The sequence below is a fragment of the Methanothermobacter marburgensis str. Marburg genome, assembly GCF_000145295.1.
Lineage (GTDB): Archaea > Methanobacteriota > Methanobacteria > Methanobacteriales > Methanothermobacteraceae > Methanothermobacter > Methanothermobacter marburgensis.
Genome location: NC_014408.1, coordinates 494,019 through 1,410,681 on the forward strand (window position 1 = coordinate 494,019; position 916,663 = coordinate 1,410,681).

952 protein-coding genes, 17 tRNA genes, 10 pseudogenes and 1 riboswitch (2 of these 980 only partly in view) are annotated in these 916,663 nt (G+C 48.5%); of the genes and pseudogenes, 507 read left to right on the top strand and 472 right to left on the bottom strand.

Annotated elements, in window-relative coordinates:
• The 6 genes from MTBMA_RS02660 to MTBMA_RS02685 all read left to right on the top strand — a co-directional run.
• Positions 1–134, top strand: the end of a protein-coding gene (locus MTBMA_RS02660; protein ID WP_013295357.1) for an RNase J family beta-CASP ribonuclease. The gene continues 1,219 nt to the left of window position 1, outside the view; 134 of the gene's 1,353 nt are visible here — the last part of the coding sequence; the start codon falls outside the window, past its left edge; the stop codon is at positions 132–134.
• Positions 131–1,108, top strand: coding sequence for a short chain isoprenyl diphosphate synthase IdsA (idsA, locus tag MTBMA_RS02665; RefSeq protein ID WP_013295358.1), 978 nt, complete (start codon positions 131–133; stop codon positions 1,106–1,108). Before MTBMA_RS02660 ends, idsA begins: the two co-directional genes overlap by 4 nt.
• A gap of 3 nt (positions 1,109–1,111) precedes the next feature.
• Positions 1,112–2,770, top strand: coding sequence for a glutamate--tRNA ligase (gltX, locus tag MTBMA_RS02670; RefSeq protein WP_013295359.1), 1,659 nt, complete (start codon positions 1,112–1,114; stop codon positions 2,768–2,770).
• Between the two features lie 225 nt (positions 2,771–2,995).
• Complete coding sequence (locus tag MTBMA_RS02675; protein ID WP_013295360.1) at positions 2,996–3,298, top strand: nucleotidyltransferase domain-containing protein; 303 nt, start codon at positions 2,996–2,998, stop codon at positions 3,296–3,298.
• Complete coding sequence (locus MTBMA_RS02680; RefSeq protein WP_013295361.1) at positions 3,291–3,659, top strand: HEPN domain-containing protein; 369 nt, start codon at positions 3,291–3,293, stop codon at positions 3,657–3,659. The genes MTBMA_RS02675 and MTBMA_RS02680 overlap by 8 nt, the downstream gene beginning before the upstream one ends.
• Before the next feature lie 150 nt (positions 3,660–3,809).
• Positions 3,810–5,045 carry an LL-diaminopimelate aminotransferase gene (locus tag MTBMA_RS02685; protein WP_197538716.1) on the top strand — a complete coding sequence of 412 codons (1,236 nt, stop codon included), beginning with the start codon at positions 3,810–3,812 and terminating at the stop codon, positions 5,043–5,045.
• Between the two features lie 134 nt (positions 5,046–5,179).
• Here the strand turns inward: MTBMA_RS02685 and MTBMA_RS02690 are convergent, their stop codons facing one another.
• From MTBMA_RS02690 to MTBMA_RS02710, 5 genes are all read right to left on the bottom strand, one after another.
• Entirely contained in the window at positions 5,180–5,761 is a 582-nt protein-coding gene (locus MTBMA_RS02690) for a zinc dependent phospholipase C family protein (RefSeq protein ID WP_013295363.1), read from the bottom strand.
• Between the two features lie 92 nt (positions 5,762–5,853).
• Positions 5,854–8,175 carry an FmdE family protein gene (locus MTBMA_RS02695; protein WP_013295364.1) on the bottom strand — a complete coding sequence of 774 codons (2,322 nt, stop codon included), beginning with the start codon at positions 8,173–8,175 and terminating at the stop codon, positions 5,854–5,856.
• Between the two features lie 284 nt (positions 8,176–8,459).
• The gene (locus MTBMA_RS02700) at positions 8,460–8,933 is read right to left on the bottom strand and encodes a hypothetical protein (RefSeq protein WP_231855385.1); all 474 of its coding nucleotides are present in this window, start codon (positions 8,931–8,933) and stop codon (positions 8,460–8,462) included.
• Positions 8,934–9,102: 169 nt separating this feature from the next.
• On the bottom strand, positions 9,103–9,786 hold the full coding sequence (locus MTBMA_RS02705; RefSeq protein ID WP_013295366.1) for a radical SAM protein: 684 nt from the start codon (positions 9,784–9,786) through the stop codon (positions 9,103–9,105).
• Between the two features lie 172 nt (positions 9,787–9,958).
• Positions 9,959–10,264, bottom strand: coding sequence for a DUF2769 domain-containing protein (locus tag MTBMA_RS02710; RefSeq protein WP_013295367.1), 306 nt, complete (start codon positions 10,262–10,264; stop codon positions 9,959–9,961).
• A gap of 225 nt (positions 10,265–10,489) precedes the next feature.
• Here MTBMA_RS02710 and MTBMA_RS02715 point away from each other — a divergent pair, with 225 nt between their 5' ends.
• Genes MTBMA_RS02715 through aqpM form a run of 3 tightly spaced genes read left to right on the top strand, consistent with a single transcriptional unit; the run spans position 10,490 to position 12,972 of the window.
• A complete protein-coding gene (locus MTBMA_RS02715) occupies positions 10,490–11,989 on the top strand; it encodes a DUF2193 domain-containing protein (protein ID WP_013295368.1) in 1,500 nt (499 codons plus the stop codon).
• Positions 11,990–12,020: 31 nt separating this feature from the next.
• Positions 12,021–12,230 (top strand): DUF2180 family protein, encoded by a 210-nt coding sequence (locus tag MTBMA_RS02720; RefSeq protein WP_013295369.1) that lies wholly within the window; start codon positions 12,021–12,023, stop codon positions 12,228–12,230.
• Position 12,231: 1 nt separating this feature from the next.
• Complete coding sequence (gene aqpM / locus MTBMA_RS02725) at positions 12,232–12,972, top strand: aquaporin AqpM (RefSeq protein WP_013295370.1); 741 nt, start codon at positions 12,232–12,234, stop codon at positions 12,970–12,972.
• Between the two features lie 78 nt (positions 12,973–13,050).
• Here aqpM and MTBMA_RS09185 read toward each other — a convergent pair whose 3' ends face one another.
• The 4 genes and pseudogenes from MTBMA_RS09185 to MTBMA_RS02740 form a co-directional block, all read right to left on the bottom strand.
• The gene (locus tag MTBMA_RS09185) at positions 13,051–13,716 is read right to left on the bottom strand and encodes an MFS transporter (protein ID WP_238523414.1); all 666 of its coding nucleotides are present in this window, start codon (positions 13,714–13,716) and stop codon (positions 13,051–13,053) included.
• A 198-nt stretch (positions 13,717–13,914) separates the two neighbouring features.
• A pseudogene (locus MTBMA_RS09190) lies at positions 13,915–14,394 on the bottom strand (MFS transporter); the annotation flags it as partial.
• A 165-nt stretch (positions 14,395–14,559) separates the two neighbouring features.
• Positions 14,560–16,419, bottom strand: coding sequence for a glutamate synthase-related protein (locus MTBMA_RS02735; protein ID WP_013295373.1), 1,860 nt, complete (start codon positions 16,417–16,419; stop codon positions 14,560–14,562).
• 9 nt (positions 16,420–16,428) lie between these two features.
• Positions 16,429–17,097, bottom strand: coding sequence for a GltB/FmdC/FwdC-like GXGXG domain-containing protein (locus MTBMA_RS02740; protein WP_013295374.1), 669 nt, complete (start codon positions 17,095–17,097; stop codon positions 16,429–16,431).
• 149 nt (positions 17,098–17,246) lie between these two features.
• Between MTBMA_RS02740 and MTBMA_RS02745 the strand changes: the two genes are divergently transcribed.
• Positions 17,247–17,795, top strand: coding sequence for an ArsR family transcriptional regulator (locus tag MTBMA_RS02745; RefSeq protein WP_013295375.1), 549 nt, complete (start codon positions 17,247–17,249; stop codon positions 17,793–17,795).
• 104 nt (positions 17,796–17,899) lie between these two features.
• Here MTBMA_RS02745 and MTBMA_RS02750 read toward each other — a convergent pair whose 3' ends face one another.
• Positions 17,900–18,121, bottom strand: coding sequence for a hypothetical protein (locus tag MTBMA_RS02750; protein ID WP_013295376.1), 222 nt, complete (start codon positions 18,119–18,121; stop codon positions 17,900–17,902).
• A gap of 160 nt (positions 18,122–18,281) precedes the next feature.
• Between MTBMA_RS02750 and MTBMA_RS02755 the strand changes: the two genes are divergently transcribed.
• Complete coding sequence (locus MTBMA_RS02755) at positions 18,282–18,662, top strand: hypothetical protein (protein WP_013295377.1); 381 nt, start codon at positions 18,282–18,284, stop codon at positions 18,660–18,662.
• Positions 18,663–18,807: 145 nt separating this feature from the next.
• Positions 18,808–19,374 carry a zinc dependent phospholipase C family protein gene (locus MTBMA_RS02760; protein ID WP_013295378.1) on the top strand — a complete coding sequence of 189 codons (567 nt, stop codon included), beginning with the start codon at positions 18,808–18,810 and terminating at the stop codon, positions 19,372–19,374.
• Positions 19,375–19,432: 58 nt separating this feature from the next.
• On the opposite strand, the gene MTBMA_RS02765 is transcribed toward MTBMA_RS02760, so the two are convergent.
• From MTBMA_RS02765 to MTBMA_RS09065, 4 genes are read right to left on the bottom strand one after another with little or no spacing between them, the layout of a single operon-like run.
• Positions 19,433–19,909: a VIT1/CCC1 transporter family protein gene (locus tag MTBMA_RS02765; RefSeq protein ID WP_013295379.1), complete on the bottom strand. Its 477-nt coding sequence runs from the start codon at positions 19,907–19,909 to the stop codon at positions 19,433–19,435.
• Between the two features lie 13 nt (positions 19,910–19,922).
• Positions 19,923–21,050: a TIGR04083 family peptide-modifying radical SAM enzyme gene (locus MTBMA_RS02770; RefSeq protein WP_013295380.1), complete on the bottom strand. Its 1,128-nt coding sequence runs from the start codon at positions 21,048–21,050 to the stop codon at positions 19,923–19,925.
• A gap of 8 nt (positions 21,051–21,058) precedes the next feature.
• Positions 21,059–21,211 (bottom strand): TIGR04165 family Cys-rich peptide, encoded by a 153-nt coding sequence (locus MTBMA_RS08870; protein WP_013295381.1) that lies wholly within the window; start codon positions 21,209–21,211, stop codon positions 21,059–21,061.
• Positions 21,212–21,213: 2 nt separating this feature from the next.
• Positions 21,214–21,366 carry a hypothetical protein gene (locus MTBMA_RS09065; protein ID WP_171770391.1) on the bottom strand — a complete coding sequence of 51 codons (153 nt, stop codon included), beginning with the start codon at positions 21,364–21,366 and terminating at the stop codon, positions 21,214–21,216.
• Positions 21,367–21,417: 51 nt separating this feature from the next.
• On the opposite strand from MTBMA_RS09065, the gene MTBMA_RS02775 reads away from it, so the two are divergent.
• Complete coding sequence (locus tag MTBMA_RS02775; RefSeq protein WP_013295383.1) at positions 21,418–21,972, top strand: SOUL family heme-binding protein; 555 nt, start codon at positions 21,418–21,420, stop codon at positions 21,970–21,972.
• 16 nt (positions 21,973–21,988) lie between these two features.
• On the top strand, positions 21,989–22,732 hold the full coding sequence (locus MTBMA_RS02780; RefSeq protein WP_013295384.1) for a SagB/ThcOx family dehydrogenase: 744 nt from the start codon (positions 21,989–21,991) through the stop codon (positions 22,730–22,732).
• A 53-nt stretch (positions 22,733–22,785) separates the two neighbouring features.
• Here the strand turns inward: MTBMA_RS02780 and MTBMA_RS02785 are convergent, their stop codons facing one another.
• Positions 22,786–23,802 carry a pseudomurein-binding repeat-containing protein gene (locus MTBMA_RS02785; RefSeq protein ID WP_013295385.1) on the bottom strand — a complete coding sequence of 339 codons (1,017 nt, stop codon included), beginning with the start codon at positions 23,800–23,802 and terminating at the stop codon, positions 22,786–22,788.
• Between the two features lie 64 nt (positions 23,803–23,866).
• On the opposite strand from MTBMA_RS02785, the gene MTBMA_RS02790 reads away from it, so the two are divergent.
• Complete coding sequence (locus tag MTBMA_RS02790) at positions 23,867–24,097, top strand: toprim domain-containing protein (RefSeq protein ID WP_048174896.1); 231 nt, start codon at positions 23,867–23,869, stop codon at positions 24,095–24,097.
• A 102-nt stretch (positions 24,098–24,199) separates the two neighbouring features.
• On the opposite strand, the gene hisG is transcribed toward MTBMA_RS02790, so the two are convergent.
• Complete coding sequence (gene hisG, locus MTBMA_RS02795) at positions 24,200–25,186, bottom strand: ATP phosphoribosyltransferase (RefSeq protein WP_013295387.1); 987 nt, start codon at positions 25,184–25,186, stop codon at positions 24,200–24,202.
• A gap of 69 nt (positions 25,187–25,255) precedes the next feature.
• A complete protein-coding gene (locus tag MTBMA_RS02800; protein WP_013295388.1) occupies positions 25,256–25,765 on the bottom strand; it encodes a nitroreductase family protein in 510 nt (169 codons plus the stop codon).
• Positions 25,766–25,852: 87 nt separating this feature from the next.
• On the opposite strand from MTBMA_RS02800, the gene MTBMA_RS02805 reads away from it, so the two are divergent.
• A complete protein-coding gene (locus tag MTBMA_RS02805; RefSeq protein WP_013295389.1) occupies positions 25,853–26,077 on the top strand; it encodes a TIGR04165 family Cys-rich peptide in 225 nt (74 codons plus the stop codon).
• Between the two features lie 38 nt (positions 26,078–26,115).
• On the opposite strand, the gene MTBMA_RS02810 is transcribed toward MTBMA_RS02805, so the two are convergent.
• The 4 genes from MTBMA_RS02810 to MTBMA_RS02820 all read right to left on the bottom strand — a co-directional run bounded on the left by MTBMA_RS02810 (position 26,116) and on the right by MTBMA_RS02820 (position 28,761).
• The gene (locus MTBMA_RS02810) at positions 26,116–26,571 is read right to left on the bottom strand and encodes an NUDIX hydrolase (protein ID WP_013295390.1); all 456 of its coding nucleotides are present in this window, start codon (positions 26,569–26,571) and stop codon (positions 26,116–26,118) included.
• 67 nt (positions 26,572–26,638) lie between these two features.
• A complete protein-coding gene (locus MTBMA_RS08970) occupies positions 26,639–26,848 on the bottom strand; it encodes an ATP-binding protein (protein WP_148215536.1) in 210 nt (69 codons plus the stop codon).
• A complete protein-coding gene (locus MTBMA_RS02815; RefSeq protein ID WP_013295392.1) occupies positions 26,845–27,708 on the bottom strand; it encodes a sensor histidine kinase in 864 nt (287 codons plus the stop codon). Before MTBMA_RS02815 ends, MTBMA_RS08970 begins: the two co-directional genes overlap by 4 nt.
• Positions 27,709–27,747: 39 nt before the next feature.
• Positions 27,748–28,761 carry a cobalamin B12-binding domain-containing protein gene (locus tag MTBMA_RS02820; RefSeq protein ID WP_013295393.1) on the bottom strand — a complete coding sequence of 338 codons (1,014 nt, stop codon included), beginning with the start codon at positions 28,759–28,761 and terminating at the stop codon, positions 27,748–27,750.
• A 69-nt stretch (positions 28,762–28,830) separates the two neighbouring features.
• Between MTBMA_RS02820 and MTBMA_RS02825 the strand changes: the two genes are divergently transcribed.
• The 4 genes from MTBMA_RS02825 to MTBMA_RS02840 all read left to right on the top strand — a co-directional run bounded on the left by MTBMA_RS02825 (position 28,831) and on the right by MTBMA_RS02840 (position 31,625).
• Positions 28,831–29,013, top strand: coding sequence for a hypothetical protein (locus MTBMA_RS02825; protein WP_013295394.1), 183 nt, complete (start codon positions 28,831–28,833; stop codon positions 29,011–29,013).
• Positions 29,014–29,108: 95 nt separating this feature from the next.
• Positions 29,109–29,990: a CBS domain-containing protein gene (locus MTBMA_RS02830; RefSeq protein WP_013295395.1), complete on the top strand. Its 882-nt coding sequence runs from the start codon at positions 29,109–29,111 to the stop codon at positions 29,988–29,990.
• Between the two features lie 170 nt (positions 29,991–30,160).
• Positions 30,161–31,105: a deoxyhypusine synthase gene (locus MTBMA_RS02835; RefSeq protein WP_013295396.1), complete on the top strand. Its 945-nt coding sequence runs from the start codon at positions 30,161–30,163 to the stop codon at positions 31,103–31,105.
• A complete protein-coding gene (locus MTBMA_RS02840) occupies positions 31,098–31,625 on the top strand; it encodes a hypothetical protein (RefSeq protein WP_013295397.1) in 528 nt (175 codons plus the stop codon). The genes MTBMA_RS02835 and MTBMA_RS02840 overlap by 8 nt, the downstream gene beginning before the upstream one ends.
• 95 nt (positions 31,626–31,720) lie before the next feature.
• Here MTBMA_RS02840 and pyrF read toward each other — a convergent pair whose 3' ends face one another.
• On the bottom strand, positions 31,721–32,374 hold the full coding sequence (pyrF, locus tag MTBMA_RS02845) for an orotidine-5'-phosphate decarboxylase (RefSeq protein ID WP_013295398.1): 654 nt from the start codon (positions 32,372–32,374) through the stop codon (positions 31,721–31,723).
• Positions 32,375–32,581: 207 nt separating this feature from the next.
• Here pyrF and cbiM point away from each other — a divergent pair, with 207 nt between their 5' ends.
• The 14 genes from cbiM to MTBMA_RS02915 all read left to right on the top strand — a co-directional run bounded on the left by cbiM (position 32,582) and on the right by MTBMA_RS02915 (position 43,547).
• A complete protein-coding gene (gene cbiM, locus MTBMA_RS02850; RefSeq protein ID WP_013295399.1) occupies positions 32,582–33,250 on the top strand; it encodes a cobalt ECF transporter S component CbiM in 669 nt (222 codons plus the stop codon).
• A gap of 1 nt (position 33,251) precedes the next feature.
• Complete coding sequence (locus tag MTBMA_RS02855) at positions 33,252–33,539, top strand: energy-coupling factor ABC transporter substrate-binding protein (RefSeq protein WP_013295400.1); 288 nt, start codon at positions 33,252–33,254, stop codon at positions 33,537–33,539.
• Positions 33,540–33,561: 22 nt separating this feature from the next.
• The gene (gene cbiQ / locus MTBMA_RS02860) at positions 33,562–34,326 is read left to right on the top strand and encodes a cobalt ECF transporter T component CbiQ (protein WP_013295401.1); all 765 of its coding nucleotides are present in this window, start codon (positions 33,562–33,564) and stop codon (positions 34,324–34,326) included.
• Positions 34,327–34,412: 86 nt separating this feature from the next.
• Positions 34,413–35,249: an ATP-binding cassette domain-containing protein gene (locus MTBMA_RS02865; protein ID WP_013295402.1), complete on the top strand. Its 837-nt coding sequence runs from the start codon at positions 34,413–34,415 to the stop codon at positions 35,247–35,249.
• Positions 35,250–35,261: 12 nt separating this feature from the next.
• The gene (gene ribC / locus MTBMA_RS02870) at positions 35,262–35,720 is read left to right on the top strand and encodes a riboflavin synthase (protein ID WP_048901271.1); all 459 of its coding nucleotides are present in this window, start codon (positions 35,262–35,264) and stop codon (positions 35,718–35,720) included.
• Between the two features lie 21 nt (positions 35,721–35,741).
• On the top strand, positions 35,742–36,326 hold the full coding sequence (locus MTBMA_RS02875; RefSeq protein ID WP_013295404.1) for a flavodoxin family protein: 585 nt from the start codon (positions 35,742–35,744) through the stop codon (positions 36,324–36,326).
• An 87-nt stretch (positions 36,327–36,413) separates the two neighbouring features.
• On the top strand, positions 36,414–37,109 hold the full coding sequence (locus MTBMA_RS02880; protein WP_013295405.1) for a glycosyltransferase family 2 protein: 696 nt from the start codon (positions 36,414–36,416) through the stop codon (positions 37,107–37,109).
• 38 nt (positions 37,110–37,147) lie between these two features.
• Complete coding sequence (locus tag MTBMA_RS02885) at positions 37,148–37,474, top strand: DUF2304 domain-containing protein (RefSeq protein WP_013295406.1); 327 nt, start codon at positions 37,148–37,150, stop codon at positions 37,472–37,474.
• A gap of 28 nt (positions 37,475–37,502) precedes the next feature.
• A complete protein-coding gene (locus MTBMA_RS02890; protein WP_148215603.1) occupies positions 37,503–38,633 on the top strand; it encodes a glycosyltransferase family 4 protein in 1,131 nt (376 codons plus the stop codon).
• Between the two features lie 89 nt (positions 38,634–38,722).
• Positions 38,723–39,406, top strand: a complete 684-nt coding sequence (locus MTBMA_RS02895; RefSeq protein ID WP_013295408.1) for a (Fe-S)-binding protein — start codon at positions 38,723–38,725, stop codon at positions 39,404–39,406.
• A complete protein-coding gene (locus tag MTBMA_RS02900) occupies positions 39,403–40,593 on the top strand; it encodes an LUD domain-containing protein (RefSeq protein ID WP_013295409.1) in 1,191 nt (396 codons plus the stop codon). Before MTBMA_RS02895 ends, MTBMA_RS02900 begins: the two co-directional genes overlap by 4 nt.
• 102 nt (positions 40,594–40,695) lie before the next feature.
• Positions 40,696–41,406 carry a (5-formylfuran-3-yl)methyl phosphate synthase gene (locus MTBMA_RS02905; RefSeq protein WP_013295410.1) on the top strand — a complete coding sequence of 237 codons (711 nt, stop codon included), beginning with the start codon at positions 40,696–40,698 and terminating at the stop codon, positions 41,404–41,406.
• Positions 41,407–41,438: 32 nt separating this feature from the next.
• Positions 41,439–42,920, top strand: a complete 1,482-nt coding sequence (gene guaB, locus MTBMA_RS02910; RefSeq protein ID WP_013295411.1) for an IMP dehydrogenase — start codon at positions 41,439–41,441, stop codon at positions 42,918–42,920.
• A gap of 27 nt (positions 42,921–42,947) precedes the next feature.
• Positions 42,948–43,547, top strand: coding sequence for a molybdenum cofactor guanylyltransferase (locus MTBMA_RS02915; protein WP_013295412.1), 600 nt, complete (start codon positions 42,948–42,950; stop codon positions 43,545–43,547).
• Here the strand turns inward: MTBMA_RS02915 and MTBMA_RS02920 are convergent.
• From MTBMA_RS02920 to MTBMA_RS02950, 7 genes are all read right to left on the bottom strand, one after another.
• Positions 43,537–43,740, bottom strand: a complete 204-nt coding sequence (locus tag MTBMA_RS02920) for a pseudomurein-binding repeat-containing protein (protein WP_013295413.1) — start codon at positions 43,738–43,740, stop codon at positions 43,537–43,539. The two genes, MTBMA_RS02915 and MTBMA_RS02920, sit on opposite strands and share 11 nt — an antisense overlap.
• A 178-nt stretch (positions 43,741–43,918) precedes the next feature.
• Positions 43,919–44,677 (bottom strand): hypothetical protein, encoded by a 759-nt coding sequence (locus MTBMA_RS02925; RefSeq protein WP_013295414.1) that lies wholly within the window; start codon positions 44,675–44,677, stop codon positions 43,919–43,921.
• Between the two features lie 17 nt (positions 44,678–44,694).
• Positions 44,695–45,261 (bottom strand): precorrin-6Y C5,15-methyltransferase (decarboxylating) subunit CbiT, encoded by a 567-nt coding sequence (gene cbiT / locus MTBMA_RS02930; RefSeq protein WP_013295415.1) that lies wholly within the window; start codon positions 45,259–45,261, stop codon positions 44,695–44,697.
• Between the two features lie 87 nt (positions 45,262–45,348).
• Positions 45,349–45,918 (bottom strand): UbiX family flavin prenyltransferase, encoded by a 570-nt coding sequence (locus tag MTBMA_RS02935; RefSeq protein ID WP_013295416.1) that lies wholly within the window; start codon positions 45,916–45,918, stop codon positions 45,349–45,351.
• 111 nt (positions 45,919–46,029) lie between these two features.
• Positions 46,030–47,250 carry an HD domain-containing protein gene (locus MTBMA_RS02940; protein WP_013295417.1) on the bottom strand — a complete coding sequence of 407 codons (1,221 nt, stop codon included), beginning with the start codon at positions 47,248–47,250 and terminating at the stop codon, positions 46,030–46,032.
• A gap of 10 nt (positions 47,251–47,260) precedes the next feature.
• Positions 47,261–47,692 carry a molybdenum cofactor biosynthesis protein MoaE gene (locus MTBMA_RS02945; protein ID WP_013295418.1) on the bottom strand — a complete coding sequence of 144 codons (432 nt, stop codon included), beginning with the start codon at positions 47,690–47,692 and terminating at the stop codon, positions 47,261–47,263.
• A 9-nt stretch (positions 47,693–47,701) separates the two neighbouring features.
• Positions 47,702–48,229: a nicotinamide-nucleotide adenylyltransferase gene (locus MTBMA_RS02950; RefSeq protein ID WP_013295419.1), complete on the bottom strand. Its 528-nt coding sequence runs from the start codon at positions 48,227–48,229 to the stop codon at positions 47,702–47,704.
• 174 nt (positions 48,230–48,403) lie between these two features.
• On the opposite strand from MTBMA_RS02950, the gene MTBMA_RS02955 reads away from it, so the two are divergent.
• From MTBMA_RS02955 to MTBMA_RS02970, 4 genes are all read left to right on the top strand, one after another.
• On the top strand, positions 48,404–50,110 hold the full coding sequence (locus MTBMA_RS02955) for an ABC transporter ATP-binding protein (RefSeq protein WP_013295420.1): 1,707 nt from the start codon (positions 48,404–48,406) through the stop codon (positions 50,108–50,110).
• Positions 50,111–50,115: 5 nt separating this feature from the next.
• Complete coding sequence (locus MTBMA_RS02960) at positions 50,116–50,667, top strand: flavin reductase family protein (RefSeq protein ID WP_013295421.1); 552 nt, start codon at positions 50,116–50,118, stop codon at positions 50,665–50,667.
• A gap of 10 nt (positions 50,668–50,677) precedes the next feature.
• Positions 50,678–51,073, top strand: coding sequence for a universal stress protein (locus MTBMA_RS02965; RefSeq protein WP_013295422.1), 396 nt, complete (start codon positions 50,678–50,680; stop codon positions 51,071–51,073).
• 97 nt (positions 51,074–51,170) lie between these two features.
• On the top strand, positions 51,171–51,359 hold the full coding sequence (locus MTBMA_RS02970) for a hypothetical protein (protein ID WP_370005135.1): 189 nt from the start codon (positions 51,171–51,173) through the stop codon (positions 51,357–51,359).
• 55 nt (positions 51,360–51,414) lie between these two features.
• Here the strand turns inward: MTBMA_RS02970 and MTBMA_RS02975 are convergent, their stop codons facing one another.
• Positions 51,415–53,928 (bottom strand): pseudomurein-binding repeat-containing protein, encoded by a 2,514-nt coding sequence (locus tag MTBMA_RS02975; protein ID WP_013295424.1) that lies wholly within the window; start codon positions 53,926–53,928, stop codon positions 51,415–51,417.
• 301 nt (positions 53,929–54,229) lie between these two features.
• Between MTBMA_RS02975 and MTBMA_RS02980 the strand changes: the two genes are divergently transcribed.
• The 8 genes from MTBMA_RS02980 (at position 54,230) to MTBMA_RS03015 (ending at position 59,405) form a co-directional block, all read left to right on the top strand.
• Positions 54,230–54,391 (top strand): rubredoxin, encoded by a 162-nt coding sequence (locus tag MTBMA_RS02980; RefSeq protein ID WP_013295425.1) that lies wholly within the window; start codon positions 54,230–54,232, stop codon positions 54,389–54,391.
• A gap of 11 nt (positions 54,392–54,402) precedes the next feature.
• A complete protein-coding gene (gene rd, locus MTBMA_RS02985) occupies positions 54,403–54,564 on the top strand; it encodes a rubredoxin (RefSeq protein ID WP_013295426.1) in 162 nt (53 codons plus the stop codon).
• Positions 54,565–55,734: an FprA family A-type flavoprotein gene (locus MTBMA_RS02990; protein ID WP_013295427.1), complete on the top strand. Its 1,170-nt coding sequence runs from the start codon at positions 54,565–54,567 to the stop codon at positions 55,732–55,734.
• Positions 55,724–56,242: a ferritin gene (locus MTBMA_RS02995; RefSeq protein WP_013295428.1), complete on the top strand. Its 519-nt coding sequence runs from the start codon at positions 55,724–55,726 to the stop codon at positions 56,240–56,242. Before MTBMA_RS02990 ends, MTBMA_RS02995 begins: the two co-directional genes overlap by 11 nt.
• Positions 56,243–56,245: 3 nt before the next feature.
• Positions 56,246–56,932, top strand: coding sequence for a peroxiredoxin (locus MTBMA_RS03000; RefSeq protein WP_013295429.1), 687 nt, complete (start codon positions 56,246–56,248; stop codon positions 56,930–56,932).
• Positions 56,933–57,541, top strand: coding sequence for a superoxide dismutase (locus MTBMA_RS03005; protein WP_013295430.1), 609 nt, complete (start codon positions 56,933–56,935; stop codon positions 57,539–57,541).
• A gap of 121 nt (positions 57,542–57,662) precedes the next feature.
• Entirely contained in the window at positions 57,663–58,958 is a 1,296-nt protein-coding gene (locus MTBMA_RS03010; protein WP_013295431.1) for a phenylacetate--CoA ligase family protein, read from the top strand.
• Between the two features lie 15 nt (positions 58,959–58,973).
• Entirely contained in the window at positions 58,974–59,405 is a 432-nt protein-coding gene (locus tag MTBMA_RS03015; RefSeq protein ID WP_013295432.1) for an ACT domain-containing protein, read from the top strand.
• Positions 59,406–59,435: 30 nt separating this feature from the next.
• Here the strand turns inward: MTBMA_RS03015 and MTBMA_RS03020 are convergent, their stop codons facing one another.
• From MTBMA_RS03020 to purC, 8 genes are read right to left on the bottom strand one after another with little or no spacing between them, the layout of a single operon-like run.
• The gene (locus tag MTBMA_RS03020; RefSeq protein WP_013295433.1) at positions 59,436–60,230 is read right to left on the bottom strand and encodes a DUF7839 domain-containing protein; all 795 of its coding nucleotides are present in this window, start codon (positions 60,228–60,230) and stop codon (positions 59,436–59,438) included.
• Positions 60,230–61,624, bottom strand: coding sequence for a single-stranded-DNA-specific exonuclease RecJ (recJ, locus tag MTBMA_RS03025; protein WP_013295434.1), 1,395 nt, complete (start codon positions 61,622–61,624; stop codon positions 60,230–60,232). The genes MTBMA_RS03020 and recJ overlap by 1 nt, the downstream gene beginning before the upstream one ends.
• Before the next feature lie 11 nt (positions 61,625–61,635).
• Positions 61,636–61,905 (bottom strand): signal recognition particle subunit SRP19/SEC65 family protein, encoded by a 270-nt coding sequence (locus MTBMA_RS03030; protein ID WP_013295435.1) that lies wholly within the window; start codon positions 61,903–61,905, stop codon positions 61,636–61,638.
• Positions 61,905–62,702, bottom strand: a complete 798-nt coding sequence (locus MTBMA_RS03035; RefSeq protein ID WP_013295436.1) for a uroporphyrinogen-III synthase — start codon at positions 62,700–62,702, stop codon at positions 61,905–61,907. The genes MTBMA_RS03030 and MTBMA_RS03035 overlap by 1 nt, the downstream gene beginning before the upstream one ends.
• Positions 62,668–63,384, bottom strand: coding sequence for a uroporphyrinogen-III C-methyltransferase (gene cobA, locus MTBMA_RS03040; RefSeq protein ID WP_013295437.1), 717 nt, complete (start codon positions 63,382–63,384; stop codon positions 62,668–62,670). The genes MTBMA_RS03035 and cobA overlap by 35 nt, the downstream gene beginning before the upstream one ends.
• A gap of 23 nt (positions 63,385–63,407) precedes the next feature.
• Positions 63,408–64,058 carry a phosphoribosylformylglycinamidine synthase subunit PurQ gene (gene purQ / locus MTBMA_RS03045; protein WP_013295438.1) on the bottom strand — a complete coding sequence of 217 codons (651 nt, stop codon included), beginning with the start codon at positions 64,056–64,058 and terminating at the stop codon, positions 63,408–63,410.
• Positions 64,059–64,061: 3 nt separating this feature from the next.
• Positions 64,062–64,316: a phosphoribosylformylglycinamidine synthase subunit PurS gene (gene purS, locus MTBMA_RS09110; RefSeq protein ID WP_013295439.1), complete on the bottom strand. Its 255-nt coding sequence runs from the start codon at positions 64,314–64,316 to the stop codon at positions 64,062–64,064.
• Positions 64,317–64,325: 9 nt separating this feature from the next.
• Entirely contained in the window at positions 64,326–65,072 is a 747-nt protein-coding gene (gene purC / locus MTBMA_RS03055) for a phosphoribosylaminoimidazolesuccinocarboxamide synthase (RefSeq protein WP_013295440.1), read from the bottom strand.
• Between the two features lie 131 nt (positions 65,073–65,203).
• On the opposite strand from purC, the gene glmS reads away from it, so the two are divergent.
• From glmS to MTBMA_RS03075, 4 genes are all read left to right on the top strand, one after another.
• Positions 65,204–66,976 (top strand): glutamine--fructose-6-phosphate transaminase (isomerizing), encoded by a 1,773-nt coding sequence (glmS, locus tag MTBMA_RS03060; protein WP_013295441.1) that lies wholly within the window; start codon positions 65,204–65,206, stop codon positions 66,974–66,976.
• Positions 66,976–67,860 (top strand): bile acid:sodium symporter family protein, encoded by an 885-nt coding sequence (locus tag MTBMA_RS03065; protein WP_171770392.1) that lies wholly within the window; start codon positions 66,976–66,978, stop codon positions 67,858–67,860. The genes glmS and MTBMA_RS03065 overlap by 1 nt, the downstream gene beginning before the upstream one ends.
• Positions 67,861–67,893: 33 nt before the next feature.
• Positions 67,894–69,030: a glycosyltransferase gene (locus MTBMA_RS03070; RefSeq protein ID WP_013295443.1), complete on the top strand. Its 1,137-nt coding sequence runs from the start codon at positions 67,894–67,896 to the stop codon at positions 69,028–69,030.
• Between the two features lie 98 nt (positions 69,031–69,128).
• On the top strand, positions 69,129–70,070 hold the full coding sequence (locus MTBMA_RS03075) for a glycosyltransferase family 2 protein (RefSeq protein ID WP_013295444.1): 942 nt from the start codon (positions 69,129–69,131) through the stop codon (positions 70,068–70,070).
• A 34-nt stretch (positions 70,071–70,104) separates the two neighbouring features.
• Here the strand turns inward: MTBMA_RS03075 and MTBMA_RS03080 are convergent, their stop codons facing one another.
• Positions 70,105–71,241 carry a glycosyltransferase family 4 protein gene (locus tag MTBMA_RS03080; RefSeq protein ID WP_013295445.1) on the bottom strand — a complete coding sequence of 379 codons (1,137 nt, stop codon included), beginning with the start codon at positions 71,239–71,241 and terminating at the stop codon, positions 70,105–70,107.
• Between the two features lie 92 nt (positions 71,242–71,333).
• On the opposite strand from MTBMA_RS03080, the gene MTBMA_RS03085 reads away from it, so the two are divergent.
• From MTBMA_RS03085 to argB, 10 genes are all read left to right on the top strand, one after another.
• Positions 71,334–73,697 (top strand): PAS domain S-box protein, encoded by a 2,364-nt coding sequence (locus MTBMA_RS03085; RefSeq protein WP_013295446.1) that lies wholly within the window; start codon positions 71,334–71,336, stop codon positions 73,695–73,697.
• Between the two features lie 41 nt (positions 73,698–73,738).
• Positions 73,739–74,944 carry a tRNA (5-methylaminomethyl-2-thiouridine)(34)-methyltransferase MnmD gene (locus MTBMA_RS03090; RefSeq protein WP_013295447.1) on the top strand — a complete coding sequence of 402 codons (1,206 nt, stop codon included), beginning with the start codon at positions 73,739–73,741 and terminating at the stop codon, positions 74,942–74,944.
• Positions 74,945–75,122: 178 nt separating this feature from the next.
• Positions 75,123–77,060 (top strand): tRNA guanosine(15) transglycosylase TgtA, encoded by a 1,938-nt coding sequence (gene tgtA / locus MTBMA_RS03095; RefSeq protein ID WP_013295448.1) that lies wholly within the window; start codon positions 75,123–75,125, stop codon positions 77,058–77,060.
• Positions 77,061–77,414, top strand: a complete 354-nt coding sequence (locus tag MTBMA_RS03100) for a nascent polypeptide-associated complex protein (protein ID WP_013295449.1) — start codon at positions 77,061–77,063, stop codon at positions 77,412–77,414.
• On the top strand, positions 77,414–78,151 hold the full coding sequence (locus MTBMA_RS03105; protein WP_013295450.1) for a metallophosphoesterase family protein: 738 nt from the start codon (positions 77,414–77,416) through the stop codon (positions 78,149–78,151). The genes MTBMA_RS03100 and MTBMA_RS03105 overlap by 1 nt, the downstream gene beginning before the upstream one ends.
• 18 nt (positions 78,152–78,169) lie before the next feature.
• Positions 78,170–79,195 (top strand): NYN domain-containing protein, encoded by a 1,026-nt coding sequence (locus tag MTBMA_RS03110; protein WP_013295451.1) that lies wholly within the window; start codon positions 78,170–78,172, stop codon positions 79,193–79,195.
• On the top strand, positions 79,195–80,400 hold the full coding sequence (locus MTBMA_RS03115) for a hypothetical protein (RefSeq protein WP_013295452.1): 1,206 nt from the start codon (positions 79,195–79,197) through the stop codon (positions 80,398–80,400). Before MTBMA_RS03110 ends, MTBMA_RS03115 begins: the two co-directional genes overlap by 1 nt.
• Positions 80,401–80,450: 50 nt before the next feature.
• Positions 80,451–80,738, top strand: coding sequence for a hypothetical protein (locus tag MTBMA_RS03120; RefSeq protein WP_013295453.1), 288 nt, complete (start codon positions 80,451–80,453; stop codon positions 80,736–80,738).
• 45 nt (positions 80,739–80,783) lie between these two features.
• Positions 80,784–81,977 carry a bifunctional ornithine acetyltransferase/N-acetylglutamate synthase gene (gene argJ, locus MTBMA_RS03125; RefSeq protein ID WP_048901272.1) on the top strand — a complete coding sequence of 398 codons (1,194 nt, stop codon included), beginning with the start codon at positions 80,784–80,786 and terminating at the stop codon, positions 81,975–81,977.
• A gap of 33 nt (positions 81,978–82,010) precedes the next feature.
• Positions 82,011–82,892 (top strand): acetylglutamate kinase, encoded by an 882-nt coding sequence (gene argB / locus MTBMA_RS03130; RefSeq protein WP_013295455.1) that lies wholly within the window; start codon positions 82,011–82,013, stop codon positions 82,890–82,892.
• Between the two features lie 78 nt (positions 82,893–82,970).
• Here the strand turns inward: argB and aksF are convergent, their stop codons facing one another.
• Positions 82,971–83,960: a homoisocitrate dehydrogenase gene (gene aksF / locus MTBMA_RS03135; RefSeq protein WP_013295456.1), complete on the bottom strand. Its 990-nt coding sequence runs from the start codon at positions 83,958–83,960 to the stop codon at positions 82,971–82,973.
• A gap of 104 nt (positions 83,961–84,064) precedes the next feature.
• Here aksF and MTBMA_RS03140 point away from each other — a divergent pair, with 104 nt between their 5' ends.
• The 11 genes from MTBMA_RS03140 (at position 84,065) to MTBMA_RS03190 (ending at position 95,745) form a co-directional block, all read left to right on the top strand.
• Positions 84,065–84,943 carry a tetratricopeptide repeat protein gene (locus tag MTBMA_RS03140; protein WP_148215539.1) on the top strand — a complete coding sequence of 293 codons (879 nt, stop codon included), beginning with the start codon at positions 84,065–84,067 and terminating at the stop codon, positions 84,941–84,943.
• A 215-nt stretch (positions 84,944–85,158) separates the two neighbouring features.
• Positions 85,159–85,725, top strand: coding sequence for a HEAT repeat domain-containing protein (locus MTBMA_RS03145; protein ID WP_013295458.1), 567 nt, complete (start codon positions 85,159–85,161; stop codon positions 85,723–85,725).
• A gap of 3 nt (positions 85,726–85,728) precedes the next feature.
• Positions 85,729–86,706 (top strand): malate dehydrogenase, encoded by a 978-nt coding sequence (locus MTBMA_RS03150; protein WP_013295459.1) that lies wholly within the window; start codon positions 85,729–85,731, stop codon positions 86,704–86,706.
• A 381-nt stretch (positions 86,707–87,087) separates the two neighbouring features.
• A complete protein-coding gene (pdxT, locus tag MTBMA_RS03155; RefSeq protein WP_013295460.1) occupies positions 87,088–87,666 on the top strand; it encodes a pyridoxal 5'-phosphate synthase glutaminase subunit PdxT in 579 nt (192 codons plus the stop codon).
• Entirely contained in the window at positions 87,654–88,571 is a 918-nt protein-coding gene (locus MTBMA_RS03160; RefSeq protein ID WP_013295461.1) for a class II glutamine amidotransferase, read from the top strand. Before pdxT ends, MTBMA_RS03160 begins: the two co-directional genes overlap by 13 nt.
• 9 nt (positions 88,572–88,580) lie before the next feature.
• Complete coding sequence (locus MTBMA_RS03165) at positions 88,581–89,270, top strand: GltB/FmdC/FwdC-like GXGXG domain-containing protein (protein ID WP_013295462.1); 690 nt, start codon at positions 88,581–88,583, stop codon at positions 89,268–89,270.
• A complete protein-coding gene (locus tag MTBMA_RS03170) occupies positions 89,270–90,325 on the top strand; it encodes a Coenzyme F420 hydrogenase/dehydrogenase, beta subunit C-terminal domain (protein WP_013295463.1) in 1,056 nt (351 codons plus the stop codon). The genes MTBMA_RS03165 and MTBMA_RS03170 overlap by 1 nt, the downstream gene beginning before the upstream one ends.
• Before the next feature lie 12 nt (positions 90,326–90,337).
• Positions 90,338–91,837, top strand: a complete 1,500-nt coding sequence (locus MTBMA_RS03175; protein ID WP_013295464.1) for a glutamate synthase-related protein — start codon at positions 90,338–90,340, stop codon at positions 91,835–91,837.
• A gap of 123 nt (positions 91,838–91,960) precedes the next feature.
• A complete protein-coding gene (locus tag MTBMA_RS03180) occupies positions 91,961–93,337 on the top strand; it encodes an MFS transporter (protein ID WP_013295465.1) in 1,377 nt (458 codons plus the stop codon).
• 112 nt (positions 93,338–93,449) lie between these two features.
• A complete protein-coding gene (locus MTBMA_RS03185; RefSeq protein ID WP_013295466.1) occupies positions 93,450–94,817 on the top strand; it encodes an MFS transporter in 1,368 nt (455 codons plus the stop codon).
• A gap of 232 nt (positions 94,818–95,049) precedes the next feature.
• The gene (locus MTBMA_RS03190) at positions 95,050–95,745 is read left to right on the top strand and encodes a CDGSH iron-sulfur domain-containing protein (RefSeq protein WP_048901179.1); all 696 of its coding nucleotides are present in this window, start codon (positions 95,050–95,052) and stop codon (positions 95,743–95,745) included.
• A gap of 481 nt (positions 95,746–96,226) precedes the next feature.
• Here MTBMA_RS03190 and MTBMA_RS03195 read toward each other — a convergent pair whose 3' ends face one another.
• From MTBMA_RS03195 to hypE, 7 genes are all read right to left on the bottom strand, one after another.
• The gene (locus tag MTBMA_RS03195) at positions 96,227–96,700 is read right to left on the bottom strand and encodes a hypothetical protein (RefSeq protein ID WP_013295468.1); all 474 of its coding nucleotides are present in this window, start codon (positions 96,698–96,700) and stop codon (positions 96,227–96,229) included.
• A gap of 9 nt (positions 96,701–96,709) precedes the next feature.
• Complete coding sequence (locus tag MTBMA_RS03200) at positions 96,710–97,336, bottom strand: energy-coupling factor ABC transporter permease (RefSeq protein WP_013295469.1); 627 nt, start codon at positions 97,334–97,336, stop codon at positions 96,710–96,712.
• Between the two features lie 46 nt (positions 97,337–97,382).
• A complete protein-coding gene (locus MTBMA_RS03205) occupies positions 97,383–97,811 on the bottom strand; it encodes a hypothetical protein (RefSeq protein WP_013295470.1) in 429 nt (142 codons plus the stop codon).
• 228 nt (positions 97,812–98,039) lie between these two features.
• The gene (locus MTBMA_RS03210) at positions 98,040–99,317 is read right to left on the bottom strand and encodes a DEAD/DEAH box helicase (RefSeq protein WP_013295471.1); all 1,278 of its coding nucleotides are present in this window, start codon (positions 99,315–99,317) and stop codon (positions 98,040–98,042) included.
• 213 nt (positions 99,318–99,530) lie between these two features.
• Positions 99,531–100,151, bottom strand: a complete 621-nt coding sequence (locus MTBMA_RS03215) for a 5-formyltetrahydrofolate cyclo-ligase (RefSeq protein ID WP_048901181.1) — start codon at positions 100,149–100,151, stop codon at positions 99,531–99,533.
• A gap of 27 nt (positions 100,152–100,178) precedes the next feature.
• Positions 100,179–100,601 carry an RDD family protein gene (locus MTBMA_RS03220; RefSeq protein ID WP_013295473.1) on the bottom strand — a complete coding sequence of 141 codons (423 nt, stop codon included), beginning with the start codon at positions 100,599–100,601 and terminating at the stop codon, positions 100,179–100,181.
• 20 nt (positions 100,602–100,621) lie between these two features.
• Positions 100,622–101,632: a hydrogenase expression/formation protein HypE gene (gene hypE, locus MTBMA_RS03225; RefSeq protein ID WP_013295474.1), complete on the bottom strand. Its 1,011-nt coding sequence runs from the start codon at positions 101,630–101,632 to the stop codon at positions 100,622–100,624.
• 284 nt (positions 101,633–101,916) lie between these two features.
• On the opposite strand from hypE, the gene MTBMA_RS03230 reads away from it, so the two are divergent.
• From MTBMA_RS03230 to MTBMA_RS03250, 5 genes are all read left to right on the top strand, one after another.
• Complete coding sequence (locus MTBMA_RS03230) at positions 101,917–102,300, top strand: 30S ribosomal protein S8e (RefSeq protein ID WP_013295475.1); 384 nt, start codon at positions 101,917–101,919, stop codon at positions 102,298–102,300.
• 43 nt (positions 102,301–102,343) lie between these two features.
• Positions 102,344–103,009, top strand: a complete 666-nt coding sequence (gene polB2 / locus MTBMA_RS03235) for a DNA polymerase PolB subunit 2 (RefSeq protein ID WP_013295476.1) — start codon at positions 102,344–102,346, stop codon at positions 103,007–103,009.
• 179 nt (positions 103,010–103,188) lie between these two features.
• Positions 103,189–103,869, top strand: a complete 681-nt coding sequence (locus MTBMA_RS03240) for a TIGR02253 family HAD-type hydrolase (protein ID WP_013295477.1) — start codon at positions 103,189–103,191, stop codon at positions 103,867–103,869.
• 61 nt (positions 103,870–103,930) lie between these two features.
• Entirely contained in the window at positions 103,931–105,493 is a 1,563-nt protein-coding gene (locus tag MTBMA_RS03245; RefSeq protein ID WP_013295478.1) for an ATP-binding protein, read from the top strand.
• The gene (locus MTBMA_RS03250) at positions 105,490–106,305 is read left to right on the top strand and encodes a hypothetical protein (RefSeq protein WP_148215541.1); all 816 of its coding nucleotides are present in this window, start codon (positions 105,490–105,492) and stop codon (positions 106,303–106,305) included. Before MTBMA_RS03245 ends, MTBMA_RS03250 begins: the two co-directional genes overlap by 4 nt.
• 13 nt (positions 106,306–106,318) lie before the next feature.
• Here MTBMA_RS03250 and xth read toward each other — a convergent pair whose 3' ends face one another.
• From xth to MTBMA_RS03310, 12 genes and pseudogenes are all read right to left on the bottom strand, one after another.
• Positions 106,319–107,092 carry an exodeoxyribonuclease III gene (gene xth / locus MTBMA_RS03255; RefSeq protein ID WP_013295480.1) on the bottom strand — a complete coding sequence of 258 codons (774 nt, stop codon included), beginning with the start codon at positions 107,090–107,092 and terminating at the stop codon, positions 106,319–106,321.
• A 46-nt stretch (positions 107,093–107,138) separates the two neighbouring features.
• Positions 107,139–109,049: a ferrous iron transport protein B gene (gene feoB, locus MTBMA_RS03260; RefSeq protein WP_013295481.1), complete on the bottom strand. Its 1,911-nt coding sequence runs from the start codon at positions 109,047–109,049 to the stop codon at positions 107,139–107,141.
• Positions 109,050–109,091: 42 nt separating this feature from the next.
• A complete protein-coding gene (locus tag MTBMA_RS03265) occupies positions 109,092–109,808 on the bottom strand; it encodes a metal-dependent transcriptional regulator (protein WP_013295482.1) in 717 nt (238 codons plus the stop codon).
• Between the two features lie 238 nt (positions 109,809–110,046).
• Positions 110,047–110,640 carry an acetate uptake transporter gene (locus MTBMA_RS03270; protein WP_013295483.1) on the bottom strand — a complete coding sequence of 198 codons (594 nt, stop codon included), beginning with the start codon at positions 110,638–110,640 and terminating at the stop codon, positions 110,047–110,049.
• Between the two features lie 79 nt (positions 110,641–110,719).
• A pseudogene (acs, locus tag MTBMA_RS03275) lies at positions 110,720–112,623 on the bottom strand (acetate--CoA ligase).
• A 135-nt stretch (positions 112,624–112,758) separates the two neighbouring features.
• Complete coding sequence (thsA, locus tag MTBMA_RS03280; protein WP_013295486.1) at positions 112,759–114,387, bottom strand: thermosome subunit alpha; 1,629 nt, start codon at positions 114,385–114,387, stop codon at positions 112,759–112,761.
• Between the two features lie 135 nt (positions 114,388–114,522).
• Complete coding sequence (locus MTBMA_RS03285; RefSeq protein WP_013295487.1) at positions 114,523–114,936, bottom strand: hypothetical protein; 414 nt, start codon at positions 114,934–114,936, stop codon at positions 114,523–114,525.
• A 3-nt stretch (positions 114,937–114,939) separates the two neighbouring features.
• A complete protein-coding gene (locus MTBMA_RS03290) occupies positions 114,940–116,160 on the bottom strand; it encodes an FprA family A-type flavoprotein (protein WP_013295488.1) in 1,221 nt (406 codons plus the stop codon).
• A gap of 181 nt (positions 116,161–116,341) precedes the next feature.
• Entirely contained in the window at positions 116,342–117,154 is an 813-nt protein-coding gene (locus tag MTBMA_RS03295; RefSeq protein ID WP_013295489.1) for a 4Fe-4S binding protein, read from the bottom strand.
• Between the two features lie 151 nt (positions 117,155–117,305).
• Positions 117,306–117,836 (bottom strand): putative ATP-dependent zinc protease, encoded by a 531-nt coding sequence (locus MTBMA_RS03300; RefSeq protein WP_013295490.1) that lies wholly within the window; start codon positions 117,834–117,836, stop codon positions 117,306–117,308.
• Positions 117,837–117,851: 15 nt separating this feature from the next.
• Positions 117,852–119,240, bottom strand: coding sequence for a cyclic 2,3-diphosphoglycerate synthase (locus tag MTBMA_RS03305; protein ID WP_013295491.1), 1,389 nt, complete (start codon positions 119,238–119,240; stop codon positions 117,852–117,854).
• Positions 119,241–119,380: 140 nt separating this feature from the next.
• Positions 119,381–119,689, bottom strand: coding sequence for a UPF0058 family protein (locus MTBMA_RS03310; protein WP_013295492.1), 309 nt, complete (start codon positions 119,687–119,689; stop codon positions 119,381–119,383).
• A 317-nt stretch (positions 119,690–120,006) separates the two neighbouring features.
• Here MTBMA_RS03310 and hisD point away from each other — a divergent pair, with 317 nt between their 5' ends.
• From hisD to hemL, 4 genes are all read left to right on the top strand, one after another.
• The gene (gene hisD / locus MTBMA_RS03315; RefSeq protein ID WP_013295493.1) at positions 120,007–121,281 is read left to right on the top strand and encodes a histidinol dehydrogenase; all 1,275 of its coding nucleotides are present in this window, start codon (positions 120,007–120,009) and stop codon (positions 121,279–121,281) included.
• A 46-nt stretch (positions 121,282–121,327) separates the two neighbouring features.
• The gene (gene aspS, locus MTBMA_RS03320; protein ID WP_013295494.1) at positions 121,328–122,641 is read left to right on the top strand and encodes an aspartate--tRNA(Asn) ligase; all 1,314 of its coding nucleotides are present in this window, start codon (positions 121,328–121,330) and stop codon (positions 122,639–122,641) included.
• Positions 122,642–122,653: 12 nt separating this feature from the next.
• Positions 122,654–123,271, top strand: a complete 618-nt coding sequence (locus MTBMA_RS03325; protein ID WP_013295495.1) for a cobalt-precorrin-8 methylmutase — start codon at positions 122,654–122,656, stop codon at positions 123,269–123,271.
• 71 nt (positions 123,272–123,342) lie between these two features.
• Positions 123,343–124,605, top strand: coding sequence for a glutamate-1-semialdehyde 2,1-aminomutase (hemL, locus tag MTBMA_RS03330; RefSeq protein ID WP_048901183.1), 1,263 nt, complete (start codon positions 123,343–123,345; stop codon positions 124,603–124,605).
• Between the two features lie 64 nt (positions 124,606–124,669).
• Here hemL and MTBMA_RS03335 read toward each other — a convergent pair whose 3' ends face one another.
• Positions 124,670–125,242 (bottom strand): hypothetical protein, encoded by a 573-nt coding sequence (locus MTBMA_RS03335; protein ID WP_013295497.1) that lies wholly within the window; start codon positions 125,240–125,242, stop codon positions 124,670–124,672.
• 119 nt (positions 125,243–125,361) lie between these two features.
• Entirely contained in the window at positions 125,362–126,072 is a 711-nt protein-coding gene (locus MTBMA_RS03340; RefSeq protein WP_013295498.1) for a DUF4012 domain-containing protein, read from the bottom strand.
• Positions 126,073–126,293: 221 nt separating this feature from the next.
• Between MTBMA_RS03340 and mtxX the strand changes: the two genes are divergently transcribed.
• From mtxX to MTBMA_RS03355, 3 genes are all read left to right on the top strand, one after another.
• The gene (mtxX, locus tag MTBMA_RS03345) at positions 126,294–126,989 is read left to right on the top strand and encodes a methanogenesis marker protein Mmp4/MtxX (RefSeq protein ID WP_013295499.1); all 696 of its coding nucleotides are present in this window, start codon (positions 126,294–126,296) and stop codon (positions 126,987–126,989) included.
• Between the two features lie 47 nt (positions 126,990–127,036).
• Entirely contained in the window at positions 127,037–127,804 is a 768-nt protein-coding gene (uppS, locus tag MTBMA_RS03350) for a polyprenyl diphosphate synthase (protein WP_013295500.1), read from the top strand.
• A gap of 94 nt (positions 127,805–127,898) precedes the next feature.
• The gene (locus MTBMA_RS03355; protein ID WP_269879205.1) at positions 127,899–128,651 is read left to right on the top strand and encodes a TatD family hydrolase; all 753 of its coding nucleotides are present in this window, start codon (positions 127,899–127,901) and stop codon (positions 128,649–128,651) included.
• Between the two features lie 12 nt (positions 128,652–128,663).
• Here the strand turns inward: MTBMA_RS03355 and MTBMA_RS03360 are convergent, their stop codons facing one another.
• Positions 128,664–129,032: a carboxymuconolactone decarboxylase family protein gene (locus MTBMA_RS03360; RefSeq protein ID WP_013295502.1), complete on the bottom strand. Its 369-nt coding sequence runs from the start codon at positions 129,030–129,032 to the stop codon at positions 128,664–128,666.
• 92 nt (positions 129,033–129,124) lie between these two features.
• Between MTBMA_RS03360 and MTBMA_RS03365 the strand changes: the two genes are divergently transcribed.
• The 3 genes from MTBMA_RS03365 (at position 129,125) to MTBMA_RS03375 (ending at position 134,541) form a co-directional block, all read left to right on the top strand.
• Positions 129,125–129,775 (top strand): 2,5-diamino-6-(ribosylamino)-4(3H)-pyrimidinone 5'-phosphate reductase, encoded by a 651-nt coding sequence (locus tag MTBMA_RS03365; protein ID WP_013295503.1) that lies wholly within the window; start codon positions 129,125–129,127, stop codon positions 129,773–129,775.
• Between the two features lie 11 nt (positions 129,776–129,786).
• Positions 129,787–130,323, top strand: a complete 537-nt coding sequence (locus tag MTBMA_RS03370) for a DUF483 domain-containing protein (RefSeq protein ID WP_013295504.1) — start codon at positions 129,787–129,789, stop codon at positions 130,321–130,323.
• 297 nt (positions 130,324–130,620) lie between these two features.
• Positions 130,621–134,541, top strand: coding sequence for a cobaltochelatase subunit CobN (locus tag MTBMA_RS03375; RefSeq protein WP_013295505.1), 3,921 nt, complete (start codon positions 130,621–130,623; stop codon positions 134,539–134,541).
• A gap of 192 nt (positions 134,542–134,733) precedes the next feature.
• On the opposite strand, the gene MTBMA_RS03380 is transcribed toward MTBMA_RS03375, so the two are convergent.
• Both MTBMA_RS03380 and MTBMA_RS03385 read right to left on the bottom strand, forming a co-directional pair.
• Positions 134,734–135,333 (bottom strand): DedA family protein, encoded by a 600-nt coding sequence (locus tag MTBMA_RS03380; RefSeq protein ID WP_013295506.1) that lies wholly within the window; start codon positions 135,331–135,333, stop codon positions 134,734–134,736.
• Positions 135,334–135,388: 55 nt separating this feature from the next.
• Positions 135,389–136,312 (bottom strand): hypothetical protein, encoded by a 924-nt coding sequence (locus tag MTBMA_RS03385; protein WP_013295507.1) that lies wholly within the window; start codon positions 136,310–136,312, stop codon positions 135,389–135,391.
• 94 nt (positions 136,313–136,406) lie between these two features.
• On the opposite strand from MTBMA_RS03385, the gene MTBMA_RS03390 reads away from it, so the two are divergent.
• Positions 136,407–137,024 carry a hypothetical protein gene (locus MTBMA_RS03390; RefSeq protein WP_013295508.1) on the top strand — a complete coding sequence of 206 codons (618 nt, stop codon included), beginning with the start codon at positions 136,407–136,409 and terminating at the stop codon, positions 137,022–137,024.
• Positions 137,025–137,123: 99 nt separating this feature from the next.
• On the opposite strand, the gene MTBMA_RS03395 is transcribed toward MTBMA_RS03390, so the two are convergent.
• The 3 genes from MTBMA_RS03395 to MTBMA_RS03405 form a co-directional block, all read right to left on the bottom strand.
• Complete coding sequence (locus tag MTBMA_RS03395; protein WP_013295509.1) at positions 137,124–138,536, bottom strand: replication factor C large subunit; 1,413 nt, start codon at positions 138,534–138,536, stop codon at positions 137,124–137,126.
• A 12-nt stretch (positions 138,537–138,548) separates the two neighbouring features.
• Entirely contained in the window at positions 138,549–139,502 is a 954-nt protein-coding gene (locus MTBMA_RS03400) for a replication factor C small subunit (RefSeq protein ID WP_013295510.1), read from the bottom strand.
• A gap of 134 nt (positions 139,503–139,636) precedes the next feature.
• On the bottom strand, positions 139,637–140,485 hold the full coding sequence (locus MTBMA_RS03405) for a shikimate dehydrogenase (RefSeq protein ID WP_048901273.1): 849 nt from the start codon (positions 140,483–140,485) through the stop codon (positions 139,637–139,639).
• 158 nt (positions 140,486–140,643) lie between these two features.
• Between MTBMA_RS03405 and MTBMA_RS03410 the strand changes: the two genes are divergently transcribed.
• From MTBMA_RS03410 to MTBMA_RS08975, 28 genes are all read left to right on the top strand, one after another.
• Positions 140,644–141,306 carry an RNA ligase partner protein gene (locus MTBMA_RS03410; protein ID WP_013295512.1) on the top strand — a complete coding sequence of 221 codons (663 nt, stop codon included), beginning with the start codon at positions 140,644–140,646 and terminating at the stop codon, positions 141,304–141,306.
• Between the two features lie 49 nt (positions 141,307–141,355).
• Positions 141,356–142,639: a histidine--tRNA ligase gene (gene hisS / locus MTBMA_RS03415; RefSeq protein WP_013295513.1), complete on the top strand. Its 1,284-nt coding sequence runs from the start codon at positions 141,356–141,358 to the stop codon at positions 142,637–142,639.
• A 101-nt stretch (positions 142,640–142,740) separates the two neighbouring features.
• Positions 142,741–143,148 (top strand): phosphoribosyl-AMP cyclohydrolase, encoded by a 408-nt coding sequence (gene hisI / locus MTBMA_RS03420; protein ID WP_048901185.1) that lies wholly within the window; start codon positions 142,741–142,743, stop codon positions 143,146–143,148.
• Complete coding sequence (locus MTBMA_RS03425) at positions 143,149–144,981, top strand: PINc/VapC family ATPase (RefSeq protein WP_013295515.1); 1,833 nt, start codon at positions 143,149–143,151, stop codon at positions 144,979–144,981.
• A gap of 9 nt (positions 144,982–144,990) precedes the next feature.
• Positions 144,991–145,734, top strand: a complete 744-nt coding sequence (locus tag MTBMA_RS03430) for a sugar phosphate isomerase/epimerase family protein (RefSeq protein WP_013295516.1) — start codon at positions 144,991–144,993, stop codon at positions 145,732–145,734.
• Positions 145,735–145,769: 35 nt separating this feature from the next.
• The gene (gene npdG, locus MTBMA_RS03435; RefSeq protein ID WP_013295517.1) at positions 145,770–146,444 is read left to right on the top strand and encodes an NADPH-dependent F420 reductase; all 675 of its coding nucleotides are present in this window, start codon (positions 145,770–145,772) and stop codon (positions 146,442–146,444) included.
• 25 nt (positions 146,445–146,469) lie between these two features.
• Positions 146,470–147,054, top strand: a complete 585-nt coding sequence (gene hxlB / locus MTBMA_RS03440) for a 6-phospho-3-hexuloisomerase (protein ID WP_013295518.1) — start codon at positions 146,470–146,472, stop codon at positions 147,052–147,054.
• Positions 147,055–147,179: 125 nt separating this feature from the next.
• Positions 147,180–147,686, top strand: coding sequence for a tRNA-intron lyase (gene endA / locus MTBMA_RS03445; protein WP_013295519.1), 507 nt, complete (start codon positions 147,180–147,182; stop codon positions 147,684–147,686).
• 15 nt (positions 147,687–147,701) lie between these two features.
• A complete protein-coding gene (locus MTBMA_RS03450; RefSeq protein WP_013295520.1) occupies positions 147,702–148,796 on the top strand; it encodes a tryptophan--tRNA ligase in 1,095 nt (364 codons plus the stop codon).
• Position 148,797: 1 nt separating this feature from the next.
• Positions 148,798–149,430 carry a stage II sporulation protein M gene (locus tag MTBMA_RS03455; RefSeq protein WP_013295521.1) on the top strand — a complete coding sequence of 211 codons (633 nt, stop codon included), beginning with the start codon at positions 148,798–148,800 and terminating at the stop codon, positions 149,428–149,430.
• A gap of 65 nt (positions 149,431–149,495) precedes the next feature.
• A complete protein-coding gene (gene thrC / locus MTBMA_RS03460; protein WP_013295522.1) occupies positions 149,496–150,698 on the top strand; it encodes a threonine synthase in 1,203 nt (400 codons plus the stop codon).
• A 225-nt stretch (positions 150,699–150,923) separates the two neighbouring features.
• Positions 150,924–151,127 (top strand): histone HmtB, encoded by a 204-nt coding sequence (gene hmtB / locus MTBMA_RS03465; protein WP_013295523.1) that lies wholly within the window; start codon positions 150,924–150,926, stop codon positions 151,125–151,127.
• A 289-nt stretch (positions 151,128–151,416) separates the two neighbouring features.
• The gene (gene rpl7ae / locus MTBMA_RS03470) at positions 151,417–151,788 is read left to right on the top strand and encodes a 50S ribosomal protein L7Ae (protein WP_013295524.1); all 372 of its coding nucleotides are present in this window, start codon (positions 151,417–151,419) and stop codon (positions 151,786–151,788) included.
• Between the two features lie 51 nt (positions 151,789–151,839).
• Positions 151,840–152,046 carry a 30S ribosomal protein S28e gene (locus MTBMA_RS03475; RefSeq protein ID WP_013295525.1) on the top strand — a complete coding sequence of 69 codons (207 nt, stop codon included), beginning with the start codon at positions 151,840–151,842 and terminating at the stop codon, positions 152,044–152,046.
• 18 nt (positions 152,047–152,064) lie between these two features.
• On the top strand, positions 152,065–152,226 hold the full coding sequence (locus MTBMA_RS03480; protein WP_013295526.1) for a 50S ribosomal protein L24e: 162 nt from the start codon (positions 152,065–152,067) through the stop codon (positions 152,224–152,226).
• Complete coding sequence (gene ndk, locus MTBMA_RS03485) at positions 152,223–152,678, top strand: nucleoside-diphosphate kinase (protein ID WP_013295527.1); 456 nt, start codon at positions 152,223–152,225, stop codon at positions 152,676–152,678. Before MTBMA_RS03480 ends, ndk begins: the two co-directional genes overlap by 4 nt.
• A 14-nt stretch (positions 152,679–152,692) precedes the next feature.
• Positions 152,693–154,477, top strand: a complete 1,785-nt coding sequence (gene infB / locus MTBMA_RS03490) for a translation initiation factor IF-2 (protein WP_013295528.1) — start codon at positions 152,693–152,695, stop codon at positions 154,475–154,477.
• Positions 154,478–154,498: 21 nt separating this feature from the next.
• Entirely contained in the window at positions 154,499–154,879 is a 381-nt protein-coding gene (locus MTBMA_RS03495) for a 30S ribosomal protein S6e (RefSeq protein ID WP_013295529.1), read from the top strand.
• 24 nt (positions 154,880–154,903) lie between these two features.
• Positions 154,904–156,130: a translation initiation factor IF-2 subunit gamma gene (gene eif2g / locus MTBMA_RS03500; RefSeq protein WP_013295530.1), complete on the top strand. Its 1,227-nt coding sequence runs from the start codon at positions 154,904–154,906 to the stop codon at positions 156,128–156,130.
• 24 nt (positions 156,131–156,154) lie between these two features.
• The gene (locus tag MTBMA_RS03505; RefSeq protein ID WP_013295531.1) at positions 156,155–156,508 is read left to right on the top strand and encodes a type II toxin-antitoxin system VapC family toxin; all 354 of its coding nucleotides are present in this window, start codon (positions 156,155–156,157) and stop codon (positions 156,506–156,508) included.
• Positions 156,509–156,521: 13 nt separating this feature from the next.
• Positions 156,522–157,052, top strand: a complete 531-nt coding sequence (locus tag MTBMA_RS03510) for an inorganic diphosphatase (protein ID WP_013295532.1) — start codon at positions 156,522–156,524, stop codon at positions 157,050–157,052.
• Positions 157,053–157,081: 29 nt separating this feature from the next.
• Complete coding sequence (gene rpoE, locus MTBMA_RS03515; protein ID WP_171770409.1) at positions 157,082–157,627, top strand: DNA-directed RNA polymerase; 546 nt, start codon at positions 157,082–157,084, stop codon at positions 157,625–157,627.
• Positions 157,624–157,806 (top strand): transcription elongation factor subunit Spt4, encoded by a 183-nt coding sequence (spt4, locus tag MTBMA_RS03520; protein WP_013295534.1) that lies wholly within the window; start codon positions 157,624–157,626, stop codon positions 157,804–157,806. Before rpoE ends, spt4 begins: the two co-directional genes overlap by 4 nt.
• Complete coding sequence (locus tag MTBMA_RS03525; RefSeq protein WP_013295535.1) at positions 157,806–158,294, top strand: GTP-dependent dephospho-CoA kinase family protein; 489 nt, start codon at positions 157,806–157,808, stop codon at positions 158,292–158,294. Before spt4 ends, MTBMA_RS03525 begins: the two co-directional genes overlap by 1 nt.
• A gap of 1 nt (position 158,295) precedes the next feature.
• A complete protein-coding gene (locus MTBMA_RS03530; RefSeq protein WP_013295536.1) occupies positions 158,296–158,598 on the top strand; it encodes a 30S ribosomal protein S24e in 303 nt (100 codons plus the stop codon).
• Complete coding sequence (locus MTBMA_RS03535; protein ID WP_013295537.1) at positions 158,599–158,754, top strand: 30S ribosomal protein S27ae; 156 nt, start codon at positions 158,599–158,601, stop codon at positions 158,752–158,754.
• 8 nt (positions 158,755–158,762) lie between these two features.
• Entirely contained in the window at positions 158,763–160,172 is a 1,410-nt protein-coding gene (gene argH, locus MTBMA_RS03540; RefSeq protein WP_013295538.1) for an argininosuccinate lyase, read from the top strand.
• A gap of 120 nt (positions 160,173–160,292) precedes the next feature.
• Positions 160,293–160,433: a DUF3096 domain-containing protein gene (locus tag MTBMA_RS08975; protein ID WP_171770393.1), complete on the top strand. Its 141-nt coding sequence runs from the start codon at positions 160,293–160,295 to the stop codon at positions 160,431–160,433.
• Here the strand turns inward: MTBMA_RS08975 and MTBMA_RS03545 are convergent.
• Positions 160,426–161,448, bottom strand: coding sequence for an ATPase (locus MTBMA_RS03545; protein ID WP_013295540.1), 1,023 nt, complete (start codon positions 161,446–161,448; stop codon positions 160,426–160,428). The genes MTBMA_RS08975 and MTBMA_RS03545 overlap by 8 nt on opposite strands.
• Before the next feature lie 190 nt (positions 161,449–161,638).
• On the opposite strand from MTBMA_RS03545, the gene MTBMA_RS03550 reads away from it, so the two are divergent.
• The gene (locus tag MTBMA_RS03550; RefSeq protein WP_048175191.1) at positions 161,639–162,247 is read left to right on the top strand and encodes an acyltransferase; all 609 of its coding nucleotides are present in this window, start codon (positions 161,639–161,641) and stop codon (positions 162,245–162,247) included.
• 60 nt (positions 162,248–162,307) lie between these two features.
• Here the strand turns inward: MTBMA_RS03550 and MTBMA_RS03555 are convergent, their stop codons facing one another.
• Positions 162,308–162,763, bottom strand: a complete 456-nt coding sequence (locus MTBMA_RS03555) for a YbhB/YbcL family Raf kinase inhibitor-like protein (protein ID WP_013295542.1) — start codon at positions 162,761–162,763, stop codon at positions 162,308–162,310.
• A 45-nt stretch (positions 162,764–162,808) separates the two neighbouring features.
• Here MTBMA_RS03555 and MTBMA_RS03560 point away from each other — a divergent pair, with 45 nt between their 5' ends.
• Positions 162,809–163,549 (top strand): ATP-binding protein, encoded by a 741-nt coding sequence (locus MTBMA_RS03560; RefSeq protein ID WP_083772484.1) that lies wholly within the window; start codon positions 162,809–162,811, stop codon positions 163,547–163,549.
• Complete coding sequence (locus MTBMA_RS03565) at positions 163,543–164,325, top strand: UbiA family prenyltransferase (RefSeq protein ID WP_013295544.1); 783 nt, start codon at positions 163,543–163,545, stop codon at positions 164,323–164,325. The genes MTBMA_RS03560 and MTBMA_RS03565 overlap by 7 nt, the downstream gene beginning before the upstream one ends.
• A 128-nt stretch (positions 164,326–164,453) precedes the next feature.
• Here the strand turns inward: MTBMA_RS03565 and MTBMA_RS03570 are convergent, their stop codons facing one another.
• Complete coding sequence (locus tag MTBMA_RS03570; protein WP_013295545.1) at positions 164,454–165,638, bottom strand: NAD(P)/FAD-dependent oxidoreductase; 1,185 nt, start codon at positions 165,636–165,638, stop codon at positions 164,454–164,456.
• 5 nt (positions 165,639–165,643) lie between these two features.
• The gene (locus tag MTBMA_RS03575; RefSeq protein ID WP_013295546.1) at positions 165,644–165,805 is read right to left on the bottom strand and encodes a 4Fe-4S binding protein; all 162 of its coding nucleotides are present in this window, start codon (positions 165,803–165,805) and stop codon (positions 165,644–165,646) included.
• Positions 165,806–166,094: 289 nt separating this feature from the next.
• Between MTBMA_RS03575 and MTBMA_RS03580 the strand changes: the two genes are divergently transcribed.
• A complete protein-coding gene (locus MTBMA_RS03580) occupies positions 166,095–166,532 on the top strand; it encodes a hypothetical protein (protein ID WP_013295547.1) in 438 nt (145 codons plus the stop codon).
• 40 nt (positions 166,533–166,572) lie between these two features.
• Here MTBMA_RS03580 and MTBMA_RS03585 read toward each other — a convergent pair whose 3' ends face one another.
• Both MTBMA_RS03585 and MTBMA_RS03590 read right to left on the bottom strand, forming a co-directional pair.
• Complete coding sequence (locus tag MTBMA_RS03585) at positions 166,573–168,645, bottom strand: Coenzyme F420 hydrogenase/dehydrogenase, beta subunit C-terminal domain (protein WP_013295548.1); 2,073 nt, start codon at positions 168,643–168,645, stop codon at positions 166,573–166,575.
• Positions 168,642–168,983: a PadR family transcriptional regulator gene (locus MTBMA_RS03590; RefSeq protein WP_013295549.1), complete on the bottom strand. Its 342-nt coding sequence runs from the start codon at positions 168,981–168,983 to the stop codon at positions 168,642–168,644. Before MTBMA_RS03590 ends, MTBMA_RS03585 begins: the two co-directional genes overlap by 4 nt.
• Before the next feature lie 257 nt (positions 168,984–169,240).
• Between MTBMA_RS03590 and MTBMA_RS03595 the strand changes: the two genes are divergently transcribed.
• The 3 genes from MTBMA_RS03595 to nikR (MTBMA_RS03605) all read left to right on the top strand — a co-directional run bounded on the left by MTBMA_RS03595 (position 169,241) and on the right by nikR (MTBMA_RS03605) (position 172,216).
• A complete protein-coding gene (locus MTBMA_RS03595) occupies positions 169,241–170,896 on the top strand; it encodes a sensor histidine kinase (RefSeq protein WP_013295550.1) in 1,656 nt (551 codons plus the stop codon).
• A gap of 82 nt (positions 170,897–170,978) precedes the next feature.
• A complete protein-coding gene (locus MTBMA_RS03600; RefSeq protein WP_013295551.1) occupies positions 170,979–171,569 on the top strand; it encodes an NAD(P)H-dependent oxidoreductase in 591 nt (196 codons plus the stop codon).
• 227 nt (positions 171,570–171,796) lie between these two features.
• Positions 171,797–172,216, top strand: coding sequence for a nickel-responsive transcriptional regulator NikR (gene nikR / locus MTBMA_RS03605; protein ID WP_048901275.1), 420 nt, complete (start codon positions 171,797–171,799; stop codon positions 172,214–172,216).
• Between the two features lie 523 nt (positions 172,217–172,739).
• On the opposite strand, the gene MTBMA_RS03610 is transcribed toward nikR (MTBMA_RS03605), so the two are convergent.
• From MTBMA_RS03610 to MTBMA_RS03620, 3 genes are all read right to left on the bottom strand, one after another.
• Positions 172,740–173,267, bottom strand: a complete 528-nt coding sequence (locus tag MTBMA_RS03610; RefSeq protein WP_013295554.1) for a hypothetical protein — start codon at positions 173,265–173,267, stop codon at positions 172,740–172,742.
• Between the two features lie 13 nt (positions 173,268–173,280).
• Complete coding sequence (locus MTBMA_RS03615; protein WP_013295555.1) at positions 173,281–173,766, bottom strand: hypothetical protein; 486 nt, start codon at positions 173,764–173,766, stop codon at positions 173,281–173,283.
• A gap of 239 nt (positions 173,767–174,005) precedes the next feature.
• Positions 174,006–174,446 carry a hypothetical protein gene (locus tag MTBMA_RS03620; RefSeq protein ID WP_013295556.1) on the bottom strand — a complete coding sequence of 147 codons (441 nt, stop codon included), beginning with the start codon at positions 174,444–174,446 and terminating at the stop codon, positions 174,006–174,008.
• Between the two features lie 85 nt (positions 174,447–174,531).
• Between MTBMA_RS03620 and MTBMA_RS03625 the strand changes: the two genes are divergently transcribed.
• Positions 174,532–174,999, top strand: a complete 468-nt coding sequence (locus tag MTBMA_RS03625; protein ID WP_013295557.1) for a hypothetical protein — start codon at positions 174,532–174,534, stop codon at positions 174,997–174,999.
• Between the two features lie 67 nt (positions 175,000–175,066).
• On the opposite strand, the gene MTBMA_RS03630 is transcribed toward MTBMA_RS03625, so the two are convergent.
• Positions 175,067–176,941, bottom strand: coding sequence for a KAP family P-loop NTPase fold protein (locus MTBMA_RS03630; protein WP_013295558.1), 1,875 nt, complete (start codon positions 176,939–176,941; stop codon positions 175,067–175,069).
• 217 nt (positions 176,942–177,158) lie between these two features.
• Between MTBMA_RS03630 and mntA the strand changes: the two genes are divergently transcribed.
• The 4 genes from mntA (at position 177,159) to MTBMA_RS03650 (ending at position 182,797) form a co-directional block, all read left to right on the top strand.
• Positions 177,159–177,587 carry a type VII toxin-antitoxin system MntA family adenylyltransferase antitoxin gene (gene mntA / locus MTBMA_RS03635; RefSeq protein WP_238523398.1) on the top strand — a complete coding sequence of 143 codons (429 nt, stop codon included), beginning with the start codon at positions 177,159–177,161 and terminating at the stop codon, positions 177,585–177,587.
• The gene (gene hepT / locus MTBMA_RS03640) at positions 177,584–178,006 is read left to right on the top strand and encodes a type VII toxin-antitoxin system HepT family RNase toxin (protein WP_013295560.1); all 423 of its coding nucleotides are present in this window, start codon (positions 177,584–177,586) and stop codon (positions 178,004–178,006) included. The genes mntA and hepT (MTBMA_RS03640) overlap by 4 nt, the downstream gene beginning before the upstream one ends.
• Positions 178,007–178,187: 181 nt before the next feature.
• Positions 178,188–180,023: a right-handed parallel beta-helix repeat-containing protein gene (locus MTBMA_RS03645; RefSeq protein WP_013295561.1), complete on the top strand. Its 1,836-nt coding sequence runs from the start codon at positions 178,188–178,190 to the stop codon at positions 180,021–180,023.
• Positions 180,024–180,172: 149 nt separating this feature from the next.
• On the top strand, positions 180,173–182,797 hold the full coding sequence (locus MTBMA_RS03650) for a pseudomurein-binding repeat-containing protein (protein WP_013295562.1): 2,625 nt from the start codon (positions 180,173–180,175) through the stop codon (positions 182,795–182,797).
• 38 nt (positions 182,798–182,835) lie between these two features.
• On the opposite strand, the gene hepT (MTBMA_RS03655) is transcribed toward MTBMA_RS03650, so the two are convergent.
• Positions 182,836–183,267, bottom strand: a complete 432-nt coding sequence (gene hepT / locus MTBMA_RS03655) for a type VII toxin-antitoxin system HepT family RNase toxin (protein ID WP_013295563.1) — start codon at positions 183,265–183,267, stop codon at positions 182,836–182,838.
• A gap of 5 nt (positions 183,268–183,272) precedes the next feature.
• The gene (locus tag MTBMA_RS03660) at positions 183,273–183,662 is read right to left on the bottom strand and encodes a nucleotidyltransferase domain-containing protein (protein WP_013295564.1); all 390 of its coding nucleotides are present in this window, start codon (positions 183,660–183,662) and stop codon (positions 183,273–183,275) included.
• Positions 183,663–183,671: 9 nt separating this feature from the next.
• Here MTBMA_RS03660 and MTBMA_RS03665 point away from each other — a divergent pair, with 9 nt between their 5' ends.
• Both MTBMA_RS03665 and MTBMA_RS03670 read left to right on the top strand, forming a co-directional pair.
• Positions 183,672–183,935, top strand: a complete 264-nt coding sequence (locus MTBMA_RS03665) for a hypothetical protein (protein WP_013295565.1) — start codon at positions 183,672–183,674, stop codon at positions 183,933–183,935.
• Positions 183,936–183,977: 42 nt separating this feature from the next.
• On the top strand, positions 183,978–184,403 hold the full coding sequence (locus MTBMA_RS03670) for a YkvA family protein (RefSeq protein ID WP_013295566.1): 426 nt from the start codon (positions 183,978–183,980) through the stop codon (positions 184,401–184,403).
• On the opposite strand, the gene MTBMA_RS03675 is transcribed toward MTBMA_RS03670, so the two are convergent.
• The gene (locus tag MTBMA_RS03675) at positions 184,404–186,488 is read right to left on the bottom strand and encodes a hypothetical protein (protein WP_013295567.1); all 2,085 of its coding nucleotides are present in this window, start codon (positions 186,486–186,488) and stop codon (positions 184,404–184,406) included. It lies immediately after the preceding gene.
• A 252-nt stretch (positions 186,489–186,740) separates the two neighbouring features.
• On the opposite strand from MTBMA_RS03675, the gene MTBMA_RS03680 reads away from it, so the two are divergent.
• Genes MTBMA_RS03680 through MTBMA_RS03690 form a run of 3 tightly spaced genes read left to right on the top strand, consistent with a single transcriptional unit; the run spans position 186,741 to position 190,803 of the window.
• Complete coding sequence (locus tag MTBMA_RS03680; RefSeq protein ID WP_013295568.1) at positions 186,741–187,403, top strand: hypothetical protein; 663 nt, start codon at positions 186,741–186,743, stop codon at positions 187,401–187,403.
• Positions 187,404–187,413: 10 nt separating this feature from the next.
• Complete coding sequence (locus MTBMA_RS03685) at positions 187,414–188,655, top strand: BREX system ATP-binding domain-containing protein (protein WP_013295569.1); 1,242 nt, start codon at positions 187,414–187,416, stop codon at positions 188,653–188,655.
• Positions 188,656–188,670: 15 nt separating this feature from the next.
• Positions 188,671–190,803 carry a DEAD/DEAH box helicase gene (locus MTBMA_RS03690; RefSeq protein WP_013295570.1) on the top strand — a complete coding sequence of 711 codons (2,133 nt, stop codon included), beginning with the start codon at positions 188,671–188,673 and terminating at the stop codon, positions 190,801–190,803.
• 34 nt (positions 190,804–190,837) lie between these two features.
• Here the strand turns inward: MTBMA_RS03690 and MTBMA_RS03695 are convergent, their stop codons facing one another.
• Positions 190,838–191,077 carry a type II toxin-antitoxin system HicB family antitoxin gene (locus tag MTBMA_RS03695; protein ID WP_013295571.1) on the bottom strand — a complete coding sequence of 80 codons (240 nt, stop codon included), beginning with the start codon at positions 191,075–191,077 and terminating at the stop codon, positions 190,838–190,840.
• Positions 191,078–191,211: 134 nt separating this feature from the next.
• Here MTBMA_RS03695 and MTBMA_RS03700 point away from each other — a divergent pair, with 134 nt between their 5' ends.
• Positions 191,212–191,667, top strand: a complete 456-nt coding sequence (locus MTBMA_RS03700) for a MarR family transcriptional regulator (protein WP_013295572.1) — start codon at positions 191,212–191,214, stop codon at positions 191,665–191,667.
• The gene (locus MTBMA_RS03705; RefSeq protein WP_013295573.1) at positions 191,651–193,003 is read left to right on the top strand and encodes an MATE family efflux transporter; all 1,353 of its coding nucleotides are present in this window, start codon (positions 191,651–191,653) and stop codon (positions 193,001–193,003) included. The genes MTBMA_RS03700 and MTBMA_RS03705 overlap by 17 nt, the downstream gene beginning before the upstream one ends.
• Before the next feature lie 54 nt (positions 193,004–193,057).
• Here the strand turns inward: MTBMA_RS03705 and MTBMA_RS03710 are convergent, their stop codons facing one another.
• Together MTBMA_RS03710 and MTBMA_RS03715 are read right to left on the bottom strand one after the other, a co-directional pair.
• A complete protein-coding gene (locus tag MTBMA_RS03710) occupies positions 193,058–193,354 on the bottom strand; it encodes a DUF3467 domain-containing protein (RefSeq protein WP_013295574.1) in 297 nt (98 codons plus the stop codon).
• A gap of 10 nt (positions 193,355–193,364) precedes the next feature.
• Entirely contained in the window at positions 193,365–193,763 is a 399-nt protein-coding gene (locus MTBMA_RS03715; RefSeq protein WP_013295575.1) for a winged helix-turn-helix domain-containing protein, read from the bottom strand.
• 145 nt (positions 193,764–193,908) lie between these two features.
• Between MTBMA_RS03715 and MTBMA_RS03720 the strand changes: the two genes are divergently transcribed.
• On the top strand, positions 193,909–194,235 hold the full coding sequence (locus MTBMA_RS03720; protein WP_048175224.1) for a hypothetical protein: 327 nt from the start codon (positions 193,909–193,911) through the stop codon (positions 194,233–194,235).
• Between the two features lie 73 nt (positions 194,236–194,308).
• Here MTBMA_RS03720 and MTBMA_RS03725 read toward each other — a convergent pair whose 3' ends face one another.
• Positions 194,309–194,866, bottom strand: a complete 558-nt coding sequence (locus tag MTBMA_RS03725) for a hypothetical protein (protein ID WP_013295577.1) — start codon at positions 194,864–194,866, stop codon at positions 194,309–194,311.
• A 128-nt stretch (positions 194,867–194,994) separates the two neighbouring features.
• Here MTBMA_RS03725 and arsB point away from each other — a divergent pair, with 128 nt between their 5' ends.
• Positions 194,995–196,029 carry an ACR3 family arsenite efflux transporter gene (gene arsB / locus MTBMA_RS03730; protein WP_013295578.1) on the top strand — a complete coding sequence of 345 codons (1,035 nt, stop codon included), beginning with the start codon at positions 194,995–194,997 and terminating at the stop codon, positions 196,027–196,029.
• 41 nt (positions 196,030–196,070) lie between these two features.
• On the opposite strand, the gene MTBMA_RS03735 is transcribed toward arsB, so the two are convergent.
• Positions 196,071–197,234, bottom strand: a complete 1,164-nt coding sequence (locus MTBMA_RS03735; protein ID WP_083772486.1) for a D-glucuronyl C5-epimerase family protein — start codon at positions 197,232–197,234, stop codon at positions 196,071–196,073.
• Between the two features lie 194 nt (positions 197,235–197,428).
• Between MTBMA_RS03735 and MTBMA_RS03740 the strand changes: the two genes are divergently transcribed.
• The 10 genes and pseudogenes from MTBMA_RS03740 (at position 197,429) to MTBMA_RS03790 (ending at position 208,960) form a co-directional block, all read left to right on the top strand.
• Positions 197,429–198,088, top strand: a complete 660-nt coding sequence (locus MTBMA_RS03740) for a glycosyltransferase family 2 protein (RefSeq protein ID WP_148215545.1) — start codon at positions 197,429–197,431, stop codon at positions 198,086–198,088.
• Between the two features lie 4 nt (positions 198,089–198,092).
• A complete protein-coding gene (locus MTBMA_RS03745) occupies positions 198,093–199,106 on the top strand; it encodes a glycosyltransferase family 2 protein (RefSeq protein WP_013295581.1) in 1,014 nt (337 codons plus the stop codon).
• Positions 199,106–200,275 carry a glycosyltransferase family 4 protein gene (locus MTBMA_RS03750; protein ID WP_013295582.1) on the top strand — a complete coding sequence of 390 codons (1,170 nt, stop codon included), beginning with the start codon at positions 199,106–199,108 and terminating at the stop codon, positions 200,273–200,275. Before MTBMA_RS03745 ends, MTBMA_RS03750 begins: the two co-directional genes overlap by 1 nt.
• A gap of 15 nt (positions 200,276–200,290) precedes the next feature.
• Positions 200,291–201,289, top strand: a complete 999-nt coding sequence (locus MTBMA_RS03755; protein WP_013295583.1) for a glycosyltransferase family 4 protein — start codon at positions 200,291–200,293, stop codon at positions 201,287–201,289.
• The gene (locus MTBMA_RS03760; protein ID WP_013295584.1) at positions 201,273–202,217 is read left to right on the top strand and encodes a class I SAM-dependent methyltransferase; all 945 of its coding nucleotides are present in this window, start codon (positions 201,273–201,275) and stop codon (positions 202,215–202,217) included. The genes MTBMA_RS03755 and MTBMA_RS03760 overlap by 17 nt, the downstream gene beginning before the upstream one ends.
• Positions 202,210–202,854: a dTMP kinase gene (locus MTBMA_RS03765; RefSeq protein WP_013295585.1), complete on the top strand. Its 645-nt coding sequence runs from the start codon at positions 202,210–202,212 to the stop codon at positions 202,852–202,854. Before MTBMA_RS03760 ends, MTBMA_RS03765 begins: the two co-directional genes overlap by 8 nt.
• Before the next feature lie 34 nt (positions 202,855–202,888).
• A pseudogene (locus MTBMA_RS09195) lies at positions 202,889–204,345 on the top strand (alkaline phosphatase family protein).
• Entirely contained in the window at positions 204,317–205,495 is a 1,179-nt protein-coding gene (locus tag MTBMA_RS03780; RefSeq protein ID WP_048901190.1) for a glycosyltransferase family 4 protein, read from the top strand. The pseudogene MTBMA_RS09195 and the gene MTBMA_RS03780 overlap by 29 nt, the downstream one beginning before the upstream one ends.
• A gap of 113 nt (positions 205,496–205,608) precedes the next feature.
• Positions 205,609–207,720, top strand: coding sequence for a DUF2206 domain-containing protein (locus MTBMA_RS03785; RefSeq protein WP_013295589.1), 2,112 nt, complete (start codon positions 205,609–205,611; stop codon positions 207,718–207,720).
• Between the two features lie 82 nt (positions 207,721–207,802).
• Positions 207,803–208,960 carry a glycosyltransferase family 4 protein gene (locus MTBMA_RS03790; RefSeq protein WP_083772487.1) on the top strand — a complete coding sequence of 386 codons (1,158 nt, stop codon included), beginning with the start codon at positions 207,803–207,805 and terminating at the stop codon, positions 208,958–208,960.
• Positions 208,961–209,674: 714 nt separating this feature from the next.
• Here MTBMA_RS03790 and MTBMA_RS03795 read toward each other — a convergent pair.
• The gene (locus tag MTBMA_RS03795) at positions 209,675–210,934 is read right to left on the bottom strand and encodes a flippase (RefSeq protein WP_013295591.1); all 1,260 of its coding nucleotides are present in this window, start codon (positions 210,932–210,934) and stop codon (positions 209,675–209,677) included.
• A 102-nt stretch (positions 210,935–211,036) separates the two neighbouring features.
• Here MTBMA_RS03795 and MTBMA_RS03800 point away from each other — a divergent pair, with 102 nt between their 5' ends.
• On the top strand, positions 211,037–211,348 hold the full coding sequence (locus MTBMA_RS03800) for a hypothetical protein (RefSeq protein WP_013295592.1): 312 nt from the start codon (positions 211,037–211,039) through the stop codon (positions 211,346–211,348).
• 319 nt (positions 211,349–211,667) lie between these two features.
• Here the strand turns inward: MTBMA_RS03800 and MTBMA_RS09135 are convergent, their stop codons facing one another.
• From MTBMA_RS09135 to MTBMA_RS09070, 4 genes are all read right to left on the bottom strand, one after another.
• Positions 211,668–211,988 carry a hypothetical protein gene (locus MTBMA_RS09135; RefSeq protein WP_013295593.1) on the bottom strand — a complete coding sequence of 107 codons (321 nt, stop codon included), beginning with the start codon at positions 211,986–211,988 and terminating at the stop codon, positions 211,668–211,670.
• Positions 211,985–212,653, bottom strand: a complete 669-nt coding sequence (locus MTBMA_RS09140; protein ID WP_013295594.1) for a hypothetical protein — start codon at positions 212,651–212,653, stop codon at positions 211,985–211,987. The genes MTBMA_RS09135 and MTBMA_RS09140 overlap by 4 nt, the downstream gene beginning before the upstream one ends.
• Positions 212,654–212,802: 149 nt before the next feature.
• A complete protein-coding gene (locus MTBMA_RS03815; protein ID WP_238523401.1) occupies positions 212,803–213,825 on the bottom strand; it encodes a glycosyltransferase family 2 protein in 1,023 nt (340 codons plus the stop codon).
• The gene (locus tag MTBMA_RS09070; RefSeq protein ID WP_013295596.1) at positions 213,825–213,962 is read right to left on the bottom strand and encodes a hypothetical protein; all 138 of its coding nucleotides are present in this window, start codon (positions 213,960–213,962) and stop codon (positions 213,825–213,827) included. The genes MTBMA_RS03815 and MTBMA_RS09070 overlap by 1 nt, the downstream gene beginning before the upstream one ends.
• Before the next feature lie 3 nt (positions 213,963–213,965).
• Here MTBMA_RS09070 and MTBMA_RS03820 point away from each other — a divergent pair, with 3 nt between their 5' ends.
• Complete coding sequence (locus MTBMA_RS03820) at positions 213,966–214,370, top strand: flippase-like domain-containing protein (RefSeq protein WP_238523420.1); 405 nt, start codon at positions 213,966–213,968, stop codon at positions 214,368–214,370.
• Positions 214,371–214,471: 101 nt separating this feature from the next.
• Here MTBMA_RS03820 and MTBMA_RS03825 read toward each other — a convergent pair whose 3' ends face one another.
• The 5 genes from MTBMA_RS03825 to MTBMA_RS03845 form a co-directional block, all read right to left on the bottom strand.
• Positions 214,472–215,884 (bottom strand): flippase, encoded by a 1,413-nt coding sequence (locus MTBMA_RS03825; RefSeq protein WP_013295598.1) that lies wholly within the window; start codon positions 215,882–215,884, stop codon positions 214,472–214,474.
• A 33-nt stretch (positions 215,885–215,917) separates the two neighbouring features.
• Positions 215,918–216,841 carry an SDR family oxidoreductase gene (locus MTBMA_RS03830; RefSeq protein WP_013295599.1) on the bottom strand — a complete coding sequence of 308 codons (924 nt, stop codon included), beginning with the start codon at positions 216,839–216,841 and terminating at the stop codon, positions 215,918–215,920.
• A gap of 9 nt (positions 216,842–216,850) precedes the next feature.
• On the bottom strand, positions 216,851–218,659 hold the full coding sequence (locus MTBMA_RS03835; RefSeq protein WP_013295600.1) for a DUF1616 domain-containing protein: 1,809 nt from the start codon (positions 218,657–218,659) through the stop codon (positions 216,851–216,853).
• Between the two features lie 129 nt (positions 218,660–218,788).
• Positions 218,789–219,298 (bottom strand): hypothetical protein, encoded by a 510-nt coding sequence (locus MTBMA_RS03840; RefSeq protein WP_013295601.1) that lies wholly within the window; start codon positions 219,296–219,298, stop codon positions 218,789–218,791.
• A 218-nt stretch (positions 219,299–219,516) separates the two neighbouring features.
• Positions 219,517–220,038 carry a hypothetical protein gene (locus MTBMA_RS03845; protein WP_013295602.1) on the bottom strand — a complete coding sequence of 174 codons (522 nt, stop codon included), beginning with the start codon at positions 220,036–220,038 and terminating at the stop codon, positions 219,517–219,519.
• Between the two features lie 234 nt (positions 220,039–220,272).
• Here MTBMA_RS03845 and MTBMA_RS03850 point away from each other — a divergent pair, with 234 nt between their 5' ends.
• The 23 genes from MTBMA_RS03850 (at position 220,273) to MTBMA_RS03960 (ending at position 236,245) form a co-directional block, all read left to right on the top strand.
• Entirely contained in the window at positions 220,273–220,569 is a 297-nt protein-coding gene (locus tag MTBMA_RS03850; protein WP_238523403.1) for an energy-converting hydrogenase A subunit A EhaA, read from the top strand.
• Positions 220,569–221,072: a hypothetical protein gene (locus MTBMA_RS03855; protein WP_013295604.1), complete on the top strand. Its 504-nt coding sequence runs from the start codon at positions 220,569–220,571 to the stop codon at positions 221,070–221,072. Before MTBMA_RS03850 ends, MTBMA_RS03855 begins: the two co-directional genes overlap by 1 nt.
• A gap of 12 nt (positions 221,073–221,084) precedes the next feature.
• Positions 221,085–221,336 (top strand): DUF2109 family protein, encoded by a 252-nt coding sequence (locus tag MTBMA_RS03860; RefSeq protein WP_013295605.1) that lies wholly within the window; start codon positions 221,085–221,087, stop codon positions 221,334–221,336.
• 79 nt (positions 221,337–221,415) lie between these two features.
• Entirely contained in the window at positions 221,416–221,688 is a 273-nt protein-coding gene (locus tag MTBMA_RS03865; protein ID WP_013295606.1) for a DUF2108 domain-containing protein, read from the top strand.
• Positions 221,689–221,720: 32 nt separating this feature from the next.
• Positions 221,721–221,981, top strand: coding sequence for an EhaE family protein (locus MTBMA_RS03870; RefSeq protein WP_013295607.1), 261 nt, complete (start codon positions 221,721–221,723; stop codon positions 221,979–221,981).
• Positions 221,978–222,457 (top strand): EhaF family protein, encoded by a 480-nt coding sequence (locus MTBMA_RS03875; RefSeq protein WP_013295608.1) that lies wholly within the window; start codon positions 221,978–221,980, stop codon positions 222,455–222,457. The genes MTBMA_RS03870 and MTBMA_RS03875 overlap by 4 nt, the downstream gene beginning before the upstream one ends.
• Positions 222,454–223,116: an EhaG family protein gene (locus tag MTBMA_RS03880; protein ID WP_013295609.1), complete on the top strand. Its 663-nt coding sequence runs from the start codon at positions 222,454–222,456 to the stop codon at positions 223,114–223,116. Before MTBMA_RS03875 ends, MTBMA_RS03880 begins: the two co-directional genes overlap by 4 nt.
• Positions 223,116–223,787, top strand: coding sequence for a proton-conducting transporter transmembrane domain-containing protein (locus MTBMA_RS03885; protein ID WP_013295610.1), 672 nt, complete (start codon positions 223,116–223,118; stop codon positions 223,785–223,787). Before MTBMA_RS03880 ends, MTBMA_RS03885 begins: the two co-directional genes overlap by 1 nt.
• A 10-nt stretch (positions 223,788–223,797) precedes the next feature.
• On the top strand, positions 223,798–224,013 hold the full coding sequence (locus MTBMA_RS03890; RefSeq protein WP_013295611.1) for a hypothetical protein: 216 nt from the start codon (positions 223,798–223,800) through the stop codon (positions 224,011–224,013).
• 31 nt (positions 224,014–224,044) lie between these two features.
• Entirely contained in the window at positions 224,045–224,908 is an 864-nt protein-coding gene (locus MTBMA_RS03895) for a respiratory chain complex I subunit 1 family protein (protein ID WP_013295612.1), read from the top strand.
• Positions 224,909–224,931: 23 nt separating this feature from the next.
• Positions 224,932–225,183: a hypothetical protein gene (locus tag MTBMA_RS03900; RefSeq protein WP_013295613.1), complete on the top strand. Its 252-nt coding sequence runs from the start codon at positions 224,932–224,934 to the stop codon at positions 225,181–225,183.
• Positions 225,184–225,195: 12 nt separating this feature from the next.
• A complete protein-coding gene (locus MTBMA_RS03905) occupies positions 225,196–225,522 on the top strand; it encodes a DUF2104 domain-containing protein (RefSeq protein ID WP_148215549.1) in 327 nt (108 codons plus the stop codon).
• Positions 225,523–225,524: 2 nt separating this feature from the next.
• Positions 225,525–225,905 (top strand): DUF1959 domain-containing protein, encoded by a 381-nt coding sequence (locus MTBMA_RS03910; protein ID WP_013295615.1) that lies wholly within the window; start codon positions 225,525–225,527, stop codon positions 225,903–225,905.
• A gap of 95 nt (positions 225,906–226,000) precedes the next feature.
• Positions 226,001–226,447 (top strand): NADH-quinone oxidoreductase subunit B family protein, encoded by a 447-nt coding sequence (locus MTBMA_RS03915; protein WP_013295616.1) that lies wholly within the window; start codon positions 226,001–226,003, stop codon positions 226,445–226,447.
• Positions 226,444–227,556: a hydrogenase large subunit gene (locus MTBMA_RS03920; protein WP_013295617.1), complete on the top strand. Its 1,113-nt coding sequence runs from the start codon at positions 226,444–226,446 to the stop codon at positions 227,554–227,556. Before MTBMA_RS03915 ends, MTBMA_RS03920 begins: the two co-directional genes overlap by 4 nt.
• Positions 227,557–227,580: 24 nt before the next feature.
• A complete protein-coding gene (locus tag MTBMA_RS03925; protein WP_013295618.1) occupies positions 227,581–228,603 on the top strand; it encodes a 4Fe-4S binding protein in 1,023 nt (340 codons plus the stop codon).
• Between the two features lie 72 nt (positions 228,604–228,675).
• A complete protein-coding gene (locus MTBMA_RS03930) occupies positions 228,676–229,965 on the top strand; it encodes a 4Fe-4S dicluster domain-containing protein (protein WP_083772488.1) in 1,290 nt (429 codons plus the stop codon).
• On the top strand, positions 229,949–230,974 hold the full coding sequence (locus tag MTBMA_RS03935) for an energy-converting hydrogenase A, subunit R (protein WP_394295881.1): 1,026 nt from the start codon (positions 229,949–229,951) through the stop codon (positions 230,972–230,974). Before MTBMA_RS03930 ends, MTBMA_RS03935 begins: the two co-directional genes overlap by 17 nt.
• A gap of 21 nt (positions 230,975–230,995) precedes the next feature.
• A complete protein-coding gene (locus MTBMA_RS03940) occupies positions 230,996–231,886 on the top strand; it encodes a formylmethanofuran--tetrahydromethanopterin N-formyltransferase (protein ID WP_013295621.1) in 891 nt (296 codons plus the stop codon).
• Complete coding sequence (locus MTBMA_RS03945) at positions 231,886–232,824, top strand: carbohydrate kinase family protein (RefSeq protein WP_013295622.1); 939 nt, start codon at positions 231,886–231,888, stop codon at positions 232,822–232,824. The genes MTBMA_RS03940 and MTBMA_RS03945 overlap by 1 nt, the downstream gene beginning before the upstream one ends.
• Positions 232,825–232,903: 79 nt before the next feature.
• Positions 232,904–233,659, top strand: a complete 756-nt coding sequence (locus tag MTBMA_RS03950; protein WP_013295623.1) for a 4Fe-4S binding protein — start codon at positions 232,904–232,906, stop codon at positions 233,657–233,659.
• Positions 233,649–234,284 (top strand): CBS domain-containing protein, encoded by a 636-nt coding sequence (locus tag MTBMA_RS03955; RefSeq protein ID WP_013295624.1) that lies wholly within the window; start codon positions 233,649–233,651, stop codon positions 234,282–234,284. The genes MTBMA_RS03950 and MTBMA_RS03955 overlap by 11 nt, the downstream gene beginning before the upstream one ends.
• Before the next feature lie 143 nt (positions 234,285–234,427).
• Positions 234,428–236,245, top strand: a complete 1,818-nt coding sequence (locus MTBMA_RS03960) for a heavy metal translocating P-type ATPase (protein WP_013295625.1) — start codon at positions 234,428–234,430, stop codon at positions 236,243–236,245.
• Positions 236,246–236,324: 79 nt separating this feature from the next.
• Here the strand turns inward: MTBMA_RS03960 and MTBMA_RS03965 are convergent, their stop codons facing one another.
• On the bottom strand, positions 236,325–238,058 hold the full coding sequence (locus MTBMA_RS03965; RefSeq protein ID WP_013295626.1) for a pseudomurein-binding repeat-containing protein: 1,734 nt from the start codon (positions 238,056–238,058) through the stop codon (positions 236,325–236,327).
• A gap of 522 nt (positions 238,059–238,580) precedes the next feature.
• On the opposite strand from MTBMA_RS03965, the gene MTBMA_RS03975 reads away from it, so the two are divergent.
• The 7 genes from MTBMA_RS03975 (at position 238,581) to pyrG (ending at position 245,202) form a co-directional block, all read left to right on the top strand.
• A complete protein-coding gene (locus MTBMA_RS03975; protein WP_013295627.1) occupies positions 238,581–238,973 on the top strand; it encodes a pyridoxamine 5'-phosphate oxidase family protein in 393 nt (130 codons plus the stop codon).
• A gap of 19 nt (positions 238,974–238,992) precedes the next feature.
• A complete protein-coding gene (locus MTBMA_RS03980) occupies positions 238,993–240,408 on the top strand; it encodes a DUF7411 family protein (protein WP_013295628.1) in 1,416 nt (471 codons plus the stop codon).
• A gap of 125 nt (positions 240,409–240,533) precedes the next feature.
• On the top strand, positions 240,534–240,749 hold the full coding sequence (gene gatC / locus MTBMA_RS03985; protein WP_013295629.1) for an Asp-tRNA(Asn) amidotransferase subunit GatC: 216 nt from the start codon (positions 240,534–240,536) through the stop codon (positions 240,747–240,749).
• 24 nt (positions 240,750–240,773) lie between these two features.
• On the top strand, positions 240,774–241,238 hold the full coding sequence (locus MTBMA_RS03990; RefSeq protein ID WP_238523404.1) for an ACT domain-containing protein: 465 nt from the start codon (positions 240,774–240,776) through the stop codon (positions 241,236–241,238).
• 5 nt (positions 241,239–241,243) lie between these two features.
• Positions 241,244–242,266 carry a homoserine dehydrogenase gene (locus MTBMA_RS03995; protein ID WP_013295631.1) on the top strand — a complete coding sequence of 341 codons (1,023 nt, stop codon included), beginning with the start codon at positions 241,244–241,246 and terminating at the stop codon, positions 242,264–242,266.
• 69 nt (positions 242,267–242,335) lie between these two features.
• Entirely contained in the window at positions 242,336–243,517 is a 1,182-nt protein-coding gene (locus MTBMA_RS04000; protein ID WP_013295632.1) for a cofactor-independent phosphoglycerate mutase, read from the top strand.
• An 80-nt stretch (positions 243,518–243,597) separates the two neighbouring features.
• Positions 243,598–245,202, top strand: coding sequence for a glutamine hydrolyzing CTP synthase (gene pyrG / locus MTBMA_RS04005; protein WP_013295633.1), 1,605 nt, complete (start codon positions 243,598–243,600; stop codon positions 245,200–245,202).
• 10 nt (positions 245,203–245,212) lie between these two features.
• Here the strand turns inward: pyrG and MTBMA_RS04010 are convergent, their stop codons facing one another.
• Positions 245,213–245,464: a hypothetical protein gene (locus MTBMA_RS04010; RefSeq protein WP_013295634.1), complete on the bottom strand. Its 252-nt coding sequence runs from the start codon at positions 245,462–245,464 to the stop codon at positions 245,213–245,215.
• Between the two features lie 509 nt (positions 245,465–245,973).
• Between MTBMA_RS04010 and MTBMA_RS04015 the strand changes: the two genes are divergently transcribed.
• The 3 genes from MTBMA_RS04015 (at position 245,974) to MTBMA_RS04025 (ending at position 248,526) form a co-directional block, all read left to right on the top strand.
• On the top strand, positions 245,974–247,122 hold the full coding sequence (locus tag MTBMA_RS04015; protein WP_013295636.1) for an A24 family peptidase C-terminal domain-containing protein: 1,149 nt from the start codon (positions 245,974–245,976) through the stop codon (positions 247,120–247,122).
• A 65-nt stretch (positions 247,123–247,187) separates the two neighbouring features.
• Entirely contained in the window at positions 247,188–247,619 is a 432-nt protein-coding gene (locus MTBMA_RS04020; protein ID WP_013295637.1) for a class III signal peptide-containing protein, read from the top strand.
• Between the two features lie 10 nt (positions 247,620–247,629).
• The gene (locus tag MTBMA_RS04025; protein ID WP_013295638.1) at positions 247,630–248,526 is read left to right on the top strand and encodes a DUF2101 family protein; all 897 of its coding nucleotides are present in this window, start codon (positions 247,630–247,632) and stop codon (positions 248,524–248,526) included.
• Positions 248,527–248,600: 74 nt separating this feature from the next.
• On the opposite strand, the gene MTBMA_RS04030 is transcribed toward MTBMA_RS04025, so the two are convergent.
• Positions 248,601–248,984: a hypothetical protein gene (locus tag MTBMA_RS04030; RefSeq protein WP_013295639.1), complete on the bottom strand. Its 384-nt coding sequence runs from the start codon at positions 248,982–248,984 to the stop codon at positions 248,601–248,603.
• A gap of 89 nt (positions 248,985–249,073) precedes the next feature.
• Between MTBMA_RS04030 and MTBMA_RS04035 the strand changes: the two genes are divergently transcribed.
• The 7 genes from MTBMA_RS04035 (at position 249,074) to MTBMA_RS04065 (ending at position 255,567) form a co-directional block, all read left to right on the top strand.
• On the top strand, positions 249,074–249,958 hold the full coding sequence (locus MTBMA_RS04035) for a hypothetical protein (RefSeq protein ID WP_013295640.1): 885 nt from the start codon (positions 249,074–249,076) through the stop codon (positions 249,956–249,958).
• 27 nt (positions 249,959–249,985) lie between these two features.
• Positions 249,986–252,058, top strand: coding sequence for a hypothetical protein (locus tag MTBMA_RS04040; RefSeq protein WP_013295641.1), 2,073 nt, complete (start codon positions 249,986–249,988; stop codon positions 252,056–252,058).
• 2 nt (positions 252,059–252,060) lie between these two features.
• A complete protein-coding gene (locus MTBMA_RS04045; protein WP_013295642.1) occupies positions 252,061–253,110 on the top strand; it encodes a hypothetical protein in 1,050 nt (349 codons plus the stop codon).
• A gap of 9 nt (positions 253,111–253,119) precedes the next feature.
• Entirely contained in the window at positions 253,120–253,515 is a 396-nt protein-coding gene (locus MTBMA_RS04050) for a hypothetical protein (protein WP_013295643.1), read from the top strand.
• 28 nt (positions 253,516–253,543) lie between these two features.
• Positions 253,544–253,945 (top strand): hypothetical protein, encoded by a 402-nt coding sequence (locus MTBMA_RS04055; RefSeq protein WP_013295644.1) that lies wholly within the window; start codon positions 253,544–253,546, stop codon positions 253,943–253,945.
• Between the two features lie 143 nt (positions 253,946–254,088).
• Positions 254,089–254,883: a hypothetical protein gene (locus MTBMA_RS04060; RefSeq protein ID WP_013295645.1), complete on the top strand. Its 795-nt coding sequence runs from the start codon at positions 254,089–254,091 to the stop codon at positions 254,881–254,883.
• Positions 254,884–254,886: 3 nt separating this feature from the next.
• A complete protein-coding gene (locus tag MTBMA_RS04065) occupies positions 254,887–255,567 on the top strand; it encodes a diphthine--ammonia ligase (protein ID WP_013295646.1) in 681 nt (226 codons plus the stop codon).
• A gap of 48 nt (positions 255,568–255,615) precedes the next feature.
• Here MTBMA_RS04065 and MTBMA_RS04070 read toward each other — a convergent pair whose 3' ends face one another.
• The 3 genes from MTBMA_RS04070 to MTBMA_RS04080 are packed head-to-tail and all read right to left on the bottom strand — an operon-like array spanning position 255,616 to position 257,337.
• Positions 255,616–256,026, bottom strand: a complete 411-nt coding sequence (locus MTBMA_RS04070) for an RNA-binding domain-containing protein (protein ID WP_238523405.1) — start codon at positions 256,024–256,026, stop codon at positions 255,616–255,618.
• Entirely contained in the window at positions 256,023–256,559 is a 537-nt protein-coding gene (locus tag MTBMA_RS04075; RefSeq protein WP_013295648.1) for an AAA family ATPase, read from the bottom strand. Before MTBMA_RS04075 ends, MTBMA_RS04070 begins: the two co-directional genes overlap by 4 nt.
• A gap of 16 nt (positions 256,560–256,575) precedes the next feature.
• Entirely contained in the window at positions 256,576–257,337 is a 762-nt protein-coding gene (locus MTBMA_RS04080) for a 4-phosphopantoate--beta-alanine ligase (RefSeq protein ID WP_013295649.1), read from the bottom strand.
• Between the two features lie 109 nt (positions 257,338–257,446).
• Here MTBMA_RS04080 and MTBMA_RS04085 point away from each other — a divergent pair, with 109 nt between their 5' ends.
• A complete protein-coding gene (locus MTBMA_RS04085) occupies positions 257,447–257,662 on the top strand; it encodes a hypothetical protein (protein WP_013295650.1) in 216 nt (71 codons plus the stop codon).
• A gap of 11 nt (positions 257,663–257,673) precedes the next feature.
• Positions 257,674–258,696: a M42 family metallopeptidase gene (locus MTBMA_RS04090; RefSeq protein WP_013295651.1), complete on the top strand. Its 1,023-nt coding sequence runs from the start codon at positions 257,674–257,676 to the stop codon at positions 258,694–258,696.
• 19 nt (positions 258,697–258,715) lie between these two features.
• On the opposite strand, the gene MTBMA_RS04095 is transcribed toward MTBMA_RS04090, so the two are convergent.
• From MTBMA_RS04095 to uvrC, 5 genes are all read right to left on the bottom strand, one after another.
• A complete protein-coding gene (locus MTBMA_RS04095; RefSeq protein ID WP_238523406.1) occupies positions 258,716–258,967 on the bottom strand; it encodes a hypothetical protein in 252 nt (83 codons plus the stop codon).
• A gap of 284 nt (positions 258,968–259,251) precedes the next feature.
• On the bottom strand, positions 259,252–259,965 hold the full coding sequence (locus tag MTBMA_RS04100; protein WP_013295653.1) for an ATPase domain-containing protein: 714 nt from the start codon (positions 259,963–259,965) through the stop codon (positions 259,252–259,254).
• A 61-nt stretch (positions 259,966–260,026) separates the two neighbouring features.
• A complete protein-coding gene (locus MTBMA_RS04105) occupies positions 260,027–260,533 on the bottom strand; it encodes a methanogen output domain 1-containing protein (RefSeq protein ID WP_013295654.1) in 507 nt (168 codons plus the stop codon).
• Between the two features lie 23 nt (positions 260,534–260,556).
• Complete coding sequence (locus MTBMA_RS08875; RefSeq protein WP_013295655.1) at positions 260,557–261,273, bottom strand: ATP-binding response regulator; 717 nt, start codon at positions 261,271–261,273, stop codon at positions 260,557–260,559.
• 150 nt (positions 261,274–261,423) lie between these two features.
• The gene (gene uvrC, locus MTBMA_RS04115) at positions 261,424–263,163 is read right to left on the bottom strand and encodes an excinuclease ABC subunit UvrC (protein ID WP_013295656.1); all 1,740 of its coding nucleotides are present in this window, start codon (positions 263,161–263,163) and stop codon (positions 261,424–261,426) included.
• Positions 263,164–263,375: 212 nt separating this feature from the next.
• On the opposite strand from uvrC, the gene uvrB reads away from it, so the two are divergent.
• The 12 genes and pseudogenes from uvrB (at position 263,376) to MTBMA_RS04170 (ending at position 280,534) form a co-directional block, all read left to right on the top strand.
• Positions 263,376–265,322 (top strand): excinuclease ABC subunit UvrB, encoded by a 1,947-nt coding sequence (gene uvrB / locus MTBMA_RS04120; protein ID WP_048901192.1) that lies wholly within the window; start codon positions 263,376–263,378, stop codon positions 265,320–265,322.
• Positions 265,323–265,361: 39 nt separating this feature from the next.
• Entirely contained in the window at positions 265,362–268,229 is a 2,868-nt protein-coding gene (uvrA, locus tag MTBMA_RS04125) for an excinuclease ABC subunit UvrA (protein ID WP_013295658.1), read from the top strand.
• Between the two features lie 197 nt (positions 268,230–268,426).
• Positions 268,427–269,455, top strand: a complete 1,029-nt coding sequence (locus tag MTBMA_RS04130; protein ID WP_013295659.1) for a sensor histidine kinase — start codon at positions 268,427–268,429, stop codon at positions 269,453–269,455.
• Complete coding sequence (locus tag MTBMA_RS04135) at positions 269,455–269,889, top strand: response regulator (protein ID WP_013295660.1); 435 nt, start codon at positions 269,455–269,457, stop codon at positions 269,887–269,889. Before MTBMA_RS04130 ends, MTBMA_RS04135 begins: the two co-directional genes overlap by 1 nt.
• A gap of 30 nt (positions 269,890–269,919) precedes the next feature.
• Positions 269,920–271,671 carry a histidine kinase dimerization/phosphoacceptor domain -containing protein gene (locus tag MTBMA_RS04140; protein WP_013295661.1) on the top strand — a complete coding sequence of 584 codons (1,752 nt, stop codon included), beginning with the start codon at positions 269,920–269,922 and terminating at the stop codon, positions 271,669–271,671.
• 258 nt (positions 271,672–271,929) lie between these two features.
• On the top strand, positions 271,930–272,763 hold the full coding sequence (locus tag MTBMA_RS04145) for a methanogen output domain 1-containing protein (RefSeq protein ID WP_013295662.1): 834 nt from the start codon (positions 271,930–271,932) through the stop codon (positions 272,761–272,763).
• A gap of 83 nt (positions 272,764–272,846) precedes the next feature.
• Positions 272,847–273,935, top strand: a complete 1,089-nt coding sequence (locus tag MTBMA_RS04150) for a DUF763 domain-containing protein (protein ID WP_013295663.1) — start codon at positions 272,847–272,849, stop codon at positions 273,933–273,935.
• 109 nt (positions 273,936–274,044) lie between these two features.
• The gene (locus MTBMA_RS04155) at positions 274,045–275,136 is read left to right on the top strand and encodes a glycosyltransferase family 4 protein (protein ID WP_013295664.1); all 1,092 of its coding nucleotides are present in this window, start codon (positions 274,045–274,047) and stop codon (positions 275,134–275,136) included.
• A 241-nt stretch (positions 275,137–275,377) separates the two neighbouring features.
• Positions 275,378–275,518: a hypothetical protein gene (locus MTBMA_RS09200; RefSeq protein ID WP_238523407.1), complete on the top strand. Its 141-nt coding sequence runs from the start codon at positions 275,378–275,380 to the stop codon at positions 275,516–275,518.
• A gap of 121 nt (positions 275,519–275,639) precedes the next feature.
• A complete protein-coding gene (locus tag MTBMA_RS09205) occupies positions 275,640–276,014 on the top strand; it encodes an ATP-binding protein (RefSeq protein ID WP_238523408.1) in 375 nt (124 codons plus the stop codon).
• Positions 276,015–276,326: 312 nt separating this feature from the next.
• Positions 276,327–276,804 (top strand): annotated as a pseudogene (locus tag MTBMA_RS09305) (cobaltochelatase subunit CobN).
• Between the two features lie 118 nt (positions 276,805–276,922).
• Complete coding sequence (locus tag MTBMA_RS04170) at positions 276,923–280,534, top strand: PAS domain S-box protein (protein WP_013295669.1); 3,612 nt, start codon at positions 276,923–276,925, stop codon at positions 280,532–280,534.
• A gap of 32 nt (positions 280,535–280,566) precedes the next feature.
• Here the strand turns inward: MTBMA_RS04170 and MTBMA_RS04175 are convergent, their stop codons facing one another.
• The 7 genes and pseudogenes from MTBMA_RS04175 to MTBMA_RS04205 all read right to left on the bottom strand — a co-directional run bounded on the left by MTBMA_RS04175 (position 280,567) and on the right by MTBMA_RS04205 (position 288,019).
• Positions 280,567–281,808 carry a putative PEP-binding protein gene (locus MTBMA_RS04175; protein ID WP_013295670.1) on the bottom strand — a complete coding sequence of 414 codons (1,242 nt, stop codon included), beginning with the start codon at positions 281,806–281,808 and terminating at the stop codon, positions 280,567–280,569.
• A gap of 123 nt (positions 281,809–281,931) precedes the next feature.
• Complete coding sequence (locus MTBMA_RS04180; RefSeq protein WP_147671950.1) at positions 281,932–282,744, bottom strand: DUF368 domain-containing protein; 813 nt, start codon at positions 282,742–282,744, stop codon at positions 281,932–281,934.
• Positions 282,745–282,923: 179 nt separating this feature from the next.
• Positions 282,924–283,793, bottom strand: coding sequence for a nuclease-related domain-containing protein (locus tag MTBMA_RS04185; RefSeq protein WP_013295672.1), 870 nt, complete (start codon positions 283,791–283,793; stop codon positions 282,924–282,926).
• A gap of 771 nt (positions 283,794–284,564) precedes the next feature.
• On the bottom strand, positions 284,565–286,247 hold the full coding sequence (locus tag MTBMA_RS04195; protein ID WP_013295674.1) for a PAS domain S-box protein: 1,683 nt from the start codon (positions 286,245–286,247) through the stop codon (positions 284,565–284,567).
• Between the two features lie 175 nt (positions 286,248–286,422).
• Positions 286,423–286,737: a DUF169 domain-containing protein gene (locus MTBMA_RS09310; RefSeq protein ID WP_333473118.1), complete on the bottom strand. Its 315-nt coding sequence runs from the start codon at positions 286,735–286,737 to the stop codon at positions 286,423–286,425.
• A pseudogene (locus tag MTBMA_RS09315) lies at positions 286,637–286,924 on the bottom strand (DUF169 domain-containing protein); the annotation flags it as partial. The gene MTBMA_RS09310 and the pseudogene MTBMA_RS09315, both read right to left, overlap by 101 nt.
• A 237-nt stretch (positions 286,925–287,161) precedes the next feature.
• Positions 287,162–288,019, bottom strand: a complete 858-nt coding sequence (locus MTBMA_RS04205) for a DUF4429 domain-containing protein (RefSeq protein ID WP_013295677.1) — start codon at positions 288,017–288,019, stop codon at positions 287,162–287,164.
• Positions 288,020–288,293: 274 nt separating this feature from the next.
• Here MTBMA_RS04205 and MTBMA_RS04210 point away from each other — a divergent pair, with 274 nt between their 5' ends.
• Together MTBMA_RS04210 and MTBMA_RS04215 are read left to right on the top strand one after the other, a co-directional pair.
• Positions 288,294–289,046: a zinc ribbon domain-containing protein gene (locus MTBMA_RS04210; RefSeq protein WP_013295678.1), complete on the top strand. Its 753-nt coding sequence runs from the start codon at positions 288,294–288,296 to the stop codon at positions 289,044–289,046.
• A 4-nt stretch (positions 289,047–289,050) separates the two neighbouring features.
• The gene (locus tag MTBMA_RS04215; RefSeq protein WP_013295679.1) at positions 289,051–289,989 is read left to right on the top strand and encodes a M48 family metallopeptidase; all 939 of its coding nucleotides are present in this window, start codon (positions 289,051–289,053) and stop codon (positions 289,987–289,989) included.
• Between the two features lie 4 nt (positions 289,990–289,993).
• On the opposite strand, the gene MTBMA_RS04220 is transcribed toward MTBMA_RS04215, so the two are convergent.
• From MTBMA_RS04220 to MTBMA_RS04240, 5 genes are all read right to left on the bottom strand, one after another.
• Positions 289,994–297,643, bottom strand: a complete 7,650-nt coding sequence (locus tag MTBMA_RS04220) for an MSCRAMM family protein (protein WP_013295680.1) — start codon at positions 297,641–297,643, stop codon at positions 289,994–289,996.
• A 35-nt stretch (positions 297,644–297,678) separates the two neighbouring features.
• Positions 297,679–297,987 carry a carboxypeptidase-like regulatory domain-containing protein gene (locus tag MTBMA_RS04225; protein ID WP_013295681.1) on the bottom strand — a complete coding sequence of 103 codons (309 nt, stop codon included), beginning with the start codon at positions 297,985–297,987 and terminating at the stop codon, positions 297,679–297,681.
• A complete protein-coding gene (locus MTBMA_RS04230) occupies positions 297,953–298,816 on the bottom strand; it encodes a carboxypeptidase-like regulatory domain-containing protein (RefSeq protein WP_013295682.1) in 864 nt (287 codons plus the stop codon). The genes MTBMA_RS04225 and MTBMA_RS04230 overlap by 35 nt, the downstream gene beginning before the upstream one ends.
• Positions 298,817–298,978: 162 nt before the next feature.
• On the bottom strand, positions 298,979–299,395 hold the full coding sequence (locus MTBMA_RS04235) for a YkvA family protein (RefSeq protein ID WP_013295683.1): 417 nt from the start codon (positions 299,393–299,395) through the stop codon (positions 298,979–298,981).
• 41 nt (positions 299,396–299,436) lie between these two features.
• A complete protein-coding gene (locus tag MTBMA_RS04240) occupies positions 299,437–302,187 on the bottom strand; it encodes an ATP-dependent DNA helicase (RefSeq protein ID WP_013295684.1) in 2,751 nt (916 codons plus the stop codon).
• A gap of 151 nt (positions 302,188–302,338) precedes the next feature.
• Here MTBMA_RS04240 and MTBMA_RS04245 point away from each other — a divergent pair, with 151 nt between their 5' ends.
• The 6 genes from MTBMA_RS04245 to MTBMA_RS09225 all read left to right on the top strand — a co-directional run bounded on the left by MTBMA_RS04245 (position 302,339) and on the right by MTBMA_RS09225 (position 305,839).
• Positions 302,339–303,130 (top strand): ZIP family metal transporter, encoded by a 792-nt coding sequence (locus tag MTBMA_RS04245; protein ID WP_013295685.1) that lies wholly within the window; start codon positions 302,339–302,341, stop codon positions 303,128–303,130.
• 83 nt (positions 303,131–303,213) lie between these two features.
• Complete coding sequence (dps, locus tag MTBMA_RS04250; protein ID WP_013295686.1) at positions 303,214–303,765, top strand: DNA protection during starvation protein; 552 nt, start codon at positions 303,214–303,216, stop codon at positions 303,763–303,765.
• A 65-nt stretch (positions 303,766–303,830) separates the two neighbouring features.
• Positions 303,831–304,085: a cytochrome b5 domain-containing protein gene (locus MTBMA_RS04255; RefSeq protein WP_238523409.1), complete on the top strand. Its 255-nt coding sequence runs from the start codon at positions 303,831–303,833 to the stop codon at positions 304,083–304,085.
• Positions 304,086–304,094: 9 nt separating this feature from the next.
• Positions 304,095–304,733, top strand: coding sequence for a thiamine pyrophosphate-binding protein (locus MTBMA_RS09215; RefSeq protein WP_013295688.1), 639 nt, complete (start codon positions 304,095–304,097; stop codon positions 304,731–304,733).
• 3 nt (positions 304,734–304,736) lie between these two features.
• The gene (locus MTBMA_RS09220) at positions 304,737–305,129 is read left to right on the top strand and encodes a thiamine pyrophosphate-binding protein (protein ID WP_013295689.1); all 393 of its coding nucleotides are present in this window, start codon (positions 304,737–304,739) and stop codon (positions 305,127–305,129) included.
• Positions 305,126–305,839 carry a thiamine pyrophosphate-dependent enzyme gene (locus MTBMA_RS09225; protein ID WP_013295690.1) on the top strand — a complete coding sequence of 238 codons (714 nt, stop codon included), beginning with the start codon at positions 305,126–305,128 and terminating at the stop codon, positions 305,837–305,839. Before MTBMA_RS09220 ends, MTBMA_RS09225 begins: the two co-directional genes overlap by 4 nt.
• Here MTBMA_RS09225 and MTBMA_RS04265 read toward each other — a convergent pair.
• The 4 genes from MTBMA_RS04265 to MTBMA_RS04280 form a co-directional block, all read right to left on the bottom strand.
• Entirely contained in the window at positions 305,832–306,872 is a 1,041-nt protein-coding gene (locus MTBMA_RS04265) for an ABC transporter ATP-binding protein (RefSeq protein WP_013295691.1), read from the bottom strand. The genes MTBMA_RS09225 and MTBMA_RS04265 overlap by 8 nt on opposite strands.
• Before the next feature lie 2 nt (positions 306,873–306,874).
• The gene (locus MTBMA_RS04270) at positions 306,875–307,561 is read right to left on the bottom strand and encodes an ABC transporter permease (RefSeq protein WP_013295692.1); all 687 of its coding nucleotides are present in this window, start codon (positions 307,559–307,561) and stop codon (positions 306,875–306,877) included.
• A 70-nt stretch (positions 307,562–307,631) separates the two neighbouring features.
• Positions 307,632–308,507, bottom strand: coding sequence for an extracellular solute-binding protein (locus MTBMA_RS04275; RefSeq protein ID WP_013295693.1), 876 nt, complete (start codon positions 308,505–308,507; stop codon positions 307,632–307,634).
• A 264-nt stretch (positions 308,508–308,771) separates the two neighbouring features.
• Complete coding sequence (locus MTBMA_RS04280; protein WP_013295694.1) at positions 308,772–309,044, bottom strand: ATP cone domain-containing protein; 273 nt, start codon at positions 309,042–309,044, stop codon at positions 308,772–308,774.
• Positions 309,045–309,283: 239 nt separating this feature from the next.
• On the opposite strand from MTBMA_RS04280, the gene MTBMA_RS04285 reads away from it, so the two are divergent.
• Positions 309,284–309,982, top strand: a complete 699-nt coding sequence (locus MTBMA_RS04285; protein ID WP_013295695.1) for a hypothetical protein — start codon at positions 309,284–309,286, stop codon at positions 309,980–309,982.
• Positions 309,983–310,053: 71 nt separating this feature from the next.
• On the opposite strand, the gene MTBMA_RS04290 is transcribed toward MTBMA_RS04285, so the two are convergent.
• From MTBMA_RS04290 to MTBMA_RS04325, 8 genes are all read right to left on the bottom strand, one after another.
• Positions 310,054–310,302, bottom strand: coding sequence for a hypothetical protein (locus tag MTBMA_RS04290; protein WP_013295696.1), 249 nt, complete (start codon positions 310,300–310,302; stop codon positions 310,054–310,056).
• A complete protein-coding gene (locus MTBMA_RS04295) occupies positions 310,299–310,583 on the bottom strand; it encodes a hypothetical protein (RefSeq protein WP_013295697.1) in 285 nt (94 codons plus the stop codon). Before MTBMA_RS04295 ends, MTBMA_RS04290 begins: the two co-directional genes overlap by 4 nt.
• Positions 310,584–310,694: 111 nt before the next feature.
• Positions 310,695–312,674 carry a histidine kinase dimerization/phosphoacceptor domain -containing protein gene (locus tag MTBMA_RS08815; RefSeq protein ID WP_083772491.1) on the bottom strand — a complete coding sequence of 660 codons (1,980 nt, stop codon included), beginning with the start codon at positions 312,672–312,674 and terminating at the stop codon, positions 310,695–310,697.
• A 27-nt stretch (positions 312,675–312,701) separates the two neighbouring features.
• Positions 312,702–317,492, bottom strand: coding sequence for a DUF3320 domain-containing protein (locus MTBMA_RS04305; protein ID WP_013295699.1), 4,791 nt, complete (start codon positions 317,490–317,492; stop codon positions 312,702–312,704).
• 96 nt (positions 317,493–317,588) lie between these two features.
• Complete coding sequence (locus MTBMA_RS04310) at positions 317,589–317,915, bottom strand: hypothetical protein (protein WP_013295700.1); 327 nt, start codon at positions 317,913–317,915, stop codon at positions 317,589–317,591.
• Positions 317,915–318,226 carry a hypothetical protein gene (locus tag MTBMA_RS04315; protein ID WP_013295701.1) on the bottom strand — a complete coding sequence of 104 codons (312 nt, stop codon included), beginning with the start codon at positions 318,224–318,226 and terminating at the stop codon, positions 317,915–317,917. Before MTBMA_RS04315 ends, MTBMA_RS04310 begins: the two co-directional genes overlap by 1 nt.
• 86 nt (positions 318,227–318,312) lie before the next feature.
• A complete protein-coding gene (locus tag MTBMA_RS04320) occupies positions 318,313–319,227 on the bottom strand; it encodes a ribonuclease H-like domain-containing protein (protein WP_013295702.1) in 915 nt (304 codons plus the stop codon).
• A gap of 14 nt (positions 319,228–319,241) precedes the next feature.
• On the bottom strand, positions 319,242–321,719 hold the full coding sequence (locus MTBMA_RS04325; RefSeq protein ID WP_013295703.1) for a DEAD/DEAH box helicase: 2,478 nt from the start codon (positions 321,717–321,719) through the stop codon (positions 319,242–319,244).
• A 251-nt stretch (positions 321,720–321,970) separates the two neighbouring features.
• Between MTBMA_RS04325 and MTBMA_RS09230 the strand changes: the two genes are divergently transcribed.
• Together MTBMA_RS09230 and MTBMA_RS04335 are read left to right on the top strand one after the other, a co-directional pair.
• The gene (locus MTBMA_RS09230) at positions 321,971–322,336 is read left to right on the top strand and encodes a thermonuclease family protein (protein WP_048901280.1); all 366 of its coding nucleotides are present in this window, start codon (positions 321,971–321,973) and stop codon (positions 322,334–322,336) included.
• A gap of 36 nt (positions 322,337–322,372) precedes the next feature.
• Positions 322,373–322,618: a DUF5654 family protein gene (locus MTBMA_RS04335; RefSeq protein WP_013295705.1), complete on the top strand. Its 246-nt coding sequence runs from the start codon at positions 322,373–322,375 to the stop codon at positions 322,616–322,618.
• Positions 322,619–322,621: 3 nt separating this feature from the next.
• Here the strand turns inward: MTBMA_RS04335 and MTBMA_RS04340 are convergent, their stop codons facing one another.
• Positions 322,622–324,385 carry a hypothetical protein gene (locus tag MTBMA_RS04340; RefSeq protein WP_013295706.1) on the bottom strand — a complete coding sequence of 588 codons (1,764 nt, stop codon included), beginning with the start codon at positions 324,383–324,385 and terminating at the stop codon, positions 322,622–322,624.
• A gap of 138 nt (positions 324,386–324,523) precedes the next feature.
• Here MTBMA_RS04340 and MTBMA_RS04345 point away from each other — a divergent pair, with 138 nt between their 5' ends.
• Together MTBMA_RS04345 and MTBMA_RS04350 are read left to right on the top strand one after the other, a co-directional pair.
• Positions 324,524–325,624, top strand: a complete 1,101-nt coding sequence (locus MTBMA_RS04345) for a hypothetical protein (protein WP_013295707.1) — start codon at positions 324,524–324,526, stop codon at positions 325,622–325,624.
• A gap of 10 nt (positions 325,625–325,634) precedes the next feature.
• The gene (locus tag MTBMA_RS04350) at positions 325,635–326,135 is read left to right on the top strand and encodes a DUF6884 domain-containing protein (RefSeq protein ID WP_013295708.1); all 501 of its coding nucleotides are present in this window, start codon (positions 325,635–325,637) and stop codon (positions 326,133–326,135) included.
• Here MTBMA_RS04350 and MTBMA_RS04355 read toward each other — a convergent pair.
• The 6 genes from MTBMA_RS04355 to MTBMA_RS04380 all read right to left on the bottom strand — a co-directional run bounded on the left by MTBMA_RS04355 (position 326,112) and on the right by MTBMA_RS04380 (position 335,853).
• The gene (locus MTBMA_RS04355) at positions 326,112–330,335 is read right to left on the bottom strand and encodes a hypothetical protein (RefSeq protein ID WP_013295709.1); all 4,224 of its coding nucleotides are present in this window, start codon (positions 330,333–330,335) and stop codon (positions 326,112–326,114) included. The genes MTBMA_RS04350 and MTBMA_RS04355 overlap by 24 nt on opposite strands.
• Positions 330,336–330,346: 11 nt before the next feature.
• Positions 330,347–331,930, bottom strand: a complete 1,584-nt coding sequence (locus MTBMA_RS04360) for an ATP-binding protein (protein ID WP_013295710.1) — start codon at positions 331,928–331,930, stop codon at positions 330,347–330,349.
• A gap of 104 nt (positions 331,931–332,034) precedes the next feature.
• Positions 332,035–333,129, bottom strand: coding sequence for a DNA double-strand break repair nuclease NurA (locus MTBMA_RS04365; protein ID WP_013295711.1), 1,095 nt, complete (start codon positions 333,127–333,129; stop codon positions 332,035–332,037).
• Positions 333,130–333,141: 12 nt separating this feature from the next.
• Entirely contained in the window at positions 333,142–334,281 is a 1,140-nt protein-coding gene (locus MTBMA_RS04370) for a tRNA-guanine transglycosylase (protein ID WP_013295712.1), read from the bottom strand.
• 187 nt (positions 334,282–334,468) lie between these two features.
• A complete protein-coding gene (locus MTBMA_RS04375; protein ID WP_013295713.1) occupies positions 334,469–334,816 on the bottom strand; it encodes a roadblock/LC7 domain-containing protein in 348 nt (115 codons plus the stop codon).
• Positions 334,817–334,827: 11 nt separating this feature from the next.
• Positions 334,828–335,853, bottom strand: a complete 1,026-nt coding sequence (locus MTBMA_RS04380; protein WP_013295714.1) for a H(2)-dependent methylenetetrahydromethanopterin dehydrogenase-related protein — start codon at positions 335,851–335,853, stop codon at positions 334,828–334,830.
• Positions 335,854–336,110: 257 nt separating this feature from the next.
• Between MTBMA_RS04380 and MTBMA_RS04385 the strand changes: the two genes are divergently transcribed.
• The gene (locus MTBMA_RS04385) at positions 336,111–336,872 is read left to right on the top strand and encodes a potassium channel family protein (RefSeq protein WP_013295715.1); all 762 of its coding nucleotides are present in this window, start codon (positions 336,111–336,113) and stop codon (positions 336,870–336,872) included.
• Between the two features lie 30 nt (positions 336,873–336,902).
• Here MTBMA_RS04385 and MTBMA_RS04390 read toward each other — a convergent pair whose 3' ends face one another.
• Both MTBMA_RS04390 and MTBMA_RS04395 read right to left on the bottom strand, forming a co-directional pair.
• A complete protein-coding gene (locus tag MTBMA_RS04390) occupies positions 336,903–337,550 on the bottom strand; it encodes a heavy metal-binding domain-containing protein (protein ID WP_013295716.1) in 648 nt (215 codons plus the stop codon).
• A gap of 15 nt (positions 337,551–337,565) precedes the next feature.
• On the bottom strand, positions 337,566–337,892 hold the full coding sequence (locus MTBMA_RS04395; protein ID WP_013295717.1) for a YbjQ family protein: 327 nt from the start codon (positions 337,890–337,892) through the stop codon (positions 337,566–337,568).
• A 129-nt stretch (positions 337,893–338,021) separates the two neighbouring features.
• Here MTBMA_RS04395 and MTBMA_RS04400 point away from each other — a divergent pair, with 129 nt between their 5' ends.
• Both MTBMA_RS04400 and MTBMA_RS04405 read left to right on the top strand, forming a co-directional pair.
• Positions 338,022–338,573: a PsbP-related protein gene (locus MTBMA_RS04400; protein ID WP_013295718.1), complete on the top strand. Its 552-nt coding sequence runs from the start codon at positions 338,022–338,024 to the stop codon at positions 338,571–338,573.
• A gap of 52 nt (positions 338,574–338,625) precedes the next feature.
• A complete protein-coding gene (locus MTBMA_RS04405; protein ID WP_013295719.1) occupies positions 338,626–339,087 on the top strand; it encodes a hypothetical protein in 462 nt (153 codons plus the stop codon).
• 3 nt (positions 339,088–339,090) lie between these two features.
• On the opposite strand, the gene MTBMA_RS04410 is transcribed toward MTBMA_RS04405, so the two are convergent.
• The gene (locus MTBMA_RS04410; RefSeq protein WP_013295720.1) at positions 339,091–341,847 is read right to left on the bottom strand and encodes an ATP-dependent helicase; all 2,757 of its coding nucleotides are present in this window, start codon (positions 341,845–341,847) and stop codon (positions 339,091–339,093) included.
• A gap of 635 nt (positions 341,848–342,482) precedes the next feature.
• On the opposite strand from MTBMA_RS04410, the gene MTBMA_RS04415 reads away from it, so the two are divergent.
• From MTBMA_RS04415 to MTBMA_RS04425, 3 genes are all read left to right on the top strand, one after another.
• Entirely contained in the window at positions 342,483–343,322 is an 840-nt protein-coding gene (locus MTBMA_RS04415; protein WP_013295721.1) for a hypothetical protein, read from the top strand.
• A gap of 267 nt (positions 343,323–343,589) precedes the next feature.
• A complete protein-coding gene (locus MTBMA_RS04420) occupies positions 343,590–344,675 on the top strand; it encodes an ARPP-1 family domain-containing protein (RefSeq protein ID WP_013295722.1) in 1,086 nt (361 codons plus the stop codon).
• Positions 344,676–344,907: 232 nt separating this feature from the next.
• On the top strand, positions 344,908–349,368 hold the full coding sequence (locus tag MTBMA_RS04425; protein ID WP_013295723.1) for a cobaltochelatase subunit CobN: 4,461 nt from the start codon (positions 344,908–344,910) through the stop codon (positions 349,366–349,368).
• A gap of 30 nt (positions 349,369–349,398) precedes the next feature.
• Here the strand turns inward: MTBMA_RS04425 and MTBMA_RS04430 are convergent, their stop codons facing one another.
• Positions 349,399–350,265 (bottom strand): ATP-binding protein, encoded by an 867-nt coding sequence (locus MTBMA_RS04430; protein WP_048901193.1) that lies wholly within the window; start codon positions 350,263–350,265, stop codon positions 349,399–349,401.
• A 49-nt stretch (positions 350,266–350,314) separates the two neighbouring features.
• On the bottom strand, positions 350,315–350,908 hold the full coding sequence (gene csa3 / locus MTBMA_RS04435; RefSeq protein WP_013295725.1) for a CRISPR-associated transcriptional regulator Csa3: 594 nt from the start codon (positions 350,906–350,908) through the stop codon (positions 350,315–350,317).
• Between the two features lie 434 nt (positions 350,909–351,342).
• On the opposite strand from csa3, the gene MTBMA_RS04440 reads away from it, so the two are divergent.
• From MTBMA_RS04440 to MTBMA_RS04480, 9 genes are all read left to right on the top strand, one after another.
• Positions 351,343–351,669, top strand: a complete 327-nt coding sequence (locus MTBMA_RS04440) for a DUF2085 domain-containing protein (protein WP_013295726.1) — start codon at positions 351,343–351,345, stop codon at positions 351,667–351,669.
• Positions 351,670–351,700: 31 nt separating this feature from the next.
• The gene (locus tag MTBMA_RS04445) at positions 351,701–352,177 is read left to right on the top strand and encodes a hypothetical protein (RefSeq protein WP_013295727.1); all 477 of its coding nucleotides are present in this window, start codon (positions 351,701–351,703) and stop codon (positions 352,175–352,177) included.
• A gap of 15 nt (positions 352,178–352,192) precedes the next feature.
• The gene (locus MTBMA_RS04450) at positions 352,193–352,507 is read left to right on the top strand and encodes a DUF4064 domain-containing protein (RefSeq protein WP_013295728.1); all 315 of its coding nucleotides are present in this window, start codon (positions 352,193–352,195) and stop codon (positions 352,505–352,507) included.
• 34 nt (positions 352,508–352,541) lie between these two features.
• Positions 352,542–353,225 (top strand): PsbP-related protein, encoded by a 684-nt coding sequence (locus MTBMA_RS04455; protein ID WP_013295729.1) that lies wholly within the window; start codon positions 352,542–352,544, stop codon positions 353,223–353,225.
• A 1-nt stretch (position 353,226) separates the two neighbouring features.
• A complete protein-coding gene (locus MTBMA_RS04460; protein WP_013295730.1) occupies positions 353,227–353,781 on the top strand; it encodes a pseudomurein-binding repeat-containing protein in 555 nt (184 codons plus the stop codon).
• Between the two features lie 102 nt (positions 353,782–353,883).
• Positions 353,884–354,570: a hypothetical protein gene (locus MTBMA_RS04465; protein ID WP_013295731.1), complete on the top strand. Its 687-nt coding sequence runs from the start codon at positions 353,884–353,886 to the stop codon at positions 354,568–354,570.
• A gap of 126 nt (positions 354,571–354,696) precedes the next feature.
• Positions 354,697–354,879: a hypothetical protein gene (locus MTBMA_RS04470; RefSeq protein WP_013295732.1), complete on the top strand. Its 183-nt coding sequence runs from the start codon at positions 354,697–354,699 to the stop codon at positions 354,877–354,879.
• A 9-nt stretch (positions 354,880–354,888) separates the two neighbouring features.
• A complete protein-coding gene (locus MTBMA_RS04475; protein WP_013295733.1) occupies positions 354,889–355,578 on the top strand; it encodes a DUF169 domain-containing protein in 690 nt (229 codons plus the stop codon).
• Between the two features lie 25 nt (positions 355,579–355,603).
• Positions 355,604–355,819 (top strand): hypothetical protein, encoded by a 216-nt coding sequence (locus MTBMA_RS04480; protein WP_238523337.1) that lies wholly within the window; start codon positions 355,604–355,606, stop codon positions 355,817–355,819.
• 55 nt (positions 355,820–355,874) lie between these two features.
• Here the strand turns inward: MTBMA_RS04480 and MTBMA_RS04485 are convergent, their stop codons facing one another.
• The 5 genes from MTBMA_RS04485 to MTBMA_RS04505 all read right to left on the bottom strand — a co-directional run bounded on the left by MTBMA_RS04485 (position 355,875) and on the right by MTBMA_RS04505 (position 362,317).
• Positions 355,875–356,528 carry a nucleotidyltransferase family protein gene (locus MTBMA_RS04485; RefSeq protein ID WP_238523338.1) on the bottom strand — a complete coding sequence of 218 codons (654 nt, stop codon included), beginning with the start codon at positions 356,526–356,528 and terminating at the stop codon, positions 355,875–355,877.
• Between the two features lie 3 nt (positions 356,529–356,531).
• Positions 356,532–357,701 (bottom strand): hypothetical protein, encoded by a 1,170-nt coding sequence (locus MTBMA_RS04490; protein WP_013295736.1) that lies wholly within the window; start codon positions 357,699–357,701, stop codon positions 356,532–356,534.
• Entirely contained in the window at positions 357,679–360,687 is a 3,009-nt protein-coding gene (locus MTBMA_RS04495; protein WP_013295737.1) for a Mur ligase family protein, read from the bottom strand. The genes MTBMA_RS04490 and MTBMA_RS04495 overlap by 23 nt, the downstream gene beginning before the upstream one ends.
• A gap of 155 nt (positions 360,688–360,842) precedes the next feature.
• Positions 360,843–362,054 (bottom strand): Mur ligase family protein, encoded by a 1,212-nt coding sequence (locus MTBMA_RS04500; protein ID WP_013295738.1) that lies wholly within the window; start codon positions 362,052–362,054, stop codon positions 360,843–360,845.
• Between the two features lie 20 nt (positions 362,055–362,074).
• Positions 362,075–362,317 (bottom strand): hypothetical protein, encoded by a 243-nt coding sequence (locus MTBMA_RS04505; protein WP_013295739.1) that lies wholly within the window; start codon positions 362,315–362,317, stop codon positions 362,075–362,077.
• Between the two features lie 181 nt (positions 362,318–362,498).
• Between MTBMA_RS04505 and MTBMA_RS04510 the strand changes: the two genes are divergently transcribed.
• Genes MTBMA_RS04510 through MTBMA_RS04530 form a run of 5 tightly spaced genes read left to right on the top strand, consistent with a single transcriptional unit; the run spans position 362,499 to position 366,399 of the window.
• Positions 362,499–362,927, top strand: a complete 429-nt coding sequence (locus MTBMA_RS04510; protein ID WP_013295740.1) for a hypothetical protein — start codon at positions 362,499–362,501, stop codon at positions 362,925–362,927.
• Positions 362,928–362,936: 9 nt separating this feature from the next.
• Positions 362,937–363,428 (top strand): peptide-methionine (S)-S-oxide reductase MsrA, encoded by a 492-nt coding sequence (msrA, locus tag MTBMA_RS04515; RefSeq protein WP_013295741.1) that lies wholly within the window; start codon positions 362,937–362,939, stop codon positions 363,426–363,428.
• 39 nt (positions 363,429–363,467) lie between these two features.
• Positions 363,468–365,141 (top strand): 2-oxoacid:acceptor oxidoreductase subunit alpha, encoded by a 1,674-nt coding sequence (locus MTBMA_RS04520; protein WP_013295742.1) that lies wholly within the window; start codon positions 363,468–363,470, stop codon positions 365,139–365,141.
• Positions 365,138–366,004 (top strand): thiamine pyrophosphate-dependent enzyme, encoded by an 867-nt coding sequence (locus MTBMA_RS04525; RefSeq protein WP_013295743.1) that lies wholly within the window; start codon positions 365,138–365,140, stop codon positions 366,002–366,004. The genes MTBMA_RS04520 and MTBMA_RS04525 overlap by 4 nt, the downstream gene beginning before the upstream one ends.
• Before the next feature lie 50 nt (positions 366,005–366,054).
• The gene (locus tag MTBMA_RS04530; protein WP_013295744.1) at positions 366,055–366,399 is read left to right on the top strand and encodes a hypothetical protein; all 345 of its coding nucleotides are present in this window, start codon (positions 366,055–366,057) and stop codon (positions 366,397–366,399) included.
• Positions 366,400–366,510: 111 nt separating this feature from the next.
• On the opposite strand, the gene MTBMA_RS04535 is transcribed toward MTBMA_RS04530, so the two are convergent.
• From MTBMA_RS04535 to MTBMA_RS09340, 7 genes and pseudogenes are all read right to left on the bottom strand, one after another.
• A complete protein-coding gene (locus tag MTBMA_RS04535; RefSeq protein WP_013295745.1) occupies positions 366,511–367,032 on the bottom strand; it encodes a hypothetical protein in 522 nt (173 codons plus the stop codon).
• Between the two features lie 477 nt (positions 367,033–367,509).
• Positions 367,510–370,023 (bottom strand): AAA family ATPase, encoded by a 2,514-nt coding sequence (locus tag MTBMA_RS04540; RefSeq protein ID WP_013295746.1) that lies wholly within the window; start codon positions 370,021–370,023, stop codon positions 367,510–367,512.
• Between the two features lie 73 nt (positions 370,024–370,096).
• A complete protein-coding gene (locus MTBMA_RS04545) occupies positions 370,097–371,353 on the bottom strand; it encodes a DNA repair exonuclease (protein WP_013295747.1) in 1,257 nt (418 codons plus the stop codon).
• 10 nt (positions 371,354–371,363) lie between these two features.
• On the bottom strand, positions 371,364–372,890 hold the full coding sequence (locus MTBMA_RS04550) for an ATP-binding protein (RefSeq protein WP_013295748.1): 1,527 nt from the start codon (positions 372,888–372,890) through the stop codon (positions 371,364–371,366).
• A complete protein-coding gene (locus MTBMA_RS04555) occupies positions 372,891–373,940 on the bottom strand; it encodes a DNA double-strand break repair nuclease NurA (protein ID WP_013295749.1) in 1,050 nt (349 codons plus the stop codon).
• A 119-nt stretch (positions 373,941–374,059) separates the two neighbouring features.
• A complete protein-coding gene (locus tag MTBMA_RS08880) occupies positions 374,060–374,404 on the bottom strand; it encodes a YbjQ family protein (RefSeq protein WP_013295750.1) in 345 nt (114 codons plus the stop codon).
• A 27-nt stretch (positions 374,405–374,431) separates the two neighbouring features.
• Positions 374,432–374,692 (bottom strand): annotated as a pseudogene (locus tag MTBMA_RS09340) (zinc-ribbon domain-containing protein); the annotation flags it as partial.
• Between MTBMA_RS09340 and MTBMA_RS04565 the strand changes: the two are divergent.
• Positions 374,613–375,932, top strand: a complete 1,320-nt coding sequence (locus MTBMA_RS04565; protein WP_238523339.1) for a hypothetical protein — start codon at positions 374,613–374,615, stop codon at positions 375,930–375,932. The pseudogene MTBMA_RS09340 and the gene MTBMA_RS04565 sit on opposite strands and share 80 nt — an antisense overlap.
• A gap of 11 nt (positions 375,933–375,943) precedes the next feature.
• On the opposite strand, the gene MTBMA_RS04570 is transcribed toward MTBMA_RS04565, so the two are convergent.
• The 4 genes from MTBMA_RS04570 to MTBMA_RS04585 are packed head-to-tail and all read right to left on the bottom strand — an operon-like array spanning position 375,944 to position 384,553.
• Positions 375,944–378,658, bottom strand: coding sequence for an ATP-binding protein (locus MTBMA_RS04570; protein WP_013295752.1), 2,715 nt, complete (start codon positions 378,656–378,658; stop codon positions 375,944–375,946).
• A 16-nt stretch (positions 378,659–378,674) separates the two neighbouring features.
• Positions 378,675–381,335, bottom strand: a complete 2,661-nt coding sequence (locus MTBMA_RS04575) for a DUF1156 domain-containing protein (protein WP_013295753.1) — start codon at positions 381,333–381,335, stop codon at positions 378,675–378,677.
• A gap of 3 nt (positions 381,336–381,338) precedes the next feature.
• Positions 381,339–383,663 (bottom strand): helicase-related protein, encoded by a 2,325-nt coding sequence (locus tag MTBMA_RS04580; RefSeq protein ID WP_013295754.1) that lies wholly within the window; start codon positions 383,661–383,663, stop codon positions 381,339–381,341.
• Between the two features lie 5 nt (positions 383,664–383,668).
• On the bottom strand, positions 383,669–384,553 hold the full coding sequence (locus MTBMA_RS04585; protein WP_013295755.1) for a DEAD/DEAH box helicase: 885 nt from the start codon (positions 384,551–384,553) through the stop codon (positions 383,669–383,671).
• Between the two features lie 225 nt (positions 384,554–384,778).
• On the opposite strand from MTBMA_RS04585, the gene MTBMA_RS04590 reads away from it, so the two are divergent.
• Positions 384,779–386,050, top strand: coding sequence for an amino acid permease (locus MTBMA_RS04590; protein WP_013295756.1), 1,272 nt, complete (start codon positions 384,779–384,781; stop codon positions 386,048–386,050).
• An 85-nt stretch (positions 386,051–386,135) separates the two neighbouring features.
• Here the strand turns inward: MTBMA_RS04590 and MTBMA_RS04595 are convergent, their stop codons facing one another.
• The 7 genes from MTBMA_RS04595 to MTBMA_RS04625 all read right to left on the bottom strand — a co-directional run bounded on the left by MTBMA_RS04595 (position 386,136) and on the right by MTBMA_RS04625 (position 395,324).
• Positions 386,136–387,386, bottom strand: coding sequence for a tetratricopeptide repeat protein (locus MTBMA_RS04595; RefSeq protein WP_013295757.1), 1,251 nt, complete (start codon positions 387,384–387,386; stop codon positions 386,136–386,138).
• A gap of 92 nt (positions 387,387–387,478) precedes the next feature.
• Positions 387,479–389,602, bottom strand: coding sequence for a response regulator (locus tag MTBMA_RS04600; RefSeq protein WP_013295758.1), 2,124 nt, complete (start codon positions 389,600–389,602; stop codon positions 387,479–387,481).
• A 10-nt stretch (positions 389,603–389,612) separates the two neighbouring features.
• Positions 389,613–391,265, bottom strand: a complete 1,653-nt coding sequence (gene polX / locus MTBMA_RS04605; protein WP_048901282.1) for a DNA polymerase/3'-5' exonuclease PolX — start codon at positions 391,263–391,265, stop codon at positions 389,613–389,615.
• A 362-nt stretch (positions 391,266–391,627) separates the two neighbouring features.
• Entirely contained in the window at positions 391,628–392,365 is a 738-nt protein-coding gene (locus MTBMA_RS04610) for a phosphoglycerol geranylgeranyltransferase (protein WP_013295760.1), read from the bottom strand.
• Positions 392,366–392,407: 42 nt separating this feature from the next.
• On the bottom strand, positions 392,408–392,554 hold the full coding sequence (locus MTBMA_RS04615) for a 50S ribosomal protein L40e (protein ID WP_010876192.1): 147 nt from the start codon (positions 392,552–392,554) through the stop codon (positions 392,408–392,410).
• Positions 392,555–392,556: 2 nt separating this feature from the next.
• Complete coding sequence (locus MTBMA_RS04620; RefSeq protein WP_013295761.1) at positions 392,557–393,066, bottom strand: DUF367 family protein; 510 nt, start codon at positions 393,064–393,066, stop codon at positions 392,557–392,559.
• Positions 393,067–393,332: 266 nt separating this feature from the next.
• Positions 393,333–395,324, bottom strand: a complete 1,992-nt coding sequence (locus MTBMA_RS04625; protein WP_013295762.1) for a VWA domain-containing protein — start codon at positions 395,322–395,324, stop codon at positions 393,333–393,335.
• Between the two features lie 196 nt (positions 395,325–395,520).
• Here MTBMA_RS04625 and MTBMA_RS08995 point away from each other — a divergent pair, with 196 nt between their 5' ends.
• The 4 genes from MTBMA_RS08995 to MTBMA_RS04640 all read left to right on the top strand — a co-directional run bounded on the left by MTBMA_RS08995 (position 395,521) and on the right by MTBMA_RS04640 (position 397,883).
• Positions 395,521–395,685 carry a hypothetical protein gene (locus tag MTBMA_RS08995; protein ID WP_171770386.1) on the top strand — a complete coding sequence of 55 codons (165 nt, stop codon included), beginning with the start codon at positions 395,521–395,523 and terminating at the stop codon, positions 395,683–395,685.
• Between the two features lie 3 nt (positions 395,686–395,688).
• Positions 395,689–396,165 carry a hypothetical protein gene (locus tag MTBMA_RS04630; RefSeq protein WP_013295764.1) on the top strand — a complete coding sequence of 159 codons (477 nt, stop codon included), beginning with the start codon at positions 395,689–395,691 and terminating at the stop codon, positions 396,163–396,165.
• A gap of 181 nt (positions 396,166–396,346) precedes the next feature.
• Complete coding sequence (locus MTBMA_RS04635; protein WP_147671885.1) at positions 396,347–397,045, top strand: DUF116 domain-containing protein; 699 nt, start codon at positions 396,347–396,349, stop codon at positions 397,043–397,045.
• 4 nt (positions 397,046–397,049) lie between these two features.
• On the top strand, positions 397,050–397,883 hold the full coding sequence (locus tag MTBMA_RS04640; RefSeq protein WP_013295766.1) for a TatD family hydrolase: 834 nt from the start codon (positions 397,050–397,052) through the stop codon (positions 397,881–397,883).
• 162 nt (positions 397,884–398,045) lie between these two features.
• Here MTBMA_RS04640 and MTBMA_RS04645 read toward each other — a convergent pair whose 3' ends face one another.
• The 4 genes from MTBMA_RS04645 to MTBMA_RS04660 all read right to left on the bottom strand — a co-directional run bounded on the left by MTBMA_RS04645 (position 398,046) and on the right by MTBMA_RS04660 (position 401,572).
• Entirely contained in the window at positions 398,046–398,624 is a 579-nt protein-coding gene (locus tag MTBMA_RS04645; protein WP_013295767.1) for a TIGR00267 family protein, read from the bottom strand.
• 32 nt (positions 398,625–398,656) lie between these two features.
• Positions 398,657–399,850 (bottom strand): hydroxymethylglutaryl-CoA reductase (NADPH), encoded by a 1,194-nt coding sequence (hmgA, locus tag MTBMA_RS04650; RefSeq protein WP_013295768.1) that lies wholly within the window; start codon positions 399,848–399,850, stop codon positions 398,657–398,659.
• Positions 399,850–400,719: a succinate--CoA ligase subunit alpha gene (gene sucD / locus MTBMA_RS04655; RefSeq protein WP_013295769.1), complete on the bottom strand. Its 870-nt coding sequence runs from the start codon at positions 400,717–400,719 to the stop codon at positions 399,850–399,852. Before sucD ends, hmgA begins: the two co-directional genes overlap by 1 nt.
• Before the next feature lie 124 nt (positions 400,720–400,843).
• Positions 400,844–401,572 carry a hypothetical protein gene (locus MTBMA_RS04660; protein ID WP_013295770.1) on the bottom strand — a complete coding sequence of 243 codons (729 nt, stop codon included), beginning with the start codon at positions 401,570–401,572 and terminating at the stop codon, positions 400,844–400,846.
• Positions 401,573–401,777: 205 nt separating this feature from the next.
• On the opposite strand from MTBMA_RS04660, the gene aroD reads away from it, so the two are divergent.
• Together aroD and MTBMA_RS04670 are read left to right on the top strand one after the other, a co-directional pair.
• The gene (gene aroD, locus MTBMA_RS04665) at positions 401,778–402,443 is read left to right on the top strand and encodes a type I 3-dehydroquinate dehydratase (RefSeq protein ID WP_013295771.1); all 666 of its coding nucleotides are present in this window, start codon (positions 401,778–401,780) and stop codon (positions 402,441–402,443) included.
• A gap of 2 nt (positions 402,444–402,445) precedes the next feature.
• Positions 402,446–403,057, top strand: coding sequence for a S24/S26 family peptidase (locus tag MTBMA_RS04670; protein ID WP_013295772.1), 612 nt, complete (start codon positions 402,446–402,448; stop codon positions 403,055–403,057).
• Positions 403,058–403,616: 559 nt separating this feature from the next.
• On the opposite strand, the gene MTBMA_RS04675 is transcribed toward MTBMA_RS04670, so the two are convergent.
• Entirely contained in the window at positions 403,617–404,570 is a 954-nt protein-coding gene (locus tag MTBMA_RS04675; RefSeq protein WP_013295773.1) for a zinc metalloprotease HtpX, read from the bottom strand.
• A 406-nt stretch (positions 404,571–404,976) separates the two neighbouring features.
• Here MTBMA_RS04675 and MTBMA_RS04680 point away from each other — a divergent pair, with 406 nt between their 5' ends.
• A complete protein-coding gene (locus tag MTBMA_RS04680) occupies positions 404,977–405,933 on the top strand; it encodes an Ig-like domain-containing protein (RefSeq protein ID WP_013295774.1) in 957 nt (318 codons plus the stop codon).
• Between the two features lie 134 nt (positions 405,934–406,067).
• Here MTBMA_RS04680 and MTBMA_RS04685 read toward each other — a convergent pair whose 3' ends face one another.
• On the bottom strand, positions 406,068–406,733 hold the full coding sequence (locus MTBMA_RS04685) for a histidinol phosphate phosphatase domain-containing protein (RefSeq protein ID WP_048901196.1): 666 nt from the start codon (positions 406,731–406,733) through the stop codon (positions 406,068–406,070).
• 81 nt (positions 406,734–406,814) lie between these two features.
• Between MTBMA_RS04685 and MTBMA_RS04690 the strand changes: the two genes are divergently transcribed.
• The 7 genes from MTBMA_RS04690 (at position 406,815) to cca (ending at position 413,301) form a co-directional block, all read left to right on the top strand.
• Entirely contained in the window at positions 406,815–407,669 is an 855-nt protein-coding gene (locus tag MTBMA_RS04690) for a pantoate kinase (RefSeq protein WP_013295776.1), read from the top strand.
• A 146-nt stretch (positions 407,670–407,815) separates the two neighbouring features.
• Positions 407,816–408,403 carry a CmcI family methyltransferase gene (locus MTBMA_RS04695; RefSeq protein WP_269879162.1) on the top strand — a complete coding sequence of 196 codons (588 nt, stop codon included), beginning with the start codon at positions 407,816–407,818 and terminating at the stop codon, positions 408,401–408,403.
• Complete coding sequence (locus MTBMA_RS04700; RefSeq protein WP_013295778.1) at positions 408,384–409,184, top strand: 2-amino-3,7-dideoxy-D-threo-hept-6-ulosonate synthase; 801 nt, start codon at positions 408,384–408,386, stop codon at positions 409,182–409,184. The genes MTBMA_RS04695 and MTBMA_RS04700 overlap by 20 nt, the downstream gene beginning before the upstream one ends.
• 1 nt (position 409,185) lies before the next feature.
• Positions 409,186–410,310: a 3-dehydroquinate synthase II gene (locus tag MTBMA_RS04705; RefSeq protein ID WP_013295779.1), complete on the top strand. Its 1,125-nt coding sequence runs from the start codon at positions 409,186–409,188 to the stop codon at positions 410,308–410,310.
• A 53-nt stretch (positions 410,311–410,363) separates the two neighbouring features.
• Positions 410,364–411,296, top strand: coding sequence for an HPr kinase/phosphorylase (locus tag MTBMA_RS04710; protein ID WP_013295780.1), 933 nt, complete (start codon positions 410,364–410,366; stop codon positions 411,294–411,296).
• 18 nt (positions 411,297–411,314) lie between these two features.
• On the top strand, positions 411,315–411,869 hold the full coding sequence (gene thpR, locus MTBMA_RS04715) for an RNA 2',3'-cyclic phosphodiesterase (RefSeq protein ID WP_013295781.1): 555 nt from the start codon (positions 411,315–411,317) through the stop codon (positions 411,867–411,869).
• A gap of 73 nt (positions 411,870–411,942) precedes the next feature.
• Positions 411,943–413,301: a CCA tRNA nucleotidyltransferase gene (gene cca / locus MTBMA_RS04720; RefSeq protein ID WP_013295782.1), complete on the top strand. Its 1,359-nt coding sequence runs from the start codon at positions 411,943–411,945 to the stop codon at positions 413,299–413,301.
• Positions 413,302–413,303: 2 nt separating this feature from the next.
• Here cca and priS read toward each other — a convergent pair whose 3' ends face one another.
• Both priS and priL read right to left on the bottom strand, forming a co-directional pair.
• A complete protein-coding gene (priS, locus tag MTBMA_RS04725) occupies positions 413,304–414,269 on the bottom strand; it encodes a DNA primase catalytic subunit PriS (protein WP_048901284.1) in 966 nt (321 codons plus the stop codon).
• Positions 414,270–414,273: 4 nt separating this feature from the next.
• Entirely contained in the window at positions 414,274–415,587 is a 1,314-nt protein-coding gene (gene priL, locus MTBMA_RS04730) for a DNA primase large subunit PriL (protein ID WP_013295784.1), read from the bottom strand.
• 280 nt (positions 415,588–415,867) lie between these two features.
• Here priL and metG point away from each other — a divergent pair, with 280 nt between their 5' ends.
• The 4 genes from metG (at position 415,868) to MTBMA_RS04750 (ending at position 420,964) form a co-directional block, all read left to right on the top strand.
• On the top strand, positions 415,868–417,826 hold the full coding sequence (gene metG / locus MTBMA_RS04735; protein ID WP_013295785.1) for a methionine--tRNA ligase: 1,959 nt from the start codon (positions 415,868–415,870) through the stop codon (positions 417,824–417,826).
• Positions 417,827–417,878: 52 nt separating this feature from the next.
• Positions 417,879–419,456: a DUF530 domain-containing protein gene (locus MTBMA_RS04740; protein WP_013295786.1), complete on the top strand. Its 1,578-nt coding sequence runs from the start codon at positions 417,879–417,881 to the stop codon at positions 419,454–419,456.
• Between the two features lie 8 nt (positions 419,457–419,464).
• Positions 419,465–419,929 (top strand): DUF1699 family protein, encoded by a 465-nt coding sequence (locus tag MTBMA_RS04745; RefSeq protein ID WP_013295787.1) that lies wholly within the window; start codon positions 419,465–419,467, stop codon positions 419,927–419,929.
• Positions 419,930–419,992: 63 nt separating this feature from the next.
• Positions 419,993–420,964, top strand: coding sequence for an MraY family glycosyltransferase (locus MTBMA_RS04750; RefSeq protein WP_013295788.1), 972 nt, complete (start codon positions 419,993–419,995; stop codon positions 420,962–420,964).
• Positions 420,965–421,069: 105 nt separating this feature from the next.
• Here MTBMA_RS04750 and MTBMA_RS04755 read toward each other — a convergent pair whose 3' ends face one another.
• The 7 genes from MTBMA_RS04755 to MTBMA_RS04785 all read right to left on the bottom strand — a co-directional run bounded on the left by MTBMA_RS04755 (position 421,070) and on the right by MTBMA_RS04785 (position 426,157).
• Positions 421,070–421,951 (bottom strand): tetratricopeptide repeat protein, encoded by an 882-nt coding sequence (locus tag MTBMA_RS04755; protein WP_013295789.1) that lies wholly within the window; start codon positions 421,949–421,951, stop codon positions 421,070–421,072.
• Between the two features lie 149 nt (positions 421,952–422,100).
• Positions 422,101–422,787, bottom strand: coding sequence for an RAD55 family ATPase (locus tag MTBMA_RS04760; RefSeq protein ID WP_238523341.1), 687 nt, complete (start codon positions 422,785–422,787; stop codon positions 422,101–422,103).
• Positions 422,784–423,479 carry an RAD55 family ATPase gene (locus tag MTBMA_RS04765; RefSeq protein ID WP_013295791.1) on the bottom strand — a complete coding sequence of 232 codons (696 nt, stop codon included), beginning with the start codon at positions 423,477–423,479 and terminating at the stop codon, positions 422,784–422,786. The genes MTBMA_RS04760 and MTBMA_RS04765 overlap by 4 nt, the downstream gene beginning before the upstream one ends.
• A complete protein-coding gene (locus MTBMA_RS04770) occupies positions 423,480–424,655 on the bottom strand; it encodes an ATPase domain-containing protein (RefSeq protein ID WP_013295792.1) in 1,176 nt (391 codons plus the stop codon). It lies immediately after the preceding gene.
• A 2-nt stretch (positions 424,656–424,657) separates the two neighbouring features.
• Complete coding sequence (locus tag MTBMA_RS04775; protein ID WP_013295793.1) at positions 424,658–425,035, bottom strand: roadblock/LC7 domain-containing protein; 378 nt, start codon at positions 425,033–425,035, stop codon at positions 424,658–424,660.
• A gap of 115 nt (positions 425,036–425,150) precedes the next feature.
• The gene (locus MTBMA_RS04780) at positions 425,151–425,717 is read right to left on the bottom strand and encodes a hypothetical protein (RefSeq protein ID WP_013295794.1); all 567 of its coding nucleotides are present in this window, start codon (positions 425,715–425,717) and stop codon (positions 425,151–425,153) included.
• Positions 425,714–426,157 (bottom strand): hypothetical protein, encoded by a 444-nt coding sequence (locus MTBMA_RS04785; RefSeq protein WP_148215566.1) that lies wholly within the window; start codon positions 426,155–426,157, stop codon positions 425,714–425,716. Before MTBMA_RS04785 ends, MTBMA_RS04780 begins: the two co-directional genes overlap by 4 nt.
• Before the next feature lie 78 nt (positions 426,158–426,235).
• Here MTBMA_RS04785 and MTBMA_RS04790 point away from each other — a divergent pair, with 78 nt between their 5' ends.
• From MTBMA_RS04790 to cobM, 5 genes are all read left to right on the top strand, one after another.
• A complete protein-coding gene (locus tag MTBMA_RS04790) occupies positions 426,236–426,649 on the top strand; it encodes a methyl-coenzyme M reductase family protein (RefSeq protein WP_238523342.1) in 414 nt (137 codons plus the stop codon).
• A gap of 111 nt (positions 426,650–426,760) precedes the next feature.
• Positions 426,761–426,982, top strand: a complete 222-nt coding sequence (locus MTBMA_RS04795) for a hypothetical protein (RefSeq protein WP_013295797.1) — start codon at positions 426,761–426,763, stop codon at positions 426,980–426,982.
• Between the two features lie 142 nt (positions 426,983–427,124).
• Positions 427,125–427,367, top strand: coding sequence for a TIGR00304 family membrane protein (locus tag MTBMA_RS04800; RefSeq protein WP_013295798.1), 243 nt, complete (start codon positions 427,125–427,127; stop codon positions 427,365–427,367).
• A 10-nt stretch (positions 427,368–427,377) separates the two neighbouring features.
• The gene (locus MTBMA_RS04805; RefSeq protein ID WP_013295799.1) at positions 427,378–428,250 is read left to right on the top strand and encodes a DUF166 domain-containing protein; all 873 of its coding nucleotides are present in this window, start codon (positions 427,378–427,380) and stop codon (positions 428,248–428,250) included.
• Positions 428,251–428,349: 99 nt separating this feature from the next.
• Entirely contained in the window at positions 428,350–429,102 is a 753-nt protein-coding gene (gene cobM / locus MTBMA_RS04810) for a precorrin-4 C(11)-methyltransferase (protein ID WP_048901198.1), read from the top strand.
• 160 nt (positions 429,103–429,262) lie between these two features.
• On the opposite strand, the gene MTBMA_RS04815 is transcribed toward cobM, so the two are convergent.
• Positions 429,263–429,646 (bottom strand): CopG family ribbon-helix-helix protein, encoded by a 384-nt coding sequence (locus MTBMA_RS04815; RefSeq protein WP_013295801.1) that lies wholly within the window; start codon positions 429,644–429,646, stop codon positions 429,263–429,265.
• A gap of 116 nt (positions 429,647–429,762) precedes the next feature.
• Here MTBMA_RS04815 and MTBMA_RS04820 point away from each other — a divergent pair, with 116 nt between their 5' ends.
• The 4 genes from MTBMA_RS04820 to MTBMA_RS04835 all read left to right on the top strand — a co-directional run bounded on the left by MTBMA_RS04820 (position 429,763) and on the right by MTBMA_RS04835 (position 432,509).
• On the top strand, positions 429,763–430,650 hold the full coding sequence (locus MTBMA_RS04820; RefSeq protein ID WP_148215567.1) for a metal ABC transporter solute-binding protein, Zn/Mn family: 888 nt from the start codon (positions 429,763–429,765) through the stop codon (positions 430,648–430,650).
• Between the two features lie 5 nt (positions 430,651–430,655).
• Positions 430,656–431,402 (top strand): metal ABC transporter ATP-binding protein, encoded by a 747-nt coding sequence (locus MTBMA_RS04825; RefSeq protein WP_013295803.1) that lies wholly within the window; start codon positions 430,656–430,658, stop codon positions 431,400–431,402.
• A 5-nt stretch (positions 431,403–431,407) separates the two neighbouring features.
• Positions 431,408–432,214 (top strand): metal ABC transporter permease, encoded by an 807-nt coding sequence (locus MTBMA_RS04830; protein ID WP_013295804.1) that lies wholly within the window; start codon positions 431,408–431,410, stop codon positions 432,212–432,214.
• An 88-nt stretch (positions 432,215–432,302) separates the two neighbouring features.
• Positions 432,303–432,509 (top strand): hypothetical protein, encoded by a 207-nt coding sequence (locus MTBMA_RS04835; RefSeq protein WP_013295805.1) that lies wholly within the window; start codon positions 432,303–432,305, stop codon positions 432,507–432,509.
• Here MTBMA_RS04835 and rpiA read toward each other — a convergent pair.
• Genes rpiA through MTBMA_RS04850 form a run of 3 tightly spaced genes read right to left on the bottom strand, consistent with a single transcriptional unit; the run spans position 432,499 to position 434,677 of the window.
• Positions 432,499–433,176, bottom strand: coding sequence for a ribose-5-phosphate isomerase RpiA (gene rpiA, locus MTBMA_RS04840; RefSeq protein ID WP_013295806.1), 678 nt, complete (start codon positions 433,174–433,176; stop codon positions 432,499–432,501). The two genes, MTBMA_RS04835 and rpiA, sit on opposite strands and share 11 nt — an antisense overlap.
• A 13-nt stretch (positions 433,177–433,189) precedes the next feature.
• On the bottom strand, positions 433,190–433,633 hold the full coding sequence (locus MTBMA_RS04845; RefSeq protein WP_013295807.1) for a UPF0179 family protein: 444 nt from the start codon (positions 433,631–433,633) through the stop codon (positions 433,190–433,192).
• On the bottom strand, positions 433,634–434,677 hold the full coding sequence (locus tag MTBMA_RS04850) for an NAD(P)-dependent glycerol-1-phosphate dehydrogenase (RefSeq protein WP_013295808.1): 1,044 nt from the start codon (positions 434,675–434,677) through the stop codon (positions 433,634–433,636). It lies immediately after the preceding gene.
• A gap of 134 nt (positions 434,678–434,811) precedes the next feature.
• On the opposite strand from MTBMA_RS04850, the gene proS reads away from it, so the two are divergent.
• From proS to thiD, 4 genes are read left to right on the top strand one after another with little or no spacing between them, the layout of a single operon-like run.
• Positions 434,812–436,209: a proline--tRNA ligase gene (gene proS, locus MTBMA_RS04855; protein ID WP_013295809.1), complete on the top strand. Its 1,398-nt coding sequence runs from the start codon at positions 434,812–434,814 to the stop codon at positions 436,207–436,209.
• A 12-nt stretch (positions 436,210–436,221) separates the two neighbouring features.
• Positions 436,222–436,923 (top strand): hypothetical protein, encoded by a 702-nt coding sequence (locus MTBMA_RS04860; RefSeq protein ID WP_013295810.1) that lies wholly within the window; start codon positions 436,222–436,224, stop codon positions 436,921–436,923.
• Positions 436,920–437,591, top strand: a complete 672-nt coding sequence (gene cofC, locus MTBMA_RS04865) for a 2-phospho-L-lactate guanylyltransferase (protein ID WP_013295811.1) — start codon at positions 436,920–436,922, stop codon at positions 437,589–437,591. The genes MTBMA_RS04860 and cofC overlap by 4 nt, the downstream gene beginning before the upstream one ends.
• An 8-nt stretch (positions 437,592–437,599) precedes the next feature.
• Positions 437,600–438,379 (top strand): bifunctional hydroxymethylpyrimidine kinase/phosphomethylpyrimidine kinase, encoded by a 780-nt coding sequence (gene thiD, locus MTBMA_RS04870; protein ID WP_048901200.1) that lies wholly within the window; start codon positions 437,600–437,602, stop codon positions 438,377–438,379.
• A 322-nt stretch (positions 438,380–438,701) separates the two neighbouring features.
• On the opposite strand, the gene MTBMA_RS04875 is transcribed toward thiD, so the two are convergent.
• From MTBMA_RS04875 to MTBMA_RS04885, 3 genes are all read right to left on the bottom strand, one after another.
• On the bottom strand, positions 438,702–439,724 hold the full coding sequence (locus tag MTBMA_RS04875; RefSeq protein WP_013295813.1) for an adenylosuccinate synthetase: 1,023 nt from the start codon (positions 439,722–439,724) through the stop codon (positions 438,702–438,704).
• Between the two features lie 81 nt (positions 439,725–439,805).
• Positions 439,806–441,134: an ATP-binding protein gene (locus MTBMA_RS04880; protein WP_013295814.1), complete on the bottom strand. Its 1,329-nt coding sequence runs from the start codon at positions 441,132–441,134 to the stop codon at positions 439,806–439,808.
• A gap of 238 nt (positions 441,135–441,372) precedes the next feature.
• Entirely contained in the window at positions 441,373–441,945 is a 573-nt protein-coding gene (locus MTBMA_RS04885) for a hypothetical protein (protein WP_013295815.1), read from the bottom strand.
• A 302-nt stretch (positions 441,946–442,247) separates the two neighbouring features.
• Here MTBMA_RS04885 and MTBMA_RS04890 point away from each other — a divergent pair, with 302 nt between their 5' ends.
• Entirely contained in the window at positions 442,248–442,604 is a 357-nt protein-coding gene (locus MTBMA_RS04890; protein ID WP_013295816.1) for a zinc ribbon domain-containing protein, read from the top strand.
• A gap of 8 nt (positions 442,605–442,612) precedes the next feature.
• On the opposite strand, the gene MTBMA_RS04895 is transcribed toward MTBMA_RS04890, so the two are convergent.
• Complete coding sequence (locus MTBMA_RS04895; protein ID WP_238523343.1) at positions 442,613–443,080, bottom strand: methylated-DNA--[protein]-cysteine S-methyltransferase; 468 nt, start codon at positions 443,078–443,080, stop codon at positions 442,613–442,615.
• A gap of 50 nt (positions 443,081–443,130) precedes the next feature.
• Here MTBMA_RS04895 and MTBMA_RS04900 point away from each other — a divergent pair, with 50 nt between their 5' ends.
• From MTBMA_RS04900 to MTBMA_RS04915, 4 genes are all read left to right on the top strand, one after another.
• A complete protein-coding gene (locus tag MTBMA_RS04900) occupies positions 443,131–445,380 on the top strand; it encodes a sensor histidine kinase (protein ID WP_013295818.1) in 2,250 nt (749 codons plus the stop codon).
• A gap of 9 nt (positions 445,381–445,389) precedes the next feature.
• Positions 445,390–446,319 carry a magnesium transporter gene (locus tag MTBMA_RS04905; protein WP_013295819.1) on the top strand — a complete coding sequence of 310 codons (930 nt, stop codon included), beginning with the start codon at positions 445,390–445,392 and terminating at the stop codon, positions 446,317–446,319.
• 23 nt (positions 446,320–446,342) lie between these two features.
• The gene (locus tag MTBMA_RS04910) at positions 446,343–446,729 is read left to right on the top strand and encodes a hypothetical protein (protein ID WP_013295820.1); all 387 of its coding nucleotides are present in this window, start codon (positions 446,343–446,345) and stop codon (positions 446,727–446,729) included.
• A gap of 132 nt (positions 446,730–446,861) precedes the next feature.
• Entirely contained in the window at positions 446,862–447,722 is an 861-nt protein-coding gene (locus MTBMA_RS04915; RefSeq protein WP_013295821.1) for a sulfurtransferase, read from the top strand.
• A gap of 18 nt (positions 447,723–447,740) precedes the next feature.
• Here MTBMA_RS04915 and MTBMA_RS04920 read toward each other — a convergent pair whose 3' ends face one another.
• The 5 genes from MTBMA_RS04920 to MTBMA_RS04935 form a co-directional block, all read right to left on the bottom strand.
• Positions 447,741–448,463, bottom strand: coding sequence for a CPBP family intramembrane glutamic endopeptidase (locus MTBMA_RS04920; RefSeq protein WP_238523344.1), 723 nt, complete (start codon positions 448,461–448,463; stop codon positions 447,741–447,743).
• 64 nt (positions 448,464–448,527) lie between these two features.
• The gene (locus MTBMA_RS08885; RefSeq protein WP_013295823.1) at positions 448,528–448,746 is read right to left on the bottom strand and encodes a hypothetical protein; all 219 of its coding nucleotides are present in this window, start codon (positions 448,744–448,746) and stop codon (positions 448,528–448,530) included.
• Positions 448,747–448,759: 13 nt separating this feature from the next.
• Complete coding sequence (locus tag MTBMA_RS04930; protein WP_160323123.1) at positions 448,760–449,137, bottom strand: DUF2953 domain-containing protein; 378 nt, start codon at positions 449,135–449,137, stop codon at positions 448,760–448,762.
• A gap of 199 nt (positions 449,138–449,336) precedes the next feature.
• The gene (locus tag MTBMA_RS09280; RefSeq protein WP_013295825.1) at positions 449,337–449,462 is read right to left on the bottom strand and encodes a hypothetical protein; all 126 of its coding nucleotides are present in this window, start codon (positions 449,460–449,462) and stop codon (positions 449,337–449,339) included.
• The gene (locus MTBMA_RS04935; protein ID WP_013295826.1) at positions 449,459–449,725 is read right to left on the bottom strand and encodes a GerW family sporulation protein; all 267 of its coding nucleotides are present in this window, start codon (positions 449,723–449,725) and stop codon (positions 449,459–449,461) included. Before MTBMA_RS04935 ends, MTBMA_RS09280 begins: the two co-directional genes overlap by 4 nt.
• Positions 449,726–449,832: 107 nt before the next feature.
• On the opposite strand from MTBMA_RS04935, the gene MTBMA_RS04940 reads away from it, so the two are divergent.
• The gene (locus MTBMA_RS04940; RefSeq protein ID WP_238523423.1) at positions 449,833–450,309 is read left to right on the top strand and encodes a CARDB domain-containing protein; all 477 of its coding nucleotides are present in this window, start codon (positions 449,833–449,835) and stop codon (positions 450,307–450,309) included.
• Between the two features lie 54 nt (positions 450,310–450,363).
• On the opposite strand, the gene MTBMA_RS04945 is transcribed toward MTBMA_RS04940, so the two are convergent.
• Both MTBMA_RS04945 and MTBMA_RS04950 read right to left on the bottom strand, forming a co-directional pair.
• The gene (locus tag MTBMA_RS04945; RefSeq protein WP_013295828.1) at positions 450,364–450,825 is read right to left on the bottom strand and encodes a GyrI-like domain-containing protein; all 462 of its coding nucleotides are present in this window, start codon (positions 450,823–450,825) and stop codon (positions 450,364–450,366) included.
• Between the two features lie 73 nt (positions 450,826–450,898).
• Entirely contained in the window at positions 450,899–451,318 is a 420-nt protein-coding gene (locus MTBMA_RS04950; RefSeq protein WP_013295829.1) for an EamA family transporter, read from the bottom strand.
• Positions 451,319–451,573: 255 nt separating this feature from the next.
• Between MTBMA_RS04950 and galE the strand changes: the two genes are divergently transcribed.
• The 4 genes from galE (at position 451,574) to MTBMA_RS04970 (ending at position 455,776) form a co-directional block, all read left to right on the top strand.
• Positions 451,574–452,545 carry a UDP-glucose 4-epimerase GalE gene (galE, locus tag MTBMA_RS04955; protein ID WP_013295830.1) on the top strand — a complete coding sequence of 324 codons (972 nt, stop codon included), beginning with the start codon at positions 451,574–451,576 and terminating at the stop codon, positions 452,543–452,545.
• A 23-nt stretch (positions 452,546–452,568) separates the two neighbouring features.
• Positions 452,569–454,164: a hypothetical protein gene (locus tag MTBMA_RS04960; RefSeq protein WP_013295831.1), complete on the top strand. Its 1,596-nt coding sequence runs from the start codon at positions 452,569–452,571 to the stop codon at positions 454,162–454,164.
• Positions 454,165–454,229: 65 nt separating this feature from the next.
• Entirely contained in the window at positions 454,230–454,505 is a 276-nt protein-coding gene (locus tag MTBMA_RS04965) for a hypothetical protein (RefSeq protein WP_048901202.1), read from the top strand.
• An 8-nt stretch (positions 454,506–454,513) separates the two neighbouring features.
• Complete coding sequence (locus tag MTBMA_RS04970) at positions 454,514–455,776, top strand: CPBP family glutamic-type intramembrane protease (protein WP_013295833.1); 1,263 nt, start codon at positions 454,514–454,516, stop codon at positions 455,774–455,776.
• 118 nt (positions 455,777–455,894) lie between these two features.
• On the opposite strand, the gene galU is transcribed toward MTBMA_RS04970, so the two are convergent.
• From galU to MTBMA_RS04990, 4 genes are all read right to left on the bottom strand, one after another.
• Positions 455,895–456,749 carry a UTP--glucose-1-phosphate uridylyltransferase GalU gene (galU, locus tag MTBMA_RS04975; RefSeq protein ID WP_013295834.1) on the bottom strand — a complete coding sequence of 285 codons (855 nt, stop codon included), beginning with the start codon at positions 456,747–456,749 and terminating at the stop codon, positions 455,895–455,897.
• 43 nt (positions 456,750–456,792) lie between these two features.
• Entirely contained in the window at positions 456,793–457,416 is a 624-nt protein-coding gene (locus MTBMA_RS04980) for a hypothetical protein (protein WP_013295835.1), read from the bottom strand.
• Positions 457,417–457,426: 10 nt separating this feature from the next.
• Complete coding sequence (locus MTBMA_RS04985; RefSeq protein ID WP_013295836.1) at positions 457,427–457,666, bottom strand: hypothetical protein; 240 nt, start codon at positions 457,664–457,666, stop codon at positions 457,427–457,429.
• Positions 457,667–457,776: 110 nt separating this feature from the next.
• The gene (locus MTBMA_RS04990; protein ID WP_013295837.1) at positions 457,777–458,085 is read right to left on the bottom strand and encodes a DUF167 domain-containing protein; all 309 of its coding nucleotides are present in this window, start codon (positions 458,083–458,085) and stop codon (positions 457,777–457,779) included.
• 162 nt (positions 458,086–458,247) lie between these two features.
• Between MTBMA_RS04990 and MTBMA_RS04995 the strand changes: the two genes are divergently transcribed.
• Positions 458,248–458,331, top strand: a tRNA-Leu gene (locus tag MTBMA_RS04995).
• 83 nt (positions 458,332–458,414) lie between these two features.
• Here MTBMA_RS04995 and MTBMA_RS05000 read toward each other — a convergent pair.
• Positions 458,415–458,852: a DUF371 domain-containing protein gene (locus tag MTBMA_RS05000; RefSeq protein WP_013295838.1), complete on the bottom strand. Its 438-nt coding sequence runs from the start codon at positions 458,850–458,852 to the stop codon at positions 458,415–458,417.
• A gap of 480 nt (positions 458,853–459,332) precedes the next feature.
• Between MTBMA_RS05000 and MTBMA_RS05005 the strand changes: the two genes are divergently transcribed.
• Positions 459,333–459,680, top strand: a complete 348-nt coding sequence (locus MTBMA_RS05005) for a GIY-YIG nuclease family protein (protein WP_238523345.1) — start codon at positions 459,333–459,335, stop codon at positions 459,678–459,680.
• Here the strand turns inward: MTBMA_RS05005 and MTBMA_RS05010 are convergent.
• From MTBMA_RS05010 to MTBMA_RS05040, 8 genes are all read right to left on the bottom strand, one after another.
• Positions 459,677–459,859 carry a hypothetical protein gene (locus tag MTBMA_RS05010; RefSeq protein WP_048901203.1) on the bottom strand — a complete coding sequence of 61 codons (183 nt, stop codon included), beginning with the start codon at positions 459,857–459,859 and terminating at the stop codon, positions 459,677–459,679. The genes MTBMA_RS05005 and MTBMA_RS05010 overlap by 4 nt on opposite strands.
• 1 nt (position 459,860) lies before the next feature.
• Positions 459,861–460,658 (bottom strand): Ni-sirohydrochlorin a,c-diamide reductive cyclase ATP-dependent reductase subunit, encoded by a 798-nt coding sequence (gene cfbC, locus MTBMA_RS05015; RefSeq protein WP_013295840.1) that lies wholly within the window; start codon positions 460,656–460,658, stop codon positions 459,861–459,863.
• A 17-nt stretch (positions 460,659–460,675) separates the two neighbouring features.
• The gene (locus MTBMA_RS05020; RefSeq protein ID WP_013295841.1) at positions 460,676–461,146 is read right to left on the bottom strand and encodes a CBS domain-containing protein; all 471 of its coding nucleotides are present in this window, start codon (positions 461,144–461,146) and stop codon (positions 460,676–460,678) included.
• A gap of 184 nt (positions 461,147–461,330) precedes the next feature.
• Positions 461,331–462,521 carry a peptidase U32 family protein gene (locus MTBMA_RS05025; protein ID WP_013295842.1) on the bottom strand — a complete coding sequence of 397 codons (1,191 nt, stop codon included), beginning with the start codon at positions 462,519–462,521 and terminating at the stop codon, positions 461,331–461,333.
• A 79-nt stretch (positions 462,522–462,600) separates the two neighbouring features.
• Positions 462,601–464,004 carry an amidophosphoribosyltransferase gene (purF, locus tag MTBMA_RS05030; RefSeq protein ID WP_013295843.1) on the bottom strand — a complete coding sequence of 468 codons (1,404 nt, stop codon included), beginning with the start codon at positions 464,002–464,004 and terminating at the stop codon, positions 462,601–462,603.
• A gap of 39 nt (positions 464,005–464,043) precedes the next feature.
• Positions 464,044–464,886 (bottom strand): toprim domain-containing protein, encoded by an 843-nt coding sequence (locus MTBMA_RS05035; RefSeq protein ID WP_013295844.1) that lies wholly within the window; start codon positions 464,884–464,886, stop codon positions 464,044–464,046.
• On the bottom strand, positions 464,887–465,069 hold the full coding sequence (locus MTBMA_RS08890; RefSeq protein ID WP_013295845.1) for a 50S ribosomal protein L37e: 183 nt from the start codon (positions 465,067–465,069) through the stop codon (positions 464,887–464,889).
• A 94-nt stretch (positions 465,070–465,163) separates the two neighbouring features.
• Positions 465,164–465,400 carry an LSm family protein gene (locus tag MTBMA_RS05040; RefSeq protein WP_013295846.1) on the bottom strand — a complete coding sequence of 79 codons (237 nt, stop codon included), beginning with the start codon at positions 465,398–465,400 and terminating at the stop codon, positions 465,164–465,166.
• 235 nt (positions 465,401–465,635) lie between these two features.
• On the opposite strand from MTBMA_RS05040, the gene MTBMA_RS05045 reads away from it, so the two are divergent.
• From MTBMA_RS05045 to MTBMA_RS05055, 4 genes are read left to right on the top strand one after another with little or no spacing between them, the layout of a single operon-like run.
• The gene (locus MTBMA_RS05045) at positions 465,636–466,121 is read left to right on the top strand and encodes a DUF1947 domain-containing protein (RefSeq protein ID WP_171770397.1); all 486 of its coding nucleotides are present in this window, start codon (positions 465,636–465,638) and stop codon (positions 466,119–466,121) included.
• A 3-nt stretch (positions 466,122–466,124) separates the two neighbouring features.
• Positions 466,125–466,820, top strand: coding sequence for a 2-amino-5-formylamino-6-ribosylaminopyrimidin-4(3H)-one 5'-monophosphate deformylase (arfB, locus tag MTBMA_RS05050; protein ID WP_013295848.1), 696 nt, complete (start codon positions 466,125–466,127; stop codon positions 466,818–466,820).
• 23 nt (positions 466,821–466,843) lie between these two features.
• The gene (locus MTBMA_RS09240; protein WP_187239629.1) at positions 466,844–467,275 is read left to right on the top strand and encodes a ribonucleotide reductase N-terminal alpha domain-containing protein; all 432 of its coding nucleotides are present in this window, start codon (positions 466,844–466,846) and stop codon (positions 467,273–467,275) included.
• The gene (locus MTBMA_RS05055; protein ID WP_238523425.1) at positions 467,176–468,963 is read left to right on the top strand and encodes a ribonucleotide reductase; all 1,788 of its coding nucleotides are present in this window, start codon (positions 467,176–467,178) and stop codon (positions 468,961–468,963) included. Before MTBMA_RS09240 ends, MTBMA_RS05055 begins: the two co-directional genes overlap by 100 nt.
• A 95-nt stretch (positions 468,964–469,058) precedes the next feature.
• Here the strand turns inward: MTBMA_RS05055 and MTBMA_RS05060 are convergent, their stop codons facing one another.
• Positions 469,059–470,588: a hypothetical protein gene (locus MTBMA_RS05060; RefSeq protein WP_013295851.1), complete on the bottom strand. Its 1,530-nt coding sequence runs from the start codon at positions 470,586–470,588 to the stop codon at positions 469,059–469,061.
• Between the two features lie 311 nt (positions 470,589–470,899).
• On the opposite strand from MTBMA_RS05060, the gene MTBMA_RS05065 reads away from it, so the two are divergent.
• Both MTBMA_RS05065 and MTBMA_RS05070 read left to right on the top strand, forming a co-directional pair.
• The gene (locus MTBMA_RS05065) at positions 470,900–471,661 is read left to right on the top strand and encodes a hypothetical protein (RefSeq protein ID WP_013295852.1); all 762 of its coding nucleotides are present in this window, start codon (positions 470,900–470,902) and stop codon (positions 471,659–471,661) included.
• A 36-nt stretch (positions 471,662–471,697) separates the two neighbouring features.
• Positions 471,698–472,966: an oligosaccharide repeat unit polymerase family protein gene (locus MTBMA_RS05070; protein ID WP_013295853.1), complete on the top strand. Its 1,269-nt coding sequence runs from the start codon at positions 471,698–471,700 to the stop codon at positions 472,964–472,966.
• A 4-nt stretch (positions 472,967–472,970) separates the two neighbouring features.
• On the opposite strand, the gene MTBMA_RS05075 is transcribed toward MTBMA_RS05070, so the two are convergent.
• The 5 genes from MTBMA_RS05075 to MTBMA_RS05095 all read right to left on the bottom strand — a co-directional run bounded on the left by MTBMA_RS05075 (position 472,971) and on the right by MTBMA_RS05095 (position 478,554).
• Positions 472,971–475,469, bottom strand: coding sequence for a DUF5814 domain-containing protein (locus tag MTBMA_RS05075; RefSeq protein ID WP_013295854.1), 2,499 nt, complete (start codon positions 475,467–475,469; stop codon positions 472,971–472,973).
• 23 nt (positions 475,470–475,492) lie between these two features.
• On the bottom strand, positions 475,493–477,142 hold the full coding sequence (locus tag MTBMA_RS05080) for an AMP-binding protein (RefSeq protein ID WP_013295855.1): 1,650 nt from the start codon (positions 477,140–477,142) through the stop codon (positions 475,493–475,495).
• A gap of 18 nt (positions 477,143–477,160) precedes the next feature.
• On the bottom strand, positions 477,161–477,565 hold the full coding sequence (locus MTBMA_RS05085; RefSeq protein ID WP_013295856.1) for an acyl-CoA thioesterase: 405 nt from the start codon (positions 477,563–477,565) through the stop codon (positions 477,161–477,163).
• A gap of 11 nt (positions 477,566–477,576) precedes the next feature.
• Positions 477,577–478,149, bottom strand: coding sequence for a helix-turn-helix domain-containing protein (locus MTBMA_RS05090; protein WP_013295857.1), 573 nt, complete (start codon positions 478,147–478,149; stop codon positions 477,577–477,579).
• A gap of 99 nt (positions 478,150–478,248) precedes the next feature.
• Positions 478,249–478,554 carry a hypothetical protein gene (locus tag MTBMA_RS05095; RefSeq protein ID WP_013295858.1) on the bottom strand — a complete coding sequence of 102 codons (306 nt, stop codon included), beginning with the start codon at positions 478,552–478,554 and terminating at the stop codon, positions 478,249–478,251.
• A gap of 131 nt (positions 478,555–478,685) precedes the next feature.
• On the opposite strand from MTBMA_RS05095, the gene MTBMA_RS05100 reads away from it, so the two are divergent.
• The 5 genes from MTBMA_RS05100 to MTBMA_RS05120 all read left to right on the top strand — a co-directional run bounded on the left by MTBMA_RS05100 (position 478,686) and on the right by MTBMA_RS05120 (position 482,940).
• Complete coding sequence (locus tag MTBMA_RS05100; protein WP_013295859.1) at positions 478,686–479,906, top strand: ammonium transporter; 1,221 nt, start codon at positions 478,686–478,688, stop codon at positions 479,904–479,906.
• Positions 479,907–479,971: 65 nt separating this feature from the next.
• Positions 479,972–480,310 (top strand): P-II family nitrogen regulator, encoded by a 339-nt coding sequence (locus MTBMA_RS05105; protein ID WP_013295860.1) that lies wholly within the window; start codon positions 479,972–479,974, stop codon positions 480,308–480,310.
• A 309-nt stretch (positions 480,311–480,619) separates the two neighbouring features.
• The gene (locus MTBMA_RS05110) at positions 480,620–481,843 is read left to right on the top strand and encodes an ammonium transporter (protein ID WP_013295862.1); all 1,224 of its coding nucleotides are present in this window, start codon (positions 480,620–480,622) and stop codon (positions 481,841–481,843) included.
• A 10-nt stretch (positions 481,844–481,853) separates the two neighbouring features.
• On the top strand, positions 481,854–482,192 hold the full coding sequence (locus tag MTBMA_RS05115) for a P-II family nitrogen regulator (RefSeq protein ID WP_013295863.1): 339 nt from the start codon (positions 481,854–481,856) through the stop codon (positions 482,190–482,192).
• A gap of 226 nt (positions 482,193–482,418) precedes the next feature.
• Positions 482,419–482,940: a hypothetical protein gene (locus tag MTBMA_RS05120; protein WP_013295864.1), complete on the top strand. Its 522-nt coding sequence runs from the start codon at positions 482,419–482,421 to the stop codon at positions 482,938–482,940.
• A 24-nt stretch (positions 482,941–482,964) separates the two neighbouring features.
• Here the strand turns inward: MTBMA_RS05120 and pdxS are convergent, their stop codons facing one another.
• Positions 482,965–483,846 carry a pyridoxal 5'-phosphate synthase lyase subunit PdxS gene (pdxS, locus tag MTBMA_RS05125; protein ID WP_013295865.1) on the bottom strand — a complete coding sequence of 294 codons (882 nt, stop codon included), beginning with the start codon at positions 483,844–483,846 and terminating at the stop codon, positions 482,965–482,967.
• Positions 483,847–484,010: 164 nt separating this feature from the next.
• Between pdxS and MTBMA_RS05130 the strand changes: the two genes are divergently transcribed.
• Positions 484,011–484,205 (top strand): hypothetical protein, encoded by a 195-nt coding sequence (locus MTBMA_RS05130; protein ID WP_048901204.1) that lies wholly within the window; start codon positions 484,011–484,013, stop codon positions 484,203–484,205.
• Between the two features lie 26 nt (positions 484,206–484,231).
• Here the strand turns inward: MTBMA_RS05130 and MTBMA_RS05135 are convergent, their stop codons facing one another.
• The 11 genes from MTBMA_RS05135 to MTBMA_RS09290 form a co-directional block, all read right to left on the bottom strand.
• Entirely contained in the window at positions 484,232–485,056 is an 825-nt protein-coding gene (locus tag MTBMA_RS05135; RefSeq protein ID WP_013295867.1) for a PfkB family carbohydrate kinase, read from the bottom strand.
• The gene (locus tag MTBMA_RS05140) at positions 485,053–485,736 is read right to left on the bottom strand and encodes a HisA/HisF family protein (RefSeq protein ID WP_013295868.1); all 684 of its coding nucleotides are present in this window, start codon (positions 485,734–485,736) and stop codon (positions 485,053–485,055) included. Before MTBMA_RS05140 ends, MTBMA_RS05135 begins: the two co-directional genes overlap by 4 nt.
• A 205-nt stretch (positions 485,737–485,941) precedes the next feature.
• Positions 485,942–486,280, bottom strand: coding sequence for a DUF2149 domain-containing protein (locus MTBMA_RS05145; protein WP_013295869.1), 339 nt, complete (start codon positions 486,278–486,280; stop codon positions 485,942–485,944).
• A complete protein-coding gene (locus tag MTBMA_RS05150) occupies positions 486,237–486,917 on the bottom strand; it encodes a MotA/TolQ/ExbB proton channel family protein (protein ID WP_013295870.1) in 681 nt (226 codons plus the stop codon). Before MTBMA_RS05150 ends, MTBMA_RS05145 begins: the two co-directional genes overlap by 44 nt.
• A gap of 16 nt (positions 486,918–486,933) precedes the next feature.
• Positions 486,934–487,644 carry a DUF2162 domain-containing protein gene (locus tag MTBMA_RS05155; protein WP_013295871.1) on the bottom strand — a complete coding sequence of 237 codons (711 nt, stop codon included), beginning with the start codon at positions 487,642–487,644 and terminating at the stop codon, positions 486,934–486,936.
• A gap of 203 nt (positions 487,645–487,847) precedes the next feature.
• Positions 487,848–489,662, bottom strand: coding sequence for a cobaltochelatase subunit CobN (locus tag MTBMA_RS05160; protein WP_013295872.1), 1,815 nt, complete (start codon positions 489,660–489,662; stop codon positions 487,848–487,850).
• Entirely contained in the window at positions 489,640–492,189 is a 2,550-nt protein-coding gene (locus tag MTBMA_RS05165; RefSeq protein WP_013295873.1) for a cobaltochelatase subunit CobN, read from the bottom strand. The genes MTBMA_RS05160 and MTBMA_RS05165 overlap by 23 nt, the downstream gene beginning before the upstream one ends.
• Entirely contained in the window at positions 492,189–492,776 is a 588-nt protein-coding gene (locus MTBMA_RS05170; protein WP_013295874.1) for a hypothetical protein, read from the bottom strand. Before MTBMA_RS05170 ends, MTBMA_RS05165 begins: the two co-directional genes overlap by 1 nt.
• Before the next feature lie 184 nt (positions 492,777–492,960).
• Entirely contained in the window at positions 492,961–495,855 is a 2,895-nt protein-coding gene (locus MTBMA_RS05175; RefSeq protein ID WP_013295875.1) for an FmdE family protein, read from the bottom strand.
• A 357-nt stretch (positions 495,856–496,212) separates the two neighbouring features.
• Positions 496,213–496,572, bottom strand: a complete 360-nt coding sequence (locus tag MTBMA_RS09285) for a nicotianamine synthase family protein (RefSeq protein WP_242451210.1) — start codon at positions 496,570–496,572, stop codon at positions 496,213–496,215.
• Positions 496,518–497,015, bottom strand: a complete 498-nt coding sequence (locus MTBMA_RS09290) for a nicotianamine synthase family protein (protein ID WP_013295878.1) — start codon at positions 497,013–497,015, stop codon at positions 496,518–496,520. The genes MTBMA_RS09285 and MTBMA_RS09290 overlap by 55 nt, the downstream gene beginning before the upstream one ends.
• A 329-nt stretch (positions 497,016–497,344) precedes the next feature.
• Between MTBMA_RS09290 and MTBMA_RS05185 the strand changes: the two genes are divergently transcribed.
• Positions 497,345–497,857: a GNAT family N-acetyltransferase gene (locus tag MTBMA_RS05185; protein WP_013295879.1), complete on the top strand. Its 513-nt coding sequence runs from the start codon at positions 497,345–497,347 to the stop codon at positions 497,855–497,857.
• Between the two features lie 232 nt (positions 497,858–498,089).
• Here the strand turns inward: MTBMA_RS05185 and MTBMA_RS05190 are convergent, their stop codons facing one another.
• From MTBMA_RS05190 to MTBMA_RS05260, 15 genes are all read right to left on the bottom strand, one after another.
• Positions 498,090–498,365 (bottom strand): DUF3194 domain-containing protein, encoded by a 276-nt coding sequence (locus tag MTBMA_RS05190; RefSeq protein WP_013295880.1) that lies wholly within the window; start codon positions 498,363–498,365, stop codon positions 498,090–498,092.
• Positions 498,366–498,731 (bottom strand): prefoldin subunit beta, encoded by a 366-nt coding sequence (locus MTBMA_RS05195; RefSeq protein ID WP_013295881.1) that lies wholly within the window; start codon positions 498,729–498,731, stop codon positions 498,366–498,368.
• Between the two features lie 18 nt (positions 498,732–498,749).
• Positions 498,750–499,028 carry a KEOPS complex subunit Pcc1 gene (locus tag MTBMA_RS05200; RefSeq protein WP_013295882.1) on the bottom strand — a complete coding sequence of 93 codons (279 nt, stop codon included), beginning with the start codon at positions 499,026–499,028 and terminating at the stop codon, positions 498,750–498,752.
• Positions 499,025–499,492: a Brix domain-containing protein gene (locus tag MTBMA_RS05205; protein WP_013295883.1), complete on the bottom strand. Its 468-nt coding sequence runs from the start codon at positions 499,490–499,492 to the stop codon at positions 499,025–499,027. The genes MTBMA_RS05200 and MTBMA_RS05205 overlap by 4 nt, the downstream gene beginning before the upstream one ends.
• Before the next feature lies 1 nt (position 499,493).
• A complete protein-coding gene (locus MTBMA_RS05210; protein WP_048901205.1) occupies positions 499,494–499,625 on the bottom strand; it encodes a DNA-directed RNA polymerase subunit P in 132 nt (43 codons plus the stop codon).
• Between the two features lies 1 nt (position 499,626).
• Complete coding sequence (gene rpl37A, locus MTBMA_RS05215; protein WP_013295885.1) at positions 499,627–499,896, bottom strand: 50S ribosomal protein L37Ae; 270 nt, start codon at positions 499,894–499,896, stop codon at positions 499,627–499,629.
• A gap of 158 nt (positions 499,897–500,054) precedes the next feature.
• Positions 500,055–500,870 (bottom strand): exosome complex protein Rrp42, encoded by an 816-nt coding sequence (gene rrp42 / locus MTBMA_RS05220; RefSeq protein ID WP_048901287.1) that lies wholly within the window; start codon positions 500,868–500,870, stop codon positions 500,055–500,057.
• Positions 500,860–501,582: an exosome complex exonuclease Rrp41 gene (gene rrp41, locus MTBMA_RS05225; RefSeq protein WP_048901206.1), complete on the bottom strand. Its 723-nt coding sequence runs from the start codon at positions 501,580–501,582 to the stop codon at positions 500,860–500,862. The genes rrp42 and rrp41 overlap by 11 nt, the downstream gene beginning before the upstream one ends.
• Positions 501,579–502,442: an exosome complex RNA-binding protein Rrp4 gene (rrp4, locus tag MTBMA_RS05230; protein WP_013295888.1), complete on the bottom strand. Its 864-nt coding sequence runs from the start codon at positions 502,440–502,442 to the stop codon at positions 501,579–501,581. The genes rrp41 and rrp4 overlap by 4 nt, the downstream gene beginning before the upstream one ends.
• A 44-nt stretch (positions 502,443–502,486) precedes the next feature.
• A complete protein-coding gene (locus tag MTBMA_RS05235; RefSeq protein ID WP_013295889.1) occupies positions 502,487–503,185 on the bottom strand; it encodes a ribosome assembly factor SBDS in 699 nt (232 codons plus the stop codon).
• 3 nt (positions 503,186–503,188) lie between these two features.
• Positions 503,189–503,935: an archaeal proteasome endopeptidase complex subunit alpha gene (gene psmA, locus MTBMA_RS05240; protein ID WP_013295890.1), complete on the bottom strand. Its 747-nt coding sequence runs from the start codon at positions 503,933–503,935 to the stop codon at positions 503,189–503,191.
• Positions 503,936–503,998: 63 nt separating this feature from the next.
• A complete protein-coding gene (gene rnp2, locus MTBMA_RS05245) occupies positions 503,999–504,373 on the bottom strand; it encodes a ribonuclease P protein component 2 (RefSeq protein WP_083772515.1) in 375 nt (124 codons plus the stop codon).
• 84 nt (positions 504,374–504,457) lie between these two features.
• Positions 504,458–505,345 (bottom strand): ribonuclease P protein component 3, encoded by an 888-nt coding sequence (gene rnp3, locus MTBMA_RS05250; protein WP_013295892.1) that lies wholly within the window; start codon positions 505,343–505,345, stop codon positions 504,458–504,460.
• 72 nt (positions 505,346–505,417) lie between these two features.
• Entirely contained in the window at positions 505,418–505,825 is a 408-nt protein-coding gene (locus MTBMA_RS05255) for an RNA-binding protein (RefSeq protein WP_013295893.1), read from the bottom strand.
• 29 nt (positions 505,826–505,854) lie between these two features.
• A complete protein-coding gene (locus MTBMA_RS05260) occupies positions 505,855–506,400 on the bottom strand; it encodes a 50S ribosomal protein L15e (RefSeq protein WP_013295894.1) in 546 nt (181 codons plus the stop codon).
• A 353-nt stretch (positions 506,401–506,753) separates the two neighbouring features.
• Between MTBMA_RS05260 and MTBMA_RS05265 the strand changes: the two genes are divergently transcribed.
• Positions 506,754–508,805 (top strand): NosD domain-containing protein, encoded by a 2,052-nt coding sequence (locus MTBMA_RS05265; RefSeq protein WP_013295895.1) that lies wholly within the window; start codon positions 506,754–506,756, stop codon positions 508,803–508,805.
• A gap of 121 nt (positions 508,806–508,926) precedes the next feature.
• On the opposite strand, the gene MTBMA_RS05270 is transcribed toward MTBMA_RS05265, so the two are convergent.
• From MTBMA_RS05270 to MTBMA_RS05280, 3 genes are all read right to left on the bottom strand, one after another.
• A complete protein-coding gene (locus MTBMA_RS05270; protein ID WP_013295896.1) occupies positions 508,927–509,250 on the bottom strand; it encodes a carboxymuconolactone decarboxylase family protein in 324 nt (107 codons plus the stop codon).
• Between the two features lie 77 nt (positions 509,251–509,327).
• Positions 509,328–510,308, bottom strand: coding sequence for an SPFH domain-containing protein (locus MTBMA_RS05275; RefSeq protein WP_013295897.1), 981 nt, complete (start codon positions 510,306–510,308; stop codon positions 509,328–509,330).
• Between the two features lie 3 nt (positions 510,309–510,311).
• A complete protein-coding gene (locus tag MTBMA_RS05280; protein WP_013295898.1) occupies positions 510,312–510,734 on the bottom strand; it encodes an NfeD family protein in 423 nt (140 codons plus the stop codon).
• Between the two features lie 225 nt (positions 510,735–510,959).
• Here MTBMA_RS05280 and MTBMA_RS05285 point away from each other — a divergent pair, with 225 nt between their 5' ends.
• The 4 genes from MTBMA_RS05285 (at position 510,960) to afpA (ending at position 514,166) form a co-directional block, all read left to right on the top strand.
• Positions 510,960–511,361: a transcriptional regulator gene (locus tag MTBMA_RS05285; RefSeq protein WP_013295899.1), complete on the top strand. Its 402-nt coding sequence runs from the start codon at positions 510,960–510,962 to the stop codon at positions 511,359–511,361.
• Positions 511,362–511,487: 126 nt separating this feature from the next.
• The gene (locus MTBMA_RS05290; RefSeq protein ID WP_013295900.1) at positions 511,488–512,600 is read left to right on the top strand and encodes an ABC transporter permease; all 1,113 of its coding nucleotides are present in this window, start codon (positions 511,488–511,490) and stop codon (positions 512,598–512,600) included.
• Positions 512,601–512,608: 8 nt separating this feature from the next.
• Positions 512,609–513,262: an ABC transporter ATP-binding protein gene (locus MTBMA_RS05295; protein ID WP_013295901.1), complete on the top strand. Its 654-nt coding sequence runs from the start codon at positions 512,609–512,611 to the stop codon at positions 513,260–513,262.
• Positions 513,263–513,593: 331 nt separating this feature from the next.
• Positions 513,594–514,166, top strand: coding sequence for an archaeoflavoprotein AfpA (afpA, locus tag MTBMA_RS05300; RefSeq protein ID WP_013295902.1), 573 nt, complete (start codon positions 513,594–513,596; stop codon positions 514,164–514,166).
• Between the two features lie 25 nt (positions 514,167–514,191).
• On the opposite strand, the gene MTBMA_RS05305 is transcribed toward afpA, so the two are convergent.
• Both MTBMA_RS05305 and MTBMA_RS05310 read right to left on the bottom strand, forming a co-directional pair.
• Positions 514,192–514,518, bottom strand: coding sequence for a hypothetical protein (locus MTBMA_RS05305; protein ID WP_013295903.1), 327 nt, complete (start codon positions 514,516–514,518; stop codon positions 514,192–514,194).
• A 73-nt stretch (positions 514,519–514,591) separates the two neighbouring features.
• Positions 514,592–515,074 carry an adenosine-specific kinase gene (locus tag MTBMA_RS05310; protein WP_013295904.1) on the bottom strand — a complete coding sequence of 161 codons (483 nt, stop codon included), beginning with the start codon at positions 515,072–515,074 and terminating at the stop codon, positions 514,592–514,594.
• Positions 515,075–515,208: 134 nt separating this feature from the next.
• Between MTBMA_RS05310 and MTBMA_RS05315 the strand changes: the two genes are divergently transcribed.
• The 8 genes and pseudogenes from MTBMA_RS05315 (at position 515,209) to trxB (ending at position 524,418) form a co-directional block, all read left to right on the top strand.
• Entirely contained in the window at positions 515,209–515,757 is a 549-nt protein-coding gene (locus tag MTBMA_RS05315; RefSeq protein ID WP_013295905.1) for a helix-turn-helix domain-containing protein, read from the top strand.
• A 10-nt stretch (positions 515,758–515,767) separates the two neighbouring features.
• Positions 515,768–517,447: an AMP-binding protein gene (locus MTBMA_RS05320; RefSeq protein WP_013295906.1), complete on the top strand. Its 1,680-nt coding sequence runs from the start codon at positions 515,768–515,770 to the stop codon at positions 517,445–517,447.
• Entirely contained in the window at positions 517,444–517,683 is a 240-nt protein-coding gene (vorC, locus tag MTBMA_RS05325; RefSeq protein ID WP_013295907.1) for a 3-methyl-2-oxobutanoate dehydrogenase subunit VorC, read from the top strand. The genes MTBMA_RS05320 and vorC overlap by 4 nt, the downstream gene beginning before the upstream one ends.
• The gene (gene vorB, locus MTBMA_RS05330) at positions 517,664–518,722 is read left to right on the top strand and encodes a 3-methyl-2-oxobutanoate dehydrogenase subunit VorB (protein WP_013295908.1); all 1,059 of its coding nucleotides are present in this window, start codon (positions 517,664–517,666) and stop codon (positions 518,720–518,722) included. Before vorC ends, vorB begins: the two co-directional genes overlap by 20 nt.
• A pseudogene (locus MTBMA_RS05335) lies at positions 518,715–520,151 on the top strand (2-oxoacid:acceptor oxidoreductase family protein). Before vorB ends, MTBMA_RS05335 begins: the two are co-directional and overlap by 8 nt.
• Positions 520,151–521,467, top strand: a complete 1,317-nt coding sequence (gene gatD, locus MTBMA_RS05340; RefSeq protein ID WP_013295911.1) for a Glu-tRNA(Gln) amidotransferase subunit GatD — start codon at positions 520,151–520,153, stop codon at positions 521,465–521,467. The pseudogene MTBMA_RS05335 and the gene gatD overlap by 1 nt, the downstream one beginning before the upstream one ends.
• Positions 521,464–523,323 carry a Glu-tRNA(Gln) amidotransferase subunit GatE gene (gene gatE / locus MTBMA_RS05345; protein ID WP_013295912.1) on the top strand — a complete coding sequence of 620 codons (1,860 nt, stop codon included), beginning with the start codon at positions 521,464–521,466 and terminating at the stop codon, positions 523,321–523,323. The genes gatD and gatE overlap by 4 nt, the downstream gene beginning before the upstream one ends.
• 186 nt (positions 523,324–523,509) lie before the next feature.
• The gene (gene trxB / locus MTBMA_RS05350) at positions 523,510–524,418 is read left to right on the top strand and encodes a thioredoxin-disulfide reductase (RefSeq protein WP_013295913.1); all 909 of its coding nucleotides are present in this window, start codon (positions 523,510–523,512) and stop codon (positions 524,416–524,418) included.
• Positions 524,419–524,429: 11 nt separating this feature from the next.
• Here trxB and MTBMA_RS05355 read toward each other — a convergent pair whose 3' ends face one another.
• Positions 524,430–525,344, bottom strand: a complete 915-nt coding sequence (locus MTBMA_RS05355; RefSeq protein ID WP_013295914.1) for a restriction endonuclease — start codon at positions 525,342–525,344, stop codon at positions 524,430–524,432.
• 16 nt (positions 525,345–525,360) lie between these two features.
• Positions 525,361–525,504: a hypothetical protein gene (locus MTBMA_RS09075; protein ID WP_013295915.1), complete on the bottom strand. Its 144-nt coding sequence runs from the start codon at positions 525,502–525,504 to the stop codon at positions 525,361–525,363.
• A gap of 60 nt (positions 525,505–525,564) precedes the next feature.
• Between MTBMA_RS09075 and MTBMA_RS05360 the strand changes: the two genes are divergently transcribed.
• The 4 genes from MTBMA_RS05360 (at position 525,565) to MTBMA_RS05375 (ending at position 528,204) form a co-directional block, all read left to right on the top strand.
• Positions 525,565–526,125, top strand: a complete 561-nt coding sequence (locus MTBMA_RS05360; protein ID WP_013295916.1) for a GMP synthase subunit A — start codon at positions 525,565–525,567, stop codon at positions 526,123–526,125.
• Between the two features lie 176 nt (positions 526,126–526,301).
• Positions 526,302–527,228, top strand: coding sequence for a glutamine-hydrolyzing GMP synthase (guaA, locus tag MTBMA_RS05365; RefSeq protein ID WP_013295917.1), 927 nt, complete (start codon positions 526,302–526,304; stop codon positions 527,226–527,228).
• 259 nt (positions 527,229–527,487) lie between these two features.
• Positions 527,488–527,943, top strand: coding sequence for a peptide-methionine (R)-S-oxide reductase MsrB (gene msrB, locus MTBMA_RS05370; RefSeq protein WP_048901208.1), 456 nt, complete (start codon positions 527,488–527,490; stop codon positions 527,941–527,943).
• A gap of 30 nt (positions 527,944–527,973) precedes the next feature.
• The gene (locus MTBMA_RS05375; RefSeq protein WP_013295920.1) at positions 527,974–528,204 is read left to right on the top strand and encodes a hypothetical protein; all 231 of its coding nucleotides are present in this window, start codon (positions 527,974–527,976) and stop codon (positions 528,202–528,204) included.
• 145 nt (positions 528,205–528,349) lie between these two features.
• Here the strand turns inward: MTBMA_RS05375 and MTBMA_RS05380 are convergent, their stop codons facing one another.
• The 10 genes and pseudogenes from MTBMA_RS05380 to MTBMA_RS09350 form a co-directional block, all read right to left on the bottom strand.
• Complete coding sequence (locus MTBMA_RS05380) at positions 528,350–528,709, bottom strand: hypothetical protein (RefSeq protein WP_013295921.1); 360 nt, start codon at positions 528,707–528,709, stop codon at positions 528,350–528,352.
• A 1,121-nt stretch (positions 528,710–529,830) separates the two neighbouring features.
• Positions 529,831–530,214 carry a hypothetical protein gene (locus MTBMA_RS05395; protein WP_013295924.1) on the bottom strand — a complete coding sequence of 128 codons (384 nt, stop codon included), beginning with the start codon at positions 530,212–530,214 and terminating at the stop codon, positions 529,831–529,833.
• 154 nt (positions 530,215–530,368) lie between these two features.
• Positions 530,369–530,608 carry a hypothetical protein gene (locus tag MTBMA_RS05400; protein ID WP_013295925.1) on the bottom strand — a complete coding sequence of 80 codons (240 nt, stop codon included), beginning with the start codon at positions 530,606–530,608 and terminating at the stop codon, positions 530,369–530,371.
• A gap of 16 nt (positions 530,609–530,624) precedes the next feature.
• The gene (locus MTBMA_RS05405; protein WP_013295926.1) at positions 530,625–531,023 is read right to left on the bottom strand and encodes a hypothetical protein; all 399 of its coding nucleotides are present in this window, start codon (positions 531,021–531,023) and stop codon (positions 530,625–530,627) included.
• A gap of 478 nt (positions 531,024–531,501) precedes the next feature.
• Positions 531,502–532,134 (bottom strand): hypothetical protein, encoded by a 633-nt coding sequence (locus MTBMA_RS09245; RefSeq protein ID WP_238523348.1) that lies wholly within the window; start codon positions 532,132–532,134, stop codon positions 531,502–531,504.
• Between the two features lie 175 nt (positions 532,135–532,309).
• Positions 532,310–533,530 (bottom strand): tetratricopeptide repeat protein, encoded by a 1,221-nt coding sequence (locus MTBMA_RS05420; RefSeq protein WP_013295928.1) that lies wholly within the window; start codon positions 533,528–533,530, stop codon positions 532,310–532,312.
• Positions 533,527–534,396: a hypothetical protein gene (locus tag MTBMA_RS05425; protein WP_238523350.1), complete on the bottom strand. Its 870-nt coding sequence runs from the start codon at positions 534,394–534,396 to the stop codon at positions 533,527–533,529. The genes MTBMA_RS05420 and MTBMA_RS05425 overlap by 4 nt, the downstream gene beginning before the upstream one ends.
• A gap of 97 nt (positions 534,397–534,493) precedes the next feature.
• Complete coding sequence (locus MTBMA_RS05430; RefSeq protein WP_010875714.1) at positions 534,494–534,769, bottom strand: hypothetical protein; 276 nt, start codon at positions 534,767–534,769, stop codon at positions 534,494–534,496.
• Positions 534,750–535,133, bottom strand: coding sequence for a hypothetical protein (locus tag MTBMA_RS09345; protein ID WP_371415173.1), 384 nt, complete (start codon positions 535,131–535,133; stop codon positions 534,750–534,752). The genes MTBMA_RS05430 and MTBMA_RS09345 overlap by 20 nt, the downstream gene beginning before the upstream one ends.
• A 1,380-nt stretch (positions 535,134–536,513) precedes the next feature.
• A pseudogene (locus MTBMA_RS09350) lies at positions 536,514–537,263 on the bottom strand (pseudomurein-binding repeat-containing protein); the annotation flags it as partial.
• A 543-nt stretch (positions 537,264–537,806) separates the two neighbouring features.
• Here MTBMA_RS09350 and MTBMA_RS05440 point away from each other — a divergent pair.
• Positions 537,807–538,970 (top strand): Nre family DNA repair protein, encoded by a 1,164-nt coding sequence (locus MTBMA_RS05440; protein ID WP_013295932.1) that lies wholly within the window; start codon positions 537,807–537,809, stop codon positions 538,968–538,970.
• Between the two features lie 4 nt (positions 538,971–538,974).
• Positions 538,975–539,964: a DegT/DnrJ/EryC1/StrS family aminotransferase gene (locus MTBMA_RS05445; protein ID WP_013295933.1), complete on the top strand. Its 990-nt coding sequence runs from the start codon at positions 538,975–538,977 to the stop codon at positions 539,962–539,964.
• Positions 539,965–539,995: 31 nt separating this feature from the next.
• Here MTBMA_RS05445 and cgi121 read toward each other — a convergent pair whose 3' ends face one another.
• From cgi121 to MTBMA_RS05470, 5 genes are all read right to left on the bottom strand, one after another.
• The gene (gene cgi121 / locus MTBMA_RS05450; protein WP_013295934.1) at positions 539,996–540,466 is read right to left on the bottom strand and encodes a KEOPS complex subunit Cgi121; all 471 of its coding nucleotides are present in this window, start codon (positions 540,464–540,466) and stop codon (positions 539,996–539,998) included.
• Complete coding sequence (locus tag MTBMA_RS05455) at positions 540,467–541,963, bottom strand: 2-isopropylmalate synthase (RefSeq protein ID WP_013295935.1); 1,497 nt, start codon at positions 541,961–541,963, stop codon at positions 540,467–540,469.
• A gap of 209 nt (positions 541,964–542,172) precedes the next feature.
• Entirely contained in the window at positions 542,173–543,183 is a 1,011-nt protein-coding gene (locus MTBMA_RS05460) for a TIGR01177 family methyltransferase (RefSeq protein WP_013295936.1), read from the bottom strand.
• Complete coding sequence (locus tag MTBMA_RS05465; RefSeq protein ID WP_013295937.1) at positions 543,174–544,304, bottom strand: geranylgeranyl reductase family protein; 1,131 nt, start codon at positions 544,302–544,304, stop codon at positions 543,174–543,176. Before MTBMA_RS05465 ends, MTBMA_RS05460 begins: the two co-directional genes overlap by 10 nt.
• The gene (locus MTBMA_RS05470; RefSeq protein ID WP_013295938.1) at positions 544,297–545,031 is read right to left on the bottom strand and encodes a PH domain-containing protein; all 735 of its coding nucleotides are present in this window, start codon (positions 545,029–545,031) and stop codon (positions 544,297–544,299) included. The genes MTBMA_RS05465 and MTBMA_RS05470 overlap by 8 nt, the downstream gene beginning before the upstream one ends.
• A gap of 135 nt (positions 545,032–545,166) precedes the next feature.
• Between MTBMA_RS05470 and MTBMA_RS05475 the strand changes: the two genes are divergently transcribed.
• Positions 545,167–545,892, top strand: a complete 726-nt coding sequence (locus MTBMA_RS05475) for a UPF0280 family protein (RefSeq protein WP_013295939.1) — start codon at positions 545,167–545,169, stop codon at positions 545,890–545,892.
• 150 nt (positions 545,893–546,042) lie between these two features.
• Here MTBMA_RS05475 and MTBMA_RS05480 read toward each other — a convergent pair whose 3' ends face one another.
• Positions 546,043–547,275: a proteasome-activating nucleotidase gene (locus tag MTBMA_RS05480; RefSeq protein WP_013295940.1), complete on the bottom strand. Its 1,233-nt coding sequence runs from the start codon at positions 547,273–547,275 to the stop codon at positions 546,043–546,045.
• Between the two features lie 106 nt (positions 547,276–547,381).
• Here MTBMA_RS05480 and MTBMA_RS05485 point away from each other — a divergent pair, with 106 nt between their 5' ends.
• Positions 547,382–547,855 carry a multiprotein bridging factor aMBF1 gene (locus MTBMA_RS05485; RefSeq protein ID WP_013295941.1) on the top strand — a complete coding sequence of 158 codons (474 nt, stop codon included), beginning with the start codon at positions 547,382–547,384 and terminating at the stop codon, positions 547,853–547,855.
• A 20-nt stretch (positions 547,856–547,875) separates the two neighbouring features.
• Here MTBMA_RS05485 and MTBMA_RS05490 read toward each other — a convergent pair whose 3' ends face one another.
• The 9 genes from MTBMA_RS05490 to nikR (MTBMA_RS05530) form a co-directional block, all read right to left on the bottom strand.
• Positions 547,876–548,229, bottom strand: coding sequence for a DUF356 domain-containing protein (locus MTBMA_RS05490; protein WP_013295942.1), 354 nt, complete (start codon positions 548,227–548,229; stop codon positions 547,876–547,878).
• A gap of 21 nt (positions 548,230–548,250) precedes the next feature.
• Positions 548,251–549,435 (bottom strand): hypothetical protein, encoded by a 1,185-nt coding sequence (locus MTBMA_RS05495; RefSeq protein WP_148215618.1) that lies wholly within the window; start codon positions 549,433–549,435, stop codon positions 548,251–548,253.
• 75 nt (positions 549,436–549,510) lie between these two features.
• On the bottom strand, positions 549,511–549,948 hold the full coding sequence (locus MTBMA_RS05500; RefSeq protein ID WP_013295944.1) for a hypothetical protein: 438 nt from the start codon (positions 549,946–549,948) through the stop codon (positions 549,511–549,513).
• Positions 549,949–550,152: 204 nt separating this feature from the next.
• Positions 550,153–551,562, bottom strand: coding sequence for a Mur ligase family protein (locus MTBMA_RS05505; RefSeq protein ID WP_013295945.1), 1,410 nt, complete (start codon positions 551,560–551,562; stop codon positions 550,153–550,155).
• 78 nt (positions 551,563–551,640) lie between these two features.
• Entirely contained in the window at positions 551,641–552,699 is a 1,059-nt protein-coding gene (locus MTBMA_RS05510; RefSeq protein ID WP_048901211.1) for a glycosyltransferase family 4 protein, read from the bottom strand.
• The gene (locus tag MTBMA_RS05515) at positions 552,696–553,772 is read right to left on the bottom strand and encodes an ATP-grasp domain-containing protein (RefSeq protein WP_013295947.1); all 1,077 of its coding nucleotides are present in this window, start codon (positions 553,770–553,772) and stop codon (positions 552,696–552,698) included. The genes MTBMA_RS05510 and MTBMA_RS05515 overlap by 4 nt, the downstream gene beginning before the upstream one ends.
• Before the next feature lie 80 nt (positions 553,773–553,852).
• Positions 553,853–554,389 (bottom strand): hydrogenase maturation peptidase HycI, encoded by a 537-nt coding sequence (gene hycI / locus MTBMA_RS05520; protein ID WP_147671792.1) that lies wholly within the window; start codon positions 554,387–554,389, stop codon positions 553,853–553,855.
• Positions 554,355–555,104, bottom strand: coding sequence for a methyltransferase domain-containing protein (locus MTBMA_RS05525; RefSeq protein WP_013295949.1), 750 nt, complete (start codon positions 555,102–555,104; stop codon positions 554,355–554,357). Before MTBMA_RS05525 ends, hycI begins: the two co-directional genes overlap by 35 nt.
• Before the next feature lie 11 nt (positions 555,105–555,115).
• Positions 555,116–555,538: a nickel-responsive transcriptional regulator NikR gene (gene nikR / locus MTBMA_RS05530; protein ID WP_013295950.1), complete on the bottom strand. Its 423-nt coding sequence runs from the start codon at positions 555,536–555,538 to the stop codon at positions 555,116–555,118.
• Positions 555,539–555,822: 284 nt separating this feature from the next.
• On the opposite strand from nikR (MTBMA_RS05530), the gene MTBMA_RS05535 reads away from it, so the two are divergent.
• Together MTBMA_RS05535 and MTBMA_RS05540 are read left to right on the top strand one after the other, a co-directional pair.
• On the top strand, positions 555,823–556,227 hold the full coding sequence (locus MTBMA_RS05535; RefSeq protein ID WP_013295951.1) for a CBS domain-containing protein: 405 nt from the start codon (positions 555,823–555,825) through the stop codon (positions 556,225–556,227).
• A gap of 133 nt (positions 556,228–556,360) precedes the next feature.
• Positions 556,361–556,837, top strand: a complete 477-nt coding sequence (locus tag MTBMA_RS05540) for a hypothetical protein (RefSeq protein ID WP_013295952.1) — start codon at positions 556,361–556,363, stop codon at positions 556,835–556,837.
• Between the two features lie 82 nt (positions 556,838–556,919).
• Here MTBMA_RS05540 and pheS read toward each other — a convergent pair whose 3' ends face one another.
• From pheS to MTBMA_RS05565, 5 genes are all read right to left on the bottom strand, one after another.
• Complete coding sequence (pheS, locus tag MTBMA_RS05545; protein ID WP_013295953.1) at positions 556,920–558,452, bottom strand: phenylalanine--tRNA ligase subunit alpha; 1,533 nt, start codon at positions 558,450–558,452, stop codon at positions 556,920–556,922.
• Positions 558,453–558,487: 35 nt separating this feature from the next.
• Positions 558,488–559,405 carry a triphosphoribosyl-dephospho-CoA synthase gene (locus MTBMA_RS05550; RefSeq protein ID WP_013295954.1) on the bottom strand — a complete coding sequence of 306 codons (918 nt, stop codon included), beginning with the start codon at positions 559,403–559,405 and terminating at the stop codon, positions 558,488–558,490.
• Complete coding sequence (gene hemB / locus MTBMA_RS05555) at positions 559,405–560,373, bottom strand: porphobilinogen synthase (protein WP_013295955.1); 969 nt, start codon at positions 560,371–560,373, stop codon at positions 559,405–559,407. Before hemB ends, MTBMA_RS05550 begins: the two co-directional genes overlap by 1 nt.
• A gap of 115 nt (positions 560,374–560,488) precedes the next feature.
• A complete protein-coding gene (locus tag MTBMA_RS05560) occupies positions 560,489–561,307 on the bottom strand; it encodes a DUF362 domain-containing protein (protein WP_013295956.1) in 819 nt (272 codons plus the stop codon).
• Positions 561,300–561,986 carry an endonuclease III domain-containing protein gene (locus MTBMA_RS05565; protein ID WP_013295957.1) on the bottom strand — a complete coding sequence of 229 codons (687 nt, stop codon included), beginning with the start codon at positions 561,984–561,986 and terminating at the stop codon, positions 561,300–561,302. Before MTBMA_RS05565 ends, MTBMA_RS05560 begins: the two co-directional genes overlap by 8 nt.
• Before the next feature lie 244 nt (positions 561,987–562,230).
• On the opposite strand from MTBMA_RS05565, the gene MTBMA_RS05570 reads away from it, so the two are divergent.
• The 3 genes from MTBMA_RS05570 to MTBMA_RS08910 are packed head-to-tail and all read left to right on the top strand — an operon-like array spanning position 562,231 to position 565,246.
• A complete protein-coding gene (locus MTBMA_RS05570; protein ID WP_013295958.1) occupies positions 562,231–562,893 on the top strand; it encodes a TIGR00266 family protein in 663 nt (220 codons plus the stop codon).
• 33 nt (positions 562,894–562,926) lie between these two features.
• Positions 562,927–564,039 carry a chorismate synthase gene (gene aroC, locus MTBMA_RS05575; protein ID WP_013295959.1) on the top strand — a complete coding sequence of 371 codons (1,113 nt, stop codon included), beginning with the start codon at positions 562,927–562,929 and terminating at the stop codon, positions 564,037–564,039.
• Entirely contained in the window at positions 564,029–565,246 is a 1,218-nt protein-coding gene (locus MTBMA_RS08910) for a threonine/serine exporter family protein (protein ID WP_013295960.1), read from the top strand. Before aroC ends, MTBMA_RS08910 begins: the two co-directional genes overlap by 11 nt.
• On the opposite strand, the gene MTBMA_RS05585 is transcribed toward MTBMA_RS08910, so the two are convergent.
• The 3 genes from MTBMA_RS05585 to MTBMA_RS05595 all read right to left on the bottom strand — a co-directional run bounded on the left by MTBMA_RS05585 (position 565,228) and on the right by MTBMA_RS05595 (position 567,174).
• A tRNA-Thr gene (locus tag MTBMA_RS05585) sits at positions 565,228–565,300 on the bottom strand. The genes MTBMA_RS08910 and MTBMA_RS05585 overlap by 19 nt on opposite strands.
• An 82-nt stretch (positions 565,301–565,382) precedes the next feature.
• Positions 565,383–566,150, bottom strand: coding sequence for an MBL fold metallo-hydrolase (locus MTBMA_RS05590; RefSeq protein ID WP_013295961.1), 768 nt, complete (start codon positions 566,148–566,150; stop codon positions 565,383–565,385).
• Between the two features lie 94 nt (positions 566,151–566,244).
• A complete protein-coding gene (locus MTBMA_RS05595) occupies positions 566,245–567,174 on the bottom strand; it encodes a DUF2121 family protein (RefSeq protein ID WP_013295962.1) in 930 nt (309 codons plus the stop codon).
• A 122-nt stretch (positions 567,175–567,296) separates the two neighbouring features.
• On the opposite strand from MTBMA_RS05595, the gene MTBMA_RS05600 reads away from it, so the two are divergent.
• From MTBMA_RS05600 to MTBMA_RS05625, 6 genes are all read left to right on the top strand, one after another.
• On the top strand, positions 567,297–569,330 hold the full coding sequence (locus MTBMA_RS05600) for a thioredoxin domain-containing protein (RefSeq protein WP_013295963.1): 2,034 nt from the start codon (positions 567,297–567,299) through the stop codon (positions 569,328–569,330).
• A gap of 1 nt (position 569,331) precedes the next feature.
• Positions 569,332–571,275 carry a copper-translocating P-type ATPase gene (locus tag MTBMA_RS05605; protein ID WP_048901213.1) on the top strand — a complete coding sequence of 648 codons (1,944 nt, stop codon included), beginning with the start codon at positions 569,332–569,334 and terminating at the stop codon, positions 571,273–571,275.
• A gap of 72 nt (positions 571,276–571,347) precedes the next feature.
• Positions 571,348–571,932: a rubrerythrin gene (rbr, locus tag MTBMA_RS05610; protein ID WP_013295965.1), complete on the top strand. Its 585-nt coding sequence runs from the start codon at positions 571,348–571,350 to the stop codon at positions 571,930–571,932.
• Positions 571,933–571,944: 12 nt separating this feature from the next.
• Positions 571,945–572,319, top strand: a complete 375-nt coding sequence (locus MTBMA_RS05615) for a desulfoferrodoxin (RefSeq protein WP_013295966.1) — start codon at positions 571,945–571,947, stop codon at positions 572,317–572,319.
• A gap of 132 nt (positions 572,320–572,451) precedes the next feature.
• Positions 572,452–572,811, top strand: a complete 360-nt coding sequence (locus tag MTBMA_RS05620; protein WP_013295967.1) for a VOC family protein — start codon at positions 572,452–572,454, stop codon at positions 572,809–572,811.
• A 151-nt stretch (positions 572,812–572,962) separates the two neighbouring features.
• Positions 572,963–573,451 carry a hypothetical protein gene (locus MTBMA_RS05625; RefSeq protein WP_013295968.1) on the top strand — a complete coding sequence of 163 codons (489 nt, stop codon included), beginning with the start codon at positions 572,963–572,965 and terminating at the stop codon, positions 573,449–573,451.
• A 43-nt stretch (positions 573,452–573,494) separates the two neighbouring features.
• On the opposite strand, the gene MTBMA_RS05630 is transcribed toward MTBMA_RS05625, so the two are convergent.
• From MTBMA_RS05630 to MTBMA_RS05645, 4 genes are all read right to left on the bottom strand, one after another.
• Positions 573,495–574,709 (bottom strand): cation:proton antiporter, encoded by a 1,215-nt coding sequence (locus tag MTBMA_RS05630; RefSeq protein WP_013295969.1) that lies wholly within the window; start codon positions 574,707–574,709, stop codon positions 573,495–573,497.
• Between the two features lie 39 nt (positions 574,710–574,748).
• A riboswitch (Fluoride riboswitch) is annotated at positions 574,749–574,811 on the bottom strand.
• Between the two features lie 82 nt (positions 574,812–574,893).
• Positions 574,894–576,051 carry an MFS transporter gene (locus MTBMA_RS05635; protein ID WP_013295970.1) on the bottom strand — a complete coding sequence of 386 codons (1,158 nt, stop codon included), beginning with the start codon at positions 576,049–576,051 and terminating at the stop codon, positions 574,894–574,896.
• Between the two features lie 87 nt (positions 576,052–576,138).
• Entirely contained in the window at positions 576,139–576,603 is a 465-nt protein-coding gene (locus tag MTBMA_RS05640) for a prenyltransferase/squalene oxidase repeat-containing protein (RefSeq protein WP_013295971.1), read from the bottom strand.
• Between the two features lie 11 nt (positions 576,604–576,614).
• Positions 576,615–576,902: a hypothetical protein gene (locus MTBMA_RS05645; RefSeq protein ID WP_013295972.1), complete on the bottom strand. Its 288-nt coding sequence runs from the start codon at positions 576,900–576,902 to the stop codon at positions 576,615–576,617.
• A 107-nt stretch (positions 576,903–577,009) separates the two neighbouring features.
• Here MTBMA_RS05645 and MTBMA_RS05650 point away from each other — a divergent pair, with 107 nt between their 5' ends.
• A complete protein-coding gene (locus tag MTBMA_RS05650; RefSeq protein WP_013295973.1) occupies positions 577,010–579,187 on the top strand; it encodes a DHH family phosphoesterase in 2,178 nt (725 codons plus the stop codon).
• A gap of 152 nt (positions 579,188–579,339) precedes the next feature.
• Here MTBMA_RS05650 and MTBMA_RS05655 read toward each other — a convergent pair whose 3' ends face one another.
• The 4 genes from MTBMA_RS05655 to MTBMA_RS05670 form a co-directional block, all read right to left on the bottom strand.
• The gene (locus tag MTBMA_RS05655) at positions 579,340–579,957 is read right to left on the bottom strand and encodes an endonuclease III domain-containing protein (protein WP_048901292.1); all 618 of its coding nucleotides are present in this window, start codon (positions 579,955–579,957) and stop codon (positions 579,340–579,342) included.
• A 42-nt stretch (positions 579,958–579,999) separates the two neighbouring features.
• On the bottom strand, positions 580,000–580,455 hold the full coding sequence (locus tag MTBMA_RS05660) for a GTP-binding protein (RefSeq protein WP_013295975.1): 456 nt from the start codon (positions 580,453–580,455) through the stop codon (positions 580,000–580,002).
• 81 nt (positions 580,456–580,536) lie between these two features.
• Positions 580,537–581,802, bottom strand: a complete 1,266-nt coding sequence (gene aroA, locus MTBMA_RS05665) for a 3-phosphoshikimate 1-carboxyvinyltransferase (protein WP_013295976.1) — start codon at positions 581,800–581,802, stop codon at positions 580,537–580,539.
• An 18-nt stretch (positions 581,803–581,820) separates the two neighbouring features.
• Positions 581,821–584,451 carry a valine--tRNA ligase gene (locus MTBMA_RS05670; protein WP_013295977.1) on the bottom strand — a complete coding sequence of 877 codons (2,631 nt, stop codon included), beginning with the start codon at positions 584,449–584,451 and terminating at the stop codon, positions 581,821–581,823.
• Positions 584,452–584,593: 142 nt separating this feature from the next.
• Here MTBMA_RS05670 and MTBMA_RS05675 point away from each other — a divergent pair, with 142 nt between their 5' ends.
• Positions 584,594–584,953 (top strand): hypothetical protein, encoded by a 360-nt coding sequence (locus MTBMA_RS05675; protein WP_013295978.1) that lies wholly within the window; start codon positions 584,594–584,596, stop codon positions 584,951–584,953.
• A 26-nt stretch (positions 584,954–584,979) separates the two neighbouring features.
• On the opposite strand, the gene MTBMA_RS05680 is transcribed toward MTBMA_RS05675, so the two are convergent.
• The gene (locus MTBMA_RS05680; protein WP_013295980.1) at positions 584,980–585,828 is read right to left on the bottom strand and encodes a hypothetical protein; all 849 of its coding nucleotides are present in this window, start codon (positions 585,826–585,828) and stop codon (positions 584,980–584,982) included.
• A gap of 166 nt (positions 585,829–585,994) precedes the next feature.
• Between MTBMA_RS05680 and pheT the strand changes: the two genes are divergently transcribed.
• The gene (gene pheT / locus MTBMA_RS05685; RefSeq protein ID WP_013295981.1) at positions 585,995–587,650 is read left to right on the top strand and encodes a phenylalanine--tRNA ligase subunit beta; all 1,656 of its coding nucleotides are present in this window, start codon (positions 585,995–585,997) and stop codon (positions 587,648–587,650) included.
• A gap of 111 nt (positions 587,651–587,761) precedes the next feature.
• On the opposite strand, the gene MTBMA_RS05690 is transcribed toward pheT, so the two are convergent.
• From MTBMA_RS05690 to MTBMA_RS05730, 9 genes are all read right to left on the bottom strand, one after another.
• On the bottom strand, positions 587,762–588,175 hold the full coding sequence (locus MTBMA_RS05690) for a secondary thiamine-phosphate synthase enzyme YjbQ (RefSeq protein ID WP_013295982.1): 414 nt from the start codon (positions 588,173–588,175) through the stop codon (positions 587,762–587,764).
• A gap of 145 nt (positions 588,176–588,320) precedes the next feature.
• The gene (locus tag MTBMA_RS05695) at positions 588,321–589,451 is read right to left on the bottom strand and encodes a DUF362 domain-containing protein (protein WP_013295983.1); all 1,131 of its coding nucleotides are present in this window, start codon (positions 589,449–589,451) and stop codon (positions 588,321–588,323) included.
• 34 nt (positions 589,452–589,485) lie between these two features.
• The gene (gene mch / locus MTBMA_RS05700) at positions 589,486–590,448 is read right to left on the bottom strand and encodes a methenyltetrahydromethanopterin cyclohydrolase (RefSeq protein ID WP_013295984.1); all 963 of its coding nucleotides are present in this window, start codon (positions 590,446–590,448) and stop codon (positions 589,486–589,488) included.
• Positions 590,441–591,112 (bottom strand): thymidylate synthase, encoded by a 672-nt coding sequence (locus MTBMA_RS05705; RefSeq protein ID WP_013295985.1) that lies wholly within the window; start codon positions 591,110–591,112, stop codon positions 590,441–590,443. The genes mch and MTBMA_RS05705 overlap by 8 nt, the downstream gene beginning before the upstream one ends.
• Positions 591,113–591,123: 11 nt before the next feature.
• Positions 591,124–592,053, bottom strand: coding sequence for a methionine synthase (locus MTBMA_RS05710; protein WP_013295986.1), 930 nt, complete (start codon positions 592,051–592,053; stop codon positions 591,124–591,126).
• 10 nt (positions 592,054–592,063) lie between these two features.
• Positions 592,064–592,369, bottom strand: a complete 306-nt coding sequence (locus tag MTBMA_RS05715) for a DUF1894 domain-containing protein (RefSeq protein ID WP_013295987.1) — start codon at positions 592,367–592,369, stop codon at positions 592,064–592,066.
• Positions 592,369–592,821 carry a DUF1890 domain-containing protein gene (locus tag MTBMA_RS05720; RefSeq protein WP_013295988.1) on the bottom strand — a complete coding sequence of 151 codons (453 nt, stop codon included), beginning with the start codon at positions 592,819–592,821 and terminating at the stop codon, positions 592,369–592,371. The genes MTBMA_RS05715 and MTBMA_RS05720 overlap by 1 nt, the downstream gene beginning before the upstream one ends.
• A 25-nt stretch (positions 592,822–592,846) precedes the next feature.
• Positions 592,847–593,923 carry a hypothetical protein gene (locus MTBMA_RS05725; RefSeq protein WP_013295989.1) on the bottom strand — a complete coding sequence of 359 codons (1,077 nt, stop codon included), beginning with the start codon at positions 593,921–593,923 and terminating at the stop codon, positions 592,847–592,849.
• Positions 593,924–594,051: 128 nt separating this feature from the next.
• Positions 594,052–594,528, bottom strand: a complete 477-nt coding sequence (locus MTBMA_RS05730; RefSeq protein ID WP_013295990.1) for a GNAT family N-acetyltransferase — start codon at positions 594,526–594,528, stop codon at positions 594,052–594,054.
• Positions 594,529–594,612: 84 nt separating this feature from the next.
• On the opposite strand from MTBMA_RS05730, the gene MTBMA_RS05735 reads away from it, so the two are divergent.
• Positions 594,613–594,686 (top strand) — tRNA-Ala (locus MTBMA_RS05735).
• Between the two features lie 6 nt (positions 594,687–594,692).
• On the opposite strand, the gene MTBMA_RS05740 is transcribed toward MTBMA_RS05735, so the two are convergent.
• From MTBMA_RS05740 to hypA, 3 genes are read right to left on the bottom strand one after another with little or no spacing between them, the layout of a single operon-like run.
• Positions 594,693–595,739, bottom strand: a complete 1,047-nt coding sequence (locus MTBMA_RS05740) for a DUF354 domain-containing protein (RefSeq protein WP_048901293.1) — start codon at positions 595,737–595,739, stop codon at positions 594,693–594,695.
• Between the two features lie 9 nt (positions 595,740–595,748).
• Positions 595,749–596,402, bottom strand: a complete 654-nt coding sequence (hypB, locus tag MTBMA_RS05745) for a hydrogenase nickel incorporation protein HypB (RefSeq protein ID WP_013295992.1) — start codon at positions 596,400–596,402, stop codon at positions 595,749–595,751.
• A 12-nt stretch (positions 596,403–596,414) separates the two neighbouring features.
• Positions 596,415–596,783, bottom strand: coding sequence for a hydrogenase maturation nickel metallochaperone HypA (gene hypA / locus MTBMA_RS05750; RefSeq protein WP_013295993.1), 369 nt, complete (start codon positions 596,781–596,783; stop codon positions 596,415–596,417).
• Between the two features lie 90 nt (positions 596,784–596,873).
• Between hypA and MTBMA_RS05755 the strand changes: the two genes are divergently transcribed.
• A complete protein-coding gene (locus tag MTBMA_RS05755; RefSeq protein WP_013295994.1) occupies positions 596,874–597,728 on the top strand; it encodes a ribose-phosphate diphosphokinase in 855 nt (284 codons plus the stop codon).
• Between the two features lie 114 nt (positions 597,729–597,842).
• Here the strand turns inward: MTBMA_RS05755 and lonB are convergent, their stop codons facing one another.
• Positions 597,843–599,777 (bottom strand): ATP-dependent protease LonB, encoded by a 1,935-nt coding sequence (gene lonB / locus MTBMA_RS05760; protein ID WP_013295995.1) that lies wholly within the window; start codon positions 599,775–599,777, stop codon positions 597,843–597,845.
• Between the two features lie 139 nt (positions 599,778–599,916).
• Positions 599,917–601,158 (bottom strand): PAS domain S-box protein, encoded by a 1,242-nt coding sequence (locus MTBMA_RS05765; RefSeq protein ID WP_013295996.1) that lies wholly within the window; start codon positions 601,156–601,158, stop codon positions 599,917–599,919.
• Positions 601,159–601,276: 118 nt separating this feature from the next.
• On the opposite strand from MTBMA_RS05765, the gene cobQ reads away from it, so the two are divergent.
• Positions 601,277–602,794, top strand: a complete 1,518-nt coding sequence (gene cobQ / locus MTBMA_RS05770) for a cobyric acid synthase CobQ (protein ID WP_013295997.1) — start codon at positions 601,277–601,279, stop codon at positions 602,792–602,794.
• Positions 602,795–602,924: 130 nt separating this feature from the next.
• Here the strand turns inward: cobQ and MTBMA_RS05775 are convergent, their stop codons facing one another.
• Both MTBMA_RS05775 and MTBMA_RS05780 read right to left on the bottom strand, forming a co-directional pair.
• Positions 602,925–604,295, bottom strand: a complete 1,371-nt coding sequence (locus MTBMA_RS05775; protein ID WP_171770411.1) for a DASS family sodium-coupled anion symporter — start codon at positions 604,293–604,295, stop codon at positions 602,925–602,927.
• 222 nt (positions 604,296–604,517) lie between these two features.
• The gene (locus MTBMA_RS05780; protein ID WP_013295999.1) at positions 604,518–605,240 is read right to left on the bottom strand and encodes a heparan-alpha-glucosaminide N-acetyltransferase; all 723 of its coding nucleotides are present in this window, start codon (positions 605,238–605,240) and stop codon (positions 604,518–604,520) included.
• Between the two features lie 140 nt (positions 605,241–605,380).
• On the opposite strand from MTBMA_RS05780, the gene MTBMA_RS05785 reads away from it, so the two are divergent.
• From MTBMA_RS05785 to MTBMA_RS05800, 4 genes are all read left to right on the top strand, one after another.
• Positions 605,381–605,454, top strand: a tRNA-Gly gene (locus MTBMA_RS05785).
• A gap of 2 nt (positions 605,455–605,456) precedes the next feature.
• A tRNA-Gly gene (locus MTBMA_RS05790) sits at positions 605,457–605,530 on the top strand.
• 280 nt (positions 605,531–605,810) lie between these two features.
• Positions 605,811–606,851, top strand: a complete 1,041-nt coding sequence (locus MTBMA_RS05795) for a hydroxymethylglutaryl-CoA synthase (protein WP_013296000.1) — start codon at positions 605,811–605,813, stop codon at positions 606,849–606,851.
• Positions 606,852–606,863: 12 nt separating this feature from the next.
• On the top strand, positions 606,864–608,015 hold the full coding sequence (locus MTBMA_RS05800; RefSeq protein ID WP_013296001.1) for a thiolase domain-containing protein: 1,152 nt from the start codon (positions 606,864–606,866) through the stop codon (positions 608,013–608,015).
• Between the two features lie 334 nt (positions 608,016–608,349).
• Here the strand turns inward: MTBMA_RS05800 and thsA (MTBMA_RS05805) are convergent, their stop codons facing one another.
• On the bottom strand, positions 608,350–609,960 hold the full coding sequence (gene thsA / locus MTBMA_RS05805) for a thermosome subunit alpha (protein ID WP_013296002.1): 1,611 nt from the start codon (positions 609,958–609,960) through the stop codon (positions 608,350–608,352).
• A 262-nt stretch (positions 609,961–610,222) separates the two neighbouring features.
• On the opposite strand from thsA (MTBMA_RS05805), the gene MTBMA_RS05810 reads away from it, so the two are divergent.
• Positions 610,223–611,287 carry a transglutaminase-like domain-containing protein gene (locus MTBMA_RS05810; RefSeq protein WP_238523352.1) on the top strand — a complete coding sequence of 355 codons (1,065 nt, stop codon included), beginning with the start codon at positions 610,223–610,225 and terminating at the stop codon, positions 611,285–611,287.
• Between the two features lie 33 nt (positions 611,288–611,320).
• Positions 611,321–611,893, top strand: coding sequence for a cyclase family protein (locus MTBMA_RS05815; protein WP_083772503.1), 573 nt, complete (start codon positions 611,321–611,323; stop codon positions 611,891–611,893).
• Between the two features lie 48 nt (positions 611,894–611,941).
• On the opposite strand, the gene MTBMA_RS05820 is transcribed toward MTBMA_RS05815, so the two are convergent.
• The 9 genes from MTBMA_RS05820 to MTBMA_RS05860 form a co-directional block, all read right to left on the bottom strand.
• Complete coding sequence (locus MTBMA_RS05820; RefSeq protein ID WP_013296005.1) at positions 611,942–612,463, bottom strand: hypothetical protein; 522 nt, start codon at positions 612,461–612,463, stop codon at positions 611,942–611,944.
• Between the two features lie 155 nt (positions 612,464–612,618).
• Positions 612,619–613,092, bottom strand: a complete 474-nt coding sequence (locus tag MTBMA_RS09255) for a phosphatase PAP2 family protein (protein WP_269879171.1) — start codon at positions 613,090–613,092, stop codon at positions 612,619–612,621.
• Between the two features lie 144 nt (positions 613,093–613,236).
• Positions 613,237–614,280, bottom strand: a complete 1,044-nt coding sequence (gene asd / locus MTBMA_RS05830) for an aspartate-semialdehyde dehydrogenase (protein WP_013296007.1) — start codon at positions 614,278–614,280, stop codon at positions 613,237–613,239.
• 12 nt (positions 614,281–614,292) lie between these two features.
• A complete protein-coding gene (gene dapB / locus MTBMA_RS05835) occupies positions 614,293–615,114 on the bottom strand; it encodes a 4-hydroxy-tetrahydrodipicolinate reductase (RefSeq protein ID WP_013296008.1) in 822 nt (273 codons plus the stop codon).
• Between the two features lie 17 nt (positions 615,115–615,131).
• On the bottom strand, positions 615,132–616,022 hold the full coding sequence (dapA, locus tag MTBMA_RS05840; RefSeq protein ID WP_013296009.1) for a 4-hydroxy-tetrahydrodipicolinate synthase: 891 nt from the start codon (positions 616,020–616,022) through the stop codon (positions 615,132–615,134).
• Positions 616,019–617,239: an aspartate kinase gene (locus tag MTBMA_RS05845; RefSeq protein ID WP_013296010.1), complete on the bottom strand. Its 1,221-nt coding sequence runs from the start codon at positions 617,237–617,239 to the stop codon at positions 616,019–616,021. The genes dapA and MTBMA_RS05845 overlap by 4 nt, the downstream gene beginning before the upstream one ends.
• Positions 617,240–617,285: 46 nt before the next feature.
• A complete protein-coding gene (locus MTBMA_RS05850; RefSeq protein ID WP_013296011.1) occupies positions 617,286–617,474 on the bottom strand; it encodes a 30S ribosomal protein S17e in 189 nt (62 codons plus the stop codon).
• 1 nt (position 617,475) lies between these two features.
• Complete coding sequence (locus MTBMA_RS05855) at positions 617,476–617,772, bottom strand: chorismate mutase (protein ID WP_013296012.1); 297 nt, start codon at positions 617,770–617,772, stop codon at positions 617,476–617,478.
• 41 nt (positions 617,773–617,813) lie between these two features.
• Entirely contained in the window at positions 617,814–618,674 is an 861-nt protein-coding gene (locus tag MTBMA_RS05860; RefSeq protein ID WP_013296013.1) for a shikimate kinase, read from the bottom strand.
• A gap of 123 nt (positions 618,675–618,797) precedes the next feature.
• On the opposite strand from MTBMA_RS05860, the gene sppA reads away from it, so the two are divergent.
• The 7 genes from sppA (at position 618,798) to MTBMA_RS05895 (ending at position 624,848) form a co-directional block, all read left to right on the top strand.
• The gene (gene sppA / locus MTBMA_RS05865) at positions 618,798–619,661 is read left to right on the top strand and encodes a signal peptide peptidase SppA (RefSeq protein ID WP_013296014.1); all 864 of its coding nucleotides are present in this window, start codon (positions 618,798–618,800) and stop codon (positions 619,659–619,661) included.
• 136 nt (positions 619,662–619,797) lie between these two features.
• On the top strand, positions 619,798–620,055 hold the full coding sequence (locus MTBMA_RS05870; protein ID WP_013296015.1) for an MJ0307 family thioredoxin: 258 nt from the start codon (positions 619,798–619,800) through the stop codon (positions 620,053–620,055).
• A 38-nt stretch (positions 620,056–620,093) separates the two neighbouring features.
• Positions 620,094–621,197 (top strand): cobalt-precorrin-5B (C(1))-methyltransferase CbiD, encoded by a 1,104-nt coding sequence (gene cbiD / locus MTBMA_RS05875; protein WP_013296016.1) that lies wholly within the window; start codon positions 620,094–620,096, stop codon positions 621,195–621,197.
• Between the two features lie 63 nt (positions 621,198–621,260).
• Positions 621,261–621,746 (top strand): cyclic pyranopterin monophosphate synthase MoaC, encoded by a 486-nt coding sequence (gene moaC / locus MTBMA_RS05880; protein ID WP_013296017.1) that lies wholly within the window; start codon positions 621,261–621,263, stop codon positions 621,744–621,746.
• Positions 621,743–623,824 (top strand): DEAD/DEAH box helicase, encoded by a 2,082-nt coding sequence (locus MTBMA_RS05885; protein ID WP_013296018.1) that lies wholly within the window; start codon positions 621,743–621,745, stop codon positions 623,822–623,824. Before moaC ends, MTBMA_RS05885 begins: the two co-directional genes overlap by 4 nt.
• Positions 623,799–624,299, top strand: a complete 501-nt coding sequence (locus tag MTBMA_RS08820) for a DUF2115 domain-containing protein (RefSeq protein WP_013296019.1) — start codon at positions 623,799–623,801, stop codon at positions 624,297–624,299. Before MTBMA_RS05885 ends, MTBMA_RS08820 begins: the two co-directional genes overlap by 26 nt.
• A 12-nt stretch (positions 624,300–624,311) precedes the next feature.
• Positions 624,312–624,848, top strand: a complete 537-nt coding sequence (locus tag MTBMA_RS05895) for a DUF2115 domain-containing protein (protein WP_013296020.1) — start codon at positions 624,312–624,314, stop codon at positions 624,846–624,848.
• On the opposite strand, the gene MTBMA_RS05900 is transcribed toward MTBMA_RS05895, so the two are convergent.
• From MTBMA_RS05900 to MTBMA_RS05910, 3 genes are all read right to left on the bottom strand, one after another.
• The gene (locus tag MTBMA_RS05900; protein ID WP_013296021.1) at positions 624,839–625,321 is read right to left on the bottom strand and encodes a DUF308 domain-containing protein; all 483 of its coding nucleotides are present in this window, start codon (positions 625,319–625,321) and stop codon (positions 624,839–624,841) included. The genes MTBMA_RS05895 and MTBMA_RS05900 overlap by 10 nt on opposite strands.
• A gap of 107 nt (positions 625,322–625,428) precedes the next feature.
• Positions 625,429–625,728 carry a DUF2098 domain-containing protein gene (locus MTBMA_RS05905; RefSeq protein ID WP_013296022.1) on the bottom strand — a complete coding sequence of 100 codons (300 nt, stop codon included), beginning with the start codon at positions 625,726–625,728 and terminating at the stop codon, positions 625,429–625,431.
• Positions 625,729–625,739: 11 nt separating this feature from the next.
• Positions 625,740–626,006, bottom strand: coding sequence for a PRC-barrel domain-containing protein (locus tag MTBMA_RS05910; protein WP_013296023.1), 267 nt, complete (start codon positions 626,004–626,006; stop codon positions 625,740–625,742).
• Between the two features lie 72 nt (positions 626,007–626,078).
• Between MTBMA_RS05910 and MTBMA_RS05915 the strand changes: the two genes are divergently transcribed.
• The 4 genes and pseudogenes from MTBMA_RS05915 (at position 626,079) to MTBMA_RS05930 (ending at position 629,862) form a co-directional block, all read left to right on the top strand.
• The gene (locus MTBMA_RS05915) at positions 626,079–627,104 is read left to right on the top strand and encodes a CBS domain-containing protein (RefSeq protein ID WP_048901215.1); all 1,026 of its coding nucleotides are present in this window, start codon (positions 626,079–626,081) and stop codon (positions 627,102–627,104) included.
• 67 nt (positions 627,105–627,171) lie between these two features.
• Positions 627,172–628,787 (top strand): annotated as a pseudogene (locus tag MTBMA_RS05920) (tRNA uridine(34) 5-carboxymethylaminomethyl modification radical SAM/GNAT enzyme Elp3).
• 1 nt (position 628,788) lies between these two features.
• Positions 628,789–629,454 carry a deoxyribose-phosphate aldolase gene (deoC, locus tag MTBMA_RS05925; RefSeq protein WP_013296027.1) on the top strand — a complete coding sequence of 222 codons (666 nt, stop codon included), beginning with the start codon at positions 628,789–628,791 and terminating at the stop codon, positions 629,452–629,454.
• A gap of 54 nt (positions 629,455–629,508) precedes the next feature.
• Positions 629,509–629,862, top strand: coding sequence for a cyclophilin-like fold protein (locus MTBMA_RS05930; protein WP_013296028.1), 354 nt, complete (start codon positions 629,509–629,511; stop codon positions 629,860–629,862).
• Between the two features lie 23 nt (positions 629,863–629,885).
• On the opposite strand, the gene cofH is transcribed toward MTBMA_RS05930, so the two are convergent.
• A complete protein-coding gene (gene cofH / locus MTBMA_RS05935) occupies positions 629,886–631,001 on the bottom strand; it encodes a 5-amino-6-(D-ribitylamino)uracil--L-tyrosine 4-hydroxyphenyl transferase CofH (protein WP_013296029.1) in 1,116 nt (371 codons plus the stop codon).
• A 152-nt stretch (positions 631,002–631,153) separates the two neighbouring features.
• On the opposite strand from cofH, the gene hmtA1 reads away from it, so the two are divergent.
• On the top strand, positions 631,154–631,360 hold the full coding sequence (hmtA1, locus tag MTBMA_RS05940; protein ID WP_013296030.1) for a histone HmtA1: 207 nt from the start codon (positions 631,154–631,156) through the stop codon (positions 631,358–631,360).
• 141 nt (positions 631,361–631,501) lie between these two features.
• The gene (locus MTBMA_RS05945; RefSeq protein ID WP_013296031.1) at positions 631,502–631,993 is read left to right on the top strand and encodes a rubrerythrin family protein; all 492 of its coding nucleotides are present in this window, start codon (positions 631,502–631,504) and stop codon (positions 631,991–631,993) included.
• Positions 631,994–632,021: 28 nt separating this feature from the next.
• Here the strand turns inward: MTBMA_RS05945 and MTBMA_RS05950 are convergent, their stop codons facing one another.
• The gene (locus MTBMA_RS05950; protein ID WP_394295876.1) at positions 632,022–634,142 is read right to left on the bottom strand and encodes a PAS domain S-box protein; all 2,121 of its coding nucleotides are present in this window, start codon (positions 634,140–634,142) and stop codon (positions 632,022–632,024) included.
• A gap of 108 nt (positions 634,143–634,250) precedes the next feature.
• Here MTBMA_RS05950 and MTBMA_RS09005 point away from each other — a divergent pair, with 108 nt between their 5' ends.
• From MTBMA_RS09005 to MTBMA_RS05960, 3 genes are all read left to right on the top strand, one after another.
• Complete coding sequence (locus MTBMA_RS09005) at positions 634,251–634,499, top strand: hypothetical protein (protein WP_013296033.1); 249 nt, start codon at positions 634,251–634,253, stop codon at positions 634,497–634,499.
• Positions 634,477–634,548: transfer RNA gene (locus tag MTBMA_RS05955), tRNA-Val, on the top strand. The genes MTBMA_RS09005 and MTBMA_RS05955 overlap by 23 nt, the downstream gene beginning before the upstream one ends.
• A gap of 4 nt (positions 634,549–634,552) precedes the next feature.
• A tRNA-Phe gene (locus MTBMA_RS05960) sits at positions 634,553–634,625 on the top strand.
• Positions 634,626–634,777: 152 nt separating this feature from the next.
• Here MTBMA_RS05960 and MTBMA_RS05965 read toward each other — a convergent pair.
• Genes MTBMA_RS05965 through tes form a run of 6 tightly spaced genes read right to left on the bottom strand, consistent with a single transcriptional unit; the run spans position 634,778 to position 640,446 of the window.
• Positions 634,778–636,061 (bottom strand): tRNA (N(6)-L-threonylcarbamoyladenosine(37)-C(2))-methylthiotransferase, encoded by a 1,284-nt coding sequence (locus MTBMA_RS05965; RefSeq protein ID WP_013296034.1) that lies wholly within the window; start codon positions 636,059–636,061, stop codon positions 634,778–634,780.
• 50 nt (positions 636,062–636,111) lie between these two features.
• Entirely contained in the window at positions 636,112–636,765 is a 654-nt protein-coding gene (locus tag MTBMA_RS05970) for a protein-L-isoaspartate O-methyltransferase (protein ID WP_013296035.1), read from the bottom strand.
• A 34-nt stretch (positions 636,766–636,799) separates the two neighbouring features.
• The gene (locus MTBMA_RS05975; protein ID WP_013296036.1) at positions 636,800–637,408 is read right to left on the bottom strand and encodes an HVO_0476 family zinc finger protein; all 609 of its coding nucleotides are present in this window, start codon (positions 637,406–637,408) and stop codon (positions 636,800–636,802) included.
• Between the two features lie 42 nt (positions 637,409–637,450).
• On the bottom strand, positions 637,451–637,951 hold the full coding sequence (gene hacB / locus MTBMA_RS05980) for a homoaconitase small subunit (protein ID WP_013296037.1): 501 nt from the start codon (positions 637,949–637,951) through the stop codon (positions 637,451–637,453).
• 18 nt (positions 637,952–637,969) lie between these two features.
• Positions 637,970–638,950 carry a beta-ribofuranosylaminobenzene 5'-phosphate synthase gene (locus MTBMA_RS05985; protein ID WP_013296038.1) on the bottom strand — a complete coding sequence of 327 codons (981 nt, stop codon included), beginning with the start codon at positions 638,948–638,950 and terminating at the stop codon, positions 637,970–637,972.
• Positions 638,951–638,970: 20 nt separating this feature from the next.
• Positions 638,971–640,446 (bottom strand): tetraether lipid synthase Tes, encoded by a 1,476-nt coding sequence (gene tes, locus MTBMA_RS05990; protein ID WP_013296039.1) that lies wholly within the window; start codon positions 640,444–640,446, stop codon positions 638,971–638,973.
• 163 nt (positions 640,447–640,609) lie between these two features.
• On the opposite strand from tes, the gene MTBMA_RS05995 reads away from it, so the two are divergent.
• Entirely contained in the window at positions 640,610–641,125 is a 516-nt protein-coding gene (locus MTBMA_RS05995) for a CDP-2,3-bis-(O-geranylgeranyl)-sn-glycerol synthase (RefSeq protein ID WP_013296040.1), read from the top strand.
• A gap of 131 nt (positions 641,126–641,256) precedes the next feature.
• On the opposite strand, the gene MTBMA_RS06000 is transcribed toward MTBMA_RS05995, so the two are convergent.
• The 7 genes from MTBMA_RS06000 to truA form a co-directional block, all read right to left on the bottom strand.
• A complete protein-coding gene (locus MTBMA_RS06000) occupies positions 641,257–641,931 on the bottom strand; it encodes a hypothetical protein (RefSeq protein WP_238523353.1) in 675 nt (224 codons plus the stop codon).
• 4 nt (positions 641,932–641,935) lie between these two features.
• On the bottom strand, positions 641,936–642,961 hold the full coding sequence (locus tag MTBMA_RS06005) for a hydantoinase/oxoprolinase family protein (RefSeq protein ID WP_013296042.1): 1,026 nt from the start codon (positions 642,959–642,961) through the stop codon (positions 641,936–641,938).
• 19 nt (positions 642,962–642,980) lie between these two features.
• On the bottom strand, positions 642,981–643,961 hold the full coding sequence (locus tag MTBMA_RS06010) for an ATP-grasp domain-containing protein (protein WP_013296043.1): 981 nt from the start codon (positions 643,959–643,961) through the stop codon (positions 642,981–642,983).
• Positions 643,958–645,253, bottom strand: a complete 1,296-nt coding sequence (locus tag MTBMA_RS06015) for a nucleotide sugar dehydrogenase (protein WP_013296044.1) — start codon at positions 645,251–645,253, stop codon at positions 643,958–643,960. The genes MTBMA_RS06010 and MTBMA_RS06015 overlap by 4 nt, the downstream gene beginning before the upstream one ends.
• Positions 645,254–645,266: 13 nt before the next feature.
• The gene (gene wecB, locus MTBMA_RS06020) at positions 645,267–646,571 is read right to left on the bottom strand and encodes a non-hydrolyzing UDP-N-acetylglucosamine 2-epimerase (RefSeq protein ID WP_013296045.1); all 1,305 of its coding nucleotides are present in this window, start codon (positions 646,569–646,571) and stop codon (positions 645,267–645,269) included.
• Positions 646,572–646,593: 22 nt separating this feature from the next.
• Positions 646,594–647,973 (bottom strand): DUF460 domain-containing protein, encoded by a 1,380-nt coding sequence (locus MTBMA_RS06025; RefSeq protein WP_333473119.1) that lies wholly within the window; start codon positions 647,971–647,973, stop codon positions 646,594–646,596.
• A 65-nt stretch (positions 647,974–648,038) separates the two neighbouring features.
• Positions 648,039–648,860 carry a tRNA pseudouridine(38-40) synthase TruA gene (gene truA, locus MTBMA_RS06030; RefSeq protein ID WP_013296047.1) on the bottom strand — a complete coding sequence of 274 codons (822 nt, stop codon included), beginning with the start codon at positions 648,858–648,860 and terminating at the stop codon, positions 648,039–648,041.
• A gap of 204 nt (positions 648,861–649,064) precedes the next feature.
• Here truA and MTBMA_RS06035 point away from each other — a divergent pair, with 204 nt between their 5' ends.
• On the top strand, positions 649,065–649,982 hold the full coding sequence (locus tag MTBMA_RS06035) for a DMT family transporter (RefSeq protein ID WP_013296048.1): 918 nt from the start codon (positions 649,065–649,067) through the stop codon (positions 649,980–649,982).
• Between the two features lie 37 nt (positions 649,983–650,019).
• Here MTBMA_RS06035 and MTBMA_RS06040 read toward each other — a convergent pair whose 3' ends face one another.
• Positions 650,020–650,610 (bottom strand): V4R domain-containing protein, encoded by a 591-nt coding sequence (locus tag MTBMA_RS06040; protein ID WP_013296049.1) that lies wholly within the window; start codon positions 650,608–650,610, stop codon positions 650,020–650,022.
• A gap of 157 nt (positions 650,611–650,767) precedes the next feature.
• Between MTBMA_RS06040 and hisA the strand changes: the two genes are divergently transcribed.
• Both hisA and MTBMA_RS06050 read left to right on the top strand, forming a co-directional pair.
• On the top strand, positions 650,768–651,508 hold the full coding sequence (gene hisA / locus MTBMA_RS06045; protein WP_013296050.1) for a 1-(5-phosphoribosyl)-5-[(5-phosphoribosylamino)methylideneamino]imidazole-4-carboxamide isomerase: 741 nt from the start codon (positions 650,768–650,770) through the stop codon (positions 651,506–651,508).
• Complete coding sequence (locus MTBMA_RS06050) at positions 651,505–651,990, top strand: adenylyltransferase/cytidyltransferase family protein (RefSeq protein WP_013296051.1); 486 nt, start codon at positions 651,505–651,507, stop codon at positions 651,988–651,990. The genes hisA and MTBMA_RS06050 overlap by 4 nt, the downstream gene beginning before the upstream one ends.
• Positions 651,991–652,017: 27 nt before the next feature.
• Here MTBMA_RS06050 and MTBMA_RS06055 read toward each other — a convergent pair whose 3' ends face one another.
• A complete protein-coding gene (locus MTBMA_RS06055; protein ID WP_013296052.1) occupies positions 652,018–652,929 on the bottom strand; it encodes a transglutaminase-like domain-containing protein in 912 nt (303 codons plus the stop codon).
• Between the two features lie 88 nt (positions 652,930–653,017).
• Here MTBMA_RS06055 and argC point away from each other — a divergent pair, with 88 nt between their 5' ends.
• From argC to MTBMA_RS06085, 6 genes are all read left to right on the top strand, one after another.
• Positions 653,018–654,019, top strand: a complete 1,002-nt coding sequence (argC, locus tag MTBMA_RS06060; RefSeq protein WP_013296053.1) for an N-acetyl-gamma-glutamyl-phosphate reductase — start codon at positions 653,018–653,020, stop codon at positions 654,017–654,019.
• 95 nt (positions 654,020–654,114) lie between these two features.
• Complete coding sequence (locus MTBMA_RS06065) at positions 654,115–654,612, top strand: flavodoxin family protein (RefSeq protein ID WP_013296054.1); 498 nt, start codon at positions 654,115–654,117, stop codon at positions 654,610–654,612.
• Positions 654,613–654,645: 33 nt separating this feature from the next.
• Positions 654,646–655,482, top strand: a complete 837-nt coding sequence (locus MTBMA_RS06070) for a protein translocase subunit SecF (RefSeq protein ID WP_013296055.1) — start codon at positions 654,646–654,648, stop codon at positions 655,480–655,482.
• Complete coding sequence (locus MTBMA_RS06075; protein ID WP_013296056.1) at positions 655,479–656,687, top strand: preprotein translocase subunit SecD; 1,209 nt, start codon at positions 655,479–655,481, stop codon at positions 656,685–656,687. Before MTBMA_RS06070 ends, MTBMA_RS06075 begins: the two co-directional genes overlap by 4 nt.
• An 18-nt stretch (positions 656,688–656,705) precedes the next feature.
• Entirely contained in the window at positions 656,706–657,170 is a 465-nt protein-coding gene (gene pyrI / locus MTBMA_RS06080) for an aspartate carbamoyltransferase regulatory subunit (RefSeq protein ID WP_013296057.1), read from the top strand.
• Positions 657,171–657,180: 10 nt separating this feature from the next.
• Positions 657,181–658,851, top strand: coding sequence for a pseudomurein-binding repeat-containing protein (locus MTBMA_RS06085; protein ID WP_013296058.1), 1,671 nt, complete (start codon positions 657,181–657,183; stop codon positions 658,849–658,851).
• A gap of 219 nt (positions 658,852–659,070) precedes the next feature.
• Here MTBMA_RS06085 and MTBMA_RS06090 read toward each other — a convergent pair whose 3' ends face one another.
• The 4 genes from MTBMA_RS06090 to MTBMA_RS06105 all read right to left on the bottom strand — a co-directional run bounded on the left by MTBMA_RS06090 (position 659,071) and on the right by MTBMA_RS06105 (position 663,150).
• The gene (locus MTBMA_RS06090) at positions 659,071–659,655 is read right to left on the bottom strand and encodes a succinylglutamate desuccinylase/aspartoacylase domain-containing protein (RefSeq protein WP_013296059.1); all 585 of its coding nucleotides are present in this window, start codon (positions 659,653–659,655) and stop codon (positions 659,071–659,073) included.
• 342 nt (positions 659,656–659,997) lie between these two features.
• Positions 659,998–661,176 carry a GMC family oxidoreductase N-terminal domain-containing protein gene (locus MTBMA_RS06095; protein ID WP_013296060.1) on the bottom strand — a complete coding sequence of 393 codons (1,179 nt, stop codon included), beginning with the start codon at positions 661,174–661,176 and terminating at the stop codon, positions 659,998–660,000.
• 43 nt (positions 661,177–661,219) lie between these two features.
• On the bottom strand, positions 661,220–661,606 hold the full coding sequence (locus tag MTBMA_RS06100) for a 4Fe-4S binding protein (protein ID WP_013296061.1): 387 nt from the start codon (positions 661,604–661,606) through the stop codon (positions 661,220–661,222).
• Positions 661,603–663,150, bottom strand: a complete 1,548-nt coding sequence (locus MTBMA_RS06105) for a homocysteine biosynthesis protein (protein WP_013296062.1) — start codon at positions 663,148–663,150, stop codon at positions 661,603–661,605. Before MTBMA_RS06105 ends, MTBMA_RS06100 begins: the two co-directional genes overlap by 4 nt.
• Positions 663,151–663,372: 222 nt before the next feature.
• Here MTBMA_RS06105 and MTBMA_RS06110 point away from each other — a divergent pair, with 222 nt between their 5' ends.
• The 4 genes from MTBMA_RS06110 to MTBMA_RS06125 all read left to right on the top strand — a co-directional run bounded on the left by MTBMA_RS06110 (position 663,373) and on the right by MTBMA_RS06125 (position 666,829).
• Positions 663,373–664,737, top strand: a complete 1,365-nt coding sequence (locus MTBMA_RS06110; RefSeq protein WP_013296063.1) for a TldD/PmbA family protein — start codon at positions 663,373–663,375, stop codon at positions 664,735–664,737.
• Positions 664,734–665,312: a TIGR00296 family protein gene (locus MTBMA_RS06115; RefSeq protein WP_013296064.1), complete on the top strand. Its 579-nt coding sequence runs from the start codon at positions 664,734–664,736 to the stop codon at positions 665,310–665,312. Before MTBMA_RS06110 ends, MTBMA_RS06115 begins: the two co-directional genes overlap by 4 nt.
• A 76-nt stretch (positions 665,313–665,388) precedes the next feature.
• Positions 665,389–666,399 carry an NOG1 family protein gene (locus MTBMA_RS06120; protein WP_013296065.1) on the top strand — a complete coding sequence of 337 codons (1,011 nt, stop codon included), beginning with the start codon at positions 665,389–665,391 and terminating at the stop codon, positions 666,397–666,399.
• Positions 666,362–666,829, top strand: coding sequence for an Hsp20/alpha crystallin family protein (locus MTBMA_RS06125; RefSeq protein WP_238523355.1), 468 nt, complete (start codon positions 666,362–666,364; stop codon positions 666,827–666,829). The genes MTBMA_RS06120 and MTBMA_RS06125 overlap by 38 nt, the downstream gene beginning before the upstream one ends.
• A gap of 89 nt (positions 666,830–666,918) precedes the next feature.
• Here MTBMA_RS06125 and MTBMA_RS06130 read toward each other — a convergent pair whose 3' ends face one another.
• On the bottom strand, positions 666,919–667,923 hold the full coding sequence (locus MTBMA_RS06130) for an SIS domain-containing protein (RefSeq protein WP_013296067.1): 1,005 nt from the start codon (positions 667,921–667,923) through the stop codon (positions 666,919–666,921).
• A 1-nt stretch (position 667,924) separates the two neighbouring features.
• Complete coding sequence (locus MTBMA_RS06135) at positions 667,925–668,482, bottom strand: thiamine-phosphate synthase family protein (RefSeq protein WP_013296068.1); 558 nt, start codon at positions 668,480–668,482, stop codon at positions 667,925–667,927.
• Positions 668,483–668,563: 81 nt separating this feature from the next.
• Here MTBMA_RS06135 and MTBMA_RS06140 point away from each other — a divergent pair, with 81 nt between their 5' ends.
• Positions 668,564–669,025, top strand: coding sequence for a DUF2124 family protein (locus tag MTBMA_RS06140; RefSeq protein WP_013296069.1), 462 nt, complete (start codon positions 668,564–668,566; stop codon positions 669,023–669,025).
• 11 nt (positions 669,026–669,036) lie between these two features.
• The gene (locus tag MTBMA_RS06145) at positions 669,037–669,708 is read left to right on the top strand and encodes a DUF447 domain-containing protein (protein ID WP_013296070.1); all 672 of its coding nucleotides are present in this window, start codon (positions 669,037–669,039) and stop codon (positions 669,706–669,708) included.
• 43 nt (positions 669,709–669,751) lie between these two features.
• Here MTBMA_RS06145 and ade read toward each other — a convergent pair whose 3' ends face one another.
• From ade to eif5A, 4 genes are all read right to left on the bottom strand, one after another.
• A complete protein-coding gene (gene ade, locus MTBMA_RS06150) occupies positions 669,752–671,365 on the bottom strand; it encodes an adenine deaminase (protein ID WP_013296071.1) in 1,614 nt (537 codons plus the stop codon).
• Positions 671,366–672,601 carry an ornithine cyclodeaminase, nickel-pincer nucleotide-dependent gene (locus MTBMA_RS06155; RefSeq protein ID WP_013296072.1) on the bottom strand — a complete coding sequence of 412 codons (1,236 nt, stop codon included), beginning with the start codon at positions 672,599–672,601 and terminating at the stop codon, positions 671,366–671,368.
• A 102-nt stretch (positions 672,602–672,703) separates the two neighbouring features.
• Positions 672,704–673,567, bottom strand: coding sequence for an agmatinase (gene speB, locus MTBMA_RS06160; protein ID WP_013296073.1), 864 nt, complete (start codon positions 673,565–673,567; stop codon positions 672,704–672,706).
• Between the two features lie 50 nt (positions 673,568–673,617).
• Positions 673,618–674,010 carry a translation initiation factor IF-5A gene (gene eif5A, locus MTBMA_RS06165; RefSeq protein WP_013296074.1) on the bottom strand — a complete coding sequence of 131 codons (393 nt, stop codon included), beginning with the start codon at positions 674,008–674,010 and terminating at the stop codon, positions 673,618–673,620.
• Positions 674,011–674,146: 136 nt separating this feature from the next.
• Between eif5A and MTBMA_RS06170 the strand changes: the two genes are divergently transcribed.
• The 8 genes from MTBMA_RS06170 (at position 674,147) to MTBMA_RS06205 (ending at position 681,592) form a co-directional block, all read left to right on the top strand.
• Positions 674,147–674,590 (top strand): pyruvoyl-dependent arginine decarboxylase, encoded by a 444-nt coding sequence (locus MTBMA_RS06170; protein ID WP_013296075.1) that lies wholly within the window; start codon positions 674,147–674,149, stop codon positions 674,588–674,590.
• Positions 674,591–674,608: 18 nt separating this feature from the next.
• Positions 674,609–675,454 carry a bifunctional fructose-bisphosphatase/inositol-phosphate phosphatase gene (locus tag MTBMA_RS06175; RefSeq protein WP_013296076.1) on the top strand — a complete coding sequence of 282 codons (846 nt, stop codon included), beginning with the start codon at positions 674,609–674,611 and terminating at the stop codon, positions 675,452–675,454.
• Positions 675,451–676,302, top strand: coding sequence for an NAD(+) kinase (locus MTBMA_RS06180; RefSeq protein WP_013296077.1), 852 nt, complete (start codon positions 675,451–675,453; stop codon positions 676,300–676,302). Before MTBMA_RS06175 ends, MTBMA_RS06180 begins: the two co-directional genes overlap by 4 nt.
• 169 nt (positions 676,303–676,471) lie before the next feature.
• Positions 676,472–677,794, top strand: coding sequence for a coenzyme F430 synthase (gene cfbE / locus MTBMA_RS06185; RefSeq protein ID WP_013296078.1), 1,323 nt, complete (start codon positions 676,472–676,474; stop codon positions 677,792–677,794).
• Between the two features lie 121 nt (positions 677,795–677,915).
• A complete protein-coding gene (gene hemC / locus MTBMA_RS06190; RefSeq protein WP_013296079.1) occupies positions 677,916–678,785 on the top strand; it encodes a hydroxymethylbilane synthase in 870 nt (289 codons plus the stop codon).
• Positions 678,782–679,738 carry a Gfo/Idh/MocA family protein gene (locus MTBMA_RS06195; RefSeq protein WP_013296080.1) on the top strand — a complete coding sequence of 319 codons (957 nt, stop codon included), beginning with the start codon at positions 678,782–678,784 and terminating at the stop codon, positions 679,736–679,738. Before hemC ends, MTBMA_RS06195 begins: the two co-directional genes overlap by 4 nt.
• Positions 679,739–679,748: 10 nt before the next feature.
• Positions 679,749–680,357 (top strand): orotate phosphoribosyltransferase-like protein, encoded by a 609-nt coding sequence (locus MTBMA_RS06200; protein WP_013296081.1) that lies wholly within the window; start codon positions 679,749–679,751, stop codon positions 680,355–680,357.
• A 350-nt stretch (positions 680,358–680,707) separates the two neighbouring features.
• Entirely contained in the window at positions 680,708–681,592 is an 885-nt protein-coding gene (locus MTBMA_RS06205; protein ID WP_013296082.1) for a UbiA family prenyltransferase, read from the top strand.
• A gap of 4 nt (positions 681,593–681,596) precedes the next feature.
• Here the strand turns inward: MTBMA_RS06205 and prf1 are convergent, their stop codons facing one another.
• Positions 681,597–682,820 carry a peptide chain release factor aRF-1 gene (gene prf1, locus MTBMA_RS06210; RefSeq protein WP_013296083.1) on the bottom strand — a complete coding sequence of 408 codons (1,224 nt, stop codon included), beginning with the start codon at positions 682,818–682,820 and terminating at the stop codon, positions 681,597–681,599.
• Between the two features lie 153 nt (positions 682,821–682,973).
• On the opposite strand from prf1, the gene pyrH reads away from it, so the two are divergent.
• Both pyrH and MTBMA_RS06220 read left to right on the top strand, forming a co-directional pair.
• A complete protein-coding gene (pyrH, locus tag MTBMA_RS06215) occupies positions 682,974–683,648 on the top strand; it encodes a UMP kinase (RefSeq protein ID WP_013296084.1) in 675 nt (224 codons plus the stop codon).
• Positions 683,649–683,729: 81 nt separating this feature from the next.
• The gene (locus MTBMA_RS06220) at positions 683,730–683,933 is read left to right on the top strand and encodes a DUF2116 family Zn-ribbon domain-containing protein (protein WP_147671685.1); all 204 of its coding nucleotides are present in this window, start codon (positions 683,730–683,732) and stop codon (positions 683,931–683,933) included.
• Positions 683,934–683,952: 19 nt separating this feature from the next.
• On the opposite strand, the gene MTBMA_RS06225 is transcribed toward MTBMA_RS06220, so the two are convergent.
• Both MTBMA_RS06225 and MTBMA_RS06230 read right to left on the bottom strand, forming a co-directional pair.
• Entirely contained in the window at positions 683,953–684,432 is a 480-nt protein-coding gene (locus MTBMA_RS06225) for a DUF308 domain-containing protein (protein ID WP_013296086.1), read from the bottom strand.
• 121 nt (positions 684,433–684,553) lie between these two features.
• Positions 684,554–685,333 carry a sulfite exporter TauE/SafE family protein gene (locus tag MTBMA_RS06230; RefSeq protein ID WP_013296087.1) on the bottom strand — a complete coding sequence of 260 codons (780 nt, stop codon included), beginning with the start codon at positions 685,331–685,333 and terminating at the stop codon, positions 684,554–684,556.
• Positions 685,334–685,441: 108 nt separating this feature from the next.
• Here MTBMA_RS06230 and MTBMA_RS06235 point away from each other — a divergent pair, with 108 nt between their 5' ends.
• Entirely contained in the window at positions 685,442–686,425 is a 984-nt protein-coding gene (locus tag MTBMA_RS06235) for a hypothetical protein (protein WP_013296088.1), read from the top strand.
• Between the two features lie 13 nt (positions 686,426–686,438).
• Positions 686,439–688,196 carry an MJ1255/VC2487 family glycosyltransferase gene (locus tag MTBMA_RS06240; RefSeq protein WP_013296089.1) on the top strand — a complete coding sequence of 586 codons (1,758 nt, stop codon included), beginning with the start codon at positions 686,439–686,441 and terminating at the stop codon, positions 688,194–688,196.
• A 219-nt stretch (positions 688,197–688,415) separates the two neighbouring features.
• On the opposite strand, the gene MTBMA_RS06245 is transcribed toward MTBMA_RS06240, so the two are convergent.
• The 5 genes from MTBMA_RS06245 to MTBMA_RS06260 form a co-directional block, all read right to left on the bottom strand.
• Positions 688,416–689,348 carry a transcription initiation factor IIB gene (locus tag MTBMA_RS06245; protein WP_013296090.1) on the bottom strand — a complete coding sequence of 311 codons (933 nt, stop codon included), beginning with the start codon at positions 689,346–689,348 and terminating at the stop codon, positions 688,416–688,418.
• Positions 689,345–689,623 carry a Gar1/Naf1 family protein gene (locus MTBMA_RS08915; RefSeq protein ID WP_013296091.1) on the bottom strand — a complete coding sequence of 93 codons (279 nt, stop codon included), beginning with the start codon at positions 689,621–689,623 and terminating at the stop codon, positions 689,345–689,347. Before MTBMA_RS08915 ends, MTBMA_RS06245 begins: the two co-directional genes overlap by 4 nt.
• Positions 689,624–689,736: 113 nt before the next feature.
• Complete coding sequence (locus MTBMA_RS06250) at positions 689,737–690,792, bottom strand: UPF0104 family protein (RefSeq protein WP_013296092.1); 1,056 nt, start codon at positions 690,790–690,792, stop codon at positions 689,737–689,739.
• A gap of 9 nt (positions 690,793–690,801) precedes the next feature.
• Positions 690,802–691,461 (bottom strand): RraA family protein, encoded by a 660-nt coding sequence (locus MTBMA_RS06255; RefSeq protein ID WP_013296093.1) that lies wholly within the window; start codon positions 691,459–691,461, stop codon positions 690,802–690,804.
• Between the two features lie 4 nt (positions 691,462–691,465).
• A complete protein-coding gene (locus MTBMA_RS06260; RefSeq protein ID WP_013296094.1) occupies positions 691,466–691,759 on the bottom strand; it encodes a DUF211 domain-containing protein in 294 nt (97 codons plus the stop codon).
• 154 nt (positions 691,760–691,913) lie between these two features.
• Here MTBMA_RS06260 and MTBMA_RS06265 point away from each other — a divergent pair, with 154 nt between their 5' ends.
• From MTBMA_RS06265 to MTBMA_RS06310, 10 genes are all read left to right on the top strand, one after another.
• Positions 691,914–692,330, top strand: coding sequence for a toprim domain-containing protein (locus MTBMA_RS06265; RefSeq protein ID WP_013296095.1), 417 nt, complete (start codon positions 691,914–691,916; stop codon positions 692,328–692,330).
• 61 nt (positions 692,331–692,391) lie between these two features.
• Positions 692,392–693,537 (top strand): DNA primase DnaG, encoded by a 1,146-nt coding sequence (gene dnaG / locus MTBMA_RS06270; RefSeq protein ID WP_013296096.1) that lies wholly within the window; start codon positions 692,392–692,394, stop codon positions 693,535–693,537.
• A 19-nt stretch (positions 693,538–693,556) separates the two neighbouring features.
• Positions 693,557–695,062 carry an ATP-binding protein gene (locus tag MTBMA_RS06275; protein ID WP_013296097.1) on the top strand — a complete coding sequence of 502 codons (1,506 nt, stop codon included), beginning with the start codon at positions 693,557–693,559 and terminating at the stop codon, positions 695,060–695,062.
• Between the two features lie 35 nt (positions 695,063–695,097).
• A complete protein-coding gene (gene xerA / locus MTBMA_RS06280) occupies positions 695,098–696,033 on the top strand; it encodes a site-specific tyrosine recombinase/integron integrase (RefSeq protein ID WP_013296098.1) in 936 nt (311 codons plus the stop codon).
• Between the two features lie 118 nt (positions 696,034–696,151).
• Positions 696,152–697,120 carry a permease gene (locus MTBMA_RS06285; protein ID WP_013296099.1) on the top strand — a complete coding sequence of 323 codons (969 nt, stop codon included), beginning with the start codon at positions 696,152–696,154 and terminating at the stop codon, positions 697,118–697,120.
• Positions 697,121–697,133: 13 nt separating this feature from the next.
• Positions 697,134–697,364 (top strand): MTH895/ArsE family thioredoxin-like protein, encoded by a 231-nt coding sequence (locus MTBMA_RS06290; protein WP_013296100.1) that lies wholly within the window; start codon positions 697,134–697,136, stop codon positions 697,362–697,364.
• A 21-nt stretch (positions 697,365–697,385) separates the two neighbouring features.
• The gene (locus tag MTBMA_RS06295; RefSeq protein WP_013296101.1) at positions 697,386–697,580 is read left to right on the top strand and encodes a hypothetical protein; all 195 of its coding nucleotides are present in this window, start codon (positions 697,386–697,388) and stop codon (positions 697,578–697,580) included.
• An 8-nt stretch (positions 697,581–697,588) separates the two neighbouring features.
• The gene (locus tag MTBMA_RS06300; RefSeq protein ID WP_013296102.1) at positions 697,589–698,344 is read left to right on the top strand and encodes a pyrroline-5-carboxylate reductase family protein; all 756 of its coding nucleotides are present in this window, start codon (positions 697,589–697,591) and stop codon (positions 698,342–698,344) included.
• 33 nt (positions 698,345–698,377) lie between these two features.
• Positions 698,378–698,827, top strand: coding sequence for a universal stress protein (locus tag MTBMA_RS06305; RefSeq protein ID WP_013296103.1), 450 nt, complete (start codon positions 698,378–698,380; stop codon positions 698,825–698,827).
• Between the two features lie 9 nt (positions 698,828–698,836).
• Complete coding sequence (locus MTBMA_RS06310; protein ID WP_013296104.1) at positions 698,837–699,190, top strand: ArsR/SmtB family transcription factor; 354 nt, start codon at positions 698,837–698,839, stop codon at positions 699,188–699,190.
• 30 nt (positions 699,191–699,220) lie between these two features.
• Here MTBMA_RS06310 and MTBMA_RS06315 read toward each other — a convergent pair whose 3' ends face one another.
• Both MTBMA_RS06315 and MTBMA_RS06320 read right to left on the bottom strand, forming a co-directional pair.
• Positions 699,221–700,276 carry a histidine kinase dimerization/phosphoacceptor domain -containing protein gene (locus tag MTBMA_RS06315; RefSeq protein WP_238523356.1) on the bottom strand — a complete coding sequence of 352 codons (1,056 nt, stop codon included), beginning with the start codon at positions 700,274–700,276 and terminating at the stop codon, positions 699,221–699,223.
• A gap of 2 nt (positions 700,277–700,278) precedes the next feature.
• A complete protein-coding gene (locus tag MTBMA_RS06320) occupies positions 700,279–701,661 on the bottom strand; it encodes a sensor histidine kinase (protein WP_013296106.1) in 1,383 nt (460 codons plus the stop codon).
• A 130-nt stretch (positions 701,662–701,791) separates the two neighbouring features.
• Here MTBMA_RS06320 and MTBMA_RS06325 point away from each other — a divergent pair, with 130 nt between their 5' ends.
• The 11 genes from MTBMA_RS06325 (at position 701,792) to MTBMA_RS06375 (ending at position 711,077) form a co-directional block, all read left to right on the top strand.
• On the top strand, positions 701,792–702,727 hold the full coding sequence (locus MTBMA_RS06325) for a YbgA family protein (protein WP_013296107.1): 936 nt from the start codon (positions 701,792–701,794) through the stop codon (positions 702,725–702,727).
• A gap of 10 nt (positions 702,728–702,737) precedes the next feature.
• Entirely contained in the window at positions 702,738–704,072 is a 1,335-nt protein-coding gene (phrB, locus tag MTBMA_RS06330; protein WP_013296108.1) for a deoxyribodipyrimidine photo-lyase, read from the top strand.
• A gap of 144 nt (positions 704,073–704,216) precedes the next feature.
• Positions 704,217–704,879, top strand: coding sequence for a biotin transporter BioY (locus MTBMA_RS06335; RefSeq protein ID WP_013296109.1), 663 nt, complete (start codon positions 704,217–704,219; stop codon positions 704,877–704,879).
• Positions 704,833–705,264: a DUF1284 domain-containing protein gene (locus tag MTBMA_RS06340; protein ID WP_147671664.1), complete on the top strand. Its 432-nt coding sequence runs from the start codon at positions 704,833–704,835 to the stop codon at positions 705,262–705,264. The genes MTBMA_RS06335 and MTBMA_RS06340 overlap by 47 nt, the downstream gene beginning before the upstream one ends.
• A gap of 6 nt (positions 705,265–705,270) precedes the next feature.
• Positions 705,271–706,380, top strand: coding sequence for an aldo/keto reductase (locus MTBMA_RS06345; RefSeq protein WP_013296111.1), 1,110 nt, complete (start codon positions 705,271–705,273; stop codon positions 706,378–706,380).
• Entirely contained in the window at positions 706,381–706,587 is a 207-nt protein-coding gene (locus MTBMA_RS06350) for a hypothetical protein (protein WP_394295877.1), read from the top strand.
• 276 nt (positions 706,588–706,863) lie between these two features.
• Positions 706,864–707,484: an RIO1 family regulatory kinase/ATPase domain-containing protein gene (locus MTBMA_RS06355; RefSeq protein ID WP_238523357.1), complete on the top strand. Its 621-nt coding sequence runs from the start codon at positions 706,864–706,866 to the stop codon at positions 707,482–707,484.
• Between the two features lie 29 nt (positions 707,485–707,513).
• Positions 707,514–707,930, top strand: a complete 417-nt coding sequence (gene tfx, locus MTBMA_RS06360; RefSeq protein ID WP_074359241.1) for a DNA-binding protein Tfx — start codon at positions 707,514–707,516, stop codon at positions 707,928–707,930.
• A 77-nt stretch (positions 707,931–708,007) separates the two neighbouring features.
• A complete protein-coding gene (locus MTBMA_RS06365; RefSeq protein ID WP_010876550.1) occupies positions 708,008–708,550 on the top strand; it encodes an FmdE family protein in 543 nt (180 codons plus the stop codon).
• Positions 708,551–708,567: 17 nt separating this feature from the next.
• Entirely contained in the window at positions 708,568–709,770 is a 1,203-nt protein-coding gene (locus tag MTBMA_RS06370) for a formylmethanofuran dehydrogenase subunit C (protein ID WP_013296115.1), read from the top strand.
• Complete coding sequence (locus tag MTBMA_RS06375; RefSeq protein WP_010876552.1) at positions 709,767–711,077, top strand: formylmethanofuran dehydrogenase subunit B; 1,311 nt, start codon at positions 709,767–709,769, stop codon at positions 711,075–711,077. The genes MTBMA_RS06370 and MTBMA_RS06375 overlap by 4 nt, the downstream gene beginning before the upstream one ends.
• Positions 711,078–711,084: 7 nt before the next feature.
• Here MTBMA_RS06375 and MTBMA_RS06380 read toward each other — a convergent pair whose 3' ends face one another.
• The 9 genes from MTBMA_RS06380 to MTBMA_RS06420 all read right to left on the bottom strand — a co-directional run bounded on the left by MTBMA_RS06380 (position 711,085) and on the right by MTBMA_RS06420 (position 717,790).
• The gene (locus MTBMA_RS06380) at positions 711,085–712,158 is read right to left on the bottom strand and encodes an ATP-binding cassette domain-containing protein (protein ID WP_013296116.1); all 1,074 of its coding nucleotides are present in this window, start codon (positions 712,156–712,158) and stop codon (positions 711,085–711,087) included.
• A complete protein-coding gene (locus MTBMA_RS06385; protein ID WP_255350879.1) occupies positions 712,136–712,930 on the bottom strand; it encodes an ABC transporter permease in 795 nt (264 codons plus the stop codon). The genes MTBMA_RS06380 and MTBMA_RS06385 overlap by 23 nt, the downstream gene beginning before the upstream one ends.
• On the bottom strand, positions 712,927–713,634 hold the full coding sequence (locus MTBMA_RS06390; protein ID WP_013296118.1) for a Rossmann-like domain-containing protein: 708 nt from the start codon (positions 713,632–713,634) through the stop codon (positions 712,927–712,929). Before MTBMA_RS06390 ends, MTBMA_RS06385 begins: the two co-directional genes overlap by 4 nt.
• Before the next feature lie 21 nt (positions 713,635–713,655).
• Positions 713,656–714,438, bottom strand: a complete 783-nt coding sequence (gene modA, locus MTBMA_RS06395; RefSeq protein ID WP_010876557.1) for a molybdate ABC transporter substrate-binding protein — start codon at positions 714,436–714,438, stop codon at positions 713,656–713,658.
• 2 nt (positions 714,439–714,440) lie between these two features.
• Complete coding sequence (locus MTBMA_RS06400; protein WP_010876558.1) at positions 714,441–715,151, bottom strand: Rossmann-like domain-containing protein; 711 nt, start codon at positions 715,149–715,151, stop codon at positions 714,441–714,443.
• Between the two features lie 32 nt (positions 715,152–715,183).
• Positions 715,184–716,182 (bottom strand): tungsten-dependent formylmethanofuran dehydrogenase subunit FwdF, encoded by a 999-nt coding sequence (fwdF, locus tag MTBMA_RS06405; protein WP_013296119.1) that lies wholly within the window; start codon positions 716,180–716,182, stop codon positions 715,184–715,186.
• A complete protein-coding gene (locus MTBMA_RS06410; RefSeq protein ID WP_048175579.1) occupies positions 716,172–716,375 on the bottom strand; it encodes an ATP-binding protein in 204 nt (67 codons plus the stop codon). The genes fwdF and MTBMA_RS06410 overlap by 11 nt, the downstream gene beginning before the upstream one ends.
• A gap of 168 nt (positions 716,376–716,543) precedes the next feature.
• Entirely contained in the window at positions 716,544–716,939 is a 396-nt protein-coding gene (locus tag MTBMA_RS06415; protein WP_048901217.1) for a hypothetical protein, read from the bottom strand.
• 155 nt (positions 716,940–717,094) lie between these two features.
• The gene (locus MTBMA_RS06420) at positions 717,095–717,790 is read right to left on the bottom strand and encodes an endonuclease/exonuclease/phosphatase family protein (protein ID WP_013296121.1); all 696 of its coding nucleotides are present in this window, start codon (positions 717,788–717,790) and stop codon (positions 717,095–717,097) included.
• Positions 717,791–717,949: 159 nt separating this feature from the next.
• Between MTBMA_RS06420 and MTBMA_RS06425 the strand changes: the two genes are divergently transcribed.
• The 5 genes from MTBMA_RS06425 to MTBMA_RS06445 all read left to right on the top strand — a co-directional run bounded on the left by MTBMA_RS06425 (position 717,950) and on the right by MTBMA_RS06445 (position 721,234).
• Positions 717,950–718,777 (top strand): hypothetical protein, encoded by an 828-nt coding sequence (locus MTBMA_RS06425; RefSeq protein WP_013296122.1) that lies wholly within the window; start codon positions 717,950–717,952, stop codon positions 718,775–718,777.
• Positions 718,749–719,246, top strand: coding sequence for a MarR family transcriptional regulator (locus MTBMA_RS06430; protein ID WP_048901218.1), 498 nt, complete (start codon positions 718,749–718,751; stop codon positions 719,244–719,246). Before MTBMA_RS06425 ends, MTBMA_RS06430 begins: the two co-directional genes overlap by 29 nt.
• Positions 719,247–719,250: 4 nt before the next feature.
• A complete protein-coding gene (locus tag MTBMA_RS06435; RefSeq protein ID WP_013296124.1) occupies positions 719,251–719,982 on the top strand; it encodes a DUF6544 family protein in 732 nt (243 codons plus the stop codon).
• A 74-nt stretch (positions 719,983–720,056) separates the two neighbouring features.
• Positions 720,057–720,788, top strand: coding sequence for a nitroreductase family protein (locus MTBMA_RS06440; protein ID WP_013296125.1), 732 nt, complete (start codon positions 720,057–720,059; stop codon positions 720,786–720,788).
• A 2-nt stretch (positions 720,789–720,790) separates the two neighbouring features.
• Positions 720,791–721,234 (top strand): hypothetical protein, encoded by a 444-nt coding sequence (locus tag MTBMA_RS06445; RefSeq protein ID WP_013296126.1) that lies wholly within the window; start codon positions 720,791–720,793, stop codon positions 721,232–721,234.
• Between the two features lie 10 nt (positions 721,235–721,244).
• On the opposite strand, the gene MTBMA_RS06450 is transcribed toward MTBMA_RS06445, so the two are convergent.
• On the bottom strand, positions 721,245–721,535 hold the full coding sequence (locus MTBMA_RS06450; RefSeq protein ID WP_013296127.1) for a carboxymuconolactone decarboxylase family protein: 291 nt from the start codon (positions 721,533–721,535) through the stop codon (positions 721,245–721,247).
• A gap of 33 nt (positions 721,536–721,568) precedes the next feature.
• The gene (locus MTBMA_RS06455; protein WP_013296128.1) at positions 721,569–721,964 is read right to left on the bottom strand and encodes a metal-dependent transcriptional regulator; all 396 of its coding nucleotides are present in this window, start codon (positions 721,962–721,964) and stop codon (positions 721,569–721,571) included.
• A 66-nt stretch (positions 721,965–722,030) separates the two neighbouring features.
• On the opposite strand from MTBMA_RS06455, the gene MTBMA_RS06460 reads away from it, so the two are divergent.
• Both MTBMA_RS06460 and MTBMA_RS06465 read left to right on the top strand, forming a co-directional pair.
• Positions 722,031–722,330 (top strand): TIGR04076 family protein, encoded by a 300-nt coding sequence (locus MTBMA_RS06460; protein WP_048901219.1) that lies wholly within the window; start codon positions 722,031–722,033, stop codon positions 722,328–722,330.
• Between the two features lie 15 nt (positions 722,331–722,345).
• Positions 722,346–722,681, top strand: a complete 336-nt coding sequence (locus MTBMA_RS06465; protein ID WP_010876571.1) for an Mth938-like domain-containing protein — start codon at positions 722,346–722,348, stop codon at positions 722,679–722,681.
• Here MTBMA_RS06465 and MTBMA_RS06470 read toward each other — a convergent pair.
• The 4 genes from MTBMA_RS06470 to MTBMA_RS06485 are packed head-to-tail and all read right to left on the bottom strand — an operon-like array spanning position 722,678 to position 729,246.
• The gene (locus tag MTBMA_RS06470) at positions 722,678–723,244 is read right to left on the bottom strand and encodes a M48 family metallopeptidase (protein ID WP_010876572.1); all 567 of its coding nucleotides are present in this window, start codon (positions 723,242–723,244) and stop codon (positions 722,678–722,680) included. The two genes, MTBMA_RS06465 and MTBMA_RS06470, sit on opposite strands and share 4 nt — an antisense overlap.
• 4 nt (positions 723,245–723,248) lie before the next feature.
• Positions 723,249–726,290, bottom strand: coding sequence for an HsdR family type I site-specific deoxyribonuclease (locus tag MTBMA_RS06475; protein WP_010876573.1), 3,042 nt, complete (start codon positions 726,288–726,290; stop codon positions 723,249–723,251).
• A 14-nt stretch (positions 726,291–726,304) separates the two neighbouring features.
• Positions 726,305–727,477, bottom strand: a complete 1,173-nt coding sequence (locus MTBMA_RS06480) for a restriction endonuclease subunit S (RefSeq protein WP_048901220.1) — start codon at positions 727,475–727,477, stop codon at positions 726,305–726,307.
• Entirely contained in the window at positions 727,474–729,246 is a 1,773-nt protein-coding gene (locus MTBMA_RS06485) for an N-6 DNA methylase (RefSeq protein ID WP_013296131.1), read from the bottom strand. Before MTBMA_RS06485 ends, MTBMA_RS06480 begins: the two co-directional genes overlap by 4 nt.
• 230 nt (positions 729,247–729,476) lie before the next feature.
• Between MTBMA_RS06485 and ppcA the strand changes: the two genes are divergently transcribed.
• The 5 genes from ppcA (at position 729,477) to MTBMA_RS06510 (ending at position 733,488) form a co-directional block, all read left to right on the top strand.
• The gene (ppcA, locus tag MTBMA_RS06490; RefSeq protein WP_013296132.1) at positions 729,477–730,928 is read left to right on the top strand and encodes a phosphoenolpyruvate carboxylase; all 1,452 of its coding nucleotides are present in this window, start codon (positions 729,477–729,479) and stop codon (positions 730,926–730,928) included.
• A 249-nt stretch (positions 730,929–731,177) separates the two neighbouring features.
• Positions 731,178–732,002 carry a heliorhodopsin HeR gene (gene heR / locus MTBMA_RS06495; protein WP_013296133.1) on the top strand — a complete coding sequence of 275 codons (825 nt, stop codon included), beginning with the start codon at positions 731,178–731,180 and terminating at the stop codon, positions 732,000–732,002.
• Between the two features lie 124 nt (positions 732,003–732,126).
• Positions 732,127–732,198, top strand: a tRNA-Gln gene (locus MTBMA_RS06500).
• Positions 732,199–732,266: 68 nt separating this feature from the next.
• Positions 732,267–732,338, top strand: a tRNA-Gln gene (locus tag MTBMA_RS06505).
• Positions 732,339–732,363: 25 nt separating this feature from the next.
• Positions 732,364–733,488, top strand: a complete 1,125-nt coding sequence (locus tag MTBMA_RS06510) for an ATP-grasp domain-containing protein (protein ID WP_013296134.1) — start codon at positions 732,364–732,366, stop codon at positions 733,486–733,488.
• 360 nt (positions 733,489–733,848) lie between these two features.
• On the opposite strand, the gene MTBMA_RS09085 is transcribed toward MTBMA_RS06510, so the two are convergent.
• Positions 733,849–733,998, bottom strand: coding sequence for a hypothetical protein (locus tag MTBMA_RS09085; protein ID WP_013296136.1), 150 nt, complete (start codon positions 733,996–733,998; stop codon positions 733,849–733,851).
• 13 nt (positions 733,999–734,011) lie between these two features.
• Positions 734,012–734,419 (bottom strand): DUF61 family protein, encoded by a 408-nt coding sequence (locus MTBMA_RS06515; RefSeq protein WP_048901221.1) that lies wholly within the window; start codon positions 734,417–734,419, stop codon positions 734,012–734,014.
• Positions 734,420–734,477: 58 nt separating this feature from the next.
• Here MTBMA_RS06515 and MTBMA_RS06520 point away from each other — a divergent pair, with 58 nt between their 5' ends.
• Both MTBMA_RS06520 and MTBMA_RS06525 read left to right on the top strand, forming a co-directional pair.
• A complete protein-coding gene (locus tag MTBMA_RS06520; RefSeq protein WP_013296138.1) occupies positions 734,478–734,810 on the top strand; it encodes a hypothetical protein in 333 nt (110 codons plus the stop codon).
• Positions 734,811–734,822: 12 nt separating this feature from the next.
• Positions 734,823–735,245: a hypothetical protein gene (locus tag MTBMA_RS06525; protein ID WP_013296139.1), complete on the top strand. Its 423-nt coding sequence runs from the start codon at positions 734,823–734,825 to the stop codon at positions 735,243–735,245.
• Positions 735,246–735,462: 217 nt separating this feature from the next.
• Here the strand turns inward: MTBMA_RS06525 and MTBMA_RS06530 are convergent, their stop codons facing one another.
• The 15 genes from MTBMA_RS06530 to MTBMA_RS06600 form a co-directional block, all read right to left on the bottom strand.
• On the bottom strand, positions 735,463–735,846 hold the full coding sequence (locus MTBMA_RS06530; protein WP_048901222.1) for a DUF22 domain-containing protein: 384 nt from the start codon (positions 735,844–735,846) through the stop codon (positions 735,463–735,465).
• Entirely contained in the window at positions 735,846–736,487 is a 642-nt protein-coding gene (locus MTBMA_RS06535; protein ID WP_010876584.1) for a V-type ATP synthase subunit D, read from the bottom strand. Before MTBMA_RS06535 ends, MTBMA_RS06530 begins: the two co-directional genes overlap by 1 nt.
• Before the next feature lie 35 nt (positions 736,488–736,522).
• The gene (locus tag MTBMA_RS06540) at positions 736,523–737,914 is read right to left on the bottom strand and encodes an ATP synthase subunit B (RefSeq protein ID WP_013296141.1); all 1,392 of its coding nucleotides are present in this window, start codon (positions 737,912–737,914) and stop codon (positions 736,523–736,525) included.
• Positions 737,915–737,916: 2 nt separating this feature from the next.
• Positions 737,917–739,671, bottom strand: a complete 1,755-nt coding sequence (locus tag MTBMA_RS06545) for an ATP synthase subunit A (protein WP_013296142.1) — start codon at positions 739,669–739,671, stop codon at positions 737,917–737,919.
• Entirely contained in the window at positions 739,668–739,988 is a 321-nt protein-coding gene (locus tag MTBMA_RS06550; RefSeq protein WP_010876587.1) for a V-type ATP synthase subunit F, read from the bottom strand. Before MTBMA_RS06550 ends, MTBMA_RS06545 begins: the two co-directional genes overlap by 4 nt.
• Positions 739,985–741,142, bottom strand: a complete 1,158-nt coding sequence (locus MTBMA_RS06555; RefSeq protein WP_013296143.1) for a V-type ATP synthase subunit C — start codon at positions 741,140–741,142, stop codon at positions 739,985–739,987. Before MTBMA_RS06555 ends, MTBMA_RS06550 begins: the two co-directional genes overlap by 4 nt.
• A gap of 17 nt (positions 741,143–741,159) precedes the next feature.
• Positions 741,160–741,780 (bottom strand): V-type proton ATPase subunit E, encoded by a 621-nt coding sequence (locus tag MTBMA_RS06560; protein WP_010876589.1) that lies wholly within the window; start codon positions 741,778–741,780, stop codon positions 741,160–741,162.
• 4 nt (positions 741,781–741,784) lie between these two features.
• Positions 741,785–742,273 (bottom strand): ATP synthase subunit K, encoded by a 489-nt coding sequence (locus tag MTBMA_RS06565; RefSeq protein ID WP_013296144.1) that lies wholly within the window; start codon positions 742,271–742,273, stop codon positions 741,785–741,787.
• Positions 742,274–742,278: 5 nt separating this feature from the next.
• The gene (locus MTBMA_RS06570; RefSeq protein ID WP_013296145.1) at positions 742,279–744,246 is read right to left on the bottom strand and encodes a V-type ATP synthase subunit I; all 1,968 of its coding nucleotides are present in this window, start codon (positions 744,244–744,246) and stop codon (positions 742,279–742,281) included.
• A 10-nt stretch (positions 744,247–744,256) separates the two neighbouring features.
• A complete protein-coding gene (gene ahaH, locus MTBMA_RS06575) occupies positions 744,257–744,571 on the bottom strand; it encodes an ATP synthase archaeal subunit H (protein ID WP_013296146.1) in 315 nt (104 codons plus the stop codon).
• Positions 744,572–744,793: 222 nt separating this feature from the next.
• Positions 744,794–745,636: a citryl-CoA lyase gene (locus MTBMA_RS06580; RefSeq protein WP_013296147.1), complete on the bottom strand. Its 843-nt coding sequence runs from the start codon at positions 745,634–745,636 to the stop codon at positions 744,794–744,796.
• A 17-nt stretch (positions 745,637–745,653) separates the two neighbouring features.
• Entirely contained in the window at positions 745,654–746,496 is an 843-nt protein-coding gene (locus MTBMA_RS06585) for a fumarate hydratase (RefSeq protein ID WP_013296148.1), read from the bottom strand.
• Between the two features lies 1 nt (position 746,497).
• Positions 746,498–747,397, bottom strand: a complete 900-nt coding sequence (locus MTBMA_RS06590; RefSeq protein WP_013296149.1) for a U32 family peptidase — start codon at positions 747,395–747,397, stop codon at positions 746,498–746,500.
• Between the two features lie 106 nt (positions 747,398–747,503).
• Positions 747,504–748,799, bottom strand: a complete 1,296-nt coding sequence (locus MTBMA_RS06595) for an MmgE/PrpD family protein (protein ID WP_238523358.1) — start codon at positions 748,797–748,799, stop codon at positions 747,504–747,506.
• 100 nt (positions 748,800–748,899) lie between these two features.
• On the bottom strand, positions 748,900–750,189 hold the full coding sequence (locus MTBMA_RS06600) for a tRNA(Ile)(2)-agmatinylcytidine synthase (RefSeq protein ID WP_013296151.1): 1,290 nt from the start codon (positions 750,187–750,189) through the stop codon (positions 748,900–748,902).
• 20 nt (positions 750,190–750,209) lie between these two features.
• On the opposite strand from MTBMA_RS06600, the gene MTBMA_RS06605 reads away from it, so the two are divergent.
• Complete coding sequence (locus MTBMA_RS06605; protein ID WP_013296152.1) at positions 750,210–751,145, top strand: transcriptional regulator; 936 nt, start codon at positions 750,210–750,212, stop codon at positions 751,143–751,145.
• Between the two features lie 19 nt (positions 751,146–751,164).
• Here the strand turns inward: MTBMA_RS06605 and MTBMA_RS06610 are convergent, their stop codons facing one another.
• The 3 genes from MTBMA_RS06610 to MTBMA_RS06615 form a co-directional block, all read right to left on the bottom strand.
• Entirely contained in the window at positions 751,165–751,458 is a 294-nt protein-coding gene (locus tag MTBMA_RS06610; protein WP_048901223.1) for a hypothetical protein, read from the bottom strand.
• A complete protein-coding gene (locus tag MTBMA_RS09090; RefSeq protein ID WP_171770398.1) occupies positions 751,455–751,631 on the bottom strand; it encodes a hypothetical protein in 177 nt (58 codons plus the stop codon). The genes MTBMA_RS06610 and MTBMA_RS09090 overlap by 4 nt, the downstream gene beginning before the upstream one ends.
• A gap of 165 nt (positions 751,632–751,796) precedes the next feature.
• Positions 751,797–752,597: a hypothetical protein gene (locus tag MTBMA_RS06615; protein WP_193763085.1), complete on the bottom strand. Its 801-nt coding sequence runs from the start codon at positions 752,595–752,597 to the stop codon at positions 751,797–751,799.
• A gap of 47 nt (positions 752,598–752,644) precedes the next feature.
• On the opposite strand from MTBMA_RS06615, the gene serA reads away from it, so the two are divergent.
• Positions 752,645–754,213: a phosphoglycerate dehydrogenase gene (serA, locus tag MTBMA_RS06620; RefSeq protein WP_048901300.1), complete on the top strand. Its 1,569-nt coding sequence runs from the start codon at positions 752,645–752,647 to the stop codon at positions 754,211–754,213.
• A gap of 82 nt (positions 754,214–754,295) precedes the next feature.
• On the opposite strand, the gene MTBMA_RS06625 is transcribed toward serA, so the two are convergent.
• From MTBMA_RS06625 to MTBMA_RS06640, 4 genes are read right to left on the bottom strand one after another with little or no spacing between them, the layout of a single operon-like run.
• Positions 754,296–754,742: a Mov34/MPN/PAD-1 family protein gene (locus MTBMA_RS06625; RefSeq protein ID WP_238523359.1), complete on the bottom strand. Its 447-nt coding sequence runs from the start codon at positions 754,740–754,742 to the stop codon at positions 754,296–754,298.
• The gene (locus MTBMA_RS06630; RefSeq protein WP_013296157.1) at positions 754,723–755,478 is read right to left on the bottom strand and encodes a tRNA(His) guanylyltransferase Thg1 family protein; all 756 of its coding nucleotides are present in this window, start codon (positions 755,476–755,478) and stop codon (positions 754,723–754,725) included. The genes MTBMA_RS06625 and MTBMA_RS06630 overlap by 20 nt, the downstream gene beginning before the upstream one ends.
• Before the next feature lie 7 nt (positions 755,479–755,485).
• Positions 755,486–756,250, bottom strand: a complete 765-nt coding sequence (locus tag MTBMA_RS06635; protein ID WP_013296158.1) for an aspartate dehydrogenase — start codon at positions 756,248–756,250, stop codon at positions 755,486–755,488.
• Between the two features lie 18 nt (positions 756,251–756,268).
• Positions 756,269–756,598: a PRC-barrel domain-containing protein gene (locus MTBMA_RS06640; RefSeq protein WP_013296159.1), complete on the bottom strand. Its 330-nt coding sequence runs from the start codon at positions 756,596–756,598 to the stop codon at positions 756,269–756,271.
• A gap of 167 nt (positions 756,599–756,765) precedes the next feature.
• Between MTBMA_RS06640 and MTBMA_RS06645 the strand changes: the two genes are divergently transcribed.
• A complete protein-coding gene (locus MTBMA_RS06645) occupies positions 756,766–757,488 on the top strand; it encodes a tRNA-binding protein (RefSeq protein WP_013296160.1) in 723 nt (240 codons plus the stop codon).
• Here MTBMA_RS06645 and MTBMA_RS06650 read toward each other — a convergent pair.
• The 7 genes and pseudogenes from MTBMA_RS06650 to MTBMA_RS06675 all read right to left on the bottom strand — a co-directional run bounded on the left by MTBMA_RS06650 (position 757,485) and on the right by MTBMA_RS06675 (position 763,067).
• The gene (locus tag MTBMA_RS06650; protein ID WP_013296161.1) at positions 757,485–758,399 is read right to left on the bottom strand and encodes a radical SAM protein; all 915 of its coding nucleotides are present in this window, start codon (positions 758,397–758,399) and stop codon (positions 757,485–757,487) included. The two genes, MTBMA_RS06645 and MTBMA_RS06650, sit on opposite strands and share 4 nt — an antisense overlap.
• A 230-nt stretch (positions 758,400–758,629) precedes the next feature.
• Positions 758,630–758,719 (bottom strand): annotated as a pseudogene (locus MTBMA_RS09355) (chitobiase/beta-hexosaminidase C-terminal domain-containing protein); the annotation flags it as partial.
• A gap of 215 nt (positions 758,720–758,934) precedes the next feature.
• Positions 758,935–760,347: a lactaldehyde dehydrogenase gene (locus tag MTBMA_RS06655; protein WP_013296162.1), complete on the bottom strand. Its 1,413-nt coding sequence runs from the start codon at positions 760,345–760,347 to the stop codon at positions 758,935–758,937.
• 15 nt (positions 760,348–760,362) lie between these two features.
• A complete protein-coding gene (locus MTBMA_RS06660; protein WP_013296163.1) occupies positions 760,363–760,557 on the bottom strand; it encodes a class III signal peptide-containing protein in 195 nt (64 codons plus the stop codon).
• A 12-nt stretch (positions 760,558–760,569) separates the two neighbouring features.
• Complete coding sequence (locus MTBMA_RS06665) at positions 760,570–761,511, bottom strand: type II secretion system F family protein (protein WP_013296164.1); 942 nt, start codon at positions 761,509–761,511, stop codon at positions 760,570–760,572.
• A 103-nt stretch (positions 761,512–761,614) separates the two neighbouring features.
• Positions 761,615–762,598 (bottom strand): M24 family metallopeptidase, encoded by a 984-nt coding sequence (locus MTBMA_RS06670; protein ID WP_013296165.1) that lies wholly within the window; start codon positions 762,596–762,598, stop codon positions 761,615–761,617.
• Positions 762,585–763,067: an HIT family protein gene (locus MTBMA_RS06675; protein ID WP_013296166.1), complete on the bottom strand. Its 483-nt coding sequence runs from the start codon at positions 763,065–763,067 to the stop codon at positions 762,585–762,587. The genes MTBMA_RS06670 and MTBMA_RS06675 overlap by 14 nt, the downstream gene beginning before the upstream one ends.
• A gap of 112 nt (positions 763,068–763,179) precedes the next feature.
• Here MTBMA_RS06675 and ercA point away from each other — a divergent pair, with 112 nt between their 5' ends.
• The 6 genes from ercA (at position 763,180) to larE (ending at position 769,167) form a co-directional block, all read left to right on the top strand.
• The gene (gene ercA, locus MTBMA_RS06680; protein WP_013296167.1) at positions 763,180–764,322 is read left to right on the top strand and encodes an alcohol dehydrogenase-like regulatory protein ErcA; all 1,143 of its coding nucleotides are present in this window, start codon (positions 763,180–763,182) and stop codon (positions 764,320–764,322) included.
• Between the two features lie 10 nt (positions 764,323–764,332).
• Complete coding sequence (locus MTBMA_RS06685; protein ID WP_148215626.1) at positions 764,333–765,442, top strand: sensor histidine kinase; 1,110 nt, start codon at positions 764,333–764,335, stop codon at positions 765,440–765,442.
• A 135-nt stretch (positions 765,443–765,577) separates the two neighbouring features.
• Entirely contained in the window at positions 765,578–766,153 is a 576-nt protein-coding gene (locus tag MTBMA_RS06690) for a site-2 protease family protein (protein WP_013296169.1), read from the top strand.
• A 9-nt stretch (positions 766,154–766,162) separates the two neighbouring features.
• Positions 766,163–767,350 (top strand): YcaO-related McrA-glycine thioamidation protein, encoded by a 1,188-nt coding sequence (locus MTBMA_RS06695; RefSeq protein WP_013296170.1) that lies wholly within the window; start codon positions 766,163–766,165, stop codon positions 767,348–767,350.
• 58 nt (positions 767,351–767,408) lie between these two features.
• Entirely contained in the window at positions 767,409–768,092 is a 684-nt protein-coding gene (locus MTBMA_RS06700) for a TfuA-related McrA-glycine thioamidation protein (protein ID WP_013296171.1), read from the top strand.
• On the top strand, positions 768,055–769,167 hold the full coding sequence (larE, locus tag MTBMA_RS06705) for an ATP-dependent sacrificial sulfur transferase LarE (protein WP_238523360.1): 1,113 nt from the start codon (positions 768,055–768,057) through the stop codon (positions 769,165–769,167). The genes MTBMA_RS06700 and larE overlap by 38 nt, the downstream gene beginning before the upstream one ends.
• Positions 769,168–769,282: 115 nt before the next feature.
• On the opposite strand, the gene MTBMA_RS06710 is transcribed toward larE, so the two are convergent.
• From MTBMA_RS06710 to rimI, 8 genes are all read right to left on the bottom strand, one after another.
• On the bottom strand, positions 769,283–769,651 hold the full coding sequence (locus tag MTBMA_RS06710; protein ID WP_013296173.1) for a hypothetical protein: 369 nt from the start codon (positions 769,649–769,651) through the stop codon (positions 769,283–769,285).
• 39 nt (positions 769,652–769,690) lie between these two features.
• Positions 769,691–770,536: a CBS domain-containing protein gene (locus MTBMA_RS06715; RefSeq protein ID WP_013296174.1), complete on the bottom strand. Its 846-nt coding sequence runs from the start codon at positions 770,534–770,536 to the stop codon at positions 769,691–769,693.
• A gap of 39 nt (positions 770,537–770,575) precedes the next feature.
• Positions 770,576–771,007, bottom strand: coding sequence for a universal stress protein (locus tag MTBMA_RS06720; protein WP_013296175.1), 432 nt, complete (start codon positions 771,005–771,007; stop codon positions 770,576–770,578).
• 4 nt (positions 771,008–771,011) lie between these two features.
• Complete coding sequence (locus tag MTBMA_RS06725) at positions 771,012–772,160, bottom strand: amidohydrolase family protein (RefSeq protein ID WP_013296176.1); 1,149 nt, start codon at positions 772,158–772,160, stop codon at positions 771,012–771,014.
• Positions 772,161–772,280: 120 nt separating this feature from the next.
• Positions 772,281–773,609 (bottom strand): PKD domain-containing protein, encoded by a 1,329-nt coding sequence (locus MTBMA_RS06730; RefSeq protein ID WP_013296177.1) that lies wholly within the window; start codon positions 773,607–773,609, stop codon positions 772,281–772,283.
• A gap of 67 nt (positions 773,610–773,676) precedes the next feature.
• On the bottom strand, positions 773,677–776,856 hold the full coding sequence (carB, locus tag MTBMA_RS06735) for a carbamoyl-phosphate synthase large subunit (protein WP_013296178.1): 3,180 nt from the start codon (positions 776,854–776,856) through the stop codon (positions 773,677–773,679).
• A 23-nt stretch (positions 776,857–776,879) separates the two neighbouring features.
• Entirely contained in the window at positions 776,880–777,962 is a 1,083-nt protein-coding gene (carA, locus tag MTBMA_RS06740; RefSeq protein WP_013296179.1) for a glutamine-hydrolyzing carbamoyl-phosphate synthase small subunit, read from the bottom strand.
• Positions 777,963–778,002: 40 nt separating this feature from the next.
• Complete coding sequence (gene rimI, locus MTBMA_RS06745; protein ID WP_013296180.1) at positions 778,003–778,470, bottom strand: ribosomal protein S18-alanine N-acetyltransferase; 468 nt, start codon at positions 778,468–778,470, stop codon at positions 778,003–778,005.
• An 18-nt stretch (positions 778,471–778,488) separates the two neighbouring features.
• On the opposite strand from rimI, the gene MTBMA_RS06750 reads away from it, so the two are divergent.
• The 3 genes from MTBMA_RS06750 to cobK all read left to right on the top strand — a co-directional run bounded on the left by MTBMA_RS06750 (position 778,489) and on the right by cobK (position 782,379).
• Complete coding sequence (locus MTBMA_RS06750; protein WP_013296181.1) at positions 778,489–778,875, top strand: UPF0146 family protein; 387 nt, start codon at positions 778,489–778,491, stop codon at positions 778,873–778,875.
• Positions 778,876–779,079: 204 nt separating this feature from the next.
• Positions 779,080–781,578, top strand: a complete 2,499-nt coding sequence (locus tag MTBMA_RS06755; protein ID WP_013296182.1) for a calcium-transporting P-type ATPase, PMR1-type — start codon at positions 779,080–779,082, stop codon at positions 781,576–781,578.
• Between the two features lie 3 nt (positions 781,579–781,581).
• Positions 781,582–782,379, top strand: coding sequence for a precorrin-6A reductase (gene cobK, locus MTBMA_RS06760; protein ID WP_013296183.1), 798 nt, complete (start codon positions 781,582–781,584; stop codon positions 782,377–782,379).
• A gap of 73 nt (positions 782,380–782,452) precedes the next feature.
• On the opposite strand, the gene MTBMA_RS06765 is transcribed toward cobK, so the two are convergent.
• Positions 782,453–783,679, bottom strand: coding sequence for a molybdenum cofactor synthesis domain-containing protein (locus MTBMA_RS06765; RefSeq protein ID WP_013296184.1), 1,227 nt, complete (start codon positions 783,677–783,679; stop codon positions 782,453–782,455).
• A gap of 140 nt (positions 783,680–783,819) precedes the next feature.
• Between MTBMA_RS06765 and eif1A the strand changes: the two genes are divergently transcribed.
• From eif1A to MTBMA_RS06805, 8 genes are all read left to right on the top strand, one after another.
• Positions 783,820–784,119 carry a translation initiation factor eIF-1A gene (gene eif1A, locus MTBMA_RS06770; RefSeq protein ID WP_013296185.1) on the top strand — a complete coding sequence of 100 codons (300 nt, stop codon included), beginning with the start codon at positions 783,820–783,822 and terminating at the stop codon, positions 784,117–784,119.
• A 24-nt stretch (positions 784,120–784,143) separates the two neighbouring features.
• Positions 784,144–784,995 (top strand): serine protein kinase RIO, encoded by an 852-nt coding sequence (locus tag MTBMA_RS06775; protein ID WP_013296186.1) that lies wholly within the window; start codon positions 784,144–784,146, stop codon positions 784,993–784,995.
• 189 nt (positions 784,996–785,184) lie between these two features.
• Entirely contained in the window at positions 785,185–785,751 is a 567-nt protein-coding gene (locus MTBMA_RS06780; protein WP_013296187.1) for a KH domain-containing protein, read from the top strand.
• A gap of 188 nt (positions 785,752–785,939) precedes the next feature.
• The gene (top6B, locus tag MTBMA_RS06785; protein ID WP_013296188.1) at positions 785,940–787,514 is read left to right on the top strand and encodes a DNA topoisomerase VI subunit B; all 1,575 of its coding nucleotides are present in this window, start codon (positions 785,940–785,942) and stop codon (positions 787,512–787,514) included.
• Positions 787,507–788,568 (top strand): DNA topoisomerase IV subunit A, encoded by a 1,062-nt coding sequence (locus MTBMA_RS06790; protein ID WP_013296189.1) that lies wholly within the window; start codon positions 787,507–787,509, stop codon positions 788,566–788,568. The genes top6B and MTBMA_RS06790 overlap by 8 nt, the downstream gene beginning before the upstream one ends.
• A gap of 250 nt (positions 788,569–788,818) precedes the next feature.
• Positions 788,819–789,832, top strand: a complete 1,014-nt coding sequence (locus MTBMA_RS06795) for a phosphorylating glyceraldehyde-3-phosphate dehydrogenase (protein WP_013296190.1) — start codon at positions 788,819–788,821, stop codon at positions 789,830–789,832.
• Positions 789,833–789,873: 41 nt separating this feature from the next.
• Entirely contained in the window at positions 789,874–790,701 is an 828-nt protein-coding gene (locus MTBMA_RS06800) for a deoxyribonuclease IV (protein ID WP_013296191.1), read from the top strand.
• A 261-nt stretch (positions 790,702–790,962) separates the two neighbouring features.
• Positions 790,963–792,078, top strand: a complete 1,116-nt coding sequence (locus tag MTBMA_RS06805) for an AAA family ATPase (protein WP_013296192.1) — start codon at positions 790,963–790,965, stop codon at positions 792,076–792,078.
• A gap of 266 nt (positions 792,079–792,344) precedes the next feature.
• On the opposite strand, the gene hemA is transcribed toward MTBMA_RS06805, so the two are convergent.
• The 14 genes from hemA to MTBMA_RS06875 form a co-directional block, all read right to left on the bottom strand.
• The gene (hemA, locus tag MTBMA_RS06810; RefSeq protein ID WP_013296193.1) at positions 792,345–793,541 is read right to left on the bottom strand and encodes a glutamyl-tRNA reductase; all 1,197 of its coding nucleotides are present in this window, start codon (positions 793,539–793,541) and stop codon (positions 792,345–792,347) included.
• Positions 793,531–794,148: a precorrin-2 dehydrogenase/sirohydrochlorin ferrochelatase family protein gene (locus MTBMA_RS06815; protein ID WP_013296194.1), complete on the bottom strand. Its 618-nt coding sequence runs from the start codon at positions 794,146–794,148 to the stop codon at positions 793,531–793,533. Before MTBMA_RS06815 ends, hemA begins: the two co-directional genes overlap by 11 nt.
• Before the next feature lie 11 nt (positions 794,149–794,159).
• Positions 794,160–794,627, bottom strand: a complete 468-nt coding sequence (locus MTBMA_RS06820) for a methanogenesis marker 9 domain-containing protein (protein ID WP_013296195.1) — start codon at positions 794,625–794,627, stop codon at positions 794,160–794,162.
• Positions 794,628–794,760: 133 nt separating this feature from the next.
• Positions 794,761–796,353, bottom strand: coding sequence for a methyl coenzyme M reductase system, component A2 (atwA, locus tag MTBMA_RS06825; protein ID WP_013296196.1), 1,593 nt, complete (start codon positions 796,351–796,353; stop codon positions 794,761–794,763).
• A 94-nt stretch (positions 796,354–796,447) separates the two neighbouring features.
• On the bottom strand, positions 796,448–797,176 hold the full coding sequence (locus MTBMA_RS06830; RefSeq protein ID WP_013296197.1) for an MJ0144 family RNA dihydrouridine synthase-like protein: 729 nt from the start codon (positions 797,174–797,176) through the stop codon (positions 796,448–796,450).
• 77 nt (positions 797,177–797,253) lie between these two features.
• Entirely contained in the window at positions 797,254–798,003 is a 750-nt protein-coding gene (locus MTBMA_RS06835) for a GTP cyclohydrolase III (protein ID WP_013296198.1), read from the bottom strand.
• Positions 798,000–798,905, bottom strand: coding sequence for a 2-phospho-L-lactate transferase (cofD, locus tag MTBMA_RS06840; protein ID WP_013296199.1), 906 nt, complete (start codon positions 798,903–798,905; stop codon positions 798,000–798,002). Before cofD ends, MTBMA_RS06835 begins: the two co-directional genes overlap by 4 nt.
• Positions 798,906–798,913: 8 nt before the next feature.
• Positions 798,914–799,672, bottom strand: coding sequence for a coenzyme F420-0:L-glutamate ligase (locus tag MTBMA_RS06845; RefSeq protein ID WP_013296200.1), 759 nt, complete (start codon positions 799,670–799,672; stop codon positions 798,914–798,916).
• 14 nt (positions 799,673–799,686) lie between these two features.
• Positions 799,687–800,295, bottom strand: coding sequence for an IMP cyclohydrolase (gene purO / locus MTBMA_RS06850; protein WP_013296201.1), 609 nt, complete (start codon positions 800,293–800,295; stop codon positions 799,687–799,689).
• A 16-nt stretch (positions 800,296–800,311) separates the two neighbouring features.
• Positions 800,312–800,698, bottom strand: coding sequence for an ExbD/TolR family protein (locus tag MTBMA_RS06855; RefSeq protein ID WP_013296202.1), 387 nt, complete (start codon positions 800,696–800,698; stop codon positions 800,312–800,314).
• Positions 800,699–800,703: 5 nt separating this feature from the next.
• Positions 800,704–801,543, bottom strand: coding sequence for a MotA/TolQ/ExbB proton channel family protein (locus tag MTBMA_RS06860; RefSeq protein ID WP_013296203.1), 840 nt, complete (start codon positions 801,541–801,543; stop codon positions 800,704–800,706).
• 78 nt (positions 801,544–801,621) lie between these two features.
• Positions 801,622–802,245 (bottom strand): ribonuclease HII, encoded by a 624-nt coding sequence (gene rnhB, locus MTBMA_RS06865; RefSeq protein ID WP_013296204.1) that lies wholly within the window; start codon positions 802,243–802,245, stop codon positions 801,622–801,624.
• A gap of 18 nt (positions 802,246–802,263) precedes the next feature.
• The gene (locus MTBMA_RS06870) at positions 802,264–803,337 is read right to left on the bottom strand and encodes a rod shape-determining protein (RefSeq protein ID WP_013296205.1); all 1,074 of its coding nucleotides are present in this window, start codon (positions 803,335–803,337) and stop codon (positions 802,264–802,266) included.
• 1 nt (position 803,338) lies between these two features.
• Entirely contained in the window at positions 803,339–803,971 is a 633-nt protein-coding gene (locus tag MTBMA_RS06875) for a hypothetical protein (RefSeq protein WP_013296206.1), read from the bottom strand.
• A gap of 271 nt (positions 803,972–804,242) precedes the next feature.
• Between MTBMA_RS06875 and MTBMA_RS06880 the strand changes: the two genes are divergently transcribed.
• From MTBMA_RS06880 to sucC, 11 genes are all read left to right on the top strand, one after another.
• Entirely contained in the window at positions 804,243–804,923 is a 681-nt protein-coding gene (locus MTBMA_RS06880) for an archaetidylserine decarboxylase (protein ID WP_013296207.1), read from the top strand.
• A 41-nt stretch (positions 804,924–804,964) separates the two neighbouring features.
• On the top strand, positions 804,965–805,648 hold the full coding sequence (locus tag MTBMA_RS06885; RefSeq protein ID WP_013296208.1) for an archaetidylserine synthase: 684 nt from the start codon (positions 804,965–804,967) through the stop codon (positions 805,646–805,648).
• Positions 805,641–806,951: a DUF515 domain-containing protein gene (locus MTBMA_RS06890; RefSeq protein ID WP_013296209.1), complete on the top strand. Its 1,311-nt coding sequence runs from the start codon at positions 805,641–805,643 to the stop codon at positions 806,949–806,951. Before MTBMA_RS06885 ends, MTBMA_RS06890 begins: the two co-directional genes overlap by 8 nt.
• Before the next feature lie 53 nt (positions 806,952–807,004).
• Positions 807,005–807,931 carry a hypothetical protein gene (locus MTBMA_RS06895; protein WP_013296210.1) on the top strand — a complete coding sequence of 309 codons (927 nt, stop codon included), beginning with the start codon at positions 807,005–807,007 and terminating at the stop codon, positions 807,929–807,931.
• Between the two features lie 33 nt (positions 807,932–807,964).
• Positions 807,965–808,687 (top strand): class E sortase, encoded by a 723-nt coding sequence (locus MTBMA_RS06900; RefSeq protein ID WP_013296211.1) that lies wholly within the window; start codon positions 807,965–807,967, stop codon positions 808,685–808,687.
• A gap of 20 nt (positions 808,688–808,707) precedes the next feature.
• A complete protein-coding gene (locus MTBMA_RS06905; RefSeq protein WP_013296212.1) occupies positions 808,708–809,073 on the top strand; it encodes a dihydroneopterin aldolase family protein in 366 nt (121 codons plus the stop codon).
• Positions 809,074–809,243: 170 nt separating this feature from the next.
• A complete protein-coding gene (locus tag MTBMA_RS06910) occupies positions 809,244–809,447 on the top strand; it encodes a 4Fe-4S dicluster domain-containing protein (RefSeq protein WP_013296213.1) in 204 nt (67 codons plus the stop codon).
• Positions 809,440–810,567, top strand: a complete 1,128-nt coding sequence (locus MTBMA_RS06915) for a 2-oxoacid:acceptor oxidoreductase subunit alpha (RefSeq protein ID WP_013296214.1) — start codon at positions 809,440–809,442, stop codon at positions 810,565–810,567. Before MTBMA_RS06910 ends, MTBMA_RS06915 begins: the two co-directional genes overlap by 8 nt.
• A gap of 65 nt (positions 810,568–810,632) precedes the next feature.
• Positions 810,633–811,490, top strand: a complete 858-nt coding sequence (gene korB, locus MTBMA_RS06920) for a 2-oxoglutarate synthase subunit KorB (protein ID WP_013296215.1) — start codon at positions 810,633–810,635, stop codon at positions 811,488–811,490.
• Between the two features lies 1 nt (position 811,491).
• Positions 811,492–812,052 carry a 2-oxoacid:ferredoxin oxidoreductase subunit gamma gene (locus MTBMA_RS06925; RefSeq protein ID WP_013296216.1) on the top strand — a complete coding sequence of 187 codons (561 nt, stop codon included), beginning with the start codon at positions 811,492–811,494 and terminating at the stop codon, positions 812,050–812,052.
• Positions 812,049–813,149, top strand: a complete 1,101-nt coding sequence (gene sucC, locus MTBMA_RS06930; RefSeq protein ID WP_013296217.1) for an ADP-forming succinate--CoA ligase subunit beta — start codon at positions 812,049–812,051, stop codon at positions 813,147–813,149. The genes MTBMA_RS06925 and sucC overlap by 4 nt, the downstream gene beginning before the upstream one ends.
• A 68-nt stretch (positions 813,150–813,217) precedes the next feature.
• On the opposite strand, the gene cdhB is transcribed toward sucC, so the two are convergent.
• The gene (gene cdhB, locus MTBMA_RS06935; protein ID WP_013296218.1) at positions 813,218–813,727 is read right to left on the bottom strand and encodes a CO dehydrogenase/acetyl-CoA synthase complex subunit epsilon; all 510 of its coding nucleotides are present in this window, start codon (positions 813,725–813,727) and stop codon (positions 813,218–813,220) included.
• A gap of 81 nt (positions 813,728–813,808) precedes the next feature.
• Between cdhB and MTBMA_RS08930 the strand changes: the two genes are divergently transcribed.
• From MTBMA_RS08930 to MTBMA_RS06945, 4 genes are read left to right on the top strand one after another with little or no spacing between them, the layout of a single operon-like run.
• Positions 813,809–814,996 (top strand): anaerobic carbon-monoxide dehydrogenase catalytic subunit, encoded by a 1,188-nt coding sequence (locus MTBMA_RS08930; RefSeq protein ID WP_013296219.1) that lies wholly within the window; start codon positions 813,809–813,811, stop codon positions 814,994–814,996.
• Positions 814,881–815,816, top strand: coding sequence for a 4Fe-4S dicluster domain-containing protein (locus tag MTBMA_RS08935; protein ID WP_013296220.1), 936 nt, complete (start codon positions 814,881–814,883; stop codon positions 815,814–815,816). Before MTBMA_RS08930 ends, MTBMA_RS08935 begins: the two co-directional genes overlap by 116 nt.
• Before the next feature lie 13 nt (positions 815,817–815,829).
• Positions 815,830–816,162, top strand: coding sequence for a hypothetical protein (locus tag MTBMA_RS09145; protein WP_201751521.1), 333 nt, complete (start codon positions 815,830–815,832; stop codon positions 816,160–816,162).
• Between the two features lie 5 nt (positions 816,163–816,167).
• Positions 816,168–816,554, top strand: a complete 387-nt coding sequence (locus MTBMA_RS06945; protein ID WP_013296222.1) for a 4Fe-4S dicluster domain-containing protein — start codon at positions 816,168–816,170, stop codon at positions 816,552–816,554.
• 60 nt (positions 816,555–816,614) lie between these two features.
• Here MTBMA_RS06945 and MTBMA_RS06950 read toward each other — a convergent pair whose 3' ends face one another.
• The 3 genes from MTBMA_RS06950 to twy1 all read right to left on the bottom strand — a co-directional run bounded on the left by MTBMA_RS06950 (position 816,615) and on the right by twy1 (position 819,775).
• Positions 816,615–817,700, bottom strand: coding sequence for a hypothetical protein (locus MTBMA_RS06950; RefSeq protein ID WP_013296223.1), 1,086 nt, complete (start codon positions 817,698–817,700; stop codon positions 816,615–816,617).
• A gap of 140 nt (positions 817,701–817,840) precedes the next feature.
• Positions 817,841–818,701, bottom strand: a complete 861-nt coding sequence (locus MTBMA_RS06955) for a DUF1002 domain-containing protein (protein WP_013296224.1) — start codon at positions 818,699–818,701, stop codon at positions 817,841–817,843.
• A 162-nt stretch (positions 818,702–818,863) separates the two neighbouring features.
• Positions 818,864–819,775: a 4-demethylwyosine synthase TYW1 gene (twy1, locus tag MTBMA_RS06960; protein ID WP_013296225.1), complete on the bottom strand. Its 912-nt coding sequence runs from the start codon at positions 819,773–819,775 to the stop codon at positions 818,864–818,866.
• Between the two features lie 588 nt (positions 819,776–820,363).
• On the opposite strand from twy1, the gene MTBMA_RS06965 reads away from it, so the two are divergent.
• From MTBMA_RS06965 to MTBMA_RS07075, 23 genes are all read left to right on the top strand, one after another.
• Positions 820,364–821,002 carry a transglutaminase domain-containing protein gene (locus MTBMA_RS06965; RefSeq protein ID WP_013296226.1) on the top strand — a complete coding sequence of 213 codons (639 nt, stop codon included), beginning with the start codon at positions 820,364–820,366 and terminating at the stop codon, positions 821,000–821,002.
• 241 nt (positions 821,003–821,243) lie between these two features.
• On the top strand, positions 821,244–821,912 hold the full coding sequence (tpiA, locus tag MTBMA_RS06970) for a triose-phosphate isomerase (protein WP_013296227.1): 669 nt from the start codon (positions 821,244–821,246) through the stop codon (positions 821,910–821,912).
• Between the two features lie 10 nt (positions 821,913–821,922).
• A complete protein-coding gene (locus MTBMA_RS06975; protein ID WP_013296228.1) occupies positions 821,923–823,143 on the top strand; it encodes a phosphoglycerate kinase in 1,221 nt (406 codons plus the stop codon).
• A gap of 92 nt (positions 823,144–823,235) precedes the next feature.
• Positions 823,236–823,309: transfer RNA gene (locus tag MTBMA_RS06980), tRNA-Thr, on the top strand.
• A gap of 7 nt (positions 823,310–823,316) precedes the next feature.
• Positions 823,317–823,391, top strand: a tRNA-Pro gene (locus tag MTBMA_RS06985).
• A gap of 44 nt (positions 823,392–823,435) precedes the next feature.
• A tRNA-Tyr gene (locus MTBMA_RS06990) sits at positions 823,436–823,508 on the top strand.
• Positions 823,509–823,636: 128 nt separating this feature from the next.
• A tRNA-Asp gene (locus MTBMA_RS06995) sits at positions 823,637–823,708 on the top strand.
• An 8-nt stretch (positions 823,709–823,716) separates the two neighbouring features.
• Positions 823,717–823,790: transfer RNA gene (locus MTBMA_RS07000), tRNA-Lys, on the top strand.
• Positions 823,791–823,832: 42 nt separating this feature from the next.
• A complete protein-coding gene (locus MTBMA_RS07005; RefSeq protein ID WP_013296229.1) occupies positions 823,833–824,066 on the top strand; it encodes a DNA-directed RNA polymerase subunit H in 234 nt (77 codons plus the stop codon).
• Between the two features lie 60 nt (positions 824,067–824,126).
• Complete coding sequence (locus tag MTBMA_RS07010; RefSeq protein ID WP_013296230.1) at positions 824,127–825,671, top strand: DNA-directed RNA polymerase subunit B''; 1,545 nt, start codon at positions 824,127–824,129, stop codon at positions 825,669–825,671.
• 23 nt (positions 825,672–825,694) lie between these two features.
• On the top strand, positions 825,695–827,506 hold the full coding sequence (gene rpoB, locus MTBMA_RS07015; RefSeq protein ID WP_013296231.1) for a DNA-directed RNA polymerase subunit B: 1,812 nt from the start codon (positions 825,695–825,697) through the stop codon (positions 827,504–827,506).
• Positions 827,507–827,544: 38 nt separating this feature from the next.
• A complete protein-coding gene (rpoA1, locus tag MTBMA_RS09260) occupies positions 827,545–831,003 on the top strand; it encodes a DNA-directed RNA polymerase subunit A' (RefSeq protein WP_013296232.1) in 3,459 nt (1,152 codons plus the stop codon).
• Between the two features lie 9 nt (positions 831,004–831,012).
• Positions 831,013–832,368, top strand: a complete 1,356-nt coding sequence (rpoA2, locus tag MTBMA_RS07025; protein ID WP_013296233.1) for a DNA-directed RNA polymerase subunit A'' — start codon at positions 831,013–831,015, stop codon at positions 832,366–832,368.
• 10 nt (positions 832,369–832,378) lie between these two features.
• Positions 832,379–832,675, top strand: coding sequence for a 50S ribosomal protein L30e (locus tag MTBMA_RS07030; protein ID WP_013296234.1), 297 nt, complete (start codon positions 832,379–832,381; stop codon positions 832,673–832,675).
• 6 nt (positions 832,676–832,681) lie between these two features.
• A complete protein-coding gene (locus MTBMA_RS07035) occupies positions 832,682–833,113 on the top strand; it encodes a NusA-like transcription termination signal-binding factor (RefSeq protein WP_013296235.1) in 432 nt (143 codons plus the stop codon).
• Positions 833,114–833,134: 21 nt separating this feature from the next.
• Positions 833,135–833,560 (top strand): 30S ribosomal protein S12, encoded by a 426-nt coding sequence (locus MTBMA_RS07040; protein WP_013296236.1) that lies wholly within the window; start codon positions 833,135–833,137, stop codon positions 833,558–833,560.
• Between the two features lie 5 nt (positions 833,561–833,565).
• Entirely contained in the window at positions 833,566–834,126 is a 561-nt protein-coding gene (rpsG, locus tag MTBMA_RS07045) for a 30S ribosomal protein S7 (RefSeq protein ID WP_013296237.1), read from the top strand.
• Positions 834,127–834,143: 17 nt separating this feature from the next.
• Positions 834,144–836,336 carry an elongation factor EF-2 gene (locus MTBMA_RS07050; protein WP_013296238.1) on the top strand — a complete coding sequence of 731 codons (2,193 nt, stop codon included), beginning with the start codon at positions 834,144–834,146 and terminating at the stop codon, positions 836,334–836,336.
• 110 nt (positions 836,337–836,446) lie between these two features.
• Positions 836,447–837,688, top strand: coding sequence for a translation elongation factor EF-1 subunit alpha (tuf, locus tag MTBMA_RS07055; protein ID WP_013296239.1), 1,242 nt, complete (start codon positions 836,447–836,449; stop codon positions 837,686–837,688).
• A 35-nt stretch (positions 837,689–837,723) separates the two neighbouring features.
• Positions 837,724–838,032 (top strand): 30S ribosomal protein S10, encoded by a 309-nt coding sequence (gene rpsJ / locus MTBMA_RS07060; RefSeq protein WP_010876685.1) that lies wholly within the window; start codon positions 837,724–837,726, stop codon positions 838,030–838,032.
• A gap of 82 nt (positions 838,033–838,114) precedes the next feature.
• Positions 838,115–838,199: transfer RNA gene (locus tag MTBMA_RS07065), tRNA-Ser, on the top strand.
• A 36-nt stretch (positions 838,200–838,235) separates the two neighbouring features.
• Positions 838,236–838,320, top strand: a tRNA-Ser gene (locus tag MTBMA_RS07070).
• 36 nt (positions 838,321–838,356) lie between these two features.
• Positions 838,357–838,441: transfer RNA gene (locus tag MTBMA_RS07075), tRNA-Ser, on the top strand.
• A 73-nt stretch (positions 838,442–838,514) separates the two neighbouring features.
• Here the strand turns inward: MTBMA_RS07075 and mtrA are convergent.
• A complete protein-coding gene (gene mtrA, locus MTBMA_RS07080; RefSeq protein ID WP_013296240.1) occupies positions 838,515–839,072 on the bottom strand; it encodes a tetrahydromethanopterin S-methyltransferase subunit A in 558 nt (185 codons plus the stop codon).
• Positions 839,073–839,214: 142 nt separating this feature from the next.
• On the opposite strand from mtrA, the gene MTBMA_RS07085 reads away from it, so the two are divergent.
• The 4 genes from MTBMA_RS07085 (at position 839,215) to MTBMA_RS07100 (ending at position 841,294) form a co-directional block, all read left to right on the top strand.
• The gene (locus MTBMA_RS07085) at positions 839,215–839,868 is read left to right on the top strand and encodes a TetR/AcrR family transcriptional regulator (protein WP_013296241.1); all 654 of its coding nucleotides are present in this window, start codon (positions 839,215–839,217) and stop codon (positions 839,866–839,868) included.
• Positions 839,869–839,948: 80 nt separating this feature from the next.
• Positions 839,949–840,422 carry a TIGR00288 family NYN domain-containing protein gene (locus tag MTBMA_RS07090; RefSeq protein ID WP_013296242.1) on the top strand — a complete coding sequence of 158 codons (474 nt, stop codon included), beginning with the start codon at positions 839,949–839,951 and terminating at the stop codon, positions 840,420–840,422.
• On the top strand, positions 840,422–840,868 hold the full coding sequence (locus MTBMA_RS07095) for a universal stress protein (RefSeq protein ID WP_238523363.1): 447 nt from the start codon (positions 840,422–840,424) through the stop codon (positions 840,866–840,868). The genes MTBMA_RS07090 and MTBMA_RS07095 overlap by 1 nt, the downstream gene beginning before the upstream one ends.
• 18 nt (positions 840,869–840,886) lie before the next feature.
• Entirely contained in the window at positions 840,887–841,294 is a 408-nt protein-coding gene (locus MTBMA_RS07100) for a transcriptional regulator (RefSeq protein WP_013296244.1), read from the top strand.
• Positions 841,295–841,371: 77 nt separating this feature from the next.
• On the opposite strand, the gene pscS is transcribed toward MTBMA_RS07100, so the two are convergent.
• From pscS to hypD, 6 genes are read right to left on the bottom strand one after another with little or no spacing between them, the layout of a single operon-like run.
• Entirely contained in the window at positions 841,372–842,508 is a 1,137-nt protein-coding gene (gene pscS, locus MTBMA_RS07105; RefSeq protein ID WP_013296245.1) for an O-phospho-L-seryl-tRNA:Cys-tRNA synthase, read from the bottom strand.
• Between the two features lie 2 nt (positions 842,509–842,510).
• Positions 842,511–843,020, bottom strand: coding sequence for an NTPase (locus MTBMA_RS07110; RefSeq protein WP_048901225.1), 510 nt, complete (start codon positions 843,018–843,020; stop codon positions 842,511–842,513).
• 20 nt (positions 843,021–843,040) lie between these two features.
• Positions 843,041–844,033, bottom strand: coding sequence for a radical SAM protein (locus MTBMA_RS07115; protein WP_013296247.1), 993 nt, complete (start codon positions 844,031–844,033; stop codon positions 843,041–843,043).
• A 1-nt stretch (position 844,034) separates the two neighbouring features.
• Positions 844,035–845,327, bottom strand: a complete 1,293-nt coding sequence (locus MTBMA_RS07120; RefSeq protein WP_013296248.1) for a TldD/PmbA family protein — start codon at positions 845,325–845,327, stop codon at positions 844,035–844,037.
• The gene (locus MTBMA_RS07125) at positions 845,327–845,998 is read right to left on the bottom strand and encodes a phosphoglycolate phosphatase (protein ID WP_013296249.1); all 672 of its coding nucleotides are present in this window, start codon (positions 845,996–845,998) and stop codon (positions 845,327–845,329) included. The genes MTBMA_RS07120 and MTBMA_RS07125 overlap by 1 nt, the downstream gene beginning before the upstream one ends.
• Positions 845,998–847,053, bottom strand: coding sequence for a hydrogenase formation protein HypD (gene hypD / locus MTBMA_RS07130; RefSeq protein WP_013296250.1), 1,056 nt, complete (start codon positions 847,051–847,053; stop codon positions 845,998–846,000). Before hypD ends, MTBMA_RS07125 begins: the two co-directional genes overlap by 1 nt.
• A 369-nt stretch (positions 847,054–847,422) precedes the next feature.
• Between hypD and MTBMA_RS07135 the strand changes: the two genes are divergently transcribed.
• Positions 847,423–848,079 (top strand): calcium/sodium antiporter, encoded by a 657-nt coding sequence (locus tag MTBMA_RS07135; RefSeq protein WP_269879177.1) that lies wholly within the window; start codon positions 847,423–847,425, stop codon positions 848,077–848,079.
• Positions 848,080–848,105: 26 nt separating this feature from the next.
• Here the strand turns inward: MTBMA_RS07135 and MTBMA_RS07140 are convergent, their stop codons facing one another.
• Positions 848,106–852,548: a DUF11 domain-containing protein gene (locus MTBMA_RS07140; protein WP_013296253.1), complete on the bottom strand. Its 4,443-nt coding sequence runs from the start codon at positions 852,546–852,548 to the stop codon at positions 848,106–848,108.
• Between the two features lie 245 nt (positions 852,549–852,793).
• On the opposite strand from MTBMA_RS07140, the gene MTBMA_RS07145 reads away from it, so the two are divergent.
• Positions 852,794–853,453, top strand: a complete 660-nt coding sequence (locus MTBMA_RS07145) for a methyltransferase domain-containing protein (RefSeq protein WP_238523364.1) — start codon at positions 852,794–852,796, stop codon at positions 853,451–853,453.
• Between the two features lie 20 nt (positions 853,454–853,473).
• A complete protein-coding gene (locus tag MTBMA_RS07150) occupies positions 853,474–853,827 on the top strand; it encodes a hypothetical protein (protein ID WP_013296255.1) in 354 nt (117 codons plus the stop codon).
• Positions 853,828–854,076: 249 nt separating this feature from the next.
• Here the strand turns inward: MTBMA_RS07150 and MTBMA_RS07155 are convergent, their stop codons facing one another.
• The 7 genes from MTBMA_RS07155 to MTBMA_RS07185 all read right to left on the bottom strand — a co-directional run bounded on the left by MTBMA_RS07155 (position 854,077) and on the right by MTBMA_RS07185 (position 862,982).
• The gene (locus MTBMA_RS07155; protein ID WP_048901227.1) at positions 854,077–854,424 is read right to left on the bottom strand and encodes a DUF6414 family protein; all 348 of its coding nucleotides are present in this window, start codon (positions 854,422–854,424) and stop codon (positions 854,077–854,079) included.
• A 333-nt stretch (positions 854,425–854,757) separates the two neighbouring features.
• Positions 854,758–854,949, bottom strand: coding sequence for a DUF6414 family protein (locus MTBMA_RS09365; RefSeq protein ID WP_013296258.1), 192 nt, complete (start codon positions 854,947–854,949; stop codon positions 854,758–854,760).
• A gap of 218 nt (positions 854,950–855,167) precedes the next feature.
• Positions 855,168–858,056, bottom strand: coding sequence for a type I restriction endonuclease subunit R (locus MTBMA_RS07165; RefSeq protein ID WP_013296259.1), 2,889 nt, complete (start codon positions 858,054–858,056; stop codon positions 855,168–855,170).
• Between the two features lie 48 nt (positions 858,057–858,104).
• A complete protein-coding gene (locus MTBMA_RS08825) occupies positions 858,105–858,914 on the bottom strand; it encodes a hypothetical protein (protein WP_148215585.1) in 810 nt (269 codons plus the stop codon).
• Between the two features lie 34 nt (positions 858,915–858,948).
• Positions 858,949–860,256: a restriction endonuclease subunit S gene (locus tag MTBMA_RS07175; RefSeq protein ID WP_013296261.1), complete on the bottom strand. Its 1,308-nt coding sequence runs from the start codon at positions 860,254–860,256 to the stop codon at positions 858,949–858,951.
• 19 nt (positions 860,257–860,275) lie between these two features.
• Positions 860,276–862,291: a type I restriction-modification system subunit M gene (locus tag MTBMA_RS07180; RefSeq protein ID WP_013296262.1), complete on the bottom strand. Its 2,016-nt coding sequence runs from the start codon at positions 862,289–862,291 to the stop codon at positions 860,276–860,278.
• A gap of 169 nt (positions 862,292–862,460) precedes the next feature.
• On the bottom strand, positions 862,461–862,982 hold the full coding sequence (locus tag MTBMA_RS07185) for a hypothetical protein (RefSeq protein WP_013296263.1): 522 nt from the start codon (positions 862,980–862,982) through the stop codon (positions 862,461–862,463).
• 587 nt (positions 862,983–863,569) lie between these two features.
• Here MTBMA_RS07185 and MTBMA_RS07190 point away from each other — a divergent pair.
• Positions 863,570–864,601 (top strand): hypothetical protein, encoded by a 1,032-nt coding sequence (locus tag MTBMA_RS07190; RefSeq protein WP_013296264.1) that lies wholly within the window; start codon positions 863,570–863,572, stop codon positions 864,599–864,601.
• On the opposite strand, the gene MTBMA_RS07195 is transcribed toward MTBMA_RS07190, so the two are convergent.
• Together MTBMA_RS07195 and MTBMA_RS07200 are read right to left on the bottom strand one after the other, a co-directional pair.
• Positions 864,602–865,366 carry an ABC transporter permease gene (locus tag MTBMA_RS07195; protein ID WP_013296265.1) on the bottom strand — a complete coding sequence of 255 codons (765 nt, stop codon included), beginning with the start codon at positions 865,364–865,366 and terminating at the stop codon, positions 864,602–864,604. It abuts the gene before it with no gap.
• 38 nt (positions 865,367–865,404) lie between these two features.
• Positions 865,405–866,343, bottom strand: coding sequence for an ATP-binding cassette domain-containing protein (locus MTBMA_RS07200; RefSeq protein WP_013296266.1), 939 nt, complete (start codon positions 866,341–866,343; stop codon positions 865,405–865,407).
• 139 nt (positions 866,344–866,482) lie between these two features.
• On the opposite strand from MTBMA_RS07200, the gene kaiC reads away from it, so the two are divergent.
• The 5 genes from kaiC to MTBMA_RS07225 all read left to right on the top strand — a co-directional run bounded on the left by kaiC (position 866,483) and on the right by MTBMA_RS07225 (position 872,592).
• A complete protein-coding gene (kaiC, locus tag MTBMA_RS07205; RefSeq protein WP_013296267.1) occupies positions 866,483–867,892 on the top strand; it encodes a circadian clock protein KaiC in 1,410 nt (469 codons plus the stop codon).
• 16 nt (positions 867,893–867,908) lie between these two features.
• Positions 867,909–868,154 carry a circadian clock KaiB family protein gene (locus tag MTBMA_RS07210; protein WP_013296268.1) on the top strand — a complete coding sequence of 82 codons (246 nt, stop codon included), beginning with the start codon at positions 867,909–867,911 and terminating at the stop codon, positions 868,152–868,154.
• A gap of 10 nt (positions 868,155–868,164) precedes the next feature.
• Positions 868,165–870,153, top strand: coding sequence for an MEDS domain-containing protein (locus MTBMA_RS07215; protein WP_013296269.1), 1,989 nt, complete (start codon positions 868,165–868,167; stop codon positions 870,151–870,153).
• Positions 870,154–870,765: 612 nt separating this feature from the next.
• Positions 870,766–872,112: an MBL fold metallo-hydrolase gene (locus MTBMA_RS07220; protein ID WP_013296271.1), complete on the top strand. Its 1,347-nt coding sequence runs from the start codon at positions 870,766–870,768 to the stop codon at positions 872,110–872,112.
• Positions 872,113–872,115: 3 nt separating this feature from the next.
• Complete coding sequence (locus MTBMA_RS07225; protein WP_013296272.1) at positions 872,116–872,592, top strand: pyridoxamine 5'-phosphate oxidase family protein; 477 nt, start codon at positions 872,116–872,118, stop codon at positions 872,590–872,592.
• 211 nt (positions 872,593–872,803) lie between these two features.
• Here MTBMA_RS07225 and MTBMA_RS07230 read toward each other — a convergent pair whose 3' ends face one another.
• Positions 872,804–873,652: a UbiA family prenyltransferase gene (locus MTBMA_RS07230; RefSeq protein WP_013296273.1), complete on the bottom strand. Its 849-nt coding sequence runs from the start codon at positions 873,650–873,652 to the stop codon at positions 872,804–872,806.
• A 107-nt stretch (positions 873,653–873,759) separates the two neighbouring features.
• Between MTBMA_RS07230 and MTBMA_RS07235 the strand changes: the two genes are divergently transcribed.
• From MTBMA_RS07235 to MTBMA_RS07255, 5 genes are all read left to right on the top strand, one after another.
• Positions 873,760–874,440 (top strand): diacylglycerol/polyprenol kinase family protein, encoded by a 681-nt coding sequence (locus MTBMA_RS07235; protein ID WP_238523366.1) that lies wholly within the window; start codon positions 873,760–873,762, stop codon positions 874,438–874,440.
• The gene (locus tag MTBMA_RS07240) at positions 874,437–875,039 is read left to right on the top strand and encodes a nucleoside/nucleotide kinase family protein (protein WP_013296275.1); all 603 of its coding nucleotides are present in this window, start codon (positions 874,437–874,439) and stop codon (positions 875,037–875,039) included. Before MTBMA_RS07235 ends, MTBMA_RS07240 begins: the two co-directional genes overlap by 4 nt.
• Positions 875,011–875,790 carry an MBL fold metallo-hydrolase gene (locus MTBMA_RS07245; RefSeq protein ID WP_013296276.1) on the top strand — a complete coding sequence of 260 codons (780 nt, stop codon included), beginning with the start codon at positions 875,011–875,013 and terminating at the stop codon, positions 875,788–875,790. The genes MTBMA_RS07240 and MTBMA_RS07245 overlap by 29 nt, the downstream gene beginning before the upstream one ends.
• A 36-nt stretch (positions 875,791–875,826) precedes the next feature.
• Positions 875,827–876,687: a hypothetical protein gene (locus MTBMA_RS07250; RefSeq protein ID WP_013296277.1), complete on the top strand. Its 861-nt coding sequence runs from the start codon at positions 875,827–875,829 to the stop codon at positions 876,685–876,687.
• A gap of 118 nt (positions 876,688–876,805) precedes the next feature.
• Positions 876,806–877,903: an inositol-3-phosphate synthase gene (locus tag MTBMA_RS07255; protein WP_013296278.1), complete on the top strand. Its 1,098-nt coding sequence runs from the start codon at positions 876,806–876,808 to the stop codon at positions 877,901–877,903.
• Positions 877,904–877,997: 94 nt separating this feature from the next.
• Here MTBMA_RS07255 and MTBMA_RS07260 read toward each other — a convergent pair whose 3' ends face one another.
• Positions 877,998–878,183 carry an ATP-binding protein gene (locus tag MTBMA_RS07260; protein WP_013296279.1) on the bottom strand — a complete coding sequence of 62 codons (186 nt, stop codon included), beginning with the start codon at positions 878,181–878,183 and terminating at the stop codon, positions 877,998–878,000.
• Positions 878,184–878,357: 174 nt separating this feature from the next.
• Between MTBMA_RS07260 and oadA the strand changes: the two genes are divergently transcribed.
• Positions 878,358–880,064: a sodium-extruding oxaloacetate decarboxylase subunit alpha gene (gene oadA / locus MTBMA_RS07265; protein WP_013296280.1), complete on the top strand. Its 1,707-nt coding sequence runs from the start codon at positions 878,358–878,360 to the stop codon at positions 880,062–880,064.
• 211 nt (positions 880,065–880,275) lie between these two features.
• Here the strand turns inward: oadA and MTBMA_RS07270 are convergent, their stop codons facing one another.
• The 4 genes from MTBMA_RS07270 to MTBMA_RS07285 form a co-directional block, all read right to left on the bottom strand.
• The gene (locus MTBMA_RS07270; protein ID WP_013296281.1) at positions 880,276–880,941 is read right to left on the bottom strand and encodes an energy-coupling factor ABC transporter permease; all 666 of its coding nucleotides are present in this window, start codon (positions 880,939–880,941) and stop codon (positions 880,276–880,278) included.
• 172 nt (positions 880,942–881,113) lie between these two features.
• The gene (gene queC, locus MTBMA_RS07275; RefSeq protein ID WP_013296282.1) at positions 881,114–881,785 is read right to left on the bottom strand and encodes a 7-cyano-7-deazaguanine synthase QueC; all 672 of its coding nucleotides are present in this window, start codon (positions 881,783–881,785) and stop codon (positions 881,114–881,116) included.
• Positions 881,786–881,854: 69 nt separating this feature from the next.
• Positions 881,855–883,066, bottom strand: a complete 1,212-nt coding sequence (gene larC, locus MTBMA_RS07280) for a nickel pincer cofactor biosynthesis protein LarC (protein ID WP_013296283.1) — start codon at positions 883,064–883,066, stop codon at positions 881,855–881,857.
• 16 nt (positions 883,067–883,082) lie between these two features.
• Positions 883,083–883,415 carry an MJ1244 family protein gene (locus tag MTBMA_RS07285; protein ID WP_013296284.1) on the bottom strand — a complete coding sequence of 111 codons (333 nt, stop codon included), beginning with the start codon at positions 883,413–883,415 and terminating at the stop codon, positions 883,083–883,085.
• Positions 883,416–883,530: 115 nt separating this feature from the next.
• Here MTBMA_RS07285 and cobZ point away from each other — a divergent pair, with 115 nt between their 5' ends.
• Genes cobZ through upp form a run of 4 tightly spaced genes read left to right on the top strand, consistent with a single transcriptional unit; the run spans position 883,531 to position 886,326 of the window.
• Positions 883,531–884,373 carry an alpha-ribazole phosphatase CobZ gene (gene cobZ, locus MTBMA_RS07290; protein ID WP_394295878.1) on the top strand — a complete coding sequence of 281 codons (843 nt, stop codon included), beginning with the start codon at positions 883,531–883,533 and terminating at the stop codon, positions 884,371–884,373.
• A gap of 12 nt (positions 884,374–884,385) precedes the next feature.
• Positions 884,386–885,129 carry an adenosylcobinamide-GDP ribazoletransferase gene (gene cobS / locus MTBMA_RS07295; RefSeq protein WP_013296286.1) on the top strand — a complete coding sequence of 248 codons (744 nt, stop codon included), beginning with the start codon at positions 884,386–884,388 and terminating at the stop codon, positions 885,127–885,129.
• Positions 885,130–885,155: 26 nt separating this feature from the next.
• Positions 885,156–885,716 carry a tRNA (cytidine(56)-2'-O)-methyltransferase gene (locus tag MTBMA_RS07300; RefSeq protein WP_048901304.1) on the top strand — a complete coding sequence of 187 codons (561 nt, stop codon included), beginning with the start codon at positions 885,156–885,158 and terminating at the stop codon, positions 885,714–885,716.
• Complete coding sequence (gene upp, locus MTBMA_RS07305; RefSeq protein WP_013296288.1) at positions 885,697–886,326, top strand: uracil phosphoribosyltransferase; 630 nt, start codon at positions 885,697–885,699, stop codon at positions 886,324–886,326. Before MTBMA_RS07300 ends, upp begins: the two co-directional genes overlap by 20 nt.
• Before the next feature lie 283 nt (positions 886,327–886,609).
• Here the strand turns inward: upp and MTBMA_RS07310 are convergent, their stop codons facing one another.
• The 4 genes from MTBMA_RS07310 to rplJ all read right to left on the bottom strand — a co-directional run bounded on the left by MTBMA_RS07310 (position 886,610) and on the right by rplJ (position 891,200).
• On the bottom strand, positions 886,610–887,107 hold the full coding sequence (locus tag MTBMA_RS07310; RefSeq protein WP_171770415.1) for a fumarate hydratase C-terminal domain-containing protein: 498 nt from the start codon (positions 887,105–887,107) through the stop codon (positions 886,610–886,612).
• Positions 887,108–887,211: 104 nt separating this feature from the next.
• Positions 887,212–888,357: a tyrosine decarboxylase MfnA gene (mfnA, locus tag MTBMA_RS07315; protein WP_013296290.1), complete on the bottom strand. Its 1,146-nt coding sequence runs from the start codon at positions 888,355–888,357 to the stop codon at positions 887,212–887,214.
• Positions 888,358–888,391: 34 nt separating this feature from the next.
• A complete protein-coding gene (gene ppsA / locus MTBMA_RS07320; protein ID WP_013296291.1) occupies positions 888,392–890,662 on the bottom strand; it encodes a phosphoenolpyruvate synthase in 2,271 nt (756 codons plus the stop codon).
• 55 nt (positions 890,663–890,717) lie between these two features.
• On the bottom strand, positions 890,718–891,200 hold the full coding sequence (gene rplJ / locus MTBMA_RS07325; protein WP_013296292.1) for a 50S ribosomal protein L16: 483 nt from the start codon (positions 891,198–891,200) through the stop codon (positions 890,718–890,720).
• A 169-nt stretch (positions 891,201–891,369) separates the two neighbouring features.
• Between rplJ and MTBMA_RS07330 the strand changes: the two genes are divergently transcribed.
• The 4 genes from MTBMA_RS07330 to MTBMA_RS07345 are packed head-to-tail and all read left to right on the top strand — an operon-like array spanning position 891,370 to position 894,385.
• The gene (locus tag MTBMA_RS07330; protein WP_013296293.1) at positions 891,370–892,152 is read left to right on the top strand and encodes an ATP-binding protein; all 783 of its coding nucleotides are present in this window, start codon (positions 891,370–891,372) and stop codon (positions 892,150–892,152) included.
• 37 nt (positions 892,153–892,189) lie between these two features.
• Positions 892,190–892,432 (top strand): KEOPS complex subunit Pcc1, encoded by a 243-nt coding sequence (locus tag MTBMA_RS07335; protein ID WP_013296294.1) that lies wholly within the window; start codon positions 892,190–892,192, stop codon positions 892,430–892,432.
• Positions 892,433–892,472: 40 nt separating this feature from the next.
• Complete coding sequence (serS, locus tag MTBMA_RS07340; protein WP_013296295.1) at positions 892,473–894,014, top strand: serine--tRNA ligase; 1,542 nt, start codon at positions 892,473–892,475, stop codon at positions 894,012–894,014.
• A 14-nt stretch (positions 894,015–894,028) separates the two neighbouring features.
• On the top strand, positions 894,029–894,385 hold the full coding sequence (locus MTBMA_RS07345) for a hypothetical protein (protein WP_013296296.1): 357 nt from the start codon (positions 894,029–894,031) through the stop codon (positions 894,383–894,385).
• On the opposite strand, the gene MTBMA_RS07350 is transcribed toward MTBMA_RS07345, so the two are convergent.
• The 3 genes from MTBMA_RS07350 to MTBMA_RS07360 all read right to left on the bottom strand — a co-directional run bounded on the left by MTBMA_RS07350 (position 894,382) and on the right by MTBMA_RS07360 (position 897,532).
• On the bottom strand, positions 894,382–895,524 hold the full coding sequence (locus MTBMA_RS07350) for a sensor histidine kinase (RefSeq protein ID WP_171770400.1): 1,143 nt from the start codon (positions 895,522–895,524) through the stop codon (positions 894,382–894,384). The two genes, MTBMA_RS07345 and MTBMA_RS07350, sit on opposite strands and share 4 nt — an antisense overlap.
• 188 nt (positions 895,525–895,712) lie before the next feature.
• On the bottom strand, positions 895,713–896,444 hold the full coding sequence (locus MTBMA_RS07355; RefSeq protein ID WP_013296298.1) for a peptidylprolyl isomerase: 732 nt from the start codon (positions 896,442–896,444) through the stop codon (positions 895,713–895,715).
• The gene (locus MTBMA_RS07360; protein ID WP_013296299.1) at positions 896,435–897,532 is read right to left on the bottom strand and encodes a nucleotidyltransferase family protein; all 1,098 of its coding nucleotides are present in this window, start codon (positions 897,530–897,532) and stop codon (positions 896,435–896,437) included. The genes MTBMA_RS07355 and MTBMA_RS07360 overlap by 10 nt, the downstream gene beginning before the upstream one ends.
• Positions 897,533–897,579: 47 nt before the next feature.
• Between MTBMA_RS07360 and pyrC the strand changes: the two genes are divergently transcribed.
• Both pyrC and MTBMA_RS07370 read left to right on the top strand, forming a co-directional pair.
• Positions 897,580–898,869, top strand: coding sequence for a dihydroorotase (gene pyrC, locus MTBMA_RS07365; RefSeq protein WP_013296300.1), 1,290 nt, complete (start codon positions 897,580–897,582; stop codon positions 898,867–898,869).
• 65 nt (positions 898,870–898,934) lie between these two features.
• The gene (locus MTBMA_RS07370) at positions 898,935–899,117 is read left to right on the top strand and encodes a CooT family nickel-binding protein (protein WP_013296301.1); all 183 of its coding nucleotides are present in this window, start codon (positions 898,935–898,937) and stop codon (positions 899,115–899,117) included.
• A gap of 157 nt (positions 899,118–899,274) precedes the next feature.
• Here MTBMA_RS07370 and mcrA read toward each other — a convergent pair whose 3' ends face one another.
• From mcrA to MTBMA_RS07435, 13 genes are all read right to left on the bottom strand, one after another.
• The gene (gene mcrA / locus MTBMA_RS07375) at positions 899,275–900,936 is read right to left on the bottom strand and encodes a coenzyme-B sulfoethylthiotransferase subunit alpha (RefSeq protein WP_013296302.1); all 1,662 of its coding nucleotides are present in this window, start codon (positions 900,934–900,936) and stop codon (positions 899,275–899,277) included.
• Positions 900,936–901,733: a coenzyme-B sulfoethylthiotransferase subunit gamma gene (mcrG, locus tag MTBMA_RS07380; protein ID WP_013296303.1), complete on the bottom strand. Its 798-nt coding sequence runs from the start codon at positions 901,731–901,733 to the stop codon at positions 900,936–900,938. The genes mcrA and mcrG overlap by 1 nt, the downstream gene beginning before the upstream one ends.
• 15 nt (positions 901,734–901,748) lie before the next feature.
• The gene (gene mcrD, locus MTBMA_RS07385; protein ID WP_013296304.1) at positions 901,749–902,234 is read right to left on the bottom strand and encodes a methyl-coenzyme M reductase operon protein D; all 486 of its coding nucleotides are present in this window, start codon (positions 902,232–902,234) and stop codon (positions 901,749–901,751) included.
• A gap of 19 nt (positions 902,235–902,253) precedes the next feature.
• Complete coding sequence (gene mcrB / locus MTBMA_RS07390) at positions 902,254–903,585, bottom strand: coenzyme-B sulfoethylthiotransferase subunit beta (RefSeq protein ID WP_013296305.1); 1,332 nt, start codon at positions 903,583–903,585, stop codon at positions 902,254–902,256.
• A gap of 430 nt (positions 903,586–904,015) precedes the next feature.
• Complete coding sequence (gene mvhB / locus MTBMA_RS07395; RefSeq protein WP_013296306.1) at positions 904,016–905,254, bottom strand: polyferredoxin protein MvhB; 1,239 nt, start codon at positions 905,252–905,254, stop codon at positions 904,016–904,018.
• A gap of 24 nt (positions 905,255–905,278) precedes the next feature.
• The gene (gene mvhA / locus MTBMA_RS07400; RefSeq protein WP_013296307.1) at positions 905,279–906,697 is read right to left on the bottom strand and encodes a F420-non-reducing hydrogenase subunit MvhA; all 1,419 of its coding nucleotides are present in this window, start codon (positions 906,695–906,697) and stop codon (positions 905,279–905,281) included.
• Positions 906,698–907,624 (bottom strand): F420-non-reducing hydrogenase subunit MvhG, encoded by a 927-nt coding sequence (mvhG, locus tag MTBMA_RS07405; RefSeq protein WP_013296308.1) that lies wholly within the window; start codon positions 907,622–907,624, stop codon positions 906,698–906,700.
• Between the two features lie 12 nt (positions 907,625–907,636).
• Positions 907,637–908,062 carry a hydrogenase iron-sulfur subunit gene (locus MTBMA_RS07410; RefSeq protein ID WP_013296309.1) on the bottom strand — a complete coding sequence of 142 codons (426 nt, stop codon included), beginning with the start codon at positions 908,060–908,062 and terminating at the stop codon, positions 907,637–907,639.
• A 168-nt stretch (positions 908,063–908,230) separates the two neighbouring features.
• The gene (hmdC, locus tag MTBMA_RS07415; protein WP_013296310.1) at positions 908,231–909,748 is read right to left on the bottom strand and encodes a 5,10-methenyltetrahydromethanopterin hydrogenase cofactor biosynthesis protein HmdC; all 1,518 of its coding nucleotides are present in this window, start codon (positions 909,746–909,748) and stop codon (positions 908,231–908,233) included.
• A 114-nt stretch (positions 909,749–909,862) separates the two neighbouring features.
• Complete coding sequence (locus MTBMA_RS07420) at positions 909,863–910,273, bottom strand: hydrogenase iron-sulfur subunit (protein WP_013296311.1); 411 nt, start codon at positions 910,271–910,273, stop codon at positions 909,863–909,865.
• A 10-nt stretch (positions 910,274–910,283) separates the two neighbouring features.
• A complete protein-coding gene (locus MTBMA_RS07425) occupies positions 910,284–911,432 on the bottom strand; it encodes a Coenzyme F420 hydrogenase/dehydrogenase, beta subunit C-terminal domain (RefSeq protein ID WP_202965421.1) in 1,149 nt (382 codons plus the stop codon).
• Positions 911,428–912,456, bottom strand: a complete 1,029-nt coding sequence (locus MTBMA_RS07430) for a molybdopterin-binding domain-containing protein (protein WP_013296313.1) — start codon at positions 912,454–912,456, stop codon at positions 911,428–911,430. The genes MTBMA_RS07425 and MTBMA_RS07430 overlap by 5 nt, the downstream gene beginning before the upstream one ends.
• Before the next feature lie 4 nt (positions 912,457–912,460).
• Complete coding sequence (locus MTBMA_RS07435) at positions 912,461–912,820, bottom strand: hypothetical protein (RefSeq protein WP_013296314.1); 360 nt, start codon at positions 912,818–912,820, stop codon at positions 912,461–912,463.
• A 596-nt stretch (positions 912,821–913,416) separates the two neighbouring features.
• Here MTBMA_RS07435 and hmd point away from each other — a divergent pair.
• The 4 genes from hmd to MTBMA_RS07455 form a co-directional block, all read left to right on the top strand.
• The gene (hmd, locus tag MTBMA_RS07440; RefSeq protein ID WP_013296316.1) at positions 913,417–914,451 is read left to right on the top strand and encodes a 5,10-methenyltetrahydromethanopterin hydrogenase; all 1,035 of its coding nucleotides are present in this window, start codon (positions 913,417–913,419) and stop codon (positions 914,449–914,451) included.
• 101 nt (positions 914,452–914,552) lie between these two features.
• Entirely contained in the window at positions 914,553–915,584 is a 1,032-nt protein-coding gene (gene hmdB, locus MTBMA_RS07445; RefSeq protein WP_048901229.1) for a 5,10-methenyltetrahydromethanopterin hydrogenase cofactor biosynthesis protein HmdB, read from the top strand.
• Between the two features lie 115 nt (positions 915,585–915,699).
• Positions 915,700–916,179 carry a DUF3236 domain-containing protein gene (locus MTBMA_RS07450; RefSeq protein WP_013296318.1) on the top strand — a complete coding sequence of 160 codons (480 nt, stop codon included), beginning with the start codon at positions 915,700–915,702 and terminating at the stop codon, positions 916,177–916,179.
• Positions 916,176–916,663: the 5' portion of a DUF1188 domain-containing protein gene (locus MTBMA_RS07455; protein ID WP_013296319.1), read on the top strand. The gene runs 274 nt beyond the window's last position; 488 of the gene's 762 nt are visible here — the first part of the coding sequence; the start codon lies at positions 916,176–916,178; its stop codon lies beyond the right edge, outside the window. Before MTBMA_RS07450 ends, MTBMA_RS07455 begins: the two co-directional genes overlap by 4 nt.

The window sequence follows — 916,663 nt, forward strand, 5'->3', positions numbered from 1 at the left end:
TACCAGCCCACGGAGACCTCAGCATGCTCTCGGCCTACGCCGAGATAGCAGAGGAGGAGGGCTACAAGCTGGGTAACGACATACACATCTTGAGGAATGGACAGGCACAGGTATTTAATGGAGGTATCCGATGACGGAAGTATTAGATATTCTCAGAAAGTACTCTGAAGTGGCCGATAAGAGGATAATGGAGTGCATCAGCGACATAACACCTGATACGCTCCTTAAGGCATCAGAACACCTCATAACAGCAGGTGGTAAGAAGATAAGACCTTCACTTGCACTCCTTAGCTGTGAGGCTGTAGGCGGAAACCCTGAGGACGCTGCAGGGGTGGCTGCGGCCATAGAACTGATACACACATTCTCACTCATTCACGATGATATAATGGATGATGATGAGATGAGGCGAGGGGAACCCTCAGTCCATGTCATATGGGGTGAACCCATGGCCATACTTGCAGGGGACGTCCTCTTCTCCAAGGCCTTCGAGGCCGTCATCAGGAACGGGGACTCAGAAAGGGTGAAGGATGCCCTTGCAGTGGTGGTTGATTCATGCGTTAAGATATGTGAGGGCCAGGCCCTTGACATGGGCTTTGAGGAGAGGCTGGATGTCACAGAGGATGAGTACATGGAGATGATCTACAAGAAGACCGCAGCCCTCATTGCAGCAGCAACAAAGGCAGGTGCCATAATGGGGGGCGCATCAGAGAGAGAGGTTGAGGCCCTGGAGGACTACGGCAAATTCATCGGCCTCGCATTCCAGATACACGACGACTACCTGGATGTGGTGAGTGATGAGGAATCTCTGGGCAAACCTGTGGGCAGTGACATAGCAGAGGGCAAGATGACCCTCATGGTTGTAAAGGCCCTTGAGGAGGCATCAGAGGAGGACAGGGAGAGGCTCATATCGATCCTCGGATCAGGTGATGAGGGCAGTGTCGCTGAGGCCATAGAGATCTTTGAACGCTACGGTGCAACCCAGTATGCCCATGAGGTGGCCCTTGACTATGTGAGGATGGCCAAGGAGCGCCTTGAGATACTTGAAGACTCAGATGCAAGGGACGCACTCATGAGGATAGCTGACTTTGTACTTGAAAGGGAACACTAGGTGATGATGGTGGAGGACCTCGTCTACCGCTACGCACTCATGAATGCTGTTAAGCATAAGGGAAAGGCAAACCCGGGCGCCGTCATGGGGGCCGTTATGAGCAATGAACCTGAACTCAGAAAGAGGGCCCCTGAGGTCAAGGAGGCTGTTCAGGCTGCTGTTGAGAAGGTTAACAGTTTAAAACCCGAAGAACAGCAGAGTGAAATGGAGAGGCTAGGTCTTGAGATCAGGGAGAGGAAGCAGAAGAAGAGACAGGGACTCAGGAACCTCCCTGATGTTAAGGGTGAGGTTGTACTGAGGTTCGCCCCCAACCCCAGCGGACCACTCCACATAGGCCATGCAAGGGCAGCCATCCTCAACCATGAATACGCCAGGAGGTATGATGGCAAACTAATACTCAGAATCGAGGACACCGACCCCCGAAGGGTTGACCCGGAGGCCTATGATATGATCCCCTCTGACCTGGAGTGGCTTGGTGTTGAATGGGATGAGACCATCATCCAGAGCGACCGAATGGAGATCTACTATGAGTACACAGAGAGGCTCATAGAGAGGGGCGGGGCATACGTATGCACATGCACCCCCGAGGCATTCAGGGAATTCAAAAATGAGGGGAAGGCCTGTCACTGCCGTGACCTGGGGGTCAGGGAGAACCTCCAGCGCTGGAGGGAGATGTTTGAGATGCCAGAGGGCTCAGCGGTTGTGAGGGTTAAGACAGACCTCCAGCACCCCAACCCCGCCATAAGGGACTGGGTTTCAATGAGGATAGTGGAGGCCGAACACCCCCGCACAGGTACACGCTACAGGGTGTACCCCATGATGAACTTCTCGGTTGCTGTGGACGACCACCTCCTCGGGGTGACCCATGTCCTAAGGGGCAAGGACCACCTTGCAAACAGTGAAAAACAGGAGTACCTCTACAGGCACCTGGGCTGGGAGCCCCCTGTATTCATACACTACGGGCGCCTTAAGATGGATGACATTGCACTGAGCACATCAGGGGCAAGGGAGGGAATAGTCGAGGGCAAGTACTCTGGCTGGGATGACCCCCGCCTTGGAACCATCAGGGCCATCGCAAGGAGGGGTATAAGGTCTGATGCAATAAGGAAACTCATGGTTGAGATCGGTGTCAAGATAGCAGACTCCACCATGAGCTGGAAGAAGATCTACGGCCTCAACCGCAACATCCTGGAGGAAGAAGCCAGGAGGTACTTCTTCGCGGCAGACCCTGTCAGGTTCGAAATAGAGGGGCTGCCAGGACCCATCAGGGTTGAAAGATCCCTGCACCCTGATAAACCTGAACTGGGTAACCGCATCCTCGAGCTGAATGGGGACGTGTACCTCCCCCGTGGGGACCTCAGGGAGGGTCCTCTCAGGTTAATAGATGCTGTTAACGTGATCTACTCTGATGGTGAACTCAGATACCACAGTGAGGGCATCGAGGAGGCAAGGGAGCTGCAGGCAGCCATGATACACTGGGTTCCAGCTGAATCAGCCCTCAAGGCAGTGGTCGTGATGCCTGACGCCTCAGAGATTGAGGGTGTCATTGAGGGAGATGCCTCAGAACTTGAGGTTGATGATGTGGTACAGCTTGAAAGATTCGGGTTTGCCAGGGTTGATTCATCAGGGGAGAGACTGGTATTCTATTATGCCCATAAATGAATGGGAACCTCTTTAAACCCTTTTTTTCTTGAAGGCCTTTCAGTGGACAGATCAAACAGTTAGACGTCGAAGACGCACGGCTTGTCTGTGAGCGAGATCGTCTTTCAGTGGACAGATTAAACAGGTAGACTCTACTGGGAGCACACATAAATTTAATTATAATGGCGAAAAGATCTGAAACTGTCAATAGATCTTCGGGTTCACACTTCGTTCTGGGGGGTAATGATGAACAGACTTGAACTTGCCAGGAAGTTTTCAGAGTCACTGAATTATCCTGAAATAGAAAAAATAATCCTTTTTGGGTCCGTTGCCAGGGGGGATGATAGAGAGGGCTCTGATATAGACATAATCATAATCTCCACAAAAAAAACTGAAATAAAGGATAAGGTCATAAGGAAGGCGCGCGATATACTCCTCAGTACAGGTGTCCATATCTCAGTTAAGGTAATTTCCCCTGAGGAATACAGGCTTCTGGGGGACACCCATTTCATCTCCAGAATAAGGAAAGAGGGTGTGGTGCTTGGGTGATGAGGAAATTTTAATGGAAAAGGCAGTCAGGAAACTTGAGGCTGCCAGAACACTGTGCGAACATGGATTCTATGGAGATGCTGTAAGCAGAGCATACTACGCAATGTTCTTTGCAGCAAGAGCGCTGCTATCACGGAGGAACATTTACCCGAAGACTCACAGGGGATTGATTTCACAGTTTGGACTCAAATTCGTAAAGAATGGGGGATTCCAGAAGGAGATATTTGACATACTTCTGAGGGCATATGAAGATAGGGAAGAGGCGGATTATGGTATCCTTTCAGAAATAGATCAGAAAGAAGCAATTATTATAATCAAAGGAGCATTGAAGTTCGTGGAGGAATGTAAAACCTTCAGATAAATATCTGAGACCTTATTGTTGATGGCATTCAGCCCCATTAACAGGGATTGCAACTTTTTATACAGCAATTTTTATTAACTCCTGTGGACTACATGATAATATCATTCTTCTTCAGGGAACCTACCTGAAAATTAGTTTCTGAGAGGTTAAATCATGGTGACAGTAAACGAAAACTACCTGCTACTTAAAAGCAGTTACATATTCTCTGAGATAAACAGGAGAGTGGAGGACTTCCAGAGGAAAAACCCTGACGCCGATGTGATAAGGATGGGTATAGGGGATGTTACAAGGCCCCTCCCCTCCGCGGTGGTGGAGGCCTTCCACAGGGCCGTCGATGAGATGGCTCACGAGGAAACCTTCATGGGATATGGACCTGAACAGGGTTACCCATTCCTCAGGGAGGCCATAGCAGAAAACGATTACGCCTCAAGGGGTGTTGAGGTTTCACCCGAGGAGATATTCATAAGTGACGGTGCAAAGTGTGACACAGGAAACATCCAGGAGATCTTTGGACAGGACAATGTGGTCGCGGTGACAGACCCTGTCTATCCAGTGTACGTGGAGAGCAACGTTATGGCGGGAAGGGCCGGTCCCGCAGATGAGACTGGAAGGTACAGTGGTCTGGTGTACATTCCGTGCACAGAGGAGAACGGATTCATACCAGCACTTCCTGAGGAGAAGGTTGACCTCATATACCTCTGCTACCCCAACAACCCCACAGGAACAGCGCTCACAGAGAAGCAACTCGCAGAGTGGGTTGACTATGCAAGGGACAGTGGCAGCATAATACTATTCGATGCAGCGTACGAGGCCTACATACAGGAGGATGGAATACCCCACAGCATCTATGAGGTGGAGGGTGCAAGGGAGGTTGCAGTTGAGTTCAGGAGCTTCTCAAAGAACGCCGGCTTCACAGGTACAAGGTGCGCCTTCACTGTGGTGCCAGAGGAACTGGAGGTCCCCGACAGTCAGGGGAGGATGCACTCCCTTAAGGAGCTCTGGAACAGGCGCCAGACAACAAAATTCAATGGGGTATCCTACCCTGTGCAGAGGGCCGCCGAGGCGGTCTACACACCTGAGGGCCAGAGGGAGATAAGGGAGTCAATAGACTACTACATGGAGAATGCAAGGATAATAAGGGAGAGCCTTGAAAGTGCCGGTCTGAGGTACTATGGTGGTGTTAACGCACCATACATCTGGATAAAGACACCTGAGGGCATGGATTCGTGGCAGTTCTTTGACATGCTACTCAATGAGGCGGAGGTTGTTGGAACACCAGGGTCTGGCTTTGGACCGAGCGGTGAGGGATACTTCAGGCTAACAGCATTCAACTCCCTTAAAAATACTGTGAGGGCAATGGAAAGGATATCTGAACTCAGCTTCTAGGTGAGTTCTGAAAATACACATTATTTTTTGATTATTTATTCTTCAGTGGCTGGTTCAGGTCTCGGAGTTCTGAAAATTTACTTTTTTGATGGATGATGTATGGGTTTATCTTCCAAAAAAATAAAATTGGGGTTTTAATTCATGGCAAGGTTTATTGCCCTGTAGGCTACGCTGGTCCCCATATTGAGGTCCCTCTGGACTATCGAGCTGCTTTTGGTTTTTGTCCACCTTGACCAGTCGCTCCTTCCATTGAGGTAGCCCCGCTGCATGAGGCTGTAGATGTCCCCTGAAACGTAGCTTATGCTGGGTGCAAGGTACGTGGCCTGTTTTTCGTAGCTGTTATGGAGTGTAGATGACTCTCCACTTACACAGTGAGGTGCTGAGAAAGTGTCTGTGATGTAGTGGCTTGCAACACCAAAGCAGTAACTGGCATACCTGTAATTCTTGCTTCTGTAGGCACTCCTACCCCTGTCAAGCCACTTTTTAGCCTCTGTAAAGCTTCTGGGAAAGCTGTGCCTAACAGTATCATGAAACTTTTCGTCAGGGTCGTTGGATCCGTCGATCATGGCGTTAATGTTGATCTTTGATCTCTTGGAGGATGGAAGCTTCTCATAGATGGCCTCAGCGGCGTCATAGTGGGTGACGGTCTTCCATGCATAGGAGCATGGCATCAGCATGAGGACGAGAACGAGAATTAATGACACACCCCTCTTCATTTTAAAACCTCCATGATAATATGAGGGATGCACATGTATAAATTTTTCCTTAACAGGGAGTGATGATATAAAAAATAGAAAAAAGAGGACTTTCACTTTCCAGCTCCGCCCCTCACGAAACCGAAGGCCACGAGGCCAGCGGCCACAAGGACACCCACGATACCATAAACGTACCATGAGGAGTCAGCGCCGCCAGAAGTGGAGGTTGCGTTTGTAACCTCATAGGCCCTCTTAGCCTCCATGGGAGAATCCTCTGAAACCTCAGATGCCGCATTCACATCAGCCGGCGAAGCAGTATGCTCAGCACCCGGCGTGTAATCTGCATGGCCTGCGGTACCATGGGAACCTGAGGGTAAACCCCCGGTTGAACCACCTGTGGAGCCGCCTGGAATGCCGGGTACTCCTCCCTGGTTTCCGTTCTGGCTTCCGCCATTGTTCACCGGGATGAGGTCTTCACGTGTCCTGTTTGCTGGGATGCTGAATATGTACTGGAGCGCATTCATGGACCCTGTACCCCCTGAGAGGAGTATGTTGAGTTCTTCCCTGTTTATGAATCGCTCAGCCGCTTTACTGACCGTCGGCAGGGCTATCAGGTTAGGTGATGAGTAGTCGTGCTTGTAGAGCCTGATATATTCCTCGTACATGTTGGATCCGGCTGCGAAGCGTGGGCCCTGCCAGGTGATTATTGCAACCCTTCCTGTGTTGGTCTTCTCATCCCATACCACTATGTAGCCCACCATTCCATTCATACCGCCCTCTGTCTCGAGCCTTGTCTCCTCAGTTGTCAGCCTCTGGTTGGAGTAGGTTCCCTGTCCAGCTGAAACCCCCAGGAGCATGAAGAGGATGTCATCCTTACAGTTGTCCAGTGTTGTAACGTAGATGTACTTCTCGTTCTCACCCCGGGGATAATTCTGGAATATGTAGTCTGCTATGAGGTAACCGGGTGAGCTTCCACCACAGACATGGTTGTGGAAGAGCCAGCCCATTAGCACGTCGAATGGCGGATCATAGGGGAGTACCTCCTGGATTATGTAATTCGCTGAACTCTGAACAGTGAATGTTCCTGTTGTGAGGTTGTAGTACATTGACCTGATTATCTTCTGGGTCCCGTTGATTAGGCAGAAGTCGAACTTCAGCTGACCCCAGAGCGGTGCATGGACAGGCAGGAGTGTCTTTCTGCTTAACCTTGATCCCAGCACATCGAATATTCCATCCCATACAGCGCCTGTGTCCTGGCCGTTGATCCTCACATAACCTGCGGATGTCAGCACGAAAAGGTGGTAGTCATCCTTCTCAAGGTTTATACCCATTGCCCTGAAGAGCTCCACGGCCTTCTCGGCTGCAAGGCGCCCGATGTTTTTGAGGTCACCGTAGGTGAGGTTTCCTGTAATGTATGTCCTGTTTGCCGGTGTTGCATTCACAAGGTTTGTCTGGTTCAGTATGTAGTTGAGGTCGAGTCCGGCTGCACTGATGGTTGTGTTACCCTTGGTGGGTTCATATCCCATGATATAGTTGACCTGGTCCTGTGTGAGGTTGTCGAATGCGTAGAGGATCTTCACAAGTGATTCGGGACTTGTTGTGAGTTTTTTAACTGCCCATGCATTGAACTTGAGTTCAGAGACCGCCGTGGCTTTTGTTTCCTGTTTGTATTTGTTTATCAGTTCCTGCTGACTGTAGGCCATTATTATGAGGGTTCCTGTCTTTGTCTTTGAGTTCCACCTGATGAATCCAACAATATTGGTGTCCGCCGTTGTGTTGAAACCAACGTAGGCCCTCTTACCTGGTGTTGCGTCCATGGCGTATATGAATACGTCATCGTCTGATCCACCGGGCACACCAACAACCTGGTAACTGACACCCTCCAGTGGAAGTCCGAATTCATTGGTTGCAGGGTAGTATTTTAGGAGTGTCTCTATCATTGCGTATCCGCTGATGGTACCGAGGCAGACGTGTCCATGGAATGCCGCCTCCCTGAGTATGTCAGGTGATAGTCCTATTGCCCATGCGTTTGCAAGGCTTGCTATGGGGAATGTGTCGCTTCCGAGTTTTTTCTGGAGTGCCTGGTACTGTGTGAGTGTCATGTTCTGTGACACGGTTCCAACGTAGAGTGGTGTCATGCTGGCGTTTTTGAAGTATGCCACTATGAGGTCGTTTCCCTTCCTTACGATGAATGCGAAGTCCAGGGGGTCGAGGCGTGTTTTTCTGAGCATCAGAAGGTTACCCTTCCCGTAGCTCACTCTACCGCGGGCCTGGTTGAGTATGCCCTCAAGGACATCCTCTGATGTCTGGTTCCTGTAGTATGCTGTTCCGGCTGTTGTTATAACCAGGACATCACCTGTTTTTGTTAAGTTCAGTATCTTGTCAGCCTTCCTGGTGATCTCCCTTCCCAGTCTGTAGGCGTCTGTGGCGTTCATCCTGAGGGAGAGGTAAGCAGCGTATTTTGTCCCGTAGTCTGTGAGCTGGAATGTGTGTGAGAGTTCCCTGTAACCGGGGGCCCTGACCTTTATGGTGAACCGTGTGGTGTTTGTGATGTTCCCGTAGGTGAAGAGGATCTTTGTTATGTTGGCTGCCGGGTCAAAGGTCCTTGTGAAGTTGATCCTTGTTCCGTTTTCGTCTGTGACTTCCTGTATGTCAGGGTTTATCTGGCTGTTGTCGTCGGCATACTCGTATAAATGAATTTGTGATTATTGTCACAAAATCAGGTTGATGTGTAGATGAGGGTTGTTGAGTATGTGCCTGGATCCGTGTATGTAGGCACAGTTATGTAAAGGCTGAGTGGAACACTTGAGGATCCTATAAATCCAGAATATGTCATTATGACCTGGTTGGAGGTTGTAAATGGCCTCTTGCTTAGGCTTGGTGTGCTGAACTTAAAATTGGAGAGGGGTATCGTGAGTGAACTGTTGGCTGTATTTACAAGGTTGCCTGATGCCCTTACAGAGAGGGTATCACCACCGGCGATTATGTAGTTTACAGTTGCTGTTACAGCGTCGGGGTAGCTCCTCTCAATCCCATCAGGGGGTACCGTTCCAAGGCTGATGGTGGATGGCTCAACGGTTACTGATGACCACAGTGAAAGTGGCTGCACCACACCCCCACGGGGAGTTGAAGTGTTATTCACTGATGAATTGTTTCCAGTCTCATTGACCGCAGCTGCAGTGAAGACACCCATAACCAGCAAGAATAATACCATAACCGGAATCAGCGCTTTTCTCATAAGATCCCCAACCTACTGTCAATATAAAAGGCGCAGCATTTATATATTTTTTGATTTTAATCTCAGAGGAGTACATCTGATGGAGCATCGCCTGTTCAGATGTTTTCCAGGATCATCGTTTTCCTTAGATGTGGTCCAGGACCATCCTTCTCCTCTTATGCCTCCGGAAGTCCAGTGATGTTGAGACACTGCTGAGGTACTTCCTGCTTATCTCCGCAGCCCTCACTATTTCATCATCCCTGGGCCGCCGGGCACCCAGGCTGTTGTTGTAGCCAACATAACCGGTTATGCGGTAGGGAACGTCCCACTCTGAGAGGAACTCCGCGATTTTTTCAATCTCATCAACATCCACGATTCCAGGGATGAGGACAGTTGAGACCTCCAGTTTACCTGAACCTGTGAGTTCCTCTATACACTCAAGGACAGACCTGTTTGATCTTCCTGTGAGCTGCAGGTGTTTCTCATCATCGAGTGCCTTGAGGTCAACGTGGACCTCGTGGAATGTACTCTTCCTCAGGATTTCCCACCGTGTGCCGTTGGTTGAGATGGTCACATGGAGGTCCCTGCTGAGGGCCTCTGTGAATTCAGGCAGGTCCCTCTGCAGTGTGGGCTCACCACCGGCTATGAGCACACTGTCTATACCCTCCTCTGAACTGATCCTCAGGACCCGGTCTGCTATCCTCTCCGCATCATACTCCCTGCAGTTTCGTGGGGTGAAGAAGCAGTACCTGCACCTGAGGTTGCAGGTGGGTGTGAGCACGGTTATGATGTCACTTACGGATATGTGTGATAGCTGGATATGTTTCACCTCGGAGGTATACTATGATGTCACTTACAGACATCTCTGATGTACAAATAAATTTCAACTCAAATTCATGGTTTATTGCTGTTGTGGTATATATGTGGCGGTCCAGATCCTGCATTTCTGCTCATCTTTCCACACCAGGGAACCAACTTCATTATACATCTATATTACGAAGTTACCTTTCTCTGACACAGAAGTACTCAGATACCTCATCCTCAGATAACCTGTGCTCACGCCAGACCTCACACCCACTGCAGAGGCATTCCTCATGGGGATCTATATCCCTGCAAATGGCTTTACCTGTGGAACAGTAGACCCCTGGAACCCTGTCGGTGTCCATGCGCATGGCACTGTCAAGGTCCTGCTGGGTTATGAGGAGCATTATCTTCTTCTTATCTGCCACGCACTGACTCCTGCTCTGCACGGGACACTCAAGGCAGAGGCACCTTCTGATGTTTTCCATACTGAAGTCAACCTGCATGCCATCACCGTAACGGTATATGTGTCTGCTACCACTTCATATTTACCCCAACTCCAAAAATTTTAATTAATAATCATTATAAACTGAAATTTTTTCAGAGAACAACATTTATTTAAAACTTTTGTCTTGTAACTTTTAGAAAGTGATATTAATGAAGGTGATCTATTTAATGAATGTGGTCAAACGGGGACTGATCCGGGAGACCTTTCTACCGAAGGTGATCTAATGGCTGAGTTATATGAGAAAATGGTAAAAGAGGCCATGATGGCCCAGAAAGCCGATGTGGAAACCATAAAAAAGAACAGGGGAAAGGAGTTTAAAATAAAGGATACAAAGGCCTACCTGGACGTTGTGCAGGACATGAAGGCTGTCGGAGAACAGAGCGAGGCGGTGATAAACCTGCACAAGGACTCAGTGAAGGCCCACTATGAGATACTTGACAGCCTTACAGACACCATAAGACCAGAGGATGACCCCTTCGTTGAACACTACCAGACACCCGTGGTCCTGGAGATACTGAGGGACGAGGACAGTGAATTTGAGAAGAGCCTTGAGGCATTCATAGATGCAATAGGAAGGGCAGAGGCCCTCATAGGAAGGGAGGCAATAAGAAGGTATGGAGGATTCTATGGACCAACCTGTGTGGTTGACTTCGCCCTCATGCCAGGAAGCACAAGCAACGTGGTGAACAGGATCCTCACTGAAACAGACATACCCGAGATGCACAAACAGGCGATCCTCTCAGCAAAGTCATGGGGTATGAACACCTCCTATGGTATTGGAGAGGTATTCGCAAATGAGATCGAAAACGGGGCAACCGCTGCAGAGGCGGCAGAGAAGGAAATAGAGATGGTGAAATACATCTACCAGGAACCTGTTGAGGCACAGGCAAAACTCATGGACGATCATGGACACGAGTCCTTCGATGTGAGGGAGTACATGTCCCGCTACAGGAAGGAGATGGAGGGGACGGTGAAGGCCGCCATTGATGATGGGGTGCACTACGGCAACATACTCACGGTACCGGCGTACTGCGTCGGTGACATATCACACCACATAGCCCAGTCCACCTACAACATGTGCAAGGATGATGTGGTGATGGCCATAATCGAGGCAACAACAGGGGTTATGGAAAGCACACTTAACAGTGCAGTCAGCTCATTTAAGAGCGAATATGATGTGCTGAGCCTTGCAACAGGTTCATCTGCATGTGCAGTTGAGTACATACTTGAACTCGACGGATTCAATGCAATCGGTGTTGTTGACCTCCTCACCAAGAGGTTCCACAACTATGTCCAGTTATACCCCACAAGGGGGGCTGCAGCAGAGCTCCACAACAGTGACTTCATGGACATGATATACCGTGGATGGACCCACCTGGATGAGGCAAGGAGGATGCTAAACGGAGCAGAGGGCCCACTTGAGCCAATGGTCGCTGGACATAAGGTTGACCTCTCACCGATACATGAAAACGAGGTTATAATGAACCCGCAGCGCTACACATACCCTGCCTGTGCAATAACCGTGAGGTTCTCAGCCCTCATGAGACTTGCCGATTACCCATGCCTCCTTACAAGTGAACCTGTAACAGCAACCCTCATGACCAACATAATCGCACTCCATAAGGAGAGCGCAGCATCACCTGCAAGGACCTGTAAGAACTGTGCAGCGGCAGCACTTGTGGACTTCAGGCACAACCACTGCCAGTGGAGAGAGGCTGTATAGCCTTAAAACACTTCTTTTTTCGGGTGATGGTATGAAATGCTATGTATGTGCAGAGCAGGGAAAGGATACCGATGCTGTGGCCATATGCATTGTCTGCGGTATGGGCCTCTGCACAGAACACGCAATACGTGAGGAAACAGAGGTATGGAGTGGCGGCTACCCCTTCCCGGCAGAGAAGGTTCAGGGCACCCTGCCAAGGATACTCTGCCCCTACTGCTACAACCTCATGAAGGAGGACTAGCATGGTATCCCTTACAAAAAGGTGCATCGCCGAGTTTATAGGGACCTTCATTCTTGTGTTTTTTGGGGCGGGGTCAGCCGCGGTGACACTGATGATAGCATCTGGTGGTACATCCCCCAACCCATTCAATATTGGAATAGGGCTCCTTGGGGGACTCGGGGACTGGGTTGCAATAGGTCTCGCCTTTGGTTTTGCAATAGCTGCCAGCATATATGCCCTGGGAAACATCTCGGGCTGCCACATAAACCCGGCAGTTACCATAGGGTTATGGTCTGTTAAGAAGTTCCCTGGACGTGAAGTCGTACCCTACATCATTGCACAGCTCCTTGGAGCTGCATTCGGGAGCTTCATATTCCTCCAGTGTGCTGGTATAGGAGCGGCCACCGTTGGTGGGCTGGGGGCAACAGCACCATTTCCTGGGATCAGCTACTGGCAGGCAATGCTTGCAGAGGTGGTTGGTACATTCCTCCTCATGATCACAATAATGGGTATTGCAGTTGATGAGAGGGCCCCTAAGGGATTCGCAGGGATCATAATTGGTCTCACGGTTGCCGGTATAATCACAACACTGGGTAACATAAGTGGAAGTTCACTGAACCCGGCACGTACCTTTGGCCCCTACCTCAATGACATGATCTTTGCAGGCACTAACCTCTGGAACTACTACCCCATCTACGTCATAGGGCCCATTGTGGGGGCGGTTCTTGCAGCACTCACCTACCAGTATCTCACATCGGAATAACCCAAACTTTTAATTTTTTTAGTAGCAGTAATCACGCGTATATGGTTTCTAAAAAACTTTTTTGATTAATAGAATTACCTAAAGGTTCCTTTTCATGGTAGCAAGCTGTTCTTCCCTTCTCTTGAGGCGTGTTGATAGGAGGAAGATGGTCATGGCGACAAACACAAGGAGAAGGAATGAATACCTGTAACCACCGGTTCCTCCAATGGATGCCACAACACCCCCGATCATGGCACCACCCACCAGCTGACCAGCACTTGAAAGTATATTCAGGAGGGCCTGGCCGGAGGCCCTGTGTTCAGGGGGAGCCTCAGAAAGCATTATGTACCTCAGGGGGGCCCCTATAACTGTTATGAGGCCAAGGCCCATGAGAACCTCGGCCAGTATGAAGAGTCCCAAGGTGGATGATAGAAGGGCCATCATCAGGCACCCAGTTATAAGTATGAGGCTACCTGAGACCATCACGGTCCTTGACCCCACCCTGTCAAGCAGGAAACCGATAACAGGTGCCCCAAGGGCCATTGTCATCACAAATGGAAGTAAACTGAAACTGGCCATTGATTCTGATAGTGAAAGGGCCAGGAGGGCATAGCTTGGTATGAAGACGATGGCCGACTGTGACAGGCCATTGCCTGCAGATATTGCAGTTGCAATTCTGACCTCCCTTTCCCTGAGTAGGTCCACCTGTATTATGGGATCCCGGGCGCTGTTTTCAACACGCCAGAGGATGGGTAGAAGTGCCATGGCGATTAAAAGGGGAAGTGAAACGATTGGTCTTGTGATGCTTCCCGGGATATCTGCTGTATTAAGCTGGTTTATGCCAATGGCCAGTGATGTTACAAGGACGGCGAGTATGATGGTCCCCAGGACATCAAAACCACCCTCATCATCCTTAACCGTGACGGGGAGTATGAAGAATCCTGCTATAACAATGATGGCTGCCACCGGGATATTGATGAGGAACAGCCACTCCCACCCGTAGGGGAGTATGAAACCTGCAAGCACGGGACCTGCTATTGATGAGAAACCGAATACCGATCCGATGATACCGAGCGCCCTGCCGCGGCTCTCAGGGGGGAACGTGTCCCCTATGAATGCACTTGCAACAGGGAAGATACCCCCGGCACCGAATCCCTGAAGTTATCTTCCGAGGATGAGAAGGGGATATGATGGTGATAACGCTGTTATGGCGGATCCCGTTGTAAAGAGGGTTATGTCAAGGATGTAAATGTTTCTCCGACCGTACCTGTCTGAGAGCTTTGCCATGACAGGTGTTCCCACCATGAAGAAAAGTATGTATGATGCAAACATCCAGGATGCAAGGCGGGGGTCCACATGGAATGATTTTTCAATTGCAGGAAGCGCCGGGCCGATTATTCCTATATCGAGCGCCCCCATGAAGACCCCTGCAAAGAGCAGCACCAGATTATGTTCCTGCTTTTTGTGTCCATGTGAACTATTCAGTGTTCAACCGATAAATCCTTTATCAATTTCAGCGGGAAAAGAAAGTTTCTTGGAATTTTGTGGTTTAGGGTTTGTGAAAAAGAACTTTGGGGATTTTTGAAAAGGAAAAGGTTTCAGCGAATCTCACTGGTTTATGAGTTTAAGTCCAGTGATCTCCGCTGTGTTGGTGTCCAGTGCACGCAGGTCATCAGGGCTGAATTTCCTTATGTCGTCGTGGCCTGCAAGCTGTGCCAGCATCTTGGCCTCCTCGGTCATGGACTTTATGTAGTTGGCAACCCTTCTGGCAGCAAGGTCCACGTCCATCCTTTTCCTGAGGACAGGGTCCTGTGTTGCCACACCAACAGGGCACTTACCTGTGTAGCACATGCGGCAGGCACGGCATCCCATGGCGATCATTGCACCTGTACCGATGTAGACCGCATCTGCACCCATTGCCATGGCCTTGGCAACGTCGGCACCGCTCCTGATACCGCCGGTTATGATGAGGTCAACCTCATCCTTGAGTCCGATGTCATTGAGACCGTTAACTGCCTGCACAAGGGCTGCGAGGGTTGGAACACCTGTATGCTCTATAACAACCTCAGGTGCAGCACCTGTTCCACCCTCCATTCCATCAACTGAGATCACATCTGCCCCGGCCTCGGCTGCGATCTGGACGTCCTCGTAGACCCTTCCAGGTCCAAGTTTGACAACAATTGGAACCCTCCAGTCGGTGACCTCCCTGAGGAGTTCTATGTGCTTTGCAAGGTCGCCCTCCCTTGTGGCGTCAAGGAAACGGGCAGGGCTGAGGGCGTCTGTTCCTTCGGGTATTCCACGGATCTTTGCAACCTCAGGGCTTACCTTCTCTGCCAGGAGGTGCCCACCCATCCCTGGCTTTGCGCCCTGCCCTATCTTGACCTCTATTGCATCTGCCACGTTGAGGTAGTCTGAGGATACACCGAAGCGGCCGCTGGAGTACTGTACCATGAGGTTATCTGCAAGTTCCCTTTCCTCGGGTAGCATTCCGCCCTCACCTGTGTTGGCGCAGGATCCCACGAGGGATGTGCCCTTGGCCATGGCCAGTTTGCTCTCCTTGCTGAGGGCACCGAAGGACATACCCGCAATGAGTACAGGGGTCTGGAGGACCAGTGGTTCCTCTGCAAATCTGTCACCAAGCACCACGCTGGTGTTGCAGGGCTCCCTGTACTTGTCAACAGGGGGAATTGATGCCTGGGCAGGGAGTATTATTATATCGTCAAAGTTTGGCAGCCTCCTCTCTGTACCGAATCCCCTGAGGACATATTTACCTGCCTTGGATGTGTACCTGATATCTGCAATTGTCCTTGGGTCCCATATGCTTCCTGCGCCTGTTGGCAGGAGAACAGGGCATGCTGCAAGACATGATCCGCACATTATACACTTGGTCTTATCTATCTCGGCATGGTCCTCAACAATCTCTATTGCGTCTGTGGGACAGACGATTTCGCAGGTACCACAGAATACACACAGTCCCTGTGTTGCTGCTGCAAGGTCTGATGATGGTGATGAGGGCGTTATGGATGATGTGGTGGGTTTTTTGATTTCAAAGCCCCTCTGGATGTCGTTGACGTACTCCATAACGTCAAGGGCCTCCAGGCAGCCCTGTTCACAGGCAGCCACACATGCAGGTGTATCACCGGGGCTTTCCATGCACTGCTGGTCACACTTAACCATCCCATCATCTGTGTATGTTATTGCACCTATTGGGCACATGAGCATGCAGAGTTTGCAGCCCACACATGACTCCTGGTCGATCTTCACTGCACCGTTTTCCCTCTGGATGGCATCCCTGAAGCATCCCCGTGCACATGACGGGTCAACACACTGCTGGCATACGATTGCATGGTATCCCGTGTCCATCTTGTTGAGGAATATGGCACTTCTTCCAAGGACCTCCTCACAGGCCTCCACGCACTTGTTACACCCATCACATTTTTCAGGTTCTGTTAAGAGTATCTGCACCATTTAAACCACCTAACCGTAGAATGGACGTATCTCCTTGCGCTGTATTTTTTTGAATTCCTCTGGAGAGGCGTCTATTGAGTATCTGCTGAAGAGTGATGATAGTTTGTTCAGATCATCCCTTTCAGGTTCCAGGACCTTTGCATTGGTTCCGGTTTCGAAGTCTCCAGCAACGTATATGTTGCCGCCAATTATCCAGTCACCTATATCTTTACCGGTGTCCCCTGTTATTATGAGGTCTCCGCTCAGCATGTAGAGACCTGCAAGGTCACCTATGTCCCCATCGATTATGATCACACCGCCCTTGTTGAGCTGCCCGATTCCGTCACCTGCGTCTCCATGGATCACTATTGTTCCGTTGTAGGTTCCAAAACCCACACCATCGTCTGCATCTCCGTGGACGATTATCTCCCCTGCGGTCATGTTGTTGCCAACGTATCTCCCGGTTTTTCCATGAATCTCTATCTTTGGTCCGTGGTTGAGTGCCCCAACGAAGTCACCGAACCTTCCACTGAGGATGAACTCTGCTTCCTCCCTTATCCCCACAACAATGGAGTCCAGTTCAGCGTTGCTCTCTATGCTGAATTTCTTTATGTTATCCCTCAGCCCTTCCTTTATCTTCCTGTTGATGTCCCTTGTTGAGAGATCATCACCTGCGATTTTCATCTCCTGAACAGTCATCTAACATCCCCTGTTGTTTAATGTTCTTTGATGAACATTTTCCACATATCATAATTTAAGGATTCCCATTTCTGGAAATCAGACATATACGATTATATATTATGATGAGATTAGTATCTATTATACTGAGATCTGTAAATGGTGATGGTATGAAGACGCTTGTGAGTAACCTGCGGGGAAGGTGCCTCTTTGATGTGGCTGTGAAGGCCCAGATAGATGGGCTGATATCGGTACAGGCAGAGGACTTCAATGATACATGTCTCGAGAAATTCATAAAGGGAGGTATTATTCGGGTTGAGGGGCGAAACCCCATTGAGGCCGCCAGAAAGATAGCAGAGGTCATAAGGGGTGCTAAAAAGCATGGGGAGGTCTATGTTGCATTCGATGGAAGTGACCTTGGTGGCCTACTCTCATTTTTAGCCCACCGTGAGGGGGTGGATGGTATCTACACGTGCTTTGGGGATTCTGCGGTGCGTCTTCCCCCACTGAAACTTGACATATCTGATACCAGGCTCAGGATACTCGAGGCCCTTGAGGAGGAAAGCCTCAACGCGGTTTTAATTGCAAGGAAGGTCGGCATTTCAAGGGCTATGGTCTACAAGCATCTCTCTGGTCTGATGGAAATGGGGCTTGTGGAGCAGTCCCAGATGTTTGATAGATACTCCATTACAGATGCAGGTAAACTCGTTATAATATAATGAAGTTTAAGGTACGGGTTTACAAAAAAGGAGTTGGTTTGCGAATCAACTTACAAAAAAAAGGAGGTTTGATTTGAAGTTTGCGGTTATTACCAGAAAAATGTTTATTCCATTGGGTATCCAACCCTGAGCCTGTAGGATGCCTTTTCACTTATAAGCACAGTACCCGGCACAAAGAAGTCATCGAATTCAGCAACCTTCTGCTTCATACAGGGCTTCAACTCATCCTTGCTGGCATAGGAAGCACATTCATCACTCTCCAGTATACCCTTCCTGACAAGTTCAATGTACCTCATCTTCAGAGTTTCATCATCAAGAACGCTCATCATAATCACCAATATCTACTATATTCCAGCAATATATATATTTTTTGCAGTGCAATCTCTATGGGGTATAAGTATTTATACTACATCGGACAATACTATATACAATGTTCAGAAAAATAAATTTCTGGCATCATGATAAAAAAGAGTTAAGGGGCCTGAAATGATCAAAAGACCTTTAAATTACAGTAAAAACGAGGAGAAATATTCCATAATGTTAAAAACGGTTGTTGAACACCTCAGAGATCAGGGATACGATTTAAAGGTGAATAACGGTAAAAAGAAACTCAGACCACGTATGCTGAAAGGGTTCCTGCCTGATGTCCATGCCCTTAATGGCTCCGATGAAATTGTAGTTGAGATAAGCACCGATAATAGTGATATAAGAAAATGGAGAAGATTTGCATACACCGATGGCATCAGGTTCTGGATAGTTGCACCCTACCCAATCGCAGATTCTGTGAAAACCTGTGTTGAGACATTTTCAATACCTGCAGAGGTTTACGCATGTAACGGTACCATGGAACTCAAGCGTGTACTGTAAATTTTTTATTAATAGGGGTAGTCATCATAAAAAGTTAAGCTTCACCATAAATTTTTTTATTAATTCACACGCTATCTCACAAAAGGTTTATATGGTGAGAACCTAATTATTTCTATAAAAATTCTCTGATTACTGTGAGGTTGAGATGAGGTCTATTTTTATAGCCGCGCTCCTGATTCTTGTGGCATCACAGATTCCGGGGGCATCGGCCTGGTCTGTAAAGAATCACCATGATATTGCAGAGAGGGTCTATCATGCAATGCCCTCTGATGTTCAAACCCGCCTGAGCCTTGATGAGATGAAGAATGGGGCAGACGACCCTGACACGGTTTTCTTTGATTTTGAATATCATGTATACCCATATAACCTTGAAAAGGCCAGGTTCTGGTTAGATCAGGGAAAAATCAGCTATGATTCAGGTAACTACAGTTATGCCAGCTACTGCTATGGTGTTGCAAGCCACTATATCTCTGATGGAATCTGCGGTCCACACACATCCTCTGGATCCAGCGGGTACCTCCACACCGTCTATGAGATACGTGCAATGATGCTTGAACCTGTAATGGTTCCTGTCCCTGATGACCCTGAAATGGAGGCAATGAAACTCTGGGGTTCATGGGTTTCTGAGGGTGACGACTCATGCATATCTGGGGCACTTGACCTGGCATGCAGTGTATCCTGTAGGGAGATCATGAACTCAATAGGGTCCTGATACTGTTTTTTCTCAAATTTTGAGATTGTAGTGGTATATGGGTCTTTATAAAGTGGGTTTAGCCAAATGTTGAGGCTATCCAGTCACCTGTGTAGTGTGTTATCACTATAATCAGGATTGCCACCATGAGATGCTCACCAAGCACCCTCCAGAGGGGCGCATTCTGTGACCTTGCAATATGTACACTCAGGATACCCAGAAGTAGAAGGCCCCAGATGACTGACACTGCGATCGCAACTGTCAGGTCCAGTAAAAGAACAGGTAAGAGGAATGTGATGGCAAAGACGAATTTGCTCATGAAGGTTGCAATGGTGGACTCCCACACCTCAACTTCGCTGTGCCGGTTTTCGGACTCCTCGGCGATGTGTATGCCCATGGCATCAGAGAAGGCGTCGGCTATTGCTATTGTGAGCACACCTCCAATCACCGCAAGCCTTGAATGGGTACCTGAATGGAGTCCCACCATAAGGCCAAGGGTGGTTATTATGGCCGATGTAAGACCGAAGCTGAAGCCGGTCTTTAATGAGTGTCTCATAGTTATAACTTTATTATTTCATCATTATATCCAGCACGCCAGGTTTTGATTTCTTCTTCTGCCCTCCAAGGATTCCAGATTCAAGAAACTCCCTGTTGGCCCTCCTGTTGATTTCAGTGAAGATCATCCTGTAGGCCTGGCACTGATGGTCGACGCCATCTATCCTCCGCACTCCATTTTCGACTGTTATGGCATTGTATGGGCAGCCACCGAGGCAGTATCTGTAGAATTCACAGTCACCGCATTCATCATCAACCATTTTTCTCCAGTCATAGAGGGACCGGAGGGCATCACTTTCATTGAGATCCTCCATGCTGGGCCTGTCAGATACGTTACCCATTATGTAATCCTTCATGCCAACGAAGCGATAACAGGGGTATATGTCCCCGTAGGGGTCAACTGCAAAGGTATTCCCCACACAGTCCGCGTGTGTGCACACAACACCCCTGCGGAGGAACGCGCTCTTTGCAAAGTGGTCAATGTTCTGTATTTCGATTTCACCAAAGTGCTCAAGGTACCTCTCAAGGAGGTAGAGGAGGAGATCCCCGTACTCCTCTGCGGTTATGGCCCACTCCTCAGGGTCGGGGCTCTTGAGGGATGGGAGAGCCGGGTGGAGCTTCATGTTCATCTTATTCTCAAGGAAAAACTCGAATATATCCTCCTTTCTCCTTATGGAGTAGGAGGTGAATGTGCTTATGAAGCTCACCTTCAGACCGTGCCTCCTGGCTATCTCATAGCCCTTCATGGTTTTATCGAAGTAACCATCACCCCTCTGGTGATCATTTATTTCTCGGGGACCATCAAGGCTTGAGCCGATGGGTATGCTGTACTCTGCAAAGAGTTCTGCCAGTTCGTCGGTCATGAGCCATAGATTTGTCTGGATGGCAAATGCGGGCTTTAGAAAATCGAGTTCAGTGGATATCAGCTGCAGGGTTTTCCTGTAAAATTCGTAACCTGCAAGGAGAGGTTCTCCCCCATGGAAGGTGAAGGTGGCGGGTTCTTTTCTGAAATCCCTCAGCCATGAAACCATTTCCCTCACTGTTTCAGTGTCCATCACCTTTGAGTCCCGGTCAACACCCCAGCAGTAGCTGCAGTCGGAGGGACAGTTCATTGAGGGGATGATCATAACATGGAATGCCATTCCATCACCTAATCAGCGGTTTCAAATACATGGCCACACTTTTCACAGACGATTTCCTTCAGGGACGTCCTTGACTTGTGCTCATCCATGAATTTTCTCTTAACAACCTTGTCCCTGCAGCCGCACACAGGGCACTCCTTCAGAAACTCTTCCATCTTCATGTTCAGACCTCTATTATCTCTTCCACCACATATTTACCGCCACAGGGACACTCCTCTATTCTATCTCCAATGGGGTAGGGTGGTGTTTTACCTTCAACTTCAAGGGTTCTCTTAGCCCTGCAGAGGTCACAGTAAGCTTCGACTATCCACATCATGTAACCTAGATATATATGGTCTGATATATAAGTTGTAAGGGGGTTGTTTTTTTGACTGAGAGTCCAGATTATGAGGTTGAACTGGAAGACGGTGACTTTGAGATAAGGTGCTATCCCGGGTACATACTGGCACAGGTGGATGTTGAGGGGAACTTCAGGGATGCGATGCTTAGGGGATTTTCCATCCTTGCAGACTACATATTCGGGAATAACAGGCGCAGGGAGGAGATTCCAATGACATCCCCAGTAACTGGAGTCAGGCTGGGGGAGAAGATACCAATGGCAGCACCGGTTACAGAGGAGAAACTTGATGATGGGGGAGTCTACAGGATATCTTTTACCATGCCATCATCCTACACCCTTGAAACACTTCCAGAGCCCAATGACACACGTATAAGGTTCAGGGCTGAGAAGAATCAGAGGTTTGCGGTCTATAAATTTTCAGGAAGGGTAAATGAGAGAATGGTGGAGGAAAGAACTGGTGAATTCAGGGAGTGGCTCAGAGAAAATTCCATAAAACCCAGGTCCAGCTTCATAGTTGCCCAGTATAACCATCCTGCAGTCCCCGGTTTCCTGAGAAGGAATGAGATCCTTGTGAAGATATAAGTGTGGGGGGATTCTGATGAATGAGATTGAAAGGAACCGTTACTTCCTGAAGGACAGTATAAGGAAGAGGATAGATTTTTCAAAAACACCCCAGAGCATGGGTGTGGCTGCACCACCATTCGAGAAGCCATGGCCAGAGGATGCTGAAATGATTGACCTCCCGGTACTTGACTGGGCTGAAATGGTGGACGTGAATATTGTAAGCTGCATAAGAAACCGTAAGAGCCGCAGGAGTTACACTGACAGGCCCCTGAAACTTGAGGAACTCTCTTTTCTTCTCTGGGCCACCCAGGGGATAAGGATGGTTGCAGGTTACAGTGCCTTCCGCACAGTCCCATCAGCCGGCTGCAGGCACACCTTTGAAACTTACCTTGCGGTATTCAATGTGGAGGGCCTCGAGGAGGGCCTCTACAGGTACATACCATCGGTGCACCGGTTGCTGGTTGAGTACCTTGACGATAACCTCTCCCAGAGGATAGTGGAGGCATCCTTCCACCAGCGCTTCACAGGAGAATCCGCTGTGACATTCATCTGGACCACGATACCATACAGGATGGAGTGGAGGTATGGTCTTGCAGCCCACAGGGTGATCCTCATTGACGCAGGACATGTCTGCCAGAACCTCTACCTTGCCTGTGAGGCCATAGGTGCGGGTACATGTGCGGTCGCAGCCTATGACCAGGAGTACCTTGATGAGGTGCTGGGGGTTGATGGTGTGGATGAATTCACCATTTACATGGCGCCGGTTGGAAAGGTTTAAGAAAAAAATTGAAGTGTGGTGTTACCTTCACCTTATGAGGAGCCACTAAAAAATTAGATTTTCACGGATGATGGTAGCTGCATTTTTTTACTGGATGTGTGGGTCCTTGTAATCCCTGAGTACATTCTGAGGAGGTCCCTGTAACCTATTATTCCATTTTTAAACCGTATATAATTCGGTGCCCTCAGATACCTTCTCATGTAATTGTTGACATCGGCTGCAAGTTTCCGGTATTCGGTCCTTGAGAGGTAACCATGGAATGTGCTCTTAACACCAGGATTTGAGGGTCCCCTTACCTTCAGGTATCTTATGGGTCCGTTCATGTAGTCTGTTACCATGAGAAGGAATGTCTCTGGTCTGTAACCATTGTAGGTCCTTTTGAGTTTTCTGCCGTTTTTCAGGTCAGTGTGTATTCCATTAGCCACACGGGCCATAACTGCAGGGTCAATGCTGTGGTAGGCTATGAGTTTGCTGTTGTAGAATCTCCCCTTCTTCTGGGTAATCCCGGGGGTTTCATTCAGGATTCTCATGATCTCCGATGCTATGAACCGGCACTTCTCTTCCCAGGATGCGCCGGGACAGTCAATGTTCGGCTGTATGATTCTTACACCTGCGGAGGTGAGGAACCTGTAGGGGTACCTGATACCTGCAAAGTACCTGGTGGAGAAGTTATCGTCCCATGCCCTCCTCAGCATGTAGGTATTTTTGAGGTTGAGTTTCCCGGTGTTTACAAATATCACACCCTTGGATGTGGTTGCTGCAAGTTTAGCGACTTCTCTCATTGCCCCAGGGCAGGAGGCTGCAAGGTAAATCGCTACTCCCCCCTGAGGAGTGCAGCTTATTGCACGGCCACCCTCACCAGGTTTCGGGGCTTTGGGGTCCACTGTAACATTGTGTTCACTTTCGTTTTCAATACAGCTCTTGATGAGGTTGAGGTTTTCAATGTCAGAGGAGCTGTTGCCTGTTATGCAGTCTGAGGTGAGGAATATATTAACTGCCGCAGCATCACTGATATTCACTGAAAAAAGGACAAGGGCTGTCATGAACAGTATAATTCCCTTTAATTGCAAACTATCACCTTTATAACCTCTCTTCGTGGTCCTTTAAGTAATTTTTCAGGAAGATTTATATAAGATGAGGTTCTACATATTCCCCGAATTTTTTCTTATAATCCTTTATGGTGATAATTTGGTTCCTGAGATAAAACAGAAGTGTTTGATCTGTGGCGAGCAGTGGATTGATGGAAAAGATACCTGTCCATACTGCGGAGGCAAAAATAAGACTGCAAGTATAGATTCCGAGAATGATCTTGCTCTGCTGAGATCACTTAACAGCATCCTGAAAAAGGAGAAGGTTTCAGAGTAAACTTCTCAAACCTTTTTATTTGTATATCTGAAAAAGAAAATCAGATAACCCATATCATGTACTGTTTTATGTTTTCCCGTACTGTTGCTGATGCTCTGAAGCCTATCTTATGTACTGTTTCACGTTTTCTCGTACTATTGCAGACGCTCCGAAGCCCTTTATCTCTTCAAGCATTTCAGGGAATCTCCTTTTATCTATGAGGACGTTGATCTGTGAAAATTCCCCGCCTGGAACGACGGTCGGCTCATCTGAGCAGTACTCCATCTTCATGAGGAACTCAACCACATCCTCTGCCCTGTGGTTTGCTATGTTGAACTTAACATCAAAGTAGTTCCTGGCCTTGGTGGCGCCGTAGAGCTGTTTGAATATCATCTCAGCCTTTTCAAGTTTTTCACCGGTGCATGATGGTCCAGCATAGAGCCCGGCGCTTGATTCCATTATGGTATCAATTATCTTGAGGCCCGCCTTTCTAAGACTGCTTCCTGTCTGGGTGTTGTCCACTATGAGGTCTGCGCCCTTGGCGATGTAAACCTCGGTTGCACCATCAGAGTTTATTATCTGGACCATCTCATTGTCACCATCCCTGAGGCCCCTTATCTGCACCACTGGTCTTGAGTCACCGAAGAGTTCCCTGTAGCCAGGATTATTCATGAAAAAGTCCCTTGTGAGGTTGGGATACTCTGTGAAGCAGAGTATGGGAGTGTTCCTATCAGCATTTTTCAGGAAGAAGTCCTCCAGTGAGGTGTAGGGTTCCTCTCTGGGAAGTGCCACTATAAGCCTTGTCTGACCGTAATCAAGATCCCCTATCTTTTTTATGGACTCATCGCCACTGTTTATGGATTCCTCACGCACCCAGTCCTCGCCGATTATTGCAATATCAAGCATTTCACGGTTGAGCTCCACCGGGGCACTCTGGGGCCTTGTGAGGTAAGCCTTTATTTCAGGATCGTTGGTGATCTCTATTTCGTTTTCTTCACGCCCGGGCTCGTAGCCCTTAACCTCATAACCGGCGTCCTTGAAGAGCCTGTAGGTGTTTCCACGGTTAACATTGTTTAAACTACCCTTGGGTAATCCCAGAACTATCTTCATAGTTTCACCTGTAATCAGTTGATGATCTTCTTTTGCAAATCTTATGTTCAGTCAAATTAAGTGATTTTTTTACCATTTCTCAGTATGTATCCTTTCAGGGTCAAAAAGGTCCCTCGTTCCAGGGTCCTCTGCAGGGTAACCTATGGGTATCACTGAGAAGGGTATAACGTGGTCTGGAATCTGGAACAGCCTCCTTATACCCTCAACACGGTCTTCAAGTGGGTATACACCTGTCCAGACCGCACCAAGACCAAGGGAGTGGGCCGCAAGCAGTATATTCTGTGACGCAATGGAGCAGTCCTGCACCCAGAATCCAGGGAATTTTTCAAGGCTGGTGTCACAGCATACTATGATTGCAAGGGGGGCATCCTTTACCATTGCCCCGTAGGGATGCACCTCTGGTATCTTCTCAAGCATATCCCTGTTTTTCACTACTATGAAGTGCCAGGGTCTCTGGTCAACCGCTGATGGTCCGCACATGGCCGCCTCTAGGATCTTATTGAGCATTTCATCTGGCACGTCTCTCTTGGTGTATTTCCTTATGCTTCGTCTTGTTTTAATTGCTTCGAGAACTTCCATTTTCCTCACCCTAAAACCTATATGGGTGGTGACCTTTATATGTTGGAAGGTTCATAATAGTTCTATAGAATACGAACGAGTGATACCATGAGGGTTGAGGATTTAAAAAAGCCATGCCCTGAGTGCGGTGAAGTGGATAAGGACGTCTCAACGGTTAAATACCCCCAGAATAAGGAAAAACTGAAAGAGGCAGGCATACCTGAGGACCAGGAGATAGTTGGGGCCATAAAGTGCAGTAAATGTGGATATGTATTTGAGTACTGTGAAGGAGGAAAGTGCAGCATAGAGGTCAAGAAGGTTTCCATTGATTAGGAGATTTCAATCGGTGGATGTTTAAGAAGCCTTTACATTCATTGCTTTCTTATGAATCCAAGAATATTTCTGAAACCTGACCCTTCACTTTTTCTTTCTACCTTCATATCCTTCACAAAGTCCGCAAGCCAGTCTGCAAGTCTGTATTTCGAAAGACCAGCCGGTTCAACCCATGCAAAGCCCTCATGTTCGTGGCTCAGCTTCACATTACCCGCGGCTTTGCACTGGATTATTATATGAACAGCGTTTATTATCGGGAACTTCTGTTCAACAACCCCCATAACATCACCAGGGGTTATTTCAAGGCCGGTTTCCTCCCTGACCTCCCTTTTGAGGGCCTCCTCAAGGGACTCGCCGGTACCCACCTTTCCACCGGGAAGCTCCCAGGTGGATGGGTTGGTCTTTGAATTTTCAGATCTTTTGATTATGAGAACCCTTCCGTTATCATCCTCAATGAATGCCCTCACAGCCAGTATATAAACACTTCCCACCATAAAAATCCCTGTTTATGATTGGGGCTCTAAATATATAAACGGGGTATCGCTTGCAATGTTTGCTGGGCTACTTCCAGTCCCTGAACTCAATTGAGAAACGGGTCCCACCCTCTGATTCAACTTTGAGGTTACCATTCAGCTGGTCAGTAAGGCTTCTTACAAGCTGCATACCCATACTGGGCGTGCTCTGGAGGTCAAAGTTCTCTGGAAGACCCACGCCGTCATCTTCAATCGCAAGAATGTAACTGCCATCCCCTTTTTTAAATGAAACCCTTATTCTACCTTTTTTCCCTCAGGGAATGCATGTTTGATTGCATTTGTGAAGAGCTCATTTACAATGAGTGTCAGGGGGACAACCGTGTTTATATCGAGTTCAGCCTCATCTATATCTGTCTCAAGGGCTATGCGGCCCGGATCCGATAGGAATGTCTGATAGAGGTCCCTCACAAGTCCCCTCAGGTATTCACCGAAGTCCACCCTCCTGTGTTTACCTGAAGTGTAAAGCCGCTCATGAAGCATGGCCATTGCTCTGGCCTTTGACTGGGCCTCCCTGAAGAGCATGAGATCATCCCTATCCTTCACATACCTTGACTGGATATTGAGGATGCTTGAGATTATCATGAGGTTGTTCTTGACCCTGTGGTTTATCTCCCGGAGGAGCATCTCCTTCTCTTTGAGGGCTTTTTCCAGTTCCATGTTCTTCTTTAGAAGTTCTCTTCTGGCTGCAGAGAGCTGGTTGTTTAGCCTTGTGAGTTCATCAAATAGTTCTTCTTTTACATCCCCACCAGCAGATGGACCCATTTCTGGTGTTTCAGGCAGCTCAGTATCAACAAGGCGGTAGATTTTTATCATATCCTCCTTTCTGGCTGCACCAACAGCGTAGATCCTTTCATCAGCCATGAAACCTGAAAAGTGGTAGGTCTTAAGGTTCTTTAAATTCAGTTCCCAGTTATAGGCGGCCCCTTTATCATTGATCTCCTGGATGAAAAGGGAGGCCTTTGCCTGGCTACCCATATCCATGAGGTCAACGAAGGATTCAATGGTCAGGGGTATGTTGGATCCATGGTCTATTATCTTTTCAATGAATCCATCCTTCCTCAGGATAAGGAAAACACCCTCAGGTCCATTATTATTCATTCTATAACCTTCAATAGCTTAAAGTCTAAAAAGGATCTTCTATTCTGTTTTCAGGAATTCTTCAGCCACCCTCACGGCGCTGGAGGCACTGGCGGCGTGCAGATCGGCTCCGACCTTCCTCCAGAGTTCAGTGTCCACATTGAATGGGTAGCCACCCACCATTACAGGGGGAGAATCATCCACTTCCCCAAGCAGTTTTATGAGACTTTTCACATGTCCAACGTTGAAGGTCATGGTGGCTGATACAGCAACAAGGTCAGGCTTCAGTTCATCCACGATCTTTCTGAAATCCTCCGGTGGAGTGCTGGCCCCAAGGTAAACAGAATCCCAGCCATTGATTTCAAAGAAATCACTGACCATCCTTATTCCTATCTCATGCAGCTCATTGTTAACGCATGCAGCAACAAGCCTGAGGTTTTTCCGCTCTGATGCCGGGTATATGTACGGGTAGAGTTCTGACATTATCATCTGTGTCACTGACGTTGCATAGTGTTCGTGGGCAACCGATATCTGGTTGGTCTGCCATAACCTGCCGATTTCATGCTGGACAGGCTCAAAAACATGGAGGTATATGTCCTCAACACTCACACCGGAGTTCAGGGACGAGATTATGAGGGCCCTGGCCTTTTTTGCCTCTGTATTCAGAACAAGTTCAAGGTACTTCTCTGCAAGGTCCCTCAGGGGCTGATCCCTGATGTAGCTTGGCGGTTTATGTTCCATTTCAAGTTTCCTGAGGGAACCTGAGATGTAGCTGGAAGCAAGGGAAGCGGTTTCATCGTCTAGAATTTCCAGCATAACCTTTTCCATACTTTTAAGTGAACCCCTGAGGCACTCTTCAGGGAGCCCAAGGTTCCTCAGAAGGATATCGGCCCAGAGGACGTAGTCCTCAAAGAGTTCTGGACTTGAATTTCTGATGGCCTCCTCCAGGTAGTCCAGATGGTAATTTATGTCTTGTATGCACAATTCCCTATCTTCAGGACTTACAAGGCCCTTCCCCTTAAGATCGTCATATATGGCGGATACAAGGGATTCCCTTGGGACATTGATCCCCATTAACAACACCCCAATATATTTAAGTTTGAACCCCAATAAGAGATTTATCATTTTTTTGCAGTGTTAAATATGAAGTCATCGGAAGGTTTCAGAATAATTTCAACCACAGGAGAATGTCCGGAATGTGTCTACAGATGTGAGGTTGTCCTTGAGGATCTTGGAGAGATTAAGCTTTACTGCAGGCACCCCATGGGACCGGGTAGCCCCGCACACTGCATATACTTTAAGAGGGATAGGAAAATCAGCAGATGATCAGCTTTTAGGATTTATAATTGACACAATATAAAAAAGCATATTAATTAAAAATAATTATAATTATTATTCATAATAGATCATCAGGTGTTAAGATGCTTACCTCTGTTCAGAAAGAAATACTCCAGACACTCATCAACCTCTACAGGAATTCAAACGGCAAATCCATTAAGGGTGAGGAGATAGCAGCCATAATGAACCGCAATCCGGGCACAATAAGGAACCAGATGCAGTCTCTTCGAAGCCTGGGACTTGTGAAGGGTGTTCCCGGACCTCGCGGGGGATACAAGCCAACCATAAAGGCCTACCATCAGCTGAACATATCATCAACCGGAAGGGAAACTGCCGTCCCCATCTACAGGGGCGGTGAGAGAATCGATGACCTTTCAGTTGCAAAGATAGAGTTCACAAGCATTCCCGACCCTGGGGAGTGTGAGGCCGCAATAAAACTGGTTGGCAGCATAAGAAAACTTGATCTGGGCGATAGGGTGCGCATAGGCCCAACTCCGGTTAACAAGCTCATTGTTGACGGGGTTGTAGTGGGAAGGGATGATATGGACAACATAATCCTCCTGGACACCACCGCCATAAGAAGCATACCCAAGAGGACGGTTGAGGAGGTTGCAACCCATGAACTTGTGACACTCACCCATGATATCAGTGTGAAGGATGCCGCGGTTAAACTATCATCACTGGGAATCGAGGGGGCCCCGATAGTGGAGGATGATGAGGTGAAGGGCATAGTTACCCTCAGTGACATAACAGCATCCATAGCAGAGGGTACCGAGAACCTGCCTGTTTCAGAGATCATGTCAAAGAATATAATAACGGTTAAACCTGAAATGATGATCTCTGATGCAATAGAAATCATGAACAAACACAATATAGGGAGACTGATCGTTACAGACAGTGAGGGTAAACTTTTGGGCATAATAACCCGTACAGATATCCTTGACAGCATAGCGGGTCTTGATTGAGACTCAGTTTTTCCTGATTTTAAGTAAAGATACCGCAAAATCGGATCATAGTGGAGATCTGAATATTTAATAGAGATCTGAATATATTAATGATGTGCAACAATTCTGTAGTTCTCTGGGTGCTCATGCATGAGTTAACTGTAATTTATCACTAACGGGAAGTGTTACTTTTGAATGTGAATCATATGAATATAAAACCCGACATGAAGGCAGGGGACCTTATAAGGGAGATGGGGCGGTCAGGGGTCCTTGGAGCAGGCAGGGTCCACAGGGCAGCAGGGCTGCTCCGTGAGATGATTGATGACAGTGAAATGGCATTATTCATGAGCGTGGCAGGACCACTGGTTCCCGGTGGGATGAGGAGGATAATAAGGGATCTCATAGATCAGGAAGTTATATCAGCACTCATAACAAGCGGGGCTAACCTTACACATGACCTCCTTGAGGCCTTTGGAGGGGCCCATTACCGGGAATACGGGTTCGATGATGAAAGGCTTCATGAGGAGGGGATAGGTCGTATAGGTGACATATACACAAGGTCCGAGGACTTTGAGGTCTTTGAAGCCAGGATGCAGGACATCTTTTCATCCATATTCAAATCAAAACCCCATATTTCAATTCAGGAGCTCATTTACGAAATAGGGGGGCATCTAAAGGATGAGATGTCCATCATAAGAACGGCCCACATGAGGGGTGTTCCCATCTATGCCCCGGGGATCATCGACAGCATGCTCGGCCTACAGCTCTGGATGTACACACAGGACAACAGGGTATGTCTAGATGCTGTGAGGGATATGCACAGCCTCTCTGACCTTGTATTCAGCCATGAGAGGATAGGGGCTGTTATACTTGGAGGGGGACTTCCAAAGCATTACACACTGGCATCCACACTCTTAAGGGGTGGTGTGGATGCTGCGATCCAGATAACCATGGATCGAAGTGAAACTGGAAGCCTCAGCGGCGCCCCCCTTGAGGAGGCCAAGTCGTGGGCCAAGGCACAGGCTGGTTCGAATCTTGTAACGGTGGTTGGGGATGCAACGGCCCTGTTTCCACTTATACTTTCAGCTGCACTCTCTGATGGGATTGATGGAGGTTTGAGGTCCTTTCATGATTGAACTTCTTTTTCCAGTTTCAGGTTTCCTGATGAAGGTTGCGGATGACGCCGAGGATGAGTGGGGAAGGCCCCTCACAGGCATGGTGGCCGGTGCCCTCTGTGGGCTTTCCTCTGGTGTTCTCTCCACTGCCGATACGGCTGCTGCATGTATATTCCTCGGGATATTTGCAGGCACCCTCATATCATGTAAGATAGACTGCCCCAGCCACGTGCTTGCCGCAGTGGTATTCCTTCTGGTCCTTTTTTTTGGTGGAGTGCCCTCACTGAGCATCCCTGCTCTTGTTGCATGCACAGCGGGAGCCTACATTGATGAATATGGTAATGATAACCCCAGGGTATACGAAAAGGGTCGTTTTTTCAGGTTTTTCTTTGATTACAGGTTCTCCCTGAAGGCTGTGATAGTCATCCTTGCTGTTATTTCACTGCTTGGAGTTTCAGATACCGGTTTTGGTCCTGCAACGGTCCTCTTTTTCATACTCTTTGAGGTCGCCTATGAAATTGCAGGAAGAATCAGGATTTAGGGGGCCGCTTGGGCCTGGTTGCATGTCATGTAAACTGTATAGTGGATAAAATAGTTTTGCTGGCTGTTTTCATGGACATTAAAAGTTAAAATGAATCATCTACCTCTTATTGCATCCAGAATCTCGCCTGCAGCAGCAGCGGGATCCTCTGCAAGGTAGATTGACCTTCCAACGATCACAGCATCTGCAAATTTCAGTGTTTCAGAGGGGTCTCCACCCTGGGCACCCACACCGGGGGATATGAGGAATGCTTCGGGGCCGATGATCTCCCGGAGTCTTGAAAGCCTCTCTATCCTTGTGGAGGGGCCCACATAGTTTTTAACACCCAGTTCAACGCCCATCTCTGCTATTCTATCTGCAGATTTCTGTATGAACATCTCTGCACCTGGATGTGACATCTCTGTCAGCAGGAAAACGTCCCTTTTCATTTCATCTGCAACCTCCAGGCATGCACTTACACTATCTGCACCTGTGAATCCATGTACTATCACAGCATCGGCCCCTGCCCTGAAGGTGGCCCTGCATATCTTCTCATTGGTTTCAGGTATATCCGCCACCTTGAAATCGGCTATCGCCCTGCACCCAAAGTTCTCCCTGAAGTCCCCGATAACCTCAATACCTGCAGAGAGTACCAGGGGGTAACCTATCTTAACCGTGTCAATGTATTCGGCGACCTCTCCTGTGACCCTCAGGGCTTCATTGGGGTCCATGAGGTCCATTGCAAGGATGAGTCTGTTTTTGATTTTCATGTTAACCAGTCTATTGGAGTTATGTTATCTATTTTTCTGGGATGATGTGTTTGATGGTGTGTGTGGGTATGTGGAATAAGAGGAGTTATCTATTTTTCTGGGCAAACACACCTCTCAAGAAAACTTTAATTTAAATCAGAAATTATAGAAAATATTATATACTCATATCTTAAAGTTTACTTTAGAAAGATTCAAGAAGGTGATAAATTGCATATCATGGAAGGATTTCTGCCCCCGGAGTGGTGTCTCTTCTGGTATCTCCTATCGGCACCTGTCATAGTTTATGGTTTAATCAGGATAATAAGGATTTCAGATGAGAGGCCCGAGGCAAAACCGCTTCTTGCAGTTAGCGGCGCGTTCATGTTTGTTCTATCATCCCTTAAACTTCCATCTGTAACTGGTAGCTGTTCACACCCCACAGGTAATGGGCTCGGGGCTGTACTCTTCGGCCCTGCAGTCACATCTGTCTTGGCACTCATTGTTCTCATATTCCAGGCGCTGCTCCTTGCCCATGGGGGCATAACAACCCTGGGGGCAAACGTGTTCTCCATGGGTATCATTGGCCCGGTCTGTGCCTGGGGAATCTACAGGATCACAAGGTCAGCGATACCCTCATCTGCCGCGGTCTTCCTTGCAGCATTTCTGGGCGACCTTATGACCTATGTGACAACATCAATCCAGCTTGCGCTTGCATTCCCTAAACCCGGTTTCATGGAAGCCCTTGTGAAGTTCATGGTGATATTCGCCTACACCCAGGTTCCACTGGCGGTTGCCGAGGGCCTTCTCACCGTGGTGATATTTGAGAACATCCTCAAGCTCAAGCCTGATATAATGGAGAAACTTCAGGTTATAGGAAAACCTGCTGTGGAGGGTTAAAATGGATAAAAGACACACCATAATGCTCATTGCAGTTGCGGTGATTGCCATAGCACCCCTTGTAATCTACAGTGGCCTTGGAGAGGATCAGGGATACTTTGGGGGGGCAGATGACAGTGCAAGCAAGGCAATATCTGAAACAGGGTATAAACCCTGGTTCCAGCCAATATGGGAGCCACCAAGTGGTGAGATAGAGAGCTTGCTATTTGCTCTCCAGGCCGCCATAGGTGCCCTCATAATAGGATACGTCTTTGGCTACTACAGGGGGAGGGGAGAATCCCCTGAATAAAATTTTTTCATGGTGAAGGACGATGAACATATCTGTTGACCACTATGCACATACCAATGGCCTCAGAAACACGAGCCCTGGCTTTAAGATGGCCCTGGCCATTATCACAATGCTCATTTCAGTCCTATCACCAAACCCTGTTATACCCCTCATCATCGCATTTCTAATGACACTCCTGATTCTCTTTGCAGCGGATATACCCGCCTCATACTACCTGCGGTTTGCCGCCATCCCTGTGGGATTCGGTGTTCTGACACTCGTGCTCATGGCGCTATTCTTTGGTGTGAACCCCCTTGTAACATTCATGGGCCTAAGGATCTACAGTGATGGCCTGCACACTGGTATTCTAGTCTTCTCGAGGATACTCGGCGGGTTTTCATGTCTTGCCTTTCTCGCACTCACGACACCCCTCAATGAGGTCTTCCATGAACTTGGAAGGCTGGGTCTTCCAGCGGCTTTCATTGAGATAGCCCTCCTCATGTACAGGTCCATATTTGTTTTCCTTGAGGAGGCGTCAGTGATGTATAATGCCCAGGATTCAAGGCTAGGCTACAGTGGTATTAAAAATTCCTACAGGTCCCTGGGGCTCCTTGCAGGTAACCTCTTTATAAGGTCCTGGCTGAGGGGTGAAACGGTGTACCGTTCAATGGAGGCGAGGTGCTATCAGGGGACCATGCCATCCATCAGAAGGCAGTCCATTGGAGCCCGTGAAGCGGTTATGATAGCATTATTTGATGGGTTACTTTTAGTGGGGCTTCTTTTCACATCAAAGGGTGTCATCTTCTAATCTGCTTCTGTGAGGATACCACCGGGGCACAGTTAAATATTAAATGAACACTATTCATCATATGGTCAGTTTCCAGTGGTGTGAACATGAAGATTATTGAGGCAGTAAATATCAGGTACACCTACCCCGATGGCACCGAGGCACTGAAGGGTATAGATTTCCATGCAAAAAAGGGTGAGGTGGTGGCCCTTCTTGGCCCCAACGGCGCAGGAAAGTCCACACTCTTCCTTCACTTCAATGGCATACTGCAGCCAACCAGTGGGAAGGTGCTGGTAGATGGGAAAGAAATCGACTACAGTAAATCAGGGCTCATAAAAGTCAGGCAGAAGGTCGGAATCGTATTCCAGAATCCTGATGACCAGCTGTTCGCACCAAGGGTTGACGAGGACGTTGCATTTGGACCCCTCAATATGGGACTTGATGAGGACGAGGTTGAAGAGAGGGTTAAGGACGCCCTGCGGAAGGTGGGAATGTCAGGCTACGAGGACAGACCCCCCCACCACCTGAGCGGGGGTGAGAAGAAGAGAGTTGCAATAGCAGGTATACTTGCCATGAAACCTGATATAATGATACTTGATGAGCCAACCTCCGGCCTTGACCCGCGGGGGGCATCGCAGATACTCAGACTGCTGCATGAGCTGAATGAGGAGGGCATGACCATAATCATATCCACCCATGATGTTGACCTGGCACCCCTCTACTCGGACAGGATATACATAATAAGCGGGGGAGAGATAATAAGTGAGGGAACACCAGGAGATGTTTTCTCAGATATAGATACCATAAGGGGCGCCGACCTCCGTCTTCCAAGGATAGCGCATCTGGTGGAGATACTTCAGAAGGAGGATGACCTCCCATTCGGGGAGCCATACCCCCTCACTATCGGGGAGGCCAGGAGAAAACTCCGTGACCAGCTGAAATAGGGTGATATCATGATAAAGGTCGGGATCTGTGATACAACCTTTGCAAGGTATGACATGGGTGGTGCAGCCATCGATGAGATTAAAAAGCATGCCACAGGTATAAAGATCATAAGGAGAACCGTCCCGGGGATAAAGGATCTTCCGGTGGCCTGCAAGAAACTAATCGAGGAGGAGGGCTGTGAAATGGTCATGGCCCTCGGAATGCCCGGTCCAGAGGAGAAGGATAAGGTATGTGCCCATGAGGCATCCACTGGCCTTATACAGGCTCAGCTCATGACAAACACCCATATACTTGAGGTATTTGTCCATGAGGATGAGGAGGATGACCCTGAAGATCTAAAGGTCCTTGCAGATAACAGGGCAAGGGAACATGCCCAGAACCTCATCATGATGCTCTTCAGGCCAGAGAGGCTGACACGTGATGCAGGGATGGGTATGCGTGAGGGCAAACCTGATGTGGGGCCCCTCTAAATAGGATAGGAGGTGAATCTGATGGTTAAGGTTATTGGAATTTGTGGAAGTCCAAGAAAAAATGGTAACACTGAGATTCTGCTCAGGGAGGCCCTTGAGGCCGCTGCCAGTGAGGGTGCTGAAACCGAGCTTGTGAGGCTCGCAGGCAGGGATATAAACCCCTGCAGGGCCTGTGACTCATGTAAGAGTAAAGGAGAATGTGATATCGACGATGACCTCAATGAGGTGATTGAGCTTGCAGCAGACGCTGATGGGATAATAATCGGAAGCCCGGTGTACTTTGGCTCTGTAACAGCCCAGACCAAGATGTTCATGGACAGGACAAGGCCCCTCAGAAGCAATTTCAGATTATCTGATAAGGTTGGCGGGGCCATAACTGTTGGGGGCTCAAGGAACGGTGGCCAGGAGACCGCATGTGGCGATATACACAACTTCTTCCTTATACACGAGGCTGTTGTTGTGGGTGATGCGGCACCAACAGCCCACTATGGGGGTACAGGTGTCGGTGGTGCGAAAGGGGACTCTGCAGAGGATGCAACGGGTATCGAGACATCCAGGAACCTTGGAAGGAAGGTAGCGTCCCTTGCAATGAAGATTCATGGTTAATTGAGGTATGAGTATTCGCTTTTCGACTGTACCATGCCACATAATCCCATGAAAATTCATGGTTAATCGATATATGAGTGAATGCCAATGGAATCGATACCAGGGAATGTCACTGTGGTTGTACCAGCCTATAATGAGGAGAAGACCATAGAGGATGTCCTGAAGGCCCTTCTTGAAAGGGGTTACAGGGTTCTGGTGGTTAACGACGGCTCGAGGGACTCAACTCCAGAGATACTCAAAAGGATGTCCTCCAGGAATGACAGGGTATCTGTCTATACCCACGTCATAAACAGGGGCCTCGGGGCGGCCCTCAGGACGGGCATCAGGGCTGCCCTGAAGGAGGGGGCAGACTACGTGGTGACCTTCGATGCCGATGGGCAGCATGACCCCGACGACATTGAAAGGGTCTTAAAACCCCTCCTGGAGGGTTCTGCAGATGTGGTTATTGGAAGGAGAGATTTCGAGGATATGCCCCTCTCAAGAAACCTTGGAAACACCATAATGAACCTTCTCACCCTCCTCTTCTATGGGTGCAGAGTCTCAGATTCCCAGTCAGGTCTCAGGGCATTCACATCCAGGGCGGCATCACTTATTGATATAAAAAGCAGGGGCTACGGTGTTTCATCAGAGATAATCGGGGAGATTCGCAGGAATGGCCTCAGAATGTGCGAGGTTACCATAAGGACCATATACACACCCGAAACAATTGCCAAGGGGACAAGCACATCGGTGGGTATAAGGATACTCCTGAGGCTTCTGCTCAATATATTCCGGAAGATTTAGGTTTTTTAACCATGAATACTTAAAAAGGTGGCGAATTCATGATATACCAGGTTCTGGGAATTTTAATTGGAATTGCAGGGATACTCATCTCTGTTCTGAGGTTCAGGGATTCAAGGACATCCCCTGGCGGCCTCATACTGTGGCTGATACTCTGGGTTTCTGTCATATTCTTCTCACTGAGACCCTCCTTTTCGACTGAAATCGCGAACATCCTTGGAATAGGGAGGGGACTTGATTTTCTCCTTATAATAGGCATACTGGGGGCCTATTACCTTCTCTTCAGGATATATCTAATGGTGGACAGGCTGCAGCAGGAGATAACAGAGCTTGTACATGAGATTGCACTTAGAGGGGATGATGAGTAGATCCACTTCCCACAATTCAGTGATCGATATGAGAATATGTATCGTGACAGAGTACTTTCCAGCAGGTAAGAAACTCGACATAAGGGGCGGTGCAGAGGCCTGTGCATTCAACGAGGCCCTTAAATTGTCAGAGAAGCATGATGTGACGGTTCTAACCTCCAGGACGCCTGAAAATCCTGATGGATACACCAGCGGAAACATGGATGTCATCTGCTGCGGTCCCATGAGGTCCTATGTTCAGGCAGGCTCCATAGGTGAGAGGCTCTCATTCATGCTGTCGGCCTACAGGGAGGGCCTGAAACTTGAACCTGACGCTGTTATAGGGTACAATTTCATAACACATCCTGTGGCCTGGATGATAGCAGGGAAAACGAATGCGAAGGCCCTGGCACGTTACCATGATGTCTGGATCGGTGAGTGGCTCAGAAACATTGGTTTTTCAGGAATACTCGGTGAGATACTTGAAAGATACACCCTCTCAAGGAGGTTCGACAGGATGATAGCGGTGTCAGAATACACCGCCAGGAAGATACTTGAGAGGTACCCCTGGCAGAGGGTCTCAGTCGTCCACAACATGGTGGACTTCAGTCCGCCGCTGGTTGAGAAAACCCCCAGCCCATCCATTGCATGCGTTTCAAGGCTCGTTGAATACAAGAGAGTGGGGGACCTCATAAGGGCGGTTTCAGTTCTCGCAGAAGAGTTTCCTGATCTGAAGTGCAGGATAATAGGTACGGGTCCACTGGAGGGGGAGCTCCAGGACATTGCAGCTGAACTGGGAGTGGAGGATAGGGTTGAATTTCTTGGGTTCGTGGAGAAACATGAAGATGTCCTGAGGGTTATAGCGGAGTCCTGGGTCTTCTGCCTTCCAAGCGTGGTTGAGGGTTTCGGCATAGTCGTTGTGGAGGCAATGGGCTGCGGGACACCCTTCGTGGCTTCCAGGATACCGCCTGTAATGGAGGCAAGCAGGGAGATGGGTGGACTCTTCTTTGAACCCTGTAACTGGAGAGACCTGACTGATAAGCTCAGAACCCTTTTATCTGACAATGAACTCCACGGAAGACTCACAAAGGAGGCAGCAGATGTTTTCAGGGATTACAGTGCAGATACAATCGGGAAAAAACTTGAGGAAATCCTGAGAGAGGTTACAGGTAGCATTTGATCTTTTCTTTGAGATGGCAGCACCTACTTCTAACAACCAGTTCCTGAAAACTCCAACATATTAATAGAATCGTTGGTATAACTAATATCATGGTTATCTATTTCAGGGGATGTCTTGCAAGGGAGAGGCTCACAGCAATAGAAGAGGCCACAGAGAAAATCCTCCAGGCAGCAGGGCTTGAATACAGGGTTATGGATGATGAAACTTGCTGTGGATCAGTACTCCTTAGAACAGGATTTCTGAAGGACGCTGAAAGACAGATTAAGAGGACAGGGAAAATGCTCCAGGGAAAGGAAGTTATCGTATCATGCGCTGGATGTTACCGGACACTCAACGAGGACTACAGGAGGATGGGCTACAGCATAGGGGTAAAGCACATCTCACAGGTTATCCTTGACCTTGTAGATGCAGGGGACATTGAATTTGATAAAACCGCCCTGAGGGTGACATACCATGACCCATGTCACCTATCAAGGCACACAGACGAGAAGGACGCCACCAGGGAGATTTTAAAGGTGTTTACAGATTTCAGGGAGATGGAACACCATGGGAGGGACTCAAGGTGCTGTGGGGCTGGGGGTGGCTTGAGGTCAGCCCATAGGGACATATCAACCAGGGTTGCATCATCACGCATAGATGAGGCTGAGAGGACCGGGGCAGATATACTCTGCACATCCTGCCCATTCTGCCGCCTGAACCTTGAATCCACCTCCATGAGGGTAATGGACATAACAGAGCTTCTATCTGAAATTATCAGGGAGGATAAAGGTTGAACGATGATGAAATCCGTCAGATGAGGATATCCTTCAACAAACTTGACGAGAGGCGTACTGGACTCCTGGACACTCCAGAACTTGATGGGCTGAGAGATAGGGTGGCGGGGATACGTAAGCTGGCAGTTGAAAAAACGGAGGAGCTCCTGTCAGAGGCACAGAGACGCTTCAGGGACAACGGTGTTGAATTTCACCTTGCAGAAGATTCAGATGAGGCCTGCAGGATAATTCATGAGTCACTTGATGGGGGTCCTGTTGCAAAGTCCAAATCCAACACCCTCTCTGAGATAGGCCTTTCCGATTATCTCCGAAAAAAAGGTGTGAAGGTTATTGAGACAGATCTTGGGGATCGAATACTTCAGCTTGCCGGAATTAAGAAACCCGCACATCCCGTTGGACCTGCACTTCACCTGGGAGTTTCTGAAATAGCTGAGATAGTAAGGGATAAGCTGGGGGTTGATATTTCAGATGATCCCTATGAGATAATGGCGGCTGTAAGGGAGGATATTCTCAGTAAGATCGAATCCTGCACCACGGGAGTGACAGGGGCAAATTCCGTGGCAGCACATGATGGAGCGGCTGTGATAGTCCACAATGAGGGTAATGTGGGAAGGTTATCCCTCATGGACACCCACATACTAGTATTCGGGATAGATAAGTTTGTACCTGAAATAGAGGATGCAGTGTCGGTTGTGAAACTCGAGACCGCCTATGCGACAGGTACAGGGGTTCCCTCCTACATCAATGTGATCTCCGGACCATCAAAGACCGCGGATATAGAAAAGATGCTCCTCAGGGGCATGTACGGGGCGTCAAGGGTAATTGCAGTTGCGGTGGATAATGGCAGATCCTCAGCTTACCCTGAGGCCCTCCTCTGCATAGGCTGCGGTAGCTGCATAGTGAGCTGCCCGGTTTACAATGCTGTTGGGAACAGGTTCGGGTACAGGGGGTACCTTGGGGGCAGGGGCGTTGTTATGAGTTCCTTCCTTGCAGATAGAGAAACAGCAGTTGAATCAGGACTCTACATGTGCACCCTCTGTGGCCTCTGCACAGAGAAGTGCCCGGTGGGAACGCCAACAGCCTCGCTCATGGAGAGGCTAAGGGGAGAGTGCAATGCCGCAGGCCTCTACCACAGGTCACATCTGAGGGTGGCTGAGAGGATAAAAAGAAGGGGTTCACCACTCTGAAAAGAAAGGTATAAAAGGGTGCTGTTCTAGATAAATTAAAAAAATTATCATGTAATGTTTCTTGGGATATCATTCCATAATTTTTACCAGGAGGTTATTGGTTTGCTTCTATTGATAAGTCCAATTAACACAGAGGAGGCACTTGAAGCCATAGAAGGCGGTGCAGACATAGTTGACGTTAAGAACCCCCGTGAGGGATCTCTCGGGGCCAACTTTCCCTGGGTTATCCGCCGGGTCAGGGAGATGACACCCGATGAGATGCTTGTGAGCGCCACCCTAGGTGATGTGCCCTACAAGCCAGGGACAGTGGCGCTGGCAGCCATGGGGGCCCTCGTATCAGGTGCAGACTACATAAAGGTCGGCCTCTACGGGACAAAGAACTACGAAGAGGCGGTTGATGTCATGAAGAACGTTGTGAGGGCAGTTAAGGATGAATCCGACGCAATCGTCGTTGCAGCCGGCTACGCCGACGCCCACCGTGTGGGTGCAGTGGACCCAATGGAGATACCACGTGTTGCTGCAGATTCAGGGGCTGATCTTGCAATGCTTGACACCGCTGTGAAGGATGGTAAGTCACTGTTTGATTTCATGGACATGGAGCAGCTGGAATCATTTGTCTCAGAAACCAGGGACCATGGACTGAAATCCGCCCTTGCAGGGTCCGTTGGAAGGGAGCACCTCAAACCACTGCATGATATTGGATGTGATGTGGTCGGCATAAGGGGTGCCGCATGTGTTGGCGGAGACCGCAACACTGGCAGAATCCACAGGACAGCTGTGAGAGAACTCAAGGAACTGATAGAAAGCTTCTAAAATAACCCTGGCGGCCTCTCAGGTGGTTAATAATGTACACGAAAAAGTTGAAGGAAGCAGAAACCGGTTACACATTTGATGATTTTCTCCTTCTTCCCCAGGCATCATATGTGGAACCGAAGGATGTGGAGACATCTGGAAGGGTCTCAAGAAATATCAGGCTCAAGATACCCATAATAAGCTCTGCGATGGACACCGTTACAGAGTATGAGATGGCCATCGCAATGGCCCAGGAGGGCGGAATGGGTGTTATCCACAGGAACATGAGCATCAAGGACCAGGTGGAGCAGGTCAAGAAGGTCAAGAGGTCCGGTGACCTCACCATAAGGGATGTTATAACCATATCACCGGACTCCACCCTCAGGGAGGCCCATGAGATAATGGATCAGGAGGAGATCAGCGGGCTGCCCGTGGTTGAGGATGGAATACTCATAGGTATAATAAGCCGGAGGGACATTGAGCCCATATTCAACTCCGAGGCCGACAGAAAGGTTGACCAGGTGATGACAAGGGATGTCGTCACTGTTGATGAATCGGTGACCCCATCAGAGGCCCTTGACATAGCCTACGAGAACAAGGTTGAAAGGCTCCCTGTTGTGAAGGACGGGAAGATCGTTGGTATACTCACCATGAAGGACATACTTGAGAGGAAGAGGTACCCCAACGCATCAAGGGACAGTGAAGGTTACCTCATGGTTGCAGCAGCCACAGGGCCATTTGACCTTGAAAGGGCCCATGCGCTTGACGAGGCAGGGGCAGATATACTGGCAATCGACAGCGCCCACGGACACAACATGAACCTTGTTAAGAGCGCCGGGAAAATGAAGAGGGAGATAGACGCGGACCTCATAGTGGGTAACATCGCAACCAGGGAGGCTGCAGAGGACCTCATCGCACAGGACGTTGATGGCCTCAAGGTTGGTATAGGTCCCGGGTCAATGTGCACCACAAGGATAATTGCAGGTGTGGGCGTGCCGCAGCTCACCGCCATAGCCGAGGTGGCTGATGTGGCAGCAGAGTACGATGTTCCTGTGATCGCCGATGGTGGTATAAGGTACTCAGGGGATATTGCAAAGGCAGTGGCAGTTGGGGCGGACTGTGTCATGCTCGGAAACCTGCTTGCAGGTACCTATGAGGCCCCGGGGGACGTTGTTGTTATGAATGGCCGTAAGTACAAGCAGTACCGTGGCATGGGGTCCCTGGGTGCAATGACAGGCGGCATAGGTGCCGGGACAGACAGGTACTTCCAGGAGCCCAAGGGACACATGAAACACACCAAGGTCGTCCCTGAGGGTGTTGAGGGCGTTGTCCCCTATAAGGGAACGGTGAGCGAGGTCCTGTTCCAGTTAATCGGAGGTCTCAGGGCCTCAATGGGATACTGCGGCGCCGCAGATCTCGGTGAGATGAAGGAGAAGGCAAAGCTTGTGAGGATAACCTCAAGCGGTATCAAGGAGAGCCACCCCCACGACCTCCTCATAACCAATGAAAGCCCAAACTACCCCACCCTCAAATAAATCATTTTTTTCTGTAATTTCAGATCAATGAAGAACCGTGAACTGAAGTCCGCTGTGGTCCTCTGCGGGGGAATGGGCAGGAGGATGGGATCAGATAAGGGCCTTCTTGTGATGGATGGAAGGACATTCATTGAGATAATAACAGATAGGTTGCTGGAATATTTCAGTGAGGTGGCCGTGGTCTTCCGTGACAGTAGCCAGGCTTGTAATTACAGGGATCTTCTTGATTCCAGTATCAGAGTCCTCACAGATGAGGTGCCGGGTGTCGGCCCGCTGGGGGGTATATTCACTGCACTTGGAAGAATATCAGGTTCTGCGGCCCTCTTTCTCCCCTGTGACTCCCCCCTTGTTACCCTGGAATTTCTCCTGAATATGAAGGATGCCTTCAGGGTGATGGGGGATAGGTGTGATGCCATTGTACCCTGCAGGGATGGTCTACCCGAGCCGCTACACTCAATCTACTCGGTAAAAATAAGGGACCATATAAAGGGTCTGCTCGCCAAAAATGAAAGGAGAGTTAGGGTTCTCCTTGACTCCATTGAATCCTGCCGCCTAGACGCTATCAGTCTGGATCCAACCCTTCGGAGTTTCAGGAACTTCAACCGACCGGAGGACCTCAGGATCTGATATCAACTGTGCGCGGATTTCTTCCCATCTCAAGAACAAACTTATTTACCCTCTCGATCATGTCGATGTAGTGTTCTTTGTGGATTTTCTTCCCATCGACGAGGGCATATTCCGGTAAAGACCCGTACAGATTCTTGAATTCAATTATCTCATTAACCATTTCCCTATACTGCTCAAGGGTCAAACGTTCCATGGATACCAACCATTGGAGTTTTTTTATAATCTCTCCGTCATAATATATAAGTTATACGATTTTATTTTCAAAACAAGGCATTATTAAAAATTTAAATTAAAATATGAATGAATATGTCTCCTTATATTCCTCTTTATGGGGCCTCCTTTAGGTAAAATTCTCCAGTGTACTGAAATCATCACTCAAGAATTTCCACCCTCGCGTCCCTGTTGAAGGGGTTCTTCCTCACGGCAAGTGAGAAGAGGTAGGGGTAGTTTTCACTGAGGTGTTCCATGTATCCCAGCCACTCAGAAACAACGGCAGAGTAGGCCCTCTGGAGGTCACCGGCCAGGTGATCATAGTCTGTGGGAGGTAGAGATGAGAGGTCCTCTCTTGCCTCAAGTTCCTCCATGAGATGAAAGACCGCCCAGAGCATGTCTGTGAAGCTTTCATGCTCAAGTAGATTGGGGTTTTCAAGAAGCCCCAGTAGAAACTTCCTACGGGACGTTAGGAAAACTTTGAGGTACTTGAGGAGTTCAACACTTTCAGGGGACCCCAGCTCAAAATCAAATTCGCATCCCCTTATCTCACTGAGCATTCCCTTAAAGTCATCTGGGCTCCATGATGCATCTATCTTAAGTTTTGATGCAATTCTATCTGTATTTGACTCGAAGGTGGATACCCTCTTAAGGAATTCGGTGCCCACCTCACTGAAGAACGCCCCCACGACCATGTTGAGTTTTTCGAGTCTCTCAACAAGTTCACGCCGGGATATGGCGGCCTCCACGATTATAACCACTATAAGAATTTCCAGGGGCACAAATGCAAGGTCTATACCGATATAGAATAGTTCAGTCTCTGGCTTATGGAATATGAAGTATAGGAGAAGGTAGATGGAGGCTGATACAAGTACAAGCAGAATCCCCACCCTGAATTTCCAGTTTAGCCTTGAGTTCATATCATCACCTGAGAATCTTAATCTGAATTATCCGTGTAAACAACTGCGATGGGATTCTTTGAAACCATCATGGTCCCCCTTTCAAGTACACGGCCCCTTGTTATGCTCAGTTCGGTTATGTTCACGTCGAATCCAAGCTCCTTCAGGTACTTAACGGCCTCGCACCTTGTCTCAAGGAGTATTGCGGTTATAAGGATCCTTCCACCATCTGTAAGCTTATCTGTAACCATTTCAAGTATTTCCCCAAGTCTACCGCCACTTCCCCCGATTACAGCAATGTCCAGCGCATCAATTTCAGAGAGAGCTTCCACCGCATCACTACATATAAGGGTGACGTTATCCCCCAGCCCATGCTTTTTAAGGTTCATCTCCGTTGTTGAAATTGCATCGGGGCTTTTGTCGATTGCATAGACCCTTCCAGCCCTCCTTGAAAGTTCAAGGGTCACTCCACCGGTTCCACACCCCACATCAACTGCGGTGTCCCCTTTCCCGGGATCTGCAAGGCACATAAGTAGGCACCTAACCTCCATGGCTGTTGGTCCCGGTACAGAGGGATTCTTTATGAATTCATGGTCAGGTATCAACTCACACCACCGTTACACTCACTTTAAGGCCTTTTTATATCCTCACTTTTCTGTGAATAAGTGCATTGTGAACATGAAGTACCGGCTTTAAGGCCTTTCCATGTCCTCACCGCTCCACCTTCTGAAGAGTTCATTCTCTATCCCCAGGACGTCGAGCACCTTACCAGCTATGAAGTCGGCGATTTCCTCTATTGATGATGGTCTGTGGTAGAATCCGGGCATGGCAGGGAGTATTATACCCCCCTCCCTTGAAACCCTCAGCATGTTCTCAAGGTGCACGCTTCTAAGAGGTGTTTCCCTTGGCACAAGGACGAGTTTACGCCTCTCCTTGAGACACACGTCAGCGGCCCTTGTGAGTGCATTGCCTGCATATCCGTTGGCTATCGCTGATAGGGTCTTCATTGTGCACGGCGCTATGACCATGGCACTGAAACTGGAGGAGCCACTGTTAACTGCTGATGTGAAGTCATCAGAATCAAAGCACTCATCAGCCATCTCCTCCAGGGTTTCAGGGTCTCTTCCAAGTTCGTATCTGATTATATCACGTGCAGTATCGGTTATCATGAGTCCAACATTTTCCCCAGCGTCCTTCAGGGCCCTGAGTATTCTATCCCCGTAGATAACGCCACTTGCACCTGTCATTGCCAGTATTATCATCTGAATCACTTCTGAGTGTTTTATGGATGATCATTTCTTTTTTGATGAGAATTTATCTGATTGAGGTACTTGGAGGGTTTTATTTTGTTATCCGCCATGATAGGGTGTTATTTATCGGAATTTAAGGTAATCAGGTACCGTGAGGCGGAGCTGCCTGGGGTGTGATGGTCTTCTCTCAGGGAGATCCATGTAGTCGTGGAGGCTGAATTCCCTGAATGCCGCAGCGGATTCACGTGGCACGTAGACACAGATATCTGCATGGTTGAACCTTGCCTCCTTCAGCGCCCCCACCAGACTTGATATATGGCTCAGGTTCACGATGGAGTCCCCCACAGAAACCTGGGTCCTCATCTCATCAAATGCAGGGTACTCGGGAAGGTTAACCACAACATAATCAGGGTCCAGGTCCATATCCTCTGCAATTTCCCTCTCGGCCTTTCTTATCTCAGCATCTGTGATCCTGAATACCCTGTGGGGGTCCTCTAGTTCATTGAGTTTCACAGAGTCCACGGTCTTGAGGAGGTCACGGTTATCCAGTCTCCGTATCATATCCCCTGCAAGTCCATCCTGATTTCTGCACATTACGATGAGGTCCATGTCGTCATACCGGTATATCCTGGACTCATCAAGCACCCCCTCAGATATGAGGCTCCTGAGGCACCTCCTGAACATGGAGTTCACGATCCTCGTGGTGTGGTGCTGGTAGACGCTGGGATACATGAAGTACCTTGCAAGCAGGGCAGACTCTGCGGCCTGAACACCCTTCCTGTCAAGGACAAGGTCGTTCTCCATCTTCATATTGTATATCAGCCTTTCAACGTCTATTATACCGTAGGCCACCCCTGTGTAGTGGGAGTCCCGCAGCAGGTAATCCATCCTGTCAACGTCAAGCTCCCCGTTGATTGCCTGTCCAAGGACACCCTCACCCCTCAGTATCCTCATAACCTGTTCAAGGTCGAACTCCTCTGATATTATCTCACCGAGCACAGATTCCCTTATGAGTTCCCTTGTGAGGCTCTCATGGGACCTTTCAAGAACACCCTCTGATACATGGGAGAATGGACCGTGACCCACATCATGGAGGAGGGCGCAGAGCCTCAGTATACTCTTCTTTTCAGGTCCAAGGTTGAGGTGCTCTGCCAGCCTGGATGCCAGGTACATGGCACCTATGGAGTGTTCAAACCTTGAATGGTTTGCCCCGGGGTATATCAGATTTGTGAATCCCAGCTGCTTTATCCTCCTGAGTCGCTGAAACTGGGGTGTGTCAACAACCCTCACCTCAAATTCGGTGAGTTTCAGGTTACCGTGGACGCTGTCCCTTATGAATTTCATTTTAAGACTCCTAGCCGCCTGACATGATAACGTTCCTGCCGCTGGTGGTGTACTCCTCCTTTTTGAAGTCTATTTCATATTTTGTCCTCTCGATTATCTCTTTGAGGGCCTCAAGGGTTTCCCCGCGGTGGGGTCCTGCAACCGCCACCATGAAAAGGGTCTCTGATACGTAGAACTCCCCAACGTAGTGCACAACTGCCACGTCCCTCACAGGGTACTTCTCCATCACATCCTCCACTATCCCCTCCAGTTCCCTCTGGGCCTTTTCAATGTCAGGTGTTGTAAGTACAAGTTTCTCTGTCCTCTCATCATCAACACCACGGACGATACCCTCAAAGGTGAACACTGCTCCGCATTCATCAAGGTAGGGGCTCTTCTTCACATGTTCAAGGAGGTCATCCATTCTGAAGGCCTCCTTTTCATCTGTCACCATGACCATCATTTCTGACACCTACACCAGTTCACTAACTTCCTTTTTTGCAAGGTGTTTTATTCTTTCAACACCATTTATTTCCTCTATAACCTCAACCACCGAGTCTGGAAGGAGTGAGCGCCAGTCACCATCATCCAGCATCCTCCGCCTCACCTCTGTCCCTGAGTACCTGTCCCTGTAGAAAAGGGGGGGTGCAGTCACCTCATAGCCGTCCTCACTGAAGAGCCGCTGGACAAGGGGGTTTCCACTGTATACCCTGTCAAATGGGGGTGTCAGCATCTTTATATGTGCAACCCAGAGGGCGTTGCACTCTATGTCCTGGACGGGTATGATGTAGTAGCTTGATGCGGGGATACCGTTCTCGCTGAGTGCCTTGGTCAGCATCATCACCCTCTCACCGGCGGTGAAGGGGTCCCTGAGGCTGTGGCTCAGCTGGGCGCTTCCGATACATATTATGAGTTCATCAACCTCCCCGAGCACCCTCTTTATAACCTGGAGGTGTCCCCGGTGGAATGGCTGCATCCTTCCAACCAGCAATCCCCTCATTCATATCACCGCATAAAGGTTATTATGTCAGTAAAACTATTAGAACTATAGTGGTTCTAGTATATATTCATGGCAGCACGTTGCTGTAACGATTGAAATTTCCGCTGGCAGTTTTTCAGGCACTGCCATGAGCTGGTATCCATTGAACCTTGAAGGAATGGTTGCGGTGATGCAATGATAAGGGTGGAGAACCTGACAAAGACCTATAAACTTGAGAATGGAGATGAATTCAGGGCACTTTCTGATGTTAACCTTGAGGTTTCTGAGGGAGAAATACTGGGAATACTTGGAATGAGCGGTTCAGGTAAGACGACACTTCTGAGGATCCTGAGGGGTGTTGAACCCTTTGATTCAGGGAGGATAACCCTGGATGATGTAACCGTTGAGGCTGATTCAGGACAGTACTACTTCTCAAAGCTCAAAAAGAAGACTGCGATTCACCTCCAGAGGTCATTTGGTCTCTGGTCGGAGACCGCCCTTCAGAATGTCATAAGGAAGCTGTACGCTGCAAAATATGGTGACGAGTCCATGACGGACTTTGACTTCGCCTATGATGAATTCGGTGAAGAGGCAATGGAACTCCTAAGGGTGGTTGGACTCGACCACAAGGCCGAGCACTTTGCACCTGTCCTCAGCGGTGGCGAGAAGCAGAGGCTCATAATGGCCAGGCAACTTGCAAAAAAACCCAGGGTACTCCTTCTTGATGAACCCGCAACCATGTCATGCCCTGGGACAAAGCAGGAGATACTGGATGCCATAAAGAACATCAACAGGGAACTGGGTGTCACGGTGGTGCTGGTCTCACACCTGCCTGAAGTCCACAAGTACCTTGCAGACCGTCTGGTTCTCATGGAGGACGGGCGCATCGTTGATGAGGGGGAACCAAAGAGGATTATAGAGAGGTTCATGAGGGACATTGAGCCCCCGGTTGACTACACACCCCCCAGCTCAGAGAGGGAGATCCTCAGGGTCAGGGACCTGTCCAAGAGGTTTGTACTCCTCAAGGGCGGGGCAGTCCTTGAGATGAGGGATGTTAACCTTGATATCAGGGAGGGTGAGATAGTATCCATAATAGGGCCCAGTGGGGCCGGCAAAACGGTGCTCCTCCGGATGATCGGTGGACTGGACCTTCCTGATGAGGGTACGGTGGAGTTCAGGCTCAACAGTGAATGGGTTAACATGCATGAACCTGGCGTTAAAAGGATGGGTGTAAGGAGGAAGATGGGTTTCATGCATCAGGAGTTTGCCCTTTTACATCACGCCACCATAAGGAGCCAGATAGCCTCAAGACTCGGTGTGAAGGGTGAACATGTCGTTGCAGAGGCAAGGAAGAGGGCCGAGGAGCTTGGGATAAGTGATATGGTCCTTGATGTGCTCTACCAGCTCACGGATCTTCCTGAAACAGAGGCCCGCTACAGGCTTGAGAAACTTGGCCTCTCACCTGAGATACTTGAGGAACTCTTCCCTAGTTTCCCTGACAGTGAGGTTAAAAAGTACGCTGAGCCCATATTCAGGGCCCTGGACCTCCCCATGGACATACTTGACAGGAGATCCTATGAGCTCTCAGGTGGTGAGCGGGTGAGGGCGACCCTTGCCCTTGTCCTTGCATCAAGGCCCGATGTCCTCGTCCTTGATGAGCCGTTCGGGGACCTTGACCCCATAACACTCAGGATGGTTTCAAATTCCCTCAAGAGGATTAACATGGAGTTCGGGACAACCATAATCATGGTGAGCCACCATGTGGATTTCATAAGGGAGCTCAGCACAAGGGCTGTGATGGTTGAGGACGGCCGTCTTGTAATGGACGGTGAACCAGATGGCCTCTGCAACGAGTTTGTTGAAAGGAGCCATGCAAAATACCTTCAGAGGGTTAAGGGGTGATATAGGTGGAATTTGAGAATTTTCCCATTGAGAATGCACACAGAATACTTACTCCAAGGCCGACCGTCATTGTAACAACGGTGGATGGGGAGGGGAATATAAATGCGGCCCCATTTTCCTTCACCATGCCGGTGTCAATTGACCCCCCAATTGTGGCGTTTGCATCTGCACCGGACCACCACACAGCAGTGAATGTTGAGGACACCCATGAGTTTGTACTTAACATAACGCCGGTGGATATAATTGATGAGATGTGGATAACCGCCAGGGATCTCCCGGCGGGTGAGAATGAACTTGAGGCCGCCGGTCTTAACTGGATTCCATCGAAGAGGGTTAAGCCCCCAAGGATAGCCGAGGCGGTCGCGCACCTTGAATGTGAACTCCTCCGGATGTGTGAGGTTGGCGACCACAACCTCATAGTGGGCTCAGTTGTGAATGCATCGGTCTGCTCTGGATGCATAAGGGATGGGCTCCTTGATGTTGAATTGGTTAAGCCAGTCCTCCATGTGGGCGGCACAGTGTTTGTTGTGGGGGATCATGTGAGGCGGATTGAATAGGTGGTTTGTGATGTTTGAGAGGATAATGGTCCCAACCGATGGTTCAGAGTATGCAGCAAAGGCAGAGGATCTTGCCATTGAACTTGCAGGGCGTCTAGGGTCCGTGGTTGTTGCTGTGCATGTTATCGATGAAAAGCTGATCTACCCCTTCGATGTCCTTGAGGATGAGGGAAAGGAGATCCTGGCGGCTGTGCAGAGGAAGGGCAGGGAGGCCGGTGTCCAGGTGGATGAGGTCCTGGTATTTGGGAGCCCGGCGCATGATATGAAGAAGATCTCTGAGAAGACAGGGGCGGATCTCGTGGTTATCGCATCCCATGGGCGTTCAGGTTTTGAGAAGCTTCTGATGGGCAGTGTGGCCGAGACCACCCTCAAGACGGTTGAGGTACCGGTACTACTTGTTAAATAAACCTTCCTTTTTCGCTCACCGAAAGGTATATATAAAGGGTATATCATTATATGATATATCAAAATTTGATATATAGTATTTCGATGTATGAGGTGTTATGTTGAGAAGGGTGTTTAGAGGAATCCGGGAGTACCTTACGGACTGGAAGAACCTGTTAACCCATACTGTTGTGGGTGTGCTTATACTTGCAGTTGCGGTTTATGCCCCTGTAAGTCCTTATGTGAGGATGGGTTTTGTTGGGTGTGTTGTGGGCTTCAATGTGGTGAGGATGAAGTATTTTGACTGAAAAAATTAACATTTTCTTATTTATTTTCATGATAAAAATGTAAAATGGGGGTTTTTTAGATACTCACGTAGCTGGGGAGTTTCCTGTAACTTCCATAAAATCCCAGGACTTTACTGTAGAGGTAAACGAGTCTTGTGAAGGGTATTTTCCCATAACTGGTTGTTGCGTATTTGGGTGCCGTTGTGTATCTGTTTATTGAGTTTCTTATGGTGATTGCTGTGGATATGTAAAGTGATTTTGAGAGTCTGATTGATCTGGTGGTTCCTGTTGAGCCTGTGTAGCCTACGGTTCGTGTGCTGAGTGGTTTCAGGTTGCCTGCGTTGATCTGGATGGTTGCACGCACAAGGAGGTCCAGGAGCTGTGCCATTGTGAATTTTTTTCCTGAGATTGTCACTGAGGATGGGAGTCTTTTATAGCGTGCATAGTATTTTATGACAGAATTTGCAGTTCCTGCAAGCTGGTTTATTGTTATACCTGCAGTTACCAGTTTAGGTGGGAGTGTGCCGATGGTTACATTGTAGGTTCCTGGTTGGGTGATTGTTAGTGTGAATTCGATTGTTTTTGTTTCTCCGGGGTTTAGGGTGGTTGTCTGGTTTTGTATGGATCTCTGGTTTACCTTGAGGGTTGCTGTGTAATCGCCTGCAAAGTCTCCTGTGTTGGTGATCATGGCTTTTATTCTGATGTTGAGTGGTGTTGTTCCGGTTGTGGGTGTGACTGTTAAGTTGGTTAGTGCGAATGTGGCTGGTTTCAGGACTGTGACTGTGGTGTTTAGTGTTTCGTTGTCAACTTTGGCACATACCGTGGCAACACCCTTGGTATTTAGGTCGGTTAGTGTTGAGGTGGCTGTGCCATCTGTGAAGTTTGTGTCTTCTATCGAGCCGGGGGTTGTGGAGAAGTTTGCGGGACCTGTGTAGGGAACTAGGCCTTCAGATGGATCATGCAGTGCTCCGTCACTGTCGTGGTGGAGGTCCGCGGTTATCTGTGAGGTTCCACCTATCAGGACTGTGCCAGGGTTGGCATTGATGCTCAGGACGATCCATGGGTTGTATGTTACACTTCCTGAGACAAGGATTGAGAAGTCTGGGGTGTTGGAGCCCCACCAGTTGAATCGGGCATCCACAGTATTATCTGCGTAGACATTTAGATCTGTCCGGTCCGGGTTGTTGAATATCCGGCAGAACATGATTCTGGCTGGCGCCGGGCAATCACGCACAAGTATTGCCCCAGCAAGGGATGCTGTGTTATTGGTGAGTGTGGTGTTCGTTATTGTTACCGTTGAGTCATATGCGTGTATTGCTCCTCCAAGGGTTGCTGTGTTGTTGTTTAGTGTGCTGTTATATATCGTTAGATTGGAGGAACTTGCGTATATTGCCCCTCCACCTCCTTCTTCTTCTATGTAGGTTGCTGTGTTGTTGTTTAGTGTGCTGTTATATATCGTTAGATTGGAGGAACTTGCGTATATTACTCCTCCCCACTTTGGTGCTGTGTTGTTGTTTAGTGTGCTGTTCTCTATCGTTACTGTGGAGCAAAATGCCAGTACTGCTCCTCCATAGGTTGCTGTGTTGTTGTTTAGTGTGCTGTTTCTTATTGTTAATTTGGAGTAGTAATATGTGTGTATTGCTCCCCCTCCACCTCCTTCTCCCAAAAAGGTTGCTGTGTTGTTGTTTAGTGCGCTGTTCTCTATCGGTACTGTAGAGAAATAGGTGGCGAATATTGCTCCTCCAATGGGTGCTGTGTTGTTGTTTAGTGTGCTGTTTCTTATTGTTAATTTGGAGTAGTAATATGTGCGTATTGCCCCCCCGCATCCTTCCAACTTTGTTGCTGTATTATTGTTTAGTGCGCTGTTCTCTATCGTTACTGTGGTGGTGGAATGTGTGCATATTGCTCCTCCATGGGTTGCTGTGTTGTTGTTTAGTGTGCTGTTTCTTATTGTTAATGTGGAGTAAATATATGAGTATATTGCTCCTCCATGGGTTGCTGTGTTGTTGTTTAGTGCGCTGTTTTCTATCGTTACTGTAGAGAAAGAGTCCGCGCTCATTGCTCCTCCGTAGGTTGCTGTGTTGTTGTTTAGTGCGCTGTTTTCTATCGTTACTGTGGAGAACTCTGCATGTACTGCTCCACCTGAAACTGCTGTGTTGTTTAGGAGTAGGCAGTTTTCGATTTTTAGGTTTGCATTGGATATATGTACTGGCCCAGAGGTGGTTGAGTAGGCGTTTCTGATTGTGAGGTTTGATAGTTTTAGGTTCTTTGTGATTGTGAATAAGGACGGGTTTCCTTCAAGTTTTATGACGGTACCCTCTTTTGTCTGACCGGTGATTGTCAGGTTCTTGTTGAGGGTCACACCCCGGTTATTTGGGCCGGTGTATTCGCCGTCTGCAAGCCATATAACGTCATTGTCTGCGGCCGATCCAGTTGCATTCTTTATGGTGGCCTTTGCTGCTGCCCATGAGAGTCCGTCATTGTTGTCATCCCCCCCAGTGGAATTAACATAGATATCCACTGCACTGGCCGTGCCAGAAAAGGCTATCGCAATAAGACCCAGTAAAATTAAAGGAAGATATCTTTTCATTAAATCAACTCTAAGTCTTGCCCGTACCTTTGGTACAATGTATAATATCGTTTTGGGAACTATTAAAGTTTTTTAGAAACCTTTAAATTTAGCCAAAATATTAGAAGGATTTTTTCACTGAATTTTTAAACCATGTTACTGTTCAGCAATTTATTTTGTTTCTCTGACCTCTTGATGGGTCTCCCCTCAAGAAGGCAATTTGATGATTTAAAGGTTTTCATGGAAACTTCATAGATAATTTTAAATATTTAAAGAGTAATAATAATATAGTGTCCCTAAATTGAAGAGAAAGGTGTTAAACTTGAAAAGATACAAATGCAGGGTTTGTGGATACATCTACGACCCTGAGAAGGGCGAACCAAGGACAGACACACCACCAGGAACACCGTTTGAGGACCTCCCTGAGACATGGAGGTGCCCGTCATGCGGTGCAAAGAAGAAGATGTTCAAACCACTGGACTGAGAGGTGAATAAATGGACAAATACGTCTGCCAGATGTGCGGATACATCTACGACCCTGAAGAGGGAGACCCCACATCAGGGATAGAACCCGGAACAGCGTTTGAGGACCTCCCCGACGACTGGGTATGCCCTGTATGTGGCGTTGGAAAGGACCAGTTCAAGAAGATGGATTAAATGAAAGCCAGAAAAATTGCAGATGGGGTTTACTACACCGGTATCATTGACTGGGACCGGAGGACCTTTGATGAGCTTGTAGCCCTCCCACGGGGCACAAGCTACAACTCATACATCGTCTCTGGAAGCAGTGCCACGGCACTCATTGATTCTGCAGAGCCCTCAAAGAGCAGTGAATTCTTGGGGATCATAAGGGAGATGGAAACTGAAATCCACTACATAATCTCCCAGCACGCAGAACAGGACCACTCAGGCACAATCCCGGAACTCCTTGACATGTACCCTGACGCAGAGGTCCTGGGGACACCTGCCTGCATTGAACTCCTCAGGGAACTTCTAAGGATCGATGGAAACTTCAGGGCAATTGAGGATGGTGAGACACTCTCCCTAGGTGACAGGACGCTGAGATTCATTGTAACACCCTGGGTGCACTGGCCCGACACCATGGTAACCTACCTTGAGGAGGAGCGCATACTCTTCACCTGCGACTTCTTTGGATCACACCTTGCAACATCGGACATCATGGAGGTGCCTGAGGGTTTCCTGCGGGAGGCCAAGAGGTACTACGCCCATATCATGATGCCCTTCAGCCAGATGGTCACATCCAACCTCAGGAAGATCTCGGACCTTGACATATCACTCATAGCACCATCCCATGGCCCACTGGTATCCATACCTGACCTCATAATCGATGCATACAGGAGATGGACCTCTGGGGGCAGTAAAACGGTGATCGCATACACCACCATGCACAGAAGCACGGAGATCATGGTTGAGAGACTCACAGAGAAACTCATGGAACTTGGTGTGAGTGTAAGACCCATCAACGTTGCAGAGTCCGATACCGGGGAATTCCTCACGGAACTCGTGGATGCCTTGGTCCTGGTTGTCGCATCACCCACGGTGCTCACAAGGCCCCACCCGGCAGTTGCATCGGCACTCTACCTTGTGAATGCACTGAGACCCCCGCTGAAGCACATTGCACTGATGGGATCCTACGGGTGGGGGACACTCATTGAATCCGAGGTCAAGGGTCTGCTATCCAACCTGAACGTGGAGTACCTTGAACCAGTCCTTGTGAAGGGCCTTCCACGTGAGGAGGACCTTCAGAGGATAGATGAACTTGCCATTCAGATAAAGGAAATAGGGGGTGAATTAAATGGTAAGTGAAAGGATGCAGGAGGCCCTCAACAGGCAGCTCAACGCTGAACTCTACTCAGCATACCTCTATCTTTCAATGGCAGCCTACTATGAGGCCTCTGACCTCCCGGGATTTGCAAACTGGATGCGTGTTCAGGCCCAGGAGGAACTTGCACACGCAATGAAGTTCTACGACTACCTTGTCCAGAGGGGTGCAAGGGTCGTGCTTGAGGAGATAGAGAAACCACCATTCGAGTGGGAGTCCCCACTGGAGGTATCCAAGCATGTCCTGGAACATGAGAGGAAGGTCACAGGACTCATAAATGACCTCGTTGACCTTGCAATCTCAGAGAGGGACCATGCAACCAACAATTTCCTCCAGTGGTTCGTGGCAGAACAGGTTGAGGAGGAGGAATCAGCGGGTTCAGTGCTCCAGAAGGTGCGCCTTGCATCGGATTCACCAAGCGGCCTTCTTATGCTCGACGCGGAACTTGGAAAGAGGGTTTACAACCCACCAGCAAATGAAAAGGGGGGATAATTTATGGGGGAGAAGGTATACGAACTCAGAAAGGTGAAGAAGAAGGGGCGCGGCATGCCCCTCATAGGGGATAAATTCCCTGAAATGGAGGTCCAGACAACCCACGGGCTGATGAAACTCCCGGCTGAATTCAAGGGAAGATGGTTCATACTCTTCAGCCACCCTGCAGACTTCACACCTGTCTGCACAACAGAGTTCGTGGCGTTCCAGGAGGTCTACCCTGAACTGAGGGAACTTGACTGTGAACTTGTGGGCCTCAGTGTTGACCAGGTATTCTCACACATCAAGTGGATCGAATGGATAGAGGAGAACCTTGATACCGAAATCGAGTTTCCTGTGATAGCGGATACAGGGAGAGTCGCGGATACCCTTGGACTCATACACCCGGCGAGGCCCACAAACACGGTGAGGGCGGTATTCGTGGTTGACCCTGAGGGGATAATCAGGGCGATACTCTACTATCCACAGGAACTTGGAAGGAACATCCCTGAGATCGTGAGGATGATACGCGCCTTCAGGGTCATAGATGCCGAGGGTGTGGCTGCACCTGCAAACTGGCCCGATAACCAGCTCATCGGTGACCATGTGATAGTCCCACCGGCATCTGATATTGAAACCGCCAGGAAAAGGAAAGAGGAATACGAATGCTACGACTGGTGGCTCTGCCACCGCAGCGCAAGTGGTGATTAGATGGAGAAAAAATTCTATGAACTCCCTGAACTCCCATACCCCTACGATGCCCTTGAACCATACATATCAGAGGAGCAGCTGAGGATACACCATGAGAAGCACCATCAGGCCTACGTGGATGGGGCCAATGGCGTCCTCAGAAAACTCGACGATGCCCGGGAGAATGGCGAAGAAGTTGACATCAAGGCGGCCCTCAAGGAACTCTCATTCCACGTGGGGGGCTACGTCCTGCACCTATTCTTCTGGGGTAACATGGGACCCGCAGATGAATGCGGTGGGGAACCAGACGGGCGGCTTGCAGAGTACATAGAGAAGGACTTCGGAAGCTTTCAACGCTTTAAAAAAGAGTTTTCTCAGGCTGCTGTGAGCGCGGAGGGCTCAGGATGGGCTGTCCTCACCTACTGCCAGAGGACCGACAGGCTATTCATAATGCAGGTTGAAAAGCACAACGTCAACGTGATACCCCACTTCAGGATCCTCATGGTCCTGGATGTATGGGAACACGCCTACTACATTGACTACAGGAACGTGAGACCCGACTACGTTGAGGCATTCTGGAACATCGTAAACTGGAAAGAGGTTGAAAAACGCTTCGATGACCTCTTCTAACTCCATTAATTTTTTAAGAACCTTTTATTCTAACTCCCAGGTAGCATTCCAGTGATGCATAACATTTATTTTTAAATCACCATAAACATCTAAGAGTTACACTGATTCGGGAATGATTCAGATGATCTGGAACAGGGAAATGGAATGCATAAGCAGGGAGGAACTGGAGGAACTTCAGCTTAAAAGGCTTCAGGACACAGTAAGGAGGGCATATGAAAACGTACCCTACTACCATGAGGCCTTCGAGAAGGAGGGCGTGTACCCGGAGGACATAGAGTCCCTGGACGACATCACAAGGTTACCCTACACCACCAAGGATGACCTCCGAAAGGTCTACCCCTTCGGGATGTTCGCTGTCCCCAGGAAGGAGATAGTGGAGGTCCACACATCCTCAGGGACCACAGGAAAACCCGTTGTCTCAGGGTACACCAGGGAGGACATAGAGATATGGAGTGAGGTCATGGCCAGGGGCCTCACAATGATGGGCCTCACAGAGGATGACGTCATCCAGAACACCCATGGCTATGGGCTCTTTACAGGGGGATTCGGGGTCCACTACGGTGCCCAGAAGATCGGGGCTACCGTTATCCCCATCTCAACCGGACAGACAAGAAGGCAGATAGAGATAATGAAGGACTTCGGGACAACGGTCATGATATTCACCCCCTCCTATGGCCTCTACCTCTCTGAGGTTGCAGCTGAGGAGGGCTTTGACCCTGCCGAATCCCAGTTAAAGGCCATAGGATTTGGGGCTGAGATGTGGACAGAGGAGATGAGGGCCGAGATAGAGAGGAGATTCAATGCACCGGCCTTCAACATATACGGCCTCACCGAAATCATGGGCCCAGGGGTTGCAATGGAGTGCAGTGAGAAGAATGGCCTCCACATTGCAGAGGACCACTTCTACCCTGAGATCATAGATAAGAACTGTGAAAGGGTCGGCCCAGGTGAAAGGGGGGAGCTGGTACTCACAACCCTCACAAGGGTGGGGATGCCGGTTATAAGGTTCAGGACAAAGGATATAACCTCAATAGATTATGGGCCATGTGGCTGCGGCAGGACCCTTGCAAGGATCTCAAAGATCACAGGCAGGGTCGATGACATGCTCAAGGTCAGGGGAGTTTCAGTGTTCCCATCCCAGATAGAGAAGGCGCTCCTCCGCATAGAGGGTATTGAGCCCCACTACCAGATAATAGTGACAAGGCCCCACCTCATGGATGAACTTGAGGTGAGGGTGGAGACCTCCCCTGAACTCTTCTCAGATGACATCCGGCAGATGGTAGAGACCAGGGACCGGATCGAGGAGTTCATAGAAAACGAGATAGGCCTCAGGGTTAAGGTGACCCTGGTTGAACCAGGCACGATACCAAGGAGTGAGGGGAAGGCAGTAAGGGTGATAGATAAGAGGAACCTTTAAATTTATGGTGATACCATGAGGGTTAAGCAGATATCAATATTTCTTGAAAACAAGAAGGGAAGGCTCTGGAAGGCACTGAGTACACTTGCAGAGGCAGATATAAACCTGAGGGCCCTATCACTTGCAGATACATCAGAATTCGGGATACTCAGGCTCATAGTACCTGAACCTGAACGCGCGGCAGATGTGCTTGAGAATAGCGGCTTTGTTGTTAAGCTGAAGGATGTTGTCGCAGTTGAGATGGATGACAGACCAGGGGGCCTTGCATCAATCCTTGGGGTCCTCAAGGACTATGACCTGAACCTTGACTACATATACGCATTTGTCCATGAAAAAAAGGATAAGGCGATACTCTTCATGAGTACAGAGGATCTGGATGCCCTTGAAGGGGCCCTGAGGGATGCCGGGATCCGGATGGTCCCACCAGAGGAGGTCTACTCCCTCTGAGCGGAATATTCAACCATGTCGGGCTGGGGTCTACTCCCCCTTAACCCTGACATCCTCAACCGAGTACTCTATGCCCTCATCTTCCAGTTTCTTTGTTATGCTTCTGCTCATCTTACCAACTGCAAGTACGAGGACATTCAGACCCCTCTTTGCGGCTGCAAGGGCAGCATGGGGGGTTGCAAATTCAAAATCAACATTTAAGTTTAACCTGGTCGCTGCGGCCCTTGAAACTGTCCCCATTATACCTATCCTGTCCTGACCATGGGCGAGTTCCCTTATCCTTTCAAGGTCCGCTGCCCCTGAACCGCCCTCGGATATCCCCGGGAGAACCGCGATGGTCACCTTTCCCCTCTGGAGAGGTATGGTGCCGCTGAGTTCTGTGAGGGCCACGTCCTCGCCCTCTGAGGCACTTTTCATGACTGTGGCGTGGGCTTCCCCGTTGGTCCTCCTCCGGGCGTAGAGGACGCCGTCGTCCATGAACAGTTCGACCTCATCACCTGCGTTGAGGTCCTCCCAGGCGATGGCTGGCCAGATGGACTTGTAGGAACTCATGTACTCCAGGACCTCATCGGCGTATTGCCTGAGGCTCACAGCAGCACTCTTGAGCTTCTCACCACCCCTCCGGGTTATCTTGTAGTGGGACCTTCCACTTCCTGCCTCCACAAGGCCCTCTGCTATGAGGCTCTTTATGTTCTCAGACACTGCCTGGACCGTTATTCCCAGTTCATCTGCTATATCCCGTTGCCTCACATAGGGCTGACGCCACGCTATCTCACTCAGCACCTGGAAACGTGTAAGTTCTCCCTTCTTTCTGAAAGCCTTCATCAATTCACCTTCACCTTTTCTATGGCCCTGTTAAGGAGTCTGAGGAATTCTCCCTCATTTTCAGCCGGTATATATGCTCCGCAGGCAGTGGCATGACCACCACCGCTACCCCCCACCTTCTCCGCCACCCTCTGCATGGTTGAACCGAAGTGTATGCCGTCAAATGCCAGGAGGCGGGAGCACCTAAGTGAAACCTTGAGCCCATCACCGGTTTCAGCAAGCCCTACCATGGGCCTCCTCCAGTCACCGTAACCCAGGAGCATACCCGCAACCGTACCCACCACTGCAGTTTTCACCTCTGGGGCATGGAAGTACTGGAGGTTATCCATATCCCTTATGAGTTCCTCGTCCATTATCCGGTCGAGGGTAACCGCCAGGTAGGCGCGGTGTTCCCTGAGGACACCCTCAAGTTCCTCCAGTTTTTCATGGCGATCACCCCCGATGATATCCATTGCAAGCTTCCACCTTGAGTTCCGGTTACACGCGTTTACTGCGGTTGAGAACTCGGATAGGTCCCTGAATACCGTGTACCTCTCCTCTGATCTTAACTCGTAGACCTCACCAAGTATGAGCTTGGGGAGGTATTTATGGTACCTTCTGGGGACCTCGTTGACCATCATACGGTATATCTCGTTGAAGAGTTTCCTTTTCTCGTCATCTGTAAGGTCACAGAGCCTCCTCTGGGTTTCATCGTTTTTCAGGGGTATGCCAAGGTTCTTAAGCCTTGCTATGCACTCGTTGGTATTGTTTGTTGTTGGCAGGGTGACATCCCCGAAGTATGAGAGGGCACTTACGATGGACCTGGTGTGTCTACCGTAGATTGTAAGGTCACTGCAGCACTCAACTGCACCCTCCCTTATGCTGTCCTCCAGGATCACCCGGTTAGCCCCAACCATCTTACCGGTCCTGATGTTCTGCATGTCACCCACTGCGGCAAGGAGCCCCATCCAGCTGAGATCAGTGTATCCGAACTGCCTTGCAAGTAGATATGATAGTCCCCCACCTGAGATGCTGGTTGAACCATCCATTCCATAGAAGATGGGATTTATTTCAAGGAGCTCACCCCGTGGAGGTTCAAAGTTCCTCTTCCGCACGGGGGGGTGGTGGTCTAGTATTAAAACACGGGAGTTCCTTTTCATGTTTTCATGGACCATCTGTCCGGATCCAAGGTCACTGAAAACTGTTAGATCCGGGCCATGTTCAACCTCAGGGACCTCATTGATGTTTATTATATTGATCTCATGTTCCTTCCCGAGGCCATCAAGGAGTTTGCTGAGGATGGTTGCCGCTGTTATACCATCACAGTCCGTGTGGCTGTAGACTGTAACCGTCTCAGCCTCATCAATCAGCTTACGGGCCCTTCTGAGCGCACCTTCAAGTTCGTCCATGTTCATTATTCATACCCTCAGTTCTTCTTTGAGGACCTCACAAGCCTTGCAAGTTTTATGAGGAGTTCCCTCTTGCTCCCCTCATATTCAACAATAACCCTCCCTGATGATTCCCACCATGAGGAAGGGTATGACTTATCAGATTCCATACGGGCTTCAAGCTGGAGTTTTTTTGCGGCCCTGAGTATTTCACTGGCAGTTGGTGATTCAACCGCGTATTCAAGGGGCACCCTTCGCCCCTGGCTCCTTGACTTCCGTGAATCGAGATAGGCTGGCCATATTATCATTATTTACCCTCCATCATCCTCTCTGAAAGTTCGGCTAGCATGTCCCTAACCGTGTACCTCTCTGGGATGACCGCATCAAGACCATACTCCTCAAGTTTCCTGAGGGTTATGGGGCCTATTGCAGCCACGTGTATCCCCCTGAGGGCATGGATAAGATCCCCCTCCTTATCACCTGCAATCTTAAACAGGTTTTCCACTGTAAGGGGACTTGTGAATGTAACAGCATCCACCTCCCCCTTGAGTATACCCTCTATCATTTCCTCTGCAGGTGCCGTGTCTTCCGGTATCCCTGAGTGGTAGGCCTCTGCAACAAGGACCTCCGCGCCCATTTCCTCAAGTCCCATAGGGAGGACCCTCCTTGCAGAGAGTGTCCTTGGAAGGGCCACCTGCATCCCCTCAAGGTCGTATTTTCTGAGGGCCTCAAGGAGACCCTCTGCGGTGTAATCTTCAGGCACCAGATCCACCCTGAGACCCATCTCAGATGCTGCACGGGCGGTCTTGGGCCCTATGACCGCGACAATACATTCATCCCTGATTTTCTCATGAAAGTCCTTGCATGTACTGAACAGGGATTCAACAGCCGCCGGGGAGGTGAATATAACCAGGTCCCATTCAGGGGCCCTCCGGCACACCTCCCTGAGGGAATCTGTTTTCAGGATCCTCAGCTCGAGGGTTGGGGCGACAAGGGCCCTTCCACCGGCACCCTCGATCAGTTTAACAGCAGCAGATACCCGCTCAGCGGGCCTTGTGAGGGCGATGGTCTTACCCCTGAGACCCTCTAATTTCCCGGTAGACATTAACAACCTCACCCACCACTATGATTCCAGGCGGCCTCAGATCCTTTTCTGCTATGTCCTCAAGGGTGCCGAGGATAACCCTCTCATCCTCTGTCGTCCCCCTCTCAATCACACATACAGGGGTTTCAGGGGGCCGGTGCTTCATGATCTCCTGCATGTTCTCCCTCACGTTACCCACACCCATGAGTATTATGAGGGTGTCGGCCCTGTAATCCCAGTGAACCTGTTTTTCAGGTTTTGTGGGGTCCTCGTGTCCTGTGACAACAGTGAAGGATGTTGCAACGCCCCTGTGGGTCACAGGAAGCCCTGCAGATGTGGGGACGCCCACAGCGGAGGTCACGCCTGGAATGACCCTTGCCTCAACTCCGGCCTCCCTGAGCGCAAGGAGTTCCTCGCCACCCCTCCCGAAAACGAATGGGTCGCCACCCTTGAGCCTTACCACTGTTTCATGCTTCTTACCTTCCTCAACAAGGATCCTGTTTATTTCATCCTGTGTTTTGTGGTGTTCACCGGCCTTCTTACCCACGTATATCAGTTTCGCATCTTCAGGGGCGTATCCGAGTATCTCCTCACCTGCCAGCCTGTCATACACTACCACGTCAGCCCTCTTGAGAACCCTTATGGCCTTCAGTGTTATGAGTTCAGGGTCCCCTGGACCCGCCCCAACAAGATAAACCACCATGATAATCACCTTTTTGCTCTGAATCAGATCTTCATTATGCCCCTGAAGAATTTGAAGCCGTCCTCTGACCCAAGTATCATCTCTGAGGCCCTTTCAGGGTGGGGCATCACAGCACATACCAGTCCTGATTCATCGCAGACCCCTGTTATTCCATCAAGGGAGCCGTTGGGGTTTTCACCGTGGAACTGCAGCACGACCTGGTCGTTATCCCAGACCTCGCTGACGTTTTCATGGTAGTATCTCCCCTCTGCATGGGCAACAGGCATCCTTATAACCTCATCCCGTCTGAATAGCCGTGTGAAGGGGGTTCTCGTGGTCTTAACCTGAAGGCTGGTCCACTGGCAGTTGAATTTTGGGTGCTCGTTCACGGTGAAGACCCCCGGGACAAGGCCTACCTCCGCCAGGATCTGTGCACCGTTACATATTCCGAGAACCGGTTTTTCCTCCTTCACCAGCTCCTTAACAGCGTCCATAACTGGGGTTATGGCTGCGATTGCACCTGCACGCAGGTAGTCCCCGTATGAAAATCCCCCAGGGATTATAACCGCGTCCAGGTGTCCCAGGTCCCGCTGATTCCACCATACATATTCGGGCTCTGCCCCGGCAAGTTCCAGGACATGGTAAACGTCACGGTCACAGTTGGATCCAGGAAACCTTATAACTCCCACCCTCATTTTTCAGCCTTCCATTTCCGTTATACTGAATTCGTAGTCATGGATAACCGGGTTACATAGGAGGCGCTGGCACATATCCTCCACCTCCCGCCTGACATCCTCAGGGCTCTCCTCATTCATGGTGAATGTTATTATGTCAATTGTATCGGTATTTTCCACCTCATATCCAAGGAGTGCCAGTGCCCTCTCAATGGTGGACGCCTCCGGGTTGAGCATACCCTTCTTGAGCCTTATTCTGACCTCAACCATAAATTTCATCCCATCACCTCAGATCTTAATGTTCCATCTTTCAGTGTCTTCCCTGTCCAGTATCATCTCAGCAACCCTTCTGTAGGCGCTCACAACGCCCTCCTCTCCCCGGCGGAATATGTCCTTGTCCAGGGGTTTACCGGTCTCCATGTCCCAGAGGCGGCAGGTGTCAGGGCTCACCTCATCCCCCAGACGTATCCTTCCAGAGGAATCCCTTCCAAATTCCAGCTTGAAGTCAGGCAGAATTATGCCCTTTTCTCTGAAGAACTCCACAAGGACATCGTTTATCTTAAATGTCATCCTCCTTATCTCTGAAATCTCGTCCCTGGTTGCTATCCCAAGGGCGAGGATTATGTCCTCATTGAGCATGGGGTCACCGTGCTCGTCGCTCTTGTAGTCCATCTGTATGATTGGGGGCCTGAATTCCTGCCCCTCAGTGAAGGGGAACCTTCGAACAATACTTCCCGCTGCAATGTTCCTCAGTATAACCTCTATGGGTATCATGTCAAGTTTCCTTGCAAGCATGCAGCCGGGTTCCGGGAGTTCCAGGTACTGGGTTGGTACACCGGCCTCCTCAAGGACCTCAAATATTTTGGCTGAAATAACAGAGTTATAGTAGCCCTTCATTTCAAGGGTGTCCTTCTTTTCACCGTCACCTGCGGTTATATCGTCCCTGAACCTCACGGCAACGATTTCAGGGTCATCTGTCATGAGAACATCCTTTGCCTTACCACTGTAGAGTGGGCCGTCTATTTTCACGTTCATACTATCACTTTTAAAGCCTTGAGATTAAATCTCTCCTCTAAGACTTATATATGTGTAAATCTTATTAGAGTTATATTACGATTCAGTTTATATAATCTTGTGAACCTTATCATGCTTCTAAGGGTGATTAAATGTGTGGCATTGTGGCTTGTATACTCAAAGATAACAGGGCTGCGCCGGTACTCCTTGAATGCGTCAGGAGACTTGAGTACAGGGGCTATGACTCTGTAGGTATTGCAACGGCAGACCCAATGATAAATATCAAGAAGGACAGGGGTAAAATCGACGAGGTGGACTCAGAACTGGATCTCGCTGATCTACCAGGCAGCATGGGGATAGCCCATGTCAGGTGGGCCACACATGGTCTGCCAACCGCCGAGAACGCCCATCCCCACACAGACTGCACTGGGGAGATAGCGGTCGTTCACAACGGGATAATAGAGAACTACCTGGAGGTTAAGGAGGAACTTGAATCAGAGGGCCATGTCTTCAGGTCCGAGACAGACACAGAGGTGATACCACACCTCATAGAGAAGTACATGGATGAGGGTATGGACCTTGAAGCCGCAACAGCCACAGCACTCAGAAAACTTAAGGGCGCATATGCCATTGCAGCCATATCCTCAAGGGAACCCGGCAGGGTTGTGGGTGCAAGGAAGGAGAGCCCCCTCATAGTCGGTGTCGGTGATGGCGAGTTCTTCCTGGCCTCTGATGTCCCGGCCATCCTGAACCACACCAAGAACATCATATACCTGGATGACGGCGAGATGGTCATAATTGACGGTGATGTGAGGATAAGGGACCTTGATGGTAACACCGTGAGTAAGGAGGTCCATGTAATTGACTGGACAGCGGACATGGCTGAAAAGGCAGGATACGATCACTTCATGATCAAGGAGATACATGAGGAGCCAGGGGCCGTCAGGGACACACTCACAGAGATGGATGATGTTATGCGGGTGGTGAAGGAGATAGGTGAGGTTGAAAGGGTATGCTTTGTTGCCTGCGGAACCTCCTACCACGCATCACTGGTGGGCAAGTACCTCTTTGAGAGCATCCTGGGCATACCCACCGATGTCATCCTTGCAAGCGAGTTCAGGTACTCTGCACGTGCCCTCACAGACAGAACCCTTGCAGTATTCATAAGCCAGTCAGGTGAAACAGCCGACACCCTCAATGCCCTGAGATCCGCAAATTCAAGGGCCAAGACCCTGGCGATAGTCAATGTCCTTGGAAGCTCAGCAACAAGGGAGGCCCAGCATGTCCTCTACACGAGGGCGGGTCCTGAGATAGGCGTTGCAGCCACAAAGACCTATGTGAGCCAGTTGACCATCATATACATGCTGGTGGCTGCCATGGGGGCCCCTGAGCTCATTGAGAAACTCGAAAAGGTTCCTGCTATCATGGAGGAGGCCCTTGGGGATGAGGATAATATAAGGGCACTCTCATCACACTACAGCAATGTGAGCGACTTCTTCTTCATAGGGCGCGGATTCTCCTACCCAACAGCCCTTGAGGGCGCCCTTAAACTCAAGGAGATAACATACATCCATGGGGAAGGTTATGCTGCAGGGGAACTCAAACATGGGCCCCTGGCACTCATCGATGATGGGGTGCCTGTTGTTGCCATCTCACCCCCAGGGCCATGCCATGACAAGACCCTGAGCAACGTTGAGGAGGTCAGGGCGAGGGGTGCGAGGGTTATAGGTGTTGGGAGCACCCTTGATGAGGCCCTCAGGAAGGAGGCCGATGACTTCATAGGTCTGAGCCCTGAGGTCGATGAGGTACTCTCACCCCTTGTCTACATCGTTCCCCTGCAGCTACTCTCATACTATGTGAGTGTTGAGCGGGGACTTGACCCCGATAAGCCAAAGAACCTTGCAAAGTGTGTAACCGTTGAATGATGGAGATGACAGGAACCATAAAGAAGTACTATGGGGCCCTGACGCTCTTATGCGTCCTTACAGGTCTATTATTCCCCCAGTTTTCAGTTTTTTCAGGTTACACGCCCCTGCTTCTTGCATTGCTGGTGTTTTCCCTTGTCATTGAACACAGCCTGGAGGACTTTGGGAGGATCATCCACCACCCCCAGTTTCTTGGTCTGGTCTCTGTGTCCAATTTTCTGCTATATCCAGTTCTGGGGTTCATTTTTATTAAAACATTCAATTTCAGCGGTGATATTGTCTCGGGGATCATACTACTCTCATTTGCTCCATCACCTGTTGTTGCGGCCCTCTGGACGGAGCTATCCGGTGGTGACGGCACCCCTGCCCTTTCAGCTGCCCTTACATCGATGCTGCTATCTGTTGCAGTTTACCCTGCTGTCCTCTACCTCATGGGTGTGGCCTCACTTTCAGTGGCTTTCAGGGTATTTGAACTGCTTGTATTCACAGTATTCCTGCCTGCAGTCGCTGCACTCATCCTGAGGCTTGAGGAGGAGAGGTTTATACCTGCAAGAAAGAACCTTAACTTCCTGTCGGCGATACTTGGACTTGTGATAATAGTTGTTGCGGTTGCCCACATGTCAGGTTCGGTGAGAAGTGGTGGTGTGATGGAGATTGTCCTTATGGTATCTGTGATGCTACTTGCAGGTTTCACCTATGGCTTTATTCTTGGAAGGCTAATGGGACATGATGGGGCAGCATATGTTTACACGGCGGGTATGCGTGATGGTGTGATCCCTGTTGGCGTGGCCCTCACCTACTTTTCACCTGCAGCTGCGCTTCCTGCCACGATTTTACTTGTGGTGATGCCAGTATTCACGGGAATTGTTTACTATAAAGCTTAATCAATAAAGAAAGATGTTTTAAAGGGTGTTTATATGAATATACTAATAATACCACATGTACCTCATACGGTATGTAATATACCTGGTAGATCCAACTTTTTTATTGAAAATCTGAAAAAAAATAATGAAATTCATGTGCTGTCATGGGACATGCCATATCCCCTCACATTTAATCGAATAAGAAATTTTAGTAGTATTATAAAAAATTATACAACTTCCATAGAAGATAATATATTTGTTCATCATGTGGGCAGGACCTTTATTTTACCACCTCTTAACAGGGGGGTTGTTAATGCTCAGATAAGGGACATAATAGATAAAAATTCTATTGATGTTATATTTTCTGAAAGTTTCATATGGGATTTAGTACCTCCATTTGATGAGGTTCCTGTTATTTATGATCTGGTAGATGATCATGTAGATTCCTATAAAAATGTGCCTCTAATGATGAGGTTTATGAGTAAATTTCTTAGAATAGAAGATTCTATTGGTGAACAGATAGAAAAAGCAGACCATACAGTTTTTGTTTCATCTGTTCTGAGAGATAAATATAAAAATCTATCAAAAGAAGCATCTGTTTTACCCAACGGCGTTGAAATTAATAAATTCAGGATGGCAAAGCCGGATAGGTTTATTGATAAATTTAATTTAGATAATTATGATTATGTCCTTGGCTATGTAAGTTATTTTGGTGAATGGTCAAATCTATATGAAACAGTGAGTAACTTAATACCTTTTCTTGAGGAAAAAAATTCTGTAATTATTATAGCCGGAGTTGGTCCTGAAGTTGATAAGTTGCGAAAAATAGGATCTGATAGGGTAATATTGACCGGCATGGTTGAACATCAGCATATTCCTTCTCTTATGAAAACATTTGATGTAGGATTACTTCCTTTTAGAAAATACCCGTTTACTGATGCTGCTAGCCCTATAAAATATTTTGAATACTCAGCGGCGGGATTAAAGGTAGTTTCTTCTCCTCTTGAAGAAGTTAGAAGGATAGAATTTGGTAACACAGTGTTTTTTGATGATATTAAAGATATCAGAAATGCAGTTGAAATGGCTATAGAGATTGATTGCGACAAATCGGCTTTAATGAGATCTGTTAAGCTCTACGACTGGTCCAGATTATCAAATAGCCTTGAAAATATTCTTAAGACAAAACTATGAATCATACTATGGACTTAAGAAAAATTCATTTATACAAATTATTTTTAATTTATTTAACCAACCAGACATCTAATAATTAGAGGATTAAAAGGGATATTATGAAAATATGCGCAGTTGTTGTCACCTTTAACCGTAAAAAATTGCTTCTGGAATGCATTAATGCGTTAAGAAGTCAAACAAGACCACTTGAAGCCATATATATAATTGACAATTCATCCTCTGATGGGACACCAGAACTACTACAAAAGGAGGGGTATAGCCCCTCCCCTGATGGAGGAACATTGACCATTGAAAACCTTTACAATGAGGAGGAGATAAGGATAACCCATCTTAGACTATCAAGAAACATTGGAGGAGCTGGGGGTTTCTATGAAGGAGTCAAAATGGCTTATGAAGATGGATATGACTGGGTATGGTTAATGGATGATGATGTAGAGCCCTTACCCAATACTCTTGAGAATTTAATTAAAGTGGGAAATTCTATAGAAAAAAAATCTGCCCTTGTACCAGTAAGATTTTTTAATGGTTCGCTTTTCAATCTTGAGACAAAAGAATTTAATTTTAAAAATCCTTTAAGGAATTTCACATATGGTATAATTTCAGAGGATGATCTTATTAATGAATATTTTGAGGTTTCAGCGATATCATTTGAGGGTCCCCTGATAAGCGCAGATGCTATTGCGGAGATAGGTTTTCCTGATAAGGATCTTTTTATAATAGCAGACGATACTGATTATGCAATAAGGCTCAAAAAATATGCTCCTATTTATATGGTGTCAGAAGCGAAGATGATAAAAAAGGTTGTGGCGGATCCAGAATTCAACTGGAAGACACATTACCTTATAAGGAATATTGTTTATCTAGATAGAAAGTATGGTGAAAACCTTTCTACCAAATACTTAAGGCCAATAAGAACACTCCTCCAATACATCATTATATACGCTTCAAAGAATCCAAAAAATATTAAAAAAATATTAAGGGCTTTTAGAGAAGGTTATACTCTAAAAAAAGGGATTACAGTAGCTCCTGGTGAATTTTAACTGGATCAAATATATTATTCACTCCGAGGTTCTACTATTTTGTAATTTTATTTGCTAGATTTTTGTAGATGTTTTCTAGGGAATTCACTAAAATGTCCCACAGGAAATATTTTTCAATTCTTTCTCTTCCTTTTTTACCCATATTGACCCTAATATCATCGTTTTTAAGGATTAAGCGGATTTTTTCCTTGAGTGAATCTCTATCACAGGGTTCCACAAGAAATCCATTTTCACCATCATTTATAACCTCAACAACACCCCCTGACCTGTATGCCACAACCGGCACAGAACAGGCGTTTGCCTCTGCAAGGACCATCCCGAAGCCCTCCCTTGTTGAGGGAAGGACAAGCACCCTTGCCCCTTTAATACGGGATATGACCTCCCTGTAGCTCAGGTTGTGATGAAATGACACCCTTGCACTGATCCCATATTCATCAACCATTCTTTTCAGCCTGGTTCTATCAACTCCATCCCCAATTATCTCAAGTTTCAGATTTGGGAACTCAGTTCCAAGGGCCTTGAAGACTTCGATAAGGTGGTCGACATGTTTGTGTGGGGCTAGTCTGCCCACAAATATTATGTATTCCCCATTGGTGGGGGACGTGGAATCAATAAGTTCAAGGTCCACGCCGTTGGGAATGATATGTATACCCTCGGGGGATCTACCATATAGTTCCATCAGCGCAGATGCAGTGCTCCTGCTCACCGTGATGACGCCATCGTAGGGTAGCCTCATGAGGATCCTCTCGAGGATTGATGCCAGCCCTGATGACTGTAACCACTGGTCTCCATTGGAGGAGCTCACATCATGGATGGTTGCAACCATTGGGATCCCACGAAGTCTTGCTGCAAGTAGGGATGGTAGGAGCGGCGAGTATGTCTGGGCGTCTATTATATCATAATCATTCCTGCATATCCATAGGAATACAGCCAGCATGAACCTCATAAAGTCAAGGGGTTTTCTGATGGGAGGCTTCCTTATTCTGGGGCCAACATGATGCACATGGATACCCTCAATTTCCTCATGATCAGGGACACCGTGAATTCTCATGGAAATCACGTCAACCTCGTGTCCCCTCCTTACGAGTCTCCTTGCAATTTCAAAGTATCGCCTTTCCCCTCCTCCATTGTAATGGGGTACAAAGAAATCTGACACTATTAGAATCCTCATAAAACCCACGTCTCACTTCCATGGATTGATTCACTTTCCTTAACTATATATCTATGATGGATAAATAGTGATAATAATACCCGGGTGGTCCCATGAATCCACTGGCCCTGATTTCAATCACTGCTTTTGTGACTGCAACCGTCTCTGGAATATACATCTTTGTGAAGAACCCTGAGAGCCGTTTCAACAGGACACTCCTTGCTTTTTCGGCACTTGTCGCATACCTTTCACTCACAGATTTCGGCCTTTACATCTCAGAATCCTATGGGATGGCAGCCCTCTGGGTCAGAATGGGGTTCCTCTGGCCATTTGTGGTTCCTGTGATCCTCCATATGGTAATGATATTCACGGGAAGAATGAGAAGATGGTACACTCTCGCAGCACTCTACGTACCTGCATTTATATTTTCAGTCCTTGAGCTTACAACTGGCCTCATAACGGCGGGCCCGCTGCTTACACCATGGGGATGGACCTTCGCAGCATCCAGATCACCAGCATATGACCTTTCAACCATCTGGGGACTCGTCGTGGGGTTGATTGCACTTATACTTGTTGTGATTCACCTCAAGTCATCCTCCAGTAAAGGGAGGACCCAGGGACTCTACCTTTTCACGGGCCTCCTACTTCCCATTATAACTGGGTTCCTGACTGACTTCATGCTCCCATTTACGGGTATTGAGGTCCCATCACTCACAAACCCTGCTGCCGCAGCAGGGGTGGCAATAATAGCCTACGGGGTACTCAGGTTTCACATACCAGTGCTCAGTCCAATAAATGCAGCGATGGACATTGTAAGGAGCATGAACAGTTTCCTCATCATAACAGACCTTGAATTCAGGATATCCTACGTTAACCCGGCAGCTGAGAGGTTAACGGGTTTCAGTGCAGCGGAACTTCTGGGAAGAAGGATAGATGAGGTCATGGAATTTGAGGGTAAACTATCTGAAATGATGGGATCCATGGCGGAGTCAGCCCTGAAATCAAGGGATGGGCTGGTACCTGTTGTTGTATCCGCTGGTCACATTCATGGAAGTGGAGGTGAACACGTTGGCCTCCTCTTCACAGGCTCAGATATAAGGCCGATAAAGGAGATGGAACAAAAACTTAAAAGGAGGGAGGAACGCCTTGTGCTGCTCACAGAGCACATGGCTGATGGCCTCGGGGAATTTGACAGGGACTTCAACTTCAGATACCTCAGCCCATCAGTGAAGAACATAACAGGTTACAGCCATGAGCACCTCATCAACAGGTCCGCCATCGATTTCCTGGATTACGTGCACCCCGATGACCGGGAAAATGTCAGGGACCTTATCATGAGTGATGAGGAAATGCACAGGGCAACATTCAGGATAAAAAGGCCAGATGGGAGCTACAGGTGGGTGGAGTACGTTGACAGGCCCATCCGCAGAGATGGTGGTATCAGTGGCTATGTATTCGGCCTGAGGGATATACATGAACATAAACTCGCAGAGGAGGCCCTCAGGGTGAGCCGGGAGAAGTTCAGGGAGCTTTTCAGGAACATGAATGCAGGGGTAATCGCTTTAACTCCTTTTAAAGGAGGGTTCAGGGTTTTATCCATGAATCCTGCCGCTGAGGAGATGGAGGGTGTCGTCTGCGGGGACGTGAAGGGAATGGAACTTGAGAAGGCACTTCCAGGAATCGCAGAATCCAGTATCAGAGAAGCCCTTGAAGGGGTGACTGGGAAGGATGGACCACTGCACCTCCCTGAGGTTAAACGTGGTGAGAGATGGCTTGAAGTGTACATATACAGGCTTTCAACAGGTGAGGTTGTTATAATATACTGTGATATAACCCTCAGAAAGGAGTATGAGGAGAGGCTGAGATCCTCCCTAAGGGAGAAGGAGGCGCTTCTGAGGGAGGTGCACCACAGGGTCAAGAACAACTTCCAGATAATATCCAGCCTCATAAACCTCCAGTTATCTGAAATCCAGGACCCAGCACCCCTCCTGGACCTTCAGAGCAGGGTTCAATCCATGGCCCTAGTACATGAACTCCTCTATGAATCTGAGGATATTACCAGTATCGACATGAGGCGCTACATTGAGAGGCTCACATCATCCATCCTGGACAGCTACCATGCAGCGGGAATAGAACTGAATGTCTCGGCCAAGGATGTGACTCTCCCCATCGAGACAGCCGTGCCCCTGGGCCTCATAATAAATGAGCTCATCACAAATTCCGTGAAATATGCATTCAGTGAGGGGGGCGAGATCACAGTGGAACTGGAATCAGAGGGTGATGATTTCATACTCACCATCTCAGATAATGGTGTGGGTTTTCCACCTGACTTTGTACTTGAGGAGTCTGATTCACTGGGCCTGAAACTTGTAAGTGGCCTTGTGGATCAGCTGGACGGGGACCTTGAAGTGGATATGGAGGATGGAACCCAATTCAGGGTAAGATTCTCGGTTGTGCCCTACAGGCCCAGAATATAGGAAGGGCAAACTTTAAGTTAAAATGCACTGGATCATTTAACATGGTACTCACACCAAGGGATGATGTTCTGAGGGCGGTTAGAAGTTACTTTGAAAGTGAGCGCCAGGATGGGAGAAACAGGCGCACTGAAGTATGGCGTTCACTTTCAGATAGTTTCATAAGAACCGCTGATGGCTCATACACCCTGGAGTCAGATTCCGGTGGGGAGGCCATGCACACCAGGAGCGGCGCCATAACAGAGTCCTTTGAAAAATTTGTAAGGCCCTCGATACCACCTGATGCAGAGGAAATCAGGGTTCTCGACCTATGTTCTGGCCTCGGGTATAATACAGCGGCGCTCCTTGAATTCACATCTGCCGGTGAGGTTACAGTGGACATGGTGGAGGTCTCCCCTGAGACAATGGCAGCGGCCCTTATCGTCCCCTCGCCGGTAAAATCCCATGAACTTGTCAGGGCTGCCTATGAGGACCGCCTTATGGATATGGGAATCGTCAGCGTAAGGGCATCTCCCCCACTGCCCCCTGAGGTCACCCTGCGGGTTCACTGCGGGGATGCAAGGGAGACGCTCCAGAAACTTGAGGCTGAATACTATGATGCCGTCTTCCTTGACGCATTCAGTCCAGGGGTTTCACCTGAACTCTACACGGTGGAGTTTCTATCACAGATAGCCAGGGTTATAAAGCCAGATGGAGTCCTTGCAACCTACACCTCCGCGGCTCCCCTGAGATCCGCCCTTATAGATGTGGGGTTCCATATTGGGGCCGGCCCGGTATTTGGAAGGAAATCTGCAGGTACACTGGCCTCAATGGATCCCTCAAAGATTAAAGAGCCCCTGGACTGGAGGGATGAGAGAATGGTGGCCCTCAGCGATGCAGGGGTACCCTACAGGGATCCCACACTTTCTTCAGATGGTGAAACCATAATTGAGAGACGTAGACTTGAGCGCATGGTAATTCGTGGTGTTACAAGGATATCATCCGCGGTTAAAACCCCGATCTACCTTGGGGGTTCTGTTGAAGGGGACAGGATCGGGCGCAGAGTCCGGCGGAACCTTGAGAGGATGGGCATATCCGATCTGAAGGGAGGGGAGGCACTCTACATAATATGCCCCCAGCTGGATGAATGTGTATGTGGCTGTGGCGAGGAAAGGGTGACAACCTCCAGGGAAAGGATACTCTCAATGAGGAGGAGACTGCTGGAAGTGGCCAGTTTCAGAGGGATGATACAGGAGAATTCAATCTGGTAGTTCATCGGGTTTTAGTGTTCTACTGTAAATTCATATTAGAGGATTCAATGCGTTAATATAAGAATTGATACTTGCATATTTATTAGCGGATTCACTGAGTTTAATGTTAACATAAGGTAATTTCATATTTTTCAGAGCGGATTCGATGAGTTTAATGGTTTAATATTGGGAGGATTTCATGTTTGAGATAAGGTCAAAGGACAACCTGGGAAGAACTGGTGTACTCAAGACAGAACACGGAGAGGTCAGGACACCGGCGCTGATGCCTGTTATACATCCAGGTAAGCAGACCATTGACGTTAAGAGGTTCGGCGCTGAGATCGTGATAACCAATGCCTACATAATCTACAGGAACCCTGAACTCAGGGACGAGGCACTGCGGAGGGGTGTCCATGGACTCATAAACTTTGACGGACCTGTAATGACGGATTCAGGTTCATTCCAGCTCTCAGAGTACGGCGACGTTGAGGTTGAGAACCATGAAATAGTCCGCTTCCAGGATGAGATAGGAACAGACATAGGGACGTCCCTGGATATACCAACACCGCCTGGTGTGAGCCACAGGAGGGCCCTTGAGGAGGTTGAAATCACACTTCAAAGGGCGAGGGAGTCCCTTGAGTACAGGGAGAGGATGATGCTCAACGCCGTTGTACAGGGATCAACCCACCCTGACCTCAGGAGGTACTGCGCCTCACAGCTTGCAGAGCTCCCGGTGGAGCTCCACCCCATAGGTGCCGTCGTACCTCTCATGGAGTCCTACAGGTACAGGGAGCTGGTTGACGCTGTACTATCCTCTGTTTCAGAACTTCCACCATCAAGGCCAAGGCACCTCATGGGGGCTGGGCATCCAATGATATTCGCCCTCGCTGCCTCCATGGGATGCGACCTCTTTGATTCGGCGGCCTACATACTCTATGCAGAGGATGATCGTCTTCTGAGCACAGAGGGGACATATAAACTTGAGAACCTCCAGGAAATGCCGTGCTCATGCCGGGTATGCACGGATTATACCCCATCTGAGCTCCGCGGGATGGAGGCTGAGGATAGAAGGAACCTCATAGCTGAACACAACCTCCATGTGAGCTTTGCAGAGATAAGGAAGGTCCGCCAGGCAATTTATGATGGGAGCCTAATGGAACTTGTTGAGGAGAGATGCAGGGCACATCCAAGGCTCCTTGAGGGATACAGGAGGATGTCGGCTTACGTTGAACTCTCTGAGAGATTCGAGCCAAGGTCCAAACGCTCAGCATTCTTCTACACTGGACCAGAATCACTGGGGCGTGTTGAGGTTCACAGGCATCTTCAGTGGGTTAAGAAAAACCTGAAGGGAAGGATGGCCATCGCAGGCCCATCAAGGAAACCCTACTCATCCACTTTACCCTCCAGTATCAGTGGTTTTCGCTCAATGAAGCCCCAGGCTGATGGAGAATGGAGTGTTGTGGTTGCAGACGTACCCTTTGGCCTCATACCCCTTGAACTTGATCAGGTCTATCCACTCGCCCAGAGCGATGCGCCGGGTATCATGGATCTGGAGGCCAGGCACTTCCTGAGGGAACTGATACTCGACCTTGAGGGGGACGTGATCATCAGTGAGGACCTCTGCAGTGAACTTGGACTTCAGCTTCCACACCCCTATTCTGGGGAGGTGGAGACCTATGTTGATGACCTTGACCGCATAAGGATGATTGCAGAGTACCAGTTCGGTGAGGGGGCCGGCGATGCCCTTTTCCCTGATGATGTGAGGATTGAGAGAAGCCGTAACACAGGGAAGATAAGGCACATCTACTCAGGAGAGAAACTGATATGCACCATGAGGGCATCTGACGGCCTATTCGTGCTCTCAGCCGAGGGTGCCAGGAGGCTTCATGATGGCACAGCCTACCCCCGCTGCAGGGTGGCCGTGAATGAGGAGTCTGAACCATTTGCAAGGGAGGGCAGGAGTGTATTTGCAAAGTTTATAATTGACTGCGACAATAATATAAGGGCCGGTGATGAAGTTTTAATTGTTAATGCTCATGATGAACTTCTGGCCACAGGCAGGGCACTTCTCTGTGCCGAGGAGATGATGGACCTCAACCATGGTCAGGCAGTGAAAACCAGGAAAGGAGGATTTTAAATGATACCGGGCATGGGAATGAACCCAAAGCAGCTGAAACAGATGCAGAGGGCAATGAAGCAGATGGGAATGGATATGAAGGACCTCCGTGGCGTTGAGGAGGTTGTGATCAAACTCAAGAAGAAGGAGATCATAATAAAAAATCCCCGCGTGAATGTCATGGACTTCATGGGCCAGAAGACCTATCAGGTGACCGGCAAGGCCCGTGAATGTGACCTTGAAGCTGAGGTTAAGATACCCGATGATGACATTGAACTTGTCATGAACCAGACCGGTGTAAGCCGGGAGGAAGCCACCAGGGCCCTTCAGGAAACCGGGGGTGACCTGGCAGAGGCCATTATGAGGTTGAGCTGATGGTCTTAATAGCCCATATCTCGGATCTCCATGTGGGCGCACCCAACTTCAAGGAGGACATACTCCTTGAGGCCATAAGACAGATAAATGAGCTTAAACCTGACGCAACCGTTATAACCGGTGACCTTACAGATAACGGCTACTACCTTGAATTCCTGCAGGCCGCCGAGTACCTCAGCGACCTCAAGGGGCCCCACATATTTGTTCCAGGGAACCATGATGCAAGACATGTGGGAAACGAGACCTTTGAGGATGTCTTCAGGTACAGGAAGGGGACCTTTGTGATGGATGACCTCACAATAATAGGACTTGACAGCAGTGAGCCTGATCTCGACTACGGCAAGATAGGGAGGTCCCAGCAGATCTGGATGGAGGAGGAACTTGAGAGGGCCTCAGAGAGGGGACATTTCAGGGTTATAGCCCTCCACCACCACATAATACCTGTTCCCAAGACAGGCCGTGAGAGGAACGTACTTGCAGATGCAGGGGACATACTCTATTCAATAATCAGGAAGGGCGCTGACCTGGTGATATCAGGCCACAAGCATGTCCCCCATGTCTGGAGGGTTGAGGACACTTTCTTTGTAACCGCCGGGACGGTTTCATCCCTTAAACTGAGGGGTAAAGATATTAATTCATATAATACATATTACATTACTGAGGATTCTATAAGAATAGTTCTCAACCAGGTTCAGGGAGAAAGGATTGAACTGGCATCCCACAGCCTGCGGGAATAATCTCATTCAGGTGGTTACTTGAGGGTAATTATAGATGCATCGAACGTCGCCCATTCAAGGAAAAACGACGATGATAGGCCATGCATAGAGAATATACTGTCAGCGGCAGAGGAGCTTGAAAAACTCGGCTATGAACCTGTTATAATTGCCGATGCATCCCTGCGACATGAGATAGATGATAAGGAGAAGTTCAGGAAACTCCTTGAGGAGGGGAAATTCCAGCAGGTTCCCTCAGGTACCACGGCTGATCACTTCATACTCAAGATGGCAGAGGAGGAGGATGCCAAGATACTCTCAAATGATGTATTCAGGGAGTACAAGGACGAGTTTCAGGACATAAACAGCAGGAGGATACCCTACACATTCAGGGATGACAGGATCCTCATAGGGACCTCTGGAAAGCCAAAGAAGGTTAAGAACATCCTCCAGAAAATCTGTAACGAGGCCCTCAAGGAATTCGAGAAGAAGAGGATAGACTCATATAAGGCCAAAAGGGGCAAGAAACTAAGCGGGATAGCCATAGCCAAGGAGGCCATTGACAGAATAAGCAGGAGTCAGGAGGAAGGCCTTGAACCCAAGCTTGAGGGTATATTCATGAAGCTCCCCCTCTTTGAGAAGTTCATGAGCATGGTGGAGGAGGTGGAGCGGACCAGCAACTACATAATATTCGTGCTGGTGCACCCCAGGGACTACAGGGAGGCGGTGAAGTACGCAGGTAACATTGCTGTAACGGTTGGTGACAGGCTCAAACTGGAGCACGCCCCCCTGGTGGCTGTAAGGAACGACCTCTTCCTGAAACCAGGCACATTTGAACTGAACATAATGTACTCTGAGGACGTCATGGAGGAGGCCCCCTACAACGTTAACATAACCATAAATGATCATGATTACAGTTTTGTTAAGAAGAACTCAAGGAACATAGCAAGCACAATCGCAGCCAGGATAGGATCATGGAGGTTCCCCATAGTATCTGTTAAACCCAGCATGCTGCTTGAGAAGCCAGGGGAATTCGATGTGGTTCTTGAAAAGGGAGGCAATGATTGATGGTCATGGATTATCTGCTAAGGAAGATACTGGGATTTTTCATAGGACACAGGGTTCTGAGTATCGGGACCAAGTACATGCCCACCAACAGTACAGAAAGGGAATACGTGGACATGCTCAACTACACAAAGACGATGCTCATAGAGATAGAAAGGGCCCATATCAACACCAGCAACATCTTCGATAACCTCACAAGGGAACTTGGAACTGACAACATCCCCAAGAACAGAAAGTTCATTGAACTCAAACCTGCAGAGAACAGGGTTGACGAGTATGCGCTCCTCAGCAACATAATAATGGGAAGCGACCGCTACCTCTACATTGAGGTCTTCAACGGCGGGCGCATAATGGATGAATTTGTGTCCATAATAGAGAAGGAGAAGGGGAGGATCATCGAGAAGAGTTCAAGCGAGATACTCGCAAGGTTCCTCTCCAAGAACGACGCCATAAGGGTCGCCATAAAACTGATAGGCGCAGGGAGCAAAAGGGGGATAAATGTCAGGGCCGCCGCCGGAATGACGGGGGCCGCGGCAATTGAGAGGGCCATAAACCTCAACAGGGAGATAGGTGAGGTCCCAGGTGTTGGTTTCACAAAGCTGGGAGGGGAATTTGCGATAATATTCACCAGTGAATTCGAACCACTCTCAGGCAGCCCCTCATACCGTGACAACTACCTCTTCATTGACATGATCGACTCAACAGGCTTCATAGAGAGGTTTGGCCGTGACAGCCTTGTTGAGATAATGAACGATATAAAGGCCTACATGGAGAATGACTGCAGGGGAAAGATCGAGGGTTACCGTGAGGGCGGGGACGACCTCATAGCAAACTTTCCCACAAAGGACATGGCTCTGAGGGCGGGGATAGATTCCGCATGGCATGCAATGGACAACGGAGCCAACATAAGGGTGGGTATCGGGAAGACCAGGCGGGAGGCCGGTGAAAGGGCCCAGATTGCCGACAGCATAAAGCTCTGGAACCCCACATCAATCATGATATTTGATGTTGCAGATGGAATATACGGCTACTTCATCCCTTCACCCTTCACAAGGTCTGTTATTGACTTTCTGATGCATAAGAAGTCTGTGGCGCTCCTGGTGTTTGTATTTGTGTTCGTGGCAACCTTCCTTGGCTGGAATATGGGGCACTGGGAGTTTGGTCTTATCGCAATCCTCCTTGCCGTTATCTATGCGGCCACGGCATGAAAAGGAAAGTTATTTAAGGGTACTTCAAGATAATAATAAGGGGAATTGAAATGAGACCTGAAACCGAGGCTAAAATTATTGTTAGCTTCCTGATTTCCCTCATAGCATTTGGCTGCGGGTCAGGTCTGGGCATTGTTATAGGTCTTTCCAACGATAATATTACTGCAGTGGATATTAACGATACTCCATCCAGTGATGTCCAGCTCTCCCCCAGCAGCACCAACCACCTGCCCCTCAACGGGATAAAGGAGCGCGGCAGGGAGGAAGCCCAGAACAGTTACGGGGAAGTCAATGTTGTTAACAGCAACCAGGGGTCCTCCAACAATACAACCTTCTGAGGGGATCCCACTGAACTTTTTTTGGTAGGAGTGGATACTGTGAAAATCAGGTTTATTGAAGGCGGGGTCTGCGCTGTTGATGGAGTGCTCGCTGCAGGTTGCCGCGAAGGTAAATATGGCGTTGGGCTTATCGTCACCAGAAAAGCAACTGCAGCGGGTGTTTTAACATCCAACAGGGTCCGGGCAGAACCTGTTAAATTGACAGAGAAGGTCCTTGAGGGCGGCAGAATTTCAGCCATAGTTGCAAACAGTGGAAACGCCAACTGTTTTACAGGAAGAGACGGGATGGATGATGCCCTCAGGATGGCCAGGGTAACAGCAGAATCCCTGCAGGTGGATGCCGGTGAGGTTGCGGTTGCATCAACTGGCGTTATAGGAAGGAGGATGCCCATCAGGAAGATCGAGTCCCTCATAAGAATGGCTGCAGATCAACTTGAAAACTCCCCGGAAGCCTCAGGGAACCTTGCATCTGCAATAATGACCACAGACACATTCCCCAAGGAGGTTGCGGTGGAGTTCCAGCTTGAAGGCGGTGAGACCGCCCGTATAGGTGCTGTTGCCAAGGGTTCAGGTATGATAGCCCCAAACATGGCCACAATGCTCTCCTTCATAACAACTGATGTTGATGCATCACCTTCAGAGCTCAGGGAGGCCCTCAGGAGGGCTGTTGACGACACCTTCAACATGCTCATAGTGGACGGTGATGAAAGCACCAATGACATGGTTATAATGGCATCAACCTGCAAATCAGGGAGGATAGATGAGAACTTCACTGAGGCCCTTGGGGTCGTCTGCAGGGAACTTGCCCGTATGATGGCACGTGACGGTGAGGGGGCCACCAAGTCATTCCAGGTCGATGTTGTGAATGCCAGGACACGGGAGGATGCAAGGAGGGCCGCCAGGGCAATCGCAGGTTCATCCCTCGTTAAGACGGCAATATTTGGGGCCGACCCCAACTGGGGACGTATAGTTGCGGCTGCAGGATATTCAGGTGCAGAGTTCGACCCCGACAGGATAAGTGTGACCCTAGAATCTGAGAACGGATCTGTGGGAATAGTTGAGGAGGGGGATGTACTGGCCTTTGAGGGCAAACCTGAACTTGAACTTGCAGAGAGGATAATGGGTGATGATGAGATAAGGATAACAGTTGACCTCAACGCCGGCAGTGAATCGGCAACTGCATACGGCTGTGATCTCACCTATGACTATGTGAGGATAAATGCTGAGTATACTACTTAAAGTGATGTATTTATTGTGGTGAAGGGTGTTTGAATGAAGACCGTTAACATTCTGGTGGAGGCACTCCCCTACATCAAGAAGTTTCACAAGAAGAAGATAATGATAAAGTATGGCGGCCACGCCATGATAGATGAGGCTGCAATGGACTCGACCGCACGGGATACTGTGCTGTTGAAGTATGTGGGTATGGAGCCGGTGGTTGTCCATGGAGGCGGCCCTGAGATTTCAAGGGCCATGAACAAGATGGGCAAGGAGCCAAGGTTCATAGAGGGCCTCAGGGTTACAGATGAGGAGACCATGGAGATCGTCAAGATGGTTCTTGTGGGTAAGATAAACACGAGCATCGTCTCAAAGATATGCTACCATGGAGGAAGGGCCATAGGACTGTCAGGTAAGGACAGCAACCTTCTCCTTGCAAAAAAGAGGGCTCCACATGTTGTTAAGGATAGTGAAACAGGTGAGAGAAGGGAGATAGACCTTGGACTTGTGGGTGAAATTGAATCAGTGGACCCAAGCATAATCAACATGCTCACAGATAACAACTACATCCCTGTGATATCACCCATCGGTGTTGACAGGAACGCCAACACACTGAACCTCAATGCAGATACGGTTGCAGGTGAGGTTGCAGCGGGTATAGGGGCAGAGAAGCTTATAGTCTTAACAGATGTGCCTGGAATACTCGAGGACCCCTCAGATCCCGACACCCTCATAAGGAAGGTGACTGTTGATGAACTCAGCGACCTTGTAAAGAGCGGTATAGTGGAGGGGGGGATGCTCCCCAAGACACTCACATGCATACAGGCCATAAATGATGGTGTCTCCTCAGCCCATATAATAGATGGAAGGGTTGAGCACTCACTTCTACTTGAAATATTCACAAAGAAGGGAATCGGGACCATGATAACCAAGTGATTGCTTCATGGTCTCTCTTAATTTACTCAGCTAATTCCTTTTTTATGGCATGGGCCATTTCCATGGTACTGGCACTTCCTATTCATCTAATTCCTTTTTTATGGCATGGGCCATTTCCATGGTACTGGCATTTCCCCCAAGATCCGGTGTCATTATACCCTTAAGCAGAGTCCTTTCCAGTGCTTTCTGTATTTTCTGTGCTTCCTGTGTTTTGTTTAGGTGTTTTAGCATGAGTGTTGTTGTTAGTATCATGGCTGTGGGGTTTGCTATGTTTTTTCCGGCTATCTGGGGTGCTGATCCGTGGACTGGTTCGAATATTGCGTTTTTTTCTCCTATATTTGCTGATGGCGCGAGTCCGAGTCCTCCTATGAGTCCTGCTGCTTCGTCTGAGACTATGTCCCCGAAGAGGTTGGTTGTGACCAGGACCTGGAATTCCTGGGGCTGTGTTATGAGGTACATGGCTGTGGCGTCCACGTAGTAGTCCTCTGCCTCCATCCCAGGGTACTTTGATGCCACCCGGTAGAATTCCTCCCTGAACACCCCATCGGTTTTTTTAAGGACATTTGCCTTGTGCACCGCGGTCACACGAGTCCACCCCTCCCTCTTAGCATACTCAAAGGCAAATCGACTTATCCTCCTGGATGCGGAGCGTGTTATGATCCTCCTTGCAACAGCCCCATCAGCGGTGAACTCCTCATCACCCACATAGAGGTCCTCAGTGTTCTCCCTCACTATGACAAAGTCAAGGTCAGGGTAGAGGCACGGCACACCAGGAAGGGACTTCACAGGCCTCAAATTCGCAAAAAGATCAAGCTCACGCCTCAATGTAATAATGGCACTCTTCTGGCCGGGCACGGTTGTAACTGCACCAAAGAGTGTTGCATCGGACCTTCTGACGAGTTTCACTGTTTCCTCTGGTATGGTTTCACCGCACCTCATGAAGCACTCATTACCTGCCTCTGCATACACAAATTCCAGTTCAAGGTCCAGTCCTCCAAGAACGTGGAGGGCGGCTTCCATAACCTCCTTACCGATACCATCACCGGGTATAACTGTTATCCTGTACATCTGAACACCTTAAGTTTAATTCCATGAATTCAGATTCCATGTGAGATGGTATAATATTTAAGGATCCTATGATAAAAGTATACCCAAGTGGGGGGAATTTTTTCATGCTCAACGTTCTCAGTATCTTTGATTCCCTGAGGGATGATAGAAGCGCACTCAGACACTACAAGAAGAAGCTTCACGAGTACCAGGAACATGAGGCCGAGGTTCTCATAGATATAGGGGTCATCTACCTTGACAGGGGGGAAATAGAGAGGGCAGTGGGAAGCTTTGAGGAGGCCCTTGAAACCTACAGGAAACTCAAATTCCCTGAAGGAGTCGCATATGCATCTGAACTCCTTGGGGACTCCCTGATGGCTCAGCGGGAATTTGATAGGGCGATGAAATGCTACTCAGAGTCACTCTCAATATACTCGGAGATCAACAGCAAGGTTGCAGATGAACTGAGGGATAAGATATATGAGGCGGGTAAGATAAAGGAGGCACTGAGTTCAGATGATACTGAACCTGAACCCGTCAAGCGGGATTCACAGTCCACAGACATTCAATCTGAGACCCAGAAAATCTTCAGACTTGCAGATGACCTCATGGGTATCATTGACTCCTTTGAATCATACGGGAAGTGCTGGGAGGACCGTGACATAGACACCCTCAATTCCAATCTGGAGTCTGCCACAATTATACGTGACCGCCCAACGGAGGCCCTTCTCAATCTTCTGATAGGTCGCTACAGGATGGAGGAGGGTGAGCTCTATGATGCCCTGAAGTTCATTAAAAGGTCCAACAGGATATTCAGGGAGAGTGGAGATTCTGCAGGAATTGCAGTATCCCTTGTGATCCTTGGAGTTCTCTTATTCCTTATTGATGAACGTGAAAATCTCTACAATGTATTTAAGGAGGCGCTTGAGATTTTCAGGGCACTTGGACTTGAAGACGCTGAGAAGGTTACAATGAATATCATAAATACCCTCACCAGGACCTGAACCTCAGTTCTTACTTACCAAATCATAAATACCCTCAGTGGGAGCTGAATCCCATTTCTTCCTTACTTTACCTGCACCTCATGACATTTTAGCCGTATTTTTTTGTTTGATCACTGTAAGATACAATTCATGAAAATCCATGGGCTTCAGCCCCCAGTTTTCCAGGATAAGTATTATGTATCCATGCGGACATAACGAATATAACAGGTGATAACATGCAGAGGAGAGAAAACGTTGCGAGGCTCATTGAGCAGTTAAGGGAAGACGATGAACTCATGAGGGTTCAGGTTATTGAACTCCTCAGTGAGATAGGTGAACCAGCGGTTGAACAGCTCATTGAGGCCCTCGACGATGATAACAAGTTTGTTAGGAGGGGGGCCGCAGCGGCGCTTGGTAAGATTGGGGATCCCCGGTCCATAGAACCCCTCATAGAGGCCCTGGCCGATGAGAATAAATGGGTTCGAAGGGACGCATCAACTGCCCTTGCAAAGATGGGTGAAGAGGCAGTGGAACCCCTCCTTGAGAGCCTCTCAAGTGACGACTGGAAGATAAGGGGTGCTGCCGCATGGGTCATAGGGAACTTCAGGGATGAGAGGGCTGTTGAACCACTCATTGAACTCCTGGAGGATGACAGTGGCTTTGTGAGAAGTGGTGCTGCAAGGTCACTTGAGCAGATAGGTGGTGAACGGGTGAGAGAAGCGATGGAGAAACTGGCAGAGACCGGGACAGGATTTGCAAGAAAGGTCGCCCTCAGCTACCTTGAAACTCACCAGGAGGAGTGATTTTTGAAGGTAAGTATAATTGGGTCAACAGGGCGTGTTGGAAGGGCAACGGCACTGTGCCTTGCAGAGGAAGAGGCTGTGAAGACACTGCACCTCATATCAAGGAGGGAGAGCCTTGAGCAGAACATTGGAGAGGTCCTTGATATGAGCGATGCCCTTGCAGCCAAGGGGGTTTCGGTTAAACTGGAGAACTCTGCTGACATAGAAAATGTCCATGGCTCAAGGATAGTTGTTATAACAGCAGGTGTTCCCAGAACCGCTGATATGGACAGGGATGACCTTGCATTCCAGAATGGGGTTATCGTTGCCGAGTATGCAAGACAGATTGCCAGATTCGCCCCGGATTCAATTATACTTGTTGTGACCAATCCTGTTGATGTGATGACCTACGTTGCACTCAAGTATTCGGGTTTTCATCCCAGCAGGGTATTTGGCCTTGGAAACCACCTTGACTCCCTCAGGCTCAAGAATTACATGGCAAGGCATTTCAATGTCCATGTTAGTGAGGTTCACACCCGGGTTATCGGGCAGCACGGCCCCTACATGGTCCCCCTTATCAGCTCGACATCAATAGGGGGTATACCGATTGAGCACTATGCAAGGAGGGACTACTTCTCTGGTTACCGGAGGTTCGACCTCAAGAAGACCATAGAGAAGGTTATCAATGCAGGTAGCAACATCATAAGCAGGAAGGGGGCCACCGAGTATGGTCCGGCCTTCGCAATCTCCAACATAGTGACAACGATACTGAATGACGAGCGGAGGATACTCACGGTTTCAACCCTCATGGAGGGCGAGATTGATGGTATCAGGGACGTGTGCCTGGGTGTGCCGGTGAAGCTCGGTAAAAATGGTATAGAGGGTGTTGTACCTGTTTTAATGGACAGGGATGAGAGGGAAACCTTCAGGGAGGCTGCAAGCCATGTCAGAAACTCCACAATGAAGGTTATGGAGTTTCTGGATGAGGAACTTCCACTTTAGTATCGCTGGCTTTTTTTGCTTGATCACGGGCTTTCAGGGTGAAGGTTCTTTCATCCACCCATTTCCATTTCAGGGGGTCCCATTGTGTGCTGGTTATCTTTCAGGTCAGGACCCATAAGGCTGGACCTGCACTGGCAGCAGGGTCCAATGGCACAGGTTATCTTTCAGGTCAGGGACCCTGATGTTATGGAACCCTTTTAGAGGCACCATGGAAATATTTATATAACTGTTCAATTATAAGTTAATTCAAGACCTGGTTTCTGAACATTGTACATCGATATTCTGCTGGGTCAGGGTTCAGAGATAACCGGCAACTATTTTCCGGTATATTTATATGGTCACGTGCCAAAAACCTAATCAAAAAAACTGAAAGGAGACACCATGATAAGGATAGGCATTCTTGATCTTCAGGGCGATGTTTCCGAGCACCTCGAGATGACCCGGAGGGCAGTTGAGAGGATGGATGTGGATGCAGAGGTAGTGAAGGTGAGAACAGCGGAGGATGCATCAGCTGTAGATGCAATAATAATCTCCGGCGGTGAGAGCACCGTCATAGGTAAACTCATGGAGGAGACAGGGATAAAGGATGTTATCCTCACCGAGAACAAAGCAGTGATGGGGACCTGTGCCGGGATGGTTCTTCTTGCAAGGGAAACAGACTATGAACAGCCCCTCCTGGGACTCATAGACATGAAGGTTAAGAGAAACGCCTTTGGAAGGCAGAAGGATTCCTTTGAGGAAGACATAGAGATACTTGGAAGAAAATTCCATGGAATATTCATAAGGGCGCCAGCTGCCGTCGAAGTGGGTGAGGGGGCCGAGGTACTGTCCAGAATCGATGAAGGGATCATCGCAGTGAAGGAGGGCTGCAACCTTGCACTTGCCTTCCACCCTGAACTGGGAGAGAACACGGGACTTCACGAATACTTTATAAAGGAGGTATTGAATTGTGTGGAATAGCAGGAGTGGTCTACAAGGATGGTAAACTTCATAACGTTGGGGCAGACATGACGAGGATGCTCCATGCGCTGCAGCACAGGGGCCCCGACTCAGCGGGTTTCTCAATCTATGGAGGTCTTGGTCTTGAGGAGAACGAGTACCTCCTTAACATTGAGGTTAAAGAAAAGAAGGGGCTTCTTGAGAGGGTCAAGGAAACAGTTGAAACGGTGAGCCCCATAAGGAAGGATGAGGTCATCCCATCAGTTGAGAACTACATAATATACCGCTGCAGGATCACCCTTGAATCATTCTCACAGCTTAAACCACTCATAATGGAGATAGACAGGATAGAGGATGTCATAGTACTCAATGGAAGCCACTCCTTTGAAATGATAAAGGATGTGGGATCTGTACTTGAAATAGCAGACCGCTACGACACCTGGTCAAAGAAGGGCACACATGCCATAGGCCACACAAGGTTCTCGACAGAGAGCATAGTTGACAGGTACCATGCACACCCCTTCCAGAGCTACATCATCCCTGACATAACTGTGGTACACAACGGCCAGATAACCAACTACTGGAAGATAAGGGAACCCCTTGAGAGGAAGGGACACATATTCGAGACAAACAACGACACAGAATGTATAGTCCACTACGTTGCAGATAAACTGGCATCAGGCTACAGCCTGGAGGAGGCACTTGAACAGTCAGTGAAGGACATGGACGGACCTTTCTCATACATAGTCGGAACACCCACCGGTGTGGGTATAGCAAAGGACCAGCTCGGCCTCAGGCCAGGGGTGATGGCAGAGAACGATGAGGTATTCGCGGTTGCATCAGAGGAGGTCTCCCTGAGGGAGGTCATGGATACAACCGAGGTTGAACAGATATCCCCCGGCGAGGTCAGGGTATACGAGATATAGGGTGATATGATGAGGGAAGCAGTAGTTGATGCAGAATCAAAAACCCCCAGGGAGGTTAACAGGGCCATAAAGAGCCTGGCAAAGGACCACGACAGGATAGTGGTTAAAAACCCCAACGCCATGCACTACATCGGCGCGGGACTCACAGAGGACGTGGAGCTCATAATAGATGGTTCAGCCGGATACTTCGCCGCGACAATGATACACGGCCCAAGGGTTAAGATAAATGGTAACGCAGGATGGTTCCCTGCAGACAACATGACAGAAGGTGAGGTCATAATAGAGGGATCCGCTGGAGACGGAGTCGGACAGGGAATCTACGGCGGAACAGTCGTTGTAAGGAAGGGAGCAGGGTCAAGGACAGGAGAGATAATGAAGAACGGGACCATCATCATAGGTGGAAACTCAGGTTTCATGACAGGCCTATTCATGATGGGCGGCCGCATAATAGTCCTGGGGGACCTTGCAGAGGACGCCGGGGAGTCCATCATAAGGGGAACGATATACGTTGGTGGAGAAATAAAAAGCCTTGGAAAGAACGCAAAGGTTGAGGACATAACCCCTGAGGAGGAAGAGGAACTCAGAGGCGTCCTCTCAGCATACGGATTTGAACTTGAGGATGAGGAATACCATTCCTTCAGAAAGATTGTCCCAAGAAGCAAAAGGCCATTCTATGGCGAAGAATCGGAGGAAGGATAATGAGCAGATATGCAATGGTCGGAACACCCTGCCAGATAACAGCAGCCACACTGATGAAGGAATATAACGGGGAATTCCCTGTTGAACTCAGAATCGGGCTCTTTTGCATGGAGAACTTCTCCTACACCTACCTGAGGGAACTTGCAGAGGCGGAGGGTGTTGACCTCAGGGATGTTTCAGAGTGCAGGATAGAGAAGGGCAGGCTCTGGTTCCACCTCAACGATGGAAGCACAGTATCCATACCACTTGAAAGGGCCAGGTCTGCAATGAGAAAGAACTGCTCTGTGTGCATGGACTTCACATCAGAACAGTCAGACGTTTCAGTGGGATCTGTGGGCTCACCGCAGGGATGGTCAACACTCATAATAAGGACGGAAAGGGGCAGAGAGCTGGTTGATGGGGCCGCAAAGGCAGGATACATTGAGACAGCACCCATAACCGGGAAGGGCCTCAAACTTCTTGAAAAACTTGCATCAGGTAAAAAGGAGGAGAACCTTGAGGAGATACAGAGAAGGGAATCAGTTGCGAGGCCCGTACTCTACTGGAGGGTGATGCCCGGGGACCTCTACCCTGAGGAAATTAAGGACTGCCAGTTCGATGATCTTCGGGCAGATGTCATCGATGTTGGCGCATGCGTGCTCTGCGGGGCCTGCGAGGCGTCATGCCCGGAGGGTATTGTGAGGATAAACGACAGAAAACCTGAGGTTAAGGGCGGATGTCCCGGGGGCTGCAACGCATGCTATGTGGCATGTCCAAGGACCTACGTACCCGACAGCATAATAAGTCACGAGTCCGCGGCCGAACCACTGGGGGAGTACACTGAGATACTATCTGCAAGGGCCCCCATGTTCAGGGGCCAGGATGGTGGTGTTGTAACCGCACTCCTGACCTATGCCCTCAGGGAGGGAATCGTGGACGGGGCACTGGTGGTTGACAGGGACCCTGCAATGCCATGGAAACCCGTACCTGTACTGGCAGAGGATCCAGAGGATGTTGTGAGGGCTGCAGGTACCAAGTACTCAGTATGCCCGATATTGAAGGTATTAAAGGAGTAAGAGGGGTTAAAGATGCCTTTTAAGGTTGAGAGAAAGGAAGATGTATGTAAGAGGAACTTTGACCGTCCCGGCTGCTGCTGGTACATGTGTGATAACCGGGACGAGTCACTCTGTGCAAACTGTTACTCATGCTATAACAACTGTCCACATGATGTTTACGAGATAATAAACGGGGAACCAGTACCCCTGAGGCATGAAAACTGTGTGGGGTGCCGTATATGTGAGGAGATGTGCCCCAACAATGCAATAGAGGTTAACGCCGTACCCGAGGACCGGAGGAATGTATGGTCATTCACTGACCTGCTTGAGATACAGAGGAAATCCAGGGAGGGTTCCTACAAGGTCAGGGGCTGCGGTGCGGTGAGGAGGATACCCACCTTTGACGACCTTGTGATCATACCGGCCCAGGTCTCAAGGCCACCCATAGATAAGTACAGGGAGCCCTGCAATACCAGGGTGGTGCTGGGTGACAGGTTCGCCGAGAACCCCCTGGAACTTGACACACCAATCATGATAGCGGCCATGTCCTTCGGCGCCCTCAGCAAGGAGGCCAAGATAGCCCTTGCAATGGGGGCAACCCTTGCAGGCACAGCCACAAACACAGGTGAGGGGGGAATGCTCCCTGAGGAGCGTAAATACGCCTCAAAACTTATTGCACAGTATGCATCAGGACGCTTCGGTGTCTCTGCAGAGTACCTCAACAATTCAGAGGCCATTGAGATCAAGATAGGTCAGGGTGCCAAGTCAGGTATGGGCGGACATCTGCTTGCAGAGAAGGTAACAGCGGAGGTCTCAAGGATAAGGATGATACCAGAGGGTACCGATGCACTGAGCCCGGCAAGGCACATGGACATCGTTGGACCTGAGGATCTCAGCATGAAGATATCCCAGCTTCGTGAGATAACCGACTGGAAGGTCCCGATAATGGTCAAGTTCACATCAGGCCGTGTTGCCGATGATGTGAAGATAGCTGCAAAGGCAGGGGCCGATATAGTCGTGGTTGATGGTATGCAGGGAGGTACCGGTGCAGGACCTGACGTTGTAACCGAGCACTCAGGTATACCCACAATAGCAGCCATAGTGGAGGCCGATGAGGCCCTCAAGGAGGTCAACCTCCGTGATGAGGTGAGCCTTGTTGCAGCAGGTGGTATAAGGAGCGGGGCTGACGTTGCAAAGGCCATCGCACTTGGTGCGGATGCGGTCTACATCGGTACAGCGGCCCTTGTCTCGATTGGCTGCCGTGTCTGCCAGATGTGCTACACAGGCACCTGCAGAAAGGGTATTGCAACCCAGGACCCACGCCTCAGGAAGCGCCTTGACTATGTTGAGGCAGGTAAAAACGTTGCAAGGTACATAGAGGCCATGACAGAGGAGGTGTGCATGCTCATACAGCAGGCTGGTAACACTGACGTGAGCAAACTTGAGAAGGATGACCTCAGGGCGCTCACCGTGGAGGCCTCGGCACTTACGGGAGTTAAGATGGCTGGAATGGAGGCGCCGGCCCGGTTTTAGCCGCCAGAACATTTAACTTCCCTGATTTTCATTTTTTAAATTTTTCCATTTTTCATTTTATGAAACCTATTTAAACATGGCAACCCATAGAGTAATAACAGGTTTTTTTCTGGAGGGAATAACTTGAATGAGTACACCAACAGGTCACTCAGGGTCTATGTTCTCATAGCTGCAACCCTATCATCCTTTTTAACACCCTTCATGGGGTCATCCATCAACGTTGCACTCCCTGTGATAGCACTTCACTTCGGGATAGATGCAATACTGCAGACATGGATTCCAACGGCATTTCTCCTTGCAGCGGCAATCTTTGCCGTACCCTTTGGGAGGATATCTGAGATATACGGTATGAAGAGGATTTTTATCTATGGAAACATGATATTCACTGTTTCATCAGTCCTATCAGCATTCTCACCCTCTGCCCTTGCCCTCATAATATTCAGGGCCATCCAGGGCGTGGGATCAGCCATGATATTCGTCACAGGCCTTGCAATGCTCACCCGTGTATTCCCGCCAATGGAGAGGGGTAAGGCCATAGGTATAAACACGGCCGCAGTGTACATTGGACTTTCGATGGGCCCGGTTCTTGGGGGTTTTCTCACGCATTTCCTGGGCTGGCAGAGCATATTCCTTGTCACGGTCCCGGTAACACTCATTGTTCTTGCTGTGTGCCTCCTTAAGGTTGAGGGGGAATGGGCTGATGCCTCAGGGGAAAGTTTCGATGTCCCCGGTTCAATCTCCTACTGTATATTCCTGTTTCTTTTAATGTATGGATTCTCCGCCCTTCCTGAGGTTGTAGGGGCGCTCATGATAGTCCTGAGTATCCTGGCATTCGCGATATTCCTTAAAATTGAACTATCATCAGAGAGCCCTGTGTTCAATGTGAGGCTCTTCAAAAATCTCAGATTCAGTTTCTCAAGTCTCGCGGCCCTCATAAACTACAGTGCAACATTTGCGGTTTCCCTGCTTCTGAGCTACCACCTTCAGTACATCAAGGGACTGGACCCGGGCTCCAGCGGACTCATACTCGTCACGCAGCCCATTGTCATGGCATTCGTGGCCCCCCTGGCAGGGAGGGCCTCTGACAGGTTCAACCCCCAGATACTTGCAGGTATAGGGATGGCAATAAATGCGGCTGCGCTTCTGAGCCTCAGCATCCTTGATAGGGGCACGCCCCTATTCATGATAGTGACATCCCTTCTTGTCCTTGGCCTCGGTTTCGGGTTTTTCTCATCCCCCAACACCAATGCAATCATGGGTTCCGTTGAGAGGAGGGACTATGGCATTGCATCTGCCACCGTGAGCTCCATGCGCCTCATCGGCCAGGCCTTCAGCATAGGTATAGTGACACTCATCTTCGCATTCCTGATAGGGAGGGTTCCAATATCCCCTGCAAATTATGACCTCCTTATAGAGAGCACAAGGATATGCTTCCTGGTGTTCGGGGTCCTATGTTTCATAGGGGTTTTTGCTGCAACAGCCCACAGGAATGACGGCTGATGAGCAGACCCCTAAACTTTTCACAAAAAGTGATTTAATCTACACTTTTTTTATTTTTTTGGAAAATTATTTAAACTATTTTTTATTTAATTTTTATTGAGGGGGGAAATTTTTGAAAGATGATTATCTGAAGGTTTATGTGCTATGCGCAGTGACCTTCTCATCATTCCTCGCACCATTCATGGGTTCATCAATCAATGTGGCCCTCCCCCTTATGGGCGAGAGCCTTAATATGGGACCCTCCCAGCAGACCTGGATTATAACGGCATTTCTTTTAACAGCAAACGTCTTTCTATTGCCATTTGGCAGGTTATCTGAGATATACGGGATAAAGAGGCTCTTCATTTCAGGTAACATCATATTCATCACAGCATCAGTTCTCTGTGCAATGGCACCTGATGCAGCTTCAATCATCCTTTTCAGGGCATTTCAGGGAATCGGGGCCTCCATGGTACTGGTAACAAGGCTTTCTCTCATATCAATGGTGTTCCCTGCATCTGAACGTGGCAGGGCCATAGGTGTGAATACAGCGGCAATAGATATGGGTCTCTTTGCCGGTCCCATCCTGGGAGGTTTTCTGGCAGAGATCATGGGATGGGAGTCCATATTCCTATTCACGGTTCCAGTGGGAATCCTTGTTATACTCATCTCGCTATCCAGAATTGATGACGAGTGGATGGCTGGTGGAAGCAAAAAATTCGATCTGGAAGGGTCACTCACCTACTGCACATCACTTTTTCTCTTCATTCAGGGATTCTCAACACTTGCAAGTGTGAAGGGGCTTCTTCTGCTTGTTCTAAGTTTCCTGGCGTTTTCTCTCTTCATCAAGACGGAAACACAGGCAAGGAACCCACTCTTTAATGTTGAGTTATTTAAAAACAGAAGATTTTCCTTTTCATCCCTTGAAGCCCTTGTGGTATTCACATCCACATTTGCGGTTTCCCTGCTTCTCAGCTACCACCTCCAGTACGTCAGGGGACTCAGCCCCTCTGCCAGCGGACTTATACTCATAGTTCAACCCCTCATGATGGCCCTGATCGCCCCCCTTGCAGGGAGGATGGCCGATATGGTGAAGCCCCATATTCTGACATCAGCGGGTATGGTGCTGATCTTCATGGCACTCATGGGATTTGCAACACTGGGCCCTGATACACCGGAAACAGCAGTAATAATGGGACTCATGCTACTTGGAACGGGTATGGGACTTTTCTCATCCCCAAACACAACAAAGATTATGTGTTCAGTTAAGAGGGATCATGATGGGGTGGCGTCTGCCACCGTGAGCTCCATGCTCCTCATCGGCCAGGCCTTTAGCATGGGTACAGTGACACTGATCTTTGCATTCCTGATGGGGAGTGTTTCACTATCCCCTGCAAATTATGGCCTCCTCATGGAAAGCACAAGAAAATGCTTCCTTTTATTTGGTATTATCTGTTTCATAGGTCTTTTTGCCACAGCAATCCACAGAAACAGTTATTAAATGATCTTATATTGTTTGACAGTTGGGATGATCTGGGTCGCAGCATCAACCGTAAGTTCAATGAGTCTTATCGGGCAGATTCTGAACGGTCACCGCCAGCTTTTCGATTTTTATGGGGAGTCACATATTTTACCTAAGGATAAATATATTGATTAGGGAACAGGGATCTGCTTCATCATATTTGCCTTGCTATGCATGATGGGGATACTTGCTCTGCTTATGGGTGTTAAAGATGAGGATAAGGGTTCTTAAGGACGGACCATACCTTGTGGAGGGCTCGGTACCACTCTATGAGGAGGTAATTGTAACCGATGAGGATGGACACACAAGGGAATTTGTTGAGAGAAGGGAGTTTCCAATGAAGGAGAGGTACCTCCTCTGCCGCTGTGGCGCATCAAAGAACAAACCCTACTGTGATGGAACACACCTTGAGGTGGGCTTTGATGGTACCGAAACAGCATCAAGGAAGCCCTACATTGAAAGGGCGACCGTGTTCAGGGCGGGGGACCTTGAACTCACCGATGTCCCTGAACTGTGCGACCACTCAAGGTTCTGCCTCAGGGCGGGGGGTATAAGGGAACTCCTCAGGAAGGGTGATACTGAGAGCATACAGATAGCCATTGAGGAGGCAATGATCTGCCCATCAGGGAGGCTCGTCCTCTGGGACAGGAGGACCGGGAAACCCTATGAAAGGGACTATGAAAAATCAATAGTGGTTATCCATGATAAACAGAAGAAGTGTGAGGGGCCCCTCTGGGTCAGGGGAGGTATAAAAATAGAATCCGCAGATGGGAGGGAGTATGAGACCAGAAACAGGGTCACACTCTGTCGGTGCGGTTTATCTGAGAACAAACCATTCTGTGATGGTAGCCACTGGATGAGTGCAGAGGAGAAGCTTGAATTTAAGAGGAAGTGGGGTATTGAGTAGTTTTTTTGAGGAGAAGCTTGAATTTAAGAGGAAGTGGGGTATTGAGTAGTTTTTTTGAGGAGAAGCTTGAATTTAAGAGGAAGTGGGGTATTGAGTAGTTTTTTTGAGGAGAAGCTTGAATTTAAGAGGAAGTGGGGTATTGAGTAGTTTTTTTGAGGAGAAGCTTGAATTTAAGAGGAAGTGGGGTATTGAGTAGTTTTTTTGAGGAGAAGCTTGAATTTAAGAGGAAGTGGGGTATTGAGTAGTTTTTTTGAGGAGAAGCTTGAATTTAAGAGGAAGTGGGGTATTGAGTAGTTTTTTTGAGGAGAAGCTTGAATTTAAGAGGAAGTGGGGTATTGAGTAGTTTTTTTGAGGAGAAGCTTGAATTTAAGAGGAAGTGGGGTATTGAGTAGTTTTTTTGAGGAGAAGCTTGAATTTAAGAGGAAGTGGGGTATTGAGTAGTTTACCAGAAAATAAGAAGAAATGAGAAATTTAGAAATTTCTACCCCATTTTCCTTTTCATCCAGAGCGCCCCTATTAAAAGGCCAACTATGACCCCTATCAGCGCCCCTGAAAGGAATGGAGTCATAAAGCCGCCACTCATCTTTTCTGTATTCACTGAGTTGAGTTCAAGGAGTTTCTCTCTGATTGATGCCTCATCGGCACTGCAGTACGTCACCCTGGTTGCAAGTTCAGGATGCCTTTCAAGGAAGGCCCGCACGGTGTCCTGGTAGGCAACTGCCAGTATCTTCTTGTTGGGGTTTCCAAGGGCGTGTTCCAGTTCATGCTCCACATCCGATGGGCTCTGGAAACGGTACACGGTGACATTGACCCCGGTCTCATCGGCCACTGACCGCGCAAGTTTTCCTGTGGAGTTATCTGCTATTACAATGAATGACTCTGGGGTTATCTCCATTCCATGGGCTGAGACACCGCCGATAAGAAGAAAAATTAATATGAATGCGAACTTTTTCACATGAACCACCTAGACCTTTTCCATTGCAATGAGCTCAGGTTTCATCCTCTCAAGGAATGAGAATATGAACATGCTTGCAGCACCCTCCACGACACCCACGAATATGTAGAAGGGTATGAGTGTTGACATGAGCATTTCAGGGCCTGCAACACCCGCTGCCAGGAGTATCATGATGTGGAACGCGGTTGCAATCATTATACCAAGAAGGAAGGTGGCTGAGAATACAGCAAGGCCCCTGTCGAGTTCACTTAGAACCCTGTAGACCCCATAGGTTCCGATTCCAAGGCCAATACCCATTGTCAGTATATTGGCCCCCATGCTGGTTATCCCCCCCATTCCAAGTATGAAGAACTGGACAAGGAGGCAGAGCACAGCAACCATAACCGCCGTGAGGGGACCGAGTATTATGGCTGCAAGGGGTATCAGGAAGAAATGCACCGGGACACCGAAGGGTGATGGCACAGATATGGAGGATGCAACCGCCGCTGCCGCTGCAAAAAGTCCTGTTCCAGCTATCCTTTTTTCCTTTCCAGGTTTCTTTGAGAATATGTAGAAGAATATGCCAATGTTCACGAGTGCAACAGCCCAGTAGACTGCAGACTGCCAAAGTGGTATGATTCCATCGGGTATATGCACTGTTGAACCTCCGTTAAGCGTTATTGAATATATGCACTTTTTGTATTCAGTTGCGTGGGAACCTGAATGCGGTTAAACCAAAAACCAGGCACAGTCCTGCAAGTGCAGGTAGGAATCCGTAATCTGGTTTCATATTGACATCTGCTGTTTCTGTGGTATTCTCCCGTTCATCTGTAACGTTCTCTTCAGGCCGGACACTGCTTTCAGCACCGGACTTTCCTGATGAATCTGATGAGTCCAATTTGCTCTCATGGGTAGTTTTATGGCCACCTGATGTGCTTGTTTTGCTGCTACTCTGACCTGAAGGCTTATTCGAAGTACTGGATGAATCTGATGTGGTGGATGAATCTGATTTACTGTCACCTGAATCCGATGGCTCCTCAATGTAGTAACCATGGCCCGGGTGGGCCCATGCATGATGCGAGAGACCTGCGATCAGCGCAACTGTCGCTAAAATGATAAGGAACCTTCTCATTGTATCACCACAGATTAGTTAAAACATCTTCAATATATAAAATCTTTTATTACTGAAGATACTGATAGGAATCTAAAAGTAATACCAGAATGGAGATGTGGTCGCGGAACTCCTTGATGAGGAGATCTATGAAATCAAAGGTAAATGCTCTATGTGATTTAGAAAATTAAGAGGATCTAAGTGGGCTGATAGATCAGCCTCTATCCATAAAATAAAAATAAGCCTCTTCTATTTTGAGGACTCCAGAACATCCAGAAGGGCATGTGAGATATCCCTGAAACTGTAACCCTCACTCACAAGGTTTCCCAGGAGCTCGGAGTCACCGTAACTCTTGGATTTAAGGTTTCTACGGAGCACCTCCACAAGGTCCTCTTCGTAACCCCTCCTTATCTCCTGCGGGGATGGCATGTTGCTCTTCTTTATCCTTTTACCTGTAAAGGACTGGATTCGCCTTAACCTGTGGACCTCCCTTCCAACAACCAGTGTAAAGGATTTTCCACTTGAACCGGCACGCCCGGTACGCCCTATCCTGTGAACATAGTACTCGTTCTCGAATGGGAGATCATAGTTGACAACGACCTCCACATCAGGCACATGTATACCCCGTGCAGCAACATCAGTTGCAATGAGGAGGTTGAACCTTCCCTTCCTGAAGCGTTCCATGACACGCTCACGCTTTGACTGTGATAGATCCCCGTGAATTTCATCCACAGAGTAACCCATACGGCTAAGCTGCTTTCTGAGCCTCTGAACCCTCCTTTTGGTGTTGCAGAATATGAGGCCCATTCTGATGTCATTGGATGTCAGTATCCAGTCAAGGAGCTCAACCTTGTCCTCCTCCCTGGTTTTGAAATAGAATTCATCTATCCTGGGGCTGTGCTTTTTCTCTACACGGAGAATCTGGGGGCTCCTCATATACCTCTCTGCGATCCTTAGCACCGGCTTTGAGATGGTTGCAGAGAACAGCATGGTCTGTCTCCTTTCAGGGACGTGGGATAGTATCCTCTCTATGTCATCTATGAAGCCCATGTTGAGCATTTCATCGGCCTCATCAAGCACAACCGTGGATATGCCTCCAAGGTCCACAGTACCCCTCTCGATATGGTCTATGAGCCTTCCTGGTGTTGCGACGATAACATGGACGCCCCTCCTGAGTTCGGCTATCTGACCTCCAATACCCTGGCCACCATAGACCGCAAGCACCCTCACATTAAGGTACTTGCCTATCCTCCTTATCTCATCGGTGACCTGCAGACAGAGTTCACGGGTCGGGCAGATCACAAGTGCCTGGGGGACCCTCTCTGGTTCAAGGTTCTCAAGCAGTGGTATGGTAAAGGCAGCGGTTTTCCCGGTCCCGGTCTGGGCCTCGCCAACAACGTCCATACCATCAAGTGTAACAGGTAATGTAAGTGCCTGGATTGGGGTTGTACCCTCAAATCCCATATCATCAAGGGCCCTGTTAATTTCCCCTGAGATATCAAATTCACTGAATTTCAATTCTTTCATTTTTATCTTTTCCTCAATTCTTAAAAATCGATTATTCAATTATCAGCTGCCAGCCGGCAGATCTGAAACATGATAGCCCCAAAATTTCTGCCAGGCACATGATAATTAAAAATCAGCACATATCCATGTTGAACTCCACACTATTTAAACTAATGGTTTTGGTGTGAATTAATTTTCAGGATTTAGTTCATTATAAGGATCTGTAATCTGGTTTCAGATGACTCGCGGGATTTTTTCATTGAGAAATAGTCTTATCACACGCATGGGTGTCACTATCATGTTTATCCTTTCATCGTGGTCCTCAACAGGGACACTTTCAATGATCTGCAGCTCATGTACCGTTGTAGCTATGGGGGTATCCTCTCCTATGGCCCCCTGATCCCTGAGTTCAGATATCTCCCTGTCACCGTATCCTCCCCCCTTACCGAGGCGGTTTCCCTCCAGGTCAACGGCCACGGATCCCTCAACAACAAGGTCAACCTCAGGGAATCTGCTGATGAATGAGCCATACCTGTAGGCGCCCCTTATGGTTGATGCAGCATCAGCATCCGGAACATCCCCTGAGATTAAAAGGTAACCATCCTTTATCTTTGGTGTGGGCATTACAAGGTCCTTTCCATCATCAAGGGCCAGTCTTCTCACTGGGCGCTGGGCAGAATCGGGGGATGAGAATACAACATCTGCTCTTTCCCATTCTATGGTCCTTGAGAGCCTCTCTGCGGCTGCAACTGACCCCTGAAAGTCTGGTATGCGGCCATGGGGGCGGCTGCTTACACCCCTATCCTTCAGGAGTTTCCAGATCCTCTCCCTGATTAGGTTCTTATCCGTCATCATTTTTCTCTGCAGACAGATTCAAATGGATCATAAATCCTGTTCAGCATCATCGGCCCCATTCTTCGCTGCACTAACAACCCGTGTACCTGCAATTGCGTCGAGGATCCTCAGGCGATTCCTGAGGCGTCCCAGGATGACGTCCAGGATGAGGGGGAACCAGAGTATCCTTGAAAGGTTCCTTATGACAACCTGGCCCCAGCCAAGTTCACCCTCCTCTGATATTACATGAAGGCCCATCATCCTCTTACCCACTGTTCCTCCATGGTACTCAAGGTAGCTGAAATACAGAATGGTTATGATGCCAAGGAGGGGGAGCCAGTATCTGTAGATTGAGAAAAGGTTCAGGAGAAGTGCTAATGGATAAACAAGGACTGTTAAGAGGTACATCACCCCTGTAACCACAAGGAAGTCCAATGCAAATGCACAGAGCCTTTTCTTCTTAAGTTCCATAACACTCCTCCTGTATCAGATCAGCACACCCTTGGAACAGGATCAGCAACAGGGGCCTCAAGTATCCTCCTGCCTCCAAGGCTTGTTTCAAGGATCACATGACTGTCCTGATTCGCTTCACCTATTATCCTCGCGTTTTCACCGTATGGTGCCTTCCGGACGGCTCTGAGGACATCCTCAGCGTATTCAGGGTCGACACCCATGATGACCTTGCCCTCATTGGCAACCTCATAGGGGTCGATGCCAAGCATCTCAGAGACAGCCCTCACCTCCTCCCTTACAGGGATCATGTCCTCATCAACAACCATCCCGACCCCTGATTTATCTGCGAGTTCGTTGAGGGCATTTGCTATACCACCCCTTGTGGGGTCCTTCATTGCGGTAACACCACCAACCTCAAGGGCAGCCTCAACCATACCCCATACCGGGGCAACATCCGATTCAAGGTCGGTGTCGAATCCAAAACCCTCACGGAAGGCCATGAGTGCCATACCATGGTCCCCCACGCTGCCTGTGAGTATGATCTTATCACCGGGCCTCAGTCCTGAGTCCCTTATTATCTCACCACGCTTCACAACACCTATACCCGTGGTTGTTATGACCATCCTGTCCAGTTTACCCCTCTCCATGACCTTGGTGTCCCCGGTTACGATTGACACCCCGGTCTCCCTGGAGACAGCGTCCATTGACTGCACGATCCTCTCAAGATCCTCGCCAGGGAACCCCTCGCTGAGGATCATTGCACTTGCAATTGCAAGGGGCCTTGCACCCATAACCGATATGTCGTTGACTGTACCTGCAACCGATATCTTACCTATGTCACCGCCGGGGAAGAAGAGGGGGTCGACTGTGTGGCCATCGGTACTCATAACTATTTCATAGTCGCCGAGGGGTATGCTTGCACCGTCGTCAAGGTCCTCGAGGCCAACTCCGCCGTTAACCCTCGTGTTATGGATATTGGATAGTATTATGTTTGATATGAGGTCCTGCATCACTTCTCCGCCTGCACCATGGGACATGCCGATCTTCATAGATTCACCTGTACAATCTCTTGATTATAGGGTATCTTGCTGATGGTATAAAACCTTTCATTGGTGTAATCCCATATTGATTCAGGGAAGAGGTTTCCATCAGGACAATATTTTATTTAAAGGAGTTAGGATAGATGGATTCAGTGATCCATAGCATACCCTGGAAGCACAATCTTTTTAAATGGGGGATCCTATACTATAGATAAATTTATCTATACCGAGTCACTGAGTTTCTTAAACTCAGCATTACTGATTCTGATAGAGACTTAGATTGAGGTGAAATAATGGCAATCTGGCAAGGTAAATCAATGAAGAAACCAAGCGGTGGAAGAGCCAAGATGAACCGCGGAAAGAGGAAATACGAACTTGGAAGGGAACCCGCCGAGACAAAGATCGGTGACAGGCGTGTCAGGATGATAAGGACACGTGGGGGCAACACAAAGGTCAGGCTCGCTGCAGATACCAAGATAAACGTTGTTGACCCTGAAACAGGTAAGGTTGAAGTTGCAGAGATAAGGAATGTTGTTGAGAACACAGCAAACCCCCACTTTGTGAGGAGGAACATCATAACAAAGGGTGCTGTTGTTGAAACCAGCCTTGGAAACGTGAGGGTCACATCCAGGCCTGGACAGGACGGCGTAATAAACGGCGTACTTATAAAGGAATAGATTTTCCGCTAAAAGCCCCTCAACCGGACCCATGGGGTGTCATATGTCAGATAACCTTGAGGCCGAGATACTATCCCAGGTGGAAAGGTTCCTCAAACACATAAACAGCAACCTGCCTGAGGGCATGGAGCTGGAATTTGAGGGCTTTTACAGGAGGGGCTTCTTCGTAACAAAAAAGAGATACGCCCTAATAGAGGATGACACGATTGTTGCAAAGGGCCTTGAACTTGTGAGGCGTGACTGGGCACCGATAGCTAAAAAGACCCAGCAAAAAGTTTTAATGGCCATTCTAAGAGACGGATCCCCTGAGAAGGCTAGAAAGATAATAAGGGATGTTGTAAGGCGCATAAGGGGCGGCGAAGTGGAACTGGATGACCTTGCAATCCACACCCAGATAACAAGGGACCTCTCTGAGTACAAACAGATAGGCCCACATGTCATCGCCGCAAAACGATCCCTTGAGAAGGGAAGGCGCATTGAGCGGGGATCCATAATCAGGTATATCATAGTTAAGGGAAGGGGCCCCATAAGTCAGAGGGCCTTCCCACTTGAGGATGTTGAGGGCCTGGAGTACGACCCGGACTATTACATTGAAAACCAGGTTATGGCCGCGGTATCAAGAATAATGTCATCTCTCGGCTACTCCACAGAGGATATAAATTCACTCTCATGTGGCGAAAGGCAGAGCAGCCTCGATGCCTTTTTCTAGAAAACAGGAACTTTATTTTTTCATCTGAGATTTCTATTGTATGTTCTGGACCTCCGCTCAGGGGTTATAGGCAGAATAGTTTTACATATTATTTTACATCATAATATTATCTGCAGAGAAACCAACACTGTTATAATTGATTAACTATAGAGTTTCATTACAGAGAGTAAGGTGGGAAGATGCTGAAGGCGGTTTTCTTTGATATTGATGACACCCTCTATGACACATCAGGATTTGCCAAACTTGCAAGAAAGGCTGCCCTGAATGTGATGATAGATGCGGGTTTACCCCTGACACAGGATGAGGCATACAAACTTCTGAGGGAGATAATCGCTGAGAAGGGCTCCAACTATGATAAACATTTCAATGTACTCACAAAGACGGTTTTCGGTGAGGAAAAACCCCTTCTCATTGCCCTTGGAATGATAACATACCACAACGTTAAGTTCGCACTTCTCCGGCCATTTCCCAATACAACATCAACGCTCATACACCTCAAGAGCAGGGGATACAGGCTGGGGGTCATATCCAACGGTATAACAATAAAGCAGTGGGAGAAACTGATAAGGCTCGGGATACACCACTTCTTCGATGAGGTCGTCACATCAGATGAGGTTGGCTTTGAGAAACCAAACATAAGGATCTTTGAGGAGGCCCTCAGAAGGATGGGCTGCAAACCTGAAAGGTCCATCATGGTTGGCAACAAGTTCAATGAGGACATACTGGGGGCAACCAATGCGGGAATGTCAGCCATACTCGTCAACTCAGAGCTTACAGATGAAGAGAGGGATCTCATTGAAAAGAGGGGCCTTGATGTTACGGTCATCGATGACATTAGCGAACTTAAGGAGATTCTCTAGTTAGGATCTCCACGTTTTTCTGGGGGGGATGGACATGATTTCATGGATAGGGGGATGAGTGATGAACTGTGATTACTACTACCACGATGAAAACATGGTTGAACTCTTTGAGGAGCTGAAACAGCCAAAGACACTTGAGGAACTGGGTTTATCCTACTTCTTTGTGAGGGACCTTGTCCTGAAGATCCTTTTAACATACGGGACGGTTAAAACCCAGCGAATAACTGATATTACGGGTATACACCTGGATATACTTGAGGATGTCCTTGGCCAGATGGAGAAGGACGGTTTCTGCGTCCAGGTGGGGGGAAGCTTCCTCTTCTCCAGTGTTGAGTATATACTGACAAAGAGGGGGGTTGAGAAGGCCCGCCTTGTAATGGAGGAAAACCCTTATATTGGAATGGCCCCTGTACCCTATGAGAGATACTTTGAACTGATGGATAAACAGCTCCGGAACCGTTTCCCAATAAAGATACCCCCAGAGGTTATTGAAAGGGCCTTCAGGGACGTTGTCGGACTATCATATGCAAAGGAATGCCTTGTTGAGTCATGCACCATCGGTAAGGGACTTTTTGTTTATGGTGCTCCTGGAACAGGTAAAACCTTCATCATAAGCAAGGCATCGGACCTTCTACCCCCCGTGGTGATTCCCCGCTTTATAGAGTTCAGCGGGAGGATTATACAGATATACGACCCTGACTTCCACAAGCCATGTCCTGAGGAACCTGATGATCCCCGCTGGATAAAGATACACGCCCCATTCGTTTTCACAGGTTCTGAATTGAGCCTCAATGAACTTGAGACCACCTACAATATGAATAAGGGTGTATATGAGACCTCCCCCCTGATAAAGGCCAATGGTGGAGTGCTGCTCATTGACGACCTTGGAAGGCAGAGGGATGACCATGAGGTGATCCTCAACCGCCTCATAGTACCCCTTGAGAATAAGAAGGACGTCATATACATAAGGGGGGTCCCGGTTATATTCCACACACATTTCATCCCTGCATTCTCAACCAACCTTGATGTGAGCATAATGGACGAGGCACACCTCCGGAGGGCGCCCCTCCACATATTCCTCAGAAACCCCCCTGTTGAGAATGTTGCGGAGGTATTCAGGCGCAACCTTGATGCCACAGGTGAGGATTACGATGAAGAGGTCGTGGAAAGGATTAAGATGGTGTACACTCCAGTCGCCGATGGCGGCGAGGGCCTGCAGCCAAGCTATGCGCATGCCCGTGACCTTGCACAGATTGCCCAGGCAGTGAGGATAAACATGGAAAAGGATAGGATCGACCTTGAGGTCATTGAAAGGGCCCTTGATAAGCATGTCCTCATAGCACTCCAGAGGATGGATATCGATATCAGTCAGGTGCATCACAGTGTAAGGACATTCCGTGTTGTGACCCCTGAACCCGAGAGTGCCGAGAGGGTTCTTAAACTCTACGGCGCCCTCACGGTTGCACTGGAGGATGGGGGTGTTCTAGCAGACTTTGAGGACTCAATAAGCCCTTCACAGCTTCTGGCCCATCTCCAGGGTGAGGGTGTTTCTGTGGGAAGGGTTGAGGTGGTGGCTGAAACCAAACGTGAAATCAAGAAGGCCATACTTGAATACAGTGGATGATATTTATGGAGGCACTCCTCGTTGATGTGCTGGTCGCTGCACTTGTATCCCTTGGTGTCTGGACAGTACTTGAGATCTTACCTACCCTATTTCCCAGGGAGACTGGGAGACTTGCAGCACGCATCAGGCCACTCCCATCCGGTGCAGTTGAGATATCCCAGTACCTCAACCTCCTCAGAAGGGGAAGCCCATGGCAGGTCTTCATGGCCCTTGAGGTTATAGGGGAGCTCTTCAGGATTAAGATCCGGGAACTTGAGTCCCTGAAGTACGAGGAATGGAAGAGGGAGGTTGAATCCCAGAAGGAACGGATGGAGAGGAGGGGGCTCAGTGACGATGAGATACTCCACCTTGAGGCTGGAAGGGAGATGATCCAGAACTCCAATAACCTGAATCTTAAATCAGGGGGTGGTCTTTATTCCAGCCCTGAAGAGGAGGAGTTCATAAGGATCAGAAATCATAAGAAGGACCTGTTACCTGACTTGAGGGATAAGTATTCTGATTTCAGGATATGGGCACTGAAGAACAGGGACATCCTCAGGTATGTCCAGGAGAGGGTCTTCAGAAGGGAGGAACTTGACCTTGAAAACCTGAGGGACCACAGCAGGGAATGGGCCCTTGTGAATATATGGGGGATGGAGCCACCTGAGAGTTATTCTGAGGATGAAATCCTTGAGGATATTCTCCTGTATATTGAAATAAAGGATGATAACATTATCAGTAAATTCGCCCATGCTCTGAGCAGTCACAGCGACTCCCTGAGGTACCTCGATAAGGTTATATCCGCTGTTTCAGCCTGGAAACGGGGAGGGTAGCACCTGAAGATCATTAAACCTCTATCTCAAGTCCTACTGGGCAGTGGTCTGAGCCCATCACCTCTGAGAGTATCCATGACCTTTTAACGTTCTTTGCGAACTCCTCATTCACAAAGAAGTAGTCGAGCCTCCATCCCACGTTTCTCTCACGGGCCCTGGTCCTGTAACTCCACCATGTGTACTGGCCTGACTCGTTGTTGAACATCCTGAATGTGTCAACATACCCGTTTTCAATGAATTTGTCTATCCAGGCCCTTTCAACCGGTAGAAACCCTGATACGTTGCTGTTTTCCTTTGGCCTGGCCAGGTCTATCTCCCTGTGGGCGGTGTTGAAGTCACCGCATATTACCGTGTTCCTGCCAGCGTCCCGCTCCCTGTTGACGTCCTCAAGGAATGCGTCATAGAATTCAAGTTTGTACTTTAACCTCTCATCTGACATCTTCCCGTTGGGGAAGTATATGTTGTAGAGCAGGAAGTCATCAAAATCTGCAACCTGTATGCGGCCCTCAATGTCGAATCTCTCAACACCAAAGCCCTCCCTGATGGATTTCGGGGGTATCCTTGTGTACATGGCCACTCCACTGTATCCCTTCCTTTCTGCCGGGGTGAAGAAACTCCTGTAACCCTCAACATGCCTTAGCCTTCTGGGGAGCTGTTCTGGACTCGCCTTGGTCTCCTGAAGACATAGGATATCAGGTTTCTCGTCCATGAACCAGTCAAGGAAGCCCTTACGGTATACGGCCCTCAGACCGTTAACGTTCCAGGATATTATCTTGATTTCTGCCATGGTACCACGGGATTATTTCTGTACTCAGCGCCTTAAGTACTGATCATCACATGATGAATGGCAGTATCCTTGCAAAGATTCCCCCCAGGAAGAGGGCGGTTCCAAGGTTTGCAAGGGTTATTATGGATGTGGATTTCCACCCGAATTCCCGTGCAAGTACTGCTATCGTTGAAAGGCAGGGGAAGTAAAGCATTCCCACAAGGGTGAGCACAAGGATCTGGGGTGCTGTAAGTACAGCCCCAATATCTGTTCCAACCAGTGAGACGAGTCCCAGGAGGATGAACTCCTTCCTCACAGCACCAAGGATCAGGAGTATCCCGGCAAATACCGGCAGATGTAACCAGCCAGCTGTGAGCGGAGCCATGATATTGCTTACCGGATTTAAAAACCCGAGGGTGTAGAGGAGCTGTATGAGGGCGCTTCCGATTATGTATATGGGGAATACAAGGTATATGAGGGACTTTGTCCTTGTCCAGGTCTGCCTTGCTATGACCCTGAAGGACGGCATTTTGAGGGAGTGCATCTCCATTATAAGGCCGGTAGTCTCCCCGGGAAGTGCCTTCAATGCAAGTTTACCCATTATGAATATTATGAGGAGGTCCAGGGCGTATAACCCTATGGCCCACCATACACTGACAAAGAGGGCCACAAGCCCCAGTATCAGGATTGTTCTTGCGGCGCAGGGTGCAAAAGATATTGCAAAGGCTGCAAGGAGCCTCTCCCTGGGGGTTTCAAGTATCCTCGTACTGTCTATTGCCGGTACACTGCAACCGTATCCGAGTATGAGGGGTATGAGGGCTTTGCCATGGAGTCCTATCTTTCTCATGAACGCGTCCATCATGAACGCGACCCTGGTGAGAAGTCCCGAATTTTCGATGTAGGATAGCATGAGGTAGAAGGGTATGACGAATGGTATCACGAGGGTCAACCCCGCCACTATACCCCCGAAGGCGCCGTTCCATATTATGGATTCAATCGAACCTGAGAACTGGGGGTCAACTGGCTGGAAAAATCCGAAAATATTGGTGAGAGTATCTGATAGGAATTCACCCACAACGAAGGTCCAGAGGAGGAGACCTCCAACAACAAGGACCGATGAGATGTAACCGTAGATGGGGTGTGTGAGGAAGCTGTCAAGGCGTTCTGAGAGGGATGTTTTTATCTCTGATTGTTTCTGTGCCCCTGCTGCTATCATATTTGAGAGTGCGTATCTCTCAGAGGCCATAACAGAGAATGATGGCTCATTGTGTATCCTTTCAACCTGGGCTGCAAGTTCAGCTGCAAGGTTTTTCACGCTGGGAGGCATCATGGCGGTTATCTCAGGGTCGTTTTCAAGGAGCTTTATGGCAACCCATCTCTTTGAATAGCCCTCTGGAATTTCAGGGAGTGCTTCCATAAGTTTTCTTATGCGGCTTTCAACCTCCTCCCCGTATTCTATGACCTCTGGTTTTATCCTTTTATCAGCCACTTCAAGGGTTTTCCTGAGGAGTTTCTGGAGTCCCTGGCCCTTAACAGCCACCGTTGATACAACAGGCACACCCAGGGCACCCTCAAGTTTCTTCTCGTCTATCACTATCCCCTTCTGCCTGGCCATGTCCACCTGGTTGATGCAGATAACCATGGGGACCTCCATCTCCATGAGCTGGAGCGTGAAGAAGAGGTTTCTCTCAAGGACAGATGCATCAAGCACGTTTATGACGACATCTGGCTTTTCGTTGACTATGAACTCCCTGGAGACTATCTCCTCCATGGAGTAGGTTGAAAATGAGTATATGCCTGGGAGGTCAATTATGTGGATGTCCCGGCCCTGAAATTTAAGGTAGCCCTCTGCCCTTTCAACGGTTTTACCAGGCCAGTTCCCGACTATCTGGTTTGACCCTGTCAGCTGGTTGAAGATCACACTTTTACCCACATTGGCATTTCCTGCAAGTGCAACGGTTATCTCAGATTTCTCCATCAGTAAACACGTCCCGGTTGAAATTCGGTTCCTAACAGAAATTCAGCTTTCTGTATCTATGAATACATTGTCTGCTATATCCCTTCCAAGAGCCACCCTTGACCCGCGGACCTCCACCTCGATGGGCCCACTGAGGGGGGCCCTTTTGATCATTCTTATGGGGGCTCCAAGGGTTATTCCCATGTCCATGAGCCTCCTTAAAACCCTGTAGTCCCCCCGTATGAATGAAACCCTCCCGGCCTGTTTTTCATCCATCTCTGTGAGTGATTTAAGGTTACCCTCCCGGCACCCTATTTCCTCAACATCGGTATCCTTCAGTTCAATGCATTCCCCACATGTCTGGAATTTGAAATCGCAGGCAGGGATCGGGTTTGCGTCGGGGCACTCACCTGGCATGTTGAGGAGCTGGCATAGGGCCCTCTCTGCATCATCTGAGAGCGAATGTTCCATCTCACAGGCCTGTCTGTGTATCCTGTCCCTCCTGATTCCAAGTACATCGTGGAGGAACCGCTCCAGCAGGCGGTGCTTCCTTGTTATTCTCCGGGCTATCCTGTACCCCTTTTCTGTGAGTACCGCCCCACGGTAGGGGGAGTATTTAACATATCCCTCAGAATCAAGTTTTTTAAGCATCTGGGTTACACTGGCAGGGGCTATTCCCATTTCCTTTGATATTTTCGTTGTGCTGGCATTTTTACTGGATTCTGATAGCCGGTAGATGGTTTCGAGGTACTCCTCTATATTTTCGCTGAGATGCTTCATTAGGTTCACCTAAATGGTTGCTGTTAATTTAGTTAAACCTAATTCAATATAAGGTTTTCTGAATGTTGGCGGTAAGAAGTTTTTCGCAGTTTATCATCAAATGTTGATGTAAAAATTAGAGTTTCTGATTTTGGTGTATTTGGAATGAATTTATGGGGGCTTTATTTCTTTTCTGGAGGTTCTGGTGTCACATTCTGACATATAAAGAAAAGAAAAAGGTGGGTTGTTCCTTCCCTGATCATATGGGCAGGACATCCCTTCCATGGGTTTCGTTTATGACCTCTGCAAGGCCAACGTACATTGCAGCGGCCCCTGTGAATATACCCTCATAACCTGCAATGGTTGTTATGATGGTGGAACCTGTGATTTCACCGGCTGTGAGCAGGAAGAAGAGCACTGCGAGGCTTATGAATATCACCTGTATGCCCCTCTTGAGTTTGAGGGTTGCAATGAACATCACCAGTGTAAACAGGCCCCACATGAAGAGGTATGATGCCATTGCAACAGGGTCGGCTGCTGCCGCTGCACTGCCGGCTGTTTCAATGAACTTCAGTTTGGGGATCACAAGCAGAAGTACCAGTGACCACCAGAAGAGTCCATATGAGCCGAATGCAACAGTACCAAAGGTGTTGCCCTTCCTGTATTCCATCACACTTGCCAGTATCTGGGCTATACCCCCGTAGGCGAACCCCATCGCAAGTATCATGCTGTTTATGGGGAAAAGCCCTGCGTTGTGCAGGTTCAGAAGCACAGTGGTTATACCAAAGCCCAGAAGTCCAAGGGGAGCCGGGTTGGCAGTTTTATCTGATATAACCACTTCTTTTTCAGTCATTTTTTGCCTCCTTCTATTCTTCAAGGGTTGAGGTATCACCTCATCTTCCACGATCTCGAAGTCCTCCACCTCTGTCATTTTATTCTTCAAGGGTTGAGGTATCACCGAGGTCCTTTCCTTCCTCCCTGGCCCTCAGTATTCTCCTCATTATTTTTCCTGACCTTGTTTTCGGGAGCTTATCAACCTGCACCATTTCCCCGATAACAGCCACGGGTCCAAGTTCGTGGCGCAGGTGCCTTTTGAGTTCCTCTATGAGTGCTGTGTTTAAATTATGGCCCTTCTTGAGTATGAGGAATGCCTTTATGACCTCCCCCTTGATGGGGTCAGCCCTACCGATAACCGCTGCCTCGGCAACTGCAGGATGGGCCACGAAGACTGATTCAACCTCTGCTGTACCTATCCTGTGTCCGGCTATGTTGAGGACGTCATCTGATCTTCCCTGTATCCAGAAGTAGCCATCCTCGTCCTTCCTCGCCATGTCACCTGCGGTGTAGACTCCACCGGGGATCTGTTTCCAGTATACGTTGAGGTACCTCTCCTCGTCATTGAAGAGTGTCCTGAACATTGCAGGCCATGGTTTCTTTATTACAAGGAATCCACCCTTACCCAGTGGCACAGGGTTGCCCTTCTCGTCAACCACATCCGCCTCGATGCCAGGGAGGGGTTTGGTGACGGATCCCGGTTTAAGGGGGGTTACAGGAAGTGGCGCTATGAGGTGCATTCCTGTTTCTGTCTGCCACCAGGTATCGATTATCGGGCACTTTTCCCTTCCAATGTGTCTGTAGTACCACATCCATGCCTCGGGGTTTATTGGCTCACCAACGGTTCCAAGGATCTTGAGGGACTCCAGGTTGTAGCGTTTCGGGTGTTTTTCACCGAACCTCATGAGGTGCCTTATTGCTGTGGGGGCTGTGTAGAACTTTGTGACACCGTATTTTTCGACTATGCTCCACCAGACCCCGGGGTCCGGGTAGTCAGGGGCCCCCTCATAGAGCAGTGTCGTTGTTCCAAGAAGGAGGGGTCCGTATACAACGTAACTGTGCCCGGTTATCCACCCTATGTCTGCTGTGCACCACCAGAGGTCTCCGTTATGGATGTCAAAGGTCATCTCAAGGGTTGATGCGACCCCCACCATGTATCCACCTGTCGTGTGCAGCACACCCTTTGGTTTCCCGGTACTTCCTGAGGTGTAGAGTATAAAGAGGGGGTCCTCTGCATCCATCACCTCTGCCTTGCACCGGTCCTCCTCGCCCTCTATGAGCTTGTCGAACAGCATTTCGCGTCCGCTTATATCTGACATCTTTATGTCGATGTCTGTGTGTTTCACAACAACGGTTGTCTCTATTGTGGGGCACTGGAGTATGGCCTCGTCAACGATTGGTTTGAGTTCTATCACCCCACCCCTTCTGTAGGTTCCGTCTGCTGTTATTATGATCTTGGCCTTTGCATCGTTTAGGCGTTCCACAAGTGCTCCGACGCTCAGACCAGAATAGATGACGCTGTGCATGGCCCCTATCTTTGCACAGGCCAGCATTGAGATAACGAGTTCCGGGCACATGGGTAGGTACATTGCAACGGCGTCGCCCTTTTTGATTCCAAGGCTTTTCAGGGCATTGGCTGTTCTGTTGACCTCTCTGTGCAGTTCATAGTAGGTCAGCTTCTTTTCCTCTCCCCTCTCGTTCACGTAGAGAATGGCGACTGGTTTCTCTTGTCTGTGTCCAGCCATCTGTCCACGGCGTTGTGGGTCATGTTGATCTTGCCGTTCACGAACCACTTGTAGAATGGCTTGTTGCTCTCGTCAAGTACCTTGTCCCATTTCCTGAACCATTCGAAACTTTTCGCCTTTTCGGCCCAGTATTTCTCATGGTCCTTTCCCTTTTCCAGCTCGGCCTCCCAGTTTTTTATATGGGCCTCCTCCACAATGGTGTAGTGTGGTTTGAAGACCCTTGTTTCCTCCAGGAGAACTGAGGTATCCTTTGACATATTTCATACCGCCATTTTTTTCTTGGGTGATAGTAGTAAGTTTTTCTGGACTTATATATTTTACTATTATTAATCATGATAAATAATAGTAATTTAACAATTTTTATTAAATACATTGAAAAAAATTATTGGGTGTTACATCATTGGGGGCATTCCGCCCATTCCGCCCATTCCTTCCATATCCTCTTCGTCCTTTGATGAAACATCAAAGCCCTTAGCTGCTATCATGTCGTCTATGCGGAGGATCATCTCAGCTGCCTCTGCAGCGGACTGGATGGCCTGCTTCTTGACCCTCTGGGGTTCAAGAACACCCTCCTCCTTCATGTCAACAACGCTTCCCTCAAAAACGTCAAGTCCCATGTAGGGTGACTCCTCGTGGGCGGCCCTGAGGTCCACCAGGACGTCTATGCTGTCGAGTCCAGCGTTCTCTGCAAGGGTCTTTGGAACGATCTCAAGGGCGTCTGCAAAGGCTGAGACTGCAAGCTGTTCCCTGCCACTTATGGTGTCAGCGTATTCCCTGAGTTTCCTTGCTATCTCAACTTCAGGTGCTCCTCCTCCTGCGACAACCTCGCCGTCCTCAATGGTTGAGGCCACAACGCCTATAGCGTCCTCAAGTGCACGTTCCATTTCCTCTGCAACATGTTTTGTGCTTCCCCTGAGGATTATGGAGATGGCCTTTGGGTCCTTACAGTTCTCGACGAATGTCAGCACATCATCAAAGATCTTCTTCTCGTAGACAACTCCGGCCTCTCCCAGGTCGTCCTCTGTGAGGTCCTCGATGTTTGTGACAAGCCTTGCGCCTGTGGCCTTCTCGATGCGTTTAATGTCGGATTTCTTGACCCTCTTGAGTGCAAGTATACCCTCACGTGAGAGGTAGTGGAGTGCAAGGTCATCGATGCCCTTCTGGCAGAAGACAACGTTTGCACCGGAGCTCTTTATCTTATCCACCATGTCCCTGATCATCTGCTCTTCCTGCTCGATGAAGGCCTGCATCTGTGATGGGTCTGTCAGCCTTATCTTGGCGTCGGTTTCAAGGTCCTTGACCTCTATCGGGTACTTGAGAAGTGCTATTCTGGCATTTTCGACCCTCTTTGGCATTGAGGTGTCTGCCCTTGCCTTGTCTATCACTATACCGTTCACTATTCTTGACTCGTTAACTGATGCTCCCTGTATCCTCTGTATGTTGATGTTGTCCCTGTCGATTTCACCATCCTCTTCCACCTGCATGACCGCATCCACAACGAGTTCAGCCAGTTTTTCCTTGGCCCTTTCTGAACCCTTACCGGTCATGGCGGTCACCGCAACCTTCATGAGGGTGTCCCTGTCACTTGCCTTGATGGATATGTCTTCGAGTATCTCCTGGGCCCTGAGGGCTGCCTGTCTGTAACCCACAGCTATTATTGTTGGGTGAACACCCATTTCAATGAGTTTCTCGGCTTCCTTGAGGAGTTCCCCTGCTATGATGACGGCTGTTGTTGTACCGTCGCCGACCTCGTCTTCCTGGGTCTTTGCCACCTCAACAAGCATCTTTGCGGCAGGGTGGGATATGTCCATCTCCCTGAGGATTGTAACCCCATCATTGGTGATCACAATGTCTCCAAGTGAGTCAACAAGCATCTTGTCCATTCCCTTGGGACCGAGAGTTGTCCTCACTGTCTCTGCGAGAACCTTACCTGCAAGTATGTTGATTCTCTGAGCTTCCTTTCCAACGTAACGGCTTGTGCCCTGTGGTAATATTAATATGGGCTGCTGTCCCTGTGCCATTAAATCACCTCTTAAATAAATATGCAATTATCGATGGGTTTAAGGTTCTATAAATAATTTGTGCAGGATGCAAGTTACAGCCCGTATTTCAGTTGCTGTGAACTGAAAGAAAAAATGAATGGTTCGAGTTTCCTTCTACTGGTTGGGGAAGATCCTCGGAAGGAAGGTCTGGCAGAAGTCAGGTGTCAGCTTTGAGGTTTCATGTTCTATCTTTTCAACAATCTCCTCCTCAAGTTCAGGTGTCTTTGATGCCTCAACAGCAAAGCCCTCAGCGTCAATCCAGACCCTCAGTGACTCCTCACCCATCGTCATCTCAAATTCAACAGTTTTACCCCTCTCGATATCACCGAGTATATCATCCATGATCTCATCCGAGAGCTTGAGGAGCTTCCTGCCCTCGGGTTCATAGGTGTTCTTTGATGTTCTGATCCTTTTGATTCTTACAGGGGCGCAGCCCTCCTCCTTTATCGTCTTTCGAACCGTCCAGAAGAGGCTCACAACAATTTTTTTCTCAGGGTCGTGGCTTCCCTGAAATTTAACGGACTTCATCAGTCACATCTCCTTTATCCTCTTGCCGATCGATTTTCCGATGCTGTAGCAGCGCGCCAGGTCATCCTCATCCGGGACATAGCTGACCTCAAGGGTCTCTGCAACCTCAAACCCTGCGGCGCTGATTTCGTCTTTGAGTGTCCTCACTGCACCTCCACCCCATCCCTTTGATCCGAATACAACCGCCAGCCTCCTGAATCCGGTTCTATCGAATGTGAGCCCCTTGAGGTAGTACATTATGTCCCCGAGACTCGGGAATGGTCCATTGAACATTGTGGGGCTTCCAATGAATAACGCCTTACTTTCAAGGATGTTCTTTACGATTTCACTCCTTTCATCCTCGTGGAGGAAGTGCATTGAAACATCCACGTCCTCGGCCATGAGCCCCTCTGCGAGTGCATGTGCAAGCATCCTGGTTGAGTAGTGCATGGTATCATAGATTATCGTGGCCTTGTCCCTGCACTCCCCTGTTGCCCATGCCGTGTATGCCTCTATGATCTTCATGGGCTCTGTCCAGATCTGCCCATGGGATGGTGCGATCATTCTGATCTTCTCGAGAAGCCCAAGGTCCTTTACCTCACTGAACTTCCTGAGCACAAGGGGTGATAGTGGTGTTAACAGATTGGCATAGAACTTCATGGCCGCGTCCATCAGCACGGCTTCAGGCACGTCGGTGTCGAACCTTCTGCTGATGCAGAGGTGCTGGCCAAAGGCGTCATTTGAAAAGAGAATCCCATCCTCACCAAGGAGGGTGAACATGCTGTCTGGCCAGTGGAGCATGGGGGCCTCAAGGAATGTGAGTGTTTTTCCCCCGAGGTCAATGGAGTCCCCTGTTTTAACGGTTTTAAATACGGCTTCATAGGGGATGGGATAGTGTTCCCTTAGTCCCTCAGAGGCCTTTTCTGTGCAGATTATTTCTGGTCTGTGGCGCTTCCATACCTCCAGGATTGAACCGCTGTGGTCCCTCTCTATGTGGTTCTGGATTATGAGGTCTATACTTTCATCCCTTCCCTCCCTTTCAAAGGCGTCACTTATCCTTCCAAACATCTGGGGGGATGTCCCGGGGTATGTGTTATCAATAAGGGCGACCTTATCGTCTCCAAAGACGAGGTACACGTTGTATGTTGTGCCTCCAAGGGTGTAGCCGTGGTAGTTTCGGATGTCCCAGTCCATGACACCAACCCAGTAGACACCATCTGCAATCTTTACTGCATCAGCCTTCATCTTATACACCATCTACCAGTTATGTTCGCCATTATTATTAAAATATGGCATTTTTTTATGGCTGGCATTTGTGGTGCTGTTTGTGTGGTTTGTGAATGTAGCGTTTTGGTGGCATTTGTGGTGCTGTTTGTTGCTGGATCAAAAATAGAATGCTGAAGTCTGTAAGCCAGATCTTATGGGCCTACCCCTGATTTTTCGCTGCTCTCTTAAACGCTGATCTTATATTTTCATAGTCCTTCCTGTAGAATGGGCAGCTCTCTATGCAGCGGGTGCATCCATCACTGCAGCCGGTGCATCTATCATCAAGTAGCAGAACTGTGGATCCGCAGCACGTCTCAACCTCCACCAGGGCGTCCTGTGGACAGGCCCTTATGCACCTGCCACATCTCCTGCAGTAGAAGGGTATCCATTCATGGTCACTGGAACCATATGGAAGGTCCGATATTCCTGTGAGGACCGCCGATATCTTCTGGGCCGGGCCTTTCCGGGGGCTTATAAGAAGACCGTTCCTGCCCTTAAACCCGATACCTGCATTCTGTCCAAGGAGGGGGAGGTCTATGAGACCGCTCAGGGGGTGAATGGCCACGGCACCATATCCGTTAATCCTGAGGTAATCAGCCACCCTGAAGGTTAAGTCCGCAAGTTTCTCGTATAGCCTGTCATTCATCTCCCTCGCCTCTCTGCCTGGGGGAGTCAGTACGAGATCGTCGTCCATGTCCACTGTGAGGACCACGGCATTCCTGTAGGGGGGGTCAGCGGCAAGGATAACATCGGGTGTCAGCCTAGCGTAGCCAATATTACTGATTCCAAGTGAACGTGCATATTCTTCAAGGCGACCTAGGAATTCATCATCTGCCTTTTCTGATGGATCTTCTGGCTCCGGAACCCTGCATTCATCAGGGTACTCCAGAAATCCGCAGTTACAGCTGCATTCACATTTTTCGCCATTGACTTCAGCCTTATCTTCACAGCAGCCAGAGTTTTTGTTCTTCACTGTTCATCACCATCCATAGCCATATTCTTATATTTACATATATGAATATAATGGTTTGTGGGTTCAGGGCATTTCTATCGGAAATTTCAGTCGTTCTCTATTTCATTATTTGAATTCTGGGGGAGGGTTTTTTCTGGGACTTTCCTGAAATTTAATCGCCCTCTATTTCATATTCGAATTCCCAGAATGGGGTTCCCCGGGACTCCCTGCCCTCCAGGTGCTCCATCTCATGTGAAACACCATAGGCCCCTGATCCTGTGAATTTGAGGGGCTTCCTGAGCCTCTTAAGTTTAATCTTAAAATCAAGGGGATCAAGCACCGCCCTGAGGATGTAATCACCATCCACCACGACCCGGTAGGGTCTCTTCACAAGTTCCCTCTCGTTTTTTGAGCCGCACTTCTCGAGCCGGTAAACGGTACCCTCCTCCCTCACCACCCTGGGGTTCAGGAAGAGGTAAACTATCTCCAGGGTCCGCCCTGTCATCTTATCCTCGTCAAAGCGGGTGACCTTCTCCTTCACAGCCATGAAACGCCCGGAGTTCTTCCTGAGGCTCCAGTCACCACCATACCTGATGGAAAAAAGGAGGGGTATGAATGCATCAGGGGGTATCTGAAGCTCCTCTATAACCCTCTTTTCACTGAGGGTGAACTTCAAGAGTTTCCTGATCTCGGAGTCATCCAATATACCACCTGCTCCCTATGGGGTCCTTCTAAGGTTGAAGTCAGCTATGGCGCTCTCCACCACCCTGATTATGGCGTCATCAAGTTCATCCTGCGAACCGTCCCGCACAATGGGTATGTTGTCGCAGTAGATGACCTCGAGCCCCGCCTCAAGGGCGTCCTTCGTTGCAACATCAACCGCAGCCGCCTTGAGCTCTGTCAGCATCACATCAGCGTCATCTATGTACCTCTCAATGTCCCGCTGTAGTAGCGGCCTGTTTGAAAGGTGTGGGGTTGTTCCGACGACCCTGCAGCGGTACTCAGACTCCAGGTATTCAACCAGGATATCCTTCACAGAGTCGGGGGCTGTGGTTGCAAATAGGACATTCTTTCCGCTGATATCCCCAAGTGGCTTTGGCCTGAAGACCGTGGTCACAACCTCTGCCTCTGGGTTCACGGATTCTATAAACTCAACGATCTCCTTAACCTTCTCATCATCTGCCATGGGCTCCTCGCACATTGTGAGTATCACAAGATCCGCCAGCCTTATCCTGAAGGGCCCGAAGAAGTTCTTTATATTTATGATGGGCTGGTTTGCACCAACAAGGACTATGTGTCTGTCTGACTTCACAGGGGGTATCGCAGCCCCGCTCCCCTCCAGGATTATGAAGTCGGCGTCAAGGCTGTTGGCTGTCTCAGCACCCCTCTTCATGTTGGTTATGAACACATCCCCCACCATACCGCCACCGCAGCGCCTGCAGCCAACCGTGAGTATCCGGCTCATGAGGGCGTCCTCCCAGTGGTCAGAGGCTGCATGAACCCCCCTGTCTGACTGTTCCATCAGGAACTCGGGGGTTATTTCTATCCTGTCACCCCTCACAATCTCTGGCTCCTCAGGGCCGCCTCGACCCATCGCCACAACACAGGGGTTGTATTCACGTTCATGGATCAGTCGGGCCGCATAGGCGGATACAGCGGTTTTACCTATCCTCTTACCTGTCCCGAGAATCTTGAGGGACGGTTTTTTGAGTATATCATATTCTGTGAGGGGCTGGAACTCAAAGTCAGGGCCCCTGTAGACTGCACCCTCCTCAAGGACAACCGATGCTATCCTGAACCTCTTTGAGTAGTCCAGGACGGGTTCATCGCTGAGGTCCATAACCGTGTCTGCACCGTACTTTCTGATGAGTCTGGCTATGAGGTCGTAGGGTATCCTGTGGGGATCATCACCGAAGTAGACGGGTCTTCCCATCATCTCGGTGTACTCCTCAGGTGATGATGTCCTGAGTTTTTCGGTTCCCCCGATGAAGATCAGTGCCCTGACGTCAATGTGCTCCATTGAGTCAAGGGTCTCAACAGCCGCCCTTGTCACAGGGAGGTAGTGCTCTCCATCAACAAGACAGATCATACTTTCTGTGGCCTTCATAAAAAACACCGTTTATGATATAAGTTGAAGGGAATATTAAAATAGTTGGTTTAGATGGATTAAACGAATATTTAGTTGGTTTCTGGCTGGCACCATATCTAAATTAGAAAAATTTAGATTTTGGAGAATGGATTGATGGTCTATTTTGCCTCCAGTCTGGCTTCCATCTTCACGACTTCCTTCCTTGACCGCTTTGCAAGTTCTGAGAGGCCATTTACAACGTTTGGTGGGAGGTTGTGTCCTTCCTTCTTTGCAAGGATCTCGGAGATGGCGCTTGAGAGTACAAAAATAGCGTATTTATGTTCGGCCTTTGTGCGGTGGATGTGGTGGGGGCTGATGTTGAGGGAGAAGTACTCTTCGCATTCATCCTTTATATCGTATCCATTCTCGAGGTACTTCAGAACATATACCAGAAATTGGTGCAGTTGTATCATTTCGTCCTTATACATGGTTACCAGCCTCAGTCTCCTTATAAGTGTGTATTAAATTTATTATTTAAAAATTTTGGTGGAGGGACAGCCCCTTTATCAAAATTAAAGATATAATATGAATTAATGTAAAAATTACAGCAGATCTGCGGATATCCCTGAATATCTTCTCTCATCTTCCCATAGTTAAGTTAAAACTGATAAATAAAGTTTTATATTACTGAAACTTTTTAAATTATTAACTATTGGGGATGTGGTGTATCATCTGCAAATTCTTAAAAGTGATGGATCCATAAAACTAACCATTCACCTTAACTTTTCCATGGAGGATCATCCTCATGAGGATAATAGAATTTGATCATGAAAGAGTCGATGAGCTTGTTGAGAGAGCGAGGATTGATGTTGATGAGGTCCTGGGGCCGGTGGCAGATATCATCTCAATGGTGAGAGAGGGTGGTGATGGGGCCCTCAGGGAACTCACAGAGAAATTTGATGGCGTCTCACCTGAAAGCCTCACTGTCAGTCAGGAAGAAATAGAGGCGGCCCATAAAAACCTGGACCCACAGGTCAGGAAAGCGCTCACTGAAGCTGCAGGGAACATTGAGGAGTTCCACAGGCTCCAGATGCCCTCTGAGTGGATGGCCGAGATCAGACCAGGGGTCAGCGCAGGGCAGATAGTGCGGCCCCTTGACAGTGTGGGCTGCTACATACCCGGTGGAAGGGCCGTTTACCCATCAACAATACTCATGACCGTTATACCGGCCAGGATAGCGGGGGTTGAAAGGATAGTGTGCTGCACACCCCCGGCATCCGATGGCTCGGTTCCCGACGCTATCCTTGTGGCGGCCGACATTGCAGGTGCACATGAGATATACCGTGTGGGGGGCGCCCAGGCGGTGGCTGCAATGGCCTACGGTACAGAGACGATCGGGGCGGTGGATAAGATTGTGGGACCAGGGAACATATTTGTTACCGCAGCAAAGAAACTGGTATACGGCGACGTGGACATAGACTTCCCGGCAGGTCCATCAGAGGTACTCATAATTGCGGATGAATCTGCAGACCCGGAGTACATTGCCCTTGAGATACTGGCACAGGCAGAGCACGACCCCCAGGCTGCAAGTGTCCTTGTGACAGACTCGGAGGATCTTGCAGCCAGTGTGGATGAGAAGGTACGTGAAAATATTAAATACATGGAAAGGGCCAATATCATAGGGGAGTCCCTTGAAAGATACGGAATGATAGTTTTAACGGAGGATATTGACGGGGCCGTGGACTTCAGCAACGCCTACGCCCCTGAGCACCTTGTTATAATGACGGATTCTCCCGAAAAAACACTCAAGGGTATCCGTAACGCAGGATCCATATTTCTGGGTGACCTCTCACCTGTGGCGGCAGGGGATTACGGTTCAGGGACCAACCACGTGCTGCCGACGTCTGGCTGCGCCAGGATGTACTCTGGACTATCAACGGAGTCGTTCCTCAAGAAACCAACGGTGCAGATGATAACCAGGGAGGGGCTCCAAAACATCCAGGAAACCGTCCTGCGTCTTGCTGAATACGAGGGCCTCTATGCCCATGCCGAGTCATTCCGTAGGAGACTTGATAGGTGACCTGAATTTACTCTGATAATTCACTTAGCGACAAGAGGTGATCTGATTGTTACTTGGAGATCTTAGAAGGACTCACTACTCAAAGGACATAAAACCTGAAATGGATGGAGAGGAAGTCACTGTCATGGGATGGGTCCATGAGATAAGGGACCTTGGGGGGATAATATTCGTGCTCCTGAGGGACCGTGACGGGCTCATCCAGATAACGGCACCCAGCAAGAAGATTGAGAAGGACCTCTTCAAATCCATTAGAAAGCTCAAAAAGGAATCCGTTGTGGCATTCGGGGGAAGGGTGCAGGAGTCAGATAAGGCCCCTGGAGGCTTTGAAATAATACCATCATTCCTGAGGGTTCTGAACCCATCAAAGCAGCCACTGCCACTTGACCCCACAGAGAAGGTGAAGGCCGAGATAGATACAAGGCTTGATGCCAGGTTCCTTGACCTCAGAAAACCATCAGTGAGTGCAATATTTAAAATAAAGAGCAGGATGCTACACTCAGTCAGGGTATTCCTTGAAGAGAATGGGTTCCTTGAAATCAACACCCCCAAACTTGTTGCATCTGCAACAGAGGGGGGCACTGAACTCTTCCCCATAACCTACTTTGAAAGGGAGGCCTTCCTGGGACAGAGCCCACAGCTCTACAAGCAGATGATGATGTCAACGGGCCTTGACCGTGTCTATGAGATAGCACCTATATTCCGTGCAGAGGAGCACGACACCCTCAGGCACCTCAACGAGGTCATATCCATCGACATAGAGGCATCCTTCGTTGACCATGAGGATGTCATGAAGATACTTGAAAGGCTGGTTGTGAGGGTCATAGAGGATGTTAACGAGCACTGCACCGACGCCCTTGAAACCCTTGGCAGGACCCTTGAGGTGCCCGAAACTCCCTTCGAGAGGCTGGAATACGATGAGGCAGTTGAACTGGTAAACTCCAGGGGAGTCCCAATGAAACACGGCGAGGACCTTCCAAGGGCGGCTGAGAAGGCCCTTGGTGAGGTCATGGACGGCTACTACTTCATAACCTCATGGCCAACCGCAATAAAGCCATTCTATGTGATGCCAGATGAAAACGATCCTGAAAGAAGCTATGCATTCGACCTCATGTACAGGGACCTTGAGATATCCTCAGGTGCCATGAGGGTCCACCAGCATGACCTCCTGGTTGAGAAGATAAGTAGGCAGGGATTGAACCCGGACTCCTTCGAGAGCTACCTTGCAGCCTTTGAGTACGGAATGCCACCCCACGCGGGCTGGGGCCTGGGGGCTGAAAGGTTCAACATGACCCTCACCGGTGTGAATAACATAAGGGAGACTGTGCTCTTCCCGAGGGACAGGAGGAGACTCACACCTTAGGTGATAACATTGATGGGTGCATCCACAGGCCAGGGCTATGAGATAGCCAGAAAGAGCAGGGAAATAGTCAGGAAACTGATATCTGAGGACCTGGCCTCTCTCAGGGATGAGGAGGCGGCCATAGTTGAGCGCATAGTTCATTCCACCGCTGACCCCGAGTATGCCAGGTTAACAGAGTTCAGCCAGGACTTTGTGGATGCAGCCCTTGATTCACTCAGGAGTTCAGGCGAGATACTCACCGACATTGAGATGGTCCGTGCAGGGATATCCAGACCTGCCAGCTGCCACATCAGGGACCCTGAGGTCAGGGAGATCGCAAAAAAGAGGGATATCACCAGGGCAGCTGCATCAATGGAGTACGCTGCAGAGAGGGGCTTCAGGGGGATTGTGGTTATAGGTAATGCCCCAACAGCCCTCATGAAGGTGATTGAACTTACAGTTGAAGGCATAATGGATGCAGATGCGGTTATAGGGGTCCCGGTGGGATTTGTAGGGGCTGCAGAATCAAAGGAGGCCCTCAGGAAAACAGATATACCCCACATGATAACCAGGGGTCCCAAGGGAGGCACACCTGTCGCAGTGGCAGCTGCAAATGCTCTTATAGCATTATCAGGGGGAGTGGAGGTTTAGAGGTTCTCCTGAGGATAAGTTTGAAGGGTCCTTAGCATCATCGAGGATTAGAAATGTTTAGAGGTTCCATCATGAAGTCGAAAGAACTGTTTGAAAGGGCACAGAGGGTTCTACCGGGTGGTGTCAGCTCACCTGTGAGGAGGTTTGATCCACACCCCTTCTTTGCGGCGGGGGGTAAGGGGTGCATACTTGAGAGTGTTGATGGTAAGAGCTACATTGACTACTGCCTGGCTTACGGACCCCTGATACTGGGACACGCACACCCCAGGGTGGTTGAGGCGGTTGAGAGGCAGATAGAGAGGGGCACAACCTATGGTGTACCATCTGAGGGGGAAATAGAACTTGCAGAGACAATAATAGACAGAGTACCCTGTGCTGAGATGGTAAGGTTCATGAACTCAGGCACAGAGGCCACCATGGCCGCTGTGAGGCTTGCAAGGGCATACACAGGGAGAGACAAGATTGTCAAATTTGAGGGATCCTACCATGGGGCCCACGATTATGTCCTTGTAAAACCAGGTTCTGGTGCCGCCGCTGCACCCGATTCACCGGGTATACCTGAGGATACCGTAAAAAATACTCTAACCACGGTCTTCAATGATGAGGAGGCGATGGTTGAGCTCATTGATGGGATGGGGGATGAGATAGCATGCATCCTGGTTGAACCTGTGATGGGTAACATCGGGTGCATAGAACCTGAAAACGCCTACCTGAACTTCCTTAGAGATGTAACTAGGGAGAACGACATTCTACTCATCTTTGATGAGGTCATAACAGGATTCAGGCTGGCAGCAGGTGGCGCCCAGGAGTACTACCGTGTGAAGCCTGACCTCGTGACACTTGGAAAGATAGTCGGGGGAGGCTTTCCCATGGGGGCACTGGCAGGCCCACGGCAGATAATGGAGAACATTGCACCGGCTGGTAGCGTATACCAGGCAGGTACATTCAATGGAAACCCGGTATCTGTAACCGCAGGTCTTGAAACCCTTAAAATACTTGATGATAAAATGTATTCCAGTCTTGAGAGGATGGGGTCCCATCTGAGGGCAGGTTTAAGGGATCTCCTCTCGGACATGGACCTTGAGTATCAGGTTGCAGGGCCAGCTTCAATGTTCCAGATATATTTCACTGAGGATGAGGTCAGAAACTACGCCGATGCTAAGAAATCAGACACTGAGCTCTTCATGAAGTACTTCCATGGACTGCTGGAGAGGGGTGTCTTCATACCCCCATCACAGTTTGAGTGCTGTTTCATATCCGCTGCACACGAAATGGATCATATAAACAGTACACTTGAGATTGCAGAGGATGTGCTCAGCCATTTAAAGAATTAATAATTTCTTTATTTTTATGGGCCTTATCTTAATGAACAGTTAGCCGCACTTTACTGGTATTAATTTATGTGAATTTTACGGCTATGAAGAAGTAGAGGAAGCATATAACCACAAATACGAGGAGAACCGTGACGGCGGTCCTTAAAAATCTGCTGTTAAGCGTCTTTCCCTCACGTTCAGCAAGGAACTCCCTCTGTTCACGCACCTGTGATATGAAACTCTCTGCCTCCCCCCTGCCACCGGTTATGAGATTGCTGTCTATTATCTCCTCATCAAGGAGTTCGTCCACAATCTTTTTCTGTTCCTTCACATCGTCGATTATTCTCTTCTCGGCCACGAATTCCATGAGGGACCATTTGCCGCTTTTTATCTCCCGAAGTGTTCTCTCCTCATTGTCTATGCTCCTTGAGAGGTTTTCAAGGAGGAATCTTTTCCGGTCACTTTTTTCTGGAATTTCAGGTTTTGGTTCATCCGGTTCTTCATAGAACTCTTCGAGTGTGCTGTAGTATCCCAGTGAGCCCCCACATTCACAGGAATCAAAATCAGATGGGTCCTCACCAGCTTCCAGCTGGTAGTAGCCCCCGCATTGTGTACATATAAGGTAGCCCCTGGTTTTTCCCATGTTTTCATCGGACAAGGAGATCCCCCAGACAATATATTTTACATTATAGTAGTTAAGTTTTGTGTTGAATCATTTATCTTTTCATGCACTGAGGTATCCTGTGATGTTTTTTCAAAAAAATAAATAGTTTTTTATCAGCTGGTCACCCTTTCAAGTCCTGTGGATATGAGGAACTGTATGAAGGCACCTTCGGGCACAACAACGATGTTTCCCTGCTGATACTGCTGTATCCCTGCGTTTACCATGGCCATGTACTTTGAACGGTCCTTTGTGGCATTGAATATTGCCCTCATGAGTGACTGAACCGCAACGCCCCTTGCGGATCCCTGCTGCTGTTCCTCCCTGAGGAATGTTATGCTGTTTCCTGAGACATAACCCTGACCCTCCACATATACAGGGCCTATTGCCTGGAGGATGCCGTCCACTGCCTGGGGTGTCACTATCACGACGATATCTGTTTTCACACCGGTATTGTATTCCACTATCTCCTGCGCAAGTCTGGCACCCTTCTCTGTATCGTTTTCCCAGAGGGCGTCATGCAGGAGCCACCTGTGTACTCCCTGCGCCCTCAGTGAAGCCGGGGGTTCTGCTGTTGGATGGGCCATGTTGTGGGGGTAGACAGCCGTTACATTGGTTATGTTACCCTCGTTCATGGTTATTATGAAGGCCATGTCAACGGCCCCGATACCAGGCCTTGGTTCACTGGGGTCTGCGCATAGAAGCAGCACGTGTTTTTCTCCCACAAAAACGTTCTGTGAGTTTGTGATGTAGTTTTCATAAGTTACAACTGAAAGACCCAGTATAACTATAAAGAGACCGAGGATTATCTTATTTTTTGTATCCATATTCTTACCTTCCTTTAGCTGATCTGGGGTTCTGGATCACGTAAGAAGTTAACATTGAAAAGCACTGCTCCACATGATTTACGTTGACCTAAATTTGCCACCATTTATATATACTTTGGTGTTCATGTATCATGCAGAACTGAATATTTAATACTTCTCAACACATATATTAATGTTGCTGTGGGCCAAGAAACATTCCTAAAAAAGGAGGATGTCACCCCATGAGGATAGTGGCAGGTGCCGGTGAGAACAGGAACATCGAAAGGGCTGCGTCTTCAGTGGAATTTGATGTTGAACTGATTTACTCCGAGGACGAATTCATAGAAAGGTTAAGAATGGGAAAGGACGCCTATGTGAGGGGTTCCCTCCCATCAGCAAGTATAATGGCGGAACTCAATAATCATGGACCCCTGATGAGGGCTTCATGGATAGAGACAGGGAAGGGGAGTTTTTTCCTTGCACCCGTCGGGATAGATGAGGGTGAAACAGTCATCGAAAGGCTCAGAATAGCCACTGCCGCAGGGGACTTCCTCATGAAAACAGGAACCGAGCCATTCATCGGTATAATATCAGGGGGACGGCCAGGTGACCTTGGAAGGTCCCCTGCAGTGGACAGTTCAATCCGTGATGGTGAACTTCTGGCATCAATGGTAAAGGATAAATATGAAGTGAGGCACTACCATATACTGATAGAGGAGGCCGTAAGGGATGGGTGCAACGTTATCATAGCACCCGATGGGATAACAGGTAACCTCATATTCAGATCACTGGTTCTCGTTGGCACGGCCAGAAGCCACGGAGCTGTGGCCCTTGGATTTAATGGGATTTTTGTTGACACATCTAGGTCACAGACCACTGCGGGTTACCGCAGGGCACTGAGATTCGCCCACTGGCTTGCCACCAGTTGGAGAGATTAGATCAGCAATTTATAGAATATTAAAAACTCCAGTCAGGTAGATGGGAAATGTCACCTTTAAAACCTCTTTACAAACTGTATGAGTGGTACATATCGCGCAACCTAAAAAGGGAGAGAATGCCAAGGCACGTTGCCATTATAATGGATGGTAACAGGAGATACTCACGACTCCAGGGCAGCGTAGACCCCATAGAGGGTCACAAGAAGGGTATTGAGACACTGGAAAAGGTCCTGGACTGGTGCGTTGACCTTGGAATAGAGATAATAACCGCCTATGCATTCTCAACTGAAAACTTTAAAAGGCCAGAAAACGAGGTTAAAGGCCTAATGAAGCTCTTCAAAGAGAACTTTGAGGCCATAGCAAGCAATAAGAAGATCCATAAAAACCGTGTCAAGGTCAAGGCAGTCGGAAAACTTGAACTGCTCCCTGAAGATGTTAGAAAGGCAATAGAGGTCGCTGAGAGGTCAACTGAGGGATACTCTGATCGACTTGTGAACATCGCCATAGGATATGATGGCAGACAGGAGATATTGGACGCCGCAAGGAAAATCGCCGAGGACGTCAGGGCCGGCCGCATTGACCCTGAGGACATAGATGAGGACATGATAAACAGGAACCTCTACACCGCTGGACTGGAAGACCCCCACCTCATAATAAGGACCAGTGGTGAGGAGCGCCTCAGCGGGTTCCTCCTCTGGCAGTCATCCTATTCGGAACTGTACTTCTGCGACAGCCTATGGCCGGAACTTCGAAAGGTCGACTTCTTAAGGGCCATAAGGTCATACCAGCAGAGGGAGAGGAGATTCGGTACCTAGATGCGCTTCAGGCGACTTTTAAGGCTATAAGGTCCTAAAATGGATATAAACAGGACCTGATATCCATCAAGCTATCAATGGAGGGATCGGTATAATAGATGTTCACTGTCACCTGGACTTCAAGGACTTCAACAGGAACCGTGAAGAGGTTATTGAAAGGGCAAAGGAAAAACTCAGGGCAATTATAGATTCGGGTGTTGGACTCGGGGGCAACAGGAGGGCCCTTGCCCTTGCCTCAGATTATCCAGGATTCATATACCCCACCATGGGTTTCCATCCCGCCGACGCATCAAAGGCAAGACCTGAACTCATAGAGGAGGTCGCAGGGCAGATAGAGTCACACATTGACAGGATCGTGGCCATAGGTGAGACAGGGATGGATTTCCACCACACCAGCGATGCTGAGGGAAGGAGAAGACAGGAGGAGGCCTTCAGAATCTTCGCCAAACTTGCAGAGGAACATGACATGCCCCTGGTTGTCCATGCAAGGGACGCCGAGGAGAGGGCCCTTGAGATAGTACTCGAGCACAGCATACCAGAGGTGGTCTTTCACTGCTACGGTGGCAGCCTATCAACTGCAGAGAAGATAATAGACGCCGGATACCATATATCAATATCCACACTTGTGACCTTCTCGGATCACCACATGAAACTTGTGGAGGACCTCCCGCTGGAGAGCATGCTTACAGAGACCGACAGTCCATACCTCTCCCCTTTCAGGGGGAAGCGCAACGAGCCAGCATTTGTGGCTGAAGCGGTTAAGAAAATAGCAGAGATCAAGGAAACCGATGTTGAGGATGTTGACAGGGTGACAACATCCACTGCAGAAAGAATTTTTGGCCTGTGAGGCCATCTGAATTTATTTTTCCATATCCCTGAAAACCTCAGCTGCCGCAGCAACGCCATTTATGGCTGCAGGGAACCCTGCATAGACAGCCATCTGGATGAGGACCTCAATTATCTCCTCCCTGCTGCAGCCGGCATTGAAGGCACCCTTCACATGGCCTTTCAACTGTTTTTCAGCCCCAAGGACCGTGAGGGCTGCCACGGTGACAAGTTCCCTTGTTTTAAGATCCAGTGCATCCCTGGAGTAGATGTCACCGTATGCGAATTCAACCACGAACCTTGAAAGATCAGGGGCAACATCCTCAAGTTCATCACGCAGCTTCCTGTAGGACTCCCTGTGTATCCTCTCAAGTATCTCCATTCCAGCAGTGTATCTGTCCATATTTCAACCTCCCGATCTGGAAACCCCACATGGTTTCCACACTAATTTAATAGTATGGTGGCTATAAACCTATAGACTGGAGGAGAAGGTTCATGAGGCCATACGTTATACTCAACGCAGCAATGACACTGGACGGTAAGATTGCAACAAAGACAGGTAGCTCTGAGATATCCGGTGAGGAGGATCTCAGGAGGGTCCATGAGCTTCGGAGGGAATGTGACGCCATAATGGTGGGGATAAACACGGTACTCGCAGATGACCCCCGCCTCACCGTACACAGGGTTGATGCAGAGGAAGGGGATAACCCTGTGAGGGTGGTGGTTGACAGCAGGGCAAGGACACCCCTGAATTTCAGGGTCCTCAACGATGAGGCCCCAACGGTGATAGGTGTCTCGGAGAGTGCCCCGGCATCAAGGGTTAATGAACTCAGAAAAAGGGCTGAGGTTGTGGTTGCAGGAAAAGAAAGGGTGAACCTCTGCCTGCTCCTTGAAAGACTCCATGAGATGGGTGTCAGGAGGCTGATGCTCGAGGGGGGCTCAACCCTCAACTACTCCATGTTAACGGAGGGCCTTGTTGATGAGGTCCGGGTGTGCATAGCCCCGATGATCGCCGGTGGCAGGGAGGCAAGGACACTGGTTGATGGTGAGGGTATAGACGATATGTCTGATGCCATAAAACTTGAACTTGAGAGGTTCTACACCCTGGGGGAGGACCTCATCGTTGAGTACACCGTAAAGAGGTAGATGTGGTTTTCATGCTGGAGAGGATCTATGAGAGGATACTGAGGATAAGGGAAGATGGATGCAGGGACTGCCTGAAGGTTGTCTGCCGTATGGATGACTTTCAGTTCAACCAGCTCATGTCGAGGCTACAGCTGCAGATTGAGATAACCTCACGGTATAATCCGCCTGTGAGGCCTGCCCTGGATCCCATGATATCCACGGAACTTGGTGTGTACAGGGGTGATGATGAGAACATAGGGAGACTCCTTGACTACCCTGAGTGCTGCATAAAGAGCTTCTCTGAGAACACCAGGTATGCGATTGATGAGGATCACCTTGCAGAGGTGGATGAACTTGAGGTTCCCCCGGGTAAATGCGCCCTTGTGCTACCATCAGGTTTCATACCCTGCAGCCTCAGATGCAGGGAGGCATGGGAGAGGAATCTCATAGCCTTTGCAGACAGGGAGGAGTTTAAGAGGATACTTGAACTTGAGGATGAACTCCGCATGAAGCTCCCGCACTTTCACCTGGCATATGATGAGTATTTTGAGAAGATAATCCTTGATTGAATCTTTTTTGATTTTTTTAGGTTGGATGGGTATTTTGAGAAGATAGTCCTTGGATGAGTCTTTTTTGATTTTTTTGGGTCGGATGAGTATTTTGAGAAGATAATCCTCGGATGAATCATTTATTGGAGTGCCAGACAGGAAATCATCTTTCATTTAAAATTGAGTATTACTTTTAACCCTTTCTTTTTTAAATCATTCATACTTAAAATCTTTTAATTAAGATTTAAATAGAATTTCATCAAATCTCTTTACGATATTGAATCAGCAAATTATTAAAAATTTAAAGGAGGTGAAAAAATGAAGAAGTTTCTCCTGATAGCACTTATTCTGCTCATTGTTTCAGTTCCATCAGTAGCAGCGGCAGACAACGATACCAACACAACAGAGTCAAAGATGCTGAAGGATACAAACATGGTGGTGCTCATCACAGGATGCGTGGTGGGAACCGTCGACCCCATAATGAATGACGCATACCGCAACGACCTACTGCCCAGCGGATACAACTTCAGCCTGAAGATATACACCATGGACACCTTCAACCTCAACTCAACGGCATCCAGCCAGTTCAAAAATGACGTGAAGAATGCGGATATATTCTTCCTCTTCACAAGACCCGGGTACCCTGTGACCGGGATGAGCTATGGGACGGAATTCGATGCAGGAGTCGACTTCCAGGCCCTCGCAGCCAGCATGAAACCAGGGGCACGAATATTCGTCCTGGGCCCTGTAAAACCCAACGTCACAGGTGTTAATGTGACCAACCTTCCAGCCTATGGTCCAGTCGCAGCACCTGCACTCTCACGGGAGAACATAAAGAGGACGCTCCTGGAGGTCCTGAGGCTCAGCGGGGCCGTTAACCTCACTGCAAACGACACAAAACTGGCCCCTGGAATGGAGGACTTCCTCTACCATCCACTGGCACCACGTGTTTACACAGACAGGGCAGCCTACACAGAATGGTACATGAACACAACCCTCTACAGGCCAGGGGCCCCCTGGGTGGGGGTTGCCATACTGAACCGTTACTACCTCTCGGGTAACATGGACGTCTATGAGACCCTCATACAGAAACTCGAGGCAAAGGGACTCAACGTGATACCCTACTTCTACTGTTCAGACCCCATAGGGGCCTCAAGGCGCTTCTTCATGGTCAACAACAGTTCAGTGATTGACGCCCTCGTTGCCTGTGTACAGTTCGGTTACTGGCCAGACAACCAGACCATAACCTTCTTCACTGACCTCAACGTGCCTGTTCAGGGTCCACTCCCGGTGTTCCTGCAGACCTCCCTGGATGATTACATAAACAGCAGCGGACAGCAGGGCCTCAGGGGCCTGGAGTACTACTGGCTCGCAATGTTTGAGATGCAGGGACGAATAGAGCCAATCCTTATAGGTGGTAACAGGGTATCAGACCCGGACCCGGTAACCGGGGTCACACTCAAGGAATACGTGGCCTATGAGCCAGGGATAAACCAGCTGGTGGAGCGGACACTGGCCTGGGTGAATCTCAGGAAGAAGGTGAACAGTGACAAGAGGGTGGCCATAGTCTACTTTGACAGTACCCACGATGAGGGGATGCCGGCAACCAATGGCCTCAACCTCTACGGCAGTCTGGGCAACATACTCCTTGCAATGAGGGCAGCAGGTTACACCACAGGAAACGGAAATCTGACCCCTGAATACATCTATGAACTCATAAACAGGGCTGGAAGAAACCCCAGGAACATGACACAGTCAGAACTCCGGAAACTGATTGAGGCTGGATGCATCACAGTACCTGTTTCAGAGTACCTCAGGTGGTATTCAAAGCTCCCGGTAACCCTCAGGCGCCAGGTTGAGGCAATGTGGGGTCAGGCTCCAGGTAACATCATGGTCTACAACGGCAGCATTGTGATCCCCGGCTTCATGCTCGGCAACATGTTTATGGGTCCGCAGCCGGTCTGGAAGTGGAACGGCACACTCAACAACGGCACACTACCACCTACACACCAGTTCATAGCCTTCTACCTCTGGCTTCAGAATGGATTCAGGGCCGACGCAGTGGTACACATAGGACAGCACGGCACACTGGAATTGCTTCCGGGCCATGTGAATGCCATGACAGAGGATGACTGGCCAAACACCCTCATAGGATCCATCCCCAACATACACCTCCTCAAGATGGAGGACCCCCTTGAGGCTGTTATAAACCCTGCCAAGAGGAGGGCATACGCCGTTACCATCTCATACCTCATACCACCGGTTGTGAGGACGGAACTCTACGGCGTATACCAAGAACTTGCAGACCTTTTGGGATCCTACAGCACTGCAGAGGCATCAGGGGATAGGGACAGGATGAACGTCCTGGAATCCCTCATAAGGGATGGTGTGAAGAGGGCGGGCCTTGACGTGAGGCTCAACGTGAGTAACTCAACCCCCTTCAGTGTCATCAGGGTGAGGCTTGAGGATTACCTCCATGAGCTCACAGAGATCCTCATGCCCTACGGACTCCACACCTTTGGGGAGCTCCCTGACAGTGAAACCCTTGAGAGGTTCCTGGATGCAATCATATCCTTTGACCCTGCAAACAGGACGGCAAGGAGGGATGAGATAAGAAACCTCCTCATCATGAGTGCCAGCAACGAGATGGCTTCACTCCTCAGGGCCCTTAACGGGGAATTCATACAGCCCGTTCCAGCGAGAAGCCCCATAATCAACCTTGCAGCGCTTCCAACAGGCCGGAACATGTACACCTTTGACCCGTCATCCATCCCTGACCCCGCCGCTGTGGTAATGGGATCAAGGGCTGCAGAGGAGATGCTTAAACGCCACAGGGAGGCAAACGGTGGAAGGTACCCTGAAACCGTTGCCGTGGATATAGGTGACGTTATATCAACCGGCGGCCAGAGCATCGCAGCCATATTCTACTTCCTGGGTGTTAAACCGGTCTATGAGAGCGGAGCACTCATCGGGACAGAGATCATCCCACTCAGTGAACTTGGAAGGCCAAGGATCGACGTTGTGATAAGCGACTTCCACAACTTCCGCGGGGCAATCCCCGGGGCAATGGACGTCATAGACAATACAATTAAGAGGATAGCGAACCTCAACGAGTCAGCTGAGATGAACTATGTGCGAAAACACTACATTACCCTCAGATCAGGTATCTACAGTGAACTGGTGGCCTCAGGGATGAACAGTTCAGCGGCCGATGCAATGGCGGACAGGCTTGCAAGGACCAGGATCTTTGGGCTGCCACCGGGTGCAGACCCCCATGGTGCGGGTGTCGACAGGATACTCTGGTCACGGGATGACTGGACAGCCGAAGAGCTTGCAGAGACCTACCTCAGCTACTACTCTTATGCCTATGGAAGGGACCTCAGCGGCCTCCAGAGCCCGAAACTCCTGGAGTCACTCCTTCGTACAGTTGACGCCAGCATGGTGATAATGCCCTACAGGGCACCCGGCGAGGGAACCTGCCTCTACAGGGTCTCGGTCACCGTGAACTTCATGGTGAACTACCTCACAGGGAGAAACATAAACAGCTACATTGCAAAAACAGCCTACGGAACACCCATCATAAGGACCCTCCAGGAGTCAGCCTATGATGACCTTGCAGTGACGCTCCTCAACCCCACATGGATCCAGGGCAAACTGCGTGAGGGACCATCCGGCAGCGCATCAATAGCACTGCAGGTGAGGGACCTCTTCATGAGTGATGCCCTCGTGGACGTGGCATCAGAAGATGTCTGGAGGAGGATTGCCGACACATTCCTCTTTGACAGTTCTGTGAGGTCACAGCTTGATGCATCAGCCATCCAGATGATAGCACGCTATGTGAGGCAGGCCCATACCAGGGGGCTTGTATCCCTCTCAGGGGCTGAACTTGCAGCAATATCTGAGATGCTGGGTGAGGGGACCTCCACAGACACAGACCAGGGAGACAACCAGGGTTCAGATCATGGAACCACCACAGGATCCCATGGAACAACGGGAAGGGGAGGAAGATCTCCAGGCACCCATGCAGGGGTTCCGGCACAGTCCTCCGCCTCAGAGTCAGGCGCATCATCCCCTGGGGTTGCAGGAGTATCAGAACAGAAACCTGGAAGTGCCTATGAGATCTCAACCCCAAAGGCAGAGGAAAAATCAGGCAGCACACAGCTCTACGCTGTTCTTGGCATAGTTGGAATCTTCTGCCTTCTTGGAGTTGGCTACTACTTTGGACCCCTCAGAAAATAATTTAATTCCCCTTTATTTTTTTAACGTGTGACGATAATTGAGTTTTCTCTGTTTAACTCTGCTAAAAGCTGGATTTTTCATTATACGTCATATTACCAGCTCAATAGGTCTAATAATTTCCACGGATCCAGGGCTTCCAGAATTAAGATTTAACAGGAATTTCCTATTTACTTACATCAGATTCCTTAGACTTCATCTTATCTTCCTGTAAATGTAGAGGAGAATCAGGGGGATGGCGAGGAGTATGGCGTAATCCAGCGCATGGAACACTGGCCTCAGTGAAGTCCAGCGAGGACCGAGAAGATAACCCGAATATGCAAGGATGAGGCACCATGGTAGGGAACCGGCGAATGTGTAGATAACGAATTTCTTCAGATCCATCCGGGCTATACCTGCAGGGAGGGATATGAAGGTTCTGATAACCGGCAGCATCCTCGAGATGAGGACGGCCTCGTGCCCGTACCTTTCAAACCATTCATCAGCCATCCTGAGTTTTCCACCTGTTACCATGATGTAGGGGCCATACCTCTCGAGTAAGGGACGCCCTCCCTTGAGACCCGCAATATAGGCGAGAAGAGAACCCAGAAGGTTACCCAGCGCACCTGCAACTACAACGCCAGTGAGGGTCAGATTCTGCTGCCATGCTATGTATCCGCTGAAGGGCATTATAACCTCACTTGGAACTGGAATACAGGCACTTTCAAGGGCCATGAGAAAAACTATACCGGGATACCCGGTTTCCTCTATGAATCTGATCACAGAGTCTGTAAGGGTCATGGTTATATCAAGCATGCTGACCCTTTCTCTCATTGACTATATAATTATTTTTCTCAGGGTACGTGGTTTTCTATGAAAACCTACGGAATAACTGTGGCCTGAAACCCAGTCCCAGCAGGATTTCCTTGTCCTCATCCTTTAATTCGTGCTCTGAACTTGGGGGGACAGGTTTCCCGTCCCTTGCAAGTATCACTCCACCCTTACGCTGGGCCCCCATGAATTTACCTGCACTTCCGTTCACTATGAGGTAACCGTCCCTCATATCTATGCCAGAGAAGTCGTCACAGTCACCATCTATGATAACCGTGCCACCACTGAGGAGCGCCCCAGTATTTTTACCGGCGTTACCATTCACCCGGACCGTCCCGCGCCTCATGAGTATCCCGGTTGATAGGTCCACGTCCCCGTTGTGGATCACCTCGGCGTCAACATCAAGCCTGGCGCAGAGGGTGTCCCTGACGTGACCATCATCTATGACCATCCTGCCGGGGGTGAATGTAAAATTAACAGGTTTTTCACCCCTGAGGCCCGATTTGAGGATGTCAGTTACTGATAGGAACTTCTTATACCCCCTCCTATCGGATTTAACCTCAACCACGTTCCCCACAGGGTCCTTAACCTTTCCCTTAACGTAAATTGTGCCTGAGACCATGCTGATACCCATACGGGTGTCCACATCCCCCTCAACGGTCAAGACACCTGTATCCAGGGCGCCGCCAGTCCCCCCAAAGTATGCAAGGTCCGCCCCCATGCTTGAGGCGAGCCTGTGGCCGGCATCCCCCCTCACAACCACCTCACCTCCACCCTTGAGGTGTTCAACAACATCCCTGAAGGTGCAGGATGTACCTGGGATCCTGTCCTCAGGGTCAAGCTTCTCACCCCTGTGCTGCCAGTGGAAGTTGTAGGTGAAATCCGCGATGCAGTCCACCGGCCCATCGGGTTCAAGTTCAATAACTTCCCTTTCATCCCTCCTCCTTCCAAAGAGTCCGAACATGAGAGCACCTCCACATATTTATTACTCCAACCACAGATTTATATACCCATACGATTAAGTTCCCTTCTGTTATATCAATCAAGAGGATGGTAACTTGCCCGGTAAAATGGAGATACTCAGAGCCCTATCTGAGCTGGGAGTGGATACAAGGTTTGTGAGTGTAACAGACAGTGAGGTCCTCATAAACAACCTCCGTTTCTCAAGGTTCTCAAGGAGGAGGGAGGAGGAGTTCAGCTCAAGGTACCCTGAGATCAGGGTGGTAAGGTCGGGGATATTCCAGAGGATATGCTCAAGGGCATCCAGGGTCCTCGCATCAATCCTGAGGCCCAGGGTGGGTGTTAGGATCCAGGCCGAAGGTGAGATGGCCAATGCGCTCCATGTGATCCTTGAGCCCTACACAAGAAAGTACGGCATAAGAATCGGTGAGGGGGAGGTCACTGCACTTCCAGCCACACTGGATCACTCCATTGCAGCGGCACTTGAGGATATGGTGAGGGGTGAGCCTATAAGGTACCATCACAGGTCAACATCCAAGGTTATATACCCCCTCTCAACTGTACCTGCAGCGTGGATTGAGTCCTGGCTTGGCACTGAAATCACCATCACCACCAACCCAATCGTGGCGGAGTTCATGGAGTTTTTCAATGAGAATGTACCCCAGTTCAGGGATAAGATGCGGAAGTCCCTTGAGTTCATAGGGGAAAATGGTTGATTAGTTATTATCTTGCAGCTGCGTGCCTGCCTGGAGAAAAGAGGTTTATTGGGGAATTGATTTTACAGGGAAAAAATAAGGGGTGAATGAATTCAATGATCACCCTGAGAACTGGAAGAGCGAAGTCTGCTTCTCACGGGGCTTATCATCACCGGAATCTGATCCGGGGGATTTATCATCACTGGATTTTCTGGTTTTACCTTCAGTTGACTTACTGCCCCTATCCGCGCTCCGGGACTTCTTCTTCTGGGTGTAAAGTGGTCCAGTCTTATCAGACTTTTTACGTGTCTTCTTAGCTTTGGGAGCCTTTATCTTCCTTTTCCTGAACAGTTTAACCTCTTCGTCTGTGAGTTCAAGGAATTCCCTCATCTCATAGGCCATTTCATCGTTCCCGAATATTATCTCCATGTAGGGGAACAGTGAAATTGCAACCTTGGGTGATATGTGCATCCTCTCAGCCATCTTACCTGCAACACTGTCACGGAGGTTCCTCTGCTTGCGTGTTCTCCCAAGTAACCTGAAGGAGGATGAACCTGTGTACCTGACGAATTTCCTGTAGGTCTTCTCCTTGGCGAGGGCGACACCGGGACCCATGAGATCAGAGGCGTAGCGCCAGTAGGTGTAGTTCCTGCTCCTCACAGCACGGCCAAAGAATATATCTGCATGTGATAGCATGTCATAGGCCCTGCTGATCTCATGGGGCTTTTCATATTCCCTTGGAACATTCTCTGCAATGAATTCAAGTACAAGTGTCGGGTCATCATCCACCCTCATGGCCTCCCTGATCTTTGAGAAGTCTCGGCTCTTCAGAACGGCCCTAACGGCGTCGAAGAGATTGGATGTGGAGTCCTTCTCACCCATGCTGAGGAGTTCCTCACCAACCCGCTCCTCACCACTGGCCACCGCCTCAAGGTCATTGATCGCAGAACGCAGATCCCCATGGGACCTCTTTGCAAGTTCCTTGAGGACATCGTCAGGGCAGTCGATACCCTCTGCCCGGCATATCCGTTTCAGGGCCGCGGCTATGGATGATGTATGCACCTTCCTGATGTTTATGACCTTACACTTTGGCTTGATGCTCTGAAGCCTCTTGCTGTAGGGGTCATTGGCGGTTAACACAATTGGATGTCTGCTCTCCCTGAGTATCCTGTTTATGGCCTGGACACCCCCACGGTCCTCGTTGCCGTGTATACCATCCACCTCATCGAGGATGATCAGTTTGAGGTCATGGTTGAAGAGGGAGCGGGTGGCTGACGCCTCACCGGCAGTCCTCATTATGGCATCCTGTGAGCGCTTGTCACTGGCATTGAGTTCAAGGGTGTCTGAGAACTCCCTACCTATTATGTGTGCCATGGTTGTCTTCCCGGTACCTGGCGGGCCCACAAGGAGGAGGGGGGGCTGGGGCTCGCCTGCCTTCCATCCACTGATCCACTTCTTTATCTCGGCTATTGCCTTCTGGTTCCCGGCCACCTCCTCAAAGGTCCTGGGCCGGTACTTCTCTGTCCATGACATTGATCTACCCTCTCACTGTTCCAGGAACCTTGCGAGGAGGGCTTCAAGCTGTATCCTTGGATTGGCGCCCTCCCTTATCCTGAAGTCGTACTCTCCAACAGCCTCTATGAGTTTTATGTACCTCTCGCCCTCGATGGATCCCTCCATGGCGAGCCTTGAGAGTTCCTGGTAGATCTGGGTGACCATGTCCTCGCCGCTTATACCCTGGAGGACCATGATCTCCCTGAGCATGTCCCTGGCCTCCATGAACTTCCCATCCAGGATGGTCATTATCATCTTCCTTACATCCTTTGGTCTGGCCCTTGAGACCACCTCGTAGATGCTGGATTCTGTTATCTTCTCACCCAGTGAGGCCGCTGACTGGAGGATGTTTATGGCCTTCCTGAGGTCACCCTCTGCAAAGTAGACCACCGTATCAAGGGCCTGGGGCTCGTATTCCAGGCCCTCCTGCTCTGCGATGTACTCCAGGCGGCTGATTATGTGGCGGCCCTTGAGCGGGAGGAACCTGAAGATGGCGCACCTTGACTGTATCGGGTCTATGATCTTTGAGGAGTAGTTACAGGAGAGTATGAATGAGGATGTCTTGGTGTACATCTCCATCTCCCTCCTGAGGGCATGCTGGGCGTCCTTTGTCATGTTGTCAACCTCGTCAAGGAATATTATCCTGAAGGGCGCCCCCACAGGTTTCAGGCGGCAGAAGTTCTTTATGCTGGTCCTCACGGTATCTATGCCCCTGGCGTCTGAGGCATTCAGCTCCAGGAAGTTCTGCCTCCAGTACTCCCCGAGGATCTCCCTTGCAAGGGCAAGGGCCGTTGTTGTTTTACCAACACCTGCCGGCCCGGTGAACATGAGGTTTGGCATGCTCCTCTCTTCAACGTAGCGTTTGAGGCGTGGTATTATGTGTTCCTGGCCAACGATATCATCAAGTTTCTGTGGTCTGTACTTCTCTACCCAAGGTCCATTCATAAGATCACCGGTAATGTTAAGAATTATCTTTTCAGTAGGATCAGGATGGGGTTAACATTTCTGGATGATGTGGTATATTCCTCTTTCTGAAGGGGTTAATGGTTACCCACCTGGCTGAAACATCAATGAAGGAGTTACACCCCCTGGAGGGCATCAAGAAGGGCCTTTTCCATAACATCCAGGGGAGGCTCCCTCCCGCTCCATATCCTGAAGGCCTCAGCACCCTGATAGAGGAGCATCCTGAGACCTGAAACCGGAACAGCGCCTGCTGCCCTGGCCTCCCTCAGGAGGCATGTCTCCGGGGGATTGTAGACAAGGTCGTATACAACGAGGCCCTCATGCATGAGTTCAGCTTTTACGAGGGGTTCATCATCCATGTGGGGGTACATCCCAACAGGTGTTGTGTCTATGAGGATATCGGCCCCCTCCACACAGGCAGGTATGAGTTCATAGCCACCATATTTTACCCTGATATCAAGGGCCCCCTTAATATCCTCTGCAAGGGCCCTGGCCCTTTCAGGGGTCCTGTTGAGTATGGTTACACTGGCCCCCCTAACTGCAAGCTGGAATGCGCAGGCCCTCGCAGCCCCACCGGCCCCGAGTATGATGACGGAGGACCCATCAACGGATGTCACCTCCTCAAGGGCCCTCAGGCAGCCAGAGGCATCTGTATTGTATCCCATTATGGTTTCATCCTCAAACTTCAGGGTGTTCACTGCCCCTATGAGGGAGGCTGTCTCATCAACCTCACCTATGTATTCAAGGACAGACTCCTTGTGGGGTATTGTGACGTTCACACCCCTCACGTTGAGGGCTCTGAGGCCCCGAACAGCTTCTTCAAGCCCTGATGGTTTCACAGGGAAGGGCACATAGGCCCAGTCCATTCCAAGGGCTTTGAACGCCGCGTTATGCATCTGTGGTGAGAGGCTGTGGGTGAGGGGGTAACCTATTATTCCCGTGAGCTGTGTATTGCCTGTTATCAGTTTATCACAACCATCATCCAGTTCCTGACCTGTTTCAGGCTCCATTTCAGAATTATTCTTATCTCTCAGTTTAACACCTTTTCCTCTGCAATATTTATTTATCATCAGCGATAAATATTGTTTCCATCAGTTACCCATCTTGAGAGGGAGGGTGTGACATGCTTGCCAAGCAGAGATTTGTCCTTGATACAACGGCCTTTACAGATAACCAGCTCCGGGAGATGCTGGGTGACGGTGACCTCAACAGGTCAGTGGATACCATGCTCGACATCATCGCAAGGAGCAGGATAAAGCTCAACATAAGCTGTCACATGCCCCCCATAACCTACAAGGAATTCACTGACTACATAACACGGTATGAATGCCCCGAGGAGACCCTGGTGAAGGCCGAGACATGGATAGTCAAGAAGACACCCAACCGCTACGACACCCAGATACCCTCCCAGATATTCTATGAATACGTCCATGATATAAGGGAGAGGATGAACAAGGGGCTCCGGATTTCAGAGACCCTCCTCTGGGAGGCCGGGATACAGTCCATAATCATGGCATCCCGTGGTGTTAATAAGATTGAAATCGAGGGTGAAGTGCTCGGGAAGGCCATAAAGGACCTCAGGAAGAAGTACCGTTCAGCCCTCAGGAAGGGGACCCTTGACAGTGCCCCGGACCTCGACGTCCTCCTTCTTGCCAAGGAGCTCGGGGCAGGTGTTGTGGCTGCTGATGACGGTATAAGGGTCTGGGCAGAGCGGCTGGGACTTAGGTTCCTGAATGCCACATCCTTCCCCAAGATGCTCAAGGAATACCTTAAATATTATGAATGATGAATCTCATATCATCCCCTTTATCATTTTTACTGGAGGAATTACTGCCATGGATATATCAAGACCGCGAGGAACCAGAGATTTTCTTTTCGCTGAGATGAGAAACAGGAAAGAGGTTGAAAACGTACTCAGAAGGACATTTGAGACCTACGGCTACCATGAAATCAAAACACCCATATTTGAGGACCTCAAACTCTTCACAGTGAAATCCGGTGAGGAGGTGGTGAACCAGATCTACCACTTCACAGATAAGGGTGGCCGGGAACTTGCACTGAGGCCGGAACTCACAGCACCGGTCGCCAGGCTCTACATGAATGAGATGCAGCGTGAACCCAAACCGATAAAGATGTACTACTTCGGGAGCTGCTTCAGATATGAGAGGCCCCAGGCGGGCCGCTTCAGGCAGTTCTGGCAGTTCGGCTGTGAACTCATAGGGGGAAGGTCTCCGCTGGCAGAGGCCGAGGTCATAACCCTCGCAGCCGAGTCCCTCAGGAGGCTTGGACTTGAGGGGTTCGAGGTCCACGTCGGGCACCTCGGAATCCTCAGGGGCATCCTTGGCAGGGAGAACATAGGGGATGAACTCCAGGACAGGATAATGGGCATAATAGATAAGGGTGACGTTGATGAACTGGAATCCTGCCTTGACGGGGTCGAAATATCCCCCGAGAGCAGGGATCTCCTCATGAACCTCATAGGCACACATGGTGGTCCTGAGGTACTTAATGATGTCAGGGGGCTCCTTGAGGGGTACCCGGAGTCCCTCAGTGCCCTTGACGAGTTTGCTGAACTTGTGGATACCCTTGAACACTTCGGTCTTGAGGACTACCATGTGAACCTTGGAATCGCAAGAGGACTCGACTACTACACCGGCGCAGTATTTGAGATTTATGTCCCCAGACTCGGCGCCCAGCGACAGATCTGTGGTGGCGGCACATACAACCTTGTTGAAACCTTTGGGGGCGAAAGGGTTGAATCAACGGGCTTCGCATTTGGCTTTGACCGCCTCATGAATGCCCTTGAAATGGACGAGGGAGACATGAGGATGGTTGACGTCTTTGTGATACCCATACATGAATCAACACTCCCGGAGGCAATCAGGATCACACAGGAGATCAGAAGTGTGGGTATAGCGGCTGACATGGATCTGGCAGGGAGAAAACTCCGAAAGGCACTTTCCCATGCTGATCACATTGGGGCAAGGTTTGTGGTCCTCACAGGTGAAAGGGACCTCCATGAGGGTAAGGTCACATTGAGGGACATGGAGGACGCTTCACAGGAGGCTGTGGATAGGACTGAGATCGTGGATAGGTTGAAGAAAATCTGCTGTGAATAGGTTTGAATGTCAGGTTTAGGTTGTGTATGTTGAAGAAGATAAAAGAGAAGAATAAATGAGTTGACAGGTTAGGTTGTGCTGGTTGAATAATAAATAAAAGAATAAATCAAGGAGATGTTAACATTTTAAATTTCAGACATAATATCAATGGCGAGGACCTCATAATTGCAGTGGCACAGGACCACAGGACAGGAGAGGTCCTCATGGTGGCCTACATGAACCGTGAGGCCCTCGAGAGGACACTGGAGACAGGGCTGGCCCACTACTGGAGCACCTCCCGTGGGAAACTCTGGCTCAAGGGTGAGAGTTCTGGACACCTACAGCGTGTTAAGGACGTCCTTGTGGACTGTGACGCCGACGCAGTTGTGCTGAAGGTGGAACAGGAGGGAGGCGCCTGCCATACAGGTTACCGCTCCTGCTTCTACCGCAGCATTGATGGGGATGAACTCAGGGTCAGGGAGGACGCCGTAAGGGTCTTTGATCCTGATGAAATATATGGAGATGGTTAGATGAAGATCGTTCCAGATACAAGTGTTATAGTTGATGGGCGTATCACCGGCATAGTGCAGGAGGAGGAGTTCAGGGGCAGCGAGGTGATAGTGCCCGAGGCAGTTGTATCTGAACTTGAATACCAGGCCAACCGTGGAAGGGAAACCGGCTTCAATGGCCTTGAGGAGCTGAAGAACCTCCAGAAGTTCCACAAGGAGAACATAATATCGATGATCTTTGTAGGGCGCCGCCCCACAGTGGATGAGATCTCACTCTCAAGGGGCGGTGAGATAGACGCCATGATAAGGGCAACCGCAAGGGAGTACGATGCGCTCCTCATAACCAGCGACAGGGTGCAGGCAGAGGTCGGGAAGGCCCAGGGACTTGACGTCTTCTACATTAAACCCGAGGTCCTGGAATATGAGGAACTTGAGATAAGCAAGTACTTTGATGATTACACCATGTCGGTGCACCTCAAGGAGAACGTTGTGCCAATGGCCAAGAAGGGGCGGCCAGGGAAAATAAGGCTGGTTGAAATAGACAATAAACCACTCAAACATGCCGATATAAACAGGATGGCCCGTGAGATAGTTGAAAGGGCCAAGAGCGACTTCAAAAGCTTCATTGAGATAGAGATGGAGGGCGCCACTGTGGTCCAGTTCAGGGAGTACAGGATATCAATAGCAAGGCCGCCCTTCTCAGAGGCCTTCGAGATAACCGCCGTGAGGCCGGTTGCCAGGGTCTCCCTGAAGGACTACAGGCTCTCAGAGAGGCTGATTGATAGGCTGAGGGACACTGCCAAGGGTGTCCTCATAGCAGGGGCGCCTGGGGCAGGTAAGAGTACCTTTGCCCAGGCCGTGGCAGAGTTCTACAGCAGGGAGATGAGGGCGGTTGTGAAGACCATGGAGTCCCCCAGGGACCTCCAGGTGGGTGACGAGATAACCCAGTACGCGCCCATCGAACGGGATATGCAGAAGACCGCCGACATACTGCTCCTTGTAAGGCCCGATTACACCATCTATGATGAGCTAAGGAAGACCCGCGACTTCAGGATCTTCGCGGATATGAGGCTTGCAGGTGTGGGCATGGTTGGGGTTGTCCATGCCACAAGACCCATAGATGCCATACAGAGGATCCTGGGCAGGGTGGAGCTTGGTGTGATACCCTCGGTGGTTGACACAACTATATTCATTGAGGACGGCGAGGTGAAGGCTGTCTACGACGTATCCCTCACTGTTAAGGTCCCGACGGGTATGCAGGAGGCCGACCTTGCAAGGCCTGTCATAGAGATAAGGGACCTTGAGTCAGGGGAGCTCATGCATGAGATCTACACCTACGGTGAGCAGACGATAGTCATGGATGTCTCAAAGGCATCCCCTGGTGGACGGAAACCCTCGGCCCACAGGATAGCCGAAAGGGAAATCGAGAGGGAGTTCCGCAAGAGGCTACCCGGTGCAAGGGTCAGGGTTGAACTTGAATCCGATGAAAGGGCAAAGGTCTGGATAGAGGAGAAGTACATCCCCCAGGTAATCGGCAAGAAGGGAAAGACCATCGAGGAGATCGAGAAGAACATCGGTATAAGTATCGGTGTTGAGCCACTTGAGGAGAGGGAACTTGAGGAGACCGTTGAGGTTCCGGTGGAACTTGCAGGAAACTACGTGGTCCTCAACTTTGGCAGGGATGCCGTGGGCGTATCATTCGACATACTGGTTGAGGACGAGTACCTCTTCACAGCGACGGTGGGTAAGAAGGGCACCATAAAGCTCAGAAGGGACATAGAACTTGCAGATATAATCATGGAGGCAGTGAAGCACAACATACCTGTGAGGGCAAGGGTGCGGCCTGAGGCCTAGGTGATCTGGATGAGGATAGGTGTCTCAACACTTGCACTCTCCCCGCTTTCACTGGAGGAGATGCTCACCTGGATTGAGGATGCAGGGGCAGATTGCTGTGAGATAATCTACGAGTACCCCCTGGATGACTTGGAGGTGGCTGACTCCTTCAGCCTTGATTTCACGGTGCATGCACCCATCTCGGACATAAACATAGCATCCCTCAACAGGGGGATCAGGGAGGCGTCCATATCTGAGATTAAATCCGCGGTTGACCTTGCAGTTGAACTGGACTCCGAGGTGGTTGTCGTGCACCCGGGCACTGTCCCCTTCCTTGGAAGACCCCACAGGGACCTCATAGTTCAGCATAACCTTGAATCGCTTTCAGTGATATCTGAATATGCAGAGGACAGGGGTACCGGGATCTACCCTGAGAACATGCCCCGCCTTGAGGGTCCCCTTCTAAGGGAACTTGAGGATCTATGGAGGGTTGCAGAGGAACTTGAAATCCAGGTGACACTGGACGCTGCCCACGCAGCAACCATGGGTTACAGTGAAGGGGAGATGGTGTCCCTGAGGGTGGGACACGTCCACCTCTCCGACAACAACGGCGAGGTTGACAGCCACGATGCCCTCGGCGACGGTGCACTGGATTTCAGAGCCATTATTGAAGGTTTAAGGGGGATCGGTTACAGGGGTATTCTCACGGTTGAGGTTAAAACACCCGGTGAGGTTGAGAGGAGTATTGAATTCCTTAGGAAGGTTATTGATTAGTAATCATGTCTGAGAAAGTTAACCATGGTGATATTATGAAGATCGCAGTTCTTGGTGGAACAGGTGACCAGGGCCTTGGACTTGCCCTGAGACTTGCATTAGCAGGAGAAGAAGTAATCATAGGTTCAAGGGACGCTGAAAAAGCTGTCAGTGCAGCTCAGAAGGTCCTTGAAATTGCTGAAAGGGATGACCTCAAGGTTAAGGGCGCCACAAATGCTGAGGCCGCCGAGGAGGCTGAGGTGGCAATCCTGACAGTTCCACTGCAGGCGCAGATGGCCACACTGGGCTCAGTTAAGGAGGCAATTAAGGGCAAGGTGCTCATAGATGCCACAGTCCCCATTGACAGCTGCCTTGGGGGCTCAGCGGTGCGTTACATTGACCTCTGGGATGGCTCAGCTGCCGAAAGGGCTGCAAGGTTCCTTGAGGATCAGGGCACAAGGGTAGCGGCGGCATTCAACAATATAAGCGCATCAGCCCTCCTTGACATAACAGGACCCGTGGACTGTGACTGCCTCATTGCCTCTGACCACAGGGATGCCCTCGATCTCGCATCTGAACTCGCAGAGAAGATAGATGGTGTGAGGGCCATTGACTGCGGTGGCCTTGAAAATGCGAGGGTCATTGAGAAGATAACACCTCTGCTTATAAACCTCAACATCAAAAACAGGATTAGGAATGCGGGTATAAGGATTACGAACCTGCCAGAATGATAGAAATAATATAAAGTTGATTGAAATGGAGATACTCAAAAACACTGTCCATAAGATAACTGAACATGCCATAAACGCCATAGAAAAGGTTGAAGAGTCTGAACTTGAGCAGATGATAACCAGGATAATGGATGCCCGGGCCGTTTTCATTGTGGGCACAGGGAGGTCGGAGCTTGTTGGAAAGGCCTTTGCAATGAGGCTCATGCACCTTGGGTTCACGGTTTACGTTGTGGGAGACGTTACAACACCTGCAATAAGTGATGAGGATTGCCTGATTGCCATTTCAGGGTCAGGTGAAACAAAGACAGTCACACTGGCAGCCACCACATCAAAGTCGGTCGGGGCAACGGTCATCGCGGTAACAGCGACTCCCCAGTCAACGCTGACAGAGCACAGCGACGTTGTAATATGCATACCAAGCAAAACAAAGGAGGCCTGGAAGTACTACACCTCCGGTGTTTTAAGGGGCGACTACGATGACCTCACACCAATGGGCACACTATTTGAGGACAGCACCCACCTCTTCCTGGATGGGCTCATAGCAGAGTTCATGGCCATCCTTGGAAAGAAGGAGAGGGATCTTAAGGAGAGGCATGCCATTATTGAGTAGGTTCTTCTCTGGAGTGGGATCTTAAGGAGGGGCATGACCTTGTCCTGATGGATTCCCTTCCAGGCATGCGTTAATCTCCATAACAGATTATCTGCGCATATTCCATAAATTAGAGGGGTTTATAGATGGAGGGACAGCTGGGAGACGAGGTTGTAACCATAAAACCGGACTCGGATGCAAGGAGGCTGCACGGCAAGAGCCACTACGGTAAACTCTATGAGGACAGGCTGCAGATTTCACTGATTGAGGCAGCGCACCTCATGGAGAGGGGTAAACTCACACTTAAGAAGGACGACGATGAGGTCTCAATGGAGGAATTCATATCACTCCTGGCTGAGAGGGGCCTCTACAGCAAGTACCTGGTCTACAGGGACCTGAGGAACAGGGGTTACATCGTCAAGACAGGCTTCAAGTACGGTGCAGAGTTCAGACTGTATGAGAGGGGAGGGGCCCCGGGCAGGACACACTCAGCATACCTTGTGAGGGTTATATCAGAGAATGACACCATCCATGCCCTGGACTTTTCAAGCTACGTCAGGGTGGCCCATGGGGTAAACAAGAAGCTCCTCCTGGCCTTCCTGGACGATGAGGAGGATGTAACCTACTACCTTGTTGACTGGATAAGACCATAAGTGCAGGTGATATGATTGATAGACCCGTGGGGATCAGCAAACCTTGAATACATGGATCTTATTGAAAAATTCGGTGTAAGGCCATTCAGTGAAGTCCTCGATGATGTACCTGAACCCAGCTGGCTCATGAGGAGGGGCATAGTCTTCGGTCACAGGGACTACGACAGGATACTTGAGGCCATAAGGAGTGGTAGCGACTTTGCAGTGGTAACAGGGATGATGCCAAGCGGCAGAATGCACATAGGCCACAAGATGATCGTGGACCAGCTCAGGTGGTACGATAAACTGGGTGCCGAGATATTCATACCCATAGCCGACATGGAGGCCTACTCTGCAAGGGGCATCGACTTTGAGACCTCAAGGAGGATAGCCATTGAGGAGTACATTGCAGGCTACATTGCACTGGGACTTGACCTCACAAAGGACAACATACACGTCTACCTCCAGTCAGAGAACCTCATGGTGGAGGACCTTGCCTATGTCCTGGCAGGAAAGGTCAACTTCAATGAACTGAGGGCCATATATGGCTTCACAGGATCAACAAGCATGGCCCACATGTACGCACCCATAATACAGGTGGCAGATATACTCCACCCCCAGCTTGAGGAGCTGGGCGGCCCCAGGCCCACCGTTGTCCCTGTGGGCCCGGACCAGGACCCCCACATAAGGCTCACAAGGGACATAGCCGGGAGGTTCAGGGAGAAGTACGGATTCATTCTACCATCATCAACCTATCACAGGTTCATGGGGGGCCTCACCGGAGGTAAAATGTCAAGCAGCAGGCCAAAATCTGCCATATTCCTGAGTGATACCCCAGAGGAGGCTGAGGAGAAGATAAGGAATGCCAAGACCGGTGGAAGGGAGACCCTTAAGGAGCAGAGGGAACTTGGAGGTGTTCCCGAGGACTGCATAATCTATGAGACCCTCCTCTACCACATGTCTGGCTCTGACCCTGAACTTGAGGAGATCTATGAATCCTGCAGAAACGGTACACTTATGTGTGGGGAGTGCAAAAATAATACTGCAGAGTTCATAAGGAAGTTCTTTGAGGAACTTTCCAGGAAAAGAAAGAAGGCCCTTTCCACTGCGGGGAGGGTGCTTGAGGGGTAAAATGAAGAAGGAAAAGTATGAGGGGACACTGGCTTACCTTATGAGGAGCAATGAGACCTTCCTTCTGGCCTCAACCTTCCTGTTCCTCATATCCCTTTTTGCAGGATACGCTTTCTCAGGGGCCATCGAGCCGCTACTGAAGCCAATGATGGACGAATTCAGAAGGAGCATAGCGGAGGGTGATCTGAAACTCTCAACAGCATCGATATTCTTTCACAATCTCCAGGCCGCCCTGCTCATCTACGGGGGAGGACTGCTTCTGGGGGTTTTCACGGCACTGTTCCTTATAATAAACGGTCTTTTTATAGGGTTCTTTGCTTCACAGGCCCCACTGGGGGACTTCATAATCCTGACGGCCCCCCATGGAATATTTGAGATCCCAGGGCTCATAATTGCCGGGGCGGCTGGTTTCAGACTTGCAAGTTTCACCTACCACTTCTTCAGTGATCTATTCACCGAGGCATGGTACGGGTCCTTCATGGAAAGGCTGGCTCATTTCTTTGAGAGGAACCAGGATGAGCTTCAGGAGTCACTAATGCTCCTTGGTATAGGGGTTCTATTCCTTGTGGTGGCGGCATTCGTTGAGGCGAACCTGACACTGGGAATCTACAACTACATAAAGACATCAATATAGGTGGTGTCCAGGGAAAGGACACCCACAATTTATTCTGATTAATACATTCAATGGATGGTGACTATGTGATAAGGTGCATATCATGCGGTAAGGAGTATGAACTAAACGAGATCATATACACCTGCAGTGAATGCGGGTCAGTGCTGGAGGTTGAATGTGAAGTCGAGGTTTCAAGGGACACATTCAGCTGCAGAAGGCAGAACATGTGGAAGTACAGGGAGTTCATGCCTGTGGACCCCTCAAAGATAGTGAGCCTCGATGAGGGTGGAACACCCTTTGTGAGGTGCGATAACATTGGCAGGAAACTCGGCATTGAACTATACGTGAAGGTGGAGGGCTCCAACCCCACAGGTAGCTTCAAGGACAGGGGTATGAGTGTCGGTATCACAAAGGCAGTTGAACTGGGCGTTGATACGGTGGGCTGTGCCTCAACCGGCAATACCTCCGCTTCCCTGGCAGCCTACGCAGCAAGGGCTGGTCTCGGTTGCGTGGTGCTCCTCCCTTCAGGTAAGGTTGCCCTTGGCAAACTTGCACAGGCAATGTTCCATGGTGCCCAGGTTTTATCTGTCAGGGGAAACTTCGATGAGGCCCTTGAGGCGGTAACGGAACTTGCCCTCATGGGGGAGCTCTACCTCCTCAACTCGGTTAACCCCTTCAGGCTTGAGGGGCAGAAGACCATAGGCTTTGAGATAGTGGATGACCTTGGCTGGGAGTCCCCGGACCGCATCATCCTCCCGGTTGGTAACGCAGGGAACATATCAGCCATATGGAAGGGTATCTCAGAGTTCCACAGGGCAGGGTTCATTGATGAGAGGCCAATGATGACGGGTATACAGGCAGAGGGTGCTGCACCTGTGGTTGAGGCTTTCAGGAAGGGTAAGATGGAGATTGACCCTGTTAAGAACCCTGAGACGGTTGCAACCGCCATAAGGATCGGGGCGCCTGTGAGTTACCTCAAGGCACTGAGGGCCATCTATGAGTCAGATGGATATGCCGAGACAGTGACCGATGAGGAGATACTATCTGCCCAGAAACTCCTTGCCAGGAGGGAGGGTATAGGTGTTGAACCGGCGTCTGCAGCATCCATAGCAGGCCTCCTGAAACTGGTGGATGAGGGTGTCATTGACAGGGGTGAACGGGTGGTCTGCGTTGTAACAGGTCACGTACTTAAGGATCCTGACACCGCCATAAGGGCTTCAACAGAACCAGTTGAGGTCGAACCCGATATAGACCAGCTAAGGTCCGTTATAAGGAGAAAGAGGACCTAATAAACATTTAAATTTTTCATGAATATTTTTTCTGTTTTAAGTTTTTCTATTTTTCATTAGGACACTCTGAGGTTAATCTCTCACCCTCCAGCCACTTGTGAATATACTGATTCTGTTTAGGTGCCACATGAACCAATCAATGAGCCAGAGAGACCTCCAGATTAGCGATATATTTATATAGGATAATATGGATAGATTATAGTACATAAAATGAGGTGGTTAATTATGGAATTGCCAATAGCTCCAATTGGAAGAATAATAAAGAATGCCGGTGCAGAGAGGGTAAGTGATGATGCAAGGGAAGCCCTTGCAAAAGTCCTTGAAGCCAAAGGTGAAGAGATAGCCCTAAACGCAGTTAAACTTGCAAAACATGCTGGAAGAAAAACTGTTAAGGCTTCTGACATTGAACTGGCAGCTAAGAGGATGTAATTCTCACATACATCCATCATTCATTCCCTTTTTGCCTGCGGCAAAACTTTATATGTGATGAACCCACAATTTTATTTAATCCTTGTTTTCCTGGGTGTCTAACTGGATTATCCGGGATTAATCTAAGTACGATTTCTGATGAAAATCTGTATCCAGCAAGTTTTATATACAGAGAACATATAAAGGGTACTACCCACCTCATGTTAATCCATAACTTGGATTAGTTGTCCAGATTGGTGTAATTACCGATGGATGGTAGAAAAACCAGATGAAAAAGGAGGTAAATAACATGGCAAAGGCAATCTATGTGAAATTTGATGTACCAAAGGAACTGGCTGACAAGGCCGCAGAGGCACTTGAAATAGCCAGGGAAACAGGTAAGATATCAAAGGGTACAAACGAGGTTACCAAGGCAGTTGAAAGGGGAGTCGCACAGCTCGTACTTGTAGCTGAGGATGTTGAACCAGCCGAAATCGTGGCTCACCTCCCACTCCTTGCAGAGGAAAAGGAAATACCATACATATACCTTCCAACCAAGGATGAACTGGGTGCAGCCGCAGGTCTCAACGTCGGCACAGCATCAGCAGCCATAGTTGAAGCCGGCGACGCCGAGGACCTCATAAACGAAATAATAGAAAAGGTTGAAGAACTTAAAAAATAGATGAAAGGCAGAAAAAGCCTTTCACCTTCAATTTAATATAAAGGTGGTTTAATGGAGGAAGCAACTCCAGCAGAGGTTATTGAGGTTCTCAAGAGAACCGGAATGACTGGAGAGGTAATGCAGGTCAAGTGCAGAATCCTTGATGGAAGAGATAAGGGAAGGATACTCACAAGGAACGTCATGGGTCCAATAAGGGAAGGCGATATCCTGATGCTTCTTGACACAATCAGAGAGGCAAAGGAAATCAGGACCCCCTGATCAGGCAGGTGTTTGTAAATGAGAGTCTGTTCATTCTGCCATGAAGAAATAGAGCCAGGTACAGGAAAGATGTACGTTAAGAAGGACGGCACAATCTATTTCTTCTGCAGCAGCAAATGCGAGAAAAACATGATCAAGCTGGGAAGGGTTCCAAGAAAAGTTAAATGGGTTAAAAAATGATGGAAAAAAGCTTTGTAATGCTAAAACCTGACGCAGTAAAGAGGCGCCTCGCAGGAAGGATAATCTCCCGCTTCGAGGATAAGGGACTCAAGATAGTCGCTGCCAAGATGCTCCAGATCCCGGAAGACCTTGCAATGGAACACTACCAGGAACACAGGGAAAAACCATTCTTTGGGGACCTTGTGGACTACATAACATCAGCACCAGTCCTTGCAATGGTCATAGAGGGTAAGGACTGCATCTCCATCATAAGGAAGATGGTGGGCGCAACAAACCCTGCAGAGGCAGAACTTGGAACAATCAGGGGAGACTTCGCCCTTGAAACAGGTAGAAACATAATCCATGCCTCAGATTCTCCAGAATCAGCTGAGAGGGAGATTAAACTTTTCTTTAAGGAATCAGAAATTTGCAGCTACGAGATGCCTGACAGGGAAATGGTATACGAGGAATGAACGCGGAGATTTCAATGAAGATCAGATCACCCATAGTTTCAGTACTCGGACATGTGGATCACGGGAAAACCACCCTCCTTGACCATATAAGGGGCAGTGCAGTTGCCGCAAGGGAGGCGGGCGGTATAACCCAGCACATAGGGGCCACAGAGATACCCATGGATGTCATTGAAAACATATGCGGAGATTTCCTTAAAAAATTCTCAATCAGGGAGACGCTGCCAGGACTCTTCTTCATAGATACCCCTGGCCATGAAGCGTTCACAACCCTCCGTAAACGTGGAGGGGCCCTTGCAGACCTTGCAATACTCATCGTTGATATGAATGAGGGATTCAAGCCCCAGACACAGGAGGCCCTCAATATCCTGAAGATGTACAGGACACCATTCGTGGTGGCTGCAAACAAGATAGACAAGATCCACGGCTGGAGGGCCCATGAGGGCCGACCCTTCATGGAGACCTTCAGCAAACAGGACATTCAGGTCCAGCAGAAACTGGACACAAAGGTCTATGAACTTGTGGGGAAACTCCACGAGGAGGGCTTCGAATCAGAGAGGTTCGACAGGGTAACCAACTTCGCCTCACAGGTCAGCATAATACCCATAAGTGCGGTTACCGGAGAGGGAATACCTGAACTCCTCACCATGCTCATGGGACTTGCGCAGCAGTACCTCAGGGAACAGCTGAAGATTGAGGAGGATTCCCCTGCCAGGGGGACCATCCTTGAGGTTAAGGAGGAGACAGGTCTCGGGATGACCATTGACGCTGTTATCTATGACGGCATACTCCGTAAGAACGACACCATCGCAATGATGACATCAACGGATGTCATATCCACCAGGATAAGGTCACTTCTCAAACCCAGACCCCTCGAGGAGATGAGGGAGTCCAGGAAGAGGTTCCAGAAGGTGGACGAGGTGGTGGCTGCTGCGGGTATAAAGATCGTGGCACCTGACATCGACGATGTAATGGCGGGCTCACCCCTCCGTGTGGTGACGGATCCAGAGAAGGTCAGAGAAGAGATACTCAGTGAAATAGAGGACATCAAGATAGACACCGACGAGGCGGGTGTGGTTGTAAAGGCCGATACCCTGGGGTCCCTTGAAGCAGTGGTGAAGATACTGAGGGACATGGATGTCCCCATCAAGGTGGCTGACATTGGGGACGTTTCAAGGAGGGACGTTGTGAATGCAGGAATATCCCTCCAGGAGGACAGGGTCTACGGGGCCATAATAGCCTTCAACGTGAAGGTGATCCCATCAGCGGCCCAGGAACTCAAGAACTCAGACATCAAACTCTTCCAGGGAAACGTCATCTACAGGCTCATGGAAGAATATGAGGAATGGGTCAGGGCCATTGAGGAAGAGAAGAAGAAAAAGTGGATGGATGCGATTATAAAACCTGCAAGCATAAGGCTCATCCCGAAACTTGTCTTCAGGCAGAGCAAACCGGCAATTGGGGGTGTTGAGGTCCTTGCAGGTGTCATAAAGCAGGATTACCCCCTCATGAACGAGGAAGGAGAAACGGTGGGTACCGTTGAAAGCATGCAGGATAAGGGTAAAAACCTCAAATCAGCATCACGCGGCCAGAAGGTTGCAATGGCAATCAAGGACGCCGTTTACGGGAAGACAATCAATGAGGGCGACACGCTCTACGTTGACATACCCGAGAACCACTACAGGATACTTGTGGATGAACTTTCAGGGGATCTCACAGAGGAAGAACTTGATCTTCTGGAGAGGATAGCTGAGATCAAGCGGAAGAAGAATCCTGACTGGGGAATGAAGGCACCATTTTAATTGAAGAAAGGAGGAGATATATTGGCATTTAAGGTTGTGATTTCAGACAAGGAGAAGAGTGTCCAGATGGAGGTAGAACCATCAGAATCAAAGGCCCTCATTGGCCTCACAATAGGGGACGAATTCGATGGTTCACTAATAGGCCTCAAAGGATACAAACTGAAAATCACAGGTGGAAGCGATAAGAACGGTTTCCCTATGAAGAAGACAGTACCAGGTGCAAGGAGAGTTAGAAGCCTTGTATCAGGTGGCGTGGGATACAAACCTGCACGTAAGGGTGAAAGGAGAAGGAAAACATTCAGGGGAAACACGGTATCAGAGGACATAGTACAGATAAACACCGTGGTCATCGAAAAGGGTGAGAAGCCACTTGAAGAGCTCCTTGGCGCCGATGAGGAATAATAAAAGATTTTATAGGTGTAATCCGTGAAAAATCAATCTGAAATAAACATTGGTCTTGTGGGGCACGTGGACCATGGTAAAACAACCCTTACAAAGGCCCTTTCAGGTGTCTGGACAGACACCCACAGTGAGGAAACCAAGAGGGGCATATCAATCCGTCTGGGCTACGCTGACATAACCTTCAGGAAGTGCCCCCAGTGTGAAGCCCCCATGTGCTACACAACTGCAGAGATCTGTGAGAGGTGCGGCACAGAGACAGAGCTTCTGAGAAAGGTATCCTTTGTGGATGCACCGGGACATGAAACACTCATGGCAACCATGCTCTCTGGAGCCGCCCTCATGGACGGCGCCATACTGGTAATAGCCGCCAATGAGCCATGCCCCCAGCCCCAGACAAAGGAGCACCTCATGGCCCTGGATGTGATAGGGGTTAAGGATGTTATCGTTGTCCAGAACAAGATAGACATAGTCTCCAGGGAAAGGGCCCTTGAGAGTTACAGGGAGATCAAGGAATTCGTGAAGGGTACATGTGCCGAGGATGCACCTATAATACCTGTATCTGCACAGCAGGGCGCCAACATTGACATTCTCATTGAGACAATTGAGGAGAAAATCAAAACACCCGAAAGGGATGTTGATAAGCCTGCCAGGATGTGCGTGGCCAGGTCCTTTGATATAAACAAGCCAGGGGTTGACCCTGAACACCTTGCAGGTGGGGTTATAGGTGGCTCACTTGTCCAGGGCAAATTCAGGGTCGGGGATGAGATAGAGATAAAACCCGGCATACAGGTTAAAAAGGACGGTAAACAGTCCTGGATGAGCCTCCACTCCACCATCACAGGCCTTGTGGCAGGGGGAGAGGAGATGGACGAGGTTGGTCCCGGGGGTCTTGTGGGTGTCGGAACCCTCCTTGACCCCTCACTGACCAAGGCAGACTCACTTTCAGGTTCAGTGGCCGGTGAACCCGGCACCCTGCCACCTGTGAGGCACTCCTTCACAATGGAGACCCACCTCCTTGAGAGGGTCGTGGGTACCAAGGAGGAGACCAAGGTGGAGCCCATAAAGACAGGGGAGCCCCTGATGATAAACGTGGGTACCACAACCACCGTGGGTGTTGTTAAATCAGCGAGGGCTGATGACGCTGATGTCGTCCTGAAACTACCCGCCTGCGCAGAGGAGGGTCAGAGGATAGCCCTATCAAGAAGGGTTGGAGCAAGATGGAGGCTGATAGGATATGGTATCATCAAATAGGGTGGTTATAGACACCAATTTTTTATGATACCCCACCAGTTCAGGGTCGACATAGTATCTGAGCTCCGGAGACTCTTCCCGACCCATGAGCTCCTTGTCCCATCCTTTGTGATAGGGGAACTTGAGGGTATAAGGAGGCATTCAGGTGGTGATGCAAGGATAGCCGCCTCCATTGGCCTTGCCCTTGCACGAAGGCCACCATTCAGGGTGGTTGATGAGAAACTCCTTGAGGGCGAATCTGTTGACGATGCGCTTCTCAGGATCTCAGACGTGCTCTGCACCGCTGACCGGGAGCTCAGGGAAAGGGCGAGGTCACAGGGCATACCCGTCGTCTACCTGAGGCAGAAAAAATATCTTGCAGTTGATGGGCATATATAATAGGAGGTTTTTTATGAATCTGTGGAAGGATATTGAACCTGGACCATCAGTACCAGAGGTAGTATATGCAGTTGTTGAAATACCCAGGGGTTCAAGGAACAAGTATGAATACCACAAGGACCTCGAGGCATTCGCACTTGACAGGGTGCTCTACTCACCGGTATTCTACCCTGCAGAGTACGGTATAATACCCCGGACTCTCTACGATGACGGCGACCCCATGGACATCATGGTACTCATGGATGAACCAACGTTCCCTGGATGCATCATAGAGTCAAGGCCCATAGGCCTTCTCAGGATGATAGATGGTGGGGACCAGGACGACAAGATTCTGGCGGTGCCCGTGGAGGACCCCCACTACAGTGATGTTAATGATATATCAGACATACCCCAACACATCCTGAAGGAGATAGCACACTTCTTCCAGGTTTACAAGAACCTTGAAGGTAAGGAGACAGAGATAATCGGATGGGAGGGCGCCGAAAAGGCACTTGAAGCCGTAAACCACTCCATAGAACTCTACAGAGAGAAATGTATGGAGTAATCTTTTAATGGGGGATCCCATTGTATTATATAACAAAAATTGTTGATACAGTCAGAATACCTCCAGACCGCTTTGAGGAGCCACTGGAGGAGGTTGCCATAGAGGTTCTCAACGAAACCTACGTTGGAAGGATGGACAGGAACCTCGGCCAGATGATAACTGTAAAGGAAATAGAGGACATAGGAATCGGAAAGGTCATAATGGGTGACGGCGCTGCCTACCATGAGGTGACATTCACAGCCCTCTTCTTCAAACCAGAACTCCATGAGATCGTTGAGGGCGAGGTAATAGAGATTGCAGAGTTCGGAGCATTCGTGCGCATTGGACCGGTGGACGGTCTTGTGCACGTTTCACAGGTAACGGACGATTACATAACCTATGATGCCAAGAAGGGCTCCCTCACAGGTAAGGAGACAGGTAAACGCCTGGATGAGGGCGACCTTGTAAGGGCAAGGATAGTCGCCCTGAGCCTCAAGGGCCGAAGAGAGGGCGTGAAGGTTGGGCTCACCATGAGGCAGCCCGGTCTTGGTAAATTCGAATGGATTGAAGAAGAGAAGAGGAAGAGTAAAAAATGACTGAGAAGGCATGCACAAGGTGTAAGAGAATCACCAGCGACGAACGCTGCCCGGTCTGCAATGTTCCAGCATCCACCAACTGGAGCGGACTGCTCATAATCATAGATCCAGAGAAATCAGACATAGCCAGGGAACTGGATATAAAACTTCCTGGTGAATACGCACTGAGGGTCAGATAGTGTACATTCTACCGGAAAAACTCAGGGCAGAGCTCAAGAAACCCCTTGGGGAGCTCCACGAATCCTTCAGAGACATTGATGTGGGGGATTCGTTTCTCATAACGGTTGGTGATGTTACAACACGCAATGCACTGGAGCATGGCCTCAAGCCGGACGTCAGCATAATAGATAACAGGATCCAGAGAATGGATTCTGACCATGAATTCAATGACACAGCAACCATTATCAGATCCACAAACCCGCCAGGCACCATAACAGAGGACCTCTGGAACTCCATCAAAAAGGCCATAGATGGGGCCAGAGCCGGTGAACGCTTCATGATAGTCGTTGATGGAGAGGAGGACCTGGCTGTTTTACCATCAATCTTAATGGCCCCGGCAGACACCGTCATCCTTTATGGACAGCCAAATGAGGGTGTTGTGCTGGTGAGGGCCATCGAAACACGGAAAAGAGCTGAAGAACTCATAAAAAACTTTGAGGAGGCATAGAATGGAGATCAGAATAATCGAGGAAAAGGAAAACCCACTCTTAAACAGAAAGGAGATAAGGTTCGAATGCTTATATGAGGGTGAATCAACACCAAAGGTCCTTGATGTTAAGAACAAACTCGTAGCAATGCTCGACGCCGATAAGGACCTCCTTGTGGTCGACAAGATCGACCAGGGATTCGGCGAGCCAAGGGCCTCAGGATACGCCAAGATATATGATTCAATGGATAAACTCACCGAGATAGAACCTGAACACGTCATAAAGAAGAACACAGAGGCACAAGAGGAAGAGGAGGAAGAATAGATGAAGAAGTTCGAACTCTACGAGGTAAAGGGGGATAAACTCGTAAGGAAGAACCCCTTCTGTGTGAGATGCTCAAACGGTGTCTTCATGGCTGACCATGGGGACAGATACGCCTGCGGTAAGTGCGGATACACCGAATGGAAAAACAGGGAATAGGTGGAAACTTGAACCTGAGGGCTGGCAGATTAAAGAGGGGTATGGAGGATGAGGCAGCGGAGTTTACCTCATCCCTCACATTCGACCACCACATATTCGAGGCGGATGTTGACTGTAACATTGCACACACAACGATGCTGGCCCATGAGGGTATAATACCGGAGGAAGTGGCAGATAAGATCATAGAAGCCCTTGAAACCCTCAGGGAGGAGGGTGTCGAGGCCCTTGACATGGACCCGTCGGTGGAGGATATCCACATGGCTGTTGAGAACTACGTGACAGCCAGGATAGGTGAGGAAGCCGGGTTCATGCACACAGGTAAATCCAGGAACGACCAGGTTGCAACTGACCTTCGCCTGGCCCTGAGGGAGAAGATAAAATTAATCAGCCACGAACTCCTTGATTTTATTGATAGGATAGCTGAAATGGCACTTGAGCACACAGGGACTGTCATGGTTGGCTACACCCACCTCCAGCATGCCCAGCCAACAACCCTTGCCCACCACCTCATGGCCTATGCCCACTCCCTGAAAAGGGACTATGAGAGGCTCCAGGACACCCTGAAGAGGATTGACATCAACCCGCTGGGTTCCGCGGCCATGACAACCACAACATTCCCGATAAACAGGGAACTCACAACGGAACTTCTGGGTTTCTCTGATTACATGAGGAACTCCATGGACGCGGTGAGTGCAAGGGACTTCATAGCAGAGGCAATATTTGACCTCTCAGTGCTGGCGGTGAACCTCAGCAGGATCTCAGAGGAGATGATACTCTGGAGCACCTACGAGTTTGGCATGATAGAGATCCCTGATGAATTCTCATCAACATCATCGATAATGCCCCAGAAGAAGAACCCTGACGTTGCCGAGATAGCCAGGGCAAAGACCTCCACGGTTCAGGGGGCACTCTTCTCTGTACTTGGAATCATGAAGGCCCTCCCCTACACCTACAACAGGGACCTCCAGGAGATCACACCCCACCTCTGGAGGGCCACCGACACTGCACTGTCAATGATCCGTGTCGTGAGGGGGATGCTCCTGGGCATCAGGGTTAACCGGGACAGGGCACTTGAACTTGCAGGGGCCAACTTTGCAACCGCAACAGACCTTGCAGATATCCTTGTCAGGGAGCGCGGCATACCCTTCAGGGTGGCCCACAGAATAGTTGGAAGGCTGGTCACAAGGGCCATTGCCGATGGACTCGGGCCCTCTGACATAGATTCAGAGTACCTTGATGAGGTGAGCCTCGAGGTCACCGGGAAGAGACTTGAACTTGACCAGGAACTTGTGAGGAGGGCCCTTGATCCACTTGAGAATGTCAGGATGAGGATGGTTCCAGGTGGACCGGCACCTGAGATGGTCAGGGCGGCCATTGATGATATCAGGGCCTTTGTGGAGTCTGAGAGGACAACCTAAGGGTTATTTTTTTCCAGTGGCCAGAAATTTTATATATTGAAGTCTTAGAGGGGTTTTTAAGGGTTATTTTTTCTCACTGAGCAGAAATTTTATATATCATTTTTGACATATAATTATTACATGAAATCTGAAACTGAAACAAGGGTTGTTGGACTTCTGGCGGTACTCATCGGTATACTGATGATAATATACCCTCAGCTTGTCGGGTATCTGGTTGGTGTGTTCCTCATAGCCTACGGTCTTCTCAAGATATTCAGTTAGTTCTCCGGGATCCGCAAATACTCCATACGAGTTCCAGGGCCTCTCCGGGTTCAAGAGCACCGGCACGGGTCTCTCTGAGGACCCTCTGGATTGAATAGCGCCTCATATGTGGATATCTACGATGGACCTCCCCCAGAAGGGGACAGCCGAACCCTGAAGTGGCCCTGAGACCATAGGTGGATACAGCAGACTTCAGCTCCTGCTTTGAGGCTGCAAAGAGTGCCGGCAGATTGACCCGGAGGATATCATCGCGCATCTGGAGGGAACCGTATCCTGTTGAGAGGAGATCGCCGAATATCACAGTATCAATTCCCTCATTCTTTATTTTCTCCATGATGACTTCCTCAATCATGGATGAGCACCTGCCGCAGGGATGGAACCTCCCCTCGAGTGCATCCCTCTGAAATTCACTGAAGTCCATGCTGAGGTACTCGTGCCTCACCCCTAGGGATGCTGTGAGTTCATCCACCACCCTCCTGACGTGCCCAGGGAGTACGATGGTGCCGGGGTCAGCAGTGAATGCCACGGGGTTTAAACCAAGATTAACGGCCGCTATGAGTGAAAATGAACTGTCAGTACCCCCTGATAGTGCCACAGCAGTGTCGAGCTCTTTGATAGGGTGCTGGGGTGCACTGTCACTTTCTGTGAGAAAGTCAAGTCCCGCCGGGTATTCAAGGCGTTTCCTCAGGGGTTCCTCAAGCAGGGAGAGCACCCTGAAGGATCCCCTGAGTTCAGCCAGTCGCTCAAGTGCAAATTTAACCCGTTCCCTCCTCATGATGAGGTCAATCTCGGATTCAACGTGGATCCTCATGATACCAAGTCTCTCCCGTAGCCTGCCCACAACCCATCCACCCTTCCCTATTATGATGGACTTATCTGAACGGTCAGGTGCGACTATGAGGAGCTCGTCCCTTTCCCCATTGAATATGGCCTCGGCTATCCGCACCTCTGTATTCTCATGGCCTATCTCGGATCTCACTTCCCTTATGAGAACCGCAAGTTCATCTGCATCCATAGAATCCTTCCTGGAATTATTCACCTGAATTGAAGTACCTTTTTTATGGTCTGATTAAATGATGGATGATCTGCATGAAGTAAAGTATATTATAGATACGGTCAATATTTAATATAAAGAGTGGATTTGGATTTCATTTCCAGGCAGTACCTGAACTTTAATAAAACCGTGTTGGGGGATGCATAGGCAAATGCCAAACATTAAAAGCCTTCTTTTCGGTGATCAGGAAGAAGAATGGGGTTATAAAAGGGAAAGTGAGAATATAATAGTGGGGTATGGCTACAAGAAGTTCAGTAAACCCCCTGTTATAGGTAAAAACCCCCTTCTGCGCTCAAACACCGTGATATACAATGATGTTACCATAGGTGATAACCTTAGAACCGGCCACAACGTTCTCATAAGGGAGAAGACGACCATAGGTGATGATGTACTCATAGGTACAAACACGGTCATTGAGGGCCACTCAAAGATAGGGAGCAATGTCAGCATCCAGTCAAATGTGTATCTGCCCAAGAACAGTTACATAGAGGACAATGTCTTCATAGGACCCTGTGCCTGCTTCACCAACGACCGCTACCCCATAAGGGTCAAGTACAAACTGAGGGGTCCCATTATAAGGCAGGGGGCATCCATAGGCGCAAACTCCACCTTCCTCTCCAGGATCGAGGTGGGTGAGGGTGCAATGGTGGCAGCAGGGGCGGTTGTAACAAGGAACGTGCCTCCATGGTCACTGGCAATAGGTGCACCTGCCCGTATAAAGGCGCTTCCTGCCAAGCTTAGGGTTCCCAACAATATTTAGTTGATTTTTCTGTATTAGTTAGATTTTCCAGTCTGCAGTGACCTCTACTGATTGAATGAGCTATTCTCTTCTGTAGAGTCCCACTATCCTTGCCTCAGCCAGTACATGACCCTCCATTGCCTCGAGGACGTCCTCCTTGCCTGCACCGGGTTCAAGGTCCAGCATGGTGTCAAGGGCATAGAGCCTGAAGAAGTACCTGTGCACACCGGATGGGGGGCAGGGGCCCCTGTAGCCTATGGTTCCAGAGTCGTTGTAGCCCTGGACTGACCCATCAGGTAGCCTCCCCATCCCTGGAACATTTTCATCGAGGCCCCCTGAGGTGGGGGGTATGTTGAATATCACCCAGTGGGTCCACACCTTTGAGGGTGCATCGGGGTCGTCACATATGAGTGCAAGGGACCGGGTCTCTGGAGGGACGCCATCCCATTCTAGGGGTGGCGATATGTTTTCACCATCACACGTGTACCTTGAGGGTATTCTTCCGCCATCATTGAATGCACGGGTCTTGAGGTTCATGGTATCACCTAACAGATTATATGTTTCCTGTCATTAATTATTATTATGGACTACAAGGTGAACTCGGTATCTGATAACAGTGTCTTCGTTGAGACTGAGTCCTACAGGAGGCTCCTTGAAGCCCTTGAGGTTATCAGGGAGTCCCGCGGTAACATACTCCATGTTGTGGGCGCCCCCGGGACAGGTAAATCAGCCAACCTCTATAGGGGTATCCAGGAGGTGGGGCTTGATGTATATGAAGTGCCATGTAACCTTGAGTCAGCGGATGTGGACGCAGATTATGTGTTCAGGCACCTCTTAGATGAGATGAAGGCGGAGCTCGGTGCAGATAACAGGGGGGATCTTTACAGTAAACTTGCTGAATTTGATGCTGTGGTCTTTGCTGACAGGTTCCATGACAGCCACGATTTCTCAGAGTTCACGGGTTTCAGTCAGTGGACAGCCACGGCGGGATCTGAAACACTGAAGTTCTACCTGAAATGCATTCTGGAGTACATTAGAAACACGAGGAAATTCAGTAACATGAACATAATCTTCCAGACGGCCTGGAGGTTCTACTTCAGGGGTAAAAAGCTGGACATCTTCACCGACATACCCATCCTCTCGTCAGTGCTCTTCCACTCCCTCAGGATCCCCTTCACGGCTGTGAGGATAGATTACACCGTAACTGAAACCTTAAATATAATAAAGGCCCATTCAGGTGCTGATGAGGAAGAGATAAGGCGTTACATAGAATTATATGGATGCAGACCAAGAACCGTTCTGGAGAAGATGAGATCATGCTGAGTACACTCCTACGTTCAACGAGAATGAGCTGGTGTGCCAAGAACATCCACATGTACCTTCTGGCACTCACCTATGCCTCAGATGCAGACCCCATCAGATTCATTTCAGGACTCTTCACCGTGACGCTCCTCTGGGGGGCTCTCTATTCACTTAACGACTTCACTGACATTGAAACTGACAGGAACGACCGCATGAAGAGGGGAAGGCCCTTCATAGAGAACCATGTTGAACCCAGGGAGGTCCTGCTTTTTATAGGCGTCCTTCTCGTGGTGTCCACTGCAGCCGCATATATCATTCATCCGGTATTCTGCCTGATACTCCTTCTCATGGTCCTCAACCAGTTCATCTACACACTCCCACCCCTCAGACTGAAGGACACGCCGCTTGCACCACTTGCAAGTACCGCTACAAACACTGTTCTGAGGCTGGCATCCGCCGCTGTCCTCCTGGGGGGTATTCTCGTTGTCCCGGTCCCGGTCTATGTTTTAATGTACCTTGCAGGTATGGGCACATACCTGATGTACAAGGAGAGAAAGGCCCCGACGACCCTGGTTTCTGTTCTGTTCTGTGTCCTCCTTGCCTGGAGTTACACTGGAGGTTACATCAGTATGCTGCAGATCCTCCTTGTGATAGTTCCACCCTTCATAGCCACGGTACCGCTTTATCTATCCAACTTCACAGAGAGGGAGCGGATGGTGGAGGTGGCTGATCTGCTTTACCACAGGGTTCTTGTTGCATTCTACCTGGTATGCATAGTGGTGCTTCTGGTGGCTTAAGATGCTCTTCAGATTTTCTTTTTTCAGTGGAAAATCTTCTAAAAAATCAGATTAGATAGCTAATATTCTAGAAATAGATTAAAAAGATAGGTTTCAGTTGATGGTTATTCTGGCACTCAAATATAAAATTAGAAGAGTTTGCCCAGTTTAATGAGGGCCTTTGGTGAGACCTTTATGAGCTTCTTAACAAGTTCTGTGGTGCTCACCTTCTCAAACTCGACATCCTGGAATGCCTCTGCGATTGAATCGAGTTCACTGTCACTGAGTGTAAGCATGTAGTCCTTGACCTTGAGGTACCTGTCTATCTCCTTTCCGATCTCCTCACGGCAGAGCCTCTCGTACTCACTGAGCCTCTTTTTGCTGACATCACCCTCACTGACCGCTGCAGCAGCAACCCTTCCTGCCAGCATACCACCGGTCATACCGCTTATTATACCGCCACCTGTGAGGGGGTTCACCTGACCTGCAGCGTCCCCAACAACCATGAGGCTGTCTGCCACAAGTTCCTTTGGCATTCCACCAACCGGGTCTCCGCCGATGTTGAGTTCAACAGGCTGGGCGTTTCTTGTTGCCGGGCATGACTCAACGAATTCAACCAGGTGCTCATAGGCGCTCTTATCGGTCTCTGTTGATAGAACACCCAGGCCCACGTTGGCGATATCATCACCCTTTGGGAAGATCCAGGCGTATCCACCTGGGGCCACGCTTCCAAAGTAGAATTCGATGCAGTTATTGTCCTCCATCTCCACTCCGACCATCTCGAACTGGGCAGCTGACTCCATGTCCTTGGGCTTTGTGGCTGTGTTGAGGCCTGCCCACCTTGCAACCCTTGACTCGGGGCCGTCGGCTGCAATAACTATCCTGGCCTTTATCTCAAACTCCCTTCCCATGCATTCTGCGCTGACAAGGTACCCATCATCGGTCTTCTCCATACCGGTTGCAAGGGTCTTCACCATTATCTCTGACCCTGCCCTTGCGGCGTCCATTGCCATGTGCTTGTCAAAGACCTTCCTCTCAAGTATGTATCCCGCCTCAGGCAGTTCCACCTTATCTGAGGTCAGCCATACATCTGTGCCGTTGGGGGAGACCAGACGCACACCATCAAGTTTCTTTGTGATCCAGCGGGGGTTTGGCTCTATCCCCAGGGACTCGAGGCCCCCAACAGAGACCCCCTCTGCGCACCTCTTCGGGGCCCCTATCTCTGATTTCTTGTCAATGAGGAGTACACTTGCCCCACCCATGGCGGCGTGTTTTGCTGCTGTTGAACCGGCTGGTCCAGCGCCAATCACAAGGACATCAACTTCAGTTACCATGTCAATCACCTCTCAAGGGCCCTAACAGGGCACACCTGTATGCATATGTTGCATTCCCTACACTGGTCCTCTGAAAATTTCAGGGAATTCTCCCTGACCTCTATGAGGTTCCGTGGGCACACACCTGCACATTCCCCACAGAACATACACCATTCCTTCACCTTCATGGTTATCAACCTAAAATCAATTCTACAGATCATGAATCTTTAATCATGCGGGTGTTTATACTTTGGGGAGGAAGTATATATATATAGTTCCCAAAAACCCTGACCTGGCCGCCACATGGCCCACACCATAGTTTCTGATCTTTCAACGGCCCCCTATTTATATGTTGATGGGCTCCGGGATAAATTATAAATCATATCCCTGACAACAATTATTAAGGGAGGTTGAATATGAAGAAAATTTTATTTCTGTTTCTTGTGGCCGCAACGGTCCTTGTATCTGGTTGTGTGAGTGAGGAGCCCCAGTATAAGAGCTTCTCTGACGGAAAAACTGAACTTCACATATCCCGCATCATGGGAGACCCTTGACCCTGCAGGGGCGCAGGGGGCCTTCAAGAAGGAGGTGGGAATCTCCAAGGATGTCATAGTTTACCTTGGTAACAGTACCTCAGAGCTTGCAGTTGCAGAGGTGAGTGCAGGCGCAGGTTACTACCTGAAGGATCCTGAAACCGTCAGGAAGGAGATGGCCAGCAATGAGGGTGTTGTATCATCCAGCATAATAAAGGTCGCCGGGCGTAACGCAGCAATGGTGAAGGCCACCGATTCAACGACTCAGACGGTCTTCGTGTACCTGAAACTCAACAGGACAAGCGGCTATGCATTCATGTACAGCGGACCAAAGAATGACGCAACATTTGACTCCATACTTGAGACTGTGAAGTTAGAGTGATCCCTTGTGGGATCCCTCCTTTTTTATTCCTTCTCACTGGTTAATGTGATCTCTCCTTTATGAGCTTCCTCACCTCGCCCATGAACTTTTCTTCACCGACACGTTTCATGGTTGATGCGAGCCTCTCCCTCTGCGGCTTACTTGCATACTTGGTGTAGACACTGATAACAGCGTCTATGTATTCCAGTATCTCATCAACAGTGTCAACACGGGTCTTTATACCCTCAACCAGTTCTCTACCAGCCTTACCGCCTATGTAAAGTATGTAACCCTCTTCTCTGGCCCTCCTTGCAGTGTGCGGGCACTCCCTTATGCATTTACCGCAGCCAACGCAGAGGTCATGGTTGGTGTAGGATGTCTCGCCACGCACGCTTATGGCCTCCACCTTGCAGACCTCGAAGCACCTGCCGCAGCCGTTACAGATTTCCTCAACCGTCTCAGGGAATTCAACACCCGCGACACCCACATCGTGGATCTGGGGCCTCATGCACCTGTTTGGACAGCCACTCACCGCTATCTTGAACTTGTAGGGTGCTGGCATCTCCCTGAACCTCTCCTCTATGGCACTGCAGATTGCTGTGGTGTCTATGATCCCGCTTCCACAGTTCTCCCTACCTGGACAGGCAAGTGTGGCCCTTACAAGGGGGCCCTCTGAGCCTGTGAGGAGCCCTGCGGAGTTGAGTTCATCAGCGGCGTCCTCAACGTCAAAGCCACTCACATCATGGAGCTCATAGGATCCCCTGTTGGTGACCTTGATCCTTGCACCGTATTTTTCGGCAATCCTCACAAGTTCTTTCACCTCTTGGGGGCTGTACCAGCCTGATGGCCGGGCCCTGACCCTTATGAAGTAGGTGCCATCGGCCCTCCTGGATACCCCAGGGTAATCTGAGGTCCAGTAGAAGGAGATGTATTCACCATTCTTTCTCCTTCTCTCAAGTTCCCTCTGGAATCTTTTGAGTTTCAGGTCCCTCATCTTCTCTATTTTTGCGGTGTCTGCACCCTCCATGAGTTCAACTGCACCGGCTATTTCAGCGCCCCTCCTGGTTCTCACTATGATGGTTGAGTAGCCTTCGGGACTTCCAGCGGAGCCCACAGAGACGTCTGCAAGGTGAGCGTCAAAGTCCCTGCAGGATCTGCAGCCCTCTGAGATTCTGATGTCCATGAGGTTCAGGGTTTCCCTCCTATCACCAAGGTCAACCTCAAGCTTACCCCTCCTGATGTTGAATTTTTCAACGTCCTCCATTCTGATACCATTTTCCCTCAGCACCTTTCTGAGGTCGCCATATTCGAATTTCTCGGTGCAGAAGAGGCCTATGAGGTAACGTATCTCGGGGAGTTTCACGGGTTTGCCCTTTCTTCCAAGTTCCAGGTCATGCTTTGCAAGGTAGGGGAAGTACTGGAGTTTCCTGAGGCCGTTTATCTGGCAGGGAAGCCCAACAACTGCCACCCTTTCAATTCCGAGTTCTCCAGCTGTTCTCAGTGCTTCAAGGGTGGATATGCTGTACTTTGACCCGCTTGTTTCCTCAAGGTCCTCTGCCGTCTGCACAAGGAGTGATACAGGTTTCCAGTGTTCGTCACCCACGACTATGGCGCCGTCGATTTCACCCTTCTCAAGGAGGTGCTTTAGGAAAGAGGTCACCACGCCACCGTCCTGGCCCCTGATGGGTCCCCTTCCATGGTAGACCTTTTCCTGGAACTTCTCCCTTATGCTGATCTGATAACCGTCTGAGGAGACCCTGGGGCATACCTCGAAGCACATACCATGGCCGTTTCTGAGGCACTCCTCTCTGAGCTCCGGGCGTCCGTCGAAGGATATGATGTTGTTGGGGCATATAACGGCGCAGGTACCGCACCTTGCGCAGATTCCTGACTCCACGATCTTTCCAGGTTTCCATTTCCTCTCTGATGGGTACATCTCTGCTATTTTCTCTGGTGGGCCCATCCTCTCCAGGGCCTCGGCTATCACCTCCTCGGTGACATCGGTTTTTCTTGATGCGGCTATTGCCTCTGCACTGTCAAGTATGTGGGTTTTGAGTTCACGGGCAACCTCCTCCCTTTCCTCTGGGGCTAGTCTAAGGGTCGCCCTTTCTATGAATTCATCAAGTTTATTCATTGATATTCCTCCATTATGGTTTCAATTTCATTGAGGGCCTGATTCACTGCCCTGAAAAATTCAAGCCATTTTTTTCTGACCTTCTTACCGTAATCTGTGATTCTGTAATATTTTCTGGGTCTTGCCTCACCTGTCATCCAGCTGCTTTTGAGGATTCCCTCCCCCTCGAGTCTCCTCAGAAGGGGGTAGATGGTTCCCTCTTCGACTCTGAATCCTGATTCTTCAAGTTTTCTGACGATTTCGTATCCGTAAAGTTCCCTTTCAAGGAGACAGACCACTGCGAGCTGTATGGCCCCGCGTCTTATTTCCTTTTCGAATCTTTCACATATGCCACCCATCTCATGACCCTCATATTACACAGATATGTGTTGTGCACATTACTGTGTAGTAAACAGTATATGAGCTTTGTGTCCTCACCCTACACAGATGAATCGGATCGGGGTTCAGGGATAACTGGACACCTGTAACCGGTAAAATGACTCTTTTTGTTCATTGCCATGATGAATGCAGTCTCAGTGATTCAATAACCACAGTTTTATTGTTTTTTCAAAAAATTTTTATGTTTAACCTCCTCAGATAGGTATGAGGTGTTCAGATGGAGTTTGTCCCCTTTAAAAAGGATCTCAACATGAAAAATACTGTGTCCCATCTGATGGGGTTCTTTCTGATTCTCTTCTCATCCGTGGCACTCCTCATGATGGCTGGAGGTGGATGGTCCCCCTGGGACCTCCCCATTCTCCACATGTCTCTTGTGCTGCTTGGTGCATCGATAATTCTCGCCTGCTTCTCCCACAGAAGAACAGCACTTTCCCTATCCATAATGATAATCCCACTCCAGTTCATTCAATTTGCGGGATTTCAGGGTCTGCATACAGTTTTACCTCCACCCCTGCTGGCGGCCTATTCGGTCAGCCTGATTCTCCTTATCCGCAGACACTACCATGCCGGGCAGACACTGGCATACATCACAGGGATCATGGCCTATGCCCTGGTGATGACCCACCTCACAGGTGTGGTGGAGGTTGTTGAGGCACTCAGGGTGGACCCCACCATTTCAGCCGAACTCCTCATGGCCGCTCTGGGGTTACTGGGCCTCTATCCCCAGAGGGGAGTCACTGAGCCACTCTTCTCAGGAATGATGGGGGGATACACGGCACGGGTGCTCCTTGCAACCATGCTCACAGCCATAACGGTCACAGGAATCCTGATCCTGAGGGGCCGGGACCAGCTACCATTCCCGGCAGAGATATTCCTCCTTTCACTGACAGTGGCGCTCATCATAGTTACCATAACCTTCACAGCCTACAGGCTCAACACAGTTGACCATCAACGCCTCATGAATGAAAGGGGGCTCAGGAGGACACGCAGATTCTTCAGGGATGTGGTTGAGAACCTTGAGGAGGCCGTTGCAGTCATCGATGAAGACGGCAATCCACTGCACCTCAACAGGGCAATGAAGAAACTTGGAATTGACTGCAGGCCCATTCATGATAGGTTCATGAATGCCAGGGTACCCTCATACATCAGGAGCCTTAAAGCAGGGGACAGAAACTTCACCGGATGGTACATTCCCCTGGATGAGGGGGCAATAATCTCCCTCACCGACATAACAGACCTAATGAGGACACAGGAGGAACTCGAGCGGAACATCATGGAGAAGGATGCGCTGCTCCGGGAACTCCATCACCGGGTGAAGAATAACCTCCAGATAATCCTGAGCCTCATAAACATGCAGATAAGATCCGCCGGTGAGGATGCAAGGGAGGCTCTCATCCGGACATCAACCAGAGTCCAGACACTGGCCGCCATCCACGAATCCGTCTATGGGCTGGGGAGCCTGGCAGAGGTTAAGATGCATGAGTGCATAATGAGGATATCAGAAAACCTCAGATCAGTATTTGATGCACTGGATGTTGAATTCCACATAGACGCCCCGCATACCTTCAACGTTGAGACAGCCATGCCACTGGCCCTCATAGTAAATGAACTGATATCCAACTCCCTTCAGCATGCGTTTCCTCAGGGCAGAGGCACCGTGAAGGTTGAAATCAGCAGAATGAACTCAGAGTACTGTCTGAGGGTAATGGATGATGGTGTGGGGTTTTCAGGTGAAAAGAGGATGGGCCTCCAACTTGCACTGAACCTCGCCAGGCAGATAGAGGGGGACCTCAGGATACTCCTCAGGGAGGATGGAGGGGGTACAGAGGTCACGTTACCCTTCAGGGAGCTTCACTACAGGAGGAGACTTTAATAGGTGTGCTCTGTAACATTGATTTCTGCACGTCCTGAGGATTATAAATGTGTCCTGCAACATAACATGGCAGGGGATTCATATGCACGTCTATATTCTCTTTGCACATCCATCCAGGAAGTCCTTTTCAAGGGAGGTCCTTGAGGCATTTACAGAGGGCCTCAGTGAAGCCGGGCACACATATGAGGTGGGGGACCTCTACAGGATGAACTTCAGGTCGGAGCTGAGTCAGGAGGAGTACCTCAGGGAGATCAGCCAGGAGGCGGGGTCACCATTACCAGAGGATGTTATGGAGGAGCATGAGAGGATCGGGAGGGCCGATGCCCTTGCGTTCATCTATCCCCTCTGGTGGAGTGACTGCCCTGCGAAACTCAAGGGATGGTTTGACAGGGTCTGGACCTACGGGTACGCCTACTTCTATGAGGATGGAGAGCGGGGTACGAGGATTGATATTGAAAAGGCTGTGGTGCTCTGCTCTGCAGGCCACACAGAGGAAGACCTTGAGGGTACAGGCATTGCAGAGAGCATGCGCAGTGTCATGTTAGGTGACAGGCTGCTGGGGGTTGGTGTTAAGAATGTCACCATGGAGATCCTTGGGGGTATGGTGCCTGGGGATGACTCCTGCAGGGAGATAAACCTCATGAGGGCCCGCAGGGCAGGGAGAAACCTCTGAGGAGAATAATTCATTTTAAGGGGGTAATTTGACTGTGATTATCCTATCTTTCAAACCAGGAGGATGTTGCAGAACCTCCAGACACCTCTATAAATGCTGTTATAAGACAAGATGTAAATATAGTAATACATACATTGCATTATTATGCCATTTAATAATATTTAATTATTTATAGTTCATACACAGATTTTAGGGTGTCACAGATCAGGGGTGATACCATGACCACAATGACCAGGATAAGCATGTCTCTTCCAAGTAAACTTCTTGAGGAATTTGATGAGGTACTGAGGAACCGGGGATACCAGTCAAGGTCCAAGGGTATAAGGGACGCCATAAAGGACTACATTGTCAGGTACAGGTGGATGAATGAGATGGAGGGTGAGAGGACAGGGATAGTCTCGGTGATCTACAACCACCACACAGGGGCAATGGAGGAAATAGCCGACATACAGCACCACTACAGGGAGTACATAGACGCTGTCATGAGGGTTCACCTCACAGAAAAACATCGCCTTGAGGTCCTCGTGGTGAGGGGTGATGTTGCAGAGATACGTGAACTCACAGAGAGGATGATGGGTCTACGGGGAGTTGAACACGTGAGACTCACCAGTGTCTCAGCTGAAGAGGAGGTGGAATATGAGAGGTGAATGGTTAAGAGGTGGATAACTGCAGTTCTGAATTTGATTCTGACCCCAACCACTTATCACTTTCAGAGGACTGCAGGGATGTTCTGTTAGGGGTTCAGAGCAGTTTTTTAACTGCTTATATCTGTATCTCCCCTCTTATCGACTGTTCTATCTTCAATCCTCCGGACCTGGACTTTACAATAACTTCACCCATTCAACAGATGTTATATATATGTTCATGAAAATATTATAATCAAATAAATAATAAATGACATGAAAACGGAAAGCTACTGGAGTGTCATTTTAGGGAATTTCAATCTTTCAGAAATTTGACAGCCTCAGTACAATGAAATCAGAAGGTTTCATGAATCTCCAGTTCCCTAAAAAATTAGAAGATGGGGGTGTGTATGAATGCCTGTTCCTGAGGAGGTAAGGGATATCTCTGCATGCTGCTGTACAGTTGGAATTTTGTTCCTCATGTGCCTGGCGATATCCCTCTTTCTCACCCTGCTCCTCACATGATGGAAAGGAGCACATCAGACCATCACTCTATCTCCACCCCACATAAAGTCCCTGAGGGTGTTAATAGGTTACCCCTGGCTGTTAAACCAAAGGAGACTATATCCTCAGGGTAGTATCCATCCTCAAATGCCCAATCTGTTGTTTTAAAGTAGGCGGTTTCTCCAGGTCTCAGAGTCTTCACTGTGGATGAATTGGTGAAGACCGGAGCCATTCCAAGGGCAATGACCTCCCCATATGAGTTATAGCCCTTGACCCATACATAGTCCAGTAGGAGTGTGGCCCTGTACCTGTTCTGGACCACCCCCTCCACCACGTAGCCTCCGCTGGGATCAACCAGCACTGTATAGTTGAGCACCTCTGCCTGAACATCCCCCATGTGGAGGTTGTAGAAATAGGATGACCCATCGCTGTAACCGATGATGAACATCAGGAGCCCCCATATTATGATGAAGGATACCACTATGCTTGCCTTTGTGAAGGTCCCCCTCCTTCTCCACCAGCGCATGAAAAAGTTTCCATTATTTTCTTCTTCACGGAAATCCTCAGCCATTCAGATCACCTTTCTATGCCCATCCGTAACCGGAACATTCTGTTTTAATCCCAATGATGATATCATCGGGGTCGTGACCATCCAGTATGGGTCCCTCCCCCCTGAACTTCACCTTCTCACCTGGCCTGATTTCCCCTGAAACGGTTATGAATGCGGGGACATACAGAACCATTTCTCCACTGGAATCAAAGCCCTTCACTTCCAGGCTCGGGTTGAGCAATATGGGTTTATCATAGTTGTTCTGGATTACCCCCTGGATCTCATATAATCCATCCTGGCCCTTCTGGATTGTGTAGTTCACAACGTTCACCTGGAAGGAGTCCTTTTCGTATTCTATTGCTCCATCAAGACCCTTATCGTAACCATAGGAATAGGCGGCGGCTGACCAGATGATTACCCCAAGGACAATGATGGCTGCCCTTGTTAGTGGTCCCCTGCGGTTCCACCAGCCGGCAAACTTTCCAGTTTTCCTATCACTACCATTGGAATCCATCGACATTTAACCACCTTATAACTGAACAGTAATAGTATTGAATCATACAATTTAAATTTTTATATTTTTATTTCATCATTAAAACTTAACATGGCAAATAAAAATCTGTGATTGGAGGACGGTTATGGTCCTGGAAAGCTGACTTCCCTAAATTGAGGATAATGACTGGTGTGTCAGGAGCATTCTCATTTTTGTTTATAATTCTTAGCTGAAAAAGAGGGATCACGTTACTTGGTTTTTCTTTTTTATATTTGAGGGGCTTCTGTGGGTTCAATAATGTATGTTGCATTTAATGTTTCTATGATGTGCTTTGCAACGTCTTCAGATCCTTCACCGTATACTACAAGGAAGACAGTATTTATTTTTTGGAAAATATAGGCTCCTCCATGATCAACTTTATATTTATAGCAGGTTACTCCTCCAATTTTTTCTTCACCAACATACTCTGCGCTCTGCCCATACCATGATTTGAAACTTTCTAGATCCTCAAGGGTGGGATTGATGAAGATTCTACCATCACCCTCCCTTTCTGTTAGGCTTACGTCATCCAGTATTGGCATGGCCTCCCAGTTTTCAGGGTATTCGAATGACATATTCTCATTAGTAAATTTTTGGTATTTGGTGGCGCAACCTGCAGTGGTGATAACGAGGGATATGAGGATTATTATGAGGAGATTTCTATTCATCTGTCATCATCTCTAGGTTATATTTATAATATATACCTCTAAATATATTATATGCATATATATAATTCAAAGTTAGGAAGGGGTGATGCATATTAATGGAAAAATCGTGATTGTTGGAGTGTCTCTTATATTGTTATATTTTGCCATTGGAATTATTTTTCCAACAAAAACCTATCATGATTCAAAGGTCGGTGTTTCATTTGATATACCTCGAGATTGGGAGGTAAAAGATGACTGGGTCCGTACGCCTGATGGTAGGATGGCCTTTTCATATGAATCTGGACTCGTTTCCTCTGAACCTGGTACGTTATTCCCTGCGACTTTGGATCAGGAACTGCAAGAGACACAACAGGTTAAGGCTGAGCTTGGAGAACCTGTATTGAGTCATGGTTATACGAGTATAGATGGTAATCCTGCTGTATACACTGTAACAAGCACGAATTATCGCTATTATACGATAAAGAACGGTAAAGGTTATTATTTTGACTTTAATAGGAATATTGTGGATGATGAGGTGATAAAAAAGGTGGTTGAATCGATAAGGTTAGATTAGAGAATTGAGGATACTTACTTATCTACTCTATTTTGTTTTTAAGGGTTATCTAGTCTAAGTAGTTCAATTATTCCATTTTTAACTGTTCTAAAATTCTTTTGGCATTGTTGGCAAGTTCTTTCTGGGAGGAAAGTTTTTCTAATCTCCTTATAAGGTCTTCTCTTTCATTTTTATCTAATTTATCTACTCTAACGAAATCCTGCAGGTTGAAACGGGGCGTAGTTCTTTTGATGAATTCCACTAATAAGTGGTCGTCTTTCATCAATTCTCTTATGTAGGGGTCAACTCCATAGGGCTCTATAACGTTCCATAATTCTATGATATTCCCAAATGTATCAGGATAGAATAAACCGTGCAGGTCTGTCTGAGCTAGCCGGTGCAATTTCTCAATTAAAAGATTGATAAGTGATTCCAGTTCTTTTTCCCCCAGAACCTGTAATTTTTCCTCTCCTTGAGTTGCAAAAGTATATAGAGCTAGGTAGATACTCTGTCCATTTCTTATAGATTTCTTGATGACTTGGAGTCTCCTATCTGTTTCCATTTTTCTTAATAGTTTGAAGATTATCTCACATGAAAGAGAACAACATCCATAGAAATCAGGATGGTTAAACTCTATATCTAAAAGGGTGGCTAGTACGTTTACTATATTTTCAGGGGGGATCTCATCAACATGAATATTTAAAAATTTCAGGTAGAGGAAATTATCCTTAGAAATGATCTTTTTAAGGGCCTTAGAATCCTCTGTGGCTTTAATTAATTGTCTGATTTGATCTGACGATAAATTTAGACTTTCATTTATGGAAAGTTTGAAGTATGTATCAAAATTTTCTACGGTACAAATACGCTTTTCTTTTCTAAGTTCATCGTAAGGCCAAGTAATGTTATTTAGAAGAGGAAATAATGATTTCAGTATATTTTTTGCGTTGTTATCCGCCTTTTTATAGATTTCCTTCATCTTTTTAGTAGCTTTTTCATAGAGAGGGTTAAGAGTACCTAGTGATGGATAACTTGTAAAGGACTCTCTATTTTCATATATTTCCTTGTATAGTTTAGGTTCGAATAATTCGAGGATCGTTATATTGGCCAGGTCCTCTTTGTTTGTTTCTTCTCCAATGGCGTTGAATTTGAATTTTAGAAGATTCATGTACTTTTTAACATTCCTCATATTTTTAAGGTAGGGTAATGTATCCTCAATATTGATGTCCTCTTTAAATAGCTCCTTTAATTCTGATTCTAATATCTCCCTTATCTCTTTGGAACCTAATGGTGGTATTTCAAAGGGAACGTGAATTATTTTTTCAAGATATTCCTCGCCGTCACCTTCTTGAACCTTTTCAAGGGCTTTTACAACTGTTTTTTTATCAAATGAACTTATGTATACTGTGTTTGGTAGATCAACAATTTTAATCATCTGGAAAATTTGACGTATTTCTTCTGCTGTTAATCTATCAATATCATCTATGACTATAACTAGTTTTATGTTGGCATTTTCTACCGATTTGTCAAGGTCATCTTTGATTTTTTCTAGATTTTCTGGAGAAGATTTAGAAGATTTTATGTTATATTTAATATTAAGGCCTAATTGAACGCCTATTTGATCTGGAACTAATTTACTAAGATATTTATCTAATTTTTCTTTGATTTCATTGCCAAGATTATTTCTTAATTCTTCAAAAAAATTTAAAAGAAGAGCTTCTTGTCCTGAGAACAACCAGGGGTTAAATTTGATTATTTTCAGGTTGGTTTTATTGCTTTCTTCTAAGTGTTCTGTAATCATGTTGATGATGGATGTCTTGCCAGATCCCCATTCTCCAATAATGCCTAAAACAAGACATGAACTATCTTCATAGGCCAGTATTGAATCTGAAACATATTTTGCAAATTCCCGACGTCCTAGTTTATCTTCGGCACTTGTTTTTATGGGTTCATCTGCATGAAACATGATTACACCATTTAAGTGAATATATAATTATTCATTCAAACACTCAAAATCTTTTACCGCGCGTGGGGTTCTATCATTTAGAGTCAAAAAGAAAATTTTAAATAAAATTTCCTCAAATCCAAGTGTTTATTCTGACCTGCGTAATAGTTCTCTATTACGAAGTTAATCCCTGGCCGGCACCTTATATATGATGTGATTCAGAATTATCAGTGGAACCATGATGGGCATTGACGACCAGAAAATTGAAAAACTTGTGGAACTTCTGGAAAAAAGGGATGAGGTCAGCATTGCATACCTCTTTGGCTCCACTGCAAGGGGGGATAAGGGACCCCTCGGGGACTTTGACATCGGTGTTCTCCTGAAGGAACCCCTGAAGGGATACGATGACCTCAATTTTCAGCTGGAACTCATAGATGAACTTGTATCCGCACTCCGAACAGACAGGGTGGACCTTGTCATAATGAACCGGGCGCCGCTTTCCCTGAGTTACAGCATAATCAGGGATGGAATAGTCCTGAAGGACAGTGAGGAAGAGAGGGTGAGGTTCGAGGGACGTATCATGTCAGAGTACCTTGATAGAAGGTACCATAACGACAGGCACATCAGACTGGCGCTCAGGATGATGGCACGTGAGGGTTTGAAGTGAAGGATGAGGTACTATCAAAACTCGAGAAACTCCAGGAGTACCTGAGGATACTCAGGAATTACAGATCACATTCACTTGAGGACCTTAAAAAGGACGTCACCCTCAGGGGGGCAGTTGAAAGGTACCTTGAGGTTTCCATAGAGTGCTGTCTGGATATTGGTGAGATGATCATATCATGGGAGAGGGCGAGAAAACCTGAGACATACAGGGAAGTCATAGAGATACTTGGAGAAATAGGGGTTCTTCCAGGGGATTTTGCAGATAAATTTGCACCAGCAGCTGGTTTCAGGAACATACTGGTTCATATGTATGCGGAAATAGATGTTGAGAGGGTTTATCTCTACCTTCAACGGGACCTGGAGGATATAGAGAAGTTTGCTGTATTTGTTGCCAGGTATCTGGAGGAACTGGCTGATTAAGATACCCTTATTCGTTATTCCGAGGATCAGTTAACCTTCTCTTCAAAATTATTTGGCCACATTATATTATCTATTTCCATCATTTAAAACTTTCAGCTTGTTTTTTTGAAAAAACCTTTAACCAGATCAAACCATATTATATATATGCACATTTAATGTGCAGATAGCAGGAGACAGGTAAATGATAAAACATCTGTATGTAATAGCTGCCATTGCAGCGCTCCTCATTTTATCAGGAACCGCCTCTGCAGCTGACATCTATGTCAACCCCACAGGGGGGTCCGATGATAATGATGGGCTCTCATGGGCGGCTGCCAAGGCAACCATTGGAAACGCGACCCTCTCCGCGGCCTCAGGTGACAGGATCTGGCTCGCGGATGGTGAATACAGGGGTGTGCGGAACAGGAACGTAGTGATAGACAGGAACCTCACCATCACCGGCCAGTCAACCACCGGTACAGTGATTGACTGCGAATACCTGGGCAGGGCCTTCAGCGTCCAGCAGGGTGTCAGTTTCACCCTCAGAAACCTCACAGTGAAGAGGGGAAACGAAAACCATGGTGGAGCCATCCTGAACCAGGGTAACCTAACTGTCGAGGGATGCAGGTTCCTTGAGAACATGGGATACAGGGGTGGGGCAATTTACAGCCTCGGTAACATCCATATTACCTCAGCAACATTCCATGATAACAGTGCTTCTGAGACTGGCGGTGCTCTTCATGTGGCTGGATATCAGCCCTCAGATTCTGCAGTGGTCATAGACTCATCATTCACATCAAACGACGCAAAGTATGGTGGGGCAGTTGCAACAGATTACACCCGTCCCATAAATGTTCTACTGAGGGGAAGCACGTTCTCAGGCAACACAGCATGGTACGGCGGCGGATTTCTTGCAGACAATGCCAATGCAACCGTTGAGGGATGCACCTTTGAGGAGAACGTGGCATCAGCACACGGCGGCGCAATCAGGAACAACTACGGCAACCTCACAGTTAGAAGAAGCACATTCACAGATAACAGTGCTGGCTTTGCAGGTGGAGGTATAAGCAATGTCCGGGCTGCCCTGGCAAATATCACAGAGTCCACGTTCACAGGTAACCTTGCAGAGACCTGGAGTCAGGGATCAGCGGTACTCAGCTACTTTACCATTGCGCTGGTCAACTTCTGCCGCATCCTGAACAACCCCGGCGCCGATGTATTCTGTGAGGACGGCCCACAGGTGGATGCCAGATTCAACTGGTGGGGGTCCAACACACCGGACTTCACTGAACTCACAGCAGGTGACGTTGCTGCAACGCCATGGATCGTCCTCACACTGGTTGCAAATCCATCAACCGTTACCGTGGGGGGCACCTCCCTCATAAGGGCGGACCTTCTCCATGACAGTGCAGGCACACTGCATGCAACAAGTGTACCATACACGGGGGTTGTGGGCTTCGAAACAACCTATGGTACAATCACCGATGCTCTGATGAGCGGTGGGGTTGCATCCTCAACCGTCAGGAACCTCAATGCACCGGGGGTTGCAGTGGTGTCCGCGGTTCTGGATAACCAGGTGGTTAACACCCAGGTAACTGTTAGGCCAGCTCCACCAGCGGGCATAACCATCAACCAGCTTGTCGCAGCAGCCGTGAACGTCAGGAACCACTACCTGCGCTACCGTAAACTGCCAGCCTCTGTCACAATTGCATCAAAGAGGTACTCCATGGCCCAGTTCCTGGATTTACTTGCACGTGCAACTGTGCAGCTCAACTCAGGAAACCAGAACCCGTTAAGACCACGTGCTGTTGGTTACGCCGGTAGCACTGGCATCTGGAGGTCAGGTAAACTCTCAAGGCCAGCCTACGTGTCAGTGGCAGTCAGTATCAGGAACTTCATAAACAGCCAGGGAAGGGCACCCAGGTATGCCTCAACGGTCTATGGCAGGGTGAGCTTTGCGGGCCTCGTGTACAGATACAGTGAGGTACTGAGGTTCTACGGTAACAGGGGGAGGCTTCCAAACTACCTGATAATCTAAAACCCAACCCCTTATTTTTTTACTTTTTTTGAATCTCCGTAGAGTTCTAACCTTATTTTCGGTATCACTTAAACATGAACTCCTATTTCATGGGAGTTCAGTGAAAATTTTTTATCCTATAATCATTATATATACTCAAGGGGGTTTACATGATAAAGATAATTACATGGCTCTTTCTGTTTCTTGTGGGGATAATGCTTATCCCGGGATGTGTCAGTGCAGCCGATATCTATGTCAACGCCACGGGGGGGTCCGATGATAATGATGGATTCTCATGGGCGGCTGCCAAGGCAACCATTGGAAACGCGACCCTCTCTGCGGCTTCAGGTGACAGGATCTGGCTTGCGGATGGTGAATACAGGGGTGTTGGTAACAGGGACGTGCTGATAGACAGGAACCTCACCATCACCGGACAGTCAACCACCGGTACGGTGATTGACTGTGAAGCAATGGGCAGGGCCTTCAATGTGTCCTCGGGGGCGGTCCTGGTCCTCAGGAACCTCACGCTGAGAAATGGCAGTGCACCTGAGGGTGGGGCGGTGATGAACCACGGTGAACTCCAGGTGGAGAACTGCATCCTCACCTGCAACACCGCAGCCGGGGGTGGCGCCATCTACAGTGACGGTACAGTGAAACTGACTGAAAGCCACCTCATGGAGAACAGCGCAGAGGATGGTGGTGCAGTATACAGTAAGGGGGTCCTTGAGGTTACAGAATCAACCTTCAACGGGAATGAGGCCTCAGGGTGCGGGGGGTCCATATACAGCGCCCCATACTCATCCCTTAACATCAGGGACTCATCATTTGCACTTGGCCATGCAGGGACTGGTGGCGCGATTTACACTGGAGGAGATACAACCATATGCGACTCCACCATTGCAATGAACACCGCAGACAGCCATGGTGGCGGGTTATATGTGTGGGCAGCAGACGGTACGGAAATCACGGTTACTGTGACCAACTCCATGTTTCTCTACAACAATGCAAGCTATGGTGGGGGAATCTCAGGATTCAGAAACCCTGACGATTCATCACTGAATTTACAGGTTTCAGACTCACTCTTCAGGTCAAACCTTGCAGATTACGGTGCCGGTATCCATGCAGAAAATGTTAACACCACAGTATCAGGGTGCACATTTGAGGAGAACGTGGCATCAGCACACGGCGGAGGAATCAGGAACAACTACGGCAACCTCACCGTTAGCAGAAGCACATTCACAGATAACAGGGCAGCATACGCTGGTGGCGGTGTAAGTTCTTTCCTCGCGGTGCTTGCAAATATCACAGAGTCCACGTTCACAGGTAACACTGCAGAGTCATGGGGGCAGGGATCAGCGGTCCTCAGCTACTTCACCATTGCACTGGTCAACTTCTGCCGCATCCTGAACAACCCTGGCGCCGATGTGTTCTGTGAGGACGGCCCGCAGGTGGATGCCAGGTTCAACTGGTGGGGCTGTAACACACCGGACTTCACTGAACTCACAGCAGGTGATGTTGCTGCAGCACCATGGATGGTCCTCACATTAACCGCAAATCCAGCGGCTGTTGCTGCAGGGGGCACCTCAGTCATAACAGCCGACCTGAGGCATGACAGTGCCGGGGGATACCATGACACATTCTTCGTCCCCTACACAGGTAATGTGGACTTCTCGGCCACCGCAGGGAGCATCGATGATGCTGTGATGTCCCATGGAACTGCATCCTCAACACTCACAGGTCTGGCAGCACCGGGTACAGTGACAGTGACCGGGGCCCTTGACGCTGAAAGCGCCTCAGTGGATGTGAATGTCCTCAAGGTTCCATCATCCATCACAGTGGAAGACACTGAAACTGTTGAGGGCGACGCATTCAATTTAAGGGCACGTTTAATGGCACAGAACCCCATCCCAGGTAAGGTCATCATTTTCAGAATAAATGGAGTTCACATGGGAGGTTCAACCACCGGTTCAGATGGATGGGCAACCCTCAACCTTCCAGGTATATTCCCGCCGGGTATCTACAATGTGACTGCAGAGTTCCAGGGTGATGAACTCCTCAATAACAGTTCATGCCGGGCAGACCTCAGGATCCTCAGGAAGGCGGCATTTGAACTCTCAAACCTCACCGTAGTTCCACTCTCAGGGGCAGCCCCCCTCAGGATCAGTGTCTCTGCCAGGGTCAGGAATACCGGTGAGGCCCCGGGCGAGTACCGTGCAGAGCTCCTTGTGAATTCGGTGCCTGTCGCATCAATGGTGATTTCACTTGCCGCTGGCGAATCAGGGGATTTGAGGTTCAACCACACCATCACCAGGGATGGTGTGTACCTGGTGACAGTGGGGGGCCTTCCTGCAAGGACGGTTACGGTTAAATCCCAGGGTTTAACTGTTAAACAGATTGCAGCTGCCGCTCTGAGTGTGAGGAACCACTATGCACGCTACCGTAAACTGCCAGCATCTGTAACAGTGGCCGGTAAGGCTTACAGCATGGCCCAGTTCCTGGATTTACTTACACGCGCCACGGCACAGCTCAACTCAGGAAACCAGAATCCACTGAAACCACGCGCTGTTGGTTACCTTGGTAGCACAGGCACATGGAGGTCAGGTAAACTCTCAAGGTCAGCCTACGTGTCAGTGGCAGTCAGTATCAGGAACTTCATAAACAGCCAGGGAAGGGCACCCAGGTATGCCTCAACATCCTACGGACAGGTGAGCTTTGTTGGCCTTGTGTACGTATACAGCAGGGTACTGGCGTTCTACGGTGCAAATGGCAGGTTACCGGGTGATATAACAATTTAAAACCCTTTATTTATTTTTTGTCTTCAATGATAACCTCTTCATTTATTCTCAAGGGTCTCAAGGGTTTTCCTGATCTTTTCGGTGAATTCATGAAAATCCCTGAGGTGTTCCCTGAGGATCCTGAATGTTATACGGTCATCTATCTTACCATACCTGTGGACCACGATGTTTCTGAATCCCCTCATTGCCTTTACTTTCCTGAAGGTTTCCTCGTCTATTATTCCGGCTCCCAGAAGGTTCTCAAGCACATCACCATCTGATCCAGGGACACCGAGTTTCAGGTCGGAGTTGAGGATGGAACATATGTCAAAGACATTTTCAACAGCAAACTCAAGCCTCCTGTACATCCCATCCCTTACAAGGCCAAGACCCCGGAACTCCTCAAAGGTTTCAGGAAGGTTATCATCTATAAGATTTACGCTTTCCTCAATCTCACTTATCTTCGTGAGTATGATGGACTTTCTTATCATGATATTCACCTCATGGGGGCCATGCCGATGTAATCATAGAAGCGGTGTTTGAAGTCATCGAATTCCTTCACTGTCTCCCATGCAATGTCATGGAGGAATCTTTCACTGTCACAGTATATGACCTCACCCCTGAGTACCTGGACCCTCACATAGAGTGGGAGCTGCTGGAATATCTGGACATCGAATATTTCATCCACCTCACAGAGGACCCTCAGCCTGAAATCCGCTGCCTCATCAGGGGTTCCATCATAGTACACTGCAAGGTCTATATCAGACCACCCCTCCCCCCTGAGGGCTGAACCATAGAGTATTATGAACCTGACCCTCTCAGCGTCCTTGAAACTCCTTATCACACTGAGGAGCTCATCAATGCGGGTTCTGATAGATTCTTCCATGTGGTTACTATGATCATCATATATCTTAAATTGCTGGTCATGTACTTTCACAGCCAGATAATGATGCTGCTGATTGAAATGATCAGATCCATGTTCAGAGGGCCAGTGAGGCAAAGTGGGAACTCAAATCTACAATCCCTGAATATCGGTGAGGCTGTCGTGGCTGGACTCATGGTACCGGTCCCTGCTATGGTGAAGATAGGTGAATTCAAAAGGCAGGTTGTCTGGTGGAGACCCGGACGTGGAGTCCATCTGGCGTGGGATGAAGGGTAAAGGATAAGTATCATCAGGGTCAAGAGAATTACAGTGGTTTCCATGACAGAGGCAGATTTTAAGGATTTCTATGATGTGCTGGTTGAGAACCTTGAGTCCTTCAACGGGGAATATGCATCCTTCATAGACCATGGCCCGAAACTCTTCAAGCTCCTCGCGGACTTTCTGGGCTATGAGCACCTCAAGAGCCAGCTCAAACTCAAAATAAGCGCGGCAATAGCCTACTATGTTGTACCCATGGATGTCATCCCCGAGACGGTCTACGGTGCCTACGGGTACATTGACGACATATTCATAACAGCCTACGTCATAAGGATCCTGGCGGACGTCTATGGCTACGAGTTCCTCTCAGAGTACTGGGAGGGAGAGGAAGACCTTGAGGAGGTTGTTGAACTCTGCTATGAGAGGTCAAAGGAGGTCCTCAGGGAGAAGACAACCGATGTGCTGGAATATGTGGGTTTGATCTGATCAGCTGTTTTTCCGGACTCTGTTCTCCCAGTTCATGGCCTCAAGAACCCCAAGGATGTCATCAAGTGATTCCTTCTCCACAGTCAGTTCAATGAGTAGTTCAAAGCACTCATCATTCCTCAGGATCATGCACTTCTTCATTGATGGTAGGAGGTCCCCCAGTTCATTCATGGTATCCATGAGACCGTTACCACTCACAAGTCCGTTCATCATGAGGTTGAGGCTTTCACCGGTGGGGTTTATGTAGATTATCTCCTTTCTGTGGGCAGTGTCCTCTGAGGGGACAGGTTCTGCTGTTATTTCTTGTTCTATTCCTGTAACCGGGGTTTCTTCTGGCTTCACAGTCAGTGTGTCCAGGGTTTCTTCAGCATCTGATCCATGGTACTGGAGGTAGATCTCCTCAATTTCAGGGTTGTGTTTAAGAAGGAATCCTTCGGGGCCCTCCTCAATGAGGTCATGCTCCTGGAGGGTCCAGATCCCGGCATCCAGGGTCCCGGGTTCATCAAAGTGTTCAGCCAGTTCCTCCCTTCTGAAGGGCCCTTCACCCACGACCTCCCTGATGTTCCTGAATATGTCCCAAGCCAGTATCCGGTCATAGCATTCCCGGCACTCATCCCGTTTTCCGTCGATTGTACTGTAGAAGCTGGATTTCTTGAGTTTCCTGCCGCAGATGGGGCAGGTTCTGATCATGTCTGATTCTGTAACAAGTTCCCCTTCACCATAGGCTTCATGGAAGGCTCTGAGTTCCTCGTCCGGTTTAAGGGTGTAGGTTTCGAAGGCCGGGTTGCTCTCGATGAGGTCAAAGTCCTGCAGCAGCCAGATATGGCCAGTGATGATAAACCTCTCATCCTCATTTTCTATGATGTCGTCAACAGCAAATTCAACCCCTGGTTCAACAAGCTTTCTTATCTCAGCGAGGGCATCTGCAGCGCAGCGCCTCCTTGAGCATTCCCTGCACATGGGGGAGGTTCCATCGGATGAATTGAATTCTGTGGCGGGTTTCACCTCCCTGCACACTGAGCACTCCAGTTCACCCTCCTCAGAGGAGGCGGTGCTTTCGGTGCGGGATGGCTCCTCAAGTTCTGATCTGAGCCCTTTAAGCTCCACATTCTCTATGATGAACTTCTGGACCTCCCCTTCGGGTTTTAACCTGCAGGTACCTGATTCCCCGTCCTGCTCAAGGAGGTTGAACTCTTCGAGTATCCAGATCATGGCTGTGAATTCTGTTCTCTCCACGTCATCCATCCCGGCTGTGTAAACGTCAACTTTAATCTCATCACCGGCTTCAAAAATTGTGAGGATTCTTTCAAGGGATTCAAGGGCATAGAGTCTCCTTGAACATTCCCTGCAGATCCCCTGGGACATCTCAGTTTCGGTTTCAAGCTCTTTCTGGCAGCCAGAACAGAGTTCAAGGCCACTGACGGGTACTTTAGGTAATAAATCTTTTCGCTGATGGGATTCTGCCGCTGGAGCTTCTTTAGCTATTGTCTGATCCGTTTCCTCTGCTTTGGTGTGGTGCACGGGTTCATTCTCCAGTATCGCCCCTGTTTTCAGGGCGTTCGGGTCACCATCAGGTCCGGCTTCCTGGGTCCGGAGGTCATCATTCAGTTTTTCAGGGTGAGGTTCATCCCCGGGTGAATCATAAGGTTCATTCATGAATTCTTCAGGTCTTACTGCGGCCCTGAGAAGTGATTCGGCTGCAGATTTGAAGCCCAGGTTGAGTTCCATGAAGTCATCGCATTTTTCAGATAACACGTAAAGGGTTCTGAAGCTATTGAGTCCCTGATTCTTTATGAACCCGTTCCCTCCACCGCTGACATGCTTCTTTATGAAGCCCTCCCTTAGGAGAATCCAGAAGAGCAGGGAGCCGAGTTCCTCCTCATCCTTAAAGTCATCGAAGTTGAAGGGTTCCATTCCCTGAAGTGTTTCAATGGCCTTTAAAATTCGATATTTATCGTAGCATTCCCTGCAGACGCCCAGGTTCTCAGCGCCGCAGTTTTCACAGGATGAAGAAGATGATTTACTGCCGCAGGATAGGCATAAAAGTTTATCTGATTCTCTACAGCAGAGGACGCAGTTATTCATATGGCATACTCCCCTCAATACAGTATAATTTAATGTTTTTACAGCTACTTAAATCATTAACATTTACAGGGTTATAAAAAAATTTATCTATCAATTTTTAGAAACATTTAAATGACTTTAATGCCATAAAAAGGGGGTTTTTACATAATAAAACAGAAAAGGCTGGTCCCCAGGGGTAAGTCCAGATACTGGCTTCACAGAATAGATGATGATGTCCTTGAAGATATATCAAAGAACCTCGTGATTGGCTCCATGAGGAAGAGGGGTAAACTTATAAATGAAATCCGATCAGGTGACAGGATATTCCTCTTCAAGCCCATCCCCCTCAATGGCCGGAGGACACTCTCATTTGTTGCATACACCATGGTTGAAAGTGTGTACAGTGACCCTGAAACCCTCTATGATTACTATGAATCCCCCCGGAAGCTGAAGCTCAAGGGTATAAAGTTCTTCAACCCACCCATACCATTAGTTAAATTCAAGGATAAACTTGTTTCCTTTGATTCTAAAAAATGGTCATCAGCAACGAAATCTGAGTACAGAAAGATAGATGAGGCTGACTTCAGGACCATAAGGTCCAGGGCAAAGTTCATAGAGAAATTCCCCGCCTACCTTGAGGAGGTATCCTTCAGCATGGATGAATTCATTCTGAACTCCATCATGGGCCTCCACAGCATGCTCAGAAAGGCCGATGGCCGGAAGCAGATGGAGATAAAATCCTTCATAAAACTCCTTGATGAATTCATCCAGTCCTACGGGATTAACAAATCATATGATGAACTCGAGGAATTCTACTCAATCAACGCCTGGAGGACCGGTATAAAACACTACCCTTCACGGGATCCTGAGAGGATAGTAACACTCTACAACAGCAGAGGGGCTGGAAGAGACTTTGGATTGATATCCCTGGAATAGGAGGCTTAATATGAATGCAGAGAGTATCATAAATGCCCTTAAAAATGGTAACGTCCCCCCGGAGGGGGTGGGAGAGATATGCGTTGGGCGTGAGAGGGAACTGGAGGAGTTCGACAAGATATTCGGTAAGGTTAAGGATGGGGCCGCGGTAACAAGGTTCCTCAACGGTGAATTCGGGTCGGGAAAGTCCTTCTTCCTGAAACTCCTGGAGGAAAGGGCCCTTGCAGATAACTTCGTCGTCGCCAAGGTGACACTCAGCAGGGACGTCCCCTTCAACAAGTTCGAGGTCGTCTACAGGAGCATCGTTGCCTCGCTCCGCTGCAAGACAGGCACATCCCTTGAGCACATAATTGAAAAGTGGACCACACAGCTCCGCATGATGGCCCTAAGGGAAACCACGGACCCCTACCAGCAGGAGAGGATAGTGATAGACAACATAAACAATGACCTCAAGGAGGTCCGTAAACACGCCACAACCTTCGCTGCTGCAATAGAGAACTACTACAAGCTCTCTGCACGGGGTGACCAGGAGACAGCAAAGTATGCAATGGCCTGGCTCAGCGGTGAGAAGAACATACCATTCACCATAAAGAGGCAGTTCGGTGTCAAGGGTGACATTGACCGGGAAAACGCCTTCAAGTACCTTGAGGCCCTCTCCTCATTCCTCAGGGCACTCAACTATTCAGGGCTCATAATACTCATAGACGAGGCAGAGCACATAATGACCCTCCACACAAAGAAGCTGAGGGACACAGCCTACGACTACATGAGGTTCATATACGATGAGTGCAGCCTCGGCAGATTCCACAACACCCTCTTCATATTCGCAGGGACCCCCGAGTTCTTTGAGGACCCCAAGATGGGCGTGCCCTCCTACACAGCACTGAATGAGAGGATAGAGGACGTCCTCAACACGGAATTCAAGGACCTCAGGAAACCCATAATAAGGCTTGACGGCTTCAAGAAGGACAACCTCATGGAGCTGTCAGATCGCCTCATAGGTATGCACGAGGAGGTCTATGAATGGGAGGCAAAACCTGTCAGGGAGTCCCTTGATGGTATAATAGCAAGGCATGAGGCCAACGCGGAACTCACAGGTTACATTTCACCGAGAAACTTTGTTAAATCATTCATAAGTGTCCTTGATGTTGTCCAGCAGAACCCTGAACTCCGAAGCGAGGAGGAGATCCTTGACCTCTTCGAGGAGAAGGAGATGGAGTTTGAGGAGTTCGAGGACGAGGACTGGGTTTAGTCAGGGTGTAATCTGATGTCCTCCGAATCACTCAACCCCCGCCTCAGGCACTTCCTCGCCAACAGGCTGGGATGGAGGAGCCTGAGGGAGGTGCAGAAATCCGCCATTGAAGCCATAGGGAGGGGGGAGGACACCCTCATAGTTGCACCCACAGCCTCTGGTAAGACCGAGGCAGCCATGATACCTGTCTTCAACTCCATACTCACAGAGGGCCTCCCACCTGTCAGTCTGCTCTATGTCTCACCCCTCAAGGCACTCATAAATGACATGCACAGCAGACTGGAGTACTGGGGCAACCACTTCAACCTTGAGGTCATGAAGTGGCACGGGGATGTCCCGCCAGACACCAAGCGGAGGTTCATCAGGAACCCCGCGGACATCCTCCTAATAACACCAGAGTCCCTTGAGGTCATCATGGTGAACAGGAGCCGGGATGAGAGGGAGAGGATCTTCAGAAACCTCCGCTACATCATAGTGGATGAGATCCACTACTTCATAGAGTCAGACAGGGGTGTCCAGCTGAACTCCCTCCTTGCAAGGCTTGAGAGGTACACCGCTGTGAGGCCCCAGAGGATAGGGCTCTCTGCGACGGTTGGAAACCCCGAAGACGTCCTTGAGTGGATGAGCCCCTCGGGGGTTGTTGTAAAGGAGAGCTCTGATAGGAGACTCCAGTACAGGATATTCTCTGGTGGAGAAGCGGGGGTCATTGATGTTTTAAGGAGGTTAACCGGCAGGAAGGTCCTCATCTTCGTCCCATCAAGGAGGGAGGCCGAGAGGTACTACAACATCATAAGAAGGTGCCTGGATGTGGACGTCTTCATACACCACTCCTCCCTGAACAGGGAGTCACGGGAGGAGGCAGAGGAGAAATTCAAATCCATCTCAGCGGCCTTCATGGTGAGCACCAGTACACTGGAGCTTGGTATAGATGTGGGTGACATCGACGTGGTGGTACACCTGCGGAGTCCAACAACCGTGAACCAGTTCCTCCAGAGGACAGGGAGGAGCGGCAGGAGGAGCGGCAACCAGAGGACCATCATATTCCATGAGGGTGAGGTGCTCCTCGCCCTCTCGGTTGTCTCACTGGCACTTTCAGGTAAACTTGAAATGCTCAGGATACCCAGAAGGCCCCTTGACATATACTTCCACCAGATCCTGAGTTCGGTGTTTGAGATTGAAAAACCGGGGCCCGCCGAGATATACAGGGGCCTGGGGAGGGCCCATGTATTCTCTGATATAAATCAAGGGGACTTCAGGCACCTCCTTGAATTCATGGGTGAGAGTGATTTTATAAGGAAGCACGGGACCTACCTCTACCATGGCTTCAACTTTGAGAAGGTCTTCGGTAAGATGAACTTCCTGGAGTTCTACTCTGTTTTCTACCCCACCTATGAGTTCACTGTTAAGCACGGCACAAAGACAATAGGAACCCTTGACGCATTCTTCGCTGTAACATACCTTGAGGAGGGGAGGGGCTTCGTGCTTGGTGGTGAAAACTGGATTGTGAGGGAGATAGACCATGAAAAATTCATAGTTAAGGTTAAGCCCTGCTCACGGAAGGCCAGTATTCCTGACTGGAGTGGTGGCGGTGCCCCTGTGAGCTTTGAGGTTGCAAGGCACGCCTATGACATCCTCCTTGGAAAATTCAACCGGGACCTCCTCAAGTGGCTAGATGACGCATCAAGGGAGAGGGTCCTATCTGAGATGGCAAGGGCCTCTGCCGCAGGTTTAACCAGGGATGTTATCCCTGTGAGTGTCGGGTCGGATGTGGAGATCCACACCTTTGGAGGGGAGAGGGTTAACGGCCTCATCTCTGATATATTCAGGATGGAGCATGATGCATACCGTGTCAGGGATGATGCCTTCGCGGCGCGCTTCAGCGCAAAGGTAGACTACGATGACGTGGTATCTACTCTGAATGAGATCCCATCCATCATCTCTGAGGAGGACTTCCCCCTCAGGCTCCATGACAGGCTTGACAGGATGGTTAAGAACAAGTTCATAGAGCACCTCCCGGAGGATGTGGCGGCCCATATAAAGTACAGCCTCCTCTACAGGCCGGATGAGCTCATGGGGCTGCTTGAGGCCAGCAGACCTGTTGAGGTGGAGGGTTTCAGGATTCAGGTTTTTCATGGTTCTAAGAAATAGACATTCATGTGAATCAGAGTCTAATGATGTGTGATTAGCTTCTTATGATAAAATGTTCCTCTTTTTCAGGTACAGTGTAACTGCTTATAAGGTCCTGATACATTTCAAGAACATCCTCGTCGCTAAGGAAGAGTTCAAGCGCCTCCCGGATGTTCTCAAGAGCAATTTCTTTGCTTATACCCTGACTGGCTATGTTAAAGGGCTCACATATCGCCACGAACAGGTTTCCCTCTTTTTCAATCTTTACTGGAAGCTCAAGTTTAACTGAGGCCATCCCATCTCACCTGCAGTTCAAAGATGGGCATATGATATGATTAATGCTTATGTTGCAGCTGCAACAGTTGCCATGACAACATTTATATGGTGCCATCCAGATAACTTCAGCATCAGAACATTGAGGATGAAGTGATGATCGACAGTGACATACCATTCAGGGGGCTCCTATCAATCATACTCAGAAGCCACCGTGTATTTGTGGCAAGGGAGTTATCCAGCCTGAAACTCACAGATGCCCAGGTGGCCTGCCTCTTCAGGATCCACAGGCAACCAGGGGTTACCCAGGATGAACTCTCCTGGTTCTTCCAGGTGGACAAGGGCACCATAGCCAGGATCACAAGGCGACTGGAGGAGCGGGGACTCATCATGAGAAAACAGGACCCCCAGAACAGGAGGAGGTACATGCTTAGCCTCACAGCTCAGGGAGAGGAACTCATACCCCTCATAAGGAAGGTTGAGGACAGGTGGACGGACCTCCTCTTTGAGAACCTCACAGATGAGGAGAGGGATACTCTAATGGAAATGTGCAGGAGACTCGCAGAGGATGCAATGAAAATAAGGGGAGTGGAAGATGACAGAGGGCGTTAAGATAATGAGGGGGGACCCGAGGAGGGCCCTCCTGAAACTCTCAGGACCAATGATAATCGCGATGCTGCTCACATCCATCTACAACCTGGTGGACGCCATATGGGTGGCTGGCCTCGGTGGCGAGGCACTGGCAGCCATAGGGTTCGTGACACCCCTCTACATGATACTGGTGGGGCTATCCAATGGCCTCGGGGCCGGGGCGGCATCATCGGTCTCAAGGTACCTTGGTGCAGGTGACCCCGAGGGCGTCAACAACAGCGCAACCCACACGGTTATAATAACAGCTGCTGTTTCAGTTATCATCACGGTGATCCTTGAACTCCTCCTCGGCGACATACTCCTCTCCCTCGGGGCGGGGGAGGCCCTCGAACCAGCGTTCCAGTACGGTAGCGTGGTATTCGCGGGTACCATATTCACACTCTTCACAGGGGCCGCCTACGGGATACTCAGATCCGAGGGTGATGCAAAGAGGCCAATGTATGCCATGGGAATCTCAGCGGTCCTCAACATGGTCCTTGACCCCCTCCTCATATACACGGCAGGGTGGGGTATAGCAGGTGCGGCCTGGGCCACGGTGATATCCCAGCTTGTGGTCTCACTCGTTGTACTCTACTGGTTCCTGGGGGGAGGGACCTACACATCCATCGGGATGAAGCACTTCAGACCCGACCGTGGGGTTGCACTCTCAATACTCTCTGTTACTGTACCTGCAAGTGCAGAGTTCTTTGTCATGTCCCTGGTAACAGCGGTACTCAACGGGATACTCACGGCAGTGGGGGGTACCAGTGCAGTTGCAGTGTACTCTGCCGGGTGGAGGATAGTCATGCTGGCAATCGTCCCGGTGATATCGGTTGCAACTGCCCTTGTGAGTGTCTCAGGGGTTGCCTATGGTTCAAGGAACTTCAGGAACCTTGAGGTGGTCCACGGTTACTCCATAAGGCTGGGGCTTGTAATAGCCGCTGCCACGGCCCTTCTGACATTCATACTTGCCCCATGGATCTCATGGGTATTCTCCTACTCCCAGGCATCTGCGGACCTGGCACCAAGGATAACCTGGTTCCTGAGGGTCATCTGCCTCTTCTACCTCTTCCTACCACCGGGTATAATGTCAGGGTCCATCTTCCAGGGGGCCGGGAGGGGACTCACATCCCTCGCACTTTCGGTTATAAGGCAGGTCCTCCTTGTTGCTGTATTCGCCTACCTCCTTGGTGTGATCCTGGGATTCGGTGAGGTTGGAGTCTGGTGGGGTGTGGTTGCAGGTGACATCGGGGGGAGCCTCATAGCCTACCTCTGGGCAAGGCTCTTTATAGGGAGGCTCAGGAGGTACGGGGACTGATTCCCCCTTTATGAACCCATCATGGTGATCATGGAGTCTGGCATCAAGCCTCTTCTAGGGCTGCGGCCCCTTGGAGTGGTGGGCCCTGATTTTCCCGAAGGTCCTCTCGTATTCCTCAACCTGCTCCATGAGCCACACTGCAAGTTCCTTCGCTGTTTCCGGTGACATCCTCACCTCATTCTCCACGACCCGGCAGGCACTGATCTTCGAGATTTCTGTTTCCTCGTCCCTGGGGAATAGCTCCTCAGAGAAGAGGAGGACGCGGAATTCATTTGATGAAAACCCCCCAAGAGCACCTGTTATGTAGATGGTATTGAGTTTTGAGGATATCACAATGGGGACTTCAACCACATTTCCCACCCTACCCGGTTGATGAGATGGTCAGTGTGTGTTTTCCTGACTCATTAAGGCTGTAATGTGCAGGGGACATTCTTCCGGCAGTTGTCCCCATGGGTTCTTCATTCATTTTCCCGGTAATCTCATCGATTTTCCTGATATACTCCTCACTTTCAAGGATTGCAAGGCACACGGCCCTCCTATCATCCATCTTCAGTCTGTAGGCTGCAGCCTTTCCCTCCCTCTTTTCAAGTAATCCAATCTCCATGAGTTCATTCACATGGTTGTAGACGGTCTTTTCGGTCGCGTCAATCATCCTTGCGATCTCCGGGACCTTCAGGTAGTGGCCCCAGTTTTCCAGGAGCTCCTCAAGTATGGATACTCTGTTTGTATCCCCGAATATTTCCCTGAGCACACAGGTCACTGAAAATCACCTTCAGTAATTTATTTTCAATTTATCATTCACTACACATATATCACGGAATTTATGTATAAATTTATCTAAATTTATTTCATTTACTGAAACCAATATTCAGAACACATACGATAATATATATACATATTGAATTATGATAACAGTCCTCATGGATGAGGTTGAGCTGATTATAGATTCAATGGATCCTGCTGAAAGGGAGGTCATGACCGTTGTGGGCCGTATAGGTGGATCCGCCAACAGGAACTTCACAAGACAGACAATCAGGAAGAAGCTGAGGGATGATACACTTCCTGAGGCCGATAGGGCAATTGATTCACTGAGGAGAAAGGGTCTTATAAGGTATTACAGAAAACCAGACAATTTTGCAACTACAAAGCTCGGATTTCTGGTTGCAAGGAAACTCAAAGAAGAATTTCAGAGGCGAAACTTTCCGGATATGCGTATTCTGCTGTTATTCTAATTAAAGTGTTATTTTATGGGATTTCAGTATGGGACTTGTAGCCCTCAAAAAAATGAATGTTTAGGGGAGGACCCTATTCACTGATGGATGGACCTTTCATCTTCTTCCTTATGTAGACCGCCAGGAGACCACCCACGAATGCTGCAAGCACCAGTGAAATGACCATGAGTATCCCTGATATGAGCTGGAGGTAGTCTGCTGGTGCGTATGTGGGTTCAGATGCCAGTCCAATGGGTGCTGCTGTACCTGTCATGTCCCCGCCGGTGTCAGGGAATATCTGTGATATGGCCATGAGGGCCATCATGCCACCGGTGGTTGTTGCCATTAGACCAAGCACACCGATGGTGAGGTAGATGAGTACCAGGAACCCTGAGTTTACCAGGGATTCACCGTAGGTTTCAGCACCCAGACCCGCAACAAAGGATTCCACAAAGAGGAAGACAAATGCCACAATGAATACGAAGAATATTGGGTCCACAGATCCACCCATGAGGGCACCGCCAAGGAGTACTGCAGTTAGTGTCCCGGCAACTGCACCCACAAGTATCCCGAATACCGAGCTTAAAACATTCAGCTTACTGTTCAGCCACTTCAGCAGTGGTTCACCATTTGTATTTACATTTAGTCTCAAATTTACCACCATAAACACTTAATAATTACATTCATGTTTTTTACTTCATAAAAACCTTTCCGGTTCATGGGAAACTACTAATAATAAATCAACATATCTGAATTTACTGATATGTAACCGGTGATACCATGGAAAGTGAAGAGATGGGAATATTCGAAAGGTACCTCACAGTCTGGGTGATACTCTGCATAATCACAGGGGTGGGAATCGGACAGTTCATACCAGCCTTCCCGGCCCTCCTCAACAGGTTACAGTACGCCCAGGTATCACTGCCTGTGGCTGTGCTGATATGGCTCATGATATACCCCATGATGCTCAGGATAGACTTCTCAAGCATAATACGGGCCACCAGGGAAATCAAAGGGCTTGCAGTTACCTGCGGGACCAACTGGCTCATAAAACCATTCACCATGTACATTGTAGCATCATTCTTCCTCCTCGGAGTTTTCTCAAATCTGATACCACCTGAACTCGGGAGGGAATACCTTGCAGGCGCGGTACTCCTTGGGGCAGCACCATGCACGGCAATGGTATTCGTCTGGAGCAGCCTCACACGGGGTGACCCGGCCTACACACTGGTGCAGGTGGCTGTGAATGACATAATACTCCTCTTCGCCTACGCCCCCATAGTGGCCTTCCTCCTGGGGATAGGTAACATCCAGGTACCCTACGACACCCTCATACTCTCGGTAGTGCTCTTTGTGGTGGTACCGCTACTTGCAGGCTACTTCACAAGGAGGAGGCTAATCACCTCAAGGGGGCCAGAGTACTTCCAGGAGTTCCTGGGGAAATTCGAGAACATAACGGTCATGGGACTCCTACTCACCCTCATCATAATATTCTCATTCCAGGGGAGGGTCATAATTGAGAACCCCCTCCACATTTGCCTGATCGCAGTACCACTCATAATACAGACCTTCCTGATCTTCACGGTGGCCTACCTCTGGGCCCGCATCTGGAGGCTGAGGCATGCGGTGGCTGCACCGGCAGCCCTCATAGGTGCAAGCAACTTCTTTGAACTGGCGGTTGCGGTGGCCATATCACTCTTCGGCCTCCAGTCAGGGGCGGCCCTCGCCACGGTTGTCGGGGTCCTGGTGGAGGTCCCGGTTATGCTCACACTTGTGAGGATAGCCAATGCAACCCGTGACAGGTTCCCTGCCTGAAAAAATTAATTTTTATGGGAAGGTTCTAAAGATGATCTTTTTCAGATCCTCTCGGGTCTGAGTCCCTTCCTTTTGAGGTAACGGTTCCACCTTAAGGCAATGCTGCGGTAGTAGCTGTCCCCTGTTGCTTTCCAGACCCTGTTTGCAAGCTGTACGTGGAGTCTGTGGTAGCCCTCACTGGCCAGCCATGCCGGCCTGTAGTACCTGCCGCTCACAGCATAATATGTCCACCGCCCACTGTCGAACCTCCAGTTCATCCTCCTGAAGGTTGATACGCCATTTCGGAATAGGTTAAGCGCTCTTGAGTTTCCTGTGTACCTGTGGACGTTGTTGATTCCCAATGTGCAGATTAGGTGGGCGTTGAGGATGTAGTGTTCCCTCAGGAAGTTGTAGTGGAGGTAGAAGTTACCGTATTTCGTGGTTTTCACAAGGTTTGTTGGGGCATAAAAACTGTTTATGAGGGAATTTGAAATGTCAAGGTACTCCCTTTTACCTGTGAGGTTGTATGCCCTGGCGTAATGGCCTGCAAGGTTTCCCTGGGCGAAGCTGTCAAGCCAGCCGGTACCTGAGCCATGGTAGTCAAAGTACATGGGGAATACCGCGTAGCGCATACCCCTGTACGTCCTGAAACTTACTGTGAGTTTCTGCTCATCCAGCACTTCAAGGAAGTCTGTGGTGTTCCTGCAGCCACCTGCAAGGTTGGATGTTGTTACAGGGTAAATGTGCCATCCCCTGTTTTTGTAGTAGACAAAGGGCAGGCTGCTCTTGAACTCCGGGACAGGCATGTTCCTGAACTGGCAGGCCCTGCTGTTGAATACAATCACTATCGTATCTGATGGTGAAAGTTTCCTGGAGTAGTAGGCGTTATTGGCCTGTATAGTCTTGATCTCCATGATCTTCTCATCGCTCCTCAGGGCCCTCTTACTTTTGATGCCTGAGAAGATTTTAACGGCATACCCCGCATCTATGTATGCCTGATAGTACCTTCTATCACCTGTTGAGGTGTAACGTGTATAAAGGTGGTTCCTTATCCTCGTGTTATTTTTAACGGCCCCCTTGAGGAGTTCCTGGTAATTGTCCAGGTAGTATGAGCGGTTAAGGTGGTCAGGTGTCCCGTTGCAGTCTGTGGTGTTATCCACTGCATGGGATGGGTTGCATGCGAGGATGAAAATTAAGCCAAGGATCACTGGAAAAACCCTTTTCATGAATATTGCCATTTATGGTTTGGTGGGTTTGAATATAAAATAATGTGGATTACACATATAACTGTCTCAAAAACTTTTTATAATAGAAAAGTCCATATTATAGAAAAATTATTCACACTTGTAATTATGGTGTTGCAATGTTGATATCAGTATTACCACCATGTGGGGTGTCCTAACTGGATGATGTAACCTTCATGATACCGGCCTACAATGAGGAGGAGTCCATAGGGGCACTTCTTGACAGGATAATGATGCTCTATCCTGACGCCGAGATCATCGTTGTTGATAATAACTCCTCTGACAGGACCGCTGAGATTGCAGCATCACGTGGTGTCAGGGTCATCTTTGAAGGGAGGCAGGGGAAGACAAATGCCATGCTCGCAGCCTTCATGAATGTGAGGACGGAGTATGCCATCATGATGGACGCCGACTGCACCTACCCACCCGAGGACTCGGCGCACCTGATAGATGTGCTCAAGGGCAGGGGGGCTGATGTGGTCCTCGGTTCAAGGCTGAAGGGGGACGTGGAGGATGGTGCAATATCCCGCCTCAACAGGATCGGGAACCGTATACTGAGCCTCACCGCCACAATCCTGTACCATCCCGTGAGTGATGTCTGCACGGGGCACTGGGCCTTCAGGAGGAGGGCGATAGATTACCTCGTGGATGTGGGGCTGAGGTATCCTGGATTCGAACTGGAGGCTGAGATGTTCTCAAAACTTGCAAGGTCAGACCTGAGGATAGTTGAGGTCCCCATCTCCTACAGAAGGAGGTCCGATGAACCCAAGCTTTCATCACTGAGTGACGGCTTCAAAATCTTCAGGACGCTTTTGATGGGCAGATTAAAAGGGTGATGACTTGGATTTAAACAAAAAGGCCAGTGTAATAATTGTTACCTATAACCACCGTGAATATATAGAAAACTGTGTTAAATCTGTCCTCTCAAATAACCCATTAGAGATTATTGTGGTTGATAATGGATCAACAGATGGAACTCTTGAAATTTTGGAAAACATGAGTGAAGTCAGGGTGGTCACTGGTCATGGAAATGTGGGGTATGGTGCGGGTAACAATATTGGTGTAAGGGTGGCAAGGGGAGAGTATGTTGTTATTCTGAATCCAGATACTATTGTGGAAGAGGACTGGCTATTTAATCTTATAGCTCCCCTTGTTAATTGCAAGAAACTGGTAACTACCCCCAAAGTTCTTCTTTATGATGGCTCAAGGATAAACAGTTGTGGACTTATAGTTCATTTCACGGGATTAGGTTTCACAAGAGGATTCAAAGATAATCCTGCCGTTTTTGATGCCCCTGAATATTTAAATGGAGTTTTTGGATGTTGTTTCGCAATGAGAAAGAGGGAATTTATAGAATTAGGCGGATTTGATGAGAGTATATTAGTATATGGTGAGGACACAGAGTTTTCGTGGAGAATAATGGTAAATGGGTTTAAAATATTATTTGTTCCAAATTCTGTGGTAAAACATGATTATGTGTTGGAAGTTCCGCCAAGAAAGATATACCATCTGGAAAAGGCCAGATATATTATATTAAAAAAATATTTCTCCTTAAAGGATTTGTTCATGATTCTTCCTTCTTTATTACTGGTTGAATTCTTAACCTTTGGCTATTCTATTAAATTTGGACTAAGAGGCCTTGAATATAAATTAATGGCTCTTAGAAATGCTTTAGTTATTAAAACTGATGATTATAATTGTAAAAATAATTTGTTTTTGACCTTTGACTCTGTTATTCCCGTTGACCAGCTTACAAGCAATTATGTGGAAAAAATCATTAAAATTGGTTTTAATAAAATTTTTCAATTGAACTTAGCTTTAGCACGGAGAATTAGGAATTTTGGAGGAATTTAGTGAAGATATTGAATCTTTCTCCTTATTGGGTGTATCCGGCAAATACTGGCGGATCTCTAAGGATCTATAATTTAAATAAGGAGATTTCAAGGGTATTTGAAATCACACAGCATTCTTTTAGACCAAGAATTAGCTCAGGTTATATCTTTAGGAGTAGGACTATAAAGATTAATGACAATTATTTTGAACACCAACATTCAAATAAAATGATGTTGGCTAGTTCATTTCTTTTATATAAACTACATCTTCCTCCTGATGTTTTACAGTCGAAGATTTTGAGTATAAATAAATTTTTCTTAAATAAAAAATTTTTAAGAGGAGACATAATTCAAATAGAACATCCATGGTTATTTGAATTTGCCCGTAATTATTTTAAAGACAAACCACTGGTATTTGTTGCTCACAATGTAGAAACTAGGCTTATAAGTGATTTAATTTTTAAAAGGGCTCCTTTTTTCAAGAGATTAATCCCTAAATTTCAAGAAATTGAAATAAAGGCGGCTAGAGAATGTGAACTTATTTTTACAGTTTCTAAATTAGACTTAGAATTCTTTAGAAAATATAAAATAGAAAAAAGGAAAATGCATGTCATTCCTAATGGTGTGGATTGTGGTAAATATGAAATAACAGAGTCACATGAAAAAAATTTATACAAAAGAAAATTAGGATTTCCCCTCAAAAAAATTGTTTTGTTTGTAGGAAGTGATCATTACCCTAATCGAGAAGCAGTAAAGTTCATAAAGAAATTTGCAGAAGACAATAAAGATTTGTTATTTTTAGTTGTTGGTGAAGTAGGCAGAAACCTGCAAAGTAATCATAACATTATATTTACGGGACCTGTAAAGAATTTGATGCCCTACCTCAAGGCTTCTGATATTGCAATTAATCCTCTTTTGTCGGGTAGCGGTACAAATTTAAAAATGTTGGAATATTTAGCTTCTGGTTTGCCTACAATAACAACGGAAATTGGTAATAGAGGATTCAATTTTAAACATGATAAAGAGGTTATAGTTTCTGAAATAGATCAATTTACAGATTATTTGAACCAACTCAAGGACGAAACCTCAATTTGTGAGAATCTCATCATTAACGGCAGAAAAAAAGTAGAAAAAGAATATGACTGGAAAGTTATAGCCCAAAAAGCAGTGAAATGTTACAATAAACTGTAGGGGAGGTGATCTGTTTTGAAAATTTGTATTATAGGGGATATCAAAGGCAATAAAGATGAAGGTATGAGAAATATAGCTTATAACATATATTATGGTTTAATAAAGAAGGGACACGATATCATAGTTTTAAATCCTAAAAGCGCGTTTTATTTGTCTTTTTGGATTGAAATTAAAAATTTTAAGCCTGATATAATACACTATATTGCAGGCCCTACTATTTTAAGTTTTATCATTTCAAAGGCTCTTAAAATCTTTTTTAAGAATACTAAGGTTATCATTTCGATGATTCACCCAAAATTTTTATTTTCAAGGCATTTAGTTTCATTTTTGAAGCCTGATATGATGTTAGTTCAATCTTATAAGACGGAAAAATTTTGTAAAGAATTAAAGTGTGATTATTCTTTTTTGCCTAATGGGGTGGATCACCAAAGATTTAAACCGTTTAAAAAAACTCAAAAAGAAAAAATTAGAAGTAAATATAATATTCCGAATGAAAAATTTGTAGTTTTACATGTTGGCAATTTTCGAGAAGGTAGGAATTTAGCAATTCTGAAGGAATTGATGCAGGAAGATACAGAGGTACTAATTGTAGGTAGTACTACTATAAAAAAGGAGATGAAAGCTTATAATGAATTGAAGAAACTTGGGTTTAAAATAATAGATGAATATATTCATAATATAGAAGAGATATATGGTCTTGCTGATTGCTATGTTTTTCCAACCTTTAGTGAAAATTATTGTGTAGAAATGCCACTCTCTGTTATGGAAGCAATGTCTTGTAATCTACCTGTGATAACGACAAGATTTAGAGCTCTTCCAAGAATTTTTGAAGAGGGTGATGGCTTATTTTTTGTAGATAATGAAGATGAGATATTTGAAAAGATAGAAGAATTAAAATCAAATGATAAATTAAAGGTAGAAACACGTAAAAAGGTTTTAAAATATTCTTGGACAAATGTGGTTAATCAATTAACAGCAATTTATTCGAGGGTAAATGATGAATCCCAAAATTGAACATGTATTTGTCTGTCCTGATTGTAAAATAAGGTTAATAAAATCACAAAGATGTTTTAAATGTCCAAAATGTGATTATGAATATACGATAATTAATAAAATACCTGTTATAATAAAAGAGAGTTCTTTAGATCCTTTTAAAAAAGGCGAAAGTGAGTTTCATACACTAATAGCCAAAAATGCAGATGATGCACATGCTTTAGATTCCTTGAGAGTTAAATATCTCCACGACGATTTTCTAAATCATATAAGGTCATTACCACAATCATCAACAATTTTGGATGCATGTTGTGGTTCTGGTGAAGATATCCTAGCTTTATCGAAGGAAAATTATAGGGTTTTCGGTGTAGACATATCTTATGGAATGATAGAGGTAACCTACAACAAACTTATAAAACACGGAATTAATCCCAGATTAGCCGTTGCTGATGTGGAAAATCTTCCTTTCAAGTCGGATTTTTTTGATGTAATTTACATTTGTGGAGCATTACACCATACAAATCCTAAAAAGACTCTACTAGAATTTAAAAGATGTTTAAAAAAAGAGGGTATCATAGTGGTAGGTTCTGAGCCGAATTCTTGGCAATATAAGTTTAAGAGCTTAAAAAAATCAAAACTGGGCATGAGAATCATTAAAATTTTCAGAAATGATTATACTGTTGATAAGAATTCTCCTGGAGATGAAAAAACAAAAGGTTTTAGTAAGGAATATTTTGAAAGTATTTCTGATGAATTAGATCTTGAGATTATTTCAATTAAACCTATCTGGTTTTTCAATGGATTTTTAAGTCTTCTAAAACTCAGACCTCCAAAAAAAATTGAAAAAGGTTTTATATTAATAGATAAAATTTTGAGTAAGACACCTCTCATAAATAAATATGCTTGGAAATGGAATTTAGTACTTAAACTGAGGTCTGAAAGTGAATAAGGGTAAATTAGTATGTTTAATGGGTATAGATGGATCAGGTAAAACAACGATAGCAAGGTTATTTAAAGAAAGGCTACAAGAGATGAATAGAATCAAGGTAGAGTACGTTTGGTGTAAATTTGGTTATTACAGTCCATTATTGCGAAAATTATTTTGTTTTATAGGGATTATAGGCAAACCCGATAAACTAAGAGGGTTGAATTCGATCTCGGGCAATAATTTTAAAAATAAAATTGTTTACAATTTATATTTGTATTTCTTATTAATGACGCATTATTTGACCATATTAAATGTTAGAATTTCTCTTTCGTTGGGAAAGACTGTAATTTGTGATCGATATCTTCCAGATACCCTCGTAGATTTAGTCTTGGAGTTTAATCAGACCTATGAAGATGCAAACAAGTTGTTAAAAAAGTTATATTTCACGCCAAAGCCAGATTTACTTTTTTATATTAGACTTCCATCAAAAATCGCTTATGAAAGAAAAAAAGAGAACTCCCTGGACTATTTAAATAGAAAAGTTAAGATTTATGACATTTACTCTTCTAAAAATGAAGTTGTGGTTTTAGATGGCACAAAAAATCCAAATGAACTTTTAAACGAAATTCAATTTTATTTTATCAACAAAAGTGGTTAAAATGGGTAAGGTACTTATAATTGGTATAGATGGTATGGATTCCGAATTAATTTCTAAATTTGAAGAGGATCTACCCACAATTTGTAAATTAAAAGATGATGGAATATACCTTAATCCAAAAACGATTTTTCCGCCAGACTCAGATACGTCTTGGGCCAGCATATATACAGGATTAAATCCAGCAAAACATGGTATAGTACATTTCGTAGATGCTCTTGAAAAATCACATAAATATTTGTCAGAGGAAATTGATAACAAGACTATACGTGGGAAAACATTCTGGGATATTGCAGGAGACCATGGAAAGAAAGTATGTATTCTTTTACCTCATGTGGGGTATCCTGTGTGGCCCGTGAATGGTATTATGGTTGGAAGATCGTCTTTAAAGGACGAAATAATGACTTATCCAGATGGGTTATTTAATGAACATGATTTATCTCAGTTAAATACCATAAAAAAGTTTCCAGGAAGGAAAAAGTTTTCAGAAGAATATATAAATAAACACATTGAACTTGTTGAAAATTCTATGAGATTTGGGCTTGAAATCTATAAGAAAGAGAATTGGGATCTTTTTTTATATATTCATCAACACTGGATGTTGTACCTCATTTCTTTTGGAATTGTTGTGATGAAAATGATCCCACATATTTAGGTGATAATCCATATAAAAATTTGATTAGAGATCTTTATGTGCTTCATGATAAATTTATAAGTGAATTTGTTTCACTGGCGGATTCGGATACTACTATTATAATTCATAGTGATCATGGACATGGAATGCGTCCTATTAAAATGTTAAATGTAAACAAGATTTTAAGAGAAATGGGTCTTTTGTTTGAAAAAAAGGAGAACAAAGCTCAATTTTTACATTTTTTAGACAAAATAAAATTTAAAGCGCTGGATTTCATAGGCAAAAATGACTTAGAAAATATAGCGGCGAAATTGATTCAATTATTTCCTTTTTTTAGGAAAATTTATACTTCTCCGCCTTCTATAGATTGGAATAAAACTATTGCATACACATGTGATCTCTCAGGAATTAAGGCATATTCTTATGGTGGAATCCAATTAAATCAAAAAAACATACTTGACGAGACACATCATGAAAAAATTTGTAAAAAGATAATATCAGAGCTCATGAACGTTAAAGATCCTGTCAGTGGTCAAAAGATTGTTAAATGGGCTTGTATGAAAGAGGATGTTTATGAAGGGGAATTTTTAGAGGATTATCCGGATATATTATTCTTATTAGATGAGAACTATGGTGCAGGCTGGGAAATTCACGGACCTCTTTTTGGTGAATCTCCTTCCCATAATATAAATCCTGGTAGCCATAAAACTGAATCTGCAGTGTTTATTATGTATAATTATAATAAGACTATAAAAAAGAAGGATTTATCATTACTGGACATCGCACCAACGGTTTTAGATATCTTGGAGGTTAAAGGGAATTTTGAATTTGATGGTAAAAGTATTTTTGAGAGGGAATAAGGTGGAGCAAAAAATTCATGCAAATGTAGCGTTACTTTTATTTCCATGGGCTTCAGAGGCACCTTATATATTCGTGTCTGATATACTAAAAATAATTACCCCCATTTCTGGAAACATATATGTTATAACTGGTCATGAAGAAAGAATTAAATATGAAAATGAGAATGTTAATGTTCTGCCAGTTAAATTAAGTGTTCACTATGCAAAATTAAAAAACCCATTATGGTTTTCATACATATGGTGGATATTAAAATGTCTTTTAATCCAGTTAAACATGGGCTTTAACCTGCTTAAAGTGTCAAGAAGTGTTGATATCATCATTTACATGGCGTATCCCTTTAATTTATTACCTTTAATAATTGGAAAAATTTGCAGGAAAAAGAATGTTGAACTAGTGATAAGGTCTAAGGAAAAACATCACAACAGGTTATTGAATATTTTTCTACAGATTAACAACATCTTAGATTTTAGATTAATGGATGGAATATCTCCTGAATCAAAGTCTATCATAAAAGACTTAGGTTTAGATAAGTATTCTGAAAAAATAGTGGGTGAATGCAGTAGATTTGTTAAAGTTGATAAAAATGTAAATTTAAAAGAGAGAAAAAATGTTGTAGGATTTATTGGACGTTTGAGAAAAGAAAAAGGAATAATTGAATTTATTAAATCGATTCCAATAATCCTAGAAAAAAGAAAGGACATCGAATTTTTGATTGTGGGCGATGGGGATCTGTCTGACTGGGTTGAATCAGAAGTAAATGCTATCAAAAAAATCCACAATGTTAATATAAGATTTTTAGGATGGGTTTCAAGGGAAGACATATATGATGTTCTGAGTTCAATAAAATTACTTGTACTTCCTACTCATGCAGAAGGACTTCCAACAATTATTCTAGAAGCAATGGCTACTGGTACTCCAATATTAACAACAAATGTTGGCGGCATTCCTGACGTGATAGTTGATGGAAAGACGGGTTATATTCTAAAAAATAATTCACCTAACCATATTTCTAAATGTGTCTTAGATGCTCTAGAAGATCCAAATTTAGAAAAGATAGTAGAGAATTCCAGACGAATTGTGAAAAAGAAATTCACATATGAAAGTGCAGTTAAAAGGTGGGAAAAAATTTTTAAAACAGTATTAGAATAAAGTTTTCATGATTTTGTCTGCTAATGTTATACTAAGAGGCAAAAATCTTGTTAAGTCAACATTGGAATGTGAAAAGTACCGTTAGTCAAGTTCAATAAATAAAGGTGCAATCTATGATAAATATTTTCACAATGAATGACATCGATATAAAAAGCTTTCTACGGGTTGTTGCAGGAATTCAAATCTCGATGTTAGCTCTTATATATTTGGATATAAATGGAGTTCATATTCCTCTTTTAAGAGAGTTTATAGGTTTTTTATACCTTACATATTTACCTGGAGTTATCATACTCAGAATTTTAAATCTACATGAGCTCGGAAATATTAAAACAGTCTTATATTCTTTTGGATTGAGTATTGCAACTTTGATGTTCCTTGGATTTTTCATGAACGCATTCTTTCCACTTTTTGGAATTCTAAAGCCTATTTCATTGCCATATCTGCTAATTACTATAAGTCTCTTTGTTCTAGTTTCATGTTTGTTAAGTTATATAAAAGACAAAGACTTTTCTAACCCCCATTTTGTGAACATCCAACATATAATGTCTCAAAAAGCAATCTTTTTATTATGTTCAGTCCCATTTTTAGCGATTTTAGGAACATATGTAATGAACTTCTATAATGAAAATCTTTTTTCATTGATTTTCATAGGTTCAGTTATTATAATCTTATTTTTGGCTATTTCTGGTAAAATGCCAAATGAATTGCATCCTTTTGCGATTTTTATAGTTTCAATTTCCCTTTTATACCACACTACATTAATTTCGAATTATATATGGGGTTGGGATGTTCATTATGAATATTATCTTGCTAATCTGGTGATAAAGGATTCTTTTTGGAATCCAAAGATTGCCCACACATATAATGCAATGTTAAGTATTGTAATGCTCTCGCCAATTTACTCGGAAATAATGGGTATAAATCTGATATGGGTATTTAAAATTATTTATCCTTTTTTGTTTTCGTTAGTACCTGTTGGATTATACTTAGTTTTCTACAAATTTTTGAGGGAAAGTAAAATTGCATTTTTATCGACCTTTTTTTTTGTTTCTATTTTTACATTTTATATGGAATTACCATACCTCTGCAGGCAACAAATTGCAGAATTATTTTTTGTCCTAATCATGTTGCTAATGATTGATGATACTCTGAAAAAACGAAAAAGGACGATCCTTTTTATAATATTTGCATTTTCGCTTGCATTATCTCATTATTCTCTTTCCTATCTTTTCATAATTTTCAGCAGTTGCGTTTTCTTTGTATCATTTTTATTAAATAAATTTAGTAATAAAAAATTTGAATTAAAAACAATCACTTCATCTTTTATTTTATTATTCTTAGTATTTTCTCTAACCTGGTATATGTATATATCAAGTTCATACACCTTTGATATTATAATACAGATTGGAAACCATATAATTAATAGTATTTTCACCGACTTTTTGAACCCTGAAAAGGTCGAGGGGTTGAGACTAGCACTTAGTGAAGGCCGACCAACTTTATTAAGTATTGTTCACAGGGCACTTAATTATGCAAATCAATTTTTTATAATTTTAGGCTTTGCAACTGTCATATTATACAAAAAACTAAAAGTTGATGAAGAATATATTTTATTTTCTGGCTTAAGTTTACTCTTGTTAATTGTTGGGATTTCAGTACCCTTTTTTGCGAGTTCCATATCCATGTCAAGACTATATCATATAACTCTATTTTTCTTGGCACCATTCTGTATAGTGGGGGGATATGTATTAATTAGGAAGTTTTTAACAAACAAAAAGAGCACAATAAAAGTGTTAGCTGTGTATTTCGCCATATTTTTTCTGTTTCAAAGTGGTTTTACCTATGAATTGTTTGAAGGTCAATCACACTCAATTGCATTAGATAGTAGTAAAGATTATCCAGTATATAATCAGAGGGAAATTTCTGGCGCTAAATGGCTAGCTAAATTGAATGAAAATAAAATGATAATCGTCGATGATTATCGATATCCATTGTTGACAGGTATTGAAGAAAAGGAAAAAATCGGCAATTTTCCTTTGAAAACCTCCGAAATTCCACAAGATTCCTATTTATATTTTGGGGCCTTTAACATAAAGAAGGGCGAAATACTTGTCGGAGAATACATGAGTCAAAGATTTGTTAAAGAAAGATACCTTAGATTGGCTGAAACTATTGTTAATAGAGATAAAATTTATGATAACGGCGGCGCATCGATTTATTATTAGGTTTATTATTAGAATACTAACTCTAAATGTAATTAAGTATCTGATAAAGTGTATATGAAGAGTTGTGTAAATAGAAATCAATATGAAGAAGGTGGTTTTGATAATGAAAGTTCTTTATTTACCATTTAACCTACCATTAGATTATACAGTACAACTTGCTAATGCCATTACAAAATACTGTGAAGCTTCAATATTGGTGTTTGACACACCACAACAAAGGGGAGAATTTAGTGAATTGTCGGTTTCCCCAAGAGTGAACGTAATATGGACAGATAAAGTTAAATTTCCAGTTTTCCACCCATATAACATTAAGGTGTTTTTTAAACTCATAAAAAAAATAAAATCTGAAAATTATAACATAATACATATACAAGAATGCAGGTTGCTTAATTTATTTATTGTTATTGTATTAAAAATAGTCAGTAATTTTAAGCTCGTAACGACAATCCATGATGTAAACTTTCACCCTGGTGAAGAGAAAATCACTACTAAATTTGCCAAATTTTTTTTTGAAAGACTTTCTGATGTTATATTTGTTCATGGAGAGAAATTAAAAAAAGAATTAGAGAAAAACGTAAAAAAGAATAAAATTTTTGTGATTCCGATGATAGGGCATAATATATCGCCTATGGAGAGATATATAGAGGATTTTGATGACTCGAAAATTAGTGATGAAAATATAATACTATTTTTCGGCAGAATTGGTTATTATAAAGGTCTTGAATATCTCATTAAAGCCTCTGAGGTTGTCAAAAAAGTTGTTCCAGATATTAAAGTCATAATTGCAGGTAGAGTTGAGAAAGGAAAATATGATATTACAAATTTCAATAAAATAAAAAAAATGATCAAAAATAAAGATTATTTCGAACTCCATCCTTATTACATTTCTTGGAAGTATGCTACAGAACTTTTTATAAAGTCAAAAATCGTAGTACTACCCTATATTGAAGGTTCCCAAACTGGAGTGGTTCCAGTTGCATATAGATTCAAAAAACCTGTAATTGCTACAGATGTTGGTGCTTTATCAGAAATCGTGGAAAATGGTAAAACAGGTTATATCGTACCTCCAAAAGATTTTAAAGCTATTGCAGATAAAATAATAAAATTAATAAAGAACGATGAACTTAGACTAAAAATGGGAAAAGAAGGTTATAAGAAACTTAAAGATGATCTTTCACCTAATACTGTGGCAAGCATTACGGTAAGAGTTTACAAAAGCATAAATAATCAGTTTCTATAGATATTTTCTAGAAAGTTTTATATTTTAGAGTTTTTCTTAGCAATATTCTAATCCATCTTAGAGTATAAACTTTTTTAACTAAATTATGTGGGTTTTAACATGGATAGTATGTAAATGAGCATTTACACCAAAAGGAGGGATTCATTGAATAGAACACTCACCATCTAGGACACGTTCAAGCTCAGCGTCATAAATCCGGTGACCGTCCATTTGATAAAGTCAAGTTTGATAGTGATAGCCTTGAGCTGAAAGGATCACCGTGACATTCATTTTAAGCCGAGGTAATATTGTCCAAATTATTCAATATAGACATCATTGCCAATTTTTATAACATGAGTTGAATATCATTTCTTTTGTTTTTAAAAAAAGTATATCAATTTCTTCCACTTTTGCATTACTTTTGAAAAGCTAGAATTGAAGTTTTCAAAATTTCATTGGATAGGTTCAATCGAGGTTAATTCACACAATTTCATTTGCTTTTTATTTACCCTCAATTGCCATATCTAAAAGCGTTGAATAACCTGCTATCTCCACATTCTTGTGGCTTAAGTGATGAATCATACAATATAAGATTTCAGCTTCTACGTGGCTAAAATTAGTCGGGTAATTCATGAGGTTCGTTGTTTTATTTTTTGGAAAAGCAAAATATTCACTCTTAAATAAAATTTATCTATTTCTTCATATATCAACTCTATTAGCTCAGATCTCTTAATGCTATAATATTCTTTGGTTTTTTAGTGAATTGTAAATTAAAGAGAGTATAATGAAATTTGTTATAACGAAAGCTATGGCCGGACCTTTTACTGATAAAAAATATATAAATACAAAAAGAAGAACCAAATGGATTACGCTTGCAGTAAAATATATCTTTCCGAACTCCTCTGCGCGACCAAAGGCGAGGAGTCCTTGAAGACCCATTATTGTACTAATACCCGCCGGCAACAGAATTAGTGATAGTATTTGTAGCAAGGATACGCTTACTGCATATCTACGCCCTGCAAATATATTTATAATAAATGGTGCCGAAAAGATTAGAAAAATTGATAGAAACAACGATAAAAATGACATTATAATTATTATTTTTTTAAATTCATATTTTGCTCTTTCTTTGTTTTTTGATTGAATTCTTGAAAAATAGGGATACATGGCTTGGCTAACACTATTTAATAAACTTTGAAATGCTTTTGTTATCTCTTCCGCGACAGAATAATATGCAACCACTTCACTGCTCACGAAGAGTCCTAAAACAAATCTGTTTGAAATCGTACAAACACTTATCGATATTGAGGATATAAACAAAAACCACCCATCTGTTAATTGTTTTTTGATTTTGTTAAGAGATGGCTTTATAAATTTTACTCTAAATTTTCTACTAATGATTATCTGACTATATGCTCCTACTGTAATAAGAGCTAATGAGTTTATGAGAGGCACATAAATGTAATCATTAGAACCTTTTACAAATATGAAGATAAAAATGGTAGCTATAGTCGAAGAGAGAATTCTTAGGATTGTTATATATCTCATTTTTTCGATACCTTGGAAAAACCAGACGGGAAATAAAACATTACCTAATACTATCCCAAAAGTTATAAAATAAAGCCAATAATCTGTTTTGAAAATGTTGATGGAAAAAACAATTACTAATAATATAAAAAAACTGATAAACATTAATATTATTTTAGCTACCATTATGGAATTATATATCTCAGATATTTCTTCTTCATTATCTCGATGTATTGATATGTCTCTTGGAGCCGAGTAATTAAATCCGTATTCTGTCAAAAAATTTAAATATGCTATGAATGCGGTTGCAAAAGCGATTTTTCCAAATTTAGAAGGCCCTAGAACTCTTGTAAGGTAAGGGAATGTTATAAGTGGTATGAGGTATTGTAACATCTGTATCCCTGTGAGCGAAAATATGTTGTCCAGCACTCTCCGGTATTCACTGTTTTCAAGTATCCGTCTGATCATCCATTCACCCTCAAATCCATTACTTTTATTCTCTCTGTAAACTCATCGTATAAACCCATCTCATACGAAAAATTTAAATATTATTACTTAATACTTTATCTTATGAAAATCATAAACATTGTCTCCTGCCTTGAGGATGGCAACGTTATTGAGTGCGGCGGAAATGCCCTCGAGGCCTACCAGGGGATACTGGAGGCCATTAAGGGGGGTGAAATCACCACTGGGGCCACACTGGTATACCTGGTAACACCCATGCCCCTCAAGGCGGGGGTCCTCCAGATACTCAGGGTCCATAAACCAGGGGCCAGTGAGAAGCTAACCGTAACCGAGATAATGAATGAGATGGCATCAAGCAGGGGCGACACATGGGTCTTCATGGACCCATTTCACCTAATTAAGGATGATTGGACATAAAACATAGTTAAAAATCTGTGCAATCTCGTAGGATCAATATTCCTCACTATCCGTTGGATCTCGTTCATAAATCACCATAATGTAAAATTACTATGTGTTGAAATAAAAGTTAACTTCAATTATTCCTATTGTAGCTTCCTTTTATCTCCGTTTGATCGTATAACTATACTTAAATGCTCAGATTTCTGAAAAAATGCACTAATCTGGTGAATGATCATTAACTTATTTTTTAAGCACACACATAATAGGCACAATTTAAAGCCTCATCATTTAAAGATTCTTTCAAGGTCTTCACGAAACTTCAGAGGTTCGTTTTTTATTAATCTTCTATAATCGTTGAACTTTCATGGTTCTCCTCAAAGTTCTCAAGACAGTCCAGAATCTTTTTGATAACACCACCCATATCTTTACCGGTATCAAATTTGAATTCGTCTGGAATAGGCACATCAGGACCTGAAGCAGATCCCCTCTTACCTACAATTGCACAGCAACCCAGAATAGCAGCTTCTCGTGGTATCCTGTCCTTTCCAGGGTGATTGCCAAAGTCGATGTAAACCTTAGCCCTCTGGAGTTCCCTGATCACTTCATCCCGTGTCATGTTTATAATTGGCTTGAAATTTAATTCCCTGGCCTTTTTCATGAGGATTGAGGTAATTTGTAGCCTTTACGGGGATTATAAAGAATTATGTCTTCTTTATTTTTAAGGTCAGTTTTTATCTTCAGAAAATCTTCATTCAGGTAATCTGAGAGGTATTCTACATTTTTTATTCCATGTCTCTTAAGGTAATTCATTGCGTAATGGGACTGTGCAAGATGCATATACGCTGATGAAACCGTTTCGTCATTAATAAGCTCATAGTCCTTGTGTTTCTCCATAGCAATTTCTGGGAGTTCAAATATCTCTCTCTTTAAAAACATGTGGGCTAAATAATTTAGTCTGCCTCGCCAGCCCTTAATGACTGAATCGTTTTCGAGTTTTGATATGTAGAAATTATCGATGCTGAGCCACCAGATAACCTTCCTGATTCTTTCATAATTATCAATAACACGCATTAGACCTACAACTTCAGGTACTATGAGGATGTTCTTCTCTGAATCTTCAATTTTATTAACATAGGGAACAGCATATTTCCTATATTCTGGGTGTACGGGAGCCTCGTGGTCTTCAGGCTGATAGAACATGTATGCATCCATTTTAAGGTCATTTCTAAGGTGAAAACAGAGTTGATGTAGTAATTCCGGACCTCCCGTTGCTCTACCAGCCGGTGCAACGATGTAAATCCTGGTATCACTGTAAACCTTCACCTTATCTCCCCCTCACTACCTCAAGGGCCCTCTTTACCACGTTGTCCATATCATAGTAGCGATACCCTATAAGTCCTTCAAGAAGTGCCAAATCCATAAATTGCTTAGTGGACATATAAACCATACCATAGTCCCTTTTCAGTTTAAAATCAACCATAAAGTATCCTCTTCGGTTTTTCGTTATCAAAAATTCCTCTAAATCCATCCATATATGCGTTTAGAATGAATTTTACCCTCCTCAAGATATTCTCACCGCTTATAAGCTGACCCCCAATTGAAAGTGGGATGGCCTTTAGGAGGAAAAGGTAGAATCTCCACCACTTCATGTTCATTTTACGAAGCCAGACAGAATTCCTGACACCATAATATCTTAACCAGAGCCTATCATAGGGTACCATGGGGACATCCTTCCCGAGGATCCTCCTTGACCCACTATTCACCATTGCACCGTCCTTGTGGAGGATGGGGCTTCCAGGTATGAGTAGGATATCACCCTTCCTCCTCAACCTCAAAGAGTACTCAACATCATCGAAGTGCAGGAAGAAGTCGGCCCGTGGGAAACCAACATATTCAACCGCCTTAAGGTTAACAAGAAGGCCCACAAATGAGGCATGATCAATTTCAACACAATCCTCCTTGAGGTCGTCAGGTGAAACCGGCTGAACCATATCACCGAAACCTTCAAAGTCAAAGAAGCCCCTGTGTCTAAACTGGGGGTTCCCGTCAGGGGAGACCTTTAGATTAGCCAGGGCAACAACACCATCTGAAGCATATACAAGTAATTTCTCAAGGCTATCGGGTAGTGGTTCTGCATCATCATCCATTAGCCAGATCCAGTCGTATCCGTCCTGGTAGGCTCTTTTGACTCCTTCGTGGAATCCTCCTGCTCCGCCGGTGTTTTCTGGTAGTCTTATGTGGGTGACCCTGATTTCTTTCTGGTTTTTGGGTGTTTTCAGGGTTAGTGTTCCTCCCTCTGGGCTGGGGGTGTAGCCTTCCTGGTGGAGGAGTTCTGGTGTTCCATCAGTTGAGGCGTTGTCTATTATATATATGGCCTGGAGGGGTCTTGTCTGCTTCATGAGTGCCTCCAGGCATTCCATGAGCAGCTCCTTACGGTTGTAGGTTACCACGACTGCAGCCACCCTCACATCACCGGAAACATCCCTGGAGGTCATCATCTCACCTCCTCCTCAAATACCTCAAGGGCCCTCTTTACAACGTCGTCCATGTCATAGTAGCGGTACTCTGCGAGCCGCCCAAGTAGTGTGATGTTCTCGATTTTCTCTGCGAGTTTCCTGTATTCCTCATACATCCCCTGGGATTCCTAGGTTACACAAGGTCCTACTCCAGCTTCGGGGCACTTGGAGTTGTATTTGGCCTCTCGTTTCTATCATGGCTCATGGAGTGCCTGAGGCTGTACCTTGTTTTCCTGTCATTCGGTGCTGAGATAGCATTCTCAGCGGTTGTCATGATATTCCTTCTTGCAAACCTCATAGGGATACTATCAGCCCTCCCGGGGGGTATGGGTTCAATGGAGGTTTCAATGGCGGGACTCTTTGTTTTATTTGGTGTTCCAGGTTTCCTTGCGGGCAGCATAGCCATCGTGGATCGCCTCATATCCTTCTGGTCGGTCACGGCACTGGGGGCTATACTCTCATCATACTACGCAGGGGACATACTCGATGTGGTCAGGTCATACATACTCGATATTAAAACATGAACACTGCACAGCCCTGATATAGGGGGTGGCCTGTAAGAACTATGATGAATATTAAATGAACGTTGCACCGCTCTTCTCTGAACAAAAACATGAAGCAGGTATCAGCCCCTGATTATTGACCTGATTATGGCCCTGTCCATGTGGTCGAGGGCCCCTGTTAAGAAAATTCCAGCCACATAAACCGCCAGGGCAAGGGTGGCCCTAATTATAATGTTCACAGGGGCCATTAGTATCACTGCAGAGGCCGCGCCCGGAATAAGAATTCGCCAGCCCTCCATGATATCCTTCCAGGATAGCCCGTAATCCGTATCCCTTAAAGCCCTCATGAAGAGGACCATCATCAGAAATTCTGTCATCACCGTTGCAGCGCTTGCCCCCAGAAAATCAAATCTGGAGATAAGTATAAGGTTAACGGTTACATTGAAGATCGCCCCAGCACCTGTGACACGGGTAACCGTTGTCTGTCTTTCGGTTGAGCCCAGAAGGTTTGAGGTTATCCCGTTTAGAAACATGAATGCAGTTGCGGTTATGAGGATCCGCAGAGCAGGGGCAGAACTGATGTACTTCGATGAGAAGATCAGTTCTATCAGGGGCTCGGCAAGGACGAATACCATCAATATTATAATGACCGCCAGTATCATGAGGTACTTCACGGATCTCCTGTAGGTGAATTTCAGGGAATCTGAGCTTTCAACATGGAACCTGGACATAATGGGGAAAACTGCCAGCAGGTATACAGTGTAGAGCGAGCTTATGACTGTAAGAAGCCTGTAGGGTGCACTGTAGAGACCAACGGAAACATCACCCTTCATGAGTGAGAGCATGACAGAGTCTATCCAGAAATAGATGAGGAAAAAAACGCTGGTCACGCCGAAAGGCAGTCCATTAACGATCAATTCCCGGCTGAAAGCCAGACCTGGCCTGAAAAACCTCCTTGTGAATATGAAAACAGAGTAGCTAACTGAGAGAACCGCTGCAACGAGGTAGGCGATGGCCACATGTACAACACTTCCGCCCAGCCAGATCACGGTGAGCACTCCGACAAGTATGAATAAACTGTTGAGGATGTTCCAGATCGTCTGGTACTCCATCCGCTGGAATCCCTGGAACATGCTGTTAAAGAATGCGCTGAAGGCGTTAACAAGCATGTAACCCCCTATGAACATTACAACTGCAGCAGCCGTGCCCCTGTAGATACCGGTTACCGGTAGGAGGATTATCATAACAAGGACAATCAATGAAAGGAGCAGTTTGTTACCAAGCCCCGCAGATGCAAGCTCTCTGGCACCAGCAGGGTCCCTTGCGATTTCCCTTGTAATGTAGGTCCCCATCCCGAGGTCAGCCAGTATGCTGAATATGCCTGTTAGGGCAAGTGCCGCAGATAGTATACCGAAACCTGCTGTGCCGAGGTATCTTGCAAGGTAGACGTTCCATACAAAGGCCGCGAGGTTGGTGAAGATGGTGGCTGTGAGGAGAAAGAGGGTATTTTTTGCGAGGGTTCTGGCATGACTCATTTTAATCCCTCTCAGAGGGTTCAGATTTCAGTTTCATCCTTTGAACCACTCGACGGTTCTGATGAGTCCCTCCTCAAGTTTCACATCTGGCCTGAAGCCTGTAGCCTCCAGCCTTGAGGTGTCTGCAAGGGAGTGTCTCACATCACCGGGCCTCTCATCAAGGAATACTGGCTCTGAATCTGATCCGAGGATTCTTGATATTATCTCAAAGAGCCGGTTAACAGTAACCGCACTTCCACAAGCCACATTGAAGATACCGGTTTCAGGTGACTCTGCAAGGAAGATGTTGGCCCTCACAACGTCACCCACATAGATGAAGTCACGGCTCTGCTCCCCATCACCATAGATCTCAGGCTGCCTGCCCTGGAGGATGGCGTCAATGAACCTCGGGATGACGGCAGCGTACTGGGAGTCAGGCCTCTGTCTGGGCCCATAAACATTGAAATACCTGAGGGAAACTGTTTCAAGGCCATAGTCCTCAAAAACACTGCAGTAGTACTCCCCTGTGACCTTGGATACCGCGTAGGGTGATAGGGGCATGGGCCTTGCGTCCTCAGAGAGCGGCATTTCCGGGTTGTTCCCGTAGACAGCTGAGGTTGAGGCATTCACAACCTTCCTGACCCCCGCCCTGCAGGCGGCAAGAAGCACCCTGAGGGTTCCTGTGGCGTTCACCCTGTGGCACCTCAGGGGGTCCCTCACGCTTTCAGGGACACTTGCAAGGGCGGCCTGATGGAACACATAATCCTTATCCATGAATACAGAATCAAGGTCCACCTCATTGATACTCCCCTCTATGATCTCAAGGTTTTCATGTTTGGGGTACATGAGGTTCCCCCTCTTCCCGCTCGAGAGGTCATCGATTACAGTGACCCTGTTTCCCATTCTGAGGAGTTCATCTGTGAGGTGTGAGCCTATAAATCCAAGTCCTCCTGTTACAGCGACATTCATGCCCTTCATGATCATACACTACCTTACATTGATGAATAGGTGAAGAGACCGGTAGGGTTTCCTTTTATCAGGCAACCTGTATAGAAGGAATTCCAGTTTCTGGTTTTCCCCGGTCTCTGTAACTGTGAAGTTTATCTTCCTCTCCCACTTCTCCTTATCACTCAACCTTATGGTTTCATTCCTTAAAATATCTCCGCCAAGACGCACCACCATGAGGTAGGTCTCGTTGCGGTACTCACGGTTAACCACACCCACGATTACACTGGCATTTGCCCCTGCTGTGAGGTTCTCGGGGTACCCGTAGGCCTTTCCACCGGGCCCCAGGATGTAGAACTCTGTGAACCTCTCAGAGGGTGCCGGGTTGAGGGTTATGTAGACCGTTACCGCAATTAGCGCTACAAGTATGATGGAGAGGAAGAGTGAGATCTTACCGTCCCTTGAGAGGTTACGGGGTGATGGTATGCTTCTTATATCGGCGGAGTAGGCGAGTTCCCCGCGCCTCCACCTCCTTATGAATGCGGCTGGAGTGAGGGCAAGGCTGAGGCCTGCCACTGTCCTTGCAAGGAATGGTTTGAATGTAACATGTCCACCCATGAGGAGTGCGATGACCGAGGTCATGATGATGCTCGTGGAGAATGCCAGAAACAGCCTCTCAGGGATACTGAGCTGAACCCTTTCAGGTGCGATGGCTGAAATCAGTATGTACCCCGGGATGAACAGCACCTGGAGGTAGAAGAGCGCCTCAGCGATACCGCCCCTCAAAAGGATGATGGTAAGGATACTCAGGATGGATAGAACTGCGAGGTCACTGAAACCACCGATGGATGTGGTTTTTTCAGGTTCTGAGGGGAATTCATGTCCTGAGAAGGCCTTTTTGAGTTCCCCTTCAACATCATCACCTTCGATTTTCCCGGTTTCAGGGGCCCCTCTTATTTTTCTCATTTTAAGGGCCTTCTTCTTTATAGCTGAGGGTTCACCCACATAAAGGTCATCATCTGATATTTCAGGTATTTCAATGGTGATTTCATCCTCCACTAACCCATATTTCTCCAGGATGTCCATTTCTGACTGCTGAAGGGACTCTATGATTTTTATCCTCTGTCTGGACCTTCTGATGTAGGCTGCAAGGCCTGCAAGTATACCTGTGACCCCAAGGAATATGTGACCATAACCCCTGGGTACAAGTAAGCATGCTAGGGGTGTCAGGATGGAGACAAAGAGGGCTATTAATCCTACCTGCTTAAGTCTTCTCCTCTCCCGCAGCCCTGTTAGGAAGGCAGATGCCACCAGATAGGATGTGCTTACTATGAGGATGAGTGCAAGGAGGAACCTCACATGTCTGAGGTGTGTGAGGCTTATGAGGATGGGTGTTGAGGATGATAGGATACCTGCAATCAGGAGGTCCCTTGAGGAGAGACCGAGCCTGATGACTTCATCTTCCTCATGCCGTTCGCTCTGTTTTCTGCCAGACCTTCTTGCAAGTTCCCTTGCGGTTCTTGTCTGGGTATCCTCCTCAGGGGTATCCTTCTTTCTCAGGCGGATTATAAGAGCAATGAGGGGTATAATTATGGCCGGGAGTGCATAAAGTGCTCTTGAGTTCCTGAGGGGCGTGTAATTAAGGATGAGGGCGTTGAGTGTGATGAGGAGCATTCCTGCCACCGGGGTGATCAGAATGCTGTCGAAGCCTGTGATGATGAGTATGGTGTAACCTGACACCACTATGGATGATGCTATTCCAAGAACCCTGAGATGAAATAATGGCATGTTTATGAGGACCGCTGATACTATACCTGCAATTAATAATATGATCTCCCGCCTGAACTTCAACTGAGATTCTCCCGTATGCTGATTGGACTATTTATTTGGGTCGTGGACTGATAAATATTTTCATGTCTGTCACATGTGCGCTTAAGAAGACATATTTCAGTTCAGATGGTGATGCAGATTAAAATAAGGTTACGTGGCTGATTTTATAGCCAGGTGGTATATTCTGACCCTGTATTCCCCCGGCGCGGTGAAGGGAGGAATTGTGAGGTAGATGTCGGCCGGGACAACAGCGTTTCTTTCATCTCTTGCGGTCCAGTTTTTCCTGACTGGCGTGTAGGTTGTTGTGAGTGGTGTTTTGGGGAGGTTTGTGCCGTAGTTGGCGTATTTGAGGTTCTGTATGGGTATGGTTTCTGGTCCCTGGAGGTCTCCTTCTGCTTTTATGTAGAGGTCGATGGGGACGTTGGATAGGTCTTTTATCTGGAGTCCCTGGGGTCCTCCGGGCCAGGTGTATTCTTTTCCGGGTTCCACTGTGGCTGTGAGGGTGAATGAGTTTCCGACCTCCTCTCCCTTCCAGAGGACCATTATCTCCACACTCTCGGGTACGGTTACCCGGACCTCCTGCACTGCGCCCATTGTGGAAAAGGGTATGGGTAGAAGCAGCAGTATAAAAAGAACCCCCATCCAGCTGTAATCTGACATCAGAAGATCCCCCCACCATTACACATATATCTGTAATTCATTTATTTATTAAGTTTTCCCTTATAATTTATTATTAATTTATTATTTCTGTGGTTGTGTATTTTCATGGAGTTAAATCTGGTCCAGTGGGCATCGTCATCAATGTTGATATGCTAAAAAGGGTTCATCTGCGTGATTTGCAGGCTATAAAATGTTTTCATTAATAAAAAAGAGTTATTTCAGGGTTCACCCGGTGATTTAACAGCTATGTGATATATTCTCACAGAGTAGACACCGGCGGCTGTTCCAGGTGGCACCGTGAGGTGAAGGTCCACGGGTATTAATGATTCATCTTCAGATTTAACCACCCAGTTCCTTCTAACAGGTGTGTAGGTTGTTGTGAGTGGTGTTTTGGGGAGGTTTGTGCCGTAGTTGGCGTATTTGAGGTTCTGTATGGGTATGGTTTCTGGTCCCTGGAGGTCTCCTTCTGCTTTTATGTAGAGGTCGATGGGGACGTTGGATAGGTCTTTTATCTGGAGTCCCTGGGGTCCTCCGGGCCAGGTGTATTCTTTTCCGGGTTCCACTGTGGCTGTGAGGGTGAATGAGTTTCCGACCTCCTCTCCCTTCCAGAGGACCATTATCTCCACACTCTCGGGTACGGTTACCCGGACCTCCTGCACTGCTGAAGCCCCACTCACGGGGTTTGTGAGAAGAATTAAGAGCAGCACGGGAACAGCGAGGGTTTTTAGATGGATGCCCATACAGATCACCCCATTTTTCTCCTGGAGGTTTCTCTTGTTTCACATGAACTTACAGTTTATCGTGAAATATGTCACTAAAGTGGCTATTATTTGAGCAAATTTTTATTACATAATCTGAAGGAGTACAGAGGCATTCTCTCCTAAAAACAGCAAAAATCGTATTAAAATTCCTCTTCAATACCCGAAATCGGTTTTTAAAAAGATTTATATATGTTGGATTATTATTCTTTTATCATGATTATTCATGTTACATATCTTTCAGGTTACATAACAGGCATTATTTCCTCAATAATCATTTCAGCGATACTGGGGCTGCCTCTGGCACCTGAAAGACCGGCCAGACATTCCTGGACCCCGTCAGCCATCTTCCCGGCGCCCATAATTGCCATGGGTCTTGTGGCTATATGCATAAAACTTGGTGTCACGGGTATGTATGGTGGGGTCGATCTTGGTGTGGTTTCAGGGCTTCTGGCAGCTCTCATGACGGCCTACTTCCTTGAGGACATATTCCCCAGACCGGAGGACTTGTGATGAATGAACTTGTTGGAGTTGCAGTCGCAGCAGCGGTATCCTGGCTGAACTTTGTTATCATAGATACATGGATGGGCCTTCCAGAGAAACCAGGTGTCAGGGGGGCCGATTACATTGGAAGGGATATAATGAGAAGGGGAGGGGACCTCGCAGGGGGTTTCTTCCAGGGAAACATAGTATGCTCACCTGACGCATCTGCAGGCACACTCCTGGGGGCAATTGGCTGTTACCTCATGGGTGTACCTGAAGGGGGCATTATAGCTGCGCTCCTGGTGTTCATAGGGAACAGGCTCTGCGCAGACCCGGGGTATGCCGGTACGACAGGCGCACTTTCAATCACGGTCATAATAGCAATCTCATCGCTTGCCGGATTGAAACCTGAAATGTTTGTTGCAGGAATGGTTATTGCGATAACCACAATACAGGGGTTAAACCACAGAGGATCATCAAGGCTCCTTGGCGCCATAGCCAGGAGGATGAACAGGTACACAGACCTGAAATAGAAGGTGTTGATCATGCTACTCCAGATAACAGGGATAATAGTTGTTCTCATGGCATTGAGGGCACTTCTAGCACAGGACAGGGCAGAGAGGCTCCTTTACCTCAATGCAATGGGTTTCGGGATATCTGCAATGATTGCACTCTACATTGGAACGGCATTCGGGGCTATCCTTGCAGCCGTCTACTTCGTGGCATCAACAATAACATCCAATGCTATTGCACACACCCTTGACCGTGTAGGGGAGGAAATATTAATCGAGGATTAGGTGAAGATTTGGCTGGTGATGTTTATGAATCCGCTTGACCTCATTAAGGGATTAGGTGAAGATTTGGCTGGTGATGTTTATGAATCCGCTTGACCTCATTAACCTTACAAACACAGGAATTTTCGTGATATTCACAGGTGCCGCAGGCATCATACTACTTCCAAGACCCCTTGATAAGATAATAATGTTCTCTCTGCTTCAGGGGGGCTTTGTGATGGTCCTCGCGGCGGCCAGATACCTTGACGTGGCCATGGCAGCAGCCCTCTTTGACCCCATATCAACGGTGATACTGCTCATGGCTGTTATGAGAATAAATGATGTGAGGGTAGCGAGGGGTGAGGATCTTGTCTGATGTTCATGTACTGGATGTAAGAGGTGGGAAACTTGCTTGAAACCCAGATATGGTTCTACGCAGGGGCCGCACTTGTAATAATAGGTTCCATTGCAACCGTCGCAGGTCCCGGTGTAAGGGACCCTATCGTCAGGATACTGAACACCGAGATACCGGCGGTTGGTGTTTCACTGATATTCCTCACCTACAACCACACACTTGCACTCCTCACCTTCATCGCGGCCACCACAATCATGACACTGGTACTGCTCAGGGCCGTTATAAGGCTCGAGGAGATGGGGGTGGAAGTATGAGCCTTGGAAGAATCCTCAACGAACTGGCAAACCCCAAGAGGATACCGCGTCTATTCGCATTCTCACTTGGACTCGTGCTCCTTGTGGGTTTCCTGGTACCATTAACACTGAATGAGAACCAGCTCTACCCGAGGCCACTCCCACAGGAACAGATTAACAGCAAGGATCCCCTGGCACCCTACGACCGTGGTGGGGTTCCACTTGAGGAACCAGGCAACGTGAAGTCCCAGTACCCCCAGTTTGAGGTTAACCTGGGTAAGATCACAGCTTACCTGTCACCGATAGCGATAGCGGTCAAGGACCTTACCTACTACTTCGGAACCTCAATATACTCATCCCCGGGGGGTCTCATAGATGAGATACTGTACTACACAAGGGGTCTTGACACGGTCCTTGAGTCAAGCATACTCATGATGGCATTCACCATAGCATCATGGGTCGCCCTTAACTTCACTGTGAGGAGGCGTAAACCATGATGGTACCTGAATTCACAGTTTCACTCTTCGTCCCGGCTGTCTACACGGGACTTGTAGCGGGATTCATAGCGCTCCTTGGGATATCATTCCAGAAGAATGACCTCAGCGCACTCATAATCACCGATATAGTGGGAATAGCAATGCTTGTGATCGTTGCAGCGGTCGGAACCGACCTTGCAGAGGCCCTCATACTCCCCGGGCTGGTGGTTGAACTGGCCGAGATAATGGCCATCTCGGAGATACTCATTTCAAGGGAGATGAGGATCCGTGGCGAGGTGGAGGAGATTGAACACGTCCCGATGGAACTCGAGGTCTTCAGGACAGCCCCCAACTTCCTGGCACTTGTACTCATAGCCTACGGCGTGTTCCTCACAGGTTTCACAGGGGGTGCGGTTGCAGGTGCAGGTGTTCTGTTCTACGCTGCAACCAGGAAGGCCCGTGGCCTGCCGGTGGCTGAATGGAATGGTATAGCGGGTGTCTCAGGTATAACCTGGTGCCTATGGCTTGCAGGTTTCCTGATATTCTTCACAGCACCACAGCTCTGGCTCCCGGCCCTGTTCCTTTCAAGTTGCGGTATACTTATCAAGGTGGCCAGCAAGATGGGCCTCATCGGGGTCCTTGCAAGGGAGGAGATCAGGGAAGCAGGGGGTGATGAATGATGGATATAGCGTCCCTTGGTGGTGAGCTACTGGGTCAGATACCCTTCGGGGACATAGTGCTCTACCTCACACCATTCAACCTGTTCATGTTCGCATCTGTACTCATATTCACGTTCCTCATAGCCATAAGCCGGACAGAGACCCAGGTTGAGACAGAGTTCGGGTCACTGGGTAACCGGAGGGTTGAGGTTGACACAGCCGAGTTCAGGATCAGGAGGTTCCTTGCAATAGTCTGTGGACTTGCAACTGCAGGCGCGATGGTTACAGGTGACCTGTTCAACTTCACACTCTTTGTGGCACTCATAGGAATAGTTAACATCGGTATAGTCTCAGCGGTGAGACAGGTGGATGTGCTTGATGCGGCCTTCCAGTATGGACTCATAGCCATGATGGCTTCACTTCCCCTCTTCGGGGGCGCGGCCATGGTGCTGGGCTCATCAGGTACACTGAGTCTCCTTGAGCTATCCCATATCGGGGGAAACCCCATGATAAGCTTTGCAACCATCCTCCTTCTGATGGGGGTTATAGGTGAGACCGGTGTTGCACCGTTCTATGCAACCAAGGCAGAGATGTTCCGGACACCCGGCTCACCCTTCATACTCATAATACACCTCAGCTCCCTCCTGGTGATTGTGAGGGCCATTGAGGTTTTACTGATAGTTGCACTCTGAAGGTGAGATCATGAATAAACTTAAAGCAGGAAGCCTTACTGCCCTGATACTATCAGCAACCGGGATAATCTATGCCCTCCTCTTCAACCCACCTGCGTGGGTGGTGTATGGCGTGGCCATATTCCTCATCCCGGTCTTCATACTCTCGCTGGGGATACTCTCCATGGCGACACCAGAGAAGGATGAGGCTGACGAGAGGGTTAACGAACCATTCATAGGGTACTGATGATCATGGAACCATACTTTGCGGTGATGAAATGAATCTGATGGGAAACATCATAGTTAACGTTACAATAGCATTTCTGGTGGGGAGCCTGCTTCTGGGGTTCCAGAGGAAGGTGATGGCGAGGATACAGAGGAGACCAGGACCCCCTGTTATACAGCACCTCCTCCACACCCTTAAGTTCTACATAAAGGAGTCATCGTTCCCCAGGACGGCTGCCATGCCATTCTATGTGGCTATAGCGGCGACACTCTGTGGTATCTGGATTAGCGCGGTTATCGTGGGACCTGTTCTTGAGGGCTCACTCCTGCTCTTCTTCGGGATATACGCCCTCCACAAGATCGTTGAGCACAACGCAGGATCATCATCCGGTTCACCGTATGGTAAGCTCAGCTGTGTCCGCGCGGTTTTCTCTGCTGCAGCCGAACTGCCACTCTTTGCGGTGCTCGCCATCATATACCTGCAGACCAGGACGATGATGATATCCGACATCATAGGCTACCAGAGCATCCACGGGCCACTCATACTGAAGCTCCCCCTGGCGGCCATGATGTTCTTTGTCCTCATACTCTCAAAGGCACCGTACTCACCATTCTCCATAACCAAGGGTAAGGACATAATATCCGGGTATGAGACAGAGCACTTCGGGGTCCTCAGGGGCTACCTGATGATCTCAGAGTCCATTGCATGGTACATGCTCCTCTGGATATTCCTCACGGTATTCATAGGCGGCCTGAGCCTGCCGCTATACATCCTGGGAATGGTGATTATCACGGCGGTAACGGCATTCATAAACGCAACAACACCAATGCTGAACCCCAACCACTCTGTGGCCATACAGGTTATCCTGGCATTCGCCGGTATAGCAGGGTCCATCATTCTTATGCTTGTAATGTGATAGTAATTTAGAGAGGGGATTTAATGGAGAAAGGTCTAACGGTACTCACGGCACTTGTTGCGGGCGGAGTAATAATCGTGAGCCTGCTTGCAGCCATCATGCAGAGGATATCTGTAATACCGGTCACATTCCTTGCAGCCATATTCATGGTTCTACTGCTCATGGCGGGCAGTGAAAGGGTCTCTGAACTCTCAGAGGAACTTGAAAGGGCTGCGTTCTTCGCGGTACTGGCACTCTTCATAATTTCATTCCTGGTCCTCTACAGACCGGTATAATCAAATTCACTGGTGATAATATTGTATGGAATATACCTTGTATACACGGTTTCCTTTATCGCTGGCTCGGTAACCGGTTTACTCTTAAGCTACCGGAAGTACAGGGAGCCATTTGTGGAGGAAAAAATAGACCCACTGGCACTTATAGTAGCCCTCGTGGGGTGGGTGGTGCTTGTGAATGCGGCCCTGGCACCCTTCACCCCTCTTTTAAGGACCGGGGGGTTCTTCATGGTCGCCCTGGTTGCCGGTATGAGGCCAGGGTATGGTAGATACGAGACGGTCCTGGGGGCTGCGGTGGCTTTTATCATATGGCTCCTGGCCGGGACCCCGGGGTGGTAGTTATGGATGAAGGAGAACTCATGAGGCTCATGAAGAGGAGGATAATTGAAAGTTACCGGTGGCAGGAGGATGTTGTGAAACCACTCTCCAGGGAACTTGAAATTGATCTGGAGGAGTTCCAGGAGATACTCATGGATAAACTGGACATGTCCAGCCTTGAGGCCCTCCACCCCAGATTCGAGTCTGCAAGGCCAAGGTGCATAAAGGAGAAGCTGCACAGTGACCTCCAGCTCTGCTGGCTCGTTGATGTGATGGAAATCGTGGATACTGGGGATGCAGAGGCACTCAAGGATGAGATAACAGGGATGATCCTGGATGGAGCCGAATACGGAGATGCCCTTGCTGAGGGGAAGAGGAGGCTCCATGAGATACTCCGGTCTTAAGATTGATCATGAAGGAGTGGATGTAGAGGTAAAGAAATGTTGGATGCTCTTAAGCTTAAGATTGATCATTAAAGAGTGGATGTAGAGGTAAAGAAATGTTGGATGCTCTTAAAAGTATTCTGAGGAAAACATCAATCCACGTGTGTCTTGTGAACACCGGAGGGTGCAACGGCTGCGACATAGAGGTCCTTGCACTCCTCTCACCCAGATATGACCTTGAACAGTACGGTATATACGTCCACCAGAACCCCAGGGAGGCTGATGTGATACTGGTGACCGGTGCCGTTACAGAGCAGTGGAGAGAGAAGCTTCAGAGGATATACAGCAAGGCACCTGAGCCAAAGATAGTGGTGGCCCTGGGCAACTGCCCCATCTCAGGGGACGTGTTCAACCAGGAGGGTGGGAGCGTCTATGCACCGGTCTCTGACTTCATACCGGTGGACGCTGAGGTCCCTGGTTGTCCGCCAAGGCCATCTGAGATACTTGAAGCGATACTGTCTGTGGCACCCGGTGCAATAGCAGAGAGGGGGAGAAAGAGATGATACTGCCACTTGGACCCATGCACCCCGGCTACAAGGAGCCCATAAGGCTCAAGGTTAAGACAAGGGGTGAGAAGGTTCTCAAGGCCGAGATAGAGTATGGATACGTTCACAGGGGAATAGAGAGGGTGATGAGGAACAAGACCTGGCAGAAGGCCATATACCTCTCTGAGCGGGTCTGCGGGATATGCTCATATATACACACACAGACCTTTGCAGAGGCATTTGAGGCCATATCTGAGGTGGAGGCCCCACCGAGGGCCCAGTTCCTCCGTGCACTGACCAACGAACTTGACAGGATACAGAGTCACCTCATTGCAAATTCAACCTACTTCAAGGCCCTTGACCATGAGACAATGTTCATGTACATGCTGGCCCTGAGGGAGCCTGTCATGGATGCCATCGAGTTACTCACAGGTAACCGTGTCAACATGGGCTGGAACGTTGTGGGGGGTGTGAGGATGGACGCCTCAGAGGATCACCTCTCAAGGATAAGGGAGATCATAGTGGACCTTGAAAGGGAATTCGACCGTTACGTTGAAATGTTCGAGCACGGGCCACTCATAGGACTCAGGTCAAGGGACGTGGGTTACATGAGCCGTGAGGAGGCAGAGAAGGCCCGGGCAGTGGGACCCATCGGAAGGGCCTCGGGTATACGGTATGACTTCAGGGAGGATCACCCCACCTACCGGGATCACCTGGATTTCAGGACGATCTGGAGGGATGAGGGGGACAACTTTGCAAGGGTCATGAACCGCTTCGATGAGATAAGGGTCTCAATTGACCTCATAAAGCAGGTGATAGACAGTATCCCCTCCGGCCCTGTGAGGAGGAAGGTGGATGTGAAGGCAGGCTACGGGGAGTGGAGAAACGAGGCACCCCGCGGCGAGGTGGCCTACATGATTGAGACCAACGGAAACCTCATAAAGAACATCTCCATAAGGACCCCCAGCATCATGAACATCGATGCCTGTGCAAAGTACATGCTGCGTGACGTTGCAACCGTTGCAGATGCCGTTGCAACCTATGCCAGTGCAGACCCATGCATAGCATGTGCAGAGAGGGTCGTGGTCCTGGACGAGAATGAGGGAAAGAGGGAGATACTCCTTTAAAAGAATTGATCATGTTGATGTCCTATGTCCTCTGTAATATGGTACCTCTACGAGTTTGCCCGCAAATCATGGGCAGAGAAATTTGCAAATGCACATACAGAACATGAGATCCTTGAAAAACCCGAAAGGTTCAGGGATTTCCCCACAGTACATAAGGAGTACTGCATAGGCTGCGGGGCCTGCACCACAGCATGCCCTGCCCCCGGCGCGATAAAACTGGTCCGCGATACCGACACCTCCGAGGAGGAGGGCCTGACCTACCCGGTGATAGTGAGGGGGGCCTGTATCAGGTGCGGATTCTGCGCCGAGGTCTGCCCCACCGACCCCAAGACTATAGAATGCGGTGAGAACCACCTCATAAGGGAAGAGTTCACAATCGTACCCTCAGAGAAGCTCTACGTGATAGACGATTACCTCTGCATACGCTGCAGGAAATGCATGAAGGCCTGCCCGGTTGATGCCATCGTTGAGGAGGACGGCAGGGTCGAGATTGACCAGAGCAGGTGCATAGCATGCGGTGACTGCCTTGAGAAGTGCCCTGTCAAGGGTGCGCTCAAGAGGATACACGTGGCATATGTTGAGGAACAGAAGATGGTTATAAACCTGGCTGTCAATGAACTGGAGGCGGCCATCGAGGAGCGCAGTGATGATATAAAGAAACTCGGGGCGGGTGAGGTCTACAGGATGAACCACCCCCTGCGACCCCTCCTTGAAAGGGCCCTTGAGATTCTGCCCGATGAGGATATAACCAGGGACATCCTTGAGATGATAACAGACCGCCTGAAGATGAGGATCATAACATGGAGCCCTGAGAAGTGTGTTCAGTGCAGGTTATGCGTAGATGAGTGCCCATCGGGTGCCATAACCTACTCGGAGGATGAGGGAGTCGTGAGGGACCCTGAAAAGTGTCTCAGGTGCAGCACATGCTACCAGACCTGCCCGTTCGGTGTTGCCGGGTACTACGTTGCAAGGTTCCTCATTGACGAGTCCAACGGTGAGGAAGTGATCAGGATCACCATAAAACCGGCGGCGCTTCCTGTAAAGTGATGAGGAGATGATAACATTCCAGCTGCAGCAAAACCCGTAAAGCCCCTGAGGGAAGTTGACGTTGACTATGAAATCCACCATGAGAAATGCAGGAACTGCCCTGATAAGCCCTGCCTGAATGCATGCCCTGTTGATGCCGTGCACATCGACCCGGACACAGGGGAGGTTGAGATAGATGACCGTTGCTTTGGCTGCGTCCTCTGCAGGGAGGCCTGCCCCTACGATGCCATAAGGATGAAGACAATCCTCGGGGAGCCAGTGAGGGAGAACGTCCCTGTGATAAACCCCAGGATCTGCCGTGGCTGCGGTGCCTGTGTATCTGCCTGCAGGACAGGGGCCATACACCTGACATCATCAGGGAAGACAGGGGTTCACAGTGAGATAGACGAGGATAAATGCGTCAGGTGCGGCTACTGTGCAAGGGCATGTCCCACAGAGGCCATAAAATATGGTGAGATCCTGCCGAGATCCGTGGTGGGTGGAAAGGCTGTTGTGGTTAACCAGAGGGACTGCATAGGCTGCATGACCTGCACCAGGGTCTGCCCATCCAGGGGCGCCATAAAGGTTGGTAAGATCAACAGGCTCCCCTACATAGACCCATCATACTGTGCAAGGTGCGAGGAGTGCATGGATGTCTGCCCATCAGCAGCCATAAAGTACTCATCCAGAAAGAGGGCATACGAAAACTTCTCAAAGCTAAATAACATGGAGATAGCAGGGGAGATCCTTGAGAGGGAATCAGAGAAACTCGTAAGGAACCTTGGCAGGATAGACTCGGTTCTGAGGAGCGTGAAGAGAAGGTTCTCCAGGGATGAACCCGAGTTCAGTGTGGATGTCACAGATGAAATAAGGGAAGGTATAGAGGAACTCGTTGACTCGGACCTTGAAATCCTGGAACTCAACCATATAGTGGACTTCACAAAGCCAAAGAGGAGCATAAGGGTCCTTGAGGAGAGGTGCATCGGCTGCGGGCTATGCGTCACCGAGTGCCCGGTTGGAGTTATAGAACCGGTAACACCAGCCCCTGTTGAGATAAAGGATGGATGCGTCTTCTGCGGTCGCTGCAGAGGAGTTTGCCCTGTTGATGCAGTTGAAATAACAGAGGAGGGCTTCAGGGCATCCGATGGCAGGATATACCTTGAGCGCAGAATCCTCAGGGGACCAAGAAGCGGTTCAGTGGAGGTGGATCATGTCATCTGCCAGAGGTGCGGTGTCTGTGTCAACCACTGCCCCGTTGATGCCATGGCAATGGATGGTGAGGTGGAGGTTGATGATGACACCTGCATACTCTGCGGTGAATGCCAGGACATATGCCCTGTTACCGCAGTGAAACTTAACCTGGAGGATGATAACCTTGAATAGGGTCTTTGTGACAGACTGCGAGGGCCCGGTTTCACTGAACGACAACGCATTCGAGGCCGCGGCCCACTTCATGCCTGAAGGTGACAGGTTCTTCAGGAAGGTCAGCGAATTTGATGACATACTGGCAGATGAGATAAAAAGGCCCGGCTACAATGCAGGGGACACCCTGAAACTCATAGTCCCCTTCCTGGTGGCCTACGGTGTCACCGATGAGAAGCTAATTGAATTCTCAGAGGAAACCCTCAAACTTGTACCAGGGGCAGAGGAGACCCTCGAGCTTGCCATGCAGCTCATGCCAGCCTACATAATAAGCACAAGTTACAGGCACTACATAGAGGCCCTCTGCAGGCGGACAGGCTTCCCCATTGAGAACACCCGCCACACAACCCTCACCCTCAACGTCCCTGTTGGGGATGATGAAAGGGAGATGCTCATGAAACTCAGGGAGGAAGTCATTGATGGAGACTTCCAGGACCTGGATGAGATATTCTTCAAGAAAATACCACAGATGAGGATAGGGAGGCTCCTTGAGGAGGTCCAGACTGTTGGCGGGGACGGTAAGAGGGTCGCCCTGAAAGGGATACTCTCTGAACTTGGTTTAACAGCGAAGGCGGCCATGTATGTGGGTGACAGCATAACAGATGTCGAGCCCCTCAGGGAACTCAGGGGGAAGGGTATACCCATCTCATTCAACGGCAACAGGTACGCACTCAGGGAGGCCGAGGTTGCCGTCATATCCGAGGATGCAAGGGCCCTCCTGCCACTCGTGGACCTCCACTCAAGGTTCGGGAGGAACTACGTAATGGAATTCGTTAAGGCGTACTCCGATGACCCTGAAAGGGCCCTTGAATCCTTCAGGGTGGACTTCAGGGTTGCTGAGAGATTCGAGAACATATTCCGGGACGCCTACCCAACCATCACACCGGTGGATGATACCGATGAACTCGTTGAGGAGAGCCTCGCAGTCAGGAAGAGGATCAGAGGGGAGGATGTGGGGTCCCTGGGCTGAATGGATCGTCAGGTGTTGATTATGGAGATTAACGGAACGGTGATCGAGGATACATTTTCAGAGGCCTTCACCGGAAGGTGTGTGAGGGCCACCATAACGGCCCGTGACATGGAAACCGTAAGGAGGGCGGCCTACGATTCAACTGCAACCCCAGGCGCGGTTATAGGGAGAGTTGAGGGTGGCGTTGAATCATTCCACTCGGCTGATGAAACACCAGATGGGAGGCCAGGGGCCACTGTACAGTTCTACTATGCCCTCCCCGACCTGGAGAAGTTCCAGGTTGAACTCTCCTACAGGATCAGGCAGGACATACTGGTGAAACCATTCACAGCCCTCTACAATTCCACACCTGACCCTGAGGGGTACATGGATATGATGAAGCATGTGGGCCACTGTGGGGACGGTTATGAGTGGATTGAGGAGTTTGGTGGCCGTGAAATGATCAACATCCCCATAGCGGTCCCGGACTTTAAGATTGAGTCAAAGATGGGGTACAGGGATGCGATCATGGGGGCCAACTTCTGGTACATGTGCAGGGACCCTGAAACCGTCCTTGAGGCTGGAAGGGCCGCCATAAATGCCATAGGGGAGGTTGAGGGTGTTGTAACACCCTTCGATATCTGCTCGGCCGCCTCCAAGCCCGAGACCAATTACCCCTGGATAGGCCCCACAACCAACCACCCCTACTGTCCAAGTCTCAGAGACTTACTGGGTGATAAGTCAAAGGTCCCTGAGGGGGTCGGGTACATACCGGAGATAGTCATAAATGGCCTGTCCCTTGAGGCACTTGAGGAGGCCATGAGGGCGGGTATAGAGACTGTCTGCCGCTACGACGGCGTCCTGATGGTGTCAGCGGGTAACTATGATGGTAAACTTGGGGACCACAGGATAGACCTTCATGGTGTTCTCTGATGTTATTCGATGCCGTGGGCCTCGGGGCCCTTAACATGGACCAGCTCCACATGGTTGAGAGGATAGCAGGACCCGACGAGGAGGTCTTTGTACGCAGTATCCTGGAGTCCTGCGGTGGATCAGCAGCCAACACCATAATAGGCCTTGCAAGGCTTGGCCTGAGGACGGCCTTCATCGGCAAGGTTGCCGGTGACAGGGAGGGTTCCATCCTAAGGGAGAACCTGAAGGGGGGGGGTGTCGCCGATTACGTTGCCGTTTCAGATGAGGGAAGAAGCGGCAGGGTCATGGGATTCGTTGACCCCCAGGGAAACAGGGCACTCTATGTGGACCCCGGGGTTAACGACACCCTCAGCATGGATGAGGTCCGGGAGGAGGCACTGAAAACCAGGCTACTGCACCTCACATCCTTTGCAGGATCAGGTATCAGGGTCCAGAGGGAGGTCCTGGGGGTCATCGATGACTCTGTGACAGTGAGCCTCGACCCCGGCCACCTATATGCGGAGCGGGGCGCATCTGAACTTGAGGGTATCCTTGAGAGGACAGACATTCTCCTGGTCAACCGGAGGGAACTGGAGATCCTGACAGGATCCCCTGACCCTGCCATGGCATCGGCAGAACTGGGGGTTGACGTGGTTGTCATGAAGATGGGCTCTGAGGGTGTCAGGGCCTTCGATGGCTCCGAGGTGATGGTTGAGGCACTCGAGACCAGCTGCAGGGATACAACGGGCGCCGGGGATGCATTCAATGCAGGTTTCCTCTATGCATGGCTTTCAGGACATGGGCTTGAGGTGTCATGCCTCTTTGGAAACTACATGGCATCAAGGTGCATAGAGGGCTACGGTGCCACATCGTCCCTCCCAGGGAGGGAGGCCCTTGAGGTTCTGGAGGGGTACCTCAGGGATACCTATCAGGAAAAGCGCGGTGATTCTGGAAAATAATTTAAGTGAACATGTTTAAACTAATAGAGGAGGATCATGTTAATCTCTTTAAGGATTGAACAAATACCGGGGTTGTATCATGGATATTGTCTTTAAAAAGAAACTTGATGATCTCCAGAGGGACGTTGCACTGAAGTCGATGGACCTTGAGGAGAGCCCTGAGGAAGTCGGGGTGGAACTTGGAAGGTGCAGTGTTCGCGATAAATTCATAGACATAACACCAAAGTGCGTCAGGTGCAACCTCTGCGTTGAGGAGTGCCCTGTTGACGCAATATCAGATTCATCTGCCTCACGGGCCGCCAGGATACTCGATAACTGTGTTAAATGTGAGATATGTGCCCAGACCTGTCCCGTGAGATGTATAAATGTTGTTGAGAGCACAGCCACAATTGATGAGGATGTCACATACAACCTTGAATACCTGAGGATTCCCCACAGAACACTCCGCATGAGGGATATTCAGGTTACAGATAAATGCACCGCCTGCGGCACCTGCGAGAGGTTCTGCCCCACAGGCGCAATAAGGGTGGGGGAAACTGCAGCGGTTGATAGATCCATATGCATTGGATGCGGTGCCTGCGTCAACGTGTGCCCCTCAGATGCCATAAAACTTGAAAGGGAACTCGGACCTGTCATTGAGACCCGTAGACTCATGGTTGATCAGGATGCATGTGTTGAGTGCCTTGTATGTGAGGAGAACTGCCCCACCGGAGCCATAAGGATTGAGGATGGGGAAGTTGTTGTTGATGGAGATAAATGTATCCTCTGTGAGGTCTGTTCGTCTAAGTGTCCTGTGGCAGCACTTAAACTGGAGAGGTTGTCAGATGAAAGTTAAGGAGATAATGGATAAGGAGTTTATAGCCGTCTCCCCTGGGGACCGGGTTGTTGATGTATCCCTGAAGATGGAGAAGACAAGGAAATTCACAACACCTGTTGTTGATGATGAGGGGAAGCTTGTTGGATGGGTTACAAGCTTTGATGTTATGAGGGGACTCAGGGATGGAGTTGAACTTGTATCCGATGTCATGCAGCCCCCTGAGAGGATAGTCCACGTCAATGAGAACGACCCGGCGCGGCTGGCGGTCCTTGAAACAGCCCACCACAAACTTGTTAGTGTCCCTGTACTGGATGATGAGGGAAGGGTTGTCGGTGTTGTGAGGTCCTTTGACATCGTTGAGACCCTCTCACAGCTCTATGAGATCAAGGTCTACAAGATATTTGAGGCCATGAACAGTGAACTCAAGGGTGTTAGCTGGGACGAACTCATGGAGGCCGCAGCAATCATCACAAGGAGGCGCACTGGTAAGAGGATCAAGCCGAAGGAATACGAGGAGAGGATCAGGAACTCCACATTTGGCGAGGCCATATGGGCTACAGGTGGCCTTGAAAAGTTCTTTGTGGGTCTGATAGCCATAGGTGAACTTGTGATTGCAAGAAAGATTGCGAGGGCAAGGAAGTAATCCCCTTCTTTTTTTTATTTCACTAATTCCCTTCTGGACTTTTGAGGGTTTTTTACTGGCGCCTTCTACAATTACTGATATTAAGGAACACTTATATAATATGAATACATATGAATGTGTATTCATATGTTCAGGTGAATTGTATGGGGTGTGAATGCAGCTCATGTTCCCCGGAGGAGGGGGATAAAGATATACGGATCATCGCAGCATCAGGCGCGCTCCTCATATCAGGAATCATCCTCAGCTTCGCAGGTGGTTTGATCTCAGTCCCCTTTCTACTTGCCTCAGTGGCGGCTGCCGGCTACAGGATATTCCCACCAGCAATCAGATCAGTTCTGAGGGGACGCTTCACAGTGAACTTCCTCATACTCATAGCAGCCGCTGGGGCCATATTACTGGGTGACTACACAGAGGCGGCCCTTGTAACGGTTTTATATAACATCGCAGAGTACCTTGAGGAGTACGCCCACAGAAGATCCCACAGATCAGTGGAATCACTCATAAAGCTCAGACCTCGAACCGCAAGGGTCCTTGGTGATGGGGAGAACATAATTAAGGTCGAAGAGGTTAGATCAGGGTCCATAATCGGTATAAAACCCGGCGAAACCATCCCACTCGACGGAACAGTCACCAGGGGCAGGTCAAAGGTGGACCAGTCAAATATAACAGGGGAATCCCTTCCCATAACTGTCCAGGAGGGCAGTGATGTATTTGCAGGTACCCGGAACCTTGACGGATACCTGGAGGTCAGGGTTACAAGGGAAGCAGATAACACGGTGCTTGCAGGTGTTATTGAAACCGTTAAAAGGGCTGCCACCAGAAGGTCCCGCAGGGAGAGGTTCATAGAACGCTTCGCATCAGTCTACACTCCAGCTGTTATAGCCCTTGCGGTTCTAACGGCAGCAGTCCCTATCATAATGGGTGGATCCATCGGGACATGGGTGTACAGGGCCCTTGTCCTTCTTGTAATCTCATGTCCATGCGCACTCCTCATATCGACACCGGTTGCAATGGTCTCAGGGATGACCGCCGCTGCAAGAAGGGGTATACTCATCAAGGGCTCGGAGTTCCTGGAGGCCATGGCCTCGGTGAGAAACATAATCTTCGATAAAACAGGAACCCTCACAGAGGGATCCCCCAGGGTCACCTCAGTTGAACCCGTCGAGAGGAAGGATGAGATTCTAAGGATTGCAGCCTCCCTTGAGAGGAGGTCAGGTCACCCCATCGCAGAGGCCATAGTGGACTCCTACCATGGAGAAACAGATGAGGTCAGTGAATTTGAGTCCATGCCAGGGAAGGGTGTTTCAGGCCACATCAACGGGGTGAAGTACACCATTGGAAGCCCTGAGCTTGTCGGTGCCAGCCCAGGTAAGGGGACCACAGTCTACCTTCAGGGGCCAGAGGGAATAGCAGGAAAGATAACCCTCTCAGATACCATCAGGGATTCAGCTAGTAGGACAATCTCAGAACTCAGGGATAGGGGACTTGAGATTATGATGCTGACAGGGGACACCGAGGAGGTTGCAGCTGAGGTTGCAGGGGAGCTTGGAGTTGAAAACTACCAGGGAGGTCTCCTCCCTGAGGATAAGATGAAGGTTATTGATGAGGTCAGAAAGAGGGGACCCGTTGCAATGGTGGGTGATGGTGTTAACGATGCACCGGCCCTTGCAGCTGCAGACGTGGGGATAGCAATGGGTGTCCGGGGATCGGATGTGGCACTTGAAACAGCCGATATAACCCTTGTGGAGGATGACCTTGAGAGGATAGATGAACTCATGGATCTAAGCCGGAGGACCATCCGCACCGTGAGAATCAACACGGCTTTAACGGTTACAGTTAAACTATCCCTTGCAGTGCTCTCTGTCACAGGTTCCGTACCCCTGTGGGTAGCGGTTGCTGTGGGTGATATGGGCCTGTCGCTCTTTGTTATAGTGAACAGTCTGCTCATTGCAAGGTACTGATGCTATTGAGAACCATTATTCTTAAATTTAGGACTCAATTCATCACTAAAAAAAGAATAAAATAGTGGTTTAAAAACCACTAGAAGGGAAGACTTGCGTATATTCCCTTAATCTTTGCTGTAGCAGTGTTCCAGCTTGATACAGCGCCGAGACTGTTTCGTGAACTCGTGGCATCTGCAGCGTACCAGGTGTCACCCACAAGTACCTGGGCCCAGACATGGCCGTAGGTGTTACCTGAGGTGAAGGTGCATGTACCATGCACGTACCTGGCAGGTAACCCTGCAGCCCTGAAGAGGGCCACCAGGAGGTGTGAATGATCCACGCAGTTACCTGTCCTTGTTTTTAGCGTGCCAGTGGCACCGTATCTTGTGTTGTAGTAGAAGCTGTAGCTGATGCTGTCGCGTACCCACTTGAATATCGCTGTTGCCTTATCCCATGCACTGGTGAGGCCTGAGGTTAGGCTGGCTGCCAGTGACCTGATTGCCGTGTCATTCACCTGGCAGTTTGCTGTTGCCGAAAGGTACCGGGAGGTGCCCTCACCGTTGTAGGGGTCATTCTCAGGTCTCTTCTTAAGCGATGATGATGGGGTTGTTGATGTAGCACTGATCTTCTTCACCGTGACGTAGTTGGGGAGTCTGCCACTATCAGCATGGAATGCAAGGATCCTTGAAACCGCGTATATGAGGTTATCAAAGGATATTCTGCCGATACTGGAACTCACATAGTTGGGTGCCCTGCCGTTACTGTTTATGAACTTCAGCACATTCTCTGCAAGTTCGATGTAGGCTGACTTTGAGAGCTGCCCCGTCGCTGACCCTGATGGGTTCGGCGCGGCTTTCACTGAACGCACTGTGAGTGAAGCTGATTTTCCTGCACTTTTAAGGAGGTCCTTTAACATCAGGTCAAGGAACTGTGCAACTGTCAGCTTCTGGCTTCCCACTGATACTGTTGATGGCAGCTTACCGTAGGTTTCTATGTACTTTTTGAGGTCAACTGCAGCGCTCTTAAGCGATGATGATGGGGTTGTTGATGTAGCACTGATCTTCTTCACCGTGACGTAGTTGGGGAGTCTGCCACTATCAGCATGGAATGCAAGGATCCTTGAAACCGCGTATATGAGGTTATCAAAGGATATCCTGCCGATACTGGAACTCGCATAGTTGGGTGCCCTGCCGTTACTGTTTATGAACTTCAGCACATTCTCTGCGAGTTTGATGTAGGCTGACTTTGAGAGCTGCCCCGTCGCTGACCCTGATGGGTTCGGCGCGGCTTTCACTGAACGCACTGTAAGTGAAGCTGATTTTCCTGCAGTTTTAAGTAGGTCCTTGAGCATCAGGTCAAGGAACTGTGCAACTGTCAGCTTCTGGCTTCCCACTGATACTGTTGATGGCAGCTTACCGTAGGTTTCCATGTACTTTTTGAGGTCAACTGCAGCGCTAAGTGTGTTTGCATGGTTCACACCTGAATTATCACCTGCAGCCTGGAAATGGCTGCCTGAATTGCCACTGACGTTCGCCATGTCTGCATCTGCCACTACAGGTTTATCTGTGGTGTTAGGTGTATACGCTTCTCTGTCCACTGAAACAGGGGGCTCGGTGTTATCTGCACTCAGATGATCGGCCCCGCTAGGCAATGTGCCGTCGCTGTCACTGTCCACCATGTCTTCACTGTAACTTTCATTTAAACTTGAACACTGATCCAGTGACTTCTCACATTCCACTTCACTCTCGAAAGCTGTATCATCAGCTGCCACTGCATATCCTGCCGTATTCATGAGGAGCATGCATGCAGTGAGCATGCACACCAGTCTCATGTTTACCGAAATTTTACCGCCTCCAATCCACAGTGCCTGGTAGGGTCACTGTGACATTAAAAACTTGAATTTAAGGTTATATATAAATATTTTGGTTTATTTGACCTAAAAGAGCCTTATATGAACCTTTTAAATCAAAATAGGCTTTATGAAATCTTTTCATTTTCAGGATAGATGAATATGCTCTTTCCATCTCCAGAATGGGCTGAATGACAATTCCCAATTCTTTATCCAGCTGAAAGGCACATATAGAACCCAATATTTCAGCCGGATTTTAATTGGATTCCATTTTAAGTATAGGGGCTCTCCAGAGGTGATTTAACATGGTGTGGTGGCAGGCCCATATAATCCTCAAGGGGCACACTCAATTCAGGAGACATTAGAAAGGAGCTTGATGCTTTATAGGCCTATATAACGTCTTATAACGGTTTAAAACGTATTCAAGGGCACAATAACAATCCTGAAGAACCGGAGTTAACTTTATCTACTGATCATCGAGTAATAGGTAAATGGTGATATTATATGATGAGTCGTGAGATGATGGATGCCATCGAAAAGGAACTCGTTTTTGTTGCAACCGCCGATGAGGAGGGCACACCAAACGTGGTCCCCATAGGATTCGCAAGGCCACTTGATGAGAGGACCATCCTCATTGCAGACAACTACATGAAGAAGACCATAAGAAACCTCCATGAAAACCCAAAGATGGCACTGATACCACAGAACGCCAGGGAATGCCCCTACCAGTTCAAGGGAACAGTTGAAATCTTCAAATCAGGCAAATACTTTGACATGGTCGTTGAATGGGCCCAGAACGTCATGACAGAACTTGAACCAAAATCCGCCATACTCATGACTGTTGAGGAAATATACTCAGTAAAGCCGGGACCAGAGGCCGGTGAAAAGGTGGCCTGAAGCCCCCAGAGTGACATGGATGTGTGGTATAGCAGGGTTCAGGGGAGCGGGCGCCAGGGACAAGGTCGCCGCGATGCTCAGAACAATTGGACACAGGGGCCCCGATGCAAGAGGCCTCTACCATGACGGCAGGATCACCATAAAAACCAGTGAGGGGGAGGATGTGCTTGAGGCCCCTCCATCAGAGGACATTGCACTTGGCCACAACCTCCTCTCAATAGTGGGCGGACCCCAGCCGGTTGCAGGTGATGGTGTTCTGGTATTCAACGGTGAAATCTACAGTCATGACATCCCAGCTGGGGGCGATGCCCACCTCATACTGGACCTCATAGAGGGCCACGGCGGCGACCTTGAGGATGCAATCCGATCTGCAGTCAGTGAACTTGACGGGGACTACGCCTTCATCTACACCGATGGAAAGAACCTTGCGGCGGTGAGGGACCCTGTGGGTGTCAAGCCACTCTACCATTCAGGGGAGGCCTTTGCATCGGAGAGAAAGGCCCTGTGGAGTATAGGTCTGCGGAACGTGGAGAGTCTTCAACCTGGTCACGCCATTATAAATGGGAGGATGGTGAAGCTGCGGGGACTCCCCCAGCCCAGAAAATGCACTGAGAGCCCCCATGAACTTAAAGGTCTCCTGAAATCTGCTATCAGGGAGGCGGTAAAAAAGAGGACCCGCGGACTCAACAAGGCAGCACTTGTATTCTCAGGTGGTGTGGACAGCACCCTCCTTGCGGTTCTCCTCAGCGAATACCTGGACATCACCCTCTACACCGTGGGCACGCATGGATCGGCGGATGTTGAATTCGCATCAAGGGCAGCAGAGGACCTTGGCATGGACCTCAATGTAATTGAGGTTACAGAGAAAACCGTGAGGAGTGCACTTCCCCACGTCCTCGGTGCGATTGAGGTGTACAGCCCCATGCAGATCGCCATTGCCATGCCCCTCTACCTTGCATCCAGGGAGGCGTCGGCTGCAGGTTTCAGGGTAATGTTTTCAGGGCAGGGAGCCGATGAGCTCTTCGCAGGATACCACCGCTACAGGAGGCTCCTTGAGGATGGAAACCTTGAAGAGGCGCTGAGGCATGATTTGGAGAACATCTACCATGTCAACCTTGAACGGGATGATGCTGTTACAATGGCAAACTCGGTGGAACTCAGGGTCCCCTTCCTTGGCCTGGAGGTTATAGAGTTAGCCCTCAGGGTCCCCACCTGCTTCAAGATAACTGGCCCCGATGATGAGATGAGAAAGCACATCCTCAGGGAGGTGGCTTCTGAGATGGGAGTCCCTGAGTACATTGCAAAGAGGCCCAAGAAGGCGGCCCAGTACGGTTCAGGGGTTGATCGGATACTTAGAAGGAGGGTGCTCCCTGGATTCGACCATGAGTCCTTCCTGAGGAGGCTTATGAATGAAGGTGGTGTGGTTCAGAGATGATCCCATCATGGGTTCGCCTCTCTAAATTTGTCGTGTCTTGATCTAAGCATTTATATCACTGCACATCAATAGTAGACTCATATGTTCACATTCACGATTACCCATCACACTAGGAGGAATCCTGCATGAAGATAGAGAAAGAGGCTGAGAAGATCCTCGAGGAATTCTCAAGGGCACTTGAAAACGTCCCTGAACTTGAGGAAACATATTACATCGTTGATAACCTTAACAGGACAAGTGAGGATGAGGTTGAGAAGACTGACCCTGAGAAGATCCTCAGAAACGCCCCGGTGGATGAGGACGGCAACATAGTTGTTGAGAGGGGTGAATGGACCCAGTAGGTGTTAAGGATGCGGTTAAACCTGGTGATTGAACTCCGGGATGCCCCCGGCCAGCTTTTATCTGTACTGGAGCCTCTGGGAAGCTCCGGTGCCAATATAGTGACGGTTATACATGAGAGGGACCGTGAATACGGGCCTATGGTACCTGTACAGCTCACGGTGGAGGGTGACAGGGAAACCCTTGACGCGGCCATCAGCAAACTCCAGGAGCGGGGTGTTAACATAATCGAGATGGACGGCGCCCCCCTCAGGGAGAAATTCACAAGCATACTCATAGGCGAAATCTCAGAGGGAGACCTCCATGAGGCTGTGGAGGCAATAAACAGCGTCAGAGGCGCCTCTGTATCTGACCTTTCACTCAGAATGTCCGGGGAAAGACAGTCAGCCAGGATAACCGTTGAGGCCGAACATGGAACCAGTGAAATGGTCCTTGAGAGGATCCAGGAGGCCGCCAGGAGACATGACCTCCTCCTCATAACAGAGGTCTAGGGGTGATGAGAGTGAGGATATGTCTGGTTGGTCTTGGAGCGGTGGGTCAGGGATTCCTCAGGGCGGCACAGCTCAAGGGTGAATACCTCAAAAAAAGGTATGGTCTGGAGCTGACCTTCACCGGTGTTGCAGATTCTTCAGGGGCAATTCATGATGGAAACGGTCTTGATATAGCTGAAATCCTCAGACACAAGAGGGAGGAGGGTGTAGGCTCACACCCCAGTGGAGTTGAGGGTATGAGCGGCCTTGAACTCCTGGATGAGGTTGAATACGACTGCCTGGTTGAGGCAACCCCCACCAGCATAACGGATGGTGAACCCGGAAGGTCACTCCTCATTAAGGCCCTCGGGGATGGTAAACACGTTGTAACATCCAATAAGGGGCACCTGGCACTCTTCTACTCTGAACTCATGGAGCTATCCTCAGAGACCGGTGCAGAGCTCATGTTCGAGGCATCTGTCGGTGGGGCCATGCCCATAATAAACCTTGCAAGGGAGACCCTCACATCCTGCAGCATAGAATCGGTTATAGGGATACTGAACGGCACCACAAACTTCATACTATCAAGGATGACCTCAGAGGGTTCATCATATGAACAGGCCCTCCTTGAGGCACAGGAGCTTGGTATAGCAGAGACCAACCCGGCGCAGGATGTTGAGGGTACAGACGCCGCATGCAAGGCAGTTATACTCGCCAATGCAATCCTCGGAAGGCCATGCACCCTCAGGGATGTCAGTGTGGAGGGTATCACAGGCATAACACAGGGGGCCATTGAACTGGCAGCCCAGGAGGGTTACCTCATAAAGCTCATCGCTGAAATATCAGATGATACACTGGAGGTGGGCCCGAGGCTCGTGAGGATGGGGTCCCCCTACGCTGTTGACGGGACACTCAACATGGCAACCCTCAGGACAGACCTTGCAGGTGAAGTTACAGTGGTTGGGAGGGGTGCCGGGTCCCTGGAGACAGCCTCGGCAATGCTAACAGACACACTCACCATATGGCGGCGGCACAGAGATAGCAGATAATATTTTAATGTTTTTTTAATCCCAGCAGTAATGATAATGGAATTACATTTTAATCTCACAGTGATTATCATGAAGTATGTTATTCTTGTTGGAGATGGAATGGCAGATTATCCCCTTGATGAACTTGATGGCAGGACACCACTCCAGGTTGCGGATAAACCCAACATGGACCAGCTTGCAGAGAAAGGCGCATGCGGACTCCTCAGGACAGTACCAGAGGGCATGGAGGCGGGCTCAGATGTGGCTAACCTCAGCATAATGGGTTACAATCCCAGACGCTACTACACAGGAAGGGGGCCCCTTGAAGCTGCAAGTATAGGTGTGGAGCTCTCCCCTGAGGACGCTGCATTCAGATGCAACCTGATAAATGCAGATGAGAGGATAGTGGACTTTAACGCTGACCACATTGAAACAGATGATGCAGCAGAGCTCATAGATACCCTCAACACACACCTTGAAACCCCGGGAAGATTCTATCCCGGAGTGAGCTACAGGAACCTCTTTGTCATCACGGGAGCCGGTTATACCGATGTGCGAGTCGAACCCCCCCATGACATCGTGGGCGAACCCCTGGACCATCACCTTCCAGGGGGGTCACCTGAGGCAGACCATATAAGGGAGCTCATGCTCGGCTCAAGGGAGATACTTGAATCACACAGGGTCAACCATGAAAGGATTGCCAGGGGAAAGAGGCCAGCAAACATGATATGGCTCTGGGGCCAGGGCACCAGACCATCGATGGAACCATTCGCTGAGAAATATGGTCTGAAGGGCGCCACAATAACAGCCGTTGACCTGATAAAGGGCCTTGGTGTGTATGCGGGCCTCAAGAACATCCATGTCCCCGGCGCAACAGGCTACCTTGACACCGACTACAGGGCCAAGGGGAGGTACGCCGCAGCAGCCCTCGAGGAATACGACTTCCTCTTTGTCCATGTGGAGGCACCCGACGAGGCTGGACACGCAGGTGACGTTGAGGAGAAAATAAAGGCGATAGAGAACATAGACCACTTCGTACTGGGAAGGATACTTGATGCTATGACAGAATACGATTGCAGGATATCCGTGCTCCCGGACCACCCGACACCCGTCGAGGTGAAAACCCATGTACCTGACCCTGTACCCTGCATACTTGCAGGTGATGGTATTGAACCCGATGCTGTAAAATCATACGATGAATTTTCCGTCAGAGAGGGCTCACTGGGCCTTGAGGAGGGTCACAGACTCATAGAGGTAATGAAAACCCTCTAGGTTCTGGCTTCAGGGTACGAATTTTTAATACCTATGAGCCACATAGACTATTCCATTAATCTTATTAAACCAATCAGGAGTTGGTTCATCTGGCCAAGTACATTGTTGTAACAGGAGGAGTTGTAAGTTCCATAGGCAAGGGGATAACAGCAGCATCAATTGGAAGGATACTGAGATCATACGGGCTTTCCGTGACAGCCATCAAGATAGACCCCTATCTCAACTGGGACTCGGGGACCCTCAACCCCTACCAGCACGGTGAGGTCTTTGTTACCGATGATGGTATGGAGACTGACCTTGACCTGGGCCACTACGAGCGCTTCCTGGACTCAGACCTTCCCGGTGAGGCCAACATAACCACCGGTAAGGTTTACCTGTCTGTCATCAACAAGGAGAGGTCCGGCGACTACCTGGGCTCATGTGTGCAGATAATACCCCACATCACCGATGAGATCAAATCCATGATAAGGGGGATTGCAGATAAAAGCGGGGCCGAAGTCGTCCTGGTTGAGGTGGGCGGAACCGTGGGTGACATAGAGGGACAGCCGTTCCTGGAGGCTCTGAGGCAGTTGAGGAATGAGGAGGGCCATGAGAATGTCATGTTCGTCCATGTAACCTATGTACCATATCTACGGGCTGCAGGGGAATTCAAGACAAAGCCAACACAGCACAGCACAAAGGAGCTCAGGAGTACGGGTATAAACCCCGATATGATAATCTGCCGCAGTGAGATGCCCATAGACTCATCACTCAAAAAGAAGATAGCCCACTTCTGTGACGTTGAGGAGGAGGCGGTCGTAAACGCCCCAGACGCATCATCCATATATGAGGTCCCCCTGGTCCTTGACAGTGAAAATGTCGGTGAATACATAGTGAAGAGGATAGAACTGGATGTTGAGGGAGGGGCGGATCTTAAGGAGTGGAGAAAAATCGTGGAATCCCTCATGATAGATGAGCCGGTGGTGACAGTTGGAATAGTGGGCAAGTACGTGGAACTTGAGGACTCCTACATAAGTATAAGGGAGGCCCTCAGGCACGCCGCAGCCCACCTGGGAATCCGCGTTGAAATTGAATGGATAAGTGCCGATGATAACTTCAGTGTGGATGAACTCAGACACCTTGACTCCATACTGATCCCGGGCGGCTTCGGTGAGAGGGGTATCTCAGGAAAACTCGATGCTGTGAGATTCGCCCTTCAGGAGAAGATTCCCATCTTCGGCATATGCCTGGGGATGCAGTGCATGGTGATAGAGTTTGCAAGGCTCAATGGAATGGAGGGCGCCAACAGTACAGAGTTCAACCAGGACACACCCTACCCTGTGATTGACATGATGGAGGAGCAGAAGAGGATAAGGAAGATGGGTGGAACCATGCGGCTCGGCTCCTATGAGTGCAGGGTCAGGGAGGGCACCCTCGCCCATGAGGCCTACGGGGAGGAACTTGTAACTGAGAGGCACAGGCACAGGTTTGAGCTGAACAATGAATTCAGGGATGAACTTGAGGATAAGGGCCTTGTGATTTCAGGGACATCACCCGACGAGTTTCTGGTGGAGATTGTTGAAATCAGGGATCACCCATGGTTCCTGGGATGCCAGTTCCACCCTGAGTTCAAATCAAGACCAAACAGGGCGCACCCACTTTTCGTATCATTCCTGAAGGCGGCATTTGAAAACAGGGAATCCTGATTCCTTTAACCTATTTTTCAAATTTCCCTATAACAGGCTCCCATACCGTGACATCCCCGCTCCTCATAACAGCCCTGAATACACCACCACCATCACCCAGAATCACAAGTCTCACAAACATTGACCTCTCATACTCCCTCTGGAGTACCACGGTCCGGTTTCTCTGAAGGAGTGCGAATGCAACGATATCTGAATCGGGGTCACCCTCAATAATCCTTGGGGTTCCATTCACCAGGTAAAGCCTCGAAACATTCACACCCATTGAATTTCACACATCCACAACATATAAAAGGTCGTCGCTACTTCTTAGTGGTTCAAGTGAGGTGATGGTACCTGTGGAGTAGAGTGTCTCTGTTCCTGTGAAGTTCCAGCTTCCATACTAGAGTATTCAGTAACCCTGTCTTTGAGGCGATCGTGGGTTACAAGGACATAATCCGGTTAGTATGGATTCAACCTTTTGCAGTGCCATCATGGAAGCCATGCCTCTCAATGAGGTAATTAGCACGTTCACCCCTTTCAACACCCAGAACGTCCCCAAGGATAATATTACAAGCATGATAACAGATGTTCTTCTATCAAGTTTTCTAAGATTACTGGTTGATTTTTTGTCCTGACGCAATCTCTCCGTATCCACTGTTGGTTTGTAACCTCTGCATACAATCTGAGATCTCTTCACAAAAACTTAAATATCCTCACTCTGAGAATTAATTAAAAACGAGTCCTGAAATATGAGATTCTCTTAACGATGTTTACCATTAGAGGAGTGATTTTATGGTCATGGAACTGATCTCTGTTTTCATAGCGCTTATCGTTTGTTTCTATGCCTCATACAGTGATATAAAGAGGGGTTTAATACCCAACCGCCTCACGTTTCCTGTTATTGGTCTTGGTCTTGCCTTTAACGCCCTGAGGGCCTACACCGAGGCAGACCCCTGGATATTCATATACACCGTCATCTTCACGGCGGGCATATTTGCCCTTGGCTACATCCTCTGGAGGATGGGTGCCTGGGCCGGTGGTGACGTCAAGCTATTCACGGCCATCACGGCTCTTCTACCCTTCCAGCCATCAATTGTGGATTACACCATTGGAGGGGTGGCTTTTCCTGTAACAGCAACTTATCCGTTCCCTTTAACACTTATAATAAACAGCATACTGTCCCTATTACCATTTCTCCTGGTATACGTCTTCTTCATAATCTACACATCAAGGAGGGACCTCATGGATGAATTCATGGAGCCCCTCAAACAGTATAGGACAAACATGCTCCTTGCCCTTGTGATCACATCGGCGGTGACGCTCACTTTCATCATAACAGACTTTCTACCCTTCCAGATAATAGTGCTCTCACTCATACTGATATACCTCCTCACCATGGTCATATCACGCCTCCCCAACAGGGTGAAGGCTGTGATTGTATCTGTTATAATCGTCTACTCCCTCTACAGGAACTTTGAGTTAACCGTGAGTGGCGTTGTTGTGCTCTGGGTCTCAATAACAGCCATACAGCTCATAAGAAAACTTTTGACATCAATCACAAGGGAGGCCCTGCAGGATACCATGCACGTGGATGAACTGAGGGAGGGCATGATACTCGCCCACACACTCTACAGAAAGGGTGATGAATACTACTTTGATGACACCTCATTCACCGACAGATTCAGGACCGCTGCAAGGACAGGGGATGTCTCCACACTGACCTACAGGGGCGAACCTGTAATTTCGGCAATGGCCGCCGGCCTGGGGGATGAGGAGATCCAGACACTCAGGGACCTTGTGGATAGCGGAAAGATCCGAGACGAGTTCCGCATAAGGAGGGGCCTGCCATTTGCCCCCGCAATACTCATCGGGCTTGTGATCTCACTCCTTGTGGGTGACCTTGCGGTGATACTCTTCAGGGCATTTGACCTGGTATTTTAGCCAAGTATTTAAGAGTGCCTCCACATAAATATCAGCTGAGATATTAAATGTTGAAGGTGATCCGCATGGATAGCAGGGGACAGGTTTCCCTGGAATATCTCCTACTCATACTCGTGGTCCTCCTTGTGCTGGGTGGCGTGACCATACCCCTCATAGGGAGCTCAATAGAGGCGAGTACTGATGTATCCAGGGCATCGGATGCCAAGGTGGCTGTTCAGACACTCTCAGATGCAGCAGATATAGTCTATTCCAATGGGCCAGGGGCAAAGAGAACCGTGAGTTTCTACATCCCCGTTGATGGCACACTCATCTTTGCCAATAACAGCGTGATATTCACAGTTACCTACAGTAACGGTACAAAGTCAAATATAACAGCCCCCACACAGTACAGCCTCACATCACAGTCAGTGAATGTTCAGAGGGGTTGGTACCGCGCAGTGGTTCAGTGGCCACTTAACTCCACCACCGTACTCATAACAAATGTAACAAGGACCTAGGAGGGGTTTAATGAGTTTCTTCTCAAGACTCGGCAGTGCAGTGATAACCCTATTCACACTCATTGGAACGGCAATCTTTGGAATCATAAGGCTTCCGGCTAGGATAAGGAGCATAACATCTGATCTCCGGAAGGGAATCTCAGAGGTTGATGTTGACGATGTGAGAAGAAGGGTCAGGGAAAGGGCTGAGTCAATAGGGGAGCGTATCCCAACCCAGCAGGATGAGGAGGTTCAGGAAATCCTTGAGGAGGCGAGGAACCATGACATCAAGTTACCTGAGGACGACGCCCCAATAATCATCAAGGCAGGGCACTTTGACTCAGCAGAGAAGGAAAACGCGGTCCTTAAACTTCAGTTAACAGCCTCCGGATTCATCGTGCTCTCGATAATATACGTCTTCAATTTCATATCGCTCATTGTATTCATGCCGGCGGCACTTATACTCCTCGGACTCCTCCTGTACATACTCTACCGCCAGATAAGGGTCATGTACCCCGGGGACTTTGAGGCCTACAGGGACTTTTTCCTGATGTACGTGGCTGTTGGGGTCGTTATAATCTTGGTATCAGGTAATTCTGCCCTCACAATGGCCTTCCCATTTGTATTTTTCCCGGCGCTCACAACACTCCTCTTTGCTGTGCTGGCTGTGGCTGTGGTTTTTCTGATATTCAGAATAAGATATGTGCGGGACTACACCTTTGGTGAGGTTATAGAGACAGGTGAAAACACGTCCTATGTCAGGGTTGACTATGATATAAGGAGCAACGTTAAACCAGACGTCTACATCGTTGAGAATGGGGGCTTTGATGTGAAGGTTGGGGATACAGTGAAGCTTGCAGTTGAGGGGTCCGTCATGAGCATGAGGGGTAACAGGCCTGTTAGAATAACCGGTGTGGAAGGGACGTAATCGAATAATAAATAAAAATTAATTTTTTCTAGACATGTACCTGGATGTAACTGGGAAAAGTGGGGAATAGTTTTCTAGACCTGTACAGTGTAGGTCCTATCCCCCAGCCTGACGGTGGTGCTGTTAACCGGCTTTACCCCATTGAGACCTAAGAGGGACTCAACGGTCCTGTTTATCACAAATGCCCTGTAATTTGAGGGAATGGGCGTGTCAAAGTACACAGTTATAGTTCTGTTGCTTCCACCTGTTATGCTTGTCTTCGTGACCTTTACTGGCTTCATGGATATATTGGTGTATGCAATCTCAGCGACCGCAGATGAGGCACCCTCCCTTGCAGCGGCGGCTATACTGTTCTCCTGGGACTGGGGACCTGCAATTGACGAGAATACAAGCACGATTATCACTATGAATGAAACGATCAAGAGAAATTCTGCTGAGATCTGACCCCTGAAGTCCATCTATATCATCCTCCTACTCATATATGAATGATCAAGTATATATAACATTCCTGGCATAAATAATCACATATAAAGAGAAGGGGATAAAATTGAGGGGTATACTGTCTGATAAGAGGGGTTTTGCATTTTCACTTGACATACTTCTGGCTCTCATACCATTAACCATCATGCTGGGCATACTTGCCGCTGATATGGACAACATAATGTATTTAACACAGAGCACAATCTATCAGAGCGCCCTTGACCGCCAGGCATCTGACATAGCAGACGCCCTCGTTGAAACCTCTGGTGTCCCCCCAGACTGGGAGCAGCTCGGAAACCCCCAGAGCATAGGACTTGCAAGGTATGACCCTGTGAGAAACATGCCCCAGAAGAACTACCTCTCCCCGGCAAAGATCGCGGGGATTAACACAACCAACATGGGGGAACTTGTGGGTCCGGAGTATGGTTACTATATAAACATAAGCACCACCGAGGGTCTCACTGTCAGAACCCTTGGAACCCTTAACACAAGTGCCCCTGACATTGCAAGGGTTGAACGTTACGTCCTCACCACCAAGGTTGAGCGTGTGGGTTCAATAGAGGGCCTCATAAGGGATGCTGGGCAGCCAAGGACATACACAACCAACTTCCCAACCAATGAAGCATATCTTAGAATCTACGACTACTGGGTTCTTGTAATCAACAGGGGATACGATTCAGCATTCGTGGATGTTAACAACAACCGTGTTGTGCCCCCAAACGAGATAAACAGGCACATCACAGAGATCAAGAAACAGATAAATGAGACCTACCTCTACAATAACACAACATTCAGGGATAACATACTGAGTGTCAGAACCCAGAGTAACCCCGGGGCATCAATGGATGTCTACATCCTTGCAGCGCCCAAAGGCACCCCCCCAGATCAGATAACACTTGATAACGTGAGGTTAAGGCCAGCCAGATTTGTCCTGTACCTCTGGCTAAAATGATAATTTACCTGATGCAGGTGATCAGTTATGATCCGTGATTTTGGCGATGATGAGGGAGGATTCATATTCACAACCGATGCCGTCCTGGCCCTGGTTGTTGTATTCATATTCACAGCATCAATTGTGACATACTTTGCGCTTCCAAATTATATGGGGTCTGACCATCAGCACCTTGAGGCCCTGGCAGCGGACGCCCTGGATGTCATGAGACAGGACGGGACACTCTACTCTGCAGCCGCCATGTACTCCAGGAACAACACGGCAGGCGCAGAGAACCTGATAAGCTCTGAGCTGAGATCGCTGCTACCACCCGGAGTTGGTTATGAGTTCAAAATGGGCCCGTACCCGACCCTCAGGAATGACAGCGGGATACTCGTATCAAGGGATACCGCATCCAGGGCCATTGTGATTTCAGGTCCTGAGGAGGGCTGGCTTGGACGTGCATGGTACAAGATGGAGGAGGTCACACTGGAGGACCAGGAAATAAACTCCACAACAACCGTGTGGAACTTCCATAACTGGCTCTCCAATTTCTGGAACAGTCTTTATTCAAGACCATACTGGGGGTACCAGACAGCACCCCGGAACATTACCTTCTCGGTCCCATCAAGTAACATCCACTGGGGTAAATTCCTCCTTGGCTCATGTAACCGGCGGAACAAGGCATCATACGGGGCCAACGTGGTGATAAACAACGTCCCCCATATTGTCAGAAACGATAGTTTCACCTTCCTTAACCTCAGACCCGGAACAACAAGGGAACTCATGTACAATTATCAGGGGAACATAACGTCACTTGTGGGCGGCTCAAACAGGTTCTATGTCCAGTTCACCAACATGACCACAACGGGAACCCGGGATTACGATTTGCCATGGTTTTCAATAATAGCAAACTATACAAACACAATAAAGGTGCCGAAGGGTATCATTACCCGCACATATGCCTTCAATGACGCTGCTGGTCTCGCAGTACCCAGCTTAACGAGACTGGACAAAAATGGAACCATGGGTTACGGTCGTATATATGACCTCAACACGGGTACGGTTACCAACCTCGACACAAGGAGGGTGATAGCATGGAACAGTATGGTGAGACAGAACCATTTATACTCCAATGGTCTGCCATTCGTAATTGATAACGTTAATGGGGGTAGCGCAGATGGATGTGCGGTTAGCGTCACGCAGGACATCCCCATACCCCCAGGTTCAAGGATACTCGATGCCTATACAGTTGTCAACCCATATGGTGGTGTTGACAATGCCCTTGTGGAGGTATGGAATGGTACCGCCTGGAATGTGGCTTTCTGTTCGTTTGATTATGGTGGAGTAGACTACAGTTCGGTGAGTGACGGTTACGGTAACGTGCCAGGCACAATATACATCAGGGACTACCTGAGGTCCGGGCAGACCAACAAGGTCCGGGTGACAATATGGGACAACGTCCCTGGCCAGGACTACGACCTGGTGGGCCTTGTTGACTGCTACTCCACGGTCTCCTACACATCATTACCCATCCAGTGGAACAACTACCCCTTTGCAAGCTACCAGAACTCAACCACTGTATCAGCACCTGTAAGGCAGTTTGCCATTGGAACAGATGCCAAGAAGGTCCTGCTCTTCGTGGGGGCCGGACTTGACACCAAAACCATTAAGGTTGAGGTTAAAAACTCAACCAGCGCCTGGACCCAGCTCTACAATGGCCCTGTGCCCTTCTCACTGGATATAGGGGCCATTGATGTTGCAGGAAGTAAGATATTCACAACGGGCGGGACCCCTGGGAACTACAGTGCAAGGCCTGGAACCTATAATATACGTGTCACCATAAATTCAGGGCAGGGCTGGGAGTCAGGGGACTCCAATGCTGAGATATATTCAGGTACACGTGTTGCTGTCATATACCCGAAATTCCTTGCAAACATGTGGGCCACAGAATATGCCAACGACGCGTACACGGCCCAGGCCCTTGCAAGGCAGGAGCTCATAGAGATGCTCCAGGCATCAGGTTACAACATAGACCCATCACTTATAAGGACCGAGGCCCTCTACACGGGGGACATGCCCAATTCATTACCTGTTAGACTAACGCTGTGGAGGAGTTAGATATGGGCATAATCCGTGACGAGGATGGATACGCATTCACACCACTTGCAGTACTCCTCTTTATACCAGTAATTGTAATCGCCATATCCTATGGAAGCATAGCCAATGAGGCCAACATGCTGGCAGCCCTTACAATGGGTGGAGATGTCACCGTAACGGTGGTTGGCTCAATATACACGACAGTTGAGAAGGCCGCGGCGGATGCGGGTCGTAACGCGGCATACAATGCATCAAGGAATGTTATAGATAACGCTGAGTTCTTCCCGGCCGGCACCAGCAAGGCCAACATAACAAGGAATATCGTTGATGCCATAAACGCCAACGTCATAAACACATCACAGGAGCTTGAAAGGCAGACAGGCCGCCAGATCTACATCAACAATATACCCATAACCAATTACACCAACGCAACATTCACCACATCAGACGTTACAATAACACAGAATGACCCCTTCGGGTTCTCAGTGGAGATACGCGGCGGCATACCTGTGAAGGTTGTTCAGAAGGACCAGGTATATGAGTTCCGGCTGCCACAGGTGTCATCCTATGTGAGCCTTGAGGGTATAGAGGACCCCTACATATGGATAAACACCAAGTTCCGTGCAAGTAACGTGATCTACAAGTATCCCTACTATGCAAGTAACGGTACATATGCAGACTACAGGCTCAATGAGAGCGTTGACAGGGACGGGAGGCTTCAGAACCTCTGGTACTGCCTCAACGGGACCGACAACCCCAGTAACATAACACCAAGACCCTACTACTTTGTGGACCCGTATGGCCTTTCATTCTTTGACCGCCTTGAGAACAGGTCATCATCAGCGGACCCCCAGTACACCCGCATGAGCACCTTCATAATAGGGGACCCCCTACTTGAGGACCACAACGGCAACCAGTACATCTCAAAGGTTGACAGGGAGTACTTCCTTGGAATCCCTGGGACAACCATCAAGGTGAAGAATAATGTCGTTTATGACCCCCTTGGATATCCATTCTGCCTCTCAGCAACCTACAAAAACCTGCTGGGTCTTGCAGCAAACAATTACAGTTAGGGTGATTCAATGGATGATGCTGGTGTTTTAAGCATAGACTTCCTCTTCGCAACACTGATAGCTCTCATCATAATCGCGGGGATGGTAAGCATGGTGGACAGTGAACTCTCAAGGACACAGGCGGGTGAACTTGGGGAGGCCAGGATGATGGGTGAACGTGTTGTGGGTGCGGTGAATGCAGCCTACACCAATGGTCCCGGTTATGCTGTTAACCTCACATTAACCTCTGATTTTCCATACACAATTGAGGTGAGGAATGGCAGGGTCACCGTGTTCTATAAGTCAAGCACCATCAGACTCAACCTTATACCCAAGGTCAACGTGACCACGACCAACATGACTCCAGGATTCACATACACTGTGAGGAACCAGAACGGCACCATAACCATAACTAAACTCACCTGAGCAATCAAAAAAGTCCGGAGGATCTCTCTTGTTCAGTGACCTTAGATGGGAGTATAAGGCCCTTGCAATCATTGCCATCATCGCTGTTCTTGTAACGGTGTACTCATACAGCTCATTCAATCAGGGGGAGAGGGTGAGGCTCTCTGATTCAACACAAATCCAACCCCAGCCACAGCCTGTACCTGTGAGCGTACCCAACATGACAGATAACAGAACAAACACAACTGAGAATGTTACGGCCGAGGAGGCCAGGCAGATAGCCGCAGAGTCCGGTTACACAGCAGGACAGCCCACAAGGGGCTCAATAAACCTGAACGGCACCAATGTGGAGGTATGGATTGTCCCCCTCCAGAGGAGTGGAAGGACAGTTAAGGAGGTCTATGTGAGTATGGAGGGCGGACAGATTGTGGGAAGCAGGGAATTCACCTGATTAAGCAGTTCCGCGGAATCCTTATTTCATCTCTCGGGGCAGGGAATTCACCTGCAAGCAATAATCACAACATATTTAAGGCCAGCTGAGATATTATTGGTAAGTGATTAAAGCGCCCCTCAAAAGGATTCACGGTGAATAAAATGGATGTTCTGAGTGTAATCGTAATGCTGGCCCTATTTTTGCTTCTACTTGCATTCATATTCTCCGCTGGCCTCATGACGCCTGTAATTGGCAGCAAGAACATTATATTCGTGATATTCATAGGCTTCATTGCAGGGACCATTGGCGGTGCATTCCTTATCTCACCGGTTTACGATGAGATCCCTGAAATTGCAAGGAGCATATACCTCTCAACATCTGGAGCCACAGAAACCGTAACCGCGGATGTCTCAACAGATACCGATATAGAGAGGCTCAAAGAGGATCTTGCCTCCCAGGAGGGGGTTGTGGATGTCCACTCTGAGGGGATCGTGATAAAGACAGATAAATTCACAGAGGAACGTAAAAGAATAATAGAGGATAAAATAGCGGTTATAGACTCCAATATAACCTCATGGAATGTTTACACGAATGGCACCATAATCCTGCAGGTTAAAAGGGGATACAACCCTGTGAATGCCCTTGAGAACCTTGCGAAGTGGCTCATGTACACCGGAGGTATAAACACAAGGTACAGCACGGTTAAGCTGGTGGTGGAGGTGAAGCCAGCAAATGTCGATGCAGTCGTCTCCTACCTTGAGGCGAGGGACATCGTTGTAACAGGTGTCAGGGGCCCTTCAGAGGATAAGGTGGCTGAACTCAGGAGGTTTTTACCGGCTAAATCCAATATAGTACTCTTCTGTGGTGTTCTTGGAGTGATAACGGGTCTTGCAGGTGTTTTCATAGATTCCATCATGGGTTCTTTCAGGAAGATTTACAGGAAGTACAGGGGGTGAAGCATGAGGTCCGCGGTTCTATATTCAGGGGGTAAGGACAGTACAATGGCCCTCTACCATGCACTCCAGGAGTCGGAGGTTCGATTTCTTGTTTCAATGGTATCAGATAACCCCGAGTCCCACATGTACCATGTGCCAAACATCCAACTCACATCCCTCCTTGCAGAGGCCCTTGGAATACCCCTCATTGAATCCAGGACTGAGGGTGTTGAGGAGGAGGAGGTTGAGGACCTTGCAGAGACTCTTTCCATGCTGAAGGAGAGGGGTGTGGATGCTGTTTACTCAGGGGCACTTTACTCTGAGTATCAGAGGTCAAGGATAGATGAGGTCTGCAGGGGCCTTGGCCTTAAGTCCGTGGCACCCCTCTGGCACAGGGACCCGCTGGATTATATGGAGGAGGTGGTTGACCTTGGATTCAGGGTCATGGTAACAGCGGTTGCAGCTGAGGGCCTGGATGAGTCATGGCTTGGGAGGATTGTTGACAGGAGGATGATCTCTGAACTCGCTGATCTCAGTGAGAGGTATGGTATAAACCCCGCCTTTGAAGGTGGTGAGGCTGAGACCCTTGTCCTTGATGGTCCCATATTTAAGAAGAGACTTGAGATAATTGAATATGAAAAGAAGTGGTTCTTTGATAATGGATTCATGGATATAAAGAGGGCTGTGCTTGTTGATAAGGATTAGTTTTATTTTTTGTTAGTTTATCTGGAGTGCTTGTTGATAGGATTGCTTTTATTTTTCATCCATACTTCCCTCCATCTCCCCGGATACATCAGGTGCAAGCCAGTCAATGATCCCCATTATATCATCTGATTCAATCTCCACCATTATATCCCCAAGGGGGGTGATGGGCTCCTCGAGAACATTGACACGTCCTATGAGTGCCGCCTGCTTGTTTATATAAATTCGGGTCAATTTGCCCCTCATGTTCTTAATTAGGATTCCCCGGGCGGTTAACCGTATCCTCCGCCTTTCAAGGGCCTCCCTGAGTTCACTGAGACTCTCAGTATTGCCTTCACCCTTCAGGAAATCTCCATAACCTTCAATTTCAAGGTCTGGAAATACGTTCATAACGGCCTCCCTGACCTTTTCAGGGTCCTCTGTTGCTCGCACCGGAACCTCAACCCTCACAGTATCCATCATCTTCCCTCCTCGCATAGTTTCCTCAGTATCTTTTTCGCCTGCTTCTTTATCTTCCAGATGGGGCCCTCATTGACTATCATGTAATCTGAGGTTGCTATTACATTCCCTATTCCGAATCCAAGTTCCCTTTCATCCCTTTCAATGAATTCACTGTAACTTGATGAATCATCCTCTCTTCTGCGCTTTTTGAGGCGTTTGAATCTTGTCTTTCGCGTTGAGAATACAGATATCACCCTGAATCCAGGGAAGTTCTCCCTGAATATCTCGACCTCGTGGGGGCTCCTTATTCCCTCTATGAGGAACCTCTCAGATTTTGCCTTCTGTATCCTTTCAACACACTTCTCGGCAACAACGTATTCGCCGTATTCCTCTCTGAGGCGGACAGCCGTTACACCTGGTTCCTCACCGCGTTTTCTGGCTTCATCCCTTATAACGTCACCCATCCTTATAACCTGAAATCCCATGGACTCGGCGACCCTTGATACGACACCCTTACCTGCTCCTGGCATCCCTGAAACTCCAATAACCACCATACTTACACACTCTGATTTATTCTTGTGAAGACTCGATCTCTGGATTGTAACGCCTTATATCAAGCAATTTTATGGTTTCCCTCAGGTTTTCTGTGTTGTCAAATTTCCTGAGGATCCCCTCAAGTTCCTCCCTTGGGGCATCCCTGAGTTCCCTTACAGTATCTATCAGGGCAGGCACAGCCCTTACAATGTTATCTGTTATACTTATACTGGCCATTCTCGATGTACGCGAGAGGGGGTTGAGGTCCACCGTTATGACGGTTTTCCCGGATTTTCTCAGTATCTCGGTCCTATCACCATCTTCGAGGGGTACAAGGACTGTATCGGCGCTGTATATACCATCAGGACTTGCTGTTGCCCTTGGGCTCATTATACCATCTATGTGCATGAGTTTACCTGTTCCAAGGACCTCTGATGCCCCATGTTCCCTCAGAACCTCCTCGATGAGTTTCACCCTTTTCTCTGTCCTGTGGAAAAGGTTTATCTCGATTTTTCCTCCAATCTCCCCTGCAAGTTCCACAACCTCTGCAGGGACAAGGGCTGCAGTGTTCCCGTTAACTGAAATTACAGGGTTCTCTGCAAGGATAAGAGCTGCTGCCGCCGCTTTTATGGCCTTTCTGGCAGGTTCTGTTGTCTCTTCACCCAGCAGGTAGTCAAAGGCTTCACCCCTTCCATGGGCGATCATCCCTGAGTCTGCAAGTATGCCCTTTCGCCAGGCATCTGTTATTTTTTCTCTCTGCATAAGTGAATGGTAGCGTGGATGGTCCCTTGAAATCATGGTACTCTATTGTACCGGACATTTAATAAGTTTATTTCATGTAGTTAAGTGGGTGTCAGCCAAATATTTTATACCAGCTTGAAGATAGAATTAGGAGGAGGAATCCATAATGGAAGAGGAAGTTGAGATCAAACGAAAACCCAGAAAGCCAGAGTATGGGAAAAGCCTCTGGGGGATCTACCTTGGGTCAATCCTGGTGATAATAGGTGTTATATGGTTTGCCTTTGCATCAGGCCTTATACCACCCCAGTACTCAAGGTTCTGGCCCCAGGCCCTGCTGGTTATTATCGGGGTTCTTATAATCATAAAATCCATCAGGAACTGAGCGGTGATTGTATGAAGGAACTCATGAAGCGTCTCTCACTTGCCAGCGGAGTCTCTGGATTTGAGGGAGAGGTAAGGGATATCATAGCATCTGAACTTGAAGGTCATGTTGATAAGATAGAGGAGGACAGGCTTGGTAACATCATCGCAACCAGGAGTGGGTCCGGTCCATCGGTCATGCTTGCAGCCCACATGGATGAAATAGGCCTCATGGTGAGGCACATTGATAAGAAGGGCTTCATAAGGTTTTCAAAGATCGGGGGAATCAGTGACCAGATGATACTCAACCAGGCTGTCTGGATCCACGGGGAGAATGGCCCTGTGATGGGCGTCATTGGATCCAAGCCCCCCCACCGGATGAAGGCCGCTGAGAGGAAGAAGGTAACAACCCATGATAACATGTTCATCGATATAGGGGCAGAGTCCCGTGAGGATGCAGAGGAACTTGTCTCTGTGGGGGATCCCATTACATTCCATGCACCCTACAGTGAACTTCCCAATTCCCGATTCACAGGAAAGGCCCTTGACAACCGTATAGGGTGCCTTGTGATGGTTGAGGTCCTTAAAAGGGTTGATACTGATGCAACAGTTTACGGTGTTGGAACGGTCCAGGAGGAGGTCGGGCTGAAGGGTGCCAAGACCTCGGCCTTCAAGCTCAACCCTGACATGGCCCTTGCCCTTGATGTCACAATAGCCGGGGATCACCCAGGTATGAAGGAGGAGGAGGCACCAGCGAAGCTTGACGGTGGCCCTGCTGTCATCCTCACAGATGCGAGTGGTAGGGGTATAATAACCCATCCAAGGGTTAAGGACTGGCTCCTTGAGACCGCAGGGGAGGAGGATATACCGGTGCAGATAGAGGTGAGTGAGGGGGGCACGACCGATGCAACAGCCATTCACCTTACAAGGGAGGGTATACCTGCGGGTGTGGTCTCTGTACCCACAAGGTACATCCACACAACGGTGAGCATGGCAAGCATGAAGGACATCGAGATGACCGTTGACCTTCTTGTTAAGGCAATTGAAAGACTTTAAACCCCCCACCTGTTTTTCACTACGATTTAACCTTCATTTTCCCGTCAACATAGAAGATATATGGGCTGTCGCACCAGTTTTCATAGACCTCCACCACATATTTACTGCCCATGCCCACATCGCTGGTCATAATCTCATTCAGAAACTGGCCGACTGTTTCCTCTGAAATTTTCACCCGGCAAGGAAATTCGCACTGTTTTTTCATTTCAAAGACCTTTATTATGACTTTTCTCTTCAACATGCAAACCTCCTTTTGAATAACTTTGATCAATTATGTAATAATGTAATATATAAAATTATCTAATTATTACATTGTGATGGAAGCCAGGTACATGGAAAGTTGGAAAACCATGCGACAGCTTAAGACTCTAAATAAATGTCATACTGGAAAAATAAGGCATCATGATAAAATTAAGATAAAATTAATATCACTGGAGGTTTCCTTCATGTAGAGGCTCTTTTAAATATGATAAAATCTTTTAAATATGGATAAAATTAATATCACGGGGTTTATCCAATCTTCATGAAGATAACTTTGGATTGATTGGTACCGTATTACTCATCAGGATTTTCAATGACCTCAAGACCATCATCTGATATGATGTACGGTACAAATTCAATCGGTGTCCTTGTGCTCCTCATTTTTATAATGTCCATAACCCTCTCCCGTCTACCGGTATAGGGGTTCTCCCTCTTTATCAGTTTTATGGCCCCGTATACCGCATAGAGGGCTATTTCATTGAACTCCATGGAGGTGGCGCTGTCAAGGATTATCAATGCAGTTATACCCCTCTTCTTTAGTTCGTAGATGAGGAGGTCAAACTGGTCCCGGAACTCATGTGTCGTGAGTTTCTCTGTATGGCTCCCTATACTGTCTATTACAAGCACCTCAGTGTCCTCCGGGATCTCAGCCAGTATCTTCTGAAGGTTTCCCTTGACGGATTCAATGCCTATGTGTATCTCTGCCTCTGTGAGCCTTGCCCTTATTGCAGAGAGTCCTATGATCTTCAGGGCGCCTGATTCCATCAGTTCATCTATATCCCACCCAAGTGAGGCGCACTGGATCCTCAGGTCAGTCTCGTCCTCCTCTGTTGTAACATAGACTGTCTTAAGTCCTTTCCTGGCACTCTCAATGGCAAAGTGGAGTGCCATGATGGTCTTACCAGCCCCGGCGTCACCTGTTACAAGAATACTCCTCCCCTGAGGGTATCCCCCTATTATATCGTCCAGTCCCTTAACCCCCGTACCTAACCTGGGTATAGCATCCATTTATTTACCCCCCTTAATCCATTCAGATACATTTATGAATTCAAATATGAGGTTTCCCTCTCTATACCATATGGAATTCGAATGTGAGGTTCTCGTCCCTGCTCCTCAGCGTTGAGGTCTGTATGACGCTTCCCTTGATGCCGGTCCAGGTGAAGCTCCTCATCAGCATGGCCCTGAATATGAGTGAGAAGATGGGATTCTGACGTGCCTCATTGATCCAGGGAAACGTTTTAAATTCAAGTACATGCCGTGACTTCTCCTTTCGGAGTGTGGTCTCGATTCCAAGGTTCCCGAGAAACCCTGAAAGCCACTTTATATATGCATTGAAAACCCTCTCGGGCGCCCTACCTGACCTGATATCCTCAACAACCCCCAGCTTCTCCATCATCCTCTGGAAGTTGGGTTTGAGGTTCTTCTCAAACCTGTCTGCAAAGTTCTTTATGATGGCATTTCTGAGCTGTGGGGGGATTGAAGATGCAAAGACTGGCACAGCCGAAACAACGAATCCATAAAGCTGGGCCTTTGACCTCTCACGGATGAGTTCCTCCCTCCTCTTCTCAGCCTCCACCCTATCTGTGATATCGTGTCCTATTATCTGGAGGAGGTTCTTCTCGGTTGTTGTCTCAATGTGGTGGAGTGTATCTCAAAATGATGCTTTTTCCCCCTCACATCAACAAATTCGATTTCAAAGGTTTTGTGCTCATGGTTCATGAGGTTAAGAATCTTCTCAAGGACCTCCCTTGATAGGAAACCCTTCCTCTCGAGGATGGAAAGTTTCTTACCCCTTAGCTTCTTTCTATCAAGCCCTGTTAACTCCTCTACGTTTCTGTTTGCAAAGAGTATCCTTGAGTCAGAGTCCAGGAGGATTATGGGGTCGGGTGATGTTTCAAGGAGTGCCCTGTACCGTTCCTCACTTTCGCGGAGTTTACTGTCCATTCTGTGTTTATATAGGGCCACCTCGATTGCACTGTGAAGCTCACGGTCCTCAAAGGGCTTTATTATATACCCGAAGGGCCCTGTGAGTTTCGCACGGCTCAGGGTCTTTTCATCAGAGTATGCTGTAAGGTAAACAACGGGTATATTCATCTCCTCTCTTATGACCTCTGCCGCCTCTATCCCGTCCATTTCACCCTTAAGCACTATATCCATGAGTATAAGGTCAGGTTTCTCCTCACGGGCAAGTTTTATTGCCTCCTCACCTGAGGCTGCCATGCCAACCACACGGTAGCCGAGGCCCTCGGCCCGGTGCTTGATGTCCATGGCCACTATACTCTCATCTTCCACAACGAGCAAACTTGTAGGCGACATTCAATCCTCCCTGGATATCATCCATCCCCCGCATTAAGGTTCACACAGTCAATAAGTATTATGTAAGGGTCACTATAAATAATTTGCTGGAAAATTCCGTTATCACCCCATAAAACACTTCCGAACTGCAGAAAACCCTATGGGGGGGATTCAGCCATTATCACCCCTTCTGAAGTGTCTGTATATTCTCTCTGCCACCGGGCGGTTCATGCCCCTTACCGCTGCAAGTTCCTCCACACTGGCATTCCCTATACCCTCAACACTTCCAAAGTGCTCCAGGAGGGCCCTCTTCCTCCTGGGACCAACACCCCTTATACCGTCAAGTTCTGACTCAAGGGATTTTCTGTCCCTGATCCTCCGGTGGTATTCAACTGCAAACCTGTGGGCCTCGTCACGGAGGTGCCTGAGCAGCTGAAGGGCGCCATCTGACACCTCAACTGGCTCTGAAAGGCCCGGAAGGTATACATCCTCCTCCCTCTTTGCTATACCCACAAGAGGCAGATCCACACCACATGACCTGAGGGCATCCAGTGCTGCTGAGAGCTGCCCCTTACCCCCGTCAATCAGTACAAGGTCCGGTTTTTCAGTTTCATCACCGGAGTACCTCCTCATGACGAGTTCCCTCATCATGGCATAGTCATCCGGGCCCATGGTCCTTATACGGTAGCGGCGGTACATTCCAGGGGCGGGTTTACCATCCAGGAAGACGGCGACTGAACCTGTTGCGTGTTCACCACCAATATTGGATATGTCAAGGCCCTCAATCCGTCTGGGAATGGAGGGGAGCTTGAGTTCACCCTTAAGTTCAAGGAGCGCATCCTTCACCTTACCCTTCTGTTGGAGGATGACGGAGGCGTTCTTCCAGGCGATGTTCAGGAGTCTCCTGCCTGAGCCCCCCTCTGGTGAATGTATCCTGACCTCACCACCCCTGAGCTCAGAGAGCCACTCTGCTATGACCTCATCCCCTACCGGGTACTGCACCAGGATCTCTGAGGGGATATAACGGGGGATTGCATAATACTGCTTGAGGAAGGACTCAAGGATCTCCCTCCTATCTGCTGAGCCCCTCAGCATGAAGTCGTCCTTCCCTGTGATCTTACCGTCACGGATCTGCAGAACCACAACGACGGAGTTATCACCACTTGTCTCCAGGGCCACTATGTCCTGGTCAATGGAGTCTGTGAAGGCCGCATACTGCCTCTCCATAACCTCACGTATTGATTCAATCTGGTCCCGGATAACCGCGGCCCTCTCGAATTCCAGCTTTTCTGAGGCATCGCGCATCTCAGCCTCAAGAGCCTCAATAACCTCCCGGTACCGGCCCTGGAAGAAGAGGTCAACCCTTTCGATGATCTCAAGGTAGTCCTCCCTGCTTATCCCACCATCGCAGGGGGCATGGCAGAGGTCTATCTGGCTGTTGAGGCAGGGCCCATCCATCCTTCTGCAGCTTCTGATTTTGAAGAGGGACTTTATGAACTTCAGGGTCTTCCTCACGGAACCGGTATCGGTGAATGGCCCGTAATACCTTGCACTGTCGCCCCCGATGGTCCTTGTTATGATTACGCGGGGGTATTCCTCATCTGTTATCTTTATGAATGGGTACCTCTTATCATCCTTGAGGCGGACGTTGTAGGGGGGCCTGTACCTCTTTATTAGGTTGGATTCAAGGATGAGGGCCTCCTTTTCATTCTCTGTGAGGATGTACTCTATGCTGTCAAGGTGCCTCATCATTACCCTGAGGCGGGGGTTCTCGTGTTCCCTGAAGTAGGATGCGACCCTCTTCCTTATTGAGACCGATTTTCCAACGTAGAGGACCCTGTCGTTTTCATCACGGAATATGTAAACGCCTGTCCTGTCTGGAAGTTTCCCTGGATCCCTTACCCTTGTCAACGTATCATCCCTTTAACATTCTAAAAGTGCATCTGTATACCGGCTATCGTCCCTTCTAACTGCAGGGGTATACCGTCGATGTATCATTCCTTTAACATCCTAAGACTGCAGATGTATACTTGATGTATCACTCTTCTAACTGCAAAGGTATATATAATGTGACCTGAAAATATATTTTCACCATAAATCGAGTTTCTCATTTTAAGTGATTTGTGATGAAATTTAAACTGGTATCAGATTACAGACCCCTCGGGGATCAGCCAAAGGCGATAAGGTCCCTCGTTGAGGGTATAAACGCGGGGATGAGGGAACAGACCCTTCTGGGGGTCACAGGGTCAGGTAAGACCTTCACCATCGCCAATGTCATCGAGGAGGTCCAGAAACCAACGCTGGTCATATCCCACAACAAGACACTGGCTGCGCAGCTCTACGAGGAGTTCAGGGAGTTCTTCCCTGATAACGCGGTGGAGTACTTCGTGAGCTACTATGACTTCTACCAGCCAGAGGCCTACATACCACAGACAGACACCTACATAGACAAGGAGGCCTCAATAAACGATGAGATAGACCGGATGAGACACTCGGCCACCCAGGCACTCCTATCCAGGGACGACGTTATAGTGGTATCCAGTGTATCCTGCATCTACGGCATAGGGGCCCCCGCAGATTACGGTGAGTTCACCCTCCACCTTGAGGTGGGCTCCTCCATAGGGAGGGAGGAGATCCTCTCAAGCCTTGTCAGCATGCAGTACGAGAGGAACGACGTGGAATTCGACAGGGGCCAGTTCAGGGTCCGCGGCGACACCATAGAGATAAACCCCATCCACGGAACACCACCAATCAGGATAGAGCTGTTCGGGGACGAGGTGGACTCCATATCAACCGTCCACAGGGTAACAGGTAAGAGGCTCCAGAAACTGGACCGCATAACGGTATTCCCTGCCAAGCACTTCGTGATCCCTGAGGACAGACTCCAGAGGGCCATAGAGTCGATAGAGGAGGAACTTGAGGATCGACTAAGGGAACTCAGGGCCCAGAATAAACTCCTTGAGGCCCAGCGCCTGGAGCAGAGGACGAGATTTGATATTGAAATGCTGCGGGAGATGGGATACTGCCAGGGCATAGAGAACTACTCAATGCACCTCAGCGGCAGGAAGTGGGGTGAGAAACCCAACACCCTCCTTGACTACTTCCCCGATGACTTCCTGACGGTCATTGACGAATCACATGTGACCGTCCCCCAGATAAGGGGCATGTACAATGGTGACCGGGCAAGGAAGGAGACACTCGTTGAGTACGGCTTCAGACTCCCCAGTGCAAAGGAGAACCGTCCGCTACGCTTCGACGAATTCCAGGAGAGCATAAACCAGGTGATCTATGTATCTGCAACCCCGGGTAAATATGAGCTCTCCAGGAGCCAGAACATCGTTGAACAGATCATAAGGCCCACTGGCCTCGTGGACCCGGAGGTCAGGATCCGGCCTGTTAAGGGACAGGTTGACGACCTCCTCTCTGAGATAAGAAGGAGGGTTGAACTTGGCCAGAGGGTTCTCGTAACCACCCTCACCAAGAGGATGGCAGAGGACCTCACCGACTATTATTCACGGGTTGGTGTGAGGGTGAGGTACCTCCACTCAGAGATAGATACCCTTGAGCGTGTTGAGATCATAGACGACCTCAGACGTGGCGAATTCGACTGCCTGGTGGGTGTGAACCTCCTCAGGGAGGGCCTGGACCTACCGGAGGTTTCACTGGTGGCGATCCTCGACGCCGACAGGGAGGGCTTCCTCAGATCAGAGACCTCCCTCATACAGACAATCGGGAGGGCCGCCAGGAACGTCAACGGCCAGGTGCTGATATACGCCGACAGACTCACAGATGCGGTGAAAGCAGCGGTTGAGACCACCAACAGGCGAAGAAAGCTCCAGATGGAGTACAACCGCAGGCACGGTATAAAGCCAAGGAGCACAAGAAGGACCCTCAGGGAGAAGAAGGAGAAAGAGGAGATTAAGGCTGAGGAGATACCCCGGGATGAACTTGAAGTCATAATAAAGGACCTTGAGGCCGAGATGCGTGAGGCCGCAAGGAACCTGGAATTCGAGAGGGCCGCGAGACTCAGGGACCAGATAATGTCCCTTAAGGGGTCCTCATCAAAATAAAACCGAACTTTATATGAATAAGTGGAGATTCTGAGAGTTATGAGTGGAAAGATAGTTATTAAGGGTGCAAGGGAACACAACCTCCAGAACATTGACCTTGAACTCCCAAGGGATAAATTCATCGTTATAACAGGTATAAGCGGGTCAGGGAAGTCCTCCCTGGCCTTTGACACCATATACGCTGAGGGCCAGCGGAGATACGTTGAGTCCCTCTCAGCCTATGCAAGGCAGTTCCTGGGGCAGATGAAGAAGCCCGAGGTGGACTACATAGAGGGCCTCTCCCCTGCGATATCCATAGACCAGAAGACCACGAGGGTCAACCCCCGTTCAACCGTGGGGACCATAACAGAGATCTACGACTACCTCCGGCTCCTCTTTGCAAGGATAGGTAAACCCCACTGCTACCTCTGCGGAAGGGAGATAGAGCAGCAGACATCAACCCAGATAGTGGACCGTATAATGGAGGACGATGAGGGCACAAGGATCATCATACTGGCACCGGTGGTGAGGGACAGGAAGGGCGAGCACCAGAGGGTTTTTGAGAGGCTCAGGGAACAGGGATTCGTAAGGGTCAGGGTTGATGGTGAAATAAGGGACCTTGACGAGGAATTCAATCTTGACAGAAACCGGAAACACTCGGTTGATGTGGTGGTGGACCGCCTTGCTGTTAGAAAGGACACTGAATTCAGGAAGAGGCTCGCGGACTCTGTTGAAACAGCCCTGGAGATGGGTGAGGGTACACTCCGGGTTCTCTACCATGACACCGGCCATGAGAGGGTCTACAGTGAACACTTCGCCTGCCCTGACTGCGGCATAAACTTTGAGGAGATAAGCCCGAGGATGTTCTCATTCAACAGCCCCCATGGGGCATGTCCAGAGTGCAATGGGCTTGGAAGCAAACTTGAGATCGACCCTGACCTCGTCGTACCCTACCCTGAGCGATCCATAAATGAGGGGGCCATAGTCCCATGGAGCAGGTCAGGTAAGAGGGACAACTACTACCACCAGATGCTGAGGGCTGTTGCAGAGCACTACGGCTTCAGCCTGGACACCCCCTTCGGTGAACTGGACGAGGAACACAGGAGGGCCATCCTCTACGGGACAGATGAGAAGATCCAGTTCGTATTCCAGCGTAAAAACAGAACCTACCGTGCTAACAGGCGCTTCGAGGGTGTTATACCCAGGATGGAAAGGATCTACATGGAGACCAAGTCCAACTACATGAGGACCTACATAGGTAAATTCATGAGCAACCATGCATGCCCGGTCTGTAAGGGGAGCAGGTTGAGACCGGAGAGTCTCTCGGTCACTGTGGGTGGAAAATCAATACATGATGTTGTTGAAATGTCGGTTAGCGAGGCCCACAGCTTCTTTGAGGGCCTTGAACTCACCGGGAGGGAGGAGTACATCGCAAGGGAGATACTCAAGGAGATACGTGAGAGGCTACGGTTTCTGATTGACGTGGGCCTGGACTACCTTACACTTTCAAGGTCCTCAGGCACACTCTCAGGTGGCGAGGCCCAGAGGATAAGGCTTGCAACCCAGATTGGATCGGGCCTCGTGGGGGTACTCTACATCCTGGACGAGCCCAGCATAGGCCTCCACCAGCGGGATAACATGAGGCTGATTGAGACACTCAAGAGACTCAGGGACCTGGGGAACACCCTGATAGTGGTTGAACACGACGAGGAAACCATACTCTCCGCTGACCACGTGGTTGACATTGGACCCGGTGCCGGGGAACACGGTGGACACGTGGTTGCAGAGGGGACACCCCAGGAGATAATGGAGGACCCGGCATCCCTCACAGGGGCGTATCTATCGGGCCGGGAAACAATACCTGTACCCAAATTCAGGAGGGCTCATTCAGGGAAGTACCTCACGGTGAGGGGGGCCAGGGCCAACAACCTCAAGGACATCGATGTGAGGATCCCCCTGGGTGTCTTCACCTGCGTCACCGGCGTATCAGGTTCAGGTAAGAGTACACTGGTCAACGAGATACTCTACAGGGGGGTCTATGAGAGGCTCCACCATAAGCACATGAATGCAGGTGAGCACACCGACATCGAGGGCCTTGAGCACATCGACAAGGTTGTGATGATAGACCAGTCACCAATCGGTAGAACACCAAGATCAAACCCCGCCACCTATACAGGTGTATTCACCCATATAAGGGAACTCTTCGCCCAGACCCCCGAGGCAAAGAAGAGGGGCTACAGGCCAGGCAGGTTCAGTTTCAACGTCAAGGGGGGCCGCTGCGAGGCCTGCAGTGGTGACGGGATAATCAAAATAGAGATGCACTTCCTTGCAGACGTCTATGTCCCATGCGAGGTCTGCAGGGGAAGGAGGTACAATGAGGAGACCCTTGAGGTAAGATACAGGGGTAAGAACATAGCAGAGGTCCTTGATATGACCGTGGAGGAGGCCCTCGAGTTCTTTGAGAGCATACCCCAGGTGAGGAAGAAGCTGCAGACACTCTATGACGTGGGCCTTGGCTACATAAAGCTGGGTCAGCCAGCCACAACACTATCAGGTGGTGAGGCCCAGAGGGTCAAACTGGCAAAGGAACTTGGGAGGAAGAGCACCGGAAAAACGCTCTACATCCTTGATGAGCCAACCACAGGACTCCACTTCGATGACATCAAGAAACTCCTCAATGTCCTGGGAAGGCTTGTGGACGCAGGTAACACAGCCGTTGTGATAGAACACAACCTTGATGTTATAAAGTCTGCGGACCACATCATAGACCTTGGACCTGAGGGAGGTGACAGGGGAGGCCTTGTGGTTGCTGAGGGTACACCAGAGGAGGTTGCTAACTCAGGAACGCACACTGGCAGATTCCTCAGGGACGTCCTCAGCGGGGTGCAGAATGAGAGTGTCCCCGTGGGACAGGACACCGGAAAGTAGCGGGTTTGCCTGCTCTCAGTGATCAGTTTCCCGGTTAATTCTTCACCGGGTCTTTTTTAAACCACATACCCCTTCCATATTCTTTATCGTAAGATAAAGGTGTTTTACTCTACTTATTGTAAGATAAAAGTGTTTCACTCCACTCCTTTAAAGGAAATTTTTTATATGATCATCCCCATAAATTTTATGTGGTTATCATGAAATACCGTGAAGACCTTCTGATGATGATTGCAGCGGCAGTTATGATGTTATCCTTCAACTGGATACATGGAATTTTTCTGATTTTACCTCTCATCGCAATCCCAAAACCCTCAGGAAGGGTAATTAAATGGGCTCTTTTTGCTTTTGCAGTATTCACGGCTTTACTCATAATTCAGCCAATGACACGCGCAGTTGGATTCAACATATCAGATGAACTCTTCAGGATAGTCCTCCTGATGCTCTTCACAGTAATGATCGCACTACTCATTGAGAGGATTGAGAAGGTCCGCTCCCTAAGAGAACTGAACAGGGAACTGGCAAAAAAGGCCGCAGAACTTGAGGATGCCAATAAGGAACTGGAGGCATTTGCATACTCAGTCTCACATGACCTCCGCGTCCCTTTAAGGGCCATCGACGGGTTCTCAAGGATACTTGTTGAGGACTATGAGGATAAACTTGATGATGATGGTCTCAGGGTCATTGGAATAATCAGGGAGAACACAAAGAAGATGGGGCAGCTCATCGACGACATCCTCCTCCTATCAAGGGCTGGAAGGCAGGAGATTAACCCTGTGACTCTGGACATGAGGGAACTTGCAGAGTCAACCTACCGGGAACTTGCCTCACAGGAGGAGGGAAGGGTCATAGAGTTTTCGGTGGAGGACCTCCCCCCTGCAATGGCAGACAGGGTCCTAATGGGGCAGGTGATGGGTAACCTCCTCTCAAACGCCATAAAATTCACAAGGGACAGGAACCCAGCAAGGATTGAGGTGGGATACATGGACGGGGGCGATGAGCACATCTACTATGTCAGGGATAACGGGGCAGGATTTGACATGAAGTATGTGGGAAAACTCTTTGGACTCTTCCAGAGACTCCACAGTCAGGAGGAATTTGAGGGAACCGGCGTGGGCCTCTCAATAGTCCAGAGGATAATAAAGAGGCATGGAGGAAGAGTCTGGGGTGAAGGTGAGGTTGATGCCGGCGCAACAATATACTTCACATTACCAAAGGCGGTGGGATAATGACAGATACAGATATACTCCTTGTTGAGGACAACCCGACAGACGCTGAACTGACAATAAGGGCACTGAAGAAAAACAACCTTGCAAACAAGCTCCACTGGGTCAAGGATGGTGCAGAGGCCCTTGACTACATATTTGCAAGGGGATCCTACTCTGAGAGGGACCCTGATAATCTCCCGAAGCTCATACTCCTTGACCTCAGGATGCCCAAGGTTGATGGGCTTGAGGTTCTCCAGGAGATTAAGAGAAATGAAAGCACATCCAGAATCCCGGTGGTGGTTTTGACTTCATCCAAGGAGGACCGGGATATAGTTGAGAGCTACAAGCTTGGGGTTAACAGCTACGTGAGCAAACCCGTGGAATTCGATGAATTCATAAACGCGGTTTCAACCCTGGGATTCTACTGGATGATCATAAATCAGCCACCTGAGTAGTTCGCATGGTGTATATTCAGAGGATTTCCAATGTCAGAAAAGGTTAAGGTGCTGATCCTTGAGGACGTCCCCCTTGACGCTGAACTTGTCATAAGGGAGCTTGAGAGGGATGGTATAGACTTCCAACATCTCACAGTTGACAGTGAGGACTCCTTCAGAAGGGCCCTTGAGGAATTCCAGCCAGACATCATCCTGGCCGACCATGCCCTCCCCGACTTTGACGGTGTATCAGCCCTGAGGATAGTGAGGGAGAGAGATAATATCCCCTTCATATTCGTGAGTGGAAAGATTGGGGAGGAATTTGCCGTTGAGATGCTGAAGGCGGGGGCAACAGATTACGTACTCAAAAATAACCTTTCAAAGTTACCCCTGGCTTTCAGGAGGGCCCTTCAGGAAGCAGAAGAGGAGAGAAAGGTCCGGGAGGCTCAGAGGGCCCTTGAAGAGAGTGAAAGGAAATATAGGGCCCTCTTTGAGAAATCAGGTAACCCAATATTAATATGTTCACCCGAAGGCACAATACTTGACGTTAACCCTGCTGCAGCGGGATTCCTCAAATCATTTGCTGATGATATAACCGGCAGAAACATCAGTGAATGGATCAGTGAGGAGGACTTTAAAAGGCTCATGGGGGACTGCGAGGGTGGCCCTATGAAGTTCACAGTGGGTCTACGGGGCCGCACCCTCGACGTATCCGTAACAGCGGTTGAGGTGGATGATGAAAAGCTTATTTACTTGATGGGCAAGGATATCACGGTCCAGAAGAGGATTGAAAAGGAACTTAAGGCCAGCAAGGAGGAGTACAGGGTAATATTTGAGAATACAGGTACCCTCACAATTATCTGTGGCAGTGATATGGTGATAGAGCTTGCAAACAGTGCCTTTGAAAGGTTTTCTGGTTACAGCAAGGGGGAAATACAGGGTTACATGAAGCTCACGGACTTTGTGGATCCCTCTGATGCAGGGCGTATAGAGGCATACCACAGACTAATGTCAGTTAACCCTGATGCCATACCGAAGAACTTTGAGCTCACACTCAAAAACAGGAGGGGTGAGGAGAGGAACTTCTTTGCAACGACGGTTACCATCCCTGGGAGCAAGAAGTGCCTTCTATCCCTCATGGATATAACCCATAAGAAGTCGGTTGAGAAGCGCCTTCGAGAATCCCTTAAGGAGAAGGAGCTGCTCCTCAGGGAGATACACCACAGGGTCAAGAACAACCTCCAGATAATATCAACCCTCCTGATGCTGCAGGCATCCATCACAGGGGACCCCCGACTGCGGGAACTCTACATGGACAGCCAGCACAGGATAGAGGCCATATCGCTCATACATGAAAAGCTCTACGAGTCAAGGGACCTATCACGGGTCAACCTCAGGGACTACATCAAGACACTTCTCAGTGACCTCCTTGACTCATACGGTGCAGATAGAAGTGAGATAGATGTGAGAATCCGCGTGGATGATGTGATGCTTAACATCGAAACAGCAATTCCCTGTGGCCTCATAATAAATGAACTTGTAACCAACAGTATAAAGTACGCATTCCCTGATGATGGAGGCGAAATTACCGTGGAGGTTCACAGAAATGGTGGCCGTTACACCCTCATCGTTTCAGATAACGGTGTGGGCCTGCCAGAGGACCTTGACCTTGAGAATATCAGCACCCTGGGTCTAAGGATTGTGAGAAACCTTGTGGATCAGATAAATGGTGAACTCAAGATAGAGAGGCCCGCCAGGTTCACGGTGAAATTCCGTGAGGTTGAGTACAGTAAGAGGTTTTAGGTTCAGGATGACTATCAGATTCCGGTAACAATTCATCCTTCAAATCAGGTACAGTAAGAGGTTCAGGTTTAAATGATTATCAGGTCCCGGTAATTCATCCTTCAAATCAGGTACAGTAAGTGGTTTCAGGTTCCAGATGTGCTTGCTTTTAAACTGCCACAGGCGGCTTAAAGGTCAGATTTCACATCAAATTTTAAGTTTCAGTGATTCCAGAATGACTGAGGATCATCTGAATTAAAAAGATCTTGGGGAGATTTTATGGCAAGAATTCTTGTTGTTGAGGACGAGGCCATAGTGGCAATGGGTATAAGACACAAACTTGAGACAATGGGCCATGAGGTGGTGGATACCGTCTCAACAGGCAGGGACGCCATAAGGGCAAGTAAGATACATGAACCAGACCTTGTCCTCATGGATATAGTTCTCAAGGGTGAAATGGACGGAATAGAGGCCGCAAAGGAGATAAGGGACCGCTTCAACATCCCCATAATCTACCTCACAGCCTACGCCGATGAGGAGATGCTGGCACGTGCAAAGATAACAGAGCCCTACGGGTACATTGTGAAACCCTTCAAATCGTCTGAACTCAACGCCAACATTGAGATGGCGATATACCGGCACAGGTCTGCAATGAGGGAAATGGAACTCATGAGGAAGAGGATAATCTCAGACTTCTACAACTTCATCCTCAATGCAATGCCCTCACCAGATGCCGATAGGGATGAAATCAGGGAATTGCTATCAAGGATATTCAGGGATAGGATCATATCTGAACTTAAACCTGGATTTGAATCATCTATGGGGGAATCCCCCTACGAGGACCCGCTTGAGGCATACCTTGCATGGGTTGCAGATGTATTTGAGAACTTCACTATCAGGGTGGGCTTTCTTGAGGATGATGAGAATGTCTACGTTGAATTCGAGAACTGCCCATGGATTGATGATGCAGGGAAGAACCCTGGATTCTGCCTCAACTGTGAGGCCATTCTCAAGCTGAGCTGGGACTGGAGTGGACTTCCTGGTGATTTCAGGGCACTTGATCACATTGCTGATGGATCAGAGAGGTGCCTCTTCAGGTTCAGCGTGAAGTAATCGTTTCACTGGACTCGAAAACCATATACCCCACACAAACCTTTCAAAGGTTCAGCGTTAAATAATCTTTTCAGTGGTCTGGAATGAGGAGAACGGGTATCGCAAACCTACCCCTCCATGGGGGTCATCCACCTGCCTGGCTCATGAGGAGGATGGTCAAACTCTCAGGTGCCATAGCTGAGGTTATAATTGAGGAGTACGGGACCTCTGAGTTCATATCGAGGATCTCGGACCCCTTCTGGTTTCAGGCCTTCTCCTGCACCATCGGATTTGACTGGCACTCATCAGGGACAACAACAACTACTTGCGGGGCCCTAAAATCTGCACTTGACCCTGAAAGGCATGGTATACTGGTTGCAGGTGGTAAGGGAAGGACGTCCCGCAGGACACCGGGGGAACTTGAGGCTGCAGGGAAACTCTTTGACCTGGATTCCTCGCAACTGGTTTATTCCAGCAGGATAGCTGCCAGGGTGGATGGTAACTGTATACAGGACGGTTTCAGCCTCTACCAGCACACCTTCCTTGTTGACGCCGATGGTGAGTGGGCTGTTGTACAGCAGGGACTCAACCCTGATGGAGGATATGCCAGGAGGTACCACTGGCTTGGTTCAGGGGTTGGGGATTATGTTGACTCACCCCACAGTGGGATATCATCGGATAGGACCATGGGGAAGGTCCTTGACATGACCTCACCCACAAGCAGCGGCGCCCGTGAAGTTAGTGTTGACATCGTCTGCGATGACCCCTCACACCTCAGGGGTTACCTAACAGGACAGCGGACACTCTTTGACTTCAATGTACTTGACATGCCAGGACACCATGAGGTTCTACCTGTGGACCTCACAGAGAGGGACATGGCTGTCCTTGAAAGGGCATATGAGATCCAGCCTGGAAACTATGAGGAACTTGTCATGATTGATGGCCTCGGGGCCAAAAAGATCAGGGCCCTGGCCCTTGTTGCTGACCTCGTATACGGTGAGGAGGTAAGCTGGAGGGATCCTGTGAAATACAGCTATGCACATGGCGGCAAGGACGGATACCCCTACCCCGTGGATAGGGATACATATGACAGCACAGTGAATTATCTTAAGGGTGCTCTTGAGGAGGCTAGAATTGACAGAAGGGATCGCCTTAGGGCACTTGAGTCACTTGAAAGATTCTTGAGGGTTTAGTTTTTTTCATTTTCAGGGTTTAGGTTTTGATGTTCGTCTTCTCAGTAAGTTTTAAGTTTTACTCCAGAAAGATTATATTATTCACTGTTATGACCTATGAGGTGATGGTTTGGTTCAGCGAGTTCTTGTGATTTCAAACATGTATCCAGGTAAGGAAAATGTATCCTTCGGTAGTTTCATCAGGGTCCACGTGGATGCATTCAAACGTTACACGGATGTTGAACAGTTCGTTGTTGCAAACACAGATCAGAGGAAGGGTAAGGGTAGGCTGATATGCAAGTACAGCTCCCTGCTGATTAGATCCATATGGTCTTCCATTTCAAAGAGGTTCGATGTGATCCATGCACATTATGCCTTCCCCACTGGCTTCATAGGGTTAATATGTCACTGGATAACCAGAAAACCCCTGGTCATAACTGTCCACGGCGGCGATATTAACAATCTTGCAAAAAGGAATCGTCTTCTCTTTAAGATCACGGCTTTTGTCCTCAGAAGGGCAGCTGCAGTTATAGCTGTAAGCACGGACATAAGGAATAAACTCGTGACAGAATTCAACGTTGATAAGGATAGGGTTCATATAATAAATATGGGGGTCAACAGAGAAATTTTCCGGCCAATGGAGAAGAGTGAAACCCGCGAAAAACTTGGTCTAAATAATGATAAAAGGATAATCCTGTTTGTTGGTAACATTATACCCCGAAAGGGGGTTCTGTATCTCCTTGAAGCCATGAGGAACGTTGATGCGGGTGATGTTCAGTGCATAGTTCTGGGGGCCCCTGTGGATACAGGATACATGAATAGGCTTACAGAAATCGCTGATTCACTGGATGCTGATGTGAGGTTCATGGAACCTGTGCCATACGAGGAGGTCGCCCTCTGGATGAACGCGGCTGATATTTTTGTTCTACCCTCCCTTGAGGAACCCTTTGGTCTTGTGGCCCTTGAAGCCCTTGCCTGTGGAACCCCAACCATTGCAACATTGGTTGGAGGTCTCAGGGAATTTGTAAGGGACTCTGAGACAGGCTACAGTGTACCGCCCATGGATTCTGCTGCAATTGCAGAGAAGATAAACCATATCCTTGACCCTGATAACAGAGAGGAGGTTGAGGCGATCAGAGAGAGGGGCCTTGCAGTGGCAGATTCCTTCAGCACAGAGAAGCAGGTGAGGCGGATACTTGAAGTTTACAGGGAGGTTTCATAGATCTCCCTCTGATAATTTATATCAGGTTATTTCATTCTGAAATTAGTGATATGTTTGTTTTTTAGCTGTCTTCTTTGTTTTTGTGTGATTCTATCCTGAAGATCTTTCGCTGCCATATTCACAGGAATTTAAAGAGAAAAATTTTTATTACTTTTCCGGATTTCATATGCTTATAAGTAATACTTGGATTTTTTTAGTAATTATTAAATACCCTGCTGAGATACACCCAGATGGTGATAGGTTGGATACAGCATACTTTCCGTTTACAGCAATCACAGGCCAGGAGATGCTGAAGGAGGCCCTCGTCCTCAACGCAGTAAACCCTGCAATAGGAGGCGTCCTGATACGGGGGATAAGGGTACAGGAAAGTCAACTGCAGTAAGGGCCCTGAGTGACATTCTTCCTGAAGAAACATCGTGGATGGCTGCAGGTTCGGATGTGACCCTGATGGATCTGAACTATGATGGAGTGCCAGAAAAAACAAGATGCATGGGAAGCTTCAGGTGAGGTCCGCGAAAATGGAGGTTGTCGACCTTCCTGTTTCGGCAACAGAGGACATGGTGGTGGGAACCCTTGATATAAGGAGGGCGCTCCATGAGGGAATAAAGGCCCTTGAGCCAGGATTACTTGCAAGGGCCAATGGAAACATCCTCTACATCGACGAGGTCAACCTCCTCGATGACCATGTGGTCAACGTTTTACTTGACGCAGCAGCCATGGGTGTGAACATAGTTGAACGTGAGGGCATATCTGTGAGACACCCCTCAAGGTTCATACTTGCAGGTACCATGAACCTCGAGGACCTCAGGCCCCAGATAATTGACAGGTTCGGTTTAAGTGTGGATGTGGAGGCCCTCACTGACCCAATGAGAGGATAAATGTCATAAAGCAGGCACTTGATTTCCAGAGGACCCTGAGGACAACCACATCCTGAAGCACAACCTTGAGGACGGAACTGTGAAGGTTCCCGCAAGGATATTTGGACCGGTGCCATTGGAGTATGCAAGCACACTAACCCGAAATCATCGATGACGGAAGCTGGAACTCTGAGGATGAACTTGCATCCACCTACATGGAGGAGATGTGTTACGCCCACCTTCCTGGCGGTGTCAGGAAGGCCGGGATGAGTTCAGGAGGAACCTCCAGAGGTGGAGGTGGTGGCCCAGGAGAGGGACAACGTGGAGTACGAGGTGACCGACCTCGACCACTACTATGAATTCATGGGTGGCCTCACATCATCCATAAGGAGCCTTGGGGGTTCATGCAGCGTGAGGGTTGTGGACTCAACTGAGGACGAGCTCTACGTTGAGGGCCTTGAGGACGTCATAGGGAGGGCCGTAAGGTGCAGGATCCTCAACCCCCGCTGGCTTTACGGATGCTGGCCCATGATTATCACGGGGCAAAGAACATCAAGAACCGTGTGGAGCACCTCCTGGGCTTCTCAGCCACAACAGGGGCCGTGGAGAACGGGTATATGATGATGTTGCAGAGACACTGATACTTGACGATGAAATGAGGAGAAGGATCACAGAGAACAACCCCTTTGCAGCGGTTCGGATGGGTGAGACACTCCTTGAAACGGCTGAGAGGGGCTACTGGGACGCACCGGATGAGGTGATTGAGAGGATAGGGGAGATGGTTCTCAACATTGAATATGAACTTGAGTAATGGGTTCATATACGGATTCAGTCAATATTACCGGGAAAGAAGAAGAACATTCATTGAAGTACCCTTTTTTCTTTAACATAGAAGGTTTAATATACCAAGAAAAGCAATATATATATACATGCCATCTGCCCTTGTCGTTGAGGATGAGGCAGTAACCGCACTTGAACTTGTAAGGCTTCTTGAATCATGGGGATATGATGCGGTTTCTGTGAGTACCGGGGAGGAAGCCATTGAAACCGCCCTCAAGATGAAACCCGACATCATCCTCATGGACATAGTCCTCCAGTCAGAGGTTGATGGAGTAAGGGCCGCAAGCGCCATAAAAAGGGTCATTGATGTACCCGTGGTGTTCCTCACAGCATATTCCAGCCGGAAGATATTCAAGAGGGCATCTGAGGTTGAGCCGGACGCCTATCTCCTGAAGCCCTTCAATTCAAGGGAACTTGCATACGCCCTTGAACTCGCCCTGTACAAGAACAAGATGCAGAAACTCCTCTCCCATGCCAACAGAAGGTATCAGCAGATACTGGACACAACAGGTGAGGGAGTCTGTATATTCAGTTCAGACGGAATTATACAGTACTGTAATAGGAGGATGGCTGACTTTTTATCCTGCAGACGCGGGGACATTACGGGAAAAAGCATCTTTGATTTTGTCCACCCCGGAGACAGGAAAACAATGGAGCGTATTTTTGATTCCTGCCGTAAGGGTGCATCAGGGGAGCGTGAGATCCGCTTCAGGGCAGCTGATGGTACCACTAAATGGATGATCCTCTCAGGCCACCCCATAACTGAGTTGTCCCAGTTCAAGGGCGGCTTCTGCATGTTCAGGGATGTAACAGAGCAGAAGATGGTTGAGAGGCGCCTTAGAAAGACAAATAGATGCCTGGAACTTCTAAGCAGAATTAACCTTAAGGCAGCGGTTTCAACCGATCCGTCTGAACTCATGAAAGGTATATGCAAACTCCTGGTTGATGAGGGATACTCCCATGCATCATTCAGGACACCTGACGGTGTTACTGAAGGTGAGGGCCCAATACCTGATGTCAATCTGAGGGAAGGCATCCACAAAGGGAAGGGCGGGTCAACCGCGGTCATCCAGCTGGAGAACTGCAAAAAACCATTCTACCTCGTGGTTTCAGCGATGAGGAAAATCGATGAGGCGGAGATGAAATTCCTTAGGGAAATTGCCTCAAGCACAGCAGAGACCCTAAGGAGAATCACCTCAGAAAGTGAACTTGATTCCATCTCATCCAGATACCGTGAAATCTTCGAGAATGCAGGGGACGCCATATTCCTCACGAAGGACAAAAAAATAATTGAATGTAACAGAACCGCCCTGGAACTCTTCAGGGCTAGCGAGGACGAAATAAAGGGTAAAACCCCCTGGGAACTCTCACCTGAGTACCAGAAGGATGGGAAGTCCTCAGAATTGGCCCAGGCCATTATTGAAAGGGCAATGTCCGGTGAGAGGTGTGAATTCGACTGGCTCCACAGGAAAATCACAGGTGAGGTTTTCCCCACAAGGGTTACCGTCAGCAGGTCAGGGGACCTTGTGATGGGCATAGTCAGGGACATGACAGACCTCCACAGAGCCCATAAAAAACTTAGAACTGAACACAGAAAATTCAGGGATATCCTTGAGTCAATACCAGACCCTACATTTGCAATTGACACCGATGGAAGGGTTATAGCCTGGAACAGGGAGATGGAAAAGCTCACAGGTGTGAGGAAGGAAGAAATAATGGGTGAGGGTGACAGGGCATACGCAATTCCATTTTACGGTAAAAGAACCCCTGGACTTCTTGAGTTCATTTTAAAACCTGAAGATGCCCCTGAAAGGTACAAAAACATCAGAATGGATGGGAATTCAATCTACGCTGAGGTCTATGTGGGGCACATGGGAAGGCATTTCCAGATCAGGACATCTCCCATCTATGATGAACATGAGGAGGTCATAGGCGCCGTGGAGATACTGCGGGATGTTACAGATTATATTGAGACCAAGAAAAAACTCGAGAAATCAAGGGAAAGTTACAGGACAATATTTGAAAACAGGGCCACCCCAACTGCAGTTACAGACACGGACTTCAATATTCTGAGGGCAAACAGGGTCTTTAAAGAGATCTTCGGCAGATCGGAGGGAATCAATATGGCCGATATCATCCATGAGGGTGACCTTGAGAAACTCCACGGACTCCAGGACAAATGCCGGGCACTCATCAGGATGAAGGCCGATGATAGGATTCTCCACATGATAGTCCATAGGGGTGATATTCCAGGTTCAGGTCAGGTTGTGCTGAGCTTCAATGATATAACAAAACTCAAAATGTCCCAGCACAAGCTGAGGGATGAACTCAGGATCAGGATGGCTCTAAGTGAGATATACCCCCATGCGGTTTCTGCTGAGAGTATAGAGGAATTCACAGAGTACATACTTGATGCCGCATGCCAGGTTACAGGTGCAGAGAAGGGTGCCATAAGGCTTAAAAACAGGAGAGAAATTCTGGTATCAGGCAGCCTCAGTAATGAGGAAATTGAGGCAATTTCAGAGGATGGAATCTCATCTGCAGGGGACAGTCTGCGTTTCAGTTCATCATCAGGGGATATGAAATCTGAGATAATCCTCACGGGCGGAGATTTCCATAAATCAGACCTGAGGGCGGTTAAACACCTTTCACAGTATTACCTCCTGGCAGTGAGGCAGCTGGCCTACAGGAAGAGGATGATGGAACATCAGAATCATCTGAGGCTCATAAATATCATACTCAAATCTGCGGAGACAGATGATCCAGGTATCTTCATGGAACGGGTTCTCGATGCCATCATAAGGTGCCCTGAATTCAGATCAGCGGCAGCCTACATTGAACCCGACCTGCGACTGGAGAGGGGAATGGATGCCCCTGAAGAACTTCCTGATTTCCCTGAAATTAAACTGCATGAAAATTTCGCTGAAATACCCATAATAGTCGATGACGAGGTTAAGGGAACCCTTAAACTGGGTTTAGAGGCCGATGAAATCCCAGAAAAAACTGAATTCCTTGAGATACTTGGAGCTGAAATCTCTGATGGAATTCAGAGGATAATGATGCACAGGCAGATCGTCGAATCCCTCTATGAAAAGGAGGTGCTTCTCCGGGAGATACACCACAGGGTCAAGAATAACCTCCAGATAGTTGCAAGCCTCCTCTCGCTTCAGTCAGCCTACACAGATAACCCTGAAATCCTGAATATCCTCAGGGATAGCCAGCTGCGGGTAAGGACAATGGCGGTCGCCCATGAAAAGATATACCAGTCAAAGGCCATATCCACCATAAACCTGGGGGAATACCTCAAAACACTTGCAGATGAGATGGTCACACTCCAGTCAAACGATAGAAGATTCATAGAACTCAAGTTTGAATACGATGATATCATGGTGGAGATGGAGAGATGCATCCCCCTTGGCCTCATAACAAATGAGATAATCTCAAATTCGGTGAAACATGCATTCACAGGGGATAGGGGTAAGATAAGCGTATCCATCAGAAAAACCGGTGATAACTGTGTCCTTGAGATATCTGATAATGGCAGGGGCCTTCCAGCCGATTTCAACATAGAGGAACTCACATCCCTTGGAATGCAGCTTGTGGCAAACCTTGTAAGGCAGATCGACGGGGAACTTGAATACGGAAACCATGATGGGGCCTGCTTCAGGATAACCTTCCCGATTATTGATAGTGGCTCATAATCACCTGCTTTTTGCTGATTATTGGCGCTTTTTTAACTGTTTCTTCCCATGGCTCTTAGTATCAGCGAGTCCTCTACCTTTGCAATGAATGACCTCATCCTCAGAACCTTATCAGGGCTTGTTGATACAGCATCGACACCCATCTCAACGAGTTTCCTCACCAGAACGTAATTTGTTGCAGCGTATCCAGCAGCATAGACCTCCACACACCTTTCATGGCACGCAACAACCACCTCCTCAACCATTCCCAGGACTGCTGGGTGTGATAGATTGAAGATACCTGCAACACGGGTGCTCCTCCTGTCCGCTGCAAGGCTGCACATGGTGAGGTCACTGAGGCCAAGTGAGACAAAATCCACACCTTCGTCAAGGAGTTCATCTATCTGGAGTGCCATGGATGGTGTTTCAATAGATGCGCCCACCCTGAGGTCCCTGTGGGGTCTTATGCCCGATTCATCAAGGATTTCAACTGCCTGGACATATTCAGGAATATCCCTTATGAAGGGGAACTTCAGCTCAAGGTTACTGTATCCTGAATCCAGGAGATTACTCACTGCCTCAAATTCTGCTTTCAGGACCTCAGTATCCCTGAGATCCCTTTTTATGGCCCTCATACCCAGGAAGGGGTTTCTCTCCTGGGGCTCAGTATATCCACGGAGGTGTGTGAGTTCATCTGTCGGAATGTCGAATGTCCTGAAGCATACAGGTTTAGGGTGGAATGCTTCAAGTATCTCCTCAAGACCCCTTTCAAGAACCCTGGAGAGTTCACCTTCCTTCAAAAGCAGGTAGGGGTGTTTTCCTGTCTCTATGACCATATTCTCTATCCTTACAGAACCAACACCATCGGCAAATTCAGCAACCCTTGCTGCGAGCCAGGGGAAATTCAGGTTCACCATGACCTTTGTGGCTGTCTCATGGACCCCCATCACATCATCCCTGGACGCCCAGTCCATGACTCCCCGGTAGATGTTCCCGGTTTTACCATCCACAGTGACTATCATGCCCTCCCTGAGAACTCTGGTGGCGATCTCTGTTCCAAGTACGCAGGGTATTCCAAGTTCCCTGAGTGTTATTGCGGCGTGACTCGTGAGTCCACCGTAATCAGCTATAACGGCGGCTGCCCTTTTGATTTCAGGCAGCATATCCCTGGCTATCTTTTTGAAGACAGCCACCTCTCCCCATTCAAGGCTGCACGCATCCTCAAGGTTCCTTATTATACGCACCTTTCCGCTTCGCCTTCCGGCACCGGCACCCACACCCCTCAGGATCTGCATATGATTTATATATGTTTAATCATGTTAAAATACTATGCTCAATATGCACCACAATTCCTTCCAATTTAAACATTCCATTAAATTAAAGAAAATTTGGTATTGCTTTTAATGAAAAATTAAATTTCAGTAGTCTATGTAGTCGAATCTGCTCTCAAGTATCATGACGAGGGCAAATCCGATTATACCAATCACCACGGATATTATGATGGATGTGGTATCCACCATCGCTATCTTGTTGTAGGGGAGCCTCAGGGTACCTATCATGAGGCCCACAAGAAATGACATGGTAACGGCCTCATGGTTCCTCAGCAGGTAATCCAGAACCCTTGAGAAGCTCATTATACCAATAGCCGCCCCTGCAAGGAATGTGAATATTTCAACGATGGCCATACGGTTCAGGACCCCCAGCATGTACTCATACTGGTTCAGCAGGAGAAGTAGAAATGCACCTGAGATACCCGGCAGTATCATGGCACATATGGCCACGAATCCAGATATGAAGACAACAGGGAGTGTGTGGTTTGCCTGTATCGGGTTGAGGCCCACGAAGAGGTAGGCGAATATGAGGCCCAGAGCACCTGATGCCAGGTTTTTGAGTGAAAAACCATCTATCTTCTGGTAGACCACATATGCTGAGGCGAGTATGAGGCCTGAGAAGAATGCGTAGGTGAATGCCACGTAGGTGGTTATGAAGAAGAGTATAACCTTTGATAGTGTGAGAATCGCACAGGCTATACCTGCAAGGAGGGGTACGAAGAGTTCAAAGTCAACCTCCTCCCTCAAGGACTTCCGGGCACCAACAAGGTCGCCGGTGATGAGGGGCTTTATGAATCCGAACCTTATCTTACTTATTGCATGGACTAACCTCTCATAGATACCTGTTATGAGTGCGATTGTCCCGCCCGAGACACCGGGCATAACATCCGCGCTTCCCATGAAGAGTCCCCTGAGGAATATTGCCAGGAACCCCCTGAGTCTGTCATAGTAACCCATTTAAATCCTCCATGATCATGAATTGAAGAAGATATTTATAACCAGCCACCTTATAAATGTAGCTTCCCCGATGCATATGGCTGAGAATTGATGTGAATTCTAATTACCCTCATAAATGTACCCTACCAGACCTCTGAGGCATGTTTTCTCAGGGCATCCACTATCCTTTTCACCTTGCTCTCACCCAGCATGAGGCGGCTCTCCATTATATGCTCCGGGACATGGCAGGGCTTCAGGATCCTGCAGTGCTCATCCTCCTCCATGATGGTGCAGGAGGCGCTGAGGAATGCAACCACAGCATTAACCCATGAGACATAGATATCCCTGGTTTCAAGGAATTCCTTGAGGGCTGCGGCATTTCTCTTGGCCTGGATGGACGGTGACCTGACCTCCTCCTTTCTGAGTTCATCGTTAAGGAACCAGCGGTCACCCTTCACGATGTAGTTCCCTGAATAGGACTTTGTCTCTATCACGTAGACCCCGGTTGGCCCCACAACCACGTGGTCCATGTTCCCGTATGCCCCCGGGAGCTTGATGTCGTTCAGGATATGATACCCTTCAGGCAGGCGTCTGAGGCAGTTTGTCACTATGAGTTCACCCTCATGTCCCTTTCTCCAGCCCATACCTCTTCTTTCACTGGCCCTTATCAGTGGCACCGAGAGGGCCATGAGAATGATTCCCAGAAGCACGGGTGTGATGCCCCATGTCGTGCCTGTGACTGTAAGTAATATTCCGGCAGGTGTCATCAATGCCCCTGCAATGAGGATGAGGTTCCCGCCCCTCCAGAGCCTCCAGTAGTTATCGGCCTTCCTGTGGGTGTGGGTTTTTCTGCTGGATTCAGGGACATGTTTGGTGATTTTACGGTATTCGTTGAGGTTTTTAACGTAGAGGAGTGGTGAGCCGCATTCATCACACATGTGGAATGCCCAGAATTCTTCCTCACTGTTGATCTGCCAGTAGTGGTTACAGTTCTCGCATATGAGGTAGGCCATGATATCACTTGAAAGAGATTTCCCTTTCCTACTTATAGGGGGGAGGTGATTATATTCTTTTCCATGTGTGCTGTTTTGTGTGCTTATGACAATACTGTCGCCGCATAAAACACTTCTTGTCAATGTAGCAGCCAAGACCTCTATCATTAATGTGGAGAATAACAAGCCAATGATATACAGGATGTGTATATCATGATATACATGAGGTGTATATAACTCTCCGAGGGTACCCCCCGGTTGGGGCTGATATCGATATACATATATCGTAATACATCAGCTGATATACGTGGTGTGTATATCGGGGGGTGTGGGGGTGATATACACTGAGGGTATGCCTGTAGGGCCGCCCTGATATACATATACACGATATATATATCAGGGTTTTCTCCAGGAGACCTTCGCTGGGTTATATACAGGGTGTGTATATCATGATATACAGCATGTGTATACAGTATGAAAAAATCAAAAACAGAGTTATCATGTCTTTTTTGATCATCCAAGTAATTTCCAACTTTTTCCAGAGGTTCTCCTATGAGGGTTCATATGATAATGCCTCAGATAGGTACAGATTCGGTGCAAAATACAGGTATCTGTATCATATGATGTATATGTGGCGATGAATCTGGAGGTTTTTCGGGGCATTTTATTTTTATCAAATAACACATTAAGATGAATCTGGAGTTTTCAGGCGGATTTCATTTCCATCTTATAACACCTTGATTTATCTTCGTTAAACGTCACTATTACGAAGGTATTGTTAATGGCTGCAACCTATTCATCCCTCTCCCTGAAAACAATAGTGAATTTCGTACCATTATCTACCTCCAGTGTCATCTCACCGTTCAGCTGTTTGGTGAGGAGGCTCACAAGTTTAAGTCCAAGGGTATCGGTACTCGAGGGGTCGATATCCTCTGGAAGACCCACACCATCATCTGCCACCACCAGTTCTACTGAACCGTCGGCCCTTCTCATACCTATGGTTATGGTGCCTCTTCCATCGGGAAATGCATATTTGATGCTGTTGGTTACAAGTTCGTTGATGAGCAGCCCGAGGGGAATGGCAGTGTCCAGGTCAAGTTCCATGTCCTCAATCTCAAGATCTTTCCTGACACTTACCCCATGGGATATTATTATGTCCCCAACCAGTTTCTCCACGTATTCCCTGAAATTGACCCTCTCCAGTGACTCTGACTGGTAAAGGTGTTCATGTATCATTGCCATGGCCTTTATCCTTCCCTGACTCTCCCTGACTATTTTACGGAGTTCTTCATCCCCTATCCTTGAAAGCTGAAGGTTCAGGAGGCTTGAGATTATCTGGAGGTTGTTCTTGACCCGATGGTGTATCTCCCGGAGAAGCACCTCCTTCTCCCGGAGGGACCTGCGGATCTCCTCCTCAGCCTCCCTGATATCTGTGACATCGACAAGGGAAGCCACGGTCATTGTGGTTCCAGGGATGCGATCCGCATTCATCCTTATGTACTTTATGTTCCCATGACGGTCACGGAACCTGAAGTTATAGATTCTTGGAACGGCATCAGGGTCCTTCAACCAGAGATGGTAATATTCTTCCATTCTCTTGAGATCCTCATCTGCTAAGAATTCCCTCCAGCTCTTCTTACCCTCTATCTCCTCCCTGGAGTAGCCGCTGAGCCTCTCAAATTCCCTGTTAGCCATCAGTATGGTGGTGTCCTCATCAACTATGGTTGTCGCAGAACCGGTATTCTCGAATATGCTCCTGTATAATCGCTCCTTCTCCTTAAGCTCATCCTCAAGCTGTTTACGTTCTGTTAGATCCCTGTAGACAGCGACCACCTCTCCTGAAGGCAGGCGGTAGACGAAGTTTTCCTTCCAGCCACTTATCCTGTCATCACTGTAAAAGGCGATGGGGAAGTGTTCTGCCCTTCCAGTCCTGTATACTCTCCTTAGAACATCAAGAAGCCCGAAATCATCCACACCTGGAAAGACCTCAGTCACCCTCCTCCCGATTATCTCCTCCTTATTCACCCTCTCAATACGTTCAGCTGCACGGTTGAAATCCCTGATTACGAAGTCCTCACCATCATCAACCGCCTCATAGACAGCCACGCAGCTATCGATGTACTCAAAGAGCTTTTTGTAGCGCTCCTCCCCAAGGATGATCCTGCTCATGAGAAAATCAATGCAACTTTTAAGGTCGTCATCATCCACGGGCTTCTCAATGCAGCCATATGGACAGGTCAATACAAGATTCCCTTCATCCTCAAAGTCTATGAGGTACATGAGGGGGATCCCCGTGTCTCCAGGACCCCAAGCCCCCACCCTCTGGGGGGTTGTGTATATGAGGATCAGGTCATGTTCAGTTTTCCTGGCATCTTTAAGATCTGTGGCCACATCCACACTGAAACCATGGCGCCTCAGTTTTTCCTCTAAGTCAGGAGCACTATCAATATCCTTAACGAGAAGAATCCTGAACATTCACCTCAGCCCCTGTACTAATTATATTTTCATCCTCACCCTCTGAATAGCTTTTTGGTCCCCATCTCAGGGTTTGAGGCGATACGCTGCAGGTCGCCTCCGGGGATGTTCACCATGACATCCCCCTAACCACATGCACCTCCTTGAGCCCACATCCCCGAATCCATAGGTCACCTTACCTGTGAGGTAGGGGGAGTGATGCCATTGAGCTGCATATGGGTCCTGAGTCGGCCCCGAGGCCATGTGAACCTGAGTCATAGGCGTTGGCATGGAGGACCTCCATTGCCTGCCTGGCATTGCAGAGGATGAATATAACGTCTGGCTCATATTCAGCAAGTTGAAGGGGGGCAAATATAAGGGCACTGAAGACCCCCGGTTCAATGTTCAGGTTATCCCCTCCATGAGCGCTGCACCGCCGGTATGTTCCTGTAGACCTCCATGGGCACAGGGAAAGCGCCGCTTCGCATGTTAGCTGGGAATTCGGATGGATCCCTCAGGCCAGTGTACCTCGCACCCCCCATGCACTCCTCCTCATCCCTGGTCGCATAGAAGACCTCCCCATTCATTGCCTTCACGAGTTTTTCACAGAACCTTGATTTACCATTCTCCCTTTCAATGTTTGCTGGCTCCCTGACGGACCATTTTATGGCCACAGGTTCATTTTCAAGTTTTAAGACTTCCTTAAGTTTTTCCCCAGTTCCTTAGTATCCAATAAAACCCGCTATTATCACGTATTTAATTTGTTTTTGAATAATCGTTTCCTGGGATACTGCGTTCTGAAAATTTAGATGCGAGGTCCAGTTGTGACGACACAGTAGTTGAAATAGTAGTTTTTGTGTATGGACCTTTCTAAAGTGTTTAAGGCTTCTTCTAGTTTTTAGTGATTCAGATACTTATCAGGCTAAAATAAGCACTTAACCGATAAGTTTCTTTTTCAGTTTTTTGAATTCTTCTTCTGTGAGTATTCCGCTTTCTACCAGTTCGCTGGCCTTTTTTATCTCATCCACAACGCTTATTGTGGGGGTGGAGGATGTTCCACTTTTTAATTTTTCTATTCTCTCTTTTATTTTAAGGGCGATTTTATATTCTTTTTCTCCATCAAATGTGACCGTATTCTCATCATTGGTTGAAGATACACCACCACCAGTTTTCTCGAACCCCCCAGGTACTGTAAACTGGATGTATCCAACGGTGAATCCTGGTTTTTTTATTTCGACACCTGTAATATCTTGCAAGTATATTGTTTTTGTCCCTTTGGTTAAACTTCCATAGAAAAGGATTGACTTAAGGCCCTCTCTTTTTATCTCGACACGGTTATCATAAAGTTCAACCTGTCCGTTCCTGCCATCTAAGAAAAAAAGAGGCCTTGTGGTTTTTTGTTCGTATTCAGTTTCTAAAGGATCTGCGCTGCTATCCTCCAAATCAGGATTTTTTGGAGGTAGAAGAAGTTCTTCTGCCCTATCTAGATACTCTCTTCTGAGGTTGTATACTCTGAATTTGCCATTGTAGGTAAAGGTAAGCTGTGATAGTATCCTTCCAATTTTAACATCCTCCATATTACTTCTCAGAAAAACTTCCTTTTTTCCACTTTTTTCACCGGTTAGATTTCTCTTATGTACTATTACAGCATCCCTTGTTATTTCAATATCATCACCACCAGAGGGTGCTTCAAAGTATACCAGGATGTTCTGAAGATCCTTTCCGCAGTTTGTGCAAAATTTGACAGCTTCAGCATTTGTAAAATAACAGTCTGGACATCTTTTTCCAGTCATTTGAATACCTCCATGCTATGCATGTCATATTAATGTGATAAATCTATTAAAATCTTATTAAAAACTTCAAATATCAAGATTTAAAAGAGAAATATTGAATTTATGTGGCCATTATTTATCGTAGGTAGGATATTCGTAAATCAATTGTCTCTTTTATCTGCTGAAAAAAACCCCTTGAAATCATGGAATACATCAAATAGGGGGGCCATGATAAAGTTTATATATTTTGGAGGTTACTATGAATTATAAACTGAATATTGAAGGGGAGGTGTAGATGGCTAATGGAAACTCTGAATCAAGCAATACACTTTATTGCATGGAATGCAGGGAGAAAATTCCGGATGGTTTTAAATTCTGCACCAGTTGTGGAGCCCCAGTTGTAAAAAATAGGGGTCTACACATTGAGGGGGAGCAGATTGCATCACACGATAATATTAAGATCTGCCCCGAATGTGGCTATAAGCTAACCCTTCAATCACGTTTCTGCACAAACTGCGGAAATAGGATCGGTACCCTGATGGTAGCCTCTAGTTGTCCCCATTGCGGTACAGATGCCAAACCCGGGCAACAGTTCTGCATTGAATGTGGCGAATCATTAGTTAAGGCGGGACCTACATCTGAGGATATAAGCAAAGCCCTGGCAATAAAAAAATCAGAAAAAGAGGAATGTGGCGAATCATTAGTTAAGGCGGGACCTACATCTGAGGATATAAGCAAAGCCCTGGCAATAAAAAAATCAAAATCAGAAAACAAAGAAGAATCGAATTATGAGAATAAACTCAAACATGAAGTCTATAAACTGGAATCCAGATTTTTTAATACCTTTGATGAGATTATTGATTCTGCAGACACTCTCCTTAAGGGAATAATTTCTAAAAGAAATTCCTTAAGGGAAAATGAATGCGGTTATATCGTGTGCGATACATGTAACAGGTACTACAAACTCAGACCATGGGATGATCCTCAGGAATTCTTAAAAAAATGTGAATGTGGCGGAACCCTCATTTTCATGGAAGAACTAAGGTGATATAATGGCTGGTGAAATAAAAAAGCTTAAATTTCTCCATCCCAGTGAATATGAGCACCCACTGGACCGAGAGGCGCTTCAAACCCTTGAAGGAACGCCTGGACTTGAAACGTTGACGCGTAAGCTATTCAAGCATGGTGTGGAGAGATACTATCGATTGCAGTACACTGGAAGCTACATAAAGGCCAATGAGAACCACTTTTCTGAGGTTCATGATATTCTTGTTGATGTCTGTAACACCCTTCACCTAAAAAAGATACCTGAACTTTATATAGAATGGGATTATAGGGTTAATGGACGTACCATAGGATCAGAAAACCCAATAATCATCTTAAAGTCAGGTGCCATCGATTTACTCACAGAAGATGAACTGCGATATGTAATTGGTCATGAGGTTGGCCATATCAAAAGTGGCCATATGCTGTACCATATCATGGCAGAGGTTATACCCATAGCGGGTGACATCATTGGCACTGCTACACTGGGAATAGGTGGACTCATAAGTACCGGCCTTGAACTGGCACTCCTCTACTGGAATAGAATGTCAGAATTCACCGCTGACAGGGCAGGACTCCTGGCATGTCAAAATGAAGATGCTGCCATAAACGCCATGATTAAAATGGCGGGAGCACCTAAAACGTTTTTCGACAGGATCGACAGAGATCAATTCATTGAACAGGCAAGGGAGTTTAAGGGGTATGATTATGATAACCTTGATAAGGTAGGGAAAACCGTCCTCATCATGGGATCAACACACCCCTGGACTGTTATGAGGGCATCGGAAATCCTTGATTGGGTTGAATCAGGAGCATACAGTGAAATTATAGAAAAACACACTGGTTCACAATTAGAAATCGATTTAAAGTGTCATAAATGCGGAACAGCTCTAACAGGTGATGAGAACTTCTGTGGGATCTGCGGATCAAGGTTGTGGGGTAGGTGAGCCCTCATGTATTCCTCCTTCTAAGGGCCCCATAAACCCCAATTATGAGCACTGATACCAGGAGAGACACCGCAAGCCATGTGTAGTCATATCCTCCCCTCATACCTGTGGGTGTCACGTTAACCATTTCAGCGGGCGGTACCACAGCCCTTGAGGGGACCTCACTCAAAGCACCTGAAACAGTGTACACAGCTGTTACAGCTGCAGTCTCCCTGACACCGCCGTGTTCACCCTCCTCAGGTGGCTTCACCGGTGAAACCCCCTGTATCATGAAGATAACTGTACTGTAGACCACGTTCACTCCATCTGTGGCCCTCACAACCAGTGTGTAAACACCCGGTGAACTTACCGGGCCCCCTGTGTAGAGTTTGCCGTTGAGTGTTGCGAACCACCCTTCAAGGTTGTCATCGGCAACTGATATGAGGGGTTTAACTGTACCGGTGTACCTTCCACCACCTGATACTCCTGTAACCCTGATAACAGGTGCCCTGCCATCGTATTTGTAGGTTGAACCGTACTGGTCTATGAGTATGCTGAAGAATTTATATACACCCGGGGTGATGTTACCGGTCCACTCTGAACCTGAGATGGGGTTTCCATCCTCATCGAGGACCTCAACGGTTATCCTGTAACTGTCTGTGTCAACCCCGAAGGCCTGTATCCTGAGCTCCCCTATACCTGCCGGTATCAACATGACCTGGGGTTCACTGTAGGGGCTGTTGTAGAATGCGCTGGCACCGAAGTCGTTGACTATTCTCTGACCCTCAGGGCGTGTGGGGTCATATCCTATCCTGCGGCCGTCAGGCGCTGTTACGAGGAGTGCCACCGGTGAATGCGCTCCAATATATATGCTTGAGGGTTTACCTGCCGTACCCACCTTTATCAGCGGCAAGAGGTTCATTATGTCTGCAGTGGATGTTAGAACCTCTGGAATGAAGTTACTGCTTCTTTTGAGGTAATCCGTCGCACGAATCTCATAACTGGCTATTGCTTTATCCCATGATTCCCTGTCTGAGGTGGGCCAGTTTCTGACTATTCTTCCTATTTTAACCATAGCATCGTAGAAGTTTCCACCTGAAGCGTACCATAGCCTTGATGCCAGAGCTGGAAGTGATGTATCATAGACCGTGACACTGTCTGAGGGTATTAACTTGAAGGTGTTAACATGACCCAGCCATGCACTATAGAAGCTGTCCTCTGCATTGGCATATGCAAGGGCAACATGTGTTGATGCATGTACATCATCCCATCTGGTGAACTTTGTTGCAAGGGCGAAGAAGACCTTGAATGTTGTTATCACCACCATACCATATGGGTTCTTTGAGATTACTTCAAATACCTTATCTCTTATTATATTAAATGACTGGACCCCAATGTGCTTGATGACCTTTAAAGCGATCTCATTCTGGATGCTGTTTATATCGGCGGATAGCATATCCTCTATTGCCTCATGGGTGCTTCCATAAGTGTATGGCAGGATGGCTTCCAGCTGGGGCCTGTAGGCTTCTGTAACCCTGAGTTGCCACATGCATTTAAATAGAAACTCCCAGAGCTCCCTCTGAAACTGCAGTTCTCCAGTTACCAGCTCCGCTATCTTAAGAACATCCTTAACCACCGTGGCCTGGAATGGTTTGCCTGCCTTCTCTGCCTGCATCTTTCTGAGCTTTTCAACAAGATCATTTACCTTGCTGGAACCTGAAATGCCCATTGAGAACCATGATAGGGCTTGCTGGACTCCTGTGAGTGTGGTGGCGGTTGATCCATCACCCAGGATCATTGCGATCATATCCTTTATGACGTCCTCATCATCTGGGATGGGGGCAGGGTTTGAGAAGAGGTAGCTGAGGAATCTGAGGGCCTCACCACTCCATGTATCTGCCCTGTCCTCAACCCATTCGGTCAGTGAGTCGCTTACAAGTTCAGAGTATCCTGGTATGAATTTGCTGTAGAATGCCTTCCTCTCGGCTGCCTGAAATATCGTATATGCAAGGTCAGGGTCCCCCAATTCATAGTAATTGTCTCCAACCTTCTTCAGGACATGTATCTGAAGCAGAGTTCCATATGTTGATTGAAGCGCTGATCCTGAGGGGAGATATGAGGGTGAGCCACCACTTCCTGCCGCCCAGAGGAGGAATATGCAGTAGTCCTCTCCGTTGTACCTGATGGTCTGCCATATTCTTGCCTCACCAATTCTTGTTTGGAATTCCCATCTGTAGGGATCTGGTTTTGGAAGTATTCTACCGTAAATTGTCCTTATATCTGATCCAATATATCCAAGGTAGTTCCTGAGACCTCCAAGTTCCTCTATGGGCGTGAAGTATCCTTTATTCGTTGAGGTGTCATAATATGCTGTACCATTTATTATTCCTCCCTGAGGGGTTCTTATCTGGAGGGTGTTGCCTGTGAAATTTCTAGGATCTAGTGGAACCTTGAAGTGGGCCCATATAGTGGGTCTAAGCGGAACATTTTCTTCTCTTGGGGATGGGTAAACACTATCCACAACTGATTTGATGAATTCAACATTGTCTATCTTTGAGGATACAGATACCGTTTTTTTCAACACAGAGCTCCAGTCTCTTATACTGCCCTGGAACCAGTTAACTGTCTCCCAGACAAATATAACTCTTATATGACCCCTGTTGAGTCCATGGGGTATCTTTAGAATGTAATTATTCCATAACCTTCCATCTGCGCCTCTGGCTGACGCTACACTGTCGTGGACTATTCCACCCCAGTTCACCCAGGGCGCCTCGTGTTTTGCGTAAAGTATTGCAGGGGGATTCAGGGCGCTAAGGAGATCAAAGCCCAGTATACCTGCGGTTCCATTTACCAGGAGACTGTATCCACGGCCATCATCAAAGTATGCCAGTATGGCACCACCCCATCCCCAGTTAATATTTGTTTCAACAGATATGTCAGTCATCCAGAGTGAGAGGAACTCTGCGCCGCTTGCATCAACGAATGGTGTTTCCGCGACGGTGAATGAGAGCTGCCCCCCCATTGGAAGAAATCTGTTTGATGATCTTTCATTGCTTGTTGTAAGAAGAGCTTTACTGGGTCCATCCATGTCACAGTAACCATAGAGGGCACTGCTTCCAGGGAGGAACCTGCTTGATGGGTCTATTCGCAGCTGATGTGTGTGGTTTCCTGAGTAAACCATGATGTCCGGTATGTACTCATACCTTGGAGTAACTGAGGAAAGGTTCACAGGCACCCTCTCAAGGTGATAGAAGCCTGTTTCAAGGGTGTTTCTGTAGCCCCTTCTATCAATGACAGTTAAACTTACCGTATGCGGACCTTCACTGAACTGCCTCTTTATAATGTATTTGAGGGTACACTGATAGAGCTCCGGCCCGATATTTACATTTGGGATTGAATCTATCTCCTTCCCATCGATTTCAAGTATGAATTTATCGAAACCCCCATCTGAGTTTTCCTGAACATTAAATATCATTGTGAGGGTCTCATTTTCACCGGAAGTCATGCCCATGTCTATCTCAGTTATATCTGGTATGGCTGTTATGGTTGAGAAATGGATCTCATCACTTGCCTCATTCCCTGCCCTGTCCCTCACTGTAACCTTCAGAACATGCAGACCAGAGTTAAGGTATTCGTAGGGTACGGGGTTGTACCCAACAAGAACGCTTCCAAGGGATGCGAGGTAATCATATCCATATGGTGTGTTCCCACTCACAACATCTATATAGGTTCTCTCACTGTAGATGAGTCTGTCTGTGATGTTCTGACCGTCCAGCAACACCTCCAGGTTTGCAGGGTTGGGGGCAGGGTACTTCCTTGACTTATGCATTAGATAGGCCCTTGCAAGACCTGAGCATGTGTTATCGATCAACCTGAAACTAAGGAATGTACCTGGACGTGTCGTATCGTTCTCCCGTGGGTTGATGAATTTTATAACGGGTTTTATGGTATCTACCAGTATTTTATGGGCTACGGTTCTGCTGTTGCCCAGTGTATCCGTGAGGTTGAAGAGAAGGGTGTAGTAGCCGTCTGATGGAACTTCCATATTTACATGGAAACTTGTGGATGAGAAGCTGTAACTCACAGTGCCAGCTGAGGACGTCACATTGAAGCCCCCGATTCCAGCGGGATCTGAAAGGAAGCCTGTTATCTCAGGGTACCTTGTGTTGAAAATGTCCGGTCCGGATATGGTAATTGATGGGCCGGTGCTGTCTATAACCGTTGAGAAATAAACTATGTTTGAAAAATAACCATCCATCCCCACGCCCACCATATGGAAAGATACTGGACCATCAGGGAGCCTGATATTATTTACAGATCCATCCCAGCACTTTGTGATATTTTCATTAAAAGTCCCAATGTTAAGGGGTCCCTCATTGAAGTAGAGATAGACACTACTCAATGGTTCAGTGATATTAGCAAATATATTCATGAACCCGTGGATGGGTGAAAATACAGGGGATACGGAGGCATTGTATATCCGTGGCCCATCCTGATTGCTAATACATATCTTCCACTCATAGTCTGAGTAGAGTCCCTGAAGGTCAAATGCCCTTACCTTGATGGTGTGCCAGCCATCTGATAGTGGCCATCTTCCTGGTTCTGCTGTGACTTCAGACATTATCTGCCAGCTACCTGTTAGAATATTGCCTGTTACAGTCCCTGGAATTACAACTCCATCAAAAGTTATGTCAGAGTAATCAGAGAGACCGTTACCAGGGTCATTGATTAATGTGGCTTTTATGGTTAGGGAGGATGGTTTTCTGAAAAAGCTTCCATCGGCTGGGGTTACAGATGTAATAACTGGTGGATTACTTGTTGGTGGCAGGTACTGGAATGTCCAGGTCGCTGTTACCTCACCTGGCACCTCAACCCTGGCTGTGCAGGGGCCCCTGGGGGGCATTGAGGAGGGTGTGAATATCAGCCAGTCCCCTGTCCATGAGAGTATCCCCGGGAGTGGTGTCCCTGTGGGGGCTGTTCCAGGGTAGAGGTTCAGTGTGGCTGCAGCACCATCCCTTCCACCGAAGAGCCTCACACCCACACTCTGAAGTTCCCTGAGGACCTCACCTGGTGAGGGGTACCTGTCCATTACGAAGGTCCTGAAGACAACATCCTGGTGGAGGTGCTCCCCATTTCCAAGGAAGAAGTAGACAGACTCTGCCCAGCCACTCACATAGGCTGTAAGTACATGGTAGCCTGGTATGATATCGGTGAACTCGAATCTGCCATCGGGGCCCGTGATCATGCTGGCACCATCAAGGAACACCTCACCCTGGAGGAGCCCGGCCCAGCAGAGTATCTGGCCCTCAACCATCGTTGATAGGAGTGGCTGAAGCACCTGATCGTGTTCGATATCCTCTCCAGGTCCAGGGAAGAACCAGAGGTCCCTTACAGGGACGTAAGAGGGCTTTTCAAAGTCCAGGGTGTAGGTTCTCCATGGGTACAGTGACTGGAAGCTGTATGATCCATCTGAACCTGTGAGCACTTCAATTTCAAGGTCAACAAATTCACCGATGTAACGTCTGAGGGTCACGGTGACGCCCCCCAGGGGAAGGCCGGTTATGGCATCTCTTACTGTACCATGGATGCCTGAGTATGGACCAGGATACAGTATGATCTCCCTGAATAGGGCTGAGGTTTCCTGGAGGTTAACTTCTTCTGATGCAGGCTCATACGGGTGTAATCCTGCTGTAAGGTTATATGATCCTGATGTGGGGGCGGCTATCTCATATCTTCCCTCAGAGTCTGTGGTGGTGGATGCAACTGATGTGCCATCCATTAAAAGTTCCACAATAGCCCCTTCCAGAGGTGAGGGGTCCCTGTCAAGGTTCGCATGGAGCACCCGGCCATAAACGGAGTTTTTAATGTGCAGTTCAAAGTCCACAGGGATTATGAGGTTGGGTGCAACCGTTGTGGCCTTACTCACGGTTATATGGCTGGGGCTGGAGGTTGTGAAGAGGTAGTTCCCGGCTGGAAGGTCGAAGCTGTAGAAGCCGCTGGAATCTGTAATGTTTGAGATGCTGGGGTAACCTAACCTTGATGCTGTGACGGTTATTCCTGAAAGCGGTTCACCCAGGAAGTTCCTTATGTAACCCTGCACCCTGCCTGTTTCCTCCACATCAAGCTGAAGGGTGAAAATTCTGTTCACAGGTAACTCCCAGGGCATTATATCCACGGTGAGGTTCCTGTAACCATCCTTTGAGAATATGAGCCTCATGAGGTTGGCTGTTGTTGCGTAAAGGTTACAGGCAAATTTACCTGAGCCATTTGTCCTTACTGAACTCCATACAACCGGCTGGTCTGCATTTATGTAGAGGAGGTCCACCTTAACATTGAATACTGGAACCCCCACGTCATCAACCACGGTACCTTTTATCTCAAGAGGAACTGTAGTTGGAACCAGTGTGACATTGACAGTCAGGTTCCGGTCCTCTGTGAGGGTGTACCAGTAGCCGTCCCAGTAGTAGTAGTTAGTGGGGTAGATGCAGACATTCCAGTACTCTGAGGCCGGGCAGTGTTCAAATACAGCAAGACCATCTGCACCTGTGGTGCCACTGAAACTGTCCGGACCAGAGAGGTAGACGTTCTCACCGGCCACAGGGTTGCCATTAATGTCAGTAACATTAACCGTGATATTTGAGGGCCAGAGGTCCAGGCGGATGTCCTGGGTTGTGACACCCTCACCCATTAACAGGTAGATGTCTGCGTCACGGTAGTGTGACAGGTAGGTTTTGAGGTGACCTGAGAGGCCTGATACCAGTTCAGGAAAATTCTGGGTTGTGAAGATGTAGAACCCCTCTGAATTCGTGTCACCCCATATGGATGTGTATCCAGGGTGTGTGTCAGGCCAGAAGTACAACCTGACACCACGTAACGGTGCACCCGTTGAGTCATAGACGTGACCCTGCAGTGTCACAGGAAGCCCCTTCCTTATGAGCCTCACAGTCAGTGACTCACTGCTACCATCAGTGATGGTGAAATTACCGGTGACCGGTACATAGCCGTAGGGCCCCATGGTGTAGGTCCAGAGGCCATCGGGGATGTGGTTGAAGAGTGCAACACCATCCGCCCCGGTGACCCTGTAGAGGTAGGCGGGTCCATCAAGCTGGATGCCCACTCCACTCAGCGGCTCCCCATCCCAGTTCACTACCTTGAAGGATGCTGAGCCGTCATAGTAGCCCATAACGATGTTATGGACATTTTCAGATGACATGTTCAGGGCTATGACCGCATGGTAGGGCCTGTAGAGTGGGTGGTACGCGCGGATGTCATATGTCCCTGTATCTGAGGGTCCAACACCATAGAAGAGGTAATGGCCTCCCTCATCAAGACCCGCTGTCAGCTCAACAGGTTCACCATTCTGGGTGTAGCTGAGGGTAACATCCGCGTATACGAGGTTATCATCGGGGTCACTCACATAACCCCCCAGTGTGGTTTCATGTTCAAGTTCAATTTCCCTGTAATCCCCTGCCTCAGGGACTGTGAAGGTCTCAGCGTAGGGTTTATACATCCACATCTGCACACTGAGTGTCACAGGCACACCTGATGTGAGGAGGGGGTGGTCATCTGTGCTGAAGGCGTACTCCCCACTGGAACTGGTGTACCTGCTTAACCGGAATGAGCCTGATTCAAGGACAACCTCGGCGCCCTCAATGGGTGTTCCCCTATCAACCACGGTTCCCCTAACCTCAACCGGAAGCCCGAGCCTTATTAGTTCAATGCTGAGGGTGTTTTCACCATCAACAACCTGATTGTTCTGGTCTCAGGGGCGTAGAGTGGATGTGAAACCTGAAGGTTGAGTTCTCCTGTCTCGACAGCCAGTTTAACTGAGCCATCCTCACCGGTGTACCCTTCCATTCCAGCAAATGAGATAACAGCATCTTCAACGGGCTCTCCACTTGAGTTGGTGACGTTAACCGTGAGGAGCGCCCTCTCGTCCAGGACGATATTAAGTGAGATTTCATCACCTGGCTGCAGGGTAAGATCACTGCTCCAGGGGTGGTAGCAATATGCATCCACAGTTACCCCCCTCAACGAGGGGGACCTCATCCTCTCTGAACTCAAAGTAGAAGTTACCATAGGGGTCGGTGTACTCTGTGCGGTTCTCGGCCTCAAGAAGGACTGTTACAGGGATACCTGATGGCAGGGTCTCCTGGCCCCTCACAGTGCCCCTGATGGAGGTGCGGTACTCCATTTCAAAATCAAAGCGTGATGATTCACCACGGTCCATGAGGATGTTGTACCTCTCTGTGAAGAGGTCTCCGCGGAAGGCCACGAGAGCAAGGTAGGCCTGTATTACTCCGGGGTGTTCATCAAAGTATCTGCCGTAGTTCACCATGTATCTGCCAGCAGAATCTGTGTAGTTCTCTGCAATGGTGACGTCCAGCTGGTCACGGACCTCAACGATGACGTTCTCCAGTGGCGCGCCGGAGGCGTCATGGATTGTGCCGTAGAATGAGTTGGGGTATGCAAGTTCAAAGTTAACCTCGAGGGGTTCATTCACGTCAAGAATAAGTGATGATGGGGTGTAATTTTCGGCTGATGCCACAATTTCATAGGTGCCTGGAGGTAGAATAAGGTTGTAGGTTCCCGATGAACTGGTGGTGTTCTCTGCAACTGTCGCACCACCCTGAATGGCCTTAACGGTTGCATTTTCAATCGGGTCCCCATTCCAGGACTTCACTGTCCCGTATGGGTCAATGCCGGGCGGCGGTATTGCCGAGTCGTTGAGTTCAGCGGCGGAAGTTGAGCCTGCCAGGGCAAATAAAGTGAGTAAAAGTATAAGAATTGCAAATCCAGTGCATGCAGCTTCTTTTAAGGAGGATGTTCCATAAAGAAAATCCTTCAAAATTTACCCCCCCCAGAACCCCTTTAATGATTATATTATTCTATCTAGCTGTATTTAAAATTTTTTAATTTAAGATTAAAAAATAAAATTTCTTAAAACAATAGGGCTTTTCATATAAAAATCATATTAAAGTAATATTGGAAATCATAAAACTTAGACCTTTCACCTCAAACCGGCATATGAGAGTATTTCCTCTGTTTTTTCTCCCAGTATCTCCGAGGCCCTCTCCATGCACTCCTCAATCACGTATTCAAGGTCCTCATCGCCAGCCCAGTACTCCTCCAGGAACCCGTACCCGTGCCTGGATGCAAGCTCATCCACAACCACAGCACAGAGGTACACGTCGTCTATGTATCCATGTGGACCATAGATCTCCTCGGGTATCACATCGTAGGGGGCCACCAGGTAGCCCATGGCGGCGGATATCCTCAGCCGCTCATCACTCCCCAGCTCATCACTCCTAAGCACGTCAGCCAGCAGCCGGAAAAGATCCGGGGCGTAGTCCACTATCCTCTCATATTCTCCACGGTAACTGTTAATGTTCTCCCTTAAAACATCATAGAAATGTGTGAAATCCATCAGAAACACCTCAATCACCCAAATGCGTAAAGTCCACAGACCTATACCCCACAGAAGTTCCTGAACACACACCTTGAGCAGAACTGATTCCTGCGGGGCTCGAAGCACTCACTCCTTATTTTCTGAACTGTCTCCTCTATCCTCTCCCTCACAGTGAAGTTGGGGTCGGAGTCAAATGACATCCTCATGGAGTCCCTTATTGCGTATGCAGAGAGCCTGTCAAAATTGTATCTGTCCCTCAGTGCATACTCATAGGTCCGGAGCTGGTATTCGAGCCCCATCCTCTCAATACCCCCATGTTCCCGGGCCTTGAAGTCCACAAGCTCCAGTTCACCCCCAGAGTTCCTGATGATGAGGTCGGTCCGACCCTCTATTATTATATCATCGTCGGGTATGGAGAATGGCTCCTCCACCGAGACAACCTCCTCTATATGGTCCCTGCTGTCATGGTAGTAGTTGAGGAGTTCCCTTTCAAGGCGCCTCTTTTTCACCTCATCGTCTCTCCCCATGGGTATCCAGCACCTTTCAACAAGTTCCCTTATGAATGCCCCGTTTATATCCTCTGAATTCTTCATTGCAAGGTGTAACTCTTCGAGGCACCTGTGGAGTATGATACCGTAGCGCTGCATGAATGTTTCAGGGTAGACAAAGCCGTAATGGTAGATCATCATGTACCTGAAGGGGCACTCCTCGTAGGTGAAGAGGGCCGAGAAGTTGATCCTCAGGGGTTCCTCTGCCCACTCCCTCTCAAGGCACCCCTCAATGGATGTGCACTCACACTCGTATATCCCGCACTTCTCCCTTAACTCGGTGATGTATGGTGAGATCCCCACCTTCCTTGTGTTGATTCTGGGTGCGGTGGAGATGATTAGCGCGTCCTGTGCCCTCGTCATTGCAACGTAGAAGAGCCTACGGTCCTCATCCTCGGGTTCCCCAGATGAGAGAAGCAGTTCCTGGGGGATGGGCACCAGTTCCTTTCTCCTTCTCTTTATACCAGGGAACCTTCCCTTTATGACCGAGCAGATGAACACAACCGGAAACTCAAGACCCTTTGCCTGGTGGACTGTCATCACCTTCACTGATGCCGGGTCCTCCAGGACGGCCTCGTCATGGTGGAGGTGCTGGGGGAGGAGGTAGAGGTACCAGAGGATGTCCTGTATCCTGGCCCCCGGCTTTATGGTCTCGTACTTGTCTATGAGTGAACTGAGCTTTGCAAGGTTGAATATCCTTGCCCTGCTCTTGTCACTACCATCAAGGAGGAGTCTTCTGAGGTAACCCGTCACCTCCAGTATCCTGTAGAAGGTCTGGAGGACACTCAGTGAGCCCTGTTCAAGTTCATCCCTGATCCTGTTGAGGCCGAGTATCTTCTCTGCATCCTCACCCCTGATACCCGCAGCCTCGAGTTCCTGGATTGAGGTGAAATCCGAGAGTTTCACATCCCTCTCAAGGGATTCAAGGGCCTCCAGTGTTTCCTCACCCAGATCAAGGAAGTCGCCCCGGAACATGGAGATGTTCCACCAGCCACCCCATCTTCCACTGAATTTATCGTCGTAATCAGGGGGGTCCACGTAGGCCAGGAAGTAGAGCATCCTCCTTACCTCGTACCTTTTGAGGAATGACCCGTCACCGCGGACTATGTAGGGGATCCCCTCCCTTCTGAGCTCCCTCAGTATCTTATCTGCATGGTAGCGCACGCTCCTGAATAGAAGTGCAACATATCCATAGTCGGGGATTTTGCCTGTGGATTTAAGTTTCTTTATCAGGGATACTATGTTCCGGGCCTCGGAGTTAACATCACGGCTCCTGAGTATCACCACGTCTGTTCCGCCGCCCCTCACAGGCTTTATGGTTTTCTGGTAGTGCCGCTCCCCCCTCATGAACCTGTCGGCTGTGAGCACTATCCCGGCCCTTGACCTGAAGTTGTCCTCAAGGAACACCACCTCTGCATCGTATTTGTCCCTGAACCTTATGAAGTTCTCGGGGGTGGCGCCCCTGAACCCGTAGATGCTCTGGTCCTCATCCCCAACGACGCATATGCTTGATTTGGGTTCTGCTATCCTCCTGAATATCCTCTCCTGGATGGGACTTGTGTCCTGGTACTCGTCGATCATTATGTACCTGTATTTATTTCTGACAGATTCAAGGACATCCTCGTTTGATTTAAGGAGGAGGCAAACCTCCTTTTCAAGTCCTGGGAAGTCTATCTTCTTCTCCTCCCTTAGTGCCTTCAGGTATTGGCTGTAGCAGGCTGCCATGCCATGGTATCTCTTCTTATCAGGGTAACGTTTTTTGAGGGCCTCCATGAGTTCGTCAGGGTCCACGCAGTTCTCGGTGCACCTGTTGAAGAATTCGATTGCCTCATGGACCTCACCCATCTTCATGAAGCTGTTCAGGCCGATCCTGTAGAAGACTGATCTAAGGAACATCAGCTGGGACTCCTCGTCCAGGATCTCAAATCCGGCTCCAAGGTCATGTTCCTCGGGGTGCTCCCTCAGTATGGTGCTGCAGAATGAGTGTATGGTTGATATCTGCATGAGTTCGGCGTCCAGTCCAACGCAGTTTATGAGCCTTGACTTCAACTCATCTGCGGCCTTCTCTGTGAAGGTTATAACAAGTATATTCTCCGGGCTAACCCCCTTTCTTTTAACAAGGTAAGCTGTCCTCTCAACAAGAACCCTTGTTTTCCCGGCACCAGGTCCTGCCACAATTACAAGTGGCCCGTCGGTCTTCTTAACGGCCCTCTTCTGGTTCTCTGTACACGCCTCCCCTTTCCTGCAGAGTGATCCTGTCATCGTGACTGTTTCATAGATTGGGTGGTGAATATATTAATGTTTTCCCCCAGTAACAGTGCAGCAATCCCGGTGGTGATATTATAGTCACCGATTTCTCAAGATGTGTTTTCCTGTGTAACTTTATTAGGTTACCACAGACATACAATCTACAATGAACCCTGCAGACCCCATCCTCAACGCATTCCTTGCAACTGTCTTCACCTGGCTCATGACACTTGCAGGGGCGGCCCTGGTCTTTCTGCCTGTAAGGGCTGAGAGAAAACTCCTTGACTCCTCACTTGGCTTTGCAGCGGGTATCATGATCGCTGCAAGTTTCTGGTCGCTCCTGGTCCCTGCAATTGAACTTTCAGCCCTCAACGGGTATGCCGAGTGGTTACCGCCGGCCCTTGGTTTCCTTGCAGGGGGACTCTTCCTTTCAGGTGTGGATAAGATCATACCCCACCTTCACCCTGGATGCGACCCTGAGGATGCAGAGGGGCTCCCCACCACCTGGAAGAGGAACAGGCTCCTTCTTCTTGCCGTTGCCATACACAACATCCCGGAGGGACTTGCGGTTGGCGTTGCCTTCGGGGCCGCTGCAGCCACAGGTGAACTTGCAGCCCCCATCATCCTGGCCCTGGGTATAGGTATACAGAACCTGCCTGAGGGGGCCGCGGTCTCCCTGCCACTGAGGGGTGAGGGTTTATCCGAATGGAGGAGTTTCACCTACGGCCAGGTATCGGGTCTAGTTGAGATCCTCGGGGGTCTTGCAGGCGCTATTCTGGTTTACTCATTCTCATGGGTCATGCCCTACGCCCTGGGCTTTGCTGCGGGTGCCATGATATTCGTTGTGATAGAGGACATCATCCCCGAGTGCCAGAGTGGTGGTAACACGGACCTTGCAACGGTATCAGCCCTTTTAGGCTTTGTTCTCATGATGATACTTGACCTGGCCCTTTCCTGAAATTTTTTCAGAAATTACCCTGGAAGGATATTCACTATCACATTTTATTAGGGATGTCCTACATAATATTCAGAGGTGATAGTATGGCCAGGGTTACCCGTGAAATGGTTGAAAATTCAGGTATAGATGTGGATGAACTCGTTGAACTCCTTGTGAAGAACGCCGCGGCGGAACTCACAACCTTCTACTACTACACGATACTCAGGGCCAACCTGATAGGCCTTGATGGTGAGGGAATAAAGGAGATAGCGGAATCTGCAAGGATAGAGGACCGTAACCACTTTGAGGCACTTGTCCCAAGGATATACGAACTTGGAGGTGAACTCCCACAGGATATGAAGGAATTCCATGATATCTCAGGCTGCCCCCCGGCATACCTCCCTGAGAAGACCACTGACACCATGAAGATACTTGAGGTCCTTGTTGCCGCAGAGAGGTGCGCTGTGAGGCAGTACACCCACATATGCAATATAACGGCCGGTAAGGACCACAGAACCTATGACCTGGCACTCTCCATACTCCACGAGGAGATACAGCATGAGTCATGGTTCTCAGAGTTCCTGGGTGAGGGCCCATCAGGGCACTTCATGAGGCGCGGTGAAACATCACCCTTTGTGAGGAAATTCCTTGAATAGTCTTTCCCATGGTGCTGGGATGGCTGAGTTAACAACGGAGTATCCTGAAGAAAATGGGGCCAGAAGTGAAGCGGCTGGGTGGTGGAATGAGGGAGTTCACCCCTGATGATCTCAGAAAATTTGATGGAATTTCAGGTCCCGCATACGTTGCATGTGACGGGATTGTCTATGATGTATCAGAGAGTTTCCTATGGAGGGATGGCCGTCACCAGGTCATCCACAGGGCAGGAGGGGATCTCACCCATGAGCTGGAGAAAGCCCCCCATGGCAGGGAACTCCTTGAAAGGTTCCCTGTGGTTGGTACCCTGAAGGTGAAATGAGGGCTTCAGATGGCAGACTTCAGGTGCACGGTATGCAATTACATCTTCCATGAGGAAAATGAGGGTGAATTCGACTCACTCCCGGTGGAATGGCGCTGCCCGGTATGCAACGCACCAAAGGACGCGTTTGTGAGGCTGGGTTCCAGATCCATGGGGACAGGGAGGACGGTCTCTGATGTTTTTATAGAACAGCTTGCAGCCTGGGGAGTCAGGTACGTCTTCGGGATCCCGGGTACATCAACACTGGGACTTGTTGATGCAATACGAAGGAACAGTGACGTGAGGTACATACAGGTGCGCCATGAGGCAGCAGCGGCATTTATGGCCTCTGCCTATGGCAAACTCACAGGAAACCCTGCGGTCTGCCTGGCAGTCGCTGGCCCCGGGGCATCGAACCTCATAACCGGACTCCTGGACGCGGCCCTTGACAGGGCGCCGGTTATAGCTGTGACAGGACAGGTTGAAACCTACAGGATCGGGACAGGTGCAAGTCAGGAGATAGACCAGCACAGCCTCTTCGAGTCCCTGACAGTGTACAACATGACCATCATAAGCCCTGATGAGACCCCGGAGATTGTGGGGGAGGCCCTGAAACACGCCATCATTGAGAGGGGTGTTTCACATATCGATGTCCCCAGGGACGTTTAGACAATGGAGTGCACTGCCGAAGTGAGGCCGCTGGCCGGTTCGATCGCCCCGGTATCGGTGACCGTTCCCAGACATCAGCTGAAGGATGCCGCATCCTTAATTGATTCTGCAGAGCGTCCCATAATAATCGCTGGTTTCGGGGCGCTTGAAGCGGCAGAGAGTGTTGTTGAACTTGCAGAGAGGATAGGGGCCGGTATTGTGACCACATTCCGGGGTAAGGGGGTTGTTGATAACCACCACCCCCTTTACCTGGGCTGCCACGGGAGCCTGGGGTCCACTGCGGCTGCAGAGGCTGTTAGAAAAGCTGATCTCCTTATTGTTATCGGATCATCCTTCTCTGACCTCACCCAGCTTCCCCCTGGGAGGATCCTGCAGATTGACATAGACCCCTCATGATCGCAAGGCGCCACCCGGTTGAGATGGGCCTCGAGGGTAGATCATCACACACAGTACCTGAGCTTCTCTCCATGACCCGTGAGAGGAGGAGGGAGTCCTACAGGGCAGAGCTCAGGGAACTCAGGGCAAGGTGGCTGGATCTTCTTGAATCTGAAATCGACCCATCCTCAAGGCCCATAAGGCCACAGTACATAATGGCTGTCCTCAATGACCTCCTTGATCAGGGGGCAGTCATAGCACTTGACGTTGGTGAGAACGGCTGGTGGTTTGGAAGGAACTTCCAGATGAGGGGCACACAGAGGCTCATCTTCTCGGGGTACCTTGGTTCAATGGGTTTCGGGCTTCCAGCTGCTATTGCAGCGCAGCTGGAGTTCCCTGACAGGGAGGTTGCATGTATAACAGGTGATGGAGGGTTTTCCATGGTCATGGCTGAATTTCTCACCGCGGTTAAGTACCATCTCCCTGTGAGGGTCTTCGTACTCAACAACAGGAGCCTCGGGATGATAATGCAGGAGCAGCTGGTTGAGGGTTTTCCCACCTGGCAGACCGAACTGCAGAACTTTGACTTCGCAGAGTTCGCTGAGAACTGTGGCGGTCGGGGAATCCAGGTCACCGAACCAGACAAACTGGAGGATGCTGTTTCAGATGCCCTCGGAACAGATGGACCGGTTGTCGTGGACATCGAAACCGATCCGAGGCGCTTCATCTGATTACATGGACCGCGGATGCCTTGAATTCAAGCCAGACCTCTGAGCCTGTGGTGATCCCCATATCGTGGAGTGACCTTGCTGTCATGTGGACAGTTAGTGTCTCATCACCACACCTGACCTCAAGTTCCTGCAGGGTGCCTGAATCACGTATCGCCTTCACGGTCCCCCGGAGCTGGTTCAGTGCACTTGACTCCACCCTCCCCCAGGATACGGTTATATCCTCGGGTCTCACGGTGGCTGAAACCATGCCCTCGGCCTCCTCTGACGAGTAGATACTCACGCCATCGCATTCTATGAGGGTTACACCGTCGGGGGTTACCCTGGCACTTCCCCTCAGTATGTTCTCTGCACCCACGAACTCTGCAACGAACCTGCTCGCAGGCCTCCTGAACACCTCAGCTGGTTCACCCACCTGGAGGATCCTCCTGTTGAGTATGGCTATCCTGTCAGAGAGCTTCTGGCCCTGGATGAGGTCATGGGTTGTGAGTACCACCGTAACGTCAAGCCCAGCTATGACCTCCTCCATCCTCCTTGTGGATACAGGGTCAAGGCTCGATGTTGCCTCATCCAGGAGCACAAGTTCAGGCCGGTTTATGAGTACCTGGGCAAGGGCCAGGCGCTGCCTCTCACCACCAGACAGTTCAGTGGTTTTCCTTGAGGCGTCCTCAAGGCCCACCAGTTCAAGGACCTCCCGGACCTCCCTGGCCTCTGGTTTCATTCCCCTCACATGGGGACCGTAGAGGATGCTCTCCCTCACGGTACCCCGGAATACGGGGGTGTTCTGGAATACCATGCCCATCCTTCTCCTGACATCCACCTCCCTCTTCTCAGCCACATTCTCGCCCTGGAAGATTATCTCGCCACTGTCAGGCCTTTCAAGGAGGTTTATTATACGTAGAAGTGTGGATTTCCCTGCCCCTGTGGGCCCTATGATCCCCAGGGTCTCACCCTCCCTGACCTCAAGATTCACATCATCCAGAACCCTCACGTCCCGGTAGGTCTTTTCTATCCCGTGGAGTTCAAGCACATTCATGACTATTTCTCCTGGAAATGGTTCAGTACTGTGTTAACGGCCAGTGATATGATGAGGAGTATTATCCCCAGGGCTATTGATAGTTCAAGGTTTCCCCTTGAGGTTTCAAGTGATATGGCGGTTGTTATGACCCTTGTGAAGCCCCTTATGTTTCCACCGAGCATTATGGCGACCCCGACCTCTGAGATTGCCCTCCCGAATCCCAGTATGATGGCTGCCATGACAGCGTACCTTGCCTCCTCCAGGACCCTCAGCATAACCTGGAACTCGGTGGCGCCCAGGGATCTTGCAAGGTCCCTGAGCTCCGGTTTAACACTTCTGAGGGCTGTGATGCTGAAACCTGTGACCAGCGGGAGGATGAGTATGGTCTGGCCGAGTACCATGCCGGCAGGTGTGAAGAGGAGGTTGAGCGGACCCAGTGGCCCTGAGCGTGAGATGAGGAGGAATACAAAGAGGCCCACAAGTACCGTGGGGATGCTGTAGAGGGTCTGTATGATGTTAAGGAGGGCCCTCTTTCCTCTGAAATCCTGCAGGTCAATCATCGCCGCCACCGGAACTGCAATTAGAGATGCCAGGACCGTGGATGAGACTGAGATCATGAGGGTTCTTGCTGTTATGTCAATGAGTTCAGGGTCAAGTGATGCCATGAGTTCAATGGCCCTTAAGAATCCAGTTAGTATCTCATTCAATTCCCAGCATCTCCTGGAAAATTAAATCAGTTGAAATCTGTAAGTAAAAAGTAAATATTAAGTATTCCTATTAGCTTTTTGGTTCATCCCCTCCAAAGAGGGCTGTGAAGAGTGACTGACCGTATTTATCCTTTCCGTAATCTGCTATGAGTTTCTGGCACTCATCGCTCAGGAGGAAGTCAACAAATTTCTCTGCAGCCACGCTGTTCACACCACTCACCTTCTCTGGGTTCACGGGTATTGCTGCATAGACATTCAGTAGCGCCTTATCCTGTGTGAGGTATGTCACAAGTGTGATGTTGCTTCTGTAGGCAAGGTATGTGCCTGAATCTGTGAGTGTGTAGGCGCCCTTCTGGTCTGCAACCCTGAGTGTGTCCCCCATTCCGCTCCCGGTTTCAATGTACCATGCTGATCCATTGACTGTTGCGTTGTAGTCTGTTACGTTTTTCCAGATCTTTATCTCCCTTGAATTGGTGCCTGAGTTGTCCCCCCTTGATACGAATTTCACAGAGGGGTTTCTGGCTGCTGCCTCAAGGATCCTCCTGAATGCGTCCTCTGCAGATTTAGCTTCACTGATATTCGCGGGGTCACTCTTTGGTCCCACAATGTAGAAGTAATTGTAGGCGAAGGGGTATCTTCCTGTACCGTAACCCTCCTTTATGAACTCCTTCTCCCTGGTTCTGTCGTGCACTATGACGAGGTCGGCGTCGCCCCTTTTTCCCCGCTCAAGGGCTATACCCGTACCACCTGAAACTATCTGCACATCGATGTCAGGGTATTTTTTCTCGAATGCTGCCTCCACACTCTCAAGGAGCCCTGTATCTTCCAGGCTTGTTGTTGTGGATATTCTGAGTATCTGCCTGTTTCCATTGTCTGATATCCCATAAATGGCTGCCCCTATGATCACTGCAATAAGAGCCGCCATAGCAACGTATTTTTTCTCCATGCTTGGAACCTCCATTACAACAGATATACTGTATCGACATGCAATATATATGCATATCGGTTTTATGACGGAATAGGTCGTGTCAGCTATTCAAACAAAAGAGTGGTGATCCTCAAAATCTTAAACTATCGTTACATTTTCTCAAAAAAAGTAAAAAGCAGACCCTAACCCTTATACTTCTTCTCAAATCCTCAAAAAAAGTAAAAAGCAGACCCTAACCCTTATACTTCTTCTCAAATCCTCAAAAAAAGTAAAAAGCAGACCCTAACCCTTATACTTCTTCTCAAATCTTCTCCAAGACCTTGCAATGTAGGGCTCGCACTTATCAAGCTCGGTTAAAAGGCACATCCTTATGGTATCGGTTTTGATCTCCTCCTCACCCTTTATCTTCTCTGTAACGGTCTGGTAGACCTTCTCAATGATCTCCCTCTTCTCCTCAGGACTGTAACCTGCATCAATGGCAGCCTTCTCAAGTGAGGCCCGTATCTTTGATGGGTCGTAGGCCTCCCTGGAACCCCTTCTCTTTATCACATTCATAATGATCACCCTGTATATTATGTTCATCTTTCAATAAATTTTTTTCCAGTTAAAAAAAGGAAGGACCTCATAAAGCTTATTCAGAACAGATTACATAAAAATAAAGGTATTCAAAACACATGGTACTGGAATGACTCCCGGGAAGGGACTATCTGATGATGTATTGTGTACTCGATGAACCTGAATCACCTGGGGGCCTCCTCATGAGGCCGAGAAGTACATCATGGAGAGGTTGAAGGATGAATGAATGCAGAGAGAACGGTTCATGGAAGAGAAAGCTGCTTACGGCAATGAGGATATTCCTTGTGGTTATGGGCCTGATAATAGTGGTCTTCGGGGCCGGGGGCACAAAGGTCTTCGGCCTCATGACGCTCCTTGCGGTGGCCGTGGTGTACCTCCCGGCCCTCAGGCACCCTGATGGCCTCAGCGTCATCCCTGTTGAGATAGAGATCCTCTTCCTCACCGTGGTTGCACTGGAGTATATACTGGGCAATACCTTTGGTCTGTACGGGAGAATAGCCTACTATGACAAGTTCATGCACTTCACAGTCCCCTTCATAGTGGCCCTCATCGGGATGATGCTCCTCTACACCGCCTACGTCTACGGGAAGATAAGGACCAGTCTCTTCATAATGGCGTTCCTCATAATATTCGTGACACTGGGTATAGGCGCCCTCCTTGAACTGGTTGAGTATGGCTACGACCACCACCTTTACAGGCACATAGAGCACTTCCTCCCCACTGGTCCCACCCAGGGCTCACCCGTTATGGATCCGCTCACCGATACCATGATGGACCTCCTCACAGATCTCATAGGAGGTATATTTGGGGCAGTGACAGGCATAATACTCATAAGAAGGGCTGAGGAGAAGAACTACTGCCTTGACTGGGTTGATGAGATAGCAAGGTTCGAGGGGATAGATGAAGAGGAGGACTAGATAGGCATCAGATCATCCCTCTAACTTACGAATAGTAAAACTAGATGGGCTTCAGTATGTCTCTGTTAAGCTCATGACGCTGCAAGGATGAAAGCCATCATAACGGGGAGAAGGCAGATTTTAACCACCTCAAACTCCATGAGGGGTATGAACTCCTTTATGAACCTCACAGCCACGATTATGGCACCACTTACAAGTCCCATGGACACAAATCCCCAGACCCCTGATGCGAACCTTGTGAGCATGTAGTTCCTCACAGAAACCGCTGCTGCAAGGGTTATGAATATGAGGGATGCGGCCTTTAGGAGAACTAGTATCATGTCTCAGCCTCCAGTTTCCTGTTGGACCTCAGTGAGGCATAGAGGAACATTGCCGCTGCAAGCATGATGAAAACCCACTCAATGGTCCTCATAAGATCAAATGCCATTATCTCCCTCATAAAACCGAACACAGTTGATATAAAGAGCATGAAAACCGCGATGGTCATGGGGATCCACCTGCCGTCATGGGCAGAGACCCTCAGCATGTAGATGAGGCTCAGACCGGTTATAACTGTGGATATGAGCTGGGCCACCTGAAATTCACGTCCATAGGGGATCATCCTATCACCATGTACATATATGTCCACTGGATAATTTAGTTCTTTCCCTAACACGGTTCAGGAACTTCACTAGAAACAGTTTATCATTGTATTGTCCCCTCATCACACGGTTCAGGAACTTCTCTCAGGAAAGGTTATCCTGAAAACCGCCCCTCCCTCATTGAAGGTTTCAAGTTCACCGTCAAGCTGACCAACAAGGGCCCTCACAAGGGTCATCCCCAGTGAATCCGATGAACCTGAACTGAAATCTTCTGGAAGCCCCTGGCCTGTATCCCTGTAATCCAGGAGGTACACCCCACCTTTAAGGTTAAAGCTGATTATGATTCTCCCCTTGCCATCAGGGAAGGCGTACTTTACTGAATTTGTGACAAGTTCACTGACTATGAGGGCCAGGGGGACCGCCAGCTCAATATCAAGGCTCAGATCATCCACTCTGATGTCTGATACGATACCCGAGGCCCCGTAGGTTGAGAGGATTTCAGTTGCAAGGCGTGAGATGTAGTTCCTCATGTTTATCTCTGAGAGGGTCTCTGACTGGTAGAGGTTCTCGTGTATCATGGCCATGGACTTTATACGGGTCTGGCTCTCCTCAAATATCCTGAGGTCCTCAGCGTCCCTTATGTAGGGCTTCTGCATGTTCAGGAGACTTGATATTATCTGCAGGTTATTCTTTACACGGTGGTGTATCTCCCTTATAAGTGTCTCCCTCTCCCTGAGGGCGGATATCAGTGATTCCTCATATCTCCTGGCCTCTGTAACATCCCTCACAAGCACAGCTCCAAGACCAGGCATGATGCTGAATCTGAAGATTCTGACCACCCTCTCACCCCTTATGAGGAACTCATCGTTTCCACGGGTCTCAAGGATCACCTCGGAGCATATCTCAGGCATCTTCCTTCCCAGAGCATCATCCCTTCCAGTTGAGGTTATCTCCTCAAGTGCCCGGTTCCAGTAGATTACAGTATCTGATTCATCGGTTATTGCGATACCATCTGATATGTTATCTGCAACTCCCCTGAACCTCATCTCACTTTCACGGAGCCTCTCTGTGGCCCTCCTCTGGAGGCTTATATCAGTTGCAATGAATACGAACCCAATGGGCTCCCTGAAGCGCCCCCTTATGGGGGATGCTGTGAGGAGAACGTCAGTTGTCCTTCCGTCCGATGAGATTATCCTGGTCTCCATTTCAGATGAGCTAAAACCAGAGACCACCTCCCTGAGCATCTCCCTGTCAGATGGGTCAAACAGATCCCAGAATGGTTTACCCCGCAGGTCTTCTGAGCTGTAGGAGAGCTTCTCATGGACGCTCCTGCCGCAGCTTGTAACCCTCCCCTCAAGGTCTGTTATGATGAGGAAGTTGGGCATAACATCAGCTATGCTCCTTGCAGCGATGGCAGGTGAGAGTTCTGGAAAGTCGTACCTCCAGACCCCGTAGGCAATGAAGAGCAGGCCAATGGATAGCATGGTCTGGGTGAACTCCGGGAAGACCAGTCCCATAAGGTCCCTGAAGATGAAGTCAGTTGTGAAGCTCACAATCAGAGGCACGAAAAGACCCGTGAATATGTAGAGGGACTCCCTCTTCCTGTACCCTCGGGATCTCAGGTAGTCCCTGAGGGTGATGGCTGCCGCTGTCAGTGTCAGGGTAACGGTCCAGAGCGAGAAGAGTGCAAAGACCAGAGGTGGTTCCGGCAGGGCGTAGGTCCAGCCATAATATGTGAGGAGTGGACCGGAAATGAAGAGGTCAGTGAGGAGTCCCGTTAATATGAAGATAAGTGCAGGTGCATAGATTACTGCAAGTGCCGGTTTACCCACCCTTCTTCGTGTGTAGGTGAGGGATATGTGGAGGAGAATTGCAGGTATAATGGGCCAGAGGAGGCTCAGCCTGAGCCATATTAGGGCATCGTCGGGTGCTGCCACTGTCCGGTAGACGAACTCGGTGAATGCCATGAATGATACAGCAACACCAAGGTTGGATACAAGCAGATTGAGGTTATTACGGGGGTTCCTGTAGTAGATGAATACCGATGTGTAGAATGCAATCACAGATGCAAGGAGGGATATGATTGAGTAGGGGTTCATATACGCCTCCATGCGAATCTAAATGGCGGTATGCTTGCATCAAACTGGTCTGATGGTATCATCCTCAACCACCACCTCACCCCTCCGGGCCATCTCCTCTATGACCTTTCTGATACCTGTGGCAGTCTTCCTGCTGGTATTTTTAAAGCCAAACATCCTTGAGACCCGTGTCACAACCTCATCAACCTCTGAGGTGGACCTGAGGGCTATTCTCACAGCCTCCTCAATCTCCATTGGGGATATGAGTGAGATGTCAACCCTGCCAGTCCTTCTCCTCACGGTGACCGGCATGGACTCTGTGAGGAGCAGGAAGTCACCGCTCCGCTTGATGTTACCGTTGTTCTCTGCCATCTCAATTGCAGAGTTTATTATGCTCCTCACCCTTCGCCCTGCTCTTCTAAGTCCACATGACTCTCTTATACGCCTTATAACCTCCTCAACATGCACAGGACCCTCCATTGATACTATCTCACTCACAACGGATGATATCACGGGTGTCGGGTTTTTGTAGAGGTCGTCGGGTTTTCTTAACTTATCGGTGCTGTATTCGACGTAACTGGCAACAGCCTCCCCCCTGGATTCATCGGAAAGCTCCAGTGGTTCTGCTGCATCCTGCTCTTCTATGGTGGACTCATCTAAATCCTCATCAAACTCAGGGGGTTCAGGGTCATCAACCTCCACCGGAATCCCCACCTCAGTCACCTCCTGTAGCTCCCTGGATTCCCTGGTTTTATCAACTATCTCAGAGAGGCCATCTGCAACCTTCCTCTGTGTCTCATCCCTGTTCCGGTACCAGTCCGAGGACCAGAGGTGGATGATGTTCCAGCCCAGGTTCCTGAGGATCTCCTCCCTGAGCCTGTCACGGTCCCTTGCAACCTCCGCCCTGCTGTACATCTCACCATCGGTGAGGATCCCTGCAATGTACCTGCCAGGGTCATCGGGGTCCTTAACCGCGAAGTCAACCCTGAAACCGGCGCACCCGACGCCCCGGTCAACCTCGAATCCCTGGTCAACCAGGAACTCGTATACCGAATCCTCAAAGAGGCCCTGTGAATTACTGGTGGAATCTGAGTCAAGCACACCTGTCTCTGCGTACCTGAGGAACCTCTTAAGTGCCCTGACACCGAAGGGGGTTCCAGGTCCGGTTTTAAGGTCCGATGCCCTGAAGTTGGTGAAAACCACACACTTCTCACGGGCCCTGGTTATGAGGACGTTCAGCCTCCTCTCACCGCCCTCCTGGTTCAGTGGCCCGAAGTTGAGGGACATCCTTCCGTTCTCATCAAAGCCGTAGCCCACACTGATGAAGATAACGTCCCTCTCATCCCCCTGTATGGTTTCAAGGTTCTTTATGAAGAATGGCTCATCGGTCTCCTGATTTATGAGCCGCTCAAGTTCAGGGTTCTCCCGAAGCCTCTCCTCGAGGGCCTCAAGTATGGCGTTCATCTGGGCAACTGAGAATGTGCCCACACCAAGACTCCTTGATGTGCCGTACCTCATGAAGTGTTCCTCTATGGCCTCAACAACGGCTGCGGCCTCGAGGGGGTTGGATGAGGTTCTCCCGCGCTCATATACCGTGTCTGGAAGGTACCTGAGGTGGAGTCCCAGTTCCCCATCCTCCCTTGAGGGTGAAGGGTACACCAGGAGCCTGTTGTCATAGAACTCCTGGTTTGACACCGCGATCAGGGACTCGTGCCGGCTCCTGTAGTGCCACCTCAGCATCCTCACAGGGAAGCTCCTCTTGCAGAGGTGGAGTATGCTCTCAATGTCAGCCGCTGTGGCCACGTCCTCAGAGTCCTCCTCAGATGTGAGCATCTGGTCAAAGAAACTGGTTGGTGGGAGCTGGTTGGTATCACCCATCACCACAGCGTTCCTGGCCCTTAGGAATGCCCCCAGGGCGTCCTCCGGTTTAACCTGTGATGCCTCGTCGAATATCACCACATCAAACTGGAGTTCACTGCTCCTCGGGTCAAGGTACTGTGCAATGGAGAGGGGGCTCATCATGAAACAGGGCTTTATCCTCTTTATAACGCCACCTGCAAGTTTAAGGAGTTTCCTGAGGGGCATATGCCCCCTCTTACGTGTGAATTCACCGCTGAGGATGCTCTCCTCAGAGTCTGGAGCCGCCCCTCCAAAGACTGTGGGCATGTTGCTTGTGAGCTGATGTATGAGCCTCTTCCTGTTGAGCTCGATTATCCTGGAGTCAAGCTCCCTGAACTCCCTTATCCTGGCCTCATGGAGGTCACCAATGAAGGTGTAAAGGGCTGGTATCTCCCTGAAGGCCCTCTCAAGGAGGGCATCTGCAAGGTTACCCTCCATTGCATGCCTTATATCCTCCATGCTGATTATCCCAGACTCTATTAGTGGTATGAATGCGGCCCCCCGCGTCTTCATGCAGAGCCTCTTCTTCTCAAGGTACTGGGACCAGAGGGGGAGGAGGTTGAGGGCCTCCCTCCAGGCCTTAACCCTTGACCTCCAGGCGCGGAACGGAACCTCCTCCGGTGCTGAGTTGAATATGACATGGGCATGGGTGTTTATCCTTGTCTGGAGCTTTGAAAGTTTATCCTGGAGTTCACTGTGGATTTCGAGGATTTCATGGAATTCAGAGAGAAGCCTATCACCGTCAAGGCCATCAGAGATGCACTCCAGTGCCCTCTCTGATATGAGACCATCGCTGTGGAGGTCCCTGAACCTCACTATCCACTCCGCGGTGGCCCTCAGGTCCTGGATGGATGGGTTTTCCGGGTTCCACATTGAACCAAAGAACCTCTCGGCCACCCCACTGTACCTTTCAAGTTCCCCCCTCAGGCTCATGACATCAATCAGGTTCTCAAGGTCCTCCACGATCTCATAGTCATTCTCAGGGGCCCTTCCAACGTAAAGGGCTTCTATCTCATTCCTTACCTTCCTGTACCTGCCGCTCAGGAATTTTATCCTGCTGGATGACTCCTTGAGGTACTCCCTGAGGAGGGCCTCCAGATCCACGCTGTGGACAGATTCATGGAACCTGTCGAGTATCTCCCTCCTGCGGGTGTATGCCTCGAGTTTATCAAGAAGGGTGAAGGCGTCGGCCCTGTAGCGGTCCCAGATCTCTGATTCAAGGACGCCAAGGTCGAAGGGGCGTGACTCTGCAACCACAGAGACCACCTCCCCGAGCCTCTCAAGGTCCCCTGTATTCTTAACTGGGCTGAAGCCGTACCTCTCCTGGAATTCCCTGAGTGCTGCCATCAGTTTATCGGTAATCTTCATCACCGACTCCAGGAGGACCTCAAGTTCCCTCACATCGGAGGGTAGCATCATCCCGGGGTCGGTGCCTGACCACGGGTTCTCATGGAGGGGTGGGAGGAGTTCTGCGAGTTTTGCAAGGTTTCTCAGTTCCACCAGGGCCTCGTCCCACTCATCGGGGGTTATGGTCTCAGGTGAGGGTATCCTGACGAATGGCAGCTCACCATTGAAGTATCTCTCTGAGCTCTCCTTCATCCCGAATAACTGGAAGGGTGAGAGCTGTATGCTGTACAGTGGCTCATGGAGGGCTCTCCTGTACTCGTTGAGCTCATCGCGCAGCTTCTCAACCCTCCTGAATTCCCTCTCGGCGTCTGGCCTCTCTGCCTCTGCCTCCATGAGGGTTGACTCCAGTTCATTGAGGACGTCCTTCTTCCTGGCCTTGTGGGAGTGGAGTTCAAGGCAGAACCTCCCGAGGCCTATGGAGTCAAGCCTGCTCTTCACAACCTCGAGGGCCGCCATCTTCTCACTCACAAAGAGTACCGTCTTTCCTGCGGCCATGAGCTCGGCTATGAGGTTCACTATGGTCTGGGACTTCCCTGTCCCTGGTGGCCCCTCAACCACAAGGTTCTTACCCGCCTTTACATCCTCTATAACCGCGATCTGGGATGAGTCGGCGTCAACCACGTGGTAGAGGTCCTCGTAGGGGATGCTGTCTATGTCCACCTCCCCGTCGTCCTCATCGATTTCAATGGAGAATAGGGCCTTAAGGAGGGGGCGTTCAACTATCTCATCCCAGTTTGAGTAGGATGCCGGGTCAAGGTCCATGTACATGAGGAACTTGGTGAATGAGAAGAAACCCAGCTGGACCTCATCGGTGACCCCCCAGCCATCCATGGATTTCACCGCGTCCTCAACCTTCCTGAGGTACTCCGAGATCCCTGACGGACCCTGGGGCATCCTGAATTCAGGTAGTTCGATTCCCTCCTCCCTGAGCCTGGCCTGGAGTGACATGTTGGTTATGATCTCGCTGCCATCCCAGCGTAGTGAGAATGATGAGCCCGCCCTTCGCCTCTCAAGGACCACCGGGACGAGAACCAGGGGGGCCCTCCTGATGTCAGGTTCATCTGCGGCCATCCACTCAAGGAAACCCAGGGCGAGGTAGAGTATGTTGTAGCCCTGCTCCTGGATCATCGTCCTGGCCCTCTGGTTGATGTAGAAGAGCCTCCTCTGGAGTTCAGATTCTGTGAGGTCGGTCAGTAGGACGTTCTCATCATCGGGTTTAAGGTCCTCCAGCTCATCACCGGGGTCAAGCTCCCCTTCACTTTCAGGGTCCTCCAGCTCGTTAACGGTATCCACTTCACCTTCAGGGTCCTCCAGGTCATTACCGGGGTCAGTCTCTTCTTCAGGTTCCCTCCTGGGGGCCAGTTTCATCTTACCCCCGTTGAGGACAAGGTATGTGTATATGTATTCAGGGTCGTGGTTCACAACCTCAACCGTCCTTGACCTTGGCCTGAAATTCAGGAGCTGGTTTCGCATTGTGAGGTCAAGGAGTTTCTCCCTCAGGTTCTCAAATTCCCTCTCGATGATCTTCCTCGCAGATTTATCCATTCAGATTCTCCCTCAACAGTTATATCCCGCACCGAGGTACTGGGCCCTACATTCAGATTCTATTATAAAGATCATTAGCTGTCTGCACTCATCCCATCAGATCTTCTTCTCCTTGGGTGCTGTGGTGGCTGCAACCCTGTAGAAGACATAGACAAGGACGATGTCAACCAACCATATTATGGAGGCTATTATCTCATCATTCCAGGGTATCGGGTGGAATAGGTCAATGAGGTCCATCACCCTCGTGGCCGAGAAGAATATCATTGAAACAGCGAATACCCTCAGGAGGAATGTGGTCTCATTGATGTTGGAGAAGAGCATTCCCAGGGCCGCCTCACTGTATCTCAGGTTGTTGAAGAGTATCCTCGCTGCAAAGTACAGGGTCAGGATGGGTGGTATCATGATGAGCCAGCCAGGGACCATCAGGCATCACCCCCCATGACCGAGGCCAGGAGTCCCACCGCTACAAGGAGAAAGAGGGCGTTGAGGTTCAGCAGGCCCTCAACCACGAACTCTGACTGTCCCCCCACGAATGTGAGGCCCACGAGTACCGTGAAGATGGATGATATGAATATGGATGCAGCTATAATCCTGGACTCCCTCCTCTTAAGGAAGAGCATGGAGACCGCAAGTTCCCTGGACCTCAGCTCCGAGATTATCATGAGACATGAGACTATTATCATGACCCCCAGGATGAGCCCTGCCACGCGGTTTACAAGAATCAGGATATCCATGTAAAACACCACCAGATATTATGTTAAAGGAAATATTTATTTATTGGGTTTTTCACCTCCAGAATCCCCATCAGCACCATAACCGTTCAATCAGTGGACCCGGAGTTAATGTGTGAGAGGAGGAGGGCCATGTTGATTATATCCTCCCTGTTGTGCTCCACCACGGGTACGAGGGGTCCCGGGTTACCGGTTGAGAGGTAGGTGTGGTAGTAGTCAGGCACATATGCCCCTGGAATGTCAAGGTCCCTCTCCACACCCAGTATATAGCTCTCAACTGTGCAGAGTTTGCAGTCAGGCAGACTGCCACCCCAGAGGCGCCTTGACACATGGTAGAGGTCAACGTGGCACTGCTCCAGCCGGTTACTCAGGTTATGGAACTCTGACCTCCTCCTTATATAGGGAATGTCGAAGCTCGCCCCGTTGAATGTTACAAGGACCGAATCGGGTGGGATGTGGTGGAATATCTCAAGGACGGCGGCCTCCATGGAGGGTTCAGGGGCGAGGCGCTGCCTCACATGGATCTTATCATCCTCAATCCAGGCCATGCCAGTGAGTATCACCGGTTCGTCTGAGAGCCCGAGGGTCTCGATGTCAAGGAAGGTGAACATCTCACCCTCAAGGAGTCCCAGAGCAGTGAGCACCCTCTCATCGGATGAGGAGGCGTTGAGGTAACACCTAAGGTTGTAGACATCCCCTGACTGGATCATGGAAAGGACCCTGGAGGCCTCATCCCTGTACCTCTCATGTGCAAGGAGGTCGGGAACCGTGAGGTACCCCTCAGACTTCAGCCGCTCCTCGGTGACCGGCCCAACACCCCTGAGGAGCTTGAGGTCAGAGAGGATGTCATCCACTGATTCCCGCACCCTGAACCTCACCTTCCTGGTGAAGGATACCTCAAGTGCCTCTGAACCAGCAGCGGTCACCCTGGATGCCCCGATGGCCTCCTCCAGCTCCACTCCATCGTACTCCATCATGAGGTCCCATTTGAGTTTTTCAAACATCCAGTACCCCCCATTCAATTCATTCCATTCCTGGCCCTCTCATGGAAGTAATCGGCCATTTCAGCCTCCCCCTGCTCCCTGAGGATGGCCCCCATGAGGTAGCATGCCCCTGCATTTTCTGGCTCCTCCTCAAGGATCTCATGCAGCTTCAGTTTGGCATCAGAGAGCCTTCCCTCACTGCAGAGGAGTTCAACCTCCTCAAGGACAGCTGGGGCCTCCTCACTGCTTTCCTCCTTGGCATCTCCAGAGACCATACCCATGAGGTGTTCGAGTATCATCACTGTGGCGTCCCTGTGGAGCGGTGAATTGTCGTTGCCACATTTTGGGGAGTAGATGCATGACGGGCACCCGTCACTGCAGCCGCAGGATGATACAAGTTCAAGTGTCGACCTGAGAAGGTCCTCGAAGACCTCAACACCCTTCTCAGCAAGTCCTATGCCACCCTCAAAGCCGTCGTAGATGAACACCGTTGCCTCCTGTGTGTCCTGGTGCCATGGGGTTGACAGTCCCCCTATGTCCATCCTGTCGCAGAGCACATGGAGGGGGAAAAGTGCTATGAGCGCGTGTTCAGCCCCGTGGAGTCCGCCCTCAAATGTTTCATCATCCCCGTACTCCCCTTCAACCCTCTTTCTGAGAGTTTCGGGTACCGTGAACCAGAGTGCCCTGGTCCTGAACCTGATGGGTGGAAGTTCAAGGTCCCTCTTACCCAGGACCCTGCTGTAGTTCATGACCCTGTAACCGGTGTAGTGCTCTGTAACCTCAACCTCCCCGAAGTTGACCTCAAGGCTTCCCACCCGCCTCCTTCTGAGTTTCCTGATCACCCTGAGCTCAGTCTCCCTGAGGACCGATGTATGGTACTCCACGTCCCTCCTCTCAACGGTTATCCTCCTCTTCTGCAGGTCAAAGTCCCGTACGATGTAGGTGTTGCCGTGGTTCATGAGCACAGCCCCCTCATGGGCCTCCCTGTAGGCCTGGGACCTGCTCATGGTCTCAAGTGTCCTGCCCTCACATATCACCGTGAAGGTATCTGATGAGATATCATCCAGCCCATACCTGAAATGGGGGTCGGTGCTGCACACCAGTCCCTCCTGTGAGATTTCAAGTTCCCCCTCCTCGAGCATCTCCCCTGCCACCGCCATGCTGAAGTCGTGGTCCAGGAAGTCGTCGAGGGTGAGGGGTAACTCTGATGCCGCGCAGGCCGTATGGTTCCTGAGTATTAACCTGTTTTCAGGGTTGATTATGGCGTTCTCATGGGGCCTCTCGAAGATGAAGGAGGGGTTCTTCATGATGTACTGGTCCAGGGGGTTCTCGAATGCCACCAGGATAACAAGGGAGTCGTTCCTGTTCCTCCCTGCCCTCCCTGCCTGCTGCCAGGTGGATATCATGGTGCCAGGGTACCCTGATATTATGACGGCGTCCAGTGACCCGATGTCTATTCCAAGCTCCAGAGCGTTGGTGGTGGTGACGCCCAGGAGCTTCCCGGATCGAAGCCCTGACTCTATCATCCTCCTCTGATCTGCAAGGTAACCTGCCCTGTAGGATGTCACACGGTCAATGAGCTTCCTGTTTTCCCTGTCAAGCTGTTCCCTGGTCCACCGGGTTACAAGTTCAGCCATCTTCCTTGAAACGGTGAAGCAGAGGGTCTGAACACCCCTCAGAACAAGGTAGGTGAGTATGGATGATGTTTCAAGGTGTGCCGATGGGTCCCCCCTCTTGCTGTAGGGGTTGTAGAGTACGAAGTGCCTGGGGCCGGAGGGTGACGTGTCCCCTGAGATAACATGGAAATCCAGGCCAGTCAGTTTACCTGAGAACTCCTCAGGGTTGGCAAGGGTTGCACTTGCAAGGATGAACCTGGGATCTGAACCGTAATGCCTGCAGATCCTCCTTAGCCTCCTTATGAGGAGCGCCACACTTGATCCAAAGACACCCCGGTACTGGTGGGCCTCATCTATCACCACGTACCTGAGGTTACTGTAGAACCTCCTCCACTGGTGGTGCCATGGGAGGATACGGTGGAGCTGGTGGGGGTTGGTGAGGACTGCCCGTGAGTTCTCACGTATCCATGGCCTCATCTCCCTGGGGGTGTCCCCATCGTAGGTTGCCGGGTTCAGTGTGATTCCAAGCTCAGATTCCAGGTGCCTCAGAACCTTCAGCTGGTCCCTTGAGAGTGCCTTGGCAGGGTAGATGTAGAGGGCCGTTGCACTCCCATCGAGGGTTAGGGTCTCCATTATGGGGAGGTTGAAGGCCAGGGTCTTCCCTGAGGCCGTTGGGGTTGTTATGAGAATGTTCCTGCCCTCCCTTATTGCCTCGAGGGCCTCTGCCTGGTGTCGGTAGAGTCTGATGCCATTTCCCTCAAGGTACTCCATGATGTTCTCAGGGAGATCCTTGACCTCTGCGTATTCAGCTCTCCTTGCGGGGACCGTCTCAACGTGTTCCACCGCATCCCTGAAGCGCCAGTCCCTGGTGAACCTCTCAAGCACCCTTTTAACCATGTTAATAGAATTGGGGGACGATCCTATTAAATGTTTTTCAGTTCATGGATCTCTCCCCACGTGATTCAAAATTAATATATACGTGTAAACCCATATTATTTAACAGTGAAGAGGGGAGTGTTAATATCAGGAGAGTAATTGTGATTATCCTAGCACTTGCCGTTCTTGCAGTGGCGGGCTGTGTATCAGAGGAATCAGAATACCAGGACCAGAACCTCAGTAATTACCCGGATGTGAGTCCAGAGGATTACATGACCTCGGATACAGGGAATGCCTCTGGAAAAGGCGAATATGATGCTAGTGGAGTCTGCACCTACGTTGTTGATGGGGACACCATCGATGTTTCAGGCACAGGGAGGATACGCCTTGTGGGTGTCAACACCCCTGAGAGGGGGGAGCCTGGCTACAGGGAGGCGAAGGACTTCATGAAATCAATGTGCCTCTCAAGGACCGTGCAGCTCGACATAGACGATGCAAAAAGGCATGATAAATACGGGAGGGTCCTCGCCGTGGTCTACGTGGACGGAGTCAACATAAACCGGGAACTCCTCAGGAGGGGATATGCTGAGGTCATGTACATTCCACCATCCGAGTTCAACCCATATGAGTGGACCTGAATATCATATCTATATAAAATTAAGGGGGGTGATAAAATGGGGGAATTTAAACTCGAAGTTCTTAAGACCATGGGTACACTGATAACTACTGCATTCGGCCTAATAGCGGCTCTTGCCTGGAACGAGGCCATAAAGGCACTGATAACACAGTTCTTCAAGGCAGGCAATGAACTCACCGGACTATTCGTCTATGCGCTCATTGTGACCATCCTTGCAGTCATTGCAACCATCCTAATTGCAAGGAGCCTTGCTCATTACGGGATAGAACTGCCTGAAGAGTAAAAATCAAGAACTGTCCCAAGCATCGATTATCTTTTTCTTAAATTTTTTGAGTTCATCGTCACTAACTACTTTTCCATTTATAAGTAAGTACCCCTTTAAAGTTCTAAGAATAAAAGACACTATTGCGTGACCTATCATATCCCCCTTAAGGCCATATGGTGGCTTAGCAAGAAATATTAAATCCTTTTCATTTATTGCACCCCTTTTGGATACTCTTTCTACAGCCACCTCAATCATAGTTTTTACTGGATGGTAGATATTTTCCATGAAGCGAAGATCATCATCGACAATCCAGTTTCCATTGGAATCACGTAATAGATAAGATAAATAAGATATAATACCTTTTTTAGTCTTTGATTTGAATTCATTGAGATTTTCAGAAAGAAGAAATATTTCCGAGATTTTTGGATAATTTCCATTCTTCCATAAGTTTCTATTCTTACGTATATTAGTAATATTCTCAGGACCTAAAGGGAAAATTCTTCTTGAGAAATCATTGTTTATCATTTTACTAATATGCAAAAGTTTGTTACAATAGCCTGATTCACCATTAATATGCCAAAAAAAGCCAGAATGCAACATATCAATAATCCATAGGGAAACTATTTGATCCGCTTTTTCATGGTATTCTTCATTTTTTAATGTAAATCCACGTGTTTTGTTATTGAGAAACAATTCAAATTCTTTAAAATGTTCACAAGGCACTATAGAAACTAGATTTTTATAATTAAATAACTTTTTCGCTTTATCATTCAATAATATTACATCTTCTTTATTTATAGATAAAAAGAGGACTATATTTATGTTCTGGTTGTTGAATTTAAAATTTTGTAGCTGTTTTTCTATCAAGGTAATATTTTTGAAATCTAGAAGAATTAAATTAACATCACGATTTGTTGAGTTCTTGAAAAGATTTTTAAATTCTGTTTTATTTCTAAGAATGGCAGAAGGTCTTTTATACATATTTTTTATCAATTTTTCTTTGATTTCTGTTTCATATTTCCTAAGTTTTATTTTTTCGTGGTTTTTGAGGGACTTCAAGTAAAATTTAAGTATATTTTTTGATTCTAGCTCTTTAAGTTCAACAAAATCTTCATTGAAGTTGGAGATAATTTTAAGTTCCTCTAATATCTTTAAGTGATTTATTAAATTCTTTTTTGATATTCCAAATAACTTATACGGCCCTCCAGGGCAGCCTTTATCATAGAGTTCTTCAAAGGAAATTCTAGAGGTTTCAAGATACTCCGCTAATTTATAAAGGCTATATCCAACCATATATGACTCAACATTAACTGTTTTTCTGATTATATGTCGAACATAATTACCCTTCATTTCAATAGAAACTAGTTTTCTTAATCTTGAATGTCTAAAAAGGTTAAATAAAGCGCTTACAGAGTTCATTGCTGACTTTCTTCCTAAATTTCCATTTTCCAGGACAAGATTTAAAACCTCCTTTTTTGTTACCTTTACATTAAATTGTATGAAATCACAGAAAAAATTGACAATAGGAGATCCATAATATAGGTTTATCCATAAAACAAAAAATGTAAAATCTGGATTCAAGAAATAAATTTCTAATAAATCCTGAGATAAATCTTTTGAGCTTAATAAATTAGCATCTAAAAGCCAGTTGATTACTGCTTTTCTTTGAATAGGGCCAAGGTTACTCTCAGATTTTATCCAATCTTCACCATAAATCAGATAATCGATGAGCCATTCTTCCCTTAAGCCAAATGTAGAATATCTGTCAAATCCTTTTTTAAGCATGATATCACTGATAACTACCTTTTTGTTGCTTCATTGACTATAATATGGAACATCGAAAGTATTTAAAAGTAGAAAATTTAATTTATCTATATAAAATTTTCCCCTCATTTATAACGTTATTACTAATATGGTGATTTCATGCAAAGATTGGAATTCAAAAAAGACGCCATATTTTTACCTTATCTCGCAGGATACTTTGATGCAAGAGGTTCATTCATTGTTGACAAATATAATAACATTATAATGAATTTTTATGGAGATGAAAAATTCTTAGAAGAACTTAATTCTCTTTTTGGCGTTGGTACTGTTACCTTAATGCCAAGTGCTAGTTGGAAGATTATGAACAACGATATTTCTGTCATTTTAGATCAGCTGATATCCTATATAATAATAAAAAAGGACCAAGCATTACAAGTAAATAACACTATAAAAGATAAAGAGTTCTGTTTTGTTATAAAAGAACCTCCTGAGGACATAAATTTTTTTGATTATGTTAAAGAGGAATGGTTTTATTTATACCTTGTTGGCTATTTTGATGGTTCCTCCCGCTGGAATTTAAAGAAATATAAGAAATCAAATGAATATTATCTTCAGATCAGCCTCATATCCAAATATGAAGAGCTGGTTGTACTTCTATCTGAGGTTTTTAATTCAGGTTATATAATCCCCTACAATGATAAGTTTAAATTTATAGTTATGTTCCAAGATTCACTCAGATTAATCGATGAGTTAGAACCTTTATTGATAAATAAAAGATCTGAATTAGAAATGGCACTAAAATTCAAAAAACTTCTTTATTTAGGCAAATACGAAGAAATAGAGAAACTTATGGACGAATTTAAGTCAGAAAAACAAAATTTATCGAATAATACAACAAGAATAATTAATGTGTGTGAAAAGTTATTTAGAAAGGTTCAGTCTAAAATTAAATACCTCGAAATAAGTAAATCAAAATTCTGTCAGGAAGCCATCTACTATTCCTATGACAACTTAGACCTGTTTAAGAGCACCGAAGATTTGTGTGAGGGTAAAAAAAAGGAATTTCAGATAGCAGTCAACATAAACAACCATGTTGAGGAAAAAATAAATGCTTTATCTAATTTTGATGAATCTAAAAGTTCTGCAATAAGAAGGGCCATAACGTTCTATTTAAATGATTTAGACTCTGAAAATGATGATAACAAATTAAATAAAGATATTGATCCATTTGATTTGCTTGATCAATTAAAAAAACAATAGGAGGACTCTATTGGCTCCCCCCAAACTTCCAGCTTCAAAAAAATGGAGAGAATCTCTAGAAAAAGATTTTGGATTTACCTACATTTCATCTAGAAAAGAATTACCTGATCCTGATAGTGTCATATGGACTACCTCCTGCTCAAAAACAAAAAAGACGCAGAGATTAGGAAGGCCTAGGGACTTTTACAATGGACGTTATCACAACCGATTTTATGAGTACGTCGAGAATAATAAACTCACATATGGCATACTTTCTGATAAATATGGTATTCATATGTTTGATGAAGAATTAGGATACTACGACATACATCCACAGGAATTAACACTAGAAAAAAAGGAAGAACTTGGAAAATTTATCAATAGAAAAGCAAAAAGATATGGGTTTGACGAAATTATTTTTTATTACCCAAGCCCACTAATGTCCAAACCTTACTTTGAAATTCTATGGTTCTCTAATTTAAAGGTGTATTATATGACTAAATTTAATTTAACTAGGGAAATAAAACCCTAGTTTGATATAACCCTTCTTAATGAGCCCCTCCTGAGCTTTTTTAAAGTCTATATTTTCTTTTAACGCTCTTTTTTTAAGTTTCTCATAATCAATAATTCCCGCTTCACTCAGGGAATTTATAGCCTTTAAAAGGCCCAATTCGTCAGGACTGAGATCATCTTTCATTTGATATTCAAATTCTTTCTTAATTTTTAACTTTAAATCATCTATTTGTGACGCTGAAACTTCTTGTTCCGTTATATCATTTTTTAGTTTTGAAGCGAACTCTTTTATTAAAGCCTCAAGAGCCACTCTCGAATCAGCACTAATTTTAACGCGGTAAAGAACATTTTCATATTCTTTAATAAATTCTAACTGTTTTTTCCTATAATTCCTCCAAATTTCTTTTATAGGCTTGTTAATATCATAATTCAAGTCATGATTCAAATTATCCAATAGTTCAAGCCAATTTCCGTGATCCTTCCCATAAGCTCTTAAGTCTTGCAAACGTAGATCCTCATACTTCTCTTTGATAGAATTAAATTTCTCTCTATGTTTATTTAATTCGTTTTTTTCTAATTTACCATCATCAAATACTTTATTAGAAATATCTAATATTTCATGAGTATGGCCAATTGTATCCAATAGCATCTTTTCCTTATTCATTAAGGCATTCAAGTAGTTTAATAACATGTCGACATTATCTAACTTATCTTTTAGTTCTTTAATCCTTTCTTTTATTTGATCCCTTAGTTCTCTCAAAGAAATGGGAGATATCCTCTTTTCAGTCACATTTATGCTAATCGAATTTATCTCTTCAAAAAACTCCGTTGTTAGTTTTAATTTTGGGTCAATCTGAATACTTTTTAGCTTACCAGCGACTTTATTTCTTCTTTTTTTAAGTTCATCAATATCCAAACTTTTTAAAAGTGAGTAGGGTGTTCTAGACCTGAATTCTTCTTCCTTTTGTTTAATTTTATAGAACTTTAGGTTATAATAATATGCTGTTGATGGAGATTTATCAAATTTGAAGTGATCAAAATCGTCAAGATTTGAAATTGCATTTTTTAATTCTTCCTTTGTGCAGGAACTTTCGTATAGTTTTTTTATTCCTTCAAAATCATTTAACATGTTGGTATATTCCTTAATACTTTTAACTCCACCATCAATTTTTAATTTCAGTATAGTTTCACAATCCTTAGAGATTGTTTCAAGGAATCTTTCAAAATCACTTTTTATCTTTTTAATTTCATGAAAAGATTCTTTACTTTTTCTGGCCGCGCCTTCAAAAAAGGTTTTTAAACAACGTTGGTTTTTGCCGCAAGAAAATATTTCCGTTAAAAGCTTTTTACATATGAAAATTTTTGTTGAAACTGCTTCTTTATAATCTGGGTGTCCATAATATTCTTTTATAAAATCAGAATTTTCATTAACGAAACTAGTAAACTCATCTAACATGATAAGTTTATGACCCTTCTTTTTGGTCATGAAAATATGTCCAAAGAGTTTGTATAACTCTTTTCTTTCAAGCTCTTTATTAAATTTATCTAAATGTTTCAAAATCTCTTTGTATTCCTCTTCTATGTCTGTAATTTCTATTTCATCTCTATTTCTCTTTATTTTATTTTTATATTCTAAAATATTCAGAAATAGATCAGAAAAAATGTTTTTACTTTTTGATTTGAGTATAAAATAAAGATTGAGGTCGTTCTCTTTAATTTTGCCTTCCTTCTTGATTATTTCATATATTCTCCTTTCAACAGGATGTTCAATGACTTTATATTTACCATCTAATTCTTCTAAAAAGCCATGTTCACGTAACTCAATGGATATTTTCTTGACATCCTCTGGGGAATCTTCAAGGTCGCTTCTAATAAAACCTTTCTTAGTTCCATAAAGTTTAAATTTTAATATGCCATTCAGGTTTTTCTCTAAAACTTCATTTGCAGACAGTGGTTCATTAATATAATTTAAATATAATTTAAGCGTATCAGCAAATTTACTTAAGTTTTCGGTTGCTACTTGATCTACAACTAATCCCTTTTTCTTCTGGATTTTAAGCCATTCTCTAATATTTTCTTGAAGCTTAAGATCATCAAAAATATTTTTAAATTCTATATTAAGTAATGACTTGTCAACAGATTTATTGCGTGACTCGTATGCACAAAGAAGCCGTTTAGTTAATGTTTGATGAAGATGGATATCTATAAGTTGAGATGTCCCTTTTTTACCTAATCCCTCCAATTCAAGGCGTTCGCGGGCTCTTTGTGTAAACTCTCCATTATATACTAGGAGACAGCCATGAATACTAAAATCATTTTTTAGAGTTTCCGAAATTTCTTTAATATGAGTTTCTTTAATGTCTCCCTGCACAAATTTAGTTAATAATCTAATATCAACTTCTAGATCAGGATCATGTAACTTTAAAACCACTTCGTTTTCTCTCAACTCCGAACCTGTAACCTCAACTTTCTTGTAGGTAACCTTAATTTTTTTATAAGTTTCAAGTCCTTCAATAAATGCACTTTCGATATTGTTTTTATACTCCTCTGCAAGGTTTAATGAGATTCTCCGCCAAATTGATAATCTCTCTTCTTTCTTGAGAATATATCCTAAGAACCTTGGGATAGGAGTAGGATACAAGATTTCTGCAAAGGTATTTGAAATTATGTAATAGCGCTCACTTTCATCCACCATGTCCCTGAAAAGTGCCTCTATCTCGTTTAAATAATCTTCATTTACCTCATTCTTGAATAGTTCTTTAAGGCTTTCTGATGTAGTTGGAATAAATATTCTCGTATTTAAAGCATCTGAATTGCCTTCAAAAAATGTTATAGAATCTTCGAATTGATCCAGTGGTTCCGAGTAATCACCTATCTGAAGAACCTCTTTTTGCAGAATGTCATCGGTTTTTATATAATCACTCAACTTTTCTTTTATATCTTCAAAACTTAGATGTTCTTTGAGCGGAAATACAGGTATAATAGCGTTATCGATACCATGTTCATTTTCTACCTTCTCATTGATGATACGAATAAATTTATATACGCTGGCTTCTTCGCTATCGATGAATTTAGATAAATCTCCTATGGAAATAGGCCTCATATAAGCTATTAAAATGTTAAATAGGTTTATTAAAGATTTTATTTTATCTTTGGACACTTCCGATGTATCTTTAAGATATCTTAAGATATTTTTATAATTTTCCACATCAACACAAAGTGTTTGGGCTCCAAAAACGTATATTCTAGTCTCTTGTAGAAAATCAATAAAGTGGTCATATTCAACTACTTCGAAAAAGTCTTCATCATAGTTCGCAAATTTAGTAAAAAGTTCAATAAACAACTTCTTCAAGTTACCCAAATTTCCCAGGCTTAGTCTATGAAGAGTATCAAATATTCCACTATCTCCCAGCGGATAAGGAGTTGGTTCTGATCCATCGTACAATCTTTTAATAAGATTTCTCAAAAATTCTATGGATTCCCACTTTCTTATAGTGCTTAATTCTACCTCATGAACTCTCCTTTCATAACCACCCGCAATTAAACTTAGTTCTTCATCTGTTTCGAGCCTATATTTAGCATCAGGTGTTAATGAGATAAATAAATGTACAGAACCTGAAAAATCACCATTAGCATCTATTTTTTTATAACTGCCATTAATAAGCTCTTTAATCCCTGAAATCATACTTTTAAGAGTCTCAGGAGTATTTAAAAGCTCTTCAAATTCGTCTATGAATATAAATATCCTTTGAGATCCATTGTAATCTCCCAAGATGAAGTCAAGTGCATCCTCAAGATAGTCCTCTGGAAATTCGTAACTTTTAATTGATGGTAAACCAATTTCATTTTCAGCGTTTACGCCCTCAAATATCGTGGAAAGTATTCTTACAGATGAAAGAGAGCTTCTTTCAATAACATTGATCATTTCTTTGGTCTTTAAAATATTAGAAAGAGTTGATGCGGACACAAAGAAGGCCATATGGCCCTTTTCTTCTAGTTCTTTTCTAATAAAGCCATTATAAAGCTCAGTTTTTCCCTGACCCCATTCTCCTATAATATTACAAGCGTTAAGACCTTTTGAAACTTCACACATTTTTATATAATCTCTTAGCTTGTTTATAACATGTTTTCTACTTTCTATCTCCTCAAAACTTGTTCCATTTTCCTCTTTTGAAACCCAAGAAGTTAAATTTTCTTTTTTGTATATCTGAGTTTTCATAAAATCACCCATCAGTACTCAAATCCTTCACGTAGTCTTTTTAGAGTTGAAACAACATCAGTTGTACCCATAGGATGTGGAACTATCCTATCACTCTTAGGAATTTTGATCATCATTGGAAAGGGTAATTTGTTCATCTGACCTGTTACTATCATATGGCCCTGAGTTAGACGTGTTAAGCGATTTTCAAGTGAAGAAGGAAGACCCCCAGTGGCTGTTCTAACATAAGAAACATCATCGGGAGAAATCCTATGTATAAAAAATGTGTTGCACATAGACAAAACTATTTTATCAATAAATGAAGGTCTTTGAGTTACAATGCATAGCGACAATCCAAATTTTCTACCCTGAGTTGCAATTAAAGATAACTTATTTTTAGCTAAACTGGAGCTTATAGGATAACTCCTATCTGGAATAAAGTTCTGGGCTTCCTCTATTAAGAAAATTAAATATCTTGTTCTATTTTCAATTTTATATTTTGAGAATTTGTTAAAAAGCAAATTAGCCAAATATGTCATTACAAGCTGTTTTACTTGAATATCAACACCAGTAGCCCCCTCCTCAGAAAAATCAATTATTGCAATCCCGCCGTTTTCTGTAATGTCATCAATAAAGTCATCTCTGGTTAATTCTGATTCAGATTTCGCTGATAATATCCCATAATTATATTCTATTTCCCTAAATTTTTCGAATGCTCTTTCAATAGCAGGTTTAGTGGCAGAGGCTATTCTTTTGTTATCAAAGTTTCTTAATTCTCTTATCAATTCTTCATAGCTATCATCATCCACAAAGAAATCATGTAGTGACTCATAACCTAAGTTTTCTTTTATATACTCGAAGAGAGTTACTATTCCATTTACTTGAAGTTCTGCACCATCTAAACTTCCTTTATAATACATTACAATTGTTTCAGCCATTTCTTTAACTGAAAGGCGGTCTAAATCAATACCAATGACAGGTTCTCCCATTAATTCATGGTTTTCATTAGCTATGTGAGGAAATACAAATCTTTTAACCCATCCTACAGGACTTATTCTGGGGTCTACATCCCCATAATCATGTTTTTTAAAATATTTATCATACTCTAAGTAATCTCCATTTGCATCTATGATCATCATAGGAAATGAAACAGCACGACTTTCACTTGCTTTAATACCCATAAACTTCTCAATCAAGACTCCTGTACTAAAAGATTTTCCACTACCTGTTGTACCGAATACTGCCATGTGCATTGGGACTTTCTCAATATCTAAAGGTATTGGTGCCTTTTTGTAACCAAATAGTGTTCCAAACCATATATAACCAGGTTCATCCCTTGAAATACCAAATATATCTTCATAGTGCTCTTCAAGATCTATCTTTAAAACTTCATCCCCTGGTTTTGGAGGATAATTGACTTCAGTGTTAGGAAGTTGAATTAAAAGATCCAATTCACATATCTCATACTTGCGGGCGATGTTATCCGGAATATGTAAACCTTTACGACGTGCCTCAGACCAAGGATCATCTTCAGTATAATAAGCGTTAAATGGAACTATTTTAGCTACTCGTGCAAGGATCTTACTGCCCATTTTTGTAGCAACTAAAACCAGCATCCCCTCATAAATATTTCCTGACTCAGAACTCTCCAATAGTTGAAATTTAGCAGTCCTTGTTGTCGCACCGCTTAAAACAATACCAATTTTATCTTTAATTTAAATCACCCCATGTTATTCATTATAATCATGTCCTCAATGCTGCCTGTTGCATGTGTTCTTGCAAGAATCTCTTCGTAAATAACCTGCGCAGCACCCCCCCTTATTTTACACTTCTCGTGGGCAATCTCAATAGGTACCGGTATATTCTGGCCTGGAAATGTCCACTCATATGACGCAGTAACTGCCCGTTGCACTCTCAAGTTAACATCACCTTTATCATACTTCATTGGAATATCAAGCCGGATAATTTCTGAAGAAAAATCTTTCTGGAAGAAAACAGAAAATATTCTGATACCATAATTAGAATATCTTCTACTTATTTCATCCTTTAATTCAAGAGGATGTGTGAAAAGAACATCATCATAATTGTTATCAAGCCGGTATGCAGTGAAAAAGTAAGCAAAAAGGTTTTTATCTACTGAGAAATTTTTGAGTAACTTATTTCTCTCTAATTTTAAAATCCTTTCATATTCCCTTAGGAAATGGGAATCAATACATTTTTTAACACATCCTACTAGCAAAGACTGGGATGTAGCTTTTTTTATTGCATCACATCTGTATTCAACATAATTTTCATCAATATAACCTGGTGGATCTACAACTGGCCCGTCAATAAATACAATTGATTCTGTGTTCTTCGTATTCCAATCTTCTAAAGCCTTGGTTTCCCCTAAGAGCATTCTTCTTGAAGCTTCACCATCAATAGATTTGTGTTTATTCTCATCAATTTCCTCTATTCCTGCAGCATAAACGTCAACAACAGGTTCACCAGATAATCCTTTTTCAAAAAGTATCCTCACAATTGAATAAGGAGCGTACCATTTAGAACCAATAGGCCCTACACTATAAAAACTGCCATCGATACCAACGCTACACCATTTTCTAAACTGACCATAATCTTTAAGGTCATCGATAGTAAAAATGATTTTTTTTAGAGAAGATAAGTCTTTAAATACCTTTTTTGATTGTTTCTTTATCAAACGAAAAGTTCTACTTATTTCATATCCCTTTTCATTGGCACTATCAATTAAATTTATTAAAACTTCTCCATCGGTTTCATTGAATTCTATTCTTTTTTTTATTTCATCTATATCCATTATAATACACCATTACCCCAGTTTCTGATGAACCACTTCCTGAAGAGCGTAATTAAAATGTTTTGAAAAAAATCCTTTTTTTAATCTTTCATTGCAGAAATCAAAACAACTGCCGTCCAATAATTTTTCATAATACAAATCCCTTTCCCTCATAAAAACCCAAGCGTTATGTATTGCTCTGCTCTTAAAATCAGAGTCTAATACTTCTATTTTCTCTTTTAAAGATTTGTATCTGCAAATTGGGCATTCACAAAGATCTAAGAGTTTTTTGTCATCTTTACTTAAAGAAGGCCTTCCATTGTTTTTATTAAGAGGATATCTATCACCTACTCCTGGCAGTTGAATACAGCCATAGGCCGCTTTTAATCTCCAACCCATTGAGTCAAGGGAATCAACACCTAAGGAGTACATCAGATGCATGGATTTCGCGCTACCAATACCAAAAACATGCAATAAAGAATCTGGGAATTCCTTCCTTACCATTCTTACCGAGTCTATTATGAAGTTAACACTATTTTTAAATTTTTTACTCCCTCTGCATTTAAAAATCAAAGGAACTATACTGCCCAATCCAATAATAGGAGGATTCTCATGAATCTTCTTTATGTCATTACAACTATTTCTAAGATCTTCTAAAGAATAACCATGAACAACAGGTATTAACGGAATTTTACCATTTTTTAACATTAAATCAGAATTTTGAAGAGTTTTCATCCATCTATCCTTATTCTTCATCTCATTTTCCAAGGGATTGAGCGGATGATCAAGCACAACACCTAGATCTGGCTTGGACATTTCATAAAGTTCAAGTATGTCTTCTGGATCAACTTCTAAACTATCCTTTTTCTGAAAGGAGAATCCTCCAGAGTCCATTATCACTAAACCATCGAAGCCCAGATATTTGTGGATCCCTTTTTCGCATATTTCTTCGTATACTCTTCGATTTCTAATAATTTCATATGCACTAACCATGATGGTCTCAATATCAAAATGATTCCATATATGTGGCTGAGCTGAGGGAAGGTGCCCTAGCCATAATAAAGGTGTATAAACTGATTTTTTGTTAATTTTTAACTTTGCAGATCTTACAAGAGGAAATATATCATCAACATAATAATCTTCAAAGGAAACTTTACTACTCCACAAGCTCACCTAATCACCCGCGCTTGATATGATAAATTATTACTGTAATGAATACATTGAGTTAGTAGCACTTCTATATATTCTCTAATCTTTACTATTAAATGATAACTATTAACAAAAAATAAAAAAATTAAATAATAGCTACAAAGATAAATGTCATGTTACGAAAAATAACCATGATAAAAATAAATTAATATTATCCGAGAAGGTCACTTAACCTCTCGGCGCTCCTCTTCATCTCTATCCTGATCATTCCCAGGTTCACATCCACGTCGGTTATCACGACGAGGATCCCCTCACCGGCATCGATCATGAGGGTCTTACCACGTTTACCCTCAATCATGACCTGCTCGAGGGGCTCATGCTTTATCTCCTCGGCCGACCTCTCGGCTGTACCGAACACCGCTGAGGCCATTGCACCCACGAGTTCCGCGTCGATGTCACCTGAAACCTCACTCTCTATTATGAGACCGTCCTTTCCAACAACCAGGGATCCGTTAACACCGTTCACCCTTCCAAGGTCCTTGAGTATCCTTTCTATCAACTTCAAACCCCCTATTCAAACATCTTCCTCATGCACCTTCTTATTGTACCCTCAGCTGCACGGTCCCCCATGACGGTTTTGAGTTCACCTGTGAGGGCCTGGGCAGCCACAAGGTCCGTGTGTTTAACTTCGGCGCCCTCGATCCATTTCATGACATCATCGTTGAGCTGGGAGATCTTCCTGAGGGCCGCGTCCAGTTCCTCCTGTTCATCAAGGAGGTGCATTGACTTTGCGCTTTTCACTAGGAGTTCAGGGTTCATGGCCCTGGCCATTCCATCAACACCTGATGTCTCAACCAGGGATGCCATGGTCTGGAGTGTCATGAGTATCTGCTTCTCAACCATCTCCTCAGGGGCCTTTATTATCTGGGTACCCACATAGTAGTAGTCCAGGACACCTGCAAGTGCCACCGCAGTGACCAGGGAGCCCATATCTGCAACTGCTGAGGTCACATCCGCCGGGACCACGTAGGCGGTCTTACCAGTGCTCTCTGCGAGTTCAGCGCACCTTGCGATCTGTTCATCTGTTGCAATGTCAAGTTCCGCTGTGGGCCTTCCGCCTATAACGTAGTGTTCGTGCTGCGGTGTCCCTGGCACAGCCGCAGGGTGCATTGAGGACACCCCTATATCTGTTCTGTCCATTTTTAATTCTTTTTCGAGGACATAGTATAACACCACCGGTGATACCGTACAGGTGTTGGCTATAACAGCCCCCTCTGGTAGCTCAGGGAGTATCTCCCTGGCTATCCTTACGGTTCCCTTTCCGAATGGTGTGAAGAGCACAGCAACATCGGCTTCAGCTGAGGCCTCCTTATCATTATCTGTGACAGTTACACCTGCTTCCTCAACAAGGTTCCAGTGCCCATCTTCCAGTACGTCCCTTACAGGTTCTGCAAGTGTAACCTCGTGTCCGGCCTGTGCGAATTCCATGGCCATTCTGCTTCCGCCGTATGGAGCCTCCCCGCCGTACTTTTCAGGGAGGTTCAGTTCCTCAGTATATAATTTCTGATTACCAGCACCGTAAACTGTCACCTTCATTGTTATCACTCTTTCATGTGAAAGTCTCCAGAAGAAAAAATAGGTTATAGAAACTCACCCTATTAAAGTTTTTCCATGAACGGGCGGATAATATCATGTTATTACTCATTCAGAACATTGATATTCTATTATTACTTATTCGAAACATTAAATGGAGTTTTAATCTGAAAGATTTCATTTTCCGCTTGTGAAAGGTTATAAATAATCCATGATATAAATTAGTATCCAGTTCATGCTTTCTTCGAGGGGGTTCCGATGTGAAAGATCTTCAGAAAGGTGTCAGGGTACTGTCTGAGGTTATTATTCTGCTTCTACTTGGACTCGATGGGCTATCACTGCTTGTCAGCACATTTCTTCCCCTTCAGCCCGGGACATTCTCAAGGATAGTCCTCCTGGACCTCCTCACCAGTATCACGGTTGTGACAGCCTACATACTTCGGCCAGGAGTCCGCGACAGGTGGAACATTCCCGTTGTGATGGTGCCCTTCTACTTCATTGGCGTGAACCTCCTGGGGGCGAACCCTGATTCTGTCATACTTGCAGTTCTTAACCTCATAAAGGTTGTGGGGCTTTTCATTGCATTCAGGGACCTTGCGGGGTCTGTTGGGGAGTTCATAAGGACAAGCCGCCTAGGCTATGGCCTGGGGCTCTTTGTATCTGTGCTTTTCGTATTCACAATCGTCTTCTACCTGGTTGAGAGTCCGGTGAACCCCCTTGTGAGGACATATGAGGACTCATTATGGTACGTCCTCCAGACCATCACAACGGTGGGCTACGGTGATATAATACCCGTAACATCCCTTGGCAGGCTTACAGGTGTGATCATAATGATCAGTGCCATTGCATCCACAAGCCTGATAACCGCGTCCGCTACATCCACACTCCTTGAGACCCTGAGGAAGGAGCAGGAGAGGATAGATTCCACACGGAGGGATGAGTTCAGGAGGCTCAGTGATAAGCTGGATGAACTCGAGATGAAACTTGAGAGAATAGAGGACATGCTTGAAAAACGCAGATGAAGACTAACCCCCCAAAAAAACACAGACAAATTAACCCTTCACAGCTGTCCCGGTGGCTGTCACAGCTAGAACCTCCCCACCGAGGCCCCTGAGCACCGTGACCTCAACATCGATGTCAACCACCCCCACAGCCCCCATGGACTCAGCATTCTGCAGCATGCGCTCAACAGCCAGCCTTCGAAGTTCGGTGATTTCATCGGGTTTCCCGACAGCCTCCCCTGCGGCTATACATATCATTTCACCTCCAGCATCATATCCAAGGAGTATGGTCCCGTTTTTTGGCACCAGAAGGTCACCAACACCCTTACCTGCGAGTCCAAGGAGGTATGTTATGATTGCCGCGAGGAGGAAGTTCACTGCTGTGGGAAAGGCCGCCTGGAAGGCCAGCATCAGACCCCCCACCGTGAACACATTCCACTCGATGGGTTCGGCCGGGAAGAACCAGCCGTAGATGTTCACGGCAAAAAAGACCAGGATCGCGCTTACAGCACCGGTGCTTGCCCCGTACTTCCTCCCTGCAATGTATGACTCGACGAATCCTGCGAGGAGGGGGGATACTATGTACATGATGTTGAAGCCGAATACCACAAGCTGGAACCTTACAGAGAGGATGGCTGATAAGAGGCCCGCTGCAAGGCCCGCTGCAACCGCAATGACGGCCCACCTGTACCTCCCCACAGAAAACACCCCGGTTCACTCCTCAAGGGACACCGCTGTCCCGGTGGCGGATACGAGGATAGTGTTACCCATTGTACCCCCAAGGTTGTGGTAGTCAATCCTCACCCCTATAATTGCGTCAGCCCCCAGCTTCTCTGCGGCCTCCCTCATGGAGGATAGGGCCAGTTCCCTTGCCCTTGCAAGTTCCCTCTCATAGGCCGATGTCCTCCCACCAACCACGTCCCTCACACCCGAGAAGAGGTCCTTGTATATGTTGGCCCCTATGAGCGCATCCCCGGTCACGATACCATGGTACCTGCCTATCACCTTACCCTCAACGGTATTCGACGTTAATATGAGCATCAATAACACCCCACTCTAACCATAGCCACTTCGTAGTCCCCATGCATTATTCCCCCCATCACCAACACCCACTCTAAATATATCCACAATGGGATACATAGTTAACTGTACAGATAAAGGGGGGTTTATATGAGGGAATATTTTTTTCTGCTCCTCATCGTTGTGGCCGTTGCTGTCTCAGGCTGCACCGTCACAACCGAGGGCAACAATACAGTCCCGGACGTTCCATACAGGACGTACTCTGACAGTGAGATCTCATTCAGGTACCCTGCGAACTGGACCTCAGAGAACCTGACGGTTGCAAGTCCAAACAGCATCGCAGCGGTCGCTGACCCATCAGGGGTGGATGAGGCAGGTAACCTTGAGACCCTGGTCATCATACAGAGCATTCCACTGCCATCAGGGAGGACCCTGAAGGACGTCTATGATGAAACCTACCGGGCCTTTTCAGGTGAGCCAGGTTACAGGCTGATCTCTGAGAGGACGCTCACAGTTGACGGTGTAACCGCATATGAAAACATACACACCATCAACGTGGATGGGGTGGCGAAACAGGAACGTGCAACCTGGCTTGAGAAGAACGGGAAGATCTACGTCATACTCTGCGGAACAACGCCTGAGAGGTTCGATTCTGAAAAGAGGAACTTTGACCTTATCACCTACTCCTTCCAGGTGAAGTGATGAGAACCCTCACATCATTTTCTATCACTGCATCAATATCCAGGGTGAAGTGATGAGGCTCATTCCCCTTCTTTTTCTGATCATTGTATCTGTATCATGCTGCACAGCAGGCTACAGGGTCTTTGAGAACCATGAGATCATATTCCACTACCCCGCATCCTGGAGGCAGGTCTCCTTCATCCACCCACCATATGATGTGGAACGGGGTTACGAGTATGCCATCACCGTTGCAGAGCCTGGCGGGGAACTCAGGACCATGGTCACGGTTGAAAAACTGAAGGCTGACTACAGGTTCCCTGTACCGGATAATCTCACCGGAGAAAGGGAGGTCACAGTGAACGGCTACCGTGGGGTTGAGTTCATTTACCCTGAAAATGGTAGCATGGTGAGGGCGACCACAATTGTCACCCCCAGGGGGCGGTATGCCGTGATATGTAAGGCAGATAGGGGTGACTTTGAAATGGAGAAGGAAAACTTCGACCTTGTAACATACTCATTCAGGGTGAAGCAGTGAAAACTAAAGGGTCCCATAGAGCCCTGCTACATGCTCACATATGGAGTGGAAGGTGCACCACCTGCAGAAATCGTTCTTCCTTGCAGGGAATTCCTCCCTCCTCACCCTACCGGCAACCTCAATGAGAACCGCTTCAACATCATCCAGTGGTTCTATCTCATGCCACTCTGAATCCTCAAAGGTGTAGGCAAGGAAGCCATCAAAGTCCTCTTCAAGGGCGTGCCTGTAGAGTCCAAGCTGAAGAGAGATATCAGTCGCCTCTATACCTTCCCCTGTCATTGCCTTGAAGTCAACGAGTTCCAGTCCGCCATTGGGGTTTTCTATGATGAGGTCTGTCTGACCTGTCAGCATGAAGCCATCCCTCATTATACTGAAGGGTTTCTCTGCAGAGATTATTCTGGCTGCACGGGACCTTATATCCTCAATGTAGCGTTTCAGTTTTGATTTGAAGGCATCAAACGCCTCCCTGCTTAAATTCAGATCCCTGAGGGTTTCTGATGCCAGCTCATGTATGTAGCCATCGGTTATGACCTCACCCCTCATGAGGCGCCTGTTTATCCTCCTGAGGCACTCATGGACCGCCATACCATAGATCTGGTTCATGGTTGACGGGACATCGAAGCCGTACTCATAGAGCATCATGTACCTGAATGGGCACGTGAGGTAGGTGTTGAGTTCTGTGAAGCTCATCCTGAAGGTCTCCATGGATTCAATATCCCCCACCTCACAGGTGTTCTTTATGACCTCTATCCTGGCATATTCAGGGTCTATCCTCCCCAGCTTATCGCTTGTTATCCTTGAAGCCGAGAGAAGGTCCTCTATGAATGGTGAATACCCCAGTCTTCCCCTGTGGTTCTCTGTCGCAGAGATTATGAGCATGTCCTGGGCCCTTGTCATTCCCACATAGAATAGCCGTCTCTCCTCAAGTACATCACCTCTTCCAGTACTCTTTCTGAGTTCATCAGGGATGCTGAGGTCCTCCTGTTCATCTCTATTCTTCCTTGGTAGTTTTCCATTGAAGACAGAACAGATTATGACAACGGGAAACTCAAGGCCCTTTGCCCTGTGCATGGTCATGACATTGACCGAGTATGGGTTGTCAAGGAGGATCTGGTCGTACTTCTTAACGCTTCCATTCATCGCCATCCTCACAAACTCCATGAGCCCCTCCACGGTGGGCTCTGAGGATACCCGCTCATAGTCCTTGATTATTGAACTGAACCTTGCAAGGTTGTAGAGTTTCTCCCTTGACTCATCATCACCCCTCTCAAGGAGCCTGTGGGGGTACCTGCTGATCTCAAGGATCTCATAATACCTCTCAAGGACGCCGAGTTCACTGTCTATGAGTCTGTTGAGGGCTACGAGTTTTTCGATGTCATCATGATCTGTGAATCCAGCCTCCCTGAATTCTTCGTGGGTTCTGAGTGACCTGAAGTCCTCATCACCCATATTTTTGATTATCTCAATGCTTTCACCGGTGAGGTCCATGAATTCACTCTCAAAGTGTTCGGTGTTTTCATTGCTCAGTCTAACTATCCTCCGCCTTATACTCCTTGTGTGGTGGAGGAGCTGTATGATGTAGAGTATCTCCTCCCTGTCAAAGAATCCGCCCTCACCGTAGACGTTGAAGGGTATGTCCTCCCTTCTGAGTTCATTCATTATCTCGACTGCATCGTGTTTAACACTCCTGAAGAGGAGCGTCACGTACCCCTGGTGGGGGATCACATCGTGGTCCACGAGGGCCCTTATTATGCTGACTATGTTGCGTGGCTCATCCTGATGGGTGGGGTTGTCGAGGATGAAGACCCTGTTTTTTGAGTTCCTCACCGGCCTTATGGTCTTGGGGTAGTCCCTGTACCCCTCCATGAACCTCTGGGTGATGTCCACTATGCTGGGTACTGAGCGGAAGTTCCTTTCCAGCATCACAACCTCGGCACCGTACTTGTCCTCGAAGCCAAGGAAGTTCTCTGGCGTGGACCCCCTGAAGCCGTAGATGCTCTGGTCCTCATCCCCAACTGCGAATATGTTTTTTTCATCACCTGCAAGGAGCTCCAGGAACCTCTCCTGTATGGGGTTGGTGTCCTGGTACTCGTCAACCATGAGGAACCTGTACCTTGCCCTGAGGTCCTCGAGGACCCTCTCATCACTTTCAAGAAGTTTTACGACCTGCCACTGCATCCCTGAGAAGTCCAGGACCCTCTTTTCCTCCATGAGTTTGAGGTATTTACCATATGCCTTTGCAGCGACGATTTCGATTCTTTTTGAACCATGGGAGCGGTGGTATTCCAGCAGGGCCTCGGGTTCAATCATGTTCTCCTGGCATTCGCTGAAGAAGGCCTGGAGTTTGACGAAGCGTTCCCTGGGTGTGTGTGCCAATCCAAGTTCTTCCCTGTGGTCGTAGATGAACATGAGCTGTTTCTCCTCATCCAGGACATGGAAGTGGGAACCCAGGGGGTGGTGGTCAGGGTACGTGCGGAGTATGCGGTTGCAGAATGAGTGTATGGTGGATATCTGCATCTCCTCTGCCCTTGAACCCACACGCCCCAGTATCCTCTCCTTCAGCTCATCGGCAGCCTTCTTTGTGAAGGTTATCACCACGAGGCTCCCTGGATCAACCCCCCTTTCCTCTATGAGCTGGGCCACCCTCTCAACTATGATCCTGGTCTTCCCGGCCCCTGGCCCTGCAACAACCAGCATGGGGCCGGTGAAGTGTTCCACAGCCCTGCGCTGTTCATCTGTGAGTTGAATCTCCCCTCCCATTCACTGCACCACCTGGATGTTATTTCTATGGTATCCCTTTACTTTTATAGTTTTTCTGTTGAATAATGACGTATTACAAATTTACTTTAATTAATTAAAAAAATTAGGTGTTTAATTTTCAGGAAAAATCTAATCATAAAGAGATGTGAAAAATGCGTGTTAGAAAACACATTGCAGTGATGCTATTTCTGGTGCCGTTATGCACTAAGAGCACCTTTATCAGCGACTAACAGTACATATTGTGAAAACAGAGGCATAATCCAGTTTTAAAGATGTTAAAGATTACTTTAAGTCATATAATCTCGCAGCATCAAGTAAAAGCAAATCATGGTCCACAGAAACCTGCTCTACCCCATATATTGTATGGTTTAAATCCTGGCACTCCTCAAAGCAGTTAACCTGGGGTTGCCAGCAGCTGTGGTGTGGCATCCCCATTTTATTTTTTAGAATATCAGGAAAATTTAGCTATGCTTTTTAATCTCATGGTTTAATAAATAAACTCTTTTCATCACCTTCACCGCAACCTTTATATTCAATAAAATACATATACAGTGCTACATATATGATTGTTTTATTCAGGATATTTATGTATAGGGAGGTTCAGTGACCTCCCTCTCTCTTCTAGAGGTGGTATGTTGGACATATTTGAAGGCATAAAATATAATGAGGCTGCAGAGAGAATCCTGAAATCTGGATACACCGGCCTTGAGGGGTGGGAGGAATTCCTGAAATACCATCCCTCCCTCCTGAACACCCCTCTGGGGCGTAAAACCGCCGAGGATATCAGAATAAAATACTTCACCGACTGGACGTCCCACATACGGTTACGGGACATTATCCTCTTTGAGGCCTTCCAGGAGACCCGTGAAGACCCGGGAAAACACGATACAGAGGAGCTGAAGATGGAAATGAAATCCAGGTACCCCCACTTCTTTGACCTAACCGATAAACCCTTTGAGGTTAGGAAGGTTGTGGAGGCCACGCTGAACGACCTCGAAGACCCCCAGAGCGGCTGGATGAAGACCTCCCTGAAGAAACTGCTGGAGTCAAGCCTGGGGGTTACAGGCAACCTGAGGTCAAGTCCATCGGCGGTATCCCACGGTATTCTATCCCTCATATCCGGTTACCTTGAGGGGGCAGAGGATAAGAGGGGGTTCATCCTGGGACTCTTCAACTGGGAGTACGATATCTTCACACCCGCGGTGATAATGGATGATGAGAGGGACGTGGATGCCCTTGAATACCAGGAGACCCTGAGCTCATTCATATCAAACGCCAGGAAATGCCTTAAACTTTCAAGATCCCTTGTTAAAATCCTTGATACCGCCTCACCACAGTTTCAGGTGCTTGCAGAGCTCTTCAGGGTTGCCATGTGCCTAACACCTGAATCAACACTGGCATGGCTTCAGCGGGTCTGTGAAACATACGATGTGTCTGTTGAGGACCTGAGGGCCGCCCTCATGGATAACAGCTGATATACCCTCTGAATACCTTTAATTTTTTATTAAATGCCTACAGGCTCTCAGAGAAGGAAACCCGAATCACAGCGCACCCCTGTGAACACTTCAAATCTTTCAGAATATCAGATTTTAAATTAAATTCTTTCATTAAACAACTATTTCACTCATATTTGAATAAAATATTTTCAATTATTCAGTAAAAATATTTATATTCAATAATTTACATATACATTACTAGAGTCAGAGTGAATTATCTGGCTGTTAACATTAAGAGGTGATGTTTTGAATGAGATAGTTAAGAGCTGGCTGGGAAGCCTGGAGTTCCTCAAACCCCAGGTTTCAGGGCAGATGGAGGTAATCCCTGTTAGGGCACCTGAAGGGAGCCAGAACTACCTTACACTGAGAGAGGCGATGGGCAATAGCCTCATAAGTATAGGTGAGGTTGACGAATATGGCTCAGTACCCAGGGTACTTGCAGTTAACCGGGCTGCTGAACCCGTACTCATAATTGACGGGGAGGAACTGGAGGGTGCCAAGCAGAACCGGGTGGCCAACGTTACCGTTCTGGTTCCTGAGAAGTCAGAAACCATTATACCTGTAAGCTGCGTGGAGCAGGGCAGATGGTCCTACGCCTCAAAGGAGTTCAGGGACCCTGAAAGGGTCGCTGCACTCAACGTAAGGGTTACCAAGACAAGGACCGTGACAGAGAACCTTGAGAACATTGGCAGAAGAGCTGAAATAGATGATACACCTGAGGATGAGCAGGTAATACGTGACACCTTTGGGAATAACCGGGAGGTCAACATCAGAAACCAGGAAGAGTTACTGACGGCGTACTGCTCACGCCAGAGCAGCGTATGGGATGAGGTTAACAGGCTTCACAGAAGGACCGGCTCAACCTCAAAAACAGGTGCAATGGCAGATGCCTACAGAAAGAAGAGAAAGACACTGGAGGAATTCAAAAAACCATTCAAACCAGTGAAGGGGCAGAACGGAGTGCTTGTTGCAATTAACGGTAGAATTGCAGGATTTGAACTTGTATCAAGAAGTTCATCCTACAGGAAACTCCATGATAAGATCATAAAGAGTTATGCAATTGAGGCCATGCTCCATGATGAGGTAAAATACGACCCTGTGGACCCTGAAGGCTTCATTGAGAGGATTATGAGCGCAGAGGAACACCGTTACCCCTCCCCAGGCTACGGGATAGACCACAGGTACACTGCCGAGGGTCTTGTGGGCTCAGCCCTGACACATGCAGGTGAGGTCATACACTCGGTGTTCTTCAACCTCCAGGAGGAGAGCAGGAGTATTAGAGGCTACAGGGAGAGGGCTGAGACCATGAGGAGGAACAACCACTACATTTAACTCCAATCACCCTCTTTTATTATCAGTGAATAGTAAAAAATCTCCGACGAATAACCTGAAAAACCCCATCAACTTCTTTATTATCAGCAAAAGCATTTAATCGGACCATATGAATAACCATATTTAAAATTTGTTTTAAAATAATTAAAGTTAATTTTAAATATCGCCTCCCTTAAAGTAAACCTGAATAAAATTAAAGGGAGGTGAAAATATTAAAAGATTCATCACAGTAATGGCGGTGATACTCGCAGTTGCACTGACTGGCACAGCCAGCGCAGCGGAGGTTTCAGGACACATAAAGGAGATCTACAATGAAACATCAGGAGGATACACCACACTCCAGGACGCGCTGCCAGTGAAGAATGCCACCATCACCGTGATATACAATGGTTCGGTTATCAATGAAACACGAACAGCAGCAGACGGATCCTACAGGGTCACATTCAGTGACACATTCCCTGTTGAGGTGAGGATAAGCTACCACACCTACCGTCCGGTGACATACACCGTAACCGCGAGCAGAACACTGAACCACACATTCATGCCGGATATAGCCATCATAAGCTCGGTCCCTGAGAAGGGACGCATACTGGAGTCAATGGGTAACAGGAGGATAATCTACCATGACATGTGGGATCCCTCCTCAGCGGCCAGTGACTGGATCATGGAGTACGTGAACTTCGCCTACCTGGACATGGCAATGCCCGGGACAGGCTGGGGCGACTCCTGGTATCCATACCTCCTGAGGAGTCCCGCGAACCAGAGGAACATGATAGCAGCTGCCTTCGGTTACCCCACAGACACAGACACTGACCCCTACGGTGGAACAGGCCTGAACCTCCTTGGTGGAACACCCGGAAATGACACGCCCGATACAGTGGAGAACACCTACATTGCAAGTTACTACGCCCTTGCATCAGGAGGGGCAGCCAGGGAGAACCTGGAGAACATGATAAAATACATCCAGTATCTCCTCGGTGAGACCACCTTCAACCCGGTTGAGAACAATCAGGGGCCGGTCATGGCAGCCCCTGACTGGGGACTCTACCACCCTGACCTTGGAGTCATGAGTGTGGTTGCAGAAAGATCCAGAATAAAGGCCTGGATAGAGGGCAACCCTGGTCTCATACCACCATATGACAGCCTCAGATGGATAGACCAGAACTTCTCAGCATGGGCGGAAGACCAGAGGGCAGATATCTACAGACAGTTCGAGAACTGGTACACAGCAAACAAAAACATGACAGGACCATTCATCGTCGTTGTAAGCTACAATCCATCACCAACCGTGGACGCGATAATACGCCAGGCAGAGAAAGAGGGAAGGGCCATATTCAACCTATACCAGGGCGCCACAAACCCTGCTGTGAGTTCACTCCTTGAGGAACTCGCCCTTGGTGTTAACGGTAAGGGACCCCTCACAAGGAGGATAGACGCGGTGATATCCCTCTACTCCTGGTCACTCAACTACGCCAACCTGCCATCAGGTGGGGCGGTTGCAGAGTTTGAGAGGATAAACATCCCTGTGATCAAGGGGGTGCAGCTATACAGCAACTCAAGCCTCACAAACCCGCTGGGTGCCCAGTACGAATGGACATGGCAGGTCACGATACCCGGGTTCGAGGGTGTCTTCTCACCCATCGTTGTATCCTACACCGACGCATCATGGAACGAAGTTGTGGTACAGCCCGGCGTTGAGAAGATCGTCAAACTGGCCGATGCCTGGGCAAGGCTCAGGGAACTCAGTAATGCAGATAAGAAAATCGCGGTGATACTCTACAGCTACCCGCCGGGTAAGGATGGGTTTACGGCATCATACCTGGACGTCTTCAGGAGCCTCCACGACCTCCTGGTGAAGCTCAACGAGACAGGGTACCGGGTTGAAAGGATACCCGACGTGGAGGAGCTCTACAGGATAGTCTCAGAGTTTGGTAACAAGGGGACCTGGGCCCAGCCACTCCTTGAAAGGTACGTGAGTGAGCACAGGGCAGAACTGCAGGCCAGCGGACAGCTCCTTGATGTGCAGAAATACCTGGAATGGTTCAGCAAACTCCCTGAAAAACTCAGGTCAGAGGTCATATCAAAATGGGGGACCGCACCAGGCAACATAATGACGGTGAACGGCAGCATCGTGATACCGGGTATAATGCTGGGGAACATCTTCGTGACGGTCCAGCCGGCACGTGGATGGGACGAGGTCACAGACTACCACAACCCCTACCTGCCACCACACCACCAGTACATAGCCTTCTACAGGTGGCTGGAGAACGTCTTCATGGCAAACGCAATGATACACCTTGGAACCCACGGGACACTGGAGTTCCTCCCTGGAAGGATGATAGGGCTCATGGAGGATGACTGGCCATTCCAGCTCACAGGGATACCCAACATCTACCCCTACATAGTCTCAAATCCAGGGGAGGGTATGGTTGCAAAGGACCGGAGCGGGGCACTCATAATCGACCACATGACCCCTGCAATGGTTGAGAGCGGACTGTACGGTAAACTCATTGAGATACATGACCTCATCCACCAGTACGAGAACGCCCTAAAGGTTGGTAACAGCCAGATACTCCCAGCCCTTGAGTCCCAGATCAGATCCAGAGCCTCAGAGATGGGCTTCAACATGTCAGGAAACTTCACAGATGCCCTGGAGAGGCTTCACCTCAGTCTCCATGAGATAGAATCAGACATAATCCCCCTGGGACTTCACAGTCTCGGAAGGGTGCTTGAGGGTGAGGAGCTGGTTGAGGAGGTTCTCACCATAGCATCATCAAGGTCAGAGTTCCTGGAGAACATCAGGAAAACCATTTACCCATCAAAGCCAGCCTACACTGAAATGCTTAAGGACCCCCTGAGATACAGCGACGAGATAGCCTCGGTTAAGAACCTTGCACGGACATGGATCAGGAACATCATAAACGGCACTGCCCCTGCAGGTATAAACGGCACCGACCTTGAATTCATCAATGAGACAATCAGAAAGATACGTGGAAACACCGAATGGCAGAGCCTGCTTTCAGCCCTTGGAGGGGGCTTTGTGAGGCCAGGCCTTGCAGGTGACCCTGCATGGTGTGATGTGCTTCCAACAGGCGCCAACTTCTACGCCACCAACCCCAAGAAGATGCCAACAAAGGCCGCCTGGGAGACCGCAAAGAGAATCACAGACACCCTCCTTGCAGAGTACTACATGAAGCACGGAAAATTCCCTGAACTCGTCGGAATGGTGATGTGGGGTACAGAGCTTCTGAGGACCGATGGTGTTGCCATTGCAGAGTTCATGTACCTCCTTGGGGTTAAGCCACAGTGGAACACCAACGGTGACGTCAAACCGGAACCTGTCCTCATGGACGCATCAGAACTCAAGATCACAGTGAACGGCGTTGAGATACCAAGGCCACGCATCGACGTATTTGTAACTGCTGTCACAGGTAACCAGCTCTGGATAGACCTCATGAACGCAGCTGTTAAGATGGCTGCAGAGGCAAATGACACCGAAAACTATGTTAAGAGGCACTACAGTGAATGCGGCTCACTGGACCGTGTATTCGGACTCAGGGGCCTTGTACTTGAGGGTACAGGGGTATCAGATATGACACCGGCAACCTCAAGGTGGAATACCAGCGCTGAACTTGCAGATGTCTACCTCTCAAGGGTCTCCTATGCCTGGAGGTCAACCCCTGGGGGAGTGGATATACAGCAGAACAGGGGCACCTTCCAGTATCTCCTGGGTAAGGTGAACCTCGTGACACAGAACCTGGACAGCACCTGGAGGCTCATTGACACAGACGACTACTATGACTGGTTCGGTGGAATGGTCCTTGCATCACGCCACCTCGGCGGCAACCCTGACACTGCACTGGTGGATATACGGAACAGGAACACAGTCACAGTTAGGACCGTTGCAGAGGAGATTGAACTTGAGGTGAGATCCCAGCTACTCAACCCGCGCTACATGGACTCACTCCTCAGCTCACCAAGCGGCTGGCTGGAATACGCCTCAAGGTACAAGAATGTGTTCGGTGTGGCCGTCACAACGGGTGCTGTGAGCAATGAACTGTGGAACCAGCTTGCAGTGAACCTCCTGAGTGACAGATTCAGGGCATCAAGGGACTATGAGGCCGTTGCAACCCAGTCAATGATTGCCTGGGTACTTGAGGCTGCAAGGCGGAACATCTGGAATGCAGATAAGGCTGTCCTGCGGAACCTTGCAAACCGCTACATTGAACTTGCCGGGCAGTATGGTGTGGTGTGCTGCCATCATACCTGTGCAAACATAGTCTTCAATAACTGGGTTGTTAAGGTCTCCTCAGTCAACCAGGCGTCCCTCAAAAGGTTTGCCGCAGCCCTTGCAGCTGCAACAGGCGCATCAGTCAATGTACCACAGGAAGGAGGTTCAGAGAATCCCGATCATTCAGGTTCAGATAGCAACGGTGAGAGCGCAGGGATGACAGGGCAGAGACCCTCAGGTTCATCAGGTGAATCATACAGTGGATCATCCGGTTCAGCGGCTGAAAGTCAGAGTTCAGCTACCCCTGGTGAAACAGAAAAGGGTGCTGAATCAGGTAAAGCCTATGAGGTTTCAGCATCAACCCAGAGCGGATCATCAGAAACCCAGGTGCCACTTTACGCACTTCTCGGTGTTGTGGCCCTTGTGTTCCTGGTGGGATTCGGTTACTGGAGGGGCAGATAACCCTATTTTATTTTTTTTATTGAATGAAAACTAGATACACCCCGTCTGATTCTCAAGTTCAACAATGACCCTTCTGAGGAGCTCTGAGTCGAGATTCCATTTATCCCCATGAAGCTCAATGAGGCCCCGAAGTTCAAGTTCCTCAAGTTCGCTGCTCCCTGCAGGTATTTCATCCCCTCCAAGGGGGCCCTCCTTTAAAAGACTCAATATATTCTTTTCCCTCAGGGTTAGGCTGTTAAGTTCAGCGATCCATGGGAAGGCTATCTGCTGAAACTTTGCCTTGAAGTTCTCCTCAAGGAGCACGGGGCCGTATATGATTCCATCTGATAGTACATTCAGGAAGCTGTCAATGAATAGAGGCATACCATCTGTGACCTCATGGATATATTCTATTCCAGCCCTGACAGCCCTGAAACCCGGTGCCTTGAGGCTGATGTACCTCTCTGTGTCTCTTTCTGTGAGGGGTGGCACCTCAACAACAGCCGCCCCTGGGAGTTCCTCCTGAATATCCCTGATAAGTCCCTCGCTGTACCTCACTGCCACAGCACACCGCATGCAGTGCAGCTGCGACATCTTCCATGCATCAATTATGGATGACTTCTCAGGGGGCATGCTGTCAAGGAGCACATTCCACTCCACGGTTCTTGCAAGAACAGTTATCCTCCTGAAGTCAGGTATGCCCTCATGGGTCCTTCTGATATCGGTGCACCTCATATCAATGAAGGTTGTTCTTGTGGAGTTTTCCTCCTGGATTCTCCTGAGAATAGCGGTTTTTCCTGAGCCCATCTTACCCGTCACAACCACAAAGCCGGGGTCATTGAGGGCTTCATTAATCCTTCTTATCTCCTTTTCTCTTCCAAAAAAATCGTTTGTCCTGTTTAAAGAGATTATGGGCATTGAGGACACTTTAATTCCTTATAGGTTAAGATGTGTCCATGAAAATGATTTAAAGCACTGCAAGTTCGCCTGCAGAGGTTATTTCAAGTTTTTCACGGTCTATGAACCCCATGTCACGGAGTTCCCTTATGTGGTTGTATGTCATCCCCCTGCTTATACCTATCTTGACTGCAAGGTTCTTAACCGATGTTTCACCGGCCTTGAGTTCCTCAAGGACCTGTTTCTTGGTCTTGGAGATCCCGAAGCTCAGTATTGGGAGGTCTATGAGTTCACTGTCCTCCTCGGTCACGTACACTATGCGCTGGACATCATGGTTCCTGGCATAGCAGCCAAAGAGTGCACCGAGTGCCTGGGTCTTCCTGCCACCGCTTATGTTAACCACAACACGCCTTCCGTTGGCCCTTTCCTCATCTATGATCTCAACCATGTCCTTTGCAATGGTGACAACATCATAAAGGCTTGTCTCAAATGTCGTTATCTCAACGAAGTTGCCCAGGGTGTCTCTGAGGACCTGTTCGACCTGTTCCTTCTCCCTTGGCGCCTTATCCTCCTTGAGCAGTACAACCTTCTTTGGTGAGAACTGTGTTATGCAGAACATCACCGGCTCAATGGAGTATATTGTGGATATCAGCGTTGTATCCATTATTATCACGTCCCTTAAGTTTTCCTATCCCAAAGATTTGTTCAGGGAAAACAATTCATTACATATGGTGTTATCTTATTCTGATTATTCTATATATATTTTCCTCTATACAGATTGACATTCAGAAATGACTCCTTTTTTATTCTGAATCCTGGATATCTTGTAAGGTGTCAGTTAAAAGAGGGATATCCCACCTTACATTACACCGAATTTGCTCATACCATTCAGATGATGGGTGCTTTATGATGATTGCGCCATCATATGTCATGAGGTATAATGAAGTTAATGGGTGAATGCAGAAAATTCATGATGAAAAATTGTACCACAATTCTTAAAAAATTTATTAATGTAAATGAAAACATTAACATTTAAATATAATGAGGTACTGATTAATTAATTGTCCTGATTGACATTTTAGAGATGGTGTTGTCCATATGAAACTGAAGTATCTGTGCCACAGAAAACCAGAGAGAACATTTTCAGTAAGAGGTCACTATTTTCCTGTATGTTCAAGGTGTACGGGCATATATATGGGTGCATTTGCATACTTCCTATACGCATACCTCACAGTGATTGAATATGACATCACACTGATAATAGTGGCGTTACTTATGATGGTGCCAACATTTCTAGACGGATTCACACAGCTGCTTGGTTACAGGGAAAGCAACAATCTTCTGCGATTTTCAACAGGTCTTGCAGCCGGTGTGGGAATGGGTATACTCACAAAGGCACTGAAGTACTTCATACTCCATCTCTGAACAATTATGGATCAAAAAAGAGGTTGATAAAATGAGCTGGTGGGATGAACAGAGTTCAGCAACCAGGGCAGGTGTTATCATCGGGGCACTGTGTCTTGGTTTTATACTTGTTGTTGCAATAGGTGGGATGATGTCGCCAGATAACACCGCTACTGAAGCGCCCAGTGCAGAAAAATCAAACACACAGGCCCAATCTGAAATCAGGGTTGAGGATATTGAAGTCGTCTCAGAGGGCTATGGAAGTTACTCTGTGAAGGGAAAGATCACGCCACTCAAGGACTTCTCCTACCTTGAGATGCATCTTAAGTGGTATGACTCAGAGGGAAACCTGCTTTACGACAATCCACTCGCATGGAACATCAATGATGCGAAAGCAGGTCAGCCAGTTAAATTCAGCACCATGGACATCATTGACTCAGGAACCCCCGTGAAGGTTGAACTGCTGGTATTCACTGATCTGGCGACTGACGATGACTCGGCCATATACAGAACAACCCTGAATGTCTGATGGAGGTGAATTGTAATGAGTGATGCTGTAGAAACATCAAGGACACTTGAACTTGTCCTTGGGATAATTGGGGCGATCTTCGGTTTGCTTGGAGGTCTTTTTGCCATCGTACTTTCGGTTTTCGGCTCTGAACTCCTCTATCTGGGTATCAGTGCAATACTGGCCTCCATTGTGGGGATCATAGGATCAGTATATGTGAGGAACAACCCCAGAAGGGGCGGTGTGATCCTAATAGTCAGTGCTATCTGGCTTCTTATAAGCATATCTGCCTATGCAATCCCTGGAACAGTTTTCCTTGGTATCGCAGGTATTCTCGGGCTGATAAGATAGCCCCCATTTTATTTTTTTAACTGGAGGTGTGCATTTGAAAAGGTGCTCAAACTGTGGATCAGAAAACAGGAGAAATGCTGTCTTCTGTTCCAGCTGCGGGTTTAAACTTAACTCAGGGGGGAGTAACAGCTGGTGGAAAAAGCAGAGCCAGACATCAAAGGTCCTAATAGCGATTACAATCCCATTTATCCTGATTATTGCCATTGCGATTACAGCAACCGTATTTAGCGATTACGGTACTGAATCCGATTATGATAGTGTCGATGCAACTGGAGGGTCAGCGTTAACAGAATCATACCTAAATAAGTTCAAGGGCAATGGAATCTCATTCAGTTACCCCAAGACATGGACTATCTACACACCAGAAGATAAGAGTTCAGATGCCGTCGTTGATCTCAAATCTTATGATATGGGTATAAACTCCATCATGACCGTCTATAAAAAACCCTACACCCTTGATGCTGAAGCACTAAGGGACATCTGGCTTGAGGTATGTTATGAAAAAGGGGACACCGTGGAATATGTGAAGGAAATCAAGGTTGATGGCAACCGGGCATATGCCATAAAATCATTTTATTATTCAAATGGATGCGGAGAGCATGAGTACATTGTATTCACAGACGGCACATATGAATACTCCTTGCTTTTCACATCTGATGACATCTCACTTATACAGGATGATATAGACACAATTATAAGGAGTTTCAGGGTTGAGTGATATGGATTCCGACAGGATGATTCCGGTTATTGCAGCGGTTATGGTGGCTCTTCTGTTGACAGCCGGTGCACTGCAGCTACTCAGGGGTAGCAGTGTTCCAGAAGATAAAGATGAAGCGGCAACAGTTGAAAAAACCTCAGATGGATACCAGCTGAACCTTCAGGCTGTCCTTGAACTTGCAGAGATGGACTCAGGTAACGGTACAGTAGAATACAGGGGATTCAACTTCACAGGCCCCCAGTTACTATACATCTTTGCAAGGGGGGTTGTGATGCTGGAACTCAATGAGACAGGAAAGATCCATGTGGGTGAATACAGTGGCCCTGAGGACCCCTATGGATTCATGGATACCGTTACCCTTACAAGGAGCGAATACACCGATATGGCGGAGCGCACATACACATGGATGGACGCCAATGGCAGAAGCCCCAACCATGTTGGTATCTATGTTGAGGGATCCCCCGACATAACCCCATCCCTTGCAAGGAAGATCTTCAGACAGGTTCTGGTTGAATACAGGAGGACAGGGACTCTACCTGAAGTGGTGAGTGCCTAATACCCTTTTCTTTTTATAGAAAACTAATAACCATTGTTGAATAAACAAACTTTTATCCTCAAACTATCAAATGGGAAAATAGTGTACTAATGGAAGTTCAGTATGCAGAGAAAATTGATCCTATCACTCATAATCACAGGAGCCCTAATCACGGTTTACCTGCTGAACCCCTCCCTCCACAGCACAGATAGGAACGAAGCTGTGGTTCTCGGCTCTGATAAGATGGGCACAGTTGAGAAACTTGGACCCTACGGGAACAGGGACTCAGAGGTGAAAATAGCCTACATAACAGGAGTCCACCCCCTTGAGAGGGACTCCCACAGGGCATTGCTGCAGGCCCTTGAGGAGAACCAGGATAAACTGAGGTACACGTACTTCGTATACCGGGTCAACGTTACATTTAAGCCGGAGGACTATGAAAAGGGGAGGATGGCAGGACAGCTCCTTGCACGAAGATACGTGGTTCCCGATGTATCCCGGGACAACTACAGCCTCGCAGTTGATGTGCACTCCAACAGGGGCAACTATGGTATGAGGAGGTTCGTTTTCACTCCACTCCCCCATGATCAAAGCAGGGTGATAGCCCTGAAACTTGCATCCAGGATCAGCTGGCTATCCTACTACTTCCCTGAGTCACAGACAAGCCCCGCCTATGTAACGGAACCCATAATTCAGGGGGGAACACCCGCCATACTGTATGAGAACTACATGTACCAGGACTACTCAAGAACCCTGGAACATGCCAGGGAGTTTGTAATAACCCTTGACTCCACTGACATCCCCTCATAAACCCTGAAAGAGACCATCCACAACCAGTGCCAGAGAAACCCTGAAAAAACGGGAGATCGGCATGAATGGATGACGAAACCGAGAAATTAATATACTCTTTTTTACATATATTACACTGTGGTTCTGATGATACACTACAGAATGGATCAGCCAGATAGGGTGAGGTGCAGTGTCTGCGGTGGACTTGCAGATGAGGTTGAGGAGACATACCCTGAATCAGGGAACTTCATCCTGGTGATCTACAGGTGCCGCGACTGTGGCCATCTCGAGAAACGCCAGTACGGTAAACCCGTGAAGATTATTGATTGAGGTGATCTTGTGGTTGATGTATGCGCTGCGAATGGATATGATGAGATATCAGAAAAACTGAAGACCCTGCTTGGACTTGAAAAGTCCCCGGTGGCTATAAAACTCGTTCTAAGGGAGGATGACCTTCCTGAGGGCGTTGAAAAAATAGAGAAACCTGCAAGGCACTGTGAAATGGTCCAGATGGCCGCTGCAGGAAAATCCTTCTATGCAACGGCAGAGGCCCAGGCATGCAAGGGTGGTGCAGATGCCCTTGGAATAGACGAGGCGCCAGAGAAGGTCAAAACAGGGGAGTTCTACTACAACCTTGGCCGCTTTGCAAGTTTTGCATCCGCCAAGAGGACCTTTGATGAGATACCATCCGTTGACCTCAGGTTCTACGCCGCAGTATACGCACCCCTCGAGGATGCAACCTTTGACCCTGACGTCATAGTCATCATCTGCAACCCTGCCCAGGCAATGAAGATCTCACAGGCCCTCGTCTACACCCTGGGTGGCCGCGTTGAGGCAGACTTCTCAGGTATACAGTCACTCTGTGCAGACGCAGTTGCAGGCCCCTACATGAGGAAGAAGGCAAACATAACCATGGGGTGCAGCGGTTCAAGGCAGTACGCCGGTGTAAGGGATGATGAACTCATCGTGGGGCTCAACGGTGAGAACATAGGGTGTGTTGTCAACGCTCTTGAGGCAATAAGCCAGTAGACACAACCTATAAAACCGTGGGGTGATGATTGTGGTTGAGACAAAGACCTTCAGGATCCTCGAGGATGTTGCTGACCTCGAGGAGAAGATAAAAAAGTATGAGAGTGAGGCAGACCAGGAACTTGTTATAAACTGGATCTATGACACCCTCGAGATCCTCAGGAGTGTGGGTAATCTCCTTGAGGAGATTGAGGATAGGCTGGATCTTCTTGAAGAGGAGACCGAGGAAAAAGAATTCTAGGCGCAGGGTCCCCCCTATTTTTTCTTTTAAAGAATAGTTCCAGACCCTGCTACACCTATTTCCTTTTAACTCCAAAATATTCCCTTATTCTGAGGTAATCACTGTAGTGGTTTATATTTACAAGTTCAATGGGGTCTGATGCCTCAACACCGTACAGCCTGATGCCATCATCCACCATCAAACGGAGCAGAGGATTTATATTTCCATCACCCATTGGAAGGTACCTTTTAAGGAGCTCTGAGCTCGCTGCAAGGGGCATCCCGAGGCCCTCGGCGCTATCAAGCCAGCCACTCATTCCCCTTGCAAGTACCGAAACCGTCTCAGAATCAGCGTGTTCACTGATCCTCCCCATGGTCTCAGGGGATACTGCAGGCTGGTCTCCGGCGATACAGAGTATGATTTCGCCGGAAGCAGATAGAACACCATTGAGAAGTGATGCCGAGAGTGGAACATCCGCAGGATCGTTCCTCACAATCTCAACATCCAGACCTGATATCGCAGCCTCCACCTCCTCTGCGTGGTGGCCTGTTACAATGATGCACTCATCCACACCAGCCCTGAGCACGGAATCCAGAGTTTTCTCTATTACAGTAACTGAGTTGAGGGGGAGCAGTAATTTGTGGACAGGCTCAAGGCCGAGTTCCTGCATGTCCCTGCACATACGGCTACCCCTCCCTGCCGCCGTAACAACAGCTGAGATCAACTCCACCACCTATGCCGGTTCAAGTCTGTAGATTCTGGCGTATATGGTTGTACCTGCACCTGAACCCGTCGTCCACATCTCAATGAGTACCGGGTACCTTCCCGTATTTCTGACCTTTATCCCGGTCGCCGGGTTGAATCCGAATAGAACCGCATGGAACTCCCAGGTCATTCCCCTGGGGAGTGGCATCCCTGCGTCAGTTACAACGGCCCTGAGGGCCCTTGCAGGTGGACATGAGCCGTGGGACGCGTATCCACCTGGGGCCTTGGGGTCCCTTGATGCAGTGAACCTGACGGTCTCCTTACCTGAACCCTCACTTCCCGGTGGAATCACAGTGCCATTCCATGCCGCCGCGAATGCCCTTGCATTGAAGGCCCTCTTGTTATCATCATACTGGGGATATGAGCCCAGGTAGCTCACTGCAGATGATACCAGGACCTTCCTGTAGCCCCCCGTGTACACCATGACAGGCGACCCTGAGGGGTAGTTCTCCATGTACTCAAGGACATCCTTGCCAAAGAGTTCCTCTATCCTCGCTGGTGAAACAGGGAGCCTGCCATCGCTGAAGTTGGAGAGCTGGTAGTCCAGAACTATCTCGTCACCATCATCAGCCCTTCTGAACCACCTCTTTATCCTGTTAACTGATTTGTACCTGTGGGGGACGGTGCTGTTGCTTATACTATCTGCAGGGACAAATCTAACCTTCCTTCCGTTCTCAATGATATCCATACCATTGCTTCTCTTGACCCCATAGGTGTAGGGTGTCTTGTAGGCCCAGAGGAAGACCGGTGGCTCCTGAACCACCAGTTTACCCCCTGAAACCCTCAGTACCCCAGGACCGTCCACAGTGGATCTTCCTGAGGGGTCCATCCCGGAGGTCATCTCGGATATCGGGACATGCACGGCCCCTGTGAGGACCGCTTGGAGGAGGTTCCCGGGGTCCATGTAGTTGAATTCATCAAGTATGTAGTCCGGGTGGAGTATGAGAGGGACGCTCCTCACCCGGGACTCATCGATGACATCCTGGCCCTTCAGTACCGTGCTTCCAGGCTCAAGGGCAGCTATCTCCACTGGATCTTGGGGTTCAACACTCCCCTCAATGTATGCACCTGATGCTGTTATGATGGCTGCCACAATAACCAGAAAAATGATGTGCTTACCTGATATAATCCTCTGCATATCTGAATCCCCCCTCACCGATTATGAGTACGGTGTCATCTGGTTCTGCAATTTCAAGGGCCTTACTGACGGCCTCCTCAACCTGTTCACGGCTCGCTCCAAGGGTCCCAGCACCAGCACGTTTTCTGCTGGATTCTATATGGACCACCCTCTTACTCAGGATACTGGAGGCTCTCCTTGCAGCATAGGAGGCCGGTATAACGGTGTCGGCATCCTTCAGGAGCGATGCGATTTCCAGGTCCCCATCGATTCCACTCTCAGATGCCACGGTGTTTACGACTATCAGCCTTCCATCGGTACCTTTAAGTTCCTGCATCACCGCCCTCACGCCGGCCGGGTTGTGGGCGTAGTCAAGTATGACCCGTGGTGAGTCCATCAGCTTCTGGAACCTTCCCCTCACACCACTGAATGACTCAATTCCCCTCACTATATCATCCATGTCCACGCCAAGTGACCATGCAGCGGCAGCGGCTGCCAGTGCATTGTAGACATTGAAGATCCCTGGTGTCCTGAGTTTCACATTCCTCATCTCGGAGCCTATCACCAGTTTGAATCCATCTGCAGATGCCTCCAGTGCCATAACCTCAGGCTGGGGTCTCCGGTAGCCGCAGACACACTGGTAGTCCCCCAGGTGCCCCATGGTCCTGCGAGTATATTTGAGGTTGTTGCCACATTTGGGGCATTCCCTCCCCTCTGGCATGACCGGGGCCGACTCCATACTCTGGATACCGTAGAGCACCGCTCTCTCCTCCCTCAGTCCCTCTGCGAATGATGCGACGATGGGGTCATCGGCGTTGAGTACTATGACCTCTGCTGTATCAATGATCTCCCTCTTGCATTCAATGTAATCAGAGAACCTCCTTCCACCTGAAAGGTGGTCCCTTGATATGTTGGTTATGACGCCCACTGAGACCCCTGAGAGAAGGGCTGATTGCCTTATCTCACCCCTCCGCCCGAATGTCCCTATCTCAACCACCGCCACGTCCCCAGGGAGTCTTGCCTGAAGGGCCGGTACCAGTTCGGTGTTGCCCTGTATGCTGAGGTGGTGCTCTGGCACAGTCTTTCCAGCAGCCCTAATTATGGATTTGAGAATACCGGTGGTCGTGGTCTTTCCATTGGTCCCTGTAACTCCAACCACCGGTTTCTCAACAGGACACATATTCAGGACGTCCTCAACACCTATCACATCAGCGTCAAGTCCACTGATAAGGTCAAGAACCCTTCTGTTATTCTCGAGGGCCGGTGTGATGGCTATGGTGCCAGCGCGCCTGAGGACATCCATGCTGTGACCCCCAAGGTCAAGTTCTATTCCCTCCTCCCTGAAGACATCCTCGAGGGGTGTGCTTTCCTTCAGATCCGAGACAATTACCCGGTAACCCCTGGCCCTGAGGTTCCTTGCCATGAGGCTCCCCACATTTCCGCAGCCTCCAAGAACAACTATGGAGTCCCTCATTGACTCTATGGCCCTCTCAATATCATCCCTCACATTATCATAGGCGTTGACAACCCCTGGGCCCAGGTGTAGTACAGTATCCCCCTTTTCTGCGATTTCAAGCGCCCTCCTTATGCTATCATATACACTCTCGGTCTTTATGGTTTTATCCCTGCCGGCACCCCCTTCAACCTCAGAGGCCGCTTCCATGTCAATCTTACCTGTTGTCTCATTCTTGCCGCTCACAATTAATACATCAGCTCTTTCACCCAGTATCTGGCCTATCCTGTATTTGTCCCTCACTGTGAGGGTGTCAGGGTTGTCCAGGCTTATTATCAGCCTTCCCTTGAATTCAATGCCCTCAAAGAGTTTCTCCATGCTCTCAGGGTTGTGGGCTGCGTCCATATAAACAGGCACACCATCAACCTGATCTATGAATTCGAATCTACCCTTTATACCCCTAAATTCCTCTAATGCATTTTTAATATCCCTAATGTCAAATCCGAGTACCAGTGCAACGGTTATGGCTGCAAGGGCGTTCTCCACATTGAAGAGACCCGGTACCCTGAGTTTTATCCTCTCTGTAAGGGGCCCGATATGGATCACACCATCATGTTCCCCACAGTTTAAAGATCCGCACATGCTGCAGAGGGCAGTCGGTATCTCTGAGACCTTCAGTGTGAACTCTGAGCCCTCAAGACCCATGAGGTCTATGTCTGTTGCGCTGACCTGTGGTTCTGCCGAGCCACTGAAGGTTCTGTCCATGAACTCAACTTTCCTTTCATTTCCCAGACCATAGACAACACTTTTAACCTCAAGGTCATCCAGGAGCCCTGCGATTACCGGGTCATCTCCACAGAGTACCAGAACACCCTCCGGGGCTATGAGGTTCTTTATTGAGAAGTTTCTCTCAATGTATTCGTCGTAGTCCCTGAACTCATCCATGTGGTCTGGTGTGAGGTTTGTCACAACACCAGCCACTATTTCAAGGCCATCAGCCATCCTTATGGTCCCATGTGGGAGTTCAAACACGGCCATGTCCCTGTTACTCACATCACCATTCACCACAAGTTCAACGAGTCCCTCAATGACCAGTGAGTCCTGGATCGATGAGAATGACACCGTCCTGTAGCGTGAGGAAAGTATGTGGTCTATCATGTTGGTGGTTGTTGTCTTTCCGTCTGTCCCTGCAACTCCCACCATGGGGATGCCTATGAGCTGGTTCAGGACCCTCCCGATATCTGATGTTGTTATGTGAATAAGATCCTTCTCCACACTCTCCAGCATCCCCCGTACCGGTGCATCAGAGGGGATGCTGGGTGATACGAAGACGGCGTCGGCCCAGAGCATGTCCTCAATCCTGTGACCCCCTAACCTGAACCTTACACCCTCCCTTTTCATTTCATCTATTCTCTTCCTGGCCTTGGGGGGCAGTTCATCCAGTTCCCTGAGGTCATTCACAAGCACACTGTTCCCAAGGTGTCTCAGCAATCTTGCGGCGGGTCTGCCAGCGTTTCCAGCTCCAAGCACAAGCACTTTCATGTTCCTGATCAATTTATGCACCCATAGATCTCTTTTAAGTTAAAAGTATTCATGGTCATGAAGTAATAGTTATTATCAATCCAGATTTTCCCGGATGCTAAAGAAATATGCTGTCCAGTTATTAATTATGGGTTATTCATATATACCACTTACGCAGGTGATGCTGTTCATTCACAGGAGGAGATCTCCTCGAGTTTTTCCTGGACCCTGATTATCCTGTCCTGACCGTTTCCACCCACGAAGATCCTCCTGTATTTCCTGGAAAACTCAAGGACCATACCGGGGATTTCATCAGGGTCATCAACCGTTATGACCTCTGATGGGATTTCAAGGCCCTCAAGGTATTCCATTACCATGTCAACCGTGTCCTCAAGGCCAGGGAATATCACAAGGACCTCCGGTGGTGACTCTGCAACCTCATCAAGGATACGGAGGCGCCACTCCTCTGACCTCCTGGGGGTCCCGATGAACATGACATCGAATTCTGATTCTGAGAGTACTGCCCTCAGGGCATGGGGGTTGTCGGTTTTACCTGCCACAACATATGCTCCGTTAATGATGAAGGACCTTATACGGCCCCTCACAGGCTCGAAACCGGCAAGCCCTTCCCTTATGATATACTCTGGAACCCCAAGATACCTGAGGGCCTCTGATGCGGCCCCTGCGTTCAGTCTGTTGAATCCACCCTCAACCCTCAGGGGCCCGGTGTACTCACTGTAGGTCCTGAGAAGCCGGGGAGCCTCCCTGAGTTCTCCATCTGACTCCGCGGGGCCGACTACAGCATCCCTTCCCTTCAGAAATTCTGCCACCATCCGCCTGTAGTTCTCCATTGACCCGTGGAAGTCCATGTGGTCCTCGCCAAGGTTTGTGAGGACCACGAGGTCAATATCAAAGCACTCTGATGCGAATTCCAGGGTCATATCGCAGACCTCCACCACCAGGTAGTCGAATTCCTCCTCAGATGCCCTTAAAAAGAGTTCTGTGTAACCCTCAAATCCGCCGCCAGCATTTCCGCCAAGAAGCACCCTTTCACCTGCACATTCAAGTACATGTGCCATCATTGTGGCTGTTGTGGTCTTTCCATTGGTCCCTGTGACCACAATGGTTTTGGGCTTCCTGTGGCCCTCAAGGACCCTGCAGAGGAGTTTATCCCTGAACCGCTCCATGAATTCAGTTTTTATCATTGATGGGCTGATTACAACCGCATCTGCAGCCCCTATCTTTTCCGTGTCATGAAAGCCAAGGTCAAGGTCAACTCCCTCAGGTTTTGCAGGGATTTCGCGCCGTATGTCACTTGCATATACGCTGTGACCCCTTCTCTTCAGTGACTCAACTGCCCTTAAACCCTCAGCTCCAAGTCCCAGCACCGCAACCCTCATTGCTTCACCGATATTAACTGTTAATCGTCTCCTGAATCCTCATCATCAGAAACCCCATATTCCTCCTTGAGCTGGGCTATTATATCCTCGTTCTTTGAAACCTCTGGTCTGAGAGGTTTTTCCTCTTCCTCCCTGGACCTCTTACGTTTACCTATAAATACAATCAGCAGGATGATCGCTACAACCGCAAGGATCACAGCCACCGCAGTTAATATAACCTCCAAGCTCACAGGCGGAGTTTCAGAAGCTGCCCCGGGTCCCATTACCACACCTCAGTTTTATATAAATAATCATACAATATATATCTTACATGATAATGAAGGATAGAGGTGGACAGGGGGTGCAGAGTACATACTTCTTTTTGCAGCCATCATAATAATCGCAGTTGCAGCCCTCTACATATACAGCTCCTACTTCAAAATCCCGGGAAACGAGACAGTTGAGGTGAAGCTCACAATAACAAACATCGGCCCATCAAAGAGTGTCTTTATCTATGAGGCCAATAACACCACCGGTGGTGGTAGCAGGCACATCGTATCGGGGGACCCTGGTAATCGCTTTTTCCTCCTCCAGCCAGGTTCAAGCATGACCTTTAACCTTGGCCGGATGAGTGCCGGAACCAGCTTCACGATTGAGGGTGGTGTCGGTGATCCAAGAAGAGGCGCGAGCGACCTCAAGGGTATAGGCCAGATGGGGAGGTGGACACTGAAGATAGGAAACCAGACCTACTCCTGGACCATCAGCGGCCCGTTTGACTACCGTAAGAACCCCACCGGAAGTGTCCTCATGTCATTCTCCATAGCAGGGGGCGGAGGATCACCCTTCAGGTTCACCGCAGACCAGGCCCAGGTGCGGGGTAACGTATCAAGGTAGGTGCCAGGGATGAAAAAATACAGGAAGGCCACCTTCGGTGCCGGATGCTTCTGGGGAGTTGAGGATGCATTCAGGAGAATCAGGGGTGTTGTATCCACCCGTGTGGGGTACATGGGGGGCCACATGAAAAACCCCACCTATGAGGATGTCTGCACCGGACTTACAGGGCATGCAGAGGTTGTTGAGGTCACCTTTGACCCTGCCCTTGTAAGCTACAGTGAGCTCCTCGATGTCTTCTGGAGCATCCATGACCCCACAAGCCTCAACAGGCAGGGGCCGGACGTGGGTGAGCAGTACCGTTCAGTGATATTCTACCATGACGATGAACAGAGGAGGCTGGCAGTGGAGTCAAGGAGGAAGCTTGAGGAGTCAGGGAGGTTCACTGGGAAGATCGTGACGGCCATTGAACCAGCAGGTACCTTCTATGAGGCCGAGGACTACCACCAGCAGTACCTCGAGAAGAACAGGACACAAAGATGTTATCTCAGGAGGCTACTCTGAGGGCACTGCCCTGAAATAGAAGGTGAGGTGAATGTTTAAATGAAGGAGGTCAGGGATGATGTTGCACTGGTCCTCTGCGGTGAGGCCGGGCAGGGGATACAGACCGTTGAGGCACTCCTTATAAGGGCCTTCAGTGCCACGGGGTACCATATATTCTCCTCCAAGGAGTACATGTCCCGTGTGCGTGGCGGTGAAAACTCCACACTCATAAGGGTCTCGTCAGGGCCTGTGAGGGCATTCGTGGACCGTATAGATGTCCTCTTTGCCCTGAGCCCGGGAGCAGTGGACCACCTGAGGGAGAGAATCAACGGGACGCTGATTATTGCAGATAAGAGCTTCGGTGAGGAGGACGCCATTGACCTTCCCATACTGGAGGAGGCTGAGAAACTGGGGGGGCGGATATTCGCCAATGTTGTGGCTGCAGGTGCCGCGGCCCGTCTCTTCATGGTTGAAGAGAGTGTCTTTGACGATGCCGTAAGGTCACTGTTTGAGCGTAAAGGGCCTGAGATCCTCAATGCAGACCTTAAGGCTGGCAGAAAGGGGTATGAACTTGGTGAGGAACTAAAAAACCACCTGAGAGTCTCTGTTGAACCGGACCCCTCTGTCAGGAAACACGTAATCCTCAACGGTACTGAGGCCGTGGGCCTCGGGTGTATAGCAGGGGGGTGCAGGTTCATGTCATCCTACCCCATGACCCCCTCAAGCCCCCTCCAGATATTCATCGCAGAGAATGCCGATGAATTTGATATGGTATTTGAGCAGGCTGAGGACGAGATTGCAGCCATAAACATGTGCCTTGGAGCGTCATATGCAGGTGCCAGGTCACTTGTTGCAACCTCAGGGAGTGGTTTTGCCCTCATGGAGGAGGCCGTGGGCCTTGCAGGGATGATAGAGACCCCTGTTGTCATATACATTGGTCAAAGGCCCGGGCCGGCGGTTGGTCTCCCCACGAGGACGGCCCAGGAGGACCTGAACCTGGCCCTCTATTCGGGACCCGGAGAGTTTGCAAGGAGCATATTCGCCCCTGGGAAACTCGAGGATGCTCCTGAAATAGCGGCCCATGCATTCAACCTTGCAGACAGGTACCAGATACCCGTCTTCATACTATCAGACCAGTACCTGGCGGACCTCTACTACAACCTCCCGGCACCTGAAATCAGAGTGGAGCCAGAGTATCATATCATAGAAACGGATGCCAGCTACAGGAGGTTCAGCCTCACAGAGGAAGGTATCTCCCCCCGGGGGATTCCAGGCTACGGCTCTGGACTTGTACGTGTTGATTCAGATGAACATGACGAGGACGGCTTCATAACAGAGGACCTCAATATAAGAATGAGAATGGTTGAGAAGAGGAATCTGCGCCTTGAAATGCTCAGGGACGATGCACTCCCACCTGAGGTCTGGGGTGACGACTCCAGTGCAGTGATATGCTGGGGCTCCACCTACTGGCCTGTGAGGGAGGCCATTGAGTCATCTGATGCCGAGGTCACCATGGTGCACTTCAGTCAGGTCTACCCCCTGGCACCTGATACCCGTGAGCTTCTCGAATCATTTGATGTGACAGCCGTCGTTGAGAACAACTACCGGGGACAGTTTGCTGATCTCCTTAAACTTGAGGCCGGCTTCGAGGTTGACCATCGACTCAACAGGTACAATGGTATGCCCTTCAGTGTTGAGGAGATAAGGAAATTCATAGGGGAGGTTTTTGAATGAAACCCGAGGACTATGACCTTGAGGCAGACGTGGCATGGTGCCCTGGTTGCGGTAACTTTTTGATTCTCCGGGCCCTCAAGATGGCCCTTGCAGAACTTGATATACCACCTGAGAGGCTGGTGCTTGTCTCAGGTATAGGTCAGGCAGGTAAGCTCCCCCAGTACCTGAAGTGTAACTACTTCAACGGCCTTCATGGGAGGTCCCTCCCGGCTGCTGTGGCAGTAAAGGCCGTGAACCCTGAGCTCACCGTTATCGATGTGAGCGGTGATGGCTGCATGTACGGTGAGGGCGGCAACCACTTCATCCACAACATAAGGAGGAACCCTGATATAACAAATATCGTCCATAACAATATGGTCTATGGCCTCACAAAGGGGCAGGCGTCCCCCACCAGCCAGCCTGGCTTCAGGACCCCTGTGCAGGTTCACGGTGTCTTTGAGGAGCCCTTCAACCCCCTCGCAGTGGCCATTGCCCTTGGGGCCACCTTCGTTGCCCGGGCCTTTGCAGGTGATATTGAGAGGACCAGGGACATTCTCGTTGAGGCCATCAGGCACCATGGCTATGCCCTCGTGGATATCTTCCAGCCCTGTGTGACCTTCAACCGTGTCAACACGTTCCAGTGGTTCCGTGAGAACACCTACTACACTAACCATGACACGTCAGACAGGACGCTTGCCTTTGAGAAGTCCCTTGAGGGTTACGGTTCAGGGAAGTTTCCGCTGGGTATAATCTACCGTGCTGATGGTGGAGCCACATTTGAGGAGAACCTCAGTATATACCATAGGGATGCAACTCCACTGTGGAGGAGGAGGCATGATCCTGGTAAGCTGAAGGCCCTCCTTGAATCAAAGAGGATGCTTTAATATGTATTTTAATTGACCATGCTTTTAAGCATTGCACTGGAGAATCTGGTATGGAAGTCAGGCTTTACATAACAGAGGGTGACATTGAGGACCACCATGTCTTCAGGGAGAAACTCAGCCTTTCAGGTCTCAGCTGGAGGCAGACTGACCTCGAGGATGCAGATGCTGTGATAATCCTTGCAGGCCTCTGGGGAACCATGAAAGAAAGGATAATGGATGATGTTAAAAGGGCCCTAAAACTCTCCAAGCCCATAATAACCGTGAGGCCCTATGGCCTTGAGAACGTGCCTGTGGAACTTGAAAAAGTGAGTTCAGAGATTGTTGGATGGAACCCCCACTGCATAGGGGAAGCCATTGAGGATGCAGTTAATCCAGAGGAGAGGAATCAAACCTGAAATTGATGCAGTTAATCACAGATTAAAATCAGAGTTAAATGAAATCATGATATGGTGAATCCAGAGGATAAGAATTAAGCCTGAATGAAAAAATAAAGGGGGTTGGCCTCTTTAGGCCGATGATTTAACCACAAACATGCCGGGTTTCCTTGATGTGGGGTGGTATATCTTGTTGTAGCCACTGTAGTTATAGTCCACCCAGCTTCCACCGCTGTACACCTGTACTGTACGGTGTCGTGGTGACATGCTCGTGGCGTACTGTATTATACGCACCTTCTTCCCGGCTGATGTGAGTTTTTTATATAAGTATTCACTCATAGCCCAGCAGTCCCCTATGTCTGGATCATAACGGTACGTGCTGGTGCTGTAGGCCGCCCGTACCCTCTTTTTCTTGTAGTACTTATATTTCTTGTAGTACCTTTTCTTCACACTGGTACGGTACGTAGCCTTGACCTTCTTCCTGTAGGTCTTTTTATATTTCTTGTATTTCTTGTACTTGTATGCGGCGTCAACCTTCACAGGTTCCGCCTTTATGGTCTGTGTTTTTGCCACTATTTTTGCGTTTTCTGTTCCAGTATTTGTTGCCTCACTGATGGGCACTGAACCCACAGTGAACATCAGTGCAAAGAGCACTGTGACTGCTTTGAATCGCGTAATTCTATCGCCTCCATGTCCAATACTAACCCTTCAGGTCACTTAGGACACTGAGTCAATGGTTACATCATCATAGTATATAAATGTTTCCATAAAATAAAAGCTCTGAGAGCTCCTTTAATCAAAAAAAGCCACCAGAATCCTTTTCTAATATTCAGATATTCTCTGAGAATCCATCCCACTTTATTTGAAGATAGGGACCATCATGGAATCCCATTTGGAGTTTAGGGGCAGAGGGGCTCCCCGATACGATGGAGATTCAGAAGGTAAATACTGTATAAAGAGTGACTTACAGGGCTTATTTCTGTTAAAGGAAGAACTAGAATGCTCAATAAATTAAAAGCAACATTAAAATGAAAATTTGAATTTAAAATGATTTTAAAGGCTTATATAAATCTAAAGAACTCTTTAAAGTGTCAAAAATGGAAATAAAATTATTTGCGGGCTTTTAAAAATTTAGCCCGCCTTCTGTATGGTGGATACACCGTCGGACTTTTCAACCCGGTATATGTGGTCTGCAAGGTTTTCAAGTTCCTCCTCATGGGATACCAGGATTATCTGTCTGGCTTCAAGTTCATCGAAGATGTCTCTGAGCTTGTAGAGCTGCTCCTTGCTGAACCCATCGGTTGGCTCGTCCAGTATGAGTATATCAGACCGCACATCGGTGAGGCTCTGGACCACCATGTTGAGGGCGAGTCTGTAGGCAAGTGCTATGCTGGTCCTCTCACCACCACTGAGGTACTCCAGGTTCTGTTCGTAGCCGTCCTGCTCCACAATGGGTGTGAAGTCCTCGTCAATCCGCACCGATTTATCCGGGTCATCCACAAGGACCCTGAACCATTTCTGGAACCTCTCATTGAACTCATGGTTTATCTGTGCCATCACATGGGTCTCAATGTCAGCGAGTGCAGGGATGAAGTAGGATTCAAGCCAGGTCACATGATCATTCAGTTCACTGGCACGTTTTCTGAGTTTATTCTTTTCATCAATTTCAGCGTTAAGCCTTTTGATCTGATCATCTTTTTCCTCGATTTTTCCCCCAATGGATCCTATCATGTGTTTCTTCTTATCCCTTGATTCTTCACTTTTACTAAGTTTTTCACGGACCTCCCGTATACTGACCTCCACCTTCTCCCTGTTTTTGAGTGCCTCCTGGTTTTTCTTTATTTCCTCTTTCTTTTCAGCGATGATTGTAGCATTTTCCTCAATCTTCTGGAGGTTCTCTCCGTATTCCCTGCTGGTTTCAGGGTTGAGTTCATGAATTCTTTTTTCAAGGTCCTCTATCTTCGAATCTGATGCTGAAAGTTCGCTGAAACAGTTCTTCTCCCTTTTAAGGAGGGCTTCCAGGTCCTCCTCAATTTTTCTGAAATGGGATTCCACATCCTTCAGTTCACTGATTATCCTTTCATTTTCCTTTATATCTGATTCAATGCCTTTGATTTCTTCCTTCTTATTCTCAAGTTCCTTCTTTTTTTTCCCATATTCGGTTGTCTTCTTCTTAAGGTCCTTCCTGAGTCTACTGAGTTCTTCCCTAGACCGCATGTATTCTCTCACAGCTTCAAGGAGTTTGTTTTTATTTTCGATTTCAGCTTTGATCTCCTCTATGCTGGATTCAATTGAACCTTCCCTCTTCAGGGCATCATCGAGTTTATCAGTTATGTAGCTGGGGTCCACATCCTGGTCACATGTGGGACAGACACTTCTATCTCTGATGGACATGTAGGCATTTATCTTCTCTGAGATGGCACCCTGCTCCTGCTGGAGCTTTGCTTTATCGTCCTCAAGTTTCGCTATATCAGCTTTCAATTCATCCTCACTGTATCCAGGATCCTCAAGGGACTCCAGTTTTCCTATCTCTGATTTGAGGTCGTCAATCTCACCCTTAATTGTGGTGATTTCACGTTCCACATTGTCCATGACACCTGAAAGGGTCTTAAATTGATTCTTAAGACCTTCAAGCTTGGTAGTAGCATCTCTGAACCTTTCATAGTCATCTCTGATGGATTTTTCCTCATCCTTCATCTTTTCAATATCATTTCTGAGTGAATCATGTTCCTCCTGAAGCTTTTTCCTCAAATCCTTGCACTTCTGAAGTTCATCCATGGATTTCTTATATTCTTCCTCTATGTCCCTGTTTTTCCTCTTGAGACTATCTGAGAATGAACTCAGGTTTTCAATTTCATTCTTGAGGGATTCTATCCTATCTTCAGCAGCCCGAATCTTGTTTTCCTCCTTTTCGAGTTCTTCAAGTTCCAGTTCGAGTTTGCTGATCTCATCCTCGATTTCTTTGAGTTCAGCTTCGAGATTTTCCCTCTCAGATTCCAGTTCCCCCTTCTCAGTGATAATATTGTTGAGCTCATTTTTCTTATCATCAAGGTCGTAGGATCTATCCTCAAGGCTTTCTGCGGATCTCCTAATTTTCCGCGAAAGCAACCTGGCATTATCCGCTGCTCTGCTGTACTTCTCAAGGTCGAAGGCCTTTCTGAGCCTTTCAAGCCGCTCATTTTTTCCGGTCTCTATTATGCTCTTCATCTGCTCCTGTGGGGTGAAGACCGCGTAACGGTATATCCTGCTCCTGGCCCTTGGATTCAGGGGTTCCCTGTAACCCAGGATGTTAAGTACCTCGGCCTTCAGTTCCTTTGCAGAGAGTTTCCTTCTCCCTGTGGGTGTTCTGATGTAGAGTTCCCCCTGCTGCACCCCTGAGGCGGCCCTTTTAAGTTCCCGGTAGATGGTGTACTCTGCACCGTCAACAGTGAAGGTGAGTTTGACTGAACCTGAATTTGCTGTAGCCCTCAGAAGGCTGTCACCCCTCTGGTCACCCAGCCCGAAGAGTGCGAATTCTATTGCAAGTAGAAGCGTCGTCTTACCTGAACCTATATCGCCCTCAAATAGGGTCACTCCATCATCAAACTCGACAGTTCCTGATTCATAGCTCCTTATGTTCCTGAGTTCAAGTGAATTGATAATCAAAGAGTATCACCACCAGCATATCAGTTACCTGGATTCACCCGAGAGCAGGTCAACACCATCATCTCTCCTGAGGTCATCGGTTATCATCATCCAGATTCACCCCCATGACGGCCTCTGCTTCCTCAATGACCCTCCTCTCATATTCTTCCTTCTTCTCACCGGGGGCCATCTCATTCTCAAGTTTCCTGAGGAGTTCAACCGCCAGTGAGTCGCCCCTCTTCATGAGACTTTTGTTTCTGATGTCAAGGCCGGAGAGTTTCTCCCTGAAGATTCTCCTCTCAAGTGCGGGGATGTCACTCTCAGCGACCCTCACCTTCTGTATCTCACGGGTGCTGAGGCCGTGCCTGTTGATCTGGACAACACGGGCCCCCCTGGATTCAAGTTCCCTCCTTATCCATGCTGAATCTATGTCCGAGGTCCTGCCTGAGCTGAGCTCACCCCGGATCTTGAACATCACAACCTTTCCCTTAACATCGTGTTCTCCCATTTCCCTGCCTATGAGGAGGGATGCGTCATGGGAGTTCTTACCTGTAACATCACATTCTATGTATTCAAATTCAGCTGGCATTATAACCCTGAACTGGGGTGTTTTTGCCTTTTCCCTGAATTCAACAAGGTAGTACCCCCTCTTCTCTCCCCTGGCGTTCTCCTCAAGGTCCCCTGCATATGAACCGAAGAGTGCCCCCGGGTATACTATAGGGCCGTAGCCCTCCTCCATGTAGCAGCCCCTCCTGTGGACGTGGCCCCCTGCATAGTACTCAAGGCCACGGGGGAAGAGGTTGAGGTCGATGGAATCCATCTCTGCAAAATCAACGGGTTTGAACTGGGTTATGGCGCTGTGGAACAGGAATATCCTGAAGCCGTCCTCGGCCTCAAGGACCTCCCTGTCAAGGTTTCTGAAGTAGTCAACCTCCAGCGCCCTTGACCTCCCTGATAAACCAGTGATCTTTGCCCCGGTCTTCTCATCCACTGTGAACTCCAGTCCCAGCTTCTTCCCGGGGATGGGGCGCACAACCTTCTCTATGACCCCCGCGGTTTCCAGTATGTCTATCATGGAGGTGTTTGATGGGCTGTAGTCGTGGCTACCATAGTTGACGTAGATTGGGACCCCCTCATCCCTGACCCTCCTGAGTTCCAGGGTGGCCCTCTTGACGGTCTCCATGTTTGGGATGTTGGAGTGGAAGAGGTCCCCCGCTATTATCATGAAGTCGACGTCATTCTCCAGTGCATCATCCAGTGCCATCCTGAAGGCCTGGAATTCCAGTTCCCTGAGTTCAGGCTGTTTCTGGGCCCCCAGGTGGCAGTCTGATAGGTGCGCGAATCTGTACATCAGTTTCACCTCATCCTATGAATTCGATGTCCCCCTCATCTTCATCCTCATGATCCATGGATTCAATGAACTCCTCAAAGAGTGGTATCTTCACGGGTACCGCGAACTTTGTGAATATGCTGCTAACTATGGCCTCACCCTTATCCAGGCTTGCTATTGCCCTGTTGTCATCTGAGAGGTCCTGGGAGGCGCTTCCTATTATCTCAGCCCTCTCCTGGGCCATCTCATTCCCCAGGATTATCTTGGTGTTCATGTTTGCAAGGACCGTCCTGGGGATGAGGCTTACGAGCTGGGTTATGGCGACCAGGCCTATGTTGAATTTACGGCCCTCCCTTGCGATGGTGCTGTAGATGTTGTTTCCCTGCCTCTCAATGACCTCCTTTCCAAGGACACGGGGGGCCTCCTCTATCACTATCCCTATGACGGGTTTTCGCCTGAGCTCCCCTGTGGACTTGTACTTCTGGTACCTCCTGAAGATCTCACCGGATATCACGCTCCCAACGAGGAGTTCCGCCTCGCCCATGAGCCTGGATGTGTCCACCACGACTATCTTTCCCTCCTCAAGCTGTGATACTATGTCCTTTATGGTTGAATCCCCCCCTGTCTCCCGGAATACGCCTCCACGGGACTTTATCTCACCTGTATCCTCATCCAGGTAGACACCGAGGATCACATCGAAGACCCTCCGGAGGACGCTCAGTGTTCTGGGGTCCACATTTTCAACGGCTTCACCACCAACGATTCTGATGATCCACCCATCACCGTACATTTTATGGTACTTTGCAATTGCCTGCTCCTGGGGCTGTGTGAACGGTATTATACCCTCAAAGTGCTCAGGTCTCAGTGTCCTCAGGTTTATGGCGAGTGTGTTTCCACCGACCGGTGCATCCGGGGAGTAGTAGACCACGTTACCTGACGGGTGCTTTCCGAGTCCTGCCTCGTTCCTCCCATAGTACTCGTCGTGGGGGTCCAGCACCAGCATGCCCACGCGGTCCATCTCCGCCAGGCTCCAGAGCATGACCTTCACAAGGTTACTCTTACCCCTGCCTGTGGTTGCAGGTATGAGGATATGGTGGGTTATGGCGTCAACCGCATCAATGTAGACTGGTGTCTCCAGGACCTTTGAGCCGCTCCTCACATTCCCAAGGAAGACCGGATTGCGGGGCTTTTCAAGGAAATCAAGGTCCCCATCCCTTATCCTCCTGACCTCCCCGAAGAACCCCGGGAGGCGTTTGGGTAGCATTGGCTCCCCATCCCTCACATGGAGTATGGGGCGGGCCTCTGCGATGATGTAGTTCCGTAGTTCGGGTTCAAGGAACTCCACGTCCCCGCTGTAGCCCTCAAGGTTGAAGCCTGATGCAAGCTCCCTCATCCCCTGGGGTATCTGGGACCTGTATTTGAGGTCCTTGACCTGGAGTATCGTGTAGCCATCCCCCTCAGCGACAAGGAGGTCCCCGAGTTCCACCTGTTCACCTGATTTCTGCCTTATGAGTACCGCGGCCGTTTCACCGCCTATTATCTGTCCTGCAGCTTCCATTCAATCCTCTCCTGCATACCTGTTCAGTTCGTCATGGTAGTTAATGGTCTCCAGCTCATCCCTTATACCTTCAAGGACCTCCCGGGACCTGATCTGTGATAGGAGCCTCCTCCTGTATATCTCCACCTCATCCCCTGAGACTCTGGCCCTCATATCCACGTCCACCAGGCCGTAGGGGTAACCCGGGAAGCATGCATCCCTGGCGTTCTCTGAGAGGGCTGATGCCACTACCTGTGCATCATCCCTTCCGCACTCTCCAAGGATGTCCATCCTGAATATCCGCCCTGCGGGGTTCAGCTTAACCGCCGTGAGGGTTGTTGCCCTGTCTGTCCTCACGGCTATGGGGTGGTAGCACCATGGCCCCTCCATACCCATCTCTGAGGCAAGCCTCCCTATGGCTGCAAGGAGTGAGATTGAGGTGGTCGTGTAGAGGGTGCATGTCTTTGAGAGTCCGGCAATATGGATATCCCCTGACTCCTCCCAGAGTTTTCTTATGTAACTGTTCTCCTTCTCAAAGGATGCCTGCAGTGATCCGTCCCTGACCAGTATATCGCCATCCTGGAGTTCATCCAGCGCCCTCCGTGCCATGCTCCACTCTGCGAATCGCCTGGGAAGGCCCTTGAGGGTTGACTCATCAAACAGCTCTGCATCGCCAAGTTCCAGGTGAAGATCCTCCTCATCAGGCAGGAATTCCCTGTAATCCTCCATGATGGGGTGGATCTGGAATGTGCACATTTCATTCCCCGGGTGGATCCTCATGACCGATAGGAACTCAACCACCGGTGGTATCTCTGGCTGGATCCTCCTGGTCCCCATGAAGAGGCCCAGTGCAACCCTGTTGAGCTGGACCGATATGGTTGGCCCCTCCAGTATGGGGCTGTTGCCGCCGTCTATGAAGGCCATGCGCCTCTCTTCTCCTCCTTTGATGGACAGGAAATTATCCCTGCTGAATTCATGCACCCTGTATCTTGCTGACCTGAAGTATGGCCTTCCGATATCTGACCTCACGGTAGCCTGGAGGGTCTCTGCAATCCTATCAAAAATGTCCAATAAAAAATCCCCCATGTAAATGTTTAATGTTGAATAAGAAATAAATATTATAAATAGTTTGTGGTTTTTAATTGAATGGCCTTGTCATCTGACCGTTCCAGGGATATCCGGGCCCTTACCTACTCCTCCGGCTCAACGATGACGGCTGTGCCGTAGGCAAGGATCTCCTGCATTATGTCGGAGATGGAGTCTGAGTCAAAACGGACGCTAATAACAGCATTCGCCCCCAGTTCACGGGCATGGTCAAGCATCCTCTCAAGGGCCTCCTGCCTTGAGTGCTCCATCATGGTGACGTACTCCTTGATCTCACCACCCACGATGGACCTTAAACCGGCGCCTATCTGGCCCCCAAGGCCTCTGCTCCTCACGGTGAGGCCATAGACGAATCCAAGTGTCTCAACTGCCCTGTGGCCAGGTACGTAGTTGCTTGTAACGTAAACTATGTCACCGTGCTCCTCAACCACCGGCGCCCCCTTTCTTTCCTCAAGCTTCGTGCCGCACTCGTCACAGAAGTTTGAGTCAGCCCCGTACTCCTTACCGCAGTTTGGACAGAATTTCTCTGCTGATGCGGTGCTTGTGGAGGGTGCTTCCCCCCTGCCTCTACGCGCAGCCAGTCTCCTCTTCATCTCTTCGCTTGTAACCATAATAACACCATAAATATTTCTATTGCAGATGTATAATAAGGTTACCATGAGATCAAGCATGCCACACTCAGGGGTTAGGGGGGCAGTGGAGAGGGTCAAGGGCTTCATCCCCGGGATAGCAGTGCCCTACATCCCCCTTATCATCATAGGTATGCTCCTCATCATTAAACCATACTACCTCTTCCCGACACATGGGGACCTGGACTTCCATCTTGTGAGGGCCAGGGAGATAATGATCAACCCATCCTATGGCCTCCTATGGGACTACCTGGTCTACTATCCCATGGGGAGACCCCTGGGCCATCCCCCACTGCTTCACGTGATACTTGCAGGACTCTGGGTCCTTGGAGGTGTGAGGTTCGCCCACTCCATCATGTGCATACTCCAGATACTCATCACCATATTCACGACCTCATGGGTGGCCTCCAGGTGGTATGGCAGGAGGGCCGGCCTCATAGCAGGGACCCTGGTACTTGCATCCCCACGCCCGGATACCCTCTCCGTTATAATGCCCGCAGCCTACATACCTGTACTCATGGTCCTCACGGTTTACCTCCTGTCAGAGGACCGGCTCTCCGCTGCTGTAACAGGTACCCTTGCACTCTGGACCCACTTCATAGCACTCATAACAGTCGTCCCCGCGGTGCTGGCAGACGGTGTGAGGAGAAACCTCAAGGTGCTCCTCCTGCTCCTCCCATCCTTCATATTATGGTGGGCCTACTTCCTCACAGCGAGGGGCGCCCCATCCGAGCCTGTGAATGGTGGCTACTTCAGCATCGGCTGGCTTGTGTTCCTCATACTTCTATACTTTGGGGTCCCTGGGCTCTACCTTATAAGGGGGCGGAGGGAGTTCAGGCCCCTCGTGGCCTACATTCTCACAGTGCTCATTGCAGAGATCCTCTTTGATGACGTATCAAGGGGGCTGCAGTACGTGGCACTCCCGCTGGCAGTGGTGGGTGGATACACAGGTTCAAGGTTAATCGACAACCCCTCAGGGGCTGTAAGGCTGGTTACCGGGATCCTCATCATCTCATCGGCCACTGTATTCGTCGAACAGCTCCTTCTAACTGATATATGGTGGTCTGATGCTGATATACCATTTGAGAACCGATACTATCCCCTTAAGGAGTACATTGACATCCATACATCCCCTGATGACGCGGTATGGGCCTCTGGTTCAGTTGCTGATAAGGTTGCCTGGATGACCGGGAGAAGGGTTTCAAATGGGCGCTACGGGCCTCCTCCCGGTTTCAGGGAGACGCACCAGGATATCAACATCTACAGTGAGGATGGGGGATTCGTGGTGAGGGATAAAAAGAACAGTACTGTGGCTGTTATAGACCCATAGTATGGGTATGTTTATCTTCTGACCTTTTTCTTAAGATCAATTCCCAGCTGTTCAAAGGTTTCAAGTATCCTCTCATATTTTGTGTCGTCCATCTCCCCATCCCGTGCCACTATCCTTATCTCTGCCACTGCATCAACGTCACTGAAGTCCTCGCTGATGGTCCTCTTGATCCTGATGATATTTGACATGTTTTCAAGGGCGGTGGTGAATTCCAGTTCAATCCATTTAATGTGCCCATTCTCATCTTCCACTAGCTCATCTTCCACTAGCTGCAGTACCTCACCCTCTGTGAAGTCCGGCATATCCTTCCCATCAACCCTTAGCTTACCCTTCTGTATACCCTCATCTATGACCTCTCTGAGTTTCTCCTTAACGATTTCAGGTTCACACCCCATACCCCTGTACTTCTCCGTATATTCTCTCAGTATCTCAATTGTTGCCATTTTCATCCGGGCCCGTTTTTCAAGTTCACCAACACCTATATCTATGGCATCAGGGGGGCACTCCTCACAGAGTTTTGGATTAACTATTATTTCGGGCGGCTTCAATGAGACACTGCAATCCTCACCGATATGTCTGCACTTTGGGTCGCCTGGGTCGCCTTCCAGTACGCCGAGCCCAAAGAGCCTCCTCTTCACACCCTTCCTTATTGCTTCCTCCAGTACACTAGGACTCATTATCCTCATGGCACCGGGTGTGGTGTGGAAGCTCCTGAGTATCCTCTCTGTCTCAATATAGTCTTCCTGAAGGTATTTCCTCTCGATTATCACAGGATCCAGGGATTCAAGGAGTTTATCCTCCTCAATGAGCCTGCTTTTTATCTCATAGTCAACCTTCACATCTGCACCGTAGCTTGCCATCCCAAGGTCTATCCTTTCAAGTCCTGAACGTGAGGGTACAAATACCATCCTGTAAAGGTTCCTTATACTCTCCCTGTCCTCAGCTGAGACTGACTTTATCTTCTCCCTCACCTCCCTTTTCTGTTCATCTGTAAGGGAGAGTTGCCTGTCTGATTCAACAGCCATCCAGGCAAGTTTTGTCTTTATGTGTTCAACAAGCTGGTACCTGTGTGTATCATCCGCCTTGAGGAATATCAGGGTATTCTTGTAGACCCTGGGCTTTTCGCCCTTAAACTCAAGGAAACCAGTACAGTCATCGGCGTCCTCAAGTACTATGAGCTTGAGTTTCATGTCATCAGGGACATCGGAGGCGGAAGATGGCCAGATGTAGACACTGAAAATCTTCTTACCTGTTATCTCGCCGAGAAGGCGCCTCTCCTCATCCCTGACATCCTCATCCCTTATGTTCTCCTTCTTCCTGAGGACTATGGCGTTGAGGTTGGCCTCAGCAGAGAAGTAGTAGAGGTCCACCTGCTTGTGTATGTAGAATAGCCTCTCAATCATCATGTTGAGGGCCCCGTCTATGATGGACATGGGGATCTCAGACTCCAGGCAGGCCATCTTTATATCCCTTATGGTTGCACCGTCCCTTACCCCTCCCCCTGAGAATGAGTACAGGAATATTGATCTCGCTATCCTTGTGCCTATCATGTAGGGCTCGTACCCCCTGAGTTCCCTGTCAATGATCCTGGCACCTGCATCGGGGGATGTTATATCGGCGGCTATGATGCTATCAAAATTGTTACCTGTGAACCTCAGGAACTCCCTTTTGAGGTTACCTGACTCCAGTGGAAAGTCTGATAGCCTTATAACTGGTGTGCTGGATGATATGAGCCGGTTCACCACCATGGCAAGTAGTCTCAGCACACCCCTTGTCCTCTGGAAGTTTGGGAACGAACCCCATCTCTCATAGAGGACGTCTATAACCTCTGGCTGGAAGGGGTAGCTCTTCCTGAATACCTCACGATAGTCGGCTGCGTTCATACCCTCAGGGAGGATGCCCTCAGATTCTGCCTTTTCAGTGAACTCCGCTATAACATCAATGGCCGCTGATTCATCCACCCTCTTAAACAGCCTCTTCCTTATGACAGAGTAGATCTCGTCGTCCTCGACGGGTGTGAAGATCTTCTCTGTCCTCCCCAGAACCTTTGTGAGCTGATGGAAGAGTTTCTCTGCGGCTTCATCATAGTGTTCAAGGGAACTTGATGGGAGTGTCACCACCAGTGAAACTCTCTCGAGGGCTGATGCTGCCTGGCTTAGCTCCTGCATGAATGCCAGGAGCTGGCCTGCAAGTGTGGACTCCCCAACAGTCACACCGCTTGCCTTCACCGCGTACTCGAGGAGTTCATCCATGAGTATCAGCACCGGCTGCTTCTCTCGGAGGAGCCCCATGATCTTATCCATACCCGGGGAGGTCATCCCTGAGAATTCCCTTACCTCCCCACGGAGCTGCCTCTCCATTTCAGCCCAGAGTGTTGTTTCACTGGCGTCCAGGGCGTCGCCTGAGAGCACAACTCTGGAAGCCCCTATATCACCTGCCCTGTGGTAGAGGGATATGAGGGTATGGGTTTTACCCCCACCGAAGGGTGTCTGGAGCTGTATCACAGGGTCGCCGCCCCTGCCCTCGAGTCTGTCACCAACGATATCCATTATGTTCCTGAGTCCACGGGTCATGTAGGTTTTCCTGAAGAAGACATCAGGGTCCTGGTACTCTGCTGGTGCCTCCCCCTTGTGGACACTCCACAGGTTGGCTGCGAAGACGTCCAGTGAGAGCCTTTCCCCCATTATGTCCTCATGTGGCTCAGCAATGTTTACAAATGGCCTCATCATAACCTCCTCCAGTTCATTTATAATCCTTCAGTGTTTTCTGTCTTGTTTTCTCCTTGAGGCTCTTCATCATGGTCTCCCTGTTCACAATTAAACCCTCAAGCCACTGCTTTTCCATGCAGTTTGGCAGGAACTCTATTATTGCCTGGGCGACACGGTAGAAGCTTTCACTTGTACCGTAACCTGTCTCTAGGAGAAGTTTCTCAAGTTCTTCCTTTCTGCCCTCACTCCATAACCTGGCTGCAAGGTGAAGGGCGTCTATGAGTTCTGTGGTGTCATGGTCCTCACCCCTTTTATCAGGTCCTAGGACTGTGACCTTACCCCTCTGTATCCTTATGAAGCCTGCCCGGCTGGTGTTGAGGTCTATGCCAAGGCTACCAGCCAGTTTCCTTGCCTCATCGAATTCCACTTTGGAGTTCTCGAAGTTCCACCTGTAGAAGAGGTAGAACCTTGTGAGGGGTGATAGTTCATCTGCAAACCCATTATCCAGGATCCTCCTTATGGCGAAGTCGGCCGCGACACTCCTTATATCATCCAGGAGCCTGGAGCCCCTGACCTCCTCGCCATTGTATTTGAGGATCTCACTGTACTTCCCTATAACCTCCAGGCCGGCGCCTATGGCTGCTATGAAGAAGTCAGGGCCGCTTATACCCTCCTCCCAGAGGTACTCCAGCTTCTCACCGAGGACCTCCTTCAGTTCGGCCTGGACCTCCTCATAGTAGCCCGTTTTCTTCTCAAAGTCCGGTTTACGCGCCACGATGTAAATGGATGATGCAAGGGCTGCTGATTTCTGGGCGCGCATACGGGCCCTCATCTCGGTGAATATAGGCCATGAAGCCGTTACTATCAACCCGGAGTCCAGGAGGGAGTTTATAACGGTCTCCCAGCCGTGGGTGGTCTTATGGGCGTATACTATGTTTGCAATACCTCCCGGTCTGAGTACACGGTGAATTTCCCTGAAGGAGTCCCTCAGCATTGATTCAAACTCCTCACTTGCCTCATCCATACTCTTATCATTGGTGTAGGCAACCATTTCACCCCGCTTGGGGGTGAGGGGTGTTATGAAGAGGTCAGGGTAGAGGTCACCGATGGCCCTCTTAAGCCACACGTAAAAGAAATCTGATAGGTAAGAGTATGGGACATTATCATAGTATGGTGGATCAGTGAAAACAGCATCAAAATACTCATCATCAAACGGAAGGGAAGTTGCGGAACCTTGAACAACCTTGGGGGTATTCTCATTTTTATTGAGTTTACTCAAGTGCTCTAATGGTCTAAGTATCTGTCTTTTCATACTATACCATGTCCCTGAAAGGATTGGTGAAAATGGATTTAGCTCTGAATAATCAAAAGACATTGGCAAAGCTTGCCTTGCGAATGTGTTAGGTATAAACTCCCACTGAGGATGCCATCTACACAAATTAGTAGTAAAATCACTCATTCTACTAACCACTAAAGTTATATAAGACACTAAAGCTTTTGCATAACCTTCATCATATCCTTCATCAAGCATCAAATGGTGTGCCTGACGGATTTTCTCGGTGAATGTTATGAGTGCAAGTTTTTGTCTTGAATTGAAAAGATCACCCCAGGTGTTAAGGCCATAATTTCTAACAGAAAATGCTCTTTCAGCCCCACTACCCTTCCCCCGGGGTGTTGGCTCATCTGGGACCGGGTCTATTCCCCACCGGTCCATGAGTTCATCTCTTTTCTTTTCCAGGTATCCATTGGCTTCCATGTAGGCTTCCAGATCCTTTTCTGTCGCGAGGCGGTAGGTTTTGCCACGGCGCCTTGGGTGTGTGAGTACCACGGCTATGAGCCTCTCCCCGGCCTTTCCCTCCTGAAAGAGTCTGCGGGTGTCAGGGGCGGGTATGGTTGAACCGCAGACCGGGCATGTCACGATGGCACTTGAGATGGTTCCCCTTGAGGGGTCAAAGTCAGGGTCCTCCACGATTTCAAAGTCAACACCAGCACTGGACACCACTGGTTTAAGGGCTATCTGTCTGTTCTTTTTCTTAGCAAGCCAGTACTGTCTCATGAGAGGTACCTCCACTCCACAGTCAGGGTTCTGGCAGGGGAGTGTCCTGGCCCATATATATGCTGCGGGTACTGAACCATCCTCATCAGGTGGATAGAAGCGTGAGAGCTCCTCCTCAGCCTCCTCACGGACCCATTCACCCCACCTCTTAACATCCCTCAGGAGTGGTGGTTCACTGTCAGCCCAGGACTCATCAACCCCATACTTCTGGGGGTACTCAAGGGTGCACTTCTGTATCAGGACAGCCACCGGGTTGAGGTCCATACTGTAGGTTTCACACCCCAGACGGAGGGCCTCAAGTGGTATGCTGCCACCACCACCGAAGGGGTCCAGGACACGTGGTGGGCGACCATGGTACTCCCTTATATCCCTCCGGGCCCTTTCAATCATCCCCTGATTCAGGCTGTTTTCCCATAGGCTCAGATCCTCGATGAACCTCTTAACCTTAACCTCCTCCAGGTCATCATCGGCGACCGGGATCAGGCTGGCGTAGATGGTGGCCCGGCTGCTTGCAAGGGGCCTCCTTGCCCACCAGATGTGCAGTGTTGATATGTGGCCGTGCCTGATGTTCTTTTCCCGGGCAGAATTCTCACTCACCTTTGAAACTGGGAACGTCCTCTCAATGAATCTCTCATCCATGAATTATTCCTCCATTCTCCTTATCTGTTCAGCGGGTACAATGTACCTTACCTCCTCTCTCCTGAGGGGTTCAAGGTTACTGTATGGGTCCTGTATCACTGTGAGTTCCGGATCGGTGCCGGCATTGTAGACCACGTACAGCCAGTAGTTCTCCCTGAACCTCCGGGCCTTGAGCCATTCATTCTGTGTCAGTTCAACATTATCCCTTCCTCTCCTTGCCTTGACCTCAATGTATCTGATCTCTGAATCAGAGATTGATCTGACATCGAATCCAAGGTTCTCCCCTGATACGTCCTCGGGGATCCTTCCGTGTCTCCTCTCATGTTCCATTGTAATCTTCATGCCTATCATCTCTATGTCCTCTCTCCCCGGTATCTCAGGGGCTTCCACGTGTATAACTCCGAGGAGTTCTGGTGGTGAGGCTGTGAGGGTCTCCTCCATCTCCATCTCCCTTTCAAGTTCCCTCATTCTCTCCTTGTATTCCTCGAGTCTTTCCTCCTCGTTTCTTATGGCTATGCCCATGTCCTCCCCCTGGTCGAGGCGATCGTAGTATTCAAGGAGTTTTTCCTGTGATGTGTCTATGAGGTATTTTATGGATCTCAGGCCGTACTTCCTCTTTATACCTGTTTTCCTCTTCCTTTCATCCTTGAGTTTATCCATGTACCTCATCACGGATTCGGTTGCGGCTGCGGTGACCCCTTCCTCATTTATTTCATCAACAACGGGGTGTCTGTCGGGTACGAGGTCCCAGAGGATCATGGGGCTTACCTCCACAACCTCTTCGCCGTTATCGTATAGGGCGAATACCCTTTCACCTGCACTTTCGTTCCTTCCATCTGTGACTCTGCCCCTGTAGAACCACACCGTCCCCCTGTACCTGCCGGAGGGATCCCTGAAGGTCGAACCCCTCAGGAGCGAGTCTCCAAACCTCTTACCTGTGTACCTTATGGTGGCCTCAAGGAGGGGGTGGCCGAAGGATATGAACTCTCCTTCATCTACTCCGGGGTTGAAGGTGAGGTTCCTGTATTCCTTCCTGAGTGCCCCGTACCGCCTTCTGAGTTCATCGTCCCAGAGGCGAAGGAGTTGCCTGGGTGTTCTGAGGGTGTACATTCCATTCCTTTCAGTGTATTTCCACCCCATCTTTTTGAACACTGCTCTGAAGAATTCCTCCACATACTCTGGTGCAAGTTTTCTCTCCTTTATTATGCGCTGTATATCCTTCATCCGGGTGTAGTCCACTTCAACTGCCAGCTGTTCATCCATTATCCTCTTAAGTATATCCTCCTGTGGCTTGAGGAGTTCTTCTATCTCCTCATCCCTGATTTCTCCCCGGAGGGTCATCTCTATTATCCTTGATATGTCGCGTTCGGTGTATATCTCACCGATTACATCGTAGACCTTATCCGATCCTATGTCCTGTCTGATGCTGTCCAGTTTCTCAAGGAGCCTCCTCATTACGAGGCCCTCACGGGTGTTACCGGCCACGAGATTGTATATGTGTACATCCCTTCTCTGCTTGTACCTGTGTATCCTCCCCATCCTCTGCTCAAGGCGGTTGGGGTTCCATGGGATGTCATAGTTGACCATTATATGGCAGAACTGCAGGTTTATGCCCTCACCCGCGGCCTCGGTTGCAACCATGACCTGTTTGTTTCTGCGGAAATCATCCTCTGCTGCTATGCGTTCATCCATGCTCATCCCGCCGTGTATGGTGCATACGCTGTATCCCCATGACTCTATCTTTTCGAGAAGGTAATCGACGGTGTCCTTTGATTCACTGAATATGAGGATCTTCTCATGGCCTATCTCCTCAAGGATCTTTTGAAGCTCCATTAGCTTGGTCTCGGATCCGGATTTGAGGAGTCTCTCTGCATCCTCTATCAGTCCTTCGAGTGTCGAAACCTCGGCTTTAAGTTCAGGGATGGAGTCCGCCAGTGTGCTGCCCTCGAGGGAGCTTTCGATCTCCCATATCCTCCTCTCCTCAAGGTCGCTGTAGTCAACCGACGGCAGGTCGCTGTAGTCGCCAGACACCTCTCTCATGGATAGTGATTCAATGTTCTCCATGAGCTGGATGCACCTGTCCCTCTTCCTCATGAGGGACCTCATCACCGCGTATATGCTTGAGGCCATCCTCCTCTGCAGGAGCATCATGGCGAATGCATGGGCCCTCCTATCAGTTGCGATGGCCCTGTTGTATTGCTCTGTTATGTAGCGTGAGATCTCATTGTAGAGTTCCATCTCGGCGTCACTGAGGTTGAAGCTGTGGGTGTGTGTATATCTCCTGGGGAATATGGGTTTCCCATCGAAGTCCCTGAGTTCCTCCTTCACCCTTCTTATGAAGAGTGGGTTATCCCTGTTCCTCCTCGCCTCCTGTATGAGTTCAGGTTTGAGAAGAAACCTGGTCTGAGGAGGTCCAGGAGGAGGCGGAATGCGTCGGGGTCCCCGCTGTGTGGAGTTGCGGTGAGGAGCAGCATATGGTCTGATGTCCTGGAGAGTATCTGCCCCAGTCTGTACCTCCTTGTCATGTCCTTCTTGTTCTCCGACCTGATCCGTGCACTCATCTTGTGTGCCTCGTCAACCACTACGAGGTCCCACCTTGTTGATGAGAGGGATGACATTACATCTTCCTGTTTTGCGAAGTCAATGGAGGTTATGTAGCTGTTCTCAACCATCCATGGGTTTTCACCCTGCCTTGAACTCATATAGGGGCGGTCCATGATCACGAAGTTCTCCTGGAATTTATCCTTCATTTCACGCTGCCACTGGGCCTTGAGGTGTCCCGGTGTTACTATGAGGACCCTGCTGGCGACTCCCCTTAACTTCAGTTCCTTTATGATCATCCCCGCCATTATGGTTTTACCGGCGCCGGGGTCATCGGCTATCATGAACCTCATATGGGGCATCCTTAGGGCGTAGCCGTATACTGCCTCAAGCTGAAAGGGCAGGGGGTCTATGCGGGATGTGTTCATTGCGAGGTAGCTGTCAAAGAGTGATGCGTTCCTGAGGCGGTAGGACTCGATGCCCATGAAGAATTCATGTGGTTCAGCCCCGAAATCCGTGGTCCTCATCACCTCAACCCGTTCAAGGTCCTCCCTGGTGAGTATGCTGTTTACAGTGGAGTTGGTATCCACTGTGGTCCCGAAGATTATTATATTCTCTCCGCTCTTCTTGGAGTTAAGGACCCTGACCGGTTCCGGCCAGAATGGGCCCCTTATCACGCATCCCTCCTCTATCAGACGACCACCCCTGTAAATGTAATTTCTTAATGCATTATGTTTAAGCTTAGATTGTCCAATTTTTTCATTTATTCTATTAATCTATAAAGGTTTCCATTTTTGGTTCCCCCCATCAAATAAGGCTGTCTTAAAATGGATCTGATGAACTGACGGTTGATGGGAACTGCATCAACAACTATTAAGGTTGTCTTACATTAATTATAATCCATGAAGCCCCACCTGAGGAGGGAACTTAGCCTCTTTGACACCCTTAACCTTGTAATAGGGACCATAGTGGGGGCCGACATCTACATCGTGGCGGCCTATGGTGCAGGTAGCCTTGGCCCTGCCTCCGTACTGGCCTGGATCCTCGCAGGACTCATGGCCATGGTTATTGCACTTGTATTCTCTGAGGCCTCCAGGATCCTTCCTGTGACGGGGGGCCCCTACGCCTATACATGTGAGGCCCTTGGACGTTTCGCAGGGTTCATAACTGGATGGTCCCTCTGGGTTTCCTCGTGGATAGCCATAGCGGTGTTCCCCATAGCCTTCGTCTACTACCTTGAATACTTCATCCCCCTGAATGTTATCTGGGAGGCCGTCATCAAGGTCCTCTTCATAGTCTCACTCACCCTCATAAACATCGCCGGGGTTGGGAGGGCCGGTAAGGTGAACGATGTCCTCACGGTCCTCAAGGTGGCGCCGGTACTCCTCTTTGCAATCCTGGGGGCGGTGCACCTTGCCCTCAACCCCGCAATCCTTACAGGTAATTACACCCCCCTGGCACCTATGGGCCTGGGGGCCCTTGGAGGTGTCACTGTACTGGTTTTCTGGGCCTACGTTGGATTTGAACTTGTAACGGTCCCTGCAGACGAGGTTAAAAACCCTGAAAGGAACATACCCCTGGCCATAACCCTTGGGATGGTCTTTGTGATGCTATTCTATCTCATCACCAATGCCGTTATCCTTGGGCTTGTACCATGGGGGGTCCTTGCGGCCTCAAACGCACCCCTCACGGTTGCCGGCTACAGCCTCATGGGTGGGCTCGGGGCCCTTATACTCACTGCAGGTGCTGTGTTTTCGATTGCCGGTTCAGAGGAGGCCGGGATGCTCTCAACCGCCAGGCTGCTCTTTGCCATGTCCAGGGATGGTTTCCTGCCGCGTGCCCTCTCCAGGGTGCACGGGAGGTTCGGCACGCCCCACGTCAGCATCCTGGTTCAGAACCTCACGGCCCTTGCAGCCGCACTCACCGGTACAGCGGCTGGGCTCATCGAACTATCAGTTTTAACCCTTCTACTCCCCTACGCAACAACCTGCGTTTCACTGGGGATACTTCGGAGGAGAGATGGCACTGGAGTTCCGGTGAAGAGTGTCCTGGGTGTTCTTATCTGTGTTTACCTCCTTCTGAATACAACACCAGGGACCATCATCGCCGGCTTACTCCTGGTCATGGGGGGCGTGCCCCTCTACCTGATCTTCAGAAAAAAGAATCTAAAGTAGCTGTGGGTTCAGTACCCACTAAATGATGTGTGGAAGTCAGGCTATCCTTGCGTGTGAGTTTGTGTTTGATGATGTTCAGTGCCCCCTAAATGATGTGTGGAAGGAGTAGCAGGATAAAAATGTAGGTTAACAGTACACAGATCATTATTGTGGAGTGTCTCAGGGCACGTGGATGTCCACCATTTACACGCAGGTAGCATGGCCCAAGAACAAAAAGGATGGAACTCAAAAACCCATCAATGTGTTCCAGGGCCCATTCAAAAAGTAAATGCAGGTCTCCGGTTTTCCATGTCATGGTGAGGGTGTACATGACCCTGCTACTCTCCTGTGCCAGGTATGGCAGGATAAGCGCCATGAGAAGAATCAGCGGCCCGAAGAGGATGGGAAGGGATACTGCTGCCAGGATACGATCCCCTGACTCCTCAGGCTTTATCAGTTGCCGGATTGATAGATACAGAAATGCGAATGGGGTGAAAATCAGGGCCCCCAGGACCATTAGCAGTTCACTACGTGGCCTTTCCTTCAGTAATATGTATATGGCTGCAGCCGTAAGGGCTCCCATTACCAAGGTGCCCGCAAACTCAGCTCTGAAAATTATCAGTATGAACTGGGCGAGGGTGATTGCCGTGAAGGCGTATGAGATGACTGTGAGTGCCCTGAAGGGGTATGGGTAGATGGACTCAGGGAGGTCCTCCTCGATGGGGACACCGTTGGCTGTATCAAGTGCTATTTTAAGACATTTCTCAGAGGCCCATTGGTTCCCGAGTGCCTCAAAAGCCTCTGCCTTGCCGATCCATACCGGGACATTCCCTGCATCCAGCCTGATGGCCCTATCAAAGCATTCCAGTGCCTCCCGGTATCTCCCATGTTTATTCAGGGAGAACCCCATGTAGACCCATGATTGGGCATGGAGTGGATCAATGGCTGTGGCCTTTTCAAATGACTTCAGTGCCCCTTCATCTTCGCCCCACTGGTGAAGTATCAGACCCCTTCCATACCATAGGGTGGCGTTACTGGGGTTCTCATTGATGGATGATTCATAGAGTTCAAGGGCCCTCCGGTAACATGCGTCTCTCTCCTCATCCTCCCCGAGGATACTGTGGATGTAGCCCATCTTATGCCAGGCCCGTGGATGGGGACTTATTTCCGTCAGTCTCTCAAGGGCCTTCAGGGCATCCCTGTATCTTCCCATATTCTGGTTTATGTTACTCAGGAGCATCCATGCCGCCGGGTTTTCAGGGTCAGCCTCCGTAACCCTCCTGGCAATGTGGAGGGCCCTCTCAGGGGCACCCCACCCCACCAGAAATTCGGCAACTGCAAGCATGACCCTCTTCATAATACATATTCAAATATTAATAATATATAAATGGTGGCTTAAGGATTCCCTGTCCCCCTCCCTGGAATAAACTCCGCAATGCTCTGATACTATTATTCTGAACCTTCACCCTCCCCCCTGTGGACAGTCTTGGCCCAGCGCCTCTCGCGCCTCCGTAGCATGTGAACTGTCGCAGCCACAAAGAGCGGGATTAGGTATAGGCAGTAGGCCCAGTACTCAATGGATAACAGGATGGTACGGGGTATGCTGTAGCCGTCCATCCTTATACCGCTCATTGTGAGGGGGAAGAACGCCACGGTTGATATGAGGCCTATTATGAAGGGGGCCTCCATCCTGAATCCGAAACCAGCAAGGTTCAGAATGAATACAATGTACCCCAGCATGACGAACCCTATGAAGATCATGGAGAAGAGGTAGAATATGGCGTCAAGCCTCCTGTGGAGTGCTATGGGGGCATCGATCATCGGGGCAAGGTATACGAAGAGTGTCTCCAGGTTACCTGTGAGCCAGCGGGTCCTCTGCCTGAAGAAGGCCGGCCACTCACTCACGGCCTCCTGGAAGACCTCCGCCTCCGGGGAATACCTGACATGGTAGCCCCTGAGCATCAGCTTGACGCTGAGATTCAGGTCCTCTGTAACCGCGTAGCCATCCCAGCCACCTATCTCCTCAACAACCCTCCTCTTAACCATCTGGCCGTTACCCCCAAGGAAGGCAGGTACATCCATGTTCATCCTTGACCTCATGATTACGTTGCCGAATATGGCGAACTCAAGGTCCTGCATCCTGGTGAGGAGGTTCTCATCTGCATTGTACATCCTCACCCTGGACTGGGCGCCGGCCACATCATCACCATCAAGGTAGGGGACTATATTCCTGAGGAAGTCCGGTTCAACCCTGGCGTCGGCGTCAAAGACCGCTATGATGTCGCCCTCGGCCAGTGTCACCCCATCGTTTAGGGCGTACCCCTTACCGTTGAAGGCGAAGGGGGCCCTCCTTGTCACAACCTTCAGGTGCCTGTACCTCTTCACCAGTTCCTCGAGGATCTCACCGGTACGGTCCGTTGACCCGTCGTTCACAACTATGATCTCATAGTTCCTCCTCCCGTTTACATGGTAGTCCAGGGATGAGAGGGTCTCAACGCACCTCTCAATGGTGTTCTCCTCGTTGTTGGCGGGGACTATAATGCTCACCATGGGCATTGAATCTGAAACAGGCCTTTCGGGTTTCCTGTAACTGAATGAAAGATGCAGGAGACTGTAGACCACCGGTATGAAGAGTGTGTACATGAGCCAGGTCATGCTCCGTGTTATGAAGCCGTAGGCTGCAAGGCCGAGTATCAGCGATGATACAAAGAAGACGCCGGTCTTCTCTATCTTCATCTCCTCAGCCTTGGTGACGATGACCTCATGCATCCTCCTTGAGTAGTCCTCCATGTCCCTGATGTTCTGTAGTACCACCTCGATCTCGGCCCTCAGCTGCTCGGTGCTGAAGGGCTTGAGTAGGTAACCGTAGGGTTCCGTCTCCAGTATCCTGGCGAGGGTCGAGTCATCTGAGTAGGCTGTCAGGTATATTACAGGGATCCCGTGTTCACCCTGTATCACCTCAGCGGCCTCTATACCATCCATCTCACCACGGAGGTAGACGTCCATGATGACAACATCGGGCTGGAGTTCCGCGGCCGCTGATACAGCGCCCTCACCTGTATCCTCAACCCCCACTACCCTGAACCCTGCATCCTCCAGTTTATGGGAGAGGTCGGCTGCGACGATCGCCTCATCCTCCACCACAAGGACACCGGGGACTGCACCGGTCTTCCTCTCCTTCGGAACCTTCAGGAGGTCCCTTATATCAGCCCTGTACCGTTTGAGGGCTGTTTCAACCGTCACCTTAAGTGTCCGGTCATCGTAGGGTTTGAGGAGGTAACCGTAGGCCCCGGCCCTCCTGGCCCTCCCTATGGTCTCCGGGTCAGAGTAGGCTGTGAGGAACACCACCGGGACCCTGAGTTCCTTCACCCTCCGGGCCACATCCACACCATCCATCTCACCCCTCAGGACTATGTCCATGAGTACAAGGTCCGGCCTCTTCTCTGCTATCAGCTTAAGGGCCTCTTTACCTGTGGCTGCAACCCCAACGACCCTGTAGCCCATATCCTCCAGTCTCATCTGGAGGTCCGATGCTATGAGTGCCTCATCCTCCACTATCAGAATTGACGTCATGTCCTCACCTTCAGTTACCAAGCCACCTTCTGAGTTTCCTGATGCCCATGGTGTTTATCACATCGTCTGGCTCTGCCCAGCCACGCCTTGCGGTTATAACACCCCACCTGATGTTCTCAAGGGCACCCCTTGAGTGGGCGTCACTGTTTATTGCGATCCTGCAGCCTGCATCAACCGCCATCCTGACATGGGTGTCCCTGAGGTCCAGGCGGAGGGGGTTGGAGTTCACCTCCAGGGCGACTCCCAGTTCAGAGGCGCGTTCAACCACCCTTTCCATGTCAACCAGGGGGTCAGGTGACCCAAGGACTCGCCCGGTGGGGTGGCCTATTATATCCACAGGGTCATGCTCCATTGCCCTGAGTAGCCTCTCTGTGATGTTCCCGGGGTCATGGATGCTTGCAACAACCAGGTCAAAGTCCTGCAGAATTTTATCAGGGACCTCGAGGCTCCCATCGTACAGTATGTTGACTTCGACACCTGCAAGGACCTCAACGTCCTCGATACGCTCGGCGGCCCTGAGGTATGCATCCACATCGTCGATGTACCTTGCATGGTCAGTGAAGGCAATGTACTCCCTCCCCAGGATGGATGCGTACTCTGCCATGTACTCCATTGCATCGATGCCGTCACTGAAGAGGGTGTGCATGTGGAGGTCCCCCCTGATATCTGAGAGGTTTACAAGGTCCGGGAGTTTCCCCTCTGCTGCAGCGGCCACCTCGCCACGGTTCTCCCTGAGTTCAGGTTCAATGTATGTGAGGCCAAGGGCCTCCAGAACCTCGGCCTCTGTCCTCCCGGCGACCCTCTCATCCCCCCTGAAGAGGCCGTATTCACTGAGCTTCATCGAGGAGGAAATGGCTATCCTACGTAGCTCCACGTTGAACTCCCATGAGCCTGTGAAGTATAGGAGTGCCGCGCCAAAGACCTCGTCGTCGAAGACCCTGAGGTCACAGTCAAGGCCCTCCCTGAGGCGCACGGTTGACTTCTTGGGGCCCTTAACCACTACCTCCTCCACCAGGTCCATGGAGGTGAAGTGGTCCATGACCCTATGGGGGTCGGTGGCTGTCACCAGTATGTCGATGTCCCCGACGGTCTCCCGGCCCCTCCTTATGGATCCTGCCACCTCAACCCTCCTGACACCCTCAAGTTCAAGGAGCTCTGATTTTATCCTGGATGCCAGGGGTACCACGTAGGCGAGGGGTCTTCTGGAGATCCTTGACCTTGCAAGTTCAATGTTACGGAGTATCATTGCCTCCTTCTTCTCACCCATCCCCCTGAGTCTCCTTATACGGTGCCTCCTTGCCTGTTCTTCTAGGTCGTCCAGTGTCTTTATCCCCAGTTCCTCGTAGAGGAGTTTAACCGTCTTTGGACCCACACCCTCCACCGAGAGCAGGGAGTCAAGGTCCACCGGGTATTCCCCTGCAAGTCTCTCAAGGAGTGAGAGTGAACCTGTTGATAGTATCTCCTCTATCTTTGCTGCGATGTTCTCCCCTATACCGGGGAGTTCCCTGAGTCTTCCCTGGGCTGCCACATCCTCTATGTCCTCCCCGAGAAATTCAACCGTCCTCGCAGCCCTCCTGTAGGCCTTTGTCCTGAATTCATCGCCCCTGAGTTCCATGTAGTCAGCAACACGGTTCAGAATATGGGCCACCAGATGGTTCTTCATAAGGGCATATATATTGTGCATATTAGTTAACCGTTTTTGCTTTCAGGCAAATGGCAAGGCCCTCAATACAGCCGTATTCTCGTTGGGTGAATAGATGGTTTAAATGCAGATTAAGATGCAGAATCTGAGTTGTGGTGAAGAGATTCATCTAGTTTGAAGAAACCACCCTGGGAAATTAAAAAAAGCATTTTATGAATTGATGATTGGACCATTTAAGTAGAAGACCTCTGATCCATCGAAATATCAGTAAAATCAAATGAAAGGCCAAAATTTAGAGTTCCTGGATTACTGGGAAAAGAACATCAAAAAACTGAATTTTAGATGCCAGCTATACTCTGGATCAGTTAAAAGATAAAATATGACTAGAGGGACCCCATACCCTCAACGATCTCACGGATCTTATCCTCAACGTTTGAGCTGTTCTCAACCACAGTACCCGTGACTATGATATCTGCACCTGCACCTGCAACCCTTGCGGCATCTGCACCGGTCCTTATACCGCCGCCCACTATGAGTATCTGGTCTGTGCACCTCTTAACAAGGGATATCATCTCCTCAGGCACATGCTGTGGGGCACCTGAACCCGCCTCAAGGTAGAAGAGCCTCATACCAAGGAACTCTGCGGCCATGGCATATGCTGCCGCAATGTCCGGCTTGTTTCTGGGAACAGGCTTTGTATCTCCAACCCAGCCCACCGTACCCCCTGGTTCAACCACAAGGTAACCCATTGGGAGGGCCTCTATCCCCATCTTCTTAACGGCTGGCGCACCCAGGGCCTGGGCACCTATGATCCAGTAGGGGTTGTTTGAGTTGAGGAGACTCATGAAGAATATCGCATCTGCGTGGCGGCTGACACCTGTGGTGTTCCCAGGGAAAAGTATTATCGGGACATCTATGTTCTCCCTCAGAGCCCCTGCGGTGGCATCAAGTTCACTGGAATCGGTGGTTGACCCCCCGAGCATTATACCATCGGTACCGCCCCTTATGGCAGCCTCTGCGATTTCAACGGCCTCCTCAGGGGTCTGCTCCTCAGGGTCGATGAGGGTAAGGTGTATCTTCCTCTCCCCAAGAATATCATGGAAATAATCTTCAACCTTCATTTTGAACACTCAGAAAAGTAATAAATGGGGGAGTGGGGCTGTTTAACCCCTTGGTTCCTTTGCCTTGTACCTTAATCCCTTGTAACCGCACTTCCTGCATGTCTTTGCAGTTGGTGGGTTCCTGGCGTTACATTTAAGGCAGATCTTGATATTGAATAGTCTGTTTTCTGCTTCCTCAAATCTTGCCATAATTAGCCTCCTATGTATTTGTTCTGAATCTCAACAACCTCACGGCTATCCCTAGCCCGGGAGTAAGCTTCAAGAAGTTCACGGTTGAGGTCCAGGAAGTGTGGACCCCACTTGAAGTAGGACATGATGTCAGACGCTATATCTTTCAGTCCAACTATATAAAGGGTTGCCGCCACAGCCTCCGCAGTTGATAGTATGCAGGGCTTTCCATAGTTGGTGGGGTTTGCGGCCACCAGGAACGGCAGCGACCTGTGGTTCCCTGCGGTCTGGAATATGACCGATGACTTTCTGACCTTTTTCCATGAGCAGTCCAGGGCTGCGATGCCCCTCCTCATGACCATGTCACGGTCCTCGGGTGAGACTGCCTTCTCAGAAAAAGGGTTGAGGACAAGTGCACCTCTGGGTATCTGGTTGAGACTATTTACTATTTTAAATTTTCCCTTCCTCCCCAGTTTGAGGCTGGTGCACTTCTTCCTGTCACACTCCTCTGCATGGTATACCACGATTCTCATCAGGGTGATATTGGAATGTCCATGTATAAATAATTTGGATGGATAGGGGATCCTAAGTGGTCTGTCCTAGAACATCTCCCTCTCATGCTCCAGATGGTGTTCCGAAGTAACCTCTGCTAGAACATCTCCCTCTCATGCTCCAGATGGTGTTCCGAAGTAACCTCTGCTAGAACATCTCCCTCTCATGCTCCAGATGGTGTTCCGAAGTAACCTCTGCTAGAACATCTCCCTCTCATGCTCCAGATGGTGTTCCGAAGTAACCTCTGCTAGAACATCTCCCTCTCATGCTCCATTATCCTTGGAACAGCCATGGATGGGTCCTCAAGGTCATGGAGGTCATAGTAGCTGCCACCTGAGGCCAGGGCTATCTCCATGTTGAGGTCCCTTCCACCCCTTGAGCCCTGCTCAAAGTTTATGACAGCGGAGGGTATATCCTCCTCCCTGAGCCTGGCTGCTGCTTCAACCGCCTCCCTCTTGGGGTTCCTCTCAACCCCCACGTTTGGCATACCGTCGCTGAGGATAACCATGAACGGGACGTACTCGCTGTGTCTCTTCTCCTCCCTGAGTATCTCAAGGCCCCTCTTTATGCCCTGTGCCATTGGTGTTGTACCACCAACCCGTATACTGTCCACTGTATCCCTGAATGATGATGCCCGGGCTGTTGAGGGTATTATAACCTTCGCGTCCCTTCCACGGAAACCCACAACACTTATCCTGTCCTTATGCCTCTGGGCGTCCTCTATGAACCTCTCTATGAGGCCCTTGACCCTGGCGGCCTTCTTCTCAGAGAACATGGACCCGCTTATATCCACCACCAGGACGATTGATGCCCTTGCACCGTGTTTGCGTATCTTCTCCCTTATATCGCCGGGTTCTATTTTAAGTTCCCCCCTTGAGGCGGCGGCCCTCAGTGTGGCGTCAACAGCAACGTCACCTGAGCCCCTGGGGAACCTGCTCTTCACGTACCTGCCCTTGATGGTCTTCGACTCAACCCTTGAACCGTAGAGGCGCTCCTTCTTCTTACCCCTGATCCTGAGGAGCCTCTTTATATCAACGTCCATGTCCTGGGTTTCAGGTTCCCTGCCCTCCACGTCAGCGGCAAGGGCCCCCAGGGATGATGCCGAAGGTGAAGCACCTGAATCTCCACTGCTACCTTCCCCCGGTGAACCCTCTGCAGGGGTTTCATCCTCTTCACCCTCACCTGGGCCACTTCCTGAGTCACCACTTTCTGATTCAGACTCTCTTTCACGCTCCATCTCCTCACGGGCCCTCTGCATCTCCCTTCTCGTGTTTTCACGGTTATAGGTCCTTCCAGGTATTCTCTCCCCCAGAACCAGTATTATTGCATCCTCGACGTCCTCCTCACGGACCCTCCTCCTGCCGTTGAAGGCCGCTATGGCCTTTGAGGTCCTCACGATTGCAATATCGGACCTGTGCCCATCGACCCCTGCATCGACACAGACCCTTGCTATCAGCTCAAGGAGGTCGTCGTCAATGGTGACCGCTGGAAGGAGCTTCCTGGCCTCCATTATCCTCTCCCTGAGTTCCCGCTGACTTTCAGCGAACCTCTCAACGAATCCCTCAGGGTCATCCTCGAATTCATCCCTCCGCTTCATTATGAGGATTCTCTGCCTGATGTCGGTGACCGTGCCAACATTTATGTGTATACCTATCCTGTCTGAGAGCTGGGGCCGGAGTTCGCCCTCAGCGGGGTTCATGGTCCCAACCAGGATGAACCTTGATGGGTGCTGAAGGGATATTCCCTCCCTCTCAACTGTGTTCACACCGTAGGCAGCCGCATCAAGCAGGACATCCACCAGGTGGTCGTCCAGTAGGTTTATCTCGTCAACGTAGAGTATGTTCCTGTTGGCCTCTGCAAGTATACCCGGCTCAAGGGCCTTTATACCCTCTGTGAGAGCCTTCCCTATGTCAAGGGAACCCACAACCCGGTCCTCTGTTGCACCCAGTGGTAGCTCAACCACCCGCATCTTCCGGTACTCCACCTCCAGGTCACCTGAACGGCACACCTCACATGCCTCTTCAGGTTCATCAGGGTCGCAGTTGAAGGGGCAGCCCTTAACTGTCCGCAGTGATGGAAGAAGGTCTGCCAGGGCCCTCACGGCGGTTGTTTTACCTGTCCCCTTATCACCCTTTATGAGTACACCGCCTATCCTGGGATTTATTGCATTGAGTATAAGGGCCTTTTTCACCCTTTCCTGTCCAACTATAGCTGTGAATGGAAAAATAAGGTTCTTCATTAACTCACCTGGTTTTTATAACCATATAATTCTATCTTTATTCTCAATAATAAGTTTTTACGTGGAATGGTATTAAAATGGGGTTCTGGTTTAGGAATCAATCTGGATATGGTGGATGATGGTATTAAAATAGGGGTCCGGGGTAGGAATCCCTCTGGATAAAGTAGATAAGGGATGCCAAAGATAAATTGAGCTGGTGATAGATATGTGCACTGTTGGAGGTCCAATGGCTGATATTGACATCAAGAAGATGAAGACCCGTAAATGTAAGTGCCTTGACTGTGGAAATGAGTTCAAGGGTGTTGGAAGGCGGATAATCTGCCCATCATGCCAGTCAGATAATGTTGAATGTGAAGGCTAGAGGGTGAGTGGTCTGGAATTCAATCTGAGGGATGACAGGATACTCTTTGTGGAGTCGGATTCAGGTACACTTGGCATAATACCGTCCGGCAGGAGGAGAACCCTCTTCATGAATACCCCAGATGACGAGGTCGCCCTGTTTCTTGAACCAGATGACCTCATAGTCATATCCGCATTCAGCTCAGGGGAAAAGGCAAGGAGGGGTATAATGGCCCTCGCCTACCTCCTCCTTGAGATAGAAAATCCCCTTGTTGTTCTCCCTGAGAACCATCCAGGGTCCAGGAGGCTGAAGATGGTGGTCTCTGCCTCAGATACAATAAGACTGAGCTGCGAGATAACCCCTGGCACCCACCCGGACCACCACCTGCTCTGCTCGGTGAGTGAACTCTCAGGGATGGAGATAGTCTCGGAGAATGGCCTGGTTAAACTCTTAAACACGCCACCGGGTATCAGGTCGCGGGTGACAAAACTTGAGTGGTGAGGCGGGAAAACTATTTTTAAGTACACCCACATAAACCATCAATGTGAATATGATCAACGAATTCTATCAGGGAAACTATTTTTAAGTACACCCACATAAACCATCAACGTGAATGATTATGATCAACGAATTCTATCAGGGAAACTATTTTTAAGTACACGCACATAAACCATGAACGTGAATGATTATGATCAACGAATTCTATCAGATATTCGGGCAGCTGGTATTCATCGCGGGTCTGGGCCTCATTGTGATGCTAGCCTCAAGCCTATTCCTTGGGAGGCTCCTTCTCAATGAGGACCGGTTGATATTTCCCAGACTCCTCCTTATCACAGTGGACATGTTCTACGGTCCATTCAAGAAGTTCTCAGAGACACTGGGACTCAACAGCCGCATAGTGGACCAGATAGGGGTTGAGGTGAGGAACAAGATCAACGAGAAGAGGTTCCGGTCAATAGACCCCCATGAAAAGGCACTCGTGTTGCCCCACTGCCTCAGAAACCCAAAATGTGAGGCAAGGCTTGACAGGACAGGGCTTGTCTGCACGGGGTGCAACCGCTGCATAATAGGTAAGATCAAGGAGCGGGCCGAGAGCATAGGGTACACAGTATTCGTGATACCGGGGTCAACCTTCATAAAGAAGATAATGGAGGAGCGTAGGTTCAAGGCGGTCCTCGGGGTGGCCTGCTACCAGGACCTCAACCTGGCCATGATGAAGCTCTCAAGGTTCACACCACAGGGTGTCCCCCTCCTCAGGGACGGGTGCTTCAAGACAAAGGTGGACTTCAGGGCCGTCCTCGAGAAGATGGGGCTTGAAGGTGAGATGAGAAGACCACGTGGTTGCATGAACCAGGTACCCGAGAAAACCCTGGAGCGGTGATAGATTGGACATACCAATCACCGATAACCACATACACGTTGACCCCATCAACGGCGAGGGACCGAAAGCCGTGGCCCTTAAATTTCAGAGGTCCGGTGGTAGGAGGATGATAATCCCCAACAAGCCATCCTGGACCATAAACGCCGGCACAGACTACAAAAAAACCATGGATACGGTGCTTAAGTACGCTGACATCATCAACCATGAGACAGAGGTTGAAGCATATGCTGTGGTGGGACTCCACCCGGCGGAGCTATCAAGGCTCCTTGAGGCCGGTCACGACCCTGAGAGGGGCGAGGAGATGATAAGGGAGGGCCTGGAATATGCCCAGTCACTGGTCCTTGAGGGGAGGGCCGTTGCAATAGGTGAGGTTGGAAGACCCCACTACCCTGTCCCCGCTGAGGAGATGGCCATCCACAACAGGCTGATGGTGTATGCCATGGAACTTGCAGCCGAGGCCTCATGTCCTGTGCAGCTCCACACCGAGACCTCAGGACCTGAAGAGTTCAGGGAATTCGCAGGGATGGCCTCTAAGGCAGGTATAAAGAAGCATATGGTCATAAAGCACTTCTCCGGTCCCCTGACAGGAAGGGATGAGAACCATGGACTCACACCATCCCTCATTGCATCCGGGGATGTCATAAGGGAGGGTATCAGGAAGGGGTCATGCTTCCTCATGGAAACCGATTACCTAGATGATAGCAGCAGACCCGGCGCGGTCCTCGGACCCAAGACCGTCCCACGGAGGACAATTGAATTCCTGAATAAGGGGATCTTCACCGAGGAGGACGCCTACAGGATACACCAGGAGACCGTTGAAAGGGTATACGGTTTATAAATCGCCAAGTTCTGACCTCAGAGGTACTCAATGAAATCATATATCACACCCTCGCCTATGGTTTATAAATCGCCAAGTTCTGAACCACCGTTAATTTTATGGATAAAGCATTTCAGGAAAAATAAAATCTGTTAAACTTTTGCATCTACAAAAAAATCTTTTTCAGTGGGATCCCCCGAGGAAGATGCTGACAAGGCCTATGAGGATCCCTATCACAACAACCTCAAGGCTCGTCCTGTAGATGTTCTCCCTTGAAACCCTCCCGAGGTAAACGCCAAGGACCAGGAGGGCTGCGAGGCACAGTACAACGGTCACAATGGTTGCTGTCATCCTCTCAGATAACACAAGAAATGGGAGTACAGGTACAAAGGAGCCGAGGAAGCTTGAGAATCCATGTGTGAACATGCTCATGTACACGCGGCGCCTTGCCTGCTGGTGGATGATGGTGTCATCCAGTTTACCCTCATCCATCATCATCTTCCTCTCAAGCTCACGCATTGTCCTTGTTTCTTCAGCCCTCTCACCTATGAATGAACCGAAGGCATTGGACATTGCAAGGGCCACGCCCCCGCTGAGTCCTGTCAGGGCTATGAGGTGGTTGTCCACACTGAGACCACCGGCACCTGCAACTCCACTGGCGGTGAGTGTAACACCCATCACAGCCAGTATACCGTCAAGTGTCCCGAGAGCCACATAGCGGCTCATGTTGATGTACTCATGAAGAAATTCACGTATATCCATCTCTGATCATCCATCATTTCAGTCAATGAGGGCTAACCCCTCCCCAGTTCACTGTGCGCACGTGCAAGGTGACCTGCTGCAAGGGCACCCATGAGGGATAGTTCACCTGCAAGGACAGCTCCCCCAACGATCTCTGCAAACTCATGTACACCCCCTGAACCCCGGACACCCATGATATCAAGACACTCGGATGCCGTCTCAAGTCCCGTGCCACCACCAACAGTTGCGAGGGGCACATCAGGGAGGTTGACTGAGAAGTAAAGGTCACCGTTTTTCTCCTCTGCAACGGTAACCCCGAGGCTACCTTCAACAATATGGGCCTCATCCTGTCCAGTTGCAAGGAATATGGCGCCTATTATGTTGGCGTAGTGGGCATTGAATCCCATGCTCCCAGCGAGGGCTGATCCCAGGAGGTTCTTTGCGGTGTTAACCTCAACAACAGCCTCTGGTGTTGTCTTGAGGACCCTCTCAACCATCTCCCCGGGTACAGTTACCTCTGCACTGATGCTCTTACCCCGACCCTCAACCAGGTTTATGGATGCTGGTTTCTTGTCGGTGCAGAGGTTTCCGCTCAGGGCAATCACATGGGCGCCTGTCTCCTCTGTGAGGAGCTCAAGGGCCTTCTCTGTGGCGATGGTGACCATGTTCATCCCCATGCTATCACCTGTTGTGTAGACGAACCTGGGGTAAACGTAGGGCCCCGCCACGATGATGGGATCTATCTTTATGAGTTTTCCGTGCCTCGTTGTTGACTCCGCCTCCTCCCTGAGGGCATCAATGTTCTCCTGGATCCATTCCCTGAGCTTTAAGGCCTCAACAACAGAACCAGTCCTTATTACAGGGGCCCTTGTCATAGAGTCACCGGTTATTCTGACAGATGCACCCCCGCACCCTGTGATCACCGAGCAACCCCTGTTCACAGAGGCCACCAGTGCACCCTCTGAGGTTGCAAGGGGTACATAATACTCGCCGTCTGCATGTTCACCCTTAACCAGCAGTGGCCCAGCAACCCCCAGGGGAATCTGAACGGCGCCTATGGGGTTTTCAATGTTCCTCCTTGACGCCCTATCCATGTCAATTGTATAGTGGGATACATGCTCAAGTCTGGCACCTGAGACCCTCTCAATGAACTCCCTTCTTATCCTGACAGCCTCATCAACAGGTACGTGCCTTTCAATTTCATAGAGCTTTATCTTACCCTCAAGGAGGTCATCCATGAGTGACATCAGAGAGCCCCCTCCATGCGCCTGAGTTCCCTGACTATGGCGGATGGCCTGTCAACAACCACTGCACCTGCGGCTTCAAGGGCCTCCCTTTTACTCTGCGCGGTTCCTGCACCGCCCTCTATGATGGCCCCTGCATGGCCCATCCTCTTACCTGGAGGTGCAGTTGAGCCTGAGATGAAGGCAAAGACCGGCTTTGACATGTGGTCACCTATGTACTCTGCGGCCCTCTCCTCTGCGTCTCCCCCTATTTCACCTATGAGGACAACTGCGTCGGTCTGGGGGTCTTCCTCAAACCTCTCAAGGACATCCACAAATCCCAGGCCAGTGACAGGGTCGCCCCCTATCCCCACACATGTGCTCTGGCCGAAGCCCGCCTCTGTGAGCTGGGCAGCGAATTCATAGGTCAGTGTCCCGCTCCTTGAGACTATCCCTATGTTGCCCTCGGTGAAAATGTTTGTGGGCATTATACCCAGTTTACCAACACCGGGGGTTATTATACCAGGTGTGTTGGGCCCTATAACTGTCTTACCCATCCTTTCAGCGTATTCCATTATCTGCATTGAGTCATGGACCGGTATGTGCTCTGTTATTATAACCACAAGGTCAAGGTGCCTTATGGACTCAAAGGCCGCGTCCTTGGCAAAGGGGGCCGGTACGAAGATTATGGATGCATTGACATCCATCTCCTCCCTGACCTCCTCAACCGAGTTGTAGACGCCGAGGCCAAGGAACTCCTGGCCGCCCTTACCAGGTGTCACGCCGGCCACTATCCTTGTTCCGTATTCAAGCATCTGTTCTGTATGAAATGATCCCTGTTTACCTGTTATGCCCTGAACCAGGCATCTGGTATCCTCATCAAGCAGTATCATGATAAATCCCCTCAATACTATGTTGTTAAAATCTAAAATACTTGGTGATAATGAATCATTTAACCCACCCCGTGGATCCCATAATACGTCAAGCGGACCATCGGAATCCCTACCATGCAGAGGTTCAGACCATAAGTATTCTTGTTCTCTCCTCAAATGGCACCGAAAGGTCGATGAGGTTTCCGTTGAGGAATGCCGTTGCAGAGACTATTACACTTCCGGGTATCACATGTGAGGGTGAGCCCCTCCTTACAAGGTACACGTTCTTGTGTCCAAGGGCTGCCCCCAGCATTGCCCCTGCCACGACCCCGACACTCTCCATGTCCTCTATGGTCGCCACAACAACAGGGTCATCGGTCTTATCTGAAACGTAACCCACTCCTGGAATCCTGCGGACCCCTGGTTTGATCTCCTGGCTCACATCTGTAACTCCATCCATCCCGCCGGCAGCCTGTATGGCTGAATTTGCAACATCAGCCACGAATTCTTCACCACCATAGGTGTCAAATGCCAGTATAACTGCATCAGGGTAACGATCCTGCCTCACAAGTGCCTCTGCATAGGATATACCCTCGCCTGCACCGTCAGGTTCATCTGATATCCCCTCAAGGTCGCCGAGGTTCTCTGATGAGTCCCTGAGTATCTCAACTATTGCCCTGTTCACGTCCTCCAGCATATCATCCTCTACAAATGCACTTATAACCACATCGTCGCCTGTTATGTTTGTGAGTGCTGCGCTCTCTGCACCCGCGTCAAGGAGACCTGGTATCGAGGCCTCCAGTGCATTTATAAGTTCCCTGCTGCAGCTTGTATCATTATCTGATATATCTGCACCTATGGAAGTTATCCTCAAATCAATCACCTGATACCTAATTTGAGGTGCGGGAATAAATAGGTTACAGCAGAACCCTGTGGAATGTGGAAGTTCCTGAGTACTGCCGCTTATGATAGAAATAGACGCACCTCACCCATGCAAAATTTAATTACCAGAAATAACATATAGAAGTTAGTGTAAACTATTGGTTCTCGAGACTCCACAAACTAAGGAGAAATAATTAATGGAAACCATGATCTGTGTCCCCATCTTTGAAAGGACATGTGAAGCTGTTATCAAATCCGCAGAAAGGGCCATAGAGGCCGGAGCCGATATCCTGGAGCTCAGAATAGACGCCCTCAAAGGGGCATCGGGGGCTGAGGTGAAAGGGGTCATAGAGGATATTGGCTTTCCTGTAATAGCAACAAACAGGTCCCCCACGGAGGGGGGCCACTTCAGTGGCACTGAAACTGAAAGGATAGAACTCCTGAGCTCCGCTGCCGAGGTGGCCCTCTATGTTGATGTTGAACTCAGCACCGACCCTGAGTACATCGAGAGGGTCACGGCAGTTGCCGCCGGGAGCATCATATCCTACCATAACTTCACCGGGACACCATCACTTGAGGCCCTTCTGAGGATAGTCCGGATGGAGAAGGAATTTGGGGACATTGCAAAGGTGGCGGTCATGCCCCGGAACATGGCAGACACCATCGTGGTTCTCCAGCTGCTCTCGGTGGAAGACAATACAATAGCAATATCCATGGGGGAAGCCGGGAAATACACGAGGGTCGCAGCTGCCCTCTTCGGTGCCCCAATAACCTTTGCATCAGCGGACCGTTCAACAGCACCAGGACAGATGGACGTCCGTATCACCAGGAAAATGATTGATGAACTCATGCCGGAGGATTGAAGATGAAGAAGGTTCTGATTATCCTTGCAGTGCTTGTCATCGCTTTTGCAGGTGCATTTTACTATACTGAGAACGCCAATTCGGTTGATATCACAATAAAGACTGACGGGGTTAACATCACGGTCGAGGCAGACACCATATTCTTCCAGAAAACTCCACCTGAGATGGAGCAGAAGATCGGTGAATACATGGCGGACGTCATCAACGACCCTGACAGTACCGTTGAAACGATAAAGGCCAATGTCACAGAGATAGCAAAGAGTTACGGCTACAGTAAGGTTGATGTGACCATTGAGTCACAGTTCGGTGTTGACCAGCTCCCCATGCCAGCCGTTGTGAGCGGTGACTCCATGTACCCGACGCTCAGAGATGGGCAGGAACTCATAGTGCTCAAGACAGACGACTACAAGGTTGGGGATATAGTTATAGCCAAGCACCCAGAGTATGGCCTCATCGTGAAGAGGGTGGGTAAGATAGAGCCCACCAGGGTGTACCTAATGAGTGACAACAAGAAGGTTGAGCGCATCTACACACCAACATCGGTGATTGTCAGGACACCACTCAACACATGGGTTCCGAAGTCAGCCATTGTGGGTGTTGTGAAGAAGTACTGAAAACCCACACACCTACTCCCTACCTTTTCTACAATACTGAAACCCCAAACCTCCTCCCTAACCTTTCTACGTTTTCTACTTGCCTGGAACGATGATGCTGATGAAGAAACCTGTCATGAGGATCAGTGAAGTTGTTTTGAACGTCTGCATCATTGCTGAACTCACAGCTCTATTCACATCAGTGAAGTTGTTTTGAACGTCTGCATCATTGCTGAACTCACAGCTCTATTCACATCAGTGAAGTTGTTTTGAACGTCTGCATCATTGCTGAACTCACAGCTCTATTCACATCAGTGAAGTTGTTTTGAACGTCTGCATCATTGCTGAACTCACAGCTCTATTCACATCAGTGAAGTTGTTTTGAACGTCTGCATCATTGCTGAACTCACAGCTTTATTCACATCAGTGAAGTTGTTTTGAACGTCTGCATCATTGCTGAACTCACAGCTTTATTCACAATTTCCTGCCGATCCGCTATATGTTCCAGAACCGAATACAGTCCCCCTGCAAGAATCAGATCATATTGCAAAAAAAGTTGAATTCCAAGATAAAAAATTAATCAGGTGAACTCAGAGAGCCTCTCAATCCTTCTGAGCATGTTTGGGTGTGTTGAGAGAAGTTCAAGTATCCTTGCGCCCACACCAACCTTTACTCCACTGTACTTCACTCTCTGAAGCTCGGCCATGCTTATGGTGCCGTCCATGTCAATGTCAAGCTGGCTGAGATCATTTATCTCATTTCTGGCGTCGGATACATCGTTGAGGAAGAATGCCTTAACACCCTCAACCTGCTTCAGATCATCCCTGTCAAATGCAGCGGAGCCATAAACCAGTTTGTAGAGTGCACTTGCAAGTTTGTGTGGCTGGCCACCGATCTCCACGCTGCCCTGGTCCGCATAGTACTCCCTTGTCCTTGATATGAAGAGTACTATCAGCTGGCCAAGGAAGTAGGCTATGAGTGCCGCGATTCCAATCAGGGTTGCATCGTCGTCCCTGCTGTATATGGTGCTCCAGAATATGTAGTAGCAGATAAGTGGAACCGCGCTCACAAGGGTCATGACTATCATGTCACTGTGCCTTATGTGGGATATCTCGTGTCCAAGGACGGCCCGGAGTTCCTCCTCATCAAGGAGGTTCAGTATGCCCCTTGTTACACATACCCTGCCGTCTGATTTTGTTCTCCCAAAGGCAAAGGCGTTGGGCACTGCAATCTCTGCAATTCCAACCCGGGGTTTGGGTATTCCTGCATTCCTTGCAAGTTCATCCACCATGGCGTGAAGCCTGGGGGCCTCTGCCTCACTGACGTAGTGGACGTTCATTGTGAGTTCCACTATCTTGGGGGAGAGGAGGTACTGAAGGAACACTATGCCAAAACCAAGCAGGGCATAGAACAGTGGACCGCCGAATCCCATGAGGGCCCCTATTGCTATGAGTATGGCGTAGATTATACCAAATAAAAGTGCTGTTGCCAGGAACATCCTTAGCTTCAGTTTCCATGTGCTGAGTTTTCTCATTTTGGCTTTTTCCTCCATCATGGTATTAGTTACAATGAGTTATTTTATTCTGAGAGGATATAAACTTTTTGTTATTTATTGACATCAAATTATTAAAAGTCGGATCACTGCGTTCAGTTATATGGGTGCAGATATATAAACTCCAGAGGTGCAGCTAATTAGAAATATTCTTATTAATTTGCCATCATTCCTTTTATCCCTTACTTTTATTTCAACGGTCAACGGTCCATACTGTGATGGCGGGTAACAGAAGGTATTTGGTGAGAAGACATTTTTAGGGTAACAGCTCACGGTGTTGTGTTCCTTCTCTGGGAGGATGTTATCTGGTCGCTGATCTAATCATTATCACAGTATTTATATATCTTCTTTGACATATTTTTCATTAAATGAGTTCCAGTTGATCAATATGAAGCATCTATGGAAACTTTTAATTGTTTTAATGGTCTTTGCCCTCATGGGATCCTCACAGGCCGTGCATCTTGGAAACAGGACCTACGGCTATGTCGAAAAGGATTACTATGGGGATCTCAACTCAAACGAAACCATTGCAGTCATCATAGGCGTCCACCCCCAGGAGTCAGGTATACACAACGCAGTGAGGGAGAAGATCCAGACATCTAACCTCACAAAGAGGTATGTCCTCTACAGTGTCCACGTAACCCGAGACGTGAATGATTACTCAAGGGGCCGTATGAACGGCCAGCTCCTTGCAAGGGACTTCGTAGTGCCTGATATAAAGAACGAGAAACCCATGCTCGTCATAGACTGCCATGAGAACCACTACCATGACAGTGGATACGCCTATCCACGATTCCTGGACATAATATCAGAGAACACCGCAACCATCAACTACACTGACCAGATAATAGCCCGCATGAATTTCCTGAAAATCTACAGACCCCCAAAACCAACAAGCCCCCAGTATGTTACAATACCAATAGCGTCACAGGGTTACAATACCGTGATCTATGAAACATACTTCTATGACACCTACTCAAGGAAACTCAGCGACGCGGGTCTTCTGGTAAAAGCACTTGACAGCCTCCAGAGATACACGGCAACCGGGCCCAGTGTAACCTCAAGCAATCCCAGATGGGGGGGTATGACCACAAGAAGGCCCCTCATCAGGGTCACATTCTCTGGTCGCATAACACCGGGCAGATACTGGAACAGCATAACACTCAGGAACCAGTTCGGGAAAACCGTGAGGATTAAAAAGTGGGTGAGTGGCAACACCCTCAATGTGAAACCCCTATCCAGACTCTCAGGAAACAGGTGGTACACCCTCGTGGTGCCCGCTGCAGCACTGGTGGATTCCCCCCAGAAGAGATGGACCCTGAAGTTCAGAACGGGGCGAAGGTGAAGACACATTAAATTCACTTATTAAATTCTTTTTTCTAGATCCGTTAAATCCCCTTAATTTACCAATCATTCACGCGTTTTTCCAATACTGAAAAATGGAAAGCTCAGAAAAATTAATTTATTAAAAATAATAGCTCATATAATGCCATTACCCTTAAGAAGTTTCCTGGGGTTCTTAACAAGGGCTTCCTCAACCTCTGATTCATCGAGTCCAGCTCCAAGACCCACGCGGCGTGCCATGTCATAGTCAAGGAGGTCACCAGGTGCATGGGTGTCGGTGTCAATGACAACTGGAACCCCAACCTCACGGGCAACACCTGCAACATGCCCGTTACCCAGGCAGTGCCCCTTCCTTGCGCTTAGCTCAAGTGTAACACCATTCTCACGGGCAAGTTCAGCATCATCCACCGTTATGAGGCCAGGGTGGGCCAGTATATCAACCTCCGGGCAGCTAACAGCCACATGATTGGTGCCGGGAATCACAGGTTCAACGATTGTTTCCCCGTGCACAACTATGATCTCAGCCCCCAGGCCCCTTGCCCTCACTGCAAGCTTTTCAATTATCTCAACAGGCGCATGTGTTATCTCAGCCCCCGGTATGACCCTGATGTCCCAGTTATCTCCGATATCCTCAACCGCGTCTATTAGGGATGTTATGGTGTTTATATTCGAGGCGTCTATGTGGTCTGTGATGGCTATGGCCTCATGTCCCAGGACACATGCCCTCCTTGCAAGTTCAGATGGCAGGAGCTCACCGTCACTCAGGAGGCTGTGGGTGTGAAGATCGATCCTCTTTCTGATGTCAGGTCCTCCTTAAAAATCATTATATTTATGTTACAATATACCAGTGAACAGTTAGAGTATGTCCAGGGAAGTATTTAAATGAAGCCCTCAGTCTTTGTCCCAGCACATATAACCGGATTCTTTGAGGTTGTAAGGGTCGATGATCCCCTGAGAACAGGTTCCAGGGGCGCCGGGGTCGTCCTTGACCGTGGAGTTGAAACCTCCATAAAGGTCAGGGGTTCCGAAGATAAAACGGTTGTAAGGGTCAACGGAAAGAAAGAAAACGGGGAATCAGTTAGCCTGCGTTCCCTTGAAATACTAAGGGAAATAACAGGATTCAGGGAGGGTGTGAGCATACACCACAGGGTTGATGTCCCCATAGGGTGTGGTTTCGGGGCATCCGCGGCCTGCGCCCTGGGAAGTGTCCTTGCAGTTGTAAGGGAACTTGAACTCCCTGTCACGGTCAACACTGCAGGTTCAGTGGCCCACAGGGCCGAGGTGGAACTTGGAACAGGACTGGGGGACCTGATAGCCGAGATGACCGGCGGGATAGTCATAAGAACCAGGGAGGGCCCGCCTGGATACGGGAGGACAGACCGGATCACTGACAGGGGCCTCTATGTCTTAACAGAGACCCTTGGGGAGCTTGACACGGCATCGGTCATCCGTGATGAAACAAAGGTTGGGGAGATAAACCGGATGGGTGCCGGGATGATCCGGAGACTCCTCAGGGAGCCGACACCTAGGATGTTCATGGAACTCTCCCGTGAGTTTGCCACAGGAACCTCACTCATAACCCCTGAACTCAGAGAACCCCTGGAGGCCCTCTCTGAGGGGACGCTGGGGGCATCCATGGCGATGCTGGGTAACACGGTATTCGCCCTGTCAGAAGACCCTGATGCCGGGGGCGATGATGTGTATGGAATTGACTTTTCAGGTGCAAGGTTTCTGTGATGCTGGAGTTAAAGTGTAGAAGACCATCTGGGGGGGTTTTATGGGTGATAATGAACATATCTGTGGATTTAGGGGGAAAATACTTTAAATTAAAAGATTATATTAATCACTGTTCCCATCTCTGCATCAGGGGCCCCTGATGAATTGTGTTAAGGGAATGGTCAGGTGAAGCCATGATAAGACTGGTATATGATATAAACATCTACCGGGACGTCCTCAGGGAGGTCCTGAGGCCCGGGGATACCGTTGTTGAACTGGGGTGTCACATAGGAAACTCAACACGCATAATATCTGACCTTGTGCAGGAGGGCAGGGTGGTGGCGGTTGATAACAGCCCAGAGGCGGTTGATGTTATGGAGGCCCTGAGCAGGGAGAGGGATAATGTTGAATTCATATCTGGGGATGTTCGCCTCCATGAAACCCTTGAAGAGGTCTGCAGTATGATTGAATCCTGTGATGTGCTCAGCGTTGACCTTGGAGGGGGTTATCATCCAGATACAACCTTCAAGGTGTACTTCATATGGTCATCCACACTCAAACCAGGGGCCTCAATCATAAGGAACCGGGGCCTCCTGGACTTTGTATGCTCATCCATCACCGAAGAGTCATTCACCTCAGGGTATGGATGGCTTGAGTCAAGTGGGGACGCTGGAATCCCACCAAGGCTCAGGGAATTTAAACTCTGGTCCAGTAAAATCTACAAGGAGGGTGCCCATGATAGGCAAAAGGATTAGAATTGAGAGGATAATCAACAGAAAGACGGACAGGACTGTCATAGTACCCCTTGACCATGGGGTCTCAATTGGACCCGTTAAGGGGATAATAGACATGGCAGGGACCATTGATGAGGTGGCAAGCGGAGGAGCCAACGCCGTCCTCATGCACAAGGGGATGGTGAGGAGCGGACACAGGGGGTACGGGAGGGACATAGGCCTCATAATACACCTCTCCGCAAGCACGGGACTCGGCCCTGACCCCAACCATAAGGTGCTTGTCACCTCGGTTGAGAAGGCCCTCAAGCTGGGCGCCGATGCAGTATCAGTCCACGTGAACGTGGGATCCGAGAGGGAGCCCGAGATGCTCATAAAGCTCGGTACCGTGGCTGAGATCTGTGACGACTGGGGAATGCCACTCATAGCCATGATGTACCCCAGGGGTGACAGGATAAAGGACGAGCACGACCCTGAGGTTGTTAAGCTTGCAGCACGTGCAGGTGCAGAGCTGGGTGCAGATATAATAAAGACCAACTACACCGGTGACCCTGACACCTTCAGGGAGGTTGTGAAGGGCTGCCCTGTCCCTGTGGTGATAGCTGGGGGCCCGAAGATTGAGACAGAGGAGGAACTCCTCCAGATGGTCAGGGACTCCGTAGATGCAGGCGGTGCCGGTGTAGCCATTGGAAGGAACATCTTCCAGGCCGATTCCCCGGCAGATATGACCCGGGCCATTGCAGGTATAGTCCATGACGGCCTTGAAGTTGAGGATGCCGTCAGGATACTCAGGGGTGGCGACTGAGATGAAATTCGCATGGCTGATGGCCCCCGACACCTACTGGGATGAGAAGAAGGCCTTCATAACAGCAGCCCTCGAATCAGGGATAGACCACATAGTGGACACCTCTGATGCCGAGAGGATAAAGAAGCTTGGAAGCCTAACTCTGATATCACCTGAGGAAGAGGCAGACATAGTACTCATTGGAAAGGATGGGGAGGGCGACGGAACCCTGGAACTCCCCGAGACCCTTGATTACTCAAGGGACCTTGAAATGGCAGCTGAGCTTAAATCCGGGGGTAAGGAGGTTGCGGCCTACGTTGAGATAAGGAGCAAGGCCCACGAGGAACTTGCAAGGAAACTGGGCCGTATCGTGGACTACCTCATACTCGTGGGTGAGGACTGGAAGATCATCCCCCTTGAGAACATAATAGCGGATCTCCAGGAAGAGGACGTTAAACTGGTCGCGGCGGTGGCAGATGCCGATGAGGCGAGGGTTGCCCTTGAAACCCTTGAACATGGAACCGACGGTGTGCTCATAGAACCGGTGGACATCTCACAGATAAAGGCCATAGCAGAGCTCCTCGAGGAGATTGAAAGTGAAACCTATGAACTCAAGTCCGCCACGGTAACCAGGGTTGAGCCCCTGGGCTCCGGTGACAGGGTCTGCGTGGACACCTGCTCAATGATGGACGTCGGTGAGGGTATGCTGGTGGGCAGCTACTCACAGGGTCTCTTCCTGGTGCACAGCGAGTCCCTTGAAAGCGAGTATGTGGCTTCAAGGCCCTTCCGCGTGAACGCCGGGCCTGTCCAGGCCTACGTCATGATACCCGGTGGCAGGACAAAGTACCTCTCTGAACTTGAAACCGGGGATGAGGTCCTTATCGTTGACCGGAATGGGAGGTCAAGGACCGCGGTTGTCGGCCGGGTTAAGATCGAGAAGAGGCCCCTGATGCTTGTTGAGGCAGAGTACGAGGGCGTGAAGGTGAGGACACTCCTGCAGAACGCCGAGACAATAAGGCTGGTGAATGATAGGGGTGAGCCTGTATCTGTGAGTGAGCTCAGTGAGGGTGATAAGGTACTTGTCTACTTTGAGGACTCTGCAAGGCACTTCGGTATGGCCATAACAGAGACCATAATCGAGAAATGAGTAGATTGGTGTTGAATCACCATCATCAATTCATCACCCCCAGATGGGATATTATGTACAGCGTGAGGCTCATAACGCCCGGGGAAAAGGATGAAATCCTGGCTGAACTCTCCAGACTCAGACTCTTTGAGAGGAAGGCCAGCCTCCATGGGGCCTGCGTCAAGCTCCTCACAGATGACGTGTCATTCAAGGAGGAGTGGGAGGACAACTTCAGATTCATGAGCGAAGATGTGAGGCCTCATGCAAAGGTATTTGCTGTGTCAGATGGTGGTGACCTGGAGGTTCTCTACGAGGCAAATTCAAAGACAGTCATAATCAAAAACTGTGACTACTATGGCTGGGTTAAGAGCATAGCCCTTGCAGCGGTTGCCGACTTCTTTGAGGAGTACCATTCAGAGCACCGCCGCTACTCGGTCCATGGTTCAGCCCTCGACCGTGAAGGGGCTGGACTTGCGATCATAGGGCCGCCGGGTACAGGTAAGACGACCCTCACCTACGGTCTGCTCCTAGATGGGGCCTACAGTTATGTTTCAGATGACTGGTTCTTCACCCGCCTACTTGAGAACGGGGTCCTCGTTTATGCATCTGAGAAGAACTCCTACATCCGGGACGATATAGGGATGGTGTGGAAGGAGTACTCCTCCCTCCTGGAATCTGTGAAACTGGATGCCAGATCCAGGGGGGTTGCAGATGTTGGGATGCTCTTCGGGGGGCGGATAAGGGAGTCCACCACACTCAAAAGGGTCGTTCTCCTTGAGAGAAACCCTGATAACCCCCCAATGAGGAGGCTGGATCCAGAGGAGGGTCTGAAGTACCTGCTGGAAAATGACTTCTGCAACCCCCACCAGCTTGTAAGGGATGAGAGAAAGATGGGGCTCCGCAGGAGGTTCTTCAGTGAACTCCTGGGCAGGGTGGAACTCCATATACTCAACACCATTGAAACACCGGCCAGGAGCCTTGAAAGGCTGAAAAAACTTGACAGGTAATACACGGAGGATCATGAAATGAAGGTCAGGGCCTTCCTTGCAGTTGATGTTGACGATGAATTAAGGGAAAGGGTGTGTGAGATACAGGATATCCTGAGGGGCGCCGATGCCCAGATAAAGTTCGTTGAACCTGAGAACCTCCACTTCACCCTGAAATTCTTCGGTGATGTGGGTGAGGGCAAACTGAGGAGGATAAGGGGGATAGTTGAGGAAACCCTGAAGGGTTATGAACCATTCGACCTTCACGTGATGGGGGCAGGTGTCTTCCCCAGCCCACGCTACATCCGGGTGGTGTGGCTTGGTGTTGAAAACCCGGGGGTATTCTCAGAGCTGCAGAGGAACCTGGACATGGAATTTGCCAGGATAGGATTCCGGAAGGAAAGGGAGTACGTGCCCCACCTGACCATCGGGCGGGTCAAGGGTCCGAGGAACCGTGAGAAACTTGCAGCCCTGATAGATGAGCTTGAGAATGTGGACGCCGGCACCCTCAGGGTTGACAGGGTCTCACTTAAAAGGAGTGATCTCACACCGGAGGGACCCGTCTACAGTGACCTTGAGGTCTTCAGAATCTGATTAATTTTAATTGATATGGTGGACATGCGACAGTGTGCACTGAGAGTATAAACGGATAACATGGTGAATAAACATGGACTACAGCGGGATACTTGAGAGTATAAAACCCGGAAGAGAAGAATATCAGCGGGTCATGGAATTATCAGAGAGCCTTGTTGAATGTATAAATGAACTCGCAGCGAGGATGGGGATCGATGCTGAGGCCTTCCTTGTGGGTTCAGTTGCCAAGGGGACCTGGCTCTCAGGCGGCGCCGACATCGACATATTCATCCACTTCCCCCTGGACACCCCCGAGGATGAACTGAAGGAGAAGGGCCTGAAACTCGGATACCTGTGCATAGAGATGTTCAGGGGAGAGGCCGAGGAGAGGTATGCGTCACACCCCTACGTTACAGGACACATAGATGGTTACGAGGTGGACTTCGTTCCCTGCTACAGGATATCCAATGCCTCAGAACTCAGATCCGCCGTTGACAGAACCATACTCCACACAGAGTATATCCAGAGGAACCTTAAGGGGGAGCAGATGGACGAGGTTCTTCTCCTCAAACAGTTCATGAAGTCAACAGGGACCTACGGATCCGAGTTCAGGGTTGGAGGGTTTGCAGGTTACCTTGCAGAACTCCTTGTTCTCCACTACGGAAACTTCGAGGGGGTGCTTAAAGGCGCCCTCAGCTGGAGGCCCGGGTATATCATAGATCTCGAGGGTCATGGTACCTGTGGGGACTTCCAGGAGCCCCTCGTGGTGGTTGACCCTGTAGACAGGAACAGGAACGTTGCGGCGGCACTCACACTGCAGCGGATGGCTGAATTTGTAACTGCGGCCAGGAATTTCCTGAGGGACCCGAAACCCGAATACTTCAGGAAACCACATTACACCTCAGATCCCGGTGAAATACTTGAAACCATTGAAAAAAGGGGTTCAAAGGTCATCCTGGTATCCAGCGGGGTGCCTGATGTCCCGGCGGATGCCCTCTACCCCCAGCTCAGGAAGACCCTTGATTCCATCGTGAGGAACCTGGAGAATGAGGGATTCTCGGTTCTTGGGGCCGACTACTGGAGCGACGAATCAAGTGTCGCTGTCATGCTCATTGAAATGGAGGTCTGGGCGCTTCCATCCTACAGAAAGAGATACGGGCCCCCTGTCTGGTCCAGGCGGCACAGTGAGAGGTTCACAGAAAGGCATGAGAGGGTATGGGTTGAGGGCCCGAGGCTTGTTGTGGAATCCCCCAGGAGGGATAGAAACGCGGTTGATTACATTAAAAGGCTCCTATCAAAACCTGAAAGGCTCAAAATGGGAAAACACATACGCAAAGAACTGATAAATGGCTTCAGTGTTGATTTCCTTGAGAATACCCTTGGATCACTGGACCCTGAATTTCTTATGTTCCTTGACGCCTTCCTGAATCCCTGGAAGGCCATTAGAAGATGATATTATGATTCCCTTTCATGAACAAATTTTGGAACGGCACTCTTAAGGGGATCAAATGTCTCAGGGTTCTTAACCTCCATGCATATCATGCTGACCTTCGAGTGGAGTGATGTGGGGAGCCTCAGTATCCTCTTGAGGTCAATTGTGACCTTGGCATCCACCATCTTCATGTTTATCCCTGCAACCCCAGCAACCAGCCGGGGGTAGACCCTTGGGCCTATCCTCCTCCTGAACTCCCCCCACCTGTCATCAGGGAGGAGGTCCCTGTTCTTCACAACTTCACGGACCGTCCTTGCCGTGACATTCTCTATCCTCTCATCACCCCTCATGTGGAGGAAGACGTGCTTCGCCCTCTCTGTGAATACCCTGTGATACCCGAGGGGTATGGAGAAGTGTTCCATCTCATAGGATTCACCCCTGTGTGTGAATTTTCTCCTTGGCTGGCGTGCACCTGCTGTGTACCTGAGGATCTCCGCCCTCACCTCTGATCCAAGTTCCATGACACCAGGGTCAAGGACCCTTATATGGTATCCCCTCCCCGAGTATACCACGTGCACGTCCCCCAGTCCAAGGTCACCCCTCAGGGTGTCAACCATCATGAGGACCAGTTCTTTTGCCTCATCAAGGCACCTCTCACATACACCCTCACAGTCACATGACCTCACAGGAAGGTCCTTGGCGTCCACGTCAAAGATGAGTTCAGATCGCTGCCAGCCCCTCCTCTTACCCGGCTCCCTGTAGAATGCAACGGAGGAGTAGGCTGCAAATGGAAACCTTGCCCTCATGAACCTTGAAAGGCGTTTCTCATCATCGAATACCCTGTACCTGTCGCTGGGGCCCCTGCCTGTATGGTCAAATCCAAACTCCCTCATATGGATGTTCCTGGCTATGAAGTCCGGGAGTTTCCTTACATCCCACTCTTCACGGTAGTATCTCTTCCTCTCAAGGGGTGTTGCAGCCTCAAAGATCCTATCAATCCTCCCCTTCCTGTTCTGACTTCCCCCTGTGGAGCTCCCACCTTTTCCTGTTGTAGTAGGTGAGGGGGTTGGTGATCCTCCTGCAGAGGTCATCGGGTCTGCAGAGGTCAGGTAGGTGTATTTTGATCTTCTCGCAGCTCATGGGGGTGTACCATTTACTCTCACCCTCATGTTCGGGTTCAGGTTCATCATGGACACCGAAACCAAGCTTCGCGGTTATGTTCAGCTTCTCCTGGGGGTCATCCTCAAATAGGGGTGGTTCACACCTCTCTGCTGCCTCATATATTATGGGGAGTATCTCCTCCCGGATCACCCTGAGGTCGGGGTCAAGGTCTGAAACCTTGAGGGGTGTCCGGTCCCTGAAGACCGATGGGTATAGCCTTGCATAGGATATGAATGAGGTGAGGAGGAGGACTATGGCATCGTTTCTGTTACCTGACTTCACACCATCCAGGGTTCCCCTTATGCATGGGGGGAATGCATCCGGGACGAGTTTACCTGGACCTGCAGATTTAACCGGCCCGCCCCTGAATGATGTGACCTCATTAACAGTCTCCCTTATCCTTTCTGCTGTTTCAAGGATGATGGGGTGGGGTTCCACTGTGGAGCTCATCTCAGAGACCCTGGCAATGTAGTCCTCTGTCCTCTGCATTATTATGCGGGATATCATTGTCTCCTTGAGTTCCAGACCCACAAGTGCGGCGTAGAGACTCCTGGGGTCCCTGTCGGTTATCAGATCCTGGAATGTCATCAGGAATTCGTCCTCATCAATCACCACCCTCCCCCTGTGGAGTATGAGGTCTGTGAGCCTCAGCTTACCTGATCCGATGAGTTCTGAAAGTTCCATCCAGCTGGTTCCTTCGGATCCAAGTTCAATGAGGACTTCCTCGATTATCTCATCCCTTTCACTTCCAAGGACCCTGAAGCGGTCCTCCACAAGGGCCCCTGTAGATTCAACGACCAGTCTTACCTCCCGTGACCCCCTTCTGAAACCCGCCCCTGCCGCCTGTGCAAGGACATAGAATGCAATTACATCGTACTCCTTTATCCCTGGGTTCATGAGGTATGCATAGTCCCCATGATCAAAACCCCTCCTCTGCCTCTGAAGGTACCATTCCACTCTCTTGATGGCAAGGTCACCTATGCTCCCGGGGAGGAGTGAATTGTCATCAAGGTTCTGGCCCCTTGTACGTTTAACCGTATCCAGGAGTACGCTGCTGGCCTCGAATATAGTGTCAGGGGATCCATAGTTTCTTACAATTTCCCTGGCATCCTCTGAGAATGGGTTTATGAAAAGTGAAGACACCATGTTTAAACTGTTTACCGATGTGACCCATAAAGATATGGGTCCATGCTTCACAGTTACCCATGATATATCAGTTCAGCAAGGATTCAGCCCAGAAGCCATGAAAGGGCCCATATAAACCTTGATGTTCTGAAGGGGCCCCTGAACTGGTTCCATGAAAATGGAGATGGTTTTAAATTCCCTCACATAAATTTATATAGAGGTAAACCGTAAATCTAAACTGTATCTTAATGATATTACTCATCTTATTCTAATCCGTTTCATGATTCAAGGAGGAGTTGAGTTGAGCAAAGTATTTATCACCTGCGCACTTCCCTATGCCAATGGGCCAACGCATCTCGGTCATCTGAGGTCAACCTACATACCCGCGGATATATATGCAAGGTACAGGAGGCTGAGGGGTGACGATGTCCTGTTTGTGTGTGCCACAGATGAACACGGGACACCCATAGCCGTCAAGGCAGAGAGTGAGGGTCTGAAACCCATTGAAGTTGCCACGCGGTACAATGAGATGATAAAACGTGACCTTGAGGAGTGCGACATATCCTTTGACAGTTTCACAAGGACCACCGATGATCTGCACTACGAGATAGCCCAGAACTTCTTCCTGAAACTCTATGAGAAGGGTTACATATACGAGAAGGACATAAAACAGCTCTACTGCAACAGCTGTCAGCGCTTCCTCCCGGATAGATATGTTGAGGGGATCTGTCCCCACTGCGGAGGTGAGGGTGCCCGTGGAGACCACTGCGAGAGCTGTGGAAGGCACCTTGAACCCCTCCAGCTTGAGGATCCCGTGTGCATGGTGTGCGGCTCAGAGCCCGTGGTTAGGGATTCAAGGCACTACTTCTTCCGCCTCAGCCAGTTCCAGGATAAACTCATGGAATGGATTGGGGAATCAGATATGCCCTCAAATGTTAAGAACTACGCCCTCCAGTGGCTCAGGGAGGGGCTCAGGGACTGGATACTCACAAGGGACATGGACTGGGGGGTCCCCGTACCCCTTGAGGGAAATGATGGTAAGATAATCTATGTCTGGGGTGAGGCCTTCCTTGGATACATATCATCAGCTGCAGCCTGGAGCAGAAAAACCGGAAAGCCCTGGAGGGAATACTGGGATGCAGGGGCGGTTCACTTCATAGGAAAGGACATAATATACCACCACGCCATATTCTGGCCAGCCCTCCTCATGGCCTACGGGTGCAGAATCCCTGAGAACATAATAGCCGGGGAGTACCTCTCACTTGAGGGGAGGAAGATGTCCACCAGTAAGAACTGGGTTGTCTGGACATCAGATTTCCTTGAAAGATTCCATAAGGACCTTCTGCGGTACTACCTCACAGTCAACGCCCCCCTGACCAGGGACACCGATTTCTCATGGGACGACTTCCAGAGGAGGGTCAACGATGAACTGGCAGATGTCCTTGGAAACTTCCTCCACCGGACATTCTCATTCACAGGAAGGTTCTTTGATGGCAGGGTGCCTGAACCATCAGAACTCACAGCAGAGGACGAGGAGTTCCTCAACTCCATAAGAAGAGCCCCAGATACTGTGGGTGAGCTCCTGGAGAATTTCCAGTTCAGGGACGCCATGATGTCAGTGATTAAACTTGCAAAGAAGGGTAACAAGTACTTCAACGATCAGGAACCATGGAGGGCCATTAAGGAGTCACCTGAGAGGGCCTCAACATGCCTCCATCTATGCAACCTCCTTGCGGCCAACCTCGGAAAACTCTTAATGCCCTTCATGCCGTCCTCAGCAGGGAGAGTGCTCTCCATCATGAACATGGAGGATGAACCGTGGGGCTTCCATGAACTTGAAGCGGGAAGGGTCATAGAGAGGGCCAGGCCCCTCTTCTCAAAGATACCCGATGAGGTAATTGAGAAGGAGAAATCAAAACTCATCAAGGAGGAGGATAGTGTGTCTGAAACCGTGACAATCGATGACTTTGCAGCCCTGGACATCAGGGTGGGTGTTATAAGATCAGCTGAGAGAATAGAGGGGTCAGATAAACTCCTCAAACTCATGATAGACGTGGGTGAAAGGGAAATGCAGGTGGTTGCAGGCCTTGCAGAGAAGTACAGCCCCGAGGATCTCCTTGAAAGGAAGGTTACGGTCCTTGCCAACCTCAAACCCGCCAAACTCTTTGGTGTTAAATCCGAGGGTATGGTCCTTGCAACCGGGGAATCACTGAACATACTGGACCCCGGTGATGCAGGTATCGGTGAACGGATAATGTAGACGTGTATACACTTCTGATAATTCGGTATGCTGTGCCTGGCTGGAGAATAGTATGAACGAATCAGGTCTAATTGCAAGGTCAGAAAGGTTTCTGGAGAGCATAAGGGATAGGAGGATCTCTGAGGATGATCTCAGATCACCGGAGGCACTCCTTAACCTTTACATATACCTCCGGGGAAACCTTGAGGAGCTTCAGGATCTGAAGGAGGCCATGGAGCTGAGGGGCTTCAAGTACCCTTTCAGGTCAATATCCGGGTACAGCACCCACCAGTCCCCTGAAATCGCTGAGGACATTCATGACATAAAGAGGCACGCCCAGTACTTCCGCATGAAGGCATCTGTAAAGAAGAACCTCCTTGACAGGGTTAACTCTGCAATCTCATCCCACAGGATAGCCCTTGGTAACATTGAGGAGCACGTTTTCCTCAAATGCCAGGAATGTTCAAGGACCCTGCGGCTGGGAGAGGTTGAGCTCCATGACCCATCAGGAGATGTTGAATGCCCCTGTGGATCAGATAACCTCAAGGTCAGGTTCAATGACCGGGCACTATGCAGGCCAGAGATAATACCGCACCTCCCCCTCTCAGGGGATTACATGGTGAAGATGTCCGAACTGAGCCTCTGGGCCAGGAAGGCCCTCAAGAAGATAATGAGGCTCCTTAAAAATGAAAAGAAGGGGGCTGTAAGATCGGCCACCCTGGTTATAAGGGTCCTTGAGGATGGTAGGTGGATCAGAAGGCGCATAACCCTTGACAGTGAGGATAATGACTACGAGAGGATGCTGAGGCAGAGGTATGGCCCAAATGTGAGGGTGGAGCTGATACAGTTCCACAGGAAAAAATCCAGCATAGTGAATGACAGGTACACCAGGACCGCCCTTGCACTTGCATATGCCGGCCTATCCCAGAAGATAATAGATGAGATACGGGATGCGGTCTACAGGGAGAACCTCAGGGATTACGATGCCGTGGAGAGGTACCGGGAGATAGTCTTTGATGCCAGAACATATTCACCGGATCTCAGGATTTCCGAGGATGAACTCAGTGAGGTACGATTGCAGAGGATGCACAGGCTAATCCATGAAGCAGGTCTTGGTGATGAGAACGGTAACCTGAACCCCCTGCTAAAGGAGGACCTTGAGACAATGGAGGAACTCAAGAGGGAGATCTTCAGGGATGTTCCCGTGAACCTCATTCTCTGGGACGTTGCCTTCTACTACCTTGGAACATCCCTGGACCGTCGCTCCAAGTACTCGGGTCCATTTCCCAACCTCAGACCCGTACTTGACAGGACACAGGTGAGGACCTTCGATGAGTTCAGCGAGGACGCCCTGGAACTCCTCAGAGGGTACTGGAACTGTGGAATGGTCTACATTGAGAACCTGGGGGATGTTCTCATGAGAAAATTTGAAATTGAGGAGAAAATGAAGGGCCTGCACATGAAACCTGACCCCCTTGCATTTGGTGCCGCTGTGCTGCACATGGAGGCAGGTATTGATGCTGAAACATGTGCTGAACTCTTCCATGTAAATGTGGAGGACGTGGTCGAGGAGGAGAGGAGCATTGAAAACCTGGGTAAGCCATCTACTGACAGGGCTAAAATGTTTCTCAACCTTATAAAAGGTGATTGAGTGGTTTTATGGCAGAGAAAGTCCATTTAAATCAGCCTCTTACTTCAAGGAGGATAATTGAGATCCTTGAGAAGAACCCTGACCTCAAGAAGATCACATGCCCCATAAGCCTCTATCACCGTACATCAAAGAGGTATCTAGAGGCCCTTGAGGAACTTGGAGTGGAGGTTGAACCCGTTAAGAGAATCGGGAGACCCCGGAAGTACACAGAAAAGGACGTTAAGATGGTGCAGAACCTTTTAAGGGAGGGTAAAACCCCAAAACAGATTTCGGGTATCACAGACATACCCCTGAAGACTGTCTACTACCTCAAGGGCGATATGAAACTGAAGAGGGGTAAGAAAAGGAAGTATGACAAGAACACGCGCCTCAGGGTTCGTGAAATGGCCAGAAAAGGCGTTCCAGCCAGAAAGATTTCTGAAGAGCTTGGGATACCCCTCAGAACAGTATACTATATACTCAAGAATGGCTGATTATCTGAAAATTTATAAACGAATTTATGCAGTTAAGTAGTATAAGATAAATCCGGTGATTTTATGGTTCTGAATTTTACACCTGAATATTCATCTGTACTTATCGTATCAATAATCTGCTGTATCATCTCATTTACATCAACATATACCGTTATGCCAAGGCTCATAAGTAAGCTCAAGGATGCCAACGTCGTTGGAAACGACATACATAAAATCTCAAAGCCCATCGTGGCAGAGATGGGTGGTATCGGGATACTCTTTGGGTTCACGATTGGAATGTTTCTGGGGATGTACTTCTTTCCGCGCCTCCACTACGAACTCATGGTGACGCTCCTTGTGATACTACTTGTGGGTATAGTGGGGATGGTTGATGACCTTGTGAGGCTCTCCTCACGTGAAAAACTCTTCCTTCTATTCCTTGCAGGTCTCCCCATAATATGGGTGGCCCCCCCCAACGTCGGAATACTCTACATGATCATGATGCCAGTTGCAGTTTCAATAGCATCAAACCTCACAAACATGCTTGCTGGCCTGAATGGTATCGAATCTGGCCTTGGATCAATTGCAATGACGGCCCTTACCGCCTCATGTATCATAATGGGCAAATACAATGTCTCCATAATAACCATGGCAATGCTGGGGGCACTCCTGGCGTTCCTCATCTACAACAGGTACCCATCAAGGGTATTCCCTGGGGATGTGGGAACCCTAATAATAGGGGCCTGCATAGCCTCTGTTGCATTCATAGGTAGGATCAAGATAATAGCACTCATCGTCCTCCTCCCCAACATCATAGATGGCCTCCTGAAGTTCTACAGTGCAGGTGTCGTTGAGAGGCACAGGCACAGGCCCACAGAAATCTCAGAGGACGGTAAACTCATAGCTCCACCTGAAGGATTCAACTCCCTCATAAGGTGGATACTTAGAAGACCAATGACCGAGAAGAGGGTTGTGATGATAGTGTGGTCGATTGGGGTATTCTTCGGGGCCCTTGGGGTTCTGCTTGCATTCATACTCCCTCTGGACCCCTTCTAAGAATTATAATGAGAAACTTTAGAAACCCAAGTGTTCAGGTACAAAGTTATCCTTCAGGGGCTTTAGGGCCTAGCACCTCAGAGAAGATTATCTGCTTTTCTGGCCTCAGAAACTGTAGAGTTTGTTGAGGAGCTCAAGGGTCACGGACTCCATCTCCCTCTCATCCAGTTTCTGGAAGATTTCAACAGCCCCCCTGAAAGCTGATGCAACACCCTCAGGGTTGTTTTCTATGAATTCGAGGACCCCCATGAGGACCATTGCAACGGCAAGTCCCATGTCATTGTTTGTCTTTTTGAAAAGATCCTCGGCCTTCTTAAGGTACTTCCTTGACTCGCTGAAGTCCTCATTTTTAAGTGAATAAGCCCCCAGAAGCAGAAGCAATGACGCCTCTGTGGCTGTATCGCCAATATCCCTTGCAATCTGGTAGGCCTCCCTTATCTGGGATATGGAGTCCTCATAGGACTGTGACTGGTACATTGTAAGTGATTCAACCCTTTCGACGAGTCTGTCCAGGAATGGCTCAATGGCACCGAGATCCACCTCTGCCATCTCAGCTTCAGCCTCCTCCTGGAGGCGGTTGAGGCTTGCTATATCTATGGCCTCCCTGATCTTTTCGACTTCCTTGATCTTTTCCCTCAGATCCTTTCTGAGTGGTGAATTAACAGAGTTATAAATCCGGAGCGCCTCCTTAAAGTACTCCATTGCAGTTTTGATTTTTCTATCACTGAGGTAGACGTCACCCATGGAGTCAAGGGCAAAAGCCATGAGCTCCTCGTCATTCATGTCAGAGGCCACCTTGTAGGCCCTTTCAAGGTAATCAAGTGCCTCACGGGTATCGCCCTCATCAGCATAAAAGGTGGCTATCCTTATGAGGGTGTCAAATTCCTCCTCAAGAAGTTCCTCAAGTTTGCGCAGGTACTTCTCCAGTGATTCACCGCCCTCATCCCCCTTGAGAAAATCAAATATGCTCAGAATAATTAATATCATCTTCACAGCCCCGGATGTTCTAATATAATACTATGTGGATATTAATTTAAATAGATATCCGCTAAAGGGAATCTGACAGTTAAGCATCAGCCCATTGGAAATCTACAGCCAGAATCATCCCACAAATAAAAAGATATTAAGGAGTACCATCAGCCCACCAGAAGGCCCTGTTCACCTATCCTGTAGGGCGCCTCCCTGGTCCCTGAGGGGGTGCTGGAAGATATCATTGAGCCATCCATGCGGATATGCACATCGAAAAGTTCAGGGACCCCCTTCTCTATTTCCGGATCCGCAACCCCCTCTGTGTATGCCACCAGTGCTATTCCATTGGCCTCCCTCACACGGTTATTGTAGGCCTTGAGCACCCTCAGCACAAGCCTTGGGGGGTTGAATGCCAGGAGAATGGATGCGGAGTCAAAGGCTGAAAGAAATATTCCAGATTCCTGGTAGAGGCTTCTTGTGGCTATACCAACCTTGACCATGAGGTCTGTGGTGTTCTGAAGGGCTGAATACCTTATGTTTCCTGAATCCTGGGGTTTAGCACCCCCAAGTCCGGTTGGAAGATCGATTACATGAAGCTTATCACTGAATGTCTGGATGAACCAGTTAAAGGCCATCGTGTTCCTCTGCAGGTCCCTGTAGCCGTATTCCGCCGCTATGAAAAGGCATGGGTTTCCGGCCTGGAGTCCTCTGTAGATGAACTCGGTTGCAAGTACGGATTTACCTGCCTTGGGGGGCCCCGTGACCAGCATGACTGAACCAGGCTCCAGTTCACCCAGGATATCATCAAGTCCAGCTATACCGGTGGTGTAGTTCTCACTCATGATATCCCTCATGGGTTGACCTTAAGGCCCTTATCGTCTATGGTGTAGGGGGCGCTGGCCCTTCCGACCCCTATCATGGCCTCAACTGTAAGTTCAGATCCATCGAGGTGTATTATGTTATCCACAACTGCCTTGAGCATGGTCTCAACCTTGGGGTCTGCTGATCCCTCGGTGTAGGTGACAATGGCGGTTCCACCGGCGTCCTTGATCCTTATTATGTATGCTGTGAGGACTCGGACTATCAGCAGCTCATCATTGAATGCCATTAGCGTTGTGAGGGAGTCCAGGACAGACCTGAACATGCTGTAGCCTGCAGTTATGTTCCTTATGGCAACCCCCAGCTTCACCATTATATCGGTGGGGTTATGCACAGATGATGAGAGGTAGGTGTTGCCAGCATCAGATGCCGGCCCTGAGATGCTTGATATCGCGTCTATCACATATAGAAGTTCATTCTCCATGTAGCTCTCAGCATCCATACCAAGAACCTGCATGTTCCTCTTGAGGTCCGCCAGACCATAGTCTGTGGATATGTAGAGACAGGGTTCACCCCTTTCAGCACCCCCCGCCGTGAAACCATAACTGAATATGGATTTACCAACCTTCGGGGGCCCATAGACAAGTGTAACAGTATTTTCAGGGATCGCCCCTCCACCAATGAGTTCATCAAGACCCCTTATTCCTGAGGGAATTCTGACAATCATTTAACCACCATAGAGAAGTCCGAGGAGGGTTTCAAGTGCTTCATTCACTCCCCATCCCTCTTTAAGTGAAACAGGTATTATGGGGACATCACCTCCAAGCTTCATCCTTGTTCTTATCTCATCAGGTGAGAGCGCGCCTGGAAGGTCCTGTTTATTGGCAACCACAACCTTAGGTATCGCCTCTGCCCTTGTCTTTCTTATCATCTCCTTGGCCCTTGCGAAGGTTTCAGGTGCGGTTGAGTCCACCAGTATGAATGCCCCTACAGCCTCCCTTGAGAGGACATCCAGTATGAGGTCGAATCTCTCCTGTCCCGGTGTACCGAAGATATCCGCCATGAACCCCTTATACTCGAGGTGACCTATGTCCATTGCAATGGTTGTTGGGAACGCCGAGAGGGCCTTTCTATCAACCGAAACCGCCTTTGTGGATATTGACTTTACGAATGTGGATTTCCCTGAATTGTAGGGACCAGTCACCAGTATCTTGGGCACATAGACCTTAACGCCACCGGGCTGTACAACAAAGAAGAGCACCATGGTATCAGGTGGACTGGACCAGTCAGAATGGGCAACCATGAACCCCTGCCCTATTATGACCCTCTCCTCAATGGTCCGCAGGTCAACGACACAGTCCATCAGTGATCTCAGTTTATCCATAAGCTCCCTTTCATAGTCCCACTCAGTGAAGAGGTAGACAATGTTGACATCAAGTTCAGAGGCCCTCCTGTTCCATGTCTCTACAATTTCAAGGGTGTCACCGTTCCCCAGGTAATCTATTATTACAGAGAGACAGTTTATTACTCCCACACCGCCTGGAATATCCTCTATTGCACTCAGAACTGTTTCCTTTATCTCTGAGTAATCACTGACGGTGTAACGCTCCTCTGATGGCATTCCAAGGAAGGGTGAACTTCCATCAACAAAGAACATGTCCCCATTCTCAATGCGGGGCTCGATGTCCCAGCCATAGGACCTGAATTCATATATTATGCTCTCAGGTTCCTCAACGTTGGTGAATATAAACCCCTTCTCGCCCTCACCAAGTCGTCCGTTGAGCATCTGGTAACCGAATGCCTCATAGTCCACTCCGGGGGATGCCGAGAACATCACAGAAGCCCCCTCCCTCACTCCACCGCCCAGGAGGTCGTCGAGTTTCGGGATGTAAGTCCTCTTCATGTTCACATCTCCCTTAGAATTTCATCAACCTGCGCTGCCCTTGAATCCATTTCAAAGAGCAGCAGACCCAGCTGTGCCTCCGGTTCTGCCAGGGCCGTGAATATGGCCTTCTCACCTGCAGGTTTGAGAATGATTATACCCTTCTCGGTTCTCACGGTTATCTCAGAAACGCCGCCAGTGTTCATCTGCCCTGATGCCGCCTCTGCGGCACCCATTATGGTTGAACAGAGGGCTGAGAATATCCTGGCATCAACATCTGGAGGTGTCCGTGCGTTTATAAGCAGCCCTTCCTTTGAAACAATACCCGCAGCCCTTATCTGACCGACCTGCATAAAAGCAGAGAGCACATCATCCAGTTTTTCCTTCTTTGTTTTGGCCATCAATACACCCCAGTGACTCGGTAACCGGTATCAGGAAGTGTCCCCGGCGATGAGTATTACAGTTTAATTATGTTGTTAACCCTTTATATCAGTTTACATCTGGCCGCGGTGTAATTTAAGGAGGAAGCCATACCGCCTCAGATGTTGTGAAAACGTAGTGATCTGAAAGGGCAGGGTTGTGGTAGGTGCCGGTCAGGTTCTCTGTCCTGAAGGTCCGTGAGATGGATCTCCTCATGCAGAAGTTCACCCTGTCAGAGAGGGACTCCCTCAGGGAAGACTCCATAGGTGGGCCAGAGAGCCATGCCCTCAGACGGAACTTCCTCCGCCCGTATGTGCTGTTGTAGCCCTCATCAATCAGCTCAACCCTGAGAACCCTGACATCAGACGGCTGCAGGAGGACTGGTTTCTGATTCTGGTACTCCTCAAAGGTAACAGCAGGGTAGACTGCAAGGGTGTCAGTCGTAACCCCCTCCAGGGCCCCTGTTTTTGCAGCCGAATGGGCCGCCATGAGTTCAAGCTGCATTCCAGCCTGAACCGCTATGAGTGTGGCAATGAGGAGCCCGGCACCTGTAAGTAGCAGGTACTCAATGGGTACCTGCCCTCCGGTGCAGCCATAGATATGACCTGGCCTCAAATTTGTCACAGATGAAGCCCAGGGACTCCTAGATACATCCAACCTCAAAGTCTCACCTCCGAGACCATGACAAGGGTCCTGTTATTCCTGCAGGTGTTCCTTATTGAGTATTTCCTGCCTGCCTCAAGGTTAATTGATGCAGGGGTACCTTTCGAGTCCACTATAAGAACATTGGACATATTTGAGAATCCCCTGTAACCATCCGCCCAGCCGTAGACTCCTGTTGAGTTGATCCTCAGCCTGTAAGCTGATGTGTGGTTGAGACGGGGAGGGAGCTCAACAACAACTTCACGGCCCGGACCCCCTGCAACTGCAAGGTCAACGGCACATGCCACATCATCCATGAGTATGCGAAGTTCAAGAAGTCCCTCCTCATGGTTAACACCATCAATCCTTGAACCTGCAATGGCAACCATGGTGGATAAAAGCAGAACCATGAAAAAGGTTGATGTTACAGCGTCAGCTGCCAGAACACCATGTTTATCCATGAGGATAATTAATAAATTTTTGTATATAAATATTACTAACTGGTGTATAGATATAGTTTGATGCACATAAACACTTACATGTATTCCCTAGTGGTCTTCACAGGGGGACCCCATAACTTCCATGAACTTGAGGAATTTGTTGAGGATGCCGGTGGCCTTATAATCCAGAGGGACACATTCAGTGTTCACAGGGGCCAGTACTTCCTGAGAAATGAGGTCAGAGTCCTATGCATCATTCCCAGCGCAGATGAAGAAACACTCAGAGAGACCGCCCGCCGGATAAAGGGGGAAATAGAGGGCCTGGATGTTAATCAAGATGTCCTTGAGAGGATAAAGTCCCTTCTTGAGGTCTATGATAGGCTCGCAGAGGAACCCTCATGGACCCCCGGAGATGAGATTGTGGCCGATGACGGCCTCCTTGATGAGATGGTTGACATGGAACTCATTGAAAGAAGAAAGATGGGTCATAGGGTCGAGTACCGTCTGCTATGAGGTTCTATACTGACAAAAATTCCCAGGGTCCATCATAACATCACAGGATTCCTGTCATCCAGATTTATCTAGGTGGTCTTTCAGATTAGTATAGGAGCTGGAGGATTTAATATGGCAAATGAAATAAAACAGCTTGTGATAGGTATAAGCAGAGAGGGAGAGATAATCGTAAAGAGTAACAGGGGGAGGATCTACCCGGTTAAGGTATCGCCCGACCTCAGTTTCAGCTGTGAGGACCTCTTCAGGCACACTGATATGGAACTCTACGCAACAATAAATACTGAGGTCCAGCCCTGGGAATGCGTGTCCATTGAATACGTGGAGCCAGAGTAAAATCACCGGCCATTTATTTCATTCAGAGACATGGGTTTAGCAGCCACTGACACATGACATACCACTTAAATAAAATGAGGATTATAGCTGTAAGACCAGATACACCAGATAATATGAGTACAACAATTCAGTGGAGGATATTATGAGGGGAGAGATTCTCATAACCGCCGGAGTAATCCTTATAATCACAGGCATACTCTTAACATTCATTGGAGGAGCCCTCAGCGCCTCCCAGACAAGGGATAAGGGGGAGGTTAAGGCCGCGGGAGTTGTAATGATAGGGCCCGTGCCCATAATCTTTGGCAGCGACAGAAACATGGCCATCACAGGGGTTGTGCTTGCCCTGATCCTCATGGTGGTTGCATACATACTGTTCTACAGATAGGTGTGCTTCCATGAGGATCATAATGGTGGCCTGTGGAGAATACGGCGCCAGGGTGGTGAATACCGTCGCCTCCCATGGGCTGGCACCGGACATAGTGGCTGTATTTGATTATGATGACTATTCTGGTGAATTTCTGGATGATCCCTCATCACTTCTTCCCCCAGAAATCCCTGATGCAGATCTCACAGTTGCTGCGGGGCTCTTCGGTGACCTTAACCTTGTAGCAGCTGAAATAGCCGTTGAATCGGGATCGAAGGCCATCATAGTGGAATCCCATGCGCCAGGTCAGCTTCCTGAAGGCCTTAAATCTGAAATTTCCGGGATGGTTGAATCAGCCGTCTTCCCATCACCCTTCTGTTCACTTGATACTACAGGAAATCCCTTCATTGACTCATTTGCATCAGGATTCGGGAAGCCTGAGGTGGAGATGGATGTGAAGGAGAGTGTCCTTGCGGTCAGGGTTAAAAGAAGCGCCCCCTGTGGTTCCACCTTCTACGTTGCAGAGAGGATAAGGGGTGTTCCCCTCCATGAGGTGGATGTGGCTGCAGGTGAAGGATTCCACAACTACCCCTGCCTGGCATCCATGGAAGCTGACCCTGCACTGGGGGATACACACCTCCACGTTGCAGGTTACCTCACAAGGGAGGCCTTCAAGAGGGCTGCCGGTGTGCCCGGGGTTCATGCCCGCGTGAACCCCCAGGAATGCCTGGGAGAGGACTGTGGCTTCCTCTGCATGGATGTCTGCCCCCTTGTCAGGTTATCCATGAATACCATAAGGAGGAGTGTGACTGCAGAGGTGGATCCCTTCTCCTGCGGTGCCTGTGAGAGGTGCGCCAGGGAATGTCCCCACGGAGCCATAGAAATGATAAACCCGCGGCCATGATGGGATCCGCATGATCAAACCATCCGGATGTAAAAAATGGAATAACACAGAGGAGATGATAATCTGAAAGGTACAGAAAACCCTGAAGTTAAGGAAAAAATTACAGGTGAGGTTGTATTCATAGGTGCAGGTCCAGGGGACCCTGAACTCATAACACTGAAAGCCATACGGGTTCTTGAAAGGTCCGATGTTGTGATATACGCCGGTTCACTTGTAAACAGAAAGATCCTGGAATACGCGCCAGGTGCAGAGGTCCACAACAGCGCCCATATGGACCTCGAGGAGATAACAGAAATCATGGTGAATGCCTGCAGGGCCGGTAAAACCGTGGCGAGGGTTCACACAGGAGACCCCTCTATTTATGGGGCCATCAAGGAGCAGATGAGGGTTCTTGATGAGAAGGGAATTCCATACAGTGTTATACCCGGCGTCAGTTCCGTTTTTGCAGCCGCAGCCGCCCTGGGGACCGAACTTACACTCCCTGAGATTTCTCAGACCGTCATAATAACACGTCCTGCCGGGAGAACACCTGTGCCGCCTTCAGAGAGCCTCGAAGAGCTTGCAAGACACGGTTCAACCATGTGCATATTCCTGGGTGTCCACATGATAGGGGATGTTGCAGAGAGGCTGATGAAGCACTACCCTCCTGACACCCCCGTTGCCGTGGTTAAAAGGGCCTCCTGGCCTGATGAGGAGATTGTGAGGGGCACACTGGCAGATATATCCATGAAGGTGCATGAGGCAGGTATAAAGAAGACAGCCATGATAATCGTGGGAAGGGTTCTCGATCCAGGGGAGTTCAGGGCCTCCAAGCTCTACGACGCCGGATTCAACCACGAATACAGGCCCTGAACAAATCTTATCCTCAAAAATTACTCTTTCCAGCCTGATTCAACCACGAATACAGACCCAAAACAAATCTCATCCTCAAAAATTACTCTTTCCAGCCTGATTCAACCACGAATACAGACCCAAAACAAATCTTATCCTCCTTTTTTAAGTATACCAGAAATCAGAACGTGAAGAGCTTTATGTGGGCCATTCTACCGCAGGCAATGAACCTCTCTGTGAGTTCCCTCACCCTTGAGGACTCTCCCTCAATTATGAAAAGTTCAAGGCACTTCCCATCCTTGAGGTGACTGTGTATCTGGGTGCTGATTATATCCTCATAGTCATGTTTTATCTCTGTGACCATGTCCTCGTCATTTCTTTTGTGTATGAGAAAGAGAACCGCGTTTATATCTCCCCTCAATTCCTGCATGTTTCTTTTCTCATCTATCAGAAGCCTTGCAGCAGCCCTTACAACATCGGATCTCCCTGAGAATCCCATCTCATCCCTAAGTGCATCTATCTCCGCAAGGAGCTTTTCACTGAGTGAAACACTTACCACAACCATGGATCACTCTATTTTAATAAGAATTTATATACTTTATGCTAAAATTTATTAAATTATCTTCCAAATATTAACAATTTTTATATGTTTTCAGGGACATAGATTGAATGGGTGGTTGGATGGAAAGATGGAAGATAGGTGCAATTGCACTTATAACCATACTCTCGGTGGCTGGAATGTACGTCTTCACATCAGAGGCATCAGAGGAACCACATCAGGGAAAACTGATTGTTGCGGTTACAATAATGCCCCAGAAGGAGTTTGTGGAGGCAGTTGCAGGGGATCGGGCAGAGGTGGTTGTCCTGGTGCCAGAGGGCGCCGATCCCCACACCTATGAACCTGAACCAGAGACACTCAGGAGGGTGTCAGAGGCCAGAGCATACTTCATTGTTGGATCCGGCCTTGAATTCGAAAACCACTACCTTGATAAAATAAGGACACTTAACCCCAGTATGAGGATAATAAACACTTCAGAGGGGATAGAGTTTATTCCCTCAGCCATTGAAGATTCACATGAATCAGCCGAGAGCCCATACGACCCCCATGTATGGACATCACCCAGAAACGCAATGGTGATGGTGAACAACACACTGAGGGGGCTCCAGGAGATTGACCCACAGCACAGCAGATACTACAGGGAAAACGCTGCGACCTACCTTGAAAGGCTGCATGAACTGGACATGAGGATCAGAATGGAGCTTAAAAACAGAACCGGTGAGAGCATACTGGTCTACCACCCCGCATGGGGCTACTTCTGCAGGGAATACGGGTTAAAACAGGTTGCAATTGAAAGGGAGGGAAAGGAACCCGGCCCGGCAACATTATCACTGATAATCCAGGAGGCCAGAAGAAAGAACATAAGGGTTGTAATTGCATCACCACAGTTCAGCAGGAGGAATGCAGAACTCATTGCAGACGAGATGGGGGCAAGGGTTGCCGTCGTGGACCCGCTGGGGGGAAACTACACCCGAAACATTGAGGAGATACTGAGGGCGCTTCAGGGGTGATGGAAATGCTGGCGGTTGAGATGAGGGATGTCAATTACCACGTGAATGGCAGGCCCATACTTGAGGACATCAACCTTGAGGTACCTGAAGGTGAAATCCTTGCAGTGATCGGACCCAACGGTGGGGGTAAAACAACACTACTGAAACTCATAACAGGACAGATAAGGCCATCCTCAGGGACTGTGAAGGTTCTGGGAAAAAATCCTGAGGATGCCAGGGAAAGGATTGGATACCTCCCCCAGAGGAGTCACTTCAAAACAGATTTCCCCATAAACGTCCTCCAGACAGTCCTGATGGGCACATACAGGAGATTTGAGGCATATGCAGATGATGATAGAAAAAGGGCCCTCAGATCCCTGGAAATGGTGGGGATGCTTGATTACAAGGATAGAAAAATTGGTGAGCTCTCAGGGGGAGAGCTGCAGAGGGTTTTCCTTGCAAGGGCCATTGTAAGGGACCCTGATCTTCTCCTCCTTGATGAGCCAACTGCAAGCGTTGACCCGGCCTTCAGGACCTCGTTCTACAACCTCATGGATGACCTCAGGGAGAGGATGACGGTGATCCTGGTATCCCACGATATCGGGACGGTCACACAGCACGTGGACAGTGTGGCGTGCCTGAACCACAGGCTATTCGTCCATGGGACAGTGGAGGAGGCCGTCAGCTGCCTTGAGGATGCATACGGCTGTCCAGTGGAACTCATCGCACATGGGATACCCCACAGGGTGCTCCATGAACACCGGGAGGGGTGATTGCCGTGCTTGAAATCCTCCAGTACCAGTTCATGAGGAACGCGGTGGTTGCAGCGGTACTTGTCAGCATAGCCTGCGGTATAGTTGGAAGCTATGTTGTGACCAAGAGGATAGTCTCAATAAGCGGGGGTATATCACACGCAGCATTCGGTGGTGTGGGGCTGGGGTACCTACTCGGTGTGAATCCGGTGACGGCGGCCATCCCCTTCACCGTTGCAGCCGCTCTCCTTATGGGTAAAATCACGAGAAAAACAGATATAAGTGAGGATACCGCGATAGGCATGCTCTGGTCAGCCGGTATGGCTCTGGGTATACTGTTCGTGAACCTCAGCCCTGGTTATGCCCCGGATCTCTTCAGCTACCTCTTCGGCAACATCCTCATGGTAAGCAGCACCGACCTCTGGACCATGCTCCTCCTTGACCTCATCATAATAGCAAGTGCCCTCCTTTTCAACAGGGAATTTGTGGCACTCTGCTTCGATGAGGAGTACGCAGAGGTCCTTGGCGTGCCCGCTGACGCCTTTTACCTGTACCTGCTTTCACTGGTTGCCATAAGTGTCGTTGTGCTCATAAAGGCAGCGGGCATAATACTTGTGATGGCACTGCTCACGGTTCCAGCGGCTGTTGCAAGGGACTTCAGTACCGATATGGGGGACATCATGGTTAAGGCCTCAATCACAGGGATATTTGCAGCTATGCTGGGCCTATGGGTTTCCTACTGGTTCAATATCTCATCAGGGGCCGTCATAGTCCTTATACTCACACTTCTATTTGGCGCGGCCCGGATACTGAAGTCCCTGAGGAGTTCATAAGAACCAGATCTATGATCCTATCAAAAAAATACAGATTCACAGCAAGCATATCAAAAAATACATTAAAGAATAAATGAAACCCTAGATTATGAAGTGCGGATCAGACCTCAGGGATACGCTGAAATCAGCAATCGGTGACTACCTCAGCATCACACTCATAACCGGGAAGACGTACTACGGTGAGGTCAAGAGGGTTGAAACCGATTATCTGAGCCTTGAACTAAAATTAAGGGGTGGTAAAACAACCACCACCGTCATAATACCCCTTGCACATATTGTGACGATCACCCTTTAGGCCTGAGGACCTCAACACCACCTGCAGTCCCCACGATAACCATATCTGCAAGGCCTGCGAAGATACCATTCTCCACCACACCTGGTATGCTGTTTAGATCCACCTCAAGGCCTGCCGGGTCATCAATGGCACCGAATGATGCGTCAAGGACAAAGTTGCCGTTATCTGTCACAACGGGGCCGTCCTTCCCCTCACATGACCTGAGGGTTACAGTGGCCCCCATGGACTCAAGTCTTATCATAACGGGTCTGCAGGCTGCAGGGATGACCTCAACAGGGAGGGGAAATGCGCCCAGTCTATCAACAAGTTTTGATTCATCCACTATAACTATGAAGCGCCCTGCAGATGAGTCAACTATCTTCTCAAGTGTGTGGGCAGCCCCACCCCCCTTTATAAGGTTGAGTTGAGGGTCCACCTCATCTGCGCCGTCAACAGCCACATCAACGTCGTGTTCTGCAAGACTTGTAACTCCTATACCTGACTCTGCTGCAAGGAACATGGACTGGTAGGATGTGGGTACACCCATAACCTCCAGTTCCTCCTCCCTGACGCGCCTTCCAAGTTCCACTATGAAGTGGTGGGTCGTTGAACCGGTGCCAAGTCCAACGATATCCCCATCTCTTATCTCCTCAACCGCCCTGAGGGCGGCCATCCTCTTGAGATCCATTGTGAACTCCCATTCATTTTTTATCCAGGGGTTTCAAAAGAACCCTTCTCAGTTCATGACCCCCGGGGCACTGTTTTCCAGGTTTTCCAAGATTTTTTACAATCCTGCACCTGTCACCCCCCAGGATACCCTCGGGGAAACAGAGATCATGCATGCCGCACTCCAGGTCACATTCAGGAAACTCGAACGAGATCACCGATCCTTCAAATGCTCCCTTTGCGTCTATTAGTGCCTCAACGTTGGATTTTTCAACTTCAATCACCTTCACCTTCTCTCCAAGATGAACCGGGCACCTCTGGTACCTGTCCTTAACATCGGTTATCCTGTAGAGCCTCCCCTCCTCGAGGGGTCCTATGCATGTTGACCTGAACCTGCAATCCTCACATTCCTCTGCAGGTCCGCAGAAGAGGAACCTTGACCCCTTCCTTGCAAGTTTTTCACCGATAAGAGTTATCAATCATATCACTTCCGTTATCTTTGCAAGCCTTTCAGCGGCCTCGCGGGTTAAACCCCTGTCTCCAAGGATGGTGTACCTTTCCTTTCTGATGGTGTGGGCCACTGTAAGTGCCTCTATGATGTATTCAGGGTCGATACCGAGTTCAGCTGCTGTTGTTGGGGCGTTTATCCTTGCCAGGGCATCCCTTATGAATCTCCAGTCCCCGCCGTGGAGGTGCATCATCATTATGGTCCCCACCCCGCACTGTTCGCCGTGGAGTGCGGGTTCAGGTGCCACCATGTCAAGGGCGTGGCTGAACTTGTGCTCCGAGCCACTGGCAGGCCTGCTGCTCCCTGCTATGCTTATGACTATACCGCTGCTTATGAGTGACTTTACAGCCAGCCTTGCGCTCTCCTCAAGGCCCTCCTTTATGGCGTCGGCAGATTTTATAATCATCTTGGCTGTCATGAGTGAAAGTGCTGCTGCTGATTCACTGTACCTCTCATTAAGAAGCCTGTGGGCAAGTTTCCAGTCCATTATGGCCGTGTAATTGGATATTATATCTGCACAGCCAGATGCAAGGAGCCTGAAGGGTGCCTTCCTTATGACCTCGGTATCTGCTATCACACCAATGGGTGAGGAGGCCTCAAGGGACGCTGTGCCCTCACCGTTCCTTATGGATGCCCTGGGGGACGCTATCCCATCATGGGATGCCGCGGTGGGCACACTTATGAAGTGCACGCCCTCAAGGGTGGCGGCCATCTTCGCAACATCGATGACCTTACCCCCACCCACACCAAGCACAAGGGAGGTGCCGTTAAGGCCATCCTGGACCTGGGCCACCGAGGCCATGGTGGCATCCCCAACCGTGACCTGGTCAACCTCGAACCCGGCATCCTGCAGACTCTCAATAGCCGTTTCACCGGCAATTTTAAGGGTTCTGGGGCCTGTCACCACCATAACCCTCCCCTCGAATCTAAGGTCACTGCATATCCTCCCGGTATCCTCTATAACACCGGGCCCTGTGTGTATCTCCCTTGGTAGCTGAATTTTCCTTGGATCCATGTTAACCCTCTGATGGAGTATATTATTTAAGTAGGAGTAATAAAATAATTTTTGATTGGTGTTTATCTCCAGAGGAAAATATACTTTTGCAGAAATTTATCAGAAAAGACCCTAACTGTTATCATGGTGAAAAAATGACAGAGTTCAGTGAATGGTTCCACAATATTTTAGAGGAAGCCGAGATTATAGATCAGAGGTATCCGGTCAAGGGTATGCATGTATGGATGCCCCATGGATTCAGGATAAGGAAAAACACCCTTAATATCCTGAAGAGGATACTTGACAGGGACCATGAGGAGGTTCTCTTCCCGCTTCTTGTACCTGAGGATGAACTGGCAAAGGAGGCCATACACGTAAAGGGCTTCGAGGACGAGGTTTACTGGGTTACACATGGGGGCCTCAGCAAACTCCAGAGGAAACTGGCCCTCAGGCCCACAAGTGAAACCGTCATGTACCCCATGTTCGCACTCTGGGTGAGGTCACACACGGATCTACCCATGAGGTTCTACCAGATAGTTAACACCTTCAGGTATGAGACAAAACATACAAGGCCTCTGATAAGGGTACGTGAGATAACAACCTTCAAGGAGGCCCACACAATACATGCAACCGCCGATGAGGCAGAGGAACAGGTTGAAAGGGCCATAGAAATCTACAGGGAATTCTTCGACTCCCTGGGAATCCCATACCTCATAACAAAGAGGCCCCCCTGGGACAAATTCCCTGGCTCAGACTACACAATGGCCTTTGACACCCTCATGCCCGACGGCAAAACCCTCCAGATAGGAACCGTCCACAACCTTGGACAGACCTTCGCAAGGACCTTCGAGATAAAATTTGAAAACCCTGAGGGTGAGCATGAGTACGTCCACCAGACCTGTTACGGTTTATCAGACAGGGTCATAGCCTCAGTTATAGCGGTCCACGGGGATGAATCAGGTTTATGTCTACCCCCCGAGGTTGCAGCCCACCAGGTGGTTATAGTACCAGTTATATTCAAGAAGGCCGCTGATGAGGTCATGGAGGCCTGCAGGGATCTCAGGGATAGTCTTGGAGATGCAGGTTTCAGGGTGCACCTTGATGACCGTGACCTCCGGGCAGGGAGGAAATACTATGAATGGGAGATGCGCGGCGTCCCCCTGAGGGTTGAGATAGGGCCAAGGGACCTTGAAAATAATTCCGCGGTCATCTCCAGGAGGGACACCGGTGAGAAGATAACAGCAGACCTTGACGGTATCCAGGACACCCTCAGGGATCTCATGAATGACATCCTCGAAAACCTGAGAAACAGGGCCTGGGAGAGGATGGAATCAGAGATCCGTGAGGCAGGGACCATAGAGGAGGCCAGGAACATAATAGAGGAGAAGAGGGGCATAATATCCTTCATGTGGTGCGGTGATGAGGAGTGCGGCATGGATGTTGAGGAGAAGGTCCGGGTGGATATCCTTGGGATACAGGAGGGTGGAAGCGGTAAATGCATGAACTGTGGTAGAGACGCCCCCTACAGGGCATACCTTGCCAGAACCTACTAGATGGGAGATTGGATGAACGCAAGAATCCTTCTTGTCATCAGCCTGATATTCATCTTCGCATTTCTGAGCGGAGGGATAGGCTACATCACACTGGGAGGCCCAGACCTTGCATCGGCCGTCAGCGATGGTAGTGCAGAGGTTATACAGAAGGGGAGCGCCGGTAACGTTCCGAATACTGTGGAAATAAGGAACACGGGGGATAAACCTGTACGGGTTGACAGCGGCACCCTGCTGGCCTCAAACACTTCGGGTGACCTTGTAATTGCCACAGACACCCATGTGAGCCCCGGCTCTGCAGAGGATGTTCCCGCATACTCAGTGGAACCCGAGGAGAGGACCGTGCCGGGGGTTAAACTGAAACCCGCCGGTAAAGCCCCGGCACTAATGGTGGATGTCCTCTCATCATCGAACCCTTCAGATCCGGCTGAGGCGTTCAACACACAGCTCAAGCTCTGGGTGCTTGCAAGGGGCGATGAACTCAACATATACCGTGGAGAGGTTTACGCCATGGTTAAAAAGAGGGATATGAGGTTCTACCAGCTCAGGGAGAACATCACAGCGGTGCGGTCAGAGCTCATGGATGAGTACAGGCTCACAGAGGAACAGCTCTCAGAGCTGAACATCACCAGCCCAATCCTAAACCAGACAGAAAGTCCCTTTAAACTGTTCTCAGTACTTGATGCCCTGAAGAACCAGATCGGAGCAAGACAATGAAGACCTGCGCCATAATACCTGTTTCAAGGTTTGCACATGCAAAGACACGGCTATCCCCCACACTTTCACCGTCAGAACGGGAGGGGCTGCTCAGGGCCATGCTGATGGATGTTTCAGAGGCCCTCAGGAGACACGTTGACCGTGTGCTGGTGATCAGTGCAGATGCAGATGTCCTTGAATACGCCTACAGCCTTGGAGTCGATATACTTGAGGAGAGGGGTAGAAAGGACCTCAACGGTGCCCTGGAACAGGCTGCTGAGTTCTGCATACCCGAATTTGAGAGGGTCATGATAACACCCTCAGACATACCCCTCATAGGGAAAACCGATATCACTGAACTCCTCCACAGGGCATCCCACTTTGATGTTGTGATAGCCCCTGCCAAGGGTGGCGGGACCAACACCCTGATATTCAGGCCAGGGTCCATGAGGCTGAGGTTTGGTGACTGCAGCTTCTTTGAGCATGTGAGTGAAGCTGAGAGTAGGGGTCTCAGCGTCTCAGTGTATGACTCATTCTACCTTTCACTGGACGTTAACACAGCAGAGGACCTCGGGGAGATAATACTCCATGGAGAAGGGACCCATGCAAGGGAGTACCTCAGAAAGCTCAGTTTCATCGTGAGGCCCTCAAGGGGTTCTGACAGGCTTGAGGTTTCAAGATCATTCTAGGTGAGACCATGATGGCTCTTTCAATCGCTGGTTTTGATCCATCAGGTGGGGCAGGGATCCTCGCCGATATCAAGACATTCTCTGCCCTTGGAGTTTACGGTGCAGGGGTTATAACTGCACTCACTGCCCAGAACGTGAGGAGGGTTTCGGGTGTAATGGCCGTGCCCCCTGAATTTGTTGCCGAGCAGATCGACCTTGTGATGGAGGACCTGAATATAGTGCACGCCAAGACAGGTATGCTCTACAGTGAGGAGATAGTGCTGACAGTTGCAGAGAAGATCAGGAAATATGACTTACAGGTTGTTGTGGACCCTGTGATGGTGGCGGCATCCGGAGGCAGCCTATCTGCAGGTGGTTTTTCTGATGCGCTTAGAGATCATCTGCTCCCTGAGGCACTCATAGCAACACCAAATGTTGCAGAGGCAGAAAGGCTTTCAGGGGTCCCCATAAGAACCGTGGATGACGCAGTGAGGGCTGCAGGGGTCCTGGGTGAAATCTGCGATGTGATAATAACCGGGGGCCACCTGGGTGGTAATAATGTGCTCTGCATTGACGGTGACGTATCCGTCCTTGAGGGTGAACTGGTAGAGAGCAGGAACACCCATGGAAGCGGGTGCTCATTTTCAGCTGCAACCACTGCATACCTTGAGATGGGCCTTGAACTGGCTGATGCCCTTAGAAAGGCTGGGGACTTTGTAAGGGAGGCCATAAGGTACGGGCACCATGGTACCCTCAACCAGTTCTGGATGTACGGTGAACAGGTTAGTGCTGAAGACCTGCACGACTGATTCAAAAGTTTCATATTATTCCTGTTACATAAGGCTGCAGAGGCTGCCTGTTTATCTGCAGGAAGGCAGAACCCAGCATATCATTCGATACCCATCACAAACTCTTTTTCATGGAAAAACTGAAAAATTCCACCTTCTTCTTCATCAAAGCACTGATTCATCCCTCAAAAAAATTATTTACTGAGAAGTAATTTACCTGAAAGTAAACTAATTTATTCCAGTTCCATGAACCAGAATAATTAAACTAGTCATGCCATGATAACTTGGATGAGAAGGATTGGGTGAAAACCAGAGCAAGGCCTGAAGGTAACCAGAAAAATAATTAGAGCAGCTCATCCCTGAGGTCAATGGTATCCTCAAGGGATGGACCCGTGGATATTATGGTGACCGGAACACCGGTTTCGGATTCTATTTCCTCTATGAAACGTTTCACTTCGGCTGAGAGGTCAGAGTACTCCCTGACACGTTCACATTGAGGGTAGAGTCTGTCGACACAGGTAACAGCGATCTGTGTGGCACCGTTGATCATGCAGGACTCCCTGGCCATCTCCATATCAAACAGGCCAATCCTCCTTCTTCTGCCGGTGACCGTCCCGTACTCCTCAAGACCGAGCTCCTCTGCCTCCTCCTGGCTGATCTCGGTAGGGAAGGGGCCCTCACCAACCCTTGTGATGTATGATTTGAAGACCGCTATGACCTCATCAACCCTTGTGGGTCCAATACCCACATCAGCCGCAGCTGTGCTTGCGGTGGTGTCCTTGCTTGTAACATAGGGATATGTGCCGTAGTAGAGTGAAAGACCGAATCCCTGGGATCCCTCCACAAAGACGTCCTCCCCCTCATCCAGGGCCTCGTTGACCTCCATGGGGACGTCTGTAAGGAAATCCTCCAGTTCACTCACATCACGTGCAAGTTTCGCTGTCCTCATGACGCGGTCTGCGTTGGCGGGTCCGCATCCTGTACCCGTGCTCCCTATCTTCTTGGAGAGGTAACTGGATGACTGGTCCTGTTCCTTGTGCTTCTTCTCTATTATGGCGCACCTGTAGTCGACACCTGTCCTCTCTGCTACACTGTACTTTGAGAGATACTCCATTTCATGGAGGAAGACCTCAGGGTCAACCAGAACCCCGGCACCTATGAGGAGCCTTGCATCCTCATGGAAGAAGCCTGAGGGTGTGAGGCGGAGTCCGTACTTATCACCCCTGAATTCAACTGAATGGCCCGCGTTGGGTCCCACCCCTGCCCTTGCTATTATTGATGGCCTGTCATTGTAACATAGATAGGTTATGCATTTACCTTTACCTTCGTCACCCCATCCTCCTCCAACTAAAACGGTGCACGTCATACTGATTCTCCTTAAAATTTCTGCCTCTCATATATTAAGGGGTATGCAATAAAAGTTTTTCCCAAAGTGCCACTGAGTTACTCATACCTTCTTTCTTATTATCCTCTCAAAGAGCATGGGGGTGAATCTCCTCTGGAGTGCTATAAGGACATGCTGCTGGAGGGCCTCCTCCATGGTTTCAAGGGTCAATCTGTCCTCACCCTTCCTTATCCTCACGGCCTGGGCTATCTGGGCTATATCCCTTGCATGGGCAAAGGTTGGCTGGAGGCCCTCGCCTCCCTCGGTCATCGGCCTGTAGACCTTTGCAAACCTTTCAAGGACCTCAGGGTCGTATTCCTCCCCCATTGATTCAAGATTGCGCTTGAAGACCTCCACTATCTCATCCACACTGGGTTTTTCAAGGTGCACATGCAGCGGCGCCCTCCTGAGGTGGGCCTCGTCCATTATTGTTATGTCAAGGTTGGTTGAGAAGGCGGGTATGAAGTGTGTGTGGACGATTATCGGTGACCCCTTAACGTAGATCATGTCCTTCTTGTTCTCCAGTGGGACGATGAGGCGGTTCAGGAGGGCGTTGTGGTCCTCCTTCTGCCTTCCAAGGTCGTCGATGAGTAGCACCCCACCATTGGCCTTTATTATGGGGGATGTCTCATAGACACCCTTGTTGGGGTCAAATCTGGTTTCAAGTTTCTCACTTGTAAGTTCGGACCCTGTGAAGACAAAGGGGGCGTATATCTTAACCCACCTTGGGTCCTCTGGCTGTTCAGGGCATGCACGATGGAAGTCAGGGTCATAGAACTGTATGACCTGTTCACTGAACTCCACATACCGTGGTATGACCAGTGGAGGTAGAAGGTCTGACATCTTGCTTGTTATGAAGGTTTTACCTGTACCAGGTGGCCCGTAGATGAATAATCCCTTACCACCTATCGCGCCCTCGATGAGTGTCTTCTTTGCGCTTTCATTTCCCACCACGTCACTGAAGGCCTTATCTATGACCTCCTGGGGGATCCTTATCGGGAATCTTCCCTCAAGCTGCCTGCCCATGATTTCAAAGTAGCGGTCATAGCTTACAGGTGCCATCCCCATGTACGGGTTCTCCCTGAGGAGTTTATCTGCCTGTTTCCTCCCCTGTTTCTTGATGGTGTAGGTTACACTGGGAAAGAGGAAGCCCCCACCTGTGGGGGCGCAGAGTTCATCCTTCTCCATCTCCTTGAGGCACTCCTCAAGTATGTCCACATGTAGACCTGTTATCTCATGTATCCTGTTAACCTGTATGCTACCATAGGTTGCTATGATCTTCAGAAGGAGGTTTTTTATGAAGTTAACTGAGAGGTCTATCTCATCCAGTGTCTTTGGCTGTTTGAGCAGCTCAAAGAGTTCCTGCATTTTTTTATCATGGTAGTAATCCATTCAACCACTCCTCACCTAAGAATCTGTCTCTCTGATAATATAATAGGTTGGGTAACTTAAGCTTTGGCCATCAGTGAATCTACCACCGTACATTATGAGGAGCGGTTATGATTGTACCACTGCAGTTATGTGTTGCGCTAAGAGGAATGCCTCAAAAAAGGAGTTTCTTAAGTTCTCACATGTAAATTTCAGTTCATCATATTTCAAAGCCATTGCTGACTGGGCCGTCCTATCTGGCTCACACACATATGAATTTCAGTTCATCGTCCAGTTCAATGTTTATCATATCCCTGTTGAGGTAGATCTCCTGTAGGATATCGTCTTCCATGTGGAGGACATATATGTCGGGCTCTATTTTTTCCATGAAGTCCTCAAATGTGTTATCTGCGAATTCTGTGAGTTTATCAACCACCGTCCCCATAACATTCACCGTGAACTCATATTCGGCTTCAAGGGGGTCTACGAATTCAAATACCATGTCCACGTCCAGCCAGCCCGGTTCCTGGAACGCCTTCGAGATGACTATGAAGTACTCCTTATCAACCGAGATCGAGTCCCTCAGGTAGTCCCTTTTCTTTTCATAGATCCACCACATGAATGATCGGTGCGGCTCATGGTACCTCTCCTCTATGGCCTCCCTTACGAAACGGTCCATGAGTTCAGGGAGTTTTTCTAGGAATACTGCCTCATAGAGTGTGTTGAAGACGGTTATGTACTCATCACGGAACCATATCTCCTCTATATGCCTGAGGTACCTCTCCATGATTGCCTGCTTTTTCTCATTATCCAGTTCAGCCAGTCTCAGAAACATCCAAAGCCTCCTTTAATTTTGATGGGACCTCCCCTGCCCATCTGTGTGCTGCATAACCCCCATAATAAAGGTGAAAAAGTAAATAATTATCATATATAAGTTTTCTGGTGGTTCAGGTTACTCATGGAAGCTGAGATGAGGGAAACGGATTAACTGCGTTAAACTTACCTATTACGAAGGTGATTCCAGGGTGTAAAGAATTTTTAACCGGAATTTGAAATGATATAATGGGGCTGTGCCGGGGATATGGATTGCCAGAAAGAAACCCGGTGCCCCCAAGCTCAGAAACAAAAAAATGAGATATGAAAGTCATATGTGAAAACTGCGGGAAAGAGAACCCTGAAAACCGCAAATTCTGTTCAGAATGTGGAAAACGCATTAAAAAGAAAACTTCCATGGGCCGTGGAATAGAAGCCCCCTACCCCGGAAAATGTGGCATGAAACCAGTTAATTACACCGCATCAGGGGCCCTTAGTGACCCCTGCAGCTATAGGAGTGGTCTCACAGCCAGTGAGTTCATATTTATACTTCTATTCTCACCACCAGCCGGCCTAATAGGATTCCTTGTATGGTACGGTAAAAAGCCAAGGAGGGCACGGCAATCCCTCACCATCGCCCTGGTGATGTTCCTTTTTTTCATGATCATATTCCTGTTCTAAAATGCAATTCAAATTTTAAAATGGGCCCCCTCCATTTCAAGAAGCCGCACCTTAAGATCAACACCGCCCTGGTAACCCCCGGGTTTTCCATCACTTCTTATGACACGGTGGCATGGGATGATAAGGGGAAAGGGGTTCCTGGCGAGTGCCCCCGCCACGCTCCTGGGCCCCCCTCCAGCAGCCCCCGCAACCTCAGCATAGGTCATGGTGGACCCACGGGGGATACCCATGACCACCCGAAGAACCCCCCTCTGATAGCCGGTGCATACCCTGAAATCAAGTACCGCTGGATCAAAGGGGACATCCTCACCATCAAGAAATCTGTTCAGCGAATCAAGTACCCCGGAGATGGACTCACATCCAGAATCTGTGGGGGATACATTAACACCAACATCCCTACCTCTGATAAAGAAAACACGCTGAACCCTACCACCTGCACATTTAAGGCCGATACACGCCAGAGAATGTCTCAGCATATACATACACTTAAATGTTCTAGATATTAAGGTATATATAGGGGAGTTCAATGGACAGAAATCTCAAGATATTCCTCATAGCAGTAATAACCCTCTCATTCATATCCCAGTTTTTAAGCTTCAAAAATGACCTTGTATCCCTTATAAATATCATAACAAACCTTGCCGCATTCCTGGGACTTCTATACGCCAGCATATACGCAAAAAAGGTCTACCCTCACCTCTACCTTACCCTGATACTCTTATCCGCTGGACAGTTCTTTTCATTCGTTGGTGACCTTACCTGGTTCATACTTGAAAGCATACTACTACAGAGCCCCTTTCCCTCAGTTGCTGATGTGTTTTACCTCCTCTACTACCCCCTATTCGCTGCGGGAATATTCACTGTACCTGTAAGAAGGTACTCCGACGTTAAATCACTCATCGATCTCCTCATAATCCTTGTGGCATCTGCATCAGCAGCCTGGGTTTTCCTTGTGAAGCCAACGGTACTTGCAGGGGGAAATCCAATGTATGTACTTGTAGCTGTCCTCTACATAGTGGGGGACCTGCTTATACTCTTCATGATAATGGATCTCATAATAAACAAGATGGGCAACTTCAGGTCAAGAACCATCTACATCTTCCTTGCAAGCATAGCGCTGCTACTCACAGCAGACATTTCATTCACCTATCAGACCATAACCGGAATCTATGCTAAGGGCACATTCCAGGACCTCTTCTGGGCATTCAGTTACATTATCCTCCTTGTTGCGGTTAATGAATTCTTCAATGAGGACTGGAACATGCCCACATACCTCACAAGAAAGAGTTCAGTTGTTACATATATACCTTATGCATTCCTGGTCCTCTTCTACATTTTAACAGCCTACAGCCTAATTGAGACGGATGCTAAAAATTCACCTGAACTTCTATTATCCCTTGGAATCATAATAGTCCTCTTTGTTGTAAGACAGCATCTCTCAATGAGGGAGAATACCATCCTGCTCAATGAGGTTGATAATGAAAGAGAAAGGGCCGAGAACTACCTTGAGGTGGCGGGTTCCCTCATAATGGTGCTTGATGAGAATAGCCGCGTGAAACTCATAAACAGCAGGGGACTTGAAATCCTTGAATGTAAGCGTGGAGACGTTGAGGGTAAAAACTGGTTCATGGTCTTCGTACCCCCGGAGGATCGAAATTGGCGCGAGGGACTCTACAAAAAGAAGATCAGCTCCGGTGAGGGCGGCTACTATCTGACAGGGAACATAATAACATGTAAGGGTAATAGGAAGACCGTCGCATGGCACGTCAGGTTCCTCAGGGAAAACGGGGAGTTCATGGGGAGTATAATCTCAGGGGAGGATATAACGGAGGTAGAGAGGACCAGGAAGGCCCTTGAGATGAGTGAGAAGAGATACAGGGAGATATTCGAACTGGCGCCGAGCCCGATAATCTCACTGGAAGATGACCTCACCATAAGGGACTGTAACAACCGGACGGAATCCGTTCTGGGCTACCGGAAGGATGATTTGGAGGGAAGAGACCTCAGGGAACTTATACACCCTGAAGACTCAGGGGAGGATGTCGAGGGGATCCGGCGCCTCATCAAAGCCGATGGTGATGTCATATACGGGAACCTCAAGCTCACACATGCCGGGGATGAACTGATCCTCATAGTGGAGGACCAGACAGATACAATCAGGTCCCTCAGGGAGAAGGAGCTGCTCCTCAGGGAGATACACCACCGCGTCAAGAACAACCTCCAGATAATATCAAGCCTCCTGAGTATACAGGAGCGTAAGCTTGAATCAGAGGAACTCTCAAGGCTCCTCAGGGAGAGCCGTGACCGTATAAGATCAATTGCCCTTGTCCATGAGCATCTCTACAGATCAACAGACCTCACAACCATAAGGATAAGTGACTACCTCCTGAATCTCATCTCAAAGATAAGCCAGGGGCAGGTTGAGAAGGGTTCTCTCAGGATCAGGACAGATATAGATGACATTGAATTCAACCTTGAGACGAGCCTCCCCATTGGACTCATAGTCAATGAGCTTGTCAGCAATTCACTGAAGCACTCCGGTGCAGAGAACATCACCGTGGCATTAAAGGGGGTTGATGGGATGTTTGAACTCGTAGTCTCAGATGATGGGGTTGGTGTCGAGTCACCTGATGCGCTGGAAAAGGCAGGTAGCATGGGATGGCACCTTGTAAATGCTCTTGCGAATCAGCTTGATGCTGAAATGAAAGTTGAAGCAAAGAAGGGCTTAACCGTCACCCTGAGGTTCAGGGAGCTTGGATACATAAAAAGGTACTGAGTGATTCCCATGAAATTTCATGTAACAGATAGGATCCCATCAGCAACCCCTGAGATGCGCCCCGCTGATGTCCTGAGCCATATAAGGGAAAATAGTGGGGAATATGACAGCATAGACTACGTCTACGTGCTTGAGGATGGTAAACTCAGAGGTGTTGTCTCCATGAGAGAACTGCTATCCAGTGATGGGAGGCTGGGGGACTTCATGCAGAGGAATATAATATCCTTAAACCCTGAAGATGACCCCTCCGATATACCCTACCTTGCACTTTCACATGGAATTAAGGCCATCCCTGTGGTTGACCATGAAGGGAGATTCATGGGAGTGGTGACCCATGATGAGATCATAAGGATACTGAAGGTGGAGGCCGACCGGGACATCCTCCACTTCGGGGGAGTATTCCACAGGGTCATCGACCGGGACCCCGGGGCGATGAACATGGTCAGGTCAAGGGTCCCATGGCTCATTGTGGGGGTCATAGGGGGTACCATCACAGCAGCCCTCATAGGAAGCTTTGAGGATCTCCTATCAGAGTTCATAGCACTGGCATCATTCATACCCATAATGGTGTACATGAGTGATGCTGTTGGAACCCAGTCAGAGGCCCTCATAATACGTAAAATCGCCGTGGACCCGGCGATGAGTCCCCTCCTCTATATAAAAAGGGAGGTTATGGTGGCTGCAGGGATAGGAACCCTTTCGTCTGCATTTGCAGGTTTAATGGCGGGTTTATCAAGGATGAACCCATCACTGGGTTTAATCGTCTTCATATCCATGTTCTTCAGCGTCCTTGCAGCTGTCTTCATATCCACCGCATCCCCAATCATATTCAGGAGGCTCGGGTTTGACCCGGCGGTTGCAACCGGCCCCCTTGCAACCATACTCAGTGACTTCACAACAACACTGATATACCTGACCGTTGCATCATCACTACTATAGAGCGATTTAGATGGAGGCCTTTCATGGAACTGGAGGAGAAAATCAGGGAACTTGAGAGTGAGATAAAGGAGAAGGATGGAAGAATCAGGGAACTGGAACTGAAGCTCGCCGAGTGCCTGGGACGCGTTGATGAGCTGAGGTCAGAGAAATCAGAGCTGCAGGAGGAGGTTAACAGGCTCCATGTGATGAAGCTTGACCTGAAGCTCAGGAACCTTCAGGAACTTGAGGATGAGAACAACCGCCTGAAGCACAGGATAGAGATAACCAAGGGGCTCCTTGATGATGCCAGGGAAAGACTCGAGGTCCTTGAGGGTGTTGTGGATGAGTTTCTAAAGCAGGGGTTAACCGGGAGGTTAAGGGGGAGGGAACCTGAAGGTCTCATCTACTACAGGAAGAGGTTCGGAGACTGAAACCCGGGCCATCATAATTGAAAAACCATCCACCCATTAGCCGAGATCTCCTTACTTTTTTCACAGTTATAAGGAAAAAATGTATATCCACCATGTAACATAATAATACATCAGACGTCAGGAGTGATTTATATGGAACCATATGGTGGGGGAGATGGCCGTGTAAGGTGGGTGACACCTGAATGGCTCATGGAGAACCTGGAAAAGGTTGCCATAATCGACTGCCAGCCCAACATCCACGACTACATACTCGAACACATACCCGGGGCGGTATACCTCAACGAGGGCCTCTTCAGGGAGCCCAGGGGTATTGCACCTGCAATGTACATCCCATGGGATGCCGCAGAATCCATATTCCGGCAGGCTGGAGTTGAGAACAAACCGACAGTTGTATACACCGGCACCGGCGGATTTAAGGGCTGGGGTGATGGACTTGAGCAGACCATGGTGGCATACAGTCTTGCAAGGTTCGGACATGAAGAGGTCCTTGTACTGAACGGGGGACTTGCAGAGTGGAAGAACGCCGGGGGAGAGGTTACAAAGGTCTTCCCTGAGGTCAGAGAATCAGAATTTTCTGTTAAAGTGCAGGGAGACTTCTACATAGAGTACCCTGACTTCAGGAGGATAAAGGATGATGATGACGTCCTGGTACTTGATGCAAGACCCCCTGAAGTCTATGAGGGTCAGGGACCCTGGATAAAACCCGGGCACATCCCTGGAGCTGTTAATCTCCCATGGGCCAGCCTCATGGATGATGAAAATAAGACCCTCCTTAAACCAGAGGACGAGATAAGGGAACTCCTGGACTCTGTGGGTGCAACTCCCGATAAGAAAATCATATGCAGCTGTGGAACCGGAAGGGAGGCAACCAACGAGTTCCTGCTCTTCAGATGGTACCTTGGATATCCCGATGTGAAAATATATGAGGGATCATTCACAGAGTGGACCCAGATAGAGGACAACCCAACGGTAACGGGTCCAAACCCATACTGAACCCCCAAATTCTTTTTTTTAACTGAAATCTGTTTTAAGCTCGGATCCTGCAAAGAGGAGCACTCCAAGAGCTGCAGACACATTGAGTATCATGAGGAACACTCCCCCTGCGATCGTTGACTGGACAGGGAAGAGGAAATAGGAGAGGTTACCTGTTGTATGGATTATCATGGCGGCCAGTATGCTCCCGGTTGAATTGTAAACCCATGTGTATATCACCGAGGCAGATATTATGAGGATCATGAAGCTCCAGAAGGGCACCTGTGACTGGATACTGCCCTGTATGAAGAACAGCGGTATGTGCCAGAGGCCCCAGATTATCCCCACCATTATGGCAGCGTAGATGGGGGCATACCTCTCCTGAAGCCGTGGAAGGGCATAGCCCCTCCAGCCGAATTCCTCCTGCAGTGGACCTCCAAGGAAGAAGATGTAGAGGAATACAATAGGAACCAGCAGTGGATTTGAGTTCCAGTAGAGGAAGGGCTGTGGATCGCCCCAGAGGACTCCCAGATAGAGTGCAAGAGCTGTAATGACCGGGAAAAGCAGTAAAATTATGGCCCACCATATCCTGGGGAAATCACGTTTAATCCCCCTTCTCAGGAATGCAACAAGCTCATCCCTCCCCCCGTACCTGTAGGTCAGTATAATAGCAGCAAGAGTTGGCCCGAATGCCGCAGGGTTGTAGGGGCTCCTGAGAAAGGACTGGATGGGTTCAGGGAATGTGAAACCTGCAGAGATCATTGCAACAGGTATCCATAATATCCACGAAAACAGGAACGTCAATATAAAAAATTCCGATAGGCGTTCACTCCTCACAAGAATCTCCTCCTGAAGACACGAAATCATCCATGAAAATAACAGGGTATCTTAAATCACCTTCCATCAAGACACACATTATAGGTTCCACTGATACCGCATTTATAGTTTTTCCAGTTAAAATAAACCTTAACCTGAAAACCGGTACAATAACCCTCCCATCCACATTCATGGCCTCAGCCGTGTATGTGCAATCAACAATCCTCATAAATCCCACCGGTTCATGAAAATTCCCTTAGTCCCAGAACAAATTCCCTGAAGGGTCTCTTTAAAAGAAGCATGATAAACACCAGAACAGGTTTCAGGGGTCTTAAACTCAGTTCAAGTTCAAAGTTTCCATTCACATCCCCACTGAAGAAATCAGGGGCCGCATTTATTTCAATATTCCTTAAAGATGACGTTAATGCTGAAATGGCCCATAAGTATCCTGTTATGATTGCGGTATCTGAAGCCTCCCCAAGGCCCACTGAAACACTTATCCTAGCCCTCCTTATGGTGATGGATGACAGCAGGGCACCGATGAGATCCATTATACACCATCTGGCCTTTAACCCCAACAGTAAAACCTCTCTCAATGGCCTGGGCTTCGCTTCAACCATGGTTCCCTCCTTTATTTCGCTTTTAAACCTTTTACTTAAAAATTTCATCCCCCAGAGCATTAAACTTATCCTTAACTCAGTTCTTCCGGCATCCCTTACTCCGCTTAAAATAAGCCTGTAGGGCAATGCAAGGAGAACCAGGAGAAGTACCGCCAGAAAAATTAATGGCAGAACCAGAAGGAGCCCATTCATTGTCTATTCAGTCTCCACTCTCACCTTCAGGTTCACCCTTATCTGCAATCTCCTTTATTATGTCCGTGACAGTGGACCCAAGCTCCTGTATTATCCTCCCCGTGCTCCCGGCGCGGAGGTCAATGACCCTCACACCATCGGGCCTTTAACTCCCCTGAGAAGGACTATCACCGCAACGGGCTCGGCTCCTGCAGCCGCACCTGCCCCGCTTCCAGAGCCTCCCTCAGACTCTGAGGAGGTCCCCTCACCCATACCAACCCCAAAGCCAACCCCCATCTTCATGAGGGGTATCAGCACCTTATCCTCCGTCTCGATGGCCTCACCCACAAGGTTCTTAACGTCCAGGAGACTGCGGAGCTCCTCAACGGTTGTTTTAATTGGTTCCTCAATTTTCATTTTAAATCACATTAAACTATATGTATGTTCAACCATATCACAGTTTGCATCAAAACACTTATATGGTTGGATCCATACTTATTCAATCTGGAGGCGGTAAAGTGGATATGAAAACAGTGATTTTAATTGCGGTGATTCTCATTGCTGGAGTATCAGCAGGAGTCTACATTCTCACCGCAACAGATGGTAACGATAAAACGGAAGTGAAAAATTTAAACGGGAAAAATCAGACCACAGGCACGGCCAGGATTGTAGCAACCCAGAGGGGTCCTGAAACTGCAAGGCCCGGCTCAAATATTACAGTGACGTGTAAGATAAAAAATGAGGGTAAAGGACCGGCTAAAAACGTTAAGGTATTGTCTCAGGACTTTGAAAGGTCCTTTGATGTCATAGAAGCGGGTGAAGAGGTGGAGTTTCAGGTCCAGATATACATACCGACCGAGGAGGAGGTTAAGGAGGACTTCGGGGAAAACGCCACACTATCGAACCCATTCTTCATAGGTGGTTTCAGCGTCACCTACACTGATTTAAGTGGAAAACACAGTTTAAATTCCAATTCTCTGGAGATACCCCTCCAGATCTAATTTATTTTACGAAAGAAAATAACTTGTATCATCTAAAAAATTAAAAGGAAAGAATCAATCAGGTCTTCTGACGGGGAGTTGAACCTCCGTGAGAAGTTCAGATTCATCCACCTCCAGTGGACTGTTGAGGTAGACCTCGGTTATGGGACCTGCAATTTCATAGCCATTTTCAGTGGCATGATCGATGAGAGCATGGATGGCAGGGCCAACCTCACTGTATGGTCCCTCATGAAGCGTTGCAAGGACCCTGTGAGCAGGTAAATCCTTTATCTTAATTTTTTCAGAGGGCTCCGCCTCACCTGCAATGGAGACACCTATCTCATAGACGAGGTCCTCCTCACTGACATCCTCTGGACTGTTGTAGTAGGTCCCGTATACACGTCCCGTCATCTGCAGCCCGTTCCCCATGACCCACTCTGCAACTTCAGCAATGTACCGGGGTATACGGCCATAGCTACCCCTGCAGTCCATATAGGCAACACGAACCCCCTCAACCATCTTCTCAGTTATCTCCATGAAAGACCTCCCCCTAAAGTTATATTATGTCTATATATCAATGATAAAGGTTTATCTAATTTGTTACTCCCCTTCAGATCCTGATAAGCACCACACCCCCAACCACCATGAGCAACCCGATGGCCTTTGCCACCGTTACCCTCTCACCCAGAAGAAATGCCGCAACTATCAGTGTGAACACCGGGAAGGCCGCAACCACAGGTACAACTATTGAAGCCTCCCCTGATTTTAGCGCATAATAATAGAATAGCTGCCCCAGAAGGGCTGCTGATATACCATCCAGTGCCAGGAAGAACCATCCCCTCGGATCCACATCTGAGAGAGCATCCAGTCCACCGCTTAACATGACCCATACGAGCATGACCATGGTTATGACAGAAGTTCTTATTGTAAGGGCGATCCCAGGGTTAACGCCTTCAAGTCCTATTTTGCTGAAAACTGGGGCCAGACCAAACATCAACGCTGCAAGGAGCGCGAAAACAAGGTAGTTCAAGACATCACCTCAAATGATATATGGGATTAACGCTGCAAGGAGCGCGAAAACAAGGTAGTTCAAGACATCACCTCAAATGATATATGGGATTAACGCTGCAAGGAGCGCGAAAACAAGGTAGTTCAAGACATCACCTCTTGGATACGTATCATAACTATGGGATTTCCGATAAAAAAATCTTCAGGTAGGTAAGAGCATCAATGTTTATCTGCCTTCCAGACAGATAGAGAGATAGCTTAGTGTGTGGTGTTATAGATGATACTCATCGTTGGCGGAGCAGGTTATATCGGTTCACATGTCAACAAGTTCCTCTCAGAGAGGGGGTATGAAACCCTCATCCTGGATAACCTCACAAAGGGGCACAGGGAACATGTAAAATGGGGTGAACTCATTGAGGGTGACCTTGGTGACAGGAGACTTCTTAACAGGATCCTCACAGAATACGATGTTGAGGCAGTTATGCACTTCGCGGCTTTCACAGATGTCGGGGAATCAGTGCAGAAACCAGGGGACTACTACAGGAACAACGTGGTGAACACCATGAACCTCCTTGATTCCATGCTGAAGAATGGGGTCGGGAGGTTCGTATTCTCCTCAACATGTGCCGTCTACGGCAACCCATCAGAAATTCCAATAACCGAGGAACACCCACTCAACCCCATAAGCCCGTACGGGAGGTCCAAACTCATGGTTGAGGAGATACTGAGGGACTACAGTGATGCATATGACCTCAGCTATGTGTCACTCCGCTACTTCAACGCAGCGGGGGCTGACCCTGAAGTAGAGATCGGGGAACTTCACGAGCCAGAAACCCACCTCATACCCATAGTACTGGACGCTGCAATGGGCCTGAGGGACTCTGTGAGGATCTTCGGTACAGACTACCCCACTCCTGATGGGACATGCATAAGGGACTACATACACGTTATGGACCTTGCAGACGCCCACTGGAGGGCCCTTGAATACCTTGAGGGTGAAAGAAGTGGGGTGTTCAACCTGGGAAACGGGAACGGATTCTCTGTGATGGAGGTCATAGAAACCTGCAGAGAGGTTACAGGGGCCAGTATAAGGGTCGTGGAGGATCAAAGAAGGCCAGGAGACCCACCTGAACTTGTTGGAAGTTCAGAAAGGGCACGTGAAATCCTCAGGTGGAGCCCTGTTTTCACTGAACTGGAGGAGATCATTAAAACCGCATGGAACTGGCATAGAACCGCAAAAAATGATTGAACTCTCTTAAAATGGTGATGGAGATGAAAATTACCGTAACCGGGGATATAACGGTTGACTGGATCCAGTGGCCTGTGAGACAGGACTCTGAGGGATCAATGTTCAACTGGAAAACCCACCTTGGATTCAAGAGACGGGCGCTGGAGGGAGGCGCCCTGCTCACAGCAAGGATGCTTAAAAACCTTGCGGATGTCAACCACCCCTCACTGTCGTGCCGACCTGAGAAAACAGACCCCTCCGAGTTCATACATTCATTTGCAGAGTTAAAACCCTCAGGTGACGGTTATCACGTGAAGAGGTTCATGGGCTACACAGGACCAGATGAGGGTCTCCCATCGATGCCATTCAAATTCAGGGACCAGGACGCAGATATTGTCGTTATAGATGATGCAGGGAATGGTTTCAGGGAAATGAAGGAGAGATGGCCCTCAGCCATAATTGATGGTGACCCCACCACGGTACTCAAGATGTCATCACCCCTATTCAGCGGCAGCCTCTGGGAGCACCTCCTGGAAAGGCAGCGTGAAAACCTTCTCCTCATAATAACCATGGAGGACCTCAGGGAGTACGGTGCCAATATAAGCAGGAGGCTCTCCTGGGAGAGAACAGCAGAGGACTTCATGTGGCAGATGAGAAACAACCCGACACTTAAGGACATCCAGGATCTCAGAATGATCGTTCGCGTGGGCCTGGAGGGCGCCATATACCATGATGGGGATGATGCCAGGTTATTCTACCACCCACAGATATTCGAGGGAAACCTCATCGAGAGGGCCCCTGGTAAAATGCAGGGGTGCGGCTGCGCATTCACGGCAGGACTCACAGCATCGCTGAGCAGGGGCCTTGAAATTGATGACTCAGTAAGGAGGGGGATGGCTGCTGCCTCTGAACTCCTTTCAATCGGGTTTTCCGAGGAACCCGACTACCCTGTAAGTGACATATTCCATTCAGGGGGTGAGAATATTGGGGCCGTTGACATACCCCTCCGCCCCAAGGGTTTCTGGACAATAGCTGACTCACCACCACTATTCGATATAGAGGCCGTGTCAAGGTACATTGTGATAAACGGTTACAGGAGAAGAAAATGTCCACTTCCTGTTGCACACTTTGGTAAACTCATAACAGCGGACCGTAGGGAAATTGAGGGCTATCAGAGCATAAGGAATCTGCTGATGGAATACATGAAAAATGAGAACCCTGAAAGACCCCTCTGCATTGGGGTTTTTGGTCCGCCAGGGGCCGGCAAGTCATTCGCTGTGAGCCAGCTGGCTGCAAGTGTGGACCCTGAGAGAATAAAACCCCTGAACTTCAACATATCCCAGTTCAGGGATGAGGATGACCTCATAGACGCCTTTCATCAGATAAGGGATGTGGTACTTGAGGGTATGGTTCCCCAGGCATTCTTTGACGAATTCGACTCACCCATGATGGGTAAAAGGCTTGGATGGATCAGGTACTTCCTGGCGCCCATGCAGGACGGGGAGTTCAGGGAGGGGGACAGCATGCACCCCTGGGTAAATCCATACTTGTATTTGCAGGTGGTACAAGCAGCACATTCCAGGAGTTCGAGTCACAGGACCCTGAAATTCTCAGGGAAGCCAAGGTTAGGGACTTCATAAGCAGGCTACGGGGCTATGTGAATATCATCGGTCCCGATCCACAGCACAGGCGAGACAAATTTTTTATGCTGAGGAGGGCAATACTCTTAAGGTCCATGTTTGAGAGGAAGACCCCACACCTCTTTGATGGGGATGGCCGCCTCAGGATCGATGATGGGGTGCTGAATGCATTCCTCAGGATCCCAGAGTACAGGCATGGTGTGAGGTCAATGGAGGCCATACTCGAGATGAGCATGCTGCAGGACGTTAAGAAGTTCGAAAAGGCTTCCCTTCCATCAGCTGGGCAGCTGGACCTTCACGTTGATGGGGAACTATTTCAGAGGATGGTCATGAAGAATTAGGTGGTAACTTGGAGAGGCGAAGGATTCTCAGACCAGAGGATTACATTGACAGGATCAGGTACCTTAATCTAAGGGCCGAAAAGTACGCAGAAGCAGGAGACGTAAAAAAAACCGCTGACACACTCTTCAAAATGGGGAGAGAATACCATAAACTTCAGAAGACTGATCTCGCCCTTGAGAGTTACAGGAACGCCCTTGAACTCTACAGGGAGGAACACGACCCGCGTGAGGCGGATGTATCATTCTGCATGGGCAAGATTTATGAGAGGAAGGGTAAGCTGAAGCGGGCAGGATGGTTCTACAACCTTGCAGCGTCAGGTTTCAGAAGGGTAAACGATCTCAAAAATGAATCAGAGGCTGTTTTACACAGTGCAAGGGTTCTTGAAAGGCTCGGGAAGCATGATGAGGCGATTGATGCATATAAACGTTATAATGAGATCTGTCTAAGGAACCAGGAGAAGGTCAAGGTACTTGTTGCATATGCAAAGATGAAGGAGCTGGAGGATCAGCTCAGTGATGAGTTCCTCAGGTACAACACCTCGGTGCTCCTCCTATACCTTTCCATCCTCGTTATTGCAGAGTACACAACAACCTTTATAAGCATGAAACTGGGGCTTGTGATTCACACAGTGCTTCTCTTTGCCCTATTTATTCACTCATCACTCTCAAAGAAAAAGATGAAGGTTCTCCTTGCCGCCATGATGATGCTTCCCATCATAAGGATCGTGGGACTTTCAATGCCCCTCACAGTTGTAAAGCACCTCTACTGGTACATAATAATAGCGGTTCCGCTTTTTGCGGCATCAGCAGCCCTCATGAGAACCCAGAACCTCACAAGGGACGATGCAGGGCTGAACCTGAGGAAATTACGGTGGCAGGTTGCAGCTGCACTTACAGGTTTCCCCATGGGGTACATTGAATACCAGATACTCAGGCCAGAGGCCCTCATCCCCCATCTCTCAGTTCAGAATTTTATTCTGGGCTTTACTGTTATGCTCATAGGGACAGGGCTTGCTGAAGAACTCCTCTTCAGGGGAATCGTTCAGAGAAACGCCGAAGATGTTATGGGAAAATTTCCGGGACTTCTCTATGCATCACTACTATTTACAGCACTTCACGTGGGCTGGAAATCCGGTTACGACCTTATATTCGTCTTCAGCGTTGCAATAGTCTATGGTCTTGTATTCCAGAGAACAAGGAGTATCGCGGGTATAACTGTATCCCACGGGATATCCAACTCCATACTCTTCCTCGTAATGCCTTTCTTATGAAGGGATATCCAGTTCCCATACGAGCATCGCGGGTATAACTGTATCCCACGGGATATCCAACTCCATACTCTTCCTCGTAATGCCTTTCTATGTAGAAAGACCTCAAAAAAATGTAAACTCAGTACCTGGAGATGAGACCCCTCATGTAATCAACCAGTTCCGGTCTTATCTCATCATCCCTCATGGCAAATTCAAGGGACGTTTTAAGCCAGTCCACCCTGTTACCTATATCATAGGTTTTACCCCTGAAAACACAGCCATAAACTGTTTTAAGTTCCCTCATGGCATCGGTCAGCTGGATCTCACCCCCGAATCCCGGGGGAACGTTCTCTATGTGATCAAATATTTCACTCTCAAGTACGTACCTTCCCATTATGGCAAGATTCGATGGAGCCTCACTGATAGGGGGTTTTTCGACCATATCATCTATGCTGTAGATGCCCTCACTGACCTCCCTTCCATCAATGATACCGTACCGTTCAACCTTATCCCTTGGGACCTCCTCAACTGCAATGGCAGAGGCACCGTACCTTTCATATATATCCATGAGCTGACGGGTGCACGGGACATCAGATGACGTTATCGTATCACCCAGGAGAACCGCAAATGCTTCCTCACCATCTATGTGTTTTCTTGCACAGTATATGGCATCCCCCAGCCCCTTCTGCTCCTTCTGTCTCACAAAGTATATGTCTGCAAGGTCAGAGATGGCCTCAACCTCGTCAAGGTACTCCTTCTTGTTGTTCTTCCTCAGGAAATACTCAAGTTCAAATGACCTGTCAAAGTGGTCCTCGATTGACCTCTTACCCTTACCTGTTATTATGAGTATGTCGTCTATGCCTGAAGCCACAGCCTCCTCCACAACGTACTGGATTGTTGGTTTATCAAATACCGGTAACATCTCCTTGGGCTGTGCCTTGGTTGCGGGAAGAAAACGGGTCCCAAGACCAGCTGCTGGTATAACTGCCTTCATGAAAAAACCTCCCTATTTAATAAAAAAAAGAAAAAAAGTTTTTTTAACCACCTGCTGCAAGTGTACATAGAACCGGAGGCGCTAGCTGTGTTATTGTAACAGTCCCATCTGCGTTTACTGTGATGAGAATCTCAACATACACTGACCTTATACCCTTGAGGAACTCAGCACCCTTTGCGGGATCCTGTGTGACGTTGACCTGGTTTGATGTTATCGTGGATAGTGGATAAAATACGTGTGAAGCGGTGAGAAGATAAGCCTTTGTTTCATCAGCTATCTTGTCCTCTGTGCCTCCATGGACCGTCATGTTGAGGGTTGCGTTTCCTGTTTTGTTTCCGTGTGGATCAAGCCACATCTTTAAGGTGAATGTTGTTCCGGCAGGTAATGAGCCGTTGTAGCCAAGTTCCCTTGATAGATCCACAGTGACGTTACCGCCTGGCTGGGTCCATGAGTCAATGTAGATGTTTGTAAGTGATCCGTCAGCCTTTGATATATTCTCCGCTACTGCCACTGCATGTACCTGATGGTCAGTTGCATGGTTTTCCAGTGCAAGGAGTGTGTTGCCTGCTGCAGGGGGTGTTATGGTCTGTTTTCCCATCATAAGGGCTGCTGCGCCCACTATGACAAGAATAACCACAATTATCAGTATTAAAGCGTTTCTGTTCATTTTAACCCCCTTAGACTATTGTTAGAACCCTGTATATTACGATCGCTGCAAATACTATGAGCAGTGGCAGAATCGCCACGTTGGATCCAGATACCATTGCCTTTATTGTCTCGTTTCCCGTTTCATCCGAGCTTAGAATCTCCTTTAGAGCCAGAAATCCTATGAGTGCAATCACTGCTATTATACTGTATGTCATTACATCCGCGGTGGTTACGGTGGTGGTTGTTGTCGTTGTGACCGTGGAAATCATTTCTAACCTCCATTCATCCTTTCTGTTAACGAGGACTAATAAAGTTTTCTGTACAGTTAATATCTTCACTCAACTGAAACTATGGTTCAATTTATTCCATATACACCTACTCACCCGGGAATTATAACCCCAAATTTCTCTTCCAGAAGAGTTCTGAATGTCTCAGCATCCATCCCATAGATCTTCAATGTTTTATGCCTACTTTTATGACCCGATACTATGTCAGCGTTCGTGTTAAAGGCAGCTGAAAACTCCTCTATTATCTCCCTGTTGGCCTTGCCCTTCTCTGGGGGTGCCCTGACCTTAATCTCAATTCTTTTCCTCCACTCATTGTAGGATCTGACTTCGAAGCCACCTGAAGCAGGGGACACCTCAATATCCACCAGGAGATCATCACCCGCCTCCCTAAGACAGGACAAAGATAATCACCTCCATTGATTCTGAAGCTACATTCATAAAGGATTTCTTTTCACTGCACCTTAAAGAATGATCGGCTCTCTTTTCCCCATCAGACCGCAAACTTTAAATAGTAAAACGTAGATACTTTGTTCCACTCCCCGTTAAGCACTAATTTTTCCCATGCAGGGGTGGTCGAGCGGTCAAAGGCGCTAGGTTGAGGGCCTAGTGGGGGAGTCCCTTCGCGGGTTCGAATCCCGTCCCCTGCACTCCTATTTCATGATTAGCACTTTAAAATTCCATCTGAACTGCAATTTCATGGAAAACTGGCAATTGTTAAAAACAATCGGAACTAATCAGAATCCTCATATTCAACTATTATATCAACCGTGAGTTCCCTGCCATCCATCAGATCCTTCACAAGCTTTCTGTCAAGGTCGCAGGCCGCCTTATCAGCCCCCACCATGAGTGTTCTGCCACATATATAACTGCTCTTACGGCATACGATATCTGTTGGGTGATCCAGGGTGAGGTCAGGGTGCCCGTAACCACTTATTTCATCAAAGCCATTTTCAGTGCGCAGCAGGACCCTCACACGTGATGATTCCCTTGCTATGGCAGATCTCACTTCATCAGGAATTGTTGAAACAGAATCAGATGATGAAACACCTATTATACAGTCTGCGGTTTTACCTATTTCAGGGTCAGCTGTGACCTCAAATGTTGTTCTGTGCTTTGCGGTAACGTTGGGGTGACCCCTCGCCCTCAGAGTGTACCTGACCTCAGCCATGCAACCACCATGTGATCTTGAGGTCCCTGCAGGGCCCCTCAAAAAAAGTTCGGATGGCAAAATTACTACTCTGCCTTGGTACCTCCCCATAGGGCTACAAGCCCAACAATAATTTTAAGGGCAGCGTGCCATACCGGGTCCCTTAGAGCCGGATACGGGACCCCAAGGTAGCCCAGTATACATAATTACCAGTATTATACCAATTATGTAAAGCAACCATTTTGCCACTGCCATGGTATCACCCCCAATACATTGGTGCCCTGCAGAAACCAGAATATAATTAAATTATGAAAAAATATAAATTTTACTAAAAATTTCTTGCAATGATAATAACATGCAGATTTATTACTGCAACCTGGAATGAAAGTGGTTGATTGATAATATAAATATTAAAATTATTATGGAGTCAGCATGAAGGGTACGTACTGTCTTATCATAAGGTGCCGTGGAACCGAAACCAGAACTGGAGGTCTGGGTACTATGAGGTTTCCTCCAGGCTACTACGTGTACGTTGGATCAGGTTTTGGTTCACTTGAGGCTAGAATAAGAAGACATCTGAGGGCTGAAAAAAGGAGAAGATGGCACATAGACTACCTCCTGAGTGATGCAGAGGTTGTGGGGGTTCTCTACTCCACAGATAAGAGGAGACTCGAATGTGCAGTTTCAGAAAAACTTGAGGGGGAAGACTCCATCAGGGGCTTCGGATGCTCCGACTGCAGATGCAAGTCACATCTCCACCACTTCAAAACCAGAGATGAAGCTGAGAAAGCCGTTGAAAGGGCATTCAGGGAGCTGGGTGCCGTCCCGGAAAAATGGGATGAAATCTAGACCCTTAAAAGTTTAAATCCAGCGCCCATCATAAGGGCTCCGAATATGATTTTCAGGGCCGCATGCCACACGGGTTCATATCCCATGGTGCTTGCAGGGTACAGTGCCCAGACTGCCATGAGAACCATCACAGCACCCACCAGAAGGTGGAAGAGCCCGAGCTGAATATACCTCTCCATATCAATCATCTCCCCTGAATTTTCTGAAGAACTCCTCAAACTCCTCAGGGTCCATGGGTTCAGGTACCACGAATTCCGTGTTAAGGTAAACCTCATCTGCCAGTTTCCTGTAAACCTCTGCCTGTTCAGATTCAGGGAAGCTCTCAATCACGGTTTTCGCCTCAATTTCACTCTCCTGAACAAGGGAGCTTCTTGGGACCACACCAATAACACGTGAACCTATCCTTGAGGCGAATTCAGATACAATATCAACCTCATTTCTGATGCCACGGCAGTTACAGATGACACCCCCAAGTTTACCCCTCAGTTTCCTTATACCCCTTGCAATATTGTTTGCAGCGTAAAGGGACATGTACTCCCCGGAGGTTACTATATAGACCTCATCTGCAAATTCCTCACGGAGTGGCACCGCGAATCCCCCACAGACCACATCACCGAGGACATCGTATATGATGACATCAATTTCCTCCTCGAATACACCAAGTTTTTCAAGGAGGTTCATTGCAACGATCACCCCCCTCCCGGCACATCCAACACCGGGTTCAGGCCCCCCTGACTCCACACACCTAACACCGCCAAAACCCTCATGGATAACCTCAGAGGCGTCAGGTTTACGGTTCTCCCTGAGGACATCAAGTACTGCGGGGAGCCTTTCACCGTAGAGTGTCCTGGTTGTATCCGCCTTTGGATCACAGCCTATGACGAGTACCCTGTGATGAGAGGAATAGGCTGCGGCCATATTCGATACGATTGTGGACTTCCCTATACCACCCTTACCGTAGATCGCTATCCTCTTCATTGAGACACCGGTTTTCATCACTTAACAAATGCACCTATTATATCGCCCCTTGTTATGATACCCACCAGCTCATCATCCTCAACCACAGGAAGCCTCTTTATATCATGCCTGTCCATGAGTTCCGCGGCGTCAGAGACGGATGCATCGGGGTGCACCGTTACAACCCTATCCGTCATTATCTCCTCAACCCGCATCATGGCAGCCTTCCTGATTCCCTTTGCTATCTCATCGTATTCATGTTTCATTCTAACTGGAAGTTCAAGCAGGTCCAGGGGTGATGGCATGAGGAGGTTCAGACTGGGTGAATGGACCTCAATCAGCCTCATTATATCTCCCTCACTGATAACACCCACGAGTTTACCCTCATCATCAACAACAGGGGCCCCGCTGATCCTGTTCTCCCTCAGTATCCGTGCAGCATCATGTATCTTACTGTTCCTCTTAACTGTTATGACCTCGGTCTGCATGGCATCCTTTACCCTTATCATTAACTCACCCCTCTTTAATATGTGGAGCATCACTTTTAAAAATAACAGTTACCGACGGATACCATGGACAGAATGGGATACCACGTTTCCAGGTAGCTAAAAGATCAGATAAAGGATGTAATTCACGGGGCCACACATCAAAAACAACAACACACATCAGAGACAGATATGAATACAGATTATATCAATCCCTTCTAACCCTCCGGTATACGAGGTCCCCCGGTCGGACCCTGTCCTCCACTAGAAGACCCGCCCTGCCAGATTCAACACTTTCCACGGGATTGCCATCAACCTGAAGGGACTCAACACGCTGTATGAGGGCCCCCGTTGTTCTGCCCTGTATTATGATCTCATCCCCAACCTCAAGTGGCCTCCACAGTCTCACTTCGGCGGCCCCCACCTTCCTGTAGTAGTTAACAACCTCCCCCACATCCTGCTTCACATAACTGGAGACGTTACCCTTGCTACCGGTGTCTGGCTCAGAGAAGTATAACCCTGTACCAAACCCGCGGTTAAAGACACCTTCAAGTCTATCAAGCCACCTGGAATCAAAACTCCACTCACCTGAGAGGTGGGTGTCAATTGCCTCCCTGTACACCGATGTGACGGTCGCAACGTAATCCGCCGCCCTCCCACGACCCTCTATTTTAAGGGCGTCGACACCGGCATCCAGCAGTTCAGGTATATGTTCAACCATGCAGAGGTCCCTCGGACTCAGGATGTAACTCCTTACATCACCCCCCGGGGTCACCTCAAGGTCGAATTCTCCATCCTCAGATACCAGCCTCCACCTCTTCCTGCATGGCTGAAGGCAGTCCCCGCAGTTGGCACTTCTACCATAAAGATGGGAGCTGAGGTAGCATCTCCCTGATATTGCTGTGCATAGGGCCCCATGGACAAAAACCTCGATTTCAATGGGTGAAGCTGCTGCAATCTCTGAGATCTCACGAAGGGAGAGCTCCCTTGAGAGTATGGCCCTTGTGGCTCCCATCTCCCCCAGTATCCTCAGCGTCCTTGTATTTGTAACATTCGCCTGTACACTGACATGGACGTCCAGGCCGCATTCAGATGCAAGTTCCACAGCCGCAAGGTCAGAGGCTATCACCGCATCAGCACCTGCAGAGTAAACCTCAGGGAATAATCTCTCAAGTCTCTCAATATCAGAGTCCCTGAGGGCCGTGTTTGTGCATACATAGAGCCCTGCGCCGTAGCTGTGGGCTACCTCCGCTGCTTCAGCAATTTCACCGATGCTGAAATTACCAGCCCTTGCCCTCATGTTACAGCCCTCAAGGCCCACGTAAACCGCATCAGCGCCTGACTTAAGGGCTGCCATCAGCGATGGGAAGTCACCGGCTGGTGATAGGAGCTCAGGCATTTAAACCACATTGGAAAGATTTATCGAAGCCAGAAAAAGTGAAGGACATCTTGATCACATTAAAATTTTTATACGGGAACTAGAGGCAGGACCTCATTGCCTCATATTCATCTATATCTGAGGGAAGAGGTGTCGGGTAGTCCCCATCAAGGCATCCCGTGCAGAGGAACCCCTTTTTGATGCCTATAGATTCAACAAGTGACTCGATACTCAGATAACCCAGGGAATCAACCCCTATTATCTTCCTTATCTCCTCAACATCCCTGCTTGATGCTATAAGCTCCTTACGGGTAGCCATGGCTATACCATAATAGCAGGGCGACTTTATGGGGGGGCATCCTATACGCAGGTGTATCTCCTCTGCCCCGGCATCCCTGATTATGTCAATGAGTGCCCTGGAGGTCGTGCCCCTCACTATGCTGTCATCGATGAGCACTATCCTCTTACCCTCAAGTTCCGACCTTATGGGGTTCATCTTGAGTTTAACCGCTGTTTCACGTTCCTCCTGTGTGGGCATTATGAATGTGCGTCCAACGTACCTGTTCTTTATGAGCCCCTCACCGTAGGGTATCCCTGATGCACGGGAGTAACCTATGGCGGCCGGAATGGAGGAGTCAGGTACAGGTACAACCACATCGGCATCAGCGGGGTGTTCACGGTAAAGGGCCTCCCCTATACTGAGCCGTACCCTGTAGACGTTGCGGCCGTCTATGACGCTGTCGGGTCTTGCAAAGTAGACGTACTCAAACATGCAGTGGGCCCTCCGGGTGTTGGGGGCATTGGCAACCCAGTAGGACTTGCCCCTGTTGAGGTGCAGTATCTCCCCTGGCTGAACATCCCTCACATGCTCGGCCCCTATAACATCAAAGGCAACGGTTTCAGAGGCAACCATCTGGGTGTTTCCCTTCCTTGCAAATGCCAGGGGCTTTATACCAACAGGGTCCCTTATAACGTAGAGATCCCCATTGAAGAGGACCACGAGGGAGTAGGACCCGACAAGCTGCTCTGAAACCCTCTTTATGGCACCTATCATGTTGGGTCTTTTTTCATATTCCCTGCTCAGAAGGTGGCATATCACCTCTGAATCCGTGGTTGATATGAATGAGTGACCCTCATCCTCCAGTTCATCCCGAAGTTCCATTGAATTTATTATGTCACCGTTGTGGGCTATGGCGATTTTACCCCCCTGAAATTCGCTCCAGAATGGCTGAGAATTCTCAATCCTGGATTCACCGGTGGTTGAGTAACGGACATGACCTATACCAACAGTTCCATCGAGCTCATCCAGTTTCTCAGGGTTGAAGACGTCACAGACAAGTCCCATGCCCCGGTGGGTCAACATTTCGGAGCCATTGAATGTTGAGATCCCTGCGGATTCCTGCCCCCGATGCTGAAGGGCATAGAGTGCATAGTAGATCTGGGAGGCCACGCTGATGTTTTTATCCTGTGAGTAAATCCCTACAATACCACATTTGTCTCTCACTTCAGATTCTCCCAACAAGAAGGTTTTAAGTTCCCGGGTCTAGGATGATTCATCATCGGTTTCAGTGAACACCAGGGCCGATTTAACTATTCTAAGCCACTCAACAGCATCCTCCCTTGATGGTGCCGCGATGAAGCCCTGGCCAAGGATTATGCCTTCAGGTTTGATGTGATCAGTTACAAAATAAATCTTCTCAGGGTCATCTGGTTCCTCTCCAAAGGTTTCGCTCCAGAGTTCCCCTATTGAGAAGGTCTCAAGAAGTTCCTTATCTTTAATTTCAGAAAAACGAGTTTTGATCCGGGAATAATCCTCCTCGAGGACCTTTAATTTCTCCTCGAGGACCTTTATCTCCTCTTTGAGGGATTCTGCTTCCCTCTCACCATCCTCAACTTCACCGAGGAGTTTAATATTTTCATCCCTGAGGGCACTGTTTTCGGCTACCAGTTCATTAAGCCTCTCCTGACACTCTTCAAGGCTCTCCTTCATGTTCCTCAGATTTTTCACACCTGAGAGTGTCTGGAGTCCGGCCCTTATGATGGCGTTTTCTATTTCCTCCCTTATGAGGTCAGGGTCGAGGTACTCGACGTCATGACCATAGGGGAGTTTCATCCTCTCAATATGCCCAACGTGGCCCTTAAGGGCTTCGCGGAATTTATCAGCCAGTTCCCGTCCTGTCTGGTCAACGTCAGTGGCTATGAGGACAATATCCGCGCCCTCAACAGCCCTCATGGCTATTTCAAGGCTTGTTGTTGGCACTATGGATGATATGGTTATATGGTATTTGGCGCCGAGGGATACCCTCTGCAGTGCCCTTGAAACACTCTCAACGTCAGAGGCTCCCTCAACAATTATCCGCACATCAACAGGGCCCTTGTTATCCATTTATTTCAACCTTTGGCCTGTAATTTTTTTATTCTGCCAGCTGTAGCGCCTTATACGGCGTGATTTCCCGAAGCCGCATGCTGCACATACCTTCTTACGCACGTGGTATGAGTTCTTACCGCAGCGCCTGCACCTTATATGGAGATTCTTGTTACGCTTACCAAATGATGGAGTACCTTTCATGTTCTAATCCTCCTGAAAATCAGTTAAAACTTGTTAATTTAAATATATGCTTTCTTTATTCATATATAAATCAAAGCTGTATTCCCGGATCACCCTACGGGGATATGTAGACTATGTTATCTCCACGTATAAGGACGGTTCCGAGCCTCCTTGTAACCTCTCCGTCCTCCAGTTCCTCTGCATCATTCAGCACGAGGTTCATATGGAGATCAAAGCTTTTTAAAACTCCCCTGAATTCCCTGTCACCCTTAAGTTTGATGATCACAGGGGAATTCAGTGAATTGCCCAAAGCATCAAGTGGTCTCTGTACGTTAACTCTCTGTGAACTCACATCTATCACCTATCCTAGATTAAAATATGGTCAGATTATATTTAAATCTAACTAACAAGCCAGAATCTTCCAGTCAGATACTCCATTTTTCTATTTTACTAGTATATAAGTTTTCTCACAACGATAATGGCATAAATCTTACTCTTTAAATAAAGGTGATTGCAGATTAGAGGGTAAACTGGTTTAATGGATTAAACCATATAGATATGTAAGGTTCTCATGAAATTTCCAGGGTGTGAATGTGAAGATCAAAAAGAGGTACCATATAAAGAAAAAGAAGATGAAGGAGATTCTCGACCAGATAGGGGAATTCTCCCTGCTCATACCCAGAAAGGCCACCGTTGAGATAATAGAAACAGATGAAAACGACATAATACTCATCAATGGAGAGCCGCTCCTCATGTTCATGGATGAAAGGGTCGTTCCCACCCTGAGGGGAGCCATCCATATGAAGGATATAGAAAAGGGTTATGTGGTGGTTGATATGGGGGCCGTGAGGTTCCTTGCAAACGGGGCCGATGTGATGAGTCCAGGCATAGTTGATGCTGACCCTGAAATTGAAAGAGATGACATCGTTATCGTGGTGGACGAAAAACACCGAAAACCCCTTGCAGTGGGAATAAGCCTCATAAGCGGACCTGAAATGATAGAAAATGACTCTGGAAAGGCCATCAAAACCATACACCACATTGGAGATGCAATATGGAACCTAGAGGTGTGAAGGGTGGTTGAACTCAACCTTGATGCCGGTAACGTAATCTCAGGGGATGTTCACAGGGTGGGTATACTCGCCCTGGGGTCACACCTTGAGAACCACGGCCCGGCCCTCCCAATCGACACCGATGCCAAGATAGCATCATATGTGGCCCTGGAGGCGTCCCTCAGAACAGGGGCGAAGTTCCTGGGGGTAATCTACGGTGCAACCGAGTTTCCATACGTTAAGCACGGCATCCATATTGAAAGGGATGAACTTCTGGAAGGGGACCTGAAACCAGTCCTGAGAAAGGCCAGGAAACGCCTGAACATCGACGCAGCTGTTATCGTAAATGGTCATGGCGGAAACCAGCTTGAGGACTGCGTTGAGGATCTCATGGATGAACTTGACATGGAGATAATCTGGAATAACAGAATCGTTGAAATTGAGGGTCCCCACGCAGGAAGCGGTGAGGTGTCCGCTGGAATCATACTGGGCATAGCGGACCTCACGAGACTCGGGGAATGCAGACCAGAACTGTATCCCGAAATAGGAATGATAGGCCTCAGGGAGGCCAGAGAGGCCAATAAGGGGATTGATAGGGCCGCAAGAATCTGTGAAAAGGAGGGTATAAACCCTGACCCTGTTCTTGGCCAGAGAATACTTGATGATGCCATCGAGAGTGTCATATCCGATGTCAGGGAGCTCCTGGAGATGCTACCATAAATGGCTTCATATAACTCTTAATGATGATAAATTTAACAAAAACCGCCCTGAAGGTACTTGAGGAGAGGTACCTCCTGAAGAACGAAAGGGGTGAGGTTGTAGAGACCCCTGAGGAGATGTTCAGGAGGGTTGCCCGTGCAGTTGCATCTGCAGATGAGATGTATGGTTTCGACAGCTATGAGACAGAGGAACTCTTCTATTCGGTTATGCGGAATCTTGAGTTCCTCCCGAATTCACCCACCCTCATGAATGCAGGTACGCCCATAAACCAGCTCTCAGCATGTTTTGTCCTCCCTGTTGATGATTCAATTGAGAGCATATTCGAATCCCTCAGGAACATGGCAATAATCCACAAATCAGGGGGGGCGTTGGATTCTCATTTTCCAGACTCAGACCAAGGGGGGACACCGTTGCATCGACGATGGGCGTGGCCTCAGGTCCCGTGTCATTCATGAGGGTATTCGACGTTGCAGTTGAGGTTATAAAGCAGGGTGGACGGAGACGTGGGGCCAATATGGGGGTGCTCCATGTCAGCCACCCCGACATATTCGGATTCATAGAGGCCAAGACATCAGAGGGGCCCCTCAGAAACTTCAACCTCTCTGTTTCGGTCCCTGACAGGTTCATGGAGGACAGGAAGATTGACCTCATAAACCCCAGGACGGGTGAAACCGTTGACTCAGTACCATCCAGGGAGATATTCAAGAGGATTGTGAAGGCCGCCTGGAGGTCAGGGGACCCCGGAATGATATTCGAGGACAGGATAAACCGGCGCAACCCGACACCCTCCCTTGGAAGGATAGAGGCAACCAACCCATGCATATCCAGTGACACCCTGATAATGACCTCAGAGGGTCCCCTCCCGGTAAATGAACTTGAGGGCAGAGCATTCATGGCGGTTGTCAATGGCTCAGAGTATCCCTCCACTTCAGGGTTCTTTAAAACAGGTTACAGAGAGGTTTTTGAGCTTAAAACCAGGGAGGGTTACAGTTTAAAGTTGACCCATGATCACCCGGTGCTCGTAATGGAGGATAAACCAGTATGGAAGGCCGCCTGCGACCTTGAAAGGGGTGATATGCTTGTTATGGACTCGGGGAGCAGTTTTAACTCAGGGGAGAGGTTCTCCACATTTCTCTCCCTCAAAAGTAATGGTTATGAGGATGTCTATGATGCCTGTGTTGCAGGTGCAAATGCCTTCAATGCCAACGGTTTCATTGTCCACAACTGCGGTGAGCAGCCCCTACTCCCCTATGAGTCATGTAACCTCGGGTCAATCAACCTCTCATTAATGGTCTCAGCTTCAGGTGTGAACTGGGAAAGACTCAGAAGAACCGTCCATACAGCGGTGCACTTCCTTGACAACGTCATAGACGTCAACAGCTACCCGCTCCCTGAGGTCAGGGAGATGACGCTGAAGACAAGGAAGATCGGCCTTGGTGTAATGGGATTCGCTGATATGCTCATAAAGCTGGGTGTGCCCTACAATTCAGGGGAGGCTCTTGGGGTGGCTGAGCGGGTCATGTCCTTCATAGAGGGTGAAGCTAGGAGGGCCTCATCTGATCTTGCAGCTGAGAGGGGGTCGTTTCCGGAATTTTCAGGGAGCATGTGGGATAAAATGGGGTTCGAGGGGATGAGAAACGCCACACTGACAACCATTGCACCCACAGGTTCCCTCAGCATAATAGCAGGTACAAGCAGCGGGATCGAACCCCTCTTTGCGGTTTCATTCACAAGAAACATTCTGGGCAGAAAATTCACCGAAAACAATCCCCTATTTGAAAGAATCGCAAGGGGGCGGCTGAAAAGGGATACATTTGAAATGATAATATCAAAGGGCACTCTGCATGGGGTGTCAGGGGTTCCAGGAAAAATCAGGAGGCTCTTCGTAACAGCCCATGAAATCGACCCTGTCTTTCATGTTAAGATGCAGGCTGCCTTCCAGCGCCATGTGGATAACGCCGTCTCAAAAACCGTTAATCTGCCGCCTGATGCATCCATAAATGACGCTGAGAGGGTATTCGGGGCAGCATATGAACTTGGATGCAAGGGCATAACCATCTACAGGTATGGAAGCAAAATGAATGAGGTCCTGAGGTTTCCTGAATATGCAGGGTCATGCCGGGATATGACCTGCCCCAATTGATGAGGAGGATTTCAAGGTGATAAAATGGACACTACAAACCCTAAATCCTCCCTATTTTGATCTAGTGGACAGTATATATAACCTTTCTCATTCAGCTAGACCACCCTGTAGACAACAAAGTCGCTGTTCTCATAAACCTTCTCAAGATAAGGGTATTTCAGGCTTGATACATCAACCTTTGATGGATTATAGAAGAGAAAACTGCTGGAAGCATCAAAAGTGAAATTTCCGTTCGCCCTAAGTCTTTTATCAAATACCAGAAAAACGATTCCATTTTTAGTCAGCTCATTCCTCTGAGGGATTTCAGGTTTCTCATATAATAAAGGATTCACGGGTCTGTTTGTATAAGCCATTATGAACCCTGCTGCGAAATAATTTGACATTGAAATGGTGCCCCCTTTATCCTGCTGGCTGAACCATTCTGCAAGTTCAACTTCTGAAGGTGTGGGAGGCGCGATCTTAATTCTTCCATGAGATGTCATAGCACCATAATCAACAACTTCTGTACTTGATAGGTTGCTGAACCCTTGGAAAACAGCAAATAAAAGTACAGCTGCCATTAAAATGCATGCAATATTTTTATTTTTAGTTTCAATGATTTCTGCAGTGTATCTTAACCCATGAGCCGCCAGAATGCTCATAGGAATCATTATGTAGATGAGTACCCTATAGGTTATGACATTAACCCCAAAGTAGTATGCCTTTGAGAGAAGGAACATCGAAATAACCCATAAAAGTATAAAACGATCTCTTAAACCGAATCTTTTAATGGAGGGTGTGAGACCAACAAGAGATAGTACTATAACAAGGTAACCCAAGAGATCAGGATATTTCATTATACTGAGGTTTCTTGAAGTCTGTAGTGATGTGCTTACACCACCAGGTCCACCAGTACTTTTAAGGTAAAATGCCGGTGCCCACCATACCGCTGCAATTAAGCCCGCAGTCATAATCAGGATCCCATAACCTTTCAAAGCCTTTTTTATGATACCGACATCTCTTTTAAAGTAGAGTTCAGTTATTATAATTCCGGCTGTGATGAAGGTAATTGCAAAGCCAAGGCAAAAGGTTGCAGCTGGGTGTATAAGTGCAACGATGCCCATTAAAACTCCTGATATGAATGAAGAGAGTAATTTATCCTCTTTAAAGAATTCATAGTAAAAGTAAATACTTAAAGGAAGGAATATAAGCGCCATATTCTCTGGCAATGGTGAAACAAGCCTCATTGCAATTGCTCCTGAGAAAAGTATTAAACCTGCAGCTAAACCCACGATTTTATCCTCATAGAACCTTGAGGCAACCAGAGTAACTGATAAAGCAACAAGACATGCCAAAAATGGCTGTATTATCCTTGCCACATCAAACATGTTCATTCTAAAGAGATATGCCAGTGCAAGAAGTGTCATGTGAAAAACTGGTGGGTAGTTAATAATAGCTCCCTCAGGTGCATTGTAAACAGGATCAAAAAATGTTAAACCATTTAACATGTAAACCTTTGCCAGATGAATATGGTAGAATATATCCCACCCAACTGGCCATGGGTGCTTGAAAGTTACCATAAGAGCCATTAGGAATACTATGAATGACGGTACAAGGTATAGTACTCTCCGATTTGAATTTTCCATTTAATAATCCTCCTTCATAAGGAAGTTGTGATCATGTTATATTTTAAATAAGGTCTATTACCGACGGCATTTAAGTTTTTCTTCTTCAATGTGGAATTTGTTGTGGTTGTGCAAGCAGTTAATCGCAGATCAAGAGAAGTATGGTATTAAATCTATATCAATATGAAAAGTTAATCCACATCATAAGTTAAATAACTAGAAAGTTAATATTTACTCAAGTCTAAATGTCTTCAACTGTAGCTGCAGACTCTTAAATTTCTGCAATTTAGTGACAAGCAACTGCTAGAATACTGGAATGGGAGAGATAAAAAATGAAAATCGGTAAATTAACCGTGATCGATGTCGCAATCATTTTATTCCTCGCTTCACTTGTTTTATACGGATTTCTTAAAACCTCAGATATTGATTCAAACATACAGACATTCACATTCGATTCTTCAGAGATGACCAAAGTCCAGATAAAGTACAACGATCTCTACAGTAAGGGAAAAATCATTAACAGTAAAATCAATGGTTATAACTCCTTAACACAGAAAAGAGGGGTAATATATGGTGAGGTTCTATGGGTGGGAACCATCAATGGGAGGGTAGAAGTTCTCATGAATGTCAGTGGAAAAAAAATACTTGCAGGGGAATACCAGGACAAATTCGCAGATTATTACATAGACTCAATAACACTGGAAGCTACGGGAACCCAGAACGCCACTGATATTATCATAGAACCCATAAAAATCCAGAGAATGTCTGATCTGCTCCTTGATATTCCCTCAAGGTATGAAATGACAACAAACATACCCATAAGCAATGTGGACGTATCAAGATTTCAGGAGCTTTCAAGAGAACTGTACAGCAGAGAAAAGCATGTATCAATAACCCTGGACATCCAAAATGGTAGAATAGAGATCCTCCAGGCAACTCCCGAGGCCATAAAAATATCTGATGAAGTTCTAGGAGATCTAGATGGCCAGACAGATTTCATAACAATAAGAGTATACAATGCAGACAGTAATGTCCTAGAAAAAATAAAAAGCCGCTACAAGGTCATTAAGGTAATTAATCTTAGCACATTATAAACTTTTAGCACAGTATAAACTTCGCAGGTATCTTTTATGAGTCATCTTTACAATGCAGCAAGGAATCTATGCAGAAAGGTGGAATTTAACGTCAGGAAAGCATTGATATTCAAATTAATGCTGGGAGTCTTTCTAACTGTTGAAGAAATATGGTTAAAGAGCTTTTTCAGGAGGATATTCCCTTCAAGTAATTTTATGAATTTCCTCAAAAAGAGCAGAATACTTAGAAACCACATATTTTCACCTCCAGCTTTCATCGTGTTTTTCTCAGTATTCATGGGCCTCGCTGCCATTCCTGTCACAGGGCTCCTGCATGTTAACATAATAACTGGTTTTGTATGTTTCTTTGTTTTTTCAATGGTAATACCCGACAGAATTTTGAGGGGAAACAGATACTTGAAAGTTGACAGGGAAGATATAAGATCAATTGGCCTTACCCTCTTTCTTATTGGCTTCGCCTTTTTCGCCATAACCATCACATCCGTGAATGGCATTCCTCTCATGAAACCCGCCCTGAGATATCTCCTCAACCCCAGATTAACTATTCCCTCTTTTTTAATGATTCCTGGAACAGCACTGCTATCATCTTACATAATAGATGAAATGCAGAAGAAGCGTATAGAGAGACCAGCTGCTAGGTTTAGAGTCATGATTCTGAACATAATCTGCATTTTTCTCCTGGCTTTACTTGGGTACAGAACACCCCTTGTTGCAGTTATTCTCATAACTGTCATAATGGGCTATTACACAGAGTTATTTGAAGTATGGGAAGTCCTGGGTTTCTTGATGGTGACTTTACTTGTAATCATGGGTATAGGTTATTTCAGATCAGTCGAGGAGTATTCCTTAAGTAACTTGAGCGCTTTAACGTTTTTACAGATGCGGGCTGCCTTCACAATGGGTGTGCTCGACAGATTATCCACCCTTTCAGGGATGACTGGCGTTATGCATGGTAAATTAACCTTGAGTATGGTTCCCGGCCTTGGCAGTGGACCAAGAACACTAATCGGGAAACTGATCTGCTGGAGGACAGGAGTTACAATCACGCCCACAATATTTGGACAGATGATCGTGGAATTCGGCACAGCTGGTGTGGCAGCTGGAATGAGTTTGCTTGGCTTAATTTTAGGGTTGGGCTACAGAATAATGCAAAAAACAAGGGATTCCTTTTATGTCATGCTCTACTCCCTTATTATGGCCTACTGTCTCATCTCAGTTGAAACCGGAATCCTTGATCAGCTTGTGGTGATTTATATCCTATCTGCAGCTATCGTATACCTTTACAATATATATCTAAATTTATAATGTTCTAAATACGTTTACCCTTTTCGATGGCCCTCGCAATACCTGAACATTCCTTCAAAATAATTCTCTCTTTAAATGCAGAGGCAACCCTTCCAATGGACTCAACTGTTCTCACCATTTTGTCAAGCCAGCTGAAAACATCTCCAGGATACGCCTGAATCTGATATCTTGAGAGAAGCCCCTTACTTATATCCCTGGGGTCCCTGCCACTCATTCTCTCCCAAAGTATATATTCCGATAATTTTCGCTGAATACACCCACAGAAGGGTCTGTCCATGCATTCACAGGAAAGAAAATCCATCTGTATTCCAAGAACAGCCTCCTGTAGATTTTTATCAAGTTTTATGAGATTATCCCCATTGGATATTATATCAAGGGTTGAATCCGCTGTCAATCGGATTGAAACATTGGCGCCAACTGCCCTCGTTAATCCTCTATGCATTCTTCCTGAGAGATACGCGCCCTCAAATGGTTCAAGTTCAACCGCAATATCAAGAGGCTTTTTACTGGATTTGAGGTTCCTCCTTATGTACTCCGCATCCTCCACATTTAGAAATGATCTGGAGACGGCCATCCCATAATCAGTTGCCCTGAGTTCTCCTTTCCTGCTTATAAGATCAGATGACTCAAGGAAATCAAGCGCCATGTCTCCACCCATGGTCCATGGCACATCAGGGGTGATATCATGCTCTGATTCAATGGCCCCCGAGGTTATATCCGCCAGAAGATTTTCAAGAATGTTTTCATCTGTATGTTGAACCTCAACAGGTTCAGGACCGCTTTCAAGGAGCTCAAGGGCCACAGACTCCTCGGAATCACCATCAAATTCCATGCCAATTTCTGCAAGAACATAGACAACTCCCCGGTCATGGTAGGATGGTCTGCCTGCACGTCCAAGCATCTGTGAAAACTCATTGGGGGTGAGCCAGCGGTTACCCATGAGGAGAGTTTCAAATATAACCTGTGATGCCGGAAAGTCCACTCCCGCTGCAAGTGCCGCTGTGGTGACAACTGCGGCGAGTTTCTGGGATGCAAAGGCCTTCTCTATCCGCTGCCTTTCAGAGTAGGATAAACCTGCATGATATGCTGCTGCACTGACCCTGTTCCTTGTGAGGTACTCTGCAATGATCCTGGTTTTCCTGCGGGAATTTGTGAATATTATTGTCTGTCCCTGGAACCCCTTCCTTGACTTCGAAGAGAACTCGCGTTCTGCAAGCCCCAGTATGATGTTCTTCTTTTCCTCACCGCTCCTTGAGAATATGAGGTGTCTTTCAAGTGGCACTGGCCTTTTATCATATTCAACCAGCTTCAGACCAAAATCTGATGCTATTTCCGCGGAGTTTTTGACTGTTGCAGAGAGTGCTATGATCTGGGCGTTCGGGAATAACCTTTTTATCCTCCATATCATGCCGTTAAGTCTTGCTCCCCTCTCCTCATCCTCAAGGGTATGTATCTCATCAACCACCACCACGCCCACATCGCCGAGGATACCTGCCTTCCCTGACCTCAGGATGTAGTCGATCCCCTCGTAGGTACCAACTATTATATCCGCATCGGCTATATCGGTATCGGGAATCCTCAGCTCACCCTTTGCCTTTATCCTGCTCATACCAACCTTTATGGCTGTTTTGAGTCCAAGTGAAGAGTATCTCTTCTTAAAGTCCCTGTACTTCTGGTTTGCAAGGGCAACGAGTGGTGTGAGGTAGATGAACCTTTCACCCCTCATCGCCCGGGGGATACCTGCAAGTTCCCCCACAAGGGTCTTTCCACTGGCTGTCGCAGATACAACCATAAGACTAGCGCCCTCAAGGAGACCAGCATCAACTGCAAGGACCTGCACTGGCCTCAGCACCCTGCTGCCCTCTCTTCTTAGAATCCGCTTAAATTTCTCAGGAAGCTCAAGCCTGTCAATGGGCACCTTTGGTGTTCTGTCTGCTGTTGCCGTCACCATATCATAGAGTGTCAGTTCATGGTTCGCCAGCGGGTCGAAGCGGGGGGACATCATCTCAAGGACCCTCTCAAGGCTTACACCCCTCCTGATCAGCCTCCTGAAGTTTCTGAATGCCGATTTATCCATGCCCGCCAGTTTGAGCTCCCTTCTTATTACCTCATCAACGCACCTTGAGCATATGATCTGGCCCTCATGCTTCGTTGATGCCTTTGAGCTCACAAGGGTCACATAGCCCTCATGGAGGCAGTGCTGGCATACCCTTGCATACCTGTACCTGATACCGTGATTCTCAAGCAGTTCTTCAAGTTCCTCATCCCGCCCTGTTAGAAACACGGCCTGTTTCCTCAGGAGTTTTATGGCCTCTGAGGGTTTTCTAAGGGTTTCCCTTTCATCCTTCTCCACTGTGAACCTTGCTATTCTGGGGCCAGAGGAGGTTTTTTTGATTTTCAGCTTTCCCCAGTACCCTGGCTTTCTTCGGGTGTTAAGGGCACCCCTGGGACTTCCAGCAGGTATAAAATCAACTGATCTTTTCCTTCGATTCAGGACTATCATTATATCTCTCAAAAAATTAAGGGTCAGGAGCCTTCTTTCCTCTTCTTGAGGAGTTCAACTGCCAGCTCCCTAAGTTTGAACTTCTGGACCTTCCCGCTTGCTGTTAGTGGGAACTCATCAACAAAGAAAACATGTTTCGGGACCTTGTACCTTGCTATCCTCTGGATTGCATAGTCCCTGACATCCTCCTCGAGTATATCTGCACCTTCCTCCCTGATCACAAAGGCACCGACTATTTCGCCGTACTTCTCATCGGGTATCCCCACAACCTGCACGTCCTTTATACCGGGCATTGTGTGGAGGAACTCCTCGATCTCCCTCGGGTAGATGTTCTCGCCGCCCCGGATGATCATGTCCTTTATTCTCCCAACGATTGAGTAGTATCCGTCCTCATCCGTCACCGCAAGGTCGCCGCTGTGGAGCCACCCCTCCTCATCTATGGCCTCGGCTGTCATCTCAGGCATCTTGTAGTAGCCCTTCATGACGTTGTAGCCCCTGCAGCATATCTCGCCGGGTTCGCCGGGGCCCAGCTCCTCGCCGGTTTCAGGGTCCACTATCTTGACCTCAATGTGTGGCAGGGGAGTTCCAACGGTTTCGACACGCTTCTCGATGGGGTCATCCACACTTGTCTGTGTGAAGACCGGGGATGCCTCTGTGAGGCCGTAGGCTATTGTGACCTCCTTCATGTTCATGTCATTCATGACACGCTTCATTGCCTCTATGGGGCAGGGTGACCCCGCCATGATCCCTGTTCTGAGGGATGAAAGGTCGAACATGTCAAACATCGGGTGTGTGAACTCTGCTATAAACATGGTTGGTACACCGTAGAGTGCGGTGCACCTCTCCTTTTCCACCGCTGCAAGTACCAGGAGGGGGTCAAAGAGTTCTATCATGACAAGTGTCCCCCCATGTGTAAGGATGGCCAGCACCCCCAGAACTATTCCAAAGCAGTGGAATAGTGGCACCGGTAGACACAGACGGTCCTCCTCGGTGAATTTCTGTCTCTCACCGATGTAGTAGCCGTTGTTAAGTATGTTCCTGTGGGTGAGCATTACCCCCTTGGGGAAACCTGTGGTCCCCGAGGTGTACTGCATGTTTATGACATCGGTGTTCTTGAGGGTTGACATCACATTGCGGAGTTCACTGTCAGGGACGTGTTTACCCAGGAACATCAGTTCATTGGTGTTGTACATCCCCCTATGCTTCTGGGCCCCTATGTATATGACGCTTCGAAGTTCAGGGAACCTTTCACTCCTCAGGTGGCCCCTCTCCTGGGTTTTGAGTTCATGTGCCAGTTCATAGAGTGTCTGCACGTAGTCAACGTCCCTGAAACCATCTATGATGGCTATTGCCTTCATGTCAGACTGTTTCATGATATATTCAAGTTCATGGCTCTTGTAGGCGGTGTTCACCGTTACAAGAACCGCCCCTATCTTTGCTGTTGCAAAGAGGAATGTCAGCCAGTCTGGTACGTTGGTGGCCCAGATACCCACGTGGTCACCCTTCTTTATCCCGATGGATAACAGGCCCTTTGCAAGGAGGTTGACCCTCTCATTGAACTCCCTGTAGGTGAACCTTAGATCCCTGTCAGGGTATACTATGAACTCCTTATCAGCGTACCTTTCAACCTGTTTCTCAAAGAATTCCCCTATTGTTTCCTCAGTGAAAACCATAAATCCACCCTTTCTATGTTAATCCTCTTTCACAAGGTGTTCTTCAAGCTGTGACCTTATATCAGGGGGTATTGGCTTTTTCCTCTGTTCAATGAAATCGTAGTGGACCAGGACAGCCTTACCCTTTGCCTTGAGTTCCCCGTCCTGCCATGCCTCGTGGCCTATGGTGAAGGATGAGTTTCCTATGTGTGTTATGTAGCTTCTTATCTCCACGTCACTCCCATAGTACATCTGTGCAAGGAAGTCGAATTCTGTCCTTACAAGGATTAGTTTCCACTTCTCATAGCTGAGGTCAAGGTCGGGTGTGAACATCCTGAAGATGGGGTTTCTGCCCTTCTCAAACCAGACCGCTAGGACAGTGTTGTTAACGTGTCTGAGACCATCTATATCCCCAAAACGTGGTGTCACCGTGATTTTGAACATCCTATCATCCACTAGAATGGTGTGTAGACAACTGCCAGTATCCTTGCATCATTTTCCCCTGCTGCGTGGAGGTGGTGGGGTACAACAGAGTCATAGTATATGCTGTCCCCTTCACCGAGCCTGTACTTCTCCTGTCCATAGATGACCTCTATTTCACCCTCCAGGACGTATATGAACTCCTCCCCCTCATGGGATGATAGTTCAAAGTCGTCGCTGTGGAGTTCAACATCGATCAGGAATGGCTCCATGTGCCTGTCGCTTTTGCCGGCACCAAGGGAGTGGAAGTTGAGGTTGCTTGTATCCGCACTCTCCTCATAGCCTGAAAAGTGTATGACCCTCTGGGTTTTTCCTTTTCTGACTATAACAGGTTCATCCTGAACCCTGTCATCAAGGAGTGTGCCGAGCCTCACTCCAAGTGTCCTTGAGATCTTTATGAGGGGTGTGAGTGATGGTAGAATGTCTCCTTCCTCTATTTTCTTGATGAGTTCCCTATTAACTCCACTTCTTTCTGCAAGTTCCTCCAGTGTGATGTTCTGGTTATCCCTGAGCTGTTTTATTCTTTCTCCCACAGTGTTTGCTGGCACGTGATCACCTTAAAATATGGTCATATGTATCTATTTCTAAAATTTCAGTTTAAAAAAATTGCTGTTTAAAAATGTTCATGAACATAATCTGCCGGTGGATTACTGATCCTGGTTCTGGTCCCTGCTGGCCGTTGCTGTTCTGTTTGTTCTGTTATCAGTATAGAATGTGACCTCTGTTTCATTGGTTGTGTTGTTGGTGATGTTCATTATGTGTTTCCTCAGGATTACCGGCTGGAAACCTGGGTTTCCCATGGGTTCTATCTTCTCATCGGAGGGAAGGATGTCTGTGGGAAATTCAACTGCAAAGGATGGTTTTATGAAGATACATACTGTGGATGAGAAGCCATATGCAACAAGAGCTATCATGAGCACTGCAAAGAGCCTTCCCTTTTTTGTTGAGTTCAATGAAACACCTCTTACTGTTTTTCTCATTTTTCTGATATTTTAATGTTGGCATGGTACTCGGAAAAAGGTTACCGGCATCCTTATATAGTCTGGTTTATCATATGGATACCAAAAAAGGAGTGTGATAAGGAATGTTAAATTCCGGTGATACAGCCTGGATGCTGATATCAACTGCTCTGGTGATTCTTATGACCATACCCGGCGTTGCAATGTTCTATTCAGGCCTTACAAAAAGGGAAAATGTCCTCAATACAATTTTTCTATCATTTGTCTCCTTCGGAGTGGTCAGTCTGCTGTGGTTTTTATTTGGCTATGGCCTCATCTTTGGAGGGGACATTTCAGGGATATTAGGAACTCAGATTAGCAGCATAAGCCTTACATCCCTTAAATCAGCGTCAGAATATGCTCCAACAATTCCAGGGGGCCTTTTTGCAATTTTCCAGATGACATTTGCTGCCATAACCGTTGCGCTGATATCAGGTGCTGTGGTTGAGAGGATCAGGTTTTCGTCGTGGATCATCTTTATTCCGCTCTGGTTCACATTTGTTTACGTGCCCGTGGCCCACTGGGTATGGGGCGGTGGATTCCTGCAGAGCCTCGGTGTCTATGATTTCGCAGGTGGAATAGTGGTGCACCTCACAAGTGGTATTGCCGCACTTGCACTTGCACTGGTCATTGGCCCAAGGCACGACCAGAAGCTGATGCCGCACCATCTTGGATACTCTGTGATAGGCACCGGCCTTCTATGGTTTGGATGGTTCGGATTCAACGCAGGTTCAGCCCTTTCAGCGGGCAACCTTGCCACAGATGCCATGATTGTGACCAACACCTCTGCCGCCGCAGGGATGCTCGGCTGGATGCTGATGGACAGAATCAAAACCGGGAAGCCAACCCTCCTTGGGGCCCTTTCAGGTGCAGTTGCAGGTCTTGCATCAATAACCCCTGCAGCTGGCTTCGTGGATATAGGTGCATCGATTTTCATTGGGTTTCTGGCATCCATGATCTGTTACCTCGCTGTGTCCTGGCTCAAGCCCCTCCTGGGGTATGATGACGCCCTGGATGTTTTCGGAATTCATGGAGTCTCAGGTGTTATAGGAACGATAGGGGTGGGCCTATTTGCAATACCCGCACTTAACCCCGCCCTCAGTGGCAGTGGTCTCATAACAGGAAGCACCGCGCTCTTCACCAGTCAGGTTATCGGTGTTGTTACTGTGGTCATCTACACCTTCACAGTTACATACATTCTAGCAAGCCTGCTTAAGAAATGGAGAGGTCTCCGTGTTGAAAGGGAGGATGAGATTCAGGGACTTGACATAAACCTACACGAGGAAACCGGTTACAGACTGACATAATCAGTGATTTAAATAGGGGCAAGAGAATATACATAAAAGCTGTTCACAGAGAGAGGTGGAGACCAATGAAGAGGATCACAGCCATTATCAGAAGAGAAAAACTTGAGGATGTTAAGGATGCCCTGGAACTGGTGGGAATTCACGGAATGACCGTCACAGATGTGAGGGGAAGGGGCCAGCAGATGGGTATCCGTGAGAGTTACCGTGGTATGGATTACTGCGTTGACCTGATCCCAAAGGTCCAGATTGAGGTGGTGGTTGACTCAGGGGACCTTGAAAAGGTGATTGAAACAGTAACCGAAAACGCAAGAACAGGAGATATTGGGGACGGTAAAATCTTCATAACTGATGTGCTTGATGTTGTGAGGATAAGGACCGGTGAAAGGGGAAAAAAGGCCATATAATGGATCAAAAATCATATAAAACCCCTTTTTTAAGGATAATGACAGAAAAAAAGGGGGGAAAGGCTGTCCAGTGCCCAATTAATCCAGAACTCAGCCTCCCTGATCTCTATTTAACATTTTGCTGTAATTTACCTTTTAGCCCTGAACTTATTTTAGTTTAACCCACTTTACCTGAAATTTTAACCGAAATCTTTATATATGAGCATGATCTAAGTGATAGTGTCGGAAGTTGATTTCCGCCTTCCGGCATTGAAGTATAAGATTGTAAAAAACAGAATAATAACAACAGGTATATGGAGGATGACTCTGATGGACGCGGTTTTAAACTCCGGTGACACAGCCTGGATGCTGATATCAACGGCCCTCGTGATGCTCATGACGGTTCCAGGCGTGGCACTCTTCTATGGGGGTTTAACAAAAAAGGAGAACGTGCTCAACACGATGTTCCTGTCACTGATAGCCTTCGCAGTGACAAGCCTCATATGGGTACTCTACGGCTATCAGTTTGCATTTGGAGCAGATATAATGGGACTCATAGGAAGTCCGGCGAACCTATTCATGAACGGCATAGGTGTCGATAAACTCGCAGAACTCGCACCAACAATACCAGACTTCCTTTACATAGCATTCCAGCTAACATTCGCTGCAATAACAGTTGCACTCATATCAGGTGCGATAGTGGAGAGAATGAAATTCTCAGCATGGCTTGCATTCATTGCACTCTGGGTGAGCCTGGTATATGTACCGGTGGCCCACTGGGTATGGGGCGGCGGATTCCTTGCCCAGCTGGGTGCCCTTGACTTTGCAGGGGGTACAGTGGTCCACATAAACTCAGGTGTGGCTGCACTTGCACTGGTATACCTCCTTGGTAAGAGAAAGGATACAAGGCTGCTACCACACAACCTTGGGTACTCAGTGATAGGCGCTGCCCTCCTTTGGTTCGGCTGGTTCGGATTCAACGCAGGTTCAGCCCTCACAGCAGGTGGACTGGCAGCATCAGCCTTCCTTGTGACCAACACCGCTGCAGCAGCAGGTATGATCTCATGGGTGATAATAGACTACCTCAAAACAGGTAAACCCACAGTGCTCGGCGGCATATCAGGTGCCGTTGCAGGTCTTGTTGCAATAACACCTGCAGCAGGATTTGTAACGGTACCCGCAGCAATAATCATAGGCCTGGTCACAAGTGCCATATCATACCTTGCAATATCATACCTCAAACCAAGGATTGGATACGACGACGCCCTGGACGTGTTCGGAATACACGGGATGTCAGGTATATGGGGATCAGTGGCAACAGGTATCTTCGCAGCGCCATTCATAAATGAACTGGGAACAGGCCTCATCTACGGAAACCCTGGTCAGATGACGGCACAGGTAATAGCAGTTGTGATCGTCGCTGTCTACTCATTCATAGTTACACTGGTGATAGGAAAGCTCCTGGACCTCACGGTGGGCCTCAGGGTAACAGAGAAGGAGGAAATAGAGGGACTCGATACCCACCTCCACGAGGAGACAGGATACAGAATCTAGGGGTGATAGGATGAAAGAAGTGGTGGCCATCATAAGACCCGAGAAACTCGAGGAAGTTAAAAACGCCCTTGAAGAGGTAGGGTGCCATGGGATGACAGTGACAGAGGTCAAAGGGCGTGGGAGACAGCTCGGCATAACCGAAAGCTACCGTGGTAGGGATTACCGGATAGACCTGCTGCCAAAAACAAAGATCGAAATTGTGGTGAACGATGAGGACCTCGATAAGGTGGTTGACACCATAGTGAAAAGCGCACAGACAGGTGACATAGGAGACGGGAAGATATTCATCTCAGGAGTTGAAGAGGTTGTCAGGATAAGGACAGGTGAAAGCGGTAAAAAGGCCGTTTAACCCATAAACTTTATTTTTTCAGACTAACATACAACCCCCACCGATTTTAATCCCATAATTAAAACTTTATTTTTTCAGACTAACATACAACCCCCACCGATTTTAATCCCATAATTAAAACTTTATTTTTTCAGACTAACATACAACCCCCACCGATTTTAATCCCATAATTAAATAATCTAAGAAATTCCATACTTCGTATATAGAAAAAGGGGGCTGGGGGTTCTTGAAGGGTCAGATAATGCTCATTGCAGTTATCCTGTCAGTATTTTTCATGGGATGCACATCTGCAGAAGAAAATAACACCACAGCGAACATCACATCAGAAACCCAGCCATCAGTGGAACCACTTGCAACTGGCATTAATTTAAGCGTGGATCCCACAAGCCTCAACCTCGGAACTGTGGATCCGGATGGAATAGAAAGGGAATACTACACCGCAACAAATGTATCAATAATAACAAGGAGGGGGACCTTAGTGGTCTACCTGATGGCCAGCGGTGACCTTATAAGCATAAACAACAGTTCAAACACCATACCCCTTTCAAATCTGAAATACAGCATAAAATATGAGAGTCCCTATGGGCCGATCGAGGTCCCAAAAAGAAGTTTTACAACCAGTTACTATATGATATGGACCTACACAGGCCGTGTTAGTGTAGTGATCCCAGTTAATTACTACATAACTGTACCCCTCTACACGGACCCCGGCACATACACAGTCACCATAACCTACGTGGCAGTTTAAACTAAAAATTAATAATTGAGGGGGTCACCATCCCCTATCCTGCATTCTACCCTCTTCAGGGATCTCGCTGATTTCAAGGCCCCTCATGGCTGTGCCAAGGCCCCTTGAAACCTCCGCTATGACCTCAGGTTCGTCGTAGTGGGCTGTGGCCTCAACAATGGCCCTCGCATATCCCTCAGGGTTATCTGACTTGAATATTCCAGAACCCACAAAAACGCCATCGGCGCCAAGCTGCATCATGAGTGCTGCGTCTGCGGGTGTTGCAACCCCACCAGCTGCGAAGTTAACTACGGGGAGCTTTCCAAGGCGGGCTGTTTCCCTCACAAGTTCAAGGGGAGCCTCAATCTTCCTTGCGAATTCCCAGAGTTCCTCTTCCTCCTTGTTCTGGATCTCCCTGATCTCACCCATCATTATCCTCATGTGCCTAACGGCCTCAACGATGTTACCAGTTCCAGGTTCCCCCTTGGTCCTTATCATGGCTGCGCCCTCGTCTATCCTCCTGAGTGCCTCCCCAAGGTTTCTTGCACCGCACACAAATGGGACAGTGAACTTCTTCTTGTCTATGTGGAAGCGCTCATCTGCAGGGGTTAGGACCTCGCTCTCATCTATCATGTCAACCCCAAGGGCCTCAAGGACCTGGGCCTCCACGAAGTGTCCTATCCTGACCTTGGCCATCACAGGTATGGACACTGCGTCCATTATCTCCTGAACCTTATTGGGATCGGCCATCCTTGCAACTCCTCCAGAGGCCCTTATATCCGCGGGTACCTTCTCAAGGGCCATTACAGCGACTGCCCCTGAGTCCTCTGCAATTGCAGCCTGTTCAGCGTTGACAACGTCCATTATAACGCCGCCCTTGGTCATCTTTGCAAATCCCTTCTTGAGTACTTCTGTACCATGCAGCATGATCAATCTCCTCCTGTTAGAATAAACAGCACATTTATATCTGAAAACCAACTGTTAAATATCTTGCCCGGGTTGCTGCTCCCGAAAATATTTAAGATGAGGAATCATAACATAAGCAGAGGATGATGAATCATAGCTAAACCAGCAGGTTTTCCGTGATAAAAATGGTGGCAGGAACATTCACAGGGTCTGTGATTTACTCACATGCTGTACCCGCAATTCTTGGATTTACAGGACTGATACTCCTATGTAACGGTATGATGGATGATAAGAGGGACCAGGTGCTTGCAGGTCTCGGTTTATTCTTTGCAGCAGGGCTGCTTCCGTTCATCATACTGCCCCTGATCCTTGGTATCTGAAACCATTCCATTGGGAAGCGATTCACTTAAATTTTTCCCTCAAGCTTTCTTGTTGCCATGAGTGATGCAAAGTTTCCGGCAGCCTCAGGGTCAGAGGTCCTCCTCATATGGACATAGGCAGCCATGTATGTATCCCCCAGCCCTGTTGGGTCAAGTTCCCTTTCTGCAGTAACAGCCATTATCCTTATGAGGGACCCCTTATGGGATATCAGGGAGCCCCTGGGTCCACAGGTCACTATGACCTCACCGCAGTGTTCACTGAGTATCCCAATAGCCCCCATGATGTCACTGGAAACTGCTCGAAGTTCGTTGATATCAAGAAAAGCACCACTCCCCGCCTCCAGGACCCGAGGGATTTTCTTCCTGAATTTCAGTCTGACCATGTCTCCCGCAGGGTATCTCAGGTAGCCCTGAAGTCCTGTGTAGAGCCTGTGCCTTTTTCCCAGAAACTCCAGGGTCTCCAGGGGTATGTCTGAGGGCAGAAGAGGCCCTGCAAGGACGGCGGTCCACTCCTCCCTTGCAATTGTTTCAATATCCCCAATTTCAATTGGGTTACTGGCAAAATTGGACCTCTGGATCCTCCTCGAGGTATCCCCGTTATCATAGATATTCTCAAACTCAACCGTTGAGTCCCTGTAAAGGGGTATTATGTTTGTATTGGACGGGAATTCACCGAGAAGGCGCCTGTCAGCCTCTGACAGGGTTACAACTGCCGTGTGGTCAACCCCAAGGTGTGAGAGTAGCCGGGAATAGTAGTAAACGGCGCCCCCCACCCTGGACTCTGTGGAGTTCCTCCTCACTATCCGGTCCATGCTAACAGGACCAATAAGGAGGTACCTTTCTTTGTTCACCCGGGCCTCACCATCCCCTCATGGAGAGCCCTTCCAACAAGAACCTTCCTCACACCCATGGCCTCAAATTCAGGTATCTCGTTGGGTAGAACACCGCCACCGGGTATCACCCTCCTGATGATTGGCCTGAAGAGTTCAAGGAGGTCCCTGTTGAACCCTGAGGATGTGCCAACTGCCCCCAGGTCAAGGAGTATAACGTCAGACTCATAGCCGAGGAGGAGGTCCCTGAATTCTTCAAGTTCAAGGTCAATGTTCTCTGAGTGGAGTTTCATGTCCTTAACATCCACGCTTACAACGGTCCTCTCTGGGGGATATGTTTTAAGGATGTATTCAAGTTCCTCTGTACTCTCAAGGGTCTCTGTTGCGGCAACAACCCGTGATGCAAACTGGAGCATGAATCTGAATGTCTCCCTGTTTTTTACCCCTGCGTCGAGGGTTACCGGCAGCACATGGTTAACCCTTCCTACGCTATCAAGATTGGATCCTGTGCCCTCGATGGCGTCAAGGTCGGCTATGTAGATTGACCGTGCCCCGGCTGCCCTGAGGGAGAGTGCTATATTCACAGGGTCGGGGGCTGACGAGAACACAGTCTCGAGGGGTCTGTAATTTTCACGTTCACCTGATTTGCCGGCTACCGCTATACCTCCCCTCAGATCAATAACAGGTATGACTTCAATCATATGGATACCTCTAAGAAGAAGTGAAATATCAGAACTCATTTTGGGTTTGGGATATTTAAAGTTTTCAGAGAAAATGGGAATGGTAAGCCACATGAACCATATCATCTGAAGTTTTCAGAAAAACTAAAAAATGGGAACGGGTAAACTACCCCTGAACCATTACCATCAAACTTTCCAGAAAAAAACTAAAAATTAGAATGGTAAGCTACCCCTGAACCATTATAAGCTTACCTGTCTTGGGGTCCCTGTAAACTGTTCCCATCTCAACGTATCCCTGACCAGACCCCGAACTGGTCTCGGGAGTGTTGTTGAGCTCCTGGCCCTTCTGAACCTCAACTGCCTTCTTCATTGCCTCCATGGTTTCCTGACGCTCCTGTGGAGTCATGTCAGCGAATACGACATTCTGCATGTTCCAGGAGAGCACCAGGAATATGAGGAAGCCCACAGACAGGACCAGCATGGCATCAACCAGGTTTGCGCTTCCGGCCATCGGGTCCTCTTCATTTTGATCCGACAGGAGCCTTCGCCGGCGTCTGAGCGGCATTATCCATCACCTCCAGCACTGCCTCGGCCATGGTCTCAAGGTTTGAGAGGTACTCCTCATACCATCTGCGCCTGACCTTTGAGATTACGTAGGCTATACCCCCTGATGCCAGGCCCACGACTGTTGTGTCAAAGGCTATGATGATGGCCTGGGCCAGTGTATTTATATCCCCTGCACCGAGGGCTGCCAGGCCGGGCCCCATGGGTATGAGTGTCCCCATAAGACCAAGGGTTGGTCCGAGCCTTGTCACGATGTCCGTCTTCTCGAGGCTCTTTGCAGCCTTGAGCTCCTCGTTCTCTATGAGTTTCCTTGCAAGGGCCTCCCTTGATTTGGGTCCCAGTTCTGAAGTCTCCGCAATATTTGTAAGGACCTCCTTCTGGCTCTGTGGTATCTCCATTGAATTTACAACCTCAATTATCCTCTCAGGGGTTCCTGGATTGGAAATTGATTTTATAGCGGATTCCAGTTCCCTGATGTCAGTCCTTATTCTTCCAGAGTACTCTGACATTAGCCCGCCAAGAGTTATTATTGCATAGACCATGAATAACAGGAGCCCTGCTATAACAGGTATGAGGAGACTCTGGGAGACAACGTGTAGTGCGCCGCTCAGTATTTCACTGCCGGGTACTGCAACCATATCCTATCACCTCTCCTTATTCTATGAAAGTGCTCTTTCTCTTGTTAAGGTAAATTCCAAGTCCCATGAGCGCCAGTGTCCCCAGCACAACATATATTATGGTGTTTATGCCTGGAACCGTCAGTGGCGTCATTTTCATGCTCATGGCGCTGTTCACATTTGGAAGCACAATGGCAGCTGTCAGGAAGTAGAGACCGGCAAAAAGCATGAAGTTGCCCAGCAGAACAGGGTAGGGTTTATTGATTGCTGATGCGACTCCATTGGCAAATAAATAGAAGAACGCTATGAAGGCTGCCAGAATTATTCCGGAATATTTGCCGAGTGTGATTGCTGATACACCGAGTATGGGTGATACAAGTATTATGCTGACGATCACCGCCCCGAAACAGCAGGGGCAGGGCGCCACCATTGCAACGCACGCAGTCTTTGCTGTGTCCCTCCTGTGTTCCTTCCACTCACGGAGGGTGTGCACACCGGCAAATATCAGAATGGATGCCATTATGATTGTTATCAGTGAACTGTAGGTGTTGAAGAAGCCCTGAATCGAGTTCATGTAGGCATTTGCAAGGGCTGCAAGACCATATATGCCAAGACCGTAACCCGCCGTTATTAGGGCGGCCATCTTCCTTGATAGCCCCGCGAAACCCATTGCCAGTCCAATCTTCACGCCGAATATCAGTAAAACCGATAGGATTCCCGCCTGCCAAAGTAGGTTTGCCATGTCCATGTTCCACACCTTCTCTTTTCAACTTTATAATAATTACTATATAAATTAAATTATTACTATTTCGCAGGATTAAAGCAGTATTTTAATACCATATTTCTTATTACTATTAGGCCCTAATGAGTAATAACTCATTCAAACAATTTTTATTAGAATTAAAGTAAATCTGATATTTAATGTTTTCTAAAAAATAAATTATGGTGGGCCTACCTCCTTCCAGGTCCAAGGAAGTATCCCACACCCACAAGTACCAGTATGGCTGCTATACCTGCCACTCCATATAACGGGAACTCTGTTCTCTGATTGACCGCTGAATGAGTTTCTTTCACCTCATAGGATTTCTGCTGACCTGCCTCTTCACCGGCTGAATCCTGTGAAGAATCTGAAACAACTGCCTGTGAAGCCGCGGAGGTTCTTCCAGCAGAACCATCAGCGGAAGTTCTTCCAGAGGATCCGCCACCTGTGGCTGAAGGGCCTGTTGTGGGTCCTGTGGATGGATTCTCACCTGGATTCACATCACCGGATGGTTCAGGTGCAAACACCGACGCCCCTGTTGCCGCATAGAGTGCTGCAGTGAATTTCTTCCTGAGATCAGAGGACATGTACTGGCTGATCCACTTCATCAGTTCCCTGTCACCGCAGACCGATCCTGAACATGAAACACCATTCTCGGCAACGTAATTTCCAAGGCACTCTGCAATGAATGCAAGCTGCTCACTCCTGGCATTCCACTGGCCCCTGTTTGCCATCTCGGCAAAATGTGCCAGTATGTCCATTGCGGCGTAGGGGTTCTTTGAATAGGCTGTCTTCAGTCCAAGATTGTATTTATCTGCAACCACAGCGTCATAGTACTCATCCCAGAAGCCACTGTCAAGGAGTTCAGGCACCGTGTATTCCCATCCCACCAAGTGGGATGTGTACTTGGCTATGGTCCTTGGCCCCTGATACCCCTCATTAATGATTGCCTTGATCCACTCGGGATTCAGGTACCTTGTTCTGTATTCAATGGCTATAAACTGCTTCAGTGACATGACCCGGGGATTGCCTGGGTTTGCATATCTCAGTACGTAGAGTTCCGGGGCCCTTCCATTGTTCATCATCTCGATAGCCATTGAAAGGCCGCCGAAGTAGTCGAAGTAGTCGTCGTTATCAACAACCCCATACAGGTTGGTGTTTCTGCTGTGGTATGCCGTTTGAATACCCTTGAGGAGTTCCTTGAAGGTTTCGGGCATTGAAACGCCCCAGGAACGTTCACTGTATGCATGGCTCATCCTGTTGAAGTAGATGTCTGCAAGTTCGCTTCTGTCGTTCCAGGTCCATGACACCTCTGTACCCTTACTGACACCGGCACCGTAATCACCAACAGGCGGTGCGAAGATCCTTGTGATGGCGATTTCACCTGCATCAGTGGCGTTAAGACCCGCCTGCATGTACCTCAGGGTATCATTGATCCAGTGGAGTGCAATGTAGTTGGTGCGCAGAGGCTCGCTTCCCCTGAAGTTTGTATACTTGGCATCAACAAGTGTCTGCAGCACATGGTCAAGTGATGTTTTAAGTGACGGATAGGCCGCGACTATCTCACTGTATGAAGCGGCAAGGGCAACCCTGTATGCCCTGTCCATGTTGATGAGGAGCCTCGGGAACAGGTCCCTGAAGAGTCCGCTTGTTGTTACGATTGGATCCACCCTGGGCCTTTCTGTGAAGTTTGAAAGTCCAGATGCGGACCTTACTGAATTGATATCTGCGAGTAGCTGTGATAGTGGTGTTGCCTTTATGTTTCCAGCCGAACCCGTTGATGACCATGTTGGCTCCACACCCATGAGTCTGAGTACGAAGGATACCATTGTACCGTCATCACGGACAGTTTCAACACACCATACAACGGCAGCCACCTTCTCAGGTATGACATCGAACTGTACAAGTGCCATGTCAGCCAGCCTCTTACCCAGGTTCCATGCCGTCCTTGTCGGCATGAGGTTCTCTGATACCGCATAGAAGTTACTGCCTGTTGGAAGTGCCATGGGGTTTCCTGATGGGGTCGTTACCTGAACGTGGTGTTATGAACCCTCCGTTAAGGGCATCGAGAAGCGAGTTCATCTCTGAACCGAAGCTCTGATTTATAAGGTAAGCGTATCCCTTTGCCCTGTTAAGGAGTTCTATTATCTGTGCATCGTCTGTTAGGGTCTCCGGTGCTCTTCCCCTTATTATCTGGAGTATCCAGTCCACTGTCCTGTTGTTAACCTCTTCTGCCTGGATCGCCGTGAGTTTATCGAAGTCCATGCCCATGCTGGAGGCTATAAGCCTCTGTAGCGAAGGGCTGGATGGTCCTCCGTCTGCGGATACTATGGCTGCTGCAAGTAGAGCCACCTCTTCATCGGTCCAGGTAAGGCCGAATGTGTGGAGCCCGACAGGCATGAGGGTCTGCTGGAGCATCACAAGGTAGTCATCAACCTTTTCAACGTCGTCCTCTGTGAAGTTTTCAGGGTTTATGTTGATCTCCGGGGCGATGTTTAGCTTTATAACCATGTTCCTTATGGACTCAAGGTACTCAGCCTTAAGGGGGCTTGCATCCGGTGTTCTTGAGTAGGTGTCTATAAGTGCCCTGAGTTCGAGGAGGTCACCGTAGAGCTGGGTTGTCTTAAGTGGTGGTGTTAGATGGTCAACTATAACGGCGTATCCCCTTCTCTTGGACTGTATGCCCTCACCCACACCGTCCACGATGTATATGTATACTGAGGGCTTTGTACCGGCACATATCTGTGAGAAGTCAAAGTTGCTGAGTGCGACCTGCTTTCTTGGGAGCCACTCGTATGTTGCATGTCTGCCTATGTGGACCTGGGCATCCGCATTGAACACCGTGTTAACCCATGCATACCATGCAAGGTACTGGTGTGGTGGTGCCACGACCGTGCTGTGGTAGAGTTTATCAACGTCTGCCTCCCATCCCCTCTGGGGTTCAGGGCCAATGAATACGTTGCCAAACATTATACCTGGTATGACGATGTACTTTCTGCCTTTTCTCTCCACTGTCATGACATTACCTGGTGGGGCGCCCCATCCATTGAATCCAGGAACTGCAAGGGACTGGAATTCATTTTTGAAGTTATAGAACATGCTCCACGGTGCATCTGTGCTCTGACCTGTCCTTGCATTGTTGAGAACTGCTTTCAGTGCTTCTGTCATGTTTCTTATGAGAACTGATGCCTGCTGTGCCCTCTCAGGGTAGGTGTTTGCAAGTGATATCATCTCAGAGGACCACTTATCAAGGGTATTCAGGGCTGCGGTGTATGCAGTGTCACTGGAGACGTAGCTGAGCGCGAGCTTAACCATCTCCTCAATGTAACCCACAGGACCCTCCACGACCTGTTTTCTCGCAATCGGGTTCATGGTCTGGAACCATGCATAGTATTCCTCCGCATCCCAGAGGATGATGGAGGTTTTATTTGCAAGTTTCTCGAGTTCCCCCGGTGCCCATGTTGCAACGTTTATTCCCCTCTCAGTGAGGAGCTTCACAAGGTCATCAGCCGTTGAAGGGAACCCTGAAACACTGTACCCTGCACTCTGCAATGCCTTAAGAATTTCAACTATAGTCTCCGGGACGTTGAGGTAGCTTGCACCTATGTTACCCTTTCCCGGTGGATAGTTGTAGTATATGAGTGCTATCTTCTTCTCAGGGTTGGTGAGGTACTTCAGCCTGACCCAGTTACCGATCCTGTCTGCAAGGTAATCCATCTGCTCCTCTATCGGAGTGTATGCGACGATTTCAACCCCTGTTACCGGGTCAATGCTCTTTGCGGGTGCTGCGACGAAGATGGGTTCAATGATCCCCTGTGTCTCGGGTATCGCTATCTGGTAGTAGGTGTCGCTCCAGAGCAGCCCGTCATCCGAGAGCAGCCATTCACCCTCCTCCCTCTTGGTTGATATCATGGCCCTGAAGACAGGCACATTCATCTTCTCAAGTAGAGCAGCGGTCTGATTGACGAATCCTGAGCCAAGGGTGAATGTTGTGAAGCTTACAAGGGCATCTATCCTGTACCTGTAGTAATCACGGTTTGCCTCGTATTCTGCTGCGGTGACAACCCTTGATGGGTCTGCCGGGTCGTAGGTGAAGAACTTGACCATGGCTGAGTAGATGTTGAGTGGCTGTGTCCCGTTAACACCTGAATAGGCACCCACCACGGGTATGACATTCATTCCACGTGCAGTGAGTTTTGCTATTATGCTGTCAAAGTGGGCCATGTCCCCTGAGAGGAGTACGCTGTCAAGTCCCGCGATTCCAATGGTGGGCCTTGATGGGTTAAGGGGGTATGCTGCAAGGTACTCTGCGAGGCTGGTGAAGACCCTGCCGTCCCTGTAGAGCATCTCTGCAGGGAGAGTTACGGGTGCTGATGGTTCCCATGCTGAGGGCCAGGTCCCTCCATTCATCACCGTGAAGTTCTTGAGAAGGAGTTTGAACTGGTTTTCATAGTTGATGGTCCCCTTCTTTGCATAGTAGAGACCGTAGGCTACCCATGGGGCAAGCTGGGGGTATGTGTTCACGTATGCCATTAGACGGGATTCATTGGAGTTTTTAAGGTCGTACAGGATTGTGTTTTCGTGTCGGTGTTTCCTATGACTGATGATGGAATACCGTCAAATATTCTGACTCCATTTATCTGTGACATGCTGGTAAGGTCAGGGTCGCTTTCAAGGACCATGAATATCTTGTTTGACCTGTTGGATGCTATTTCAGGGTAGGCATTCATGACGTTCCTGAAGTTTCCTGAGTCAAAGAGCCACTCTGCAATCACTATATCTGCGGATTCTATAAGCGCCCTGAGTTCCTCGGGGTTCATGCTGGCTATCTGCGCTGTGGTCCTCACCTCAAAGCGTACCGTCCATGTAGATTTATTCTCTGGATCGTAACCCGGCTGTGATGGATTTATGAGGTCCATGACCTTCTTTGCAGCGTCATTGGTCATCTTGGAACTTGTAGATGAATGTATCACAAGCACCACAGGGTCTTTAATCTGATCCGTGCCATTTACTGTCAAAGGATCTGTATCAACCTGCGTAGTGTTGTCTGCTGCTGCCACGGTCTGGCAGAGCATTGCCATGAGAAGAACTGCTGTTACTGTCATCAGATGTTTTCTCATAACTTTTCACCTCCTTTCATTTTTTTATATGGTATTATGCTGTACTCATAGAAAAACATTTATTATTACTGAATCAGGGATGTATAAAAAATTAGTATTATTAGATCCATATTATTACTTAATTTATATAATTCCCTGAGAAAAGTAATAATCGGACTGAAACAAAAAAAATAAAGGGGAGGTTTTATTTTCCTGCTCCGCCTCTCAGGAATCCGAATGCCACGAGACCTGCTGCAACAAGAACCCCGACGATACCGTAGACGTACCATGCTGATGAACCGCTGCCGCTACCTGAGGAGGTTACGTTTTCAACCTCATAGGCCCTGGCAGGGGCTGGTTCCTCTGTGGATTCTGAAGCAGCGCCAACCTCCGCAGGTGATGCCACGCTTGCTGAAAGGCCAGGTGAAACACCGCCTGTCCTTCCTGTAGTTCCGGTTGACCCATGGACACCGCCGGTTGAACCACCTGGAAGGCCTCCTGGAACTCCGCCAGGAATTCCGCCCTGGTTGCCGCCATCCACAGGTACCTGAGGTAGAATGTCTGCAAGTGTCCTGTCTGCAGGTATGCCCTTAACAAAGGCAAGTGGACTGCCACCATCTGCACCTGAAAGTATCATCTGAAGTTCAGATTCGGTTATGTATCTCTCTGCCTCTATTTTCACGACTGGGGCTGCTGTCATGTAAGATGGTGTTTCACCCTTGTAGAGGCTTATGAAACCTGCTATCTGTTTTTCTCTTTTGGCCTCATCGGTTGTGCAGTCACTCACATCAAACTGCGGCCACTGGAAGCCGATGATAACAGCCCTTCCAACCTTTTTGACACTGTCCCAGATGATCAGGATACCTTCAATTGAACCTCCAAAGTCATCGTCATCGGACATGGTATCTGCGCTTGGAAGCCTGAGGTTGAAGTAGGTTCCCTGTCCAGGTGAGACTCCCAGCCTGTAGACTATTGCATCGTCCTTGCAGTAGATGGTGTTACCCAGGTAGATGTAGCTCTCGTTCTCATTGAGGGGGTAGTTGTTGAATATGTGCTCGGTTATGATGTAACCCGGTGATACACCTGGACATGCATGGTCATGGAAGAGGAATGTGAGTATCTGGTCGTAGGGCGGGTCGTGTCTCCATGCGTTTGCTATAGTCTGGATATTGAACCATCCATCCATTGCAAAGACCTTTGAAACCTTGCCTGTAAGCGCTGTGCTGTTAAGGGTCCTTGGACCAATGTCGTTCACGTATTTGCCGTCTGATGCATTGCTTGCAACTAGCTGTCCTGTTGCAGGGTCATAGTAGATGTACACCGCATCCATTGTAACTCCATCATAGCCCCTGAGTACAAATGTGAACCAGAGTGGCTTCCAGAGCGGCCTGTGGATTGGTAGGAGCGTTGCCCTGCTGAGCCTTGATCCGAGAACATCAAATATTCCATCCCATGCCGCGCTCGTATCCTGTCCGTTGAGCCTTGAATAACCTGCTGATGTGAGTACAACAAGGTCCCTGTCATCCTTCTCAAGGTTTATACCCTTTTCCTGAAGGAATAACTGCTTAGCAAGGTTTGCAGCATCAGCACCGATCTTCTTTATCTGCTCGTAGGTCAGGGTGCCCTGTGGCAGTGGATTGTTTTCACGTGTTGCATTTGGAAGTCCCAGGCTGTCAATGTATGCCATGTCAAGGCCATGGGCCCTCTGGGCGCTTATATTGTACACATTTCCATTCGCATCCCTGACTGTTGTGTTGCTTGCTGAACCAAGGAGATAGTAGTAGTGGGTTACGTTGAGGTCGGTAAGTTCCCTTACTATGGTGACGAGGGATGTTGGGTCCTGTTTAAGTTTACTTATGAGCCATGCGTTGAATTCAAGCTCTGTCCTCTTACCTGTCTCCTGCTGGAACTGCTGCCTCAGTGCTTCCTTGTCGAACTTCATGATTATAAGGTCGCCCTTGAGGGTTTTTGGGTTCCATCTGATGAATCCAACAAGGTTTGTGTCCGCACCTGTGGCTGTTGTGTTGAAACCGCTGTATGATCCTCCCTTACCCGGTGTTGTGTCAAGGAACATGAGCAGGGAGTCATCGTCTGAGTCGCCCGGGACACCTATGGTGATGTAGTTTGTTATCTCACCTGGAGAGCCCGGTGATGTGATGTCCATGATCGGTGGGTAGTACTTGAGCAGTGTGAGGCTCATTGCGTAACCGCTTATGGTACCGAGGCACATGTGCCCGTGGAAGGCCGCTGCCCTCAGGAGGTCTGCTGGAGCATCCTGCATCCATGCATTGGCAAGGCTTGCAACAGGGAATGCGTGTTCCCCGTATTTACTTACCAGAAGGTTCCAGTTGGCCTCTGTCATGTTCTTTAAGAGGTCGATGGTGTATATCGGTTTCCCATTGACTGTTCTGATGACAACAGGTGTTGTGCTTGCATTCTTGAAGAACACTCCAGTTAACGTGTTCCCCTTCTGGAGGATGAAGAACGTGTCCAGGGGATCCACGGGAGTCTTCCTGATCATCAGGAGGTTGCCCTTACCGTAGGTGACAATTCCTCGTGCCTGGTTCAGTATGCCCTCAATCACATCCTCTGATGTGTCGCCCCTGTACTTGACAATGCCTGCGGTTGTGATTACAAGGACATTTCCACTTGAGAAGTTGAGGATCTCATCTGCCTTCTTTGTTATTTCCCTTCCGAGCCTGTAGGCGTCGGTTGCATTCATCTTGAATGAGAGGTGTGCATAGTAGTTCGGATCAGAGTTATCGTAGGGGTTCCTGGATAGTGTGAAGTGGTGTAAAATGTCCTTGTAGCCGGGTGCTGTTATTTTTATTGTGAACCTGGTTGTTTCCGTAACCACAGGGGGCTGGAAGGTTATCTTTGTCAGGTTGCTTGCCGGGTCAAACCTCTTTGTGAAGTTAAGCTTTTCACCGTTCTCATCACTGATGTAGTTTATGTCTGGATTGATGCGGGTGTTGTCATCTGCGAATTCATACGTGACATTCACCCCCACCTCACATTCTGGCGTTACTGCTGAAGCAGAGCCCGTCAGTGCAAAAGCAAAGAGAAGAGCCATTAGAACCATGAAATACTGTCTTCTCATACCTTTTCACCTCCTTTTATCTTTAATTATTAATAATGTACAGAACTATAATGGAAGTAATAACATATATAATCATTTTGTTAATACCTTTACCTGTCGTGAAGGGATAAAAGTAATACTCAATTTTACTTGATAAAAAAAGGATTCATGGGGAAACCCCATGAACTGATTGATGGAGGGAAAAATTTAATATCCAACACCGTACTGGTGTTACACTTATATCTAAAATATGATGAGTATTTAACACTTACTATTTCATTTGTATTAATAATTAATGGGTTCCTGAGGATTCCACAGTAATAATCAACTCATCTGAAGTTTAATTGAACTCAGGAGAGCTTGATTGGATTGAAGGTCCTAATCAGGGGATTTGAATACAAGTACAGATGTATTGTTAACCTTACCCGATGGTAGAACAATGCCTGCCCTCCTGAAACCCCTTACATCCTCATCACCTACAGGTGAGTAGAGTATGGCCCTCATCCCGGTGTAGGTCCTGTAAATGACCCTTGTATCCCCATCAACATAGCGGTGGATGTTCCTGAAAACCCTCTCCTTTGGCTCTGCAAGGGCCGCCACAAGCACTATGTCGAATTCAAGGTCCCTTATTGCTGTCTCATCACCGTTGATTACCCTAACATCCCCTTCAAGTCCAAGTTTCTCTATGACCCTTCCTGCAAGTTCCGCCAGTTCGGGTTCAACTTCAACAACCGACACCCCCATGCCATGGACACTTGCCAGGAGAATCCCTGTGAGGGGAGGGGCCCTCCCCCAATAAAGACTATTCTTTCACCCTCCCTGTACCTGCCAAGGGTTGCCTCATTTTTAAGGAGCTCGATGTAGCGAGGGTAAAAGTAGAACGACCCTAGCGTCTTCCACGGGTCCTCTGAGGCAAGGACCTCCTCAGCCTTTTCAATTTCAAGTTTCATCCCGAGGTTGACGTAGAATCTCCTTATTACCCTGAGGGCATGATTCATCCCGGGATCATCAAGGATGTGCTTTGCAGATTCAAAGTCAATGGACTCATCATGGGCTATCTCCTCAATCTCATCAAGGAGGGGGATTACGGCTTCAACGTTCATCCCATGTATCCCATAATCCATACCCTCAAGTCTTGATGCTATCGACCTGATCCTATCCCAGTAGATGTAACAGCTCATGAATATACTTCCATGTAGTTTGTGGACGATGCTCCTTTAATTGGATTAATAAACGGATCCAAGGTTTATGGATGATCCCCCATCCAGATCTGAATTAATAACAGACCCCCTATGTTATCATAAACAGGCATCCTTTATTCGCCGGCACATATTAGTTTTGCCATGGTACTTATAGGAGATATGGATACATATTATACACAAGGAATGTAGTATTACATATAATCCTTAAAATCGTGATAAAGTATTACTTTGGGGTGGTGTTTATTATCAGAGTAACGACACCGGGAGAAGAGTAGGATCCTAAATCAGTCAGGGCATTTCTCTTCAGGATGATAAAGAGGGAGTTCGGTTTTGATTACATACCCGAGTACCACAGGGACATAGTCAACCTTGAAGAATACTACCTGGAACCTGAAAGGAACACCTTCCTCCTTGCCTGCATTGGTGACAGGCTGGTTGGAACCCTCGGCCTCCGCGCCTATGACCGTGAATTCAGGGGCCTCAATTACGACCCTGAAAGGACGGCCAGCCTCTGGAGGGTCTTTGTGCATGAGGACTGCAGGAAGATGGGTGTTGCATCATACCTTGTGGAAATTGCAGAATCCTTTGCAGCAGAGAAGGGCTATACCCGTATCTACCTTCACACTCATAAACACGTTGAGGGTGCCCTTGAATTCTGGCTCTCAAAGGGTTACAGCATAGTTATTGACACTGACAATGAACTTGGAACCGTCCACATGGAAAAGTCCCTTAACAGGAGTTCAATGGGAAACCAGGATTTCAGTGGAACCTGTTCTACCATAAAAAGAGGAGGAACAGGGCATCAGATGACATTTTTTTGAGCGAAAGGATTGCTTGATGCCCTGTTTGAGCTGGCTTCCGTTGATATCCTAGGAGGAATTCATGCTCAGAGATATACTTGGCAGAGGATATATAAATACTTTTTGAAAAAAAATTATTACTCATTTTAAGTGAAAAGGTTTTCAGTATTAAACCATTCACCGGGATAGAGTAAGGTAAAATTCAGTAATTATAAATCAGAAGCAGCGTCCCCGATTAAAGGAAAAAAACTTATTATTCCCTGTAATCCTCAAGGATGTCCTCAAGCCTCTCATAGGCCAGGTCAACCGCCTCATCAACTATGGAGGGATCTGCATCGGAGAGTTCATCCAGGTAGACCTCAGCACTGATATCAACACTGAGTTCATCATCATATTCAACCCTGACAGAGACGTCAAGGTCGACTATTTCCTTCCTCGGCACCCTCTGTAATATGTATTCAGAAACAGTGTTATGGAGGAAAATGGATATCTCATCCAGATCCCTCCGGGATAACCGTCTCAGAGTCAATTAATTACCCATCCCCGGGTTGATTCCAGCGCCCTTCATTGCCTCCTGGATGTTAACCTGCATCTCCTGGAGTTTCTTCATGACGCGTTCTTCCTGCCTCTCAATGGTCTTCTCCCTTAACTGTAGGGTTTCAAGTTTTTCCTGGAGCTCCTCTGTAATCTCATCCTTATCAACCTTGATGAGGATGTTCCCTGAGCTCTTGAATACCTCTGCATCATCTGCAGCCTTGGAAAGTTCATCAAGGGCCTTCTGTGTCTCATTAATCTGCATTTCAACCGTCTGTTTCTGCACAGATATTGCCTGTGCCTGCTGCTGCAGCTGCTGGAACTGAGCCAGCTGATGCTGTACATTCTGTGGAAGTTCCATAATATCACCTTCAAATATTTAATCGGATAAATCCAGGGATTTAAGTGTATCAATCATCTCCATGGACAGTTTAACCCATCGGATTGATGAGTTAAGGGCCGCCCTGAATGACGCCGAATCAGTGGCGCTTATACTTATGGTTATCAGGTCATCATCAAGGTCAATGGACATTGAGGACCTTTCAGAGGGTGAATCCTCAACTTCAGGTTTAACCGCCCTGTAAATAACAAGGGCCGTCTCAGGGTCCCCTGTGGAAACTTCGATTTCACCCTGGATGCTCCTCAATGCCAAGGTCACTCACCCATCCTGATATCCTTTATGATAAGTTTAAAGCCAGAGGGCCTGCCCTCCGAATCAATGAGTTCCATCACACCCCTGTAATCACCGGCAGGCCTTATATCCCATGCACCCTCCCTAACCGACGGGTCATGTTCAAGGCCCATGAGCCGGCAGATTGTGTGGAGATCATCAGGACAGGACCTTGCACTTCTGGCAGCGCCCCTGAGACTGACGGGTTTAAGGTCAAAGGAAGCGTTGAAGAGGATGTAACCCAGTTCATGGCCCCTTTCATCAAGGAATGTTATCCTTGCAGGGTTACCATGTCTCTCAAAGAGGATTGCGGCAGGACCCCCTGCATCGATGAGGACCTCGCGCAGGTTCATCTTCCCCCTGTTTATGTAGGTCCATCCGAGGATCCTTGCAAGCCTCTGGGCAAAGGACCTTGTGCGCTGGGATGGCTTCCTTGAGGTTGTAAGAAGCATCCTACCGTGCCCTTATGGTCCTCTTAACAGGAGGCACCTCCTTGAAGAGGATCCTGTACCTGCAGCGCGGGCACTTGTTCTCCATGTACTTCTTGGGGTCTATCAGGGTTCCGCACTGGGCGCAACGGTACAATCTACTTACCTCCAACTATCCTCTTGATGTTACGGGCCGCTGTCTTACCCATCGGGGTCACAGGCAGGTACGCACCGCCTGTGAATACAGCGCCACACTTTCTGCACTTCCATATGCCCCTGCTCTCCCTTTTAACACCTGGCCTGTCACAGGTGGGGCATACGTGCTTCCTCTTCATCTCTTCTTCAATCTTCTTGACAGCTCTTTTAGCTTTACGACCGTAACGTGGACCGAAACGTCCTGTAATACCAACTTTCTTTGTTTTTGCCATTTTATCACTCCAGTAAATATGATGTTATAGGTATTGTAAGGCCACTATTTAAGATTTGGGGAGCACCAGAATATGGTGACCTCTGATTCCTCCAAACTATAACTCCTTATGAGAACAGAGCCACTGGAATATGGTGACCTCTGATTCCTCCAGAGGATTCAGGGTGCCATTGACTTATCAAGGTACTCAATGAGCTGGGGTACCTTCTCCCTCGCAATCGAAACCGCCCTCAGGACATCATCCCTTGTGAGGGCACCCTCACCGCCCTTCTGCATGGCGCATATGGAGCCATCCTCTGTCACCCCTATGGACAGCCTTGCGGTGAGTATGTCCTCCTCCTCAAGGCAGGGGTCCAGTATTATCTCATCACCAATCTTTGCAAAGGTGCACATGAGGGCCTTTCTATTGATGGGGAGTGGCTGCATGTTCTCCCTGTCAACCAGGACTTCACCATCCTCAACCTCCGCGGCGGGTATCCTTGTATCGAGGAGCGCTGCCACAGTTGCAAGTACCGCGGCATCAAAGAGGTTGCCGTCATAGTCGATTATGTGGAGGTCCAGGAAGAGCATCCAGACCTTGCTGCCCTCTATTATGCAGAGTTTTTCAAGGTCTATCATCTGACTTTCCCTTACGCAGCGGTCAACAACCCTTGACAGTTCAACCGAACGCTCATCGGGGGGTCCCGGCTCAAAGGTTGGTGATGCCATTGGTAGTAGTTCGGAGTTTGTGAGTATCACTCCCATTTCAGGGGTGTCAGGGAATGGTTCGCCTATCTGCGGCTTGACACCAACTATTATCTGTGTGTTGCCAAGTTTGACCCTTGAGGAACCCTCAGCCTTGGATATCACCCCTGTTTCAATGGATATGTCCCTGAACTCATGGAGTGACCTTCCATCAATTCGCTCCTTGTTATTTATAAGGTCTGTTATACTTTTTCTTGTAATTTCAGGTATTATATCCATTTTATTCACCATACCTCTTTCTGAGGGCCTCTTTCTGAACCTCATGTATTCTGAGGCAACCCTCCACTGCCAGGTCAAGGGCCCTTTCAAATTCATCATCTGACAGGTTTCCATCACTCTGGAGAAGTGTGATCTCACGCGTCCTTGGTAGGATTGCAACCGGTACATCTGCCTGTCCGGCCTTGTCCTCCTCCTCAGAGAGGTCAAGGACGACCTGGTCGTTAACCTTACCTGCGGCGCAGGCGACAACCATGTCCCTCATGGGTATCCCGGCATCTGCAAGGGCCACAGATGCCGCTGTGATACCCGCGCACCTCGTACCGCCCTCTGCCTCAAGGACCTCTATGAAGACATCTATGACGGACCTTGGAAACTTTTCAAGTATCAGTGCAGGCCTCAGGGCCTCCGCGGTTATCTTGGAAATCTCAACAGAGCGCCTGTCGGGACCAGGCCTCTTTCTCTCCTCAACAGAGAATGGTGCCATGTTGTACCTGCACCTTATAACTGCCCGGTCAGGTCGCTGCAGCTTCCTTATCTGTGCCTCCCTTGGCCCGTAAACAGCTACAAGTATCTTGTTACCTCCAAATTCAAGGTAGGATGAACCGTCAGCCCTTTCAAGTATTCCAGCCTCAATTCTCAGGGGCCTGAGTTCATCAAATGCCCTTCCATCCTCCCTGACACTGGGGGAGGTTTTCAACTGATCCTGTGTGATGATACCAATCACCTCTGTTCCTCGGAATTATTTTCATCGTCAACTTCTTCATGCCCTGACTCTTCGGCCTCGGATAATTCCTCTTCATCTTCTTCTAGGTCATCAGGGTTTTCTGTTTCTTCTTTCATCTCCTCGGCATCCTCAACTGGAGCCTCCGGTTCAGCCAATTCAGACCCATCATCCTCATCCAGGTCCTTGGGTTCAGTGCCGGTGAGTCTGTCCAGAAGCTCCCTTACACGGTCTGTGAGTCCTGATGTGTGGGCCTCACGGTCTATCATCAATATAACCCTCTCGGCTATCCTCTCCATGTCGGGTTCGCCCTTTATCCAGACGACTCCATTCTGGCCCACAACGATATCACAGTGGGTCTTCTCCTTGACCATGTTTATCATGGATCCCCTTTTGCCTATGAGCCTTGGAACCTTTGTTGGTGTTATGTATACCAGAATTCCGTCCCTGAACTTTCCAAGCCCGCGGCCCTTAAGGCCCAGTTTAACCTTTTTGACCTCGTCCACATCAACTACCCTTAAAAGGAGCACGTCGCCTATGTCAAAGACGTTCTCAAGTTCCCTTTTCTCCTTGCCGAAAACCTCTGACGCCGGCAGGAGCCCGCTGTAGGGGGAGTTTATATCCAGGCCCCACATTGAGAACCTTATATCAGTGATTTCACCGATCACCACATCTCCCCTTTTGGGGATGTACTTGCTCTGAAGTGGTATCACGTTTATCTTCTTATTTCTGACAGAAACAAGTCCAACGAATGATGAACATATTTTTTTACCCTCTTTGAAGGTCCCCCTGCCCGGGTAGTAATCATTTTCTGCCAGAACCTGACCTGGGACAACCAGGTCCTTTTCATTTACGAGTAACACATTATGCCTCCCTGTTTTTTGAAGGCGAAAAAGGAGATGAGGGTTTACTTGATAATCCTGGTCTCAACGTTACCGCCGGTGAGTTCATTGATTTTCTGGTAGAAACTATCCTGAAGACCCCCTGGTATCTCAACCACCGCTATCCATGACCCGTCACTCTGCCATTCTTCATTCTTTATTTTTCCGAAATTGGATATCACACCGTAGGCTGGGCCGGCCCTGTCGCCTGGTATCTTTATGGCAACGGTGACCTTCTCGAATTTTATGGGTATCTTGGTCCTTATGGCCTTCAGGACAATGTTGACCTGCTCATCAACTGTTTTGAATGGATCAACGTGAACCCTTGCTTCCTCCATTGCCTTTTCAATCCTTTTTGGAGGGTGAGGAAGTCCGTTCTGGGGGTTTATAGCTTCACGTGCAATCTTACTGATGATTTTTTTGCGTTTATCCTCTATCATCTGTCTTCTCTGTTCTGCAGTGAGCTGTATTGTCCCCCTCTGAAGTATTATGGGTGTTACCTCAAGAGGATCCGCTGTTTCAAAGACCTTCCTCATGGCCTCCTCAGATGCCTTATCACCCTTTCTGGCGTCCCTGAAGACCTCCTGGACCGCCAGAACATCCTCAACACTGACCTCTGAATCCTCCCTCCGGAATTCAGCTGCAAGGTCAGGGTCCACTAGAATTTCGAATCTTTCGCCATGGGATTCGAGCCGGGCGATAACCGCATCTTCAAGGCTGACCATTTTTTACTCCTCTTCCTCCTTTTCCTTCCTGATCAGGAGTTCCTCAACATGGTCCCTGATCTCATCATCAGGAAGCCTTCTGTACTTCTTATCTGCGGCTTCTATAACAGCTATCTCAACACTTTCAGGTGTTGTTTTGCCCTCTGTTGCCTCATAGACCGCATCGAGGGCCAGTTCTATTGCCTGGTTCAGGTTCATATCATCAGTGTATTTCTTCTCAAATTCCTCCATGGCCGCTGGCCTACCGGCCCCTATGGCTGTGGCCTTGTACTCTATGAGGGCCCCGCTGGGATCTGTTTCAAAGAGCCTGCAGCCCTTCCCGTTTACACCACCTATTATGAGGGCCGTTCCAAAGGGCCTGACACCTCCATGCTGGGTGTACATCTGTTTCATGTCACATATCTTCTTGGCAAGGCTTTCAACCCTTATGGGTTCATTGTAGGTTATCCTGTTTATCTGGGCCTCGAGTCTTGCCTTTTCAATTATGGCCCTTGCATCTGCCACCAGCCCAGATGTTGCGGCCCCTATGTGTTCATCTATCTGGAATATCTTTTCTATGGATTTTGGCTCAACCAGTTTACTTGTGGGCCTTTTGTCCACAACAAGAACTATTCCTTCCTTTGATTTTACTCCAAGAGAAGTGGTTCCTCTCTTAACTGCTTCCCTTGCATACTCCACCTGGAATAGCCTGCCATCCGGGCTGAATACCGTAATGGCCCTATCGTATCCTGCACTTTGAAGTGGTTGCATTTTTCTAACCTCTCTTTATTGATGGATAAATCTGGTAATCATGAGACATGTGATACAAATCAGTCAGTATTTATCTTTCTTGGAAGGTTTAATAAACTTTTGTGTTGCAGAGCGCACCGTTCCGGAGAGTCCCAGTATATGGAATACCACCCTTGCCCCGCTGTGGTGGTGTGCAGCTGTGAGGGCAGCCATGACCTTTCCCTCGTAACCCCTCTGGCACTGAAGCACCCCCCTCATCCTTACTGCATCCGGGAAACTACATCGCCAGAGTTTCATGAGCCATAAACGGAAATTTGATGTCTCACATTCGCCGTGGAGTTTGAGGCAGCTGTCCCATATGGCGGATACGATTTCATCCCTTGAGAGCTCCCTCTCAGATATCAGTTCAAAGGCGATGTACCTCTTTGGGTTCCTGAGTGTGGGGGGGAGTATCTTCATTCTCATGTCTTCACCGGGTTTCAGTCCTGTTCTTCGTCATCCACAAGCCTTTCCTTCCTATTCCAGTTCTTCCGTTGGCTGTGTTCAGTCCTCTTCCTCATCCTCCACAAGCCTCACACCATCTGCAATCATAAGGGAGCGTTTGCGTGAGTATTCGATTATGGATGATGGTGTTGATGATAGGGCCCTCCCGGCCTCCCGGGTACTCATCCCAAAGCACCCTGCCAGGTTCATGAGGTCACGGGGTGTGCGGAGGTCATATATTGATGATGCCCTGCTTGAGAGTAAGAGTGGAAAATCGAATTTTCTGTGGAGTTTAAGGATGTCCCTGAAGTACTCAAGAACCCTCGCCCTTACCTTGAGCCATGAGCCCATGATATCAGTGGTGACAAGTTCAACTGCAACCCTGTTCCTTGCAGCCTCCCTTGCGAGGACATGGTTCATGCCAGCGTCTCTCCTTGAGGAGTAGGGTGCAGAGAGGACATCCACCCGGGGGTTCTCACAGGCGGCGCGGTTCACCTTCAGGTCACCCCCTGAAACGTATACAACGTCGGCCTTCCTCCTGAAACGGTTAACCTTGCGCCTCATATCCTGGGGGTTCGAGGCGTTTATCATAACACCGGCTGCCACCTCAAGGCCACTGATTGCAGGGTTATCCCTCAGGAGTTCAATCTCTGGCTGGAGCCTGCTGTAGGTCTCATCGGAACAGACCAGGACAGCCCCCTGGTAACCAAGACGGGAAGCCTCAGCAAGAAGTCTCAGACTGAAATCATGGTCACCTGCCTGAATATGGAAGTCAAAGAATTTCATCTGCCTAGATGACCCACTTATTCGAGCATCCTCCTTGAAGTCAAAGAATTTCATCTGCCTAGATGACCCACTTATTCGAGCATCCTCCTTGAAGTCAAAGAATTTCATCTGCCTAGATGACCCACTTATTCGAGCATCCTCCTTGAAGTCAAAGAATTTCATCTGAACCCGCTGAAATCGGTTATTTGAGCATCCTAATGGAAGTTAAAGAATTCATCTGGCTGGATGACTCAATTATTCAAGTAATTTCCTTATATTCTCAGCTGCAACATCCCTCTTTGCAGGGTAGGCCTCCACCTTGATCTTGAGGTGTATTGCATCACCGTGCCTTACAGGTTTCCAGATCCCCTCAAGGGCCTCCTGTTTATCCAGTCGGATGAACAGGTTACCGTTTTCATCGAACCTGCCCTCGAGTTCATCCATTCTGCCCCTGAAGACTTCAATGAATTTTTCCATGAATTCTCTGAGAGCCCTTCTGCGGTCCACCCTGCCCCTTAAAACTGTGATGGGGTTTCCATGGTAGCCCTCTGCCATTTCCCTTTCTGGTGCTGCACCGGGTATTATGTTCCTGAGGGCCTCAAGGACCTTTTCCTCGTCCTCGGTACCGTAAACCATTAGGCGGTAGGAGATGTTGTGTATCATTTTCCTCTAAAAATTAATTGAGTGGGGCTTTACCTTACCTTTTCAGCCCCTTTACCCCTGTTTCGGAGGCCCCTGTTCTTCTTACCTTCACTTGTGAGGCCCCTGAACACACGTCCCCTGTGCTGCTTTTCGCAGATCCAGTTTATTTTGGGGTCATTCTTTATTGCTGGGTGGTTTGGATCAACGAGGATGACCTCATAGAACTTGTATTTTCCGTCCTCCCAGACCCAGTAGGAGTTGAGGACCTCCATGTTGGGGTATTTCCTTGCAACCCTTTCCTCTGCGATCCTCTTTATGCTCTTTGCAGTTGTGATTTTCTTAACACCCATTCTTTTGGGTCTTCTACCTGCCTTGAACCTGGTTTTTCTCTGGCTACCGCGCCTCACACGTGTCCTCACGATTATGTATCCAGGTTTTGCCTTGTAACCAAGTGATCTTGCACGGTCTATTCTTGTTGGCCTTTCAATCCTTTTAATTACAGGGTCCCTTCTCCATTTTGGGGCCCTTTCCCACATAAGCTCCATTACATAGGAGTCCTTTGGATTTTTCCATGCGTCTTTAACATATTTGTACATTGTTTACACCTCTATTCTGTTCGGCTTTACGCCACATCCATGGGATCGTATCCCTTAAAAATAGCGGTTTATGTACTACTACATTTGATGTGGTCACTTAAAAAGTTTACTGTTGGTTCCATGAATAAATCTGTTTATGCACGATTTTAGTGTCATTAACCATTTGTGTATGTCTGAATTTAAGTCCATTAAGCTAGATTAAGCTGGAATTTGATATCCGGTAAACATGATGCAGATAATCCAAATCAGAAAATCATGATATCATCACATATCTTACCGGCTATTGATTTTAGTATAATCTATATCTAAATGGAGGTAGATATTAATATAATATTTGTTTCGGGGGGTTGAATGTGAAGTACGTCAAATTTTGCTCTTTGCTGGCTGTGGCTTTTTTGTTTGTTTTGTTTTTTTCTGGAACTTCAGCAGCTGTTTCACGGAATGAAAGAACTGGAAAAATTTATATGACCATCCAGGAGGCTATAGACGATAGTGAAGTTCAGGATACTATAGTGGTGGATGCTGGAACTTATGAAGAAAACATAGTTATAAACAGAGAAAATTTAACTCTGAAAGCAAACGGAACAGTAATAATAGATGGATGGCGTGACAGAGAACCTGTAATAAATATAACGGCCAATGGGTCAAAAATAAACGGTTTTACGCTGATCAATGGTACTCATGGAATATATTCATCTGCTGGCTGGTGTAACCTGACAAAGAACGTCATAAGACACAACGATATAGCAATCTGGCTAATGGACTCCGATAACAGCGTGATCCAGGAAAATGAAATAACTGATAATACTGGTGGAATAGTTCTAATATCATCAAACAGGAACATTATATCCAGAAATAATATAAGCAGTGAGGGATCCGGAATTTCTCTTGAATCCTCAGCTGAAAACACAATTTCCAGTAACATTATAAGAAACTGTCTCAACGGAATCGAAGCTGGGTTCTCACCTTCAAATGTAATCAGAGAAAACAGGATAGAGGACATAACAGAGAATGCTATTTGCCTTCTGACCTCACTCAACAGTGTCTTAAGGAGTAACTCCATCATCAACGCATCTAGAGCCATTAAAATTGGGGGAGGGGACAACTCAGTTGGCCATTTTATCCAGAACATAGATACCTCAAATACCATTGACGGTAAACCAGTCTATTATCTCACTGGAATCTCCAACAGGGTCTACAATGGAATCCAAATGGGCTACCTTGCACTTGTGGGCTGCAGGAATGTAACCATAAAAAACGTTGCCCTCTCAAAATGTGGTAATGGAATAATACTTGCAAATACAAACAGTTCAAGGATCGAAAACTGCAACATAAGCGATGATGACTATGGTATCTTCCTGTTGCAGTCCAGTAAAAACACCATTCAGAGTAACAGGGTACACATGGCCAGATATGATGGTATTTTTATACACTATTCCAGTAACAACACCATTCTGGGAAATAAAATAAGCTTTAGCGGCAATAGGGGCATACATGTCACGGGTTCATTCAATACAATCTATGGTAATCTTTTATTGAACAATTCAGTGGGATTACTTATATCAGCTTACAGCAAGGGCAACAGGGTCTATGGAAACAGCTTCATAAACAATGGTATTCAGGCGGAAAATGAAGGTGGTTTAACCAATGTTTTCAATCTCACGCGGCCCACTGGAGGTAACTACTGGAGCGACTACACCGGGGAGGATAAAAATGGGGATAACTTCGGGGACACTCCCTACACCTTTAGCGGTGGAGCCGACAGCCTTCCGCTCATCAGAGATCCTCTGCAGAAACTTAAAGTGGTATCCATGGATCCGCCAAACGGTTCCATGAGCGTTTCAAGGACAAAAAGCCTTGTAATAACCTTCAGCTCCATTATCATAGCCGGAACTAAATATTACAGTATAACAGTCAGAAAATCTACAGGTGCTCTAAAATCAATCATCCAGAGTATAAGCGGCAACAGGCTCATCATAACACCCGTTGGAGGCTGGGATCCCGGTGTCAAGTTCACAGTCAGAATACCTGTGAATGCCATAGAAAATATTGCAGGAACCACCCTATCAGTGGACTTCACATCAAATTTCACGTCTGCCATTGCAGTAACAGCCATTGATCCCAGAAGTGGTGCAACAGGTGTTTCAAGGACCAAAGTAATTGTCATAACATTCAGTAACAGCATACTTGCCGGCCCCAGCTACAGATCAATAACTGTAAAAACATCTGCCGGCCGGCTGAAGCCCATCAGTAAGAGAATAAGTGGCAACAGGCTCTACATAAAACCAGTTGGAAGCTGGAGTGCCCGTACAAGGTACATCATCACTGTTCCAAGGACTGCAGTTAAGACCAGCACAGGTAACATGATGGCAGTAGATTTCAAATCAACATTCACAACAAGATAAATAAAAAAATACTTCTTTTCTATTTTTAAATTTTAAGAATATTTATCTAATTTTTGCAAAAGGTGATTTTCAAGAGCTGATTAATAAAAAACTGAATACCTTAATTTAAAAAAGAATTTAATCAGTCCCCAAGGACCTCATAAAGAATCCTCATTGCCTTCACAAAGGGTGGATTACCTGATGTGAGGAGAACAACACGGAGAACGTCAACAATCTCATCCCTTGTAACCCCAAATTCATTTATGGCACTCTGTATCTGCTTTTTAACCGCACGGTCATCTGAGTTTGCAGCTGTTATCCCGAGGGCTATGAGTTTCTGTGTCTTGTAGTCAAGAACCTTCCCTGTGTAGGCGGCCTCGTTGAGTTTAACAACTGCCTCGTAGATGTCAGGATAGTCCTCCTTCACATGGACCATGCCCTTTCCATAGAAAACATCCTCTTTCATACCTTACACCTCCCGAATCTTATTATGTTCAGCTTGATATTTATAACTAACACCAGCTAAAAATAAAAGGTGATTATTCACTGTTTTTCCTGAAATTCTGGGGATGCTGGTTTTTTCTCTGCTTCTGATGGCTCAGATTTTTTCGATGTTTTTTCAGATGCCCTTGAGGGGTCAGAGAGCATCTCTGAGATCCCTGCAATTGAACCCAGAATACCTGTGGCCTCCACAGGGAGAAGTATCTTTGTGGCCCTTCCATCGGCAACCTTCTCAAGGGCCTCAAGGTATTTGAGTGCTATTATATCATTCGTCGGGTCCCCCTCGTGCATTGCCCTGAAAACCGAGAGTATGGCCTTGGCCTGACCCTCTGCTATGGCTATCTCCCGGTACTTGTTGGCGTCTGCAACCTTCTTTATGGCCTCGGCCTTACCCTCTGCCTCAAGGATGGCTGCCTGTTTATCACCCTCAGCCCTCTTTATCTCTGACTGCTTGTAACCCTCTGCCTCGAGGATGGCCGCCCTCTTCATACGTTCGGCCTTCATCTGCTTTGACATGGCCTCAACTATGTCTCCGGGTGGTTCTATGCGCTGTATCTCCACACGGACAACCCTGGTACCCCACTTGTCTGTGGCCTCATCTAGGACCTCGCGGAGCTGGGTGTTTATCATCTCCCTTGATGTGAGGGTCTGGTCCAGTTCAAGGTCCCCTATTATGTTCCTGAGGTTTGTCTGGGCCAGCTTGGTTATGGCCTGGTAGAAGTCAACCACGTTGTAGACCGCATTGAAGGGGTCAACCACCTCATAGAATATGACGCAGTCCACAACAACGACTGTGTTGTCCTTGGTTATGACCTCCTGTGGTGGTACATCAACCACCTGCTCCCTCATGTCAACCTTCTTTATGGCCTCTATGAACGGGATTATAACAACGAGGCCGCTTTCGACTGTCCTCTGATATTTACCGAGCCTTTCAACAACACCCTTCTCGTAGGGTCTGAGTATTTTCAGGCTCTTGAATGCCAGTACAAGGAGTACAAGTACAATTATTATTTCAAGAAGCATCTTTCATTCCTCCAGTTTTTCAACAACGAGTTTAACTCCCTCAATTGCCTTCACCTTCACCCTGTCACCCTCTTTAAGAGCCGCGTCTGACCTTGCCCTCCAGGTTTCACCGTCGACCCTCACAAGACCAGAGCTCTGGGGTGTGATTGCCTCTGTCACGGTTCCCTCCCTTCCTATGAGTCTATCTGCAACCGCCTTCTTTGATGGCTCACCTGTTATGCGCGCGGCGAATGGCCTTGAAATAGCAAGGAGGATAACTGAAACAACAATGAATGTAACAAACTGTACCGTTGTATCGAATCCAAGGTATCCAAGTACCGCTGCTGCCAGTGCCCCGAAGGCGAACCAGAGAAGAAAGAATCCCGCGGTCAGCATTTCGCCTATGAGGCATATGGCAGCTATTATCACCCATGACTCAGGTCCCATGATCCCACCACCAGTTAATAATCTACTCCATGTTTATATTATTTACTGTTACCCAGTGTTATTCAACTATTAAATATTGTCACAGTCATGGATATAATCATTTATAATATAATATTTTGAAATTTATTATTACGTTTATCGGATTAATTGAAATTTTAATAATAATTTTTTATAAAAAAGTATTTATAGTGGTGTCCCATAATAAATTCAACGGAGGTGGAAATCGTGAGTGGCGAAGATGAACTGAAATTTCTTGTGCTGGGTTACAGGATCAGTGAAGGTAAAACCCAGAGGGAACTTGCAGATGAACTCGGTGCCCATGTGGACATTGTAATAGCAATGGAGAACGGCACCTACAGGCACCCCACAAGGAGGCTTCTTAACAGAATCCATGAACTCACCGGGGAATATGAGGTGAAAAGAAGGTACTTCATAAACATTGGAAAGGGTTACAGGTTGAGGGAAAGGCTTGGACCCCAGTTCAGGTACTTTATCCGTGGCCTTGATAAAATGAAGTACATAAGCATGGAAGAACTTGAGAAGATGCCAGAAGCCGAATGTTACAGCACCATAGGCACTGTGGACCTGGACGCATTTGAGGTTCTAAGGGCAGGAAAGATGTCCTGAAAATCCACCTATTCTTTAATATTTACCATTTTGATCCCTGAAACAGAAAAAGTGTCCTGAAACCCCTCAAATTATTTATTTTTGGATTAGTCAACATTATTAAGGTTCGGATTCATATACCTAAACATGAGGTTCATAACACTCATTCTGAAGAATCCGTTCAGAAGCCGTGCAAGGAGTCTCCTTGCAATAACAGGTATCGCGATTGGAATTGCAACCATTGTAACCCTTGGAGTGATAACCGAGGGCCTGAAGGCATCAACAGAGAACACCCTCAAGGCGGGTGGCGCCGACTTCACGATTGTGGAGTCCAATGTCTCGGACATGTTCTTCAGCAAGATAGATGAGGAATACGTGGATAAGGTGCGGAACGTGAGCGGGGTCGAGGACGCTGTTGGAATACTCATGGCTGTACAGCCCCTTGACGACAACCCCTACTTTGTACTGATAGGGATAGATCCTGCCAAGATAAACATGAGCCAGATAAAGATAACTGATGGCAGGACCCTGACGGATCCAGATGCAGATGAGGTCATAATCGGTAAGGTGGCCTCAGAGAACCATGGCAAGGGCGTTGGTGATACAATAAAGATAAAGAACCGTGAGTACCGTATCGTCGGGATATTTGAATCCGGTGACATGCAGCAGGACGGAGGGGCCTTTATTTCACTCAAAAAACTCCAGAAAATAGAGGAGAAGGAGGGTAAGGTCACCATGATCTACGTTAAAATGACCAGAAATTCAAGGGTGGAGGACGTCACAGACCGCATCGAGAAACGTTACAATGACCTCACAACCATAGCCTCACTTGAGGACCTCCAGAGCGTTGACCAGGGCCTGCAGACCATAGACACCGCAACCTGGGCCATATCACTCCTCGCCATAATAATAGGTGGAATTGGAGTTATAAACACCATGATAATGTCTGTATTTGAGAGAACAAGGGAGATCGGAGTTCTGAAGGCTGTCGGCTGGAGGGACCGCAGGATTCTCGTTATGATACTCGGGGAATCTGTGGTTCTGACTGTGATCGCAGGTATTGTGGGTTCAGTGCTTGGTGTTGCAGCCATACAGGTGCTCCTTGAGCTTGGAATGAGGGGATTCATAGAGCCAGTATACAGCCCTGAGATCTTCATGAGGGCCTTTGCAGTCGCCCTCAGCGTGGGTGTTCTCGGCGGACTGTACCCTGCCTACCGGGCATCAAGGCTCGCCCCCACAGAGGCACTGAGGTACGAGTAGGTGGTTCCATGAAGGCCATAGAGGTGAGAAACCTTAAGAAGAGCTTTGATGGGGGTAAGATAAGGGCCCTTAATGGTGTTGACCTTGAAGTTGAAATGGGTGAGTTCATCTCAATCATGGGGCCATCAGGTTCAGGTAAATCCACCCTCCTCAACATGATAGGCGCCCTTGATGTCCCTGACTCAGGCACCATCAAGGTCGCTGGAAGGGATCTTTCAGAGGAGAGGGACCTGAGTCGTTTAAGGGCCGAGGAAATAGGCTTCGTGTTCCAGCTGCATAACCTCATACCCAGCCTCACCGCCCTTGAAAACGTTGAGATACCCATGTTTGCTGTGAAGCACGTTAACATGGAGGAGCGTGCAATGGAGCTCCTTGAACAGGTAGGCCTCGGTGATAAGGCTGACCGGAGGCCCACGGAACTCTCTGGTGGTGAACGCCAGAGGGTTGCAATTGCCAGGGCCCTGGCCAATAACCCGTCAATAATCCTTGCAGATGAACCTACGGGGGCTCTTGACTCAAAGACAAGCAGAAATATACTCCAGATGCTTCAGAAGCTTCAGGATGAGGAGGGGGTTACCCTTGTTGTTGTCACCCATGAGCCCCATGTGGCTGAGATGGCCTCAAGAACCATAAGGATACTTGATGGTGTGATCGTGGATTGAGGTAAGCGTAGCCAGGGCTTCATAGGCTCTGGAACTTATAAGAAGGTGACTTTAGCTGGACAACACATCAGCTACTGAAATGTAATTTCAGTGCCCTGTGCAGTAGGCCATTTAAGGTATTAAAAGCACTTATTAGTTTTTTAGAGTTTAATGGTCATGAAATCATTTCAAAATCCCTGAATCCCACTTCAAGGTTTTCCTGGTTGAATGCCAGACAAAAGAATCGTCGATTTATCCTCGGATCACGGGTCAAAGCTCTCCATGCTATCACATGATCATGACATCATATGCAACCCAAATTTGATTAATAAGTTCCAACATATTATGAACCATGACTGAAAAACTGACTGTTGCCTGGTGTATCACCGGGGCCGGGGAGAAACTTACTGAAACCTACGAAATAATGAAGGACATCAAAAAGATCTATGGGGATCATATCAAAATCGACGTCTTTATATCCAAGGCAGGTGACCAGGTTGTCAAGTACTATGGCCTCTACAGGGACCTTGAGACCAGCTTTGACAGAAAATGGGTTGAAATAAACGCCAATTCACCCTTCCTTGCAGGCCAGGTCCAGCTTGGTAAGTATGACTTCATACTTGTGGCTCCCTGCACCTCCAACAGCACAGCCAAGATATCCCTGAGGATAGGGGATACCCTTGTTACAAATGCCGTTATAATGGCCCAGAAGGCCTCTGTCCCTGTCTACATCATGCCATCGGATTACAGTGAGGGGAAGGTTATCACGACACTTCCAAACGGTAAGAAACTGGAACTCAAAATAACCAGGGAGGACGTTGAACACGTAAAGAGGATATCAAGGATGGACAAAACAGAGGTTTTCAGTGACCCTGACAAAATCTACAAGATCTTTGAGGAGTGGACCTACCCCAAGGATCAATGAAAATTTAAAAAATGAATTTAAATTTTTACTCCTGCAGTTCCTGGATGGTCACACCGTAGGTGTAGACCGTCATTCCCTCCTCTTCAGTCTGACTGAAGGGTGCTGTCCCCTTGAAGTAGGCCTTAACCTCACCGGTATCTGCGATATTCATTGTGAGAGGTTCCATATCAGTCATTGATTCAAAAAATGCCATTGCGGCCTCTATGTCCCCCTTATCCGGACTTTCAAAGGTTATTGAGAGTGTACCTTTCTGTTTTTCCTTCATCCGGACCCTGTTCTGGTTTATTTCAAAGATGTTTTCGCCCTTATTTTTGTTTCCGCTCTCCTTAACAAAAACCACTGTATCTGACATTTAAACAACCCCCGTATTATTATTGGGCGGGGTGTTTAATATAATTTTGGCCCTCCCTGACTATGTGGCTCCACTAAAACTTGTATCCGATAAGGCGAAGGAACCTCTTTCTCTCGGCGATATCCTCCTCATCCTCTATACCCTCAGGTCTGCTGCCATCTATGACCCCCAGGATCCCCCTCCCCTGCTCTGTCTCGGCAATGATGACCTCAACAGGGTTTGCGGTGGCACAGTAGATGTTAACAACCTCCGGCACATTCTTTATCCGCTGCAGCACGTTTATGGGGAATGCTTCCCTGAGGAACACTATGAAAGAGTGTCCTGCTCCAATTTCAAGCATGGTCTCTGCTGCAAGCTCCTCAAGTTCCTCATCATTTCCGGCATGCCTCACAAGGCAGTCCCCGGATGCCTCGGCAAATGCCACCCCAAATTTTGCCTGGGGAACCGTGTTCACAATGGCCTCATATATGTCCTCAACAGTCTTTATGAAGTGGCTCTGCCCGAGTATCAGGTTCAGGTCCTCCTGGGGCTCTATTCTGACCGTCTTTATCTCCATGAAAAGACCTCCTTTCAATATATTTTTATTATGTGTAACTTAAATCATTAAAGGAGGAGAAATGTATTTAAGGCAGAAGACATTTATCATTAATAATCATTATTATTTTTTTCTGGCACTTATGAGGTGTAACCATGAAAGAGAAAAGTAAGGAGATTGGTTCCCGTGTAAGGGAACTGAGGGAACTTTCAGAAATCACAGAAGATGAAATGGCCAGTTACCTGAACATTGACGTGGAAACCTACCGCCGCTATGAGACCGGAGAGGAGGACATCCCGGCAAGCATACTCTTTGAGATAGCCCACAAGATGGGCGTTGACATGGGACTTCTGCTCACAGGTGAGGAGACAAGGATGCACATCTTCACCGTCACCCGCAAGGGCAAGGGGGTGGAGGTTGAGAGGAGAAAACAGTACCGCTACGAGAACCTGGCAGAGAAGTTCATACACAAGAAGGCCGAACCATTCATAGTCACAGTGGAGCCCCGGGACGGAAAACCAAAGACCAACAGCCACCCAGGGCAGGAATTCAACTACGTCCTTGAGGGGCGCATAAGGTTCTACATACACGACAATGAGATAATACTGAATGAGGGAGACTCCATATTCTTTGACTCATCATATGAACATGCCATGGAGGCCCTGGACGGTAAAAGGGCCAGATTCCTTGCAATAATAATGTAGAGGTGTGCCAATGACTGCTCTCATACATGAATTCGTTAACCGTGTTGAATTTGACTCCTACGAGGATTTCCGTGATAATTTCCAGATAAAGATACCTGATAACTTCAACTTTGCATACGACGTGGTTGACCGCTACGCAGAGATTGAACCCGACAAGACAGCCATCGTCTGGTGCAACGACAGTGGAGATGAAAGGAGGATAACCTTCGGTGAACTCAGGGAACTCTCAGACAGGGCAGCCAGTTTCTTCACCAGGGAGGGTATAGAGAAGGGTGACACTGTCATGCTGACCCTAAAGGCAAGGTACGACTTCTGGTACTCCCTCCTGGGACTTCACAAGATAGGCGCCATTGCAATACCAGCCACACACATGCTCAAGGAGAAGGACATCATCTACCGTATAAGGGAAGCCGATATAAGGATGGTTGTCTGCATAGCAGAGGACGGAGTGCCTGATGTATTTGACAGTGCCATTGATGAACTTGGGGCAGACGTTAAAAGGGTCATCGTCGGTGACCTGGAAAAGGAAGGATGGATAAACCTCAGGAAGGAACTCAGTGATATCCAGGAGGACTTCCAGGCCCCTGAAGACCGCCCCGGTGGAAAGGATACGCTGCTTGTGTACTTCTCATCAGGCACAACCGGTATGCCCAAGATGATAGAGCACGACCACACCTACCCCCTCGGCCACATAATAACCGCAAAGTACTGGCAGAATGTCAGAGAGAACGGCCTCCACTACACGGTCGCAGACACAGGCTGGGCCAAGGCCATGTGGGGGCAGATCTATGGACAGTGGATAGCTGGAAGCGCCGTATTTGTCTACGATTATGATCGCTTTGACCCCGAGAAAATGCTTGAGAAGCTTGAAAAGTATGACATAACAACCTTCTGCGCCCCCCCAACCATATACAGGTTCCTCATAAAGGAGGACCTCTCACGCTACGACCTATCAGGCATAGAATACGCGGTGACAGCGGGGGAACCCCTCAACCCTGAGGTCTTTGAGAGGTTCAAGGAGCACACAGGACTTGAGCTCATGGAGGGCTTCGGTCAGACAGAGTGCGTTGTGTGCATAGCAAACTTCCCCTGGATGGAACCAAAGCCCGGTTCGATGGGAAAACCATCACCGGGCTACCAGGTTGAACTCGTGGACAGGAACGGTGAACCCGTGGACGTGGGTGAAGAAGGTGAGATAGTCATAAAAACAGAGGATGGTAAACCGATAGGACTCTTCAACGGCTACTACAGGAACCCGGAGAAGACATCAGAGGTATGGTACGGCGGTTACTACCACACAGGGGACACAGCCTGGATGGACGAGGACGGGTACATGTGGTTCGTTGGGAGAACCGATGACATAATAAAGAGTTCAGGTTACCGTATAGGGCCCTTTGAGGTTGAAAGCGCCATCATATCCCACCCATCGGTCCTTGAATGCGCAGTTACCGGCTACCCTGACCCCATAAGGGGACAGGTTGTCAAGGCAACCGTGGTGCTTGCAAAGGGATATGAACCATCAGAGGAACTGAAGAAGGAGATACAGGACCATGTGAAAAGGGTGACCGCACCCTACAAGTACCCCAGGATAGTTGAATTTGTTGATGAACTGCCCAAGACCATAAGCGGTAAGATAAGGCGTGTTGAGATCAGACAGCATGACCTTGAGGGAGACGGTGAAAACCAATGAAGAAGGCCTACCCGGTAATAAACAGGGTCGAATGCAAGGCATGTGAGCGGTGTATAATCGCATGCCCCAGGAAAGTGCTTTACATGAGCAATAAGATCAACGAGAGGGGTTACCACTACGTTGAGTACCGTGGCGAGGGATGCAACGGCTGCGGGAACTGCTACTACACCTGCCCCGAGATCAACGCAATAGAGGTCCACATAGAGAGGTGTGAAGATGGCGACACAGATGGTTAAGGGTAACACCGCCGTGATAATAGGGGCCATGTATGCTGGCTGTGACTGCTACTTCGGATACCCGATAACACCAGCAAGTGAGATACTCCACGAGGCCTCAAGGTACTTCCCCCTGGTGGGGAGGAAGTTTGTGCAGGCAGAATCAGAGGAGGCAGCCATAAATATGGTCTACGGTGCAGCTGCAGCCGGCCACAGGGTCATGACAGCATCCTCAGGGCCAGGTATGAGCCTCAAACAGGAGGGAATATCCTTCCTTGCAGGTGCTGAGCTTCCTGCGGTCATCGTGGATGTCATGAGGGCAGGTCCGGGACTCGGGAACATCGGGCCGGAGCAGGCAGACTACAACCAGCTGGTGAAGGGCGGTGGACATGGAAACTACAGGAATATCGTCCTTGCACCCAACAGTGTACAGGAGATGTGCGACCTCACAATGGATGCCTTTGAACTGGCAGACAAATACAGGAACCCAGTTATAATACTTGCAGACGCCGTCCTGGGGCAGATGGCAGAACCCCTCCGCTTCCCTGAAAGGGCCGTGGAGCACAGGCCGGACACATCCTGGGCTGTATGCGGCAGCAGGGAAACCATGAAGAACCTCGTAACCTCCATATTCCTTGACTTCGATGAACTCGAGGAGTTCAACTTCTACCTCCAGGAAAAATATGCGGCGGTGGAGGAGAATGAGGTGAGATACGAGGAATACATGGTTGAGGATGCTGAAATTGTACTCGTGGCGTATGGTATAAGCAGCAGGGTTGCGAAGAGCGCGGTTGACACAGCAAGGGCAGATGGCATAAAAGTGGGACTTCTGAGGCCCATAACGCTATTCCCATTCCCATCAGAAAGAATCAGGGAACTTGCAGAGGGTGGCTGCACCTTCATATCGGTTGAGATGAGCAGCGGCCAGATGAGGGAAGATATAAAGATGGCCTCAGGCTGCAGGGATGTTGAACTCGTAAACAGGATGGGTGGAAACCTCATAGAACTGAGGGACATCCTCAGGAAAATCAGAGAAATCGCGGGGGAATCCAATGACTAAAAAGGTGATCAGGAAACCAGATTCACTCCACGAGGTATTCGAGAGGAAGGGTGGAAGCGCCCCCACAGCCACACACTACTGTGCAGGCTGCGGCCATGGAATACTCCACAAGCTCATAGGTGAGGCCATTGATGAACTGGGTATACAGGAGCGTTCAGTAATGATAAGCCCGGTTGGCTGTGCGGTTTTCGCCTACTACTACTTTGACTGCGGAAACGTCCAGGTGGCCCATGGAAGGGCCCCTGCAGTGGGGACAGGGATATCACGTGCATAGGACACCCCCGTGGTCTTACTCTACCAGGGTGACGGGGACCTTGCATCCATCGGCCTCAATGAGACGATACAGGCCGCAAACCGTGGTGAGAAAATGGCGGTCTTCTTTGTCAACAACACCGTCTACGGTATGACAGGCGGTCAGATGGCGCCAACAACCCTCATAGGTGAAGTGACAGTCACATGTCCCGGTGGGAGGGACCCCCGATATGCAGGTTACCCGCTACATATGTGTGAACTCCTCGACAACCTCCAGGCCCCGGTTTTCATAGAGAGGGTCTCCCTTGCAGACCCAAAAAGCATAAGGAAGGCCAAAAGAGCTGTTAAAAGAGCCCTTGAAATCCAGAGGGATGGGAAGGGCTACGCATTTGTTGAGGTACTATCACCATGCCCCACAAACCTCAGGCAGGACGCCGAGGGTGCTGAAAGGTTCCTGAAGGAGGAAATGGAGAGGGAATTCCCCGTGAAGAACTTCAGGGACCGCTCATCCGAGACAGAACCCCTCATAAGATCAGAGAGTGACTTCTCAAGGGAGAGCCTGGACCGCATATTCCAGATAAAGGAGGACTCGGTGCCAGACCCTGTGGATGACCCTGAATTCCGGGAGGTAAGGGTTAAGATTGCAGGTTTCGGTGGCCAGGGAGTCCTTAGCATGGGACTGACACTGGCACAGGCAGCCTGCAGTGAGGGAAGACACACATCATGGTACCCTGCCTATGGGCCCGAACAGAGGGGTGGTACATCAAGCTGCGGAGTAGTTATATCAGGTGAAAGGGTGGGCTCACCGGCGGTTGACACGCCAGATGTCCTCGTGGCCTTCAACCAGCCATCCCTAGATGAATTTGCAGGTGATGTCAGGGAGGGTGGTATTGTCCTCTACGACACTGCCACCGCAGATTTCAGTAAAAAAGAGAATCTCAGGGCCATAGGTGTGCCAGCCCTTGAAATAGCAAAGGAACACGGTACAGGGAGAGCTGCCAACACCGCCATGCTGGGTGTCATGATGGCCCTTGGAATCACAGGCCTCGATGAGGAATCCTTCAGGGATGCCATAAGGTTCACCTTCTCTGGTAAGGATAAGATAATAGATATCAACCTTAAAATACTCGAGGCAGGAGCAGACTGGGCCAGGAAGAACCTTGAGGGGGAATTTTAATGTCATACCATGGATCAGCCAGGAAATTCCTTGAATCAGCCTCCATAGATGTGGGGGACACCGTTAGGGTGGAGAAACCCGATGTGACCTATGAGGGCATGGTGCTGGACCGTGCAGATGATGCAGATGACAGGCACATCGTCCTGAAACTCAAAAACGGATACAACATTGGAGTTGAAATCAGCGACGCAAAAATAGAACTCATTGAGAGGGGTTCAGAGCCAAAAATAGAGCTACCCCCGGTTGATGTGAGTGAGGACCCCAACCTGCCAGATGTATCCATAATATCAACGGGCGGTACCGTTGCATCAATAATAGACTACCGTACAGGTGCAGTGCACCCGGCCTTCACCGCAGACGACCTCCTCCGGGCCAACCCCGAACTCCTGGACATGGCAAACATAAGGGGTAAGGCCGTCCTGAACATCCTCAGTGAGAACATGAAACCCGAATACTGGGTTGAAACCGCAAGGGCCGTATACCGGGAGATAGATGCCGGTGCAGATGGTGTTGTTGTTGCACATGGAACCGACACCATGCACTACACATCCGCCGCCCTCAGCTTCATGCTCAAAACTCCAGTCCCTGTGGTCCTCACAGGCGCCCAGAGGAGTTCAGACAGGCCATCATCGGATGCAAGCCTCAACATACAGTGCTCGGTGAGGGCCGCCACCTCTGATATAGCTGAGGTCACGGTCTGCATGCATGCAACCATGGATGACCTCACCTGCCACCTCCACAGGGGCGTGAAGGTGAGGAAGATGCACACCTCAAGGAGGGACACCTTCAGGAGCATAAACGCCCTCCCCCTCGCAGAGGTAACACCAGGGGACATCAAAATACTTGACGCTGACTACAGGAAGAGGGGTTCAGCTGAACTGGAACTCCATGACAGAGTTGAGGAGAGGGTTGCCCTCATAAAGAGTTACCCTGGTATGTCTCCTGATATCATAGAATGGCACCTGGAGAGGGGCTACAAGGGACTGGTCATGGAGGGTACAGGTCTCGGGCACTGCCCCGACACACTGATACCGGTACTCAGGGAGGCCCATGATATGGGGGTCCCTGTTGCCATGACATCCCAGTGCCTAAACGGAAGGGTCAACATGAACGTCTACAGCACAGGAAGGAGGCTCCTCCAGGCGGGTGTCATACCCTGCGCAGATATGCTCCCGGAGGTCGCCTACGTCAAGATGTGCTGGGTCCTGGGACAGACATCTGAACCAGGAAGGGTGCGTGAAATGATGATGGATAACATTGCAGGGGAAATCAAGGATAGGACATCAATAGCATACTTCAGGGGGTTGATCAGATGAACTGGGATGAGATAGGACTCAAAATGGGCCTCGAGATACACCAGCAGCTTGATACAGAGAGCAAACTCTTCTGCCCTTGCAGAACAGAACTTATCGATTCAGAACCTGACCACGACATAGTGAGGAACCTCAGGCCAACCCAGAGCGAACTCGGGAAATTTGACAGGGCAGCCTTTGAGGAGGCCATGAGGAAGCTCCACTTCCACTACGAGAACTACGATGATGGAACATGCCTGGTTGAGGCAGATGAGGAGCCACCCCACCCCCTCAACAGGGAGGCCCTTGAACTTGCAGTTACAATCGCACTCCTCCTCAACATGAGGGTTGTGGATGAATTCCACACCATGAGGAAGCAGGTCATCGATGGCAGCAACACCGGGGGCTTCCAGAGGACGGGCCTTGTTGCAACCGACGGCCACCTTGAAACACCACAGGGGACTGTTAAAATAGAGAACCTCTGCCTTGAGGAGGACGCCGCAAGGAGGATCAGGGAGACAGAGGATGGTGTTGTATTCAGACTGGACCGCCTGGGCATACCCCTCGTTGAGATAACCACAGACCCATCCATCAGTGACCCCCAGCAGCTCAGGGATGTCGCATACCAGATAGGCCAGGTGCTCAGGAGCACCCGTGTTAAGAGGGGCCTCGGGACCATAAGGCAGGACCTCAACATATCCATACGTGAGGGGGCCAGGGTCGAGGTGAAGGGTGTCCAGGACCTTGACCTCATCCCGGAGATAGTTGAGAGGGAGGTCATGAGGCAGCTGAAACTGGTTGAGATAAGAAACACCCTCAGGAAGAGGGGAGCCTCGGTTGATGGGGATCTGGTTGATGTCTCAGAGGTCTTCAGGGATACGGCCTCCAGGATAATATCCTCGGCAGAGTCAGTACTCGCTGTTAAACTGATGGGCTTCCATGGACTGATAGGAACTGAAATACAGCCCGGAAGACGTTTAGGTACAGAGATGGCTGACTATGCAAAGAAGAGGGGCGTTAAGGGGATATTCCACACCGATGAACTCCCTGCCTACGGTATAACCCCCGAGGAGGTTAAAGCCCTCAGGGATGCTGTTGATGCCTCAGAGGATGATGCGGTGGTCCTGGTGGCCCATGATAGGGAGACAGCAGAGAATGCCCTCAGGGAGGTCACTAAACGTGCCAGGATGGCCATTGATGGCGTTCCAGAGGAGACCCGGAAGGCCCTCCCCGACGGAAACACCCAGTACCTCAGGCCACTTCCAACCTCAAGCAGGATGTACCTTGAAACAGACATACCGCTCTTCAGCATAGAAGAGGAATTCATCGAGTGGATCAGAAAGAACCTCCCTGAACTTCCATCAGAAAAGAGGGAGAGGCTCATAGAAGAGTACGGCCTCAGTGATGACCTGGCATCCCAGCTCGTTAAGAGGAACCTTGTTGAGGAATTCGAGGCCCTCGCAGAGTTCAGGGTTGATGTGACCGTGGTAGCATCACTCCTCGCCTACACCCTCAGGGAACTTGGAAGGGAGGGCCATGATATGGACAGTATCGGCATTGACGAACTCAGAGACGTCATCAGACTCCTTGAGGAGGGTAAGGTGTCAAAGGATGCTCTCAGGGACATAGTTGCCTGCATGGCCGATGATGGTGTAACAGCAGGTGAGGCTGCAGAGAAACTGGACCTCCTGCTCCTTACAGAGGATGAGGTTGAGGCTGTGATAGATGAGATCATTGAGCTTAACCATGAAATGATCCAGGAGAGGGGTATGGGTGCAATGGGACCCCTGATGGGTCAGGCCATGGGTAGGCTGCGTGGTAGAGCCGATGGTAAGATTGTAAACAGGATACTGAACTCAAAAATCCGGGAAAGACTCTAGAAACCTCATTTTACATTTTTAGTTCACAAAAATATATTACCTTTTTCAATGCAAACTTAAATCCAGCTTAGTCCCCTTAAACAACCTCATAATCACAATATACCATTAATTTTTTTAATGTAGATAGGTCATTTACTTAAATCTTTATCTCAATCAAAAACCAAGATAAAACCTGAAGGTGGTATGATGACTGATTACGACATAATAGTTATAGGGGCTGGCCCCGCAGGACTAACAGCAGGTATCTACGGTGGAAGGCAGGGAAGTCGTGTTCTCATGCTGGATAAGGGCCCTGCAGGTGGACTGGGCCTTGAGGTCCCCATGATGGAGAATTACCCTGGATTTGAAATGATAGCCGGGATGAGCCTTGTCACCAAAATGAAGAAACAGGCCACGAAGGTGGCTGAGCTCAGGGAAATGGAGGAAGTGAAGGAGATAGAGAAGGATGACGTGTTCACAGTCAGGACCTCAAGGGACACCTACACGGCCTCCGCACTGATCTTTGCAACAGGAAGCAGGCACAGGCAGCTGGGTGTGCCAGGCGAGAACGAACTCCTTGGAAGGGGTGTGTGTTACTGTGCAACCTGTGACGGCCCACTCTACAGGGGCAGGAAGGTCCTCATGGTTGGTGGAGGAAACAGCGCAGCCCAGGAGGCAGTGTTCCTCAAAAACATAGGGTGTGACGTCAGCATAGTCCACAGGAGGGATGAACTGAGGGCCGACAGGTACCTTCAGGAAAAGCTGAAGGAAATGAACATCCCTGTGATATGGAACTCTGTTGTAACCGAGATAAGGGGTGATGATAGGGTTGAGGAGGTCATGATACACAACCGTGTAACAGGTGAGGATGAGGCCCTGAAGGTTGATGGGATATTCATATCCATAGGTGAAGAGCCCCTCAATCAGCTCGCAGTTGAACTGGGTGTTGAGGTGGATGATGGCGGCTACATCATAACAGATAAAAGGCAGAGGACAAACATCCCCCTTGTATACGCGGCGGGGGATATCACCGGGGGCCTGAACCAGTGGGTAACAGCATGTGCAGAGGGGGCAATTGCAGCAACCTATGCCTACAGTGAAATACAGAGACTCTGAAGGGATTCTCCTCATTCAGAAAAATAATCATTATCAATCTTTTTAACAGAATAGGAGGCCACCTCAGTTACACCCACACCATGTTCAATCATATAGTTCGCCATCTGCATCCCATCAACAAGCACTATCCTGCTATCAATTTTGGAAACGTATTCTCTTGCACCTTCCGTAAAATTCGATGTGGTTATGAATATGCCCTTCGCTGCCCTCTTACCCTGCAGTGCACCCGCAAATTTCTGGATCTCGGGACGGGACACTGAACTGTTCCACCTTTTAGCCTGTATGTAGATAACCTCAAGTCCCAGTCTGTCCTCCTTTATTATTCCGTCGACTCCACCGTCCCCCTGCCTGCCAATGGCACTCCCTGCATCCTCCCTGGATCCTCCATAACCCATCCTCACAAGTAGATCCACAACAAGTCGTTCAAAGAATTCAGGTGAGCTGTTCCTGACCATATCCAGGATTTCGGCTGCGAGGCCCTTCCTGAGTTCATCATAGGCCCTTTCAAGTCTCTCCTCAGGGGTGAGCCTCTCCCTACTCGAATTGGTCCTTTTTTGAAGCTTTTTACGGGTCTTCCTTGGTTTCCCTGATCCCCCACGAAACTCTGCAAATTCAGGGAACTGCATCAGAAAATCAACGTCAATGGCATGCGGATCCCCCTTAAGAATCTCCAATCCGCGCTCTGTGATATTAAAAAATCCCCTTTTCCTTGATTCAAGAAGACCCGCCTTCTTGAGGTATGTCTTGGCCCATGAAACCCTGCCTTTGAATTTTGGCGAGCCACTCGGCATAAGTTCGTTTAAATCGTCCTGGGATAACTGGAACTCCTCTGCAAGTTTTTCTATGGACCCATTTAAACTCTGCTCTCCCTCAGCTGCCAGCCTCAGGATGGGTAACATTATATCCTGAAAATCAGGGACCGCCATATGCACCCCTCCGGTGTCATCTTCCCTCTCTGAGGAAGACATATATCACATAGGCGATTATAAGAACCACTATAACCGGCAGCAGCCAGACAAGAACATAGAATGCCACAACCGCAAGTACAAGTGCAACCAGAATGTAAATTATATCCATGGCCTCCATAATATTTAATTATCCAATGAAATATAAATAGATTTTCAGAATCAGACAGGGAGAATGTTTATGATACTCATCATCAATAATCACGGCCAGTACAACCACAGAATACACAGGACACTCCGGTATCTCCAGATACCATCCAGTCTCGTGCCCAACACAACACCGCTGGATGAGATCATCTCAATGGAACCAGATGGCCTCATACTCGGTGGCGGCCCATCACTTGAGATGGCAGGTAACTGTGTTGAGTACATCCAGAAACTCGATATTCCGATACTGGGTATCTGCCTGGGCCACCAGCTCATAGCCATGGCCTACGGTGGGGAGGTTGCAACCGCCGAGGCAGAGAGCTACGCCCAGATAGAACTGGAGATACTGGACGAGGATGACATCTTCAGGGGCCTCGGCCCCAGGATGAGCGTATGGGCCTCCCACAAGGATGAGGTTAAGAGGCTCCCCGAGGACTTCAATGTTCTTGCAACCTCAAGCATATGTGAGGTGGAGGCCATGAAACACCATGAAAGGCCAGTATACGGTATACAGTTCCACCCTGAGGTACACCATACACAGGATGGTCACCGGGTCTTCGAAAACTTCCATGAGGTCTGTGAAAACCTCCAATAGAAACACCTTCAAAAAAAACCTCTGAAAACTTCCATGAAGTCCGCAGAAACATCTAATATAAAGGTTTCATAAGAGACACCCAACATCAGGCAAAGATTTCATGGAAAAGGCTGACCTTAACATTAAATAGGAGCCACACAAATAATTAAACCAATCATTTTTATCCGGTGATATTAATGCTGAATCCATCTGATTTTATCCAGAAAGCTGTGGAAGAGATAAGAAATACCGTGGGTGATGAAAAGGCAATAATAGCACTCTCAGGAGGAGTTGACAGTTCAGTGGCCTCTGTACTTGCAGGTAAGGCCATAGGTGATAACCTGACAGCGGTCTTCGTTGACCATGGACTCCTCAGGGAGGGCGAGGCAGAATACGTGAAGAAAACCTTCAGTGATAGGCTTAACTTCCGATACATTGATGCATCAGACGAGTTCCTGGGGGAACTTGAGGGTGTGACGGACCCTGAGGAGAAACGCAAGATAATCGGGAGGGTCTTCATTGAGGTCTTTGAACGCGTTGCAGAGGAGATAGGCGCGAGGTACCTGGTGCAGGGTACCATAGCCCCCGACTGGATCGAGAGTGAGGGTAAGATAAAATCCCACCACAACGTTGCACTCCCCCATGGACTGGTGCTTGAGATAGTGGAACCAATAAGGGAACTGTACAAGGATGAGGTGCGGGAAATTGGCCTTGAACTCGGCCTTCCCCGTGAGATGATCCAGAGGCAGCCATTCCCTGGTCCTGGACTTGCGGTGAGGATCGTGGGTGAGATAACCAGGGAGAAAATAGAGATATGCAGGAGGGCCAACGCCATCGTGGAGGAGGAGGTCCTTGAAAGCGGACTCCATGAGAGCCTCTGGCAGTACTTTGCTGTGCTCACAGACACCATGGTGACCGGTGTTAAGGGTGATGTGAGGGACTTCGGCTACCTCGTGGTCATAAGGATGGTTGAATCCCTTGATGCAATGACCGCCAGTGTCCCTGAACTCCCCTGGGACCTTGTGAAGAGGATATCAAAGCGTATAACCTCCGAGATACCTGAGGTTACACATGTGGCGCTTTCTGTGAGCGATAAGCCGCCAAGCACCATTGAATTTGCCTGAATTAGATTTGAAATTTGAGACATCCTCCATTATTCTTTCCATTATCACCATCCCGGTGAGTTTCCCGCAAATACCATCTTTTTATCATCTATCATGTCTGAATGGGGAGTTCCATTGTCTTTTAAATGACACGCAGACGATCCCTTATCATCCATCATTGGACGGTCATGAAACACTGCAGTCATGGATCTGAGATCCCTCTAAAAAGATGAATGATTATAATATAATCTAATATACATTTAAGAACATATTTCCACTCATGAGTGAAAAAATACCCATATTCTCCGCTGCAGGTGGAAATGTTGAGATGGTTGAAAAGATCGAATTAACCGTTGAGGAGTGGCGGGAGATACTCGAACCCGAGGCCTTCCGTGTTGCAAGGTGCGGAGGCACAGAACCTCCATTCACAGGCGAATACCATGACTTCCATGGTGACGGTATATACCGCTGCGTATGCTGCGGCACAGACCTTTTTGACTCAGAAACCAAATTTGATTCAGGCACAGGATGGCCAAGCTTCTATGACACCATATCAGAGTACAATGTGGAACTCAGGGAGGACCGGAGCCTTGGAATGGTGCGCTGTGAGGTCCTCTGTGCGAGGTGCGGCGCCCATCTTGGCCATGTATTCGATGACGGCCCCCTGCCAACAGGTAAGAGGTACTGTATGAACTCAGCGGCACTTAAATTCATCCCAAGGAGCCAGATACGCTGAGGTTCAAATATAGAGGCCTGGAGGCATTTAATGGCTGAGGACTTTGGAAGGTACTGGGTGGCCGGACTCATAATGGCCGTTGCCGGTGGTATGCTGAACACCCTCACCTACATCATAGGAACCTGGAGGCCGGAACAGTATCCCGAGTGGCTACTGGGAATACTCACAGGTGCCATAGGTATCACCATGTTCATCCTGGTACCCTGGATCTACGGGAGGCTAGTGGAGTTCATATACATGAGGTTCATAGCCAGGAGCTGAAGAAAAACCCTAGCTAAACACCCCTGAGTAAGGCCACCCCTCAAGAGATAGAAGAAACAGAGCTGAAGAAAAACCCTAGCTAAACACCCCTGAGTAAGGCCACCCCTCAAGAGATAGAAGAAACAGAGCTGAAGAAAAACCCTGGCTAGACACCCATCATTGAAGCTGCCTCGTTGAGGAGCTCATTGGCCTCATTTATCATGAGACCCGCATGGACAAAGTGGTCATCATCACCATCATCATAGAACCTCATGAACTCCCTCAGAGAATCCCTGTAAATCCCCGCCGCCCTGAGGATCGTGCTGTGCGCACCCTCCAGTCCAGGATCCGGGACTTCAACCCTTATATCATTGAATATTTCACTTAAGGAACGTTCGATATCCATAAATTCCTCTTTGAGTTCCTCAGGATTCTTCCCGCCCTTCAGAAGGAGAAGGTTACCCCTGAATCGGTTCACATTGTACCCTATCCTCTGGACATGCCTCTGCATACTTTCAGTGTACATAGGACCTCCCCATTTCAATCTAAGTGTCCTTCTGAAAAATAGATTTCCATTTATTCCCTATATTCAAGTGTACCATGTTCCTGCAGTAGTATCATACGGATGACGTGTATGAGAAGGAGGATATGTTGTGCCGTTCAATCTTATCCCCATCATTTATTTTTTTTGATCCATATGAGTGTTATGGCGATTATTGTGCCGAACCATACAGCTGCAGGCACTATAGGCTATAAGGCCTGATAAATCCATCTCATTTTTAGGTATGTGAGGAAGGCGAGTGTTCCTGCGAAAACCATCACTGGAATCATTATGTCTATGATTTCATCGTCTGGGTCGCTTAGAACCGCCATCTTATCTAGCAGCCTATTATGATATCTGTCTGTTCTTCTCTGATACTGCAGAAAACTTGTACATGTTCTATACAAGAATATAACGAAATAAAATACACCTGAAAAACCAACTCCATAACTCACATGTCAGTAATGGCCGTTATACCCGCCCACCCGTCCAATAGTATAGTCTGCGTCCTCTGCTCCGGGCGCGGGATTTTCATCTATAAAGAGTATCTTATGTAACTTTGTATTTGTCATAAAATGATTCTTGTTTACATAATGATTCTTGAGGAGTTTATTTTGTCATGCTTGAAAATAAAATATGTGGAGGCCGAGAAGAAAACTTTGATAGTCGCTTTTTTGGGAACCTGATATCCCCTTTTGGGTTTGTGTAGTGTGGTGTTTGATCCACTTTCAGGTTATCTGGGAATGGGGGATGAGATTGGAGGCTGCTATTTGGAGGCTAGAAATGCCCTGAGCCTCTTTATTTTGGTATTGGCTTGTTGGTTTGTTGTTGGGTTTAACGCTCCTCAATGATATAGCCGAGAAAGGAGAAGTACACCTACTAGGAGCATTATAACAAAAAGTGTTTCGATCACACCTTTTTCCTCGCCTCTGAACACCTTCTTCGACAGAAAATAGATTAGCAAAAACATATTTCCCAGTAAAAGACACGTTAACAATATAATAGGTAGTTCAGGCCTAGTAGGCAGTAAAGCCAACCTACTACCCGTAAACAGTAAAACCAACAAAATTGTAAAACACGATAACGACCCCAAAAAATAAAAAAGCTTAGATGTATGCTGCATCCTCCCACCTCAAACTACCATCAGGATTCTTCGGTATTTCAATATAGTGTATACAATGATCCTCACCAACATAACTTCTCAACTCATAACCATAAATCCAGGTACGATGAATCGAAATATACTTCCAATATTCTTGGGGAAGATAATGAGTCCGTATCCTTAAAATCAAATCACCTTCAGCCACTATCACACTTATAAAACCCAAAGGACCCATAACAGCAGTGACACCGGCAACAGTTGCAATATCTAATATACCATGGAAAACATCCTCTAGAATGCATGTTTGGTGTTCTATGATGAATTTTTTGATATCGTCTGTGATGTTTAGGAGGCCTGTGTAGGCTATTATTGTTGCATATGCTGCCATGTTGAGTCCTATAAATCCCTCCACAAGAGCATAATTGAGGATATCCTGGAATGTAAATCCACATAGACTTCAACATTATCATGAGTTGTGATATTTTTTATAGGTTTTTTCTAAGATTTTCCAGTTTTTTTGGGCGTGGGGGGCTGCTTTTCTTTTATGCAAGGCCAAAGAAGCCTATAATTACAAGCAAGCCTCCAAGTGCTCTGACAGTTTCATTTTCAGTTTTTCCCAACTCATCCTTGCCTAATAGGTAAATTAAGAGAAACATGTTCACTATGTAAATGGAATAGACAATTAATTTGCTGATAATATAGGGGAAACGGAGACTAACCACAACCAATGCAGCAGTAAAATAAGAAAGGAAATAACTAAAATAAAAAATGTACTTTACCATCATATCATCCTCCTAATCAGATATACACTGCTTCATCCCATCTTAAAGTACCATCTGGGTTCTTTGGGATTTCAATGTAGTGTATGCAATGGTCTTCGCCAACATAAATTTTAAGTTCATAACCATGCCGCCAAGTTCTATGGTAAGAAACATATTTCCAATATTCAGTTGGAAGATAATTCGTTCTTACATTCACAATTAAATCACCTTCTGCTAATAGTAGAGAAGCAATCGAAAAAATACCACTTGCCAAGGTGACACCTTCACTACTAAGCTCTTTTAAACTCCATATAAAAAGAATCCCATCTATAATGTCCCCTCCAATGCATGTTTGGTGTTCTATGATGAATTTTTTGATATCGTCTGTGATGTTTAGGAGGCCTGTGTAGGCTATTATTGTTGCATATGCTGCCATGTTGAGTCCTATGAGGCTGGCCCTACATAATCGAAAAAGAGGGTTTAGGATGGAAAGGTACATGGAGGTTACAAAGCCCAATATAAGCCTTCTTAGTACTATCATCTAAACCTTCAAGGTTTACAGTGCTGTTGCCATCCAGGAAAAGGACGAGCCTACTACAAAGGTTATGGCCATTAACCATCGTATTTCATCCTCTCTTTCCTTCAATTTGAATTGGAGCCAGAATAGAAGAGAAAAAATGAACAAGCCTAAAAGGTCTGCTATTGGAATCAAACCATTAAAATGTTTAATTCCAATGGAAAATAAAATAATATCGAGACAAAGAAGGGAATAAAGTATATCGAGCAAAGATTCATAATCCAAGAAAAGACACCTCCTATATCATCCACTTAGACTACCCCATTAGGGTTCGTTTGAGAATTTTAGCCCCATATAGTTGCCGCGGATCGTAAAATACGCCAAAAACTGAAAAAGCTTAGATGTATACTGCATCCTCCCACCTCAAACTACCATCAGGATTCTTCGGTATTTCAATATAGTGTATACAATGATCCTCACCAACATAACTTCTCAACTCATAACCATAAATCCAGGTACGATGAATCGAAATATACTTCCAATATTCTTGGGGAAGATAATGATCTCTAAATGTAAGTATGCCATCACCTATCCGCATACACCATCCAATTGGTTGAAATATTTCACCACCATACCTTACTAACACATATGCCAAAACCTGGATCAAACAGTGAGCAGTATCTTCTGAGATGTATGTTTGGTGTTCTATGATGAATTTTTTGATATCGTCTGTGATGTTTAGGAGGCCTGTGTAGGCTATTATTGTTGCATATGCTGCCATGTTGAGTCCTATAAATCCCTCCACAAGAGCATAATTGAGGATATCAACAAAAGCCATCGGACCTTCCAGGGCAATGTACATGGAGATTACAAGGCCAATATAAGCCTTCTTAATACTATCATCTAAACCTTCAAGGTTTACTGTGCCATTACCATCCAAGAGCGAATCTAACTTTTCAGAGAATATTATAGTCTGGCCAAGTTCCCGAGCCCATTCTGTCTGTTGGTGGTAGTAGCAGTATGCTCCCATGAAAGCATAGATCATGTCCCTTACTATCCCTGTTACATGGTCTATGATGAGGTATCTTCCCTGCCCGTCACTGATAAGCGTGTAATTCTCGCTTTCGAGGATGTTTAGTGACCCGCCGTTGAGGAGTGTTAGGCCTATTCCTGTTGTGTGGAGGTTTTGATCCTGGGATTTGGGTTTATGGTTGATTTTTTTGGATGGTGAGTTCTTTCAGGGCTTTTTTGGCTTTTTTGTATTCTGGGTCTATTTTCAGGGATTTTTCGTAGCATTTTAGTGCTTCTTTGTGTTTGCCGAGTTTTTGTAGTGTTTTTCCTTGCATGTACCATAGTGTTTTGTTTTGCGGGTTTAGTTTGAGGGCTTTCTTGTAGCATTTCAGGGATTCCTCTGGTTCTTTGAGGTCTTCTAGGATTATGCCTTTCCATTTCCATGCATCAGCGAATTCTGGGTTTATTTCAAGGGCTTTTTGAAAGCATTCCAGCGCATCCTCATATTTTCCAAGTTCTTCGAGGACTAGTCCTTTGTTGTTCCATGTTTTGTCGTCTTCTGGATCTATTTCCAGGGCTTTTTCATAGCATTCCAGTGCCTCCTCATATCTCCCAAGTTCACTGAGGACTACTCCTTTATTGTTCCATGCTTCTGCAAGTTTGGGGTTTATCTGTAATGCTTTTTCATAGCATTCTAGTGACTCATCATATCTCCCAAGTTCATTGAAAACTAGTCCTTTGTTGTTCCAAGCTTTATCATCTTGTGGATTTAATTGGAGAACTTTGTCATAACATTTTAATGCTTCTTCATATATCTTAAGGTTATGTAATGTTATTCCTTTAGTTCCCCAAGCTCTATAATTTTTTGGATTTAGCTCTATGGCTTTTTCGAAACATTTTAGTGCCTTTTTGTATTTTTTAAGGTAAATTAGAACGGAGCCTTTATTGTACCATGCATCTGCAAGTTTGGGGTTTATCTGTAATGCTTTTTCATAGCATTCTAGTGCCTCATCATATCTCCCAAGTTCTTTGAGGACTAGTGCTTTATTGTTCCATGCTCCTGCATACTTTGGATTTATTTTTAGTGCTTTTTCATAGCATTCTAGTGCCTCATCATATCTCCCAAGTTCTTTGAGGACTAGTCCTTTGTTGTTCCATGCTTCTGCAAGTTTTGGATTGTTTTTGAGGATTTTTTCATAGCATTCTAAGGCTTTCTCTGGTCTTTTGAGTTTTAGTAGTGTTATTGCATTGTAGTGGAGGATTTCTGGGTTGTTTGGTCTTGCTTTGAGGGCTTTCCTGAATTCTTTGAGGGCTTCTTTGTATTTTCCCTGTTTTAGGCTTGATCGGCCCCCAGCAAGGTGCCATCCAGCCTTTCCCTCGGCTATCCAATCCTTTATTTTCTTAAGGGGGTTCATCCTCCAGCCTCTCTCAACTTCTTTTCTAGGTAGTTTTTGAATCCTAGTATGCAGGCTTCTATTGCTTCACGATTCTCATAGGCCAATAGGCTTCCAATAGCCATCCCAGTGCCTATTATAGTGCCTCCATGTTTTATGGCGCCCACAACATCCCCATCCTTTAAAGCCTCCTTGAACAGATCCCATTCATCCATCATGAGTTTACCTAAATTATTTATAGCCCTTCCTATATCGTCGGGATCGCCACCAACACCACCACTGCTAATCACCCTTAGAGTATCTACGGCTTCTCTATACTCATTTATCGCTTGACTCCATTCGTCAGACTGTCTTGATAGTATTTCAAGATAGTTTTGTATTGGTTGTGTGTCTCCTGTTAGTAGTGTGTAGGCGATGAATGTTGGCAGACCAGCGGGTGAGAGTAACATCATGGCATCTTCGATGTATGGGAGCCACTCAGGATGTTCGATGAGGATATAAGCGACTATTGCAACAACTATTCCTATGCCAGCTGTCGCCGGCGCTGACAAGGCTCCTGCTTCGAGGATGGCGACTTCAGCTCCTCCTTCGAAGCCGACGACTTCAGCTCCTGAAACACCAGCAAATCCAATGAACTTCCACAAACCGGTCTCATTCAGTAGTTCTTTTGCGAGGTTGGCTGCCCATTCTGTCTGCAGGTGGCTGAAACAATATGCCCCCATAACATTCTTAAAGATATTGACATCCCTCACTATCCCTGTTGCAGTGTCGATGATCAGGTAGTCATTATCATAGTTTATTATGGTGTAGTTCCCAGCTTTTGTAATATTTAGTTTTTCTCCGTTCAGGAGCCTGTATGCTATGCTTGTGATCGCAGCACCTTCCATGATATCCCCTATATTGTCGAGGCTTCCATTGTATGGGAATAGGCGTTGCATTGAACTCTGAGGGGTTTGATGTCCCGACAATAATTAAATAGCCCTGTTATACCCCTGGAGATGCAATTAAACCCACTATAAGGAGCATTACCATCATCCATCTTATTTCATACTCTTTTTCCTTCAACTCGTAGTAGAGCCAGCATAAAAGGAGAAGAGTGAACAAGCCTAAAGGGGCTGCTATTAGGGACAAAACATCACAATGATACTTAAGCGCAAGAATACATAGGAACATAACTATGCAGATAAGAGGATAAGCCCTCTTATACCAAGATTCATAATCCAATAAGATCCCCTCCACTTTAGATATATACTGCTTCATCCCACCTCAAACTACCATCAGGATTCTTCGGTATTTCAATATAGTGTATACAATGATCCTCACCAACATAACATCTCAACTCATAACCATCGTACCAGGAACGATGATACGATATATACTTCCAATACTCTTTTGGAAGATAATAATCTCTAAAGCTCAATATTTTATCACCAAACCACATACAAAACCCAATTGACCCTAATATCGCCCCAGCACCTCCTTTTGACACGTATCCAAAAACAGTAAGTAAAATATCTATAATGTCTTTTGGAATGTATGTTTGATGTTCTATGATAAATTCTTTGATATCGTCTGTGATGTTTAGGAGGCCTGTGTAGGCTATTATTGTTGCATATGCTGCCATGTTGAGTCCTATAAGTCCCTGACCCACAAGAGCATAATTGAGGATATCAACGAAAGCCATTGGACCTTCCAGGGCAATGTACATGGAGATTACAAGGCCAATATAGGCCTTCTTGATACTATCATCTAAACCTTCAAGGTTTACTGTGCCATTACCATCCAAGAGCGAATCTAACTTTTCAGAGAATATTATGGCTTGGCCAAGTTCCCGGGCCCATTCTGTCTGTTGGTGGTAGTAGCAGTATGCTCCCATGAAAGCATAGATCATGTCCCTTACTATCCCTGTTACATGGTCTATGATGAGGTATCTTCCCTGCCCGTCACTGATAAGCGTGTAATTCTCGCTTTCGAGGATGTTTAGTGACCCGCCGTTGAGGAGTGTTAGGCCTATTCCTGTTGTGGGCGCGCTTGTGGGGTCTGATCCTGGGAAGAGGGCCTCCATCACATAGTATTCTATTGGATTTATAGCTGATGTTCTCGCATAATTGAATGCTTTAATGTTTTCAGGTGTGCCTTCTGCTTTCACGGCCATGTTGTGGTTGCATTCGAGGCTTATCCATGTTCCGAGGGCGTGGTCTCCTGCTGAGACCATCACTGGCATGGTCCTGGTCCATGTTACATTATAGCGCGTGGCTGCTTCTTCTGCGATGAGATCGTGGAGGTATATTACTTCAAGGCCTGTTAGGAATGTTCCGTAGGCTGCCTTTAATGGTCCGGGTTCGTATGTCCTGTTTAGCCACTTTTGTAATGTCTGGTTTGTTATCTTCCCTGTGGCGAGGGTGTAGGTTATGATGGCGTCGTAGTTGCTAGCCTCCCAGATGAGAGTGTCGTTTATTATGATATTGGGTCCTGTTTCTCCTGGTGGGTGTATGTATTGGCCGTTTGTGTAGAGTAGGAGGAGTGTTCTTGTTGATTTGTTCCCTGGGAATGTTATATTGGCTATTGTCACCTTTTCCTCGCCGGGATACTCCACACTGACCTGTAAAGGGTCTATGCACTTGTTATAGTTTGTGAGTATGAATGTCTTTTCTGCCTGGGTTAAATTGAAGTTGTTGAGATATTCATTCACTTGAGGTTCTGCTCCGAGTTTTGTGTAAATTTCTATGAGTCTGTTCAGGCCAGCTATGACTTGCCAGACTATTTCTCTTTGACTCTGGCTGTTAGCCTGGTAGAATGGGTTAGTGACCTCGGCTAGTTTGTATGCTATGCCATCCTCCACAAGGAATATTGTTTCATTGAATAGGCCCGAAGCTATAGCCCCTATACTAATCCATTTAACCGTGTCATTGAGCGGAATTTTAAATGTTAAATTTAGGGGCTTCCCAGAGGATGTTGCCGTGGAATTAACATGGACCGTTGCAAGCATAACCTCCAATGTCATAGTCTTCGTGTCTGTTATGCCATAGGCTTGGATTGTTAGGGTTGCTTTGTAGGTTCCTGGTTTGTAGGCGTGTACTGGATTCTTCTGGGTGCTTGTGCTTTGGTCTCCGAAGTCCCATTTGTAGTATTGTATTGTCCCTGTACTTTTATCCTGGAACTGGACATTATAGCCTTGTATTGTGTAGGTGTAGTCTGCCCTTGGCCTTGTCAGGGTTCCGGCCTTACCTGTAACATATTTTACTGTTACATGGTTTGGTAGTCTTCCTGTGCTGTTGTAGAAGTTTATTATCCTTGCATTGGCATATATTAGGCTTTCTGGGCGGATTTGTCCGATGGCTGTGCTGGCATAATTCGGCGACCTCCCATAGGATTCCATGAAAGCCTTAACATTCTTTGCCACCTGCAGGTATCCTGCTTTTTGGAGTGTTCCTGTTCCTGTTCCACTTGGACTGGGCGGGGAGGCCATACTATTGAATGACAAGCCAACTCTCCTAGCCTGATCGAGGTTTATGATGGTTGTGGATGAGGCGTAGAGGTAGTCGTCTGCCGACACATTCTTACCGTTAATCACAACCTGTGATGGTATTTTTTCATGTTGTGCGGTGTAATTTCCGATCAGCTTTGAAGCGTCACAAATCTCATTATAGGATAAACTCACAGCTGAAGAACTGCCCAGAAAACAGAAAAAGGACAGGATCGCCAGAAAAAACAACAACCTCCTCACAGCCACCACCATAATATGATAACACATTATAGTATAAAAAGATTACTATCTCTTTTAGGGGCGAAAAATATAAAAGGTGGGATTTAAGACAAGAGCATGAATCCCATCATTACAAGCTTAAACAGGAAAAATAGGCACTTACCATCCCCCCCAGATGGGCAAAGAGAAACCTCATTTCTTTACATAATGATTCTTCTAAGGGAATACAGAATTTTTCCTGCTCCCCCATTCTTAGGTGTTCCTACAATATGCAATGGAGAAGTATGAAGTAGGAAGGAAAACACAGGGTAAAAAGATATTATTGGTGAAACCGTGAAAAACACCTATACAAAAATATACTATAAACGATATTGTACATGAGATCAGAAGAAAAAACAAAAACAGGGAAATACTCATTATCTTTAACGAAGTACAGCAGATGTCAAAAAGCACAATGCGAATTTTCTTGATATAAAGAATAAGTTTCAGTGAGGTGTCATAAAAACAATAAACCCAGTCCCTCCAATGGGATATGATGACGGGTCAGGTGTACCATAAAAACAATAAATATCCAGAAACAGAGCTTTAACAATGATACGGTCAAAGTACGCCTTCCTCAAGAGGCTCACCAGGGACCTCAAAATGAGGTCCGTGGAGGTGGGAGAGGAGTTTGAGGGGGCCACACCCCCATCGGTATTCATAGGGAGCTGGAACTACCCCAGGGTCTACGCTGGACCCATGATAGCACCCATCCAGGGTGAGGTCGAGATATTTGACTCCCCTGAGAGATGGATACCCGAGAGTAAAACACAGGAGGAAATCATAGACTACCGCCTCAACCTCATAAGGGGCAAGCAGCTAGTGGGAGTCAGGGACCTTGATAACCATCTCGTGGAGAAGCTCCAGGAAATATCCCTCTCATCAGGGGCCATTGAAAGCGAGGCCCAGTTCAGGAGAAAACCAAGAGGCCTGTTTTTCAGTGAGGAGCAGACACCCCACGGCCCCAGCGCAGTCCTTGAAAACTTTGAGATAGAGAACGTCAAATGGGACCGTGAACTTGAAAGGGCCCACTACGACACCGACCTCAGGGCAGATGAGGCAATAGTGGAACTCCACAGAAAGGGAACCCCATTCTCTGCCATCCAGAAGGCCCTCTCGGTGGGTGCACTTGGTGATGCCAGGAAAAGGAGGCTTGTCCCCACAAGGTGGTCAATAACAGCCTGCGACAGCACCCTGGCGGACCACTTCCACAGGAGGGTTCTTGAATATGATATCCTGGACATCTACAGGGTCCATGAATTTGAAAGCCTCAAAAACAGATACCTCATACTCCTCACACCCTCAGAGTGGCAGTATGAATGGATGGAGGCCTTTATAAAGCGTGACGGGCGTGCAATGATATTCTCAGACCATGAAACACTGAAGGGTAAGAGGGAGTACTCAAGGGTTGGTGGCTGCTACTACAGCGCCAGGATGGCTGTCCTTGAGGCCCTTGACAGGGAAGAGAAACAGGCAGGTGCAATCATACTCAGGGAGGCCTACCCGGGCTATGTGCCCCTGGGTGTCTTCAACGTCAGGGAGAACGTTAAAAACGCCATGAATGTAAGGCCACATGAGTTCAACGGCCTTAAAGAGGCCCTTGAATTCATGGACAGCAAACTTAAACTTGGACTTGATGCATTCAGAAGGAGGAGTAACCTGCTGCGGGACATCAGTTCTTCAAGGCAGACAACCCTGGACTCCTTCTTCAGGTGATATCATGAATTCAGAAACCCCAGCAGAGATGATGGAGGATCTTGAACCCCTTAGACTCAGATTCAGAGAACCATCACCTGAAACAAAAAGAGCCATCTGCAAAGCCGCACTCTACAGGGAAATACCAGACCCTGAAAAGAAAATCAGGAGGATCACAGGACACAGATACGCAAGACTCCTCAGCAGCGGGAATGCCGCAATCCTCCTCACTGTATCCCGGCTCGATGGTCCCATCCTCGTGCCTGACCAGGGCGGATGGCGGGGCTTTAAGAGGATACCTGAGATCCTTGGCAGGGAGGTTTTCACGGTCAAGACAGAGATGGGAATCATTGACCCTGAAGTCCTGGAATCACGTCTTGAAGATACAGGGGCCAGGGCAGTTTTTGTCACAAGCTTCGCCGGTTATACAGCGGAGCAACCCATCGCAGAACTCTCAGATATCTGCAGATCCCATGATGCAATCCTGGTTGAGGACGCATCCGGGAGCGTCTCTGACCCCCTTGAAAGGTTATGCAATGGTAAAAAAAGTCACATTATAATTGCATCCACTGGCTCTCCAAAAACCGTTAACGCGGGTGGTGGCGGGTTCATCTCAACCTCCATTCCAGAGTTTGTGCAGCAGGACATGCTACTATCCGCCCTCAAGGCGGATCCATATGTGAGGGCTGCCGTTGCCGCCGAACTTGATGTCGCCAGGAGGAACCTCACAGAGACCCTCAGGGCATGCAGTTACCTCAAAGAAAAACTTGAGGGGGCATTCCACCCTGAAAAAAGAGGTATAAATGTTATAATCCCATCCAGCACCCCCAGGGAGGATGTTAAAACTCTGAGAAAACTTATAACAGCAGATGGCAGGAGCATATTCACAGCATGCCCCTCACCTGACAGGATACTTGAGAGTGCAGTTGCAGTGGAGGTTAAGAACCTGGATGTGGGATGCCTCACCCATGAGAACCTTGAGAGGATGGCGGAGATCATCTCCTCTGTTATATGAAGGTGGAGTATCCTCAAATCCCCATCATAAACTATAAAACCTGGAGCATCGTCGTCCTCTCTATGAGTGCATTCTCAACTCCAACTGTTTTTACCTCCTCCCCAAGACCATAGAGGCTTCTGAGATAATCCTCATCTGGTTCAAGGACCCTGTCATCCCTCTGGAACCGGGAATCAAGGAATTCCTGGACATCAGTCTCGCAGTCCACAAGGATCGCGCAGATCTCCATTTCACCCTTCCTGACACCTAAAAGTTCAAGGGCCCGGCTTATCTGCCTGATACCTGCAATACGTAGGCATATCTCAATTCCAGGGTCGCTGGAAATATTCTGACCCCTCTCAAAGGCCCTGAGGGCGTGGAGTGCACCATGGAGTGCATGGTCACTCCCTGCAACGGCCCTGGCATCAACAAGCTGGAGTGTGCATGGGAACCCTCTTATCTCATTCAGGAGTTCATCCAGGTCTTCAATGGTTCCACGGTATCCCCTGATATCTATATTCACCTAACCACCCTTCTGATTCTGAGCTGCCTCATTTGCCAGCAGCCTGTTAACACCGCTGAGGAAGGCCTCCACACTGGCCATGATGATGTCAGGCTGGGTGCTCCTGGCACTTATTATCCTGTCACCGTGCCTCAGCTTTATAACAACATCGATGAGGGCATCTGTACCCCCTGTTATGGCGTCCACATGGTACTCCTCAAGGGTGATATCTGCAAAGTCCTCAAGGCTCTTCTTTATGGCAACTATGGCAGCATCCACCGGACCAACCCCTATACCTGCCTCAAGGACCTCATTACCATCCACCCTAAGTTTGACCGATGCTGTGGGTGTCACCCGGTTACCTGAGACTATGGTGACCTCCTCAAGGTCCACAACCTTGTCCTCCATGACCCCGAGAACATCCTCTGCTATGGCCTGGAGGTCCACGTCGGTGACACATTTACCCATATCCCCCAGTGCCTTGACCCTCCTGAATATCTTCATCAGCTTATCCTCATCGACCTTCATTCCAAGCTCATCAAGCCTCTGTCTGAGGGCATGGGTCCCTATGTGTTTGCCCATGACGAACCTTCTCCTGTGGCCAACCATCTCAGGTGTTATTGGTTCATAGGTTTCCGCCTTCTTGAGGACTCCATCTGCATGTATCCCCGATTCATGGGCGAATGCGTTTTCACCGACTATTGCCTTGTTTGGCTGCAGGTATACCCCGGTCATCCTTGCGACCATTCTGGAGGTCTCATAGAGCATCTCGATGTTGATGTTTGTATCAACATCATAGAGTGATTTGAGTGCAACCACAACCTCCTCAAGGGCTGCGTTACCTGCACGTTCACCTATGCCATTGATGGTTGCGTGGACCTCGGATGCTCCTGCCCTTAAACCGGCGAGGGAGTTTGCAACTGCCAGTCCAAAGTCGTTGTGGCAGTGGACACTCAGCGGGACCCCAAGTTCTGAGAGTTCACCGTAGAATTCATAGGAGCGTTCAGGTGTGAGCATCCCCACGGTGTCACAGGCGCATATCCTCTCTGCCCCTGCAGCTATACCCTCAGTGAATACCCTCCTGAGGAATTCCATGTCGCTACGTGTTGAGTCCTCTGCTGAGAGTTCAACCAGGAGGCCATGGTCAACTGCGTACTCTGTGCAGTCCACCGCCTGTTCAAGGACCTCCTCCCTTGTTTTTCTTAGCTTGTGTTCAAGGTGCAGGTCAGAGGTGGGCACAACCAGGTGCACACTGTCAACTTCACATGAGAGCGCGGCGTCTATGTCATCCCTGACAGCCCTTGAAAAGCTGCAGATCTCAGCGTTCAGACCCTCTGATGTGATTCTCCTGATACCTTCTCTTTCACCCTCTGATGTGATTGCTGAGCCGGCCTCGATGATGTCAGCCCCCAGATCATCGATTTTTAGTGCTATTCTGAGTTTCTCCTCCGGGGTAAGGGAAACCCCTGGTGTCTGTTCTCCATCCCTCAGTGTGGTGTCAAGTACTCTAACCTGCAAATTAATCCCTCTTTCAGGTGCTCAGAAAATAGTTATTTTAGATTTTAGTTCCGACACTTATATATGGTTAAGTGTTCAGTTCTGTGCAAAGGATGACTATGGTTAAGTGTTCAGTTCTGTGCAAAGGATGACTATGGTTAAGCGTTCAGTCCTCTGCGGTGGAGGGCGCCAACCCGCACCTGTTCACTTCATAAAATGTGTTGATACCGTTACACGGTTTCAATAACCCTTATAATCCTTGTGAGGCTCCTGTGCATCCTCATGGAGTATTTTTCTCTTACTGTGAACCTATCATCGATGAGTCCCTCAAGGTCAATGTAGTGGGGTGCTGCCATGCATATCACACCATCCTCTTTAAGATTTGAGTATGCTGAGTTCAGGAACTCCCTGTAGAGTTTCTCGCTCCTCTCACCTGCAGTTGATGCTGATATTCCATATGGGGGGTCTGTCACTATTGCATCCACCCCTCCCTCAAGCCTCAGATCCCTGGCATCGGATCTTATAACCTCAAAATCAGTTATACCATAGTGCTGAAGGTTTTTCCGTGTGCCCTCAACCATCCTCCAGTCTATATCCGCACCCATCACCCTCACATCCATGAGGCCTGCCTCTATGAGTATCCCCCCTGTACCGCAGAATGGGTCTAGGAGTCTGTCACCGGACCTCACACCTGCGAGGTTCACCATACACCTTGCAAGTTTCGGACTCATCGAGCCCGGATAGAAGAATGGTCTTCTGTGTGGTCTGGCCTTGTTGAAGTGATCCTTACTTATCTCTGCAAGGCGCAGTGTGAGGATGAATCTGTCGTCAATGAGTACCGGCCTTACAAGGGTCCAGGGATTCTCAAGATCAACCCTTGCTCCTGTCTTATTTTTTATGATGGCCCCAAGACCTCTCTCAAGTTCCCTGGCGTCAACCTCACCCCTGAGCTTCTTTATCCTTACCGCAAAACTGCCCTTAATATGACTCTTCCAGTCTATTTTCTCTGCTGTCCCTTCAATCCCACCGGTGGTGGAGTATCCCATGACCCTGCAGATTTCATGGGCGTATGCAAGCCTCCCCTTAAGGATTTTCCATGTTGATGATGGAGCATCCAGAATCACATATCCCCTTCCATCCTCAATTAAACTGAATTCTATACCCTCTGACCTCAGAACAGATTTGAGTTCAGCAGAGGGGAGTTCAGGGTGTTCCTGTGAGAGTATGACCATTATTTCCATATGCTGGCCACCTTCCTTGAGATGATGGATGGTATTATCCTGAAGAGGAGGCCACTCTTAAGGAATTCCATTATGAGCGGTGTCTGTATGTCCATGTCCCCGTACCTCGATATTATCTCCTCAGCACCGTACTCCTTCATCTTGAGGAAGATATGGTCGAGGTCCTCATCGGATAGTATCCTGAAGGTCCTCTGCACCCTCATCTGGTTTTTCATCTCAGCCATGTAGAGCTTCCTGCAGACTTCCTGGTAGTTCTCAAGTAGCCCCATGTCATCCTCGAGGGCCATCTGGATGACCTCCGCCGCCACGTGGGCAGCCCTGGATGCAAGAACTATGCCTCCGCCGGTTGTGGGTTTAACCTGTCCTGCGGCATCACCTATCCTGATGCATCTTCCCCCTACAAGTTCCATATCAGGGTCTGGTTCCGGTATGAATCCATGGTGGCTCTCCATGATCCTGAAATCTGTGCTGAGATCTGAAATGAATCCCTTAATAAGATCCTTGAGATTTTTATGGTGTCCGAATGCACCCACACGGGCTGTTTTCTCATCAAGGGGTATTCTCCAGAGGAAACCTGGTGAGAGGCGTGAGTCGACCCTGAGGTCAACAAAGTCTGTGTCCATTTCCTGGTCCCTGAACCTCACAAGGAACTGCCTTGCCGGGTACTTGTCGCGGATAGCGACCTGACCCCTTGCATCCACAAGCACACTGGCCCTAAGAGTTCTTCCATTTACCTCAACCTCGCCTGTGGCCTCACTGAAGTCCCTAACGGCTGTTCCTGTTCTCAGCTCAGCACCTGCTTCGCATGCAAGGTCTGCAAGGTACTGGTCATAGGCTGTCCTGTCAATCACATGTGCCTCGGGCCTCTTCCTGGAAACCCTGAGTTTTATGCCTGATGGTGAATGCAGCACCGCACCCCTTACACTGTTCAGTATTAAGTTGTCCGGGAGTACATTTGCCTCGGTTATCCTATGGGATATGAGTCCTGCACACTGGAGGGGAACACCCAGTATTTTTTTCCTGTCAAGGACGCCCACCCTGAATCCCATGCTGGCAGTGAGCCTTGCAATCGTTGAACCCGCCGGCCCGGCTCCCATGATGATGACATCGTATTCAGTCATTCTCACCCTCCTCTCTGGACCTCCTGAATTTCCGTGAATGCCTCTCCATTACAGACTCTTCACTGCCTCCCATTTCATGGGGGGATTCTTCAGGAGTGTTTTCATCAAATTCATCTGTATCCTCCCAGAACTTGGGGTCTGCGAATCCCCGCCCTTTCTGTCTTTCTGATGATAGTTCCCTGAGTATCTCCTCTGCCTCATCAACTGATCGGTGTTCTGTGAAGCGGTTAATGTGGTACTCGATCCTGGCCGGGAATGGGGCATCCTCAAGGATTATGTGGGTATCCTCATGGCCGCCGCGGATCTCTATATCCGCAGAGTCCAGGAGCCTCTCCATGATACCCTGTGAGAAGGATATGTCCACTATCTTGCTGTGGTTCATGTAGAACCTCCTCTTCCTTAAAACTCCACTCTCAACTATAACCCTGTGGTCGGTGATTATGTAGCGCCTGCTCCTCCATGAGATCACATCCCAGAGCACACTGAGCACCAGCAGGATAAAAGCAGCAGTTAAAATCCAGACAACCTTATCTGCAACCGTGAACCCGTACCTCATAATGAGAAGGTTATCAAGGTCCCCTGCAAATTTAACCGCCGCCGGGAAGATGTATATGATGAGTGCAAGGAACAGGATTTTTATGATGGATGACTTTGAGTTGAGGATGAACCTTGGCCGTGTTTCATATAGAACCCTTTCACCTGGATATAACCTCTCCCTGCCAAACATGTTATCACAGTGAACTTACATAGATTAAAAGGAGTTAACTTCACTGTACATAATTGTTTGCATGTGTTTTTATATCTAATGGTTGGTTCAGAAAAGAACTTCAGGAATTGAGCATAGAAGAGGGGCACTGATTAAATGACAGCGGAGAATATAAACATCGGGGAAACCCATATAAGGCTCAGAACCGATATCGAGGACCATGGAGTTGCTGGTTTCATTTTGGGGGAGAGAATGAAACTCATAGGTCATATACAGAGAAATCACGAGTTTTTAACATCCCTTGAACCCATCCATGTGAGTGAGGGGCCCCTTATAGTGAGAATGATGTCCCGTGCATCAGGGAAGGCTGATGTGGGACCAATGGCTGCTGTGGCGGGAACAATAGCCCAGCTATCCCTCATGCACCTCATGGGCCTAGGCTCCAGGTGCAGTATAGTGGACAATGGCGGGGACATCGCCCTCGTGAACAACCGTAAGGTTACCGTGGGACTTTATGCCGGTTCATCATCACTTTCAGGGACCGTGGGTTTTCTCCTGAAGCCAGGTTCCCCCAGGGGTATATGCACGTCCTCTGGTACAGTGGGTCACTCCATAAGCTTTGGCAGGGCCGACTCTGTGACGGTATTCGCATCTGAGGCCAGCACCGCAGATGCCCTTGCAACCTCAATAGCCAACAGTGCGGATGGCCCCGATGATAGATCCGCGGTTGAGAGCGCGCTTGAGAGGGCTGATGACTTTCGTGAGCACTTCAGAGGGGTTATGATTGTGGTGGGTGAGCATGCAGGCACGGTGGGGAAGATACCGAAACTCGTAATGACCGATAGAAAAGCCGTGCTTTCAGACCTCTGGGAGGAAGTCTAACTGAAGATCCTAAAACTAAGCCTTACTCTGGAAGAAATCCAGTTGATAATCAATTAATCTCAGAAAAAAATAATAGGATTACAGCCTCAGATCGCCCATCATTCATCACCTATTCAGAGCTCATAGGGTTCATCACAGGCTGCGGTGTGTTTAGCCGAACATCACGCCGGTTTCCTGCTTGTATTCCTCTTCCTTCTCAACACCCATTATCTTATCAACGGCGTCCATGAAGTCATTCATTGTGACCTCATCACGTTCCTCCCTTATGGCGAACATACCTGCCTCTGTACATATCGCCTTGAGGTCCGCGCCGGATGCACCGTCTGTGATCCTTGCAAGGAGTTCAATGTCAACTTCCTCTGCAAGGGCCATTCCAGATGTGTGTATCTTGAGGATCTCCCTCCTGCCGTCCTCATTTGGCAGTGGAACCTCAATGAACCTGTCAAATCTTCCAGGGCGGAGAAGTGCAGGATCCAGGATGTCAGGCCTGTTGGTTGCAGCGACTATACCAACATTACCCCTGGATTCAAAGCCATCAAGCTCTGCAAGGAGCTGCATCAGTGTCCTCTGAACCTCCCTGTCCCCGCTTGTTGAACTCTTAAGTCTCTTGGCTGCCACAGCGTCAATTTCATCTATGAATATTATGCTGGGGGCCTTCTCCTTGGCCAGCTCAAAGACTCCCCTCACCAGCCTTGCACCTTCACCTATGTACTTTCTGACGAACTCTGATGCAACTATCTTTATGAAGGTGGCGTTGGTTTCATGTGCAACGGCCTTTGCAAGGAGTGTTTTACCTGTACCCGGGGGTCCGTAGAGCAGTACACCCTTTGGTGGTTCTATACCTATCTTCTCAAATAGTTCAGGTTTTTTAAGTGGTAATTCCACTGTCTCCTTGACCTCACGTACCTGTTCCTCGAGGCCACCTATCTGCTCATAGGAGACGTCCGGTTTTTCTTCAACTTCCATACCCGTTACCACGGGGTCCTTCTCTGATGGAAGCACATCCACTATGCTGAATGTCTGCTGGTTGAGTGCAACCCTGGCACCTGGCTCCAGCTGCTTCTTATCAATGAATCTTGAATAGTTTATTACGAAGTGAGGGCCTGTGCTGCTCTTAACTGCGACCCTGTGATCATCAAGAACCTCTGTGATGGTGGCTATGACCAGTGGCGGGGTTCTGAATCTTTCAATCTCACCACGGAGAGATTTAACCTCCCTGTCAAGCCTTGTCTTCTCATTTTCAATTAAAAGTTTATCCTTCTCAAGCTTTCTGATCTTCCACATCAGATTCCTTTTTGTCTTTGAATTCTCCTCTTTAAGCATTCTAATTTCTTTTTTGAGGTCCTCAATCTTTTTTAATACATTCTGGGAGTTATTTTCCATGATTTTAGAACACTCCTATTTAAATTTTGTTGTATACTATCTTGTTTCTAGTAATATTTAAATATTGGGGTGGGATAAAACTAGTATAAAATAAAAAGGGATCTTCATGAGATGCGAGATTTGCGGCAAAAAGATTGTTGGAAAACCTGTGAAGACCAAAATCGACAGTTCAGTGATGGATGTATGCAGAGAATGCTCTAAGTTCGGTAAAATCATCAGGGAACCTTCCAGACCAAGACCCACCAAGGCGGGTGTTAGGAGAGCCCCTAAGAGGTCAAGGAGGCCAATGGAAACCCTATATGAGGTTGTTGAGGGTTACGGTGAGATCATAAGGGCTGAGAGAGAGTCCCGGGGATGGTCAAGGGAGGATCTCGCAGAGAGAATCAATGAGAAGGTCTCAGTCATAAACAGGATTGAATCTGAGAGAATGGAACCCGACATCAAACTTGCAAGGAAACTCGAGAAGCTCCTTAAAATAAAGATCCTGGAGAAATTCGAGGCCGGTGAAGAGGAAAGGATTGAGGTTGGAGGGTTCCGCGGAGCAACCATAGGTGATATAGCAAGAATAAAAAGGGGTTGAATGATTCCCCCTGTGGACACTCACCTCTTTTTATATGAATAATAACCCTTGAGGACCTTCAGAGTGCCGAACATTTCCCTGAGGTCCTCATATTCATCATATTCGCTGCTCACAACAATTATGTGGGCCGGTGGATGTATCCTCCTCACAGCCATTATGGTCTCTGTATCACCCTCCTCAACCTCAACTGCGGCTGCAACCCTGGATCTGGTCCTGAGGTTACCTCCAAGTATGGATGCTGCCATTTTATCTGCGATTTCATGTTTCATTATTCGGGGCCTGCCCCTTACCCTCAGGCCAGCATGTCTTTCAAGATCCGCAAGGGCATTCAGGATCTTATCTCTGCTATCAGCCCTTAATATTATTAGAGACACATTAACCACTTTTTAATGGATTTAAACCCTTCTGAATGAACTTATCAGGCTGCTCCTGAAGAGTACCAGGAGTACCATCACAAAGCCCAGGGCGGTCTGTATGTTGCCCAGGAGATCCAGAAGATTTGAACTTACAGGCAGCTCCATTGGTGGTGCTGTCCGATCGTCTGGTAGTGGTGTGTAGTAGACACCAACCGCCCTTGAACTTGGTTTAACATTTATATCCTTGGGTTCAACGTAGTTCACGCCCACAAGGAATCCGTTCTTTATTGCCCTGTTTATGGATCTTGCTATGGCCTCTGCACTGTAACCATTCTTTCTGACTGAGGCCCTCACAATCTCCTGAGTGGTCTGCACAACACCTGCCTCCTCTGTTCCGTACACTGAAACTGAAACAGAGCCGTTGGTCACTGTTATGGCGTCCTTAAGGGCTTCGTATGCATAGATCACCCTGAGTTTACTTCCATCAATCGGGCAGACCTGATAGCTTTCGGCTGCAGGGTAACCTATGCTCCATCCGCACTCATCGCATACCTTGACGTAGGGCTCATCCATTGGATAACCCGTCTCATTGAGGTTCTCAGGGGTGAACATGTCCCCTGTGGATACCCCTGAATCGAGGTTCACTGCACCACCACCGTATTTTTCACCGGCGTCCTTTGCCACCTCCTCGAAGACCTTCCCAACTATGTAGGTGGCTGGGTAACCATCCCTTATCATCTTACCTATGTTCACCGCTGTCTCCTGGCGCACCCTCGTTGCGGTACCATACTTGGGGTTACCATGTGTGTTCCTGAGGTGTATTATTGCACCCTTCTTCCCTGGTGGGAGGACAGCAAGCCCGCCTGAGTATGGTGTCACCGTTATTGTACCATCATCCTCCACGATAACCACATAGGCATCGAAGGATCCGCCAACCGCCGCACCTATACCCGGGCCTCCACACATTACCCTGATCCCCGGGTAACTGTTGGCTGCTGATGCAGCCTCCGCAGCTGTGGCCCCATTCTCAAGGCGGTTTATAACATCCATTATCGCCATGAGCCTTGGTATGGACGCACCTTCACCCCCTGAGAGTACAGCGAATCGTTTCTCCTTGGACATGAGAAATGTGGACTGGAACATGTTCTGTGCAAATGACATACTCCCTGCTGCTGCGCCGTTGGGATCTGCGCCGTTGGGGTCCGTGATTACGATGACGTTCATCGTGGCGGATACAGGACCTATGAGAAGGTTGAATATGAATATAAGGGCGATTAGCCTTGAAATTTTATGCACCGGTTACCCTCCTGTTCTGTTAGTGATTTTAACTGTTGAAAAGTCCTCAATGACATTGACAGTCACTATACCCGTTCTGGTGTCCACCTTCACATCTGCAGCCGCTATTGGCGTGACACGTGTACCTGGAATTGTTGTTCTTTTAACAAATTTCTCCGCGTTTTCTATTGCCTCGCTCAGCGGAACCTTCCTCTTGGATGTTACGAGTATATCCCCCTTTATGTAGCTCCCCGGTCTGAATCCAGCAGCATACACGTTGGTCTTTATGGATGAGAGTGGGACTATATCGTTACCCTTCACTATGACACCAGATATTGGAACTCCCCCCTCATCCTCCATCGATGAGGCATAGGCAAGGTATGTCATCACGCGCCCCGACAGGATGAGTATGAATGCCAGGAGGAGTATCACAAGCGTGTCCCTTCTGATCTTTATGAGCATTACACTTCACCTTTAAACTGCAGTTTCTTACAGTTACTGAATATTAATTCTTGGCTCAAGGTTTATAAAGATTGAGCAACGGCGAGTAACCACCATCAAGTACAAACTGCAAGGCAGCCATGTAAGGGTTTATAAAGATTGAGCAGCAGGAGATGGTGCTGATTGAGATGCTGACAAAATATCCAGCGCCCCTGAAAAGTTAATTCAGGAGCTTTTACGGGTTAAATCTCCTATAACATCCGCTGCAGGGTCCATTCCCTGGGCACCAAGGAGGAGAACCGTGTCAGAGGGTTCTGCATTTTCCAGGACTCTTCTGAGTGCGTCCCTCAGATTTTCAATATGGGTATACCCTATCCCGTTCTCATCCAGGACATGCAGGAAGACCCTCCTCTCGTTTTCAAGTACCCTGTTCTGCTCATCAACAAGGTCGCTGCTTGATGTTACTATGAGCTCCACATCAAGGTCCTTCAGTGACTCTGCCAGGGCCTCCGCATTCATGATGTTGATGTCCTCTCCCCTGGATCCCCTGATGGCATTCACGACCCACAGTCTCCCCTTGAGGTCACAGGCTGCGCTTCTGACCGTTGCCCTTATGCCGTCTGGGTTGTGGGCGAAGTCATCGATGACCCTGGGATTATCCATGAGATGGGTGAATCTCCTTTTAAGTGCCCTGTAAGTTTCAACACCCCTCCTCACATCCTCATATGAGAATCCCAGTTCCAGTGCTGCTGTGATCGCTGCAAGGGTGTTCTGTATGAAGTGTTCACCTGTGAATGGGAGTTCATCTGTCTGAATTATAAGATCATCTCCGCAGTGGATCCCATTCCCAGTGTACCTCACAGGTCCATGGGATCCATAGAAGACCGTCCTGAGGAGGGGGTTGATATCTGCCATTGCCCTGACCCTCTCATCATCAGAGTTCAGTACAGCAACCCCTGAATCCATCGCCCTGAGGGCTCCTGAAACCTCCCTGAAGACGTCATCCACCGATTCAACCAGTCCTATGTGGTCCATAGCAACGTTGGTTATGACAACCATCTCTGGCTGTATTGCTGAGGTCATGAGTTGGGCGTGGTCCCTCATAACCCTTCCAAGCCAGCCCTGAACCTCTGAAACCTCGATGACCATGAATTCCAGCTGCTCCCTGCTGGCGGCCTCTGCTATATGCTGCGCGACTACAGGGTCGATGAGGGTGTTGAACTCGGACCTTGAATCTGTATTGGTGTAGGATGACCTGCCGGCTGTGGTTATGATGTGGTTGATCATGTGGGTGGTGGTTGATTTCCCGTTGGTACCTGTTACAGCTATCCTCCTGGAGGAAGATGCAAACCTGTTTATCGTCCATGATAGTGCAAGGGCATTTGCGATTTCAATACGATCCACAAGGATGATGGGGACATCAAGAACCTTTGAGGCATCGGACCTCAAATCCTGGGTTATTATGGCTGCAACACCCCTTTCTGAGGCAATCTGGATCCCCCTATCGTCAATCCAGTGCCTTATAACAATGTCACCTTCCTCTGCAGCCCCCAGGGTTGTGAATTTACCCCTGAACTCCCCGCCATTTCCCAGGAGTTTTCCTGAAATCCTTCCTGCGATTTCCTCGATGTCCATCCTATCCACCATCCTCTGAGATTTCTGATGAGGGGGACAGCAATCTTGAGAGTTCCACAATGTCCACCCCATACACCATCAGAACGTGAACCCACTGAGGTAGAGTCCAAGTCCGCAGACCGCTGCGGTTATCAGCCAGTATAGTAGCACGATTATCCTTTCAGACATTCCACGGTAGTGGAGTGTGTGGTGCAGTGGCTCCACCGGCAGTCTGATGACCCCTGCACGATGAAGGAGGCTGATTATAACTGAGACCACAGGTACAGCTATGGCAAGAACACCGAAGTAAACCGTATCTGTGAGCATCACCGCGGTTGCATAACCTGCCCCCAGGGCAAATGAACCTGTGTCCCCCATGAATATGCTGGCTGGGTGCCTGTTGAATACAAGAAAGCCTGCAGAGATTCCTGCAAGAACCAGAAACGGAAGAGCGGCTGCAGATAATCCCAGGAGCAGTGCACAGGATAGGGAGGCTATGAGCATTATCCCCGAGGCCATCCCATCCATACCATCTATCAGGTTGACGGCGTTGATCGCACCCACCATCCCCCCAATAACAATGGGTGCCGCTGCAATACCCAGATTGAATCCTCCAAGTTTGGTGAATGATCCTCCAAGAACCAGGAACACCCCTATCATGAGCTGGGCAAGTATCTTCTCACCCTCACTCACCTCGCTCTTTATGGGTGCCTCACCCACCACCTCAACAAGACCACTCTCCAGTAGCTCCTCAACATCCCTTTTTGCCTTATCTGTGGCTGCCCTTGCCTCTTCCCCTGGCTTCAGCACCAGCTGCCCCACCTCAAGGGGACTTTCAGATACGTTCCTGATTATCCTCTGGACCTCCCTGACCTTAAGCCCAATGAGGTCATCCAGGAGTCCCACAATGGCTGCTGTGAGGATTATGAGTGCTGTGAGGACAAGGTAGGGGTTGTTGCGGTAGATAATGGTCACAAGAAGCACTGCGAGGAGCATGCCAAGGCCCCCCATTGTGGGTGTACCTGCCTTGTGGCTGTGCTCTGTAACTATTGGCCTGTCCCCGATACCTGCACTTCTCAGAACGTTCCTTATAAAGAGTGTGAAAGCCGCCGAAGCAGCCGCACTTACAATGAATGCTGTTAACCCAATCTCCATCATATCACCCTGAGTCTCTTCATGATCAGATCAAGCTTCTCCCTATTCGCAGCCCCTGCTGTGAGCCTCACATGATTCTGAGGCCCGTGCAGCAGCCAATTTACCCCATCAGGCATTAGGGATTCAATATTCCCCGGATTGCCCAGAGGTATCTCCACCGCATTGTAATCCTCTCTTTTAAGTTTATGGGGATTCCAGTCCCCGGTTGCCATGTCCACAAGGCTGTGCATTGGATTTATACCTGTGGCGGCCTCAGAGATGTACCTTGTCCCACTGGGCCTTGTGTTAACCTCTATGGCATAAAGGATACCGTCATCGGAGAGTATCATGTCAACATCCGTGTTCCCCTCAGCTCCAAGGAGTTCAGTTATTCTGGAGGCCATTTTAAGGGCCTCATCTCCATTGAAACCCTCAATGACTGCAGGGGCCCTCTTCACCTTTCCCAGGGGGTGCAGTCCATCCATACTTGTGGGGCCCTTGTCCACAGCCACAAGGGGGAAGGTTTTCCCATCCCAGCGGAGGACCTCCACTGAGATCTCAACTCCCTGTATGTATTTCTCCATGATTGCGGAGTCATGGGAGCTGAGGTATTCCTCCACATCAGCACCTGAAGATGCAACCTTTATATTTGAGCCTCCCTGTCCTTCCCTCTGCTTAAGGACCGTGGGAAACCCCTTTACTTCATCTGCAGTCCCTATCAGACCATAGGCCGGTGTGTTTATAGCGTTTTCAGTGAAGAACTCCTTGGTTTTGAGTTTATCTGTGGAGATCTCCGCCGCCCTTTCGCCAGAGGCAACCACTGGAATCCCATAACTCTCCTCAAGTTCCATCTTAAGCCTGGCAACGTCCCTCAGGGGACCGTCGACACCTATGAGGGGTACAACCGCGTCAACATCCTCCCTCAGTGCAATTTCCATTGGTGCCTCCATGCCACGGGGCACTATGAAGTATGAGTCTGCGAGTTCAAGGTTGGGTGCCTCCGGGTTTGACTCTGAGAGTATGGTGGTAATTCCCCTTGATGAGGCATAGTCTGCAACGTCATTGAACAGCCTTGAGCCAATGAATAGGATTCTCATGTTATCACTTAAAGAATCAAGAACTGATTTACTGTTTGGGAAGCTATTATAAATAATTTAATACCCCTTAACGGGGGAGGTTATGAGCCCGGATCTTGTTTAAAATAGGGGGTCTTCCCGCAGCATACCTCATCGATTGCCGAGAGGAGTAAATCTCTGAGTTCATATGCAGCCCCCCTGACCCCTTCAGATAGTTCCATTCCAAACTCAAGGTTTTCTGGCTGAACCCCTATCAGGGTTATCCTGCAGTCGCCCTGCTCCTCAAGGTACCTCACCAGGAATGAAAGGGGCATGGCATGGGTGGATATGCTGTAATCTGATATTCTATCCCTATCAATCAGCATGATGGTCCCTGGCTCTTTACCCATCTCCACCGCGTCGACTATGATTATGTGGCTGGGCTTCTCTGACCTTATCATTCCTGTGAAATTTTCAGGGACGGTGCCTGCATTTATGAGTAGATGGCCCCTTTCCATCACATCCCTGGATATTATTGATGCAAGGTATGGTCCGAATCCATCGTCGGACCTCATTTCATTTCCAACTGTAAGTATAAGGAGCCTGCTGCAGCCCTTCAGAAAGTCACTTAAGCTCTGCTTTAACTGAATCAAGACCACCGCCCATTTTGTATGAGAGCTTCACCCTGAAATAGCCAGCTTCAAGGGTATCCCCCAGGGGCAGGATGAGTGGAGGGTTCATCATGGGTGTTGGGCCACAGATTATATTCTCTGCGGGGACTGTGAAGGAGGTTATCCTTATGGCGTTGAAGGAGTCTGATGCCAAAAGTTTCAGGGTTCCTCTGAATTTTTCAGGTATCCTCCCCCTGAAATCAACCCTGTCATAGACACATAGAGGGCCCGATGAGGGGGCTCTGATGTTTTCATCATATGATATGCTTCCACCCTTAATCATCACAGGCTCCGCCGCATTTATAACCGCGGCGGGTATGACGTTACCTCCATCCTTAAGGAATCTGAGGGCCCTCCTCAAAACCGGGACCTGCTCCTCATCTATCAGTGCAGTGTCCAGCATTTCGCAGATGATTGTATCTGCCCTCTCCTTGAATTCATACTCCAGGGCATCCTCATTCACGACCGTGACATTCTCAAGACCCGAGAGATTCTCCCATGCACATGCCGCTATTCTTGGGTCCCTTTCAATTGCAATGACATGATCCGCGTATTCTGATGCAAAGAATGAGAGGACGCCGCTTCCAGCGCCAAGATCATATGTGAGTCCATGGGCAGCGGAGGCTATTGCCTCATAAAATGCTGAAAGGCGTTCATGGTCCCGCAGGAGGTGCTGGTGGTACGCTGTGACCCTGAATTTCATCCGACCCTTGCCTAGTGTTCATGCTCCACTTTCTGTTCGGTTGATGTGCTTGTGAGCCTTACGTGTTCAACACCCTTGAGCCTCATCATCTTCTCTGTGAGTTCACGGATCTTTGAAACGTCACCCTTGACAACGATCACCTCAAGGCAGTGCTTCTCTGTCATGTGCACATGCATAACCGCATTGATGTATTCACGGTAGTCGTGCTGGATATCCGCAAGATCCTCCATGACCCCGGTGTAGTGGTGGTCATAGATAACTGCAATTATACCGATTCGCTCTCCTTCCATTTCATTCATCCACTGGTACCTGACAATGTAGTCCTTCAGGGCATCCCTTATACCCTTGGACCTTGACTGGTAACCACGATCCCTTAAAACTTCATCAAACTCATTCAGGAGCTTTTTTGGTAGAGACATGCTTATTCTCATCATGGCTATTACCCCACAGGTAATTTTATATGAATTTATTATAGTATTAATCTAAAGTCATATTTAAACTTTTTTTAAGGCATGCAGTATTGTCTGTATGGAACAATCAGTTATTACATGAATAATTAACCTGAATATTTAAATGCATCGGAATGAAGGTCCGGTGCAGCGTCAACTCCAAGGGGCATGCATGGTATCCCGCCACCGGACAGTGCCAATGGAACAACAAAACATAAAAAGATGCCCCATCATAATATTATCCAGTGGAGTTTTTTGAGGGATTATCAATGAAAGTTAAAGAAGCAATGAACCCCGAAATAATAACGGTGAGCCCCGAGACAAGGCCCCTTGAAGCCTTTGAAAAGATGTACAAACACGGTGTCAGAAGACTCTTTGTGCTTGACGATGACGGTAAACCTGTTGGCGTTGTATCCTACACAGACCTCATAGGGGTCCTCGGATCAATAAAACCCGACAGCGAACACCCTGAGAGGGACCTCAAGGTGAGTAACATCATGGTGGATGAGGTTATAACCATCTCAGCCGACGACAACATAGAGGACGCCGCCAACCTCATGCTGAGGGCCGATATTTCAGGCCTCCTTGTGATGGATGACGATAAACCTGTGGGTGTGATAACAAAAACAGATATCTGCCGGCTGGTTGCGGCGGAGATACTGGTACCCTCCTGATTCAGAGGTACAGCAGAGGTTAATACACGATTCCCCTTTCATGATCGGAGATAATCCATACAGAGAATGGTGTGGACACTCCACACATCCATCCCCCTCTGATCAGAGATAATCCATACAGAGGAGGTAACCCTTGAAGATTATAACCAGAAAGGAGAACATGGTCTACAGGGAAATAAGGTACATGCAGCTTGATCTCAACGCCCCTGTATCAGAGGAGATGCTTAAGAGGAACCTTGACCTCCCTGAACACGAGTATCATGACATAGTAGTAAGCCTTGAGAAAAAGGGACTCATATCAAGAAAAAACGGGAGGATAACTGCCGGGAACCCTGGTGAAGATGTGAAGGTAATGGAAAATCAGGACGAAGTCAGGGAAGCTGAGCTGAACCAGATAGAGGAGGAAACCCTGAGGACCATTAAGGAACTCGGAGGCGGAGGACCGGTTCCCCGTTACCTCCTTGAGGGCCACCTTCTCTATGGTCCCCTCAGGCTCAGCACAAGGCGCATGTACAACGTACTCCTTTCACTTGAAAATAAAAAGCTCATAGAGATGGTGGTGCTGGATCAAGGTGAATATTACCGCCCCTCAGCCCCCCATGATTCCTGAACACCTTCTGAACCATCATTTTCTCTGCAGATCTAAACCATGATTCCTGAACACCTTCTGAACCATCATTTTCTCTGCAGATCTAAAGTTTCAGATCATCCGTCACCGGAAGGCCCCTGAGCCAGCCAAGGTCGCTCTGGTAGAGCATCCTTATATCCTTTATATCAAATCTTATCATTGCAAGCCTCTCGATACCCAGACCAAAGGCAGCCACAGGGACCTCAACACCAAGCGGTTCGAGGACTTCAGGCCTGAACATACCTGCCCCTCCAAGTTCTATCCAGCTCTTCTTCTCAGGGAGGTATATTTCACATTCTGTTGAGAGGTAGGTGTAGGGGAAGTAAGCCGGCCTGAACCTCACCTCAAATCCCAGTTTTCTGTAAAACTCCCTCAGTATACCCAGGAGGTTTCTGAAGTTAACATCCTCCCCTGCGACGATACCCTCAACCTGGTGGAACTCTGGCAGATGCTTGTAGGTTATGGTCTCCCTCCTGAAAACCCTCCCAACAGAGAACATCTTGAGGGGTGGTTCATTCTCCCTCAGGAACCTGGCGGATACACAGGTTGTGTGGGTCCTGAGTACGCTCTGCATTGCAACGTCCCTGTCCCATTCATACTGCCAGCCCTCTGATCCAGTGGAGCCCCCTGTTTCATGGGCACTCTGCACAGCCCTCACAAGATCCTCATCCGGGAGTTCAGTTACCGGGGGATTTTTAACGTAGAAAGTGTCCTGCATCTCCCTTGCAGCGTGGTCCTGGGGCTGGAAGAGACAGTCAAAGTTCCAGAAGGCTGATTCAAGAAGGGGGCCCCTGGACTCCGTAAACCCCAGTTTAAGGAATATGAGCCTTATCTCATCAATTATGCGCCTCAGCGGGTGCATCTTACCCGGGTAAACCACAGGGTACTCTGCATCAATGTTGTAGCCCCTGTAGTGAAGCCTCCTCCAGGAGCCTGTCTTCAGGTGCTCGTGGGTGACCTGGGTAGCCTCCTCAGCGATCTCCACACCCCTCTCAAGGAGTCTCCTGCCCCCGGGTGTGAGTTCAATCCTGTGCTTCCTGACCTTTTTAATATCAACAATACCCTTTCTCCCTGCAAGGTCCTTAAGGGCACCCTTTAAGTGTTCAGGAAGTTCCGCGGCCCTTATAGACCCTTTATCAAGGAGCATTTTAAGGAGTTTCTCGTCATCTCCGCTCTCAGGGGGTTTCTCCTGGGTGGGTGAAACCTTCCCATCGGCTATCTTTGCCCATCCCTTTCTCACAAGCCAGCCTATGGCGATCCCTGATTCAGCCTTATCAAGGCCTGCCCTTCTGGAGAGTTCGGACATCTCAAGTTCCCCCTCCCCGGAGATGATATCGATGACCCTCCTCTCTGGAAGGCCTTGGGTTGCATAAACCTTCCCGTCATCTGTGAGTGATACTACTTCCTCTACCTCCTTGATGACCCTCACAAATCCCCTTGATTCAAGTGCGCCCGCCGCACTCATCACGGATTTTATATCCATATTCTGTGACTCTACTATCTCCTCTGGTTTAAGGGGTTTATCTGAATCCTCAAATGCCTTCAGGACCTTTTTCTCGTAAATGTGAAGCTGATCGATTACCCTATCAGGATCCATATTGATTCCCTCCGTAAACTGCTTAATCCAGTTTTTCATCTGTGTTCTGAATAATAATCAAGAAGCCCCACCATTATGGATGACGCTGTAAGATCGGCTGTTGTGCCGGGGTTTAAACCTCTGCTGTGGAGTTTCCTGTCAAACCTTTCAACACGTTTAAGCCCGGCCTCTGTGAGCACACCGCCTCTATCAACAATCTCAGCGGCCTCCTCTGAAACCTCCTCGGCTATTTTTTCATCATACTTCCTTGCTATGAGGGTGTCCGGGAACCTTGCAAGTATTGTGAGGAATGTCTGGACAACTGCCCGGTTCATCCCATGTTCCCTGACCGTCGCCTTGAACACCGGGAACCCGACATTGAAGGTGACTGGCATCCCCGATGTGAGTTCCCTTGCGATGAGGTCCCACTCAGAGGACATCTTCAGTGTATCAAAGAGTGTGATTTTCTCATCAAGTATCCTCTGCTCTGATTCAGGGTCATTAACATCGAGGCTTTCATGTTCACCCATACCACCTGGATTCGCAGCAGAAATGGCTCTGTAGAGATTAACAGCATCATCAGGTGTTGTCTGAAGTATTAACCTGTTCACCTGTTCCCTTAACCCCTGCAAATCCCCCTCATCAACCATTCCTGCGGCTGCTGAGAGTGGTGTAAGGAGCATGACTATACCCAGGTTTGTGTTGGTGGAAACCCATTTCCCGGTATCCTCCACAGCCCTCAGTATGAGTTCCCCCAGTCCAATGGCTGAGAGATCCAGGCTATCCCTCAGCTCGACACCTCTTCTAGCGGCCAGATGCATGGTATCCCCAATAACTATCCCGCTCACCAGGAAGTCCTCATAGACCATGTCATCAAAGTCTCGGGTTCTGTGGACGTTACCAGGTTTCGGATAGCCGCTAACCTCCAGTACAGATGCTATCTGGGCTATTCTTGAAACATAGAGGGGGTCCACTAGATCACCCCCAGAAGTTCCGGTGCGAAGTGTGAGATTATAAGGTCAGCGCCTGCACGTTTTATTGACAGGATAGACTCATATATCGCCTCTTCAGTAAGGTATCCGCTATCTATAGCCGCCCTCAGCATCGAATACTCTCCGCTCACATTGTAGGCTGCAAGGGGGACCCTGAATCTGTCCTTCACAGCCTCTATCACATCCAGGTATGCCAGGGCGGGTTTCACCATCAGTATATCGGCGCCCTCCTTAAGGTCAAGTTCCGCCTCCATGAGGGCCTCGCTGACATTTGCAGGGTCCATCTGATATGATCTGCGGTCACCGAATGCTGGGGCTGAGGAAACCGCGTCACGGAATGGTGCATAGAATGCGGATGCATACTTGACGGCATAGGACATTATCAGCGTGTCACTGAATCCTGCATCATCCAGGGCCCGCCGTATAGCTGCAACACGCCCATCCATCATATCTGAGGGGGCAACCACATCTGCACCGGCCTCTGCATGGGAGAGGGCTATCCTTGCAAGGACATCAAGGGTTTCATCATTGACCACCTCCCCATCCACGACGATGCCGCAGTGGCCATGGGTTGTGTACTGGCAGAGGCAGACATCTGTCATGACAACGAGTTCCGTCTCCTCCTTAAGCCTCCTCACGGTCCTCTGCACAGCGCCGTCAGGGTCATATGCTGATGAGGCAAACTCATCCTTGGTGGACGGCATGCCAAATAAAAGGACAGCTGAAAGCCCCTCATCCTCAAGTCTGGATGCCTCAGAGACCGCATCATCCACAGAGTACCTGTACTGTCCAGGCATTGTATCTATGGACTCAGGTTCACCCCCTTCAAGTTTTTCGCTCACAAAAATGGGGTAGATGATGTCTGATGAGTGCAGACGTGTTTCTCGGAGAATGTCACGTATCTGTGGACTCTTCCTCAATCTTCGCATCCTTTTTGTGGGAAACTCCATAATATCACTCACAGGTAACTCTTAAAGGATTGAACAGGATAATATTTATTACATTTTCACCTCTAAAAAACATAACGCCATTATGCTGTACCGGCCTGAAGTAGGTTCATTGAAATCATGATTCCACGTCCACAAGGACCTCAACCCTCATTACTGCCTCATCAACAGCATCAGGATCCATAACTATTTTCAGGGCATCTTTGGGGCATCTCTCAACGCATCTTCCGCATATGAGGCACCTCCCGGTATCATGGTGTTCTCCCCCTTCACTGATGGCACCTGTAAAACATGCCTCCTCACAGCGCCCGCAAAGAACACAGCTTTTAGCGTCCTTTAAGATACTGACACCCTCCATTGGTGTTATGGACGATGCTATGTCCTCAGAGAGGAGGGGTGTCATCCTCCAGAGACAGCAGCATTCACAGCAGTTGCAGACAGAAAGTAATTCATCGTATGGGCCCGAATTGAGCCAGACAGAGTCTATCCTGTTTCTACCTATTATGTGGACCAGACCCGCCTCCCTGCACCTTTCAATGTGTTCAAGGGCCTCCTCCTTTGATATGATGCTACCGACCTTATCTGATATCCTGAGTGCCCCTGGACCCAGGAAGAGGCAGCCAAGATCGTGGGGGTAGTCACTGCATCCCGAGGAAACCCTGCATATGCAGAAGTCCATCCTGAATATGTGCTTTGACCGAAGTATCATCCTCCTTAGAACATCTGATGGCAGTGCAGTGTTCTCTGGTAGCTGGAAACTCCTGTTTACCTCAACCGACCCGTCCCTGGGTATGACCTGTATATCGTCCCCCTCAAAAAACAATCTCTTAACAATTTTCCTGAAGGTATCTGACCTTTCAGTGATCCTGGCAAGTTCGAATCTCCTGTGGAAGGTTCTTTTTATTATTGCAATGCTCAGATCAGTGAAATCAATCACCTGAATCACCATAGAGTCTCTGTGGGAGGGGATCCCCCTCACCATGAACCCGCCCCCGGTAATACAGTTTTCCGTGCCTTACAATGAGGGCATGGTACTCCTGGAAGACCCTGAAATCAGGTTCAAGGTTTTCTTCAAAGATCTCCTTTATCACCGAATAGCCCTCATCTCCCCCTATAATGCCAGTATGGGATAATATCCTCCTTGTGTATGCATCAACCACGAATTCAGGTTTTCTGTATCCATAGAGGAGGATGGAGTCTGCGGTCTCATATCCAACACCCCTTACCCCCAGAAGCTCCTTCCTGGATGGTGTGGCGCCCTCGAGGGATATGAAGAACTCTGAAATCTCTCTCAGGTATGATGCCTTCTGTCTGTAGAAACCGGCACATCTGAGGGCGCCCTCAAGTTCATCGTCCTCAGCTGCAAGTATACCCTCAGGTTCAAGGACATTCATTGATGCAAGGTTGCGGAGTGCAGCTGCGGCAGAGTCCCAGGACGTGTTCTGGGTGAGTATTGCCCCTGCCATCACCTCAAAGATCTCCCTCTCAGATGAGGGCAGGGTGTAGTCGCCAGGGTGGTACCTGAGTTTGAGGGTATCCCTATCAAGGAGGGGCCACCACCCCTGGGGGCCATAGAGTTCCATGAGCACACTGTAGATATCCCTGAGCACCTTCATGTATAGGGATAAGTATGGAGACCACAGTTAAAGGTTTAGGTTACATGCACTGATAGCATGTGGATGTGTTGCAGCTACTCAAGATGCCTGAATAACATGCCGTGCGACACCCCTGCATGCTCTTCAGGTTCTAGATCCACAAACACATGGACTTAGGGAAATCAGTTAACCAATTCTCTGAAAAATCTGCACACATCGGCTTCAGCTGATCAGTTTATTAATTAAAAACTACACAGATAACTGCATGAAATATGAAATTATACACAGACCAAGTTACAGTATGGTCAATATCCAGCTTGAAAGCGGTGAAGCCATAAAGGCAGAGGCCGGTGCAATGGTGAGTATGAGCTCCAACATAGAGATCCAGACCGAAACAGGGGGTCTTCTGGGGGCTGTTAAGAGATCCATGCTTGGGGGGGAAAGTGTCTTCCTCAACACCTTCCGTTCCCAGGGGAGGGGTGAGATACAGCTTGCACCATCATACCCGGGGGATGTTGAGGTCATCGAAACCCATGAAACAGTCTATGCTCAGAGCGGTTCATTCATGGCGGCTTCAGAGGATGTGGAGATAGATACAAAATTTGGGGGTTTCAAAACATTCTTCGGAAGTGAGGGCCTCTTCCTGCTTAAACTGAGGGCCTCTGGACCCATATTCCTCTCAAGTTTCGGGGCAATATACCACAGGGAACTTGTGAATGAGAGGTTCGTTGTGGACACAGGCCACATCGTAGCCTTCACAGAGGGCCTTGACTTCCATGTGCGAAAGATCGGAGGACTTAAAAGCACATTTCTCAGTGGAGAGGGACTTGTAGCCGAATTTGAAGGTACAGGAACCGTTTACATGCAGACAAGAAGTGTTGATAGCTTCGTTGGATGGTTAATACCCATGCTCCCCTCAAGGGATTAGGTTGATGAATTCATAACTCATGGTGGTGATTCGGTGGCTGGGAACAGTACCGGCAAAGTATTCAGGGTTACAACCTTCGGGTCCAGCCATGGACCTGCACTTGGGGCGGTTATCGATGGCTGCCCCGCAGGCCTTAAACTGAGTGAAGAGGACATCCAGAGGGAACTAGACAGGAGAAGACCCGGTACGAGCAGTTTAACTACCCCCAGGGGTGAAATGGACAGGGTTGAGATACTTTCAGGGATATTCGAGGGTAAAACAGACGGGACCCCCATAGCAGGAATTGTCAGGAACCGTGACGTTGACTCTGCAAGTTACAGTAACCTCAAGTCGGTGCCAAGACCCGGCCACGGCGACTACACCTGGAGGGTCAGGTTCGGCCACTATGACCACCGTGGAGGTGGCCGTGGAAGTGGAAGGGTAACCATTGGACACGTGATTGGCGGGGCGGTTGCAAAGAAACTCATCGGAACCCATGGTATCCAGGTGAACGCACACGTGGTACAGGTGGGTGACATCAGGGCAGACCGGGTAAACCTGAAACTGATAGGGGAGTACGCAGAGAGAAACCCTGTTAGATGTGCTGATCCCGCTGCGGCCAGATTGATGGAGAAAGCCATCCTTGATGCTAAGGAAATGGGTGACTCCATTGGCGGAGTCGTTGAGGTTGTGGCGCTGGGGGTGCCCGCCGGGCTTGGAGACCCTGTCTTCAGTAAACTTGACGCTGAACTCGCAGCCGCACTCATGGGTATCGGGGCTGTGAAGGGTGTGGAGATAGGAATGGGATTTGAGGTTGCAGAGCACCATGCCAGTGAAATAAACGACGAGTTCTACATCTCTGGCGGTGAAATAAGGACAACCACCAACACCTCAGGGGGTATACTCGGGGGTATATCCAGCGGCATGCCCATAACTGCAAGGATAGCTGTGAAGCCCACACCATCAATATCGCTGCCCCAGAGAAGCGTCGACCTTGAGATGATGGAGGAGACCGGGATTGAGATCCATGGAAGGCACGACCCCTGCATATGCCCGAGGGTTGTGCCTGTGGCCGAGGCCGCAGTCGCGATGGTCCTTGCAGACCACATGATAAGGGCCGGTTTCATCCACCCCACAGATATAAGCAAGAAGGAAAATGACGGATAAACTGGTTGAATTCCTTGAGGAACTCAGCAGGGCGCTTATAGCCTCAGGAAACTCTGTTTCTGAGACTGAAAGAATTTTAAGAGGCATTGCAGAGTCACAGAATGTGGAGGTTGAGGTTTCGGTCCTCCCAACCATGTTGATAATCAAGGCTGGCGGGGAGACATCACGGATGAGCCTTGCAGCCCAGTCACCAGGTGTGATGCCTCTCCACCAAGTTACAAAGATTTACAGGCTCATTGACGCTGTCAGGTCAGGCGGGACCGAAATCAGCGACGCACTTGATGAACTCAGGGAAATAGTGGGTGGACCCCACAGGTTCGGGCGCTACGGGATGTTCCTCGGGTACCTGCTCCTCTCAGTGGGGATAGCCTTCCTGATACAGCCTGATCTGAACCTTGTTGTCTATTCCTCCCTTCTGAGCGTAATATCAGGTGCGCTGATAGTGCTGGGTTATGGTAACAGGAGGCTCTCCCTAATCATGCCTGTACTCGCCTCCTTCACGGTTTCAGGTGTTGCATTCTTTCTGATAAGGGCGGGGGCCGTCACAGGTAACCTCACCCTCATTGTACCCCCACTCATATACTTCATCCCGGGGGTCACCCTCACAACGGGCATATATGAACTTGCAAGCGGTGAACTCGTATCAGGGTCCAGCAGGGTGATATACGGCTGTATGCTCCTTCTGCTCCTGGTATTCGGTGTTCTGATGGGTATGCAGATCAATGGATTTCCCCAGGAGGAATTCGCGGCAATCAAAATTTCAACACTTAGTTACAGTCCCTACATTGGCGCTGTGCTCTTTGCGGCTGGAATATACCTCTTCCTATCGGTTTACAGAAGCGATTTTCCCTGGATACTCCTTGTGCTCTACACGGCACTTGTTGGTCAGCAGCTTGGAAACACCATTGGAGGAGGGCTTCTTGGGGCCTTTCTGGGTGCCCTCTCCATGACACTGGTGGCTAGGGCCATTGAGATGGCTAGTAAAACCCCCCACTTTGTCACGCTCTACCCTGCCTTCTGGTTCCTTGCACCGGGGTCCATAGGGTTCATAGGACTTGCCAATCTCCTTGGAAAGAACTACCTGACCTCCATTGCCGAGATAACACTCTTTTCAATGACGGTGATTGCAATAGCCCTCGGACTCCTGGTTGGAGCCCTTCTGACCGAACCATTCCATGAAAAAATAAGAGCCCCGAGCGGGGATTGAACCCGCGACCTCGGGATTACGAATCCCGCGCTCTCCCACCTAAGCTACCGGGGCATGTCAAGAATTAATGCATTTTTATTATATAAAATTTTTTGGTGCCCCAGGTTCTCACCCTTCCGCACCATCTCAGGCAAAATCAGCGGATCATGTTAAAAATGCCGCTCTCATCCAGTTCAATTTTCATCCCATCCCTCGCTGCCAGTGTACGGATCCCTGTGACCTCCTGAACCCTGAATGCCTCCATTTCAGGGTCATTGAGTATCATCTTCATTCCAAGGTGGCTCATCACCGCAAGTCCCGGTTCAACCTCCTCAACGAGTTTTATGAAGTCATCGGTGCACATGTGACCCCTTATATGGTCGTTCCCGGGCCTTATGACGCTTGCTATGAGAACATCCGCATCCCTGTGGTATTCTGAGAGCCCATCAAAGTATTCTGTATCCGATGTGTAGGATACTGTAAGATCACCGGCCCTCAGTTTGAATCCCACCCCTGTGGGGTCTCCATGCACGGTCCCTGTACCCATCACCTCAATCTCCCCTATCTCCACGGTCTCGCCGGGGGATAGTGTCAGGCAGCGAGATTTTCTCTTGTGATAATCTGATATGCAGGGACCCCAGTCCCTGTAGCCATCTATGACACTCACACTACCCACAACAGTCCCATTCTGGCGGGTCATCCCTCTTGTCATCGCCTCTATGAGTACCTCGGCGTCGGTGTAATGGTCCGTATGTGAATGTGAGACCATGACTGCATCCAGTTTTCTGGGGTCAGCATCGAACTGGTAGGACCTCACAAGGGCACCCGGACCGGGATCCACATGGATGTTCATTCCACCGAATCCATCAATTCTAAGTCCACCGGTCATCCTCTTCTGTGTTATGGTGGCGAAATCGTCCGCCACCACTCCCCAGAAATGTTAGCCTCATTTTATATCACCTATCTATGTAATGGGGGGAGATTATAAAAATCTATCCCCCTGACGATTTCTTAAAAGTCTATTCCTCAGTGCGGCAGATTATGACGTCGCACTCAAGTTTTATGTCCCTGCCGTCCACGCAGAGGTTCTCGTTCCTCACAGCGACCCCCTCACCTGCAGCCACCGCAACATCGTCTGAGAGCCTCATGAGAACATTCTCACCGGGGCCTGCAACACGTTTCCATCTGGTGTCGTAGGCCTCGACACCATCTGAAAGTTTCACCTCAACATGGTTGCCGTCCTGACTGATTACACGGCCAACCTCCCCCTCAGTGAGTATTCTGGATGCCAGTTTCATCTCCTCTCTGCGATCAAGCATCTCTTGTTTAAGTTTAGCCCTCCACTTCTGGAGGAGCCGGACGTCCCTAACGATTGTATCGCTGAGAAGCTTATGTGCGCTCCTTTTATCCAGTGAGGGACTCTTCATGAAGATATCATATTTACTGCCAACTGAGGGGGTTCTGGATGAAACGTAATCCATGAGTTCCCTGAAAAGATTTTCAACCTCCTTGAGGGTCGTCTTTGTCTTCCACCTCTTCTTAAGGAACCTGTTTGTCAGTTCCTTGGCCACCTTATTTCCGAAGACGATTATCGCAGTTTCACCCTTCTCCATGCTGGTTATCCTTGAGCCTGTGAGATCTATTATCTGATAGGCCCCTGTTGTTGCGTATATCCTTCTCCTCTTTGTCTCGAATGGGGTTTTCTGGCTTATCTCCCCAACAACCACATCCCCCAGGCTTCTCACCTTGGCTGTGTCATCTGTGACCTTTATACTGACACCAAGCTCCGACGCCCTTCTGTGGAGTTCATCGTCACTCTTTATCTTCCCACTGTATAGTTCCTCTTCAAGCTTTTCCCTCTTTGATTTATCCCCAAAGTAGGCTATTCTGCGTTTGTCTCCTGCTATCACGCATCCCCTGGTACTTATGTATGTTATGATGAGACTCATTGTGGATCACCAACAGGTACCATATTTGATTGGGGAAATAATAAATGATTCGAATCCTCACCAGCAAACGCCTCTTAATATTAATAAAGCCGGATCAACATAATTGATGTTGAGGGGAGGAAATGAAAGGTAAAGAATTCACTAATTCTCTGATAAATGAGAAGAGTCCCTACCTGCTTCAGCATGCCCACAACCCTGTTAACTGGTACCCGTGGGGGGATGAGGCATTCCAGCTGGCAGGGGAGGAAGAAAAACCCATATTTCTATCCATAGGCTACTCGACATGTCACTGGTGCCATGTGATGGCACGGGAATCCTTTGAGGACCCTGAAATCGCAGACATACTCAATGAAAACTTTGTGGCTGTCAAGGTTGATAGGGAGGAGCGCCCTGACATCGACGCCATATACATGAAGGTCTGCCAGATGATGACCGGGACAGGTGGCTGGCCCCTCACCATCATCATGACACCTGAGGGGGAACCATTCTTTGCAGGAACCTACTTCCCGCCCGACGACCGGGGCGGTGTACCAGGCCTCAGGACAATCCTCGAAAGGGTGGTTCTGCTCTGGAAGAACGACCCTGATGGAATAGTAAAAACTGCCAGGGATGTTGTCAGTGCCCTTAAAAAGTCTGTGGCGAAAGCATCCAAACTCAAACCTGAAACCGTGGATGCAGCATATGAGTATCTAAGGAGGAACTTCGATACCCGGAACGGCGGCTTCGGGTCCTACCAGAAGTTCCCGACACCCCACAACATCTACTTCCTCCTGAGGTATCACCTGAGGCGAGGGGACGATGAGGCCCTGAGGATGGTTAACCTTACCCTAAGGAGGATGAGGTACGGGGGCATATATGACCAGCTGGGCTACGGATTCCACAGATACGCGGTTGAACCCACCTGGACTGTGCCACACTTTGAGAAGATGCTCTATGATCAGGCACTGATACTGAAAGCCTACCTGGAGGCCTTCCAGGTTACCTGTGATGATCTCTACAAAAAAACCGCCCTTGAGATTGTTGAATACGTTCTTGGAAACCTCCAGTCCCCTGAGGGGGCTTTCTATTCAGCAGAGGATGCCGAGAGTGAGGGAGTTGAGGGTAAGTACTACCTCTGGAGGGCCTCTGAGATACGCGAGGTCCTGGGGGATGACGCAAACGTTGTAATGCGCTACTTCAACGTCCTTGAGGATGGAAACTTTGCAGGTGATGTGAGGGGGGAGAACATACTCCACATTGGCTCCCCATGGAGGGTTGCAGATGAGTTCAACCTCACACTTGATGAGCTCAATGAGATCATAGAGAATGCAAGGAGGCACCTCCTTGAGAGGAGGATGGAGCGGCCGACCCCCGCCCTGGATGATAAGATATTAACTGACTGGAACGGCCTTATGCTTGGGGCCCTTGCAGCGTGTGGGAGGATCCTCGACAGCGAAGAGGCCCTGGCCGCCGCAGAGAGATGCCTCAAATTCATCATGGACAACCTACACGTGGATGGTGAGCTTCTTCACCGCTACCGTGACTCGGAGGCTGGAATAGACGGAAAGCTCGATGATTACGCATTCCTCATCTGGGGCCTCCTTGAGTTGCATGATGCGACCTTCAGGGAGGGTTACGTTGAGATGGCCCTTGAACTATCAGAATCCCTTGAGGATAGATTCGGTGCCCCTGATGGTGGATTCTATTTAACCGATGACCCCAAGCTAATAGTAAGACCCATGGATGCGACTGATGGTGCTATACCCTCAGGAAACTCTGTGCAGATGCTTAACCTCCTGAGGCTGGGAGGCATCCTCGAGGATGATGATCTAACAGAATCTGCCAGGGGCGTGATGAGGGCCTTTGCCGGTGATGTTGAATCTGCACCGGCAGCCCACACATTCCTCCTCTCCAATTTAGAGTGGGCCATCAGTGGAGGGAGGTCACTCACCGTCGTATGCAGCGGAAACCCCGTTATACCCGTGGAGCTCATGAAGAAACTGATACCTGACTTCACCATGACCGTTATGCCCCGTGACTGGCCCATTGCACCCCCACACCTTAGGGGTAAGAGGGCCCCGCCTGAGGGCTGCGCCTACTACCTCTGTGATGGCAGCAGATGCTACCCCCCGCTGAATGATCCCAGAGACGTCATGGAACACTTGGGGGTGATCTAGGATGGAGATGCACAGACACCATGAAATGGAATACAGGAGGCGGTTCATTGTATGCCTCCTACTTACCATCCCTGTTATCCTGCTTGGTGAACTGCCAACAGGGACTGTTCTGGTAAGCTTTGAGGGTAGTGAATTCGTTGTTCTGATTATATCCTCCATCATCTTCTTCTATGGGGGCTACCCCTTCCTGAGGGGATCCCTGAGGGAGATCTCATCCCGAACCCCCGGTATGATGACCCTCATCGCAGTGGCCATAACCATGGCGTACATCTACAGCCTGGGGGTACTGGCGGGCCTTGAGGGTATGGTATTCTTCGTTGAACTTGTAACCCTTATTGACGTCATGCTACTGGGGCACTGGATCGAGATGAGATCCGTCCGGAGCGCCTCAGGGGCCATTGAGAGGCTTGCAAGGCTCATCCCCAAGAAGGCCCACCTCCTGGTCGACGGGAAGGTTGAGGATGTTGATGTGGCCGACCTCAAACCAGGTGACATTGTGCTTGTGAGGTCAGCGGAGAAGATACCCACTGATGGAACCGTGATAAAGGGGGAGTCCCATGTAAATGAGGCGCTGCTCACAGGGGAGTCCGTTCCCATCAGAAAATCCCCTGGTGACCTGGTTATTGGGGGTTCCATCAACACCGGAGGCTCCCTAACCGTGGAGGTGGAGCGTGTTGGTGAGGAATCATTCATTTCCCAGATAATCCAGCTTGTGGGAACGGCCCAGGAGGGAAGGACAAGAACGCAGGTGCTGGCAGACAGGGCGGCATTCTGGTTAACCCTTGTCGCCCTTACAGGGGGGGCTATCACATTCACAGCGTGGTACGCAATTGGTATGGGAGCCTTCTTCTCACTTGAAAGGTCAGTGACGGTCATGGTCACCGCCTGCCCCCATGCCCTGGGACTTGCAATACCCCTTGTGATAGCGGTCTCCACCGCAATCTCAGCAGGAAGGGGGATACTCATAAGGAACCGGAAAGCCTTCGAAAACGCCATGAACCCTGATGTTGTTGTCTTTGACAAGACAGGGACACTGACTGTTGGTGAGCTGGGAATAACCGATGTCATATCCTTTGACCCTGAAATGGATGAAGGGGAAATACTATCCTATGCTGCAGCCGTTGAGTCAGCCTCCAGTCACCCCATAGCCAGGGGCATAGTTGAGGCCGTGGATGAGGTGCTCCCTGTGGAGAACTTTGCGGCGATAGGTGGAAGGGGCGTCATGGGGCATGTGAACGGATCAAGGGTGAAGGTACTCAGCTACAGTTACACAGAGGAACTCGGACTCATGGTTAAGGACCCCCGGGTTGATGAACTCATGGAGCAGCCAAAAACCACGGTCTTTGTAACCGTGAATGATGAACTGAAGGGCTGCATTGCCCTTGCAGATGTCATACGCCCAGAGGCAAGGGAGGCCACTAGGATTCTCAAATCAAGGGGTGTAAGGTGCCTGATGTTAACCGGTGACAGCCAGAGGGTCGCCGAGTGGGTTGCCTCAGAACTTGGCATTGAAGAATACCAGGCAGAACTCATCCCCCAGGAGAAATATGAGGTCATAAGGGGGCTGCAGGACGATGGACTCAGGGTTGCCGTGGTGGGGGATGGTGTCAACGACGCCCCGGCCCTTGCACAGGCAGATATAGGAATAGCCATAGGGGCCGGGACCGACGTGGCGATCGAAAGTGCGGATGTGGTGCTTGTGAGGAGCAACCCCCTGGATGTTGTTGACCTCATGGACCTTGCATCGGCCACCTACAGCAAGATGAAGGAGAACCTGATCTGGGCCACAGGTTACAACGTCATAGCCCTCCCCCTTGCTGCTGGGGTGCTGTATGGTCAGGGCCTTATCCTGACGCCAGCCATGGGGGCCATACTCATGTCTGTAAGTACTGTCATAGTGGCCCTCAACGCCAAGACATTCAGCTTCAGGGGTCAGAGCGGTTAGGTTCACAGCCAGGGAACATAAAATGAAAGGATTAAATATGAGTTGATGGCATATATTAGATGGGTGAAAAAAATGAAAAGGACCCTGGAGAACCTTACAAAGGCCTTCATTGGTGAAAGCCAGGCAAGGAACAGGTACACCTTCTATGCGAAAATTGCAAAGAAGGAGGGATTCGAGCAGATATCCGAGATATTCCTGACCACCGCGGACAATGAGAGGGAACACGCCAAGTGGCTCTTCCGCCTCATAAATCAACTCAGAGAGGAAGCAGGGGATGAGCCCGAGTCCACTGTTGTGGATGCCGAGGCTCCCCTCATACTTGGAAGTACCGATGAGAACCTGATAGCTGCCATTGCAGGTGAGCACTACGAGAACAGCGAAATGTACCCTGAATTTGCCGATGTTGCAGAGGAGGAGGGGTACCCTGAGATTGCCAAGAGGCTCAGGGCGATAGGAGAGGCAGAGAAGCACCACGAGGAACGTTACAGAAAGCTCCTTAAACTTGTTGAAACAGGCAAAGTTTACAGGAAGGATGAACCTGTGGTCTGGGTCTGCAGGAAGTGTGGCTACGTCCATGAGGGTACAGAGCCACCAGAGAAGTGTCCATCATGTGACCACCCCGCCAGGTACTTCCAGGTGAAATGTGAGGAGTACTAGAAGGGAAGCCACATGACAGAAAGGAACCAGATATTCCGGTGCAACGTCTGCGGAAACATCGTTGAGGTGCTCAACCCCGGTGCGGGTCAGCTTGTATGCTGCAACCAGCCAATGGAGCTCCTCGTTGCAAGAAGGACAGATGTTGGCCCTGAAAAGCACGTGCCCGTTGTTGAGAGGAGCGGCGATGGGATCAGGGTTAAAATTGGTGAGGTACCCCACCCAATGGAGGAGAACCATCACATACAGTGGGTAGAGGTCATAGCAGGGGAGGAGGTCCACAGGAGGGATCTCAGTCCAGGTGACAGGCCAGAGGCTGAATTCCCTGTTGACCCTGACTCAGAGTTCATGGTGAGGGCCTACTGCAATATACATGGACTCTGGTACTGAGATGGTCCAATCAACCCTTAAATTAATCCATAGAATGAATTTTGCTGCTCTAAATTTAAATAAGAAGTATCTGGGCATGTATTAGTATGTACGGGATCCTCTAGAGAGTTTTTATGGAAGGAGGCTTTATTTATGAAAATTAAATACATAACCATGATAGTTGAAGATATGGATGAATCCGTCCGATTTTACAGGGATGTCATGGGTTTTGAGGTGGATAGCCACTATGACCTCGGAGATCATGGTGAGATAACCCTCCTCAGGGGTGATGGGGAAACCATGGTGGAGCTCATAAGGAATCCCATCAATAAACAGGGGTTATTCTCGGTGGGAATGGACGTTGATGACCTTGAAGTCACACTCAGGGAGCTGAGATCCCGTGGGGCAAAGGTTGTAATGGAACCAACACCCATAACGGTGGGAAAACTTGCATTCATAGAGGACCCCAATGGGGTGAGGATAGCCCTGATTCAGCACATGGACAGTGAGTGAAGATTAATTTACAGATTATCTGACTCCATACCAGTGAAGAATCCTGACACCATAAACCCCATAGTTACAGACCATCTGGCTCCATAACTGCCAAAAAAAACTGAGCCCATAAACCCAAAACTTTTATTTTTCAAATTATAAAATCCTCTCCATGAAGCGGATCTATCTTATTGCACTCCTTCTTCTTACCGTGAGTGTGAGTGGATGCATAACTTCAGGGAACAGCAGCATCAACCAGCTTACCCCCCAGATAAATGATCATATAAAGAAGGGTGATGCTTATTTCAATGAATCAGCACTTGCAGCAAACAGCTTCAAACTGGACGAGGCGCTTTCAAAGTGTGAACTTGCAGAGAGTGAGTACAGTTCCGCAAGGAGCCTTGCATCCGAGGCCCTGGGTCATGCTAAGGATGCAGGTGACCCCATAGTGGTCAACTACATCGAACTACTGGTCTCTGAGCTGGAGGCAAAACTCAACGCCACCTACCAGCTTAAGAATGCCATACAGATGTTCACACTGAACGATACCGAGAGCGGGAACTCCAATATAGAACTTGCAAATGGTTACATGCTGAGTGCAAAGGAATTTGAAAGAAAAAGACAGGAAATTGTAAATAAAAATCCTGAGAGGTTCAGTTAACCCACAGTACACACTTTTTATAAACTGAAAGGTTCAGGTCCCCTTATGGGGTCCCTTCAACCTGGGTCCCTTCAACCTCCAGGAACCTTTCCCCTGTGATTCTAACAGCCAGCGATCCCACAGGTGCTGTGAAAAGTATGGCAAGCACCGCCATTGCGAGTATTGTTTGACCCGCTGCAACCCCCGCAGCAAGGGGTATGGCACCCACAGCTGCCTGCACAGTAGCTTTTGGTATGTATGCTGCTATGCAGAATACTTTTTCCCTCAAATTAAGGTTGGAGCCCCTGAGTGCCAGGAGCACACCCATGCTCCTTGCTGCAAGTCCCAGGACTATCACCGCAAGTCCCAGGAGCCCCACCTGGAATATGAGTTTAACGTCAACCGCTGCCCCCACAAGCACGAAGAGCAGTATCTCTGCAAATATCCATACCTTGTTGAATTTCTCAGAGAGCTTGAGTCCTGTCTCAGGCATCCTCTCAAGTATAACAAGCCCTGTTACCATCACGCCAACGAGTGCGGCTATCGGGACATGTGCACTGAGTATATCCCCTGCATTTTTAAGAAGTATTGCAGCGCCCAGGATGATAAGCGTCTTCTCAGTGTTTCTTATCTCAAATTTCCTGAAGAGATACACCAGGGCAAGGCCAAGGGCAAGACCTGCAACTATACCTGTCAGAATGGACATCGGAACCCCCAGGGCCTCCACAAGGAAGTTAACCTGCTGTCCCTGATACATTCCCAGGAACACCGAGAAGAGGGTTATTGAAACAACGTCATCCACAGATGCACCTGTGAGTATAATGGTGGGTATACCCTTGGCTGTCCCCATCCTCCTCTCAATGAAGGATAGCATCTGTGGGACTATAACCGCAGGTGAAACCGCGGCTATAACAAAACCAAGGATACCCGCCTCTATGAGTGGAAGCCCCAGTATGTAGTGGGCCGCGAACATCACAGCGAACCCCTCAACCACGTCGGGTATGAAACTCATCTTAACTGCCGTCATACCCACCTTTCTGAGGCTTTCAAGGTTTATACCGAAACCAGCCCTCAGGAGGATTATTATGAGTGCTATGACCCTGAGGTCCGGTGAAACGTCCATTATACTCTTTGATATCAGGTTAAGTCCATGGGGACCTATCAGCATGCCAAGTACAAGCATCCCCGTGATTCCAGGTATTCCGATACGGTTGAATACTCTGCTGAACAGAAGGCCAAGTAAGATAATAACAGCTACGCTGAATGCAACATACTCCAAATTGATACCTCCATCTGGAGGATAGCTCCTCCTACATTTTTTTCTGCAGGAGTCATCAGCCAGAAAAAGCGTTTAAAGGTGGACTCCATCACCTATAGATTGAACTTTCAGACTGATTTTATATAAGTTTTGCGGTTGCTTCACCTAATGAACCTTCCCCCCATCTTTTCAATACCACCTGCCTTTATCTAGAATCCTGCCCCTCCATCCTTTCAATACCAGCTATTACAGCTATGGCAGCCGACTGAGTTACAAGTGAGAAGAGGACAACCGCGGGTATCCATACACCATAGAGGTAACCCATAAGAAGGCTTCCTGAAAACCAGGCAACCCCGAACACCATGTTGAAAGTCCCGTAGGCTGAGCCCCTCCTCTCTGGTGGGGAAAACCTTGAGACTGCAGCCCTCATAACAGACTCCTGGGCACCCATACCCACACCCCAGAGTGCGGCGCCAGTAACCGCTGCCAGTGAGCCGCCAAGGAAGGCTAGGGGGGCATAGAGCATGGATATGAATACTGCGAGGGCCATAACCCTGAAACCATACCTGTCAAAGTACCTTCCGAAGATGAGCGCTGATACGGCATCTGTAAGCATGGCAAGGGAATAGAGGACAGGAATCATTGAGGGTTCCAGAACCCCGCTCACTCCAAGGTGGTAACCCACAAGTGGAAAATCGGCGTAACCGAGGGCTATGAAACATACAGCGAGCATGTAAATCCAGTAGGATCCCCTGAAGGACGTGTAATCGATCCGGGTTGAGGTTTCAAGTTCACCTGGACGTGGGAAGAGGAGGTAACCTGCAGTTAGAACTGAGAGTGCCATGATCGCTGGAACTGCAAGGACCAGGAACCCCTCCCTGAACCCTCCACCAAGTGCCAGGACCAGGAAAACTATGAAAGGTCCTGCAACAGCCCCGATCTGGTCGAGGGCCTCATGTATCCCAAATCCAGTTCCATGACCCATAGTGGAGGAGGCATATGATAAAATAGCATCCCTGGGTGGTGTCCTGAGGCCCTTACCCACCCTCTCAATTATTATCAGGAGAACCGCCACCTGCCAGTTACCTGCAAATGCAAGTAGAGGCACGGCGATCAGGTTGATAATGTAGCCTGCAAATGTTATGAACCAGTACCTCCCGGTTCTATCTGAGACGTACCCTGAAAGGAACCTTATGAGGTACCCGGAGAGTTCACCGAACCCTGCCGCGAATCCAACCATGAATGCGCTGGCACCGAGAAAGGCCATGAATGGTCCCGTTATTCCCCTAGCACCCTCATAGGTCATGTCTGCGAAGAGACTCACAATTCCAAGTATGATTATGAATTTAGTTGCCCTATTCATGATAAAGCCCCATCAGAAAAATGAATTTCCCTCCTCTTCCGAATTTAACTGCTTGTAAATCCTATAACAGAACATGATAATCATCACTCAACGCCCGCTGAAGAGCATATAAACCGCCCTGTAGGTGTACTCCGGTTCAGATATACCCATATAAAGTGACCTCCTGAACCCTCCATCAGGGTTTCTCAGTTTCAATATAAAGTCCTCCACGTCATATTTCCTTCCCCTGAGGATCTCATTGAGTCTGAATCCTGCGTAAACCGTCTCAAGGTAGGGTGGATAGGATAGGGGTGTGAAGTTCCACCCACCATCACCCCAGCAGGAATCAGCAAATTCAAGCACATCCTTCCTGCTGAAACCAACACCATGGGCCTCCAGTATCTCAACTGCAAAGTGTGTGTTTATGATGTCTGACCCGTACCTTCCAAATCCGCCGTCATCGTTCTGAAGCGAAAGAACCCATTTGGGGACCCCCTCAAGGTATTCGCCATGGAGACGGAGGACCGAATCCATGTAATACGTTATTTCAAGCTTTGATTTCCTGTAGGACATTCTGAGAAGATCTAGAAACCTTTTTTTACCCGGAACTCCCTGCCATAATCAGCCAGCAAACTGCACCTGTAGAAAAGTCCCTGGGCAGCGAAGCTACCCCTTGAGTGCAGTTCCTCAAGCCAGTCAAGGGTTCTACGGATATCATCTGGGAGAGAATCTATGACCTCCAAGGACTTTATGGCGTAATACGTGTTTTTAGAGTCAGGAAGCCCCTCATATAGTGTGTAACCCCCTGATGGGTGTCTCCTCCTGTCAAAAAAGTTAATTATCCCCTCAACTATGGGTGATGTCCCCGACATGTTATTCCTCCAGCTCCACAACAATCAAATATAAATAATGAACACCGCCATTATATAATAAGTTCCTGTTATTTATCATTAAATAAATCGTTTCTATGAGGAATACCATGATCCAGTCATGTAGTGAATGTAAGGGTAAGGGTTACCGTGTTAAAAGTTACAAAATATGCAGCGCATGCCATGGGACAGGCTACCAATCAACAGAGGATATTAAGGACCACTTCAAGGGTGTGTCAAACACTGCAAGGCAGAGATTCGACCTTGAGGAGGCCCATGACGTGCCCTGCGAGGTATGCAGGGGAAAGGGTGAGGTCGAGGTGAGGGAACCCTGCCCCGCCTGTGGGGGTAAGGGTGAGGTTAACATATGCCCCTCATGTGGAAAGAGGATAAGTGGCAGGGACGAGTACTGCCCTGACTGCCAGAAGAAGGAACACGTCTACGTCCTCCACCCTGCATGCACCATCGACGACCTTGAGGTCGGAAGCGTATACAGGGGGAAGATAACGAGGATAGAAAAATATGGCGTATTTGTGAGCCTCAACAGCCATGTCTGGGGGCTCATGAGGGGCCTGTTCCCTGACCACAGGATCGGTGACGAAATATTCGTCAGGGTATCCCATGTGAAGCCCTATAAGGGCGAGGTTGACATGATACCCGCCAGTATAAAGGGACCATATGAGATCGTTAAATTAAAAAAGGACCTCCCAAGGACAAGAATAGCTGATATAGACACCAAGAGTCTTGGTAAAACAGTGAGAATAGTGGGTGAGGTCATACAGATACAGCAGACCTCAGGACCAACAATATTCACAATCTCAGATGAGACAGGGACAACCTGGGCAGCGGCCTTTGATGAGCCAGGCATAAGGGTCTACCCCCACATCCAGATAGGACACATAGTTGAGGTTATAGGTGAGGTTAACCAGCACACCGGTAAGATCCAGATAGAATCAGAGTCCATTGAACGCCTCATAGGAAAGGATGCTGCTGAGGCAAGGAGGCTCATCGATGAGGCAATTGACAGGAGGGCAGAACCTAAGAGGAAGGACCTCCTCATAGAAAGCGAAACCCTTGAAAAACTGAGGCCAAAACTCATTGAAGCAGCCAAGGCCATAAGAAGGGCAATATACGATGGAAGATCCATACTGGTAAGGCACCATGCAGACGCCGATGGTATATGTGCAGGTGTGGCCATAGAAAAGGCAGTTGTGCCCCTGCTGAGGGAACTGAACCCGAGCACAGATGCAGAGTGGCACTACTTCAAGAGGGCCCCAAGTAAGGCCCCGTTCTATGAACTGGAGGACGTGGTGAAGGACCTTTCCTATGCACTTGAGGACCTGGAAAGGCACGGGCAGAAACTCCCCCTCCTTGTGCTCCTTGACAACGGGTCGACAGAGGAGGACATACTCGCCCTCATGAAGGCAAAGATCTATGACATCGAAATAGTGGTCGTGGACCACCACTACCCGGGTGAGGTCACCGATGGAAGGGTGGAGGTTGATGAATACGTTGACGTGCACGTGAACCCATACCTGGTGGGTGGGGACTCCCAGATAACGGCTGGTGCCCTTTCAGTGGAGATAGCCAAGATGATAAACCCTGAGATCACCGAGAGGATCCTGCACCTCCCCGGCATTGCTGCTGTGGGGGACCATGCAAACTCCCCTGAAGCCGAAGGTTACATTGAACTCGCAGGTGAGCGGGGCTATGAACGGGAGGAGCTTGAAAAAATAGCCGCCTGTGTTGACTTTGAGGCTTTTTACCTCCGATTCATGAATGGAAGGGGCATAATAGACACCATCCTTGGTCTTGGAAATCTTGATAAGCACAAAAAACTGGTGGACGCCCTCTACAGGGAATACGAGAGAAAGGTTGATACCCAGCTCCGGGCCGCGATACCCAACCTCAAATCCACGATGCTCCCCAATGGTATACTCTTCAATGTCCTTGACGTTGAGAAGTACTCACACCGCTTCACCTTCCCTGCCCCCGGCAAGACCTGCGGCTTCGTCCATGACTACATGGTCCAGAAGCACGGCGAGGAGACACCAATAATCACCCTTGCCTATGGACCGGACTTCGGGGTTATAAGGGCAACCGATGCTGTGAATGAGAAATTCGGGTTCAACCTCAACGAGATAGTCTGGGAACTGGCAGAGGAGATTCCTGAGGCGGTGATCGATGGGGGTGGACATGAATGCGCAGGGTCACTCAAGTACATTGAGGGCCTCTCAAAGAAGGTTTTATCAGCCTTTGCAGAGAAGGTGGCATCCCTCAGGGAATAAAAAATCAATTAAATTGATATTTTTTTCCTGTGACGCTCTGAGAAACTAGACTTCTAGATTTTAATTTTGAATAGATTGACTCTAATCTTATTTTAATTAATCAAGTATCCCCTCATGAATGCCTGAAAAAAGTAAATATTAACTCCTAAACATCAGGTTTTTTCCCTTTCGTCCATCAAGCTCTTATAGTAGTCGCATTCATCTGCAATGGGACATTCCTCATGCCTCGGACCCACTGGCCTGCATATGTCCTGTCCGAACTGGACCATGAGGTCATTGAGTTCTATCCAGTATTTCCTGGGTATGACCTCCATGAGGACCCTCTCGGTCTCCTCAGGTGTCCTGGTGTTCACAAGGCCTATTCTGTTTGATATCCTGTGGACATGTGTATCAACAGGGACCACTGGCTTATTGAATGCATATACAAGTACACAGTTTGCTGTTTTCCTCCCAACACCTGGAAGTTTAAGGAGTTCATCAATGTCATCAGGGACCCTCCCCCCGTATTCCTCAAGGAGAATCCGCGAAACCTCCCTGATCCTCCGTGCCTTGACGTGATAGAAGCCAGCCTTCCTTACAAGCTGCTCCAATTTCTCAACCGGTGCATATGCAACGTCCTCCATGGTGGGGTACTCAGAGAACAGCCTGGCGGTTGCCTCATCGGTGTTCTCGTCCCGGGTCCTCTGGGAGAGTATTGTTCTTATGAGGACACGGTAGGGGTCCCTGTCCTCAAAGACCCTGAGGGAGTAGAGGCTCCTAAGACCCTCCATTATCCTGTCAATATCCCTGATGGATACCACCGGAAAAAAGAATCAGTTAAGTTTCTGGAGCAGAAGCTGAAGACCGTCCATCAGCCCCTCACCCTCGGTTGCAATGGTGGGCAGAACATCCACATCCCTGTCAATCTCAAGTTCAGAATCATCAAGGTCCTGTTTATTTGAGAACACAACGTATGGGATGTTTTTCTCCTCAAGTTCTGCCATTATCTCCTTCTCAGCCAGGGTTACCCCCCTTGAGTTATCCACCACTATTATGGCGGCATCAAGGCCATTGGAGATGATCTCAAGCATGAACTTGAACCTCTCGTGGCCGGGTGTTGCAAAGAGGTGTATCTTCTCACCGTTAACGATGCAGTTACCATAATCCAGTGCCAGTGTTGTGCCCTTGTACTCAACCTTTGTTATCTTATCACAGAGCTGCTCAAGGGTGGTTGTTTTACCGGTATCATAATCCCCGAAGATTACAACCTTTGTCTCCTTATTTTTCATTATAATCAACTCACACTCATTTATAGTTAAGTATAATGTCTGAATGCTGTGTCCCTATTTTATGTACCATATTTTATATATTTAATGCTGTGGGAGGTTTATTCGACACCCAATTGACCTCATCCTCTCTGGAAAATCAGGGAACGAAACACTGAAGACCTCACCATCCATTATTGTTATACCCTCCCTGAGACCTATGAGGGTGAATGCCATTGCAAGTCTGTGGTCGCCGTGGGATGAGACCACTCCACCCCTCACACCACCCTCAATGACCATGCCGTCCCGCAGCTCCTTAACATCCACTCCCAGTTTTCCAAGTTCAGTGGCGCATGTCCTTATCCTGTCTGTTTCCTTGTACCTTGCATGTTCAACCCCCCTTATCTCGGTTCGTCCATCTGCAAGGGCCCCAAGGACCGCTACAGTTGGGAGGAGGTCCGGGGCGTCATGGAGGTCCGCCTGGACACCTGAAAGTTCCCCTGTGGATGATACAACCACGTGGTTATCTCCCACCACAACATCGGCCCCCATCTCACTGATTATGTCAAGTATGATACGGTCGCCCTGCCTGGAATCCCTGAAGAGGTTCTCGATTCTGACCTCCCCGCCTGCAACTGCAACTGCCCCTGCAAGGTAGGATGCAGAGGAGTAGTCACCCTCAACCGTGTACGTCCTTCCCCTGTACCTGGATGGTTCAACAGAGAATACCCCATCAGAGTATTCCACCGGGACAGAGAATTTCTCCATCACATCAAGGGTCATGTCAACGTAGGGCCTTGATATGAACTCCCCCTCAACCTTCAGGTCAACGCCCTCTGAGAGGGGTGCTGCTATGAGGATCGAGGATATGAACTGTGAACTTAGACTCCCCTCTATTGATGTCTCACCGCCCCTGAATCCTCCCTTTATAATAACAGGTGGGAGGCCGTTCATCCTTGAGGATACTGCCTCAACACCCAGTGGTTTGAGGGCGTCCAGGAGGGGCTGCATGGGTCTTGTCCTGAGGGACTCATCACCGGTGAGTACAGTGTAGTTCTCTGCAAGGCCAGCCACCGAGGTCATGATGCGCAGTGTTGTCCCTGAATTTCCAAGGTATACAACATCGTCGGGTGTTTCAAGTTCACCCCCGCTTCCGGTGACGGACCATTTCTCATTGCCCTCTATGTCAACCCCGAATGCCCGGCAGGCCTCCACTGAGGAGAGGGTGTCCTCTGCCACAAGGGGGTCCCTGATCTCTGATATGCCATCTGCAAGAGCCGCCACTATGACTGCCCTGTGGGTGTAACTCTTGGATGGTGGGGCTTTGACTGTCCCTGAAAGTTCAGGTGAAACATCAACTTTAAGTTCCATTGAAACACCTCGAGGGGATCATCGCACGATTTCTATTATGATCTCAGGTTCATCCATGTTGAGCACATCGACCCTTTCGCCGGCTGTTCCCACAACCTCCTTTCTGAAGCTTATGTATTCAGCTGTGAGTCTTCTTCCAGCAACCTCTATTTCCCCATTCTCCTGGAGTTCATCGTAGACATCCTGGGGGTCAGATCCCTGGAGATGGGAGATTATGGCCGGGGCGTCTCCCCTGAACTCGGGCCCTATCCTGTCCATTCTCGGTTCAAGTTCCACGACCCTCTCTGTTATTTCAGGTTCACCCGTCTCAAGGCCCACCTCAGATATATTCATTGTCCCTGCTATGTCCTGGAGGAATGGTTCTAGCATTGCCGCTGAATCCTCATCCGTGTATATGGTGGCTGATCGGAGGGGTGCGTTGAGGGGCATCTTTGATGATGACTTGAACCTCCTGATTTCACCTATAACCTCAACTGAAATGTCACCCATCCTCTCGATCTCAGGGTCAACCAGCTCAGGTCGGTACTCTGGCCAGCCTTTCACATGTATTGATCCCTCACCGATGTGCTGGTGAACCTCCTCTGTGAAGTGGGGTGTCACCGGGGCAAGGAGCCTGAGGCATGTCTCGAGAACCATCCTGAGGGTGGTCTGGGCTGCCACCCTTGAGGCCCCATCCCCCTCTGAGTACAGGCGGTACTTGACAGCCTCGATGTACTCGTCACAGAAGTCATGCCAGACGAACTTCTGGATCCTCCCCACCGCTGCTGCGAAGTTGTACTCCTCCAGACTCTCTGTAACGTCCCTCACCAGGTTCATGAGCCTGGAGAGTATCCAGCGGTCAAGCGGTCTGAATTCCGCCTCCCTGTCATCTCCCAGGTGGATGCTTATGAATCTGAATGCATTCCAGAATTTCCTCAGGAACTTGTAGCCGTACTTCACGTCCTTCCAGGCAAATGGAACGTCTGACCCTGGCACACTCCCTGCGGCCCAGAGCCTCAGTGCATCGGCACCGTAGTCCTCAAGGACCTCCTCAGGTGCTATAACATTTCCCCGGGACTTGCTCATCTTGTGTCCGTCCTCCCCGAAGACCATCCCGTTTATCACTATCTCACTGAAGGGTTTCTCACCGGTGAGTGCCATGCATCTCAGTATGGTGTAGAATGCCCAGGTACGGATTATGTCGTGTCCCTGTGGCCTCAGATTTGCGGGGAAGAGGTCCCTGTAGGATTCATCTGGCCATCCTGCAACCGAGAGAGGGGATATTGAACTGTCCATCCAGGTGTCCAGGACATCCTCCTCCCCAATGAATTCTGTGCTTCCGCATTCACATTTTATCCCTGGATCGTCCCTTGTTGGGTCAACTGGCAGCATATCCTCATCTGCAACGTGGACCCTTCCGCATTCCTTACAGTACCACACTGGTATGGGTGTTGCGAATATCCTCTGCCTTGATATGCACCAGTCCCAGTCCATGGACCCTGTCCAGTTGAGGAGCCTCGTCTTCATGTGTTCGGGCACCCATTCCATTTCCTCAGCAGCCCTTCTAACATCGGGTATGAGTTTCTTTACCGCCACAAACCACTGCTTCTTGACCAGGATCTCTATCGGTGTCTTGCACCTCCAGCAGGTGCCCACGTTCTGCTTTACAGGCTCCTTTCTCAGGAGGAAGCCCTCCCTTTCAAGGTCCTCAACTATCTGTTCCTTGCACTCCCTTATGGTAAGACCCTTATATTTGCCTGCGGCCTCTGTCATATATCCCCTTTCATCTATCGCCTCTATAATGTCAAGGTTATGGCGGTTGACCCAGGTAACGTCCGTCTTGTCCCCGAAGGTACATATCATGACAGCACCGGTACCGAATTCAGGGTCAACATCAGGGTCCTTTATCAGTTTAACCTTCTGGCCGAAGAGGGGTACCTCTATCTCCTTACCCTCAAATTCACTGAATCTATCATCATCAGGGTGCACAGCCACAGCCACGCAGGCTGCCATGAGCTCCGGCCTTGTTGTGGCTATCTCTATATCTTCACCACCATCGACAGGGAACCTCACATAGTTGAGGTTTGTCTCGTTCTCAACGTATTCGACCTCTGCAAAGGCTATCGCAGTCTCACACCTGGGGCACCAGTTGACCGGGTGCACACCCTGGTATATGAGGCCGTCCTCATACATGCGGAGGAATGAGAGCTGGGTTCTTCTCATGTACTCAGGGGTCATGGTCACGAATTCGTGGCTCCAGTCCTGGCTGAAGCCAAGGCGCTGCATCTGCTCCTTCATCATCTTTATGTTTTCCTGTGTGAGTTCCACACAGAGGCGCCTGAATTCCTCACGTGACACGTCACTCTTCTTTATGTTGTGGGTCTCCTCAACCTTGACCTCCGTTGGGAGACCATGACAGTCCCAGCCCTGGGGGAAGAGGACATCGAATCCCCTCATCCTCCTGAACCTTGCTATTATGTCCATGTAGACCCAGTTGAGTACGTGGCCCATGTGTATGGATCCTGTTGGGTATGGTGGTGGCGTGTCTATGATGTACCTGGGCTTTGTCCCTGACCCTATGAAGCGGTATATGTCATCTTCCTGCCATTTTTTCTGCCATTTAACCTCGTTTTTATGGTTGTAATCCTTTGGGATCTGGTTATCGGTCATCTTATTCTCTCCCTGATAGAAGCTGTGAAGTGCTGGAAAAGTTATATGATAATATTCACTACCCAATCTTTATAAAGATGTTTGAATACTCTAACTTTGTGAAGAAATAAAAGGAGAGCAAGTTCTCATATGGTGAATGCCAATGGAGTTGATCTGGTTCTACATAGCACTCTTCCTTGCAATAAGTGATGAGATACACACGAGGATACTCTGGAATGTCTTCTTTGATTTCTACATACTTCTTGCCGGGATAATAAAGGAGACCGTCTCATCGAACATCCAGCTGTGGCTGGTCCATGAGGGTCTGGAGGCCCTCTTCCACTTCATAGTGCTGTCCCTTGTGTTTCTCTCATTTGAGATAGGGTTCCTCGCAGCCCTCATACACCTTGTTGTGGATCTTTACCATCAGCTGAGCGGGGTGGACCATGGATGGCTGTATCACAGGGCCCTCCACTTCACCGTGGAATCGGTTTTCTTCATAATGGTCTTCTCTGCCCTCTAAAAGGCCCGTTTCCTTTTAAAATAATTTTATCCTGTTCTCCCCAGTGTCAGAGACCCTATGAATTTTGTGGTGGGTATCCGTGGGAGTGATGATGCTGCCACATATTTTCCAAGGAATATTATGTTATCGGGCCTTCCCCTGTTTCTTCCAAGGAGTCTGCCCCCATCAAAGGTTGCGTGCACCCTCAGAAGTGTGGAGTTTTCCCTGCTCAGGGTCTCGTAGAGAAGTATGTTTCGCCTGTTGTATCCCCAGCGGTCTGTCCCTGCAGCATAAACCGCTGCCTTAAGGGGATTTTGACTCCAGCGTGAATAGTAGCCTCTCCTGTAATAGGATGGGCTGTTGGGTACACTTATGTACTCCCCATTCCGCAGCCTGAATACTGAGAGCCTTGAGTAGCCACTCCTGTAAATTGAAACCCCTACCTGACCACCCGGGCCCCTTATAACAAAGTGTCCGAGGCCGAGTTTTCTCACGAGGCTGTGGGCCCTCTTCATATCATAGGATGTCACGTTACCGCGCCGGATGATGTCTCCCCCTATAGCCTCAAGGGCCCGGTTTATCCAGACTATATCGGGTCCGCCGGCCCCCATCATCCAGCCACCCTCTGAGATTATGGTGTGGAAGAAGTATCCGTTGACGGTCTTGTATTCCTTCAGGGTTTCCCTGCCATTCCAGATCGTCTTCTGAATCCTGAGGGTGGCGGCATAGGTGGAATCCCTCCTGTAGGCAAAGACAGCGTCACTCTCATTAACATTAACCACCACCGAGCAGCAGTCAGAGTCCACCTCATGGTGATGGGTCCCTGATGACCCCCAGGTGCTCCAGCTGTTATTTGCAGGTGTCTGATTTACAGCGGCTGCTGATGCTGCACCCATGAGAATCGCGATTACAAAAAATATAGCAAAAAAATGTGCTTCAACTTCACACCCCCTCTATGTATTCTGTTTCCTGGACTATATGAATTTTGAGATAGGGGGCGGGTTAATTATTTATTGGATACCCATGATAATTTGAACCATCATATTTACCGGAGAGATCACCATGCCTGTTATAACGTTGGATTATGATGACCTGAAGGAACTGGGCATTGACATTGATAGAGAAAGGCTCATTGAAGTTCTGCCGATGATGGGGAGTGACATTGAGGACTTTGATGATGAGGGTATTAAGGTTGAATTCTTCCCCAACCGCCCTGACCTCCTCTCGGTTGAGGGTGTTGCAAGGAGCCTCAGGGGATTTCTGGGGATTGAAACAGGCATGCCCAGTTATGATGTTCCTGAATCAGACATTGAGGTGACTGTTGATGAGTCTGTCCTCAATGTGAGGCCCCACCTTGGAATGGCTGTCATTGAAAATGTGAGATTCACAGATAAGAAGCTTAAACAGGTCATGGAGTTTCAGGAGGACCTCCACTGGGTTATCGGGCGTGACCGGAAGAAGGTGGCCATTGGTATACATGACCTTGACCGTGTTGAGCCCCCCTTCGTCTACAGTGGAGTTGAACCTGAGGGTGTCACCTTCACCCCCCTTGAGAGTGTATGTGAAATGACACCCCGGGAGATACTGGAGGAGCACCCCAAGGGTGTGGCCTACGCACATCTCCTGAGGGACCATGAACGTTATCCCCTCATAACCGATAAGAATGGAGATGTGCTCTCCCTCCCCCCCATAATAAACGGGGAACTCACCAAGTTAACCACAGAGACAGAGAGGATACTCGTTGATGTTACAGGGACCGATGAGAGGGCAGTTAACCAGGCCCTGAACATCATATGCACATCATTTGCAGAGTCTGGTGGTGTCATAAGGTCAGTAACGGTGAGGCGCCCTGAATCTGAGTTAAGGCTCCCTGACCTCACACCAAAGGAGATGAGTGTCTCTGTATCAACAGCTTCACACATAACAGGCATTGAACTTGACGCTGCTGAGATCAAAGAACTCCTCATGAAGGCCCGTATGGATGCATCCATCGTCTCCCCTGACGAGGTCCTTGCGGTTATCCCGGCCTACAGGGTGGACATCCTCCACGAGGTTGACCTTGTGGAGAACATAGCAACCCAGTACTGCATAGGGAGGATCGAACCCCTTATCCCTGAAGTTGCAACCATTGCAGAGGAGGATAACTGGAACAGGGCCGATAAATTCATAAGGGATGTTATGGTGGGTCTGGGCTTCCAGGAGGTGATGAGCCTCATGCTGACAAGTGAGGAGAGCCACTACCAGAAGATGCGACTCGAGGAGGATGAAAGGGTGCAGGTTGCCCAGCCGATTTCACAGGATCGGACCATGATCCGCAAGAGCCTCCTGAATGGTCTCCTTGAATTCCTTGAGGATAACAGGCATGAGGACCTCCCCCAGAGAATATTCGAGGTTGGGGACGTGGTATACATTGATCCTAAAGCCGAGACCCGTACACGTACCGTGAAGAAACTGGCATGTGCAATCACCCACTCAAGCGCGGGTTTCACCGAGATCAAGTCAATTGCAGCTGCAGTGGTTGAGAACCTTGGATATGAGTTCAGAGTGGAACCCCTCGACCACCCATCATTCATAAGGGGGAGGTGTGCGTCCATTGAATCTGAGGGTGAATCATCGAGAATAAGAGGGTTCTTCGGTGAGGTTCACCCCGAGGTTGTGACAAACTTCAACCTCGAGTACCCTGTCATTGCCCTTGAAATTGAATTTGAGGAGAAGTGAATATCAACAAGCTAAATCCCGATCAGTGGGTGTTGTGATCCTCCAGTAGGGGGAAAAAATAAATAACTGGGTTAGGGTTTACACAGAAACCCTGCCCCCAATAACCAACCTTCAGGGCTTACCAGCAACCGAAACCCTGATCTTCCTGTTTCTTGGTCCGTCAAGTTCAGCAAAGAATATGCTCTGCCATGTGCCCAGGTCCATCTTCCCGTTTACCACCGGAATAGTCTGGCTCCCACCAAGGAGCACGGCCCTCAGGTGGGAATCGGCATTGTTATCTATTACATTATGGCCATATGAACCACCTGAAGGCACCATACCTGAGAGCATTGACTCTATGTCCCCCAAGAGCCGTGTCTCATTTTCATTTATGAATATCGCTGATGTGGAATGCCTTGAGAATACGTTCAGTATTCCCTCCTTTATTCCGGATGACGCGAGGACCCCTGAAACCATGGAGGTTATATCAATGAGTTCAACCCGCATGGAGGTTCGCAGTGGAATCTCCTCTGTATAGAATTCCATGGAAACACCGGTTTTAGTTATGGCCCTATATCAATAAAAGTTTTGGTGTGCGCCTCACCAGATCAGGGGTTTGTGGGGTTCCCCCAGAATCAGATATCAATAAAAGTTTTGGTGTGCGCCTCACAGTCAACCTTCATAAAAAAAGCTATTTGAGCACCCCCGAGAACAGACTGGTAAGCCTGTAGAGGAGGCTTTTATCCTGGTAGAAAGCCCTGTGTGGGCATACCTCCATGCAGCAGAGGCAGTTGATGCAGCTGGAGTAGTCAAACTCTGGTACCAGCGCCCCAGACTTCAGGGCGTCGGCAGGGCAGCTCTCAACACATACATTACAGTTCCTGCACCTTTCAGGGTCTATGGCCGGCCTTGACCACCAGAGTTTCATGAGCGCACGTGCAAGACCCGATGGAAGCAGATCAAGGGTGTAGTATATGTTGGAGGGCCACCTGAAGTCATCCACCACTTCAGCCCCGAATCCCAGAATCTCTATATCTGAAGGGTCAGGAGCAAGGTTCCTCCGCCGTGCAGCCTCATTCACAGGTACCCTGAACGGGTCCATCCCCAGGAGCAGGGGTATGTAAACGTCAAGTGCCAGTGCATCCTCTGATGCCAGAAGAAGCCCAAGGTCTCTTGGATCCCCTCCTGAGGGACCATTGCCCTCCATCCCCACAACCCCATCCACCACTGTGAGTGCAGGATTTACAAGCAGGTAGATCTCGAGGAGCTTCTCAGCAAACTCAGATGGCCCCGGGTGTTCCCTGTGATAATCCGCCTTCCTGAAGCCTGGTACAGCACCGTACATGTTCTTTACAGCACAGGTGAAGATGGTCATGGAGTGGGTCTTGAGCTTGGGGAGGTTGACAACGGTGTCACTATCCACAACCGGCCTTGAGATGGGGTAGCCCTCCCCTCCCATTATGTATGACCCAGATGCCTCAAAGTTTATGAGTTCAATATCAAGCCTCTCTGCCACGTCAAGTATCCCTGTGGCCCTCCAGAACTTCTCTATATTCCTGAAGGATCCGCCTGGACTGTCCCCAACTCTGACCTCCGCCCCGGTGTCTATGAAGAGCTCTGCAACCGCCTCGATAACCGCTGGATGTGTTGTGACGTGTCTTTCAGGAGGGGCCGCCATGAGCATGTTGGGTTTCAGAAGGACCCTGTCACCGGGTGATGCGAATTTTTTAACACCCCCAAGGTGATCCAGGCACTCCCTAACACCATCCCTGACCTCTTCAGGGTCATAGGACTGGCAGTGAGTTACTGATACTGATGGCATGAACTGCTGCTCCAGAAAAAAGTTAAGAAATAAATTAAAGTCCAAAGGACTTCATCAGGAGTTCTTCATTGACGAAACCTGCCCTGAAGACCTCACCGGTTCTGAGGTCATTTATGACGACCTCTGCTGGTGCGAACATACCCTTGTCTATCTTGTAGAAGTCGTAGTCAGCCTCCTTGAATACGTCATAGAATGGTTTACCGTAGCCCTCAGAGGCTGATGATGGCAGGTTCTCTGCAAGGGATTTTATGTCGTCGCCCTCCTCTGATTCTATGTAGTAGTAGGTCCTGCCTCCAAAGAGGACGGCGTCATTGGTTTTACCCATTGCCTTCAGGCTATCAGGGTCCACGGGGGCTATTGGGGCTATACCTGCGGCGTATTTGACCTTGTTAACATCAAAGTGGAGTGCCTCAAGCATCTTGTAGGTACCGTTCTCCACCACACGACCTGAGATCTGTATTGAACCCACAAGGGATGATGTTGGGGCCACGAGTACGTAAACATTCTCCGGTGAAACATCACATTCCTCTGCAATCTTGTCTGTGACGTCCTCCCCTGGAAGTTTATCTGCTTCAAGGGTGAGAACTGCAATGTCAGCCTCATCCTGGTAGCCTATTTCCTCATAGGTCTCTGCCGGCTTAAGTGCAAGTGCCCTTGCAGGTCCTGACCCAAGGGCAAAGAAGTCACCAACACTGACTGACCAGCCTGCCTTCTGGGCACCCAGTGTTGAGATGGCCGGGAAGTCTGTCTTTATCTTGACTGAGGGCAGGGCGAACCTCTCTGACAGGTCACCGGGTATTGATATGCCCACATCTGCAAGGCCTCCAAGGCACACCGCGGTGTAGAGTTCACCTGCCTTTATGCTACCATCAACGTTAACACCACAATCTATGACTGTTGATCCATTTTCAAGTTTATCAACGCTTATTTTAAGGTCATCTGCACCTTCAATCATCCGGTCAACTATCTTTTTTGCCTCAATGTTCACACTAACCATTTTTAATCACCTCTTTTGCTTCTTTGAAGTTAACCTCATATATATGAGCGCTAATGGAGTGGATGGTTATATGTCCCACCTCAACCCCCACCTCCGATGCAACGTGATCTGCAAGGTAGGCGAGGCCAACGGCGTTGGGGAACCATGCCCCGTAAATGTCGTGGCTGCGCCAGAGTGCTGTGGTGAAGAGCCTCCCCTCCCTCACTTTGAAGTCCACAAGGATCATGCACGGGACCTCATCACTTTCAGTATCTATTTTAGGGTCCCATGTGACCATGGTGGCCCTCCTGGACTCTTTACAGTTTTTCAGTCTCTCTATAGCCCTATCCACCTGGTCCACACCGAAGTGTGCCCTTAGACGGTTACCATAGGTGTATACGAATCCCTTCCTGTCATCTGAGAGGAACTGTTCTGAGTACTTCTCAAGTTTCTCCCCGCTCCAGAAGTACCCCTCAGGAACCCTTATATTGATGAGTGATCTGGCCGGGAGGTGGTAGAAGTCTCCTGACCTGCCTAGGGGGTTTTTTATTGTCACAACCGTGTTCATGACCTCCCTTGTGAGGGACCCCCTTTCATCCCTTATCTCTCTCCCATCACTCATTATCTTCTCAACCAGTTTAAGCCAGCCCTCTGCAATTTCATCGACGCTTATCTCATAGGCCATCTTTGAACCCCCTAAAACTCTGATGCGGCCTTCACCATGTTTCTGAGTTTGGAGAATGCCGCCTCCCTTGGAAGTTTCCTCATTCCACAGTCAGGGTCTATGTAGAGGTTATCCTCCCCGGCTATATCAGCACCCCTTTCAATAAGGTTTTTTATGGTATCGGTGGACTCGACAACCTCAGTTGATGTGTCAACGCACCCGAATCCCAGTTTTTTATCACCCCTCCATTTCTCTGCCAGCACTTCAAGGTTTGATGGTCTTCCTGCAAACTCAAGGTCCAGCATATCAACTGGGAATGTGAGGAGTTCCCCAATAACCCCGCTGATGTCACCGCATACATGGAGGGAGACATCCACATCGAGGGCCCCTGAAATGCGTTTAACAGCCCTTCTTGCTGTCCCCATATCCACCATACCCGTTGAGAGGAATGGTTCATCTATCTGTATCATGAGCGCCCCTGCATCCTGTAGGTGTTCGGCCTCAACCCTAAGGGCATCTGCCATATCCATAATTGCCCTTTCCCTCTTCTGGGGGCTGTAGAATCCCTCTATCTTTGAGGCGTGCGCCATGGTGGATGGTCCTGTGATTATCCCCTTAACACCCTTTGATTCATCATCTGTAAGTTTCCTGAGTATTTTAATCGCATATATCAGGTCATCTGATCCTATGGAGCCTGCAGGGGGTGTTATCCTTGAAAATATGATTGATACTCCATCCTTTACCATCATGCCGCCCATTGCCTCTGCAAAGTGGCCCACCATGTCCCCCCTCACCTGTCCATCTGAAATGATGTCAACGCCCGCCCTTACCTGGTCCCTCACGGCAGTCTCTATGGCGGGTCTGCAGGCATCATAGGACCCGATAAAACTTGAAATTCGCTCCCTTAATGTTTCAGGTTCCCGGGGGGTTGCGGGGTAGCTTCCAACCACCGTTGTGATCACTCTATCACCGTCAGTGCTCTGCAACTTCAATTATTCTCTCTATTTCATCCTCATCCACGGGTATCTCTATGACAGCCGTTCCATAACAGGGCTTTGTGTAGGGTATCATCACGGTTGAGCGTTCCTTATCTATACCAACAGGTACCGGGGGTATGCCTATTATCCTTGCACCCAGTATCTTCTCGCCGGGCCTTATGTGGACGACCCTCTTTGCCTTTTTCTCAATGAATGCAGCACATTCCCTGAACCCTGAACGTGTCATGTGGATTTCATAGTCGTCGGACTGCTGCAGGTAGGTCTCTATGCAGAATGACATCATAGCTCCTCCAGGAATCTGTCTATCCTGACCCTCAGTGGGGCCGGGTTGTGGTGTGCCCTCGCAGCTATTACCTCGGCTTCTGTACCTTCCATAACAGCATCAACCAGTTTTTCAAGGGTGTCCGCATCCCTTTCAAATACTACCGCCAGTGTTTCTGTATTAAGTATTCCTGCAAAGGTTGCGAGGTACGCGGTGGCAGCATCATTGGGTACAAAGCCTACAAGGAATTCGTAGTCCCCCTCAGAGAGCTCATTGAGGCAGGAGTCGAGGTCAGTGAGTTCACCCGTGTATACACCCTCTGGATCCGCAACCTGTACAAGCCTTATTGCAGCGGGATTTGCTGTTAGGGTAACACTGAACCCCTTCTTCCTGAGTTTATGTGATGTGTAAATTGCCAGGGGAACCTGCACCGGGGACTCCGGGCATCCGAGTATCATCAAAGCTTTCATATATATACACTCCCTGAATACTGAATTATTCCTTCACTCCAAATGAAGTGGCGAATATGAGTGAGCTAAGAAATATGAATGTCATGAGCGCTGTTCCGTTTATTGTCCTGTTTATTATGAAGAGTCCTATGAGGGCCTGGGACATGAAGGCTGCAAGTGCGCCTGTGAGGAGGACCTCCCTTCCAAGGTACGTTTTTGAGCCATTTTCCCTCATATCCCGGTACATGTAGAGCATCCTGAGGCCCATGATAATGATGCCCACACACCAGATTAAAAGGAAGACCATTGTAATGTAACCAAAGTCGTATGCCCATCCAAATATTCCCGGCACCATGTAATCTATTACATCCTTCTTGTTGACCAGTATGCCATAGAAGACCGGGAAGGGGAGGCCAAAGAAGAGTATCAGCTGGAGTGGCAGTGAAATATAGCCGTCTGCAAATCCACTTGAGAGTTCACCCCAGTAGGATGACATGGGGTTATGTCCAAGGAGGGTGGTGTTCTTGAGTACAAGTTTGAGGCTTGGCAGTGAAAAGGTTTCAAGCCTCTCTATACGGAGGAGGGGGCTTAAAACAGGCATCTGAAGTATTCTTGAGAGTAACTCCAGGCCCCCGAATCCTGCGACCGCGATGAAAGCGAAGCCAAGAACCCTCTTAACTGTTATGATGGATTTCTGCCTCATTGACTTAGAGATCAGGAAGAAACCTATCAGCAGCCCAAGGAGCCACAGGAGAAGGAATGACCTGTGCATGAGACCCCCAAAAACGGTTATGCCCGCCATGAGGATATAAACAAATCCCCTGAGTCCCCCCACCTCAACCCCTGAGTCCTCCATGATTGCAAGGGCTGCAAGGGATGATATGGTAACAAGAAGTGCTATGGGGCCAAATGGGTGCGTGAATTCACTCTGCCCAAAGGACATGAAGAGTGCCACAACATCAAGGCCAAATATTATATTGAATCCTATCCCCAGCACCAGGCAGAGGAACAGTATCATGCTGAGGGAAAGGGGCGCCAGGTTCAGCAGGAATATCATGGCAGCATACATGAGGATGCCGACCTCTACTATGAACTGAAGGTGATTCTGTGCTATGAGGGCCAATTTAATCCTCCAGAAATTTATCAGATTATCAGATACATCCTTATATTGGGGGCCATCTTAAAAAGTTTTTCCGGACCCCAAGCACCCGTTGGGGATAGCAGGGATGCATCCCCATGGGTCTTTTAGCGTCAGATGAGTCTTCTGAATACCACCATGTCCTCACCGGGACCATTGTAATCTGCCACCGCCTTCACAGGACCAGCATCGACTGTTTCACCCTCCTCCACCGCCCTGAACCCATTTTTAAGGTAAAATCTTATCGCCCTCTGGTTCACTGGTTTTGTTATAAGGTATATCACATTAACCCCCTTCCGCCTCACAGTTTCTGTGAAGACCTCAAGAAGCCGGGATGCCACGCCCCTTCCCCTGAGGTGTGGTGAGACACAGAGAAGATGAATGTATGCCTCATGAGGGTCGTCCTGGGATATGAATCCCAGGAGAAAGCCAGTGATCCTTCCATCCTCCTCTGCAACAAAGGAAGTGCTGCTGAAGAACCTTGTGAATATATGGTAGATTGAGTTCCTCTCTGTAACCATGGGGGGACATCTGAATGCCAGTTCCGCTATAGCAGTGAAATCCTCCTCCCTCACATTCCTTAAGATCAAGCAAACCACCGGAGATATTAATGAACTGGAGAACTTTTAAGGGGTTAAGTTTAAATATGAAAAGACTTAATGTATACTGTGTTAGGGCTGGTAGCTCAGGTTGGTAGAGCGTCGCCTTGGCATGGCGGAGGCCCCGGGTTCAAATCCCGGCCAGTCCATCAATTCTACTTTTTAGGTCCTGAATCAGCGGCCTCATAGACACTGTCAATTATTATTCTGAAAAGGTCGTCTGTTTTGATTTCCTTCATACCCTTTCGTGAAACAAGAAGCCTCAGTGCCATGTTGACTATCTCGTCAACATCCGTTGACCTGTACATCAGCCCATTCTCAATGTAGAACCTGTCAACCGAAAGCGGCTTTCCAGGGTAACATGATATGACAGGTGTGCCCAGTAGGGCGGCCTCCCTGTTCATGGTCCCCCCTGCACCGATTACAAGGTCGCACCTCTTCATGAGGCTGAATGTGTCAACCGGCGGCTTGATTATGGTGACATTGTCGTATCCCCTGAAGATCTCTTCCTGTTCCCTGAACCGTGGGATGATGAGGATGTTGGCGTAATCCTTTAGAACCTCCACTATTGGTGTGAGCACAGATTCATGGCAGTCGGCATCCAGGTAGGAGGCCAGCGATGGTTCCGGCCTCATGAGTATTGTCTTCTCCCTTTCAAGTTTCAGGTTCAGGTCCTCGAAGATGTTCTCATTGTACTCAAAGTTCTGGAAGTGGATTATCTCAGATGTCCCCCTGTACCTTGTTATCCTGTTGGGGTCAGCCCCTGTCTTCATTATATCCCAGAGGTCAATGACCTCAGGCATGATTATATGATCACAGAGTGGGAGTGTCAGCTTGTTGGCTGCAATGGCATGTTCATTGTCCAGTACATAGACACTGGGGATTCCAAGACCAAATGTGACCCTCGGAAGCTCTATTGAATGTTTTGAAAGGCCAACATCAGGTTTCTCTTCGGCTATAAATTTTGAGAGCTTGTAAGCCCTCTTGGTACTCTCAAGGAGCTTTTCAGCGAGTGTCACACCGTGTTTACCTATCGAGGTGAATTCAAAGCCAAAGAGGTTCATGAGTCTGTGTATATCCCCGAACTTCCTTGCGGTTATGATCACATCCTCCCCCTCGTCCTGGAGGTGGGTGATGATGTCCCTGAAAAACCTCACGTGAGGGGCGTTTGTAATGTCAATCCATACCTTCAAGGGGACCACCATAAAATTTTAATCGGCCATGGCATCCTCAATGGCATCAATTATCTCCTGGACACCTTCACCTGTTTTTAAACTGGTTTTAAGCACCCTTACATCGGGGTTGATATGTTTAACATCCTCAACCATCTTATCGAGATCTGCACCAACGGCATCTGCAAGGTCGGCTTTGTTGATAACCACAAGGTCGGCCTCCCTGAATATGAGGGGGTGCTTCTCCACAGTATCATCGCCCTCTGTGGAGCTCACAACAACGACCCTCATATGTGATCCAAGGTCAAAGTCCACTGGACATATGAGGTTACCAACGTTTTCAATGAAAAGGATGTCCACCTCCTCAAGTGGGAGATCCTCAAGTGCGTGTTCAACTAGATGAGCGTCAAGGTGGCATTCCTTACCTGTGTTCAGCCCGACAACTGGCACGCCGTACCTTTCGAACCTCCCGGCGTCAAATTTACTTATAACATCCCCTGCAATGACCGCAACCTTTCTGTCCATGTTCTCAATGAGCCTCTCTATGAGTGTTGTCTTTCCTGATCCTATTGCACCTAAAAAGTCAACTGCAAAGACGTTGGACCTGTCAAGGCGCCTCTGGTTTTTCTTGGCAAGTTTTCTGTTTGCAAGGAGAATATCATTCTGAATTTCAACCTCTGCTATCTTATGCATGGAATTCCTCCTCTATTCCCTCTTCTCAATTTTTATGTTCCTGACGTTGCATTCCCTGCCAGCCATCACCTGGAACTCATGTCCCCCGCATTCAGGGCAGCTTATGACTGGGGCAAAGTGGTCAAGTTCATCGGCTTCAACCACGCCCTCATACCCACATTTGCATTCTATTTCAACCGGGACAACCTCAAGGTTAAAATCTGCCCCTTCAAGTATTGTGCCCTCGCTGAGGACCTCCAGCATGAATCTGATCTGTTCAGGGTTAAGTAGAGTGAGCTGACCGATCTCAATTGTGACCTCCAGGACCTCCACTGCATCGTTCTTCTCTGCAGCATCGATGACTGTCCTTACAATTGCATCGGCCATGGATAGTTCATGCAACCATTTCACCTCTCTGGTCTGACAAAATTTTATAATTAGAATTAATAGAGTTATCTATATAAAAATTGTTAATCATGCAGGTGATTTTTCATGATAATAGGTTGTTCAGCATCACAGAAACTGGCTGCAAGCGTTGCAGATTTGCTTGATGATAGGCTTTGCCCGGTTGAAACCCGTAAATTCCCTGATGGGGAGCGTTACATCCGTGTTAAGGGCGAGGTTGATGGTGAGGTCACCGTTGTCCAGTCGACAGGTTACCCCCAGGATGAGAACCTCATGGAACTCCTCTTCATGATGGAGAACCTTAAGGATCTTGGGGCGGATTATGTACGGGCTGTGATACCCTACTTCGGTTACGGGAGGCAGGAGCGGCGATTCAAGAGTGGAGAGGCTGTGTCAGCCAGGATAGTTGCCCGCCTCCTTGAGGCCGCTGGTGCAGATGAGATCATAACCGTGAACCTCCATGAGAACTGCCTCAGCGAATTCTTCACCGTACCTGTAACTGAACTCTCTGCCATGCCCCTCATAGCCAGGCACATCTCATTCCTGGATGACCCTGTGATCATCGCACCCGATAAGGGTGCCATGGGCCATGCCAGGGAGGTCAGCAGCATACTTGGATGTGAATGCGATTACATGGAGAAGGTGAGGCTTTCCCCTGAAACCGTTGAGACCAGGGTTAGGGACCTGGATGTTGAGGGGATGGACGCGGTGGTGGTGGATGACATCATAAGTACCGGGGGTACGATTGTGAACGCCGCGGGAATTTTAAGAAACTGCGGGGCCTCAAGCATAACCGTCTGCTGTGTCCACCCTGTCCTTGTGGAGGACGCCCTGCTCAAGATATTCTCTGCAGGTGTTGAGCGGGTGATTGCAACGGACACCCTGAAATCAGAGGTGAGTGAGATCTCGGTGGCCCCCCTGATTGCAGAGGCCATAAAATAATTTTTTTATTTTGACATTAAAACGTGGACCCTCTACTAAAGAGTAAAAAACAATAATCTACTGCAAAGACCCTTTAAAAGTCAAAAAATGGGAAATAAGTCCAGCTCATCTAAATCAGTGCATGGCTGGCTTCTTCATGATTGAGGGTACTATATCACTTATTTTCTGCATCCTCTCAAGGAGGCTCTCCTTGCCCTTACCAATGAGGGCGTGTTCCAGGACATCACCGAGGGTCTCAACGGGTATTATCTTAACCTTATCCTCATACCTCTTCTCAATCATGACGTCCCCCATGTTGGAGGCTGGTATGAGTACCTTCTTTATCCCTGCCTCTGCAGCCGCCTCTATTTTCCCTGTAACCCCACCCACAGGGAGCACATCTCCACGTATGCTCAGTGAGCCTGTTAGGGCGACTGACTGGTCCACGGGTATCTCCTCGAGGGCTGATATCACGGCTGTTGCCACTGAAACGCTTGCACTGTCACCCTCCACACCATCATATGCCTGGAGGAACTGGATGTGTATGTCGTAATTTGATATGTCTGTACCTGTGTATTTCTTGATGAGGGCACTTACGTTCTGAACAGCTTCACGGGCAATCTCACCCAGTTTACCTGTGGCGATTATCCTCCCCTCCTCCTTGCTCTGGGCGGGGGCTGCCTCTGCAGCTATCGGGAGGATGATGCCGCTTCTGTCACCGATTATTGCAAGTCCATTGACACGTCCGACCTCCCCACCCTCTGATTTGAAGACACTGTACTTCTTCTTCTGTACAATGTATCGGTCCGCGATCTGCTGTTCGAGTGTCCTTGAAAGTTTCTTTGCCTCCATCACATCCCTTGTCTCAACCAGTTCCGCGCCACGGCTCTTGGCAATGTCCCCTGCAGCCCTCACAAGACCCCCGAGTTCACGGAGTTTGAGTGTGAGTGAATCCTTCTTACCGGCCCTCCTCTGGGCCTCCCTTATTATCTCCTCTATGGCCTCCCTGCTGAAGTGGGGGATCCTTCCATCCTTTTCAACTTCCTGTGCAACGAACTGGACAAGTTTGTCCCTGTTTTCAGGTGTATCAGGCATTGTGTCCTTCATGAAAACCTCGTAACCGTATCCCCTAATCCTTGAACGGAGGGCAGGGTGCATGCCCTCAAGCACCTGAAGGTTACCTGACGCCACGAGAACAAAGTCACAGGGGACGGCCTGTGAGCGCACCATTGCACCGCTGCTTGTCTCGCTCTGACCCGTGATGGAGTATTTCTTCTCCTGCATGGCTGTGAGGAGTTCCTGCTGGGTCTTCATCTTCATTGTCCCTATCTCGTCTATGTAGAGGACCCCCTTGTTGGCCCTGTGTATCATCCCGGCCTCGACCCTCTCATGTGCCGGTGTGCCAAGGCCTCCTGACTGGTAGGGGTCGTGCCTCACATCCCCAAGGAGCGCACCTGCATGGGCACCGGTTGCATCCACGAATGGGGCAACCTGCCTTCCCTCGTTGTTGACCAAGAGCTTGGGCACCATGACGGTGGTCCTTGGCCTGAACTGCTGGAGGGCCAGGAAGACTATACCCGCCGCTATTATGGCTGCAAGGAACTGGTTAACCATGAAGCCGAGGACAAGGATGAATGATATTATGAGCATCATGAAGAGGTTCTTCTTCTCATCCTGTGCCCTTGCCCTGTTCTTGTGGTTCATGACGATTTTCCTGCCCTCCCCAGCGGGTACAGTACCTATGAGGGGGTTGTTTGGGTCATCTATGTTGGGGTAAACCAGTATGTCCTGGAGTTTCTCCCGGGGCAGGAGTTCCGCCATTGCCTTGGCCAGCATTGATTTGCCGACCCCGGGTTCACCTATTAATAATACGTTACGCCTCTGTTCTGCAGCCTTTTTTATGGTCTCAACTGCCTCTTCCTGACCTATGATCTGATCTATGAGTCTTTCAGGGACATCTATGTCCTTTGAGGTTTCATATGAAAGGCTTCTCCCTGATTCCTTCTTATCGTCAGTACCTTCATATGAAACAGATCCTTCAGTTCTGAAGTTTTTAATGGTGGTTTTCATTTCTATTCAAATGCCTCCATTAAGTAAAGTGGTTAAAATAAAATCACAGTTTATGGTTATCCCTTCTGCCTAAAATATTTTACTTACAAATTTTTATTTTAATATATGGTGATGTCACTTATAAAGGTATCTCCAGGGGTCAGCGGTTTATCTCGGATATGAGGGCAAGGGCATTCTGGATAAATTTCTCAACGATTTTACGGTACTTCTCCTCACTCTCTCTGAGGGCCTCCTGTGTCCTCTTCATCTCAGTTATATCCCTTGCAATGGTGGATACCCCTATAATCTCGCCATTAACGTCCTTGAGTGGTGAGAGTGAAATGGAAAGCCATATCTCCTCCCCATCCTTCCTGAACCTTCTGGCCTCAAAGTTTGAAACAAGTTTACCGGATCTCACCTCAGATATGAGGCCCCTGAGCCTTTCAAATTCCTCCTCATCCATGAGAATAGAGACGTTCTGTCCCCTGATCTCATCTGCACTGTAACCGTATATCCTCTCAGCACCCCTGTTCCAGTCAATTATGTTCCCTTCAAGGTCATAGCTTACGATTCCATCCCCCGAGGACTCCACGATGGACGCCAGCCTTTCGAGTTCGCGCTGGAACTTCAACCTCTCTGTCACATCCCTGAAGATTGCCCGGCTGTACTCAACCTCACCATCCCTTATGCGGACATTGACGTTTCCCTCCACAAAGATCTTCTTACCATCCTTTGTTATGAATGCGGTTTCAACGAGGGGGATGCTCTCCCCGCTCATTACACGGCTGAAGATCTCACGGCACTCATCCAGCTTGTCGGGGTGTATCACATCAAATATTGTGAGATTCTCAATGTCGTCCTCAGTGTAACCCAGGGTCTCCATCCAGGCCCTGTTCACATATACGAATCTGCCATCAGGGTCAACCGCCTGTATCATGTCATTGGCGTTCTCAAAGAGGTCCCTGAACTGCTCCTCCCTTCTGTGAACCTCATCCTCCATTCTCCGCCTCTCTGAGATATCCCTGATTATTGAGGTCAGGAAAAGGCCCCCTGATGTCCGTGCAGGGTTCAGGCTCATTTCAACAGGAAACTCAGTCCCATCTGATCGGAGGGATGTGGTTTCAAAAACCCTCCCTGCGAGTTCGTGCTCCCCCTCCATCCGGTATTCTCTCATCTTGGCCTTTAGGTCATCCCGGAGGGATTCCGGGACAAGTAAATCAACCCTTTTACCCTCAAGGGATGTGTATCCAAACATCCTATCTGCAGCAGGGTTTGAGAATACGATAATGCCCTCAGAGTTAACTGTAATCACCCCATCGGGGCTGTTATGTATAACTGTCTCAAATACTGATTTAAGGTCCTCATCAGACAGTAAAGGGCTTTCAGGAGAAACACCGGACATCCAACCATCTCCACATAATAAATCAAATAGACTCAAATAATATTTATGCCGGCAAGGTATTTAAGATTTTAGTGATCAATAGATCTTAGGATCACAGCAGCCCAGAAGTGGTGAAGAAATGAGTTCAAAATGTATAATGGTGCAGGGGACATCATCAAGTGCCGGTAAGAGTGTCCTTGTGGCTGCACTCTGCCGCATATTCTCAAAGAGGGGCTACCGGGTTGCCCCCTTCAAATCCCAGAACATGTCACTGAATTCCTTCACAACCCATGAGAACAGGGAGATAGCGGTGGCCCAGGTCCTCCAGGCAGAGGCTGCAGGCATCAGGCCATCATATCACATGAACCCCATACTCCTCAAACCCAAGGAGGACTTCACATCCCAGGTCATAGTCCACGGCAGACCCGCCGGGAACATGAACTTCCAGGAGTACCAGACAGGGTTCCGGGAAACCGCCCTTAAGGCCATAAGGGAGTCCCTTGATTACCTTAAGGAGCGATATGATATCATCGTGATTGAGGGGGCCGGATCCCCTGCCGAAATAAACATGAGGGACCGCGACCTTGCCAATATGGAAATAGCCCACCTTGCAGACGCCGATGTTATACTTGTTGCTGATATAGACCGTGGGGGAGTTTTCGCCTCAATTGCAGGCACCCTGATGCTTCTCGATAAGCGTGACAGGTCCCGGATAAAGGGTGTTGTCATAAACAAGTTCAGGGGAAACCTTGAAATCCTCATGCCCGGTATAGAAAGGATTGAGGAAATAACAGGGGTGCCTGTGCTTGGTGTGCTCCCCTACGACGAGAGTCTGAAGCTTCCTGAGGAGGATTCAGCCTCGCTCGCAGAGCGGAAGTACCGTGGAAGGGGTGATGTGAAGATCGGTGTCATGAGGCTTCCCCGAATATCCAACTTCACAGACATAGACCCCCTTGAGTACGAGGAGGACGTTGCCGTGAGGCTCATAGAGGCCGGTGACAGCCTCGAGGGCCTTGACGCCATCATAATCCCTGGAACCAGGAACACCATAAGCGACCTCATGTATCTGAGGGATAATGGCTTTGCCGATGAGATCAGGGATCTGAGCCGTGAGATACCAGTATTCGGTATATGCGGTGGTTTTCAGATGCTTGGGAGGAGTATCATTGATGAGGGGCTTCAGGAGTCAAAGCTGGGAAGCGTGGATGGCCTCAACCTCCTTGACTGCAAAACCACATTCACAGGTGATGGTAAGATAATATCCCGGAGTGAAGGGGAGATAACCGGTGCCGGCCTGTTCTCAGGTATTGCAGGGGAAACCGTGGAGGGCTATGAGCTCCATGAGGGAACCACAGTCCTGGGTTATGTTAAACCACTCATGAAGGTGAAGAGGGGCTTTGGTAACACATACACCATGGGATTCGATGGTGCCGCCGATGGGAACGTGGCGGGTACCTACTTCCACGGCATATTCCACAACTTCAGATTCAGGAGGTACTTCACCAACCTTCTGAGGGAGAGGAAGGGTCTTGAAAAGCTTGACTATGTGGACGACCACTTCGATGCCTCAAGGAGGTTCTCAATTGACCGCCTGGCGGAGATAGTCGAGGAGAACATGGACCTATCCATCATTGAGGACATCATAGAAGGGGATTAGAAGAAAAAGGACCCTGATGCATATCCTCCACAAATCCTTTTTTTTCTTAAAACCTATCCAAAAATTAAGGAATTATTCTTAAAAAAATTAAAAAAGCTTTTTTTATTGGACAGAGTCCAAATCGTTGATTCTATGCTATGAACGGCACCGCGAGTGTTGTAATCACAAGGACCGTCAGGATGATACCCACCACTATCACTGGAATCCCTGCCCGGGGTATGTCACGGAGCTTAACGTAGCCAGAACCATAGGCCATTGCAACGGTTGGATCAGCCATTGGTAGCATGAAGGACAGTGAACATGCTATGGCAACCGGAACCGCGTATATCCCCACCGGCTGATGCTGTGCACCTGCAAGGGTCACTGAAAGCGGAACCAGGATCGCTGATAGTGCTATATTTGACATCACCTGAGTTATAAGCACTGCAAGGACCATGAGGACCAGCATGACAAGAATCGTTGATGGGTCAGATCCCAGCATCCTGACAAGGTCATTTATCAGCCATGCGGCGGCACCAGTCTTGAGGAGGGCGCTTCCAAGGGAAAGTGCACCCCCAAAGAACACAATGAGGCCCCAGTCAATATTCTTCTGGGCGTCCTTCCAGGTTATAACACCGGCGAAGATGAACATCACCGCGGCTATCAGTGAAACCGAGTAGCTGTTGATGCCTGTCCAGCCAGCTGTCACCCAGAGCAGAATTGCGAATAGGAGTATCCCGGCGCTGACCTTCTCCTCCCTTTTAACCTCACCAAGTTCCATCAGTTTCTTCCCTATAACTGCGTCACCGTCACATAGGGCTGTGACCTCACTGGGGAATATCCTCATGAGGACAAACCATATTACAAAGAGCATTGCAACTGCAAGGGGGAACCCGAAGATCATCCAGTTGATGAAGGGTATCTGGGTGTAGGCAGCCGCCATGAGGTTGGGGGCTGTCCCTATCTCTGTACCGAAGCCACCTGCAAGGGACCCGAATGATGCCCCCAGTATCATTGCCTTTGCATAGTTACTCCTCCCCCTCTCAGGCTCAGAACAGCCCATTATATCCACTATCTCCTTTATGATTGGAAGGAGCATTGCAAATGCCACCACGTTCTCGATCCACGCTGAGAGAAGGCCCGTGGAGAATATGCTCACAAAGAGGCCTCTCTCGGGTGATGTTCCAAGTCTCCTTAAAAGGTAGTATGTGAATCTCTGTGCAAGGCCACTCTTCCTTATGGCCTCAGCCATTATGAAACCGCCTATCATGAGGAAGAGTATGGGGTTTGCGAATCCTATAACAGCATTTTCAAAGCTCTCAACGCCGATAAGTGGCTGTGCAAAGAGTATTATGAGAGATGTTACCGCCAGTGGAACAGACTCCGTTGCCCACATTGAAACCGCGAAAACAAGTAAGGATATTGCTGCGTGTCCTGAGGCCTTAAGGCCAGGTAATGGTATCAGGTACACTGCAAGTGCAAGAAGAAAACTCAGAATAAATCCTTTCTTTGCATTCGTAATATTACCTCCTCTTGTTGGTAACTGTAAGTTTCCAGTAGCTTATAATTTTTTACCATATATAAAGAGATTGCCTGTAATACTAAGCCCCTCATTTTGCTGACTACAAGTCCATAGGGAGGTATGCACAGACATAGGTCCTGATGCTTGCAGGTTTCTGCTTGCAATCAATCCATAAGGATGGTCAGCAAAAACTTACATCAGAAAGAGGTGGTGCTTTAACATTTAAATATTCATCAAAAACCATATGAAAGCCAGTATTATGGGCTGATGAACAAAGTAAATGGCCAGTGAGTTTTTTCCCAGAAATTCAAGTGCAGGGTTTCTTCCTGGGAACTTTCCCTTCCATCTCCTCCTGTATCCGGGATAGAGGGTATCCCCTGTGAAGATACCGAGAAGGACAATACCGATCCATGGAAGCAGGGGAAAGTAGTCGAGTGTGTAAAATCCAGGGGGCTTCAGTCCAAACCAGACAAAAAATTGGGTGTCCACCCTCAAGCCTGAAACCCACATCCCTGTCGCCAGAGCCAGTAGGGCTGCGATAACCGAGAGTACCCTTCTTCCTGCAAATGGGTATGTGATGATAACAGCAGCGCCTATGAAATGCAGCACCCCGAACACTATGAATCCCTTATGGGGGTATATCCAGGTGGCAGCAGTTATCAGGAGGCCGTAGAGGAATATCCTGATACCCCTCTTAATGTAATGTCCAGGGCACCCAGAACCCCTTCTGGAGTGGCTGAGGCTGAGTGATACTCCCACAAGGAATATGAAGAGAAATGCGGCCAGCCTCCCGGTGAGCCAGATCAGCGGTGAGTTCATATCCAGTTCCACCGCTCCAAGGAAATTGAGGTCAAAGATCACATGGTATATGATCATCATCACAACAGCGATGCCCCTCATGGCATCCACCTCATGGAACCTCTCGCTGGACGATGCTACCCCCATGAATAACCTCCATTTATAAATTGTGTGGAGCCCGGTAAAAGCAGTTCCCACTGCAGGGAGGACCTCCACAGGGAGTGTTCGGGAAGAAAATAGAAAATTTTATATATGATGATTTCAAACCTTTTCTATGCCTACGAATTGCGGCGTTAGTCCAGCCTGGTTAAGACACTGGCCTGCCACGCCAGCGACCCGGGTTCAAATCCCGGACGCCGCATAGCGGTTGTAGTCTAGTCTGGTTAGGACTCGGGCCTTCCAAGCCCGCGACCCGGGTTCAAATCCCGGCAACCGCATAAAAACTGTTTCTGATGCCAGTAACTTGTTAATTCTAGTGTATATGCTAAACTGTTCCTTTAAAGTGACCCATTAATTCACAATAAACCTGTTTCTGGCTGATTTTAACTGTTTATTCCGATTGAAACTCCATTAGATGTAATCTGCACCTCCTCCCATGGGAAGTGGCCAGCCATATATCAGCTATATATATTAGAAACCCCGATAGTAGAGCAAAGGATAAGTACTTTAATTCTAGATAATAACAGGATCCAGACTAATATTAATGGTGTGATACTCATGGCTGGAATCGTTGGATATGGAGTTTACATTCCATCATACAGAATAAAGGTTGAAGAAATAGCGAGGGTCTGGGGAGACGACCCCCAGGCCATATCAAGGGGACTGGTTGTTGAAGAGAAATCAGTTCCAGGTCCAGATGAGGACACCGCAACAATCTCAGTGGAGGCTGCCCGAAACGCCCTCAAAAGAAGCCAGATAGACCCCTCAAGGATAGGGGCCGTCTATGTTGGTTCAGAATCCCACCCCTATGCAGTCAAACCAACAGCAACAATCGTCGCAGAGGCCGTGGAGGCAACTCCTGAAATGACAGCTGCTGACCTTGAATTCGCATGTAAAGCAGGAACCGCAGGTATACAGGCCTGTATGGGACTTGTTGACTCAGGAATCATTGAATACGGCCTTGCTGTTGGCGCAGATACAGCCCAGGGGGCACCGGGGGATGCCCTTGAATACACAGCATCAGCAGGCGGGGCGGCCTACGTCATAGGAAATGAGAACTGTCTTGCAGAGATAAAGGAAACCTACAGTTTCACCACCGACACCCCCGACTTCTACAGGAGGGAGGGAATGCCATACCCCCGACACGGTGGAAGGTTCACAGGTGAACCCGCTTACTTCAAACACGTTCTTGGCGCTGCAAGGGGTATGATGGAAAAGACGGGCCTCTCTGCAGGTGACTTTGACTACGCGGTTTTCCACCAGCCAAACGGAAAGTTCTACCTGAAGGCAGCGAAAAAACTTGGATTTGAAAGCGAACAGGTGAAACCGGGGCTTTTAACACCGGTAATAGGTAACACATACTCCGGTGCAACACCAATAGGCCTTGCAGCAACACTGGACGTTGCAGAACCAGGGGCAAGGATACTTGCAGTTTCCTATGGTTCAGGGGCCGGGAGTGACGCATTCATAATAGAGGTCACAGACGAGATAGAGAAAAAGAGGGACCTCGCCCCAGCCGTTTCTGAAATCATCAGCAAGAGGAAATACGTTGACTATGCACTCTATGCCAAGTTCAAGGGCAAACTCAGGATGGCTTAAGATGGTGATAACATGAGGGATGTAGCAATTATTGGAGTCTCACAGACAAAATTCGGAGAACTCTGGGAAGTCTCATTCAGGGACATGATAACCGAGGCCGGCCTCGGTGCCATAGAGGATGCTGGAGTTGAAGGTGCAGACCTCGAGGCCATGTACGTTGGTAACATGTCAGCGGGCCTCTTCATAAAACAGGAGCACATTTCTTCACTCATCGCAGATCATGCCGGTCTAACACCAATACCCTCAACAAGGGTGGAGGCCGCCTGTGCATCAGGTGGACTCGCCCTGAGGAGCGGTATAATGGCCGTGGCATCAGGATACCATGATATTGTGATAGCAGCAGGTGTTGAGAAGATGACCGACGTTGTTGACCCCACACCTGCAATTGCAACCGCATCCGACCAGGAATGGGAGGCCCAGCAGGGTGTAACCTTCCCATCACTCTACGCCATGATGGCAAGGAGGCACATGTATGAGTACGGTACAACAAGGGAGCAGCTCGCCATGGTCTCCGTGATAAACCATGAAAACGCCTCAAACAACCCAAGGGCCCAGTTCCCCATGAAGGTCACGGTTGAGCAGGTCATCAACTCAACCATGGTCGCGGATCCACTCAGACTCCTTGACTGTTCCCCCATCTCTGATGGTGCAGCAGCAGTCATACTCTGCCCCGCCGAGATGGCCAGGGAATACAGCGATACCCCCGTCTATGTGAAGGCATCTGCACAGGCATCAGGTACCATTGCACTGCACGATAGAAGGGATATAACCCGGATTGACGCCACCGTGAATGCTGCAAGATCCGCATTCAAGATGGCAGATCTTACACCAGGGGACATAGACCTTGTTGAGGTCCATGACTGCTTCAGCATAAATGGTATACTGGCTGTTGAGGACCTTGGATTTGTTGAGAAGGGTGAAGGTGGAAGGGCCTTTGAGGAGGGCATGACCCGAATCGATGGTGACATACCCGTAAACCCCTCAGGGGGTCTCAAGGCACGTGGTCATCCACTAGGGGCCACAGGTATCGCCCAGGCAGCTGAGGTGGTCTGGCAGCTACGTGGTGAAGCCGGTAAAAGGCAGGTTGAGGGTGCTGAGATAGGTATGACCCACAACATCGGTGGAACCGGTGGGACAGCAGCTGTTCACATATTCTCAAGGTAGCCACTATCCCCCCCTTTTTTCTGCACGGATAAGTTAAATGACTTTTTCAATCCTGTAATAACTCTTTTTATGCTTATACCCATAAACTAAATTGCAATACCCCTTTTTCTCTCTAAAGGTTCTTAAAGAACTCACAGAATAAGTTTTTGTATAGAGATGAGAAGTAAAAATCAAATTCCATTTTTTATTGTCTTAAAAACTGATGGAGTCAGCAGTCCAGCGCAGTTTGCATTTAGAAACTTAAATACTCGAGGTTCGAAAAGTAACTCTTCCACGAAGGAATTACCAGCACATGAAAAACCTTTGTAAAAAAAAGGAGGAATTGTGGGGGTGCCTACATTGGAGGCATTCCGCCCATGTCGCCCATATCCATGTCCTCATCGGATCCGGAGGATGATGCGGCTATGACGTCGTCTATGCGGAGGATCATCTCAGCTGCCTCTGCAGCGGACTGGATGGCCTGTTTCTTGACCTTGTGGGGCTCTATTACACCGGCCTCTTTCATGTCAACGATTTCGCCATCGAAGACATCAAGTCCCATGTATGGTGACTCCTCGTGGGCAGCCCTGAGGTCCACCAGGACGTCGATGCTGTCAAGTCCAGCGTTCTCTGCAAGGGTCTTTGGAACGATCTCAAGGGCGTCTGCAAAGGCTGAGACTGCAAGCTGTTCCCTTCCGCTTATTGAATCAGCATAGTCCTTGAGCCTCTTTGCGACCTCTATTTCAGGTGCTCCGCCACCTGCAACGACCTTGCCGTCCTCGACTGTTGCTGCAACGACTCCTATTGCGTCTTCGATTGCCCTTTCAACTTCGCTTACAACGTGTTCTGTTGAACCCCTCACGAGTATTGTGACTGCCTTTGGCTCCTTGCATTCCTCAACGAAGATCATCTCTTCGCCTGAGATCTTCTTCTCTGAGACAATGCCTGCTTCGCCTAGGTCGTCATCACTGAGGTCCTCAATGTTTGTGACGATGTTTGCACCTGTTGCCTTGGAGAGTTTCTCCATATCTGATTTTTTAACCCTCCTTACTGCAAGAACGTCTGCCTTGGCCAGGTAGTGCTGTGCAAGGTCATCGATACCCTTCTGACAGAAGAGCACGTTTGCGCCTGTCTCGACTATGGAGTTGACCATGTCGCGGATCATCTGCTCTTCCTGTTCAATGAAGGCCTGCATCTGTGATGGGTCTGTTATCCTGATTTCTGCGTCGACTTCTGTCTCTTTGACTTCTATTGGGCAGTTCAGGAGTGCTATTTTGGCGTTTTCAACCTTTTTGGGCATTCCTGGGTGAACCCTTTCCTTGTCGATGATGACACCCTGGACGAGTGTTGAGTCGTCCACGGCTGCGCCTTCCTTCTTCTCTATCTTTATGTGGTCCTTCTCGACCTCGCCGTCTTCCTCAACCTGCTGGACAGCGTCAACTATGAGTTCAGCCAGTGGTTCCCTTGCCTTTTCTGTTCCCTTACCGGTCATTGCGGTCATTGCGACCTTTATGAGTGTGTCCCTGTCGCTTGCGTCAATTGCAATGTCGTTGAGTATTTCCTGGGCCTTTTCAGCGGCCTGTCTGTAACCCATTGCAATTATTGTTGGGTGGATTTCCATTTCAAGGAGTGTTTCAGCTTTTTTAAGAAGTTCACCTGCTATGATGACGGCTGTTGTTGTACCGTCACCGACTTCGTCCTCCTGGGTCTTTGCCACCTCAACAAGCATCTTTGCTGCGGGGTGCTCTATGTCCATTTCCTTGAGTATTGTGACACCGTCGTTTGTCACCACGATGTCCCCAAGGGAGTCAACCAGCATTTTGTCCATTCCCTTTGGTCCAAGGGTTGTCCTGACGGTTTCTGCCAGTATTTTACCTGCAAGGATGTTCATTCTCTGTGCGTCCCTTCCAAGGTACCTGCTTGTACCTTCAGGCAGTACAAGAATTGGCTGCTGTCCCTGTGCCATTTAATCACCTCAATTTTTATTATCATTAGTGCATTTATCAATGGGTTAGAGGTTCTATAAATATTTTGCGGTTAATGTATTTATTCAATGGTGACCCTATTAAAATATGGGTAGGACAATGTTTAAATCAGTAGCCCCTGTCTGCCTTTTGGCATTCATGATTTTAATTTTATTAACTGAAGGCTCTTATGCCATTGAAGAAGTTGAGGATCCCCTGAATAGCTCTGATGTTCTCGCGGCAAGCGTCATGGTTTCCAGTTTTATGGAAAAAAATAAGAAACTCCCTGAAAACGTCAGTGTGGGTAACAGGACACTTGACACCCCCTCCTATGCCTACGCCCTCAGCAAGGTACTTACAGGTTCAAAGGTGGTGGAAAACCAGACCATTAATGGGCCCCAACTGGATATAAGGCGCATATCAGTGAAACTAACAAAAAATCAGTACCTGGAGATAGCATCAAAATTCCGTAACTTCACATCCAGGACACAATGCTGTCCAGCAACCATCTCCTTCAGTGGGGGTAAAATCGACTTCTACAATGCAGTGTATCTCCTATCAAAGATCGGGCGCTACAGACAACTCCATGGTAAACTTCCCGTGGCCATGCAAATAAGCACCCCACTGCCTTTAAATGCATACCACATCAATTCCAAAGCCATTGACACAAGGATAAAGAACCTGAAATCCCAGATCAGAAAAACAATTAACCTCATGAACATTATTAATAAGAGAATCAGATATTCTGGAAACAAAAAAACCATCATGAGGCTTCAGGGTAAACTGAGGTCACTTGAAAAAAAATACAGTTACCTGAATGGTCAGCTCAGATACTATGATGGCCTCAGGAGCAGCCCCTGGTATGTCCCAGCATCCCTCCGACGTTACATCAGGTCCACAGCCCACTGCAACATCAATGATCCCAATATAGTTTACCTTGCCAGGGAACTCTCAGGAAACACCACCCACTCCACTGCACTGAATCTCTTTAGCTGGGTCAGGGACAATATTGACTACTCCTTCTACTACAGGACCCGCTACGGTGCCTCAGGCACACTCAGGTACAGGACAGCAAACTGTGTGGACCAGGCCCACCTCATGGTGGCCCTTGCAAGGACCAGCGGTATACCGGCCCGTTATGTCCGTGGGTACTGCAGGTTCATAAGCGGGAACTGGTACTCCCATGTGTGGGCCCAGGTATGGATAAGGGGTCGCGGCTGGGTGACAGCAGACACCACCCACACCATGAACAACCTCGGACACGTTTATAACTGGAACACCAGTGTGTCAGAGGTCAGGGAAGTACTTCTGGAATATGATCTGCACTGAAACCTTATATCCCCTCATGAGATATCATGATCCATGAAAATCATTGATATGACCCGTAGAATTGAGGATTCCATGCCAGTCTTTCCAGGGGATCCTCCTGTCAGAATAAGGATACTTGAAGATATGGATTACATTAACTCAGAGATAGAGACAGGATTGCATGCTGGAACCCACATAGATGCACCGGCACATTTAAATTGCTGTGGTGAGACCGTTGATAGGATAGGCCTTGAAAGACTGACAGGGCAGGGCTTCCTTATATCATCCAAAACAGTTAAAATTCCTGATGGAGACATTGCGGTTCTGAGAACCAGGTGGGACTCAAAGTGGGGTCTGGAGGAATACTTCAAAGACTATAGAGGCATTCCCATGGGTCTTGCAGAGAAACTGGTTGACCATGGAGTGAAGGGGGTGTGCACAGACGGGCCAAGCGTTGACATGCCTGGAGAAACAGCTGTACACAGACTTCTCCTTGAAAACGGGATCTGGATAGTTGAAAACATAAAAAACACGGGTCTGGTTCCAGAAAGATTCAGAATATTCGTTGTTCCACTGAATGTGATGGCGGAGGCCTCGCCCGTAAGGGTATTTGCCGTTACAGACTGACAATCATCGAATGCCCCAACCATGAGCCTATTCGCCATTACAGAGCGATCATCTCTCTATTTTCTCCCAGAGCACCCTTCCATCGTCTCTCACTGACCTGAAGTAACCCTTTCTCTCAAGGTTCCTCAGTATCTGAACCATGTTCTCAAGTTTCATGTCTCTGAACCCTATCTCATTTAAAAAACTGAGCAGTTCCTCTGCTGTGGATCTTTCACCAGGTAGCAGACGGTAGATCTGTGACTGGAAGGATGTCAGATCCCTTTCAGGTTTCTGGGTAAGCGCATGGAAGTACTCCCTGTACCTTTTAAGGTCAGATATGCAGGATTCCTTCTCGGCTATGATTGCATTGAGGTCCTGTATTATTTTATCCTTCTCAGCCATGAGACCCTCAAGTTCAGCTATCTTCTGTTCCCTGAGTTTGAGGGTCTCCTCAAGTTTCCTCACCCTGCCTGAGTTCTCTGAATTCTCCCTGCACTTCCTGAGATCCATCTTGAGCTTGCTTATCTCAAGCATGCATGCCTTGACAAGAAGCTTGAGCTGTTCCTTTTCCGAATCCCTCATGAACTTCATGGTACCCCTTTCCCCTTAATTAAATATCACATGGAACCTTAAAAACCTTCCTAAATTCATCCCGGGATACCAGATAGAGTTATATAGCGAAAGAATCTCCACATATTCCCTAAAATGGGAACGTGGAAAACAAAACAATAAGTCCCCCATAAGCATCATTCAAGCCTTTCAAAATTGCAGAGACCAAAACACTTAACCCTCTCCTCCACCTTCAAAGCCGCAAGGGCACATAGAACTCCAAGGAGTGCCCCTGCAATGACATCACTGGGGTAATGTAGACCAAGGCACACCCTTGAAACACCAACAAGGGAAGCAAAGAGCATGAAAAGCCATAGTCTCCCAAATTTAAAGTAGAGTGCCAGGAAACCGCTGAATGCTGCCACAGTGTGCCCTGATGGCATGGAGTACCCGCCAACTGTTGTGGTGTGCTTCACCCAGCTGAGAACCTCATAGGGCCTTGGCCTTGCAATAACAGCCTTCAGGAATTCACTGAGGAAGAAGCCCATGACAAGGGCTGTGAGTGCAATGAATGCGGCCTCCTTCTCGTTCTCACCCCCAAAAATGTAGAGTGTGAGGCACAGCAGCACCCAGAATATCTGGGTTCCTCCAAGGGTTATGATCTGCATCATTGAATCAAGAATGGGCGAACTGATTGCTGAATTAAAGAAATAGAGAATGGAGGTATCAATACCCGTAAATGAAAGAAACGGATGCATCACAAAATAGAGAATGGATGCATCGACACCAGGAAATAAAAAAAATGGATGCATCATTTACAGTATCTCATTTATAAGTTCTGCATTCAGGATCGATGCCCCTGCGGCCCCTCTCACAGTGTTGTGGCCTACAAGGACATATCTAAGGCTGTTACTGAATGCCGCATCCTTCCTGAGTCTTCCAACAGTGACGGACATTCCACCATCCCTGTCCCTGTCCATCCTTGGCTGGGGTCTGTTCTCCTCATCCAGGACCACAACAGGTTTTTCAGGTGCTGAGTAAAGGCCCAGTTTCTGTGGGAGCCCCTGAAACCCGTCCATGGCCTCTTTTATGTCCTCAATTTCAAATTCATCATCCAGTTCCACGAAGACAGCTTCTGTGTGGCCATCAACAACAGGGACACGGTGGCATGATGCGCTCACACCGAAACTTGCAGGTTTAACCACACCATCGTCAAGTTCACCGAGGAGGTGGAGGGTCTCGGTTTCAATCTTCTCCTCCTCGCCTCCGATATATGGGACGATATTGTCAAGTATTGCCATTGATGGCACCCCACTGTATCCTGCCCCTGAAACCGCCTGCATGGTGGAGACATAAACCCTCTTTATGGTGTAGCTGTCATAGATGGGCTTCAGTGTAAGGGTAAGTGCTATGGTGGAGCAGTTGGGGTTGGTTATGATGAACCCCTCCCATCCCCTCCTCCTCTGCTGAACCTCTATGAGGTCCAGGAACTCCGGGTTAACCTCAGGGATCACAAGGGGAACATCGGGTTCCATTCGCATTGCACTGGCATTTGAAGCCACGATGTACTTCTCAGCAAACTTTGGCTCAACCTTCCGCGCCACATCTGCGGGAAGTGCAGAGAACAGTATGTCCACATCCCCCACACTTGCAGGGTCCGTTTCAACAACCTCTATATCCCTTACAGACTCAGGCATCTCACTGTCAAGGTACCAGTTTGCAACCTCCCCGTAGGGTTTCCCCGCGGACCTTGAAGATGCCGCGAGGGTTGTAAGTTCAAATTCAGGATGATTCTCAAGCATCTCAATAAACCGCTGCCCAACCATCCCTGTTGCTCCAAGAACACCAACCTTAACCATAATACCACCTTATCATTTTATTCCAAGCACGTCCCCCATATCCATTATCTTTCCGGGTTCTGCGTGTTCAATGAACCTCACTGCCCTTATAACTCCACCTATAAATGCGTCCCTGCTGTGGGCCCGGTGGACTATTTCAAGGCGTTCACCATCACCTGCAAAGAGGACTATGTGGTCCCCCACTATGTCACCGCCCCTCACAGCATGGACACCTATCTCATCACGGGTCCTCTCACCTGTAAGGCCGGACCTCCCATGAACCGCCACCTCATCGGGTTTCCGGGAGGTGGCCTCTGCGATAACCTCAAGTGCACGCACCGCGGTACCTGAAGGGGCGTCCTTCTTGTGTCTGTGGTGGGCCTCTATGATCTCAACGTCATAATCAGAGAGGACCGGTGCCAGATCAGAGAGTACCTTGAAGAAGACGTTGACGCCCACTGCCATGTTTGGTGAGATAACAGCCCTCACACCTGTCCTCTCAATGGATTCCCTGATGGTCTGCATCTGTTCATCTGAAAATCCTGTTGTTCCAACCACAAGGTTAACCCCTGCTTCGGTCGCTGTCTTTATGGTTTCAACAGCTGCCGGTGCCACTGTGAAGTCAACGAGAACATCGGGTTCTGTCTCTCTTAGTGTTTCGGCAAGGTCAGATGCGTCGCTTACCTTAACCCCCACTTCGCCTGTGGCTGTGAATTCACCTATATCCCTTCCCTTAAGGGGTGTTCCCGGGGCCTCGATGGCAGCCACAAGCTGCATGTCATCCTCTTCAAGCACCCTCCTTATTATTCCAGACCCCATGCGCCCGCAGGCGCCGGTAACCGCAACTTTGATCATCATAACACCTCAGGGGTTCAGATGAGTGCCAGTTCCTCAAGTACCAGCCTCAGTTTCTCACGGCTGCTGTCCTTTAGGGGTGCTAGCGGCATCCTGACATGACCTGCGGGCCTTCCCATCATGTTGAGGGCCTCCTTGACAGGTACAGGGTTGCTCTCGATGAAAAGGACCTTCATGAGGCTGTAAAGTTCATAGTGGGTTTTCATTGCAGACTCAAAGTCCCCTGAGAGGGCCTCGTTGACGAGTCGGCTCATACGGGCTGGATCGACGTTCGCCACAACAGATATGACACCCTCTGCACCCATTGAGATCATTGGGAGTGTGAGGTTATCGTTACCTGAGAGTATGATAAAATCATCGGTGCCCTGGTCCATCAGCCGTGATTTCAGCATGGAGATCTTATCCAGGTCGGGGCTCGCCTCCTTTATACCGATTATACCGTCGAGCCCTGCAAGTTCAGATACCGTGTCAACGTCGATATCTGTACCGGTCCTTGAGGGCACATTGTAGATTATAAGGGGTATTTCCGATGCCTGCTCCAGCATCCGGTAGTGTTCAATGAGCCCATGGGGCTGGGGCTTGTTGTAGTAGGGTGTTATCACAAGGGCCGCGTCTGCACCTGCGTCCCCTGCATACCTTACAAGGCCAAGGGCCTCCCTTGAGGAGTTGCTCCCTGCCCCGGCAATGGTCTTAACACGCCCGTTAACCTCATCAACGAGTATATCAATCATTCTCCTCTGTTCCTCATGGGTTATGGTTGCCGATTCACCTGTTGTGCCAGCAACCAGCAAACCATCAACCCCATTCTCAATCAGGTAGTTTATGTTTTCCCGCAGCCCGGCCTCATCCACCCGGTCATCATCTGTGAATGGAGTCACCATGGCCACTACTGTGCCTTCAATCTTCATTCAAGAACACCCCTTACAAGTTCATACGCCTTTTTACCATCATTCCAGTCAACAAATATAACCACAGATGTCTGTGAGGATGAAATTTCAACTATGTTAAGGTCATTATCCCTGAGGGGCTTGGTGATCTCGGATATTATGCCCGGAGTGTCTATGAAGTCAGGGCTGGATATGGTTATCATTGCAATATCCCTTCCCAGGGAGAGTGAACTGAGGTTATCATCTGCAATGACCACGTCATGGAGGAGCCTGTGCGCCTCATCGGCGTCCTTCTTATCAACGAATATTGTAACGGAGTTCTGGCCTGTTGAAATTCCTATGATGTTAATGGAGTTCTCTGCAAGCTTTGAGGTTAACTTTGCCAGTATACCGGGCTTGTTGAGTATCTTCTCCCCCACAACTGCAACCACAGATATTGGTTCAGGGTTGAGGGTTGTTGTCTTGACCATCTTATTCTTTGAAGGGCCTATGATTTCAGTGCCCGGGGCTGAGAGATCCCCATGCTCGAAACCTATGATCTTTGCATTGATATCCGGGTCCTTGTATTTCAGGGCATGTGGGTGTAGTACTTGCGCCCCATGGGTTGCAAGATCCCTCATCTCCTCAACAGAGATCTTATCAAGCTTCTTTGCGCCCTGCAGTTTATTTGGATCCGTTGACATTACGCCCCCAACATCGGTTACGATTATAACCTCATCCGCCTTCAGGCAGTGTCCCAGGAGGAAGGCTGTGATGTCACTTCCACCCCTTCCCAGGGTTGTTATGTAACCATTGGGGTCCCTCCCAAGGAACCCGCACACCACCGGTATTATTCCCTGGTCGAGGAGTTTGAGGAGTTCCTTTGACTTCTTCTCGGTTGCCTCAAAGTCCACCTTAGCATTTAAAAGGTTGCTGTCGGTTATTATTGGCCATTCATCCATGAATGGGTCTATGTATTCAGATTTAACTCCAAGTGCCTCTATTGCAGAGGAGAATATCCTTACACTGGTCATTTCACCCATGGATACTATTTCAGCCAGCTGCTTTTCTGTAACAGCATCTTCCATTGCCTCATCAACTATCTGAAGGAGTTCATCGGTTGTCTTATTGATGGCAGATACAACAACAACGACCTTCTTGCCCTTCATGTACTCCTTCACGACAGAACGGGCCGCTTTTTTAATTCGTCTACCATTTCCTATAGATGTACCGCCAAATTTAGCAACTATTAACTCCATTAACCTTCACAACCTTTTAAATGTTGAAAATGGAAAAAAATCAAAATTATTTCTGCTGGCTGATTATCCTTGTGATGTAACCTGCTATCTTGTTCCTGAGGTGTTTTGTGCTGACTGTTGAGAACTCCTCCACAAGTTTCTTGTTTTTATCAAAATCAGATGTGAATTTACCTGGGTGAGTTTCTATCAGTTCTTTCGCGATTCTTTTTACAAAGGAAGTTCTTATGTTTCCCATTTCATTGCCTCCTTAACAGTTCTTTCTGTTCAGTTTTGCTTAGATCCATCAGAATCTTCATCAGCTGTATGAGCTTATCCTCATTGATACCATAGGCCCTGGCGATTCTCCGGGTCCTCTCTATGATCTCAAGCTCCCTCTCAGGGTCGAATATTTCCATTCCCAGGGCAACTTTGGCCTCAGCTATCTCACGTGCAAGGGATGTCCGTGAGGATATGAGGTCAAGGATCTCCCTGTCTATTCTATCTATTTCCCTTCTGGACCTTTTAAGGGTTTCCAGTGCTCTGGATTCGTCCATAAAACATCCCCCGAGCTTCAAAGCTTTAAGGGTCACCGGGATCAGTCAAGCACATGTGTACCCTGGTTATCCACTGATGTTACAGTAACATTGCCCTCAAGGTTCTCCCATGAATCAATGACCTTCCCTGCAGAATCTTCATCAGCCAGCGCCACAAAGGCCGGTCCTGTGCCTGAAAGACCCGCTGAGAGGGCACCTGCCTCAAGGGCATCGAGGGCTATTCCCGGATCGAATCCCAGGGATGCACAATAGAGTATCCCGTTGAGTGTCAGTGCACTGTGCACCCTGCCCTCAAGGACCTCCCTGAAGGCCATGTCAACCCAGGGGGCCAGCAGTTTCATCCTCGGGACATCTGATTGTGCAGTCAGTGATTTTCTGTCCGGCATGTATATTAATACCTTTTGATTTTCCATTTCCCTCCTGCAGATTATACGCCTTGCCATGTTATCTGTCACGGTGAGGCCCCCATAGAATGATGCGCTTGCATCATCATAGGCCCCCGTAACCGTCACCCCTGCCCTGAGGGATGCGTCCACTGCCATGTTGAGCATCTCACTTCCATCCATGGGTTCCAGCTGAAATTCCTCTGATATGAGTTCAGAAACCGCCATCACGGTGGCATTGGATGCCGCGCTGCTGCTTGAAAGACCGCTCGCAACGGGTAAATCAGAGGCTGTGACCACCCTCACGCCAGTATCGGCGCCGTAATGCTCGAGGACCATCTCTGTGCATAGCTCTATGAGTGCTGTGTCCGCACCCTCAAGGGAGATGCACTCTATACCGGAATCTATGAGTTCTGCCTCTGCCCTGACACTGAGGCCTATCCCGAATGCAGAGCCCCTTCCTGTTGCAATGGCATTTATAACCGTGGCTGATCCAGGTGCTCTTACTGCTTTTCTCAACCTATCACTCCAAACAGTTCATATACCTAGATTATATAAAACTATTTATATAAGGGGTTGCAGTCTAATTAATACAAAAACAGGAAAGTTTAGGATGGGAGGTAAATCCGAAGGTCTGATATCATGGACAGAAACGGTAAGATTATTGCTGGTTTAATTGTGGTTCTATCAATTTCAGGGCTGGTCATGTCAATTTCAGGGTTCATCGGCGAAGCTGAAGGTACTGTGGCAATCATACCGGTTCACGGGGCCATAGCCTATGATTCAGCAGGGTTTTCTGATGCTGTAAGCCCTGATGACATAAAGAATCTTATCGAGGAGGCCAATAGTGATCCGTCAGTTAAGGCCATAGTCCTGGATATAAACAGTCCAGGAGGGACTCCAGTTGCGAGTGAGGAACTGATGGATGCCATAAAAAAATCTGAAAAACCTGTTGTAAGCTGGATAAGCGATTCCGGAACCTCAGGGGCATACCTTGCAGCCTCGGCATCTGACAGGATAGTTGCAAGTCCATCTGCATGGGTCGGGAGCATAGGTGTCATACTTGACCTCACAGACCTCTCTGAGATGTACAGACAGATGGGTATAAACAAGTATGCAATAAAGGCCGGGGAGTACAAGGATATGGGTGCGGATTACCGTATGATAACCGATGAGGAGAGGCAGATGCTCCAGTCAATGGTAAATGAGGAGTATGACTACTTCATAAGGACCGTTGCTGCCAACAGAAACCTCAGCGTATCATATGTGCGTGGCCTTGCAGAGGGAAGGATATTCACTGGAAGACAGGCCCTGAAGAACCGGCTTGTGGATTATACCGGTGGAAGGGACTATGCTGTTGATGTGGCGGCTAAACTTGCAGGTTTAAAGAACTATGACACCGTAACCCTCGAGCCACCAGGTGGATTCGTGAAGATCCTCTCAAGCATGTTCTCAAAGCTTGGATCTGCAGGTTCAGCAAATACAACAGAACACCTCAAGATCTAAGAAAAAAAGGACAGTACTGGATCCTCAAGTTCAGCAATACAACAAAACAGCAAAAAGATCTAAGAAAGAATAAAAGGATAAGTATTTATCCTAAAAGGAGTGAAGAATTATATATCATTCTCACGGAGGTTAGGAAATGGTTGTTAAGATAGAGGTTTTCACATCCCCAACCTGTCCCTACTGTCCAATGGCGATTGAGGTTGTTGATGAGGCCAAGAAGGAATTCGGGGACAAAATAGATGTTGAAAAAATTGACATAATGGTTGACCGGGAGAAGGCAATTGACTATGGTCTCATGGCAGTCCCTGCAATAGCTATAAACGGCGTTGTGAGGTTCGTTGGGGCCCCTGGTAGGGAGGAACTCTTCGAAGCCATAAGCGACGAAATAGAATAGATTACTTTTTCTTCATTAAATTTTAAAGGATTTTTCTGATGAAGGATGAGAGGGTATTCGGGATCACTACGGGGACAGCTGCCACTGCAGCGGCCCTCGCATCACTTCTATGTTTAAGGGATCGTGTGGTTAAAAGAGTAAATGTTGAAACCCCTTCAGGAAAAATCGATGTGGACGTTGATTCTGTTGAAAGGATCTCCCAGGACACGGCAAGGGCCAGTGTAATAAAGAGGCCCTACGGAGACCCTGATGTCACAGTGAACCTCAGCATCATGGCAGAGGTTCAGATCACAGGAACATCTGGAGTCTTAATCAGGGGCGGTGAGGGTGTCGGTACCGTGACAAAGCCGGGACTCCAGGTCCCCCCGGGTGAGGCTGCAATAAACCCCGTCCCCAGGAGAATGATAGAGGATAATCTGAGAAGATACCTCAGGAATGGCGAGGGGGCGATTGTCACGGTTTCGGTTCCCGAGGGGGAGAAAATCGCATCAAAAACCATGAACCCCCGCCTCGGGATTGAGGGGGGTATCTCCATCCTGGGGACAAGTGGCATTGCAAGACCCATGTCCTCCTCAGCCTACAGGAGATCCCTTGCATGTCAGATTGACATTGCAGTCGCCCGTGGGTTCAGGGAACTCGTATTCGTCCCTGGTAACATAGGGGAAAGGTTTGCCAGGGAATACTTCAAGCGGATTGAAGAGGAGCGAATAATACAGATGGCCAACTTCCCGGGTTACATGCTGGGGGAGGCCGCCAAAAAGGGTGTGAAGAGGATCATACTGATGGGCCATGCAGGTAAACTCATAAAGCTCTCTGCGGGGATATTCCAGACAAAGAACTCCATTGCAGATGCCCGACGCGAGATAATGACAGCACATGCTGCCCTCAGCGGTGCAGCGCCAGAGGTTACAGAAAGGATCTTCAACCTTCCAACCGTTGAGGAGATGATCAGTGAACTCGAAAGGGCAGGACTGATGGAGGAGGTATTCAACAGCATCAGCAAATCAATAAGGGAGAGGTGTTCTGAAAGGTTCCCATTTGAAACCGACGTTTTGATCTTCAGCCTGGATGGTAGAATACTCAACTCCAGCTTTAAAACCACACCTGCCCACAGATTCAGGGACGGCGATCATAATCGTTAGATACCTTCAATAATAGTGATACGATTAGATGTAGACTTTTATCAACTGATGGTAGTGGTTCGCATGAAAGGATTTACCCACACAGATGGAAAATCTGTACGTATGGTTGATGTGGGCTCGAAGGCGGTTGTCAGAAGGACGGCGACCGCTGAAGGTCACATATCACTCACAGAGGATACTCTGAAATTGATCAGGAAAAAAAGGATTGAGAAGGGAAACGTTCTTGTAACGGCCCAGATAGCAGCCATAGCTGCGGTTAAACGGACCTGGGACCTCATACCCCTCTGTCACCCGCTTCCTGTAACAGGGGTTGATGTTGAATTCGATGTTACGGCTGACGGGATCACCGCCAGGGTGACTGTGAGGTGCGATGGAAAAACAGGTGTTGAAATGGAGGCCCTTACAGGGGTTTCTGTGGCCCTCCTTACAATCTGGGACATGGTCAAAAGTGTTGAGAAGGACGAGGATGGCCAGTACCCTGAAACTGCAATCAGTAATATCAGGGTCCTTAAAAAGGAGAAGGCAGAACTGGAAGAAGTGGTTGAATGAAATTTCTGAACCCTGAGCTGCGGAAGATCATCACCGACTGCTACCCATATATAGAATCCCTGAACCCCGCCCAGATGAGTGCTGTTGAGGCAGGTTACCTGGAATCAGATGAAAATTTCATCATAGCCATACCAACTGCCAGTGGAAAGACCCTCCTGGGAGTTCTGGCTGCCATTCAAGCCATAATGGACGGTGGGCGGGTTATCTACACCGTACCACTCATATCAATACAGAATGAAAAGGTAAAGGAGTTCAGGGAGCTTGAAAAGCACGGTATAAGTGTGGGTAAGGATCCCCGAACCTCTGACCTGGCGGTGATGGTCTTCGAATCCTTTGATAGCCTCACCCGATTCTCATGGAACACCCTGAGGGAGATTGACCTTCTCATAGTGGACGAGTTCCATATGATCGGGGAGTACAGCAGGGGCCCTGTAATAGAATCCGCCATCACAAGGGCCAGAAAACTGAATCCCGCAATGCGCATTGTGGCCCTCTCAGCTACCCTCTCAAATATGGATGAAATAGGGGAGTGGCTCGGTGCAAGAATCGTTGAACACGACTACAGACCGGTACCCCTGCACCGGGAGGTGCTTGACACCGAGATGTTCGGGGCCCGGGACAAGAATCAGGTTGTCCTGAAGATCCTTGAGAGGTCCATCAGTGAGGATAGCCAGACCCTGGCATTCGTATCCACAAGGAGGTTCACAGAATCCCTTGCATCCTACCTTGCAGATAGGATCAAAAAGAAGATCCCGGGGGACCTGCTGGAGAGATTCGATGAGGTGGCAGAGAGGATACTTGACGTGCCAAGGGCCAGCGGCTCACCCCCAACATCCACCTGCCTGAAACTTGCAGACTGCATCAGGGCAGGGGTTGCATTCCACCATGCAGGCCTCTTCAACAGGCAGCGGGAAATAATAGAGGACGAATTCAGGAGGGGCAACATCCTCATGATCACAGCAACTCCCAGCCTCATGTACGGGGTGAACCTTCCCTCAAGGACCGTTGTGATAAGGGACTACACCAGGTGGACAGGGCAGGGCCCCCAGAGGATCCCTGTATTTGATTATGAGCAGATGTCAGGGAGGGCCGGGAGACCACTCTATGATGATATCGGCTACTCCTACCTCATAGCAAAGAGCCATGACGAGGCCATGGAACTCGAGGAGTACTATGTGAATGGTGAGGTGGAGAGGACCAACTCGAGGCTAATGGAGAACCGGGATGCCCTCTACAGGCAGATAATCGCACAGGTGGCCTCAGGACTTGCATCCACAACTGAAGATCTTCTTGAATTCTTCAGGGAAACCTTCTACGGCTACCAGATGAGTGAGGGTCCCTTCAGCAATGCATTCGGCCTGGACAGCATTCAGTACGAAATAGAAACCGCCACAGAGTTTTTAATCAAGAACAGGATCATATATCCTGGTCCCAGTGGCTTATCAGCGACAGAATTCGGGATTCTGATTGCAAAATCCAGTTACTCTGTTGAGACAGCCGTCAAACTCCACCAGTTCGCATCTGAAATGGATGAACTCGACATCTACCGCCTCATCTACGAGCTGGCAGGGACCCCCGACATTCCACTCATACCATTCAAGGGGCGGAAGAGCCGCGACCCTGTACGTGAGAGGCTCATGGAACATGGAATATTTGTCATGGATGCCGGTAATAGCGAGGCAACAGCAGCAGCCCTCATTGAGTGGATAAACGAAAGAACAGAGTATGAGATTGAGAACGCCTTCAATGTCTATGCTGCATCAACAAGAAGAACCGCATACGAGGCATCAAGGCTCGTTAAGTTCTTCAAGAGGATCTGTGAAATCCAGGGCGTTTATGGTTACACAGGGAAACTTGATGTTCTGGCTGCAAGACTCTACTATGGAGTCAGGGAGGACATCATTCCACTGGTGGTTGGTGTGAGGGGCCTTGGACGTGTCAGGGCCCGTAAGATTGTTGAAACCTTTGGGGAGGACCTCAGACATGTGCGGAAGGATGAACTCAAACGTATCGATGGTATCGGGGAAAAACTCGCCGAGGCCATTAGAGGATATGCTGAGAGATCCTGCCAGTCTTAAAACCATTTTAAGGGAGTGTGCAGCGTCCATCAGCATATTTGACATCATAAGGATCCGTGAATTCATTGAGAGGGAATGTGCCCACGTTCCCAGAGGGTACAGGGAGGCCTATATAAAAACCTATACTGGAATTGCTGTTGAAGCTGTTCTGGCTCTTAAAGGTGGTGTGGGAGATATCACTGCAGATAGAAAAAGCCTTCTGAGGACACTGAAAAGACTATATGATACCTCCAGCCCCCTTATTGTGGTTTTAACCGTTATTTACAGGAATTTTATCCTTTCAGAACCCCTCCACCCTGTGGGGACTCCTTTTCCCGGTAGCTACTCAGTTACAGAGGAACATGGGACATACTACTGCCCTGTGAAGGATAAGCAGAAGGATAATCCATCAGCGCTGTGTGATATCTGCATTGCAGAGCAGACCCCCATGACTCAGGAGATGACTTCTGATCGTGAGAAACCTGTGAAACCCTAAAGGAGGACCTCAATGATCCGGGCGGATGAGATTCCAGAGAAACTGACAAAAATGGAGCTCCTTGAGATGGTTAAAAAGGAGGCCTCGTCGGTACATATAAAGGATGTGATGGACGCATCGGTTTACCTGAGGGAAGATGCCAAATACATGCCACCAAGGGAGCAGAAGGAGTTCATTGAAAGGTTCACCAGGGCCTTCTTCAACAGGATAAGGGATATAAAGAATGATAAAAACATCTACCCTGGAGATGTTGATACCGAAAAACTGGCTGAATTCATAGGGTTCCTTGATGAACAGTTAAGGCGTGCCAGGTCACGGCCTGAAAGGTGTTTCCAGAGGATCGCCCGTATAATAACCATCTACGTAACCTTTGTGAGGGAGGAACCAGTCCACCCTGTTGGAACCCGCTTCCCAGGAGGCTTGAGGGTTAGAAGGGTGGGTGACGTCTTCTACTGCCCTGTGAAGGACAGGCAGATCAGCACCCCCACCGCCCTCTGCCGTTTCTGTGTGAGCAGGCAGGACCCTGATGTTTCAGGAGGTCATTCATAGAGAAGAAGGCCGATACCATCAATGACCAGTGAAAGACCAATCAGCCAGGCAAGGAAAACAGGGTTTCTTACGAATACTCCCAGAATGATGTAAAGGACTCCCAGAACCACCACTGATAGACCTGCAACCATTCCTGCTCTGTGCTCCCTGGAGAATAAACTTGCAACACCTGCGATTATTAGGATTATACCTGTGAGGTATATCCAGAATGCTGCAAGGAAACTGAATAGTGTCACGTTACCTGCAAGGGCAGCTGCAAGTATCACGCCAAGTATTCCCAGCACAACATAAAGCACACCGGCCCCTCTGCTAACCTTCCATGCGTTCATGCCAAGAAGGAACAGCCAGAGCGCCAGAAAGAGAACCGCAACACCTGTGAGGACACTCAGTGTGAATATTGAAAACAGCGGAAATATTATCACAAGAATACCCAGAATCAGTGTTAAAAGACCCGGAAGTTTTGTCTCAGCCACAATTTCACCCCCTTTAAATTTTGTATTCATATATGAATTTCAGTTACTCTGTTTGTATTCAGATAGAAATTTCAATATAAACTCGCCAAAAAAGGATTTGGTGGAGTTCATCCACCTCCGTCACAGACCTCTGAACCCATATCAATGTCTTCAAAGTCCTCTTTCATCCTCTTAAGCTTTTCAACGGTATCTGTTTCTCTTCCTTTTCCAGATCCCCTCTTAAGCTGGGATCTGTCGATTACCTCCAGGTAATTCGCGTTGTACCATAGATCAGAATCTTCAAAGCGGACCCAACCATCACCATCTTCAACCTTGATGGCTGAGATCTCACCCGTCGTTCCGGTACCTGTGTAACGGACAGCCATACCAACCGTCAGCACATTCCCGTTTACGTCCTTAACCTCCATTGTATCCACCATCATTCAGGTGAAACTTCCTTTGACTCATCTTCAGGGGCCTCTTCCGCCTCATCAGCGGCTATTTTAAGTATCACATAGTCTCCAACCCTGCTCACGTTGTCCATGCCAACAATGAATGTCCTCTGTTTAAGGGACAGCTCCCCCTTGGATATTATGATGGAATTCACAACACCCTTCTCAGGGTCCAGTTCAAGGTCAGAGACCTTCCCTATCTCCATCGCATTCTTATCCAGCACCTTACGACCCAGGAACTCCGTTACCTTCATTTTAACACCACTAAAATTTATGTACCTCATGGTATAAAAAATGATTTATTCATAGCACTCCAATATAATAGCATGGCTGCTGTGAAGATATTCCGGGTTCTTGGAATACCCGTTGAACTCGACATCTCATTCCTCATTCTGATGGTATTCATATACCTCCTCACCTACCTGGGTTTCCTATCACTCAACCTTGCTGTGCTCATAACCCTCGTCTTCGTGGTGGTGGTGATACATGAACTGGCCCACTCCTATGTCGCCCTCAGGTTCGGTGTGAAGATAAGGAGCATACTTCTCCTTCCCATAGGCGGGGTTTCAAGGATGGAGGAGATACCAAAAGTTCCAAGGCAGGAGTTCCTCATATCCATCGCCGGGCCCCTCACCAACATCATAATGGCCATGTTAACAGCGGTACCCCTCATGCTGAACCTCCCAGGACCCTTCAGACCATTCTTTGGGGATTTTCTGGCCGTGAATCTGGTCCTGGCACTCTTCAATCTTATACCTGCCTTTCCAATGGATGGTGGGAGGATACTGAGGGCCATACTCGCTGAACGTGTGAGTTACCTGAGGGCAACCAGGATAGCGGCGAACCTTGGTAAGACCATCGCCGCAATGATGGCTGTCACGGGCCTCTTCTATAACCTCTTCCTGATACTGATAGGACTCTTCATCTACATAGGTGCGGAGCAGGAGTACCAGTCAACCCTAATATCCTCGCTTCTTGAGGGCGTGACGGTGGGGGATGTGATGACCCCAGATCCTGTAACACTCAGACCCGATATGACAGTGGGGGAGGCCCTTGATGTCATGTTCAGAAAGAAGCACATGGGTTACCCTGTAACTGATGGGGATGAGCTCGCAGGAATAGTGACGTTCCATGACATATCAGAGGCTGCCAGAGATGTGATGGTGGGGGATGTGATGACCGCGGAGGTTGTGACTGCCGCAGAGGACGAGGAACTCACCTCTGTCCTTGAAAAAATGAACCGCCACCAGCTTGGAAGGCTCCCTGTGATGGGTGACGGTAAACTGAAGGGTATAATTTCAAGGACAGATATAATAAGGACGCTGAATCTTATGAGAAAGGGAATTGAATGAAAAATGCATATTAAGGACGCTGAATCGAATGAAAACATATCTACAGTGAACCTTTACGGTGAATATAATGAGGGAAGCTTGTCGCCGGATAATCGATGATATAATATCAGGTCAAATAAAAACAAGGAAGGACCTTGAAAGGGCTAAACACAGGGTTTGCCGTGACTTTGGACTTGAAAAATTCATGAGTAACTCAGAAATCCTTGAACATGCTGCTCCAGAAGAAAAGAAATTGATCGAAAATCTCCTCAGGAAAAAACCCACCAGGACAATATCAGGTGTTGCCGTTGTGGCAGTCATGTGCCACCCCCATGAATGCCCCCATGGAAGGTGCCTGTACTGCCCTGAAAGTGAAAAGGCACCCCCCAGCTACACAGGAGAGGAACCAGCCGCCCTGAGGGCCAGAATGTACGATTTCCACCCCTACAGGCAGGTCTACAATCGCCTTGAGCAGCTCCACAGCATAGGCCACCCTGTTGACAAGGTGGAACTCATAGTCATGGGGGGCACCTTCCCGTCCCACAGCCTCTGCTACCAGGAATGGTTCATATCCAGTTGCCTTGAGGCCATGGTGGACTTTGGAGCCAGGCTGAGTGGTGTCAAGGTGGATATGCCCAATCACCAGGTTATGTGAAGGTGGATGATGCCCAGCGGTTCAACGAGACATCGCCGGTTCGTTGCGTTGGGATGACATTTGAGACAAGGCCCGACTACTGCCGGGAGGAGGACGTTGACAGAATGCTCAACCTTGGGGTTACAAGGGTTGAGCTGGGTGTCCAGACCATCTACAACTACATCTACCAGCGCATCCGGAGGGGCCACAGCATAGGGGACGTTATAGAATCCAACAGGATACTCAGGGACTCGGGGATAAAGGTTGCGATGCACCTCATGCCCGGCCTCTTCTCAGACTTTGACCGGGACCTCCGGATATTCAGGAGGATATTCCAGGACCCATCCTTCAGACCTGACATGCTGAAGATATACCCCTGCCTTGTTACCAGGGGCAGCGAACTCTACAGCCTCTGGGAGAATGGCCTCTATAAACCATACTCCACAGAGGAGGCCGTTGATCTAATCGTCGAGATAAAGAAGATGATGCCCCCCTGGGTGAGGACCATGAGGATACAGAGGGATATACCCTCCCAGCTTATAGTTGATGGTGTCAGAAAGTCCAACCTGGGTGAACTGGTCTACAGGCGCCTTGAGGAGGAGGGTGTCCGCTGCAGGTGCATAAGGTGCCGTGAGGTGGGCCATATGAGCCGCAGGGGTGTAAGTGTTGATGAAGATGCAGTTACAGTGATGGTTGAGGAGTACGATGCCACAGGCGGCAGGGAGTTCTTCATCTCAGCCGAGGACCCTGAAAATGATGTCCTCATCGGATTCCTGAGGCTAAGGTTCCCATCAGAAAATGCCCACCGCCCTGAAATAGATGATAAGACCGCCCTTGTGAGGGAACTCCATGTCTACGGTTCAATGATACCCATAGGTGAGCGTCGCGATACCATTGGACAGCACAGGGGCTACGGTGAGGAGCTACTAAGCCGTGCGGAGGCAATAGCATACGAGGGGGGGATGGAGAAAATTATGGTCACAAGCGGGATAGGGGCCCGTGAATACTACAGCAAATTTGGCTACAGAAGGGAGGGCCCCTACATGTCAAAAGAACTTCAGGAGGATTAAAATGAAGGTTGAAACAGCAGAGGAACTTGCATCACTCATAGACCATACAAATGTAAGGGCAGATGCAACTGTTGCTGATATCGAGAAACTTTGCAGGGAGGCCATTGAGTATGGGTTCAGGTGCGCGGTTGTCACCCCAACCAACGTCAGGCTGGCATCTGAACTCCTCAGGGACAGTGATGTCATGGTCTGCTCTGTTATAGGATTTCCAGCAGGTGTTAACACGCCTGCGGTTAAGGCCTTCGAGGCATCAGAGGCCGTGGATAACGGTGCAGAAGAGGTTGACATGGTAATGAACATAGGGGCCATGAAGTCAGGGCTGAAGGAACTTGTCTATGAGGATATAAGTGGAGTCGTTGATGCCGCAGGCGTCCCTGTCAAGGTTATACTGGAGACAGCCTACCTCACAGACGAGGAGAAGGTGGAGGCATGCCTCATAAGTAAGGATGCTGGTGCCGCATTTGTTAAAACATCTACAGCCTATGGTGGGCTTTCAGGTGCCACAGTGGAGGACGTGAAACTCATGCGTGAGACTGTGGGTGATGAGATGGGTGTTAAGGCAGCCGGCGGTATAAGGGATGCTGAAACAGCCCTTGCAATGATAGAGGCCGGTGCAGACAGGATTGGAACATCAACCGGGGTCCAGATCATGGAGGGGTGGAGGTAATATGAGAAGAGAGGTTCCTGATCCTCGGAAGCATTCTCAGAAGGGTGATCTGACATGAGGATAAGGATAACCGTGGAGGGTAAGGGTTACGCTGAGGCCGAACTTGATGAGAGAAACCCTGAATCTGCAAAGAAAATCTATGAGAGCCTTCCACTTGAGGGCAGGGCCCTTCTATGGATGGAGGAGGTCTACTTTGACATACCAGTCACCCTTGACTATGAGAACCCCTCTGATACCGCCAGTCCAGGGGATATATCCTACTGGCCGCCCGGGTACGCCCTCTGCATATTCTTCGGGTCAACACAGCCCTACTCCCCGGTGAATCATATAGGGAGGGTGACCAGAAACCTTGACCTTTTCTTCAGTGTTGATGAGGGCGACAGGATAATAATAGAAAGAATGGACTAACAAAAAATCAGCGACCGGAAACGCTAAACATCCTCTATTTCCCTGTAAAGCGTATCCCTGCTTGCTGGAATCCTTCCCAGATCCTTCACAACCCTTATTATTTCTTCAGGTTCCGTTCTAACGCCATGTGAGGCGCCAGCAGACCTTGATATGTTCTCCTCACCCAGTGTACCCCCAAGGTCGTTGGCCCCTGACATGAGGGCAACCTGTGCAAACTTAAAGCCCAGTTTAACCCATGAGGCCTGTATGTTCCTGATAAGGCCCCTGAACATCAGCCTTGAAACCGCGTAGACCTTGAGGTCATCTGCACCGGTTGCGCCTGCAGCCGCCTTTCCCTCACGGTATATGGGGGCCCTTGGATGCATGAATGGTAATGGGACAAACTCGGTGAATCCCCCTGTTCTCTCCTGAATCTGCCGCAGTATGTCCATGTGTTCAACCCTGTGCTCGGGTCCATCGATGTGACCGTACATCATGGTGCAGGTTGTTGGTATCCCAACCCTGTGTGCTGTCTCTATAACCTCAACCCACTCCCCGGTACTCAGCTTTGTAGGGCAGATAACAGCCCTTATATCATCATTGAGTATCTCTGCCGCCGTGCCGGGCATTGAACCAAGACCCGCCCTTTTAAGTATCCTCAGGGCCTCCTCAATGGATAGCTCCGCATTACGAGCACCATAGTAAACCTCCATTGGGGAGAATGAGTGGAGGTGCACATGGGGTAGCTCTGATTTTATGGTCCTCACAAGATCCTCATAGAAGTAGGTGTCAAGGCCCGGGTAGAGGCCTCCCTGTATGCAGAGTTCACGGGCACCGTTTTCCACGGCCTTGCGGGCAATTTCAAGGATCCTTTCAGTTTCAAGGTAATATGCGTCCCCATCCAGATCATCCCTCTTAAAGGCACAGAACCCGCACTGTCCCGAGCATATATTGGTGAAGTTGATGTTCCAGTTCTCAATGTAGGTTACCCTATCACCCGCCTCGGACTCCCTGACAGTGTCCGCGGCTATTAAAAGGGCCTGGAGGTCCCTTCCCCTCACATTCATTAAGTAGAGGGCCTCCTCATTGTTGATTGGCTCATCCATTGCTTTTTCAAGTATTTTTTCTGTGCGGGTTTTGATGTCCATGGTGCCAAACATGCGATTTAGTATCTGGTTCTCCAAGTTTAAAATTTTTGGTTTTGGTGAAATCCATATCCATTTACCCCCATGGGCCCTATGTGGTCCATTAACCCGGCAGAACCAATAAATTTAAATATTAGAGATTACCAGCTTAATTTGGAGGTGAAATTATGGCTGAATTACCAATCGCACCAGTAGGTAGAATAATAAAAAATGCCGGTGCCCAGAGAATAAGTGATGATGCAAAAGAGGCTTTAGCAAAGGCTCTCGAAGACATGGGTGAAGAAATCTCACGCAAAGCCGTTGAACTTGCAAAACACGCCGGCAGAAAAACTGTTAAAGCCACAGACATTGAAATGGCCGCTAAACAGTTATAGGTAGACCAGATAATTCTACCTATTTATTTTTTCAGGGACAAGGTGCCCCCTACCAGATTTAAGCTGTTATGATTCTGTACTGATTCATGTTTTTTCTTTATAAGCTCAGACTAACATAATAATAAGATGAGGTGATTTTTGATGTCAACAATGGATAACCTTAAGGAAGCATTTGCCGGGGAGTCACAGGCAAACAGAAAGTACCTTGCATTCGCAAGGAAGGCTGATGAGGAAGGGTACCACCAGGTTGCAAAGCTCTTTCGTGCCGCAGCCGCGGCAGAGACAGTCCACGCAATGAACCACCTTGAGGCCATGGGGGCCGTCAATAGCACAGAGAAGAACCTAAGGGAGGCAATAGCCGGAGAAACCGCGGAATTCAAGGAGATGTACCCTGGATTCATAGAGGAAGCAGAGGCAGAGGGTGAAGAACAGGCGCGCTGGAGCTTTGACGTTGCAAATAAGGTTGAGAAGATCCACGCTGAACTCTACCAGAATGCCCTCGATAACCTTGGAAAGAACGTTGAGGTGGACTACTACGTCTGCAACTGGTGCGGTAACACCGTTGAGGGTGAGGCACCCGAAAGGTGCGCCATCTGCGGGGCCCCCAAGAAGGAGTTCAGAAAGATAGAATAATTTTCTATCACCTTACTTCTATTTTTCATCAATAACGCCCTTCTCTGTGAAGGTTATCCTGAATGTTGTACCCCCCCTCTGAAATCATCTCTGCAGTCCCATCAATCTGGTCGGTGAGATTCCTTACAAGCTGGAGGCCAAGGGATGGACTGCTCTCCCAGTCAAGATCTTGTGGAAATCCGACTCCATCATCACTAACCTCAATCAGAACGTGGTTATTGCTTCTTTTAACCGATACAGATACAGTGCCTTCGCCATGAGGGAAGGCATGCTTCACAGCATTTGTTAAAAGTTCATTGACGATGAGGCCAACGGGTATGGCGGTCTCCACGTCAACTTTCAGTTCATCCACATCCATATTCAGCCTTATCCTGGAATCTGCAGAGTAGCTTCTGAAGACCTCAGATGCGAGTGTCCTTACGTATTCACCCATATCAATGTTTTTGAGATCCTCTGAACGGTAAAGCCTTTCATGGATCAGGGCCATGGACCTTGCCCTGTTTTCACTCTCCCTGAAGAGGTCCAGGGTCTCTTCATCCTTGGCCTTCCTTGACTGGAGGCTGAGGAGGCTTGAAATTATCATCAGGTTGTTCTTGACCCGGTGGTGTATCTCCTTGAGGAGGAGTTCCTTCTCCTCAAGGGACTTTTCAAGCATCCTCTGTGTCCTCTTGAGGTCTGAGATGTCATGGAGGACCACCAGGGCACAGTCCCTCCCCTCAGCATGTACAAGCTTATTGTATATCCTTACGGTGTACTTCCTCCCAAGAGGGTCATTAAGGACAACCTCATAGGGTTCAATATTCCCCTCATCTTTGATTATTTCAAGCTTTGATCTGAATTTATGCTTCACATCATCAGCGATGAATTCAACGTCATAGATGGATGTTCCTCGAAGTTCCTCAGGTGCCATTCCAAGTCTCTCTGAGAGGGTTGAATTAATATCCAGTATCACACCACCCTCCAGATCAAGGAGGATTATGTAGTCGGGTGAAAGATCAAAGAGTGACCTGTATTTTTCCTCACTCTCCCTCAGTTTCCTTTCGTTCTCAAGTCTATGAGTTATGTCCCTTGAAACCGATACAACTACATTTTTACCGCCAATTTCAATAAGGCGGGAGTTCACCTCAACCGGGATCCTGCGACCGTCCTTTGATATGTAGGTTCTCTCAAACCTTGCGGCCTTCCTTTCAAGGAGTTTCCTCATATTATCTGAGATCTCCTCCTTCGTGGGTCCAAGGTCCATGGGGGTCATGTTGAGGAGTTCATCCCTTGAGTAGCCCAGTTTCTCCACAGCGGTCCTGTTCACCTCAATGTAGTTACCTGGCAGCCCATCATCCCTTAACTCAACGATGGTTATTATATCCTCAACACCATTGAAAACCGCCCTGAATTTCTTTTCACTCTCCCTCAATGCCTCTTCAGCCTTTTTCCTCTCTGAAATGTCCCTTATAACCGCTGTTACAAAGTTTTCCCCCATGTAATGCCATCCTGTGACAGATATATCCACAGGGACTCCTTTTCCATCCTTTCTGACGGCCTCCACATCCGTGATCATCAGAGAAACGTCACTATTTATATCCTGAAAGTTGTGCATGTCCCGGTTTTGCTCTGAGATTATTTTATTGATGTGTTTTCCCTTCATCTCATCTGCAGTGTACCCAAAGATCTTCTCAGCCCCATGGTTCCATGAAACCACCCTTCCCCTCTCGTCAGCGGTTATTATTGCATCCCTTGCTGTCTCCACTATTGTCCTGTATTTCTCCTCGGTCTCACGGATAACCTCCTCTGATTCTTCGATGGACTCTGCCAGGAATACTGTAATGAGGTTAACAAAGAGCATCACGGAAACCCTCAGCAGGTCCTCATAGAAACCTGAAAGAGATGCCATGGTGTTTGTTACAATAAGTACCGTGCCAAGTAATGCTGTTACAAGAAATGACTTCCTCTCAAACCAGAGGGCTGCAAGGACTATTGGTATGTAAAAGATGTGTGTGAATACAATTTCAACCCCAAGAAACATATGGAAATAGACCGTTAAAGCAACACAGAGGGCTGTGAGTAATGCTACAATAGCCAGCCGGGTCCTCATGTCCCGGTATGACTGTATCTTCTCTGTAAAAGTAAGAGTCCTATTAACCAATGCCCCCACCCTATCAATGAACCTTGTGTATCTGTGTAAAACCATCAATCCCATGATGGTTTCACATTCAGTTATTATTTAAGTTATCAGATTCACTAAAAACTTTCCAAGAATAGTATGTATGAAGTATTAGAAATATATTTATGGTATATATTAACTGAAAACTTCATTGCGAAACTCCTGAAACCCCTGATTTTTAAACATTATCATGCTGATGGAATTTCACTGGGCGTTTCAGGCTCATGCTGCCACCCCATGCCTGTAAGGAGGCTTTTATTCCAGAATCCCCAACCCAGAATGGAAAAGGTTATATATGACTACTTCCATAGTTTAGAAGGAACATGGGCCGGTGGTCTAGGGGTATGATACCTCCCTGACACGGAGGTGATCACGAGTTCGAATCTCGTCCGGCCCACTATGCCGTGGTAGTTCAGTTGGGAGAACGCCAGACTGAAGATCTGGATGTCGCTGGTTCAAGTCCGGCCCACGGCACTTATAACCACCTCTTTATCCAGAAACTAATTATATAGTTATTTTTAAGGACATTAAAACATTAGACAAGTCTTAACTTATTTTACTTGGTTTTAAAGACCTGCAAACACTCAAGTCAGTTAAGAAATAAAATAAAACCTTACTGGAGGCTATTATTCTTCTGATTCTGCTATAAGGTATGTTCCAGTGGCCCTCTTGATCCTCACACTCCTGAAGGATCCCACCTCGCCATCATGTGTGACAACAGGTATGTATGAGTCTGTTCTGCCTATGAAGCCGCCCTTCCTTCCCCTCTCAACTATGAGTATGTTCTGGGTGGTTCCGACAAGCCTCCTATTTTCCTCCTCTGTGATCCTCCCCTTGAGTTCCTCAACGGCCTTTGATCGCCTCCGCAGTTCCCTGAAGTCTATCTCATCAAGGGATGATGAGAAGGCACGTGGCCTGTGTCTGTACTTTGAGAGGTGTATGAAGCCGGGTCTCACCTCCTCAAGGAGCCTGCAGGTGTCAAGGAAGTCATCCTCGCCCTCAGTGGGGTAGCCAACGATTATATCGGTTGCAATGGAGATTTCAGGAATTCTTGACCTGAACCTGTCAACTATCATCCTGAAATCATCCACGGTGTGCCCCCTCCCCATATCCCTGAGTACACGGTCACTTCCACTCTGAACAGGGAGGTGGAGGAAACTGTACACCTTCTCTGATCTGAATGCCTCAACAAGACCATCAAGGTCCCTTAGGACACTTGCAGGGTGCATCATGCCAACACGCACCCTGAAATCACCCGGTATTTCAGTTATTTCTCTTATGAGGTCAGAGAGTCTCTCACCTGTATCAGAACCGTATGCTGCAGTATCCTGTGCCGTAAGCTGAATCTCCCTGCATCCAGCCTCGATGGCCTCCCTAGCCTCCTGGACGATGATATCTGAGGGGTAACTCTGTATACTCCCCCTTGCAAAGCGTGTGCAGCAGTAGCTGCAGCTTCCACTGCATCCCTCACATATCTGTATGATGTGTATCAGGGGGTTCGACCTCACCCTGGGGACCCCCACCTTCACATCAGATGTGAAACCTGTTATCCTTTTAACATCACCGCGGTAGGCTGCACCCACAACCTCCGCCGTTCTCATGAGCTGGTGGGGTCCAAGCCATGAGGCATCCCCTGATATGGATTCAAGTTTCTGTGGGTCTATTTCAACCATGCACCCTGCAACAACGAGGCCCTTATCAGGGTACATCTCTCTGATCCTCTTTATCCTGTTTATAACCTTGTGTTCAGTGGGATGCTTAACATAGCATGTGTTAAGAATTATCACATCCGCCTCATCAATCCCTGTAAGAGAAGCCCCTGCTTCACTCAGGACGCCCGCCATGATCTCTGAGTCTGCCTGGTTGAATGTGCATCCAAACGTCTCTATGTAAACCCTGATATTGTCCATTAGGAATCCCCTTTAAAAGTCATCTGTAAAATTCCCGCCTAAATACGGGTTCAGTGGAATTTCCAGCCATGTTTACCTATCAATGGAACAAATGCAACTCCCCCCAGGTTCCTGGACCTGTAATCCCCAGAGGAGAGCCTCTCAACAAGAACAAGTTCCTGGTAGAATTTATCAGAACCAACAGGTATTAAAAGTTTTCCCCCAACCTCCAGCTGTTCCCTGAGGGGCTCAGGTATGTAGGGTGCTGCCGCGGTCACGTATATCCTGCTGTAGGGGGCCTCAGGAGGGTACCCCCTACTTCCGTCCCCATGTATGACAGTGATGTTATCGTATCCCAGGGCCTCAAGTTTTCGCCTCGCCCTCTCATATAATGAATGTATCCTTTCAACGGTGTAGAGGTGGCCCTCCCTCCCTATTATCTCTGCTATGACCGCCGCATTGTAACCGCAGCCGGTGCCAACCTCAAGGACCTTCATTCCCCCCTCAAGGTCCAGTAGCTCCGCGATCATGGCGACCATGTGGGGTGCGGATATGGTCTGTCCCTCACCTATCGGGAGGGGTATGTCAAGGTAGGCCCTGTGCTTCTCATCTTCAGGGACGAACTCATCCCTTGGAACCCTCTCCATAGCCCTTCTTACGGACTCAGATTTTATGTAGCCCTTATCTATGAGGTCCTGCACCATTCTAAGTCTTTCATTCATCATTGGACCACTAAAAACGATTATGTTCGGCCAGATATCACACAATCATGTCTGTGAGGTCATGTCTGAACCTGAGGTTTACAGGATAGCCATAAACCCTCTTAATCCTCCGGGCCGGTACGGAGCCCCTTCTTATCATGCTATCCTCTGTCTTTATGCTCCTGATCTTGAAGACGTGTTCATCTATCTTCATGACATCTCCCACCCTGAATTCAAAGTCCCTGTCCACCTCAACCTTTCTTGAGTAGACCTCACCATGGAGGTCCACGGATATACCAACACGGGCGGGAGCCTCGAGTGAAACAGCCCAGAGAGTCTTAACATCGGAGGCTGTGGCTTTATCAACCCTCTTGCCGCTCTTAAGTTCCAGTGATGTTATTTCAACGAGTTTTCCTGATACGGTGATTGCATCGCCTGTTGATACCTCCTCATGGGGGTATAGATCCACCTCATCCCTGTAGGAGCTTCCATGCTCACTTATTATTATTCTGTGGCTTTCGGGCTTTTCAATCACAAGGCTATCCCTGAAGACCGTCCCGCATTCCTCGCATTCAAGTACAAGGTGCTTGACCTTCCTTGATCTGGACTCATCTGTTCTGCTCTTTAAAACCCTGAATGCCTTTGACCCGCAAATCGGACACTGCATCTATTACCCCTCATACATTTCCTGTGAATTTAAATGTTTCTCCTATCCCGAACCTTCTTTCAGCGTCCTGATGTAGTGGTTTACAAGGCCGCCGTCCTGCAGTATCGATAACATGTAGTCGTTGAAGGGCTTCATCTCATATCTCTTTCCAGAGGTGAGGTTCTCAATGAAACCACCCTTGAGATCAGCAGAGATTTCATCCCCGTCCGCCGCATCCACACGAGCCATTATAACGGGAAACCCTATGTTTATGGCGTTCCTGTAGAATATCCTGGCAAAGGATTCTGCAATGATCGCGGCGACACCTGCATGTTTAAGGGCTACCGGGGCTTGTTCCCTCGACGATCCGCATCCGAAGTTGCGCCCGGCCACTATTATGTCGCCCCTCTTAACCTCAGAGGCAAACTCTGGCCTTGCACCCTCCATTACATGGGATGCGAGTTCATCAAGGCTGAAGGTCCGCAGGTAACGACCTGGTATGATCATGTCAGTATCTATGTTATCACCGAATCTCCATACTCTTCCCCTTATAACTTCTTCCATCCATATTCCCTCCTGCACTCAGGATCTGATCACAGAGGCCCCCCTGTTGCGGCCGCCTGTTACAAAGGCCTGCCCGGAATCCATTATCTCCAGAACCGCATCCACCATATCATCAGCTTTCCCATCTGTGACCGCGTATACTGCAGGACCAAATGAACTCATGCCCGCCCCTGCAGCCCCTGCAGACAACATAGCATCTATTAATCTGTCAATCAGTGGGTCCTGAAGATCCCTTTCAACCTTCTTGAATCCTATCTTCTGTATTTCATTAACAGATTCCCCAAAGGCCTCAATGTCCCCTTCAATGACTGAGGGCATCATCTTCATGAGAATTATGTGTGATAGCCTTTCAACCTCCCTGAGGGGGATGGGGCAGTATTCCTGGAATATGTTAACCTCCTTTTTCCCTGAAACGGATCTCTCAATGTGGGGTATGGCAACCACGATATTCCAGCCCTCAGGAAAATCATATCTTGCAATAACCGGTGGTGGAGAGGCATGTGAGGCAGATGACGGCAGGAAGTCAGACTTTTCACGGGTGTTGTGTCCTGCATCCACTATGAATCCTCCCTTTTCAAAGGAGGCGACACCTATACCTGATGTTCCACCCCTACCAACAATCGCTGCCAGTTCCCTTGCCCTTATACTGGCGCCGTGGTACTCTGCGATGAGCTTTGCGGCTGCAAGGGATATCTGGGTCCCCGATCCCAGACCAGAGTGGGCCGGGAACATGCTTTCAACCTTGAAGGCGAATTTTTCATCACTGCCAATGTAACTGAGGGTTCTCTCTGCAGCCGCTGTTATCTTTGAAACGTATTCCTCCCTGAGTGAGCTATCCACTTCACCAGTGAACTCCACAGTGATTTCATCTGAGGCCTCGAGGCCCATAATGAGTTCAGGCTCCCTGAGGGTGATTCCAACCCCTCCATCGAGGCGGCCCCTCCTCCCATTGAGGTCTATGAGGGTGAGGTGTAACCGGGACGGTGTGTTGATGATCAATTCAATTACCACTCCTTCGATTATCCTTTTAGAGGTTTTGAGAACTGCTTTTCAACCTCTGCCCTGTGTATTGAGTTCATGGTACAGAATGGGACTATGCGCCCATCAGGCAGGGCGTAGTGTATGACGCACCTTCTAACCCTCTCAATATCAAAGTTCCATGGGTCCATGAAGTGCATGCATGATACCAGGAGGGTGTTGTAGTGGAATTCCCCAAGGGCACTGTATGATCTCTCCCTGAATACTGATGTTAGTATGCTCTTTATATCAACAGACTCCGGCGCCTTTGATTTGTCGAGGGTTTTTGGAAGTTCTATTGTTGATTTTGCTATCAATTTGGCCTTTGCTGCTATTCCGCCCTTCTCAAGTTCCTTCCTGCCCTTATCGAGTATCTCAAAGAACCTGTCAACATCGATGAACCTTGTTATTGGGATTATTTTTCCGTCCTCTATGAATATGTATGTGGCTGTACCGCAGTGCTGGTGGCATGTGAATGTAACCTGGGGTTCGCCCTCAATGGCCGCAACGAAGTCGGATATTGGGCGGACAGATGATGCCGGGTAGAAGTCGTCCACCGCTATCTCTGAACCTGTCTGTTCCTCCACGAGTTTCTGGAAGTCGGGTATTGTTATGCGCTGCTCCTCAACCCTATCTGCAGGGGTTCTTCCTGCAAAGGACACCGGCTGGAAGTTAACGCCCCTTATTATATCGATGTTTTCAATGGCAAACCTTATTATGTCCCCCACCTGGCTGTCGTTGAGGCCCCTGACGAGTGTGGGGACAAGTACTATTCCAAGACCTGCCTTTCTGCAGTTTTCTATTGCCTGTAATTTCAGTGGCAGCAGATTTTTACCCCTGGATACAAGGTAGGGTTCCTCTGTGACCCCATCGAACTGGAGGTAAACCGTGTTGAGCCCTGCCTCCCTGAGTTCCGCTGCGAGTTCAGGTTTCCGCGCAAGTCTCACTCCATTTGTGGCTATCTGTACATGGGTGAAGCCCTCCTCCCTTGCGAGTTTAACGAGCTCCACTATATCCTTCCTCACAGTGGGCTCACCACCCGCGTACTGAATGGCTGGGGTGGGTACTGGTCTGTTTCTGCGGAGATTTCTTAGCATCTCCCTTATCTCTTCATAGGTCGGCTCATAAAGGTACTTTGAAACGGCAGCATTGGCAAAACAGATGGGACATTTAAGATTGCATCGATTAGTAACATCAATAAGACCAAGAACAGTGTGGCTCTCATGTTCGGGGCAGAGACCACAGTCAAGTGGGCATCCCTTGAGGGGATCTGTCTGCGGGTTCAGTAGCCCCTCACCTTCCTCATCATAATCTTCTGCCTTATGGTAGACCTCGGAATTGCTCCAGTAAACACCCTCAAAGTTTCCGTGCTCCGGGCATTCCTTCCTTATTAGAACCCTGCCCTCGTCCTCAAAGACCTCTGCATCGACGGGTCTGAGGCACTCAGGGCAGAGACTCCTTGTTCTCTTTATTACCACAACAGTCACCTGTTTAATTTGAATATTAAAATCATTGAATCAGTTCACTGGCAAATGTTATATACTTGATGTATGAAATTACAAACCCATGCATCCTCTTCTTGGAGCCTGAACTGACAGGTTCTTACGGTATCTCAATTAAATAATTTTGCGAGGTGTACACGTGAATACCGATATTATCAATATTATAGATGTTCTCTATGTAATATACTTTATGTTACCTGCCTACATGGCAAATATAAGTGGTCTCGTATTTGGTGGGGGTAGACCCCTTGACATGGGTATCACCCTCCGTGATGGCAGGCGCCTCATAGGGGACGGCGTAACCTGGCGTGGCACCGCGGCTGGTACCCTCATTGGGCTGCTTGTGGGATTAATTCAGGGTCTTCTTTCAGGTTCAGTTATAATTGGAGCAATAACTGGTCTTTTACTTGGATTCGGAGCCCTCCTGGGAGATGCGGCGGGTAGTTTCATAAAACGAAGGCTCAAAATAGATAGGGGTAGGCCCGCGCCCATCCTTGATCAGCTTGACTTCGTTGTCGGGGCCCTGATACTGGTATCTCCACTAAGGGTGCTACCAGTTGATTACATCATCCTGATAATGCTTATCACACTGGTCCTTCATCTTTCAGCAAACATCATAGCATACCTCATCGGTATGAAGGATGTCTGGTACTGATATTGGGAACAGCTACCCCCAAAAAAAGTTTAAGGGTCATAAAAAATAACCCCCACCATTTAATTACGATAGAACAGAACTGCTGGCCCTCAAAAGTTTAAGGGTCATAAAAAATAACCCCCACCATTTAATTACGATAGAACAGAACTGCTGGCCCTCAAAAGTTTAAGGGTCATGAAAAATACCTCATATGCCGATGACCACTCAGGGACCTCATAGACCAGTGTGGGATAACCCGCTGCAGCAAGTGGTCTTGAGAAGAGTCTGGCAGATGAACTCCTGTACCTTGTTTTTCCTGAGACCGGGTAGTAATTGAAACCTTCCTTCCTGAGGCTTTCAGCGATTTGCACTGAGGGTTCATCCATCTGTGGTGTTGCAACATAGAATCCCTCACCATAACCCGGTGCATGGGCATGGGCGATTATCACAAGGTCATAATCAGATTTCATTACATCTGGGAGGATGTAGGTGGCTGCAAGGCCCTCACCATTGGCTCTGCCCTTGCTGTAATCCATTGGACTGTCCTCAACATTTATACTGTAAAGTGCAACCTCCACAGGGAGAAGTGCGAATGCCCTGCTGACCCACTGGACTGGTGCAACTGAAACCTCCTCCCGTGGATGTATCCCTGTTACAACGGCTATCTTTATGTTCTGCTTCCCGTAATGTGCATAGACATCCTTTGTAACATATCCCCTGGAATCCGAGCCGATGGTTGAATGGTCAGATAGGTTCATGATTACAAGGGGGGTTACAATCAGGAGGAGGATCCCGGCAATTAAAATCCTTGATTTCAACTCGACCATCCATCTATCTGTTCTGGAGGTAATCCTCCATCAGGAGTGCTGTGCCAACTGCAGGGGCCACCACACACTCCTCCTCTGTCAGGAATTCGTCCATGGTTCTGCATTTGAGGTCAAGAATTTCCGCGGCCCTTTTTGCAAGAACATTCATTCCAAGGCCAGTGGCGATCACCTCATCAAGGTTCTCGCGCTCTGAAACCTCTGCGATTCCCTCTGCTATCTTGAGTATCTGCTGGTGGTAGATGTACTCTGACACCTCAAGTATATCCTCTGGTTCAAGGAGTTCCAGGTCGGCGCATAGGACGCGGGCTATCCTGAGCATGCAATCTTCAATGGATCTCCCTGAACCATCAGGTGTACTGCAGGTGTAGTCGGATTCCCTGATATTGCCGAGTACCCTGTGAACATCGGCCGTTATTGCAAAAAGTTCAGATGAAACCCTGAACCATTTATCATGCAGGGGGACCCTGTCGACTATCGTTGCCACATTGGTTCTCAGTGTACCCGTGTAGACAAGTTCACCAGTTGATAGTCTTTCAAGGTCATTCCTTCCCCTTGCAGCCTCGAATCCGTCCTTGACGGGTATTATATCCGTTGTTGTGCTTCCCACGTCCACCATTATGCAGTCGCTGCTCATTGCAGAGGCTATCTGTGAGGTGGCAACCCAGTTGGCTGCAGCCACATCCATGGGGTCCCTGACCGCCTCGGAGGCATCCACCATACCCGAGAGGCTCACGTATGCCACTGGAACATCAAATGCGCTCTGGACACTTTCAACTATATCTATAACTCCCTCTGCCTTGCTTGGGTATGCGTCCACAAGTTCCGCTGTCATGCATACGCCAACGCCATCAAGATCATCAAGATCATCCCCTGTAAGCTCAATCAGGGTCTCTGAAAGTTCATCATGTTTAAGCCACATGGGGAGGTACCTGAAGTCCACACGGACTTTCTTCATTTCCCCATCGGCTCCAAACTCTATTAATGCCATGTCAGTGTTTGCTCCTCCAATATCAAATCCCACGATCTTCATCAAGGTCAACTCCATACCTTTAATTCCCCTCTTCAGCTCCCCTGCGGATATCCACAACCATGCCCCTGGAACCTTTTCTGAAGTGTGCTGTTCCATTGAATTTAACACGCTCTGGAAGTTCACCCATAACAGATTGAAGGACCATATGGCCCAGGTTTTCCTCTGAAATCCTTCTGAGTCCTATGTAGGGTGTTGTGATCCTGGAGTTTATTTCAACAACATATGGTTTATCTGCAAGTATCATGTCCACACCAACGTAGCCCCTCAAACCCTCAATGGATTCCACAGCCCTTCTGGCAACCCTGAAGGCCTCATCCTTCATCCTGTGATCCACAGGGGTGACGCCCCCATTATACTCCAGTGAATCCCCCCTTATGAGGATATTCTGCCTGTTGAGGCTCATTGGAAGTGCTCTTCTTCCATCAGAGAGCAGGCTCACGCTGACGCTCTCCCCCTCAACAAATTCCTGTATTATCATATTCTCAGGGATTTCAGGGATTTTCCCCGCCTCAAGTATCCTTATACCCTGGCAGGCAACACCGTCTGCGGGTTTTATGAGAACCCTTGATTGCAGTTCTTCAAGATCATCCCGTTCATAGGTCCTTATGAGGGGAACCACACCCCTGAGGGCCCTGTAGGTCATCCTCTTATCTGAGCATATGCGGACCGCCTCACTACCTGAGCCGATAAGAAGTACCCCTGAGTCCTCAACCAGTTCTGTGAGTTTATAGAGTTCCATATCCTCTTCTGCTGCGATGAATATGCAGGCATCAAATCTATGAAGGTTTGCTCTGAGCCATTCCCTGAGGGAACCTGTGATGATTGTTGGTCTGCAGTTGGACTGGATTTCAATATCAGAGAACTTCTCAGAGAGAAGAAACTCAATTTCAAGGTTGCCGAAATCAGCCAGAAGAGCCTCAAGCATTGAACGGCCCTCAAGGAATATCTCGGGGTCTTCAATCCCTGAGGCAGTTGCATATTCAAATACAAGCAGGTTCAAGGGCGCCCCACACCCCTGAATATTATGCCATGTTCTCTGAATTTTTCAGGGTCCAGAACCGGTCTGGTGCAGATGAATATCCCCCCAACTATCATCTCAGGGGTTATTTCAAGATATTCAGAATGATCCGTCATGAGAACCACACAGTCAGATTCAAGGGCCTCCTCCAGCGGGACAGGTTCAACACCCATTTTCTTTATCAGCACAGGGTCAACATGGGGGTCGTTGACAACGACCTCAGCCCCCTCGGATATGAGTGCTGCCACAAGGGGCCTTGTTGGTGTCTTCCTTGCATCTGCAACGTCGCCCTTATAGGCCACGCCAAGAACACCCACCCGTGACCCTGCAAGGTCCCGGCCAGCTGATTCAAGTGCATCCCTTATGATGTCAAGGACATGGAATGGCATGGATTCATTGACCTCCCTGGCCGTCCTTATGAGTCTTGCTGGTACACCATGTTTCTCTGCCATCTCAACTATGAAGTAGGGGTCTATCGACAGGCAGTGACCCCCAACACCGGGTCCTGGAGTGTGGAGGTTCACCCGGGGGTGGTGGTTTGCTGCCTCAATGGCCTTTATGGCGTCTATGCCAAGCGACTCACATATCACTGCAAGTTCATTGGCGAGGGCTATGTTGGTATCCCTGTAGGTGTTCTCCATGAGCTTAACCATTTCTGCTGTTATAATGTCATCCACAACTATTACCTCGCCCCTTGTGACCTTACCGTAAAGTTGAGCGGCCATCTCTGCACTTTTCCCATCGATGCCCCCTATGACCCTTGCATTGTTCTGCATCTCATGGAGTGTGTTGTTTGGAAGGGCCCTTTCAGGTGTGTATGCAAGTCCAAAGTCCCCTGATGCACGTAAACCTGTTTTTTCAAGTATCGGAAGTACAACGTTCTCGCATGCACCCGGAGGTACGGTGCTCTCTATAATCACAAGGTCGCCCTTCTTAAGACCCTTTGAGATTGTCTCTGTCGCTGAGATCACAGCAGAAAGGTCAGATGTGTTGTCGCTGTTAACAGGTGTCGGTACCACCACAACCATCACGTTTGATTCCTCTGCGGCGCTAACACCATCGACAGTTGCCCTCAGTTTACCTTTCCCAACAACCTCAGCAACGAGTTCATCAAGACCCGGTTCAGGGACAGGTGATTTTCCTATGTTGACCTTTTCCACCGTTTCTGTGCTTATGTCAACCCCTGTAACATCAAATCCTGCCCTGGCAAAAAGTGCTGCTGTTGGAAGGCCTATGTGTCCAAGGCCAAATACTGCTATCCTGTAATTGTCCATGTCAATTCCTCCATCACCTGTACTCAATCAAAACATCCTTATCCTTCAGGTTAAGTGTATGGGAAGGAAAAACCGGTTCTCCTCCAGCATAAACCATCCTTATAACTGCATTATTCCTTTCAGAGAATTCAGCCACCGTAATATTCTCATCCACATGTATAAGCCTTCTTGATGGTGCTTCCATGACCTCAGCGGGTGGTTTCATTGTGAGCCTGCCTTCCCTGTGTAGCCGCAGGGTCTCATCCAGTATCCTCTCTGAGGCATGGCCGTCACCGTAGGGGTTCTCTGCCCTCATCATTCCCTCTCTGAAATCAGGGTCCTCAAGGAGTCTCCTGGCTGTTGTGGTTATCCTGTTCTTATCGGCACCTACAAGTATGTTACCCCCGGCCTCAACAGTTTCCGGGCGTTCAGTATTGTATCGCAGGGTTAAACAGGGTACATTGAAGGTTATGGCCTCCTCCTGGAGTCCTCCCGAGTCAGTGAGTACCATGAACGAGTTTGAAAGTAGAAGAAGGAAATCAAGATAGCCCATTGGCTTCTTTAATGTGACGTGCTCCGCCTCCAGCAGTCTGGTGTAGAGGCCAGATTTTTCCAGGTTCTTTCTGGTCCTTGGATGAACCGGGAAGACTATCCTGAATTCCTCAAGTTCAAGTATGGCCTCCACTATTGATCTGAGCCTTTCAGGGTTATCCACGTTCTCTGCGCGGTGGAGGGTCAGCGCAACAAGTTTTTCGTCCCCCTGAAACTCTGAGAGGATATCTGATTTCTTTGATGCTATTTCAATATTCCTGAGGCAGGCGTCAACAACCGTGTTTCCGGTTACAAATACTGCCTCTGGATCAGCACCCTCCATGAGGAGGTTAATGGCAGATTCCTCAGTGGGTACATAGTAGAGTTTTGAGCATGCATCTGCCACCATCCTGTTTATTTCCTCCGGCATGGTCCTGTCAAAGGATCTGAGTCCAGCCTCCACATGTCCCACGGGTATGTGGAGCTTCACCGCTGCAAGGGCCCCTGCAAGGACAGCGTTTGTGTCTCCCTGTACCATAACGATATCAGGTTCCTCCCTCATGAGGACATCCTCTATGCCCCTTAGCATTTCCGCAGTCATTGCACCATGACTCCCCGACCCTGCACCTATATTGTGGTCCGGTGAGGGGAGTTCCAGGTCAATGAAGAACTGGTCTGACATTTCATGGTCGTAGTGCTGACCTGTGTGTATGAGCGTGAAGTCAAGGTTGCGCCTTTCTATCTCATCTATGACAGGGGCCATCTTTATTATCTCTGGCCGCGTTCCCAAAACAACTGCAATCTTCATTTTAACCACTTGAAAAGTCTCATTAATGATTTCTTCTTCTCTGAGCCCTGTATTCAGTTATTACCCTCAGAAGCTCCTCTTCTTCTCTTTTCTTTCTCTTTTCATTTAATCTGTGTTTCCATTTTTTAATTTCTCTATTTAAATCTTGAGTTTTAACTGAGCCGAAATCATCATGTATCTGAATATCAAGGGATTCCCTGGATATGACGGGCACTTCGGCCTCCTCGAAAACCTCAAGGGCCTGGTGGGACATTCTGTCCTCTGTTATAATGGCACAGGGTTTCAGGTCCCTTAATATCCTTGCGGTCTGTGAGCCCCCGCCCTCGGAACTTCTGAGTAGAAGCACGTCACCCCTCTTTATCTTCCACCGGGAACATGCGCTCCTTATACCCTCCCTTGTGAAGCTATCAATTATCTTCACAGGTGATGTGTTTTCCGATGACTCCATGTCCTTTATCTGAAGCAGTGCGTCAAGGTCCCTCTCAAGGGATTCCCTGCGTTCCCGCTCCCTCGTGTATTTCCTCTGAAGCTTTTCAATGACCTTGAGTTTATGTGATAACTCCCGGTTGAGTAAAAGGTCCCTTGAATATTCATACTGTAACCTTTCAAGCTTTGACTCCAGCTTTGACTTCTCCTTCTCGAGTTTCCTTATCCTTTCCTTAAGGGACCTCCCCTCCCTTTTGAGTTTTTCAATTGTCAACCGCTGGTGCCTTATAGTTGAACGCTGAGTCCTTATGGTCCTCCTGAGTTTTTCAACGTCTCCGTGGGATTCTTCATCAGCAGCTGAAAATTTGGAGGTTTCTATCTCAGAACCCCCCTCCATAGGTCCAGAAGAGATTTTATCTACCTCTTCCAGTTCTTTAAGTGATCTTATTGCTTCTGCAACTGGTTTTCCCATTATAACCAGGCCCTTGACCTCAAGGGTTTCCCCTGCTGTGAGGCCAGTACCCTCAACCTTCCTCTCAATTTGTCTCAGTTTCTTTTCATAATGCCTGTAGGCCCTCAAAGCCGCTGCAAGGGCGTCCCTTTCATGGGAGTTTTCCGGTGCATTCTCAGATTCCCTTAGAAATTCTGATACCAGTTCATTCTTGAATGATACCGTTAAAACCTTCTCCGGAGTATATAATTTAGCGTTGAGCATTGAAGCGATCCTTTTAACCGCTCCGGGAGGGGGGTATACGTCCGATGCAACAACTACGGGTTTTCCATATTCTATTATCTCCTCTATTATGCTGGACCTTGAGGCCTCCTTCATGCTTCCAAGGTAGAGAAGTCTCCCCTCCAGGTCTAGGACTGCCAGGCCAACCGTGAGGCCGGGATCAACACCAACTATCGTTAGGGGTTTCGCAGCACCCCTATCAGGATTTCTATTCTGCTGCAGATTATGATCCTCCAGAATTATCGCTTCCCTGGTTACCTATATTCTATAATAAATTATTTAGAGTTTTGGATAAACCAGAGAGGAACCTAGTCAGAGTCGCCTATATCTTTCAGGGAATCTCCCATGACCCTCCTTACCATTGACATATCACGGTACCTCCTGAATTCCTCCTCAAGTAGGGATCTGAAACGTTCAATGGCATATTCATCATGCCTGAGTTTTATCTTAACCCCATATTTGAGGTCCATGAGGATGAGGTTCTCAGGGGGTGCCGGGTCTATGAAAACCCTTTCGTCTGTATCCAGAAGTCTTGGAACATCATCTGGAGATAGTTCCCCCTCTGAAACCAGCAGGAGGACCCTCACCATTTTGCGTACCATCTGCCAGAGGAAGCTTTCACCGTAGACGTCCACCAGGATGGAGTTATCATCTTCTGATACCCTGACATCATTTATTTTTCTTATGGGATTCCTGTCCCTCCTCCTTGAGAAGTTGCTGAAGTCGTGGGTGCCTCTGAAGTGTTCAGCTGCCTTGGCCATTGCATCAATGTCCATGGACTCCCCCCTGTGGAGAATGTAGCGGTAGTGTCTCTCAAGGGGGTAGCGCACCTTGAATGGGTACATTACAGATGCCCAGGCAAGGACCTTTATGTCATGGGGGAGGAGGTCATTTATCTGGTTCACATGGATCTCCTCCTCTGTGAAGAAGCTCACAAAATTTCCCAGTGCATGGACACCCCTGTCAGTCCTGCCGGCTATCTGGAAGCGGGAATCTCCAGGACTTCTGATTACGCCGGCCTCCTTCAGGGCATCAAGGAGTTTTCCCTCCACAGTGGGGACATCAGGCTGTCTCTGAAACCCGTGATAGTTGGTACCGATATATGCAACCTTAAGTGCTATCTTCCTCATATTAGATCCCCCTGAACAATGTTACAGAGCAATGGATGCTTTAATTCTTTATTGATGAACATTTGACTAAGAAGCATGACTCCTGAAATAACATACACTCCTTTTATAGTCTGGTCAGAGATATCTGAACCATGATATCATGCCATGTTTTATATGTGATCCGCAAGTTATATTTTGATGATTCACTCACTCTGGGGTGCAGGTATGCGAAAGGTCTGGGGTTATCTAAGTATCATAACTGCAACGGTTTTCTTTGGTATGTCAGCAACCCTTGACAAGATAATGTTATCTGAGATGCACCCCATAACCATCGGGGCCTACACATACCTCATTGCAGGCATTTTTCTTTTCATGGTGAGGCAGTCACCCCTAAAAGAGAATATACTTGACGTGTTAAACAGAACAGGTGGGATAGAGAGCAGAATAACCGGAAGGGATTACCTTTTACTCCTGCTCACAGCACTCCTCAGTACGGTTATTGCACCTGTACTTTTCCTTACAGGTCTTGGTGAGACAACAGCCGTTAATGCATCCCTCCTTTTAAACATTGAGGTCCTCTTCATTATTATCTTAGGTTACCTGATTTTCAGGGAGACGCTTAAATTTAAGGACCTCCTTGGAATAATGCTTCTCATAGGTGGCGCCGCCTACCTCGTCAGTGAGGGTGAGTTTCAGAGCCTCTTCAACAATGTGGCGCTGAGCGGCAACCTCCTTGTTATCTTGGCGGCCTTCTTCTGGAGCCTTGACACAGTCCTCAGTAAATTTTTAAGCAAAAAAAGAGACCTCATCCTTCTTTCAGGTATCAAAAGTTCGGTGGGGGGCTTTCTGCTCCTGATTATCATGCTGATTCTCGGTTTGAGCACAGCTCTTCCAACTGAAATGCTCCCCTATGCACTCATGGTTTCGATTTTCAGTATAGGCTGCTCATTCATCCTTATCTACATTGCAGTAAGGGAGATAGGCGCGGCGATGGTGGGGTCCCTGTTCCCCCTATCGTCACTCTTTGGGGCCATATTTGCGTTTTTAATCCTGAATGAACCCTTTTCAGCCATGCAGGTGGTTTCTGGAATTGTGATGCTCACCGGGGTTATAATTCTCTACTGGAACGGCATGAAAAAATAGTTTGGAGTTATAATCCTCTACTGAAACAGCACATTGATCAGATTCTGGCCCTCACATCAAACTGGCAGAAGGAGTAGCCATTGGTCCAGCAGCGCCTCTCATATGCATCAACCCTTCCCCCAAGTATCTCAGAGAGGGCCCCTGCTATTATGCCTGCCTCAAAGAAGCAGATGGGACGTCCGATGTTTGGAAGGCCCGAACACTCGATGCACTCATAGACCCTTATATCCATCGTGAGGTGCCTTCCATTCCCTTCTTCAGATATCACGTCAAGTATCCCGAGTTTATGCTCCAGCATTAACTCCCCCAGTGATCTCGTGTCATCTGCAAGGCCCTCCTTTATGAGCGCCCTTCCAAGGTTCATGCCCCCAATGTATGAGACACCTGCAGCTGACCCCGCGATTATATCAGGGATATTGAAGTGGCCTAGGCGGAAGCTGGATACATACTTATCATCCTCTTTGAAAGCTGAAAAATACCTTCTACTTGGATTCAGGAGGTCTCTGAACTCTATACTCTCCTTCAAGGGGCCCCTTGGACCCATAAGAGTTCCATTTCCTGTTTCAGATTTGATTTCATTGTCTGTGATCTTCCTGTATTCCCTGATGAGGGCCCTTAAACCGCTCATTGCAAACACCTATCTATGTCCTAATATATGTTGGTGAAATTCTTAAATATTTTCAGTGAAAAGTGGGTATCATATGGAGAAGATAATTATTGCAAGGGTATTGCAAGGGTTTTTCTTAGAGGCCCTTTTAAACATCGATTAACTTTAAAGTGATAATATGACCTTCAGAAAGGATAGGATGCTCATAATTCCGGCTGTTGATATAAGAAACGGTAAATGCGTCCAGCTTGTGCAGGGAAAACCTGGCACCGAGCAGGTTGTGATTGATGACCCTGCCGGTGTGGCAGAGAGGTGGGAATCCCTGGGGGCTGAGACCATCCATGTGGTTGACCTTGACGGTGCCCTGGGTTCAGAGAGGAATACCGATATCCTTAAAGAAATCACAGAAAGGGTCTCTGTGCCACTCCAGATAGGTGGGGGAATAAGAAGTAAGGAATATGCCTCTGAACTCCTGGAGATGGGCTTTGAGAGGATAATACTCGGCACCATGGCCATCGAGAACCCTGAGGTTATAGGGGATCTTTCAGGGGAATATGGCTCGGACCGTATAATGGTCTCACTCGATAGCAGAAACTCAAAGGTGGTGATAAGGGGATGGACAGAGAATATAGAACATACAGCAGTGGAAATGGGCAGAAAACTCCAGGAAAAGGGGGCTGGAAGTATACTCTTTACAAATGTGGACTTTGAGGGCCTTCTCTCCGGATTTGATCCAGAACCTGTGGTTGAACTTGTGAACGCCGTTGATGTGCCCGTTATTTACTCAGGGGGTATCAGCAGCATTCAGGACATCGAGGATCTCCAGAAAACAGGTGCCGCTGGGGTTGTTATTGGCTCAGCGATTTATAAGGGCAGGATAGACTTCAGGGAGGCCTTAAAATATCAGGAATTGAAATGAAAAGATTCTCTGATAAGCGAACTCAAATTAAAACCGTCATGGCAACAGGCACATTTGACATAATCCACCCGGGACACGGATTTTTCCTTGAGGAGGCAAAGAAACTTGGGGGAGAAAACGCCAGACTGGTGGTTGTACTTGCAAGGGACTCCACGGTAAGGGCACGTAAGAGGACACCAATCATAGGTGAGAAGCAGAGACTTGAAGTTGTAATGATGCTCAAACCCGTTGATGAGGCCTACCTTGGCAGTGAAACAGATATGTTTGAAATAGTTCACAGATTGAAGCCTGATATAATTGCCATAGGCCCTGATCAGAAGTTCGATATCGATGAACTGCGTGATGAACTCAGGAGAAGGGGCCTTGAGTGTGAGGTTAAAAGGGTGGGTAAATACAGAAGATCCGAACTTGACAGTACCTGTAAGATAATAAAAAAGATACGGAAGATGGAATTTGATGAGGACGCCCTGAAAAACTGCTAAAAAATAAAAAATTGAATATTTGAGATTCTAGAATGGTAATTCAGCGTAAACACCATTTATGAATGCGCTGGAGGTGTCCCAGTTTTTTATTGTGCCGAGCGTGTTTGAGAAGCTTGTTGCGTCTGCGTCATACCATTTTCCGTTGATATATAACTGTCCCCAGACGTGTCCATAGGTGTTTCCGCTTCTAAATACGCATTTACCGTGCATGTACCTTGCTGGTATGTTTGCAGCCCTTGCAAGAGCAACCAGAAGATGTGTGTGGTCACAGCAGTTGGCTGACCTCTTGTGGAGTGTCTCAACCGCACCGTTTTTTGTGTTGTAGTAGAAGCTGTAGTCTATATTATCCCTGACCCAGTTGAATATGCGGACAGCTTTCTCATAGGTTGAAGTGCATCCTGCAGTCAGGTTAGAACTTAGAGAAGAAATTTCAGGATCCGAAACCTGGCAGTTTTCTGTTTCCCTGAGGTAATCGCCCATCTCAGCATACCCGATCCGCGTAACCTTTCTGTAGCGTGTCTCTGTAACCCATCTGTAGGTTTTGCGGTACTTGGTCACATAGGTGTAGCTGTAGACGTACCTCACCCTGTACTTTCCCTTCCTGTAGTAGTACCTCTTTATGGGAGTCTTAATCTTCACCTTGTATGGTTTCATGTAGGAAACCTTCACCCTCACGGTATACGGGACATACTCGTGGTAGGTGTAGTTCACTGTTGTCGATGAAGATACCTTTGTGTACGCAGAGGTGCTGGCTGCTGTGCTGTTAACCGTTGCATTGGATGTTATGTTTGAATCAGTTGCACTCACATACCCTGCAGGCAACACTGCCACCCCGAGAAGTAGCAGCACTGCAAATATCGAGTGACGCTTAATTTTACCGCCTCCATTGTGGGGGTAACTCCTCCCCCGTGGACATTCAAGAATTCTATGCCACTCCATTTATAAGTTTTTGGTCCATTTAAGCAGAATACAACCTTATTTAAATGCATTCCACCAAATTAGTAATAAATTAGCAAAGGTGATTGACGTGATCAGTGCGGGTATTATTGGAGCCAGCGGATATACAGGTGGTGAACTCCTCAGATTACTTGATAACCACAGTAGAGTGGAGGTGGTGGCTGCAACCTCAAGGCAGTACAGTGGTCTTCCTGTATCGCGGGTACATCCCCATCTCCAGGACACTGACCTGAAATTTGAGGAGTCCATGGAAAAGATGGACGCGGATATAGTTTTCACGGCCACCCCCCATGGAGCCTCCATGAAGATCGTTCCTGATCTGCTAGAGAGGGGTATGCGGGTTGTGGATCTCAGCGGGGACTACAGGTTTCAGAACATCAGGACATATGAGGAGTGGTATGGGATCAAACATGAAAAACCCCTTGAAGCGGTCTATGGTCTTCCCGAGATTCACCGGGAGGAGATAGCATCTGCAGATCTTGTGGCGAATCCTGGATGTTTTCCCACAGGTGCAATACTTGCATGTCTCCCACTGGTTTATGAGAAGCTTGCCGACACATTCATAATTGATTCAAAGACAGGTGTGAGTGGTGCCGGTGTGAAGCCAACCCCCCTCACCCATTACCCTGAATGCAGTGACAATGTTACCGCCTACAACGTGACAAGACACAGACATACGCCTGAAATAAGGCAGGAACTTTCAAGGTTCAACCCTGTGAGGCTCAGCTTCACCCCACACCTTGTCCCGGTAACAAGGGGCATCCTCACAACCGCACACGCCTTCCTCAATGAGGACCTCCGTCAGGATGAACTCAGGGAGATATTCCGGGGCTTCTACGATGGAGAACCCTTTGTCAGGGTTGTTGATGGGATGCCTGTGCTCAGTGCTGTGAGGGGTTCAAACTTCTGCCACATAGGATGCTTTGAGGTGGATGATAACCAGAGGGCCGTTATAGTCTCTGCCATAGACAACCTTGTGAAGGGTGCCTCAGGTCAGGCCATACAGAACATGAACATAATGTGTGGATTCAGTGAGGTGGAGGGCCTTGACTTTCCTGGAATGCATCCATGACATTCTGGATTCAAGGGAAATATTAAGTGAACAGAAAATTATATTATAAATAGATGGATCAGATTATCTGTTAGGTGATGAAGCTGAGTGATACGATGAAGACATGTGTGATCTACTATTCACGCACAGGAAACACTGCAATGGTGGCAAAGACACTTGCAGAGGAATTGAATGCTGATCTAATTGAAATCAAGGATCTTAAGGATAGAAGAGGATTTTTAAGTAGTTTTAAGTCCTCAATAGATGCTTTGAGAGAATCAAAGACCCCAATCAGTCCAGAAAGGGTTGAACTCTCAGAATATGACCTCATATACATTGGCACCCCAACCTGGGCCGGGAAGCCTGCACCTGCAGTGATAACCTTCATTGACAGGGCCGACTTCCTTGGGAAGGATGTGATACCCTTTACAACCATGAGCAGACAGGGTGGTGAAGGTGCGATAGAGCGCATGTCTGAAAAGATAAGGGCCCGCGGGGGCCGTATAGTGAATTTCTTCATGCAGAAAACCGGTGGAAAGGAGCTTATCCAGGTGAGGGAGGATACACTCAAGCTTATGGCAGAAAAGGACCTGAAGATATACAGCTCCAGGTGATGAACTGCCAAAGAGATTTCACAGGTGATAACATTGTTTGATAGGATGTTCAGATCATACAAGCCGCTCATAGCAATACCTGCAGCCATAACACTGCTGGCCCTTCTCCTTGTGGTTTTCCATGGTCTCAATGAAAGCGTGGACCTCAGGGGCGGGGCTCTCGCAGAGCTAACCCTTGAGAAGAGCATCAGTGGTCCGGAACTGGAATCACTCCTCAAGGGTGAACTGGGCCTGGATGATGTGAAGGTGCTCTCGGTGACAGGTAAAAGGGCGACGGTACAGTTCGGTACCGATGTGGATGTTGTCAGGGTGAGTGATGCCCTTAAGGGAACCGCGACCATAAACAGTTACAAGTCAGTAGGACCTGTACTGAGCAAGCAGGCACTGAATCAGATATACTGGGCCGTTGGATTCGCATTCCTCTTCATGTCGATCACCGTTTTCATAGTATTCAGGGACCCGATACCCTCCATCGCTATTATCCTTGCAGCAGCGTCCGACATAATAATAGCGGTTGGTGGTATGTCACTCTTCGGCATACCCCTCTCCCTTGCCTCAGTGGGGGCCATACTCATGCTCATAGGTTACAGTGTGGACACGGATATTCTCCTCACAACCAGGATCCTGAAACAGAGGAAGGGTGACATCAACCAGAGGGCTCTTGGGGCCATGAAGACGGGGCTCACCATGTCCATATCGGCCATAGCCTCAATGACAGCCCTGTACCTGGTCACTGTCTTCCTCATGCCGGAGGCACAGGTCCTCAGTAACATAGCCGCTGTACTCATAATAGGGCTCCTTGCAGACATCATAACCACCTGGCTCATGAACCTTGGAATTCTGAGGTGGTACCTGGAGGTTAAAGCATGAACAGGAAGGTTTCAAAATTCCTCAAAGATTACAGGGTTATACTCCTCCTTGTCCTCGTTGCAGGCAGTATAGCTGCGGTGTCAACCCTGGGGATCCAGCAGGGTCTTGACCTCAAGGGGGGTTCGCTCATACAGATAAAGCTTGAAAAGCCGGTGGATGCTGCCACAATGAATACAGTGACAAGCGTGCTGGACAAGAGGCTCAACATATTCGGTGTCAAGGACGTGAAGGTGCGTGCCAGTGGCGATCAGAACGTTATAGTTGAAATTGCAGGGGTCCAGCCAGATCAGGTTGCAGACATAGTTGGTAAACCAGGTAAATTTGAGGCCAGGATAGGAAACGAGACCGTCCTCACAGGGGCGGACATTGTGAGTGTTCAGGCACCCATAATCACAGCCAATGAATGGGAGGTGCCCTTCAAGCTTTCAACTGCAGGGGCGCAGAGGTTCGCTGAGGCTGCCAGGGGCAAAGCAGGGCAGCCAGTCAACATGTACCTGGATGACCGTCTGATCACCTCCCCTGAGATTTCACCGGAGGTTGCAACAGGAAAACCGACCACTGATGTCAGTATAACCGGGGCTGAGAACAGCAAGGAAGAGGCTGAGGCTCAGGCCAAGGAGATAGAGACACTCCTGAAATCAGGGTCTCTTCCTGTGAAGGTTAAAATTGTTGGTGTGAGCAGTGTATCTGCAGAACTTGGAAAACAGTTTGTGGAGGGTGCACTCATCGCAGGGCTTCTTGCTGTCCTTGCAATTGCCGTCATACTCATAATACGCTACAGGACACCCATCCTTGTTGTGCCCATCTTCATGACGACACTTGCGGAACTCATAATCATCCTTGGTGCTGCTGCTGTTATAAGGTGGAACATTGACCTTGCGGCAATAGCAGGTATGCTGGCAGCCATAGGTACCGGTGTGGATGACCAGATCATCATAACAGACGAGGTACTGGCAGGTGAGGGCAGGAGAACCAGACGTAAGTTCAGGATAAAGGATGCCTTCTTCATAATATTCGCATCTGCAGGTACCCTTATAGCTGCAATGCTTCCGCTGGCCTACGTTGGCTTTGCAAGGGGTGCCACCGGTATAGGTCTCCTTGCAGGTTTCGCATTCACCACCGTCCTTGGTGTGCTCATAGGTGTATTTATAACAAGGCCAGTGTATGCAAAGTTCATTGAAACCTTCAATCTGGGTAGAAGGTGATCTGAAGGTGGGTATGAGATGAAGAAACCCTTTGAACTGCGGGTCAAGCCGATAAAGAACGGGACGGTTATAGACCATATAACCGCCAACAGGGCCCTCAATGTACTCAATATCCTTGGATTGCCCGATGGAAGGAGCAAGGTGACGGTTGCCATGAACATGGATTCATCCCAGCTTGGCTCCAAGGACATTGTTAAGATAGAGAACAGGGAACTTGAGTCATCAGAGGTGGATCAGATAGCCCTGATAGCCCCGCGGGCCACCATAAACATCATAAGGGATTACAAGATTGTTGAAAAGGCCAAGGTGAGGCTTCTGGATGAGGTTAGGGGCATCCTGAGGTGTCCCAACCCCAACTGTATCACCAACAGCGATGAGGGCGTTGAGAACAGGTTCTATGTAATATCAAAGGAACCTGTGATGCTGCGATGCTATTACTGTGAGCGCCTCATTGAGACCGAGGAGATAGAATCCCAGTTTTAGGAGTGATTGCATGAGAGAGATTAATGTATCTGTACTGGTCATCATGTTCCTGTTTCTTGTATCGCCGGCAGCCGGTGCTGTTTTTGTAACCGATTCATCCCATACCATTATAACGGCACCTGCGGCAGCCCATACAAAAAGTGGTCTTGTGGTGAGCAGTTACACTCCAGAGAAGTCCGTCCTCAAGTATGTTAAGGGGATGGACACAGTTGTTGTTGGTGATGTTAAGGTTAATGGGACCCGTATCCCTGCAAGGACATCCTCACTTGCACGTTACTGGAGCAGGAGCAACGTGGTTGTCCTTGGAACCGGGTCAGATATCTCAGCAGCATATGCTGCAATAAAAAATGATGCCCCCCTCCTTATAAGTGGAAAGACGCTGCCATCAGCCACAAAAACAGAGATAAAGCGTTTGAAGCCCAAGAAGATAATCATATGCGCCCCTGCATCAGCCATACCCTCATCATCACTGAAGGGCCTTGGCATACCCTACCAGAGGGTGTGGTATGGCAGTGATTCAGCCACACTGAGCGCCCTCCAGCCAAAATCGGGACCTGTTATCATGGCACCCAGGTCGCTTCTCCCCGTGGCGATGACACTCTGGAGATCAGGCGTATTCTCCACATCCACATCAGTCAGAGTCAATGGAACCGTTCTCTGGTCATCATGCTATCCAACCACATCTGTTATAATGAACCGCTACGCTTCAGGTACGCCAGAGACCATATACTTGAGTTCAGACAGGTTGAATGGTGTTAATGGAAGAACACTCATGGAATCCATAAAGGCAGAGATAGCAGGGTCAGCCAGGGTTATAATAGATGAGAGGTCACCGGCCCCCGGGGAAGCCGACCGTGCCATTAAGAATGCCCCCCCAGGATCCCTTGCTGTTTACATAGCAGCCGCATGTCCCGGGACGATGTACAGTACCATCTCAGGAATAAAATCAGGTTACCTCAGATCATACGCCTCCAGTCTCGACGGGGTGGCCTATGTGAACTACGGTAGCCTCAACCTTGAGAAGACCAGCTACCTATCCAGGGCCTGGGATGATAACTTCTCAAATGTCTACTTTGCAGGGATCAATAAACCCTCAGAGTACCTCAGGAGTGCAGGTATTCTCCTCCTGGAACCAAAGGTTTTACCCCAGAGCCAGCAGGTCCACTTCACAGCAATGAATCTCATCGACTACGCCTACTCTGCAGATGGCGAGCACCTTAGGGCCGTCAATTCATCAGTTTACATCGCAAGGCATGAGATCGATCCAACCACACTCTCAGCAGATGCCCGCCGTATAGTCAGTGGTAACACAACCGAAATGGCTAGGGAGGAGTGGGTCTACCTTGCATCCCAGTACATAGCAGGGCTTCCCATCAGAAAGAACACAACTGCAATATCCGGCGCCAGTTCATCAAGCAACACCTATACAGGGACACTCACAAGGGCCGAATACCGTGACGCCGCAAGGAGGGTCTATGAATTCGCAAAGACCAACAGGAGGCTTCCAGCCTATGTCTCAGTGGGTGATAAGAAGCTTGGGAGGGACGAGTACACACTGATGTTTGCACAGATAATTCAGAACCACACAGATAAGAGCAAGATGGTGTTCCCATCATCTGTTAAGGTGGGTGAAAGCCTCATTGACACTGTGGTCCAGTTCATAAAGGACCTCATAACATAGATGTGTCAAAAATCTCTTTTTTAATTTAATATACCTCTTCATCTCTTTTAATTTGATATGTTTTTCTGCAAAAAACGAATACAGATAATGTTCCATTAAAAAGGAAGGAATAGGTTTATTCCCTAGATGCCTTTGTACTAAGACTTCGGCTCTGGAAGTTCCCGATAATTACCTCTTTCAGAAGCCCTTGAACACCGATATTTTCCCTGCATGACCTCATCAGATGATGCCGTTGTACTTCAGGAAGGCTATCATCTGGGTGTAGGATTTTGTAACACTCCCCGATGCAACCGAACCATGGGGGGACCGGACCTCAGCTGTAACTGCAGGGATACCTGCAAGGTTGCAGACATCCTCAAGGGCTCCTGGATAATCCTTACCTGCCACCTGTGATGGTATGAGGGCTGATCCGCTGTAACGGCTCATATAGGATGCCATCCTGTAGCTCTCATAGGTGGGTATCCTTGTGCAGAGAATCGATGTTTTCCCGGGCACTCCACCAGGCCTTGTTGAGTGGAAGTCCCCCACGGCACACACACCCCTTGAAGCAGCCAGCTGAACTATTCTGTTGGATGGTGTGCCCCTCACATTTGCAATGCTGTTGGGGTTCTTACCATTCCAGTACCTGTAACTCCTGGCAGTGGATGATGGTATGAGGAACGGTACAACGTAGACCGTCCCCTTTATCCTTTTACCTGAAAGATAATTTATGAGTTTAACAGCGGCAATTGAAGCTGGAAGTTCATTTCCGTGGACCCCTGCGACTATTATAACCTTTCTGTCACCATTACCAAATGTGAACATTGGAGTGCCCTTTTTTGCAGCCTGAAAAACCTCTGATGTTACCGATGTGTGGGGGGAGTAGTGCCTGATGTAATAGTTCTTTGATACATCCCCCCTGTACCAGTATAGATAATCTCAGTTTTGAGTGCCGAAGCCACGGGTACAGATGAAAGGAAAAGTGCTACTGTAATAAGAATCGTTAGAAACTTCAACTGTGCTTTTCTCATAATCCTCACCTGCCATATCTATATTCAGCATCATATATTGGTTTTTGGTTCCAGGAAAGGACTTGAAAATTCTGTCTCCTCCATCACATCCAGAGAGCATTGAAATGATGGCTGCTATTAAAAAAGGTTGAAAATGTTATATATCAGATGTCAGATGCCTTGCGAGGCGCCTTGCAAGTGCCATGAGGGTGAGGATTGGTGGAGCCCCTGGTGCCTCAGGCAGGACACTTGCATCGGCCACAAAGAGGCCCTGAATGGATGTTTCAAGGTTCGCGTCTACAACATCCCCTATTGCAGCTGTGCCCCCGGGGTGGGCTCCACGGGGGCGTGTGGATCGTAGGGTATCCGCCCTTACACCTGCCTCAGATAGAACCGCCCCTGCAAGGGCAGCGCCCTCAGCGAGATACCTCACATCCCTCTGGGTGTGGTGCTTCACAACCCTATTAGCCTCCACACGGCCGCAGGCCTCATCCCTTATCTTGACCATGAGCCCCAGGACGTCACTCCTATTCCTCTCAGGAAAGAGGAGAGTTGAGAAGTGGGGTGAAAGTATGAAGCCGTCCATTTCAATGAGGGCATTCATCTGGACCTCATCACAGAACCCGATCCCATCAAGTATGCCCCCCACCGTAACGAAGGTGTCCATGAAGAACTTTCTCCCTGCATCAATACCTGCCCTCATCAGGATTCTTGGGGTTTCAACTGCCCCTGCTGCCAGGACAACGGTTTCATCATGGAAACTGCCTGCTGATGTTTCAAGACCCCTGACCTTCCCCCCTTCCAGAATCAGATCCCTTGCCTCTGTCTCCTTAACCAGCACCGCGCCGTGTTCAATGGCCTCATCCATGAATTCCCTGGCAGACCATTTGGCACTCCTGGGGCAGCCAAAGGAGCATTTACCGCATGGTCTGCATTTTTCGGGTCTTATGAACTTCGGCATCCTCCTTATTTCAAGCCCAAGGGACTCTGCCGCATCCATGATGAGTGCAGTCCCCCTCCCGATGTGTGTATCCGGGAGTTCCCGCACATCAAGTTCCCTCTCAATGGCATCAAGATCATCTGTTATATCAACACCATAATCCTTCAGCGTGTCCTCAAGGACTCTAACGGCATTACCCGCTGCCACGAGGGTTGATCCACCCACACAGCTTGTTTTAAGGATGTCAGGGTCGTCTGAACTTTCATCATAGCACAGAAATGCATCCCTGTCCTGAACGTAGGGGCCCCTTTCTATTACGGTAACATCAAATCCTCCCACTGCAAGTTCCCTTGCAAGGGTTGCCCCTGAGGCCCCGGAACCGACTATGAGAACCATCAATTCACCTCTTTTTCTCAGGATCTGAAAACCGGATCTGGTTTCATTCAAATAGCATTATGGCCCCTGTAGGGCATGAGTTCACACAGAAGCTGCATCCTATGCACTTCTGGTCGTCAATCCTGATCTCCCAGTCATCCTCGATGCATATGGCGCTCACAGGACAGAGCGAGACGCAGGCTCCACAGTCCACGCACTTCTCCCTGTCCTTCTTTACCACCCTCATTGCAGGGTGAACCTCAATTCCAGCGTCCTCGATGAAGTCTATTCCCTCCTTCTCCTCCGGACCGCTTATCTCAACAAGCATCTTACCCCCACGTGGGGTGATGTTGGCACGGAGTATGTTGAAATCAATGTCGTACCTCTTTATTGCCTCTGAGATTATGGATTTATTAACGATATTAGGTGAGAATTTAAGCCAGGCCTTCATATTGACTCTCCCCTATTCTCCAGTTTTCCTATCAGCCTTGAAATATCCTCTGCTGTGATTATACCCTTCACCCGGTTTTCCTCATCCACTATCGGTAAACCTGATATGTTATATTTATCTATACGTCTTGCAACAACGTCAACGGGTTCATTTTCCCGTGCTACGATTACTCTGCGGGTCATTACATCCTTCAGACTTTTCTTGCCCCTTGCAACTGCATCTGCGATGTCCCATGATGTCACAATACCCCTGAGGATGCCCTGGCTGTCAACAACAGGTATATGGTTTATGTTGTTATCAACCATCTTCCTCGCCACCTCCCTGAGGTCGTCATCCTCGTGGGTTATTATGACGGGTTTGCTCTCGAGTTCCCTCACCATGATGGAGGGCCTTCGTATTTCAAGTGGCTTTGTGGAATGGCCCCTTGATGGTAGGGGTTTTAGGGGTTCTGTGAGGAGGAAATCTCCCCCTTCAATCCATGATTTCAGTTCCACTGCAATCTCCGTCGCCTTTTTAAGTGATGAAAGTGGAGACGTTGGGACCTCAACACCATTTATTTCAATTTTACCTGATTTGAGCTCCTTATAGTTTGTTTCCATGATAACTGGTCTTGATCTTCTTGGAACACCGTAGTCTATCACCCTGCAGACTATTTCCTCATCTGATATTCCTGTTGCAGCTGCTATATCCTCATTGAGCACTGGTATGGGTATTCCCGCCCCAACATAGAGTGTGGGGCCATACCTTGGCATGGTCGCCCCCCTCACGTATTGGGGATCCATCTCCTTCATATCACCCCTGACCATGAGGGTCCCTGCGGCTGAAACAGGAACACCATTCTTTCTATCCACATCCGTTGAGTGCTGTGTTCCCTCCCCGATTATATAGCCCTCTGAACCGCAGAGGAATATCTTTGTGCCCACCCCTATCGTCTGGAAGTAGGGGTCGTTGAGGAGGGGGCTCAGTTCCCCTGCACTTGAATATGTCACATTACCGTAATTTGGAAGGAGTGTTCCCATGTAGGTGTAGAGGGTCTCCTGGGTTGAATTGACGGCAACTGCATAGTTCTGGTAGCAGTTTCTGGGGTTTACCATCACCGCCTGGTTTATTGTATCAAGACTTATGAGGGTCTCCACGCTCTTTAATGGGTAGCAGTCTGTACCGTAGGCCTCTGCAACCAGTTCTATCTCCTTTCCCCTTATGAGGTCCTCTATAACATGTGAACCTCCATAGCTGAGGCCTATCTCAGGGTCCCTGTTTGGTTGTGTTGCCCCTATGTAGGCGTCCACAGCTGCAAGCCCTGAATATGCTTCCACACCATTCAGGTACGTTTTCGACATCTTTATTGGTGGATCAGAGTGTCCGAAGTTGAGGAAAGCTCCTGATGAACACATAGCACCAAATGTACCGGTTGTAACAACATCAACTTCTCTTGCAGCAGCTTCTGGTCCGGTTTCAGCCACAATTGCTGTCATCTCAGCTGCAGTTACGACGACAGCATCCCCATCCCTGATCTTCTGGTTTATTTCTTCAATTGTTTTCAATATACCACATCCGGTGCTATCTGTAAAATGAACTGATTAGTTGGTATATGGGTGTTCATTTAAATAATTTATCTAATCCACTGAATCCCACCATCTGAAGATTTGCCTACCTACAGTAGCATTCTACAAACCTTAATGATACCATCCAACTAAACATGCAAAAGAATCATAAGGCTCCACTTACAGATAAACCTAAAGAAACTTCTTGAAGGCTGATGGGAAATGGATATCGATATGGATCATCTGGAGAGGGTAATCAGCAGTATAGCTGAAAAGGTAGAATACGCAGATTTAAGGGCAGGGACCTCATCTTCAGGTTCAATTATACTCAAGGACGGCAAAATACAGGAGGTCAAGTCAGGAGAGGCTGCAGGTTTCAGAGTAAGGGTGCTTAAAAAGGGTTCATGGGGATTCGCCTTCACCGATGAACCAGAAGAGCTGGAGGGAATGGCACTCCATGCTGTTAAGATGGCTGAATCCCTCAGGGGCGATGTTGAGGTTGGTTCACTGCAGCCCCAACACGATAAGACCTCAGTTAAATCATCAAGGACCCCCTCAGATGTTCCAGCAGATGAGAAACGGGAGCTTGTATTTGAGGCTCACCATGCGGCATCGGTTGATGGAGTTGTGAGCACCACCGTGAGTTACGTTGATATGGAGAGTTCAACCGTTTTCCTCAACTCTGAGGGATCCTTCATAGAGATGAACGATTCAAAGGTTGCCCTCTTCCTCAATGCCGTTGCATCCGACGGTACAGGCATCCAGTTTGGCCATGGCAGCTGCGGCGGCACAGGAGGATTTGAGATACTTGAAAGGGAGGACATCGAAGAATTCGGGCGCATAGCAGGTGAGAAGGCGGTGAGACTCCTATCAGCAGATTCACCCCCATCAGGTCGCTTCCATGTAATAACAGACCCTGAACTTACAGGTGTCTTCATACATGAGGCCCTGGGGCATGCCGCAGAGGCTGACCTCATACTTCAGGGTGACTCAATCCTTGAGGGAAGGCTCGGTGAGAGGATCGCCTCAGAGTCTGTGACCATAGTCGATGATCCAACCATTGATGGTTTTGGTAGTTACAGCTACGATGCAGAGGGTGTGGAGGCATCAAGGACTGTTCTTGTGGAGGATGGAGCTCTCAGATCACTTCTGAATTCCAGGGAAACGGCCTTCAAGCTTGGGCTTGAACCATCAGGAAACGCACGTTCAGCCATAGGGGACCAGCCCATTGTCAGGATGAGCAACACATTCCTTGAACCGGGAGACCTATCATTTGATGAACTCGTTGAGGATGTGCGTGATGGCATCTACCTCAGGGGTTCAAGGGGAGGTCAGGTTGATACAGGTAAGGGTATATTCCAGTTCAATGCGGCTGAATCATTCAGGATAAGGGATGGTGAGATATGTGAGCCCCTCAGGGATGTTTCACTTTCAGGGAACGTTCTTGAGACCCTCATGAACGTTGATGGTGTTGGGTCAGACTTCAAGCTTGGGATTGGCTTCTGCGGTAAATCAGGACAGAGCGTCCCTGTGGGTGATGGGGGGCCCCATGTGAGGATACTGAATGCAATGGTTGGTGGAACATGAAATCCATATCAAGAGAGGAGGGAAGGCTTCTTATTGAAACTGCAAGGAGTGCTATTGAGGAGCACCTGCGTGGCTCCGAAACATTCAGATTACCAGGAGATCTTCCTGATAAATTCAGGGAGAACAGGGGTGTATTCGTTACACTGGAGAAGAATGGTGAGCTCAGGGGATGCATAGGTTACCCTGAACCGGTAAGGCCCCTCATAGATGCTCTCATCGACGCCGCCATATCAGCGGCCACACGTGACCCCAGGTTCCCGCCTGTTGAACCTGATGAACTTGATGAGATAGAGGTTGAGGTCAGCGTCCTCACACCACCCACCCCCATCAGGGTTGAGAATCCTTCTGATTATCCCCAGAGAATAAGGGTTGGTGTTGATGGCCTCATCGTTGAGAGGGGATGGGCCAGGGGCCTTCTACTGCCACAGGTTGCAACAGAGTGGGGATGGGATGCTGAGGAGTTCCTCTGCAACACCTGTATGAAGGCCGGACTCCCCCCTGACTGCTTCTATGACCCCCAGACAAGGGTTTACAGGTTCCAGGCCCAGATATTCAGTGAAAGGGACTACAGATAAAACTCAGAATCATACCTTTGAGGTTCACCACACATAAATACATATCCAAAGTTATTAATAGAGAAGAGTGATTTTCATGATAATACCAACAGTTCCAACAGCAGATGAACTCCTTGATAAGGGGTTCAGGAGGGCCAGAAAGGCCGCATCCCTCAAAAGGAGTTCAAAGATCCCTGGACAGAGGAAGGCCAAGATAATTGAATCCACGCGCATCCAGACAGCATGCCATGTTATAGGGGACCGTCTGAAGATGATCATCCAGCGCATACCTGATATAGAGTCACTGCCAGAGTTCTATCAGGACTACATCGATGTAACCGTGGGTGTGGATGACCTCAAAAAGTCCCTCGGCGCGCTTAACTGGGCTGTCGGAATACTCAATCAGCTTGAATCCGATTACATGAAAAAAATCAAACGTTCAAAGCCATCAGATGCATCAAATCTGAGAAGGGAGGCCTTCGGGAGGATATCATCAGTTGTGAGAAGAATTGAAGGGGACCTTGACTTCCTTGACTTTGCAAAGAACAAACTCAGGAACATGCCAACCGTGGATTTCGATGCATTCACGGTTGTTATAGCGGGCTTCCCAAATGTGGGAAAATCCACACTCCTCAGGACACTGACAGGTGCAGAACCAGAGGTTGCTGATTACCCCTTCACCACCAAGGGTATACAGATAGGCCACCTTGAACGTAAATGGAGGAAAATTCAGGTAATAGATACTCCAGGTCTCCTTGACCGGCCGGTTGAGGATATGAACAACATCGAACTCCAGGCCATGGTTGCCCTTGAGAACATAGCCGATGTCATACTCTTCATATTTGACGCCTCAGAGACCTGCGGATACACGCTCGAAAACCAGTACAGCCTCTACCTGGGCATAAAGGGTGTCTTTGACACCCCAATCATCACGGTTTTCAACAAGATGGACCTTGCAGAAAATGTTAAGTATCTGGAAGAATATATTAATATGGTTGAGGAACCACTGATGGTGTCTGCATTCCAGGGCAGAGGGGTCTCCGAGATAGTGAAAAAACTGGAGGGTTTATATGAAAAAGAAACTGGAAAAACCCATGACAATGTTTGAGAAGAGAAGGCTGATGGCCGAGAAGATGATGGAAGATATGATAAAGAACATGAGGGAGATGCAGAAGGAGTTCGAGAAGAAGATATCAGAGTACACCGAGAACATACCTGAAAAACTGAACATGGACGTCATAGAAACAGATGATCAGATAATCATAAAGACGGATCTTCCCGGTGTTAAGAAGGAAGATATAAACATAGAACTCACAGAGAATACCATATCCATATCTGCAGTCTTTGAAGAGGAAGTCGAGGTCCAGGAGGCCAATTTCGTCAAAAAGGAAAGGAAATACGGTGAGGCAAGAAGGGAGATGAGGCTCCCTGAAAAGATAAAGGTCGAGGAGGCCAGGGCCAAATTTGAAAATGGTGTCCTTACAGTTGAACTCCCAAAGGTGGAAGTCAAAAAGAAACAGGTCCTCAAGGTGGAATGAACCACCCCATTATTTTTTTGTTGTAAGAGAACCCCAGATTAAAACAATTTCACCGCCAAACTAATCTGTACCGAACAAAAGAGGGATTTTTAGTATCTGACCTTGCCAATATGCCTCGTGCTTCCAGGATCCTCACCATTGAAGTGCGCGAGGTAGTATACGAACCACTCAAGGGGAACCGCAAGCACAAATGGTGAGAGCAGTGAATTGAGGTCAGAGTAATCAGACATCCTGAATACTATATTCCGGGTTTCAAGACTCTCACAGAACCTCAGGGCCCTCTCTGTAAGCTCATCACCCGGAAAGCCTGACTCAAGGAATATCACCGGCACCCCCTTCTCCACCCTCTCAATGAGACCATGCCTGAATTCGCCTGAATACAGGGGACAGGCATGTTTCAGGGCGCCCTCCATGAGCATGGTCATGGCAAGCTTGTATGCCAGTCCATAGTTTGGACCGCTACCCATACAGTAGAATATATCCTCCCCTGCATGCTCCTCTGCAAGACCTCTGCAGTCATCCTCTGTGTCACTCAGGAGCCTCCCGATCTCATCAGGTAGCTCCTCCAGTTCTGAGAGCATCCCATCAGATACCTCATCGGTGTGCATACCAAAGAGTATCATGTAGAGGGCCAGGAGCTGTGTCATGTAGGTCTTGGTGCCAAGTATGGCCTCCTCCCTGCCACAGCGAGTTATTATGGTGCTCCGGGACTCAGAGGCCATGGTGCTTTCAGGCTCGTTTGTGATCGTCACCGTTTTAAGTCCAAGGTCAGTGGCCCTCCTGAGTGCTGCGAGGGTATCTGCCGTCTCCCCGGACTGGGAGGTGAATATAACCACAGAGTCCCCTTCCTCAATCTTTCTGTGGTAGTAGAATTCATAGCCGGTCATGACATCAATGTTAAGTTCATAGTTCATTGCAACTGCGTCCCTTGCACTGTAGCATGTGGATAGTGAACTTCCACATCCAACAAGGTATATTCGTCTGCAGTCAGCAATATCATTTGATATCTGGGACATTCTGTCCCCTTCAGCTTTAAGGGTCCTTTTAAGTGATTCTGGCTGTTCCATTAGTTCTTTGTACATCCGGTACTTCATTTCATCTCCCCAAAAGTTTTTCATAATCCTCAGCTATTCTAAGGGCCGCCTCTGCAACTTCAACTGCGTCCTCCCCGGTGAGTACGATCATTGGTTCCTTGCCCCATGCACCTCTGTGGTATATGACATCAGGAGTTGATTCTGAATTTCTTATGGCCTCCTCAACACCCCAGGGTATGGTGCCGCCCTCAACCTCCCGCACCTCTGGGGGTTCCCGGCTACGGTCATATGATGAGACCACCATTCCATGGTCCCCACAGATATCAATTATACTCTCATCAAATTTAATATTAAGTGCGCTTCTCTTCCAGGGAAAGTGCCTGTTGAGGGCTATTATAAAACGGGCCATGTGGGACGATGCCCCGAACTCAGGCTCCCTGCATGCGAAGGCCCTCCCACGGAACTCTGTGATTCGGCCGGGTACCGCCACAACATCCTCGATGCCACGGGGGTTTTCCCGTGCCATTACCAGGTTGGACCTCACCTCGGGTATGAGAACCCCAAAGCATTCAGAGGATGATAGCATATCAAGGGCCATCTTAACGTTCTCTATTTCCATGATATCACTCAAAGAGAATATTCCAGTAAAATAGTTATAGGGAGACCATTAATTTATAACTATAAGTTTTGAGGTGTCAGTATGGAGAAGGTGAAGGAATTCAGGGGTATAAAGGAACATCTCGGTGTATTCCGGGAGGCTGTTAAGGATGCTGAGAGGATAGGCTTTGCAGGTGTACCCGGGGTCTGCACACCCTTTGCCCAGCTATTTGCATACGCCTCAAGGGACAAGGATAACATATTTATACCCAACACGGACCTTGAAAGGGCAAGAACACTGGAGTTAACAGAGTACGGTGTTGAGCTTGGTGAAATGAAATCCGGAAAGGTTGATGTCCTGGTGCTGCTGGGGGGACTCTCAATGCCCGGTATAGGTTCAGATATTGAGGACGTTAAAGGGCTCGCCGATGAGGCCCTTGTTGAGGGCGGGATGCTCATGGGGCTCTGCTACATGGACATGTTTGCAAGGGCCGGATGGTACGACCTCCTGGACTTTGACTGTGTCATAAACGCAGATATAGAGGGTTTCGTCCTCAGAAGGTGATATTTATCGATTTGAATAGAAAAAATGAAGATGATGGGGTATCTGAGGGCACAGGGTACACCCAGGAATCCACTCTGACGGCCTTAGATATGGTCCCTGGACAGCTATATGAGACCATGGTTGTAACATGGGATGAATCAATGAGGGGAAATGCTGCCCCCATTGGGGTCCTCTGCACCGGTGAGCGGAGTGTGACCCTCTACCTCTATCCTGGAACCCACACACTTGAGAATATACTCAGAAACAGAAAATTCACGGTGAACGTGACCCTGGATCCCCTCATCTTCACCGAGGCCACCCTGGGTGAGCTCGGCGATGAGATGTTCTCATCCCACCGGGGATACCTTCACCTCCAGGGCGCCGATGCATTCTTCACCGCAGAGGTTGACTCCGTTAAGAAGGTGGTGAGGACTGACCGGTACGGTGAGACAGAGATCCACATCGTGAATGCCAGGACCCCTGAGATTTTCAGGGGTGAAGATTTCAGGATCGTCCTCAACAGGGGAATATACGCTGTTATAGAGTCACTTATAAATTACACCCGGGCCGGCTTCATGGACCCCCAGGACCTGATGAACAGGATCCGTGAAATGAACCGGGTTGCAAGAAAGGTCGGGGGACCCCGTGAACGGGAGGCCATGAAAAGGATAATAAGGGAACTTGAATCAAAGGGGTTTAAGTGATCAGCCTCTGATACCTTCAGAACAGAAAAGCAGGGCCCAATCATCACCCAACAATAACATCTACGAACCGGAATTCATCCACACTGAAAAGTCCCCTATCACCTATTTTCAATTCAGGTATAACAAGAAGCGAGAGGAAGGACATCGTCATGAATGGCGCGCTCAGAGTGCAGCCAAGTTCACGCACAAAATCGTTGAGGTCCTCCATTCTGGATGCGACCTCCCCTGCATTTCCATCTGACATTAAACCTGCAACCGGGAGATCAAGGATCCTCTGATCATCATCCGAAACAGCCACAAGGCCCCCGCCTGTTTTTTTGAGGATATCGACCGCCCTCTTCATGAGTTCTGAATCCATGCCCACTGTTATGACATTGTGTGAGTCATGGGCCACAGTTGAGGCAATGGCCCCTCCCTTAAGTCCGAAGCCATGAACGAATCCGTTGGAGATGTTTCCCTTACCATAACGATCTATAACTGATACTTTAAGTACATCCAGGGAGGGATCGGGTTTTACAATGCCATCGTTTACCTCAAGTCTTTTTTGCAGCTCCCCTGTCACTATCTGGCCATCGAATACATCAATTACCCTGGCAGTGACCTCATCATCATCTGATTCCACCTCAAGATCCTCTGCAGTGAAATCAATGATTTCAAGGCGGTTCATATTCCTGCGACTGGTTTTAGGGGCTCCCAAGTATCTTCCATTCTCTGCAACGACCCTTCCATCAATGTACACCCTCTTAACATTGAAGTCCCTTAGGTTATCAACCACCACCATGTCGGCTGCCCTTCCAGGTGCTATGGCCCCTGTGTTGAGGTTGTAGTGATCTGCAGGGTTCACGGTGGCCATCTGCACGGCTTTAACAGGGTCAACACCGTATTCAACAGCCCTTCGGAGTATCCGATCCATGTGACCCCCCAGGAGGTCTGCTGGGTGGATATCATCCGATACCAGGAAGTCACAGTCAACGGCTGCAAGGTCCCTGAGGTTCCTTGCACTGGAGCCCTCACGTGCCATTATCTTCATTCCAAGTTCCCTCTTCTCAAGGGCCTCAGCGGGACTCACACATTCATGTTCGGTGGATATACCAGCCCCTGTGTATGCACACAGTTCATCGCCTGATAGTAGGGGTGCGTGGCCGTCCACCGGCTTATTGAGTTTTTTTGCAGCATCTATCTTCTCCATTACTTTCTCATCACCGGATATCACACCGGGAAAGTTCATCATTTCACCCAGCGCCACCACAGAGTCCCTTGAAAGGAGATCCTCTATCTCCCTGGCCGAGAGCTCTGCGCCTGATGTCTCAAAGGGTGTTGCAGGTACGCAGGATGGTGCCGTGAAGTAAAATTTTAGGGGTGTGTGTGAAGCATCCTCCAGCATGAATTCAACACCCTCAACACCCATAACATTGGCTATCTCGTGTGGATCAGAAACAACAGCGGTGGTGCCATGGGGGATTGCAGCAGCTGCAAAGGATGAAGGGGTGAGCATTGAGCTTTCGATGTGGACATGGGCATCCACAAACCCCGGGAGGATTAAATCTGTGAAATTCCCCTCCACCCTCCGAACACATGTTATCAAGCCGCCAGAAACCTCAACCTCCGCAGGGTATATGTCCCCTGTGAAGACGTTAAGGATGTTACCCCTTATCATCTAATCCTCCAGATTGTTCATCTTTTTGAGTTCATGGAGGAGTATGGGGATGAACGCACCCACATCTGTAACCACGCTTACAGCCTGTGAACTGCCCCTGTCAGAGAGCTTCGTGACTGTTGCCGGGTTTATATCAACGCATATTGTTTTTACGCGTGATGGGAGTATGTTGCCAGTGGCTATTGAGTGGAGCATGGTGGCTATCATTATGACCATGTCGAGGTCCTGAACGTACTTCCTCATCTCATTCTGGGCCTCCATGACATCCGTTATTACGTCGGGAAGCGGCCCATCATCCCTTATTGAACCTGCAAGGACAAATGGCACATCATTCTTTATGCACTCATACATTATCCCTGACCTGAGGACCCCCTTCTCCACTGCATCCCTTATTGAACCGGCGCGGTTTATTTCGTTTATTGCGTTGATATGGTGTCTGTGACCCCTGCTTACGGCCTCACCCCTCTCAAGGTTAACCCCAAGTGAAGTGCCGTACAGGGCTGACTCTATATCATGTGTGGCAAGGGCGTTGCCTGCAAAGAGCACATCTATAAAGCCATTGCGTATCATCTCTGCAATCACAGGTGCAGAACCTGTGTGCACAATTGCCGGGCCCCCAACCAGGCCTATCTTACCGCCCCTCCTTTTAATATCGGTTATCTCAGAGGCTATCTTCTTTATGGTGGTCACAAGGGGTTTTTCACTTGAAACGTCGCTACCCATGAATTCAAATACTCCCTGCTTTCCCCTGGGCCTCTCGGGTGGGACGACCTTTATGCCCTCCCTTCCGACAACAACCAGATCCCCCTTCCTTATATCCCTGATGGGTTTGCACCGGGCAGTTTTTGACTTGGGGTCAACGACTATCATGCAGTCCATCTCTATCCCCTCAACCTCCAGCCATTCGCCTCCATGGTAAATGAAGGTCTGATGGTTGGTTGTGGAGTAGAAGTCATCAGGGAGAACCCTGTCCATCGGGGCCCTTTTCAGTTCAACCTCCCTTATCTCTGCTATGGACGCCCCTATCTCACTGAGTTCATCCAGGATCTGGTTGAGGAGTGATGGTGTCTCCGCCTCCACCAGTATCCTCGCATGGCTTGGATCAGATTTTCTCTTTCCTATTTCGATTTCAAGTATCTGGAAATCCCCGCCCATATCCATTATTATGTCAAGGGCCCTGGGGAGTATGAGACTGTCAATTATGTGACCCCTGAGTTCCACCTCTCGAGTATTCATGATTAACACCACCGGGATTGATAATTAAATGGTTGGCCAACAAAGTATATAAAATCTGCTGGGATCAGAAAGGGAATCCGGGCTTTTAGATGCTTTAAAGAATTATAAAAGTGTCAGAAGGTCATAAATTATCTTGGCCGCATTCACAGATGTCTGATCCCCAAAGCCGGTTGATGCAACCTCCACCACATCAAAACCAACCACATCCTTCCTGGAGAGAACTTCAGCCATGTCCTCGAGAACCCATGGCGTGAGACCGCAGGGTGTGGGGTTACCAACCGATGGTGCATATGCAGGGTCAAGCACATCCATGTCAACCGAGATATATACAGGGTCCCTGATACCCCTGAGGGCTTCAGATACAGCCTCAGGGTTCTGCATTACCTCATGGGCCATTATGCATCTTATACCATTCTCCCTTGCAAATTCAGCCTCATGGGCTGATGCTGAGCGAACCCCGATCTGAATGACATCTACCCCAAGTTCATGAACGCGCCTCATGACTGTTGCATGGGAGTACCTCTCGCCTGCATAGCGATCCGCCATATCCATATGGGCGTCGAGGTGGATAACCACAGGCGCTCTGTCGCGGGATATGAGTTCCCCGATCACGGGTAGTGTAACCGTGTGTTCACCGCCCAGGGTGATGGGTTTGAGGTCCAGGTCCAGCAATCCGCCTATGGAGTCACCTATGAACTCCGCGGTTCTCTGGAAATTACCCGGCACCACATCCACGTCACCGAAGTCAAAGCATTTAACACCTGGCTCTCCTGAAAACCTTAGGTTATATGATTCAAAGCTGTAGGATGCCTCCCTAACTGCCAGGGGTCCGAAGCGTGTCCCTGGAACATAGGTGGTTGTGGAATCAAAGGGGACCCCCACTATTCCAAATGAAAGTTCAGGTATCCTCTCAGGGTCCGTTGTTGAAAAAGCAAATTTTAGGGGGTCTTCTGTATGTAAAAGCATTCAGATCAAAAACCTGATTTTATCAGATTGTAAAAAAGGAGTTTGTGGGATTATCCCTTGGTCCTCATGAGTTTCCTCTGACCGAGGGCCTCTATGTACTCCACCTCAATACCCTCAACCAGATTGTCCCTCAGTTCATCAGGTATGGGTGTTTCAAAGGTCTCATAGGTTTCAAGGTCCATCAGCTGGACGTCTCCGCCCATTATTGCAAGGACCTGGGCTGTCCTCTTGTCGATTATGGGTATGTCGACCTTTGAGTCAACAGGCTTAACAAAGCTTCTCTTCTGGTTGTCAAAAATCCCAACAGCCTCAACACGGGCCTTTGCTGATCCATGCTTGCCCGGAGATGATGTTGAGATGTTTGTAATCTTTGATGCCTCACCATCAATGATCACGTACTTTCCAACCTTAAGTGTCTTAACTTCAACCACTTTCTTTGACATCAATCTTACCTCCTGTTAGAATGAGTGATATGAGACAGATGTATATCTATTAATCTGGTGCACATATATAAAAGCTTTATAGAATCAGTGCCTCTGAATTGTGTGATTGAATTGAATCTGATAAGAAGTGATTGAAATGAAGGTTGCTATAACATCAGGTAGCTCTGAAGGACCCACCAGGCTCAATGCCTTTGACAATGCACTCCTTGAAGCTGGAATAGGTGACGTGAACCTCATAAAGGTTTCAAGCATACTCCCCCATGGCACGAAAATAGTTGAACTTCCACCCCTTGAACCGGGGTCCATGGTGAACTGTGTGCTCTCATATAAAATATCAGATACCCCCGGTGACCTCATATCCGCCGCCATAGCAGCTGCAACTTCAGATGAGTTCGGATGTGTCGTTGAGAACTCTGCGGTTAACAGAAAACCTGAAGATGTGAGGGAAAAGGCCATCTCAATGGTCAGATACATGATGTCTGTGAGGGGACTTGAAATAAATGAATTAATAGTAGAAGAAACAAACCATGTTGTTGAAGAGTGTGGGGCTGCTGTATCAGCGCTCATCTACCTTGATTGAACTCAAGAAGGGGGTTGAATGGAAGAATCAGACATCTACTACTGGAAGAGCATCGCAGTTAAAATGGCCGAGCAGGTTGAAAAGGCTGTTGCTCCCCTTGTAGGAACTCCAGATGCCGGGGAGATAATCAAAATGGGAGCCGACGGAACACCCACAAAACTCATAGACCTCGTTGCAGAGGATGAGGCCATAGGTGTGCTTGAGAACACAGATAGGCCCGTCACGATAATAAGTGAGGAGATAGGTATTCTCCACATAAACCAGGAGCCCCCGGATGAACCCAGAATAATCTTCGTTGTGGACCCCCTCGATGGTACAAGCAATGCAATAAGAAACATACCATTCTACGGTATCTCAGTGGCTGTTGCGGAATATATCCCTGGAGGCGACCTCCCCTCCCTCAACAATGTCGTCATGGGTTTCGTGAAGAACTTTGCAACGGGAGACCTTTACTGGGCAATAAGAGATCAGGGAGCCTTTCTGAATGATAAAAAAATCTGCGCATCAAGCCAGAACTCCCTGGATAGGACCTCCCTCGGTGCATTCATCTACGGCACGAGATTCCGGAGGGTTGATAGCATCTGCAGGGTGATCCGCCGGATGCGCATTCTGGGCTCCGTGGCCCTTGAACTCGCATACGTTGCAAGCGGCTCATATGACGCCTTCATGGACCTGAGGGAGAATCTGCGAATAGTCGACATAGCCGCATCCAAGCTAATCGTGGAGGAGGCAGGTGGAGTGGTGACAAATGAGCGGGGCGAATCAATAGACGGCCTGCTAAATGTCAAGGCGAGGACCTCACTTATCGCGGCGGGAAACATGGAACTCCACAAAAAGATAATGCAGACCCTGGAGGCCATATGATGCGTATAGGTATAATAGCCCGCTTTGATGTGCCCGAAGCCGTTGAACTTGCAGGTAAGGTGGCCTCATTCCTTCTGAACAGGGGTGTTGAACTGAGTGTTGACCTGAAGGTCGCAGAGAAGCTACCGGAACTCCTTGAATACGGAAAGGACATCAGGGACATGGATGTCGACATGATACTGACCATTGGGGGGGATGGGACAATACTCCGGACCCAGAGCCTCATAGAGGGTAAGGAGATACCCATACTTGGAATAAACATGGGCACTGTCGGTTTCCTCACAGAGGTCGACCCTGAGAACGTCTTCTCGGCCCTGGAGGATGTTCTTATTGGCAACTATGCTGTTGAGAGGAGAACACTCCTCAGCGTATACCATAACGGTGAACTTCCATCAGCCCTCAATGAGGTTGTTATGATGACCAGGAAGCCCGCCAAGATGCTCCATATAGAGATATCCGTTGACGATGAGGTGGTCGAGGAGCTCAGGGCGGATGGTATAATCATAGCAACACCCAGCGGTTCAACAGCGTATTCCATGTCTGCGGGGGGTCCAATAGTGGATCCCCGTGTGGAGGCCTTTCTTATAGTCCCCATCTGCCCCTTCAAGCTTAGCGCCAGACCACTGGTTGTCTCCAATAAAAGTGTCATCAGGGTCAAGCTCTTGAGGAAGGGTAAGAAGGCCATCGCGGTGATTGATGGGCAGTACGAGGAGGAGATCAACCACATGGAAGAGGTTGTATTCAAAAAGTCAGATCACTGCGCCCACTTTGTAAGGCTCAGTAAGGACTTCTACAGGAAGGTGCGTGAGAAGCTCATAGAGGGGGGTATAGACTCAATAAAGAGTTAAAGCTGATTCTAAGGGCCTTGTGGTCTCAATGGTTAACCAAAGCCATTTAACTGGACTAATGTTATACAGATGCCCAAAGACCTCAAAACCATCTCAAAACCCCCAAAAAGGTTATACAGATGACCAATATCTCTAATAGTATTCCAAAACCCCCTAAAAGGTTATACAGATGACCAAAGATCTGAAAAATGTTTCAAAACCCCTTGTTGTTGACCTCACACATGGTGGAGTTACCATTGCCCGTGAACTGAAAAAAATAGCGGACCATGTCCTGGCATGGGACATATACGGGACACTGAAGGGCTCTGACCATGAAATGCTCCTTGAAATGGGCATCGATGAGGTCGATGGTCCCGTTACTGGATCCACTGTAATAGCACCTGTTCACTGCCCGGTTAAAGCAGATATAACCCACCATGAGATAACAGGCCTTCTGCTGGGCCCCTGGAAGGAAGCACGTGGGATACCTGTGGTTGAGGTTACAGGCGTAAAGGGTAAGACCAGCGCGGTATGGATACTCAGAAAGATCATGGAGAACCTGAATCCTCTCATCCTGAGCAGCCTGGGGTCCTATGCGGGTTCTGAACTCCTGAGGAGGGATATAAGCATAACCCCCGCCAGTATGATTGAGACCGTGAAGCTTGCAGGTCCCCGTGATTATGGTTCAGCCATCTTTGAGGTCTCCCTTGGTGGCACGGGCCTTGCAGATGTGGGTGTGCTGACAAATATAGCCGAGGACTACACCATAAGAAGGGGCACATCAAGGGCCAGTTCCGCCAAGAGGCAGATATTCAAAAGCAGAATGGTCTGCTGCGACCTTCAGGCATTCAACAGGTACTACCGGAATTTTGGGGATAAAACAAACACATTCTCGGTTGATGCTGGTGCCAGTGTCCATGCCACCGATATCAGGTACGGCCTTGATTCCACGGTGGCCAGTGTCAGTGTGGAGGACCTTAAGACCATTGATGGTGACCGGATCAACACAGAGTTTGGAATTGAAACATTTGCACCGGCAGAGCACCATCTATCAAACGTCCTTGCCGCGGTCAGCGCCGCTCTCACACTTAACCTGGATGTGAGGGACATCCGGAGGAGGGTTAAGGGCTTCCAGGGGATACCTGGCCGCACATCAATCAGAAAACTGGATGGCTCAAGCATAATAGAGGAGGTGAACCCTGGTCTGAATGTGAAGGCCGTCGAGTACACACTGAAAATGGCAGAGGACCTCCCTGATCCTGCCGTGATCATAGGTGGAAGGTACGGGGTTACCTGTGAGGATATAGATGAGGACAGACTCTCTGGAGTTCTCAGAGAATTCAGTGACCTCAACATCATGTTCACCGATGAACTGGGGTACAGTATAATGAGAAAAACCCGTAAAAACAGCCCCTACTTTAAGTCCCCTGATGATGCACTGAAGGCTGCCCTTGAACATGAAACCGTGATCCTGATTTACAGGTCAGAGTACCGTGACCTCTCAAGAAGATGATGAGTAACGCAGGCGTATGTAGTCAGAAATTGGGTTTTTTTAATAACCGTGACTTTTTAAAAACTTATAAATAGGATGCCATAAATTTTTCAAGTGATTAACGTTTACTGGAGATGATTCATTGATAGCTGGAACAAGGGGGAGTCGCCTGGCACTGGTGCAGACCGACCACGTCATTGATATGCTCAGCGAAATCTGCGGTGAAAGAATCGAAAGGAGAATCATAAAGACAAAGGGTGACAGGATAAAGGATTCCCAGCTTTACAGTATGGACTCAAGGGGCCTCTTCACAAGGGAACTTGACATAGCAGTCCTTGAGGAGGAGGTTGACTTTGCCGTCCACAGCCTCAAGGACGTCCCCAGTGACCTTGACCCCGAACTTGTGATCGCAGCGGTACCCCCACGGGAATCCCCCAATGAGGTTCTTGTATCCCGTTTTGACTGGGATGAACTTCCCCCTGCTGCTAAACTTGGAACAAGCAGTCTCCGGAGGGAAGCATTCTGCAATCACCACCAAAAAAATTTTAAGATGGAGCCCCTAAGAGGAAATATAGATACCAGGATACGAAAGGTGATGGAAGGGGAGGTCCATGCAACCATAATGGCCGAGGCGGGTTTAAAGCGTCTAGGACTCGAAAATTACATTAAAAAAAGATTCACACTGGAATACTTCACACCCGCCGCTGGGCAGGGGGCTCTGGCTGTTATAACAAGAAGGGACAGCGAATTGATGGTTTCAATTGAGAAAATAACCCATTACCCCTCCCACCAGGAGGTCACAGCCGAGAAGACTCTCCTCAGAGAACTGGGTGCCGGCTGCCAGTGCCCACTTGGGGTTATAGCAAGGGCCTCTGATGGAAAGATCAATCTCTATGCTGTTCTTCTAACAAGAGATGGTGAGATACTCAAAAGAGTTAATGTTAAAGGATCTGTTGATAAAGCAGAGGAAATCGGTAAAAAAGCTGCCAAAGAAATGGAGGATTATATTTGAAAAAGATAAATGTGGGTGTAATCGGCGTTGGAGCCATGGGTTACAACCATGCCAGGGTTTACTACAGACTTAAAAATGCGAATCTCATGGCCGTATCCGACATAATGAAGGGAACACTCCAGAAGGTTGCCAACAAGTACGATGCTGTAGGTTATGTGGACTACGAGAACCTCCTTGAGATACCAGAGATAGAGGTAGTCAGTGTCTGCGTGCCAACCACCCACCATTACCGTGTGGTCATGGACGCCCTTGAACACGATAAACACGTCCTTGTGGAAAAGCCCATTGCATTCACACTTGAAGAGGCCAAGGAGATGGTGAAAACAGCCCGTAGGAAGGGTCTGAAGCTGGGGACAGGGCATGTTGAAAGGTTCAACCCTGCTGTTCAGAAGGCAAAGGAGTTAATTGAGAATGATGTGATAGGGGACGTGGTTTCTGCATCTGCAAAGAGGGTCGGCCCATTCCCCCCAAGGATAAAGGACGTTGGTGTTACAATTGACCTGGCGATACATGACCTTGATGTCATGCACTACCTCTTCAGCGAACCTGTGGCAGAGGTCTATGCGGTCATGGGCAGCATACTCGAGAAGTGTGAGTATGAGGACCATGCAGAGATAATGACAAAGTTCAGAAGCGGGATCACAGGGATACTTGAGGTTAACTGGCTCACACCCTACAAGAGGAGGAAGCTCGCCATCACAGGAACAGATGGCATAATAAACGTTGACTATATCGATCAGAAACTGGATGTGTACGGTAAATTCGCCCAGGACATCCAGATCAAACATGAGGAACCCCTCAGGAATGAAATCAAATCATTCCTCTCATCGGTTATCAACGATGAGGAGCCTGAGATAACCGGTGAGGACGGCATATACGCCCTTAGAACTGTACTTGCAGCCATGAAATCTGCGAGGGAACACAGGCCCGTGAAACTTAACGGTGATATTTGAGGTGCTTGTAATGGAGAATGAACTTATAAAGAAGGCCAGGGAACTGAGGAAAAGGGGTTTTACAACAGGGGAAATTGCAGATGAACTGAACGTATCCAAGGATACTGCCAGGTGGCTGACGCTTCAGACCGCCAGTTCAGTTTCCCCAAAGGAGGTCCCTGTGGATTTTGCCATTAACTGGGAGAGCCTCGGTGGCAGTTCATCCCGTATGAGGTATGTTTCGGCTGCAATGGCAGACATGGCACTCAAGTACGGTGTTGCAGATGTTGTGCTCGGTATAGCCATAAGCGGAATACCATTCGCCACCCTCATGGCAGATGTCATGGGGGCTGAGACAGGTCTTGAAACATCCCTTGCCGTCTTCCACCCCGTGAAACACAGGAAGGATGAGGGGGCAGAGGGCGCCATTAGCAGCAACTTTGCAAAGGTGAAGGGCAAGAGGGTTGTGGTTGTTGATGATGTGATAACCAGCGGGAGGACCATAGGTGAGGTTGTAAGGGTCCTCAGGGAGCAGGGAGCAAAACCCCTGGCTGTCACCGTCCTCATAGATAAGAAGGGGATCTCAGAGGTTGATGGTGTACCTGTTGAGTCACTCATAAGGGTCAGCAGGCTTGGCTGATAACTGCCCCAATCTCATTTATCCCAACCTAACCTAATCATCCCAAAGACTTTTCTTATTCTCTAAAAGTCTGAGGTTTTATCCTAAAAACCTCTTCTTGGTTTTTTGCCGTATTTAACCTTTTAACTGGTTTTAAACCTCAGAATATCATCCCATCCAGTCAAATGTGTCCTTCAGACACCTGTATACTCAACTCCATTTTTTAAATGAATTCAGCGATCTCCCTGGCACTGGCTGGCGGATCAGATGATTGATTAAAAGATTACCACAATATCATCCAATTTTGAATTACCTTTTCAGATAATAATTGGTAGATATCGATAAGGTTTCATTTAAACATAGTTAATACTATGTCAGGCCATTTATATGAAACCGGTTTTCTGAAAAACGTCAAAATTTTAAGGGAATTTCTTTCAACCCTGAAAGACCTTTTCGTCTATGGTGGAATTCTTCCGGCGCTCTGGGGGCCATCACTTCTTCTGGCATCCTCAACACTTCTCGAAGGACATTGCAGCCCCATAACTGCACTGATATCCTTCATGCTCCCCCTCACGGTGTACGCCTACGACTACCTTGCAGACTCCAAAGTAGATTCACTCACGGACCCCCGGAGATCCTGTTTCAGCGAACGGTGGGGTAAACCGATTATTGCATCCTGTGCAGCCACACTCATCCTTCTGCTTGGTATGTGCAGGGATCCGCTCATGGCGACCCTCACTGTAATCCTTCTGGTGGCGGGGGTTCTCTACACGGGATTCTTCAAGGGTTTCACCAGAAGGATCACAGGCTTTAAAAATATCTACCTGGGCCTCATATGGAGTTCATGGACCGTTATACCCGTAGCTCCCCATGCCCTCACAGCATCCCACCTCGTGGTGTTCACCTTCATTTTTCTGAAGGTATATGTGAACACGGCCTTCAGTGACTATAAGGATGTTGAATCAGACAGGCTGAAGGGACTCAAAACACTTCCTGCAGTTTACGGTGAAAATAGGAGTTCAGTTATCCTGCAGGTTATAAACGCGACTGAAGCTGTTATTCTGTGTGCTGGCATTCTCCTTGGACTTGTACCTGGAATCGGTGTCGCTGCAGTGATCCTTGCCATCTACACTGGACTTTACCTGCACCTGAAAGGGGAGATGGACATAAAAGTAGCCACACTCATTGCAGACCTGGAGGGCCCCCTTCACATCATACTCATTCTGGGATCCCTTAGGGTTCCATTAACCCTCTGAATGATCAGGGGCGGTACCTCAGTATCGCCCCTATACCCCCAAAGGCCCTCAGGAGCTGCATGCCCTCCTCTGTCTCTGTTGATATGATCTCAACCTCGGTTCCAACCTCCTCAGCCATTTCAACCAGGTCATCGATCATATCCCTCCTGTCTGAGAGCCTCATCTGATCGTTACATGATGGACAGATTTCGGTGTCCGGTAGATCCTTACCTGTCTTCTCCATGCTGTGACCACACGATGCGCACTCGTAGGTTCCCCTCTGGTATTTGAGGTCCTCTGAGAGAAGGAGAACCTCAACTGCACCCATCTGGAGGTGCTGTCGGACCTCCCTCTCACCATAGGATGCAAGTCCATCCTCATTTATGAGTTCCCTGAGGAAGCGCTGGACCAGTTTCTTCTCCCTCATCACATCAATTTCACTCAGGACGTCCATGGACTTGTCGATAACCTCCCTGATACCAAATTCCCCTGTGTACGATGTGTCCACCGTGGTTATGACCTTCTTCTTGAGTTCATGGTGAAGGTAGTCCCCGTTCAGGAACTCCTCCTTGGTGTGGCCGGGGCCCCCGAGGATGATGCCCTTGAGGTCCTCTATCTGGAGGAATGCCTCGTTCATGTGCTCACCTATCCTCTTGAGGAACTCGTGGGCTGCCAGGTCTATGAGGCGGTCGAACCTCCTCTGGGACTGACCGCCCGCCTTGTGCTTACCTGGCACGCCACTTGTTAGGGTCTTGAGGATGTCTATCCTCTTACCCCTAAGGGTTGCGATGGTCGCCTCCTTCCTGTCAAGTACAGCCAGACCATAGGTCTCCTTCTCCTCAAGCATCTCCTTCAGGGGTTCAAGGTAGAACTCCGAGTTACAGTGGTATATGTAGGTCTTTATGGGTTCAGGTGGCTCGAAGACGTAGGTTTCCATCTTCTCTGTGCCGGGACCTCCCCTGGGAACCATTCCCACGAACATCACAAGGCCCTTCTCGGGTGGTCTCGGGAAAAGCTTCAGCCTCTGCATTATAACCTCAATTGCTGACTGCACATTCTTCTTGGTCTGCTTGCTCTTGATGTTGGCGCTCTGGCTCAGTTCCTCCCTCATATGCTTTGCAACGTCACTGATCTGCCTGTCTGGGGGTATGTATACCGATACAAGCTCTGTCCCCCTTCCCCTCTTATCCGAGAGTTCCTGGAGGGTTCTCTTGAATTCGAAAAGCTCCTTTGATGATGGTTCACTCACTATGAATCACTCCTCATGAAAATGATAAAATAAACTGTAACTGTATATGGGGCGGGGTAATTATAAAGTTTACTGGATGGCGGGAGAAAAGATATAAGTGGATTCAATCATAACTGGAAAGGAAGAGTCAACTAATTTTCGCGGTGGATCGTTATGAGAATTGTTATTACCATTGGAGGATCAATCCTGATAAGTGAATTCACACATGAAATGTTCAGGGCATATGCCGATATTCTGAATTCACTGAGGAATGAACATGAACTGTTTGTGGTTGTGGGTGGTGGCAGACCAGCCCGTGATTACATAGGGGTTGCAAGGAAGCTGGGGGCGGGGGAGGCCCAGTGCGATGATATAGGAATTGATGTCACCAGGTTAAATGCAAGGGTCCTGATAACAGCCCTGGGTGAAAGTGCGTACCCATCTGTACCTGAAAACTTCAGGGAAGCCGTCAGGTTTGCAGCTTCGGGCAGAATAGTGGTAATGGGTGGTACGGAGCCTGCCCACAGCACCGACGCAGTTGGGGCGATACTGGCTGAAACCGTTGGGGCCGACCTCATGATAAACCTCACATCGGTTGACGGTTTCTATGACAGGGACCCCCAGAAGTACCCGGATGCGAGGTTCTACCCTGAGATCAGCGCCAGTGAGATGCTGGAGCACCTCAGCGAATCTGATGTTAAGGCCGGCACCTACGAGTTCTTTGACCATACAGCCCTGAAGATGATAAAGAGGTCAGGGATAAAAACCATCATAGCCAATGGCAGTGACCCTGAGAACCTCCTGCGGGCAATCGATGGTGGGATAGGAACCACTGTTATCCCTGAATAAATGTGGAAACCTAAATTCATCAGGTGGGATAGGAACCACTGTTATCCCTGAATAAATTTAGAAGTTTAAATTCATCAAAAAATGGAGGTAAAGAGAATGGTTGAACCGCACAAGCACTGTCCTGTATGCAGCACCCCCATACCCATGGATGAGGTGACCTGTTCAGAGAGGTGCCAGGAGATCCTATCAAAGAATCAGCAGAGGGTGAGGAGAACAAGGACAATCTTCTACCTTGTATTCGCGCTTTTCATTGTGGTGTGGGTTGTGCTCTCAATAAAAAGGTAGCTGATTTTATTCGGGTGGCTCATGGTGACCTCAGCACCGCCACCCCATAAACAACAAGTATAAGACCAACTGCGACACCCACGAAGGCAGGGTTGAATGAGAGCGCCCCCATAAGGATGTATATGACCCCCAGGATGGCGCTGATTATACCGGCATTTCTTTTCAGGTAACTCTGGGAACCCGCTGCAAGTATCAGTATCGCCGCAACAAGCAGGAGGATGCCTGTAACGTAAAGCCAGACCCCGGCAAGTTGATTTATGAGGAAGACCCTGAATACCAGCATAAGGCCAACTGCGAGGGTTATAACTGCAAATATCATCCAGAGTACCCCCACCTCCATGTACCTCCTGGCCATGATGGCATTTGCAAGCATCCACACGCCAAGGCCCGAGAGCACAAGACCCGTGAGTATGCTTATGGCTGTTACACCTGAGATCGGAGATACAAGAAATACAATACCGAGAATAACCGAGAGGAGACCCATCCATTTTTTCAGCATCATCTCACCGGTCTGTTATTATGTTCATCTGATTTTATATATTTTATGAAATTTCATCTGATTTTTACATAAACCTGAGGATCACCATGAAGCCCCTGACAAGAAGCAGGACTACTCAAACCTAAAGGATCATCCTGAAGCCCGTGACAAGGAGCAGGGCTATGAAAAGGTACCTTATGTACCTCACGTCAATCCTGTGGGCCGCCATAACACCAAGACGTGAGGCCGGGACGCTCATGAATGCAATGGCCATGAACTGGACCAGGTTAACGTATCCCACAGAAAACTGGCCCCCCGGTCCGCTGAGGAGATAGGAGACTGTGCCTGATGCTGCGGTCATCGCAATCACAACCGAGGATGTCCCGACAGCCTCAAGAACATCAAAACCTCCAACCAGCACGAGGAGTGGTACGAGAACCACTCCACCACCTATGCCAAGGAGACCTGAGAGGAAACCTGCGATGAAGCCCAGTGAAATGGCGGCATTCCTCTTCCCATGGGAGGGCGAAATCCGGGACGACAGGAGGAGCTGCAGTGAAACAAGGATCAGGAGCAAACCGAATATCGCCCTTAGGACCCCTGCAGGTGATGATGTGGCAGTCAGAACCCCCAGGATGCTTCCGCATACACCGAGAGCCCCCATGGGTATGGCCCTGCCTGCATCAACACAGCCCCTCCTGTAATGTGAGTAAGCCCCTGTGAGGGCAGCTGGGAGAATAACTGCAAGGCTGGTTGCAAAGGCTGTCCTTATTGCAATATCCTCTGGTGTGCCTGAGGACTCCATTAAAAAGAAGAGCACCGGCGCTATTATGAAGCCTCCACCAACACCCAGGAGGCCCGTTGCAAGTCCAGCCACTATGCCTGTAAGAAGAAGTGCCGCAATATAGAATACCGGATCCATCTTATAACCTGAGGTGTTCAGTCATCAATCATTACCACGATTAATTTATAAGTGACAAGATCCATATCTCTCCCTGCTAATTAAATTAATTTCTTCTGGTGAATAACTTTGAGATCAGACAGATTCATGGCAGCCGGCATAATCTTCATTGCACTGGCAATCACACTCTTCACCACAGACATCCTCGACCCCATAATAACACCATTCACACACGTATTCCTCATGGGCTCCTCAGAGGGCAAGGATGTGATATTCTTCACCATAATGGGGACCATGTTCCTCCTTGCACCCCTCTTCAGGGAGGGTGGAGTTTTTGGCCCTCAAGGCCTCGATAAGAACACCTACCTCTACATCTCGGCGATTGTAGCATTTGTAACATACCTAACGGGCCTTGCAGTTGAGGTGGCAATCCGCCTTGAAATGGGCGTATCACCATTCACGACCTTCATATCAATGAACCCAGCTGCCTCAACGAGTCTGACCCACTCCCATGTATTCAAAGCAAGCCTCAGCCCCATCACGGGGCTTGTGGTGCCTGTCTCATCAGGCATCCATACAGGTTCATCACTGGCAGGTCACATCCCATTCCTTCTGCCGGTTACAATCATCTCAATCACACTGATATACATCCTTGGGCTTCTATCAACAGGTGACAGGAGGGATTTCCACGTGGCGATAGTCATATTCGCCACAGCATCCACAATAATAGGTGTAATAGACGGGGGACTCTTCTCAACCCCCGCACTTGTCGGGCTGTCCGGGATTATAGGTATGAGCGCCCTCAGGGTCCCCTTCAGCCCAGGCAACCTTAAAATCCCGGCCCTCATAATAGCCTCACTGGTGGTTCTGAGGGTGCTCCTTGGAATCATGGGGTCAGTGCCCGGGTACTATGAGGTCACCATCATTGAGCCATCCGGCACCCCCAGCCTTGAGGGGCTCCATGTTATCTCAGAGGAGAGAAAGGGTGATAAGCTGATACTGAAACTTTCACCGGAACAGAACGAGATGGTGCTCCTTGACAGGTTAACCCGCCGCCTTGATGGCAGATGCAGCGGGTTCTTCATGACATGGAACTTCTTTTCATTCTTCTGAAGGAGGATAATGGATGAAACTCAGCATAATCATACCGACCTACAATGAGGAGGAATATCTACCGGCGCTGCTTGAGAGCATAAGGGAACAGGACTTTACAGACTACGAGGTTATAGTGGCAGATGCAGACTCTGAGGATAATACCAGAAAAATTGCAGAGGAGTACGGCTGCAGGGTGGTTGAGGGTGGCATGCCCGCAGCCGGTAGAAACCGGGGGGCCGAGGTCGCCAGGGGAGAACTCCTCCTCTTTCTGGACGCCGACCTTGTCCTCACCGACGGGTACCTCAGGGATGCCGTGGAGGAATTCGAATCAGAGGACCTGGGAATCGCCATAACCCAGATGATACCCCTCTCCACCAGAAGGCGTGACAAGATACTCCACGAATTTGCAAACAGATTCATGATACTCGTTGAATCCATTAAACCCCACGGGGCAGGCTGCTATGGAATACTCACCCGTAAGGAACTTCATGAAAGGGTTGGTGGTTTCGATGAATCCCTTGACTTCGGGGAGGATACCGACTACATTGAGCGCATAGGTAAGATAGGCAGGTTCCGGGTTCTGAGGAAACCCCGACTTCTGGTATCCATAAGGAGGCTTGAAAAGGAGGGCCTCAGGAACCTGGCATTCAAGTACACAAAGAGCACGGTATATGACTTCATGGGAAAGAAGGTGAGTGCAGGTGACCTCAAATATGAATTCGGATACAGCAAGGAAAAAAGAAGGGTGCTCTACTCTGTCTGTGGTGAGGGAATGGGACACGCCATAAGGAGTGGGGTGATCCTGGACAGGCTAACAGAGGACCATGAGGTCCTCATATTTGCAAGTGACCGCGCCTACAAGTACCTGAGCAGTAAATTCGATAATGTCCATGAGATATACGGCTTCAACACGGTCTATGAGGATAACAGCGTAAATGACATCAAAACATTCGTGAAGGCCATGAAAACATTCCCCAGGGACCTCAAGGAGAACCTCAAACTCCTCTACAGGATAGCAAAGGATTTCAGGCCGGATGTTGTGGTGTCTGACTTTGAGTTCTATGCCAGTGTCATAAGCAACATGCTCAGGATACCCCTAATAAGCATAGACAACATGCACGTCATAACCCAGTGCCGGATAGAGTACCCTGAGAAATTCAGGCGGGACAAGATCAAGGCTGAGGCCGTTGTGAGGTCATTCATTGTGAGGCCCAGGCGATATCTCATAACCAGTTACTTCTTCCCTGAGGTTAAAAACCCCAAAAAGGTATCCATGTATCCTCCTGTCCTGAGAGAAGAGATAATGAATCTCGATCCTTACTATGGGGACCATGTGCTGGTCTACCAGACCAGCAGGTCAAACAGGAGGCTCACTGATATCCTGAAGAGCCTGGACAGGGAATTCATCGTATACGGCTTCGACAGGGATGAAGTGGATGGGAACCTCACCTTCAGGAGATTCAATGAGGACCAGTTCTTCAGTGACTTTGAGTCTGCGGCTGCGGTTATAACAAACGGCGGCTTCACCCTGATAAGTGAGGCCCTCTACCTGCGAAAGCCAGTGTACAGTGTTCCTGTTAAGGGACAGTTCGAGCAGATACTCAATGCGGTGTACCTTGAGAAGCTGGGCTACGGTGAATTCCATGAGGAGACAGAAAGGGAGACCCTTGAGAGGTTCCTTGGGCGACTTGACGTCTACAGACGGAACCTTGAGGAATATGATGGGGGTAACAACGAGATAATAGATGCCCTTAAGAGGGCAATAGATGAATGTTCAGGGGGATGTTAAACTGCAGAACCGTTCCTGAAGTTATTCAGCCGTTTTTCTTATTTTTAAGTTCTGAAGGGCCGATAAATTTAAAAAAATGGAATATTGTATTGTCTATCTGAAAAATCCATGATTTCAGAACCGGTATACAGAATATAAAAAATTTATTCTGAATTTCCCAAAAAACCAGAGCAAAGAAAGATTCTGATAGAAACTCATTAAAAATTGTTTCTGGTGTAACTAGAGTGTCACACCAAGATCAAGCTGCTCTGTGAGCTCCTTGTATCTGTTCCTTATTGTCACCTCGGTTACACCTGCAACCTCTGCAACGTCCCTCTGGGTCTTGCACTCCCCTAGGAGGACTGAGGCTATGTAGAGGGCTGCTGCTGCAACACCGGTGGGACCCCTGCCTGATGTGAGGCCGTTCTCCATTGCCATCTCTATGATCTCAATGGCCTTGGACTGGACCTCCCCTGAGAGGCCAAGTTCACTTGCGAACCTTGGCACGTAGTCAACAGGGGATGTTGGCGGCAGCTTTATGTTGAGTTCCCTTGTCAGGAACCTGTAGGTTCTTCCAACCTCCTTCTTGCTGACCCTTGAAACCTCTGCGATCTCATCAAGTGTTCTAGGGACATTGCAGCTTCTGCATGCCGCGTATAGTGACGCTGCAACCACCCCTTCAATGCTTCTTCCCCTGATGAGTTTGTTCTCAACGGCTCTCCTGTAGACCATTGATGCGGCTTCCCTGACGCTTCTCGGTAACCCAAGTCTTGAGGAGTCGCGGTCGAGTTCGCTCAGGGCAAATGCGAGGTTCCTCTCTGTGGCCCCTGAGATCCTTATCTTCCTCTGCCATTTCCTGAGGCGGTACCACTGGGCCCTGTTCCTTGCGGGGATGTCCCTTCCATATATGTCCTTGTTTCTCCAGTCTATCATGGTTGATAGACCCTTGTCGTGTATGGTGTAGGTTATGGGTGCCCCCACCCTTGTCCTCTTGTCACGCTGTTCATGGTCAAAGGCCCTCCATTCTGGACCCATGTCAACCAGGTTATCGTCTATGACAAGACCGCACTTTCCACATACTATTTCAGCCCTTTCGTAGTCGCCCCTGAGATCCTCGGAGCCGCACTCAGGGCATTTTGTTTCCTTCTCTATTTCAGAAACATCAGACCTCATTTTCTCCTTCGTTTCCTTCGCCCCCATTTTTTCACATTCTTTATACCCACGTATAAAGTCTCTCCAGCTCGGTTCTCAAACTTTTCAGGTTTTATTGCACGAACTGGTTTTACTGATATGTATGGATTTCGTGTTGGACCGAAGATGTCGTGCACTTTCCCTATCATTCTCCCTTCAGAAGTAAAAACAGGTGCTCCAAGCTGCGGTGTTCTGGTGGAACGTACTATGATTCTTCCCTTGCTGGAGACATGTGAAATATTCCCTAAATTCTTCATAATTCACCGAAAATTTTATATAGTGTACTCTTTACTTACTACTATATAAATGTTTCGATAATTTTATATTAAAATAGCGTTTGATGTACAGGGATGTGCATGGTTTTCCTGAGTTAATCCCCAGGGGCCATTATGTATCTCCCGTAGTACAGCGCCGCGAGAAAACCTATAATGGTGGGTGCAAAGTAACTTGCGATTCTATCAACCACACTGGCAGCCATGACATAATCAGCCCCTATCCCTGCAACAGCAAATAGACCCACAAGTATACCCTCCCTTAGTCCAAGGGATCCGGGTAGAAGCGGTAAAAGTGATATCAGGATCCCCACTGTGTAGATTATTATAAGGGGCACTGCAGGTGGTGAAACCCCAACCGCCAGGAAGCAAACATAGAGTCGGCAAACGTCAAGGGCCCACATTCCAAGCGAAACAAAAAAACCGGCTATAAAGACCCTCTTATCAGTTATCGCCGTTGAAAAGCCCTCACTGAACCTGTTTATATAGAATATGACCCTCTCATGTATTCTGGAGAAACTGATATCACCCTTCCTGAACCTTGAAACCCACTCCACAGCTCTTCTCACAACAGAAAGCGCAAGCCTCTGGGCAATATCACGGTTCATTCCTGCATAGATTGCAGCTGAGAAAAATGCGATTGTGAAAAAGATGAGAATACTCACAATAACCCTCGTCCAGATGGATATGCTCCAGGTCATGATGAGGACCGCTGAGAGAATTGATATAACCGCAAAGGGTATGAACTCAAAGACCCTGTCTGCCGTTGAAGACGCGAAGCCTATCTCAAATGGGGTCCCCTCAACCTCCCGCAGGAGGTATGCCCTCAGTGGCTCGCCACCTGCGGCCCCCGGGGTTATGTTGTTACCGAAGATGCTTGCAAAAAGAAGCATCATGAGCCTGGGAAACGAGGGAGCATCATCAACCAGGTTCAGTATAAGCCGCCATCTCACCGTCCACAGCACAAGTATAAGTGCCTCCAGAAGAAAGTTCAGTGCAAGAAAATAGGGGCTGGTCCTCTCAAGGGCCCTCAGAATATCCCCAAAGCCTGCAAATAATCCTATGATGAATATGAGAACAGCAACAGCAATGAAGGAGAGAATTATGGTACGCTTATTCTCCCCGATGTAAGCAAAAACGTCCCTCTCTCCCATGGAAACCCACTACTTCAATCCAAGAATCTCAGAAAGGGTGAAACCCTCAGCAAGTTTCTCCTTGATGGATGATTCCTTCTTTCGGATCTCCATTGCCGCACGAACAACTTCAGGTACAATTTCAGCGGGAACAACGACCACTCCAGATTCATCTCCAAATATGAGGTCTCCACTCTCAACTCTGACACCGTCGCACTCGAGTGTCACGTTTAGCCCCCCCTCTGCGAGGGGTTCCCCGGCGCATGGGACATAATCCCTGGAGAATACCGGGAAGTCAAGTTCAAGGAGGGCATCCCTATCCCTGCAGGATCCATAGACCACAGCACCTGCTATGCCCTTAGCCATGGCTGTTTTTGATGTGAGCTCCCCCCAGACAGCCATATCATCGCCATCAGTCCCTATGAAAACAACATCACCTTTACCTGCAGCGTCTATGGCCATTACCGAGGTCCCCCAGTCACCGCTTGATGTGCTTGCGGTCACAGCCCATCCGCAGAGCCGGAGGTTGTTAACGGGCTTTATGGAGGGTATAACCCCATTTATACCAGCCACCGCCTTGAGTGCATCTGAAACCTGGGGGGCCGATATGTCAGAAAGAAGCCTCAGGGGATCCCCTGGGCTGCGGAAACTTCTCAGGCGTTCAATGGGTTTTATGCCCTTTATGGCCATATAATCAATCCTGGGGAGTTGTAACTTCTTCTACCATGGTTTTTCCAGCTACAACTTCGTCAACGCTGTGAATGGAGCCCCCATAACTCTCAATGGCCCTTGTTATCTCATCAAAATCCAGGTCGTTTCCCTGAATCGTGACCTTGATGTTCTCTGTCTCCTTATCGATTTCCATGAGGGTTATGTTAACACCCTCAACGCCCCTGAGTTCACTCAGGTACTTGGCATATTCAGGTATTATGGGTTCGTGTGGTTTTAGTATATCCAGAACAATTCTTATAAGGCCCTTAGCCACCATCTTTCCTCCATGATTCTTTAAAATGATATGGGTATTATGATAGAAAGGATATTTAAATATAGTCCCATTCCAGAGCAGGACATCTGTGATTATTTTATATATCAGTATCTCCATATAAAATATAGATATTATCAAGCTACTGAAAGGGCTTAATATGTCTCTTATAAAGCTTCAGCAAATAACCCATGAAATAAATGAACTTAAATATCAAGGAGAACTTGGAGTACCCATTCTCATCGAGGGCCGGAAGGACGAGGAGGCCCTGCGGGAACTGGGTGTCGAGGGACCCTTCATAAAGGTTTCAGGTTCCATGATGGGACTTTCTGAAATCGCCCTCCGGGCAGCAAGTGCCTCGAGGGTTATCATACTTACAGATTTTGACAGGAAGGGCAGTGAACTTGCAAAAAGATTGTACACTGATATACAGAGCCTTGGAGCGAATCCAGACCTCAGAATACGGCGAAGACTCATGGGAATGACCAGAAAATACATCAAGGACATACAGAGCCTTCCATCATACATAGAAAGGCTGAAGCTGGAGGTATGCCCGTACCCCCTTGATAATATCTGAAAACTGTTATCATCATATTTTTCAATTTGATAACCAGTTCATTCCTCAAAGGAGGGTTTACATGGGAAAAGAAGAAATAAGTACAACCAAATACCTCATTCATGCTCAAATTAATGCTAACGGAATCGTTGAGAAACATGATGTTGTTGGGGCAATATTTGGACAGACTGAAGGTCTTCTCAGCAATGACCTGGATCTCAGGGAACTCCAGAAAACAGGTAGAATCGGGAGGATCAAGGTCAACATTACATCAAGGGGTGGTAAATCAAAGGGGGAGATAATCATCCCATCAAGCCTTGACCGCGTTGAAACCGCCATCCTTGCAGCTTCCCTTGAAACAATAAACCGTGTCGGACCATGTGAAGCCTACATTCAGGTCACAAAGGTTGAGGACGTCCGTGCGGTTAAACGTAAAAGGGTCGTTGAGAGGGCCAAGGAGATATACGCCAGTATGATGGAGGAGGTTACCCCTGAAAGCCTTAGAATGATCGAAGAGGTCAAGGAGGCCATGAGGGTCCATGAAATCACAGAGTACGGTGAGGAAAAGCTTCCAGCAGGGCCCAATGTTGAGACCTCAGACGCCATACTTGTGGTGGAGGGAAGATCCGACGTCCTCAACCTCCTTAAGTACGGTATAAAGAATGCCATTGCAGTTGAGGGGGTCAGTGTACCCCGAACCGTTGCCGAGCTCACAAAGAAAAAAACTGTAACGGCCTTTGTAGATGGTGACCGGGGCGGTGAACTCATCCTCAAGGAGCTCCTACAAGTGGGGGACATAGACTACGTCACAAGGGCACCCAAGGGCAAGGAGGTGGAGGACCTTGAGAAGGATGAGATCATGATGGCCCTCCGAAACAAGGTGCCGGTTGAGCAGTTCTACCATGACCTTGGGATGCAGAAGGAGAAGAAGAAATCAGAGGACAAGATGGTGCTCCTTCGGAACATCCTGAAGGAACTTGAGGGGACAGGAAATGCTGAGATACTGGATGACGCCCTCAACATACTGAAGGAGGTCAAGGTTGAGAACCTCTACGATGAACTCAGCCGCGTCAACAACCACCCCTACGCGGTGGTCTTTGATGGCGTGATAACACAGCGCCTTGTTGACCTCTCATTTGAGAAGGGCCTCAGATACCTTGTGGCTGTGAGGAGTGGGGACATTGTCAAGAAACCCCACAACCTCAAACTCATAACAGGCCACACCTGAACCCATAGAAGGCATCAAAATGTATGTCGACATGAACCGTGAGTACCTGAAGGATATAAACACAACAGAAGACGTTAAGATACCTGAAGATCCCCTTGAGAGGGTCATAGGGCATGAGGACGTCATGCCCATGATAAAGATAGCTGCAAAGCAGAGGCGGCACCTGCTTCTCGTGGGACCGCCAGGTATAGGAAAGTCCCTGCTTGCACAGGCAATATCATTTCACCTCCCTGAACCATCAGAGGAGATAACAGTTGTTCACAACCCTGAAAGGCCTGAAAGGCCATTCGTTGAGGTTAAAAGCCGTAAGGAAATAGAGGATGAAATCCTTGAGATTGAAAGGGCTGAGGGTGAACTCATAGACCCCCATAGTGTCCCCGAGGCTGTTGCGGAACGCCTGGGATTCAAGTGCATACACTGCGGCGAGTACAGCAGCGCCTACAACAGCATCTGCCCAAAATGTGGCGGTGATAAGTTCTCCCACATTAAGGCGAGGCGGAAGCACATCGGGGACCTCCTCGGTATGTTCGAGATGAGTTCAGGGAGCCTCAGCGTGCCCCAGAAGAGGGTCACAACCACCAGGATCATGGATGGTGTTGAGGAGGTTGTGATCTACGAGAGGGTTGGCGGAGACAGCATCAAGGTCCTTGATCAGAGGGCCCTTGAAAAGAGGAGGCAGATGGTTGAAGAGAAACCCAGGAACGTCATAGTCCCCCTTGAGAGGAAAACCTTCATTCAGGCCACAGGGGCAAGTGAAACCGAACTTCTGGGTGATGTACGCCACGATCCCTACGGGGGACATCCTGACCTGGGTTCCCAGCCCTATGAACGTGTGGTCCCCGGGGCAATCCACGAGGCCCATGAGGGCGTGCTCTTCATAGACGAGATAGTCCACATAGCAGGCCTTCAGAGGTTCATATTCACTGCCATGCAGGATAAGACATTCCCAATAGTCGGTAGAAACCCCCAGAGCGCCGGGAGTTCAGTTAAGGTCGATGAGGTCCCCTGTGACTTCATATTCGTGGGTGCCTGTAACATCGCTGATCTCCAGTACATACTCCCCCCTCTTCGCTCAAGGGTTCAGGGGGAGGGCTATGAGCTTCTCCTAAATACCACCATGCCTGATACCGATGAGAACAGGGCAAAAATCGCGCAGTTTGTTGCACAGGAGATAGAGCTTGATGGAAAGATACCCCATGCACGGGCTGCCGCCGTGGAACTCCTTATTGAGGAGGCAGGGAGAAGGGCCAGGGCCGTTGATGACATGGACGATGCCCTTACACTCCGCCTCAGGGACCTCGGTGGTGTTGTGAGGATGGCCGGGGACCTTGCGGTAATGGATGGCAGCGAATACATCGAGACCAAGCACATGGAGGTTGCAATAAGGAAGGCTGTTTCCATTGAGGACCAGATCCTCAGGAGGTACAAGAGTTATGAGAAGGCCCTTGAGAAGGACCTCTCAAGTTCACAGAGGATGTCACATCAAAGTTATAACAGTGAGAACATAGATCGAAGCTACATGTGATATGCCACTGATCCGCAAGATTTAAGTGGGCATTTATGGTAGATACCATGAACATGAAGAGAGAGTCAGAGGAAAAACAAGGTCTTCTTGAACGCTACAATTTCCCGGAACTCATTGAGGACTACCTTGTGGAACTTGAAATCAGGAACTACTCCCCCAACACCATCAAAACCTACAGGTCAATTGTTAAAAATTTCTACGAATTTCTGATGGAGGAAGATGACCTCTACGATGATAGAAGGGTTCTGAGGTCCTTCAAGAGGTACATACAGTACCTTAAGAGGGATAAGAATGTCACCCAGAACTATATTTATCTTGTTACCGTTGTTATCAAGAAGTTCTTTGAGTTCAGTGAAATAGACTGCCTGCAGGAGGTCAAGGCTCCCAAAAGGACGAAGTCCCTACCCAAGTCCCTCAATGAGGATGAGGTTATGAGGCTCATCAATGCCGTTGAACTCTCAGATGATGGTTCACCCATTAAGAGGTTCATAAAGACCAGGGACAGACTGATACTCTCGCTCCTTTATTCTTCGGGTCTCAGGGTCTCTGAGCTTGTTTCACTCAAGGTCAATGATATTGACATGGGTGATAGGACAATAAGGATAAGGGGTAAGGGTGATAAGGATCGTATAGTCCTGTTTGATGAAAGCACAAGGGACCTCCTTGTGGAGTACCTCAGTAGGAGGATCCATGAGAGTGAGTACCTCTTCCTCAACCGCTTCGGGGACCCCCTCACACCGAGGTACGTCCAGATGATGATAAAGAACTACGCCCGGAAGGCCGGTATAAACAAGAAGGTGACCCCACATATCCTCAGGCATTCCTTTGCAACCCATCTCCTAAAGAATGGTGTGGACATAAGGGCCATACAGCAGCTTCTGGGCCATTCAAATCTTTCAACCACCCAGATCTACACCAGTGTGGATATGCAGACCCTTAAAAATGTTTATGATCGTGCAAAGCTCCTTTAGCTTCAATCTTATTTTTCCAGCGGGTTATCTCAGTGAGTGGTGTCTGATACCAAAAATTATATAAACTACAACAGCAATCTATCCATAGATTTGAATATATTGATCTGGAGGTTAAAGGTTGTTACAGGAATTTGCCGATTATGTAACCTACAATCTCATTGGGCTTGAACCCGCGTCACACCTGGGAAGCGCTGTTAACTTCTTCATATACGACACCATAAAGATATTCATCCTCCTTGCAACACTCATATTCGTCATATCATTCATAAGGACATACATACCCCCCAACAGGGTCAGAGAGATCCTTGAAAAGAGGCACAAGTATACAGGGAACTTCATTGCAGCCCTTGTAGGTATAATAACACCATTCTGTTCATGTTCTGCGGTCCCACTATTCATAGGGTTCGTTGAGGCTGGCGTGCCCCTGGGAGCCACGTTCTCATTCCTCATATCATCACCCATGATAAACGAAATAGCAATAGTGCTCCTACTGGGACTCTTCGGATGGCAGATAACCGCATTCTACATCATATCAGGGTACATAATAGCGGTAATTGGCGGTGTGCTCATAGGAAAACTCAAAATGGAAAGCCAGCTTGAGGACTACGTCTATGAGACACTTGAGAAGATGAAGGCGCTGGGCACAGCCGATGTTGAGCTCCCTAAACCAACCCTCAGGGAAAGGTACATCATAGCAAAAAACGAAATGAAGGATATACTCCGCAGGGTCTCACCCTACATAATAGTCGCGATAGCCATAGGCGGATGGATACACGGCTATCTACCATCCGATTTCCTGCTGCAATATGCCGGTTCAGACAACATCCTAGCAGTTCCCATGGCTGTGCTCATAGGTGTCCCCCTCTATTCAAATGCAGCGGGTACCATACCCCTCATATCAGCACTCATAGAAAAGGGAATGGCCGCAGGAACCGCCCTGGCACTTATGATGTCAATAACAGCCCTATCCCTCCCTGAAATGATAATCCTCAGGAAGGTTATGAAGCCCAGGCTCCTTGGGACATTCATAGCAATACTCGCAGTCTCCATAACACTTACAGGTTACCTATTCAACCTGATAATATGATTGAGGTGATAAGATGAAGATACAGATATACGGTACAGGATGTGCAAACTGCCAGATGCTTGAGAAAAATGCAAGGGAAGCCGTTAAGGAACTGGGAATAGATGCAGAGTTCGAGAAGGTAAAGGACATGGATGAGATACTCGAAGCGGGACTCACAGCCCTCCCTGGACTTGCAGTTGACGGTGAACTCAAAATCATGGGAAGGGTAGCCTCAAAGGAGGAGATAATGAAGATCCTCTCCTGATCCACTTTTATGGTGAATTCAATGGTCAAGGAAGAAAAGGGTTTTGAGGGTAAAATAAAGGCCATGATCTCCTCAAGGGCCTGCGCATGCCAGACAGGTATCCTTGAAAAGAAAAAATCAGGCCTCAGGTATGTTAACTGCAGGGGATGCGGCAAACTATTCAAAACCGACAGGGACACAGATTACTGTATGGACTGTGAAAGAAAAATGAGATGATGATCTAAATGAAAATATCATTCATTGGTGGGGGGCGGGTAGTAAGAATAATCCTTGGAGGCCTTCAGAGGGCCGGGAGGACTCCAGAGGACGTTATGGTCTGTGACACCGATGGGAGAACACTGAAGAGTCTGGAGGAAGACTTCAGTGTTAATACATCAACCGACTGCAGAGACGCTGAGGGGGACCTGATCTTCCTGGCGCTCCACCCACCTGCCATGAAGGAGGTCCTCACCAATATAAAGCCGCCCCAGGATTCCATGGTGGTATCCCTTGCACCAAGAATAAGCATGGGTTACATGCAGAAAGCCATGAACCACCTGAAGGTTGCGAGGGTTATACCCAATGCCCCATCAATCATCAACAGGGGATACAACCCATTCTGCATATCCAGTGAAGCATCCCAATCAGATAAAGAAAATCTGAAATCAATTTTTGACGCTTTAGGAGACTTTCCAGAGGTTGATGAGGAAAAACTTGAGGCATACGCAATTATAACTGCAATGGGCCCCACCTATCTATGGTTCCAGCTGGATGAACTTGAAAGGTTGGCCGTGGAATTCGGGATGGACACCAAAGAGGCCAAGGCAGCAGTCTCATCAATGACCCTCGGTGCGGTTGAAGCATTCTACAGCTACCCTCAAAGAGATATTCTCATGGACCTGATTCCCATAAAACCCCTCTCCAGTGAAGAGGCCGAAATAAGATCCATTTACAGGGATAAACTCACGGCACTCTACCGGAACCTTAAGGAGAAACTTTAAAGTATTTATGGATGAATTATCTGGAGGTAAAAGATGTATAAACGGATACTGCTTGCAACAGATGGATCTGAATGCTCAATGAAGGCTGCGAAATACGCCATTGAAACCGCCAGGCAGAACCAGGCAGAGCTCATAGCACTCTCAGTTACTGAAACAAAGGCACTCCAGAATCTCCCGGTTGAGGAACTAACAAGGAAGGTTACAGAACTCTTCAGAAGGGAATCCGAGGAAGTCCTAGAGAGGGTTGAAGAACTGGCCAGTTCCATGGAAGGCTCAGTTAAGGTCAGAAAGATGATTCTTGAGGGACCATCTGCAGATACCATCCTCAGGGTCGCTGATGAGGAAGGTGTTGATCTCATAGTCGTTGGTGCTTCAGGAAAGCACGCCCTTGAAAGGTTCATTCTGGGGAGTGTCTCAGAGAAGGTTGTAAGGCACTCAACCGTCCCTGTACTGGTGGTCCACAGCAAAAAACAGAAATGCTAGGTAATCGTTATGAGGACATGTTCAGCAGATAAGCCAAGCCCTGAACAGATTGAGAGACTTAAGGAAAGGCTTGAAAGGCTACCTGATGATGATAAAATAGAAAGGGATGCAAATGCCCTTAAGGCCCTCGCCGACCCCACGAGGCTCAAGATAATCCATCTCCTATCTGAAGGGGAGCTCTGTGTCTGTGAAATCATGGCAGCCCTTGAAAAGCCCCAGCCAACGGTCTCACATCACCTCAACATACTCAAGAGGGCAGGTTTCCTTAAATCAGAGAAGATAGGGGTGTGGGTCCACTACATGCTATCAGATGACAGCCTCCCCTCAAAGGTCGAATACCTCCTGAATGACCTGGAATACTGAAATGGTTCTGGGCATCAAAGATTTATTTTATCATGACATTCTGTTACTGTAGACCTGTTCAGTGAATTCAAATGTAAACTTAACTCCCCTTTCAGGTTTTTCCACCCTTATATTTCCCCCAAGCTGCATGGAAAGGTTTTCAATCATCCTGAACCCAAAGGACCCCCCATCCGGGAATTTTATTCCATCAGGGAGTCCCCTTCCATCATCGGTGTATACCAGCAGGTATGAGCCATTCATTTTTTCAATGGAAATCGTTATCCTCCCCTCACCCTCAAATGCATGTTTCAGTGAATTTGATATCAGTTCCGATATTATGAGTGCCAGTGGGACCCCAGTGTCCATATTCAGGCGCACATCATCTGCCATTATATCCAGACAGACAGATGATGATGCTCCATATGATTCTAGAAGCTGGGAGGAGATGCTTCTGAGGTAATCACCAAAATCAATAATGTGGCTGCCACCTGATGGGTACGCCCTATCATGTATAACCGCAATTGACCTCAGCTGGTTAACGTAGTCCCTGAAGAAGTACTCCATGGCAGGATCCTCAGCATACCTTATCTGAAGTGAAAGGAGGCTTATGATAAGCTGAAGGTTATTTTTGACCCTGTGGTGAAGTTCTCTGAGAAGAGCTTCCTTCTCAGCTATTGACCTCTTAAGGTATTCATTCAGGGTTCTCTCACGGATGAGCCTAAGTCTGTTCCTCTTTGCCTCATGCTTGTGGATTGCCATCTCAAGGTTCACCCTGAGGTCCCTCTCATGGAATGGCTTCAGCAGGTATGCGTAGGGCTCTGTTTCACCGGCCCTCTTGATGATATCGTTGCTGCTGTAGGCTGTGAGGTATATTATGGGTACGTCCATCTTCTCTGTTATGATCCTCGCAGCCTCTATCCCATCCATTTCACCGGCAAGCATGATGTCCATTATTATGGAGTCTGGCTGGAGGTCCTCAATTCCCTCAAGGAGGTCCTCAGCCGAATGAAATATCGCAGGAACCTCATAGCCCGCACCCTCAAGTATAACCCTGATATCCTGGGCCACCAGCTCCTCGTCCTCCACAATGACAACCCTTCTCTTCATCATCAACCACCAAGATCAAATGTAATCCGGAATACTGCGCCATTCTGATTTTCTGCCGAAATTGAGCCCTTAATTCTGCTTAACATGAAATTAACCAGTCTGAGACCGAAACCTGGAGGATCTGAAAGGTCAAGGTCCTCGGGTAAGCCAGAACCATCATCGGCAATCATAAGGACCCCTGAACCTTTGAATGATTCAAGTTCAACTTTTATCTCCCCTGAATCCCCCGTACCGTGCTTTATGGCATTTGTTACAAGTTCGTTGACTATCAGACCAATGGAAACCGCTGTGTTGATCCCCACCTCAATTTCAGCCAGGTTCACCCTGAACACCACATCCCTGCCGCGGCACATGCCCTTAAGTTCACCCAGGAGTTCCTCAATGTAGTCAGATAGGTTCACGGCCATCCCGTTTCTGGAGCCATAGAACCTCTCATGTACGAGGGCTATTGAACGCACCCTGTTCTGGCACTCGGTGAATATCTCAAGGGATTTCTCATCATATATGTACCTGGACTGGAGCCTCAGGAGGCTTATGATAAGCTGAAGGTTATTCTTGACCCTGTGGTGTATCTCAGACATCAAGAATTCCTTCTCCCTCAGGGAAGCCTCCAGGGATTCTCTGATATTCTTGTCCTCTGTTATATCCTGCTTTATTCCTATCATGGATGTGGGGTTCCCGCGGGAGTCATAGAGTACCTTTGCCCTGAAGAGTACATATGCCACTGATTCATCCCTCATCACCCTGTACTCCCCCTCAAATGGCTCCTTTTTTGTGATTGAATCAATGAATGACTCCCTGTCTTCCGGGTGGATCCTTGATACCATCTCATGAAGGGTGCCCCCAAAATCCTGTTTTCTGATTCCAAGTATCCTCAGGGCCTCATCGGAACATGAAAGTGTTTCTGAATCAAAATTCCACTGCCAGCTTCCGATCTTACCTATCCTCTGAGCCTCCTTTAGCTGCCAGTGACTTTCTGCGAGGGACCTTCTTGTCCTCTCAAGTTCCCTCTCCTTTTCAACCTCCCTGAGGGCTCTTCTTATTGCAACTGGAACCTTTGAGAAGTTGCTCTTAAGAACATAATCTGTGGCCCCACTCTTAAGTGCCTTCACAGCGAATTCCTCACCTATCTTTCCACTTACGAATATGAAAGGCACATCTGGACACAGCTTGCGTGCTATTGCCAGGGCAGAGAGGCCGTCAAAGGATGGTAGTGAATGGTCAGCCAGTATAACATCTGGATTGAATTCATGAAGTGCCCTTACAAAGTCCTCCTCACCTTCAACCGTTTCTGATATGAAGTCAATTCCTGAGCGACTTATCTCCCTCTCCATCAGTTCGACGTCAAGGGGGACATCCTCAAGTATGAGAATCCTGCATGTCATCCTATCCTCTTTTAGCTATGATTCATAAATTAATGTTTTTAACAAGTCTTATTTATCCGCCACAAGCATGATCTATAACACCTAAATCTGCTGGGCAAGTCTTATTTATCTGTCTCCCTATAATATACTTATGAGAAAATTCAGAAGACCCCTCGTTGTACTCAGCCGCTGCATCGAACATGATCACTGTCGCTATGACGGCTCAATGATACCCAGTCCCTTTGTGAGGCAGTTCTCTGATTACGCTGATTTTATCACGGTCTGCCCTGAGGTTGAGATGGGTCTGGGTGTTCCAAGACCTCCAATACATATAACCATGAAAAAAGGGGAATTCAGACTTTTTCAACCCGAAACCGGCAGGGATCTGACAGAGGAGATGAATTCATTCATAACCTCATTTCTGGATTCACTGGACAAAGTCGATGGATTCATATTAAAGAACAAGTCGCCCTCCTGCGGTATAAGGAACGTTAAGGTCTACATGGGCGCCGGTAAAAGACCTGGCAGCCATGGGGTGGGGTTCTTTGGAAGGGCTGTGATGGAAAGGTTCCCCCACCTCCCCCTTGAGGATGAGGGGCGCCTCAGGAACCTGCAGATAAGGGAGGATTTCCTCATAAAGCTCTACCTGGTGAGGGACTTCCGTGCGGTGAGAGACCTGGGTGACCTCATAGAGTTCCACACATCAAACAAGCTGCTCCTCATGTCCTACAGTCCAGAGGGGCAGAGAACACTCGGGAGGATAATAGCAGATCAGAAGGATCATGATAACACCCTCAAAAGATACTCTGAAACCCTCTGCAGCGTTATAAAAGATCCGCTGAAACCTGAAAGAATCATAAACAGCCTCCTGCATGCCTTCGGCCACTTCTCATCAGAACTGAATGGAAGGGAGAAGAGTTATTTCCTTGAATCAGTTGAGGGGTACCGTAAGGGGATCATGCCACTTCTTGTGCCCCTCAGCATACTGAGGTCATGGGTCGTGAGATTCGGGGATGAGTACCTTGAGGGCCAGACCCTCTTTGAACCATACCCCCGTGAACTTGTGCCGGTAACCCTCATCGTTTGAGGTGGCGGTGATGATACATGATGAAAGGATAAGGAGCCTCAACACTGAAAAACCAGCTAGGGATGGTAAGTACGTCATCTACTGGATGCAGGCCTCGGTGAGGGCACACTGGAATCATGCCCTTGAGTATGCAATTGAAACTGCCAACAGCCTCCATAAACCGCTGATCGTCATATTTGGACTCACAGATGAATTCCCCAATGCCAACTCCCGCCACTACAGATTCCTCATAGAGGGTTTGAGGGATGTTGGGGATGCTCTCATGAAGAGGGGTGCGAGGCTCGTGGTTGAAAATGAAAGGCCCCCCTCAGCTGTCATGAGATACTCAGATGAGGCCTCGGCAGTGGTGGTGGACAGAGGATACCTTGACATTCAGAAAGAATGGGTGGATGAACTCGCTGAATCACTCCACGTCCCCCTGATGCAGGTTGAAAGCAACGTTATAGTACCCGTTGAAACAGCCTCCCCCAAGGAGGAGTATTCCGCAGGGACCTTCAGGCCAAAGATAACAAGGGAGCTTGAAAGGTTCATGGTTCCACTCAAGGAGCGAAGGCTGGCTGTGGATTCCCTTGACCTTGACCCTGGCCCTGATCTTAATGATGTCACCGGAAAATTCAGGGCCTCTGAGGAACTGGAACCCTCCATCTTCAGTGGTGGGGCCTCTGAGGCAATAAGGCTATTTGATGAGTTTCTTTCAGAAAAACTTGCATGCTTTGAGAAGTACAGGAATGACCCTGTGAAGAACTGCCTATCAAATATGAGCCCGTACCTTCATTTCGGACATATATCACCGCTTTACCTTGCCATGAAAGCATCAAAGACGGGTGAATGCCCTGAATTCCTTGAGGAACTCATTGTGAGAAGGGAACTCAGCATGAACTTCGTGCACTACAGTGATAATTACAGCAGCATAAGGTGTCTTCCTGAGTGGGCCCAGAAAACCCTCATGGAGCACGCAAGGGACCCCAAGGAATACGAATACACCCTCAGGGAATTTGAGGAGGCCAGAACCCATGACCCCTACTGGAACGCCGCCCAGAAGGAGATGGTTATCACCGGGAAGATGCACGGTTACATGAGAATGTACTGGGGCAAAAAGATCCTGGAATGGACAGATCACCCTGAAAGGGCCTACGACATAGCAATTTACCTCAATGATAAATATGAGATAGATGGAAGGGACCCCAATGGCTTCACAGGGGTTGCCTGGTGTTTCGGTAAACATGACAGGGCCTGGGCCGAAAGGGAGATATTCGGAAAGGTAAGGTACATGAATGACCGTGGACTTGAACGAAAATTTCGGATAGGTGAATATGTGAGGAGAGTTCAGGAGCTGGAAGAGTAAATGACGCACACATTATTTTATCACAGAGAACATTCCACAGAACAAACACCTAATGAAAAACCCTCACCCAGCAAAACTTTTTTATCATCCTACACCCAATTATCTAAGGGATTCCAATTATTCTCACTCCATGGAGGTTATGATATGAACATTGACCTTGAAGGATACTACAGGATACGTTACAGTCTATTCAGATGGAGACACAATCAGACATGGATCAGCAAGACAGTCATGGCATTTTTCATGGCCTGTGTAACAGGGATAATGGCCCAGGTTGTGATTCCACTACCCTGGACCCCGGTACCCATCACAGCCCAGACACTGGCAGTCCTCATGTCCGGTGTTGTCCTTGGAAGGTACTGGGGTGGGCTGAGCCAGGTCATATACATCCTCATTGGTGCCGCTGGAGTGCCCTGGTTTGCCGGTATGACAGGTGGAGCCGCTGTACTGGTGGGTGCGACCGGAGGATATCTCATTGGATTCATTCTTGCAGCGCTGCTGCTGGGCCACTTCGTTGACAGACACATAAGATCAAGGAAATTCACACCGATGATGGCCCTGATGCTTGTTGCAAACTTTGGCCTTATCTACATCCCAGGACTTCTTGTTCTGGGGCTCTGGACCCTGCAGACAACAGGGACCATGCCATCAGCATGGGAACTTCTTGCCATGGGGCTTTTACCGTTCATACCAGGTGATCTGCTTAAGATAACAGGGGCTGCAGCAGTTACAAGGGCCATAACACCAAAGGAGCCCTACGGTGAAGAGGTTGACGTCCATAAATTCCCTGAATGGAGGCTGCCCTGAACTGATAATCAGGGCACATCACCTCCTCTGTATGAGGGGGTTTCAGGGATACGGCTACAGCAGGGAATTCGTTGATAATATGGAGAGGATCCTCAAGTGGATCCATGATAATCCCAAGAAGTCAATAATGATTGTTGATTTTCCAGATGATATCTGTGCTGCATGTCCATTCCTTGATGGATCCGCCTGCCTGAGGGCCGAAGACACCGTGAGGCTCATGGATCGGATGCTCATGGATTTACTGGGTATAAAGAGCGGGGATGAACTGACATCCACAGAAATCGATGACCTCATCTCCCCCCTCATAGATTCCCCTGAATTAACTGATATATGCGGTGAATGTTCCTGGATTGATGTCTGCCTGGTACACAGAAACCCGAGGTGAAAGATAATGATCCGGCGAAAACTCGGTTCAACTGGCATATCTGCTTCGATACTGGGGATTGGGGTCATGAGGTTCCCTGAGGTGAATGGGAGACTTGAAAGAGGGTCTGCAGCGAAAATTATGAAATTTGCCCTTGAGAGCGGCATAAACTACATTGACACCGGTTACACCTACCATGGTGGTGAAAGCGAGGTTTTCGTTGGGGAATTCCTCTCAGAAAATGGTGACTACAGGGACGATGCGGTCGTGGCAACCAAGCTTCCCACCTGGCTCGTTAACAGAAGAGAGGACATGGATGTCTACTTTGAGGAGCAGACGAAGCGCCTCAGAGGCAAAATTGATATATACCTCCTTCACAACCTCAAAAAGGATTCCTGGCTGGCCCTCAAGGATATGGGTGTCCTTGATTTTCTTGATTCGCTCCGGGATGATGGAATCTATGTTGGATTCTCATTCCATGATACGGCTGACGTATTCTTTGAGATAGCCGACTCATACACCTGGGATGTCATTCAGGTCCAACACAATATAGTGGATGACCACCAGGCAAACCCCACCACCCTTGCATATGCCCGCGGACTTGGTGCCGGTACTGTGATAATGGAGCCACTGAGGGGAGGCTCACTTGTACGTAACATCCCACAGGAGGTCAGGGAGATATATGAAATGGCCAGGACCCCCCGAAAACCTGTGGAGTGGTGTCTGAGGTATCTATGGGATATGGATGATGTCGACGTGGTTCTAAGCGGTATGGGAAGTGTATCAGAGGTCAGGGAGAATGTTGAAATTGCATTGAACTCCCAAAAGCTCACGGAAGATGACCGCGAAATTTTGAGGGAAGTTAAAAGGGCCTACCGCATGAGGAAGAGTGTCCCCTGTTCAGAATGCGGATACTGCATGCCCTGCCCTGAGGGCGTTGACATACCCCGTAACTTCAGGCTTCTGAATGAGGTATACAGGTTCATGAGCACTGGGGGCGTGGAAACTGAGTACAGGAAGATCATGGATGACAGGGAGCGGGCATCAAACTGTTCAGGGTGCTGCTCATGCATGCCCTGCCCCCAGATGATCGATATACCCTCTGAACTCAGGAGGGTCCATGAAAAACTTGGATAGGTGAACCCCTTGATTGAAAGGATCAAATACTCAATCAAGATTGCATTGATACTCGCTGTGCTTGGCTCAGCCGTCCTCTTTATATGGGGGATGATTGGGAGAATGGCTGTGGACTGGAACGTTCTGAGATCGGCCCTTGAAGGTTTTGTTGCATTTGGAATATTTGGATTCATACTGGGATTTCTGATATATGACCTTGAACCCTAGATTTGAATGGAGTTACAGAAGGCAAAATGGAGCTAAAGTCTCTGATATGTGATTGAATCATAGCTACATGAAAAAGAAACACTGTTAGCACTGGGATCACTAGAGTCAGAAGTTTGTTTTTCATTTCAATTTTCACCTCCATTTAAATCATAAATATCGAGTTACATTTTTATGTAATTCGTGTATAAATAGGTATGTGAATCCACAGAACTGCAGTACTCTGCCGAGGAGAAAGATCAGTTTTAAAAGAATAACTGGGTGTGAAATGCAGATATGATGATTCATGGATTTAAAAGACTTGAAAGTAAGAGAAACCATGTATACTTAATCCAATCAGGTACAGAAAGTTTCATCGTCAAAGTACACAAAACCAGCGAAAAATCTTACCTCGAATCAGAAAATGTGAAACTACTGAGGGATAAAGGAGTCAGAGTGCCTAGAATACTTGGTGTATCCAAGAATATCTTGATTGAGGAGTTCATCGAAGGAAAAACCATTGGAGACCTGATATCTAGGGCAGACACAACATGGACAGAAAGCCTTGGAAAGTGGTTCTCAGAAATCCACAGTATAAAAAAACAGTCAAAGACCCTTTTAAAAGGTGACTGCAATCTTAAAAACTTCATATTCACAGAAAAAGAAATTTTTGGGGTTGATTTTGAATATATACACTATGGGAATCCCTATGATGATCTTGGAAAACTATGCTTCTTCATAATGGATAGTAACTCACAGATGTCCATGAATGACAAAAAACACCTTATAAAAAGGTTTCTGAGTGCCTATGAAGATCACTCAAAAACTGTTGTAAATCCAAAAATTGTGGCTGAATACATGGAAATCGAGAAGAAAGGGGCCCTGATAAGGAGGGAACGTCATACTCCTAAATGGTTATAATTTGAATAATCGAGCTAGGAGGGATAATTCTGAGTAAAAAAACTTTCCTAACCGAAAGACAGAAAACCGTTCTTGAAATGAGGGAGAGGGGATGGTCCCAGAAGAAGATTGCAAGGGAATTGAAGACCACAAGACAGAACGTGTCAGCAATAGAAAGAAAGGCCATGGAGAACATAGAGAAATCCCGGAACACTCTAGATTTTGTTAAATTCCTAAAATCACCTGTAAGAATACTTTGCAGACGCGGGGATACCCTTGATGAAATTATAAAGAGATTATTGGAAGAATCAAATAAAGAGGGCATACATGTAATACATGACTCAATTACACTCGCATTTCTGATAAGGGAAAAGGCCAGCCACAGGATCGTTCACAGGGTTGTTAAAAGCGATTTTGAAATAGGAGTGACAAGGGACGGAGAAATTATCGTCGATCTAAATTCCTAGAATTTATAAAAAAATTTTTATAGTACCTCCCATATACAACTAGATGCAGATATATGCATATCGTGTGGTGATCAAAGGTGGGGCAGGTCAGAGAATACCTTGATTTAATAAAAAATTTCAGTGGGTTCGCAAGCCCGGGCAGTGTCATAGGAGCTCATATGTTACTAATAGCCAGGAAGGTCCTTGATTTTGAAGTCGATGAAGAAATTTATGTTACATGTGAAACGACAAACTGTTTACCCGACGCATTCCAGGCCATATGCAAATCAACAATAGGAAATGGGAGACTGAATATCCTGGACACTGGAAAAATGGCTGTCATCATCAACAGAAAGGGTATGCCTGGAGAAACAGTCCAGGCTCTTAGAATAATACTGGATCCTGAAAAGACCGTCAATTACCCGATCATACATGAATGGTACATGAACACCCGCAAGGTATCCGCAGAAGAAGTGAATCCAGAACTCATAAGAGCCGGTGAAAATCTATATTCCTGGTATTTTGTTGATGTGATCGTTCCAGAAAAAGAAAAGAAGATAATTGAAATCTGTAATCTTTGCAACGAACCTTTCATAAAAAGAAATGAGCTGGATCTCTGTCCAGCTTGTCTGAAAAGATAAACATGAGGTGAAAAAAGATGGGATTTGTGTTGGTACCAAAATCAGATTTCCAGATACCTCTGGAAGCAGATACCATAAGACCCGATCTGTTTGAAGGGCTGGATCTTGATGAAATTCGTTCCCTTCAAGTATACGAAGGGAACATCAAAAGACCCCTAGGCGAATTTTTTGAGATAGCAGAGACATCCCATGAAGATCAGTTAATACGGATCGATGGGGATGTCAGCAGGGTGAAGTATATCGGTTCAGGGATGAAATCCGGAAAAATCATCATAAACGGCGATGTCGGACTCCAGCTTGGCTGTGAAATGAAAGGCGGTGAAATAGAGGTAAATGGAAATGTTTCTTCATGGATCGGCATGGAAATGCATGGTGGCACCATAAAAATTAATGGAAACGCGGGGGATTATGTTGGCTGCGCATATAGGGGAGAGTGGCGTGGCATGAAAGGAGGTAAAATCATTATACAGGGTAATGCAGGGAACAATATTGGGGGTGGTATGATGGCCGGAGAAATTTATATAGGTGGAGATGCAGGTAATTTCTGCGGCATCCGAATGAATGGGGGTGAAATAACAGTACGCGGGGATGCTGGAAGGGCCCCCGGAGCAGAGATGGTATCAGGTATCATCAAAATTCATGGACGGATCTCCTCTCTCCTCCCGGGATTCAAGGAGATCTCAACATTCAAAGAAGATGGATCCCTTATGATCCTATTCAAAGGAGATCTATCCGAAAAAAATCCGGAGGGTAATCTATACATCAATTATAATAAGAACCTTCACATTCTAGAGAATGAGACCGATGAAGGGAGAGTCATCACAAAAAAGGGAATTAAAGTAATCTACAACAGTGGAAGTACGATCCGTGAAGGGCAGATAATAAAGGGAGGCAATAAACTCACAGATGATTATATAGATGAATGTGCACGCTGCTGTATTAGTCCTGAAGACTATAAGCTCCTAGGTGAACCCGAAAATGTTGTCGTATCATCACATGGAAATGAAGTTGTTCTGAGAGCTGTTGAGGACCCTGGAATCCAGATGGGAACAATATTCATACCCAGAGGTATATGGGCCAATGTGCTAACGCCACCGTATACCGAGTCAACCGGTTCCCCAATGTATAAAGGAGTGCCGGTTTATCTTAGAAAGGCTTCACAAGGTGAAAGGATCCTGAGTGCCGAGGAACTTGTAGAGGAATACGGGGTGGGAAAATGAGCGTCTATAAAAATGTGACATGTCCCGTCTGCGGAGGGTCTTGTGATGACATAGAGGTTCTCTATGATGGGAAAACAATAAAAACAAGGAATGCTTGCAGGATGGGGAATGCAAAGTTTCAGGAGATGGTCAGCTCCCACAGAATACTTAGACCCCAGATTAAAACTGAAAGTGGTTTCAGATCCGCAGAATGGGATGAAGCCCTTGACGCTGCAGCAGAGATACTTACAGAGTCAAAAAGACCAACCCTATTCATGGGTAGTGAGATGTCAACTGAAGCCATGGCTGCAGGTCTTGAACTTGGTGAGTATCTAAATGCCATGGTGGATTCAAATGCAACCATATGTCATGGCCCCACATTAATGGGAATCCAGGAAGCTGGACAGAGCGCTGCTACGGCAGGTGAGATAAAGAATAGAGCTGACGTCATCATTTATTGGGGTACAAATGTTATGGACTCCATGCCTCGCCACATGTCACGTTACAGCATATTCATGCGCGGATTTTTCAGAGAACGTGGTAAAAAAGATAGAACTGTCATCTCCGTGGATCCCCGTGAAACAGCAACAACTAAAGCCTCCGATATCCATCTGCAGCTGAAACCAAACTCAGATTATGAACTTTTTTCAGCACTGCTTACAGTTATAAGGGGCAATGAACCGCACAGGAGTATTGAGAGTATAACAGGGATATCAGTTGAAACCATAAAGGAAGTCGCAGACATAATGCTGAATGCGCAGTTTGGAGCCATCTATGGAGGTCTTGGACTTGCATCATCAGAAGGTAAGCATAGAAACGTTGAGATGGTTCTCAAACTGGTAGCTGCACTTAATGAACACACCAAATTTACAATAGGAGCCATAAGAGGTCATTGTAATGTTGCAGGATTTAATCAGGTGGCTTCATGGGAGTATGGTTTCCCCTTTGGTGTTGATTTTACAAGGGGTTATCCACGCTACAACCCCGGAGAAACAACTATAGTCGATCTTCTCCAGAGAAAAGAATCCGATGCGGTCCTCGTTATATGTTCAGATCTTGGAGCTCACCTCCCCAAAGAATGCGTTGAGTATATGAAAGAGATTCCTGTAATATGCATAGATATTGCCCCATGTCCAACAACACTTGTATCTGATGTTGTGATCCCTGGAGTTATTGATGCTATGGAGTCCAGCGGCACCTTCTACCGCTTTGACAATGTTCCCATCCACCATAAGGCATTCACAACATCACCATTCCCTGAAACAGAGAGCAACGAACATACTCTTAGACAGATCCTTGAGAGGGTTAAATCAATTAAAGGCGAATAAATATCTGCTAACCATTTTTATTTTTTTCTCCTATGATACAGACATTCGTGGCTTTAATCAGAACTTGAAACTCTTCGCCCGTTCTTATACCAAGCTCAGTGACTGCGCCTGGAGTTACAGCCGAGGTCAGAACTATATCCCCTATCCTCAAGTTTACATAAACAATCCTTGAAGTTTCTATAATGTCTTCAACTGTACCCTTGAAGATATTCTGTGCAGATGCCATAAACGGATCAGCTGCTATCATTATATTTTCTGGTCTGATGGAAAGTATCACAGACCCCTCCCCGCAGTCAACTGTCCTGAAGATATTTGAATTAACATTTACAGAGGTGAGCCCATTCACCTGGCCTTCAACAGTCCCTTCAAGTATATTAGCACCCAGAAAATCTGCAACAAAGTAGGACGATGGTTTATTGATGACTTCCTCCTTTTTACCCATCTGAATGATTTTTCCATGGTTCATCACCGCCACCTTATTTGAAAGCCACCATATATCATCAAGGTCATGTGTAACATGGATCACAGTGGTTTCAAAATTATCCCTGATATCTGCGATAAGTTTTCTTAGGGATATCTTTGTTCTCTGGTCAAGGGCACTGAATGGTTCATCCATCAATAGCAATCGGGGATTCACTATGATTGCCCTTGCTATCGATGCCCTCTGGAGCTCACCTCCACTGAGGGTTCCAGGGTATCTATTCAGTACGTGATCTATACCCATCATAGCTGCGATTTCATGGACTTGTCTGTGAATATTTTCCTTCATCTCTGTCTGCTTACGAAGGCCGTAGGCTATATTCTCCTCCACGGTCATGTGAGGGAAGAGACAGTGATCCTGATATACTATGCTAACATCACGTTCCTCAGGTGGGAGGGTGGTTAGATCCGCCCCATCAAGAGATATCGTCCCCGAAATCGGTTCAAAGAACCCCATGATGGTCTCAAGAAAGATAGACTTACCACTACCAGTCGGGCCGATTATAACAAGATAATCTCCCCTCGAAAGGTGGAGTTCATCTACCCTGACTACGAATTCGCCAAGGTCGATTTCTAAATTATCTATATCCAGAAAACTCATTCCCATAAGCCCCCATTTTTTCAAGGAAAAATATTGTTATGAATGAAATTATCATAAGGAAGATACCGGATGCCACAGCCATCTCCACGTTTCCATAGGATAAATTAAGATACAGAGATATAGGCAGCGTATCTGTTTTCTGATAGGTACCTCCAGCAACTATCAGTACCGCTCCAAAGCAGCCTATGCATCTTGAAAAGGTAATTATTGTTGCAGCTAATATTCCATCCCTTGATAAAGGGATCATGATATTCCTGAATGTCTCAAATTCTGTATATCCAAGGGAACGGGAAACAAATTTGAGTCTCCTATCTATGTTACAGAATGTGGAGTAACATATTCTGACCGTATACGGTAAAGAGACAAAGAACTGTGCACAGATGACTCCAAGATCCGTGAAGACTATCTGAATACCGAGTCCATCCATCATATAATTTAGAGGGGTGTTTCCAAGAAATATGAGAAGCATTATACCTATAAGAATTTCAGGGAATGCTATAGGAATATCCAGCACTGTTTTAACAATGGATTTCCCTCTGAAGGAGTCCTCTGATAGTGAATAAGCAATGAGCAGCGCAGATAACATCACAATCACTGTTGTTATAGTGGATGTTAAAAGAGATAATTTCACTGAGTGGATCATATCAGCACTTGTGAATGAATTCAGGATGGATTGCGGAGAGGATACTGTCCAGAGTGAAATACATATTATAAAAAATGCGGCCACAAAGATGACCGCAAAGAATCTGCAAGTACCTCTGAAAATACTCACTCGCTCAATGGACAAAACCGTTCAACTCCCATCAGTGCTGCTAACCCTGCTATCGTTGTTCCATAAAATATTACTCTTTTATCTGATGCCATGGCCATGATATCCTCAAATGTACCGTTAGCTACAGTAGAACCGGTTACCACTAAAACATCAGAATTATGAATTATCTTCTTATTGCTTTTTTTTGCATCAAATACATCTACACCATATTTTTTACCCTTATTTCCAGGATTCAGATCTGTAACCTGCAATCTGTCTCCAAATGTCTCGTGAAGTTTCCTTACAAACGCCGGTTGAAACCCAAGCAAAGCAACTCTGTCATATCCCAGCAATTCAAGGTAATCTGAAAGTAATTCAGCACACCTTTCAGGAGCGTTTCCAGTGCAGTGAACTGTCCTATCAATGAAACCCTTCTTCCTCATGAGTGCATTGAAAGTAGCTATCAAACACGATTGTTTCCCTTTTACTAAAAGTTCCCCGAGGGTTCCTCTGAAATGAGTGGGAGTAGCTGTGAAGCACTCCCCTACAGTACCATCTTCAAGAGTCGCTCTGAGCATGACCTCTCTCCCCTCAACAAGAGGATAATCCTTGATGGTTGATGTATCAAGGAGAGGGTTCTTCACAGAGATCTCGACATATGTGGACTCCATGGCTGACGAATGTATCAGATAGTTCATTTTATCCCTGATAAACTCATGTATCATGGTATCAGATCCTGGTTTAAATCAGAAAATGACTTTGAACCCCCATTTTTCCCATATAACCCTGGCCTCATCTGATTTAATGTATTCAACGAATTCTTTTGATGTTTCAACGTTTCCTGAAATTGAAGTGACCGCTGCGGGTATTGTCTGGTTCTTTGCTCCCTCGATTTCAATCATTTCCAGCTTTGATTTACTGTTGTTCCATGTCAACATGTCCTCCCATATTATAACTGCATCTACCTGTCCTGAGAGGATGTATGTTAAGAGCTGATTAACTGTTGGAGTCTTTGCAACTAAATTTTCATTTATATTTACGCCCTCTTTATCAAGCATTTTCTGGGCGACTTTGCCTATCGCGCATGCCTTGGGATCTCCTATCGCAACTCTCACGTTTTCTTTACCCAGATCTTTAAGGGAGGTTATGTTCTTCGGATTTCCCCTTTTAACGGCTATGACGGGTTTATGTGAGGTTACATTCACAATGGTATCATTGATTATGTAACCCTTTTCTTTTGCCTTGTCCATTGTCGTATATTCGCCTGTTATGAGTACATCGCCCTTTTTTGATGTCATCAGTGTTGCAAGAAGTTCTCCTGAACCCCCATACTGAACATTAACCTTTTTTCCTGTCTTTTTCTCAAAATTAGTTATTATCTCATTCATTGGTTTCATGAGCCCTGCCCCTGCAAGGACTGTGATCTCTGATCCCTTCATAGTCTTTGAATTTCCTGTGATAAGATACGCTCCTGTAACCGCTGAAAGGATCAGCAACCCTATTACAAACGCCATTATCTTCTTATCCATGATCAGGCCTCCATTACCCTGTAGATTATTCCTCCATCTTTTTCATGTAACATGCCCTCATTGAACCTTATTTTCTTTAGAATATTAACAGGATCAGTTATTTCAACCCCTGCAATCATATCAACCCCGTATTCAAAAAAAACATCTGTCATTGGCGTTGTGGGTCCTATGATAGCCACAAAAGCATCAAGTTCTGCCAGTGCAAGGTAACGTTCTGTGCTGTGATTGACCAGTGTGCTGCCAGTCACTGCAAGTACATCAACCCGGGGGATAATCTGTTCAGCCGCTGTTTCAGGAAAAACACCCCTTTTAGGATTGACCTTAAATGGATTGATCTCCAGAATATAGAACTCGTCCGAAACCGTCCTTATCCTGTCAGTGTAGCGGCGTGGGAATTCACCCACCATAGCGATTTTTCGATTTCGGCATTCCTCCATCAGTATATCAAATGCATTGCATCGTTTACCACCTCCCTCGATCACTGAGTTAACAGTAGCAATTCCCAGGCTGGAATAAAATGGGTCCCATGACCTTGAAAGTTCAAGTAATTCATGAGTCATCTCTGGAATTTCAAAATCTCTGATGAATCCATTATTACTGGCTATACCGCAGGAGCTGCTCCAAACAGCCGTCCATGATCTGCCTATGGCCACATCCCTTACTCTGATTTCAGGCATGTTCTCAATCTCATCCAGTATATCATCAAGTATCATAATAGCACCAGTATAATGGCAATTTCGGGCATTTATTTCTGGAGTGCCGTCTTTATGATGTGTTCCCATGCCACTGACTTTAGATTCCTGATCCTTAGTTCAGACCTTTCAATAGAGAGGAGTCCATCGGGACAGACACTGGAGCATGCTCCGCAGAATACGCAGAATTTCTCATCGATCCGGGCAGTACCATTTATTATACTGATTGCATTACAGGGACAAACATCCACACACGCGTGGCATGACTCACCCCTGCATCGCTCATCTGCCTGGCCTATGGTTCCTCTGATGGGTTTTTTAACGGTGATCGCATTTGCCGGGCATATTTCCATACACCAACCACAGTGAGCACATTTTTCATCAATTGTTATGACAGCACCCTCAACAGTGGCCTTCAGTTCCTCCTTATACATGCATGTCAGACAGCTCATACGGATGGCGCCAACAGGACATATCCTTTTGCATATGCCGCAGTAGAGACATTTATCCTCATCCACCCGGATTCCATCGGCTATCGCCATATTTGATGAATCCGGGTCTCTCCAGCTTATTTCAATGGCTGATACAGGACACATAGCTGCACATTCACCACAATAGATGCATTTTTCCATTGATACATTTATCTCCCCTTTTACAAGGGATTTACGTTCAGGAAGATCCCTGATGGTTAAGAGTGCATTCCTTGGACATGCATCGGCGCAATTACCGCATAAAAAGCATTTTTCGTCATCAATTTCAAGTTTAAAGTCCCAGAACGGATATTCATCGGCGCCCCTTATGCTTTTACCATCCTTCTGGAGATCTATGGCTCCGAAGATGCATACTGAAGCACATAACCCACATAGAACACACTTCTCCTTGTTGAAGGACACTCTGTTCATTTTGATTAAACCCCTCGCTATTGGGAGAAGAGGAGCTATATCTATAGCGTCCACAGGGCATGTCTCTGAACATAACCCACAACCCGTGCATAGATCCGGATTGTAATTCAGTGTCCTCCTTTCAGAACCCATCCTTTCATTAACCAACATCAGTATCTACCTCAGAAATAGCGCCGTTTGGGCAGTTAGAGATGCAAAGCCTACAATTATCACATTTATCATTTATCACAAGGGGAAATCCGTTGTCCTCAATTATTGCATCCTTTTCACAGATGAGAATGCAGAGGCCTTTTCCCGCGCAGTTTTCAACACCGCTACATTTCTCCCTATTGATGACTATCATAGACCAACCTCGAAATGTAATTTTTTGCATATCGTATATTCCAAAAGTCCATATATAAATCTTTCTTAATGGACCTCATGAAAACAGTACTGTTTTACATGGCAGCTGAAGACCCCCGCAGTTATAATGGATATCCTCACATATTTCCTGAAAAATAAAAAATTAAAATTAATCTGTTCTTCCAGGTCCAAAGAAGTACCCCAGACCTAGAAGGCCCACTATCGCCACTATACCAACTATGGCATAGACAGGTAGCCCGGTCTCCGGGTTAGCTGAACCTGAGGCGCTGCTGACCTCATAGGCCTTACCCTGGTTTTCGCCCGCTGAGGAATGAGTTGCTGCCTCCACTCCAGGTGCTGATGTTGAAACATCTGAACCCTGTGATTCCTCGTGATGTGGCTCCCCCTTGTCTGCTGATGTACCCGGTGCCTGTGGCTGTCCTGGATTTGATGGTGCTGTCGGTGTGGATCCTCCATCGGGGGATAGTGCGAATGCTGAGCTCTTCGTGGCAGCGTAAAGCTTCTCCCTGACCCTTGAGAGAAGGTCCGGGTTCATGTACTGCATGACTCACTCATTAATACACGCATAATAAAGGTTAATCTGGAAAGCCCTTTAAATGTTCAAAAAATCGGAATCGATCAATCAACTGAAGAGGCCATTTAGTGCCATTCAATGCACCGGTTATGTAAAATTATATTTAATAAATTAATCACAGGGTGCTAGATCTCCAGGGTTACCCTGAGGGGTATATGATCAGATAACCTTGGCCTGGTCTCTATAATTTCACCTGCCGGAGGGTGCCAGACGTCAAGGATCTTCACTCCTTCCGGGACAAAGAGGTAATCAATCTGGTATTTCCCCCCGTTAGGTGTCATGAATGTGAATGGATCTTCCTCCTCCCTGAGAACATCCCTGAATCCAAGTTCAGAGAGTCTTCCGGTCATCTCCTCTGCAAGGAGTGCTAACCTCCTCAGGGATGGGCTGAAGTTTTTATTGATGTTGAAATCACCGCCAATTATGATCAGGTCCTCTCCCTCCTCAATGTAGTTATACAGGAGGTCAAGGAACTCAGAAAAGTCACTATCTGCTGGCCCAATGTAATTGTATATGCTAAAGAGGGAAAGACTATTTCCTCCGATTTCTATTCTGCAGGAAACATAAAAATCTTCTATACAGTGGTTGTCTGAGATTTCAAGGTAGTTCCTTTTCATGGAATCCAGCATGAGATCCTTATGAAGAAGTAATGTGTTCATCTCCCCGCGGAAGGTATGGTAATTCCACCTTACCTCATTGGGTATCATGTAGACCTCCTGGAAAAATCCTGCATCAAATTCCAGTTCCCCCATATAACTCCAGAGTTTCCTCCGCCTGTAGGATGCCCGGTTCAGGTTCCATGTCAGAACCTTAAGTTCCATTCAATCACCCCCAGGTTCAGGTTCCATGTCAGAACCTTAAGTTATCCTATAGAAAATTGTGATGCCCATTAACTTAAACACAACCGGAAACATTTATATGGGAAGAATGTAATATATTACCTAAACATGTAATATATTACCATAGGAGTTTTTGAGAAGATGAAAATAAATAAGATCCATACACTAACAGCCCTCATAACACTTATGGGGCTCTTTGCAACACTATCTGGCCTCCTGGACCAGAATACATACATCAACGACTCATTATCAGCAACTGCACAGATGATGGGCCAGGACCTCGTGACACTCACCACAGGGATCCCCCTCCTAATCATTTCAGCATACCTTAGCCGTTCCTCGGCCAAAGCCAGGCTGCTGTGGATGGGTGGAATGTTCTACTTCACCTACACCTATGCCTCCATGGCCTTCCTCGCATCCTACAACAGTCTCTTCCTCCTGTATGTGGGCATACTTGCCTTATCACTCTACGGCCTCATGGGAGAGCTGTTCACAACCACCTACAGGGTTAAGGTTGATGAAAAAAAATCAGGCTTCACAGCCATCTACCTCACCCTCACCGGATTAATGCTGGCAGCCATGTGGATCAAGATGATCACAGATTCCCTGATAACCGGCATGGCCCCGGGGGCCCTTGAGGGCTACACAACCCTCGTCATACAGGCACTCGACCTCGGCGTCGTGGTTCCAGCGGCCCTCCTCACATCATACTTCCTCCTGAAGAGAGAAGTGTGGGGCTACATACTTGCACCGGTATTCCTTGTCAAGGTATCATTACTGGGAACAGCCATACTCTCAATGGTGGCCTTCATGGCCATGGAGGGGGTCCCATTCAGCTGGGGGCAGGCTGCCTTCTTTATGGTCCTCACCTTCACAGGCCTGGCCGTCACCGGGATTTTCTACCGGGGAATGGCAATCACATCAGGGAGGTTGACACTGGATGAAGGATATGCAGGCAATACGGGATGAACACCGGGAGACAAGGGAGTCCATGGAGAGGTACATACTGGTAGCCCTCTTCCTCATCGAGCAGCGCTGGAGCTACATAGTGAGCCGCGAGTTCCGCGAAGATGGCATAACAGCAAAGCAGTGGCTCTTCATGGTGATCCTTGGAAACGTCTTTGAAAGGCCCCCCTCAATGCAGGAGATGGCTGATGCCATGAGCACCACCCACCAGAACGTCAAGCAACTTGCAGTTCGCCTTGAGGATAAGGGACTCCTGAGAATAAAAAAGGACCCTGAAAACAGGAGGATCCTGCGCCTCGAGCCAACAGGGAGGTTCCATGAGTTCTGGGCTGGTAGAGATGAGAGAGACTCCGCCACCCTGAAATCCCTCTTCGATTCACTTGACGATGAAGAGGTCAAAAGCCTGTTTAACGTATTTTCAAAGCTTGAGGAAGCCTCAAAGCAGCGATATATGGAATACCGTAAGAGATGAGCATATGCTAAGAAAAAGATTTGAAATGGAAGTTAGAGAAGAACTCAGAAAGGTTTATAATCTGAATGAGAGGGAACTACCAGGGTTACTTGCAGGATACCTTGAATCCTCCGGTCTCCCCCATGACCCTCAAAACCTCCTGATCAGGTGGGCTGACTCAAAAATAAGGAGAGGACCCCGCTGGATGAATGTGGACATGACCCAGATCAACACTCCAGCACCCTTCAGGAGCGTTTACATAAAGGGCCGTTTTTTAGGAATACCCCTTGAGGGCCTTGACATATATTCCGGAGGCCATGGAGAGATGACCATCAGGGCACTGAAATTTCTGAAGGTCGCAGAGGAGCGTGGAGATCCTATGGACGTGTCAGCCCTTGTAACTCTACTCTCAGAGGCCCCATTTCTCCCATCCCTATTCCTTGCAGAGTGTACGGAATGGTCACAGCTGGATGATGAAAGGGTTGAGGGTAGAATCAGGGACCATGGCATCACTGCCAGTGGTCTGTTCACCTTCGATGAGCATGGAAGGTTCCTGAAATTCTATACAGAGGACAGGTACTGTGTAGAGTTCAACATGGAGCAGCACCCCTGGAGTGTTGAGGTGCTATCATACAGGGATGCCGGGGGTTTTATCTATCCCGCGGAGTGCACAGCAACATGGCACCTCCCGGAGGGTGACCTGAAGTACTTCCATGGAAGGATCAGAGACGCAAAGTTCAACATAAGGACGCTTTAACTGTCCGGATCACTCCAGGATTGAAGAAAATTCAGGGCACTTTAAATATATTATGAAACATAGGAGATACTGTTATGAAAGAACTCTATCCATTCATTTTCAGAAGAAAGTCCACGAGAAAGTACAGGGGCCCTGCATCAGAGGATGAGCTCAGGGAAATTGAGGACCGCCTTGAGAAACTTGAACCCCTGCTGGAGGATGTTGATACCGAATTCAGGCTCCTGGAGAGGGATGATGTGAGGACCCGGATGCAGCAGCCGGCCCCCCACTATATAGCAGCCTTCTCAGATGGCTATGTGGGGAAGGTGAATGTGGGATTCATGCTCCAGCAGATGGACCTCAGAATCTCAGGCATGGGCCTCGGGAGCTGCTGGCAGGGGATCCCACGGCTGAGGGCTCATGTGAAGTCTGAACTTGATTTTGTCATACTCCTGGCCTTTGGTGCTGCAGCTGAACCCGTCCACAGGGAGCACTCCGAGTTCAGGAGGAAGCCCCTCAGTAAGATAACGGACATGGAGGGGATGGATGACGTCCTCGAGGCCGTGAGACTTGCACCCTCAGCTGTCAACAACCAGCCATGGTACTTCACCGGTGGAGATGGAAAGATCCATGCCTACTGCCAGGTGCAGAGCCCCCTCAAGAGGCGCCTTGTGGGGAGGTGGAACCCCATAGATATGGGGATAGCCCTTGCACACCTCAGGATCTCACTTGAATACCACGGGTACCGGTCTGAATTCAGAATCCTCGACGGGGTGGATGAACTTAAAAACTACAGCTACACCGGTACATTCATCTATGGGGACTGAAAATGGAGAATAAAGCTCTGGTGGAATTCCTGGGGGATAAGGAATTTAGAAACTCTGAGTTCGTGGCTGGCATTGTAGCCAACCTCGTCCTCCTCTACATCATAAACAGTGTGATGAACTGGGATATCTCCTTCATTGCAGATTCCTTCAGGGACCTTATACCATTATTAAATGCTGTGATAGGAGCCAATCTGGCTGCGAATGCCTGTTTCCTCATCTACGGGAGGCAGTGGTTCTGGACGTTCATGCAGATCATCCTGAGTGCACTGGGGTACCTTATGGTCTCATCCCTTTACAGTGTATTCCCCTTCACCTTCAGGAACATCTATGTGTTCTACTCTGTCAGATTCGCCCTCCTTGTTGCAATGGTCGTCCTTGCGGTCGCCGTATTCCTTCATGGCCTCAAATTTGTGCTGAAGTTCGTCCTGAAGATTGACCTGGAATAGAATTCGGGAATCAGTCCCTGAATATGGCTGAGGCCGTGTTCATTGCAGAGCCGGCCCTTATCAGTGCCGCCACCGCCGCGGCCTCTGCCAGTTCCCCCTCTGTTATACCTGCCTCAAGGGCCTCCTCTGCGTGTCTCCGTGTGCATGCATCACACCTGACTGCAACCGAACATGCCACCGATATGAGAAGTTTCTCCCTCTCTGTGAGTTTACCCTCAGATCTAACTGCTTCCCTGAAGTTTTTGAATGATTCTGCAACTTCAGGTAGTTCCCCAAGAAATCTGTCTGCTCCTGTCTTCATGTTCCTTAAGCTGACATCATCACTTAAATACCTTCAGGGTATGGGTATGCCGTGGGGGCACCTTGCCGGGTTCCTCAGGTACCTCATGAGTGCCAGCTCTGTTTCCCTGAAGAGCTCGTGCTTCATGCGGGAGGCCTCCTCATAGGATGAGTCGAGGTCCATTCCAAGGACGTTGTGGAAGAAGCACTCCAGGATCATGTGCCTCCTCAGAACCATCTCTGCAATCTCCCTTCCCTCATCTGTGAGTTCAGCCCCCAGGTATGGGTGGTAGATGACAAGGCCCATTTCATGGAGTCTCTTGAGCATCTGGGTTACACTGGCTGGTCTGACGTTCATCCTTGATGACAGGTCAGAGGTTTTAACGATCCCGTGACTACTTAACCTGTATAATGTCTCGAGGTAGTTTTCCATGCTCCTTGTGAGTTCCATAAAGACACCAATTGAATATATATTCAAAACCTATTTAAGTTTTGTCATTTATATTCATGAAAGGTGATGGATGTGCTTGAGATACGCGTGCATGAGATAAGGGGTAAGTGCCCGGTGCACCGGGAGGGGGACCGGATAACAGTTGACGACCCTGAGATAGACCTTGAAAGGACAGACGCCCTCTGCACACACGCCCTATCCACGATCCTGCACTACACCACAATCCTTGAGAGGAACTGGTGTCCTGTGGAACTTGGACTCACAGTGGACGGCGACGAGGAGCACGCCTACATGCAGTGCGTGGACCCTGGCGAACCCTACACAGATGGCGGCACAGTCATATTCCAGGTTAGGGGACTCAGATAAGCTGGAAGGGAAACCATGTTCTCAGACTGCAGATTCGGCTCCGTGACCTACAGGGGACGTGAATACAGATCAGACATCGTGGTGCACGTTGATGGGAGTGTGACACCAAGGAGGAAGGAGATATCAAGGAGGAAATACGGGACATCCCATGTCATGGCAGAGGAGGAACTTGAGGAACTCCTGGAAGAGAAACCTGAATCCATAATCATAGGCTCAGGGGTCCATGGAGCCCTTGAAACCGGGTTCAGATCAGATGCAACAGTTCTTCCCACCTGTGAGGCCATAAAGAGGTACAATGAGGAGAGGAGTGCCGGTAGGAGGGTTGCGGCCATAATACATGTGACCTGCTAATCGACAAGGCCCTCCATGTAAAGCCGGGCCCAGTAGTACCTCAGCATCCTCCTCCTTTCGGTGCAGTCCGGCATCTCAGATTCGAGGATACCCCAGAACCTCGGGCTGTGATTCATCTCCCGGAGGTGGGCCAGTTCATGGAGCACCACGTACTCCACCATCCTGTCCGGGAGATGGGAGAGGAGGGTGTTGAAGCTCAGATTGCCCCTGGAGCTGCAGCTACCCCAGCGGGACCTCATCCTCCTGAAACGGACCCTCCCATATTCGACGCCCAGGACATCAGAGTAATGGTCCAGGAATCCGCTGACCAGTGATCTCAGTTCCTTATCCCGCCGGTACTCCAGTTCCATGTCAGATGCCCTCTCAAGCATCTCATGGAACTCATGGATCTTCCTCTGGATCCAGTCACTCCTGGATGATAGAACCTCCATGGGGTCCCCGGTGAAATCTGCGGGGAGTATCAGGCGCAGGCTGTCGAATCTCAGCTCAATCCTCGGGTTCTTAACCCTCCTGTATATGACCTCACATCTGACCTCCAGGTCCCCGGCCATGAATCTGTCCATTTTATCACTGATACCTCTCAAATATTTTCATAAGATCTTCCTGTGCTTCATCGGCGATCTGCCTTCTTTTGGGCGCATCCTTCGGGAGGTTCCTCAGGAGGAAAACCCTTATGATTCTCATAACATTCCTCTTAACGCTCTCCTGGGACGTCCATCCAGGGAATATGTTCCCATCAACCTCCTCTGTAAGGGCAACAGCATATTCCTTCAGTTTATCCTCTGGTATACCTCTACCCCTGAGGGTCATCAGGACCGCGAACTCCTTCTCGTCAAGACCGAGCTCCTTCATTCTGCGCTCCTCCTTCCAGATCTCTCTTATGATGGCAGCGCCCTCCCTGTAGAGTTCCTCGTAGTCCATGGTTTTCTCCCTCCACTGTTCCAGGAGGCGTTCAACCTTTTCAGCCACCGATTCATAGATGGGGTTCCTTGTGCCATTCCTGAGGACATATGAGTTGAGTGTGTAGACTGTTAAGGCAGCCTTATCCCTTATATCCCTGACCTTCCTGAGGTTTTCAAAGTAATCGGAGTCAAATTCTATTACCGGGAGTTTACTTTCTATTTCCCTGAACTCTGTGGTCCTGTGGATGTATTTGAGGGTTTTCTGGTAATACCTTTCAGTTTCGGCTTCAACTGATGGTTTCCTTGATACGACTCTCTGATAGTATGTGTAGATGACCGTGAGCCACCTGTAATCCTTGAGGCCATGCCTTATGAAGGGCTGGTCAGAGAGCAGCTCGAAGAGCCTTCTGAGTTCACGGTAATTCTCTGTGAATTTCTTTTCGAGTTCTTCATCAGAGGTTATGAGTTCAACCGCGTCGGAGAGGACCTCAATATCCATCCCATCCCATTCAAGGTCGCTGAAGATCCTGAGGGTCTCCCTGAGTAGCTCCTCGTATTCCCTCTTCATGGATTCCATATCGTATACTGCGCCCTCATACTCCTCCTTACTGTAGAGCTCAAATGCGCGCCTCAGTTCCGCCCCCATGACTCCAATGTAATCTATTATGAGGCCTGCCTCCTTGACGTCCCTGTAGGGTCTGTTTGTTCTTGCAACTGCCTGCAGCAGTCTGTGTTCCTTCAGTGGCTTGTCGAGGTACATGGTCTGGAGTATGGGTGCGTCGAATCCTGTGAGGAGCATATCCGTCACTATGAGTATCCGGGGGTTCCTATCAGGGTCCCTGAACCTTTCCAGTACCAGGTTTTTAATCTCATGGTGGTTCCTGCCATGGTATTTATCCATGAGTTCCTCATCATAGGCCCTTATTATCTCCTCGTCCCGTGGAGTGTAGGTCATTACGATCTCAGAGTACTCTGGTGGGAGGTGCCTGTCGAGTTCCCTCTTGTAGAGGACGCATGCCCTTCTGCTTGGAGCCACAACCATGGCCTTGAATCTTCCATCGATGTTCTCTTTGAAGTGTTTCGCGATGTCCTCTGCTATTAGCTCTATCCTGCGAGGGTTCTCGAGGATGGTTTTTATGGTGTCCAGTTTCCTTTTAACAGATTCCTCAACGTCCTTCCTTATGGATTCTGGCAGTTCCTCGAATTCCACACCGATGAATGCCTCCAGGTGCTTCCTGTCAAGGTGGACGTCACCTGCGAGTCTCGGCTGATAGGTTATCTTCACGGTGAAGCCGTCCCTTATGGAGTCTGTTATGAAGTACTGGTGGATGTATTTCTCTTCGGGGGGGTATGCGAACCTATCATAGGTGTCGCGTTCCCTCTTTGATATGGGTGTTCCTGTGAAGCCGAAGAAGAACGCTGATCTCAGCATGTCCTTCATCTGGGCTGCCAGGAGGCCATACTGACTCCTGTGGGCCTCATCAATGAAGACTATGACGTTCTTCCTGTCCATTATGGTTTCTCCTCCATGTTCCCTGAGTTCGGCTGTTATATCATCAAGTTTGTCTGTGAATTTCTGTATGAGTGTTATGAATAGGCCCCTCTTTCCCCGGTAGTCATCGCTGGCTATTGTTCTCTTTAATTCTGCTATGGATTCTATTCTTTCAGGCTGGTGGATTTCCAGTGCCGCGAGTTCTGCGTATAACTGTTCCTCAAGTTCTCTGCGGTCCACTATGAAGAATACTGTTGGGTTCTCCAGTTCCTTCATCCTGTAGAGTTTACTGGCCGCGAATATCATTGTCAGGGTTTTGCCTGATCCCTGCCAGTGCCATATGAGGCCCCTGTTCCTTTTATCTTCTCCCCTGATGTTCCTAAGGACCCTTTCAACTATCCTCTCAGCTGCATGGTACTGCATGTGCCTTGCTATGACCTTGGTTGTTGATCCGAACTCTGTCCTTATGTAGATGTAGTTCCTGATGAAGTCGAGCACCCTTTCTGGTCTGAGGAGTGGGAGTATATCTGCGGCCGGGAGTCCTGTGTGGTGCTCATGGCCCTGTTTTCTGGATTTTTGAGGGAGTTTACCATCCGTCTCCCTCCACTCGAAGGTGGGGACCTCATCAAGCCAGGGAACTATCGGGAAGTACCTTGCAAAGTCTTCAGCAGCGACACCCATCTGTACGTACTTGTAGAGTTCCGGCACTGTCTTCTCATAGTCCTTTATCTGCCGGTAGGCGTCCGCCCATGTCTCTGACATCCCCACGGGGTTTTTGAGTTCTATGTTCACGAGGGGGATGCCGTTGATGAAGAGCATTATGTCTGTCCTTATGGTCTGGTCACCACGACGGAATACGACCTGCCTTGATGCTGTGAATGAGTTGTGGCTTGGGGTATCGTGGTCAAGGATTTTGACCTTCCTGGGTTCCCCTGTTGTGGCAGATTTTATGTAAACGCCATTTTTAAGGTATTCAAGTATCGATTTGCATCCCTCAATGCTTGCTGCTTTACCCCGGAGCTCTTGGATGACCTGCTGTATATCATCATCCTCTATATACTGGTTGATCCTTCTTATGGAGTCTATCAGCTCAGATTCTATGAGGGGGTTTTCAGGGTCATCCCTCCCAAGTTCGGCGGCCGGTATATCATTCCAGCCCATTCCCCTCAGTTCCTTCATGAAGTAGTCTTCAAGGGCCTCCTCATTTAATTTCATGTTCTATCCCCCCCCTATGATGTTATTCTGACCCTCCTTTTACCTGTCAGGAGGTCGTTCATGAGCCCCCTCTTTATGTTTTCAAGTTTAACCTTCCTCTCCGTGAGGAGCTCGAGCCTTCTGTCCACATCCTGGAGTATCTCTGAAATCCTTTTCTGCTCCTCAAGAGGGGGAAGAGGGACTTTAAAGTTATTGATGAATGTTTGAGTTATAATAGGGTGAGTTGTCTTTGTTGCAAATCTTTTAAGATCTTTAAATTTAATTAAATAAAACATGAAATGCACATTGACACGCTTTGAATCATAGGATTCAGTATAAATAGCATTATCACTGACCCAAACACATCCTTTTGAGAGGTGGACCTCGCCAGAGGATCCCACTCTCCCAAATATCAGTGCCTTATCCTTAGTTTTCAAATAATTGGAAGTTAATCCCATTTTTCCATTAGCACCATATATTGGTATTTCTCCCTCATTCAAAACAGGGGGCCTTTTTCCATTTTTAAAAGTGAATAAATCACCTAACTTAACAACATCCCAATCCACAGGAATCCTGCCAACAGGGGAATCCTTAAATTCCGTATGGTTGATGCCCTCCATCAGAAGCCTCTGCATGAGACCCCTCTTAAGTTTCTCTGTAACCCCTATCTCCTTATTAACCTTCTCTATCGCACCATCAACATCCTGGAGTATCTCTGAAATCCTTTTCTGCTCCTCAAGAGGAGGAAGAGCCATCCTAAATTTACTAATTGCTTTCCACGATGTCCTTGGATGGTTAGTTCCTGAAGTCGTAGATACTGCTCTTTGAATAAATTGATTTGTATGAATAAAATAGATAAGAAATTCAGGAATTATCCTATCGGAGGGTGTTAAGACTATTAAATCCGTTGAACAAATTCCATTTATATCCGCTAATACTGCTTTATCGAGATACGGTCTCAGTTTACCATATAAAATATCTCCAGTGTAAAATCTGTACTTTGTACTGCGGATACCTTCATCAGACACATATTCACAAAGTTTAGTTTCTCCAGATCTTATATGTTCTAACCCAACAAAATTATTTTTACCTTCCCCCGCGGGTTGAATGGACTCTCTTCTCTGATCCACAACCTCACCCAAACTGACAACATCCCAATCCACAGGAATCCTGCCAACAGGAGAATCCTTGAATTCCACAGTATTCACATTTTCACCCCCATATACCCAAGTTCATCCAGGTAACCCCTTATCCTCTCATCAACTTCAGCGAGTTCCTCCTCGATCTCTGAGAGGCGCATCCACTCACCCGCCACATCAATATCCTCGAGCTCCTCCTCAGGGAATGCGTAGAGGGGCACGTTCAGATTATAATCATTCTCACGGATCTCATCAAGGTCAACAACCCTTGAGAATCCATCATCATCCTGGAACTCCCTGTAGGCCTCAAGTATCCTCTCAATGTTCCCATCAGATAGGATGTTCAGCTTCCTGACCTCAGGGTGCTTCTCATACTCCTCACCTGCATTGATGAAGAGGACCTTACCCCTCCTTTCCTCATCCTTATCCTTGTTGAGGATTATTATTGCCCCCGGGGCACCTGTATTGTAGAATAATTTTTCAGGGAGAAGTATAACCGCCTCTATGAGGTCGTCCTCCAGTACAGCTGACCTTATACTCTTCTCACGGCCACCCCTGAAGAGGCAACCATTATCTATAACCACACCTATCCTCCCGTCATCCTTGGCAGAGGCTATCATGTGCTGTATCCATGCCCAGTCAGCGGACTGCTTGTTCACAAATCCGTACCTGAATCTCTCCCTCCAGTAATCCCCCTTCTTGAGGGTGTCCTCACCGTAACCATCCTGGTTCCATGGTGGGTTGGCTATCACTACGTCGAACCTCATGATCCCGTCTGATTCCTTGAATTTGGGGTAGAGGAGTGTGTCACCATGGGCTATGTGGTGATCCTTTATGTCATGTATGTACATGTTCATTGATCCTAAGGCCATTGTCTTCCTGTTGACCTCCTGTCCGTAGAGGAAGAGCCTTTCGGCCTCACCATAGGTCTCCTTAACGTACTTGTGGGATATTATGAGCATACCATTGGACGCTGATGCCGGGTCGTAGACGCTTTCGCCGGGTTTTGGGTCGAGTATCTCGACCAGTAGCCTTATAACCTCCCTGGGTGTGTAGACCTCGCCCTCCTTGGCCTTGGTTGGGGCGAAGTATCTCAGTATCCATTCATAGGCGTCTCCAAGGATGTCGGGGTCAACGTTTGTGAGTTTCTTCTCACTGAATAGTTCAACGAGCTGCCTGAGTATCTCCCGGTTCTCCTGACTCTGTGTGAACTCCACGAAGTCAAAGGCGTCCACCACGTCCTTGAAGGCAGGGTTGAGTTCTGCGAGGTTCTTGAGGGCCCCTGCAAATTTTATGGGCAGGTTCTCAACGTCCTTCCTTATGTTGTCCCACAGGTAATCCTCCTTTATGTCAAGGTCATGGTATGCACTGTTACGTGCCTCAAGCCTCGCCTCCTCCTCACTGAGGCCATACTCCTTTATGGCATCCTCGTATGCCTTCTGGTACTCCATCATCCACTTGTCACTCATCTGTTTCATGAACAGGAGGACCAGGATGAACTTGTAGTCGACCCTTGTCCTTATGAGGTCTGCTGCCCCCTTGAGTATCCTCTCTATGTCTGCACGGCCAAGTTTATCGTCCTTGAGGGTGAGGTAATCCTGTATGATCTCTGATTTGGGTCTGAGCATGTAGATACTTCTTCTCTCATCAGCGGGATCCTTTCTTGTCTCTATCCACCCCTTCTTCCTCATCTCGGATATTGCAGCTGAAAGGGACTTTTCATCAATTAGATGTTCCTTTCCAAGTATTTCAAGGGCCTCAGTGCTCCTGAATTCCCGGTCCTCAAATTTATCCCAGAGGAGGTCATATTTTTCTTCAAGCCATTTTGGTAGTTTCATATTATCACCTTCAGTTAAGGTGGCAGTCCTGCCTGCAATGATCCATGTCCAGATTATACAAGCTAATTAACTTACTACTTGTATAATTTATAACTTTTAATATAAATATCTTTGTGCGGTATGGTGCTGTAAACCAATTACATAGCATGTCATTTCAAGGTCCAGGTTCATTATCCTCATCATCATCCTTATATTCCAGTCCACAGAAATATCACCCCGGAGTGTTAAACATGAAGGTTCCAAGATGCATGAGTACACAGCATCCAGACAACGTTAACCCGCCGTTCTTTGCAGAAGAACCTGAACTGGGTGGTGAAGACGAGATAAGGGAGGCATACTACGTCTTCTCACACCTGGGATGTGACGAACAGATGTGGGACTGCGAGGGCAAGGAAGTGGACAACTACGTTGTAAAGAAACTCCTCACAAAGTACCAGGCCTTCTTCAGGGACCATGTCCTGGGTGAGGATCTGAGGCTCACCCTCAGGGTGCCCAACCCCACAGTTGAGAGGGCCGAGGCAAAGATACTCCTTGAGACCCTTGAGAGCATACCCAGATCCTATGACACCGCAAGCCTCTTCTACGGGATGGACGCAGCCCCGGTCTTCGAGGTCATCCTCCCCATGACCTCATCAAGCAGCTGCCTCAACCGGATCCACAGCTACTACCTGGACTTTGTGAAGGGTAAGGAGAGGCTGCAGCTCGCAGATGGTGTGACCGTCAAGGAGTGGATAGGTGAATTCCGGCCCGACGAGATCAACGTTATCCCCCTCTTCGAGGACCATGAGGGGATGCTGAACGCCGCCAAGATCACAGGCGAGTACCTTGATGGTAAGGATATCCCGGAGCAGAGGGTCTTCCTTGCAAGGTCAGACCCTGCCATGAACTACGGTATGATATCAGCCACACTCCTCAACAGGATAGCCCTCTCAGACTTCCGGGACCTTGAGGAAGAGTCAGGAGTTAAACTCTACCCAATAATAGGTATGGGCTCAGCTCCCTTCAGGGGTAACCTCCGCCCCGATAATGTGGAGGACGTTACCGGGGAGTACCGTGGCGCCTACACCTTCACTGTCCAGTCATCCTTCAAGTACGACCATGAACCATCAGATGTCATCAGGGGCATAAAGGAACTAAGGTCTGTTAAACCTGGCAGGGCAGCTGAAATCGAGCGTGAAGGTGTCCTGGAGATACTTTCAGCCTACTGCCGGGAGTACAGGAGGCAGGTCATGGACCTCGTGGACATCATAAACAGGGTTGCGAGGTACGTGCCCGGCAGGAGGAAGAGGAAGCTCCACATCGGACTCTTCGGATACTCAAGGAGCATGGGAAACGTTTCACTCCCAAGGGCAATAACCTTCACAGCGGCCCTCTACTCGCTGGGGGTTCCCCCGGAGCTGCTCGGGTTCAACGCGCTATCATCAGGTGACCTTGAATTCATTGAGGAGGTCTACCCGGGTCTTGGAAGGGACCTCCATGACGCTGCAAGGTACGCCAACCCTGAATCACCATTCCTCAGCCCTGAGGTTAAATCCTCCTTTGAGGAGTACCTTGAACCTGAGTATGATGAGGGGCACATGAAGACCACAGAGGAGATCATAAGGGCCCTCAGAATCAACCGGACAGCCAACCTCCAGGAGCTCATCCTTGAGGCTGCAAGCCAGAGGAAGTTCCTCGGCTGAAAACCTCCACCATTTTTGTGCTGAGCAGAGAGCTGCCCCCCATAAACTATTTTTTCTGTTCTGAAAGCATCCATACACATCCACTGTAAGACCATCCGGCCTTCCCACGGGTTCTGGCATCAGTCTACCCACTGTTCCTGACGGACCCGCTGATATAGAATTCTGGCATCACCATCCCCACCCTTCCTTACTGACCTGTTGATACATTAAAATAGCTCCACTGACATAACGATGATATGGGGGTGTTTTATGGACAACATTGAAAGAATTAAAATGATTGAGAAGTCCCCTATAAGTTTTGAGGGGCTGAGGAAGCTGAACATAGCGGCCGGGTCCCTGCACCTGATCCAGGGGCTTCTGATGGTTGCGCTGGGTTACCTGCTCACCTGGGACAGGGACATCTACACGTTTTACCTGAAGTTCAAGATACTCTCACTGAATCCGCCGTCATTCCAGGTCCTTCCCAGCCCTGAGGTGGCATTCACCGTGAGCTACCTCGGGGTGATCCTTGCATCCTTCCTCCTGATATCTGCGGTGGCCCACTTCACAATAGCCTTCCTCAGGAATGAGAGTTACGTTGAGAACCTGAAGAGGGGTATGAACCCCTACCGCTGGTACGAGTATGCTCTCTCAAGTTCAATAATGATAGTGATACTGGCCACCTTCGTGGGGGTCTGGGACCTCTGGTCACTTGTGATGATCTTCGTCCTCAACGCATCGATGATAATGTTCGGCTACCTGATGGAGAAGATCAACCAGTACACCGAGAAGATCGACTGGTCACCCTACCTACTGGGGTGCATCTCAGGCTTCACCCCATGGGTGGTCATTGCAGCCTACTTCATCGCCGCCCTGGGCTCCGCCGAGACACAGCCACCGGACTTCGTCTACCTCACACTGCTCATCTACTTTGTGATGTTCAACACATTCTCCGTCAACATGCTGCTGCAGTACAGGGGTGTCGGTAAATGGAGGGACTACCTCTACGGTGAGAGGGTCTACATCATACTGAGCCTGGTTGCAAAGACCCTGCTGGCCTGGCTGGTGTTCATAGGGGTGTTCTCACCCTTCTAGTTCTATTTTTTAACACCTTTTTTATGGAGGCATCCGGGGGTCAGCCACTCACTTTAAGAACCGCAAAGTATTTATAGGGGTTCCATGTAACCTTATCTTGTCGATATGAGCTCTTTTTAAGCATAGTCCCGTGGGGTAATGGCAATCCTGATGGACTCTGGATCCATCGATAGCGGTTCGACTCCGCTCGGGACTATCCCCCCATAACACCCCCCTTTTATCGAAACCTATTTATGAAGAACATCACCACCTAATAACTGTCATAGTCCCGTGGGGTAGTGGTAATCCTGCTGGGCTTTGGACCCGGCGACAGCGGTTCGACTCCGCTCGGGACTATCAAACCACTGATTCTGTGTCCAAAATGGAGGAAATACTTGTAATAGGCGTCAACACCCGACCTGTGGTTGAATCAGCCTTCAGGTTAGGGTACAGGGTCTACTCTGCAGGTTACTACTGCACAGCAGACTTCAAGCACTACACCGAAAGAAGGTGCATACTGAGGGAGCGTAGCGGTGAAAGCTGCGGGAGATTCCATGAGAACTTCAGTCAGGAGAAGCTCCTTGAAGCAGCCTCAGATTTCATAGAAAGGGCTGATGGTATAATCCCCCTCACAGGCGCACCCCCTCTCCCAGGGGAGAAGGTCCTCGGTAACTCCAGGGTTGATCACGTGGAGGACAAGTACCGCCTCTACAGGAGGATCAGGAACTCATACCCCACACCCGAGACACACCTCATCAGTGACCCTGCCGAGGCGATGGAGATTGTAGCTGCAGGGGAGAAGAAATACATCGCAAAGCCGGTTTCCGGCGCTGGAGGCTTTGGTGTCACCGAGTTCCGCGAAGGTGATGGGGAGTTCCTCCTCCAGGAGTACATCGAGGGCGTCCCTGTGAGTGCCTCTGTTCTTTCAACCGGAGAGGATGCCATCACGGTTCTGACGAGCAGGCAGATCATCGACAGGGGCGTACCTGGATTTGAGGGGCAGTTCGTCTACGCCGGTAACATGACACCAGGGCCCTCAGGGGAGATTGAGGATCTTGCCAGTGACCTCATACTTGACCTCTCCCTGCGCGGATCCAACGGCGTCGACCTCATAATGAGGGACTCCGAGCTGTATGTCATAGAGGTCAATCCCAGGATACAGGGGACCTTTGAGTGTGCTGAAGCCTCCCTGGGAATAAACATGGTGGATGCCCATATCAGGGCATGCATGGGCGAGCTTATAGAAAAACCGGACCCGGTCAGTTATGCTGTTAAGAGGATACTCTATGCCCCGGCAAGGTGCCGGGTGGGTGAGATAAAAACCATGGGGGTCCATGACCTTCCTGTCCCGGGAACCATAATTGAGGAGGGTGAACCCCTGCTGACCGTCCTGGCCTCCCATAACTCCATGGAGGCCGCTGAGAACCTTGCATCAAACATCTGCTCCAGGGTCAAGAAAGAACTCCATTACCTCCGATGCCCCCCACCTCGACCACAGGGAGTATGAGAATATATTGTCAAGAAAGAACTCCATTACCTCCGATGCTGAGAACCTTCTGCTCCATTAAAGAACCCTACTTTAAGGGGACAAACTGCATATCCTAGGGTTAAGAAGAAGGTGGATTTAAGATACCTCTGGAGCAGATCCTTAAGGTATCTGCCATGAAATTTGCAGCTGCTTATCCGGCTCTTGCAGTGCCCATACTGTTCAATGTCTCTTATATCCTGTCTTTTTGCAGTGTCCATGTACTCTCCAGTGCCCATTTTCCCCTGATATGATCATCTCAGGTAACTGGATCTGGTGTCCTGCATTCAGAACCCCGTCCATGGATATCCTCCGATAACATGAATCACCGCGGGACAGGCATCAGATTATGCCAAGCAGTAGGAGTATCAGTATTATGGTACCTATCGTTATGAGCACCGTGCTCAGAATCATGCCACCTGTCATTAAAAGGAAAAGTTTGGCCCTCCTATCAGGGTCCTTAAGGTACTCCTTAAGCGGATCCCTGCTCATTCCATCAACCTCCTTAGAGCTCCCTCACAAGGAACATGTACTGTGTAACCGTTGGAAACCTCGCCCTCAGCACCCTCATCTCAGGTCTGTAGATGTAGATCTCATCACCCTCATCATCCCTCTCAAGGACCTCCGAGACCACCTTCACCTCAATATCACCGGCGATCCTTGCACCTGAGGTCTCAGATTCTATCTCAATGTATATCGGGAGCCTCAGCCTCCTTGCCTCATCCTCAGTCAGCATCCCCCTGAGGTCTTCAAGTTCAGCCCATTTGAACCTGTGCCTGGTGCCATCAGCCCCTGTAACATGGGGCCTGTCCTCCCTGAGGAGCTCCTCCAGGGTCTTCCTCCTTGAGGGGAGATGACGGTTGAGGTTAAAGATCTCCTTCTTCATCAGCATGTCTGATCTGTCACCTCTCATCCTATTAGGCTATGTTTTATATTCTATAAAACATTAATATCTTAGTGGAGGGTGTACCTTGGATATCGATATCGAGCAGTGCCGGGAAAATGATAAGATAAAGGAGATAATAAGCGGCAGCGGACTCCCCATAAAGTATATAAAACTTCTTTTAAGGCTCTCGGACGGGATATACATAAACGGCGTCAACTACAATGTGAAGATAGAAGATGACATGGTCTCAGTCATCCTCATATCCTCCAAGCCCGAGAACAGGACAGGGGTTTTCAGGACAGGGGCCCTCACCAACATATTCTACCGTGTACGTGAAATGGAAAAGGAGCATGAGGAGATAAAGACCGAGACCCGGGCCAGTGGTAACCTCATAGAGTTAAGGATACATCTCCAGTAGGGGTGATGGTTGATGGATCCTGAGGACTATCACAGGATTCTCACCGAACTTGCAGATTTCCGGGACCTTGACACGTCCACGATAGCCTCCCTAAGGAGTTCCCTGGTGGAACTGAAGGATAGAAGGGACCAGCTCCTTGAGATCAGAACGAACCTGAAGAGGGATATCAGGGGCGTTGAGAGATACTACCTTGAGTGGATGGCCGAGGTAAGGAATGATGTTGAGGAGCTGAGGGAGGGCTCATCAAGACTCAGAAGGATCATTTCAGGTAACCCCGCCACTGCCCAGGCCAGGGCCATGAAACAGCTGAAGATGAACCGTGAAGCACTGGTGGAAACCTACCGGGACCTCCTGGAGTACACAGAGGAACTCACCGAGCACATTGAGGACCTGATGATTGAACTCTATGAGGAAATGAAAGGCTTCCTGGGATAAACCATTTCTGGAAGAAAGGCCTCAGGATTCATGGGACTCCATCCAGAGAATGGAATTATCTGCACGGCCCAGTATACGAATGGTACGTTTAATACGACGAAATCTATTCCCTATGCCGAATCCGGATAAGTGTAGTGAAGTGAGAGAAAATCAGGGGTCACTCATCACATAAAACATTCTCTGAGCGTTGGAACTGGAGCAACTTTAAAAATAAATATTAGTGGGTTAATTCAACCGGTAGAATTATGAGGACACCCAGGAGGTCGTTCCTGCTGATTTTCCCGTCTGCAGCAGCTACGAAGGTTGCATGGTCTGCCTTACGGTCCATGCTTATGGGTAGGGGTGTCTCCTCCCCTGCAGCTATCGGATGACCCAGGGGGTTCGTGGCGTAGGCACACATGAAGACTATGTGGTTTGCCGGTATACTGACCTCCTTGATCTTAACCGGCTTTGCTTCGCCGGCCCTGACCTCAACGTCCTCGTCTGCAATGATGGCCCTGAGGTTCCCGTAGACCTCACCCATCCTGAAGTCCACGAGTTCCCTCCTGTATTTCTCCTCGGCCTCGCGGACCTGGCCGAACCTTGTGAGTATCCTAACCATCACTCCATCTCCATGGATTTTTTGATCATCTTCAACCTGACGAAGTTCTCCCTCTCCATCTCCTCGAGCCTCATCTCAATGTACTTGACGGTGTTCTTGAGCCTCGGGATTATGATGTGTTCGAGGGCGTTAACCCTTCGCTTGGTTGATTCTATCTCACCGGCGAGGAGCCTTATGGTCTTCTCGATCTCACCGAGTTCTATTATGAGTGCCAGGGACTCCTCGAATTTTCTGGCTGCCTCGTCGAGTTTTACTGATGTGTCCACAAGGCCGTATCCACGTTCAACCACGGTCCTCTGGGTTGCCCGGGCATCGACCACCGGTACAACGACACCCATTATACTCCTTGAGTCTATGTCGACCTCCACGGACTCCCTCACAGACATTGCAGCCCTCTCAACTGCAGTGTCGCCCATGAGTACCTGGGCCTCTGTGAGGTCAGAGAAGGCCTCCTTGAGGTGCTCCTCCACCTTTTCACGGGAACCCTTAACCCTCTCAAGGATGTTGAAGAACTCCATGATAAGGGCGTTCCTCTTCTCCTTGAGGAGACTGTAACCCTTGACAGCGAGTTTCTCACGCTGCTTGAGTTTCAGGAGCTCCATCCTTGTGGGGTTGATCCCCTCAATCATTTCCTGTGCCATTGGCTAACTCTCCTGAAAAAGGATGTTGGGGGTGGTTATTCGGCACCCGGGAGGTACTTGGGTATGTGCTCCTCGCGGACCCTCTTGAGTTCGGACCTCGGGAGGAGTGATAGCAGTTCCCATCCGAGGTTGAGGGTCTCCTCTATGGAGCGGTCCTCGTCACGTGCCTGGGTGATGAAGCGTTTCTCAAATTCATCAGCGAATTTGAGGAACTTGCGGTCCCTCTCTGTGAGGGCCTCCTCACCCACAACCGCCATGAGGTCCCTGAGGTCACGTCCCTCGGCGTAGGCACTGTATAGCTGGTCTGAGACACCGCTGTGGTCCTCACGTGTCCTTCCCTCACCGATACCACCACTCATGAGCCTGGATAGTGATGGGAGCACGTCCACCGGTGGGTATATACCCTTACGGTGGAGGTCACGGCTCAGCACTATCTGGCCCTCGGTGATGTAACCTGTCAGGTCAGGTATGGGGTGTGTGATGTCGTCCTGTGGCATCACCAGTATGGGCATCTGTGTGATTGACCCCTCCTTGCCGACTATACGCCCTGCCCTCTCATAGAGGCTTGCAAGGTCGGTGTACATGTACCCCGGGTAACCCCTTCGTCCTGGGACCTCCTCCCTTGCAGCTGAGATCTCCCTTAGGGCCTCACAGTAGTTTGTGAGGTCGGTGAGTATGACCAGGACGTGCATGTCGTGCTCGAAGGCAAAGTACTCTGCTGTTGTGAGGGCCATCCTCGGGGTGATGATACGCTCAATGGCAGGGTCGTCTGCCAGGTTCATGAAGACCGTAACACGCTCAAGGGCCCCTGTCCTCTCGAAGTCCCTCATGAAGTAGTTTGCCTCTTCGTGGGTGATACCCATGGCCGCGAAGATAACCGCGAATTCGCTCTCCTCTGCAAGCACCTTGGCCTGCCTTGCGATCTGGGCTGCCAGTTCGTTGTGTGGAAGCCCTGAACCTGAGAATATAGGCAGCTTCTGACCCCTCACCAGGGTGTTCATCCCGTCAATGGTTGATATACCGGTCTGTATGAACTCGGCAGGGAACTCCCTTGCAGCGGGGTTCATGGGGCTACCGTTGATGTCGAGCTCCTTCTCGGGTATGATCTCAGGGCCACCGTCTATGGGTTTACCTGTACCGTCGAATATTCGGCCCATCATGTCCAGGGATACGCCGATCTTCGCTGTTTCACCTGTGAACCTTATCTTTGTTGTCTCTGTGTTGAGGTCACTGGTACCCTCAAAGACCTGTACGACTGCAAGGTCCTCCCTGACTTCCAGTACCTGTCCCCTTCTCTTCTCACCTGTGGGTGTTTCAATCTCCACTATCTCACTGTAGGCAACCCCTTCAACACCCTCAACGATCATTAAAGGACCTGAGACCTCTGTGACGGTGGTGTATTCACGGGTTTTGATGTTAACGTTCATCTTCACACCTCACTACATTCCTTGACGATCCTTTCCCGGATCTCCTTGATCCTTGCAGGGAATTCCTCTTCAGGTATGTACTTCATACGCCCGATATCCTCCTTAACAGGGAGGGATATTATGTCAGCTGCAGGTGCGCCCTTCTCAAGGGCCGCTGTTGCGTTCCTGTGGAACATTATGATTGTCCTGAGCATCTCGAACTGCTTTGATGGTGAGCAGTAGGTGTCCACCTCATGGTAGGCGTTCTGCTGGAGGAAGTCCTCCCTTATCATCCTGGTTGTCTCCAGGGTTATCCTCTCCCTGTCTGGAAGTGCGTCGGGTCCGACGAGCTGGACTATCTCCTGGAGCTCTGCCTCCTTCTGGAGGAGAGCCATTGCCTCGTCCCTAAATTTCCTCCATTCGGGGTCCACGTTGCTGGCCCACCATTCCTGGACACTGTCAATGTAGAGTGAGTAGCTCTGGAGCCAGTCAATGGAAGGGAAGTGACGCTTGTCTGCCAGTGATGCGTCCAGGGCCCAGAACACCTTACATATCCTTAGGGTGTTCTGTGTGACGGGCTCTGAGAGGTCCCCACCTGGTGGTGAAACTGCACCCACAACTGATACTGAGGCTATCTTATCCTCTGATCCAATGGTTGTGACCCTTCCTGCACGCTCATAGAACTGTGCGAGCCTTGATGCGAGGTATGCAGGGTATCCCTCTTCACCTGGCATCTCCTCCAGCCTTCCTGAGATCTCCCTCATTGCCTCGGCCCACCTTGAGGTTGAGTCTGCCATGAGGGCGACGTCGTAGCCCATGTCCCTGAAGTACTCTGCTATGGTTATACCTGTGTACACACAGGCTTCCCTTGCAGCCACAGGCATGTTTGAGGTGTTTGCTATGAGCACGGTCCTGTCCATGAGTGGGTTACCTGTCTTGGGGTCCTCGAGTTCAGGGAACTCCTTGAGGACCTCAGTCATCTCGTTACCCCTCTCACCGCATCCAACATAGACGATTATGTCTGCGTCGGCCCACTTTGCGAGCTGCTGCTGGGTAACCGTTTTACCTGAACCGAAGGGTCCTGGTATGGCTGCTGTACCTCCCTTGGCGACTGAGAAGAATGTGTCCTGCGCCCTCTGACCTGTTATGAGTGGGACGTCAGGGTCGAGTTTCTTCTTGTAGGGTCGGCCCTTCCTGACAGGCCACTTCTGGAGCATCTGAATCTTTTCTGTTCCGCTCTCGGTTTCAACCTCAGCTATATCATCAAGGACGGTGTATTCGCCCTGGGGGGCTATCATTGTGAGTTTACCTTCAACGTTCGGTGGGATCATTATCCTGTGGGTTATTGAGGATGTCTCCTCAACCTCACCGATTATGTCCCCTCCCTTAACCATCTGGCCCTCCCGGGCTGTGGGTTTGAAGGTCCATTTCTTATCCTTTGGGAGGGATGGTACGTCCACTCCCCTCTCTATGTAGTCTCCGGTGAGTGCCTTGATGTTCTCGAGGGGTCTCTGGATACCGTCGAAGATTGAACCCAGTATTCCAGGTCCCAGTTCCACTGATAGTGGACCGCCTGTTCTTTCAACGGTCTCTCCAGGCTTTATGCCTGCGGTTTCCTCGTAGACCTGGATTGTTGCTGTGTCACCCTCAAGTTCAATGATCTCTCCTATGAGCTTGTCTTCACCCACCTTAACCATTTCATACATCTGGGATCCTCTCATCCCCTCGGCGATGATAACAGGACCCGCTATTTTTATAATCCTTCCTTCCTGTGTCATTTTACCATCTCAACCCCAATAACTCTTTTAATAAGGTCCCTCAGTGGATCTGTTTCACGTTCTGAGGGGCCTGTCTTGTCTGGTATCTCTATTATCATTGGCAATGCGCTTGAACTTGTGGTTTCTTCTATAAATTCCCTCAGTTCATCACCAATCTTTTCTGTGACGATTATTATGGAGAAGCCATCACGTATAAGGTTCCTTATGGTTTCCTCTGCCTCGTCAGGTGTTTCAACCACGTAGCCTTCCCTGACGCCTCCGAGTCTGAACCCTGTTACAGTGTCCCTGTCACCAACCACTGCAATATTTGAACTCATGCTAACATCTCCTTAACCATTGCTTCAGGGAAGCCTGGCTCCCTCTTGCTCCTTGCTATGACCTTGAGGTTCTTCACCTCAACCTCCTTCCTGCTGAGGAATCCGATCATTGGCCCGACACCGAAGGGCTTCTTGAGTGCGAAGTTCCTTGCCATCCTGTTGAGGTTGTCCTCAAGGACGCGTTCGAATACAGCCACTGAACCCGTTGATGTGTACTCTGAGAGGGTCTCTGATAGCATCTGACCGTAGTCTGTACCCTCAAGGCCGCTTACAACTCCACTGACATCCTCTGATTCCATGAGGTCCTTGAGCTTCCATTCCCTGATCTGGTAACCGTGGGGTACTATGTATGGGCTTATGTCATCATAGCTGAGACCGTCTGCCTTTGCACGGAGTATTATTTTAAGGTTGGATATGTCGACCATGGTCCCGAAGTATGTGTGGAGTATCTTTGTGTTGTCGTCTGATGGACTTCCAACTGTCCTTATGAGTCCCTCCAGGAACTTCCTGTCAAGGGCCGCCTCTATTGGGAGGAGCATCCCTGTCTCCTCATAGTCGGATAGGGCATCCTCCAGTACGCCGGCGTACTCTGTAGCCTCAAGGCCTGTTACAACCTCCTGAACACTTGAAGCGTCTGCAAGGCCCTCGATGATCTCATAGATTTCACCTCCCGGGACAAGGAGGTTCACTGTCTCCTCGGCACTCAGGCCAGCAGCCTTTGCTGTTATGAGGCTCTTGATGTTCCTCACATCCCATCTCTTCAGGTTTGCCCTGAAGGGGTCCCTTATGGATGCAGGTGCTATCTGGGATACCATCTCATAGGTCTCTGCGAGCTGACTCTCAAGGGCCTTCTCAATGGGGAACCTGTCAATGTATTTGGCGTAGTCAGGGAGTCCCCGGAGGTAGTTCTTGAACTCCTCCATGGACTCGGTTTCAAGAATCTCTGATAGCTGTTTCTCGTTTAGGAGGCGTCCTATTCGTGCCCTGACTCTGGCGTTAGGGTATGCGAAGGGGAATAAATCTAATATAGGCCTTATAGTTGCTATTACCACAATAGCACCTATAATGGCTCCTCCGAGGAGGAGTACGCCTATAAAAGATTCTATTGAAGGGAATCCAAGCGCTGTTACAATTGTTGTGATGCTGTCAGCCATCTGTTATCTCCCCTTTTTTATTCGAAAAGAACCCTGGCCACCTCTGAACGTAGAGCCTTCCTGAAACGGGACATCCTGGCCTCTATTGTGTTGTTAACCTCTATCAGACCATCCTCTGTCCTTACCACTGCTCCTCCAATGGTTCTGATGCTGTCTCCAACCTTCAGGGTTGTTTTTTTGCCTGTTTCTGCTTCCACTTCAGCCGCGATTTTATCGAGTCCGAGGTCAAGGGACCTGTCGTCCTCCCTCATGCTGACAACCAGGTCACCGCCACCTATCTCAACGGCGGCCTCCTTTATCATGCCCCTGAGGGCGCTGACGTATTCCTCCTGGGAGGTGGATGCCAGGTTTTTAAGTTCCTCTTCCGCCTTTTTGAAGGCCTCCTGTATTACCTCTTCCCTTGCCTCCAGTTCTGCACGCCTTGCATTCATCTTGGCCTCTGAGATTATCTGCTGGTACCTCATGTCAGCCTGTTTTCTGGCTGACTCGAGTATGCGTTCACTGGCCATCCTGGCCCTTTTTTCACCTTCATCCACTATACCTGCAGCTTCATCTTCAGCTTCCCTGATTATGGCGTCCGCCTTTGCCTGAGCCTCTGACATTATACTGGAGACAATTTTTTCGGCTCCGGAGCTCATCTAATTAGCCTCCTAGTATTCCGCCGAAGACCATGAGAAGTATGGCGATCAGGAAACCATAGATGGCCTGTGTCTCTGAAAGGGCTGAGAATATAATACCCCTCGCAAACATGTCAGGGTCCTCAACAACTGCACCCACTGATGATGCTGATGTTATACCCTGACCCATACCTGAACCGAGACCTGCGAATCCTATGGCTGCACCTGCACCCACAGCCACAAGTCCTGCTGTTACATCCAGGCCCTTTCCTCCTCCAAGGAGCCCTGAGAACACCAGGAGAAGTATGGCGATCAGGAACCCGTAAATAGCCTGTGTCTCCGGGAGGGCTGAGAATATAATACCCCTCGCAAACATGTCGGAGTCCTCTGCAACTGCACCCACACTTCCTGCGGCTGCTATACCCTGACCTAATCCTGATCCAAGACCTGCGAATCCTACTGCAACTCCAGCACCTATTGCTGCTAAAGCAGTACCTAATGCTATTTCAACCATTCTATTTACCTCCTTATCTTAGTGAAGTTTCTTTCAGCACGAAATGCGTTGAACTTGTTTTTTCCGCCCAGATAGAACTGGGCAAAGAATTCCACATAATGCAGACGAAGTGAGTTTATGAAGGCACCAAGGCTCTGGAAGGCGTTGTTGGCAAGGTGCCCGAACACGAATATTATCGGGGCCAGAACGACTCCAATGACCGGTATCATCTCATAGCTCAGTCCTGTGAGGATGTTAACGGTCATCGCTATACCCCCTGTTGATAGACAGAGGGCCAGGAGCCTGGCATATGATAGGAGCGTACCCAGGAACCCTGATACATCCATGAGGCCAAAGAGGCCGTTGTAGTAGAGCAGCATTGCAGCTGCCAGGATTATCACTGGCGCCCCGAGGAACATTCCTCCGAAGATGTAGAGGATGATACCCAGTTCAAGTATCAGCCAGACTATCTGTGACCCGAGGGCCTCCCTCATGTTCCCGAGCCTTATGTTGTTCCTCGCCCCCAGGATTAAACCGAAGTTGATGTGGAGCACACCAACCGTGAGTGCCATTATGAGTATGTTCTGGGGGTTCACAAATGCGTCTATGGCCGGTATGACCGTTGGCAGCTGAATGTTCAGGAACCGTGGGAAGAAGTCCCCTATGAATCCATTGGTGACCATCCCGAGGATGAAGGCCCATACCCCACAGGACATCATGATTATACCGAAGTCCCTCATGAACCGGTTGACCTTACCAAGGCCGCGGTAGAGTATGAGTCCTATGAGTGCATCCAGTATACCGTACCCTGCATCTGTGAGACAGAACCCGAAGAAGAACGGGAACACAAAGGCCATGAAGATCGTCGGGTCGATCTCGTTGTACTTCAGTGGTGAGTACATCTCCACGAAGTTTTCGTAGGGTTTGGCGAATCTGGGGTTGTCCAGAAGCACCGGAACCTCCTCGGGGTTTGGTTCCTCGAGTTCAGTGACGCAGTGGCCCTCGGATGACTCCTCAACAACCTCGATGGCCCTATCGGCCTCCTTGAGGGGCACCCATGCCTCCAGCATCACTGTCTTCTCGGTTTCGCCGAAGAGTGAGAAAACCTCGTTTCGCTCCTTCTCGATTTCAAGCTGTTCCTTGAGGACAAGGAGTTCGTCCTCCCATTCACTGTTTATCTCCCTCAGCTTTGAGATGATCTCACTTCTTTCCCCCTCAATTTCCGCAATGCGTGTCTCTGAGGAGGATATGACCTCTGATGGTCTTCCGCTGAGTTCGCTGATCTCGAACCGCTCAAATTCCATTCTCCTGAGGAGTGAGGCCACACTGTCCCCATGTTTCCTGAGGGTTATTATTATTAAAATGCGCTCTGCCCTGGTTTCCCCCTCTGCATCGAAGAGTATCAGTTCATCTGTGATCTCTGAGAGTTTTTCCCGGATTTCATCCAGGTTTTCAGAGGGTATTCTCCCGGCGATTCCGGTTATGTACTTTGAAGCATGGAGATCGGCAAAATCAATATCAAATTCTTTCAGTTTCTCTGCAACTGTCAGGCTTGATTCGAGGCTTGCTTTTTCTGAATCAAGCTCATTCAATTTTTCCTCCATAACCCTGGTCTCTGATTCGACCTTTCCCAGGATTTCCTCAGCCCTTTCCAGGAGTGATTCTGTGTCCAGTTCCTCAACCTCCCTTTTATCAAAGACAGGGGGGTTGATGAACTCCTTCAGGGTATCCTTGAGGCCCTTCTCCTGGGCTGCCACTGAGCCAAGGAAGTCCAGGATACCGCTTGTCTTCATGAGGAGGGATGACACCCTTCCTGTGTATGGTGTTGCCCTCGATGGTTTAAGGATCTGGCGCCACTCTGCATCCTGCTGGATGCGCTCGGAGATGTCATCGATCTGGGTTATTCCCTCCTCATGCAAGGACCGAACCACTGAATCCGAGTACTGGTCCAGGGTTATGATCTTGAGTTTTCGCATCCTTGCCGGTAGAAACATGTTACTCACACTACAAGATACTTTTCACGATAATGCTGGCGGCCTCAGGGACTCTGCCCATTGCCGCTGATTTCATTGTCTCCACTTCACGCTTTGCCTTCCCTGAAATGCTGATGGCTTCCTTTCTGGCCCTTTCCTCTGCCTCCATTATGAGCTCATCGCCCTTCTCACTGGCCTCCCTTTCAGCATTTTCAAGGAGTTCGCTGGACCTGGTTCTGGCGTCATCGATTAGCTGGGATGATTTTTCTCTGGCCTCCTGAATTAACCTGTCAGCGTCATTTTCAGCCTTCTTTATGGTAGTGATAGCTTCCGATATGGTTGTCATGTAAATCACCCTATTAATGCAAAGGTCTATTTCGGGGTATATTTATCTTTTACTATTTTATTCCAGAGTTTATGATACTCAACTAAACCTATTCGGTGAACAAAGCCTTTTGAATCCCTCCCTTGGTTCAGTGAATCATATTATGAGACTTAAATTAATTTAATGGTATTATAAAGGTTATTATTTGCTATAAAATGATTTTATGCTGCCTGAAGGTTTCTGCTACTCAGGCATTGGTTCAAGGTCTGCGCCGGTAGAGAGGTTCTTCTCCTCCTCGCCGTCGTAGTGTATTTCTTCGATGTCGAAGAATTTCCTGAAGGCTGGTTCACGCACCTTTTCCTCGTATACGTGGGATATGAGGCCCGGGAGCCGTCCTATCATGAACACGCCCGCCCCTGTGCGCCAGTCAAAACCCATATCTGAGAGTATCCCTGCGTTGGCACCATCAACGTTCATCCTGACACCCTTACGCTCAAGTAGGATGTTCTGAACCTCAACCGCAAGCCTCGTGTGTGGGCCCACACAGTCGTACTCCTCTGCAAGGTCCAGGAGCCTGACAGCCCGGGGATCCGCATTATGATACCTGTGCCCGAAACCAGGCACCTTCCTGTTCCTCCGCAGATGATCATCCACCAGCCTCACAGCAGCCTCAGGAATCTCATCCTCAGACTCACACCCTGAAACAGTCTCCTGGAAAAGCTTCATGGACCTCTCAATGGCCCCGGCATGATTCTTACCAAAGGCAAGAAGACCACCAGCAATACAGGCATGCACCGGGGACCCGGCAGAGGCAATCATACGGGCAGCCTGAGTACTGGGCGGGGTCACACCATGATCACAGAAGGACACCAGGACAGCCTCCAGCATCCTCGCAACATTACCCGGCGGAAGCTCACCCCGAATCAACAGGTAAACCATCTCAGAAAAAGAAACACCACCAATCAAATCCTCCTGAGAATAACCCCTGGTAACAATCCGATTGGGCTCAACCCTCGTAATGGAAGTCCTCCACTTCGGGGAACCCATCCTGAATACATTTTCAAGTGAATCCTTTCCTATAGCCATTCCTTCACCTCAGAGATCTACAGTTTTATGGTTGCCCTTCTCGGCTCCACACAGCATGCCAGCCTCATTGAGACTATTCTGACGCCGCTGGCCCTCTGAGGCCCCACATTCACCAGGGAACCAAGGGCTGTTGTGGATCCCCCAAGACCCAGGGGTCCTGTTCCGGTACTGTTAAGGGATTCTGTAATGTAATCCTCAATTTCAGACTGCTCATCAAGGCTTCCAGTGGCCATTGCCCTGAGCATAAGGCTCGTGGCCTCAAAATGAGTTCTCCCAATACCTATAACAGGTATGCACGGGGTGCATCCAAGTAAAGGGACCTCTGTTTTCATCCATGTCAGAACTTCCTCAAATACTTTTCTATAGCTGTGTCTGTGAAAAACCCTTCTGGTCCTTGCCCTTATCTCGGGGCCGCCCCCAAGGAGGAGAACATGGATTCTGACCTCGTCTCCCGGGACTGATTCAACAAGGAAGGGTGCCGGCTGAAGTTTTGACGGGTCACTGTAGAGGCCCCGGCTCTGCTCTATCCTCTCAATCTCATCGCCACGCACCGCCATGGGTCTTCCTGGAAGTTTAAGGAGGCCCTCAGCAATCCCCCTCCTTATGAGGTTGAAGAAGCCGCCCGGGAGGAGGGCGTCTTCACCCACCTCAACGATGACGTGGGGTATCCCTGTGTCATCACAGAGGGGTCTGCCGCTTTCTTCGGCTATCCTGGCGTTTTTAATGAGAAGTTCAAGGATCCATGCTGCCTTTTCATCCTCTTCCCTCGCAAGGGCCCGCTTATATGCCCGCATAACATCCGGTGGTGTGGTTGTACCTGCCCTTACAAGGGCATCCCTCACCCGTGCTGCTATATCCAATCTACCTTCCCCCCACAGGTACCGCGAGGTCCTTCCCGGATGAGAACACAGCCTCAGGGTAGTAACGCTCTATCATGTCCCTCACAAGCACAACCTGCCTTATCCTCTCACGGGCCTGTGACTCTGTGGTGTCCCATCCATGGTGTCCCGCCACAGATCCCCCTGTTTTGAGGTAAACCGGGGATGCATACCTTATTATATCAGGGACCTCGTAGTGCCTTATGAATCCACCGGATGACTTGGGGTTCTCTGTGTGGACATCGATGGAAATGTCAATGGCCTCCCTTATTGCTGCAAGCATGGGTATCTGGAGGTCCCTCACAGGGTTGAGGGAATCGGCGCCTATATCCTGAAGGAGCCGTGCTGATGCAGGGTTACCGTGCCCGCAGTGGGCTGAGACCTTGAAGTGGAGGTCCGCAGGTATTTCACCGTCGCCTCGCATCCTCCCAAGAACCCAGAGGAGTCCCTCGTCGTAGACCACTATGCCCCTCACACCGAGTTCAGCAGCCCTCCGAACATCCTCAACCGCATAAACCAGGTTGTCGTATCCCCTGAGCCTGTAACCTATCCTTGAACCCTCGGGTGTCCTTGCAGATGCACTTGTATCATAGGTTGCTCTGGGACCCACACTCAGGAAGAGTTCTATGTCTGCTTCACGGGCCAGTTCAGCCATCTCCTCAATCTCACCGTCGGTGAGGAGCATTATACCCTTCGTCTGGGTTACCCTGTGGACCCTGACGTCATGTTCTTCCATGGCATCCAGGAGGGCCCTCATGGCCCCGGGTCTCTGTATCCCGGGGACCTCAAAGCGGTACTGTCCGCCGTCACTGAATCTCTTCTCTGATTCACCTTCGGGGACTCCTATTCCGATTCTATCAAGGTATCTGCGGGTTTTTTCCAAACTTTTCACCTCCAGTTTTAATTATGCCCTTTAATCAGTAGCCCAGAGGAGTGTTCTGAGCATATCTCAATCAAGCCAGTATCAGGCAAGAGCTCCGCCCAATGTATCAGTCAAGGATCTCAGAGATTATCTCGGAGATACTCTCTGACCATGCCTCCCTCAGGATATCCAGTTTATCTATCCTGTAATCCGGGTTCAGGAGTGTGAACTTCTCAAGGATGTCCTCCCAGGTGTAGGGGTCCTCTGGCTCCCCTGATGGGAGTTCTCTGAAGGCTGTGTGGACACTGCCATCCCTCAGTCTCACTGTAACACGTGCAGGTCTCCTGTTCTTCATTTCCTGCATCTCTGGGTCTACCATTATTCTGATCTTTGATGCGGTCTCCATGACATCAGGGGCCATCTCAAGGTCCTCAACCCTAAGATCCCCTTTCTCAAGGATTATGGCCAGTGAAACAGGCAAGCTCTGCCTCACCGCCTCAACCGTTCCCGGGGAATAGCTGTTGTGTTCTGCTGCAATATCATATGTCTCCACGAGGACCTCATCTATCTCTGATGCGGAGAATCTGGTCATTCCAAGTATTTCAAGGGCGCAGTCAAGGGTGGAGTGAAGGTGCCTGCAGACAGGGTACCTCTTGAGGTAAACGTCTCCTATGTGAAATACACCAGTTTCAGGTACCTCTGATGGGGGCTGGCACATTGCATTGAGGAACCCCTCCTTTCCCTCAATTATGGACTCTGCCCCTGTGAAACCCTCCAGTGCAAGCTTTGCAGATATGAGTCCTGACTGGGCCGCCCTCCCGGCGTGCAGGTGCTTGCCCATTGAGCCGGCATGGTCTGATTCAAGGAGTCCTGCTGCCTGGGTCCCTGCAAGTCCCAGTGCATTGACTGTCTCCTCACAGTCAAGGCCCATTACGCTGGCTGCGGCTGCGGCGGCCCCAAATGTGCCACAGGTACCTGTGGTGTGGAAGCCCCTCTTCCTGTGGCCGGGGTTTGCGAGGAGGCCCATGAAGATGGCCACCTCATAACCTGCCACAACCCCTGCTATGAACTCCCTGAACTCTGCATCCAGGGCCTCTGCAGCTGCGAGGGCCGCGGGGATCACGCATGCACCTGGATGCATCTGGGCCCCCCTGTGGCCGTCATCAAGGTCAAGGTTATGGGCAAATATGCCATTGAGAAGCGCCGCCCTTTCATCAGAGCCCCTTCCATGGCCTATGACCGTCGAATTTCCCTCACCGGTGCCCAGTGCCCTGAGTGCCAAAAGACCGCTCCTCTCCCCTGAACCCCTGAGTGAGACGCCCAGAAAGTCCAGGACGCATATCTCTGCCCTTTCAATGATCTCAGGAGGGAGGTCCCTGTATGAGAGTGATGATACAAATTCTGCAAGCCTTCCTGTCATCATTGATGCTACTATGTTGCCTTTAAATATAACAGTGATTGTTATAAAGTTTCCCATTTTTTATTAATTCAGAGGGATAACAGCCCCCAGAAATTCCCATCCTCTACCTAAACCCCTCAGAAGGGTAACAGCCACCAGAAATTCCCATCCTCACAAGCTGCTTTGATAGGTGTCTTCTGGCGCAGGTGGGGACCTCATAGTAGCCCTCCCTCAGTGGCCTCTCAAGTACCCTCTTAACCTTTCTGGAATTTCTTACCCTCCGCCCGCATGAGGGACACTTGAACCCCTTATTCCTGCCTGCGGATTTCATTCGCCTGCCACATGTACAGAGGGGATTTTCCTCTACGTAGAGTTCAGCGGCCCTCTCAAGGTGTATCTTTTCAATGTTAAGTGTCCCCTGGGCCCCGATACCCCCATAAACGGTGACCCTGTCCCCGGGTATGAGTTCAAGGATGACCTTCCTGAAGTCCTTTGTTGGCTCATAGGCACCGCATTCGATTTTGCCGGAGTCGTCGCCAAGGGTGAAGAATACGTGGCCCCCCTCAATCACCCTTGGGCTGTCAAGCACCTCACCGCTGATGCGGTAGCAGCCGAATGTCTCCATCTCAGCTATGCTGCCTGCATCCTGAATGTGCTGGTCTGTGTGCTGGTTTGTCTCGAAGATGCAGAACCTCTCTATCTCCTCATAGACACGAACCATCTCCATGGCCCTCAGGAGAACCTCAGGGGATTCGCCGCGTATACCATAGAGTATTGGGCAGGGTGTATGGGGCTCTATTGCAATGTAGTCACCATCAACGTTGTCAAAGGTCTCACCGCCTGTTTCAGCGTCCATGAGCCTCACAGATTCAGGGTCTATCTGGCGGGGTTTTCCGTAGTTCTCAGGGACCCTGTAGGTGAGAAGTTCATATGTCCTGTCCTCAAGGGGGCAGCCGATGGCTGCAAGGGCCCCTATGACCCCCCTCCCCCTTTTGAATCCATGAACCTCTGCCCCCACCTCCTCTGCAACCCTCCTGGCATCTTCAATTTTGAGTATTCTCCTTATGGCTGATATGGCAAATTCCCTCATGGAATCTGTGATCTCACCGGTATAGAAGACCACCCCAGGGTTTGTCCTCTCATTATCAAGCTCCGCGAGTTCCTCAACACTGCGAATGACGATATCCCTGATATCATCCATTTCATCCTCTGATTCGGCCCTCACGGTGAATGCCACCGCACCGTTACCCCGGGTCTTGTGGGGTGCAAAGGGGTTAAGTCTTATGAGCCGCGGGTAACCCTCAGTGGTGAAACCGCAACTTTTAAGTTCATGGATTATAAAGCATGATATATAGGTTGTGCACATCCCATCGGGGGAATCGGTATCATCTATACCCACATGAATTCTGTACATTAAATCACCCGGTGATCCAGTTGGATAAATCTGTTAAAAGGGAAGATGTATTAAGGGTGATACATGAACTTCTTATCAGCAACGGATTTGAAACATCCCACATATATGAGAGGAGCTGCTTTGACCTCATGGCCAGGAGGAAGCTCCTTCTACTTCTGCTTAAGGTCCTTGTGAACATTGATGGTATAAATAGTTTGCAGGCCCATGAGATAAAAACCCTTGCACACACGTTCCTGGCATCACCACTTCTCATCGGTATAAGGTCAAAGACAGAGTACCTTGAGGAGGATGTTGTCTATGAGAGGCACGGTATTCCGGTCATTGCCCCTGAAACCTTCAGGAACATGGTGGTTGATGGGGAGTACCCTGAGGTTATAGCTGACCGGGGCGGTTACTATGTGCAGATAGACGGAAGAACCCTAAGGGAGGTCCGTGAGGAATACAACCTCTCACTCAAGGACCTTGCAGACCTTGCCCACGTATCCCGCAAGACCATCTACAAGTATGAGAATGGGCTTGCAAGGGCCTCGCCTGAAACAGCCATGAAACTCGAGGAGATACTCAACATAAGGATAACACTCTCAATTGACATCTTAAGTGTCCCTGAGAGGGATGAAGTTGAAATAAGGCCCAGGGGAAGGCTGGGTGATATTGGGTTTGGAATGATTGAAACCCAGAGGACACCCTTTGATGCCGTTGCAAAGGAACTGAAATTTGAGAGTACCGTCATAACGGACCTTGAGAAGGGGAGGGATTCAAGGACCCTCAGGAGGATGGCTGTGCCGCTGCGGGACCTGTCACTTGTAAGCGGTTCAGAATCCGTTTTTATAATTGACAATCCCCGTATAAGTGAGAACCTGGATGGCGTGCCTGTTATCAAGAGCTGGGAGATAGGTGAAATGGAGAGCAGCAGGGACTTCCTGAAGGTGATAGCGGAAAGGAAGACCTGCAGCTGAACCCTACTATCATCAGCTTTCAGTAGTAATCCCACACCGTGACCTTCCAGTCCCTGATTTCGCTTGCATAAACCGCGATGCAGTATTCACCAGGGCCTCCCTCAACCTCAAGTATCCTCTTTTTCCTTGCAGATGACTCAGTGGCTCCCCAGTCCACGGTATCAGTGGCAACGGTGTATCCATCCCTGAGGACATCCACGGTGATGCTGTTCACATCGTAATTCACCAGAGGAGCCGCTGAAAAAACAACTCGTAGCCTGTTGCCCATGATGTTAATGTAGCGGTAATCCGATTCGGACCCTGTGAATGTCATGACCCTGTGCCAGCCGGGGCCTGAGGAGCCCCACCTTCTGTATCGCCGGTGATGGTCATATTGTAGTACTGATCCCCGCCGCGGGGTGACTTGAGGAACATGCCTGAGATAAAGCCCAGGGCCCCTATTAGAATAAAACAGATTACAACAAGCACCTTTGTCGCAGTATCCATAACCACACCCCATAAACTGACATGAGGGGAGTTTATTCATGAACAATGGAATGTGTCCTTTAACATGTTAAATGTTAAAGCATTAACCTCTATTTTACGATTTCATTCCTATAGAAAATATTAAATATGATGATGGGTGGGGGAGGTTATGCTCCAGAGGCAAGATCATAACCTGAAGAGTTCCCCGAATGTCTCCTTCACTTCAATAGCAGATGCCGCGCCCACAGTGACCATGTCAACGTAGTCAGCACCCCCAAGGAATTTAAAGGCCTCCCCAGGTGAGAGTATCCCAGCTGCAAGTACCTTCTCGGCAACAACAACCTTTCCAAGTTCAAGGAGCAGATCCCTGAGTTTTGCCCGTTCCTCCTCAAGGAAAACCGGGAAATCCATCATATAACCCAGCCTGTTGAGGGGTATCATGTAAAGCTGGAAGTTATCAACCCCCTCATCAATGAGCCGCCTGGTGGTGGCCCCAGGCATTGTGGTTATGAGGCCGGATATGACCTCAATTTCATCAAGGATCCCGGCCACCTCAACGGCTGGTAGAAGATCCGTGTAGTGCTCATCAAGAAGAACCGCCACCGCACCAAGATCCATGAGGGTCCCGAGGTCCTCCTCAAGGCGCCCCTCCCGAACTGTGCCCATGAGTCTGAAACTGCACCCGGCATCAACTGCCATTTCAAGTGCCTCAAGCACAGAGCCCTCAGGAATGATCTGAAATCCCCTCACACCCGCGTCATATGCCCCCATGAGCACCTCCGCAATGTTTTCAGGTCTCCTTTTGAGGTCCATCTCATACAGCCGTGAGCGGTGCCCAAAGTAGGGTGCCGCGGTGAACGGTGCGCTTCCCAGGAATGCCTCCGGGAGCTCAACTCCATCAACAGTAACTGAACCAGTGAACATCACATCTTCCTCCATGACACCAATAATTATAATATACCCTACCTCTATAGATTCCTCTATCATTCTATAAAGATCTTCATTGTGATAAGTGTGGTGAAATTATGCCAGAGATGAAAGTGCTTATTGCTGATTCCATCAACGAAAAGGGAATATCTGAACTTGAAGAGGTGGCGGAGGTTGTGGTTAACACAACCATAACACCCGAGGAGCTCCTTGAGGCCATAAAGGACTTCGATGCCATAGTTGTCAGGAGCCGGACCAAGGTCACTAGGGAAGTCATAGAGGCAGCCCCCCGCCTCAAGATAATCGCAAGGGCGGGTGTGGGCGTTGACAACGTGGATGTTAAGGCCGCCACAGAGAGGGGTATAATGGTCATAAACGCCCCGGAGTCAACATCCATAACAGTTGCCGAACATTCAATAGGCCTCATGCTGGCCCTCGCAAGGAAGATCTCCCTTGCAGATAAATCAGTCAAGGAGGGTAAATGGGAGAAGAACAGGTTCATGGGTATAGAGCTAAACGGCAAAACCCTCGGTATAATAGGTATGGGCCGTATAGGTTCACAGGTTGTTGTGAGGACAAAGGCCTTCGGAATGGACATACTGGTATATGACCCCTATATAAGCAGGGAGGCCGCCGAGGAGATGGGTGTGACCGTCACAGACCTTGAAACACTCCTAAGGGAATCCGACATTGTGACCATACACGTACCCCTCACCCCTGAGACAAAACACCTCATCTCAGAGGATGAATTCAAACTGATGAAGGAAACCGCATTCATAGTTAACTGTGCCCGTGGAGGTATAATCGACGAGGAAGCCCTCTACAGGGCCCTCAGGGATGGTGAAATAGCAGGGGCGGCCCTCGACGTATTCGAGGAGGAGCCCCCGGAGGGCAGTTCACTGCTTGAACTTGAGAACGTTGTTCTCACACCACATATAGGTGCCTCAACAGCTGAGGCCCAGAGGGACGCCGCAATAATAGTTGCAAATGAGATAAAAACAGTCTTTCAGGGGGGTTCACCCAGGAACGTCCTTAACATGCCAGTGATGGACCAGGAAACCTACAAGTCCCTCAGACCCTACACCGAGATCGCAGAGAAACTGGGCAGCATCATCACACAGGCCCTCCCGGGCAACATAGAGAAACTGGATGTCACCTACTGCGGTGAACTTGCAGATATGCAGTTCGATATCCTCACAAGGACCATGCTGCAGGCCATCCTCAACCCCATACTCACAGAACCTGTGAACCTCATAAATGCACCGGCAATTGCAAAGAAGAGGGGTATCGTGGTTACAGAGGCCCGCAGGTCAGAGGCTGACGGCTACAGGTCCATCATAATGGTAAGGGCTGTTTCTGACAGGGGAGAGTTCAGCGTGGATGCCACCCATATCAAGGAGCCCACAATAATCGGTATCAACGGCTACAGGGTGGATGTGAAGCCAGAGGGGACAATGATAATAGCACGCTACAGGGACCTCCCCGGTACCATAGGGGCCATCGGCACCAAGCTGGGCGAGCACCAGATAAACATAGCCACCATGCAGGTGGGAAGGAAGGAGATCGGTGGCGAGGCCGTCATGGTCCTCAAGGTTGACCAGAGTGTCCCCTCTGAGGTCATAGACGAGGTCAAGAAGCTTGATAACGTGGACGATGCTGTTGCAATAGAAATATAAGTCTACCAACAATTAGACCCCTAAAAAATCCCTTTATTTATTTTATAGCTAGACCCAATAATCCCAGAAAAAACATCCCTTTTTAAACAACCTCAAACCCCACAGGCACACCCTGCCTTGTATAGGCTGCGATTGTTTCCACAGTGTAGGGGTGTGCTATTATCATGTGGAAAAGACCATTCTTTGAGAAGAACTGCATATCAGCACCCGATGGTAAATTGCTGGGGCCAGGATGGGAGTGCACCGACCCCACAGTACCTGTAAATGGTGGGAGCATCAGAACATCCATAACAGCCCCCTCATCAGAGGTCCTTGATGGCAGGAATATAAGGCCAGTGATGTGAAGGGCATCACCCTCCTGTTTTCCCTCAAGGAGCGCCACAAATTCATGGGGATGTGACCTTCTTGCGATCTCCAGGGCCTCCTCAATGACATCGGAATCAATCAGCACCCTCCTTACCGGTTTTACACCCATAAAATCAAGGATCCTTTCAATTAAACCCATTCTATCAGGCGCTCTCTGATCCATTGTGTTCCTTAAAACCCTGAAGTCCCTCAAAAAATCCTTCTGTAAAGAGGGGAAGTTCCATGTCAACCTTCACCCTCATCCTCACCGCAGAGACCACCCTCTCAGTAAGGGGATTGTAGCCCCTCACCTTCACCGGAGCCCTGTAGACCCCGATACCCCTCCGCTGCCATGCAGGCACCTCTGAGATGTTCAAACCCCTCTCAAAGAGCAGCTCATGGAGGGAATCCGATTTCATCCCATTAAGGGTTCTCGCGGCATCATCTCTATCCATTTCATCCCTCAGTGTCCAGTATGCATAGCTGTTGAGGCAGTTCCTCCAGGCCTCATCCTGCCTTGACCTGAAGTACTCCCAGACCACCTCCCTACCGAGCGGTATAACTCTACAATCAAATGAAACAGGTTTATCAAGTGATAAACCCCTACTGACGGCCCCAATTGTGAATGATGATGATGCAAAAGCCGGGAAAACCGAGTCAAGCTTTTCAACCCTTCCTGAGAATGGGACAGAATCAAGGAGTACATTGATCTCATCAGAGAACGTGTATATGAATGATGGGCTGAACTCATTCATGATCTCAAGGCACGCTGAAACCATGATGTCACGGAAGACATCATCATAAGGCCTCCTAAATCCTGCCTTTGCTGTTAGCCTGTGAAAACCCCTCCCATCAAGCCTCAGTACTATGCGGGAGGACGGTGGCACCCTGAGGTTTGAATAGACTTCATGTTCTCGCATCATACCATCAGGTTCCAATGTGCATGTTCTCACTGAGGGATTTAAGGAGTCTTATGGCAGAATATGCGGCCATCACACTTGTCTTGGGATTTATGGAACACCTGACATTCTCTGTTATAGTCTTGAACTCCCCGAAGTCCCCCTTAACGGTCACCTCATGTACGTTACGGTCAACTGCAGGGTCCGCTATTATCTCAACATCAATATCCCTTCCGCAGGCGAGACTGAGGGCTGCGGCCACATTTATGTTGAGGGGGAACCTCTTAACCGCCTCCGATGCCTTACCAGTGTAGAGGACCTTCTTCTCATCCATGCTGATGCCCAGGGACCTTGGGGGTTTCCTTGTAACAAGTTTAACTGACCTTATACTGCCCATGGATGCCGCCTTCAGGCCATCAAGACCCACTATGGCCCCTGAGGGTACATGTATCTCGGCATTATTCTCTGAGGCCTTCTTCTCAAGCAGGCTCCTTAATTCAGGGTCCATAAGGGCGCCGACACTCATAACGACCACGTCCCTACCGGCCTCAAGTATCCCGGGGACCAGTTCCCTTACAGCCTCAGGTGATGCGGCCTCCACCACAAGGTCAACGTGGGGGAGCATGTCGGTAACATCAAGGACCGCGGTCCCGTCCACCATGGATGCCAGGTTTTCTGCCCTCTCAAGGTCCCTGTCATAGAAGAATCCCAGTTCAACGGGTACCTTGCCGTCCCTCACGAAACCCGTTATAAGGTTGGCTATTGCTCCGCAGCCCACTATACCCACGATCATGTCATCACACAGAAAAAATCAGGATTCAATGGGGTTTACCTTTTTCTCCACTGAAACATCAGGGGATATTATGAGTATATCTCCAACCGCCTGGACACGTTCATAGTTTATGTCGATTATGCCCTCCTCCTGTATGGGTCGTATCTCATCTGATTCAGGGACTATCCTTATGCTGGTTTTGAGGACATCCTTTATACCCACATTCTTCTTATCGTGTCTCAGTGGACGGACCTTCAGTGTTGAGACACGTCCCTTCTTGATGTTGAGGACAACGTCCTGAACCCTTCCAACGTACTTACCCCTTGAGGTGTATATTTCAAGTCCATATAGACTGGATAATTCAACCATTTTTCCACCACCGGACAGTTAAACATGTAGCGCTGCTGCATAACCCTACTGTTGGTTAATATTATTGTTTATAGCTTAAATAGTTATAGGGAAATAACAGATTACTGCAGTGGCCGGAAGAAAAAGGCTGTTACTGGAATTAAAAATGATTCTGGATTGTGATTGAAATGTGGGACACCAGTAAGGATTATAGGCTCATGGTTGCAGTTAAGGCAGTTGACCTCTTCAGGAGGGCCCTTGAGGCAGGTGGTTTCAGGGGCCAGTGGAAGAAGAAACCCGCCATCCAGGCCGCCTCTGAAATTGAGAGGGCGCTGCAGAGCCTCATATATTCATACCTTGAACCTGAGGACCTTGCAGCAAGTCCTGAGATGATAGGTATTGATGAAAAACTCAAGGAGATAGTTGATGCCCTGGGGGGTGAGGACTGGAGCCGTAAATTCCTTGATGAGGCCTCAAGGGATGAGAGGGAAAGGGTCGAGGAGAACATAGCAAAGGTGAAGTTCTTCCTGAACACCATTGGAAACCTCAGGGGTCGGCTGATGCTTGGGAAGATAGCAGACCCTGTTATTGCAGTTGATATAGTTGCAGGTGAGGTTATGAGTGTTGGGGGGCACCCTTCTGCAGATAAACTTCAGATCTGCAATGTCAATGTGGGTGGGAGGTCCCTAAAGGTTGTTACAAATGACCCTGATGTAAGGGAGAACGACAGGGTGGCCGTGGCCCTTTTGCCGCCCCAGAACTTCATGGGTGTTGTGAGTGAAGGAATGTTCCTTGGTGCCGACGGTGTTCTGAGGGACGTTGAAGGAAACCCTGGTGAAATGCCAAGAGGGATACCCCTTGAGGCCCTAAACGAGACAAGGAACCTGGTCGAGGATTTCCTGGCTGGTTAAACCCTCCATGGCTCCCTGAGAATCGCCCTGCACACTTCATTGCTGCAGCTTCCACAGTCCCTTGGGAGACTGCATCCTGCTTTTCTCAGACGCTCTTCAAGATTTAATTCTGATAAGGGGTAGTAGCCTGAATAATCAACCCTTTCAAGACCCTCTGCCCTGCAATCATCCACTAGCTTCTCCATCAGTTTTCTGTCAGGTCCCCTGTGGTAGTAAAGAAGGAAGTTCGGTCTGAAACCTATTAGGCGGTAGGGGATCTCGGGATTTATTTCTGCAATGAATGATGCTATTTCCCTTATCTCATGGTGGTTTATGCCGGGTATCACGACCGTCCTGAAAACCCTTATCTTTTCAGGAAATTTCTCTGCAAGGTAGGTTGCGTTGCGGAGTACAGAAGCCACGGGTGCCCCTGTCAGGTTTCTGTGGAGTTCATCTGAAAGGGCCTTTATCTCAAAACTGAAGAGTGAAGTGAACCGTATGATGCGCTTTAAGGTCTCAGGCGTCTGGAATCCATTTGTTGCCAGTATGACATCAACATTCCTTTCCTCTTTTATTTCATGCAGCATACTTTCTATGTAGGGTGTGTGTATTGTGGGTTCACCTCCAGTGAAGCTCAGATTTGATATGTCATGTGATTCAAGTTCCCTGAGGACTTCTAACGCCAGCTCCTCGGGTTTTATATGACCCCTGTAAACCCACCCTGAATCAGGGTACTGTGATATTCTGTAGGCATTGCAGTAGGCACACCTGAAGGGGCATGATAGAAAGGTTACCGAGTAACTTTCCAGAACATCTGTAATTGATGTGTAGGCGATTTCAGTCTCCGCAGCCCCGCAAACGCCCCTCTCACCAGCGGAACGGTTTGCCCCGCACCTCCATTCACATAGCCTGCAGTTCATGAGTTCGTCCATAAAAATAGTTATATAAAAACCTGTTAATACATTTTCCAAAAAATGTAAAAATAAGTATCAGGTTATCTGCCAGTAGCTGCTGGTCCTCTTAACGTAGCTGTAGGTCCAGTAGTACCGCCACATGTATCTCCATTTGCCATGTACCTGTACCATTTTCTGTACCCTTTCTTGACCTTCGCCTTGACGTAGTAGCTGAGGTTTACAGACTTCATAACAGTGTAGCTGGCTGATGAAACTGCAGAGGATGCTCCGTTAATGGCTATGAATTTGATTGTCGCCGATTTTGTGAGGAGAATTGGTGCTGTGTATCTTGTGCTGTTAAGAGTTGGATTTGCCCGTTAAGGGTGTAATATCAGCATATATAAAAGTGAACTGAAATATGGCCACATCCATTTAATCAAAATCATCAATGCAAATAATTCAATAAGATATTTTATTCTGTAAAAATTAAAACATGAAAATCCAGTTTTCAACGATAAAACCTTTAACATTAGATTCTTCAACATGCTGTTAAATGTTGATGGGACATTTAAAATCATCTGCTGTTTAACACTACAAGTTTGGTCCTGGTCATGTCCTCTATGGCGTACTTAACACCTTCTTTTCCCATTCCACTGCACTTGAAACCACCAAATGGCATGTGGTCCACTCTGAAGGTTGACTGTTTGTTCACAAGAACCGTGCCAGCGTCGATCTCAGACGCCATCCTCAGGGCGGTTCCTATGTTCTCAGTGAAAACCCCTGCCTGAAGTGCATAGCATGTCCCATTGGCAATCCTTAAGGCCTCATCAGCATCAGCAAACCTTATAATCGGGGACACCGGCCCAAAGGTTTCCTCTGCAACAACATCCATCTCAGGACGCACATAGTCAAGGACCGTGGGCTCAACAAAGTTGCCTCTCCTTGACCCTCCATGGAGGAGCTCGGCGCCATCATCAACGGCATCCTCAATTCGCCTCTCAACCTCAATTGCCGCCTCTTCATTTATAAGTGGCCCTATATCCGTCTCAGCGTCAAGTGGGTCCCCGGACCTTAACCTGCGGGTCTTTTCCACAAGTTTATCTGCAAATTCGTCGGCCACATCTTTATGGACTATCATCCTCTTAACCGCGATGCAGACCTGTCCAGAGTAGAGATAGGAACCCCTCACAGCACCCTCAACTGCAGAGTCAATGTCAGCATCATCCATGACAATTAGGGGATCGTTGCCCCCAAGTTCAAGGGTAACCTTCTTCATTGAGGCCCTGCTGGATATGTATCTTCCAACCTCCACACTGCCTGTGAATGTTATCTTATCCACGAGGGGGCTATCTATTATAAGATCTCCCACCTCCCGGCCCCTTCCTGTTACAGCGTTAACAGCTCCTGGCGGGAAGTGTTCATTCAGTATCTCACAGAGTCTGAGTGCGGAGAGGGGCGCCTCAAGTGAAGGTTTTAGAACCGTGGTATTCCCTGCTGCCAGTGCAGGTCCAACCTTGTGGATGGCGAGATTGAGTGGATAGTTAAATGGGGTTATTGCAGCCACAACACCAAGGGGAATCCTTACAGTGAATCCAATAAGTCCCTTCCCGCCAATACCTGCATCCATTGGTATTGATTCGCCGTAGAGCCTCCTTGCCTCCTCTGCACATAGACGTGCGGTTTCAACTGACCTTTTAACCTCATCACGTGAGAACCTTATGGGTTTACCTGACTCCAGGGTTATGAGGCGGGCAAGTGCATCCCTCTCTGCCCTGAGCTCATCAGCAACATCATGGAGGCTCTCAGAGATGCGCCTGGCAGAAAGATCAGACATGGAACCTTTTGCACGGTGGGCCGCCTCAAGAGCCCTTAAAACATCATCCCTACCTGCAAGGGGTACAGTATCAACTTCCTCGCCGTTGAAGGGATTCCTGACACTGAAACGATTACCTCCCCCCACCTGCTCACCATCCATGATCATATCCATATGACCACCCTAAAACTAGAACTTGTTCTTGAGCCCCTTGATGGAGTTGGTGACGTTCTGAACATCAGAGTTCATTGCAGTCTGAGATGACCTCACATAGTTGCGGTACCATACCACAGCAAAGGTCACAATGACTATTATACCACCAAACACAAGTATCAGCTCGGCTGACCCCTGACCTGAATCATCAGCAATTAAACCCCCAGACAAAACCTTAACCTCCTATGGTGCCATGCTTCCAACAAGGCTCAGTCCAAATTTTCCTATAACATAGAATATTGCATAGGCCACGATTGATAGTGGAACAGAGAACTTAACACCCTTCCTTGCACTCCCATACATTATGATTCCAATGAGGAGCCCTGCAATTATGGAGTGTATTATGATGTAACCTGCAGCGGCGATCTTGGCGGCACCAAGGATAGGGTTGGGTTTCCCCACAGACTCCATGAATCCTGAGTAGACCATTATCATACCAAGGGCGAATGGTGCCGCGATTATGGCGGCGACAATAAGGAACATCACCGACATCATAACATTGGCCTTCCTCTCCCTCTTGAGTGCCAGGACCGCCCTGAGATCCTCTGCAACTGTCTCAATTACATCCGATAGGCTTCCTCCTGCCCTTCTACCCTCAAGGATCATCCTGAATGTCCTGTCAAGGTTCTGGGATTTGAGCCTTTCGCTCATGGAGAGGATGGCGTCATCGAATGTCCGCCCAATTTTTATTTCAATAACCGCCCTCTTGAGTTCATCGTAGAGTGGCCCCTCCCCCTGTTTGGATACGTCCTCCAGGGCAGATTCAAGGCCCACCCCTGCCCTCAGCAGTGATGCTATCTGACGTAGAAAGTCAGGAGTTGACTGCTCAATGGCATCAACACGCCGCTCCATCATGACAAAGATGTATGCCCCAAGGAGGATGGATGGCATGAAAAATCCAACAATGACTGCAAGGATAACATTCAAACCTGCTACTGCGGCTACAACTGATCCAAGAACAGCAAAGAGTGCCCCTGCAAGAAATGCGAGGGTTATTATCTCAGATGCCTTCACATAAAGCCCTGTCCTTATGAGTGTCTCCTGCACCCTGAGGAGCAGTTTATCAGGTAATATGCTCTCCAGGGCCTCGCTCACAGGTTTCAATGCTGCCGGTAATACTGCCATCTGCACACCACTTGAAGTCTTGCTGTTACTAATTATTTACGGGCTATTATTTATACTATATTCATGACGACCCACTTTTTAATTCAGTTATGTTCATGAACACCTACCTCAGGTGATCAGGTAGGCTGTTCATAACACCACCACCCACCACGAACATATCCTCCACCCTCACACCAAATTCTCCTGGAAGATATATCCCTGGTTCAATGGTGAGGACCATTCCCCTGGTGAGAACCGTTTTATCGTCGGCTGAAAGTGAGGGCCTCTCATGGACCTCAAGTCCAACACCATGGCCACTTGAGTGTATAAATTTATCAGCGTATCCATATTCCTCTATAACCCCCCTAACTGCACTGTCGACTTCACATGCCCTCACGCCAGGTTTAGCCACCTTCAAACCCTCCCTTTTGGCTTCAATTACCACTTCAAGGATCTCATGTTCCCGTTCACTCTCCACCAGTGTCCTTGTGGTGTCAGAGTGGTAGCCGCTGTGAACAGCGCCCCAGTCAACCAGTAAAGGGGAGCCTAAATCGTTAGATGTGGGTACCGCATGGGGTATGCTTGACCTTGAGGCCGATGTTACGATGGTGTCGAATGAGACTCCCTCTGAACCTCCAAGACGCATAAGGTAGTCCAGTCTGGCGGCCACCTCAGATTCACTGCCGCTGAATTCAATTTTCTTAAATGATTCCTCGGCAATTTTAAGGGCTGCCTTTATCCTTCTTATCTCCTCCCGGTCCTTAACCATCCTGAGATCTGCGATGGGATCCATCACCTGAAAGTCCCTCCCGAGACCTATTCTCTCAATGAGGCCCACCGGCATTGAGGGTTCAACCGCGACGGCCCTTAGTTCAACCATATCAGAGACATCAGATACCTTCTTAAAGACCTCAACACGAACCTCGCGCCCTGCTGCTGACTCAAGGTCCATCTCATTTACAAAGAGGACCGGTTCATCACTCAGGAACAGAAAGGCAGTGACCGTTGGCATGAACCCTGTGAGATAATATATATTCTCCCTTTTTGTTATGAGTGCTACCTCAGCTTTACCAGAAATAGCTTCAAGTGCCCCTTCAATCCTTTCCAAGTACATCACCCAGTCTTTCCATAACAGCTCTTTTCATGACCAGTTCAAGTTCATCCATAACCCCATCGGGTGCCCTGGACTCAATGGGTAGCGGTATGTGACCAAAGTCAGGGTCCCTGAATACCTCACCCCCGAATTTCACGGGTCTGCTGTAGCGGGGGATGAAGTGCCAGTGAACCTCAGGGTCCGGGTTTTCAGACCTGAAAGCCGAATTTTTAAAGCAGCTCCAGTTGAAGAGGTCCGGTCCAAAAAGGTCGCCCACAGCGGATTCAAGCACCCTCACAACCACTGCAAAGTCAAGCCACTCATCATTGGTGACTTCAGAGAGGTTCCTGCATTTCCTCCGAAGTGCCACCACACAGGTTGCAAGGTAGCGCTGGCTCGGTGCAAGGTAAACAATCCATTTGTCTGTCCCGGCAATTTCACGGCCATAATAACCGTCAACCCCACAGTACTCACAGACCTGCACATGATCACCGCTAAAATCTATGGACAAGGTAATACTCAAGGTTTATATTAATCATTAAACCTAATTTATATGTATATGCAGCCCATGCCCAGTAACTGCACAGGTGGTTAAGATGGGGGAGCTTCGAAAATTTGTGACCGCTGAATTTGTTTTTGGAAACGGGGCCAGGTTCCTGGCAGGAAGATACGCCTCAAACCTCGGGGCCAGAAGGGTCCTCCTTGTAACAGACCATGGTATAATGAAAACCGGTCTCGTGGATGACGTTACACGTAGCCTCAGTGATGGGGGCCTTGATTATGTCATATTCAATGATGTAACACCAAACCCCCGTGACCACGAGGTCATGGAGGGTGCTGAGGTCTTTGATGCAGAGGAGTGCAACATGATCGTTGCACTGGGCGGCGGAAGCCCCATTGACTGTGCAAAGGCCATGGGCGCTGTTGTATCCAACAGAATGGATGTGCTGGAGTTTGAGGGTGTTGACCGCATCCCCATACTCTCGGTTCCCATAATATGCATCCCGACAACCGCCGGTACAGGTGCAGATGTATCCCAGTTTGCGATAATCATGGACACCCATAGAAGGGTTAAGATGGCCATCATAAGCAAGACAATGGTGCCTGACGCATCCCTAATAGACCCTGAAACCACCCTCACCATGGATAGGGAGCTAACAGCTGCAACAGGTATGGATGCCCTGGCACATGCCATTGAGGCATACGTATCCAATGCAAGCTTCCACCTGACCGACCTCAACGCCCTCGACTCAATAGGCATCATAAACCAGGCCCTCCCCCGGGCCGTGCTTGAACCAGATAACATGGATTACCGTGAGGATATGATGCTTGCAAGCCTCGAGGCAGGCCTTGCATTCTCCAACGCCAGCCTTGGACTTGTGCATGCCATGGCCCACAGCCTCGGTGGGATGCTGGACATACCCCATGGTGAGGCAAATGCCCTCCTCCTTGAATACGTTATTGAATTCAACTTCAAAGCCGCGAGGGAGAGGTATCTCAAGATCGCAGGGGCCATGGGACTCAGTGGTTCGGGGCTGGAGGAACTCAAGGAACACATAAGGGAATTTCGGGAGACCCTGGGAATGGATATGACACTTGGGGACCTTGGTGTTGATGAGGAGGACATACCCTCCCTTGCAGAGACCTCAATGAGGGATCCCTGCATAGTTACAAACCCGGTCCGGCCAGAAAAGACGGATGTTGAGGAGATATTCAGGAGGGCCCTCCATGGGGCTTGAGGGTGGTGAAATGTCTGATAGGGACTGGGAAACCCTCAGGGAGAAGATAATAGGGTTCGGTGAAAAATCCATAAGGAAGAGTTACTATCCCCGTCTTCAGGAATCACTCGCCGAACTCAGAAGGTTCAGGAAACTCCTTGACTGTACAGACGACGCCATATTCCTGGTTAAAACACCTGGAGGCGAACTTACAGACGCCAACCGCTCAGCCTGCACAAGACTGGGGTATTCAACCCGTGATATACCCGGGCACAGCATCTATGATCTTCTGCCTGAGGACATGCATTCCCGCTTCAAAGGGATCCTTGAGGGCAACGATGAGAGGATAACAATGGAGGGGCACCTTATAAAAAGAAACCGTGAAATGATACCTGTTGAAATAAAGGTAGATATGGTTGATTTTGATGGTGAAAGGTACGCGGTCCTGGTGGCCAGGGATATAACCGAGAGGCTGAAAATGGAGGCGGAACTCAGGAGGTCCCTGAGGGAAAAGGAGGTCCTTCTCAGTGAGATACACCACAGGGTCAAGAACAACCTCCAGATAATTTCAAGCCTTCTGAGCCTTCAGAGCCACACTATCAAGGACCCCACTTGCAGGGATCTCCTTGAGGAAAGCCAGGACAGGATAAGGTCCATGGGCCTCATACATGAGCAGCTATACCGTTCAGGTGATTTCAGCTCCATCGACTTTGGAGTGTACGCCTCCCGACTCCTCAAGAACCTCCAGAGGTCATATTCCCATGGAAAGGATATAGAATTCTCGCTTGAAGCCGATGATATAAAGGTGAGCCTTGAAACCTCAATTCCCCTGGGCCTCATACTGAGTGAACTGGTAACCAATGCACTCAAACACGCTTTCAGAGGAAGGGATAAAGGCAAAATCACAGTGAGGTTTAAAAGGAGGGACTCTGCCTGTATTCTTGAGGTGAAAGACGATGGTGTGGGGTTCAATGAGGAGGATCTCAGGAATAGCAAATCCCTTGGCTTCAAACTTGTTGAAATCCTCACAGAACAGCTTGACGGAACCCTCACCTTTTCAGGGGCGGACGGCGGATTTTTCCGGATAGAATTCAGGGAACCCCCCTATACCGACAGAATGTCAGTGGATTCTGATAAATAATTCTCTAAAAAGAGCATTTTAATTTTTTCAGCCAATAACATCGACGGATTGCTCTTAAATCTTCCATTTAATAGAAAGCCACTTTCAATCCAGCAATGGAAAGCATTATAAGACGTGTCCCATGTTAATATAAACATGGTCAGATTCAGTAAGGGAGAGGTAAGGGATATCCTGATCTCAATGGTTGTGATCGCCGGAGTATTTGCCTATGTGTTCTCAGGTAGAAACCTGCAGGTCGCGCTGATTCGGCTTCCGGCAACCCTCGTTACTGTGGGGCTTGGATTTGTCCTCCATGAGATCGCCCATAAGTTAATGGCAATAAGGTATGGATTCTGGGCCGAATACAGGCTGTGGCTCGAGGGCCTCGTACTGGCGCTTGTAACCTCCTACTTTGGATTCGTATTCGCAGCCCCGGGGGCCGTTTACATACATGGAAACTACATTGACAGGGACGTTAACGGGAAGATATCCATTGCAGGGCCCCTCACCAACATAATGCTGGCTCTAATATTCCTTATGGCTTCATCTGTACTCCCATCTCCATTTCGCGATGTTGCTGTACTTGGATACGCCGTTAACAGCTTCCTTGCCCTCTTTAACCTCATACCAATCGCCGTACTTGATGGTGCCAAGGTTTTCAGATGGAATCCCCTCATATGGCTCATTGCAGCCGCATCGGCATTTGCACTCACATTCAACAGCATGTTCTAAGTGATCGAGATGTTCCGGGATATTCCTGTTAAATATGTTGGATGCACCCACCGGGCCATGAAGCCCTCAGAGACACTCAGGGCCTTCAGGGAAAAACTCAGGGCCATAGGTGTCACAAGGATAACCGAGATAACACACCTTGATCGTATAGGCATACCTGTATTCTCAGCCATAAGGCCGACAGCGGAGGAGGGTGCTGTTAGCATATACGCAGGTAAGGGCGCCACCAGAAAACAGGCAAGGGCCTCTGCAATGATGGAGGCCTTTGAAAGGTACTCTGCCGAGAGAAGTCCCCTGGACGAAACACTGAGGGCCCATCCATCCGAGATGGATAAACGCCTGGACCCTGAAGCACTTATTCTTCCACCAAACGCTGATACAGACTCTGAGGTTGAGTGGATAATTGCAGAGGATATAAAAAGTCAGGACAGGATTCACGTACCTGCAAATGCGGTTTTTCACCCTTACAATCCCCCTGAGGGATGTGTGAGTCTCTTCAGGTCCAACACCAATGGCCTTGCATCAGGTAACGTCCTGGAGGAGGCCATATTCCACGGCCTCATGGAGGTGATAGAGAGGGACGCCTGGAGCCTCTTTGAGGCAAGGAGGGGTCCCCGAATAGAAATTGATTGTTCGGGGACAGATAACAGGATAATAACGTGTCTACTTGAAAGGTTCCAGAGGGCAGGGGTTGAGATAACACTGGTGGATCTCACCGCTGACACTGGCGTTGCAACGGTTGCTGCAGTTGCAGATGATGTTGTGCTCAGGGACCCTGCACTCCTCACCATGGGCGTGGGGACCCACCTTGACCCTGAAATTGCAGTTATAAGGGCCCTCACAGAGGTTGCCCAGAGCCGGGCCACCCAGATACACGGCACCAGGGAGGACACAGTAAGGGCGGAGTTCATGAGGAGGGCCGGGTATGAGAGGATGAAGAGGCTAAACAGGCACTGGTTCTCTGAGCCCGATAATACCATTGCACTTGAGGATATGGATGACCTCTCAACAAGGTCATTCCAGAGGGACCTTGAGATTACCCTGGATAAACTGGAGAGGGCGGGCCTGAAGCAGACACTCTATGTGGATCTAACCCGTGATGTTGGTGTTCCCGTTGTAAGGGTCATTGTACCGGGACTTGAGGTTTTCTCTGTTGACCCTGAAAGGGTGGGGGGACGCATAAGGTCCTCCAGGTGAATATCATAAGCCCACACAGATGAAATGATTAAGTGACCCTACGCACTAGATAATCCATATGCACAGCAGAAAGATCATAATATTTACAGGACCATCACTTTCCCACAGTGATGCATCAGATATCCTAAGGGCAGATTACAGACCCCCTGTAAGGCGGGGTGACGTCCATGAGGCCCTCTCTGATAAGCCAGACATAATAGGGATAATTGACGGTGTATTTCATCAGAGTCCGGCAGTGGGGCACCGTGAAATCATTGAGGCCCTCAGGATGGGCGTTACCGTTGTTGGAGGGGCCAGTATGGGGGCGCTAAGGGCCTCTGAACTCTATGACTTGGGGATGGTGGGAGTCGGCCGTATATTCAGGGCCTACCTGAATGGTGATCTGGAATCTGATGATGATGTTGCAGTTGCCTTTAACCCTGAAACCCTCGAGGCCCTCTCTGATTCCCTTGTGAGCATTCATTTTAACTTTGAAAGGGCCCTTGAAAGTGGCATCATCGGTGAAGATGACTTCAGAGAACTCATGAAAATCGCTAAGAATCTATTTTATCCCCTCAGGAACTACCAGAGAATTCTGCATGACGCAGAAATACCTGAAAACAGAAAGGCATCCCTCATGTCATTCCTTGAATCTGAAGGTAGGGATATAAAAAGGGAGGACGCAATTGAGGTTATAAAATACATTAAGGGACTGCTAAGCTCTGATGATCAGGATCATGGATGTGAAACTCATGGATCTTGAATCAAAGATAAAAAAGGTGAAGGATGCCCTTAAAGGCAGGAAGGTTGCTGTCGGATTCTCATGTGGGGCTGATAGCACAGCACTTCTTGATATTGCAGGGGATTCCGCCGATGAGGTTGCTGCATTCACAGTTGACACAGGTTTTATGCCCCCAGGATTCATAGAAAATGCCTCATCAATTGCCGGATCCCTCGGGGTGGAGCACTTTATAATAAACAGACCGCTCCTTGAAAACCAGGAGTTTGTGAGTAACACCCCGGAGAGGTGCCTTGTATGTAAGAACATCATATACAGTTCAATACTCTCTGAGGCCAGAAAAAGGGGTTTTGAGGCTGTCCTTGATGGCACAACCGCAAGTGACATGTTCGAAGACCGGCCTGGAACCCTGGTTAACCATCTGCTGGGTATAGAGACCCCCCTCCTTGATGCGGGGATTACGCGGAGTGACGTCCTTGAATATCTCAAAAAGAGGAACCTTGAATACTCGGAGAACACCACATGCCTTGCAACAAGGATAAAGGATCAGGAGATAACGCCTGAACGGATAAACAGGGTCTCATATGCTGAAACTCTCGTTAGGGGACTTTACGGTGAGGGCATCGTGAGGGTCAGGCATGAGGGGGACTCTGCGATAATAGAGGTTGATGAACCTGAGAGGCTTCTCAATGCAGCAAATCTGAGGCATATAGAGAATGAGTTGAGGGCTGTCGGGTTTAAGAGGGTGCTCCTGGATCTCACAGGCTACAGGGAGGGTAAGAAGGACATTGTACTCTACAGGCCCTGCAGGGATGCTGAATCAAGGATAATGTTCGAGGTTAAGCTGCCCTACCACATCGATATAAAAGAAACCTGTGAAAAGCTGGAGGAGAGGAAGCCCCGATGCTCAGAGAAGATGGGTGTCGTCATGGTTGAGGTGGGTGAAAGTAACGTGACCATATTCAGGAACGGGAAGATAGTGGCAAGAAGGGTAGTGGACAGGGAAGACGCAGAGGAGGTGCTCCTTGAGGTGCTGCCACACATCATAAGGGCGCATGAGGACATGGAGTCACAGAATCACTCTCAATCAGAAGCATGATGGTCCAGTGATATCATCCAATATCCTGTGAATATAGTGGCTGACTGGATCAGAAAATGATTGTCCATCCAAAGGTAATGTGGGGCCTGGATTATAGGTGCATTGGATTGTTTAGTCACAGGGCCCTCTGGACGTTCTCATTAACCCTCCTTCTGAAGGCGGTGATCTTCTGAAGGAGACCCCTTGAATCATCACCCCTTAAAACAAGTCCAGAGGGGGTGCTGAACTCAATACCATCGGCACTTATCCCATTGAAAATTATCTCAACCTCACTGGAGTCATCAGGGAGGTCATTGGTCCTCACCGTGTAATCAAGCAGTAGCTCATCATGGGGGAGTACCTCAGAGATGGCCCTCTTCAGTGTCATCTCAAGTACATCCAGCAGTGTCTCAATAACCGGCAGATCATACCACCAGCAGTAGCCAAGTAGCATCTTGATCTCGATGTCCCTTATTGAGACCTCACCATGGTTCTTAGCCGCCACCTCAGAAGACCCTTTGAGGCCTTCAGGTTTATTCTCTGGTCACTCATTTGAATCAATCAGAGCATTTATAAGGTCATTGGCCCTTGCAAGCCCTGTGAGGTTTCCCTCATAGTCTATGATGGGTATCTGTTCAATGTTCCTCCTCTTCATCTTCCTTGCGCAGGAGGTGACCGTGGTTGAGGTGGTTGCGGTGACTATGTCTGTGGTTGCAACGTCCCTGACCTCCTTGTCAGGGAATTTGAGCTGGTTTTTTATAACGTAGAGTACGTTTTTGCTGTCCCAGGACCACCTGTCACCCTCTGTACCCACAGATGTATTATGAACGGTACTTTCAGAGACAACCTCGCTTTCATTTATGAAGTCTGTCTCTGTGAGAACCCCTGAGAGTTCACCGCTGTTGTTGAGGGCCAGGAGGACCTTCAGTCCGAAGTACCTCATTATCTCAAATGCCACACTGAGGGGTGTTCTATCCCATGTTGTGGGGATGTTCCTTGTCATGTAATTCTCCACTGGTTCATCGATTTCCATTTCTGCAATTGCACCTGCAACCAGGTCATAGCTTGTCACTATACCCACAAGCCTGTCCTGGTCAACAACAGGGACCCTCCGGATGTTTCTCTCAAGCATCCTCTCTGCAGCCACCCTGACATCGTCGTCCGGGGCGACTGTGACTGGATTCCTCGTCATTATCAGCGCTATCTGCTCCTCATCCGGATTCTCAACAAGGTCTGATCTTGTTATTATCCCCACAAGTTCCTCTGTTCCCTTTTTAACAACTGGAAGCCCTGATACATTCTCTTTTCTCATGAGTTCAAGGGCTGTTGCCCTGTTTCCTGGAACAGTTACATAGTGTATTTTCTCTGACATTATCTCCTTTACAAGCATGACCAACACCAGAAGAGAGTCGGTTAAAAAAAATGGTTTTCAGTGAACAACAAGGACCGGGCAGCCTGCGGACCTTACCACCTTTTCTGCCACGCTGCCCAGCAGGAATCTGTCAAGGCCGTGTTTGCCTGAGGTTCCCATGACCACGAGATCCACGCCCTCCTTCTCCACTGTCCTTAGTATGGCCTCTGCAGGTGAACCCTCATCGGTCCTGAGTGTCAGTTTAACACCTGCCCCTGATTCCTCAACAAGCTTCTTAACGGCTTCAAGGGACCTTGATGCCTCCTCCTCGAGCATTTCCCTCAGCCTTATTATAAGGTCGTCTGCCGGGAGACCCACGAGGGATGATGTCTCCATAACTGTTAAAGCAATTATTTCGGCTCCGCTTTCCCTTGCAATCCATATAGCATGTTCAGCTGCCTTGTTGGCATGTTTTGAGCCGTCGGTTGGGAGCAGGATTTTACTGTACATAGCCTCACCTCTTAACTAGTTTACCTTTTATTATTAAGTATATTATATTTTTCGATTCAGTACGGTTTATGATGGAGAGGTAGGGGTCAGTGGATAGTTTCTCGGTGATCATGAGGTCCGCCGGGAATCCCTCCTCAATAACACCCCCACCTGTTATCTCCGATGCGTTAACGGTTGTCATCCTCAGCACCTCAAGTGGTGGGAAGTACTCACCTGTGGATCCCCTTGTAACCTTCAGGGTGTACTCCATCTCCCTGAGGAGATCCGGCGAGTTGAACATGACGTTGTCTGTGCCGAGAAGGAGATTTATGCCCATCTCATGCATCCTCTTAACTGGGGGTATACCTGCTGAGAGCGCCCCGTTGGATCTGGGGCACAGCACAACCGAGGCCCCGCTTTCCCTTACAATTTCAAGGTCATCCCTGACTGGGTTTGTGAGGTGCACCAGAAGCTTAAATCCGGCGTCCAGAGCCCTTTCAACCTCAGTCCTGCCCGTCTCCTCAAGTGACCTCCTCTGGGATTCCGGGTGCTCTGCAACGTGAATCGATGCAACCTTACCCATCCTTTCACATTCATCAACGATTATGCGGGCTGCCTCATCGGTTATCTCGCCCATGCCGCTTGGTGCAAAACCATCAGATACCTGCAAGATCCTCCTCACAGCACGCCTGACCTCAGCATTCGATGCTTCAGGGTCAAAAACCGCAGGGTCCCTACCAAGTATCATTCCCTTCAGTGGGAGATCTGCCATTGCTTCAGTGAGGAGTTCAATACCGCTAAAACCACCCTCCCTGTAGTCAATGAATGATCCTGTGCCATGGGCCATCATGTCAGCCATTGCATCCTTCATGGATGCCTTAAGTTTCCAGCGTGGGGATGATTCAAGTATCTGGTGTTTCAGGCCATTGGGGGGTCTCACTATATCCTCAAGTGGCCTTCCATCCCCCACGTCCATTGCAACTGAGTCTCCAAGGTGCACGTGGGAGTTCACAAGGGCTGGGGCAACCATGAAGCCTGATGCATCAATCCTGTTGCTTCCCGGGATCCTATCAGGGGTTATCTCGGCTATGATGTCATCCTCAATGAGAATATTTGTCCTCTCGGGTCTCAGACTGGCACCGCGGAGGACAGTCCCGTTTTCAACAACAAGCATATTTAATTAATTGGTTTTTGCCCTATTTTATTTTTTGTGAGTTCAGGAGAAGAATAAAAAATGAAAGTTGAATTCAGACATCTACTGTGAGTTCATGGAGAAAGAATGAATAATAGTTGTTCAGAATTTCCTGATGTTGTTTGTTTCTGATTTCTCAGAGACCTTGTTGTAGTAGTCGGCCTTAACCGTTCCCCGTGAGTACCTGTAGTAGGTCTTTAGTGTGACCGTCGCGCCCGGGTTCAGTGTGCCTGTGTACACCTGTTTATAGTTCTTTGTTGAATAGCTGCCATACCACACCCTTGTGTAGAAGTTTCTGGCTGCAGCTGTCCCCTGGTTCTTAACGTATATGTAGAGTGTGCTTCCAGATTTTCTTGTTCCTGTGACCACAAGGTCGGGTTTTGGGTTTCCAACTGTGATTGTCTTCTTCTTAACTGAGATTAAGCCGTTGCTATCTGTCGCGGTCAGTGAAACTGTGTAGTAGCCATCCCTTGCATAGGTGTGGGTGACCTCTTCACATGCTGCTGTTGAGCCGTCACCGAAGTTCCATTTGAGTGTTATTGTGTCGTTATCAGGGTCATATGCAGTTGACCTGAAGGTGAATGCCCTGAGTGATGTTGAACCGCAGTAGGTGTATGTGAAGTCTGCCACAGGTTTGCTTCCTGTGAAGTTGGGTTTGACCTTGGTTCTGTACCATTCCTCTGCGGCGGCATCATCATAGGGTGTTGTATTACTGGCCCCCGGGAAGGTGCCGTTCCAGTCCCCAACAAAGGCCGCATATCCATGGTCGTTGCGCCAGATGGTTGTGCCATTGTAAACTGTACTCTTATTTATAACCTCAAAGTTCTTCTGGTTGGCCTCATAGAAGTTCCTGGAGCCGTTCAGGAAGTCGTATATTATCTCTGCACCATCCCATGCTGTGGCATAGTAGTTGGCGCCTGAACCTGTGAACATCCTTGAGAAGTGGTAGATGGTCTCTATGGGGTTCTTAACCTCATAATCCTCAACCCATCCGGTTGAGAAGCATGCGTGTAGTAATATTACGGGTATTCCTTCCTTGAAGGGCAGGTAAAAGGTCTGTCCATTGACCTGCACCATATCCCCTGCACCCCATATGTAGCCGTCACTTGCAACCAGTGAGAATGGTGGGCTGGCATATCCCCCACGGCAGTCATAGTTCCCTGACATGTATCCTCCGTGGCCCGCGTATATCACAGCATCTGCACCGTACATGCCCTTGAGTATGTTCTTAACGGTTGCATTTCCCTTGTAGAGTTCAACTACCTGGTAGCCCCTGTTCTTGAGGGTTGTTGCAACCTTCTTTGCCTCATCATACATGCAGCTGCTATCTGAGAGGCTGTCTGCAACTATGAGTATGTGGGCCTCTGATAGGGGTAATGCAGTGAGTGATAATATTATGAATGCAGCGAGCATGAGTTTTCCATATCTCATGTCCTTCACCGCTACATTCTATAATATCACAATAGTTTAAAATTTAAAAGAAAATTGGTGCCATGTATCACATCCCATGGTATTCGTCAAGGGACTTCACAGTTATCCTCCCAAGTCGAACAGCCTCAATGGCATTAAGGGCCGCCCTTGCCCCAGCAAGTGTCGTAACATAGGGTATTCCAAGTTCAACCGCCATTCTCCTTATTAGATAGCCATCGTCGGCTGACTGCTTTCCTGATGGTGTGTTGATTATGAGACCAACTTCACCATTGAGTATGGAGTCCCTTATGTTTGGTGACCCCTGGCTCACCTTCCTCACAACCTCTATATCGGCTATGTCACTGATCGCCCTTGCTGTCCCGCGGGTTGCCATGATCTTGAAGCCCAGGTCACTGGCCTTTTTAACGATGTCGGCTATCTTGTCCTTATCCTGGTCCCTGACGCTTATGAATACCTTGCCCTCTGTGAGGAGGTCCATGCTGGCAGATAGCTGGGACTTGTAGTAGGCTATACCGAAATTCTCATCGATGCCCATTGCCTCGCCGGTGGATTTCATCTCAGGGCCAAGCACCGAGTCTGCCCCTGGCAGTTTTATGAATGGAAACACTGACTCCTTCACTGCCACATGGTCTATCTCCTTCTCCTCTGTTAGTCCAAGGTCACTGAGCTTTGCCCCCATCATCAGCCTGGCAGCAATCTTGGCAAGTGGAACACCGGTGGCCTTGCTGACGAATGGAACGGTACGGCTGGCCCTGGGGTTAGCCTCGAGTATGTAAACTGCCGGCTCAGAGTCGGGTTTCACAGCGTACTGAATGTTTATTAAGCCCACAACATCAAGTTCAAGGGCCAGTTTCCTTGTGTAATCCTTTATGGTTTCAATTATTTCCTGTGGGATGCTCTGCGGTGGTATCACACACGCCGAGTCCCCTGAGTGAACCCCTGCCTCCTCTATGTGCTCCATTATCCCGCCGATGTATACGCCAGTTCCATCGGAGAGTGCGTCCACATCAACCTCTATTGCATCCTCAAGGAACTTATCCACCAGGATAGGATGCTCGGGGGATACCCTCACAGCCTCCTTCATGTACTCCTCAAGCTCCCTCTCATCGTAGACTATCTCCATTGCCCTTCCACCGAGGACATATGATGGCCGTACAAGTACAGGGTACCCTATGCGTTCAGCCACTTCCCTTGCATCCTCAAAGGACTTGGCGATCCCATAGGGTGCCTGCGGTATCCCCAGCTTATCAAGGACACGGGTGAACCTTTCACGGTCCTCAACCCTGTCTATGCTTTCATGTGGTGTACCCAGTATCCTGACACCCTCCTCTGCCAGGGGTACGGCAAGGTTTATGGATGTCTGGCCACCGAACTGTACTACGACGCCCTCAGGTTTCTCCTTATCTATCACGGCAAGGACGTCCTCCAGTGTGAGGGGTTCAAAGTAGAGCTTATCAGATATGTCGTAATCTGTACTCACGGTTTCAGGGTTGTTGTTAACCATTATGGTCTCATAACCATCCTCAGTGAGAGCCATTGCCGCATGTACACAGCAGTAATCGAATTCTATACCCTGACCTATCCTTATTGGACCCGAACCTATGATGAGGACCTTCTTCCTGTCTGAGACCTCAACCTCATCTTCAAGGTCATAGCAGCCATAGTAGTAAGGTGTTTTCGCCTCAAATTCGGCTGCACATGTGTCAACCATCTTGTAGACAGGTTTTATATTATTCTTGAGCCTTAGGGACCTTATTTCTGACTCTGAAAGCCCTGTTATTGATGCCAGCCTTGAATCTGAAAAGCCCATCCTCTTGGCCTTAAGGAGGACCCTGGGATCCCTCAGGGATTCTCTGGTGAGGGATGACTCAAAGTTCACTATGTTCCAGATCTTCTCCAGGAAGAATGGGTCTATACCTGTCAGCTCATGTATCTCATCTATACCCATACCATCCTTAAGGGCTGTGTAGATCTGGAACAGTCTGAGGTCAGTGGGGTTTTCAAGGTCCTTCCTTGTGTAGGGTATCTCCATGAAGCCATCGGCACCTATATCAAGGGATCTTATGGCCTTGTTAAGGGATTCCTCAAGGGTTCTTCCTATGGCCATGACCTCCCCTGTGGATTTCATCTGAACCCCTATTTCCCGGCTTATCCCCCTGAACTTATCAAAGGGCCACCTTGGAATCTTTGTCACGATGTAGTCAATGGATGGCTCAAAGGATGCCGGTGTCTCCTTTGTTATGTCATTCTCTATCTCATCGAGGGTCATGCCCACGGCAATCTTGGCGGCGATCTTGGCTATGGGGTAACCTGTGGCCTTTGATGCCAGTGCACTGCTCCTGCTCACCCTCGGGTTCACCTCTATGACCTTGTATTCACCTGTCTCCGGGTGGACAGCGAACTGTATGTTGCAGCCCCCCTCAATCCTGAGGGCCCTTATGATCTTTATTGCCGCATCCCTCAGCCTCTGGTTGTCCTCGTCACTGAGGGTCTGGGCCGGTGCAACCACCACGCTCTCCCCGGTGTGTATGCCCATGGGGTCGATGTTCTCCATGTTACAGACGATTATGCAGGTGTCGTTGCGGTCCCTCATGACCTCATACTCGAATTCCTTCCAGCCAAGTACAGACTGGTCTATGAGGACCTGGTTGATGAAACTCATCTCAAGGCCCCTTGTGGCTATCTCAATGAGTTCATCGCGGTTGTGGGCCACCCCCCCACCTGTACCCCCAAGGGTGAACGCGGGCCTCACTATAACAGGATACCCTATCTCATCAACAGCTTCAAGGGCCTCTTCAACTGAATTTACCGCTCTTGCTGCGGGTACTGGCTCGTTGAGTCTCTTCATGAAACTGTCAAAGAGGTCACGGTCCTCAACGTTTCTTATGGTCTCAATGGAGGACCCTATAACCCTCACACCCTCGAGGGCACCTATCTCTGCAAGACCCGTTGCAACGTTGAGGCCTGTCTGCCCCCCCATGGTTGGGAGTACCGCGTCGGGTTTCTCCTTTTCGATTATCTTTGCAACTATCTCAGGTGTGAGGGGCTCCACATAGACCCTGTCAGCCATTTCCATGTCGGTCTGGATGGTGGCAGGGTTTGAGTTCACGAGTACTGTCTCAATCCCCTCCTCCCTCAGTGATTTGCATGCCTGAGAACCTGAATAATCAAATTCAGCAGCCTGCCCTATCTGTATAGGGCCAGATCCTATGATAAGTACCTTGTTGATGCTTTCATCCCGCGGCATTTTATCCCCATCTTCCTCTTATCCTAGTATTCTTTCATAACACTTACAAGACGATCAAAGATGTTCACAGTATCATGTGGTCCTGGTCCTGCCTCAGGGTGGTACTGGACACTGAAAACCGGGAGTTCCCTGTGCTCTATTGCCTCAGGTGTCCCGTCGTTGAGGTTCAGCTGTGTGATCTCAATATCCGTCCCCCTTACTGAGTCCGGGTCGATGGTGAACCCGTGGTTCTGGGATGTTATTGAGACTGTACCTGTCCTTAGGTCCTTCACCGGCTGGTTTATACCTCTGTGCCCGAATTTCATCTTGTATATGCTGGCCCCGAATGCAAGGCCGATTATCTGCTGTCCAAGACATATCCCGAATATGGGCAGCTGTTCTGATAGTGTTCTGACCGTGCTTATGGCCTTCTTCACCCTTGTGGGGTCACCAGGTCCGCTTGATATTAGGAGCGCGTCAGGGTCATATTCCATTATTTCCTCTGGCTCCATTCTGTAGGGTACAAGAGCAACACCAACATCCCTTTCAAGGAGGGCCTTTATGCTGTTTCTCTTGATTCCGCAGTCAACTATAACAACCCTCCTCTCTGCGTCCTCATTCATGGTGACCGGTTCGGTAACACATACCTGGTCCACAAGGTCAATCTCGGTTATGTCCGGTTGATTCACTGCCAGTTCAAGGAGTTCATCATCATCAATCTCCTCTGTTGCAAGGGCACCCTTCATGGTACCCCTCTCCCTTATCTTTATGGTGAGGGCCCTTGTGTCAACACCCGCTATGCCAGGGATTTCATATTCCTCCAGGAACTCTGAGAGTGTCTTTTCTGATAGCTGGTGTGAGGGTTTCTGGCATTCCTCCCTCACTATCAGGCCCTCGGCCTTTATACCATCTGACTGGTACCACTCCTCAGATATTCCATAGTTACCCTGCAGGGGGTAGGTTGGCATGAGTATCTGGCCCTTGTATGAGGGATCTGTGAGTGATTCAACATAACCCGTCATCCCGGTTGCAAATACAACTTCCCCCGTCTTCACTGTTTCAAATCCAAATGCCTCTCCTTTTATTATCGTACCATCTTCCAAGGCTAATTTTGCTTCCCTAAACATTTCACCACCGTGATCATGACTTCTGACTGATTAGATTAATTTAATATTCATGACCATAAGGAGAATCCCCTCCAGAGTGGAGATCCATCCTCATCACCACAGCGTCCTCTCCATCCTCATAGTAGTTTGCTATAACCTTCTCCTCACTGAAGCCAAGGGCCCTGTAGAAATTTATGGCCCCTCTATTCTTTGCCCTTACCTCCAGTTTAATATTTTTAATATGAAATTTTTCAAATATACCTATGGCTGTCCTCACAAGTTCAGCCCCGACACCCTGGCGGCGGTAATCTTTATCAACTGCAAGTGAGATAATATGACCTTCATCCTCAAAGCGGATCCAGAATATTATGAATCCAACGACCCTGCCGTCCTCCTGGGCCACGAGGAAACCTGCTCCAAGGTTGTATATGTCCCTCAGGAGGTGTGCCGGATAGGGATCAGCAAATGATTCCCTCTCAATCTTCAGGACCGTTTTAAGGTCCTGTGGTCTGAATTCCCTTACTATCATCTCTATCTCCGTGGTACAATGTGGAAAGATCTTGCACTTTACATAATCAGGAGCTCGCAGCCATCCGACCGTGTTGTTGAGGTTGGTGCCGGTAGATTCCTGTATGTTTCAGATTATATCATGAAACATTCAAAAGTTGATTTGGTTCTAACAGATATTAAACCTTCCCGTGGGGACATAATTTACGATGACATCACATCACCGGATATGGATATCTACAGGGATGCCGCCACAATATACTCCATAAGACCCCCATCTGAACTCCACAACCCCCTTATGATGGTAGCGGACGCAACTGGTGCCCGGCTGATCATAAAACCACTCACTGGGGAAAATATGGCCACAGAAAAACCCATGAAACTTGTAAATTACAGAAAAACCTTTTTCTACGAGTACAGTCCATAAAGCCATCCGATTTTAGGATGTCCTCAAAGTGGATTAACCTGAGATAATTTGATTCAGAGGCGATCCCACCACAATCACACCAGTTCATTAATAATATATACTTTATAAACTGGATAATGAATGTCAGTGGGGTAATCCAATTCAAAAAATATCATGATCCTAGATCTTAAGAAAATTACCAAAATAAATTGAAAAGTGTTAAAAATGAAATGGGCCAGGATGAGTGTAAAGGAAGTCTTGAAGGAACTTAAAACGTCAGAAAATGGTTTAAATTCAGATGAAGCAGCCAGAAGACTTGAAACTTATGGTAAAAACGAACTGGTTGAGGAGAAAAAGGCAGGTCCCCTCAGAATGTTCCTTGCCCAGTTCATGGATATACTCATCATACTACTCATACTTGCGGCTGTGGCATCCTACTTTGTGGGTGATGTGCTTGATTCTGCAGTCATACTCTTCGTGGTGGTTGTGAATGCCACAGTTGGCTTCATACAGGAGTACAGGGCCGAGCAAGCAATGGAGAAACTCAAGGGCCTGGTATCAACTGAGGCCACGGTTATAAGGGATGGTATGACTCAGAAAATACCTGCCTCTGAGCTCACAATAGGGGATATTTTAATCATAGAGGAGGGGGACAATGTACCTGCAGATATCAGACTCATAGAAGCCTATGACCTCCGCATAGACGAATCCACCCTCACAGGAGAATCCATACCCGTTCAGAAGACACATGAGAACCCTGAGGATGAAAGGGATGTTATCGCATTCATGGACTCTGACGTTGTATCAGGTCGCGGTAAGGGTGCCGTAATAGCAGTGGGTATGGATACATCAATAGGCAGGATAGCCGAGATGATACAGGAGGATGAGGGTAAGACACCTCTGCAGGAGAAGATATCCTCCCTTGGAAAAAGCCTTGGGCTCATAGCGGTGGTTGTATGTGCCATGGTATTCGCCATACAGTTCCTCCGCGGACTTCCACTGGTTGACACCTTCATGACCGCTGTTTCACTTGCAGTTGCCTCTGTACCCGAGGGCCTTCCCGCCATACTGACACTGACCCTTGCACTGGGTATGCAGCGGATGGCCCGGAGCAATGCCATTGTAAGGAGGCTCCTTGCAGTTGAAACCCTGGGTTCATGTTCGGTTATCTGCACCGACAAGACAGGTACACTCACCCATAACCGGATGACCGTGAGGGAATCAGAGCTCACCTCACCAGAGATGGCACTCCTTGTATCAGCACTCTGCAACAACGCCACAATATCAGATGGCAAAGTCATAGGGGACCCAACCGATGCCGCCATACTGAGCTTCGCTGATGAAAATGGACACAGCAGAAAGGAGCTTGAGGAGAAATACCCCCGTCTCATGGAAATACCCCTCGACAGTAAAAGGAAGAGGATGACCACCATAAACCAGCTGGGTGACGGGCGATACCTCCTCATCAAGGGGGCCCCTGAGATAATACTCAGTAGATGCAGTTACGTGGATTATAACGGCTCCCTGAGGGCAATGGATGATGATGAACTGGGCAAATGGATGTCCAGGCTCAACGATATGACATCAAGGGCCCTCCGTGTTCTGGCCCTTGCATACCGGAAACTGCCTGATGGCGATGAGGAGGAGAGGGACCTTGTGTTCGCTGGCCTCGTCGGTATGATGGACCCTCCACGAAAGGAGGCTGCCGATGCCATAGAGACCTGCAGGAAGGCAGGTATAAAGGTTGTTATGATCACAGGCGACCACAGGGACACCGCGGTTGCCATAGCACGCGAACTGGGACTCATGGATGATGGTCTGGCCCTCACAGGAAGGGAACTCGATGAACTCTCTGATGACGAATTCGAGGATATGGTGGAGGACGTGAGGGTCTATGCCCGTGTCTTCCCTGAACAGAAGGTCAGAATAGTTGAGGCCCTCCAGAGGAGGGACCACGTGGTTGCCATGACCGGTGATGGTGTAAACGACTCCCCCGCCCTCAAAAAGGCCGCCATAGGTGTAGCAATGGGCAGCGGGACGGACGTTGCAAGGGAATCATCTGACATGGTGCTCCAGGATGATAACTTCGCAACGATTGTTAAAGCTGTGAGGGAGGGGCGGACCATCTTCGATAACATAAGGCGCTTCGTTAAGTTCCAGCTTTCAACAAATGTCGGGGCCATCCTCACAATCGTATCGGCCTCACTCATCAACCTTCCTGTACCATTCAATCCGATACAGATACTCTGGATAAACATAATAATGGACGGTCCCCCTGCACAGTCCCTTGGTGTTGAGCCCCCTGAATCCGATATAATGCTCAGAAAACCCGAGAGGGAGGATATAATGCCAAGAAGGAACCTGCTGCGTATAGTAATTGCAGGTGCTGTCATGGCAGCAGGGACGCTGGGGCTCTACATCTACATGCTCTCCTCAGGGAACAGTGTTGAGCGGGCGATGACAGTTGCATTCACGGTCTTTGTGATGTTCCAGATATTCAACGTATTCAACTGCAAGTCAAGGACCGGATTTTCCAACAGGACCCTCCTTGTTGCTGTTGCAGCCTCACTCCTGCTGCAGATACTGGTGGTCTACCTTGCACCCCTTGAGGGTGTATTCAGGACCGTCCCCCTCACGGTTACAGACTGGGTCCTCATAGTCGCAGTGGCTTCCCTCATACTGATTGCAGAGGCCCTCATGAGGTTTGCTGACGGGCGGGAATGACCTATGAATGTTATTGTGATGGCAGGAACCAGGGATGCCCGGAGGATCATAGAAGAACTCTCAAGGGATCCAAGAATTGATATAACTGCCACTGCAACCACCGAATACGGTGCTGAGCTTGCTGAAAGTTCAGGGGCATTAAGAACAGTCAGAGGGCCCCTTGACAGGTCCGGACTGGGCGAACTGATAGATGAAATCGGTGCAGAACTCCTCATAGACGCCACCCACCCCTTCGCCACAAGGGCCACTGAAAATGCACTCCTGGCATGCCATGATACAGGCATAACCTACCTGAGGTTCGAAAGACCACTGCTGGATGTTGAGGGGGCCATAAGGGTTGAATCATTCAGGGAGGCCGGGGAGGTGGCCTCATCACTCCTCAGGGAGGGTGAGGTGGCGATGCACCTTGCAGGGGTCTCAACACTACCTGAGGTTCTTGAGTCACTGGATCCAGAGAGGGTTGCCGTCCGGGTCCTGCCACAGACCTCATCAATTGAGGCATGCCACAGGCTCGGAGTGCCCCCCGAACAGATCATCGCAATGCAGGGCACATTCTCCCCAGAGATGAACAGGGTGCTCATGAAGGAATACCGTGCAGGTGCGGTTATCACCAAGGATAGTGGTGAGACAGGAGGTCTCCGTGAGAAGGTTGCCACTGCATCAGAGCTTGGAATACCCATCATCCTCGTTGAGAGGCCAAGGGTTGACCTGAAAGGCGAGAAGGTATTCCATGACATTAATGAACTTGTGGAATATGTCACAGAGATCCTGAATAAAAAAGAAACTGATAACTGCTTTTAAATCTTTAAAGAACATGCACTAAAAAAATTAGAATAGAAACTGATAACTGCTTTTAAATCTTTAAAGAATAAGTTCACCGATTCTCAAAGAGGACAACCTCAACCTCCTCTCCTTCATTGAGTATTTCAACGTTCTTTGGCACCTCAATGTATCCATCGGCCCCTGCAAGGGCTGCTATTGCACCAGAATCCTTGAATATGGGCCTTGCATACTGGCCATCAACCCTCACAAGTGCATACTGGACCCTGCCCCTTGATGAGTGGAATCTCTCGGCAAGTTTAAGTGTCTTCACAGAACCCTCAGGGGCTTTTATTCCCGAGAGTTCCCTGAGGAATGGTTCTACGAGTGACCTGAAAACCAGAAGGGCTGCAACCGGGAAACCTGGGAGCCCCACCACCATCTTACCATCAACCACCCCCACTATGGTGGGCTTACCCGGCTTCATGGAGATGCCGTGAATGACCACCTCACCAAGATCCTCAAGCACATCCGCCAGGACATCGCCCGCCCCCGCAGAGGTGCCACCTGAGGTTATAACGAGGTCCGCTTTACCCAGCCCCTCAATGAGGCCCCTCCTGAGTTCATCGTAATCATCCCTCACTATACCCCCACGGCTGACACTGCAGCCGGCATCCCTGAGGGCCGCAGATATTCCCAGAGAATTTGAATCAAATATCTTTGCAGGTTCAAGTCTCCCTGAGGGCTCAATGAGCTCATTACCCGTTGATATGACATGTACTGATGGTCTCGATACAACCCTCACCGAGGTGACCCCTGCAGCTGAAAGCGCTGCGATCTTGTCGGGTGAGAGTACCTTCCCGCCCCCAACAAGTACACTGCCCGCCCCAATATCAGATCCAGCCGCCGCGATATGCTGCGAGGGGTATGCCGGCCTATGGATGTAGACATCCTCACCACTAACCTCAGTGTACTCAACCATGACAACTGCATCGGCACCCTCAGGTACAGGCGCCCCCGTACTTATCCTGGTGCATGAACCGCTTTCAACCCTCCTTGATGGCAAAGAGCCTGCCTCAACCGTCTCGATACACCTGAGCCTCACCGGTTTCTCATCGCCTGCCCCGAAGGTATCTGAGGCCACCACCGCATACCCATCCCGGGATGCCCTGTCAAATGGTGGCAGGTCGATGGGGCTTTCAACATCCTCTGCAAGTACCCTCCCAACTGCATCATCAATGTTAACGGTTTCGGAACATCTACTGTAAAGTTCCCTGAAGAGATCAGCCATTATCCCCCTTGCATCGTCCAGATCGATTATATCAAGAAATTCAACTCCCATTGGATCACCATTAAAAGCAGTCTAAGCAATTTATTTATATCTGCACCGGTAATAAATTATACTGTCTATTTCTTTGATTGCTGAATGTGTAATCGCATTAGAATCAAAGTTAATCAACGAAAAAAAGAGGAGGAGAGTATTTGAGTAGAGGACATCAGACACAGGAAGTTAGGCGTGTGAGGACGCCCAGGAAGGGCGAGATACCTGGAGTTGTTGAGCAGATAATGGGGCACGGGAAGCTCAAGGTGAGGTGTGCCGATGGCCATATAAGGCTCGGCAGGATCCCGGGCAAGATGAAGAAGAGGATATGGATCCGTGAGGGTGACGTTGTACTTGTAAAGCCATGGGAGTTCCAGAGCGAGGAGAAGGCCGATATAGTGTGGAGGTACACCCGTACAGAGTCCAACTGGCTTGAGAGGAAGGGCTACCTCAAACTCTGATTGTCCCGAGAGAAGTTGATTTTAATGGATCCTGAAGAAACAGGGCAGGCCCCTGAACTCAGGGCGCTTAAATCAGGGGCTGTGGATAGGGTAGACTCTGATCTTGGACGGATGGAGGCCGTCAAGAGGTTGAAGGGTGTTGAGGACCGAAGGGTGGGAAGTGAGGTCTTTGATGAGCTTACCCTCAAAACACTCTACAAGCTTGCCAACTCAGGTTACCTTGCGGTGCTCAATGGTGCTGTGAGCACAGGTAAGGAGGCGAATGTCTTCAAGGGTATAACCGATAACGACGAATTTGTTGCTGTCAAGATCTACCGTGTCGCCACATCTGACTTCAAGAAGATGCAGTACTACATACAGGGCGACCCGAGATTCAGGGTGAGGACAACCAACAGACGCCAGCTTGTCCAGGCCTGGGTTAACAAGGAGTTCAGGAATCTGAAAAGGGCCCTTGAAGCGGGTGTCCGTGTGCCAGAACCCGTGGTTGCAAGGGACAACATCCTCATAATGGAGTTCATCGGGGATGACGGTGAACCGGCTCCCACCATGAGGGAGGTTCCGCCTGATGACCCTGAGAGGGCCCTTGAGTTGATAGTTGAGTACATGCACCGCCTTTACACTGGTGCAAGGCTTGTACATGGGGATCTATCCTTCTTCAACATACTGAACCATTCAGGAGAACCAGTTATAATCGACGTATCCCAGGCAATGGTCCTTGACCACCCACTGGCCATGGAACTCCTTGAAAGGGATATAAAGAACGTGGTCCGTGACTTTAAAAGGCTGGGGGTCAATGTAAGTGAGGATGATATAAGGAAAAAAATTAAAAAAGAAGCGGAGCCCCCTGCAAAAACCAACACCCATGAAAAGAATTAAAGAGCCACGGAAAACCACAACCTGACAGAAAGAATTAAAAAATAAAACCTTAAAAAATTACCTGGAACCTGAAGAGAAGGATCCATCCCAGATAACAGAGCAGAAATAGAAACTCCACTGGATACTTTACAGAAAGTTATTGTAGGTTTTATAAACGTTTATCCTTATTTATTCATTGAGGTGAATCAGATGCCCACCGAGGAATATCTCAAAATACCCCGAGAAAGGGTTGGAGTTCTGATAGGTAAGAATGGTGAGGTCAAGGCACAGATTGAGCGTCTAACGCAGACAGACCTTGAAATTGACAGCGAAACCGGTGCAGTTACACTCATACCCCATGATGAACTCGACGACCCCCTGTCACCATGGAAGGCAAGGAACATAGTCAGGGCCATAGGACGTGGCTTCAACCCGGAGGTTGCCCTCCGGCTCCTGGATGACGATGTTGCCCTTGACATCATCAAGATAACCGACTATGTCGGTAAATCCAAAAAGGCCATAGCAAGGCAGAAGGGCCGTGTAATAGGTAGGGGCGGTATAACCAGACGCATAATCCATGATATGACCGGTGTGGATATATCGGTCTATGGAAAAACCGTTGCACTGATAGGTGAATTTGAAAAACTCTCAGTTGCAAGGGAAGCCGTTGAAATGATACTTAATGGCGCCAGACACAAGTCTGTGTACGCATTTCTTGAAAAGAAGAAACAGGAAATGAAAATGAAGGAGTTTGAGGAAGGCGTTAAATTCATGTAAACTCCACCATAAACCTGTTTTTTGTAAGGGCAAATTTCAATTATTTCACATGTATCGCCCGAACTATGCTTTCTGTAATAGTTACATCTAGGGTATAAGTTTATATGCTATAAGTTACACATATGTGTATATGAGCATGGTATCCCATGTGTATTATCCTGTGAAAAATTATTTAAGGAGGCGAACTTTTGGCTAGGCAAGCTTTGGATCTCTTTGACGAAGGATTCCAGGAACTCACCCCCTCAGAATTCTTCAGAAAAAACAAGCAGATGCTGGGTTTTACAGGAAAAATAAGGTCACTGACGATAGTTTTTCATGAACTCATAACAAACAGTTTTGACGCCGCAGAGGAGGCGGGCATACTCCCTGAGATCAAAATAGATCTCAAGAGAATTGGTAAGGACCACTACATCCTCAGACACCAGGACAACGGCCCAGGGATACCTGAAAAGTACATTCCAAAGGTATTCTGTACCATGTTCGCCGGGTCCAAATTCAGGAACATCCAGTCCAGGGGGCAGCAGGGACTTGGATGCAGTGGTTGCGTGCTATTATCACAGATGACCACAGGTAAGCCCATAAAGGTCATCTCAGGGACCAGGGAAAACGGAGAACTCAAGGGGGTCAAGATGACCCTCAAGATGGACGTTAAGAAGAACCAGGGCCTCATACTCGAAAAGGAGGAGGTGGAGGTTGAGGACACAGGTGTCTGCATAGAACTCCACTTCAAGGACGTCTCCTACTCACTATCAGAGCAGGGGGCCTACGAGTACATAAGGAGGACAATGATAGCCAACCCCCATGCAAAGATAATATTCAATGACCCCACAGGGAACCGCTACGTCTTCAACAGGGCATCAGACGTCATCCCACCAATGCCAAAGGAGGTCCTCCCCCACCCATGGGGCGTCACAGCCGATGACCTCATATTCATGGCAAAGCACACCGACAAGAGACGCTTCAGGAGCATGCTTACAAGCAACCTCTCAAGGATGTCCTCCAAGAAGATAAAGGAACTCGAGGAACTCACAGGCATAGACCTCAACAAGCGCCCCAAGGATATGAAGTGGGAGGAGGCCGAAAGCATAGTTGAGGCCTTCAAGAAGATGAAGTTCATGTCACCACCAACCTCAGGCCTCATACCCATCGGGGAGGAGCAGATTGAGAAGGGTATGAGGGAGATACTCCAGCCAGAGTTCACCGCCACCGTGACAAGGAAACCCAAAACCTACCGTGGGGGTATAGCCTTTGTGGTTGAGGCCGGTATAGCCTACGGTGGAAACTCCGGTAGAATGGTTGGTGACCAGAGGAAGGCCGAGATAATGAGGTTCGCCAACAGGGTCCCCCTCACCTTTGACGCAGGTAGCTGCGCAATAACCGAGGGTGTTAAGAGCCTTGACTGGAGGCGCTACGGCATAAGGGACCTTGAAAATACGCCACTCACCATATTCGTGAATATCGTATCAACCAACGTCCCCTACCTCTCAACAGGTAAGCAGAGCGTGGCACCTGAACCTGAAATACTCCATGAGATCAGGCAGGCCACCATGATAGCTGCAAGAAAACTCTACAAGTACCTCAGGAAGAAGAAGGCCGCCAAGGAGGAGGCTGAGAGGGCCAAAGTATTTGAAACATACGTTCCGGTGATCATAAAGCAGGCGGCTCTCCTGGCAGAGAGGGAGGCACCTGATTACAGGGAACTCCTGGACACAGTTACAAGAAGGGCAAAACTTGAAATTCTGGGGGAATCACTAGATGAATAGAAGAGAAATAGCCATTAACAAACTTAAAGGTCTTGGAGACGTCATACTCGACGATGTGAGCCGTGGGAGGATCCCCAGGATAAAGGTTCCATCAAGGGGTACATCCAACATAATCTATGATGAAGAGAAGAGGCACTACATCCTGGGTGACCGCTACGGTACACGTTCAATGGGTAATGTGAAGCAGATAAAGAAGATAGGTCAGATGCTATACACCGCAAACTTCTGCAAGGACCTCGTGGCAAGGGAGAAAACCGCCACCCTCAGGGAGCTCTACTACATCTCAGAGGGCTGGGAGGTGGACTTTGCAGACCAGCAGGAATCCAACATCGTTGGAGAGGACCTTGAGGTTACCCTGGGAATGACCAGGGAGGAGCTGGGTCTCATGCCAGAGGAAGACGGCGCATCTGTCTATGGTGCCCTGACGGTCCGTGAGGGTGACATAGAGATAAACGCCCTCAGATCTGGCAAATCAGGTTATAACATATCACCCACCATAGATGAGGTTGAATTCGTAGATCACGATGTTGAACGTGTCATTGCGGTAGAGACAATGGGTATGTTCCACCGTCTCGTGCAGGAGAAGGCCTACAAGAAGTTCGACGCCCTCATCGTTGGGCTTAAGGGTCAGGCCGCAAGGGCAACCAGGAGGTTCATAAAGAGGGTCAACGAGGAACTGGACCTTCCAGTGTACATCTGTAACGACGGAGACCCATGGGGATTCCACATCGCCATGGTCATAATCTCAGGGAGTGCGAAGCTCGCCCATGTGAACCACCAGCTTGCAACCCCGGATGCAAAGTTCCTGGGGGTTACGGCAAGTGACATAATAAACTATGACCTCCCCACAGATCCCCTCAAGGACATCGATGTGGTGAGGCTCAAGGAACTCCTGAACGATCCAAGGTACAGGGATGAGTTCTGGAAGACCGAAATAAAGAAGATGCTGAAGATCGGTAAGAAGGCAGAACAGCAGTCCTTCTCGAAATATGGTCTTGAGTACGTGGTTGACACGTATCTTCCAGAGAAGCTTGAAGCCGTGGAGAACCAGTAAAACTGTTCTCCATAACTTTTGTTTTTATTTATTTTTTAGAATAAGAGAATTCCTCATGTCTTAAACTCAACTGGTTTTTAATGGTTATCCACCCAGAGTAACTCATTCAGAGATAATTATAAACCTAAAGTCCCCCCTCACCCAGAGATAACTATATAAAATAATCAATGAGAAATAATATCAGATTACACCTTTAACTTAAGAGGTTCCTCTGGGAACAGAAGTTTTCAGGGGATAGGAGGTTTCTTTAATGATATCTGTAGCCATTAACGGGTATGGGACAATAGGAAAGAGAGTCGCCGACGCTGTGGCTGCCCAGGACGACATGAAGGTCGTTGGTGTCAGCAAAACAAAACCTGATTTTGAGGCGAGGGTTGCGATTGAAAAGGGCTATGACCTCTATGTAAGCATCCCTGAACGTGAAAAGCTCTTTGATGATGCAGGAATCCCTGTGAGCGGTACCGTGAAGGACATGCTGGAGGAAGCAGACATCGTGGTTGATGCAACACCAGAGGGCATCGGTGCCAAGAACCTTGAACTGTACCGTGAAAAGGGAATAAAGGCCATATTCCAGGGTGGTGAAAAGCACGACGCCATTGGACTCTCCTTCAACTCCTTCACAAACTACGAAGAGTCACTGGGGGCCGACTACACAAGGGTTGTTTCCTGCAACACCACCGGCCTCTGCAGGACCCTCAAACCAATAGATGACCTCTGCGGGATAAAAAAGGTAAGGGCAGTGATGGTAAGAAGGGGTGCTGACCCTGTACAGGTGAAAAAGGGTCCAATAAATGCCATTGTACCAAACCCCCCAACGGTCCCCTCACACCACGGACCTGACCTCAAAACCGTCATGAAGGGCGTTAATATCCACACCGTTGCACTCCTTGTCCCCACAACACTGATGCACCAGCACAACATAATGGTGGAACTGGAGAACCCTGTGGACGCCGATGAGATAAAGGCGAAGCTCGATGAGACAACCAGGGTCATGCTTGTGAAGGCCTCAGAGGGCCTTGCATCAACCGCAGAGATAATGGAGTACGCCAAGGAACTTGGAAGGTCAAGGAATGACCTCTTCGAGATACCTGTCTGGGAGGAGTCCATAAACGTGGTTGAAGGGGAACTATTCTACATGCAGGCGGTCCACCAGGAATCCGATGCCGTCCCCGAGAGTGTGGATGCAATAAGGGCCCTCCTTGAACTTGAAGAGGACAACATGAAGTCCATAATGAAGACCAACAGGGCCATGGGCATACTCTAAAAACCAATTTTTTCTATTTAACCCTTTAATCGGGTGTTTTTTTGATAAGGGTTGGTCCTGCAGGGAACCCCGTGGGTTACCGTGGCAGTACAGTCAGTGTTTTCAAAAAGATCAGGGCCATGGGACTCGACGCCTATGAGTACCAGGCAACCTATGGCCTCAGGTTAAAGAAGGAAAACGCCCTTAAAATTGGTGAAAATTCAAGGAAGAATGATATACTTGTCTCAATGCACGGCCCCTACTATATAAACCTTTCATCAGCCAAGGAGGAGACCATAGAGAAATCAATCCACCGGCTCTTTGACTGTGCGGTTGCAGGGGAGTGGATGGGGGCCTACCGTATTGTATTCCACCCCGGCTTTTACGGTGACCTTGGGAGGAGAAGGGCATTTGAGCTCTGCAGGAAGTCTATTGGGGAACTGATCTCAAGACTTGAAAGTGCCGGTATCAGGGACTTCACACTTGCACCTGAGACCACCGGTAAGAGGTCACAGGTGGGGAGTCTAGAGGAGATTATAAGATTCTCAGAGGAATTTGATAACGTCATGCCCACCGTGGACTTTGCACACATACATGCAAGGGGTGGGGGGTGCATAGGGGGCGCCAGTGATTACAGGAGGATACTTGCGGAGATTGAGGGAAGATTAGGAGTGGAGCACCTCCACTGCCACTTCACAGGGATAGAGTACACAGATGCGGGAGAGAGGAAGCACCACACCCTATCCGAAGGCTTTGGCCCTCCTGTTGAGCCCCTCCTTGAGGTGCTGGTTGATGGGGGCTGGGATGCCACCATAATCTCCGAGACACCCCGAAAGGATGAGGATGCAAGGAGGATAAAGGACCTCCTTGAGGGGTACCTCAGCAGGTGACGCTGGTCCAGAGAAATAAGGTGTGCGGAATGTCTCAAAATCCACAACTCCAGTTTTTTATATGGGCAGCATGAAGTTGACCAAAATCTACACGGATGCTCCGATGTTTCTTGAATTAACCTGATGGAGTGTACTGAAAATACAGATCCCACGGAGTGTACCTAAAACTTTATACACCCCGATGCACAATTTACCTATGATGAGTTTATTTCTTGATTATATCACAGTATCAGAACTTGTTTCTGAAGAACAGGTGATGTGGTGAAATTCAATAACATAGTCTATGACCCCCAGCTAACAGATAAAAAGTTCCCTGTGAAGGCCTCTGATCCTGAAAGGGAGGCAAAACTTGTTGTTCTCCAGCCGGTTGGATACCCCTTCGTATGCAACCTGATGGAGTCCCCGAGGATAGATGCCGTTAACAAGGAACTCTTTGAGATCTATGCAAGGGACCAGTGGGAGGGTTTCAGTGCAACTGAGGGTTCCTACCTATTCGACCAGAAACTGCTCCCTGACTATGCATTCAAGATAATAAGGGCCCACCCTGACGGTTCAAAGATAACCAGAAACACCTCCATTATACTGCTGGAGAACGAGAGGGAGGAGTTCCATGAGGTGAAAAGTGATATCACCATGGACGATGTTATCGGTCAGGAGGACGCCAAGATAAAGTGCAGGATAATCATGAGGTACCTTGAGGACCCGGACAGATTCAGGGACTGGGCGCCCAGGAACGTCCTCTTCCATGGAAGCCCGGGTACCGGTAAGACCATGCTTGCAAAGTCCCTTGCAAATGAACTCAGGGTACCCCTCTACCTTATAAAGGCCACAAGCCTCATAGGTGAGCATGTGGGTGACGGTGCGAGGCAGATACATGAACTCTATGAACTGGCATCAAAAACTGCCCCATCAGTTATATTCATAGATGAGATGGACGCAATTGGCCTCGACCGGAGATTCCAGTCCCTCCGTGGGGACGTCTCAGAGGTTGTTAACGCACTCCTGACAGAGATGGATGGTATAAATCAGAACTGGGGTGTTGTAACCATAGGGGCGACCAATAACCCTGAACTTCTTGATAATGCAATAAGAAGCCGTTTTGAGGAGGAAATAGAGTTCAAGTTACCGGGGGATGATGAGAGGCGGATGATGCTTGAGAAATACATTGAGACCATGCCCCTGGATGTGGATTTCTCCGTGGACAAACTTGTTAAACTGACAAAAGGGATGTCAGGAAGGGATATAAAGGAGAGGGTGCTTAAAACAGCCCTCCACAGGGCACTGGCAGATGAAAGTCCAAGGGTGGAGCGTGAACACATAGAATATGCTCTTAAGGAGCGTGATCTGAAGAGCGAACCCAGGCACATGTTCGCCTAGATCAATTTTTTAATTTTATAAAATCCGTTTAAACTTTAATTTTTTAGTGGTTAAAGAACTCCATGAGCACAAAACCCAAATTCTCCACAGCCCTTTCCTGGTTAAAGAACTCCATGAGCACAAAACCCAATTCTCTACAGTCTTTTCCCGTTTAAAGAACTCCATGAGCACAAAACCCAATTCTCTACAGTCTTTTCCCGTTTAAAGAACTCCATGAGCACAAAACCCAATTCTCTACATTAAGAGATCAGGAAATCCAAAAAAACCTAAGATTCATCACAATCAAAGAGCTCAGAACACATCCTCAAGAACTCTCTATCATCCCTCTCTGCAGCATCCCTGATTTTCAGTGCAATATCATGGAATATCTTATCAACTATTGACCTTGTGAGACCCTCAACAACCCTCTCAGGGTCCTTGCTGTTTTCAATTTTCTTAATTGCCTTACCTGCCTCCCTCTGCCGGAGGGACTCCATGCGCCCCCTTATTTCAGCAAGAAGTGGCTCCACCTCCCTGTGCTTCATGGCCCTCAGGAGGAGTTCAAGTTCAGCCCTTACTATCCCCTCAGCCTCCCTTGCCTCGGCCTCTCTCCTCTTCCGGTTCTCCTCGGCCACGCCCCTGAGGTCATCGATTGTGAATAGCCTGACTCCAAGTTCCCTCACGGATTCCTCTATATCCCTTGGGTTGGCTATGTCCACCATCACAATGCTGGACCTCCTCTCAGGGGGAACCGCATCCATGACACGCTCACGGGTGAGTATGTAGTGGGGTGAGCCTGTGGCACTTATAACAACATCTGCATCCCTGAGGGCCCTGTTGAGCCTGTCGAAGTGTATTGCATCACCGCCGAGTTCGCATGCAAGCTGGTAGGCCCTCTCATATGTTCTGTTTGCAACCATTATTGCCTTGAGGTGCTTTTCGGCGAGGGCACGGGCAACCAGTGTCCCCATTTTACCGGCCCCTATAACAAGGACCTTCTTGCATTTCAGGTCACCGTGTATTGACTCTGCAAGATCAACAGCCGCTGATCCTATTGAGACAGAACCCCTGTTTATCTTCGTCTTCCGCCTCACGGTCTGTCCCACATGGACCGCCTTGGTGAACACCATATCAAGGAGGGGCCCGCAGGTGCCCTCACGGAGGGCCTGTAGCCTTGCAGCCTTTATTTGTCCAAGTATCTGGTCCTCCCCGATTATCATGGACTCAAGGCCTGAAGCCAGTCTCAGAAGGTGCAGAAGGGCATCCTCATCTTTTTCAACTGTAAATCCATTAAAATCAAATTCAGGTGGGACCCCTGTGACATGAAGGTAGTACTCGACCCTGTTGCAGGTCATCAGTGGCACCTTCTCGGTCACGGCTCCAAGGGCCTCAAGTTCACCCACAATCTCCTCTATTCTGCCTGATGCTGTCTCCATTGTCTTCACATCAGAGGTCTTGTGGTCGAGTCTTATGTTAAGAATCACCTGAAGCCCCCCTATCCATGATTATGTCCCGAGCCCTTCTTATGGCACCCTCCAGATCACCAGCTTCAAGTTTTTCCTGTACCATTTTATCCTCTGAGATCTCATAGAGAATTCTGCGCCTCTTTCTGTGATCCTGGACCTCTTCCATTAGCATGCGGCGGGATACATCCTGAACCTCAATCATTAGTATATCCTCTGGTTTTATGGCCTCCTGGATCCTCCTGCGAAGGTATTTTGCCATAAGTGGACTCTTTTTACCTGTGAATACTGAGATTGAAACATCCGCTATTTTGAATGTCGATGGGACAACCACGTTACCCCTTGATGGGTCATCTGCCCGGTTAAGGAGTTTGCCACCTGCAAGTTCAGTTACCCTTTCATTGAGGCTTCTATCGGGACTTGCGGCAACTATGAGGTCTGCCTTCTTAATCCACTCCTCAAGTTTTTCTTCTGTGATTGAAACAGCGCCTTCAACTTCCTGTCCAAGAACCGCGACCTCTGCACCGGCCTCGATGAACCTCATCGCCCTTCTTCTTCCAACTTCACCTGAACCCACCACGAGTACCCTCTTACCTTCCATGTCAATGTAGAGGGGTGTGAGGGACATTTTACCATCCGTCAGAGGGATTTCATTCTGAGTATCTTCATGGCTGTTCTGAGGTCATTATCTGCCTCGGCAAGGGCCTCCCTGGCCTCTTCAATGGATACATCAAAGGCGTCTGCCAGGGCCTTCACACTGTCGGTGTCAGGTTCAGATGTGCCCACAAGTTCCTCTGAGAGCCTCTTTTTGAGTTCCATGTACTCCTCAGTTGTCATGTTGATCCTCTTCATGGCCATGTCCCTGAGTGGACAGGGCTTTGAGGGCTTGCAGCACCAGACAAGTGAACCGAAGCATGTCCCCTGGCCCTCGCCGAGCCTCGTATTCCTTGCGAATGACTCCTTGATTTCAATGTAATCCTGTGGTGTCAGTCCCGCCTCCTCGAGTGCTATCATTATTGGGCAGGGCTTCACCGGTGGGCAGCAGAATGTAAGCGCCCTTTTATCACCACCCCTGCAGACATGGGATGGTGCGTCGCTCCATACCAAACACAGTCCTCCTTTATTAATTATGTTTATTCTGTTAATAATAATTCATTACATGGTGGCTGAAATAACACCACTTAATGCCTTTAACAGCTTTTTTGATAAATAAATTGTGGTTCGCAGATAATAAAGGGGGTTATTCCCTGAGCATCCCCCTCTTCTCATCAGGTGTGAGGTCCCCGACGATTGACTCTGGTTCACCTGTCTTGAGGATTCTGCCCCCCCTCATGAGGGATGCCCTGTCACAGACATCAAGGACAAAGTCCATGTCATGTGAAATTATCAGGAAGGTCTGATTCAGCTCCTCCCTGGCCTTCAGGATTGAATCTGTAACCTGCACCCTGGTTATGGGGTCCATGGTACCTGTGGGCTCATCAAGTATTATTATCCTGGGCTCCCTGATGAGAACCTGGGCAAGGGCGACCCTGTGTCTCTCACCACCTGAGAGCTCGTCAGGGTACTTGTCAAGGAGGTTCTCTGCGTACTCCTCATCAAAGCCCACTGCCTTGAGGACATAGATTGCCTTCATCCTGGCAAATTCTGCCGGGAGCTCAAGGCTGATGGCCTCTGTGAGGTTACCAAGCACATCCCTGTGGGGGTAGAGGCTGTACTCCTGGTGGAGTATCCCAAGGTAGGGCGTTACACGGCCACGGCCAAGGGGTCCCTTCTCGGTCATGTCTATCCATTCATCACCCAGCCTCACGCAGACCTTCCCGCTGCTTGGCTCGGTTATTCCGATTATTATCCTTGAGAGCGTCGTCTTACCGGCTCCGCTGAGCCCCACGACACCAAAGATTTCACCCTCATAGACTGTGAGGTCAACACCGTCAACCGCCTTTACAACACCCCTGTCAATGGAGTAGTAGTGCTTCTTAACATCAACCATCTTTATGATGGGGGTTTCCCTTTCAAACTCCTTCACCTTCTCAGGTGCGGGCACCTGTTCCATGAACCTGGCAACCACGTCATCAGGGTCTCCCTCCTCGATTATCTCACCCTTCTCGATCCATATGGCATAATCAGAGAGGTCCCTCATGACCTCGGGCCAGTGGGAGGTTATGATCATGGTTATTCCCTTATCCTTGACACCCTCAAGGAGTGCGTCGTGTATGAGCTCAGCTGTCTGGGGGTCAAGGGTACCTGTTGGCTCATCAGCCAGGAAAACCATTGGTTCCTTGGCCAGCTGCCTTGCAAGGACAACCCTCTGCTTTTCACCACCACTGAGATCCCTTGCAATGTGGGTTATCCTGTGGCTCATCTGAACCATTTCAAGGAGGTCAAGGGCATGGTAGAGGGCTGTTTCATATTCAAGATCTGGCATTGACTTTATGACGTTATCGATTACCGTGTCGTCCTCATAGAGGGCAAATGTCCTCTGGAGCATTATGGCTATTCTTCTCCTGACGGCGGCGAAGGTCTTCTTGTCACAGTTCCAGAAGTCCACCTCCCGGACTGAAAATTTTGAGCCGCATCCACATACCTTACCCTCAAAGGAGGGGGGTTCAACTCTGAGGCATTCAGGGCAGATTGCCACATTGTAGATGACACGGCCGCTGTCGGGCTTGTATTCCTTCATACCCCTCAGCATGTTTATGAGAACAGATTTTCCTGCCCCACTTCTTCCCAGTATCCCCAGGACCTTGCCCTCATCGATTTCAACGCTGATGTTTTTTAGAACCTCGACACCCTTAAACTTCTTTGTGACGTTTTCCAGCTTTATGAAAGACATATGCTCACCCTCAGTTGCTAAAATTAACGTTACCAGTGAAAGATGAATCTGTATTATTCTTTTGATAAAGGGACTATTAAAATTTTCTAAATTTTTAGTCTGGGTTAAATCTGAGTTCCCTGAGATTGAAGTCTATCCTGCCAGATATGGCGGCCCTTGCAATTGATACAGCATCTGCACCTGCAGCAAGCATTGCAGCGGCGGATTCAGGGTCTCTCACTGAATTGTTACCTATCATGACAGCATTCCTTAAACTCTGTGAAACTTCACTTACAAGTTCAAGGTCAGCCCTATCCTCCCCTGGTTTCATGGCGTCCAGGTGAATGTAGCCTACCCCAAGGTCATCAAGCATTCCTGCAATGTCAGCCGTATCAACTCCAGGCACATTTCCCCGTATCTTGACAGAGACCTCTGCATTGGCACCCTTCACAACCTCAGATGTGAAGTCCTTCAGAAAATCAGGGTCATGGAGCATCGCCTGTCCGGCACCCAGAGAGGTTATCTCTGGCTGTCTGCAGTGTGCATTTATCTCAACAATATCCACTTCCTCAATGGATGATATCTCCATGATGGGTTCAGGGTCAAGGGCCCTGAGGTTCACAGAGACCAGCACATCAAAACTGTCCTTTATCCTTGATGCCTCAGATTCTACTATGGATTTAAGTTCAGAAGAGTCAAAATCAAATTCAGGTCTGCCCCTCTGGGCTATTAGCCTTCCAGCCCTGGATGTTTCCTCATCTGCATTGTAACCGCCCAGTGTAACAGCATCGAAACCATAGGGGATAAGTTTCATGCAGAATTCTGCATCGGTTATACCTGCCATTGGGGCCAGGACAATTATGCTATCAGCAACCATAGGTTTTTGGTTAGAAAATCTTGATAATGCAGGACCTCATCCACCTATTCCTTCATCACATGGACCAGGTCATATGTGAAGCCGCCCCTTATCTCCTCGAGGGCCAGGTCTGCCAGGTTGGCAGCCTTCTCAGCTGTTGGTGCCTTCCCGATACCTGCCTTGAGTGCAACGTTTATCTCGTCATCTATTTCATTGAGTATGCGAAGCAGACCCTGCGGTTCAAGGCCGTTACAGGGGGACATGAAGTTATCTCCACCTATGAAGAATAGAAGGGCGCCCTCCTTTATGAGTTTCTTCATCAGAAAGTGCTGGACCCGGTTAACAATGAATGATGTGTCATAGGCCGGCACAATGTCGGTCATGGTCTCTGTGATGCCATTTATATCAATATGTGCAATCTGCACATAACCCTCATCCACAAGACCATCTATGGCAAGGACCTCCTTCCTGTCCTCTGATTGGGCTCCCCCATGGCTCTGAAGAGCCCTTGAAGCGTTTCTCTGGGCATCATAGGGTGTCTCAGCGGCTCCTACACCCATACTCACGGTTATGGGGTAACGGTTACCTATGGACCTCTGTATCCTTCTGTGGTCCTCCACTCCTATACCATTGGTGATGGCAAGCATGTTATCGAATCTTGTGAAGAAAACAAGTCCCTGACGGGCAGCAAACTGGCGCTGAAGGTCAGCGTAAAGTTCTGCCTGGAGTATCTGAAGATCAGCCTCATTACGTGGGGCTGGTGTGACTGTCCATGGCCCATAATTGTCTATCTGAATTAAGGTCATCTGTATCATAATATTTCACCCAAAAGTATTCTGGCCAACATTATTTTATCCCCTGTGTTTTCCATGATGGTCTTTGTTATCGTTACCTCTTTTATTAGTTTTTCTATTTCCATCTTGAGGTTTGAGTCGGCCTCATCAATCACCAGCATGTCAAGAAAATCACTGTACATCTCTGCAAGGCCCAGACTTGAGGTCTCATAGCCTTTAGCTTCCATGAATTTCCCTGCTGGCCCGCTGAATGGTCTACTTCCGAGAAATGGGGATACTGCAGATACCTCTGCATCTCTGAGGGCATCCCTCACACCCTCTGTTCTGAGGATGGGCCCTATGGATGTCACAGGATTGGATGGTCCCACTATGACCCTTTCGGCAGATTCAATCGCCTCTAAAACCCCTGGTGCTGGTTTAACCCTGCTGAACTGAACATCCAGGACCTCGGGCTCTGACCTCCTCTCCACAAGGAACTCGTGGAACCCCATCTCACCCTCATCTGTAATTATCCTGATATCGGATTCCTGGTTGCTCATGGGGATAACCCTTGATTTCACACCCAGGGCCCTGCACTGGTGTTCCACAACCCTGTGGAGTGGCATGTCCCTTAAAAGAAGGGTTTTCTGTATCTTGAATGCCCGGTCAAGGTCGCCTATCCTCAGGAGCTCCGGGCATCCAAGTTCATGGAGCCTCTCATGGGTTATGAATGTGTCATCCCGGACCCCATACCATGTCTCCTCGTTTATCATCCCTGCCAGGGTGTAGATAACCGTGTCTATGTCAGGTGCAACGTAGACTCCTGAGAAATAATCGTTCTCAACGGTGTTAACTATCACCGTAACCTCAGAGGGGTCCACAACCCTCACAATGCCCTGCAGGAGTTTCGGTGTGCCTGTACCCCCAGAGAGGACTGTTATCATTGAACCACCTAATCCCTGAAGACGTCAAGTTCCCGGGGCCTTAAGAGTTCCCTTGCGCTGCCAGTGGCGCGGAGGTGCCCCCATGGGTAACCCCTTACTATGACAGCGGGTACGCCCTCATCTGCCTGTCCCATCACAAGGGAAGCTGCCGCTGCCAGTTCATCTGCAACCGCCACCCTGGTTGTCTGGAGGCTCCTGCCATAAAGGTCCAGTTCACCCTTCCTGTCCCACACCGGTGAAATGCCAGCGACTCCAACTGCAACACCGACAGCACCCTCCCTGAAGGGCCTTCCCTGTGTATCGGAGATTATGACAGCCATTTCCCTCCCTGTGAGTTCCTGAAGAGCCCCAAGTATCCTCCTGGCGCTTCCATCAGGGTCCTCCGGGAGTGGAGTTGCCAGTCCCTCCTCAACATTTGACTCGTCAATACCCGCATTGGCGCATACAAAGCCGTGCCGGGTTTCAGATACTATGAAGTCATGGCCAACCTTCAGTATCTCACTGGACTCCTCAAGGATTGCCTCAACTAGCCTGGGGTCCTTACCTGTCCTTGATGCTATTTCAAGTGCCTTGCTGGATGGCTCAATTCTCCTAAGGTCAACGGTGTTTCCCTCTGCCTTTGCCACCAGTGTTTCAGCGATTACTACTATGTCACCATCAAGGAGTTCCATGTTCGAGGATTTCAGGGCGTCCACTATGAGGGCTGCTATGTCATCACCCTCTGAGACAAGTGGTAGGCCCTCCACTCCAGTTAGGGTTATCTCCATTTAAGCACCGGAATTCATTTTTCTCCTGTCGCCAGCTTCCAGCCGTCTCCTGTGTTGAATGCCGCTGCCGAGGTAACAGGGTGTGTGAATGCCGCAAAATCTCCACCGCCCAGTATGAACTCTGCCGCCTCCTCTGCATTTCCGGCTTCAAAGGTGGTTTCTGCTGGTTCTGTCTGCTCATAGGTTGATATGTACATTGAAACGCCTTCAGGGACCCTTCTGACGTTTATCCCATCATCTGTAACTATTCCTATGAATGCATCCGAGTCATTGATTGCCGCCGCGATTCTTGGGGTGTTGAGTTCATCCTTCTCATAGTCCATTGTAAGGAGCGAGAAACCCAGGGCGTCCTTCAGGTTCATCCCCAGGGATATCTTATCTGCAATGGTATCGGTATGGGAACCGTTGGATACAACCGCAGTCCCATCAACTATCCTTATGCAGTTGTATGCTATGTAGGGGTTTTTGAATACGTCGCCCTCACAGCCCTCAACTGGTACAATCGCAACCCTCTCATCAAGGAGCCTTGCCGTCCTGTTTGGGAAGGATCTGCTTGAGACGCGGTATGCCACGAAGGATCCGCTGCTGTTTCTTCCAACTGCCAGTATTCTTCCAAGATACATCATATCACCTGCAAAATTATGATGGTGTTTTAACCGCCTTATCGACCGGAAGGTCTGGGGGTGCCGTTATGATTATTGCCCCCTCCCTGGGCCTTATTATTATTTCACCCTCATCTATGACCCTGGTGTGGACTGCCACCGCACTGTTCTTTATGTGGCTGGACATGTCAATGCCATTAACCGTTACCCGCCTCAGGCCTGCGACAGGTATGAGGTAGTACTCTGATGGCCCGGTGTTTTCACTTATCTGGGGCTTTCCTGATGCCTCACCTGCCCCCCCTGAAAAGGTGGTTGTCACCACAAGGAAAATCAGTATTGTGAAGAGTATATCGATGAAGGGAACCATGTTGAACCTTGGCCTTCCATGGACCTTGTTCCTGTACCTCTCTGTATCCAGGACCATTTTTATCACTGCCGCAGCTTACTCTCAATGATCTCGGCGCTCTTACCGCACCTTTCGAGTATTATATTGTTTATGCTCTTCTCAAGCATGCTGGGCTTGAATGCCACCACAAGGTTTGCCTCAGGGTCATCAACCGTCCTCACGCTGACAACACCATCCGATTCCATGAGGGCCTCGACCACATCATCAACGTCTCCATCAACCCTTATCCTCATGATGGCGTACCCCCAGTTTGTCATCTTCTTTATGAGTTCAATCTTGTCTATCTCATCGTCTATCCTGCCTGTTATGTAGGAGTAGAGGGGCATGAGGATTATGGCAACTGCCAGTCCAAGTATTGTGGTTATCAGTGCAACATAGATCCCCTCAGCCATTGCAGCGGGGTCAGCGTTAACACCTAGGGCCCTGAATGTGTACCATATCCCTATGACGGTCCCTATAAGACCCAGCATTGGGGCGACCTCTATTATTGTCCTCAGCGTCCCAAGACCCTTTGTCATGTTGCTCATCTCAACAATGAAAACACGCTCCATCGCATCCTCAACCTCTGAACGGTTCCTGTAGCCTATCTTGAGGGCCTCTGATATTATCTTTGATACTGGATTCTGGTACTGCCCTATCTCCCTGAGTGCCTCAAGTGCTCCGCCCTTCTCCATGGATTCATTGACCTTACCTATTATCTGGGGTGTGCTAACACGTGAAATCTTTCTTAGGTAGTGTATCTTCTCAATGGACGTGATAAAACCATAGACACCTGTGATTGCTATTATGTATGTTATTACACCGCCGCTGCGGAACATTTCAAGTACTGTGCCAAAGAAGTTGAAAACTGGTTCGAGAAACATTTTTCTGCCTCACCTGATGGGTATTTACCGGAGAGGATATATTTAAAAATAGTGGTCTGGCTGTATTAAATAATTAAATCAGTTTTTCCTCCTCTTCTGGACCGTGGCCCATGACTTCCTCACGAAGTCCGGGAGTTCATCGTAGCTGAATGATTCCAGAAAAGCCCTTGTGCGTGGGTCGCTGGGATAGCCAGAGCCGATGTCCCCAAGTTTCCTGTTCCTCTTCTGTATCCTCTCTATTTCAAGGTCCCTTTCGACCTTGGCTATTATTGACGCTGCTGCAACGGGGTAATACTTTGCATCTGCACCGTGCTCGGCCTTCACCTCGATGTCGCCGAAATGAGACCTTATCTCCTCAGTCAGCCTCTCTGGTTTAACATCCACCGAATCTATTATGACGGAGTCCGGCTGTGCCTCTGCTATTATCCTCTTTATTGCTATCTTCTCTATCTCATTAAGGTTGAAGCCCTTCTCACGCATCCTGTCAATATCCGATGCAGATATCTTAACCGTGAACACCCTTGAGATCCTTCTTATCTTCCGGGCGAGAAATTTTCTCCTCTCGGGTGTGAGCTTCTTTGAGTCCCTTATACCCATTTTCCGGAGTATCGAGAACTTCCTCTCAGGGACCATAACACCCGCCACGACAAGGGGGCCTATTACAGGACCCCTCCCCGCCTCATCAATTCCAAGAACCTTCATCAGATCAGAAAAAAATAATTATTTCATTGCCTTGAGCCTTACCTCAGGTTCAAGTGCCCTTGGTTCTGCAGCAACTATTGCGGCTCCCTTGGCAACCACTGTCATGGGGTCATCTGATATCTCGGCAGGAATGCCAACCTCATCCAGTATCCTCTCCCTGAGGCCCCTGAGCTGTGAGGTTCCACCCACAACAACAGTCTTGTTGTAGACCCCTGAGATGAGTTCAGGTGAGAGCCTTTCAAGTACCGCTGCTATGGAATCCACTATACCCTTTACAACGGGCTCAGCAGCCTCTGCAACCATTTCAGAGTCAATTTCAACCTTTTTAGGTTTGTTTGTCTCCATGCATTTACCTATAACCACTGTTTTGAGGTTTTCAAGATCCTCCTTACACTTGACCATCCCAACCTCTATCTTTGCCTTCTCTGCCTCATGGATGCCTATCTCAACATTGTACTTCTCCTTCACCAGTTCAACAAGGTTGGTGTCAATATCATCCCCGCCGACCCGGATTGTCTCAATGTCGGTTATGCCTCCAAGGGATATCACGACAATGTCACTGGAACCGGCCCCTATGTCAACAACCATGGTCCCTGACGCCTCTGCTATGGGCAGCCCGGCCCCTATGGCAGCTGCAAGGCCCTCACTTATAACCAGGACATAATTTGCCCCGGCCTTCCTTCCTATCTCCTCAACGGCATTTCTTTCAACCTCTGAGGCATCCCCTGGTATACCTATAACTATCCTGTCAATGGACTCAGAATCTCCTGCCCCCATCTCCATTGCATATACAAGGAGGGCCTCTGCCTGTGCAACGCTCTCAATAACACCCTTCCTCAGTGGTCTCACAGCGATTATGTCCTCAGGGGTTCTTCCGAGCATCATCTTTGCCTCTTCACCCACTGCAAGGACATATGATGGGTCCTCCTTCTTGACGGCCACCACAGAGGGAATCTTGTAGATATCAAATTTATCCCCTGCTGGTTTGGCAACCACGGTGTTGAGGGTACCCAGGTCTATTCCGAGTGTATTGGTGATTGCACTCTTCCTTTCCGGTTTCTCTTCAGATTTTTTCTTTCCAAATGAAAACATGCTACTCCTCCTCAAATATGTCTCTAAAGTCAACTGCAAATATGTTGTTGCGGGATGCTATCTCATTTATCCTCTCAACATCACCTGATTCATGAACAGATATCAGCAGTGTTACCAGGACAACGTCTGTAACCTTGAAGAGGGGGTCGATTATATTTCTTATAAATCCCGGAAGCCTCTCTGTAAGGTAGACGTCTGTCTCTATAAACCCGCTCGTTCTGTCCTCAAGGATGAAGGAAAAACCTATTTTATTCTTTTCAGCCTCCCCTGCAAACCTTTTCATATAGTTCTCAGGGGCGACAAGAAGCACAAGGTTGGGTTCGTTCTCAACGTAATATGGGGCTATCTTTATATAGGCCCCTCCCTTTTCCTTGCAGATAAGTGAAAGATCTCTTATTTTGTTGCTTTCGCCATAAAGCATTATTAAATCAAAGCGTTTTCTTAAAAAGGAATCCTTGATGGTAACGTGTTCCCTGAAGAGTATCTTTACAAGATCCCTTGAGGTGATTGCCTCGTAGGCCACAGAGTTGACCATTTCCTCATTACCCGCAATCACACACCACAGCCTGTCTGAACTCTGGGCTGTTGAAACCTGTGCTGCCTTTCTGAGAACCTTTATCTTACTCTCTATCATCACCATCACATCTACTCTAAAAGGAACTTAAAAGAAAGTTCCTCTGCTCCAGAGGAAAACACATGCATATCAATCACAGATTACATTTAATCTTCAGCACATGACTATATATATGTTTCACTAATATTATTCAACATCCAGTGAGGTGCTGATGAGTGAAAGACTGCATCCCTAGGTTAATATACAGGTGCTGATGAGTGAAAGCCAGGTGTTACTCTTCAAGAGGGTCTTCATGTGCCTCTACCTTACAATATTAGAATAGGTGAATTGTGTGTTTGTTAAGGGCGTTGCAAAAAGAGCCAGTTTTCTCATAAGTGTGGCCACCATCCCATTTCTCCTAGGCTACCACGCGGTCAGTATACTCATGTTCAGCCTCATAGCATTCATGATGCAGTTCTTCAGGGACCCTGAAAGAAATATTCCCTCTGAAGATAATATCATCGTTGCCCCCGCAGATGGTAGGCGTTTATCCGGCAAGATAGACCGTATAAAAAGGGTAGGGTCCGATTATCCCCTCATTGACAGGATATTTCCCAATGGTGGTGAGGCTATTCTCATAAGCACCTTCATGTCACCATTTGATGTCCACGTAAACCGGGCCCCTGTTTCGGGAAGGGTGATATACACAGAGCATACTGACGGTAAATTCAGGGTTGCACGTTCACGTGTCCTCACCGAAAATGAAAGGAACCTGATCGTGATAGAAACAGAGCATGGCAATGTTGGTGTGGTGCAGATAGCAGGGTTCATTGCACGGAGGATCGTTCAGTACGTCAATGAGGGAGACTATGTTGAGCGGGGGAGCCGTATAGGTATGATAAGGTTCGGCTCAAGGGTCGACCTCATACTGCCAGAAAACTGTGAGGTGCTTGTGAAGACCGGTTCAAGGTCTGTTGCCGGGGAGACTGTTGTAGCAAGGTTCGTAAAGCCTAAATCAGACCGCAAAAATTAATTAGTCAGACACAACCATATACAACTCTGCAGGTGGCGCTGATGAATGACAAAAAAATAACATCCTTCATATCATTACCTGATGTTTTATCGATTTTAAATGCTTCTTCAGGCTATTTTTCCATTTTAATGTCCATTCAAGGGTATTTTAGTGCTGCATCTATTCTGATGCTTCTGGCTGTCGTTTTCGATTCACTTGATGGGTGGGTTGCACGCCGAACTGGTAGAGTTGATATTCATGGATTTGGCAAAAACATGGACTCCCTTTCAGATGTAATCTCATTTGGTGTTGCTCCAGCCATTTTTATCTACCTAACAAGTGCCCATTTTCGATATATTAATATATTAGTAGGTCTCTTAATAGTAATATGTGGCATACTGAGACTCTCAAGGTTCAATGTTCTCACAGGGGGTGGGAAGAACTTCACGGGACTTCCAATACCCGTGGTGGCGGTTGTTGTATCATCATTTTATCTCACAGGATTCTACAGTGAGAAGGTTGTGGGGGCAATGCTGCTCGCTGTCGGTATCCTCATGGTCAGTAGCATTGAATACCCTCGTGTGGGGGGTAAAATGGCATCTATTGCTTTCATACTCATAACAGCAGCAATTGTAACAGGCATAACTGGAATTCTCACTGTTCCCACAGCAATCATACTTTTTATGGCCACTGTGGCATACATTGCAGTGCCTATAACACCAATGAGACGTGATCTGAATGCTTGATAAGATTAAAGGTAATGAAAAGGGGAATAAGAATAATCCTCCTGATCTCCGGAAAAACAACAGAAAAGGTGACTCGAAAATTGGAGACAAACTCAAGGGACTTGTGGGTAAATTCGGTGGCGGTGAGGGCTCGGATAAGAAAAAACCCAGGCCCATGCCAAAACCCCGGCCCCGGCTGAAAACCCCTGAAGAGCCAAAGGCCAGAAAAGCCCCTGAAAAACCTCTCAGGGGTGGTGAACAGCCTAAGCCCAGACTTACACCACCACCCAAACGACCTGGAGGCCCATCAGGAGGTATAGGTCGGAAAATTCCAGATGAGGACCAGAAAACCCTCGTTGGTGCCCTTGTCTTTGGTGTTATTCTAATGGTCCTTGCTGGTGCAGGCTACTACTTCTTAGTCTACCAGCCATACCAGGAGGTGCTGCAGAACGCCAAGGCCACAAAGATCGCTGAGGTGGACGCACTCTTCAAGGGCCCCCTTGCAACCGACCCCCAGAAGCAGGCCATACTTGCACAGATAGATGCCGCTGTTACACCCGAGGAGGCCCTGGCGGTTGATGTTGTGGGTCCCGCAACACAGTCATGGCGTACCTATCAGAACCAGCAAATAAATATAAAAAAGGACCGTGTTGGCAGGGTCATGGTTAATTACACAGATAACGACCAGCAGAAGCGTGTGATAATGAAGGTTGCTGATGCAAAGAAATTTGTGAGCCAGGCCGATGCAACCGTGCTTGCAAATACACAGATCCAGACCCCTGATACCGTTGCTGTGCCAATAATGATCACGAGACTGCAGGCGGCAGGCGGCCTTATAAGTGTGGGTAACATGGTCGACGTCTACCTCAACCAGAACGCCACCGAGAACAATACATCAGCTGCAGCATCAACACCAAGAATAAGCGGGGCTACTGTACTTGCAATTCTTAGATCCAAGGACAGCGGTACAGTGGACGCGCGCATACTAAACACTCAGCGGTTAACACTAAACACAATAACCTCACAGAGCGAAAATGAAAGAACATCATCAACAGATGTGGAGCAGCTCCTGCGGGCGGCTGCCTCAGGTGGTCTGAATGAAGCCGAGATCAATGCTATACTCCAGAACTACGGTATAAGGCTGTCCAACTATGAGAGGTCATCAAATCTGGGAGAGCTTGATGCCAACTACCTCATAATACTCGAGGTCCCAAGGGAGGATGTCCTCTTCCTGATACAGAACATGAACAGCATCGTTCTGACTGTGCCAACACAGAACGCCCCTGACTGGATGATCAGGGAGCTTCAGAGCATATACGGCTGACTAAGCCAAAAAATTTATTAAATTTTTATTTAATATTCTAGGTGGGGATGTTTATGAAAAAATGGGTGTATGTTGTTATAGCTGCTGTGTTCATGCTTTCCATTCTGGGAGTCTCTGATACAGGGTCAGCTGCCAAGGAGACATGGGTTTCTGAAAAACCATCTGCAACCAGTTTCAGGTTGAAGGACCTGACCGCTGTTATAACCGTAAAGATAAAGAACAATGACAACAACGTCCAGTACTTCAAGATAGGGCAGGTATACCAGGGAAGCCTTTCAGAGAACAGTACAATTAAATGGCTCATCCAGTGGACGAATCCAGCGGCGGTTAAAATGGTCAAGTCAAGGACGCCTGAACTGGGGGGTGACTACGGCTGGAAGGTGAAACCTGGGGAGACAAAAACAGTGTCATTTGGCCTCAGGGCCACGGGGGATATGGGTGAGATACCCAGTTACATCGTTAATGTTGAGTCAGATAACAGCAATTACTGGCCACTTATAAATGAGCCTGGCCTCATGTCCTCATGGTTCATGCCCAATGAGATAGAGGTCCTAAACCCATCACTGGATCTCAGATACTGGAAGGGGACCTTTGGGTTCACTCTGATCAACATCGATGAAGAGAAGGTTTCAGGTATCGTGAGGGCCCCCATTGCCCCTGCAAACTCAAAACTAGTGTACAGTTCACCCAAGGCATTTGTGGATGATGACCTCTTTGTGAGCACACAGGTTGCTGCATGGGATGTCACAATGGACCCGGAGACCTCACAGAGGTTCGTATACACCTACGAATGGCCCGCTAAGGTAAGCGGAGGTAACGGTTCAACCAGTGGTGGAGGCTATTACCCGCCAGGCACTCTTCAGGGGACAACCGGTTCATCATCTGTTCCAGGTGCTAAGACAGGTGCCCCCTACGGTCCACTGGTGATAGGTGTGCTTGTGACTGCAGCCGCAGTTGCCTACACAAAGATCATACGTTAATCATCCCACCTTAACTTTTTTATGGGGACATTCATGAGGCTGGCAACTTTTCTGATAATTGCAGGCATGTTCATAGTGTCGCTCTACGCCCTTCTTGAGGTGAGTTTCTATTCCTCACAGGTAATTGTTCAGAACCCTGACATCAGGGCTCCGGTCATTGAGATACCATCCATTAACCTTGAGGAGACCATCAACAACCGATCCGTTTTCTATGGAGTCTACCATGAACCCATGTCCTACCTCCCTGGTAACAGAACCGTCATACTCTTCGGACACAGGACACTCTACGGCTCACCCTTCCTGAACCTTGATAAGTTGAAGCCGGGGGATGAGGTCAACCTTAACTGGCCAGGGGTTGGCCTTGCGACTTACAGGGTTAATCGATCATTCATCGTGCCAGCATCCTACCAGATATCCGTGAATCAGGGGGCGAGGCTATTTCTCATCACATGCCACCCCCTTGGATCAACAAGGGAGAGACTGATAGTTGAGTGTAAACTTGAAGGCATAAAGCCCTACCAGAGAAACCTCAAGGTTGAGAACCCCAAGAGGTACTATGCGCTACTCATAATACTCGGATTCCTTGGGGCTGGTCTTCTGATCACCAGACTCTATCCTGTTTATGAAGATAGGAGACTTCTCCTTGCAGCGGTAATCAGCCTCACACTCTTCCTGCTGCTGGGTTACATCTTCCCGATCCCCCCAGAGTTCATATCAGAGAAACTCATTGAATTCAACAGCATATTTGGACTTTAGTGAAGCTTAAGGTGTTTAAAATGAGAGAACCTGGAGAAGAGTACTTTTCAAATCTGTCAGACAGGGAAAGGGCCATATTTGAGGGCGGCATAAGTATGGGTGCCCTCTTCCACCAGTTCGTTGGAACCCCTGTTAACCTTGAAACCGTTGAAGTCCTTGAGGGTGCAATTGCCGAATCAATAAAGCTCCAGCCGGCAATCAGGGATGCAGAGGTCCATATAGACAGAGGCATGGTAAGGGAGGCTGCTGGAGAATTTGGTTATGTCTCCCTCACCGGTGAGATGCTAAGGGTGAGGTTAGACGTTGAATATGGTTCATCAAGGATAACGATCTGCCTCGAGTACCTCGATGAACTGAGGTATCCCCTCATGTATGTGAAGGATTGATGTTGTAATGGCTGCGAATCTGCATCCAGCTGCATGAGGTGTCCCTCATGTATATAAAGGATTGATAGTGAAACTTCAGGGTCCGCACTGATGGACCAAAAAATCTATCTTGATTAATTATTTAAATTCTGAAAGCAAAGCTATGATAAGAACATTGATGGAAGATTACCATGATAAAGATAGATTCAGATCTCTGTAAGGGATGTGACATATGCAGGGAGTTCTGCCCTGAAGGTGTCTATGTCAGGTCAGAGGAACTCAACAGGAAGGGAGTGCATGAACCCATCCCTAAAAATCTGGATAAATGTACGGGATGCAAGATATGCATGCTGATGTGTCCTGATCAGGCGATAGTGGTGTATGACGATGACTGAGGAGTACTTTATTCAGGGAAACGATGCCTGCGCCCGTGGTGCCATAAGTGCCGGCTGCAGGTTCTTTGCAGGTTATCCCATCACACCATCAACAGAGATAGCTGAAGAAATGGCTGTTCTCCTTCCAGGGGAAGGTGGAGTCTTTGTTCAGATGGAGGATGAGATAGGTGCCCTCGGGGCAGTTATAGGTGCTGTGTGGGGTGGTGTTAAGGGAATGACCGCCACCTCAGGGCCGGGCTTTTCCCTCATGCAGGAACATGTGGGATACGCTGCCATGACAGAAACCCCCCTTGTGATCGTTGATGTCCAGAGGGGTTCACCCTCAACAGGACAGCCAACAATGGCATCCCAGAGTGATATGATGCAGGCACGGTGGGGTTCACATGGGGACTATGAAATAATAGCCCTCTCACCATCCTCTGTGCAGGAGTGCTTCGATTTCACTGTGAGGGCATTCAACCTTGCAGAGGAATACAGGGTGCCTGTGGTGGTCCTCAGCGACGAAATAGTTGGCCATATGAGGGAGAAGATAACCATACCCGACAAGGTGGAGATCAGAAAGAGAAAGTCGCCCACAAGTCCCCCCGGTGAGTTCATCCCATTCAAACCCCAGGGAGACTTCGTCCCTGAGATGCCAGCCTTTGGGGATGGTTACAGAGTACCTGTGACGGGACTCACGCATGATGAGAGGGGTTACCCTGATGCTTCAAACCCTGAGGGCCATGAGAAACTCGTGAAGAGACTCTGTGACAAGATACTGAATCACAGAGATAAAATAGTGGATGTCCAGAAGGGCTGGACAGATGATGCAGATATAACAGTCATCTCATATGGTGCCCCCTCACGTTCAGTTGCAACCGCAGTTAAGATGGCAAGGTCCGAGGGTGTGAGGGCAGGTTACATCAAGATAAACACGCCATGGCCGTTCCCTGAGACTGAAATTCGGGAAGCCGCTGAATCATCAAGGAAGCTTCTGGTTGTTGAAATGAACCTGGGGCAGATGTTCTATGAGGTTCAGAGAGTTGCCTCAGGCATGGCCGAGGTGGAACTGCTTCCAAAGATTGGTGGTGAGATCCACCGCCCCGATGAGATCCTAAACAAGATTATGGGGATGAAATGAAGGGTGCGCAGATGAATGTAAGAAACAAGCCCACCACTATAATGATGAAATGAAGGAGTGTCCAGATGAATGTAAAGGAAAACCCATACCTCAAGTACCTCAGAAGGGACAGGCTCCCCCACATATTCTGTGCAGGCTGCGGTAACGGGATAGTGCTCAACACTTTCTTTAAGGGCATGGAAATGGCTGGAGTTGACTTTGACAGCATTGCAATGGTTTCAGGTATAGGCTGCTCATCAAGGATCCCTGGTTATGTTAAATGCGACTCGCTCCACACAACCCATGGTCGGCCCATAGCCTTCGCAACCGGACTCAAACTTGCCAACCCCTCCCTGAATGTTGTGGTGTTCACAGGGGATGGTGACGCCGCAGCCATCGGCGGAAACCATCTCATACATGGGGCAAGAAAGAATATTGACCTCACAGTGATCTGCATAAACAACAGCATATACGGAATGACCGGGGGGCAGATAAGCCCCACATCCCCGGAGGGGAGTTTCGGTACCACAGCCCCATACGGTGCACTTGAGGACCCATTTGATCTCTCTGAACTCGTCAGGGCCGCAGGTGCAAGTTACGTTGCAAGGTGGACAGCTGCCCACCCGCTGCAGCTTGCAAACTCCATAAAGAAGGGACTCAAGAACAGGGGTTTCTCATTCATAGAGGCTGTTTCACAGTGCCCAACCTACTTCGGAAGAAAGAACAGGATGCGTTCCCCGGTTGAGATGATGAAATTCATGAAGGAAAACAGCATAAACCGGCGGAAAGCCCTCAAAATGGATCCCGAAGAGGTCGAGGGAAAACTCATCATCGGTGAATTTGCTGATGCCCCACGCCCTGAACTATGCGACAGGATCTATGGAATGATTGAAGAGAAATCAGGAAAAATTGATATAATCAAATCAGCCTACAGAGATGATTGAAGTGAGGAAGGAAATCAGAATTGCTGGATTCGGTGGTCAGGGGGTCATACTTGCAGGAATAGTTCTGGGTAAAGCTGCAAGTTTATATGATGGCCTTTACGCTGTACAGACCCAGTCCTATGGACCCGAGGCAAGGGGTGGCGCCTCAAGGGCTGAGGTTGTTATAAGTGACGAGGAGATAGACTACCCCAAGGTCCAGAGCCCTGACATACTCGTTGCAATGTCACACCAGGCACTTCTGACCTACATGGATGATCTCAAAGCCGGCGGAACCCTCATCGTCGACCCTGACATGGTCATCGAGAATGAAATCCAGGACTTCGTGGAGGAGAGGAACATCAGTTACTTCCGTGCACCTGCCACTAGGACAGCCGAGGAAAAGGTCGGTATAACCATCGTGGCCAATATGGTGATGATAGGGGCCCTCACAGAGGCCACCGGAGTTGTAAGTGTCAGGGCAGCTGAGGAGGCCATAAAGAACAGTGTGCCTCCAGGTACTGAGGAGAAGAACATCATGGCATTCCAGGCAGGTCGTGAACTCATCATGGAGGGACAGAAATGAAGTTTTACGAGTACAGCGCCAAGGAACTCTTCAGGAGTGAGGGCATACCCGTCCCAGAGGGATCCGTTGCCAGGACCCCCCAGGAGGCATCGGAGGTCGCTGAGAATATTGACTCAGAGGTGGCCATTAAGGCACAGGTCCTAACCGGTGGCCGGGGAAAGGCGGGGGGTATAAGATTTGCAAAACCAGAAACTGCGGCTGATGTTGCTTCTGATCTCCTCGCATCCCGGGTTAAGGGTGAGGAGGTTAAATCTGTCCTGGTTGAAAGGAAGATTTCCATCGACAGGGAATTCTATGTGAGCGTCGTTATTGATAGGGCGGCCAGGATGCCCCTTATAATGGCAAGCAGTGAGGGCGGGGTTGATATTGAGGAGCTTGCAGCAGAATCCCCCGATAAGATAGTGCGTTACCATGTAAACCCCCTTGACGAGTTCCTCCCCTACGAGGCAAGGGAGATCGCAAGGAAGATGGGTCTTGAAAGTGAACTCATACCAAAGGTGGGGGCTGTGATATGGAAGCTCTACCATCTCTTCAGGAAGTACGATGCGAGGCTTGCCGAGATAAACCCTCTTGTACTTTCAGGTGATGATGTTATTGCAGCAGATGCAAAGCTTGAGGTGGATGATGACTCCATCTACCGTCACCGTGAATTCATGGAACTGGATGAGTATGAACCGGAGGAATTCGCCTTTGTTAAACTTGACGGTGATATTGCAGTGATAGGGAATGGTGCTGGCCTTACCCTCACCGCCATGGACCTCATAAAACTGAAGGGGGGTGAACCCGCCACCTTCCTTGATATAGGTGGTGGTGCCTCAGAGGACATCATAAGGAGGGCCATAAACCTGGTAATATCCCACCCTGATGTGAAGGTGGTGTTCCTGAATGTGCTTGGCGGTATAACAAGGGCAGATGATGTTGCAAGGGGTGTTGTGAATGCCCTGAAGGATGCCGAGAGGGATGTGCCCCTTGTAATAAGGCTCACAGGAACCAATGAGGAGGAGGGTCAGAGGATACTCAAGGATGCGGGGATTCCCTTTGAGACTTCCCTTGAGAGGGCCGCTGAGAAGGCTGTTGAAATATCAAAGGCCCTCTGAAAGAATATTTAATTTTTCATGACCAGGCTGCAATATTCAGATACACCATCTAATTTAATTTCCATGAGCTACTGCTCCAGGGCATCTATGAGTTCATCGAGCCATCTGAGCCATTCTGTGTACTTCATGCTGGGGTATGAGATGTCTGCATTTGGATGCATGTACCTGCAGAGGGTCACTGTTTTAAGGTGTGGTGCAAAGGCCTTGAGGGTTGAAAGGCCCTGTGAACCTATGTAATATGGGACACCTATGAAGCATACAAGGTCATAGTTGCCATTTCCATCGAAGCCCTCCCAGTCAGGATTTTTGAGGTTGTTTACAAGTTCGATTACCCCTATTATGTTTTTTCTTTCCAGTTTAGTTAACCTGAGACCTGATCCTCCGGTTAGGGCAACCTCCATTTTCCCTTTTTTTATTATTTTAACTATCCTATCCACTATATCTTGTGGAAGGTCATTTAACAGCGACCCTACCACCATGAGTGGTCTTTCAGACTTTTTTATGGCCGATGCAACCATTTCAGGGGGCATGACGGTTGCATTCCTTATTGATGTTAGAGCTGGGTTCCATGCGGTCATGCTTTCACAACATTTAAATACTTCCTTTACAATTATAATGATTAATAATGATATTTATAGTTGATGGCATATGGTGACAGCATGCCCAGAGCATCAAAGGATATAATAAATGTTAAGGGATTTCACCTTGAATTCGGTGAAATTGACGAATACCTCAAAAGAAAATCATGTGAGAGTAAGAGGGTATCTGTGGATTACGATGAGCTTAGAAAATGGGACCTTAATCTCCTATCCTATTTCAAGCCATTCTATGCACCCCTCTGTGACCTATGCTGCATGTGCACCTACGGCAAATGCGACCTTCTAGGTAAGAAGGGTGCCTGCGGTATAAACCTCGAGAAACAGCAGGCAAGGGAGGCCCTATCAACTGCAGTTATAGGTGCATCGGCCCATGCAGCCCATGCAAGGCACCTCGTTGACACCCTTATCGAGAAAAAGCCCACATCAGAACTCCATTATGATAGTTCAATAGACATAAAGACACCAATATCCACCACAGTAACCGGTATAGAGCCTGAAACACCAGAGGACCTCGACAGGATAATGACATACATAGAACGGGAGCTCACAAATCTCATTGCCTCAGTTCATACCGGCCAGGAGGCTGAAGTAACCGATTTCGAGTCAAAGGCCCTCCATGCTGGTATGTTAGATACCATGGCGCTTGAACTGGCCGATATAGCACAGATAAACCAGTATGGACTCCCCACAGGTAAAGCAGATACACACATGCTGGAAATTGGAATGGACGTTATAGACAGCACAAAACCTGTCATACTCTGCATAGGACACAACATAGCGCCCTCAGCTGAGATAATAGACTACGCAGAGGATATCGGTGCTGAGGAGGAAATAGAGATCTGTGGCCTCTGCTGCACAGCCATGGAGATGGGAAGGTACTCAAAATCATCGAAAATAGTTGGGCCCATATCAAGGCAGCTCACCTTCCTCAGATCAGGCATTCCAGATGTGGTTGTACTGGATGAACAGTGCATACGCTCAGATGTATATGAGGTGTGCGGTGAAATGGGGATGGTTGTGATCGCAACAGGTGACAAGTGCAGTATGGGCCTTGAGGATATGAGTGAAGAGAACCCCTACAGGATAATAAACCGGATACTGCAGGAAAAAATACCAGGGGTTCTTATAAAGGATGGAAAAAAAGGTTGCCATGGTCGCTGTGAACCTTGCACTTCAGCTTACCCGTGGCAGGGACCCCGAAACATCAGGCCGTTTCAGGGTGAACTGTGTGAGGTGCTCGCCCTGTGATTCAAACTGCACGCCATCCAGGAAACCCGAAAAACAGAAAGATATTGACCTGAATTCAGTGCTGGGATACTGTGAACTCTGTGGGGAATGCAACCGTGTCTGTCCGGCAATGCTGCCCATCATGGAGGCAATAGATGATGCAAAGAATGGTGGCCTCCGCGCCATAGGGACCCTCTATGAAAGCTGCAGTGGCTGCGGCCGGTGCATGGAGGTATGCCCTGTGGGAGTGCCAATCCTGGATATCATAAGAGAATCACGTGGAGAAACCCCTGAAAGATTCCTCATAAGGGCCGGCAGGGGGCCGGTACAAGATATAGAAATAAGGAGGGTTGGTGCCCCTATAGTTTTCGGTGATATACCCGGCGTCATATCACTTGCAGGATGCTCCAACTACCCCTCAGGTGAAAGGGATGTGCAGATAATCGCTGAGGAGTTTCTTAAGAGGGGCTATATAGTACTTGCAGCAGGATGTGCGGCCATGGATATAGCCCTCACACATGATGATGAGGGCAGGACACTCTATGAAAAATACCCTGGAGACTTCGACAGGGGAGGGCTCCTCAACCTCGGCCCATGTGTCGGGAACTCCCATGCCATTGGAAGCGCCATAAAGATAGCCAATATATTTGCAAGGGTGCCCATGAAGGGGAACGCCGTTGAAATAGCAGATTACATACTAAACCGGATAGGTGTCTGTGTGATAGGATGGGGTGCCATGTCACAGAAGGCATTTGCAATAGTCACAGGTGCAAACAGGTGGGGGTATACCTGCAGTTCTTGGGCCCCACGCATCAAAGTATCGCAGGCTTTACCTGGGTGAATCCAGCCCAAGGGTGATAAGGGACAGGGCTGATGACAGCATTGTCCCCTCTGAACCGGCGCCACCCCACCTAACCTACGCGGCTGAGAGTATCAATGAATGCCTTGTAATGGCTTCAAAGATGTGCATAAGACCCAACGACACACCCCGAGGGCGAATGGTGAAGCTCAGCAACTACGTTGACCTGCACCTGAAATATTACGGCGATCTACCTGCGGATATTGACCTCTTCGTAAGGAATGAGAAGGAGATCCCCTACAAGCATAAAGATGATATAATGGAGATACTGAGGGAAAAGAACTGGAAGCCACGTGACCCGGTAAAGGAGCCCACGATCATCAGGTGAATCCCATGGGTGGAATAGTAATCAAGAACGAACTGATGTGTTCAGGCTGTGGCCTCTGTGTCAGGGCCTGCCAGCAGGTTCATGGCAAGAAAAAAATGAAGTACGCAGAAAAACCCGTGTTCTGCAGACAGTGCAGCGACGCCCCCTGTTTAAGGGCCTGCAGGGTTGGCGCCTTTAAGATAATAAATAAGATTCCTGTCATTGACCCTGAAAGGTGTGTTGGCTGCAGGCTCTGCCTTGAGGCCTGTCCTGAAGGATGCATAATATTTGAAGATCTGATGGCAGACAAGTGCGTCCTGTGCCTTGATGCTGACGTTCTGATTCCGGCATGTATTGAGGCATGCCCCAGCAGTCTTCTCAGATTCAGAGTGGAAATCAGCAAACACCACTGAATGGTCCTCTTCACAGCCCCACTGGACTTAAATGATAGGGGGACCATGTCATCGCAAACATCACTGAATGGTCCTCTTCACAGTGACGGTATGTGCCATTACAAGGGCGGATATTATTATATAGGTGAGCAGGGCCGATGAGTTAAAGGATCTGTTGAATATGAAAAGGCCCACCAGGCTCTGTGAGAGGAACGCCGCCAGTGAACCTATGAGCAGGGCCTCCCTTCCCAGGTACATTCTGCTCCCATTAAGCCTCTGCTCCTGATATTTTTTAAGAACCCTGAGTCCAGAGAAGGTGACTATCATGACCCATGCAAGGAGGAAGAGCAGGCCAAAGAAACCTGCATCAAATGCCACCGCAAATATCCCTGGCAGCATGTAGTCTATGTAGTCCTTCTTTACAACCAGAACACCATAGAATATGTGGTAGGGGAGGCCAAGGTTCTGTATCATGGTAACTGGAAGTGTGATGTAACCATCGGCGCCACCAAGGCAGGCTGATTTCCAGTAGCATGACCCCTGGACATGGCCCCAGAATGTGGTATTCTTAAGTACCAGCGAAAGGCTTGGGATGGTGTTCTCCTCAAGCCTTGTGATCCTGAGCATGGGGCTTAGAACACTTTTATGGAGAACCTTTGATAGGAACTCCATGAGTGCAAATGCTCCTGCACCTGCAAGGACGAATGATAGAACCGATTTTTTTGTTATCCTTGTGCTCCTCCTGAAACTCTTTGACATGAGCAAGTACCCGAAAGCCCACCCAAGGAGCCATAAAACCAGGAAGGAACGGTGCATGAGTCCTCCTGCAATTGCTATTATGAAGAAGAGAAGCAGGGAGAGTTTTTTAACCGATGTAGACCTTATACCCGCCTCTGTGAGGAGATTTGATGATGCCACCATTGTAACCCAGAATAGAACCGCAAATGGGCCAAAGGGGTGTGTGAACTCGTGGTGTGAGAGGAATGGTAGGAGGAGAAAGGCGGCATCAAATGAGAATATTAGAGCCAGTATAACCGTTATTACCGTTCCAAGAAACATCACAAGACTCAGAGGTACTGCAACCACATTGAAGAGGAGTATTATGCCAACGTGGATTATCACTGCAACTTCAAGTATGAACTGAAGGTTATTCTGAGCTATAAACATGATATGGATATTGTATTAACCTACAATATATATCATTCTCCGATGCGGCCATCTGAATTGATGGATCACTAGGCCATGGACAGAGAAAGTAACTGAAAGGATGCCATCCCATTGATCAGTGAGCATGAACAAAAAAGGGTTTATGGGGACGTCATCCCCACAATGTAGTCATAGATGCTCTGGAGAAATGCATAGATCTGATCAAGGATACCTGAGCCCCCAAACTGCTGACTCACACTTTCAAGCCTTTGTTTAAATTCCGTGAGGTTTCCCTGGGCCCTCTGGGATGCTGAAACCGAATCTGCAACCTGCTGAACCTGATTTTCTGTTAGGTTGATATTCATCTGCTGTGAAACATCAACGACAATGTTCTTTATCTCATCAGGGTTCTGAAGGTTCTGATCCTGTGTTCTGTTCTTGACCTCATCAAAGAGCTGTGCCACCTCACCACCGGTTGCATTGGTTTCATTCACAAGCCTGCTCTGGAGGTAGATCTCCTCAACAGATGCCTTCTTGGCCTCTTCAGGTATTTTTTCACCCACAGCAACCTCATATGACTTCAGGACACCTGCAAGGGCTGCCTCCCCTGAGGCAGGTACCGGGGATGTTACAACCACGTAGCCGCGGTCAATACCAGATGACCTTAGGGCACTGGCATACATCTCAGGGGTCACGACCCTTATTTTACTGGTATCCACAGAAACCTTGATTCCCTCTGAGTATGAGAGGTCAACCATGGCACAGGAGAGTATCTGTGATGGCGAATATACACGACCCGTAACTCCCCTGGAGACCTCATTTACCTCAGATGCTGTTACAATCTTTATATTTGCGCTATTGATATCCTTATCGGTCTTTGACTTGAAGTAGTCCATCACCGCGTTCCGGTATGATGGGTTGCTGTCTGTTGCCTCCCCGAGTGTCACAGAGAACCCTGAGACCGCGAACACCGGTGCGGTTACCATGAATGCAACCAAAAGCGCAATGATAAGTCGCCTCATAACAATACCTCCATTTATTAATTAATACATGAGGAGATATTTATATGTATTAATCTGTGGCCACGGAAACAAAATTTCTACATGAGGAGTGCCAAACAAAGCAAAAAACAAAAAAAGCTCTTACATTATAAGCGCCATATAAGCCACATAACAAAAAAACAACTATGCCAGGAGAACAACCCTGCTCTCCCTTGACTCATCAACGATCTCCATTCCACAGCTATCTGCAATGCTATCTGCAAATTCATGAACCTCATAGAAGAGGGGCATGTTGTCAATTTCAAGTCTTTTCCTTGAGTACCCGATGTACATGTAGGCCTTGACCTCAACAAAATCTGGCTGGGCCCTTTCTATCATCCTGGCGAACATTTCAGGTTTCTTCATGTTGATGTCCCTGACAGCTGTTATGCGCAGAACCTTCCTGCAGTTAAAGGATGGCATGATCTCAAGGGACCTGTTGAGAAGATCCCATGCGTCAGGTATCTGGGGTCTGCAGAGTTTCTCATAGGTTTCCCTGTCAGGGGCATCAAGTGATATGTAGAGCTGTGTTGGCTCAACAGAGAGTGCCTCAAGATTGCTGGATGCAAGGCCGTTTGTTACAAGAAACGTTGTGAAGTTCCTCTTATGGAACTCTGCAAGGAGCCCATCCATGTCAGGGTAGAGGAGGGGTTCACCTGCAAGGGATATTGCAGCGTTCGTGGGATCCTGCGCCTCAAGGACCTTTATCTTATCTGCCCTTTCATTGCCAAAGTAACCGCAGAGAAGTTTCCTCTGGGCCTCAATCGCCCCCTCAATTATATCCGCCGGCTCATCATGGGGGCCATTCCATGCCGTTTCTGTTGAAGAGAGATCCCTCCAGCAGAAAAGACATTTTTGCTGGCAGAAAGGTACGCTGGGAGACATCTGAAGGCACCTGTGGCTCCTGATACCATAGAACTTCTCCTTGTAACAGAAGCCCTCATTGATTATGCTTTTCTTTGTCCAGAGGCAGGTTTTAACTGCTGAATGCCTGTTCTCACCTACAAAACGGTATCCCATTCTTTCCATTCTTCTCTGAGATTTTTCCGCATACATTGCCAACCCATCTCAAACTATCCTTGCTGATACACTGTTAATTTTCGTTGTGATTTATGTAATATAATATTATAAGATTGATCCTGGATGTGGGTCACATGAACTGATAGACAAATGCTTCATAACTTAATACCTGTGCCCACATCAATATTAAATATCTGTGATCTTTAACGGTATCTTAAAATTCCATTCATACATATACGCCTTTTTAAGCCGTTTTAAGAGTACTGAAGGGTTTAAAAGAAGCATATTTCATCTAAAATTATTGAACAGATTTAAAAGCCATTCAATTATTTTTAAGCCATCAGAATTCCTTTTTGGATGAAATAAAACATTTAAAAAAAGAATTGGAGACCCGCAATCAATTCTTTACCAGATGCTCCCAAATCCAGAAATAAGCCATATATAAGCCTTTTTGTCTTATTCGGGAAACAAAAGTTTATATATATGCTTGATGTGATTAAGGTCCATGGTAAGGTCCGGCGGGTATAGCCTGCCATTATCGGAGGCGGTAAAATTAAGAGACACTCGCGTTATCTCGCTCTACTTGCACTTGCAGTAGCAGTGAGTACCATACCATTTGGACAGATGGAATTTCTGGAATCCGGTGGCGAAAAGATAAAGACAAAGTCAGCATCCACCCCAAAGGTTGATGCGGCCTCAAAGTACAGGAAATACAGTAAGGTCTACGCCAAATCAAAGAAAAAGATAAAGAAGAAGTACAGGACAAAGGCAACCTACACCACAACAACAAGGAAAAAGTACAGGACAAGGGCAACCTATAAAACCACAAGTCACAAGAGGTATCGTACAAAGGCAACCTACACCACAACAACAAAGAGGGCATACACAAGGGCGGCGAGTTCCGAAGATCTGGATGATCTGCAGGGCGATGAGGGACTTGAAAAACTTGCATCATACATCAACAGAAACTTCAACCATCGATCTGGAGGTCCTCACACCGCTGAGGGTGTTGAAAGGACAGGATACGGAGACTGCTGGGGACTATCTGACTGGTCAGCAAAGAAACTTGCTGCAAACGGCTACAAGGTGAAGGTAGTCCAGGGAGCCACATCTGCATCATCAAGACACAGATGGTTGCACGTATACTCTGAGGGAAGGTGGACAAGCTTTGAACCGTCACTGGTAACCAAACGTTATGGAAGTAAACATTATACTGCAACCTGTGGGCGCGCAACGACTGTTGTGAAAACCTACAACATGTAGTATAATGTTTACTACCTTTTTTTATTCCCACCAACGATCTTCTAACCAAATTATACACCATGCCTCTTTTATTCTCAGCAACAATTTCTCTGAAAACCTAAAAAAAATTCATTTATATGCTTTACCCTGCTCTTTCATTCCATAACAGAAGTTCCCAGCAAACAATCAAGAATGGCATATTTTTATAAAACATCAACCATACCTATGAAACATCAGAATCATGCCGGAGGATTTGGAGTTGATGGAAACACCTATCGTCATACTGAATTTTAAGACCTACACTGAGTCCACAGGTAAAAGAGCCCTTGAACTTGCAGGTGCCTGTCAGGAGGTTGCAGATGAAACAGGCGTTAACATCGCAGTGGCGCCCCAGCACATGGACCTCCAGCCGGTGGCTGAGGCCGTGGATATACCTGTACTGGCCCAGCACATCGACCCCATAGATGCCGGAGGGCACACAGGAGGCGTCCTTGCAGAATGTGCCCTGGAGGCAGGGGCGGCGGGTACCCTCATAAACCACTCAGAGAAGAGGATGAAGCTTGCAGACATTGAAAATGTCATATCAAGGACAAGGAAACTTAACATGGCCTCAGTCGTATGCACCAACAATGTGAGCACCACAGCGGCCGCAGCAGCACTTAAACCAGATTTCGTGGCTGTTGAACCCCCTGAACTCATAGGGTCAGGCATACCTGTTTCAAAGGCAGAACCAGAGGTTATAACAGGAAGCGTCAGTGCGGTGCAGGATATAAACCCTGATGTCAGCGTCCTCTGTGGTGCTGGAATATCCACCGGTGAGGATATGAGGGCTGCCCTCGACCTTGGGGCCGAGGGTGTTCTTCTTGCCTCGGGCATCATACTGGCAGAAAGCCCAAGGGACGCACTCCTGGACCTTGTAAGCAAAGTGTGACGGTGATCCCGTGTCCTTCAAATTCAGAACCATGGATGACCTTGAGGTTGAGGGGAAAACTGTGCTTGTGCGTGTTGACATAAACTCGCCGGTGGATCCCCAGAGCGGCGCAATACTCGATGACACAAGGATGAGACTCCATGCAGAGACCATAAGGGAGCTTTCAGATAGGGGTGCCAGGACAGTCATAATGGCCCACCAGAGCAGGCCAGGAAAGAAGGACTTCACAACCCTTGAACAGCACTCCCATAAACTCTCAGAGATACTTGGAAGGCCTGTCAGGTACGTGGAGGACATATTCGGATCCGCCGCAAGGGAGAACATCAGAGAGCTCAGGAACGGCGAGATACTCCTCCTGGAGAATGTGAGGTTCTACTCAGAGGAGGTGCTTAAGAGGGACCCTGAGGAACAGGCAGAGACACACCTTGTGAGGAAACTCACACCCCTCATTGATTACTTCATCAACGACGCCTTTGCAGCTGCCCACAGATCCCAGCCATCACTGGTGGGCTTTGCCCTGCGGGTACCCTCAGCGGCGGGCAGAGTCATGGAGCGTGAACTCAGAACACTAAGGAGTGCCCTTGAAAATGTTGAAAGGCCCTGTGTCTATGTACTGGGTGGTGTGAAGGTGGATGACTCCATCATGGTCATGAAGAACGTCCTTGAGAATGGCAGCGCAGACCTTGTACTCACAACGGGCCTTGTTGCCAACATATTCCTTGCAGGCTGTGGTGTTAAAATCGGAAAGGTGAACATGGAGTTCATCAAAAACAGGGGCTACTGTGACTTCATAAAGGTGGCGAAGAAGCTGAAAAAGAGGTTCCCTGAGAAAATACTGGTTCCCATTGATGTTGCAATCAGCCAGGATGGAAAAAGGGTGGATGTGCCTGTGAAAAAGATACCCAACCATCCCATCCAGGATATAGGTATGGAGACAATAAAACTTTATGCTGAGAGGATACGTGAGGCCAGAACCCTGTTTGCAAATGGTCCTGCAGGTGTATTTGAAAACCCTGACTTCAGCATAGGGACCGAGGATATACTCAATGCCATCTCCTCATCTGAGAGTTTCTCAATAATAGGTGGGGGTCACCTTGCCGCTGCGGCTGCCAAAATGGGATTTGAGGATAAAATAGGTCACATAAGCAGTGGGGGTGGTGCCAGTATAAGTCTCCTCGCAGGTGAGGAGCTGCCTGCTGTGAGGGTACTTGAGGAGTCCGCACCCCACTAACCCCATATTGGGAGGTGCTGAACCTCCCCTCCATGGTGCCCGCAGAAATCAACCACAAACTATATAAATGAGTAGTTACTAACATTGGAAATGCCTCGGTAGCTCAGTCTGGTGGAGCGCGAGACTTGTAATCTCGTGGTCGCGGGTTCAATTCCCGTCCGGGGCTTCCTAAGGGGACCATAGGGTAGCTTGGTCGATCCTTTGGGCTTTGGGAGCCTGAGACCCCGGTTCAAATCCGGGTGGTCCCATCCAAAAAGCTTAAATATACATCACCCCCAATGATGTATATCAACCCGCCTTAGCTCAATTGGCAGAGCATCGGACTGTAGATCCGAGGGTTGCTGGTTCAAGTCCGGCAGGCGGGACTTCACCAACAGTGTGAAAGTTTTAAATACTAGAAAAATAGAACTCATAACATGTATGTCATACAGCAATAGTAAAGTATATAAGCAGGTAACGAGAGAACACAGTAATGCTCTCATTCTGAAGACCTGCCCTGGTGGTGTAGGGGCTATCATGCGGGCCTGTCGAGCCCGCGACTCGGGTTCAATTCCCGGCCAGGGCGTTCCTTCAGGGCCCGTAGCTCAGTCTGGCAGAGCGCTTGGCTTTTAACCAAGTGGTCGCGGGTTCAATTCCCGTCGGGCCCGCTATCTAATTTTACGGTGACTTTTTATCTGGAGGACTAAATTGTGAAGAGGGAAATCTTGAAACACCATCTGGTTCCGGAACACGTGGTTTTAAATGATTCTGAAGCAAAAAGGGTGCTGAAAGAACTGGATGCCCATCCAGAACAGCTTCCAAAAATAAAAACAACAGACCCTGTGGTGAAGGCCATAGGTGCTAAAAGGGGGGATATCGTGAAAATAATCCGTAAGAGTCCAACTGCCGAAGAATTCATTACATATAGGCTCGTGCAGGACTAATTTTTCGGGTAAAACCGTAAGCTCATAATTCAATCATCTAATTTGTTTTGGAGGAAGTCCATGAAAAAAAGTGCATGGGGATTGGTAGACGCGTTTTTTGATAAATACGACCTTGTGGACCACCACATACATTCCTACAATGACTTCGTGAGTAACCGTATACAGGAGATAATAGACACAAGCGAACCCATAGAACTGGAACAGGGAAAGTACCGTGTGGAGACAGGGAAGGTAAGCATAGAAAAACCCTTCATCAAGGAGGCGGACGGCTCAAAGAGCAAGATATACCCGACAGAGGCCAGGCTCAGAAATTTAACCTACTCGGCCCACATGAGCCTGGAGATGAGACTCATAAATGAGGGGGGTCCAGAAACAGAATTTGAAAAGGTCTACATCGGTGAACTGCCTGTTATGCTGAAATCAGAGATATGCCACCTGCATGGCCTCAGCAGAAATGAACTCATTGAAAAGGGCGAGGACCCTGCAGACCCCGGTGGCTACTTCATCGTCAACGGTTCAGAGAGATCAATCGTCACCATGGAGGAAATAGCCCCAAACAAGATAATACTTGAAAGGATAGGGGAAGAGGATGAAAACAGGGCCAGGGCAATAGTCACCTCTATAAGAAGTGGTTTCAGGGCCAGGATATCCCTTGAATACAGGAAGCCAAGGAAGAGCGGGGTGTTCCTCAGGATATCATTCCCCTACGTACCAGGAGAACTCCCGCTGGTGATACTGCTAAGGGCCCTTGGACTTGCAACTGACCAGGACATCATAACAAGCATATCAGATGACTTCAACTACCAGATGATCGCAGCCGACGACATACAGGTCTCACTGGACAAGCTGAACCTCAAAAAGGATGAAATGGAGAAACTTGACGAGGAGGAGAGAAGGGAGTACCTTGTAAGGAGCGCCATAAGATACATCGGTAACCGGGTCGCCAAGGGCATGACCGAGGACTACCGGATAAAAAGGGCTGAGGATGTCATAGACCGCTACCTTCTCCCCCACATAGGAACAGAACCAGATAAGAGGCTGGAGAAGGCAATATACCTGGCTGAGATGACCGAAATGCTCCTCCAGGTTATATCCGGTGAGCGAAAGCCCCACGATAAGGACCACTACACCAACAAAAGGCTCAGGGTTTCAGGTGACCTGATGGAGGACCTCCTGAGGGTGGCCTTCACAAGTCTCAGCAGGGACATGAGCTACCAGCTTGAGAGGAGCCTTGCAAGGGGTAAGGAGCCCTCAGTCAAGCAGGCTGTGAGGTCAGACGTCCTCACAGAGAACCTCAAGCACGCCATCGCGACAGGTAACTGGGTTGGTGGAAGGGCAGGTGTGAGTCAGCTCCTGGACAGGACAAGTTACATGGGTACACTATCCCACATGAGAAGGGTTGTCTCCCCCCTCAGCAGGAGCCAGCCACACTTTGAGGCAAGGGACCTTCACCCGACACAGTTCGGTAAGATCTGCCCCAACGAGACCCCTGAGGGTCCAAACTGTGGTCTTGTTAAGAACCTCGCCCTCCTTGCAAAGATATCCGAGGGTTCAGATGGCAGGGAGGTTGAGGAGGTAATCAAAAAAATGGGGGTTCTGAACTAATTTTTCCACCGGGAGGCTGTTAAGTGAGTAAAACCAAGATTTACATTAACGGGAAGCTTATAGGGACCTGTGAAAACCCTGAAGAATTTGTGCAGGAGATGAGGGAGAAGAGGAGATCCGGAGAGGTCTCCCCTGAGATGAACATAACCCATTACCCTGAAAACCATGAGATATACATATTCACAGACCCTGGAAGGGCCAGAAGACCCCTGATCATTGTGAAGGACGGAGAACCTCTTTTAAAGGAGGAGCACCTTGAAAAGCTTGAATCAGGGGAAATGGAATGGGATGACCTCATAAATGAGGGTATAATAGAGTATCTGGATGCAGAGGAAGAGGAAAACGCCTACATAGCAATGAGTCCAGAGGACCTCACAGATGAACACACCCACCTTGAGATAGACCCCTCCACCATGCTGGGGATATGTGCAGGTATCATTCCATTCGCAAACCACAACTCATCACCAAGGAACACCATGGAGGCAGGGATGACAAAGCAGGCCCTTGGTCTCTATGCATCCAACTATGACCTCAGGACAGATACGCGTGCACACCTCCTCCACCACCCCCAGGTCCCCATAGTGAAGACAAGGATAATAGATGTGACCGGCTACGATGAGAGGCCATCAGGCCAGAACTTCGTTGTGGCCGTAATGTCCTATGAGGGCTACAACATGGAGGACGCGCTGATACTCAACAAGGCATCCCTTGAGAGGGGACTTGCAAGGTCATCATTCTTCAGATCCTACGAAGCCGCAGAGCGAAGATACCCCGGTGGTCAGGAGGACCGCTTCGAGATACCTGAGAAGGGGGTCAGGGGCTACAGGTCAGAGAGCGACTACAGGCACCTTGACGAGGACGGTATAATAAACCCTGAGGCAGTTGTATCATCAGGTGACGTCCTCATAGGTAAAACATCACCACCAAGGTTCCTGGAGGAAATCGATGAATTTGGAACAGTGGCGGAGCGTAGAAGAGAAACCTCAGTAACAGTGCGGCACGGGGAGAAGGGTATAGTTGACGCTGTTCTCCTAACAGAAACCGTTGAGGGCAGCAGACTCGCCAAGATAAGGGTGCGGGAACAGAGACAGCCAGAGCTCGGTGACAAATTCGCATCAAGGCACGGTCAGAAGGGTGTTGTGGGCCTCATAGTATCACAGGAGGACATGCCCTTCACAGAGGACGGTGTTGTGCCCGACCTCATAGTAAACCCCCACGCCATACCATCAAGGATGTCGGTTGGGCAGGTCCTTGAGATGCTTGCAGGTAAGGCCGCATGCATGGAGGGCCGCCGGGTGGACGGAACACCATTCACCGGAGAGGACGAGAGGGACATAAAGAAGGCCCTCAGGGCCAATGGATTTGAAAGTGCGGGTGTGGAATCACTCTACAACGGAATAACCGGTGAAAGGATAGAAGCTGAGATATTCATAGGAGTGGCCTATTACCAGAAACTCCACCACATGACAACAGACAAGGTATACGCAAGATCAAGGGGTCCTGTGCAGGTCCTCACAAGACAGCCAACCGAGGGAAGGGCCAGGGAAGGAGGTCTCAGATTCGGTGAAATGGAAAGAGACTGTCTGATTGCCCATGGAGCAGCGCTCGCACTGAAGGAAAGGCTTCTTGATGAATCAGATAAATACGAGGCACTGGTATGTACCGAGTGCGGTATGATAGCAATATACGACAAGATAAGGGATAAGAAGTACTGTCCAATATGTGAGGACTCAGAGTCATTCCCTGTGGAGATATCATACGCCTTCAAATTACTCCTTGATGAACTTAAGAGTCTATGCATCTTCCCGAAACTCATACTGGAAGATAAGGCATGATTACGGATTTGAGGGAATAAATCAAAGGAGAGAATACCTTGAGAGGAATTTTAAAGAAAATTTCCCGGATAAATTTTGGTCTCATGTCCCCTGAGGATATAAGGAAGATGTCCGTTACCCAGGTGGTGACACCGGACACCTATGATGAGGACGGGTACCCCATCGAGAACGGGCTCATGGACCCGAGGCTTGGTGTCATAGACCCGAGCCTCAGGTGCAGGACATGCGGGGCCAAGGGCGGTGAGTGCCCCGGACACTTTGGAAGCATAAACCTTGCAAGACCCGTTATACACGTGGGATTCGCGGATACAATACACAAGATCCTCAGGTCAATCTGCTGGAAATGCGGCAGGGTCCTGCTCACAGAGGTGGAGATTGAAGAGTACAGACAGCGGATACTCGAGGCGATGGAGAAGGAGGAGAGCCTCACACCCATAATAAAGGAGATATACGCAGAGGCCAGACGTGAGGAGTGCCCCCATTGTGAAGAGGAACAAGGCGATATAAAACTCGATAAACCAGTCTCCATTGTTGAAAATGACTATAAACTTAAAAGCGGAGACATAAAAAAACTGCTAGAAGAAATAAACAAAAAGCAAATCGGCAAAGCAAAAGAACTCCTAGAAAAAGAAGAATATAACCTAACAAAACAAGAAATCGAAAAAATACTAAAAAAAATAGAAGAATCAGCAAAATGCTACTGTATAAAACTAGACCAAGAATATTATTGCCTAACAAAACAAGAAATCGAAAAAATACTAGAACTAGACCAAGATTCTATCAATAACATCATAAACATCCTCAACAAATTATCCGCCAAAAAAACCAAAGAACTCCTAGAAAAAATAAACAAAACAGATACCCTCAAAGTAAAAGAAATAATGGAAAAATATAACCTAACAAAACAAGAAATCGAAAAAATACTAGAACTAGACCAAGATTCTATCAATAACATCATAAACATCCTCAACAAATTCGGCGAAAAAACCAAAGAACTCCTAGAAAAAATAAAAGAAATAATGGAAAAATATAACCTAACAAAAGCAGAAATCGAAAAAATACTAAAAAAAATAGAAGAATTAGCAAAATGCTACTGTATAAAATTCCCTGACAAAAACGACAAAAATTTAATTGATAATATCAGGAATCTCCTTAATAAAAAAGAGAAATTGTCCATCGAAAAAACCAAAGACCTCGTGGGAAAAATAGAGAATATTTTGCGGAGTGTAATGGTTCCAGAAGTAAGGGAACTAGTTGAAAACAAATGTGACCTAACTCAAAAAGAAATCGACAAAATACTGGAAAAAATAGAAGAGTACACCAAAACCTCCGACAAATTCTGCCGTATTAATATAAGAGATGTTAGAAGGGTTCTTGACAGAATAGATTACAAGCTAACACCCAGCGAGGTGAGGGACAGGCTTGAGAGGATAACCGACGACGACGCCCTCATCCTTGGAGTCAACCCTGAGGTTGCAAGGCCCGAATGGATGGTCCTCACAGTCCTGCCTGTTCCCCCGGTAACTGTACGGCCATCGATAACACTTGAAACCGGTGAAAGATCAGAGGACGACCTGACCCACAAACTCGTGGACATCCTCAGGATAAACCAGCGCCTCAAGGAGAACATGGAGGCAGGGGCCCCCCAGCTAATCGTAGAGGACCTCTGGGAACTCCTCCAGTACCACGTGACAACCTACTTCGACAACGAGGCCTCAGGTGTCCCACCTGCAAGACACCGCTCCGGTAGACCCCTTAAGACACTTGCCCAGAGGCTCAAGGGTAAGGAGGGGCGGTTCAGGAGCAACCTCTCAGGTAAGAGGGTTAACTTCTCTGCCCGTACCGTCATCTCACCGGACCCCAACATAAGCATAAACGAGGTGGGAGTCCCTGAGATCATAGCCAGGGAGGTCACAGTACCAGTCTACGTTGCAGAATGGAACATAGACCGCATGAGGGAGTACATAGAAAATGGGCCCGACGTACACCCAGGAGCCAACTACGTCATAAGGCCAGACGGCCGCAAGATAAGGATCTACAATGAGACCAAGGATGTTGTCCTTGAGAACCTGAAACCAGGCTACATCGTTGAAAGGCACCTCAAGGATGGTGACATAGTCCTGTTCAACCGTCAGCCATCACTCCACAGGATGTCCATGATGGCCCATGAGGTCCGCGTCCTCCCCTACAAGACCTTCCGTCTGAACCTCTGCGTCTGCCCCCCATACAACGCGGACTTCGACGGGGACGAGATGAACATGCACGTATTCCAGACCGAGGAGTCAAGGGCGGAGGCCAAGACACTCATGCGTGTGCAGGAACACATACTCTCCCCAAGGTTCGGGGGTCCCATCATCGGCGGGATACACGACCACATATCAGGTGCCTATCTCCTTACAAGGAAGAGGGCTGTGTTCAGTGAGGATAAGGTGTTCCAGATCCTCAAGAAGGCGGGGCTGCCTCTACCTGACAGGAGGGGTCGTGACTGGACAGGTAAGGAGATATTCAGCATGGTCCTCCCTGATGACCTCAACATGGTATACCGGGCCGAGATATGCAGGAAATGTGAGGAATGCCTTGAGATGGACTGTGAAAACGATGCCTATGTGGTCATAGAGAACGGGGAGCTCATATCAGGCGTTATTGATGAGAAGGCCTACGGTGCATTCGCCGGTAAGATACTTGACCACATCGTCAAGGAATACGGTACCGATGCTGCCAGAAAATTCCTTGACTCCGCAACAAAACTTGCCATTGCAGGTATAATGCATGCGGGTTTCACCACAAGTACCAACGATGAGGAAATCCCTGAGGAGGCCCGTGAAAGGATAGAGGCCCACCTGCGGAACGCTGAGGCCCGGGTTGACCAGCTGATTGAGGCCTACGAGAACGGAGAACTCGAACCACTCCCTGGTAGAAGCCTTGAGGAGACCCTCGAGATGAAGATAATGCAGGTTCTGGGTGAGGCCAGGGACAAATCAGGGGAGATAGCAGAGAGTTACTTTGACATGGATGAAAACCACGCAGTAATAATGGCACTCACAGGTGCAAGGGGGTCAATGCTCAACCTCACACAGATAACAGCCTGTGTGGGGCAGCAGTCAGTCAGGGGTGGACGAATAAGCAGGGGATACGATAACAGGACACTTCCCCACTTCAAGAGGGGTGAACTCGGTGCCAAGTCCCGCGGATTCGTACACTCAAGTTACAAGGAGGGCCTCGACCCCATAGAATTCTTCTTCCACGCCATGGGGGGAAGAGAGGGGCTTGTGGATACAGCTATACGTACAGCCCAGAGCGGTTACATGCAGAGGCGTCTTGTCAACGCCCTCCAGGACCTCACAGTCAACGAGGACGGAAAGGTCGTTGACAACAGGGGAGTTATAATACAGACAAGATTCGGTGAGGACGGCGTTGACCCTGCCAAGAGCGACTACGGAAAGATCGTGGACCTCGATAAACTCGTAGAGGAAATAAGGCTCAAATCAAAGGGGTAAGGTGATTCTGTGCAGGAAATTACAGCTAAAATAGAGGATTACTCCTCAAAGAACGGGATCCTGCTTCCAGATCCTGTGATGGAATATGTTGCCAGGATCGCTGAGGAGGAAAAACTGAAGGAAGCGGATCTTTATGAAATGGTGAGGCTCTTCAGCAGGATCTCAGAGAGAAACCGGGGTCTTGAAGGAGACGAGCTCCTCGACGCAGTTGAGGACGAATACCAGCGGATCCTGAAGGTCCAGGAACTTGTTAAAAGGAAGAGGGCGAAGTTTCCGCCGGGGCTCATTGAGGAAATAGCCGAGGCAATGAAAAAACACAACCTCAGCGACGATGAACTGGACGAACTCATAAGAAGGGTCAGAAGGGCCTATGAGAGGGCAAAGGTTGAGGCCGGTGAGGCGGTTGGGACAGTTGCAGCCCAGTCAGTCGGTGAACCAGGTACCCAGATGACAATGCGTACCTTCCACTACGCAGGGGTGGCGGAACTCAACGTTACCCTGGGTCTCCCAAGGCTCATCGAAATCGTGGATGCCAGGAAGAAGATATCCACACCAACCATGAGCATCTACTTTGAGGGTGACCTCAGATATGATGAGGAATTTGTGCGCAAAAAGGCCAACAAGATAGGTAAAAGCACCCTCAACGATGTCCTCAAAAACTTCAGCATCCAGTACGCAGATATGGCAGTGGTTGCAGAACTGGACGAGGAGAAAATCCTTGAAAAACACCTTGAATATGATGATATAATAGCAAAGGTGGAAAAAACTTTTAAGAAAGTAGAAATAGATAACAGCATACTGAGATTTGAACCCCAGAAACCCACCATAAGGGAGCTCAGGTTACTGGCTGATAAGGTGAGGAAACTCCAGATAAGCGGGGTTAAAAATATAGGAAAGGTGGTTATCCGTAAAGAGGATGATGAATGGGTAATCCATACAGAGGGTTCAAACCTTGGAGCTGTTCTTAAAGAAGAGGGTGTGGATAAGGTCCGGACGACGACAAACGACATACACGAAATAGAAACCGTTCTGGGCATAGAAGCAGCGAGAAACGCAATAATACACGAAGCAAAGAGAACCATGGAGGAGCAGGGTCTCACAGTGGACATACGTCACATAATGCTTGTTGCAGATATGATGACTGCTGATGGTTCTGTTAAATCCATTGGAAGACATGGTATAAGCGGTGAAAAGGCAAGCGTTCTTGCAAGGGCTTCTTTTGAGGAAACAGGTAAGCACCTTCTGAGAGCAAGTATCAGGGGAGAGGTGGATCACCTCACTGGTATCATAGAGAACATTATTATAGGACAGCCTATACCCCTGGGTACAGGTTCCGTTAGTGTTGTGATGAAAGAAAGAAAATAGGAGGCAGTAGATGGACATAGATAGAGGAATACGAGTCGCTGTAGATACTGGTAATGTTATCCTTGGATCAAAGAGGACAATTCAGGGCCTCAAACTGGGTAAGGGTAAGCTGGTGGTAATGGCCAGTAACATTCCAGAGGACCTCAGAGAGGACATAGAATACTATGCAGAGCTATCAGATATTCCGGTTTACACCCATGAGGGCACCAGCGTTGAACTGGGATCTGTCTGCGGTAAACCCTTCACAGTGGGGGCGCTCTTAATCCAGGATCCGGGTGATTCAACAATACTGGAAATGGTGGGGTAGGTTGCTGTGACCATCAAATTTACCACAAACGAGATAAGATACATTGCACTCTTTGAGAGCATGACCGGTGCAATGGTGAAGGACTGCATTGTGGATGACGAAAACGGCAAGGTAACATTCCTTGTGAAAAAGGGTGATATGGGCCTTGCCATCGGTAAAAAGGGAAGTACAGTGGCCAAGGTTCAGAAGGCGCTCGACAAGGGTGTTGAGGTAATCGAACACTCCAGTGACCCCGTGGAGTTCATAAAGAACCTCATGGCGCCCGCCAAGATAAGGAGCATCAGGATACTCCAGAAGGAAAACGGTGAAAAGATAGCCACAGTGGAAACCGATCCAAAGAATAAGAGAATCGCCATTGGACGCGGCGGACAGAACATTGAGAGGGCCAGGTTACTGGCCAGAAGACAGCACAACATAAGCAATATTATAATAAAATAAATCTTATAGGAGGAATCTTATTTGCCAGGATTATTCGCAGCAAAAAAACTCAAAAGCAAGAGGCAGAAATTCAGATGGAAGGACACCCACTACAAGAGGAGATCACTCCGCCTTGATGTTAAGGCCGACCCACTTGAAGGCGCACCCCAGGCAAGGGGTATAGTGATTGAGAAGGTGGGTATAGAGGCAAAACAGCCAAACTCAGCAATAAGAAAATGTGTGAGGGTCCAGTTAATCAAAAACGGTAAACAGATCACAGCCTTCGCACCTGGAGACGGCGCTATTGGTTTTATTGATGAACACGATGAGGTCGTTGTTGAGGGTATTGGTGGACCATCAGGAAGGTCCATGGGTGATATTCCCGGTGTCAGGTGGAAGGTTACAAAGGTCAACAATGTTTCCCTGCAGGAAATGGTTAAAGGGAAAATAGAAAAACCTGTGAGGTAATCCTTATGAGTTTAGTTTTTGATAAATGGGAACTTGAGGAAGTCAAGGTTGAGGATATGGGCCTTGCAAAGTACATATGCCTTGACAGTATCCTGGTTCCCCATACAATGGGAAGACACGTTAAGAGGCAGTTTGCAAAATCAAAGGTTTCAATAGTTGAGAGACTGATAAACAAGGTTATGAGGACCGAGAGGAACTCAGGTAAAAAGAACAAGGCCTACAAGATAGTGAAGGAGGCCTTTGAAATCATAAACCGGAGGACCAAGGAGAACCCGGTCCAGATCCTTGTAAAGGCCGTTGAAAACACCTCCCCACGGGAGGAGACCACAAGGATCAAGTACGGTGGTATAGGTTACCAGGTTGCGGTTGACATATCCCCACAGAGAAGGGTGGACCTGTCCCTCGGATTCATAACCAAGGGTGCAATGCAGGCGGCATTCAAGAACAAGAAATCCATAGAGGAGTGCCTGGCAAACGAGATAATGCTGGCTGCAGAGTACGACACCAGAAGCTTCGCAATCCAGAAGAAGGAAGAGAAAGAAAGGATAGCCAGATCCGCACATTAAACTTACAGGTGGTTTTAGTGAGCAGACGTGCAAAAATGATTAGCAAGATTAAGGAGCTCATGTACCAGCCGGAATACATCCGTAACATCGGTATAGTGGCGCACATAGACCATGGTAAAACAACCCTCTCAGACAACCTCCTGGCTGGTGCAGGGATGATCTCCGCCGAACTGGCAGGGGATCAGCGTTTCCTTGACTTCGACGAACAGGAACAGGCAAGGGGGATAACCATTGACGCTGCAAACGTTTCAATGGTCCACTCCTATGACGGAGAAGAATACCTCATCAACCTCATAGACACCCCGGGTCACGTGGACTTCGGGGGTGACGTTACAAGGGCCATGAGGGCTGTGGACGGTGCCGTTGTTGTCGTATGCGCAGTTGAGGGTATAATGCCCCAGACAGAAACCGTGCTCAGACAGGCCCTCAAGGAAAACGTTAGACCCGTCCTCTTCATCAACAAGGTTGACAGGCTCATAAATGAACTCAAACTGGACGCCAGTGAGCTCCAGGAGAGGTTCATAAAGATCATTGCCAACGCAAACAAACTCATCAAGAACATGGCCCCTGAGGAATTCAGGGAAAAATGGCAGGTCCGTGTGGAGGATGGAAGCGTTGCCTTCGGTTCAGCATACCACAACTGGGCCATAAACGTCCCTATAATGCAGGAGACAGGTATAAACTTCAACGACATCTACCAGTACTGTACGGATGACAACCAGAAGGAACTCGCCCAGAAGGTACCCCTCCACCAGGTGCTCCTGGGAATGGTGGTTGAGCACCTCCCAAGCCCTGCCAAGTCCCAGGCATACAGGGTGCCCATCATATGGTCAGGGGACCTTGAAAGCGAGGAAGGACAGGCCATGCTCAAAACAGACCCTGACGGTCCCCTTGCGGTTATGGTTACAGATGTCAGTATAGACAAACATGCAGGGGAAGTTGCAACCGGACGTGTCTACGGTGGTACAATAGAGAAGGGAAGCGAGGTCTTCCTTGTTGGTTCACACAGCAAGGCACGTGTCCAGCAGGTCGGTGTCTACATGGGACCCGAGAGGGTCAACACCGACAAGGTTCCTGCAGGTAACATAGTCGCAATAACCGGTGCCAAAAATGCTGTTGCAGGTGAAACCATCTGTGACACAGGAAGGAAGATAAAGGCCTTCGAGGGCCTCGAGCACATATCAGAACCTGTGGTTACAGTTGCGGTTGAGGCCAAGAATACAAAGGACCTTCCAAAACTCATAGAGGTCCTCAGACAGGTTGGTAAGGAGGACCCAACGGTAAGGGTTGAGATCAACGAGGAGACCGGTGAGCACCTCATATCAGGTATGGGTGAACTTCACCTTGAGATCATAGCCTACAGGATAAACGAGAAGGGTGTTGAGATAGAGACCTCAGAGCCCATAGTGGTGTACAGGGAAACGGTTTCAGGAACCGCAGGCCCGGTTGAGGGTAAATCGCCCAACAAGCACAACAGATTCTACATAGAAATTGAACCCGTCGAAGAATCAGTGATGCAGGCGATACAGGAAGGTAAGATAAAAGAGGGCCGCGTCAAGGGTAAAGAAGCCTCTAAAGACTTCATAGAGGCAGGTATGGACAAAGAAGAGGCCAGAAGGGTCTGGGACGTCTATGAGAAGAACCTCTTCATCAACATGACCCGTGGTATCCAGTACCTCGACGAGATAAAGGAACTCCTCCTTGATGGTTTCGAAAGTGCAATGGACAACGGCCCCATCGCCAAGGAAAAGGTTATGGGTGTTAAGATAAAGCTCATGGACGCCAAGATCCACGAGGACGCAGTCCACAGGGGTCCGGCCCAGGTTTTACCCGCCATAAGGAAGGGTATATTCGGTGCCATGATGTCTGCCGAGCCCACAGTGCTTGAACCCATACAGAAGGTGTTCATCAACGTGCCCCAGGACTACATGGGAAGCGCAACCCGTGAAATACAGAACAGGCGCGGGCAGATCGTCAACATGACCCAGGAGGGTGACATGGTAACCGTTGAATCCGTGGTGCCTGTGGCAGAGATGTTCGGATTCGCAGGTGATATCAGGTCAGCCACCGAGGGAAGATGTCTCTGGTCAACAGAGAACGCTGGATTCGAGAAGCTGCCAAATGAACTGCAGCACGCGATAATAAGGGAAGTGAGGACCAGGAAGGGTCTAAGTCCTGAGCCATACAGGGCAGACCACTACCTGGGTTAACCCCATTAAACTTATATAATTAAAAGGAATATAGGAAATTACCTTAGACAAACAACACGTGTAGGTGTTGAATCTAGATCAGGCTAAATCATCACATATGGAGGTATAATATGGCTAAAGAAAAAGAACACATGAACCTGGCGTTTATTGGACACGTAGACCACGGAAAATCCACACTAGTGGGACACCTGCTCCTCCAGGCAGGGGCAATCGCCGAGCAGCAGCTGGCTGACGGTGAGGACAAGTTCAGGTTCGTCATGGACAGGCTCTCCGAAGAAAGGGAAAGGGGAGTTACAATCGACCTTGCACACGCAAAATTCGAAACAGACAAGTATGAGTTCACCATCGTGGACTGCCCTGGACACCGTGACTTCGTTAAGAACATGATTACAGGTGCATCCCAGGCAGACGCCGCAGTCCTTGTGGTGGCAGTTGACGACGGTGTAATGCCCCAGACCAAGGAGCACGTCTTCCTATCAAGGACACTGGGTATAAACCAGCTCATAGTGGCCATCAACAAGATGGACCTCGTTAACTACGACGAAGAAAAATTCAACGCCCTCAAGGATGAGGTTGCAGCCCTCATCAAAACAGTTGGTTACAAGCCAAGCGACGTTGAATTCATACCACTCTCAGCCTTCGAGGGTGACAACATAACAACCAAGAGCGACAACACAGCATGGTACAAGGGTAAAACACTCGTTGAAGCACTAGACGAACTTGAAGCACCTGAAAAACCTGTGGACCTTCCACTGAGGATACCCATACAGGACGTCTACTCCATCACAGGTGTGGGTACAGTTCCTGTTGGACGTGTGGAGACAGGTACACTCAAGAAGGGTGAAAACGTCATATTTGAACCAGCAGGTGTCAGTGGAGAGGTCAAGTCCATCGAGATGCACCACGAGATGATCGACCAGGCAGAGCCCGGTGACAACATAGGTTTCAACGTAAGGGGTGTCGGTAAAAACGACATCAGAAGGGGAGACGTTGCAGGACACCTGGACAACCCACCAAAGGTTGCCAAGGAGTTCACAGCACAGATCGTCGTTCTTCAGCACCCTGGTGTCATAACAGTCGGTTACACACCTGTATTCCACTGCCACACAGCACAGGTTGCCTGCACATTCCTTGAACTTGTGCAGAAAATGAACCCTGCAACAGGTCAGGTTGAAGAGGAAAACCCTGACTTCCTCAAAACAGGTAACGCTGCTGTCGTGAAGGTCAAACCAACCAAGCCACTGGTCATTGAAAAGATAAAGGACATCCCACACATGGGAAGGTTCGCCATAAGGGACATGGGACAGACAGTGGCTGCTGGAATGTGTATAGACCTTGTACCAGCAAAATAAACCCCATCCCTTCCCTTTTTTAAAGGAGGATTCAGATGCACAAAGCAAGGATTAAACTCACAGGGACAGACCCTGAAAAACTGGCATACGTCTGTGACCAGCTGAAGAAGATCGCTGAGAGGACAGGCGTGGACATGTCAGGCCCAATACCCCTCCCAACCAAGAGGCTTGTTGTCCCAACAAGGAAATCACCTGATGGTGAGGGAACCGCAACCTGGGAGAAATGGGAGATGAGGATCCACAAGAGACTTGTGGGTATAGAGGCCGATGAAAGGGCAATGCGTCAGGTCATGAAGGTCAATGTACCTGACAACGTCAGCATAGAAATAGAACTCAAGAGTTAACTGGGGTGCAAACCCCTATAACCAAATTCATGGACCAAAAACTATATAAATAAGAGTTTATCAATCTCTTTTATCTGATGCTGCCGGGATAGCCTAGCCAGGTAAGGCGCGGGACTTGAGATCCCGTGGAGATTCTCTCCGCCTGGGTTCAAATCCCAGTCCCGGCGCTTAAAAACCTTTTTCTAAAACTAATAACTTATTCTGCCGGGATAGCCTAGCCAGGTAAGGCGCAAGACTGGAAATCTTGTGGAGCCATGCTCCGCCTGGGTTCAAATCCCAGTCCCGGCGCTTAAAAACCTTTTTCTAAAACTAATAACTTATTCTGCCGGGATAGCCTAGCCAGGTAAGGCGCAAGACTGGAAATCTTGTGGAGCCATGCTCCGCCTGGGTTCAAATCCCAGTCCCGGCGTAGAATAAGAATTTAAAATATAGGAGGAAGAGACCGCCATTAGAGTGGCGGTCTGGACCCTTAAAAAAAGTAATCAGGTGTTTTCATCGGGTTTATTTTTATTCAGATCCTCAGAAGGCCTTAAAATGAGGGGCTCCTCATCAATTGCCCCTGAGTCATGCACCACACACTCCCCTATTCTTTCTCTTATTGCAGCGGGATCCTCAACATCTACCATGTCAACAAGTTCCACCTGCCTTCGGAACCTCTCTATGGCCTCATCAGGCATGTTCTCTATGTAGGGGATGGCACCGGTGGCCCCGATTATCCTCCCGGTTTCTCCATCAACCCCATTGCTGTGGAGGGCCTTCATGGTCTGACCAGTGATGTGACCCATGACCTCCGCACCGCATACAAGAAGGAATCTGAGGTTGGGGTTTGCAATTACATTACCAACGACCTTCTCTATTCCAAGGTTCTCTGTGTGCAGTGGACCTGAAATCGCTGCGCCTGCCCTTACAGGCTCATCTTCCATGTGGGACCCGAGGGTGACAACCGCAACCGGACTTTCGGCATCACCAACCACATAGTCCCCAACTATGTGGGGCCAGTCCTCGGGTACCGGTTTCTTGTCAACCTTCTTGTCAACCATTACAAACACCTCTTTAACCATCAGTTAATTTTTAACTTCTGGTTAAAGTTTAACTTGTAGTTAAAAATATATAAATCTTCCGGTAAAAGTCTTTTAAACCCGCAGAACAGATATCCTACAGATACAGAAAAGGTGAATCAAGATGGCCCCGACTTCCAGGAGAGAACGTGAAAGGCAGAAAAGACAGATGCAGATAATAAGGGCTGCTGAGAAGGCATTCTTCGAGAGGGGCTACGACAATGTGACCATGGATGAAATAGCAGAAAGGGCGGAGGTAAACAAGGCACTCCTCTACTATTACTTCAAAAATAAGGAGGCCCTTTTCTTCGCCGTTAACCTCTACGGTGTAAGAATACTCCACAAGATGTACTCAGAATGTTCAGAACTTGAAACAGACGGTTACGGCAAGGTTAAGGCCATGGTGGACGCCCTTTACAGATTCTCAAAGGAACACCCTGACTACTTCAGGATATACTGCTACAGTGGCACAGAAAGATTTGAGATGAGCGAAACTGAGGATGCAAGGGAGATAGTGGATCTCCGTACAGGGATGTGGAGACTCATGGTTGAGGCAATCATAGAGGGTATGAAGGACGGCAGCATTCGCAGTGACCTCGACCCAGTTGAGCTATCCATATACATACATACACTGGCCATAAATTCCCTCAACCTCGACCTCACATCAAGGATGGTTCTTGAGGCTCGAAAAATCGGTAGGGACAGATTCTGGAGGGACCTTGAGATATTCCTTGAATCGGCCCTGAAAAATCAGAAGCCAGAAAGCGGAGACTCATGAATAGCAGCCACAACATAAATAACTATATAAGGTTTTAGATACAATCTGTATTTAAAGTAACGATATGCGTGAGGAAAAGAATGAATATGGATGATGAAGCTAACTTCGTGATAATAGACAACAGCCAGGAAGATAAAAAGAATCTTGGACTCCTTGTGGATGGTCCAAACATGCTCAGAAAGGAATTCTGCTCAGACCTTGACTTTGTTAAGAACCTTCTGGTTGACAGGGGAAACCTCAGGGTGGGTAAGGTCCTCCTCAATCAGTACGCCTCAGATAAACTCATCGAGGCAGTTGTAAACCAGGGCTTTTCTCCCATGATAGTCGCAGGGGACGTGGATGTCCAGCTTGCAGTGGAGGCCTTTGAACTCATACATAACCCCCACATTGATGTGGTTGCACTGATGACCCGTAATGCAGATTTCCTCCCCCTAATAAACATAGCAAAGGAGAACGGGAAGGAAACCCTTGTTATAGGTGCAGAGCCCGGGTTCAGCATAGCACTCCAGAACTCGGCAGATGACTCCATAAAACTCATAGGTGAAGGTGTCTGATGGTGTACCGGAGAATACTGATACCCACAGATGGCTCAGATGACGCCAGGAAGGCAACAGAACACGCATTCAGAATTGCAGAGATGAGCGGTGCAGATATCCTCGGGATAAGTGTAGTTGACACATCCTACAGGAAGGTCTGGGATGAGGATATCAGCAGGCGCATTGAAAGGATACTCAGAAAACAGTCAGAGAAGGCAATATCCATCCTCAAGGACGAATTTTCATCAATGCAGGAAAATGGTAGGATGAAGGAGTGCAAACTAGATACCCAGATACTTGAGGGCAACCCTGCAGAGGTTATCCTCGAGACAATGGAGGATGAGGATGTGGACCTGGTCGTCATGGGCAGTTCAGGTAAACACGGCCTCGACCGCATAATATCAGGAAGCATAACGCGTAAGGTTCTTAAATCTGCAGAAACCCCCATACTGGTGGTTGGGTAAATAAGTGAAGGTGATTCAATGATAGGAAAAAAGACATTAAGTGATGAGAAACTGGCGCTTATAACCTTCAGCGGACCCTTAAGCAAAACCGGTGAAATCATTGAAGATGTGATGGAATTCATCTCATCAGAGGACCTTGAAATAGCAGGTGACCCGGTGGTGATATTCTACACAAGCCCCCTCAAGGATGATGGCCGGTATGATGCCGGAATACCCATAAAGGGCGAATCAGAGGGTGCCGGTGACATTAAAATTGTTACGATCCCCGAACACACCGTCATATTTAAAGAATACACTGAAAACCGGAATGAAGCCTATGAGGAGCTCATAGCTTACACAGAGGAGAACGGAATTGACATAATAGGGGCGCCACGGGAGATATACCATGAAAAGGTAAGGGAAATACAGTTCCCTGTTATACTATAGGTAAATTCCCTGTTTTATTGATTCAATTCCTGTTCTTCTTAAGTTCATGATTTAACCCCATTTCCCATGACAAAAATTTAATTCCTGTTTTTTTCGATGATCTCCCTGAAGGAGTCAATGACATACTGAACCTGCCCATCTGTCATCCCATAGACACTGCACTTGAACCACTTGGTCTGACCCCTTCTTATACCCACAATCCTCCTCTTCTTAAGTTCCTCGTAGAGGAAGAACCCCTTCCTGGGATGTGAAGATGCGATATCGTGGAATACGGGGGTTTCAAACCTCACAAGGTCGTGTTCCTTGGGCCTCTTACCAATCTGCCTTATACCCCCCATTTCCTCGAGTTCAGAGACAAGTTTCCGGGTTTTTTTAATCTCATCGTCCCACCTGGAAACCCTCTCCACAACGTGTGGAAGGGAAGCCATGAGGGTGGCAAGTGGTGCTCCACGTGATGTGCAGCCCAGCATCTCAATCTCCTTCTTCTCATGCCTCCCTGACCTTCTGAGAAGGGTGTCCTCCCATTCAGACCTCATCCCAAGAACACCTATCGGTCCAGAGGCCGCCATGCTCTTGTGCCCGCTTCCAACAACAAAGTCCGCTCCGATTTCTCTGAGTTTAACAGGGAGGCGCCCCATGGAATAGGCGCAGTTCAGGAGAAGTGGGACACCCATCTTTCTGCATATCCTGGCTACCTCCTCTGCATCGGTGAGGTTACCGTAATTACCATCCACATGTGTTAGAACTGCAAGTTTAACATCAACCCTGTCAGCGACATCCTCAAGGACCTCCCTGTAGGCCTCAGGTTTTATCTCATAGTCAGGGTATCCTGTTGATGGGACCTCAACAATCTCAAGGTTGTTTCTCTCTGCAGCGAGGTGTGTTGTGTAGTGTGCGTTTCCATCTGCAACGATGGTGTCACCAGCCTCGCAGAGGGCGTGCATCACCGCAAATTTACCCTCCCTTGCCCCGTGAACAGTCCTGACAGCATCGGCGTCTATGAAATCTGCAAGGTCATCAAGGAAACTGTTCACAGCCGGCCTTGTAACCTGGTCCAGTCTTCCAGCGCAGTAATCACAGACACTGTAGCCATCCCCAAATTCATAGAGGGCCTTCCTGGCGGCTGCAGGTAAAACACCGCCCCTCTGGAGGGGGTTGAGGTTGAGGTTGTCCCTCTCAAGTGCCCTTGTAATACCATAATCAGCGCATTCCATAATCAATCACCCAGTAAATCAATGATCCTCCGATAAACATGATCACGGCTCTCAGGAGCCACAACAAATACTCTTATGTCACCCCTCTTTCTTATACTTTGAACAAGTTTTCTGTGGACCGCTGCAACCACAGGAACTTCTGAATCCAGCGCCTCCTCCACAGCCCTCCTGAACCCCTCACTCTTAAGTTCCATTGGGGCTATCTCATCTATCAGGACACAGTCGTCCTCTTTCAGCGCCCTCATTATCGCTGGAACAGCGATTTCATCAATAACCTCAACGTTCACACCGTACCTTCCAACCCGCGGCCCCCTGCTATCCACCGAGGCAAGAAGACCCCTTCTACCTGATTTTATATCCACAACCTCAAAGCCAACCCTTGATGAACCCTCCCTCACCTCCGGGGTGAATATGCCCCCAGTAGAAAGACCCGAAAGTTCCAGGTAATCCTTTATTCTCTCAATAAGGGTGCTCTTCCCGCTTCCAGGCCTTCCTGTTATTAAAATCTTCACATGGCTCACCTCAACTATCCTCAGATAAGATTTTCAATACCCTCCCTCAGAGCCCATCGCCTCGCCTCTTCAAGTTCCTCACGGGATGGATAACGGTTCAGTTCAGGGTACCATGATGCCCTGTAGAGGGGCCTGTACTGGCCCATGATGTTCATTACGGTATCCTTCCCAAGGTTATCTGCGACCCATGATATGATGGGTTTTGTGCAGCACTCAATGTGCCCTGGAATCACCAGGTGCCTTATTATCATATCTTCTCCCCTTATTCTGAGGTGATTCTCTGATACGACCTCAAAGTAGTTCCCTACGCCGGCAAGTTTCAATGCACAGTCACTGTTGCCAAATTTGAAGTCGGTGAGGTAGAGGTCCACGATACCGCTCAGGAGCCTCATGGATTCCTGTGAGAGGTACATGTTGCTGTTCCATACCACCGGTACGCTGATGGATATTCGCCGGAGGACACATAGAATGTAGGGTAGTGCAGGGGTTGGGTCTCCCCCAACGAAGTTGACGTTGGCTGAACCCCTCCGCCTCCGCTCCTCTATGAGGGCCGCGAGTCGGTCCTCAGGGATGCTGACACCCACAGATGGGTTCTGTGATATGTCCCAGTTCTGGCAGAAGACACAGTTCATTGTGCAGCCCGAGAAGAAGATCGTGTGACTGGGCACCAGCGGCGCCTCTTCGCCGTAGTGCAGGAACTCCGATGCAACCCTGGGTGATGTGACACCGCATCTTCCAGGGTTCAGGTTACGATCAACACCGCATCTCCAGTGGCACAGTGAACATTTCCTGAGCATCCTCTCTGCAATTTCAATTTTAAGATCAAGGAATGATCTTCTGCACTCCCCCGAACACTCAAAGCCCTGCTCTATTCTTTCATGTTCCCGCCAGAGTTCACTGGTATCTGACTCCCTGTTGAATGATGCTGGAGTGGCCTTTGCCTCAAGAAATCTTGCATCCTTCCTTCCGTCCCTCACCTCAAGGTAGTGGCCAAGAGCATCTTTAAGTGACATTTTAACCTGTTACATGGATTCCCTCAACAATGAGGGGTGCTGTTACAAAGTCTCCAATCTGCCTTCTCTCAAGGTCTGTGGATGAGACGTTCTTCATAAGGTCGAATATGTTACCAGAGAGCATTGCCTTCTTCACCGGCGTGAATTCGCCACCCTCCATAAGGAAGGCGTTGTTGGCCTCAACCGAGAAGTCACCTGAGATAGGGTTTGCTGTGTGGGCACCCAGCACATCAGTCACGTATATCCCGCTGAAATCATCAACTGGAACCTCATCCCCAAATTCAAGGACGAAATTTGTGGTTGAAACCATGGGTATGTCAGAGTAGCTTCGAAGCCCGTTACCTGTGCTCTCACATGAACCCTTAGATGCAGTGTAGATGCTGTGTATGTAGCCCTCAAGGACTCCATCGGCAACAAGGAGTGTTCTCTGGGATAGTGTACCCTCCCCATCAAAGGGTGATGAGCCAAGACCACCCCTCAGCGTACCATCATCATATATGCTCAGTTCAGGGGATGTTATTTCAGTGCCGATTCTATCAGCCAGGAGGGATCTACCCCTCTGAACATTATCTGCACTGAATGCCGCGGCAAATGTGCCGAGCAACCCTGCGGCTGCATGGTAATCCAGTACAGCTGACATCCTTCCACTCTCAACATTTTCACCGCCAAGGGAATCCCTGGCTATTCTGCAGGCTCTTCCGGCTATCCATTCAGGGTCTATGTCCATGCTGCATGATGAATCAGACTCATATGCCGTTGTCCTGGACCCATTTTTCTCGGCATTCACTGATATATATGCTGAGAATCCCGTTGACCTTGATGAAGCCTCAACACCCTCCGAGTTCAGGATGAATGTTTCAACCATGGATGCTGAAAACCCGCCGCTTGTTGGTCTGCAGCCCTCATCAAGTGTTTTATCAACCATGAGCTCTGCGATACTGGCAGCTTCCCCAACGTCCAGTTCCAGGAATGATGTGTCAAAGATCTCCTTCACGGTGGGGTAGCTGGCCGGCTCTGAAAACCCAAAATTTTCATCTGGATCGGCAAGCCTGAGATTCTCTGTGGCCATTTTAACGGCTTGCTGGAGATTGGATGGATCTGAGGTGTATGCAAAGCCCATCCTGCCCCCATTAAGTACTCTTATACCGATACCTGTCATGGATTCTATCTTACCAAAGTCTATGAGGTCCCTCTGGACCTCCACATCAACCGTCTGTTCCCTTTCAATGTAGACCTCAGCCATCTCAGCGTTCCTTAAGGCCAGCTTGAGGGCCTTTTCGGCAAAATCAAACATCAGATATCCACCCCGGCAAATTTATGGATAGCCTCTCTAACTCCATCACCATATTCCCTTGCAGTCACATAATCTGCCATTTCCCTGAGCTCAGGGTCTGCATTGGCAACGGCCACGCTGAAGCCCGCCCTTTCAAGGAACTCAATATCGTTCTCACTGTCCCCTATTGCCATGACATCAGACATTTCAATCCCCATTGACTCCGCCACAAGTTTAAGAGAAGAGCCCTTATTCACTTCAGGGTCTGTAAGGTGTACTGCAAATCCCGTGTCATAGACCTCAACATCAAATCCCTCAAGGGCCTCCCTGATGGCCTGAACAGGGATTTCCCTGGTGATTGCAACCTCAGATAACCTGAGATCAGAGAACTGGACCTTCCTGACAGGGTGAATCTCCCTAAGGTGATTGTAGGCTGTTTCTGCCTTTTCAATATCACCCAGGACCCTTATACCCCCATCAGAGTATATCACACCACCATTTTCAGCCACAACATCACCACTTGTCCCTATAAGGACTGATGCTGCCATTGCAAAGCACAGGACATTCCCTGTCACGATTATGACAGGGATTCCTTTTCTTTCAGCACCCCTGAGGGCCCTGAGAGCGCTGATGCACAGTTTTCTGGAGCTGTCTGTTATTGTGCCATCTATGTCAACCGCAATGGCCCTCATCACTGCACCCTGAATGAACTGTAGCGGTAGGCTATGTTGCAGGTTCCCTCCCTTGAAACCATACAGGCCCCCACAGGCTTCGTGGGCGTGCACTGGGTCTTAAAGAGTGAGCATTCCTCTGGCCTTGCAACTCCCCTCAGTATTGCGCCGCATATGCAGCCAGTTGGCACCTCAACGGCGTCAGCAACATCAATATCGAATTTTTCCCTTGCATTGAAATCCGAAAATTCATCCCTGATTTCATATACAGATTCAGGTATGACAGGGAATCCCCTCCACTCCCTCTCGGTTATGCGGAAAACCTCATCCATCGCCTGCTGGGCCTTTATGTTACCCTCAGGTTTCACGGCCCTCCTATATTCATTCTCAACCTTTGCCTCGCCCCTTTCGATCTGCCTGAGTATCATGTACACTGCCATTAGTATGTCAAGGGGGTTAAAGCCTGCTATGACCTGCGGTATTCCATAGTCCCTTGAGAATGGCTCATAGGGTTTCATGCCGATTATGGTTGATACATGGCCCGGCTCTATGAGGGCATTGAGGTTAACTTCACCTGATTCTATGAGGAATTTGAGTGCTGGAGGTATCAGCCTGTGGCAGGATAGGACTGAAAAGTTCTCTGGGGGGCCTGACAGTATCTCCGATGCTGTTGTTGGTGCGGTGGTCTCGAAGCCGGCCGCCATGAAGACCACCTCCCTGTCAAGTTTCCGGGCTATATCCACAGCATTTCCCACCCCGTAGACTATCCTGACATCGGCGCCCTCGGCCCTGGCATCAGCAAGTGACCCCTCCGAACCAGGGACGCGGAGCATGTCACCGAATGTTGTGATTGTAACGCCCTGCCTTGCAAGTTCGATGCACTCGTCTATCTCCCGGGCAGGTACGCAGCAGACAGGGCACCCCGGCCCGGCCACAACCTCAACCTCGTCCGGGAGTAGTGATCTTACTCCATGCTGCATTATAGTGTGTTCATGTGAACCGCAGACGTGCATTATCTTAACAGGACGTGATATCTCATGTATCCTTGAAACCAGTTCCCTTGAAAGATTCTTCATAGGCTACCACCAAATTACAGTTAAGGTCTATTTATCATGATCCATATATATAACTGGCAGTGGATTTATTAAGCACGGGGATTATCAATCATGACACCCATCATCCTAATACTAATCTTCTGCGCCTCACTGCTCGGTGTTATAAGATCACCGGACATCTTTGTGGACAAGATCGTTGATATTGGAAGGGCGCTTGGAATATCCAGATAATACTGGGAGTTACGGGTAGCTACAGGGACATCTCTACCGGAATTCGGGTCCGCCATGATCTCTGTCCTTACAGTTAGCCTGAACTCGGTGTGGGTGTGGTGATAGTTTCAAACATATGGAACATTGCAGGTATCATAGGAATATCTGCCACTCTCTCCTGTGCTGTTACAACAAACAGGGATGACCCGGAGGGATGGACTATTCGGGCTTCTCAGCATCCTGATACTTTCATCTTTCATGCCCATGGGACCCATAGGCCCGCTTACAGGTGCCGTTCTCCTCAGCATCTATTGTGTTTACCTTTTAATTCTTATAAAGAAGCAGAGGAAATATTACACGAGCCACCTCATAGAGGGTGGTGATGCTGGCTGGAAGACCATTGTAACTGCAGTTTTAAGTTTCGCCGGGCTTGTGGTGTTCTGCAGGGTACTGGTTTACAGCGCAGTTGAAATTGCCGTGGTTCTCCATATTCCTGAGATGATAGTCGGCCTGTTTGCCCTTGCCATCGGGACAAGCCTTGCTGAACTTGTTGTCGCCGTTAACTCCGCAAGGAAGCATATGTGCAGCCTCTCACTGGGCACTGTACTTGGGAGTAACATATTCAATATCCTCATAGGCATAGGGATTCCATCATTATTCGTGAAAATTCCTGTTGAGCCCCTCTCAGTTGTGCTTGATGCCCCCATTTTGATAGTTGTGACAGTTATTGTAATGTACTTCATGTGGACGGATATGGAGCTTAGAAGAGTGGAAGGAGTCGTGCTTCTCATTATATACATAATCTATGCTGCCTTAAGAATAGCAATCACAAGGTGAATTCTAAAAAAATAAAAGGAAAGGGTTTATTTTCTCCTGGATATCGCTGAACCTGCTGCCACAAGAAGCATTCCTGCAACAAGTGCAGTTAAAGGTGCTCCTGTTGGCTTCATTGGTACAGGTCTAGGTCCCGGTGATGGTCCCGGTGATGGTCCTGGACCTGGTGATGGCTCAACATCGATCTCAACGTCCGTGGTGTTGTTACCCCCACTTGAACCTGAGCTCACGGTTGCAACGTTGACGAATGTGCCGCGCCTTATGAGCTGAACCACGATGTCGAGGACTGCACTTGAACCTGCTGGGAGGTCTCCCACCATCCAGACACCAGTTGCAGGGTTGTATGACCCCATGGTGGCGTTGGAGGATATGTACCTCATGGCATCTGGCAGCCTGTCGGTAACCATTGTGTTGAGTGCTGTGTCGGGTCCATTGTTGGTTACCGTTATGGTGAACCTTACGTTCTGACCCACACGCACAGCCCTTCTATCCACTGTCTTGTTAATGGTGAGCTCTGCCCTTGGGTTAACTGTTACAGTGGCATTGGCGCTTGTATCCGGATTCGGGTTGTAGGTATCCGCCGTCACATCCGCAATGTTAACCAGAGTAGTGTTACTAACAGCAACCCTCGCAACAATCTCAAGCGTTGCAACAGCATCCTTAACCACTGAACCCACCATCCAGGCACCAGTCACACTGTCATAAGTACCCTGACTAGCAACATGGCTCAGATACACAAGACCAGCCGGAAGCAGATCCGTGACAACAACACCAGCCGCAGTATCAGGACCATCATTCCTCACTGAAACCGTAAACCTCACAGTATCAGTGAAGTTAGCAACAGTCGCATTGACCACCTTATCAATCACCAGATAAGCAGCCGCAGGTACCCTAACCGTAACCTCAGCAGTATTGTTCTCAGGGTAAGGATCAAACTCTTCACCCACAGCAAGAACCCTGTTTACAACATCACCAGTCCTATTCACAAGAACAGTGAAGTTCAGAGTCGCTGATGAACCAGGAGCAAGATCCCCAACTATCCATATGCATGCAAGTGGATAGCATACTCCCTGTGATATCGCATGAGACACATAGACAAGTCCTGCAGGCAGGCTCTCTGTTAAAGTGATTCCTGTTGCATTATCAGGTCCATTGTTCATAACAGTCACATAGAAGGTTATCAGATCACCGAAGTTCGGTGTACTGTTACTAACCGTCTTAGTGACTGCAACATCCGCAGCCGGGTCAACGGTGAGTACCGCTGTTGCATTGTTGTTTGAAATATCTGGATCGTACTGGTCGTCTGCTGATGCATTCACATAGTTGGTGAAGATACCAGCAGCATTTGCAAGTACCTCAAGTACTAGGGTTGCTGATGACCCATTGGCGAGGTTGCCCACTGTCCATACACCGCCAGCGAAGGTTCCCTGTGATGCTTCTGAACTCACAATTGTGAGTGCTGCCGGTAATATATCGGTTACTGTAACACCTGTTGCATCGTTTGGTCCGTTATTTGTAACGGTAACAGTGAAGTTGGTGCTCTGTCCATTTTTGATGGGTGTTAAAAGGACCGTCTTCTGAACCGCGATGTCTGCAAGTGGACGTCCGTTAATTACAGCTGCTGCGTAGTTGTTGGTCATGTCAGGGTCATATTCGGTTGCTGTTACTGAGACGGTGTTTATGAGTTCACCTGTTGCGTCAACAAGGGCCGTCAGGTTGAGTGTCTCTGAGGCACCAGGTGCAAGTGAATCAACAGTCCATACATAGAACTCTGGGAAGTAGACCCCCGCAGATGCCACATGGGACTGGTAGATAAGGCCTGCTGGCAGTCCGTCAACTGTCCTCACAACTGTGGCAGTGTCAGGTCCAAGGTTCGTTACCGTGATGTAGAACACGACGGTTTCACCGAAGTCCGGTGCGGTGTTGCTCACGGTCTTGGTGATCTTAACATCTGCTGATGGTCTCACATCGACTGTAACGGCATCAACGTTGTCCTGTGGCATTGGGTCGGGCAGTTCTGATGATACATTGACTATGTTTGTCTGGAATCCTGCCTGGGTTGCCCTCACAAAGAGTGTGAGTGTTGCCTGGAATAGGGCTGGAAGTGATCCCACATTCCATGTGCGGGTTGCCTCACTGAAGGTTCCCTGGGTAACCGTGTATGATATGATGGATAAACCTGCCGGGAGAAGATCCGTTACAACCACATTTGATGGCGTATCAGGTCCGGCGTTCCTCACGGTTACTGTGAAGGTTGCTGTTTCCCCGTTGTTTATAACGGGTCTGTCAACGGTCTTCTGGATGCTGAGATCGGCTGATACCGCATTAAGGACTGATATGGCATCATTGTTGGTCCTGTCCGGGTCGTATTCATTACCGGTCACTAATACCGTGTTATTTGAATCTCCCGTGGTGTTAACAAGGACCGTGAGGTTCATCAGAGCTGATGCGGCATAGTTCAGTGTTCCTATGGTCCATACCCCTGTTAATGGGTCGTATGAACCCTGTGTAACCGTGTGGGTGAGGTAGACGAGTCCCGGTGACAGTATATCAGTCACATTGACTCCCGTAGCCGTGCTTGGACCCAGATTTGTAACTGCAACTGTGAAAGTCACATTGGATCCGAAGTTGGGCCTCGGGTTATTCACGTTCTTTATGATGCGGAGATCCGCCACAGGAATTCCGCAGACATCCCGTGTTACGTTGTTGTTATCAAGGTTCGGGTCAAAGTTCGGTGATGTTACATTTGCAAAGTTTGTTAAGATGCCAGTAGCGTTGACCTTCGCGAGTATGGTGAGTGTTGCCACCTCAAGGTAGTTGAGTGTCCCCACGTACCATGTTCCCATGGTATAGATGCCCTTGGATGGTGTTGCACTGACCAGTATGAGACCAGCAGGTAGAATATCCTCCACCACAACTCCCGGTGCATTATCAGGACCCCTGTTGCTCACTGTGATCGTGTACTGGATTGTCTCACCCACGTAGGGTTCAGGATTGCTCACGGACTTGTCTATGGTGAGGTCTGATGCTGGTGGAGAATTCAGTGTTACTGATGCATAGTTGTTTGCCATGTTGGGATCAAACACATCACCTGTCACATTGGCATTGTTAACTATGATTCCCGTTGCTTCAACCATGGCTGTGATGTTAAGTGTCACCGTTTCAAAGTAGTTGAGGTTTCCTATGGTCCATATGCCCGTGTTATTATTGTAGGTACCCTTGGATGCAGTCGCTGATACAAACTGGAGCCCTGCTGGAAGTTTGTCAATCACATAAACCCCTGTACCGTTGTTGGGTCCATAATTTACAACCGTCAAGGTGAAAGTAACCGTGTCCCCAATATTGGGTGTTGCATTGTCAACAGTCTTTGCTATGGCAAGGTCTGCCTTCTCAACAGCCTTTATGGTTATGTTCTCACCAAAGTCTGAGTTGTAGTGGTAACTTGAACCGCTCCTGTCTGTTATAAGACCAAAGAGGCTTGTTACGCCAGCACCGGTCACGTTGAAGAGCCAGACTGATACAAAGTTCGTCTGCCCTGGTGAGTCAAGGCGTACATTGTTGCTGGTGTTGGACCCATATGTTACTGTTACATTCAGCGGCTGAAGAATAGCCGGGTTGTAGTTTGTAAGTGGAAGGTTAACAACATCATAGGTGGCTGAAGCCGTCGTTGATACAACGGTGACAGCAATCACATCCCCTATGGCTGGTGTGGGATTGCTCACGGTTATAGAGACCACATCGTTACGGTTCTGTGATACAAGTTTCTCCACGTATAGTGTACCATTTATGGTATCTGCTGATCCAGTGTTGGTGCCACCAACCATTACTGTGTAGTTTCTTGATGTTAGATACGCAAGGGTATTTCTTGAAACCTCCACAAGATAGAAGACGTCCACAGTGACCCCTGGAGGTATGTCCCCAAGATATTTGTTTGGGGTTTCATTTGCAGCCAGATAAATGTATGGATTTATTGAAGTGAAGGTTAAATTTGCTGTTACATTGTTTGCAGTTGTTAGGGCATTGTTCTTAACCCTGATCTGGATCAGGTACTGGTTTGGCCCAACATTCACATTGTTATTGTCAAGTCCAAGGGTATCCCATGAACCCTTGGTCAGCTGCAGTGTACCGAGTTTGAAGTCAGCTGTGGCCCTACCTGATTCATCAAGGGTCACGGTCTTTGATGGTATCACATGCCCGGGAGCAACCGCTGATACCACAAATGTCCTATCAGGTGACTGAAGACTGACAGAGTATCTTCCATCAGGACCTGTTACACCTGAAGCAAGATTGGAACCGTTCATGGACGCCACATTTATAACTGCGCCCTCAAATGGTTCTGTACTGTTACAGTATGTTACCGTACCAGTGATAACTGAATCCGAGTCGGTCTGGTTGTCAGTGTCTGCAGCGCTTGCAGTTCCAACTGCAACCATTAGAAGAAGAAGCGCTAGTGTCAGTGTAAATTTTCTCATTTTTCACCCCCCCCTTTAGTTTTTTTACACAAACATTTTTTATGTAAGCCATTGTATTTATAATGTTCTAAATGACTCCAGTATTACATGAAAATCATTAAAGTATAGCATCCAGCCGTAACTGAAGAAAAATTGGCAGAAAGCCCATATTTTGATGTCATGATATATATGGCCACCTCAAAATCCGACGATTTTGAATGAATACTTATATAATAAACTTATATAATAAAAGTAAACACATATTTATGAAATCAGTACTTCTCCTTGGAAGGGGGCTCTCAGAGTACACCGACATGTTCAACCTTAAAGATGATGAACTTGCAGGAAAGAGGATACTTGATTGCGCTGCAGGTGTAAGTTCCTTCAGGAGTGAAATGAAGGGAAGGGGTTTTGATGTAACTGCAGTTGACCCCATCTACACTAGAAAACCAGATGAACTCGAAGCCCTGGCAGAAGAGAGTTTCAAGAGGCACATAAAATTTCATGGTGATTTCCTCAGTGGAATTAAGGTTAAGGGCGTGCCACTTGAAGATTACAGGAGGGCCGTGTTCAGGGAGTTCCTGAGTGACTACAGGAAAGACCCTGCAGGTTACATTGCCGGGGAGCTGCCAAATCTACCATTCAGTGCCCTGCAGTTTGATCTTGTCCTATCTGCAAATCTCCTCTTCCTCTATGAGGAGAAACTGAGTTACAGGTTCCATGCTGAGGCTGTGCGTGAGATGCTGAGGGTGGGAAGAGAGGTGAGGATATTTCCAGTTACCAACATTCACAGAAGAAGGAGGTCCATATACCTTCAGGAGATAATGGAGGAATTTGCTGATCATGAAATACTTATCCAGCGCGTCCCATACCATGAGGAGACCGGCTGTAATGAAATGTTGATTATAAAATCAATTGATAATTGATGATTATGGGAGGTGTTTCTGTGAAAAGAGTTACCATCGCTGCTTTAATTGTAGCGATTGTTTTTGTCGGGTCTATGGCCTTCAGTGAATCTTCCTATGGCCTTATATCCTCCTCAAAGGCCATTAAGGTTGTTAAAAAATCCGTTCCAGGGGATTACAGTAAGTTAAAGTTGAAGGCGAAACTTATAAAGAAGCCCCCAAAGTACATCTCAGGTTTTAATACGAGGGGGAAGATTGTCCGCCTTAGAATTAAGAGGCCCGTCTACCATGTCCTGGTGTATGACTGGAATCCCTCCAGTCCCTCCTACAAAATGGTGATTGGTGAGGCATGGGTTGACGCTGTAAGTGGAAGGTTTCTCTGTGGGGCCGGATGAGCCCTCATTTTTTATTCGTTATAGCTATATATTACGAATTTAAATATGTTATAATCCTAAGGACCGAAGCATTGGAACATTCCCCCCTACAATTACTATATTGTTGACTCCAGATCAGAAGAAATCTAGTAAATTTTCGAAAAATGCCACTGATGGGTGATCGGTAATGATCAAAGAAAGTTTCAATCCATTCACCGCGTTCTATAAGGTTAAAAAATATGAAAAAATATGTAATCGGGTGAGTACAGGTCAAACAACAGCTATGGGGATAATTTGTATAGCTGGTGGTTCAACCTTTGTAAAGATTGGAGGTATCTTAAATTCTTTCTTCATATCCTTTAAAGGATCTTCTAAGGAAGTAATCATTTCTTCACTCAACCCCACCGCTGTACCTTCTAATAAATCTATATATTCATCATCTTCTAGTTTTCTAACCACTTTTCCTAAAATTTTAAATTCTCCATAAGCTAGCTCAACACCAGCGAGATCTCTTATAAACTCATGAAAAAGATAGGTAACGATTTTATGATCTTTTAAGTCCCTTAACTCAATTACATACTTCTGAAAATTATCTTCAGATAAACCCTTTAATGCCATCTAATATTTCTTTTAGATATTAATTTCTTCCTCATCATTGTTATTGTTGGGGTGTGGCATTAAACCTTTTTCAGTGAAACAAATTAACAAGTCAAAAAGATTATCAAGTCTTACTAAGGAGTTCACAATAGGGTTAGGGACGAAGTTTCCCCGCGATTCTATAAAATCAGACACAGTAATATCATTCCAAGAATCCTCATCTTCGACTTTTTTAATTAAACCTTTTTCATTAAGATTTTTATTAAACGGTTCATTAAAGAACCATAAGTATGAAATCTTTCTTCTTCCCTCTCTTCTGCAGAATCTGCACTTGATTCTTTTTATCCAGAGCCTTTAAAGCCTATTTAACAAACTATAAACGTTTATTCCAAAGCTAGTATCTCCTGAAATCTTATTAGCATTCGATTGATTTTCTTTTGTTGTTATTTTACTTGCGGTGCTAAACCCGTCTTCCATTGAAGCAAGCAGATCTAATAATGCATTTGTATCTAAATAGATAGGTATTCCTAAATGAGCGTCGCCCATAATCCCTCATTTAATTGATTCTGCCTCCCGATTGGGCCTTGTCATTATAGAATTGTAATACTTACTATAAAACTATTGATGCATTTATAAAAGGCACTGGTGACCTTAAATGACTAAGAAATTAATTAACCATGAAGCCTTCAAATAAGAGCTATCATTATCTAACATGTGACACCGCATAACATTACTAGACAACATGTCTTCCGCAGTCAGAGCCATCACGGTTTTCCTTTGATTTCCCTGTAAACACTTTCAAAAAGAGCTTCCTCAAGCGATTCCCTAATTTTCTCGTCGTCCATAACTTTCTTGAACAAGTCAGTATTTTTTTCTAGCATCTCAAGCATTGCATCCTTAAAGTGATCTCCAAAGATTGCCTTCACATTTTCAGGAGGATTTTTTTCAATCTTTTCAACAAGTTCATCATTGGATTTGAGCTTGTTTTTAACTTGTGAAATATATACCATCTCATCCTCACTAAAATTAGTGCCATATGTCTCGTTAATTTCGGCTATGATCTGTGACAACCGCTCCTTGACATCTTCAGTAAAATTGCCTGCACTCTCTGAAATTGGGGGGATTAGACCTCCCCCTTTGAGTCTTATATCAACCACACCCTTTTCCTCTATTTTATAGGACTCTATATCCACATCTTCAAGTATGCTAAAGGGTAGTGGGTTGTTGATAGTTGGTAATTTTTTGTTAAGGAACTTGTTGAATATATAAAGCTTCTCAAGGTCAACATCACTGAAGGGTATGAGTTGTGACAGGTATGAATAAATATTCTGGTACCTTCGGAGGGCCTTTTTGAATTTAACCTGCTCTTCAACTGAAAGTTTAGTGAATAGGTTCCTGATAGGATATAATATGCTGTGAAGAACCGGTTGTGGATCTCCATTCTTATAGGCCATCACAAATTTATCAACAACAAACCTATCAAATATGCCAAAGTCAAAAAGAACATCCGCAAGTTCGTAGAGTTTATGAGGGTCTGTACCCTCCTCAAGACATGTGGTCTCATAGTAGGGTTCAAAAGCTTTCTGTATTGTTTCCGGTTTGTTTGCAAAATCAAGTATGAATGTATCGTTTTTGTTTTTCATGATCCGGTTGACCCTGTTAAGTGTCTGAACTGCTGCGATACCATTAAGCGGCTTATCAACATACATGGTATGTAATAATGGCTGATCAAATCCAGTTTGGTACTTATTTGCAACAATCAATATTCTGTATGGATCCTCCTCAAAAGCATTCTCTATTGATTTAGATGGAGGGATATCGTTCATTGACGTCTCAGTATACTCCTCACCATCATGCTTGACCGTGCCTGTAAAAGCAACAAGCGTTTTTATAGGGTAATTCATCTCCCTGATGTATTTATCAAATGTTTTCTTGTACTGCACTGCGTGTAGGCGGGATCTTGTTACAACCATTGCCCTTGCTCTGCCACCAATCTTGTGGATAGTAGAGTTCATGAAATGATCCGCCATTATCTCCGTTTTTTTCCTTATTGAATGGGGGTGTTCCTCAACGAACTTACGTAATACTCTTTTAGCCTTCTTTTCTTCAAATTCTGGATCTTCTTCCACCGTCTTAATCAAATTGAAATATGTCTTATATGAAATGTAATTTCTGAGAACATCAAGAATGAAACCTTCTTTGATAGCTTGTTTCATTGAGTAAACATGAAATGGACGGTATTCCCCATACTCATTTCTTGTCCCAAACATTTCAAGTGTTTTGTTTTTTGGTGTGGCTGTAAATGCAAAGAAGCTCACATTTTTAAGATCTCTAAAAGATTCTATTTCATGGAGTAGTTCCATTTGAACGTCATTACTTACATCGTCAATTAAAGCCGCTTCTTCAAGGCTTTTAACACTTAATACCTGCTTCATCTTCCTGGCAAGAGAACCCGACTGGCTTGAATGTGCCTCATCTATTATAACTGCATACTTTCTCTTTGGGAGATCTCTTACTTCCTCCATTACAAAGGGAAACTTCTGTAGAGTCGTCACTACAATGTTACTTCCCGTTTTGAGGGCCTCGGCAAGCTGATGGGAATCCCTATCAATTTTTTCAACTATCCCAATCCGCCTCTCAATTGCCTTTATCTGGTCTTGTAACTGGCGATCTATAACCCTCCTGTCTGAAACAACAATTACCATGTCATATATTCTCTTGTCAAATGAGTCAAACTTGTTTAGTAATCCATGTGCCAACCATGATATTGTCTTGGTTTTGCCACTTCCAGGACTGTGCTGTATAAGGTAATTTTGACCCGGCACTGATTCGTCAAGTAATCTGTCAACACATTCCAACTGGTGATACCTTGGAAATATTACTGTCTCATTACCCGTCCTCACATTTTTTTCCACGAAGATGAAATTGTTAATAAGTCTTGAGAGCTTGTTGACCTGTAAGATGTCATTATAAAGGTAACTCGTTTTGTAATCATTTTTCAGGGGCGGGTTTTCGAGACCCTTGTTAAAGGGCAGGAAGCGGGTATGCTCTCCTTCAAGTTTTGTTGTCATATATATTTTCTCATCACTCATGGCAAAGTGCACAAGGCATCGCTGGAATAATTTTTCATTTGGGTCCCTATCTTTCCTGTACTGATCCATCGCTTTTTCAACACCTTGAGTGAACGTATTTTTAAGTTCTATGGTGAGTATAGGTAGCCCGTTGATAAAAATTACAATGTCAAGGCGATCTTTTTTTCTCTCATGATATTGAAGTTCGTCAATAACTGAAAATATATTACTCTCAAATTTCATGAAAAGGTCGGGGTTACGGTTATTATTGGGCTTGGGGTAGAATAGTTTAAAATGGGCACCCGCCTCGTGAAATCCATTTCTGAGGAGATAGATAGTTCCTTTTCTTTCGAGTTCGGAAATGAGCCTATGGAAGAATTTCTTTGTTGCGTCTTCCCCATAAACTCTTTGCAATTGCTCCCACTGTTCCAATTGGGTCTCCATTATGAATTGTAGGGTAATTTCAGGGTCAATACAAGCTGTTTTATCATAGTTATGACTTTTTCTGCGCTGGTAGCCCGTGCTTAGAAGATAATTGATAATGTGCTCCTGAAATCTCTTTTCAGACGTATCAGTCGACATTATGGATCCTCTCTTATGTACACAATTATTTTTGTAATGTTTTAAAATTTATCTCGGTTCATTTTTAATAAAATTACCAATTCTTGATAATTCATAGATAGCTGCTTTTAACACTTGTTCACAAAGCAAAGCTGTGTGTTTGTTTGGATAAAACTTATCCTCTAATTGTTTATATGGATGGATATAATTTCTAAAATCTCGTAAATAGTGACTAAATACTTTCACGTCCCTTTTTAAAAATCCTATTTCATAGGATACGTTAATTAAATCATTTAATTTCCATTTATCAAATTTCTTAACCTTACCATTTTTCTCCCGCGGCGATGAATTTGCTCTTCCATATTCTTCAGGATACTGAGAAGCTATCCCTAATAATATCCCCTCTAAAGTGCTGCCGATGAGAAAAATAGAAGCTAAATAAGCCTCATTATTTAAACAGATACGGATCTCATTCATTCTTGAGTTAAGCATAGTCACAATATTTTCATCAAATCCCAATGAAAAAAAATCGGGGACATCAAATTCCCGCTGTAAAAAAAATTCTTCGCCGTTAGAACCAGTTTCCAGTGATTCATCTAATATAAACTTAGCTTTTTCGAATAATTTCCAATTTTTTTCATTGTCGCAATCATAGAGATATTCATAGTAGTCCAACAAATCTCTTAATAGTTTATGAACGGTAGCATCGGATTCTATATCCCAGAAACATCTTAATCTGTTTGCTTTTGAGTGACTAGGATAACCCAATTCGTCACATGCTTTTTCATAATCCTCATCAAAAATATCTTTACCTACACTAGTTCTAACAAAATCTCGAAAGGTTTTATTTGAAAAGTCTAAAACATAGCCTGTCTTCATGTTAAATAACTTTTCAAATATTTGTCTTTGTAATTTATTTAAGGTCGACATTTTTACCGACTCTTTCTTTCACATCAACTTTTCCTGTGACAAGGTGATAAATGAGCGATTTCTTGTATTCCTTAAGAAGATCAACATTTTTTTGGATTTTTTTGGTTGTCAAATTAATTTTTGAACTATTTTGATCCAAATAACTAACAATAATTTTCTGTTCCTTAAGAGGCGGAACTTGAATTCTTAAGTTTTTAATTACATGCTGGCTAATATTCGGCTGCCCTCCACCATCACTTAAAGATATGATATTATCTCTATTACTAAAAAACCAATAGAAAACAAACTTAATGTCTAATATATTACTGTTTGACAATACACAACAAGCTTGATTGACACAAGCATCTATGTTAAGTAAAGATATCTTTCCAATTGTAGCGCCATACATGGCAACTATTAAGGAATTCTTCTTATAGATTTTTAGAGCACTATAGTCCCTCAAAGCTTTTTTTGTGATCCTTTTTGATGTTTCATTTAAAATAGAATCATTTAAATCCCCAGTAATGACCCAAGGGATGGTGCCTCTATTATAATAACTTCCATCTTGAGATTTGGGCGTTGTTCCACTGCCAATAATCTCAAAACTTCGAGATATTTTTCTTAATTCCCAATTTTGAGGAATTTCACCAATCCACTTAACACCAGAATACTTCATTTTTACATTAGGATTCAGACCTTTCGTCACCGCCTGATTTATTAATGCGTTTCTTTTTTCTTGTAAAAGATCGATAAGTCGAGTATACTTCTCTATTGTTAGATCAATTTTAGATATCTTGCTATCTAGAAAGGACGCTATCTTCCTTTGTTCTTCTAAACTAGGGTATGGGATTCTAATAGTTGCCAATACATTATCTTTAACATGAGGAATACCCATCCCCGTGGTCAAATCCTTCAACAAAGGCTCAAAAGCCTTGCATAGATACTTTGAGTACCCCAGATCCATCTCTGACACAATTAATTTAACCATTGTGGACGATAAATAACCGTCTTTGCCTTCTAAGAACTCTCCAGCATTTGAACCATCCCATAACAACAACAAATCCCCATCATTAACCCTAACAGCACCTCCATCAGAATCACAGTAAAAAACCTTAGATTCTCTTCCTCTCAGATAATCCATAGTAAGATACGGAAGAGAATCCCCAGATGGAGTCTCTCGAAGATCTTTAGGAACCTTTCCTTTTATATACTTAAAATGGATTTTAAACCTGTGCACATTCCACCCACAAGGTATCTCACCAATCCACTCAACACCAGAATCCTTATATTCAGGGTAAGGTTTTAAATTCATGAAAAACTACTCCCAAACCCTAATCATCCAGATCATCCTTTATAAGTTCCAAGATCTCACTAGTCAATTTCTGGATATCACTATTAATATCCTCTAGAGATCTTGGAGGTTTATACTTGTAAAAGTACTGGTTGAAATTTATTTCATAACCTATCTTATCCTTTTTTCGATCCATCCAGGCATCCGGATAATATGGTAAGACTTCTCTTTTGAAATACTCATCGATATCCTCCTTTAGGGGTATCCTCTCAGTATCCCTTAACTTAGGATCAGGTTTTATATTACCCCTCGTATCAGTAACATAGTCAGCAGTTTCATCATGTTCAGAAAGGGCATGTATAATATTTCTTATAAAGGCGTTTGAAAGTTCAAAATTTTTCAGGGTCCTTTTAACTTCCTTTTCAAAATCCTTCCAGTTTTTATAGTGGCCATTAATTTTCTGGAGCGCCCTAATAATGTCTAACTGCAATTTTTTCCCTTTCTCCTCCTCAATCATTCTCTTCTCAATATTTTTATTCTTGCTCTCAGCCAATTTTCTGAATGCATTCATAGAGTATAGATTCTGCAGTCGCTCTTCAGTCACTTCAAAGTTCAGTTGCATGGGTCTTTCTACAGTGACCTTTACGTAACCAAAGTCATCGTTATCAAATATTTTAACCATATCGTTTTCACTGAAGTTTCTGTAGAAAGTAAGAATATCGTCTATATCCCTGTCACTTAATTGGTGTCTCTTCTTACCAAGACTTTTTCTCATCTTCACGTACTTGGAGGATGCATCTATTAGCTGTATCTTACCAATCCTATCAGGGGACTTCTGATTTGTCAGGATCCATATGTAAGTCCTTATGCTCGTGTTATAGAATAACTGATCTGGAAGACCTATAATGGTCTCCAGATAATCATTTTCAATTATCCATCGCCTGATGTTACTTTCTCCAGACCCAGCATCGCCTGTGAATAGGGGTGAGCCATTTGTAATGACGGCTATTCTGGATTTTTCATCATCCTTCATCTTTGATAACATGTGCTGTATGAAAAGAAGCTGCCCATCTTTTATTCCAGGGAGTCCTGCTCCAAATCTCCCATCAAATCCAAGTTCAGCTTCCTTTTCAACAACCTCTTTATCTTGCTCCCATTTACGACCGTAAGGAGGGTTTGATATCATAAAGTCAAATTTTTCATCCTTTAACTGATCATCAGAAAGAGTGCTTGATGGTCCCTTTATATTTTCAGCGCGCTCGCCCTTAATAAGCATGTCCGCCTTGCATATTGCATATATCTCTTCATTAATTTCCTGACCATACAGTACCACATCAATCGTGTCGTTTATCTCCCTTACAAAATTCTTACAACTTGTTAACATGCCCCCTGTTCCACACGCAGGGTCGTATATCTTCTTAATGAGGTTCTTTTCCTTCAGATTCTCTCCATTCTCCAAAAAAAGAAGATGAGTCATGAGCTTAACAACATCACGTGGCGTGAAGTGTTGTCCCGCCTCTTCATTTGACTGTTCGGAGAACCTCCTGATGAGTTCCTCAAAGATGATTCCCATATCATGGTTGGATATCTTATCCGGATGAAGGTCAACCTTGGACTCTGAAAATTTCTTTATGAGGAGGTATAAAAGGTTGGCCTTTGAAAGTTTCTCTATATGCGTTTTGATGTAGAAGTTTTCAAAGATGTCCTTAACATTTGGGCTGAAACAGTCCAAATAGTGCATAAGATTCTCCTCGATATGATCAGGGTCTTCAAGGAGGGATTTAAAGTCATATTTTGAGTAGTTATAAAATCCAAGCTTTCTTCCATCTTTATCGACGGCAGCTGCCTCTAAAATGGGATCAAGATTTTCTATCTTATCTTTATATTCGTTGTACTTTCTTAGGACATCATCTTTTGAGTGTTCTAGAACGCAGTCAAATCGTTTTAAAACTGTGAATGGGAGTATAACCTTTTGGTATTCGTTTCTTTTGTATGTGTCCCTCAGTAGATCAGCTATGTCCCATATAAAAGATACTATGTCCTGATGGTTTTCCATTAAAGCACCGCCACAATTTTTTCATGTGTTATTATTGATTTCAATGATATTACAAAGCATGAATTATCTCCTATCTAAAATGGAATCCAAGGTGTGTGTCAGTAAATCATCGACCTGAACAACATATAAACTGCAATCTACAGTCTGTAGTTATTAATCAGTTAGTTTATTACTTTTTTAATTTTTCTAATTGGCGTCTAGCGATTTTTGCAACTCGTTCCTCACTTTTTGCAATATGAAGCCACGTTTTTTTGCTGAAATTGCAGTATGGACAACGTATATCATACCAATAAAATTTATCAACCTGCTCTAAGTCGGTTTCGCATTTTGGACATCTAGGACCTTCAATATTAACAAGCCTTTCATTTACTTGACTGCGATTTACTGGGTTGGGAGTCCTTATTCTCCATAGTAGTCCATCATATCTCAATTCAAAATTAACAACCCATCCCATTGCAGATCCAGCTGCATATGGATGAACCATATATCGCATCCTCCTGCGGATGAAGACTGTGATAATCCATACTGTTATAAGTATTATTGAAAATTGGCAAATCATGTTTGAGTAAGAATAAACAAATTTTAGATTAAATCTTATTAAATGTGAACAAAGAAAGGGGGCGACAAAACTAAAGATTGCTGCCACAAGAGGAGAACAATAGCTAGTAATTAAAATTTCTTTTATGTTCATCTTTTTTTCTCCCAAGAGCCATGTCAACTTAACTATTCTCTTCGAATTCTATATCTACTAGTTTAGAATATAACATCTACTAACTTAAATATGTTTAAGTATTGTGAAAGAGCTTACATATGTCATGTCATTTTTATAAGCGAAAAGTATCAGTATTAACATTCAGAGGCTATGAAGAAATGTGTAAAGTTTGTATTTAATCGATTGGTGTTTCCATGCCAGAGGACCTATTTTAAAGTAAAAATCCCAATTTGGTCTGATTTCAAGAAATAATTGCAGAAACGACGTGATTGTACTTGTATTTTCAATCCCAATTTGGTCTGATTTTACTTTAATACAATATGTAACTATAGTCTTATATATTTATTGAACTGACATGTTAAGTTAATGACCCGCATAAAAAACTTATAAAAGATTTTTTTCAGAGTAATAAATGAAAACTCAGGTTAACCGAGACGTTCTCACACCATCTACAGAAAGATTTTCCACCCAACCCCTCTTTCATTATAAACCTTCTTGAACGGTCTGTCTCCAGGTTTAAGATTGTTCTTGAAGAACTATTCCAGACAGGCCCCATCCACAGGGAAATGCGCTCCAGGAGAGATTACCATGGTTCAAGGCTCTACACTGGCTCATCACTGAATCTATCACCCTACAGGATCTACATTAAAAGCTGGCATGACCATGAAACCATACTCAACAGGATGATATCCCAGACAGCATATTACCTTATGTGCGCAGCTGAACTTGTGGGTGGAATGGTTGATGGTGAAAGGTCTGAATTATGCCAGACTCTCTTCAGATCAGCGGCTGGAATCATGGACAGGTACCATCTCTGGGCCTTTTTCACCATCGATATTCTTGAGGAATCAAAGATCCTTGAACGACTAATATCAGAGGGAAACAGGCTTTACAATGAAATTTACAGCATCTTCCGGATGATAAGGGACACTGTTATTTACCTCAACCTCATCCACCCTCTGCAGGGGGATGGAGTGGAGATGCCCCTTCAGGAATTTTACAGTATATATGAACTCTGGGCGATCTCAAGAATATGGGATAAATTCCGCCAGATGGGATTTCATATTAAATCTGTTGAAAAGGCGCTTTCACATCTTCCATCATCGAAAATATCCATCAGGATGGAAAGGGGCAATGAAAGTGCCACGATAATATGGGAAGTGAAGCTAAATGCAATTGAACACTCAACCTACTATGGTGACCTCCTGCAGGCTCTCGGAGGAGGTGGAAGTGTTATAAAACCCGATATAACCGTTCTCTATGAATCTGAAGGTCATAAGAGGGCTCTGGTGGGGGATGTTAAGTTTTCAGTTACAGATACCGGACTTCCCCGACTTGAATCCATCTATAAAGTTCTCAGTTATGTGGAGGATCTCAGAAAATCCCCCCTGTTCAGAGGATGGGATCTTGAGGGGCTCCTGGTATACCCTGGAATGGTGAGCCCAGTTAGCGTTCCCTCCTCACTCGTTGCATACCAATTTATACTATCGATTATACTAATGGTGAGCCCAGTTAGCGTTCCCTCCTCACAGAGTGGCAGCCATATCCATGTTTTTCCGCTTAACACATCAAACAGGGAATTTGGGGTATTTGGTTAATTACATTAAACTCTGCTCCTTCCTGTTGAAGAGGAAGGCCGCTGCAAGGACGGCTATAACTGCAAAAACCGATATCACTGCAATGTTAACCTCAAGTGGAAGCACCGAATTTCTCAGTATTGTGAACCTGAGGGCGTCTACTGCATAGGTCAGTGGGTTTATATAGACCGCGCCCTGAAGCCAGGCAGGGAGTCCGGTTATTGGGAAGAGAGCCCCACTCAGGAGGAATATTGGGAGCACTATGAAGCTCATTATGAGGTTGAACCCCTCCATGCTGTCTGTGAAGGCCGCTATCATGAGGCCCAGGCCGCCGAGACCCATGGATATTATGAGGGCTATCACCATGCTAACAGCGAAGCAGATGGGGGACATTGTAACTCCCACTATGAATGATAGGACAAGGAGGATGACCGCCTGTATCATCGAGGCAGTGCTTATCCCCAGCGCCTTCCCGATCACTATTGAGGGCCTTGATATGGGTGCAACCAGTATCTCCTTCAGGAACCCATACTGGCGGTCTATTATCACAGAGACCCCTGAGAATATGCTGGTGAAGAGTATTGTCTGACCTATTATACCCGGATAGATGAAGGCCCTGTAGCCCCCGGCCACTGCGCCGAACCTCACAGCAGCCCCCAGACCTGTGCCGAATATTATGAGCCAGAGGAGGGGGGTTACCACAGATGTGACTATCCTTGAACGGTAACGAAAGAAACGCTTCATCTCACGCAGCCATATTGTATATATGCCCTCAAGTTCCGCCATGATATCAAACCTCACCTACTACCCCCAATTTCACCATATCATGCCTCAGTTATACCCCTACCTGTGTACCTTATGAACACGTCCTCAAGGGTGGGGTGTTCCAGTTCTACTGACCTCACGTAGAATCCAGTCCTCGCTGCAAGGTTAACGATCTCGGGTACCAGGTTTTCGCCCCTCTCAACCAGCACCTTGACCTCGTCATCCACCAGGTAGGCCTTCTTAACGTAGTCCTGTTTCACCAGGAGTTCATGGAATTCATCTGCCCTGTCAACCCTGACCGTTATGGTGTCCGCCCCAAGCTCCCTCTTGAGGTTTGAGGGGCTGTCAGCCTTTATTATCTCCCCACGGCTCATTATGGCCACCTCATCGCAGAGTTTATCTGCCTCCTCCATGTAGTGGGTGGTGAGGAGCACGGTAACGTCCTCCTCCCTGTTGAGCCTCTCTATGTACCTCCAGATGCTCTCCCTTGTCTGGGGGTCGAGTCCAAGGGTTGGCTCGTCAAGGAAGAGCACCCGGGGGTGGTGTATCAGGCCGCGGCCTATCTCGAGACGCCGCTTCATACCCCCAGAGTATGTCTTCACATACTCATCGGCCTTATCACCCAGGGCGATGAGTTCAAGGACCTCATCTATCCTCCTCTTCCTTATGTCCCTGGGGACCCCGTAGAGGGCGGCGTGCATTTCAAGGTGCTCCCTTCCTGTGAGTATGTCGTCGAGGGCCCTTGACTGGAAGACTATGCCTATGGACTCCCTCACCTTCCTGGCCTCCCTTACAATGTCGTAGCCGTTTACCATACCCCTCCCGGATGTGGGGTGTAGTATGGTGCAGAGCATGGATATCAGTGTGGTTTTACCTGCACCGTTAGGCCCAAGGACACCGTAAATGGAGTTTTCAGGGACCTCAAGATCCACGGAGTTAACCGCCAGGAAATCATCATATCTCTTGCTTATACCCTCTGTTTCAATTATGTTACCCATAGGAACCCCTTCAGCTGATGCTCACATCCGGTCGTCACAAGTATTTTATGCCTCCAGTGATTAATATAGTATTAAGTGAAAATCCATTAGGGGGATCACATCAGGGTTTCCCACTATTCTTCCTGTGTGGGGTGGTTGATTGAGGTTCAGGTCCATTGAAAAGTCACCTACCGGTATAAAGGGTCTTGATATGGTAACAGGGGGTGGTTTTCCCCAGGGGAGGAACACACTCATCTATGGTGGCCCAGGTACCGGAAAGACATTCATTGCAGTTGAGTTTCTCCTGAATGGGGCATCCTACTACGGGGAGCACGGTGTCCTTGTGAGCTTTGATGAACCGGCAGATAACATTGTTGAGAACTTCCAGACAGATGACAGGATCCTTGAAAAACTGATTAAAGATGGTAAAATATTTATTGAAGACGTTTCAGGGGCACCTGACCCCAGTATAGGATCCTACAGTCTGGATGCCCTTAAGATAAGGATCGAGGATGCTGTTAAAACCACCGGGGCCAGCAGGGTTGTCCTTGATAAGGTGGACAGCCTCTTTGATGGTGTATCAGACAGGGGGCCCCTCCACATGGAACTGCGCCACCTCATATCCTGGCTGAATGGGATGGGGGTTACAAGCGTATTCACCGCCGGCGACTCGGGGGGTAAACCAACACATGGACTTGAGGACTACATCTCCGACTGTGTCATACACCTCACCCACACCTTCGATGGGGAGGTTGGAACAAGACACATGCGAATAGTCAAGTACCGCGGCTCCAGCCACGGCCTCAACAGGTACCCCTTCCTCATCAATGAGAGAGGAATCTCAATCTTCCCGATAACCTCCCTCAAACTGGATTACAGTGTCAGCCGGGAACTCGTCTCCACAGGGATACCTGACCTGGATGATATGCTGGGTGGGGGTGTATACAGGGGTTCCAGTGTCCTCATATCAGGTACGACAGGGGCCGGTAAGACCACCGTTCTTTCAAAATTTGCCTATGAGGCCTGCCGCCGCGGTGAACGCTGCCTCTACTTTGCCAATGAGGAGCCCGCAGATCAGATAATCCGGAACATGGAATCGGTGGGGATCCAGCTCAAAGATCATACTGATGATAAACTCATGATACACTCCGATAGGCCCACATCACTGGGACTTGAATCCCACCTGACCGAGATGCAGGACCTTGTAATGGACTTCAAACCTGATACTGTACTTGTGGACCCTGTTACTGGCCTTGCAGCTGCAGGTGGACCCTCAAATAGGGTCAGCAATGCAAAGAACCTCTTCATAAGGTTCACCGATTTTCTGAAGTCACGGGGTGTGACCTCCCTCTTCACATACCTTATAAGGTCACCGGTCACCGCAACCCAGACTGAACTTGAGATCTCATCACTGATTGATACTTGGATTGTCCTGGAGCATGTGAGGACCAACGGTGATTACAAGAGGCTCCTCCGCATACTAAAGAGCAGGGGAATGGACCACTCAAGCAGCGTCGCAGAGCTGAAATTCACTGAAAGGGGGATTCTCATCAAGGGGGGATCCTGGTGAGAGTGGGGGATGAGTCATGATCCATCTTCGCATATACATCGCCGGTGATAACCTTTCAGCTGCGGCCCTTGAAAACCTCAGGAATGTTATGGGTGATGATGCGAAGCTAGAGGTTGTTGATGTCCGTGGAGACCCCGAGATTGCAAGGGAGAATGGAGTCATTGCCATTCCGACCCTGGAGAGGATAAGCCCGGGCCCCAGGCGGAGGGTTATAGGGGACCTCAATGACCCTGATGCCCTGCGCAGATTCATAGGTATCTGAGGTGCATGGTATGGAGAATGCAATCAGGAGGATCAATGACCTCATTGATGAGAGGAGAGAGGAGGATACCCTATCACTCATCAGGGGTATGGAAGCAGGGGACCATATCTGCATCATATACGATGATGAGGCTGAGTGGAGGAGGATCATTGTTCCCTTCATCATCGAGGGCCTCAGGAGGGATGAGAGGTGCATATACATAGCCAGCCAGAGGACATGCGAAACCATCAGGGAGGAGCTCGGCAGGAAGATCCCTGTTTCCATGTTTGAAGCCGGAGGGAGCCTCAGGATAATGAATGAAACTGAGGCTTACACAGAGGGGGGTTTCTTTGACCCTGAAAGGATGCTTGACCTCCTTGAATCCGAAACAGAAAATGCGGTTGCCGAGGGCTTCACTGGCCTCAGGGTTACCGGTGAAATGAGCTGGGTCCTCAGGGGCCTCCCCGGGAGCGAAAGGCTGATAGAGTATGAGGCCAGACTCAACAATTTCTTCCCGGGATCTGACTGCCTTGCCATCTGCCAGTACCACAGGCAACTCTTCAGCCCCGATGTGATCAGGGGAGTCCTGCTCACCCACCCCATAGTTGTCTGGAACTCAGGTGTGTACAGAAACCCATACTATATAAGCCCGGAGCTTATCCTCAGCGGTGAAGAATGTGAGAGGGAGGTGGATAACTGGCTCGAGAATATAAAAAGGGAGAATGAACTTTTAAGGTCCCTTGAAAACATCAAAAAGCTCTATGATGAGTTCATAAACCACAGTCCATGGATAGTGTTCCTCAAGGATTTCAGGTCAAGGTACGTGATTGCAAACAGCAGGTTTTCAGAGCTTGTGGGAACAGAGGATATCACCGGAAAGACCGACTTTGATCTGATGGACAGAGAGGCCGCTGAGGCCTGCCTTGAGTCCGACAGGATTGCCCTGAGGGACGGTGAATCCTACACTGAGGAGGAAGTTAAGGGCAGGGTCTACGGGGTATACAAATTTGGTTTTAAGCTGCCCGATGGTAGAAGGGGTGTCGGTGGCTTTGCAGTTGATATAACACAGAGAAAGGTGTATGAGCGGGACATTGAAACCTCGAGGAACAACTTCTTGGGTATCGTTGAGAACAGCCCGGAGCCCATGGTGATAGTGGATCTGGATGGCAAACTCCTCTACTCAAACCCTGCTGGCAGAAAGTTCTTTGGCTGGCCCCCCGATTACAGGGGTGGGCACATCGGAGTACCCCTCAGGAGGGAGATACCGGAGATCAGGGTCCTTTCTGCTGACGGCCAGGTGCGGGTGGCTGAGATGATGGTGACAGACACTGTCTGGGAGGGCAGAAAATCCCTCCTTATCAGACTCCATGATATAACCAGGCTCCGTGAATATGAGATTTCCCTGAAGAGGTCCCTCAGGGAGAAGGAGGTGATGCTCAGGGAGATACATCACAGGGTCAAAAACAACCTCCAGATAATATCCAGCCTCCTTAACCTCCAGAGATGCTCTATCCAGGATGAGAGGGCTGCCGACGTATTCACCGATAGTGTTAACCGTGTCAAGTCCATGGCCATGATACATGAGAAACTGTACCAGTCAGAGAGCCTTGCTGACCTACCATTCTCAGAGTACATAATTGACCTCGTATCTGAGATAAGGTCAAATTATCCTGAAAAAAGGATATCGGTTAATTACGATATGGAGGACATTCACCTGGATATAAACAGGGCCATACCGGCAGGTTTAATAGTCAACGAGGCCGTCACCAACTCCATGAAGCATGCGTTCAAATCAGGTGAAGGTGAACTCATCATACGCCTATTTTCGAGGGAGGGCATGGTCCATGTGGAGGTTGAGGATGACGGACCCGGTCTTCCAGCGGACTTTGATACAGATACCAGCGGCGGCCTTGGCATGGATCTTATGAGGAACCTTGCATCGCAGCTCGATGGTGAACTCAGAATCAGGGGGGATGATGGCGTGCGGGTGAGCCTTGTTTTCCCGGCACAGAAAAACTGAATGTTAAACTATTGCATTGTCCAAAAACCCAATTAAGTGACGATTTTCCCGGCACAGAAAAACTGAATGTTAAGGAGAGGTAATGTCCTGAAGATCGACGTTGATGTTCACACCAGGACCATCATCTCCTGTGAATGTGACCTCATCCCATGACCATGAGGACGTTGACGTGTACACCAAAAAAACCATTAAATCGGACCTCCCGGTGATCCTCCAGCGGCTGTCAGTGTTGTGGCCGGGATCCCTGATGTCCCTCAATACTGTTTCTTGCCGGCGGACTTCTTCTGGCGAGTGGTTTCATGCCGACCAATTAAAGAGGGGCGGCATATGGTTGTAAGTAAGTCTGTTTTCATCTATCTTTTACCTTCTCCATTAAGAACCTTCAGTGCTGCTTAGCCGGTACCACGTCTCTTATGGTTGTCACCATGCCCTATCATGTGCGTACCTTTCATGGAGGGTTGATCCGTGGACCAGGAACCCCTGACGTCCTGGAATGAAGAGCTGGTCCCGGAAAAATCCCCTTGAAACTCCACAGGGCACTTCACCGAACTATTCCCTGCTCTGGAAAATGATAAATAAGCCGGTTTACATATTAATTAGCCGGTGAGGTGCATGATATTCGAGATAATAAGGTCGGAGGGGCTATCCCATAATTCCTATTTTCTTGCATCTGGTGGCGAGGCTGCTGTTGTGGATCCAAGAAGGGATGTGGACGTGTACCTTGAACTTGCAGAAAAAAACAGCGTGAACATCAGGTACATCTTTGAAACCCACCGCAATGAGGACTACACCATTGGCTCTGTGGAACTGGCGCGGTACGTGGATGCTGAGATACTCCACGGGGCGCATCTGGATTTCGAGTATGGTACGGCTGTGGTTGAGGGTGACACCTTCAGACTGGGGAACCTTGAACTGGAGGTCCTTGAAACACCCGGGCACACCTATGAGAGCATATCGGTGGCTGTGCGTGATACCACCGTCTCAGATGAATGCCTGATGGTCTTCACCGGTGACGTGCTATTCGCTGGTGAAACAGGGCGTGTTGATTTCTTTGGACCCGAAAAAATCCCTGAAACCGCAGGGTTGCTCTATGATAGCATACATGAGAAGATAATCCCCCTGGGAGACCATGTTGTGGTCTGCCCGGCCCATGGAGCAGGTTCGGTCTGCGGGGCGGACATAAGGGACATGGATACAACAACGGTTGGGTATGAGAGGCTCACAAACCCCTACCTGCAGATGGGAAGGGACGAGTTCACTGAACACAAGATTTCCGAGAGACTCTACACACCACCATACTTCCGGAGGATGGAGGAGAACAACCTGAGGGGTGCTCCTGTGGAGAACCCCAACCTTGAAGCCCTCCCTGTCCCTGAATTCAGGGAACTGCTGGCTGAAAGCGCCCAGGTGGTTGATGTCCGGAACCCCACAAGCTTCTCATCTGGCCACATACCCGGAAGTCTGAACATCTGGCAGGACGGATTCGCAGCCTTTGCAGGTTACTTCCTCAACTACGACGACCCTGTACTTGTGGTTGATGATGGGAGGGGTGTTGAATCTGTGAGGAGGTCCCTTATAAGGCTCGGCTATGATAACATGGCAGGTTACCTTGCAGGGGGATTCCCCTCCTGGTACATGGCTGGACTCGAGTTTAATGCCATAAGGTCCATGAGCGTCCATGAACTCAGAGAACTTGAAGGTGACATCTTCCTCCTTGATGTGCGTAAGATCACAGACAGGGAGAGGTTCCATATTGAGGGCTCAGAGCACATCTGGGTGGGGGATCTCCCTGATAACGTTGACATGATCCCCGAGAAGGACGTGGTTATATACTGTGATTCAGGTTACAAGTCAACGATAGCTGCCAGCATACTTGAGAGTCATGGTTTCAGCACCACAACTGTACTTGGGGGTATCGGCGCATGGCTGAGGGCAGGTTACCCTGTGGTGGAGGTGTGAGTAATGACTATGGTCAAGATCCCCCTCATGAGCAGGGAGGAATACGATGAGTTCATAAGGGACAACTTCATGAGCAGGATAGCCTTCAACGGTGACTATCCATACATAGCCCCCTTCCTCTATGTATTCGATGGGGAACACATCTACTTCCTCTCAACAAGGTACGGGAGGAAGATAGAGCTCCTCAAGAAAAACCCCTATGTCGCAGTGGAGATAGAACACTACGAGGATGATCTATCAGATTATCGCTTCGTTACACTGCAGGGGCAGATAGTCGAGGAGAAGGACCCCTCAACAAGGAAGAGGGTTAAGAGGATGTTTGCTGACCTCATAGAGAAGCACGGCTTATCAAGGAACATCCTGAAGGCCTTTGGTCATTCGCCTGAGGATCCTCTGACATGCCTTGTGGAGATGGACCGTTCCTATGTATGGAAACTGGTGGATGTGGTTGATATTGTGGGCATAAAAAGCGGTGAGTAGAGGTAAATGAGTGTAAGTGGTTCCAGGTGTTTGGCCACCTGGAACAGGTTAGGGGGGTTAAATGTAGAAAAAGTTTAGGGTGTTGAAGGAGTTAAATGAAGGTTGGGGGGATGAACATCTACTCCTTCACCTACCCTGCTACTCATTCTTCTTCACATAGACTAAAGGTTTTTTGTGAATAATTTCACCCATCTCATATTTTTTGTGACATCTAAATTACCATGGCAGCCATCCCTGTTACGGTGCCGCTTCCAGCAGCAAATGCCAGGAACGTCACCGCCATCCCTGCCTTTATGAGTCCTGAAACACGTGAGGCAGTTTCCCTATCCTGGACTTTGAGTATCATGAAGGCTGCCCTCAGGAAGAAAAGCACTGCAACTGCAAGGACAGGGATATAAAGGATTGAAAATATCCCAATAATGTAAAGGCTTGGGCTTGTGAGGCTAGCGGATAACATGAAGGCAGCCGCAAGGATCCCTGAAACCCTCATGCCATGTGTTATGGGGAGAGTGGTTGCACCCTCAACCTGGTCCCCCTCCACGTCCTCCATGTCCTTGACTATCTCCCTCGCCATGGTCATTAGGAAGGCATAGATTCCAAGGTAAATGGAGGCAGAGAGCTCACCGACAACTATGCCACCAAATACGAAGCTCATCCCTGTTAGAAAGGATATGGTTATGTTGCCAACAAGGCACCTCTTCTTGAGGCTCCGGGCATAGTACACCATGAGCAGGGAACTTGAAGCCACCACAAGACCGGGCAGGGGGCCAAGGTAGAACCCCAGTGCTGACGCTAAAACAAAAAGTAAGGCCGAATAGGTCCCTGCAGCCCTTCTTGTGATCCTCCCTGATGGTATGGGGCGTGATGGCCTGTTGATTCTATCAATTTCATGGTCAAAGTAGTCATTTATCACATTACCTGCACCTGTGGCCGTGAAAACAATGATGCAGGCAATAAGAACATCAACATCAAACCTGCCGGCAATGAGGGCCATGAGTATAACGGTTATTACCGCCATGACAGCGTTTACTGGTCTCAGTATCTCAATGTAAGGGTTCATGCGAAAACCTCCATCAGCTCTACACCTACCCATAAAAGTCCAGCATACCTGAATTACTCGCAGCTTTTAAATATATCAATCATGATAAATCAAAAGCCACTTATACCTTGAGTTACTCCATAATTCCTATGAGCGGCAGTGACATTCTTGGACTTCTGATGGTATATCTGTATGTTGCGGTTTTACTGATTGTATCCGAGAGGCTCCTTGGTGATAGACCAAACCTGAGCCGGAAGTTTGTACATATAATGGTTGGTAACATCCTATTTATATTACCCCTCTTTGATAGCCGGCTGGTTATAACATTCCTGGCGGCGGCACCATTCATACCCCTCACATTCCTCATAAGCCCCTACTCACCACTGAAGATAAAGCACAGGGCTTCCTCCTATGGCCATGGCCTCGGCCTCGTCTACTACTCCGTATCCTGGACCGTGCTGGCCTACCTATTCTTCAACACCCCCTGGGTCACGGGTATAGGAATAGCCGCCATGTCCTATGGTGACGGCCTTGCAAGCCTTATAGGTGAGAGGTTCGGCAGGACAACATTCAGTGTACTGGGGGACAGGAAGAGCCTGGAGGGTTCCCTTGGGATGTTCCTCACCCTCATGGTGACGCTGCCCGTGGTCCTAATCTACTACTCACAGAACATTACCCCGGTTATCATACTGGGGGTCGCCCTGGTATCAACGGTACTGGAGGCCCTCACCCCCCGGGGCCTTGACAACCTGACAGCATGCTTCGGGGCAGTTGCAGCCTACATAATCCTCGGGGGAATGTCTGTTTGAGGTTCATAGTCATAGATGGCCTTGACGGGGCAGGGAAGGACACCCACGCCGAACTCATAAGAAGGAGGTACCTTGAGCGTGGTGAGCGCGTAATATTCAGGTCCCACCCTGAGGAGGATAACCCCTACGGTAAAAGGGCCAGGAAGGCCCTCCTCATTGGGGGAAGGATTAACCACATCAGGGCCGCAGTTTTCTATGCGCTTGACGTCATAAGGTCCCTCTGGCTCTACCACTGGCGCTCCAACCCCGGCCCCGACACCCTCATATTCTCAAGGTACCTCATGGGTGTGGCCTACCTTCCGGGGCCGCTGGCATCAATAATGTACCGCCTGCTCTCAGGGGTCCTCCCCACCACCAAGTACATGTTCTTCCTCGACGTATCACCTGAGGAATCCCTGAGAAGGTTAATGGAGAGGGATGAACATGAGATGTTCGAGAACCTGGAGGACCTCACAAGGACAAGGCAAAAGGCCCTCAGGCTTGCCAGTGACTGGTACATAATAAACACAGAGGACTCCATAGCTGATGTGCAGCGAAGGATAGACGAGATACTTGACCTCCTGGATGGTGATGCTTCTGAAAATTATCTGCCTTGTTGAGGACACCCCAAAGGATCCCCTGATGGGTGAACATGGCCTCTCACTGTACATCGAGTCTGACATCAGGATACTCTTTGATATGGGGCAGAGCAGACTCTTTGCAGAGAATGCCAGAAGACTGGGCGTTGACCTCAGGGATGTGGATGTGGCAGTTATATCACACGGCCACTATGACCATGGGGGTGGACTAAGGTATTTCCTCGAAATCAATGACTCTGCAGATGTCCTCCTGGGGGAGGGGGCATTTACACCACGCTATGCCGTTAATGGTGGCTGGAGGTTCATAGGCCTAGAGGAAATCCACGACGACAGGATAAAGTTCATCTCTAAAACTGAGAGTTTTCCAGGTTTCACGGTGATCCGGGACTTTAGAGATCTTTTCGAGAAACCCGCTGGTAACAGGGCTCTCTTTGAATGTTTAAATGGCGAACCTGTTCCTGACAGCTTTTCCGATGAACTGGCCATTGTCATTGAAGATGAGGGTCATCTTAACCTAATAACGGGTTGCTCCCACAACGGCATACTCAACATTGTCAGTAAGGCCTATGACATCTTTCATAAACCCGTGGATCTTCTTGTGGGTGGTTTCCACCTTGAGGGACCCTCAGAGGGGGTTGCATCCAGGCTTGGAGAATTTGTTAGAGGTCCAGTCTACACTGGTCACTGCACATCAGAGGAGGCACGGCTCAGTCTTGCTGAGGGTCCAGTTAATGTCAATCCACTCCAGACAGGGACGGAAATCATCACATGAGAGATCTTATTAAAGGAGACGTGCAGATATAATACCATGAAGCGGGCCATCATCCTCATCATACTCTTAATACTCATTCAGGGCGCATATGCACACCAGCCCCGCCTTGTGAGTGATGATGAGGTTACAGTCAAGAACCCAGAGGTGTCACAGGCATTCTATGGTGAACTTGAGGGGGAACCCGTCTACTTCAGGGTTGATTCAGGGAGCCCCTTTAGACTGTATGTTAATATTCTGGTTCCGCTCTCACCTGATGCAGAGGCCGTCTCTGTGGATATAATAAAGGATGGTAAGGTTATAGGGACACTTGATGGTAACCTGAGTTCCTGGAGCCCCTACTTCGAGGAGTTTGGTGGTGACAGTTACTTTAAGGGCCCTGAATTCAACAGGACCGTTGGGGCGGGCACATACTACCTCAGGGTGAGTAATCAGAATAACAGGGGGAGTTACGTCCTTGCCATTGGGGAGGAGGAATCCTTCCCGCCGGATGAGGCCCTGAACGCCATTTTCCTTCTCCCCATCCTGAAGTCAGAGGTGTTCGGTGTTCCCGTACTCCTCAATCTCCTCCAGTTTCTGGGCATGGCCATGGGGATGGGGTCATTCATTGTGCTTCTCCTCCTCTCATGGCGCGGTTACCTTTCAGAGAACGAACACAGGGACATCAGATGGATTCTATGGGCAGGAATTCTTTTAATCGTTACAGGGTGGATACCCACCCACCTCAGAAACCCGCTAAATATAATGGGAAACCTCATTAACCTTTCACTAATTTTAATCGTTATACTTACCTGGAGGTTTGATAGGGGGCTTCCAGAACACAGTAAGTTCAGGGAAAGTGTCCTCCTTGCCTCATGGATAATCCTGATTATTCTAAAGGCCTCAATCGTGAATTGGTGATTCCCACCAGAAAAGGGGCGAAACATTTAATAGTTTAATATGCAAATCTTAAAAAGTAAGTTGATCAATTTATAGCCTTGATTTTATGATTATCACAAATCTCTGAAAGGTGTTTCAATTGGATAAGATAAAGATTGCAATAGTCGGTGTGGGAAACTGTGCCAGCTCCCTGATTCAGGGGATATACTATTACCGTAACAAGGATGCCCGTGATTCAATAGGACTCATGCACTGGGATATTGGGGGTTACAGGCCAGGGGACATTGAGGTTGTGGCGGCCTTCGATGTGGATAAAAGAAAGGTCGGGAAAGACGTGAGTGAGGCCATATTTGCACCCCCAAACTGCACGACTGTATTCTGTGATGATATACCCGAGATGGGTGTTGAGGTATCCATGGGGCACGTCCTTGATGGTGTGGCGCCCCACATGAAGAATTACCCTGAAGATCAGACCTTCGTTGTGGCAGACGCCGAACCCGTTGATGTTGTGGAGGTCCTCAGGGAAAGCGGGGCTGAGATACTACTCAACTATCTACCCGTGGGATCAGAGGAGGCTGCAAGGTTCTATGCTGACTGCGCCCTCGAGGCCGGGGTCGCCTACATAAACAACATGCCTGTCTTCATAGCCAGTGACCCTAAATGGGCCGCCAGATTTGAGGACAGAGGGATACCAATTGTTGGTGATGATATAAAGGCCCAGCTTGGAGCCACCATAACCCACAGAACCCTCGCAAATCTCTTCAAAAAGAGGGGTGTCAGGCTTGATCGGACCTACCAGATAAACACCGGTGGGAACACGGACTTCCTCAACATGCTCAACCGTGACAGGCTTGACTCAAAGAAGGAATCCAAGACTGAAGCAGTTCAGTCAATACTGGGTGAGGAACGGCTGGATGAGGAGAACATCCACATAGGCCCCAGCGACTACATACCCTGGCAGAAGGACAATAAGATCTGCTTCCTCAGGATGGAGGGCAGGCTCTTCGGGGATGTACCCATGAACCTTGAGCTGAGGCTGAGTGTTGAGGACTCACCCAACTCTGCTGGATGCGTCATCGACGCCATAAGGTGCTGCAAACTCGCCATTGACCGTGGCGTGGGCGGAACACTTACATCAATATCAGCCTATACCATGAAACATCCGCCGGTGCAGTACACAGATGATGTTGCCGCCGGTATGGTGGATGAGTTCATTGAGGGTAAAAGAGAGAGATAACCCAATAATCTCAATTTCTGGATGGATCCAGAAAAAATCCTCAATCAAACTATTTTTATAAAAGGTTTATAAAAAGGAGTTATCTGGCTGAGGATCAGTCCTCCTCAACCTCTATGCACTCATTTGGGCATACGTCCATGCATACCTCACATTCATTGCACTCCTCAGGGTGCTGGACCTTGAGTTTACCGTCAACTATTATGAGTACCTCCATCGGGCATACATCGACACATTCTCCGCATGCATCACATTCATCATAATCTATGATTATCTTTGCCATTTTGATTCTCCCTTAATATTTGTTGTAAATTTAATGGTTAGGATTAGTATCTCATTCCTTATAACCATTTCAGCCATTGGGATAAATTTATAGAGAATTAATACATCTGCGGTGTATTTAAGGAAGTTCCTACTATGTATATAAAGGATTAAATGATCTCATGAGAGGGTCACGATGAAAGGGATAAAGGTCGTTGAAACAGCATTCAGGGATGCGCACCAGTCACTTCTTGCAACTCGTCTCCGGACAAGGGACATGATACCCATCGCAGAGGAGATGGACAGGGCTGGTTTCTTCTCACTGGAGGCGTGGGGAGGCGCAACCTTCGATACCTGCATACGTTACCTGAACGAGGATCCATGGGAGAGGCTGCAGAGACTCAAGGAGCACATAAGAAGGACTCCGATACAGATGCTCCTTCGCGGTCAGAACCTGGTGGGTTACAAGCACTACCCCGATGACATCGTAAGGAAGTTCATTGAGAAGTCATATGAAAACGGCGTTGATGTGTTCAGGATATTCGACGCCCTTAATGACCTCAGGAACATGGAGTACGCCATAAAGGTTGCCAGGGAACAGGGCGCCCATGTCCAGGGGGTTATCTGCTACACCATAAGTCCCTACCATACACTTGAAAGTTACGTGGACTTTGCAAGGGAACTGGAGGCCCTTGAATGTGACTCGGTTGCCATTAAGGATATGGCTGGTTTAATTTCACCCCACGATGCCTACGAACTTGTAAGCACCCTTAAAGAGGAAACAGACCTCATGGTAAATCTTCACTGCCACTGCACAAGCGGTATGACACCCATGAGTTACTATGCGGCCTGTGAGGCGGGGGTTGATATCCTTGACACCGCAATATCCCCCCTATCATGGGGTGCATCACAGCCTCCAACCGAGAGCCTCGTTGCTGCCCTCAGGGACACCCCCTATGATACCGGACTCGACCTCAAGATCCTGAAGAACATCAAGAAGTACTTCGAGGAGATCAGAAAGAAGTACAGCAGCATACTGGACCCCATCGCCGAGCAGATCGACACAGACGTCCTTATCTACCAGATACCCGGGGGTATGCTATCAAACCTTGTTGCACAGCTCAAGGAACAGAACGCCCTTGACAGGTACGAGGAGGTACTTGAGGAGATGCCCCGTGTCAGGAAGGACATGGGTTACCCGCCACTTGTAACCCCGACGAGCCAGATAGTGGGTATACAGGCTGTTATGAATGTCTTAAGCGGCGAAAGGTACAGTATGGTCACCAATGAGGTGAAGGACTACTTCAGGGGACTCTATGGTAGGCCGCCCGCACCTGTAAATGAGGAGGTCGCAAGGAAGGTAATCGGCGATGAGGAGCCCATCGACTGCAGACCCGCAGACATCCTCAAGCCCCAGTACGAGGAATGCTGGAAGAGGGGTGAGGAGATGGGCATAATAGAGAAGGAGGAGGATATACTGACCCTCGCACTTTACCCTGCCATAGCACCCAAATTCCTGAGGGGAGAGGTGGAGGAGGAACCGCTAGAGCCCCCGGTGGAGGAAAGGGCACCCGCCGGTGATGTGCCAACGGTCTTCCATGTTGAGGTGGACGGTGACGAATTCAACGTCAAGGTCGTGCCCACAGGATACATGACCATCGAGGAGGCTGAACCAGAACCCGTGGACGTTGAGGGTGCCGTCAGGTCAACTATGCAGGGGATGGTTGTGAAGCTGAAGGTCAGTGAGGGTGACGCTGTGAATGCAGGGGATGTTGTGGCTGTTGTTGAGGCCATGAAGATGGAGAACGACATCCAGACACCCCATGGTGGCGTTGTTGAGAGGATATACACAGGTGAGGGCGAAAGGGTTGAGACAGGTGACATCCTCATGGTCATAAAATAAAATTTTTATATTTTTACACCATGGCCATAGCAGACACCTGCGGGTTCTGCTTCAATATGGGGCCAAATACCTACTTTTATGTCCAGGAGATTCCTCTGCATCCCTTAACTGGCATGTGGAATTGCACTCATCTATTTTCTCAGGACCCTTCTTCTATTTTTTATCCTGACCTCAGTATCAGCTGATTCAGGTAAATCCATGAAACAGCTGATCAGTGAAGATCCCAGACCCGCTCAATCCATGATGACATGATGATGCAGCCAGCGGCCGTAAGTAAACCCTCAAGGAGGCCCCATGTTGCTGAATAGATCCCCATACTCACCACTGACCTCATGATGGGGAATACACCTGCAGCCCCAAGCTGGATGCCTGTGAGGATACCTGCCAGCACATATGATGCAAAACCTGCAATGAATCCTGAAAGAACCCTCCTTCCCCCCGAACCCCCAATTGCCCTGCTGTAGATGTAGAATCCCAGGAAACACCCAGGAACCCCCATACCGATCATGTTTGCGCCAAGTGATGTTACTCCACCAAAGCCAAAGAAGATGGACTGTACAAGCATGACAGCAGACATGAGGATAAATGCCAGGAAGGGGTTTTTAAGGATTACTGAAAGCAGAGCGGCCCCGTTAAGGGTAAGCGGTACGCCGTAGGGTACAGGTATGCAGAAAGCCTGGATTAAGAAGATTAAAGGTGGTGCAGTTAACATGATCAGGAGATAACCTGTAAGGTTCACATCATGTGCTCCCTCATCCCTCTTCATGGACAGAAGACCCCTTATCACCCATGCGATGCTCAGGACGAGTACCGCAGTTGCAGTTACATTGTAGAAGACCAACTGCCAGGCAGGGATAAAACCATCAGGTATGTTCATTCACCATCACCTCAAGGTGATAATATAATATGAATACATAAAAAAGTATTCCTGGTTCTCTCATCTAGAGTCTGGGGTTAAGAAAAAACAGATGCCCCCCCGACCTTCCCTCAGTTAAAGAGCCTATGTCAAGAAAAAACTATAATAAGCCTCCAGTGTGAGGTACAGCCCTCTATTCAAGGTATTCTGTGGGATCATCAACACCTGCAAGTTTGAAGGCCCTCCTCCTCCTCATACAGGACTCGCAGACACCACAGTGAACCTCACCTCCACTGTAACATGAGTAGGTCAACTCAAAGGGCAGACCCACAGCAGAACCAACCTCAACGATCTCCCTCTTGGTCATACCTATGAGTGGCGCCCTCACCTCAACACCCCGCAGCGTGCCTATACCCAGAAGCCTGTTGAACGCATCAAGAAACTCTGCAGAGTTGTCGGGAAAGGTCTCGGCCTCCTCAAGGTCCCACCCCACTATAACTGCATCCGCATCCAGGGCCTCTGCAAAGGAAACGCCAATAGCTGTGAAGACTATGTTCCTCCCGGGTACCCAGACCCTCCTTGCCGTCTCAAGGCACTCCTCCCTGTCATCAAGATCTGCTGGTGAGGGTATCTCACCCCCCGCTGTGAGGGCGGAACCCCCAAGTCTTCCAAGCCAGGGGAGTTCAATTGTTGTATGCTCAATGCCAAGGTGCTTCGCAAGTTTTCTGGCGTGTTCAATCTCCATGGCGGCACTTCTCTGGCCGTAATCGAATGTTAAAGCGTGGATCTCATATTCAGATGCTAGCAGTGCTGTTGCAACTGCAGAGTCCATGCCAGCTGATAGTATGCTGATCGCACTACTCATCAGAAGCCTCCCTATGTTCTACCCGTATTCCTATTGACATTCTCATCTCAGGTTTCCCCCATCTCATAATTATTCTTTATCCTTATCCTTCATGAAATCTCTGAACTGTTTCTCGGCCATTTCCATGACATCCCTGAGGGGTACCCCTGTTTCAAGTGATATCCTCCTTGCATCCTCGTATTCTATCCTTGCATTCACAACCCTTGATCCAAGGAGGCCCACCTTGAACCTGGCCCTTCTTCTCCCCTTTATATCAACCTCGGCCTCCATGATTCTCCTCTCAAGGACGCCCCTGTGAACCTGGGGGAATATCCTCACACCAAGGGTTCCTGTCTCAGAGAACAGGTGCTTGAGTATCATTTCATGGTCATTCTCCCTGCATATTACCCTTATTAGCTGTCCTGGACGGTTTTTCTTCATTATAACCGGTGTGAGTGTAACGTCAAGGGCACCTGCATCCATGAGGCTCTCGAAGAGGTTGCCCAGGACCTCACCGCTGAGGTGATCCACATTGGTCTCAAGTAACGTTACTGTGTCATGGTGCACAGCCTCTGAGCCCCTCACCACCCTCAGAACATTAGGGAAGTCTGGATCCATGTCCCCTGCACCGTAACCTGTGGCCTGGATCTCCATTGGAGGGTAGAACCTCCTGTATTCCCTCACCATGTTAACAAGGAGCGCGGCGCCTGTGGGTGTTGCAAGCTCCAGCTCAACCGGGCCTCCGGTCACAGGAAACCCCCTGAGTATCTCAACAGTGGCCGGTGCAGGGAGAGGTATCTTTCCATGGGCACCGCTCACTGTCCCTCCCCCAAGCGCCACAGGTAATGTGTAGACGGTATCCCTGTGAAGGTTGAGGTCAAAATAGGCAAATACCGTCCCCAGGACATCTGCAACTGCATCTGCAGCTCCAACCTCATGGAAGTGGACCTCATCCAGTTTCAAACCATGCACCGTGGCCTCTGCCTGTGCCATGGTATGGAAGACTGCCCTTGCCATTGATAGCATCTCCCCATCAATTGAGGGGTTATCTATCCTCTCAAGGCGTTTTAAAAATTCCATGTAGCCTATGCTTAGGGATTCGTCTGTCCTCACATCCACATGGGTTGCCCGGAGGCCTGACCTCTTAACCTCTGACACCTCCACGCTGGCCCCGCCAAAGTGGGATGCTGCCTCCTCCATGACCTCCGCTGTACGCTCAGGGTGGGCCCCCAGGTCTATGAGGGCCCCCACCATCATGTTACCTGATACCCCTGCAAGCTGGGGGTCTATGACCGTTACCATTCAAGCACCGTTCGGATCACTCTGGTGGTGAATTGACTATTATTCTCCTTATGGGTATCTCTATTATGGTGTACTTCTCATCACCAAGTTCCCTGCTGAACCTCGCCACTATGGGGTCAACGAGCTCCTCGTCAACCACCGAGCATACCAGGACCGCGTCCCTTGCATAGTCATGTATGAGTGAGATTGCTGATTTGGGGTCCTCCTTGATTGAGAATCCCTTCCACTCTGTTGGGGAGACACCCTTGTATTCAACTATGTAGAAACCTGTGACGCCCTCATCTGCCAGTATGTTCATGACGCGACCAAGGTTCTCAACCTCCACGAATACCCGTAGATGCACCTTCATTAATATCACCCTATATAGATATGTGGTGTGTAGATAATAAATCTGATGAGGAATAAAATGGTGCCGGTACCGGTGTCTGGATGATCCCGCTGAGAAAAGGTGCCTATATCTGAAGGTGAAACCCTTGAATGAAAAGTTAAATCTTAACGGTGCAGAAATTGTAATAGAATCTGATCTTGTGAGGGTGAGGGCAGAACCAGGCCTTGTAATTGCCTCCAGAACCATGAAAAAGTCCTCTGATGTTACCCTTGAGCTTTCAGGACCCCCTGAGGTTGCATGTGCCGGTAAAGTGCTCTCGGTATTCTCTGCTGGAGATTTCCCCCATGTAATTGTGGTTTGTGGGGAGCGGTGCGGTGACCGCATACCTGAAATCCTGCAGCTTGCTGTGAGTGAAGTAACATCAGCCCTGGGGTTACTCAGAGAAATCCTGGAGCCCCGGGTAACCGTGGTCTCCATGCCCGGTGATGATGGATTCAGTGCGCCTGACCTGAGGAAGTCCATCAGGCTTTCATCTCAGAACATGCTCCTTGAGGGGCCTGGGGTTGAGGAACTCCTGGCGGGGCATGGTGTGACAGCTGATGCCATGATCGATGCTGGTATGGAGCTAGTGGTTGGGGTTGAGGTCACGGATGAACTGAGGGAGAGGCTGGGGTCAGAGATAAAACGTGCGCTGGGGGATCTGAACGTCCGCGTGCTCCTCGCCGCGGCACTGCATATTGAGGATGACATCAGAAGAAGGAGGATACTTGGAGTGGACCTGACAGATGATCCCGCCTACCTCTACAGTGATGAGGTGATCGGGATGGCGGTTGCGAATCAGGTGGCCGGCACCAAGGCAATATTCAACTTCAAACGCTACGATGAGGAGAAACCCGGGGTGATAGGGGAACTCGGACCCATGGTGGATGATGCGGTGGCGGGGCTCATAGCAGGCTGCATGTCAAGGCTTTTTGAGTGATGGTGGTTTTTAATGGATTTTCTGAGGAAATTCGCTGGTCTCATATCATTTTCAACTGTCTTTCCTGTGGGTTCAGATGCCACCGTTGAGGAGGTGGCCTCCATCACACTCCACTGGCCACTTGTTGGTGCCCTGATAGGGGCCGTTGTGGGTTCAGGAGGTCTTCTAGCGTCACTCATACTCCCCTATCCCGTGGTTGCCTGTGTCGCCTATGCCCTTGCCATATGGTTCACCGGCTTCCACCACCTTGATGGCCTCATAGACATGGGGGATGCCCTCATGTCCCATGGGAGTTTCGAGAGGAAGATAGAGATAATGAGGGATCCCCGTATCGGTACCGGTGGACTGGGACTTCTCATCATAGTCTCCTCACTGACAGTGGCATCAATATACTCCATTCCATCAGATATCATATTCCAGGGCCTTTTAATTTCAGAGGTCTCTGCAAAGATATGCCTGACAGGCTGTGCACTGGTCTCAAGGCCCCTGGACAGTGGTACGGGAAGGCACTTCATAGCTGCAGCCAGGAGCCCCCTGATCGCCCCTGTGTGGGTTATCTGGTCAGCCGCAGCCTACCTTTTACTGGGGATCCCTGGAGCTGCTGGTGTTGCCGTGGCTGCTGCCTCTGGAGTATTCATGGGATTCACTGCAAGGAGAAACTTCTACTGGAGCACAGGTGATGTTCTTGGTGCCTCAAATGAGATTGGGAGGATGATGGGTCTCCTGGGAATTGTTGCAGCCATCCAGTTAACATGATTATTATACTGATTTATGGAGGTCATATAATGGATATCAGGGTTTTAAGGTTAGGTCACAGGAGGTCAAGGGATGCAAGGATCACAACACACGTGTGCCTCACCGCAAGGGCCTTTGGGGCATCTGAGGTTATACTGAGCGGTGAGGAGGACCCGAAACTCATGGAGGGCGTCGATGATGTTGTTAAGAGGTGGGGCGGACCCTTCAGGGTGGGTTACAGGAGAAACTGGCAGGGCGTCATTGAGTCCTGGAAGCAGATGGGTGGGGAGGTTGTGCACCTCACAATGTACGGGCTTCCTGCAAGGGACGTTATACCCGATTTAAGGGAAAGTCCAGCAGGTAAACTCGTGGTGGTTGGAGGTGCCAGGGTCCCCGGGAAGGTCTACAGGCTTGCAGATTACAATGTTGGGGTGACGAATCAGCCCCACTCGGAGGTTTCATCCCTCGCGGTCTTCCTCCACATGCTCCTTGATGGGGGCGAATTCGACCTCAAATTTGAGAACCCCATGATAGAGGTTGTGCCCCAGGCCCACGGAAAGAAGCTGATTGAGAGGGGAGGTGATATCAATGCTCAGGGTGATAGATAACCTTGTTGTAAGGGAGATTCTAACAGGTATAAGGAGGAGGGGGATTGACCCCGCCGGTTTCAGGAAGGGGCTCTCTGATATAGGCCGTTACATGGCCTATGAATTCGCAGATACCCTCAGGTGGCGTAATGTTGATGTTGAAACGCCACTGGGGATTGCCTCAGGTGTTGAGATCACAGATAGAAGCAGAATCGTTGTGCTGAGCATCCTCAGGGCATCATTACCATTCACAGAGGGCGTTATGAGGGTCTTCCCTGAGGCAGAACAGGGTATTGTAGGGGCCTGCAGGTCCGATGATCCCCCCTTCAATGTTTCAGTCGACTATCTGAGGGTTCCTGAACTGGATGGTAAGGTAATGGTAATAGCAGACCCCATGCTTGCAACCGGTAACACGATTATGGGGATACTTGAGGCTCTTGAGGCACACGGCACCCCTGAGAGGACCGTCCTCTTCAATGTTATATCCTCAAGGCCCGGCATTGAGAGGATCCTTGAAATGGATATGGAGGTCTACACCTGCAGTGTTGAGGATGAACTCAACGACAGGGGCTACATAGTCCCCGGGCTGGGGGATGCCGGGGACCTTGCATTCGGAAGACCATCAGAATAGATAAAAATAGATGGCCATGGTGGTGCCAGTCACCTCCCACCACCTGAACAGCTAACAATGAACCGATCAGGGACCAGCCACAATACCAGTACTCCAATGACAATACTGGGTGTGTGGGGACCTGCAAGGATCAGCTGCAAGGCCACAATACCAGTACTCCAATGACAATACTGGGTGTGTGGGGACCTGCAAGGATCAGCTGCAAGGCCACAATACCAGTACTCCAATGACAATACCAGAATGAACCTATCACGGACGAAGTAATGGCTGGATTAACTGATCATCAATCGTGGACTGACCTTCCGCCGGCTGCCGCCACTATACCAGGTATCCCCTCAACCCTGAGCTCAAATATGGCCTCCATACCCTCCTCCTCGAATGCCGCGATTCTCCTTGATTTAATGCGGCTTGTGAGGAGTGCTGCAACAGGTGGTGTTACAATGAAAACCGCCCCAGCATCACCGAGTGCCCTGACGGTTTCATCCTTAAGTTTTCCCTTACCTATATGGACCAGCACCCCCCTTGATGCCAGGTAGGGCATGCTCTCCTCTATGTCCTCCTTGTTGCTGCTTGTGGGGGCTATCCCCGCCTGACTTACGGCCGTGTGCATTATCGCAGCACCCCTCACATCAAATGGCTCCTCACCCCTCTTAAGGGCATCCACAAGTTTAGGGAGCGCGGCATCCCTTCCAGTGTATATGATGCCATCTATGATAACACGGTCCCCGGGGCTGAGCCCCCCAAGTTCACCTCTGGTTGTGGGTGTAGATATCCTCATAATTACCACCATCCAGGATCCATTCTTTAACCAGCTGCAGATATCCTCATAATTACCATCAGGAATCCGCTTTAAGTTTCAGATCTTCAAGATCTGGTTTTAAATTCCTAAATAAGGGTTTTGAGATCATCAAGGAAGAGTTCAATGTGTTCCACCTTGATGTGGGGCATGACAACAACCCTTATGGCTGGTGGGCATGCTGATACAGAGACAGCCCATCCCATCTCCTCAAGTCTGGAGGCAAGTTTCTCTGGACTCATGGATGGGTGATTGAATGCGACTATGTTGAGTTCCGGTTCAATTACCGGTTCATAGCCCAGATCCTTAAGGCCCTCATTCAACCTGGAGGTCACAGCCATCACCCTCAGAGCGAGTTCACGGTAACCGCTGCGTCCCATGTGCCTGAGGACCGCCCATGTTGCAGCTGCAGAGGCCCCCGTCCTTGTGCCGACTATCGTTGACTGCTGCTTCTCTGTGAGGTAGGGGGTCTCTATGCTCATGGCATCGAGGTAGGTTTCGTCCCTGAAGAGTATGCAGCCACTTGGTATCGGGGCAAGGCCCATCTTATGGGGGTCTATGGTGATGGATGAGACACCCGGTAGTTTAAAGTCAAATTCAGGGAGTTTGAAACCTGCATCCCTTAAGAAGGGTATTATGAATCCCCCGAATGCAGCGTCCACATGGAGATGGACGCCCTCCTCAATGCAGATATCTGAGAGCTCCGCTATGGGGTCTATCCTCCCGAGTTCAGTGGTCCCTGCAACCCCAACGATGGCCACGGTGTTATCTGATATCATCTCCCTGACAGACCCCACATCAACACGGTAGTCCCTGTCCAGCTCCGCCTCCCTGAGTTCAAGACCCATTATATCCGATGCCTTTCTGAAGGAGAAATGGGCGGATTTAGGGACGATTACCTCGGGTTTATCCGCTCCCGCCATGTTCCTGGCAGCCCTCATGGCCATGAGGTTGGCCTCGGTGCCCCCTGTTATTATGTGGCCAGCTGCAGCGGGTTCTGACAGGAGCTCCCCCAGCATCCCTATAACACAGGATTCCAGCTCCCTGGTTCCCCTGAAGAGCCCGGGGTCGCCAAGGTTGGACTCCAGGAAGTCACAGTAAACCCTTCGTGCAAGGGGGTGTGATGATGTGCACATGGATCCAAGTATTCTGCCTGAGGTGTAGGTCATGTCCCTTGACCTGAATTCCTCAAGAATTTCGAGGACCCTTTCCTCAGGGAGGCCCTTTTCATCCATTTTTACGCCCAGCAAAATTATGTGAAAAAAGGTTTTAGAGAAGTTTTCTTGCCGCCTTAAGGAGTAGTCTCTGTTCTGCCCTTGCAACCGTCTTCCTAACCTCGGCAACCGCATCTGTGTTGGCGGATACACTGCTTATCCCGAGCTCCACCAGTTTCTCAACTATCCGCGGGATGCTTCCTGCCTGGCCACAGATGCTGGTTTTAACCCCGGCCTCATTGCATTTCTTTATAACCCTCTCAATGAGTTTGAGGACCGCAGGGTGACCCTCCGTGTAGAGGTCTGCCACATGCTCGTTGTTCCTGTCTATTGCAAGGGTGTACTGGGTGAGGTCATTTGTACCGAAGCTCACAAAGTCCACACCCTCTGCAATGAAGTCCTCGATTATAAGTGCGGCTGCAGGTGTCTCCACCATGATACCGAATTCAACGTCCCTGTGGGGCCTGAGACCCGCCTCCTCTGCTATCCTCTTGGCCTTCCTGAGTTCATCAGGGTGCTGTACGAGGGGTATCATTATGCCTATGTTGGTGTAGCCCTGCTCATGGAGTTTCTTTATGGCCCTGAACTCTGCCCTGAGGATCTCCGGCTCATCCAGCTCCCTGCGTATACCCCTCCAGCCCAGCATTGGGTTGTGTTCGTAGGGTTCATTCTCACCACCCTCAAGGGTTTTGAATTCATCTGTGGGGGCGTCAAGGGTCCTGTACCATACGGGGCGTGGGTAGAATTCATCTGCAACCTTGAGGATGTTCTCTGCGAGGATCCTGACAAGTTCATCCTCACGTCCGTCCTCTATGAACTTCCTTGGGTGGACGCCGGTTGTGAGCATCATGTGTTCGGTCCTCAGAAGTCCAACACCATCTGCACCTGTTGCTGCGGCCTTCCTTGCAGCCTCGGGCATGCTCACATTAACCTTGACCTCTGTAACCGTGAGTATGGGTGATTCCACGGTCACGGATTCCGGGGCAGACTCCTTCTTCTCCTCCTCCACAACGCGGCCCTCGTAGACGAGTCCCTTATTACCATCGATGCTGACAACCTGGTTCTCACTGAGAACCCCGGTTGCATTGCCTGTACCAACAACACAGGGTATTCCAAGTTCCCTTGATACTATCGCAGCATGACAGGTGACACCACCCTCATCTGTTATTATACCGCTGGCCCTCTTCATTGCAGGCACCATGTCAGGGGTTGTCATGACCGTGACCAGGATGTCGCCAGCCTGTATCTTGTCCAGTTCATGGATCTCCCTTATTATCTTGACCTTGCCTGATGCAAGGCCAGGGCTTGCCCCGAGACCCCTGAGTATCACATCCCTTGATTTGACCTCTCCTTCCTCCACGGCTTCCCCGAGGGTTGTTATGGGCCTTGACTGTAACATGTAAACCTCCCCATCCATTATGGCCCATTCGGTATCCTGTGGTGAGCCATAGTGATCCTGTATCCTTCTGCCCATCTCTGAAAGGGCAGCTATCTCCTCATCAGAGAGGACCCTCCTGTTTCGAAGTTCAGGGGGGACCTCCTTTTTCACTGTCCTTCCATCCTCCCTTGTGAACATCACGTTCTTCTCACCAACAGTGAACTCAAGGAGTTTACCTGTGCTCTTATCAACCCAGTAGGTGTCAGGGGTCACTGAACCTGAAACCACAGCCTCACCGAGACCCCAGGAGCCCTCAATGAGGATCTTATCCTCCCCTGTTGATGGGTGGACGGTGAACATGACCCCTGCCTTTTCAGCGTCAACCATCTCCTGGACAACAACCGCTATGTAGACCCTGGAGTGGTCGAAGTTGTTCTCCTCCCTGTAGAAGATGGCCCTGGCCTCAAACAGGGATGCCCAGCATTTCCTGACATACTCCATGACATCCTCGGCGCCCCTTATGTTAAGGAAGGTGTCCTGCTGACCAGCGAATGATGCCTCAGGGAGGTCCTCTGCTGTGGCTGAGGAACGTATGGCGACGTAAACATCATCCTTTCCTATCCTCTGGCAGAGTGCATTGTATGACTCTATTATGAGTGTCTGTATATCCTCAGGTATCTCTGTGGATGTTATTATGTCCTTTATCTCCTCAGAAACCCTCTGCAGTTCCTTTGTATCATTGACGTCAAGGTTTTCAAGCATGTCCATTACAATGGGCTGGAGTCCCGTGTCTGTCATGAACTTGTCATAGGTTGCCGCTGTCACCACGAACCCCGGGGGAACAGGTATGCCTGCCTGGGTAAGTTCACCAAGGTTTGCACCCTTTCCGCCAGCGATTCCCACATCATCCTTACCGAGTTCCTCAAAAAACGCCACATACTTAACCATTTTATCCCCTGAACTAGTTGGTATCATTAAAAATGTGAATGTGAAAAAAATAGAATTATTTTACCAGTTCCTCGCCCCTGTCAATCACAATCCTGCATGGAACAGGGAACTTCATTGCAGCCCTTCTCAGGGCCTCCTTGGCATCCTTGAAGTTCTTCTTGTTTGTCTCGATTGTGATTATCTTCTGGTTCTTCTTAACAAGGGCCACTGTGCTTACTGGTTTCCCGAATGCCTTCCTCATACCGTCCTGGACACGGTCAGCCCCTGCCCCTGTCGCCATGGGGTTTTCACGGACTATGTGGTGGGGGTAGACCCTTATCTTAAGGTGGTAACCCATCCTACCGGCCTTCCTCTGCATGTAACGGTTTGAGGCTATCCTGGCTGCCTCCAGGGCATTGTGGGTTATCTGGGTTGGTGCCTTAACAGCAACGCTCAGTGAAATCGGGAATTCAGCTGAGAGGTTACCCATATCATATTGAACTATCTTTGAACCTGGAATCTTCTTGATGTACTCTCTTCTTGTGTATGCACGAACCATAAATAATCCTCCTGTAATCATGTCCATGAGAATAACTATGAAATGAGTATCTCGGTAACCATTAATAAATATTGTCTTGGAAGCCAAACAGTTAATAAATCCAACCTGAAAAATATAAGGATACATATAATTAGCAGGGATGGTTTTTAAAAGTTTCCATGGTGTCATCATGAAGATAGCCATAACCGGTAAGGGCGGGGTGGGCAAGACAACCATAGCCGGTACACTTGCCTGCATATTCTCCAGAAAATTCAGGGTCTTTGCCATTGACGCCGACCCCGACATGAACCTTGCATCCAGTATAGGCATAGAAGATGAGATAACACCCATATCCCATATGAGGGATATTATAAGGGAGCGCACTGGAGCGGAGCCTGGTTCATCCTTCGGTGAGGTATTCAAGCTCAACCCAAGGATAAGTGACCTTCCAGATTCACTCTCCATCCAGCACCCCAGGAGACCCAACCTCAGGGTGATGGTGATGGGCACCGTGGAGCATGGTGGCGACGGCTGTGTCTGCCCTGCCTCGGTGCTCCTCAAGGCCCTGCTCCGCCACCTGATACTAAGAAAGGATGAGATGGTGATCCTTGACATGGAGGCCGGAATAGAGCACCTCGGGAGGAGGACCGCAGAATCCGTTGATCTGATGGTGGTGGTTGTTGAACCTGGTCTCAAATCACTTGAAACAGCATCCAGGATAAAGAAGCTAGCGGCCGATATTGGGGTTAAGAGAATAATGGCCATAATCAACAAGGTATCAGGCAAAGAGGATGAAGAATTCATGCGCGAAAGGCTGGAGGCAGCTGGAATTGACGTGCTTGGCTGTGTGCCCGCAGATAAGACCGTAGTGACTGCTGATATGAGGGGCGAGCCCCTTGCCATGCACCCAGAATCGGCTGCCTTCAGGGCCATAGGAGAAATCTCCGAGAGGATAGCCTCAATGGAGAGATAAGTTAATGGGTGGTAACGTCACAGGACGGAGGCCTGAAATGAGGATATCAGTAACCATAGAAGCGGAATACGAATCAGAGAAGGAAGCCGAAATAGTTATGAAGGCACTTGAACCCGAAAACAGATCATACGTTGAATCTGAAATTGACGGATCAACAGTAAGGTTCACCATGGAATCAGATTCCATTGGAACAGCCCTGAACACCGCAGATGACCTCATATTCTCTGAGATGATAGTCGAAAATATGATGGGCTTTAAATCCGAGAATTCAGAGAAGTAAAGAATTCAGATTTAATCAAGCTTAAGCATGTGGTGATTGGATGAAATTCAAACTTAAGGGAATAATAAAACTCAGTAAAGAGGTTCCAGAGGCCGAGAAAGACATTGAAGAGTTCCTGAAAGAGGCGGAAAAAGACATTCTCCGGAGGGGAGTCCCTGAGGGTCAGGAGAAGGAGGCTTCACATGTAAAATCATGGGAGCTCACGGGGGACACGCTGAAACTTGAAATGGAATCAGGGAGACGTGTGAGGGCCCATGACGGCCTTCTGAGACTCAAAAAGCCCCTGGGACAGCTCCTCGGACCCCGTTACAGGGTCGGTGTGAGGGGTGTTAAGGTTGAGGACTACACCCTTGAAATGGATGCCCCGGGGGTATCAGAAATCCCCGGCCTCAGGGAACTGCCATTTGTGGAGGACGCAGATATCTCACAGGGCATCATAAGGGTGAGATTCCAGCCCCTTGATGAGTCAGAGCTCAGGAAACACGTTGTGGACAGGGTTGTGAAGCACGCCCTCAGCCTCGTTGAATCCTCACAGGACCTCACAACCAGGGTCACAAGGGCAACCCCCGGTGAAATAGTTGCAAGAAGCGAAAAAAGGGAGTTCTTCTTTGATGGAGACCCCACAGAGGAGGCTATGAGGCTCGGGTGGGTTAAAAAGTTTCCCGGGCGTGGACAGTGGTTCTACGGGCCCCAGATAACCGCCCTACACCGTGCCCTGGAGGAATTCCTCATTGAAAGGATAGTGAAGCCCCTGGGATTCGTTGAGTGCCTCTTCCCGAAACTCATACCCCTGGATGTTATGAACAGGATGAGGTACCTTGAGGGCCTGCCTGAGGGGATGTACTACTGCAGCGCCCCAAGCAGGGACCCTCAAACCTTTGAGGAGTTCAAGAATGAACTCATCATAAACAGGGAGGTGCCAATGGACCTCCTCAAGAGGGGCCTGAAGGACCCCGGTTACGTTATTGCACCGGCCCAGTGCGAGCCATTCTACCAGTTCCTCTCACATGAGGTGGTGAATCTGGATGACCTCCCCATAAAGTTCTTTGACAGGAGCGGCTGGACCTACAGGTGGGAGGCAGGGGGAGCCAAGGGCCTCGACAGGGTCCATGAGTTCCAGAGGATAGAACTTGTATGGCTGGCATCACCACGGGACACCGAGGAGATACGCGACCGCACCGTTGAACTCTCATATGACGCCGCCGATGAACTGGAACTTGAATGGTACACCGAGGTGGGAGATGACCCATTCTACCTTGAGGGCAGAAGGGTTGAGGAGAGGGGGATAGAGTTTCCCGATGTCCCCAAATATGAGATGAGGCTCTCACTGCCAGGGCAGGAGAAGGGAGTGGCAGTTGTATCTGCCAATGTCCACGGGACACACTTCATTGAGGGATTCTCAATCAGGGAGGCCCGTAACATGAACATATGGACTGGATGCACAGGTATAGGTCTTTCAAGGTGGATATACGGTTTCCTGGCCCAGAAGGGCTTTGATACTGAAAAATGGCCAGAGTTCATAAGGGAGCGGGTTGATGGTGTTGAGGCCCCCCGTATAGTTACCTGGCCCGGCAAGGACTGATCTGAGGTGGTCATTTGAACTGTGACAGGCACCCTGAACGTGAAGGTGTGGCGTCATGCATTATATGCGGAAGGATACTCTGCGAGGAGTGCCGTCTGAAGCTTGGAGGGAAGAATTACTGTGAGAGGTGTGCTGATAAACTGTTCAGGGAGCGGGTTGAGTCCGGTGAAGAGAAAAGGAAGGGAATGGGTCTTGGTGTTAAGATACTCATTGCCATCCTCATAATCCTGGGTATCCTTGCTGTTCTATCATACCTGATTTACAGTGTGTACCTTGCACCATACTATGGCAGCCCTGAAAACGTGCTCAGGATACTCATGAATGACCCTGAGAGGATAATCAGATTCCTGGGGACAAGGATATCCACCTAAACCCTCCTGGGGTATCTGGGCTCCCTGAACTCTATCATGAATGATGTGCCCCCGGCCGACTCAAAGGTGAGTGTACCGTCAAGCTGCCTCACAAGGCCCCCAACAAGATCCAGACCAAGACCCGCGTTTTCCTTAAGGCTGAAGCCCTCTGGAAGGCCCCTCCCATTATCACTGACCCTGAGAAGGAAGGCATTACCGGTATCCTCGAGGGATACCCTGATGGTTCCGCCATCATCGAATGCATGCCTCAGGCTGTTTGATACAAGTTCATTTAGAATGAGTCCCAGCGGGACTGCCGTTTCAATGTCGAATTTCACATCAACAATGTCCACCTCAATCTGGACACCGGAACTGTGCATGTCGCGCAGGTAGGATAGGAGCCTTTCTGTGTAGGATGCAAAGTCTACTGTGCTGGCCTCTGGATTGGAGAGAAGGAGCTCATGGACCAGGGCCATCGCCCTTATCCGAAGCTGCAGAGCCCTCATGAGTTCACAGAAATCCTGATCCATTCCCCGTGCCTGGAGGTTTATGAGGCTTGAGATGATCTGAAGGTTATTCTTGACACGGTGGTGGAGTTCTGATAGGAGTGTCCTGTTGGCCTCGAGGGACCTTCTTGCTGTCTCCTCTGACCTCTTTATATCGGTGATATCCTCAAAGATTCCCAGGAAATACCCATCAATCCTTCTTATGAGTACCCGTATCCATCCACCCCCCTGCCTTATCATGAACTCCTGACTTTTTCTGAAAGCTGCAAGGTCCTTGTGGAGTTCACCTATAAATCTGTTGTCTGCCGGTTGCCTGAAAATCTCCAGGATGGTGGGATTCGACTCCAGTATCTTCCCATCGGCATCCATGAGGACCACCCCAACCGGGAGTTCCATGAACAGTGACCTGAACTTCCTTTCACTGATCCTCAGTGACTTCTCCTTATCACTCAGTGATCGCAGGTAGAGGCGCAGAACCGCAAAAAGAAAAAGTGATGTCAGTAGTATGAAGAGGGATCCCTTGATGATTGAGAGCTGGACAAGCAGAGGGGGCTTTGCTATGAGATAGAGGATGTGGTCTGATGAGAGTATCCATAGAAGGCTGAAGATTGCATAATAGAGTGCTATCCTGAGCGCATCTCTCTCGGGATCCATATATACTGTTATCTTCAGGGGTCCTAATAATTTTTGGGAAAAGGTGAGTTCTGATACCGGAACATCAGTGAAATGGGGTAGAAGAAGCAATCCAGTCGGGAATAGAAGAAGCAACCCAGTCAAATCCAGAATCCCAGGTGCCCTGAAAGGATAGTTAAGGGAAACAACCATGGTGGATTCTGAGGAGGTTATTCCTCTGAATCCTCCGCAGTCTCTTCCTCCCTCTTCTCAAATACATCAGAAAATTCAACCTTACTGACACCCTCAATGTTCTCCCAGATGTCCTTAGCTATCCTGAACCTTGTGAGGGTAACATCCATGTAGGGCCTGTTATCAAATCGGGTCATCTCATCCATGCAGATCCTCACACGTCCATCATCTATTTCAACCTCTGTCTTGTCGATGTCCATGTTCTGGGAGGGGTAGTGGAGCTGGATCATGCTCTTTACCTTTTCAACATCATCTTTGATTATCTCCTTAACCTTCAGATCGTATTCGAGGGTTTTGCCTGCAAGTTCATGGTTGAAGTCCACCCTCACGCGTCCACCTGAGACGTTAAGGACCCTGCCCTCATGTCCCTCAACGGTCAGTGGCATCCCCGGGTAGGGCTTTATTCCCTGCCTCTTGAATTCGCCCATGGGTATGAGCTGGACAAGTTTAGGGTCCCTGTTACCGAATGCGTCCTCCGGTTCAATCTCAACGTGTTTTTCCTCGCCTTCCTCCATTCCAATAACGGCCTCGTCAAGACCCTTTATGAGGTGTCCACCTCCAACAACGACTGGTATGGGGCCAAAGGTCTTCTTTATCTGAAGTCCGGCCTCCTTAGCCACTTCCTCGTCTGTTGTGTCAAAGACCTCACCGGTCTCCTTGACCTTGCCTGTGAATTCAATTTTTATAAAGTCTCCTTTATTCACTGCCATATCTCTAGCCTCCTGTGTGGTATTCTATCCTTAAATTCTTCAAGGATCTCTTTATCCTTAAATGCAAGAATTCGAATTACAGATGGATAATTTTCTATATATTTATGGACCAGTCCCTTATGAACCTTTGCCTCAAGAACCGAGATTATGCGCTGCCTGTGGTGTCTGCTGAATGATGGGGGTATGGCCTCCTCGACCTCAGCAAGTGAACGGTATGGTCTTTTCCTTACGATTGCAGATGCTGTTAAATCATCCAAGAGGTTGAGAACCTTAAGTTCATCAATTTCAAGGCTGTTTGCGTTTCTGAGTATCCCTGTCGAGAGCCTCAGATCATGCAGGGGTGCCCTTCCCTCCGAGATTTCCCTTTCAAGGACCTCAACCGTCTCAGGGGGAAGCATATGTGTGACTTCACCAATTTCGCCCCTGGATACTGCATCCCGTATTCTGGTTCCGCTCACACCCTCAAGTCTCCTTATGAACATGAACCTGTTTCTGAAGTTGAATCCAATCCTCCCGAGGGCCCCCGCAAGGGATGCTATGACATAGTTGTCCTCCTCAAGTTTACCCTCAAGTACGGTCTCAGAGGTGTCAAGGTCCACTATCCTGTAGGGCCTTGGCACAACCCTGTGGCCCCTTCTGATCCTTTCAAGGACCTCATCAAATCCATCAACCGGCCTGTAGCCGCGGGGTATCCAGTCAGTATCGAGGGCCCTGAACATCCTCGCAAGGCAGAGGGAGTACTGACCTGAACCCATAACACCCATTGGGGGGCCCTCCACCACTATATCAGCCCCCGCCCTGATGGCTATCTCTGCCCTTGCCTGGCGGGTCATTATGTAGGGTACGCCCCTTCCACTCCTCTCAAGGGGCCCCGGTATGATAGCCACAAAGAGGGCGTCTGGTCTGAGCTTCCTGGCCTCCATCATGCAGTGCCTGTGGCCCCTGTGAAAGGGGGAGTACTCTGTGAAGTCTGCCATGATGCCGGGTTCAGATGCATGGTCACCGTATTCCGGTTTATTAATAGCATCCGCCCTGATGAGTTCAAGGTCCCTCTCAATTACACTCCCTAGAAATTTCTCTGAAGGCATGTTAATTAATATAAAGCCGGGGGTAAATAATTTAAGTGGATGATAGCATGCCAGTTGACCTCTTCATTGAGAACTGCAGAACCGAGAGGGGAACCTTCAATATAGGTGTTGATGATGGTAAGATAGTGAAGATAACCCGTGGGAGAATTGATGCATCTGAGAGGATTGACCTTAGGGGTTATCATGTGCTCCCTGGGCTCATAGATGCCCATGTGCACTTCAGGGACCCTGGGCTGGAGTACAAGGAGGACTTCAGGACAGGTTCAATGGCCGCAGCTCATGGAGGCTTCTCAACAGTTATCGACATGCCCAATACACTTCCACCCACCGACACAGCATCTGAGTTCAAGAGGAAAATACAGATAGGTGAGCGTAAGAGCATAGTTGACTTTGGCCTGCATGCGGGTTACTCTGACCCATCAGAGGTTGAGGGAATACTCAGATTGGATCCGGCCTCATTCAAGGTATTCATGGATTCCCTTACCCTGGATAAGGTTGATGTTCTTTTCAGGAGACTCAGGGATCTTGGATCAATGGTGCCAATCACCCTGCACTGTGAAAACCGTGAAATAATAATGCATTACTGTGAAAATATTGGGGGTGTGGAGGACCCCTACGCCTACTCCATGGCAAGGCCACCCCTCGCAGAGGAGGTCTCGATTGCAGAGGCCACAGCACTCGCATATCATTACAGACACCCGGTCCACATATGTCACCTCAGCACCGGGAGGGCCCTTCGGCTTATTGAACCCTTCAGGGAGTATGTGACCTGTGAGGTTACACCACATCACCTTCTCCTGGACTCAGGGTATCTGAGGAGGTTCGGTAATCTTGCAAAGACTAATCCCCCACTGAGGTCAGCTGGAAGCGGATTATCCGTCGGGGATCTTCCTGATATAGATATAATTGGAACCGACCATGCGCCCCATACACTTCCTGAAAAGAAGAGAGGTGTCTGGGAGGCACCGCCCGGTATACCCAACCTTGAGGTCGTGCTAAGAGTGCTTCTCACTCTGGTTTCAGAGGGCAGGATGAACATTTCAACCATAAGGAGAATGCTGGCTGAGGGGCCTGCGAGGATCTTCGGACTGGGTTCCAAGGGATTCATAAGGGAGGGGATGGATGCTGATTTTACTGTTGTTGACCTTAGGAGGGAGGGAGAGATACGCGCCGATGAATTCTACAGCAGGGCCCATTACACGCCATTTGAGGGTTTCAGGTACAGGGGGGATGCTGTGATGACAATTGTCCGTGGGGCGGTTGTTATGGATGATGGTGAGGTCCTTGAAGGGAGGGGGAGGTATATAGCATGTCACAACCAGAAAGAACATGATTAATAATGAAAAAATTTATATTGGAAAATCAATATACTCCCAAACTCAATACCAATGGAGGCCATGATATGTGTGAATCAAACCTATACTCTGAGGATGGAGACCTCCTAATGGAGGATGTTATACTCATCGAGGTCCTTGAAGATGGAATTAAAGCAACCGATGTCCTCAACTCAACGAAGAAGTTTGAAGGAAAACTCACAAGGCTGGACCTCGATAAACACAGAATTTACATAAAGCAGAAAAAATAACCTTTTTCTTAAATATATATTATTCAATAGATCCACCCAACCAGGTCAGTTAAACCACAGGAACAGGGAATTAGTTTTTGAAAAATTTCTAAATACAGAATTCTCTATCAGTAACTTCTGAAACCTGTTTTTAAAAATAAAAGGTTTTATGCTGGAATTATTTTCCAGCTGGTATGATGAGGTCCCTTTCACCCTCTGGCATGAACTCCCTGAGGGCACCTGCTGCGATTGACTTCCTTGGTGATGTGAAGTCAAAGGCGAGGTCCTTATCTGCAAATGCAACCTTTATAAGTGGGTTTGTACAGAAGGCGTCTCCCCTTGCAGCGTGAGGTGCCTGGGCTATACCAGCGTACTCTGGCTGGTGACCCACGTTCATTGCGTAGTTCGGATAGTTAGGTCCACGGAGTTCGTGTATGAGTCCCTCGTCGCTCCTGATTGAGAGTGAATTGGATGCGCCGCACTGGTCCTGCAGGTCGTATCCGTAGAATCCGAGCCTGCTGTGGGCCTCCTTGTGGAGTATCTGGCTGAGGTACCATCCGTTGATACCTGCGTTTGAGTTTCCGGTTGCAAAGGCTGTTGAACATCCTGCTGCTGCGGCTGCAACAGCTGCCCTCTGTGATCCTCCGAAGTGGTCCTCCAGGAGGGTTGGGTATTCCTCGTACTGTTCGAGGCTGTAGAGTGTGACCTCTGTTGAGATGTCCCTGACGACATCCATTGTTGGTTTAGTTCCGCAGATGCCGTACTTGTCATCCACGTACTCCATACCGTAGTAGACGAAGTCGTCAAGGATGTCGTCGGTGTAGGCTGCTGTTGCGTACTGGGTGAATCCGACACCACCTGACATGTAGGATCCGAGCCAGACCTGGTCGTAGAGTGCTGCTGCACCTGCTATGACCTCAAGTGAAACGTTTGCAGGGTCATCTGAAACCCTTGAGGTCTGGACTATGTCTGCGAATGTTCCGAAGGCAACTCCACCTGGCTCGTTTGGTCCCCTTGCCCTCCTTGCAGGCATTATTGTACCCATCTCGATAACGTCTGCGTGTTTTGCGGCGTATGAGAAGTCAGCGATCGCAGCTTCACCTGCACAGAGTTTGTAGGCGGATATGAAACTCATACCGATCTGCATTGCAGACCATCTTGAGACTGTACCGCCGTCACAGGTCCTCACGACTATTGTTGGGACCCTGTTAACCTGGTATGTCCTGTTTCCAATGTAGCTTTTGAGCTGCTCGGCCTGCTCTTCAGGGAACTCCTTGTTTATGTCTATGAGTATCCTCTTGTCCAGTTCATCTGCCAGGTTGTCGTCTCCTGTGAAGATCTTGGCGTAGCAGTCCTCCACGAGTCCCGGGTGGACCTCCACCATGTGCTCCTGGACCACGGCACCGCCTGGGAGTGCGTGGTTGATTGCCTCCATGTACTCGTTGATTGTCTCAGGGGTTACCTCCACACCCAGCCTCTTCTCAAGGACGGCGTGTGCGGTGTCCATACCCACTATAACTGTCCTTTTTATGTCGTCCACCATCTGCTGGATGGCTGCGTTGTTCACGAAGTGGAGGTCGTCACCTTCAACGTAGGCGTCTGTTCCTGAAACCCTGTATGCCATGAGTTTCCTCTGACCCAGTGGCACACCTATGTCAGGGTTGTAGAATGGTATTCCGCCCCTCTTCTCTGCTGCCTTCTTGGCGTACTCTGTGAATTCTTTTTTACGTGCGGACTGTTCCCATCCGCCGAAGCAGTAGAAGTTTGTATATTTTTCGTCAGGGTCTTCCCCCTCAAACTTCTTCTTTAAAGCCTTAAGGAATAGTTTCTTTTCATCCATTAATCATCACCTAGCCTTTTTCTTAGGTCATCCTTGAATACGTCCATACCGAATCCGCCCAGGGTACGGCCGGTGTGTATGTTTTCAACAACCTCAATTGCCTCTTTATCATCCCTCATAGCGATGTTGTCCTTCCTGTAGATTGTGGTGATCTTCTTGAGTTCATCCTCACCGAGGGGCTGGCCCATGTCCACTGGCTCGTCAAGGGGCCTTCCTACCTGGTCCTTGACGTAGACCACATGGCCCTTCTCCTCATCGAAGACGTACCTCTGGAGGGCGTCGAACATTAGACCGTTTTCATCGAGCCTCAGGGAGTGTCCGTGAACTGTTGCACCCCTTATACCGGTTGTTGCAGGGTCAAAGAGCTCGGTTTCCACCAGTTCCTTTGAGACTCCCTCAAGGTCAAGTTCCCTCATCTCAATGACCTGCCTTCCTGAGAGCGTACCTGTGTCAACACCACGGTACCTCCACATGTAGGTCCTTGCCCTGTCATAGGGCTGGGCAGGTGCATTGTACATGGAGTCTGCAAACTGGATGTACCTGACCCTCACACCTTCCTTTGCACCCTGTATGGGTTCAACCATGTCCCTTACGATGTCCTCCTCGAAGTCCATCTCATCCAGTGGTGGGTGCACTGACTTGTAACTTTCACCGGGGTTTCTGTGTCCCAGGACCTTGACCAGGTCCTCGTCTGATACTTCCCTTAATTTACGGAATTCGTAATCAGGGTCCATGTGTTTTCTTCTGTTTTCAGCTATCTGGGTTTCTCCAGGAGTGTACTGGGCTTTGTAAGACATATCATAACCTCACAATCATTTTATGTTAATAACGGTGTCCTTCACCCTTGAACTTGGATCAGCCATACCTATTATCCTGGGGTCGATTTTGTCCTCAAAGTTGAGACCGTATTTGAGGTAATCGGATATGGTGATGTCCTTCTTTGTGAAGGCACCTATGAATAGCTTATAGGGACAGGGGAGCACTTCCCTCAGGATTTCATCGATTTTCTCCATGTTATCCTCCAGGGCCTCCGGGAGTATCCCGACTATGAGCTCTCCGACCTTAACGCGGAGTTCAACCTCCTCTCCACGCACCCTTATTCTTCTCCGGTCACTGTGTTTAACCTCTGTGCCCCTTGCAGGTCCATAGTAAACCCTGTCGGGTATCGACGGTCCATGAACCAGTACCCTGACTATACCCTCAAGGGCGTAGATGCTGTTCAGCAGTTTCTCAACGGTTTCCGGTTTCAGGAGCCTCTGGGGAAATATCTTCACATCGACGAATCCTGTTTCTGGCATTTCAACTCCCCGTTTAAGCCTATAACTGGTCCTTTACCTCTGCAGCACCTTTTGCAACGTTGACTATTGGTTCTCTGAAGTAGTCTATTTCGCTGTAAACTGATCCTATGAGTCCTGATGTCTTTTCAACTGAGAACATCTGTGTTCCTGCGTCAAGACACATGGCTGCAGCCACGCATGGGAGGGCGAATCCCTTACTGTGCCTTGTTACGACGTGGTTTCCGTGGAATATACCTGGACCTCCTCCACCATAGATGGAGTGGCTGAAGAATGAGAATCCCACTGCTGTACCCATGGCCCTTCCGAAGTCCACGCCCGGGAGTCCTGTTTCGTATTCAAGGATGTCGTTGTAGTAGAGCACTGTTGATGCAACGCCCTGGGCTGCCCTTGCTGCTCCCACGTTGACTATTGTTGCTGCAAGGAGTCCTGTTGCTGCGTAGGCATTCCATAGTGCCCAGTCGGCTGGTTCGTAGACCTTGTAGCCTGAGTTCATCTCCCTGGCCACTTTAACGACTCCGTCCTCAACTGCCCTTTCCACCAGTGAAGCTATTACTGTACCTACTGTGCCCTTACCGTTCTCCTTAACCAGGTCAAAGAGAAGGTTGTTGGCGTTGAGTCCCTGGTATGCAAGTCCAAGGAGGTGCATCCTTTCGAATGCCCCGACAGCGTCACCTGTTTCGAACATTGCTGTCTGTTCGAGTATGGATGATAGTGCTGATGCGTTGAGTGTGTTCTTTCTTGTGATGGCAACGACGTGGTTTGCCATTATGTTCCTGAGACCGTATCCAAGTCCCTCAAGGAGCACAGGTGGTCCGAGGAGTGTTGAGAGGTTGGCTCCTGTGAAGTCCACTGTCTGTGGGTATCTTCCCATTACAGCTGTTTTAACTGCATTTGCATCGAACATGTCCACGTCGAATTCGTCGATGATTGCCTGTACAACTGCTGCCCCTGTGACAAGTGCTGAGACGGTGTAGTCTGCTGCTACACCCATCCTTGTTGTTGGGACCTGTACCAGGATCTGCTGGCCGTTGTTTATGAGGCGTATGTTTGTGTCGTCGTCCTCTGAGGTCTGGACGAGTTTTTTGACCTTTTCAGCGATTGCCTCTGCGTTTTCAACGATTGGCAGTTCAACTTCCCTTCCCGGGATGAAGTTGGACTTTCCTCCAAGGGCTGCCTTCCTGAGGCTTCCCTCGATTCCGGCGAGGTTCACCGCAACTGACCTCTTCACGTCGCTTACCAGGTTTGCTATTGTCGGGTTCTTAAGGGGGCTTATGGCTTCAAGAGGAACATCCTCCTCAAGGAGCTTACCATCTGCCCCATAGAGATCTATTCTGTCTTCATACATTGGCATGGTATTCACACCTCTTGGTTTTTATTTATTTATTAATAAAATTTATTAATTTATTATTGAATGTGAGGGGGTTATTGGTTTGGTTTATGGTCTTAACAGTGTTCATCTCAGATTCGATGTCTCTAAATGTGCCTTCAGGTTATACCGAAGTTCATCCTCCAACCTCCAGAGCATAGCTCATTATAGAACAAGCCATACTGCACATATCAGTATTAACCGGTATTAATCCAGATATAACCGCTTATGCTTCATTTTCTGGACATCTATGACTCTATTGAATAAGAAAGAAGGATAATATAAATGTTTTCAAAAGGAAAAAAAGAAAAATTTTAAATATGAAAAAATGGGTTTCATAAAAATATTATTCTGGATAATAACATGTGGCATGTGAAGTCTGGAGTCATCCTGAAAAACAAAAAAAGAAGTGGGTTTATTTCAGTGACAGTGCACCCTTCGGACAGGCGGGTATGCACTGGTCACAGAGTATACAGAACCCTTTGAGTGGAACCTTCTCATCGGTGAGTTTCAGCATGTCGTATGGACAGGCCTCTATACAGTCACCGCACTGGTCACAGAGGGCAGGATTGTACTGGACCCTCTTCCTCTTGACAACCTCACCATCAATGACCTTGTCCATATCCACAAGGCTGAGGGCTCCCTTTGGACAGGCCATGGTACATGCACCGCAGCGTGTACACATGGCAAATGATGGCTCCTCATCCACCTTCTCATTGTCAGGGAGCTTCATGCCCTCCCTGGTTACAACCCTTATTGCATCGTTGGGGCATATGTTGGCGCATGCACCGATGAAGTCACATTTTCCTTCATCCCAGACAAGGCCCTCTTCACTTGCAGGTTTGGCGGGTCCGAGTTCCACATCAAGGTCTATGGCATCCACTGGACAGAGCTGTTCACATAATCCGCAGGCTGTACAGATGGCTGGAAGTTCAACTGTAAGGTTTGATGACTTTGGAACTATGAAGTCACCGGGGCATGCCTCAACACAGGTGTTGCAGCCTATACATGCCTCCTCATCCAGTTCGAATTTCCTGATTTCCTTGGCCCTCTTCTCTGGTTTTTTGCCTGAGATGTAGACAGCGTTCCAGGGACAGGTCTGTGCACAGACACCACACTTTATGCAGGTGTCCTCATCGATCTCTATGACTCCACCCACCTTTTCAAGGGTTATGGCATCCACAGGGCATTCGGGGACACACATTCCACAGCCAACACAGTCAGCAATGAATATGGGCCCCTCGATTTCCAGTTCAACCTTTGCTGGTTCCTTTATGCCCTCAACGCCTATGACACCCACAGGGCAGATGTCAACGCACTTCTGGCACATGACACAGAATCCCTGAAGCGGAATCTTTTTGACCTTACCCTCGTCAAGTTTGAGGATCTGTGGAGGGCAGACCTCCACGCAGTCCCCGCACTCATTGCACTTGTCAGGGTTGAAAACTATCCTGCCCTGTGTGTTACCAGCCTCGTCAACCACCAGATCCTCAATTTTGAGGGCGCCTGTTGGGCAGGCATCGACACACTTGGGTTCCCCGCCGCAGATGTCACAGTAGATAACATCCTCCGGTGTTACCTCAATGGCTGCGGTAGGGCAGGTCCCCTGGCAGGCACCACACCTTATGCAGTCCTCTTTGTTGACAACTATCATTTTACCACCTTTACCCGGGTGAAATTAGATCCTTTTTACAAGGTCGCCTTCACTGTCGTATACTTCCAAGGTGGCAAGTCTCATCTGACTGTCAATGGTGTGTGTTGCGCAGGAGAGACATGGGTCGTATGCCCTTATGACCATCTCCATGAGGTTGAATATCTTATCATCCACTTCAACACCAGGTTTGATGTAGTCCTGGGCAACCTTCTGGATACCCATCTCCATGGCAGGGTTGTTCTGGATTGTTGCAACCACGATGTTTGCCTTGGTTATGAGGCCGTTCTCATCACAGGTGTAGTGGTGTGTGAGTGTTCCCCTTGGTGCCTCAACTATACCCACACCGTCGCCTGCCTGCCTTTCAAGTGAATCAGGGAATTTTTCTCCGGATAGGTCTCCTTCAAGTGCATCGGCTGCACATTCGGCACATGCGAGGACTTCTATGAGCCTTGCCCAGTGGTACAGGAGTGTCTGCTGTGCGTATCCAAATTTGTCCTGGAACTCCTTGAAGTAATCCTGTGCCTTTGGAGCTGCATCAGGCATCTTATCTGCGACGTTGAGCCTTGAGAGTGGTGAGACACGGTAGACACCATCAGGGTATCCAAGGTCCTTTATGTATGGGAATTTGAGCCAGGAGTATGGTTTAACATGTTCAGCGATGGTGTCAGCGTAGTCTGCTGGTTTGAACTCCCTGAACAGGTTTCCTTCCTTGTCCTTTATCCTCACTATACCATCGTAGACGTCCCATACGCCGTTTTTAACAAGACCTGTGTGGTATGTCTCGATGTTGCCCAGTGAGTTCACGAGGTCAATGTTCTCCTCGAATATTGGAACTGCAAGTTCCAGGGTGGCCTCTGCCAGTTCAACGTTCCTCTGGGCCTTCTGAAGGAGGTCCTTCTGTGTTTCATCGTCCAGTTCTGTTGATATACCTCCTGGTGTTGAGGAGGTTGGGTGAATTGGCCTTCCGCCTGTGGCCCTGACGATTTCCAGAGCATTTTTACGTAACTCTATGGCCTGAAGAGCAACATCAGGGGCGTCCTTTATTATCTGGAAGACGTTCCTTGTCTTTCTGTCCTTACCTGCTATGAAGTCAGGGGCTGCAAGGAAGTAGAAGTGCAGACCATGGGAGTGCATGTATGAGCCCCAGTTCATGATCTCCCTCATCTTGTAGGCTGCAGGAAGGACATCGTCAGGTTCGAATCCAAAGCAGGCGTCAACAGCCTTTGCGGCTGCCAGGTGGTGCTGCACGTCACAGATACCGCAGATCCTTGGAACTATCCTTGGGGCTTCCTCTATGGGTCTTCCCTGGAGGAACTTTTCGAATCCACGGAATTCCATAACATGGAGCCTTGTGTCCTCAACATTACCTGCATCATCAAGGTGTACGGTAATCTTGGCGTGACCTTCAATACGGGTCACAGGTTCCATTGTGAGTTTAACCATCTATTTACCCTCCTTCTTTATTTTCATTGGTATGAGTGCTGCTGGAAGTGTGAATGTGTAGAATGTTCCAACAATGTCATCCAGCTGTTCAGCCACTTCCTCAGGGTCGACGGTTTTGTCCTCTTCGACCTTGTAGTCAGAGGCTATGGCACTTATCATTTTGGCACCCTGGTCCTCGACACGTGCTGTTGGACCATAGCAGCCACGGCATGGTATGGCTATGCTTGGGCACTCTGCACCGCAGATTGATACAGTTGCTGGGCCCATGCAGATGAGTCCCTGTGGTATGAGACAGAGGTCATCCTCTGGTTTACCAACCTCGAACTGCCTCTTTATGAAGTCCATTGCAAGGCCTTCTGGTGGTTTTTCCCTTGGGCAGACTTCACAGAGGTTTGTGCTTGGCAGTTCTATTTCTTCACCTTTGAGGAGTGCCATAACGACCTCAGCAGCAACATCTGACCTTGGTGGGCATCCTGGAACTTCAAAGTCAACGTCTATGACTTCACCCAGTGGTTTGACCCTTCCCTCAAGGTGTGGTACGTCTTCAGATGGTATGACGCCCTCTTCGTTTGGTGTTGTTATGGAGTTGATGTAGGCTTCCTCTATGACCTCATCCTTGTCCCAGAGGTTCCTGAGACCTGGTATGCCGCCGTATACAGCACATGTACCGTAACTTATGACAAATTTGGCCTTTTCCCTTAGTTCCTCTGCGAATTCCCTGTTTTCATCGTTTACGATTCCTCCCTCAATGACCACAACATCGAGTTCAGGGATTTCATCGTATTTTGTGTCCATTAAAACAGGGCTGAACTCGAAGTCAGCGTGTTCCATGACATCAAGGAGCTTTTCATGGAAGTCTGCAATGGACAGGTGACAGCCGGAGCATCCTCCAAGCCACATTGTTCCGATCTTTATTTTTTCAGCCATTTAACATCCTCCTTATGCTTCAGCTAGCTGTTTTTTGATTGGTGATGGACCAAGGGCCCTTATCCTGTCAACCATCATCTTGACGGTTTCGGCGAATTTTTCACCTTCTGATGCGGATATCCAGTCGTGGTGGATCCTTTCCCTGCCAATTCCAAGTTCATCTGCCAGTTTGTAGATCAGTCTCATTCTCCTGTCGAGCTTGTAGTTTCCTGCGTCGTAGTGGCAGTCACCGTGGTGGCATCCTGTTACGAGAACACCGTCAGCGCCTTCCCTGAATGCCTTGAAAACAAACTGTGGCTCTATCCTTCCTGAGCACATCACACGGATAACCCTAATGTTTGTAGGGTACTGCATCCTTGCTGTTCCCGCAGTGTCCGCTCCACCGTAGGAACACCAGTTACAACAGAACATCACAATTTTTATGTCATCTTCAGCCATAGAGTTTCCTCCTTGCTTGGGTTGTACTTATAATTGTACTTGGTATATGGTTTAGGAGTGGCAAGTATAAAGGTTACTTATGAAACAATTTCGAAAATTTTATATGTGTGGTTAAAATTTTTATTATTTTTAATACTGCCATCCCCCCATTAAACCGTTAAATGACGTTCATACAAGGGTCACAGCGTCTCTGAATTTCCCAGAAATTTTTGCAGCGATCTCCGGGATGGTTGTGGACACTATGGCTGAATCAGAATCCCTGTATGCATCCGCGTCACTGGAACCGCCGCATCGGACCTCGGTTTTAATTTCTGATCTGAGGTTGTCCACGCTAACCCATTCAACCCACGGGTCGCTGTCCACAAGTACGAATTCATCCACCATTCCATCAAGTTTCTTTGCAATCACCCATGATACGAATCTTGCGCCGAAGATTGCCACTGTTCCATGTATGTCGCCGTTTCTGGTCATCTCAGCAAGCGTATCCACGTCCCTCTCTATATTCACCCTTTCATAGAGTGGAGTTGAGGGGAGGCATGCCCAGTGGGCGTCACCCACATATGTATGCCCGATGGTTTCTGGATAAACATTCTCTCTTCCTGAAGCCTTCACTGCAGCTGCAAGGGCCTCAAGCTGGGGCTTCTGTACTGGAACAGGTGTTAGAGCAGCCTCAACCTCCTCCCTCATTATCTTCATGACCCTTGGGAGGCCAAACTTACCCCTTCTTGCTGTGCCTGGACTGTAACCACACATGTAACCATGGTGGTTCTTTGGGAATCCTGTTATTATGGCGTTCAGCCCTGCCCTTAGTCCTATGCGGCACTCGTCCTCATATGCACCGTTGGTTGCAACAATTCTGCCTGGTGTGAGGATCCTTGCTGCAGCAACGGCCCCTGCAAAGGCGTCAAGTCTATCAGATGCAAGGTTGAAGGGGCCGCCCTCCAGTACGAAGACATCGACACCCATATCAAGTCCTGCCTCAAAGCCAGATATGAGGTCATCGTATCCGTCTCCAACGAACATTATGGCCTCAACACCCTTACCATGCTTTCTAGCAAGTTCAAAAACCTCGCGTGCCTCATCAAGGGGTGCTGCATGGGTTTCAGCCCCCTGAACCGGTGTCAGGTTAACCGCCACAGAGGAGGCGAGTTCAACCCATTCGTCCCTGTCAGGCAGGCCCTCCCTTTCCTTTTCAAGGAGTCTTGAATGTATTCTTTCGCGGGGACAACCCTCAAATGGGGGTCCCTCAAGGTAACACTGTCCTCCGCATCCGGTTATTGATCTGGGGAACCTCATGGGACCGTATCTTCCAAAGTGGTCAAGGTCCAGGGGGACCTCTGTGGTCTCCCGCACCTCCCTCATGAGCTCCACAGGCCTCATACCGTAGTTCTCGGCTATATCTGCGAATGCATAGGCACATACGTGTATTGTTGCACCTATCGTGTCTGAAAGGATGCAGTTTCCAATAAGGTCCATCCTCTCAAGGTCAGATGCGCAGGTGCCCACGATGATCTCTGTGAGGTCACAGCCCAGGGGGAACCTCTTGAAGGTGGCCCCCAGCTTAATCTTATCCTCCCTTGAAAGGTCAGAAATTGCATCCACCACCTCGGTGACATCCCTGTCCATTTTCATGATTTCCCATGCAGCTTCAGGATTATCCACTGCTTCCCTGATGATATCGTGCATATTGTTTCACCTTTTAGGTCACTGTGATTCACTCTGATACTGGATGTTATAAATTTTGACAAAAATTATGGGTTAATAAGAAAATGCTGCTTTAACCCATAATTTTAATACCCGTTATTTTCCTGCCCTCTTCAGTGGCCCAAGGTATTTTACAGTCTCATAGAACTCCTGCATTGTCTTCTGAAATTTTTCACCCTCCGATGCCGATATCCACTCCCACCTGAATCTTTCCTTATCTATGCCAAATTCAGGGAGTATGTCCTCAATGAACCGGGCCCTTCGTTTCCATTTGTAGTTACCTGAATCATAGTGGCAGTCCCCTATGTGGCATCCTCCCACAAAGACGCCGTCTGCACCCTCACTGAAGGCCTTTAGTATCATCGAGGCGTTGACACGGCCTGAACACATCACCCTTATGATACGGACGTTGGGTGGGTACTGCATCCTCGCTGTTCCCGCGGTGTCTGCTCCGCCATAGGAGCACCAGTTGCAGCAGAATCCAACTATCTTTGGCTCGAAACTCATCATATCACCCCTAATCCTTCTCCCCGCTGTACATTGGGGGCAGTTCTTGGCTCACCCCTGCTGTGAATCCTGTTCTGTCACGGTATTTTTTCTGTATCCTGTGGTAGATTCTTGCAATGGGTATGTCCATTGGGCAGACATCCTCACACTGACCGCAGTTTATACAGCTGAAACCCATGTGCGAGAGCCTCACTCCCTGGAATGTAAGGGGGTCCGGTGCCTTTTCATCTGATTCCAGGAGGTAGTCCTTTTCAAGTTCACATTCCCTGCAGAAGCATACCGGACAGGCATCCCTGCAGGCAAAGCAGTTTATGCAGCGCTTCCAGTACTCATCCCATTCATCCAGTGAGGGGTATTCCTCATCAAGGTATTTATCCTGAAACTTCCTGGCCATGCTGATCATTGCATTTTCAATTTTCTCCCTTATCTTCACCATCTTCTCAGAGGGTTCCCTCGCCTCAATGTATCCGCTGCTGCGGGCACCTTCAATGATCTCCTGACCTCTTTCAGTGTTAACCTCTATGAAGGTCCATCCGTCATCTGCACCCCAGTTTCCACAGGCTAGGTCAGCGTTGCGTGGGACCATTATTTCGCATCGCTGACAGTTTTCCCGTCTCCCGAAACCCTCCTCCTCAAGGTAATCGATTGATATCTCCCTGTGACTTCCGTCCCTGAGTTCCACTATGAATTTACCCCTGTCAATCTCCTCACTCACAACATCATCAGGGTCTATCTCATAGAAGGTCTCTATCATTTCCCGGGCGGATACAGGGGCAAGGGTTCCGCCGCAGTTCAGCCCGATCTTGTATACCTTATCAGGGTCTATCTGGTGCCTCTTCTCAAGCTCCCTTATTGCCATTGCATCACAGGGTTTTACAGCTACGGCCAGCCTCATATCACTTAGATAGCGGGATATGAGGTCCCCGAACATGGTGGGTGCGCAGTGCAGGGATCCGCAGGTTGATTCTATACCTGAAGAATCCTCAAGTAGAACGGGGATTCCATCATACACGTCATATCCCCTTTCCAGTGTTAGTACAGCGTCCACAACTTCTTTATCCAGCATGTACTTGAATATGGCTGTCACCGCTCCTCCACATTCTCCTTTTCTCTGAATCTCCTCGTCTGTAGCCCGTGCAAGGAGGTACTTCATCTCAATCACCTGCCCTGAGTATTCTTTCAAATATTTCCATGTCTGAGAGAACCCCTTCTGGTGCCTGCAGTGCGGGTTCAAGTTTCATGGTGTATCCCGCTGTGCTGGTGTATGAACCTGATTTTTCACACCATGCTGCCACTGGAAGGAAAATATCAGGTGTCAGACCTTCAGTTCTTATGGACTGGAGAACGAATTTTCCTGATACATCCACCGGCTCTGCAGCTGCACCGGGATCTATTAACCAGACAGAATCAAATTCTCCTTCATTAACGGGAGGTAAATGTTGCATCACCCCCCTCGTGTTGAAGTCTTCAAAGATGGGGAGAACATCAAATTCATTTTCAGATGAGAACTCAAGAACGGGTCCTATAATTTCCGGTATTTCAGGTGTTATTATAATCAGAGATCCCCCTGGAAGTTGCTGGAGATCATTCAGTACCTCCCTCTCATCTGAGAAGGTTATGTGAAACCCTGAATTTACCGCCATTCTTGTTTCATCCCTTCTGTCATAGGATCTCACCTCTGCTCCGGCAGCCATTGCATGGAATATTCTCCTACCTATGAGTGGGGCGCATGTTATGGCATCTCCTATGACTGCAATGTTATCATAGTCCCTGATATTTCTGATATCAATTTCAGGATAATCAAATTCAGGGAAAACGGTTATTAAACCTGATTTTTTCACATTAAAGTTTTCTATGATTTCTCTGAGTTTGAGTGCCTCCTCATTGGTGAGGGTTCCTGTTGTCAGGATGGATATGTCCTCTGATGAAAGAAGTTCTGTTAATTTATCCAGTGCCTCATCCCAGTTCACTCCACTTAGTTTCCCTGATTTTTTAACTCCAGGGGATGTTACTCTGTCCATCAAGGGGATTTCATAGCAATCCCTGCCTGCCCTGCATGTCTTTCCCTCATTGACCGGGTGTCTCCTGTAGGGGTAGGTTCCCACAGGTGCGCCACCCATCTCCACAATATTCACGCCACAGCCTGCACTGCAGGAAGGGCATAAGGTGTGTTTCACCATCATTTATCTACACCTCCAGATTTTTCACCTTACCCTTGAACTCATCAATACTGAGAAGTTCATTCTGGACGCTGATGGTCCTATCACGGGTTATGTTGAACATCTCCACCATGATGTTAAGTCCAAGGTCAAGCAGAAGTTCAGATAGGTTTCCGGGTAGTTTCTCAGAGTCTTCAAGAACAACCTTCCCCTCCACCTTGAATTTCAGGGGTACTCCTCTTTCTGATTCCATATAAAATGTGTATCCCACCGAGTTATTTCCAAAATCTGTGTAGTCAATTTTCCAGTCCATATCAAGGCTCAGGGTACACGATTTTGGGTTTTTCTCAGGGCGAAAAAGTCCAATCCTCTGAATCTGGATTTCCATGCTTTCACCACAACCTCCGGTTTTATGTTTATCATAAGTATGTGCTAATAAGTATTACATATATAAATGTTTCCAAAATAAAAAAATGATTAAAATGCTTCAAAAAGAATTATATGAAATTTTTGGGTTTATTTTTTGAATTGAGTTCTTCTAAATGTTTAAAAATGAAAAAATAGTACTTAAGTGACCTGTAAACTCAGGATTAATATTTGGGGTCATGGAAATATGTTCATAATAAATATTTATTTTTTATTATTAATGCTGTTCCAGAGGGGGATCCAGCAAAATGAGGAAACAGCCCATCACTTTAACCCTGAGGGTGTCTCTCTGATCTTCTAAATGAAATTAAAAACCGGAAGGTGAGAAATTTTAATATTAATATTTTAATAATTATGAACACCATGTGTCCTGTAGCTGCTGTAAAGCACACAGGAACCCAGCGATGTTCCTGATGGCTACAGTTGCCCCTCCAGATAAAACAATTCCATTTATAAGCTTTTTGGTTTGAAAATTATCAAAAAATATATTTATACTGGAAACCGATTAATCTGTACTACTAATAATATGAGTAGTATTACAGAAATGGAGTGATAGATATGAAACTTGCAATACTAGGTGCGGGATGTTACAGGACCCACGCGGCCAGTGGAATAACAAACTTTTCCAGGGCCTGTGAAGTCGCTGAAATGGTTGGAAAACCAGAAATAGCCATGACCCATTCTACAATAACAATGGGTGCTGAGCTGAAGGAACTTGCAGGTGTCGACGAAGTGGTCGTTGCAGACCCTGTATTCGACAACCAGTTCACAGTCATAGACGACTTCGCCTACGAGGACGTCATAGAGGCCCACAAGGAGGACCCTGAAAAAATAATGCCACAGATCAGGGAAAAGGTCAACGAAGTCGCCAAGGAGCTTCCAAAACCACCAGAAGGTGCAATACACTTCACACACCCTGAAGACCTTGGATTTGAAATAACAACAGACGACAGGGAAGCGGTTGCAGACGCAGACTTCATCATGACCTGGTTCCCAAAGGGTGACATGCAGCCAGACATAATAAACAAGTTCATAGACGACATAAAGCCTGGTGCAATAGTCACACACGCCTGCACAATTCCAACCACCAAGTTCTACAAGATCTTTGAACAGAAACACGGCGACCTGGTAACCAAACCTGAAACACTCAACGTAACATCCTACCACCCAGGCGCTGTTCCTGAAATGAAGGGACAGGTATACATTGCAGAGGGCTACGCCTCAGAGGACGCAATAGAAACCCTCTTCGAACTCGGACAGAAGGCCAGGGGTAACGCATACCGGCTACCAGCAGAACTCCTCGGTCCTGTCTGTGACATGTGCTCAGCACTGACAGCAATAACCTACGCAGGTATACTATCCTACAGGGATTCAGTTACACAGGTACTCGGCGCACCAGCAAGTTTCGCACAGATGATGGCCAAGGAGTCCCTGGAGCAGATAACAGCTCTCATGGAAAAGGTTGGAATAGACAAGATGGAAGAGAACCTCGACCCCGGTGCACTCCTGGGTACAGCTGACTCCATGAACTTCGGAGCATCAGCAGAGATACTTCCAACCGTCTTTGAAATCCTCGAGAAGAGGAAGAAATAACCGGGCCACGGCCCAAAAAATTTATTTATTTTTTTAACCAACTGGGTTTATAGAGATCCAACTGACTTTTATGTTCCCAAGCAGCTGAAACTGGTGTTAAATTGATGGATAAAATACTCAAAAAGGCGGCTGATGGATGTCCCCTCGATGATAACGAGGTTATACAGTTATTCCAGATAAAAGACCCGAAAGATTTTGCCCTTCTAATGGAAACAGCATTCAGCATCATGAAGGAGCGCAGAGGGGTTATCAAGCTCACATCCACAGTCCACATAACAAATATGTGCCAGGTTAGGCCAAGGTGCGGCTACTGTGGATTTGCCGCCGGAACATCACGTGATGGATACTACAGTTCATTTTTCAAAACCGATGATGAGATCCTTGAAGCCGCCAGGATAATAGAAAAATCTGGAATACCCAGGGTCAGCTGCTCAGGCGCCCATGGATTCAACGGTGAACACGCTGTTAAGGCAGCGGAAATAGTGAAGGAGAACACCTCACTTGAACTGCTCATAAACGTTGGATCCGACCTTAACAGGGCATCAGTGGAAAAACTTGCGGATTACAGTACTGACACTGTATGCTGTAACCTTGAAACCGTCAACAGAGGACTTTTCAGGCGTGTGAAACCCGGGGAGAGGATAGAGGATCGAATAAGAATCTGTGAACTTGTATGTGAAAGCGGAATGGAACTATCAAGTGGTCTCCTTATAGGTCTCGGTGAGAGTTACGCTGACCGCCTTGCACACCTGCGATTCCTTGGTGAATTTGAAACGCTTGGAGAGATACCCATCATGGGATTCAACCCCTACCCTGGAACCCCAATGGAGAACCATCCTCCCTGCCCCCTGGATGAACAGATGAAGACCATAGCCATCACACGTATCATGTACCCCGATATAAGAATAACGGTTCCAACACCCACCATAGGTCCCGAAAATGTCCGTTTCTCACTCATGGCCGGGGCAGATAACCTTGCAACGGTTATACCCGACGGTTACCCCTATGATGTCAAGGGTGTAGGGTCCCCAAGATACGGAAACCTCAACGATGTGCTGAGGGTTGTGAATGAACTGGGACTGAAGCCCCAGATATCAGCAAACCCCGCTGCGGATGGGGTTGCCCTGCTCTGATTCATAATACGCGTGTACACCAGATACCCCTGAGTCCCATCAATAAGCAGTGGTGTGATCATCAACCAATGCCCCTGAATGCCCTTAACTCTTATCAATAAGCAGTGGTGTGGTCATGTTAGAGGATATAATAGCCAGCGCATACCTTGAGTCTGCAGAGGACCGTCGCAGAGGAGACCGTGAAGAGGAAGTCAGAGCAGTGAGGGACTATATAAGCGGCGCTCAAAGGATTGTGGTGCCAAACTGGAACAGGGAAAAGGTTGATGTGATAAACGAGGTCCTAAGATCCTTCAACCTCAGGGAGGCGGAGCACCTTCAGTTCAACACCAACTGGGCGGACCTCACAAGGATGCCGGCCGTTACAAAGGCCCTCATGGCACTGGACATCTCAGGGGCAGATCTTGTTATTGCCCGCGGACGGCTTGGGGTTCCGGGTTCTGGATCGCTCCTTGTGATCATGGACTCCAGGGGGAGGATACTTTCAGCTGCCATGTCACCCCCCCACGTTATACACGAAATGGGGGTTCAGGAGGCCGTGAGATCAGAGATGACCCATGCCCTTGAACGGATAGGCTTCAAAAGAGGATCAGAATGAAACACCATGAAACAGGCATAACCGAGACGGTTAAAACATTCTTCTCAACATACAGGGTATACGACATAATCAAGCACATATCGGCAGTTAAATCAGCCGCGGTTACTGAATGGCTCGCTGAAATCGATATGAAACCTGAAAGTGCCCTTATAATCGGCTCATACTTCACAGGTGCTGCGATTGCAGGTTCACTTGACTGTGATGTGACCGTTGCAGATATAAACCCACAGACACGTTTTATCCTTGATGATAACGTGAATTTCCAGGAGGGTCTTATGGACCTCAGGGGTCACTGGGACCTTCTGGTTGATACAACAGGTCTCGGGGGTGTCACCGAGGATGAGCTGAGGGGCATCAGCGCGGACACATTCATCGTTGAGGACCCAGCATCAGATGGCAGCGATGATACTATAAGGAGATTCAACAGAACACGTGAAAGGCTCAGAATGGTTGAATCTGACATTTCAGGGGCCCTGCACACCTA

What these genes read in the sequence shown, in the direction of transcription:
- MTBMA_RS03115 (WP_013295452.1), top strand. Translation starts at nt 79,195, where the DNA reads ATGGTCATGGATTATCTGCTAAGGAAGATACTGGGATTTTTCATAGGA.
- MTBMA_RS02800 (WP_013295388.1), bottom strand. Translation starts at nt 25,765, where the DNA reads ATGGAAGTTCTCGAAGCAATTAAAACAAGACGAAGCATAAGGAAATAC.
- MTBMA_RS06545 (WP_013296142.1), bottom strand. Translation starts at nt 739,671, where the DNA reads ATGACACAGGAAGGAAGGATTATAAAAATAGCGGGTCCTGTTATCATC.
- nikR (WP_013295950.1), bottom strand. Translation starts at nt 555,538, where the DNA reads ATGATGAGAATAAGCATGTCTCTACCAAAAAAGCTCCTGAATGAGTTT.
- MTBMA_RS04020 (WP_013295637.1), top strand. Translation starts at nt 247,188, where the DNA reads ATGGATAGCAGGGGACAGGTTTCCCTGGAATATCTCCTACTCATACTC.
- MTBMA_RS07125 (WP_013296249.1), bottom strand. Translation starts at nt 845,998, where the DNA reads ATGAGGGCCATTGCGGTTGACATAGATGGCACAATAACAGACAGCTCC.
- MTBMA_RS05855 (WP_013296012.1), bottom strand. Translation starts at nt 617,772, where the DNA reads ATGGACGAATCCAGAGCACTGGAAACCCTTAAAAGGTCCAGAAGGGAA.
- MTBMA_RS02855 (WP_013295400.1), top strand. Translation starts at nt 33,252, where the DNA reads ATGGATAAAAGACACACCATAATGCTCATTGCAGTTGCGGTGATTGCC.
- MTBMA_RS05060 (WP_013295851.1), bottom strand. Translation starts at nt 470,588, where the DNA reads ATGGAAAATTCAAATCGGAGAGTACTATACCTTGTACCGTCATTCATA.
- MTBMA_RS03915 (WP_013295616.1), top strand. Translation starts at nt 226,001, where the DNA reads ATGTTGGATGCTCTTAAAAGTATTCTGAGGAAAACATCAATCCACGTG.
- MTBMA_RS06445 (WP_013296126.1), top strand. Translation starts at nt 720,791, where the DNA reads ATGGAGAATAAAGCTCTGGTGGAATTCCTGGGGGATAAGGAATTTAGA.
- MTBMA_RS06275 (WP_013296097.1), top strand. Translation starts at nt 693,557, where the DNA reads ATGTATGTCGACATGAACCGTGAGTACCTGAAGGATATAAACACAACA.
- MTBMA_RS04015 (WP_013295636.1), top strand. Translation starts at nt 245,974, where the DNA reads ATGGTCATGGAACTGATCTCTGTTTTCATAGCGCTTATCGTTTGTTTC.
- MTBMA_RS05295 (WP_013295901.1), top strand. Translation starts at nt 512,609, where the DNA reads ATGAAGGCCATAGAGGTGAGAAACCTTAAGAAGAGCTTTGATGGGGGT.
- MTBMA_RS03700 (WP_013295572.1), top strand. Translation starts at nt 191,212, where the DNA reads ATGATCGACAGTGACATACCATTCAGGGGGCTCCTATCAATCATACTC.
- MTBMA_RS03630 (WP_013295558.1), bottom strand. Translation starts at nt 176,941, where the DNA reads ATGTTTCATGCAGATGAACCCATAAAAACAAGTGCCGAAGATAAACTA.
- MTBMA_RS02940 (WP_013295417.1), bottom strand. Translation starts at nt 47,250, where the DNA reads ATGAAATTCATAAGGGACAGCGTCCACGGTAACCTGAAACTCACCGAA.
- asd (WP_013296007.1), bottom strand. Translation starts at nt 614,280, where the DNA reads ATGGTTAAGGTTGGTGTTCTTGGAGCAACAGGGATGGTTGGGCAGCGG.
- MTBMA_RS05440 (WP_013295932.1), top strand. Translation starts at nt 537,807, where the DNA reads ATGATACGGTCAAAGTACGCCTTCCTCAAGAGGCTCACCAGGGACCTC.
- MTBMA_RS07155 (WP_048901227.1), bottom strand. Translation starts at nt 854,424, where the DNA reads ATGGCATTAAAGGGTTTATCTGAAGATAATTTTCAGAAGTATGTAATT.
- MTBMA_RS08910 (WP_013295960.1), top strand. Translation starts at nt 564,029, where the DNA reads ATGACGGATAAACTGGTTGAATTCCTTGAGGAACTCAGCAGGGCGCTT.
- MTBMA_RS03595 (WP_013295550.1), top strand. Translation starts at nt 169,241, where the DNA reads ATGGAGTTTGTCCCCTTTAAAAAGGATCTCAACATGAAAAATACTGTG.
- afpA (WP_013295902.1), top strand. Translation starts at nt 513,594, where the DNA reads ATGACTGAAAAACTGACTGTTGCCTGGTGTATCACCGGGGCCGGGGAG.
- MTBMA_RS06565 (WP_013296144.1), bottom strand. Translation starts at nt 742,273, where the DNA reads ATGGTTGAAATAGCATTAGGTACTGCTTTAGCAGCAATAGGTGCTGGA.
- MTBMA_RS04000 (WP_013295632.1), top strand. Translation starts at nt 242,336, where the DNA reads ATGAAGTATGTTATTCTTGTTGGAGATGGAATGGCAGATTATCCCCTT.
- MTBMA_RS05315 (WP_013295905.1), top strand. Translation starts at nt 515,209, where the DNA reads ATGAAAGAGAAAAGTAAGGAGATTGGTTCCCGTGTAAGGGAACTGAGG.
- MTBMA_RS04880 (WP_013295814.1), bottom strand. Translation starts at nt 441,134, where the DNA reads ATGGATTACTACCATGATAAAAAAATGCAGGAACTCTTTGAGCTGCTC.
- MTBMA_RS03675 (WP_013295567.1), bottom strand. Translation starts at nt 186,488, where the DNA reads ATGAATAACTGCGTCCTCTGCTGTAGAGAATCAGATAAACTTTTATGC.
- MTBMA_RS03815 (WP_238523401.1), bottom strand. Translation starts at nt 213,825, where the DNA reads ATGACCTCCAGGGATGTTTCCGGTGATGTGAGGGTGGCTGCAGTCGTG.
- MTBMA_RS06135 (WP_013296068.1), bottom strand. Translation starts at nt 668,482, where the DNA reads ATGGAAATAGAGAACGTTAAGATGGCCCTTGATATGCTATCATCCTCT.
- MTBMA_RS03825 (WP_013295598.1), bottom strand. Translation starts at nt 215,884, where the DNA reads ATGAGTCATGCCAGAACCCTCGCAAAAAATACCCTCTTTCTCCTCACA.
- MTBMA_RS03555 (WP_013295542.1), bottom strand. Translation starts at nt 162,763, where the DNA reads ATGAACCTCAAGACCCGTGCATTCAATGATGGCGGAAGAATACCCTCA.
- MTBMA_RS06400 (WP_010876558.1), bottom strand. Translation starts at nt 715,151, where the DNA reads ATGATACTTGATGATATACTGGATGAGATTGAGAACATGCCTGAAATC.
- dps (WP_013295686.1), top strand. Translation starts at nt 303,214, where the DNA reads ATGGCCAGGGTTACCCGTGAAATGGTTGAAAATTCAGGTATAGATGTG.
- MTBMA_RS07430 (WP_013296313.1), bottom strand. Translation starts at nt 912,456, where the DNA reads ATGATGGTGAAACACACCTTATGCCCTTCCTGCAGTGCAGGCTGTGGC.
- MTBMA_RS06305 (WP_013296103.1), top strand. Translation starts at nt 698,378, where the DNA reads ATGTATAAACGGATACTGCTTGCAACAGATGGATCTGAATGCTCAATG.
- MTBMA_RS03720 (WP_048175224.1), top strand. Translation starts at nt 193,909, where the DNA reads ATGATAACAGTCCTCATGGATGAGGTTGAGCTGATTATAGATTCAATG.
- MTBMA_RS03140 (WP_148215539.1), top strand. Translation starts at nt 84,065, where the DNA reads ATGCTCAACGTTCTCAGTATCTTTGATTCCCTGAGGGATGATAGAAGC.
- MTBMA_RS05570 (WP_013295958.1), top strand. Translation starts at nt 562,231, where the DNA reads ATGAAATATGAAATTATACACAGACCAAGTTACAGTATGGTCAATATC.
- MTBMA_RS05145 (WP_013295869.1), bottom strand. Translation starts at nt 486,280, where the DNA reads ATGCCGCTCAGACGCCGGCGAAGGCTCCTGTCGGATCAAAATGAAGAG.
- MTBMA_RS04490 (WP_013295736.1), bottom strand. Translation starts at nt 357,701, where the DNA reads ATGCAGAGGATTATATCAGGTAAGCACATCATTTTTCTGGTTATTGTG.
- MTBMA_RS06750 (WP_013296181.1), top strand. Translation starts at nt 778,489, where the DNA reads ATGTGGAAAGATCTTGCACTTTACATAATCAGGAGCTCGCAGCCATCC.
- MTBMA_RS03220 (WP_013295473.1), bottom strand. Translation starts at nt 100,601, where the DNA reads ATGGAACTTAAGAAGAAAAGGCTCTGTGCATTTGCATTGGACTTCCTT.
- MTBMA_RS04530 (WP_013295744.1), top strand. Translation starts at nt 366,055, where the DNA reads ATGGAAGTCAGGCTTTACATAACAGAGGGTGACATTGAGGACCACCAT.
- MTBMA_RS04690 (WP_013295776.1), top strand. Translation starts at nt 406,815, where the DNA reads ATGAAGCCCTCAGTCTTTGTCCCAGCACATATAACCGGATTCTTTGAG.
- MTBMA_RS09185 (WP_238523414.1), bottom strand. Translation starts at nt 13,716, where the DNA reads ATGGCACTTCTACCCATCCTCTGGCGTGTTGAAAACAGCGCCCGGGAT.
- MTBMA_RS07210 (WP_013296268.1), top strand. Translation starts at nt 867,909, where the DNA reads ATGATCCATCTTCGCATATACATCGCCGGTGATAACCTTTCAGCTGCG.
- MTBMA_RS04790 (WP_238523342.1), top strand. Translation starts at nt 426,236, where the DNA reads ATGTATTCCCTAGTGGTCTTCACAGGGGGACCCCATAACTTCCATGAA.
- MTBMA_RS03305 (WP_013295491.1), bottom strand. Translation starts at nt 119,240, where the DNA reads ATGAAGGCCACAGAAAGTATGATCTGTCTTGTTGATGGAGAGCACTAC.
- rpsJ (WP_010876685.1), top strand. Translation starts at nt 837,724, where the DNA reads ATGCACAAAGCAAGGATTAAACTCACAGGGACAGACCCTGAAAAACTG.
- dapA (WP_013296009.1), bottom strand. Translation starts at nt 616,022, where the DNA reads ATGAAGATTGAAGGCACAGTAGTGGCCATGGTGACTCCATTCACAGAT.
- MTBMA_RS03910 (WP_013295615.1), top strand. Translation starts at nt 225,525, where the DNA reads ATGGATGAAGGAGAACTCATGAGGCTCATGAAGAGGAGGATAATTGAA.
- MTBMA_RS06075 (WP_013296056.1), top strand. Translation starts at nt 655,479, where the DNA reads ATGAACAGGAAGGTTTCAAAATTCCTCAAAGATTACAGGGTTATACTC.
- hmgA (WP_013295768.1), bottom strand. Translation starts at nt 399,850, where the DNA reads ATGTCACTCATGGATGACCTCCTTGAGGGTAAGATAAAGCTCTATGAA.
- MTBMA_RS06775 (WP_013296186.1), top strand. Translation starts at nt 784,144, where the DNA reads ATGGATCCTGAAGAAACAGGGCAGGCCCCTGAACTCAGGGCGCTTAAA.
- MTBMA_RS07185 (WP_013296263.1), bottom strand. Translation starts at nt 862,982, where the DNA reads ATGAACATAAAAGAAATTTTAATTACTAGCTATTGTTCTCCTCTTGTG.
- MTBMA_RS04825 (WP_013295803.1), top strand. Translation starts at nt 430,656, where the DNA reads ATGCTGGCGGTTGAGATGAGGGATGTCAATTACCACGTGAATGGCAGG.
- MTBMA_RS04615 (WP_010876192.1), bottom strand. Translation starts at nt 392,554, where the DNA reads ATGGCAAGATTTGAGGAAGCAGAAAACAGACTATTCAATATCAAGATC.
- cobQ (WP_013295997.1), top strand. Translation starts at nt 601,277, where the DNA reads ATGAGTTCAAAATGTATAATGGTGCAGGGGACATCATCAAGTGCCGGT.
- MTBMA_RS03175 (WP_013295464.1), top strand. Translation starts at nt 90,338, where the DNA reads ATGCCTTTTAAGGTTGAGAGAAAGGAAGATGTATGTAAGAGGAACTTT.
- MTBMA_RS03855 (WP_013295604.1), top strand. Translation starts at nt 220,569, where the DNA reads ATGAATGAACTTGTTGGAGTTGCAGTCGCAGCAGCGGTATCCTGGCTG.
- MTBMA_RS05465 (WP_013295937.1), bottom strand. Translation starts at nt 544,304, where the DNA reads ATGACTGAATACGATGTCATCATCATGGGAGCCGGGCCGGCGGGTTCA.
- MTBMA_RS05430 (WP_010875714.1), bottom strand. Translation starts at nt 534,769, where the DNA reads ATGAAGCAGTATATATCTAAAGTGGAGGGGATCTTATTGGATTATGAA.
- MTBMA_RS04085 (WP_013295650.1), top strand. Translation starts at nt 257,447, where the DNA reads ATGGAAGAGGAAGTTGAGATCAAACGAAAACCCAGAAAGCCAGAGTAT.
- nikR (WP_048901275.1), top strand. Translation starts at nt 171,797, where the DNA reads ATGACCAGGATAAGCATGTCTCTTCCAAGTAAACTTCTTGAGGAATTT.
- MTBMA_RS04355 (WP_013295709.1), bottom strand. Translation starts at nt 330,335, where the DNA reads ATGAAAACTCAGATATACAAAAAAGAAAATTTAACTTCTTGGGTTTCA.
- rpiA (WP_013295806.1), bottom strand. Translation starts at nt 433,176, where the DNA reads ATGGATCTCAAGAGGATGGCCGCCCTCAGGGCGGTTGAGGAGATAAGA.
- MTBMA_RS04325 (WP_013295703.1), bottom strand. Translation starts at nt 321,719, where the DNA reads ATGGTTAAAAGGGTGCTTGAGAGGTTCACCAGGGACTGGCGCTTCAGG.
- hemL (WP_048901183.1), top strand. Translation starts at nt 123,343, where the DNA reads ATGAAGTCGAAAGAACTGTTTGAAAGGGCACAGAGGGTTCTACCGGGT.
- MTBMA_RS05975 (WP_013296036.1), bottom strand. Translation starts at nt 637,408, where the DNA reads ATGCAGTGTCCGATTTGCGGGTCAAAGGCATTCAGGGTTTTAAAGAGC.
- MTBMA_RS03610 (WP_013295554.1), bottom strand. Translation starts at nt 173,267, where the DNA reads ATGGCTGAGGATTTCCGTGAAGAAGAAAATAATGGAAACTTTTTCATG.
- korB (WP_013296215.1), top strand. Translation starts at nt 810,633, where the DNA reads ATGAATGTAAAGGAAAACCCATACCTCAAGTACCTCAGAAGGGACAGG.
- MTBMA_RS09005 (WP_013296033.1), top strand. Translation starts at nt 634,251, where the DNA reads ATGTATGAAGTATTAGAAATATATTTATGGTATATATTAACTGAAAAC.
- MTBMA_RS04285 (WP_013295695.1), top strand. Translation starts at nt 309,284, where the DNA reads ATGAATGAATGCAGAGAGAACGGTTCATGGAAGAGAAAGCTGCTTACG.
- MTBMA_RS06570 (WP_013296145.1), bottom strand. Translation starts at nt 744,246, where the DNA reads ATGTTTCTACCGGCAAGGATGCGAAAACTCAAGATCATAACCCTGGAC.
- MTBMA_RS05400 (WP_013295925.1), bottom strand. Translation starts at nt 530,608, where the DNA reads ATGGTAAAGTACATTTTTTATTTTAGTTATTTCCTTTCTTATTTTACT.
- hisS (WP_013295513.1), top strand. Translation starts at nt 141,356, where the DNA reads ATGGATATATCAAGACCGCGAGGAACCAGAGATTTTCTTTTCGCTGAG.
- MTBMA_RS03705 (WP_013295573.1), top strand. Translation starts at nt 191,651, where the DNA reads ATGACAGAGGGCGTTAAGATAATGAGGGGGGACCCGAGGAGGGCCCTC.
- csa3 (WP_013295725.1), bottom strand. Translation starts at nt 350,908, where the DNA reads ATGGATACAACGCTGATATCCACAATATACTCCATTGAGCCGGTGATG.
- wecB (WP_013296045.1), bottom strand. Translation starts at nt 646,571, where the DNA reads ATGAAGATTGCAGTTGTTTTGGGAACGCGGCCAGAGATAATAAAGATG.
- MTBMA_RS05670 (WP_013295977.1), bottom strand. Translation starts at nt 584,451, where the DNA reads ATGACCGATAACCAGATCCCAAAGGATTACAACCATAAAAACGAGGTT.
- MTBMA_RS06720 (WP_013296175.1), bottom strand. Translation starts at nt 771,007, where the DNA reads ATGTACAGTAAAATCCTGCTCCCAACCGACGGCTCAAAACATGCCAAC.
- MTBMA_RS03600 (WP_013295551.1), top strand. Translation starts at nt 170,979, where the DNA reads ATGCACGTCTATATTCTCTTTGCACATCCATCCAGGAAGTCCTTTTCA.
- queC (WP_013296282.1), bottom strand. Translation starts at nt 881,785, where the DNA reads ATGAGTAGTGCGATCAGCATACTATCAGCTGGCATGGACTCTGCAGTT.
- MTBMA_RS03325 (WP_013295495.1), top strand. Translation starts at nt 122,654, where the DNA reads ATGGGTGCATCCACAGGCCAGGGCTATGAGATAGCCAGAAAGAGCAGG.
- MTBMA_RS07450 (WP_013296318.1), top strand. Translation starts at nt 915,700, where the DNA reads ATGTTAGAGGATATAATAGCCAGCGCATACCTTGAGTCTGCAGAGGAC.
- MTBMA_RS04470 (WP_013295732.1), top strand. Translation starts at nt 354,697, where the DNA reads ATGATACACTACAGAATGGATCAGCCAGATAGGGTGAGGTGCAGTGTC.
- MTBMA_RS02945 (WP_013295418.1), bottom strand. Translation starts at nt 47,692, where the DNA reads ATGATGGTCATGGTGACAGATGAAAAGGAGGCCTTCAGAATGGATGAC.
- MTBMA_RS05815 (WP_083772503.1), top strand. Translation starts at nt 611,321, where the DNA reads ATGAAAATCATTGATATGACCCGTAGAATTGAGGATTCCATGCCAGTC.
- MTBMA_RS06390 (WP_013296118.1), bottom strand. Translation starts at nt 713,634, where the DNA reads ATGATACATGAGTTTATCAGGGATAAAATGAACTATCTGATACATTCG.
- MTBMA_RS04215 (WP_013295679.1), top strand. Translation starts at nt 289,051, where the DNA reads ATGGCTGGTGAAATAAAAAAGCTTAAATTTCTCCATCCCAGTGAATAT.
- serS (WP_013296295.1), top strand. Translation starts at nt 892,473, where the DNA reads ATGAAATTCAAACTTAAGGGAATAATAAAACTCAGTAAAGAGGTTCCA.
- MTBMA_RS03590 (WP_013295549.1), bottom strand. Translation starts at nt 168,983, where the DNA reads ATGGGTGGCATATGTGAAAGATTCGAAAAGGAAATAAGACGCGGGGCC.
- rplJ (WP_013296292.1), bottom strand. Translation starts at nt 891,200, where the DNA reads ATGGTTCGTGCATACACAAGAAGAGAGTACATCAAGAAGATTCCAGGT.
- MTBMA_RS04320 (WP_013295702.1), bottom strand. Translation starts at nt 319,227, where the DNA reads ATGTTTGAAAAACTCAAATGGGACCTCATGATGGAGTACGATGGAGTG.
- MTBMA_RS08975 (WP_171770393.1), top strand. Translation starts at nt 160,293, where the DNA reads ATGAAATCTGAAACTGAAACAAGGGTTGTTGGACTTCTGGCGGTACTC.
- MTBMA_RS03510 (WP_013295532.1), top strand. Translation starts at nt 156,522, where the DNA reads ATGAATCTGTGGAAGGATATTGAACCTGGACCATCAGTACCAGAGGTA.
- fwdF (WP_013296119.1), bottom strand. Translation starts at nt 716,182, where the DNA reads ATGTTGGTTAATGAAAGGATGGGTTCTGAAAGGAGGACACTGAATTAC.
- MTBMA_RS08870 (WP_013295381.1), bottom strand. Translation starts at nt 21,211, where the DNA reads ATGAAGATGGAAGAGTTTCTGAAGGAGTGCCCTGTGTGCGGCTGCAGG.
- MTBMA_RS06055 (WP_013296052.1), bottom strand. Translation starts at nt 652,929, where the DNA reads ATGGAGTGGCATAGAATTCTTGAATGTCCACGGGGGAGGAGTTACCCC.
- MTBMA_RS03960 (WP_013295625.1), top strand. Translation starts at nt 234,428, where the DNA reads ATGGGGTGTGAATGCAGCTCATGTTCCCCGGAGGAGGGGGATAAAGAT.
- MTBMA_RS04750 (WP_013295788.1), top strand. Translation starts at nt 419,993, where the DNA reads ATGGTTCTGAATTTTACACCTGAATATTCATCTGTACTTATCGTATCA.
- MTBMA_RS03105 (WP_013295450.1), top strand. Translation starts at nt 77,414, where the DNA reads ATGGTCTTAATAGCCCATATCTCGGATCTCCATGTGGGCGCACCCAAC.
- MTBMA_RS03475 (WP_013295525.1), top strand. Translation starts at nt 151,840, where the DNA reads ATGGAGGAAGCAACTCCAGCAGAGGTTATTGAGGTTCTCAAGAGAACC.
- MTBMA_RS05800 (WP_013296001.1), top strand. Translation starts at nt 606,864, where the DNA reads ATGAGGGATGTAGCAATTATTGGAGTCTCACAGACAAAATTCGGAGAA.
- ppcA (WP_013296132.1), top strand. Translation starts at nt 729,477, where the DNA reads ATGAAGGTTCCAAGATGCATGAGTACACAGCATCCAGACAACGTTAAC.
- MTBMA_RS07010 (WP_013296230.1), top strand. Translation starts at nt 824,127, where the DNA reads ATGAAAAAAAGTGCATGGGGATTGGTAGACGCGTTTTTTGATAAATAC.
- MTBMA_RS07180 (WP_013296262.1), bottom strand. Translation starts at nt 862,291, where the DNA reads ATGGAAAACCATCAGGACATAGTATCTTTTATATGGGACATAGCTGAT.
- MTBMA_RS04520 (WP_013295742.1), top strand. Translation starts at nt 363,468, where the DNA reads ATGAAGGAGGTCAGGGATGATGTTGCACTGGTCCTCTGCGGTGAGGCC.
- MTBMA_RS05765 (WP_013295996.1), bottom strand. Translation starts at nt 601,158, where the DNA reads ATGTCCGGTGTTTCTCCTGAAAGCCCTTTACTGTCTGATGAGGACCTT.
- moaC (WP_013296017.1), top strand. Translation starts at nt 621,261, where the DNA reads ATGAAAGGATTTACCCACACAGATGGAAAATCTGTACGTATGGTTGAT.
- MTBMA_RS06155 (WP_013296072.1), bottom strand. Translation starts at nt 672,601, where the DNA reads ATGAATACTCGAGAGGTGGAACTCAGGGGTCACATAATTGACAGTCTC.
- MTBMA_RS07245 (WP_013296276.1), top strand. Translation starts at nt 875,011, where the DNA reads ATGCTTCTGAAAATTATCTGCCTTGTTGAGGACACCCCAAAGGATCCC.
- MTBMA_RS03800 (WP_013295592.1), top strand. Translation starts at nt 211,037, where the DNA reads ATGAAAATCATAAACATTGTCTCCTGCCTTGAGGATGGCAACGTTATT.
- MTBMA_RS06875 (WP_013296206.1), bottom strand. Translation starts at nt 803,971, where the DNA reads ATGATAGAGAGTAAGATAAAGGTTCTCAGAAAGGCAGCACAGGTTTCA.
- larE (WP_238523360.1), top strand. Translation starts at nt 768,055, where the DNA reads ATGATCAGGATCATGGATGTGAAACTCATGGATCTTGAATCAAAGATA.
- vorB (WP_013295908.1), top strand. Translation starts at nt 517,664, where the DNA reads ATGGCGACACAGATGGTTAAGGGTAACACCGCCGTGATAATAGGGGCC.
- MTBMA_RS06375 (WP_010876552.1), top strand. Translation starts at nt 709,767, where the DNA reads ATGAGCGTCTATAAAAATGTGACATGTCCCGTCTGCGGAGGGTCTTGT.
- MTBMA_RS05185 (WP_013295879.1), top strand. Translation starts at nt 497,345, where the DNA reads ATGATAAAGAGGGAGTTCGGTTTTGATTACATACCCGAGTACCACAGG.
- MTBMA_RS09090 (WP_171770398.1), bottom strand. Translation starts at nt 751,631, where the DNA reads ATGGATACTGCGACAAAGGTGCTTGTTGTAATCTGTTTTATTCTAATA.
- MTBMA_RS02965 (WP_013295422.1), top strand. Translation starts at nt 50,678, where the DNA reads ATGTTTGAGAGGATAATGGTCCCAACCGATGGTTCAGAGTATGCAGCA.
- MTBMA_RS06005 (WP_013296042.1), bottom strand. Translation starts at nt 642,961, where the DNA reads ATGAAGATCGTGGGATTTGATATTGGAGGAGCAAACACTGACATGGCA.
- pdxT (WP_013295460.1), top strand. Translation starts at nt 87,088, where the DNA reads ATGATAAGGATAGGCATTCTTGATCTTCAGGGCGATGTTTCCGAGCAC.
- MTBMA_RS06650 (WP_013296161.1), bottom strand. Translation starts at nt 758,399, where the DNA reads ATGGACGAACTCATGAACTGCAGGCTATGTGAATGGAGGTGCGGGGCA.
- MTBMA_RS03665 (WP_013295565.1), top strand. Translation starts at nt 183,672, where the DNA reads ATGATCATCATATATCTTAAATTGCTGGTCATGTACTTTCACAGCCAG.
- msrA (WP_013295741.1), top strand. Translation starts at nt 362,937, where the DNA reads ATGAAAAAATACAGGAAGGCCACCTTCGGTGCCGGATGCTTCTGGGGA.
- MTBMA_RS03660 (WP_013295564.1), bottom strand. Translation starts at nt 183,662, where the DNA reads ATGGAAGAATCTATCAGAACCCGCATTGATGAGCTCCTCAGTGTGATA.
- MTBMA_RS06370 (WP_013296115.1), top strand. Translation starts at nt 708,568, where the DNA reads ATGGGATTTGTGTTGGTACCAAAATCAGATTTCCAGATACCTCTGGAA.
- MTBMA_RS02690 (WP_013295363.1), bottom strand. Translation starts at nt 5,761, where the DNA reads ATGAAGAGGGGTGTGTCATTAATTCTCGTTCTCGTCCTCATGCTGATG.
- endA (WP_013295519.1), top strand. Translation starts at nt 147,180, where the DNA reads ATGGAGGGACAGCTGGGAGACGAGGTTGTAACCATAAAACCGGACTCG.
- MTBMA_RS07335 (WP_013296294.1), top strand. Translation starts at nt 892,190, where the DNA reads ATGAGGATATCAGTAACCATAGAAGCGGAATACGAATCAGAGAAGGAA.
- MTBMA_RS06645 (WP_013296160.1), top strand. Translation starts at nt 756,766, where the DNA reads ATGTGGGACACCAGTAAGGATTATAGGCTCATGGTTGCAGTTAAGGCA.
- xerA (WP_013296098.1), top strand. Translation starts at nt 695,098, where the DNA reads ATGGTAGATACCATGAACATGAAGAGAGAGTCAGAGGAAAAACAAGGT.
- MTBMA_RS06430 (WP_048901218.1), top strand. Translation starts at nt 718,749, where the DNA reads ATGAAGGATATGCAGGCAATACGGGATGAACACCGGGAGACAAGGGAG.
- MTBMA_RS04365 (WP_013295711.1), bottom strand. Translation starts at nt 333,129, where the DNA reads ATGGATATAGATGAAATAAAAAAAAGAATAGAATTCAATGAAACCGAT.
- MTBMA_RS02740 (WP_013295374.1), bottom strand. Translation starts at nt 17,097, where the DNA reads ATGACTGTTCAGGAGATGAAAATCGCAGGTGATGATCTCTCAACAAGG.
- MTBMA_RS06755 (WP_013296182.1), top strand. Translation starts at nt 779,080, where the DNA reads ATGAAATGGGCCAGGATGAGTGTAAAGGAAGTCTTGAAGGAACTTAAA.
- MTBMA_RS03425 (WP_013295515.1), top strand. Translation starts at nt 143,149, where the DNA reads ATGAAGATCGTTCCAGATACAAGTGTTATAGTTGATGGGCGTATCACC.
- gatD (WP_013295911.1), top strand. Translation starts at nt 520,151, where the DNA reads ATGTCATACCATGGATCAGCCAGGAAATTCCTTGAATCAGCCTCCATA.
- MTBMA_RS05690 (WP_013295982.1), bottom strand. Translation starts at nt 588,175, where the DNA reads ATGGAATTCTATACAGAGGAGATTCCACTGCGAACCTCCATGCGGGTT.
- MTBMA_RS05780 (WP_013295999.1), bottom strand. Translation starts at nt 605,240, where the DNA reads ATGGGGGTAGCATCGTCCAGCGAGAGGTTCCATGAGGTGGATGCCATG.
- galU (WP_013295834.1), bottom strand. Translation starts at nt 456,749, where the DNA reads ATGAAGGCAGTTATACCAGCAGCTGGTCTTGGGACCCGTTTTCTTCCC.
- MTBMA_RS03530 (WP_013295536.1), top strand. Translation starts at nt 158,296, where the DNA reads ATGGAGATCAGAATAATCGAGGAAAAGGAAAACCCACTCTTAAACAGA.
- MTBMA_RS05360 (WP_013295916.1), top strand. Translation starts at nt 525,565, where the DNA reads ATGATACTCATCATCAATAATCACGGCCAGTACAACCACAGAATACAC.
- dnaG (WP_013296096.1), top strand. Translation starts at nt 692,392, where the DNA reads ATGGGAAAAGAAGAAATAAGTACAACCAAATACCTCATTCATGCTCAA.
- MTBMA_RS03290 (WP_013295488.1), bottom strand. Translation starts at nt 116,160, where the DNA reads ATGAAGGCTGATGCAGTAAAGATTGCAGATGGTGTCTACTGGGTTGGT.
- MTBMA_RS05620 (WP_013295967.1), top strand. Translation starts at nt 572,452, where the DNA reads ATGAAAATTAAATACATAACCATGATAGTTGAAGATATGGATGAATCC.
- MTBMA_RS08915 (WP_013296091.1), bottom strand. Translation starts at nt 689,623, where the DNA reads ATGAAGAATTTAGGGAATATTTCACATGTCTCCAGCAAGGGAAGAATC.
- MTBMA_RS05905 (WP_013296022.1), bottom strand. Translation starts at nt 625,728, where the DNA reads ATGGAGGTTAAGGACGTAAACGGGAATGTGCTGACGGTTGGTATGGCT.
- MTBMA_RS09075 (WP_013295915.1), bottom strand. Translation starts at nt 525,504, where the DNA reads ATGGAGGCCATGGATATAATTTACATTCTGGTTGCACTTGTACTTGCG.
- MTBMA_RS06890 (WP_013296209.1), top strand. Translation starts at nt 805,641, where the DNA reads ATGCTTGATAAGATTAAAGGTAATGAAAAGGGGAATAAGAATAATCCT.
- MTBMA_RS09065 (WP_171770391.1), bottom strand. Translation starts at nt 21,366, where the DNA reads ATGATGTGGATAGTCGAAGCTTACTGTGACCTCTGCAGGGCTAAGAGA.
- MTBMA_RS04680 (WP_013295774.1), top strand. Translation starts at nt 404,977, where the DNA reads ATGAAGCATCTATGGAAACTTTTAATTGTTTTAATGGTCTTTGCCCTC.
- MTBMA_RS07370 (WP_013296301.1), top strand. Translation starts at nt 898,935, where the DNA reads ATGTGTGAATCAAACCTATACTCTGAGGATGGAGACCTCCTAATGGAG.
- MTBMA_RS06000 (WP_238523353.1), bottom strand. Translation starts at nt 641,931, where the DNA reads ATGGTCGAGTTGAAATCAAGGATTTTAATTGCCGGGATCCTCCTCCTG.
- MTBMA_RS03935 (WP_394295881.1), top strand. Translation starts at nt 229,949, where the DNA reads ATGATAACCTTGAATAGGGTCTTTGTGACAGACTGCGAGGGCCCGGTT.
- MTBMA_RS03250 (WP_148215541.1), top strand. Translation starts at nt 105,490, where the DNA reads ATGATATTTATGGAGGCACTCCTCGTTGATGTGCTGGTCGCTGCACTT.
- MTBMA_RS03310 (WP_013295492.1), bottom strand. Translation starts at nt 119,689, where the DNA reads ATGTATAAGGACGAAATGATACAACTGCACCAATTTCTGGTATATGTT.
- MTBMA_RS08875 (WP_013295655.1), bottom strand. Translation starts at nt 261,273, where the DNA reads ATGTCGCCTACAAGTTTGCTCGTTGTGGAAGATGAGAGTATAGTGGCC.
- MTBMA_RS03790 (WP_083772487.1), top strand. Translation starts at nt 207,803, where the DNA reads ATGAAGAAGGTGGTTTTGATAATGAAAGTTCTTTATTTACCATTTAAC.
- MTBMA_RS06095 (WP_013296060.1), bottom strand. Translation starts at nt 661,176, where the DNA reads ATGGTTCTCATAGTCGGTTCCGGGGCCTCAGGGGCAACCCTTGCAAGG.
- MTBMA_RS04670 (WP_013295772.1), top strand. Translation starts at nt 402,446, where the DNA reads ATGAAGAAGGTTCTGATTATCCTTGCAGTGCTTGTCATCGCTTTTGCA.
- MTBMA_RS04010 (WP_013295634.1), bottom strand. Translation starts at nt 245,464, where the DNA reads ATGGGTGTGAATGTTTCGAGGCTTTACCTGGTGAATGGAACCCCAAGG.
- MTBMA_RS04140 (WP_013295661.1), top strand. Translation starts at nt 269,920, where the DNA reads ATGTCAGAAAAGGTTAAGGTGCTGATCCTTGAGGACGTCCCCCTTGAC.
- MTBMA_RS06510 (WP_013296134.1), top strand. Translation starts at nt 732,364, where the DNA reads ATGGAGGAAATACTTGTAATAGGCGTCAACACCCGACCTGTGGTTGAA.
- MTBMA_RS07225 (WP_013296272.1), top strand. Translation starts at nt 872,116, where the DNA reads ATGACTATGGTCAAGATCCCCCTCATGAGCAGGGAGGAATACGATGAG.
- MTBMA_RS09070 (WP_013295596.1), bottom strand. Translation starts at nt 213,962, where the DNA reads ATGTATGAGGAATACAGGAAACTCGCAGAGAAAATCGAGAACATCACA.
- MTBMA_RS03880 (WP_013295609.1), top strand. Translation starts at nt 222,454, where the DNA reads ATGATGGTACCTGAATTCACAGTTTCACTCTTCGTCCCGGCTGTCTAC.
- MTBMA_RS03785 (WP_013295589.1), top strand. Translation starts at nt 205,609, where the DNA reads ATGATAAATATTTTCACAATGAATGACATCGATATAAAAAGCTTTCTA.
- MTBMA_RS05000 (WP_013295838.1), bottom strand. Translation starts at nt 458,852, where the DNA reads ATGGCTGAGGTCAGGTACACTCTGAGGGCGAGGGGTCACCCCAACGTT.
- MTBMA_RS02715 (WP_013295368.1), top strand. Translation starts at nt 10,490, where the DNA reads ATGGCTGAGTTATATGAGAAAATGGTAAAAGAGGCCATGATGGCCCAG.
- MTBMA_RS06470 (WP_010876572.1), bottom strand. Translation starts at nt 723,244, where the DNA reads ATGGACAGATTCATGGCCGGGGACCTGGAGGTCAGATGTGAGGTCATA.
- carB (WP_013296178.1), bottom strand. Translation starts at nt 776,856, where the DNA reads ATGCCGCGGGATGAAAGCATCAACAAGGTACTTATCATAGGATCTGGC.
- MTBMA_RS04645 (WP_013295767.1), bottom strand. Translation starts at nt 398,624, where the DNA reads ATGGATATACGTGAATTTCTTCATGAGTACATCAACATGAGCCGCTAT.
- MTBMA_RS06220 (WP_147671685.1), top strand. Translation starts at nt 683,730, where the DNA reads ATGGAGGTAAAGAGAATGGTTGAACCGCACAAGCACTGTCCTGTATGC.
- MTBMA_RS02955 (WP_013295420.1), top strand. Translation starts at nt 48,404, where the DNA reads ATGATAAGGGTGGAGAACCTGACAAAGACCTATAAACTTGAGAATGGA.
- atwA (WP_013296196.1), bottom strand. Translation starts at nt 796,353, where the DNA reads ATGTCTTTCATAAAGCTGGAAAACGTCACAAAGAAGTTTAAGGGTGTC.
- MTBMA_RS02755 (WP_013295377.1), top strand. Translation starts at nt 18,282, where the DNA reads ATGATCAAAAGACCTTTAAATTACAGTAAAAACGAGGAGAAATATTCC.
- MTBMA_RS03560 (WP_083772484.1), top strand. Translation starts at nt 162,809, where the DNA reads ATGGACTACAAGGTGAACTCGGTATCTGATAACAGTGTCTTCGTTGAG.
- pdxS (WP_013295865.1), bottom strand. Translation starts at nt 483,846, where the DNA reads ATGCTGCATGGTACAGAAGTACTCAAGAAGGGATTTGCAAAGATGACC.
- MTBMA_RS03875 (WP_013295608.1), top strand. Translation starts at nt 221,978, where the DNA reads ATGAGCCTTGGAAGAATCCTCAACGAACTGGCAAACCCCAAGAGGATA.
- MTBMA_RS02975 (WP_013295424.1), bottom strand. Translation starts at nt 53,928, where the DNA reads ATGAAAAGATATCTTCCTTTAATTTTACTGGGTCTTATTGCGATAGCC.
- MTBMA_RS04380 (WP_013295714.1), bottom strand. Translation starts at nt 335,853, where the DNA reads ATGAAGGTGACAGTTTACGGTGCTGGTAATCAGAAATTATATACTGAG.
- MTBMA_RS04895 (WP_238523343.1), bottom strand. Translation starts at nt 443,080, where the DNA reads ATGCTGAGACATTCTCTGGCGTGTATCGGCCTTAAATGTGCAGGTGGT.
- MTBMA_RS05070 (WP_013295853.1), top strand. Translation starts at nt 471,698, where the DNA reads ATGAGTCATCTTTACAATGCAGCAAGGAATCTATGCAGAAAGGTGGAA.
- MTBMA_RS04280 (WP_013295694.1), bottom strand. Translation starts at nt 309,044, where the DNA reads ATGAATGTGATAAAGAGAAGGGGTTCCAGGGAGGCCTACGACCCATCA.
- MTBMA_RS06425 (WP_013296122.1), top strand. Translation starts at nt 717,950, where the DNA reads ATGAAAATAAATAAGATCCATACACTAACAGCCCTCATAACACTTATG.
- rbr (WP_013295965.1), top strand. Translation starts at nt 571,348, where the DNA reads ATGAAAAGGACCCTGGAGAACCTTACAAAGGCCTTCATTGGTGAAAGC.
- heR (WP_013296133.1), top strand. Translation starts at nt 731,178, where the DNA reads ATGGACAACATTGAAAGAATTAAAATGATTGAGAAGTCCCCTATAAGT.
- MTBMA_RS04500 (WP_013295738.1), bottom strand. Translation starts at nt 362,054, where the DNA reads ATGAGGGTTGCGGTGCTGGGACTTGGAGCTGAGGGTTTAAGGGCAGTT.
- MTBMA_RS04050 (WP_013295643.1), top strand. Translation starts at nt 253,120, where the DNA reads ATGGATGATGCTGGTGTTTTAAGCATAGACTTCCTCTTCGCAACACTG.
- MTBMA_RS03360 (WP_013295502.1), bottom strand. Translation starts at nt 129,032, where the DNA reads ATGGACAGATACACTGCTGGAATGGAGATACTTGAGAGGATACACAGG.
- MTBMA_RS09215 (WP_013295688.1), top strand. Translation starts at nt 304,095, where the DNA reads ATGGCAGACTTCAGGTGCACGGTATGCAATTACATCTTCCATGAGGAA.
- cofC (WP_013295811.1), top strand. Translation starts at nt 436,920, where the DNA reads ATGAAGACCTGCGCCATAATACCTGTTTCAAGGTTTGCACATGCAAAG.
- MTBMA_RS03830 (WP_013295599.1), bottom strand. Translation starts at nt 216,841, where the DNA reads ATGAAGGGCATGAATGTCGCTGTAACAGGAGGACTTGGATTTATAGGC.
- MTBMA_RS06090 (WP_013296059.1), bottom strand. Translation starts at nt 659,655, where the DNA reads ATGTTCACATTTGGTAATGGTGACAGAAAGGTTATAATAGTCGCAGGG.
- MTBMA_RS02780 (WP_013295384.1), top strand. Translation starts at nt 21,989, where the DNA reads ATGAATGAGATTGAAAGGAACCGTTACTTCCTGAAGGACAGTATAAGG.
- twy1 (WP_013296225.1), bottom strand. Translation starts at nt 819,775, where the DNA reads ATGTATGCGGAAAAATCTCAGAGAAGAATGGAAAGAATGGGATACCGT.
- MTBMA_RS05165 (WP_013295873.1), bottom strand. Translation starts at nt 492,189, where the DNA reads ATGGCATACGTGAACACATACCCCCAGCTTGCCCCATGGGTAGCCTAC.
- MTBMA_RS04425 (WP_013295723.1), top strand. Translation starts at nt 344,908, where the DNA reads ATGGCGGTGATACTCGCAGTTGCACTGACTGGCACAGCCAGCGCAGCG.
- polB2 (WP_013295476.1), top strand. Translation starts at nt 102,344, where the DNA reads ATGTCAGATAACCTTGAGGCCGAGATACTATCCCAGGTGGAAAGGTTC.
- hemB (WP_013295955.1), bottom strand. Translation starts at nt 560,373, where the DNA reads ATGGAGTTTCCCACAAAAAGGATGCGAAGATTGAGGAAGAGTCCACAG.
- guaB (WP_013295411.1), top strand. Translation starts at nt 41,439, where the DNA reads ATGTACACGAAAAAGTTGAAGGAAGCAGAAACCGGTTACACATTTGAT.
- MTBMA_RS04360 (WP_013295710.1), bottom strand. Translation starts at nt 331,930, where the DNA reads ATGCTGGTTTTAGTTGCTACAAAAATGGGCAGTAAGATCCTTGCACGA.
- MTBMA_RS07270 (WP_013296281.1), bottom strand. Translation starts at nt 880,941, where the DNA reads ATGAACATACCTGATGGTTTTATCCCTGCCTGGCAGTTGGTCTTCTAC.
- MTBMA_RS05885 (WP_013296018.1), top strand. Translation starts at nt 621,743, where the DNA reads ATGAAATTTCTGAACCCTGAGCTGCGGAAGATCATCACCGACTGCTAC.
- MTBMA_RS02895 (WP_013295408.1), top strand. Translation starts at nt 38,723, where the DNA reads ATGGTTATCTATTTCAGGGGATGTCTTGCAAGGGAGAGGCTCACAGCA.
- priL (WP_013295784.1), bottom strand. Translation starts at nt 415,587, where the DNA reads ATGGTGTCTTCACTTTTCATAAACCCATTCTCAGAGGATGCCAGGGAA.
- MTBMA_RS06780 (WP_013296187.1), top strand. Translation starts at nt 785,185, where the DNA reads ATGCCCACCGAGGAATATCTCAAAATACCCCGAGAAAGGGTTGGAGTT.
- mfnA (WP_013296290.1), bottom strand. Translation starts at nt 888,357, where the DNA reads ATGGATGAAAAGGGCCTCCCTGAGGAAAGGGTCCTCGAAATTCTTGAG.
- MTBMA_RS03205 (WP_013295470.1), bottom strand. Translation starts at nt 97,811, where the DNA reads ATGAGAAGGTTCCTTATCATTTTAGCGACAGTTGCGCTGATCGCAGGT.
- MTBMA_RS06085 (WP_013296058.1), top strand. Translation starts at nt 657,181, where the DNA reads ATGAGAGAGATTAATGTATCTGTACTGGTCATCATGTTCCTGTTTCTT.
- MTBMA_RS04335 (WP_013295705.1), top strand. Translation starts at nt 322,373, where the DNA reads ATGGGGGAATTTAAACTCGAAGTTCTTAAGACCATGGGTACACTGATA.
- MTBMA_RS06300 (WP_013296102.1), top strand. Translation starts at nt 697,589, where the DNA reads ATGAAAATATCATTCATTGGTGGGGGGCGGGTAGTAAGAATAATCCTT.
- MTBMA_RS03965 (WP_013295626.1), bottom strand. Translation starts at nt 238,058, where the DNA reads ATGAGACTGGTGTGCATGCTCACTGCATGCATGCTCCTCATGAATACG.
- MTBMA_RS02825 (WP_013295394.1), top strand. Translation starts at nt 28,831, where the DNA reads ATGAAGTCATCGGAAGGTTTCAGAATAATTTCAACCACAGGAGAATGT.
- MTBMA_RS07175 (WP_013296261.1), bottom strand. Translation starts at nt 860,256, where the DNA reads ATGAATTTAAAACCTTACCCTGAATATAAGGATTCTGGTGTTGAGTGG.
- MTBMA_RS06905 (WP_013296212.1), top strand. Translation starts at nt 808,708, where the DNA reads ATGAGAGAACCTGGAGAAGAGTACTTTTCAAATCTGTCAGACAGGGAA.
- MTBMA_RS04710 (WP_013295780.1), top strand. Translation starts at nt 410,364, where the DNA reads ATGTACAGCGTGAGGCTCATAACGCCCGGGGAAAAGGATGAAATCCTG.
- MTBMA_RS05915 (WP_048901215.1), top strand. Translation starts at nt 626,079, where the DNA reads ATGGCTGCTGTGAAGATATTCCGGGTTCTTGGAATACCCGTTGAACTC.
- cfbE (WP_013296078.1), top strand. Translation starts at nt 676,472, where the DNA reads ATGACCAAAGATCTGAAAAATGTTTCAAAACCCCTTGTTGTTGACCTC.
- psmA (WP_013295890.1), bottom strand. Translation starts at nt 503,935, where the DNA reads ATGCAACCACTTCAAAGTGCAGGATACGATAGGGCCATTACGGTATTC.
- MTBMA_RS05525 (WP_013295949.1), bottom strand. Translation starts at nt 555,104, where the DNA reads ATGAAATTCAGGGTCACAGCGTACCACCAGCACCTCCTGCGGGACCAT.
- ahaH (WP_013296146.1), bottom strand. Translation starts at nt 744,571, where the DNA reads ATGACAACCATATCGGAAGCTATCACTACCATAAAGAAGGCTGAAAAT.
- MTBMA_RS05320 (WP_013295906.1), top strand. Translation starts at nt 515,768, where the DNA reads ATGACTGCTCTCATACATGAATTCGTTAACCGTGTTGAATTTGACTCC.
- MTBMA_RS06265 (WP_013296095.1), top strand. Translation starts at nt 691,914, where the DNA reads ATGTCTCTTATAAAGCTTCAGCAAATAACCCATGAAATAAATGAACTT.
- MTBMA_RS02885 (WP_013295406.1), top strand. Translation starts at nt 37,148, where the DNA reads ATGATATACCAGGTTCTGGGAATTTTAATTGGAATTGCAGGGATACTC.
- MTBMA_RS05635 (WP_013295970.1), bottom strand. Translation starts at nt 576,051, where the DNA reads ATGAATAGGGCAACTAAATTCATAATCATACTTGGAATTGTGAGTCTC.
- infB (WP_013295528.1), top strand. Translation starts at nt 152,693, where the DNA reads ATGAAGATCAGATCACCCATAGTTTCAGTACTCGGACATGTGGATCAC.
- MTBMA_RS06535 (WP_010876584.1), bottom strand. Translation starts at nt 736,487, where the DNA reads ATGGCACAGGAAATGATTGAGGGGATCAACCCCACAAGGATGGAGCTC.
- MTBMA_RS04460 (WP_013295730.1), top strand. Translation starts at nt 353,227, where the DNA reads ATGGATTCCGACAGGATGATTCCGGTTATTGCAGCGGTTATGGTGGCT.
- MTBMA_RS02710 (WP_013295367.1), bottom strand. Translation starts at nt 10,264, where the DNA reads ATGCAGGTTGACTTCAGTATGGAAAACATCAGAAGGTGCCTCTGCCTT.
- MTBMA_RS05755 (WP_013295994.1), top strand. Translation starts at nt 596,874, where the DNA reads ATGATAATAGGTTGTTCAGCATCACAGAAACTGGCTGCAAGCGTTGCA.
- MTBMA_RS03840 (WP_013295601.1), bottom strand. Translation starts at nt 219,298, where the DNA reads ATGTCAGATTACAGCTGGATGGGGGTTCTTTTTATACTGCTGCTTCTA.
- MTBMA_RS04800 (WP_013295798.1), top strand. Translation starts at nt 427,125, where the DNA reads ATGAGGGGAGAGATTCTCATAACCGCCGGAGTAATCCTTATAATCACA.
- MTBMA_RS06665 (WP_013296164.1), bottom strand. Translation starts at nt 761,511, where the DNA reads ATGGCAGTATTACCGGCAGCATTGAAACCTGTGAGCGAGGCCCTGGAG.
- MTBMA_RS03620 (WP_013295556.1), bottom strand. Translation starts at nt 174,446, where the DNA reads ATGAATAGAAATCTCCTCATAATAATCCTCATATCCCTCGTTATCACC.
- MTBMA_RS03210 (WP_013295471.1), bottom strand. Translation starts at nt 99,317, where the DNA reads ATGAAAGAATTGAAATTCAGTGAATTTGATATCTCAGGGGAAATTAAC.
- MTBMA_RS06965 (WP_013296226.1), top strand. Translation starts at nt 820,364, where the DNA reads ATGGAATTTCTGGAATCCGGTGGCGAAAAGATAAAGACAAAGTCAGCA.
- MTBMA_RS07350 (WP_171770400.1), bottom strand. Translation starts at nt 895,524, where the DNA reads ATGGATCCCGAGAGAGATGCGCTCAGGATAGCACTCTATTATGCAATC.
- MTBMA_RS05065 (WP_013295852.1), top strand. Translation starts at nt 470,900, where the DNA reads ATGAAAATCGGTAAATTAACCGTGATCGATGTCGCAATCATTTTATTC.
- MTBMA_RS03575 (WP_013295546.1), bottom strand. Translation starts at nt 165,805, where the DNA reads ATGAAGGTGAAGGAATGGTGTATGTTCTGTGGGGAATGTGCAGGTGTG.
- MTBMA_RS03000 (WP_013295429.1), top strand. Translation starts at nt 56,246, where the DNA reads ATGGGGGAGAAGGTATACGAACTCAGAAAGGTGAAGAAGAAGGGGCGC.
- MTBMA_RS04575 (WP_013295753.1), bottom strand. Translation starts at nt 381,335, where the DNA reads ATGGATGAGAGATTCATTGAGAGGACGTTCCCAGTTTCAAAGGTGAGT.
- ndk (WP_013295527.1), top strand. Translation starts at nt 152,223, where the DNA reads ATGATGGAAAAAAGCTTTGTAATGCTAAAACCTGACGCAGTAAAGAGG.
- mntA (WP_238523398.1), top strand. Translation starts at nt 177,159, where the DNA reads ATGATGGGCATTGACGACCAGAAAATTGAAAAACTTGTGGAACTTCTG.
- MTBMA_RS06540 (WP_013296141.1), bottom strand. Translation starts at nt 737,914, where the DNA reads ATGAACGTTAACATCAAAACCCGTGAATACACCACCGTCACAGAGGTC.
- MTBMA_RS04930 (WP_160323123.1), bottom strand. Translation starts at nt 449,137, where the DNA reads ATGGTTGAAGCGAAGCCCAGGCCATTGAGAGAGGTTTTACTGTTGGGG.
- mvhB (WP_013296306.1), bottom strand. Translation starts at nt 905,254, where the DNA reads ATGATAGTTGTCAACAAAGAGGACTGCATAAGGTGTGGTGCCTGCCAG.
- MTBMA_RS04875 (WP_013295813.1), bottom strand. Translation starts at nt 439,724, where the DNA reads ATGACGTGCACCGTTTTAGTTGGAGGAGGATGGGGTGACGAAGGTAAA.
- MTBMA_RS07085 (WP_013296241.1), top strand. Translation starts at nt 839,215, where the DNA reads ATGGCCCCGACTTCCAGGAGAGAACGTGAAAGGCAGAAAAGACAGATG.
- trxB (WP_013295913.1), top strand. Translation starts at nt 523,510, where the DNA reads ATGACTGATTACGACATAATAGTTATAGGGGCTGGCCCCGCAGGACTA.
- MTBMA_RS07355 (WP_013296298.1), bottom strand. Translation starts at nt 896,444, where the DNA reads ATGGCAGTGAATAAAGGAGACTTTATAAAAATTGAATTCACAGGCAAG.
- MTBMA_RS09255 (WP_269879171.1), bottom strand. Translation starts at nt 613,092, where the DNA reads ATGATGCAGATCATAACCCTTGGAGGAACCCAGATATTCTGGGTGCTG.
- MTBMA_RS03340 (WP_013295498.1), bottom strand. Translation starts at nt 126,072, where the DNA reads ATGGATACAAAAAATAAGATAATCCTCGGTCTCTTTATAGTTATACTG.
- MTBMA_RS05110 (WP_013295862.1), top strand. Translation starts at nt 480,620, where the DNA reads ATGGACGCGGTTTTAAACTCCGGTGACACAGCCTGGATGCTGATATCA.
- MTBMA_RS06525 (WP_013296139.1), top strand. Translation starts at nt 734,823, where the DNA reads ATGGATCCTGAGGACTATCACAGGATTCTCACCGAACTTGCAGATTTC.
- rpl37A (WP_013295885.1), bottom strand. Translation starts at nt 499,896, where the DNA reads ATGGCAAAAACAAAGAAAGTTGGTATTACAGGACGTTTCGGTCCACGT.
- MTBMA_RS04765 (WP_013295791.1), bottom strand. Translation starts at nt 423,479, where the DNA reads ATGATTGTCAGAATTCCCTCAGGAATAAGGGGTCTTGATGAACTCATT.
- rimI (WP_013296180.1), bottom strand. Translation starts at nt 778,470, where the DNA reads ATGATAGTAAGGGAATTCAGACCACAGGACCTTAAAACGGTCCTGAAG.
- MTBMA_RS06640 (WP_013296159.1), bottom strand. Translation starts at nt 756,598, where the DNA reads ATGGTTGAATTATCCAGTCTATATGGACTTGAAATATACACCTCAAGG.
- MTBMA_RS02865 (WP_013295402.1), top strand. Translation starts at nt 34,413, where the DNA reads ATGAAGATTATTGAGGCAGTAAATATCAGGTACACCTACCCCGATGGC.
- MTBMA_RS03370 (WP_013295504.1), top strand. Translation starts at nt 129,787, where the DNA reads ATGCTGGAGAGGATCTATGAGAGGATACTGAGGATAAGGGAAGATGGA.
- MTBMA_RS05480 (WP_013295940.1), bottom strand. Translation starts at nt 547,275, where the DNA reads ATGGAAAATAACTCCCAGAATGTATTAAAAAAGATTGAGGACCTCAAA.
- MTBMA_RS03900 (WP_013295613.1), top strand. Translation starts at nt 224,932, where the DNA reads ATGGAGAAAGGTCTAACGGTACTCACGGCACTTGTTGCGGGCGGAGTA.
- MTBMA_RS05010 (WP_048901203.1), bottom strand. Translation starts at nt 459,859, where the DNA reads ATGGAGAGGTATATTCAGCTCGGGCTCTTCCACCTTCTGGTGGGTGCT.
- aksF (WP_013295456.1), bottom strand. Translation starts at nt 83,960, where the DNA reads ATGTACAGGATAACAGTTATACCCGGTGATGGTATCGGTAAGGAGGTT.
- thpR (WP_013295781.1), top strand. Translation starts at nt 411,315, where the DNA reads ATGAAGGTCAGGGCCTTCCTTGCAGTTGATGTTGACGATGAATTAAGG.
- MTBMA_RS03955 (WP_013295624.1), top strand. Translation starts at nt 233,649, where the DNA reads ATGAAAGTTAAGGAGATAATGGATAAGGAGTTTATAGCCGTCTCCCCT.
- thsA (WP_013296002.1), bottom strand. Translation starts at nt 609,960, where the DNA reads ATGGCACAGGGACAGCAGCCAATTCTTGTACTGCCTGAAGGTACAAGC.
- MTBMA_RS06455 (WP_013296128.1), bottom strand. Translation starts at nt 721,964, where the DNA reads ATGGAACTCACAAGGAGCATGGAAAACTACCTCGAGACATTATACAGG.
- MTBMA_RS05150 (WP_013295870.1), bottom strand. Translation starts at nt 486,917, where the DNA reads ATGGTTGCAGTACCCGGCAGTGAAATACTGAGCGGCGCACTACACGTT.
- MTBMA_RS04770 (WP_013295792.1), bottom strand. Translation starts at nt 424,655, where the DNA reads ATGAAGAGGACTTACATCCCGAAACTCGACGACCTCCTGGGCGGTGGA.
- MTBMA_RS03895 (WP_013295612.1), top strand. Translation starts at nt 224,045, where the DNA reads ATGAATCTGATGGGAAACATCATAGTTAACGTTACAATAGCATTTCTG.
- MTBMA_RS04075 (WP_013295648.1), bottom strand. Translation starts at nt 256,559, where the DNA reads ATGGTGGTTATTGGAGTTTCAGGGATGCCAGGAGCAGGTAAGGGTGTC.
- MTBMA_RS03545 (WP_013295540.1), bottom strand. Translation starts at nt 161,448, where the DNA reads ATGGATGCAGATGAACTTGCGGTTCTCATAAGGGAAGTGAGATCCGAG.
- MTBMA_RS04545 (WP_013295747.1), bottom strand. Translation starts at nt 371,353, where the DNA reads ATGTACAGATTCGCGCACCTATCAGACTGCCACCTGGGGGCCCAGAAA.
- MTBMA_RS05100 (WP_013295859.1), top strand. Translation starts at nt 478,686, where the DNA reads ATGTTAAATTCCGGTGATACAGCCTGGATGCTGATATCAACTGCTCTG.
- MTBMA_RS02830 (WP_013295395.1), top strand. Translation starts at nt 29,109, where the DNA reads ATGCTTACCTCTGTTCAGAAAGAAATACTCCAGACACTCATCAACCTC.
- MTBMA_RS03010 (WP_013295431.1), top strand. Translation starts at nt 57,663, where the DNA reads ATGATCTGGAACAGGGAAATGGAATGCATAAGCAGGGAGGAACTGGAG.
- MTBMA_RS06345 (WP_013296111.1), top strand. Translation starts at nt 705,271, where the DNA reads ATGATCCGGCGAAAACTCGGTTCAACTGGCATATCTGCTTCGATACTG.
- MTBMA_RS06835 (WP_013296198.1), bottom strand. Translation starts at nt 798,003, where the DNA reads ATGATACAGATGACCTTAATTCAGATAGACAATTATGGGCCATGGACA.
- MTBMA_RS06945 (WP_013296222.1), top strand. Translation starts at nt 816,168, where the DNA reads ATGGGTGGAATAGTAATCAAGAACGAACTGATGTGTTCAGGCTGTGGC.
- MTBMA_RS06695 (WP_013296170.1), top strand. Translation starts at nt 766,163, where the DNA reads ATGTTCCGGGATATTCCTGTTAAATATGTTGGATGCACCCACCGGGCC.
- MTBMA_RS03615 (WP_013295555.1), bottom strand. Translation starts at nt 173,766, where the DNA reads ATGTCGATGGATTCCAATGGTAGTGATAGGAAAACTGGAAAGTTTGCC.
- MTBMA_RS02925 (WP_013295414.1), bottom strand. Translation starts at nt 44,677, where the DNA reads ATGAACTCAAGGCTAAACTGGAAATTCAGGGTGGGGATTCTGCTTGTA.
- MTBMA_RS05475 (WP_013295939.1), top strand. Translation starts at nt 545,167, where the DNA reads ATGACAGCGGAGAATATAAACATCGGGGAAACCCATATAAGGCTCAGA.
- MTBMA_RS05035 (WP_013295844.1), bottom strand. Translation starts at nt 464,886, where the DNA reads ATGGATAACAAGGGCCCTGTTGATGTGCGGATAATTGTTGAGGGAGCC.
- MTBMA_RS04130 (WP_013295659.1), top strand. Translation starts at nt 268,427, where the DNA reads ATGAAATACCGTGAAGACCTTCTGATGATGATTGCAGCGGCAGTTATG.
- MTBMA_RS03570 (WP_013295545.1), bottom strand. Translation starts at nt 165,638, where the DNA reads ATGGTAACTGAAGTTGATGTCCTTGTGATTGGCGCTGGACCAGCCGGT.
- MTBMA_RS04445 (WP_013295727.1), top strand. Translation starts at nt 351,701, where the DNA reads ATGAGCTGGTGGGATGAACAGAGTTCAGCAACCAGGGCAGGTGTTATC.
- MTBMA_RS03480 (WP_013295526.1), top strand. Translation starts at nt 152,065, where the DNA reads ATGAGAGTCTGTTCATTCTGCCATGAAGAAATAGAGCCAGGTACAGGA.
- MTBMA_RS04025 (WP_013295638.1), top strand. Translation starts at nt 247,630, where the DNA reads ATGAGTTTCTTCTCAAGACTCGGCAGTGCAGTGATAACCCTATTCACA.
- MTBMA_RS07260 (WP_013296279.1), bottom strand. Translation starts at nt 878,183, where the DNA reads ATGGCAAAGATAATCATAGATTATGATGAATGTGATGCATGCGGAGAA.
- MTBMA_RS07220 (WP_013296271.1), top strand. Translation starts at nt 870,766, where the DNA reads ATGATATTCGAGATAATAAGGTCGGAGGGGCTATCCCATAATTCCTAT.
- MTBMA_RS09240 (WP_187239629.1), top strand. Translation starts at nt 466,844, where the DNA reads ATGATAAATTTAACAAAAACCGCCCTGAAGGTACTTGAGGAGAGGTAC.
- MTBMA_RS09365 (WP_013296258.1), bottom strand. Translation starts at nt 854,949, where the DNA reads ATGGGCGACGCTCATTTAGGAATACCTATCTATTTAGATACAAATGCA.
- MTBMA_RS06830 (WP_013296197.1), bottom strand. Translation starts at nt 797,176, where the DNA reads ATGGCAGGTATAACCGATGCAGAATTCTGCATGAAACTTATCCCCTAT.
- MTBMA_RS03890 (WP_013295611.1), top strand. Translation starts at nt 223,798, where the DNA reads ATGAATAAACTTAAAGCAGGAAGCCTTACTGCCCTGATACTATCAGCA.
- MTBMA_RS02790 (WP_048174896.1), top strand. Translation starts at nt 23,867, where the DNA reads ATGAGGTTCTACATATTCCCCGAATTTTTTCTTATAATCCTTTATGGT.
- MTBMA_RS04900 (WP_013295818.1), top strand. Translation starts at nt 443,131, where the DNA reads ATGGACAGAAATCTCAAGATATTCCTCATAGCAGTAATAACCCTCTCA.
- MTBMA_RS06815 (WP_013296194.1), bottom strand. Translation starts at nt 794,148, where the DNA reads ATGTCCCTCACACCCCTCTACATTGACATGGAAGGTAAGAGGGTACTC.
- MTBMA_RS08885 (WP_013295823.1), bottom strand. Translation starts at nt 448,746, where the DNA reads ATGAGGATTGTTGATTGCACATACACGGCTGAGGCCATGAATGTGGAT.
- MTBMA_RS06245 (WP_013296090.1), bottom strand. Translation starts at nt 689,348, where the DNA reads ATGAGGTCTGATGTTTCTGAAATAGAGAAGGAAACAAAATGCCCTGAG.
- MTBMA_RS04760 (WP_238523341.1), bottom strand. Translation starts at nt 422,787, where the DNA reads ATGAGGGATATCATGAGTGAGAACTACACCACCGGTATAGCTGGACTT.
- MTBMA_RS06200 (WP_013296081.1), top strand. Translation starts at nt 679,749, where the DNA reads ATGGAGAATGAACTTATAAAGAAGGCCAGGGAACTGAGGAAAAGGGGT.
- MTBMA_RS04755 (WP_013295789.1), bottom strand. Translation starts at nt 421,951, where the DNA reads ATGATATTAATTATTCTGAGCATATTTGATTTTCTCAAGGGGGATGAG.
- ade (WP_013296071.1), bottom strand. Translation starts at nt 671,365, where the DNA reads ATGATAAGGGGTAACATCCTTAACGTCTTCACAGGGGACATATACCCT.
- MTBMA_RS04600 (WP_013295758.1), bottom strand. Translation starts at nt 389,602, where the DNA reads ATGACGTCAATTCTGATAGTGGAGGATGAGGCACTCATAGCATCGGAC.
- MTBMA_RS07090 (WP_013296242.1), top strand. Translation starts at nt 839,949, where the DNA reads ATGAATATGGATGATGAAGCTAACTTCGTGATAATAGACAACAGCCAG.
- MTBMA_RS06485 (WP_013296131.1), bottom strand. Translation starts at nt 729,246, where the DNA reads ATGAAACTACCAAAATGGCTTGAAGAAAAATATGACCTCCTCTGGGAT.
- MTBMA_RS03795 (WP_013295591.1), bottom strand. Translation starts at nt 210,934, where the DNA reads ATGATCAGACGGATACTTGAAAACAGTGAATACCGGAGAGTGCTGGAC.
- MTBMA_RS04940 (WP_238523423.1), top strand. Translation starts at nt 449,833, where the DNA reads ATGAAAACAGTGATTTTAATTGCGGTGATTCTCATTGCTGGAGTATCA.
- cobS (WP_013296286.1), top strand. Translation starts at nt 884,386, where the DNA reads ATGGATTTTCTGAGGAAATTCGCTGGTCTCATATCATTTTCAACTGTC.
- MTBMA_RS06310 (WP_013296104.1), top strand. Translation starts at nt 698,837, where the DNA reads ATGAGGACATGTTCAGCAGATAAGCCAAGCCCTGAACAGATTGAGAGA.
- MTBMA_RS03380 (WP_013295506.1), bottom strand. Translation starts at nt 135,333, where the DNA reads ATGCTTGATATAACCATGACCCTTACAGACTCTGTGATCAGATTCATA.
- pyrI (WP_013296057.1), top strand. Translation starts at nt 656,706, where the DNA reads ATGAAGAAACCCTTTGAACTGCGGGTCAAGCCGATAAAGAACGGGACG.
- MTBMA_RS06250 (WP_013296092.1), bottom strand. Translation starts at nt 690,792, where the DNA reads ATGGGAGAGAGGGACGTTTTTGCTTACATCGGGGAGAATAAGCGTACC.
- MTBMA_RS04590 (WP_013295756.1), top strand. Translation starts at nt 384,779, where the DNA reads ATGAAGCCCCACCTGAGGAGGGAACTTAGCCTCTTTGACACCCTTAAC.
- MTBMA_RS04635 (WP_147671885.1), top strand. Translation starts at nt 396,347, where the DNA reads ATGATTATGATCAACGAATTCTATCAGATATTCGGGCAGCTGGTATTC.
- MTBMA_RS06870 (WP_013296205.1), bottom strand. Translation starts at nt 803,337, where the DNA reads ATGTTTTCATTTGGAAAGAAAAAATCTGAAGAGAAACCGGAAAGGAAG.
- MTBMA_RS05605 (WP_048901213.1), top strand. Translation starts at nt 569,332, where the DNA reads ATGGAGATGCACAGACACCATGAAATGGAATACAGGAGGCGGTTCATT.
- hxlB (WP_013295518.1), top strand. Translation starts at nt 146,470, where the DNA reads ATGGAGATACTCAAAAACACTGTCCATAAGATAACTGAACATGCCATA.
- MTBMA_RS06700 (WP_013296171.1), top strand. Translation starts at nt 767,409, where the DNA reads ATGCACAGCAGAAAGATCATAATATTTACAGGACCATCACTTTCCCAC.
- MTBMA_RS06715 (WP_013296174.1), bottom strand. Translation starts at nt 770,536, where the DNA reads ATGCTTGTAAAGGAGATAATGTCAGAGAAAATACACTATGTAACTGTT.
- MTBMA_RS05810 (WP_238523352.1), top strand. Translation starts at nt 610,223, where the DNA reads ATGGAAAAAAATAAGAAACTCCCTGAAAACGTCAGTGTGGGTAACAGG.
- MTBMA_RS06100 (WP_013296061.1), bottom strand. Translation starts at nt 661,606, where the DNA reads ATGAAGGCCTGGCTTAAATTCTCACCTAATATCGTTAATAAATCCATA.
- purS (WP_013295439.1), bottom strand. Translation starts at nt 64,316, where the DNA reads ATGAAATTTATGGTTGAGGTCAGAATAAGGCTCAAGAAGGGTATGCTC.
- MTBMA_RS04040 (WP_013295641.1), top strand. Translation starts at nt 249,986, where the DNA reads ATGATCCGTGATTTTGGCGATGATGAGGGAGGATTCATATTCACAACC.
- MTBMA_RS02820 (WP_013295393.1), bottom strand. Translation starts at nt 28,761, where the DNA reads ATGGGGATCAATGTCCCAAGGGAATCCCTTGTATCCGCCATATATGAC.
- MTBMA_RS03215 (WP_048901181.1), bottom strand. Translation starts at nt 100,151, where the DNA reads ATGATGACGGATAAGAACCTAATCAGGGAGAGGATCTGGAAACTCCTG.
- MTBMA_RS02700 (WP_231855385.1), bottom strand. Translation starts at nt 8,933, where the DNA reads ATGGGTGTCTTCACTGCAGCTGCGGTCAATGAGACTGGAAACAATTCA.
- MTBMA_RS05260 (WP_013295894.1), bottom strand. Translation starts at nt 506,400, where the DNA reads ATGTACAAATATGTTAAAGACGCATGGAAAAATCCAAAGGACTCCTAT.
- MTBMA_RS02970 (WP_370005135.1), top strand. Translation starts at nt 51,171, where the DNA reads ATGTTGAGAAGGGTGTTTAGAGGAATCCGGGAGTACCTTACGGACTGG.
- MTBMA_RS03625 (WP_013295557.1), top strand. Translation starts at nt 174,532, where the DNA reads ATGCATATTAATGGAAAAATCGTGATTGTTGGAGTGTCTCTTATATTG.
- MTBMA_RS04135 (WP_013295660.1), top strand. Translation starts at nt 269,455, where the DNA reads ATGACAGATACAGATATACTCCTTGTTGAGGACAACCCGACAGACGCT.
- MTBMA_RS05820 (WP_013296005.1), bottom strand. Translation starts at nt 612,463, where the DNA reads ATGAAGTTCATGAGGGATTCGGAAAAGGAACAGCTCAAGCTTCTTGTC.
- ppsA (WP_013296291.1), bottom strand. Translation starts at nt 890,662, where the DNA reads ATGGTTAAGTATGTGGCGTTTTTTGAGGAACTCGGTAAGGATGATGTG.
- MTBMA_RS06955 (WP_013296224.1), bottom strand. Translation starts at nt 818,701, where the DNA reads ATGAGGCGACTTATCATTGCGCTTTTGGTTGCATTCATGGTAACCGCA.
- MTBMA_RS06050 (WP_013296051.1), top strand. Translation starts at nt 651,505, where the DNA reads ATGAAAAGATTCTCTGATAAGCGAACTCAAATTAAAACCGTCATGGCA.
- MTBMA_RS05175 (WP_013295875.1), bottom strand. Translation starts at nt 495,855, where the DNA reads ATGAGAAGACAGTATTTCATGGTTCTAATGGCTCTTCTCTTTGCTTTT.
- MTBMA_RS07285 (WP_013296284.1), bottom strand. Translation starts at nt 883,415, where the DNA reads ATGAAGGTGCATCTACGGGTATTCGTGGAGGTTGAGAACCTTGGTCGC.
- MTBMA_RS04625 (WP_013295762.1), bottom strand. Translation starts at nt 395,324, where the DNA reads ATGAAGAACCTTATTTTTCCATTCACAGCTATAGTTGGACAGGAAAGG.
- MTBMA_RS03940 (WP_013295621.1), top strand. Translation starts at nt 230,996, where the DNA reads ATGGAGATTAACGGAACGGTGATCGAGGATACATTTTCAGAGGCCTTC.
- carA (WP_013296179.1), bottom strand. Translation starts at nt 777,962, where the DNA reads ATGTTTAGGGAAGCAAAATTAGCCTTGGAAGATGGTACGATAATAAAA.
- sppA (WP_013296014.1), top strand. Translation starts at nt 618,798, where the DNA reads ATGGACAGAAACGGTAAGATTATTGCTGGTTTAATTGTGGTTCTATCA.
- MTBMA_RS05695 (WP_013295983.1), bottom strand. Translation starts at nt 589,451, where the DNA reads ATGCCATCAGTATCAGTAACTCACTGCCAGTCCTATGACCCTGAAGAG.
- MTBMA_RS03645 (WP_013295561.1), top strand. Translation starts at nt 178,188, where the DNA reads ATGATAAAACATCTGTATGTAATAGCTGCCATTGCAGCGCTCCTCATT.
- MTBMA_RS02840 (WP_013295397.1), top strand. Translation starts at nt 31,098, where the DNA reads ATGATTGAACTTCTTTTTCCAGTTTCAGGTTTCCTGATGAAGGTTGCG.
- MTBMA_RS03270 (WP_013295483.1), bottom strand. Translation starts at nt 110,640, where the DNA reads ATGACTGAAAAAGAAGTGGTTATATCAGATAAAACTGCCAACCCGGCT.
- MTBMA_RS05025 (WP_013295842.1), bottom strand. Translation starts at nt 462,521, where the DNA reads ATGCCTGAGCTCCTATCACCAGCCGGTGACTTCCCATCGCTGATGGCA.
- MTBMA_RS09220 (WP_013295689.1), top strand. Translation starts at nt 304,737, where the DNA reads ATGGAGTGCACTGCCGAAGTGAGGCCGCTGGCCGGTTCGATCGCCCCG.
- MTBMA_RS03535 (WP_013295537.1), top strand. Translation starts at nt 158,599, where the DNA reads ATGAAGAAGTTCGAACTCTACGAGGTAAAGGGGGATAAACTCGTAAGG.
- MTBMA_RS04525 (WP_013295743.1), top strand. Translation starts at nt 365,138, where the DNA reads ATGAAACCCGAGGACTATGACCTTGAGGCAGACGTGGCATGGTGCCCT.
- MTBMA_RS05850 (WP_013296011.1), bottom strand. Translation starts at nt 617,474, where the DNA reads ATGGGAAACATAAGAACTTCCTTTGTAAAAAGAATCGCGAAAGAACTG.
- MTBMA_RS05910 (WP_013296023.1), bottom strand. Translation starts at nt 626,006, where the DNA reads ATGAAGGTAACGGAGTTCCTGGGTCGTAAGGTGCTGGATAAGAATGCG.
- mcrG (WP_013296303.1), bottom strand. Translation starts at nt 901,733, where the DNA reads ATGTCTTACAAAGCCCAGTACACTCCTGGAGAAACCCAGATAGCTGAA.
- MTBMA_RS04570 (WP_013295752.1), bottom strand. Translation starts at nt 378,658, where the DNA reads ATGAGGCCATTTGTAAACATTGCTGAGCCACATGAGGACATAATGGGG.
- MTBMA_RS06460 (WP_048901219.1), top strand. Translation starts at nt 722,031, where the DNA reads ATGGATGTGCTTGAGATACGCGTGCATGAGATAAGGGGTAAGTGCCCG.
- guaA (WP_013295917.1), top strand. Translation starts at nt 526,302, where the DNA reads ATGCTGAATCCATCTGATTTTATCCAGAAAGCTGTGGAAGAGATAAGA.
- MTBMA_RS06795 (WP_013296190.1), top strand. Translation starts at nt 788,819, where the DNA reads ATGATATCTGTAGCCATTAACGGGTATGGGACAATAGGAAAGAGAGTC.
- MTBMA_RS02760 (WP_013295378.1), top strand. Translation starts at nt 18,808, where the DNA reads ATGAGGTCTATTTTTATAGCCGCGCTCCTGATTCTTGTGGCATCACAG.
- MTBMA_RS05535 (WP_013295951.1), top strand. Translation starts at nt 555,823, where the DNA reads ATGAAAGTTAAAGAAGCAATGAACCCCGAAATAATAACGGTGAGCCCC.
- MTBMA_RS04065 (WP_013295646.1), top strand. Translation starts at nt 254,887, where the DNA reads ATGAGGTCCGCGGTTCTATATTCAGGGGGTAAGGACAGTACAATGGCC.
- MTBMA_RS03925 (WP_013295618.1), top strand. Translation starts at nt 227,581, where the DNA reads ATGTCCTCTGTAATATGGTACCTCTACGAGTTTGCCCGCAAATCATGG.
- MTBMA_RS04210 (WP_013295678.1), top strand. Translation starts at nt 288,294, where the DNA reads ATGGCTAATGGAAACTCTGAATCAAGCAATACACTTTATTGCATGGAA.
- MTBMA_RS07435 (WP_013296314.1), bottom strand. Translation starts at nt 912,820, where the DNA reads ATGGAAATCCAGATTCAGAGGATTGGACTTTTTCGCCCTGAGAAAAAC.
- MTBMA_RS02675 (WP_013295360.1), top strand. Translation starts at nt 2,996, where the DNA reads ATGAACAGACTTGAACTTGCCAGGAAGTTTTCAGAGTCACTGAATTAT.
- MTBMA_RS03015 (WP_013295432.1), top strand. Translation starts at nt 58,974, where the DNA reads ATGAGGGTTAAGCAGATATCAATATTTCTTGAAAACAAGAAGGGAAGG.
- MTBMA_RS04440 (WP_013295726.1), top strand. Translation starts at nt 351,343, where the DNA reads ATGAAACTGAAGTATCTGTGCCACAGAAAACCAGAGAGAACATTTTCA.
- MTBMA_RS07145 (WP_238523364.1), top strand. Translation starts at nt 852,794, where the DNA reads ATGAAATCAGTACTTCTCCTTGGAAGGGGGCTCTCAGAGTACACCGAC.
- MTBMA_RS06790 (WP_013296189.1), top strand. Translation starts at nt 787,507, where the DNA reads ATGAATAGAAGAGAAATAGCCATTAACAAACTTAAAGGTCTTGGAGAC.
- MTBMA_RS03035 (WP_013295436.1), bottom strand. Translation starts at nt 62,702, where the DNA reads ATGTCTACCGGGAAATTAGAGGGTCTCAGGGGTAAGACCATCGCCCTC.
- MTBMA_RS06855 (WP_013296202.1), bottom strand. Translation starts at nt 800,698, where the DNA reads ATGGTCCTGGATACAGAGAGGTACAGGAACAAGGTCCATGGAAGGCCA.
- MTBMA_RS04265 (WP_013295691.1), bottom strand. Translation starts at nt 306,872, where the DNA reads ATGAATGTGCTTGAACTCCACGGGATAGAAAAGACCTACCGGGACGTG.
- aroA (WP_013295976.1), bottom strand. Translation starts at nt 581,802, where the DNA reads ATGGAACTTAAAGTTGATGTTTCACCTGAACTTTCAGGGACAGTCAAA.
- MTBMA_RS04795 (WP_013295797.1), top strand. Translation starts at nt 426,761, where the DNA reads ATGGCAAATGAAATAAAACAGCTTGTGATAGGTATAAGCAGAGAGGGA.
- MTBMA_RS03365 (WP_013295503.1), top strand. Translation starts at nt 129,125, where the DNA reads ATGAGGCCATACGTTATACTCAACGCAGCAATGACACTGGACGGTAAG.
- mtrA (WP_013296240.1), bottom strand. Translation starts at nt 839,072, where the DNA reads ATGGTTGACAAGAAGGTTGACAAGAAACCGGTACCCGAGGACTGGCCC.
- MTBMA_RS02995 (WP_013295428.1), top strand. Translation starts at nt 55,724, where the DNA reads ATGGTAAGTGAAAGGATGCAGGAGGCCCTCAACAGGCAGCTCAACGCT.
- MTBMA_RS05715 (WP_013295987.1), bottom strand. Translation starts at nt 592,369, where the DNA reads ATGTCATTCTGCATAGAGACCTACCTGCAGCAGTCCGACGACTATGAA.
- MTBMA_RS05600 (WP_013295963.1), top strand. Translation starts at nt 567,297, where the DNA reads ATGAAAGGTAAAGAATTCACTAATTCTCTGATAAATGAGAAGAGTCCC.
- hmd (WP_013296316.1), top strand. Translation starts at nt 913,417, where the DNA reads ATGAAACTTGCAATACTAGGTGCGGGATGTTACAGGACCCACGCGGCC.
- MTBMA_RS04195 (WP_013295674.1), bottom strand. Translation starts at nt 286,247, where the DNA reads ATGTTCAGGATTCTTCTCGTTAAGGATATTGATAGTGCTCCTGACTTA.
- MTBMA_RS08890 (WP_013295845.1), bottom strand. Translation starts at nt 465,069, where the DNA reads ATGAAAGGTACTCCATCATTTGGTAAGCGTAACAAGAATCTCCATATA.
- MTBMA_RS03090 (WP_013295447.1), top strand. Translation starts at nt 73,739, where the DNA reads ATGGTACTCACACCAAGGGATGATGTTCTGAGGGCGGTTAGAAGTTAC.
- MTBMA_RS06465 (WP_010876571.1), top strand. Translation starts at nt 722,346, where the DNA reads ATGTTCTCAGACTGCAGATTCGGCTCCGTGACCTACAGGGGACGTGAA.
- spt4 (WP_013295534.1), top strand. Translation starts at nt 157,624, where the DNA reads ATGACTGAGAAGGCATGCACAAGGTGTAAGAGAATCACCAGCGACGAA.
- MTBMA_RS04080 (WP_013295649.1), bottom strand. Translation starts at nt 257,337, where the DNA reads ATGATTTCAAGGGACCATCCACGCTACCATTCACTTATGCAGAGAGAA.
- MTBMA_RS04820 (WP_148215567.1), top strand. Translation starts at nt 429,763, where the DNA reads ATGGAAAGATGGAAGATAGGTGCAATTGCACTTATAACCATACTCTCG.
- MTBMA_RS03410 (WP_013295512.1), top strand. Translation starts at nt 140,644, where the DNA reads ATGCTTGCCAAGCAGAGATTTGTCCTTGATACAACGGCCTTTACAGAT.
- dapB (WP_013296008.1), bottom strand. Translation starts at nt 615,114, where the DNA reads ATGATCAAAGTTGCGGTTACCGGCGCCTGCGGGCGCATGGGGTCTGGA.
- MTBMA_RS06325 (WP_013296107.1), top strand. Translation starts at nt 701,792, where the DNA reads ATGAGAAAATTCAGAAGACCCCTCGTTGTACTCAGCCGCTGCATCGAA.
- MTBMA_RS09135 (WP_013295593.1), bottom strand. Translation starts at nt 211,988, where the DNA reads ATGAAAAAGGCCAGGGAATTAAATTTCAAGCCAATTATAAACATGACA.
- MTBMA_RS03740 (WP_148215545.1), top strand. Translation starts at nt 197,429, where the DNA reads ATGATACCGGCCTACAATGAGGAGGAGTCCATAGGGGCACTTCTTGAC.
- MTBMA_RS05405 (WP_013295926.1), bottom strand. Translation starts at nt 531,023, where the DNA reads ATGGCAGCATATGCAACAATAATAGCCTACACAGGCCTCCTAAACATC.
- MTBMA_RS04030 (WP_013295639.1), bottom strand. Translation starts at nt 248,984, where the DNA reads ATGGACTTCAGGGGTCAGATCTCAGCAGAATTTCTCTTGATCGTTTCA.
- mvhA (WP_013296307.1), bottom strand. Translation starts at nt 906,697, where the DNA reads ATGGTTAAACTCACAATGGAACCTGTGACCCGTATTGAAGGTCACGCC.
- MTBMA_RS05930 (WP_013296028.1), top strand. Translation starts at nt 629,509, where the DNA reads ATGAGGATAAGGATAACCGTGGAGGGTAAGGGTTACGCTGAGGCCGAA.
- MTBMA_RS06420 (WP_013296121.1), bottom strand. Translation starts at nt 717,790, where the DNA reads ATGGAACTTAAGGTTCTGACATGGAACCTGAACCGGGCATCCTACAGG.
- MTBMA_RS04450 (WP_013295728.1), top strand. Translation starts at nt 352,193, where the DNA reads ATGAGTGATGCTGTAGAAACATCAAGGACACTTGAACTTGTCCTTGGG.
- MTBMA_RS04090 (WP_013295651.1), top strand. Translation starts at nt 257,674, where the DNA reads ATGAAGGAACTCATGAAGCGTCTCTCACTTGCCAGCGGAGTCTCTGGA.
- MTBMA_RS04595 (WP_013295757.1), bottom strand. Translation starts at nt 387,386, where the DNA reads ATGAAGAGGGTCATGCTTGCAGTTGCCGAATTTCTGGTGGGGTGGGGT.
- MTBMA_RS03170 (WP_013295463.1), top strand. Translation starts at nt 89,270, where the DNA reads ATGAGCAGATATGCAATGGTCGGAACACCCTGCCAGATAACAGCAGCC.
- MTBMA_RS02880 (WP_013295405.1), top strand. Translation starts at nt 36,414, where the DNA reads ATGGAATCGATACCAGGGAATGTCACTGTGGTTGTACCAGCCTATAAT.
- purO (WP_013296201.1), bottom strand. Translation starts at nt 800,295, where the DNA reads ATGTATCTTGGAAGAATACTGGCAGTTGGAAGAAACAGCAGCGGATCC.
- MTBMA_RS06295 (WP_013296101.1), top strand. Translation starts at nt 697,386, where the DNA reads ATGGTCAAGGAAGAAAAGGGTTTTGAGGGTAAAATAAAGGCCATGATC.
- MTBMA_RS05795 (WP_013296000.1), top strand. Translation starts at nt 605,811, where the DNA reads ATGGCTGGAATCGTTGGATATGGAGTTTACATTCCATCATACAGAATA.
- MTBMA_RS04620 (WP_013295761.1), bottom strand. Translation starts at nt 393,066, where the DNA reads ATGAGAATCGTGGTATACCATGCAGAGGAGTGTGACAGGAAGAAGTGC.
- MTBMA_RS03245 (WP_013295478.1), top strand. Translation starts at nt 103,931, where the DNA reads ATGAACTGTGATTACTACTACCACGATGAAAACATGGTTGAACTCTTT.
- MTBMA_RS06915 (WP_013296214.1), top strand. Translation starts at nt 809,440, where the DNA reads ATGACTGAGGAGTACTTTATTCAGGGAAACGATGCCTGCGCCCGTGGT.
- MTBMA_RS05485 (WP_013295941.1), top strand. Translation starts at nt 547,382, where the DNA reads ATGAGATGCGAGATTTGCGGCAAAAAGATTGTTGGAAAACCTGTGAAG.
- hisA (WP_013296050.1), top strand. Translation starts at nt 650,768, where the DNA reads ATGACCTTCAGAAAGGATAGGATGCTCATAATTCCGGCTGTTGATATA.
- MTBMA_RS06635 (WP_013296158.1), bottom strand. Translation starts at nt 756,250, where the DNA reads ATGATCGTGGGTATAGTGGGCTGCGGAGCAATAGCCAACCTTATAACG.
- MTBMA_RS05445 (WP_013295933.1), top strand. Translation starts at nt 538,975, where the DNA reads ATGAATTCAGAAACCCCAGCAGAGATGATGGAGGATCTTGAACCCCTT.
- mvhG (WP_013296308.1), bottom strand. Translation starts at nt 907,624, where the DNA reads ATGGCTGAAAAAATAAAGATCGGAACAATGTGGCTTGGAGGATGCTCC.
- hisG (WP_013295387.1), bottom strand. Translation starts at nt 25,186, where the DNA reads ATGAAGATAGTTCTGGGATTACCCAAGGGTAGTTTAAACAATGTTAAC.
- cofD (WP_013296199.1), bottom strand. Translation starts at nt 798,905, where the DNA reads ATGATAACAGTCCTCTCTGGGGGTACAGGCACACCGAAACTCCTGCAG.
- pscS (WP_013296245.1), bottom strand. Translation starts at nt 842,508, where the DNA reads ATGGAATGCGCTGATTATGGTATTACAAGGGCACTTGAGAGGGACAAC.
- MTBMA_RS06175 (WP_013296076.1), top strand. Translation starts at nt 674,609, where the DNA reads ATGGAAGAATCAGACATCTACTACTGGAAGAGCATCGCAGTTAAAATG.
- MTBMA_RS07420 (WP_013296311.1), bottom strand. Translation starts at nt 910,273, where the DNA reads ATGAGTTTCGAGCCAAAGATAGTTGGATTCTGCTGCAACTGGTGCTCC.
- MTBMA_RS05235 (WP_013295889.1), bottom strand. Translation starts at nt 503,185, where the DNA reads ATGGTCAGCCTTGAAGATGCGGTTATCGCCCGGCTCGAATCCCATGGC.
- hepT (WP_013295563.1), bottom strand. Translation starts at nt 183,267, where the DNA reads ATGATAAGAAAGTCCATCATACTCACGAAGATAAGTGAGATTGAGGAA.
- MTBMA_RS06685 (WP_148215626.1), top strand. Translation starts at nt 764,333, where the DNA reads ATGTCTGATAGGGACTGGGAAACCCTCAGGGAGAAGATAATAGGGTTC.
- MTBMA_RS03070 (WP_013295443.1), top strand. Translation starts at nt 67,894, where the DNA reads ATGAATATACTAATAATACCACATGTACCTCATACGGTATGTAATATA.
- MTBMA_RS07095 (WP_238523363.1), top strand. Translation starts at nt 840,422, where the DNA reads ATGGTGTACCGGAGAATACTGATACCCACAGATGGCTCAGATGACGCC.
- MTBMA_RS04905 (WP_013295819.1), top strand. Translation starts at nt 445,390, where the DNA reads ATGAAATTTCATGTAACAGATAGGATCCCATCAGCAACCCCTGAGATG.
- MTBMA_RS03685 (WP_013295569.1), top strand. Translation starts at nt 187,414, where the DNA reads ATGAATGCAGAGAGTATCATAAATGCCCTTAAAAATGGTAACGTCCCC.
- MTBMA_RS05115 (WP_013295863.1), top strand. Translation starts at nt 481,854, where the DNA reads ATGAAAGAAGTGGTGGCCATCATAAGACCCGAGAAACTCGAGGAAGTT.
- MTBMA_RS03760 (WP_013295584.1), top strand. Translation starts at nt 201,273, where the DNA reads ATGAATCCCAAAATTGAACATGTATTTGTCTGTCCTGATTGTAAAATA.
- MTBMA_RS05640 (WP_013295971.1), bottom strand. Translation starts at nt 576,603, where the DNA reads ATGTCCTACAGGAAATCAAAGCTTGAAATAACGTATTACATGGATTCG.
- MTBMA_RS04480 (WP_238523337.1), top strand. Translation starts at nt 355,604, where the DNA reads ATGATTGTGGTTGAGACAAAGACCTTCAGGATCCTCGAGGATGTTGCT.
- MTBMA_RS05375 (WP_013295920.1), top strand. Translation starts at nt 527,974, where the DNA reads ATGGCTGAGGACTTTGGAAGGTACTGGGTGGCCGGACTCATAATGGCC.
- MTBMA_RS06765 (WP_013296184.1), bottom strand. Translation starts at nt 783,679, where the DNA reads ATGGGAGTTGAATTTCTTGATATAATCGATCTGGACGATGCAAGGGGG.
- MTBMA_RS03285 (WP_013295487.1), bottom strand. Translation starts at nt 114,936, where the DNA reads ATGAAGTCCGTTAAATTTCAGGGAAGCCACGACCCTGAGAAAAAAATT.
- MTBMA_RS06530 (WP_048901222.1), bottom strand. Translation starts at nt 735,846, where the DNA reads ATGGTTAGGATACTCACAAGGTTCGGCCAGGTCCGCGAGGCCGAGGAG.
- thiD (WP_048901200.1), top strand. Translation starts at nt 437,600, where the DNA reads ATGATGGCTCTTTCAATCGCTGGTTTTGATCCATCAGGTGGGGCAGGG.
- MTBMA_RS05085 (WP_013295856.1), bottom strand. Translation starts at nt 477,565, where the DNA reads ATGTTCAAAATCACGGTGACACCACGTTTTGGGGATATAGATGGTCTC.
- MTBMA_RS04505 (WP_013295739.1), bottom strand. Translation starts at nt 362,317, where the DNA reads ATGGGACCCGGGGCAGCTTCTGAAACTCCGCCTGTGAGCTTGGAGGTT.
- feoB (WP_013295481.1), bottom strand. Translation starts at nt 109,049, where the DNA reads ATGGAGAAATCTGAGATAACCGTTGCACTTGCAGGAAATGCCAATGTG.
- MTBMA_RS04835 (WP_013295805.1), top strand. Translation starts at nt 432,303, where the DNA reads ATGAAGTGCGGATCAGACCTCAGGGATACGCTGAAATCAGCAATCGGT.
- MTBMA_RS06260 (WP_013296094.1), bottom strand. Translation starts at nt 691,759, where the DNA reads ATGGTGGCTAAGGGCCTTATAAGAATTGTTCTGGATATACTAAAACCA.
- MTBMA_RS05945 (WP_013296031.1), top strand. Translation starts at nt 631,502, where the DNA reads ATGTCAACAATGGATAACCTTAAGGAAGCATTTGCCGGGGAGTCACAG.
- MTBMA_RS06140 (WP_013296069.1), top strand. Translation starts at nt 668,564, where the DNA reads ATGGAGAAGGTGAAGGAATTCAGGGGTATAAAGGAACATCTCGGTGTA.
- MTBMA_RS03230 (WP_013295475.1), top strand. Translation starts at nt 101,917, where the DNA reads ATGGCAATCTGGCAAGGTAAATCAATGAAGAAACCAAGCGGTGGAAGA.
- hisD (WP_013295493.1), top strand. Translation starts at nt 120,007, where the DNA reads ATGAGGATAATAGAATTTGATCATGAAAGAGTCGATGAGCTTGTTGAG.
- MTBMA_RS04675 (WP_013295773.1), bottom strand. Translation starts at nt 404,570, where the DNA reads ATGAGAAAACTCAGCACATGGAAACTGAAGCTAAGGATGTTCCTGGCA.
- MTBMA_RS03865 (WP_013295606.1), top strand. Translation starts at nt 221,416, where the DNA reads ATGAATCCGCTTGACCTCATTAACCTTACAAACACAGGAATTTTCGTG.
- MTBMA_RS03585 (WP_013295548.1), bottom strand. Translation starts at nt 168,645, where the DNA reads ATGAATAAACTTGATGAATTCATAGAAAGGGCGACCCTTAGACTAGCC.
- MTBMA_RS03165 (WP_013295462.1), top strand. Translation starts at nt 88,581, where the DNA reads ATGAGGGAAGCAGTAGTTGATGCAGAATCAAAAACCCCCAGGGAGGTT.
- tuf (WP_013296239.1), top strand. Translation starts at nt 836,447, where the DNA reads ATGGCTAAAGAAAAAGAACACATGAACCTGGCGTTTATTGGACACGTA.
- MTBMA_RS02735 (WP_013295373.1), bottom strand. Translation starts at nt 16,419, where the DNA reads ATGGTGCAGATACTCTTAACAGAACCTGAAAAATGTGATGGGTGTAAC.
- MTBMA_RS03100 (WP_013295449.1), top strand. Translation starts at nt 77,061, where the DNA reads ATGATACCGGGCATGGGAATGAACCCAAAGCAGCTGAAACAGATGCAG.
- MTBMA_RS03670 (WP_013295566.1), top strand. Translation starts at nt 183,978, where the DNA reads ATGACAGAGGCAGATTTTAAGGATTTCTATGATGTGCTGGTTGAGAAC.
- rpsG (WP_013296237.1), top strand. Translation starts at nt 833,566, where the DNA reads ATGAGTTTAGTTTTTGATAAATGGGAACTTGAGGAAGTCAAGGTTGAG.
- MTBMA_RS06615 (WP_193763085.1), bottom strand. Translation starts at nt 752,597, where the DNA reads ATGATAGAGGAATCTATAGAGGTAGGGTATATTATAATTATTGGTGTC.
- MTBMA_RS03030 (WP_013295435.1), bottom strand. Translation starts at nt 61,905, where the DNA reads ATGATAATATGGCCAGCCTATCTCGATTCACGGAAGTCAAGGAGCCAG.
- MTBMA_RS06320 (WP_013296106.1), bottom strand. Translation starts at nt 701,661, where the DNA reads ATGACATGCAGGATTCTCATACTTGAGGATGTCCCCCTTGACGTCGAA.
- thsA (WP_013295486.1), bottom strand. Translation starts at nt 114,387, where the DNA reads ATGGCACAGGGACAGCAGCCCATATTAATATTACCACAGGGCACAAGC.
- MTBMA_RS07215 (WP_013296269.1), top strand. Translation starts at nt 868,165, where the DNA reads ATGGAGAATGCAATCAGGAGGATCAATGACCTCATTGATGAGAGGAGA.
- MTBMA_RS02890 (WP_148215603.1), top strand. Translation starts at nt 37,503, where the DNA reads ATGAGAATATGTATCGTGACAGAGTACTTTCCAGCAGGTAAGAAACTC.
- MTBMA_RS07330 (WP_013296293.1), top strand. Translation starts at nt 891,370, where the DNA reads ATGAAGATAGCCATAACCGGTAAGGGCGGGGTGGGCAAGACAACCATA.
- xth (WP_013295480.1), bottom strand. Translation starts at nt 107,092, where the DNA reads ATGGCAGAAATCAAGATAATATCCTGGAACGTTAACGGTCTGAGGGCC.
- MTBMA_RS04185 (WP_013295672.1), bottom strand. Translation starts at nt 283,793, where the DNA reads ATGGCCTACCTCATATGCGAGAACTGTAACCACTACTGGCAGATCAAC.
- purQ (WP_013295438.1), bottom strand. Translation starts at nt 64,058, where the DNA reads ATGAGGGTGGGAGTTATAAGGTTTCCTGGATCCAACTGTGACCGTGAC.
- MTBMA_RS05680 (WP_013295980.1), bottom strand. Translation starts at nt 585,828, where the DNA reads ATGGGTGCAGCATCAGCAGCCGCTGTAAATCAGACACCTGCAAATAAC.
- MTBMA_RS05675 (WP_013295978.1), top strand. Translation starts at nt 584,594, where the DNA reads ATGGAGTTGATCTGGTTCTACATAGCACTCTTCCTTGCAATAAGTGAT.
- MTBMA_RS03780 (WP_048901190.1), top strand. Translation starts at nt 204,317, where the DNA reads ATGGTAAAAGTATTTTTGAGAGGGAATAAGGTGGAGCAAAAAATTCAT.
- MTBMA_RS08930 (WP_013296219.1), top strand. Translation starts at nt 813,809, where the DNA reads ATGCCCAGAGCATCAAAGGATATAATAAATGTTAAGGGATTTCACCTT.
- pyrH (WP_013296084.1), top strand. Translation starts at nt 682,974, where the DNA reads ATGAGAATTGTTATTACCATTGGAGGATCAATCCTGATAAGTGAATTC.
- MTBMA_RS09085 (WP_013296136.1), bottom strand. Translation starts at nt 733,998, where the DNA reads ATGAGCAGGGATCCGCTTAAGGAGTACCTTAAGGACCCTGATAGGAGG.
- MTBMA_RS06130 (WP_013296067.1), bottom strand. Translation starts at nt 667,923, where the DNA reads ATGAAGTACCGGATGTACAAAGAACTAATGGAACAGCCAGAATCACTT.
- MTBMA_RS04310 (WP_013295700.1), bottom strand. Translation starts at nt 317,915, where the DNA reads ATGGTCCCTGGCTGGCTCATCATGATACCACCCATCCTGACCCTGTAC.
- MTBMA_RS05255 (WP_013295893.1), bottom strand. Translation starts at nt 505,825, where the DNA reads ATGATACACAACATCTCCTACCGCCTAATGGTTTACGGTACCGAGGAC.
- rnhB (WP_013296204.1), bottom strand. Translation starts at nt 802,245, where the DNA reads ATGAAGGTTCTTGGAATTGATGAGGCGGGGAGGGGTCCTGTAATAGGC.
- MTBMA_RS05870 (WP_013296015.1), top strand. Translation starts at nt 619,798, where the DNA reads ATGGTTGTTAAGATAGAGGTTTTCACATCCCCAACCTGTCCCTACTGT.
- MTBMA_RS05270 (WP_013295896.1), bottom strand. Translation starts at nt 509,250, where the DNA reads ATGAAAGAGGATGTTTTCTATGGAAAGGGCATGGTCCATGTGAAGGAG.
- MTBMA_RS03240 (WP_013295477.1), top strand. Translation starts at nt 103,189, where the DNA reads ATGCTGAAGGCGGTTTTCTTTGATATTGATGACACCCTCTATGACACA.
- MTBMA_RS03695 (WP_013295571.1), bottom strand. Translation starts at nt 191,077, where the DNA reads ATGGCCTCAGTTAAACTTGAGCTTCCAGTAAAGATTGAAAAAGAGGGA.
- uppS (WP_013295500.1), top strand. Translation starts at nt 127,037, where the DNA reads ATGTCACCTTTAAAACCTCTTTACAAACTGTATGAGTGGTACATATCG.
- MTBMA_RS06610 (WP_048901223.1), bottom strand. Translation starts at nt 751,458, where the DNA reads ATGACATTCACAGGGTCCGAATCGGATTACCGCTACATTAACATCATG.
- MTBMA_RS07410 (WP_013296309.1), bottom strand. Translation starts at nt 908,062, where the DNA reads ATGGCTGAAGATGACATAAAAATTGTGATGTTCTGTTGTAACTGGTGT.
- cca (WP_013295782.1), top strand. Translation starts at nt 411,943, where the DNA reads ATGGACTACAGCGGGATACTTGAGAGTATAAAACCCGGAAGAGAAGAA.
- MTBMA_RS03145 (WP_013295458.1), top strand. Translation starts at nt 85,159, where the DNA reads ATGCAGAGGAGAGAAAACGTTGCGAGGCTCATTGAGCAGTTAAGGGAA.
- MTBMA_RS06655 (WP_013296162.1), bottom strand. Translation starts at nt 760,347, where the DNA reads ATGGATATGATCATGGATGGTGAGCAGGTGGGGGGAGGTAATCGTTTC.
- MTBMA_RS04815 (WP_013295801.1), bottom strand. Translation starts at nt 429,646, where the DNA reads ATGGTTGTGGTAAGTGTTTCACTCAGTGAAAAGCTCCTTGCGGAGATA.
- MTBMA_RS04965 (WP_048901202.1), top strand. Translation starts at nt 454,230, where the DNA reads ATGCTGAGGAGGGCAATACTCTTAAGGTCCATGTTTGAGAGGAAGACC.
- idsA (WP_013295358.1), top strand. Translation starts at nt 131, where the DNA reads ATGACGGAAGTATTAGATATTCTCAGAAAGTACTCTGAAGTGGCCGAT.
- MTBMA_RS03850 (WP_238523403.1), top strand. Translation starts at nt 220,273, where the DNA reads ATGATTATTCATGTTACATATCTTTCAGGTTACATAACAGGCATTATT.
- MTBMA_RS07100 (WP_013296244.1), top strand. Translation starts at nt 840,887, where the DNA reads ATGATAGGAAAAAAGACATTAAGTGATGAGAAACTGGCGCTTATAACC.
- MTBMA_RS06950 (WP_013296223.1), bottom strand. Translation starts at nt 817,700, where the DNA reads ATGTTTATAGCTCAGAATAACCTTCAGTTCATACTTGAAGTTGCAGTG.
- MTBMA_RS08935 (WP_013296220.1), top strand. Translation starts at nt 814,881, where the DNA reads ATGGAAAAAAAGGTTGCCATGGTCGCTGTGAACCTTGCACTTCAGCTT.
- lonB (WP_013295995.1), bottom strand. Translation starts at nt 599,777, where the DNA reads ATGAAAACCACCATTAAAAACTTCAGAACTGAAGGATCTGTTTCATAT.
- mch (WP_013295984.1), bottom strand. Translation starts at nt 590,448, where the DNA reads ATGGTTAGTGTGAACATTGAGGCAAAAAAGATAGTTGACCGGATGATT.
- MTBMA_RS03735 (WP_083772486.1), bottom strand. Translation starts at nt 197,234, where the DNA reads ATGAAAAGGGTTTTTCCAGTGATCCTTGGCTTAATTTTCATCCTCGCA.
- MTBMA_RS06600 (WP_013296151.1), bottom strand. Translation starts at nt 750,189, where the DNA reads ATGTACAGAATTCATGTGGGTATAGATGATACCGATTCCCCCGATGGG.
- MTBMA_RS06230 (WP_013296087.1), bottom strand. Translation starts at nt 685,333, where the DNA reads ATGGATCCGGTATTCTATATTGCGGCACTTCTTCTTACAGGCATAGTG.
- MTBMA_RS04180 (WP_147671950.1), bottom strand. Translation starts at nt 282,744, where the DNA reads ATGGGAAGCGCGGATGTTATGCCCGGTGTCTCGGGCGGGACAATCGCA.
- MTBMA_RS02935 (WP_013295416.1), bottom strand. Translation starts at nt 45,918, where the DNA reads ATGATAATACTGGCAATGACAGGTGCAAGTGGCGTTATCTACGGGGAT.
- MTBMA_RS06580 (WP_013296147.1), bottom strand. Translation starts at nt 745,636, where the DNA reads ATGGCTATAGGAAAGGATTCACTTGAAAATGTATTCAGGATGGGTTCC.
- MTBMA_RS04465 (WP_013295731.1), top strand. Translation starts at nt 353,884, where the DNA reads ATGCAGAGAAAATTGATCCTATCACTCATAATCACAGGAGCCCTAATC.
- MTBMA_RS03860 (WP_013295605.1), top strand. Translation starts at nt 221,085, where the DNA reads ATGCTACTCCAGATAACAGGGATAATAGTTGTTCTCATGGCATTGAGG.
- cofH (WP_013296029.1), bottom strand. Translation starts at nt 631,001, where the DNA reads ATGTTTGGCACCATGGACATCAAAACCCGCACAGAAAAAATACTTGAA.
- MTBMA_RS06355 (WP_238523357.1), top strand. Translation starts at nt 706,864, where the DNA reads ATGATTCATGGATTTAAAAGACTTGAAAGTAAGAGAAACCATGTATAC.
- upp (WP_013296288.1), top strand. Translation starts at nt 885,697, where the DNA reads ATGCTCAGGGTGATAGATAACCTTGTTGTAAGGGAGATTCTAACAGGT.
- MTBMA_RS06125 (WP_238523355.1), top strand. Translation starts at nt 666,362, where the DNA reads ATGAAAAAGAAACTGGAAAAACCCATGACAATGTTTGAGAAGAGAAGG.
- hypE (WP_013295474.1), bottom strand. Translation starts at nt 101,632, where the DNA reads ATGAAGATCGGCATGTCCCATGGTGCAGGCGGAGAAGTGATGCAGGAC.
- MTBMA_RS09245 (WP_238523348.1), bottom strand. Translation starts at nt 532,134, where the DNA reads ATGGGAGCATACTGCTACTACCACCAACAGACAGAATGGGCTCGGGAA.
- hmdC (WP_013296310.1), bottom strand. Translation starts at nt 909,748, where the DNA reads ATGCACGATATCATCAGGGAAGCAGTGGATAATCCTGAAGCTGCATGG.
- MTBMA_RS04290 (WP_013295696.1), bottom strand. Translation starts at nt 310,302, where the DNA reads ATGATACTAGTTCTCCTAAAGGCCGCATCCCTCATATTCATAACCCTT.
- MTBMA_RS02810 (WP_013295390.1), bottom strand. Translation starts at nt 26,571, where the DNA reads ATGGTGGGAAGTGTTTATATACTGGCTGTGAGGGCATTCATTGAGGAT.
- MTBMA_RS05505 (WP_013295945.1), bottom strand. Translation starts at nt 551,562, where the DNA reads ATGGACATCGAGGAAATCGCAGGAAGGATTTCAGGAAAACTCCTGGGA.
- MTBMA_RS05355 (WP_013295914.1), bottom strand. Translation starts at nt 525,344, where the DNA reads ATGGCGGTCCCTGATTTTCAGGATATAATGTTACCCATCCTGAGGCTG.
- MTBMA_RS04235 (WP_013295683.1), bottom strand. Translation starts at nt 299,395, where the DNA reads ATGGATTTCACACATTTCTATGATGTTTTAAGGGAGAACATTAACAGT.
- MTBMA_RS06885 (WP_013296208.1), top strand. Translation starts at nt 804,965, where the DNA reads ATGAATGACAAAAAAATAACATCCTTCATATCATTACCTGATGTTTTA.
- MTBMA_RS05970 (WP_013296035.1), bottom strand. Translation starts at nt 636,765, where the DNA reads ATGATGAATGAAAGACTTAGAATGGTGCAGGACCTCATAGATAAGGGC.
- MTBMA_RS08825 (WP_148215585.1), bottom strand. Translation starts at nt 858,914, where the DNA reads ATGAAGACAGGCTATGTTTTAGACTTTTCAAATAAAACCTTTCGAGAT.
- truA (WP_013296047.1), bottom strand. Translation starts at nt 648,860, where the DNA reads ATGAGGAAGATAGCACTTAAGGTTGCATATATCGGTACCAACTATCAC.
- MTBMA_RS04935 (WP_013295826.1), bottom strand. Translation starts at nt 449,725, where the DNA reads ATGAAAATTGAGGAACCAATTAAAACAACCGTTGAGGAGCTCCGCAGT.
- MTBMA_RS05395 (WP_013295924.1), bottom strand. Translation starts at nt 530,214, where the DNA reads ATGGCAGCATATGCAACAATAATAGCCTACACAGGCCTCCTAAACATC.
- MTBMA_RS04070 (WP_238523405.1), bottom strand. Translation starts at nt 256,026, where the DNA reads ATGATGGATACTGTGAGGGTTGAGGTTCCGGTGCGAGCAACAGAGGAC.
- MTBMA_RS03945 (WP_013295622.1), top strand. Translation starts at nt 231,886, where the DNA reads ATGTTATTCGATGCCGTGGGCCTCGGGGCCCTTAACATGGACCAGCTC.
- MTBMA_RS04610 (WP_013295760.1), bottom strand. Translation starts at nt 392,365, where the DNA reads ATGAAGGTTGAAGATTATTTCCATGATATTCTTGGGGAGAGGAAGATA.
- MTBMA_RS04305 (WP_013295699.1), bottom strand. Translation starts at nt 317,492, where the DNA reads ATGGATAAATCTGCGAGGAAGATCATCGAGAGGGAATTTGAGAACCTG.
- MTBMA_RS03120 (WP_013295453.1), top strand. Translation starts at nt 80,451, where the DNA reads ATGAGACCTGAAACCGAGGCTAAAATTATTGTTAGCTTCCTGATTTCC.
- MTBMA_RS03920 (WP_013295617.1), top strand. Translation starts at nt 226,444, where the DNA reads ATGATACTGCCACTTGGACCCATGCACCCCGGCTACAAGGAGCCCATA.
- vorC (WP_013295907.1), top strand. Translation starts at nt 517,444, where the DNA reads ATGAAGAAGGCCTACCCGGTAATAAACAGGGTCGAATGCAAGGCATGT.
- recJ (WP_013295434.1), bottom strand. Translation starts at nt 61,624, where the DNA reads ATGAACATGGACGAACTTGAAGGTGCGCTCAGAAGGGCCCGTAAGCTG.
- MTBMA_RS04775 (WP_013295793.1), bottom strand. Translation starts at nt 425,035, where the DNA reads ATGGCCAAAACAAAGAAGGAAAAACTGGATGATGTGCTCTCTGCTTTT.
- MTBMA_RS05420 (WP_013295928.1), bottom strand. Translation starts at nt 533,530, where the DNA reads ATGAACCCCCTTAAGAAAATAAAGGATTGGATAGCCGAGGGAAAGGCT.
- MTBMA_RS04340 (WP_013295706.1), bottom strand. Translation starts at nt 324,385, where the DNA reads ATGCTTAAAAAAGGATTTGACAGATATTCTACATTTGGCTTAAGGGAA.
- MTBMA_RS06120 (WP_013296065.1), top strand. Translation starts at nt 665,389, where the DNA reads ATGATAATACCAACAGTTCCAACAGCAGATGAACTCCTTGATAAGGGG.
- MTBMA_RS03085 (WP_013295446.1), top strand. Translation starts at nt 71,334, where the DNA reads ATGAATCCACTGGCCCTGATTTCAATCACTGCTTTTGTGACTGCAACC.
- oadA (WP_013296280.1), top strand. Translation starts at nt 878,358, where the DNA reads ATGAAAGGGATAAAGGTCGTTGAAACAGCATTCAGGGATGCGCACCAG.
- MTBMA_RS06335 (WP_013296109.1), top strand. Translation starts at nt 704,217, where the DNA reads ATGAACATTGACCTTGAAGGATACTACAGGATACGTTACAGTCTATTC.
- MTBMA_RS04550 (WP_013295748.1), bottom strand. Translation starts at nt 372,890, where the DNA reads ATGGAAGCTGCAGGACAGATAATAGGCGGTGAAACGGCCGCGGTACTC.
- MTBMA_RS05705 (WP_013295985.1), bottom strand. Translation starts at nt 591,112, where the DNA reads ATGGCCTATGAGATAAGCGTCGATGAAATTGCAGAGGGCTGGCTTAAA.
- cbiD (WP_013296016.1), top strand. Translation starts at nt 620,094, where the DNA reads ATGAAGGATGAGAGGGTATTCGGGATCACTACGGGGACAGCTGCCACT.
- MTBMA_RS09230 (WP_048901280.1), top strand. Translation starts at nt 321,971, where the DNA reads ATGACCTCGGATACAGGGAATGCCTCTGGAAAAGGCGAATATGATGCT.
- MTBMA_RS04960 (WP_013295831.1), top strand. Translation starts at nt 452,569, where the DNA reads ATGAAAATTACCGTAACCGGGGATATAACGGTTGACTGGATCCAGTGG.
- MTBMA_RS08820 (WP_013296019.1), top strand. Translation starts at nt 623,799, where the DNA reads ATGCTGAGAGATCCTGCCAGTCTTAAAACCATTTTAAGGGAGTGTGCA.
- MTBMA_RS02915 (WP_013295412.1), top strand. Translation starts at nt 42,948, where the DNA reads ATGAAGAACCGTGAACTGAAGTCCGCTGTGGTCCTCTGCGGGGGAATG.
- MTBMA_RS06725 (WP_013296176.1), bottom strand. Translation starts at nt 772,160, where the DNA reads ATGCTTGTTGTTGAAAACGGGACTGTCCTCCGCGGTGCCAGTCTGAGA.
- MTBMA_RS06845 (WP_013296200.1), bottom strand. Translation starts at nt 799,672, where the DNA reads ATGGAGATAACCCTAACTGGAGTGGAGGGCCTACCACTTGTCTCAGAG.
- MTBMA_RS04910 (WP_013295820.1), top strand. Translation starts at nt 446,343, where the DNA reads ATGGAACTGGAGGAGAAAATCAGGGAACTTGAGAGTGAGATAAAGGAG.
- MTBMA_RS06910 (WP_013296213.1), top strand. Translation starts at nt 809,244, where the DNA reads ATGATAAAGATAGATTCAGATCTCTGTAAGGGATGTGACATATGCAGG.
- MTBMA_RS06035 (WP_013296048.1), top strand. Translation starts at nt 649,065, where the DNA reads ATGCGAAAGGTCTGGGGTTATCTAAGTATCATAACTGCAACGGTTTTC.
- MTBMA_RS05305 (WP_013295903.1), bottom strand. Translation starts at nt 514,518, where the DNA reads ATGTCAGATACAGTGGTTTTTGTTAAGGAGAGCGGAAACAAAAATAAG.
- MTBMA_RS07140 (WP_013296253.1), bottom strand. Translation starts at nt 852,548, where the DNA reads ATGAGAAAATTTACACTGACACTAGCGCTTCTTCTTCTAATGGTTGCA.
- gatC (WP_013295629.1), top strand. Translation starts at nt 240,534, where the DNA reads ATGAAGATAGAGAAAGAGGCTGAGAAGATCCTCGAGGAATTCTCAAGG.
- MTBMA_RS06315 (WP_238523356.1), bottom strand. Translation starts at nt 700,276, where the DNA reads ATGAAGAGAAGGGTTGTCATTGTGGAGGACGAGGAGCTGGTGGCCCAG.
- sucC (WP_013296217.1), top strand. Translation starts at nt 812,049, where the DNA reads ATGAAGTTTTACGAGTACAGCGCCAAGGAACTCTTCAGGAGTGAGGGC.
- MTBMA_RS04890 (WP_013295816.1), top strand. Translation starts at nt 442,248, where the DNA reads ATGAAAGTCATATGTGAAAACTGCGGGAAAGAGAACCCTGAAAACCGC.
- MTBMA_RS05290 (WP_013295900.1), top strand. Translation starts at nt 511,488, where the DNA reads ATGAGGTTCATAACACTCATTCTGAAGAATCCGTTCAGAAGCCGTGCA.
- MTBMA_RS05020 (WP_013295841.1), bottom strand. Translation starts at nt 461,146, where the DNA reads ATGATAAGGGTAAAGGATGCCATGCAGACCGAGGTCATAACAGTTAAG.
- argB (WP_013295455.1), top strand. Translation starts at nt 82,011, where the DNA reads ATGAAGACCGTTAACATTCTGGTGGAGGCACTCCCCTACATCAAGAAG.
- MTBMA_RS05660 (WP_013295975.1), bottom strand. Translation starts at nt 580,455, where the DNA reads ATGAAAAATAAGGAGACAAAGGTTGTAATCTTCGGGGATTATGATACC.
- MTBMA_RS04945 (WP_013295828.1), bottom strand. Translation starts at nt 450,825, where the DNA reads ATGGAGATAACTGAGAAGATGGTTGAGGGGGTTCGTGTTGCCTATATG.
- MTBMA_RS03430 (WP_013295516.1), top strand. Translation starts at nt 144,991, where the DNA reads ATGAGGATAGGTGTCTCAACACTTGCACTCTCCCCGCTTTCACTGGAG.
- MTBMA_RS04205 (WP_013295677.1), bottom strand. Translation starts at nt 288,019, where the DNA reads ATGACTGGAAAAAGATGTCCAGACTGTTATTTTACAAATGCTGAAGCT.
- mtxX (WP_013295499.1), top strand. Translation starts at nt 126,294, where the DNA reads ATGAGGATAGTGGCAGGTGCCGGTGAGAACAGGAACATCGAAAGGGCT.
- MTBMA_RS04705 (WP_013295779.1), top strand. Translation starts at nt 409,186, where the DNA reads ATGAAATTCGCATGGCTGATGGCCCCCGACACCTACTGGGATGAGAAG.
- MTBMA_RS04245 (WP_013295685.1), top strand. Translation starts at nt 302,339, where the DNA reads ATGAACCCTGCAGACCCCATCCTCAACGCATTCCTTGCAACTGTCTTC.
- MTBMA_RS02815 (WP_013295392.1), bottom strand. Translation starts at nt 27,708, where the DNA reads ATGAATAATAATGGACCTGAGGGTGTTTTCCTTATCCTGAGGAAGGAT.
- MTBMA_RS02875 (WP_013295404.1), top strand. Translation starts at nt 35,742, where the DNA reads ATGGTTAAGGTTATTGGAATTTGTGGAAGTCCAAGAAAAAATGGTAAC.
- modA (WP_010876557.1), bottom strand. Translation starts at nt 714,438, where the DNA reads ATGGATAAGAAGATAATGGCGTTTGTAATAGGGTTGCTGATCCTTTCA.
- MTBMA_RS04785 (WP_148215566.1), bottom strand. Translation starts at nt 426,157, where the DNA reads ATGGATAAACATGGTGTTCTGGCAGCTGACGCTGTAACATCAACCTTT.
- MTBMA_RS04060 (WP_013295645.1), top strand. Translation starts at nt 254,089, where the DNA reads ATGGATGTTCTGAGTGTAATCGTAATGCTGGCCCTATTTTTGCTTCTA.
- MTBMA_RS03455 (WP_013295521.1), top strand. Translation starts at nt 148,798, where the DNA reads ATGAAGAAGGAAAAGTATGAGGGGACACTGGCTTACCTTATGAGGAGC.
- mcrD (WP_013296304.1), bottom strand. Translation starts at nt 902,234, where the DNA reads ATGCCAGAAACAGGATTCGTCGATGTGAAGATATTTCCCCAGAGGCTC.
- MTBMA_RS06475 (WP_010876573.1), bottom strand. Translation starts at nt 726,290, where the DNA reads ATGAAATTAAATGAGGAGGCCCTTGAAGACTACTTCATGAAGGAACTG.
- MTBMA_RS04860 (WP_013295810.1), top strand. Translation starts at nt 436,222, where the DNA reads ATGAACGCAAGAATCCTTCTTGTCATCAGCCTGATATTCATCTTCGCA.
- MTBMA_RS03075 (WP_013295444.1), top strand. Translation starts at nt 69,129, where the DNA reads ATGAAAATATGCGCAGTTGTTGTCACCTTTAACCGTAAAAAATTGCTT.
- MTBMA_RS04920 (WP_238523344.1), bottom strand. Translation starts at nt 448,463, where the DNA reads ATGATCTCTGCAGGTTTCACATTCCCTGAACCCATCCAGTCCTTTCTC.
- MTBMA_RS04240 (WP_013295684.1), bottom strand. Translation starts at nt 302,187, where the DNA reads ATGACAGGATCACTCTGCAGGAAAGGGGAGGCGTGTACAGAGAACCAG.
- MTBMA_RS04175 (WP_013295670.1), bottom strand. Translation starts at nt 281,808, where the DNA reads ATGCAGATCCTGAGGGGTGTGGGTGCCGGTGCCGGAAGGCGAAGCGGA.
- MTBMA_RS07230 (WP_013296273.1), bottom strand. Translation starts at nt 873,652, where the DNA reads ATGAACCCTTACATTGAGATACTGAGACCAGTAAACGCTGTCATGGCG.
- MTBMA_RS06625 (WP_238523359.1), bottom strand. Translation starts at nt 754,742, where the DNA reads ATGGATCAGAGAGCGCCTGATAGAATGGGTTTAATTGAAAGGATCCTT.
- MTBMA_RS06205 (WP_013296082.1), top strand. Translation starts at nt 680,708, where the DNA reads ATGTCAGGCCATTTATATGAAACCGGTTTTCTGAAAAACGTCAAAATT.
- pheT (WP_013295981.1), top strand. Translation starts at nt 585,995, where the DNA reads ATGCCTGTTATAACGTTGGATTATGATGACCTGAAGGAACTGGGCATT.
- MTBMA_RS05275 (WP_013295897.1), bottom strand. Translation starts at nt 510,308, where the DNA reads ATGCTTCTTGAAATAATAATTGTACTTGTACTCCTTGTACTGGCATTC.
- cdhB (WP_013296218.1), bottom strand. Translation starts at nt 813,727, where the DNA reads ATGACCGCATGGAACCCAGCTCTAACATCAATAAGGAATGCAACCGTC.
- MTBMA_RS03395 (WP_013295509.1), bottom strand. Translation starts at nt 138,536, where the DNA reads ATGTCATGGACAGAGAAGTACCGGCCCAGGACCTTTGAGGAGGTGGCC.
- aqpM (WP_013295370.1), top strand. Translation starts at nt 12,232, where the DNA reads ATGGTATCCCTTACAAAAAGGTGCATCGCCGAGTTTATAGGGACCTTC.
- MTBMA_RS04170 (WP_013295669.1), top strand. Translation starts at nt 276,923, where the DNA reads ATGCCATCTGCCCTTGTCGTTGAGGATGAGGCAGTAACCGCACTTGAA.
- MTBMA_RS05655 (WP_048901292.1), bottom strand. Translation starts at nt 579,957, where the DNA reads ATGGAGGGTCTTAGGAGCCTCTACTCCCTCAGGGTCTTTGAGGACAGG.
- MTBMA_RS06515 (WP_048901221.1), bottom strand. Translation starts at nt 734,419, where the DNA reads ATGAGAGGTGACAGATCAGACATGCTGATGAAGAAGGAGATCTTTAAC.
- MTBMA_RS09225 (WP_013295690.1), top strand. Translation starts at nt 305,126, where the DNA reads ATGATCGCAAGGCGCCACCCGGTTGAGATGGGCCTCGAGGGTAGATCA.
- mcrA (WP_013296302.1), bottom strand. Translation starts at nt 900,936, where the DNA reads ATGGATGAAAAGAAACTATTCCTTAAGGCTTTAAAGAAGAAGTTTGAG.
- pyrF (WP_013295398.1), bottom strand. Translation starts at nt 32,374, where the DNA reads ATGAAAATCAAAAACAGACTCATCCTTGCAATGGACCTCATGGACCCC.
- MTBMA_RS02950 (WP_013295419.1), bottom strand. Translation starts at nt 48,229, where the DNA reads ATGAGGGGATTGCTGGTTGGAAGGATGCAGCCATTCCACCGGGGACAC.
- MTBMA_RS07200 (WP_013296266.1), bottom strand. Translation starts at nt 866,343, where the DNA reads ATGGGTAACATAATTGAAACAGAGGGTATAAGCAAGAGATATGATGAT.
- purC (WP_013295440.1), bottom strand. Translation starts at nt 65,072, where the DNA reads ATGAACGTGAAAATAGACGGCCCACTCTACAGTGGTAAGGCAAAGGAT.
- mcrB (WP_013296305.1), bottom strand. Translation starts at nt 903,585, where the DNA reads ATGCCAATGTATGAAGACAGAATAGATCTCTATGGGGCAGATGGTAAG.
- MTBMA_RS03265 (WP_013295482.1), bottom strand. Translation starts at nt 109,808, where the DNA reads ATGAAGCATCTCAGCGAAAATATAGAGGAGTACCTCGAAACCATCTAC.
- MTBMA_RS04985 (WP_013295836.1), bottom strand. Translation starts at nt 457,666, where the DNA reads ATGATTTCCACGGTCACAACGACAACAACCACCACCGTAACCACCGCG.
- MTBMA_RS02745 (WP_013295375.1), top strand. Translation starts at nt 17,247, where the DNA reads ATGAAGACGCTTGTGAGTAACCTGCGGGGAAGGTGCCTCTTTGATGTG.
- MTBMA_RS02770 (WP_013295380.1), bottom strand. Translation starts at nt 21,050, where the DNA reads ATGGCATTCCATGTTATGATCATCCCCTCAATGAACTGTCCCTCCGAC.
- MTBMA_RS03845 (WP_013295602.1), bottom strand. Translation starts at nt 220,038, where the DNA reads ATGGGCATCCATCTAAAAACCCTCGCTGTTCCCGTGCTGCTCTTAATT.
- MTBMA_RS06290 (WP_013296100.1), top strand. Translation starts at nt 697,134, where the DNA reads ATGAAGATACAGATATACGGTACAGGATGTGCAAACTGCCAGATGCTT.
- MTBMA_RS06900 (WP_013296211.1), top strand. Translation starts at nt 807,965, where the DNA reads ATGAGGCTGGCAACTTTTCTGATAATTGCAGGCATGTTCATAGTGTCG.
- MTBMA_RS04430 (WP_048901193.1), bottom strand. Translation starts at nt 350,265, where the DNA reads ATGCCCATAATCTCTTTAAACAGGACAAACGATTTTTTTGGAAGAGAA.
- MTBMA_RS07250 (WP_013296277.1), top strand. Translation starts at nt 875,827, where the DNA reads ATGAAGCGGGCCATCATCCTCATCATACTCTTAATACTCATTCAGGGC.
- MTBMA_RS06690 (WP_013296169.1), top strand. Translation starts at nt 765,578, where the DNA reads ATGGTCAGATTCAGTAAGGGAGAGGTAAGGGATATCCTGATCTCAATG.
- MTBMA_RS02720 (WP_013295369.1), top strand. Translation starts at nt 12,021, where the DNA reads ATGAAATGCTATGTATGTGCAGAGCAGGGAAAGGATACCGATGCTGTG.
- MTBMA_RS05495 (WP_148215618.1), bottom strand. Translation starts at nt 549,435, where the DNA reads ATGAACGTCATCGTAATCACGGACCCCAACGGCGCAGATCCCAACGGC.
- MTBMA_RS08815 (WP_083772491.1), bottom strand. Translation starts at nt 312,674, where the DNA reads ATGGAGGCGTATATGAACCCCTACTCAATCATATCCCTCCTTGCATCT.
- MTBMA_RS04410 (WP_013295720.1), bottom strand. Translation starts at nt 341,847, where the DNA reads ATGGGAGGGGAGATTCAACTCACAGATGAACAGCGCAGGGCTGTGGAA.
- MTBMA_RS03680 (WP_013295568.1), top strand. Translation starts at nt 186,741, where the DNA reads ATGAGGAAGAGGGGTAAACTTATAAATGAAATCCGATCAGGTGACAGG.
- MTBMA_RS06110 (WP_013296063.1), top strand. Translation starts at nt 663,373, where the DNA reads ATGGATATCGATATGGATCATCTGGAGAGGGTAATCAGCAGTATAGCT.
- MTBMA_RS06550 (WP_010876587.1), bottom strand. Translation starts at nt 739,988, where the DNA reads ATGAGTTCAAATATTGCAGTGGTTGGTGACAGGGACACTGTAACAGGG.
- MTBMA_RS06860 (WP_013296203.1), bottom strand. Translation starts at nt 801,543, where the DNA reads ATGTTTCTCGAACCAGTTTTCAACTTCTTTGGCACAGTACTTGAAATG.
- rnp2 (WP_083772515.1), bottom strand. Translation starts at nt 504,373, where the DNA reads ATGAAGATACTCCCCCCCACACTCAGGAACCCAAAGAGGTACATCGCC.
- MTBMA_RS05895 (WP_013296020.1), top strand. Translation starts at nt 624,312, where the DNA reads ATGATCCGGGCGGATGAGATTCCAGAGAAACTGACAAAAATGGAGCTC.
- pyrC (WP_013296300.1), top strand. Translation starts at nt 897,580, where the DNA reads ATGCCAGTTGACCTCTTCATTGAGAACTGCAGAACCGAGAGGGGAACC.
- MTBMA_RS03995 (WP_013295631.1), top strand. Translation starts at nt 241,244, where the DNA reads ATGAGAGTGAGGATATGTCTGGTTGGTCTTGGAGCGGTGGGTCAGGGA.
- MTBMA_RS04700 (WP_013295778.1), top strand. Translation starts at nt 408,384, where the DNA reads ATGATAGGCAAAAGGATTAGAATTGAGAGGATAATCAACAGAAAGACG.
- MTBMA_RS03885 (WP_013295610.1), top strand. Translation starts at nt 223,116, where the DNA reads ATGGATATAGCGTCCCTTGGTGGTGAGCTACTGGGTCAGATACCCTTC.
- MTBMA_RS03385 (WP_013295507.1), bottom strand. Translation starts at nt 136,312, where the DNA reads ATGTTCGGACTCTTTGGAAGGAGGAGGGATGAAAGGGAAGTTATTGAA.
- MTBMA_RS03375 (WP_013295505.1), top strand. Translation starts at nt 130,621, where the DNA reads ATGAAGAAGTTTCTCCTGATAGCACTTATTCTGCTCATTGTTTCAGTT.
- MTBMA_RS02765 (WP_013295379.1), bottom strand. Translation starts at nt 19,909, where the DNA reads ATGAGACACTCATTAAAGACCGGCTTCAGCTTCGGTCTTACATCGGCC.
- MTBMA_RS09290 (WP_013295878.1), bottom strand. Translation starts at nt 497,015, where the DNA reads ATGAGCTGTTACATCTACTGGGATAGGATCAGGTCGATAGCATCAAGA.
- MTBMA_RS06225 (WP_013296086.1), bottom strand. Translation starts at nt 684,432, where the DNA reads ATGCTGAAAAAATGGATGGGTCTCCTCTCGGTTATTCTCGGTATTGTA.
- serA (WP_048901300.1), top strand. Translation starts at nt 752,645, where the DNA reads ATGAAAGTGCTTATTGCTGATTCCATCAACGAAAAGGGAATATCTGAA.
- MTBMA_RS05160 (WP_013295872.1), bottom strand. Translation starts at nt 489,662, where the DNA reads ATGGCACTTCCAACAGGCAGTAACTTCTATGCGGTATCAGAGAACCTC.
- MTBMA_RS04885 (WP_013295815.1), bottom strand. Translation starts at nt 441,945, where the DNA reads ATGTTTCTGAGACTGGCTGAACTGGATAATGAGAAAAAGCAGGCAATC.
- cfbC (WP_013295840.1), bottom strand. Translation starts at nt 460,658, where the DNA reads ATGAAGAGGATAGCGATCTACGGTAAGGGTGGTATAGGGAAGTCCACA.
- MTBMA_RS04100 (WP_013295653.1), bottom strand. Translation starts at nt 259,965, where the DNA reads ATGGATGCTATACCCAGGTTAGGTACGGGGGTTAAGGGACTGGACGAT.
- MTBMA_RS06255 (WP_013296093.1), bottom strand. Translation starts at nt 691,461, where the DNA reads ATGGCCATAAAGGGCATAAAACCCATTGAACGCCTGAGAAGTTTCCGC.
- MTBMA_RS05105 (WP_013295860.1), top strand. Translation starts at nt 479,972, where the DNA reads ATGAAGAGGATCACAGCCATTATCAGAAGAGAAAAACTTGAGGATGTT.
- MTBMA_RS04295 (WP_013295697.1), bottom strand. Translation starts at nt 310,583, where the DNA reads ATGATCCCCTATGGACGTGAATTTCAGGTGGCCCAGCTCATATCCACA.
- MTBMA_RS06435 (WP_013296124.1), top strand. Translation starts at nt 719,251, where the DNA reads ATGCTAAGAAAAAGATTTGAAATGGAAGTTAGAGAAGAACTCAGAAAG.
- rpl7ae (WP_013295524.1), top strand. Translation starts at nt 151,417, where the DNA reads ATGGCAAAGGCAATCTATGTGAAATTTGATGTACCAAAGGAACTGGCT.
- MTBMA_RS02750 (WP_013295376.1), bottom strand. Translation starts at nt 18,121, where the DNA reads ATGAGCGTTCTTGATGATGAAACTCTGAAGATGAGGTACATTGAACTT.
- hypD (WP_013296250.1), bottom strand. Translation starts at nt 847,053, where the DNA reads ATGAAGAATCTTTCAAGGGAACTGGTTTCAAGGATACATGAGATATCA.
- MTBMA_RS07120 (WP_013296248.1), bottom strand. Translation starts at nt 845,327, where the DNA reads ATGTTTGATTTTGCCGAAAAGGCCCTCAAGCTGGCCTTAAGGAACGCT.
- MTBMA_RS04745 (WP_013295787.1), top strand. Translation starts at nt 419,465, where the DNA reads ATGGCAGAGAAAGTCCATTTAAATCAGCCTCTTACTTCAAGGAGGATA.
- MTBMA_RS05140 (WP_013295868.1), bottom strand. Translation starts at nt 485,736, where the DNA reads ATGATTGAAGTCATACCTGTTATTGATCTGAGGGGAGGTATAGCGGTA.
- MTBMA_RS05155 (WP_013295871.1), bottom strand. Translation starts at nt 487,644, where the DNA reads ATGGACATGGCAAACCTACTTTGGCAGGCGGGAATCCTATCGGTTTTA.
- aroD (WP_013295771.1), top strand. Translation starts at nt 401,778, where the DNA reads ATGGAAACCATGATCTGTGTCCCCATCTTTGAAAGGACATGTGAAGCT.
- MTBMA_RS06015 (WP_013296044.1), bottom strand. Translation starts at nt 645,253, where the DNA reads ATGGACAATTACAGGATAGCAGTATTTGGCCTTGGACACATAGGCCTT.
- MTBMA_RS04145 (WP_013295662.1), top strand. Translation starts at nt 271,930, where the DNA reads ATGGCAAGAATTCTTGTTGTTGAGGACGAGGCCATAGTGGCAATGGGT.
- MTBMA_RS03080 (WP_013295445.1), bottom strand. Translation starts at nt 71,241, where the DNA reads ATGAGGATTCTAATAGTGTCAGATTTCTTTGTACCCCATTACAATGGA.
- MTBMA_RS05845 (WP_013296010.1), bottom strand. Translation starts at nt 617,239, where the DNA reads ATGGAGTTAATAGTTGCTAAATTTGGCGGTACATCTATAGGAAATGGT.
- MTBMA_RS07190 (WP_013296264.1), top strand. Translation starts at nt 863,570, where the DNA reads ATGCGCTCCAGGAGAGATTACCATGGTTCAAGGCTCTACACTGGCTCA.
- MTBMA_RS05650 (WP_013295973.1), top strand. Translation starts at nt 577,010, where the DNA reads ATGATCCAGTCATGTAGTGAATGTAAGGGTAAGGGTTACCGTGTTAAA.
- galE (WP_013295830.1), top strand. Translation starts at nt 451,574, where the DNA reads ATGATACTCATCGTTGGCGGAGCAGGTTATATCGGTTCACATGTCAAC.
- MTBMA_RS04395 (WP_013295717.1), bottom strand. Translation starts at nt 337,892, where the DNA reads ATGCTCATATTAACGTCGAATACCGTTGAGGGTAAGGTGATAGGCAGG.
- MTBMA_RS05595 (WP_013295962.1), bottom strand. Translation starts at nt 567,174, where the DNA reads ATGAGTCTCATCATAACATACATAAGTACCAGGGGATGCGTGATAGCA.
- rnp3 (WP_013295892.1), bottom strand. Translation starts at nt 505,345, where the DNA reads ATGAAATTCTTTGACTTCAAGGAGGATGCTCGAATAAGTGGGTCATCT.
- polX (WP_048901282.1), bottom strand. Translation starts at nt 391,265, where the DNA reads ATGAAGAACCATCTGGTGGCCCATATTCTGAACCGTGTTGCTGACTAC.
- MTBMA_RS06240 (WP_013296089.1), top strand. Translation starts at nt 686,439, where the DNA reads ATGAAACTCAGCATAATCATACCGACCTACAATGAGGAGGAATATCTA.
- uvrA (WP_013295658.1), top strand. Translation starts at nt 265,362, where the DNA reads ATGAGTGGAAAGATAGTTATTAAGGGTGCAAGGGAACACAACCTCCAG.
- MTBMA_RS05080 (WP_013295855.1), bottom strand. Translation starts at nt 477,142, where the DNA reads ATGGTTTTCACTGAGGAAACAATAGGGGAATTCTTTGAGAAACAGGTT.
- MTBMA_RS02805 (WP_013295389.1), top strand. Translation starts at nt 25,853, where the DNA reads ATGAGGGTTGAGGATTTAAAAAAGCCATGCCCTGAGTGCGGTGAAGTG.
- MTBMA_RS02990 (WP_013295427.1), top strand. Translation starts at nt 54,565, where the DNA reads ATGAAAGCCAGAAAAATTGCAGATGGGGTTTACTACACCGGTATCATT.
- npdG (WP_013295517.1), top strand. Translation starts at nt 145,770, where the DNA reads ATGAAGATCGCAGTTCTTGGTGGAACAGGTGACCAGGGCCTTGGACTT.
- MTBMA_RS06560 (WP_010876589.1), bottom strand. Translation starts at nt 741,780, where the DNA reads ATGAGCTCCGGAGCCGAAAAAATTGTCTCCAGTATAATGTCAGAGGCT.
- hmtA1 (WP_013296030.1), top strand. Translation starts at nt 631,154, where the DNA reads ATGGCTGAATTACCAATCGCACCAGTAGGTAGAATAATAAAAAATGCC.
- MTBMA_RS04045 (WP_013295642.1), top strand. Translation starts at nt 252,061, where the DNA reads ATGGGCATAATCCGTGACGAGGATGGATACGCATTCACACCACTTGCA.
- ercA (WP_013296167.1), top strand. Translation starts at nt 763,180, where the DNA reads ATGGGGGAGCTTCGAAAATTTGTGACCGCTGAATTTGTTTTTGGAAAC.
- MTBMA_RS03400 (WP_013295510.1), bottom strand. Translation starts at nt 139,502, where the DNA reads ATGAATGGACCTTGGGTAGAGAAGTACAGACCACAGAAACTTGATGAT.
- MTBMA_RS05130 (WP_048901204.1), top strand. Translation starts at nt 484,011, where the DNA reads ATGGTGGCAGGAACATTCACAGGGTCTGTGATTTACTCACATGCTGTA.
- MTBMA_RS05460 (WP_013295936.1), bottom strand. Translation starts at nt 543,183, where the DNA reads ATGGAAATAATGGTCATACTCTCACAGGAACACCCTGAACTCCCCTCT.
- MTBMA_RS07030 (WP_013296234.1), top strand. Translation starts at nt 832,379, where the DNA reads ATGGACATAGATAGAGGAATACGAGTCGCTGTAGATACTGGTAATGTT.
- deoC (WP_013296027.1), top strand. Translation starts at nt 628,789, where the DNA reads ATGAAGGTTGAAACAGCAGAGGAACTTGCATCACTCATAGACCATACA.
- MTBMA_RS03980 (WP_013295628.1), top strand. Translation starts at nt 238,993, where the DNA reads ATGTGTGGTATAGCAGGGTTCAGGGGAGCGGGCGCCAGGGACAAGGTC.
- MTBMA_RS05280 (WP_013295898.1), bottom strand. Translation starts at nt 510,734, where the DNA reads ATGGGACCTGAGTCATGGGTGATAATAGCTGCCATATGCCTCATAGGC.
- MTBMA_RS03550 (WP_048175191.1), top strand. Translation starts at nt 161,639, where the DNA reads ATGCCAAACATTAAAAGCCTTCTTTTCGGTGATCAGGAAGAAGAATGG.
- MTBMA_RS06440 (WP_013296125.1), top strand. Translation starts at nt 720,057, where the DNA reads ATGAAAGAACTCTATCCATTCATTTTCAGAAGAAAGTCCACGAGAAAG.
- MTBMA_RS04850 (WP_013295808.1), bottom strand. Translation starts at nt 434,677, where the DNA reads ATGGATCCAAGGAAAATTCAGCTACCAAGGGAGATACACACAGGGCCC.
- glmS (WP_013295441.1), top strand. Translation starts at nt 65,204, where the DNA reads ATGTGTGGCATTGTGGCTTGTATACTCAAAGATAACAGGGCTGCGCCG.
- MTBMA_RS06895 (WP_013296210.1), top strand. Translation starts at nt 807,005, where the DNA reads ATGAAAAAATGGGTGTATGTTGTTATAGCTGCTGTGTTCATGCTTTCC.
- msrB (WP_048901208.1), top strand. Translation starts at nt 527,488, where the DNA reads ATGAGTGAAAAAATACCCATATTCTCCGCTGCAGGTGGAAATGTTGAG.
- MTBMA_RS05625 (WP_013295968.1), top strand. Translation starts at nt 572,963, where the DNA reads ATGAAGCGGATCTATCTTATTGCACTCCTTCTTCTTACCGTGAGTGTG.
- MTBMA_RS06555 (WP_013296143.1), bottom strand. Translation starts at nt 741,142, where the DNA reads ATGGCTGACAGCATCACAACAATTGTAACAGCGCTTGGATTCCCTTCA.
- MTBMA_RS06595 (WP_238523358.1), bottom strand. Translation starts at nt 748,799, where the DNA reads ATGATGACAGGAAGGCTTGCAGAATTTGTATCATCACTCTCATACAGG.
- MTBMA_RS03005 (WP_013295430.1), top strand. Translation starts at nt 56,933, where the DNA reads ATGGAGAAAAAATTCTATGAACTCCCTGAACTCCCATACCCCTACGAT.
- phrB (WP_013296108.1), top strand. Translation starts at nt 702,738, where the DNA reads ATGATACATGATGAAAGGATAAGGAGCCTCAACACTGAAAAACCAGCT.
- MTBMA_RS03690 (WP_013295570.1), top strand. Translation starts at nt 188,671, where the DNA reads ATGTCCTCCGAATCACTCAACCCCCGCCTCAGGCACTTCCTCGCCAAC.
- MTBMA_RS06040 (WP_013296049.1), bottom strand. Translation starts at nt 650,610, where the DNA reads ATGAGCGGTTTAAGGGCCCTCATCAGGGAATACAGGAAGATCACAGAC.
- MTBMA_RS05965 (WP_013296034.1), bottom strand. Translation starts at nt 636,061, where the DNA reads ATGGACAATATCAGGGTTTACATAGAGACGTTTGGATGCACATTCAAC.
- MTBMA_RS09345 (WP_371415173.1), bottom strand. Translation starts at nt 535,133, where the DNA reads ATGGCAGCATATGCAACAATAATAGCCTACACAGGCCTCCTAAACATC.
- MTBMA_RS06380 (WP_013296116.1), bottom strand. Translation starts at nt 712,158, where the DNA reads ATGAGTTTTCTGGATATAGATAATTTAGAAATCGACCTTGGCGAATTC.
- MTBMA_RS04405 (WP_013295719.1), top strand. Translation starts at nt 338,626, where the DNA reads ATGAGGCTCATTCCCCTTCTTTTTCTGATCATTGTATCTGTATCATGC.
- MTBMA_RS06450 (WP_013296127.1), bottom strand. Translation starts at nt 721,535, where the DNA reads ATGAAGACAGGAGCAGACAGATTTCTTGGGGAACTACCTGAAGTTGCA.
- cbiQ (WP_013295401.1), top strand. Translation starts at nt 33,562, where the DNA reads ATGAACATATCTGTTGACCACTATGCACATACCAATGGCCTCAGAAAC.
- MTBMA_RS04980 (WP_013295835.1), bottom strand. Translation starts at nt 457,416, where the DNA reads ATGAACAGAAACGCTTTAATACTGATAATTGTGGTTATTCTTGTCATA.
- MTBMA_RS04400 (WP_013295718.1), top strand. Translation starts at nt 338,022, where the DNA reads ATGAGGGAATATTTTTTTCTGCTCCTCATCGTTGTGGCCGTTGCTGTC.
- pheS (WP_013295953.1), bottom strand. Translation starts at nt 558,452, where the DNA reads ATGGATCCTGATAGGGTAATCGATCAGCTTCACATTTACGAGAAAAAG.
- MTBMA_RS05425 (WP_238523350.1), bottom strand. Translation starts at nt 534,396, where the DNA reads ATGGAAGGTGCTGCGATCACAAGCATAGCATACAGGCTCCTGAACGGA.
- MTBMA_RS05515 (WP_013295947.1), bottom strand. Translation starts at nt 553,772, where the DNA reads ATGAGAATCCTATTCATTGGCTCAAGGCTGTTCAATGACGTTGCAGAC.
- MTBMA_RS05510 (WP_048901211.1), bottom strand. Translation starts at nt 552,699, where the DNA reads ATGATGGAGATTGGGTTAACAGCATTCATTGTAAGTGCGGCTGCTTCG.
- MTBMA_RS07165 (WP_013296259.1), bottom strand. Translation starts at nt 858,056, where the DNA reads ATGTCGACTGATACGTCTGAAAAGAGATTTCAGGAGCACATTATCAAT.
- hmtB (WP_013295523.1), top strand. Translation starts at nt 150,924, where the DNA reads ATGGAATTGCCAATAGCTCCAATTGGAAGAATAATAAAGAATGCCGGT.
- MTBMA_RS05645 (WP_013295972.1), bottom strand. Translation starts at nt 576,902, where the DNA reads ATGTCGGGGACATCACCCATAGTTGAGGGGATAATTAACTTTTTTGAC.
- MTBMA_RS06730 (WP_013296177.1), bottom strand. Translation starts at nt 773,609, where the DNA reads ATGAGATATGGAAAACTCATGCTCGCTGCATTCATAATATTATCACTC.
- arsB (WP_013295578.1), top strand. Translation starts at nt 194,995, where the DNA reads ATGGAAAGTGAAGAGATGGGAATATTCGAAAGGTACCTCACAGTCTGG.
- MTBMA_RS04315 (WP_013295701.1), bottom strand. Translation starts at nt 318,226, where the DNA reads ATGGATATCCTGATTCTTGTAAACCGCGTGGCAGGGCTCATCCTGGGG.
- rrp42 (WP_048901287.1), bottom strand. Translation starts at nt 500,870, where the DNA reads ATGGTGAATAAAATGGATATAATACCTGAAATTACAAGAAAAAGTATA.
- MTBMA_RS06180 (WP_013296077.1), top strand. Translation starts at nt 675,451, where the DNA reads ATGATGCGTATAGGTATAATAGCCCGCTTTGATGTGCCCGAAGCCGTT.
- MTBMA_RS05470 (WP_013295938.1), bottom strand. Translation starts at nt 545,031, where the DNA reads ATGTTTGGCAGGGAGAGGTTATATCCAGGTGAAAGGGTTCTATATGAA.
- MTBMA_RS04150 (WP_013295663.1), top strand. Translation starts at nt 272,847, where the DNA reads ATGAGGAGAACGGGTATCGCAAACCTACCCCTCCATGGGGGTCATCCA.
- MTBMA_RS07360 (WP_013296299.1), bottom strand. Translation starts at nt 897,532, where the DNA reads ATGCCTTCAGAGAAATTTCTAGGGAGTGTAATTGAGAGGGACCTTGAA.
- MTBMA_RS06065 (WP_013296054.1), top strand. Translation starts at nt 654,115, where the DNA reads ATGAAGACATGTGTGATCTACTATTCACGCACAGGAAACACTGCAATG.
- MTBMA_RS04275 (WP_013295693.1), bottom strand. Translation starts at nt 308,507, where the DNA reads ATGGAGAAAAAATACGTTGCTATGGCGGCTCTTATTGCAGTGATCATA.
- hypB (WP_013295992.1), bottom strand. Translation starts at nt 596,402, where the DNA reads ATGCATAAGATAGCAGAGGTTGAAATTCAGAATGATATTCTCCTTGCA.
- MTBMA_RS07195 (WP_013296265.1), bottom strand. Translation starts at nt 865,366, where the DNA reads ATGGCGGAACTTGAGGGCATATATACAATATGGCTGCGTGAGATGAAG.
- proS (WP_013295809.1), top strand. Translation starts at nt 434,812, where the DNA reads ATGACAGAGTTCAGTGAATGGTTCCACAATATTTTAGAGGAAGCCGAG.
- eif5A (WP_013296074.1), bottom strand. Translation starts at nt 674,010, where the DNA reads ATGTCAAAGAAAGTGGTTGAAGTTAAGACACTTAAGGTTGGAAAGTAC.
- larC (WP_013296283.1), bottom strand. Translation starts at nt 883,066, where the DNA reads ATGGTAACGGTCATAGACCCCCAGCTTGCAGGGGTATCAGGTAACATG.
- MTBMA_RS03975 (WP_013295627.1), top strand. Translation starts at nt 238,581, where the DNA reads ATGATGAGTCGTGAGATGATGGATGCCATCGAAAAGGAACTCGTTTTT.
- MTBMA_RS03950 (WP_013295623.1), top strand. Translation starts at nt 232,904, where the DNA reads ATGGATATTGTCTTTAAAAAGAAACTTGATGATCTCCAGAGGGACGTT.
- MTBMA_RS05195 (WP_013295881.1), bottom strand. Translation starts at nt 498,731, where the DNA reads ATGGAACTTCCACAGAATGTACAGCATCAGCTGGCTCAGTTCCAGCAG.
- MTBMA_RS02920 (WP_013295413.1), bottom strand. Translation starts at nt 43,740, where the DNA reads ATGGAACGTTTGACCCTTGAGCAGTATAGGGAAATGGTTAATGAGATA.
- sucD (WP_013295769.1), bottom strand. Translation starts at nt 400,719, where the DNA reads ATGATACTGCTTGATGAGGATACCAGATGCCTGGTTCAGGGCATAACA.
- gltX (WP_013295359.1), top strand. Translation starts at nt 1,112, where the DNA reads ATGATGGTGGAGGACCTCGTCTACCGCTACGCACTCATGAATGCTGTT.
- MTBMA_RS03565 (WP_013295544.1), top strand. Translation starts at nt 163,543, where the DNA reads ATGCTGAGTACACTCCTACGTTCAACGAGAATGAGCTGGTGTGCCAAG.
- cobA (WP_013295437.1), bottom strand. Translation starts at nt 63,384, where the DNA reads ATGGTGGTTTATCTTGTTGGGGCGGGTCCAGGGGACCCTGAACTCATA.
- gatE (WP_013295912.1), top strand. Translation starts at nt 521,464, where the DNA reads ATGAACTGGGATGAGATAGGACTCAAAATGGGCCTCGAGATACACCAG.
- MTBMA_RS06115 (WP_013296064.1), top strand. Translation starts at nt 664,734, where the DNA reads ATGAAATCCATATCAAGAGAGGAGGGAAGGCTTCTTATTGAAACTGCA.
- MTBMA_RS05565 (WP_013295957.1), bottom strand. Translation starts at nt 561,986, where the DNA reads ATGAAGGTGCTCAGGGATATCTACAGTGTGCTCATGGAACTCTATGGC.
- MTBMA_RS04915 (WP_013295821.1), top strand. Translation starts at nt 446,862, where the DNA reads ATGGAACCATATGGTGGGGGAGATGGCCGTGTAAGGTGGGTGACACCT.
- MTBMA_RS04740 (WP_013295786.1), top strand. Translation starts at nt 417,879, where the DNA reads ATGAACGAATCAGGTCTAATTGCAAGGTCAGAAAGGTTTCTGGAGAGC.
- speB (WP_013296073.1), bottom strand. Translation starts at nt 673,567, where the DNA reads ATGCTTTTACATACAGAAGACCCCCTAAAATTTGCTTTTTCAACAACG.
- rd (WP_013295426.1), top strand. Translation starts at nt 54,403, where the DNA reads ATGGACAAATACGTCTGCCAGATGTGCGGATACATCTACGACCCTGAA.
- MTBMA_RS05005 (WP_238523345.1), top strand. Translation starts at nt 459,333, where the DNA reads ATGAGGTTTCCTCCAGGCTACTACGTGTACGTTGGATCAGGTTTTGGT.
- MTBMA_RS05310 (WP_013295904.1), bottom strand. Translation starts at nt 515,074, where the DNA reads ATGGAGATAAAGACGGTCAGAATAGAGCCCCAGGAGGACCTGAACCTG.
- tgtA (WP_013295448.1), top strand. Translation starts at nt 75,123, where the DNA reads ATGTTTGAGATAAGGTCAAAGGACAACCTGGGAAGAACTGGTGTACTC.
- MTBMA_RS02695 (WP_013295364.1), bottom strand. Translation starts at nt 8,175, where the DNA reads ATGAACGCCACAGACGCCTACAGACTGGGAAGGGAGATCACCAGGAAG.
- MTBMA_RS04345 (WP_013295707.1), top strand. Translation starts at nt 324,524, where the DNA reads ATGCAAAGATTGGAATTCAAAAAAGACGCCATATTTTTACCTTATCTC.
- MTBMA_RS04565 (WP_238523339.1), top strand. Translation starts at nt 374,613, where the DNA reads ATGTATAATAAGGTTACCATGAGATCAAGCATGCCACACTCAGGGGTT.
- MTBMA_RS03190 (WP_048901179.1), top strand. Translation starts at nt 95,050, where the DNA reads ATGAGGATAAGGGTTCTTAAGGACGGACCATACCTTGTGGAGGGCTCG.
- MTBMA_RS05170 (WP_013295874.1), bottom strand. Translation starts at nt 492,776, where the DNA reads ATGAGAAAACATCTGATGACAGTAACAGCAGTTCTTCTCATGGCAATG.
- MTBMA_RS06630 (WP_013296157.1), bottom strand. Translation starts at nt 755,478, where the DNA reads ATGCGAGAACATGAAGTCTATTCAAACCTCAGGGTGCCACCGTCCTCC.
- MTBMA_RS05075 (WP_013295854.1), bottom strand. Translation starts at nt 475,469, where the DNA reads ATGATAGTCCTGAATCGAAGGAAAAGATCAGTTGATTTTATACCTGCT.
- MTBMA_RS05380 (WP_013295921.1), bottom strand. Translation starts at nt 528,709, where the DNA reads ATGTACACTGAAAGTATGCAGAGGCATGTCCAGAGGATAGGGTACAAT.
- MTBMA_RS05500 (WP_013295944.1), bottom strand. Translation starts at nt 549,948, where the DNA reads ATGCTCATAAAGATCAGAAGGGACACGCTTGTGATACTCCTCCTGGCA.
- MTBMA_RS07115 (WP_013296247.1), bottom strand. Translation starts at nt 844,033, where the DNA reads ATGTCACTTAAAGATGCTCTTGGCCACTACCTTGAGGTGAGGGACGGA.
- MTBMA_RS03020 (WP_013295433.1), bottom strand. Translation starts at nt 60,230, where the DNA reads ATGAAGGCTTTCAGAAAGAAGGGAGAACTTACACGTTTCCAGGTGCTG.
- MTBMA_RS06415 (WP_048901217.1), bottom strand. Translation starts at nt 716,939, where the DNA reads ATGCAGTACATGAACCCGGACCTTCTCTCAAGGGTCAGGGAGAAGCTT.
- tpiA (WP_013296227.1), top strand. Translation starts at nt 821,244, where the DNA reads ATGGAAACACCTATCGTCATACTGAATTTTAAGACCTACACTGAGTCC.
- cobK (WP_013296183.1), top strand. Translation starts at nt 781,582, where the DNA reads ATGAATGTTATTGTGATGGCAGGAACCAGGGATGCCCGGAGGATCATA.
- hacB (WP_013296037.1), bottom strand. Translation starts at nt 637,951, where the DNA reads ATGGAAGAAGTTATAAGGGGAAGAGTATGGAGATTCGGTGATAACATA.
- MTBMA_RS05615 (WP_013295966.1), top strand. Translation starts at nt 571,945, where the DNA reads ATGACAGAAAGGAACCAGATATTCCGGTGCAACGTCTGCGGAAACATC.
- MTBMA_RS05720 (WP_013295988.1), bottom strand. Translation starts at nt 592,821, where the DNA reads ATGAAAGCTTTGATGATACTCGGATGCCCGGAGTCCCCGGTGCAGGTT.
- MTBMA_RS03505 (WP_013295531.1), top strand. Translation starts at nt 156,155, where the DNA reads ATGATACCCCACCAGTTCAGGGTCGACATAGTATCTGAGCTCCGGAGA.
- MTBMA_RS05205 (WP_013295883.1), bottom strand. Translation starts at nt 499,492, where the DNA reads ATGCTTCTTACAACCTCAAGGAAGCCATCCCAGCGCACAAGGTCCTTT.
- MTBMA_RS06170 (WP_013296075.1), top strand. Translation starts at nt 674,147, where the DNA reads ATGAAGGTTGCTATAACATCAGGTAGCTCTGAAGGACCCACCAGGCTC.
- MTBMA_RS03065 (WP_171770392.1), top strand. Translation starts at nt 66,976, where the DNA reads ATGGAGATGACAGGAACCATAAAGAAGTACTATGGGGCCCTGACGCTC.
- MTBMA_RS03650 (WP_013295562.1), top strand. Translation starts at nt 180,173, where the DNA reads ATGATAAAGATAATTACATGGCTCTTTCTGTTTCTTGTGGGGATAATG.
- MTBMA_RS06410 (WP_048175579.1), bottom strand. Translation starts at nt 716,375, where the DNA reads ATGATAGTCATCAATAGGGAGAAATGTAGCGGTGTTGAAAACTGCGCG.
- MTBMA_RS04805 (WP_013295799.1), top strand. Translation starts at nt 427,378, where the DNA reads ATGAGGATCATAATGGTGGCCTGTGGAGAATACGGCGCCAGGGTGGTG.